At 35.9% G+C, this 922746-nt stretch carries 853 protein-coding genes, 1 tRNA gene, 3 rRNA genes, 1 other RNA gene, 27 pseudogenes, 7 riboswitches and 2 other annotated features (2 of these 894 cut by a window edge); of the genes and pseudogenes, 351 read left to right on the top strand and 534 right to left on the bottom strand.

Annotated elements, in window-relative coordinates; translation table 11 throughout:
- From cobJ to ACM26V_RS07635, 16 genes are all read left to right on the top strand, one after another.
- Positions 1-1538: the 3' portion of a precorrin-3B C(17)-methyltransferase gene (gene cobJ / locus ACM26V_RS07710; protein ID WP_416150843.1), read on the top strand. 103 nt of this gene lie to the left of the window's left edge; 1538 of the gene's 1641 nt are visible here — the last part of the coding sequence; the start codon falls outside the window, past its left edge; the stop codon is at positions 1536-1538.
- A gap of 22 nt (positions 1539-1560) precedes the next feature.
- Positions 1561-2433 (top strand): sirohydrochlorin chelatase, encoded by an 873-nt coding sequence (locus tag ACM26V_RS07705; protein ID WP_416150842.1) that lies wholly within the window; start codon positions 1561-1563, stop codon positions 2431-2433.
- Positions 2430-3197 (top strand): precorrin-6A reductase, encoded by a 768-nt coding sequence (cobK, locus tag ACM26V_RS07700; RefSeq protein WP_416150841.1) that lies wholly within the window; start codon positions 2430-2432, stop codon positions 3195-3197. Before ACM26V_RS07705 ends, cobK begins: the two co-directional genes overlap by 4 nt.
- Before the next feature lie 17 nt (positions 3198-3214).
- Positions 3215-3862, top strand: a complete 648-nt coding sequence (locus ACM26V_RS07695; protein ID WP_416150840.1) for a precorrin-8X methylmutase — start codon at positions 3215-3217, stop codon at positions 3860-3862.
- A 3-nt stretch (positions 3863-3865) separates the two neighbouring features.
- Positions 3866-4975, top strand: coding sequence for a cobalt-precorrin-5B (C(1))-methyltransferase (locus ACM26V_RS07690; protein ID WP_416150839.1), 1110 nt, complete (start codon positions 3866-3868; stop codon positions 4973-4975).
- A complete protein-coding gene (gene cbiE / locus ACM26V_RS07685) occupies positions 4968-6179 on the top strand; it encodes a precorrin-6y C5,15-methyltransferase (decarboxylating) subunit CbiE (RefSeq protein WP_416150838.1) in 1212 nt (403 codons plus the stop codon). Before ACM26V_RS07690 ends, cbiE begins: the two co-directional genes overlap by 8 nt.
- Complete coding sequence (gene cobI / locus ACM26V_RS07680; protein ID WP_416151818.1) at positions 6179-6880, top strand: precorrin-2 C(20)-methyltransferase; 702 nt, start codon at positions 6179-6181, stop codon at positions 6878-6880. Before cbiE ends, cobI begins: the two co-directional genes overlap by 1 nt.
- Positions 6880-7653: a precorrin-4 C(11)-methyltransferase gene (cobM, locus tag ACM26V_RS07675; RefSeq protein ID WP_416150837.1), complete on the top strand. Its 774-nt coding sequence runs from the start codon at positions 6880-6882 to the stop codon at positions 7651-7653. The genes cobI and cobM overlap by 1 nt, the downstream gene beginning before the upstream one ends.
- The gene (locus ACM26V_RS07670) at positions 7650-8774 is read left to right on the top strand and encodes a cobalt-precorrin 5A hydrolase (protein WP_416150835.1); all 1125 of its coding nucleotides are present in this window, start codon (positions 7650-7652) and stop codon (positions 8772-8774) included. Before cobM ends, ACM26V_RS07670 begins: the two co-directional genes overlap by 4 nt.
- Before the next feature lie 16 nt (positions 8775-8790).
- Positions 8791-10173, top strand: a complete 1383-nt coding sequence (locus tag ACM26V_RS07665; RefSeq protein ID WP_416150834.1) for a cobyrinate a,c-diamide synthase — start codon at positions 8791-8793, stop codon at positions 10171-10173.
- The gene (gene cobA, locus ACM26V_RS07660) at positions 10160-10933 is read left to right on the top strand and encodes a uroporphyrinogen-III C-methyltransferase (RefSeq protein ID WP_416150833.1); all 774 of its coding nucleotides are present in this window, start codon (positions 10160-10162) and stop codon (positions 10931-10933) included. The genes ACM26V_RS07665 and cobA overlap by 14 nt, the downstream gene beginning before the upstream one ends.
- 15 nt (positions 10934-10948) lie before the next feature.
- Positions 10949-11515 carry a nitroreductase gene (locus ACM26V_RS07655; protein ID WP_416150832.1) on the top strand — a complete coding sequence of 189 codons (567 nt, stop codon included), beginning with the start codon at positions 10949-10951 and terminating at the stop codon, positions 11513-11515.
- Between the two features lie 23 nt (positions 11516-11538).
- Complete coding sequence (gene bluB, locus ACM26V_RS07650; RefSeq protein WP_416150831.1) at positions 11539-12201, top strand: 5,6-dimethylbenzimidazole synthase; 663 nt, start codon at positions 11539-11541, stop codon at positions 12199-12201.
- 184 nt (positions 12202-12385) lie between these two features.
- Complete coding sequence (locus ACM26V_RS07645) at positions 12386-12889, top strand: hypothetical protein (protein WP_416150830.1); 504 nt, start codon at positions 12386-12388, stop codon at positions 12887-12889.
- A 70-nt stretch (positions 12890-12959) separates the two neighbouring features.
- Positions 12960-13163, top strand: a complete 204-nt coding sequence (locus tag ACM26V_RS07640) for a nucleotidyltransferase domain-containing protein (protein WP_416150829.1) — start codon at positions 12960-12962, stop codon at positions 13161-13163.
- Positions 13160-13345: a hypothetical protein gene (locus ACM26V_RS07635; RefSeq protein ID WP_416150828.1), complete on the top strand. Its 186-nt coding sequence runs from the start codon at positions 13160-13162 to the stop codon at positions 13343-13345. Before ACM26V_RS07640 ends, ACM26V_RS07635 begins: the two co-directional genes overlap by 4 nt.
- Positions 13346-13511: 166 nt before the next feature.
- On the opposite strand, the gene ACM26V_RS07630 is transcribed toward ACM26V_RS07635, so the two are convergent.
- Positions 13512-13670: a hypothetical protein gene (locus tag ACM26V_RS07630; protein ID WP_416150827.1), complete on the bottom strand. Its 159-nt coding sequence runs from the start codon at positions 13668-13670 to the stop codon at positions 13512-13514.
- Positions 13671-13965: 295 nt separating this feature from the next.
- On the opposite strand from ACM26V_RS07630, the gene ACM26V_RS07625 reads away from it, so the two are divergent.
- The 8 genes and pseudogenes from ACM26V_RS07625 (at position 13966) to ACM26V_RS07590 (ending at position 22628) form a co-directional block, all read left to right on the top strand.
- The gene (locus ACM26V_RS07625; protein WP_416150826.1) at positions 13966-15435 is read left to right on the top strand and encodes an N-6 DNA methylase; all 1470 of its coding nucleotides are present in this window, start codon (positions 13966-13968) and stop codon (positions 15433-15435) included.
- Positions 15436-16141: 706 nt separating this feature from the next.
- Positions 16142-16456 (top strand): hypothetical protein, encoded by a 315-nt coding sequence (locus tag ACM26V_RS07620; RefSeq protein ID WP_416150825.1) that lies wholly within the window; start codon positions 16142-16144, stop codon positions 16454-16456.
- A gap of 98 nt (positions 16457-16554) precedes the next feature.
- A complete protein-coding gene (locus tag ACM26V_RS07615; RefSeq protein ID WP_416150824.1) occupies positions 16555-18099 on the top strand; it encodes an NACHT domain-containing protein in 1545 nt (514 codons plus the stop codon).
- Between the two features lie 88 nt (positions 18100-18187).
- Entirely contained in the window at positions 18188-19078 is an 891-nt protein-coding gene (locus ACM26V_RS07610) for an ion channel (RefSeq protein WP_416150823.1), read from the top strand.
- On the top strand, positions 19075-19788 hold the full coding sequence (locus ACM26V_RS07605; protein WP_416150822.1) for a nucleotidyltransferase domain-containing protein: 714 nt from the start codon (positions 19075-19077) through the stop codon (positions 19786-19788). Before ACM26V_RS07610 ends, ACM26V_RS07605 begins: the two co-directional genes overlap by 4 nt.
- Entirely contained in the window at positions 19785-20165 is a 381-nt protein-coding gene (locus ACM26V_RS07600; protein WP_416150821.1) for a hypothetical protein, read from the top strand. Before ACM26V_RS07605 ends, ACM26V_RS07600 begins: the two co-directional genes overlap by 4 nt.
- A 669-nt stretch (positions 20166-20834) precedes the next feature.
- Positions 20835-21086 (top strand): hypothetical protein, encoded by a 252-nt coding sequence (locus ACM26V_RS07595; protein WP_416151963.1) that lies wholly within the window; start codon positions 20835-20837, stop codon positions 21084-21086.
- A 1216-nt stretch (positions 21087-22302) separates the two neighbouring features.
- Positions 22303-22628 (top strand): annotated as a pseudogene (locus ACM26V_RS07590) (antibiotic biosynthesis monooxygenase family protein).
- 73 nt (positions 22629-22701) lie between these two features.
- Here the strand turns inward: ACM26V_RS07590 and ACM26V_RS07585 are convergent.
- On the bottom strand, positions 22702-23733 hold the full coding sequence (locus ACM26V_RS07585) for a FecCD family ABC transporter permease (RefSeq protein ID WP_416150820.1): 1032 nt from the start codon (positions 23731-23733) through the stop codon (positions 22702-22704).
- The gene (locus tag ACM26V_RS07580) at positions 23733-24623 is read right to left on the bottom strand and encodes a FecCD family ABC transporter permease (RefSeq protein WP_416150819.1); all 891 of its coding nucleotides are present in this window, start codon (positions 24621-24623) and stop codon (positions 23733-23735) included. The genes ACM26V_RS07585 and ACM26V_RS07580 overlap by 1 nt, the downstream gene beginning before the upstream one ends.
- 49 nt (positions 24624-24672) lie before the next feature.
- Between ACM26V_RS07580 and ACM26V_RS07575 the strand changes: the two genes are divergently transcribed.
- The 3 genes from ACM26V_RS07575 to ACM26V_RS07565 all read left to right on the top strand — a co-directional run bounded on the left by ACM26V_RS07575 (position 24673) and on the right by ACM26V_RS07565 (position 27572).
- Positions 24673-24804: a hypothetical protein gene (locus ACM26V_RS07575; RefSeq protein WP_416150818.1), complete on the top strand. Its 132-nt coding sequence runs from the start codon at positions 24673-24675 to the stop codon at positions 24802-24804.
- Between the two features lie 114 nt (positions 24805-24918).
- On the top strand, positions 24919-26475 hold the full coding sequence (locus ACM26V_RS07570; RefSeq protein WP_416150817.1) for a helix-turn-helix domain-containing protein: 1557 nt from the start codon (positions 24919-24921) through the stop codon (positions 26473-26475).
- A gap of 104 nt (positions 26476-26579) precedes the next feature.
- Positions 26580-27572, top strand: a complete 993-nt coding sequence (locus ACM26V_RS07565; protein WP_416150816.1) for an ABC transporter substrate-binding protein — start codon at positions 26580-26582, stop codon at positions 27570-27572.
- A gap of 259 nt (positions 27573-27831) precedes the next feature.
- Here the strand turns inward: ACM26V_RS07565 and ACM26V_RS07560 are convergent, their stop codons facing one another.
- Complete coding sequence (locus ACM26V_RS07560; protein ID WP_416150815.1) at positions 27832-28233, bottom strand: hypothetical protein; 402 nt, start codon at positions 28231-28233, stop codon at positions 27832-27834.
- A gap of 738 nt (positions 28234-28971) precedes the next feature.
- Here ACM26V_RS07560 and ACM26V_RS07555 point away from each other — a divergent pair.
- The 4 genes from ACM26V_RS07555 (at position 28972) to ACM26V_RS07540 (ending at position 33705) form a co-directional block, all read left to right on the top strand.
- A complete protein-coding gene (locus tag ACM26V_RS07555) occupies positions 28972-29628 on the top strand; it encodes a TetR/AcrR family transcriptional regulator (protein WP_416150814.1) in 657 nt (218 codons plus the stop codon).
- A 378-nt stretch (positions 29629-30006) separates the two neighbouring features.
- The gene (locus ACM26V_RS07550) at positions 30007-32346 is read left to right on the top strand and encodes an FtsX-like permease family protein (RefSeq protein WP_416150813.1); all 2340 of its coding nucleotides are present in this window, start codon (positions 30007-30009) and stop codon (positions 32344-32346) included.
- 15 nt (positions 32347-32361) lie between these two features.
- Positions 32362-33123 carry an ABC transporter ATP-binding protein gene (locus ACM26V_RS07545; RefSeq protein WP_416150812.1) on the top strand — a complete coding sequence of 254 codons (762 nt, stop codon included), beginning with the start codon at positions 32362-32364 and terminating at the stop codon, positions 33121-33123.
- Positions 33124-33333: 210 nt separating this feature from the next.
- Positions 33334-33705 (top strand): iron chaperone, encoded by a 372-nt coding sequence (locus tag ACM26V_RS07540; RefSeq protein WP_416150811.1) that lies wholly within the window; start codon positions 33334-33336, stop codon positions 33703-33705.
- A gap of 66 nt (positions 33706-33771) precedes the next feature.
- Here the strand turns inward: ACM26V_RS07540 and ACM26V_RS07535 are convergent, their stop codons facing one another.
- On the bottom strand, positions 33772-34638 hold the full coding sequence (locus tag ACM26V_RS07535; RefSeq protein WP_416150809.1) for an IS3 family transposase: 867 nt from the start codon (positions 34636-34638) through the stop codon (positions 33772-33774).
- Positions 34602-35165 (bottom strand): transposase, encoded by a 564-nt coding sequence (locus ACM26V_RS07530; protein ID WP_416150808.1) that lies wholly within the window; start codon positions 35163-35165, stop codon positions 34602-34604. The genes ACM26V_RS07535 and ACM26V_RS07530 overlap by 37 nt, the downstream gene beginning before the upstream one ends.
- Before the next feature lie 178 nt (positions 35166-35343).
- Between ACM26V_RS07530 and ACM26V_RS07525 the strand changes: the two genes are divergently transcribed.
- The 3 genes from ACM26V_RS07525 to ACM26V_RS07515 all read left to right on the top strand — a co-directional run bounded on the left by ACM26V_RS07525 (position 35344) and on the right by ACM26V_RS07515 (position 39345).
- Entirely contained in the window at positions 35344-36771 is a 1428-nt protein-coding gene (locus tag ACM26V_RS07525) for an aldehyde dehydrogenase family protein (protein WP_416150807.1), read from the top strand.
- A 306-nt stretch (positions 36772-37077) separates the two neighbouring features.
- A complete protein-coding gene (locus ACM26V_RS07520) occupies positions 37078-38277 on the top strand; it encodes a GTP-binding protein (RefSeq protein WP_416150806.1) in 1200 nt (399 codons plus the stop codon).
- A gap of 207 nt (positions 38278-38484) precedes the next feature.
- Complete coding sequence (locus tag ACM26V_RS07515) at positions 38485-39345, top strand: nitroreductase family protein (RefSeq protein ID WP_416150805.1); 861 nt, start codon at positions 38485-38487, stop codon at positions 39343-39345.
- Between the two features lie 70 nt (positions 39346-39415).
- Here ACM26V_RS07515 and ACM26V_RS07510 read toward each other — a convergent pair whose 3' ends face one another.
- On the bottom strand, positions 39416-39850 hold the full coding sequence (locus ACM26V_RS07510) for a YndM family protein (RefSeq protein WP_416150804.1): 435 nt from the start codon (positions 39848-39850) through the stop codon (positions 39416-39418).
- 256 nt (positions 39851-40106) lie between these two features.
- Between ACM26V_RS07510 and ACM26V_RS07505 the strand changes: the two are divergent.
- Positions 40107-40747: pseudogene (locus tag ACM26V_RS07505) on the top strand (2OG-Fe(II) oxygenase).
- A 205-nt stretch (positions 40748-40952) separates the two neighbouring features.
- Here ACM26V_RS07505 and ACM26V_RS07500 read toward each other — a convergent pair.
- A complete protein-coding gene (locus tag ACM26V_RS07500) occupies positions 40953-41099 on the bottom strand; it encodes a hypothetical protein (protein ID WP_416150803.1) in 147 nt (48 codons plus the stop codon).
- 100 nt (positions 41100-41199) lie between these two features.
- Positions 41200-42135 carry a DMT family transporter gene (locus ACM26V_RS07495; RefSeq protein ID WP_416150802.1) on the bottom strand — a complete coding sequence of 312 codons (936 nt, stop codon included), beginning with the start codon at positions 42133-42135 and terminating at the stop codon, positions 41200-41202.
- Between the two features lie 259 nt (positions 42136-42394).
- On the opposite strand from ACM26V_RS07495, the gene ACM26V_RS07490 reads away from it, so the two are divergent.
- Positions 42395-42529 (top strand): hypothetical protein, encoded by a 135-nt coding sequence (locus ACM26V_RS07490; RefSeq protein WP_416150801.1) that lies wholly within the window; start codon positions 42395-42397, stop codon positions 42527-42529.
- Positions 42530-42579: 50 nt separating this feature from the next.
- Here ACM26V_RS07490 and ACM26V_RS07485 read toward each other — a convergent pair whose 3' ends face one another.
- The 5 genes from ACM26V_RS07485 to ACM26V_RS07465 all read right to left on the bottom strand — a co-directional run bounded on the left by ACM26V_RS07485 (position 42580) and on the right by ACM26V_RS07465 (position 47833).
- Positions 42580-43683, bottom strand: coding sequence for an ABC transporter permease (locus ACM26V_RS07485; RefSeq protein ID WP_416150800.1), 1104 nt, complete (start codon positions 43681-43683; stop codon positions 42580-42582).
- Entirely contained in the window at positions 43680-44972 is a 1293-nt protein-coding gene (locus tag ACM26V_RS07480; protein WP_416150799.1) for an ABC transporter permease, read from the bottom strand. The genes ACM26V_RS07485 and ACM26V_RS07480 overlap by 4 nt, the downstream gene beginning before the upstream one ends.
- Before the next feature lie 6 nt (positions 44973-44978).
- On the bottom strand, positions 44979-45911 hold the full coding sequence (locus tag ACM26V_RS07475) for an ABC transporter ATP-binding protein (protein WP_416150798.1): 933 nt from the start codon (positions 45909-45911) through the stop codon (positions 44979-44981).
- A 129-nt stretch (positions 45912-46040) separates the two neighbouring features.
- Positions 46041-46682 carry a response regulator gene (locus tag ACM26V_RS07470; protein WP_416150797.1) on the bottom strand — a complete coding sequence of 214 codons (642 nt, stop codon included), beginning with the start codon at positions 46680-46682 and terminating at the stop codon, positions 46041-46043.
- Positions 46679-47833, bottom strand: coding sequence for a sensor histidine kinase (locus ACM26V_RS07465; RefSeq protein WP_416150796.1), 1155 nt, complete (start codon positions 47831-47833; stop codon positions 46679-46681). Before ACM26V_RS07465 ends, ACM26V_RS07470 begins: the two co-directional genes overlap by 4 nt.
- A 327-nt stretch (positions 47834-48160) precedes the next feature.
- On the opposite strand from ACM26V_RS07465, the gene ACM26V_RS07460 reads away from it, so the two are divergent.
- The 5 genes from ACM26V_RS07460 (at position 48161) to ACM26V_RS07440 (ending at position 52557) form a co-directional block, all read left to right on the top strand.
- Positions 48161-48988 carry an ion transporter gene (locus ACM26V_RS07460; protein WP_416150795.1) on the top strand — a complete coding sequence of 276 codons (828 nt, stop codon included), beginning with the start codon at positions 48161-48163 and terminating at the stop codon, positions 48986-48988.
- An 887-nt stretch (positions 48989-49875) separates the two neighbouring features.
- On the top strand, positions 49876-50412 hold the full coding sequence (locus tag ACM26V_RS07455; RefSeq protein ID WP_416150794.1) for a ribonuclease H-like YkuK family protein: 537 nt from the start codon (positions 49876-49878) through the stop codon (positions 50410-50412).
- Between the two features lie 153 nt (positions 50413-50565).
- Positions 50566-51273 carry an MBL fold metallo-hydrolase gene (locus ACM26V_RS07450; RefSeq protein WP_416150793.1) on the top strand — a complete coding sequence of 236 codons (708 nt, stop codon included), beginning with the start codon at positions 50566-50568 and terminating at the stop codon, positions 51271-51273.
- Between the two features lie 18 nt (positions 51274-51291).
- Positions 51292-51870, top strand: a complete 579-nt coding sequence (locus ACM26V_RS07445; RefSeq protein ID WP_416150792.1) for a WHG domain-containing protein — start codon at positions 51292-51294, stop codon at positions 51868-51870.
- Between the two features lie 123 nt (positions 51871-51993).
- Complete coding sequence (locus tag ACM26V_RS07440) at positions 51994-52557, top strand: hypothetical protein (RefSeq protein ID WP_416150791.1); 564 nt, start codon at positions 51994-51996, stop codon at positions 52555-52557.
- 269 nt (positions 52558-52826) lie between these two features.
- Here ACM26V_RS07440 and ACM26V_RS07435 read toward each other — a convergent pair whose 3' ends face one another.
- Both ACM26V_RS07435 and ACM26V_RS07430 read right to left on the bottom strand, forming a co-directional pair.
- Entirely contained in the window at positions 52827-53699 is an 873-nt protein-coding gene (locus tag ACM26V_RS07435) for an RNA polymerase sigma-70 factor (protein WP_416150790.1), read from the bottom strand.
- A complete protein-coding gene (locus ACM26V_RS07430; RefSeq protein ID WP_416150789.1) occupies positions 53665-54984 on the bottom strand; it encodes a phytoene desaturase family protein in 1320 nt (439 codons plus the stop codon). Before ACM26V_RS07430 ends, ACM26V_RS07435 begins: the two co-directional genes overlap by 35 nt.
- A gap of 1160 nt (positions 54985-56144) precedes the next feature.
- Between ACM26V_RS07430 and ACM26V_RS07425 the strand changes: the two genes are divergently transcribed.
- From ACM26V_RS07425 to uvsE, 10 genes are all read left to right on the top strand, one after another.
- Positions 56145-58181: an Ig domain protein group 2 domain protein gene (locus tag ACM26V_RS07425; RefSeq protein WP_416151817.1), complete on the top strand. Its 2037-nt coding sequence runs from the start codon at positions 56145-56147 to the stop codon at positions 58179-58181.
- A gap of 175 nt (positions 58182-58356) precedes the next feature.
- Positions 58357-59082, top strand: coding sequence for a DUF72 domain-containing protein (locus ACM26V_RS07420; RefSeq protein WP_416150788.1), 726 nt, complete (start codon positions 58357-58359; stop codon positions 59080-59082).
- 443 nt (positions 59083-59525) lie between these two features.
- Positions 59526-60560 carry a phosphate/phosphite/phosphonate ABC transporter substrate-binding protein gene (locus tag ACM26V_RS07415; RefSeq protein WP_416150787.1) on the top strand — a complete coding sequence of 345 codons (1035 nt, stop codon included), beginning with the start codon at positions 59526-59528 and terminating at the stop codon, positions 60558-60560.
- Between the two features lie 142 nt (positions 60561-60702).
- Positions 60703-61485 (top strand): phosphonate ABC transporter ATP-binding protein, encoded by a 783-nt coding sequence (gene phnC, locus ACM26V_RS07410; protein WP_416150786.1) that lies wholly within the window; start codon positions 60703-60705, stop codon positions 61483-61485.
- Positions 61478-62293, top strand: a complete 816-nt coding sequence (phnE, locus tag ACM26V_RS07405; RefSeq protein WP_416150785.1) for a phosphonate ABC transporter, permease protein PhnE — start codon at positions 61478-61480, stop codon at positions 62291-62293. Before phnC (ACM26V_RS07410) ends, phnE (ACM26V_RS07405) begins: the two co-directional genes overlap by 8 nt.
- A gap of 15 nt (positions 62294-62308) precedes the next feature.
- Positions 62309-63115, top strand: coding sequence for a phosphonate ABC transporter, permease protein PhnE (phnE, locus tag ACM26V_RS07400; protein ID WP_416150784.1), 807 nt, complete (start codon positions 62309-62311; stop codon positions 63113-63115).
- A 198-nt stretch (positions 63116-63313) separates the two neighbouring features.
- The gene (locus ACM26V_RS07395; RefSeq protein WP_416150783.1) at positions 63314-63835 is read left to right on the top strand and encodes a GntR family transcriptional regulator; all 522 of its coding nucleotides are present in this window, start codon (positions 63314-63316) and stop codon (positions 63833-63835) included.
- Positions 63836-64490: 655 nt separating this feature from the next.
- Complete coding sequence (locus ACM26V_RS07390) at positions 64491-65996, top strand: malate:quinone oxidoreductase (protein ID WP_416150782.1); 1506 nt, start codon at positions 64491-64493, stop codon at positions 65994-65996.
- 361 nt (positions 65997-66357) lie between these two features.
- A complete protein-coding gene (locus ACM26V_RS07385) occupies positions 66358-66888 on the top strand; it encodes a CueP family metal-binding protein (RefSeq protein WP_416150781.1) in 531 nt (176 codons plus the stop codon).
- A gap of 227 nt (positions 66889-67115) precedes the next feature.
- Positions 67116-68084 (top strand): UV DNA damage repair endonuclease UvsE, encoded by a 969-nt coding sequence (gene uvsE / locus ACM26V_RS07380; RefSeq protein WP_416150780.1) that lies wholly within the window; start codon positions 67116-67118, stop codon positions 68082-68084.
- Between the two features lie 218 nt (positions 68085-68302).
- On the opposite strand, the gene ACM26V_RS07375 is transcribed toward uvsE, so the two are convergent.
- From ACM26V_RS07375 to ACM26V_RS07360, 4 genes are read right to left on the bottom strand one after another with little or no spacing between them, the layout of a single operon-like run.
- Complete coding sequence (locus ACM26V_RS07375) at positions 68303-69301, bottom strand: SPFH domain-containing protein (RefSeq protein ID WP_416150779.1); 999 nt, start codon at positions 69299-69301, stop codon at positions 68303-68305.
- A 24-nt stretch (positions 69302-69325) separates the two neighbouring features.
- The gene (locus tag ACM26V_RS07370) at positions 69326-70096 is read right to left on the bottom strand and encodes a TPM domain-containing protein (protein ID WP_416150778.1); all 771 of its coding nucleotides are present in this window, start codon (positions 70094-70096) and stop codon (positions 69326-69328) included.
- Positions 70096-71121: a TFIIB-type zinc ribbon-containing protein gene (locus ACM26V_RS07365; RefSeq protein ID WP_416150777.1), complete on the bottom strand. Its 1026-nt coding sequence runs from the start codon at positions 71119-71121 to the stop codon at positions 70096-70098. The genes ACM26V_RS07370 and ACM26V_RS07365 overlap by 1 nt, the downstream gene beginning before the upstream one ends.
- Positions 71122-71177: 56 nt before the next feature.
- The gene (locus tag ACM26V_RS07360) at positions 71178-71864 is read right to left on the bottom strand and encodes a PspA/IM30 family protein (RefSeq protein WP_416150776.1); all 687 of its coding nucleotides are present in this window, start codon (positions 71862-71864) and stop codon (positions 71178-71180) included.
- 246 nt (positions 71865-72110) lie between these two features.
- Between ACM26V_RS07360 and ACM26V_RS07355 the strand changes: the two genes are divergently transcribed.
- Together ACM26V_RS07355 and ACM26V_RS07350 are read left to right on the top strand one after the other, a co-directional pair.
- On the top strand, positions 72111-72416 hold the full coding sequence (locus ACM26V_RS07355) for a hypothetical protein (protein WP_416150775.1): 306 nt from the start codon (positions 72111-72113) through the stop codon (positions 72414-72416).
- Positions 72417-72710: 294 nt separating this feature from the next.
- Positions 72711-73322 (top strand): hypothetical protein, encoded by a 612-nt coding sequence (locus ACM26V_RS07350; RefSeq protein WP_416150774.1) that lies wholly within the window; start codon positions 72711-72713, stop codon positions 73320-73322.
- A gap of 118 nt (positions 73323-73440) precedes the next feature.
- On the opposite strand, the gene ACM26V_RS07345 is transcribed toward ACM26V_RS07350, so the two are convergent.
- Positions 73441-73656 carry a hypothetical protein gene (locus ACM26V_RS07345; RefSeq protein WP_416150773.1) on the bottom strand — a complete coding sequence of 72 codons (216 nt, stop codon included), beginning with the start codon at positions 73654-73656 and terminating at the stop codon, positions 73441-73443.
- A gap of 185 nt (positions 73657-73841) precedes the next feature.
- On the opposite strand from ACM26V_RS07345, the gene ACM26V_RS07340 reads away from it, so the two are divergent.
- The 5 genes from ACM26V_RS07340 (at position 73842) to ACM26V_RS07320 (ending at position 77652) form a co-directional block, all read left to right on the top strand.
- Positions 73842-74771 carry an ABC transporter ATP-binding protein gene (locus ACM26V_RS07340; RefSeq protein WP_416150772.1) on the top strand — a complete coding sequence of 310 codons (930 nt, stop codon included), beginning with the start codon at positions 73842-73844 and terminating at the stop codon, positions 74769-74771.
- Entirely contained in the window at positions 74755-75696 is a 942-nt protein-coding gene (locus ACM26V_RS07335) for an ABC transporter permease subunit (protein ID WP_416150771.1), read from the top strand. The genes ACM26V_RS07340 and ACM26V_RS07335 overlap by 17 nt, the downstream gene beginning before the upstream one ends.
- A 66-nt stretch (positions 75697-75762) precedes the next feature.
- Complete coding sequence (locus ACM26V_RS07330; protein ID WP_416150770.1) at positions 75763-76152, top strand: GntR family transcriptional regulator; 390 nt, start codon at positions 75763-75765, stop codon at positions 76150-76152.
- Positions 76145-76846 (top strand): ABC transporter ATP-binding protein, encoded by a 702-nt coding sequence (locus ACM26V_RS07325; RefSeq protein ID WP_416150769.1) that lies wholly within the window; start codon positions 76145-76147, stop codon positions 76844-76846. The genes ACM26V_RS07330 and ACM26V_RS07325 overlap by 8 nt, the downstream gene beginning before the upstream one ends.
- Positions 76843-77652 carry a hypothetical protein gene (locus ACM26V_RS07320; RefSeq protein WP_416150768.1) on the top strand — a complete coding sequence of 270 codons (810 nt, stop codon included), beginning with the start codon at positions 76843-76845 and terminating at the stop codon, positions 77650-77652. The genes ACM26V_RS07325 and ACM26V_RS07320 overlap by 4 nt, the downstream gene beginning before the upstream one ends.
- A gap of 101 nt (positions 77653-77753) precedes the next feature.
- On the opposite strand, the gene ACM26V_RS07315 is transcribed toward ACM26V_RS07320, so the two are convergent.
- Complete coding sequence (locus tag ACM26V_RS07315) at positions 77754-78314, bottom strand: DUF6241 domain-containing protein (RefSeq protein WP_416150767.1); 561 nt, start codon at positions 78312-78314, stop codon at positions 77754-77756.
- Positions 78315-78591: 277 nt separating this feature from the next.
- Between ACM26V_RS07315 and ACM26V_RS07310 the strand changes: the two genes are divergently transcribed.
- A complete protein-coding gene (locus tag ACM26V_RS07310) occupies positions 78592-79518 on the top strand; it encodes a prenyltransferase (protein WP_416150766.1) in 927 nt (308 codons plus the stop codon).
- A 255-nt stretch (positions 79519-79773) separates the two neighbouring features.
- A complete protein-coding gene (locus tag ACM26V_RS07305; RefSeq protein WP_416151816.1) occupies positions 79774-80322 on the top strand; it encodes a peptide-methionine (S)-S-oxide reductase in 549 nt (182 codons plus the stop codon).
- A 71-nt stretch (positions 80323-80393) separates the two neighbouring features.
- Here ACM26V_RS07305 and ACM26V_RS07300 read toward each other — a convergent pair whose 3' ends face one another.
- Positions 80394-81479 (bottom strand): DNA alkylation repair protein, encoded by a 1086-nt coding sequence (locus ACM26V_RS07300; RefSeq protein WP_416150765.1) that lies wholly within the window; start codon positions 81477-81479, stop codon positions 80394-80396.
- 1050 nt (positions 81480-82529) lie between these two features.
- Here ACM26V_RS07300 and ACM26V_RS07295 point away from each other — a divergent pair.
- On the top strand, positions 82530-82733 hold the full coding sequence (locus ACM26V_RS07295) for a hypothetical protein (protein ID WP_416150763.1): 204 nt from the start codon (positions 82530-82532) through the stop codon (positions 82731-82733).
- Between the two features lie 254 nt (positions 82734-82987).
- A complete protein-coding gene (pfkA, locus tag ACM26V_RS07290; protein ID WP_416150762.1) occupies positions 82988-83944 on the top strand; it encodes a 6-phosphofructokinase in 957 nt (318 codons plus the stop codon).
- A 301-nt stretch (positions 83945-84245) separates the two neighbouring features.
- Here the strand turns inward: pfkA (ACM26V_RS07290) and ACM26V_RS07285 are convergent, their stop codons facing one another.
- Positions 84246-84563, bottom strand: coding sequence for a hypothetical protein (locus ACM26V_RS07285; RefSeq protein ID WP_416150761.1), 318 nt, complete (start codon positions 84561-84563; stop codon positions 84246-84248).
- A 194-nt stretch (positions 84564-84757) separates the two neighbouring features.
- Positions 84758-85912 (bottom strand): MFS transporter, encoded by a 1155-nt coding sequence (locus ACM26V_RS07280; RefSeq protein WP_416150760.1) that lies wholly within the window; start codon positions 85910-85912, stop codon positions 84758-84760.
- Positions 85913-86048: 136 nt separating this feature from the next.
- Here ACM26V_RS07280 and ACM26V_RS07275 point away from each other — a divergent pair, with 136 nt between their 5' ends.
- The 5 genes from ACM26V_RS07275 to ACM26V_RS07255 all read left to right on the top strand — a co-directional run bounded on the left by ACM26V_RS07275 (position 86049) and on the right by ACM26V_RS07255 (position 91366).
- On the top strand, positions 86049-86909 hold the full coding sequence (locus ACM26V_RS07275) for a glycoside hydrolase family 43 protein (RefSeq protein WP_416150759.1): 861 nt from the start codon (positions 86049-86051) through the stop codon (positions 86907-86909).
- A 371-nt stretch (positions 86910-87280) separates the two neighbouring features.
- Positions 87281-88789 (top strand): BCCT family transporter, encoded by a 1509-nt coding sequence (locus ACM26V_RS07270; RefSeq protein WP_416151815.1) that lies wholly within the window; start codon positions 87281-87283, stop codon positions 88787-88789.
- A gap of 97 nt (positions 88790-88886) precedes the next feature.
- Positions 88887-89291: a hypothetical protein gene (locus tag ACM26V_RS07265; protein ID WP_416150758.1), complete on the top strand. Its 405-nt coding sequence runs from the start codon at positions 88887-88889 to the stop codon at positions 89289-89291.
- Positions 89292-89659: 368 nt separating this feature from the next.
- Positions 89660-90181: an RDD family protein gene (locus ACM26V_RS07260; RefSeq protein ID WP_416150757.1), complete on the top strand. Its 522-nt coding sequence runs from the start codon at positions 89660-89662 to the stop codon at positions 90179-90181.
- Positions 90182-90334: 153 nt separating this feature from the next.
- Positions 90335-91366, top strand: a complete 1032-nt coding sequence (locus tag ACM26V_RS07255; RefSeq protein WP_416151814.1) for a serine hydrolase domain-containing protein — start codon at positions 90335-90337, stop codon at positions 91364-91366.
- A 47-nt stretch (positions 91367-91413) separates the two neighbouring features.
- Here ACM26V_RS07255 and ACM26V_RS07250 read toward each other — a convergent pair whose 3' ends face one another.
- Positions 91414-91908, bottom strand: coding sequence for a L,D-transpeptidase family protein (locus ACM26V_RS07250; RefSeq protein ID WP_416150756.1), 495 nt, complete (start codon positions 91906-91908; stop codon positions 91414-91416).
- 278 nt (positions 91909-92186) lie between these two features.
- On the opposite strand from ACM26V_RS07250, the gene ACM26V_RS07245 reads away from it, so the two are divergent.
- From ACM26V_RS07245 to ACM26V_RS07220, 6 genes are all read left to right on the top strand, one after another.
- The gene (locus tag ACM26V_RS07245) at positions 92187-93188 is read left to right on the top strand and encodes an LLM class flavin-dependent oxidoreductase (protein WP_416150755.1); all 1002 of its coding nucleotides are present in this window, start codon (positions 92187-92189) and stop codon (positions 93186-93188) included.
- 127 nt (positions 93189-93315) lie between these two features.
- Entirely contained in the window at positions 93316-94002 is a 687-nt protein-coding gene (locus ACM26V_RS07240) for a hypothetical protein (protein WP_416150754.1), read from the top strand.
- 101 nt (positions 94003-94103) lie between these two features.
- Positions 94104-94571, top strand: a complete 468-nt coding sequence (locus ACM26V_RS07235) for an isochorismatase (RefSeq protein ID WP_416150753.1) — start codon at positions 94104-94106, stop codon at positions 94569-94571.
- Positions 94572-94881: 310 nt separating this feature from the next.
- Positions 94882-95184: a hypothetical protein gene (locus tag ACM26V_RS07230; protein ID WP_416150752.1), complete on the top strand. Its 303-nt coding sequence runs from the start codon at positions 94882-94884 to the stop codon at positions 95182-95184.
- 563 nt (positions 95185-95747) lie between these two features.
- Positions 95748-97163, top strand: a complete 1416-nt coding sequence (gene ltrA, locus ACM26V_RS07225; protein ID WP_416150751.1) for a group II intron reverse transcriptase/maturase — start codon at positions 95748-95750, stop codon at positions 97161-97163.
- 80 nt (positions 97164-97243) lie between these two features.
- Positions 97244-98842: an IS1182 family transposase gene (locus ACM26V_RS07220; RefSeq protein WP_416150750.1), complete on the top strand. Its 1599-nt coding sequence runs from the start codon at positions 97244-97246 to the stop codon at positions 98840-98842.
- Positions 98843-98844: 2 nt separating this feature from the next.
- Here the strand turns inward: ACM26V_RS07220 and ACM26V_RS07215 are convergent, their stop codons facing one another.
- The 4 genes from ACM26V_RS07215 to lexA all read right to left on the bottom strand — a co-directional run bounded on the left by ACM26V_RS07215 (position 98845) and on the right by lexA (position 102816).
- Complete coding sequence (locus ACM26V_RS07215) at positions 98845-100440, bottom strand: catalase (RefSeq protein ID WP_416150749.1); 1596 nt, start codon at positions 100438-100440, stop codon at positions 98845-98847.
- A gap of 82 nt (positions 100441-100522) precedes the next feature.
- On the bottom strand, positions 100523-100852 hold the full coding sequence (locus ACM26V_RS07210) for a YolD-like family protein (protein ID WP_416150748.1): 330 nt from the start codon (positions 100850-100852) through the stop codon (positions 100523-100525).
- Positions 100849-102081 carry a DNA polymerase IV gene (locus tag ACM26V_RS07205; protein ID WP_416150747.1) on the bottom strand — a complete coding sequence of 411 codons (1233 nt, stop codon included), beginning with the start codon at positions 102079-102081 and terminating at the stop codon, positions 100849-100851. The genes ACM26V_RS07210 and ACM26V_RS07205 overlap by 4 nt, the downstream gene beginning before the upstream one ends.
- A gap of 111 nt (positions 102082-102192) precedes the next feature.
- Complete coding sequence (gene lexA / locus ACM26V_RS07200) at positions 102193-102816, bottom strand: transcriptional repressor LexA (protein ID WP_416150746.1); 624 nt, start codon at positions 102814-102816, stop codon at positions 102193-102195.
- Positions 102817-103034: 218 nt separating this feature from the next.
- Here lexA and ACM26V_RS07195 point away from each other — a divergent pair, with 218 nt between their 5' ends.
- From ACM26V_RS07195 to ACM26V_RS07095, 21 genes are all read left to right on the top strand, one after another.
- Positions 103035-103343: a LysM peptidoglycan-binding domain-containing protein gene (locus ACM26V_RS07195; RefSeq protein WP_416150745.1), complete on the top strand. Its 309-nt coding sequence runs from the start codon at positions 103035-103037 to the stop codon at positions 103341-103343.
- Positions 103340-104008 (top strand): recombinase family protein, encoded by a 669-nt coding sequence (locus tag ACM26V_RS07190; RefSeq protein ID WP_416150744.1) that lies wholly within the window; start codon positions 103340-103342, stop codon positions 104006-104008. Before ACM26V_RS07195 ends, ACM26V_RS07190 begins: the two co-directional genes overlap by 4 nt.
- A 222-nt stretch (positions 104009-104230) precedes the next feature.
- On the top strand, positions 104231-104476 hold the full coding sequence (locus tag ACM26V_RS07185) for a DUF896 domain-containing protein (protein WP_416150743.1): 246 nt from the start codon (positions 104231-104233) through the stop codon (positions 104474-104476).
- Positions 104477-104742: 266 nt separating this feature from the next.
- Positions 104743-106740, top strand: coding sequence for a transketolase (tkt, locus tag ACM26V_RS07180; RefSeq protein WP_416150742.1), 1998 nt, complete (start codon positions 104743-104745; stop codon positions 106738-106740).
- A 249-nt stretch (positions 106741-106989) separates the two neighbouring features.
- Positions 106990-107439, top strand: coding sequence for a sporulation inhibitor of replication protein SirA (gene sirA, locus ACM26V_RS07175; RefSeq protein ID WP_416150741.1), 450 nt, complete (start codon positions 106990-106992; stop codon positions 107437-107439).
- A 127-nt stretch (positions 107440-107566) separates the two neighbouring features.
- Positions 107567-107776 (top strand): YneF family protein, encoded by a 210-nt coding sequence (locus ACM26V_RS07170; protein ID WP_416150740.1) that lies wholly within the window; start codon positions 107567-107569, stop codon positions 107774-107776.
- A gap of 217 nt (positions 107777-107993) precedes the next feature.
- Positions 107994-108866, top strand: a complete 873-nt coding sequence (locus ACM26V_RS07165; protein WP_416150739.1) for a DMT family transporter — start codon at positions 107994-107996, stop codon at positions 108864-108866.
- A 241-nt stretch (positions 108867-109107) separates the two neighbouring features.
- Positions 109108-109716, top strand: a complete 609-nt coding sequence (locus tag ACM26V_RS07160; protein ID WP_416150738.1) for a TetR/AcrR family transcriptional regulator — start codon at positions 109108-109110, stop codon at positions 109714-109716.
- A 4-nt stretch (positions 109717-109720) separates the two neighbouring features.
- Positions 109721-110575: an ABC transporter ATP-binding protein gene (locus tag ACM26V_RS07155; protein ID WP_416150737.1), complete on the top strand. Its 855-nt coding sequence runs from the start codon at positions 109721-109723 to the stop codon at positions 110573-110575.
- Positions 110572-111303: a hypothetical protein gene (locus ACM26V_RS07150; protein WP_416150736.1), complete on the top strand. Its 732-nt coding sequence runs from the start codon at positions 110572-110574 to the stop codon at positions 111301-111303. The genes ACM26V_RS07155 and ACM26V_RS07150 overlap by 4 nt, the downstream gene beginning before the upstream one ends.
- Positions 111300-112067, top strand: a complete 768-nt coding sequence (locus ACM26V_RS07145) for a hypothetical protein (protein ID WP_416150735.1) — start codon at positions 111300-111302, stop codon at positions 112065-112067. The genes ACM26V_RS07150 and ACM26V_RS07145 overlap by 4 nt, the downstream gene beginning before the upstream one ends.
- A gap of 241 nt (positions 112068-112308) precedes the next feature.
- Complete coding sequence (locus tag ACM26V_RS07140; RefSeq protein WP_416150734.1) at positions 112309-112677, top strand: ArsR/SmtB family transcription factor; 369 nt, start codon at positions 112309-112311, stop codon at positions 112675-112677.
- Positions 112670-114799 carry a heavy metal translocating P-type ATPase gene (locus tag ACM26V_RS07135; RefSeq protein ID WP_416150733.1) on the top strand — a complete coding sequence of 710 codons (2130 nt, stop codon included), beginning with the start codon at positions 112670-112672 and terminating at the stop codon, positions 114797-114799. The genes ACM26V_RS07140 and ACM26V_RS07135 overlap by 8 nt, the downstream gene beginning before the upstream one ends.
- 272 nt (positions 114800-115071) lie before the next feature.
- Complete coding sequence (gene mnmH / locus ACM26V_RS07130) at positions 115072-116133, top strand: tRNA 2-selenouridine(34) synthase MnmH (protein ID WP_416150732.1); 1062 nt, start codon at positions 115072-115074, stop codon at positions 116131-116133.
- 40 nt (positions 116134-116173) lie between these two features.
- Positions 116174-116617 carry an SRPBCC family protein gene (locus ACM26V_RS07125; RefSeq protein WP_416150731.1) on the top strand — a complete coding sequence of 148 codons (444 nt, stop codon included), beginning with the start codon at positions 116174-116176 and terminating at the stop codon, positions 116615-116617.
- Between the two features lie 280 nt (positions 116618-116897).
- Positions 116898-117221 carry a metal-sensing transcriptional repressor gene (locus ACM26V_RS07120; protein WP_416151813.1) on the top strand — a complete coding sequence of 108 codons (324 nt, stop codon included), beginning with the start codon at positions 116898-116900 and terminating at the stop codon, positions 117219-117221.
- A gap of 127 nt (positions 117222-117348) precedes the next feature.
- On the top strand, positions 117349-117555 hold the full coding sequence (gene copZ, locus ACM26V_RS07115; protein ID WP_416150730.1) for a copper chaperone CopZ: 207 nt from the start codon (positions 117349-117351) through the stop codon (positions 117553-117555).
- Positions 117556-117785: 230 nt separating this feature from the next.
- Positions 117786-118277 (top strand): GNAT family N-acetyltransferase, encoded by a 492-nt coding sequence (locus ACM26V_RS07110; RefSeq protein ID WP_416150729.1) that lies wholly within the window; start codon positions 117786-117788, stop codon positions 118275-118277.
- A gap of 81 nt (positions 118278-118358) precedes the next feature.
- Positions 118359-118907, top strand: a complete 549-nt coding sequence (locus ACM26V_RS07105; protein WP_416150728.1) for a TlpA family protein disulfide reductase — start codon at positions 118359-118361, stop codon at positions 118905-118907.
- Between the two features lies 1 nt (position 118908).
- Positions 118909-119523, top strand: a complete 615-nt coding sequence (locus ACM26V_RS07100; protein WP_416150727.1) for a hypothetical protein — start codon at positions 118909-118911, stop codon at positions 119521-119523.
- 152 nt (positions 119524-119675) lie between these two features.
- A complete protein-coding gene (locus ACM26V_RS07095; protein ID WP_416150726.1) occupies positions 119676-120227 on the top strand; it encodes a CcdC family protein in 552 nt (183 codons plus the stop codon).
- A 16-nt stretch (positions 120228-120243) separates the two neighbouring features.
- Here the strand turns inward: ACM26V_RS07095 and ACM26V_RS07090 are convergent, their stop codons facing one another.
- Positions 120244-120663 (bottom strand): DUF2621 family protein, encoded by a 420-nt coding sequence (locus ACM26V_RS07090; protein WP_416151812.1) that lies wholly within the window; start codon positions 120661-120663, stop codon positions 120244-120246.
- Between the two features lie 485 nt (positions 120664-121148).
- Between ACM26V_RS07090 and ACM26V_RS07085 the strand changes: the two genes are divergently transcribed.
- Positions 121149-122225 carry a DUF3231 family protein gene (locus ACM26V_RS07085; protein WP_416150725.1) on the top strand — a complete coding sequence of 359 codons (1077 nt, stop codon included), beginning with the start codon at positions 121149-121151 and terminating at the stop codon, positions 122223-122225.
- A 149-nt stretch (positions 122226-122374) separates the two neighbouring features.
- Here the strand turns inward: ACM26V_RS07085 and ACM26V_RS07080 are convergent, their stop codons facing one another.
- Positions 122375-122923 (bottom strand): GNAT family N-acetyltransferase, encoded by a 549-nt coding sequence (locus ACM26V_RS07080; RefSeq protein ID WP_416150724.1) that lies wholly within the window; start codon positions 122921-122923, stop codon positions 122375-122377.
- Positions 122924-123238: 315 nt separating this feature from the next.
- Between ACM26V_RS07080 and ACM26V_RS07075 the strand changes: the two genes are divergently transcribed.
- The 6 genes from ACM26V_RS07075 (at position 123239) to ACM26V_RS07050 (ending at position 130210) form a co-directional block, all read left to right on the top strand.
- Positions 123239-124954 (top strand): SulP family inorganic anion transporter, encoded by a 1716-nt coding sequence (locus ACM26V_RS07075; RefSeq protein ID WP_416150722.1) that lies wholly within the window; start codon positions 123239-123241, stop codon positions 124952-124954.
- 69 nt (positions 124955-125023) lie between these two features.
- On the top strand, positions 125024-125212 hold the full coding sequence (locus tag ACM26V_RS07070) for a PspC domain-containing protein (protein ID WP_416150721.1): 189 nt from the start codon (positions 125024-125026) through the stop codon (positions 125210-125212).
- A gap of 98 nt (positions 125213-125310) precedes the next feature.
- Complete coding sequence (locus ACM26V_RS07065; protein WP_416150720.1) at positions 125311-126003, top strand: response regulator transcription factor; 693 nt, start codon at positions 125311-125313, stop codon at positions 126001-126003.
- Entirely contained in the window at positions 125984-127414 is a 1431-nt protein-coding gene (locus ACM26V_RS07060; RefSeq protein WP_416150719.1) for an ATP-binding protein, read from the top strand. Before ACM26V_RS07065 ends, ACM26V_RS07060 begins: the two co-directional genes overlap by 20 nt.
- A gap of 364 nt (positions 127415-127778) precedes the next feature.
- Positions 127779-129104 (top strand): S1C family serine protease, encoded by a 1326-nt coding sequence (locus tag ACM26V_RS07055; protein ID WP_416150718.1) that lies wholly within the window; start codon positions 127779-127781, stop codon positions 129102-129104.
- A 233-nt stretch (positions 129105-129337) separates the two neighbouring features.
- Positions 129338-130210, top strand: coding sequence for a peptidylprolyl isomerase (locus ACM26V_RS07050; protein WP_416150717.1), 873 nt, complete (start codon positions 129338-129340; stop codon positions 130208-130210).
- 69 nt (positions 130211-130279) lie between these two features.
- On the opposite strand, the gene ACM26V_RS07045 is transcribed toward ACM26V_RS07050, so the two are convergent.
- Together ACM26V_RS07045 and ACM26V_RS07040 are read right to left on the bottom strand one after the other, a co-directional pair.
- A complete protein-coding gene (locus ACM26V_RS07045) occupies positions 130280-131281 on the bottom strand; it encodes an alpha/beta fold hydrolase (protein ID WP_416150716.1) in 1002 nt (333 codons plus the stop codon).
- Positions 131282-131321: 40 nt separating this feature from the next.
- A complete protein-coding gene (locus tag ACM26V_RS07040) occupies positions 131322-131672 on the bottom strand; it encodes a hypothetical protein (RefSeq protein WP_416150715.1) in 351 nt (116 codons plus the stop codon).
- 251 nt (positions 131673-131923) lie between these two features.
- Here ACM26V_RS07040 and ACM26V_RS07035 point away from each other — a divergent pair, with 251 nt between their 5' ends.
- From ACM26V_RS07035 to ACM26V_RS07010, 6 genes are all read left to right on the top strand, one after another.
- Positions 131924-133282 (top strand): cytochrome P450, encoded by a 1359-nt coding sequence (locus ACM26V_RS07035; protein ID WP_416150714.1) that lies wholly within the window; start codon positions 131924-131926, stop codon positions 133280-133282.
- A 243-nt stretch (positions 133283-133525) separates the two neighbouring features.
- The gene (locus tag ACM26V_RS07030; RefSeq protein ID WP_416150713.1) at positions 133526-133999 is read left to right on the top strand and encodes a CBO0543 family protein; all 474 of its coding nucleotides are present in this window, start codon (positions 133526-133528) and stop codon (positions 133997-133999) included.
- A gap of 288 nt (positions 134000-134287) precedes the next feature.
- Positions 134288-134545 carry a hypothetical protein gene (locus ACM26V_RS07025; RefSeq protein ID WP_416150712.1) on the top strand — a complete coding sequence of 86 codons (258 nt, stop codon included), beginning with the start codon at positions 134288-134290 and terminating at the stop codon, positions 134543-134545.
- Between the two features lie 104 nt (positions 134546-134649).
- On the top strand, positions 134650-135957 hold the full coding sequence (locus ACM26V_RS07020; protein ID WP_416150711.1) for an acyl-CoA thioesterase/bile acid-CoA:amino acid N-acyltransferase family protein: 1308 nt from the start codon (positions 134650-134652) through the stop codon (positions 135955-135957).
- A 30-nt stretch (positions 135958-135987) separates the two neighbouring features.
- On the top strand, positions 135988-136728 hold the full coding sequence (locus ACM26V_RS07015) for a class I SAM-dependent methyltransferase (protein WP_416150710.1): 741 nt from the start codon (positions 135988-135990) through the stop codon (positions 136726-136728).
- Between the two features lie 80 nt (positions 136729-136808).
- Positions 136809-136905, top strand: a tRNA-Sec gene (locus ACM26V_RS07010).
- Between the two features lie 578 nt (positions 136906-137483).
- Here the strand turns inward: ACM26V_RS07010 and ACM26V_RS07005 are convergent.
- Positions 137484-138701, bottom strand: a complete 1218-nt coding sequence (locus tag ACM26V_RS07005; protein ID WP_416150709.1) for a helix-turn-helix transcriptional regulator — start codon at positions 138699-138701, stop codon at positions 137484-137486.
- Between the two features lie 855 nt (positions 138702-139556).
- Between ACM26V_RS07005 and ACM26V_RS07000 the strand changes: the two genes are divergently transcribed.
- From ACM26V_RS07000 to ACM26V_RS06975, 6 genes are all read left to right on the top strand, one after another.
- Complete coding sequence (locus ACM26V_RS07000) at positions 139557-144308, top strand: cadherin-like beta sandwich domain-containing protein (RefSeq protein WP_416150708.1); 4752 nt, start codon at positions 139557-139559, stop codon at positions 144306-144308.
- 340 nt (positions 144309-144648) lie between these two features.
- Entirely contained in the window at positions 144649-144906 is a 258-nt protein-coding gene (locus ACM26V_RS06995) for a hypothetical protein (RefSeq protein ID WP_416150707.1), read from the top strand.
- Positions 144903-145286 (top strand): retropepsin-like aspartic protease, encoded by a 384-nt coding sequence (locus tag ACM26V_RS06990; protein ID WP_416150706.1) that lies wholly within the window; start codon positions 144903-144905, stop codon positions 145284-145286. The genes ACM26V_RS06995 and ACM26V_RS06990 overlap by 4 nt, the downstream gene beginning before the upstream one ends.
- A 681-nt stretch (positions 145287-145967) precedes the next feature.
- Positions 145968-146840 (top strand): conserved phage C-terminal domain-containing protein, encoded by an 873-nt coding sequence (locus tag ACM26V_RS06985; protein WP_416150705.1) that lies wholly within the window; start codon positions 145968-145970, stop codon positions 146838-146840.
- 69 nt (positions 146841-146909) lie between these two features.
- Positions 146910-147125: a hypothetical protein gene (locus ACM26V_RS06980; RefSeq protein ID WP_416150704.1), complete on the top strand. Its 216-nt coding sequence runs from the start codon at positions 146910-146912 to the stop codon at positions 147123-147125.
- Entirely contained in the window at positions 147103-148431 is a 1329-nt protein-coding gene (locus ACM26V_RS06975) for a replicative DNA helicase (protein WP_416150703.1), read from the top strand. Before ACM26V_RS06980 ends, ACM26V_RS06975 begins: the two co-directional genes overlap by 23 nt.
- A 597-nt stretch (positions 148432-149028) precedes the next feature.
- Here ACM26V_RS06975 and ACM26V_RS06970 read toward each other — a convergent pair.
- Both ACM26V_RS06970 and ACM26V_RS06965 read right to left on the bottom strand, forming a co-directional pair.
- The gene (locus ACM26V_RS06970; RefSeq protein ID WP_416150702.1) at positions 149029-149331 is read right to left on the bottom strand and encodes a hypothetical protein; all 303 of its coding nucleotides are present in this window, start codon (positions 149329-149331) and stop codon (positions 149029-149031) included.
- Positions 149332-149457: 126 nt separating this feature from the next.
- Positions 149458-149601 (bottom strand): hypothetical protein, encoded by a 144-nt coding sequence (locus ACM26V_RS06965; RefSeq protein WP_416150701.1) that lies wholly within the window; start codon positions 149599-149601, stop codon positions 149458-149460.
- 320 nt (positions 149602-149921) lie between these two features.
- Here ACM26V_RS06965 and ACM26V_RS06960 point away from each other — a divergent pair, with 320 nt between their 5' ends.
- Entirely contained in the window at positions 149922-150101 is a 180-nt protein-coding gene (locus ACM26V_RS06960; protein ID WP_416150700.1) for a hypothetical protein, read from the top strand.
- A gap of 486 nt (positions 150102-150587) precedes the next feature.
- Here the strand turns inward: ACM26V_RS06960 and ACM26V_RS06955 are convergent, their stop codons facing one another.
- Positions 150588-151832, bottom strand: a complete 1245-nt coding sequence (locus tag ACM26V_RS06955; protein WP_416150699.1) for a hypothetical protein — start codon at positions 151830-151832, stop codon at positions 150588-150590.
- Positions 151833-152134: 302 nt separating this feature from the next.
- Between ACM26V_RS06955 and ACM26V_RS06950 the strand changes: the two genes are divergently transcribed.
- From ACM26V_RS06950 to ACM26V_RS06925, 6 genes are all read left to right on the top strand, one after another.
- Positions 152135-153055: a LysR family transcriptional regulator gene (locus ACM26V_RS06950; RefSeq protein WP_416150698.1), complete on the top strand. Its 921-nt coding sequence runs from the start codon at positions 152135-152137 to the stop codon at positions 153053-153055.
- A 96-nt stretch (positions 153056-153151) separates the two neighbouring features.
- Entirely contained in the window at positions 153152-154213 is a 1062-nt protein-coding gene (locus ACM26V_RS06945; protein WP_416150697.1) for a homocysteine S-methyltransferase family protein, read from the top strand.
- A 572-nt stretch (positions 154214-154785) separates the two neighbouring features.
- The gene (locus ACM26V_RS06940) at positions 154786-155046 is read left to right on the top strand and encodes a hypothetical protein (protein ID WP_416150696.1); all 261 of its coding nucleotides are present in this window, start codon (positions 154786-154788) and stop codon (positions 155044-155046) included.
- The gene (locus ACM26V_RS06935; RefSeq protein ID WP_416150695.1) at positions 154985-155212 is read left to right on the top strand and encodes a type II toxin-antitoxin system RelE family toxin; all 228 of its coding nucleotides are present in this window, start codon (positions 154985-154987) and stop codon (positions 155210-155212) included. Before ACM26V_RS06940 ends, ACM26V_RS06935 begins: the two co-directional genes overlap by 62 nt.
- Positions 155213-155413: 201 nt before the next feature.
- A complete protein-coding gene (locus tag ACM26V_RS06930; protein WP_416151811.1) occupies positions 155414-155488 on the top strand; it encodes a hypothetical protein in 75 nt (24 codons plus the stop codon).
- A gap of 236 nt (positions 155489-155724) precedes the next feature.
- Positions 155725-156600 carry a zinc metalloprotease HtpX gene (locus tag ACM26V_RS06925; RefSeq protein WP_416150694.1) on the top strand — a complete coding sequence of 292 codons (876 nt, stop codon included), beginning with the start codon at positions 155725-155727 and terminating at the stop codon, positions 156598-156600.
- Positions 156601-157118: 518 nt separating this feature from the next.
- On the opposite strand, the gene ACM26V_RS06920 is transcribed toward ACM26V_RS06925, so the two are convergent.
- Positions 157119-158230, bottom strand: a protein-coding gene (locus tag ACM26V_RS06920) for an IS3 family transposase (protein ID WP_416150693.1) whose coding sequence is annotated in 2 segments (ribosomal slippage) — positions 157119-157981 and positions 157981-158230 — 1113 coding nt in all. Because the reading frame shifts where the segments join, the coding sequence is not laid out codon by codon here.
- Between the two features lie 167 nt (positions 158231-158397).
- Here ACM26V_RS06920 and ACM26V_RS06915 point away from each other — a divergent pair.
- The 5 genes and pseudogenes from ACM26V_RS06915 to ACM26V_RS06895 all read left to right on the top strand — a co-directional run bounded on the left by ACM26V_RS06915 (position 158398) and on the right by ACM26V_RS06895 (position 162963).
- On the top strand, positions 158398-159372 hold the full coding sequence (locus ACM26V_RS06915) for an HD domain-containing protein (RefSeq protein WP_416150692.1): 975 nt from the start codon (positions 158398-158400) through the stop codon (positions 159370-159372).
- Positions 159373-159451: 79 nt separating this feature from the next.
- The gene (locus ACM26V_RS06910; protein WP_416150691.1) at positions 159452-159985 is read left to right on the top strand and encodes a DUF4269 domain-containing protein; all 534 of its coding nucleotides are present in this window, start codon (positions 159452-159454) and stop codon (positions 159983-159985) included.
- Between the two features lie 159 nt (positions 159986-160144).
- Positions 160145-160915 (top strand): hypothetical protein, encoded by a 771-nt coding sequence (locus tag ACM26V_RS06905; protein ID WP_416150690.1) that lies wholly within the window; start codon positions 160145-160147, stop codon positions 160913-160915.
- 285 nt (positions 160916-161200) lie between these two features.
- Positions 161201-162403, top strand: a pseudogene (locus ACM26V_RS06900) (IS110 family transposase).
- 290 nt (positions 162404-162693) lie between these two features.
- Complete coding sequence (locus ACM26V_RS06895) at positions 162694-162963, top strand: hypothetical protein (protein ID WP_416150688.1); 270 nt, start codon at positions 162694-162696, stop codon at positions 162961-162963.
- An 813-nt stretch (positions 162964-163776) separates the two neighbouring features.
- Here the strand turns inward: ACM26V_RS06895 and ACM26V_RS06890 are convergent.
- Entirely contained in the window at positions 163777-164565 is a 789-nt protein-coding gene (locus tag ACM26V_RS06890; protein WP_416150687.1) for an SDR family NAD(P)-dependent oxidoreductase, read from the bottom strand.
- A 110-nt stretch (positions 164566-164675) separates the two neighbouring features.
- Here ACM26V_RS06890 and ACM26V_RS06885 point away from each other — a divergent pair, with 110 nt between their 5' ends.
- The 5 genes and pseudogenes from ACM26V_RS06885 to ACM26V_RS06865 all read left to right on the top strand — a co-directional run bounded on the left by ACM26V_RS06885 (position 164676) and on the right by ACM26V_RS06865 (position 169426).
- Positions 164676-165359 carry a TetR/AcrR family transcriptional regulator gene (locus ACM26V_RS06885; RefSeq protein WP_416150686.1) on the top strand — a complete coding sequence of 228 codons (684 nt, stop codon included), beginning with the start codon at positions 164676-164678 and terminating at the stop codon, positions 165357-165359.
- Between the two features lie 236 nt (positions 165360-165595).
- Positions 165596-166707 (top strand): IS3 family transposase gene (locus ACM26V_RS06880; RefSeq protein ID WP_416147641.1). Its coding sequence is split into 2 segments (ribosomal slippage): positions 165596-165845 and positions 165845-166707, totalling 1113 coding nucleotides; the frame shifts between segments, so codons are not numbered across the junction.
- A gap of 677 nt (positions 166708-167384) precedes the next feature.
- A complete protein-coding gene (locus ACM26V_RS06875) occupies positions 167385-168407 on the top strand; it encodes a serine hydrolase domain-containing protein (RefSeq protein WP_416150685.1) in 1023 nt (340 codons plus the stop codon).
- 120 nt (positions 168408-168527) lie between these two features.
- A pseudogene (locus ACM26V_RS06870) lies at positions 168528-168590 on the top strand (2-pyrone-4,6-dicarboxylate hydrolase); the annotation flags it as partial.
- A gap of 359 nt (positions 168591-168949) precedes the next feature.
- Positions 168950-169426, top strand: coding sequence for a GNAT family N-acetyltransferase (locus ACM26V_RS06865; protein ID WP_416150684.1), 477 nt, complete (start codon positions 168950-168952; stop codon positions 169424-169426).
- A gap of 833 nt (positions 169427-170259) precedes the next feature.
- On the opposite strand, the gene ACM26V_RS06860 is transcribed toward ACM26V_RS06865, so the two are convergent.
- On the bottom strand, positions 170260-170643 hold the full coding sequence (locus ACM26V_RS06860; RefSeq protein ID WP_416150683.1) for a hypothetical protein: 384 nt from the start codon (positions 170641-170643) through the stop codon (positions 170260-170262).
- 261 nt (positions 170644-170904) lie between these two features.
- On the opposite strand from ACM26V_RS06860, the gene ACM26V_RS06855 reads away from it, so the two are divergent.
- Both ACM26V_RS06855 and ACM26V_RS06850 read left to right on the top strand, forming a co-directional pair.
- Positions 170905-171129 (top strand): DUF3658 domain-containing protein, encoded by a 225-nt coding sequence (locus tag ACM26V_RS06855; protein ID WP_416150682.1) that lies wholly within the window; start codon positions 170905-170907, stop codon positions 171127-171129.
- Positions 171130-171320: 191 nt separating this feature from the next.
- The gene (locus tag ACM26V_RS06850) at positions 171321-171605 is read left to right on the top strand and encodes a hypothetical protein (RefSeq protein WP_416150681.1); all 285 of its coding nucleotides are present in this window, start codon (positions 171321-171323) and stop codon (positions 171603-171605) included.
- 303 nt (positions 171606-171908) lie between these two features.
- Here ACM26V_RS06850 and istB (ACM26V_RS06845) read toward each other — a convergent pair whose 3' ends face one another.
- Together istB (ACM26V_RS06845) and istA (ACM26V_RS06840) are read right to left on the bottom strand one after the other, a co-directional pair.
- Positions 171909-172667, bottom strand: a complete 759-nt coding sequence (gene istB, locus ACM26V_RS06845) for an IS21-like element helper ATPase IstB (RefSeq protein ID WP_416147913.1) — start codon at positions 172665-172667, stop codon at positions 171909-171911.
- The gene (gene istA / locus ACM26V_RS06840) at positions 172664-174190 is read right to left on the bottom strand and encodes an IS21 family transposase (RefSeq protein ID WP_416150680.1); all 1527 of its coding nucleotides are present in this window, start codon (positions 174188-174190) and stop codon (positions 172664-172666) included. The genes istB (ACM26V_RS06845) and istA (ACM26V_RS06840) overlap by 4 nt, the downstream gene beginning before the upstream one ends.
- Positions 174191-174907: 717 nt before the next feature.
- Between istA (ACM26V_RS06840) and ACM26V_RS06835 the strand changes: the two genes are divergently transcribed.
- Positions 174908-175321, top strand: coding sequence for a DUF3221 domain-containing protein (locus ACM26V_RS06835; protein ID WP_416150679.1), 414 nt, complete (start codon positions 174908-174910; stop codon positions 175319-175321).
- A 179-nt stretch (positions 175322-175500) separates the two neighbouring features.
- Here the strand turns inward: ACM26V_RS06835 and ACM26V_RS06830 are convergent, their stop codons facing one another.
- Positions 175501-175917 (bottom strand): VOC family protein, encoded by a 417-nt coding sequence (locus ACM26V_RS06830; protein ID WP_416150678.1) that lies wholly within the window; start codon positions 175915-175917, stop codon positions 175501-175503.
- 239 nt (positions 175918-176156) lie between these two features.
- On the opposite strand from ACM26V_RS06830, the gene ACM26V_RS06825 reads away from it, so the two are divergent.
- The 3 genes from ACM26V_RS06825 (at position 176157) to ACM26V_RS06815 (ending at position 177538) form a co-directional block, all read left to right on the top strand.
- Entirely contained in the window at positions 176157-176285 is a 129-nt protein-coding gene (locus ACM26V_RS06825) for a hypothetical protein (RefSeq protein ID WP_416150677.1), read from the top strand.
- 180 nt (positions 176286-176465) lie between these two features.
- Complete coding sequence (locus ACM26V_RS06820) at positions 176466-177059, top strand: TetR/AcrR family transcriptional regulator (RefSeq protein ID WP_416150676.1); 594 nt, start codon at positions 176466-176468, stop codon at positions 177057-177059.
- 101 nt (positions 177060-177160) lie between these two features.
- Positions 177161-177538, top strand: coding sequence for a hypothetical protein (locus tag ACM26V_RS06815; RefSeq protein WP_416150675.1), 378 nt, complete (start codon positions 177161-177163; stop codon positions 177536-177538).
- 449 nt (positions 177539-177987) lie between these two features.
- Here ACM26V_RS06815 and ACM26V_RS06810 read toward each other — a convergent pair whose 3' ends face one another.
- From ACM26V_RS06810 to ACM26V_RS06800, 3 genes are all read right to left on the bottom strand, one after another.
- Positions 177988-179424: a DUF4153 domain-containing protein gene (locus tag ACM26V_RS06810; protein ID WP_416150674.1), complete on the bottom strand. Its 1437-nt coding sequence runs from the start codon at positions 179422-179424 to the stop codon at positions 177988-177990.
- A 156-nt stretch (positions 179425-179580) separates the two neighbouring features.
- Positions 179581-180222 carry a hypothetical protein gene (locus tag ACM26V_RS06805; protein WP_416150673.1) on the bottom strand — a complete coding sequence of 214 codons (642 nt, stop codon included), beginning with the start codon at positions 180220-180222 and terminating at the stop codon, positions 179581-179583.
- Positions 180209-180550, bottom strand: a complete 342-nt coding sequence (locus tag ACM26V_RS06800) for a PadR family transcriptional regulator (RefSeq protein WP_416150672.1) — start codon at positions 180548-180550, stop codon at positions 180209-180211. The genes ACM26V_RS06805 and ACM26V_RS06800 overlap by 14 nt, the downstream gene beginning before the upstream one ends.
- A gap of 450 nt (positions 180551-181000) precedes the next feature.
- Here ACM26V_RS06800 and selB point away from each other — a divergent pair, with 450 nt between their 5' ends.
- From selB to ACM26V_RS06780, 4 genes are all read left to right on the top strand, one after another.
- A complete protein-coding gene (selB, locus tag ACM26V_RS06795; RefSeq protein WP_416150671.1) occupies positions 181001-182902 on the top strand; it encodes a selenocysteine-specific translation elongation factor in 1902 nt (633 codons plus the stop codon).
- A 681-nt stretch (positions 182903-183583) separates the two neighbouring features.
- Positions 183584-184324 (top strand): MerR family transcriptional regulator, encoded by a 741-nt coding sequence (locus tag ACM26V_RS06790; RefSeq protein WP_416150670.1) that lies wholly within the window; start codon positions 183584-183586, stop codon positions 184322-184324.
- Positions 184321-185295: an ATP-binding cassette domain-containing protein gene (locus tag ACM26V_RS06785; RefSeq protein ID WP_416150669.1), complete on the top strand. Its 975-nt coding sequence runs from the start codon at positions 184321-184323 to the stop codon at positions 185293-185295. Before ACM26V_RS06790 ends, ACM26V_RS06785 begins: the two co-directional genes overlap by 4 nt.
- Positions 185292-186065: an ABC transporter permease gene (locus ACM26V_RS06780; protein ID WP_416150668.1), complete on the top strand. Its 774-nt coding sequence runs from the start codon at positions 185292-185294 to the stop codon at positions 186063-186065. Before ACM26V_RS06785 ends, ACM26V_RS06780 begins: the two co-directional genes overlap by 4 nt.
- Positions 186066-186334: 269 nt before the next feature.
- On the opposite strand, the gene ACM26V_RS06775 is transcribed toward ACM26V_RS06780, so the two are convergent.
- On the bottom strand, positions 186335-187210 hold the full coding sequence (locus tag ACM26V_RS06775; RefSeq protein ID WP_416150667.1) for a selenium metabolism-associated LysR family transcriptional regulator: 876 nt from the start codon (positions 187208-187210) through the stop codon (positions 186335-186337).
- A gap of 166 nt (positions 187211-187376) precedes the next feature.
- Positions 187377-188399, bottom strand: coding sequence for a selenide, water dikinase SelD (gene selD / locus ACM26V_RS06770; RefSeq protein WP_416151810.1), 1023 nt, complete (start codon positions 188397-188399; stop codon positions 187377-187379).
- Positions 188400-188661: 262 nt separating this feature from the next.
- Between selD and ACM26V_RS06765 the strand changes: the two genes are divergently transcribed.
- The 3 genes from ACM26V_RS06765 to selA all read left to right on the top strand — a co-directional run bounded on the left by ACM26V_RS06765 (position 188662) and on the right by selA (position 190897).
- Positions 188662-188811, top strand: a complete 150-nt coding sequence (locus tag ACM26V_RS06765; RefSeq protein WP_416151809.1) for an Rdx family protein — start codon at positions 188662-188664, stop codon at positions 188809-188811.
- A 206-nt stretch (positions 188812-189017) separates the two neighbouring features.
- Positions 189018-189158: a hypothetical protein gene (locus ACM26V_RS06760; RefSeq protein ID WP_416150666.1), complete on the top strand. Its 141-nt coding sequence runs from the start codon at positions 189018-189020 to the stop codon at positions 189156-189158.
- Between the two features lie 308 nt (positions 189159-189466).
- Positions 189467-190897, top strand: a complete 1431-nt coding sequence (gene selA / locus ACM26V_RS06755; RefSeq protein ID WP_416150665.1) for an L-seryl-tRNA(Sec) selenium transferase — start codon at positions 189467-189469, stop codon at positions 190895-190897.
- A gap of 1 nt (position 190898) precedes the next feature.
- Here selA and ACM26V_RS06750 read toward each other — a convergent pair whose 3' ends face one another.
- On the bottom strand, positions 190899-191048 hold the full coding sequence (locus ACM26V_RS06750; protein ID WP_416150664.1) for a small acid-soluble spore protein P: 150 nt from the start codon (positions 191046-191048) through the stop codon (positions 190899-190901).
- Between the two features lie 192 nt (positions 191049-191240).
- Between ACM26V_RS06750 and ACM26V_RS06745 the strand changes: the two genes are divergently transcribed.
- The 6 genes from ACM26V_RS06745 (at position 191241) to ACM26V_RS06720 (ending at position 196371) form a co-directional block, all read left to right on the top strand.
- Complete coding sequence (locus ACM26V_RS06745) at positions 191241-191495, top strand: hypothetical protein (RefSeq protein ID WP_416150663.1); 255 nt, start codon at positions 191241-191243, stop codon at positions 191493-191495.
- 285 nt (positions 191496-191780) lie between these two features.
- On the top strand, positions 191781-194507 hold the full coding sequence (gene acnA / locus ACM26V_RS06740; protein WP_416150662.1) for an aconitate hydratase AcnA: 2727 nt from the start codon (positions 191781-191783) through the stop codon (positions 194505-194507).
- A gap of 117 nt (positions 194508-194624) precedes the next feature.
- Positions 194625-195326 (top strand): DUF421 domain-containing protein, encoded by a 702-nt coding sequence (locus ACM26V_RS06735; protein ID WP_416150661.1) that lies wholly within the window; start codon positions 194625-194627, stop codon positions 195324-195326.
- An 83-nt stretch (positions 195327-195409) separates the two neighbouring features.
- Positions 195410-195544, top strand: coding sequence for an FbpB family small basic protein (locus ACM26V_RS06730; RefSeq protein ID WP_416150660.1), 135 nt, complete (start codon positions 195410-195412; stop codon positions 195542-195544).
- A gap of 27 nt (positions 195545-195571) precedes the next feature.
- A complete protein-coding gene (gene sspN, locus ACM26V_RS06725; RefSeq protein ID WP_416150659.1) occupies positions 195572-195718 on the top strand; it encodes a small acid-soluble spore protein N in 147 nt (48 codons plus the stop codon).
- Between the two features lie 164 nt (positions 195719-195882).
- The gene (locus tag ACM26V_RS06720) at positions 195883-196371 is read left to right on the top strand and encodes a VanZ family protein (RefSeq protein WP_416150658.1); all 489 of its coding nucleotides are present in this window, start codon (positions 195883-195885) and stop codon (positions 196369-196371) included.
- Between the two features lie 106 nt (positions 196372-196477).
- Here the strand turns inward: ACM26V_RS06720 and ACM26V_RS06715 are convergent, their stop codons facing one another.
- On the bottom strand, positions 196478-197110 hold the full coding sequence (locus tag ACM26V_RS06715; RefSeq protein ID WP_416150657.1) for a TVP38/TMEM64 family protein: 633 nt from the start codon (positions 197108-197110) through the stop codon (positions 196478-196480).
- 151 nt (positions 197111-197261) lie between these two features.
- On the opposite strand from ACM26V_RS06715, the gene ACM26V_RS06710 reads away from it, so the two are divergent.
- From ACM26V_RS06710 to ACM26V_RS06660, 11 genes are all read left to right on the top strand, one after another.
- Entirely contained in the window at positions 197262-198209 is a 948-nt protein-coding gene (locus tag ACM26V_RS06710; RefSeq protein ID WP_416150656.1) for a DMT family transporter, read from the top strand.
- Positions 198210-198234: 25 nt separating this feature from the next.
- On the top strand, positions 198235-200565 hold the full coding sequence (locus ACM26V_RS06705) for an AAA family ATPase (RefSeq protein WP_416150655.1): 2331 nt from the start codon (positions 198235-198237) through the stop codon (positions 200563-200565).
- A 6-nt stretch (positions 200566-200571) separates the two neighbouring features.
- Complete coding sequence (locus tag ACM26V_RS06700) at positions 200572-201006, top strand: acyl-CoA thioesterase (RefSeq protein ID WP_416150654.1); 435 nt, start codon at positions 200572-200574, stop codon at positions 201004-201006.
- A gap of 67 nt (positions 201007-201073) precedes the next feature.
- Entirely contained in the window at positions 201074-201307 is a 234-nt protein-coding gene (tlp, locus tag ACM26V_RS06695) for a small acid-soluble spore protein Tlp (protein ID WP_416151808.1), read from the top strand.
- A gap of 233 nt (positions 201308-201540) precedes the next feature.
- A complete protein-coding gene (locus ACM26V_RS06690) occupies positions 201541-201867 on the top strand; it encodes a hypothetical protein (RefSeq protein WP_416150653.1) in 327 nt (108 codons plus the stop codon).
- A gap of 44 nt (positions 201868-201911) precedes the next feature.
- On the top strand, positions 201912-202733 hold the full coding sequence (gene nadE / locus ACM26V_RS06685) for an ammonia-dependent NAD(+) synthetase (RefSeq protein ID WP_416151807.1): 822 nt from the start codon (positions 201912-201914) through the stop codon (positions 202731-202733).
- Complete coding sequence (locus ACM26V_RS06680) at positions 202730-203605, top strand: PHP domain-containing protein (protein ID WP_416150652.1); 876 nt, start codon at positions 202730-202732, stop codon at positions 203603-203605. Before nadE ends, ACM26V_RS06680 begins: the two co-directional genes overlap by 4 nt.
- A gap of 67 nt (positions 203606-203672) precedes the next feature.
- The gene (locus tag ACM26V_RS06675) at positions 203673-204887 is read left to right on the top strand and encodes an EAL-associated domain-containing protein (RefSeq protein ID WP_416150651.1); all 1215 of its coding nucleotides are present in this window, start codon (positions 203673-203675) and stop codon (positions 204885-204887) included.
- Positions 204888-205050: 163 nt separating this feature from the next.
- Positions 205051-206217, top strand: coding sequence for an MFS transporter (locus ACM26V_RS06670; RefSeq protein ID WP_416150650.1), 1167 nt, complete (start codon positions 205051-205053; stop codon positions 206215-206217).
- Between the two features lie 154 nt (positions 206218-206371).
- The gene (locus ACM26V_RS06665; RefSeq protein WP_416150649.1) at positions 206372-207034 is read left to right on the top strand and encodes a TVP38/TMEM64 family protein; all 663 of its coding nucleotides are present in this window, start codon (positions 206372-206374) and stop codon (positions 207032-207034) included.
- 22 nt (positions 207035-207056) lie between these two features.
- Complete coding sequence (locus ACM26V_RS06660; protein WP_416150648.1) at positions 207057-208091, top strand: DUF2207 family protein; 1035 nt, start codon at positions 207057-207059, stop codon at positions 208089-208091.
- A 9-nt stretch (positions 208092-208100) separates the two neighbouring features.
- Here ACM26V_RS06660 and ACM26V_RS06655 read toward each other — a convergent pair whose 3' ends face one another.
- Positions 208101-208934 carry a hypothetical protein gene (locus tag ACM26V_RS06655; RefSeq protein WP_416150647.1) on the bottom strand — a complete coding sequence of 278 codons (834 nt, stop codon included), beginning with the start codon at positions 208932-208934 and terminating at the stop codon, positions 208101-208103.
- 299 nt (positions 208935-209233) lie between these two features.
- On the opposite strand from ACM26V_RS06655, the gene ACM26V_RS06650 reads away from it, so the two are divergent.
- Positions 209234-209758 (top strand): YwpF-like family protein, encoded by a 525-nt coding sequence (locus ACM26V_RS06650; RefSeq protein ID WP_416150646.1) that lies wholly within the window; start codon positions 209234-209236, stop codon positions 209756-209758.
- A gap of 80 nt (positions 209759-209838) precedes the next feature.
- Here the strand turns inward: ACM26V_RS06650 and ACM26V_RS06645 are convergent, their stop codons facing one another.
- A complete protein-coding gene (locus ACM26V_RS06645; protein WP_416150645.1) occupies positions 209839-210207 on the bottom strand; it encodes a hypothetical protein in 369 nt (122 codons plus the stop codon).
- Positions 210208-210519: 312 nt separating this feature from the next.
- Between ACM26V_RS06645 and ACM26V_RS06640 the strand changes: the two genes are divergently transcribed.
- Positions 210520-211113, top strand: a complete 594-nt coding sequence (locus tag ACM26V_RS06640) for a peptidylprolyl isomerase (protein ID WP_416150644.1) — start codon at positions 210520-210522, stop codon at positions 211111-211113.
- A gap of 323 nt (positions 211114-211436) precedes the next feature.
- Here ACM26V_RS06640 and ACM26V_RS06635 read toward each other — a convergent pair whose 3' ends face one another.
- A complete protein-coding gene (locus ACM26V_RS06635; protein ID WP_416150643.1) occupies positions 211437-211613 on the bottom strand; it encodes a hypothetical protein in 177 nt (58 codons plus the stop codon).
- 242 nt (positions 211614-211855) lie between these two features.
- Here ACM26V_RS06635 and ACM26V_RS06630 point away from each other — a divergent pair, with 242 nt between their 5' ends.
- The 3 genes from ACM26V_RS06630 to ACM26V_RS06620 all read left to right on the top strand — a co-directional run bounded on the left by ACM26V_RS06630 (position 211856) and on the right by ACM26V_RS06620 (position 214318).
- Positions 211856-212752, top strand: coding sequence for a chemotaxis protein (locus ACM26V_RS06630; RefSeq protein ID WP_416150642.1), 897 nt, complete (start codon positions 211856-211858; stop codon positions 212750-212752).
- A 426-nt stretch (positions 212753-213178) separates the two neighbouring features.
- Complete coding sequence (yhfH, locus tag ACM26V_RS06625) at positions 213179-213310, top strand: protein YhfH (RefSeq protein ID WP_416150641.1); 132 nt, start codon at positions 213179-213181, stop codon at positions 213308-213310.
- Positions 213311-213532: 222 nt separating this feature from the next.
- A complete protein-coding gene (locus ACM26V_RS06620) occupies positions 213533-214318 on the top strand; it encodes a DUF3891 family protein (RefSeq protein WP_416150640.1) in 786 nt (261 codons plus the stop codon).
- Positions 214319-214354: 36 nt separating this feature from the next.
- Here ACM26V_RS06620 and ACM26V_RS06615 read toward each other — a convergent pair whose 3' ends face one another.
- Together ACM26V_RS06615 and ACM26V_RS06610 are read right to left on the bottom strand one after the other, a co-directional pair.
- Positions 214355-216649: a thiamine pyrophosphate-dependent enzyme gene (locus tag ACM26V_RS06615; protein ID WP_416150639.1), complete on the bottom strand. Its 2295-nt coding sequence runs from the start codon at positions 216647-216649 to the stop codon at positions 214355-214357.
- Positions 216649-217662, bottom strand: coding sequence for a 2-oxoacid:acceptor oxidoreductase family protein (locus ACM26V_RS06610; RefSeq protein WP_416150638.1), 1014 nt, complete (start codon positions 217660-217662; stop codon positions 216649-216651). The genes ACM26V_RS06615 and ACM26V_RS06610 overlap by 1 nt, the downstream gene beginning before the upstream one ends.
- A 286-nt stretch (positions 217663-217948) precedes the next feature.
- Here ACM26V_RS06610 and ACM26V_RS06605 point away from each other — a divergent pair, with 286 nt between their 5' ends.
- The gene (locus ACM26V_RS06605; RefSeq protein WP_416150637.1) at positions 217949-218590 is read left to right on the top strand and encodes an HD domain-containing protein; all 642 of its coding nucleotides are present in this window, start codon (positions 217949-217951) and stop codon (positions 218588-218590) included.
- A 43-nt stretch (positions 218591-218633) separates the two neighbouring features.
- On the opposite strand, the gene ACM26V_RS06600 is transcribed toward ACM26V_RS06605, so the two are convergent.
- Positions 218634-220040 (bottom strand): peptidoglycan-binding protein, encoded by a 1407-nt coding sequence (locus tag ACM26V_RS06600; RefSeq protein WP_416150636.1) that lies wholly within the window; start codon positions 220038-220040, stop codon positions 218634-218636.
- A 172-nt stretch (positions 220041-220212) separates the two neighbouring features.
- Between ACM26V_RS06600 and ACM26V_RS06595 the strand changes: the two genes are divergently transcribed.
- Complete coding sequence (locus ACM26V_RS06595) at positions 220213-220734, top strand: type 1 glutamine amidotransferase domain-containing protein (protein WP_416150635.1); 522 nt, start codon at positions 220213-220215, stop codon at positions 220732-220734.
- 117 nt (positions 220735-220851) lie between these two features.
- Positions 220852-221796, top strand: coding sequence for an alpha/beta fold hydrolase (locus ACM26V_RS06590; RefSeq protein ID WP_416150634.1), 945 nt, complete (start codon positions 220852-220854; stop codon positions 221794-221796).
- Here ACM26V_RS06590 and ACM26V_RS06585 read toward each other — a convergent pair.
- Positions 221760-222923 carry an MFS transporter gene (locus tag ACM26V_RS06585; RefSeq protein WP_416150633.1) on the bottom strand — a complete coding sequence of 388 codons (1164 nt, stop codon included), beginning with the start codon at positions 222921-222923 and terminating at the stop codon, positions 221760-221762. The two genes, ACM26V_RS06590 and ACM26V_RS06585, sit on opposite strands and share 37 nt — an antisense overlap.
- A gap of 379 nt (positions 222924-223302) precedes the next feature.
- On the opposite strand from ACM26V_RS06585, the gene ACM26V_RS06580 reads away from it, so the two are divergent.
- From ACM26V_RS06580 to ACM26V_RS06570, 3 genes are all read left to right on the top strand, one after another.
- Positions 223303-225135, top strand: a complete 1833-nt coding sequence (locus ACM26V_RS06580; protein WP_416150632.1) for an assimilatory sulfite reductase (NADPH) flavoprotein subunit — start codon at positions 223303-223305, stop codon at positions 225133-225135.
- 27 nt (positions 225136-225162) lie between these two features.
- The gene (gene cysI, locus ACM26V_RS06575; RefSeq protein WP_416150631.1) at positions 225163-226881 is read left to right on the top strand and encodes an assimilatory sulfite reductase (NADPH) hemoprotein subunit; all 1719 of its coding nucleotides are present in this window, start codon (positions 225163-225165) and stop codon (positions 226879-226881) included.
- A 313-nt stretch (positions 226882-227194) separates the two neighbouring features.
- Positions 227195-227911 (top strand): helix-turn-helix transcriptional regulator, encoded by a 717-nt coding sequence (locus ACM26V_RS06570; RefSeq protein ID WP_416150630.1) that lies wholly within the window; start codon positions 227195-227197, stop codon positions 227909-227911.
- A 281-nt stretch (positions 227912-228192) separates the two neighbouring features.
- Here ACM26V_RS06570 and ACM26V_RS06565 read toward each other — a convergent pair whose 3' ends face one another.
- Positions 228193-228285, bottom strand: coding sequence for a YjcZ family sporulation protein (locus ACM26V_RS06565; protein WP_416150629.1), 93 nt, complete (start codon positions 228283-228285; stop codon positions 228193-228195).
- A 235-nt stretch (positions 228286-228520) separates the two neighbouring features.
- Here ACM26V_RS06565 and ACM26V_RS06560 point away from each other — a divergent pair, with 235 nt between their 5' ends.
- The 14 genes from ACM26V_RS06560 (at position 228521) to moaA (ending at position 242930) form a co-directional block, all read left to right on the top strand.
- Positions 228521-229099: a CBO0543 family protein gene (locus ACM26V_RS06560; protein WP_416150628.1), complete on the top strand. Its 579-nt coding sequence runs from the start codon at positions 228521-228523 to the stop codon at positions 229097-229099.
- Between the two features lie 168 nt (positions 229100-229267).
- Positions 229268-230143, top strand: coding sequence for a polysaccharide deacetylase family protein (locus ACM26V_RS06555; RefSeq protein ID WP_416150627.1), 876 nt, complete (start codon positions 229268-229270; stop codon positions 230141-230143).
- A gap of 131 nt (positions 230144-230274) precedes the next feature.
- Positions 230275-232545: a DEAD/DEAH box helicase gene (locus ACM26V_RS06550; RefSeq protein WP_416150626.1), complete on the top strand. Its 2271-nt coding sequence runs from the start codon at positions 230275-230277 to the stop codon at positions 232543-232545.
- Between the two features lie 104 nt (positions 232546-232649).
- A complete protein-coding gene (locus ACM26V_RS06545; RefSeq protein ID WP_416150625.1) occupies positions 232650-233921 on the top strand; it encodes a ribonuclease H-like domain-containing protein in 1272 nt (423 codons plus the stop codon).
- Positions 233914-235824, top strand: a complete 1911-nt coding sequence (locus ACM26V_RS06540) for a DUF294 nucleotidyltransferase-like domain-containing protein (protein WP_416150624.1) — start codon at positions 233914-233916, stop codon at positions 235822-235824. Before ACM26V_RS06545 ends, ACM26V_RS06540 begins: the two co-directional genes overlap by 8 nt.
- On the top strand, positions 235824-236588 hold the full coding sequence (locus ACM26V_RS06535; protein ID WP_416150623.1) for a PolC-type DNA polymerase III: 765 nt from the start codon (positions 235824-235826) through the stop codon (positions 236586-236588). The genes ACM26V_RS06540 and ACM26V_RS06535 overlap by 1 nt, the downstream gene beginning before the upstream one ends.
- 354 nt (positions 236589-236942) lie before the next feature.
- The gene (locus tag ACM26V_RS06530; protein ID WP_416150622.1) at positions 236943-237392 is read left to right on the top strand and encodes a spore coat protein; all 450 of its coding nucleotides are present in this window, start codon (positions 236943-236945) and stop codon (positions 237390-237392) included.
- Positions 237393-237532: 140 nt separating this feature from the next.
- Positions 237533-238096, top strand: a complete 564-nt coding sequence (locus tag ACM26V_RS06525; protein ID WP_416150621.1) for an SLOG family protein — start codon at positions 237533-237535, stop codon at positions 238094-238096.
- Positions 238097-238157: 61 nt separating this feature from the next.
- Positions 238158-238472 (top strand): cell division regulator GpsB, encoded by a 315-nt coding sequence (gene gpsB, locus ACM26V_RS06520; protein WP_416150620.1) that lies wholly within the window; start codon positions 238158-238160, stop codon positions 238470-238472.
- A gap of 30 nt (positions 238473-238502) precedes the next feature.
- Positions 238503-238910: a reverse transcriptase-like protein gene (locus ACM26V_RS06515; protein WP_416150619.1), complete on the top strand. Its 408-nt coding sequence runs from the start codon at positions 238503-238505 to the stop codon at positions 238908-238910.
- Between the two features lie 55 nt (positions 238911-238965).
- Positions 238966-239349: RNase P RNA component class B (gene rnpB / locus ACM26V_RS06510), an RNA gene on the top strand.
- A 118-nt stretch (positions 239350-239467) separates the two neighbouring features.
- A complete protein-coding gene (locus tag ACM26V_RS06505; RefSeq protein ID WP_416151806.1) occupies positions 239468-240604 on the top strand; it encodes a THUMP domain-containing class I SAM-dependent RNA methyltransferase in 1137 nt (378 codons plus the stop codon).
- Between the two features lie 942 nt (positions 240605-241546).
- Positions 241547-241789, top strand: a complete 243-nt coding sequence (locus ACM26V_RS06500) for a DUF2564 family protein (protein ID WP_416150618.1) — start codon at positions 241547-241549, stop codon at positions 241787-241789.
- A 121-nt stretch (positions 241790-241910) separates the two neighbouring features.
- Positions 241911-242930, top strand: coding sequence for a GTP 3',8-cyclase MoaA (gene moaA / locus ACM26V_RS06495; RefSeq protein ID WP_416150617.1), 1020 nt, complete (start codon positions 241911-241913; stop codon positions 242928-242930).
- A 47-nt stretch (positions 242931-242977) separates the two neighbouring features.
- Here moaA and ACM26V_RS06490 read toward each other — a convergent pair whose 3' ends face one another.
- Entirely contained in the window at positions 242978-243280 is a 303-nt protein-coding gene (locus ACM26V_RS06490; protein ID WP_416150616.1) for an iron-sulfur cluster biosynthesis family protein, read from the bottom strand.
- A gap of 204 nt (positions 243281-243484) precedes the next feature.
- Here ACM26V_RS06490 and ACM26V_RS06485 point away from each other — a divergent pair, with 204 nt between their 5' ends.
- The 10 genes from ACM26V_RS06485 (at position 243485) to ACM26V_RS06440 (ending at position 257428) form a co-directional block, all read left to right on the top strand.
- A complete protein-coding gene (locus ACM26V_RS06485; protein WP_416150615.1) occupies positions 243485-245008 on the top strand; it encodes a carboxypeptidase M32 in 1524 nt (507 codons plus the stop codon).
- A 214-nt stretch (positions 245009-245222) separates the two neighbouring features.
- Complete coding sequence (locus ACM26V_RS06480; protein ID WP_416150614.1) at positions 245223-246197, top strand: ABC transporter ATP-binding protein; 975 nt, start codon at positions 245223-245225, stop codon at positions 246195-246197.
- On the top strand, positions 246194-247750 hold the full coding sequence (locus ACM26V_RS06475; RefSeq protein WP_416150613.1) for an ABC transporter permease/substrate-binding protein: 1557 nt from the start codon (positions 246194-246196) through the stop codon (positions 247748-247750). Before ACM26V_RS06480 ends, ACM26V_RS06475 begins: the two co-directional genes overlap by 4 nt.
- Positions 247751-247885: 135 nt before the next feature.
- Complete coding sequence (locus ACM26V_RS06470; protein WP_416150612.1) at positions 247886-248308, top strand: universal stress protein; 423 nt, start codon at positions 247886-247888, stop codon at positions 248306-248308.
- Between the two features lie 13 nt (positions 248309-248321).
- Entirely contained in the window at positions 248322-248738 is a 417-nt protein-coding gene (locus tag ACM26V_RS06465; RefSeq protein WP_416150611.1) for a CoA-binding protein, read from the top strand.
- Between the two features lie 330 nt (positions 248739-249068).
- Positions 249069-251045 (top strand): DNA topoisomerase IV subunit B, encoded by a 1977-nt coding sequence (parE, locus tag ACM26V_RS06460; protein WP_416150610.1) that lies wholly within the window; start codon positions 249069-249071, stop codon positions 251043-251045.
- A 3-nt stretch (positions 251046-251048) separates the two neighbouring features.
- Entirely contained in the window at positions 251049-253526 is a 2478-nt protein-coding gene (gene parC / locus ACM26V_RS06455) for a DNA topoisomerase IV subunit A (protein WP_416150609.1), read from the top strand.
- Between the two features lie 166 nt (positions 253527-253692).
- Positions 253693-255156: a spore germination protein gene (locus ACM26V_RS06450; RefSeq protein WP_416150608.1), complete on the top strand. Its 1464-nt coding sequence runs from the start codon at positions 253693-253695 to the stop codon at positions 255154-255156.
- Positions 255157-255180: 24 nt separating this feature from the next.
- Positions 255181-256314 carry a GerAB/ArcD/ProY family transporter gene (locus ACM26V_RS06445; RefSeq protein ID WP_416150607.1) on the top strand — a complete coding sequence of 378 codons (1134 nt, stop codon included), beginning with the start codon at positions 255181-255183 and terminating at the stop codon, positions 256312-256314.
- The gene (locus tag ACM26V_RS06440; RefSeq protein ID WP_416150606.1) at positions 256289-257428 is read left to right on the top strand and encodes a Ger(x)C family spore germination protein; all 1140 of its coding nucleotides are present in this window, start codon (positions 256289-256291) and stop codon (positions 257426-257428) included. The genes ACM26V_RS06445 and ACM26V_RS06440 overlap by 26 nt, the downstream gene beginning before the upstream one ends.
- Before the next feature lie 175 nt (positions 257429-257603).
- Here the strand turns inward: ACM26V_RS06440 and xerS are convergent, their stop codons facing one another.
- Positions 257604-258710: a tyrosine recombinase XerS gene (gene xerS, locus ACM26V_RS06435; RefSeq protein WP_416150605.1), complete on the bottom strand. Its 1107-nt coding sequence runs from the start codon at positions 258708-258710 to the stop codon at positions 257604-257606.
- 244 nt (positions 258711-258954) lie between these two features.
- Positions 258955-259809: an HAD family hydrolase gene (locus ACM26V_RS06430; RefSeq protein WP_416150604.1), complete on the bottom strand. Its 855-nt coding sequence runs from the start codon at positions 259807-259809 to the stop codon at positions 258955-258957.
- Between the two features lie 186 nt (positions 259810-259995).
- On the opposite strand from ACM26V_RS06430, the gene ACM26V_RS06425 reads away from it, so the two are divergent.
- Complete coding sequence (locus tag ACM26V_RS06425; RefSeq protein ID WP_416150603.1) at positions 259996-260562, top strand: hypothetical protein; 567 nt, start codon at positions 259996-259998, stop codon at positions 260560-260562.
- A 249-nt stretch (positions 260563-260811) separates the two neighbouring features.
- A complete protein-coding gene (locus ACM26V_RS06420; protein WP_416150602.1) occupies positions 260812-262548 on the top strand; it encodes a Rieske (2Fe-2S) protein in 1737 nt (578 codons plus the stop codon).
- A 153-nt stretch (positions 262549-262701) separates the two neighbouring features.
- Here the strand turns inward: ACM26V_RS06420 and ACM26V_RS06415 are convergent, their stop codons facing one another.
- Together ACM26V_RS06415 and ACM26V_RS06410 are read right to left on the bottom strand one after the other, a co-directional pair.
- Entirely contained in the window at positions 262702-264018 is a 1317-nt protein-coding gene (locus ACM26V_RS06415; protein ID WP_416150601.1) for an ABC transporter substrate-binding protein, read from the bottom strand.
- A gap of 34 nt (positions 264019-264052) precedes the next feature.
- Complete coding sequence (locus ACM26V_RS06410) at positions 264053-266719, bottom strand: putative bifunctional diguanylate cyclase/phosphodiesterase (protein WP_416150600.1); 2667 nt, start codon at positions 266717-266719, stop codon at positions 264053-264055.
- Between the two features lie 517 nt (positions 266720-267236).
- Here ACM26V_RS06410 and ACM26V_RS06405 point away from each other — a divergent pair.
- Positions 267237-268265 (top strand): peptidoglycan-binding protein, encoded by a 1029-nt coding sequence (locus tag ACM26V_RS06405; protein ID WP_416150599.1) that lies wholly within the window; start codon positions 267237-267239, stop codon positions 268263-268265.
- Between the two features lie 38 nt (positions 268266-268303).
- On the opposite strand, the gene ACM26V_RS06400 is transcribed toward ACM26V_RS06405, so the two are convergent.
- Positions 268304-268708: a DUF4395 domain-containing protein gene (locus tag ACM26V_RS06400; RefSeq protein WP_416150598.1), complete on the bottom strand. Its 405-nt coding sequence runs from the start codon at positions 268706-268708 to the stop codon at positions 268304-268306.
- Positions 268709-268816: 108 nt separating this feature from the next.
- Complete coding sequence (locus ACM26V_RS06395; protein ID WP_416150597.1) at positions 268817-269230, bottom strand: DUF2203 domain-containing protein; 414 nt, start codon at positions 269228-269230, stop codon at positions 268817-268819.
- A 152-nt stretch (positions 269231-269382) separates the two neighbouring features.
- On the opposite strand from ACM26V_RS06395, the gene ACM26V_RS06390 reads away from it, so the two are divergent.
- On the top strand, positions 269383-269619 hold the full coding sequence (locus ACM26V_RS06390) for a hypothetical protein (protein ID WP_416150596.1): 237 nt from the start codon (positions 269383-269385) through the stop codon (positions 269617-269619).
- Between the two features lie 39 nt (positions 269620-269658).
- Here ACM26V_RS06390 and ACM26V_RS06385 read toward each other — a convergent pair whose 3' ends face one another.
- From ACM26V_RS06385 to fabF, 13 genes are all read right to left on the bottom strand, one after another.
- The gene (locus ACM26V_RS06385; RefSeq protein ID WP_416150595.1) at positions 269659-270348 is read right to left on the bottom strand and encodes a M50 family metallopeptidase; all 690 of its coding nucleotides are present in this window, start codon (positions 270346-270348) and stop codon (positions 269659-269661) included.
- A 33-nt stretch (positions 270349-270381) separates the two neighbouring features.
- The gene (locus tag ACM26V_RS06380; protein ID WP_416150594.1) at positions 270382-271140 is read right to left on the bottom strand and encodes a Cof-type HAD-IIB family hydrolase; all 759 of its coding nucleotides are present in this window, start codon (positions 271138-271140) and stop codon (positions 270382-270384) included.
- 38 nt (positions 271141-271178) lie between these two features.
- A complete protein-coding gene (locus ACM26V_RS06375; protein ID WP_416150593.1) occupies positions 271179-271379 on the bottom strand; it encodes a hypothetical protein in 201 nt (66 codons plus the stop codon).
- Positions 271380-271488: 109 nt separating this feature from the next.
- Positions 271489-272301 carry an adenosylmethionine decarboxylase gene (gene speD, locus ACM26V_RS06370; protein ID WP_416151805.1) on the bottom strand — a complete coding sequence of 271 codons (813 nt, stop codon included), beginning with the start codon at positions 272299-272301 and terminating at the stop codon, positions 271489-271491.
- A gap of 567 nt (positions 272302-272868) precedes the next feature.
- Complete coding sequence (locus ACM26V_RS06365) at positions 272869-273156, bottom strand: HPr family phosphocarrier protein (protein ID WP_416150592.1); 288 nt, start codon at positions 273154-273156, stop codon at positions 272869-272871.
- 121 nt (positions 273157-273277) lie between these two features.
- Entirely contained in the window at positions 273278-273484 is a 207-nt protein-coding gene (locus ACM26V_RS06360) for a hypothetical protein (RefSeq protein ID WP_416150591.1), read from the bottom strand.
- A gap of 142 nt (positions 273485-273626) precedes the next feature.
- Positions 273627-274664 (bottom strand): aliphatic sulfonate ABC transporter substrate-binding protein, encoded by a 1038-nt coding sequence (locus ACM26V_RS06355; protein ID WP_416150590.1) that lies wholly within the window; start codon positions 274662-274664, stop codon positions 273627-273629.
- Positions 274665-274681: 17 nt separating this feature from the next.
- On the bottom strand, positions 274682-275446 hold the full coding sequence (locus ACM26V_RS06350; protein WP_416150589.1) for an ABC transporter permease: 765 nt from the start codon (positions 275444-275446) through the stop codon (positions 274682-274684).
- Entirely contained in the window at positions 275379-276227 is an 849-nt protein-coding gene (locus ACM26V_RS06345; RefSeq protein WP_416150588.1) for an ABC transporter ATP-binding protein, read from the bottom strand. The genes ACM26V_RS06350 and ACM26V_RS06345 overlap by 68 nt, the downstream gene beginning before the upstream one ends.
- A gap of 260 nt (positions 276228-276487) precedes the next feature.
- Entirely contained in the window at positions 276488-277192 is a 705-nt protein-coding gene (locus ACM26V_RS06340; protein WP_416151804.1) for a class I SAM-dependent methyltransferase, read from the bottom strand.
- Between the two features lie 213 nt (positions 277193-277405).
- Entirely contained in the window at positions 277406-277555 is a 150-nt protein-coding gene (locus tag ACM26V_RS06335; RefSeq protein WP_416150587.1) for a hypothetical protein, read from the bottom strand.
- A gap of 60 nt (positions 277556-277615) precedes the next feature.
- Positions 277616-281215 (bottom strand): dynamin family protein, encoded by a 3600-nt coding sequence (locus tag ACM26V_RS06330; protein WP_416151803.1) that lies wholly within the window; start codon positions 281213-281215, stop codon positions 277616-277618.
- Between the two features lie 109 nt (positions 281216-281324).
- The gene (fabF, locus tag ACM26V_RS06325; RefSeq protein WP_416150586.1) at positions 281325-282563 is read right to left on the bottom strand and encodes a beta-ketoacyl-ACP synthase II; all 1239 of its coding nucleotides are present in this window, start codon (positions 282561-282563) and stop codon (positions 281325-281327) included.
- A gap of 328 nt (positions 282564-282891) precedes the next feature.
- On the opposite strand from fabF, the gene ACM26V_RS06320 reads away from it, so the two are divergent.
- Together ACM26V_RS06320 and ACM26V_RS06315 are read left to right on the top strand one after the other, a co-directional pair.
- Entirely contained in the window at positions 282892-283992 is a 1101-nt protein-coding gene (locus ACM26V_RS06320) for a CotS family spore coat protein (RefSeq protein WP_416150585.1), read from the top strand.
- A complete protein-coding gene (locus tag ACM26V_RS06315; protein WP_416150584.1) occupies positions 283989-285572 on the top strand; it encodes a glycosyltransferase family 4 protein in 1584 nt (527 codons plus the stop codon). The genes ACM26V_RS06320 and ACM26V_RS06315 overlap by 4 nt, the downstream gene beginning before the upstream one ends.
- A 74-nt stretch (positions 285573-285646) precedes the next feature.
- Here the strand turns inward: ACM26V_RS06315 and ACM26V_RS06310 are convergent, their stop codons facing one another.
- On the bottom strand, positions 285647-286588 hold the full coding sequence (locus ACM26V_RS06310; RefSeq protein WP_416150583.1) for an NAD-dependent epimerase/dehydratase family protein: 942 nt from the start codon (positions 286586-286588) through the stop codon (positions 285647-285649).
- Between the two features lie 292 nt (positions 286589-286880).
- Between ACM26V_RS06310 and ACM26V_RS06305 the strand changes: the two genes are divergently transcribed.
- On the top strand, positions 286881-287693 hold the full coding sequence (locus tag ACM26V_RS06305; RefSeq protein ID WP_416150582.1) for a UTP--glucose-1-phosphate uridylyltransferase: 813 nt from the start codon (positions 286881-286883) through the stop codon (positions 287691-287693).
- A gap of 16 nt (positions 287694-287709) precedes the next feature.
- Here the strand turns inward: ACM26V_RS06305 and pgmB are convergent, their stop codons facing one another.
- Genes pgmB through ACM26V_RS06285 form a run of 4 tightly spaced genes read right to left on the bottom strand, consistent with a single transcriptional unit; the run spans position 287710 to position 291057 of the window.
- On the bottom strand, positions 287710-288357 hold the full coding sequence (pgmB, locus tag ACM26V_RS06300; RefSeq protein WP_416150581.1) for a beta-phosphoglucomutase: 648 nt from the start codon (positions 288355-288357) through the stop codon (positions 287710-287712).
- 51 nt (positions 288358-288408) lie between these two features.
- Positions 288409-289779, bottom strand: coding sequence for a hypothetical protein (locus tag ACM26V_RS06295; RefSeq protein ID WP_416150580.1), 1371 nt, complete (start codon positions 289777-289779; stop codon positions 288409-288411).
- 41 nt (positions 289780-289820) lie between these two features.
- Positions 289821-290666 carry an SDR family oxidoreductase gene (locus tag ACM26V_RS06290; protein WP_416150579.1) on the bottom strand — a complete coding sequence of 282 codons (846 nt, stop codon included), beginning with the start codon at positions 290664-290666 and terminating at the stop codon, positions 289821-289823.
- Complete coding sequence (locus tag ACM26V_RS06285; protein ID WP_416150578.1) at positions 290659-291057, bottom strand: hypothetical protein; 399 nt, start codon at positions 291055-291057, stop codon at positions 290659-290661. Before ACM26V_RS06285 ends, ACM26V_RS06290 begins: the two co-directional genes overlap by 8 nt.
- 113 nt (positions 291058-291170) lie before the next feature.
- Here ACM26V_RS06285 and ACM26V_RS06280 point away from each other — a divergent pair, with 113 nt between their 5' ends.
- Positions 291171-292583 (top strand): hypothetical protein, encoded by a 1413-nt coding sequence (locus ACM26V_RS06280; protein WP_416150577.1) that lies wholly within the window; start codon positions 291171-291173, stop codon positions 292581-292583.
- Positions 292584-292678: 95 nt separating this feature from the next.
- Here the strand turns inward: ACM26V_RS06280 and ACM26V_RS06275 are convergent, their stop codons facing one another.
- The 3 genes from ACM26V_RS06275 to ACM26V_RS06265 all read right to left on the bottom strand — a co-directional run bounded on the left by ACM26V_RS06275 (position 292679) and on the right by ACM26V_RS06265 (position 293775).
- Entirely contained in the window at positions 292679-292876 is a 198-nt protein-coding gene (locus tag ACM26V_RS06275; RefSeq protein ID WP_416150576.1) for a KOW motif-containing protein, read from the bottom strand.
- Positions 292877-292939: 63 nt separating this feature from the next.
- On the bottom strand, positions 292940-293341 hold the full coding sequence (locus tag ACM26V_RS06270) for a retropepsin-like aspartic protease (protein ID WP_416150575.1): 402 nt from the start codon (positions 293339-293341) through the stop codon (positions 292940-292942).
- Complete coding sequence (locus ACM26V_RS06265) at positions 293338-293775, bottom strand: MOSC domain-containing protein (RefSeq protein ID WP_416150574.1); 438 nt, start codon at positions 293773-293775, stop codon at positions 293338-293340. The genes ACM26V_RS06270 and ACM26V_RS06265 overlap by 4 nt, the downstream gene beginning before the upstream one ends.
- A 270-nt stretch (positions 293776-294045) precedes the next feature.
- Here ACM26V_RS06265 and ACM26V_RS06260 point away from each other — a divergent pair, with 270 nt between their 5' ends.
- Positions 294046-295191: a metallophosphoesterase gene (locus ACM26V_RS06260; RefSeq protein WP_416150573.1), complete on the top strand. Its 1146-nt coding sequence runs from the start codon at positions 294046-294048 to the stop codon at positions 295189-295191.
- Here ACM26V_RS06260 and ACM26V_RS06255 read toward each other — a convergent pair.
- The 3 genes from ACM26V_RS06255 to ilvA form a co-directional block, all read right to left on the bottom strand.
- A complete protein-coding gene (locus ACM26V_RS06255) occupies positions 295151-297361 on the bottom strand; it encodes a DNA topoisomerase 3 (protein WP_416150571.1) in 2211 nt (736 codons plus the stop codon). The two genes, ACM26V_RS06260 and ACM26V_RS06255, sit on opposite strands and share 41 nt — an antisense overlap.
- 267 nt (positions 297362-297628) lie before the next feature.
- Entirely contained in the window at positions 297629-298501 is an 873-nt protein-coding gene (locus ACM26V_RS06250) for a S1 RNA-binding domain-containing protein (protein WP_416150570.1), read from the bottom strand.
- A 212-nt stretch (positions 298502-298713) separates the two neighbouring features.
- A complete protein-coding gene (ilvA, locus tag ACM26V_RS06245) occupies positions 298714-299976 on the bottom strand; it encodes a threonine ammonia-lyase IlvA (RefSeq protein ID WP_416150569.1) in 1263 nt (420 codons plus the stop codon).
- A 381-nt stretch (positions 299977-300357) separates the two neighbouring features.
- Between ilvA and ACM26V_RS06240 the strand changes: the two genes are divergently transcribed.
- Complete coding sequence (locus ACM26V_RS06240; RefSeq protein ID WP_416150568.1) at positions 300358-301416, top strand: iron-containing alcohol dehydrogenase family protein; 1059 nt, start codon at positions 300358-300360, stop codon at positions 301414-301416.
- A 22-nt stretch (positions 301417-301438) separates the two neighbouring features.
- Here the strand turns inward: ACM26V_RS06240 and ACM26V_RS06235 are convergent, their stop codons facing one another.
- The 3 genes from ACM26V_RS06235 to ACM26V_RS06225 are packed head-to-tail and all read right to left on the bottom strand — an operon-like array spanning position 301439 to position 304460.
- Positions 301439-302167: an exonuclease domain-containing protein gene (locus ACM26V_RS06235; protein WP_416150567.1), complete on the bottom strand. Its 729-nt coding sequence runs from the start codon at positions 302165-302167 to the stop codon at positions 301439-301441.
- Complete coding sequence (locus tag ACM26V_RS06230) at positions 302164-303183, bottom strand: DUF294 nucleotidyltransferase-like domain-containing protein (RefSeq protein WP_416150566.1); 1020 nt, start codon at positions 303181-303183, stop codon at positions 302164-302166. The genes ACM26V_RS06235 and ACM26V_RS06230 overlap by 4 nt, the downstream gene beginning before the upstream one ends.
- Positions 303183-304460 (bottom strand): ammonium transporter, encoded by a 1278-nt coding sequence (locus ACM26V_RS06225; RefSeq protein WP_416150565.1) that lies wholly within the window; start codon positions 304458-304460, stop codon positions 303183-303185. The genes ACM26V_RS06230 and ACM26V_RS06225 overlap by 1 nt, the downstream gene beginning before the upstream one ends.
- A gap of 809 nt (positions 304461-305269) precedes the next feature.
- On the opposite strand from ACM26V_RS06225, the gene ACM26V_RS06220 reads away from it, so the two are divergent.
- The gene (locus ACM26V_RS06220; protein WP_416150564.1) at positions 305270-306340 is read left to right on the top strand and encodes an acyltransferase family protein; all 1071 of its coding nucleotides are present in this window, start codon (positions 305270-305272) and stop codon (positions 306338-306340) included.
- A gap of 64 nt (positions 306341-306404) precedes the next feature.
- Here the strand turns inward: ACM26V_RS06220 and ACM26V_RS06215 are convergent, their stop codons facing one another.
- The gene (locus ACM26V_RS06215; protein WP_416150563.1) at positions 306405-307394 is read right to left on the bottom strand and encodes a serine hydrolase domain-containing protein; all 990 of its coding nucleotides are present in this window, start codon (positions 307392-307394) and stop codon (positions 306405-306407) included.
- Positions 307395-307924: 530 nt separating this feature from the next.
- On the opposite strand from ACM26V_RS06215, the gene ACM26V_RS06210 reads away from it, so the two are divergent.
- From ACM26V_RS06210 to ACM26V_RS06195, 4 genes are all read left to right on the top strand, one after another.
- A complete protein-coding gene (locus ACM26V_RS06210) occupies positions 307925-308200 on the top strand; it encodes an ACT domain-containing protein (RefSeq protein WP_416150562.1) in 276 nt (91 codons plus the stop codon).
- A gap of 15 nt (positions 308201-308215) precedes the next feature.
- Positions 308216-309577, top strand: a complete 1362-nt coding sequence (locus ACM26V_RS06205; RefSeq protein WP_416150561.1) for a PFL family protein — start codon at positions 308216-308218, stop codon at positions 309575-309577.
- Positions 309578-310018: 441 nt separating this feature from the next.
- Positions 310019-311113 (top strand): glutamate 5-kinase, encoded by a 1095-nt coding sequence (gene proB / locus ACM26V_RS06200; protein ID WP_416150560.1) that lies wholly within the window; start codon positions 310019-310021, stop codon positions 311111-311113.
- A 24-nt stretch (positions 311114-311137) separates the two neighbouring features.
- The gene (locus ACM26V_RS06195) at positions 311138-312385 is read left to right on the top strand and encodes a glutamate-5-semialdehyde dehydrogenase (protein WP_416150559.1); all 1248 of its coding nucleotides are present in this window, start codon (positions 311138-311140) and stop codon (positions 312383-312385) included.
- An 87-nt stretch (positions 312386-312472) separates the two neighbouring features.
- Here the strand turns inward: ACM26V_RS06195 and ACM26V_RS06190 are convergent, their stop codons facing one another.
- Positions 312473-313252 (bottom strand): hypothetical protein, encoded by a 780-nt coding sequence (locus tag ACM26V_RS06190; RefSeq protein WP_416150558.1) that lies wholly within the window; start codon positions 313250-313252, stop codon positions 312473-312475.
- A 184-nt stretch (positions 313253-313436) separates the two neighbouring features.
- On the opposite strand from ACM26V_RS06190, the gene typA reads away from it, so the two are divergent.
- The 5 genes from typA to ACM26V_RS06165 all read left to right on the top strand — a co-directional run bounded on the left by typA (position 313437) and on the right by ACM26V_RS06165 (position 319304).
- The gene (typA, locus tag ACM26V_RS06185) at positions 313437-315284 is read left to right on the top strand and encodes a translational GTPase TypA (protein ID WP_416150557.1); all 1848 of its coding nucleotides are present in this window, start codon (positions 313437-313439) and stop codon (positions 315282-315284) included.
- Between the two features lie 324 nt (positions 315285-315608).
- A complete protein-coding gene (gene ectA, locus ACM26V_RS06180; RefSeq protein ID WP_416150556.1) occupies positions 315609-316118 on the top strand; it encodes a diaminobutyrate acetyltransferase in 510 nt (169 codons plus the stop codon).
- Between the two features lie 61 nt (positions 316119-316179).
- A complete protein-coding gene (gene ectB, locus ACM26V_RS06175; protein WP_416150555.1) occupies positions 316180-317475 on the top strand; it encodes a diaminobutyrate--2-oxoglutarate transaminase in 1296 nt (431 codons plus the stop codon).
- Positions 317476-317507: 32 nt separating this feature from the next.
- Positions 317508-317900: an ectoine synthase gene (locus ACM26V_RS06170; RefSeq protein WP_416150554.1), complete on the top strand. Its 393-nt coding sequence runs from the start codon at positions 317508-317510 to the stop codon at positions 317898-317900.
- Positions 317901-318248: 348 nt separating this feature from the next.
- Positions 318249-319304: an AbrB family transcriptional regulator gene (locus ACM26V_RS06165; RefSeq protein ID WP_416150553.1), complete on the top strand. Its 1056-nt coding sequence runs from the start codon at positions 318249-318251 to the stop codon at positions 319302-319304.
- 228 nt (positions 319305-319532) lie between these two features.
- On the opposite strand, the gene ACM26V_RS06160 is transcribed toward ACM26V_RS06165, so the two are convergent.
- The 5 genes from ACM26V_RS06160 to ACM26V_RS06140 form a co-directional block, all read right to left on the bottom strand.
- On the bottom strand, positions 319533-319943 hold the full coding sequence (locus ACM26V_RS06160) for a hypothetical protein (protein WP_416150552.1): 411 nt from the start codon (positions 319941-319943) through the stop codon (positions 319533-319535).
- 131 nt (positions 319944-320074) lie between these two features.
- Positions 320075-320350: a DinB family protein gene (locus ACM26V_RS06155; RefSeq protein WP_416150551.1), complete on the bottom strand. Its 276-nt coding sequence runs from the start codon at positions 320348-320350 to the stop codon at positions 320075-320077.
- A 618-nt stretch (positions 320351-320968) separates the two neighbouring features.
- Complete coding sequence (locus ACM26V_RS06150) at positions 320969-321538, bottom strand: GNAT family N-acetyltransferase (protein ID WP_416150550.1); 570 nt, start codon at positions 321536-321538, stop codon at positions 320969-320971.
- Positions 321539-321672: 134 nt separating this feature from the next.
- On the bottom strand, positions 321673-322413 hold the full coding sequence (locus tag ACM26V_RS06145) for a site-specific integrase (RefSeq protein WP_416150549.1): 741 nt from the start codon (positions 322411-322413) through the stop codon (positions 321673-321675).
- A gap of 459 nt (positions 322414-322872) precedes the next feature.
- On the bottom strand, positions 322873-323394 hold the full coding sequence (locus ACM26V_RS06140; protein ID WP_416150548.1) for a topology modulation protein: 522 nt from the start codon (positions 323392-323394) through the stop codon (positions 322873-322875).
- A 131-nt stretch (positions 323395-323525) separates the two neighbouring features.
- Between ACM26V_RS06140 and ACM26V_RS06135 the strand changes: the two genes are divergently transcribed.
- Together ACM26V_RS06135 and ACM26V_RS06130 are read left to right on the top strand one after the other, a co-directional pair.
- Positions 323526-324233 (top strand): hypothetical protein, encoded by a 708-nt coding sequence (locus ACM26V_RS06135; protein ID WP_416150547.1) that lies wholly within the window; start codon positions 323526-323528, stop codon positions 324231-324233.
- Positions 324234-324329: 96 nt separating this feature from the next.
- Positions 324330-324725, top strand: coding sequence for a thiol-disulfide oxidoreductase DCC family protein (locus ACM26V_RS06130; RefSeq protein WP_416150546.1), 396 nt, complete (start codon positions 324330-324332; stop codon positions 324723-324725).
- Between the two features lie 9 nt (positions 324726-324734).
- Here ACM26V_RS06130 and ACM26V_RS06125 read toward each other — a convergent pair whose 3' ends face one another.
- The 23 genes from ACM26V_RS06125 to ACM26V_RS06015 form a co-directional block, all read right to left on the bottom strand.
- Positions 324735-325583 carry a cobalamin-binding protein gene (locus ACM26V_RS06125; RefSeq protein WP_416150545.1) on the bottom strand — a complete coding sequence of 283 codons (849 nt, stop codon included), beginning with the start codon at positions 325581-325583 and terminating at the stop codon, positions 324735-324737.
- Positions 325584-325804: 221 nt separating this feature from the next.
- Positions 325805-326689 (bottom strand): 5'-3' exonuclease, encoded by an 885-nt coding sequence (locus tag ACM26V_RS06120; RefSeq protein WP_416150544.1) that lies wholly within the window; start codon positions 326687-326689, stop codon positions 325805-325807.
- Positions 326686-327213, bottom strand: a complete 528-nt coding sequence (locus ACM26V_RS06115; protein WP_416150543.1) for a DNA-deoxyinosine glycosylase — start codon at positions 327211-327213, stop codon at positions 326686-326688. Before ACM26V_RS06115 ends, ACM26V_RS06120 begins: the two co-directional genes overlap by 4 nt.
- Positions 327210-327698, bottom strand: a complete 489-nt coding sequence (locus ACM26V_RS06110) for a DUF6884 domain-containing protein (RefSeq protein WP_416150542.1) — start codon at positions 327696-327698, stop codon at positions 327210-327212. Before ACM26V_RS06110 ends, ACM26V_RS06115 begins: the two co-directional genes overlap by 4 nt.
- Before the next feature lie 844 nt (positions 327699-328542).
- The gene (locus ACM26V_RS06105; protein ID WP_416150541.1) at positions 328543-329619 is read right to left on the bottom strand and encodes a branched-chain amino acid aminotransferase; all 1077 of its coding nucleotides are present in this window, start codon (positions 329617-329619) and stop codon (positions 328543-328545) included.
- 192 nt (positions 329620-329811) lie between these two features.
- Complete coding sequence (gene argH, locus ACM26V_RS06100) at positions 329812-331182, bottom strand: argininosuccinate lyase (RefSeq protein ID WP_416150540.1); 1371 nt, start codon at positions 331180-331182, stop codon at positions 329812-329814.
- 246 nt (positions 331183-331428) lie between these two features.
- Positions 331429-332649 (bottom strand): argininosuccinate synthase, encoded by a 1221-nt coding sequence (locus tag ACM26V_RS06095; RefSeq protein WP_416150539.1) that lies wholly within the window; start codon positions 332647-332649, stop codon positions 331429-331431.
- Between the two features lie 72 nt (positions 332650-332721).
- Entirely contained in the window at positions 332722-333690 is a 969-nt protein-coding gene (argF, locus tag ACM26V_RS06090; RefSeq protein ID WP_416150538.1) for an ornithine carbamoyltransferase, read from the bottom strand.
- The gene (gene carB / locus ACM26V_RS06085; protein WP_416150537.1) at positions 333678-336935 is read right to left on the bottom strand and encodes a carbamoyl-phosphate synthase (glutamine-hydrolyzing) large subunit; all 3258 of its coding nucleotides are present in this window, start codon (positions 336933-336935) and stop codon (positions 333678-333680) included. Before carB ends, argF begins: the two co-directional genes overlap by 13 nt.
- Complete coding sequence (locus tag ACM26V_RS06080) at positions 336914-338008, bottom strand: carbamoyl phosphate synthase small subunit (protein WP_416150536.1); 1095 nt, start codon at positions 338006-338008, stop codon at positions 336914-336916. Before ACM26V_RS06080 ends, carB begins: the two co-directional genes overlap by 22 nt.
- The gene (locus tag ACM26V_RS06075; RefSeq protein WP_416150535.1) at positions 338008-339216 is read right to left on the bottom strand and encodes an aspartate aminotransferase family protein; all 1209 of its coding nucleotides are present in this window, start codon (positions 339214-339216) and stop codon (positions 338008-338010) included. Before ACM26V_RS06075 ends, ACM26V_RS06080 begins: the two co-directional genes overlap by 1 nt.
- On the bottom strand, positions 339209-340003 hold the full coding sequence (gene argB / locus ACM26V_RS06070) for an acetylglutamate kinase (protein WP_416150534.1): 795 nt from the start codon (positions 340001-340003) through the stop codon (positions 339209-339211). Before argB ends, ACM26V_RS06075 begins: the two co-directional genes overlap by 8 nt.
- A gap of 13 nt (positions 340004-340016) precedes the next feature.
- Positions 340017-341243, bottom strand: a complete 1227-nt coding sequence (gene argJ, locus ACM26V_RS06065; protein ID WP_416150533.1) for a bifunctional glutamate N-acetyltransferase/amino-acid acetyltransferase ArgJ — start codon at positions 341241-341243, stop codon at positions 340017-340019.
- 49 nt (positions 341244-341292) lie between these two features.
- A complete protein-coding gene (gene argC, locus ACM26V_RS06060; protein ID WP_416150532.1) occupies positions 341293-342342 on the bottom strand; it encodes an N-acetyl-gamma-glutamyl-phosphate reductase in 1050 nt (349 codons plus the stop codon).
- 299 nt (positions 342343-342641) lie between these two features.
- Positions 342642-344090, bottom strand: a complete 1449-nt coding sequence (cls, locus tag ACM26V_RS06055; RefSeq protein WP_416150531.1) for a cardiolipin synthase — start codon at positions 344088-344090, stop codon at positions 342642-342644.
- A 71-nt stretch (positions 344091-344161) separates the two neighbouring features.
- Entirely contained in the window at positions 344162-345127 is a 966-nt protein-coding gene (locus tag ACM26V_RS06050) for a ring-cleaving dioxygenase (protein ID WP_416150530.1), read from the bottom strand.
- Between the two features lie 104 nt (positions 345128-345231).
- Positions 345232-346182 carry a serine hydrolase domain-containing protein gene (locus ACM26V_RS06045; protein ID WP_416150529.1) on the bottom strand — a complete coding sequence of 317 codons (951 nt, stop codon included), beginning with the start codon at positions 346180-346182 and terminating at the stop codon, positions 345232-345234.
- 292 nt (positions 346183-346474) lie between these two features.
- On the bottom strand, positions 346475-346990 hold the full coding sequence (gene msrA / locus ACM26V_RS06040; protein ID WP_416151802.1) for a peptide-methionine (S)-S-oxide reductase MsrA: 516 nt from the start codon (positions 346988-346990) through the stop codon (positions 346475-346477).
- A 54-nt stretch (positions 346991-347044) separates the two neighbouring features.
- The gene (locus ACM26V_RS06035) at positions 347045-348346 is read right to left on the bottom strand and encodes a methyl-accepting chemotaxis protein (RefSeq protein ID WP_416150528.1); all 1302 of its coding nucleotides are present in this window, start codon (positions 348344-348346) and stop codon (positions 347045-347047) included.
- A gap of 206 nt (positions 348347-348552) precedes the next feature.
- Positions 348553-349701, bottom strand: a complete 1149-nt coding sequence (gene msrA / locus ACM26V_RS06030; RefSeq protein WP_416150527.1) for a peptide-methionine (S)-S-oxide reductase MsrA — start codon at positions 349699-349701, stop codon at positions 348553-348555.
- 247 nt (positions 349702-349948) lie between these two features.
- The gene (locus ACM26V_RS06025) at positions 349949-350371 is read right to left on the bottom strand and encodes an organic hydroperoxide resistance protein (protein WP_416150526.1); all 423 of its coding nucleotides are present in this window, start codon (positions 350369-350371) and stop codon (positions 349949-349951) included.
- A 196-nt stretch (positions 350372-350567) separates the two neighbouring features.
- On the bottom strand, positions 350568-351605 hold the full coding sequence (locus ACM26V_RS06020; RefSeq protein ID WP_416150525.1) for a ribonucleotide-diphosphate reductase subunit beta: 1038 nt from the start codon (positions 351603-351605) through the stop codon (positions 350568-350570).
- 15 nt (positions 351606-351620) lie between these two features.
- Positions 351621-353834, bottom strand: coding sequence for a ribonucleoside-diphosphate reductase subunit alpha (locus ACM26V_RS06015; RefSeq protein WP_416150524.1), 2214 nt, complete (start codon positions 353832-353834; stop codon positions 351621-351623).
- 250 nt (positions 353835-354084) lie between these two features.
- A riboswitch (cobalamin riboswitch) is annotated at positions 354085-354290 on the bottom strand.
- A 203-nt stretch (positions 354291-354493) separates the two neighbouring features.
- Between ACM26V_RS06015 and ACM26V_RS06010 the strand changes: the two genes are divergently transcribed.
- Positions 354494-355009: a hypothetical protein gene (locus ACM26V_RS06010; RefSeq protein WP_416150523.1), complete on the top strand. Its 516-nt coding sequence runs from the start codon at positions 354494-354496 to the stop codon at positions 355007-355009.
- A gap of 79 nt (positions 355010-355088) precedes the next feature.
- On the opposite strand, the gene opp4C (ACM26V_RS06005) is transcribed toward ACM26V_RS06010, so the two are convergent.
- The 15 genes from opp4C (ACM26V_RS06005) to adhE all read right to left on the bottom strand — a co-directional run bounded on the left by opp4C (ACM26V_RS06005) (position 355089) and on the right by adhE (position 373376).
- Complete coding sequence (opp4C, locus tag ACM26V_RS06005) at positions 355089-355982, bottom strand: oligopeptide ABC transporter permease (RefSeq protein ID WP_416151801.1); 894 nt, start codon at positions 355980-355982, stop codon at positions 355089-355091.
- A gap of 10 nt (positions 355983-355992) precedes the next feature.
- A complete protein-coding gene (locus ACM26V_RS06000; RefSeq protein ID WP_416150516.1) occupies positions 355993-356958 on the bottom strand; it encodes an ABC transporter permease in 966 nt (321 codons plus the stop codon).
- A 72-nt stretch (positions 356959-357030) separates the two neighbouring features.
- Positions 357031-358842 (bottom strand): ABC transporter substrate-binding protein, encoded by a 1812-nt coding sequence (locus tag ACM26V_RS05995; RefSeq protein ID WP_416150522.1) that lies wholly within the window; start codon positions 358840-358842, stop codon positions 357031-357033.
- 113 nt (positions 358843-358955) lie between these two features.
- On the bottom strand, positions 358956-359945 hold the full coding sequence (locus ACM26V_RS05990) for an ABC transporter ATP-binding protein (RefSeq protein WP_416150521.1): 990 nt from the start codon (positions 359943-359945) through the stop codon (positions 358956-358958).
- On the bottom strand, positions 359938-360939 hold the full coding sequence (locus ACM26V_RS05985) for an ABC transporter ATP-binding protein (protein ID WP_416150520.1): 1002 nt from the start codon (positions 360937-360939) through the stop codon (positions 359938-359940). The genes ACM26V_RS05990 and ACM26V_RS05985 overlap by 8 nt, the downstream gene beginning before the upstream one ends.
- A gap of 106 nt (positions 360940-361045) precedes the next feature.
- Positions 361046-361495: an Lrp/AsnC family transcriptional regulator gene (locus ACM26V_RS05980; RefSeq protein ID WP_416150519.1), complete on the bottom strand. Its 450-nt coding sequence runs from the start codon at positions 361493-361495 to the stop codon at positions 361046-361048.
- Between the two features lie 274 nt (positions 361496-361769).
- The gene (locus tag ACM26V_RS05975; RefSeq protein ID WP_416150518.1) at positions 361770-362633 is read right to left on the bottom strand and encodes a gamma-glutamylcyclotransferase; all 864 of its coding nucleotides are present in this window, start codon (positions 362631-362633) and stop codon (positions 361770-361772) included.
- Between the two features lie 160 nt (positions 362634-362793).
- Positions 362794-363729, bottom strand: coding sequence for a hypothetical protein (locus tag ACM26V_RS05970; protein ID WP_416150517.1), 936 nt, complete (start codon positions 363727-363729; stop codon positions 362794-362796).
- A 212-nt stretch (positions 363730-363941) separates the two neighbouring features.
- The gene (opp4C, locus tag ACM26V_RS05965) at positions 363942-364835 is read right to left on the bottom strand and encodes an oligopeptide ABC transporter permease (protein WP_416151800.1); all 894 of its coding nucleotides are present in this window, start codon (positions 364833-364835) and stop codon (positions 363942-363944) included.
- A 10-nt stretch (positions 364836-364845) separates the two neighbouring features.
- Positions 364846-365811 (bottom strand): ABC transporter permease, encoded by a 966-nt coding sequence (locus tag ACM26V_RS05960; protein WP_416150516.1) that lies wholly within the window; start codon positions 365809-365811, stop codon positions 364846-364848.
- Positions 365812-365892: 81 nt separating this feature from the next.
- Positions 365893-367692 (bottom strand): ABC transporter substrate-binding protein, encoded by a 1800-nt coding sequence (locus ACM26V_RS05955; RefSeq protein ID WP_416150515.1) that lies wholly within the window; start codon positions 367690-367692, stop codon positions 365893-365895.
- A gap of 152 nt (positions 367693-367844) precedes the next feature.
- Positions 367845-368846 (bottom strand): ABC transporter ATP-binding protein, encoded by a 1002-nt coding sequence (locus ACM26V_RS05950; protein WP_416150514.1) that lies wholly within the window; start codon positions 368844-368846, stop codon positions 367845-367847.
- Positions 368839-369840 (bottom strand): ABC transporter ATP-binding protein, encoded by a 1002-nt coding sequence (locus ACM26V_RS05945; protein WP_416150513.1) that lies wholly within the window; start codon positions 369838-369840, stop codon positions 368839-368841. The genes ACM26V_RS05950 and ACM26V_RS05945 overlap by 8 nt, the downstream gene beginning before the upstream one ends.
- 113 nt (positions 369841-369953) lie before the next feature.
- Positions 369954-370403, bottom strand: coding sequence for an Lrp/AsnC family transcriptional regulator (locus tag ACM26V_RS05940; RefSeq protein ID WP_416150512.1), 450 nt, complete (start codon positions 370401-370403; stop codon positions 369954-369956).
- A 369-nt stretch (positions 370404-370772) separates the two neighbouring features.
- Positions 370773-373376 carry a bifunctional acetaldehyde-CoA/alcohol dehydrogenase gene (adhE, locus tag ACM26V_RS05935; protein WP_416150511.1) on the bottom strand — a complete coding sequence of 868 codons (2604 nt, stop codon included), beginning with the start codon at positions 373374-373376 and terminating at the stop codon, positions 370773-370775.
- Positions 373377-374028: 652 nt separating this feature from the next.
- Between adhE and ACM26V_RS05930 the strand changes: the two genes are divergently transcribed.
- Complete coding sequence (locus tag ACM26V_RS05930) at positions 374029-375567, top strand: hypothetical protein (RefSeq protein ID WP_416150510.1); 1539 nt, start codon at positions 374029-374031, stop codon at positions 375565-375567.
- Between the two features lie 117 nt (positions 375568-375684).
- On the opposite strand, the gene ACM26V_RS05925 is transcribed toward ACM26V_RS05930, so the two are convergent.
- Complete coding sequence (locus tag ACM26V_RS05925) at positions 375685-376632, bottom strand: hypothetical protein (protein ID WP_416150509.1); 948 nt, start codon at positions 376630-376632, stop codon at positions 375685-375687.
- 184 nt (positions 376633-376816) lie between these two features.
- The gene (locus ACM26V_RS05920) at positions 376817-377251 is read right to left on the bottom strand and encodes a ferritin-like domain-containing protein (RefSeq protein WP_416150508.1); all 435 of its coding nucleotides are present in this window, start codon (positions 377249-377251) and stop codon (positions 376817-376819) included.
- Positions 377252-377390: 139 nt separating this feature from the next.
- Here ACM26V_RS05920 and ACM26V_RS05915 point away from each other — a divergent pair, with 139 nt between their 5' ends.
- Positions 377391-378989 carry an ABC-F family ATP-binding cassette domain-containing protein gene (locus ACM26V_RS05915; protein WP_416150507.1) on the top strand — a complete coding sequence of 533 codons (1599 nt, stop codon included), beginning with the start codon at positions 377391-377393 and terminating at the stop codon, positions 378987-378989.
- A gap of 109 nt (positions 378990-379098) precedes the next feature.
- Here ACM26V_RS05915 and ACM26V_RS05910 read toward each other — a convergent pair whose 3' ends face one another.
- The 5 genes from ACM26V_RS05910 to addB form a co-directional block, all read right to left on the bottom strand.
- Complete coding sequence (locus ACM26V_RS05910; RefSeq protein ID WP_416150506.1) at positions 379099-379944, bottom strand: thiamine pyrophosphate-dependent enzyme; 846 nt, start codon at positions 379942-379944, stop codon at positions 379099-379101.
- Between the two features lie 2 nt (positions 379945-379946).
- Complete coding sequence (locus tag ACM26V_RS05905) at positions 379947-381695, bottom strand: 2-oxoacid:acceptor oxidoreductase subunit alpha (protein WP_416150505.1); 1749 nt, start codon at positions 381693-381695, stop codon at positions 379947-379949.
- A 560-nt stretch (positions 381696-382255) separates the two neighbouring features.
- Positions 382256-382576, bottom strand: coding sequence for a DUF952 domain-containing protein (locus ACM26V_RS05900; protein ID WP_416150504.1), 321 nt, complete (start codon positions 382574-382576; stop codon positions 382256-382258).
- Positions 382577-382754: 178 nt separating this feature from the next.
- Positions 382755-386507 (bottom strand): helicase-exonuclease AddAB subunit AddA, encoded by a 3753-nt coding sequence (gene addA / locus ACM26V_RS05895; RefSeq protein WP_416150503.1) that lies wholly within the window; start codon positions 386505-386507, stop codon positions 382755-382757.
- Positions 386482-390009 carry a helicase-exonuclease AddAB subunit AddB gene (gene addB, locus ACM26V_RS05890; protein ID WP_416150502.1) on the bottom strand — a complete coding sequence of 1176 codons (3528 nt, stop codon included), beginning with the start codon at positions 390007-390009 and terminating at the stop codon, positions 386482-386484. The genes addA and addB overlap by 26 nt, the downstream gene beginning before the upstream one ends.
- Positions 390010-390218: 209 nt before the next feature.
- Between addB and ACM26V_RS05885 the strand changes: the two genes are divergently transcribed.
- Positions 390219-391280, top strand: coding sequence for an FUSC family protein (locus ACM26V_RS05885; protein WP_416150501.1), 1062 nt, complete (start codon positions 390219-390221; stop codon positions 391278-391280).
- A 264-nt stretch (positions 391281-391544) separates the two neighbouring features.
- Here the strand turns inward: ACM26V_RS05885 and ACM26V_RS05880 are convergent, their stop codons facing one another.
- The gene (locus ACM26V_RS05880; RefSeq protein WP_416150500.1) at positions 391545-392219 is read right to left on the bottom strand and encodes a TVP38/TMEM64 family protein; all 675 of its coding nucleotides are present in this window, start codon (positions 392217-392219) and stop codon (positions 391545-391547) included.
- Between the two features lie 303 nt (positions 392220-392522).
- A riboswitch (Lysine riboswitch) is annotated at positions 392523-392705 on the top strand.
- 150 nt (positions 392706-392855) lie between these two features.
- Between ACM26V_RS05880 and dapA the strand changes: the two genes are divergently transcribed.
- Positions 392856-393743, top strand: coding sequence for a 4-hydroxy-tetrahydrodipicolinate synthase (gene dapA / locus ACM26V_RS05875; protein ID WP_416150499.1), 888 nt, complete (start codon positions 392856-392858; stop codon positions 393741-393743).
- A 597-nt stretch (positions 393744-394340) separates the two neighbouring features.
- Here the strand turns inward: dapA and ACM26V_RS05870 are convergent.
- A complete protein-coding gene (locus ACM26V_RS05870) occupies positions 394341-394607 on the bottom strand; it encodes a hypothetical protein (protein ID WP_416150498.1) in 267 nt (88 codons plus the stop codon).
- Positions 394608-395034: 427 nt separating this feature from the next.
- Between ACM26V_RS05870 and pflB the strand changes: the two genes are divergently transcribed.
- Both pflB and pflA read left to right on the top strand, forming a co-directional pair.
- A complete protein-coding gene (gene pflB / locus ACM26V_RS05865) occupies positions 395035-397287 on the top strand; it encodes a formate C-acetyltransferase (protein ID WP_416150497.1) in 2253 nt (750 codons plus the stop codon).
- A 91-nt stretch (positions 397288-397378) separates the two neighbouring features.
- Positions 397379-398107: a pyruvate formate-lyase-activating protein gene (pflA, locus tag ACM26V_RS05860; RefSeq protein WP_416150496.1), complete on the top strand. Its 729-nt coding sequence runs from the start codon at positions 397379-397381 to the stop codon at positions 398105-398107.
- Between the two features lie 51 nt (positions 398108-398158).
- Here pflA and ACM26V_RS05855 read toward each other — a convergent pair whose 3' ends face one another.
- The 27 genes and pseudogenes from ACM26V_RS05855 to ACM26V_RS05725 form a co-directional block, all read right to left on the bottom strand.
- Complete coding sequence (locus ACM26V_RS05855) at positions 398159-399241, bottom strand: AI-2E family transporter (protein ID WP_416150495.1); 1083 nt, start codon at positions 399239-399241, stop codon at positions 398159-398161.
- A gap of 148 nt (positions 399242-399389) precedes the next feature.
- Positions 399390-400373, bottom strand: coding sequence for a metallophosphoesterase (locus ACM26V_RS05850; protein WP_416150494.1), 984 nt, complete (start codon positions 400371-400373; stop codon positions 399390-399392).
- Positions 400374-400429: 56 nt separating this feature from the next.
- Positions 400430-401254, bottom strand: a complete 825-nt coding sequence (locus tag ACM26V_RS05845) for a glycosyltransferase family 2 protein (protein ID WP_416150493.1) — start codon at positions 401252-401254, stop codon at positions 400430-400432.
- Positions 401235-402431, bottom strand: coding sequence for a glycosyltransferase (locus tag ACM26V_RS05840; RefSeq protein ID WP_416150492.1), 1197 nt, complete (start codon positions 402429-402431; stop codon positions 401235-401237). The genes ACM26V_RS05845 and ACM26V_RS05840 overlap by 20 nt, the downstream gene beginning before the upstream one ends.
- 249 nt (positions 402432-402680) lie before the next feature.
- The gene (galE, locus tag ACM26V_RS05835) at positions 402681-403718 is read right to left on the bottom strand and encodes a UDP-glucose 4-epimerase GalE (RefSeq protein ID WP_416150491.1); all 1038 of its coding nucleotides are present in this window, start codon (positions 403716-403718) and stop codon (positions 402681-402683) included.
- A 232-nt stretch (positions 403719-403950) separates the two neighbouring features.
- Positions 403951-404574 carry a sugar transferase gene (locus tag ACM26V_RS05830; protein ID WP_416150490.1) on the bottom strand — a complete coding sequence of 208 codons (624 nt, stop codon included), beginning with the start codon at positions 404572-404574 and terminating at the stop codon, positions 403951-403953.
- Between the two features lie 1301 nt (positions 404575-405875).
- Positions 405876-406874 carry a hypothetical protein gene (locus ACM26V_RS05825; protein ID WP_416150489.1) on the bottom strand — a complete coding sequence of 333 codons (999 nt, stop codon included), beginning with the start codon at positions 406872-406874 and terminating at the stop codon, positions 405876-405878.
- Positions 406875-406919: 45 nt separating this feature from the next.
- Positions 406920-407903, bottom strand: a complete 984-nt coding sequence (locus tag ACM26V_RS05820; protein ID WP_416150488.1) for a phosphoribosyltransferase family protein — start codon at positions 407901-407903, stop codon at positions 406920-406922.
- Between the two features lie 37 nt (positions 407904-407940).
- Positions 407941-408954 carry a phosphoribosyltransferase family protein gene (locus ACM26V_RS05815; protein WP_416150487.1) on the bottom strand — a complete coding sequence of 338 codons (1014 nt, stop codon included), beginning with the start codon at positions 408952-408954 and terminating at the stop codon, positions 407941-407943.
- A 17-nt stretch (positions 408955-408971) separates the two neighbouring features.
- On the bottom strand, positions 408972-410738 hold the full coding sequence (locus ACM26V_RS05810) for an ABC transporter ATP-binding protein (protein WP_416150486.1): 1767 nt from the start codon (positions 410736-410738) through the stop codon (positions 408972-408974).
- Positions 410739-410796: 58 nt separating this feature from the next.
- Positions 410797-411840, bottom strand: a complete 1044-nt coding sequence (locus ACM26V_RS05805) for a glycosyltransferase (RefSeq protein WP_416150485.1) — start codon at positions 411838-411840, stop codon at positions 410797-410799.
- A gap of 52 nt (positions 411841-411892) precedes the next feature.
- Complete coding sequence (locus ACM26V_RS05800) at positions 411893-413080, bottom strand: glycosyltransferase (RefSeq protein WP_416150484.1); 1188 nt, start codon at positions 413078-413080, stop codon at positions 411893-411895.
- 19 nt (positions 413081-413099) lie between these two features.
- Entirely contained in the window at positions 413100-414290 is a 1191-nt protein-coding gene (locus ACM26V_RS05795) for a glycosyltransferase (protein WP_416150483.1), read from the bottom strand.
- A 42-nt stretch (positions 414291-414332) separates the two neighbouring features.
- The gene (locus ACM26V_RS05790) at positions 414333-415784 is read right to left on the bottom strand and encodes a hypothetical protein (RefSeq protein WP_416150482.1); all 1452 of its coding nucleotides are present in this window, start codon (positions 415782-415784) and stop codon (positions 414333-414335) included.
- 42 nt (positions 415785-415826) lie between these two features.
- On the bottom strand, positions 415827-416825 hold the full coding sequence (locus tag ACM26V_RS05785; protein ID WP_416150481.1) for a glycosyltransferase: 999 nt from the start codon (positions 416823-416825) through the stop codon (positions 415827-415829).
- A complete protein-coding gene (locus tag ACM26V_RS05780; RefSeq protein WP_416150480.1) occupies positions 416809-418029 on the bottom strand; it encodes a glycosyltransferase in 1221 nt (406 codons plus the stop codon). The genes ACM26V_RS05785 and ACM26V_RS05780 overlap by 17 nt, the downstream gene beginning before the upstream one ends.
- Positions 418026-419147, bottom strand: coding sequence for a glycosyltransferase family 1 protein (locus tag ACM26V_RS05775; RefSeq protein WP_416150479.1), 1122 nt, complete (start codon positions 419145-419147; stop codon positions 418026-418028). The genes ACM26V_RS05780 and ACM26V_RS05775 overlap by 4 nt, the downstream gene beginning before the upstream one ends.
- Positions 419148-419344: 197 nt before the next feature.
- Positions 419345-419707, bottom strand: coding sequence for a helix-turn-helix domain-containing protein (locus tag ACM26V_RS05770; protein WP_416150478.1), 363 nt, complete (start codon positions 419705-419707; stop codon positions 419345-419347).
- 23 nt (positions 419708-419730) lie between these two features.
- Positions 419731-420864 (bottom strand): DegT/DnrJ/EryC1/StrS family aminotransferase, encoded by a 1134-nt coding sequence (locus tag ACM26V_RS05765; RefSeq protein ID WP_416151799.1) that lies wholly within the window; start codon positions 420862-420864, stop codon positions 419731-419733.
- A 25-nt stretch (positions 420865-420889) separates the two neighbouring features.
- The gene (locus tag ACM26V_RS05760; RefSeq protein ID WP_416150477.1) at positions 420890-421546 is read right to left on the bottom strand and encodes an acetyltransferase; all 657 of its coding nucleotides are present in this window, start codon (positions 421544-421546) and stop codon (positions 420890-420892) included.
- A 14-nt stretch (positions 421547-421560) separates the two neighbouring features.
- Positions 421561-422643 carry an EpsG family protein gene (locus ACM26V_RS05755; protein WP_416150476.1) on the bottom strand — a complete coding sequence of 361 codons (1083 nt, stop codon included), beginning with the start codon at positions 422641-422643 and terminating at the stop codon, positions 421561-421563.
- 26 nt (positions 422644-422669) lie between these two features.
- A complete protein-coding gene (locus tag ACM26V_RS05750) occupies positions 422670-423542 on the bottom strand; it encodes a glycosyltransferase family 2 protein (protein WP_416150475.1) in 873 nt (290 codons plus the stop codon).
- Positions 423508-424662: a glycosyltransferase family 1 protein gene (locus ACM26V_RS05745; protein ID WP_416150474.1), complete on the bottom strand. Its 1155-nt coding sequence runs from the start codon at positions 424660-424662 to the stop codon at positions 423508-423510. The genes ACM26V_RS05750 and ACM26V_RS05745 overlap by 35 nt, the downstream gene beginning before the upstream one ends.
- The gene (locus ACM26V_RS05740) at positions 424647-425798 is read right to left on the bottom strand and encodes a glycosyltransferase family 4 protein (RefSeq protein ID WP_416150473.1); all 1152 of its coding nucleotides are present in this window, start codon (positions 425796-425798) and stop codon (positions 424647-424649) included. Before ACM26V_RS05740 ends, ACM26V_RS05745 begins: the two co-directional genes overlap by 16 nt.
- A gap of 142 nt (positions 425799-425940) precedes the next feature.
- A pseudogene (locus ACM26V_RS05735) lies at positions 425941-427435 on the bottom strand (polysaccharide biosynthesis protein).
- 269 nt (positions 427436-427704) lie between these two features.
- On the bottom strand, positions 427705-428376 hold the full coding sequence (locus tag ACM26V_RS05730; protein ID WP_416150472.1) for a CpsD/CapB family tyrosine-protein kinase: 672 nt from the start codon (positions 428374-428376) through the stop codon (positions 427705-427707).
- Positions 428369-429073: a YveK family protein gene (locus tag ACM26V_RS05725; protein ID WP_416150471.1), complete on the bottom strand. Its 705-nt coding sequence runs from the start codon at positions 429071-429073 to the stop codon at positions 428369-428371. The genes ACM26V_RS05730 and ACM26V_RS05725 overlap by 8 nt, the downstream gene beginning before the upstream one ends.
- A gap of 236 nt (positions 429074-429309) precedes the next feature.
- Here ACM26V_RS05725 and ACM26V_RS05720 point away from each other — a divergent pair, with 236 nt between their 5' ends.
- Positions 429310-430671, top strand: coding sequence for an alanine/glycine:cation symporter family protein (locus tag ACM26V_RS05720; RefSeq protein ID WP_416150470.1), 1362 nt, complete (start codon positions 429310-429312; stop codon positions 430669-430671).
- A gap of 114 nt (positions 430672-430785) precedes the next feature.
- Here the strand turns inward: ACM26V_RS05720 and ACM26V_RS05715 are convergent, their stop codons facing one another.
- A complete protein-coding gene (locus ACM26V_RS05715) occupies positions 430786-431742 on the bottom strand; it encodes a ribose-phosphate diphosphokinase (RefSeq protein ID WP_416150469.1) in 957 nt (318 codons plus the stop codon).
- Between the two features lie 343 nt (positions 431743-432085).
- Here ACM26V_RS05715 and pssA point away from each other — a divergent pair, with 343 nt between their 5' ends.
- Positions 432086-432781: a CDP-diacylglycerol--serine O-phosphatidyltransferase gene (gene pssA, locus ACM26V_RS05710; RefSeq protein WP_416151798.1), complete on the top strand. Its 696-nt coding sequence runs from the start codon at positions 432086-432088 to the stop codon at positions 432779-432781.
- A gap of 253 nt (positions 432782-433034) precedes the next feature.
- A riboswitch (cyclic di-GMP riboswitch) is annotated at positions 433035-433116 on the top strand.
- A gap of 112 nt (positions 433117-433228) precedes the next feature.
- On the top strand, positions 433229-433924 hold the full coding sequence (locus tag ACM26V_RS05705; protein WP_416150468.1) for a response regulator transcription factor: 696 nt from the start codon (positions 433229-433231) through the stop codon (positions 433922-433924).
- Positions 433925-434075: 151 nt separating this feature from the next.
- On the opposite strand, the gene pfkA (ACM26V_RS05700) is transcribed toward ACM26V_RS05705, so the two are convergent.
- The 3 genes from pfkA (ACM26V_RS05700) to ACM26V_RS05690 all read right to left on the bottom strand — a co-directional run bounded on the left by pfkA (ACM26V_RS05700) (position 434076) and on the right by ACM26V_RS05690 (position 436071).
- A complete protein-coding gene (gene pfkA / locus ACM26V_RS05700) occupies positions 434076-435035 on the bottom strand; it encodes a 6-phosphofructokinase (protein ID WP_416150467.1) in 960 nt (319 codons plus the stop codon).
- 204 nt (positions 435036-435239) lie between these two features.
- The gene (locus ACM26V_RS05695) at positions 435240-435284 is read right to left on the bottom strand and encodes a hypothetical protein (RefSeq protein ID WP_416151797.1); all 45 of its coding nucleotides are present in this window, start codon (positions 435282-435284) and stop codon (positions 435240-435242) included.
- A 106-nt stretch (positions 435285-435390) separates the two neighbouring features.
- Positions 435391-436071 (bottom strand): S1 family peptidase, encoded by a 681-nt coding sequence (locus ACM26V_RS05690; protein ID WP_416150466.1) that lies wholly within the window; start codon positions 436069-436071, stop codon positions 435391-435393.
- Between the two features lie 371 nt (positions 436072-436442).
- On the opposite strand from ACM26V_RS05690, the gene ACM26V_RS05685 reads away from it, so the two are divergent.
- Complete coding sequence (locus ACM26V_RS05685; protein ID WP_416150465.1) at positions 436443-436742, top strand: DUF4190 domain-containing protein; 300 nt, start codon at positions 436443-436445, stop codon at positions 436740-436742.
- Between the two features lie 50 nt (positions 436743-436792).
- Here the strand turns inward: ACM26V_RS05685 and rlmN are convergent, their stop codons facing one another.
- From rlmN to ACM26V_RS05670, 3 genes are all read right to left on the bottom strand, one after another.
- Entirely contained in the window at positions 436793-437875 is a 1083-nt protein-coding gene (gene rlmN, locus ACM26V_RS05680) for a 23S rRNA (adenine(2503)-C(2))-methyltransferase RlmN (RefSeq protein WP_416150464.1), read from the bottom strand.
- 288 nt (positions 437876-438163) lie between these two features.
- Entirely contained in the window at positions 438164-438319 is a 156-nt protein-coding gene (gene sda / locus ACM26V_RS05675; RefSeq protein ID WP_416150463.1) for a sporulation histidine kinase inhibitor Sda, read from the bottom strand.
- Between the two features lie 7 nt (positions 438320-438326).
- A riboswitch (cyclic di-GMP riboswitch) is annotated at positions 438327-438410 on the bottom strand.
- A 596-nt stretch (positions 438411-439006) separates the two neighbouring features.
- On the bottom strand, positions 439007-439924 hold the full coding sequence (locus ACM26V_RS05670) for an aldo/keto reductase (RefSeq protein ID WP_416150462.1): 918 nt from the start codon (positions 439922-439924) through the stop codon (positions 439007-439009).
- 268 nt (positions 439925-440192) lie between these two features.
- On the opposite strand from ACM26V_RS05670, the gene ACM26V_RS05665 reads away from it, so the two are divergent.
- Complete coding sequence (locus ACM26V_RS05665) at positions 440193-440813, top strand: 3'-5' exonuclease (protein ID WP_416150461.1); 621 nt, start codon at positions 440193-440195, stop codon at positions 440811-440813.
- 25 nt (positions 440814-440838) lie between these two features.
- Here the strand turns inward: ACM26V_RS05665 and ACM26V_RS05660 are convergent, their stop codons facing one another.
- Positions 440839-441666: a sulfurtransferase gene (locus tag ACM26V_RS05660; protein WP_416150460.1), complete on the bottom strand. Its 828-nt coding sequence runs from the start codon at positions 441664-441666 to the stop codon at positions 440839-440841.
- A gap of 51 nt (positions 441667-441717) precedes the next feature.
- Positions 441718-442578 (bottom strand): DMT family transporter, encoded by an 861-nt coding sequence (locus ACM26V_RS05655; protein WP_416150459.1) that lies wholly within the window; start codon positions 442576-442578, stop codon positions 441718-441720.
- Positions 442579-442820: 242 nt separating this feature from the next.
- On the opposite strand from ACM26V_RS05655, the gene ACM26V_RS05650 reads away from it, so the two are divergent.
- Complete coding sequence (locus ACM26V_RS05650; RefSeq protein ID WP_416150458.1) at positions 442821-443300, top strand: glutathione peroxidase; 480 nt, start codon at positions 442821-442823, stop codon at positions 443298-443300.
- Between the two features lie 160 nt (positions 443301-443460).
- Here ACM26V_RS05650 and metE read toward each other — a convergent pair whose 3' ends face one another.
- The 17 genes from metE to ACM26V_RS05565 form a co-directional block, all read right to left on the bottom strand.
- Positions 443461-445743: a 5-methyltetrahydropteroyltriglutamate--homocysteine S-methyltransferase gene (gene metE / locus ACM26V_RS05645; protein WP_416150457.1), complete on the bottom strand. Its 2283-nt coding sequence runs from the start codon at positions 445741-445743 to the stop codon at positions 443461-443463.
- A gap of 203 nt (positions 445744-445946) precedes the next feature.
- Positions 445947-446153: riboswitch (cobalamin riboswitch) on the bottom strand.
- 64 nt (positions 446154-446217) lie between these two features.
- The gene (locus ACM26V_RS05640) at positions 446218-446886 is read right to left on the bottom strand and encodes an HAD family hydrolase (RefSeq protein ID WP_416150456.1); all 669 of its coding nucleotides are present in this window, start codon (positions 446884-446886) and stop codon (positions 446218-446220) included.
- A 148-nt stretch (positions 446887-447034) separates the two neighbouring features.
- A complete protein-coding gene (locus ACM26V_RS05635; protein ID WP_416150455.1) occupies positions 447035-448537 on the bottom strand; it encodes an amidase family protein in 1503 nt (500 codons plus the stop codon).
- A 316-nt stretch (positions 448538-448853) separates the two neighbouring features.
- Positions 448854-450554 (bottom strand): DUF2207 domain-containing protein, encoded by a 1701-nt coding sequence (locus ACM26V_RS05630; RefSeq protein ID WP_416150454.1) that lies wholly within the window; start codon positions 450552-450554, stop codon positions 448854-448856.
- Positions 450555-450996: 442 nt separating this feature from the next.
- Positions 450997-451983, bottom strand: coding sequence for a methyl-accepting chemotaxis protein (locus ACM26V_RS05625; protein ID WP_416150453.1), 987 nt, complete (start codon positions 451981-451983; stop codon positions 450997-450999).
- A 237-nt stretch (positions 451984-452220) separates the two neighbouring features.
- Entirely contained in the window at positions 452221-453477 is a 1257-nt protein-coding gene (locus ACM26V_RS05620) for an ABC transporter permease (protein ID WP_416150452.1), read from the bottom strand.
- A complete protein-coding gene (locus ACM26V_RS05615; RefSeq protein WP_416150451.1) occupies positions 453470-454369 on the bottom strand; it encodes an ABC transporter ATP-binding protein in 900 nt (299 codons plus the stop codon). The genes ACM26V_RS05620 and ACM26V_RS05615 overlap by 8 nt, the downstream gene beginning before the upstream one ends.
- Positions 454350-455243 (bottom strand): ATP-binding cassette domain-containing protein, encoded by an 894-nt coding sequence (locus tag ACM26V_RS05610; protein WP_416150450.1) that lies wholly within the window; start codon positions 455241-455243, stop codon positions 454350-454352. The genes ACM26V_RS05615 and ACM26V_RS05610 overlap by 20 nt, the downstream gene beginning before the upstream one ends.
- Positions 455240-455632, bottom strand: a complete 393-nt coding sequence (locus ACM26V_RS05605) for a GntR family transcriptional regulator (protein ID WP_416150449.1) — start codon at positions 455630-455632, stop codon at positions 455240-455242. Before ACM26V_RS05605 ends, ACM26V_RS05610 begins: the two co-directional genes overlap by 4 nt.
- 155 nt (positions 455633-455787) lie before the next feature.
- Positions 455788-456519, bottom strand: a complete 732-nt coding sequence (locus ACM26V_RS05600) for a hypothetical protein (RefSeq protein ID WP_416150448.1) — start codon at positions 456517-456519, stop codon at positions 455788-455790.
- 325 nt (positions 456520-456844) lie between these two features.
- Positions 456845-457426 carry a thioredoxin family protein gene (locus ACM26V_RS05595; RefSeq protein ID WP_416150447.1) on the bottom strand — a complete coding sequence of 194 codons (582 nt, stop codon included), beginning with the start codon at positions 457424-457426 and terminating at the stop codon, positions 456845-456847.
- Between the two features lie 396 nt (positions 457427-457822).
- Positions 457823-459961 carry an assimilatory nitrate reductase catalytic subunit NasC gene (gene nasC / locus ACM26V_RS05590; RefSeq protein WP_416150446.1) on the bottom strand — a complete coding sequence of 713 codons (2139 nt, stop codon included), beginning with the start codon at positions 459959-459961 and terminating at the stop codon, positions 457823-457825.
- 48 nt (positions 459962-460009) lie between these two features.
- The gene (gene nirB, locus ACM26V_RS05585) at positions 460010-462367 is read right to left on the bottom strand and encodes a nitrite reductase large subunit NirB (RefSeq protein WP_416150445.1); all 2358 of its coding nucleotides are present in this window, start codon (positions 462365-462367) and stop codon (positions 460010-460012) included.
- Positions 462368-462622: 255 nt separating this feature from the next.
- The gene (locus ACM26V_RS05580; RefSeq protein WP_416150444.1) at positions 462623-464239 is read right to left on the bottom strand and encodes an ABC1 kinase family protein; all 1617 of its coding nucleotides are present in this window, start codon (positions 464237-464239) and stop codon (positions 462623-462625) included.
- A gap of 186 nt (positions 464240-464425) precedes the next feature.
- Entirely contained in the window at positions 464426-465271 is an 846-nt protein-coding gene (proC, locus tag ACM26V_RS05575) for a pyrroline-5-carboxylate reductase (protein WP_416150443.1), read from the bottom strand.
- Positions 465272-465547: 276 nt separating this feature from the next.
- A complete protein-coding gene (locus tag ACM26V_RS05570) occupies positions 465548-466321 on the bottom strand; it encodes an ABC transporter permease (protein WP_416150442.1) in 774 nt (257 codons plus the stop codon).
- Positions 466308-467282 carry an ABC transporter ATP-binding protein gene (locus ACM26V_RS05565; protein ID WP_416150441.1) on the bottom strand — a complete coding sequence of 325 codons (975 nt, stop codon included), beginning with the start codon at positions 467280-467282 and terminating at the stop codon, positions 466308-466310. Before ACM26V_RS05565 ends, ACM26V_RS05570 begins: the two co-directional genes overlap by 14 nt.
- A gap of 368 nt (positions 467283-467650) precedes the next feature.
- On the opposite strand from ACM26V_RS05565, the gene ACM26V_RS05560 reads away from it, so the two are divergent.
- Positions 467651-468367: a pseudouridine synthase gene (locus tag ACM26V_RS05560; RefSeq protein ID WP_416150440.1), complete on the top strand. Its 717-nt coding sequence runs from the start codon at positions 467651-467653 to the stop codon at positions 468365-468367.
- A 119-nt stretch (positions 468368-468486) separates the two neighbouring features.
- Here the strand turns inward: ACM26V_RS05560 and ACM26V_RS05555 are convergent, their stop codons facing one another.
- Positions 468487-469167 carry an RlpA-like double-psi beta-barrel domain-containing protein gene (locus ACM26V_RS05555; protein ID WP_416150439.1) on the bottom strand — a complete coding sequence of 227 codons (681 nt, stop codon included), beginning with the start codon at positions 469165-469167 and terminating at the stop codon, positions 468487-468489.
- 106 nt (positions 469168-469273) lie between these two features.
- Positions 469274-470188 carry an aminoglycoside phosphotransferase family protein gene (locus tag ACM26V_RS05550; RefSeq protein WP_416150438.1) on the bottom strand — a complete coding sequence of 305 codons (915 nt, stop codon included), beginning with the start codon at positions 470186-470188 and terminating at the stop codon, positions 469274-469276.
- Positions 470189-470315: 127 nt separating this feature from the next.
- Between ACM26V_RS05550 and ACM26V_RS05545 the strand changes: the two genes are divergently transcribed.
- A complete protein-coding gene (locus ACM26V_RS05545; RefSeq protein WP_416150437.1) occupies positions 470316-470537 on the top strand; it encodes a DUF1450 domain-containing protein in 222 nt (73 codons plus the stop codon).
- Positions 470538-470663: 126 nt separating this feature from the next.
- On the opposite strand, the gene ACM26V_RS05540 is transcribed toward ACM26V_RS05545, so the two are convergent.
- The 7 genes from ACM26V_RS05540 to ACM26V_RS05510 form a co-directional block, all read right to left on the bottom strand.
- Positions 470664-471113 carry a HEAT repeat domain-containing protein gene (locus ACM26V_RS05540; protein WP_416150436.1) on the bottom strand — a complete coding sequence of 150 codons (450 nt, stop codon included), beginning with the start codon at positions 471111-471113 and terminating at the stop codon, positions 470664-470666.
- Between the two features lie 156 nt (positions 471114-471269).
- Complete coding sequence (locus tag ACM26V_RS05535) at positions 471270-472337, bottom strand: M42 family metallopeptidase (protein WP_416150435.1); 1068 nt, start codon at positions 472335-472337, stop codon at positions 471270-471272.
- Between the two features lie 34 nt (positions 472338-472371).
- On the bottom strand, positions 472372-474666 hold the full coding sequence (locus ACM26V_RS05530) for a UvrD-helicase domain-containing protein (protein ID WP_416150434.1): 2295 nt from the start codon (positions 474664-474666) through the stop codon (positions 472372-472374).
- A 37-nt stretch (positions 474667-474703) separates the two neighbouring features.
- Complete coding sequence (locus tag ACM26V_RS05525; protein WP_416150433.1) at positions 474704-476107, bottom strand: MDR family MFS transporter; 1404 nt, start codon at positions 476105-476107, stop codon at positions 474704-474706.
- A gap of 1093 nt (positions 476108-477200) precedes the next feature.
- Positions 477201-479021 carry an oligoendopeptidase F gene (gene pepF, locus ACM26V_RS05520; RefSeq protein WP_416150432.1) on the bottom strand — a complete coding sequence of 607 codons (1821 nt, stop codon included), beginning with the start codon at positions 479019-479021 and terminating at the stop codon, positions 477201-477203.
- Between the two features lie 314 nt (positions 479022-479335).
- Entirely contained in the window at positions 479336-480403 is a 1068-nt protein-coding gene (locus ACM26V_RS05515) for a sugar ABC transporter substrate-binding protein (protein ID WP_416150431.1), read from the bottom strand.
- A complete protein-coding gene (locus tag ACM26V_RS05510) occupies positions 480403-482175 on the bottom strand; it encodes a methyl-accepting chemotaxis protein (RefSeq protein ID WP_416150430.1) in 1773 nt (590 codons plus the stop codon). The genes ACM26V_RS05515 and ACM26V_RS05510 overlap by 1 nt, the downstream gene beginning before the upstream one ends.
- Positions 482176-482571: 396 nt before the next feature.
- Between ACM26V_RS05510 and ACM26V_RS05505 the strand changes: the two genes are divergently transcribed.
- A complete protein-coding gene (locus ACM26V_RS05505) occupies positions 482572-483561 on the top strand; it encodes an aldo/keto reductase (RefSeq protein WP_416150429.1) in 990 nt (329 codons plus the stop codon).
- 222 nt (positions 483562-483783) lie between these two features.
- A complete protein-coding gene (locus tag ACM26V_RS05500) occupies positions 483784-484311 on the top strand; it encodes a phosphatase PAP2 family protein (RefSeq protein WP_416151796.1) in 528 nt (175 codons plus the stop codon).
- Positions 484312-484381: 70 nt separating this feature from the next.
- Here ACM26V_RS05500 and ACM26V_RS05495 read toward each other — a convergent pair whose 3' ends face one another.
- From ACM26V_RS05495 to ACM26V_RS05485, 3 genes are all read right to left on the bottom strand, one after another.
- Positions 484382-485818 (bottom strand): MDR family MFS transporter, encoded by a 1437-nt coding sequence (locus tag ACM26V_RS05495; protein ID WP_416150428.1) that lies wholly within the window; start codon positions 485816-485818, stop codon positions 484382-484384.
- A 263-nt stretch (positions 485819-486081) separates the two neighbouring features.
- A complete protein-coding gene (locus ACM26V_RS05490; protein WP_416150427.1) occupies positions 486082-486438 on the bottom strand; it encodes a hypothetical protein in 357 nt (118 codons plus the stop codon).
- Between the two features lie 81 nt (positions 486439-486519).
- Positions 486520-487293: a ZIP family metal transporter gene (locus tag ACM26V_RS05485; protein WP_416150426.1), complete on the bottom strand. Its 774-nt coding sequence runs from the start codon at positions 487291-487293 to the stop codon at positions 486520-486522.
- A 200-nt stretch (positions 487294-487493) separates the two neighbouring features.
- Here ACM26V_RS05485 and ACM26V_RS05480 point away from each other — a divergent pair, with 200 nt between their 5' ends.
- Positions 487494-488546, top strand: coding sequence for an N-acetylmuramoyl-L-alanine amidase (locus ACM26V_RS05480; RefSeq protein WP_416150425.1), 1053 nt, complete (start codon positions 487494-487496; stop codon positions 488544-488546).
- Between the two features lie 53 nt (positions 488547-488599).
- Here the strand turns inward: ACM26V_RS05480 and ACM26V_RS05475 are convergent, their stop codons facing one another.
- Complete coding sequence (locus ACM26V_RS05475; protein WP_416151795.1) at positions 488600-489244, bottom strand: ATP phosphoribosyltransferase regulatory subunit; 645 nt, start codon at positions 489242-489244, stop codon at positions 488600-488602.
- A gap of 118 nt (positions 489245-489362) precedes the next feature.
- Here ACM26V_RS05475 and ACM26V_RS05470 point away from each other — a divergent pair, with 118 nt between their 5' ends.
- A complete protein-coding gene (locus tag ACM26V_RS05470) occupies positions 489363-490730 on the top strand; it encodes a transposase (protein WP_416150424.1) in 1368 nt (455 codons plus the stop codon).
- A gap of 238 nt (positions 490731-490968) precedes the next feature.
- Here ACM26V_RS05470 and ACM26V_RS05465 read toward each other — a convergent pair.
- Positions 490969-491631 (bottom strand): annotated as a pseudogene (locus ACM26V_RS05465) (ATP phosphoribosyltransferase regulatory subunit); the annotation flags it as partial.
- Positions 491632-492038: 407 nt separating this feature from the next.
- Here ACM26V_RS05465 and ACM26V_RS05460 point away from each other — a divergent pair.
- From ACM26V_RS05460 to ACM26V_RS05450, 3 genes are all read left to right on the top strand, one after another.
- The gene (locus ACM26V_RS05460) at positions 492039-492530 is read left to right on the top strand and encodes an RDD family protein (protein ID WP_416150423.1); all 492 of its coding nucleotides are present in this window, start codon (positions 492039-492041) and stop codon (positions 492528-492530) included.
- A gap of 214 nt (positions 492531-492744) precedes the next feature.
- The gene (locus ACM26V_RS05455; RefSeq protein ID WP_416150422.1) at positions 492745-493488 is read left to right on the top strand and encodes a glycerophosphodiester phosphodiesterase; all 744 of its coding nucleotides are present in this window, start codon (positions 492745-492747) and stop codon (positions 493486-493488) included.
- Positions 493489-493568: 80 nt separating this feature from the next.
- Complete coding sequence (locus ACM26V_RS05450) at positions 493569-494864, top strand: MFS transporter (RefSeq protein WP_416150421.1); 1296 nt, start codon at positions 493569-493571, stop codon at positions 494862-494864.
- A gap of 51 nt (positions 494865-494915) precedes the next feature.
- Here the strand turns inward: ACM26V_RS05450 and ACM26V_RS05445 are convergent, their stop codons facing one another.
- From ACM26V_RS05445 to ACM26V_RS05395, 11 genes are all read right to left on the bottom strand, one after another.
- The gene (locus tag ACM26V_RS05445) at positions 494916-495107 is read right to left on the bottom strand and encodes a hypothetical protein (RefSeq protein ID WP_416150420.1); all 192 of its coding nucleotides are present in this window, start codon (positions 495105-495107) and stop codon (positions 494916-494918) included.
- Positions 495108-495294: 187 nt separating this feature from the next.
- Positions 495295-496089, bottom strand: coding sequence for an HAD family hydrolase (locus ACM26V_RS05440; RefSeq protein WP_416150419.1), 795 nt, complete (start codon positions 496087-496089; stop codon positions 495295-495297).
- Between the two features lie 184 nt (positions 496090-496273).
- Positions 496274-498553 (bottom strand): beta-L-arabinofuranosidase domain-containing protein, encoded by a 2280-nt coding sequence (locus ACM26V_RS05435; RefSeq protein WP_416150418.1) that lies wholly within the window; start codon positions 498551-498553, stop codon positions 496274-496276.
- Positions 498554-498728: 175 nt separating this feature from the next.
- Positions 498729-499895: a tryptophan synthase subunit beta gene (trpB, locus tag ACM26V_RS05430; RefSeq protein WP_416150417.1), complete on the bottom strand. Its 1167-nt coding sequence runs from the start codon at positions 499893-499895 to the stop codon at positions 498729-498731.
- A gap of 132 nt (positions 499896-500027) precedes the next feature.
- Positions 500028-500651, bottom strand: coding sequence for a hypothetical protein (locus tag ACM26V_RS05425; RefSeq protein WP_416150416.1), 624 nt, complete (start codon positions 500649-500651; stop codon positions 500028-500030).
- A gap of 62 nt (positions 500652-500713) precedes the next feature.
- The gene (locus tag ACM26V_RS05420) at positions 500714-502231 is read right to left on the bottom strand and encodes a PH domain-containing protein (RefSeq protein WP_416150415.1); all 1518 of its coding nucleotides are present in this window, start codon (positions 502229-502231) and stop codon (positions 500714-500716) included.
- The gene (locus tag ACM26V_RS05415) at positions 502231-502725 is read right to left on the bottom strand and encodes a PH domain-containing protein (protein WP_416150414.1); all 495 of its coding nucleotides are present in this window, start codon (positions 502723-502725) and stop codon (positions 502231-502233) included. Before ACM26V_RS05415 ends, ACM26V_RS05420 begins: the two co-directional genes overlap by 1 nt.
- A 105-nt stretch (positions 502726-502830) precedes the next feature.
- Positions 502831-503562 (bottom strand): 7-carboxy-7-deazaguanine synthase QueE, encoded by a 732-nt coding sequence (gene queE, locus ACM26V_RS05410; protein WP_416150413.1) that lies wholly within the window; start codon positions 503560-503562, stop codon positions 502831-502833.
- Positions 503555-504037, bottom strand: a complete 483-nt coding sequence (gene queD, locus ACM26V_RS05405; protein ID WP_416151794.1) for a 6-carboxytetrahydropterin synthase QueD — start codon at positions 504035-504037, stop codon at positions 503555-503557. The genes queE and queD overlap by 8 nt, the downstream gene beginning before the upstream one ends.
- 79 nt (positions 504038-504116) lie before the next feature.
- Positions 504117-504770: a 7-cyano-7-deazaguanine synthase QueC gene (gene queC, locus ACM26V_RS05400; protein ID WP_416150412.1), complete on the bottom strand. Its 654-nt coding sequence runs from the start codon at positions 504768-504770 to the stop codon at positions 504117-504119.
- 81 nt (positions 504771-504851) lie between these two features.
- Positions 504852-504897: riboswitch (PreQ1 riboswitch) on the bottom strand.
- A gap of 79 nt (positions 504898-504976) precedes the next feature.
- Positions 504977-505951 (bottom strand): aldo/keto reductase family protein, encoded by a 975-nt coding sequence (locus ACM26V_RS05395; protein ID WP_416150411.1) that lies wholly within the window; start codon positions 505949-505951, stop codon positions 504977-504979.
- 246 nt (positions 505952-506197) lie between these two features.
- Between ACM26V_RS05395 and ACM26V_RS05390 the strand changes: the two genes are divergently transcribed.
- Together ACM26V_RS05390 and ACM26V_RS05385 are read left to right on the top strand one after the other, a co-directional pair.
- Positions 506198-507652, top strand: coding sequence for a SulP family inorganic anion transporter (locus ACM26V_RS05390; RefSeq protein ID WP_416151793.1), 1455 nt, complete (start codon positions 506198-506200; stop codon positions 507650-507652).
- A gap of 14 nt (positions 507653-507666) precedes the next feature.
- Entirely contained in the window at positions 507667-508080 is a 414-nt protein-coding gene (locus ACM26V_RS05385; protein ID WP_416150410.1) for a universal stress protein, read from the top strand.
- A 47-nt stretch (positions 508081-508127) separates the two neighbouring features.
- Here the strand turns inward: ACM26V_RS05385 and ACM26V_RS05380 are convergent, their stop codons facing one another.
- A complete protein-coding gene (locus ACM26V_RS05380) occupies positions 508128-508490 on the bottom strand; it encodes a nucleotide excision repair endonuclease (protein ID WP_416150409.1) in 363 nt (120 codons plus the stop codon).
- A 371-nt stretch (positions 508491-508861) separates the two neighbouring features.
- On the opposite strand from ACM26V_RS05380, the gene guaC reads away from it, so the two are divergent.
- On the top strand, positions 508862-509845 hold the full coding sequence (gene guaC / locus ACM26V_RS05375) for a GMP reductase (RefSeq protein ID WP_416150408.1): 984 nt from the start codon (positions 508862-508864) through the stop codon (positions 509843-509845).
- Positions 509846-509959: 114 nt separating this feature from the next.
- On the opposite strand, the gene ACM26V_RS05370 is transcribed toward guaC, so the two are convergent.
- Both ACM26V_RS05370 and ACM26V_RS05365 read right to left on the bottom strand, forming a co-directional pair.
- Positions 509960-510298, bottom strand: a complete 339-nt coding sequence (locus tag ACM26V_RS05370) for an LPXTG cell wall anchor domain-containing protein (protein WP_416151792.1) — start codon at positions 510296-510298, stop codon at positions 509960-509962.
- Positions 510299-512869: 2571 nt separating this feature from the next.
- Positions 512870-515179 (bottom strand): annotated as a pseudogene (locus ACM26V_RS05365) (rhamnogalacturonan lyase); the annotation flags it as partial.
- A gap of 1184 nt (positions 515180-516363) precedes the next feature.
- On the opposite strand from ACM26V_RS05365, the gene ACM26V_RS05360 reads away from it, so the two are divergent.
- Positions 516364-516591 (top strand): hypothetical protein, encoded by a 228-nt coding sequence (locus tag ACM26V_RS05360; protein ID WP_416150407.1) that lies wholly within the window; start codon positions 516364-516366, stop codon positions 516589-516591.
- A 220-nt stretch (positions 516592-516811) separates the two neighbouring features.
- Here ACM26V_RS05360 and ACM26V_RS05355 read toward each other — a convergent pair whose 3' ends face one another.
- Complete coding sequence (locus ACM26V_RS05355; protein ID WP_416150406.1) at positions 516812-517540, bottom strand: YqcI/YcgG family protein; 729 nt, start codon at positions 517538-517540, stop codon at positions 516812-516814.
- Positions 517541-518116: 576 nt separating this feature from the next.
- On the opposite strand from ACM26V_RS05355, the gene ACM26V_RS05350 reads away from it, so the two are divergent.
- Complete coding sequence (locus ACM26V_RS05350; protein ID WP_416150405.1) at positions 518117-519079, top strand: D-2-hydroxyacid dehydrogenase; 963 nt, start codon at positions 518117-518119, stop codon at positions 519077-519079.
- Between the two features lie 133 nt (positions 519080-519212).
- Here ACM26V_RS05350 and ACM26V_RS05345 read toward each other — a convergent pair whose 3' ends face one another.
- The 4 genes from ACM26V_RS05345 to ACM26V_RS05330 form a co-directional block, all read right to left on the bottom strand.
- Positions 519213-522827, bottom strand: coding sequence for a lipocalin-like domain-containing protein (locus tag ACM26V_RS05345; RefSeq protein WP_416150404.1), 3615 nt, complete (start codon positions 522825-522827; stop codon positions 519213-519215).
- A gap of 424 nt (positions 522828-523251) precedes the next feature.
- Positions 523252-524376: an NADH-dependent flavin oxidoreductase gene (locus ACM26V_RS05340; protein ID WP_416150403.1), complete on the bottom strand. Its 1125-nt coding sequence runs from the start codon at positions 524374-524376 to the stop codon at positions 523252-523254.
- Between the two features lie 161 nt (positions 524377-524537).
- Positions 524538-524828 carry a hypothetical protein gene (locus tag ACM26V_RS05335; protein WP_416150402.1) on the bottom strand — a complete coding sequence of 97 codons (291 nt, stop codon included), beginning with the start codon at positions 524826-524828 and terminating at the stop codon, positions 524538-524540.
- An 88-nt stretch (positions 524829-524916) separates the two neighbouring features.
- On the bottom strand, positions 524917-525504 hold the full coding sequence (locus tag ACM26V_RS05330; protein WP_416150401.1) for an NAD(P)H-dependent oxidoreductase: 588 nt from the start codon (positions 525502-525504) through the stop codon (positions 524917-524919).
- A 189-nt stretch (positions 525505-525693) separates the two neighbouring features.
- Here ACM26V_RS05330 and ACM26V_RS05325 point away from each other — a divergent pair, with 189 nt between their 5' ends.
- Positions 525694-526125, top strand: coding sequence for a MarR family winged helix-turn-helix transcriptional regulator (locus ACM26V_RS05325; RefSeq protein WP_416150400.1), 432 nt, complete (start codon positions 525694-525696; stop codon positions 526123-526125).
- Positions 526126-526340: 215 nt separating this feature from the next.
- On the opposite strand, the gene ACM26V_RS05320 is transcribed toward ACM26V_RS05325, so the two are convergent.
- Complete coding sequence (locus ACM26V_RS05320) at positions 526341-526685, bottom strand: toprim domain-containing protein (RefSeq protein WP_416150399.1); 345 nt, start codon at positions 526683-526685, stop codon at positions 526341-526343.
- Positions 526686-527195: 510 nt separating this feature from the next.
- Between ACM26V_RS05320 and ACM26V_RS05315 the strand changes: the two genes are divergently transcribed.
- The 12 genes from ACM26V_RS05315 to ACM26V_RS05260 all read left to right on the top strand — a co-directional run bounded on the left by ACM26V_RS05315 (position 527196) and on the right by ACM26V_RS05260 (position 538680).
- Positions 527196-528179: a phosphate/phosphite/phosphonate ABC transporter substrate-binding protein gene (locus tag ACM26V_RS05315; protein WP_416150398.1), complete on the top strand. Its 984-nt coding sequence runs from the start codon at positions 527196-527198 to the stop codon at positions 528177-528179.
- Positions 528180-528323: 144 nt separating this feature from the next.
- Entirely contained in the window at positions 528324-529097 is a 774-nt protein-coding gene (phnC, locus tag ACM26V_RS05310) for a phosphonate ABC transporter ATP-binding protein (RefSeq protein ID WP_416150392.1), read from the top strand.
- Positions 529097-529921, top strand: coding sequence for a phosphonate ABC transporter, permease protein PhnE (phnE, locus tag ACM26V_RS05305; protein WP_416150397.1), 825 nt, complete (start codon positions 529097-529099; stop codon positions 529919-529921). Before phnC (ACM26V_RS05310) ends, phnE (ACM26V_RS05305) begins: the two co-directional genes overlap by 1 nt.
- On the top strand, positions 529921-530724 hold the full coding sequence (gene phnE, locus ACM26V_RS05300) for a phosphonate ABC transporter, permease protein PhnE (RefSeq protein ID WP_416150396.1): 804 nt from the start codon (positions 529921-529923) through the stop codon (positions 530722-530724). The genes phnE (ACM26V_RS05305) and phnE (ACM26V_RS05300) overlap by 1 nt, the downstream gene beginning before the upstream one ends.
- Before the next feature lie 68 nt (positions 530725-530792).
- Positions 530793-531596, top strand: a complete 804-nt coding sequence (locus tag ACM26V_RS05295; protein ID WP_416150395.1) for an inositol monophosphatase family protein — start codon at positions 530793-530795, stop codon at positions 531594-531596.
- Between the two features lie 95 nt (positions 531597-531691).
- A complete protein-coding gene (locus ACM26V_RS05290) occupies positions 531692-532507 on the top strand; it encodes an HAD family hydrolase (protein WP_416150394.1) in 816 nt (271 codons plus the stop codon).
- A gap of 281 nt (positions 532508-532788) precedes the next feature.
- Positions 532789-533799: a phosphate/phosphite/phosphonate ABC transporter substrate-binding protein gene (locus ACM26V_RS05285; protein ID WP_416150393.1), complete on the top strand. Its 1011-nt coding sequence runs from the start codon at positions 532789-532791 to the stop codon at positions 533797-533799.
- Between the two features lie 225 nt (positions 533800-534024).
- Complete coding sequence (gene phnC / locus ACM26V_RS05280; protein WP_416150392.1) at positions 534025-534798, top strand: phosphonate ABC transporter ATP-binding protein; 774 nt, start codon at positions 534025-534027, stop codon at positions 534796-534798.
- Positions 534798-535622, top strand: a complete 825-nt coding sequence (phnE, locus tag ACM26V_RS05275; protein ID WP_416150391.1) for a phosphonate ABC transporter, permease protein PhnE — start codon at positions 534798-534800, stop codon at positions 535620-535622. The genes phnC (ACM26V_RS05280) and phnE (ACM26V_RS05275) overlap by 1 nt, the downstream gene beginning before the upstream one ends.
- Complete coding sequence (gene phnE / locus ACM26V_RS05270) at positions 535622-536425, top strand: phosphonate ABC transporter, permease protein PhnE (RefSeq protein WP_416150390.1); 804 nt, start codon at positions 535622-535624, stop codon at positions 536423-536425. Before phnE (ACM26V_RS05275) ends, phnE (ACM26V_RS05270) begins: the two co-directional genes overlap by 1 nt.
- Positions 536426-536580: 155 nt before the next feature.
- Positions 536581-537267 carry a CAP domain-containing protein gene (locus ACM26V_RS05265; RefSeq protein WP_416150389.1) on the top strand — a complete coding sequence of 229 codons (687 nt, stop codon included), beginning with the start codon at positions 536581-536583 and terminating at the stop codon, positions 537265-537267.
- 294 nt (positions 537268-537561) lie between these two features.
- Positions 537562-538680, top strand: a complete 1119-nt coding sequence (locus ACM26V_RS05260; protein WP_416150388.1) for a YkyA family protein — start codon at positions 537562-537564, stop codon at positions 538678-538680.
- 151 nt (positions 538681-538831) lie between these two features.
- On the opposite strand, the gene ACM26V_RS05255 is transcribed toward ACM26V_RS05260, so the two are convergent.
- The 3 genes from ACM26V_RS05255 to ACM26V_RS05245 form a co-directional block, all read right to left on the bottom strand.
- Positions 538832-539638 (bottom strand): histidine phosphatase family protein, encoded by an 807-nt coding sequence (locus ACM26V_RS05255; protein WP_416150387.1) that lies wholly within the window; start codon positions 539636-539638, stop codon positions 538832-538834.
- Between the two features lie 539 nt (positions 539639-540177).
- A complete protein-coding gene (gene panF / locus ACM26V_RS05250) occupies positions 540178-541635 on the bottom strand; it encodes a sodium/pantothenate symporter (protein WP_416150386.1) in 1458 nt (485 codons plus the stop codon).
- Positions 541632-541937 (bottom strand): YhdT family protein, encoded by a 306-nt coding sequence (locus tag ACM26V_RS05245; RefSeq protein ID WP_416150385.1) that lies wholly within the window; start codon positions 541935-541937, stop codon positions 541632-541634. The genes panF and ACM26V_RS05245 overlap by 4 nt, the downstream gene beginning before the upstream one ends.
- A gap of 210 nt (positions 541938-542147) precedes the next feature.
- Between ACM26V_RS05245 and ACM26V_RS05240 the strand changes: the two genes are divergently transcribed.
- On the top strand, positions 542148-542906 hold the full coding sequence (locus ACM26V_RS05240; protein WP_416150384.1) for a GNAT family N-acetyltransferase: 759 nt from the start codon (positions 542148-542150) through the stop codon (positions 542904-542906).
- 97 nt (positions 542907-543003) lie between these two features.
- On the opposite strand, the gene ACM26V_RS05235 is transcribed toward ACM26V_RS05240, so the two are convergent.
- The 3 genes from ACM26V_RS05235 to ACM26V_RS05225 form a co-directional block, all read right to left on the bottom strand.
- Positions 543004-544146 carry a glycosyltransferase family 4 protein gene (locus ACM26V_RS05235; protein WP_416150383.1) on the bottom strand — a complete coding sequence of 381 codons (1143 nt, stop codon included), beginning with the start codon at positions 544144-544146 and terminating at the stop codon, positions 543004-543006.
- Between the two features lie 159 nt (positions 544147-544305).
- Complete coding sequence (locus tag ACM26V_RS05230) at positions 544306-545127, bottom strand: alpha/beta fold hydrolase (RefSeq protein WP_416150382.1); 822 nt, start codon at positions 545125-545127, stop codon at positions 544306-544308.
- 131 nt (positions 545128-545258) lie between these two features.
- On the bottom strand, positions 545259-546458 hold the full coding sequence (locus ACM26V_RS05225; RefSeq protein ID WP_416150381.1) for an MFS transporter: 1200 nt from the start codon (positions 546456-546458) through the stop codon (positions 545259-545261).
- A 452-nt stretch (positions 546459-546910) separates the two neighbouring features.
- On the opposite strand from ACM26V_RS05225, the gene ACM26V_RS05220 reads away from it, so the two are divergent.
- From ACM26V_RS05220 to ACM26V_RS05210, 3 genes are read left to right on the top strand one after another with little or no spacing between them, the layout of a single operon-like run.
- On the top strand, positions 546911-547330 hold the full coding sequence (locus ACM26V_RS05220; protein WP_416150380.1) for an organic hydroperoxide resistance protein: 420 nt from the start codon (positions 546911-546913) through the stop codon (positions 547328-547330).
- 23 nt (positions 547331-547353) lie between these two features.
- Positions 547354-547791 (top strand): MarR family winged helix-turn-helix transcriptional regulator, encoded by a 438-nt coding sequence (locus ACM26V_RS05215; protein WP_416150379.1) that lies wholly within the window; start codon positions 547354-547356, stop codon positions 547789-547791.
- A 38-nt stretch (positions 547792-547829) separates the two neighbouring features.
- Positions 547830-548303: a glutathione peroxidase gene (locus ACM26V_RS05210; protein ID WP_416150378.1), complete on the top strand. Its 474-nt coding sequence runs from the start codon at positions 547830-547832 to the stop codon at positions 548301-548303.
- A 381-nt stretch (positions 548304-548684) separates the two neighbouring features.
- Here ACM26V_RS05210 and rrf read toward each other — a convergent pair.
- From rrf to ACM26V_RS05175, 7 genes are all read right to left on the bottom strand, one after another.
- Positions 548685-548801, bottom strand: a 5S ribosomal RNA gene (gene rrf / locus ACM26V_RS05205).
- An 82-nt stretch (positions 548802-548883) separates the two neighbouring features.
- Positions 548884-551841, bottom strand: a 23S ribosomal RNA gene (locus ACM26V_RS05200).
- Between the two features lie 283 nt (positions 551842-552124).
- Positions 552125-553691 (bottom strand): 16S ribosomal RNA (locus ACM26V_RS05195).
- The 16S, 23S and 5S rRNA genes sit together here, the layout of an rRNA operon.
- Positions 553692-554507: 816 nt before the next feature.
- Positions 554508-556187: a 2-isopropylmalate synthase gene (locus ACM26V_RS05190; RefSeq protein ID WP_416150377.1), complete on the bottom strand. Its 1680-nt coding sequence runs from the start codon at positions 556185-556187 to the stop codon at positions 554508-554510.
- A 64-nt stretch (positions 556188-556251) separates the two neighbouring features.
- Positions 556252-556503, bottom strand: a binding site (T-box leader).
- An 80-nt stretch (positions 556504-556583) separates the two neighbouring features.
- Positions 556584-559148 (bottom strand): helicase-related protein, encoded by a 2565-nt coding sequence (locus ACM26V_RS05185; RefSeq protein ID WP_416150376.1) that lies wholly within the window; start codon positions 559146-559148, stop codon positions 556584-556586.
- 292 nt (positions 559149-559440) lie between these two features.
- The gene (locus tag ACM26V_RS05180) at positions 559441-561654 is read right to left on the bottom strand and encodes an RNA degradosome polyphosphate kinase (protein WP_416151791.1); all 2214 of its coding nucleotides are present in this window, start codon (positions 561652-561654) and stop codon (positions 559441-559443) included.
- A 186-nt stretch (positions 561655-561840) separates the two neighbouring features.
- Positions 561841-562971, bottom strand: a complete 1131-nt coding sequence (locus ACM26V_RS05175) for a M20 peptidase aminoacylase family protein (RefSeq protein ID WP_416150375.1) — start codon at positions 562969-562971, stop codon at positions 561841-561843.
- A gap of 159 nt (positions 562972-563130) precedes the next feature.
- Here ACM26V_RS05175 and ACM26V_RS05170 point away from each other — a divergent pair, with 159 nt between their 5' ends.
- Positions 563131-564384: an MFS transporter gene (locus ACM26V_RS05170; RefSeq protein ID WP_416150374.1), complete on the top strand. Its 1254-nt coding sequence runs from the start codon at positions 563131-563133 to the stop codon at positions 564382-564384.
- A 62-nt stretch (positions 564385-564446) separates the two neighbouring features.
- On the opposite strand, the gene ACM26V_RS05165 is transcribed toward ACM26V_RS05170, so the two are convergent.
- From ACM26V_RS05165 to ACM26V_RS05130, 8 genes are all read right to left on the bottom strand, one after another.
- A complete protein-coding gene (locus ACM26V_RS05165; RefSeq protein ID WP_416150373.1) occupies positions 564447-565742 on the bottom strand; it encodes a methyl-accepting chemotaxis protein in 1296 nt (431 codons plus the stop codon).
- Between the two features lie 269 nt (positions 565743-566011).
- The gene (locus tag ACM26V_RS05160; RefSeq protein ID WP_416150372.1) at positions 566012-567970 is read right to left on the bottom strand and encodes a hypothetical protein; all 1959 of its coding nucleotides are present in this window, start codon (positions 567968-567970) and stop codon (positions 566012-566014) included.
- Complete coding sequence (locus ACM26V_RS05155; RefSeq protein ID WP_416150371.1) at positions 567942-568847, bottom strand: ABC transporter ATP-binding protein; 906 nt, start codon at positions 568845-568847, stop codon at positions 567942-567944. Before ACM26V_RS05155 ends, ACM26V_RS05160 begins: the two co-directional genes overlap by 29 nt.
- Positions 568840-569226 (bottom strand): GntR family transcriptional regulator, encoded by a 387-nt coding sequence (locus ACM26V_RS05150; protein WP_416150370.1) that lies wholly within the window; start codon positions 569224-569226, stop codon positions 568840-568842. The genes ACM26V_RS05155 and ACM26V_RS05150 overlap by 8 nt, the downstream gene beginning before the upstream one ends.
- 195 nt (positions 569227-569421) lie before the next feature.
- Positions 569422-569991 carry a hypothetical protein gene (locus ACM26V_RS05145; protein ID WP_416150369.1) on the bottom strand — a complete coding sequence of 190 codons (570 nt, stop codon included), beginning with the start codon at positions 569989-569991 and terminating at the stop codon, positions 569422-569424.
- Positions 569992-570069: 78 nt separating this feature from the next.
- Positions 570070-571821, bottom strand: a complete 1752-nt coding sequence (locus ACM26V_RS05140) for a putative ABC transporter permease subunit (RefSeq protein ID WP_416150368.1) — start codon at positions 571819-571821, stop codon at positions 570070-570072.
- Positions 571818-572603, bottom strand: coding sequence for an ABC transporter ATP-binding protein (locus ACM26V_RS05135; protein ID WP_416150367.1), 786 nt, complete (start codon positions 572601-572603; stop codon positions 571818-571820). Before ACM26V_RS05135 ends, ACM26V_RS05140 begins: the two co-directional genes overlap by 4 nt.
- 174 nt (positions 572604-572777) lie before the next feature.
- Positions 572778-573737, bottom strand: a complete 960-nt coding sequence (locus tag ACM26V_RS05130) for a DUF3895 domain-containing protein (protein WP_416150366.1) — start codon at positions 573735-573737, stop codon at positions 572778-572780.
- A gap of 128 nt (positions 573738-573865) precedes the next feature.
- Between ACM26V_RS05130 and ACM26V_RS05125 the strand changes: the two genes are divergently transcribed.
- Positions 573866-574135 carry a hypothetical protein gene (locus tag ACM26V_RS05125; protein WP_416150365.1) on the top strand — a complete coding sequence of 90 codons (270 nt, stop codon included), beginning with the start codon at positions 573866-573868 and terminating at the stop codon, positions 574133-574135.
- Here the strand turns inward: ACM26V_RS05125 and ACM26V_RS05120 are convergent.
- Positions 574091-575233, bottom strand: coding sequence for a M50 family metallopeptidase (locus tag ACM26V_RS05120; RefSeq protein ID WP_416150364.1), 1143 nt, complete (start codon positions 575231-575233; stop codon positions 574091-574093). The two genes, ACM26V_RS05125 and ACM26V_RS05120, sit on opposite strands and share 45 nt — an antisense overlap.
- Before the next feature lie 348 nt (positions 575234-575581).
- Here ACM26V_RS05120 and ACM26V_RS05115 point away from each other — a divergent pair, with 348 nt between their 5' ends.
- The gene (locus tag ACM26V_RS05115; protein WP_416150363.1) at positions 575582-576067 is read left to right on the top strand and encodes an NUDIX domain-containing protein; all 486 of its coding nucleotides are present in this window, start codon (positions 575582-575584) and stop codon (positions 576065-576067) included.
- Between the two features lie 49 nt (positions 576068-576116).
- Here ACM26V_RS05115 and ACM26V_RS05110 read toward each other — a convergent pair whose 3' ends face one another.
- Positions 576117-576758, bottom strand: coding sequence for a cell wall hydrolase (locus ACM26V_RS05110; protein ID WP_416150362.1), 642 nt, complete (start codon positions 576756-576758; stop codon positions 576117-576119).
- 35 nt (positions 576759-576793) lie between these two features.
- On the opposite strand from ACM26V_RS05110, the gene ACM26V_RS05105 reads away from it, so the two are divergent.
- Entirely contained in the window at positions 576794-576937 is a 144-nt protein-coding gene (locus ACM26V_RS05105; RefSeq protein ID WP_416150361.1) for a hypothetical protein, read from the top strand.
- Here ACM26V_RS05105 and ACM26V_RS05100 read toward each other — a convergent pair whose 3' ends face one another.
- From ACM26V_RS05100 to ACM26V_RS05045, 12 genes are all read right to left on the bottom strand, one after another.
- Positions 576938-577762 (bottom strand): histidinol-phosphatase, encoded by an 825-nt coding sequence (locus ACM26V_RS05100; RefSeq protein WP_416150360.1) that lies wholly within the window; start codon positions 577760-577762, stop codon positions 576938-576940.
- A 262-nt stretch (positions 577763-578024) separates the two neighbouring features.
- The gene (locus tag ACM26V_RS05095; protein ID WP_416150359.1) at positions 578025-579980 is read right to left on the bottom strand and encodes an ATP-dependent DNA helicase; all 1956 of its coding nucleotides are present in this window, start codon (positions 579978-579980) and stop codon (positions 578025-578027) included.
- 246 nt (positions 579981-580226) lie between these two features.
- On the bottom strand, positions 580227-581702 hold the full coding sequence (locus tag ACM26V_RS05090) for a protein adenylyltransferase SelO (RefSeq protein ID WP_416151790.1): 1476 nt from the start codon (positions 581700-581702) through the stop codon (positions 580227-580229).
- Between the two features lie 124 nt (positions 581703-581826).
- Positions 581827-582603, bottom strand: a complete 777-nt coding sequence (locus tag ACM26V_RS05085; RefSeq protein WP_416150358.1) for a sterol desaturase family protein — start codon at positions 582601-582603, stop codon at positions 581827-581829.
- Between the two features lie 290 nt (positions 582604-582893).
- Positions 582894-583793, bottom strand: coding sequence for a formyltetrahydrofolate deformylase (purU, locus tag ACM26V_RS05080; protein WP_416150357.1), 900 nt, complete (start codon positions 583791-583793; stop codon positions 582894-582896).
- A 109-nt stretch (positions 583794-583902) separates the two neighbouring features.
- Positions 583903-584604: an NAD(P)-binding domain-containing protein gene (locus ACM26V_RS05075; RefSeq protein WP_416150356.1), complete on the bottom strand. Its 702-nt coding sequence runs from the start codon at positions 584602-584604 to the stop codon at positions 583903-583905.
- A gap of 224 nt (positions 584605-584828) precedes the next feature.
- Positions 584829-585602: a PAS domain S-box protein gene (locus tag ACM26V_RS05070; protein WP_416150355.1), complete on the bottom strand. Its 774-nt coding sequence runs from the start codon at positions 585600-585602 to the stop codon at positions 584829-584831.
- Positions 585603-586149: 547 nt separating this feature from the next.
- Entirely contained in the window at positions 586150-586563 is a 414-nt protein-coding gene (locus ACM26V_RS05065) for a Fur family transcriptional regulator (RefSeq protein ID WP_416150354.1), read from the bottom strand.
- 66 nt (positions 586564-586629) lie between these two features.
- Positions 586630-587763, bottom strand: a complete 1134-nt coding sequence (locus ACM26V_RS05060; protein ID WP_416150353.1) for a nucleoside recognition domain-containing protein — start codon at positions 587761-587763, stop codon at positions 586630-586632.
- Positions 587751-588881: an NAD(P)/FAD-dependent oxidoreductase gene (locus ACM26V_RS05055; RefSeq protein WP_416150352.1), complete on the bottom strand. Its 1131-nt coding sequence runs from the start codon at positions 588879-588881 to the stop codon at positions 587751-587753. Before ACM26V_RS05055 ends, ACM26V_RS05060 begins: the two co-directional genes overlap by 13 nt.
- A gap of 344 nt (positions 588882-589225) precedes the next feature.
- Entirely contained in the window at positions 589226-590659 is a 1434-nt protein-coding gene (locus ACM26V_RS05050; RefSeq protein ID WP_416150351.1) for a phospholipase D family protein, read from the bottom strand.
- A 226-nt stretch (positions 590660-590885) separates the two neighbouring features.
- On the bottom strand, positions 590886-591665 hold the full coding sequence (locus ACM26V_RS05045) for a PhzF family phenazine biosynthesis protein (RefSeq protein WP_416150350.1): 780 nt from the start codon (positions 591663-591665) through the stop codon (positions 590886-590888).
- Positions 591666-592104: 439 nt separating this feature from the next.
- Between ACM26V_RS05045 and codB the strand changes: the two genes are divergently transcribed.
- A complete protein-coding gene (gene codB, locus ACM26V_RS05040) occupies positions 592105-593358 on the top strand; it encodes a cytosine permease (RefSeq protein ID WP_416150349.1) in 1254 nt (417 codons plus the stop codon).
- A gap of 3 nt (positions 593359-593361) precedes the next feature.
- Positions 593362-594633, top strand: a complete 1272-nt coding sequence (locus ACM26V_RS05035) for a cytosine deaminase (protein ID WP_416150348.1) — start codon at positions 593362-593364, stop codon at positions 594631-594633.
- A 234-nt stretch (positions 594634-594867) separates the two neighbouring features.
- On the opposite strand, the gene ACM26V_RS05030 is transcribed toward ACM26V_RS05035, so the two are convergent.
- From ACM26V_RS05030 to ACM26V_RS05015, 4 genes are all read right to left on the bottom strand, one after another.
- On the bottom strand, positions 594868-595764 hold the full coding sequence (locus tag ACM26V_RS05030; protein ID WP_416150347.1) for a cupin domain-containing protein: 897 nt from the start codon (positions 595762-595764) through the stop codon (positions 594868-594870).
- A 183-nt stretch (positions 595765-595947) separates the two neighbouring features.
- Positions 595948-597135 carry an MFS transporter gene (locus tag ACM26V_RS05025; RefSeq protein ID WP_416150346.1) on the bottom strand — a complete coding sequence of 396 codons (1188 nt, stop codon included), beginning with the start codon at positions 597133-597135 and terminating at the stop codon, positions 595948-595950.
- The gene (locus ACM26V_RS05020) at positions 597128-597613 is read right to left on the bottom strand and encodes a MarR family winged helix-turn-helix transcriptional regulator (protein ID WP_416150345.1); all 486 of its coding nucleotides are present in this window, start codon (positions 597611-597613) and stop codon (positions 597128-597130) included. Before ACM26V_RS05020 ends, ACM26V_RS05025 begins: the two co-directional genes overlap by 8 nt.
- Before the next feature lie 523 nt (positions 597614-598136).
- Positions 598137-598268: an anti-repressor SinI family protein gene (locus ACM26V_RS05015; protein ID WP_416150344.1), complete on the bottom strand. Its 132-nt coding sequence runs from the start codon at positions 598266-598268 to the stop codon at positions 598137-598139.
- Between the two features lie 15 nt (positions 598269-598283).
- A riboswitch (cyclic di-GMP riboswitch) is annotated at positions 598284-598369 on the bottom strand.
- Between the two features lie 808 nt (positions 598370-599177).
- Between ACM26V_RS05015 and ACM26V_RS05010 the strand changes: the two genes are divergently transcribed.
- The 3 genes from ACM26V_RS05010 (at position 599178) to ACM26V_RS05000 (ending at position 600571) form a co-directional block, all read left to right on the top strand.
- On the top strand, positions 599178-599654 hold the full coding sequence (locus tag ACM26V_RS05010) for a DUF2975 domain-containing protein (protein WP_416150343.1): 477 nt from the start codon (positions 599178-599180) through the stop codon (positions 599652-599654).
- Positions 599655-599665: 11 nt separating this feature from the next.
- On the top strand, positions 599666-599893 hold the full coding sequence (locus ACM26V_RS05005; protein ID WP_416150342.1) for a helix-turn-helix domain-containing protein: 228 nt from the start codon (positions 599666-599668) through the stop codon (positions 599891-599893).
- A 147-nt stretch (positions 599894-600040) separates the two neighbouring features.
- Positions 600041-600571: a GNAT family N-acetyltransferase gene (locus tag ACM26V_RS05000; RefSeq protein ID WP_416150341.1), complete on the top strand. Its 531-nt coding sequence runs from the start codon at positions 600041-600043 to the stop codon at positions 600569-600571.
- 155 nt (positions 600572-600726) lie between these two features.
- Here the strand turns inward: ACM26V_RS05000 and ACM26V_RS04995 are convergent, their stop codons facing one another.
- The 4 genes from ACM26V_RS04995 to ACM26V_RS04980 form a co-directional block, all read right to left on the bottom strand.
- Positions 600727-603822, bottom strand: coding sequence for an AAA family ATPase (locus ACM26V_RS04995; protein WP_416150340.1), 3096 nt, complete (start codon positions 603820-603822; stop codon positions 600727-600729).
- Positions 603819-604976, bottom strand: coding sequence for an exonuclease SbcCD subunit D (locus tag ACM26V_RS04990; RefSeq protein ID WP_416150339.1), 1158 nt, complete (start codon positions 604974-604976; stop codon positions 603819-603821). Before ACM26V_RS04990 ends, ACM26V_RS04995 begins: the two co-directional genes overlap by 4 nt.
- A 511-nt stretch (positions 604977-605487) precedes the next feature.
- Positions 605488-606831 carry a transposase gene (locus ACM26V_RS04985; protein ID WP_416150338.1) on the bottom strand — a complete coding sequence of 448 codons (1344 nt, stop codon included), beginning with the start codon at positions 606829-606831 and terminating at the stop codon, positions 605488-605490.
- A 136-nt stretch (positions 606832-606967) separates the two neighbouring features.
- A complete protein-coding gene (locus tag ACM26V_RS04980) occupies positions 606968-607102 on the bottom strand; it encodes a hypothetical protein (protein ID WP_416150337.1) in 135 nt (44 codons plus the stop codon).
- A gap of 342 nt (positions 607103-607444) precedes the next feature.
- On the opposite strand from ACM26V_RS04980, the gene ACM26V_RS04975 reads away from it, so the two are divergent.
- A complete protein-coding gene (locus tag ACM26V_RS04975) occupies positions 607445-608620 on the top strand; it encodes an IS256 family transposase (RefSeq protein WP_416150336.1) in 1176 nt (391 codons plus the stop codon).
- 332 nt (positions 608621-608952) lie between these two features.
- Here the strand turns inward: ACM26V_RS04975 and ACM26V_RS04970 are convergent, their stop codons facing one another.
- Positions 608953-609150: a hypothetical protein gene (locus tag ACM26V_RS04970; RefSeq protein WP_416150335.1), complete on the bottom strand. Its 198-nt coding sequence runs from the start codon at positions 609148-609150 to the stop codon at positions 608953-608955.
- Between the two features lie 276 nt (positions 609151-609426).
- Between ACM26V_RS04970 and ACM26V_RS04965 the strand changes: the two genes are divergently transcribed.
- Positions 609427-609597 (top strand): imidazoleglycerol-phosphate dehydratase, encoded by a 171-nt coding sequence (locus tag ACM26V_RS04965; RefSeq protein WP_416150334.1) that lies wholly within the window; start codon positions 609427-609429, stop codon positions 609595-609597.
- Positions 609598-609740: 143 nt separating this feature from the next.
- On the opposite strand, the gene ACM26V_RS04960 is transcribed toward ACM26V_RS04965, so the two are convergent.
- Complete coding sequence (locus ACM26V_RS04960) at positions 609741-610253, bottom strand: GNAT family N-acetyltransferase (protein ID WP_416150333.1); 513 nt, start codon at positions 610251-610253, stop codon at positions 609741-609743.
- Between the two features lie 203 nt (positions 610254-610456).
- Entirely contained in the window at positions 610457-610906 is a 450-nt protein-coding gene (locus ACM26V_RS04955; RefSeq protein WP_416150332.1) for a DUF1569 domain-containing protein, read from the bottom strand.
- A 331-nt stretch (positions 610907-611237) separates the two neighbouring features.
- On the opposite strand from ACM26V_RS04955, the gene ACM26V_RS04950 reads away from it, so the two are divergent.
- A complete protein-coding gene (locus ACM26V_RS04950) occupies positions 611238-612086 on the top strand; it encodes a pentapeptide repeat-containing protein (protein WP_416150331.1) in 849 nt (282 codons plus the stop codon).
- A 29-nt stretch (positions 612087-612115) separates the two neighbouring features.
- Here ACM26V_RS04950 and ACM26V_RS04945 read toward each other — a convergent pair whose 3' ends face one another.
- From ACM26V_RS04945 to ACM26V_RS04930, 4 genes are all read right to left on the bottom strand, one after another.
- Positions 612116-612541 (bottom strand): peroxiredoxin-like family protein, encoded by a 426-nt coding sequence (locus ACM26V_RS04945; RefSeq protein ID WP_416150330.1) that lies wholly within the window; start codon positions 612539-612541, stop codon positions 612116-612118.
- Between the two features lie 258 nt (positions 612542-612799).
- Positions 612800-614164, bottom strand: coding sequence for a 23S rRNA (uracil(1939)-C(5))-methyltransferase RlmD (rlmD, locus tag ACM26V_RS04940; RefSeq protein ID WP_416151789.1), 1365 nt, complete (start codon positions 614162-614164; stop codon positions 612800-612802).
- Between the two features lie 360 nt (positions 614165-614524).
- Positions 614525-614704 (bottom strand): H-type small acid-soluble spore protein, encoded by a 180-nt coding sequence (locus ACM26V_RS04935; protein WP_416150329.1) that lies wholly within the window; start codon positions 614702-614704, stop codon positions 614525-614527.
- Between the two features lie 150 nt (positions 614705-614854).
- Positions 614855-615403 (bottom strand): hypothetical protein, encoded by a 549-nt coding sequence (locus ACM26V_RS04930; protein ID WP_416150328.1) that lies wholly within the window; start codon positions 615401-615403, stop codon positions 614855-614857.
- Positions 615404-615802: 399 nt separating this feature from the next.
- Here ACM26V_RS04930 and ACM26V_RS04925 point away from each other — a divergent pair, with 399 nt between their 5' ends.
- The 3 genes from ACM26V_RS04925 (at position 615803) to ACM26V_RS04915 (ending at position 619781) form a co-directional block, all read left to right on the top strand.
- Positions 615803-616909: a CdaR family transcriptional regulator gene (locus ACM26V_RS04925; protein WP_416150327.1), complete on the top strand. Its 1107-nt coding sequence runs from the start codon at positions 615803-615805 to the stop codon at positions 616907-616909.
- Positions 616910-617016: 107 nt separating this feature from the next.
- Positions 617017-618429, top strand: coding sequence for a glycolate oxidase subunit GlcD (gene glcD, locus ACM26V_RS04920; RefSeq protein ID WP_416150326.1), 1413 nt, complete (start codon positions 617017-617019; stop codon positions 618427-618429).
- Positions 618426-619781, top strand: a complete 1356-nt coding sequence (locus ACM26V_RS04915) for a (Fe-S)-binding protein (RefSeq protein WP_416150325.1) — start codon at positions 618426-618428, stop codon at positions 619779-619781. The genes glcD and ACM26V_RS04915 overlap by 4 nt, the downstream gene beginning before the upstream one ends.
- 66 nt (positions 619782-619847) lie before the next feature.
- Here the strand turns inward: ACM26V_RS04915 and ACM26V_RS04910 are convergent, their stop codons facing one another.
- The 16 genes and pseudogenes from ACM26V_RS04910 to ACM26V_RS04835 all read right to left on the bottom strand — a co-directional run bounded on the left by ACM26V_RS04910 (position 619848) and on the right by ACM26V_RS04835 (position 636377).
- Entirely contained in the window at positions 619848-620528 is a 681-nt protein-coding gene (locus ACM26V_RS04910) for a class I SAM-dependent methyltransferase (protein ID WP_416150324.1), read from the bottom strand.
- 62 nt (positions 620529-620590) lie between these two features.
- Positions 620591-620845: pseudogene (locus ACM26V_RS04905) on the bottom strand (helix-turn-helix transcriptional regulator); the annotation flags it as partial.
- Between the two features lie 285 nt (positions 620846-621130).
- Positions 621131-621961, bottom strand: a complete 831-nt coding sequence (locus tag ACM26V_RS04900) for a ZinT family metal-binding protein (protein WP_416150323.1) — start codon at positions 621959-621961, stop codon at positions 621131-621133.
- 535 nt (positions 621962-622496) lie between these two features.
- Entirely contained in the window at positions 622497-624830 is a 2334-nt protein-coding gene (locus ACM26V_RS04895) for a beta-glucosidase (protein WP_416150322.1), read from the bottom strand.
- A gap of 387 nt (positions 624831-625217) precedes the next feature.
- Positions 625218-625649 (bottom strand): lysozyme inhibitor LprI family protein, encoded by a 432-nt coding sequence (locus tag ACM26V_RS04890; protein WP_416150321.1) that lies wholly within the window; start codon positions 625647-625649, stop codon positions 625218-625220.
- A gap of 32 nt (positions 625650-625681) precedes the next feature.
- Complete coding sequence (gene asnB, locus ACM26V_RS04885; protein WP_416150320.1) at positions 625682-627586, bottom strand: asparagine synthase (glutamine-hydrolyzing); 1905 nt, start codon at positions 627584-627586, stop codon at positions 625682-625684.
- Positions 627587-628401: 815 nt separating this feature from the next.
- Positions 628402-628713, bottom strand: a complete 312-nt coding sequence (locus ACM26V_RS04880) for a hypothetical protein (RefSeq protein ID WP_416150319.1) — start codon at positions 628711-628713, stop codon at positions 628402-628404.
- 146 nt (positions 628714-628859) lie between these two features.
- Positions 628860-629393 carry a hypothetical protein gene (locus tag ACM26V_RS04875; RefSeq protein ID WP_416150318.1) on the bottom strand — a complete coding sequence of 178 codons (534 nt, stop codon included), beginning with the start codon at positions 629391-629393 and terminating at the stop codon, positions 628860-628862.
- Positions 629394-629985: 592 nt separating this feature from the next.
- Positions 629986-631566 carry a Vga family ABC-F type ribosomal protection protein gene (locus tag ACM26V_RS04870; RefSeq protein ID WP_416150317.1) on the bottom strand — a complete coding sequence of 527 codons (1581 nt, stop codon included), beginning with the start codon at positions 631564-631566 and terminating at the stop codon, positions 629986-629988.
- Positions 631567-632084: 518 nt separating this feature from the next.
- Entirely contained in the window at positions 632085-632546 is a 462-nt protein-coding gene (locus ACM26V_RS04865) for a DinB family protein (RefSeq protein WP_416150316.1), read from the bottom strand.
- 84 nt (positions 632547-632630) lie between these two features.
- Complete coding sequence (locus ACM26V_RS04860) at positions 632631-633062, bottom strand: GNAT family N-acetyltransferase (protein WP_416150315.1); 432 nt, start codon at positions 633060-633062, stop codon at positions 632631-632633.
- Positions 633063-633376: 314 nt separating this feature from the next.
- A complete protein-coding gene (locus ACM26V_RS04855) occupies positions 633377-633937 on the bottom strand; it encodes a putative glycolipid-binding domain-containing protein (RefSeq protein ID WP_416150314.1) in 561 nt (186 codons plus the stop codon).
- A gap of 164 nt (positions 633938-634101) precedes the next feature.
- Entirely contained in the window at positions 634102-634833 is a 732-nt protein-coding gene (locus ACM26V_RS04850; protein ID WP_416150313.1) for a DUF5694 domain-containing protein, read from the bottom strand.
- 102 nt (positions 634834-634935) lie between these two features.
- Positions 634936-635229, bottom strand: a pseudogene (locus ACM26V_RS04845) (antibiotic biosynthesis monooxygenase family protein).
- A 267-nt stretch (positions 635230-635496) separates the two neighbouring features.
- The gene (locus ACM26V_RS04840) at positions 635497-635820 is read right to left on the bottom strand and encodes a hypothetical protein (protein WP_416150312.1); all 324 of its coding nucleotides are present in this window, start codon (positions 635818-635820) and stop codon (positions 635497-635499) included.
- Positions 635821-636119: 299 nt separating this feature from the next.
- The gene (locus ACM26V_RS04835) at positions 636120-636377 is read right to left on the bottom strand and encodes a hypothetical protein (RefSeq protein WP_416150311.1); all 258 of its coding nucleotides are present in this window, start codon (positions 636375-636377) and stop codon (positions 636120-636122) included.
- A gap of 254 nt (positions 636378-636631) precedes the next feature.
- On the opposite strand from ACM26V_RS04835, the gene ACM26V_RS04830 reads away from it, so the two are divergent.
- Both ACM26V_RS04830 and ACM26V_RS04825 read left to right on the top strand, forming a co-directional pair.
- On the top strand, positions 636632-637585 hold the full coding sequence (locus ACM26V_RS04830) for an arsenic resistance protein (protein WP_416150310.1): 954 nt from the start codon (positions 636632-636634) through the stop codon (positions 637583-637585).
- A 97-nt stretch (positions 637586-637682) separates the two neighbouring features.
- Positions 637683-638894, top strand: a complete 1212-nt coding sequence (locus ACM26V_RS04825) for a DUF4085 family protein (RefSeq protein ID WP_416150309.1) — start codon at positions 637683-637685, stop codon at positions 638892-638894.
- A 54-nt stretch (positions 638895-638948) separates the two neighbouring features.
- Here the strand turns inward: ACM26V_RS04825 and ACM26V_RS04820 are convergent, their stop codons facing one another.
- Together ACM26V_RS04820 and ACM26V_RS04815 are read right to left on the bottom strand one after the other, a co-directional pair.
- On the bottom strand, positions 638949-639284 hold the full coding sequence (locus ACM26V_RS04820; RefSeq protein WP_416150308.1) for a hypothetical protein: 336 nt from the start codon (positions 639282-639284) through the stop codon (positions 638949-638951).
- Positions 639271-640143, bottom strand: a complete 873-nt coding sequence (locus ACM26V_RS04815) for an SDR family oxidoreductase (RefSeq protein WP_416150307.1) — start codon at positions 640141-640143, stop codon at positions 639271-639273. The genes ACM26V_RS04820 and ACM26V_RS04815 overlap by 14 nt, the downstream gene beginning before the upstream one ends.
- Before the next feature lie 249 nt (positions 640144-640392).
- Between ACM26V_RS04815 and ACM26V_RS04810 the strand changes: the two genes are divergently transcribed.
- The gene (locus ACM26V_RS04810; RefSeq protein WP_416150306.1) at positions 640393-641814 is read left to right on the top strand and encodes a vWA domain-containing protein; all 1422 of its coding nucleotides are present in this window, start codon (positions 640393-640395) and stop codon (positions 641812-641814) included.
- A gap of 121 nt (positions 641815-641935) precedes the next feature.
- On the opposite strand, the gene ACM26V_RS04805 is transcribed toward ACM26V_RS04810, so the two are convergent.
- The 3 genes from ACM26V_RS04805 to ACM26V_RS04795 form a co-directional block, all read right to left on the bottom strand.
- Positions 641936-642457 (bottom strand): biotin transporter BioY, encoded by a 522-nt coding sequence (locus ACM26V_RS04805; RefSeq protein WP_416151788.1) that lies wholly within the window; start codon positions 642455-642457, stop codon positions 641936-641938.
- 302 nt (positions 642458-642759) lie between these two features.
- On the bottom strand, positions 642760-643848 hold the full coding sequence (locus tag ACM26V_RS04800; protein ID WP_416150305.1) for a copper resistance D family protein: 1089 nt from the start codon (positions 643846-643848) through the stop codon (positions 642760-642762).
- Entirely contained in the window at positions 643845-644444 is a 600-nt protein-coding gene (locus ACM26V_RS04795; RefSeq protein ID WP_416150304.1) for a copper resistance CopC family protein, read from the bottom strand. Before ACM26V_RS04795 ends, ACM26V_RS04800 begins: the two co-directional genes overlap by 4 nt.
- A gap of 332 nt (positions 644445-644776) precedes the next feature.
- Here ACM26V_RS04795 and ACM26V_RS04790 point away from each other — a divergent pair, with 332 nt between their 5' ends.
- Positions 644777-645373, top strand: a complete 597-nt coding sequence (locus ACM26V_RS04790) for a PH domain-containing protein (RefSeq protein WP_416150303.1) — start codon at positions 644777-644779, stop codon at positions 645371-645373.
- An 89-nt stretch (positions 645374-645462) separates the two neighbouring features.
- Here ACM26V_RS04790 and ACM26V_RS04785 read toward each other — a convergent pair whose 3' ends face one another.
- The gene (locus ACM26V_RS04785) at positions 645463-646419 is read right to left on the bottom strand and encodes an NAD-dependent epimerase/dehydratase family protein (protein WP_416150302.1); all 957 of its coding nucleotides are present in this window, start codon (positions 646417-646419) and stop codon (positions 645463-645465) included.
- 274 nt (positions 646420-646693) lie between these two features.
- Here ACM26V_RS04785 and ACM26V_RS04780 point away from each other — a divergent pair, with 274 nt between their 5' ends.
- Positions 646694-648238 (top strand): IS1182 family transposase, encoded by a 1545-nt coding sequence (locus ACM26V_RS04780; RefSeq protein WP_416150301.1) that lies wholly within the window; start codon positions 646694-646696, stop codon positions 648236-648238.
- On the opposite strand, the gene ltrA (ACM26V_RS04775) is transcribed toward ACM26V_RS04780, so the two are convergent.
- The 4 genes from ltrA (ACM26V_RS04775) to ACM26V_RS04760 form a co-directional block, all read right to left on the bottom strand.
- Complete coding sequence (gene ltrA, locus ACM26V_RS04775) at positions 648227-649615, bottom strand: group II intron reverse transcriptase/maturase (protein ID WP_416150300.1); 1389 nt, start codon at positions 649613-649615, stop codon at positions 648227-648229. The two genes, ACM26V_RS04780 and ltrA (ACM26V_RS04775), sit on opposite strands and share 12 nt — an antisense overlap.
- 570 nt (positions 649616-650185) lie before the next feature.
- Positions 650186-651166 carry an iron-hydroxamate ABC transporter substrate-binding protein gene (locus tag ACM26V_RS04770; protein WP_416150299.1) on the bottom strand — a complete coding sequence of 327 codons (981 nt, stop codon included), beginning with the start codon at positions 651164-651166 and terminating at the stop codon, positions 650186-650188.
- Positions 651167-651854: 688 nt separating this feature from the next.
- Positions 651855-653840: an EAL domain-containing protein gene (locus ACM26V_RS04765; RefSeq protein WP_416150298.1), complete on the bottom strand. Its 1986-nt coding sequence runs from the start codon at positions 653838-653840 to the stop codon at positions 651855-651857.
- A 356-nt stretch (positions 653841-654196) separates the two neighbouring features.
- The gene (locus tag ACM26V_RS04760; RefSeq protein ID WP_416150297.1) at positions 654197-655387 is read right to left on the bottom strand and encodes a DUF6946 family protein; all 1191 of its coding nucleotides are present in this window, start codon (positions 655385-655387) and stop codon (positions 654197-654199) included.
- Between the two features lie 258 nt (positions 655388-655645).
- On the opposite strand from ACM26V_RS04760, the gene ACM26V_RS04755 reads away from it, so the two are divergent.
- Positions 655646-656203, top strand: coding sequence for a histidine phosphatase family protein (locus ACM26V_RS04755; protein WP_416150296.1), 558 nt, complete (start codon positions 655646-655648; stop codon positions 656201-656203).
- A 415-nt stretch (positions 656204-656618) separates the two neighbouring features.
- Positions 656619-658511 (top strand): diguanylate cyclase domain-containing protein, encoded by a 1893-nt coding sequence (locus tag ACM26V_RS04750; protein WP_416150295.1) that lies wholly within the window; start codon positions 656619-656621, stop codon positions 658509-658511.
- A gap of 119 nt (positions 658512-658630) precedes the next feature.
- Here the strand turns inward: ACM26V_RS04750 and ACM26V_RS04745 are convergent, their stop codons facing one another.
- From ACM26V_RS04745 to ACM26V_RS04735, 3 genes are all read right to left on the bottom strand, one after another.
- Positions 658631-658849 (bottom strand): hypothetical protein, encoded by a 219-nt coding sequence (locus tag ACM26V_RS04745; protein WP_416151787.1) that lies wholly within the window; start codon positions 658847-658849, stop codon positions 658631-658633.
- Positions 658850-658866: 17 nt separating this feature from the next.
- A complete protein-coding gene (locus ACM26V_RS04740; RefSeq protein WP_416150294.1) occupies positions 658867-659319 on the bottom strand; it encodes a hypothetical protein in 453 nt (150 codons plus the stop codon).
- A gap of 121 nt (positions 659320-659440) precedes the next feature.
- Entirely contained in the window at positions 659441-659716 is a 276-nt protein-coding gene (locus ACM26V_RS04735; RefSeq protein ID WP_416150293.1) for a hypothetical protein, read from the bottom strand.
- Positions 659717-660037: 321 nt separating this feature from the next.
- Here ACM26V_RS04735 and ACM26V_RS04730 point away from each other — a divergent pair, with 321 nt between their 5' ends.
- Together ACM26V_RS04730 and ACM26V_RS04725 are read left to right on the top strand one after the other, a co-directional pair.
- Positions 660038-662101: a beta-galactosidase gene (locus ACM26V_RS04730; protein WP_416150292.1), complete on the top strand. Its 2064-nt coding sequence runs from the start codon at positions 660038-660040 to the stop codon at positions 662099-662101.
- 397 nt (positions 662102-662498) lie between these two features.
- Positions 662499-663320 (top strand): hypothetical protein, encoded by an 822-nt coding sequence (locus ACM26V_RS04725; RefSeq protein WP_416150291.1) that lies wholly within the window; start codon positions 662499-662501, stop codon positions 663318-663320.
- 101 nt (positions 663321-663421) lie between these two features.
- Here ACM26V_RS04725 and ACM26V_RS04720 read toward each other — a convergent pair whose 3' ends face one another.
- The 6 genes from ACM26V_RS04720 to ACM26V_RS04695 all read right to left on the bottom strand — a co-directional run bounded on the left by ACM26V_RS04720 (position 663422) and on the right by ACM26V_RS04695 (position 666357).
- Positions 663422-663739: a hypothetical protein gene (locus tag ACM26V_RS04720; RefSeq protein WP_416150290.1), complete on the bottom strand. Its 318-nt coding sequence runs from the start codon at positions 663737-663739 to the stop codon at positions 663422-663424.
- A gap of 147 nt (positions 663740-663886) precedes the next feature.
- On the bottom strand, positions 663887-664441 hold the full coding sequence (locus ACM26V_RS04715; RefSeq protein WP_416151786.1) for a histidine phosphatase family protein: 555 nt from the start codon (positions 664439-664441) through the stop codon (positions 663887-663889).
- 87 nt (positions 664442-664528) lie between these two features.
- Positions 664529-664729 carry a hypothetical protein gene (locus ACM26V_RS04710; protein ID WP_416150289.1) on the bottom strand — a complete coding sequence of 67 codons (201 nt, stop codon included), beginning with the start codon at positions 664727-664729 and terminating at the stop codon, positions 664529-664531.
- Between the two features lie 67 nt (positions 664730-664796).
- Positions 664797-665234 carry a hypothetical protein gene (locus ACM26V_RS04705; RefSeq protein ID WP_416150288.1) on the bottom strand — a complete coding sequence of 146 codons (438 nt, stop codon included), beginning with the start codon at positions 665232-665234 and terminating at the stop codon, positions 664797-664799.
- Positions 665235-665309: 75 nt separating this feature from the next.
- On the bottom strand, positions 665310-665513 hold the full coding sequence (locus ACM26V_RS04700; RefSeq protein WP_416150287.1) for a hypothetical protein: 204 nt from the start codon (positions 665511-665513) through the stop codon (positions 665310-665312).
- 328 nt (positions 665514-665841) lie between these two features.
- Entirely contained in the window at positions 665842-666357 is a 516-nt protein-coding gene (locus ACM26V_RS04695; protein WP_416150286.1) for a hypothetical protein, read from the bottom strand.
- A 314-nt stretch (positions 666358-666671) separates the two neighbouring features.
- On the opposite strand from ACM26V_RS04695, the gene istA (ACM26V_RS04690) reads away from it, so the two are divergent.
- From istA (ACM26V_RS04690) to ACM26V_RS04680, 3 genes and pseudogenes are all read left to right on the top strand, one after another.
- The gene (gene istA / locus ACM26V_RS04690) at positions 666672-668198 is read left to right on the top strand and encodes an IS21 family transposase (protein ID WP_416150285.1); all 1527 of its coding nucleotides are present in this window, start codon (positions 666672-666674) and stop codon (positions 668196-668198) included.
- Complete coding sequence (istB, locus tag ACM26V_RS04685) at positions 668195-668953, top strand: IS21-like element helper ATPase IstB (RefSeq protein WP_416147913.1); 759 nt, start codon at positions 668195-668197, stop codon at positions 668951-668953. The genes istA (ACM26V_RS04690) and istB (ACM26V_RS04685) overlap by 4 nt, the downstream gene beginning before the upstream one ends.
- Before the next feature lie 319 nt (positions 668954-669272).
- Positions 669273-669843 (top strand): annotated as a pseudogene (locus ACM26V_RS04680) (DUF2812 domain-containing protein).
- A 127-nt stretch (positions 669844-669970) separates the two neighbouring features.
- Here the strand turns inward: ACM26V_RS04680 and ACM26V_RS04675 are convergent.
- The 9 genes and pseudogenes from ACM26V_RS04675 to ACM26V_RS04635 form a co-directional block, all read right to left on the bottom strand.
- On the bottom strand, positions 669971-670420 hold the full coding sequence (locus ACM26V_RS04675) for an ASCH domain-containing protein (protein ID WP_416150284.1): 450 nt from the start codon (positions 670418-670420) through the stop codon (positions 669971-669973).
- Positions 670421-670957: 537 nt separating this feature from the next.
- The gene (locus ACM26V_RS04670; RefSeq protein ID WP_416150283.1) at positions 670958-671149 is read right to left on the bottom strand and encodes a hypothetical protein; all 192 of its coding nucleotides are present in this window, start codon (positions 671147-671149) and stop codon (positions 670958-670960) included.
- Between the two features lie 1064 nt (positions 671150-672213).
- Entirely contained in the window at positions 672214-672942 is a 729-nt protein-coding gene (locus ACM26V_RS04665) for a hypothetical protein (protein WP_416150282.1), read from the bottom strand.
- Between the two features lie 31 nt (positions 672943-672973).
- The gene (locus ACM26V_RS04660) at positions 672974-673261 is read right to left on the bottom strand and encodes a hypothetical protein (protein ID WP_416150281.1); all 288 of its coding nucleotides are present in this window, start codon (positions 673259-673261) and stop codon (positions 672974-672976) included.
- A gap of 77 nt (positions 673262-673338) precedes the next feature.
- Positions 673339-673755, bottom strand: a complete 417-nt coding sequence (locus ACM26V_RS04655) for a flavoprotein (protein WP_416150280.1) — start codon at positions 673753-673755, stop codon at positions 673339-673341.
- 183 nt (positions 673756-673938) lie between these two features.
- Positions 673939-674481, bottom strand: a pseudogene (locus tag ACM26V_RS04650) (GNAT family N-acetyltransferase).
- Between the two features lie 705 nt (positions 674482-675186).
- A complete protein-coding gene (locus ACM26V_RS04645; protein ID WP_416150279.1) occupies positions 675187-676452 on the bottom strand; it encodes an FAD-binding protein in 1266 nt (421 codons plus the stop codon).
- Between the two features lie 116 nt (positions 676453-676568).
- Positions 676569-676802: a hypothetical protein gene (locus tag ACM26V_RS04640; RefSeq protein ID WP_416150278.1), complete on the bottom strand. Its 234-nt coding sequence runs from the start codon at positions 676800-676802 to the stop codon at positions 676569-676571.
- A gap of 41 nt (positions 676803-676843) precedes the next feature.
- Positions 676844-677161, bottom strand: a complete 318-nt coding sequence (locus ACM26V_RS04635) for a hypothetical protein (RefSeq protein ID WP_416150277.1) — start codon at positions 677159-677161, stop codon at positions 676844-676846.
- Between the two features lie 567 nt (positions 677162-677728).
- Between ACM26V_RS04635 and ACM26V_RS04630 the strand changes: the two genes are divergently transcribed.
- Positions 677729-679636 carry a diguanylate cyclase domain-containing protein gene (locus ACM26V_RS04630; protein ID WP_416150276.1) on the top strand — a complete coding sequence of 636 codons (1908 nt, stop codon included), beginning with the start codon at positions 677729-677731 and terminating at the stop codon, positions 679634-679636.
- Between the two features lie 317 nt (positions 679637-679953).
- Here the strand turns inward: ACM26V_RS04630 and ACM26V_RS04625 are convergent.
- Positions 679954-680055, bottom strand: a pseudogene (locus tag ACM26V_RS04625) (SEC-C metal-binding domain-containing protein); the annotation flags it as partial.
- Positions 680056-681370: 1315 nt separating this feature from the next.
- On the opposite strand from ACM26V_RS04625, the gene ACM26V_RS04620 reads away from it, so the two are divergent.
- On the top strand, positions 681371-682459 hold the full coding sequence (locus ACM26V_RS04620) for a glycoside hydrolase family 11 protein (RefSeq protein ID WP_416150275.1): 1089 nt from the start codon (positions 681371-681373) through the stop codon (positions 682457-682459).
- Positions 682460-682624: 165 nt separating this feature from the next.
- On the opposite strand, the gene ACM26V_RS04615 is transcribed toward ACM26V_RS04620, so the two are convergent.
- Positions 682625-683542: a DMT family transporter gene (locus ACM26V_RS04615; protein WP_416150274.1), complete on the bottom strand. Its 918-nt coding sequence runs from the start codon at positions 683540-683542 to the stop codon at positions 682625-682627.
- Positions 683543-683675: 133 nt separating this feature from the next.
- On the opposite strand from ACM26V_RS04615, the gene ACM26V_RS04610 reads away from it, so the two are divergent.
- A complete protein-coding gene (locus ACM26V_RS04610) occupies positions 683676-685100 on the top strand; it encodes a PLP-dependent aminotransferase family protein (RefSeq protein WP_416150273.1) in 1425 nt (474 codons plus the stop codon).
- A 171-nt stretch (positions 685101-685271) separates the two neighbouring features.
- On the opposite strand, the gene ACM26V_RS04605 is transcribed toward ACM26V_RS04610, so the two are convergent.
- From ACM26V_RS04605 to ACM26V_RS04545, 13 genes are all read right to left on the bottom strand, one after another.
- Positions 685272-685427, bottom strand: coding sequence for a hypothetical protein (locus tag ACM26V_RS04605; protein WP_416150272.1), 156 nt, complete (start codon positions 685425-685427; stop codon positions 685272-685274).
- 445 nt (positions 685428-685872) lie between these two features.
- Complete coding sequence (locus tag ACM26V_RS04600; protein ID WP_416150271.1) at positions 685873-686589, bottom strand: SDR family NAD(P)-dependent oxidoreductase; 717 nt, start codon at positions 686587-686589, stop codon at positions 685873-685875.
- A 139-nt stretch (positions 686590-686728) separates the two neighbouring features.
- Positions 686729-687178 (bottom strand): GNAT family N-acetyltransferase, encoded by a 450-nt coding sequence (locus ACM26V_RS04595; protein WP_416150270.1) that lies wholly within the window; start codon positions 687176-687178, stop codon positions 686729-686731.
- A 123-nt stretch (positions 687179-687301) separates the two neighbouring features.
- Positions 687302-687601, bottom strand: a complete 300-nt coding sequence (locus ACM26V_RS04590; RefSeq protein WP_416150269.1) for a hypothetical protein — start codon at positions 687599-687601, stop codon at positions 687302-687304.
- Positions 687602-687709: 108 nt separating this feature from the next.
- Positions 687710-688156 (bottom strand): NUDIX hydrolase, encoded by a 447-nt coding sequence (locus ACM26V_RS04585; protein ID WP_416151785.1) that lies wholly within the window; start codon positions 688154-688156, stop codon positions 687710-687712.
- Between the two features lie 42 nt (positions 688157-688198).
- Positions 688199-688378, bottom strand: a complete 180-nt coding sequence (locus ACM26V_RS04580; RefSeq protein WP_416150268.1) for a hypothetical protein — start codon at positions 688376-688378, stop codon at positions 688199-688201.
- Between the two features lie 430 nt (positions 688379-688808).
- The gene (locus ACM26V_RS04575) at positions 688809-689270 is read right to left on the bottom strand and encodes a GNAT family N-acetyltransferase (protein WP_416150267.1); all 462 of its coding nucleotides are present in this window, start codon (positions 689268-689270) and stop codon (positions 688809-688811) included.
- A 688-nt stretch (positions 689271-689958) separates the two neighbouring features.
- Positions 689959-690678, bottom strand: a complete 720-nt coding sequence (locus ACM26V_RS04570; RefSeq protein ID WP_416150266.1) for a VCBS repeat-containing protein — start codon at positions 690676-690678, stop codon at positions 689959-689961.
- Between the two features lie 504 nt (positions 690679-691182).
- Positions 691183-692055, bottom strand: a complete 873-nt coding sequence (locus tag ACM26V_RS04565) for a hypothetical protein (protein ID WP_416150265.1) — start codon at positions 692053-692055, stop codon at positions 691183-691185.
- Between the two features lie 170 nt (positions 692056-692225).
- Positions 692226-692384, bottom strand: coding sequence for a hypothetical protein (locus ACM26V_RS04560; RefSeq protein WP_416150264.1), 159 nt, complete (start codon positions 692382-692384; stop codon positions 692226-692228).
- Complete coding sequence (locus tag ACM26V_RS04555; RefSeq protein WP_416150263.1) at positions 692381-692746, bottom strand: DinB family protein; 366 nt, start codon at positions 692744-692746, stop codon at positions 692381-692383. The genes ACM26V_RS04560 and ACM26V_RS04555 overlap by 4 nt, the downstream gene beginning before the upstream one ends.
- A gap of 108 nt (positions 692747-692854) precedes the next feature.
- On the bottom strand, positions 692855-693319 hold the full coding sequence (locus tag ACM26V_RS04550) for a GNAT family N-acetyltransferase (RefSeq protein WP_416150262.1): 465 nt from the start codon (positions 693317-693319) through the stop codon (positions 692855-692857).
- 436 nt (positions 693320-693755) lie between these two features.
- A complete protein-coding gene (locus tag ACM26V_RS04545) occupies positions 693756-694412 on the bottom strand; it encodes a helix-turn-helix domain-containing protein (protein WP_416150261.1) in 657 nt (218 codons plus the stop codon).
- Positions 694413-694712: 300 nt separating this feature from the next.
- On the opposite strand from ACM26V_RS04545, the gene ACM26V_RS04540 reads away from it, so the two are divergent.
- Positions 694713-694850, top strand: coding sequence for a hypothetical protein (locus ACM26V_RS04540; RefSeq protein ID WP_416150260.1), 138 nt, complete (start codon positions 694713-694715; stop codon positions 694848-694850).
- Between the two features lie 543 nt (positions 694851-695393).
- Here the strand turns inward: ACM26V_RS04540 and ACM26V_RS04535 are convergent.
- Together ACM26V_RS04535 and ACM26V_RS04530 are read right to left on the bottom strand one after the other, a co-directional pair.
- On the bottom strand, positions 695394-695624 hold the full coding sequence (locus ACM26V_RS04535; RefSeq protein WP_416150259.1) for a hypothetical protein: 231 nt from the start codon (positions 695622-695624) through the stop codon (positions 695394-695396).
- Between the two features lie 21 nt (positions 695625-695645).
- Positions 695646-695773 (bottom strand): annotated as a pseudogene (locus tag ACM26V_RS04530) (NUDIX domain-containing protein); the annotation flags it as partial.
- 471 nt (positions 695774-696244) lie between these two features.
- Between ACM26V_RS04530 and ACM26V_RS04525 the strand changes: the two are divergent.
- Positions 696245-696775: a hypothetical protein gene (locus ACM26V_RS04525; RefSeq protein ID WP_416150258.1), complete on the top strand. Its 531-nt coding sequence runs from the start codon at positions 696245-696247 to the stop codon at positions 696773-696775.
- A 376-nt stretch (positions 696776-697151) separates the two neighbouring features.
- The gene (locus ACM26V_RS04520) at positions 697152-697325 is read left to right on the top strand and encodes a hypothetical protein (RefSeq protein WP_416150257.1); all 174 of its coding nucleotides are present in this window, start codon (positions 697152-697154) and stop codon (positions 697323-697325) included.
- A 5-nt stretch (positions 697326-697330) separates the two neighbouring features.
- Here the strand turns inward: ACM26V_RS04520 and ACM26V_RS04515 are convergent, their stop codons facing one another.
- The 8 genes from ACM26V_RS04515 to ACM26V_RS04480 form a co-directional block, all read right to left on the bottom strand.
- Complete coding sequence (locus ACM26V_RS04515) at positions 697331-697495, bottom strand: hypothetical protein (RefSeq protein WP_416150256.1); 165 nt, start codon at positions 697493-697495, stop codon at positions 697331-697333.
- A 55-nt stretch (positions 697496-697550) separates the two neighbouring features.
- On the bottom strand, positions 697551-698393 hold the full coding sequence (locus ACM26V_RS04510) for a hypothetical protein (protein WP_416150255.1): 843 nt from the start codon (positions 698391-698393) through the stop codon (positions 697551-697553).
- Positions 698394-698756: 363 nt separating this feature from the next.
- A complete protein-coding gene (locus ACM26V_RS04505; RefSeq protein WP_416150254.1) occupies positions 698757-699482 on the bottom strand; it encodes a helicase-related protein in 726 nt (241 codons plus the stop codon).
- 210 nt (positions 699483-699692) lie between these two features.
- Positions 699693-700163, bottom strand: coding sequence for a peptide-methionine (S)-S-oxide reductase (locus tag ACM26V_RS04500; protein WP_416150253.1), 471 nt, complete (start codon positions 700161-700163; stop codon positions 699693-699695).
- Positions 700164-700630: 467 nt separating this feature from the next.
- Positions 700631-701290, bottom strand: a complete 660-nt coding sequence (locus ACM26V_RS04495; protein ID WP_416150252.1) for a hypothetical protein — start codon at positions 701288-701290, stop codon at positions 700631-700633.
- 299 nt (positions 701291-701589) lie between these two features.
- Entirely contained in the window at positions 701590-701925 is a 336-nt protein-coding gene (locus ACM26V_RS04490; RefSeq protein ID WP_416150251.1) for a hypothetical protein, read from the bottom strand.
- A 152-nt stretch (positions 701926-702077) separates the two neighbouring features.
- The gene (locus tag ACM26V_RS04485; protein ID WP_416150250.1) at positions 702078-703109 is read right to left on the bottom strand and encodes a restriction endonuclease; all 1032 of its coding nucleotides are present in this window, start codon (positions 703107-703109) and stop codon (positions 702078-702080) included.
- Positions 703110-703468: 359 nt separating this feature from the next.
- Positions 703469-705835, bottom strand: coding sequence for a P-loop ATPase, Sll1717 family (locus ACM26V_RS04480; protein WP_416150249.1), 2367 nt, complete (start codon positions 705833-705835; stop codon positions 703469-703471).
- 1034 nt (positions 705836-706869) lie between these two features.
- On the opposite strand from ACM26V_RS04480, the gene ACM26V_RS04475 reads away from it, so the two are divergent.
- Positions 706870-707259, top strand: coding sequence for a hypothetical protein (locus ACM26V_RS04475; protein WP_416150248.1), 390 nt, complete (start codon positions 706870-706872; stop codon positions 707257-707259).
- A gap of 137 nt (positions 707260-707396) precedes the next feature.
- On the top strand, positions 707397-708413 hold the full coding sequence (locus tag ACM26V_RS04470; RefSeq protein ID WP_416150247.1) for a hypothetical protein: 1017 nt from the start codon (positions 707397-707399) through the stop codon (positions 708411-708413).
- A gap of 98 nt (positions 708414-708511) precedes the next feature.
- Here ACM26V_RS04470 and ACM26V_RS04465 read toward each other — a convergent pair whose 3' ends face one another.
- The 9 genes from ACM26V_RS04465 to ACM26V_RS04425 form a co-directional block, all read right to left on the bottom strand.
- Positions 708512-709246 (bottom strand): hypothetical protein, encoded by a 735-nt coding sequence (locus ACM26V_RS04465; RefSeq protein WP_416150246.1) that lies wholly within the window; start codon positions 709244-709246, stop codon positions 708512-708514.
- Positions 709247-709303: 57 nt separating this feature from the next.
- Complete coding sequence (locus ACM26V_RS04460; RefSeq protein ID WP_416147931.1) at positions 709304-710659, bottom strand: IS1182 family transposase; 1356 nt, start codon at positions 710657-710659, stop codon at positions 709304-709306.
- 123 nt (positions 710660-710782) lie between these two features.
- Positions 710783-710920 carry a hypothetical protein gene (locus tag ACM26V_RS04455; RefSeq protein WP_416150245.1) on the bottom strand — a complete coding sequence of 46 codons (138 nt, stop codon included), beginning with the start codon at positions 710918-710920 and terminating at the stop codon, positions 710783-710785.
- A gap of 394 nt (positions 710921-711314) precedes the next feature.
- Positions 711315-712592, bottom strand: a complete 1278-nt coding sequence (locus tag ACM26V_RS04450; RefSeq protein ID WP_416150244.1) for a hypothetical protein — start codon at positions 712590-712592, stop codon at positions 711315-711317.
- Entirely contained in the window at positions 712592-714415 is a 1824-nt protein-coding gene (locus tag ACM26V_RS04445) for an AAA family ATPase (protein WP_416150243.1), read from the bottom strand. Before ACM26V_RS04445 ends, ACM26V_RS04450 begins: the two co-directional genes overlap by 1 nt.
- 136 nt (positions 714416-714551) lie before the next feature.
- A complete protein-coding gene (locus tag ACM26V_RS04440; RefSeq protein ID WP_416150242.1) occupies positions 714552-716966 on the bottom strand; it encodes a DEAD/DEAH box helicase family protein in 2415 nt (804 codons plus the stop codon).
- 15 nt (positions 716967-716981) lie between these two features.
- Entirely contained in the window at positions 716982-717350 is a 369-nt protein-coding gene (locus ACM26V_RS04435; protein ID WP_416150241.1) for an HIT family protein, read from the bottom strand.
- Positions 717351-718050: 700 nt separating this feature from the next.
- Positions 718051-718335: a hypothetical protein gene (locus ACM26V_RS04430; RefSeq protein ID WP_416150240.1), complete on the bottom strand. Its 285-nt coding sequence runs from the start codon at positions 718333-718335 to the stop codon at positions 718051-718053.
- A 48-nt stretch (positions 718336-718383) separates the two neighbouring features.
- The gene (locus tag ACM26V_RS04425; protein WP_416150239.1) at positions 718384-718626 is read right to left on the bottom strand and encodes a hypothetical protein; all 243 of its coding nucleotides are present in this window, start codon (positions 718624-718626) and stop codon (positions 718384-718386) included.
- Between the two features lie 315 nt (positions 718627-718941).
- Here ACM26V_RS04425 and ACM26V_RS04420 point away from each other — a divergent pair, with 315 nt between their 5' ends.
- Positions 718942-720297, top strand: coding sequence for an IS1182 family transposase (locus ACM26V_RS04420; protein ID WP_416147931.1), 1356 nt, complete (start codon positions 718942-718944; stop codon positions 720295-720297).
- Positions 720298-720372: 75 nt separating this feature from the next.
- Here ACM26V_RS04420 and ACM26V_RS04415 read toward each other — a convergent pair whose 3' ends face one another.
- The 5 genes from ACM26V_RS04415 to ACM26V_RS04395 form a co-directional block, all read right to left on the bottom strand.
- The gene (locus tag ACM26V_RS04415; protein ID WP_416150238.1) at positions 720373-722175 is read right to left on the bottom strand and encodes a restriction endonuclease; all 1803 of its coding nucleotides are present in this window, start codon (positions 722173-722175) and stop codon (positions 720373-720375) included.
- A gap of 107 nt (positions 722176-722282) precedes the next feature.
- Positions 722283-723134 carry a nuclease-related domain-containing protein gene (locus tag ACM26V_RS04410; RefSeq protein WP_416150237.1) on the bottom strand — a complete coding sequence of 284 codons (852 nt, stop codon included), beginning with the start codon at positions 723132-723134 and terminating at the stop codon, positions 722283-722285.
- Between the two features lie 119 nt (positions 723135-723253).
- A complete protein-coding gene (locus ACM26V_RS04405; protein WP_416150236.1) occupies positions 723254-724363 on the bottom strand; it encodes an NERD domain-containing protein in 1110 nt (369 codons plus the stop codon).
- A 486-nt stretch (positions 724364-724849) separates the two neighbouring features.
- Positions 724850-724993 (bottom strand): hypothetical protein, encoded by a 144-nt coding sequence (locus ACM26V_RS04400; RefSeq protein ID WP_416150235.1) that lies wholly within the window; start codon positions 724991-724993, stop codon positions 724850-724852.
- A gap of 893 nt (positions 724994-725886) precedes the next feature.
- Positions 725887-726177 carry a hypothetical protein gene (locus ACM26V_RS04395; RefSeq protein WP_416150234.1) on the bottom strand — a complete coding sequence of 97 codons (291 nt, stop codon included), beginning with the start codon at positions 726175-726177 and terminating at the stop codon, positions 725887-725889.
- Positions 726178-726825: 648 nt separating this feature from the next.
- Here ACM26V_RS04395 and dcm point away from each other — a divergent pair.
- Positions 726826-728115 carry a DNA (cytosine-5-)-methyltransferase gene (gene dcm / locus ACM26V_RS04390; RefSeq protein WP_416150233.1) on the top strand — a complete coding sequence of 430 codons (1290 nt, stop codon included), beginning with the start codon at positions 726826-726828 and terminating at the stop codon, positions 728113-728115.
- 35 nt (positions 728116-728150) lie between these two features.
- On the opposite strand, the gene ACM26V_RS04385 is transcribed toward dcm, so the two are convergent.
- The 16 genes from ACM26V_RS04385 to ACM26V_RS04310 form a co-directional block, all read right to left on the bottom strand.
- The gene (locus ACM26V_RS04385; RefSeq protein WP_416150232.1) at positions 728151-729371 is read right to left on the bottom strand and encodes a 5-methylcytosine restriction system specificity protein McrC; all 1221 of its coding nucleotides are present in this window, start codon (positions 729369-729371) and stop codon (positions 728151-728153) included.
- The gene (locus ACM26V_RS04380; protein WP_416150231.1) at positions 729368-730984 is read right to left on the bottom strand and encodes an McrB family protein; all 1617 of its coding nucleotides are present in this window, start codon (positions 730982-730984) and stop codon (positions 729368-729370) included. Before ACM26V_RS04380 ends, ACM26V_RS04385 begins: the two co-directional genes overlap by 4 nt.
- Positions 730985-731820: 836 nt before the next feature.
- Positions 731821-732180 (bottom strand): hypothetical protein, encoded by a 360-nt coding sequence (locus tag ACM26V_RS04375; protein WP_416150230.1) that lies wholly within the window; start codon positions 732178-732180, stop codon positions 731821-731823.
- Positions 732181-732533: 353 nt separating this feature from the next.
- Positions 732534-733013 (bottom strand): GIY-YIG nuclease family protein, encoded by a 480-nt coding sequence (locus ACM26V_RS04370; RefSeq protein ID WP_416150229.1) that lies wholly within the window; start codon positions 733011-733013, stop codon positions 732534-732536.
- A gap of 382 nt (positions 733014-733395) precedes the next feature.
- On the bottom strand, positions 733396-734682 hold the full coding sequence (locus ACM26V_RS04365) for a TIGR02679 domain-containing protein (RefSeq protein ID WP_416150228.1): 1287 nt from the start codon (positions 734680-734682) through the stop codon (positions 733396-733398).
- Between the two features lie 11 nt (positions 734683-734693).
- Positions 734694-737912 (bottom strand): SbcC/MukB-like Walker B domain-containing protein, encoded by a 3219-nt coding sequence (locus tag ACM26V_RS04360; RefSeq protein WP_416150227.1) that lies wholly within the window; start codon positions 737910-737912, stop codon positions 734694-734696.
- Positions 737913-737917: 5 nt separating this feature from the next.
- A complete protein-coding gene (locus tag ACM26V_RS04355) occupies positions 737918-738928 on the bottom strand; it encodes a hypothetical protein (protein ID WP_416150226.1) in 1011 nt (336 codons plus the stop codon).
- On the bottom strand, positions 738909-740114 hold the full coding sequence (locus ACM26V_RS04350; protein ID WP_416150225.1) for a TIGR02678 family protein: 1206 nt from the start codon (positions 740112-740114) through the stop codon (positions 738909-738911). The genes ACM26V_RS04355 and ACM26V_RS04350 overlap by 20 nt, the downstream gene beginning before the upstream one ends.
- On the bottom strand, positions 740111-741640 hold the full coding sequence (locus tag ACM26V_RS04345; protein ID WP_416150224.1) for a TIGR02677 family protein: 1530 nt from the start codon (positions 741638-741640) through the stop codon (positions 740111-740113). Before ACM26V_RS04345 ends, ACM26V_RS04350 begins: the two co-directional genes overlap by 4 nt.
- Positions 741641-741750: 110 nt before the next feature.
- Complete coding sequence (locus ACM26V_RS04340; protein ID WP_416150223.1) at positions 741751-742689, bottom strand: hypothetical protein; 939 nt, start codon at positions 742687-742689, stop codon at positions 741751-741753.
- A gap of 98 nt (positions 742690-742787) precedes the next feature.
- Positions 742788-743792: a WYL domain-containing protein gene (locus tag ACM26V_RS04335; protein ID WP_416150222.1), complete on the bottom strand. Its 1005-nt coding sequence runs from the start codon at positions 743790-743792 to the stop codon at positions 742788-742790.
- Between the two features lie 447 nt (positions 743793-744239).
- Positions 744240-744557 carry a hypothetical protein gene (locus ACM26V_RS04330; protein ID WP_416150221.1) on the bottom strand — a complete coding sequence of 106 codons (318 nt, stop codon included), beginning with the start codon at positions 744555-744557 and terminating at the stop codon, positions 744240-744242.
- A 26-nt stretch (positions 744558-744583) separates the two neighbouring features.
- A complete protein-coding gene (locus tag ACM26V_RS04325) occupies positions 744584-746407 on the bottom strand; it encodes a pre-toxin TG domain-containing protein (RefSeq protein ID WP_416150220.1) in 1824 nt (607 codons plus the stop codon).
- A gap of 838 nt (positions 746408-747245) precedes the next feature.
- A complete protein-coding gene (locus tag ACM26V_RS04320; RefSeq protein ID WP_416150219.1) occupies positions 747246-747380 on the bottom strand; it encodes a hypothetical protein in 135 nt (44 codons plus the stop codon).
- A gap of 16 nt (positions 747381-747396) precedes the next feature.
- Positions 747397-747663, bottom strand: coding sequence for a hypothetical protein (locus tag ACM26V_RS04315; protein ID WP_416150218.1), 267 nt, complete (start codon positions 747661-747663; stop codon positions 747397-747399).
- 12 nt (positions 747664-747675) lie between these two features.
- Positions 747676-748452 (bottom strand): DnaB-like helicase C-terminal domain-containing protein, encoded by a 777-nt coding sequence (locus ACM26V_RS04310; RefSeq protein ID WP_416150217.1) that lies wholly within the window; start codon positions 748450-748452, stop codon positions 747676-747678.
- A 989-nt stretch (positions 748453-749441) separates the two neighbouring features.
- Between ACM26V_RS04310 and ACM26V_RS04305 the strand changes: the two genes are divergently transcribed.
- The 3 genes from ACM26V_RS04305 to ACM26V_RS04295 are packed head-to-tail and all read left to right on the top strand — an operon-like array spanning position 749442 to position 753722.
- The gene (locus ACM26V_RS04305; protein ID WP_416150216.1) at positions 749442-750827 is read left to right on the top strand and encodes a radical SAM protein; all 1386 of its coding nucleotides are present in this window, start codon (positions 749442-749444) and stop codon (positions 750825-750827) included.
- Positions 750828-750845: 18 nt separating this feature from the next.
- Positions 750846-752051 (top strand): radical SAM protein, encoded by a 1206-nt coding sequence (locus tag ACM26V_RS04300; protein ID WP_416150215.1) that lies wholly within the window; start codon positions 750846-750848, stop codon positions 752049-752051.
- A gap of 6 nt (positions 752052-752057) precedes the next feature.
- Positions 752058-753722 carry an ABC transporter ATP-binding protein gene (locus ACM26V_RS04295; protein WP_416150214.1) on the top strand — a complete coding sequence of 555 codons (1665 nt, stop codon included), beginning with the start codon at positions 752058-752060 and terminating at the stop codon, positions 753720-753722.
- 1148 nt (positions 753723-754870) lie between these two features.
- Here ACM26V_RS04295 and ACM26V_RS04290 read toward each other — a convergent pair.
- From ACM26V_RS04290 to ACM26V_RS04265, 6 genes and pseudogenes are all read right to left on the bottom strand, one after another.
- A pseudogene (locus ACM26V_RS04290) lies at positions 754871-755499 on the bottom strand (type 1 glutamine amidotransferase family protein).
- 75 nt (positions 755500-755574) lie between these two features.
- The gene (locus ACM26V_RS04285; protein ID WP_416150213.1) at positions 755575-756537 is read right to left on the bottom strand and encodes a helix-turn-helix transcriptional regulator; all 963 of its coding nucleotides are present in this window, start codon (positions 756535-756537) and stop codon (positions 755575-755577) included.
- A gap of 1010 nt (positions 756538-757547) precedes the next feature.
- The gene (locus tag ACM26V_RS04280) at positions 757548-757703 is read right to left on the bottom strand and encodes a hypothetical protein (RefSeq protein ID WP_416150212.1); all 156 of its coding nucleotides are present in this window, start codon (positions 757701-757703) and stop codon (positions 757548-757550) included.
- Between the two features lie 3 nt (positions 757704-757706).
- Positions 757707-758906: a hypothetical protein gene (locus ACM26V_RS04275; protein ID WP_416150211.1), complete on the bottom strand. Its 1200-nt coding sequence runs from the start codon at positions 758904-758906 to the stop codon at positions 757707-757709.
- 479 nt (positions 758907-759385) lie between these two features.
- On the bottom strand, positions 759386-759634 hold the full coding sequence (locus ACM26V_RS04270; RefSeq protein WP_416150210.1) for a hypothetical protein: 249 nt from the start codon (positions 759632-759634) through the stop codon (positions 759386-759388).
- A gap of 16 nt (positions 759635-759650) precedes the next feature.
- Positions 759651-759782 (bottom strand): annotated as a pseudogene (locus tag ACM26V_RS04265) (DnaB-like helicase C-terminal domain-containing protein); the annotation flags it as partial.
- A gap of 348 nt (positions 759783-760130) precedes the next feature.
- Here ACM26V_RS04265 and ACM26V_RS04260 point away from each other — a divergent pair.
- Both ACM26V_RS04260 and ACM26V_RS04255 read left to right on the top strand, forming a co-directional pair.
- A complete protein-coding gene (locus ACM26V_RS04260) occupies positions 760131-760580 on the top strand; it encodes a DUF6978 family protein (RefSeq protein ID WP_416150209.1) in 450 nt (149 codons plus the stop codon).
- The gene (locus ACM26V_RS04255) at positions 760580-761356 is read left to right on the top strand and encodes a DUF1829 domain-containing protein (protein WP_416150208.1); all 777 of its coding nucleotides are present in this window, start codon (positions 760580-760582) and stop codon (positions 761354-761356) included. Before ACM26V_RS04260 ends, ACM26V_RS04255 begins: the two co-directional genes overlap by 1 nt.
- A gap of 389 nt (positions 761357-761745) precedes the next feature.
- Here ACM26V_RS04255 and ACM26V_RS04250 read toward each other — a convergent pair.
- Positions 761746-762153, bottom strand: a pseudogene (locus ACM26V_RS04250) (DnaB-like helicase C-terminal domain-containing protein); the annotation flags it as partial.
- 216 nt (positions 762154-762369) lie between these two features.
- Here ACM26V_RS04250 and ACM26V_RS04245 point away from each other — a divergent pair.
- Positions 762370-762519 carry a hypothetical protein gene (locus ACM26V_RS04245; protein WP_416150207.1) on the top strand — a complete coding sequence of 50 codons (150 nt, stop codon included), beginning with the start codon at positions 762370-762372 and terminating at the stop codon, positions 762517-762519.
- A gap of 101 nt (positions 762520-762620) precedes the next feature.
- On the opposite strand, the pseudogene ACM26V_RS04240 reads toward ACM26V_RS04245, so the two are convergent.
- From ACM26V_RS04240 to ACM26V_RS04170, 15 genes and pseudogenes are all read right to left on the bottom strand, one after another.
- Positions 762621-762742, bottom strand: a pseudogene (locus ACM26V_RS04240) (DUF4274 domain-containing protein); the annotation flags it as partial.
- A 91-nt stretch (positions 762743-762833) separates the two neighbouring features.
- Positions 762834-763208 (bottom strand): immunity 22 family protein, encoded by a 375-nt coding sequence (locus ACM26V_RS04235; RefSeq protein WP_416150206.1) that lies wholly within the window; start codon positions 763206-763208, stop codon positions 762834-762836.
- 109 nt (positions 763209-763317) lie between these two features.
- Positions 763318-764853, bottom strand: a complete 1536-nt coding sequence (locus ACM26V_RS04230) for a T7SS effector LXG polymorphic toxin (protein ID WP_416150205.1) — start codon at positions 764851-764853, stop codon at positions 763318-763320.
- A 391-nt stretch (positions 764854-765244) separates the two neighbouring features.
- Positions 765245-765634 (bottom strand): hypothetical protein, encoded by a 390-nt coding sequence (locus tag ACM26V_RS04225; RefSeq protein ID WP_416150204.1) that lies wholly within the window; start codon positions 765632-765634, stop codon positions 765245-765247.
- Between the two features lie 17 nt (positions 765635-765651).
- The gene (locus ACM26V_RS04220; RefSeq protein ID WP_416150203.1) at positions 765652-766767 is read right to left on the bottom strand and encodes a pre-toxin TG domain-containing protein; all 1116 of its coding nucleotides are present in this window, start codon (positions 766765-766767) and stop codon (positions 765652-765654) included.
- A gap of 141 nt (positions 766768-766908) precedes the next feature.
- Positions 766909-767397 carry a T7SS effector LXG polymorphic toxin gene (locus ACM26V_RS04215; protein WP_416150202.1) on the bottom strand — a complete coding sequence of 163 codons (489 nt, stop codon included), beginning with the start codon at positions 767395-767397 and terminating at the stop codon, positions 766909-766911.
- A gap of 17 nt (positions 767398-767414) precedes the next feature.
- On the bottom strand, positions 767415-767750 hold the full coding sequence (locus ACM26V_RS04210) for a TIGR04197 family type VII secretion effector (RefSeq protein WP_416150201.1): 336 nt from the start codon (positions 767748-767750) through the stop codon (positions 767415-767417).
- A 167-nt stretch (positions 767751-767917) separates the two neighbouring features.
- The gene (locus ACM26V_RS04205; protein WP_416150200.1) at positions 767918-768481 is read right to left on the bottom strand and encodes a DUF443 family protein; all 564 of its coding nucleotides are present in this window, start codon (positions 768479-768481) and stop codon (positions 767918-767920) included.
- 83 nt (positions 768482-768564) lie between these two features.
- Entirely contained in the window at positions 768565-768735 is a 171-nt protein-coding gene (locus ACM26V_RS04200) for a hypothetical protein (protein WP_416150199.1), read from the bottom strand.
- 42 nt (positions 768736-768777) lie between these two features.
- Positions 768778-768987, bottom strand: coding sequence for a hypothetical protein (locus ACM26V_RS04195; protein WP_416150198.1), 210 nt, complete (start codon positions 768985-768987; stop codon positions 768778-768780).
- A 195-nt stretch (positions 768988-769182) separates the two neighbouring features.
- Positions 769183-769485 (bottom strand): DUF4176 domain-containing protein, encoded by a 303-nt coding sequence (locus ACM26V_RS04190; RefSeq protein ID WP_416150197.1) that lies wholly within the window; start codon positions 769483-769485, stop codon positions 769183-769185.
- Between the two features lie 327 nt (positions 769486-769812).
- Positions 769813-770385 (bottom strand): DUF443 family protein, encoded by a 573-nt coding sequence (locus tag ACM26V_RS04185; RefSeq protein ID WP_416150196.1) that lies wholly within the window; start codon positions 770383-770385, stop codon positions 769813-769815.
- An 83-nt stretch (positions 770386-770468) separates the two neighbouring features.
- Positions 770469-772055, bottom strand: a complete 1587-nt coding sequence (locus ACM26V_RS04180; RefSeq protein WP_416150195.1) for a T7SS effector LXG polymorphic toxin — start codon at positions 772053-772055, stop codon at positions 770469-770471.
- Between the two features lie 813 nt (positions 772056-772868).
- Entirely contained in the window at positions 772869-773111 is a 243-nt protein-coding gene (locus tag ACM26V_RS04175; RefSeq protein WP_416150194.1) for a hypothetical protein, read from the bottom strand.
- 377 nt (positions 773112-773488) lie between these two features.
- On the bottom strand, positions 773489-773812 hold the full coding sequence (locus ACM26V_RS04170; protein ID WP_416150193.1) for a hypothetical protein: 324 nt from the start codon (positions 773810-773812) through the stop codon (positions 773489-773491).
- Positions 773813-774116: 304 nt separating this feature from the next.
- Between ACM26V_RS04170 and ACM26V_RS04165 the strand changes: the two genes are divergently transcribed.
- The gene (locus ACM26V_RS04165; RefSeq protein ID WP_416150192.1) at positions 774117-775061 is read left to right on the top strand and encodes an STM3941 family protein; all 945 of its coding nucleotides are present in this window, start codon (positions 774117-774119) and stop codon (positions 775059-775061) included.
- A 511-nt stretch (positions 775062-775572) separates the two neighbouring features.
- On the opposite strand, the gene ACM26V_RS04160 is transcribed toward ACM26V_RS04165, so the two are convergent.
- The 7 genes and pseudogenes from ACM26V_RS04160 to ACM26V_RS04130 all read right to left on the bottom strand — a co-directional run bounded on the left by ACM26V_RS04160 (position 775573) and on the right by ACM26V_RS04130 (position 778069).
- A complete protein-coding gene (locus ACM26V_RS04160) occupies positions 775573-775725 on the bottom strand; it encodes a hypothetical protein (RefSeq protein ID WP_416150191.1) in 153 nt (50 codons plus the stop codon).
- 241 nt (positions 775726-775966) lie between these two features.
- Positions 775967-776215 (bottom strand): pre-toxin TG domain-containing protein, encoded by a 249-nt coding sequence (locus ACM26V_RS04155; protein ID WP_416150190.1) that lies wholly within the window; start codon positions 776213-776215, stop codon positions 775967-775969.
- 114 nt (positions 776216-776329) lie between these two features.
- Entirely contained in the window at positions 776330-776827 is a 498-nt protein-coding gene (locus ACM26V_RS04150; protein ID WP_416150189.1) for an SMI1/KNR4 family protein, read from the bottom strand.
- A 5-nt stretch (positions 776828-776832) separates the two neighbouring features.
- Positions 776833-777201, bottom strand: a pseudogene (locus ACM26V_RS04145) (sugar-binding protein); the annotation flags it as partial.
- A gap of 84 nt (positions 777202-777285) precedes the next feature.
- Positions 777286-777450 (bottom strand): annotated as a pseudogene (locus tag ACM26V_RS04140) (pre-toxin TG domain-containing protein); the annotation flags it as partial.
- Positions 777451-777486: 36 nt separating this feature from the next.
- Positions 777487-777648 (bottom strand): hypothetical protein, encoded by a 162-nt coding sequence (locus ACM26V_RS04135; protein WP_416150188.1) that lies wholly within the window; start codon positions 777646-777648, stop codon positions 777487-777489.
- Between the two features lie 175 nt (positions 777649-777823).
- On the bottom strand, positions 777824-778069 hold the full coding sequence (locus tag ACM26V_RS04130) for an SMI1/KNR4 family protein (RefSeq protein ID WP_416150187.1): 246 nt from the start codon (positions 778067-778069) through the stop codon (positions 777824-777826).
- Positions 778070-778225: 156 nt separating this feature from the next.
- Between ACM26V_RS04130 and ACM26V_RS04125 the strand changes: the two genes are divergently transcribed.
- Positions 778226-778507, top strand: a complete 282-nt coding sequence (locus ACM26V_RS04125) for a hypothetical protein (RefSeq protein WP_416150186.1) — start codon at positions 778226-778228, stop codon at positions 778505-778507.
- A gap of 11 nt (positions 778508-778518) precedes the next feature.
- On the opposite strand, the gene ACM26V_RS04120 is transcribed toward ACM26V_RS04125, so the two are convergent.
- From ACM26V_RS04120 to ACM26V_RS04110, 3 genes are read right to left on the bottom strand one after another with little or no spacing between them, the layout of a single operon-like run.
- On the bottom strand, positions 778519-778839 hold the full coding sequence (locus ACM26V_RS04120; protein WP_416150185.1) for a hypothetical protein: 321 nt from the start codon (positions 778837-778839) through the stop codon (positions 778519-778521).
- A 16-nt stretch (positions 778840-778855) separates the two neighbouring features.
- Positions 778856-779830 carry a pre-toxin TG domain-containing protein gene (locus ACM26V_RS04115; protein WP_416150184.1) on the bottom strand — a complete coding sequence of 325 codons (975 nt, stop codon included), beginning with the start codon at positions 779828-779830 and terminating at the stop codon, positions 778856-778858.
- A gap of 2 nt (positions 779831-779832) precedes the next feature.
- On the bottom strand, positions 779833-780537 hold the full coding sequence (locus ACM26V_RS04110; protein WP_416150183.1) for a T7SS effector LXG polymorphic toxin: 705 nt from the start codon (positions 780535-780537) through the stop codon (positions 779833-779835).
- Positions 780538-781722: 1185 nt separating this feature from the next.
- Here ACM26V_RS04110 and ACM26V_RS04105 point away from each other — a divergent pair.
- A complete protein-coding gene (locus ACM26V_RS04105; RefSeq protein WP_416150182.1) occupies positions 781723-781929 on the top strand; it encodes a DUF2281 domain-containing protein in 207 nt (68 codons plus the stop codon).
- Positions 781930-782086: 157 nt separating this feature from the next.
- Here the strand turns inward: ACM26V_RS04105 and ACM26V_RS04100 are convergent, their stop codons facing one another.
- Positions 782087-782494 carry a WD40/YVTN/BNR-like repeat-containing protein gene (locus tag ACM26V_RS04100; RefSeq protein WP_416150181.1) on the bottom strand — a complete coding sequence of 136 codons (408 nt, stop codon included), beginning with the start codon at positions 782492-782494 and terminating at the stop codon, positions 782087-782089.
- A gap of 619 nt (positions 782495-783113) precedes the next feature.
- Here ACM26V_RS04100 and ACM26V_RS04095 point away from each other — a divergent pair.
- Together ACM26V_RS04095 and ACM26V_RS04090 are read left to right on the top strand one after the other, a co-directional pair.
- A complete protein-coding gene (locus tag ACM26V_RS04095) occupies positions 783114-783302 on the top strand; it encodes a hypothetical protein (protein ID WP_416150180.1) in 189 nt (62 codons plus the stop codon).
- Positions 783303-783817: 515 nt separating this feature from the next.
- Positions 783818-784968, top strand: a protein-coding gene (locus ACM26V_RS04090) for an IS3 family transposase (protein WP_416150121.1) whose coding sequence is annotated in 2 segments (ribosomal slippage) — positions 783818-784076 and positions 784076-784968 — 1152 coding nt in all. Because the reading frame shifts where the segments join, the coding sequence is not laid out codon by codon here.
- A gap of 315 nt (positions 784969-785283) precedes the next feature.
- On the opposite strand, the gene ACM26V_RS04085 is transcribed toward ACM26V_RS04090, so the two are convergent.
- From ACM26V_RS04085 to ACM26V_RS04070, 4 genes are all read right to left on the bottom strand, one after another.
- Positions 785284-786060 (bottom strand): PhzF family phenazine biosynthesis protein, encoded by a 777-nt coding sequence (locus tag ACM26V_RS04085; protein WP_416150179.1) that lies wholly within the window; start codon positions 786058-786060, stop codon positions 785284-785286.
- Between the two features lie 138 nt (positions 786061-786198).
- Complete coding sequence (locus tag ACM26V_RS04080) at positions 786199-786633, bottom strand: DUF4181 domain-containing protein (RefSeq protein WP_416150178.1); 435 nt, start codon at positions 786631-786633, stop codon at positions 786199-786201.
- 306 nt (positions 786634-786939) lie between these two features.
- Positions 786940-787314, bottom strand: coding sequence for a hypothetical protein (locus ACM26V_RS04075; RefSeq protein ID WP_416150177.1), 375 nt, complete (start codon positions 787312-787314; stop codon positions 786940-786942).
- A 159-nt stretch (positions 787315-787473) separates the two neighbouring features.
- Positions 787474-788400 (bottom strand): GNAT family N-acetyltransferase, encoded by a 927-nt coding sequence (locus ACM26V_RS04070; RefSeq protein WP_416150176.1) that lies wholly within the window; start codon positions 788398-788400, stop codon positions 787474-787476.
- 859 nt (positions 788401-789259) lie between these two features.
- Here ACM26V_RS04070 and ACM26V_RS04065 point away from each other — a divergent pair.
- The 3 genes from ACM26V_RS04065 to ACM26V_RS04055 all read left to right on the top strand — a co-directional run bounded on the left by ACM26V_RS04065 (position 789260) and on the right by ACM26V_RS04055 (position 793530).
- The gene (locus ACM26V_RS04065; RefSeq protein WP_416150175.1) at positions 789260-790789 is read left to right on the top strand and encodes a carboxylesterase/lipase family protein; all 1530 of its coding nucleotides are present in this window, start codon (positions 789260-789262) and stop codon (positions 790787-790789) included.
- A gap of 948 nt (positions 790790-791737) precedes the next feature.
- On the top strand, positions 791738-791965 hold the full coding sequence (locus tag ACM26V_RS04060) for a VOC family protein (RefSeq protein WP_416150174.1): 228 nt from the start codon (positions 791738-791740) through the stop codon (positions 791963-791965).
- Between the two features lie 272 nt (positions 791966-792237).
- On the top strand, positions 792238-793530 hold the full coding sequence (locus tag ACM26V_RS04055; RefSeq protein ID WP_416150173.1) for a hypothetical protein: 1293 nt from the start codon (positions 792238-792240) through the stop codon (positions 793528-793530).
- A 424-nt stretch (positions 793531-793954) separates the two neighbouring features.
- Here ACM26V_RS04055 and ACM26V_RS04050 read toward each other — a convergent pair whose 3' ends face one another.
- Entirely contained in the window at positions 793955-794335 is a 381-nt protein-coding gene (locus ACM26V_RS04050; RefSeq protein ID WP_416150172.1) for a VOC family protein, read from the bottom strand.
- A 224-nt stretch (positions 794336-794559) separates the two neighbouring features.
- Here ACM26V_RS04050 and ACM26V_RS04045 point away from each other — a divergent pair, with 224 nt between their 5' ends.
- Entirely contained in the window at positions 794560-794994 is a 435-nt protein-coding gene (locus ACM26V_RS04045) for a MerR family transcriptional regulator (protein ID WP_416150171.1), read from the top strand.
- Entirely contained in the window at positions 794978-795205 is a 228-nt protein-coding gene (locus tag ACM26V_RS04040) for a glutaredoxin (RefSeq protein WP_416150170.1), read from the top strand. Before ACM26V_RS04045 ends, ACM26V_RS04040 begins: the two co-directional genes overlap by 17 nt.
- Before the next feature lie 370 nt (positions 795206-795575).
- On the opposite strand, the gene ACM26V_RS04035 is transcribed toward ACM26V_RS04040, so the two are convergent.
- The 9 genes from ACM26V_RS04035 to ACM26V_RS03995 form a co-directional block, all read right to left on the bottom strand.
- Positions 795576-795749, bottom strand: coding sequence for a hypothetical protein (locus ACM26V_RS04035; RefSeq protein ID WP_416150169.1), 174 nt, complete (start codon positions 795747-795749; stop codon positions 795576-795578).
- A gap of 430 nt (positions 795750-796179) precedes the next feature.
- The gene (locus tag ACM26V_RS04030; RefSeq protein WP_416150168.1) at positions 796180-796686 is read right to left on the bottom strand and encodes a DUF6199 family natural product biosynthesis protein; all 507 of its coding nucleotides are present in this window, start codon (positions 796684-796686) and stop codon (positions 796180-796182) included.
- Positions 796686-796898, bottom strand: coding sequence for a hypothetical protein (locus tag ACM26V_RS04025; RefSeq protein ID WP_416150167.1), 213 nt, complete (start codon positions 796896-796898; stop codon positions 796686-796688). Before ACM26V_RS04025 ends, ACM26V_RS04030 begins: the two co-directional genes overlap by 1 nt.
- 574 nt (positions 796899-797472) lie before the next feature.
- Positions 797473-798141 carry a DNA alkylation repair protein gene (locus tag ACM26V_RS04020; RefSeq protein ID WP_416150166.1) on the bottom strand — a complete coding sequence of 223 codons (669 nt, stop codon included), beginning with the start codon at positions 798139-798141 and terminating at the stop codon, positions 797473-797475.
- 197 nt (positions 798142-798338) lie between these two features.
- Positions 798339-798905 carry a pyridoxamine 5'-phosphate oxidase family protein gene (locus ACM26V_RS04015; protein ID WP_416150165.1) on the bottom strand — a complete coding sequence of 189 codons (567 nt, stop codon included), beginning with the start codon at positions 798903-798905 and terminating at the stop codon, positions 798339-798341.
- Between the two features lie 86 nt (positions 798906-798991).
- On the bottom strand, positions 798992-799489 hold the full coding sequence (locus tag ACM26V_RS04010; RefSeq protein WP_416150164.1) for an AAA family ATPase: 498 nt from the start codon (positions 799487-799489) through the stop codon (positions 798992-798994).
- A gap of 188 nt (positions 799490-799677) precedes the next feature.
- Entirely contained in the window at positions 799678-799908 is a 231-nt protein-coding gene (locus ACM26V_RS04005) for a hypothetical protein (RefSeq protein ID WP_416150163.1), read from the bottom strand.
- Between the two features lie 88 nt (positions 799909-799996).
- A complete protein-coding gene (locus tag ACM26V_RS04000; protein ID WP_416150162.1) occupies positions 799997-800170 on the bottom strand; it encodes a DUF4190 domain-containing protein in 174 nt (57 codons plus the stop codon).
- Positions 800171-801192: 1022 nt separating this feature from the next.
- Positions 801193-801849, bottom strand: coding sequence for a type 1 glutamine amidotransferase domain-containing protein (locus ACM26V_RS03995; protein WP_416150161.1), 657 nt, complete (start codon positions 801847-801849; stop codon positions 801193-801195).
- A 247-nt stretch (positions 801850-802096) separates the two neighbouring features.
- Here ACM26V_RS03995 and ACM26V_RS03990 point away from each other — a divergent pair, with 247 nt between their 5' ends.
- From ACM26V_RS03990 to ACM26V_RS03975, 4 genes are all read left to right on the top strand, one after another.
- On the top strand, positions 802097-803050 hold the full coding sequence (locus ACM26V_RS03990; protein ID WP_416150160.1) for a helix-turn-helix transcriptional regulator: 954 nt from the start codon (positions 802097-802099) through the stop codon (positions 803048-803050).
- A gap of 65 nt (positions 803051-803115) precedes the next feature.
- Positions 803116-803613: a GyrI-like domain-containing protein gene (locus ACM26V_RS03985; RefSeq protein WP_416150159.1), complete on the top strand. Its 498-nt coding sequence runs from the start codon at positions 803116-803118 to the stop codon at positions 803611-803613.
- A 65-nt stretch (positions 803614-803678) separates the two neighbouring features.
- Entirely contained in the window at positions 803679-804098 is a 420-nt protein-coding gene (locus tag ACM26V_RS03980; protein ID WP_416150158.1) for a DUF1801 domain-containing protein, read from the top strand.
- A gap of 159 nt (positions 804099-804257) precedes the next feature.
- Positions 804258-804812: a ClbS/DfsB family four-helix bundle protein gene (locus ACM26V_RS03975; RefSeq protein ID WP_416150157.1), complete on the top strand. Its 555-nt coding sequence runs from the start codon at positions 804258-804260 to the stop codon at positions 804810-804812.
- A gap of 191 nt (positions 804813-805003) precedes the next feature.
- Here ACM26V_RS03975 and ACM26V_RS03970 read toward each other — a convergent pair whose 3' ends face one another.
- The 8 genes from ACM26V_RS03970 to ACM26V_RS03935 all read right to left on the bottom strand — a co-directional run bounded on the left by ACM26V_RS03970 (position 805004) and on the right by ACM26V_RS03935 (position 813480).
- Positions 805004-805444 carry a M23 family metallopeptidase gene (locus ACM26V_RS03970; RefSeq protein WP_416151784.1) on the bottom strand — a complete coding sequence of 147 codons (441 nt, stop codon included), beginning with the start codon at positions 805442-805444 and terminating at the stop codon, positions 805004-805006.
- Between the two features lie 561 nt (positions 805445-806005).
- Positions 806006-807064, bottom strand: coding sequence for an NAD(P)/FAD-dependent oxidoreductase (locus tag ACM26V_RS03965; RefSeq protein WP_416150156.1), 1059 nt, complete (start codon positions 807062-807064; stop codon positions 806006-806008).
- A gap of 269 nt (positions 807065-807333) precedes the next feature.
- The gene (locus tag ACM26V_RS03960) at positions 807334-808299 is read right to left on the bottom strand and encodes an ABC transporter substrate-binding protein (protein ID WP_416150155.1); all 966 of its coding nucleotides are present in this window, start codon (positions 808297-808299) and stop codon (positions 807334-807336) included.
- Positions 808300-808373: 74 nt separating this feature from the next.
- Entirely contained in the window at positions 808374-809216 is an 843-nt protein-coding gene (locus ACM26V_RS03955; protein ID WP_416150154.1) for an ABC transporter ATP-binding protein, read from the bottom strand.
- 21 nt (positions 809217-809237) lie between these two features.
- On the bottom strand, positions 809238-810278 hold the full coding sequence (locus ACM26V_RS03950) for a FecCD family ABC transporter permease (RefSeq protein WP_416150153.1): 1041 nt from the start codon (positions 810276-810278) through the stop codon (positions 809238-809240).
- Entirely contained in the window at positions 810275-811327 is a 1053-nt protein-coding gene (locus ACM26V_RS03945) for a FecCD family ABC transporter permease (RefSeq protein WP_416150152.1), read from the bottom strand. Before ACM26V_RS03945 ends, ACM26V_RS03950 begins: the two co-directional genes overlap by 4 nt.
- On the bottom strand, positions 811324-812394 hold the full coding sequence (locus ACM26V_RS03940) for an ABC transporter substrate-binding protein (protein WP_416150151.1): 1071 nt from the start codon (positions 812392-812394) through the stop codon (positions 811324-811326). The genes ACM26V_RS03945 and ACM26V_RS03940 overlap by 4 nt, the downstream gene beginning before the upstream one ends.
- 354 nt (positions 812395-812748) lie before the next feature.
- Complete coding sequence (locus ACM26V_RS03935) at positions 812749-813480, bottom strand: potassium channel family protein (protein WP_416150150.1); 732 nt, start codon at positions 813478-813480, stop codon at positions 812749-812751.
- 507 nt (positions 813481-813987) lie between these two features.
- Between ACM26V_RS03935 and ACM26V_RS03930 the strand changes: the two genes are divergently transcribed.
- From ACM26V_RS03930 to ACM26V_RS03915, 4 genes are all read left to right on the top strand, one after another.
- Complete coding sequence (locus tag ACM26V_RS03930; protein ID WP_416150149.1) at positions 813988-814617, top strand: TlpA family protein disulfide reductase; 630 nt, start codon at positions 813988-813990, stop codon at positions 814615-814617.
- A gap of 28 nt (positions 814618-814645) precedes the next feature.
- Positions 814646-814813, top strand: a complete 168-nt coding sequence (locus ACM26V_RS03925) for a hypothetical protein (RefSeq protein WP_416150148.1) — start codon at positions 814646-814648, stop codon at positions 814811-814813.
- 199 nt (positions 814814-815012) lie between these two features.
- Entirely contained in the window at positions 815013-815408 is a 396-nt protein-coding gene (locus ACM26V_RS03920) for a hypothetical protein (RefSeq protein ID WP_416150147.1), read from the top strand.
- A complete protein-coding gene (locus tag ACM26V_RS03915; RefSeq protein WP_416150146.1) occupies positions 815408-815614 on the top strand; it encodes a helix-turn-helix transcriptional regulator in 207 nt (68 codons plus the stop codon). Before ACM26V_RS03920 ends, ACM26V_RS03915 begins: the two co-directional genes overlap by 1 nt.
- Before the next feature lie 509 nt (positions 815615-816123).
- On the opposite strand, the gene ACM26V_RS03910 is transcribed toward ACM26V_RS03915, so the two are convergent.
- The 5 genes from ACM26V_RS03910 to ACM26V_RS03890 all read right to left on the bottom strand — a co-directional run bounded on the left by ACM26V_RS03910 (position 816124) and on the right by ACM26V_RS03890 (position 821262).
- Positions 816124-817044: an NAD(P)/FAD-dependent oxidoreductase gene (locus ACM26V_RS03910; RefSeq protein WP_416150145.1), complete on the bottom strand. Its 921-nt coding sequence runs from the start codon at positions 817042-817044 to the stop codon at positions 816124-816126.
- 27 nt (positions 817045-817071) lie between these two features.
- Positions 817072-817485: an RrF2 family transcriptional regulator gene (locus ACM26V_RS03905; protein ID WP_416150144.1), complete on the bottom strand. Its 414-nt coding sequence runs from the start codon at positions 817483-817485 to the stop codon at positions 817072-817074.
- Positions 817486-817689: 204 nt separating this feature from the next.
- Entirely contained in the window at positions 817690-818643 is a 954-nt protein-coding gene (locus ACM26V_RS03900) for a tRNA dihydrouridine synthase (RefSeq protein ID WP_416151783.1), read from the bottom strand.
- Between the two features lie 466 nt (positions 818644-819109).
- Positions 819110-819562 (bottom strand): AraC family transcriptional regulator, encoded by a 453-nt coding sequence (locus ACM26V_RS03895; RefSeq protein WP_416150143.1) that lies wholly within the window; start codon positions 819560-819562, stop codon positions 819110-819112.
- A gap of 332 nt (positions 819563-819894) precedes the next feature.
- Positions 819895-821262 (bottom strand): transposase, encoded by a 1368-nt coding sequence (locus ACM26V_RS03890; RefSeq protein WP_416148356.1) that lies wholly within the window; start codon positions 821260-821262, stop codon positions 819895-819897.
- A 292-nt stretch (positions 821263-821554) separates the two neighbouring features.
- On the opposite strand from ACM26V_RS03890, the gene ACM26V_RS03885 reads away from it, so the two are divergent.
- The gene (locus ACM26V_RS03885) at positions 821555-822394 is read left to right on the top strand and encodes an aminoglycoside phosphotransferase family protein (protein WP_416150142.1); all 840 of its coding nucleotides are present in this window, start codon (positions 821555-821557) and stop codon (positions 822392-822394) included.
- 130 nt (positions 822395-822524) lie between these two features.
- Positions 822525-822752 (top strand): hypothetical protein, encoded by a 228-nt coding sequence (locus ACM26V_RS03880; RefSeq protein WP_416150141.1) that lies wholly within the window; start codon positions 822525-822527, stop codon positions 822750-822752.
- 109 nt (positions 822753-822861) lie between these two features.
- Here the strand turns inward: ACM26V_RS03880 and ACM26V_RS03875 are convergent, their stop codons facing one another.
- Positions 822862-823572 carry a M23 family metallopeptidase gene (locus tag ACM26V_RS03875; RefSeq protein WP_416150140.1) on the bottom strand — a complete coding sequence of 237 codons (711 nt, stop codon included), beginning with the start codon at positions 823570-823572 and terminating at the stop codon, positions 822862-822864.
- Positions 823573-824048: 476 nt separating this feature from the next.
- Between ACM26V_RS03875 and ACM26V_RS03870 the strand changes: the two genes are divergently transcribed.
- Entirely contained in the window at positions 824049-824195 is a 147-nt protein-coding gene (locus ACM26V_RS03870; protein ID WP_416150139.1) for a hypothetical protein, read from the top strand.
- A gap of 113 nt (positions 824196-824308) precedes the next feature.
- Here the strand turns inward: ACM26V_RS03870 and ACM26V_RS03865 are convergent, their stop codons facing one another.
- The 3 genes from ACM26V_RS03865 to ACM26V_RS03855 all read right to left on the bottom strand — a co-directional run bounded on the left by ACM26V_RS03865 (position 824309) and on the right by ACM26V_RS03855 (position 826446).
- Positions 824309-825403: a hypothetical protein gene (locus ACM26V_RS03865; protein ID WP_416150138.1), complete on the bottom strand. Its 1095-nt coding sequence runs from the start codon at positions 825401-825403 to the stop codon at positions 824309-824311.
- Positions 825404-825793: 390 nt separating this feature from the next.
- Positions 825794-826249, bottom strand: coding sequence for a DUF3278 domain-containing protein (locus ACM26V_RS03860; RefSeq protein ID WP_416150137.1), 456 nt, complete (start codon positions 826247-826249; stop codon positions 825794-825796).
- A complete protein-coding gene (locus ACM26V_RS03855; protein WP_416150136.1) occupies positions 826249-826446 on the bottom strand; it encodes a helix-turn-helix transcriptional regulator in 198 nt (65 codons plus the stop codon). Before ACM26V_RS03855 ends, ACM26V_RS03860 begins: the two co-directional genes overlap by 1 nt.
- Positions 826447-826822: 376 nt before the next feature.
- On the opposite strand from ACM26V_RS03855, the gene ACM26V_RS03850 reads away from it, so the two are divergent.
- The 3 genes from ACM26V_RS03850 to ACM26V_RS03840 all read left to right on the top strand — a co-directional run bounded on the left by ACM26V_RS03850 (position 826823) and on the right by ACM26V_RS03840 (position 829223).
- Entirely contained in the window at positions 826823-827341 is a 519-nt protein-coding gene (locus ACM26V_RS03850; protein WP_416150135.1) for an RNA polymerase sigma factor, read from the top strand.
- Positions 827342-827697: 356 nt separating this feature from the next.
- On the top strand, positions 827698-828096 hold the full coding sequence (gene tnpA, locus ACM26V_RS03845) for an IS200/IS605 family transposase (RefSeq protein WP_416150134.1): 399 nt from the start codon (positions 827698-827700) through the stop codon (positions 828094-828096).
- An 11-nt stretch (positions 828097-828107) separates the two neighbouring features.
- Entirely contained in the window at positions 828108-829223 is a 1116-nt protein-coding gene (locus ACM26V_RS03840) for an RNA-guided endonuclease TnpB family protein (protein ID WP_416150133.1), read from the top strand.
- 67 nt (positions 829224-829290) lie between these two features.
- Here ACM26V_RS03840 and ACM26V_RS03835 read toward each other — a convergent pair whose 3' ends face one another.
- Positions 829291-829635, bottom strand: a complete 345-nt coding sequence (locus ACM26V_RS03835) for a hypothetical protein (protein ID WP_416150132.1) — start codon at positions 829633-829635, stop codon at positions 829291-829293.
- A 465-nt stretch (positions 829636-830100) separates the two neighbouring features.
- Between ACM26V_RS03835 and ACM26V_RS03830 the strand changes: the two genes are divergently transcribed.
- Entirely contained in the window at positions 830101-830394 is a 294-nt protein-coding gene (locus ACM26V_RS03830; protein WP_416151782.1) for an RNA polymerase alpha subunit C-terminal domain-containing protein, read from the top strand.
- Positions 830395-830480: 86 nt separating this feature from the next.
- Here ACM26V_RS03830 and ACM26V_RS03825 read toward each other — a convergent pair whose 3' ends face one another.
- The 10 genes from ACM26V_RS03825 to ACM26V_RS03780 all read right to left on the bottom strand — a co-directional run bounded on the left by ACM26V_RS03825 (position 830481) and on the right by ACM26V_RS03780 (position 840873).
- Positions 830481-831611: a carbohydrate kinase family protein gene (locus ACM26V_RS03825; RefSeq protein WP_416150131.1), complete on the bottom strand. Its 1131-nt coding sequence runs from the start codon at positions 831609-831611 to the stop codon at positions 830481-830483.
- 58 nt (positions 831612-831669) lie between these two features.
- Entirely contained in the window at positions 831670-833175 is a 1506-nt protein-coding gene (locus tag ACM26V_RS03820) for an FGGY-family carbohydrate kinase (RefSeq protein ID WP_416150130.1), read from the bottom strand.
- A 92-nt stretch (positions 833176-833267) separates the two neighbouring features.
- Positions 833268-834131, bottom strand: a complete 864-nt coding sequence (locus tag ACM26V_RS03815) for a class II fructose-bisphosphate aldolase (RefSeq protein ID WP_416150129.1) — start codon at positions 834129-834131, stop codon at positions 833268-833270.
- A 29-nt stretch (positions 834132-834160) separates the two neighbouring features.
- Positions 834161-834802, bottom strand: a complete 642-nt coding sequence (locus ACM26V_RS03810) for a YesL family protein (protein WP_416150128.1) — start codon at positions 834800-834802, stop codon at positions 834161-834163.
- 142 nt (positions 834803-834944) lie between these two features.
- Positions 834945-835790 carry a class II fructose-bisphosphate aldolase gene (locus ACM26V_RS03805; RefSeq protein ID WP_416150127.1) on the bottom strand — a complete coding sequence of 282 codons (846 nt, stop codon included), beginning with the start codon at positions 835788-835790 and terminating at the stop codon, positions 834945-834947.
- A gap of 25 nt (positions 835791-835815) precedes the next feature.
- Complete coding sequence (locus ACM26V_RS03800) at positions 835816-836652, bottom strand: carbohydrate ABC transporter permease (protein WP_416150126.1); 837 nt, start codon at positions 836650-836652, stop codon at positions 835816-835818.
- 4 nt (positions 836653-836656) lie between these two features.
- Positions 836657-837583, bottom strand: a complete 927-nt coding sequence (locus tag ACM26V_RS03795) for a carbohydrate ABC transporter permease (protein WP_416150125.1) — start codon at positions 837581-837583, stop codon at positions 836657-836659.
- Positions 837584-837677: 94 nt separating this feature from the next.
- Positions 837678-839018 carry an ABC transporter substrate-binding protein gene (locus ACM26V_RS03790; RefSeq protein WP_416150124.1) on the bottom strand — a complete coding sequence of 447 codons (1341 nt, stop codon included), beginning with the start codon at positions 839016-839018 and terminating at the stop codon, positions 837678-837680.
- Positions 839019-839128: 110 nt separating this feature from the next.
- On the bottom strand, positions 839129-840091 hold the full coding sequence (locus ACM26V_RS03785) for a sugar kinase (protein ID WP_416150123.1): 963 nt from the start codon (positions 840089-840091) through the stop codon (positions 839129-839131).
- A gap of 173 nt (positions 840092-840264) precedes the next feature.
- Positions 840265-840873 carry a helix-turn-helix domain-containing protein gene (locus ACM26V_RS03780; RefSeq protein WP_416150122.1) on the bottom strand — a complete coding sequence of 203 codons (609 nt, stop codon included), beginning with the start codon at positions 840871-840873 and terminating at the stop codon, positions 840265-840267.
- Between the two features lie 202 nt (positions 840874-841075).
- Here ACM26V_RS03780 and ACM26V_RS03775 point away from each other — a divergent pair.
- A protein-coding gene (locus tag ACM26V_RS03775; protein WP_416150121.1) for an IS3 family transposase occupies positions 841076-842226 on the top strand; the annotation gives its coding sequence in 2 pieces (ribosomal slippage) (positions 841076-841334 and positions 841334-842226; 1152 coding nt in all).
- A gap of 47 nt (positions 842227-842273) precedes the next feature.
- Here ACM26V_RS03775 and ACM26V_RS03770 read toward each other — a convergent pair.
- Positions 842274-843029, bottom strand: coding sequence for a response regulator (locus ACM26V_RS03770; protein ID WP_416150120.1), 756 nt, complete (start codon positions 843027-843029; stop codon positions 842274-842276).
- Between the two features lie 36 nt (positions 843030-843065).
- A complete protein-coding gene (locus ACM26V_RS03765) occupies positions 843066-844793 on the bottom strand; it encodes a sensor histidine kinase (protein WP_416150119.1) in 1728 nt (575 codons plus the stop codon).
- A 153-nt stretch (positions 844794-844946) separates the two neighbouring features.
- Here ACM26V_RS03765 and aroE point away from each other — a divergent pair, with 153 nt between their 5' ends.
- The 3 genes from aroE to ACM26V_RS03750 all read left to right on the top strand — a co-directional run bounded on the left by aroE (position 844947) and on the right by ACM26V_RS03750 (position 847258).
- A complete protein-coding gene (aroE, locus tag ACM26V_RS03760) occupies positions 844947-845810 on the top strand; it encodes a shikimate dehydrogenase (RefSeq protein ID WP_416150118.1) in 864 nt (287 codons plus the stop codon).
- Positions 845811-845957: 147 nt separating this feature from the next.
- Positions 845958-846413 (top strand): GNAT family N-acetyltransferase, encoded by a 456-nt coding sequence (locus ACM26V_RS03755; RefSeq protein ID WP_416150117.1) that lies wholly within the window; start codon positions 845958-845960, stop codon positions 846411-846413.
- A gap of 410 nt (positions 846414-846823) precedes the next feature.
- Complete coding sequence (locus ACM26V_RS03750) at positions 846824-847258, top strand: VOC family protein (protein ID WP_416151781.1); 435 nt, start codon at positions 846824-846826, stop codon at positions 847256-847258.
- Between the two features lie 140 nt (positions 847259-847398).
- Here ACM26V_RS03750 and ACM26V_RS03745 read toward each other — a convergent pair whose 3' ends face one another.
- The 24 genes and pseudogenes from ACM26V_RS03745 to ACM26V_RS03630 form a co-directional block, all read right to left on the bottom strand.
- Positions 847399-848679 (bottom strand): hypothetical protein, encoded by a 1281-nt coding sequence (locus tag ACM26V_RS03745; protein ID WP_416150116.1) that lies wholly within the window; start codon positions 848677-848679, stop codon positions 847399-847401.
- Positions 848680-849495: 816 nt separating this feature from the next.
- Positions 849496-850104 (bottom strand): transglutaminase-like domain-containing protein, encoded by a 609-nt coding sequence (locus ACM26V_RS03740; RefSeq protein WP_416150115.1) that lies wholly within the window; start codon positions 850102-850104, stop codon positions 849496-849498.
- 356 nt (positions 850105-850460) lie between these two features.
- Positions 850461-851138: a hypothetical protein gene (locus tag ACM26V_RS03735; RefSeq protein ID WP_416150114.1), complete on the bottom strand. Its 678-nt coding sequence runs from the start codon at positions 851136-851138 to the stop codon at positions 850461-850463.
- A 133-nt stretch (positions 851139-851271) separates the two neighbouring features.
- Positions 851272-851577: a hypothetical protein gene (locus ACM26V_RS03730; RefSeq protein ID WP_416150113.1), complete on the bottom strand. Its 306-nt coding sequence runs from the start codon at positions 851575-851577 to the stop codon at positions 851272-851274.
- Between the two features lie 148 nt (positions 851578-851725).
- Positions 851726-852370: pseudogene (locus ACM26V_RS03725) on the bottom strand (HAD family hydrolase).
- A gap of 418 nt (positions 852371-852788) precedes the next feature.
- Positions 852789-853262 carry a GNAT family N-acetyltransferase gene (locus tag ACM26V_RS03720; RefSeq protein WP_416150112.1) on the bottom strand — a complete coding sequence of 158 codons (474 nt, stop codon included), beginning with the start codon at positions 853260-853262 and terminating at the stop codon, positions 852789-852791.
- Positions 853263-853460: 198 nt separating this feature from the next.
- A complete protein-coding gene (locus ACM26V_RS03715) occupies positions 853461-853940 on the bottom strand; it encodes a GNAT family N-acetyltransferase (RefSeq protein ID WP_416150111.1) in 480 nt (159 codons plus the stop codon).
- A gap of 50 nt (positions 853941-853990) precedes the next feature.
- A pseudogene (locus ACM26V_RS03710) lies at positions 853991-854421 on the bottom strand (NUDIX hydrolase).
- Positions 854422-854744: 323 nt separating this feature from the next.
- Positions 854745-855206, bottom strand: a complete 462-nt coding sequence (locus ACM26V_RS03705; protein WP_416150110.1) for a GNAT family N-acetyltransferase — start codon at positions 855204-855206, stop codon at positions 854745-854747.
- Positions 855207-855331: 125 nt separating this feature from the next.
- The gene (locus ACM26V_RS03700; protein ID WP_416150109.1) at positions 855332-856213 is read right to left on the bottom strand and encodes an aminoglycoside 6-adenylyltransferase; all 882 of its coding nucleotides are present in this window, start codon (positions 856211-856213) and stop codon (positions 855332-855334) included.
- A gap of 146 nt (positions 856214-856359) precedes the next feature.
- Complete coding sequence (locus ACM26V_RS03695) at positions 856360-856725, bottom strand: hypothetical protein (protein WP_416150108.1); 366 nt, start codon at positions 856723-856725, stop codon at positions 856360-856362.
- Positions 856726-856950: 225 nt separating this feature from the next.
- Positions 856951-857682, bottom strand: a complete 732-nt coding sequence (locus ACM26V_RS03690; RefSeq protein WP_416150107.1) for a nucleotidyltransferase domain-containing protein — start codon at positions 857680-857682, stop codon at positions 856951-856953.
- On the bottom strand, positions 857675-857800 hold the full coding sequence (locus tag ACM26V_RS03685; RefSeq protein WP_416150106.1) for a hypothetical protein: 126 nt from the start codon (positions 857798-857800) through the stop codon (positions 857675-857677). Before ACM26V_RS03685 ends, ACM26V_RS03690 begins: the two co-directional genes overlap by 8 nt.
- Before the next feature lie 30 nt (positions 857801-857830).
- A pseudogene (locus ACM26V_RS03680) lies at positions 857831-858367 on the bottom strand (GNAT family N-acetyltransferase).
- A gap of 341 nt (positions 858368-858708) precedes the next feature.
- On the bottom strand, positions 858709-859686 hold the full coding sequence (locus tag ACM26V_RS03675; protein ID WP_416150105.1) for a phosphotransferase: 978 nt from the start codon (positions 859684-859686) through the stop codon (positions 858709-858711).
- 175 nt (positions 859687-859861) lie between these two features.
- The gene (locus ACM26V_RS03670) at positions 859862-860173 is read right to left on the bottom strand and encodes a hypothetical protein (RefSeq protein ID WP_416150104.1); all 312 of its coding nucleotides are present in this window, start codon (positions 860171-860173) and stop codon (positions 859862-859864) included.
- Between the two features lie 334 nt (positions 860174-860507).
- Positions 860508-860732, bottom strand: coding sequence for a hypothetical protein (locus tag ACM26V_RS03665; protein WP_416150103.1), 225 nt, complete (start codon positions 860730-860732; stop codon positions 860508-860510).
- Between the two features lie 389 nt (positions 860733-861121).
- Positions 861122-861679 (bottom strand): shikimate kinase, encoded by a 558-nt coding sequence (locus tag ACM26V_RS03660; RefSeq protein ID WP_416150102.1) that lies wholly within the window; start codon positions 861677-861679, stop codon positions 861122-861124.
- A gap of 272 nt (positions 861680-861951) precedes the next feature.
- A complete protein-coding gene (locus ACM26V_RS03655) occupies positions 861952-862545 on the bottom strand; it encodes a histidine phosphatase family protein (RefSeq protein WP_416151780.1) in 594 nt (197 codons plus the stop codon).
- Between the two features lie 177 nt (positions 862546-862722).
- On the bottom strand, positions 862723-863151 hold the full coding sequence (locus tag ACM26V_RS03650; protein ID WP_416150101.1) for an NUDIX hydrolase: 429 nt from the start codon (positions 863149-863151) through the stop codon (positions 862723-862725).
- Between the two features lie 164 nt (positions 863152-863315).
- Positions 863316-863531 (bottom strand): hypothetical protein, encoded by a 216-nt coding sequence (locus ACM26V_RS03645; RefSeq protein WP_416150100.1) that lies wholly within the window; start codon positions 863529-863531, stop codon positions 863316-863318.
- A gap of 493 nt (positions 863532-864024) precedes the next feature.
- Positions 864025-864807 (bottom strand): Cof-type HAD-IIB family hydrolase, encoded by a 783-nt coding sequence (locus tag ACM26V_RS03640; RefSeq protein WP_416150099.1) that lies wholly within the window; start codon positions 864805-864807, stop codon positions 864025-864027.
- Between the two features lie 111 nt (positions 864808-864918).
- The gene (locus ACM26V_RS03635; protein WP_416147931.1) at positions 864919-866274 is read right to left on the bottom strand and encodes an IS1182 family transposase; all 1356 of its coding nucleotides are present in this window, start codon (positions 866272-866274) and stop codon (positions 864919-864921) included.
- 258 nt (positions 866275-866532) lie between these two features.
- Positions 866533-867323 (bottom strand): annotated as a pseudogene (locus tag ACM26V_RS03630) (IS3 family transposase); the annotation flags it as partial.
- Between the two features lie 77 nt (positions 867324-867400).
- Between ACM26V_RS03630 and ACM26V_RS03625 the strand changes: the two are divergent.
- The 6 genes and pseudogenes from ACM26V_RS03625 to ACM26V_RS03600 all read left to right on the top strand — a co-directional run.
- Positions 867401-867605: pseudogene (locus tag ACM26V_RS03625) on the top strand (DNA mismatch repair protein MutT); the annotation flags it as partial.
- Positions 867606-867695: 90 nt separating this feature from the next.
- Positions 867696-868022: an IS66 family insertion sequence element accessory protein TnpA gene (gene tnpA / locus ACM26V_RS03620; protein ID WP_416150098.1), complete on the top strand. Its 327-nt coding sequence runs from the start codon at positions 867696-867698 to the stop codon at positions 868020-868022.
- Entirely contained in the window at positions 868019-868408 is a 390-nt protein-coding gene (gene tnpB, locus ACM26V_RS03615) for an IS66 family insertion sequence element accessory protein TnpB (RefSeq protein WP_416150097.1), read from the top strand. The genes tnpA (ACM26V_RS03620) and tnpB overlap by 4 nt, the downstream gene beginning before the upstream one ends.
- A gap of 398 nt (positions 868409-868806) precedes the next feature.
- Positions 868807-869097, top strand: a complete 291-nt coding sequence (locus ACM26V_RS03610; RefSeq protein ID WP_416150096.1) for a hypothetical protein — start codon at positions 868807-868809, stop codon at positions 869095-869097.
- 144 nt (positions 869098-869241) lie between these two features.
- A complete protein-coding gene (locus ACM26V_RS03605) occupies positions 869242-869739 on the top strand; it encodes a hypothetical protein (RefSeq protein ID WP_416150095.1) in 498 nt (165 codons plus the stop codon).
- 22 nt (positions 869740-869761) lie between these two features.
- The gene (locus tag ACM26V_RS03600; protein WP_416150094.1) at positions 869762-870271 is read left to right on the top strand and encodes a hypothetical protein; all 510 of its coding nucleotides are present in this window, start codon (positions 869762-869764) and stop codon (positions 870269-870271) included.
- A 721-nt stretch (positions 870272-870992) separates the two neighbouring features.
- Here ACM26V_RS03600 and ACM26V_RS03595 read toward each other — a convergent pair.
- The 5 genes from ACM26V_RS03595 to ACM26V_RS03575 form a co-directional block, all read right to left on the bottom strand.
- Positions 870993-871565 (bottom strand): hypothetical protein, encoded by a 573-nt coding sequence (locus ACM26V_RS03595; RefSeq protein ID WP_416150093.1) that lies wholly within the window; start codon positions 871563-871565, stop codon positions 870993-870995.
- A gap of 12 nt (positions 871566-871577) precedes the next feature.
- Positions 871578-871850 carry a hypothetical protein gene (locus ACM26V_RS03590; RefSeq protein WP_416150092.1) on the bottom strand — a complete coding sequence of 91 codons (273 nt, stop codon included), beginning with the start codon at positions 871848-871850 and terminating at the stop codon, positions 871578-871580.
- Positions 871851-871985: 135 nt separating this feature from the next.
- The gene (locus ACM26V_RS03585; protein WP_416150091.1) at positions 871986-872513 is read right to left on the bottom strand and encodes a VanZ family protein; all 528 of its coding nucleotides are present in this window, start codon (positions 872511-872513) and stop codon (positions 871986-871988) included.
- A 98-nt stretch (positions 872514-872611) separates the two neighbouring features.
- The gene (locus ACM26V_RS03580) at positions 872612-872941 is read right to left on the bottom strand and encodes a TIGR04104 family putative zinc finger protein (RefSeq protein WP_416150090.1); all 330 of its coding nucleotides are present in this window, start codon (positions 872939-872941) and stop codon (positions 872612-872614) included.
- A 329-nt stretch (positions 872942-873270) separates the two neighbouring features.
- Positions 873271-873531, bottom strand: coding sequence for a hypothetical protein (locus ACM26V_RS03575; RefSeq protein WP_416150089.1), 261 nt, complete (start codon positions 873529-873531; stop codon positions 873271-873273).
- Positions 873532-874476: 945 nt separating this feature from the next.
- On the opposite strand from ACM26V_RS03575, the gene ACM26V_RS03570 reads away from it, so the two are divergent.
- On the top strand, positions 874477-875334 hold the full coding sequence (locus ACM26V_RS03570; protein ID WP_416150088.1) for a manganese catalase family protein: 858 nt from the start codon (positions 874477-874479) through the stop codon (positions 875332-875334).
- Positions 875335-875405: 71 nt separating this feature from the next.
- Here ACM26V_RS03570 and ACM26V_RS03565 read toward each other — a convergent pair whose 3' ends face one another.
- The 11 genes and pseudogenes from ACM26V_RS03565 to ACM26V_RS03515 all read right to left on the bottom strand — a co-directional run bounded on the left by ACM26V_RS03565 (position 875406) and on the right by ACM26V_RS03515 (position 881606).
- Positions 875406-875621 (bottom strand): DUF6366 family protein, encoded by a 216-nt coding sequence (locus tag ACM26V_RS03565; RefSeq protein WP_416150087.1) that lies wholly within the window; start codon positions 875619-875621, stop codon positions 875406-875408.
- 17 nt (positions 875622-875638) lie between these two features.
- Positions 875639-875776, bottom strand: a complete 138-nt coding sequence (locus ACM26V_RS03560; protein ID WP_416150086.1) for a hypothetical protein — start codon at positions 875774-875776, stop codon at positions 875639-875641.
- A gap of 226 nt (positions 875777-876002) precedes the next feature.
- Positions 876003-876254, bottom strand: coding sequence for a hypothetical protein (locus tag ACM26V_RS03555; RefSeq protein WP_416150085.1), 252 nt, complete (start codon positions 876252-876254; stop codon positions 876003-876005).
- Positions 876255-876845: 591 nt separating this feature from the next.
- A protein-coding gene (locus tag ACM26V_RS03550) for an IS3 family transposase (RefSeq protein WP_416150084.1) occupies positions 876846-877996 on the bottom strand; the annotation gives its coding sequence in 2 pieces (ribosomal slippage) (positions 876846-877738 and positions 877738-877996; 1152 coding nt in all).
- A gap of 242 nt (positions 877997-878238) precedes the next feature.
- Entirely contained in the window at positions 878239-878388 is a 150-nt protein-coding gene (locus ACM26V_RS03545; protein WP_416150083.1) for a hypothetical protein, read from the bottom strand.
- A gap of 84 nt (positions 878389-878472) precedes the next feature.
- A complete protein-coding gene (locus ACM26V_RS03540; RefSeq protein WP_416150082.1) occupies positions 878473-878595 on the bottom strand; it encodes a hypothetical protein in 123 nt (40 codons plus the stop codon).
- A gap of 123 nt (positions 878596-878718) precedes the next feature.
- Positions 878719-878946, bottom strand: coding sequence for a YczI family protein (locus ACM26V_RS03535; RefSeq protein WP_416151779.1), 228 nt, complete (start codon positions 878944-878946; stop codon positions 878719-878721).
- 335 nt (positions 878947-879281) lie between these two features.
- Positions 879282-879610: pseudogene (locus tag ACM26V_RS03530) on the bottom strand (class I SAM-dependent methyltransferase); the annotation flags it as partial.
- A gap of 24 nt (positions 879611-879634) precedes the next feature.
- Positions 879635-880036, bottom strand: coding sequence for a hypothetical protein (locus ACM26V_RS03525; protein ID WP_416150081.1), 402 nt, complete (start codon positions 880034-880036; stop codon positions 879635-879637).
- A gap of 878 nt (positions 880037-880914) precedes the next feature.
- Complete coding sequence (locus ACM26V_RS03520; RefSeq protein ID WP_416150080.1) at positions 880915-881094, bottom strand: hypothetical protein; 180 nt, start codon at positions 881092-881094, stop codon at positions 880915-880917.
- Between the two features lie 215 nt (positions 881095-881309).
- On the bottom strand, positions 881310-881606 hold the full coding sequence (locus ACM26V_RS03515; RefSeq protein ID WP_416150079.1) for a DNA-binding protein: 297 nt from the start codon (positions 881604-881606) through the stop codon (positions 881310-881312).
- A 307-nt stretch (positions 881607-881913) separates the two neighbouring features.
- Here ACM26V_RS03515 and ACM26V_RS03510 point away from each other — a divergent pair, with 307 nt between their 5' ends.
- Positions 881914-883122: a hypothetical protein gene (locus tag ACM26V_RS03510; RefSeq protein WP_416150078.1), complete on the top strand. Its 1209-nt coding sequence runs from the start codon at positions 881914-881916 to the stop codon at positions 883120-883122.
- Between the two features lie 144 nt (positions 883123-883266).
- Here ACM26V_RS03510 and ACM26V_RS03505 read toward each other — a convergent pair.
- The 5 genes and pseudogenes from ACM26V_RS03505 to ACM26V_RS03485 form a co-directional block, all read right to left on the bottom strand.
- Positions 883267-883731, bottom strand: a pseudogene (locus ACM26V_RS03505) (GNAT family N-acetyltransferase).
- Positions 883732-883833: 102 nt separating this feature from the next.
- Positions 883834-884142, bottom strand: coding sequence for a hypothetical protein (locus tag ACM26V_RS03500; RefSeq protein ID WP_416151778.1), 309 nt, complete (start codon positions 884140-884142; stop codon positions 883834-883836).
- A gap of 159 nt (positions 884143-884301) precedes the next feature.
- Positions 884302-884673, bottom strand: a complete 372-nt coding sequence (locus ACM26V_RS03495; RefSeq protein WP_416150077.1) for a DUF4440 domain-containing protein — start codon at positions 884671-884673, stop codon at positions 884302-884304.
- A gap of 93 nt (positions 884674-884766) precedes the next feature.
- Entirely contained in the window at positions 884767-885042 is a 276-nt protein-coding gene (locus ACM26V_RS03490; protein WP_416150076.1) for a hypothetical protein, read from the bottom strand.
- A 93-nt stretch (positions 885043-885135) separates the two neighbouring features.
- The gene (locus ACM26V_RS03485; RefSeq protein WP_416150075.1) at positions 885136-885429 is read right to left on the bottom strand and encodes a hypothetical protein; all 294 of its coding nucleotides are present in this window, start codon (positions 885427-885429) and stop codon (positions 885136-885138) included.
- A gap of 56 nt (positions 885430-885485) precedes the next feature.
- On the opposite strand from ACM26V_RS03485, the gene ACM26V_RS03480 reads away from it, so the two are divergent.
- Positions 885486-885647, top strand: a complete 162-nt coding sequence (locus tag ACM26V_RS03480) for a hypothetical protein (RefSeq protein WP_416150074.1) — start codon at positions 885486-885488, stop codon at positions 885645-885647.
- A gap of 437 nt (positions 885648-886084) precedes the next feature.
- Here the strand turns inward: ACM26V_RS03480 and ACM26V_RS03475 are convergent, their stop codons facing one another.
- On the bottom strand, positions 886085-886636 hold the full coding sequence (locus ACM26V_RS03475) for a VanZ family protein (protein WP_416150073.1): 552 nt from the start codon (positions 886634-886636) through the stop codon (positions 886085-886087).
- A gap of 73 nt (positions 886637-886709) precedes the next feature.
- Positions 886710-887135 (bottom strand): RDD family protein, encoded by a 426-nt coding sequence (locus ACM26V_RS03470; RefSeq protein ID WP_416150072.1) that lies wholly within the window; start codon positions 887133-887135, stop codon positions 886710-886712.
- Positions 887136-887595: 460 nt separating this feature from the next.
- Here ACM26V_RS03470 and ACM26V_RS03465 point away from each other — a divergent pair, with 460 nt between their 5' ends.
- On the top strand, positions 887596-888222 hold the full coding sequence (locus ACM26V_RS03465) for a hypothetical protein (RefSeq protein ID WP_416150071.1): 627 nt from the start codon (positions 887596-887598) through the stop codon (positions 888220-888222).
- 266 nt (positions 888223-888488) lie between these two features.
- On the opposite strand, the gene ACM26V_RS03460 is transcribed toward ACM26V_RS03465, so the two are convergent.
- A complete protein-coding gene (locus ACM26V_RS03460) occupies positions 888489-889856 on the bottom strand; it encodes a UDP-N-acetylmuramoyl-tripeptide--D-alanyl-D-alanine ligase (RefSeq protein ID WP_416150070.1) in 1368 nt (455 codons plus the stop codon).
- Between the two features lie 90 nt (positions 889857-889946).
- Positions 889947-891044, bottom strand: a complete 1098-nt coding sequence (locus ACM26V_RS03455; RefSeq protein ID WP_416150069.1) for a D-alanine--D-alanine ligase — start codon at positions 891042-891044, stop codon at positions 889947-889949.
- Positions 891045-891598: 554 nt separating this feature from the next.
- Here ACM26V_RS03455 and ACM26V_RS03450 point away from each other — a divergent pair.
- Complete coding sequence (locus tag ACM26V_RS03450; RefSeq protein WP_416150068.1) at positions 891599-892762, top strand: thioredoxin family protein; 1164 nt, start codon at positions 891599-891601, stop codon at positions 892760-892762.
- 139 nt (positions 892763-892901) lie between these two features.
- Here the strand turns inward: ACM26V_RS03450 and ACM26V_RS03445 are convergent, their stop codons facing one another.
- A complete protein-coding gene (locus ACM26V_RS03445) occupies positions 892902-894644 on the bottom strand; it encodes a methyl-accepting chemotaxis protein (RefSeq protein WP_416150067.1) in 1743 nt (580 codons plus the stop codon).
- A gap of 399 nt (positions 894645-895043) precedes the next feature.
- On the opposite strand from ACM26V_RS03445, the gene ACM26V_RS03440 reads away from it, so the two are divergent.
- Positions 895044-895943, top strand: coding sequence for a M23 family metallopeptidase (locus tag ACM26V_RS03440; RefSeq protein WP_416150066.1), 900 nt, complete (start codon positions 895044-895046; stop codon positions 895941-895943).
- A 113-nt stretch (positions 895944-896056) separates the two neighbouring features.
- A pseudogene (gene tyrS, locus ACM26V_RS03435) lies at positions 896057-896938 on the top strand (tyrosine--tRNA ligase); the annotation flags it as partial.
- A gap of 328 nt (positions 896939-897266) precedes the next feature.
- Here tyrS and ACM26V_RS03430 read toward each other — a convergent pair.
- The 12 genes from ACM26V_RS03430 to ACM26V_RS03375 all read right to left on the bottom strand — a co-directional run bounded on the left by ACM26V_RS03430 (position 897267) and on the right by ACM26V_RS03375 (position 905810).
- On the bottom strand, positions 897267-897650 hold the full coding sequence (locus tag ACM26V_RS03430; protein ID WP_416150065.1) for a hypothetical protein: 384 nt from the start codon (positions 897648-897650) through the stop codon (positions 897267-897269).
- Between the two features lie 437 nt (positions 897651-898087).
- Positions 898088-898675 carry a hypothetical protein gene (locus ACM26V_RS03425; protein WP_416150064.1) on the bottom strand — a complete coding sequence of 196 codons (588 nt, stop codon included), beginning with the start codon at positions 898673-898675 and terminating at the stop codon, positions 898088-898090.
- A gap of 47 nt (positions 898676-898722) precedes the next feature.
- Positions 898723-899838 (bottom strand): serine hydrolase domain-containing protein, encoded by a 1116-nt coding sequence (locus ACM26V_RS03420; RefSeq protein WP_416150063.1) that lies wholly within the window; start codon positions 899836-899838, stop codon positions 898723-898725.
- 231 nt (positions 899839-900069) lie between these two features.
- A complete protein-coding gene (locus ACM26V_RS03415; RefSeq protein WP_416150062.1) occupies positions 900070-900750 on the bottom strand; it encodes an HAD family hydrolase in 681 nt (226 codons plus the stop codon).
- A gap of 176 nt (positions 900751-900926) precedes the next feature.
- Positions 900927-901514 (bottom strand): GNAT family N-acetyltransferase, encoded by a 588-nt coding sequence (locus ACM26V_RS03410; protein ID WP_416150061.1) that lies wholly within the window; start codon positions 901512-901514, stop codon positions 900927-900929.
- A gap of 98 nt (positions 901515-901612) precedes the next feature.
- Positions 901613-901876 (bottom strand) — a binding site (T-box leader).
- 180 nt (positions 901877-902056) lie between these two features.
- Complete coding sequence (locus ACM26V_RS03405) at positions 902057-902980, bottom strand: alpha/beta hydrolase fold domain-containing protein (RefSeq protein WP_416150060.1); 924 nt, start codon at positions 902978-902980, stop codon at positions 902057-902059.
- A gap of 78 nt (positions 902981-903058) precedes the next feature.
- Positions 903059-903289 carry a hypothetical protein gene (locus ACM26V_RS03400; protein WP_416150059.1) on the bottom strand — a complete coding sequence of 77 codons (231 nt, stop codon included), beginning with the start codon at positions 903287-903289 and terminating at the stop codon, positions 903059-903061.
- Between the two features lie 74 nt (positions 903290-903363).
- Positions 903364-903576 carry a hypothetical protein gene (locus ACM26V_RS03395; RefSeq protein ID WP_416150058.1) on the bottom strand — a complete coding sequence of 71 codons (213 nt, stop codon included), beginning with the start codon at positions 903574-903576 and terminating at the stop codon, positions 903364-903366.
- 181 nt (positions 903577-903757) lie between these two features.
- The gene (locus ACM26V_RS03390; RefSeq protein WP_416150057.1) at positions 903758-904306 is read right to left on the bottom strand and encodes a DUF5412 family protein; all 549 of its coding nucleotides are present in this window, start codon (positions 904304-904306) and stop codon (positions 903758-903760) included.
- Between the two features lie 334 nt (positions 904307-904640).
- Positions 904641-905207, bottom strand: coding sequence for a DUF4256 domain-containing protein (locus ACM26V_RS03385; RefSeq protein ID WP_416150056.1), 567 nt, complete (start codon positions 905205-905207; stop codon positions 904641-904643).
- Positions 905208-905300: 93 nt separating this feature from the next.
- The gene (locus ACM26V_RS03380; RefSeq protein ID WP_416150055.1) at positions 905301-905480 is read right to left on the bottom strand and encodes a hypothetical protein; all 180 of its coding nucleotides are present in this window, start codon (positions 905478-905480) and stop codon (positions 905301-905303) included.
- A gap of 90 nt (positions 905481-905570) precedes the next feature.
- The gene (locus tag ACM26V_RS03375) at positions 905571-905810 is read right to left on the bottom strand and encodes a hypothetical protein (RefSeq protein WP_416150054.1); all 240 of its coding nucleotides are present in this window, start codon (positions 905808-905810) and stop codon (positions 905571-905573) included.
- Positions 905811-906318: 508 nt separating this feature from the next.
- On the opposite strand from ACM26V_RS03375, the gene ACM26V_RS03370 reads away from it, so the two are divergent.
- Positions 906319-906834, top strand: coding sequence for a hypothetical protein (locus ACM26V_RS03370; protein WP_416150053.1), 516 nt, complete (start codon positions 906319-906321; stop codon positions 906832-906834).
- A gap of 512 nt (positions 906835-907346) precedes the next feature.
- Here ACM26V_RS03370 and ACM26V_RS03365 read toward each other — a convergent pair.
- The 3 genes from ACM26V_RS03365 to ACM26V_RS03355 form a co-directional block, all read right to left on the bottom strand.
- Entirely contained in the window at positions 907347-907775 is a 429-nt protein-coding gene (locus tag ACM26V_RS03365) for a GNAT family N-acetyltransferase (RefSeq protein ID WP_416150052.1), read from the bottom strand.
- A gap of 21 nt (positions 907776-907796) precedes the next feature.
- Entirely contained in the window at positions 907797-908732 is a 936-nt protein-coding gene (locus tag ACM26V_RS03360) for an acetamidase/formamidase family protein (RefSeq protein WP_416150051.1), read from the bottom strand.
- A 166-nt stretch (positions 908733-908898) separates the two neighbouring features.
- Entirely contained in the window at positions 908899-910140 is a 1242-nt protein-coding gene (locus ACM26V_RS03355) for an MFS transporter (protein ID WP_416150050.1), read from the bottom strand.
- A gap of 323 nt (positions 910141-910463) precedes the next feature.
- Between ACM26V_RS03355 and ACM26V_RS03350 the strand changes: the two genes are divergently transcribed.
- Entirely contained in the window at positions 910464-911477 is a 1014-nt protein-coding gene (locus tag ACM26V_RS03350) for a DUF3231 family protein (RefSeq protein ID WP_416150049.1), read from the top strand.
- Positions 911478-911668: 191 nt separating this feature from the next.
- Complete coding sequence (locus ACM26V_RS03345) at positions 911669-911899, top strand: DUF3231 family protein (RefSeq protein ID WP_416150048.1); 231 nt, start codon at positions 911669-911671, stop codon at positions 911897-911899.
- A 163-nt stretch (positions 911900-912062) separates the two neighbouring features.
- Here ACM26V_RS03345 and ACM26V_RS03340 read toward each other — a convergent pair whose 3' ends face one another.
- The 7 genes from ACM26V_RS03340 to ACM26V_RS03310 all read right to left on the bottom strand — a co-directional run bounded on the left by ACM26V_RS03340 (position 912063) and on the right by ACM26V_RS03310 (position 919615).
- Positions 912063-912950, bottom strand: coding sequence for an alpha/beta hydrolase family protein (locus tag ACM26V_RS03340; protein ID WP_416150047.1), 888 nt, complete (start codon positions 912948-912950; stop codon positions 912063-912065).
- Between the two features lie 216 nt (positions 912951-913166).
- The gene (locus ACM26V_RS03335) at positions 913167-913304 is read right to left on the bottom strand and encodes a hypothetical protein (protein ID WP_416150046.1); all 138 of its coding nucleotides are present in this window, start codon (positions 913302-913304) and stop codon (positions 913167-913169) included.
- A 109-nt stretch (positions 913305-913413) separates the two neighbouring features.
- Positions 913414-913731 carry a hypothetical protein gene (locus tag ACM26V_RS03330; RefSeq protein WP_416150045.1) on the bottom strand — a complete coding sequence of 106 codons (318 nt, stop codon included), beginning with the start codon at positions 913729-913731 and terminating at the stop codon, positions 913414-913416.
- Between the two features lie 291 nt (positions 913732-914022).
- Positions 914023-914415: a hypothetical protein gene (locus ACM26V_RS03325; protein WP_416150044.1), complete on the bottom strand. Its 393-nt coding sequence runs from the start codon at positions 914413-914415 to the stop codon at positions 914023-914025.
- Positions 914408-914626 (bottom strand): helix-turn-helix transcriptional regulator, encoded by a 219-nt coding sequence (locus tag ACM26V_RS03320; RefSeq protein WP_416150043.1) that lies wholly within the window; start codon positions 914624-914626, stop codon positions 914408-914410. The genes ACM26V_RS03325 and ACM26V_RS03320 overlap by 8 nt, the downstream gene beginning before the upstream one ends.
- Positions 914627-915096: 470 nt before the next feature.
- Positions 915097-915834: a hypothetical protein gene (locus tag ACM26V_RS03315; protein ID WP_416150042.1), complete on the bottom strand. Its 738-nt coding sequence runs from the start codon at positions 915832-915834 to the stop codon at positions 915097-915099.
- On the bottom strand, positions 915827-919615 hold the full coding sequence (locus tag ACM26V_RS03310) for an AAA domain-containing protein (RefSeq protein ID WP_416150041.1): 3789 nt from the start codon (positions 919613-919615) through the stop codon (positions 915827-915829). Before ACM26V_RS03310 ends, ACM26V_RS03315 begins: the two co-directional genes overlap by 8 nt.
- Before the next feature lie 309 nt (positions 919616-919924).
- On the opposite strand from ACM26V_RS03310, the gene ACM26V_RS03305 reads away from it, so the two are divergent.
- Both ACM26V_RS03305 and ACM26V_RS03300 read left to right on the top strand, forming a co-directional pair.
- Complete coding sequence (locus ACM26V_RS03305; RefSeq protein ID WP_416150040.1) at positions 919925-920149, top strand: helix-turn-helix transcriptional regulator; 225 nt, start codon at positions 919925-919927, stop codon at positions 920147-920149.
- Positions 920146-920553 carry a hypothetical protein gene (locus ACM26V_RS03300; protein WP_416150039.1) on the top strand — a complete coding sequence of 136 codons (408 nt, stop codon included), beginning with the start codon at positions 920146-920148 and terminating at the stop codon, positions 920551-920553. The genes ACM26V_RS03305 and ACM26V_RS03300 overlap by 4 nt, the downstream gene beginning before the upstream one ends.
- A gap of 53 nt (positions 920554-920606) precedes the next feature.
- On the opposite strand, the gene ACM26V_RS03295 is transcribed toward ACM26V_RS03300, so the two are convergent.
- Both ACM26V_RS03295 and ACM26V_RS03290 read right to left on the bottom strand, forming a co-directional pair.
- Complete coding sequence (locus ACM26V_RS03295) at positions 920607-921707, bottom strand: M24 family metallopeptidase (protein WP_416150038.1); 1101 nt, start codon at positions 921705-921707, stop codon at positions 920607-920609.
- A gap of 140 nt (positions 921708-921847) precedes the next feature.
- On the bottom strand, positions 921848-922746 hold the final stretch of the coding sequence (locus tag ACM26V_RS03290; protein WP_416150037.1) for a right-handed parallel beta-helix repeat-containing protein. It continues 1024 nt past the right edge of the window; the window shows 899 of its 1923 coding nt (coding positions 1025-1923); its start codon lies beyond the right edge, outside the window — the gene reads right to left on this strand; it ends in the stop codon at positions 921848-921850.

Raw genomic sequence — 922746 nt, 5'->3', positions numbered from 1 at the left:
ATAAAACGTATGTTGAGTTAATTGAAAATCTATTAACAGATCAAGAGATTATCAGTACAGGAATGTCTGAAGAGGTAAGTCGAGCTCAAGCAGCGGTTCGTGTTGCTGAAGAAGGAAAAACTGTCGCTGTTATTTCAAGCGGTGATGCAGGAGTTTACGGAATGGCTGGTCTTGTTTATGAAGTTTTGATTGAAAAAGGTTGGAAAGAAGAATCGGGGGTAAGTGTTGAGGTCGTTCCTGGCATATCCGCAATTAATTCTTGTGCTTCATTACTTGGAGCACCGATCATGCATGATGCATGTACAATTAGTTTAAGTGATCACTTAACTCCATGGGAATTAATTGAAAAAAGAATTGATGCTGCTGGACAAGCTGATTTTGTGATAAGTCTCTATAACCCCAAAAGTGGTCGGAGAACGCGGCAAATCCAAGAAGCTCAAAGAATTCTACTAAAGTACCGTGAACCTAATACACCGGTTGGACTTGTGAAAAGTGCATATCGTGAACGAGAAGAAATCGTCATAACTGATCTAGAGAACATGCTGAATTATGATATCGGGATGTTAACAACGGTTATTATTGGGAATTCTTCTACTTTCCTCTACGACAACAAAATCATCACACCAAGAGGATATCAGCGTAAGTATACGTTAAATACAAAGGACCAACGATTAAAACCGCATGAACGATTACGCAAAGAAAATGAACCATGGGCACTGCACAAAGGAAAAAATGATATGACTAATGTCGAAACCGAAGCGAGTGAGGCTGAAAAAGTAGGGGATGTTCCACATACCACCTCTCTAGAACTTGCTGAAGAGGCACTTTCCCTATTGGATGGTGTGTCGGCAGAAAGACAAGGAGTAAAGACAGTGAGTAATCCGATGGTGTCTATTTTTGAGTTTGCGATTAGTCCAGGGATTGTTAATAAGCAATTCAGCCCTAAACAAATGATCGCTCTTGCTGAAGTGGTTGGAGAAGAAGGATCGATAGAGTATACAACACATCATCAAATGCACCTTCGTATTCCAACAGCCAATCCAGAGGTTATTACGGAGAAAATAAAAAACGCAGGATTTATCATTGAGCCTCTTGGTGATGTATTTCAATTAAAAGCATGTGATTTCTGTGATGGAGAGAAAAAAGACTCGATTCCATATGCAGAAGAATTACATCAAAATTTAAGTGGTCTTGAATTACCAAAGGGTCTGAAAGTTGGTTTCAATGGTTGCGGAATGGCTTGTTATGGAGCTGTAAATGACGACATTGGCATTGTTTTTCGAAAAGGCAAGTTTGATTTGTTCTTAGGGGCAAAAACAGTAGGACGGACTGCGCATGCAGGTCAACCTGTTGCTGAAGGTATTGAACCGAATAAAATCGTTGAAGTAATTGAAAAAATTATCTACGAGTACAAAGAAAAAGGTCATCCGAACGAACGATTCTTTAAGTATTTCAAACGAGTCGAGAAAATTCAAGGATTTGTGCACCAGGATATGACACCAAAAATAGAGATTGAACCAGCTCCATGCGGAGACTAATAGAAGGCTAGGGGAGAATAAAATGAGAGCAGTATTACTTGTCGGACATGGAAGTAGAGATCCAGAAGGGAACGAGGAAGTAAGACAAATCATCACACAACTCAAATCACAATTAGATCAAAGTCTTCTTATTGAAACCTGTTTTTTGGAGTTCGAGAAACCAAACATAAACCAAGGTATCGAAGCATGTGTGAAAAAGGGTGCAACAAGCATTTATGTCATTCCACTTATGTTGCTTGCAGCTGGACACTCGAAAATTCATATTCCAGCATCAATTGATGAAGCAAAAGAAAAGTATCCTAACGTTCGATTTACGTATGGAAGACCTTTTGGGATTCATGAAGAAACGATTGAAATTTGTAAGAGCCGTATTGAAGAGGTTGGTGAGAACATCAACGAAGAAGATTCTCGTGCAGCTGTGCTTTTGTTAGGGCGCGGGGGGAGTGACCCGGATGCAAATAGTGATTTTTATAAAATTTCTCGATTATTGTGGGAAAAACTAGATTACAAGTTAGTGGAACCAGCTTTTATGGGGGTAACAGCCCCGCTCATAAAGGAGGGTGTTGAACGGTGTATTAAATTAGAAGCGAAAAAAATTGTCATTCTTCCGTATTTCTTATTTACGGGTATTCTAATGAAACGTCTTGAAGCAATGATAGTCGATTTTGAACGAGATTATCCAGGAATTGAATTCAAGCTTGCTGGATATTTTGGATTCCATTCAAGGTTAAAGACGGTTATTAAAGACAGAATTGATGAAGCATTGTACGGAAGTGTGAGAATGAATTGTGATACTTGCCAATATCGAATTGCAGCAATGGAACACATTGATCATCATCATCACGACCACGACCATGATCACAGCCATGACCACGCGCAGGTTCAAAAACTATGATCCTCTTTGTAGCTGGAACAAGTGATGCTAGAGAGCTGGCTATTGTTGTAAATGAAGCTGGGCACAATTTGCTAACAACTGTTGTTACTGACAATGCAGCGATAGAAATGAGAAAGGCTGACTTAGATGTCTATGTTGGACGCTTAACAAGTGAAGGATTTGCGATGATGATAAAAGAAAAAAGTGTTCAAGCGGTTGTTGATGCTAGTCATCCATTTGCAGAAGAAGCTAGTAAAAATGCTCTTTTAGGTGCAAAAGAAGCAGGCATCCCATACATTCGGTACGAACGAGAGTCGCAAACCCATGAAGATAAAGGAATAACAATGGTTGATACCTATGAAGAAGCAGCCGATAAAGCATTTATGAAAAAAGGCGTTATTATGTTGACTACGGGAAGCAAAACCTTACAAACGTTTACTAATAAACTACTGAATCAGCCTAATATACGTGTTGTTGCACGTATGCTTCCAAGAAAGGATAATATGGAAAAATGTGATCAGTTAGGGTTGCCGCAAAAAGATATTATAGCTATACAAGGACCATTTACAAAAGAGTTTAATCGGGCACTTTACAAGCAATATGATGTTACGACGATGATTACAAAGGAAAGTGGGAAAGCCGGATCTGTTGATGAAAAATTAGAAGCAGCAATCGAACTTGGTATTGAGGCGATCATGATTAAGAGACCTAAGATTAATTATGGAAATGTATATTCTAATTTTGCAGATGTTCTCACACACATAAATGACGTTATAAAAAACTAATAATGGAGGACGATATAATGGATTTTCGTACAGAATTTAAGCCTTTAACGATACAACCACAGGAAATTGAGGGAAAGAGTTTCACCATGATTGATGAAGAGTTTGGTGAACATCAATTTACTGAACAACAATATAAAGTAGTTCAACGAATTGTGCATGCTTCCGCTGATTTTGAATTAGGCCATAGTGTCCTTTTTCATGATGATGCCATTCAAAAAGGGATCAACGCGGTTCGAAAAGGGGAACGAATCTATGCTGATGTTCAAATGGTTTCTAGCGGTATAAGTAAAGGAAGAATTGAGAAATATGGGGGAAGCGTAAATGTTTTTATCTCAGATCTTGATGTAATGGAAGAAGCAAAAAGGTTAAATACGACGAGAGCAATTGTTTCAGTGAGAAAAGCAGTCGAACAATTTGACGGTGGAATATTTGCAATTGGTAATGCACCTACCGCTTTACTTGAGTTAATAAGATTGATTAAAGAAGGATATGCAAAACCTAGTTTGGTCGTTGGACTCCCAGTTGGATTTGTATCTGCGCCTGAATCAAAGGAAGAGTTAGCAAAGTTAGATGTTCCGTTTATTACCAACGTTGGTAGAAAAGGCGGGAGTACTGTAACAGTTGCAGCATTAAATGCAATATCACTTTTAGCTGATAAGGAATAGAAGATGGAATCGAAAGCAAAAAAAAGAGAGAACAAGGAGATGCGAACGGGTTTTACAACAGGTGCATGTGCTACTGCAACAACGAAAGCAGCACTAGTAGCATTGATTACAAAGGAAGAGCAATTGGATTCGACAATCTATTTACCAGTTGGGAAATTTGCCACGTTTGTAATGGATGATTGTATCATTCAGCCTTCTTTTGCAGAAGCCGCAACGATAAAAGATGCTGGTGATGATCCAGATGCCACTCATCACGCTTTAATAAAAGCGAAGGTTAGTTGGTCCGATAAATCTGGAATTTATCTTGATGGTGGTGTCGGTGTTGGACGTGTGACAAAACCAGGGCTTCCTGTATCTGTAGGAGAAGCAGCAATAAATCCAGTCCCGCATAAAATGATTTGTGAGACAGCTGCTGAAGTGCTGCAATCATATGGTATTGAAAAAGGAATTAACATCATCATTTCTGTCCCAGAAGGTGAAAAAATCGCAGAAAAAACACTGAATAAGCGACTTGGTATCATTGGTGGGATCTCAATTCTTGGCACAAGAGGAACGGTGATTCCCTTTTCTAGTTCGGCATATATGGCTAGTATTGTTCAAGCGATAAGTGTTGCAAGAGCAAGTAATTGCGACCAAGTCGTCATTACAACAGGCGGACGAAGTGAAAAATACGGAATGCAACAATACCCTGATTTGTCAGAAGAAGCATTTATTGAGATGGGTGATTTTGTTGGGTTTACTTTAAAGCAGTGTAAGAAACAAGGAATAGAGAAAGTTTCTTTAGTTGGAATGATGGGGAAATTCTCCAAAGTTGCACAAGGAGTAATGATGGTTCATTCAAAGAGCGCATCGGTTGATTTTAACTTCTTGGCAGATGTTGCGCGTGATGCTGGGGTAACGAATCAAGAACTGCTTGATCAAATCATCGGTGCGAACACCGCATCACAAGTAGGGGATCTGATGGTGGAACATGGGTATGATGAATTCTTCACTATTCTTTGTAACTATTGTTGCACAGCTAGTCTAAAAGAGATAAAAGGTGGAATCTCGATTGAAACAAGTCTCTACACATTAAAGGGTGCGCTTTTAGGAAAGGCAGGTAAAGATGACTGAGAAAATAAAGGTAATAGGAATAGGTGATGAAGGCAAACAAAGCCTTCTTTCAATTTATCAACAATGGATAGACGAAAGTGAAATATTAGTAGGGGGAGAAAGACAATTAGCTTTCTTCCCAGATTACACTGGTGAGAAAAAGGTCTTAAAAGGAGGACTGGCAGAGCTTGTTACCCTTTTAAGCAAAGAAACGAGAAAAATCGTTGTATTAGCATCTGGTGATCCTTTGTATTATGGAATCGGAAGTTATTTAGCCAAAAAACTAGATGTAGATGTGTATCCATATTTAAGCTCGATCCAACTTGCTTTTGCTCGAATGAATGAACGTTGGGATGATGCTTACGTGACGAGTGTGCATGGCAGAAGCATAAATGGCTTAGCGCAACGAATAAATGGGCGTGAAAAAATAGCCCTCTTAACGGATGAGGAGAATAACCCATCTGCAATTGCAAAGTATTTACGATCTTTTGGAATGACTGAGTACCGCGGATTTGTTGCAGAAAACCTAGGTGGCGAAAAAGAACACTGCGCGTTTTATAGTCTCGACGAAATGGAAACAAAAGAATTTTCTACACTAAATGTTGTCATTCTGCAAAAGACAGAAGATGTGAAAGCGTGGCCAATGGGAATAGATGATGAAGAATTTCACCAAAGAAAACCAGAAAAAGGATTACTGACGAAAAAAGAAATTAGGACGCTAAGCATCATGGCTTTAAATCTTCATGAAAGTAGTACAGTTTGGGATATTGGCACATGTACAGGTTCTGTTGCAATTGAAGCCAGTTTGATTGCGAAATATGGCCGAGTGTATGCGATTGAAAAAAATGAATACGATTTAGAAAATTGCCGATTAAACCAAGTGAAATTCCGAACAGATTTTACTGTAATTCAAGGTAAAGCACCGGATCACCTAGGGACATTTCCAGACCCAGATGCGATTTTTATAGGTGGAACTGCTGGGAGTATGGAAGACATTCTAAACACTTGTTGCTCTCGGTTAAAAAAAGAAGGGAGAATCGTTTTAAATGCCGTGACAATTGAGAACTTAATGAAAGCGGTTGATGGATTTAAGAGCAGAGGTTTTGAAACAACGATTACACTTGCTCAAATTTCAAGAAGTAAACCGATTTTAAACTTGACACGCTTTGATGCGTTAAATCCAATTTATATTATTACAGCCCAACATAAGAAAGGGGAATTATGATGACTGGAACATTATACGGTTTAGGAGTTGGACCCGGTGATCCAGAATTAATCACCATTAAAGCTTTTCGGAAACTGAAAGAAGCAGATGTTATCGCCTACCCCAAAAAAAGAAAAGGAAGCAAAAGCTACGCTCATCGTATTATCGATGTCTACATAACCCCTGGTGAAAAAGAAATGTTGGGACTTATTTTTCCAATGACAAAAGATCCAATTATATTAGAGCGAGAGTGGTCTAATACAGTGGAGGAAATTTGGCAACATCTTAAAATAGGGAAAGACGTTGCATTCGTCACAGAAGGTGATCCGCTTTTATACAGTACGTTTATCCATATGATGAATCTTGTAAAACAGCGGTATCCAGAAGTGACAATCAAAACGGTACCTGGGATTTCATCGATTAACGGAGCTGCTTCTAGACTCGGTATTGCCTTAGCAGAAGGTGATGATCACGTTGCGATTATTCCTGCAAGAGATGACTATGAAGCTATGAAAAAGGCAATCGTCGAAAACGATTGTGTCATCTTTATTAAAGTTGCAAAAGTAATGGATGTCATGCTTGAAATTTTACGTGAACTAGATTTATTAGAGAAAGCTTCCGTTGTAACGAAGGTGACCTCTGATGAGGAAGTGATTTGGGATATTCATGAGTTGGATAGAGCGGAATTAGAATACTTAACATTAATGGTGGTGAGAAAGTAATGAAAATAACAATTATAGGTGCAGGTCCTGGAGATCCAGGTTTGATTACAGTTAAAGGTTTGAAATTGCTTCAAGAAGCAGAGGTGGTCCTTTATGCAGATTCCTTAGTAAGTGATGAATTAATTGATCAAGCCAACCCTGAAGCAGAAATAATTAAGACCGCTGGGATGCATCTTGAAGAAATGGTTCAACTGATGGTTGAACGTGTGTATGAAGGGAAAGACGTCGTACGTGTACATACTGGAGATCCAGCCGTATATGGCGCGATTATGGAACAAATAGCTTTACTCAATAAGAAAGACGTTCAAGTTGAAATTATTCCAGGTGTCAGCTCTGTTTTTGCGTCAGCTGCAGCACTAGGTGCTGAACTTACGATTCCTGAATTGACACAAACGGTGATCTTAACTCGCGCGGAAGGACGAACACCTGTACCAGAAGCTGAGAAGTTAAGAGACTTGGCAAAACACCATTGTACAGTTGCGTTATTTTTAAGTGCTACGTTAACGAAAAAAATAGTTAAAGAGTTTTTGGCTGCAGGGTGGAGCAAGGATACTCCAGTTGGAGTAGTCTATAAAGCAACATGGCCAGATCAAAAAATAGTAAGGTCGACACTAGAAAATCTAGATGAGGATATGCGTATAAACGGAATAAGAAAACAAGCGATGATCCTAGCAGGATGGGCTTTAGATAAAAATATTCAAGATAAAGATTTTAAGTCGAAACTATATGATAAAGAGTTTACTCATGGTTATCGGAAAGGAGTGAAGGAATGACACTCATTCTAGCAGAAGGAAAACAAGTAAAGATTGAACCTAAAGGAACTTATGTCATCGTTGCTATCACAAAGCATGGCGTAGAACTTGCCCGGAACTTCCATGCGAAATTTCCCCAGGCTGATTTGTTTTACATGAGTAAATTTGAAAGAGGGGATGAAGATGGACGTGACATTTCCTTATTTGAAGGAAATGTACGACTTCTTTTGCCATCACTTTTTAAGTCTTATAAAGGCATTATCATGATCGTTTCATTAGGCGCAGTTGTGAGAATGGTTGCTCCGCTTCTAAAAGACAAAAAGACCGATCCAGGTATCGTCGTCATTGATGATAAAGGGGAGAACGTCATTAGTGTCCTTTCCGGACATCTAGGTGGTGCAAATGAATTAACGAGAGAAATTGCTGAACTACTCGGTGCAAGATCAGTTATTACGACAGCATCTGATGTGCAAAAAACAATTCCAGTTGATCTTTTTGGCAGTAGGTTTGGTTGGGTCTGGGAATCGGCGGAGAAATTAACACCTGTCAGTGCTGCAGTTGTCAATGAAGAACAAGTTGCGATTATTCAAGAATCAGGTGAAAAAGAATGGTGGACTTATGATCGCCCTCTTCCGGATACAATCAAAGTGTATCCAACGATTGATGATGCATTAGAAGCAAAGCCAAATGCAGCACTTGTCGTGACACATAGGAACTTGCAAGAGTCGGAGCAAGCAATCCTCCAGAATGGCGTCATGTATCGTCCGAAAGTAATTGTGCTAGGAATCGGTTGCAATCGAGGAACGTCAATGGAAGAGATTGATCAAGTCATTCAAGAAACATTAAGTGAATTACAATATTCCGTTAAAAGCGTCAAGGCAATTTGCTCGATTGACTTAAAGAAAGACGAAGAAGGGTTAATTGCCATTTCACAAAAAAATAATTGGGAATTCATCTGTTATTCTGCTGATGAATTAAATCGTGTCTCGATAGACGCTCCATCAGATACGGTATTTAAATATACCGGGGCATACGGGGTTAGTGAACCAGCGGCTCGTTTATACAGTGGTGCAGATTCTCTTTCACTAACGAAGAAAAAATCAGGCAATGTAACGATTTCGGTCGCCGTAATCATTCATTAGTAAGGAGGGAACGGAGATGACAGAAAGAAGACTCGTCATCGCTGGAACTGGTAGTGGTGTTGGAAAAACAACATTAACTATTGGATTAATGTCAGCATTAATTAAAAGAGGGTTAACGATACAAGGTTTTAAATGTGGACCAGATTATATTGACCCTACGTACCATACCGCTGTAACGAACCGTGTTTCTCGTAATTTAGATAGCTGGATGCTTAAAAAAGATACGGTGTTAGATATTTTCAAACACGGCAGCCAAGGAGCTGATATTTCTATTATAGAAGGCGTCATGGGATTTTTTGACGGTAAAAATCCAAAAACTAATGAAGGTAGTACAGCTGACATTAGTATGATCATAGAAAGTCCAGTAGTACTTGTCGTCAATTGTGCAAGCATGGCTAGGAGTGCTGCGGCAATTGTTAAAGGATTCCAAGCGCTTGGTGAAGATACAAATATTGTAGCAGTTATCGCCAATCGGGTTGGAAGTGAAGGGCATTACAAAATAGTTAAGACAGCTATTGAACAAGAATGCCACGTTCCCGTTGTCGGGTATTTAAAACGAGAACTTGATATAGAGATACCTGAAAGGCATCTTGGTTTAATTCCATCGATAGAAAGAGGAGATCTAGACTCTTTTTTTGATACATTAGGTGAGAAGGTACTTGAGACTATTGACGTTGATCAGCTATTTGAGTTATCGACTGCAAAACCAATCATCACAAACATGATTCCTTCCCTGTTTGATAAGAAAAAAGAATCATCTGTTACCATTGCTGTCGCAAAGGATGCGGCGTTCAATTTTTATTATCCTGAAAATCTAGAAATCTTACAAACCTACGGAGCGGCCATCATCTACTTTTCCCCATTAGCAAATGAACCATTACCTGAGAATGTAGATGGATTGTATCTTGGTGGTGGATTTCCAGAGGAATTTGCAAAAGAGCTTTCTCATAATGGTGTGGCGAAAGAAACAATCAGGAATGCGATCGATAAAGGGTTACCAACGATAGCGGAATGTGGTGGATTTATGTATTTGACTGAATCGATTGAAACGACTCAGAATACAATACATCAAATGGTAGGAGTTATACCAGGAAAAGTGAAAATGCAGTTGAAAAGAGCAGCATTAGGTTATAGAGAAATAACTGGCCAACCTACTAATTTCTTTATTAATGAAAACGAGGTTGCGAGAGGGCATGAATTTCATTATTCTACTTTTGAAGCAGATTTGGAAATTCCTCATGCATATGAAACAAAAGGGATGAGGGGAATGAAAAAGGACGGCTATTTGAAAGGGAACTTAGTAGCAGGATATACTCATTTCCACTTTGGTTCATGTCCCGAAATAGTTGAAAATTGGATTCTAAACTGTCAAAGGGGTACAAGCAATGGAAGGAACTAATCCAAAAAGCCGCAATGGAAAAGTATATCTAGTAGGTGCTGGACCAGGAGATCCGAAACTAATTACCGTTTACGGGTTTGAGTGCATTAAGAAAGCGGATGTTATTTTGTATGATCGGTTAATTAACAAAAAATTATTGGAACATGCAAAAGAGGATGTCGAGTTCATTTATTGTGGGAAAGTACCTGGAAATCATACCGTTATACAGGATGAAATTAACCGATTGCTTGTTGAAAAAGCGCTTGAAGGAAAAATGGTTACGAGATTAAAGGGTGGTGACCCTTGTGTATTTGGAAGAGGCGGGGAAGAAGCTAAAGTACTTGCGGATGTAAACATTCCATTTGAAATTGTCCCAGGAATTACTTCTGGGATTGCAGCCCCAGCCTATGCAGGGATTCCGGTGACACATCGCGATTATGCCACTTCTTTTACGATGATCACCGGGACTGAACGAGCAGATAATGGGAAGAGTTTGGTTGACTGGGAAGCACTTGTAAGAGGTAGTGACACATTAGCGATCTACATGGGTACCCGCAATTTGTCCTATATTTGCAGTCAGTTAATCTCACACGGAAAAATGTCAACCACATTGGTTGCCGTCATTCAAGAAGGGACCACGGCACATCAGAAAACAGTGACAGGAACGTTAGCGACAATTGAAGAGATTGTAATGGAAGCTAAAATAAGTCACCCTGCGATGATTATTGTTGGCGACGTTGTCAAATTAAGAGATAAACTAGACTGGTTTGAGGTAAAATAGAGGGAGAGATGACGAATGACTGTATTAGAGTTATTGGAATCAAGAAGAGCGATTCGTAACTATGAGCAACGAGAGGTTGAACCCGAAAAAATCGAGCAACTTTTAATTGCGGCAACACTTGCTCCAAATGATAAAATGCGTGAACCTTGGAACTTCTTTGTCATACAAGGAGAAGCGAAAAAAAGATATGAACAAGTAGCGTATGAATATTTAGAGGAACGTTTCCCATCTAAACCGAAATTAATTGAAAGTTCCATAGAAGTCGTCAAAAAGACGCCGACTGTTATTATGGTAGCTTGTGACATTGCTTCAAATGAAGCTGATACAATAGATAATGAATACGCCGTTTGCTGTGCGATTCATTCGATGTGGTTAGCTGCAGAAGAATTAGGGCTTGGGTTTGTATGGAGAACTAGAGGTGTTGGTCTTGTCCATGATAATCGATCCTATCAATTTGTTGGATCACCTGAAGGAAAGAAAATGATAGGGACGATTTTTTTAGGTTACCCGGATTCAAAGGAATTAGAAACGATGAAAGAGAAAAAACGGACTTCTTTTAAAGAAAAAACAGTATGGCTATAATACGTTTTTAAAGGAGGGATTTTTTGTTTACAGAAGAAGAAAAGGAAGCATTCTACAAGATCCTTTACAAAAGAAGAGATATTAGAACTTTTTTACCTAACCCTATTCCAGATGAATCGCTGCAAAACATTCTTACTGCGGCCCATCATGCACCATCTGTCGGTTTTATGCAACCTTGGAATTTTACATTGGTTTATTCTGATGAGGTAAAAGAACGTCTTGCTTGGGCTGCAAATAAGGAAAGACGAGCTCTCGCAATTCACTATGAAGAGGAAGAAGAGAAAGAATCTGATTTTTTAGCATTGAAAATAGAAGGAATAAAAGAATCTCCTCTCACGATCTGTGTGACATCTGATCCGACAAGAGGTGGATCACACGTCTTAGGGAGAAATTCAATTCCTGAAACGGACAGTCTTTCCACGGCTTGTGCAATCCAAAATATGTGGCTGGCAGCCTGTGCTGAAGGGATCGCTTTAGGGTGGGTTAGCTTTTATAAAAAGCAAGATATTCGTAATATATTGGAGATTCCACCTCATATTGATCCAATTGCTTTACTTTCCATTGGCTATACAGATGATTATCCAAATATGCCGATTTTACAAACAGCAAATTGGGAGAAAAGAAGAGAGTTGGAAGAATTATTGTATGTAGATACGTGGGGAAATAATCGTACAAATATGGACTGAAGTGAGTCAGAAGAAAATAAGCGATATTATAATGCCCTGTCATCCGAGAAAGGAATACTCGAATGGCGGGGTTTTATTTTCCTATTTTATGGTATAATTAGATGGATATTACTCCCTCAACGGAACAGGTTATGTTAAAAGTAAATGTTTTCTTTCTATTCTATGGAAATAAGGAGGAGAAAAAGTGAGAATAGTTTTAGAATCACTACGATTTATTTTTATATTTTTTATACTTTCGACAATTTTAGGTGTAGTTACTCACTTGATTCTTTTGAGTATCGGTGTCAATGCTGATAAATATAGTTGGACTGCAGTATTTGGTGTATTTCTCTTAATGTTTGCTCTATATAGAAATAGAGGATGGGGAAAGGGATATAATAAGTCAATTATCTGGTTTTCCGTTAGCTTAATTGTTCTCTTATCATTGTTAATTCCAGATTTAACTCCTGTAAATTTACACACAAATAAATATAGTTATTCCTATGGTTTTCCATTTGAATTTTTAACTGTCAATAGTGAAACTGGAACAACGTTTCTCCTTCCGAAACTTTTAAATGGAGCGAGTATTTCTTTTGATATTTGGAATATATTAGTGAATTTTTTAATTTTCTATTTTGCTACACATTTTATCTTGAAAGGTTCTAACAAAAAACCGAAGCCTTTCTTCAAACAAGCAATCGTTGATTGAAATGTCGCCTGGTTGACTGCATATGCACTGAATTTTGTTATAATGAAAGAAAAATGGAGGTTATTAGACTGTGATCAAAAATTTCGAGCTAATCATAGTAAATGAACTAATAGAACATTTGTCTCCATTTTTAATTTATTTGTTTGGTTCCACAATCAATGGCAATACTCACGCAAAGAGTGATATAGACATTGCTTTTTATAGTAATCAATCATCATTAGACAGTTACGAATTATTCATGATTGCTCAGAAGGTTGCTAGTAAGCTCAATTGAAAAAAGCGAGTACGGTTTTTCAAGCACAAATCGTTTCTACTGGTGAAGTGATTTACTGTAAAAATGACGAGGAAAAAGCCCACTATAAATTAAAAGTATTAAAAATGTATGCAAAATTAAATGAAGAACGAGCTCATATAGTGAATAAGATAGAGGGAAGTGGGACTATCTATGGGGAATAATTACATAAACGAAGAAAACCTGTTAAGTGACCAAAGCCAAAAAGGACCTCAATTTAAACATAGAGGTCCTTTTAAATTTTTCAATAACTCAAGATGTAGTCGATTACTTATAGAAATAAACTAACAAAAAGATGCTGTTTTCTCAAAAATCTGATTGCTACTTGTGTTAACAATTGTCACGATTGTTATTTCGATCGTTTAAATCTTGCGCATCATTTTCTTCCGCAAAATCTTCATTTACATCATTAATATCTAATTCATTGTCGTTTTTATCATTTGTTTGGTTATTATTCCTATTGTTGTTGCGAGTATCATTTCTATTCATAGTAACACCTCCTCAGGTAATGTTATTATCCCTTTTATGAAAAACAATATTCTCTTTATTAAATTCTAAAATCTGGTAGTTCGATCTTCTAAAAAATGTAGAAGGTCGCTTCGCACAGTCACTGCAATTTCTTGATTATCATTTCACACTTTCTTTTATTTGGTTATAATAGGGATATCTTAACGAACTATGTGAACGGAAGAAACAATTATCTTTATTGGAAATCATGATGATATCGTGTGAAAAATCAATTTTTGCACGATACTTTCATGATAAAAAGGAGCAAGCATAACATATGGGGAACCAACAGATTGTACAGAAGCTATGGAATTTATGTAACGTGTTACGAGATGATGGGATTACTTATCATCAGTACGTCACGGAATTAACGTATTTATTATTTTTGAAAATGATGAAGGAAACTGATAAGGAAGAACTTATTCCAGAAGAGTATCGCTGGAATTCATTGACGAACCTTCACGGGCTTGATTTGAAAACACATTACCATAAACTCCTGATTGCCTTAGCAAACGAAGGAAACGAGATTCTACAACAAATCTTTACGAATGCGAAAACAAACATCGATGAACCGAAAAACTTAGAGAAAATTATTCGTTCGATTGAACAACTTGATTGGTACAGCGCAAAAGAAGAAGGTTTAGGCGATTTATATGAAGGATTACTTGAAAAGAACGCAAGCGAAACGAAATCTGGAGCGGGACAGTACTTCACACCGCGTGCATTGATAGACGAAATTGTTAAACTCATTAATCCGCAAGCCGGCGAGCGCTGTAATGACCCAGCTGCAGGAACATTTGGGTTCATGGTCGCAGCCGATCGCCATATTCGTAAAAACACAGACGATTACTTCGATTTAGGTGAACAAGAAGCCGAATTTCAACGAAAGAAAGCATTTACTGGTGTGGAACTCGTCAAAGATACGCATCGTTTGGCATTAATGAATGCCATGCTGCACGATATCCAGGGTGAAATTGCCTTAGGTGACACATTGTCTGAAATAGGCAAAAGCTTGAAGAACTATGACGTGATTTTAACGAACCCACCATTTGGTACAAAACAAGGTGGCGAACGACCAACCCGTGATGATTTAACGTTTACCACAACGAACAAACAGTTGAACTTCTTGCAGCATATTTATCGTGCATTAAAGCCAGACGGAAATGCTCGTGCAGCTGTCGTCTTACCAGATAACGTCTTATTTGAAGGTGGTATCGGAACGAAAATCCGAGCAGACCTAATGGACAAGTGTAACTTACATACGATTTTGCGTTTACCAACAGGGATTTTCTACGCGCAGGGCGTGAAAACAAACGTACTTTTCTTCACACGTGAAAAAACAGAAAAAGACAATACAAAAGAAGTCTGGGTCTATGACTTACGAACAAACATGGAAAACTTCGGAAAACGGAATCCATTAACAGCCAAGCACTTTGAGCCGTTTATCCAAGCATATGAAACAGAAGACAGAACAAAATTGAAAGACGAGCGCTTCACTGTCTTTAGCCGTGAAGACATCCGCAAGAAAGACGACAGCTTAGATATTGGTTTAATTGCCGATGATTCCTTCGCAGCTTACGAAAACTTACCTGACCCAATTGATTATGCTGAAGAAGCAATCGGCAAATTGCAACAAGCAGTAAGGTTACTGAATGAAGTCGTCACAGAGCTAAGAGCAGTAGACAATTGCCCTAAGGACACAGATAAAACTGCTGAAAAAGTTGTCGAGGCATCTGAAGAGAAGTAATTCCTAATGCTCATTACTAGATTTTTGTAATAAAAATGAGCCAGCCGTTTATCCTCATATGTCTTTTCATTTCAATTAATCTCAATTGTTTAATTTAGGTATATCTCAACTGAGCAAACAAGAATGTAGTGGAATCAGGCAGTTGAATTGTTCATTTAAGGTTGTTTAATTAATTAAAAATCAGTGAAAACAATAAAATTTAAATTTGGGAAAGAGCAACAATGTAAAGCATACGAATTGTTAGTCTTTTTTTGAAAAATTCCATTGTATATTTATGTAACAAAGCAATGAAAACAATAGAAAATTTAAACTTCGTATACAATCTACCCATCTAATATGGTTATTTATGTTATAATTATTGAATAAGAAAGTAAGTAAATGACTTTTATAGAGAATATTAATTAAGAATGACTCCATAAGATCAAATTCATATAAGAAAGGCTAAAAATCGATTATAGAAGAATATGAGAAGTTCTTATGTATACTGTAGTTGGTAGTATTCGATAAGATTGAAAGAATTGGACAATCAAGTTAATCATACGGCACCGCTGTTTAGATAACCGTAGTTATTTCATGGTGGTCGCAAATGACGAGAACTATAAAACATACTGCAACTGTTTTTTACTTTAACTTGTGAAGGGATAATTTCAATTTCACGAAGGATATTTTGGAGGGTATTTCATACTAAAGTTATTATAATAAAATAATGGAAACTAAGTATTCCGCTATAAACATGAAAAGGAGAGGATTGTATGGTTTTGGGATGTTAATTGGCACTAAGCTATTAGAGCATAATTTAAAAGAATTGAATGATATTGCTATAAACGGTATGATTGAGAAATGGAAACAATTTGAATCAAATTATAATAAAAATTTCGGGAATTATTTTGAAAAATCCATAACTAATCTTAATAAGGTTAGAACAATTTTGAATGATAGAACGCAAAACTTGACTGAGATATTTCAACCAACTTCTTTGCATGAAAACTTCAGAGAAGCAGAAGTATTTCAGACAAAGTAATCGAACCTAATAATTTTCTACCTTTTATTAACAACAAGAAATATGTTTGGATCACTGGACATGGCGGTATTGGAAAATCTACATTGTTAAAGCACACCATGCTATCAATTCTTATGGATGAGAAGAAAAGTAAAAATAAAATTCCTATATATATCGAACTTAGAAAATATAATCATGAGGAGGTTAAGAGAAGAAGTATTATTAATTTTATTTATAATGAAATGAATGTAAGCGGATTTGAATTACATAAAGAAATATTTGAATATATGTTGAACAAAGGGAGATTTTTGTTTCTTTTTGATGCATACGACGAGATTTCATCTGATAAATCCCAAATCTTTTTGCAGGAATTTGAAGACTTTTTAACAAAGTATGACAAAAATAATGTGGTAAATTCAAGTAGATTTATGCCCGCTGGATATCTAGATAATTTTATTAAACTATATGAGTTGAGAACAGATGGCCTTACTAAGCAAGAATCTATAGAGATGATAGGCAAAACTAAATATGATGAAGAAATTAAGCAAGAATTTATTAAAAGCCTATCAGAGGGTCTGTATGATGATTACAAAAGTATAGCTTCAAATCCAACATTATTGCTGTTGATGCTGTCATTATTTAGAGAAAACTCTAACTTTCCAAAGGAGAAAAGTGCTTTTTTAATAAAAGCATTTGAAGAATTGTTTGAAAGGCATGACGGTAGAAAAATCGCTTATACTAGAGATTTTCGTAGCAAAGATTTATCTAAGTATCAAAAGATGAAAGTTTTTTCAGCTTTCATCTTTTTAACTTATTTTGATACAAATGCTTCTCAAGATGACTTTAGTGAAGAGTATATCAAAGAAAAACTCGATATAATCATTAAGAAATATCCATGGCTTAAAAGATTAAATATAAGTAGTGAGGACCTAATTAATGACTTTAGAGTGTGCCTATGCATTTTGTATAAAGAAGGTGAAAAATACTATTTTGTTCATAATATTTTCCAAGAATTTTTCTCAGCATATCATGTATATAAGAGTGATGAAAAGACTCAGAAAAAGTTTTTGGAAAAGTATGCTTTCATTGATGAGAGAAACAAATCACATAAAAAAACAATATACAATTATAGAATGATTCAAACAACTTTTGACTACATCTGTGAACTTGATAATTCTGAAGATCAAAGTGTAATTAAATACAATTTATTGTTGCCTTTTTTGGAAATGATTGAATCCGAACCTAATTTTATCGATTATCACCATTTAAATACCAAGATTCGTTATAGATTTACATTTAAAGAGGATCAAATTGAAGTTCATTTTTTACCCGTAGGAATACTTAATTCAAAAAATAGTGCTTTACTACAGTTGTATAATATTTACATTTATAGAACTAAAGCATCTAAGGGTCGTGGTCTAGCAATACCAACCGAATTGATTACAATAGAAGAATATGAGAATTTAATTGCTTTACCAATGCTTGAAAGTAAGCTTCAAATAGAACGACGTGGAAGGGTAATGAACGAAAGTAAAGAGATAGAAAGACCAATGTTAGAAGTGGGGATGCAAAATGTACTTGCTAATGATATATTAAATAGTCTTTATATGAAGAGCCTCAGATATAAGAGAAATGAAAAATTAAAGGGATTGTCTGATGTTTAAGAGAAGATAGACGTAAACGTGATAATGAAGAGGAAAGTTTATTATAGTGATTCGAAGCTTAATCTACCATTTTTTTTGGGGGGGTTCTATGAGTCTGGAAGAGATAAGTATTCAAGATTTAAATTTAGAAGTTGAGCATGAAAAATTACATATAAAATTTGAGGAAAATGATACATTTACTTTAGAAAAAGTTAGAATTTTCAAATCGACTTTTAGTAATTTGGGTCTTAAAAAAGCAAATTTTACGAGCTGTAGTGTAAATAACTCTTTATTTGAGAAATGTTATCTAAGGTACGCGACTTTTAATAATATTGACTTTACTGGAAGTTCATTTGAGAGTTGTGACCTTCAAAATACTAAGTTTAATTCTTGTAATTTAAGGTATGTAAAGATAAGGAATTGTCATATTAATTTAAAAGAGGTACTAGGGTGCTTGCCCCAAGAAACAAACCTAAAAATAAACTTATTAAAAGAACTTAGGATGAATCAGCTTAGTGTTGGAGAAAATAAATCAGCTGATGAATTACTTATTAAGATACTTGATGCTGAAAAAGACTTGCTAATGGAAAGAGTTAAATGTGCAACAAGTTATCATAAGGAGAGAGAAGATTTATTATCAAGAGTTCTTGCGTATTTAAACTACATTTCGCTAGTATCTAATGATTTAGTATGGGGATATGGATTAAGGCTATCAAGACTTTTTCGTGCTGGTCTAATATTAGTCTTCTTTTTTGCTTTATTGATTTATTATTTTACAGGGAGTGAGTATATTACCAGTTCTGTTAATGGCGCTATATTAGTTAAATTAGATTTTTGGGATTCTTTTTATGCTAGTTATACTAATTTTACTACTATAGGATATGGGAATTATATTCCAATAACCTGGAAGACACAATTAATATTCGCGATTGAGAATTTATTAGGATTAATTTTCTTGGGTTTTTTAATATCCGGAGTTTATAGGAGAATTGCTAAATGAATAAAATAGATGGTTTTAAAAAAATAGATGGTTTAGAAGCAGTCATTTTGTTTGGTTCAAAAGCAAGAAATGATGCCGATAACAACTCAGACGTAGATATTTTTATTCTAATTGATGATAATTACTCTGAAGTTAATAAAAATAATTTAATTAAAAAGGTTAGTAGGATAATTGATGATAAAAAGACAAATGTATCACTATATTCAAAAGAAGTTTTTAATAAAATGCTTGATGATGGTTCAATGTTTCTTTGGCATTTGAAACTAGAAGGAAAATATATATTTAATAGATATAATATGGATATCTTCAAAGGTCTAAACGATTTTCAGAATTATAGGAAAAATTTAAATTTATATAAAGATTTATTTGCTGAAGCAAAGGAGAGTATAACTACTAATATGGTAAATAGTTACGATTTATCAATGTTATTCTTTCTATGTAGAAATCTTAGTTTATTAACTTGTTTTAAAATTGGACGTCCTAATTTTGGTAAATATTCAGCATATAATGAATTAATTTATTATTTAGGTTTTGAACCAATAAGGTGGGAAAATTATATTATACTTTCAAAATGGCGCATGAACTTCACAAGGGGAATAGGCGATAACTTAATGTACCCTTCAGTTTTAGAAACAAATAAGATAATAAGTGAGATAGAAGTTCTGTTTAGCTTCTGTGAAGAAATCCTTTCTAAGGAGGTAAACCAATGAGGAACTTAGATAATATTAGAATATTTCATGAGGAGTTAGAGAAAGATAAGTCTTTAATTTTTGATTATGCAAGAGTTAGCAGATTCGAAAGAGAATTATTTTTGTCAATTGCGGAATATATTAATGACAAATATGAATATGAACTAAAAGGGCTCACTAAGAAGCATTATCGAAAATTAGTAAATGAAATAGATTCTGAACATGGAAATTTAGAGCTAATTAAAGAAGCATTTAAGTTGAATTCTATGATTACGAAAAGAACCATATCAATGGGATATGGAGGGTATGCTGAAAAAAAAATTGTGAAAAACTATAAATTAAATTTATTTTTAAAGACGCTAAAGCACTATATTCATTTATATGAAAACCTCACATAGGCCATTCTGTTCCCAAGTAAATGAAATGAGTATTTCCGACTATGTAGATAGCCTATCATGAAAATAAGTAATGGGATTATCTTTTACATGAAGGAAAGTATAAGATTTCCTAGCTACATAAATGATTCTGTTAATCTTTTTTATCAATTATTTCATGTGAGGCGTCACATTCCATTATTACTATTAAATGAAAGTGGTACTGTATCCTCTCAATACTTAAATACTCATATTAATTGATAGACGTTAATGACACTTGTGTCGAAAAAAAGCAAGAATAGCCTGATTATGATTTAATTAATAAAGGCAGAAGTTAGAATTTATTAATATAGCAATAAAATAATAATAGAAACGGAAGTGGTAAAAGGGATGAATTTACTTTTAATGAATTTAAATGCATGGATGAACGAAAGTGATGCAAATTCCATAAAAGAATCGTTAATTATTGAAGCATCAGCTAGAAGTGATTTCTTCTGCAATTAAAAATGGTGCTGTTTCAGAAACTGGCGTATCGGCATATAATTTGATGAATGCTCGTTTCTATATATAGAAGTAAGTGGAGATTTTGTTATGAGCGTTCAAGTTACTCATGATTTTAAATATATGTATGATGCAGAAGCTATTAATGGTTATGCAAGATAATAATATTTAGACAAAAGCATGCTTTGAAAAATGGATTTTGATACAAACGCTGTAGTAAGTGTCGTAACAAATCAAACTTCAGATGACACAAATGGGTGTAACATTGAAGGTGATATGGTATGGCTTCAAGTAGCAAGAGTTAATAATGCTTTCTCTTTAATTGCCGATGATTCCTTCGCAGCTTTCGAAAACCTACCAGACCCAATTTATTCAGCTGAAGAAGCAATCGGCAAATTACAACAAGCAATCGGTTTATTAAACGAAGTCGTCACACAGAGCTAAGAGCAGTAGACAATGGTCCTAAGGACACAGATAAAACAGCGGAAAAGGTTGTCGAGGGATCTGAAGCGAAGTAATTCCTTTATAAACTATTTAATCCATTTATCGAGAGTAGAAAAGGTAGTATTAAAAAAGGACCAAGTCCAAATATCACATTTTGCTTGGAACAATCATATTTAGATTTGTTTAAACTGTTGTATTTATCATTATTTTTTAGAATTTCTTTTTTCGAGTTTAAATAAATAGAGCGCTATGGATAAATAGGTCAAAAATAGTAGCGACAAAAAGACTGGAGTGGACAGAACATTTTGGACAAATATCAAAAATATCACCTCTGGAATGATTTAATAAATAGAGTGGAACTGGAAAAATGAAATAGAAAAGTACTGCTGCTAGTAAAGCAAGAATAAGTGCCAAAGCAGGTTTTCTATAATGGATGAGCAAAAACATAAACAATGTTGTGTTTAACAATATTCTTCCAGTTATTCCACCCACCTCCGTATATAAATAATCCTTTATGAGCAAATAATGCCTCATTAATAGTGTAAAAAATCACCCAAACTGCTATATAGATCATCTTTGTATTTCAAGCTATAGGCATTCGCTGGAAAAAAATAATCAGAGTCACCGGACATATATAAAACGTGAAAAATAAATTAATCATCGTATGGTTTAACCATTCTGCAGTGATTCCCTGAAAAGCCCAAAGTAATTGATCGATAAATAGTGTTATACGTCATGTTTATGGCAAGGAAATACAAAATCGTAGAATATTGGTCTTTTACACGTAAGCATGATAAGACCACCAGTTACGGCACTGAAGAGAAGTGCTCCCTGTAAGTAAATGGGAAGAACGAGCATTAGTGCAATAACCCGAGAGTAAACATCGGATACCGAAAAACTCGAATATCTAGCAAAGGTGTCTTCATTTTCAGCTGTCGCCAGCCAAATAGTATAAGAGAAATAAACCCGAGAATCAGCATAGTTAAAACGAGGGGGTCTACTTCCTTGAAGTGTTGGATTTAGGGACTTTTTTTCTCGTATGGAAATTTGCATTTTCTTGCGGTGCTAATATCTGTGGATAGCAAATTACTTATTATATATTCCATAAATGTTTTTTATAGGCGTGTTAGGCAGTTATTTGTTATTATATTGATAATGATTATCATTATCGACATAATAACAAATAGAGTTAGAAATTTAAAGAAGGAATGTACGAATGTTTATCCAATTTAAAAGCCTTTCAGTAACGGAAGGAAATGGAGAACGTATGGTTCAGCGCTTTGCATCAGAAGAGATTATTGAACAGCAAACAGGCTTTATAGATCTTAGCGTTCTACAAAAAAATAGAGAAAAGGTGCTGAAGAGGTCATCATCATGATTCGCTGGGAATCAGAGTATGCATGGAAAGCATGGGAAACGAGTGATATTCACTTAACAGGCCATCGTGCGAATCGTGGAAAGCCACCCCCTTCGTTTATTATCAATAGCAAGCAAGAGGTCTATTATGTAAAAGGTCAAAAAGAATATGTCACACCTAAATAATCATGAAAAGAATACGTGAACAAAGAGACGAACCATATAATTGTCATATTCCTTTTTAGACATCAGTCATCTATTAGCTATTCATCCCAACGTTTTTTCTTGTTAAAAGCATATAAATTAAATATGGTGCTCCAATTACGGAGATGACAATTCCAACAGGAACATCAGCAGGTGATAAGAGATTTTTACCAATCATATCGGCGAGCAGTAAAAGAAATGCTCCAATGAAAGCTGAAACAGGCAAAAGGCTAAAATAATTTGGCCCGTTCAATCTTCTGGCAAGGTGTGGTGCTAGTAGTCCTACAAAAGCAATTCCCCCTCCGACAGCGACACAAGATCCTGCTAGTGCTGCTGAAAGGCATAAAAGAAGGCGGCGTTCAGACTCTACTTTTAAACCAAGGCCATGGGGGATCGTCTCACTAAATTGGAGAAGGTTCATTGTCCTTGCTTTTAAAAAAGCAATTGGTGTTAAGATGACAATCCATGGAAGTAAAGCCCATACATATGGCCATTGTGCCCCCCAGATACTTCCTGTAAGCCAGATCGTCGCCTGTTGGAAATCCTTTGGGTCCATTTTTAACTGTAGAATAATTAATAACGCACCACATAGTGCGTTAAATCCTAAACCCATTAAAAGAAGCCTTCCTGGTTCAATGCCATTTTTCCAAGAAAAAAAGTAGATTAAAAAGGCAATTGTCAGAGCACCAATCAATGCAAAAACAGGTAGGAAAAATGGAGAAGCTAATAAACTGCTATTGGACTGTCTGAACAAAAACATACAAAAGACTACGGCAAGCCCTGCACCAGCATTGATTCCTAGAATTCCTGGATCAGCTAGAGAATTTCTCGATAATCCTTGAAGAATAGCACCAGAAAGGGCAATTCCAGCTCCAATTAAGAGTGCTATAACCATTCTTGGTAATCTAAGCTGGTAAAGAACGAGTTCCTGTTGAGGCGTGCCATTTCCCTTAAATGTCGTAACGATTTCTTTTATCGAAATGGGTATAATCCCAGTTGAAAGGCTTAGGAAAAAGACTGCGATGATTAAAAGCATAAAGCTAAGTAACCAAAATTTTGATTGATGAAAAGCTTGTTTCCATTCCATTAGATATACCCTCTTTTCTGTCGAGATAAATAAAGGAAAACCGGTACACCAATAATTGCAGTTACGGCACTTACAGGAGTTTCGAAGGGAGGATTAATCATGCGAGCACCAACATCTGCAAGAATGAGAAGCAAAGCTCCAGCAATAGCACTCAGCGGAATGACCGCTCGATAGTCAGAACCTACGAGCAGGCGAACAATGTGTGGAATAACAAGACCAATAAATCCAATGGCTCCACCAATTGAAACTGCGGCCCCACATAAAAGGATAACTGTAACGATACCTATCAATCTCACTCTTTGATGAGACTGCCCCAGTCCAGTAGCGATCTCTTCTCCCATAACAAGAATGGTTAGAGAACGACTAATACAAAGAGCTAGAAATACGCCGAATACGACTGTCGGAAGAAGAACAAAAACATGCAACCATTTTGTACCGGAAAGTCCACCCGCAAACCAAAAACTAAGATCTTGAGCTACTTGATAATAGAGGGCAATTCCTGTTGATAGAGCACTAAAAAGAGTACTTAATGCAGCTCCTGCTAATGTTAATGTCACTGGTGAGATGCGATCCTTTGAGAACATCGAAAAAGCTAATACACAGGTGGCACCCAATGCAGCCCCGGAGAAAGACCAAATGAGGAGCGTCCAATAGGAGCCCGATCCGATAAATGCAAGAGAAATGGCGATGGCTAAACCAGACCCATGTGTGATTCCAATAATCGAAGGATCGGCAAGTGGATTTCTAGTCAGACCCTGCATAATCGTTCCGGCTACTGCAAGAGCAGCACCAATTAAAGCAGACGCTAATGCTCTCGGAAACCTCACTTCAAAGATAAGTTGGTGTTCAATATTATCTTTATCAAATGAAAAAAAAGAATCAATGATCACAGAGGGTTCAATCCAAACAGCTCCAAGGCCTATAGACAGGAGGAAGCTGATGAAGAGAAGGGAAATCCCAATTATTCCCCATTTAATGGTTTTATTCCAAGTTCTTTCAAACGGAATGATAGGTTTATTATTTATTAGAAGTTTTGATGATGTATCCACATTGAATCAACTCTCTTATTAATTTTTAATTGAAAATGATAATCATTTTCAATTATTTTGTGATTACTTATTAATCTACTATTACTAGGTAATCTTTGTCAATTGTTTTTCAATAAATTTGGAAGGTGTTAATTATATGTCCTATATTCATCTAGAACAGGTTGATCCTTTTCACATATCTTTATTAAAAATGCGAGAAGGAATAAGTGAAACAATTAACCAACTACATAAATATAATTGCCTGATTTATATTTCATCAGGTATAGGCTTTTTACGTAGTGGAGAAGAGGAGATCAAAGTCGTTACAGGGAAATGCTATATTTTTACAGAAGAAAGTGAACTTTTCTCTTCATCTTCTCAGCTTTTCAATGTTTACATCATATCCTGGCCCAAAAATGAAACGGAATTATCTTTTTTATTCTCTGCTCGTTTAGCTAAACAATTACCAGCAAAAGTAAGTCCATTATGGCAGGAGGCTTTATCGCTTCAAGGGAGGAAATCATACTCAGAATCTTGTCGTTTTAAGAGTACGGTATGGTATTTATTATCACTGCTAACGGAACCATCAGAAGTAGATGAGATGGACGAGATTATCGATATCATGAGAATTCACCTATCAAATCCGTATACGATTTGTAAATTAGCCGAAAAAGCCAATATGAATCCAACTTCATTTACAAGAGCTTTTAAGAAGAAATTTGGATTATCTCCAAAGGAATTTCTGATTAGAGAAAGAATACGAGCTGCAAAAGAATTAATGGTTCAAAATAAAGGGATCACAACAAAGGAAGTAGCATTAAAAGTAGGGATGCAGGATGAGTTTTATTTTAGTAGACTGTTTAAGGAAAAAGTAGGATTACCTCCTTCGGTGTATATGAAAAGGTCTGAGGAGAGGATTGCTATTGTAAGTCAAATGTTTTTACAAGATCATTTACTGGCTTTAGGGATACAGCCGGTGGCAGCACCTGCCTATCCATCGGTTTATCCAACGAGTGGAGGCGTACCGAGGTATTTAGAAAAGGGTCTCGAAGGAACACAATTATTAAATGCCGAAAAAGTCTTTCAACCTGAAGAAATCTTACAAGCGCAGCCTGACCGAATTCTAAAAACATTTCTGCATAATGGAGAGAACCAATCGATTTTATTACCACATGATCATAAGGTTGAGCATATTCCCTTTCAAGCAAATTGGTATGAGTATTTAAGGGAGATTGCTCGTTTATTTGGAAAAGAAAGCAAAGTCGATCACATAGAGCGAGAGGTTGAAATATTGGAAAATACCGTGAGAGATGAGCTATGTCCATTAACTAAAAGGGGGAAATGGGCTGTCATTTGGGTTCGTAAAAAAGAAATTCGTCTGTATGGCTACAAGGATCATGCACTTCTTGATCTTCTTTATCAAAAGTTAGGATTTGAGCCACATCATCAGTTACCAAAAAGCGGCTACCAAATTGTTTCGGTAGAACAATTAGCTCAGTTACAATGTGACAAACTCCTTATTCTTTGGAGCCATGAACGCAATGTTTGGAAGCTTGCGCAGACAAAGGAATGGAAAATGATGAAGGCCGTTCAGGCCAATGAAGTGTACTTTCCAAATAGTGAAGAGTGGGATCCATGGGGACCACTCGGAAGAAAAAAAATGCTCGCAGAATTTGTGAATACATTTCAAAGATCGAAGGTAAAGTCATCGTAAATGATTGTTTTCTCCATTCAATATGTTAAAAATGTCCATGTTCAGTCTCGCATATAGCCACTATAATTGAGAATGAGTTTCATTATTAATTAGGAGGAAGAAGAATGAGAAAATACTTATCACCTTTTTTTTTGTTGCTAATGCTGCTATTGCTGGTATTATCAGGTTGTGCTAGTGAAGAGAGTAATGCGGATGAACTAAAAGAAAATCAAGAACCAGAAATAGAGGAAGAAATAGAGGAAGTAGAAGAAGAAACGGAAGTAGAAGAAGAAGCGGAGACAAGAAAAGTTGAGCATTTATATGGAGAAACAGAAGTACCAATGAACCCTGAGAAAATTGTCCTTTTATCACATGTATCTTGGGAAGGTTCATTAGTATCAGTTGGAGTGAAGCCATTTGCAGTCATGGCCTATGACAATGAGTTTCCCCCACATTTAACGGATGAGTTAGCAGGAGTAACAGCCTTGCCTTATGCGGATGAAATTAATCCAGAGGAAATTGTTGATTTAAATCCGGATTTATTAATTATTAGTGATCGTTATAAGCCTTTATATGATCAGTTATCTAGTACGATCCCAACAGTAGTTGTAGAAGTTGGCGGAGATTGGAAAGAAGATCATTTGAAAGTGGCTGAAGCAGCAGGAAAGTTAGAGGAAGGTAAAAAGATCATTGAAGATATGGAGAAACAAGCGGAAGAGATCGGAGACCGTATACGAGAAAAAGTCGGTGACGATACATTTATGGCCGTTGCGATAAATAAAGAAGATATTCGAGTGTTTGGTACGACCAATCATGCAACTAATTCGCTTTTATTTGATGATTTAAAATTAATACCTGCTGAAAATCTACCAGAAGATTTCGGTGAAAATATTTCAATAGAAGGATTGGTAAAGTATAATCCTGACCATATTTTTGATGTTACCTTCTTTAATAGTGGAGAGTATTATAATTCGGTCACGGATGGAGAGGTTTGGAATAATTTAGAGGCTGTTAAAAACGAGAATGTCCATACCCTTTCTACAACATGGGGATTCTGGGATCCGATTGAACGTCAAAAAGGATTAGAAGAAATAGAGGAATTGTTTTTAACAAATTAATTACTTTGCTTTTATTCAATAGTCTTTCTAATATGGAAAGACTATTTTTTCTCATCTCATCACATGTGAGGTAAATGCACAGATTCTCTCAGATATGGCCATCTTCTACATAAAAATATCTAGCAAGGTGCAGGCCTTTTTATGTAGAATGTGTCGAATCTACTGCTTCGTACAGAGTGTGGAGTTTCAGTTCGCTTTCCTTTTAAAATGAAGGGGAACATCAAGTAAGTTCTTTAACATCTATAAATTTGTTTTAGTTTTAGGTCGGTTTGAATAATTTCTCCTGCCATAGTTGATACAGATAGATGATAAGTGCAAAACCGATCATCATAGCAACAATAGCTAGTGTAGATACAGTCGATTCACTCGAAACAAGCCCCATCCGTTGCAAAACCGGGTAACCGATGTACATAAATAACCCGTCCAAAAGTATATTGACAGTCAAATAAATCCAAAATTTCCCGAAAGTAAAGTGGAATATCCAGATAACTATAACTAAATATGGACCATAGACCCAAGGAACTGGGGCGACTTTATCCCATCCGAAAAGACTGGAATCTACCTCTTTCCACCACCCGTAATGGTAAGCTGCTTGATATGACAAGGTATGAATAACGGTCATAAATAGAGCTACCGGCATGTACCTGCGCACAGTATCCATTTTCAAAAAAAACAAGGACGCCCATGGCAATAGCAAGAGTGACCAGAGAATAATCAATTTCATATCATTAATCCCCTCCAATTAGTTCTTTGTGTAGTGTTACTCTCGGTTCATAAATTTATTCATTAGAAGTAACTGAAACAGCGACTTAGTAAACAAAATAACATTCCAATGGGGGGGGTGTACGGTTGTCAATAAACTTGGTGCTTTCTATTTAAAAACTGAAATATTCTTTATGGTCAAATAGAAATGGATAATTCCGTTTCATTTAAATGATGCGGAATATCCCACTATATCAGTCAGTTTGGTGGGCTAACATGCCTGATAAAATAAATGGCATCATAAAACTTATATGGCTTTAAAACAAAAGGGTACATACCTAATTCCTGCTTTTAAAATAATTCATCCAAGTCAAAGAAAGAATTTTCAATCTGTTCTATCTGACTACCTATTTTTTCTCCAAGATTGTCTTTAACCCAAGAAATTACCTCCTCCAATAGAACGTAAATCCTATTTAAAAGAAATTATTCAATATTATGGTAACCTTATATTTACGTAGTGTTAAATTTCTTTAGAGTTGATATTTTGTCGTTTAAGGAAAAAATGACGGAATTTACATTATGTAAATAAACTATTAAAATTTGATAAATTTTACATTAAAAGCATTGATTGTGAATTAAAATAGTTCTATTATAAGTATAGACTGACGGTCGGTTTACAAAAAGGTGGTTTAATTTAATGAGAGTCATAAAAGATCCAGAAGAACGACGTAATGAAATAATGGATGTAGCGGAAAGGTTGTTTCTAACAAAAGGTTATACCGGAACAGCCATTAATGACATATTAAAAGAGATTGGAATTGCAAAAGGGACGTTTTATTATTACTTTCAATCGAAGGAAGAAGTAATGGATGCGATTGTTATGCGTTTTATAAAAAAAGGGGTTGAAGCTGCCACCTGTGTGGCAAATGATACGAACTTAACAGCTCCTGAGAAGCTCTTTCATATTTTAATGTCACAAAATCAAGGTGATGATGAGAAGATGCAAATGGTTGATCAATTGCATCATGTAAATAATGCAGAGATGCACCAAAAGAGTTTAGTTGAATCGATTGTTCAATTAACTCCTGTTTTAACACAGGTCATTGAACAAGGAATGGAAGAAGGTGTTTTTGAAACTGATTATCCGCAAGAATCGGTTGAATTTCTACTTGTTGCATCTCAATTTTTATTTGATGAAGGAATCTTTCAATGGAAACCTGAACAACTGATAAAAAAAGCAGTGGCATTTACTAACATCATGGAGAAGTCTTTAGGAGCTAAGCAAGGAACATTTTCTTATATTGTGCAACTTATAAGTGATTCAACACAAAGAGGAGATGATTCATCTGAATAAAGAGGAATTAGTACAACAAGTTACAAGATTTTAGCTTTAACTACGATTGAAGCGTTAAAAGGAATTTAGTGACTAATACTTCAGTGCATACTCATTTTGCATTTACTGCTCAATCCCATTCCGATTACTTATTTATGTGGCGTCTATATACCTCTTAATTTATTTCCTCACGAGTTACAAATGTTAACAATATTTAATCCAACGACCTATGCAGTAACTTTCTTTCAAACTCTCAGCTTAGGGTATTTTTTTAATTTATCAACCTTTGCATTTTCGAAAGTGGATTTTTCTACTATAAGTTGAGAAAACGTTTAAAAAGATTTTTTAACAATCGTAAGCCAATGTTGTTAGGAAAAGTGGAGGGAGTTAGGATATCGAATGTTACTAAAGATGGTACGAAACGATTTTAAAAGACAAAAAAGCATAAGTGTAACTTTAATGATTTTTATTATGTTAGCCGCATTATTAGTGGCTAGTGGCTCAGGCATGATCATGAAATTAATTGATTCGATTGATCAACTCTTTATCGAAGCGGATGCTCCTCACTTTGTGCAGATGCATGCTGGATCGATCGATCAATCTGAAATCGATCAATTCGCACAATCAATTGATTATGTCGAAGGACAGCAAACAGTTACCATGTTGAATGTCGATGGTGCAAATGTGCAAATCGGTGAAAACGAAGAGAGAGAAATCAATAGTGTGATGGATACTAGCTTTGTCACACAAAATGAGGCGTTTGATTATTTACTTGGTTTAGAAAATGAAAGAATTCACGTTAATCCTGGAGAAATTGGTGTTCCTATTTATTATAAGCAACGTGATGATCTGAATATAGGTGAATCAGTAACCATGTCAGATGGAACAACGGAAATGGATTTTACAATCACACATTTTGTTCGCGATGCGTTAATGAATCCGTCCGTTGTTCATTCTAAACGATTTTTAGTTCATGAAGAGGATTATAATATCGTAAGTCAGTTTGCGGAAGTCGAATATTTAATTGAATTTCAGTTGTCAGATTTAAGTTATTTACCAGACTTCTCACAAAGTTACCAAGCTGCACAGTTGCCAAATAGTGGTCCGACAATTGATTACCAATCGTTTCAATTACTAAATGGGCTAACAGATGGGATTGTTGCTGTCGTTGTTATTCTTGTGAGTTTATTGCTAATTGTCATTGCGAGTCTTTGTCTCCGTCTAACGATACAGGCAACAATTGAAGAGGATTATCATGAGATCGGCGTTATGAAAGCAATCGGATTAAGGCATTCATATATGCTGAAACTTTTTTTAACGAAATACATTGTGATGACAGTGATTGCTTGTTTGGTTGGTTACGGACTTTCCTTTTTATTAAGTCCGTTATTCACAGAAAATATTCAAGTTTATGCTGGGACCTCAAATATGGGGCTGTTGGAATCACTTATTCCAATTGTTTCTGTGGGTGTCATTGGTTTATTGGTTATTCTATTTTGTCGGTTTACTTTACGAAGGCTAAATCGTATTTCGGCCGTTCAAGCCTTACGAGCTAGCAGCGAAGGAGACGGATTTAAAAGGGGCAAAAAATTGTTGTCTCTTTCAAAAAGTGGCTATACTCCCGTCAATCTTTTTTTAGGATTTCGTGATCTTGTCATTAGATTTAAAGTATATCTTTTATTGTTTATCATTTTTATTATCAGTTCATTCATTATAATCGTACCAGTTAACTTCTACAATACGATTCATTCACATCAGTTTATTTCTTATATGGGAATTGGTCAAAGTGATATTCGGATCGATTTACAGCGTTCAGATGATACGATGGAGCGGCTAAACGATGTTGTCACTTATTTAGAAAATGATGAAGAGGTTGATAAATATGCAGTTTATATGACATCGCAATTTCAAGTATTAAACGAAGAGGAAGGTACATTTGATAATCTTACCATTGAAACAGGTGATCTTTCACAGTTTCCGCTCGATTATTTGGATGGTAGAGAGCCTTCAACTGAAGATGAATTAGCTCTTTCGTATTTGAATAGTCAAGATTTAGAAAAAGAAGTAGGAGATTCATTGATTGTAAGAACAGAAAATGGCGTTGAATATGGATTGAACGTTAGTGGGATCTATCAAGACATAACAAATGGTGGTAGGACGGCCAAAGGACGATTATCGGCTAATGAAGATCGAGTGTTATGGTATGTCATTAGTGTAGACCTAGAGGAACATGTTGTCATTCAAGACAAGGTAAGTGAATATACGCAGTCTTTTCATCCAACTAAAGTGACGCATTTGCAGGATTATTTACAGCAAACGTTAGGTGATACGATGGAGCAATTACGAATGTTGACAATCGTGGCTATCTTTATTGGGCTATTTATTTCCATATTGATTACAACCCTTTTTATTAAAATGTTATTAGCAAAAGATGTTAGGCAAAACGCCATTATGCGTAGCATTGGATTTTCAATTAAGGATATTCGGCAACAATATATATCGCGCATCGTCACAGTTATGGTTATTGGAATTACGGTCGGTACGCTCATTTCCAATAAAATTGGTCAAAGCCTTGTTAGCTCAATTTGGTCATTTATGGGCGCTTCAAAAATTGAATTTGTGATAGATCCAATTCAAGCGTACATCATTTTTCCAATTATGCTTTTATCGTGTGTCATTGTGACAACGGTTATTGCCACTTCATCAACCGATCAGAAACATTCCGTTTTTAGAGATTAAGAGGAGGGTTCTGCCATGCAAACGATTCTTGAAACTAAAGGAATCAAAAAACAATTCGGAAAGAATAAGAAAATGACAGTTTTAAATAATATAACGTTAACGGTAAAAGAAGGAGAATTTGTTTCCATTATGGGTCCTTCTGGATCTGGTAAATCAACGCTTCTTTATACACTTAGTGGTATGGATCAAATTTCTGATGGAAGTGTTGTGTTAGATGGGCAAGAGTTAGCAACCCTAACGGAAAAGCAATTAGCGGAGTTGCGATTAACTAAAATGGGATTTATTTTTCAAAATCATCACCTATTAAAAAATCTTACGCTATTTGATAATATTATTCTTTCTGCTTATTTATCAAAAAAAGACAGCCGCAAAAAAGTAAATAGAAAAGCATCAGAATTGATGAAGAAGACGGGTATTTCCCAATTGAAGAGTCATGATCTCACTCAGGCTTCAGGAGGTCAGCTACAGCGTGTGGCCATTTGCCGATCACTTATTAACGAGCCACGAATTCTGTTCGGAGACGAGCCAACAGGTTCATTAAACTCACAGTCTGCAACTGATATTATGAGTTTACTTAAAACAATTAATGAAAGTGGTACGACGATTTTGTTAGTGACTCATGATCAAAAGGTCGCTGCTAAAACTGAGCGAGTGCTTTATATGATCGATGGTGAGATTGTCGGAGAAAAATTGCTTCAAAAATTTGACGGAAAAAGTGAATCATTGCAGAAGAGAGAAGAATCACTTGCGACATGGTTAAGGAAAATGGGATTTTAATGAGTGAAATATCGAAAGTCTTTGCGATATCCACTGCTGAGCCAGTTTCGACGCTGGAAATAAACTCCCGACGGTAACGGTGGACCTCGAACGTTTAGAAACTTTTCATTAGTGAAGAAATCGGTGAAGAATATTCAAGCTGGCGTATAAATTTTAGGAATATACAGTACTAGACCATTAGTGTGAATACTTTAATAACTGGAGGATGACATGGAAGTTTATGCGAAATATTTAGCAGGGATCGATAATCCTGATAACCGCGACCGAACAGAGGAAATTCTGACTTGGATTAATCATAAATATCCTAATTTGCAACCATTAATCAAGTGGAATACGCCAATGTTTTCTGATCACGGTACATATATCATCGGTTTTTCCACAGCAAAGCATCATTTGAGTGTTTCACCCGAGGAAGCAGGCATTACTCACTTTTCCGATAACATTAAACAAACTGGCTATAGCGCTACAAAAGGCTTGTTTCGAATTAAGTGGAGTGAGCCAGTAAATTATGAATTGCTCGAAAAAATGATTGAATTTAATATCGAGGATAAAGCAGAATACACAAAATTTTGGCGGGAATAATACATCATAACTTATGCAAAAACGTATGGAAAAAATGGTGGTTACCCCTAAAAGTTAAAGTTTATATTATGCTGCTAATTGGCTGGATTGCGTTCTGAATACGACTGGACTTAATCCAGCCAATTTTTCTTTTGATCGTTCATGGTTGTACCAGTAGATATATTCTTCAATCCGTTCTTTTAATTTTTCATAGCTTACTAATTTTTCTCCATAATACATTTCTTGCTTTAAAATGCCAAAGAAATTTTCCATTGAAGCGTTGTCTGCACAGGTTGCTTTACGTGACATACTTTGGAATATTTTATTTCCTTTTAAAGTCCTCACCCATTGGTTGTGCTGGTAATGCCACCCTTGATCGGAATGGATGGTCGTGCGATAGGTTGCACGATTCTTTATGATCTCTATCGTTTCTTTTAAAGGTTCCGTGACAAGATCTAACGTTGGTCGTTTCTTGATACCAAAAGAAATAACTTCTCTATTATAAAGGTCAAGAATTGGATTTAAATATAACTTCTCTTCACCTAGACACTTAAATTCTGTAATGTCGGTAACTAACTTTTGAAGAGGGATAGATGTGTTAAAACGGCGGGATAATCGGTTTTTCTCTACTTTTCCAACGTTCCCCTTATAAGAATTGTATTTACGAGATTTCCTCATAAATTTCACACATTTCAACCCAAGTTCTCGCATGATTCGATACACTTTTTTATGATTGATAAGATGTCCTGATTTCTTTAGTTCTTTCGTAATGCGTTTATAACCATACCGTTCATGAAACTTCTTAAATAAATGTTTAATGAGTTCTTTTAGTTCTGTGTCCAAATCTTCTTTTTCAAAGTTTTTAACATGATAGTGATAGGTTGCTTCAGGAATGCCTATTACAACGAAAATATCTTTTAATCGGAATCCCTCTTCTTTGAGTTCGAATGCCATTTTTGCTTGTGCTTTTCGTGGAATGCACTCGGATTTTCCCGAAAAGCTTTCAACTTTTTTAGATACGCATTTTCTAACCTTAGTCGTTCATTCTCCCGTTCTAATTCTGCTTCTCGTGTTACCTTTTTTTCTTCCTTTTTCATCTTATTATTAGATTTCTTAGACATAGAAGGCCACCCCTTTGATTTTAGTTCCAGGCCTTCTACCCCTTGTTCACGAAATGTCTTCATCCAGCGTTTGATTAGGGAAGGGTTGTTCAATTTAAATTGAACAGCAGTTTCTAAATAGGAAGCACCTGTGTCTAATATAAATTGTATCGTATCTAGTTTAAATTGAACAGAATACTCCTTCTTCGACTTTCTTCGTTTTAATCCTTCCACCCCTTGAGATTTAAAAATATTCACCCACTCAATAATTGACGTGCGACTACCCATATTATATTTTTTTGCCAATGATCCATAGCCAATGTTTCCGTCTAAATACTCGACGACAAGTTTCATTTTAAATTCTTCACTATATTTTGCCATAAAAACACCCCCGAAAGTTAGTTTTTAACTCTAACTTTCGGGGGTCGGCACCAATCCATGCGTTTTTATGCATTAAATTTATATTGTTTTAGTTATAGATTTGCTGGGAATAGAAGTGCTGTACACTTATTTTTTAAAAAATAGAGATTATTAACATATACAAAAAGGAGATGTTTCTATGCGAAATCAGCTTAAACATTATATTAATGGAGAATGGATTGAGTCAACTGGCCCAGAAACAATAGAGGTCATCAATCCGGCAACTGAGCAAGTTTTAGGTGAAATCAGCTCAGGTACTGAAGAAGATTTAGAAAAAGCGGTAAAGGCTGCAAGGGCAGCATTCCCAGCTTATTCTCGTTCGACGAAAGAAGAACGAATCCAGTGGCTAAAGAATATTGTGAAAGGCTATGAGGCTAGGAAAGATGAGCTTATCGATGTCATGACAGATGAACTTGGCGCTCCGCTGTCTGTTTCAGATGAGGTCCATTATCACATGGGGCTTGGTCACTTCAAGCAGGCGGTTGAATCTCTCTCTGACTTTTCATTCTCAGAGGACAGGGGTGGACATACGCTATTAAAAGAATCAATAGGTGTGAGCGGACTAATTACTCCGTGGAACTTTCCAACGAATCAAGCGTCTACAAAAATTGCTAGCGCCATTGCGGCAGGAAGCCCCGTTATCCTCAAGCCTGCTTCAAAGACACCATTTGCAGCAATGATTTTGGCAGAGATTATTGACGAAGCGGGTGTGCCAAAGGGGGCATTTAACCTAGTGAACGGATCTGGATCTGTCATAGGAAATGGGATCAGTTCCCACCATGATATTGATTTCGTATCCTTTACTGGTTCCGGTACGGTCGGAAAAAAAATTATGAAAAACGCCGCAGAAACGATAAAGAAAGTAGCATTGGAGCTTGGAGGAAAGTCTCCGATTGTCGTTCTTGAAGATGCAGACGTTGAGAAGGCAGCTAAAACAGCGATATCCAATATCATGACAAACACAGGGCAAGTATGCTCTGCGGGAACTAGAGTGTTCATACCTCAATCTATGAAAAAATCATTCGAGAAAACTATTGTGGATTTACTTCCAACCTTTCCTTACGGGGATCCCCGTAAAGAAGGAATTGTCACGGGACCACTTGTGTCAAAGGATCAGTGGGACACGGTTCAGTCTTATATTAAAAAAGGTGAAAAAGAAGCGACGCTCCTCGTTGGAGGTACTGGGAAGCCGGAAGGACTGGAAACAGGATACTACGCTAAGCCAACTATTTTCACGGATGTTTCTAACGATTCGGTTATCGCTCAAGAGGAAATATTCGGACCGGTAACGACTATTATTACGTACGAAGATCTGGAAGACGCAATTGAGATGGCAAATGATTCTGTTTACGGACTTGCAGGCTTTGTTGTAGGGAAAGATCCTGAAACATTGAGGCATGTAGCATCGAGTATTAGATCGGGACGCATTAAAGTTAATGACGCTAATACAGATTTCAACGGCCCGTTCGGAGGATACAAACAATCCGGTATCGGTCGTGAATGGGGTGACTTTGGAATCGAAGAATACCTTGAAATCAAATCGGTACATGGTATGCCGTCAGCATGATTATGTCCGTACTAGCATGACTATGCTAGTACGGTTTTTTGTCTATTAGGCGACCTATCCTACCTTCTGTATAATTATTGAGGACAGGGATAGAATCCCTTGGAAGGATACATAATCCCTCATATTCTCCCATACTATTTTATCCTCTTCTGAAGACACAATATTACATAATGAAAATAATATAGAAAGTAAAGATATGGAAAAGTAACGATTTGATATTTTTGACAAGTAAGAGATAAGGAAGTAATATGAAGTATAAATCGTAATCATTACTATTTAAATACTCAATTAAGAGGATGTGGCGATATGAAAAAGAAAATTCCAGTTACTGTTTTAAGCGGCTATTTAGGAGCGGGAAAAACAACAATCTTAAATCATTTATTGAAAAATCGTGAATCTCTTAAAGTAGCAGTGATTGTAAATGACATGAGTGAAATAAATATTGATTCAGAGCTAGTGAAACAAGGTGGAGAACTGTCAAGGACAGAAGAAAAGCTAGTAGAAATGACGAACGGTTGCATCTGTTGTACTCTAAGAGAAGATTTATTAATTGAGGTAGAGAAACTAGCGAAGGCTGGAAACGTTGATTATATCGTCATTGAATCAACAGGTATAAGTGAACCAACTCCAGTCGCTCAAACCTTTTCTTACATTGATGAAGAACTCGGGATTGATTTAACGAAGTTTTGCCAGCTAGACACGATGGTAACAGTCGTTGATGCAAACCGTTTTTGGAAGGACTTTAGATCAGGGGAAAGTTTGCTTGATCGAAAGGAAGCGCTTGGAGAAGACGATACGAGGGAAATCGCGGATTTACTTATTGATCAAATTGAGTTTTGTGATGTTCTTCTGTTAAATAAATGCGATCTAGTATCAGAAATAGAACTGGAAAAGCTGGAAAAGGTCCTCAAAACGTTACAACCAAAGTCAAAAATTATTCGTACAGTAAACGGAATGATTTCCCCAAAAGAAGTACTCAATACGAAATTATTTAATTTTGATGAGGCCAGTTCATCTGCCGGCTGGATTCGTGAACTTTCTCAAGGACACGAGCAGCATACTCCTGAAACAGAGGAATATGGCATTTCATCTTTTGTATATCAGCGACGGCTCCCGTTTCATTCAGAGCGCTTTAATAATTGGATACATTCTATGCCAGAGGAAGTGGTAAGAGCGAAGGGGATTGTTTGGTGTGCTACAAGGAATGAATTAGCTCTTTTAATGTCACAAGCAGGGCCATCCGTTTCGATTGAACCGATAACTTATTGGGTTGCATCCTTGTCGAAGTCGGAGCAGGAACAAACGATAAAAGAAAGTCCTCATTTATTAGACGACTGGGATGTCGTATTTGGTGATCGACATTCCAAGCTTGTATTTATAGGTGTTGATTTAGACCCTGGTGAAATTACAAGGGAGTTGGATAACTGTTTATTAACTTCATCAGAGTACGATACAGATTGGGAAATATTAGATGATCCATTTTCATGGAACTTGAAAAAAGCATAGGGGGGAAAAGAAGATATGTGCTAATGGCGGCTCATTTTAGAAAGGGACTAGATTATTAATCTAGTCCCTTTATTTTAACTCGTAGATAGTTATTGAGCCACCGAGTACTTTAGTTTTCCTTGGTACCTAAATAGGTTAATATAAAATTAACAGGATTTACTAAATAAAAGAATAGAAGATATTTTGAGTTTAGGGGAGTAGGTAGATATGGGGTTCGAAAAGTCAGTCATTAAAACGATGGGGAAGCGGCAATCGATCAGAAACTACGATACGAAAGAAATAACAGAAACGGATTATAAGCTCATAAGTGATTTCATAAGTAATGAAGAAAATTTATTCCCCCCATTTGGGAAGACTGGGGGAATTCAAGTTGTTCAAGTCACCAATAATGTGACAGATAAAGGCATAAAGCTAGGAACCTATGGGTTTATAAAAAATCCAAGAGCGTATCTAGTTGGTAGTACGGAAAATAATAAATACTCCCTTGTGGAGTTTGGATATGCCTTTCATAAAGTAGTCTTGTATTTAACGGAGTTAGAAATTGGCACTTGTTGGATGGGAGGTACGTTTAATCGAAAATCTTTTGAAAAGGAAATAACCCTTCATGAAGGACACTTTATTCCTTGTGCGACACCACTTGGTTACGCGAAAGACAAACAGCGACTTTTTGACAAAACACTTCGAAAAGTTGTGAAAGCAGATAATAAAAAATCGTGGGATAAATTGTTTTATGATGGAAGCTTTGAAATGACGTTAACTAAAGAAAAAGCTGATTATTTAGAAGTACCTATTGAAATGGTGAGAATCGGACCATCTGCATCAAATAAACAACCATGGAGACTAGTGTTATCAGAAGATCGAGTAACTTGTCATTTTTATATAGAGCATACACCAAACTACAATAAATTAGGTTATAATATGCAGTTGTTAGACATGGGAATTGCCATGTGTCAGTTTGATTTAGCTTGTAAGGAATTAGATGTTGAAGGTAAATGGGCGATAGATGATCCTAATTTAGAACTTCTTAATGAACATACGGAGTATATTTATAGCTGGAGTGTTAAATAAAATTAGAAAAAGCGTTCAGACATAATAATGTCACAACGCTTTTTTTGATGTCACGTTTTCAAGACGAGGCTTATTCGTCTTTATCCGGATTTGGATGCTGCTCTTCAGCAAATTCAAAAGCGAAACTTTGGTTGAAGCCGCGTTGTTTTTCGAGAGATAGCGGCTTTACATTCTTAACAATATAAGAATGAACAAACAATTCTGATCCTACAAAAAGTGTTGCCGATATAATGCTTCCCCAACCAATCATTAAATAGCTGTGAAAAAGCACCCCTCCAAACACCCAGACAATGAAATATACTAAGAAAAAATCTAGAACAACCGCGCTCTTTTTTCCAATTCGCGGAAGCATGATTTGATCACCAAAAAAATAAGAAATAATGGTCACTATTAAACTAAATGAAATGATTTCCAAAAAGGTTGCATTAAATAGCAAACCTAAGCTAATCAAAAAGATAAAGCTGCTAGAAACAAACTTAATAAATAAGATATTTAGGTGCTTCACAGTATCAATACTCCTTTTTTCTTAGTTATGTCCAAAGCTTTGAACTTCTATACATCTCTAGACTTTAGTTTTAAAAAAAATGCTAGATTTAAATCAATTCTGGGTGTAAAATTAAGGAAATCCTTATTTGAATTGCGAAGTGAAATGATGGAATCTTTGTGGCATTATAAAATTTCGCAGAGGGATTTCACATGTTAAAAGACTAATATTATTTTTCGGAAAATTCGAATTTTAAAGGAGTTGGTGAAAGGTGATAATCGATGTTACGGATGTAACGCAAAAGGAACCAACTATTTTTAATCATACCGGAAATAAAATTATAACGCCCGATCGTGAAATTCCTATCATTGCTAGATTAGAAGAACCGTTGATTGCCGTTTTAGGAAATGTGTTAAGCGATAAAGAATGTGATCAACTGATAAGTTTGTCAAAAGACAGGATACAACGTTCTAAAATTGGGAATGTACGGGAAGTAAATGAACTAAGAACTAGTAGTAGTACATTTTTGCAAGAAGGGGAAAATGACGTTGTCTCCAGAATTGAAAAAAGAATATCGCAGATCATGACCATACCTGTAGAGCATGGAGAAAGTCTTCAAATTCTTAAATATGAAATAGGGCAAGAATATAAGGCACATTTGGATTATTTTTCATCGTCAATCCATGCTGTAAATAATCCAAGAATTAGCACACTAATCATATATTTGAATGATGTGGAGAAACGTATTTTCCTAAACTGAATTTTTCTGTATCTCCTCAAAAGGGGAGGGCGGTTTATTTCGAGTATTTCTATAATGATAGCGCTCTAAATGAATTAACAGTTCACGGCGGTGCGCCAATTGTTGCAGGAGAAAAGTGGGCTCTAACACAATGGATGAGAAGAAAAAGAGTCGACTAATAAAAAGTATTGTGGGTTTTCACTATAATAAAAGGACTCGTAATTATACGGAAGTCCTTTTCAGTGTTTTAATAGCTTCTTAATATAAATCCTTGTTTATTGGCATACTCATTAACTGTTTTAAATAATTTGCTTCTACAAATGCTATATGAATTGTGAATTTCTCTTTTTCCATTAATCATATATTCTTCGAAAACAATAAAGTTTAAATGGTCCATTTTTTAACTACAAATTGATTACATTCATATTCTCCACATCTAATATTACCAGAATAGATAAAATCAATGATGCCTTCATAATATTCTTGCTCGGAAACCTCAAATTCTAAAAATGACTCTAGTAACTCTTGCACCTAATCACTTCCTTAGCAAATTATTTACCTTTTTGAATGTTTTTTGGTTTTCTAGTTTGCTAAAACACTGAGTTAATTCCCTAGTAAAATCGATGTTCCCTTATTGCCAAGAAATATCTTTATCTGGATAAAGTTCCTTCACTCTTCTTCTTAGTGATACAACAGTTAAAACAATCGATACAATAATTAGTACGATACCAAATGCCTGCCATAGTGTCAGTAGTTCATTTAAGATATAAACACTAATGATTACAGAAATAATTAACTCGACGGAAGATAAAATGACGGCTTTACTCGATTCTACATAGTAGAGGCCGAGAGTGAATAAAATATATGCGAATATTGTCGAAACGATCGAAATTCCTAACAGTGGGAACCAGATACTTCCGGTTAATAATACATCCCGATGCTCCCATATGCCGCTTGTTGGAATTGTAAATAGACTACCGAAGACGAGAGCGTAGAACGTCATTGTAAACGGATGGTAAATACCACTAATAAATTTTCCGATTAGGCTGTACGATGAACAAAATAACCCTGCAAGAAGACCTAATAGAATCGTACCTACGGTGACAGAAACATTGCCTGCTGGTATAAACCCGATCGCAAGCGAGCAGCCTAGAATCGTTAACACGATGGCAATACTTTTCTGCGGAGTAACTTTCTCTTTATATAAAAATCTAGCAATGATTGCTGCGAAAATTGGTGACGTATAAATAAATACGACGGCAATGGCTACAGTAGAACGTTCCATGACCGCAAAATAAAACCAGTTAAATAAAGCAATACTGACGACTCCTAACACAAAAAAGTAAGGGAGGTCTTTCAATTTTACTTGTAAAGATTCTCTCGAAAATAAAAACAGAATGAAAAACAAAATAATGGATGAGATGGACAAACGTGCAGTGACTACTTGCCAAGGAGTAAATCCGTATTCATAGAGGTTCTGAACAAACATACCCGTCAGACCCCAACATGCAGCTCCACTGATAACTAGTGCATAAGCAACTGCTTTATTAATGGTTGTTTTCATCATTTCCCCTCCCTTATATATAATGCGTCGTACGTTTAAGCTAACCCATAAAGGAAGGCATTACAATGAAAAATCGTGAGTTTAGAGGATACTTTTTCAGTATAATATTATGAGATACTTTTAAGAAGTGTAGAGAAAGAGTGGTAATATCCATAATGCAGTACTAGATAGGTTATTTACATAATTGACAGGTCCATAGATTTTATAAAGAGGAAAGGACAAAATAAGTGAACTATACTGTATTCGGGAGGGAATTGGACACATGAAGAAAGATGAACAGTTAAATGAGAAAGCACCATTAAACAACAATTTAAATTCTTCGACCCTACAAATGAATCAAGAGATTGAAAAGGAACATAAAAAACCAAAGGTTGGTAAACGATGGAGACAGAAATAAGAAAAAATGAACCTAACAGGGCGGATGCTCTGTTAGGTTCGTCGCGTATATCAAGCTCTTCGTTCCATTAAATTGATACCGATACCCATTGAGATAACACCGAACAGGATCAAGACCGACAACGATCCTGCTATTTCAAAGATGCCATGATCTAGAAGCGCTACAGCTTTTAATGCCTCTACGCCGTAGTAGAGCGGCATCGCTTTAGATAGCATAAGGATGATATCATTGGAGACAATTTCTATAGGCCAAAAGGCGCCACCGATCATTGCCATCGCTGTTGCAACAATTGGAATCACTGCTTGAAGCTGTTGAGGAGTCCTTACTAGTCCAATTATCAGCATGCCTACGGAAACGATAGCGAATGCAAAGCAAGCAATAATTAGCATGATAACTCCGAAATTAGCGCCGATGTTAAAGTTCAATACATATTCAAAGAATAGAAAGATCATCAAGATTTGTAAAAAACCAATAACAAAGCAGTACAATAAGTGTCCGAGATAAACTTCCCATTTACGTAATGGTGAGACAATTAAACGATCCCATGTACCATTTCGTTTTTCTTGAGCAACGTTCATGAGACTAAACATCATTGTATACACTGAAAAGAAGAGGGTCATCCCGAAAAGAGTATGAAGCTTTTCATCGTAAACAAATCCTTCGCCTTCACCAGTGATTGTCTGACTAGTGACAGTCAGAACTGGATCCTCAAGTTCTTGACTAATACTGTCACGAATACCATCCGACTCGAGTGACGATTCAACTTCAGCTAACCTCAGTTCTTTTTGAAAAACTTGACTTACATAGCTGTCAACGATCTGATAATCCTGATCTTCGACAGTAACGAGCATACGGTAATTGTCATCCATCAGTTGCAATGCGAGGCTTGCCTCGCTATTAATAACAGAATTACGAGCATCTTCTTCATCAGTAAGTTCGAATCGGAACGTGTCTGATTCATTTAAGAGTGTAAGCCATTCGTCGGCCGACGTTTCGCTGACGTTTTCTGAAAGATATGTTTGCACCGTAATCTTGTCACCCGACCCATTTCCAGCTAAGAAAAACACAAAGAAAAGAGTGAGGACAAAAAACGATACACCGAGGAACGGTTCTCGTCGAAACCTTTGCAATTGTAATAAAAATATCGAAGTCATGACGTCACCGACCTCCTTTTCGGAAAAATAATAACACTAGTAATGAGTAGCACCAATGTAATCAATACAACTCGTAGCAATGGCGAAACAACATCCATCCATTCAAACCCTTGAATCCAGTGGAGGTAGGCCGTCATTGCTGCACCATTTGGTGTCCAGTTCCCAAACTCAACAATAAAACCAGGCATACCTGCGAGTGGGAAGAAACTACCGCCAGCGAAAGCGAATATCGTCACGATCCCTCCGGTGAAAATACCGTCAATTCCTTCCGCTTCAAATCGAATCGAGAGAGATGTTAAGAGGCTTGCCAAACTTCCAACGCAAAGTGCTAGAATTCCCGATATAGCAACGATGCCTATCCAAAAATCAACTGATCCTAATGAAAAAGTTTGGAAAATAAAAGTCGATGATAAAAATAAGATAACGAGTTGTAAAAATGCTACAACCATAGCTGAAATAACTTTCCCAGCAAGGTAAGCGCTAGGGTGAACTCCAGATAGGATAATCCGGTTAAAAACTTGTTGCTGCTTTTCGACTCTTGCCTTAGCAGAAATCGTTCCTGCAACATAGAGAACAAACATCACTGCCATTCCAATTGTATAGTACTGCATCGAATTAACAGGGTCATTTTTTGTTACCGTCACAATTCCACCAATGTCTGAAGACGTTATCTGTGACTCATCAAGTTGAGAAGAAGAATCACCAGCAGCTGTCATAATCGCAGTTTCCAAATTGAAATTTGTTGTAAAACCATTTATTATTTCAGAAAAAATATTGGCATAAATAGAACCTTGGTCACTTAACGTAAGAGAAATTTCACTGGCTGAACCGTCAGAATACACCATTTTCCTTAAACTCTCATAAGTGAAGTTTTCTGGAAGTGTTAGGATGGCATCAATGTTTCCTGCTTCAAGTGCCTGATTCGCTTCCTCCGCGTTCTTTTCTTCTGTATCAATCATCTCACTTAACTCTGGACCATGTAACATATCATCAAGGAGAGCAGCTGGTTGAAGCGATTCCGCAATACCTCTTAGCTGATTGAATTCAGCATCTGGCAGTCCAAGAGTCTCAACTTCTTCTAGGAATTCGGTAATTCCGGCTTCCCGATCATCTTCATTTACAATGGCTACATCGATATCAATAGCTGATGTATCACCACCAAGGATTCCACTGAGTGCAAACCCTAATATTCCGATTAAAATGATTGGCATCAATAGTAAAGTGATCATTTCCGAACGATCACGCACGATTATTTTGATGTCTTTCCATAAGAAATGTCGCATCATCATCACCTCCTAATCTCTTAACTTTCGGCCAGTTAAGTGGAGAAAGACATCTTCTAACGTTGGAGTCTGAATAGTGACATTGAGAACTTGGGCTTGATGGCGATCGGCTATTTGAAATAGTTCACCTAATAGGCGCCTCCCTTTAGGAACGATCAATTTCAACCCATTTTCGGTCTCTAATGTTTGTAAAATTGCTTCGTGTTGCTTTAGTTCTTTAAAGAGGTTGGGGTATGGGCGATCGAGATCAATTAGAATCGTTTCCTCACCTGAAAGAATGCTCTTCAATTCATTTTTTGTCCCTGATGAAATGATTCGTCCATGATCCATAATATAAACACGGTCACAAAGGCGCTCAACTTCCTCCATATAATGACTTGTATACAAAACGGTCATCTTCTTTTTCAAATTAAGTTCCCGAACCATTTCGAGAATATGGCTACGCGATTGTGGGTCAATCCCGACTGTCGGTTCATCCATAATTAGAATTTCAGGGTTATGGAGAAGCGCCGCAGCAATGTTTACTCTTCTCTTCATTCCACCTGAATAGGTTTTGACGATGTCTTTTTGCCGATCAGTTAAGCCGACTAGTTCAAATACATCTTTGATATTTTCCTCAAGTACCTTTCCTTTCAGTCCGTAAATGCGCCCGAAAAATTTCAGGTTTTCATAAGCAGTGAGTTCCTCGTAAATAGCAATATCTTGTGGTACGACCCCAAGAACACGGCGGATTTTACTCGGATCTTTAATGACATTCTTTCCATCAAGTAAGACATCACCTGATGTTGGCTTGATTAACGACGAAATCATTGAAATTGTTGTTGATTTCCCAGCTCCGTTAGGTCCTAAAAGACCAACTGATTCACCGCGCTCAAGATGGAGATTCACTCCTTCTACAGCAACTTTGCCTTTAAATTTTTTTGATAATTCTTCTGTTTCTAACATCGTGGAACCTCCTCGATTTTACTGTTCGACTAACTAAAGTATAAACGTAAAGAGACAGTGTTCCCACTGCCTCCAGTCACCAATTTTCTTCAATTTTATGACTTAAGTCATGTTGCTTGGAATGACTAATTACACAAGGTGATGGCGAATCGCATAAATCGCAATTTGTGTTCGGTCGCGAAGGTTCAATTTATCTAGGATAGTGCTAATATGATTCTTTACTGTTCCTACCGATAAATGCAACGTCTCAGAAATTTCTTTATTATTGAGACCTTCGCCGATACAGCGAATTAGTTCGGTTTCCCTGTTGGTGAGGCTAGGATCGATGTCGATCGCCTTCACTTCTTGACGTTCCATCAAGCTCGGAACCACCTTTGCTGCAACTTGTCCTTCAAGTAAAAGACCACCATCAAGGCAAGTTCGGATCGCGCGAATTAATTCATGTGGTTCCGCATCTTTCAGCATATATCCACGTGCGCCACTTTTTAATGCCTCAATGGCATACTGATCATCGTTAAACGTTGTCAGCATTAAAATCTTCATTTTGGGCCAACGTTCATGAATCTTTCTTGCTGCTTCAAGCCCATCCATTACTGGCATTCGGATATCAAGAATTACCATTTCAAACATCCGGCCCGATTCACAGAGGGTAATCGCTTCTTTACCGTTCCCTGCTTCTCCCGTTACTTTCATCTCAGCATCCGTCTCTATCATCATTTTTAATCCTTGGCGGACGATACCTTGGTCTTCAGCCAACAATATCTGAATCATGTTCGAACCTCCTTGGTTTCTGTTAATGGCAGCGTCCCACGCACGATAAACATGCTTGAATAAGTCTTGATTTCTAGCGTGCCTCCTGCTAATTCAATACGCTCCCGCATCGACTTTAGACCAAATCCTTCTCGTAAGGAAACATCATCTTTTGTTTGATTTGACACCTCAAAGCGGAACACGCTCCCAGCAGGTGCCTCGAAACGTATATTAACCTCTCTTGAGCGACTATGTTTCATTATATTTGTCAACGCTTCCTGAACAGCGCGATAAATGGCAATCGCTTGATCATTTCTTAATGGTGCTGTTAATGCTCCATGACGCATAGTGAAATGGATACGAATGAGACTTTCTGCTTCTAATTTTCGGATCAACTGAATTACTGCAGGAAGTCCACCTCTACCATCTTGTTTCAACGTTTTGACTGCATTTCTCGTTTCCTCAAGGCTATCCTTGGCGAGCTGTTTTAGTTCTTGTATTTCTTCCTTTGTCTCTGGAGCTGATTTCAATCGAAGCACCTCGATGTGCATGAGAAGGGCAGTTAGTTTATGGCCAACGGAGTCATGGATTTCACGGGCGATTTGTGTCCGTTCTTCTTGCCGGACTGCTTTCTCACCTGAAACGAGCTGTCTCTTCATCTTTCTATATTCAGAAAATAACGCCTCATTTCGGCTAATTGTATCTCGTGCCGTTCCGACAGTTTGTTTGTAAATGAAAAGTGCAGCGGTAACGAGAAGAGCATACAGGATGACAAAGATGTACTCCGATTGCTCACCTCTACTCGAGATAAGGAGTGTCCCGGCAATTCCATGGATACCAATTGCTAATGCCTGAATCCCACTTAAACGAAATACTGCTTTGCCGACAAGGACTGTGTAAATTAAAAGGACATATAATGTCGTATGATTATGGGGGTCAGGCCAAAGTGTTATAGTCGTGATAGCAATAGTCATTAGGAGAAGTGCAGTAAGTATTTTAGGAGTTTGCCTGAATAATGGCGCCAAAAAGAAAAGTACAAAAAATACGGAGGCACCAACAACTCGTATAGGCATTTCCAATATTGGATAGGGGAATGACATGAGTGCCATCACCCAGGCTGCAGCGAGAATAATGAACCAAAACCAAAATTGATGTCGTTCGATGGCTCCCATCACGATTCCTCCTTTGATTCGAAGATAACTCTGTCGTAGACAGAGTTATCTTCGTTTTTCCACATGTTGCATCTCTGTATATCATACACCAAGATGAAGGTCACGGAAATTGGTTATTAAAACTCACAACATTTTGTAATGATTGTTTGAGATAGGTTAAGAACGTAAACAGACATTTACTCATTTCTGATGACTAGATTGATAGTTGGAACTTTCTTCTATTTATAAATAAGCTTTTTCAGATGCGTATTGCAAGAGTAAGATGGTATAATAGCCAAGTTACTTAAAAGCCATGTTTATTTAAGTAAGGTTAACATAGATAAGTAAATGGATAGAAGGGAAATGTGGTTTGCGAAAATGGACTTTATACTAAACTTAAGAACAAAGATGAAAAAAATAGTCGAACATAAAAACTTTCAAGCTATTGTAATAGCTATCATTATGTTAAATGGATTAGTTATTGTAGCCGAAACCTATTTTAGAGGGAATAGCTTACTTTTAATTTTCGATCAAATTATTGTCTGGATCTTTGTGTTTGAAGTGTTTATTAAAATAGCTGGTCTGGGTTCAAAAAAATATTTTTCAGATAAATGGAATATTTTTGACTTTTCGATTGTTATAGCAAGCTTAATATTTTATGCTACTCCTTTCGTAAGCGTCTTGAGATTGATAAGAGTATTACGTTTGATTCGGATGATTCCCGCCATTCCTGCTTTACGTAAAATCATCGACGCTTTAATGAAATCTGTGCCGGCTTTAACAGGGATTTTAGGATTAACCCTCTTAATTTTTTCTATCTATGCGATTATCGGTACAACATTCTTTAGTGAGGTACTAGATTACGAGTTTTTCGGAAGTTTCCATACATCTCTCTTCACATTGATGCAAGTTGTCACGTTTGAATCGTGGGCAAGTCAAGTTGCAAGACCAATTATTCATGAAATTCCATGGGCTTGGTTTTATTTTGTCACATTCATTGTTATTGGTGCACTAGTTATTTTAAACCTCGTTGTAGCTGTCATCTTGAGTTACTTGGGTCAAGAGGATGATGCAATTCGGGCGGAACAGATGGAGAGAATTTACGAAGAAAATAGAGAATTGAAAAGAGATGTTCAGGAAATTAAAAAAATCCTGCTTGATAAGAAAGAGGTTTAGATTTAGAGCTAGAGCTAGTTTAGAAAAAGGAACCCCATCCCAAGTGTCAATCGCTCTGAATCACTCGCTGATTCGGAGCGTTTTCCGAATTCCAAGCATCAATCGTTCTGAATCACTAGCAGATTCGGAGCGATTTACGAATTCCAAGCGTTAATCGCTCTGAATCACTCGCTGATTCGTTGCGATTTACGAATTCCAAGCGTCAATCGCTCTGAATCACTCGCTGATTCGGAGCGTTTTACGAATTCCAAGCGTCAATCGTTCTGAATCACTCGCTGATTCGGAGCGTTTTCCGAATTCCAAGTATCAATCGTTCTGAATCACTCGCTGATTCGGAGCGATTTACGAATTCCAAGCACCTATCGTTCTGAATCACTCGTTGATTCGGAGCGATTTACGAATTCCAAGCATCAATCGTTCTGAATCACTCGCTGATTCGGAGCGATTTCCGAATACTGAGTGTCAATCGTTCTGAATCACTCGCTGATTCGGAGCGATTCTCGAATTATAAATGTCTATCGCTCTGAATCACTCGCTGATTCGGAGCGTTTCTCGAATTCCAAACTTCTATGAGTCTGAATTTCGCTCTCTTTCAGACCGATAAAGTGGTGACTCCAGTCGGAAAAGCAATACTATTGAAAAAGCAATAACCCTTTTTCAGTTTCATAAAACCCCATTCTGCAACAACTGTTTTTAATTGTGAAACTCACTCAAATAAGTACATTTTTTTAAATGATACATATATCTAATGAAAAGGCTACAAAATACTAATGTAGTCTTTTTTTTGTAATTTAATATTATGATAATAGACAAAATAACCGAATACAAATCCTTTCTCATTGGTCAAATAACGTTATTCTTTAATGGAAAGCAGAGGGTATAATATTATGGGAAATTTCACAAAATGGAACTACTCATTTGAAAATTCGCAAGAAAAAAACATGACTTTTGCACAAGTGTTTGAGAGAATTGTTAAATTTATGAATCGATATCCAAACGGTAACTTTCGGTTAATGGTAGGAACGGATTCTCAAGTTCATCCTATGTATACTCGTTTTATCACTGGGGTTGTGATCCAACAAAAAGGAAAAGGTGTTTGGGCTTGCATTAGAAGAAACGTTGTTTCTAGAAAAATGACTAATTTACATGAGAGGATTTCTTTTGAAACTTCACTAACGGAAGAAGTGGCTTCATTATTTACTGATGAGCGAAAAGAGGAGCTTATAAATATTGTATTACCACACGTTTATAAAGGGTCTTCGTTTACGATAGAAGGACACATTGACATTGGTTGTGGGGAGAGAAATAAAACAAGAATATTCGTTCGAGAAATGGTATCTAGAATTGAATCAATGGGGATAGATCCGAAAATCAAGCCAGATTCATTTGTAGCTAGTGGCTATGCGAATCGATATACGAAGTAGCCTTTAAGAAAGGCTATTTCGTGTTTGGTTCTTATTTAACTATAGTGATGAGGAGGGTTAAGAGCGTATAAGTATTGCTAAAACTAATTAAATTAGTTATAATAATACTTGTATTAGTTTTTAAAATGTTTCAATTGAAGGGGTCTGATAATAATGCGTGTGACAAAGGTTGGAACTGTCTACCAGTTGTCTTTTATGCCACGATTCTTTCCTGTCAATTGTTATTTAGTAGATGAGGAAGATGAATTGACACTTATTGACGCTGCTCTTCCATATAGTACGAAGAGTATTATTACTGCGGTTAAACGCATAGGAAAGCCATTAACTAACATTATTCTTACTCATGCACACAGTGACCATGTTGGGGCACTTGATGAGCTCAAACGTATATTACCAAGTGTAAACGTTCATATTTCTTCTAGAGAGGCGCGTCTATTAACTGGAGACCGTACGATGCTACTAGACGAGCAGGATTCAGTCATTCGTGGAGGAATACCTAAAAACATTAAAACGAAACCAGATAATTTACTTCAAGAGGGTGATCGCGTTGGATCATTGGAAGTTATTTCTGCCCCAGGTCATACTCCAGGTCAGATAGCGCTTTTAGACATACGAAATCGTAGCTTAATCGCAGGAGATACTTTCCAAACGAGAGCTGGAATAGCCGTGTCAGGCACTATGAGGCTTACGTTTCCTTTTCCGGCTTTAGCCACTTGGAACAAAAAAATAGCTCTTGAAAGTGCGAGGAAACTAAGAGAATATGAACCTAGGTTATTAGCAGTTGGACATGGGAAGATGCTTCAAAATCCAATACATGATATGAACCAGGCAATCGCGGAATCTGAGAAGAAACTTCAATGATTTAAAGGAGACAATAGAATGGCACGTAAAGGACTAGACATACCAATTATTTTAAGAAAAGCTACGCAATTAATTGATGAAAATGGACTCGATCAGATTTCGATTGGGTCGCTGGCTAAGGAATTAGAAGTACGTCCACCGTCATTATATAATCATCTGAAAGGTTTAGATGAATTAAAACAGAGATTAGCAGTGTACGGGGTTGAAAAGCTTTATGATTATATGGTAGAAGCGGCGGTAGGTCGTTCTAAAGATGATGCGGTTCGAGCGTTGAGTAAAGCATATGTGAGATTTGGACACGAGCATCCGGGTCTCTATGAAGCAACTTTTCGAGCGCCAAATCGCAGTGACAGTGAATTGCAGCAGGCACAGGAAGCCGTTGTGCAGTTAATTGTGAGAGTTTTTGAATCTTACGGTTTGAAAGGTGAGATGGCCCTTCATACAGTTCGCGGGTTACGAAGCTTGTTGCATGGTTTTATTTCAATCGAACAAATGGATGGTTTTGGACTGCCGCTTGACTTAGATGAGAGTTTTTCAATTATTATTGATACCTATCTAGAAGGAATTGATTCAATTGCAAAAAGAGAAGGGAGGTGAAAGGGTGAGTTGTTTTTACTCTATGGTTAATAAATTATGATAGAAAATATATATTTTTTTCTTGATTCGAAACTAATCAAATTAGTTTTGGTGAAAGCTTCAGTAAAAATGGAGGGGTAATAAATGTCTAATGAATATTCAATACGTTTTATTGGTGGAATATTATCTGTGGCATCAGGCGTACTTCTCTTTTTCACCCATTTGTTTGGATTAATCGGATCCACCGAGCTTATTACAATCTTTTCAAAAAGTATCGTTTTATTTGCACATCTTATGATGGTTTTTGTTTTTATTGCTATTTACGAATCGGAGCTGGTTAGAAAAGGGCTTGTGACAATGGTGGGGATGATTTTCAGCGTTTTTGGCACAATGCTTGTATCAGCGATTGTCTATGTCGAGATTGCAGGTGCATCTGGAGTTGAGATGGAACATGTGTTTAAAGCTCCTGTTGCAAGTACAATTTTTTTAAATGGACCACTAATGTTCGTTTTCGGAATGATTCTATTTGGAATACAGTTAATACGATCAGATTCTTCTTCGCGCTTGGCTGGATTGCTTCTTGTGTTGGGGACGATTGTTTTTGCAACAGGAAGTATAGTCATTGATGCAGAAATCATTTTTTCTGTTATAGGATCAGCACTCACAGGGAGCGGCTTTGTACAGTTAGGACTAATGTTAAAAAGGTAGGTTGAAAACTTGTATAATTGCACATGTTCAATTAAGAAAATAATAATAGGATAATACAAATGCTTTATCAAGTCATATAATGTCATAAATTATTCGAGTTTATTGATATATATCAGGAGTGGGACGGAATAAAATATTTTTGATATCCTTGCCGCTCAGTGTTGTTAAGATTTAACACACTGAGGGGAAGCTACGAAGTGGGCGGCGAAACATCAAATAGATAACATTCAGTTAGAATGTTATCTATTTGATGTGATTTAAGTGCAATTTTACAGCGCTTGGGGCCTAGGAAGCTTATCAGGATTTATAATAATGTAGATTTCATTGATTTTGTCTTGAATGATATAGAAGCTAATGACACTATGAATGTTGTTATTCGCATGTGTAACGAGTGCGGGTTGGCCGTTGACTGTTTTTACCTCAAACGAAAAATCTACCGGAACGTTTTTAACAATATTTGATAAAAAAGTCACGACATTCGAGTAAGTTTTTATTGGACGTGTAGCAGCTTTTACTTTTCCGCCACCATCAGAGTATAGGGTAATATTTTCCGTAATAAGTTCTAACAAACTAGTGAGATCTTGTACTTGAAACGCTTGGATAAATTGATTAACTAATGCTTTGTTATTTTCATAATGTAAGCTTTCATTTTCGATTGCATGAAGCTTTTGCTTCGATCGGCTAAATATTTTTCTACAGTTGGATTCAGTTTTTTCAAGGATATGAGTGATTTCTGGGTAAGAGAAACCAAATACCTCTCTGAGTAATAGTACTGCTCGTTCATGTGGTGTTAGATGCTCCATCATTCTTAAATAAGCAATGCTTAAGCCCTCTTTTTGCAGAAATGATTCGGATGGATTCGCTTCTTGTGAATGTTCTAACATTAATGGTTCGGGGTTCCAGGGTCCAATATATTGCTCACGTTGATATCTAGCGGATTTTAATACATCTAAACAAATATTGGTCATCGTTTTACAAAGATAGGCTTTCTTGTTTTCTACTCCGTGATTTTCCATGCGGTAGACTCTTAAAAATGTTTCGTGCATCATATCTTCAGCGTCAACGACGGAGCCTAGCATACGGTACCCTAATGAAAAAAGCAATGGCTTATATAGCATGTATTCTTCGCTTGTGATCTGCACTTTTACTCCTCTTTTCCTTATCAATGATTGTATGTGCTGCTCGTTTTGCGCTGCTTATTGCGCCTTCAGACAGAATAGAATCTGGAGATACCCAGTCTCCTGATACATAGATCCCTGAATCATTCAATTTAAGTCTCTGGAGTCTTTGTTCATCGCCGACTAGCGGTAATCTCTGATTAACAATGATGTTAGGGAGGAAACGACTTGAAATCTCATACTCTCTCCATCTTGGTTGCATTTGCTCCAAAAAGTGTTCGAGTTCATTCTTTATCTCTATGGGATCAAGGCTATCATTAGGGTGATGGTATTTAAATACATGTAGGACGTGACTTAAACCAGTTTTTGAAAGCTGGGCATAAGTAGAATGAACAGAATAATAGATCTTATTCGTTAATCCCATCGCGAATAACCGTTTAGGACAAGGTAACTCGTTTAGTGCAATATCAAGTGTTGCCCCTTTTAAAGGAGTTACTTCACTTAGAAAGTGATCCGTATCATAGGTGTTGTTTTTTGGTATCATTTTCGATAACTCGTGAGGACCTGTTGTAGAAATAACATGCTTTGCATAAAATACTTCGTCATTAGAAGTACGTATTTTTACCTGGTCATTTTCCAATGGGATGATTTGTTGGGCAGATGTCTTTTCTTGAATTTTAACACCTGAAACGATGGCTTTATTATGCAATTGGTCAATCATCATTTGCCATCCATTATTTAGATAAATAACGCCGCTCATACCTGTTTGGATTTGTGAGATAATTACTTTAGCACTAACCATCTCGGGAGCGTGACAGTATGCGGAAAGTCTAGCAAGCGTGTAAAGTAAAGCCCGATTCTTTTCTGATTTGGCAAATTGATTCACGAATTGTTGAAACGTTTGGTTTGCATATTCATCAGGTTTTAATCCGCGAATCTTCATTAAGATAGAAAGCCACTCTATCTTTTCCTTCCAATTCAGATATTTTGTTGAAAACAATTCCACGGGAGCAAAGGGTGCGGCATATTCTTTGTTGTTTTCAACTAAAATACCATGTAATTTAGGCGACTTGCCATCGAGAGTAAGACCTAACTCAGTAAGAATTTTTTTTGCCTCACCATTTTTATATAATGCGTGAGGACCTAGGTTAAAATACTGATCTGATAAAATATCTGTTCTTGCTCTTCCACCGACCTTTTTGCCTTTTTCCAACAATAAAACGGACAAGTTTGCTTTTGCTACAAAGGTAGCAGCTACATAGCCAGCTAACCCTCCTCCGATAATAATAACATCCCAACTTTTACTCATTGATAAAACCTCCTTAAATTCTTATATAACGTATAACGAGTAAGGAAGTTATTTGTGACAATGAAATTAGTTTTTTTCTTTCTAATGTATTTTTATTCTAAGCATGCTATTTGAAATATTAGCTAAGCTAAGGTTTTCTCTTTTATAATTAGCATTAGACTGATGGTTTGTAACTTAATTATCAAATGAAAATTTGAACGAACAAATCGTTCATTCAACTAGGGGAAGGAGTGTAAATAAATGATAAAAGGGATATCCAAAGCCGGTATCGGTAATGTTGGAGACATAAAACAATATATCCAACTTGCTGCAAACTATGATTTTAAAGCGATTGATATTGACGGACAATCGTTATGAAACAGAAATGAATATATTAACCGCATGTATGTCAAAAATGCGTGCGGTTTAAAGTTTATATCTAGGGATTGGTCGTAAAAAGTGTGCATAGCGTTTTTTAACAATAATTGATGAGATCGTTCTTTACATCCACCTACCAATCTTTTCTGTCGACATGCTCCCATCCTTACGAATCCTATGAATTCTTGATATCCCTAATTTCACCTAAGAATAAATATAATTTTAAAATAATCAGAAAAAACAGAAAATTAAGCGTAGGTCATGTATAATTAAATTATCCTTAATAATTTTCTTATGAGATATTTAAGGAATAACTCTACTCTTTGCAATAGACAATTCCGTATTTATCAGAGTGGAAGGGGTCATTCATGTTTTTTGCGTTATTCGGAAAATTCGTCAAGTGGCATCGAGAAAATGCTTTGCAGTATCTGGGCAGGATTTTCTTTTCCATCGGCAAGAGCGAAACTAGCAAAGAAAGAAGGTGTTTCGACATGAAAGAGCCATCCCTAGTTTATATAGTAGGAAAGACTCTTTGGTGTTGCCTTTTTCAAAACGAGAACATACTCCAGACATTGATGATGAGGGCACTTGACTAGTGCAAATTTTTGGTAATGAATCCCTTGCGAGTAACTCCGATAAAAGAAGCGGAACCCCTTTAATAATCATTATTTTTTGTTATTCAGCTTTCTTTATTTATAAATATTAAATCAGAATTTCCTAATTATGAGACTATTTTAGTGGTGAAAGTAGTAACTATAAATTATGAAAATGGAGGGGTATAATTGTATAAAAAATTGAGTTGTATGTTGTTAGCTGTTTTATGTTGTATAAGTTTGCTTTATGCTGTTACTTCTGCGGAAGGGCCTTTAGATCCCGCACCGGAATTATTTCCTACAGGTTCACCAAATGGAAAGTCAGTACTGTTCGATAATACACATGGTCAAACGGCAGGGGCAGCAGATTGGGTAATTGATGGTGCTTTCTCAGATTTTGCTGAAGCTGTTGCAGATGAAGGTTACTACGTTAAAGAATTAAGAATGGAGGGGCGATTTACGTTAGGTGATTTAACTAATTATGATGTGTTTGTTATTCCTGAAGCTAACATTCCATTTTCGATTCATGAACAACAGGCAATGGAAGATTATGTTGGACAAGGCGGAAGTATATTTTTTGTTGCCGATCATTATAATGCAGATAGAAACAAAAATAGATGGGACTCATCCGAAGCTTTTAATGGCTACAGGCGGGGTGCATGGAACGACCCTACACTAGGTATGAGTCAAGGCGAAGCCGATTCATTTTATATGCAGGATGTAGAAAGTTCTAATTGGTTATCGGATAATTTTGGTATTCAGATTCGTTACAATGCATTAGGTAATGTTCTTGCCGATTCTATAGTTAATCCATCTCAGGCATTTAATATTACAAATAATGTTAGTACGATGACTATGCATGCTGGCTCTACATTGGCTATTACCGACCCAAATAAAGCAAAAGGTATTGTTTATCTAGAAGAAACGACAGAGGCATGGCCATTCGCAGTTGATCAAGGTGTTTACAATGGCGGAGGTATTGAGGAAGGACCTTATGTTGCAATATCTAAACCAAATATAGGAAAAGTTGCGGTTATTGGAGATTCTTCTCCGGTCGAAGACATTGAGCCTAAGTATAAACGTGAAGAAACTGGACAAACAAAAACAACATATGATGGTTTTTATGATGAGGATAATCATATATTATTAATAAATCTGATTAATTGGTTAGCAGAACAAGAAAATTACACATCGTTAGCTCAAGTGAATGGACTAGATTTAGATCAGAAAACTGTCTTATTGGAAATAGAAGATCCAGAAACATCAACTGAGCCAGAGTATGAACCGTGGGCAGAACCGGCAGATGGATACAAATGGTGGGATCGAAGTACTTTTAAAGAAGGTTCGTATGGATATGTAGAACCAGGAAATTCTGAGGGTTTACTAGAGAAATTTGAACTTGGAAATAAAGGGTCATATGACTCGGGAGATGTGACACTTGAATCTGGCACTTGGGAGTTTAATAATGCGCTTTTAGGTTCACTATCATCGGACAAGAAAAATGATACTAAGTCTAGCCGTATTCGTTCAGCGGGATCAATCGCAATGAACTTTGATGTCAGTACTGCTCATAGTGTAACATTACAACATGCTAACTTCGGCAATGATACTGCTGCTACTTGGAAATTACAGAAATCAACAAACGAAGGTTCAACTTGGATGGATATAGGTGGCCCATTTAGTAGCGGGTCTGTATTAGAAGAGAAAACCATTGTTGTGAATGAATCACAACCGGTTCGATTTAAGGTCTTAGTGGAAGGAGCAGTCGGAGATCGTATCAATATTGATGATTTCACTATCACTGAACTTGAGCCAGCAATTATTGAAAGTTTTGAGAGTGGAAGTAAGGGGTCATATTCATTAGGAGATGTGACACTCGAAACGGGTACTTGGGAGTTTAATAACGCGCTGTTGGGTACATTGTCTTCGGACAAGAAAAATGATACTAAGTCTAGCCGTATTCGTGCAGCAGGATCAATTTCAATGAACTTTGATGTCAATAGTGCTCAAAGTATAAAATTACAACATGCCAACTTTGGCAATGATACTGGTACTACCTGGACACTTAAAAAATCAACAAATGAAGGTTCAACTTGGACGATTATTGGGGGACCATATAGTAGTGGTTCAACATTAGAAGAGAAAATCATATCTGTGAATGAAATGGAATCGGTTAGATTCAAAATCGTCGTCAGTGGAACAACCGGAAATCGTATCAATATTGATGATTTTTCTATTATTCAGTGAAATTTATATTTGACGTGTCTATATTAGATTTCAAGATAGAACCTTGCACGCTTCCTAATAAGGGAAATGAAAAGTTTGCCTTCCTTTTCAAGTAGTTCATCAAATCAAGTGAAATTCAATGTTAATTCATTTTTTATGTGTATTTGTAAGAGAGTGTCTTTTTGAAGGGAGATTAATGATGATAAAAGTTGGACTTTTAAGTTCGACCTTGGTCGATCGTGAAAATACTAACTGGAAAAATCGATTTAAAAAATATAGTAAAAATTTCTCTATTATTGAATTAGACAGCACATTTTATGCTATCAAAACGAAGGAAAATTATATTCGTTCAGTCGATGAAACACCAGATAACTTTAACTTCATTGTTAGAGCTTATCAAGGTATGACCGGTGACCGTCGATATAACTCTCAATTCAGCGGTCAAACTGATATGTACGATGCTTTTAAAGAGTCGGTAAAGTATGTGGCAAGTAAGAATAAGTTAAAAGCAGTTCTATTTCAATATCCATCATGGTTTGATTGTAATAATAGAAATGTTAATTTACTGAGAGAAACTAAAGAAAGAATGAATAATATTCCAAGTGCTTTGGAATTAAACCATCATAGTTGGTTTTCTCCAAATATCTGCGACAGGACAATGAGCTTTATTAAACGTGAAGGATGGATTCATAGTATAAGTGATAAATTTAATGAGCAGGAAATTAATGAACTTTTCTCAATAATACAATTGACAAATGTTCAACATCTCATTGTTCATAGCCATGGTTATGACTGTATAAATGATTTACTTAAGTTGAGAGACAAGCTTGAAATATTAAAAAAAAAGACAAGTGAAATAAATGTTATTTTTAGTACTGATTTTAGTATAGGTGCAAAAGAGTTAATAGAATTGACTAAATAGCAAGATAATATTTTATCAGATTCACAAATCTATTTATTAGGCTCCTTCCACTCACAAAATAATGGGAGAGCATTTAATATGTATTCTATAACTATTATCATTCTATATAGGAGTTTTAGCGAGGGTGTCGTGTCTTATTGAGGAGTTTATATGTAGAGACTAGATTTAGATCAGACCTATTTTATAGTCTGACCTTTTTTTTAAAACTTAAATATTCATTATATTCTGAACAATATCTAGACGGAAGTTTAGAATTGGTGTATAGTAATAATCAAATCTCTCACAAGGGAAAAATTTCCTTTTAATGAAGGTCAGACGTTTTACTTTTATAAGACTTAATATTGTATTGTACTTACAAAATTATAGATAGTACAACATTCAACTGGAGCTCTTTGTAAAATTAACTTAGTTTCAATATTTTAAAATATAAAGGGGACAGTGAGATGAAACAGAAACTATTATTTTTATTTGCAATTTTAGTGTTATTTGTAGGGTGTTCTTCGAATGAAGAAAGTTCCACTAATAATGAGGAAGGAATCACTTCTATTGAGGAGCTTTCGATAGGTTTTGTTCCATCGAGAGATCCAGATGAAATTATTACAGCAACAGAACCTTTAAAAGAATTATTAAAAGAAGAGTTATTAGCATTGGATTATGATGTAGGAGAAGTTGATATTACAGTTGGAACAAATTTTGAAGCGGTAGGAGAAGCTCTTTCGGCAGGCACTACAGATATTGGTTTAATACCAGGTGGAACGTTTGTGTTATACGATGACGGTGCTGAAGTTATTTTAACCGCCACAAGAGCTGGCTTAAGCATCGATTCTGATGATGCGAAAGATTGGAATGATAACAAACCAACAGAACCAACTGATGAACAAACAAACTATTATCGCGCACTGATTATTGGAGGTCCTTCAGAAAAAGGGCAAGAATTAGCTGAAAAGGTGGATAACGGCGATGGTTTAACATGGGAAGATATTGATAGTGCCACTTGGGCCGTTATGTCATCATCATCTCCTGCTGGTTATATCTATCCGGCATTGTGGCTTCGTGAACATTATGATCACACTATCACGGATTTAGATAACGTCGTTCAAACGGATTCGTATGGTAATGCTTTTGCTCGTTTAGCTTCTGGTCAAATTGACTTATTGGTTACTTATGCGGATGCAAGAAGAGATAACGAGGAGAATTGGACAGAAGACTTCGAACGTAGTGAATCTATATGGGAGGAAACAAATGTCATAGGTGTTACGCCTGGTATTTACAACGATACCATCAGCGTAAGTAGAAATTCAGATATTATGGACGATAATTTAAAAGCAGCATTACAACAAGCTTTTATTAATATTGCAGAAACGGAAGATGGAAAAGAAGTCATAGAAATATATAACCACGAAGGTTATATAGAAGCGGAATCTTCTGACTATGATAACGAAAGAGAAGCGCAAAAACTTGTACAAAGTTTAGAGTAAAAAGGTTTCGGTAAATTAATTTAGTCAACTCAGATGAGAATATCAGATCGGTGGTGTTCTCATCTGTTTTACTATTTGAAATTGCTTTTGCTATAAGTTTGTTGTTATCAATGGCAGGTAAAAAAGATTGGAGAATTATACTATGATTGAATTTATAGATGTTGAGAAAATCTACGGCAAAGACGTTAAAGCGTTACAGAAGATAAATTTAAAAATAGAGCAAGGAGAATTTGTGGCTATTATTGGTCTTTCAGGTGCAGGCAAATCAACCTTGATTCGTTGTATTAATCGAATGCATGATATTACATCTGGAAAATTATTGATTGATGATGTCGAAGTAGGAGATTTAAAAGGGAAAGAAGTTCGCCATCTTCGTAGAAGAATTGGGATGATATTTCAGTCTTTTAATTTAGTGACACGCACTACGGTGATCAAAAATGTGCTTGTTTCTTTTGTTCCGGAAATTCCAGTATGGCGAAAAATAACAGGTATTTTTTCAAAAGAAAATAAAATCAAAGCGTTAGAGTCACTCGATAAAGTTGGTATTTTAGATAAGGCTTACGTTCGTGTCGATCAGCTTTCTGGGGGGCAACAACAACGAGTTGCTTTAGCACGTACATTAGCACAAGATCCAGCTATTATTTTAGCAGATGAACCAATAGCTTCATTAGATCCAGTTACTTCTAAAATAGTCATGAATGATTTCAAAAAAATTAATCAAGAATTGCAGATTTCTGTCATTATGAACATTCACCATGTGGAAGTCGCGTTGGAATATGCGAACCGCATTATCGGTATTAACGATGGGAAAATCGTTTATGATGGAAAAGCGAGTGAAGTAACGCAGGTTATTCTTGACGAAATCTATGGTGGCAAAATGGAAGAAGCCGACCCTAAAGTAGAGGAGAAGCTAGTAGATGTATGATAAAATTTTCCGACCGAAAATTGTTACTCTCTCAAATGGAAAAACGGTACTAGAAAAACGATCACGTGTACCTTTTATTCTAATTTTATTAACCTTAGCAATTATTATTTCTGTAGAATTTACTAATTTTAATTTAATTGTACTTTTAAATAGATGGCAAGAGTTTTTTGTTATTGTGGGAGAGATGTTCCCTCCAAAATGGGAAATATTACCTGGGTTATGGCAACCTTTAATGGATACGATTAAAATGTCTTTACTTGGTTCGATTGGAGGTTCAATTGTTGCAATGCCCTCTGCCGTACTTGCTTCTTCAAATATAGTCAAAAACAAAGTAATTGTAACTCTAAGTAAAATTATTCTTAGTGTGTTGCGTACACTCCCAACTCTTGTGTCAGCGCTTATTGCAACATTTATTTTTGGTTTAGGAACAATGGCAGGTACGGTAGCGATCTTTTTATTTACTGTTGCATACGTAGGGAAACTACTATATGAACAAATTGAAAACGCAGATATGGGTCCATTTGAAGCGATGGAATCTTTAGGAATGACAAGAATTCAATCTTTTCGTTACGCAATTATTCCGCAAGTGCTGCCTAATTACATATCGACTTCGCTTTTTTGTTTTGAAGGAAACATTCGCTATGCTGCTATCCTTGGATATGTTGGGGCAGGCGGAATTGGTCTTCTATTAAATGAACGCTTAGGCTGGCGAGATTATTCAAGTGTTGGTGTGATTCTGCTATCGTTAATCATTACGGTATATATTATCGAAAATATTAGCGAACATTTCAGGAAAAAGTTAACATAAAGGAGCATTTCTTTCATGACCACAGTAGAAAAGAAACTTTACGCTGACCAAGGAAATAAACACTATATATTCGGAGTGGTATTAATCGTTTTCATCCTATTTGTATGGTCTGTTTCGGCAATTGATTTGAAAAATATGGAGGAAAGTGGACTCTTAATCGCTACAAACATCATCAAAGGTATTATTAATCCGGACCTTCATTTGTTATTTAACCTGACTTCAAGAGGTGTTATTTTTCTCCTGCTTGAAACAATTGCAATAGCATTTTTGGGAACAATCATGGGTTCGATTTTAGCTGTCCCTCTTGCATTCTTATCTGCGTCAAATGTAGTTCCTAAACCGGTTGCTTATTCTACCAGACTGATTCTCATTGTTATACGAACAGTCCCATTCATTGTTTACGGTTTAATGTTTATTCGTGTATCAGGACCTGGACCATTTGCTGGAGTACTTACGATTTCCTTAGTGTCTATCGGGATGTTATCTAAGCTATATGTAGATGCAATTGAAGATCTAGATACAAAAGTCTTAGAATCGATGACATCGATCGGGTGTTCTACCTTTGAAAAAATCAGATTTGGTATTTTACCGCAATTGTTCGCAATGTTTTTGTCAATCATGATTTATCGTTTTGATATGAATTTACGAGATGCTGCCATCCTCGGATTAGTTGGAGCTGGTGGGATCGGGGCACCGCTTATTTTTGCGATGAACGCTTATCGATGGAATGAGGTCGGTTCGATCTTAATTGGATTAGTTGTTCTAATTCTATTAGTTGAACTAGCATCAAATAAATTAAGGGGAAAGTTAGTGAACGGATAAGACTAGTCAATCTAGTATCTTATTTACCGAAGTTACAAATTTAGAAAACTATTGATGAAATGGTGATATGAATGGCTGTAGTGAATATTCATAAATTATTGTATCGAAAAGTAGTTGAGGAAATAAAAGAAAAATTATAATTGGAGAATTTCAAGCTGAAGTTAAGTTAGGAAGAGTTCACGGTATGGGCTGCACGGTATGGGAACATTTGTGGAAAAAATGTTCATCGAGAGTGGAATTGAAGAGCTAACTAGCATGACTGATGTGATCACACAAAGTGGCCGAACTCCTGGAACTAGTATGTTTTTACAAAAAATTGTTAAAATAGATCAGGAGACGAAGGTATTATTAAACTTGGCTGAAACAGATAAAATTATTGTTGTTGAACTGATTAGGACAGCAGATCAAGAACCTGTCATGTACAGCTTAGATAAACTACCGTTTAGTTTATTTCCAAGTGAATATCATTTTTCTGAAGAGTTACTTCTCAAAGACTTGAAAAATGATGCTAATATTGAAATTGATTATGCGGTTTTTCGTTTAGAATCCGTTAATTTCCATTCTGAAATATCACCAAAACTTAATTGTGATGAAAATACCTGTTTATTAGTATTGGAACAGGTTCACTATTATAAAGGGAATCGTTCAATATTATATTCTAACAACTATTTCAGGTCAGATAAGATTAAATTTCACCTTATCCGTAGAAGAAAGAGATAGCCCTTAGCTCCGGAGGATCAATTTTCTTGAAGCAGTTTAATTTAATATAGAGTCAGGATTTAAGTGCAGGAGCCAAAAGTGGAGTTGTGACTATAAACAAAACGTTTACCGATTAAATTAAAGATATTCAATAACTCAGATATTGGAAGAGCGAGTGATACACTGAAAAGTGGGTGAAGATCTTAAAAGATCGGCTAGTGAAGATAGACATTGTTGATGAAGAAAAGAAATTGGCATAAATCACTTTCAAAATCTATGTATTATATGGGCTAGTGTAAAGAAGCAATAGAAATGAAACCACCTAATCATGAAGTTACTTCATGATTAGGTGGTTATTTGTATTCATAACCTTCGTGGAGGGGTTTTCCACTACTCTTAGCTTGTAAATTTTTTATAATTATCATATAATTGAAGATGTTTAAATCTACTAATAATTTTAATAGACTATGATATGGTTATAATTGATACAGAAAAGGTGTGTGACTTGGTCGCGATTTAGCTTGATTTAACGCTATCGCCTACATCTTTTTTGTACTTTAAGAATGTTTAACTTCACTAAAGGATTAAAGTTTAAGATAAACTAAGGCTTTCACCATGAAGGACTTGGCGACAAGCCAAGTTTTTCTAACAAATTTAGGGGAAAAGGTTGGTAATAATGAGTAGCAGAGAAACTAAAACAGACGTGATTTTAATCGGCGCCGGAATCATGAGTGCGACTTTAGGGACGCTCTTAAAAGAATTAGTACCAGAAATTAAAATAACAGTGTATGAGAACCTTCCGAGCGCTGGAGAAGAAAGCTCTAACGAATGGAATAATGCAGGAACAGGGCATGCGGCATTGTGCGAGCTTAATTACACGAATGAGAAACCGGATGGCTCAATAGATATTAGTAAAGCTATTAAAATAAACGAACAATTTCAAGTTTCAATGCAGTTTTGGTCTTATCTTGTAAACAACAATTTAATAAAAAATCCAGAGGACTTTATCACGACGTTACCTCATATGAGTATGGTCCAAGGGGAAGACAATGTAACGTTTTTAAAGAAACGATTTAAAGCGTTGTCGAAAAACCCTCTATTCAAAGGGATGGATTTTTCTGATGACCCTGAAAAATTGCTAGAATGGCTTCCTCTAATTATGCAAGAACGTTCATCGGATAAACCGATAGCTGCAACGAAAGCTGACGCTGGAACGGACGTTAACTTTGGAGCTTTAACGCGCATGTTGTTTGATCACTTAAAAACAAAAAACGTTGATATAAAATACAAACATAGCGTTGATAATATAAAACGTACTAGTGATGGTGCGTGGGATTTGAAAGTGAAGAATCATGAAAGCGGTAGCGTCGAACAGCATTCGGCCAATTTCGTCTTCATCGGAGCTGGGGGAGGCAGTCTTCATTTATTGCAAAAATCTGGTATTCCTGAAGGCAAACAAATTGGTGGATTCCCTGTAAGTGGATACTTTATGGTGTGTAATAATCCAGATGTTGTCGCGCAGCATCATGCTAAAGTCTATGGCAAAGCTAAGGTTGGTGCTCCACCAATGTCTGTACCTCACCTTGATACAAGGTATATTGACAATGAAAAATCATTGCTGTTTGGACCATTTGCTGGTTTTTCACCAAAGTTTTTAAAATCCGGTTCAATGTTCGATTTACTAAATTCTATTAAACCGAATAATGTCTTAACAATGATGGCGGCAGGTGCCAAAGAGATGTCATTGACAAAATACTTGATTCAGCAAGTGATGTTATCGAAAGAACAGCGCATGGAAGAGTTACGAGAATTTATCCCGAATGCGAAAACTGACGATTGGGATTTAGTCGTAGCAGGTCAACGTGTACAAGTTATTAAAGATACTGAAGCGGGTGGAAAAGGAACGCTCCAATTTGGTACAGAAGTGGTTAGTGCCGCTGATGGTTCAATAGCTGCATTACTTGGTGCTTCACCCGGTGCTTCTAGCGCCGTTCATGTCATGCTCGAAGTAATAACAAGGTGCTTTCCTGAACAGTTGGAAGAGTGGGAACCGAAAATTAAAGAAATGATTCCATCTTATGGAGTTTCACTGATGGAGAACCCAAAACTTCTGGAAGAAATTCATACTACAACAGCGCAGGCGCTCGGTTTAACGAAAAAAGAGTTGGTATCTGGTCTTTAGTTAACTTCTTTGATTTAGATACAATGATTGATTAATATTGATAACAAACCTGAGGGAGGAGATTCGCCCCCCAGTTTTGTTATTTTTTATTTCATGCCCTTCTGCAGTTGTATCTTTGTACAGAACTTCGATCAAAGATGTGGAAATTGCAACAATCGATGTCTTTAGTTTTTCACTATTACTTAATTAAGAACATTTTATGAAATAATATAAAAAATATATATTCTTTATTATATTGATGATACTATTATGTTTGTTAAATAAAAATCGTCTCACTTTGATAATATAGATTTAAATGTATGTATCGGATTCAGTATATAATCTTTTGGCATATAGAAAATGAAAAGGAGGTATTTCCGATATGAACAGGAAAATAATAGCGCTTATTGGGGTGGCTTCCATTGTCTTGGTATATTTGTTTGTACTAAACAGTGAAAGTAATTCTCCAACAGAAAATGAAGCACAAAATATAAATGAATTGGTGCATGACTACAGTGTAGGCAACATAGATAATCAGTCTGCTTCTATCACATCACATCAACTCATAGTGACCGACAGCAACGAAGGTGAGTTAATCTATGACTTATCTGAAGAAGAATTTTTTGTTTCAATTGCACCATATGTTGATGAAACCCATCCTTGAAGCATCCATAACCTGACAGGTTGTCAGGGAGAGTTGGTAGAAGAAGATTTTAACGTTTACATTGAGGATATGGAAGGCAACGTGGTCATGGATGACATGGTGACATCCCATGCTAACGGATTTATCGATTTATGGCTACCACGTGATAAAACATATATCACGACCATAACACACGATGAAAAAGTGGTGGAGTCAGAGATCTCTACGTATGAAGGAGACAACACGTGCATTACAACGATGCAGTTCTGATACAGAAAAAACACCTGAGTATCAATTGGTAATAATTCATAGGATAGTTAGTCCATTATTGGGGCTGATTGTCCTTTTTTAATTCGATTCGAGTCGTGGCCTCTACAATTAATTGACAAAAACCTGCATTGTCTGCTTTTAAATGATATGAGTTGTTCAGTAGAGGCTACATAACTAGAACTTAATTTGTCTACACTAAGGAAAAACGTGGAAACAGGTGATGCCAGATGACATTGTTTCGGCTAGGATACGTAGCCATGAGTGTAGAATTAAAAAATGCTTCCCCTTCTCAAACAATGAGTTACAAAAGGTTTCAAGAAATTGGTGATCCAGAAGTTGCTATAAGAAGACTTGAGAGAATTACGAAATCGAATATTCATAATTGTTTGAGATTATTAAAACACAATAAAGCTCACGATATAGAATTTTTTAGGTTAAGTTCTCGGCTAATTCCGCTTGCAACGCATGAAGATTTAATAGAGTGGGATTATCTTTCAGGAATAAATGAAGATCTGATTAAACTAGGATCGTTTGCCGAAGCAAATGAGATGAGGTTGGATTTCCATCCAGATCATTTTGTCGTTCTGAATTCTCCGACGAAAGAAATTTTCAATTCATCGATAAAGGTATTAAAATATCACTACCTTTTGCTTAAACAGATGGGGATCAATCCGACCCATCGCTGCGTGCTTCATTTAGGTGGTCGCTACAAAGATAAAGAAAAATCATTAGAACGCTTTATTGACAACTGGTCTCTTATCCCATCAGAGATTCAGAAATTAGTGATGATTGAAAATGATGATACGTCTTATACTTTAGAGAATTGCTTATATGTATGTGAGAAATTAAATATTCCTTTAGTTTTTGATATCCATCATCATTTGGCGAACCATGATGAAACCGAGTGGGAGATTCAATGGGAAAGAGTTGTCAACACTTGGATTGATTCCGACTTACCTGTAAAAATGCATATTTCCAGCCCTAAAAGTGAATCAGCTTTCAAGAGTCATGCTGATTTTATAGATGTAGATATGTTCTTGGATTTTGTAAATAAGGCAAACGGATCGACAGAACAAATTGATTGTATGATTGAAGCAAAACAAAAAGACGGAGCACTGTTCCAATTAGTTGATGAGCTAAAAGGTCACCCAAATGTTGTGATGGAGACTGCTAGCTCATTTAGATGGAAAAAATGAAAAATTGGTCTACCTACCTGAACGGCAACGCGTATGAATCAATGAACAATTAGGAGATTTTAAAGAAATAATCCAGTTACGAAAAAGTATCCTGCTCGTAACTGGTTTTTTGATGTATTTTAAAGATTTCTTTTTATTAAAGAAGTTTTGTGAGATGTCAGTATTGAATAATACTTTACGAGGATGAGTTGTTATGCTGTGACTTCAGACCGATGATATTAAGTCAATTTATGGCCGCAGTTGGAACAGAAGTTACTATCACCCGTTTTTGTACCACAGTTCGGGCAGAAATTAGATTTTGTTTCAGGCGCTGCTTGTTGATTCTGGTTAGGTTGGTTTTGACTGGGTTGGATTGGTTGGTTGTTATTCGTTTGGTTTGGATTCATTTGTTTCATCATTTCATTTCCCATGTTCATTCCCATCATCATGCCTGCCATGTCAGCGGCGGCACCTCCACCTTTTACTTTACCAGAAGCAATGCCATCGACCATTTCAACTTGCTGGTATTTACCCGTGTCTCCAATCATACTGTGAGAAGCAGTCTTCGTAATTCTATTTTGTATTTCTTTAGGATAATTAAAGCTCATCACATTAAATCTTGTAATCGTAAGTCCATCATCAAAGATACTCATATCTAAATCTTGCTTTATCCCTTCAGAAATATCATACGCATTGGCTTGAAGGTTAAACATGTCTTTCCCTTCTTTACTAATCCATTTCATTAATAACTGATCTAAATTAGACGTGATTCTTAGTTTAACGTCTTCTACTAAATAACTTTTTTTAACTCCAGCAATATTATCTATAAGTGCAATATAATCATTTACTTTAAAATTAAACGTTCCATTAGCTCGAATCGGAATACCTCCTGGAAGCTGTGGATGAGGGATATTCACGGCATTTTTCGTACCCCACTTCACAACAAACTCTTTCGTATTGACAAACAAGACTTCTGCACGCATCCCACTATTGAATCCGAATCTAAATCCTTTAAGCGTCGAAAGAAATGGAACAATTTGCGATTCCATATCGTAATCTCCAGCATCTTTGAAAATACCTTCCACTCTGCCAGAATTTAAAAATATTGCGTCTTGTCCTGGTTGAATGATTAACTTACTTCCTTTTTTTATCTCTCTATTACTCCATTTCCAGAAAATCATATCTTCTCTAAATTCTTCCCATTCTACAACGTTAGCAAATTGTTTTTTAAAAAACATTGTTGGTCATCTCTCCCTATAATTTTAAAATTTCCCTCTGCTTCCACTATGGGAATGTCCGCCTTTTGTAATTCCACCACCACCACGACTATTATTTTGACTGGTAGGCTTTTTAACTTTCGTAACAACTTTCCTTACATAGGTGTCTCTTCTATTGGTAACTGCGGAGTTACTTGTATCCATGTAAGTTCCTCCACTAGTAGTCATTCTTCCGCTAGATCTGTAAAGCATCATAGCCACAATGATTGCAGCAATAATAACAGAAAGAATAAGTTGAAAGCCTAGATTTAGAAAGATATTGTCTGGGTTTACCCCCGGTTCTATATCCAAATATTCATGTGATAATTCTACATAAGAATGAAAAGCATCATAATAATATCCTTCTGATAAATCTGATGTTATTTTTTGTCGAATCAGATCAGCCCTGCTATCATCTACATATTCCTCACCTTTATAGAATCCACTAATATATACATCGCGACTCTCCATATCAATCGTTAAAATAACAGCATTTGCTTGACTCTGGTCATACATCTCATCATAAAAATCACCTGTAAACTCAACAATATCCAAACCCTGGGAGTCATTTGTGGTTAATATAGTTATATCGGTCTGCCTTTCTTCACTATACTGGTCTGATAACTGTTCAAGTTCTTCCTGTTCTTCGACGGTTAACAGTTCTGCATAATCATAAATTTTCTGATTGTTTTCAGCTGAAACAGGGAAGGCAGTTGCAGTAATTAATAGGAAAAGCATAATAATCGAAAACTTACGGATGAAGCTTTTGCTTTTCACTATATGCCGCCCCCGATCATCCATGCTACTATTTGCAAGGTAATCATTGAAACACTTGCAATACCTGTAAACCAAGCAGCAACTTTACCTTTGCTTATTGGTGGTTTACCGACAATTTTTCCTGTTTGACCATTCATGGCAAAAATATGATCCGTTTGATTGTAATTGTAACAAACCATCCATACAGGAAAGAGGGTGTAGTGAGTCTCTTTTTGTTTTGTTTTAATTCTCTTACTCTTATAATCAGTGGAACTATACTGACTCGTAGTAGAATCAATGTAGGAATCGACATACCTATCAACTCGAGATTTTACTCTTGGAAATAATTCTTTGTCATCGTAATTGTATTTTTCAGCAATATAGCCAGCTAAATAGGGCGTATTAAAGTCTTTTAGATCGCTATAATCATAAGGTTCTAACTTATCCATTAATTTATCGTCCATTTTTTCAGAAGCATCTACGGGTATTTTTAAATAATTCAGATCAATACTTCGTTGCACGTCATAATAGCTTGTCTCTGTATAGATGAAATCGCCTCTAGTATAGGTCCTGACTTTCGTACAAACAGCATCGACCTTTCCTTTGCTATTAATATCATACAACCAAAAAGGAACGTACATTCCAGTGATGCTTTTAACCCTATCGGCAGTCATAAATCCTTTTGGTGTCAATCGACCATTTTTGCACCATTTTTTGAATGCTTCCTTTGCTTTATCTTTGCTAATTGTAAACGGAATGACTTTTGAAGGAGCCATTTTTCCTGATAATCTATCTGCTAGCACAACTCCAGCACTACAAAAACTACAAGTTGTTGCTGTTGTATCTGCATCGGTTATAATTACTGCGCCACAATTTTTACATTGATACTCAACTGCTTCATCTTCCGAAAATTCGCGTGAAATAAACTCTTTTGGAAACGTATTAACATCGTCATGTCTCCCGCAACTATCACACGATATTTTTCCTGAATCACTATTAAACAACATATCAGCACCACAATCAGCGCACTTATAGTGGATTACCATTAGTTCAATTTCCTCCATTTATAAAGTTGGGATAAGCTACTGCTTATCCCAACTAGTTACTTATTTTTTAGACTAGCTTTTAATGCTTCAAGTTCACTATTTATCGTGGAGTTATTACTAGGATTATTATCGTACTTAGCTGTTAAATCTTCTATATCAGATTTAGGAGGAGAATTGAGTTCTGACATGGCGTTTGCCGTATCGATCGCGGTATTTGCCTTTTCTTCCATTCTATCAAATGCTGTCATGGAGTTATTGGCACTTCCTACGGAAGAAGTCATACTGTTAATTCTTTCTTGGGTTTTAGCAACGGATAGTTTACCCTTAATCGAATCCTTGCGAGATTCTAGTTTTCTTACATCTGAAACAAGCTTGTCATGCATTTCTCTCATTTTCATTGAATTAGAAACGGCGAATTCATATCCTTCAAGTAATCCCGCTTCTTTAGTAGCTAACGTGGCTTTTTTCTCCAAGAACTTTCTAGCATCGTCCTCATTATTAGACTCTAACGCTTTTATCGCATAACTTTGCATCTTATTCATTTCAGCAGTACAATCACCAAGTGCTCTCTTAGCCCTTTGTTCCTCGGCCATGATTGTTGCCGTCTCAGATTTTACTTTGCCTAAATCACGATTAAGATTTCTTAAACATTGGTCAATCATCTTTTCAGGATCTTCTGCTTTATCTAATAATGCATTGATATTGCTTTCCATAATATCTCTAAATCTTACTAGAATGCCCATCTTTAATAACCTCCTATTTATTTCCTCATACTATTATTTATATCATAAAAAATTCCATTTTACAATTTTTTCTACAAACAAAAAAAGAAGCGCAGGGACGGTTCTTTTGCTTCTTTTTTACGTTTTTATACGATGAATTTGGATTAAGTTTAAATTAAAGTTCGAATATTCTAAAAACTAATTGAATAAAAAAGGAATATCCTCCCATAGTATAGAATGTAATAACATAGGTGGGAGGTGATACAGATGAAGTTGGGAGATGTAGAGGAGGATTTACTAAAAGTTTTGTATGAATTTGAATTTAACAATGGGGAAGTTCCGCGTGTGATGGATTTCGATTTTAAAGAAATCGATCTAACAGCAAAAAAATCTGAAGCTATTCATATTATAGAAAAAATGGAGGCGGACGGTTATTTATATTTAGAAAGAAAACCTTTTGTTGAAGAAGGGATCGAACCTAAATATAAAAGAAATTTTTCCATTTTAAATTGGGGGAATGTTCATATTACAAGTAAAGGGAAAAATTATTTAAAATCAGCTTTAGTAATTTAACGACTTTTGGCAAGAAGTCCCCTTTAAAATCTAAGATTTAGGTGGGGAGGTTCACTTGATTAAAACCTATGTCACTCATATGAGTGGCTATTTTTTTCGTTGAAAAGTGTTTAGCCTTCGGGAAATGTTCTTTAATTTTAGTAAGAATTATGGTTTTCTAATGACTTTATCAATGGCTTATTAATTTTGTTTCATGCCCGGTATTACAGGTTAAATATATTAATAACCTGGATATTTATGTTATAATTTGAAATGATATACTCCATTTATATGATTATAGAGAGGGATATGTGTATGAATAAAAATCAATGGTTTCTGATAATTGTTTGCTTAATTACTTTAAGTATTCCTGGATGTTCTAACGAAAACTTAACTAATGAGAATGAAGAAGTGGCTGCTTTAGAAGAAACGAAGATAGAAGAAACTGAGACAGAAGAAAATGAGATAAATGTAAATGAAGTGCAAGAGAATGAAGATGATATTGAGCCGAGCGAGGGTCGTATTCCCATTGCAGCGTTGCATAACGTAGAAGAAATTGTGAAAGAAAAAGGGAAGTATGATATCGATTTACTAAAAGATGATGAGGAGTATGAAAAAGAGCTTCTTGACGAAATTATTGATGCACCTGATCAGCTTACTGGAGAGGAAGCTTATTCTCTCATTGTTTCTCTAGTTGCAGCTGATATAGAAGAAGAAGCCAAAAAGTTTGAAGATGTCGATCCAATCATTATGATTGACTCCTCTAATCCAGAGGATGCCATTGATATTCCAGAACAGGAAATCGTTAACGTTGCAATATTACTGGATGCTAGCGGAAGTATGGCTGGAGAAGTCGATGGTGGACAAAAGATGACACTAGTTAAATGTGAGGTGAGTTGGCGCTTCTCGACATGTAGTCTATTATAGGCTTTTCCTGTTGAGGATATGATTAGAATAAATAAACCCACACGGCATGTAAATTCTTGTCGTGTGGGTTTATTTTATTCATAGAATTTCACCTAAAAGTAATTAAAGATATTAAGGACTATCTCTTTAACGTACTCCACGTCTTCCCATCAACGTGGTTTTTCACACTTTCTTCTTCTACACGTGTGAGCGGACCATTGTTTCCATATAATTGACTACCTCCTGAGTATTGATCAAGGTCATTTCGGACAACATCATCAAAAATAGCAGGATTGTTAGTTTCTGATTGAATATTTTTAAGTTGTTGGTCGAATGGATTATATTGTCTCTTCATCTCTTTCACCTCCATAAAACCGAGTACCTTTCGTTACCTCTAGCATTCCAAAATAAAGTATTTTTATAATAAATTAGGGCCTTATTCTAAAAATTATTATGAGAAACTTTATTGACACTTAAACAACCTTAGTGTACTATTTGATTAGTACACTAAGGTTGTGTGATGAAGTGGAGGGGAATCAAATGGAACCAGCTATTCAGTTAGACCATGTATGGAAAAAAATTAATGGAAAAGTGATTATCAAAGATGTCACTTTATCAATGTATCCCGGAGAAGTTTTTGGTTTGCTCGGTCCTAATGGAGCAGGGAAAACAACAACGATTAGAATGATGGTAGGGCTTATGAAAGCAACAGAAGGAACAGTGAAAATAAGTGGAGTAAATCTTCAAAGCGATTTTGAAGAGGCAATTAAAAATATCGGTGCAGTCGTAGAAAATCCAGAGATGTATGGCTACTTGACGGGTTATCAAAATTTAAAGCATTACCAAAGAATGTCGATCGATGTAACAAACGAACGACTGGAAGAAGTAATTAAACTAGTTGGTCTTGAAGCACGGATTCATGAGAAAGTTTCCACATACTCTCTTGGTATGAGACAAAGGTTAGGTTTAGCGCAAGCATTATTGCACAAACCGAATGTGCTGATACTTGATGAACCTACAAATGGATTAGATCCAGCAGGAATTCGTGAAATTCGCGATTACTTGCGACGCATCACCGTTGAAGAACAGATATGTATTGTTGTGTCTAGTCATCTTCTTGCTGAAATGGAAAAAATGTGTGATCGAATTGCGATTATTCAAAAGGGTGAAATCATTCAAGTAGATAAAATTAAAGATTTTATGCAAGCGACGACGAATGAGTGGTTTATAGAAATTAAACCAATAGAAAAAGCGATAAAAGTCATTAATGCTGATGACCAAACGACTACAGTTAAAACTTTTGAAGAAGGTCTCATTATTAAACTTGAAAAGAAAAACGTTCCGAAGTTAATTGAAGACTTAGTAAGTAATGGAGTATCTATTTTTGAAGTGAAAGCAGCAAAACAAAAAACATTAGAGGATCAATTCCTCACCTTAACAGGAGGTGAAGATAGTGAAACAATTCAGTAAATTAGTTCAAAACGAAAACATGAAAATATTTCGAAGAGTCGGTACGAAAGTAATGTTCCTTTTACTACTTGTTGTAGTAGTTGTCATTGGATTATTTAGTCGGTTTCTATTCGCAGATGAAATGCACGGACAACAATCATCAAATGTGGGCATTTCTGTTGAAGTACAAGGTGAGAACGAAGAACTTCCTGAAGAAATTAGAATACAAATGGAAGACGAAATTGCATTACAAGATTATTATGAGAAGGAAGGCATTGAAGCCCTGACATCAAAGCATGCTTGGAATTTCATCATTACAAATGCGCAAACAATTGCTTTTGTGACGATGTTTACTGTTATTGTTGGAGCAGGCATTGTCGCAAGTGAACATTCAAACGGCACGATTAAGCTACTCCTGATTCGTCCGGTAAAACGCTGGAAAATATTGCTGTCGAAATGGACTGCTACAATGATTTTTTCGATTGTTATGTTGATTGCACTCATTTTATTTTCTTTTATCGTCGGGGCGGTGCTATTCCAATTTGATTTTGGACCAAATAGGTGGGTGTCAGTAGTGCAAGGCGAAATACGCGATTGGCACATTTTACAATACGCTTTTACTGTTTATGGGTTATATTTTATCGAATTAATCATCATGACAACATTTGCATTTATGATTGGAACAGTTTTTAAAAATCAATCATTAGCTGTTGGCCTTTCGTTAGTCGCACTTTTTATGGGCGGGCAAATTGTCTACCTATTAAGTCAATATGAGTGGATAAAATACATCCTGTTCTCGAATACGTACTTGATGCAATATGTAGAACAAAATCCAATTATCGAAGGAATGACATTATCTTTTTCAATTGTGATGTTACTAGGTTATTTTCTCTTATTTATGGCGATTGCTATGATCACTTTTTCGAAAAGAGATGTTGCGGAATAAAAGGTTTGATAAAATGAAAGTTATGGATTGGTTCTGTACCTCTCTAGAAAAGGAGGGTTCACTCACATGGCATTAAATTTCGATCATAATCGTCCAATATATATTCAATTAATGGAGTATTTTTACGGGAAAATATGCAGGTCAGAATTAAAATTAGGAGATAAACTCCCCTCTGTCAGAGAAACAGCTGTGAACGTAGGGGTAAACCCAAATACCGTCTCACGCACATATATGGAAATGGAAAGAGAATTAGTCGTTGTTTCTAAAAGGGGACAAGGGACTTTCGTAACGGAGGACAAAGCTATTATCAGTCATTTGAAGGAATCTACAGCTGAAAAACAAGTGGATGCCTTTTTGCAAACGATGAAACAAAATGGCTTTTCTGAATCGGAAACATTACAAATCATTAAGAAAAAAGTCGAGCTGATTGAAATGGAGGGAGACAATAATGAGTAAATCGACGATAACATTACAAAATGTATCGAAAAAATATGGTAAGGAAACCGCTTTGGCTCATGTCGATCTTTCAATCGATCATAAAGGAATCATTGGCGTTATTGGACTGAATGGAAGTGGCAAATCGACGTTGTTAAAAATGATAGCAGGTTTAGTTCAACCATCATCTGGTGAAGTATTATTTGAAAATCAAAAAATCACGAGAAGAATTGGCTCACACATTGCGTTTTTATCTGAACTCGATGCGCTTTATTCTTTTCAAACAGTGGCTCAAGCTGTCAAGCTATGGGATGGTGCCATCGATGATTTTTCAAGTGATAAGGCTCATAAAATCCTTCAATCATTAAACGTAGACACGAATAAAAAAATTAAAACGATGTCTAAAGGTTATCGAGCAAGAGTGAAACTTGCTGTTACATTAGCACGGAATGTACCTGTCTTAATTATGGATGAACCTTTGTCAGGGTTAGATCCGATTGTTAGGGAAGATATATTAAAAATAATTGTCTCTAATGTTGACTTAGAAAAACAAATGCTCATATTATCAACGCATGAAGTCTCAGAAGTGGAGCCATTTTTGGACTATGTTATCTTCTTGAAAAATGGAGAGATAGTCTTGAATGAAGCTGTAGAAACTTTACGGGAAGATCGGGGATTGAGTGTCATTGAAGCAATGCGGGAGGTGCTAATATGAAGTGGAGGTCATTGTTTACAAAAGAATGGCAAGCTACTCAGTTTTCCTATCTACTAAATTTAGCAGGTATTACGGCGATCTATGTATTTATGTATTCTTTTATGGAAAGGTTTCCGCCACTTGTATTCTTATTTGGCATGGCGATGATCGTTGCTCATGTGATATATATGTTAGTAGAAGTGCCTTCTTCATTAAATAAAGAATGGAAACAGAACACGGTGCACGTGTGGCTCAATTTTCCGATCGCTGGTTGGAAACTACTTTCAGCTAAGTTCATTGTAACGTTTATCCAATTTGGATTTTCACTCGTTTATTTAATGATTGTCGTGTATTTCTTTATTGTGAAAGCACGAACGATATTGGAACAATCAGGACAAAGCGAAATGCTTACTGAAATAACGCTTATGAAAGAATTATATGTCCAATTTAGTCCACTTATCTTTGTTTTCGTATCCTACGGGGCAATCCTGTTAGGTCTTGTAGGTTTATTTCTTTTTTTAATCGCAAAAATGATTCGCTTTGGTTGGATACTCGGAATTGGAATAGTCGTTGTATTTAATTACGGATTAAACTGGTTAAGAGAGACTGCTATTTATACTACGGTGACAGAGTGGGGACTGCTTGTAAACATAAAAGATTTACCAGCAGGCTTTTCATTCGAAGGGGATTCAGAGTCTATTATGGTAGAGTTAGGTAATGAATTATTAGTGCAAATCTATACTGGGCAAATATTAGTTGAGATGCTACTAATTGTTGGAATTTTCTTATTCCTCAGTTGGATATTTGATCATAAACTTCAAGTTTAGTCTTTTGATTTTAGAGGTTGTGTTTTGTTACAACCTCTAAAAATCAATAAATTTTTTAGGTAATAGGCTTTACTAATGAAGGGTTTGAGTTTGCTTAAGCATTATTCTGAAAAATGTAGCTCAATGTATTGTTGCTCTGCTTCATCGCTCAACAATCCAGTTGCGATGCCAACTGTCCCACCTTGTAATTCCCAAATGGCGTTATGATCCTCAACTGCACGTGTGAAATCTCCTTGATTCCACCTTTCAAGAATATCTAAATAAACGTCTTTGTTATCAAGATGGCCCTCTTGTTTGTTTTCCACTACTTCAATCAACCGCTCAATTCTTTCATCGGTAATTCGCATTTTTCCCCACTTTTGACTTGCTTCCACCTTTTGATGAGACATATGGTGTATCGCGTCCTGAATTTCAGATTCCATCATATTATCTGGGAATTCAATTGCTACTTCTTCAGTGGAAGGGACATTTCCAATCATAGGTTCCTCATCTTCTGTGTCATTTACTTCTTCTATTTTTGTTGCTTCATTATCCTCAATAGTATCAAATCCATCTTGCATCTCATTATCTTCGGTTGCTTCTGGAGAGTCCAGCAAATTGTATGTATATAGACCAACAGCAAATATAACGATTAGTATTGCAGTGACTTTTAAGATTTTCAAAATAATCCTCCTTTAGTGTATCGATGGAACAACACTCTCATCCTCTAGTTAATAATCTAAATTCCAATTTCCTACCTTCTATTTTGGATGATAGTTTCATCATCTGTCAATATTACTAGAAATTAACTATATATTAGTAGACACAAAGTTTCGTACAATTATAGGGTTGAATAAGCACTATTCTGGGAAGGGAATATACATCATGGAAATAGATTACGAGTGATTCAAGAGATAGATGCACTTTATCACAACTGATCGTAGAAAGGGTTTGCTACTATTGTCTAAACAGATTGACTCGATTCTTCGTGGGGGATGGACGTTACTGCGTTCAATCGCGGTTCTTTCATCTAGTGTTGCAACAATTATATCAACGATGCTTCCTTTATTTTTATACACTTCTCTTTCAACGGGTTATTTGATTTTTTTATTTGTTATTCTAACTATCTCAGCATTTACAATCCACGGTGTATTAACTCATGCTTTTAATGATTATAGTGATTATCAATCTGGTACGGATGATTTCAGTCCAGCTATATTGTCAGGTGGAAGTCGTGTTATTCAAAAAGGAATGATTTCTTTAAATACGCTTTGGTCATTAGGGAAATGGCTTGCGATTGTTCTTATATTAATTGCCTTGCTGTTTGCTATGTTTGCCCAATACAAGTTGACTGTTTTGATTTTAATTGGAGTTTGGGCTGCAGCGTCTTATTCTTTGCCACCTTTACGTTTAAGCTACCGGCCCTTTTTAGGTGAATGGCTTAGCTTATTTCCTTCGATTCTTTTTCTTGGGTTTGCCGGAGCTTGGATATCTTTAGGGTACATCCCGTTGTGGGCGATGCAAAATGCAGTAATTAATGCGTTGATATGTCTGTCTTGGGTAATGGTTCATCATATACCAGACCTAGAAGCAGATAAACAGGCTGTTCCTATGAAGCAGACTAGTGTTGTCTGGTTTGCCACTAAATTTGGTCTTTATTATTCGCGGATCCCTGCTTTACTATATCTTTTTATAGCGGGATTGTCCGCGATATGGTTGGGACTTGATCGGATATGGGCAGCCGGTGGGATAGTTATTATCATTACTTTCGCTATGTTTCTAGTATTAAAAATGAATGTGGAAGATACCCAGCAAGTTACGTTTTATGAAAAAATATTGCTTCTTTTAGCAATGATTACAGCAATAGGCTTAGGTGTATATATTTAATGGAAGGGAAGTTCGCTGCTCGAGTATTATAGGGATGGAAAAAACTTTATAGTTCGGAGAGGGCGTCAAATTTTTTCAAAAATGATAAGATGTTATGAAAGAATAAATTAAAAATCGGTCGAAACAAATTAAAGTTAAAAGGAGCAAACACAGATGATTAATTTGAACTTACAGGCAAATAAGGTACAAACAGCAACTTTTGGCATGGGGTGATTTTGGGGACCAGATGCTCAGTTCGGGCATTTACGAGGTGTTATTAGAACACGTGTCGGTTATTCTGGTGGATCAACATCTGATCCTACGTATAGAAAGATGGGGGATCATACGGAGAGTATTGAAATTGATTTCGATCCAGATCTTATTTCTTATGAAGAACTTTTGTATATTTTTTGGGGGAATCATAACTCTCTTAGAGATTCTTTTTATAAAGACAGACAGTACATGTCGTTATTACTTTATCATAATGAAGAACAAAGGGAACAGGTTCAAATAATAAAGCGGAAATTAGAGCAATCTTTAAACGGAGAAATCCAGACTGAAATAGCTCCTTATGCAAGGTTTTACCGCGCGGAAGATTACCATCAGAAGTACTATTTGAAAAGATATCCGAATGCGGTTAAGGAAGTAGCAAATATCTTTTCAGATCATGGCGACTTTGTTAACGCCACGATTGCAGGAAGGTTAAATGGTTTTGTAGCAGGTCACGGGAATTTAGTTGATCTTAAAGAAGAAATAAAAGGATGGGGATTAAATTCGGATGAGTCGAACATCCTCGCTGAATTATTAACTAAAATTAAATGGTAATAGCTTGCAGTGCCTACTCTCCAATTCGTTTAATCTGTTGGGGAATAGACACTTTTTTGATGCGTACTTGATTAATGCGACCTCAATTCAAAAAAAGTTTCAGCCATTTCTTTTCCATTAATTACAATAGATAAACGATGTTCACCTTCATAGTGTTTTCTCGTTGATAGATCTTTAAATGAATGGTTTCTAAGAAAAGTTACTTCACCACTTTTATATGTATTCTCCGTCATTTTAAATAGTTTTCGAGAAACTTTTCCATTCGCCTTCACAAAATCAATTCCATATTCGACTCTTAATTTGTAAGGCTGAAGGGAATGATTGATTAAATGAAACTGAAACGTAAAGCTGTCTCCTATAGCTAATTGGTCAGGTGATAGAGAAAGGTCAGTGATTTGCACGTTTGCGTCGGTATCAAACCCAAATATACTCAGTACCTCAGGATCAGCTTTTCTTAATAAGGTTCTTGCACCATGTTTTATAATCCAATCCGTATGGGAGTGTTGCCCTCTCCATTCTAAGAATAACTTTTTTACTAAACCGGGATGATCCTTTGAAATGTCATTTAAATTATTCGCAACGCTTTTACGAACGTATTCACTTTCATCTTTTTTTAAGAGAGATAGGATAGGAAGGATGGAAGTTGGATCTTCTTTAAACATCTTTAAAGGTCTAGCCCATGGGAGCCTTGGTCGACAACCCTCGCTTGCTAATCTACGCACATGGTGATCTTCATCTTTAGCCCATTGCTCTAAAATTGTCATCATCTTTATTGGATCTTGTTCAATAAATGGGCGGACGGCAAATTCTGAACTTGATGACGGTGTAAATTGTTTTAGAGCTTTAATGGATACGTCCCAATCTTTGAGACCGTACGTTTCTATATAATCAGGAAAAAATAAGTATTCAAATCCTTTACACTCAGAAGATATTTTTGTTAATACTTTTATGGCTTCTGGATAAGAAGGTGGTAAAGTTGTTGATAATGTATGTGTAATATGACGAATTCTTTGTTTTAACTCTTTGTTTTCCCAGTTATCATCAAAAATCAAATTTAAAAATAGATCCGAATCAAATTCATGATACTCCTGTTTTACAATTTTGCAAAATTGTGTGAGAAAAGTTTCGTTATACATGTTTTTCAGTGCTTCAGCCATAACAGGGTCAGCTCCTTTAAGTATTCTGTATAAAGTATAGCTGTATAAAGTATAGCGCAACTTAATACAGTTGGACTACTTAATATTTTTTTGGGGAAGTAAATCATTCTTTCATTAAAGTGTCACAGAACAATGATATAATCAACCCCGAATTATTCATAAAACACAGTCCTAGTCATACGAGATGAAAAAATCAATTTCTCACATAACTTTTGCAGGGGACACTTGACCCACTATAGGTGACCCTTTCCGTGCCCAATGCTTCAGTCTACCTCGAACGATCCGAAACAGCGAGGAATTCGGAGCGTTCGAGGAATAGAGATAGGAAAACGATACGAATTAGGGAGGGATTCGGAGCGTTCGAGGAATCGAGACAGGAAAACGGTCCGAATTAGGGAGGGATTCGGAGCGTTCGAGGAATCGAGACAGGAAAACGGTCCGAATTAGGGAGGGATTCGGAGTGTTTGAGGAATCGAGACAGGAAAACGGTCCGAATTAGGGAGGGATTCGGAGCGTTCGAGGAATCGAGACAGGAAAACGGTCCGAATTAGGGAGGGATTCGGACCGTTCGAGGAATAAAGATAGGAAAACGATCCGAAACAGCGAGGGATTCGGATCGTTCGAGGAATAGAGATAGGAAAACGATCCGAAACAGCGAGGAATTCGGAGCGTTCGAGGAATGGAGAATGAAAAACGATCCGAAACAGCGAGGGATTCGGAGCGTTCGAGGAATAAAGATAGGAAAACGATCCGAATTAGCGAGGAATTCGGAGCGTTCGAGGAATAAAGAATGGAAAACGATCCGAAACAGCGAGGGATTCGGATCGTTCGAGGAATAGAGAATGGAAAACGATCCGAAACAGCGAGGAATTCGGAGCATTCGAGGAATAGAGAAAGGAAAACGGTCCGAATTAGGGAGGGATTCGGAGCGTTCGAGGAATAGAGAATGGAAAACGATCCGAAACAGCGAGGGATTCAGAGCGTTCGAGGAATAGAGATAGGAAAACGATCCGAATTAGGGAGGGATTCGGAGCGTTCGAGGAATGGAGAATGAAAAACGATCCGAAACAGCAAGGAATTCGGAGCGTTCGAGGAATAAAGATAGGAAAACGATCCGAAACAGCAAGGGATTCGGATCGTTCGAGGAATAGAGATAGGAAAACGATCCGAAACAGCGAGGAATTCGGAGCGTTCGAGGAATCGAAATTGAGAAACGGTCCACACTGCGAAAGTGGCTTTAATACTTTTATTTAATTTCATTTTTTTCTGCTGCACTTTTCATGATGATGGAGATACTTTTTCTATGATTTTCACTTATAGGCTGAAAACGTTAAAAGCCAGTACGACCATATGACACAACAGACAGAGCAATTTTAAATTGTTATATGAATAATCTAGGTCAACTTGTTTGAATAGTTAATAGGATTGGGTATATTTATTAATATGAGATAACGAGGGAGTATCAACTAGAGCACTAATTATTACATAACAATGAGAGGAATGTTTATATGAAAAAAATAGGAGTATTAACATCTGGCGGTGACTCTCAGGGCATGAATAGTGCGATCCGTTCTATAGTTAGAACAGGTATTGCTAGTGGTTTTGAGATGATTGGAATTAAAAGAGGATATAAAGGATTAATGGAGAAAGATTTTATTCCATTAGGTTCAAAAGATGTAGGGGACATCCTTTATCGGGGCGGTACATTTCTTCAATCCGCTCGTTCGGAGGAATTTAAAACGGATGAAGGACAAATGAGAGGTGTCAATAATTTAAAAGAAGCTGGAATCGATTACCTTGTTGTGATTGGTGGCGATGGAAGTTATCGTGGAGCAGCTAAGCTTAATGAAAAGGGAATTAAAACATACGGTCTACCTGGGACGATTGATAATGATATCCCTCTAACCGATTATACGATTGGATTTGATACGACTTTAAATGTCGTTACGGAAGCCATTGGAAACCTAAGAGATACAATGAGTAGCCATGAACGAGTAAGTGTCATTGAGGTCATGGGCAGGAACTGTGGTGATATCGCTCTTCACGCAGGAATCGCTAGTGGTGTGGATGCGATTTTAGTCCCAGATTTACCATGGGATATTACAGATATTTCTGAAAAACTTAAAGCTGGTTTTGAACGAGGAAAGACACATAACATCGTTATCGTTGCTGAAGGTGTGGGAAAAGCTGAACACATTTCTTCATTGATCAAGGAATATAGTGGGTTGGATACAAGACCTACTGTATTAGGGCACATACAACGTGGTGGAACACCATCGGCTTTTGACCGAGTCTTTACAAGTCGAATGGGGCATAAAGTGATTGAACTAGTTGAAAAAGATATTTATGGCGTTGCGTTAGGGATGGAAAAAAATGAAATTACTTACCATAGCTTTGAAGAGATTTTTGAAGCGAAGGATGTTTTAAATAAGCATCTCTACAAAATTTTTGAAGACCTTATTTAAATGAAACAAAAAGGAGTAACTCTGCAATGCAGTAGATACTCCTTTTCAATGGTTACCAACCAAAATACTGGTCACGATGGTACTAAGACAAAGTTAGAAGAACATACCCTTTAAGACATGAATAGTCTTGAAGGAGGGGTCCATATACTTAAAAGTATCGATTGGCAAATGGTTTCATTTGTCGGGATATCAATGTTAAAAGAATATTGGATGTATTACGGATTTCCCTGTATTTATTATTATTGTGACTCTAAACAGAAGAGTACAGTGAAAGATCAAGCATGTAATGGATTGAAGTGAATTAAGACTTTAAACGTTCTTTAAACTCATGAAATCTTTTTTCAGCCTGTTCTGCCGACATAAGGTTTCCAGTTAAGATACTAAGCATGAAATCTTTCTTCGCCTCTTGTCGTAAATAATAAAAAACGGTTGGTTTCTTCTTTTTTAACAAGGAAATTAATTCGATTACAGGAAGCGAGAGTGTTGGGTGTTTTGTTCTCAAAAGAAGTCTAAAAAAACTCCGGAATTCTGGAAATGCTGCGGCATTATCTTCAAGATCCGCCAACATCTTTTCATATTTTATCATTTGGTTTAATAGGTCTTCATCAACTTTTTTCATTATATACTCCTTTTATTAATGTTATTAAAAGTATACCAATGATAAATACTAGTTCTTTATCATTAGTTAAGTTTAATAATAAAGTCTTATATTAACTATCTGAAGAGATTAGTGAATCGGAAAATTTAACCTGATAATTCCAACATTTATTAAATAATTTCACTAATGAACATGAATCATTAGCACTTGTAACTTTAAGTGGTATTGACCAATTTCGGTTCTGCCAATTTGGTGTAGCCAGCGATCGTAAGGACAATCATTCCGATTAGAAAAGCGATAAAATATGGAGATACTGTATCACGTATAAACCCTGTAACGGAAGAGCTAGCGATGATTCCTAGCGAATAGACAGCGGACATATAGCCGAACGCCCTTCCGTGTAGATCTATTGCTGCATTCTCTGTAATGGAAGTGGCCATTGCTGGCATGACAAGACCAAAGAATATTCCGATTAAAAATAAGAGAAAGGGTAACGGTAGTAATTCGCTAAACAGACCAAAGTGGCCGATGGACATGCCAAATAGTCCAAGCATTAAACGCTTAAATGGGTCAAAACGATTGATGAAAAATAACGAGAGAGTGATAAATGTCCCAATACCCATATAGCTAAATAACTGACCAGTTCTAAAGGTAGAAAGGCCTTGTTCGACGGTCAAATAGGGTATTTCAAAAATAAGCACACCGTGGACGTACAACACCGCAAAACCAATGAAATAAACGATAAGTAGATTAGGTGCTGCGTTTAGGACACCTCTTCCGGAACGTTGTGTTCGATTCCTAATTGTTACGACTTGGCGGTCTTTTAAGAAATATACGGAATAGATCGCAGTGATAATCATCGCTGTACCAATGAAGAAATACGTATGGACATAACCAATCGCTTCTACCAATTTACCTCCTATTAACGGAGCGATAATACTTGCGATCGTAGCTAGCATTCCATTAATAGCAATGTTTTTTCCTTGTTGTCGGCTATTTTTTGCATAGCCTGAGAGTAACGCGTATGCCGCAGGAATCATGAACGCTAAGGCAAAACCGTTTAAGGCATGTAGTATTAACAAGTCGGCAGTGTTTGATGCTAGACCATGAGCGATAAATAGTCCTCCAGAAGCAAATAACGGAAAAGTGATGAAGGTTTTCTTGCCGAATCGATCGACTAATGGTCCAGCTATTAAATTTCCAGTTAAATTGGTAAACGATGTAACACTTAGTATGATACCTATGATAATACTAGATGCACCAAACGCTGTAGCATATGGAGTGAAAACAGGTATTTGAATTCTCATAATTAGACTAATTAAAAACATGACAATAAAGATATTCCATTTATCTAAAGATGCTTCCTTCATTTTTTTCACCTCGGGATAATGTATGTACGAAATCTAAAAAATAGACGAGCAGTATGATAATTGAGTTAGCGGAAAATTTTGCTTATAATGAATGCGTATACAAGTAATCTATTATTAATTCTAGGGGGAAGAGGATATGCTAACTAAAGAAGAGATTCGAATTCGGGATCCATTTATTTTGGTGGATCGCGATACTGAAACATATTATATGTATGGGACAACAGATGAAAATACTTGGGAAGGAAAAGGTTCAGGTTTTAATGCGTATAAAAGTAAGGATTTATTGGAATGGGACGGGCCATTTTCTGTTTTTAAACCAAACGAACTCTTCTGGGCAGACCGTCATTTTTGGGCGCCAGAAGTTTATTATTATCGAAATAACTATTATATGTTTGCTTCTTTTAAATCAGAAGATAAACGTCGGGGCACGCAAGTACTTACAGCAAATGATCCATTAGGACCATTTGAACCGTTGACAGAGAAACCAGTCACTCCACGCGAATGGGAATGTTTAGATGGTACGTTGTATGTTGATCACAATAATGACCCTTGGATGGTTTTTTGTCATGAGTGGATTCAAGTAAAAGATGGGGAAATTTGTGCGATAAAATTGTCGGAAGATTTGACGACTTCTATTGGTGAGCCGAAGATTCTTTTTCGTGCTTCAGAAGCTAAATGGCCCGCTAGAAATACGCAATACGTAACCGATGGACCGTTTCTTTTTCGGAATAAAAAAGATGAATTATTAATGATCTGGTCAAGTATGGGAGCGAAGGGATATGCTATGGGAATTTCTAAATCATTAACAGGCAATGTCTTAGGTCCGTGGGAACATGAAGAGGACGCGTTTTTTGACGAAAATGGAGGGCATGGTATGCTATTTGAAACACTTGATAGAGAGTTACGGTTAGCTATTCATGCACCGAATAATATGCCGAATGAAAGACCAGTTTTTCTTAACATCAAAGAGGAAAATGGGAGTTTAAAGTTAATTTGAAGAACCATTCCACTCTGATAAAACAGGTGACTTGAGTTATTAAGTAGTTCCTACTTAAACAAGTCAAATCAGTATTTTCAGTTATTCAGTAATCCTTAAGTAAAGTCTTTCAACAACAATGGAATGGGAAGCTACATATAATAAAAGAAAATCAGAAATGGCCAAAAATGACCTTACTCGAGAAAAGTAGAGGTCTTTTTTGGTTTTTTACTTAACGTTTATTTTTTTAGGGACACGAAGAAGAGAGTATCGTCATATATTAAAGCCTTACGTATACTTCCGCCTTATAAGTAAAATACTATGCCGAATAAATTCTTTGTGGCGTAGGAGGGAAATTTGTGAATAATACTGCGAAAATTGATTGGGCGGTAATGGTAATTAGTGGCGGCTTGCTTGTACTGTTTGTGATTGCTTCCCTTATAAGTGCAGAATTCGTAGGAGATATGGTCGATGTATCTTTTGGCTATGCTGCTGATTATTTTGGAGCGTTTTGGCAATTATTAATGCTTGCAACTTTTATTGTCGCGATGGGATTAGCTTTTTCTAAGTATGGTCATATTCGGCTCGGCAAGATGAAAGATCCAGAATTAAGTACATTTAAATGGATTGCGATCATCATGAGTACGTTATTAGCGGGAGGTGGTGTTTTTTGGGCAGCAGCAGAACCGATGTACCATTTCTTAGAAACGCCGCCGATGTACCCTGGTATTGAACCTATGACAGAAGAAACTATCATACCGGCATTGGCGCAATCTTTTATGGATTGGGGTTTTCTCGCTTGGGCTATTTTAGGGACTTTAGGATCGATTGTTGTCATGTATGGCCATTATGACAAAGGATTACCTTTAAAGCCACGAACATTGTTATATCCACTATTTGGTGAAAAGATAATCTATAATAGTACACTTGGAACGTTGATTGATGCTTTTTCAATTCTTGCCGTTGCTGCAGGTACGATAGGTCCGATTGGATTTCTTGGCCTTCAAGTAGCTTATGGATTTGAGTCGCTTTTTAATATTCCAAATATATTCTTCACACAACTCCTTATTGTAGTCGGACTAATCACGATTGCTACGATATCAGCAGTGACAGGGATTTATAAGGGGATTCAAATATTAAGTCGGTTTAATGTTATTTTTACACTTGTTTTAATAGTAGCGGTGTTGATACTTGGACCCGGTTGGTTCATTGTTGATCAATTTATTGGCACATATGGTGTCTATGTGAGAGACTTTTTACCGATAAGCTTGTATCGTGGTGACCATGGTTGGCTAGCATTTTGGACGATATTCTTCTGGGGGTGGTTCATTGGCTATGGGCCAATGATGGCGATTTTCATTGGGCGTATTTCTAGGGGAAGAACGTTACGTCAGTTAGTTATTGCTGTTGCAATTATTGCACCAATTGTCACTAACTTTTGGTTTACCGTTGTGGGAGGTACTGGAATCTTTTTTGAGTTAGAAAACTCTGGTTCTGTTTCTGAAGCGTTATACGATGGTGGGATGCCTGCTGCAACGATTTCTATTGTTGAACAATTACCGTTTGGAACACTAATGGCTGCCGCGTTTCTTCTCGTAACAATTGTTTTTGTTGCGACTACAAGTGATTCGATGTCATACACAATTTCAATGGCTATTACTGGGAGTAGCATTCCACCTAGGAGTCTTCGTATATTTTGGGCGGTGATTATGGGGACGGTCGCTGTAATCCTTTTATACATAGGCGAAGGCAGTGTGAGTGCACTTCAATCATTTATTGTCGTTACTGCTGTTCCTGTTTCTTTTATCCTTTTACCACTTATATGGCTAGCGCCAAAGGTTGCTCGCATCTTGGCGATTGAACAAGGTATTATTAGTGAGAACAAAAGACCAAATCCTTAATCCTTACTTCACAACTATTCCTTTCGCATAGAAATAATTGTAATGAGCATGATAAATATAAAGGATTTCAGAAAAAATGAGTGGAGGTCTTTATTTCATGACAGATCAAAATATCCAATTTCAACTACCAGAAGTTGCTCAGTCGGTTGAACAAGCTCAACAAGCTGTTGAACAAGTACAAACTAGCTTAACTCAAGAGGATATCCAACAAGCACAACAAACAATAGAACAAGCAAATCAACATTTACAAAGTATTGAAACTACGGATCTTCAGGAACAACAACAGTTGGCACAAGCACAACAAGATGTTCTTCAGGCTGCTGAACAACTACAACTAGAAAATCAACAATTGTTGCAAGCTCAGCAACAGGTAGAAACGGAAACCCAGCAGTTACACCAAGCGCAACAGCAAGTAAAACAAGAACAACAGGATGTTCAACAAGCGCAGCTTAAAGCGCAACAGGCAAAAGCAAAGGCGATGGAGCTAAAAAACAGACCATAATAAAAAACATTTTTCCGAGAAAAAGGGCGAACATTTAAATTGTTAAATGTTCGCCCTTTTTGATTTGAAGAGGAATCAGGAAAAAATAGATTTATTAGTTGTGGATAAGTATTGAGTATCATATATCATAAAGGGAGGGAGTGGACACGTTGCGTTGCGAATTTTATTGAATTTTGTTTTGTGTTGGAAGGATTGATTTATATGTCGGAATTTGCTGCCTATATGTAGCAATGTAACGTTTATCTGTAGGAATCAAAAAAAGTGATATGCGCGATTGTTAGTCTGTTATTATATAAGGAGATGCACGTCGTTATCTACATAGTTTCTATATTAATCATCGCAAAAATGATCTAAAAGAGGTTATGTTTATGAACGCTTCATTTCTACTACGCTTAAAAGCTTTTTTGATCGATTATCTCCTTATTCTGGTATACTTATTTGTGATTTTTGTCGGGAACATATTCTTGTTTCCTTCGTTGCAAGATTTTTTCACTGGATCGTTAATTGTAGCTCAACTTACTGGTTTTTTGATGGTTACATTACCAATATCACTTTATTTTATTGTCAGTGATTCGAAGATTGGTAGACAGTCTTATGGGAAAAAGAAAACCGGTATCCAAGTTGTCGACAATGCCGGAGCGCCTCTTTCAATGAAACGAATAACTTTGCGAACGGTTATTAAATTTGCCCCATGGGAGTTGTCGCACTTTCTTGTTTATCGACTCGTATATATTGCAGATGGAGAAGTACCAATCCTATACTACATTATCGGTGGTCTTATTTATTCGCTCATATTTGCATATATTTTATTCGCTATTTTCACAAAAAAGAAACAATCTATTTATGATCTAATTGCTAAGACGCAAGTGGTCAAATTGGAAGATAGATAAAGCAATATTGCTTTATCTATCTTTTTTAGTCTATAAAAATAATTTTTATTTTTATGCAACGTTTATACCTCACTCAATTTATATATTTTCCCAAAATTATACATAAGAACATACATTCGTGTTATAGTTATATTTAGGTTTAAAAGAGGGAGGATTCATATGGAGTTGAAAAATATTAATGAGCGAATGAAAAATTATCATGTATTGGGGTTAAGTACTGCCTTGATTAATCGCGGTCAAATTAGTGAAACAAAATGCTTTGGAGTTCTTGAAGCTGGTACAGATAGAAAGGTAGATTGCGATTCGATTTTTTCGGCTTGTTCAGTTAGTAAATTTGTAACATCGATGTTAATTATGAAATTAGTAGAACAAAGCATCCTTGATTTAGATGAAGATGTGAATAACCGTCTCACTACTTGGAAAGTTGCTAATAATGAATGTACTAAACGTAAAAAAGTAACATTGCGTAATCTACTAAGTCACCAATCAGGTATTATTGATCCAAAAGCGAGTTTCTGTGAATTAGATGTCAGCAAAACCTTGCCGGAAATGGTTGAGATACTAGCAGGAAGAAGCTTGTATTGTAAAGAAAGTATTAAAGTTACGTACGAGCCTGAGAGTGACTTTCAATATTCTGATGCCGGATTTTGTGTCATACAGCAACTAATCGAAGATATTTTTGCGAAGCCTTTTGAATTGGTTATAAAAGAACAGATATTTGAACCGTTAAATATGAAAAACAGTACAGTAGAGCAAACGATAACCATAAGCGACAATTTTTCATGTGGGCATAATAAAAACGGTCATATTGTGAAAGGGAAATATCCGATATATCCCTATCCAGCAGCTTGCGGATTATGGACAACGCCTTCGGACTTGGCTATTTTAGTAATGGAATTAATCAACTCTTTAAAAGACGATAGTATATTGGGTCTTTCAACAAGTCAGGCAAAAGACATGATGACTTCACAAGGTGGTAAAGCATGGACTGGATTGGGCGTTTTTCTTGATGGGTCAGAACATGAATTGGAAATTTCTTCATTGGGTTGGGGTGTCGGTTTTCAATGTATGATGGTGGCTTCACCTTTTTTAGAAACGGGTGCTGTGATCATGACAAATGCAGAATTGGGCGTTCATCAAATGGATGGGATTATCGGAGAAATATATAAATCGCTTAAATCTTAATCGTCAAAAGCTATCTTATTGGCGTACTCAAGAAAAGTATCTTGGTTTTATGGACGTATCGTGACAGGTGTACCGATAGGAACAATCATAGCTAATTCTTCTACGTCTCTGTTGTACATGCGAATGCAACCTCTTGAAACAGCTTGGCCAATGGAGGCGGGGTCATTTGTTCCATGGATACCGTAGTGTTGTTTCGATAAACTCATCCACATTGTGCCGAAAGGTCCTCCTGGATTAGGCGCTTTATTGATGATAATAAAATTTCCTACAGGTGTTTGGTGTAGGATTCTTCCTACTGCAATCGGATATTGTTTTTGCATGATGCCATTTAAGTATAATGTTAGCTGACGCTGGTTGATGGAAACATCAATCTGATAAGGGATAGTATCAGTTGATGGAAAACCAGGTATAACAATCAATTGACCAGGATAAATCAGATTCGGATCAATACTTGGATTTGCCTGGATGATCTCTCCTAGTGGGGTGCGATAGTCGATAGAGATTTGAGTCAGTGTTTCGCCAGGTTGAATTGTATGAATCATAGAAATCTCCTTTCTGGATGTTAGCCGTATAATTCATTCTATGTAGGAAGGTGATTTTTTTTCATTAAGATTTATTCTAGGGGGATTTGAAAATAATTAGAAGATGCCCGTTCAAAACTATTGTGGGGCTTTATTTCTCTAGATTTTACTCGTCATATTATCCTTTTGACTTAATATTAACTTTCCTCATATGATCCTCGGCCAAGCATTTAAGTTTGTTTCCACTGTTTTAATTGATACTATTAGGTGGAAACTTAATCAAGAAAGGACAAATTTAAATGACAACGATAAATATACCTGTTTCAGTTTTAAATCTCGTACCGATTCGCAAAGGTCGCCAAGGAAAAGAAGCGATTGAGGAAATGGTTGATTTAGCACAAGCAACGGAAAAAATGGGCTATACGCGATATTGGATTGCTGAGCATCATAATACACCAACGCTTGTAAGTTCAGCTACGGCCATGTTAATTAAACATACGTTAGAACATACAGAACAGATCCGCGTTGGTTCTGGTGGCATTATGCTACCTAATCATGCGCCTTTAGTTGTAGCAGAACAATTTGGAACGATGGCAACCATTTATCCTGATAGATTAGACTTAGGTTTAGGTCGTGCACCTGGGACAGACATGGGAACGGCAAGTGCTTTAAGACGATCTCAGCATGATGGAGTGCATACCTTCCCAACTGATGTGAATGATTTACTGACGTATTTTGGGCCTGAAAAGATTCAAGGTCAAACAAAAGCGTATCCAGGTGTCGATACGAATATTCCGATTTATATTCTCGGGTCATCGACAGATTCAGCGGTATTAGCTGCAAAACTAGGCTTGCCGTATGTGTTCGCTTCACATTTTGCACCTAGGTATATGGAAGAAGCGATGTCGATTTATCGGCAACAATTTAAGCCATCCGAATACTTGGACTCTCCATACATGATTGTATGTCTCAATGTGATCGCAGCCGAAAGTGATGAAGAAGCTGACTTTGAATTAACAACAATGCAACAATTTTTCTTGAATGTTGTTAGAGGTGCTGGAGCGCCTTTAAGTCCTCCAGTTAAGAACATGGATACCATTTGGAGTCCTCAAGAAAAAGAAATGGCCTCTTCTATGACTAGTGGAACGATTTTAGGTAGTAAAGATTCGATAAGAGAACAATTGACTAGTTTTCAAGAGAAGTATCATGTCGACGAAATCATGGCAGTATCTTATATCTATGATCCAGAAAAGCAAAAACGTTCTTATGAAATTCTTAAAGCAGTTGTTGATGGGAAATAAAGAATGATTATATTTAAGAATTAGCAGAAAAAATCGTACGGTTCCGTACGATTTTTTTCTGATACAATGACTTCGAGTAAGTGAACTCAATTGTTAATTTTTATAATTGTGAAGTAGGGGGATCTCAATGAATGCACTAAAACTAGATAAGTTGTTTTATCAATTGAAGAAGACGGATGATATATCGGGCTTGAATATTCAGATTGAAACTAAAATTCCTGAAGCGATGCCTGACTTCGGTAAATTGCCTATATTTGAAGAAATAGATAAACAATATGTGCGGAGACTTGAAGCATGTCTGAAAAGTGCTTATCAAAGTGCGGGGATGTTTGGGTTTGTATCATGGAAATGGGTAAATCCTTTTGTTGATTGGATCGATGATAAACGATGTCTTGAAATTATGGCAGGACGAGGGTGGTTGACCTATGCTCTGAAACAGAAGGGAGTAAATGTGGTTGGGACTGATAATTATTCGTGGTTTGGTTCGGATTTATGGAACGTACCTTTGACGGACATTCTAGCCCTGGATGCAGTTGATGCAGTTCGTACATATGGGAAAGATATTGATTTATTAATTTGTTCTTGGCCTTGGTTAGATCAGACGATGTATCAAGTAGCTAAGCTATTGTCCGAAATTAATCCTAGTGCACGGATTGTTTATATTGGTGAAGGATGGGGTGGGTTGACTGCAGATGATCACTTTCATCAACATTTTAAAGAAATCAAAGATGATGTTTTTGAAATGCGGGTCAAGTCTAAGTATGAACAATGGGACATGCATCAGGACCATATGATGTTGGGGAGATTTATTTAAATTGCTGGTGTTGAGAAAATAGGGGGTTAGAGTAATAGCGGGTATGGATTTTGGAGTCCGAATTGCAAATACCAATCTAATTAAGAAGGTGGGGAAGTTAAATGTTTACAGTGAAAGAAAAATATGTTCCAAGACCAATAAGATTTATAGAGTTGTGGGAGATTGAAGGTTGGAAAATTAAAGTTTATGGAATTTCTACTAAAAAAGAATACCCTGACAAAAATAATATCGTTCTTGGTAAAAAAATTGCTGTCGAACAATTAAACAACATTGAAATTCAAACCGAGATTTATCAATTGGGATTCATCATCATTCATGAAACTCAGGAAGGTGTGTTCATCTTAATTGATTATTGGACAGGAGAAAACATGTTGTGCAACCATGCTTTTTATAAGGATTATAATAGCACCACTATATCCTATCTCACTCCTACTGGTTTGACTGCATGCGTTTGGGAATTAAGAATCATTAATTTTGAGAGAAATGCTTGGGTAGAGCATATTCTATTAAACGACCAGGATGTAAACATTAATAATTATTTAAAGGATGCATTAAACGAAGATATTTAATAACCCTAGCTTTTTTTAGCTAAAGTGATATCAAACTCTTAATTTTCACTAGAAAAGCAGATGTACCAATATGTTAAGACTGTTCTTCTGTAGTTCATCTACTGGGGATCATTAATTATGAAGAAACACTCAAATTATCGTTATGGGGTAGATAGTATTTTTTCATAGTTTACCTTAACAGTGTGGAGAATTCTATAATGTATCTTTAATAAGTTTGATAGGGGCATTTAAGTGAAATAGATGGTGTAGAAAGATTGCTATATTAAGTTGTAGTGAATCTTCATTTTCAAAACCTCAGGAGGTATTTATCATGAAAAAGAAAACAGTCTTAACAGCAGTATCTGCAGTTCTATCATTAGGAATTCTTGCGGCGTGTGGAGATGACGAAAACAATGTCAATGACACGAATGACTTTAATGGTGGTAATGACATCGAAAGTAATGGTGAAAACAATTTCGATATTAACGATGATGGTGGCATGAACAATGATTTTAACGAAAACGATGGTGGTAACATGAACAATGATTTCGAAGATTTGGACGAAAATAATGATGAGAGTCTAGATGGTGACTTTAATGATGACTTGAACGATACTGGTGACAACAACTTGTAATCGGTTATCCAGCTTAAGTTTTTAAGCTTTCAAATAGATCAGTAACTATTTAAGTTTCATCTTGTGTGACCCCCCTTAATTTTAATTAAATAGATAGACCGTCAGTGCTTATAGCACTGACGGTCTTTTTAAGTGTGCCCGGCATGTCTAACAACTTGGTGGTGAAAGTCCACTACAGGCTTGGTAGTAGGAACTGTTAGCGGAAGGCAAGGGTGTCCATCGTGAGGTGGAATCTGAAGGAAGCCGGAAGCAAAATCCAGGGGTGACGAATAGAAATTGGATATAAGGCTGAATAGAGAAGGATAAGTTTGCTTAACAAAATGAAGTCCTATACTACCCGAATCTCTTACAGTAAATCCAGCACCTATATGGGAGGAAAGTGGTTAGACTTACCCGGGGAGGCCTTACAAGGGTTCCCGACAAGAGGGAAGGAATTTCCCACAGGAACAATTGTGTCAGTGATGGTATGATGAATTGTAAGGAGTCAGCCGAAGCCATAGTAGTCCGAAAAGAGGATGAAGGGCTGAACAATAGTAATCTTGGAAGCCGTGGAGGTGAGGGAAATGCAAAAACCACAGACAACATCAAAAGATGGCTATCTACAAGAGAATAGGATGGAATCCGAAGGTACAGTAGAATTGTGTAGTATTTCTCATGGTGAAACGGAAAGAAGAGATGGTGTGAGTCGTCTGATCAATAATGTAGCCAGTCGCTCTAACTTGAGTCAAGCTTATAAAAAAGTGAAGGCGAACAAGGGAGCTCCTGGGGTTGATGGAATGACTGTGAATGAATTGTTTGCTTATATCGTTCGAAACAAAGAAGAACTTATAGAACAGATAAAAACAGGTTCATATGAACCACAACCCGTTAGACGTGTGGAAATACCAAAACTGGATGGGTCAAAAAGAAAGCTTGGTGTACCAACGGTACGTGATCGACTTGTTCAACAAGCGATTCTTCAAGTTATCGAGAAGAAAATAGATCCGACGTTTTCGGATAGTAGTTTTGGTTTTAGACCTAACCGTAGTGCTCACGACGCAATGAATTGCGCGAGAGAATACTATAAACAAGGATATCGAACAGTAGTAGATATCGATATGAAACAATATTTTGATACGGTTAATCATGACAAACTCATGTTTCATTTGGAAGAGCACATTAAGGACAAAACAATCCTTACACTCATACGAAAATTCCTAAGCAGTGGTGTATCTATTAATGGAACAATTATCCCTACTGATATCGGTGTACCTCAGGGTGGAAACATTTCACCGATATTGAGCAATCTTTATCTTGATCAATTCGATAAAGAATTAGAGAAACGTGGACACAAATTCGTTCGGTATGCGGATGACTGTAATATCTACGTAAAAAGTAGAAAAGCAGGAGAGCGTGTCATGAAAAGCGCTACGACATTCCTTGAGGATAGACTAAAACTCACCGTTAATCGTGAAAAGAGTGAAATAGGAAGCCCCACGAAACGAAAGTTTCTAGGTTTTTGTCTACACACTACAAGACAAGGTGTAGGATTTCGCCCTCATCAAAAGTCTAAAAGAAACTTTGAGAAAAAGCTTAGGCAGCTCACCAAACGAAAGCGCCCAGGTAATATACGCCAGATTATCAAAGAAATTAATGAGGTAACAACTGGATGGATTAATTACTACGGGATTAGTTATATGAGAGGCTATATCAAGAGTATTGATCAATGGATCAGACGACGGATTAGACAAATCATATGGAAACGCTGGAAAAAAGTGAAGACGAAATATAAAAGTCTTATGAAACTCAAAGTACCAAAACAAAAGGCTTGGGAATGGGCAAACACACGAAAGGGTTACTGGAATATCTCGTGTAGCTTTATTCTACACCGAACCATTACAAACAAAATTCTCGAAGGAATTGGTTTAAAGAACTTAAACCATACCTTCGAGAAAACACACTCAAGCGCCGTATACGGATCCGTACGTCAGTCTGTCTAACAATTATTAATAAATTTTGTTTTTTTGCATGAAAATAGATGCCTTTTGTCGAACCTCTATATCAAAGGAGATGAGTGAGTATGCCTTATATCGTAGGTGAAGATAGACATCAAATTTATTTACTGCCAAATACGTTGGACGACTTTGTAAATGAAGAAAACCCTGTCCGAGTTATCGATGCTTACATCGATAGTTTGAACTTAGAAGAATTGGGATTTCAAGTATATTCGGGCATCAAAGCTGGGCAAAAGCCTTATCGTCGAGAAGACTTACTCAAGCTCTATCTTTACTGTTATATGAATGGCATTCGTTCCTCTCGCAAGATGGAAACCGAAACGAAAAGAAACATTGAACTAATGTGGCTAATCAATAAGCTCCAGCCGGACCACGGTACTTTATCTGCTTTCATGAAGAACAGCAAAACTGCAATAAAAAATCTGTTTAAAGAGTTCACCTTGATGTTAAAAGGTTTTGGGTTAATCGATGGTCAACTGGTCGCAATTGACGGAACAAAATTAAAGGCGAACAGCTCTAAAAAACAACACTTTAATGCGAATATTATCAGTAAAAAGCTAGAGCATATCGATGAAAAAATCGATTCATATTTGCATGATTTTTTAACAGAGGACAATCTTCAAAAAAAGCAAGAAATCACCGAAAGGTTAGAGTCCTATCAAGAAAGAATTCACGAGCTGCAGGTATTTAAACAAGAACTCAAGGAAACAGGTGAAAAACAACTTTGTGTTACTGATCCAGACGCCAAATCCATGAAAAATAACGGGAAGCATGAAGTTTGTTTCAATGTTCAAACTACCGTGGACAGCAAGTATAAATTAATTGTGGACTGCGATACTGTCAATGATGTCAACGATCAAGGGCAATTGTCCAATATGGTGAAGGAAACAAAGAAAATCTTTCACGATCAAAAAACTACGGTTCTGGCCGATACAGGCTATTATAACTACCTTGAGATTATTGATGTTGTCGATGAGAGCACCGAACTCTTAATTAAGTCGCAAAAGGGAAAACAAAACAAACTAGCCAGCGGGTTTGATAGAACGAATTTTTCATATGATACTATAAACGATAGATATATTTGTCCGTTGGGTTATGAGTTACCTTTTAAATGGAATGGCAAGCAGAAAGGGAAAGAGTATAGGCGTTACACTTGCACAAACTTCGATACATGCGGACAAAAAGAATCCTGCACCTCTGCCAAAGGAGGAAGATCAATAACTAGATTAAAAGACGAGGAAGTAATCGAACAGATTACGGAAAATACGCGTAGTCAAAGTGATATTTATAAGCAAAGAGGTGCGATAGTTGAGCATCCTTTTGGGACGATGAAACGTCACTGGGGCTATACATACTTTTTAACACGAGGGTTGGAATCAGTAAGCACTGAGACCAATTTAATTTGTCTTGCCTATAATTTTAAGAGAATAATTAAAATAAAGGGAGTGAAGAAGCTCATACGTCACTTTAGAGACCGAGCTCGCAGAAAATTTCTATGCACAAGGTTTATTCGAGTAAAATTGTATAAATCCCGCTTTAAAGATTGCTTAAATAACCAATTGTTAGACAGACTGACGTACGGTGGTGTGAGAGGTCGGGGGTTAATACCTCCTCCTACTCGATTTTATTTAGAGAACTACAGCAAGTGCGATTATTGGAATTAAACTTAATATGGATCCGACGGGTGACCTTCTTCTTCAGATTGTTTTATCGCTGACTCGGATTCTGTGGATCCGATTGGATTGCGGTGACTTGAGTCTTCCTCATCACGGGTCATTTTTAACTTATCTTCGACTCTTTGTCCATAATCAGCGTCGGCTTGTTTAAAGTTGTTGATCATTTGTGTTTGGATTTCTTCTCTACAAGGCTTTAATGCAGAAACTAAGTTGGAGATGAGTTCTTCTTTCTCAAAGTCGCTAAAACGTCTGTACGTTTCACCAGCCTGACCAAAGTTATTTTCTCTATCGATCGATGCTCTTTTCATTTCTCCTTCGACATAAGGTGTATGGTCTTTTCCGTCTTGTTCGGCTTCTTTTAATCCACCAATGATGGAAGGTTCGTAGTTGACGTGTGGATTTTGTTTCATACCTTTGTCTACTTTGTATTCCATTTGTCCACCGCGTTGATTTGTCGCGACATGTTTTTTAGGTGAATTGATCGGTAATTGTAAGTAGTTTGAGCCAACACGATATCTCTGCGTATCTGAATACGAAAAGGTGCGACCTTGAAGTAATTTGTCATCGGAAAAATCCAAGCCATCTACAAGCACACCAGTACCAAATGAGACTTGTTCTACTTCAGCGAAATAATCTTCAGGGTTTTTATTTAATACCATTTTTCCGACAGGTTGCCATGGAACATCCTCTTTATACCAGATTTTTGTCGGATCAAGCGGGTCAAAATCGAGCTCAGGATGATCATCATCACTTAGTATTTGCACAGAGAGCTCCCATTCTGGGTAATCCTCACGTTCAATCGCTTCATATAAATCTTGTGTAGCATGATTGAAGTTTTTCGCTTGAATCGCTTCTGCTTCTTCTTGAGTTAAATTTTTTATTGGATGTTTTGGTTCCCAATGATATTTAATTAATACTCCTTTACCTTCTTTGTTGACCCATTTATACGTGTTAACCCCTGACCCTTGCATGGAGCGGTAGTTAGCTGGAATCCCCCATGGTGAGAAAAGAAACGTAATCATATGTGTCGCTTCAGGAGACTGCGAAATAAAATCAAAAATTCGCTCTCCATCCTGAACATTTGTGACTGGATCAGGCTTGAAGGCGTGAATAAGATCCGGAAATTTGAGTGCATCTCTGATAAAAAAGATTTTTAAATTGTTTCCGACTAAGTCCCAGTTACCCTCATCTGTATAGAATTTCACTGCAAATCCTCTAGGATCTCTCAATGTTTCGGGTGAAGCAGTGCCATGTGTAACAGTTGAAAAGCGAACAAAAACAGGTGTTCGCTTTCCTTTTTCTTGAAAAAGATTGGCTCTTGTATACTTGGAAATAGGTTCGTCCCCAACTGTTCCGTAAGCCTCGAAGTATCCGTGGGCACCGGCTCCTCTAGCATGGACGACTCTTTCTGGAATTCGTTCACGGTCAAAGTGACTAATTTTTTCAAGCAAATCGTAATTTTCCAAGGTTGTTGGACCCCGATTACCGATCGATCGTAAATTCTGGTTGTCCGTGACAGGGTGGCCCTGTCGATTTGTCATCGTTTCTTCGGTTTCATTTTTTGAGTGTCCAGCTTCTTCATTCATTGAATTTCCTCCCACTATGTTTTTATATTTTTACATATAGTGGTAGTTTTTCGAAAAAAGCAGAATTTATACTTTATTGCAATCATGATAACTTTTCGATTTTTTTCAGTTCTCTTACATGAATCCACTGACCGTTTATTTTTAATCGTTTCAAGTGGTGATCCATGTGGTCAATCACGCCGGTTATCTCTTGATCAAACCCGTCTCTCCAGTAGACGACGGTCACATGTAGCATATGGTTAAGCGAATCGGTGGCAATCAAACTAAACTCTGTCAAATCATCTTCCTCAAGTGAAGGTCGAGGATCTTGTTTTTTGCTTTTTTTTCGGTTACGCAACGCTTGGATGTGTTCGGGCAGCATCATCCTACTTCCTTCCCACATGAGATTTCCCCGTTTTAAATAATCGCTCATTTGTAATGGCCTCCAATTTTCGCAGAGCGTTCTAATACCTGACTAGCAGGTAATAAGGATGTTGCGCGCATTACCGCGGTTTTCCCATACTTGTTCGTAATTTCATCGGTTGTATAGCCTAAGTTGATTGATTGAGAACGATCTTGTTGAAACAAATTTAATTGGATTGATTGATCACTCGTTAAATTAGTAAGTGAGACATGCAAACGACGAATAGGTTGTTGATCCCAAAAGGTTTCAAGTAATTCACAAGCATGGCGGAAGACTTCCATCGTCATATTTGTTGGTTCTGGCATTTTTTGTTGGCGATGAAATCCAGTAGGGAGGTCGTAATTTGCCCCGGATAAACTTAACGAGACTGTTTCGGCCATCACTCCAGCCATACGTGTTCTTCGACAAACCTCTTCACATAGTTCTAATAATACGACTTTGATTTCTTTTTTTTCACTGTAATCGCGCGGCAGTGTCATGCCGTTACCAATTCCTTTTTGACTATTTGTCGATGAGAGAGAAATAGGAGAGTAATCGACACCATGGGCATTCATCCAAAGTACTTGGCCATGAATGCCCCATAGCTTTTTGATTTTATTGACATCGGTTTGAGCCAATTCACCAATTGTTCGAATCGCTCTTCTTCGCAAATGTTGCGACATTTTTCCGCCAGCTCGAAACAATTTTTCAATAGGCAGAGGCCAGAGCGTTTCTTGGATGTTTTCTTTTTTTAACCAAAAAATACCGTTCTGATTTTTTTTGGAGAAGTTATCGCATGCCATTTTAGCGAGCACTTTGTTTTCACCAATTCCGACTCGAGCAACGACTTTCAATTTGGAATAAATTTCATGTTGAACATGTTCGGCAATCTCATAAGGAGTGCCGAAGAGTTTTTGGGAGTGCGTGATATCCATGAACTGCTCGTCGATGCTATAAGGTTCGACCAAATCAGTGAAACTCTCCAAAATATCAGTAATTGTGATAGAGTTATCGATATATTCTTGCATATGAGGTGGAACGGTAACTAAGTCCGGACACTTTTGTTCCGCTTCCCATAGTCGTTCTCCATTTTTTATACCATATGTCTTTGCGAGTGGACAGGCAGCTAAGATAACACCGGAGCGCCGCGTGGGGTCACCTGATACAACTAAAGGACGATTCAAATCTTGGTAGTGTTTTGCCTTTTCAACGGATGCAAAAAACGATTGCATATCAACTAAGAAAATGACTTTTTTCATTGGTGTATTCCTCCTTCTCTTTAGAATACCGAAAAAAGAAAAGAAACACAAGAACGTTTGTTCTTATTTAGAACAAAAAAGAAAAACGGGCATAAGCCCGCTTTTAAATAACTAGTGAATTGAACGGAAAACACCGATCACTCTTCCTAAAATATGTACGTTCGTCAAGATGATCGGGTCTAGTGTAGAGTTTTCAGGTTGGAGTCTAATGTGATCTTCCTCTTTGAAGAAACGCTTCACTGTAGCTTCATCTTCGTCTGTCATTGCAACGACAATATCCCCATTGTTTGCAGAATTTTGCTGCTTAACGACGACATAATCGCCATCAAAAATTCCAGCCTCAATCATAGAATCTCCTGAAATTTCAAGAATAAAAGATTGCTCGTCTTGAACAAAACTTGCAGGTAAAGGCAAGTATTCTTCGACATTTTCAATTGCTGTAATTGGTTGCCCCGCGGTAACTTTACCGATGACGGGTATGTGTAAATACGGCGTTTCAGATATTGTATCTGATTTGTTTTCTAATCCAATAACCTCGATAGCACGCGGCTTTGTAGGGTCACGGCGAATGTAACCTTTTTTTTCTAACCTTGAAAGGTGACCATGTACAGTTGAACTTGAAGCAAGTCCAACGGCTACACCAATTTCTCGGACAGAAGGTGGATATCCCTTAGCTTTCACTTCTGATTTAATAAATTCCAAGATTGATTGCTGACGGGATGATATTTTTGACATATGAAACACCTCTTTAAAAGATTTTTATACTTTATCGTTGTTCTATTAAACGCTTGTCCAACATAGGCATGACTAAGATCATATATAGAGTACAGGAACATTATACCATGAGAACACGAGTTGCGCAAACGAACGTTCTTATCATTTCTCTTGACACGAACACTCGTTCTAAGTATAGTGGTAAGGGAACAAACATTCTTATTTGAGGTGATGATGAAATGAATCGTATTTTACGTAAAAAATTAGACGGGTCTATTCTTATTTTGCTATTATCAGTTGTATTATTTTCGTGGACTCACTTCTCTGACAGAGAACAAGAGTCAGATTATTATATGTCGTCCCAATGGACGGTCTCACAGGGTGAATCATTATGGACGATTGCAAGCAGTGCTACGAACGAGATGGGATTGACGATTGAAGAAGCAATTCTTTGGATAAAAGATGAAAATAAATTAGATGATGAAGCAATTTACCCAGGGCAGACGTTAAAGGTTCCGGTGGAGATGAAAGGTGTTGCAAAAGATTGAAGGGGATTATTTATGTAAGAGTAAGTACGGAAAAAGAATCACAGGAGTCATCGATTGTTCGACAGAAAGAGGAGCTTACTTCTGCAGCTGAAAAATGGGATATCCAAGTGATTGATGTCATTGAAGAACGGGCAAGTGGTTATGAAGTAGACCGTGATGGAATGCTGTCTGTATTGGATCGTTTAAAAGAAGAAGAGGCAAGTATGCTACTTGTACAAGATGAAACAAGACTAGGAAGAGGTAACGCCAAAATTGCTCTGATTCATCAGTTAAATAAGCTGAATGTTTCGATTTATTCTTTGAAAGATGATGGAGAACTCATTCTTTCTGAAACGGATACAATGATCTTAGATATTGTCGCGATCGTCGAAGAACACCAAAGAAAACTTCATAATGCGAAAATAAAAAGAGGCATGAAAAGGGCTGTAGAGGCAGGGTTCTATCCCCATAAAAATTTAGCACAGTCAGACAATGCTGGGGGGAGAAAGCGATTAGAAGTTCCAATTGATGAAATTGTTAAACTTAGAGGTAACGGGCTGACGTTTCATGAAATAGCGGCCATGTTAAGAGGTTTCGGTTATTCAATATCGAAAGCTACCGCTCATCGGAGATATCAAGAGCATAAGTATAAAGAAGAAATGGACATTTCGGAAAATAGAGAATAATATTTGCCTTCGTCTCAAAGGATATTTGAGTGGAGGATGATATTGATTTTATCAGGTACCATCGGAACACGGTGAAGTGATTTGTGAAGAACGTACGAAGGTGACGCTGCAAGTAATTCTAAATTTCTCTCTGATACCCGTTATAGATAGACGGTTTTACTTGAAATGGTCTTGATAGTTTATTAAGATGAAACGAGCATTTCAGTAAATGGAGGAATTCGTGTGCTTAATAAAGATAAGCTTCAACGTATTAATGAACTAGCAAAAAAATCAAAATCTGATGGTCTTTCATTGAAAGAACAGCAGGAACAAAAAAAACTTCGAGAAGAATATTTGAAAAATGTTCGTAAGTCATTCAAAAATCAATTATCTTCCGTTAAAGTTGTCGATGAGCAAGGAACAGATGTGACACCAAAGAAGTTAAAAGAAGAACAAAAGAAGAATGAAAATAATGGACCACTCCATTAGTAAAGGCGTTCTCAAGCGTCTTAGTAATTAAAGAATAGTCTGCCTTCGGAGAACAAAATAAGCTTTAATAACTAACTAAAGTGATTTATCCGCTTTAGTGATTTTGTTTGTTTGAAATGAAATTCACTTTATTTTTTGTCGAAAGCAGTTAAATTGTTCATAAACTTATCTGATTTTATCGTTAATTAACGGTTGTCTAACCTCTCCAAAAAGTATATGATTAAATTATATTTGATACATAAAAAAAGAAAAGAGGCTGATATTGTATGTCAACTAACGTTGATAACTTGTCTATTAGTACGATACGTACATTGTCGATTGATGCGATTGAAAAGGCGAATTCTGGTCATCCAGGTATGCCAATGGGAGCTGCCCCGATGGCTTATACGTTGTGGTCGAAGTATATGAACCATAACCCATCAAATCCAGATTGGTTTAACCGAGATCGGTTTATTTTATCTGCCGGTCATGGCTCTATGCTATTATATAGCTTGCTACACCTTCATGGCTACGATGTAAGCATGGATGATTTAAAAGGATTTAGACAGTGGGGAAGTAAAACTCCTGGACACCCTGAATTTGGTCACACAGAAGGAGTTGAAGCAACGACAGGTCCTTTAGGACAAGGTTTTGCTATGTCTGTTGGTTTTGCTATGGCTGAACAACACCTAGCTGCTACATACAATCGTGATGATTATAATGTCGTCGATCACTATACATTTTCTATTTGTGGAGACGGTGATTTAATGGAAGGTGTTTCTGCTGAAGCATCCTCATTAGCAGCGCACTTGAAACTTGGAAAATTAATTGTTATGTATGATTCAAATGATATTTCTTTAGATGGTGATTTACATCATTCTTTTTCCGAGAGTGTTGAAGATCGTTACAAGGCTTATGGATGGCAAGTGATCCGTGTTGAAGACGGAAATGACTTGCAAGAAATTGCAAAAGCAATTGAATCAGCAAAATCGGATGATCGCCCAACATTGATTGAAGTGAAAACGGTCATTGGTTATGGCTCACCAAATAAAAGCGGAAAGTCAGCTTCACACGGTGCTCCACTAGGCGAAGACGAAGTGAAAATGACGAAAGAAGCTTACAAGTGGACATTTGAAGAAGAATTCCATGTTCCGGATGAAGTTCGTGAACATTATAAAGCTCTTGCAGCAGAAGGCGAGAAAAAAGAAGCAGCATGGAATCAAAAGTTTGCGGAGTATAAGAAAGCGCATCCTGAACTTGCAGCTCAATTGGAAACAGCTATGAAAGGTGAACTTCCTGAAGGATGGGATAAAGATGTTCCTATTTACGAAGTAGGAGATAGCTCAGCAACACGCGCATCTAGTGGAGAGGTATTAAATTCCCTTGCGAAAAACGTTCCAAGCATGTTCGGTGGATCTGCGGACTTAGCTGGTTCTAATAAAACAACGATTAATGGCGAAGAGAATTTTTCTCGTGATAATTATTTAGGAAGAAATATATGGTTTGGTGTTCGTGAATTTGCGATGGCAGCAGCTTTAAATGGTATGACTCTTCATGGAGGATTGAAGCCATATGCGGCTACATTCTTTGTGTTCTCAGACTATCTGCGTCCAGCACTCAGACTTTCTTCTCTCATGAAAATACCAGCAACTTACGTATTTACACATGATAGCATTGCTGTTGGTGAAGATGGCCCTACACATGAGCCAGTTGAACAACTAGCTGCGTTAAGAGCGATTCCAGGTGTGTCAGTTCTTCGACCAGCAGATGGAAACGAAGTTGCTGCTTCATGGAAATTAGCGCTTGAAAGCAAGGACCAACCAACTGCGCTAATACTAACTCGTCAAGGGTTGCCAACGCTTCCTGCAACGAAAGAGAAGGCTTATGAAGGAGTCAAAAAAGGTGCTTATGTTGTTTCAGAAGCAAACGGGGATCTTGATGGGATTCTTCTTGCTACTGGATCAGAAGTATCGTTAGCTGTAGATGCGCAACATGCGTTGGAAAAAGAAGGCGTTCACGTATCTGTTGTGAGCATGCCAAGTTGGGATCGCTTTGAAAAGCAATCAGCAGAGTATAAAGAATCTGTTCTTCCTTCAGCTATTAAACGTCGATTAGGTATCGAAATGGCTGTTACACAAGGTTGGGATCGTTACACAGGTGACGAAGGTTCCGTTTTAGGTATTGATACGTTTGGTGCATCTGCTCCTGGAGACGTTATATTGAAAGAATATGGATTTACACCTGAAAATGTTGTAACAAGATTTAAACAATTATTAGAAAAGTAAATATGAAGAATAGAGGCTGTCCCAAAAAAGTAATTTTGGTGGCAGCTTTTTTGTATTTATTGATATGATTTTTACAAGCTAGTAAGAAAATAATCGGTGGTGAACAATATTTAGTGGTCGATAGACAAAACTAGTCATTCTCTCCTGACACATTTTGACAAAAGCTTGACCTTATGTCTTTTATAATAAGGTTATGCAAATTAGGCAAATCAATGAGATCGTTGTGTAAAAATCGGAGAGGATGAAAAGATGAGAAAATATGAAATCGTATTGATGGATGAAGAGGTAGCGTACATGTACAGCGGTATGGAGAAGAAATTATACCAGTTATTTCATGAACATCGTCACTCAAAAGGACTACTCAAAACGATTACAGGTCATCAAATCCGTTACATTACGAAAGACTACGGTCAAACTAACCTAGATAAGTATATCTATGAGTCATTTTTTCATTGTAAAGACTACTCTTATTCTGAAAATACTCATATTTTGACGGGAATGAGAGATCGAAGTTTTGCTCAATTATCGCTAGCCCCTGGGAAAATGACGTTAATATCCCAAGGGAAGATTGATGCCGAGACAAGCTTTTTTGAAGTATTAAGAAACTATCAATCCTTTTTCTTGGCGATCAATTACGAGAAAGAGAAATATGGATGGTTAAAACCTATTCCAGTTATGCATATTATGCAAGAAGGTTAAAAATAGCCCGGAAAATATTCATTGACCCTTTTAAAGTCGGATTTATTCATGTATAATAAATAGGGTTCACAAGAAAATAACTTACTATCCGACAAAGTAGTAGATAGAAGAAGGAGGGTCAACGCCGATGTGGCTATATATTTTAATCGGTGTCATCGCTCTGTTAGCAGGAATCGCGATTGGGTTCTTTATTGCTAGACAGTACATGATGAATTACATGAAGAAAAATCCACCAATTAATGAGAAAATGCTTCGAGTAATGATGATGCAAATGGGTCAGAATCCATCACAGAAGAAGATTAACCAGATGATGAAAGCAATGAATAATCAAAAATAAGAGTCACTACTCCGGGTTTGAAAGGGTACGTGATTCTGTCATTATGTTTGGGCGGTCCTATTTTGAATTACCCTTCTAGGGCATATTCTTTAATGCGTACCCTTTAATTTTGACGAGTTTAAAACCACTTTTTCTGTTGGGAGTTTTCCAATGAAAGGTGGTTTTTTGTGTTTGAAATTTGATAGTAGACAGTATACATATAAGATGGGGGAGTCATATGGCAGAAGCTGAAGTGGGAAACAAACCGCAACGGATAGGACTATTGCTAACCATATCTATCATTTCAATATCTTTTGCAGCAATATTTGTGAAATGGTCCGATGCTCCAGCGACAATCATAAGTATGTACCGGATGTACTTAGCATGTTTATTACTCTTACCAATTGTTATTCTCAAAAGAAAAGATATGTTGCTTTTAACGAAAAAAGATTGGTTTACTTTATCTTTTGCAGGGATTTTCTTAGCTTTACATTTCGCTTTGTGGTTTGGTTCTTTAAAATTAACGACGGTAGCTAGTTCGACGGTTATTCTAGCCTTACAACCAATCGTTGCTTTATTTGGAGGATACATAGTTTACAAAGAAAGGGCTAACCTCTCATCGGTATTAACCATCGCTGTCGCTTTTATTGGAGTAGTGATGATCGGTTTGGGAGATTTAGGCTTAAGTAGATCTGCCCTTATTGGTGACTTACTCTCCTTTTTAAGTGTGATAGCTATTGTCGCTTATTTGTTAATTGGCCAAAAAACAGTCAGAAAAATTTCGCATTGGATCTATAGTTTTTATGTGTTTTTTTTCGCAGCACTTGCTTTGACTATCTATAATATTATTACTCAAGTTCCTCTAGGAGGTTACGCATCAGATGAATGGAAGATATTTATTTTATTAGCGATTCTTCCGACAATCGCTCATGTGATCTACAATCATTTGTTGAAATATGTCAATACCTCAACGATATCTATGAGCATATTAGGGGAACCAGTGGGGGCAACGATTTTAGCAGTCATTATATTAGGTGAGAGTATCACAATTACACAATTAACAGGAGGATTTTTTATTCTAATTGGAGTATTTCTATTTTTAAGAAGATAAATATTATCATGTATGTATCTATGTCACTAAAATTATGGAACCTATTGTAGGAGTTGGTGCTGCAATAGGTTTTTATTATTCATGTGTCTCTGTAAAATCTTTTGCGCCAGCTCGTACGATAAAAACTGAAGCATTCTATGTTTGCGAAAATTAGTTGACTATCCTTTAAGTGTCTGATTTAATGAATTTATGAATAAGAATATAATTTGTTCATATGTTTTTAATGTTGGGAGGATGGTTAATGGCACCTAGAGGATTTAATAAAGACGAAGCTCAACGTATTGAGGAGCAGCTCGTTAAGGTGGGAAAAGATAAGTTTGAAACGATCGGCCTAAAAAAAACAAGCATTAGGGACTTAACAGAAGAAGTCGGTATTTCCCTTGGTTCTTTTTATAAATTTTTTGATTCCAAGGAACTGTTATATTTTCGTATACTTGAGCAAGAGGAAGAAGCAATTCAAGCTGAACTTATTAGAGAATTTGAATCTATCGCACAAATGAATGCAGCGCACTTCGCTTCTGTTCTTTTAAAAGCGTTTAAACTTATTGAACAGAGGCCGATTCTCTATCGCATAATAGTGACTGATGATTATGAAGTATTAGTCAGAAAGCTTCCTTCAGAAGTCATTCATGCTCATGCAGAGCAAGATACACTTAACTTTTCTCCGTTATTTCAGTATTGGCAAGAACAGGGTATCATGGATCGATCGTTGTCTCACGAGGTCATTAGCGGTTCGTTAAGAGCTATATTCCTTCTATTGACTCACCAAAAAGAAATTGGTGAAGATGTATTCAACGACAGCTTTCAGTTCATGATTCATGCAATTGCAGAGAAAATATTCAAGGAGTGAGCTCATGATCGAATTAAAAAATTTATACTATTCATATCCGTCAGCCCATCTGCAAGCGATAAATGGGATAAATGTCTCTATAAAAAAAGGCGAAATATTCGGTTTTCTCGGTCCATCAGGTGCAGGAAAAAGCACATTACAAAAAATTCTCATAGGTGTTTTAAAAGGTTATGAAGGAACAGTAACAGTCATGAATCAAGAAATATCCAATCATACAGCCGACTTTTATGAAAAACTCGGTATAGCTTTTGAAACACCTGACTTTTATCAGAAATTTACGGCACGTGAGAACTTAGAATTCTTTCTCTCTTTTTATAAAAAAAGAGAGATTGACCTTGAGGAGTTAATGGAGAAAGTAGGTCTCGATGGAAAAGAGGACATTCGTGTTTCTGATTATTCTAAAGGGATGCATATGCGGTTAAATATTTGCCGAGCTCTGTTACATGATCCAGAATTGATTTTTCTTGATGAACCGACGGCTGGTTTAGACCCGGTCAATGTCCAAAAGGTAAAGGAATTGATTCGCGAAAAGCAGAACCAAGGGAAGACAATTATTCTTAATACGCATAATATGCATGTGGCTGACAGCTTGTGTGATAGAGTCGCCTTCATCGTTGATGGTGAAATAAATGAAGTTGATGCACCTGCCAAATTGAAAGCCTCTCATCAGGAGAACAAACTATCTATTGTTCATGGGAATTCCTCGAACTTCAAAACGGACCACTTCCCCTTAACTGGGTTAGCTGAAAACACACGGTTTCAAGAAATACTCCGTTCAAACTCGATTCAAAAAATAGAAACACCTGAGAAAACTTTAGAAGAAGTGTTTATCGAAGTAACGGGGAGGTCGCTCCAATGATCGGTCGTTTACTGTTACAAGATATCCGTTTTCAGTACCGCCACGGTTTTTATTACGTGTATGCATTCGTTACAGTTGTCTATATCGCGTTACTGCTATGGGTTCCACTTGACGCGAGACCTTTTTGGAGTGTCCTAATTATATTTACCGATCCTGGTACGTTCGGCTTCTTTTTTGTAGGTACAATTATTATGCTCGAACGAAATCAGCAATTGCTCACGTATCTCTTCGTAACACCTGCAAAACTGTGGCACTATTTGGTCGCAAAAATAGTCTCATTAACACTGATCGCCTTGCTTACCGGTTTACTTATTGCATTCGTCTCTTTAGGAACGTCGGTCTCTTTCCTATGGCTAACTCTATCGCTAATTTTATGTAGTCTGTTTTTTACGTCGGTGGGTTTAATTATCTCACCAGACGCCGGTTCGCTAAACCACTTCATGTTCCGTGCTATCGTATTGATGGTTGTTTTGTTCACTCCTGTTCTTTACTATGTTGATTGGTTATCCTGGAATTTTCTTCAGTTAACACCGACCTACTCAGCTCTTTTCCTGCTGAGGGTCGCTGTAAACGGAGGCGTAACAGAAGATGGGATGTCGTGGTTGCCAATCATTAATCATATAGTACTTCTCTTAGGTTGGTCTATTATTGCATTTTTTCTAGCTTATAAGCGCTTTTATACGTTTATTATTGCCAGGACAGGTGACGGAAAGAAGGTGTCTATATGAGGAGTATTAATCGAAAGTTCTCATTGGAAACATTTCAAACGTTTATCCGTGGCGATGCCATGAACATTCTTCGTGATCCCTTAATGCAATTGATAATGTTTGTACCAGTTTTAATGGTCCTGTTAGTACTGTTTGGAATTCCTTACTTAGATGAGATTATTACTGATTATACAGCCTTCCGCGTAACAGCTCACTCAGAAGTAATTTCCGCTTTAGTCATTCTTATGACGCCAATGATGGTATCGATGGTGACGGGATTTTTGCTATTGGATGAAAAAGATGAGGGGATTATATCGTATATGGGAATCACCCCTCTTGGCAAGAATGGGTATCTTCAATATCGAATGTCTATGCCCGGATTATTGGCCTGTTTGATATCCCTTATAATTGCGGTTGTTTTACTTTTCGGGAACAGCATTAATTGGTTTTACCTCTTCTTTTCCATTGCGATGGCATCGTTAATTAGCCCTTTGTTAACGATGTATTTAGCTACGCTAGCAAAAAATAAAGTAGAGGGCATGGCCTATGCTAAATTAATCTCATTGTTGATGGTTGCTCCGTTAATAAGTTACTTAAGTGATTCACCTTGGACAATTATCACCTATTTAATCCCGATTACCTGGGGAGCTGAGGCTATTTACGCTGGAATTACCAATTCAACATTTGGTGCGATAACAAACTGGTGGCTGCTGATTATAGGTGGACTGGTTATCCATTCATTCTTTATCGCATACTTTCATTCTCATTTTAAGAAATCAATTTAGGGAAGATGGCTACTCGTAAAACGCGCTCCTTGAGCCTCATAGGATAGGGGACCCAATATCGAATAGGAAAAGTCATTACGTTTTTTCTTAAACATTGTACAAGTATGAGAAGGTTATCCTGACATCCGGGATAACCTTTTTGCTTTTTAATAATAATCATTCAAACGAACACTTGAATATAAAATAGAAAAGAGTATACTTATATTCAAATAGATATTTGAATGAATGGAGTGAAGGTCAAATGAGTACAAAAGATACTTGTGATATTTATTGTTATGACGAGGAAAAAGTTAATCGAATCCAAGGAGAATTGGAAAAGGAAGATCTCTCTAGCGTTTCTCAGTTATTTAAAGCACTTGCAGATGAAAATAGAGCAAAGATTTCTTATGCGCTTTGCCAAGATGGAGAGCTGTGCGTATGTGATATTGCTAATATTATTGGGTCTTCTATTGCGACAGCTTCCCACCACTTACGAACGCTCCGAAAACAGGGGATAGTAAAGTATCGGAAAGAAGGAAAATTAGCGTTTTATTCCCTAGATGATGAGCATATAAAACAGCTAATTGTTATTGCGTTGGTGCACAAAAAAGAGGTAAAAGAGCATGTCTGAGAAAATAAATAAAAAAACAGAACAAGAAGTGAAGACGTATCGTGTTCAAGGATTCACCTGAACAGGCTGTGCGAAAACGTTCGAGGAGAACGTGGAACACCTGGATGGTGTTTCTAGTGCAAAAGTGAATTTTGCCGCTTCTAAAATAACGGTTACTGGTCAGACAACCATTGAAGCACTTGAAACGGCAGGTGCTTTTGAAAACTTGAAATTGCGTGATGAAAAGGAAAGATTAGTGAAACGAACACCGTTTTGGAAACAAAAAGAAACGATCAAAGTATACATTTCAGCAATCATCCTTATAATTAGTTGGTTCTTAGGAGAGCAGTATGGAGAGAGTATCCTTCCGACGATTGGTTTTGCAGCAGCGATTTTAATTGGAGGATATTCACTGTTTATTAAAGGATTTAAAAATCTAATCAAACTTAAATTTGATATGAATACACTTATGACTGTTGCTATTTTGGGCGCGGCGATCATTGGTGAATGGGGAGAAGGAGCAACTGTTGTTATTCTCTTTGCTATAAGTGAAGCATTAGAACGATATTCCATGAATAAGTCCCGTCAATCTATTGAAGCGTTAATGGATATTGCTCCAAAAGAAGCACTAATAAAGCGTGACAATAAAGAAATGATGGTTCACGTTGACGATATTCAAATTAATGACGTGATGATTGTGAAACCTGGTCAAAAACTAGCGATGGACGGCGAAGTTATCAGAGGTACTTCAACATTAAATCAGGCAGCTATTACAGGAGAAAGTGTTCCAGTAACAAAGACAGTTACGGACGAAGTATTTGCAGGTACATTGAATGAAGAAGGACTATTAGAAGTCATAGTAACAAAACAAGTGGAAGATACAACGTTAGCCAAAATCATTCATTTAGTAGAAGAAGCTCAAGCAGAAAAAGCGCCTTCTCAAGCATTTGTTGATAGATTCGCGAAATATTATACACCAGCAATCATCGTTTTAGCTTTATTAATCGCTATCGTTCCGCCAATACTGGGGGCTGATTGGAGTTTATGGATTTATCAAGGATTAGCTGTGTTAGTAGTTGGTTGTCCTTGTGCTCTAGTTGTCTCCACGCCAGTTGCTGTTGTTACTGCAATTGGTAATGCAGCGAGAAACGGTATATTAATTAAGGGTGGTATTCATTTAGAAGAAGCAGGTCATTTAAAGGTTATTGCATTTGATAAAACAGGTACACTTACAAAAGGTGTTCCAGAAGTAACAGATGTTGTGATGGTACAGGGAAAAGAAGATGAATGGTTGACAATTACAGCAGCTATTGAAAAAGGGTCACAACATCCACTTGCTTCAGCTATTACGCGAAAAGCAGAAGAAAATGGTTTGAATATTAATAGTGTCGCTGTTGAAGAATTTCAATCGATGACAGGTAAGGGAGTAAAAGCGAAAGTAAATAATAAAATTTATTATGTAGGCAGTCCAACCCTTTTTGAAGAATTACATCTATCAATCGAAAGCTCTACGAGAGAAAAAATCAATCATCTGCAAATACAAGGGAAAACGGTGATGATATTAGGAAATGAAAATGAAATCCTTTTATTAATTGCTGTAGCAGATGAAGTGAGAGAATCAGCAACAGCTGCTATTCGTAAACTACATCAACTTGGAATTGAAAAAACAGTGATGCTTACTGGCGATAACCGAAGGACGGCAGCGGCGATTGGGAAAGAAGTTGGCATAACAGATATGAAAGCCGATTTACTTCCGGAAGATAAGTTAAACGTTGTTAGAGCCCTTCGTGAAAAGCATCGAAGTGTTGCAATGGTTGGAGATGGAGTAAACGATGCACCTGCACTTGCGGCTTCTTCCGTTGGTGTGGCGATGGGTGGTGCTGGAACGGACACGGCATTAGAAACGGCTGATATCGCATTAATGTCTGATGATTTAAATAAATTATCGTATACAATCAAATTAAGTAAAAAAGCGTTAAGGATCATCAAACAAAACATTGGCTTCTCTTTAGGAATTAAATTAGTAGCTTTACTGTTAGTAATACCTGGTTGGTTAACTCTATGGATTGCGATATTTGCTGATATGGGAGCGACATTGCTTGTAACATTAAACAGCTTAAGGTTATTGAAGGTTAAAAAATAAATTTTGATTAATATGGCTAGGAGTTAGACTAGATATATATTTCTAGGTTATTAGACATTTATCGAGTATTATGGTATATTTCACTTAGCGGAAGAGTCGTATATAAACTGATGAAACGTTGATATATCAACGTTTTGAACCATAAGAGTGATGAATAATAAAAAATTGAATTGACACTCCGTTAAGGGGTGTTTTTTATATTTATGGTAGTCGGGAAATTGTTATAAATACAAATATAGTAACTAATTATAATGAAACAGGTGAATACATACATGCAAAATTTTACATTTCCTTCACTCGCTTACGAGGAACTAGACTCTCAGAAACATTATGTCTTGGACGTGCGATCACCGTCGGAATACAGTGAATTTCATTTGCCAAATAGTGTTAATGTACCGTTGTTTTCTGATGAAGAAAGAAAGCAAATCGGCACCTTATATAAACAAGAAAGTCCAGAAAAAGCAAAAGAAGTCGGGATTGAAATTTACTCAGGTAAGCTTCCAAAGTTTTATAAAAAGTGGATTGAATTACAAGATGAACACCCAGAGAAAACACCTGTCATCATGTGTGCAAGAGGTGGAATGAGGAGCGGGTCATTTGTATCAATGATGCTTGCAATGAACTTATCTGTTCTTCAGTTAGAAGGCGGCATTCGATCTGCTCGCAAATATGTGCAAAGAAAACTTGAAGAGTTTGCAGAGCTCAACTGGACAACAATCGTATTAGGTGGACATACAGGGACCGGAAAAACAAAGTGGTTAATTGAACTAAAAGAGCGCGGTTATCCAGTAATTGATTTAGAAGGATTAGCAAACCATCGAGGGTCTGTGTTTGGACACATTGGTAAAGCGCATAGAAGTCAAAAACAATTCGAGTTTCAATTGGTCACCGAATTAACTAAAATCGTTCATAAGCAAACGATGATTATTGAAGCTGAAAGTCAGAGGATAGGACGCATTGTTCTACCTGAATTCATTTTAGAAGAAAAAGAACGAGGAATTGTGATTCATATAGAGGATCGCATCGAACGAAGAGTGAATCATATTATGGAAGACTACCTTCCATTCGAATATGCTGATGAGATTGCACAAGGTGTGAATAAAATCAAAAAGAGAATGCCAACAGATATAAAGGCTCGAGTAGAGGAAACACTCGAAAAACAGCAATACGAATTACTATTTGAAATCTTGCTACTCCATTATTATGACCCTAAGTATGACCATAAAAATCAAGATTATGAAAGAAGTGAAGAGCAGAACATTATCAAATTGAACGATTTTGATGAAACAGAGATTACGTCCGTTATTCAAGAGAAGGTAGACGTCTACTTGTAGAATTTGCAATTAAACATATTGAAAAGGTGGTGATCGGATTATGAGTGATTTTATTCAAAAAGAAGTAATTGATTGTCAGCTTGCTGACGTTTTCGAGACGGTAGCTGACCCAAAAAATGCTGCTAAAATATTTTTGAATGTAGAAGAGGTTGAAGCACAAAATGAAAAGGAGAGGCAGGTTGGTGCATCTTATCGCGAGTATCGCCAGCTAACAAACCGACGCGTAGGTACTGACATTGAAATTACTTGTTATGATCGAAATCAAGCCTATTGTTTCAAGAGTTTATCAAAAGGGTTGCATGTAGAGTATTGTTATACGTTCTCCGAGGCCGAAGATGGGAAGACGAATGTGAGGTTTGAAGGGACCGTTTATCCAGAGAAGTGGATATTGAAGTTAGCTAAACCGTTGCTAGTGAAAATGTTAAAGAAAGAAGACCAAAACCACTTAACATATGTGAAAAGGTACATGGAAGGTACAGAATAAGCTGATCTCTTGCCAGTTTTGGAGGGGTTGGTTTCTTTTTTTATGTTCTTAAATCGGGATGTGTGGGGTTTATGCTGAAATGTGGCCACTTTGTGCACAAAAATGGTGTGACTATGCTGAAGGAATGCGGTTCTATGCACAAAAATCATCGCTCTATGCTGAAATTAGAATGACTATCAATTCATTAAAGCTCAGCTGGCGACAATTAAGTGAAGTTTATTGACAAATATACTTACCGGGGGTATGGTATATGTATAAACAAAATGATGAGGTGACTACGATGGACGAAAAATTCACCATTCCTCTTACACCAGAAAAGGTGCCAGTCAAGATGAGGACAGAAGAGGAAAAAAAACAATTAGTTTCACGTTTAAAGCGTGTTGAGGGACAAGTGAGAGGCATTCAAAAAATGATAGATGAAGAACGATACTGCGTTGATATTCTCGTTCAAGTGTCAGCAATTAATGCCGCTTTGAAAAAAGTTGGCTATCAGTTATTAGAGGACCATACTCGTGGTTGTGTCACAAATGCTGTTCAATCAGGGGATGGGGAAGAAACAATCGACGAATTGATGAAAGTGATTCAACAATTCTCGAAGTCGTAAAAGAGGTGAAGACGACATGTACATCTTGTTCATCACCAATTGAAAAGCGTTGAACAAACAAGATGGTGCAAAGCTTTGGTAAACTTGACGATGGAGAAAATATTATATTTAAAGGAGAGATAAAAGAATGAAAAAAGAAACAATTCAAGTAGATGGTATGACATGTGGACACTGTAAGGCGTCAGTAGAGGGTGCATTAAATAACGTGAAGGGTGTATCAAAAGCAGAAGTGAATTTAGACGCAAAAAACGTAGCTGTCGAATTTAACGATGGTGAAGTAACGATTGCTAAGTTGAAGGAAGAAATTGAAGAACAGGGCTATGACGTTCAATAAGTAAATTTAAAAGATCAACAAGTTGTAAAATTTGTTGATCTTTTTTTACTTTAAGAATGTTTAACTTCGATAATTGATTAAAGTATAAGATAAACGAAGGCTTTCGCCATGAAGGACTTGGCGACAAGCCAAGTTTTTCTAACGGTTCGTCTATTTCATGAAATAAAACCTGTTAAAATATAAATATGTATCTATAAAAAATAAAGCAGGTGTTGAAAATCGAAAATAGAATGCGTATTGACAAAATGTTAAAAGAAGACTGGGAGCAAGTTCGTCAAGTTTACCTTGAAGGAATTGCGACTGGAAATGCTACTTTCCAAAGAGAAGCGCCTTCTTGGGAAGTATGGGACAATGATCATTTAGATGAATGTAGAATCGTTGTACGTTCTGGAGCGGAAGTGTTAGGTTGGGCTGCGTTAACTCCAACCTCAAATAGATGTGTTTATGCCGGTGTTGCAGAAGTTAGCATTTATGTTGGACAGAAAAGTGCAGGAAAAGGGATTGGAAGTGCACTTCTAAAATCATTAATTGAAAAAAGTGAACAAAGCGGATTTTGGACGCTACAGTCCGGTGTTTTTCCTGAAAATATCCCAAGCATGAAGTTACATAAAAAATATGGTTTTAAGGAAGTTGGCCGGCGAGAGCGCATTGGCAAAATGGATGATGTGTGGCGTGATGTAATCTTGTTAGAAAGAAGAAGCGATGATGGTAGATTTGAATAATAGCTGAGAGTCCTCTAATTCTTTATTTTCATGATATACTATATACCTGTATGCGTATTATGAAAAGTAGGTGAGCAGGAAATGGTTCAAATTAGAAGAGTGATATTTATCGTGATGATTGTCTCAGTTGGAGGCTTTTTATGGCTTGCTCAAGAACAACAAAATTTTGAAAGAGGAGCGATCGGATCTGTCGCCCATGCGCAACCAGGTCATCAAGCACCAAGTTTTAAAGCAAAAACATTTTTGGGCGAAGATTTTCAGTTGGATCAAGCGAGAAAAAGCGGAATAGTGCTTTATTTTTGGACATCATGGTGTCCGTATTGCCAAGCGTCCAGTGAAGCAATAGAAGAAGCGTATCAAACTTACGGAAATGAGATAAATATGATTGGAGTAAACGCAGGACAGCACGATCGAAGGTCTGACGCGGAACAATTTATTGAACGAAATGACCTTCATTTCATCAATGTTGTTGATGAGAATGGTGCAATTTCAAGCAATTATTTTGTGCCACCTGTTCCAACAACCGTGTTTATTGATCAAAATGGGATCATTGTACATCGAAAGACGGGAGCGATTTCTTCAACGGAACTAGAAGCGGAAATAGAGTCATTGTTAAAGGGGGAATCATAACGTGTTTCATCCACTAACAACATGGTCGCTAGGTCCGTTAACGGTGTCCGTTGAACTTCTGTTTCTCGTGATTGCAGGAATCGTAGGTTTAGCGACTGTTTCCATGTACTTGAAACGAAAATCTGTTGAAGACCATGAGGCGATGTTAGATAAAGTTTCATTGGTATTTATTATTTGGGTGCTTGTATTTAAACTTTGGCCATTTGTTTTGGAACCGGGATTATTGACAGATATGAGAAATGTGATCTATTTTTCTGGGGGGCCTTGGTCCATTGAAACAGCTACTGGACTGGCGTTCGGACTGCTCTTGTATTTTTATATACGTAAAAAGTGGTCATTCGATATGTGGGAAGCTATGATCGTAGGTCTGTTTGTAGCAATGATTTTCTTCAATGTGTTTGTACGTGAGATGGGGACTTTATCACCTTGGCCTTTTGGTTATAAAATCGGAGGCGAATTCGTTCATCCTGTCAATTTATATCTTGTATGGTTGTACATTTTGGCGTTACTTGGTGCTACCGTATTTTTTAAAGCAAAAACGGGATATGGTCGATGTATCTATTTAATCATCTCACTCGGTTTCATTTACATACTTATTTCTCCCTTTAACGCTTAATAAGGCTGATGGTGTCTGAATGTGGTATACTTTAAATTGTTTAACTTCGCAAAAAGATTAAAGTATAAGATAAACGAAGGCTTTCGGCATAAAGGGCTTGGCGACAAGCCAAGTTTTCGAATAATATTTGAAATGCATTACTAGTAGGTGGGATGAACATGTCAATATACGCAATTGTATTTATGGTTTTAGCCTTTTTCATGGCGATATTTGCCTTGTTTGTGCGCATGAAGGCGATGGAAAAACCAGCGAACACGAAAAAAATTCTTATACCACCGTTGGCTATGTCCACCGGATTTCTTATGTTTGTTTATCCACCTGTACGTGAAATTACTTCGCTTGAAGTGATTGAAGCTTTCGCTGTAGGTATGTTATTTTCCATTATTCTAATTAAGACGTCCTCATTTGAAATTCGAGGGAAAGATATTTATATGAAGCGTTCGAAGGCTTTTTTGTTTATTTTACTAGGGCTTTTAACTTTACGAATTGTAGTCAAATTAGCATTAGATACTTATTTCGATTTTGAAGTTCTTGCTGGTATGTTTTTCATTCTAGCTTTTGGAATGATTTTGCCATGGAGAATAGCAATGTACGTGAAATTCAAAGAAGTAGAAAAACAGCTTAATTTTTACAAGGCAGAAATGCAATCAAACCATGTCTTGAAAACAAAAAAAACCAACTCTTTAGATGGTCACACATCGTAAGGGTTGGTTTTTTTTGCTAAGATGATTGACGAAAGTATTCCTCATAAGGCTTGGCGTCGATCTTCTTTTCTTTTAGTTTTTTTCTTAAAAACTTATGATCACGCTTTGGAGTTGCTATGATGTAACCTCTAATGATTAAGGCCTCATGCATCTCACTCGCATTTTCCTCCATGGCAAGTTCACCAATTTTACCAGCAATTTTTAGCTTGGCGATTTCACGGAAGAGCTCAGGAACTGGATCAACCAATTCATTCAAAAACTTTTTCTGATCGTCTGTCCATAAGTGGAGTGTTTCGTTTATATAGTAATCTTGCCAATCCAAGATCGATTTCCCATCTTCTTTTGGCATTTTCTTAAGAAACTTTCGGAACATGAAATAACCACCGATAGAGACAAGAATAAAGATCATCAGTGACCATAACGCTATAAACCACATAAAAATATCTCCTGCCACAGATAAACACCTCTTTCCATCCCATCTATCATTTTACGATACTTCTGCTCTTCTGAAAAGAAAAACTGCGTGTTTTTAACAAAATAATCAATACAACAGTGTGAGATACTCATGTAAGCTTATATTATAACGATTAACTTACATAACTAAAAGGTGAATACTATGTCTAAATGAAATGAGTATTTATATTTGGATTCGCTCTTTTTTTACTGATCATTGCACTAATTTTTAATAACATTTTTCCATAAAAAGGGGAATTACCAGTGGTCAGTACTTGGATAAGTCTTTTTCTGGTTTTGCCATTCCTTATTTTGAAACGTGGATAGAAATGGGAGAGTGAGGTAAAATCATATATCAAAATAAAACAGTATTGACGTAGGTTTGGAATATATCTTTAAACAGCTCTTCGAATATATTTTCACTTTTCACACATAATAATTCCAATGTGTATCGAGGGGGCGTCAAAATTGGAAGGAAATTCACCTACGGAAGATCAACATACTATGAATCAAATCAAAGAACATCAGCATAATAAAATGCTCAATGCCGCCGAATTAGGAGATTTATTTGCTAATTACTTGGGAGACTCTTTGTTTTGTTGTATTTTTGAACATCATCTACAAGTAGTAAAAGATGATGAAATTAAGGATTATTTAGAATTTGCATTTGATAATGCTATGAAGCATTTACGTATGATTAAAGAAATTTACACAAAAGAAAATATCCCTCTACCTATAGGGTTTGGAGAGCAAGATGTGCGAAAAGAAGCACCTGGGTTATTTAGCGATGTTTTTATGCTTTTTTATACGACACAAATGGCTAGGGCAGGTCTATTAACTTATGGAGATGCACTTTCAACAGCAACTAGACAAGATATTATTGAACATTTTAAGGTCGGTTTGAACGATTCGATTGATATATATGAAAAGGGAACGCATTTATTACTTACTAAAGGGATAAACATTGCCACTCCAACAACTCCATATCCTCAAAAAGTTGATTTTGTCGAAAAAGAATCATTTATTTCAGTCATAGCAGGGAAATCAAGACCATTAACTACAATAGAGATTAAACAGTTACAGGTGAATATCAACACAAATATTTTAGGGAAAGCGCTAATGTTAGGATTTAGCCAAGTGGCGTCATCGGAAAAATTACGAAATTACTTTCAAGAAGGCGTTAAAGTAGCAGATCGACAAATCAAGCAATTAGGCAAGTTTCTTTTAAATGAATATTTGCCAACACCTAATTTGATGGATGCCCATATTTCTGATTCAACTATTCCGCCGTTTTCCGATAAATTAATGCTTTACCATGCTTCCCTGGCAAATACGATTGGAATATCTAACTATGGCTTAGCTATTTCTAAAACTATGAGGCATGATTTACATGGAGAATTGGCGATTCTCACAGCAGATATTGGTAAATACGCTAATGAAGGGATAAATCTAACGATTGGAAATGGATGGCTAGAGGAACCACCAACTGCAGCTGATCGAATAAAACTGTCAAAAGAATCGCCTAGCAATAAACCAGTGGAGTAGCTTCAAATTATCCCCCATGAAAAAAACTATAGAGAAATATCTCTATAGTTTTTTGCGTTGATGTCATGTTTTGGTTGTTATATTTGTCTAAAAATAGAGGGAGTTGAGAACGATTTACAGTTCCTTGTCCGCCGCGAGATCTTTTCGTGTCAGTTTAAACTCTTGTTCAAAACGGAAAAGTTAGTTAGGTTATCCCATCCAAATGCGGATTCTTCTAATTCTTTTCCGGCTATGGTTGTATTCTTTTCGTATATTTCTTCCCCGCCAAGGTGTTTGTAAAAGGAAGCAGACTCGTGATGTTTAAACGTCCATAAACCCATAGAGGAGTGGTGAAGAGAAGCAATGTGTTGTGCGACACTTTCAAATAACTTTTTGCCAAGTCCTTGTCCTTGCTTATCTGGATGCACGTATATGCCGTAACACTCTCCTGTATATTTGATTCTTAAGCGTGCATCTCTCATCGTTCCTCCAAGAGCAAACCCAACAATTTCATCGTTTTTATCCTCGACAACATAGGTCATTGTTCCTCCGCTAGTAGACTTCGACAGGTCTTTCTCCCAACGCTTCTCTCTATCGGTGTACGTGAATTTATCCAATACACTTGACGGTAGAGTCCCTTGATATGCTGAGTGTAAACAATCAACATGAACACGGGCAATTCCTTTCCAGTCGTCTAGTTTTGCTTTTCGAATAATCATAATTTCTCCTCTCTATTGCTTCATTTAATTGTTCGATATTGATTCATTTGATATCTTTAAAATATCGATGATAAAATATTTTGCGTGAGCTACATTAATTTCGTGCAATGTAGCCTAAGATAGGCGTAAAATAGAAGGCGTAATCTTGACGCTACCTTTTATATTATATGGTAGTATGAATAGGACAATATCATCATACAACATATTAATTTAGCTTGCATTAGTGAAGGAAAAAACTAGCGTGTTACATATATATATACAAGATCTATATTACTATATGAAGAAAATTGTTTTGATAGAAAGGGTTCGTTTACCATGAACAAAAAATTCAATCCCTTCCAATTGGATCATACATATAACGAAACAGTGTTTAAACATGATTTGATTGCAGGGTTAACACTCTTTGTTATGCTTATTCCGCAAAGTATGGCTTATGCCATGTTAGCTGGTCTTCCGCCAGTGATGGGGTTATATGCATCAACTATTCCATTAATCATTTATGCGTTCTTCGCTTCATCTAAGCACTTATCTGTAGGCCCTGTCGCTATTACATCTTTACTCGTTTTTTCAGGCGTATCTATCTATGCAGAACCTGGATCAGGGGAGTACATTACGATTGCTTTAACGCTCGCAATGATGGTGGGGGTAATCCAATTATTATTGGGGGTTCTTAATGGAGGGTTTGTCGTTAAATTTATCCCTCAATCTGTGATGAGTGGCTATACAACAGCAGCTGCGATTATAATTGGTCTTAGTCAATTGAAACATCTTTTAGGGATTGATGTAGGGAATTACTTACAGATTCATCTTTTGTTTCTTGATATAGTAGATAATATGAATGGGATACATCTAACGACGTTGGCTGTAGGACTTGTAAGTGTAATTGGTCTTCTTGTGTTAGGTAAGCTGTATCCACGCCTACCTAGTGCTTTAATCATTGTGGTAGGAGCTATAGGTGCGGTGATGCTATTTCGTTTAGACGAACTAGGTTTACAGACAATTGGTCATATTCCACAAGGTTTTCCTGGCTTAACTATTCCTAATTTCTCTATTCAAACAATTCAAATGTTGTTCCCAATGGCACTTACCATTGCACTTCTTGGTTTTATGGAGTCCCTAGCAATTTCACAGACGATTGCCCAAAAAGAAAATTATAAAATTTACCCAAATAAAGAGTTACGAGCATTAGGTCTTGCAAATATTATCGGATCGTTTTTTCACTCGTTTCCGGTAAATGGTAGTTATTCTCGAACAGCTGTTAACCACGAAGCGGGCGGGAGGACACAGGTTACTTCTATTATCACTGCGGCTAGTGTCATCATTACTGTTTTGTTTTTTACGTCTTTATTTTACTATTTACCAAATGCCGTCTTAGCTTCGATAATTATTGTCGCGATATATAAACTAATTGATTTTAAAACGATGGTCTATCTTTTTAATATAAAGCCTCTAGAGGGGTGGATCTGGCTCATAACATTGTTAGTTACTCTATTTGTTGGTATTCAATGGGGAATTATCATTGGAGCTATTTTCACACTCGTTTTAATCATTATTAAAAGTGCAAAACCAAATATTGTTCAGCTAGGATATGTCAAAGACGAAAAGACTTTTCGTGACATTAAATGGTATCCTAATGCAGTAACTTCACAGGAAGTATTAATCGTGCGAATTGATTCCTCTCTACACTTTGCTAATATTGCTTTTTTTGAGGAGAAGATAAAAATAAACACTCAAAAAAATAAAAATATACAATGGATCATTGCAGATATGAGTGGAGTAAATGATATTGATACGGTCTCTATTAAAAAACTAGAAGAAATGATTATTTCATATCAAAAGAAACGAGATATCACAGTCATATTTGCAAATATGAAAGGGGATATACGAGATTTAGTTAACACAGCAGGTTGGGATGTGAAGTTTAAAGAGCAAGAAAATCATTTGACCCTTGAACAATTAATAAAAGCGAAAGGTCTCGTTTCGTATTTCTATCAACCTGAACAAAAGTCAGCTGAAGATTACTCAATTTAAGTTCTGAGGAAGCACGGGGACGGTTCTTTTGCTTCCAAAGTATTCATTTTATAATAAGGGGGAATCGGAATGGGGAACAAGAAACTAATTAAATCATCTAGAGATAAGGCATTATTTGGAGTCTGTGGTGGTATAGCAGAGTTTTTTGGAATTTCTACTTTCACAGTAAGGTTAATATTTATTGTAACTCCGGGATTTTTGGTTATGTACCTTATACTCGCTGCATCATTAGACGAGGGACCTTCGTCTTTATATTGAATTTCGAATAGCGATTACACAGATATTCCGCCTATTCTCTCGATTAAATTTATCTATCATGGTAACATCCAATAACAAAGGTTGAGAGGAAGATTGCCGTGACAACAATACTAGTGATAGAAGATGAAGAATCAATTAATCATGTGTTACGCGTATTTTTGCAAAGAGAGGGTTGGATGGTGATTCAAGCATTCACAGGAAGTGAAGGAGTCGATGCCTATTATGATCATAAACCCGACTTAATTCTACTAGACGTCATGCTGCCAGACCGAGATGGTTGGAGTATTCTTAATGAAATACGGAAAGAAAGCGATTGTCCCGTTCTTATGCTGACAGCTTTGGGGGATGTGCAACATCGATTGACTGGATTGAATAGTGGGGCGGATGATTATATAACGAAACCTTTCGTTGCAGATGAAGTAGTCGCACGAGTTCATGCTGTGCTGCGTCGCGTAACGAAAAGCTCAAATGAGGAGAGTTCCTCATTTATTTTTGGTGAATTGATGATAAATGAAGCAACAAGAGATGTTCGTGTGGACGGAAACATTGTATCCCTGTTGCCTAGAGACTTTAGCTTGCTTGTTTATTTTGCCAGACATCCAAATCAAACATTAACGCGTGAACAATTATTAGAAAGTGTTTGGGGCATTGATTATCAAGGCACAGATCGGGCGGTTGACCTATCAGTAAAGCGAATTCGAAAAGCCTTACGAAATTGGTCAACCGAAGAAGGCGAATTAACGACAGTGAGAGGAATGGGGTATCAGTTCCGTGTCTATACAAAAAAATAAACGGATACCGCTCCTTCAACACTGGACTAAACGTTATTTAATGACGCTCGTTGTTGGCTTAATAGTGATTGGCATCATTTCGGCACTTTGGATTCGCCATACAACAATTGAAAATCGGATAGATTTAACACGGTTTATGGCTGAACAGACAGCTTCACAAGTACTTAATTTAAGTGAAAGCAGAACAGATCTTGAAGGATCACCGGAAATAAATCCACAGATTCGTGAAGAAACTCATGTTTTTGTCGTCGATCCAACTGGTCGAACAATTTCACCTTTTAATCGTCCGGAAGGTCTCTACATTCGAAGCTTCCCAACGTCTATATTGGAGTATGAAGAAGATGTTCAAGTTGTCGATTTAACTAATGAGGGAGACAATTACTATGTCGTGAAAGCTCCGATAGAGGAACAAGGGATCATTTTTGGTTGGGTGCTTGTGTTACAAAAAGAAGAGTTTGTCACATCTGTCGAGCAAGAGTATAGTCAATTGATTATGATGCTTTTAAGTATGGCTGTTCTTGGATGGGGAGCGATTTACTTTCAATCTCGCCGTCTAGTTGCCCCAATTAAATATGTATCCAATGGCGTTCGAAAAATTAAAGAAGGTACTTATCAAAAAATGGAACTTTCCTCGGATTCAATTAAAGAAGAAGAAGTTTATGAATTAGTAGAATCCTTTAATGAGATGTCTAGTAGACTTGAGCAATTAGAAGAAACTCGTACAACCTTACTAGCAGGTGTGACTCACGAATTAAAAACACCGGTAACCTCGATTAGTGGTTTATTGCAGGCTCTTGACCAAGGTGTCGTAGAAGGGGAAGAAGCGAAATCGTTTATAAAATTTTCATTAAAGGAAACGGAAAAATTACAGACGATGGTGGAAGATTTATTAGTTTTTAACTCCTTAGCTGTTGATGCCATTCCTATGAATAAGGAGAGATTGCTGGTCGTAAACGAACTGAAAGAAGCTGTCACACAGTGGCGTGCAAGTCATACAAGCTGCGAAGTAAAGCACGACATTTCTGCAGAGGTGGAGGATCTTGAAGTGAATTTAGATATCGTTCGCTTTCAGCAAATAATCACGAATTTATTAAACAATGGTTTACAAGCAATGGCGGGGCGTGATTCGAGTGTTATCGTCGTGCGAGTTCGTGCGCAAGGTAAGAACGTACGCGTGGATGTTTGTGATGAAGGGATCGGAATTCCTGCTACTGAGCAAGAATTTATCTTTGAGCGCTTTTTTCGTGGAGAAGGAAAAAAGTACCAGACGAGAGGGCTAGGTTTAGGGTTGGCACTTAGTCGAATGCTTGCTGAAGGTCTTGGTGGTAGTCTAGCATTAACGTCGAGTGATGATGTAGGATCGGTGTTTACGCTTATCCTGCCGATTGCACCGGATAAGGACGATAATTGAAGCAGATAAAAAAAGTCTAGTTTTGCACGGTGTTGTGCTGCTAGACTTTTTTCGCACTTTAAAAATGTTTAACTTCGCTAAAGAGAATTAAAGTATAAGATAAACTAAGGCTTTCGCCATGAAGGACTTGGCGACAAGCCAAGTTTTTCTAATGATCTCGAATGAATAGAGCGAAATAGAGTTGGATGCTGGGCACTTACAAGGCTCTAGCATGAATGAGTGTCCAACATTTATAAAAAATCAAGTGTTTTTGGCTTATCTTATTTTTCCTTTCACAATTTTTGAGATTTCTGACATCAAGCCGACGTAATAGAGGCTTAAGATATGATTAGATCAAAATTTGTCATGAAGAAAGGAGAAATTAATGATGAATGAATTCAACGAAGACAAAGTGGAAGAAATGGAAAGCCCTGATGAAGTAAAAGGAGATTCACCGATAGAATCACCATCACCAGTAACAACAAAACAAAAGCAAACCCAAAATTCATCTGGGTGGTTCCGTACCTACTTTTTGCCTGTTGGTGGAGGATTTGTAGGAGCGACTCTAGGCGTACTCCTTTTATTTCAAACCGATATGATAAGCCCCTACAACTTTGCCGAAGCTTTAGAAGGCGAAAATAATGTAGCGACGGAAGAAGGAGAGGAAGTAGAAGTAACGAAAGTTGTCGACTCTACTGGGGATGGAATCGTTATAGAAGATGTTATTGAAAACGCATCGAAATCAATTGTAGGGATTGTCAATATTCAACAGGAATCATGGCTGATGCCGAGTGGTAATACTGTCCTATCAGAAGAAGGAGTAGAAGCTGGGACAGGAACAGGTGTCATTATTGATACAGATGAGGAGTACACCTATATTGTGACAAACAATCATGTCGTAGAAGAGGCAACCGAAATTGAAGTATCACTTGATAATGGTGAGACACGTATTGGTGAAGTGATTGGCTCTGATGCGTTGACAGATTTAAGTGTTGTCCGAGTTGAATCTGAGGAAAATGACGTCGCACTGACGTACGGTGATTCAACAAATGTACGAGTTGGTGAAGAAGTATTGGCAATTGGAAATCCTCTTGGACTAGAACTTTCGAAAACAGTAACACAAGGAATAATTAGTGCGATTGACCGTTCACTTGAGGTAGAAACGTCAGCTGGCGCTTGGGATTTATCGGTCCTACAAACGGACGCAGCGATTAATCCAGGGAACAGTGGTGGAGCGCTCATAAATCGTGACGGGGAATTAATTGGAATAAATAGCTTAAAAATCGCTAATAGAGGGATAGAGGGGTTAGGTTTTGCAATTCCAAGTGACGAAGTGATGCCAATTGTTGAAGAATTGATAGATAATGGGACAGTTGCTCGCCCATATTTAGGGATTGTCTTAACTGATGTAATAGAACTCCCATCTTTTTATAAACAAGAGCGTGGTCTTGAAGAGGATGAAGGAATCATGATAACCGGTGTGGAAGAAGGATCAGCAGCGTATATTGCTGGACTTGAAGTGGAGGATATCATCCTATCGATTGATGGAGAAACGATTGCAGATTCAACAGATCTACGAAAAACTCTGTACAGTGGCTTTTCAATAGGGGATGAAATTAACATAACAATTCTGCGTGATCAAGTAGAACAAACGGTTCAGCTAACATTAACGAGTAATCAATTAGAAAACGAACCGGAACCGGAAGCTTAATCTGGATTTCAGCATAAGGCTCGAGTTTTGTGCAAAGGGAGGCAGGATTTCAGCATAAGACTCGAGTTTTGTGCAAAGAGAGGCAGGATTTCAGCATAACGCTCGAGTTTTGTGCAAAGGGAGGCAGGATTTCAGCATACCACACGAGTTTTGTGCAAAGAGGGTCATATTTTCAGCATAACGCAAAAATACAAATTAATTAAAAACTGCCAATATAAAAAAGGGGTTAAAACATGTCATCAACAAATAAAACAGTACTCACTTTAGTATCGGTATTAGCAGTCATTGCCATCGGATCTCTTCTTTTCTTAGCCAATCAGCAAACGACGATAGCTTCAGTGGATGGAGAAAAAATCACGGAAGAGGAACTTAAAGAATTTTTAATTGATTCTTACGGTACCCAAGCTACCGAGGCTCTCGTAATGAATCGCGTGATTGAATTGGAAGCGGATGAGAAAGATATCGTTGTGACCGAAGAAGAGATAGAAACAGAGTTAGCGAAATATATCGATCAATCTGGTGGGGAAGAGGCTTTCTTGAACGCGATTGAATCTAATGGATTAACGATGGAGTCATTAGAGAAAGAGATCAACATGTATTTGAAAAGTGAGAAATTAATGGCTGATTGGCTCGACTTCTCCGATGAAGATCTAGAAAGTTATTTTGAAGAAAATCGATCATTATTTGATGTCGAAGAACAAGTGGAGGCAAGCCACATCCTCGTTGAAAGTTTAGAAACAGCGGAAGAAGTGATAGAAAAAATTAACGATGGCGAAGAATTCAGTGAGTTAGCTCTAGAATATTCAACGGACGTAAGTAATTCTGCAACTGGTGGAGAACTCGGTTATTTTGCAAGAAACGCCATGGTTCCAGAATTTGAAGAAGTTGCTTTTCAAATGGAAGTGGAAGAGATTAGCGATCCCGTCGAAACGGAATATGGTTTTCATATTATTAAAGTAACAGACCATATAGAGCAAGAAACTGCAGAATACAACAATGTGAAAGATGAGGTTTATGATACTCTATTGGAGGAGCAAGTTAACGCACAACATAGTGTATGGGTTGAGGAGTTATTGAACAAATACGAAATTGAATATTTAATTTAAATGAATGAGGAGCTTATGCTAGCAAGATTTTAGCATAAGCTCTCTTTTTATTTCCATCAAAGGTTCCTATTATAGTGGAATCGACCTTTTATCAAGCCATAATTCAAGAACATCAGGTAATTTCCCTTTTAAAGCAAGTGAAATATGTCCACCTTTTATCCGTTCATAAGTTTTATCTGGACTGGATACCTTTTTCATGACAGGCAGTGTTTGTTCTTCTGGGACAATTTCATCATCGGTTGTTGAAAGGACGAGGAGATTTGCTTTGATATTCGAAAGATGAACCGTCTGACCAGCAATCTTTAATTGGTTTTGAACTAATTTATTATCACAGATGATCTCGCTTATGAGCTGTTTTAACGTCGCACCAGAAAAAGGAATGTGACTCGTTAACCATTGTTTTACAAGTTGGTGTTTGAGTTCTGTTCTCTCATTATGTGAAGGTTTAAGAGAAGCTAACTTAGACCCGAATGTAAGTGGAGAAGTAGCCATTCGCAATCCCGCTTCAATAAATGTTGACGGAATTAAACCGTAATCATCAATGAATTGGTCTAGAGTGGAGGAATCTATTTTTAATGCTTTCACCCAATTGGAAAAGGTATGAGTCCTGCTAAAATCTATCGGAGGAGCAAAAAGAATGAGATTTTTAATCACATCGTTTGCGAGCGCTGTGTATATGAGAGTCAATGTTCCTCCAAGACAATAGCCGATCATACTCAATTCCGTCGTATTCGCGTGGCGTAGCGTGCGTTCGACGCCATGTTGGATGTAGTTGGTAATATAATCATCAAGTGATACGTCTTTATCTTCGTACCCTGGCTTGCCAAAATCTAGTAAATAGACATCATATCCTTGTTTGGTGAAGGTTTCGATCATGCTCATCCCAGGAGATAGGTCAAGAATATAGGGTTCATTAATTAAAGAATAAATAAGTAATAGCGGAGTTTGATAGTTTTTCTTGGCGGCAGGATAATACCATAAGACGACTTTGTTTCTTTTCCAGACAGCCTCGCGTGACGTTCCTTTTCTTCCTTTACTCATTCGCTGTTTATCTTTCTTTCCGTTAGTCATCTAAGGGCTATTCCTTTCTTACGGACTTTAATATGATTGGTTATTGGATTGAAGCGTACTTTGTTCGATCGACTTTATCTTGACTAGCTTTTTCCACGTTTTCGTTTAATTGATGAAGTTGCTCTTCTATTTTATCTAATTTTTCTTCTAGTTGTTTCGTAAGGTTTGCTACTCTCGCAACATCATCTTTTGTAGGTAAATTCAGTTGAAGTGCTAATGTCTCACTATGCTTTCTTAGTTTTTCTAATATAGATAAATGCTTTTTCATTAGCAATTGATTCACGTTTATTGTTTTAGGATCATCTATGAATCTTTTGAAATGGTCATTTAATTGAGCTTCTGAATGAGATGCAAGTGCGGCAAGTAATTCATTCTTTTTTTCTTTATTCATGCGAATTCTTCCTTTCGTTGATTAGTTAAGGAAATTCTCTTATCTTTATACTATATACATTTAAACAAGCATTGGTTCTGAATTTGGTTGATTGTCCAAAGCTAGATTGATGACCTAGCCTTGCATCTCCCTAGCTTTTTTAAAAAAATCACGCTGCACGCATTCACTGTTTTATAGTGATATCCACATTTAGACCTGTCTTCTTCTTTAAATTGACATAGAATGATACAGTCAAATTGATTTAAGGAGAAGTGTGTACATTGAATACTAGATTTTCACCTCGTCCTCCAGGGCCTAAAGGAAAAATATTCAAAGGAAGTTTAGACGATTTTCAAGCAGATCCGCTTGATTTTATGACTGGATTAGCAAAGGAGTATGGAAAGATCAGCACCTTTCGTTTAGGACCATTCCAAAGCGTATACCTCGTAAACGATCCAGATTTAATAAAGGAAATTCTTGTAACAAAACAACAATCATTCATTAAATCTCGTGATATTCAAACACTCAAAGCTGTTGTTGGCGAAGGACTTCTGACAAGTGAAAAGAAACATCATATGAATCAGCGAAGAATGATTCAACCCTCATTCAAAAAAACGCACATTGATAGCTACGCGCAAGACATGATTGATACAACTCAGTCTTATATTTCTAAATGGAGAAGTGGAGAAGAGAAAATCATTACGAACGACATGATGGATATAGCCTTAGGTATTATTACGAAAACAATGTTTAGTATGGATTTCGATGAAGGGTCAGAAATTATAGGTCAACCTATGGAAGATGTGATGAGGATTGGAATTAAACGGATGAGGTCGATCATTCAAATACCACTTTGGTTACCTACTAAAAAGAATCGTAAGTTAAAAAGAGCGGTTAAGATACTTGATCAAACGATCTATCACATTATTGAGAAACGTCGTAATGATAGTAACACTCACAGTGACCTTTTAGGAGTTTTAATGGAAGCTAAGGATGAAAATAATGGGGAAGGGATGACCGACAAACAACTTCGAGATGAATTAATGACAATTTTTCTTGCCGGACACGAAACGACTGCGAATATGCTTTCGTGGACGCTATATTTATTATCGCAAAACCCCAATTACGAAAAACAACTTTATAAGGAAGTAAGCGATGTGGTTGGGAATGATTCGATTGCCCCTAGTCACTTTAAGAATCTACCCTATACGCAAAACGTTATATGGGAATCGATGCGATTATTTCCTCCTGCATATGTCATTGGACGTCAAGTAGATAAGAATGTGACTATCGGCGGTTATCAAATGAAAAAGGGTGAAATGATATTAATTAGTCAATATGTGATGCATCGTAACCCAGAATTTTTTGAGAATCCTGATACGTTTATCCCCGAACGATTTGAGAATAACTTTATCAAGTCGCTTCCAACTTTTGCTTACTTTCCATTTGGTGGTGGTCCGCGCGTTTGTGTCGGTAATCATTTTTCAGTCATGGAAGGAGTTCTTTCAATCGCGTGTATTATAAAAGAGTTTCACCTGAAATTGGCACCAGATCACGATGAGGTTAAAGCTTCACCGCTGATTACTCTTAGACCAAGACGAGGTCTGCGAATGATCTTAGAAAAACGATAGAATAAAAAAACCTAATGAATGAATAAAAACGTATGTATGTCGTCTTTCATACGTTTTTTTTACATATGTTTTTCACGAGAAATTTCTGATAAACAATCAATGCCATGGGTAAGATAAGGGTGAATGATATAGGAGCAGTGATGAGTAAAAGTTGATAGTATTCTGTGGGGGATTCTAATACTAGGAAGAACATGTCGGTATCAGAAAGTAAAATCTAGCGCACACTTTTCATTATGAGGGGAGTTGTTTGTCATTAGAGTATTAAAAGGACTGTTTGCAACTGGATTAGTGGTTACACCTATTGTTATATTTAGAAAAAAACCATTTAAGGAATGGATAATGATATTTTTATTGACTGCTTTTGTAACCGCTATCACGGATAAGGCTATTGTTGGCAAGGGATATCTTAAATATCCAACAAGATTATTTTCGCGCCATTTTAGGATAAGTGTTCTTTTTGATTTTATTTTGTGTCCTCTTTTATCGGTAGTATTTAATCAAATATCTTATCAAAATAAATGGTCCATTGCCCTAAAAAAAATGCTATACATAACAGTGCCTCATACCATACTTGAAATATTTTTTGAAAGAAAAACAAATTTTATAAAGTTTAGCAATCGTTGGACATGGCTTCATAGCTTTTTCAGTATAAACATTAAATTTATTATAATTAGGGTGGTCGTGAGAGGTTTAGAAAAAATCATGAAAATTAGTTAGTGAAAATAGAAAAAACAAACATATATGGAGCATCTTCACTGACAAACCGGACGAAAATTGTCCGGTTTATTGTGTTCATAAAGAAATATAAGGAAATCAATGATAAACTAAAGAAAGGATGAATCTGTGACATAGGTGTTTTAAAGTTTATCAAATAAGTCTAGCATTGCAGAGTTTTTTTGCACTTTATTTTCAGGTGTATATGCTCACTTGGATTTAGAGATATGCTAGCATAATAGTTATTGATTTTATAAGAAATTTAATGATGAATACTTTAGGAGTGGTAATGTGAAAAAAGTTTTTGAAGTGACATATAAGGGACATCATATTTTGGTAGAGAACAGATGGTTTAGTGGAGAAAAACTGTATGTAAATGGGAGGTTGCAAGATGAGAATCTGGGACTATCCTTTAGAGGTACGTTAACAGGTGTAATAAATCCTGATAATGGAAAAAGTATGCACATAAAAGTTACTATGGGAGGGAACGTAAGAATAAATTGCAGAATATTCGTAGATAACGAATTAATTTATCCTGAAAAATACTAAAGCAGGTAAAATTACACCAACTACTTGAAATGGGATATTTATATTCGAGTTGGAATTTAATATCTTTTGCAAAAGGAAATGATACGTTCAGGAGTGTTTAATACATGACAGTGAAAAAACCTGCACTTTTAGTGAATCCGATAGACGGTTATGTTGATGATGAAATAACGATTCGTGTGATCGATTGTCCGCCAAATGAGAAGGTTAAGATACGTGCAAAGGTCATTGATGATGAAGGGAAGCATTTTAGCTCCTATGCTGTCTTTGAGGTAGGAAATGACGGTTCTGTTGATTTATCTTGCGCTAAGCCGATCGAAGGTTCTTACGAAGAGGTCGATGCTTCTGGATTATTTTGGTCGATGGAGAAGTTAAAGTCAAAGCATGGAGATTTCTTTGTTAAAACCGAAGCGGGACCTGTGTTAATAGATTTGAATTTAGAAGTTGAAGGATCGACTGCTGATACAGTAAGTTTACATCGTCATTTTTATAAAGAAGATGTTCGTAGAGTTGTCATAAAAGAACCCGAACTGGATGTGACTGGCGTCTTGTATCATCCGGTTGATGAAGGCGTTTACCCAGGGGTGCTTCTACTAGGGGGTTCAGATGGTGGAGTGCAGGAACATGCTGCGGCATTATTGGCTTCTAAAAGTTACTCGGTAATGGCCTTGGCTTATTTTGGAGTGGAAGGAGTTCCGAAAGATTTAGAAAATATTCAGCTAGAGTATTTTAAAAAAGCGACAGAATGGTTAAAAGGCCACACAGCTGTTAATGGACATGTTTCTGTGATTGGTTTCTCAAGAGGTGGAGAGTTAGCGCTTCTTCTAGCGTCAACTTATGATGACTATCAGGCTGTGATCGCAGGTGCTCCTAGTGCATATGTGACAGCAGGTATGAAAAATGGTATTTTCGCTCCTGTTCCTTCGTGGCTATTACATAACGAACCGCTGACATATATGCCATTTTCTTATCGTCTTTCGATGGTTGCTTCGATGCTTAAAAATTGGGTGCTAAGACGTCCTATTTCGTATCTATCTATTTGGGAGAATACCTTACTAGATCTACATAAGATTAGAGAATCGCGCATTCCTGTTGAAAAAATCTCCGTTCCAGTAATGACGATAGCTGGGAACGATGATCAAATCTGGCCGTCGGCTTATTACGCTGAAATGGTAGAAAAGAAACTTTCTGAAACGAATCAGTCTGATCAAAACGTTTATTTATATTATAAAGAGGCAGGACATTTCTTAGCTTTTCCTTATGGTCTCCCAGGCCTTCCAGCCAATGTGAATATGGAAATTGCCGGAGCAAAGATGACGATGACATTTGGTGGATCGAAAGTAGCTAATACGAAAGCTGCAAATGATTCATGGGTCAAGATCCTCGATTTTTTAGAGAAGGCGACAAAGCAATAAGGAATGGTTTGCTAAAACGAGGGGGCAACTATGAAACAAAATATTTATGATAATCCAGTATTTTTCAAAGGATATAAGTCTTTAAGGGATAGTGGGATAACTTATAATGATTTCGTAGAACAGCCTGCAATACAATTACTTATCGAGGATATGGATGGGAAATTCGTGTTGGAGTTGGGGTGTGGGTCTGGTGCATTTTCCAAGCAATGTGCAGAAGCTGGAGCATCGTTTGTGACAGGTGCAGATATTTCTAAGAAAATGATTGCAGAAGCTAAGAGAAACAACAACGATAAGAAAATAGAGTACAAGTGCATGCCAATGGAGGATCTGATGTTACCGGACGATACGTTTGATTTCATTATTAGTTCATTGGCGATTCATTACATTCAAGATTATGCTAGCCTCGTCAAAAAAATTAGTGAGCTACTAAAACCGAATGGCATTTTCATTTTTTCGATCGAACATCCTATCTGTACCGCTCGAAAAGAAATGGATAATTGGATGAAGGATGAAAATGGTGATAAGCTCTACTATGCGCTAGACAATTATCAAGAAGAGGGACGAAGGGAGCAACATTGGTTTATTGATGGCGTCGTGAAATATCATCGAACGGTTTCGACGATTATCAATACATTGATTGATAATAGATTAATTGTGGAGCGGATGATCGAACCAGTAGCAACTCCAGAAGGATTAGAAAAAATGCCTGGAGCGGGTGGGGAACAACGAAAGCCGTCTTTTATGATTGTAAAAGTAAGAAAGTCTTTTTAAATTGGCTCATCCTGTGCTTCGGACAAAAAGGTTGCGAAGACGTTATATCACGATTATAATTGATGATGTTCTGAAATTAAGGGGCCGGATGTGTAGCTGGTGCTTGCCGAGGTCTTCAAAACCTTCAGGGAGGCTCGTGTAGTCTTCGGTGGGTTCGATTCCCACACGGTCCCGCCAATATCAAGTTTTTAAATGATTAACGATATAAAAGGTGCATAGGTTTCAAGGCTGTTTTCGAGGGTGACCTCGGCAGACCTATTGTCTAGACCTGTCTGGTAAAACTCGTCTTTAGCTTTCTACAAAAAATGTAGGAGGTTATTTTTTATGGAGAAAAAAGGTTTACGCTAAAAGGGATACAGTTTATAGGTACCTTGTCCATGTTTGTTTATCTGTAATTAGAGACAAGTACCGGGAATGCTGCATTAACTACTCTTGAAAAAGCTGGAGGAGGCAGTCATACACCAACTTTCCTGAATAACTGGAGTTTCGAAAGGTGTTAGTGATCTTATTAAGTGATGGTAATGTCAAAGGAAAGACAGCTTGGTTCTATAATGATTGAGGGACAAGGGACCTGTCCGGGACTGCTGATAAAGTCCAACTTTTTAAAAGCGAAAAACACATAGAGAAAAATGAGTCCTCAGATTCGATTTTAAGCAACGTTTAGTATGTGGGGAGACATATTTGTACCCCAAAAAAAGAGTGTTATTCGAAAGTAACTACTTTATCACTGGTCTCGACCTGTCCCTCTGTCCCATTTACTCCTTAGAGATGTGTTCCTTACCTTCTCTGTACTGTTTTGGCGTAACACCAGCTGATTTTTTGAATACTTGGGTGAAGTGGCTCTGGTCGTTATAGCCGATATTATGCGCAATGTCGGTCAATTTCTCTCGTGTATTTTTAAGCAGTTGTTTTGCAATTTGCATTCTTTCCGATGTGATAAAGGAAAGTATCGTCATACCTGTTTCGGATTTGAATCTGCCTGCGAAATAACGGGGATTGAAACCGGTGTGTAATGCGATCTGTTCAAGGGTCAGCTGGTCTGATATATGTGCCCGTATGTAAGTTATCGCCCGCTTAACAGATGTGGAATAAAATTCCTTTTTTTGTGATTCAATTATGTCGAGTAAATCGATAAAAATCGATTGAAATAGTGACGTCAGTTCAGTTAAATTAGATGTTTGTTCTACTTTGTTAATGCACTGATCTGAAAAGCGCTGAAGCAGCATAAAATCAGGGACGACATCCGTAACTTCCCGGATCGAAACAGCCACGGCAGAAATGATCACATTCTTATAGGATCGGACCGGATCACCGTTACCCAGATTTGGAATAGGAAACTTGTCGAATTGAATGAGCTGTTCTAACGCCGATCTTTCCCCTTTTTTCAGTGCCTGAAGAAATTCTAGTTCCATCGTAAACGGATGATGAGGCGAAGTTTCTTCATCTCCTAATATTCTCGGTGATGAAAAAACAGATGCTGATTCCGTTAATACAGGTAGCTCAGAGACATCATACGTAAAAGTATTAAGGTTTTGTAGTAGCAATTTCATATATTTAAATTGAGTCATGTTCAATCTTGGAGATTCGGCAAAATGCTGGCGCAATGCCGTGTGTTCTTCCAAGGTGTGTTCCTGCGTTGTGAGGATATGATTCATTTTTTCAAAGGTTACGTCAGTTATCTGCACCGGCCCGACAAGCACTATGCCATCAATTGATTTAACTACCATAAAATGCTGTAAATAAATATCTTCAAAAGATACACATGTCCAATCTGCGATGTCGCGAACAGCATTAAGACTCTGTGCCTCAATCGATGATCCCTTTTTGAAAGCACCTCTCAAATATGTTTGGTCAGGCAGACGGTGAATGGTGTCTCCGTCGCGTGTCAAAAAGGACAAAGGAATACCCGTTGTATGGTAAAAAATGTTCAGTTTATAAAGTCTGTCTGACTTTGATTCTGACTGATATGTCATAAGACCTCATCCTTTCAGCATATTCGTTAATTATAGTGTACGATTTATTTCAGTTTGTTGCTAGTAAGATGTTTTCTTATAAAATGCTGATACTTGACTAAATTGTCAATATAAAATTAGCGGAGTGGCATTCGGATTGAAATTTATTATAGAGATTAAGCTCTATCTGCTCTTGGCACTAGGTTTTACATACTTGTTAGGGAACGTATATGCAATTTATGAAACTCTTACGTTTTACATAAAATCGTTCTCACCATTCCCTTGTGAATATTTCTATTGTTAGAATTATTTGGAATTAATTGTTGTCGAGAGGCCTTTGAGTAGCGGTTTTTTTGAAAGATAATGACTAATAACATAAAATTATGATTTATTTTATATAAAGCGATGACCGTTTCCATTATAGTGACCGTAAATATAGAGAAAAGTCGGCTGGTTCGAATGGTACAAAAGGCTTTATTTTTTTCATTATATTATGCCTTTGCACAATTTGGAGCGAGCCTAGTAAATTTTTTATAATACATGAGTGGTATGAGAAAAGTAGGGAATGTTTTGTTTTATGTCATTTCCATTATGGTACTATGCTTGTTTCCGTAAATGAACCAGATTATAGATATTCAGAAAGAGATCAATTTGGAGAAAATGATGGAACGAAAGCAATTGCTACGTTTAAATGACTGAATAGAGCCATGATTCCAATGAAGTAGTCGGTGGTGAACGATGAAGAATTTTAATACAAGCTTTACGAATCTACTAGAAAGAATGAGTTTTCAACATAGGGCTTGGCAGTATTCTTAATTAATTTGGCAGTGGTGGTCGGTCAGTTTATAGTGGTAATTCGACAAGGAGGAGAATAGTATGGGGATGGTAAAAAAGAAGGGGTTATGGGGTTTTGTATTTATTATTGTTGTTTCATTTTTATTTTCTATGGACACTATTCCAAGTGGAGCTAATAGTCATTCTGTAACAGTAGATTTGCCTGTAGAAATGGACACAGTAAAAATTGATACGCAATACTATCCTGATGGAGAGAATGGATATCACTATGCTGGCTATCAGGATGGCTATGGAATTCTTGAGACTGCCATTAAATTTGATACTAGTGAGGTCTCTTCAAACATTCAATCAGCTGAATTATCTGTTTATGTTTTCGAAGCTGAAACAGAATCGTATCTACAATTTTGGGGATCTGGGGATAATGATTGGAGTGAAGTTGAAATTGGTCATGGATTTCCTACAAATAAAGATGAAACTGGTCCAATCTTTACATTAGATCAAAACAAAGGATTTGGGACAGGAAGACATAGTATTGAAGTTACTGATTATTTTAGGAATAATCAAGCGGGAAGTGATAAGGCTACATTTGTAATAACTGGTAATGATACTGCGATGTCAGGAAATACATTAGTTTATTTACATTCAAGAAATACTCCCAGAATAGATAAGGAGACTTTTCTGAGGGTTACCTATACACCGCAATCAAGTAATGCAGATCTAAGCGACTTAACAATGAGTGCAGGAACATTAGACCCCACTTTTGATGCCAATACATTAAGCTATACGTCTAGCGTCGGGAATGAAGTAAGTAGTATCAGTGTGACCCCAGAGGTTGCTGATGAAATGGCCGCAGTAACCGTGGGTGGAGATGGAGTAGTAAGTGGTGGTGTCTCAAGTGCTATTCCTCTGAGTATAGGAGCAAATTGGATTCCAGTAGAAGTGACAGCCCAAGACGGAACGGCAAAAACATATACAATTAATGTGACAAGAGCTCAATCAAGTAATGCAGATCTAAGCGACTTAACAATGAGTGTAGGAACATTAGATCCCACCTTTGATGCCAATACATTAAGCTATACGTCTAGCGTCGGGAATGAAGTAAGTAGTATCAGTGTGACCCCAGAGGTTGCTGATGAAATGGCCGCAGTAACCGTGGATGCAGTCGGAGTAGTAAGTGGCGATGCATCCAGTGCAATTACGCTGAGTGTAGGAGCGAATTCAATTCCAGTAGAAGTGTCAGCACAAGATGGAAAAACAAAAACATACACCATAAATGTCACTCGATTATCAAATAATGCAGACCTAAGTGACCTAAAAATGAGTGAAGGAATATTAGATCCGACCTTTGATGCCAATACATTAAGCTATACATCTAGCGTCGGGAATGAAGTAAGTAGTATCACTGTGACACCAACGGTAGCAGATGGAACGGCCGCAGTAACCGTGGCTGGAGGTGAAGTAGTAAGTGGCGATGCGTCAAGTACTATTCCTCTGAATATAGGAGCAAATGCAATTCCTGTAGAAGTGACAGCCCAAGATGGAACAATAAAAACATATACAATTACGTTCACACGAATAAAGTCACCTCCAACTGGAATGGTAGAAATTAATGGTGGAGCGTCCTATACAAACGAATTGGACGTGGTATTAAGTGTGACTTATGATGATCCAGTTGAAATGAGTTTTTCTAATGATGAAACTGACTGGAGTGATTGGGAAGCTGCGGATTCTGTGAAACCATGGACATTAGCAAGTGGAGATGGAATTAAAACGGTTTATATGCAATTGAGAGATGATCAAGGAAATTTATCAGATGTGTATAGTGATAATATTATTTTGAATACTGTCATTCCACTCATTTCACTAACTCTGAATACAGAGGACCCGACCAATGAAGATGTGGAGATCATAGCCGACATTGATGGAACGGGAAGCGGCATCACGGAGAGAAAGTGGGCAGCAGGGGAGGAAGAAAAAGCCTACTTTACCGATGAAGGAGAAGCATTCACAGACAGCTTTAACGTCAGTGAAAACGGCACGTATACCGTGTATGCCCGAGATGATGCAGGAAATGAAGCAGTGGAAACAATCACAATAACGAACATTGATAAATCGGATCCAACGATCAGCTTAACACCAAATACAGAAGATCCGACCAATGAGGACGTGGAGATCACAGCTGACATCGACGGAACGGGAAGTGGTATAGCGGAGAGAAAGTGGACAGCAGGGGAGGAAGAAAAAGCCTACTTTACCGATGAAGGAGAAGCGTTCACAGGCAGCTTTGATGTCAGTGAAAACGGCACGTATACCGTGTATGCCGGAGATGAAGCAGGAAATGAAGCTGTAGAATCGATCACAGTAACAAACATCGATAAGAAGGATCCAACGATCAACTTAACACGAAATACAGAAGACCCGACCAATGAGGACGTGGAGATCACAGCCGACATCGACGGAACGGGAAGTGGTATAGCGGAGAGAAAGTGGGCAGCAGGGGAGGAAGAAAAAGCCTACTTTACCGATGAAGGAGAAGCATTCACAGGCAGTTTTGACGTCAGTGAAAACGGTACGTATACCGTGTATGCCGGAGATGAAGCAGGAAATGAAGCAGTGGAAACGATCACGGTAAAGAACATCGATCGAACACTGCCAATCATTGATTTTACTTTGAATTCTGATGGTCCTACAAAGGAAAACGTTGAAGTTAACGTCACAGCAGACGGTATCGACAGTGACATTGACGCCTTAAAGTGGGCTGTGGGAGATATTGATGCAGCCCAAATAGAAGCGGAAGGTTCACTTTTCACAGATTCATTCACACTCACTGAGAATGGGTCCTACACCCTTTATGCGCGCGATGTTGCTGGAAACATCACCACGGCAACTCTTGAAGTTGAAAACATCGTCTCCGATTCTCCGACGCTGTCCTGGTCGATTACTCCGGATACCGTGACCAATCAACTGGTCGAAATCGCTGTTACATCGGAGGTATCAGGTGAAGGTGTCGGAAACAGCATTGAAGTAACGAAGTGGGCTTCCGGACAGCACGGTACCACCTATTTTGAAGCTGAAGGTGAACCATTTGTGGACGATTTCCATGTAGAAGATAACGGAACGTATACCGTCTTTGCTAGAGATACAGTCGGGTATGAAGTCGTGGAGTCGATTTCTGTGGACAACATCATTACCGAAAGACCTACCATCACCCTTGAGTCAGATTCATCCGAACCGACCGGTGATCCGGTTACCATCAAGGTAACCGAAAGCGTATCAGGTTCAGCGGATGTTAATGATACAGATATGATTCAGTGGTCATACGGGGAAAAAGAGATGGAGGATTTTGAAACAACAGGACACGACATCTCACAGGAACGGGAGTTTACGGTTTCGGAAAACGGCACCTATACGGTTTTCGTCCAGGACCTGCTTGGAAACAGACAAATTGCAACCATTACCGTTGATAACATCTTTGACAACAACGCTGATTTGGGATCTCTAAAGCTTCTAGCCAATGGGAATGCTGTCACCCTTGATCCAAGTTTTACATCAGAAGAAACAACTTATCACGTTCAGGTCTCACATCCCGTCAACACCCTGATTGTTGAAGGCATTTCCTCTTCTGAAGAGGGAACCGTCACCGTCAACGGAGAGGTGCTGACTGATGATAACCAAAGCGAAGTGAACCTGACAACAGGCAGCAATGTCATTGAAGTCAAGGTAACTGCAGAACTTGATACCATCGAAAAAGTGTATACGCTAAACGTGGATCGTGCATCCCTACCAACGCCTCCACCATCAACTGAACCGGAGGATAACGACGGCAGGTCTGTATCCTTAAACGGAAATAGCATCACCGTCGACATGGAGTTTGACATAATGCCGGATGGCACGACAGTGGAACAATTGAACTTTGCGCTGTCCCATCTGGAAAGCGCCTTGTCACAATCCAGTGAAAGGGAAGCGATTCATTTGCGACTGAATAATGATGGAGCAACTGCCGATAAATTACGTCTCTCCTTCACTCAGGAATTGGCTGAGCGCATACAGGCAGAGAATCGCATGCTTATCATCGAGACATCGGACGCTACGATTAATCTGCCTCCACTGGCTGAAGGAGAAATCAGTGAGGCCTTGAATTTCAGCTTTGCCCGTGTAAATGAAGAAGATGATCGTGCAAAGGTGGAAGCGGACATTTGGGATATCCACAATTCCCAAGATATCCAGACGTTGAGGAGAGCAAGTCGCATTTCCCTCCTCGGACCACCCGTAATCATAGAAGCAGATCACGCGCCAAGGAAAACGGAACTCGTCTTCCCATTTGATACGGACAGGTCGGGGACGGATTTAACGACCTACCTCAACTCAGTGGGCGTGTATATTCAACACAGTAACGGCGACACACGCATCGTGGACCCTACCCGTGTACTTGATGAGGACGGCGTCATCCACGGCCTCGCCATCGAAGTGGACCGCTTCAGTACGTTCGCTCTGTTTGAATCGGATCCTACCACTGATACAGGAGAAGATAACAGTATAGTGGAAGATGAAGGTACGGGAGAAGATGACAGTATAGTGGAAGATGAAGGTACAGGAGAGGATAACAGTATAGGAAAAGATGAATCTGTAGGAGAGGATGACAGTTTAGAAAAAGATGAAGATACAGAAGAAAATGAAGGCGCAGGAGACGTTGAAAAAGAGGAGGAATCATCAGAAGATAAACTACCAGTAACAGCAACGAACTTTTATAATTACCTTTTCTTAGGGCTTGCTTTCCTTTCAGTTGGTCTAATCGTTTTCTTCAGTAGAAGAAAAAAGATTGATATGGTATAAGTTATTCGCTACTGTGCCTAGTGATCCCCAGTGCTGTAAAGTTATACGGCACTGGGGGTCACTTTTTTTGGGGACACCGGGACAGGTACCTTGTCCCTGTTTGTTTATCTGTAATTAGAGTCGGAACAGAAATGCACTTGTTCTGAATTGAATGGATTGATCTAGTTAATTACGAATTTCTTGAAAAGATAATAGAATTTAATATTCAGAATAAAGCAAACCTGTTACTTTCATGCTTATTCCTGTTAAGTGGATGCACGATGTCTTTTTTGGGGTATTTTTGATCAATGTCTGATAAAATAAGATTAAGATATTACTGTTGCATTAAGGGGGAGTAGGAATGTTATGGGAAGACGTTAGAAAAGCCTATCCTGATAAATGGGTTGTATTTGAAGCCATTGAAGCACACTCTGATAGTAATTTTCGAATTGTAGATGACATTGCTGTAATTGACTCGTTTGATGATTCTATGAAAGCATTTCACCGTCATACTGAATTACACAAGCAAAAGCCTAATCGTGAACTTTACTTTTTTCATACTTCCAGAGAAGATCTCGATATACGTGAGAAAAAATGGGCAGGACTTAGAAAAATATGATTAAGATACAAGAAGTGTCGGGATTACCATTTATAAAGGCAACAGTAACTTTTCGTGGACAAAGGATGAAATTAGAAAAGGTTTTAATTGATACTGGTTCTGCTGGAACTATCTTTAATGTCAATAGGTTAGAAGAAATAGGGGTAAAACCAGAAGCTAATGATGTAACTCAAACAATTCAAGGAGTCGGAGGACTAGAGTTTATATACACGAAAAAAATTGGTGAAATTGCTATCGCAGATGGTATAAGGATTTCCAATTTTCTTATAGAACTTGGGTCCATGGAATATGGTTTAGAAATTGATGGTATCATTGGTTATGATTTTATGAAAGAAGTTGGCTTGGTTATTGACCTAAAGCAGTTTAATTTATCCGTTTAAAGTTTTCGATTAAACCTTAACACGTGCAAAAGGTGCCATTAGATTACACTCTATCGGCACCTTATGTCATTTATAATTAGGGGACACAGGTACCTTGTCCCTGTTTGTTTATCTGTAATTAGAGACAGAAGAAGAGAAATGTTGCTTTAACTACTCTTAAAAAAGCTGAAGCAGGCAGTCATCCACCAACGTTCCAGAATAATCGGGGTTTCGAAAAATTTTAGTGATCGTAATAAGTGATGGAAACGTCAAAATAAGGAAAGTTCTTTAGATTTTATGTCCCTCTTTCTCCCCCTGTACTGACGAAACATGAATATGAGTTTTCTACTTTTTCGAAAACATCGCCTCCTGCGCCATATTGACGTTTCGAAACCTTCCATCATTCTTTTCGACTTTCCACATGCTAACTCTCAAAAACCCACGATAAAGCTGCAATACCAGAGATTACTTACAGAGATTACTTCAGAAAATACATACAGAGATCTCCTGCTCCTAACAACGAGTTGCCATCCTCTTTAAATCCTCTCCCAAAAACTTATTTTATATTTCATCCATCTGAAAAATGTAGTTTTAGGAAGCAGGAGAACCGTCCCTGCGCTTCCAACTTTTCCTCCTCCTTTTTTGATTGTCGTCTGTATTTAGTTAGTGAAAGTCGATAATAAAAAGCGGAGGGTGATTTACATGAGAGGATTTAAACGATCTGTGATTAAAGAAGAGTTATTGGAGTTAACCGGAGATTATAAATTGGCAATTGTGCTCAACCAAATGATTTACTGGTCCCAGTGTGTCAGAGACTTTGACCGATTTATTGCCGAAGAGAAAAAACGAAATGAGCAATCTGAAATGGAGCTGACTCATGGATGGTTTTATAAAACCGCGAGCGAACTCGCCGAAGATACGTTGACGAACATGGCCCCGTCATCGATTCGTCGTTATCTAGCCAAACTTATCGAAGCAGGTTGGCTAGATGAACGCTCGAACCAAAAAATGAAGTGGGATCGAACAAAGCAATTCAGAGTCAACCTGATTAAGATCCAGAAAGACCTCAACCACATTGGCTTGTATTTAGAAGGTTATAAAATGCCGATCCCTTCTACTCCTGAACCAGTAGCTGTAGCTGGAGACGACCGTGAGCTCCTAGCGACATCCTCCGAAAAACTTCCGTTTTCAGTCGAGTTAGTCACGGAGGAAGCTGAAGAAATCGCACCTACAAAGGAACCACTAGTAGAAATACCCGAAGAAAGTCCTTCAGAGACTACCGACATCCCTTACAGTGAGATTATTACCTATTTGAATGAGCGGACAGACAAAAACTTCAAAGCTACGGTGCGAAAAACACAAGAATTGATCAGAGCGAGATGGAAAGAGAACCATCATTTCCCTGATTTTAAAAAGGTCATCGATACGAAAACAATGCAGTGGATCAACAATCCTGACATGAATAAGTATTTACGCCCAGAAACGCTGTTTGGAACGAAGTTTGAAGCATATTTAAATGAAGGCGGACCCTCACAAGAATCGGCGTTTGAACAATTTGTAAAGGAGTTGGAATGACCAATGACCTTGAAAGAGACCGCCCGGTTATTGCAAGAAATCGATCGCTTATTTCCAGGGGAAATCACGTTGCAACCAGAGACCGCCATCGCATGGCATCGCCTTATGCAAACACAGTCATACGAAGAGGTGATCGAGCGTCTTGATCGTTACGTCGCAACAAGTAAATTTCCACCTCTCGTGTACGATCTATACGAAACACCTCGACAAGAGCGGAACAAGCAAGTACTTCGCATCATTGACAAGTGGGAGGTGAACGCCAGTGGCGGACCAATACAATCTTGAAGTAGAAAAAATGTTTCTCGGATGTCTCTTGCTTGAGCCTTCCCTTGTTCGCGAGATCGTCGTCAAGCCAAAGCAACTTTCCACCAGCTACGAAAAGTTGCTCCAAGCGATGATCACCCTTAGTCATCATGACGAGGACATCAATCGTGCGACGCTATTCGAACGTCTTGGCTCAACCTTCATGCACCGCGTGAACATCGGCGAGATGATGCGAGCCGTTCCGTCTGTTTACGCTTATAAAAACTATGAGCAAATCATTATCCGCACATGGCAAAAAACAAGGCTACGTCAAGCAGCTCATGACTTTCTAAATCACATCGACGACGTCACAGACGAGGCGACAGTGAATCGATTTCTCACAGGAGTCAAAAACATTGAAGCTGTCGGAGCTCGGGATGACGATTTCAAATTAAAAGACGTCCTCACCAACATTTATGAACAAGCCTTGAATGGAACAGTCAAACGCGGCCTGCCAACGTCATTTACGACATATGACCGATTGACGAATGGCCACAGCGAAGGACAGTTCATCATCGTCGCCGCTAGACCGTCGGTTGGCAAAACCGCGTTCGCCTTAAACGTGGCGATGGGTCATATGAAAGAGAACGCCTTCGGACATTTGTATTCGCTAGAAATGAACAAAGAGCAGTTTCTCAATCGAATGATTTCGGCCAAAAGCCGGATCGACTCCCAGAAGCTGCGTGATCCACAGAAACGGTTCGACGCCGCTGATTGGAACGCTTACTCCGAGGCCATCAGTCAGTTAACGAAGGAAAACTTGTACATTTGTGACCGCTCATTCGTGATGATCCCAGACATTTATGCGACAACAATGAAGCTGATGCGACAGTACCCGGACATGCAGCACTTCATAATTATTGACTACCTGCAGCTACTAAAGTCAGCGGCGAACAAGCAGAACCGTCAAGAAGAAGTAAGCGAGATTTCGCGCTCGTTGAAAGCGATGGCTCGTGAACTAGGCGTCCCTGTCATTGCCCTATCCCAGTTATCACGAGGAGTCGAATCACGTTCCGATAAACGTCCGAATCTCTCAGACTTACGCGAATCAGGCAGTCTAGAACAAGACGCCGATGTCGTCGCATTTCTTTACCGTGACGACTATTACAACCGAAACGATGTCTCAGACAACACGATCGAAATCATCATCGCCAAACAACGCGAAGGCCCTGTCGGCACCGTTGACCTAACCTATCAGAAAGAATATAACCTGTTTGTGAATCGAGACGAAATGACAGCATTGGAGGAAAACACATTGGCGATCCGAACGATCAAAGACGTCTATTAAGAAGCCGTCATCGAAGACTTTCAAAGCCTAATTTATTTCATCGAATGGCTCGTCTACGAGCAGAAAGCCGCGACGATGGACCGCGACGCCCGCAACATCGATGCTATTTTAACTAAATACGGGCCTACCCTCAACCCCCATATCGCAGCCTATAAAGCCAAAGTAGAAGGGCAGGTCGTTCCGGGAAAAACGCAGGTAGAAAGGAGGCAACCTTGAACGAGTGGGGGACAAAGGAACATTGTCGCTGTGAGACAGAACATAAATGCTAATTTAACTCCTCTTAAACAAGCTGAAGCAGGCAGTTATCCATGAACTTTCCAGAATAACCGAGGTTTCGAAAAGTGTTAGTGATCGTATTATGTGATGTGATTGTTAAAGAAAGACACCTTGGTTTTATAATGATTGAGGGATAAACTTATATCCACACATTGTTTATTATCTACTTCGATAAATTTATTGTTCATTGCCATATAAACTCCACCAGTTCCAGTTAAAAATTCTATTTTCAAGATAGCAACACTGGGGAATTTAAAATATCTGATAACCACGTACACAAAAAAGCAGCACCACATTAGGTACTGCCCTGTAAAATATAAATTAACTAAACAATTTTTTACTCATCCACTCGGTTGCAGCTACTTGTGTCATCTCTTCCCACGAATTAAACTTTGTAACTGATTTGATAAATCGATCCAACTCACCATCCTCTATTGCATCAAAGTCATCTTCGGTTTCAATTTCAAAAGGAGAACTTGCGAACATATCATCAATTGCTTTAAATCTAGTATTATTTTTCATAAAATCAGCATGAAACAATTCAACTAAAGTAAGGCTATTGGTCCCATATTCCTTTAACTTATTTTGAAATTCTTTTAGGCCTGAATCATCTATTTTTATCACTAAAATTCTCCTCTCGTTTCCCACTATTTTTTTATAGAAACTAACGTTCCCTCTTTCTTTATCCTTGCATAAAAGTTAATATAGAGTTAATCAATTTTCTAGGAGTTTTTATTGTGTTGCAGCACATTAAAAACTCTTTTTTATTTCTCTTTCAAATTTCCCTATCTCTCTATTTACATCACGTTCTAATCTCCTAACATCTCTTTTTGCCTGATTGCTTGCACTTCGAATTTTACTATTAATACTCGCTTTACTAATACGCTTAGCCATATATAATTACCTCCTCTCCTTTTAATTTATTGATTGGTAAATACCTCCTTTCTAATTCCTTATTATATCAGTACTATATCTATCAATCAATATGTAGTACACATTATAAATGCATAAATACTATATATAGATTTATTTGGTAGTCTTTTCTTGTTTGTCAAATTTCAAAATAAAAGAAATTGATAGATATAAAGAGATAATGAGAGGTGACGCAACATATTTTGTGAAAATAATCATTTTTCGATATTGAGGTTGAGGAATTACCGAATAATAATAAAAAACCATCCAAAAAATTACTACTAATAAAGCTAGATGTTGCATTGAAAAGTCCATTTAAACCTTTGTATTGGTTGAGCAAAGACCTTGATACAAAATCAAGAGAAATGAAAGATATCAGACAGCTAAGGAAGGAATACATGACCACGATTAATAATCTGCAAGAAAATGAAATTTTCATGCCGCTGAATGTATCAGTTTATTTTGATGAATGGAAGGACTAGGGATACTATGTTTGTATTTGGAACAAGAAGTGTATGGTTAGAATTAGAAATTCCAATGCGAATTGTAAGAAGTAAGTTTGAAGAAGCATTTGGAACTGAAAATAAATTATAGAAGATCGTGAAGAGGCTTCTGAATTACTTAATGACAATATACAAAAATATCAGGCGAAATTGGCTTCAAGAATAACAAATAGAGATTCACATGACCGGAGGGACGGTTCTCCTAGTTAACCAGAAGAACCGTCCCTCCGGTTGCCCGTTTTTCCCTTGAATATGGTTCAATAATGTATATGCCATCGTTTTGTATCCTTTAGTGAGTCTTGTATTTAGAAGTTCTGTGGTAGGTCCTTCTATTTTACAATGAAACGGTGGTCTTTTTAATTACCTTGATCTATTTTCTATTCTAGCACTTTTTTCACTTTTTGCTTAATCTACATAGGTTCCATGTAGTATTTTTGGTTTAATTGTTCATGTCTGTTCGATTGCTCAATCTTCTAAACCTTTCAGCTCAAATGTCCGTATAACATTTAAATAACTGTCAAGAAATTCATCATACTCAGGAGCTTCAAAGGCTATATCAAAAGAGACTTCATATACATGTCCGTCACTTTCCTTTAAAAACCAGTATTCTTCGTATCCGTCAAATTCGACGCGTACAGCTGTTGTGAACACCCCTGTATCAAACTCTTCATCTTCGTGAAGGTAATTTATTATTCGAGCTTGATCATGCTGAAATGCTCTAAATTCACCCAAAGCCCTATGTCGTATTTCCTCTTCTCGATTTGGCGCATGCTCTTTTTTTTCTACTCTTATGACTAAATCTGAGCTATTTAATGAAAAGTGCTCTTTTTCTATGGTTTTCTCGTAGATTGTTGCAAACGTATAACGATACGTATGGAAGACTGGAAAAGAATGTCTGAATGTAGCTGTTTCAGGTATGTCAAAAGAATATCCTACTCTTGGATAACCCCCTTTTAGATTTTCTGAGTGTTCATAAGCTAAGCTTGTTGGGTTGTCTACCACAGGATTATCCACAAAATCATTTTTGTTATATGTTATTGTTTGAAGTGAAGCGAGCATGTTCTCAAACAACTCATCATTCTTATCTCTCGGAATTGTTAGTGTAGCTCTTAGATAATCATCTTCGACTTCCCCGATGAATTTGTAACGTATGACACCTTGCTCTGTTTCGCTTTGAACCATGTATTTAAAAGGCTCTAAATCATAGTCTTCCGTAGTATAGACTATCGCATCCGACCCTTCAATCTCCACGAATCTTTCTTTTATTTCTTCGACTTGTTCCTCTGAATCTTCTTCAATCGTCTTTTCAATACCTGCCATAATCTCTTCGACTTCCTCATCTGTAAAATCTTCTGTAAAATAACTGGCTTCACCCGCATGTGTTAAAGTGTAAACAAATTTATTGATTGGTTTAATTTCTATGGTTGGTACATGTTCTTCTACATCTTCTGTCACTGTATCAAGTTCAAATGAATAATCTTTAGCCGAAGGTTCGTGCCAAAAGTACATTTGCTCTGGAGTTCTTCCTCTTTGATATTTTGAAATCATTTCAAATGTCTCATCCAAAGTTACTTGATAAGAATTTGGTAGCAACCATTCATTTTCTTCATCCTCTTCTTCTTCAAAAAAATAAGTTGTACCACGTGTCTCATCAGTCGAACAAGCAGATAGAAAAAATAATCCAATAACAATAACCCAAATTCTCTTCATGTTTTCCCCCTAGTTAATAGATTGTGTTATCATACATAGTAATATTTTCAATTTATTTCATGTAATTAGAAGAATTGACCATAGGTCCCTCATGTTCACAAACTCCTATATCTCTATTCTTATTTTAACATAAATTCCCTTTGTTTCTTTTAAAAAATCGTCCTAAAGAACATTGGGGGAAGGAACTTTTTCCCTTTTTCTACAACAAATTACTTCTTACAAGAGCAATGATATTACTTAGATAACGAACTATTTATGCTACAATAAAACTATTTATTAACGGGAGCGGGGAGGACGAGTAGATGACATTACAACAATTAAAATATGTAATCGAAGTGGCCAGGAACCGATCGATTAGTAAAGCAGCACAGCAATTGTTTATTAGTCAACCGAGTCTATCCAATGCAATAAAAGAATTGGAGAATGAATTGGGGATTACGATTTTTTCACGTACGAATAAGGGAATTGTTATTACTCCAGAGGGCTCGGAATTTTTAGGTTATGCAAGGCAGGTGATTGAGCAGACAGACTTGCTTGAAAATCGCTTTACCAATGCGACGCAATCACCACAGCAGCATTTTTCTGTATCAGCACAACATTATGCCTTTGCAGTCAGTGCATTTGTAAAACTGTTAAGAGACTATAATCATGATGAATATGAATTTACGTTACGAGAAACAAGGACGTATGAAATAATTGATGATGTAAAAAAACTTCGAAGTGAAATTGGCATTTTATACTTGAATGATTTCAATCGACAGGTGATTTGTAAGTTTTTAAGCGAGGGAAATTTAATATTTCATGACCTATTTGATGCAAAGCCACACGTGTTTATAAGTTCTACCAATCCACTTGCGGTTCAGGATTCTGTGTCGTTAGATGATTTAAATCCTTATCCGTATCTATCTTTTGAACAAGGGGATTATAACTCATTTTATTTTTCTGAGGAGATACTGAGTACGGCTTCGAGGCCAAAAAACATTCGTGTGAGTGACCGAGCTACTTTATTTAACTTACTGATAGGGTTGAACGGATATACGATTTCAACAGGCGTAATTAGTTATGATATCAACGATGACGATATTGTGGCTATTCCATTAAGGGTGGATGAACGAATCGAGGTTGGCTATATTACACACAAAAATGTCACAAACAGCCCGCTAGCAACGATTTATATTAACTATTTAAAAGAAACGATTGCCGACGAATTAACTCTGTTATAGTTTAAAACTATGGCAAACGATAGACATTAGGTGTTACGCTATATGACTATATCAATGCTACACTAACCGTAGATTAAAGAAAAGGGAGTGGGTTAGATGGTAGTGGAGAAGAAAAGAAGTTTAGAACAAAGGTTAAAAGAGGGCACTGTCATTGTAGGCGAAGGGTATTTGTTTGAAATGGAACGCAGAGGATATTTACAAGCAGGATCTTTCGTACCGGAAGTAGCTTTGGAACACCCAGATGTTTTAAAACAAATATATCGAGATTACATGAATGCTGGTTCAGATGTTATTTTAGCTTTCACATATAATGCCCACCGTGAAAAAATGAGAATTATAGGTAAAGAAGATTTACTTGAGCCATTGAATCGAAGTGCAATCCGTTTGGCGAAGGAAGTAGCAAAAGAACATCCTATAGAAGAAGCATTAGTGGCAGGTAACATTTCAAATACGAACATTTTTGATCCTCAAGATCCTGATTCTATTGCAAAAGTAAGAAGTATGTTTGCGGAGATGGTTAAGTGGTGTAAAGAAGAAGGCGTAGATTTTATACATGCAGAAACCTTTTATTACCACGAAGAGGCTCTTATTGCGTTAGAAGAAATTCAAAAACAAGACTTGCCAGCAGTTGTTACATTTGGGTTGATGGGCGAGAATATATTGAGAGAGGGTTATACGGTAGAAGAATCCTGTAAAATTCTCTCAGAAAAAGGTGCGTTAGTTGTAGGAATGAACTGTTTCCGTGGTCCAGATACGATGCAGCCATACCTAAAGAGAATTAGAGAAGTGGTAGAAGGTTTTATCGGTGGATTACCAATTCCATATCGAACTACGGAAGAACACCCAACATTCTTTAATTTACCTGATGGAGGATGCAGTTGTTCCCTGCCGACTGAAACAACTTTCCCAACTTCGTTAGATCCTCTTTACCATAACCGATATGAATTAGCGGATTGGGCAAAAGAAGCACAAAATATTGGTGTTAATTATATTGGCCTTTGTTGTGGAGCATCACCAGCCATGCTGAGGGCAGTAGCAGAAGCAGCAGGAATCAAAACCATTAATTCTAAATATTCACCAGATATGGAGAAGCACTTTTTATTCGGAAAAGATAAAACGTTAAAGAATCATAATCTAAACTACCGGACAAGAGCATAAGCATGGGGGCCAGATAGATACTGTTTATGGACAAACAGTGCCCTGATGGACCATACTGAATGGACGGATTAAACAAGTAATAACCGCATGTAGAATATGGGACACAGTACCACGTCCAGAGAGTCAGGGAACAGTGAACCATTTGCCCCTCTATAAAGCCATAGTAGAAGGCCAGGTAGTTCTAGATCCTTTGGAGAAAATCGAGACGGAAGAGCACTACGTTGAACGAGCATAGGAGAAGCCTTTGAATCTTGCTGGCAGTGAGATTCAGAGGTTTTTTAGTTTTGCAGCAAGTTGGGAGTTTTAAATTGAACGAAATTTTGCGGATCTTTGATACAAGATTTATGATGGAGAATGTTTTATTATCGTAACGGGGACAAGAGACCTCTGTCCCCGAATCGAAGGAACCGTCCCCTCGGTTATCGATTCTCAAGGCTCGTTTTTCTCTAAGTGTTTTTCGCTTTTAAAAAGTTCTACTTTATCAGCAGTCCCGAACCGTCCCCCTGGTTGCGAATTATGAGAATTCAGCGTAAAGCTAGATAGAAATATATTGAGACAAAGGTGGTGTGGAAATGGCTATTCGTAAGGAAGATTTATATAAGATGGTGGAATCTTTAAGTGCTGAAGATAAGAAAGCAGCCTTTGACTTTATGGAATTTTTGGTTGAGCGTTCTAAGAACAAAAAGCCTGAATCGTGGCAAAAGATTGATGAATTAGAAAGTGACAATGATCCATTAACAGAAGAAGAACTCAAGCAGTTAGAAAGTAAAGATGGATACTTTTCAGGAGAGGATGCGAAGCGTGAATTCGGACTACAAGTTGATTTACCATAAGTCCGCAGTTAAATTCATAGCTAAATTAGATAAAAACACCCAAGAGAGAATTATAACTGCATTAAAAGGACTTTTATCCATTCCTCCTGAAGGGGATATTAAGAGTCTCAAAGGGCATAGGTGTTTGTATAGAGTAAGAATCGGGAGTTACCGTGTGATCTATTGATCATCAAGAGCAAATAGTCTAAATCGAAGCATTAGGAAATCGTGGAGATATTTATAAATAGTTCTAACGTGTAGCTCTCTAGATTATTCTAGAGAGTTTTTACTTTTTACGACTTAGTATTAAGTTATTTTCTTATCGAGATTTCCACTGAAGAATGGCCACAGTGAAGGACAATTAACCATCGGCGCCGCTAGACCATCGATTGGCAAAAACGCATTTGTCTTAAACATCGCGATGGGTCATATGAAAGAGAACGTTGCCTTCTGTGTTTCATAGGCAGTGGCTACCAGGTTCGTAAATTCGCTAGTTTAAAGGCATAACGCAGGTATTGGTTTTTAATATAAATCGTTATTTGCATGGAACCGCATTGTAATTTAACTGAATATATACTAGGACTTTTTGCTATAAAAATGAAAAAAATGTCTTTTTATGTCGAAACTATCGAAAAATCACACAAATTATACTAGTCTTAAGTCATAGTACTAAAGAATTGATCGTAAAAGGGGGACATTATGACGTATATTGGTGATTTTTCCAAGAGGTTACGAAAAAGAAGTAACGTAGGTGTGACAATTTACCTTGTTCTGAACACAATGGTCGTGATTTTTTTGTTTGGCGGGTTTATGAGTATTGAAGGGTTTGTGTTCGGGACACTGGTGTATTTATTCTCATTATCGGTGGCATTGTCACCTGCAGGCGAATGGATTCTGCGTCTTCAACAGGGCTGTAAACAGATTGTTCGCCAAGAGCACAAAGACAGGCTCATGCCTCTTTTTGAAGAGGTGTATGATAAGGCGAAGGAATTGGATCCGAATCTTCCTGATGATATTCAGTTATTTATGAGTAAGGATAAAACACCGAATGCTTTTGCCACAGGACGAAAGACAATTTGTGTAACGAAAGGTTTTTTAGATTACTCGGATGAACAGATTAAAGCCACACTTGCTCATGAGTTTGGTCATTTATCAAATAAGGATACAGATCTTGTCCTGATTATAGCAGTGGGGAATATGATTGTGACAGGTATTTTTATCTTATACCGTATATTTTTCGTTGTGGCAGGCATTATGGCAAGCATCATGTCAAGGAGTATCAGTACGGCAATCATTACATTTTTCGTTGATGTCCTGTTGGTAGCTATGATGTGGATCTGGACGAAAATCGGCATTGCCCTTGTGATGCATTCCTCCAGACAAAATGAATATTTAGCCGATGAGTTTGCATATAATTGCGGCTATGGGAATGATTTAACCTATGTCCTGGACAGTTTTAATGATTTTGAGACGGGTGAAACAAAAGGGCTCTGGGCTAATTTAGTTTCCAGTCATCCTGATCCGGACGACCGCATTGCTAATCTTCAGAAGCTGTCCCAAGGTACTTCAGCATAAAGTGGTTATTGGCCTAAAGCAGTTTAATATATCGGTTTAAATTCTATCTCTTTTTTTAAGACATCTCGAACTATTTAATAATTAGTCCAAGAAGCGAATGTGCTAAAACCTTTCATTCTTTTAGTTACGATTTTTCAGCATCAAGGCGCGATTATTCAATAGAATTTCATAATTCATTAAAGTTAATGATTAAAATTATAACAAGTGCAAAAGGTGCCATTAGATTACACACTATTGGCACCTTATATCATCTATCATTTTATTGAGTTTGTAGATTCCGATTTACTTGAACCAAAAGGAACATCCCTTTGAAGAGCCGATTGAGAAAATTTCAATCGTTAGGGTGTTATTCGTTTTGTATTTATAACATAAGAACTTCCATTCCCTGACACTAGCTGTCAGGATTTTTGTTATAATTAAATTTAAGTGGGACATCTTCCCTTCATTCTTCCTAAAGTATGGAACTAAATCCCTGTTAAGGTTTATAATGGTATATCAACACTAAATCAAACAAATTTTTAAAGGTTCACGAACTTGTATTCAGTAGGTGTTAAGTAATCTAATGACCCATGAATTCGAATGTTGTTAAACCAATGAACGTAATCAAAAAGTTCCAGGTCAAGTTCGTGTTGGTTAGCGAAAACCGCCCCGCGAACAAACTCCGTTTTGATTGTCTTAAATGTGGCTTCAGCGACGGCATTGTCATGTGGTGTTCCTTTCTCACTCAATGAACGTTTGATATCAAAGGTTTTTAGTGCCTGATCAATGAGTTTGTTCTTAAACTCACTACCTCGGTCTGTATGAAACAGTTCGAGGCGATGAAGATTGTATTTCACCGAGGCGAAGGCACGCTGAACTAACTCAGCACTTTTATGAGAACCTGCGCTATAGCCGATAATTTCACGATTATATAAATCTACCAACACACAAATATAATGCCATTTCTGCTGCACTCGAACGTATGTTAAATCACTCACAATCACTTTGAGTTCCTGATCCTGTTCAAACTCACGGTTTAATACATTACCGGTTTTTGACTCATTACACGTCGTTTTTCTAGGCTTATATTGGGCAACAGTATACTTTGAAACAAGACCTTGCTCTGTCATGATACGGCCAATTCTGCGTCGGGAAACCGTCCAGCCAAGTTTTCCAAGTTCTTTCTTGATCTTTCTCTGACCGTAGATATTTCGGTTGGTTTGAAAGATATCAACGATCAATGTTGTCAAATCTTCGTCTTGGTTATCACGTATTTTCGCTTCATAATAATACGTACTTCGGGCAAGTTGTAGGACGGCGCACATTGCTGATACCGAGTATTTGTGACGGTTGTTTCGAATCACATCTACTTTCGTCCCATGATCAGCGCGGCTTGCTTTAAAATATCATTCTCCATTTCAAGCTTTTGATTTCTTTTCCTTAGTTCGATCAACTCTTCCTGCTCAGGCGTGCGGTTATCTTGTTCTTTGAACGAGCCACTGTCCTGGTGTTGCCGAACCCATTTGTCAAAGGCAGATGGCGTCAACTCATATTCTTTGATAATTTCAGCTCGAGGCTTTCCAGATGCATGCAACTGAACAATTTGTTCTTTGAACTCCTTAGAAAAGCTTCTTCTTACTCGTTTGGTCATATTTCATTCTCCTCGGTTATTTATTTGAACCAAGTCTAACTGACCTTAACTGATTTGTCTAATCAAGTGTAACCTATCCACATAGTATCAGAATGCTTTAATAAGGATACACAACTATATGGTAGTTTACTTTAATTTACAATTTTAATTTTGGGGGAGGGAGTTCATTGCAGGTAAAAGAAGCAAGACTATTTTCAGAACCACTTTATCCATATATTAAACCTAATAAGTTGGAGATAAAATTAGTTCAAAGTAAATCCCTTAGAAGGCTGAAACATTTAGCTCATTTCGGTGCTGGTTCATTAGTTTCACCAGTGGTGCATAGTAGATTTGAACATACATTAGGTGTATGGAAACTAACCGCATTTTATTTTCCAGAAGATATTGAGTTACGGGTAGCAGCATTGCTACATGATATTGGACATTTACCATTCTCACATTCAGTAGAACATACCTTAAAGTTTAACCATCATCAATTAACTGAGCAATATATTATAGAAGACGAAATATCATCTATATTGCAACAATATTATATTAGTCCTTATAAAATTATAGAAATCTTAAATGAGTCTTCAGTTATCACAGGTAAGGAAAATATATTAGGAATTGACCATCTTGATAGTTTTTTTAGAGATACATATATGGCGGGTATGATCGAAACTCTTCCTAAAGATTTATTACATAAAATTAGATGTAATTCTAAAGGAATAGATACTGATATTGAAACAGGACATTATCTATTACAACTAATCTTGTCAGACCATAAGCTATTCTTATCGCCACAAATGATTGCCGTAGATAGACTATTAGCAGAGGCAATAAAACTTCATTGGAGTGCAGATACAATTAACAAAGATGAATTTGTTCGATTAACGGACTCAGATGTTATATCAATATTAAAAGCATCCTCATCAGGTGAAGCCAAGAAGATAATAAATACTTTACTCTTTTCGCCAGATAAAATTAGAATTAATAATGCCAAAACAGGAAATGGTTATCAGATTGGTATTAGGAAGGTATATAGTAAAGTACCTATGTATGAGGGAAGAGCACTAACAGAACGTAGTATTGAAGCAAGGAATACTTTGCAGGATTTGCATGATTTATCATTTGATTCAGAAGTTCTTATAACTTCTGAATAATTAAGGCTTTTGAATCATTGTACTCAAAGAAATGGGATAGCGTTTCTTTAATAAAATTTTAACCTTTAGGGGAGCTTATATGTTTGATAATATAAACTACTTACAATCAGGAAGTGAAAAGCAAAATCAGGCTTTTAAAGCAATTAGAAATTTAGGAATAATGGATAGTTTATGCGAGTATAATCCTATTCTTTGTGGAACGTTCCCCATCGGAATTGATATAACGGATTCAGATTTAGATATTATTATGGAGGTTTATGATTTCCAGCGGTTTGAGGAAAAGATAAATAATTTGTATGGTGATAAAGAGGGTTTCAAAATAAAAAGGCTTTTAATAAGAGAATCCTCAGTGGTTAAAGCTAATTTTATTTTCGAAGGATTTGAATTTGAGTTATTTGGTGAAGCTCAGCCAGTAAAAACTCAAAATGCTTATCTTCATATGATAATTGAAAACTCTTTAATAAATCTGCTTCCTAACATTAGAGCAGAAGTAATTAAACTAAAAAAACAAGGACTTAAAACAGAACCTGCCTTTTGTAAATTTTTACAATTAGAAGGTGATGACCCATATGAGAATCTTTTAGAATATGGCAAAAATATGGGTATTATTTAATTGCCAACTTCAACAAACGGGGTAGCGTTAGTGGAAGAAGCAGTGGCGCCTGTTATGGCGCTAACGGGGAGTTTCGCTTAATAAGGACATACCATTTTTATAGAACTAACGAGCAGTTTAGTGCAACAAAAGCTTAAGTTAAATAAAGTAGGTGTTCAGATGTTACCAACAGATAGTATTATGAAGGCTTGGGAGAAGTTCAACAATTTTCCAATGGAAACATTAACCAAAGTATGGTTTTATAACAAAGGAACCACTGAAAAGCAACGAAGTGTAGCACTTATGAAAGAACATAGAGAACAATACGGCTTATCGGGTAATTGTTTCGACTTAGCACTTTGGTTATTGGATGAATTTAATAATATTGGAATAGAGGCTTATCCAGTGGGTCACAACCTAAACACAGAGGATGCTCACGTTGCTGTAATTGCATTAAATGAAAATGGAAACCGTTATTTCTGTGATTTAGGAGACCAATGGTTAACCCCAATTTTAATAGATACAGATTGTGAGGATTATACCAATGAAAAATTAAGTGGTTTTTTCCCAGCAGCTAAGATACAAATCGGAAATTATGAAAAAGGAACAGAAATTCTCTATCATCGTTTAAACGGTAAAGTATCTAAACAAATATTCAATACACAACCAATTGAAATGGATTATTTCCTAAAAGCTGCTGAGTTTTCGCAGAATTTAATTAAGCCAAATCCGTTATTAGAATGTAGAGTTCCTTATAAATCTGAGATAGCACATTGGGAATTTTATAATTGGGAAAGCTTTTTGAGTACAAGTGACGGTTTATTTAAGGAACTAAAATTAGATAAGATAGAAGACTGGGTAGACCAGATAAGTCAAAAAACGAATTACAACAAGGAAATATTATCGAATATTTTAAATAAGTATAAAATAATTCAGAACAAAAATTTTTAAAATAGTCCAAGTTTCTTGTTCAACTAACGGGTGAGCGTTCGTATTATAAGGTTAACCAGATTTTACTGGTTGACCTTTTTTATATAGGACCTATTATATCAGTAGCCAGGGTAGGACGAACGGGTGCGTGGGACTATTGATCCCGTCAACTAAACTGTCCGCCCCCTACTCATAGAAACATGTTTGAGGCTGGTTGAGACAATGATCTCGAATAACAAGCGAAGCTATGATACTAGGAGATGGAAATAGGGGTACTGGTAAGTAAACAGGAGAGGAAGAGATAGAATGAATCCAGTTATTGGTCTGGATGTTTCAAAAGGAGAGAGTGAGGTACAAGCATTTTTAGATAAGAGAAAACCTTATAAAAAAAGTTTCAGTGTATTACACAATAATAAAGGTTTAGAGAATTTACTTGGTTTTTTGATAGAAGTAGAGGGTGAAACAGGGGTTAAACCAACAGTGATATTTGAATCAACGGGACATTATCACACATCAATTGTTCAGTTCTTGGAGGAGAATGACTACCTTTACATTATGGTTAATCCGTTACTTTCCTATCAAGCAAAAAAATCAAGTTTACGTAAGGTGAAGACCGATGCGATAGATGCTTATAACTTATGCGAGCTTTACTATAAAGAAGAATTGGAGCCGTATAAACAAAGAGGTATTCAACTTCTGAACCTACGGAATCTCTCAAGGCAGCACGAAACAGTGACAGGTATTTATGTACAAACAAAACTACAATTCCATGCGATATTAGATCAGGTATTTCCTGAGTATAGAGGGGTTTTTGGAGATTTATTTTCAAAAGTTTCACTGAACACGTTATTGGAGTTTAGTACGTCGGAAGCTGTTTTGAAGGCTGGGGAAAATCGACTATCAGATAAAATTGCAAGTGAATGTGTAACTAGATCAGAGCGTTGGGCGAAGGAAAGAGCGAAAAAGTTGGTTGAAGCAGCTCATCGCAATCCATTTAAAAACACACTGTACCAGAGCCATTTGATTAGTCTTCAAATGTATATTCAAATGCTTCTCCAGTACCAAGAGCATCTTTCAAAGTTAGATAACCAAATAGATGCCCTGGCAGAAGAAATTGAAGAATATAAGATTATCCAATCGATCCCTGGAATATGAGGAAAAATCGCGGCAACGATTATTTCCGAAATCGGAGAGATCGAACGGTTTAATCATCCTAAAAAACTAGTGGCCTTCTCTGGTATTGATCCGAGCGTTCATTCATCTGGTAAGTTCACAGCAACGATTAATCGGATAAGTAAGAGAGGATCAAGTCGATTGCGTCATGCCTTGTATATGGCAGCGCTCTGTGGGATTCGTAATTCTCGTAATAAACGGCTTAGAGAGTTTTATGATCGCAAACGGGGGGAAGGAAAACCCTTCAAAGTAGCTGTGATTGCTTGTGCTAATAAGCTTGTTCATTGGATTTTCATTCTTTTGAAACGAAAAGAGACTTTCCTAGATTTAGCTTAAGAGATATAATTAAGTAATTAAACCAAAACCTTCCAATAGGATAAAGGAAGGTTATTTGGCGTGTTCATTTTTAGTATATCATTTTTTTAGGAGATTTTTATAGAAAAATATTGACTTCTATTAGCTGATTTAGTGAAATAAGCCATAGCAACTGTTATGACGCTAACGGGGAGTGTTAGCAAAAAAGAGTCATAGTTAAAAGGAGTATTAAATGTTCAAGGAAATAGGGAAAAGTTTTACCTTAGTTTGTAATTTATTAGATTAAATATGAGGATAGGTAGGTGTCGGTAATGGAAGTTTTAATGTTTATATCCATAGCTATTATTGCTTTGGTTTTTATTAATTTCTCTGTTTTTAAAATTGCTGGTATTAACAAAAAGAAAAGAATTATAGGTGGAATAATTATCCTAATATTAGTACCAGTAGCCTTTTTCACCACTATGAATAGTTTAGCACCCCTTGACCCTGGGGGATTTGGAGCAGCTGGAATCAGTATCATTAATTCAACTTTGTTTTTAATTAACGGAATTATTGTTATTATAATCGGTTTTTTCACATAATCGGTTTGCTATTTTATTGATTCTATAACAATGACAGACTTCTTTATTTTCTTGTATCATTTTTGCGATGAAATATCACTAACGGGGTGCGTTAGTGAAACAAGCCAGTTGTCTTTTAGTAACTAATTCCTATCGATTCTTTCTTCAACAAACAGTTACTAATGTTGAAAAAAAGATGAAAAGAACTACCCATTTGCTGCGCAGTACAACGATACTATTCATTAGAAAATAATATTCAACTATCTGTCGATTGTTAATGAACATTAGTAAACAGGAAAATACACTTTAATGTTATAACTAATAAAATGAATATTGCGGCTGAATAGAGCCACTTGTGCTGAATTTTGAGCCAGTGATTGCGGAAGATAGAGGGACGGGAGAGCCAATAATATATCATGATCAAATTGCAATAATGTCAAAGTTACACTCTTCTTTTGTAATTCCTTAAGCACTTTTTCCCGATCAACTGGGAGTGATTATTGTGTAAATCTTGTTTACTGATTACAGCCACAAGAATGTACCAACTCTGCCATGTTTTTAACCAGCAGTTGCCACGAAATTTACCACTTGCTGTCAACTCGTTTGCCAATAGAAAAATATCAGAATTTTGAAGTGGAAAAGCCTAATCCTCCTTATTTTTACCGAGGAATTAGGCTTAAGATCTTACGCAATCGCTAGCTTGTGGAGTATCATTTTCTATTTAATAGTATCCTCGTATTGTACTACTACGCCTTAAAGATTGACGACCTTCTTATTCCACATTACTCTCCTAGTCTTCGTCAATTCACTTCTATCTAAGTTACCTGTATTCTTCTACTTACTTGTTGGGCGTATCAAACCGCTGATTGACTGTAGCATTACTTTTTTTGGAACAATGCGATTTATTTGAGAAGCCAGATAGTTTATACGCCCTACAACCACATAAGATCGACGAGTCCCAAGTGAATGAAGTGCAACATCTACGACATGCTTGGGACTAGCTTTCTTTCCGACTACTGCATCATTAGTACCTACACTATCAAAGAAGGCTGTTTCTGTTGACCCTGGACATAAAGTAAGGAATTGAACACCCCGATTGCGATTTTCCTCCCATAACGCCTGTGTAAACGAGAGTACAAAAGCCTTGGTTGCTCCATAGACAGCCATATAAGGGGCTGGTTGGAATGCTGCTGTGGAAGCCACATTAATAACTGCACCGTTACGACTCTTCAGCATGTCAGGTAAGAATAAATAAGTAAGCTCTACGAGAGACATAACGTTCAGCATAATTTGATCATGATTTCTTTCTAAAGACTGGTTCTCGAATAGTCCGTGTGTAGCGAAGCCAGCATTATTTACTAATATATCAACATTGCGGCCTCGATCCATAATTTCTTGGTAAAGTTCTGTAGGAGCACCTGCTTGGGACAGATCAGATACAATTACCTCCGTCTGTATTGCATATTTTTCCATTAGTTTCCGAGCAAGATCATTAAGTTTAGATTCCGATCGAGCTGTTAAGATCAAGTGACTCCCTTTAGCTGCCAATTCATGGGCAAATACTTCACCAATACCTGATGAAGCACCTGTAATCAGAGCCCATTTGTCAATTACTTGTTTCATTCCATCAACCCTTTCAGTTGTTTATCAAAATTAAGAAACGCTGTTTCTCATAAGTATCATCGTATCCTAAATGGAATCTAATGTCTACACATTTGACTAGCTAAGATTGGATGCAGTATAGTACAGATGTAGAAACGCTGTTTCTTTTTAATACAAATGATTTGAGGGTGACATACATGAACTTCAAAACCTATCAAGAAACAAAACTTCAGCATACTGAAAATCTAAAACAGACGATTGTGGAGGCTGCAGCAATGCTTTTACAGGAACAAGGGCCCGAGGCAGTAACTATTCGTAGAGTCGCAGAGAAAATGGAATGTTCGACAAAAATTATATATAATTTATTCAACAAAAAAGATGGTTTAATTAAATTTCTATATCTAGAAGGCTGTAAACTATTATCAAAATCCTTCCAATCAGTAATAAGACAGGAAAATATGGAAGACTATCTTCGTGCTCTTTGTGAAGCCTATTGGGATTTCAGCTATAACTATGCGAGCTATTATCAATTAATGTTCGGTGGAGCTTTTAGTAAGTTTAAACCAGAGGAAGAAAGTATATATGCTACAACTACAGCATTGCAGCAGTTCACTCAGGCTATTACAGAGGCGATTGAAGCAGGCCTAATTGCGGAGAAAGACCCCCAAGAAGTTGTCGGCGTTATATGGGCATCGTTACACGGCGTGATTCACCTATATCTCGGAGGGCACATCAAAAACTTAGAAACAGCAAAAGCCTTATACGATAAATCGGTAACAAAATTAATTCGAACCTACATGCAGAGTTCTACGTGATAATCATATACGCAAAAAACAGCCAATCCTTATGAATCAGCTATTTTTGTGTTAAGCGCCTAGGGGGATCGTGTACTTACTTAAACAATATACGCACCCTTTAGCTTCACAAAGTCGTTAAAAAGTGAAGACTCTCGCTGCACAGTATGTGTCTACTGGATAGGTTACACTTGATTAGACAAATCAGTTAAGGTCAGTTAGACTTGGTTCAAATAAATAACCGAGGAGAATGAAATATGACCAAACGAGTAAGAAGAAGCTTTTCTAAGGAGTTCAAAGAACAAATTGTTCAGTTGCATGCATCTGGAAAGCCTCGAGCTGAAATTATCAAAGAATATGAGTTGACGCCATCTGCCTTTGACAAATGGGTTCGGCAACACCAGGACAGTGGCTCGTTCAAAGAACAAGATAACCGCACGCCTGAGCAGGAAGAGTTGATCGAACTAAGGAAAAGAAATCAAAAGCTTGAAATGGAGAATGATATTTTAAAGCAAGCCGCGCTGATCATGGGACGAAAGTAGATGTGATTCGAAACAACCGTCACAAATACTCGGTATCAGCAATGTGCGCCGTCCTACAACTTGCCCGAAGTACGTATTATTATGAAGCGAAAATACGTGATAACCAAGACGAAGATTTGACAACATTGATCGTTGATATCTTTCAAACCAACCGAAATATCTACGGTCAGAGAAAGATCAAGAAAGAACTTGGAAAACTTGGCTGGACGGTTTCCCGACGCAGAATTGGCCGTATCATGATAGAGCAAGGTCTTGTTTCAAAGTATACTGTTGCCCAATATAAGCCTAGAAAAACGACGTGTAATGAGTCAAAAACCGGTAATGTATTAAACCGTGAGTTTGAACAGGATCAGGAACTCAAAGTGATTGTGAGTGATTTAACATACGTTCGAGTGCAGCAGAAATGGCATTATATTTGTGTGTTGGTAGATTTATATAATCGTGAAATTATCGGCTATAGCGCAGGTCCTCATAAAAGTGCTGAGTTAGTTCAGCGTGCCTTCGCCTCGGTGAAATACAATCTTCATCGCCTCGAATTGTTTCATACAGACCGAGGTAGTGAGTTTAAGAACAAACTCATTGATCAGGCACTAAAAACCTTTGATATCAAACGTTCATTGAGTGAGAAAGGAACACCACATGACAATGCCGTCGCTGAAGCCACATTTAAGACAATCAAAACGGAGTTTGTTCGCGGGGCGGTTTTCGCTAACCAACACGAACTTGACCTGGAACTTTTTGATTACGTTCATTGGTTTAACAACATTCGAATTCATGGGTCATTAGATTACTTAACACCTACTGAATACAAGTTCGTGAACCTTTAAAAATTTGTTTGATTTAGTGTTGACATACCATCCAACGATGGGGTGAGTGGTGTAGAGTAAGACTCTCTCCTATGAAATACACTATACCGAACAAAGGCGTTATCAAGCTCACAGGCTTAGAGGAAGCATCTACGTCTAGAATAAATAGCTACGTTGTAAGGTACTTGGAAAGCAAGGAACACTGTAATAAGAGCTGTCACTCAAAGTGGTTGCTATAAGGCATAAGTCGAAGGGCATTTATTCTTGTGAGGGTAGGGGCAAGACTTATGAATCTCCTGTAATGGGAGTGGAGAAATAGCCCCGAGTCTAATGGAATGAAACGATTATTTTCCAAGCGTTCATCGCACCGATCGGGTAGGAATGCGAGGATTTTCGCAGTGCGAGCTCTAAATAAGCTGACGTTAGTAGTCTTGTTTAAGGGTAACGAGGAACTTATAGTCTAGTACATAACGTTAGATGGAGCGCGGAATGACGGGAAACTGTCACGTTCCGTGTGGCACAGGGGAAAAGCTGGAGATTACATCAAATGCTTACCTATTGTGACCGATAGTAAAACTACGAGTTGCAATGTTGCAGCTCTTTTTTTATACCAATAATTTGGAAAATCATGTTAAACTAAAGGGGAGTTTAGTGAAATAACAAGAGAACTTGTATCTGAAGAAAGGGTGAATTAAGGAATGAATAAAACTTTAAAGAAAGACTCTTTTAAAGATCTCACTACATATACTGAAAAAGTACGAAGAGATATGAAAGCATCAGGTTCTGCGGTGGTTATTATGAAAAATAATAAATTAGTATACGAATGGTATTCGGGGGAGTGTCATTTTGAGCAAGGGGCAAAAAAGATTAATTATGATTCAAGATTCAATGTTTATTCAGTTAGAGTTACTTATGTTGGACTCGCAATTGCAATAGCTGTCAATGAAGGTTTATTAAACTTGGATGATAGATTAAGTTACTATTTAAATGAATTCAATAAAGAAACTCTTGGAGAAACAACGATTAGACATTTATTAACAAGGTGTACTGGTCTGAAATTTGAAAATAGTAAAGTTTATCGTTCCTTTGATTTAGGAACTGATATTGAGGGAAAGAAACCAGAAATATTGGCAAAAATCTTATACAAAGCTACTGGCAAAACGGTAAACGAAATCCTCTTAAAGAAAGTGTTTACGCCTTTGCATTGGACAAACACTGGGTGGGTTACTGAAGGAAACAACAATTTAGTTTGTGATATAGATTCCTCTAAGGGTTATCCTACATTGAGAATAGGTTCAAATTTAGGTGATGAAAGAAATCTATATGTAAGTGCCAGAGAATTAGCATATTGGGGGAATTTACATTTAAACAAAGGGGAATTTGAAGGTAGAACAATACTTTCACAAGAGATATTTGAACTAACTACTTCTGTTCGAAGCCCTAATTCCTTACCACATCAACTTCCAAAGTTCGGGTTTTTATGGTGGGTTAAGGATGGAGATGTGTCTGTTAGTTACAATGAATTAGGTTCAGAATTACCAGATGGTTCTTATCAAATACTTGGAGCATCTGGATGTTCCTGCACTGTTATTCCTGAATATAATGCAGTGGCTGTCAGAATGTCAAATAGTTTAAATGCACACGAGAACTTAGGTTTTGATTATATTAAAGATATTCAAATGTTTGGGAACCTAATAATTTCAAGTTTGAAAAATTCATAGTGTAGGATTTTTACGTTAAATAAGAACCCATTAATTGGCACATTCCATATTGCCCTAACGGGTGGCGTTAGCACAATAAGAATAATTTCTAAATTTATATAATAAAATGGGGGATTTATAGTGAGAATCTTTGATGCGCATTTCCATATAATTGATTTTGACTTTCCAATTATAGAAAACCAATGATATACACCTCCGAGCTACGTGGTATCAGATTATCAAAATGAAACGACTAATTTAACGTATAACTACTGTTTTAGTAAGAGAGGTAAAACTTGGAGAAACATTTCAAGAGGACAAATGATTAAATCCATTTCTAGCTCGGCTATTGAAGCTAAAAAACATATCAACCAGGTAAGATTTAATAAAAATTCTATAACGAAATAATCACACAAAGAATTTCGTCCTAGTACGATAGGGTTTTTCTTTTTATTTGTGAACTATTGTACTTAAACAAACGGGTGCAATTCTTAAATAAGGGTTTTTTGGATTTTTATAGAATGGTGCTACAAATCTCAAAAATTAAATAAGAGGGTGAAGTAGTGAATATTAGGTTAGAAAAGGCAATTAATAATGATGCACAATCTATTTTAGATATTCAAGTCAAGGCATTTTTTCCATTGTTGGAGAAGTATAAAGATTATGAAACCAATCCAGCAAAAGAAACTATCGAAAGAGTAATAACAAGAATAAATAAGCCTAATGGTGGTTTTTATAAGATATTAGCTGACGACAAACTTGTAGGTGCCATCTGCGTTTTCTGGAAAGAAGATGTACAGTTTTGGATAAGTCCAATGTTTATTCTACCTACTTATCAAGGTGAAGGGATAGCACAAAAAACTATTAATATAATTGAAGAAATGTTTCCTCAAGCAACAACTTGGGAATTAGCAACAATTTTAGAGGAAGAACGGAATTGTTATCTATACGAAAAAATGGGTTATAACAAAACAGGAGTAAGTAAGAGATTGAACGATAACACTACCCTTACTTTTTATAAAAAGTTTGTTGAAAAATAAATACCCTATTGAAGTAACGGGGGGCGGTAGTAAAATTACGAGTTGCAAAGTTGCAGCTCTTTTTTTTGCAGCTATAAACTGGAAAATGATGTTAAACTAAAGGGAGTTTAGTTTAAGTGAAAAATATTTTAAATCCTTCGATAAACGTTGAATTGTTAAATCTTATGTATGGTTAGACCTCAAAAAGCCCGTTTCTTAAAAAATGAATGTCAGAAAACACAATATACAGTATATTCACCTTTATTCAAAACTGTATATTGTATGTGGAGGTAACCGAAAACCTTTTTAGGTGTGAATCATATATTGAAATGATTAAATGGATATCCAAAGATGAAGAGAGCAATTATTTAAGTTTGCTAAGCGATTCAGGGGTGGTGTGAGCCTGATGAAACTTACTTAATGAAACGCGCTTTTGAGGAAAATACTAGAACCCTTAGTAGAGTATGTCGGGGAACATGGTCCCTCGTTAACAACATTAAGAGAACCTTATTAGGAATTAGAGTGGTACCGTGGGTAAAAACAATCTCGTCTCTTTATAGAGATTGTTTTTATTATTATAATTATCCCTTTTGCTCAAAATGAGAATTTTAAGTTGTTCTGCTAAAAAAAAATGGAAGATTCCGCGAGACTCCGTAAGCACGGCAGGAAGCCACTGAAAAAGTGCGATATTTACAGATCGCAACTATATTTATAAGGTAACCCGTTTAAATGGATTGATGAACCCTGCGCAAATTTGCTTTCCGTGGAAATGTTTCATTCAATTTTTGCGAGTATTTATCGCTATTTAACACTATATTTAATCAATCTGACTAATGACATAATCATTTTAATCTTTAAATTGTTTTCATGACATACCTGTTACTAAAAGTTATATTAGTGTGTTGTGATTCAACTTCCAATTCGTCTGCAAAAAAGCCTTCCACTACCCATTTTATCCAGAACTCCATGTAAGAATCTACGATTTCACCGTTAGGAAGCGAAGCTTTTAGTTGTACAGAGCCTTCTTCACATTCAAAAGCATATTCTAATTCCAAACTATTATAATCGTACAATACGATAATATGACTTTTTGTCTTTTTGAAGTTTATATTAGATACATCAACAGGAGTACATTCTATATATGTTTTGGCAGTCGTAAGAAATGCATTTTCAAATCTTTCAAAAAGATTGTCATTATGGGTCAATATTTCTAAACGGACAGTATTGTTTCTGTTCAAAATTATCATCTCCTTTTAATTTCCTACCATTTAACCATAACATTAATATCAAAAATATGTTTAATTTGGTTATTTTGATAAAAATATTTATGGCACTGAACAATTTTTAGGGGAAGTAGAGTATTGGAATAAAGGAATTGGAACTTACTTGTTACATCTGTGGTTAAATTCTTAATGGAGCATAAAAAAGCAGACCGAGTAGTTATGGACCCATCCAATAGTTGATGAACTAGAAACTATAGACGATCCACTTATATTGGAGTGTGCAATAATAATGAAGGCAGTAATTTAGAGTTTATAAATGCAACCAAAGTTATAGGTGAAGTATTGGTATGTCAACACTTATTGTCTGATAGTTGGCTTAAATATAGAGTACGTTCACTTATTCATTCTAATCAATTGACTTATGAAGGTAATCTTCAATCAACGCGTATGAATAAAATAAAAACTCGGAGATTAAGTAATAATGAAAATCTCTTATTCTAACGGGAACGGTACAATAAGCTATCGCTGATCTTGTTTCAGTAAAGGTGTTTTGTTCAATAAGAAACCACAAAAGGAAAAGCATTTACTATAAAATAAGATTAGACGTATTAACATCTAATAAAAAAATGATGCAAAAAATTGAGATGAAGCACATTAGTATTATTACAGACAAAGTTTATGGAGGTCTAGTTATGTGGGTAGTATTAGGCGTTATTGCAATAGTAGCAACTTTTATAAATCTTTATATGTACAAAGCAGGAAAGGATTATAAGCTTGCTATGGCGATGGGATTATCATTTACAGCATTAACACTTTGTGCAGAATACAGTCTTGTATCGGTGTGGGTAGAAGTGGAAGATTGGGCAGCTTTAATGGATGTAGTACCTGGTATGGAAAGGGCATTATGGTTTTTGACAATTGTTTCTATCTTACTAAATATAGCACCTATACTTTTAGAACTAAAAGGTAAGAAATAATTACTTATTGTCACATTATTTATATAATATGCAGTTAGATGATAACGGGAAGATTTGCGGAAGAACGAATTTTAATTAAAATATGGAGTGGTTATTATCAAAAGAAGATATGTTGTTATTATAACGTCAAGAAAGTTAGTAAGTGATTTTTCACTTGTTTTTGTCAACATAATATTGAGCCACAGCGATCACTTTAAAAGTGAGCCACTTATCATCTTTGACCACCCATTAATGGGTAGGATTGGAAGTTGGGAGAGGGTTGCCCCGGGGAGGGGCAACCCTCTCCCAACTTCCGCATGTTCTTTAGCCTCCTTCATTCTGTTTCATACTTTGTCTAAAACGATATGATTCGCCATTTAGTAAATGGATATGTGATCGATGAGTGAGTCGATCTAAAAGAGCTGCGGTCATCTTGTCATCGCCAAATAAACTCGTCCATTCACTGAACTCTAAGTTGGTTGTAATGATGACACTCGCACGTTCATATCGACTGGAGAAAAATTGAAATAATAGCTCTGATCCTACCTTTGAAAAGGGCACATATCCGAGTTCATCTATAATGATCACATCTAATTTGAGCCACTTCTTTTCGAGAGCATTTAGTTTATGTTCTTCCTTTGCCATCAATAGTTCTTCTACCAATTCTGATGCTGTTATAAACTTGACTTTGTATCCATTTTGAATCATTTCAATACCTATTCCTGTTGCTAAATGAGATTTCCCTGTCCCACTGTTACCAAGGAAAATGATATTCTCTTTTTTTTCTACGAAATCACCTTGGCCTAACGTTAAAAATCGGTTTCGGTTTAAGCTGGGCATTAAACTAAAGTCATAGGTATCTAACGTTTTATGAACGGGAAAAGTAGCTTGTTTAAGTCGTCGTTGTTTTAAATTTTCTTCTCGTGTTTTCACTTCCAAATCTAATAAAGCTAACAAGTACTCTTCATAACTAAGGTTCCGCTCTTCAGCCTCTCTTGCGAGAGATTCGTAGTTTTGAGCGATCGTAGGCGTTCTTAATTGTTTCGTCATATGCTCCAGGAGTAACGTTGTTGTGGCCATCATTTCTTCCCTCCTGTCAGTAAACCGTATTGTTCTACGTTCGACTTTTGAACTTTATAGTCTAGTAAACTCGTAGGCGTTTTTTCTCTTGAAAGGTCATGAATGATCACGCCCTCATTTGTAAGTTGTTGAATCATATCGTGAACCACCTCATAGCGAAATACGTGAGTCTTCTCAGCTTCGATTAAAGCTTGAGTTAACTTGGGCAAGCCAATCTCACGATGTAAGAGGAGAAGACGGATGAACTTTTGATCTCCAATCGCTCCTTCTTGTTCTCTCATCTTACGATGATACCGTTTGAATACGTCTGGGATCTCAGAAGAGTGAAAGGCGTGTGCATCTCTTATTGCCCGCGGCTTATTAAGTAGAGCGTCAAGATAATGATTAAGATTCGTAAACATTTGATTTCGTTCATAAGATCGAGAATGTTCTGCGATCACTTGATTTTGAGCCACTATGATCACCTGATCGACAAAAATTTTTGCCCAAACAGCTTTTCCGACAAATTGACATGGAACAGAGTATTGATTGGTCTCAATTGTAACTAAAGACGTTTTATTCACCTGACATGATACCAACTTACACGCTTCAAAAACCTGATCAGGAAGGGCCTGTAGATAACCTTTTTCTTTCTCCCACATTTGAGCCACAGTCTCTTTGGAATTTGGAACCATGGTCCTTTCTGATTCCTTTAAACACCATTCTTTCAAGGAATCATTTAACTCTTCCATTGATTGAACTGCCGGAAGTGGAACGAAGGCATTTCTTCGAATATAACCAACCGTCCCTTCGATTCGTCCTTTTTCATTTCCAGAACGAACATTACAAAACTCTGATTTAAATAAATAATGGGCTTGTAGAGCGAGAAATGTCTCTTGCTCTATGCGATCTCTTCCTTTTAAAGTTTTTTGTACTGCCGTTTTCAGATTGTCATAGAGTCCTTCTGTTGGTATTCCTCCAAAGAATTCAAAGGCATGAACAAAACCATCGAGAAAGGCTTCTTGTTTCTCGTGAAGATAGGCCCTAACAAATCGCATGCGACTAGCGGATAACTGAATACAGAAGAGATAAACCCGTAGGGTTCGGCCTTGAAGAATAATATCAGCTTCACCCCAGTCAAATTGAAATTGATGTCCCAGTTGAAATTCCAAAGGAATAAATACTTTTTGAAGTTTCTTTCTACGCTTAGCAACCACTTTTCGAATATTAGATGCCGAGCCTTTAAATGCATACTCATCAACGAGTCTCTTATAGATTCTAGCTGCCGTATGTTTTTGTTTCGCCCAATGCTTCAAATCATCTTCTAGCCACTGATCGATGACTGGCAATACTCGTTTCGTTTCACCTGAATATTGTTTGGATCCATAGATTCTTTGTCTATTAATCGCCGTGGGGAGTTCTGATTGATTAAGATATTTACTTACAGTATTCCTTGAAATACCAAGCTTTTTTGCGATCCTTCTTTCTGATAAACCTTCAACCTCTTTTAAAAATTTGATATTATAATGTTGAGCCATATCAATCATCCTTTTCTTCCTCTTAGTATGTAGTAGTTTAGTCACTATCTATCATAAGAGAGGTTATTGAAATTGGGAATTGTGTGGCTCATTTTTCATGTGATCGAAACAGCTAAAAGTGGCTCAAAACTATCTTATCAAATACATCACTAACGGAGAAGCGATGGTTGAGTTAGTAAACCTAAGTTTTTGGAGGAGAATATGCAAAGTTTAAAAGAGCACATTTATTTGTAGCGGTATTTTCCACTTATATTTAGCTAGAGTAGTTATTTTGAATGAGGGACCAATTGAAGCGAGAATTTCCTTTGACTATCTTTTCGCTTTAATTGGTATATTAATGATATATAAACCTTATACTCGTTTTTATAAATAGAAGAACCTAAGATAGTTGATATGCTATTCGACTGTAATTTTTTACTATTAGTAATTTATGGATTAACATTTTCATTTGTGTATACATCCATCGTTATACTAGTACTCGGATTGTCTAAATTAACGGTAGAGTTAGTGTACAAGCAAGCTGCCTTTTAATACCTAGTTCCTATATATTAGCTTCAGGAATCAGGCGATAATGTTGAAAAAGAAAGATATAAAAACTATCTAACATAAAGCCATAGTAGTTTTTTAGAATGGTCCATATATGGAGGACCATTTTGTTTTAAATTATTTTGTAACTTTTAGTCATTTAATCCGTCTAAGATAATAAAAAGAATGGCGGGATTTATTATGAAGAAGATGTGGATTTTATTTACTTTTGCTATAGTTCTACTTGCTCTAGTTGGATGTGGCACTAATGAAGAAGAGGAAATTAATGGAGAAGAAGATCTCTCATCGTCTGATGATAGCCAGTTTGTCGAATATGGTGTTGCAGGTGATATTGTTGAGATAACCCCAAGTGACAATGAAGATACTGTGGGATCTATTCAAGTGAAAGGTCCTGATGAAAATGGTGCTATCCACACTGAAGCTGTCGTTACCATCACGCCTGACACTAAAATTTATCTTAATGATCTTACTGATTTTGCTAGTCTAGAAGTTGGTATGTACGTGAATGTCTTTTTTGAAGGGGATGTAAGAGAGTCATTCCCAGTCCAAGCAACCGCAAAGCAAGTAAACATTATTCCTGATGATGCCAAGTAACAAATAAGTTTATGTGGCGTGAATATACATTAATATATACTGGAAGTGGAAAATCTTGTTGAGCTAACGAAATATGGAATTAGAAAGTCTCCACTCTTTAATGAATAGTAGACGTACTGTGCAATAAATAATAAAAGAGTCACTCTTCATTTCGAGCAACTCTTTATCTCTAATTTAGTTTAACTCTCAGTATAAACTTGAAAGGTAATGCCGAATTTATCGGTTACATCACCAAAGGCAGGGCTGAAAGAAGTTTCTTCAAAGGGCATATTAACTTGACCGCCTTGCTGCAACGCTTCAAAAATTTGTTTTGATTTTTCTGCATCGTTCGTTGTAATACAAAGTGTAATCTGCTTGCCCTTTTGAATAGGCGAACCACTTGGATTATCGGAAAACATAAGATCTGTGTCTCCAATTTGTAACTTTGCATGTGCAACAAGGTTCTTCAGCTCAGACGTAAAAGTATTAGGCATTTCCGGCATTTCTCCGTATGAAATAATTTCGAGAACTTTAGCACCGATCGCTTGTTCATAAAACTGAATAGCTTCCTTTGCATTTCCGTCCATCAATAAATAGGGTGTAAGTCTCATAGCCATTATTATTCCTCCTTAAGTTTTGGTTAAGCACTAATTCACTATATCAAATTAAATGTTTTTTGATTTCTTTTCGATTGCTATTTTTGAGAAATTGTTTAAAAACATTGTTGGTCAATTATGCACATTACTATGCAAAAAAAGATGATAACCTATAACTAAATGTGAAAAAACATAAGCCTAATCCCTCTGTAAAAATAGAAGGAATAGGCTTTTTAAATTTAATCTCTAAGGTTTTTCAATTGGTTAATACTTTGACAGCAAGTCGTAATTTCAACGGTAACTGGTGGCAACAAAACATGGCAAAGATGGTACATCCACATGGCTATCATCACCGTCAAATCTTACATAAGTATACAATTGGTGTATAGCCAATAAATCTTATACATGTTGTGGCAAAATCATGTTCTTGAAAAATATATTTATCGCGTCCACTTCTATGTTCAGTTGACAGAATAGTCTAACGTATGTAATATATGAGTATACTCATATATGAGTAAACTCACTTAAAGGAGGGTTTTGAGATTTCAGGTCTTAGAGAAAAAAAGAAAATGTTAACTAGAAAAAAAATTCTCGAAGTGTCCAAGGTATTATTTGAAAAGAAGGGTTTTAAGAGCGTTAGAACATCGGAAATTGCCGAACTTGCTGAAATAGGTGAAGGTACTTTATTCAATTATTTCAAGTCGAAAAGTGAACTGTTTATTGCTGCTTTATTTGACGATTTGTCATTTGTAGAATATGAAATTGATGCAGACGGACTAGAATCAGAAGAACAAATCGTCAATGAAATTGTTAGAATAATTGAGTATTATGTGAAAAATGCAAAACAAATGGATAAAAAACTTTTAAAAGAATATTTTTCTATTATGTATGATGCGATAGACACTGAATCCCAAACAATTAGACAAAGCCAAATTGAAGCAGATCAAATTATCTCTAACAAACTGGAAGATTTATTTTTTTCTCTAGTTAAAACGAAAAAGGTAGGTACTCACTTTGATATTCAAACAGCTGTGAAGTGTATATACGGCTGCTCAATTACAATTTTTAATGAATTCGTATATAGTAACTTACTATCATACGAATCGATGATGGAGGAGATCAGGAAACAAGTTGAATTTATTTTAGATGGGAAAATAAAATGAGAAATAACGGTCGATCTAAAATATCATTGCATAGAATATAATTTTTTGGTCAAGGAGGAGTAAATTTGAAGGATTATTAGTCAGTGAAGGGAGGAAATTTAATGTCACTAATTAACCTTATATATAGTTTCTTAATTTTCTTAAATGTATTCTTGCTAGCTATTTTGGTTCCAGGGGGTCCAATAGAGAATAGAGACTTTTCAAAAATGAGAGGAGTTTCGTTTTGGGGATTTAATGTTTTTCTAATTTCTTTAGGAGTATCATCATTTATTGCTAGTTACTTGTTATTAGTGGGCAGTGCAATCGGAGTTTATCTTGGTGTTATATTGGGTGTTCTTTACTTAGTTGTATATGTTATTGATTTAGCTGGATTTTATCCAAAGTCGCCTACAAAAATGTCAAATCAACTGATGTTTTTCGAAATACTAAATGCATGCTTAGCTATTTACACAGTTATAGTGTTTGTATCTATTCTTTAGTTGCAGGAAGATTTAAAAGCCTTATGGAAAAGTTATTGTCATCAATAGGTAAAGAGTACATTAAGAATTCCAGTTGTAGGTACAGCTAATATTGTTTGGGAATATCATATTTATTAATAGCAATTTAGAAGAGATTTTTTCCCTCCTTATATCTTTCACAATCTAAGGGTAATGTTAGGGCATTTACATGGAAGACTATTTAATTTTATTGACAAAATACAGAATATTATAATAATAGCTGAGATATTTGGAGGTATTATCATGAGGAATAAAAGAAAAGGAGTCCATTTTTGTTATGATTGGTAAACATGTTGGCATTGTGTCGTAAATTTAGTGGCGTACACTGGTAAAAAACATGGCAAGGGTGGTAAAACCATGTGGATGTATTAAAAAGAAGCCTCCCTACTGATATATCTAAAGGAAAGCTTCTTTTTAATCGATAGTAAAGATCAAAAATCCAATTCATTTAAGCTTCGTTTTGCATTTTCACGAGACAGGTTATAAGACTGCCAAGCTGCCTTTTCGTTATTTATTTCCTCTTTTTTATTAATTAACATATCCTCAAGGCCATCTATATCAGGGTGTTTCTTATAAAGCTCAACCACTTCTGGAATTGCCGAATACGATAGTTGATCAAGATATTGGACATCGATTTTTTCTGTTGCTTCAAACCGTTCAATATTATTTTTCACAATGATGGAGTCGATTCCGATGATATTGAAACCTAGATAAAATAATAAGCTGAAAATAATATAAAAACGTGCGACAGGTAGACGGGTGATCCATACTTTCACTAATGTGAAGGCATAAATGACCATTAAATAAATCATAAAAGTATGTGCAAATATCCTTAAATATGTGAAACCGAATGCCTGTTCATACATCATCAATCTCATAAATGATGAAACAAGCATAACGCTGCTAAAAAGAATTAACAATGTTAGTTGGATCTTTATCATCTTAGAAGAACCTTTATCTGTTTTTCGAACAGTTAATAATATCATCAAATAATTAATTACGGTGACACTGAGCAATTCCGCAAAGCCGCGCCTTGCATATTCCGCATACGAAACATCGTTCACTAATGTCCCGCTGAAAAAATACTGGAACTGGACGATAGTAAATAAGAGATATAACAGATTTAATGATACTAAAACAGTAGTTAAGATCACTGCATCCCAGTTTTTATCGTCATTGATATCTTTTACGACGGGTTTAACGACTGTTTTTTTAGAGATTATCTTAAAAAAACAGAAGAAAAAGAGCATAAGGATGCCAATTTTAATCATTGTCCAAAAAATACCATAGTCGATATTTATCAGTAATTTAGGAAGGTTTAACATTAACTCTTGAAACTGTGCATCTGCCGATAACAAGAGATTTAATACCAAAAAGACTAATGGAGAGGCAATAAGAATGCCTACACCTATTTTCTTACCCGTATGATAAGTGGTTTCATTGACATTAGACTTGAACTTCCTGTTACTAGATTGCGTTAAACGAGTACCGTATTTAAAAAGCTGGTTCATTTTTTTTCGAAGTAAGGATATAAAAGCTATGTTACTCCATGAAATGCCCTCTGAACTAGTCACCAAAACGATGTGCACGAATATTAAAGGGGGAATGATGATAAAATTGAGAACATAAAAGATCTGATTGGAATAAATGAAATAACTGAAACTCAACACACAAATAACAAAAAATAGTAGACCACTAATTTGTTTATGGGTAAACGTGAATTTCCTAAATTGATAAAAAAAGAAGCTGTAAAATACAATAATAAATAGACTGTATGAAATTCCTATTTGCTCCTCCAACAAGGTGATATTTGCAAGCACCGCTAATATTAAACATATAAACGTGTAGATAATATGACGTGTAGACATGTATGAAACTCCTCTCATTAATTACATAGAATTTCTTTGTAGATAGATAAAAAAATACAAAGTTGTAGTCGCTTAAAGAACTATCTCATAGCTAATACCACGCTCCTTTGGTAAGTGATCCATCTACAGAGATTAACTATGTAGATAAGTAAAAAATTATACAGACTTCTTAACTCCCCAACGAAAGCCCGTATAGCTAATTGGATATAATAGCAGGGTGGCTAGAATACATGTGATAATAAAATTTCGCGTCAACAACGGATCAAACCAACTATGAGGAATGAAGTTAAAAATGACTAAGCCCATTAAGATCAAATTAGGTAGTAGTGAAAAGTAAAATGTTTTTATTAATAGTTTCGTCCCACTTAATCCAAATTCTTTGCCGATTTCATAACCTAACAATCCCCAGAAAACCATGTATAGCACCATAATAAGTGAGGTTACACTCGTTAGAAAATACCAGACATTATTGACAGCTGGAAATGATAGCAAGTGGTAAAAAGCCGTGAGCGCAATTCCGACGACGAAAAATAACAGATTAATCATCATAAACGTCCATTGTGTTTTCACTGGAGTGACACGAAGTTCTTGCTGATACATCGCACCCAATTCTTCAGGAGGACCAACGCGATCAATCAAATAGGGCATCGCATCTCTTTCGCAAATGTTCTCACGGTAATAAATATCATCGAGTACTTCTGATAAATGAAGATCAATTTCCTTGAGAATTTCCTGTGAATTAGATGTGCCAATCTCTTGTTTTAACTTGTTTAAATACTCACGTTTAGACTGAATCATAGCCTTTTCTCCCAATAACTTTATCGATGACATTTACAAAGCTTTTCCACTCGTTTGTTTTTTGCAGCAAGATTTCCTTGCCTGTTTCTGTTATTTTATAGTATTTTCGAGAAGGCCCTCTTTCTGGTTCGCGCCAGTAGGATGAAATGTACTCCTGTTTTTCTAATTTGTGCAAAGCTGGGTAAAGTGTTCCTTCTTTGACTTCTAATGCATTTTCGCTTCGCTTTTCCATTTCCTTTACAATTTCATAGCCGTACATGTCTTTTTCTATGAGTAATTGCAGTAAGATGAGCGATGTACTTCCTTTGATAAGCTCTCGATCAAACATATTTCCACCTACCTAGAATAATGAGGTACTTGTTAATTAATATTATACTTATTTTAACAAATATTGCAACCTATAATGCAAAATTGATAGGTGAATCTAATTGTAAGCTTATAATGTAAGGGTTACTTAATAACTAAAAATACCACTAGGGATGACTCTTTCATGGCGAGACTCCTGCGGTATTGGAAGTCCGGTCAAGACCCTGCAGGGCATTTGCCCGAAGCGGCTTGACGACTTCACCGCGGAAAGCGAAGACATGAAAGAGGCATTCCACTATGATAAATACGATATCACTTTTTACAAAGACTGGAGTTATTCAGTAGTACCAAGTATAGTGTCGGCGTAGTTTTTATAGATGCAAGGTGTCTTCGGAAGAAATTCCGTTGGAGCATATGGTAAAATAGACGGAGGATTTGTTACGTTCATAGTATGACCACTGGAGGGGAAAAGATGTCGAAGCGATTTTATACGATTGGCATGGCAGGCCATATTGATCATGGCAAAACGACGTTAACGAAAGCATTAACTAATATAGATACAGACCGATTAAAAGCAGAAAAGGAGCGCTCTATTTCGATTGAATTGGGATATGCACCATTAAAATTAGATGACGACTCACAAGTGTCGGTCATTGATGTTCCTGGTCACGAGAAATTTATTCGGCAAATGATTGCGGGTGTTGCTGGAATTGACCTCGTCTTACTCGTCGTTGCCGCGGATGAAGGGGTAATGCCGCAAACGGTTGAGCACCTCGATATCTTAAATTTGTTAGGAATCCATCAAGGGTTGATTGTTGTTACGAAAATGGATCAAGTCGAAGAAGATATGATTGAATTAATCGAAGCTGATATATCCGACCAAGTCGAGGGGACGTTTTTTGAAGGATCTGAATTAGTATTCGTTGATAGTCTCTCACATAAAGGAATACCAGAGCTACGTGAAGAAATTAAACGCCGTTTGGCTACAATCCCGGTGAAAAACTCGAAGGGGGCATTTCGGCTACCAATAGATCAAGTGTTCTCTGTGCACGGGCAAGGGACTGTTGTTAGAGGGACTATTTATGAAGGCGAAGTGCATGAAGGGGATACGTTAGAGATTCTCCCACAGCGGAAAAAAGTTCGTGCAAGGCAACTGCAAGTTCATCATGAGTCGCAAAAAACAGGCCGGGCCGGACAACGGGTAGCTGTTAATTTGGGCGGGATATCGAAAAATGAACTCAGTCGGGGAGACGTACTCGTTGCAACGCAACATTACAGCACGACGAACACGATTGACATTGCTTTGGATACAATCGATCATCTGAAATACCCGATGAAGCAAAGAGGGTATATCAAATTACATATTGGAACAGCAGAAGTGTACGGGAAAATTGTCTTTTTTGATAGAAATGAATTAACGGAAGATAAAGATGTCCTTTGCCAACTTCGTCTCGATGACCCAGTCGTTACGAAACGAGGAGATCGGTTCATTTTGCGAAGGCCTACACCGATGGAGACGATTGGTGGGGGAGTTGTGATTGATCCCCAAGGGGAGAGGTATAAATTTGGCGAAGCGACGATTGAAAACCTGCAACGTAAGAAAGAAGGTTCGCCAAAAGAACGACTGACTGATCTGTTAAAATTGAAAAAATCGTTATCTAAAAAAGAAGCGTGTGCAGAATTGTCTTTATCAAATGATGAACTCGATGAGTTTGTCGAGCCGCTCCTCGATGATGAAACGTTACTTCAGCTAGGTAGTCGTTACCTTCTAATGATGACATTTGAAGAAATGCTTGAGGTTATTGAAGAAGAATTGCTGACGTACCATAGTGAATATCCATTAAGAGCTGGTATGGAGTTGGCTCAATTAAAGCAAGACATGTCGCCTTCTTATGGCAAAGACGTTGCTACTTCGGTTATTGATAAGGGGATAAAGGAGGGGCAGTTGAAAAAAAGTGGCTCATCCGTTGCTTCGATAACGTTTGAACCAGGCTTTCCGAAACAGTGGGAAAAGCGAATGAAGCAAGTAGAGGATACCTTGGTGAAACAAGGGCTAGAGGTGGAACCAGTTAATACCGTAATTGAACGATCTGGGCTTCCAGAACAATGGTCACAAGAGTTAAAACATTTCCTTGTTCGACAGGAGATAATGATGGAACTAGACGATAAACACTTGTTATCCGTTCGGGCCTTTAAGCAAGCTTTGAACGACTTATACGAACAGACAGATGATCGTTTTACGCTTCAAGATGCAAAGCAAGTGCTTGGATTGACGCGGAAATATTTGGTGCCAATGATGGAAAAGATCGACCAATCTGGTTTTACGAAGCGGGAAGATAATGAACGGATCTGGCTAAAAAAGCCAGAGTTATAAAGGGGTCATAGGAGATTTAGGACACTCGTGTGGTGAAAATCAGTCGAGTGTCCCGAAAGAGTAAGATGCGAGACGCTGGTGGAAGCGGAAAGCTTGGTGAGTGTCCAGAAGGAGTAAGATGCGAGACACTCGAAGTGTGAAAAGCTGCGGAGTGTCCAGAAAGATGGAGATACTACCCACTGGCGAGGAAAAAAGCTGTGCTGTGTCCAGAGTGCTTACGCCCACGTGATTTCACCACTCTTACCATGATATCTTACTACTTAAAAGCACCATATTTATAAATATCTCCCACCACTACTGCACAGTATCGTTATACTGTGCAGTAAATTAATTGACAAAATAATTAAACTATTTGCCAGCAATAATCTAGGTTTGGCAAACCAATAGTAATATTATTTGAAAACGCTTTCATAATCTAAATATTTAATTTAGATTTGGATTGAATACGTTTCAGGCGGATGCGTTCCGCGGGCAACACTCTCCAGATATAGTGCCGCCAATGCTATATACATATCTATAAATCGTTCCAGTTAATCTTTACTCGCACTTGTCTACCGATAAACCGATCCGTTCCCATAGTCTAATAGCTTTAATTTATAAATATTTTGAAATTTCCTATTGAACAACACGTAACGTGTTGATTTATACTTTAAGAAGAAATGAAAGGAGGAAAAAACTGTAATGTATACCATTGGTCAGTTATCAAAGAAAACAGGAGTAACCGTTAGAACATTAGATTATTATGGGGAAGTTAATTTAATCATTCCCTCATCAAAAACTGAAGGAGGACATCGACTTTATTCGGAGAACGATGTGATGAGGCTACAGCAAGTACTCGCTTTAAAATACATGGGTTTTTCCTTAGAAAAAATTAAAGGAATTCTTAAAGAAAATACAAGTACGTGGCAACAATCCGTCGATCAACAGTTAGAAATGATAAAACAAAAGATAATACAACTAGAGGCGTTAGAGCAGGCTTTAAACGGAGTGAAATATTCTATTGAATTTGAAGGAGATGTAAACTGGAATATTATTTTTAAAATAATAAGGCTCTTTCAAGAAAACCCAGCTAAACCCTTTGAAATGTTAGAGGAAAGCTTTAGTAAAGAAGAGCTTAATAGAATAATTGGAATTAAAGGAGAGCAAATGGAAGAGGTAAATCACCAATGGATAAAGTTAATACATGAAATAAGAGAAAATATTGATCAAGAACCTGCTTCACCAGTAGCGCAACAGTTAGCACGACAGTGGATGAACTTGGTACACACCATGTTCGGAGAAGATGAGGCGTTCTTAGATAAGATGTGGTCTGTCATTAAAGAGAAGCAGGACGGAATTCTTTTTTATCCAATGGATCGCGAAGTGGTGAATTTTATGGATAAAACAATAACAATTATGTATGAAAGAGAGGCACAGAAATGACAAATCCATTTGCCATAGAAATAATGGACTTAAAAAAGTCTTTTAATAAAACAACTGCGTTGACAGGCCTAACTTTTCGTGTAAAACAAGGTTCTATTTTCGGACTATTGGGACCGAATGGTGCTGGGAAGTCTACTGCTGTCCGTATCATGACATCCCTCTCTCAACCAGACTCAGGTATAGTAAAGTTACTAGGACAAGACGCATCGAGAGACAAATTTAAAATAAGAAAAATGATTGGATATGTGGCTCAGCAGTCCTCCGTAGATGGAGAATTTACTGCAAAAGAGAATTTACAACTCCAAGGCAGGCTTTACGGACTTCGTAGAAATGAACTAAAGGAAAGGGTTGCGAATATGTTAGAACAGTTTGACTTAACAGACGTTGCTGACAAGCTAAGCAAGACTTATTCTGGTGGAATGAAACGAAAGCTAGACATAGCGATGGGGATAATTCATAGACCTAATATTTTGTTTCTCGATGAACCTACGACTGGCTTGGATCCAGAGGCGCGTTCTTCCTTGTGGGAAACAATAAAATCTTTGGCAAATAATGAGAACTTAACTGTTCTACTAACAACTCATTATTTAGAGGAAGCAGATCAACTTTCCGATTATTTAGCGATAATAGATAAAGGAAAGGTTGTAGTAGAAGGTACATCAGAGTCGCTAAAAAAAGTATTAAATGGAGATATGCTACAACTAGAAGTTAAGGATGATGAGTTACACCTTGCTCAGAAATTACTCCCACTTTTAGCAGGCATAGAAGATATTTTTACAGATGGTCCTAATCTTTTTTTGCGAACATCCAATGGTGCGGAAAGACTTCCAGCAGTAATGAGCTTTTTGGAGAAAGAGGGTATCACTGTTCAATCTGCAACCGTTTCTCGCCCTTCATTGGATGATGTTTATTTACATTATACAGGTCGATCCTTCCAAGAAGCGCAGAAAGAGCAGGTGATTCTTAGATGAAATTATTAGCAGATTCCTGGTATATGACAGAGCGGAATTTACGTGGAGTATCTCGTTCTCCTTTTCTGATAGGAATAAATTTATTCCAACCTATATTATGGTTACTCTTATTTAGCTCATTATTTAGTAGTATTGTAGATATTCCTGGTTTCACTTCGTCCTCTTACTTAGAGTTTTTTAGCCCTGGGATTGTAGTAATGAGTACTCTTTTATCTGGTGGTTTTGTAGGGATGAGCATAATCGTTGATTTAAACCAAGGGGTATTAAATCGTTTTCTTGTTTCTCCTGTGAGGCGGTCCTCTTTAATTATTGGTCCTTTAATGCAAAACACCGTAACAATGGGGATTCAAGGGTTAATAATTATAGTATTGGCGTTGCTGATGGGAGCTAGATTTCCAGGAGGAATAACTGGTATCTTTATTTTATTAATAGTAAGTGTTCTACTAGGGATGGGGTTTGGTGCCCTCTCCATCGCACTTAGTCTCGTTATTCAAAAGGAAGAGGGGCTTATTTCCACTGCAAACTTGATGACCATGCCTCTAATCTTTGTATCTAGTTTATTTATGCCAATTGACCTTGTGCCAAATTGGATAAAAAATATTGCTCTTTTCAATCCAGTTAACTGGGCTATTGAAGCTGGCCGAGAAGCATTAGGAGCTAGTGCTAATTGGAATTTAATCATTACAAATGTCATTTATTTAAATGTGTTTCTCCTATTAGCAATGTTATTAGCGTTGCAAGTGTTTAAGAGATATCAAAAAATGATTTGATTTTTAAGGGTATAGTTCTGTTAAGTACTTTAACGTTCTTGACTGGACTAAACCACTGGTTTCATTGATGACATGAACTTCCAAATCATACTGACCCTCCACAAATATCAATATGTTGATTTTAGGATATTTTAGCACTCTATCTGTCTTTATATTAATTCCGTAACTCCATGAAATTAGGTATTATAGCGGTGTAGTTATCACAAAATCGCCACTCGCGTGAAGAAAATCTGCAGTGTCAGTAAAACTGGGACGGAGAGGTAGCAAAATTATTCTCCGTCCCAATCTACGTCAAAGCTACTTTTAACTGCTTGAATCACAGGATCTTGCTCATTATTCCGATGGTAAATAAGTGAGAATGTTCTCGTAGCTTCAAATGTGTGGACAACTTGAATTCGTTCATCTTTTATTGCGCGTAATCCGGATAGTTGGGAAATGATCGAGATGCCTAGACCGTTTTCTACAAATGCAATGACCGCTTCAGTGTCTTGAACCGTTGCAATACTGTTGATTTCTTTCATCGAAATGCCTTCTTTTTGCAGAAGTTTTTCTACTTCGCGTTGTGTACCGCTCGTTTTTTCACGAGATATGAAAGAACTTGCCATGACGCTTTTCAAGTCAGACGGAAGCTCCCATTCAACTGGGGCGATCAAAACAAGACGGTCAGTATAGACAGGTTGGCATATTAAGGAGGAGTCTACGTGGTCTGTTCCGACAATAGCAAGGTCGCATTTCCCTTCTAACACTCTCTGAACCATTTGCATTGTATCGGCGACTTGAATGTGAAACCGAAGCGAAGAATATTTCTCTCTCACGGATGCTAACAAGCTAGGGATTAAATGAGTACTGGCTACGGTGCTAGCGCCCATTTTTAATAAACCACCGACGTGATGATCAGCGAGTTTTACTTCTGCTCTCATATCTTTAACTGATTGAATGATTTTATAGCCTTTTTTAAGGACAATTTCTCCCGTTCGAGTTAATGAGAAGCGTTCGCGATCGAGTAAAGCTGTACCCATTTCTTTTTCGAGTAGTTTCAGTTGTTGACTAATTGCTGGTTGCGTCATGTTTAATTTATCTGCTGTTTTCGAAAAACTTTTCGTTTCCATGAGCGTAATGAAAGTTTCGACACGTTTAAGGTTCATTCAGTTTCTCCCCTTGTTTATACTTCAAGAATGTTTAACTTTGCTAAAGATTAAAGTATAAGAAAAACTAAGGCTTTCGCCATGAAGACTTGGCGAAAAGTCAAGTTTTTCTAAAATTAACGAAACAACGAAAGAAAAAGATCGCACATTGACGATCTTTTTCCTACTATTTTGTTACGTAAATTGCTTTCTCTCTCTTTTCAGTAACTTGTCCAATCAGTTTAGCGGCAAAAGGTGCCTTATCGTTCATCTCAGCGATATAAGCATCGGCTTCTTCTTCTGGGAGACTGATTAACAGTCCACCGCTTGTGATCGAATCACAAAGAATAAGTTGATCGTACTTTTGTAACGCCGAATCATAGCTGACGTTATTTTGTAACCACTTATGATTTTCCTTTGCTCCACCTGGGACAACACCATTTTTAGCATGAGTGAGTGTGCCGTCGATAACTGGCACGCTTTTGTAATTGATTTCAAAACTAACATCGCTTCCGCTAGCCATTTCAAACCCATGACCAAGTAATCCAAATCCGGTCACATCAGTTACTGCACGTGGATGATACCCTTTAAGGACTTCTGCTGCAACTTTATTTAATGTAGCCATCGTATGTGTAGACGTTTCTGCTTCTTCTGCAGAAGCTTTGCCAAATTTAATCGCAGTCGTAAGAATTCCGACTCCTAAAGGTTTTGTTAAGATTAATTTATCACCAGGTTTGGCACCGACATTTTTAAAAATACGTTCTGGGTGAACAATTCCGGTGCAACTCAAGCCAAATTTAGGTTCTTGGTCATCGATTGAATGACCACCAGCGATAACAGCCCCAGACTCTTTTACTTTGTCGGCTGCTCCTTTTAGAATCGTTGCTAGCACGTCGTGGGGCAGTTTTTTAATTGGAAAGCCAACGATATTTAGAACGGTTTTCGGTTCTCCTCCCATTGCGTATACATCACTTAATGCATTAGCAGCAGCAATTTGACCAAACATATAAGGGTCGTCGACAATTGGTGTGAAATAGTCGACGGTTTGCACTAAAGCAATATCATCTGTTAGTTGATATACGCCAGCATCATCTGATGTATCCAAGCCAACGAGAAGATTCTCATCTTGATCTTTCTTAGGTAAGTGACGCAATACTTGCGCCAGGTCTTCAGGACCAATTTTGCATCCTCAACCAGCTTTTTTGGTCATTTGTGTTAAGCGTTTGTCTGAAGAAAAAATATTTTTAACCATCGTGCGAGCACCTCCTTATCTATTCTTCATTATAAACCTTATCATTGACCTTCGACAAATGATCTTTTAAAATAGGTTCAACTAGTTAAGTTCACAAAACTTTACAAAGGAGTTTTTAAAAATGAAATTGAAGGTAAAAATTGAATTTTGTATGCAGTGAAACTACGCTCCCAAAGCTGCGAGTTTCGCAGAGGACGCGTTTGAAGATTTAAGAACAGACATAGAATCGATGGAATTGATCCCAAGTTCTGGTGGTGCTTTTGAGATTTTTGTTAATGGTAAAAAGATCTACTCGAAATGGGAGACAGATCAATTCCCAGACCATAAGGAAGTCATCAATCAAATGGAATCGATCAGAAATTATCAATAGTGATGAAAATCCGCTAAAATGTCGGAAATCCAGAATGATGTATGCCGCGATCTGGTAATGACCCACTTAATATATTTTAATGAAAGATGTCCGAAGAAACTCTAAACTGTTGCGGACATCTTTTTTAATTGGTTTCTAAATCAAGTCAAATTTTGTATAATGGTAAGAGGTTGTCATTAGAAAATACATCGGAAGGGGAGAGGGAGATGTTAAAGAAATTTGTTAAAGGCTTGGGGATTGGATTAGGTATTGGGTTGGCCATTTATGCTACAGGATATGTGAAGGATTTAAAAGATCAGCAAGAAATTGCTCGTGAAAGGGAAACATTCGGTAAAGGGGACCAATAAATTTACATATGAAAAAGGTGGTCTTTTAAGACCACCTTTTTCTAGAGTGAATGAGCATTTCTTCTAGGGTAAAGTCGATGTTTATCTTTTGTTAACACCTCATTACTTCCGTTTTCATTACTTTCCTTGCTGATGTTGTTGCTTATAAATGAGCCAAGCGAACCACCCCTCAAGGTCATAACAACGAATTCCAGTCAAAAACCATTCACTCTTGTGAAGAAAGTCGTTGACGACTCCCTTCACTCATTAGACTAACCAAGGAATAGATAATTTATAAATGGTAATTACTAGAAAAAAGGAGGGTGATCATGGAGAATGCATTTAAGAAGCTTCCTCCCGTACATGAAGTGATAGAGGCACCACAAATTACTGTTTTACGCGAAACGCACAAAATTCCGAATGCCTTACTTAAAGAATGGATGAACGAAGAACTTGATAACCTTCGCAATCGGCTAAAAACAGACCCTGTAACGTTTCAATCAAATACTCGAAATGATTTGACAATGTTTCTTTGTGACCAGTTAACTCTTAGGGCAGAAACATATGAGGCATATAACTTAAGAAGAGTGATTAATGGCACTGGTACGGTCTTACATACGAATTTAGGTAGAGCAAGATTGAGCGAAAATGCGATGGATCGTGTGTTGCAATCATCGAAATATTATTCGAATTTAGAATTTGATATTCAATCTGGAAACCGCGGATCGCGTCACAGTATTATCGAAGATCTTTTAGTAAAGGCAACTGGTGCAGAGGCGGCAATGGCTGTCAATAATAATGCTGCGGCGGTTTATCTGATTTTACGAGCGTTAACGAAAGACACAGAAGTCATTGTTTCGAGAGGGGAACTCGTTGAGATTGGTGGTTCTTTCCGAGTTTCAACGATCATGGAAGAAAGTGACGCAACCCTTGTTGAAGTGGGGACAACGAATAAAACGCATCGTGCCGATTACGAACAGGCTGTGACAGAAAATACAAAAATGTTTATGAAAGTTCATACAAGTAATTTCAAGACGGTCGGCTTTACAGCGGACGTATCAGTCAAAGAGTTAACAGAAATTGCTAAGCAAAACCAAGAGTCGTCGATCATTGTTTATGAAGATTTGGGAAGCGGCTCATTGTTTCCATTTGTAAATGAAGGGATTGGTGAAGAACCGATCGTGAAAAAATCGATTAGTGATGGAGCAGATCTAGTCTCATTTAGTGGAGACAAATTGTTAGGTGGACCACAAGCTGGGATTATTGCTGGGAAAAGAGAGATCATTTCGCAACTGAAGAAACATCCATTAGCTCGTGTTCTTCGCGTTGATAAGATGACATTAGCAGCTCTCGAAGCAACGCTTTATGATTATGTGTATGATCCTGAATCGATGAAGCAGATCCCAACCATTCGTGATATTTTGAAAACGAAAGAAGAACTTTCAGGTCAAGTAGACGATTTCATTGCAAAGACGGCTGACCAATTTGGTACGTTATCCCTTCAAAAAGAAGCTGATGTTTCCAAAGTTGGTGGAGGAACGATGCCGGTCGAAGAAATTGCCACGTTTGGGTTAACGATTGAAAAAAAAGGCATGTCAGTAAATCAATGTGAATCGTTTTTAAGAAACCTGACGATTCCACTCATTTGCAGAATTACGAATGAGCGTCTTTTCATTGATTTTCGTACCCTTTCAAGCGTTGATTTAGGCGTAATAGAGGAACTACTGATGAAATTAGACAAAACAGATGGAGAAGGGTAGATTACCCCTCTCCATCTGTTTGTCCTTTTCTGTTTTGTTTTCTTGTTTTTTGCGTCCCTTTCATTGGTTCAGGTTGACCGGAATGACCATGCCCGTCTTTTGGATTGGGACTCCGTTGGCTTTTAAATGTGTTTTTTTCGATGATTGACACCTCCTTATGTTTGTTTTATTCATTATGTAGCATACTCTTGAAACGATAAACCATACTATTACCGTAGTGGTATTTTTTACTTTAAGAACGTTTAACTTCGCTACAGGATTAAAGTATAAGAAATACTAAGGCTTTCGCCATGAAGGACTTGGCGACAAGCCAATTTTTTCTAAAAGAAAGGGGATGTTATTTGTGCCTTACAACAAAAATAAGCGACAAGCATTTGAAGCGGCGCAACAAGCGTATAGTCAATTGGGAGATGCGTTTGACCAGTTAGATCCAGACGCTCCAGAATTTGGTCATCAAGTAAAATTAGCTGAAGAGGAGATTAATGAAGCAACGCAGATTATTAACAAAGCATATACAGTTGCATCGGAACATCAAAAACGCCAATTAGATTTATTCTCACAAGAATTAGAACTCCGAAAACATGACATAATGAACTAACACCTTACTCTCAAAGACGCAACCTATTTTTTTATGATAGGCTGCGTCCTTTTTATTATTTCACTTCTAAAAAAGGCCTTTCTAAAAAAAGTTTAATCGCAGAAAAATCTAGGTGCCGTCTTGATATATAGGGGTGTTGTGAACGGATTTGTTAAGCAGAATACGTGCGTATTCGTCAAAAAAGTGTTATTCTAGTAGAGTTGAAAATGTGACAAATTTTCGAAAAAAGGATTTAGACAATTAAGAAAATCTGTTATATGATATTAAATGAAGGAGGGAATACATATGTCAAATGAAAACAAAGCACTTTATAACTCAAAGAAATCCTTTGACGTAAATGGTGAAACGTATCACTATTACGATTTAAAGGCGATTGAAGAGGCCGGCGTTGGAACAGTCACCAACCTTCCTTATTCTATCCGGGTACTTCTCGAATCTTTGTTACGACAGTATGACGGAAAAGTAATTAAAGAAGAACATGTGGAAAACTTAGCGAAATTTGGAACGGATCAGGTGCAAAATATTGATGTTCCTTTCAAACCTTCTCGTGTTATTCTACAAGATTTCACGGGGGTTCCTGCAGTTGTTGATTTAGCATCTCTTCGTAAAGCAATGGCAGATTTCGGGGGAGACCCAACAGAAATTAATCCAGCAATTCCTGTAGATCTCGTTGTCGATCACTCAGTCCAAGTGGATGAATTTGGAGGAGCTAATTCCCTTTCACGCAACATGGAATTGGAATTCGAAAGAAACTTAGAGAGATACAAATTTTTAAATTGGGCACAAAAATCGTTGGATAATTACCGAGCAGTTCCACCAGCTACAGGGATTGTTCACCAAGTAAACTTAGAGTACTTGGCGAATGTTGTTCAAGAAAATAAGAACGAGCAAGGAGAAAATATTGCTTTCCCAGACTCGCTCGTAGGTACTGACTCTCATACGACGATGATCAACGGCTTAGGTGTTCTAGGTTGGGGTGTAGGTGGAATTGAAGCGGAAGCAGGCATGCTAAAACAGCCTTCTTATTTCCCAGTTCCTGAAGTTGTTGGGGTGAACTTGAAAGGCGCTATGCCTGAAGGTGCTACTGCAACGGACTTAGCATTAAAAGTAACCGAAGTTTTGCGTAAGCAGAATGTCGTCGGTAAATTTGTTGAATTTTTCGGTACAGGCCTTGCGGATATGACGTTAGCAGACCGTGCTACAATTTCCAACATGGCACCGGAATACGGAGCAACAGTTGGTTTCTTCCCAGTTGACTCTGAGACGTTAAACTATTTACGTTTCACGGGACGAAGTGAAGAGCTAGTTAAATTGGTTGAAACGTATACGAAAGCCAATGGTATGTTTTACACTCCAGGTGAAGGTAGCGATCCAGATTTCACGCAAGTTGTTGAAATCGATCTTTCAGCTATTGAACCAAATCTATCTGGACCGAAACGTCCACAAGATTTGATTCCACTTTCTGAAATGAAAAAAGAATGGCAAAAGGCGATCTCTGCACCAGTTGGAAGTTCAGGATTTGGATTATCATCTGATGAGATTGCGAAAGAAGCGAAAGTAACTCATCCAGATGGGGAAACTTCTACATTGAAAACAGGATCTGTTGCGATTGCTGCGATCACAAGTTGTACAAACACTTCCAATCCTCACGTAATGCTTGGGGCAGGTCTCTTAGCTAAGAAGGCCGTGGAAAAAGGTTTGACGGTTCCTGCTTATGTAAAAACAAGTTTAGCACCAGGTTCAAAAGTTGTTACGGGTTATTTAGAGAATGCCGGTTTAATGACTTCTCTTGATAAGCTTGGTTTCAACCTTGTTGGATACGGTTGTACAACATGTATCGGTAACAGTGGTCCACTCCGTGAAGAAATTGAAAAAGGTATTGCAGATGCCGATTTAACTGTTTCATCTGTATTAAGTGGTAACCGTAACTTTGAAGGACGTATTCATCCGTTAGTGAAAGCGAACTACTTGGCATCTCCACCACTCGTTGTGGCTTATGCTTTAGCTGGAACGGTCGATATTGATCTTTACAATGATCCAATTGGACAAGATCCAGACGGAAAAGATGTCTTTTTCAAAGATATTTGGCCTTCAAATGAAGAAATAGATGCCGTGATGAAGCATGCGGTTGATCCGAAGTTATTCAAGAAAGAATATGAGCGTGTGTTCGACGATAATGAAGAGTGGAATGCGTTAGAAACTTCCGACGGAGATCTTTATGCATTCGATTCAGAATCAACGTACATTCAAAATCCACCGTTCTTTGAGAACCTTTCACCAGAACCAAAAGATGTGGAAGAACTTAATGAATTGCGTGCAGTTGGGAAGTTTGGCGATTCAGTTACAACTGACCACATTTCTCCTGCTGGTGCCATTGCGAAAAATAGCCCTGCTGGTAAGTACTTGATGGAGAAAGGTCTTTCTCCAGCACAATTTAACTCATATGGTTCTCGTCGAGGAAATCATGAAGTGATGATGCGCGGAACATTTGCGAACATCCGTATCAAAAACCAACTTGCTCCAGGTACAGAAGGCGGTTATTCAACTTACTGGCCAACTGGTGAAGTAATGGCATTTTATGACGCCTGTATGAAGTACAAAGAAACAAATACAGGATTAGTTGTTCTTGCTGGTGATGATTATGGAATGGGAAGTTCACGTGACTGGGCAGCAAAAGGTACGACATTGTTAGGAATCAAAACAGTTATTGCTGCAAGTTTCGAACGTATTCACCGAAGTAACCTAGTGCTTATGGGTGTTCTCCCATTGCAATTCAAAAAAGGTGAAAATGCGGATACACTTGGACTTACTGGTAAAGAACATTTTGATGTAAAAATCACGAATGATATTCAACCTCGTGACCATGTGAAGGTGATTGCGAAAGACCCTGAATCTGGGAAAGTTACTGAGTTTGAAGTATTAGCACGCTTTGACAGTGAAGTTGAAGTTGACTATTACCGACACGGTGGTATCTTACCAATGGTTCTTCGTAACACGCTCGCTAAAAAATAAGTTTGACTGTTGCAGCACCTACGATTTTCGTAGGTGCTGCTTTTGTGTTTCTAGTATAGATCTATCGTTGTTAGCCATACTATTTTGTAGATATTCGAATGAAGTAGGTGGTTAAACGTGTTTGATTTTTGGGGAGGTGCGGAGGATTTACCGATTTATGGATTTCTTATTCGCGCTGCTATTGTTTACGTTTATGTATTCATTCTGATAAAAGTATTAGGGCAAAGATCGATGACAGCTGTAAATCCAATCGACTTCTTATTTGGCGTGATTATCGGTGATGTTGTTGGAGAACCACTAGCAGATGGGGAAGCGCCTCTTGCAGGTCCTTTAGCAGCTGCTTCATTGATCGGCGGGGTACATTTAGGGTTATCTTACGTCGCCTTGAAACTTCCCCGTTTTAGAAGAATCATTGAAGATGAACCGCTTGTGTTAATGGAAAAGGGAAAAATTCTTCATAATGAAATGGCGAAAGCAAAAGTAACCGTTGAGGCGCTTTTAATGGATCTTAGATTAAATAGTGCGATTGACTTAAGTGAAGTAGACTATGCTGTGTTGGAGGCAAACGGACAAATCAGTGTAATAAAAAAATCTCAGTATGATTCATTAACACCAAATGATGTCAATCAACCAACAGCGAATAAAGGATATCCAACTGTATTAATTCAAGATGGGCGGTATATTGACGCAAATATACAGAAAGTAGCGTCAAGAAAATGGGTCGATAATCAAATCATTCAAAATGGAATGAAAGATGTGAAAGAAGTTTTTCTAATGACATTGGACGGTACTGGTAGCATTTACTTTAGTGAAAAATAAGATCAAGTATAAATCCCTCTTTCCTTGGCTGATAATGTAGGAAGGAACACCTGACGAAGTCAATAGAAAGGAGAATGGATATTGTGAGGAAAAAAATGAAGCAGAGGTATGAAGATTTGTATAAACAAAACGTTTCTTCGTTATTGAAAGATAAAAAAGAGATGGATAAAATTGAAGAAAGAATAGATAAGCGACATATGGACCGATTAGGTGGTTAATTAAAAACCTAAAGGGGGTGGTTAATAATGACGAGGAGCAGAAATTACAACAAACAGTTTCGGCCTGAGTTTCCAGGCACGCAACCTGTTGAAAGTGATGCAAATAAAGGGAAGAAAATGAATACAAAAGGAAGTGCCCAACCAGATTATGTTCCTAGTAAAGGGAAAAAATAATCTACTTTCGACTTGATGAAAAGGAACAGATATTTCTGTTCCTTTTTTTAGCGGAATTCGAAGCATCCTATTAATTGATGTATATGTATGATTTAACCTTGTCAAATACAAACAAGCATAAGATAATGAAAGGATGGAAAGATAGATCGTTAGGAGTGCAGCTATTGAAGAATAATCAAAGCAAAAAAAAGGTGTTTAAACTTCCAACATTGTTGGTTATTTTTATGTTTGTTGTTTACATGATCTTGTTATTTTATATTACCTTTTTTGCTTGGAACTACGGTTCATCATTTGGCCCAACTGGTCCAGGTGGGAGAAACTATAATTTAGATCCGTTTTTAAGCATTTACAATATAGCTAACTATAGCAATGATTGGGTAAATCCATTACGGATATTGGGCGGCAATGTCCTATTATTTGTCCCGTTTGGTCTGTTGTTTTCATTAGTAGTTGAAAGAGTTAGCCGTTCAGATGTGCCTACAAATATATCGCTTGTCTTACTTGTGTCTATGCTTCTTTCTATTTTTATAGAAGTAAATCAATTTCTCTATACTTTTCGAGTAGCGAATATTGACGATGTTATCTTGAATACCACTGGTGGCTTGATCGGAGTAATTCTTTATCGAATGCTAAGGTTCTTTAAGCTGATTTAAAGGTTAACTGTATATAAAGAGGATACCTCTACCAAGGAGAAAACTTCTAGGTAGAGGTATGTCGGTCTTATTCATCAAGAAGTCTACCTACTTACAAACTATTATATTATTCACGATGCTCAATTTTTTTGAGCCAAAATTTATAACCACTGTAAACAATAGATAGGAACACGGCATAGATAATCACCATATAAATTAATTCTATCGGATCTGTCACGAGCGTATGTCCAATGAAAGCAAACAATGTCATCGAGGGTATTTTACCTAAACCTGAACTAATAGCGTAAATGATGAAACGAACGCGGCTTAGTGCTGCATAGGCATTGATGATAATTGATGGGATAACTGGAATCATCCGCATGATCGTAATCGACATAAATGCGTTTCGTTCAAATAAGAGCGTAATTTTTTTGGTTGCAGCATATTTTAATAAGATTTTTGTTCCTAGTTTATGAAATCCTCCATACCGAATTAGTGAGAAAAAAGTTATCGATGCCAGCGTGGAACCTGTCCAGATGATTACTGCTCCAAGAGTTGGCCCATAAGCGGCGCCAATGACGCTCCCAACTAACGGATAGGGAATGACAGGGAATAGTGACATGATCGTTGCAATGACTGTTACAAGTAACCAACGGTCTTGTTCGTTGTTTTGTATCCAGGAAAGTAGGGATTCGTGGTAAAAAACAAGGGATATAATGACAATTAAACTACCTATGAGTAGAAATATTTTACGGTACATAAGATTAATCTCCTTTGGTAACATGACAATAGGACAAGTATACATTTGAATAGAACAATTGTCAGCCCTCGTGTTTTCTTCAACCGTATCAGTAGAAATTGGCGAACATTTGCGGTATATTTCGAGTAGCGAATAAAAGGAGATTTTATAGATGAAAGATTTATTATTAACGAGACCATGGCTCGTTTATGTGATGCTTGCCTTAGCAACTGGTAGTTGGGGAAGTGCATTTATTGCCGGTAGTTTTGCTACGCAAGACTTGAGTCCACTTGCGGTGGCGTTTTTTCGATTCTTTTTTGCTGCTATCTTACTAATTCCTATTATGCTGACGATGGATAAAGGAGGTAGAAGGCCTAGGGGAAAAGAATGGGGACTTGTTGCGGTGCTTGGCTTAACCGGAATTGCGCTTTATAACATCGCTTTTTTTGTTGCGACGAGGGATGCTCCAATTGTAAAAAGTTCTTTATTCATTGCATCTAATCCAGTCTTGATTATCGTCTTATCGGGTGTCTTTCTGAAGGAAGTCATTACAAAACGAAATGTTGTTGGCTTGCTATTAGCGTTGACAGGTGCGACGATTATCATTACAGAAGGTCATTTTCAGCAACTTATTGAAACTGGATTTGCTCCGATTGACCTTGTGCTTCTTTTCGCAGTCGTCTGTTGGGCACTATATAGTGTTGTAGGAAAAGTAGCATTAAAAAAATTTAGTTCGATCACAACAACAACCTATGCCGTTGTGATTGGGACGTTAATGTTGATGCCATTTGTATTTTTCGAAACAAGTGTAACGGAGCTAAAACAAGCGAGTATTTTAACATGGGGATCGATTATTCATATGAGTGTGATTGTCTCTGTGCTTAGTTTTATTATGTATTATCAAGGAATTAAAATGATTGGGGCAGCAAAGGCGTCGATCTTTATAAATTTCATGCCTTTATCAGCTGTGATTTTAGCAACAATCTTACTAGGAGAGCAATTACTCTTTGTTCATATTATCGGAGCAATTTTTGTGCTAACAGGTGTGACATATGGCACGTGGAAACCACGAAAAATTAAGGTGAAACAAGACGTAGCAGAAGTCAAAGTGAAGGCTTAGTGTGAGTTGAAACGAGGTGGATAAATTGGAAGAAGCGCGATTGAGTAACGATGAACGAAAGAGGTTAATAAAATCATGGGAAAGAGCGCCTTATCATCAACTTAAAGAAGGCGAAATTGTTCGAACAATAGAATCGATCGCACCCGATCAAGACAATGATGACGCTACTTATCAGCTTTCAATCCTTCGAGCAATGGCTGCAATCGCTCGGTTTAACAGGAAAAAGCAATGGGATCGTCGTGTAGAAGATTGGTTGACTGAAGCGTCTAAGCATATCTCATCTGATTATGTTGCTGATGTCGTGATTCATATATCTCTTGAAACGATGAATGAGTCTTGGTTTCGAGAAGCACTGCCAAAAATACGTGAAACAGATCATAGCCAAGGGAAAAGAAAAACAATTGATGATTTGTTGTCCATGTTGCAAAATGCTAAAGCGTGGCAAACTGAAATACTTTCTAAAAAAAGCTTAATGGATGATTCCATCGATAAGCGAAACAACGTTGAAGATGCAAAATCATTGAAAGACGGCATTGTGCTACTTAGCGAGATTGGTCAAAATATCGACGAAGTGATAGGGAAAGCCAAGCAATACCGCGATACGATTACAGGCATTTACTCATCGAAAGAAAAAAAGCAAGCAATGGATGAGAAACTGAATTCACTTCACGAGCAGTTAGATCATTGGGAATCTTGGCGAGAGGCAATTGGGAAAGAAACAGAAAGTGATGCATTGGATGAATTAAATACGATGGTGGGCATCGATGAAGTGAAAAACAAAGTAGAAACATATTATTATTATTTGCAATATCAACGAGAGAGACAACAACAAGGCTATCATTTTGAAAATGAACGTAATTTAAATATGATTTTGAGTGGGAATCCAGGTACCGGAAAAACGACAATTGTTCGTTTATTAGCGAGGATTTATCACCAATTGGGTGCGCTCCCAAGAGAAAACGTTGTAGAAGTGGATCGATCTCATCTTGTAGGTGCATATGTAGGGCAGACTGAGGAGAAAACGATGAACGTCATTCAAGAAGCTGTTGGTGGTGTCTTGTTCATTGATGAAGCGTATAGTTTGAAACGCGAAGGTGCCAGTGGAACCGATTATGGACAGACAGCAATTGATACGTTGGTTTCGGCGATGACAAGTGAGGAATATGGAGGTAAATTTTCCGTTGTATTGGCTGGATATACAGATGAAATGAGAACTTTCCTCTGGAGTAATCCAGGCTTGCGTAGTAGGTTTCCAGAGACAAACCATATTCATTTACCCGATTTTTCGATGAATGAATTAATTGAAATTGCGGAGCATGTAGCCTTAGATAACGATTATTCATTGACGGAAGCTGCGATGAAACAATTACGAAAGAAAATTGACAAGGAAATGGTCGATGAAAACTTCGGTAATGCCCGTACGGTAAAGAATCTCATTTTAGAAGCAATCTTTCAAAAAGGCGCGAAAACAGCGCATGAGAAAGACTTTTCTAAAGAAAATTTAACTGTACTTGATGAAGAGGCGTTTCTCATTAATGATCAGCAAGACTCGGTCAATGTTCAATCAGGCGAGGAGAAACTAGATAAATTAATTGGATTAAGCAATGTAAAACAAGAGGTTAGAAAACTTTCGTCGTTCGTAAAAATTCAAAAAGAGCGTGAGAAAAATGATCTTCCATCTATCCCGGTGCAATTGCATTCTGTTTTTTCTGGTCCACCGGGAACAGGAAAGACAACTGTTGCCCATATTTATAGTCAAATTCTTCATGAACTCGATTTATTAAAACGAGGCCATGTTGTGATAGCGGGTAGAAGTGACCTTGTCGCTGGCTATGTCGGACAAACTGCGATGAAAACGAAGAAAAAAATCCGAGAAGCGCTTGGTGGCGTACTGTTTATTGATGAAGCATATTCGTTGTTAAGTAAAGGTGAGCAGGGTTTTGGGCGAGAAGCAATTGATACGTTAGTCGAAGAAATGACAAAACATGAAGAAAACTTAGTTGTCATTTTAGCTGGGTATTCAGATTTAATGGAATCTCTGCTTCAAAGTAACCCTGGTTTATCTTCTCGCTTTAAAAAATTGATCGCATTTCCTGACTATTCAGGTGATGATCTCATGAAAATTGTTGAACATTATGTTGAGCAATTTGGCTATGAGTTGGAAGCTGAAGCTCGCGCGGGTTTACAAAAGAAATTAAAGAATGATCCTCCATTAGGCAATGCACGAGCAATGAAAGATATATTAGAAGAGGCAATCCAGCGACAAGCATATCGATTAGTTTATGAAGAAGATACACAAGCGAGTCTAACGTTATTAACAAAAGAAGATTTTTCAATAATTGAGGATGAGGAGTGAGGATATATGTTGGTTGCAACAACAGATGTAGCGGTTCGATATGCTGAAACAGATCAAATGGGCGTTGTTTATCATGCGAACTATCTTGTCTGGTGTGAAATTGGTCGGACGAAATTGATTGATGAACTCGGATTTAGCTATGCAGATATGGAAAAAACGGGTGCCTTATCGCCTGTAACAAGTGTGCAGTTAAATTATCATTTTCCTGCTAAATATGGAGAAACAGTTACGATTAATACGTGGATTGAATTGTACACTGGATTACGGATTACATATGGTTATGAAATATTTAATGCTGATGGGAAGCTATGTGTATCGGGAACAAGTGGTCACGTTTGTGTCGATGCAAAGACGTTTCGCCCGCTAAAAATAAAAAAGCATTTTCCTGATTGGCATGAAGCGTACCAAAAACATGCAAAACATCTTGCCCCCGTTAAGTAATCACGAATGATTTTTTGCTTGTCGAACAGACTATCAGTGTAAGACAGAAAAAGGAGGATGGTTTGTGATGGCAAACAAAGATGATCGTTCTAATAACGTAGAAAGATTGCAATCGATGGTAAGGAATACAGAGAATAATATTGAAGCAGCGGAAGAAACGCTAAATAATGGTGATTTATCTAAAGATGAAAAACACGCGATTAGACAAAAGAATGATCGGCGTGAAGAAAGCATTGAGTCGTTTAGAAACGAGATAAAAGACGAACACGAGGATCGAGAACACGGGAGAATCGACGAATAAGTAAAAAACTAGAAAGCCCAAATGTGGAAATTAGATACATTTGGGCTTTCAGTTTTTATAGATTAAATTCTGTACAACATCTTTAAAGGGAAGGATTATGAAGATGATGCAACGACACATGTGTAGAATCTTCACAATAGGGAAAGTGTGTTATATTATTTGACAACACAAAGGGTTTCCCTTGAATCTACTTGCATTCTATTATTAAATAGAATTGTGGAAGGAGATCTGAAATGGCATTTGGAGTGAAAAAAACGGAATTATCCCGCTGGAAAGAAAAAGCAAAACAGGGACATATATCTTTTCTAACCCACTTTTGGCACGATTCTCGTTTCCCTCAATATAAGACTGTTACGAAGGCAGCCTGTTCAAATCGTAATACATTAGTGACTTGGGGAAAAAAATATGGATTAAAAGAAAAATGGATTCACGAACGGGATGAATTCCCACATTTTGATCTTCTTGGAGAAACAGAAGAGCAAATTTTATTGAATGAAGGCTGCGCAGAAAAACTGCTTTATTTGCAAAGTAAGTTGCAGGCCAATGAACAACTGAAGTAATCTTTATACTAATGATGAAAGGGATGATAAGTACTATGCTACATTTGCAACAAGATATTATTGCGAGTTTGAAAGTGAAATCTAGTATTGATACAAACGAAGAGATTAAATCTAGAATAGATTTCTTAAAAGCCTATTTGAAAAAAACTGGGTTGAGAGGATATGTCCTCGGAATTTCTGGTGGACAAGACTCTTCTCTAGCAGGAAGGTTAATTCAATTAGCAATGGAAGAACTAAATGCAGAAGAAAACACAGATAAATATACATTCTTCGCTGTTCGTTTGCCTCATGGCGTGCAAGCAGATGAGGATGATGCGCAAATAGCATTGGATTTTATCCAACCATATCAACGGGTAACGTTTAATATAAAACCTGCAGTTGATGCTTCATTTGATCAGTTTCATAAAGCGACAGGGGAAAAGATGAGCGATTTCGTTAAAGGTAATACGAAAGCGAGAGAACGAATGAAAGCTCAGTATGACCTTGCTGCACAGTCACAATGTTTAGTGGTTGGTACCGATCATGCTGCGGAGGCTGTTACTGGATTTTTCACGAAGTTTGGTGATGGAGCGTGTGATATTGCCCCTTTATTTGGATTGAATAAACGTCAAGGGAAAGCGATCTTGAAAGAATTGAAAGCACCAAAGAGGCTGTACGAAAAAGCACCAACAGCGGATCTTGAAGATGATCAACCATTATTGGCTGATGAAGAGGCATTAGGGATGACATATGATCAGATTGATGATTATTTGGAAGGAAAAGAAGTTCCTAGTAATGTGAAAGAAAGACTGGAGAAACGTTACAAAATGACCGAACACAAACGTCAACTTCCCGTAACGCGCTACGATCACTGGTGGCAATCATGAACGGTGGAAACAAAGAGAGAGATCTAAAAGCAGATATTCACATGCACTCCACTTCTTCTGATGGTGGTTATTCTCCTGAAGTGTTAATGGAAAAATGTGCAAAAGCAGGTTTAAATATCGTCTCCCTTACTGATCATGATACAACAGTTGGTATTGATGCCGCACGAAAAGTAGCGGAACAATATCAGATGACATTTATTAATGGGATAGAGTTATCGACTCGTGTTGATGGAGTTAGTGTTGATATTTTAGGCTACGGAATTAATATTGACAGTCAAACGTTGCAAGATAAGTTGGCTTTTCACCGTAAAATGCGAAAAGAACGAATGGATTTAATGATCAAGAAGTGTCAAGACCACGGGTTAAATATCACGCTAGAAAATGTGAAAGCACAAGTTACAGGTGAGACATTTTCTAGGCCTCACTTGGCAAAAGCTTTGATAGAAAGTGGTGACGTTCAATCTGTCCAAGAAGCTTTTGAAAAATATTTAGGCTATGGAAAACCTTGTTATGTATTGAAAGAAGATGAGATGAACCCTCAAGAAGCAATCTCTTTGATTCATCAAGCGGGAGGAGTAGCGATTGTTGCTCATCCTGTTTATTACGATCTTGATGATCAAATTTCCGAGTGGTTTCATGATTATCGATTAGATGGAATTGAAGTGTACCACCGAGATCACGATCCTTCCCATGTCGAAAGGTTTCAACGTTTGGCGGAAAAAATTGAAGCGAAATTAAACATAAAAATTTATAAAACGGGCGGATCTGATTTTCATCACGAGTCATTTGGAAGGGTAGGAGAAGAGATTGGTGTTACAAAACTACCTTACAGTGAAGCACTAAGGTTATTGAATGATCTACAAAAAACCTGAATATTGTTAGTCATGGTATAATATTGTTAAACAATGATAGATTTAGTCAAAAAAGGGGGATCTCTTTGTGGACCCATTAGATGTAATAGAAAATGTATCTCTCGTCTTTCCGAAGTTTCAACCAATTATGAATTCTGAGGAATATCGAATTATTGGTTACGAAGTAGTCGGTAGGATTGATTTAAACGGGGAGGCTCAATCATTAGCTCCGTTTTTTTTAGATCCAGCTGTACCTGTTGAATATAAATGGGAAGTTGATAAGGAAATACATCGCAAAGCAGTGAAGTACGCGGCTAGTTTTCCTGATCATCCACGGTTATTTTTTAATATTGATCCTGCCACACTTGTTCAACTGCATTGCCTTGAGGAGTTAATGGAAAACTTTGAGAGATATCAAAAACAAGGGTTACAACATGATCGCGTTGTTTTTGAATTTAGGATGAACGATTATTTAGGTGATATCAATGATTTAAGCCATATGCTTTTGTATATGAAAGCAAGCGGATATCAAGTGTCTTTAGATGATATCCGTACCAACGATGCGAATTTAGATCACTTTTCTAAACTAGAGCCCAACTTAATTAAAGTTGATTTATCGGATCTAAAGGAAGGGACAAATTACTCTACATATCGGGATGTGTTAAACGCACTGTCAACGTTTGCACGGAAAATTGGTGCGTCTCTTCATTTTAAAGGGATACAAAATTCTCATCACCTTCATACGGCCTGGAAACATGGTGGTAGGTACTTACAGGGTGTTTATATGCAAAAATCTGTCGATAATTTTATTGATCCGTACGCATCAAAAGCTAAGTTAGAAAAAGATATCCATACATTTATAGATATGGCCCACCGTAAGCTGCAGCAACAAGCAGACTTTCTTCAATGGATGGATGAAAAAATTGTCGAAACGTTAAGAGGGAAAGAGCTAATCAGTGATCCTTTGGCGGAATATATTTCGAAGGCGACGGAAAATGTTTCATTCCGTGTCTACATTTGCGATATATACGGGTACCAAAAAAGTGCAAACTGGTTAAAAGTAGATGATCATGACTGGGAATTTGATGATGATGCTATAGGGAAAAACTGGAGCTGGCGAACGTATTTTTTAGCTCAAATTATGCAAATGAAACATCAAAAAACAGGGATGCTTTCGGATAAATATCGAGATATTGAAACAAATGAATTGATTCGAACGTATTCATACCCGATTGATTCTGAGCAGTATGTATTTATAGATTTAGATCCAACGTTTCTTTTTGAAAATGATTGGTTACTTTAAATAATACCTTTACGTGCAATAATTTTTTCGTGAAAGAGATATATTATGATAAATCGGGATGGAGAATGATATTTCGTGAGTTATTCTCTTCCCTCGAGGATTAGCTTATCAAATACGAGTGCTCTATGTTCTAGCACTTTTCTTAATTAAGAAAGGATATTTTATGAAATCAGTTTGGAAACTAAAAGGAATGTTGTTCTTTTTTCACGCCTCCATGACAATTATGGTTAGTTATTTACCGGTTTATTTTCAATATTTAGGTCTAAATGGATCTGAAATTGGTTTATTACTTGCCGTAGGACCAGCGGCAGCGATCATTGCGCAACCTTTTTGGGGATTTATGAGTGATCGTTGGAAAACAGTGAAACGAATTTTGTTACTTTGCTTATCGAGTGCATTGGCGATCGGGTTTCTCGTTTTTCAAGTGACTGAATTCATCTTTTTACTTTTTCTACTATATTTTTTCTTTTCATTTATGTCTCCTGCAGGTGGATTAGGTGACAGCCTTGCCCAAAAAGTATCTATTCAAAGAAAAGTACCATTTGGAAGCATACGAATGTGGGGTTCGTTAGGTTTCGGCACAGCGTCTTTAGTCAGCGGATTTATTTTAACTGCCATTGGGATTGCTAATATTTATTATGTTTTTGCGACATTCCTTGTTATTGCCCTCATATTTGCATATCTTGCTCCTGATAGTGAACCTTCTAAGAAACCAGTACAGTTGATAGGTGCTTTTAAGTTGTTAAAAAACAAGCAGTTGCTGTTTTTCTTCTTGTTGATTTTCTCGATCAGTCTGACGCACAGGATGAATGATTCCTTTATTGGGCTCTACATCGTTGAATTAGGTGGAAATGAGTCGCTGATCGGAGTTGCTTGGTTTATCGGTGTCATAACAGAGGCGGCTGTATTCGCATTTAGTGTCTATTTATTTAGTAGATATCATATTTTAACTTATATTGCGATTGCTGCTGGTATCTATGTATTAAGATGGTTTTTAATGTCATTTGTACCTGATCCAACGTATGTATTGTTTATTCAAGTTCTTCATGGCATGGCATTTGCTACCTTTTATTTAATGGCTTTCCAATTTGTAACAAAGCTCGTTCCGGAAGAATTGGAATCTACTGGTCATCTATTATTTATTTCCGTATTTTTCGGGGTGGCTGGAGTGATTGGCTCTGTTCTTGGTGGAGCGATCATCGATGCTTTTGATTTGCGAACGTTATATATGGTCATGTTTGGCTTGGCGTCTGTTGGATTAATCACTTCACTCGTTTATCGTTATGTTTATTTGAAACGTGAAAGAAGACAGGCACTTGCTTCAGACTAATACACTTGTAAAAAAAGACGTTTTTTTGATCCGTTCTATAAAAAGTGCTCTAAAAGTAGAAACAGGCTATAATGCCTGTTTCTTTTACTTTTCCTATAGGAGTTCGCTATAATGAGGTGTAAGCTATTTTCTTATACTTTTAGGTGTGATGAAATTGAAAAGAATAATAGTCATTTTCGCTGTTGTAGCAAGCATTCTTTTAGTCGTGTTTAATTGGGAATGGGTTATACAACTTAGAGAGGATAATTTAAGTTATTTTACAGATGAGTTATTTGCAGAGTTGGGCTATGGCATTTTATTCATTACAATTCCGTTAATGATGATTCAAAATGTCGTGACGCTTTTTCCAATTCTTATTTTAATCATGATTCATTTTATTTCTTTTGGAATGTTAGGTGGTTTCGTATTTAGTTTGATTGGAACCTGCTTAGGAGCAATGGTTTGCTTTTGGCTAACAAAATCAGCCAGTGAAAAGTTTGTACAAAAATATTGGAATAAAAATGAAGAAAAGCTTTCTTATATTTTTAACCTGATTTCCTCATATGGTGTATTCATGATCGTTTTTTTACGAAGTATCCCGGTGATGCCGAGTAATTTAATTTCTATTGCTGCCGGATTGAGCCCAATTAACCAGCGAACTTATTTATGGTCTACTGTACTGGGGAATATTTCGATGGTGTGGTTATTGAGTCTTTTGTCGGCTCCACTTTGGATGAGGGACAATCAGTATATCCCTTATTTAGTAGGTTATTTGCTTTTTGCTACCGCCGTTGCAATCTTTTACTTTAGCCGATTTTATCGTAAGAAAGTGAAATGACTTTTTCTTGGAGGTGGAAGGAATGAATGCGTTCCAATCGTTTAATCTGATGTTGATTGCGACATTCGAGACTGGCTTTTTACTACTTTTTATCTTTCTTGTAGTAGTTGTGTTTGCCGTAATGGCTCTGGAACGATTGAAAAGGAGATCGATGGTTGGTGAAAAGAAACGGTTAACTGAGTCAGACTTTCAAACTTTTTCACCTCCGTTGATTGCACAATTTCTTTACGGACGTGGAGTATATACTCGACACATTACTGCGGGATTGTTAAATTTAGTGCGAAAGCGAATCATTACTTTAAACGAAGATAAGCGGGGACCGACGTATTATTTTTCTATTGAAGGAGCAGAGTTTCAGGCAACGTCCCGTGACGATCAATATTTGCTAGATTGGCTTTTATACGATGTTGGTCAGGACGGCGTGTTTTATGTCGATGACCTTTTAATATATACGAAGGACAAAGCTCAACGTGAACGGTTTATTCATCGTCTTGATGAATGGGAGCAAACGATGAAAGAAGAGCTCAAGCAGAAGGGGCTGCTAGCTACATTTCCTATCTATAAGCGGGTATTGTTAGTAGTCTCTATTTTAATGATTCTAATTGGTAGTGCCTGGATTGTTGCATCTGCGTTATTAAGCATTCTTTATCTTGTAGGAGGCGTAACGACGTTTGTCTTGATGCTTTCTGGTTCATCGATGACGCACGCAGGTCGAGTGGAACAGGAGAGGTGGAAGCCATTTATTGACGGTTTAACGAGACTACCCGAGAAAAATATTGAAGAAGGCAAAAAGTTAACAGCTAATCTTGTCTATGCGATTGCTTTCGGTGTGAAGGATGATTATATAAAGCAGTTTCCGATTCGTGAAGCATCACAAGTGTCGTTGCGTGATCAACAGTTTCCACTTTATTTTGCGATGACACCGGGGGTAACGGCGATCTCCTTTGAAGGGAAACATATGATCGATGATTTGGAAGCTTCTTTGGAACAAGTGGTGTCTCCAGTTGGGCATAGTGATGACGCTATACAAGAAGAGTTTAGTGATTTTTCCGAATAGATTATCTCGTTAATCAGTCTTGTTCATGTGCTGCTTGCTAAATTGGTTCATCACAAATGGGTGAATTAACCCTTGGGTTAATTTGTAGATGGGCCAAGGTAAAGCTGGACGAAAGTGAGTCAGTGCGCTGAAAACTATCGGTGGTTGATGCTGTTCAGACACAATAAACCAAAGTCTCCCTTCGGAGGCTTTTTTCTTTTTGGAAACTTTGTTTAATAGTCCACCTTTCATGTTCCATTCGCTCATCAGTGGTGATAATTGTGGTGTTACTTTTTGCAAAATAAGTAGTGGAACAGGAAAACCGGTGATTTTAAAATGAACGCCATTTCGAACTTGTTCGATTCTGATGATCTTTTTTGTGAACGGCTGAAGCCAAGAGTAGTACTGATAGGCGACTTCATCGGCTTGATGAATGACGTTTGTCTGCCATTTTTGCACAGAAGTTACGGTATGTCTGGACGCTAGATAGGTTTTTCTTGAGAGTGAGACGAACGTTGAATCATTCTGTTCCAATAATAAGAGTGGAGATATACCGCTTATTTGCGTGAAGTCATCATTTGTTTGGATGTGAAGATTCGTGTTTGTTTCTTTTGCGACAATTAAAAAGAGACTTGTGATGAATTGATTGAGACTTGTACGTTCTCCTTGTATAAACTGGTCTTGAGTATCAACTGGTAGTTGAAGTATGATGTGATCATATATATTTAAAAGCTGTGTTATCGCTTCTGACGTTATCGGTATGGAAGTGTCATCCTCTTCCGTTCGAAAAGTGATACGATCGATTTGAGAAATGGTATCAGGTCGTGGGAAATCGTGATCTCCAATAATCATGATTTTCTGCATTTATTGACTCCTTAGGCTTTTTGCCTAATATATCACAGTCCTTGGTTGAAGAGAATCAATTATGATGATATTTATCATTTGATATTTTTGAATTGCTACGCCCGTACGATAAATTAGAGGGATGCGATATTTCTTGGATTCGCTTTATGCGGGCTTTTTAATCACAGTCACAAGTGAAACGCTTTAGTCTCCTTAGAAATCCTAGTAGCATTTTTTCGAAAAAATACAGATTATTGATGTTTCATCGTAGAAGAAGTAGTACTATAAAGGTATGTAAAAAGATGTGGAAGGAGATTTAGATGAAGACGTTTAAATTATGTTCGGTAATGATTCTATTGGATGAGGAAATGGAAGACTTTAAAGAAATAAAAAGGAAACAAATCCCATTAGTAGACGGATTAATTATTAATAAAGAAGAGGCAGACAAAAGCTGGTTGTTGGAAGCCGTCCTTGACAATGAATGGGAAGCTTACTTTCAAAACTATCTCGATACGAAACAGTCATTTATGACAGAAGTGACAATTACGAAAAGGACGAATGACCCTGCGACGTTTGTGTGCAAAGTAGACTCTGTTAACCGTTTAGAAGAGCATATTGTTGTTCATCTGGAGGGGTTGATTGTAGTAAAGAAAGATGATTTATCTGATATGCTTATAAGAAACCTCATTGATGAAGGTTTTTCAGGAGACGAATTGTACGAAGAGTATCGTCGGCGAAAGAAAAATCGAGGTCGTTCGGTTCAAGGAATTTTAACGAATGATTACGAGCAGGTAAAAGAAAAAGGATATTACGATGTTGATAAAGCGGATGATAAAATAAAATAATTGATTATTCGTGCGCCTTCTTAATTAGTGAGAAGGCGTTTTAAATGATTGTTATTAGGAAAAAAATGATGTTTTCGTTGTTAGTGGATTTCTTTTTTTCCATAAGTAAATAAGTCTTCAATTTGTTTACTGACTTGATTTCTTAAGTGTGTATTTAAATATTTAGCGGTCAGTATATACCCACGAAAGAAGATCGTATATTCAGAAAATGTTTTATCATATGCATTCAATTGAATTTTAAGCCCTAACTGCTTCATCGTGAACTTCGTGACATAGAGTTTCCTACTTAGGCGATGTAATGTCATTTCTAACAGGTGAATGTAAGGTTCTTTTAATTTCAGTGGAGCTTGGTTTATGTGCGCTAAGTCTCTTTCTAGTACTTTGCGGGCCATCTCAAGTAAGATGTAGGATTCTACTAACTGTTCTTCTTCTACTGTGAGTTTGGCCATAATTATGATTCCTCCTTGTCTATGTGTATTCTTAATTATACGAACATTAGTTCTTATTATCATTTTACTTGATTCTTGTTATTAGTCAAGAGATACTCAGCTGGGAAATGTTAGCTGTGAATTATAACGTTTTAGTTGGAGAAACAAAAAAGGGAAAGTAAGAGCTGATTTCAAACATTGTAAGTGAAAATAAGTATCATTTGCGAATATCTCACTATTTCTGTAAAATAAGATTGTCATTACTACGTATGAGAGAGGTACGAATAGGTGATAGAGTAAATACTAAAAAACATACATAGGGAGATTGAGAAAATGAAAAAAACAAACAAGTTTCTTACAAGCATTGGCTTAGTCGCAATATTAGCGCTTTCTGCTTGCGGCAATGACAATACGAACAGCGACGCGAATAGCTCCAACGACGCGAGCGGCGTTGAAAATGAAGCGATCATTCACACGAACATGGGTGCAATTCATTTGGAATTGTTTCCTGAAGTGGCGCCTTTAGCGGTTGAGAATTTTGTTACTTTAGGAAAAGAAGGCTATTATGAAGATGTGATTTTTCACAGAGTCATTGAAAACTTCATGATTCAAGGAGGAGATCCTACGGGAACTGGTATGGGAGGAGAAAGTGCGTTTGGCGAACCGTTTGAAGACGAGTTTGACGAATCCGTCTCTCACCAAAAAGGTGCGCTATCGATGGCAAATAGTGGAGCTAATACAAATGGGAGCCAGTTCTTTATTGTTCATGCAGAAGAAGGTACGCCTCATCTTGATGGTGGGCATACGGTATTTGGACAAGTGACTGAAGGAATGGATGTTGTTGATGAAATTGCTACGACAGAAGTAGAACCTGGAGACCGTCCAGTAGAAGACGTTGTGATTGAATCGGTCGAAATACTAAATTAATGATTTGCAAAAAAAGCTACCTCCATTTTATTTTTATGGTGGTAGCTTTTTGAGTATCGTTTTAATTATAGTTAAAATGACTTTTATCTAAACTGAAGTAATCGGTTTAAGTTAAGTGGAATTTGCGTTAGATGAAACAATAGCTGTTCTAGATGTTGGGTGGTGGGATCTAATGATTAGATAATTCATTCTAATGGTACTATGGATGCTCTTACAAGGATAAGGGGCTGATGTTCGTAATATTCTTTCGCTTTTCTCTAGCTTTTTCTAAAAAGAAAAAGAAGAGAACTTGTCCCCTTCTTTTTCTAAATATAGCAATTCCATTAATCTCTAAAAGAGTAATACATCATCAAGATCAGTGTTGCGAAAGCTAAAATGATGAATGGTCCCTCTAATAAAGATGCTCCATTTTCTCCATTTTCCTCTGCAAACACCTGAGTAACAGGTATAAGTAGAAAGAACAATGCTAAAAACCCCCAAGAAAAATATCGCTTTAACATTTTTATAACCCCCAATCCAACAAAACAGTCTCATATCTATTATAGAAGGATTCAAGGAATGAAGCAATTGAAATATCTTTTTTATATTAGAAATGTATTAAGGACTTTAGTCTTATCAATTCATTATAAAAAACAAAAAAACGATGGAATATTTTAATTAATAGTGGTAATCTATCCTTAGGATCAACATTTACTTGAATCTAGTAATAATAATAGGATAAAGGGCTTGAGGAGGCACAACAATGAGTGAGGAACATAAAGGGATTTTACTGGAAAGTGGAACGAATGAACTAGAAGTGATTGTGTTTGAGGTAGGAGTAGGGACTTTTGGAATAAACGTGATGAAAGTTAGGGAAATTATTCAACCTATGGATGTAACAATTATGCCGCATGCACATCCAAATGTCGAAGGAGTTATTCGGCTAAGAGATGAAATTATCCCTGTCATCAACTTGGCCAAAGCGCTTGGTTTTAAAGATTCAAAAAATCCTGGTCAGGACAAATTGATTGTTACGGAATTAAATCAAGTAAAGGCTGCTTTTCATGTTCACTCTGTATCTCGTATTCATCGAATTTCATGGGAGCAAATTGAAAAGCCAAATAAACTAAGTCAAGGATTACAAGATTTAACAATCGGTGTGATTAAAATGGACGAGAATATGATATTATTACTTGATTATGAAAAAGTTGTCTATGATATCATGCCAGAAGCTGGTCTTTCTTCTAAAAAATTAGAGGGAATTGAGCAAAGAGATCGTTCAAAGAAAAAGTTGCTTATAGCAGAGGATTCACCAATTCTAAGACAGTTATTAAAAGATATTTTAAATGAGGCAGGCTATGTGCAAATTGTATTCACGGATGATGGAAAAGAAGCGTGGACTTATTTGAAAGAAGAATCTCGTGCGGAAATTGATTTGCTTATTACTGATATCGAAATGCCTTTAATGGACGGTCATCACTTAACAAGGAAAGTTAAAGAAGATCCGCAACTAAAGGAACTTCCTATTATTATTTTCTCTTCTCTAATTACAGGAGATTTGTTTCACAAGGGAGAAAGAGTAGGAGCAGATGCGCAAATTAGTAAACCGGAGATAGGTAAGCTCGTGGAAGAATTAGATAAATTATTACAGGTTGAATAAGAATTTTAAAGTTTTAGGAAAGTTAATTCATAAAATAGGCAAAACCTTAGAGAATTTTCTCTAGGGTTTTTCCTGTTTTTGATATAGAAGAAAGGAGAATGATAAAGTCAGTAGGTTCCTTTTAGTTGCTATGTAACTGGTGAAGGGAATGCAAATAAAAGTAGTGTTCCCCTTCAGGATAATTCGTCACGATGAAGGAAACATGTGCAATTCAAAAACCTTTCTGTTATATAATATGATTAATTGTAAAACACATTCAGTAAATATTTAGCATAATTTATAAAATGTACTGTAATAAATAAAATGAATACGTATACACTACTAGTGAACACGATAAAAATATTATTATGTATTAAAACAATTAATTGATTTTATATTATTGTTATAGTACAATGAACTCAAATAAATGAATGGAGGGATATTATCATGTTAATGTCTAGTACAGAATTTTTTAATAATTTGCCGCCAAAGGAATGTGCGAAATGTGGCGAAATTGTCGATGAAATGCATGAGTGTTATTCAAATGAGTGTCTTGAATGTGAATCCGAAGTCCAATAGATAGCTTCACTCTCGCTTTCAACTGAAGGCGAGTTTTTTTGTTTACGTAAATTCCGTAGACTAGAGTCTTTTCTAGACCGGTGTTACCAACTTCGCAAAAGTGTCACATCAGGCCCTTCTGAGCGAAGAGTTTACTTATTTAACCCTTTTTCACTGGCGCCACCTTTTGTAAGTTTATTTGCAAACATTTTAAGGTAAGGTAAGTTAAAGGGGCGATAACCAATGATAATTAGAGAAGAAAGTGACATCATCTTTATTGAACAACACGAACACGCCCTCATATCAGGGCAATTTATTAATAAATGGCGTGAAAATCTCTTCACAGGCCTAGAATGGAAACCCTCGGTAGAGTATGCTGTATCGAATCACGACAGAAGCTGGATTCCACTTGATCGGAAATTCATGTACTTACCAGAGAAGGATTCATTGGCTTCTTTTATTGATTTCCCGCTGAAAAAGAAAATCGAAGCATATGAGGCTGGGATTGAACAATTACTAAAAGAAGATCCTTATGCTGGGTATTTAATTAGTTGTCATTATGCCAGTTTTTTTAAAGATAAAGAAGATCCATTAAGTGCTAAATTTATCAATCATGAGCGAATTAGACAGGATAAAATATTGAAACGGATCTTCAAACAAGAGAAAAAATTCACGCGGGAGATACGTGATTTCCATTTTGATTTACTGCAATTTTGTGATAACCTATCTCTTTATTTATGCATGAATCGTTGGGGAGCGAAAAAAAATGAAGAAGTAACATGGTTTAAGGATGGATTTACTCAACAATTAGCAACTTTAGATAAAAAGCGAGTTTACGCAAATTGGGAATCGGAAACGACAATTTCATTGAATCCGTTCCCATTTGAGAAAGAGAGAGTGCACGTTTCGATTCCTTACAAGCGACTAACGAAACAAGAAACTCGAAGTGATAATATTAGACAAATTTATCGAGATGCTCCCTATGAAAGTCATCCTGTGGTTATAGTGAATGCAAAACAAATGGCTTAGAGAAAAACTCTCTAAGCCTTTATAATAGTAAGATATTTATATATACGGTGTTTCGTGCTTCGTTTTTAGAGTTACCCAACGACGTTCGACTTCTTTTTCAAAATCAGCAAGAATCGCTTTGTTTTCTTCTTTCAATAGGTGTTTTGATTTACCCATGTACTGAAGCCAATCAGATAATTCAATTCGCTTCTTTTTTGCTTCAGGATTGACTGTGATGTTCGTTTCTCCGCGTTCGACTTCATAAAGCGGGAAGAAGCATGAATCAACCGCGGCTTTAATGACCTTTTCGCCATCACGATCATCTGACTTCCAGTTAAGCGGACAGGCGATTAAGAGTTTACCGTAAACCATGCCTTCATTTTGCGCATACCATTGTGCTTTTGCTGCTTTTTTTATAAGATCTTGTGGGTACGCTTCTGTTCCTGTAAAAACATAAGGAATATTTGTCGATGCCATAATTTGAGGCGTATCCTTATGGTGGAACGTTTTTCCTTGGATTTCTTTCCCCACAGATGTCGTACTCGTCATGTGACCGAGCGGAGTAGAGTAGGACATTTGTGAACCAGTATTCATATAACCTTCGTTATCATACTCCAAAATGATCATTTTATGATTTCTTAAAGCTGTACCAATCGCAGAACCCATCCCGATGTCCATACCACCGTCACCGGTAATCATCACGAATGTAAAGTCTTCATCAATGTCAACCTCACCACGATTTTTCATTTCAAAGAACGCTTCGACCGTTCCGGACAACGTAGCCGGTCCATTTTGGAACAGGTTATGAATAAATGGTTGTTTATGAGAACTGTAAGGATAAGCGGACGTTACAACATAACCGCATCCTGTATGAAGGAGGATGACTGCGTCTCCTTCGATCCCTTTGAAGAATAATTCTAATCCTGGGAAAATACCACAGCCTGGACAAGCTCCATGACCTGATGCAAAACGCTTTGGTTTTCCTGTCAGTTGTCGAAGAGGAGGGATCCTCACCTTTAGCTTGTTCGTTTCTTCATCTTCAGTAACTTTGATGAGACCAGTTTTAAAAGTATCTCCGGTCATCGGTTCAATCACTTGTTCTAATTTTTTCTCTGGGTCACCGGGGTGAATGCCGTAATAGTCAAACGACTTCTTGATGATACCGGAGTCTGCAGCTTCAATCGCCATGTCAAAAAATGCTTCAGCATCATCAGCATAGAAGTCCTTACCACCCATACCGAATACACGGCTTAAAACAAGTGTGCTATTTTCTGGATCTTCTTGGAGAGCAGACTTTAATTCATGTGTTAAGTTCGCACCATTTGCTCCGAATGAATCGGCACGTTCACCGACTAAGACAGCTTTCACGTTTTTAAACGCTTGGCGAAGGTCTTCGGCAGGAAATGGACGGATGATGTTAGGACTAACAACTCCTGCCTTAATTCCTTTGGCTCGAAGTCTATCAACGACGTCTTTAGAGGATTCAGCAGCAGAATTCAGTAGAAAAACAGCAACTTCAGCATCTTCCATTCCATATTGGTCTAAAATATCGTATTTGCGACCAGAAAGCTCTTCATATTCTGTAGCGATTTCTTTGTATACGTCATAAGCCTTGTAGAGTGCTTCTGATTGTTGGAAATGATTATTCATTAAGTCGTCGCCGTTCATATGGGCGCCAATTGTTACTGGTTTTTCTTTATCTATCGATGTTGCGTATCCTTTTGGTGTTTCACCAACAAAGCCTTGTACCGTTTCCCGATCTTTAAATAGTTGTACTTTACGTTTTTGATGAGATGTATAGAAACCGTCATAAGCGACGATAACCGGTAAGCGAACGTCTTTATGTTCAGAAAGTTTTAATGCCATGATGTTCATATCGTAAACAGCTTGAGGTGTGCGAGCAGTTAAAATAATCCAACCGGTGTTCAATCCGTAATACAAATCAGAATGATCCCCGCGAATATCTAACGGTCCACTTACTGCTCTTGTGACTAAGTTCATCACCATTGGAAAACGCAAACCAGACTGGACAGGAAGTTGTTCGATCATATAGAGAAATCCATTGGCGCTTGTCGCGTTAAAAACACGTGCACCCGTGGTAGCTGCACCAAAGCAAATACCCGCAGACCCGTGTTCGCCATCTGCTGCAACTAATTCAATGTCGTGCAAGCCTTTAGATTTCATCATATCTAAATATTGGGCGACTTCTGTAGATGGTGTGATAGGGAAATATCCCATTAAATGATAATTAATTTGCGCTGCTGCCATAGCAGCCATTTCATTTCCTGATTCAAATGTTTCTATTTGTACGGCCTTTGTCTGTTTTTGGACGTTTACCTCTGTCATTGCCATTATTTAACCCCTCCTGCTACAAGTGGAAATTTGTGACTGACGCGATTAGCTTCAGCATAGCCTTTCACTTCGGCCATATCTGCTAAAGCATCTGTTGGACAGGAATCAACGCACTTTAAACATCCTTTACAATATTGGTAGTCAATCCCTTTTAGAAACATTTGAGGTCGTCCTTTTTTATCTTCTTCTCGTTCCCATACGAAGCAATAATCCGGACAAACAGTGTCGCAGGCAGCACAATGAATACAGCTGTCAGCTTTATATTCAGGTAAGAAACCGATGCGAGACCCGCTTAAATCCTTTTGAATACTATTTGCTTGAGCTGAAATGATTCCGCCTATTTCTTGCGTTTCGTATCCTAAACGTGGCTGAACTCTTGTAAACTCTTTTCTCTTAGCATTTGCAGACACGTCATATGTTTTAAATTGAACTTCTTCGTAGCCACGATTAAATGTGCGTATATTTGGTTCGACAAAGTGTGGGTATTTTTTTTCGAACGTTTTGCGAATAACATCTCTCATATGATCCGCATCTAGGAAATCAAGAATACGATAGAGAGCGCCTAGCATCGCTGTGTTTACTTTCGTTTTTTCTTCATTTGCAATCTTTAAAGCATCGACTGAAGCTAATGTGCCAGAATCTAAACTTAGATCGGCCTTGATCACATCGAAGTCACTTTTCGTATTAACTAAAACAACCCCATCTGAATCTAATCCGCTTACAACGTCAACCATTTTATAAAGTGCTTCATGAAAAACACCGATCACATGTGGTTGTTCGATCGGTGAATGATCGCGAATATCAACATCAGCTTCGCAAAATCGAACAAATGATTTGACTGGGGACCCCTTTTTTTCAGATCCATAAGATGAAAAGTTGGATCCGTTTAATCCTAAGCCAAGAACGCCGGCTTCTGCTAACATTTTCCCCGCAAGGTTAGCACCAAGACCTCCGATAGACTCGAGGCGAATTTCAAAGAAACCAAGCTCGTTCTTTTTTGGTAAAATAGACATGACATATTCCCCTTTCAAAGAAATTGACTAACTCCCTAGGGAACAGTATAGAAAATTATCGTATAAAAAGATATGATATAAGTCACACGTTCACAAAACGTTTGAATTTGTAAAATAGCACACATTTTTTTGCAACCGTAAAAGCCTTACTTGTTATATGATTCACAAAGTATTATTAAATACTACAGGGGAATTATTTGATTAGTACAGAATGGAACAGTTTTGTATATGTGTGTAAATATTCAATAAAAATTATTTAAATACATAAATAGAAGGGGTGTTATCGATGGATGACGTACTAATGAATGCTGAAATTTGGGTGAAAAGTTTATTTGCTGATGATGCTACTGGTCATGATTGGCATCATACAGATCGGGTGAGAAGAAATGCATTGGAAATTGCGAGGCAAGAAGGTGCGGATGGATTTATTTGTGAATTAGCTGCACTTCTTCATGATGCTGGAGATGAAAAATTTCATGAATCGGAAGAAGTAGGGAAGGACTTTGTTATAAAATGGCTTGAACAACAACAGCTACCAAGAGAAACAATGCTCCATGTGATTGAGGTAATTGATACGGTGTCGTTTAAAGGAGGATTTAACCGTCCCCCTGAACAGATCGAAGGGAAAGTTGTTCAAGATGCTGACCGACTTGATGCATTGGGTGCAATAGGAATTGCTAGGTGCTTTATGTTTGCGGGGAACAAAGGGGATGCCATGCATATCCCTAATCAGAAGCCGAGAGAAGAGATGACGAAGGAAGATTACAGACATGGCAAGTCAACAGCAATTAACCACTTTTATGAAAAACTTTTGACATTAACAACTCAAATGAAAACAGAAACTGGTTTGAAAATGGCGAAAGATCGGCATGATTTTTTGAAACTATATTTGGTAGAATTTCACGATGAATGGAATGGGAAAAAGTGAAGCAAAAAAGAGATGCAAACAAGCACCTCTTCATAGAGATCCATTAATTAGACACGCTACGAGCCCCTAAATATCGTTGGCTCCAATAAGAGTTATCCATACTAGTAATTGCGACCCCACTGGATGAACCAGCTTGAATGAATTGGCCGCCACCGAGATAAATTCCTGCATGAGATGGTCCTGGTTTGTATGTTTCATAAAAGACGATATCACCAACCGATGGGGAAGAAACAGGGGTAGTTGCATTCCACATATCGGCAACAGTTCTAGGCAAGTTTACTCCCCTTTGGTTAAAAACATATTGGAGAAATCCACTACAGTCAAAGCCGGAAGGTGTTGTCCCCCCCCATACATAAGGGGTGCCGATCATTCCTTTCGCTACATCGATCAAATTTGATGAAGAAACGGTCTCCATTTTTGTTTCTGTTTCTTTCTTTGGTTCTGCTTCCTTTTCAGTAGACTCAGAAGACTTATGTGTAGTAGATTCATTCGATGGTGCAGCTGTATCTGGTGATGATGAATCACTTGTTACTTTCGTTTTTTCTTGATTACTCTCTGTTGTTGAGGATTCTTTAACGATCAACTGCTCTCTTTCTCTAGCGAGTTTTGATAAATCATTGTTTTGTAAAAATGACTGGACTTCCTTTCCTACTAACCCGTCTATTTGTAATGAATGGTGTTTTTGAAGCGTTCGAACAGCTTGTTGTGTATAGGTTCCGTAGACACCATCATTAGATCCCTGGTAGTACCCTGCTTTACTAAGTTTCTTTTGTAATGCTTCAACTTCTTCACCTTCATCTCCATACTGGAGGTAATCTACCGTTTGCACTTGAGCATCGGATAGGTCGTTAATGAACGGTTGGTTGAGATTATTTGATAAATGTATGGCTGAATAATAAACAGGCGGTGACGTTTTTTGTGAAGATATAAGTTTATTTAATTCGTTCTTAACGGTTATTTTTGTGCCAATTAAGGCAGTTATCGTTTCTTCACCAACAGTTCCGTTAATATTTAAGCCATGTTTCTCTTGATAGTGACTGACGGCATCCTCTGTCTTCACACCAAAAATACCATCAATTTTTGCTAAATAATAACCAGACTCGTGTAAGTATTCTTGAACTGTTTTAACCTTAGAGCCGCGATCTCCTTTAGAAAGTTTTGTATCCTTGGACCATGCGGGAGTCATTTCTTTAATCGCATTTTCTAGTTCCGTTGTTTCTATTTCTGCTGATTTTATGAGTTTTAAGTGACTGGATAAAACTTTTTCTTTCGATAGTTTTAACTCAGATTTGCTAAAGTTTACGGAGGACATTTGCATTGATTGTTTATCTGACTGACTATCTGTATTCAATTGGCTGTCGGCTTCTGTGCTAGAAGATAGGACCAGTGCTGTTGTAGCAACGGCAGAGCTGACCATAAAGTTTTTTTGCAGTTTCGTCAAACTGTTCATCTTTATAAAACCTCCCCGTCAAATGTTTCCTTGGAAACCTGAATCTAGTATATGGCAGAGGGAATCATCTTAGAACGTTTGCAAAAAATCACTTATTAAAAAATAAGAGATTGAATCAAAAGAATTTAGGGTACAGTAGCAAGGAAAAGCATATAGAAAGAAGGGATAGTAGATGAAGCTAAAAAATAAAAAAGTATTGACTGTTGTGGAACATGACTTTGAAGACTCAGAGTTATTGTATCCTCATTATCGTTTGCAAGAAGAAGGGGCGATTTGTCATATTGCAGGTAAAGAGGCAGACGCTATCTATAAAGGGAAATATGGCGTTCCCGTAACTACTGATTATTCATTTGAGCAAATTAATATTGAAGAATATGATGCAATTCTCGTACCAGGTGGATGGGCTCCTGATAAACTGAGACGTTACCAAGAGGTTCTTGATATGGTTAGGTTTATGCACGAAGAAAAACGTGTCATTGGACAGATTTGCCATGCTGGTTGGGTGTTAATTTCGGCTGATATATTAAAGGGGAAAAATGTTACGAGTACACCAGGAATTAAGGATGACATGACGAATGCAGGTGCCGAGTGGCACAATGAAGAAGTTGTCGTTGATGGACCACTTGTTTCGAGCCGTAGACCACCAGATTTACCGGCCTATGGAAAAGCACTAGTTGACGCAATAGCAAAGTAAATATCGGAAAGATAAGAAACAGCGGGTAGCGCTGTTTCTTTTTCGATTGAAAATATTTAATTTACTTGTTTGGTTAGGTTAAAATAAGAGTCAGATGGTGGATGGAGGTTAAAATAGATGGAAAACAATTTAAATTGGTTGAGCAAAATGCATGATGCAACGTTCCAATTGAATATAGTAAACCCACATGAGAGTGATCCATATTTACAAGAATATTTATCGTTTTATAAATTTGATACAACTTCCTTCGATGAGTACAGGTGTGGGACGATTAAGTCACACGGTCGGAACATTTTTATGCAAGCTTTTTTAAAAAGGAAAGAAAAGCGGGTCGGGAGGATTTTGTTTGTCCACGGATATTTAGATCATACGGGTGGCATGAGCCAAACTGTAAATGAGTTATTAACTAGTGGTTATGAAGTTGTTACAATCGATTTACCAGGTCATGGGTTTTCACAAGGAGAGAAAGGGACAATTGCTACCTTTGATCAATACGTTGAAGCAATTCAAAAAGCTTATCAATTTATTAATCAAGCGTTAACACCGTCTAAATTGATTGGGTTAGGCCATAGTACGGGAGGATCTATCTTATTTCATGCCGCTTCTGAAAAAAAAGTTGAACTTGATAGTTTAATTTTAGTTGCGCCACTTTATTACCCGTATCGGTGGAATTTAGTGAGAGGTGCGTCTAGAATCGTGGGAAAAGTAATTCCTAAGCAAAAGAGACGCTTCAGAAAAAATTCTCAAGACAAACTATATCGGCAGTTTATAAAAAAAGATCCATTGCAAGTGAAGTGGTTAAAAGCGGACTGGATTACAGCGATGGAAGACTGGCAAAAGCATATTGTATATTGTTCGATCTTGCGAATACCAGTCTATTTTATTCAAGGTGGGAAGGACACAACGGTTGATTATCAAAAAAATGTTACGTTCTTTAAACAGAAATGCAGTGATCTGCAAGTGGCTTTTTTTCCATCGGGCCGACATCAATTATTAAATGAGCAGGAAGATACGAGAGCGCTAGTTTATGAGCGGATCACGTCTTTTTTGAGCAAAGTCTGATGTTTTTGTGCTGTGAAAAATAACACAATTGCTAAAGTAATCATGATGGCTGCACTCAAGAGGAAGGGAAGCCCAAATATTTCTGCAACAGTACCTGAGATAAATGATCCTGATACTACTCCTAAAGAAAACGACGCATAAAAAATTCCATATGCTTTACCGCGATCAACTTGCGAAGATACATCAGAGACCATTCGATTCATTGATGGAAATACGAAAGAAAACCCAAGTCCGTATACAATCATTGCCGTTGAAATAATTAAAATTGAATTAAAAAAGCTAAGTAATAGAAGTGATATTCCAATAAGCGAAATACCAGTTAAAATTAAAAATAGCGGTTGGAACCGGTCGTATATTTTGTTGATTGGTGTTAAAAAGACGATCAGCGCGACAATTCCAAACGTACTAAGTAATATGCCTGTCACGGATGAACTCAAGCCAAGAAATTCAACTTTTAATGGAAGCGCAAAGGCAAGTGTTCCGTTACTGACCATTAAAGCAAACGCAGCTAAACTTGCTTGAATAAGTAATGGTTCTTTAAGTAAAGGGATAAAGTGCGACATTGATACTTGTCCGCGGTCTGGCTTTACGTAAGATTCTTTTACATAATTAATTATTAACACAGAAGTTATCATAAATAAGATTGCAACGAGAATAAAGACATAATCGATAGATGACCTGGCTGCGATTACACCACCGATTGCGGGACCAACGATTGCCGCTGTACCAATGCACGCACCAGTATAAGCCATCGTCTTTCCTCTGTTTTTCTTACCGGTATGATCGCCAATATAAGCGAAAGCAGCAGGGATCAAGGCTCCACCAGCTAGTCCATGAAGAAGTCGAACAAAAAACAACTGTAATCCAGTTTGAGTAAGTGGATAAAACAGCAAGATTATTGAAACGGCGAGCATACCAATTAATAATATTTTCTTGCGGCCAAACTGATCAATCCAATGACCGGCAAACACATTCCCGATCATGTTTGATAAAGAATAGATAGCAATAATACTACCTGTTAGCATATGCGAGGCACCTAATTCTTGAGCATAGGGAGTAATAATTGGTAATTGAATGAATGTATCTAGAAAAGCTACAATGATAATAAGGTATAATAGTTTTGTCATGTTGCCGAGCCTCGCTTTCTATCTCTTACTATACAATGGAGTGTGATCAACCGTAAAGTAGACCGATATCGCCTCTTTAAAAATATTTAACAGGAAAGAAGCTCGGGTAATGATAAATATATTTGGATCGTTACGTACATATTGAAATTAATATAAAAATCCTCACTTATATTCATTAGAATCAATAAAAAACACTGAAAATAAAGGAAAAATGAATAATATTTTTAAAACCGATTGAATTTATAGGAATAATCAAGATATAATAGAATTAATCGCTTTTTGTCGGAAAAATAAAGGTGATTTCATTAACGTGAGTATTCTTGTAGTATGATAAGATAATTGAAAGTTTAGTTTATATTCTTTGTGAGGTGAATGTAGTTTGCAATTTCAAGTAACGAACAGTCCGTTTAATCAAGAACAGGCAGAATCTTTGAATCGTCTTCTGCCTACGTTAACAGAATCACAAAAGATATGGCTTAGCGGCTATTTATCCGCTTCTCAGACTGCCATCTCCTCTTCTCACGTAGAAGAGCAATTACAATCAACTCCGGTAGAAAGTTCCATTGAGCCAGTTTCTAGTGAGCCTATTTCAAAAGATATCACGATCCTTTATGGATCACAAACAGGTAATGCTCAGAAATTGTCTGAAGATGCCGGTAAAACATTAAAAGAGCGTGGCTTTGAAGTCACTGTTTCGTCGATGAGTGATTTTAAACCTAATCGTTTGAAGAAGGTATCTAATCTTCTTATTGTCGTTAGTACGCATGGAGAAGGAGATCCACCGGATAATGCGATAACATTCCATGAATTCCTGCATGGGAAACGCGCTCCGAAATTAAGTGACGTTCGCTTTTCTGTCCTTGCGTTAGGCGATACTTCCTATGAATTTTTCTGTAAAACAGGGTTGGATTTTGATCAGCGCTTAGAAGAGCTCGGAGGCACTCGCGTATATCCACGAGTAGACTGCGATCTCGACTTCGAAGAACCTGCTGACGTTTGGTTGAAAGGTGTCATCGATGGCCTGAGTGAAGTTCAAGAAGGAAGTAGTGCTCCTGCTCCAGAAGCTTTTCCAGAGACAAGTGAAGCCGTCTATTCAAGAACGAATCCTTTCCAGGCAGAAGTGTTAGAAAACATTAATTTGAATGGTCGAGGGTCGAATAAAGAAACGAGGCATCTTGAGCTTTCATTAGAAGGATCTGGATTAGTATATGAACCAGGAGATAGTCTTGGTATTTATCCTGAAAACGATCCGGTGCTTGTGGACATGCTCCTATCAGAAATGAAATGGAATCCAGAGGAACAAGTAGAAGTGAACAAAACAGGAGAGACGCTCCCTTTAAGAGATGCACTTATTTCTCATTTTGAAATAACGATTCTGTCTAAGCCTCTCCTTAAAAAGGTAGCTGAACTAACCGAGAATAAAGATTTAAAAGAGCTTTTATCAGCTGAAAAAGAAAAAATAAAAGAATATATTTTCGGCCGTGATTTATTAGATTTGGTGCAAGATTTTGGACCATGGGACGTTACGGTACATCAGTTCCTTTCGATATTAAGAAAAATGCCTGCGCGGCTTTATTCGATATCAAGTAGTTTATCTGCAAATCCAGATGAAGTGCACTTGACTATTGGCGCGGTGCGGTTTGAAACTAACGGACGAAAACGAAACGGCGTCTGTTCCATTCTTTGTTCAGAACGTTTAGAACCAGGAGATACGCTTCCGGTTTATATTCAACACAATAAAAACTTCAAATTACCTGAGAATTCCGAGACACCGGTCATCATGGTTGGACCAGGGACAGGTATTGCTCCGTTCCGCTCGTTTATGCAAGAACGTGAAGAAACTGGTGCTGAAGGAAAATCATGGTTATTTTTTGGCGAACAATATTTCATGACCGATTTTCTTTACCAGATAGAGTGGCAAAAATGGTTAAAAGATGGTGTACTATCAAAAATGGATGTCGCCTTCTCACGTGATACAGACAAAAAAGTTTATGTTCAACATCGAATTACAGAACACAGCAAGGAACTATTTGAGTGGTTAGAACAAGGAGCATTCCTCTATGTGTGTGGCGACAAGAATAACATGGCTCACGACGTACAGAACGCCTTGATTGAGATCATTGAAAAAGAGGGTAACAAAAACCGCGAAGAAGCAGAAGCATATCTAGCTGACATGCAAAAACAAAAACGGTATCAGCGAGATGTATATTGATCAGGGATTGAAAGGAGTTCATTTTAAATGGCAAATCAGAAGTTAAAAGCACCAGAAGGTACTCCGAGTGACGTGGAGCGTATAAAAGAAGAAAGTAATTTATTACGTGGTACATTAAAAGAGTCTATGTTAGAACCAATTAGTGCAGGAATTTCTGACGACGATAACCGTTTAATGAAGCACCACGGTAGCTATTTACAGGACGATCGTGATCTCAGAATTGAACGACAAAAACAAAAGCTTGAGCCAGCATATCAATTCATGCTTCGCGTGAGAATGCCGGGTGGTGTTTGTACACCTCAGCAATGGCTCGTCATGGATGAGTTGGCACACAAGAATGGTAATGGAACATTGAAATTGACTACACGTCAGACTTTTCAAATGCATGGAATTCTGAAGTGGAACATGAAAAATACAATTGAAGAGATCAATCATGCTCTTTTGGATACGATCGCAGCCTGTGGAGACGTTAATCGTAACGTAATGTGTAACCCGAATCCTTATCAATCGGATGTTCATGGGGAAGTATATGAATGGTCGAAGAAGCTAAGTGATGATTTATTGCCTAATACTAGGGCTTATTACGAGATCTGGTTAGACGAAGAAAAAGTAGCTGGATCCCCAGAAGTAGAAGAAAGTGAACCGATGTATGGTCCGGTTTACTTACCGCGTAAATTTAAAATTGGTATTGCTGTTCCTCCTTCGAACGATATTGACATCTTTTCTCAAGACCTTGGGTTTATTGCGGTTGTAGAAGAGGGGCAACTAATCGGATTTAATGTCACTATTGGTGGCGGCTTAGGTATGACACACGGTGACGAAAAGACGTATCCTCAAGTCGGGAAAGTAATTGGCTTTTGCAAACCAGAGCAAATCGTTGACTTAGCAGAGAAAATTATTACAATTCAACGTGATTACGGTAACCGTTCTGTTCGTAAATATGCACGATTCAAATATACAGTTGACCGGCTTGGTATTGAGAATGTCGTCGAAGAAATTGAGAATCGACTTGGTTGGAGTTTAGAAAAAGCAAAACCGTTTCATTTTGACGATAATGGTGATCGTTATGGATGGGAAAAGGGCGTCAAAGGTAGATGGCACTATACCCTCTTTGTAGAAACTGGTCGTATTGCTGATAGAGAAGACTACAAACTAATGACGGGACTGCGAGAAATTGCTCGCATTCATAAAGGTGATTTTCGCTTAACTGCCAATCAGAATATCATCATTGCAAATGTTTCTAGCCAAAAGAAGAAAAAGATTAATGAGCTCATTGAACAGTATGGACTAACAGATGGACAGCACTATTCAGCGCTCCGTCGCAGTTCAATGGCTTGTGTAGCATTACCGACCTGTGGTCTAGCGATGGCTGAAGCAGAGCGGTATTTGCCAGAGTTAATTGGCAAAATCGATGATATTATCGATGAAAATGGATTAAGAAATGAAGAAATTACGATTCGTATGACTGGCTGTCCAAACAGCTGTGCGCGGCCATCACTTGGTGAAATTGCCTTCATTGGTAAATCCCCAGGGAAATATAACATGTACCTTGGTGCTGCATTTGATGGGAGTCGACTGAATAAAATGTATAAGGAAACGATTGGTGAAGAAGAAATCCTTAGTGAACTTAAGGTTCTTTTATCGCGATATGCAAAGGAAAGAGAAGAAAAAGAACATTTCGGTGACTTTGTGATCAGAGCTGGTGTCATCGAGGCAACAACTGATGGAACAAATTTTCATAATTAATATTCTTAAAAAGAGACAGGGGATTCCTTGTCTCTTTTATTATAATTAGGATCAGATTGAGAAAAGGCCAACAAACTGGAAAGGTGAGTATAAGTGTTTTAGAATATATATCGCTAGAGCACAAAGTATTTACTATCCCTCGCACATTGTTCATACAGTACCATTTATTATGAGCACGTACTAGTATAAATTATAGTATTTAGAAAAAATCTAATTCAATCAAAACGGAAAGCTAAGTAAAACTATCATCGTGGTTTTCCTATTCTTGATATAATAAAATGAAATACTATTTATCTGGGAAGGGGCGGTGTCCATGAAAGCTTTATCACAAGGTGATATTTATACAATTGTCATTCTGAAAGTATTAAATAAAAGAAATACAGATTACCCAGCGGCTATCTTAAATAAAGCGAATGATTTACTGACACACCGGTCGATCAACCGACGGTATTTTTATTCAACTGTGGCAAAAGCACAGGGCGATGAACTTATTAAGATATCGGACAGAACGGATAAATTAATCTACTATCGAATAACAGAGAAAGGAATGGATGTTTTTAAAACGTATCATAAGACTTTTTATCCATCTATGGAAGCAATCAAGACAGTCGTTGATCGGTTGGAATCTGTATTAAAAAACCAACAACTTCATCCAGAAAAGGCTTCACTTCTTCATGCTGATTATCGGTCTTTCTTCAGTCGGTTATTTTCGGCGAAGGATGTGATACGTTACTATACAATAAAGCAATTACAAGTTCAACCAAGCCTTTTTATGGCAGAGGTGTCTGAAATTCTTAACGAGCAACTTGGTTGGTCCCCTTCAATTGGATACCTGTATGAAATTGCACATGAAATGGAAGAAGGCGAACTTCTTGTTGGAAAATGGAACAATGACATTCGTCGAAACAAACGCTATTATCGGTTAACGGATGAAGGTGCACACCATTTCAAGCAAATTGAAGAGTCTACTTATGTACAAACGAAACAAAATAAAAAATACCTTGCTGAATGCCTACAATTGCTCGTTTAATTAAGTTATTATCTGAATAATGTATAGCTTAATACAAGATTAGAAAAATTGTCTTGTCTCAAGCCCTTCATGAAAAAGACTTATTTTATCTTATAGCGAAGTTAAACATTCTTAAAGTATAAAAAAGACGTTGAGAAAAAATCTCAGCGTCTTATTTTATCCATCTGAATCATTTGTTACTAAGACTCCTCTGAAAAAATCAATGACAGAAAAGCAACACTTCTAACTAATACCGGATCTATTGCTTCCTACAAAGGTTTTAATTGTTCAGTAGACCTAAATTAACAACATTTTGGAGAAGTATAAGATGCACCTATAATCACTAAGAGGATAAATAACACAACAATTAACGCAAATCCAGAGGTTCCATACATGTGATTTGCCTCCTTTCTAACATATATTGTGGATTCCTCCACTTATTAATAGATGTATTCAAATACAGGAAGATGAGATTGGGCTTATTGTTACATTTTATGAACGACCTTGCATATCAACTTTGTTCTGAAGAGCTTATATACTTGTGCTACTTTTACTTTATTCCAACTTATTACATAATGTTTAAGTCTATTGTGAATTATAAAACTGACATATTCACAAGGGGTGAAAGTTTTGAAAAAAGTATTGGAAAAAGACCAAGTTGAATTATATGAAGAAATACATACTTTAAAACAACAATTATCTCAATTAGAAATAGATTATTGGCACTTATATTCTAATTATGAAACATGGGAATTTTGGTTGATATTATTATTCTTTTTTATAGCACCATTAGTTTTTTTGTACTTTGTAATTGATAGAAGAAACATGTTGTTATTAGGTTTTTATGGTTTTAATATTCATGTTTGGTTTGGATATTTTGACACTTGGGGTGCTGGCCAAGGTTATTGGGGATACCCTTTTGAGCTTGTTCCTTTTTTTTCTGGAAATATTCCATTAGAAACCGCGTTAATTCCTGTATTATTTATGTTGGTTTATCAATGGACATTGAATAATAACAAAAATTATTATGTGTATACATTTGGTTTGACGTTCATTTTATCGTTTATATTTAAACCGATTTTAACAATGCATCATTTTTTTGAATTTCATCAAGGTACAAATTACTTCCATTTGTTTCTCACTTACTTGGTCATATTCCCTTTTTCAAAACTGATTACAAATATATTTTTTAAAATGCAGGAGAAATAATTGATATGTTTATAATTATGATGAGGATAACCTCCATTGACTACTTAAAAATCAAACAATAATATAGTCGATAGATCTTATTCTGAAATTGAAAATTTTCTTTTTCAATGTATATTTCATCCATCTTTCTAAAAACTAGGTTATAAACAAGTATTAGGAGATGGTGTAATGAAACGTATCATATTTCTGATAATATCCAGTGTCGCAGTTATGTTGGGGAGTATGAATATTATAGCGATAAATGAGGTACACGCAAATAATTGGAGTGTTGATGACGTACAGGATGGGTGGTGGAACAAGGATAAACCTGAGGAGAAAGGGGAAGAGGAAGATCCACCGGAGTTAACTGGTGGCCCTGAGCGATCCCATCGCATTCTCGAGCCAGTACCTATGACGACGTTGCAGCAACTTTATCCAGACACAATTTTTTTACGAGGTCCTACTACAGCAAATAAAATAGCATTAACATTTGATGATGGCCCTGATCCACGGTTTACACCAGAAGTCTTAGACGTGTTAAGAGAATATGAAGTACCAGCAACTTTCTTTTTGCTAGGTTCAAGGGCAGAAGCGTATCCAGATTTGACGACGCGAATAGTCAATGATGGTCATGTTGTAGGAAATCATACCTTTTGGCATCCTGATCTTGCTGCTGAAGGTGAAGTAGATATTCTTGTAAATGAAGTCTCCCGTACCGAAGAGGTGCTTGAACCTCTAATTAATTACAAAACGACGTTATTTCGTCCACCTTATGGTTTTTTATATGAAGAATTGGTTGATGAGTTAGCTATCTTGGATTATTCAGTCATTGGTTGGTCTGTAGATTCGCAAGATTGGCAAGAATTATCACCTGAACAAATAACGGAAAACGTAGTAGGTGAGATTCATCCAGGTGCGATTATTTTAATGCATGATGGAACAGATGCGGAGGGAGATCAGTCGGAAACAATTGAATCGCTTCGACAGATTATCCCAAATTTACAAGACCAGGGGTATGAATTTGTTACCGTTCCAGAATTATTAAATATTCCTTATCAACGATAACGAAACTTTAAAATAACACCCGCTTTAAAAAGCTAGGTGTTATTTTACTGTTCACAATAGATGTTTCCTTCTATTACGCTAGATTATCGAACGTATATTCGTTATAATGGAGAGAAGTAGGAGGGAAGACTATGTTTGGAAATAAATCATTAGTTGAACTGATCGCGGAATTACGGAAAGATCATCAGGTGACATATTGGAAGGAAATTCCTGAACAAGCAGCCAAAACGGTTGAAATACCTTCTGACATTGATAACAATATCAAACAAGCCTTGAAAAAACGCTCAATGAACCAATTATATACACATCAAAAGAGTTCATACGACGCTGTGATGCGTGGAGAGAATGTCGTAGCAGTTACGCCGACTGCATCAGGAAAGACGTTGTGTTATAACTTACCTGTATTGCAAAGACATATGAATAAACCATCAGGTAGAGCTCTTTATATTTTTCCTACCAAAGCTTTGGCTCAAGATCAGAAAGCAGAACTAAATGAATTTATTAATGAGATGGAAGTGAATATTAATAGTTACACGTATGACGGGGATACACCAGCAAACATAAGACAGGTCGTTAGAAAAGCGGGTCATGTCGTGATTACAAATCCTGATATGCTACACGCTGCTATCTTACCTCATCATACAAAATGGATTTCATTATTTGAGAATTTGGAGACCGTCGTCATAGATGAATTACACACGTACCGCGGTGTATTTGGCTCTCATGTGGCGAATGTAATTCGTCGTTTGAAACGAATTTGCGCCTATTATGGAAGTAAGCCAACATTTATATGTACATCAGCAACGATTGCGAATCCGAAAGAACTTTCTTCTGAATTGATCGGGGAACCGGTTAGGCTAATAAATAACAATGGAGCGCCTAAAGGCAAAAAGCATTTTGTGTTTTATAATCCACCTATTGTCCATAAACAATTGAACATTCGTAAAAATGGAACAAAAGTTGTTAACGAAATAGCAACTCGATTTTTAAAGGAAAAAATTCAAACGATTGTATTTGCTCGAAGTCGCGTTCGTGTTGAAATAATTCTTAGTCATTTACAAGAGTTCGTTAAGGATGATATGAATCGGCAGTCGATTCGTGGTTATCGAGGTGGATACTTACCTAAACAGCGTAGAGAAATTGAACGGAGCCTAAGAAGTGGCGAAACGATTGGAGTCGTTAGTACAAATGCACTCGAATTAGGAGTTGATATTGGACAACTTCAAGTTTGTGTGATGAATGGTTATCCAGGCTCAATTGCTTCAAGCTGGCAGCAAGCAGGCCGTGCTGGACGAAGACAAGATGAATCTATTGTAATTATGGTTGCCAATTCTAGCCCGTTGGATCAATACTTATTTCAAAATCCAGAGTTTTTCTTTGAAGGCTCTCCTGAAACAGCAAGGATTAACAAAGATAATTTGATTATTCTTGTTGATCACTTGAAATGTGCTGCTTATGAACTTCCATTTAATCGAGGTGATCTGTTCGATGGGGTGGAGGTGGAAGAAATTCTTGAATATTTAACAGAGGAACGTGTGCTTCACGAGAATAATAATCAATGGTTTTGGATGAACGATGCCTTTCCTGCTCACAATATTAGTCTTCGATCAGCCGCGCAGGAGAATGTCGTAATTATTGATCAATCGACAAGACAAAAACATCGCGTAATTGGTGAAATGGATACATTTAGTGCGATGACATTGCTGCACGATGAGGCAATTTACCTTCATCAGGGAACCCAGTACCAAGTCGAGTATTTGGATTGGGATGAAAAGAAAGCCTTTGTTCGTGAAGTTGATGTAGAATATTTTACCGACGCAAACGTTGCTGTAAAGCTAAAAGTCCTTGATATTGATAAACAGAAGCCGATTGGTGAACATTCGGTGGAGTATGGTGACGTGATGGTAACGGCTATGGCAACGATTTTTAAAAAAATCAAGCTTGAAACGTTTGAGAATATCGGGTCAGGGAAGATCCATCTTCCTGAGCAAGAACTTCATTCAAATGGTCTTGCGTGGATGTTTTCTGAGAAAACATTTGAGAGCGAGGGAGAAGATGTGGTTGAACAAGTGCTAATGGGGATGGCTCACGTACTCCAACATGTTTCTTGCGTTCATGTCATGTGCGACCGACATGATCTTCATGCCGTTCCTGAAGTAAAAGCGATTCATTCACAGCAACCGACTGTATTTTTATATGATCGTTACCCAGGTGGAATTGGACTTAGTGAGAGTGTATATAGTCAAATCGATGCGATTATTCGTGAGTGTCTTGACTTTGTTTGGAACTGTTCTTGTGAAGGTGGGTGTCCTTCCTGTGTCGGCATTGCTGGGACAAGTTCTGATTCACAGGTGAAGAAATGGGTCCTAAAGTTATTGAGTCAAGCTGCCACTTATGAATAACAAACAAGAAACTTAGAAAACGGCAAGTGTATGATAAAATAGATAGACCATGAGTTAATTGTAGGTTGGTGATCAGAATGGGTATAAAATCGAAGCTTCTTCGTATGAAAAAACACTTGCAAGTTGACGAAAATCCTAACATTCCTTTGAAAGAAAATCAAAATGAAGAAAAAGCAACAAAGCAAAAACAATCGCCCGAAAGTATTCTATCAGATATGGGATTTGTCCCGTTTTATTTTGACGGAGAGCGTTCTTATCGAAAGAGAATTTTATATACATATGATCAAGAGCGAGATCAGAAATTGCTCATATCGATGAATAAGTTAAAAGCGTTCTTTGGTGACAATGTAAGAACGCATCCGTTGTCTTTCCATGGTAAGAAATTAGATCGGCTCCTGTTTTTTGACACAGAGACGACTGGACTTTCAACTGGCGCCGGCAATGTTATTTTCTTGATAGGATATGCACGTTTGAAAGATGAGGGGATTGAAGTCACGCAACATTTATTAGAAAGTCCATCAAATGAGGCTGCCTTTCTATCAGGTTTTTTAGAGGACTTTGCTGAAGATGACTACTTAGTTACGTATAATGGAAAATCTTTCGACTGGCCGCAGGTCAAGTCGCGACATGCTTTCATTCGTAAGGAGTTACCGAAACTACCTGAATTCGGTCATATTGATTTGCTTCATAGTGCACGTCGATTATGGAAGCATGAATTGCCTTCTTGTCGATTGTCAGTCGTTGAGGAACATAAGCTGAATATAGCAAGAACAAACGATACACCAGGTAGTTTAGCTCCTCTTTTGTACTTTGATTATTTGCATGATAACGATCCAAACCATTTGATAGGAGTGATAGAACATAACGATCAAGATGTTCGGTCTTTGGCGTATTTATATCAAGAGATCACCATGAAACTGTTTTTCTCGAATGAAGTTACGACGACGGCCATGGAGCATTACTATATTGCTGATTGGTTTGAAAAGTTAACGATGTATGAAATGGCTGAGTATCACTTTCAATATGCGATAGAAAGATCAACAAAACCATTTTCTCAAGGCTACTATCGACTCGGGCTATTAAATAAAAAGTTGCGGAAAAATCACGAAGCCATTCGTTTATTAGAAATATCTCTTAACCAAGGGACATTTCCACCATTAGACGCATGGATTGAATTATCGAAATTAGCCGAACACGTTGAAAAAAATATTGATAAAGCTATCTACTATGCACAAGAAGGGTATCATCAATTAAAGAAAACAAACAGAATAATTCAAGGTAAATCCGCAAAACAATTAACCGATTTAAACAATCGTTTAAATCGGTTGAATAAAAAGAGACAAAAACGATTGGAGAAGGGAGAAAAACATGGCTGAAAACGCATCGTATCAATCGGTGATCAGAAAGTCTTTCCCTTTCGAACTTTTAAGTGATAAACAGTTTCAAACAATGATTCAAGATTCGAACCGCGAAACATTTGAACAAAATGAATTTGTTTTTCATGAAGATGATGAAGAAGTAGAAGTATTTTTTCTTTTAAAAGGGCTTGCAAAAAATGTACTTCATCTTGAGAATGGCCAACAATTTTCCGTTCGTTTTTATTATCCTGGTGATTTGATTGGATTAATGATCTTGCTCGCAGGTGGACAAATGAATTTTTCTGTTCAGGCTTTGGAACATTGTGAAACGGTCAAATTTCGTAAAAATACGCTTCTTAAAATCATAACAGAAAACGAAGCTTTTTCAGAAGTGATTTTATCCAGCATTGGCGAAAGGATGAAGTCACTATATGATGAAATTAAAAAAGAACGACATGTGACTGATCGCGAGAATATTGGCTTATTTAGAACGCGTGTTCATACGATCATGGAGCGTGCAAGATTGATTCATGATCATCAAACGGTAAAAGAGGCAGCAAGGCTCGTTACTGAATGGAACACAGCAGGCTTAGTTGTAACAAATCCGGATAAAGAACTTCGAGGAGTCATAACACACCACCAAATTATTCGCGCATTGCTTCAAGGTGGAGAGAAGGAGCCAGTCCATATATGGATGGACACGGAGCCGCAGACGATTCAAGAGAATGCGTTTAGTTATGATGTACTGACTTTTTTTAAAGGTGATTATATTGATTTGGTCCCAGTGATGAACGGTGAAAAAGTCGTAGGGACATTAATGGCTGAATCTTTTTTGCAATTACAAGATTCAAAATATTTAACTCTCTCTCATCAGTTACAACACGCGAAGAAAGTATCGCAGATTAGCGATATATCTCCGCGGAACAACTCGGACTTTCTCTTGTTTACAGAAGCTTTATTACAGGAAAGGACTCATCCATCGGAAGTGTGTGAGTTTATTTCCAATTATAACGATCAAATTCATCGTAAAGTAATTAAACTTTCATTGAAAGAGATGGAGAACGAAGGGTATGGGAAACCTCCCGTCAATTATTGTTTTGTGGTGATGGGTAGTCAAGGAAGGCGAGAGCAAGCGTTTAGTACGGATCAAGATAATGGTTTGATTTTAGATAATTATCAACATCTTCCTAATAAAACAGCTGTGGAAGATTTTTTTCATCGCTTTGCTGCTAAAGTTAATGGAGCGCTAGTCGAATGTGGTTTTCCTGAATGTACAGGTGGAATTATGGCAAGAGAACGTAAATGGTGCCGAGAGATTGATGAATGGAAAGAGGAGATCCAGAGATGGATTAAGAAAGCCGATAGTCAGGAGACGCGTAATTTCACGATATTTATTGATTATCGTCCAGTTTATGGTGACTTTACCTTAGCAGAAAAACTGCGAGATTCAGTAACAAAACCTATTCAACGAGGGAAAACCCTACATGCGATGTTAATGAAAGATACGATCCGGTTTCGCGTCCCTATTAATCCGTTAGGAAGAATTTCTTTGAAAGGGAAACATAAACTCATAGATGTTAAAAAGGCAGCATTGATGCAGGTAGTGAATGGTGTGAGAATTTATGCAATTCGTTACGGAATCGAAGAAGTAAGTACGTTTGCTCGATTAGATCAGCTAGAGAAATTGGAATTATTTCATCCGAGGGATGTAAAAAATGCAAAACTTGCGATGGATTTTTTACACTATTTTAGAATTCAAGCAAATATCTCACAAATACGCAGTGGTGAACCTCTCTCAAATACAATTGCCCCTCTTACACTAAGTAAAGATGAAAGAAAGCAACTTAAAGAATCACTTTTTATCGCTAAGCGACTTCAACAAATGAGTGAAATGAGTTTCGCCAAGAATCGAGGACTTTAATGATGAAAGTTTCTGTCATGCAAATTATTATCTACTTTTTCTATCATCTGCCACGATTCCTAGCACATAAAAAAACTTGGCTGAAGCAAAATCACGGTCAATATGAATTGATAACTAAAGAGTTATCTAAAGAAATAATTAGAGAACCAACTATTGATATCTTCAATTTGCCGATGACTGAAGTTAACTTTACTGTGTTTGATCTTGAAACGACAGGTTTGTTTCCTAAAATCGGTGATGAAGTGCTCTCAATCGGAGCGATGAAAATCAACATCCACCACATTCAATTTCCTGAGAGCTTCTATGAAATTATTTGTCCTGTTAAACAACCATCTTTTGAAGTAAGAGACCTTACAGGATTAACACTTGCAACAATTAATTCAGGAAAGTCGTTTCCAACTGGCTTTTTACAATTTTATGAATTTGCAAAAGGGACAGTAATAGCTGCTCATCCTGCAAGTTTTGATGTGACGTTTCTTAAAAAAATGGCGCTAAGGTGGGAGCTACCTAGTTTTGAGCCTGTCGTAATTGATACGTACGAAATGGCACAATTAATATTTCCAAACAGCAAAAATAGTCTTGATGAATTAGTCAACCGCTTTGATATTGAGGAGAAAGAAAGGCACCATGCATTAAATGATGCATTCATGACTTCTGAAGTGCTTAAATATCTTATTGATGAGTTGATAAAACGAAATATTTTTACATTGAATCAATTTTTCCAGGTGAAAAATGCAAAAGACTTAGCGGAATATTCTAGATAATTTATGTGCCTATTTCCCGGGGAAGCGCATAATATCAGCTTTTTCGCTGATATTTTCATTTTTACCGAATAGCAGTTCGTGATTCTATGTAGTTTTTGTAAAAACATGTCGTATAGTGAAAAAATGATTGATCTTTTCCTCTACATTCATTATATTTATTTCTGTAAGATTATTTTAATTGATTAATTTGTGTGAGGGAGAGAAGACATGGTAAAAGTATTTCTTTGTTTATTTTTTATCGTTATTGGCAGTACATTTGTTCTTTTTCAGTGAAATTAGGTCATTACACTAGTACATGTTTCTTGGTGATAACATACGTTGATATTGAACCTATCTAAAAAAGGAGGATATCATATGTTTAATTGTCACCGCCCTCGCCCTTGTAATAAACCACAAGTTTTACAAACTCAAGTCTGCCCGACTCAGCAAGCTGTTCGGGAAACTGATTGTAATTACGTTGTTCCCGTTGTTCATCCAAGACACACGACAAATGTGGTGAATCATCGCTATGATTTTTATCATAGTTTCCCACAAACGGAATCAACTGTAAATCGTATAACTAATCGACAGTTTCAAGCTGGACCAGGAGGAGCACCAGGCCAAGTAGCAGGCGCTTTCCAACCTGGACCAGGAGGAGCGCCAGGCCAAGTAGCAGGCGCTTTCCAACCTGGACCAGGAGGAGCGCCAGGTCAAGTAGCAGGCGCTTTTCAACCTGGACCAGGAGGAGCATATCCGAATCAAGTAGCAGGGGCTTTTCAGCCAAATCAAAAGCCTTGTTCTAGTAGACGTGGATTCTTTGGATGATTCCAATGAAGTAGCGAATCAGTTCTATGCTGGTTCGCTCTTTTTTGTAAATATATGTCGATAGCAAAGTTTGTTTAGCCTTTCCGGCATTTTTGTTCTACAATGAAATGTAAGTATGCAAGAGAGGAGTCCGTTATCTCATGTATGATGTACTCGCAATAACTGGCTATAAACCACATGAAATAGGAATCTTTAATGAAAAACATGAGCAATTACCTTATTTGAAAAAAGCTCTATCCAAAAAAATTGCTCAATTAAAAGAAGAATATGACATTAAGTGGATTATAACAAGTGGTCAACCAGGAGTGGAATTATGGGCGGCAGAAGCTGCGATCAATTTAAAAGATCAGTACCCTGATTTAAAAGTGGCAACTTTAGCACCATTTTTTGAACAAGAAGAGAAATTTCAAGAAGCTGTTAAAAAGTTGTATTTCAGTGTTTGGAACCAAAGTGATTACAAAGATTTTATTACGAAACGTAAGTATGAAAGCCCTGCACAACTAAGATTAAAGAATCAATTCGTTGTGGAGAAAAGTGAAGCTTCTCTCGTATTATATGATGAAGAGACAGAAGGGACACCTAAATTTTTTCTAGAATCTGCTCTAAAAAAACAAAGCCAAAAGACCTACCCAATCTTCTATTTAACTCCTGATGACATTGAAGATATGATACGAGAACTACTGGAAGACGAAAGCTGGAATTGACAAGAGCACAGTTGTCTGAAAAAATAAGACTAAATGAAATGTACATATGAGGTGAACAATAATGGATAAAAAACAAGTCTCTAAACTTTCTAAAAATGAGATTTATGAAAAAGATTTTAAAACGAGCATGCGTGGGTACAACCAAGATGAAGTAGATCAATTTCTTGATGATATTATTAAAGATTATGAAGCATTCGAAAATAGGATCGATTGGTTGGAAAAAGAGACAGAACGATTAAAGAAAGAAACAACAACTTTAAATGAACAAACACGCAAACAACCAGCTCAACCGTCAACAGGTAACACGAATTATGATATTCTTCGTAGATTATCTAATTTAGAAAAACACGTTTTTGGTAGTAAACTTTACGATTGATGGAACAAACGTGAGGAAGGAGACCACCATTTGATTGAAGTTTATATTGATGGTGCAAGTGCTGGTGATCCTGGTCCATCAGGTGCTGGAGTATTTATTAAAGGGAACGGAAACCTTATACGACATGCGTTTCCTTTAAGTGAGATGTCCAATCATCAAGCAGAATTTCATGCGTGTATTAGAGGGCTAGATATTTGTCGCGATCACCAATTCTCAATTATTTCAATCCGCTCGGATTCAAAAGTAGTTGTAGATGCTATCGAAAAAGAATATGTAAAAAACCCGACATTTCGTCCTTTGCTTTTGACGATTTTAACGAATATAAACAATCACTTTGAGCATGTATTTATCAAATGGATTCCAAAAAAATCTAATAAAGAGGCAGATTTGTTGGCCAAACGTGCAATTCAACTTTCATTGGATAAATTATCCGATTGATTTTTTCGATATAAATGTGGTATGATATATAGTGTTGTTTAGACGACATCTATTTGTGTTTGGGTAATCGCTGCATCATTTTGATGTTGAGGAAAGTCCATGCTCACACAATCTGAGATTGATTGTAGTGTTCGTGCCTGATGAAGTCATAAGTCAGGGGAGTCTGTTTAACAGGCTAACGGCAGGAGACTTACCTACGTTCTCTTGAATATGGTAAAAGATCCTTGAAAGTGCCACAGTGACGGAGTCTGTTGGGAAACGAACAGAGTGGAACGAGGTAAACCCCACGAGTGAGAAACCCAAAATAAGGTAGGGGAACCCTTGAGAAGGAATTCAACGGACCAAGGGACAGATAATTCTGTAGACAGATGATTACCACCTCCGTACGAGGGATGACTCCCGTTTGCAGTACCAGAGGGACAGAACATGGCTTACAAAACACAAATGGCGTCTTTTTTATTAAAGTTTCGGCTCCACGATGGTTACCATCGTGGAGCTTTTACTTTTTGTTAATACATAATGTATACTATAAATGGGTTTAGAAAGGACTGATTATGATGAATAAAATAACATTAATTGCCACGGCAGCAATGGGTTTAGAAGCAATTGTAGCGAATGAGGTGCGTCAGTTAGGCTATAAGGATGTGACGGTTGAAAACGGAAAAGTCATATTTGAAGCTGATTTTAAAGCAATTGCGCGTGCTAATTTATGGCTACGAACAGCGGATAGAGTTAAAATTCTAGTTGGGGAATTTAATGCAGTAAGTTTTGAAGAATTATTTGAACAAACAAAAGCTTTACCATGGGCAGACTTTATTTCTGAGGATTCAGAATTCCCCGTTATTGGCCGGTCTGTTAAATCACGGTTGTACAGTGTTCCTGACTGTCAAGCTATTGTGAAAAAAGCAGTTGTTGAAAGTTTAAAGAAAAGTTACCATATAGAATGGTTTGAAGAAATAGGTGCGTTTCAACGAATTGAAGTAGCTATTCATAAAGACATTGCCAGCTTAACAATTGATACGAGTGGAACAGGTCTACATAAACGAGGATACCGTTATTTGCATAATGAGGCCCCCCTGAAAGAAACGTTAGCAGCAGCATTGATCCAACTGACAAATTGGAACGCGGACAAACCGCTGTATGATCCTTTTTGTGGTTCAGGGACGATCCCAATTGAGGCAGCGATGATTGGTCAAAATATCGCGCCTGGTATTAATCGCACTTTCGCTTTCGAGAATTGGAATTGGTTTGAACAGAAATGGATTGATGAAGTACAGGAAGAAGCAGAGGATGTAGCAAAGTACGACCAACCATTGCAAATCATTGGTGGAGACGTTGACCATACAATGATTGAATTGGCGCAAAATAATGCTAAAGAAGCAGGTTTTCCAGATGCACTTCGTTTCAAGCAAATTCAGATAAGTGACTTCTCTACGGAAGATGAATCTGGTGTTGTTATCGGAAACCCACCTTATGGGGACCGGATGAAAGATAAATCATATGCAGAGAATTTGTATCGAGAATTAGGTCGAGTACTTCGACCGATGGATACTTGGTCTGTTTATATTATCACGTCCCACCCGCATTTTGAGAAACTGTATGGCGCAAAAGCGACAAAGAAACGGAAACTTTATAATGGCAACATAAAGACCGATTTTTATCAATTTTGGGGTAAACGACCTCGAAAAAAATAAATTTAAGATAATAGATAGAGGCTGTCCCAAAAGTATTTTTGGTGATAGTCTCTTTTGTATTTATTGGGGAGTGGAGAAGAGCTGTCTTGAAAAGAAGGGGGCAAAAGAAGGAGAGTCTTGTGCCCAATGCGAGCTGAAATATGAAAAGAAGGGTAACAAGAAGAAGCGTCTTGTGCCCAATGCTAGCAGGAAAATGGAAAGAAGGGTAACAAGAAGAAGCGTCTTGTGCCCAATGCTAGCAGGAAAATGGAAAGAAGGGTAACAAGAGAGAGGGTCTTGTGCCCAATGCGAGCAGAAATATGAAAAGAAGGGTAACAAGAGAAAGCGTCTTGTGCCCAATGCGAGCAGGAAAATGGAGAGAAGGGTAACAAGAGAAAGCGTCTTGTGCCCAATGCGAGCAGGAAAATGGAGAGAAGGGTAACAAGAGAAAGCGTCTTGTGCCCAATGCGAGCAAGAAAATGGAAAGAAGGGTAACAAGAGAGAGCGTCTTGTGCCCAATGCGAGCAGAAATATGAAAAGAAGGGTAACAAGAGAAAGCGTCTTGTGCCCAATGCTAGCAGGAAAATGGAAAGAAGGGTAACAAGAGAGAGCGTCTTGTGCCCAATGCGAGCAGAAATATGAAAAGAAGGGTAACAAGAGAAAGCGTCTTGTGTCCAATGCGAGCAGAAATATGAAAAGAAGGGTAACAAGAGAAAGCGTCTTGTGCCCAATGCGAGCAGGAAAATGGAGAGAAGGGTAACAAGAGGAGCCAACTTATACAGTACGAAAGAAGAATTAGAATAAATACAGCAGAAGGTGAACGGTCTCGTGCTGAAGGTACTCCACAAACTTTTTACTTAACAATTGAATGTCTACTCTCTAAAGGTTTTTCTTTTAGAATATTTAGCCATTTACCATCATATACTACATATGTCTTTCAATTATGGAGAAAGGGTGGTAGACATGACAGAAGATTACCAAAATATTGAACAAATAGAATTAGCCATTAGAGCTGCAGAAAGAACCGTTGGGCAGGCTACAAGAACAATGGATGAGGAACAATTAGATAATGCCGTTAAAGCATTGACTGCTGCAAACGAACAATTAGAACGTGCGAAGATGTCTAATATGGATCATGAGTCTTGGCAACATTCAACGACAATGATTAATCGATTGTCACACCAAATCGACGAGGCGAGAGAATAATTTTATATGGAAACAAGATAATCACAACGTAAAGTTATTGTAAAATTAAGAAACATGGCCAGAACCCCTTGTACTTCAAATTTGTAACAACGTATAATGAGGAGTATAGGGGGTTGTTTGTATGGACCATTCCATGATAGATAAATTAGGGAGACCGTTAAGAGATTTGCGAATTTCCGTAACTGACCGTTGTAATTTCCGATGTCGTTATTGCATGCCGGCAGAAATTTTTGATAAAGATTTTAAATTTTTACCGAAAAAAGAGATCTTATCGTTTGAAGAGATAACGAGGCTTTCAACCATATTAGCTAAAAGAGCAGGAATACAGAAATTAAGAATCACTGGTGGAGAGCCATTAATGAGGCACGAAGTTTCTCGATTAATAGCGATGCTTAATCAAATTGAGGAAATAGATGATATTGCTATGACAACGAATGGCTCTCTTTTACCCTTACACGCAAAAAAACTAAAAGAGGCTGGGTTAAAAAGAGTAACAATTAGTCTTGATTCATTAGATGATGAGAAATTCCGTTATATTAATGGACGTGATGTAGGCGTAAATAAAGTATTAGAAGGTATAGAAGCTGCTGAAGATGCAGGTTTAGGTGTGAAGATGAATATGGTCGTTAAGCGTGGTATGAACGAAGACGATATTCTTCCAATGGCTCGTTATTTCAAAGGCACGAATGTCATTCTTCGTTACATTGAATATATGGATGTTGGCAATGCGAATGGTTGGAAACTAAACCACGTAGTCAGTAAAAAAGAAATCTTCTCGATGATAAATGAAGAAATGCCTATTGAACCTGTTAATCCAAATTATACAGGAGAAGTCGCTAATCGTTTTAAGTTCAAGGAGAATGGCCATGAGATCGGAATTATTTCATCAGTAACAGATGCATTTTGTTCGACCTGTTCAAGAGCTCGGTTGTCCGCTGATGGTAAACTAGTTACTTGTCTCTTTGCATCTGATGGACATGATCTCCGTGATGTTTTACGTTCAGGAGCAAGTGACGATGAAGTAGCGAAGCATATTCAATATATTTGGGAAAACAGAGATGATCAATATTCAGCAGAACGTTTGAAACATACCGATAAAAAACAAATTAAAAAAATTGAGATGTCACATATTGGAGGGTAGTACTTTACATCAATATTAAAAAAGCTGGAAGTACGTTCTTCCAGCTTTTAGTTTGGATTTATTACATCTGTCAATCTTTTATTTTCAAAAGTAACTTCACCATAATCTTCTTGGTAATCAATGACCATTCCGTCGAAATACCACTGATCATCTTCTGCAACACAAAAGAAAATACCATGCTGTTCTTTACTACGATAATCTGTATCAGGTAATCCGAAGCTAATGCCGACAGAAAAACCTCCGGAACCAACTCCGCCCACTCGTACAAAAAACGAGAGCGAATCCCCTTCTGATAGATTTAGTTCTTGTTTATAAAAAGTTGATGCATTATCTGTAATCGTTAGGTTCAATTTCAATTCTCCTTTCATGATTTTTCATGATGAAGCATGTCATAGAGGGCACTTTAACTAAAGTATAACAAACGAATAGAAATTCCGCTTCAAGATCACCTTAATGAATTTCATATTAAAAAAAGGTATGATAAAGGTACGGATCTTCAATTAAAGGATTCCGTAAAATTTACGTAATATATCGAATCGGAAGGAGCATAATTAATGACAAGCGAAATAACAACAAATGAGCAAGACTTTCTAGATTATGTGAAGAAAATTAGCCATTATACTGAGGCGGCAGGCTTAATAGCATGGGATTTACGAACAGGAGCCCCGAGAAAAGGTGCAGCACAGCGATCAGAAGTATTAGGGTCTATTTCTTCTGAAGTATTTAGAATGTCCACATCAAGCGAAATGAAGTCTTATCTAACGAGTTTACGTCAAGAATCAGAGTGGACTCAGCTAACAGATATTTCAAAAGCAACGGTAGTAGAATGTGAAAACCAATTAATAAAATATGAAAATATCCCACCAGAAGAATTTAAAGATTATGTCGTTCTTACTTCCAATGCTGAAGTTGCTTGGGAGTCTGCAAAGAATGATGGCGACTTCAAGTCATTTCAGCCGTATTTAGAAAAAATTGTTGCCTATAATCGGAAATATGTCGATTGGAAAGGATACGAGGGTAATAAATATAACGCGCTATTAGACGATTATGAACCAGGACTTACGGTTGATATTATCGATGACGTTTTCGGTAAATTAAAAGAAGCTCTCGTTCCTCTAGTGAAACAAGTGACAGAAGCAAAAGATCAGCCTGAAACTGATTTCTTGTTTAAACATTTCCCAGCCGACAAACAAGAAGCACTTAGTCGTGAAATTCTTGAAAATATGCAATATGATTTTGCTGCTGGTAGATTGGATAGAACGGTTCATCCATTTGCAATCGGTCTAAATCCTGGAGATGTTCGTGTGACAACCAAGTATGATGAAAGTGATTTCCGTACGGCAGTATTTGGAACAATTCATGAAGGTGGTCATGCCCTTTATGAACAGAACATTGATGAGAAATACATCGGTACACCGCTTTGTACTGGAACATCCATGGGGATACACGAGTCACAATCTCTATTTTGGGAAAATTTCGTTGGACGTAACTTCGCTTTTTGGGAAAAATACTATGATCTGTTGAAAAAGTATTCTGAAAATCAATTTGATGACGTTGACTTAGAGACTTTCTATCGAGGTATAAACGTTGCTGGCCCTTCACTTATTCGAATTGAAGCTGATGAAATGACTTACTCTCTTCATATCATTGTACGATATGAGTTGGAGAAAGCGTTAATAAACGGAGAATTAGAAGTTGCAGATCTCCCTCAGGCTTGGAACGATAAAATGGAAGAAATGTTAGGCGTGCGCCCATCGAATGATAGCGAAGGCGTTCTACAGGATGTTCATTGGCCTAGTGGAGCTTTTGGATACTTCCCTTCTTATGCTCTTGGATACGTCTACGCTGCACAATTAAAGAAAGCGATGCTTCATGATATCGCGGATTATGATAATAAGTTAAGACAAGGTGACTTAGCACCAATTAAAGAATGGTTTACAAAACACGTACACCAATATGGTAAAAGTAAAAAGCCATTAGAAATTTTAAAAGATGCAACAGGTGAAGGGATTAATCCTGAGCACCTTATTAATTATTTACAAGAAAAGTATCGAGAAGTATACAAGATCGACCTTTAATTTTATTTTTGAAGTCACAAATCATCGAATTTGTGGCTTCTTTTTTTAATTAAAGTTATTTGAACTAAATAATATAAACTATTATTAAGGTGAGTCTACGCTTTAATTAAGCTTTTCTAGGTTTAGTTTTTTTGTATTAAGTGAATTTAAGTTAATACAATTAACAATATTATGAAGCTTATATCACGATAAATGACGAGGAGTTGGTCTATACATGATTGAATTTATCAATGTTTCGAAGGAGTTTCCAGGCGGTACAAGGGCCGTTCAAAACGTCAGTTTTAAAGTGAATGAAGGAGAAATGTTCGTTATTATAGGTCCGAGCGGATGTGGAAAAACGACGACGATGAAAATGATTAACCGGCTTATTGACTCGTCTGAAGGAGAAATTTTAATTCAGGATAAAAACATTTTACAAACAAATATCAAAAAATTACGCTGGAACATTGGTTATGTCCTCCAGCAAATTGCTTTGTTTCCTCATATGACGATAGAGGAGAACATAGCGATTGTACCTGAATTAAAAAAATGGTCCAAACAGGCTATTCGCGAACGTGTGAGTGAACTACTTAACATGGTAGGATTAGATCCTGATACATATCGTAACCGAAAACCGAGTGAGTTATCTGGAGGTCAGCAGCAAAGAGTAGGTGTAGTGCGTGCGTTAGCTGGAGATCCTGATATCGTCTTAATGGATGAACCTTTTAGTGCTCTAGATCCTATCAGTCGCGAGCAATTGCAACAAGATATTGTCAAATTACAACAAGAGATCAAAAAAACGATTGTATTTGTTACTCATGATATCGACGAAGCACTCGCTATAGGTAATCGTATCTGCGTGATGAAAGAAGGAGGTATTGTTCAGATTGATAAACCATCTACCATACTGCAGACGCCAAAAAATGAATTTGTTCGTGAATTCTTGGGTGGACGAAAAGATCTGTGGGCTGCAAAAGTATCTGAAATGTTCCCATTAATTCAAGCGGATTCGTCTTCATCGATAAATGAATCTACGTATATACACTCAGATAATACAGTGAAGGAAGCTCTTCAAATATTAAAACAGTTAGAGAGCGATTCTGTTGCTGTTTTCGATAATATGGATTACAAAGGACAACTTAACTACAAGGATATTGCACTGTATCTTGAGAGTGGTGAGTTGAATACAAAAGGAGGAGCATTGTCATGAATATAGCTTCAATACAGGGCTTTTTTCAACTGATGAACGATCGACAAGATCTTCTTATCTCGGCTCTTTGGGAACATATTCAAATGTCTTTAATATCGCTGTTAATCGCAGTATTTATTGCGGTGCCGTTGGGAATCCTGTTGAGTCATTATCGCAAAGGTGCTGAGCCGATTATTGGGGCAACCGCAGTACTTCAAACGATTCCTAGTTTAGCTTTGTTAGGTTTTTTAATCCCATTTTTAGGTATTGGTACGACACCTGCGATCGTTGCACTAACTGCTTATGCGCTGATGCCAATTTTACGTAATACATATACAGGGTTAAACCAAGTTGACCCTGCTTTGATGGAGGCATCTCGTGGAATGGGAATGGGGACTTTACAGCAATTACAGAAAGTACAACTTCCACTGGCTATGCCAATGATCATGGCAGGTATTCGAACAGGGATGGTACTCATAGTTGGAACAGCAACATTAGCTGCATTAATCGGAGCTGGTGGACTTGGTGATCTTATCATGCTTGGCATTAATCGAAGCAATAATTATTATATTTTATTGGGAGCGATTCCTGCTGCGATCCTTGCATTATTTATCGATACTATTCTAAGAATAACAGAGAAGAAATCACAAGGATCTTCTCTCACACCGATAATCGTTGTCGTAGGAGCTGCCTTATTATTGGTTGTAACCCCACCAATTGTAAACGTAGTTAGTTCGTTTGGAGAAGATGAAAGGATAGAAATAGTTATTGCTGGTAAACTGGGTGCTGAACCTGAAATTATAATTAATATGTATAAACTTTTAATCGAACAAGACACCACTTATGACGTAATTTTAGAACCCGGAATTGGCACAACTGATGTTGCTTTTCAAGCATTGTTATCCGGAGATGTAGATGGGTACTTTGAATTCACAGGAACAGCGATTGCTGATTTACTTGGGGAGGAAGCAGTAAGTAACGATGAACGAGAAGCTTATGTGCAAGCAAGAGATGGCATGTATGAAGAGCATCAATTAGTTTTTTTAGAGCCATTAGGGTATCAAAATACGTATGCTCTCGCTGTAACAGAAGAAATGGCAGTAGATTTGAATTTACAAACAATTGGAGATTTAAAGGCTCATGAAGATAACTTAACCGCTGCATTCACCGTAGAATTTTCAGATCGTCAAGATGGATATCCTGGTGTTCAAGAAGTCTACGAGATTGATTTCTCAAATGTACAAACGATGGATCCAGGGTTAAGGTTAGGAGCGTTGGTATCAGGAGATGCAGAAGTAATTGATGCTTATTCAACAGATTCTTATATGCGTGAATATAATTTAGTAGCATTAGAAGACGATGAAAATCTATTCCCACCTTTCAATGGAGCTCCGTTATTTCGTGAGGAAGTGTTAATCGCGCATCCGGAAATTGAAGAGATACTTAATCAACTAGAAGGTATGATTACCGAAGAAGAAATGCAAGAGATGAATTATCAGGTCGATGAAAATGATGCGGATGCTAGTGATATTGCTCGAGAATACTTGATTGAAAAAGCGCTATTCCAGAAATAAAAGTGTCCTATTAAATGTTAATTACTTAACTTCACAGAATTGATGTAAAAACCATAAGAATCCCCTGTTCCTTTTTTCTGTTTATCCGCTATAATAGAAATATGTGGAAACACTATAGGGAGAGGGGATGGTACAATGTTTAAAAAAATATTGCTAGCAGCTGATGGTTCACCTCATTCAAAAAGAGCAGCAGAGAGAGCTGTTTATTTAGCTAAATGGACAGAGGGAGCAACAATTACGCTAATCCATGTACTAAATGATGTTCCTTCACGATCTGATGTCATGGACGAGGGAGTTAATTCTCGTGAAATACCAAACCATAAAAAGGAAAGGGTATTTCCTATTCAAGAAATGATTGAAAAAGAAAATATCCCTATGACTATTCTACATACTTTCGGAGAACCTGGCCCAACGATTGTACGAGAAGCTAATAGTAAGGAATATGACATGGTTATTCTAGGCAGTCGTGGTTTGAATCAGTTGCAACAAATGGTGTTAGGCAGTGTAAGCCACAAAGTTGCCAAAAGAGTTCAATGTCCAGTCATGATCGTCAAATAAGAAAATGGAGTGATTGATGGTGGAAAACCCAACTAGAGAAGAAATTAAAAAAATATTAGAAGAATCAAAACGAATAGCGATTGTTGGTTTATCCAAAAATCCAGAACGGACGTCTTATCAGATTGCTGAAGCTTTAATTCATGCGGGCTATCAGATTATACCGGTGAATCCGTCTATCGATGAGGTGTTTGGGATTAAAGCAGTTAGCAGCTTAACAGAAATTGAGGGATCAATTGATATCGTTAATGTTTTTCGCAGAAAAGAATTTTTAGTTGATATTGCTAAAAGTACAGCAAAAACGAATGCTAAAGTCTTTTGGACTCAGCTAGGCTTAGCTGACGAAGAAGCTTATAAAATTGCACAAGAAGCAGGGAAAACAGTGATTATGGACCGATGCATTAAGGTTGAACACGCGATCTTAATCAAATAGTCAGAAATTCCAATTTGCTTAAATTTTATGTGAGCTTGTCACATTTCTCTACTAAAGGAAAGCCGATACTTGTTAATCCTGCAAATGTATGCGCTTTATTTGATGAAAAAGCACCCTTCTATAGGGTGTTTTTTTTTGTTAAAATAGGGTCAATCTAGATGAGTAAGGTAGAAAAAAAGTTGACAAATACTATACTTTCCCTTTATTTTTAGTATGATTGATAAAATCATTTCCGCGTTTATTCATGGATAGTTATCGAAACAACGGTTTAGTTGTGTTATGTTAGATACTAGGCAAAGAACGGAATGAAATAGAGAGGGGTTTAAAGCATTGTCCACAAAAAAAGAATTTGAGTATAATGACGATGCCATTCAAGTACTTGAAGGATTAGAAGCGGTCAGAAAAAGGCCAGGCATGTATATAGGTAGTACAGACCATCGCGGACTTCATCATCTTGTATTTGAAATTGTTGATAACTCAGTTGATGAAATTTTAGCTGGTCACGGTAAAACTATAACCGTCAAAATACATAAAGATAACAGTATTAGTGTGATGGATGAGGGACGAGGCTTTCCTACAGGAATGCACTCAACCGGAAAGCCTACGTCTGAAGTAATTTTAACGGTACTTCACGCCGGGGGGAAATTCGGTCAAGGTGGATACAAAACGAGTGGTGGTCTACATGGAGTTGGCGCTTCTGTAGTGAATGCTCTGTCAGAGTGGCTAGAAGTGACAATTCATCGGGATGGCTCCGTATATCGACAAAGATTTGAGAATGGTGGAAAACCAGCAACAACTCTAGAGACGATAGGGAAAACTCGAAAAACGGGAACGACGATTCACTTTAAACCGGACCCATCTATCTTTAATACGATTGTTTACCACTATGATACATTAGCTGAGCGACTGCGCGAGGCAGCTTTCTTACTAAAGGGCATCAAAATAGAATTAAGTGATGAACGATCTAATCAGTATAACGAAAAAGAAATATTTCAGTTTGAGACAGGTTTAGAAGCATTTGTTGGTTATTTAAATGAAGAGAAAGAAACCCTTCATCCAATAGTATCATTTGAGGGAGAGCATGAAGAAATCGAAGTTGATTTTGCTTTTCAATATAACGATGGTTATACCGAAAACATGTTGTCTTTTGTTAATAATGTTCGTACAAAAGATGGTGGAACACATGAATTAGGTGCAAAAGCAGCAGTGACAAGAGCTGTGAATGAACATGCACGAAAACTACAGCTCTTAAAAGACAGAGATAAAAACCTTGATGGTAATGATATTCGTGAAGGCTTCACGGCAATAATCTCCGTTCGAATTCCAGAAGAAAAGCTACAATTCGAAGGGCAAACAAAAGGGAAACTAGGTTCACCAGCGGCCCGTTCAGCTGTGGACAATGTTATATCTGATAAATTAGCTTTCTATTTAGAAGAAAAGCCAGACATTAGTAATAACCTTATTCGAAAAGCAATAAAAGCTTCACAAGCTAGGTTAGCAGCAAGAAAAGCGAGAGAAGATGCGAGAAGCGGTAAAAAAAATAGACGGAAAGATGCGTTATTAAGTGGCAAACTCACGCCAGCTCAGTCTAAAAATGCGTCTAAAAATGAATTGTATTTAGTCGAGGGTGATTCAGCAGGTGGTTCAGCTAAACAAGGTCGTGATCGAAAATTCCAAGCAGTACTTCCACTCCGTGGAAAAGTAATTAACACGGAAAAAGCGAAATTAGCCGACATTATGAAAAATGAAGAAATACGCACAATCATCTATGCCATTGGTGGAGATGTAGGTCCGGACTTTGATGTGACAAATATTAACTACGATAAAATTGTCATCATGACAGATGCGGATACTGATGGAGCCCACATTCAAGTACTGATACTTACTTTTTTCTACAGATACATGCTTCCTCTTATTGAGAAGGGTCACATTTATATTGCCCTACCTCCGCTTTATAAAGTAAGTAAAGGTGTTGGAAAAAAGGAAAAAGTTGAATATGCATGGGATGAAAATGGATTGCAAGGTGCTATTGATCTTGTTGGAAAAGGATATACTTTACAACGTTACAAAGGTCTTGGTGAAATGGATGCTACTCAATTGTGGGAAACAACTATGGACCCTGAAACTAGAACGTTGGTTCGAGTAACGATTGATGATGTTGCACGCGCTGAGCGACATATCTCTACGTTAATGGGTGATAAAGTGGAACCTCGTAGGAAATGGATTGAACGAAATGTTAAATTCGGATTAGATGAAGATACAAATATTTTAGATAATGACCATTTATTAGTCACAGAGGAGGAGTAATCGTTGGAAGAGAAAGAGCGATATTTAGACCTTCCTCTTGAAGATGTTCTAGGGGATAGGTTTGGACGATACAGTAAATATATTATACAAGACAGGGCTCTACCGGATGCTAGAGATGGTCTGAAACCAGTACAGCGAAGAATTCTTTATGCGATGCACGTTGATCGAAATACGTCTGATAAACCATTTCGTAAAGCAGCTAAAACCGTTGGTAACGTTATTGGTAACTATCATCCTCATGGTGATTCATCCGTATATGAAGCGATGATTAGACAAAGTCAAGACTGGAAGATGAGGCATCAACTCGTGCAAATGCATGGTAACAATGGTTCGGTCGATGGTGATCCGCCAGCAGCGATGCGTTACACAGAGGCACGCCTTTCCAAGATTGCTTCTGAAATGCTTCGTGATATTGAAAAAAATACAGTTGATTTCATGCCAAACTTTGATGATTCTCAAGAAGAACCAGTTGTATTACCTGCAAGTTATCCGAATCTACTTGTAAACGGTTCAACAGGGATTTCAAGTGGGTATGCAACAGATATACCGCCCCATCATTTAGGCGAAGTAATCAAAGCAGCGATTCATCAAATGGAGAATCCTGATTGTACTATTGATGATTTAATGAAGTACATTAAGGGACCAGATTTCCCAACCGGGGGAACGATTCAAGGTGTTGAAGGATTAAAGAAAGCATATGAAACAGGTAAAGGGAGAATTATTTTGCGAGGCAAAGCTGAAATTGAAGCGCTTCGTGGTGGTAGAGAGCAAATTGTCATTACAGAAATTCCTTATGAAGTAAATAAAGCAAATTTAGTCAAAAAAATGGATGAGCTTCGACTTGATAAGAAAGTAGATGGCATAGCAGAAGTTCGCGATGATACCGATCGTACTGGGTTACGAATTATTATTGAGTTAAAGAAAGAAGCAGATGGTAAAGGAATCCTTCATTTTTTATATAAAAATACGGATTTACAAGTTTTCTACAACTTTAATATGGTTGCTATTTTCAAGAAAACACCGTTGCAACTTGGAATAAAGGAAATGCTTGATGCTTATATTACGCATCAAAAAGAAGTTCTAACAAGACAAACCAATTTTGACTTAACGAAGGCAAAAGAACGGGCACATATCGTGGTTGGGCTAATAAAGGCGATTTCTGTTTTAGATGAAGTGATTAGTACAATTCGCTCATCGACTGACAAAAGAAATGCAAAAGATCGCCTGCAAGAGCAGTTCCAGTTCTCAGAACCTCAATCAGAAGCGATTGTAAATTTACAGTTATACCGTTTAACCAACACGGATATTACAACATTACAAGAAGAGGCAGACGAGCTAAAAAAATTAATCGAAAAGTTAGAGGCAGTCTTGGCTAGTGATAAAAATCTCATACATGAAATTAAGAAAGACTTAAATAGAATAAAAAAATTGTATGATGATGATCGTAAAACAGTGATTGAAGCAGAAATAGAAGATTTACAAATTAATCTAGAAGTGATCGTTCCATCTGAGGATGTTAGAGTAACAGTGACAAAAGACGGCTACGTGAAAAGGTCTAGCATTCGCTCTTATTCGGCTTCTAATGGTGAACTACCTAGTATGAAAGATTCTGATAGGCTAGTCCATTCGATGGAAATCAATACGACTGATACGTTGCTACTATTTACCAAAAAAGGCTCATATCTATTCTTACCTGTGCACCTGTTACCCGAGAATCGTTGGAAAGATAGCGGTCAACATGTTGCTAACTTAGTTTCGATGGATCAGAATGATGATATCATCCATGCAATTCCGATTCGAGAGTTTGAAGACGATCGGTATTTATTGTTTGCAACAAAGAATGGGATGATTAAGAGATCAGTATTAAAAGATTACAAAGCACAAAGACATTCAAAAGCACTAATGGCAGTAAAATTAAAACCAGATGATGAACTTGTTCATGTGTCGTTGACTGATGGACAGAAAGACATTTTTCTGGCAAGTAAATTTGGTTATGGATTATGGTATGGCGAAGAAGAGGTTGGAACGACTGGCCAACGAACCGCAGGTGTAAAAGCGATTAATTTAAAAGAAAATGATGAAGTTATGAGTTGTCAAATTTTCAATGCAAATGACAAACCATGGATTTTCTTATTGACGCAGCGGTCTTCTTTCAAAAAAATGAGTTTAAGTTCTTTTGAAAAAACGACTAGGGCAAAGCGTGGAATGGTAATGATAAAAGAATTAAAACGTAATCCTCATCGAGTAGCTTTTGTTCATGTACTAGGTTCTTTTGATACAGTTCACGTTCAAATGGAAGATAATACTGAAGGATCGGTAGAGGTAAGAACTATTAGATCAAATGATCGTTATACAAATGGGTCATTCTTATTTGATACGAACTCAACTGGAGAAGTCAAGGATTCTTGGGTTGAAAAAGGGGAACGTCCTGAAAAATCAAGTCTAGAGGAAGAACCACCAGAAGATGGTAAACTATTTTAAAATATTTTAACCGTTAAAAGAGTAATTCTTTTGACGGTTTTTCTTTGTTGTGCAATAAGTTAACTGTAATTATATTATGTTAACTAGTGAAAATATAGTATAAAAGAAGGTGCATATTTTTTCCTTTTATCTACAAACTATAATTGTAGTAGAAGGAGGGAGCGTCTTGTCATTAAAAAATATTAAACAAACAGTAAGTGACGAATCATTCGAAACATACTTAGCAAATTTTATAAATAACAAAGAACCCCTTCCAACATATGCAGAAGAAGTTACCGAAAAGCTCGATAAAATATTCAATGAATCTTATGACTTTTCACATATAACGATAGAAACGAAGCAAGGTCCTGTTCAGATTTATTATTTTCAAGGAATGATCAACGAAATTCTTTTTCACCATAATGTACTTCAGCCATTGCAGGAAAACGATTATTATCAAATGACTGACTTGAAACAACATCTCCATGTTTCAGGTATAGAAAAAGCAACGGAGTGGACTCAATTGATAAAAGAGCTTCATTCTGGGAATGTGTTACTTCACGTTGATAACTCAATTCCACTTATTCTTCAGATGGAAGATGTTACAAGGAGAAGTTTAACTGATCCTAGTACAGAACAACAAGTCTATGGAACAAAAATTGGTTTAATTGAAAATATTGAAACGAATGTATCATTGGTTAGGAAAATGATAAAAGATCCTCGGTTGAAAACCAAAGAGTTTTGTCTAGGTACTCAAACGCAAACGAAAGTTGCCTTTCTCTACATGGAACAATACATGGAGGAAGGTGAGATAGAATTTATGTCTGAAAAGTTGAAAACGTACAATAAGAAGCACCTTTTTTCATTAGGTGATTTATCCAATCATTTGAGTCAGTACCCGTTTGCTCTTTTTCCTCAACACTCAAGAACTGAACGATTAGATAATGTTTGTTACGAGTTATTCAACGGTAAAATGGCTATCCTTGTAGATAATTCAACTTTCTGTCTTATCACACCAACGTATTTCATGGACTCGATTACTTCTTATGAAGATGAAACATTCTTTGTGAAATGGAGCTTTTTGTTCACGAGGCTGCTACGTTTTTTTTCAGTGTTATTTGGGGCAATTTTACCAGCTATTTATGTATCGCTCGTTGCTTTTCACCCTGAGTTACTTCCAACAACCCTCGCGTTAACGATAGCCGAATCACGATCTGACATTCCATTACCAGCGCAAGCTGAAGCTTTGTTTATGATGATGGCTTTAGACATCCTTGTGGAAGCAAGTATTCGTTTACCCAGTTTTGTTGGTCAAACAATTGGTATCGTTGGAGGCCTTGTAATTGGTACAGCCGCCGTTGAAGCTGGAATTGTTAGCAATACAATGGTAATTATCATTGCTTTTACAGCAATTTCGACATTCACATTGCCTTCGTGGGAGACAGTTACAGCGTGGAGGACAATGCGGTATCTCTTCTTACTGTCAGCTTCGGTTTTAGGTCTGTATGGATATTCGCTAATATTTGGCTTACTCCTGTTTCATAGTTGTAAAATAGATCAGTTTGGGCGATCGTATATGTATCCAATATCCCCATTTGATTTATCAAAACTAATTAGTATTTTCTTTAAGAAGGATGCAGCATCAAAATAGAGTTAATTAGTTGGGATTGATACTATGTTACCGTTAAGAGAAAACCAAAAGTTTGATGCTATAGATCTTTTTATTTTTACTTATTGTTCAACTGTTACATTTGGTATTATTTTTCTACCTTACGTTGCATCAGAGGAAATTAGAAGCGCTTGGCTTAAAGTAATTGTTTCAGTTGGTCCATTTCTATTATTTTTGTATATGCTAATAAAGGTGTTCAAAATGTATAATAATCAAGACATATTTGAAAGTTTTAAGCAAGTTAGTTTTCGATGGGTATATGTAGTTATTGTTTCATACCTATTTATTAGTTCGTTATACCATAATGTAGTAGGGTTAAAAAGTCTATTAATCATCGTGCAAACATTTTTGTTACCTCATACAAATGAATGGTTTATAATTACTGCAATGTTAACCGTCATTTTCTTATCGATTATATACGGTATTTACAGCATTACACGATTTCTTGTCATGTTGATCATTCTCGAAATATTTCTAGTAATGCTGATTACAGGATTTGTTTTTATGGATGAATTTCAGTTTATTTATATTCCTCCTGTATTTAGTGTAGATTTTTTCACATTTTTAAAAAGTATGTTGTCAGATATGAGTCGGTATGCTGGAATCGTTGCATTATTAGGGTTTCTACCTTATGTAAACAAAAGTGTTCCTTTATTTAAGAGTTCAGCTTTTGGGTTGTTATTTGTTATGTTTACTTACTTTATCATTAGTTTTGTTGCATTAGGAGTATTTGGCTTTGAACAAACAATGACTTTACTTTCACCAATTACATCGTTAATTCAATCAGTTGCTCCTAGAGGTGGATTATTCGAAAGGATTGATGTCGTGTTTTTATCAATATGGATATTATCTTTTTATAAAATTTTACTTATCCATATGTGGTTTTCATCATATTTGTTAAATAAATTAATTCCGCCATTTAAATTAGATGGAATGATCAATCCTACATTGATTATTATCATTGTATTTGTTAGCGCGCTTATTGCACCAAGTTTTGTCCAGATTAATATGCAGGTGTATAATATCAATTTGCTAATTTGGTCGCTTATTGTCCCGATATGCCTTTTTCTATTTTTAATGTTTCGTAATAAAAAATGGAAGGGGAGTCAGAATCGTGAGAAAAAGCAAGGCGCTCTTTAGTTTACTTCTTGTCATATTAACTGGGTGTTTAGCCGATTCAAAAGAAATTGATCACCGAACAATGGTTGTTGGAATGGGGATTGATATAGTAGACGATAACACTTACTCTGTGTCGGTCCAGGCTCCTGTTATTATTGCAGGTGGAGCAGAAGGTGAGGCAGGATTTGAAAAAGAATTTGAAACGCTTCAAGCTACAGGGCCATCTCCATGGGAAGCTGTTGCTAATATTGAAGCGAATACACCTACAGTTTTATTTTTTGGACATTTAAAGATGGTTGCAATTGGACAAGCTTTAGCCGAGCGGGGGATTGATAAAATTTCCGATTTATTTGACCGAGGTCCAGCGATGGATAATAAAGTTTTATTACTAATCGTAGACAATGATATTAATGTCTACGATTTTATATCAAGGGATTCCAGACTTATATCATTGCCTTCCTTATATGTAGATCGTTTCTTTATGGCTGATCAAAAATTAGCACGAACGAAAGAGGTAAAGCTTTTTGAATATAGAAAGGACCGAAATATGATTTCAAATGCAGCGACGGTTCCAGTCGGATACCTTGACAACGAACTGCTTATTGAAAATTTAGCTGTTTTACAAAATGGTAAAATGGTCGGGAAATTGGAAGGTAAAGAAGCAGGGATTAGTCAGTTATTAAAAAATAAAGAACTTAATAATATGAACTATAGTCTGATAAGTACCAATGAGAATGATATCATAATATCATTGAGAGTAGATTTATCGATGGACTTTAGCTACGAAAAGACAAATCCAGTTGAAATTCACTTGAACGTTGAAGGAAGTGGGGAGATTGTTCATATTCCTGAACGGAAATTGGAGTCAAACCTAGAAAATATAACTAAAATTGAAAAAGAGTTGGAACGGCGAGTAAAAGAAGACATTGAGCATACAATCAGCAAAATGAAATTAATTAATACGGAACCATGGTTGATGGGGCATCGTATTTGGGCACGAGATCATCGATATTTTGATCAGTTGAACTGGGAAGAAGACGGATGGATTGAATCTAAAATATATGCTACTGTAAATATAGAGGTCGATCAAACAGGACAAAAAGGTGTTATGGAAAAAATAAAAGTAGGTAGATGATTAATGGGTAAATTTTATTTTGTCTCAAAACATAAAGTTTACTTAGTTTTAGAGACAAAATAAGAAAAATTTATAATTGGTACCTATAATATATATTATGTAAACTAGAATATTATTTAAAAAGAGCTGAATTACGAACAGGTGAAGTGTCAAAACCAATAAAACGATCATAAAATTATTTATGATCGTCGGTTTCATCAATAGGATCTTTTGTACGGTCCATGTTGTTTACTGCTTCTTGCATCTCATTATTGGTAAGATGTGTATAAATCATCGTTGTTTGAACCGATGAATGACCGAGTTGTCTTCTTAATTTGGGGATATCATTATTTTCTAGTTGGTATCTCGTTGCAAAGGAATGTCTGAGTTTGTGCACAGATAGAGCTGGCTTCCCAAAAGCTGTAGCATACTTTTCAACGAGCTTTTCAATAGAACGGGATGTTAGGCGTCTAGTAGTTCCTTTAGGGCCCATAGATGCTGCAATAAAGAGAATCTTATTAGATTTTTCTAATGAATAACGAGACACTCGAATGGAAAGATATTCTTTTAAATCTAACATCGCTTGCTCACTAAAATAGACATATTGTTCTTTGTTACCTTTACGAATGACTCGGACGGTGTATTTTCTAAAATCAATATCATCAACATTTAGACCGACTACTTCCGACAAACGTATACCTGATCCAAGAATAAGTGAAACAATCGCTGTGTCACGTTCGCGATTTTTTTGGTGGAAATTAAGCAGTTTCTTGTTATCTTTATTTATTAAACCATAGTCATGGGCGACAAATTGCCTAAACGTTTCGTATTCTTCGCCGCGTAGAATTTTACCTTCCATTCGGTTCGCAAGTGTCTCCTGATCTTCTTTAATTGCGTTCAACTCGACTTTGGCCATGACATTTCTAGAAATATAGGGTTCTAAGTCTGTCGTTTCAGCTATATTTTGCAAGTAATGAAACAGAGATTTTAAGGATGACAATTTTCGATTAACGGTCAACTCTGAATTATTGAGTTGAAATTGCAGAAACGAAAGAAAATCCTCAGCTTGCTGTCTCGTCAAACGTTGTAATACTTCAAGCGGGATGTCTGTTCTTTTTCCTTCGAAGATACCTTCGGCTAGTATCCAGCTAAAGAAAATGAGATAATCATGACAATAATTCAATAAGGAAGCTGGAGATAACTTTCGTTTTCGTTTATCTATGTATTCACCAACATACCACGGAAGATCTTTTGCTTTTTCCTCAATACGTTGATAGTATCGATTTGTAGTTTCTTGTCCCATTGAGAACGCCTCCTTTATATAAAAAGTATATAACAACTACTTTACTTCGTCAAATTTATATTTTACGTAATAAAGTGCAGTCGAACAAACATGACCAATGAAGTTCTTCTGTTCGTCATCGTCCTCTTCTGCATTAAAAGAACTGGGACTTCCCTTTTATAACTACTTACAATAACGACGCAATCTTTGACAAAAAACTGCGTCGTTATTGTAAGGTAATAAATGAAGTATTACCATTAGATCTTTAAATTTTAATATTTGTATTTAAGTAATGATATACCCCGTCTTCATCGCAAGTAAATTCTGTTACATCGTCGACGATTTCTTTGATGTTGTCTGGTGCATTTTTCATTGCGACTTTATGTGAAGCGAATTCGAACATCGGCAAATCGTTGTTGCTATCACCAATAGCTAGAATGTCGTCTTCAGTCAGATCAAACTGTTTTAACATCTGTTTCATACCTGTTGCTTTGTTGACGTTAGCAACCATCACTTCTACATTGTGGATAGAAGACGTTGAAGTAGTGAAATCTATTTCTTTCTTTAGCTCATCAAGTTGATTTTTCCATCTATTGATATGTTCTGTTGATCTAGCAAAAAAATAAAATTTTGAAAAAGTCGTTCCTTCTATATTCTCTTTCCACGCAATTTCATCTTTAATCGCTTGTTTCCGTGAAAGCCACTCATTTATTCCAACGCTATCTGGTTTCGGATCTCTAATTTCATTTTCAACATAATCTTTATCTTGTTTCAATGTGACTCGATCTGTTCCGTATGGAAAGAGCTCATAGTAAACTTTAAGTTCTCTCGCTTTATAAATAATCGTTTGTACCAAATTTAACGATAGAGAATGTTCAAACACTGCCTCATCCCCCACATATCCAGCCATACCATTTGAAGTAATTAACCCATCGACTTTGAAGCCTTTAGGTACAAATGGTTCTATTTCATCCACTGATCTACCTGTAGCTATAAAAACGAATATTCCCTTGTTTCGTAACTCATCTATGATTTCTTTTGTATGAATACTTACTTTATTATGGTGATTTAATATTGTACCATCCATGTCTAAAAAAATTGCCTTCGGTGTCAATGCCACTAGTATTCCCCCTGTTTGTCTGAAACTAATCTATTATTTCATTAATATACCTTTGTTATTTTCAAACACAATTATATACCTCCTATTTTAAATTGCAAGGTTTTAAGGTTTATCCATATCAGATAATCATAGTTGACTAAAATAGGACATACTCTATAGAAACAAAATAGTCAGGACGTGTTGTAAATGCTCATAATTATTGTCTTTTTCTCAATATCTATTTTGATTCTTTATCGATTACTTTCCTACTTTAAATTAAATACTGGGATAATGGAAGGCATGGTAATCACCATGGCAATAAGCATGGCTATCGGTCTATTGATTGGGAATATTGTCGGTATTTATCTATCGGGGCAACTACTCATCTCCACACTCGTTAGTGTTGGAATCTCTTCTCTCATTGGCTTTGCTATTGGTATATTGTTCAGTTTTCATGCTAGTTTCGAAGGATTATTTAGTGGGTTAATGTCTGCGATGATGGCAGCAATGATTGTAGAAATGATCCCGAATAATCAACAGTTTATTTTCCTTTACATTAGTAGTATGTTTTTAATTGTTACGGCTGTTTGTTGCTTTATTTTACTGTTATCAAACCAACACCTTCATGGAAAGATGAGTAAAGTTTATTTGATTGGTATCATATGGGTTATCGCTACTTTTATTGTTCTTGTAAGCAATACCACCACCTCTTTTCAGCATATTAATTTTGATCAAAATCACACATTTTATAGACATTTAATTGTTTTACTGTGAAAACTCAATTCAGGTCCCACTTCAGCAAGATGTAGTGGGATGTCGTTTGTTCCAATAAAATATAACTTCCCGTCCTCAATATTGATAATCTCTCCCCTATTGGCCTTCATCGTAATCGATTTAAATGCCTTTGTATTTTCATAATTGCTTTATTTTATATCTAGTTATATTTACAAATTAATCCATTTCCAGTATGGTTATATTATAATTTATATTGATCAATGGAGCTTAAAACGAGGAGGTTAAAGAATGGAAAATTGGATTGATGCAGGATCTTTAAGTAAGTTGAAAGAATCAGAAACTAAAGTGATTAAAGGTGGAATTGTTGTATTTTTACACGAAAATGAAATATATGCATTGGATAATCGGTGTCCTCATATGGGATTCCCTCTTCACATGGGGAGTCTATGTGACGGCATTCTAACTTGCCATTGGCATCATGCAAGATTTGATGTATGTAGTGGTGGAACGTTGGATCCCTGGGCAGATGATGTCCCCTCTTATGAAGTTAAAGTAGAAGATGGAAACGTATGGGTCAATCATGTGCCAGGAGTTCAAAATCAGGTTGAACAATATAAACTGCAATTAAGAAAAGGGCTTGAACAAAATATTGGACTTGTAATTGCTAAATCTGTCGTTGCCTTGTTGAAAGCAAACGTTGAAGAAAAACAAATTATAGAGATAGGGATCGAATTTGGTACGAAGCATCGCGAATCGGGTTGGGGGCCTGGACTGACGATCTTGACTTGCATGGCAAATATATTGCCAAAACTTGAATCACAAGGTCGAATCCAAGCTTTATTTCAAGGTCTCTCGCACGTCGCTCGGGATTGTGCTGGTCAAGCTCCCAACCATTTAATTGGTCCATTAGCAGGCTATGATGGCGATCTCGAACGTTTAAAAGGTTGGTATCGGAATTGCATTGAAGTTAGAGATACACAAGGATCAGAGAGAATTGTTTTAACAGCACTCGAAAAACAAATGGACGTTTCTGACATTTCTGCGATGATGGTAACAGCGGCTTCAGATCATTTTTATATGGATGTAGGTCATACACTTGATTTTCACAATAAAGCATTTGAATCATTAGAGCATACAAAGGATAATATATCTAAGCAAATCCTATCTTCGTTACCTCCTTTGTTTTCGAATGCAAGTAGGAGTGAAGAACAGCATCGGTGGCAATCTCCAATTAATTTAGTTACACCACTCAACGAAGCATTTGATCAATTAAAGACGATTCGGTTAGATTTTAGTGATAAAGCAAAGTCATTTAACGAAAATCAGTTGCTGGTCAACCTTTTAGCAGATGATCCGTTAGCAATGATTGATGAAATCACCCTCCTACTAAAAAAAGGTGTAAATCCAATAAAAATTGCACAAGTTACCACAGTTGCTGCTGCCGAAAGAATACTTGCATTCCATACTCAAAATGACTTTAGTGATTGGAATACTGTTTTACACACGTTCACACATAATCATGCCGTCCATGAAACGTTAAGGAGATCTAATGAAGGATTAATTGTTCGTGCAATTTATCATGGTGCAGTCAGCATCTATTTAGATCGTTTTTTAAACATACCGGCAACGAAACGTCCAACTCCAACTGAGGAGAAACGATCACTCGATTGTGATGAGCTTCTTGAGTTATTAAATAAGCAGCAACAAGTAAACCAATCTGCCAAATGGGTCGTTGAGTATTTACATCATGGTGGGGATAAACAAAAATTATTTAATACGTTAGGTCTTGCCCTGTTGAGAGAGGATGCAAAATTTCATTCTTATCAAATGTTTGAAGCAGCTTGTGTTGAATATGATAGATGGGATAAGGAATCGGGTGTTTTTGCAGAGCGTGCGAAAGAAACGCTGATTATTGCGATGACTCGTTATCTCGCTGCACATGCTCCGACATCCAGGGAACTTCCTCATATCGGTACGATTGCATGGCGGCTTAATCGTGGAGAAAAGCTATTCGAAGAAACGTAATCATTATTTACTGACGATTCATAAAGAGTGATTTTAACTTAATTAACAATAAAAAACTCATATTGACATAAATTACCAATATGAGTTTTTTATTGTTTTAGGCTTTGCTGAATAATTAACTAGTTTTCTAAGGTCATAGTTGTTCAATAGACTCTATTTCAAACGATCAATTTCACTACCTAACTGTTCTTGAATTTTCTTTTCAATTGAATCTAAGATTTCTTCAATTTCCTGGTCTTCTTCTAATCCGGTATAAATCATTTCATACCATATTTGATTTGCTTTTTCATCTAATGGAGTTAATTTAGGCTCTTCTATTTTGTCGTAAATTTGTTCATACTTACGTTGATCTTGTTGTCCTCCTAGAAATTCATTTTCGTGATTAATTGTCTTGGGATCATTTCTGTGTGGTAAATAGCCTGAAATTGGCCCTATAGATCCTTCTTTTTCTCGCTCAAAAACAAAATACTCTAAGAAATCAGCCGCTGCTTCTTTTTTCTCACTTGCAGAGGGTATCGAGATAATTGACGTATGACCAAGTCCGTATTGATTAAATGGCAGGCGAGTAACTCTCCACTTACCTGCTTGTTCGGGTACCATATCATATAGAAGACCGCTCCCCCAACTACCGAGTTGTAACATCACAATTTCATCATTTTTTAATGCCTGAAGACCTTGTTCATCCCATATGTTCATTTTTGAGTCCAAGCCTCTTTCATGAACAGCTTGCAAAATCCTTATTGCTTCTTGAGATAGTTGATCTTTTCTATTAAATTCTAAATCTTGATTAAATATACCTCTCGTTGTATCAAAAATATTCAAAATCTCAACATCCCAACCGACAATCCATTTATGATCTTCTTTCAATTTTCCAGCCATGTTTAGCCAATTATCTGCATCTTCCATAAATGTACCCAATTCATCAGGATCAGATGGGAAGCCATACTCCTCCATTATATCTGCTCGATAATAAGTAACATAAGGGTAACTATCATAAGCTAGCCCTATCAGTTCCTCATTGTCAATAGACAAACCCATATCCCATAAAGTTCGTGAGAAATCATTGTAATATTCGTTTAATGTGTAAGGTTCCCCAGCTAAATTTTCTAACCCATCTACTGCTGTAAATGTAGCAAATTGATTATTTTCAAAGATCATTACATCAGGCACGTCGTTATCTACTAAAGCTTTCAAGTATTCATTAACGTAGGTGTCATGTGTAAAAGTAGTAACATTTAATGTAATATCGGGATTTAGAGATTGATACTCTTCTATAGGATACTCCCACCCTTCCTCATAATAAGCCCATACGTCTAACTGAATTTTAGTTCGTTCATCAAGTTCATCAAGCACAGCATCTTCAAGTTTTTGACTGTCATTCCTTTCATTTTGTTCACCGGATTCACTGTCATTGTTACTACACCCAACGACAACTAGTAGAACTGTGATAACAGCTAATCTCTTTATCATAAATAGTGACTCCTTCATATTTTTTCCTTCCAGCTCAGTTATTTAGTAAGTTAGCTGCTTGTAATAGTTTTTGGAAATCCTTTTTATTCACTGCTTTACTAAAATAAAATCCTTGTAGTTCATCGCAATCTATTTGTTTTAAATGGGTATATTCCTCGAATGTTTCAACCCCTTCTGCAACCACATTAAATTCAAGTTCGTGTGCGATCATTACAATATGACTAACGATTATAGCTTTATTTGCTTCTTTATCAATATTTCTAATAAATTGCTTGTCTAATTTCACCTCATTAATTGGCAAGCTAATTAAGTGGCTTAACATGGAAAACCCTTTTCCAAAATCATCTATTGAAACTGAGACGCCTAACTCCCTTATTTCTTCAATAATAGAAATGACATTGTCGATATTGTCAATGAAAACACTTTCTGTTATTTCTATTTGTAAATACTTCGCATTTAATTGTGACTCGAATAATGCTTTTTTTATCATGTTGACTAGCTGAGATTGATAAAAGTGTTTAGCTGAAATATTAACCGACACTTTAATGTTAGAATACCCTTGATCCTGCCAAATTTTGTTTTGTTTACAAGCCTCATTAATGACCCATTCATCAATATTTTTAATTAGTCCAACATCTTCTGCCAGAGGAATGAAGACTGACGGACTTACATCTCCAAATATATCATTTTGCCATCTAATCAAGGCTTCGCTACTAGTGATGTAGCCATTATTATCGACTTTCGGTTGATAAAAGAGTTGAAACTGTGAGTTATCTACTGCAGTTCTTAGTTCATTTGTGAGATTTACTTTTTCTGTGAAAGTCGATTTCATCGTATGATCAAAAAACTCTATCGAAGTCCCTGCTTTCTCTTTGCTAGTGTACATAGCAATATCTGCATTTTGTATGAGTGTCGTCTCGTCAGATCCATCGTCAGGAAATAGACTAATGCCGATACTTCCTGATATATGAAGTAAATGATCATTTACTTTTACAGGTTCTTGAAAAATTCCTTGGATATTAATTGCTGTTTCTTCAGCTTCTTGTTCACTAATTAAGTTGTTGATCACAATAACAAATTCATCACCACTTAATCGAAATACTTCGTTTTTTTCATTTTTCAAGTTTTTCAAATTATTTGCAATGATTTTTAATAACTCATCGCCAGCTAAGTGTCCTAAAGTATCATTGATTTGTTTAAATTGATTTAAATCCATAAATATTATCGCAAATCTTAGTCCTTTTTGTTTAGCATCTTCTAGTAAACTCGATAAATATCGTTGGAAATATTGACGGTTTGGTAAATCTGTCAAAACATCATGATACGCAAGATGATGCAGCTTATCCTCTGATTTTTTTAACATTTCTGATTGCTTAGTAAGTTTTTCATTCATATTATTACTCTCGATAAACATTTTTTCCACATTGACAGACATATCTTGAAAATTACTAATCAATGCATTAATTTCTAATATACTACTATTGGGCCACTTTACAGACTCTAAATTTTTGATTTTCCTAGGGAGACCTGTCGTAGTGATAGCGAGATTGTTAAGTGTTCTCGACAGGATTCGATGTAAGAAAATAGTGAGAATAAGTGCAAAAAACAAAAACAAAAATAAATAGATAAACTGACCAAGAAAATCTCCAAGAATCTCTATTTGGTAAGGGTGCAATGGAATTTGCGCATAAACAGTTAGCGGGAGACCATCCATTTCTGTTTCATAAATGTAATAGCCACTTTCCCAATTTTGGATACTCAATACATTTTCATTTGAGAGTACTTGATAGAAATTAGATGTAAGCTCAGTAATTTGATGATTTGTTTGCCAATCATATTTATCCTTATTATTGATATTTGAACTATTAGATGAGATTATTTGCCCTGATTCATTAGCAACAATGTGTTCAAATGCGCGAGTATCTGTTATTTGATCTAGTAGATCATTAAGCTGTCCTTGTTGCACAATACCAAATAACTGTAATTGTAATAAGTCTGCTTCGTGCCATGAATTAATTTCCGCCTCTACTTGACTTGTAGTTCTTTGTGCTGATTTATATAATTCCACTTCCAACGAGCCCATGTAATTTGCAGTATTTACAATAATATATAGAATGAAAGGTACGATCATAGCAACGAAAGATAAGTGAAACATTATTTTTTTAAGTTGAATCGTTTGTTGTTTTTTATTCGTAGTTAGATATCGGTGAAAAGGAATATAAGATATTATGATATCAAATACTAGAATATTTAACACGCCGTTAATCGCAACTTTTATAGTTTCAAAAATAAATAATGTATCGTTGTTCAAACCGAAAATACTACTATGTATCCACGCAGATAATGGAGCACCTATAATAAGCCAAAAGAGAGCTCCCCAAAAAACAATATTTGATTTAGGGCGGTACTTAAATACTATCGCAATAAATATAAGCTCTAATAATGGTATTAAATTCCATGGTGATAAGTTGAAAAATATAAAAGAAATAACATGAACAATGACAAACGTGTATGCAGCTGCTTTTAAACTGAATAGCCGTAAAATTACCAATAAAAAAATACTTGTAAGTGTAATTGTGATGCCGGGAGGTACTTCTATTGGATTGATTCTAGCCACTAAAGTCAGAATAGAAAATAATAGTAAAATATATATACTTTTATACAGTCCAAAAGAACTATATTTTTTATTAAATAAAATCAATTTATCCCCCCTATATTGAAAATAGATCAATAAACCCTTAAAAATAAGTGGTTTGACTGCTATTTAACACTTTTCAGTATCAAAAGATTAAATTCGTTATAAAATCTAACGAGTACACTGTTATGAATCTTTTGTACTAATTATAGTACAACTTTAAGTTAAAATGTGATAAATCATTAAAAATGCTTAAATAAGTTTCACAAATAAGCTTATGGATGTAAGAAATTACAAAAAAGGACCGCCCTAACTGTCATGATACTCTTTATACTTAGTAATGATATTTTTAAATATTATTTTGACGTAGCTCACAGTACTTGAAATTATGTGAAGTGTTTTATCATTAATAAGATCTAATGTAAACAGGGATTGAATATTTATTGGTAGAATTCTATCTTAGCCCTTCCTACTAAACAGTTTGTCCACATTACAATTTCATTTCAACTGCCTTTGACCGTACTATTACTTGTAATTTAACTATATGGATATTGATGTGGCAAACAAACGAGGAGGAATAATAGTGAATTTAATTTTACGAACAGCGTTTATAGGAATTGTAATGATACTGATCCCATTCGTAACATTACCATTTGGGGGAGCTAGTGTGAGTTATGCAAGTGGTGGGTCATTTGGAGATAATATATTGAGTAGTGGTTACGAGCATTCTCATGTTGAAGAATTACAAGATCTTTTAAAACAAAGGAATTATTTAGATGAGAGTCTCATTGAGAGTAAAGGAACATATGATCAATTTACTCATGAGGCGGTATTAGCTTTCCAAAAAGAAGCGAATATTCATATAGATGGAGTTGCAGGTTTGCAAACGATTGGAGCCTTGTTAATTTTACGAGAAGGCGATAATGGTAAACTCGTAGAAAATTTACAGCAAGACTTGAATCACCTTGGTTATTATAAGGGGTCTTTAGATGGGAAATTCGATCAGACAACTCATGATGCAGTGAAAAAATTTCAATCATCAAGTGATATTTTGGTTGATGGTTTAGCTGGTCCACAAACTTACGGTTCATTACATGAGGCAATTCATAAGCAAGGCATAGTATCCTCTTCTGAAGGTAGTGGTCAAATAGATACTTCAACCGACTCCACCTCAGAAAATTCAGAGACACCAGAAAATAATACGATAGAGAATGATAAATCAGACGAGTCAAAAGAAGATAAGGAACCGGACGAAACAAGTAATTCCAATGAATCTAAGCCGCAAGTAACGGAACAAGAAGAATCTAGTCCACCATCATCAGGTACTTCCATGACAGTAGAGGCGACCGCTTATACTGCTTATTGCGATGGGTGTTCAGGAATTACTTATACTGGATTGGATCTTCGCAATAATCCAAATAAAAAAGTAATTGCGGTTGATCCGAATGTGATTCCATTAGGTTCGAAAGTGTATGTTGAAGGTTATGGAAATGCAGTTGCTGGAGATATTGGCGGAGCAATCAAAGGTCATAAAGTGGATTTATTTATGCCAGACCGTGAAGATGCATTAGCATTTGGACGAAGAAATATTGAAATAACAATAATAGAGTGATCTTACTTTTAGCAAGATCACTCTACTTCTCGAGTTGATTATTTAGATTGTTGGAACTTCCACATTTGATAACGATAGCGGATAGTACAGCCAATACAATATCCCATTAATGCAATAGCTGATGCTAACAAAACCATTGTGCTAAAACTATAAGCTAAAACGTACAGTTGTAGTTGAAAGAATAACAGAGAAAGTCCCAAACAAATGGTTGCAATCCATTGATTGAATAGTTGCTGATCTCGGTCTTCCATTGGATATTCTTTCAGTGGTTTTCTGAGAAGCATTTTGCCAACCTGAATAATCGGATTCCTCTTTGTTAGTAACGTAACAACACCAACTACAAATGGAATGACTAATATCCATGGAGTAAAAACCATAGAGAATACTACTGAAATCACAATGAATAATTGATTTAATTGAACGAGTGGCTTTGGAATTTTCATTCATTCCCCCACCTTTCTTTGGTAATATACTTATTATACACTTTACCTTATAGGAAAACTAGGAATTAACTTCAGTAACAAACCTGCAACGGAAATGTTGCAGGCTTGTTATTCTTCCATGTCAGTATCGAGCGGTTTACGTCCTGTAAAACCTTCATCTTCACTATGGTAGTGAGTAATTTCTTCCTCTCCTTCTTTCCAACATAGTAAAATGTCTTCATCACCTTTTACTGAAGGGAAATCAATGAGTCCTGGTTCAATTCCTTTCAAAAAACCACCGGAATTATGAATATTGTTAACATGTAACTGGGCTTGTATTTCTAGAAACTCCAATTCGCTTTCCATTTTAAAAATATCTTCTGTTTGTGTTTGAACTTCTTCTGTATTCAAACTCTTAATCTCATTTAATTGCTTTAATTGGTTATCAAATGATACTTGTAAATTTTTTAGCTCTATAAGTTCTTGCATTAGTGATGGAATTAGTTGATTTGCTTCTTCGATAGTAAAATATTTTTTTGTCATCTTCTCACCTCCACTTATCTAAAGTATAGTAAAAATCTCCGGTAAATTAAAGTTAAAAGCATTAGTTTCCATTATTTAATCGTCTCTTTATTTTTTCCTTTAATTGATTCATACTAAACTAACAGCTATTTATTCGAAAGGAGAGTTATTGATTGGGAAAATGTAACCTAGATCATTCATTAGAAGACGTGAAAAATAAGTTTAACAGTCAAAAACCCTATCTTCAACAAAGATTAGTAGAAGAGTGGATAACATTCCTTAACAGAGATTTGTCGCAAGTTATCTTAAATGAAGCGTTCCACCTGTTGAAGAAATATGATTTAGCAACATCAATTGAAAAGGAAAAAAGAGATAAACAAATGAAAGATATGTTTCGAAAAGTAATCTGAAAGCGAGATGACACCGTTCATTCGCTTTCTCCTCATTTTTTATAACCATGTTAGAAAAATAGTTACTAAATCAAATCCAAGCCAAACAAATATTCCTATTATGAAAAAAACAACTCCTTGAAGAAAAAAGATTCCTCCCCAGAGTACTGCAGGTATCTTCGTTGTACTAGCAAGTAATGTAGCATCCCCAGCTTGATGTTTGTTTTTTATTGACATTGCAATAATCACCCATGTACTTAGAAATGCTTGGATTAAAAGAGATAATCCAATAACTGTTAAAGATATTTCAAATGCATCCCAAAAGTGATTAGTATAGAGAAAATATAGTACAACAAGGACAGAAAGAATCCAAACCCAACCTATTATATTCCTTACCCAAAAAATCAAGTTATAAATCAGAATAACAGCTAGCGTCATCGCAATATAATTGAACAAACCTTCTGACAAAGCGTAAACATAGAGAACGCTAAAAAGCGATGCAGTCGGATACCCTGCAAGAATTGTAATTACTCTACCGATTACACCCTGGTGGCTTGTAATCGCTAATCCTCCTGTATTACTGAATAAGGAAATCGATTTGACTCGGCCACCAGTGAGGATAGCTGCGATAGCATGTCCTGTTTCATGAACCATTGTGTTAAATAATTTAAAATACGGACCGATCAGTGGAACATATGAAAGGACTGCGATGAGAGTGAGTACGATGATTAATACGAGAATATTATCCATGTGGTCCCTCCCATCGACCTTACAACAAGGAAGCTATTTTTTGAAAACAAATCGGTCAATCGCATGAGCAACTCCGTCCTCGTTGTTTGTAGAGGTAACCCAATTTGCAGCCTTTTTTACAGTAGGTTGAGCATTCCCCATCGCTACTCCAAAACCTGCTTCTCTGATCATTGCTATATCATTTAAACTATCTCCAATCGTTAGAACATTTCCCATTTCACAATTTAAATTTTTGCATATTGTATTTAGCGCAACTGCTTTATTGACACCAGCAGCATTTATTTCAATGTTTGTTAAACTTGAATTGCTGACTTCTAACTCCTGATTTTGTGATAATAAATCAAAAAGCATTTCTCTTACCTTATCGTCCTTTGTCTCAAAACCAAATTTCAACCATTCATAAGTAAGGAGCTCTTTAGGCATTTCATTTCGCCAAACTTTATCTACAGAGGCAGCCCAATGGTTGGTTTGATGTTTTTCTTTTAAGTTCCACATCATATCAACTAATTCACTCTTTAATATGTTTCGTTCAATTAGCTCTCCTGACGTATGCCAAATTTCACTCCCATTTCCGGTAATAATATAAGAAGTTAATTTTAATTGTTTGGCGTAGTCAACACATGCAATCAATGACCGACCTGTGCATAATACAACATCTACACCGATCTCTTGAGCTTTAGTAATTGCTTCGAGGTTCGTTTTTGTTACTTCCAATTTGTCATTTAATAAAGTGCCGTCCATATCCAAAGCAATTAATTTTACTTGCTTTGAAGTTGTTGTTGAAGTAACCATTTAAGTTCACATCGCTTTCATTCTATTAATTAAACTACTTACCAATAAATGAAGTAAACAATCGTTAAGATTACTGCAGGTACGAATGTCAGCAAGTAAATGACCGACATGGTGGTGAAGTGTTTTTTTGTTTTCTTTTCATAATTATCGTCATTCGGATTTATTCCGATCATAATCGTTCCAATAAGACCGGCTATACATATAATTCCCGCAACAACTAAGTAAGGAATTAAATTCATTAAAACACCACCTTTAAACCAAATATCGATTTTATTAGATTATTACACCTTACTTCAAGTAGAACAGAGTTGATAAGACCTCAACCATTTCATAAAAAATTACGCATAATTAAGGACGTCTTATATTTTTCCCATAATAAATTTCATTCATTTCATGGTTAAGTTTGTCGCTAATTTCTTGTTGCTCTTCTTTGTTTAAATCATTACTCCTATAACCAAACAAATAATTATCTAGGTCAAATCCCTTGAGTTTGCATTTCGTATGAAAAATATTCTCTTGGTAGATATTCACATCAATCATATCAAACAATTCTTTTACTTCGTTTGGTATATAATTTTGAATTGAATTAATATCATGGTCGATAAAGAGCTTATCCCCATTAATATCTCTTGTAAATCCACGTACACGATAATCCATTGTCATAATGTCTGTATCAAATGAATGTATCATATAATTCAAAGCCTTGAGTGGAGATATCTCCCCGCAGGTGGATACATCTATATCAGCCCGAAACGTACTAATCCCATCGACGGGATTGTATTCAGGGTAAGTATGGACAGTAATATGACTCTTATCGAGATGAAGTACTGCAGATTCGGGCAAAGGTCCTGGTGACTCTTCAAAAGCCGAATTTGGGGCTTCTTCTACAGGACCTTCTGAAATGAGCATCGTAACACTTGCTCCTTGTGGTTCATAATCTTGTTTGGCAATGTTCAATACGTGAGCTCCAATAACGCTAGCTACGTCTGTTAATATGTTTGTCAGACGATCGGCATTGTATTGTTCATCAATGTATTGGATATAAGCTTCTCTTTCCTTTTTTGTTTTTGTATAACAAACATCATACATATTGAAGCTTAATGATTTTGTTAAATTATTAAATTCATGCAGTTGAATACGTTGTTTAGCTGTTAATTTCAAGGACTCATTCCCCACTTTAAATAAATTATATTTTAGGTCTATTTCTGACAAATTGTCGAACATTACAGATTTACAACTAATGATAAAATGAATTCCACTAGTAAATACTGATAATCAGTATTATAACAGAAATGGATTATGCGGTAAAAATTATCCTTTTTAATATCAAGAGTTCAAGTTTTTTCACTGTAACTCTAACGAAGAACAAATGGGAAACCATCATACGGTTCGGTCTTGAATTTATTGAGATAGTTGAACTATTTCTAATTATTTACTAAGGTGTTCTTCCATACATCGCAAAGAATTGAAATTTAGTAAACAACTTTGTGGAAAGGAGGACTAGAAGTACGATAGAAGTGTCCATTTGATTTAAAAGGTTTTAGCAACTATATGGGAGCTACTGAAGGAAAGTAAGAAATCAATCAGTAAGAAATCAATCAGTAAGAACGACGAATAAAGGCTAATTTTTTCCTAAATTCTATTAGGAAAAAATTAGCCTCAGATTAGTTAGAAATGTTTGATGATAGACAAATAAATACTTCTTCTATCAAGTATTTATCATTAAAGTCAATGGCCCTTAAATTGCTGACTAGCCTCCGTACTGTCTCCTTTAAATAATTGACTAAGGTGACTTATCGCCTCATTGGCATCATCACCTTGAGCTTGGACAGTAATTACCGCGTCTTTTTTCATATCTTTCATTGCATTGACAAGACCTAAAACGCATTTCGAGTTATAAGCTATATTGTTTTTTAAAAAATAAACATCGCTTTTGTATAAACTGCTGACGTGAACGAAAGCCATAACATTTGACATGTTAATACGTTCCTTTAGTTGAAAATCTTGTTTTAACATCAGCAAAAAAACCTCCTCATCACTCGAATGGCGTTATAATTAAGAGTGTAAACCTTTTGTAGATTTTTATCTGTAATGATGTTAAAGAATATATCAGTGTTTTTACTACTTGCAGTAGAATTTACAACCAAGAGAATGAATTTGTTGGTTTGGATTCATCATCTGGTCGTACTTCTTTGTCTTGATCAACTTCTTGTGTCATTTTTGCTTCGCTTTGCGAGCCAAATAGCAGATCCGCCCAAGGGTCACGAGGAGAGACAGGTTCTTTTCTCTCTTCTTTTTTAGAATCTTCCATTGGTTTAACTGTTTCTTCCGACTTTTTTTCCACTTTAAATCCTCCTTTATTTTTTCGTTCTTGTTATTCTATTCTCGTTCGTTCAGACTGCGTGGGCCTATCACTCCACAAAAAAAGACTGATCATTTGAGTAATTTCCTCAAATGATCAGTCTAACAATTCTAGTGATCTACTATTATTCAGCTATTAACCTATCTAAGATGGACGTATCGACGAAACCATCTAAATTCGGATCCTGCTCCATAAATTCTAATTCATGTGATGCGTTAGCCCATTCCTGTAAAGCATCAGCATGAGTTTCAGTCGTGATTGTCATTCGCTGCCACGCTTTTTCTAACACTTCTTCTGGCAGGCGTGTTTGCGTTAAGTCATAAATCAAATCATTAACCGTATTTAGTGTATCTTCTTCATTTTCTTGTGCATATTCAACCGAACGCTTATGAGCGATTAATGCTTGCTCAACCTGTTCAGGATTTGCTTCCAGAAATTCATTAGTCGTGACTAAAACAACGCTTGCTAGTTCTTCGCCTAGGAATACATCATCCCACTCTGTGACAACATTCGCATTATGTTCTTCGACTAGTAATGTACCCCATGGCTCAGGTGCGGCTGCGCCATCTATAGAACCTTGCTCAAACATTGCAACCATGCTTGCTGGATTAACTCTTGATTGGTGTTCCACTTCTCCATTACGGCGATCGGTCGTCATTCCTTTCTCTAGCAACATCTGCTCTAACTGAACATTATGCGTGCATCCGTTACCTGGTGTAGCAAAAGAATGTCCTGAGAAGTCTTCGACCGTATGAATTCCAGAGTCTTCTCTAGAAACAATTAATGTCGCGCCATTTGCTGCTGCACCGATGACAACGACGTCAGAACCAGATAGATAAAAATTGATTGCAGGACCAGGTCCTACATATCCTAAGTCAATTACACCTGTATCAAGTGATTCCATAAATTCATTTCCATTAGGAAAGTTTTGAAACTCTATTCCATCTCCCATTTCTTCAGCGAAATAACCTTTTTCTTTACCAACTATCGCAGCGGCATGATCTAAGTTAGGAAAATACCCTATATTTACTTCGCTATCTCCAGATGATGAATTTCCAGATGCCTCATTTTCATTATTTGGTGCTTCGTTATCGTTAGTACCACATGCACTGACAACCAATACAGTTGTCGCTATTGCTGCTCCACTTATAAATTTTTTCATTTTATTTCCTCCTAATGTTATGTTGTTGAATTGTTAAGTCCCCATCGAGACAAAACTTTTTTCTCGATTTTTCCAAAAATAAAGTACTCTACTATAAGTCCAATACAAGAAATAATAATCATAATCGCTACAACGAGATCCATATTAAAGAAATCACGCGCGTCCATTAATGTTCTACCTAATCCCCCACGACCAATCAATTCTGCGGCCATCAATGCACGCCAACCAAATGCCCATGCAAGCCGTGCGCCAGTTAAAGCAGATGGGATAGAGGCAGGAAGCATGACTTTCCAAATTAATTCTGTATTTTTATAGCCCATCGTTTTTGCTGCTCGGATTAAGATTGGTTGAACATTTTTTATTCCCATCCGGATATTTAACGTCATCGCCCATGTTCCACCGAGAATAACAACGAAATAAATAGCCCCTGGACCACCTTGAAATAAAACGAGTGCAATTGGTAACCAGACGATACTAGGAACAGACTGCAAAGCGATAACAAGTGATCCTATCGTTTCATCTGCCAATTTTGAAACCCCAATTAATACACCAAGAAATCCACCAATGATAAGCGCTAATGTAAAACCAACAGTGATTCGCTGTAAACTTTCTGTTAAGGCAGTTGCTAATATCCCAGTGTCAAATAATCCAATATATAATTGCTGTACAGACCCTAATGGAGAGGGGAAATAATTGGTTTGCTGAGAATAAATTCTAAATATGATCTCCCATATTACGATCAGTCCCGTAAAGAAGACTAGCTTTCTTAGAATTGAAGTCATCCCCCATCTCCTCCTTCATTACTTTTTCGATTTCTCCGCCTAAAATAGACATGATGTCTTGTTCGATTTGGATAAATTCAGGAGAAGAAGGGTCGCGTGGTCTCGGAAGATCAACAGAATAAATCTTTCTAATTCCTCCAGGACGCGTTCCCATTAAAACGATTCGATCAGAGAGTAAAATTGATTCTCGGATATTGTGTGTGACAAATAGAATCGTCTTTTTCGTTTCCTCCCAAATAAATTGAACTTCACGATGAAGCATCATTCTAGTCTGTTCATCGAGAGCACCAAATGGTTCATCCATTAGTAATACTTTAGGATCCATCGATAACGCTCTCGCAATTGCAACTCGTTGCTTCATTCCACCGGAAAGTTCATGGGGATAAGAATCAAAAAATTTACTTAAATGAACAAGTTTTAAGTATTTTTTAGCATGTGTTTTTGCGTCTTCTTTGCCCATTTTTTTCTTTGTTGCAAAGATGACATTTTCTAGTACAGTAAGCCAAGGCATTAATGCCGCTTCTTGAAAGACAACACCTCGGTCAGACCCAGGTGAGAGAATTTTATTGGATCCTACCGTCACTTCACCGGTAGTTGCTTGATCTAATCCGGCAACGATATTTAGTAACGTTGATTTTCCACATCCGGAAGGACCTAATAAGGAAACAAACTCTCCAGAATCAATCGTTAAAGAAATATCTTTGAAGACCGTAAATGATTGGTCTTTTTTTTCTTTACCAGGGAAGGTTTTCTCTACATTTTTTATCACAACTGGTTCCATATTTTCTCCCCCTTAATATAACTATTTTTATTTATCCTATAATGTTACTCGGGATTAATATTATAAGTATATGATGCAAGTAATTCTTGTGTCAATGTATTTAACAAAACTAATTTTCATTCATTTTAAATTTAGAATCGTTCCAAGACAATGTTTCCGCTTTCAATTCTCATATGATAAGAATTATACAATTATTTCTATTCGGATAATAAAATGGACCTAAATCTGCTGTTAGATAAAAGTCCAATAGGAATATATCATTAATTTTTACAACGGAACAACAGAAATCCTACTTCCTCTTTATAGTAGTCAGCTAATCTAAGATGCTCATCTAAGATATCTAAGCAATTTCCATCTATATTTTTGTCCAATGACATGTCGACTAGATTTTTATTGTTAATAAGCTGCTTTTCAACATCCAATACTGAAACCTCTGAAAATCCTGCTTTTTTTAGCAATTCTGTCCACTCTTCTCTTGAATATAAACATGGGACATCATAAAATCGTTGCATTATTTTTTTGTCTTCTTCTTTTAATGGATGAATAAGTGCCATTTCATTCATAATTAATGAGCCGGTATCCATTAAGACGCGCTTAAGTTCTGCTAATCCTATTTGTTTGTTATGAAGAAAAGCCATCACCGATTCAGCAAGTATAATATCAAATAAATCAGATCCATAAGGTAACTTTTCAATCGATCCTTTTTTTACAAACACTTTTTCTAAATTAGTAAGCCTTGACCTAGCTTTAGTAACCATATCAGAATGCTGATCAATCGCATCAATACGACATCCATATGTCTCAGCCAAATATTCCGTCGTTTTTCCTGTTCCACAACCTGCATCTAATATGCGTGAATCGACAGTGATATCTTCCTTGGATAAAAGTAGTTTTGTTAATTCTAGCCCTCCAGGATGAGCACTTTTCACATCTAAAGTTGCTAATACGTCTACATAGGAATACATTTTCAAAAGCCTCTCCCCCCTCTTTGGTACTTTATTCAACAATCGGTAGAGAGGTCACGAAAAATTGTTCATATTAAATTGCGGGGCTATAAATTTTGATTGGAAAGCTAAATGCCTACTTTTAAATGACCAAAAAGAGTGAATGCTATCCACTTCCTCCTAAATAAGGAAGCGGATAAGATTCTACTCTCTCTGCTTGTTTTCCTGTAGCTTTTATTTAGTGTTTTTCTTTTTTGCTCTTTCAGCTTCTACGCTTACTACTTCCCCAGCATTATCATTATCTGGTGGTTGTCCTAATGGATTGACACTGCCTGTTCTAGCTGTTCCAGATTGCTTATTTCGATGGCCTTTTTGTTTACCCATATGTTGTCACCTCCATTGTTATCATTAAGGTGACCCATTTGACCGATAGTTATAGCTATTTTATTGAATTTCAGATAAGGAAGTAAGTTCCTTACGCACTGCTTTTTGTTCTTCTACATCAAGGATTGCATCAAATCGAACACTTTCTTCGTGAATTGCCGCTCTCAAACGTTTCTTAAGAATTTCTTCTATATCTGACAAGCGATCTAAGGTAATTTCACGAAGCTTCTCTTCGTAGTTAAAAATAACAGTACTTGCTTCAGTTGTTCCGTCAGACACTAACTTTTCTTTCAACTGTTTTATTTTTTGATTTTCAAAAAAGTCTTTTTTTGAATTCAGCAACGGTAAATATGTTTTTGCATCAATCGGGAAAGTAATCTCGCCTATGCTGACATCCATGGATACGCGACTTAATTCCTCATTTACTTGCAGATAAGGTAACCTTTTGTTGATCGAATCTTTCTCACTAATGACCCATTTTTCACTAGCTTTTTTTATCGCATTTTCCAAACGAATTGTTACAGATTCAAGTTCCTGCTTTAAGAAACGTTCACCGAGTCCTCGCCATTCTTGAATAGCTGCAGTTAGTTGTGCGTGTAACTCCTTCTTTGTTGAACCTGTTAATACAGAAACATTAATCGCCGAAGGGAAGTAATCATTTAAAACAAAGTGCATTCTTTGTCGAAGAAATAACGAAAATTGGTCTAATTCATGGAGAACTTCTTGTACTGTATGAGAAAAAGAAGACTCTTCAACGTATTTCAATCCATTTTCAGCTGCTTCTTTTATCGCTTTTTGTTTCTGAATTTGTGCTTGTTTATCTTCATTCATAAACGTAGCAGTGTCATTCAATTTATGAGTGTATTGCTCCAAATTATTTTTAAGAATCGAAAAGCTTAATGATTTTAACTCTAATATTGTTTGATGGTAAAACACGTCTTCAAACTGTGAAAAACTGGTCTCACTATCAACTGCTTCCGCTCGCTTTTCAGCTAGCCCATCTCTACTAGAAAGTGTGTAAAGTCTCGGCTCATCTATTCCATTTCGTGTTAACTGTTCTTTAACATGATGTTTCACACCATTTAATTCACGACGACTGTTAGCTAAATCAGCTGCGTTAATGACGAAATACAATTTGTCATAACCAAAGCTTTCGTTTACTTTTCCTAATTGTTGCAGAAAGTAGTGATCTGCTTTTGAAAAAGCATGGTTATAATACGTTAAATAAAAAATAGCATCAGATTGGCGTAACTGTTTAAAAGCAACATTTGTATGGCGGGCATGAATCGAATTGACTCCAGGCGTATCGACTAAAATGATACCTTTTTTGGTTAGTTTACAATCATAGTAAAGCGTAACTTTTTCCACTAAACAAGCAGTTTTTTCTTCGGCTACATATGCATGCAGTTCATCGTGAGATATCGTCATTGTCTCTCCAAGAGATAACGTTGTTTCCTGAACGCTTTGTTTGATCACAGATAAATATTTTGCACTTGTTTTTTGCCAATTTGACACAAATTTTTGACTAGCAGGCTCCCATTTATTGAGTAATTTAGGAAGATCCAATTCGAGATCCAATGAATGACCAATCGATTTCACTTCTTCGGTCAAAGCTTGTTTTGATTTTATCGTAATCAATGCAGTACCATGTGCATAGCTCTCATCTGATTGTTGAACAGTTAACACAGTCGCAGTTGTTGGGTGAGGTGAAACTGGCATCACATCATCACCTAAGAGAGCATTAGCAAAACTTGATTTACCAGCGCTGAATGCGCCAAACAGCGAAATGACATACGACTGATCTTCATTACGGTGTATTCGATCAAGTAATTGTTGACGTTCATTTTGCAATAACGATGACTGTGACCTTTCTAAAAGTGCACGTTTAACTTGTGACATCCAAAGGTTAACCTCTTCTTCAGAAAAATCTGATTGAACAAAAGAACGTGAATCAACTTCCTCATCGCGCTCTATGACAGAATCATCAGGCATGACAATATCTTCAAAAATATCGCTGTTATTACTAGGATAACTAAGCTGCTTTGTTTCATTTATCTTTGTTACAAACGAATCATCATTTGAGAGTTGTTGAATTTGTTCATTGATAAGGCTGAACTGGTCGTCGAACGTACGGTTTATCTCAATTAATTTATTTTTATAAGGTGTTAATTTGTCCAACGTAGCTAACTTCTCTTTGACCTTTTCTTCGTTAGCTATAACTGTTTTCTGAAAACCTTCAATTTGAGTAGATAAAATAGTTGCAGCTTGGTCTTGAATAATCTTAACAATTTTTTTCGTAACTTCATTTGTGAAGATGTAGAGATAGTCTCGACTCATCGGGCCTGAATTCACTTGTTGAAGTAACCAATCAGATGAGACTTGGAAACGTAACGACTGCAAATGGGTGTCGAATAGTTCTTGATTCGATAACTCTTTCCGATCAACTTTTTGAAAATACTCTCGAACATGAAACAGGAGTTGGGAATTGATTTTATCTTGAAGTTCGGTTACAAGAGCATTTGCTCGTCGATTCTGTTCTTCTTCTGTTTTCTTCTTAGAAAAGATAAGCCCCATTTTGAAACCTGGTTGCACTGATTCTAACCAACTTCTTGCGAGTTCCGTTGTCGTGTAAGGAAACAACGTTACATTATCGTAAAGCCGTGTCGTTTCTTTTTTATAATTTTCACGGATCACTGTTTCGTAGTTTTTCAGTTCGTTTAGCTCATTTTCCAGTATTTCATGTTGATCGAAGTCGGTAACATCATATCCCTTTTCCTGAATAGTGTCGTACACATGTTTGATTTCTTGTTGCAATTCTTCCTTCATTCGAACATTGACAGACTGGTAGAATCCTTTTTCAATAAGTTTTTGCGATTTGTCTAAAAGTTGATCTCCATGATATAGTAGCGCTTTTAATTGGCTTTCAAAAGCTGAATATTGATTTGCTTCATGGTCTTCTTTTTTCATCGAAGTGAAAAATAATTCGATAAAGTTAATATCCCATTGTGTCATTAGATCTTCAACAGACTGCTTGAAATCTTTCAGCGAAATTTCAGCATCATTATGTTTATCGATTTGATTGATAATGAGAAAAATAGGCTTTTGCAAAGTAGATAACTGCTTCAAGAAATAAATGTTTGTTTCTGACTGAACATGATTATAGTCCATCACATAAACAATCACGTCCGTCGTATACAGTTGTTCGACGGTAACAGTTTCATGATTTTTGTCCGTAGAATCGACACCTGGCGTATCAACTATAGACCCGTGTGATCCTAGAAATGGAAGAGGTGCACGAATCGTCATGCCTGAAGACTCGTTTCCATTCATACCCCACCTGCGAACTTTATCCCAAGGAATGTCACCGTGAAAAACAATGTCATCTTGCTGATAATTATGTACGGTAAGAGATAATTCGCCTTGGCGAATGTGTATCAGATTGGCACTCGTTGGAATTGGGCTTGTAGGAAGGACTTCAGCTTGTAATAGCTTATTTAGAATTGTTGATTTGCCAGCAGAAAAATGCCCGCAAAAAGCGATTTCAAACACATCCGTAAGCTTTTTTTCCTTCACTCGTTTGTAACGAAATTGTTCCTCCGTTGAAAAACTAATATCATTATTTTTACTTTCCATTACTTCGGGTTCGTTTTTAGTTGTCATTTTCACTATTCACACCATCCTAACATCTATTACTATAGCGGAATTCTCGGACGATGAAAAGAGAATGAAACATCCAACCACAAAAATTAGTGGTTGGATGTGAGTATTATCAAGTTATTTTTTTGAAAACTAATGTTGCATTATGCCCACCAAACCCTAGCGAATTTGATAAAACAATATCAACATTTTTCTCTCTTGAAACGTTTGGAACATAATCTAGATCTAATTCTTCATCGGGTGTTTTATAATTAGCGGTAGGTGGAATCATTGAATCTTTGATTGCTAATAATGAAAAAATCGCTTCAAGTGCTCCGGATGCACCTAATAAATGACCTGTCATCGATTTAGTCGAACTAACAGCTAATTGATAAGCATGTTTGCCAAATACATCTTTAATTGCTCTTGTTTCATATAAATCATTGTAATGTGTAGACGTACCATGCGCGTTTATATAATTTACATCGTCAGGTGAAATACTGCCATCATTAAGTGCAGCAATCATCGCTCTCCGTCCACCTTCTCCGTTTGGAGCGGGGGTCGTGATATGATGGGCATCACCAGTAGCGCCATATCCAACGATTTCTCCGTAAATTTTTGCACCTCTTGCTTTTGCATGTTCCAATTCTTCTAAGATAAGAATCCCTGATCCTTCAGCAATGACAAACCCATCACGATCTTTATCAAATGGTCGACTTGCTGTAGCAGGATCAGGGTTCGTTGATAAAGCTGTCATATTCGCAAACCCAGCTAAAGTCATCTCCGTAATCGCCGCTTCTGCCCCGCCAGTAATCATCATATCCGCATCGCCTTTTTGTACTACCCGGAACGCATCGCCGATCGAATTTGCACCTGATGCACATGCCGTAACAGAACAGTTATTCATGGCTTTTGCACCGAGTTCGATGGAGACACGACCAGAGGCCATATCTGGAATGAACATCGGGATAATGAAAGGACTCACCCGTTTTGGCCCTTTGTTGAGAAATTTTTTGTGTTGTTCCTCGAACTCGTCCAATCCACCAATTCCAGAACCAATCCATACACCAACTCTCTCAGCCTCAACATCTTTACCGACTTCTACAGAGGCATCTTCCATCGCCATTTTACTCGCTGCAACAGCAAACTGAGTAAATCTTGCCATCCTTCTCGCCTCTTTAAAGTCCATGTAATCCTTTGCTGCAAATCCTTTTGCTTCTGCAGCAACTTTTACATTATATTCTGTCATATCAATTTTCGTAATAGGAGCAACTCCTGATTCACCATTCTTAATTTTCTCCCATGTTTCATATGCAGTATTAGCAAGTGGGGTGATTGCCCCTACCCCTGTAACAACGACTCTCTTTGACATATTATTCTCCCCTTTTAGATTAATCTCCGTGCTGAGTATGTTCCATTAAAACACGTTTATCTATTCTTGAGTTTACTTGGTACTTGGTCATAAGAGTTACTAATTGTATTTTACCTTAAATGGGGATGGATATGAAGTAGTTTCATAACCTAAATTGTATTTTTCTTAAATAACGACATTACACTAAGTTAAAGTCTGGCAATTAGCACATTCTACACAAAATTAATAAAACACGCTAAGTTATAGGCCTTTATGGATACGTTGATTTACTTTAAGAATACGCTAGTCATAGTTATATAAACTATTATTTCTTTGGAAGGAGAGAGACATGCAAGAAAATCAAATTATCCCATGGGAAATTGACGATACTATGGACGAATTTTATGTTCCTGCTTACATTGAGGACATGGCACTTGAAGTAGTTAAAGAATATGACATGAGTGTCCATCACATGGAAGTTATTACGACTAAAGAGGATAAAGGCGGATTGATTTGGAAGATTGACACCGATAAAGGACCACGAAGTTTAAAAATTTTGCACCGTCGTCCATCTAGAAGTTTATTTAGTATTGGGGCGCAAGAATATTTGGTTCATGAAAAAAAAGCTAGAATACCAGTAATCATAAAAACAAACCAAGGCGAAACTACTGTGTTAAAAGGAGGGAAAATATGGTTTGTTGCAGAATGGATAGAGCCACTAGAGCAAGTTTCTGAAGATTTAGAAGGGGCGAAACACCTCTGTCGGGCTCTAGGTGAATTTCATTTTCTATCTAAAGGTTACAAGCCACCAAAAGGTGCGGAAGTAGCATCAAGGCTTCACCGATGGCCAAAGACGTATCAGAAAGTTATCAATAAGATGGAATGGTTTGAAAATATTGCACAATCTTATCAAGAAATGCCTGCCAGTTCAGTCGTTCTTCAACACGTAGATTTATTTAAGCAGCAAGCAGTAAATGCGAAGAAAAGATTAGATACATCTTCATATAAGGAGCTTACTGCTCGTGGAAATCAATTCTGGGGATTAGTTCATCAAGATTATGGTTGGTCGAATGGACAAATGGGTGCGGAAGGAATGTGGATTATAGATTTAGACGGTGTTGCATATGACCTACCGATCCGAGATTTGCGAAAATTAATTACCGGCACAATGGATGATATGGGAACTTGGGATGTCAATTGGATTATTGAGATGACAGAAGCTTACAACGAAACCAATCCGATTGAAGAAGATTTATACGATATGCTGCTTATTGATATGTCATTGCCTAATGAATTTTATAAAAATGTAAAAGAAATGGTCTATCAACCCGAGCTATTTTTAGATCAAGAATTAGCAGCATTGATAGAAACCATTGTTGTGACAGATCAGTCTAAATGGCCAGCAATACAAGAACTAAGTCGTATTTGGAAAAGGGGAGAGTTTATATGAACTATTTAATGATCTGTACAGAAAAACTACCTGTTCCCCCCATCAGAGGAGGAGCGATACAAACGTATATTGATGGAACAACAAAAATACTATCAAAAGAACGTAATATCACTATTCTTAGTGTAGCAGACCCTGATTTAGCTACGGAGGAGATTGTTGACAACATTCATTATGTAAGGATACCTGGAGGGATGTTTGAAAAATATCGAGAAGGTGTTGAGAAATTTCTTCAAGCAAACTCTTTTGAACTGATTCATATTTTCAACAGACCCCGTCTAGTTCTATCAGTTAGGGACGCCGCTCCCACATCGCGTCTAATTCTAAGTATGCATAATGATATGTTTACTCCGCAAAAGATCGATCAAACACAAGCCTCTAAAGTGATTGAAGAACTGGATCAAATTATCACTGTCAGCGACTATGTTGGTACAACGATAAAAAATTCATTTCCGCAAGCAGCTTCTAAATTAAATACCATCTATTCAGGTGTTGATTTAGATCGGTTTATGCCATCCACAAAAGGTAGCTTAAAGCAAGTTCGTGATCAGCTTAGACATGAACATGACTTGCAAGATAAACAAGTCATTTTATTTGCTGGGAGACTCTCTTCTAATAAAGGAGTAGATGTGCTGATTCAAGCATTGGAGACAGTATATAAAAAGCACTCGGACATTGCGCTTGTTATCGTTGGGAGTAAGTGGTTTAGCCAAGATGGAATCACGGATTACATTGCTTACGTTAGGGCTCTTGCCTCTCGGTTACCTTTTCCTGTCGTTAATACTGGTTTTGTTTCACCTGATAAAATACAAAACTGGTTTGCGGCGGCAGATATGTTTGTCTGCCCTTCTCAATGGGAAGAACCGTTAGCGCGCGTGCACTATGAAGCAATGGCTGCCGGACTCCCCATTGTTACAACGGCGAGAGGTGGAAATCCAGAAGTTATTCAACCTGGTGTGAACGGCTTTGTTGTAGAAAGTCCAGAAAACCCTCAGTCATTTGTCAAACCGATCTCGGAATTACTTTCCGAACCATCAAACGCAATAAAGATGGGGAACAATGGTCGGAGATTAGCAGAAGAAAATTACCATTGGAATCGGGTTGCAAATGAAATCAAGACGATTTGGGACAATGTTTATAAAGAAAGAGACCTCCAAGTTAATGAAGATCTAGTTCATGCTGCCGAAGATACTTTTACAGAGCCATTAGTTACAACTAAAACAAATAATAGAATTGAAAATAGTTCGCATAGAAGACGACAAAATAATAAGAGTAAATCTAATCAAGACATGTTACGAGAAATATTATTGTCTCAATTTAATAATGATTATATCAATAATTTAATAACGATCCTTAAATCTGACGTTCAAAACAGAAAAGTTACAGATATCAATGAGTTTGTGAGTCAATTTCGTCAGAACACAGAGAAAATGATGAAAGATCAGCTATTAAATCAAGAACAGGTAACGAATCGGTTGATGGAAGCATTAAATGATCTTACCACAGTGAAGATATTCAATAATGATAACGAACGCCCTATTAAAGTTGGGAGGAGAAATAAAAATAAAGCAGTAGGACGATAATTTTACCAACCTTGATAATATTTTAAAAGCCAGTTTGTATGATTATTATACAAACTGGCTTTTATAGGTTAATTCTAATACAGATACTTAATATAATCCACTTCCTGTTTGATACCATCTTTTAAGGGAACTTGTGGGGAATAATTTAACAGTAGCTGTGCTTTTGAAATATCAGCCCACGTATGCTTTGGTTCCCCTTTTGATTCAGCGTGGTGGGTAATGATAATCTGCTTGTTGAATATTTCTTCGAGGATATTAATAATTTCTAATACAGATGCACGCTCTTTACCGCCAATATTTATCGTTTCTCCAATAACGTTATTGGCAAATACTACGGAAGCAGTAGCTTTAGTACAATCATCTATATACGTAAAATCTCGCGTTTGTTTACCATCGCCGTATATAACTATTGGTTTATCTTCTAGTATACTTTTAATAAATTTATGAAAAGCCATATCTGTCCGTTGTTTAGGTCCGTATACAGTAAAATAACGCAAGATAACAGTCGGAATTTGAAAATTTTTATTGTAAATATGACATAAATGTTCACAAGCTAGTTTAGTCATCCCATATGGAGATAATGGTTTTGTCTGAACACGTTCTGATACCATTCCTTTTTGTTCCCCATATACTGATGAAGTAGAAGCAAAAATAAATTTTCTCACTGGATAGATTCGGCATGCTTCCAATAAACGTTGAGTCATGATGATATTATGGTCGGCATATTTCTTGAAATCTTCTCCCCAACTTGACCTGACACCAGGGATTCCGGCTAAATGATAGACATAATCAATATTCTTTAACAGTTTGAAGTCGTCTAATTGCAGCAGATTTTTTTCAATAAATTGAAATCTTGGATGTTTTAGAAGGTCAATTATATTTCTTTTTGCAATTGATTTCTTAGTATGTCCTAGAAAAAAATCTATACCAGTTACGTCTACGTCAGGGTTTTTTAACAATTCTTCACAAAGGCTAGAACCAATGAATCCACCGGCTCCTGTTACGAGGATCCTCATGATCTCCCCACCCCAAAATAATTCAATCCAGCACTTGAAACTATTTGTTTCAATAAGAAGTTTCCACAAACTATTATCATAAATTTCTCCTCTCTGAACCACTCGTATCTTTGGCTGTTTATAGCTTATGTTTCTGGGAGCGATTTCGTATGAGTATATGTCCAAGATTAGAAAAACTCACTTATACCTATGACATTTAGTGGAGATTACCGCCAATTAGTTATTGGACAACTTCCTTGATGATTCTAGTTGAATAAAATAATAGAAGATATCATGACAAGGAGGTTATTATGTGAGTATTCGTAAAGCAATTATACCTGCAGCTGGCTATGGAACGAGAAATTTGCCTGTTACTAAATCGCTACCTAAAGAAATGTTTCCGATTAACAACCGCCCAGCGATTCAATTCATAGTTGAGGAAGCGGTAGCTTGTGGCATTGAAGAAATATTAATCGTGTTCTCTCGCTCGAAAAATATACTTGTAGACTATTTTGACCGTTCTATTGAATTAGAGGAATTTCTAAAGAAAAATAAGAAACTTCAAGAATTGAAAAAACTAGATCTTCCAAACGTTACGATTCAATTTATTAGACAGCCTTATGCATTAGGACTCGGAGATGCCATCAAACAAGGGGAATCATTTATTGGTGGTGAACCTTTTGCAGTTCTACTTCCAGACGATTTGTTTGTTGATAGCAGGCAGATTGGATTATCTCGTCTGATCAAGAAATACGAGGTGTATCAAACGAACATGATTGGTGTCTTGCAAGTCGCAAATGACAAACTAAATAAATATGGTGTTATAAAAGGGAAGTACGATTCTGAAAATATGTATGAAATTCTTGATATCATTGAAAAACCAAAAACCCCCCCTTCTAATCTAGCTGTGATAGGGAGGTATGTCTTTCATCCAGATATTTTTTCATATTTGAAACAACTTACTCCTTCTTTAGCAAATGAAATTCAATTAACAGATGCCATTAAGAATATGTTATTACAGCAAAATGCTTACGCAATTAAATTTAATGAGAAAAGGTATGATATTAGTGATTCAGCAGATTATATAGCAATTAATAACTATTTTTTGCAAAAAAATAAGGATTGAATGATTAAATAGCTTATTATTTAAAATTTTTATATAGCTTTTTTAATGAAATTTCTTTTGTTGAAGAAACGTGCCAATCCGCCGTTCTTACAGCTGGATCATTCCCAACCCCGACCGAGAACATCGAAGTTGATTTGATGGCCTGCATCCCTGCTTCGCTGTCTTCAATTGCTACGCAATCTTTATAATCAACGTGTAACTGATCAGCAGCTTTCAAAAATATCTCCGGATTTGGTTTCATGTGTGTAACCGAAGCGGAAGGAACAATTATTTGAAACAAGTGAATAATCTCTAAATGCTCTAACACAGCTCTAGCATTTGAACTTGAAGAGGCAATCGCCATTGGAATCTTTTCATTGTTTATTTCCATGAGTAAGTCAGCCATACCAGGCAGTATATTTGCAGGTGTTATTTTTTGAATATAATGCTTGTACCACTGATTCTTCAAGTTTCCTAATTGTTCCACGTCTTCATCGGTATATGTTTCATTGCTCTGATTAAGTAAACTTTTAATGAGATGCTTACGATTCATCCCTTGAAACTTCTGATTCATTTCTCGTGTAAATGGCACGTTTAGTTTTTCTGCAACCTGTTTCGTCGAGAGATAGTGAAATTCGACTGTATCAGCTAATACGCCATCTAAATCAAATATAATTGCTTTCATAACTCAACAGTCCCTTTTAAAAATTTTTCTAATTACTCTGAATTCTAACTTTTACAAGAGCATAAATGCAACAAGTGTTCCAACTGCACCGTACATGAGTGCAAAGGGCATGTTTTTTAATGTGATTCGATAAGGGTTTTGCTGTGTATTCATTGATGTCAATGTTACCGTTACTCCGTATGTTCCAACGGTTGCTGTAGCTAACGCACCTGTTATAAGGACAATTGCGATACTTAATGGATTAATATCTTGGTACAAAGGAGCGACTACTTCCATTAGAACGCCAATCGTTGCAATCGGATGGATTCCAAACATGCTTAAGATGAGATAGGTCATCTGAATAAAAAATAAGATCAAAAGGGGCTGCTCTGCTGCTGCCATGAATGGGTGTTGAATAACTCCTAGCGCTGGCGTTGCATTTAAACTGTTTGAGAAAAAGCTGAGTGATATGAATAATACAACAAAATTCTGCATACCATTCGTTCGCATTTTCCACGTTTTCCACCCAACAGCAATAAAACTTCGAGCTCTTTTCATGATAAAAGACCAAATCAGTGAAAATGGAAAAATCACAAGTGTTACTGTTAATATAAAGTTTAAATTTAGTAGATTACTAGTAACAACGATTAAGACTAAAAACATGACTAGTGCAAAAAACAATTGGAGAATCTGTAAGGCAATAGCTCTTACCGAAAAACTTCTTGTTACTACATTTGCAGGAGCTTGGTAAGGAACTTTTGCGTAGTAATATCGTCCCCAAACGTTATCAATCACCATTGTAATTACCGCAATCAGCACTAGCCAAGGCAACATCGTAATATAACTAACTCCCGTTGCATCAACACTGATAGCTACAATAATTTCCATTGGACTCCACACTAAAGCCATTGAAAAAGCCCGAAGTGTTGTCTGACTAATAAATGTATTGCTTATTTTTTTAGGGAGACTGGCTAAATTGTCTTTTAATACAGCTTGAGAAAGGTTCACAGCCGATAAATTTATAAATGAAATCAATATGTAAGAGGTAAGAGAACTTCTGACATAAAGTTTACCTAAGTGTGGAACATTCGCTTTCATCAATTGATTGATTCTGCGATCGAATCGTCCTGCTCGAACAGCACTATTAATCCAAGGAAGCATTGCTAATAAAGCTAGTAATCGTAAGTTGTCTGTAAAAAAAACAAATGCCTCGCTAATAGGTAGCCCACTTTGATTAAATAAAATTGTTCCTACAATTAAAAATAATGAACCTAATAGTTTAAATAATGCTGATGCTCCAATAAACGAGACAATTAACATAGGAATCGTGATTACTCCAATTGCAATCGTAACTATCTCGTATTCGAGAAATACGTTTATTAGATAAATTGCGAGTACAATTGAATAGATGATGTAAATATGGTGATCTAGCCATTTTCGCATAATAAGTCTCTCTTTTCTACGTAGTAATTCAAAACGAGTGTCTAGACTTTATTGAAGATTCGATAAAGGATAGTCTCTAGAATAGACCAGGGTAGTAAAGATTTCAAGAATATACTAGATTTGATCCCCTTTCCGATCGAATAGCGGAAGTTAGGTCTGCTACTTTCACAAATTCTTGTTACAAGATCAACAACTTTTTGCGGATTTTCTGAGGATTTCGTTTTGACTTTCGCGTACCGATTCATAAACGTCATCAAAGATTGGTAATCTAATTTATCTGATTGTACTGCCGACTCTAAGCCTTTATCCCAAATATTTGTCTGAAAAGAACCTGCTTCTATCATCGAAGTATACACATTAAATGGCTTTAATTCCAACCTCAAAGACTCACTTAATCCTGCTAAAGCAAATTTAGAAGAGGCATAAGGCCCGAGTCCAGGAAGTCCTATCCGACCACTGATGCTACCCATCTGAATAATTTTCCCGCTTCTCGCTTCCCTCATCATCGGTATAAATGCTTTCGTGACAGAAACTACTCCGAAAAAGTTCGTCTGAAATTGTTGGTACCATTTTTCCATGTTGACTTCTTCAATAACTCCACCTTGTGAAAATCCAGCGTTATTAATGAGGATATCAAGTCGACCATATTTTTTATGTATCGTTTTCTTTAACTCTGTTATTTCATCAATATTCGTAACGTCTAATCGATAGATTGCGAGGTTTTTCTCAGAAATGGAAGATGTGGATGCAGCTTTCCTTAATCGAGGAGCATTAGTTAAATTTCTCATGGTAGCTATAACGATGAAGTTTTTCTTCGCTAAGGCAAGAGAGATTAAAAAACCAAAACCACTACTAGCGCCTGTAATCAAGACTATTTTTTTATCCATGTGATTTCCCTGGTAATCCAGATTTTATTATTTCCACCTTTTTAATCCACGCTCTTTCAAAATCCTGATTCGAGATGATTTGTTTACCGAGGTCAGCCACAGTTGTTATTTTTTCTTGTTTACATAAGCCCACACAAGTTTGATAAACGGCTAGGTTCTCAACTTCGGATATGTACTCGACAGTAATTTTACCTATCCCTTGTTGATCGGCTAAAAAAGCTTTAGTATGACCGTCAATTAAAACCAACTCTCCATCAAATTTAATAACGGGAAATGGATTTCCGTCTGTTTCTTCTGCGTTAAAGCCATCCATAATTAAGCTTCTTAATTTGCTTCTGTTTATAAACATTTGGCTAGGTTGTAAGTCTTTTAACTCTACTTCTAGTTTCATCCCGGCATCCCTCCCGTACATTTCATATTATCGATAAACCAAGTATAATATAAGCTGTGTAGTCTGAAAACATTCCATTTCCTCATTGATGCAAGGAAAGCGCGAATAATCCTATGAATCATCTAGCTACTAAGTCAGGGGGGATTCCTACGTTAAATACTATTATCATAAGAGGTTTAGGAATTATTTGTTATATTACTGCTTCGCTCTATTTAATTAATCATTTTTTTACATACTCGTGGATCGTGACACTATACAGTACTTTAGGAGCGCTATTACTTTTCTTTGCAATTTTCAGTATTTCATTCATGAATCGCGGTGTTGTACTAGTTCTTGTTGTAATTGGAACAATCATCTTTGCATTTGAAAATGTGCCTCTTGAAGCTGCAATACACGGCTTTGGAGAAAATATAAGTTTATTGTCATTGTTTATTCTTATCCCGCTAATAGGAACTTTTATGTCTACAGCTGGATATTTAACGACATTAAAAGAAAAAGTAAAGCTACGTGAAAAAAGTGGTGGTAAACACCCATACCGACTCAGCTACATTCTTGTGGCCACGATTGGGCCACTATTAAACTTCGGGTCATTAGCGATTGTAAAGAAAATCGCTGATGAAAGCTTTTCAAGTTTTCAAGAAAGAAAAATGACCTTACATATGATGAGGGCATTTGCTTTCTGTATGTTATGGTCGCCATATTTTGTAAATGTCGGGCTTGTCCTCGTGCTTTTTGAAGTTTCTTGGTTTGACATTGGTGGGTTTGGGTTTATATTTGCGCTTATCTTTATGGGGATTAGCATGGTTATGCTCCCTAGTATTTCATTTCCTGAAGATCCAATTGTCAAGAATAACATTGGAGAAACAAATTCGCGATTGGAAAAAGCATCATTAAAACCGATGGTATTCTTTGCTGCAGTTCTCGTCGTGTTGTCACTTGTTCTGGATTATGTTCTCGATGTTAATATGTTAATCGTCGTATCGATGCTTGCTGTAGTCCTTCCTGTTATTTGGGCTTTGTTTTCAAGGCTATTTACTGTCTTCATCTTTGAAGTTTATGAACAAGTGATTGGAGCCTTTTCAAGGTTTAAGAATGAACTAGCAATTTTTATTAGCGCAGGATACTTTGGTTTGGCATTGTCATATACTGATTTAGGCGATAGCCTATCTACTTTGTTGTTCAACCTTTCATTTGGTTTCGTTTATTTATTCACACTTTTTGTTGTGGTTATCACAATTGCCCTTGCATTAATTGGTGTCCACCCAATCATTATCGTGATTGGAGTTGGGAGTGCCCTTTCGCCTGAAATGTTCGGTGTAAGTTCCGAGTATCTCGCATTAACGCTTCTCTTATCGTGGACACTCGCAACTCAAGTGTCTCCTTTTTCAGGACAAGTTTTGATGTCATCGAAATTAATGAAAACTTCTACGATGATAATCGCTAGAGAGAATGCTGTATTTGTCTTCGTATGTTTTTTAATACTCCCTATCATATTGTTTTGTTTTCATTTCTTCGGGTGGATCTAACCTTCTAATAGTTGTAGTAGTAGGAACGTCGTGCTCATTAAAAACTGGTTCTAAGAATGTTTTTAGCACTCTTAGAACCAGTTTTGATGTAATTATTATTCGGTGATAAGTTCGTACTCCGTATGTTTTAAAACTGTCCTTGGCTTTGAACCATCTTCTAACTTAATATCAAATTCAACTGAAATGGAATTAATGTAGGAAGAAATAACTTCTGCCTTTTTTCCTTTGTATTCTCCAGCTATCACTTTAACGGTATCCCCTGTATTTACTAACGGTTCTTCTTGTTCAGCCATTATGACTCCTCCTTAAAAATATCATGCATATGTTCTTTTGTGAGATAAATAACTACTTCTAAATTATGTCCTTGAACTAGAAATGGATAGTGAATCTAAATTGATTTTTGCACCTACTTTCATAAGAAAATCAATTCCAATTAAACCGTCTTCTTCTATATCTTTTACAACTAAATCAAAATCGCTTACTTTTAATGGACCAACACTGATTTCATCCATAAGGTGTACTCTCTCTTCCGATTTTGGATCAATTCCTAATATCTCAGCTACATGATGTGAAATAACAGTTTCAGAAGAGCTAGTATCAATCATCATGTCCTCAGTTGTATGTATCTTCCCTTGAAACTTTAATCGCATCTCTGTATAAATCTTACCATTTGTATGATGAATCCCTTTCATAGACGCCACCCTTTCTATATTTAATCCTAATTGAATCTTAACATAAATACACATTTTCTTAATCATTGTTCAACCCAATTAACTAAATCTCCTTTATGTATCTCACCGTTGTTTAATACGACACCATAGGCACCACCATGCCAATGTGGGGACATGGCATTTTTTAATCCGGGTAAAGCATGATTCATTTTTTCGCAAGGTTTTGTTTCACCATAAATTTTAATGAAACAATCTCCAATTTTCAAGACTTTTCCAAGAGACTTTTCTAAATTTATACCTTTTATCATCAAGTTAGCACGCCGAGTTTCCGGTCCTAATTTTGTCCCTAAGGAAGTCATTAAAGATTCCCATTTTTCTTCTTCAATAATCGTAACTTGTCTTTTTCCACCTTGATCTGCATTATTATGAAGGCCGCAATTCTCTATTAGCTTCGCTCGTTGAGTAGCGTCCATTGGACCTCTTTTCAATCGCTTTATCCAGATTCCACACAACTCGCCCATATGATTCCTCCTATTTCAATAAAAAGATAGCATTTGAAAATAGCATAGTTAATCAATGCTCGTTTGGTCATAACAGGGTGATCCTTTGTCTCTGTAAAACACTTAATTATTCAAGTTTAAATGCTATCGCTTTTCTTTTCTCTATTAATCATAATAAAATAGTATTAGTCCGTAAACAACTTTTCTGTAATTAAACTTTATTCTCCAGTTACTCAACAAGGAAAGGAAATAATCGACAATAAATGAAAGTGCTATGAGGTGGCTATCTGTATGAACATAAAATTGCTTGCGAGTTTTGGATTGTTTATTATTATTTATTCAAGTTTAAATTATTATATCGGTTGGAATCTTCACGTTTGGCTGCAAACGACTTTTCAATTTGATAATCCAGTTGTTATTGGAATTTTCATCGCATTTTTAGCTTATGCTTTTTTATTCGGGCAAATTTTCAAGGCATTGTTACCTTTAAAAATGGTTGGATCGTTCTGGTTAGCGTGTTTTCAGTTTGGAGTTATCGTTTTACCGGTTGCAAATGTCATAATATATCTCCTGCATTTGTTAGGCTTCCCCTTGGTTTCGCTAATCATTAGTGTAGGGTTTATTATATGGGTGCTATTTTTCAGTTACATTGGTTTCGGATTATACAATGCATATCAGCCTGTGGTTAGAACTTACTCTCTTGAAGTTCCACGAGGAAAAGCGAAACGGAAATCACTAAGAATCGCGGTCGCTTCTGACATGCATTTTGGAGGTCTATCAGGGAAAAATCACGCTAAACGACTAGTTCGAACCATAAATAAATTAAACGCGGAACTTGTATTGTTTCCCGGCGATTTAGTTGACGATGATCCGAGTATTTTTAAAGAAAAACGAATGGATCGAACGTTAAAAAATATAAAAGCTGATTCTGGAGTGTATGCGGTTCTAGGCAATCATGAATACTATGGAGGCAAAATCAAACAACTGACGAAAATAATGAAAAACATTGGTGTGACTATTTTACAAGATGAAACAGTTGTCATCGATAACAGCATTCAGATTGTTGGTAGAAAAGACAAGACAGATCACAAGCGCAACACCATAGATGAATTGATGGAGTCATCTAGAAAGTCTACCATACCAACACTAGTTCTAGACCACCAACCTAATGATCTCGATGCGATCATGGATCAAGGAGCGGATATAGTAATTAGTGGCCATACGCACCGAGGTCAAATTGCACCAAATCATTGGATAACTAAAAAAATCTTTGAACTTGATTGGGGCTATAAAAAGAAAAATCAACTCCATGTCATCGTTTCGTCTGGATTTGGATTTTGGGGCCCTCCTATTCGTATCGGAAGCCGTTCTGAAGTAGTACAATTGGATATAACTTTTATTGATTCGCTGACGAATTCTTCGGAAAAGAAAAGGTAACTCGATTTTGCTGTGAATCCCAAAGAAGCGAAGCGTCAAATGTTTTCTCATTTTTCTCGAATCCTTTAATAATTTCAGTCTGTCCCTTATGAAGCAATAATTTCACTTGCTTTAAAGGGATAGTCTGATTGAGAATACGTTTAGAAAGAGTATATTTACATTGAGCTGTCCTATATTTAGAACATCCGTAAAAATTTCCCTTGTCAATAATATTTCCTCCACATTGTGGGCAAGTTCCTAGTGACTGATTTGAAAATGATTTTCTTTTGTTCCCCTTCCCTTTCCAGGCAGGTTTAGCCGCATTAATTTTATCGAGTTTTTCTTGGTCAAATGACCATTCTGATGAGCGACTTCGAGCGTCATTAATGATCGATGTGGACAAATTTTTTGCTTGTTCGACAAAAGATCCCATCTCTGCTTTGCCATCACCTATTTCCGCTAATCTTTGCTCCCATTTTGCCGTCATTTCTGGAGACGCGAGAATCGATTTTCCAACCGCTGTGATAAGTATCCTCCCTTTATCGGTTGGGAAAACTTGATTATTTGTTACTTCAATGTAAGCTCTGTCTTTTAAAATGCCTATAATCCCTGCCCTTGTCGCTTCTGTCCCCAGTCCTTCTGTTTCATTCATGACTTTTAATAAACTTTCGTCATCAATGTGTTTGCCCGCGGACTTCATTAGAGTAATAAGATCTCCTTCTGTAAGTCTTTTTGGAGGGTGAGTTTTACCTTCCTTCGTCTGAACTTTATCAACTACTCCTTCGCTTCCTTTATCTAACAAAGGTAAAAGTGTATCTTGTTGTGAAGAACTTTTTGCTTCTTGTGTAAATGGGATTACCTTTCTCCATCCCTCTTTCACAAGTTGTTTTCCTTTAGAACGGAAAGTCGCGCGGCCATCAACGAGTGTTTCCATTGACGTATAATTCATCTTACAAGGATCATAATGCGCAGCAATCAGCCGTTCAACAACCATTCGATATATTTTATTTTCGTCCTGATTTAAATTTTCAGGATCGATGACTTGTTCAGTTGGAATAATTGCATAGTGATCTTTGACTTTTTTTTCATTAACGTATCGTTTTGAAGATAAAATAGACTCTATTGGTATGGGAAAGAAAGATTGGAATGAAGCAAGTGCACTTATTTTTGAAAGAATTTCAGGAAACATCAATGCTTCTTCTTTCGTAACAAAATTAGAATCAGTTCTTGGATAAGATATGTAGCCTTTGACGTAAAGCTTTTGTGCGATATCGAGTGTTTTTTTAGGTGAATATTTAAATCGTTTGTTTGCAAGTGACTGTAAAGAAGATAGATTAAAAAAGTATGGAGGTAGAATATCTTTTTTAGTACGCTTGACGTCTACGATCTTTGCCGGTTTTCCATCGCAAAAAGCTGCGATTTTATTTGCGACTTCTACTTTATCAAGGCGTGATTCTCCCTCTTTATGCCAAGTCCCCTCATACCGTTCCTCGTCAATTAGAAACGTTGCTTTCACTTCCCAAAAGGCTTCTGATTTAAATTTCTCAATTTCTTCTTCGCGTTTTACAATCAACGCAAGCGTCGGTGTTTGCACTCTTCCGGTAGAAAAGACATCTCCTGCACCGTGCTGTTGGAGAAGTAGTGAATATACTCGAGAAGCATTCATGCCAATAAGCCAGTCAGCATAAGCCCTACTAATTGCTTCGTTAAATAACGCTCTCGTTTCTTGTTCATTTAGTAATTTTTTGAATCCATTTTGAACAGCGTTAGCAGTTAAAGATGAAATCCATAGACGTTTCATCGGTTTATTATTTTTGCATTGCTGAAGGACTAAACGAACGATTGCTTCCCCCTCCCTTTCAGCATCTCCTGCAATGATAACTTCATCAACTTCTTGATGATGAACAAAATCTTTAATAACTTTAAATGCTTTCCATTTTGTTTTGATTACGCGATACTTAAAGTGATTTGGTACAATTGGTAGTGCATCGATTCGCCATTTTTTCCAGTCGGGATTGTATTCTTCAGGAGGAAGCAACTCACATAAATGACCTACTGCCCACGTAACAATCGCTCCTTGTGGAAATTGGTCACATTTGCTAATGCTGATATGGTCTTTCTTCTTTTGGGATGGATACGGGGCAGCTAGTTTTGCTCCTTGGTCGGGTTTTTCAGCGATGATTAATTTCAATGTGGACTCACCTATATTCTATCGTTTTTTTTGGTAGAAACACTTTCAAAGGGGAAGACTGGATTCAATATTTGAGATGGATGGGGATGCATTTATGGTTGTTATCTCACGAGGGAACGTACGTTTTATTTTACCATATGTTACTTAAATTATCTATCAATTAATTGATAGATTTTCTGGAATCCTCAACATATGGGCATAGTAAATCATCGGTTCTAAGACAAAATAAAAGAGGAAATTTAGAAAATTTCCTCTCGTACTCAATAATTACTCTTTTTTGTCTACATCAATAATGTGCGTAGCTCCATTAGATTGGACAACTTTATTTTCTTTTAGAAGTTTCCCCATTGCTCGCTTAAATGCTGCTTTACTTAGGTGAAACCTTTCTCTTACCTCATCTGGTGTTGACTGATCTGTAAACGGGATTTTTCCGCCATTTTTTTCGATTTCATCTAGTAATTGCTGGGCATCTTGATCACGGCTTTCCAGGATCAATGGTTTTAGCGACATGTTTAGCGTACCATCGTCTTTTACAGCAATGACGCGCCCTTTTACTAACTGCCCTAATCTCGGTTCTTGTTTTCGTTCGCTCTCATGAATGAAACCACGATAGCCTTCTTCAGTAATTAAGAATGATCCAATTTTTGATGCTCGATATATATGACCGCTTTTCGTTTCATTTAGCATATCTTTAGGGGCTTGATCACGTTCTTGATCTATAATTTCTTCTGTAACCGGCTTTGCTATCAATTTGCCACGACGATCGTGATCTAATGTAACAAACAGGTGATCTCCACGCTTTGGCCAAACTTCTGGAAGAAGAGGGAGATCATCCGCTGAGACAAGGATATCTTTTGGCAAACCTATATGTACGAATACACCTAGTTTTTCAACAACATCGACGACTTGAACCCAATCATAAGTTTCCAAAGTTACTTCCGGTAGTTTCATCGAAGCGACGATTTTACCTTTTTTGTCTTCATACAAAAAAGCATCCACTTCTTGGCCGTTTATTAATTCCTCTGTTGCTTCATTTTTATGAAGAAGCACTTCGTGTTTGTCTAGTTTAAGAACGTATCCTGTATCAATGACTCTTTCCACGATAAAATTTTCAATCATACCTGGTGTTAATTTTTCCATAATTACATGCCTACTTTCTTTTCAATAGTATATTCATCATTATATCTGATTGTCCCGTTCGATAAAATCTTTACATTAGAAAAAGTTGACTTGTCGCCAAGTTCTTCATGTCGAAGCCTTAGTTTATCTTATATTTTAATCTTTTAGCGAAGTTAAACATTCTTTAAGTACTAAAAAAACTGAGGAAATATAACTTCCCTCAGCTTATATAATCAAATTAATAGATTAAATAGATCTTGGTCTTTATTGATTTCAACATACGTAAAACCGTTATTTTCCATCCTTTTGATAAGAGGATAATAATCTTCTTTTTGTTTTAGCTCAATCCCTACTAATACAGGTCCTTTATCTCGGTTGTTCTTTTTTGTATATTCGAAACGTGTTATATCGTCTGTTTCGCCAAGTACTTCAGACATAAATTCTCTTAATGCACCTGCTCGTTGCGGAAAATTAACAATAAAATAATGCTTAATTCCATCGTAAATAAGTGATCTCTCTTTGATTTCTTGCATACGTTCAATATCGTTATTGCCACCACTTATAATACATACGACATTCTTTCCTTTAATTTCATCACGGTAACTATCTAAGGCTGACACTGAAAGCGCTCCTGCTGGCTCGGCAACAATCGCATTTTCATTGTATAGATTTAACATAGTTGAACAAACTTTCCCTTCAGGAATGACAGCAATGTCGTCAATGACTTCTTTAGCTATGTTATATGTTAATTGGCCAACAGTTTTAACTGCTGCTCCATCAACGAATTTATCAATCTTATCTAATGTAACTACTTTGCCTTTTTTTAATGATTCTTTCATTCCAGGTGCTCCAGCAGGCTCGACTCCAATCACTTTCGTGTGTGGACTAATATTTTTGAAGTAAGTACCGACTCCCGAAATAAGCCCCCCACCGCCAATGCTCATAAAAATATGTGAAACAGATTGGTCCATCGATTCTAATATTTCCATTCCAACAGTTCCTTGCCCTGCAATTGTCCGATGGTCGTCGAAAGGGTGAATAAACGTCATCGAATTATCTTCGCAATATCCCTTTGCTTCATTGAAGGAATCGTCAAAGGTGTCCCCCGTTAATACGACTTCAACAAAAGGTTCCCCGAAAAACTCTACACGGGAAACTTTTTGACGAGGGGTTGTGCTAGGCATAAAAACCCTTCCTCGAACTCCCAACGCTTTACATGAATAGGCGAATCCTTGAGCATGGTTTCCTGCACTTGCACAGACGACACCATTTTGAAGTTCTTCCTCTGACAATCCTTGCATTAAATGATATGCTCCACGAAGTTTAAACGAACGAACAACTTGAAGGTCTTCTCTCTTTAAATATACATTTGCTCCGTACTTTTCAGAAAGGATTGCATCCTTTTGCAAAGGTGTGTTTACAACTATGTCTTTCAACACTTGATGAGCAATTAAAATATCTCTAACCTGAACGGTTTTTGTTTCCGTGTTTTCCATCTGTATAATCCTTCCTTACTTCAGAATAATAGAACTAATCTTAACACAAATCGATTAAAGAAAAAACAATCGGTTATTGAAAAAGTTTAGCGACTTTAAGAATTGTATAACATTTTTTCGCTCTATAAGTAGGAGTATTACTAGGATTCCCCTTGCTTTTTTTGATATTATGGAAATTGTGGAACGCACGTTTGGAGGTGCAATATTCATTTAGAACTATAGAAGAATCAAAGTTTGTGTAAAAAAGATATAAATGTCCCTTATTTTCGTGAAATGTGCGAAAATGCTAAGAGGAGAACATCCATAACAAACCGTACTTCTATAAGACGTCTGTGAGATTATAGCATATTGAAATTGTATCATATTAAAAGGTGGTGGCATATGGCTAATCAAGGTATGAGTGTTCAAATTCCTGATATTTTAGAAATTGACAACGGTGCATTAGATCGCTTAGAGAACATATTAATAAAACATAACTTTCAAAAAGTAGTGATGTTATTTGACTCCTTTTCTTCAGAGCATTATCAAAATCAAATCGTATTAAACCTGACACGGCCAACGGTGGATTGTTTGACGTTAGATGGATCGACTGATATTAATCAGCTCATTGATATTACATTTCAAATGGACCGCTACGATGCTGTAATAGCCATGGGAGGAGGATCAATTATTGACTTTGGTAAATACATTGCTTTCTCTAGAAGAAGCCCTTTTATAAGCATCCCTACTTCCCCATCCAACGATGGATTTGCTAGTAGTAATTGTTCTCTTTACGTAAATGGTAAGAAAACGACTGTTCCAGCTAAAATTCCATTTGGTATTATTGCAGATTTATCAATTATTCAAACTGCTCCACCTAAGTTTATTTTCGCTGGAATTGGTGACCTTATGTCGAATATCACTGCTCTTCATGACTGGTCATTTGAGGAGAACCACCAGCGTAGCCAAGTCAATGCCTTTGCAGCGATGCTAAGTAAAAAAGCGGTGAATAGCTTTATTCGAACACCAATGGATGATTTACGTGATCCGATATTTTTAAAGGAATTAATGAGTTCATTGACAATGGGTGGAATATCGACAGCGATAAGTGGTAACAGTGCTCCTATTAGTGGATCGGAACATATGATCTCTCATGCGCTTGATAAAACGGCTATAAACCCACAGATGCACGGCGTTCAAGTTGGCGTATGTACGTATTTGATGTCTCTTGTACATGAACATCGAGTTGATAGAATGGTTAAAGTCTTTACTAGAACAGGGTTTATTGAATTGGTAAAGAAAACTCCTTTTAATAAAAATGAATTTATTCATGCTATTGAAATCGCTCCTTCAATCAAACCTGATCGATATACTTATCTGCATGAAAAAGTGTATCGTGATAAGGCTTTTTCACTCCTTGAAACAGACAAGATTCTAAAAGAAATGATAAAAAACCCGTGACCTAATAATGAGGGCACGGATTTTATCTTAAGCTAGCTAAGTGAGCATAAACATCTTTTAAACAAGTGAAACCTAGCTCTTCAATTTTATCGACACATTGACACCACATTTCAGCCGTCATTGTTGCATCATGTAGGGCATGATGCCGATTAGTTGTATCAATTTCATAGTAATCACAACACTCTTCAAGAGTAATCAAGTGACTCATAGGTTCAATCAACTTCGTTAAAAAAGAAGTATCTAATATCCGGTAATCAAACCTCGTTTTGAATACGGACCAAGATGCGTGTTGCATGAATTGTTTCTCATGACTCGCGTGATGTGCTACAAGTGTATGCTGATTGATATATTTGAAAAAATCCATGAGCACTTCCTCGACAGGAGGAGCATCTATTAATTCTTTAGAAGTGATTCCTGTAATATCACGAACAGTTTCAGAAAGAGGTTCTGTCGTATTTATAAGTGAGTAGAACGGCTCCTCTTCAGAAATTTTATTACCATTCACTTTTGTGGCACCGATGGAAAGAATACGATCACCTTTTTGCGGATAAAAGCCAGTCGTTTCAATATCAAAAACCACAACAGTTAAATCGGAAAATGGAATGTGAAGATGATCTTGTTGCTTCATAGATTTTTGCAGTCTACGAAGATAAGCAATCTTAGCGGGATCCCTCTCACTCATTTGACCTGCGTAGTTATTTGAACTGACCATTCCTGATAGTTGTTTAAACCATTGACCCATCGGATTCATGTGATATCCTCTTTCCTATCTGATTGTCTAATGTTTTGCGTCACTTTTTTCATCAGTGAATCCCCTTCTTTTATCCAACTTTTCATTTCTTGCTTTTCAGTTTTTGTAAGGTTGGTTAATTGAATGAAATGAATAGATTCATAAGATTTAGAGATATCTGTCTTTAAAAGGCGGAATTCTAGTGCTTTATGAAAGGTAGTTTGATATTTTTTATAATCTTGATCTAAAGGTACGATATATTTAAATCTATCTACTGTAGGTGAAGCTGACATGTTTTTTTGATACGCTAATAGCCTCATCGCATTGGCAAACGGAAACAATACGGTCTCTTTAAAATCTAACATCCCTTTATGCTTACCTTTTTGAATTGGTAATAACTGACCGAACCATCCGATTCCTTTTTTAGAATTTTGCACGTTATCAACCATTCTATTTAAAAGGTGAGGTTTATTAGAGATAGTATCGAATATCATTTGTTTTTGACTTTCCATTAGTGACTGGGTTCCAATAAGAACACGAGAATCAAAAAATATTGAGGTATTTCGTAAACTTTCCCAAGTCTCTTCTTCTAACCACTCTGTTAGCTGTTGTTGCCATGAATCACTTGAGAGGCACCATAATGGATTGTTTGCCATAACTTTGCCTTCACATTCCTCATAACCACATACGCTTAACCCTTTTACGATTTCTGCCCCAAGTGATAAAAAATAATCATCGTGCGTTGCGTTTCCTTCATAAATAATGCCGTGATCTTGGTCGCTCCAGATAGATTGTTCAAATCGGCCTGCGCTTCCCATAACGATAAAAGCGAAACGAGCAGGAACAATTCCCTGCTCAGTTTCTAGCTTTTTAATTGATAACATAACGACTTTTGACATTAATTCGTCATGAAATGTATTAAGCAATTGATGATTTTTTATCGCTTCATTTATTTTTTCTTCTCTCCACGTTCTTAATTGTTCATAGGACGTTATATCTCTATCAATCTGAATGTGAGAGCCTACAAAAGATTCCATTAAGCACCTGTTTGTTTACTTTTGTCGTCTGCTTTAATGTTTTCAGGATATCCGTAACTTCCGTGTTCACTTAAATCAAGACCAACAATTTCTTCTTCTTCTGTTACGCGGATACCACCAGGTATAACTTTATCCATAATCTTCAAGATGATGAAGGCCATAACAAAGGCGAATATACCAGAAGCAGTTACACCAAGTGCTTGAACTCCTAACTGTCCAAGCCCGCCGCCGTAGAAAAGTCCTGGCGAACCACCGTTCATTTCTGCTAATTCTACTGTAGCGAAGAAACCAGTTGATAATGTACCCCAAACACCAGCAACACCATGAACAGATAATGCAAAGATTGGATCATCAATTTTCGCTTTATCAAAGAAAATCATACTGAAGTGAACAATGAGTCCTGCAATGATACCAATAATTACTGCGGCCCATGGAGCAACAAATGCAGTTGAGGCTGTAATTGCAACTAAACCAGCTAATGCCCCATTTAACATAGTAGGGATATCTGCTTTTCCAGTCATTAAAGATACAATAAACATTGCTGCGACAGCACCTGCAGCTGCAGCGAGGTGTGTAGTAATTGCAACATAACCAAAGAAAGCACCTTCAGCTCCTAATGTACTACCACCATTGAAACCGAACCAACCAACCCATAAGATTAAAACACCTAAAGCTGTGTAAACTTGGTTGTGACCAGCTAAATCATTTGAAGAACCATCTTTATTATACTTACCAATTCGAGGCTTCAAAATAATCGTAGCAGCTAATGCAGCCATAGCCCCAGTTAAGTGAACAACGGTTGAACCTGCAAAGTCTTGTTTACCAAGCTCTGACAACCAACCTCCACCCCAAATCCAGTGAGCAACAATTGGATATATAAGTGCTGAAAACAGAACTGCGAAGATAATGTAAGCTGAAAGTTTTGCTCTTTCTGCAAATCCGCCAAAAGCAATTGTTAATGCAATAGCAGCAAATGCTAATTGGAAAATAAAATCAACAGATCCAGCCAAGCCGTCAACCTGAGATTCGAAATCTCCGTAAAAGAAATCTGACAATCCAATGAAGGCATTTCCTTCTCCGTAAATAAATCCGTACCCTACTGCCCAAAATACTATGGAAGCAATACCAACAGTGAAAATAGTTTTTCCGGCAACGTGACCGGCATTTTTCATTCTCGTTGAACCTGCTTCAAGGAGAATGAAGCCACCTTGCATTAATAATACCAATGTAAAACAAATAATAATCCAAACGTTGTTAAGTAAAAAGATCTCATCCATTACTAATCACTCTCCTCAATAATTTGTGTCAGTTTATTTGCCAACTGATCATAAACCTCAGTATACAGACTGAAAATTTAGAAACAACGAATTTGTAAGAAAATCTAACACAATAAATGATGTAACCGTTTTCTAGTTTCTCAGTCGATAAATGCTATAACATATTGATGCCATTGGTTAAGTATTGTACTAGTAAAATAGATTGGAACAATTTTAATATTGAAATAAAAGATAATTAGCATGACATTTTTGTTTAACAGTACCAAAAATAACTTAATTGTTAATAAACACGATACTTTCTTTTGATTTTGCTATGTAAGTCCAATGGTTCACTACATATGCAATACTTAACAACAGCCAACCTACTTTAAATGGAAAACCTTACAATAGAGTTAACTTCTTAATCCATTTGCAAACTATCAATATGATTTTTAAATAATACGTGCTTTAAATCTAATGTTGCTATTGAAAAACTTTCTCGCTTGCCTTAGGAGTAACTTTTCATCATAGTCTAGTTTTCTCCCTTATCTAAACTAGAGTAAAGTCATTTACATACTTTTACAAAGTTTATTGACCTTTAATACGTCGATGAATACCATTTGTCGTGATAAAATGTATGATTGAGTTCATTTACGGAATTTTAAGTGAAATAATGGTATGAGTTTGCTAATCAAAAACTCTTGTGTTTATTTGTTTATATAGCAAGGGTCAAACTCACTCCTTCTACGTTAAATCAGTGAATATAGGACAAGCGAAAATCTAAGTGACTGATGCTTCGATTTATACATATTAAGAACTGGTGGGGTTAAATGATGAAAAACCAAGGTATGATTAAAGAAATATTTGTTTTGAGGAGTATAGGTTGTTTAAGTATTGTACTTCTTCATAGCATATTTATTGCACTAAGCACATTACCGATCCGTGAGATGGGTGAGCTTGCAGCAATTATTTTTGATTCTGTACAAATGATTTTGTATTATGGTACACCGATGTTTATTTTTATATCTGAGTTTCTTATAGCTTACTCTTATCGTGGTCGGAAACTTCCAGAGAACTTTCTAACTAAAAGAATCCGATTTATATTAATCCCCTATTTTGTAATGGCTTTATTTTACTCGATACCATTTATCACAGATGGCATTGATACATGGTCGATTAAACTTCTTTTGAATGTATTTGTTGGAGATTATCATGGCTATTTTATTTTAATCATTTTTCAATTTTACTTATTTCATTATTATTTTCATCGTTACTTAAAGTTACTTTCGCCAAAGTTAGTACTGACAAGTGCATTGGTTATCAACGCTTCTTATCTAATCTTTTTTAACTTTACTTCCCCTCCTGATGTAATTCCTTATTCTACGTATATTTGGGAAAGATTTTATTGGATTCCTTTATTCGGGTGGATATTCTACTTTGCATTAGGCTATTATGCGGGGTTATACTATGAATCTTTTATTCGTTCGTTAGAAAAATTTCGATATCTAATTATTATAGGTCCATTATTAACAAGTATCCTATTACTATATTTGTATCACTCTGGTATATTACAAGTTCATAGTTCCAAAAGAACGGATATCCTTCTTCATACAACAATGTTTAGTTTATTTTTATTTTATGTAACAACGAAAATAAGTAGCCCACCAAGGTTGCTTGTGTTTATTAGTCAATATTCATTTGGTATTTATTTGTTACACTACTTTTATATTTTCTTGGCTGATTTTATTTTCCGTTTGTACCCAATTGATATTGGTGTTACCTACATCATGCTTCTATTTGTTTTCAGTACACTTAGTTCTATTTTAACAATTTTTTTGTTGAACAAATGGAAATACGGTTATTTAGTTATTGGTAAAATAGGTGCTCCGTACAAATTATAAAGAGGTTGTCCCAAAGTGTTAGCTTTGGGACAACCTCTTTTGACGTGTAATTATTATACTGCTATCACTCAGAGCGCTTTGCATCTAGTATTAACTGCAAAAGTTGCAATCTCTGTAATTGGTTCACACTGCTTCTAGTGATACCGAATGTCATCCTGTTTGAGTCTACTCGATTGACGAAGACAAGATCTAACTCTGGAATAATGTCGATTGATTGCCCGTAACGACCGACTGAAGAATACATGCGCAAATCACTAAATGGAGCTTCTGTTGTAACCCACCATAAATAACCATAATCAAATAAGTTATTAGAAGGAACTTCTACGTGATCCGTTGTACTATCTTTTATCCATTGTTTTGGAACAATTTGTTCTCCTTCCCATTCTCCTTCTTGTAAATAAAGTTGTCCAAATCGAGCAAAATCCCGAGCAGACATACGAAATAAATAAGATGGATGTTGAGAGCGGCGGTTTTCAAATTTATAATGTGTATGACTAAGCTGAAATTGTTCCATCCCTAAAGGCTCTGCAATTTTTGATTGGAAATCCTCAAACAAATCACGTTCTGTTTGATTATTGTAAATACTCCCCAAAACGTTAAAATCCCAATTATTATAATAATAAAAATCTCCAGGTAAATGAGCCCCCCGGTTAGGCCTTGCTCTCCTCATCCCCCATGACTCTTCGCCGGCAGCCAAGTATACACCAGATGTAGATGTAAGCAGATGGAAAAGTTGAGCTTGCCTTTCCAAGGCATTTAAAGGCGGATGATCATCTATCTCAAAATCTTCTAATGTATTATCTAGACTAAATGTTCCATTTTCTATCTCGATGCCGATAAGTGCACTCAAAAAACTTTTTCTAATCGAATGAGCATTTGTACTTTTCGTTACGTCTCCCCATTCAAACAAAATTTTCCCTTCATATATAACCAAAGCTGCTGTTGAATTAATTGAGTTATAATATCTTCTAGCTTGTTCAAGAGCTTCAGGATTCCATCCCGCTTCATCTGCACTTTCATGAAATTCCCACGTTGTCGATATATCTGAATCCATTGAATAATACACGTAAATAAACAACCCCACTAATATAATGATAATCAGCATTAAAAACCGGATAATTATATTAAACAAAACGACCATCCTTTGACTATACCTTCATGTAGAAACATAATACCATGTTATAATCTGGACATCCATTATAATATCTGTTTTTCATATTGTGACTTATTTCACGAAACGATTGACTGAAATCACAAAAACTGATAGTATCACCCTATTCACAATCTCAGGCAAAAGGACAGAAGGTGACAACATTTCTATAGATGTTGTTATTTCATTGACCCATAGAGATTGGAGACGCTCCGATCTTTTTTTATACTTTAAAAATGTTTAACTTCGCTAAATGATCAAAGTACAATATAATCTAAGGCTTTCTCCATGAAGGTCTTAGAGACAAGCCAAGTTTTTCTAATGATTTATAGCGCAATATTCTGCTCCACTTAAGTTTCACGTTTCTACAAATTATCAAAAAGAAGAAACATATTAGGAAGATGAAAAACTATTTTATACACGGGGTGACGGAAATGAAACAAAAAAGAGCTGTAGTTAGTGTCGTAGGGAAAGATCAAGTCGGTATTATTGCTAAAGTGACAACTGTCCTATCAGAAAATCATATGAATGTGTTGGATATTAGTCAAACGATCCTCCAAGACTTTTTTACGATGATGATGCTAATAGATGTTTCTGAAGCAAAAGATCTTGACAAATTACATCAAGACTTTGATGACGTAAGCAAAGAACTCGGGTTAAAAATTGACATTCAACTTGAAGATATCTTTCAAACGATGCATCGAATTTAAAGGAGAGAAATAATAATGAACATTGCTTTTACTGAAATACAAGAAACAATTCGAATGGTTCAAATGGAAAGTCTAGATATTAGAACTGTAACAATGGGGATTAGTTTGAAAGATTGCGTCGATCCTGATTTCAAGAAAATGAATGAACGGGTCTATTCAAAAATTACTGATTATGCTGGGGAACTTCGAAAGGTTTCGGAACAAGTGGAGAAAGAATATGGGATACCAATCATAAACAAAAGAATCTCAATTACTCCTGCAGCTGAACTTTTAGGCCATGCAACGAAAGAAGAAGCGATTGAACTTGCGAAAACACTAGACCGTGCAGCGAAATATTTAGGTGTTGATTTTATCGGTGGATTTTCTGCACTCGTACATAAAGGAATTACAAAAGGTGACCAAATATTGTTAGATGCTCTCCCTGAAGCATTAAGTGGCACGGAAAGAGTCTGTGCTTCGGTTTCTGTTGCTACAACGAGAACTGGAATCAACATGGATGCTGTGAAACTTATGGGAGAGATTGTGAAAGAAGCGTCTGAGAGAACAAAGGATTCTAATGGGATCGCCTGTGCGAAGCTTGTCGTATTCTGTAATCCAGTTGAAGATAATCCGTTTATGGCTGGTGCGTTTCACGGAACTGGTGAAGGTGAAGCGGTTATAAACGTAGGTGTTAGCGGGCCTGGAGTAGTATTAAATGCGTTGAAACGACATCAACATGCAGATCTCGGTGAAATATCAGAAGTAATTAAACGAACGGTTTTTAAAATAACTCGCGCAGGTGAAATGATTGGTCGCGTTGTTGCGGAGCGGCTTAATATACCTTTTGGAATTATGGATCTTTCGTTAGCACCAACAAATGCACTAAATGACAGTGTAGCTGAAATTTTAGAGGAAATCGGTCTTGAACGTGTAGGGACTCATGGAACAATTGCAGCTTTGGCGCTTATGAATGATGCTGTAAAAAAAGGAGGGGCTATGGCAAGTTCATATGTCGGTGGATTGAGTGGGGCATTTATCCCTGTTAGTGAAGATAACGGGATGATCCGAGGAATTGAGGATAACTCCTTGAGTTTGTCAAAACTTGAAGCGATGACCTGTGTGTGCTCTGTTGGATTAGATATGATTGCTCTTACTGGCGAAGTCTCCCCTGCCACATTATCAGGTTTAATTGCAGATGAAATGGCAATTGGGATGATTAACAAGAAAACAACTGCGGTTCGAGTCATTCCAGTGCCAGGTAAGCAAGAAGGCGAGATGGTTGAATTTGGCGGATTACTTGGGAGAGCGCCAGTTATGGGCGTCAATCCATTTAGTTCAGAAAAACTCATTCAGCGTGGTGGTAGAATTCCTGCCCCATTACAATCTTTAATAAATTAAATGCTCAATTATTTCAGGAACGTCGCCGCCATAGTAAGATAATTGGTTAAGTTTTTCTTGACATAAGATTTGTAGTGTCAGATAATTATTAAAAGTTAACTCATTTTTTCTTTGTATATATTATCTGCTTCCATTTGAGAATAGTAAGTAATCCTGTGCCAGTAGAGATTGGAATTCATCGGCTGAAAAATTCCATTGGTAACAATTATTGAACCTGCTCATTGATATTAGAAGCACGTATCTCTCGTTAAGAGAATTAAGTGGGCACATTTACCTGTGTCAACAAAGGTGGTACCGCGGAGCCAATGCTTTCGTCCTTTCATTAATGAAGGATGGGGGCTTTTTTTATACTTTAAGAATGTTATCACGCCATGAAGGACATGGCGACAAGCAAAGTTTTTCTAATGTTAATAAATGCTGTTAAGTAAGGAGAGGGAAAATGTGTCAAAAAAAAGAGTCGTTGTTAAAATTGGCAGCAGTTCATTAACGGAAAAGGACGGTCAATTGTCTGTTGCGAAATTAAGAAAATTTGTAGAAGCAATTGCTTCCTTCAAAACCAATGGCCATGAAGTAATTCTTATTTCCTCTGGAGCAGTAGCAGCCGGATTCAGATCAATAGGTTATCCCACTCGCCCAGTGACGGTCTCTGGAAAACAAGCTGCAGCTGCTGTCGGGCAAAGTTTACTGATGCAAGGTTATGCAGAAGCATTTCACGAAAAAGGGCTAATTACTGCACAACTATTGTTAACTAGACAAGATTTTCTGCAAGAAGTTCAGTATGAGAATGCTTCGAATACATTAAAGGAACTTCTTAAACGTCATGTCATTCCGATCATTAATGAAAATGATTCAACTGTCATTGAAGAATTAACTTTCGGAGACAACGATATGCTTTCTGCTTTAGTCAGCGGGTTTTTACATGCGGACCACTTATTCATCCTAACAGATATTGATGGAATTTATGACAGCAACCCAGTAACAAACCCGCAAGCTCGTAAGTTTCCTTTTTTGTCAGAAATTACGGATGACCTTTTCGAAAAAGCGCAAGGTTCCTCTTCTAAAGTTGGAACAGGAGGCATGTTATCAAAACTCCATGCCGCAAAAACAGCACTTTCTATGGGCGTTGATGTTTTTATTGGTAAAGGCGATGATTCGAACATGTTATTTGACATCTTGGATGGTCATGGGAATGGCACGTATCTCTCCCCCTCCGAACATAGAATCATGAAAAATAAAAAACAGTGGATTGCTTACCATTCTTCTTCAAAAGGACAAATGACTTTAGATAAAGGAGCAGAAACCGCTGTATTGAAACAAGGAAAAAGCATCTTACCTGTTGGCATAACTTCTTTAAATGGAGATTTTATGAAAAATGATGTTGTAGAAGTGTTAAATGAAAGAGGTCAAATAATTGGTAAAGGTAAAGTGAATTATCATGCGAGTCAATTAGAGATGATGCTTCACAACGCTGATAAATTAGCTAAAAGTAAACCTGCTGAAGCAATTCATCGTGACTATTGGATATCAATGCAATAAAAGATGCGAATGGAGGAGATCGAGATGAGTAACGAAGTCATTGAGAAAGCTACGATTGCAAAAGAACAGACGACAACCATGGCACAGCTAACGTCAGATCAAAAGAATCAGGCATTACTAAGTATTGCTGACATGCTTTCTGAAAAAGCAGAAGAACTAGTAACTGAAAACAAGAAAGATTTACAAATGGCTGAGAAAAAAGGTACTTCAAAGGCATTAATGGATCGACTAACGCTCACACATGATCGAATTGAAGATATGGTGGGCGCTATTCGATTGCTAGCCAAATTAGACGATCCAATCGGGAAAATTCAATGGCAAACTACCCGTCCAAATGAATTAGAGATCAAGAAAATCACTGTTCCACTCGGCGTAATTGGAATTATTTATGAAGCAAGGCCAAATGTGACTGTAGATGCTGTTAGTCTCTCACTAAAAACTGGGAATGCAATTTTATTACGTGGAAGCACCTCTACTATTCACTCAAACAAAGCAATTGTTTCCGTTATTAAATCGGCATTAGACACTACGGCAATACCTAGTGAAACAGTCCAATTAATAGAAGAACCAGATCGTGAGAAGGTAAAGGATTTGTATCACCGCAAGGATTTGATTGATGTTTTAATTCCTAGAGGCGGTAAGAAGTTAATTGATACTGTTGTGGAGAACTCTCGTGTCCCTGTACTGGAAACAGGTGCTGGAAATTGTCATATTTATGTGGATGAGTCAGCTAAAAAGCAGATGGCATTGTCGATTATTGTAAATGCAAAAACGCAACGTCCGTCTGTGTGTAATGCTTGTGAGACGATTCTTGTTCATGAAAAATGGGCGGACAATCATTTAGCAGAACTAACAGATGAATTAGAGAAATATCAGGTTACTCTTAAAGGAGATGCAAATTCCGTGAATCGTGATAAACGGATTGAAGCGGCAGTTGATTCCGATTGGCATGCGGAATTTCTAGACCTGACACTTGCAGTGAAGATAGTTTCGTCTGTAGAAGAAGCAATTGAACACATAAAATTATATGGAACAAATCACTCTGAATCAATCTTGTCTGAAAACCCTGCAAATACTGAACTTTTCTTAAATAGTATCGATTCGTCAACGGTATATCACAATGCATCTACTCGATTCACAGATGGATTTGAATTTGGCTTTGGTGCGGAGATTGGAATCAGTACACAGAAATTACACGCACGAGGACCAATGGGACTCGAGGCGCTAACAACAACAAAATACCTTGTCCATGGCAATGGGCAAATTAAATAGTTTTTGATAAATACAATTAAAAAGTCATGGTGGATTCTCCCCCGCCATGACTTTTTAATTGTAATATGATAATGGTCAAAATTCATCTCATTCCAATGTTTTCATTGAAGAATAATTGAGTTTCATTGGATATACTTTTTCGACTTCATTAAATAGTTCTTCGACAAAATATGTCATTCCCTTATCATTCCCAACTAACCGTAATAAAGGTGTAAATGGACGCACAGAAGAAACTTCAACAACTTCACATTCACTCCCATCCTTCATTAATAGATTCGCTTCGACGGGAAATGGTACAAAATATGATTGCCAATAAACAGAGATATCATTTGTATGTTCATCAATCCAATCTAAACACCAATGATAAAATGAAAGTGGCTCAAAATGTTGACTCCAGAATACCTCATTAAGCCAAAAAGCAATTTTTTCACAAGATGATACAAGATTGCTTTTCAGAGAATCATCTTGATTTTCTAATTCCTCTGTTGCTAGTTCGATAAATTTGTAATTGATTTTTTTAATGTAGTCATATGAAGCCTGAATTTCCCAGTCCGACTCTAATAAAGATTTAGGTAAATAATAATTCTTCTTCATATCAGTTAAATCGACGCCACATTCTTCTACAAATGTAATCTTACGTAGAAATCCATTGATATTCAAAAGTAGAGGAGATATGTCAACTTGATTATTATTATTCTCTAAATTGTACTTCAAAAATGCTTGTTTACTTAAAGTTAAGTCTTTTAAATGCTCGTTTGTTAGAACTGTTCCTCTATTATACAGTAGATTGTTGAATTGGTCGTACAAATCATTTTCCAACTGCATCCCTGGATACAATTTATTAATAGATATAACCGATTCATTCATTATATTTCCCCATTTCTTTTGATATTACCTGTGAACTGTTCTTACAGTATAAAAGATTTTCTTCTGACGTACACTATATGCGCGTAAATTAAAAATATAAACAGAAAAATTAGGAAATTTGATTGTATTTATGTTATAATACTAAAGTTGAACTACTTTACACAAGAACAGGAGCGTTTTATTAATGAGTAAACGAACAGATATACGCAACATTGCAATTATTGCCCACGTAGACCATGGGAAAACAACTCTCGTGGATGAACTATTGAAACAATCTGGAACATACCGTGAAAATGAACAAGTAAGTGAACGTGCGATGGATAACAATGACATTGAGAAAGAGCGCGGAATTACAATTCTGGCTAAAAACACAGCTGTTAATTATGAAGGAACACGCATTAATATCATGGATACGCCTGGTCACGCTGACTTTGGTGGCGAAGTAGAACGAATTTTAAAGATGGTAGATGGTGTTCTTTTAGTTGTTGATGCTTTTGAAGGATGTATGCCGCAAACAAGATTTGTTCTTAAGAAAGCTTTAGAACAAAAACTAACGCCTGTCGTTGTTGTTAATAAAATTGACCGTCCGATGGCTCGTCCAGAGGAAGTTATTGATGAAGTTCTCGATTTATTTATTGAACTTGGCGCAGAGGAAGATCAATTGAACTTCCCTGTCATTTATACATCTGCTATTAATGGAACTGCAAGTCTAGAACCTGAACCTGAAAAACAAAAACATAACATGAATATTGTTTTTGATACGGTGATGGAAACTGTTGCAGCACCAATCGACAATTCAGATGAACCATTTCAGTTCCAAGTAACGATGCTTGACTACAATGAATATTTAGGTCGAATAGGCGTAGGGCGTGTATTTAGAGGAACGCTCAAAGTTGGGGATCAAGCTGCACTTATCCAGCGTGATGGAACGGTAAAAAAATTCCGTGTATCAAAGCTATTTGGTTATCTTGGTCTCAAACGTTTGGAAATAGAAGAAGCAAAAGCTGGAGACTTGATTGCTATTGCAGGTGTTGATGACATCATGGTTGGTGAAACGATCTGCCCTGTTGACCATCAAGATCCGATGGAACTTGTTCGTATTGATGAACCTACATTGCAAATGACATTTGTTGTGAACAACAGCCCCTTTGCCGGTCGTGAAGGTGATCATGTTACAAGTAGAAAAATTCAAGCACGCTTAATGACTCAAGTAGAAACTGACGTTAGTTTACGTGTTGAAAATACAAATTCACCGGATGTTTGGACCGTTTCTGGTCGTGGTGAATTACACCTTTCCATTCTAATTGAAAATTTACGTCGTGAAGGATTTGAAATCCAAGTTTCCAAACCAGTAGTTATTATTCGTGAAATTGATGGACAAAGCTGCGAACCATTTGAGAGTTGCCAAGTCGATGTTCCTGAAGAATATACAGGAGCTGTCATGGAATCTTTAGGTGAGAGAAAAGGTGAAATGAAGAACATGATCAATAAAGGCGATGGTCAGGTTCGAATGGATTTCTTAGTACCTTCTCGTGGTCTAATTGGTTATACAACAGAATTCATGGCGCAAACGAAAGGCTATGGTATTTTGAACCACACATTTGATAGCTATCAGCCTGTTGCAAAAGGGTATGTAGGCGGTAGAAGACAAGGTGTACTCGTATCCATGGAAAGTGGTAAAACAACTCCTTACGGTATGTTGCAAGTTGAAGACCGTGGGACACTTTTCGTAGAAGCTGGTACTGATATTTACGAAGGTATGATTGTTGGTGAGCATACGCGTGATAACGACATCACTGTCAACATCACAAAAATGAAAGCTCAAACAAATATTCGTTCTGCTAATAAAGATTTCACTGTTACAATGAAAAAACCAAGATTATTAACGTTAGAAGAAGCTCTTGAGTTCTTAAATGACGATGAATATTGTGAAGTTACGCCGACTTCGATTCGTTTACGCAAAAAGATTCTTGATAAAAGTACACGTGAACGAGATGAAAAACGAAGTAAATTGTCAGCAAAATCCAATTAATTGGTTTAATTACCGCTATAAAAAGGATCTCAATCGTGAGATCCTTTTTTATTTTTTCCTTTCATAGCAATGCTTTAGCCGATTTCAATTCTCAAATATCGTGTAATACATACTATAGTAGAGAAATAAGTAACTTCAATGCTCTAAGCACTACTTATCTATACACATCCACATATATCCGTATTCATCAAGATTAACCATGTTTGATTATTTCACAATAAGCCCCTATGATTAATAATGTTCATCCTTACGAACAACTTAAGATAAAAGCGAAGATTGTTCAACAATTTGATTAATAAAACAACTAAAGGTGGGAATAACACTATGAGTAAAAACACAACGGCAATATTGGATACATTTTCGTTAGAGCAACCAACCAAAGAAGACGGACAAGGAATGTGGGCGCTCGCCAAAAAATCATCTCTTGATCTTAATTCAGCGTATAAGTACATTATGATGTCTGAATATTTTTCTGAAACTTGTGTTGTTGCAAAAGAACGAGGTGAAGTCGTTGGTTTTGTCACAGGATTTATTCAACCAGAACATCCAGATGTCATCTTTGTATGGCAGGTTGGCGTAGATTCTTCTCAACGAGGAAAAGGTATTGCATCTAAAATGTTAAATGAAATTATTTCAAGAGACGTATGTAAAAATGTGCGCTACTTGGAGGCTACAATTACAAAAGATAATGAAGCGTCTCAGTCATTGTTCAAAAGATTAGCTCGTGAACATAATACTTCTTGTGAAGTTGATGACTGCTTCCCTGCTGAAGTTTTCCCAGAAGAAGGAACAAAAGCAGAATATACGTATCGTGTTGGACCTTTATCAAAGTAAGCATATTTTAAAATTTGAAATTGAAAATAATTAACACAAAAGACGGAGGGAACATTAAATAATGACTAAAAATGGATTAGAAATAATTGAAGAACTTGAATCGTGTGTAAGAAGCTATGTAAGAACTTTTCCTACTGTCTTTACAAAAGCAAGAGGATACAAAATGTGGGATGAGCAAGGAAAAGAGTATGTTGACTTCTTCTCAGGTGCAGGTGCTCTTAACTATGGACATAACGAGCCAAATATGAAGAAAAAACTTATTGAGTATATTTTAGATGATGGGATTACTCATTCATTAGATATGGCATCTAAAGCTAAAGTAGATTTCTTAGAAAAGTTCAACAATGTGATCTTAAAACCAAGAGATCTTGATTACCGAATTATGTTCCCAGGACCAACAGGAACAAATACTGTAGAGAGTGCACTTAAATTGGCTAGAAAAGTAACAGGTAGAACCGATATTATTAGTTTTACAAATGGATTTCATGGTATGACGATTGGTGCTCTATCTGTAACAGGTAATTCCATGAAGCGAAAGGGTGCTGGAATTCCTCTTCAAAACACGGTTACGATGCCTTATGACAACTTTGTTAGTGAAGATCTCGACACTTTGGAGTATCTCGAAAGATTCTTAGATGATAATGGTAGTGGTGTTTCAATTCCAGCTGCAATTATTCTTGAGACAGTCCAAGGTGAAGGTGGTATAAACGCTGCGAGATTTGAATGGATTAAAAAAGTTGATGATATATGTAAGCGTTGGGGCATTTTATTAATTATTGATGATGTTCAAGCTGGCGTAGGTCGTACAGGTACATTCTTCTCTTTCGAACCTGCTGGCATTAAGCCTGATATTATCTGCCTTTCCAAGTCTATTGGTGGATATGGTTTACCATTAGCGATAACGTTGATTAAACCTGAATTTGATCAATTCAAACCAGGTGAGCATAACGGTACGTTCCGAGGAAATAATCATGCTTTTGTCACAGCAACTGAAGCTCTTAATTATTGGGAAGACCCTGCTTTTGAGAAAAGCATTCTAGCGAAGTCAGATCTCATCACGAATTTTCTAGAAAAAATGATAAATGATTACCCAGAAATGAAAGGTCATTTAAAAGGTAGAGGTTTCATGCAAGGAATCTCTTCTGACGTTGAAGGTTTCAGTGAGAAAGTTGCCGCAGAATCATTTCAACGTGGTTTAATTATGGAAACTGCCGGTGGTCATGATGAAGTATTTAAACTCTTCCCTGCAATTAACATTGAAGAAGAAGGTTTAGAGCGAGGGTTTTCAATAATTGAAGCAAGTATTAAAGAAACCATCAAAAAAATGAATCTAAAAAAAGAGACAGTAGCAAACTAACTAGGGATTACATCTAAGGAGGCAGATTATACATGAAAGTAGTTAAACTAGAAGATATTATTGGTTCAGATCAAGAAGTGAAAGGTGAAAACTGGACTAGTCGCCGTTTGATCTTAAAAAAAGACAATATGGGCTACTCTGTTCATGATACGATTATCAAAGCAGGTACGGAAACTCACATTTGGTATAAGAACCATTTAGAAGCTGTTTATTGTATCGAAGGTGCAGGCGAAGTAGAAACACTTTCTGATAATAAAATTCATAAAATTTCTGCTAACGAGCTCTATGCATTAGATGAAAATGATGAGCATCTTCTTCGCGCTTATGATAAAGACATGAGGATGGTTTGTGTGTTTAACCCTCCTATTACAGGAAATGAAACACATAATGAAGAAGGCGTTTATGAGTTAGTTGATGACGAATAAATGAATAATATTAAGCTGGTTGCTTTGATGCAACCAGCTTTTTGTGTACTTTAAGAATATTCAATTTCGCTAAAGGATTAAAAAAGTATAAGATAAACTAAGGCTTTCTTCATGAAGGCCTTGGCGACAAGCAAAGTTTTTCTAATGTGTTATATTGACTATTGTAATTAGGTTTTTGAAACGTTGCGGATTATTAGATTATTAATTGACCCTTGTGGTTTTAAGGTTATTCTAATAATTATTCAGCAATCCCCCCCTCCCCTTTATAACTAACCGTAAAAAGATCATTAGCCGGAGAAAAACTGTAATATGTTAAAATAGTAACAGACTAATTTGGAGATGAAGCAAATGAAAGAATATAAACCATATATAGACACAATCTTCTTAGCAGTTTTTGGTGGCATCCTCTTTAATCAATTTAATCTCCCCCTCCCTTGGATGCTCGGACCACTAACGGCAGTTATGCTTTGGAGTGGATTCACAGATAGAGTACTTGTTTGGCCAAACTACTTAAAAAACGCAGGCCTAATTATTTTAGGTATGTCATTCGGATTAAATTTCACGCTCGAAACGATTCAAATAATCGGTCCTTATATTATTCCTTATGTGTTGCTAACTTTTTTATTAATTATTGTGAGCATTATAAATAGCTTAATCGCATCAAAATTTATTAATGTGGATCAAGTAACAAGTGTGTTTGGTTCGATTCCTGGTGGTTTAACTGAAATGGTGATTGCAAGTGAGTCATTAAAAGCAAATGCGGCTTATGTGATGGTTTTTCAAACACTCCGCCTCATTGTTGTTTTGTTTACCGTCCCTTTCATTATTCTTTATGCGTTTTCGACTGGATCAGTTCCTAGTCCGACAATAGATGTTGAACCTGATGCAATTTTTATGTCTTTAAATGTTTTTTGGTTAATCATTCCTATCGTTCTTGCTGTTCGATTTCAACATCTCTTACCAGCTGGAATTATGATTATCCCATTAGTTGTTATTGCGACAATGAATGTTAGTCCAATTGCTATTCCATCGATTCCTAATGGTTTATTTCTTGCTGCTCAGCTTTGTGTAGGGACTTCTCTTGGTAAAAGTATCTCGCTTAAAGATGTGAAGTTAGCTGGAAAGTACAGTGTTGTATATGCAGGATTGGCATTGTTGTTGATCTTTATTTCATTTGGATTCGGCTATCTTCTCTATACATATACATCGATGGATCTCTCTACTGCACTTTTAAGCACTGCACCTGGAGGATTGGTGGAAATGGTCTTAACAGCTTCAATGGTTGATGCAGATCCAGCAATTGTTACGTCACTTCAATTGACGAGAATTATCATTATTGTTGTCTTTGTTCCAGCTGGATTGAAATGGTATTTCACTAGAAATAAAAAGAAACAAGCAGCTTGACTAATTTATACAATATCAAAAAAAATAGCTTTAGAGATGTGTTCTAACTGGTTTAGTTTTCGCTGACAATCTTCAAAGAAACAATGAAATTAACTCCTAAATTGACATATAAAATAGCGATCATTTTAACAATGTAAAAAGCACCTAATTCAGGTGCTTTTTTCAAATTAAATTTTTCTTCTTAATAACGCTACCCCGTTAATAAAAAACTCTAATTTTATATTTACTTTACTTATTTTGTCGTTTTTTAAAGCGTACTAAAATAATAATGACAATTCCTATTAGAATAAAAATTGGTAGGATTTTTGTGAATATATCCATCCAATGAAAAGGTGCCTGATGGACATATACAGCTTTTTGCCATTCGTTGTCTCCTACTTCAACAGATATTGCATTTTCAGTTGATATATTATTTATTTCAAAATACTTCGTACCTTTAGGGTAAGCATTTGAAGCATTTCCGTAGTAATCTCCAGTCATATCATTGGGTTTTGTTTTTACTTCTCCTATTTCCTTTCCAATTTCACTTTCTAATACTTTTTCTTCTTTAACTTCATAAACATTCCCATTCCAAACAACAAAAGAATAAGCCCAACTTAGTGCTTGAACAGGTGTGGTAACTGTAAATATGAATAACATAAAAAACAATATAATTCTTTTCAGATGTTCCTCCCCCTTTGAACTTTTTATAGTAATTAATATTTCTTGTTAAACTAAACTGCTTCCGTTTGTTTAAGTATTCCCTTTCACAAACTTTCATTTTTTAAGGATTACATATGCCAATCCTGAGTCCACTGTTTAGGTAATTCAAAGCCTGCCTGTTTAAGTGCAACATAGTATTGTCCTTGATGAATACCCTCGTGTTGTATTACTGTACCTAATAATTCCATTATAGATAGGTACTCCGTTTCCATTTTTATAGAATCAAATTTTGTTTGTTTAAATTCAAAAACTAATTCTTCCATACTTCGTTCTAATTCATCAATCAAACTATGTTCATCTGATGCCAATACACCAGGAAATTGAATATTTCCACAGTTCTTCATATTCGTCAGCACTTTCAGCTATTTCAACAACCTTATCTCCTAAATTATGATCATCTGAGGTGGTTTGTTCGTCGTGTATTACCTTTCCACCTTCAAAATCAATTTGACTATTACACCCAATTAATAGAACTATGATTAACAACATCGTTTATCACATAACCACTCCTTTATTAATTAGACGTAAATCAATTCGGTTCGTTACAAAATTCACTCTTTAACTCTTAGCTTCGTTAGTTAAAATGGCATCTCCTTATAGAAGAATTCTCTCTTTTAGTTTAAGTGAAAATAATCACAAAATCAGTATTCTTTATATTATAATTTTAACATATAATGACAAAAACCTGTTTTTTTCTTTATTCTACAAGTAAAAAAAACCAACACAAATAGAATCCATTCTGACGTGATTATTAGCGGTGTTATCAGAGTTATGACAATATTTATTGTATGCAGTGATTTCGTATGTTAATTAAGCCGAAAATTGACTGTTAAATAACGTTATTTATTGATTTAATAACAAAAAAAAGACGACTAAAAGCCTTGCGATTTAGTCGTCTAATTAGATTACTATTTTCAATTTTGTCTCCGGAACCCGACAGTTAACTGTGTTTCTCTAACTTTTTATTTTGATGACTCTAGCTGGTTTTGCCTCTTCCTCCACTCTTCAACCAACATTCCATAAACAACGTGGTCAACGTAATGATCGTATAACCATTCTGCTTGTCTAATCTCTCCTTCTTGTACAAACCCCAGTCTTTCAGGGACGCTTCTACTTTTTTTGTTTTCTACTGCAGCTCTTATCTCAACTTTATTTAAGTTAAGTTCCTTAAATGCATAGATAGTCAAGGCATTTGCAACTCTTGTTACAATTCCCTTCCCTTGCGATTCTTCTCTTAGCCAGTAGCCTATATATGCAGTTTTATTAGACCAGTTAATGTCATTGAAGCCTGCTACCCCAACAATTTCTCCTTCGTGTAAAATTACTGTGTTTAAACTATTATTATCAGCAAAACCTTGTAAACATTCTTTTATAAAATCATTTGTATCCCCTAGTTTCGAGATGCCATCCAGCCATGGAAGCCATCTTCTTAAATATTCTCTTGATTTGTTTGTTAAGTTGAATATCTTCTCTCCATCTTTCAACTCTATTAATTTTAATGATAACGTTTCATCAATTCTGTGGACAAACATTATAACTCCTCCTCGAAAAAGATTATTAATATCTTATGATATCTGTTAAATCAATAATTTAGCTAAGCTGACAGTGTAAATATTCTTTTAGCTCTCCCACACTTCAAGCAACAGAAAAGAGTGCACTGGCTAGTTCACAAGCTGAAGTCATCAATCGCGTCATCAATTTCTTCTTGGGAGATACCGATATATTTTAACGTAACGCTTTGTGACGAATGATTAAATATTTTTTGCAGCATCGACGCATCATTGTATTTTTTGTAAAAATGATACCCGAATGTTTTTCGCATTGTGTGCGTCCCTACATACTCCGCCCCCGCTTCTTCAGCAGCATCCTTTAGAATTTTATACGCTCTATCCCGTTGTATCGGCTGTTTTGTCATGCGAGATGCAAACAAGTATTCCTCTTCACTCATGCCAATCGTGTAGTCAGATATGTACTCACGAATTTCACGATTAAGCGGAAATCGTTTCGGTTTATTTGTTTTCTCTTCAATTATATTTATGTATCTTTTACTACGTACATCCCCTACCTTCAAAGGAAGGATATCGCCTACACGAAGTCCTGTATTTAACCCAAGCAGAAACATGAAATAATCCCTGTATGAGCGCGCACGCAAAATTTGTTTAATTTGTTCAATCGTTCTTTTTTCTCGAATCGGTTCAACTGTTCTAGGAGTCATTGCGATTAACGCTTGGAAATCAGATTTCATATTTAACGGTCGCTTCCCTTTTAATTTCATTTCATTAAGTCGTTTCATTCGATGTTTCGTTTGATGTAGTCCAAATCTATCTGTCATTTTTTTAAATTCTCTTTCTGTCAGACGAATATATTCAGCGTAATTTTTCTTTTCTCGTTCACTAGCTATGTTCATGATATGCTTCCTTCCTATAATAAGTCTATCATTAAGTTTAACATACAAATACCCTCATTTAGTATTTTTATATTTGATTATCCAAATCAATAATTCTTCCAAAGAAACAGTACTCAACACGTTGGTATATCTATGTTTTTGGCCATTAAATTTGCTTTAATTTTAATTATAAGAATACAAAATGAGTATTTTGTATTCTTAGGTATTGTAGTCTTATTTAGAACAAGTGTTCCCGAACTCGGGAAAGGGCACTTTTCTTATGAAATATCCGATTACATTTACATTTTTCACAGAAAATTATCTGAAAGAGGACCAATTAAATTGGCCCTCTCTGAAAATCGTTTTATGTAGTTAATTTGATGAATTGAATCAATGATGAACTATGAGTCAAGAATAGAATTTAAATCGATTAGAAAGCGAATAATGAACCTTGTTTTATGGTGATAAAGAATGAAACGATTAATTGTTGAGATTCTTAGTATAATTTGAAATTTCCCTTTTATTTGTCAATCGATATACTGTTCGGTTTTTACTAGATTGTTCGAATTCTGTTAATCTAATGCTCATCGTTTTTTTTCGTTCGTAATATGTTTTTATTATAAAACTCAAAAATACCCAGTCCATTTTTTCAGGACACCCCTCCCCCATGTCATCTCGATTGTTCCCAATGTTACTCAACCATCTTTTTAACACACGATACAAACAAACACTGAGAGGAAGTTCGAGATAAATAATGGTATCTGCTTTATCCGCTCTTATTTCAAAGGTAGATCCGTAATTCCCTTCAATTATCCAATTGTCTTGCTTAACAAGAGATAATTGAATGTTGGCAAATATCTCTGGAGGAGCTTCTATCCATCCTGGTTCCCAAAAATATCGATCTAGATGATATACCGGTATAGATAAATTTTCACTTAGCTTTTTCGCAAACGTCGACTTTCCAACTCCGGCGGAAACTCCAACAACCATTATTTTATTCATAGGATTCCTCCTCATACTTGTCTATCAACAAATTCTACCATTTTTCCTTTTAGATGAAATCTATCATTATTTGCTGTAAGATTAGGTTTTAACCAGATATTTCACTAACTGATAGGAGATTATATTTTATTATGACTTTAGCTGCATTTTTAACTGGCCTTGTCTTCATTACGATACATCTATTAGCTAATACTATATTGCCAACAGGTACTCTACAAAAAATTCGTTGGTTCTCATTTTCGGGTGGGTTAGCCGTATCTTATGTATTTGTATACGTTCTTCCTTCTCTCCATTTAGAGCAGCAAAATATCGAATTTTTTCGAGATTTGCCTATGGAGTCAGAGGTTTATTTCATTGGATTACTGGGTGTAATTATGTTTTATGGTAGTCAGCTTTTTGCTCGTCAAAATTCAAAGGATACATCCGGTTCCTTTTGGCTTCAAATATCATTCTATGGAGTATATAATATGCTTGTGGCATATATCGTTATCTCTTCAGATGTATCAGGCGTTCAAGCTGTATTCTATAGTTTAGCTATTGGCCTTCACTTTATTGCAGTTGCTCATGATATGTGGCGAGAATTTGCCGACAAATACAACAAAGTTGGAAGGTTTGTTTTAGCATTAGGGATTGTTTTTGGCTGGATAATAGGGATGACAGTGGAATTTTCTGCGCTCGTTCAAACGATTATTTTCGCATTTATTTCAGGAGCGATGATTTTAAATGTCTTTAAATATGAACTCCCCCAAGACGGGGAAGCACATTTCCCAACTTTTACTGTTGGGGTCGTCTCTTATACAGCACTAACGCTATCATTAAAGTTCTTCTTTGAATGGTAAGCGAAGTGGATGTACTTAGCATGTTTAAGCAATTGAGGAAATATCGATGAACAGTTATGCTAATAATTGATTGAAAACAAGAAGGGAATGACGTCTATGAGCGATATTATACTTTTTGATGGTGTATGTAATATGTGCACAGGAAGCGTACAATTTATCATAAAACGAGATGCGAAACAAACGTTCTTATTCTCTTCGTTACAGAGCGAAGTTGGTCAGGAGTTATTAAGAAAGCATAACGTCCCTAAGCAGATCGATAGCCTCGTTTTAATCAAAGCGAACGGCCGTGTTTTTTATAAATCATCAGCCGCCCTTCGTATAGCAGGACAACTAAAAGGCGGCTGGAAATTATTCGCTATATTCTTAGTTGTTCCACCATTTGTCAGAAATCCTTTTTACCAAATTATTGCCGGAAATCGATATAAATGGTTTGGTAAAAAGGCTGAGTGCATGTTGCCAACTACGGAGCAAAAGGAACGTTTTTTAGACTAATTAAGTGGTTCAAGTAACTTTGGTATCATAGTCTTCCGCTGACATTGACATGGGATCGAATCCTTCTGAATATGTCGGATAAATAGTTGGATGTAGAATCGATGCGATCTTCATTAGCCCTATTAGTAATCTAGGTGAAGGCCTGCAATAATGTGGTTCATCTAGGATATATAAGTCATTATTCTTTAAAGCAGACATCTCCTGCCAATTTGGGCGTTTTTCAATAACTTTTCGCTTTACCTTATCTTTATGAACACCAACCCAAACAACACCGATTACATCAGGATCACGCGAGTATACATCTTCCCAATCGGTTTTTACACTTGCTTGATCTTGATCCGCAAAGACGTTCACACCACCAGCAAGTTCGGTTAGTTCTGTCAACCAGTTTTGTTTTCCTGGAGTAAATACAGGTTTTGCCCACCATTCCCAGTAAACTGATTTACGCGTTTGTACTTGCTCACTCAGTTTTTTATACTTTTCAAGCCAACTGTAAAATCGATCGTGTGCTTCTAAGCCTATTTCACGTTTCTCCGCTTGTTCGCCAAGCCATAATAATTGCTTTCCGATCCCTGATAAAGTTTTAGCTTTTGGAACAATCACATAAGGAAGGTCATATTCTTTTAAGGCTTCGATATTCTTTTCCATGCCTGGCACCGTTAGGGAAGCTAATACTAGATCTGGTTTTAACGCAGCAACTTTATCCATGTCAATCGACAGATCCGAACCCAATCTTGGCAATTCATTTAATGTTTCTTCCGGCCAGTCAGAATAGTTATCGACACCGACGAGAAACTCTCCTAATCCAGCATAAACTGCTAGTTCCGTGTTACTCGGACATATGGACACTAAACGCATCGAATTCCTCCTACTGTTTTTTTCTTAACACTTTTCTTTCTGCTTGTGGAACACATTGAAAGCAGACCTTTATTTCTTCTCCTTGTTCGTTCAAATATGTTGTAGGACTTCGTAATTTCCCTCTACAAAAATGACACTCTCTCTTTTTTGTAAGCCAAGAAAACATTACACCCATCCTTTCAGAAAAGTTATTTTCTTTTGCAATTTTTGAGATTGATAGTTTATTTTAATTTCACACGAATGCCTTGCTCATTCATTTCTTGTAATACAACATCTTCTTCCCAAGTAATTTTCAATAATTCTGTATCTGTCTTATTAACCTCATCAATATCGGTAATAATTTCAGACAATTCTCTGCTTATCCAAGTGGACTCTTCTCCTTCACGGAGTTTTTTCTTATATCGATTAAAAGCAGGGTCTAACTCATCAATATTTTTAAACACTTGTTTAAGATTTCCGTATTGCCTGATTAAAGGTAATGCAGATTTCTCGCCAACTCCCGGACATCCAGGGATATTATCACTCGAATCTCCTAATAATGCTTTGACATCAACCCATTGAGAAGGAAGAACCTCAAATTCCTCTTGAAAACTCGCTGAAGAATAAACAATTTCTTGTCGCTTTTTCGATAATATTTGCGAAGTCGTTGAATTTAACAGCTGAAATAAATCCCGATCATTACTGCAAATGTACGTTTGACCTAACTCGTTATTGTGCCACAAAGTTGAAAATGCTCCTATTATATCATCGGCTTCAAAACCAGGAACGGCAATTTGATGAACCTCAAGTTTATCAAGAAGCTGCATCGTTAAATGATATTGTTCAATTAACGGCTCAGGCAAATCGTTTCGCTGAGCTTTATAAAAAGCATATTTTTGGTTGCGAGAAGTGTCCTCTCTTTTGCCATCCCAAGCAACTGATATATGAGTTACATCGTAATTTCGAGTCAACTGAAATAATTTTTGAAAAAAAACGCGAGTCGCATTGATATACTCGCCTTTGTCATTTTTAGATAGTTGCTCATCACTTTTTCCATAAGCCGTCGCAAAATAGCCACGGCTTAATAAATTAAATCCATCTATAAGTAATAACGTGTGGTTGCTCAAGGTTGTTTCTCTCCTGTCATGGTTAAATATTCTTTGATTACATGCCATGATTCTACTTTTTCAGCAAATGATTTTACATTTTTCCCTGGAACAGGGCTAGTGGATGGTAGTTTTGTATAAGCTATATTAGGTATTGGTTGCTTTTTTAAGTATGTTTGAAAAGATTGAAATGCTTTCGTACCATTTAAGCCGATGCCTTGAATCGTTGGAAAGAGTTTGATGAGGTTAGTTAAATCATTCATCTTTTCTCTACGAATTGCTGAATCGAGACTACCTTCTCGTTCACAAGTAGCAATCACATCCCACAAAGCTATCTTTTTTTCTTTCAAAAAAGCACATTTCTCTTCGTAACTCACCTCTGTTAAGTCAGAATCCAACAATTCACTCAAAATTGCCCAAAAGTGGTTACGGGGATTCCCATAATACTGTTGCGTTTCAAGAGACTGTTTTCCAGGCATTGATCCTAAAATCAACACTTTTGCCCCTGGTGCTATAATCGGTTCCATTGAAGCAATGTTTGTCATTGCTTCAGTCTCTCCATCTTACTACGGTTGTCATGCAATGGACTATTGCGTTCTACTGCACGCTTTAACTCTCGTTGCATAAAACCGATGCCGTCACAATCCAAAAGCGGAAAGTTTAATTCAACATTTGCCGGGAGCGTTTGATCAAGAATAGGAAAATATTTACTCCCTGTTAAAACAACAAACCTTTCATATTTATCTAATCCCTTGGTTTTCAGTTGTGCTTTTAACTCTTCCACGCTAATGACTTCTTTAGATTTCATCGAAAAACTTAAATCATATAGTTCATCAACGACATCATCAGGGCGTAAAAATCCGTGTTTCGCAGATAAAATTAAGTATTCATCGAAAAACTTTGTTGCATAAGCTTTCGATAAGCGGTGGAAAGTTCCAATATATGCTTCTCCAGCGCGGACCTCTCCTAAGTTTGGTTCCTTATCCCATATTTTCTTATTACCACATGGTATGATACATATTTCCTTCATTTAAATTCTCTCCTCAACACTAAACTTATCGTTCTATCGTATCATAAGAGGACATATTAGAAAACGTTGATGATCTAAATATCTTGTTGTTAGAATATTCAACATTTCTATTTAGGGAAAAAATCAGTTCACACTACCTGTATATAATTATGTAGTAATCTTCTGTCAATCGAAAAGACGTTTTTCATTTAAATTTAACCAAGTTACGTGTAAAGTATGAAGAAAGTAAATTACGAGGAGAATGTATGATGAAAGTAACGGAAGAAGCTTTATCTTTTTTAGACAAATTATTGACTAAGCAAGGAAAAAACACAGTTATCATTGGTTACAAAAAAAACAAACGATGAGGATCTTCAGACTTTCGGTTAACTCTGGACGAGTTGCCTCATTCACAAATCAGCGAAACACATGGTGATATGTCATTCTATATTGACGATTCTGCGAAGTCACATAGTCACCGTTTATCAATATCTATGATTGATGGACGCCTAATTTTAAAAGACATTAATTAATAATGAACACTCCATGTTTTCGTACTCTATTTCATTGGAGGTCCACATGGAATTAAAACCAAGTCCCTACCCTATTCGTTTTGGGTTATCAGTCGCGTTCAGTTCCGCTGCGCCTCCATCATTGTTTTAAGTATGTTCATAACAGGTACCATTCATTGGTTTGCGACCATTGGTGTCTTTATTGTCTCTTTAATTGTCATTCAGATGATTAATCAGCTAATAAAAAAGAATGTAGACAAAGAGTGATCCTTCATGTGTCATTCTTTTCATAAATGCTAATCTTTTAATACAAAAGAGGCTATCACCAAAAATTTTTTGGGACAGCCTCTTAATTAATATTCTACTTTTTCAGTCCATCCAAACGGATCTGGAAGCTTCCCTGTTTGGATACCTGTAATTGTTGTATAAAGAGACTTCGTTAATTCTCCAGTTTGCCTACCATTGATAATCATCGTTTCATCTTCTAAGCTAAGTTCTCCAATTGGTGATACGACTGCAGCTGTTCCTGCCCCAAATGCTTCTTCTAACAAGCCGTCATGATACGCTTGGCGCAATTCATCCAAAGAAATTTTTCGTTCCACTACGTCGACTTTCCAATCTTTTAATAGCTGAATAATTGATTTTCTTGTTACCCCTTCTAATATGCTATCATTTAGTTCGGGGGTAACAACTTGACCGTTGATTTTGAAAAATATATTCATACTTCCCACTTCTTCTATATACTTCTTTTCAACTCCATCAAGCCACATTACTTGAGCATGCCCTTGATCGGCAGCTTTCTTCTGAGCGTTGTACCCTCCAGAGTAGTTTCCACCTGTTTTAGCTGTTCCTGTTCCCCCACGGACAGCTCTTGTGAAATGGTGTTCCACCTGAATGCTTACTGGATGAATTCCTTCAGGATAATAAGAACCAACAGGGGATAGGATAATCATCAACTTATAATTTTTTGAAGGAGCTACCGATAAACTTGATTCTGTCGCTATGATCAACGGACGTATATATAGTGATGTCCCTTCAGCGGTAGGAATCCAATCTTTTTCTAATATGAGTAGTCGTTTTAAATAACTTAAAATTAGTTCTTCACTAATCGGAGGAATACTTAAACGATTATTTGAACGGTTTAATCGTTTCAAATTTTCTTCCGGACGAAATAATTGAATATTACCATCCGTGTTAATATAAGCTTTCAACCCTTCGAAAACGGATTGACCATAATGGAAGACCATCGCAGCTGGTTCTAGCGAAATTGGCGCATATGGGATAATCTGCGGTTGGAACCATCCTTTTTCACTCGAAAAGTCCATTGTAAACATGTGGTCTGTAAAAACTTTACCAAACTGAAGACTGTCAGGATTCGGTTTCGGTTTCTTCTCTACGTTTTCTATTACTTCTAGTTGCACTTCAATCATATATCAACCACTCCTCTAGATAATTCTAATACAAAAACGCTAGAAATATCGCCTTTCCAGCGCTTAAGTAATTGTTCTTCTTGCTCATTGTTCAGAGCAAATGTCATTATAAAAATAGTTATGGAGTTTCGTGTAGACTCATCACTTTACCGCGTTAATGTAATCATTATATCATAGTCATGTTTAAAAATGTCACAACATTTTCTCAGCTAGCTTAAGCTGTTCTCTCACTTGTTGTTGGGAAGTTCCCCCATAACTATGACGGTTAGCAACGACTTGCTCTGGAGCTAATACGCTATAAATGTCCTCTTCAAAATGATCACTAAATTTTTTATACTCCTCCATCGTTAAATCAAGCAAAAATTTCCCATTATCAATGCCATAAAGGACTATTTTGCCGATTATTTCGTGAGATTGACGGAAAGGGACTCCTTTTGTAACGAGGTAATCTGCAATGTCAGTTGCATTTGAATAGTCTTCTGATACAGCTTTTTTCATATTATCTTTTTTTACAGTCATCGTTTCAATCATAGGCGCAAGCATCATTAAAGATGCTTCCAGTGTTTCAACAGTATCAAACATTCCTTCTTTATCTTCTTGCATATCTTTATTATAAGCGAGTGGTAAGCCTTTAAGTACCGTTAACAATCCCATTAAGTTTCCGTAAACACGTCCTGTTTTCGCACGAAGTAATTCAGGGACATCAGGATTCTTCTTCTGCGGCATAATACTTGAACCGGTACAAAACGAATCATCTAATTCAATAAATTGAAATTCTTGGCTACTCCAAATCACTAATTCTTCTGCTAATCTGGAAATGTGCATCATCATGATCGATGATGCTGACATAAATTCAAGAATAAAATCACGGTCACTAACTGCATCCATGCTGTTAGGATAAACATAGTCAAAACCAAGTTCCTTTGCTACTTGGTGTCTGTCAATTGGAAACGTCGTTCCAGCTAATGCTCCTGCACCAAGTGGTGAACCACTGACCCGCTTTAAGCTGTCAAAAAGACGCTCTTTATCTCGCTGTAACATCCAAAAGTAAGTCAATAAGTGATGAGCAAAAGAGATTGGTTGAGCACGTTGCAAGTGAGTGTACCCAGGTAAGATCGTATCAACGTGTTCTGATGATAAGTTCAACACAGCTTGTTGCGTAGCTTCTACAAGCTCAATAATATCTTCTGTATGTTTTTTCAAGTATAAATGCATGTCTGTAGCTACTTGATCATTTCGACTCCGACCTGTATGAAGTTTACCACCTAAAGGACCAATTTCGTCTATTAGAAATTTTTCAATATTCATATGTATATCTTCATGTTCGATAGAGAAAGCCAATTTTCCCTCTTCAAGTTTTTGTTGAACTATTTTAAGACCTTTACTAATTTCTCCCGCTTCCTCTTTAGTTAACGTTCCAGTAGTTGCGAGCATATTAACATGAGCAAGACTGCCTTTAATGTCCTCATTAGCTAGTTTTTGATCAAATGAAATAGAAGCCGTTTCTTTTTCGACTAATTTATTCGTGTCCTTTGTAAATCTTCCGCCCCAAAGCTTTGACATCCACGTTACCCCCTAAGTTTTTGGCGTTATGATATAACAATGTTGATAGTTTCAGAGCCTTCCGCGAGACAAGTGGGCTTTCGATTCCAACATCACGGTAATTCCATAAACATACCAGCAAACATATTGAATAACGCCTTGTTTTGCAAACAGTTATCACCGTCAAGGCCAATCTAGTCCTCGACGGTGATCATTGATCTTTCATTTTTGTTTCAGTATCATATGCTTTCTTATCATGATACTATACTAATTGTTTTTATTCACCAATTCCGGCTTTTTTTTATTTATTTGAGAATACGTTTTTGTTGAGAGTCCCCAAAGTTTAATAAATCCAACTGCTGCATTGTGATCAAACGCATCTCCTTTAGAATAAGTTGCTAATTCTTCATTGTACAAGCTATTATCTGAGTGTCTAGCTACAACCATTTGCGTACCTTTCCATAACTTCACTTTCACTTTACCATTAACATTTTTTTGTGTTTCATCAACAAAACCTTCTAACGCATTCTTTAATGGTGAATACCATAAACCATCATAAACGAGTTGAGTCATCTTTTGATCGATAGTTGTTTTGAATTGAGATACTTCTTTTGGAAGTGTTAAGAATTCTAATTCTTTATGTGCATTTATTAAGATAAGTGCGCCTGGATTTTCATACACTTCTCTCGCTTTGATTCCAACTAATCTATTTTCAATATGGTCGATTCGGCCAAACCCGTGTTTTCCACCAATTTGATTAAGTTCTTGAATAATTTTGACCATTGACTTAGATTCACCATTCAATGAAACTGGCTTTCCTTCTTTGAATTCAATTTCAACATACTCAGGGTCATCTGGCGTATCAGCAATCGAGGCAGTCCAGTCAAAAGCTTCTTCTGGTGCTTCTTTCCAAGTATCCTCTAGCACTCCTGCTTCACATGCTCTTCCCCAAATATTTGCGTCAATCGAATAAGGCTTTTCTAAGTTCACTGGTACTGGAATATTTTTTTGCTTTGCATATTCAATCTCTTCATCTCGGTTCATTCCCCACTCACGAACGGGAGCTATAACTTCCAAATCAGGATTTAACGCTTGAATCGACACTTCAAAACGAACTTGGTCATTCCCTTTTCCTGTGCATCCGTGTGCAACAGCGACTGCCCCTTCTTGTTCTGCTACTTCTACTAATAACTTTGAAATAAGCGGTCTAGATAGCGCAGAGGAAAGTGGGTATTTTCCTTCATACATACAGTTAGCTTTCAATGCAGGAAGAAGGTACTCTTCTGCTAAGAGTTCTTTAGCATCAATAATGACCGCTTTGTCAGCCCCAACTTCTAACGCTTTTTGTTTGATTGCTTCCAAGTCTTTTCCTTCTCCGATCTCTAGACCAAGTGCAATCACATCGTAACCTAAATCTTGTAACCATTTAATAGAAACGGAAGTATCTAAACCTCCTGAATAAGCTAAAACAACTTTTCCTTTACTCATTTATAATCTCTCCTTAGAAGTAGTATTTTTATCTATCCTAACGTATTTTTATGCATATGTCTATAAAAAATTTTATTTTCCCATGATTTTTTTTAACAGAGCTTTTTGTGCGTGAAGTCTATTTTCTGCTTCATCAAATACAATAGAGTGAGGACCATCAATGATTTCAGCGGTAACTTCTTCTTCTCGGTGAACTGGTAGGCAATGTAAGAAGATAAAATCTTCGTTTGCATATTCTGTTAGTTGTTTATTTACTTGATAGGGAGCTAAAACCTTCTTTCTTTGTTCTTGTTCATCTTCTTGCCCCATACTCGCCCAAACGTCAGTGACAATTACATCTGCATTCATTACTGCAGAAACAGGATCAGAATGTAATGATAGTTCAGCGCCATTGGCGTTTGCAATTTTACTCGCCTCGTCGAAAATTTCCTGATTCGGCTCATATCCGCTTGGACTAGCTACAGCCATATCCATTCCTACTAAGGCGGCACCTTCTAATAAGGAATGAGTCATGTTATTATCCCCGTCACCTAAATAAGCTAATTTGAGGCCTTTTAGCGTTCCTTTAGTTTCATAAATCGTCATTAGATCTGCTAATACTTGCGTCGGATGATGTGGATCTGTTAACCCATTTATAATAGGAACGGAAGACGTTTCGGCAAATTCTTCGATCGTCGCATGATCAAAAGTTCGAATCATCAAGCAATCTAAGTAGCGCGATAACACTTTGGCAGTATCCGAAACTGTTTCTCCTCTGCCTAACTGGATATCTTTCGAACTTAAGAATAACGCATGACCACCTAACTGCATCATTCCAACTTCGAAAGAAACGCGCGTTCTTGTAGACGACTTTTCAAATATCATTCCTAATGTTTTTCCTTGCAAATGTGGATGAGGAATTCCTGCCTTTAGTTCTTTTTTCAAAACTATCGCATCTTTAATTAAGTTGATGATTTCTTCCCTAGTCAAATCGGAAATTGTCAACAGGTGGTCTGTTTTTAATCTCCACTCGTTACTGTTCAACGTTTTTACATCTCCCATCCTGCGTACACCTCTTTATTCGTTTCAATTTTTTTTACATATTCGTTAAGAGCTCGTGGTGTCTCGTCCATTCTATCACCACGTACCCAACCAAGCACAGCAGTTATCGTTTCAAGACTAGTAAAGTATGGAACTTGATACTTTACAGACAGTTCACGAATATAAAAACCAATTTTTTCTTTCTCTCTTCCTTGATTAGGAATATTGAGAACCATATTAGGTGGAGTTTCTTTCCAATACAACGTTAAATCTTGTTTATTTTTAACCATTGTTTTTGCCTGAATTCCCTGTGTTTTCAAAAATTCCGCTGTTCCTGTTGTCGCGGTTATTTCAGCTCCTGATTCACAAAATTGTTTAATAATAGAGACACTTTCTTGCTTCATTCGATCAGATACTGAAACAAATAGCTGTAAGGGTTGATCCGATACGTTTTTTGTATAACCAGCGAAAGAAGATATTTTTTTCAAAGCTTCATTTTTTGTTAGACCCATACCGATTATTTCACCGGTAGATTTCATTTCTGGACCGAGTACATGGTCTACGCCTTTTAATTTTGAAGCGGAAAAGATCGGTGCCTTCACTGTGTAATATGTCGGATCATTCATCAAACCTTTATGAGATGTTAAATCTCCAAGAGGCATTCCATTTTGCACCATGACAGCCCATTCAATCATTGGAACTCCAGTTACTTTACTTATAATTGGTACCGTTCGCGACGATCTTGGGTTCACTTCAAGAACATGAACAATATCATTGTGTACGACGAATTGAATATTCATAATGCCAATTACAGGAACCGCTTTGGCTATTAAATTCGTTTGTCTCATCATTTCTTGTTTTATCTTCTCGCTTAACGAAATTGGTGGGAAAACGGTCATACTATCGCCTGAATGAACACCAGCTTTTTCTAAGTGTTCAAAAATACCAGGGACAAGAATGTCTTTCCCGTCACTTATCACGTCAACTTCGCATTCAAGACCAGGAACATATTGATCTATCAATAAAGGCCAACAGCGATCATTTGTATCTTCTTGCACTCTAAGTGCATATTGATGCAATTCTTTTTCGTTGTAACAGATAAACATCGATTGCCCACCGATAACGTAAGATGGTCTTATTAGAACAGGATACCCAATTGAAGAAGCTAACTGATCTAATTCTTCTGGTGTATGTGCCATATCCCCCGCAATATGAGGTATGTTCAGCTCGTTTAATAGTTGATAAAACAGCTCTCTGTCTTCAATTTGATCGATATGATCGGGTGTCGTCCCTAAAATACGAATGCCTTCTTCTTGCAAAGTTTTAGCTAAATTAATTGCCGTTTGTCCTCCAAATTGAATGAGAACGGATTCTACTTGCTCTTTTTCTATCACAGCTAATACATCTTCAGCAGCTAACGGTTCAAAGTAAAGACGATCCGCAACGGAATAATCGGTACTAACCGTTTCAGGGTTATTATTAATTACGACAGCTTCGTATCCCATTTTTTTCACGGCTAATGCTGCATGAACGGAACAATAGTCGAATTCTACCCCTTGACCAATTCGTATTGGTCCTGAACCGAGTACTAGGATTTTTTTACGATCTGCATGAATTTCCACTTCGTCTTTTCCATGCCATGTTGAGTAGTAATATGGAGTGATTGCATCGAATTCTCCTGCACATGTATCAACTAATTTATAAGCAGGATGAATATCCATCCGTTTATATTCATTTCGTAATTCTTTTGATGAAATATGAAATAATTCCGCAATTCGTGCATCGCTTAAATTTAATTTTTTTGCTTTTAATAAATCACTTTTTGAAATATCTGACCATGCAATATTTGCCAACTCTTCTTCACAGTGAATAATACGCTCTATTTTTCGTAGAAACCAATAATCAATCTCTGTTTTTTCCATTAGTTCTTCCATTGGAATATCACGTACGAAAGCTTCAGCTAAAGCAAAAAGTCTTAAATCATTGGGGATTTCTAATAGCTTTGATAATTCTTCAGAAGACTTTTTCTTCATAGCAGGCCAATGAAGGCTATCAACATTGAGTTCAAGAGATCTTACCGCTTTGTTTAATGCACCTTCAAATGTTCGGTCAATCGCCATCACTTCTCCAGTCGCTTTCATTTGTGTTCCTAAAGTTCTGTCTGCTTCAGGAAATTTATCAAATGGAAACCGTGGAAGTTTCACGACAACATAATCTAATGCAGGCTCAAATGAAGCATACGTATTCCCTGTAATAGGATTGATAATTTCATCTAAAGGATATCCTATCGCACATTTTGCCGCAATTCTTGCAATCGGATATCCGGTTGCTTTAGATGCAAGTGCAGAAGAGCGACTCACTCGTGGATTGACTTCAATAATTGCGTACTCATTTGAAATTGGATTTAATGCGAACTGAATATTACAGCCTCCAACAACATCAAGCGCTCGAATTACTTTAAGTGATGCTGTACGAAGCATTTGGTATTGATGATCGTTTAACGTTTGTGAGGGAGCGACAACAATAGAATCACCTGTGTGAACGCCAACAGCGTCCATATTCTCCATGTTGCAAACGATCATACACGTATCATTGGCGTCTCTCATTACTTCGTATTCTACTTCTTTCCAGCCTTTAATGCTTTTCTCAACAAGGACTTGGTGAATTGGACTCAAAGTCAAACCTTGTTTCAAAATGGACAGAAACTCTTCGTGATCGTAAGCAAAGCCACCACCAGCGCCACCAAGTGTGTAGGCAGGACGAATGATGACTGGAAAACCTATTTCTTTAATGAAAGAGATTCCTTCGTCCATCGTTTCAATAATAGATGATTCAGGAATTGGTTCGTTTAATTCCATCATCAATTGACGGAATTGATCTCGGTCTTCTCCCTTTTGAATGGATGGAACAGATGTACCAAGTAGTTCAACATCATATTTTTCTAGTATTCCATGCTCAAACAGTTCGACAGTTAAGTTTAATCCAGTTTGGCCGCCAAGGCTACCGATCATCCCATCAGGTTTTTCTAATTTAATAATTTTCTCAAGTGTTTCGATGTTTAACGGTTCCATATATACACGGTCAGCAATCATCTCATCTGTCATGATTGTTGCAGGGTTGTTGTTAACTAAAACAACTTCAATGTCTTCTTCTTTTAATGCTAAACAAGCTTGAGTCCCTGCATAATCAAACTCTGCCGCTTGACCAATCACAATCGGTCCTGACCCGATTACAAGAACTTTTTTTAGATTATGACGCTTCCACATGTCTTTTTCCCTCCTGCTGCCAGCTGCTGAATAAATTGTTTAAAGATGTATTCTGTATCACTAGGACCTGGATGTCCTTCTGGATGAAATTGAACGGATTGAATTGGAAGATAGCGGTGTGACATTCCTTCAAGCGATCCATCATTAACATTCCGAAATTGAACTTGAAATGCCCCTTCATTTATCGATTCTTCTACAACGACATAGCCATGATTTTGTGATGTGATAGTAACTTTGCCAGTTATAATGTCTTTTACGGGGTGATTTCCACCACGATGACCGAAAGGCATCTTTTTCGTTTTTGCCCCATGGGCTAATGCGATCAATTGATGTCCTAAACAAATACCGAGAGTCGGATACTGTTCTGTTAATATTTTAATTGTGGAGAAATAAGCTCTCATTGACATTGGATCACCAGGGCCGTTGCTAAGTAGAATACCGTCTGGTTCCATATCTTGAATATCTTTAATAGCAGTGTCGTACGGTACAACAGTTACACGACATTGTTCGTTTAACAATGCATCAAGTATCGATTTTTTGTAACCAAAATCCATTAATACGACATGGAATCCTTCGTTTTCAAAAGTCTCTTGTTTTTTTACTGAAACGGAATCAACGAAATTTTCATCTTTGCTATCTTTCTTATCATCAAAATGGACTGCACCTTTTATATCATTTACAATTTTACCTCTTACGGTATGGTATTTTCGAATCGCAGAAACTAATTCGCGAGTATCGATATTTTTCAAACCAGGTATACCCTCATCCTTTAATTGATTAGCAAAGGATCTTGATGATTGATAATGGCTTGGTTCTTCACACAAATCGTTGACAATCACAGCGGAAACCGCGATTTTTTTCGATTCATGGTCTTGGTCATTCAATCCATAGTTACCAATAAGCGGATAACAAAAAGTTAGAATTTGTCCTGCATAGGAGGGATCGGTCATCATTTCTTGATAACCAGTCATACTCGTATTAAATACGACTTCCCCAGTGACTTCCTGAGAATCTCCAATCCATTCACCATTAAATATTTCTCCTGTTTCAAGTACAAGATAGCCCGTCGTCATTAGGACCCCTCCTCTAGTTGTGCCTTTAAGATGTCGTGTAAGATCGTTAAAAATTGGTCTATTTCTTTTTTTGATGTTGTCAACGGAGGTAGAATCCTCAGTACATCTGGCCCAGCCACAAGAGCTAGAACATGATGTTCACGGAGTGACGTAATAATCCCAGTCACTTCCCCATCAAATTGAATCCCTATAAGATATCCCTGACCTCGAACATCGATCATATTAGGAAGATCTTTCTTCCAAGATGATAATTCGCTGAAAATACGAGTGCTATTATTTTTCACATTTTTAAACAAATCACAGTTATTATCTAGCATTGTTTCTAACGTTGCTAACGCTGCAGTCATCGCAAGCGGATTGCCACCAAAGGTGCTTCCGTGCGTACCTGGTTGAAATGACTTTGCTGCGTGTTCTTTTGCTAGCATAGACCCTACTGGGAAACCAGAACCTAATCCTTTTGCTAACGTGATAATATCCGGTTCTATACCATACTGTTCATAGGCGAATAGCGTGCCTGTTCTGCCCATTCCTGTTTGCACTTCATCAATGATCAATAACATATCGTTTTCACGGCATTCATTTGCTATTGCTTTAACCCAATCCAATTTAGCAGGTCGAACGCCACCTTCACCTTGAATAAGTTCTAGAACTACAGCTGTAGTCTTGCCGTTATTTATTTTAGGAACGGATGTCAAATCGTTGTATGGTAAATAGCGAAATCCAGGGGTGATTGGTGAAAATCCTTGATGGATTTTTTCTTGTGCTGTTGCTGCCATCGTCGTTCCTGTTCGGCCATGGAATGAACCGCTGAAACTAACAATCTCAACCCTTTCAGAGTTCCCTTGATCTTTTGCGTATTTTTTAGCTAACTTAATAGCTGCTTCATTAGCTTCTGCTCCACTATTACAAAAGAACGCTTGATCAAAGCAACTCACTTCTTTTAATTTTTCAGCTAATGCTTGTTGTGCTGGAATTTCAAATAAATTTGAACAATGCCATAGTTGACTCAATTGTTCAGTTACTTTAGCATGAACTTGATCTGGAATATGACCGAGATTTAGTGTAGCAATACCAGATGTATAATCTAAATACTTCTGACCTTGGTCATCCCATACAAAGCTCGCTTTCCCCTTCGTCAATGTAAGAGGAAACCGTTTATACGTATCCATAACAGCCGAAGACGTATCCGTTTGTGTTAAATTAGTCATGATAACCCTCCTCATGAATCACTTTTGTTCCTGCTTGTTTTCCTTGAATGTAATTCAAAAGATCTTTCGGTTCACATCCATTTAAAATGACCGCTTCATCGACACCTGCTTCCAATACACTTAAAGCGGATTGTATCTTAGGGATCATTCCTCCTGTTATAACCTCTCTTTGAATCAAAGATTCTATCTGTGGTTTCGTCAATTGTGGATGAACAAAGGAATTCCCCTCTTTTTCTTCAATTACACCAGGTATATCGCTAATAAAAGCTAGTTTTGCATTTAGAGCAATCGCGATTGCTGCGGCTGCCATATCTGCATTAATGTTATATTTTTGTCCTTGTTGATCGATACCGATTGGAGAAATAATAGGAATAGATCCGTGATGGAACAGCGTCTGTAATAAATCTGTATTAACAGATTCAACTTTACCAACATAACCTAGTTTTGCATCGACAGGTGATGCATTCAAAAGCGATCCATCTACTCCACTTAATCCAATAGCAGTTCCGCCAGATCGCTGCACATGAGCGACAATGCGTTTATTTAATGAACCACTTAAGACCATTTCAACTACTTCCAAAACTTCGTTTGTTGTCATGCGCAGTCCATCCACAAAAGTTGACTCAACAGTCCATTTATTCAGCGCTTTCGTGATCTCTGGCCCACCACCATGAACAACAATTGGTTGACATACTTTATCTTGTTTTAGTTGAACTAGTGTTTTGTAAAATGAATCGGGTAATTTTTCAAGTACGCTTCCACCGAGTTTTAAAACGATAATATCCATGATAAGTTACTCCTTACGTCCGATAGGATGCATTGATCTTTACGTAATCATATGTGAGGTCACAACCCCAAGCCGTAGCTTCTGAATCTCCATCTTGCAAATCTATATGAATATTTACATGTTCATTTGATAAATAGTTTGTTCCCTCTTCTTCATCGAAGTCTACAGGTAGACCATTTTTCACAACAGAAATCGTTCCAAGTGAAACACTAACTTTATCTGGATCAACCGGTTGGTCACTGTATCCAACGGCGCATATAATTCGACCCCAGTTTGGATCAGCTCCATATACAGCCGCTTTCACTAAATTAGATGAAATCACTGCTTTCCCTACCTGACGTGCCGCTTGACTAGATGGTGCTCCAGATACAGTCACTTCAATTAATTTCGTAGCACCTTCACCATCTCGAGCAATTTGCTTAGACAATTCTTCACTTACCTTTTGCAATGCTTCAACAAACAATGACCATTGTGGATGATTTTCTGATAATTCGTTATTGTTTTGTTGCCCATTAGCTAACAGAAGAACTGTATCATTTGTGCTCGTATCACCATCTACTGTAATCATATTAAACGTTTGATTTGTGATCGTACGTAAAGCATTCTGGAGACTGTTTGGCTCCACATTTGCGTCAGTAGTTAAGTATGCAAGCATTGTAGCCATGTTGGGTTGAATCATTCCTGATCCTTTTGCTGCCCCGCCAATTGTAATTGACTTTCCATCGATATCGACTTTCACGGCCGTATGTTTCGTCTTAGTATCCGTCGTTAAAATCGCGTTTTCAAACCGCTCAACTGATTGATTATCAGCAATATCCATCGTCGTTATCGCTGATCCTATCTTATCCATTGGCAGAGTGACTCCAATGACACCTGTAGAAGCAACGGATACGAGATGTTCTTTAATTCCCATTTGTTTGGCGACAAGTTCTTGCGTTTTTAATGCATCAGTCATGCCTTGATCTCCAGTACAAGAATTAGCAATACCAGAGTTCACAACGATCGTTTGTAACTTCTGGTCAACCGCTATACTCTTCTTAGTGAGCTTTAATGGAGCTGCTTGAAAAGTATTTGTTGTATAAACACCAGCAGCATGTGCAGGTACGTTCGAGTGCAACCAACCAAAATCAAGTTTCGATTTTCTTATTCCACAGTGAACCCCTCCAGCAGTAAATCCGATTGGGCTCGTTACATGCCCTGTTTTAATCAATTGAATATTCGTTTTAGAACTGGTGAACATGATTAAAGCTCCTTTCTCTATTTGTTGTTAATTTATTATTAATCATTAATTATGGATATACTGGGACATGTTTTAATCCGTGCTCAATCGGCCATCCGTTCATCAGATTAGCATTCTGAATTGCTTGCCCTGCAGCCCCTTTAACAAGATTATCAATTGCAGCTATTACGACTAACTGGTTTGTTCTTTCATCAACATGAATACCAATATCACAGAAATTACTAGCGTAAACTTCTTTTGTTGCTGGAAATTTACCTAATGGTCTAACCCGAACAAATGGATGAGATTGATAAAACTTCGTATAAATGTCATGAACATCTTTTGCGCTAAAATCGCCAGTTAATTTTCCATACATCGTGCATAGAAGACCTCTAGTCATTGGAATTAAATGTGTTGTCATATTAATTTGTACTGGTCCTTTTGCTTCTTTTGTTAAATATTGTTCAATTTCTGGTATATGTTGATGTTGACCAATTTTGTATGGTTTAACATTTTCATTCGTCTCAGAGAAGTGAGTCATCAATGATTGTTTTCTACCAGCTCCTGATACTCCTGTTTTTCCATCGACAATAATTGAATCAGTTTCGATTAATTTTTCTTTAACTGCAGGAATTAGACCTAATAAACTTGCGGTGGCATAACATCCTGGGTTTGAGCAAATTGTCGTATTTTGAATGTCATCAGAATAAATTTCTGAAAGACCATATACAGCTTCATCTAATATATGCTGCGGTGCGGCTTCTCCACCGTACCAACTTAAATATTGTTGCCGGTCTGACAACCTTAAGTCACCAGACAGGTCTATACATTGAATTTCCGTATCAACAAACTGAGGAATGAGATCCTTTGCCACTCCAGCAGGCGTAGCGAAAAATACAACATCTATGTTTTGTTTGAGTTTAGAAAAATCAAAAGCTGTCAATGGCTCTTCTATAAAACTAGTAAGATGGGGGTAAAGTTCTTCTAAATCTTCTCCACTCTGTGATTGCGAGATGATCTGTGTTAATTGAAGGTGACTGTGTCTATCTAAGAACCTTATTAACTCTAAAGCTCCGTAACCAGTACCTCCAACAATTGCTACTTTTTTCAAGAAAATCATCGCCTTTCGTAATGTATGAATTATTCATTATTATACTCATAGATACATATATATGCAACATTTTTGTGAAAATAAGCGTAATTTTTTATACAGTAAATTGGAATCCTTACAAAATGAAGAGTAGTTAATTTGTTTTTTTGAACAAAAAAACAACAAGTATCATATATTTATTGATACTTGTTGCGAATATACGTTAACCACAATACTGAATACTATTAATAATAAATTAAAAGTGTTCAAATATAAAACTATTATACATAATGCTAATTAACTTTTTTATAAATAATTAGTAAATCTTGTTATAAAATTGGAGACAGTAAACGTGAAATAGACTCTTTAAATCGAATCCATTTAGAGCGCTTATTGTAAATTTCTTCTGTTAACCTCGTCGAATCAAGCATGTCTTTTTCAAACATTTGAGCGAGAACTTCAGACGTTTCCTGATCATAGATAAACGCGTTAACTTCAAAATTGAGCTTAAAACTTCGCATATCAATGTTTGCTGTTCCGACTGAATTCATATTACGATCAACGACGATTGATTTTGCATGTATAAATCCTTTTTCATAAATGTACACTTTTGCACCTGAACTTAATAATCCTCCAATATGGGACAACGTAGCCCAATAAATAAATGGATGGTCAGGTTTATTTGGAATCATTATGCGAACGTCTTTACCTGACAATGAGGCAATACGCAATGCATCTAATAAACTTTGATCTGGAATAAAATATGGTGTTTGAATATAGATGGATTCTTTTGCTGTCATTATCATCTGAATATATCCGTTCTTAATTTGTTCCCATTCGGTATCTGGTCCACTAGATACCAATTGAACCGTTGCATTTCCCAACTTCTTTTTCATCGGGAAGTACCTTGGATTATAATCTATGTATTGAAGTTTCGACGCTTGGTTCCAATCTAACATAAACCGCGTTTGCATAGGGTCAAGGACGTTGCCTTCAATACGGAGGTGTGTATCACGCCAATACCCAAATTTTTTGCTACTACCTATATACTCATCACCCACATTGAAACCACCGACATACCCTACTTGCCCATCAATAATACATAGTTTCCGATGGTTGCGGTAATTAAGACGAATATTGATTAACGGGAATTTTGACGGGAAAAATACTCCGACTTCTCCCCCTGCTTCTGTTAATGAAGTGAAGTGTTTGCGACGAAGCTTTCTAGATCCTAGTTCATCATATAATATACGAACTTCAAGACCTTCTTTAGCTTTTATCGTTAGCACTTCAATCAATTTTTTCCCTAAGTTATCGTGCCGAAAGATGTAATACTGAATGTGGATATGATCTTCTGCTTGTTGAATATCAGTTATTAATTGATCGAATTTCTGTTTCCCATCATTAAATACCTTTATCCGATTGTCCTTAGTTAGAATTGCATCATTATTTATTAAATGCATATAAATGAGATCACGGTATGGATCGACATTTTCGTCATGAAAAGAAAAGTCTGGTTGCCGTATTTGGTCAATCTGTTTCGAAATGATATCGTCGATACCAACCTTTTTAATTCCTTCCCAGTCAAATAAGCGTCTCCTAGTTAAGTTTTGTCCCAAGAATAAATAGATGATAAACCCTAAAAATGGAATGAATGACAAGATCATTAACCATGCCCACGTAGCAGACGCATCTTTTCTCTCAATAAAAATAATAATTCCCGCGAAGAGAAAGTTCACAATAAATAAGACCACTAGTAAAATAGAAAGAATGTCCATACGTCCTCCTTTGTCGAAAGAAGTTCCACTTTTTGTATTTTACCCTATTTCACTGTGGTCTGTATATCCTTTTAGTAAATTATATTAAGTGGCTTTAATTTTGCCTCGATTTCTTTTCGTTGATCTTCAAAATACGGTGGAAGAGATAAGTTTTCTCCTAAAGATTCAAAAGGTTCGTCAGCTTCGAAACCAGGGCCATCTGTAGCTAACTCATATAAGATACCGTTTGGTTCCCTAAAATATAATGACTGGAAATAATATCTTTCAACAAGACCAGAGTTCATCATACCTAATGATTGGATGTGCTCAACCCAATTGCGAAGTTCGTCTACATTTTCAACTCGAAAGGCTACATGATGAACACTTCCACGGCCAGGACGCTCATTCGGCAAATTATCACTTGCTTTTACATGTACCTCAGCGCCTGTACCTCCCTCACCAATTGAAAAAACAACAACTTCAGATTCATCAATGACATACCTTGTTGTTTCAGAAAATCCTAACACTTCTGTTAACACACGATGTGTTTTTTCTGGTCTTGGGACAGTTAATTGAATAGGGCCTAGTCCAACGATTCCTTTTTCTTGAGGCACTGGGCTTTTATCCCACGGAACACCTCCAACAACACCGACATTATTTTCATCAGAAATCAGCTGAAGCCTTTGACCTTCAAAATCAACAAAATTAATTGTTTTTCTACCATTTAATTCTTGGATACCTTTGTAACTGACGTTAAATTCATCAAAGCGACGAATCCAATAGTGTAATGAATCATCGTTTGGAACTCTTAACGAAGTCTGACTTATACTTTGTGTTCCCTCGTGCGTTCTTGCTGCATGAGGTATTTCAAAAAATGTTAGGTCAGTTCCAGGATTACCGCGTTCATCCGCATAAAAAAGATGGTAAACACTAGTATCATCTTGATTGACGGTCTTCTTAACCAATCTCATTCCAAGAATGCTCGTATAAAAATGAAGATTATCTTGTGCATTAGCAGTTAAAGCTGATACATGGTGAATTCCTTTGATAGGTTTCATGTTCTATTCCTCCTATATTTCTATATCGTTAATCACTTACTTTTTTATAGTTTATATCTTTTAATCATTTGGTTCAAGGTTCAAGTGTTTTTTAACAATATACGTTATAGAATGTAACGAAAAAACCATTGATAAGGCAACAGACTATCTTTATCTGATAAATCAGCCGTGAAGGTGACGGCTAATTGTTGCTCAGGCTGAATAAAAATAAACTTACCTCCCCTTCCCGCTGCATAAAAGAATCTAGAATGATTCGTTGAGTTAGGTGCACTTATCCACCAATGATAGGCATATGATTGATTCGGTTTTTCGGTTGACACATGTGACTTTGTCGCTTCTTCAATCCATGATTTAGATATAAGTTTCTGCCCCTCCCATGTACCGTTTTGCAAAATTAGGACAGCGTATTTCATTATGTCTAATGGCGATAGAAACAAACCGTATCCACCAACAGGGAGATTATTTGGCGCTGTTTCCCATTTGAAGTTTCTAATATTCAAAGGTTTAAATAAATACTCATTTGCAAAGTCTTTAGGATTCATTTTTGTTGCTTTATGTAAAATAGCACTTAGTAAATGAGAGTCAGAATTGCTATAAATCATTTTATTCCCTGGATTCGTTTGTAATTGGTCTGACAAAATTGCTGTAGCCCAATCTTTAGTATTAATCACTTGCTTCCATTTTCTTGCATCGATCCCTGATGTCATCGTTAACAAATGACGAATCGTTATCTCATCAACTCCATTTTTCCAACCATTTTTGATTTCAAAAAAATCAGTAACCGGTTGATCGATAGAAGAAATACCCCCTTTGTCTATAGCAATGCCGATGAGTGAAGATAAAATTGATTTAGTTACCGAATTCACCTTATGTAAATCATTCATTTGATTGGTGTTTTTTTCAAATGTGTATATCAAGCAATCCTTCTTATATATCATGCAAGTTTCTACATCATAATCATGATAGTGAGCTTCAAGTTTATCAATGTTCTTTTGAGATAACCCTCCTTCTTCACTAGGCAATAGCTGAAAAGGATTTAATTCATTTCTGACCATAACAATTATCTCCTTTCAAAAAAATTCTTAAGTTTCTCAGGCTTTTTAAAAGCATAGTGCGAATTAAATTCGTTTAAATGAAACAAACATAATTACTTCTGAGTTTCCCCATTCGAGATATTACTAATCCTATCAGAAAAAGATTAGAAAAACTAAGGTTGTCGCCAAGACCTTCATGGCGACAACCTTAGTTTATTTTATACTTTAACCCTTTAGTTAAGTAAAACATTCATAAAGTACAAAAAAGCTTCTTCAGCTACAATGAAGAAACCTTAGAGTATCTTGAACCTTTTCAGGACCAATGCGTTTGAATAAAACGATCTCGTCCTGAGTCTTCTCTTTCTCGTTGATACTTTTGCGGATTTTTTTTATAAAACGCTTGGTGCTCATCTTCCGCTTCATAAAATGTTGATGTTGGAAGAATTTTTGTGACAATGGGGTCGTTAAATGGACCATCTTCCTCCAGCTTTGCCAATGATTTTTCTGCTAAATTTTTTTGTTCTTCATCTGCATAGAAAATTGCGGTACGATATTGACTTCCTCGGTCGATAAACTGCCCTTGATCATCCGTTGGATCAATTTGTGGCAAGTAAAGATCAAGCAATGTTTCATAGGGAAATATTGTAGGATCATAAGTGATTTGAACAGCCTCGTAATGTCCGGTCTCCCCAGTTTTCACTTGTTCATAAGAGGGATTTTTCAAATATCCACCTGTGTATCCTGAAACAACATTTATGATCCCTGGAAGCTCATCAAATGGCTTAACCATACACCAAAAGCATCCGCCTGCAAATGTTGCTTTTTTCATGTTTGTCTTAGGCATCAATACACCCTCCTTGATAGGTTATGAATCACTGGACATCTATTTAGCTTTTTCTAATAATTGATTAGATACAGAAGCTAAATTTTTAGTCGAATTAGCCAACTCTTTTACCGATTTTACAATCAAGTCAACTTCATTTTTGTTTGATTGAAACATATCCGTGTAGTTTTCCATCTCTATTTTAACACCTGAGAAGCTAGATTTTACATCTGTAATTTTTTTATTGGATTCAGTAGTAGCTTGATTCATTGTTTCTAACGTGTTAACTAATTCGCTCGTATTATGATTACTTTCAGATGAAAGATCGATAATAGATTTAGTAATTTGCTTCGAGTTTTCGGCAAGCTTTCTGACTTCATCGGCAACTACGGCAAAGCCTTTCCCCGCTTCTCCAGCACGGGCAGCTTCTATCGATGCATTCAAAGCGAGCAAATTGGTTTGATCAGCAATTTGTTCAATTTGCCCCGTCATATTAGAAATACTCTCTGAAAGTACTTTCATCTCTTCTACTTTTTTCGTTCCTACTGACATCTGTTCACGTAGGACTTTAAAGGAATTTGTCATTTCCTCAATATCATGTTCACTCGTATTTGCTAGTTTTAACACGTTTTGGTTACTTCTCATCGTCATTTCAGTATCGTGACTAACTTTTTCTGCACGAGTGGATGCTTCTTCAAGCCCAGCCTCATTTTCTTCGACCATTGCAGCCAATTGTTGACTTAATGCATTTAGCTCTTGTTGAAGTTGTTTTTGTTCGTCATATAACAATGTAGTTTCTTTCACTTTACTATCAAGATATGTTTCAACAATTAATTGCATATCAAAATTCATCACATCTGTCATTGCAACTAAAGTGTCTGATAATTTTTTAGGGTCATCAATGTATAGTTTAACAATTTGCGGAATTAATAAACTATTAAAAGTTTGATATGTAGCTATGAACCAACCAACTGGTAGTTCACCACGTTTGTGAGTTTCACCAATCCTTTTACGAACTTGTATATACTTTTCATCGATAGTTCCCTCTAATAATGTATCCAAGTACATCGAAAATACACTTATTAATCTTTCTCTTGATGAATGTGCTTCAGCAATCGCAACTAACTCATCAAATTTGTATACATGATCAAGAACCTCATTTAAGAATTGATCTTTCATTTCTAAAATATGTGGCTTTAATTCCTGTAAAGCTAAGAGATTCTCTGTCGTTATGTTCATATATTTCAATCTGTTTTCAAGTATATTGTCTTGAAGTTTGATTGGCGTACCAACTAAGTAATTTAGTTCGGGCTTAAAGTCTTGATTTATTTTACTTTTACCTCGTTTTGTAAAAATACTCACCGATAAATTCCTCCTTGTATAACTTTTGTTTAGCACCTATATACCTATTGTAATCCATTACATAAAAATAGCAACAAAAATAATTTTCATTTGAATAGGAGATTGTCTTATGTGATTTATCTATTAAGAAAAACTCTCGAAAATATCTAAAAAAGGACGAAACAGTCTGAAATGACTGTGTCCGTCCCTTTTACCTTTATTGTCATTTAATCCTCAAACAAGTAAAGAAACTCTTCATAACCTGCTGATTCCATATCATCTTTTGCGATAAAATTTAAAGCAGCAGAATTCATGCAATACCTAAGTCCTGTTGGTTCGGGGCCATCATTGAAGACATGCCCTAGATGAGAATCTCCATAAGCGCTACGAATTTCTGTTCTACGCCCTAATAATCCCCAATCATCTTCCTCTACAATTGTTTCTTCTACAATTGGTTGTGTAAAACTTGGCCATCCTGTATCTGAATCATACTGATGTGTAGAGCTAAATAATGGCTCTCCGGACAAAATATCAACATAAATTCCATCTTCATAATGATCCCAATATTGATTTCTGTAAGCAGGTTCCGTATCATCTTCTTGGGTGACTTCATATTGAATTTTTGATAATTGGTTTCTTAATGTTTCTTCATCTTCTTTTTCATATGTTCTCCAAAAAGCAATATCATCATCATCCGGTTCACTTACTGTATATTCTCGTTCGTCTTCTTCCCAGTATTCATCTAAAAATTCATCTCTCCCAGAATTAGATCGATAAAAATTATATCGAACTGGATTTTCTTTGTAATAGTTTTGATGATAATCTTCGGCTCGATAGAACGTTTCTGCTTCAATAACTCGTGTAACGATAGGGGCATCAAATCGACCAGATTGATCAAGTTCTCTTTTGGATTCTTCTGCTAGTTGTTTTTGTTCATCATCATAATAAAAAATGCCTGAACTATATTGTGCTCCTCGATCAACAAATTGTCCTTCATCGTCTGTTGGATCGATCTGTCGCCAAAATACTTCTAGTAAATCCTCATAAGTAACCATACTTGGATCGTAGATGACTTGAACAGCCTCAACGTGACCCGTCTCTCCACTTGCAACGTCTTCATAAGCAGGATTTACTTCTTCCCCGCCAATATAACCTGAGACAACATCATGGACTCCTTCAATATATTCAAATGGCGCTTCCATGCACCAAAAGCAGCCTCCGGCAAACGTCGCTTTTCCCCTTGTGTCTTCTTCTGATAATTCCACCGGTTCACTGCCATACGATCTTGCCGTAAAATAATCATAAACAATCGGAACAAATATAATAGAACCTATCGCAAAAATAGCTAAAAACAAAAAGATAATTACTTTCTTCACGGAATACACCTTCTTTCTAGATGCAAAAAATATGTCTGTTAACGCTCATTATACTTCCTTTAACCTTAAATAACATGAAATAAGACTTAATGTCATTAAAGTGTAATCATTAGAAAAACTTGGCTTCTCGCCAAGTCCTTCATGGCGATAGCCTTAGTTTATCTTATTATTTAATCCTTTAGCGTAGTTAAACATTCTTAAAGTATAAAAAAGGCTTGAGAGGATTTCTCTCAAGCCGACAATAGTCTTATTTTGCTTTCACAACGAGTTCAACATCAATGTTGCCTCTTGTAGCTTTAGAATATGGACAGAATTCATGAGCTTTTTTAGCAAGTGCTTCTGCATCGTCTTGGCTAACTCCAGAAACTTCTACGTTTAGAATTACGCCAATAACAAAGCCGCCATCTGAAGAATCTTTATTTAGACTAACTTCGCCAGTCACAGTAGAATCAATTTTTTTCTTATCTTTTGATGCCATTAAATTTAATGCACCGTCATAACATGCTGCATACCCAGCAGCAAATAATTGCTCGGGATTTGAAGCATCCTTAGGAAGTTCTCCACCTTTAGGCATTGATAAATCTACATCAATGACACCATTATCTGACTTAACATGACCTTCACGGCCACCTTGTACTGTCGCTGTTGTTGAAAATACTTTTTCAGCCATTACTCAACACTCCTTCATCAATTTGGTAAAGTTTCCTACATCCTAATATATTTACGTTTAAGCTAGTTTCTAAACCTCGAATTTCAGAAAATCTTCTCTTTGTCTGATAAAAACAGTTAAGTATGTTGCGTTTAATAAGAGAAATCACTACTATACCGCTAGTTAGCTCCATTATTGGCGGTGCTATAATAATATTTTACAAATCATCAAAATCATTTTCATCTGATACTTTTGTGTACTGACGAGATTTTTGTTCGAAAAAGTCTGTTTTTCCTAGATTGACATCTTCGTATACTTTGATCCATTTCATCGGATTCGACCGATGTCCCTCAAATGGACGTTCTACGCCTAATTCATTGACACGTTTATTAGCCATAAATTTAATGTAGTTTTCCAAGTCTCCAATTGGTATTTCTGGTATATTCTCTCCAATAATATGGTTAGCCCATTTAATTTCTAGTTCTGCTGCTTCGACAAACGTCTCTTGAACAAACTGATCGATTTCTTTCGTCTGCAATTCAGGAAATTCATTTCGTAGTTCTTTAAAGATGTTAGCGAATAGATACACATGTAATTGTTCATCTCGGTTAATGTAATTGATCATCGTTGATGTAGAGACCATTTTTTGATTTCTTGCCAAATGATAAAAGAAACTAAAACCTGAATAAAAATTTAATCCTTCTAAAACAACATCGTAAACAATCGATTCTAAGAGCGTTCTTGGTGTTGGATTATTAATAAAAGCTTCATATCCTTTAGCAATGAAATCATTTCGCTCTCTCAGAATCGGGTCATGTTTCCAATACTCAAATATCTCATCCTGTTCATCCTTATTCACTAAGCTTGATAGCACATAAGAATAACTTTGATTATGGACAACTTCTTGGAAAGCCAACACTGTCATCAATGCATTCAAACTAGAGTCTGTTAAGTATTTCGATACGTGCATCGCATAATCTGTTTGAATACTATCTAAAAAAGCTAATAGTCCAATTATTTTTTTGAAAGCATCTTCTTCTGTCTCTGTTAAATTAGCAAACTGTTTCACATCTGAACTCATATTAATTTCAAATGGTGTCCAAAAGTTACCCAACATGTTTTTGTATAAAGGGTATGCCCATGAAAACCGCACATCGTCCCAGTTCAGCACATTTGAACTCTCACCAAGTATTATTCCCGTCGATGCGTTTGGTGCATCGACATCGTATAGTTTTCTTTCCGATAATTTCGTCATTCATTTCCCTCCTGATTAACTTGAGCAACTCTCGCAATCTTCTAACTCACTAGATGTTGAACGTACATAATAGGTAGTTTTCAACCCATGTTTCCAAGCATCCATATGAAGGCTTAAAAGCTCTTTTGCTTTGATTGTATTTTTAACATATAAATTAAACGAGACAGATTGATCAATATGTTTTTGTCTTGCACCGTTTTGTTTTATACTCCAATGCTGATCGATCGTATGAGCAGGTTTGTAATACCACGTTGTCTCCTGATTCAAGTTTGGAGCAGTGACTGGTATTTTAAAGTTTTTCTTTTCCTCGGCATATTCTTTTTTGAAGATTGGATCAATCGATGCGGATGATCCTGCGATAAGAGATGTACTAGAATTTGGTGCAACAGCCATTAAATAGCCATTTCTTAACCCATAAGTTTGAACATCTGCTTGTAATTGCTTCCACTCTGAGTTCTGATAATGTCTGTCTTCAAAGTATTCTCCGGTAGAATACGTAGAAGTCTCAAAAACTGGATAAGCTCCTTTTTCTTTTGATAACTCCATACTTGCTTTTACAGTGTAATAATGAATGGTTTCATAAAGTTCGTCAGCGTATTGAACTGCTCTGTCAGATTCCCAAGAAATTTTCTTTTCAGCTAGTAAGTGATGCCATCCAAACGTTCCAAGTCCTATTGCACGGTACTTTTGGTTGGTTATTTGCGCTTGTGGAACGTCAATCGTATTCATATCAATCACGTTATCTAACATACGAACTTGAATTGTGATCAAACGCTCTAGAACATCATCTTTAACAGCTGTTGCTAATGAAATCGAACTCAAGTTACAAACGACATAATCCCCTGCTTTTTTCTTTGTAATGATTTCACCATCACTTGTCGTTTGTTCTTCTACGATCGTCGCACTCATATTTTGCATAATTTCCGTACATAAATTCGATGAATAGATCATCCCTTCATGTCGATTAGGATTCATCCTATTTACAGTGTCACGATAAAACATATATGGCGTACCCGTTTCCAATTGAGAGACCATCACCCGTTTCATAATGTCTATGGCAGGAACTTTTACTGAAGTTATCTCATCATTCTCTATACACGCTTTGTACAGTTCTCGGAAAGTGCCTTGTCCTTCTTTCTCATCATATACATCCTCTAAGGAAACGCCCATGACTTGACGGACTTCATGTGGATCAAACAAGTGCCAATCCTCTCTAGCTTCAACTTTTTCCATAAATAAATCAGGAATACAAACACCAGTGAACAAATCATGCGTACGTTGTCGTTCATCACCATTATTTAGCTTCGCATCTAAAAAGGAGAAGATATCTTTATGCCACACATCTAAATAAACTGCAATGGCTCCTTGTCTTTGCCCCAATTGATCAACACTTACTGCAGTGTTATTTAATTGTTTCATCCAAGGTATAACTCCTGAAGATGTACCTTTAAACCCTTTAATCGAAGAACCTTTTGCACGAATTTTCCCTAAATAAATACCAAGTCCCCCACCATTTTTACTAACGGTAGCAGCATCCGTATTGCTGTCAAAAATCCCTTGCAAACTATCATCCACCGTGTCTATAAAACAACTTGATAATTGACCATGTGTTTTTCCTGCATTTGCTAATGTAGGTGTTGCTACGGTCATATAAAGATTAGAAAGGGCCCAATAGGATTCTTTCACGAGTGTTAAACGTTGTTCTTTTGGTTCATCTAACATTAAACTCATCGCGATAATCATAAACCGTTCTTGGGGCAACTCAATTAATTTGCCATTGTGTGTCCTCGCTAAGTATCGATCGGCTAATGTTTTTAATCCGATGTATGTAAATGATTTATCTTTAGACTTGTCCAACCATTTCTCAATTTTGTTTAAATCATTTGTCGAGTATTTTTCAAGTAATTCTTTTTTGTAGAAGCCTTGTTTCACTAGAATTGTAACAAGATCATCAAATTGCTTATAAGCTGGAATTTGTCTATTTACATTAACTTCCTCACTTAGATTTAATGAATAAAGCGTTGCTGCAACATATGTCCAATCTGATTCCTGCGCAGATAACTGGTCTAGAGCTGTCATTACAGGTAATGAAACCGCGGTTTGTTGGTGTTGATTATTCATAGCACTGATTCTTTCGGAAAATGGATCCCACGATAATTGAGGGAAACGACGTTTTAATTCATCAATCGTAACTTCAAATTTGCTTTTCGTTAATGTACTCTTGCTCATAGTATCCTTCCTTTCTCAAATTCGTTACATTAGAAAAACTTGGCTTGTCGCCAAGTCCTTCATGGCGAAAGCCTTCGTTTATCTTACTTTAATCCTTTAGCTAAGTTAAAAATTCTTAAAGTACAAAAATAGCCTTCCCTTAATCAAGGGAAGGCTAAAAAACGGTAGGTTGATAGATACTGGTCATAAATCTGCACATACACTGATGAGCGATTCTGCTACCGTTTCTCATTCTCAACCCCCGAAGATCAGAAACAAAAGAAAAACTGGCAGGTCTCCTGACTTATGCTTCAACCTACTTTGAGCCTTCCCATATAAGCACCATGACAATTCATGACATTCTCATACAGTGGTCGCTTCATTTCGTCCACATTTACAGTTGCGGGGACAGTTCCGGTTTTCCACCGGATTCCCTATTAAGCCTCATACTAAGGCACCTGTTTCTCTTCTTATATTCAGTTGACATACTATATATTGATGACTAAGTTATACAATATCAATATATGAACTAGATATAGAATACCGTAGTTTTCTAATAAATGCAATGATTACTTCTTTAAAAGAAATTTAGTAAATACCTTGAAATTTTTGAACTAGTCTAGTAAAATTTCAAACTTGTGAGCATTATCTCAGATCCTATATCGAAAGGAGTTTTCATCATGTTACCCCCTGCCACTTATGATTATAAGCAGGATAAAAATAAACAATCACTGATACAAGAATATGAAAATTTAGAGTTTCAAATGTTTCGTATGAGTGAAAACATCAAACAAATTGCAAAGAAATGGACAGTTCTAGGTATAGATCAAACGAAAGAAGAAAAGTGGGTAATCATCTACTCATCCGATAACGGAGATATATGCAAAATAATGGCCCATGATTGTGAAGAACCTTTCCGTGGAAAATGGGCTTTTTCCATTCATACTCAATATAAGGAGGACCATCGAATTCACATCGATGATATTCGTGGAGAATCCAACCGTGGTTTTGGTTCAGTTTGCATGAAATTTTTGAAAGAATATACAAAAGACCTAAATGTTCATACAATATCAGGAAACCTTTCACATAGAGATTGGGACCATATTGATCGCCTTCTCCACTTTTATAAAAAACATGAATTTACTGTTGATATTGTTGAATCTGAAAAGAAGGGCGAGATTTTTTGGCACCCATGAAAATACTATTCTTTCTAGGATTTAGTTAATAATCTAAAACATTACAGAAAAAACGTTCTTAATAAATACTAAGAACGTTTTAAAAATTACTTTTCGAATCAAATGCATCACGAAGGCCATCACCGATAAAGTTAATCGCTAACACCGTCAATAAAATAGCTAAACCAGGAGGAACCCATGCTTCTGAATGTTGAGTCAACACGCGTAAATTTCTTGCTTCCGTCACCATATTCCCCCACGTTGGTGTCGGTTGAGGAATCCCAAATCCAATAAAACTAAGTCCTGATTCAATAATAATTAACGTTGCCATCATGACCGTCGCATTGACAATAATTGGACCAACGGCGTTTGGCAAGAAATGCTTCGTAATAACTCGGAAGTCTGAACAACCAATCGAACGCGCACCAATAATGTATTCTTTCTCTCTCAAGGATAAGAAGGTACCTCTTAAGATCCTTGTGATATTTGGCCAAGTCGTTAAAGCGATGATCGTAATAAATAATCCGATGGTCACACGGTCTGCAATCGCCATGACTGTTAACACTAACAATAAGAAAGGAAAAATTAACATTAAATCTGCCGCTCTCATGATGAAACTATCTGTCTTTCCACCGTAGAATCCGGCAATCGATCCAAGTACCACACCTATAGCTAACGTGAATAACATCGCAAAGAAACCAATCATCAACGATACTTGCGAACCGTAGACAAGGCGGGCAAAATTATCTCTGCCTGAACTGTCAGTCCCTAACCAATGGTCACTACTAGGCTTATTCATTACTTTCAATAAATCCGACTTTGTTGGATCATGTGCTGTCAGAAAAGGAGCGAACACGGCCACGGAAATAATCATGATAATAATTACAATTCCTACCACTGCCAACTTATTACGAAGAAAGCGACGCATGGCAAGCTGAAACGGACTTTTACTTTTTTCTGGTTTTACTTGTACTGATTTATTTTCATTTCCCATTGCGTTCACCTCAATCGTAACGTATTCTCGGATCAACTATTGCATAAAAGATATCTGCCAATAGATTCCCGATTAAAATAGTAACAGCTAATATCAAATTAATCGCCATGATGACAGGATAGTCACGGTTTTGAATTGAATTTAAGAACAACGTTCCTAGTCCAGGGTAATTAAATACAGCTTCCGTAATAACGGCGCCACTTAATAATGTCCCGAATTCAAATCCAAGCAGCGTAATGATTGGTATGAGGGCGTTTCTTAGCGTATGTTTATACAAGACAGAGCCTGGACCTAATCCTTTTGCCCTTGCCGTACGAATAAAGTCACTCCCCATTACTTCGAGCATCTCTGTACGTAAATAGCGCATATATATGGCTGTACTAGCTAAACCAAGGGTAAAGCCTGGCAAAACTAAATGGCGAATTTTATCAATAAAATACTCAAATCCTGATAAGCCAACGGAAGAAACAGTCCCCTGCGAAGGGAACCATCCCAACTGAAAAGAGAAGAAATAAATCGCTATTAAAGCAGCGAAAAAGTTTGGTGTTGCAAGACCGAGAAAAGCAAACGTCGTTGCACCATAGTCAAGCAACGAATACGGTTTTTTAGAAGAGTAAATACCAATGGGTATCGCGACAATGATCGTAATCGCTAATGCGAATAAAGATAAATACAAGGTATTCATTATTCGTGAGGCGACCAACTCAGATACCGATCTACCTGTGTAATGCATCGATTGACCGAAGTCACCGACAGCTACTGAACTCACCCAGTTCCAATATTGAACGGGTACCGGATCATTTAAACCTAGTGCTTCTCTTCGCTCTTCCAATACTTCAGGTGGAATATCAGGATCCAAAATCTCCCCACTCAACGGATCGCCAGGTGCAGCTTGGGCTAATCCATAGACGACCACTGTGACTAAGAAGAGCATTGGGATAAATTGTAAAACTCTTCTAGTAATGTATTTATACATGACGGTTCCTCCTACTCAATAAAAGGAGCGCATGGCTGGTTTACACCACACGCTCACTACAATAGAATTATATTATTGTTCTAACCACCATAAATGAGAATCATTTAAAATCTGATGTGTTTTAAATGTGATACCATGTAAATTTGCATTGTGTGCATAAATAACATTCTGTGAGTATAAAGGAAGGATTGGTAGTTCTTGTGAGAAATACTCGCTCCACTCGTTATACTTATCTTCTCTAAATTCTTGATCAAAAGCATCCGGAGCAGTAATTGCTTCTAGCAATAAACCATCAAATGTTTCATCGTCATAACGTGGATAATTGTATGCATGTGTAGACAAGAAGTAGCCAGATGGATCTGGGTCTCCCGATGCTAAACTCCAACCTGCCAAGAACATATCCATGTCAGTATCGTTTTCTTCGACTCTTTCAAAGTGAGCACTTGCTTCACGAGGACTATTCAAATTAACTTGAATTCCAACGGCTTCAAGGTTTTCTTGAATGATCGGAGCCGTACTTTCACGAATCGAGTTACCTGTTGGATAGTCAAGATTCAATGTAAACTCTTCTCCATCCGGATTGGTTCTGAAATCGCCATCCCACTCATATCCAGCTTCGTCCAAAATGTCGTTTGCTTTCTCTTCGCTGTAGTCATATTTAATTGGTGCATCATCGTTATAAGCCCAAGAAGCTTCTGGGAATGTTGCATGCATCACCTGTCCAGCACCATACATTAATCCATCGACAAATCCTTGACGGTTAATCGCATGGGCAATCGCTTGGCGAAGGGCTACATCTTGCACTTTTTCGTTTGGCTCCCACGTATCTTTATCTGTGAGACTGTCATTAGGTCCGTGGTGATGTTTAAAGGCCAAATACTGATAACCTAAATCTTGTAATTCTAGGACTTCAACATTTTCCATTGCCTCAACGTCATCACGATCAGCAGCAGGAACGCCGCCTGGACGATTTAACAAATGTAACTCCTCGTTTTGAAGCATACCTGTCATAATTGCTTCATCTACTACTTGCCAAACAACGCTATCTAAGTAAGGCGTTCCTTGCCAATAATCATCGTAACGACTAAGAATATATTGTTCGCCTTCTTGATAATCTGTTAGATTGAAAGGACCTGTACCAATGATTTCATCAGCGTTAATTGCTGTAGAATGTTCAGGCATCTCTCCAACTGAAACTCCATCAAAAACATGCTCTGCAACAATAAAGAAACTTGTGTCTGCTAAAGCTTTAATATTCGGTTCAGCAAAAGTAAACTTTACGGTGTGCTCATCAATGGCTTCGACACCTTCTAATGTGTCTGCATTTCCTTCGACATAATCTTCATAACCTAGCAGTGTACTAGCATAGTTTGTACGAACACCACCTGCAGATACGTAGTCAGGATCTGCGATAGAAGTGTAAGTAAACACCACATCATCGGCAGTGAATGGCTCGCCATCATGCCACGTAACACCTTCATTTAAGTAAAACGTTAATTCAGTAAACTCATCATTAAACTCCCAGTCATGAGCTAAACTTGGAATAAATTCTAAGTTTTCATCTTGACTAACTAAACTTTCAAAAGTAAGATCTAAAATGTTTGCGTCATAAGCGGTCGCGTAGAAGAGTGGGTTGAACATATGATCAGGTGCTGAATACATTCCAGCAGTAATTGTTCCGCCAGATTGAGGTTCACCGTCTGCAACTTCATTTTCCTCTTCTTCATTATTATTGTTATTATTGTTGTTGTTTTGCTCTTCATTTGCTTCTTGTCCATTTTCATCATTATCATTTGTTACTTCTTCATTGTTACCACCACAAGCTGCAAGGACCATACTGAAAGTCAAAAGGATAGCTATCATACACAATATGCTTTTCTTCATAATACAAATCCCCCTATTATTTAAGTGTTGTAAAAATCAATACTCCCTCAATTTATGTTTCAAATATTTGTATCAACCCCCTTAAATTAATTTAATAGCTATATCATTAAGATCTAACTTGAGTATAAATGACAAGCGACATAATGCTCGTGTCCCATATGAACAAGCTCAGGACGTTCGATCTTACAGCGATCGTGTACTTTCGGACATCGTGTATGGAAAGCACAGCCAGTGGGTGGGTTTGACGGACTAGGTAAGTCTCCTTTCAAAGGTATTCTTTCTCGTACATTCAAAACATCTGTTGAAGGTACCGCGGCTATTAGCGCTTGCGTATAAGGGTGTAGCGGCTTATCATATAAAGATGTTTTTGGTGCAATTTCAGCTAACCTTCCTAAATACATCACGCCAACGCGATCGCTAATATGTTTTACCACACTCAAATCATGTGCAATAAATAAATACGTGAGGTCAAATTCTGCTTGTAAATCTTCCATCAAATTTAATACTTGAGACTGTACTGACACGTCCAGAGCAGAGACTGGCTCATCCCCTATAATGAACTTTGGTCTTGTCGACAATGACCTGGCAATGCCAATTCTTTGACGTTGGCCACCTGAAAATTCATGGGGATATTTCATCAAAGATTGAGGTCCTAGTCCTACTTTATCAAGAAGATCAAGCACCATTTTTTTACGTTCAGGTTTTGATAGCGTATTTTGAACAATCATCGGTTCTTCAATTAATTCCCCAACACTCATACGTGGGTTTAAAGAGGCATAAGGGTCTTGAAAAACCATTTGCATGTCTTTTCTTAAAGGGCGTAATTTCCCTTGTCTTAAACTAGCAATATCGTCATTATTATAAATAATTTCTCCATCGGTTGGATCAAGGAGGCGTAATATCGTTCTGCCTAATGTCGACTTTCCTGAACCAGACTCCCCGACAATTCCTAACGTTTCTCCTTTATAAATATCAAAGCTTATATCATCTACTGCTTTGACATGACCAATCGTTCGTTGTAGAACGCCACCCTTTACAGGAAAGTATTTTTTTAAATTTTTTATTTCAAATAGTTTTTCTTTTTGATTAGGTTTATTAGACATGGGAAACTCCTTTTCCACTACCATTGAATAACACGCAGCGAACTTCGTGGTTTTTTCCATCCTCGACTAATTCGGGTAGTGCTTCTGTACATTTATCCATTGCGTGTTTACATCTTGGAGCAAACCGGCATCCTTGTGGAAAGCTATGTGCTGGTGGAACCATTCCAGGTATAGATTCTAACCTCTCTACGTCTTCCTCGATTTTCGGCATACTATTTAGAAGCCCCACAGTATAGGGGTGTTTTGGATTAACAAATAACTCTTTCACACTTGCCATTTCGACAACTTGTCCAGCATACATAACAACAACTCGATCAGCCGTTTCAGCTACGACGCCTAAATCATGTGTAATCATCAAGATGGATGAGCCTGTCTTCTTCTTCATATCTAACATAAGATCAAGAATTTGAGCTTGAATCGTTACGTCAAGTGCCGTTGTTGGTTCATCCGCAATAATAAGCTTTGGCGCACAAGTTAAGGCCATCGCAATCATTGCTCGTTGTCGCATCCCATCAGAAAGTTGATGCGGGTACTCATGATAAATTTGTTCTGCACGAGGAAAGCCAACGAGTTTTAACATTTCAATCGTTTGCCTTTTGGCTTCTACCTTCCCCAATTTCTTATGCTTTATTAACGGTTCAGAAACTTGCGTCCCTATTGTAAATACAGGATTTAATGAAGTCATCGGCTCCTGAAAAATCATAGCAACATCATTTCCACGAGTTGCGACCATTTGTTTCTCCGTATACTTCAGTAAATCTTTCCCATCTAATTCGATGGACCCTTCTACAATTTTTCCAGGTGGACTAGGAATCAGTTGCATGATAGATAGTGCTGTAATACTCTTCCCACTACCTGACTCTCCAACGATAGCGACCGTCTCACCTTTTTGGATATAAAAATCGATCCCGTCAACTGCTTTAGCAATTTTATTTTTACCTACTTGGAATTGTGTTTTTAATCCCTTCACATCTAAAATTGTTTCATCATTCATTGGAGCACCTCAAATCTGAATAATTGATGTGTAATGAAATAAAAGTTACGATAAAATTCGGCTTCTTCAATATTTGAAAATTCAGAAATATAATAACGCGCTATTTTCATGGAACATAAGAAAAAGAATCTTTATATTGTTTAAGTTCAACATTCACTTCTTCACTTTCGATCCCATCAATATTCGCTAACTTTTTATTAACAAAATTCATTAGTTCTTCATTATTTTTGAAATATGCTTGAATAATAATGTCATGAGTGCCAGAGAATGCTCCTACAAATCGAACTTCTGAGTAAGTTTTTAATTCAGTAGCAATTTCTTCATGCTTCCCCAACTTTGTCGAGATTCCAATAATCGCCTGCACATCTAATCCAATTTTATTAGGATTCGTGTGAATGACAAACTCAAAAACACCTTCTTTTAACATTCGATTAATTCTTGTACGAACAGTTCCTTCACTAACATTTAAGAGTCTAGCAATTTCAGAATAAGAAACTTTACTGTTTTTTTGTAAGTGACTTAAAATTATTAAATCTTTCTTATCTAATTTAGCCATATCATCACATCACTTTGTTAATTCGAATAAAATCAGACCATAAATTACGAATGTTATCACTTTATTATAAAATATCTGATTTTTCCGAAATATTTTTTATAAAAATATTATAATTCAGTAACTATTTATTTACAATAAGAAAAAAGTCATTTGTCAAGTAATCTTCCGCATTTTTTATAATTTAACATATTTCTGCAATAATTTTGCGAAGATAAACTTTTTAAGGCCAGGGTGAAGACCCTGGCCTTAAAATATCTTATTTACTTTATATTCGCTAATTTACTTCATCTAGTTTATCCCTTAACTTTTGAATGTAACCATCTGAGAGTCTTCCTCTAGCTCCTCTTAAAATTTCTGTTGCGTAGTGTTTAGGAGGCGCGGAACATGGGTATTTATTTATTACAGTAAAAGTTAAAACATTTTCATGCTTCTCACCATCTATTTCTAAAGTGACAAAGGTAGGGCGATAATATTGTAAATAAACGCCCTCTCTTTCAAATAAATAGTCAATCGCATTTTTTGTGAGGGAATAAACAATACCTTCAACATATTCCTCCTGATTAGATTCAATAATATCTGCTCTAGCTCCATCTGGTCGTGGAAAAGAATAGGCAAATCGATATCCAACTAACTTACCTACCTTAACTTCATTTGAAAAGTAATCCATCATTCCTGCTTTTTTTATCCTTTCAGTATCCATACAGGACCCGTAAGCAAAGTAATTTACGTGTTCGAATGATGTATACCATTGATATACATTCCAATCTTGAAAAGGAATCTTCTCATTAAGGCTTGCTTCTTGAGAGGAGTCTAAAACATATACCCATGAGTTATAAAAACTTGTATCAGTTTTGATATTTTCACGAATGCGATAATATAGGTTCGAATGGCATCCTTCTGAATAGTCTTCAAGGATATCCAACTGACTCAATATTTTTTCGTCAATTTGATAAATTTCTCCGTAAACCTGTGATTGACCATTAAGTAAAAAAGCAGGATAACCCTTCCCGGTATTATACATTTCTCCTTTTAAACTTGCTTGCCTAGTAATAAGCTTAGCATCCTTTAGAAAATGATGATTTATTTGTCCATTTCTTAATGTTCCATAGACAAAAACATAAGACGAACTGCTGCTCATAATGACGCTCCTTATCTTTTTTCTACTCGCGTTGATGTAACTACCCGTTTGAAATTACTTCTTCGACAAAACTTATATGTTCAAAGCTGTTACATCCCCATTAGTGAAACCCTCGTACTTAACAATCTAGTTTACATAATATTATTATAGTTAATTCAATCTATGCTTTTTCAATTATCTTAATTCGATCTTCAGAAATACTTTCCAATTTATATATTAGTTCCTGTTGTTCATTGCGAAGTTCATCTAATGTTTTTCTTACTAATAATTGAGTTTCAGCGATTTGATTGGCTGCATTAGAAATTTTATCATGAACCATCCAGTCAACAATAATCCCATCGAAAAAGTAGTCTGCAAAAGTGAGTATTTGACTAATATCTAAATCAACTTTAAGATGGTTTTTAATATCTAACAATTCATCTTGAAATTGGCGAAGGTTTTTTTCTGCAATATGAACAGTATCTTTAGCCGTGTCAAGATGACTGTGTTTAATAGCTGTGGTAATCATACCACCGCCAAACATATCGAAAGTGGACCATCCTTTTGCTTTATCAAAAGAGGATGCTGCTTCCTTCAAAGCTTGTTGTGCAATTAAACCAGCTTCAATTGCTTCTTGAAACTCTTCTGTAGCTCCCATTAATTCAGCTTCTAATTCCGTGATTTCATACAACTCGTGGCTCCATAAACTGTTTTGATCATGAATTAGTTGCTCCTTTCGCTTCAACAGATTACGATGTTCCTCTTCGACATTTCTGACTTTAATTAGGTTTGCTTCATAATCTTTACGCTCTGAATGCAAGTCTAACAATACTTGATGAGCCTCTTGGTATTTTAGTTTTGCTTCCACGACTTCTTTTTTTCGTTCATCAAGTTTTTCTTGTTTATTCCCCGCAATCGTTGAAAAAACATTAGCTAAGGAAAAACTATGAAGCTTTTCTACATCTTCTTTCTCTTCTTCAAGTTTCCTTTTTAAGCCATTTACTTGGGTTTGTTTTTCCTCCATTTGATTATTTAATCTTGAAACATGTTCTTGCCATTTTAATTTTTTTCGAGTTTTTTCTTTCACTTCCATAATTTCTTCATTTAGACTCTTCATTATTTAATCACTCCTTCTTAACTAATACGATTGCAACTCATTTACGTTTCACTTCGATTTAAATGTTAATTTATTAGCAATAAATTTTAACTGAGTAAAGTAATAACCTAGAATCTTCTAAATACCTGCCTTGTTACTCGAAAAAGAAAAAGCTGTCCATTAGTCAAAATATGACTAATACCACAGCTTTTTTCTGGTAATTTTATAACTTATCAAATATTACTTTTCGAATCAAATGCGTCACGAAGCCCATCACCAATAAAGTTAATCGCTAACACCGTCAATAAAATAGCTAAACCAGGGGGAACCCATGCTTCTGGATGTTGAGTCAACACGCGTAAACTTCTCGCTTCCGTCACCATATTCCCCCACGTTGGTGTCGGTTGAGGAATCCCAAATCCAATAAAACTAAGCCCTGATTCAATAATAATTAACGTTGCCATCATGACTGTCGCATTGACAATAATCGGACCAACGGCGTTTGGCAAGAAATGCTTCGTAATAATGCGAAAGTCTGAACATCCAATCGAACGTGCACCGATAATGTATTCTTTCTCTCTTAAGGATAAGAAGGTTCCTCTTAAGATCCTCGTAATATTTGGCCATGTCGTTAAAGCGATGATCGATATAAATAAACCAATCGTGACACGATCTGCAATCGCCATGACTGTTAAGACTAACAACAAGAAAGGAAAAATTAACATTAAATCTGCCGCTCTCATGATGAAACTATCTGTCTTTCCACCGTAAAATCCGGCAATTGATCCTAGAACCACACCAATAGCTAACGTGAATAACATCGCAAAGAAACCAATCATCAACGATACTTGCGAACCGTAGACAAGGCGGGCAAAATTATCTCTGCCTGAACTGTCAGTCCCTAACCAATGTTCCCCACTAGGCTTATTCATTACTTTCAATAAATCCGACCTTGTTGGATCATGTTCTGTCAGAAAAGGTGCGAATACGGCCACACATACCATCAAGACAATTATGACTATTCCTACCACTGCCAGCTTATTACGAAGGAAGCGACGCATGGCTAGCTGAAATGGACTTTTACTTTTTTCTGGTTTTACTTGTACTGATTTATTTTCATTTTCCATTGCGTTCACCTCAATCGTAACGTATTCTCGGATCAACTATTGCATAAAAGATATCTGCCAATAGATTCCCGATTAAAATAGTAACAGCTAATATCAAATTAATCGCCATGATGACAGGATAGTCACGGTTTTGAATTGAATTTAAGAACAACGTTCCTAGTCCAGGGTAATTAAATACAGCCTCGGTAATAACGGCGCCACTTAGTAATGTTCCGAATTCAAACCCAAGCAGCGTAATGATGGGGATTAAGGCGTTTCTCAGCGTGTGTTTATACAAGACAGAGCCTGGACCTAAGCCTTTTGCTCTTGCCGTACGAATAAAGTCACTCCCCATTACTTCGAGCATCTCTGTACGTAAATAGCGCATGTAGATGGCAGTACTAGCTAAACCAAGGGTAAAGCCTGGTAACACTAAATGGCGAATTTTATCAATAAAATACTCAAATCCAGATAAGCCAACGGAAGAAACAGTCCCCTGTGAAGGAAACCATCCCAACTGAAAAGAGAAAAAATAAATCGCTATTAAAGCAGCGAAAAAGTTTGGTGTTGCAAGACCGAGAAAAGCAAACGTCGTTGCACCATAGTCAAGCAACGAATACGGTTTTTTAGAAGAGTAAATACCAATGGGTATCGCGACAATGATCGTAATCGCTAATGCGAATAAAGATAAATACAAGGTATTCATTATTCGTGAGGCGACCAACTCAGATACCGATCTTCCAGTGTAATGCATCGATTGACCGAAGTCACCGACAGCTACTGAACTCACCCAGTTCCAATATTGAACGGGTACCGGATCATTTAAACCTAGTGCTTCTCTTCGCTCTTCCAATACTTCAGGTGGAATATCAGGATCCAAAATCTCCCCACTCAACGGATCGCCAGGTGCAGCTTGGGCTAATCCATAGACGACCACTGTGACTAAGAAGAGCATTGGGATGAATTGTAAAACCCTTCTAGTAATGTATTTATACATACTGGTTCCTCCTACTCAATAAAAGGGGCGCATGGCTGGTTTAGACCATACGCCCAAGATATCAATTATCGTTAAATAGTATTATTGTTCTAACCACCATAAATGAGAGTCATTTAGGATTTGGTGTGTTTTAAAAGTGATTCCATGTAAATTTGCATTGTGTGCATAAATAACATTCTGTGAGTATAAAGGAAGAATTGGAAGCTCTTGAGAGAAATATTCGCTCCACTCGTTATACTTATCTTCTCTGTACTCTTGATCAAATGCATCCGGAGCTGTAATTGCTTCTAGCAATAACTCATCAAATGTTTCATCGTCATAACGAGGATAGTTATAAGCATGTGAGGACAAGAAGTAACCAGATGGATCTGGATCTCCCGATGCTAAACTCCACCCTGCCAAGAACATATCCATGTCAGTATCGTTTTCTTCGACTCTGTCAAAGTGAGCACTCGCTTCACGAGGACTATTCAAATTAACTTGTATACCAACGGCTTCTAAGTTTTCTTGAATGATCGGAGCAGCACTTTCACGAATTGAGTTACCTGTTGGATAGTCTAAGTTTAATGTGAATTCTTCCCCATCTGGATTGGTTCTGAAATCGCCATCCCACTCATATCCAGCTTCGTCCAAAATGTCGTTTGCTTTCTCTTCGCTGTAGTCATATTTAACTGGTGCATCATCGTTATAAGCCCAAGAAGCTTCTGGGAACGTTGCATGCATCACCTGTCCAGCACCATACATTAAACCATCGACAAATCCTTGACGGTTAATCGCATGGGCAATCGCTTGACGAAGGGCAACATCTTGCACTTTTTCGTTTGGCTCCCACGTATCTTTATCTGTGAGACTGTCATTAGGTCCGTGGTGATGTTTAAAAGCTAAATACTGATAACCTAAATCTTGTAATTCTAAAATTTCAACATTTTCCATTGCCTCAACGTCATCACGATCAGCAGCAGGAACGCCACCTGGACGGTTTAGTAAATGTAATTCTTCGTTTTGAAGCATACCAGGCATAATTGCTTCATCAACAACTTGCCAAACAACAGTATCTAAGTAAGGCGTACCTTGCCAATAGTCTTCATAGCTTTCAAGAATATATTGTTCACCTTCTTGATAATCTGTTAGATTAAACGCTCCTGTTCCAATAACTTCTTCTGCATTGTAAGTAGATGAATGTTCTGGCATTTCGCTAACTGGAATATCACCTAAAATATGTTCAGCTACAATAAAGAAACTAGTATCAGCTAAAGCTTTGATATTCGGCTCAGTAAAAGTAAACTTTACTGTGTGCTCATCAATGGCTTCGACACCTTCTAATGTGTCTGCATTTCCTTCGACATAATCTTCATAACCTAGCAGTGTACTAGCATAGTTTGTACGAACACCACCTGCAGATACGTAGTCAGGATCTGCGATAGCTGTGTAAGTGAATACCACATCATCGGCAGTAAACGGCTCGCCATCATGCCACGTAACACCTTCATTTAAGTAAAACGTTAATTCAGTGTTTTCATCGTTAAATTCCCAATCATGAGCTAGACCTGGGATGAATTCTAAGTTTTCATCTTGCATAACAAGACTCTCAAACGTCATATCCAAAATATTTGCATCATAGGCTGAGGCATAAAACAATGGATTAAATATATGATCCGGTGCAGAATACATACCAGCTGTAATTTGTCCACCTGATTGAGGTTCACCGGCTTCTTCTTCTGTATCATCATTATTATTTTCGTTGTTATTTCCTTCTTGCTCTTCTGTTTCATTGTTATTATTATCATTTGTGTCTTCTTCGTTGTTATTTCCACCGCATGCTGCTAGCACAACAGTAAAAGATAACAGCAAAACGATCATGAGCCATAAACTTTTCTTCATAATGCAAAATCCCCCTATTTTTTAATTGATTTAATAACCATCAATAAACAATTTGTAGTGTTTATTGATCACTTTTCAAGATTTAATCGACTGAAGTGTACCACCTCCTCAAATTAATATATTTTTAAAGTGGTAAAAATTGTTTCTAGTTGTTATTCTGACTCTGAATTTGTATAGAGATGACACGCAACGTAATGCTCATCTCCCATATGAACAAGCTCAGGACGTTCGATCTTACAGCGATCGTGTACTTTCGGACATCGTGTATGGAAAGCACAGCCAGTGGGTGGGTTTGACGGACTAGGTAAGTCTCCTTTCAAAGGTATTCTTTCTCGTACATTCAAAACATCTGTTGAAGGTACCGCGGCTATTAGCGCTTGCGTATAAGGGTGTAGCGGCTTATCATATAAAGATGTTTTTGGTGCAATTTCAGCTAATCTTCCTAAATACATCACGCCAACGCGATCGCTAATATGTTTTACCACACTCAAATCATGTGCAATAAACAAATACGTGAGGTCAAATTCTGCTTGTAAATCTTCCATCAAATTTAATACTTGAGACTGTACTGACACGTCCAGAGCAGAGACTGGCTCATCCCCTATAATGAACTTTGGTCTTGTCGACAATGACCTGGCAATGCCAATTCTTTGACGTTGGCCACCTGAAAATTCATGGGGATATTTCATCAAAGATTGAGGTCCTAGTCCTACTTTATCAAGAAGATCAAGCACCATTTTTTTACGTTCAAGTTTTGATAGCGTATTTTGAACGATCATCGGTTCTTCAATTAATTCCCCAACACTCATACGTGGGTTTAAAGAGGCATAAGGGTCTTGAAAAACCATTTGCATGTCTTTTCTTAAAGGGCGTAATTTCCCTTGTCTTAAACTAGCAATATCGTCATTATTATAAATAATTTCTCCATCGGTTGGATCAAGGAGGCGTAATATCGTTCTGCCTAATGTCGACTTTCCTGAACCAGACTCCCCGACAATTCCTAACGTTTCTCCTTTATAAATATCAAAGCTTATATCATCTACTGCTTTGACATGACCAATCGTTCGTTGTAGAACGCCACCCTTTACAGGAAAGTATTTTTTTAAATTTTTTATTTCAAATAGTTTTTCTTTTTGATTAGGTTTATTAGACATGGGAAACTCCTTTTCCACTACCATCGAATAACACGCAGCGAACTTCGTGGTTTTTTCCATCCTCGACTAATTCGGGTAGTGCTTCTGTACATTTATCCATTGCGTGTTTACATCTTGGAGCAAACCGGCATCCTTGTGGAAAGCTATGTGCTGGTGGAACCATTCCAGGTATAGATTCTAACCTCTCTACGTCTTCCTCGATTTTCGGCATACTATTTAGAAGCCCCACAGTATAGGGGTGTTTTGGATTTACAAATAACTCTTTCACACTTGCCATTTCGACAACTTGTCCAGCATACATAACAACAACTCGATCAGCCGTTTCAGCTACGACGCCTAAATCATGTGTAATCATCAAGATGGATGAGCCTGTCTTCTTCTTCATATCTAACATAAGATCAAGAATTTGAGCTTGAATCGTTACGTCAAGTGCCGTTGTTGGTTCATCCGCAATAATAAGCTTTGGCGCACAAGTTAAGGCCATCGCAATCATTGCTCGTTGTCGCATCCCACCAGAAAGTTGATGCGGGTACTCATGATAAATTTGTTCTGCACGAGGAAAGCCAACGAGTTTTAACATTTCAATCGTTTGCTTTTTGGCTTCTACCTTCCCCAATTTCTTATGCTTTATTAACGGTTCAGAAACTTGCGTCCCTATTGTAAATACAGGATTTAATGAAGTCATCGGCTCCTGAAAAATCATAGCAACATCATTTCCACGAGTTGCGACCATTTGTTTCTCCGTATACTTCAGTAAATCTTTCCCATCTAATTCGATGGATCCTTCTACAATTTTTCCAGGTGGACTAGGAATCAGTTGCATGATAGATAGTGCTGTAATACTTTTCCCACTTCCTGACTCTCCAACGATAGCGACCGTCTCACCTTTATTGATGTGAAAATCGATCCCGTCAACTGCTTTAGCAATTTTATTTTTACCTACTTGGAATTGTGTTTTTAATCCTTTCACATCTAAAATTGTTTCGTTTTTCATTGGTGCACCTCAAATCAAGATAATTTAATAGAAGATGGATGATTACTTCAAGAGATTTTTTGCCATTCAATATAATTCAAATATTCTGATAAAAAAAACAACAATATTTTTAATTAAGGAACATATGAGAAAGAATCTTTATATTGTTTGAGTTCAACATTAACTTCCTCACTTTCGATTCCATCAATATTCGCTAACTTTCTATTAACAAAATTCATTAATTCTTCATTATTTTTGAAATATGCTTGAATGATAATGTCATGTGTACCCGAGAAAGCCCCTACAAATCGAACTTCTGAGTAAGTTCTTAATTCAGAAGCAATTTCTTCATGCTTCCCTAATTTTGTTGATATCCCAATAATAGCTTGCACATCTAATCCAATTTTATTTGGATTCGTATGAATGACAAACTCAAAAACATTTTCTTTTAACATTCGATTGATTCGAGTACGAACAGTTCCTTCACTGACTTTTAACAATTTAGCAATTTCAGTATAAGAATATTTACCATTTTCCTGTAAATAACTTAGTATTGATAAATCTTTTTCATCTAATTTTGTCATATCATCACATCACTTTGTCATTTCGAATAATATTTACGTATTAATTACGAATATATCTAATTTAAATAAATTATTTTGCGTTTTCCGAAAAATAATTAATAAAATAATTATAATTCAGTAAATATATAATTACAATAATTATTTAAATATTGTCATATAATCATACATATTATTTACATTTTGTTGAAATTTCATATATTTCTATAAATTCTGTTAATTCACACTTATTAAAATTATTATATTAAAAAAGCAAGCTCGAATAGACAAGCTTACTTTTGGATTTGCTCCTCTTCTTTTTTGCGAAAACGGAATGAAATATATGTATAGAAGGGAGATCCCTCCTATACATGTTGGTTTAAACAGTAATCATTATACTCCCTTATACGCCAAACGATAAATTTCAACGAGTTCCGTTACAAGAGGTAATTTAGGGTTTGCTGTTGTACACTGGTCTTCAAATGCACGGTCAGCAAGGTATTCTACTTTGCCTTCAAAATCTTTTTTATCTACTCCACAAGCTTCAATACTCATCGGAATGTTCATATCTTTTGCGAGTTTGATGATTGCTTGTGCAAGACTTTCTACTCCTTCTTGTGTATCTTTTGCTGGTAGACCTAGTACTTTTGCAATCTCTGCATAACGCTCATCAGCTACGAAATGTTTATACTTAGGGAACGCTGTGAATTTTCTTGGTTTCGTAGCATTATAACGAATAACATGAGGCAATAAGATTGTATTAGCACGACCATGTGCAATATGGAATTCTGGTCCTAATTTATGGGCTAAACTATGGTTGATTCCTAGAAATGCATTCGCAAATGCCATACCAGCAATGGTTGAAGCGTTATGCATTTTTTCACGAGCTACTTCATCGTTTCCATTTTTATAAGCTTTCGGCAAGTATTCAAATACTAACTGAATTGCTTTAATTGCTAACCCATCCGTATAATCATTTGCCATAACGGAGACGTAAGATTCGATCGCATGTGTCAGGACGTCCATCCCAGTGTCTGCTGTTACGGATGGTGGAACAGATTTTACATAGACAGGGTCAATAATTGCTACATCTGGAGTTAATTCATAATCAGCTAATGGATATTTTATATTATTTTTTTTATCAGTAATTACAGCGAAAGACGTTACTTCTGAACCTGTTCCTGATGTGGTAGGGATTGCAACAAATTGAGTTTTTCTACCTAGTTTTGGATATTTAAATACTCTTTTACGAATATCCAAGAATTTTTGCTTAAGGCCATGGAATTCTAATTCAGGATGCTCATAGAAAACCCACATACCTTTAGCAGCATCCATAGCAGATCCTCCACCTAATGTGATAATGACATCAGGTTCAAATTTCATCATCGCTTCAGCACCTGCCATGACCGTTTCAATGGATGGATCAGGCTCGACGTCAGAAAAAACTTCATATTGCACTTTATCTTCTCGTTTATTTAAATAGTAAAGTACTTTATCGACATAACCCATTTTCACCATCATTTCATCAGTAACAATCATTGCGCGAGAAATGTTAGGCATTTTTTCTAAATATTGCGTTGCATTCTTTTCAAAGTATACTTTTGGTGGAACTTTAAACCATTGCATATTATTTTTTCTCATCCCTATTTTTTTGATATTTACGAGATTCACTGTCCCGACATTTTGTGAAACGGAGTTACGTCCATAAGAACCACAACCAAGTGTTAATGAAGGGAGATAGCCATTATAAATATCTCCAATTGCTCCTTGTGAAGATGGTGCGTTTGCTATAACTCTTCCTGCCCTCATTTTTAACCCATATTGGCGGATGACATCATCATTTGTTGAATGGATAACCGCAGAGTGACCAAGCCCTCCAAATTCAAGCATTTCATCTGCTTTTTTAAATCCTTCTTCCTGATTCTTCACCTTGAAACAAGCTAGAACCGGGCTTAATTTCTCTCTTGATAAGGGAGATTCAGGACCAACTGTTTTTAATTCAGCAATGAGAATTTTTGTTTCATTGTTCACTTGAATTCCTGCCATTTTTGCAATTTCTGCTGCTGGCATCCCTACAATCTTAGGGTTAACTGCGCACGTTTCTTCATTAATTACTAGTTTTTCTACCTTTTTCCTCTCATCATCTGTTAAAAAATGACAGTTGTTTGCTTTCAATTCATTTTTCGTTTCTTCATAAATATCTTTATCTATAATGACTGCTTGTTCTGAAGCACAAATCATTCCGTTATCAAACGTCTTAGATAAAATTAGGTCATTAACCGCTTGTTTAATTAATGCACTTTTCTCAATATAACAAGGGACGTTACCTGGTCCTACACCGAGTGCTGGTTTACCTGTACTATAAGCTGACTTTACCATTGCTGCGCCACCAGTAGCTAAGACAACTGCTACTCCTGGGTGATTCATTAACTGTTGCGTTCCTTCAAGTGACGGTTTTTCAATCCATTGAATGCAATCTTTTGGTGCGCCAGCTTTTATAGCAGCTTTATATAAAACTTCCGCTGCTGTAGAGCTACATTTTTGCGCTGATGGGTGGAAAGCAAATATGATTGGGTTTCTCGTTTTAATCGAAATAAGTGCTTTGAACATTGTTGTTGATGTTGGGTTTGTTACAGGAGTAACACCAGCAACAACACCAACTGGTTCAGCAATTTCAACCATCTCTTCGTGCTCATTTTCATGAATGATTCCAACTGTTTTGTTAGCTTTTATCGCATTATAAATATATTCTGTTGCAAATATATTCTTGATGATTTTGTCTTCATAAACACCTCGTTTGGTTTCCTCAACAGCCATCTTAGCTAACGGCATATGCTGATCCAATCCTGCTAGTGCCATTTCCTGCACAATACGATCAATTTGCTCTTGATCGTAAGAAAGAAATTCCTCGTGTGCTTTTTTTCCTTTCTGAACCAATTCGTTCACTGCCTTGACAGTTTCGTCAACTTTGTTAAGTTTCTTTTCATTTACAACCATTTTGCATTCCTCCTAATATTATTGTGAACATATTCACATAATCACTTAAAAAAATAAAATCCTTCTTTGCTTCGTTGTTTACATTTGTAGTATATCGTGAATTATTATAAAAATAAATAGGTTTATTGTGAAATATTTCACATTCACAATGACACCGTATTCTTTTTGACTTTTTAACGACAAATCATATATTCTCTTGATTTTTCCCCCTATTCCATTTATGAAACTTGTTATAATGTTTTATTTACTTAAGTTAAAGAAGCTTTATCTAACTCTCCCATCTTCAAACAGTATAAGCTTTTAACATCGCTGTTAACTGCCAATACTATTACATAGGTAATGATTGTTGAAAGTCATAATAGAAATAGAGATACGCTTAATAATATCATGTGTGAGAGTTCTTTCAGTAGACTACAGTATTAATGATGACTTAATGTACAAATTGACCTTATGAGTTCCGTGGTTGTCTATCTAGTTAAATTTAGAAAGTCGGTACTTGAGAAACCCCCACTTCAATTTTCAATAAAATTAATTGCGCGAGTATTCATTTCTTAACAATATTGTTACATATTTATCTAATATCCTATTTACCTTCATAAAGTAATAAGCTAATATAAAATCTGAGTTAGTAACTTAAAGAAGGGGTTGTATAATGGACATTGTTGAACAAATTACAAATTTGCAGTTATTAAACCAATTTTGGATTCTTTTATTCTTTTTAATACCTATGGTGATTATTTCAAGAACAGTTGTAGCGGGAACTCGATATTCCCCGATTTTAATTATCGTTATTTTTGGTTTATCATTAGGTTATATTCTCGTATTAAGTGATGTATCTACACCTGGTTTAAATGAATTTCCTTTCATTAACTTGATGGCAAGTACTACGATCATCGCATTAATCGTTACATTTTTTGTCGGTGGACAAGAATTACGAAAGATTCTTGGGAATAAAAAGGATTTACCAGATGATATGGTTGTTCCATCAGAAGAAGAAACAGTATTAGGAACAACTCGCACACAATTTGTATTTATTTTAAGATCATTCTTCTTGCTATTAGGTATTGAAGGGTTAATAAGGCTCATCCTTGGGACTGGACAGGATGTCATGTTAAGTACCTATTATCCGCTGATTGCCTACATTGGCTTGGTTCTCGCGATCATTTTAATTGATAACAAAGCTCGTATTTTGAATAAACGTTTATACATTAAAAAAGGATTAATTGAGATTTCTGGAATAGTATTTGTACTTTTTCTATCCTACCACGCCGCACAGTTGATAGAATCGATAATTGCGTTACCGCAAATTTTCTTTGCGATGATGATTGCTGCAGCCATTGGTGCTATTCTATATCGCTGGTCTTTCGGTCCTACGATTAGAGCATTGTTGTTCGGCGGAATACCGGTCGTATTGGCAGCTAATTTTATGGTAGGTGGTTCACGAATCGGTGAGGCATTTACCATTGATGGCGTGAATGCTGTACTGGCTTATGGGTTTTTCGGACAACTATTGTGGATGTTTGGTGGAATTTCTTTGATTATGTATTTTGCCAAAACTGCTAATGCTCGAAACCTCGCACCAGGTATGGCTGGAGCATTATCTCACTCAGGGCTAACGGGGGCTTGTACAGCTGGTGATTTCGGAAGTACAGCAGCTAAAAGAGCACCAATTATGATTAACATCCCTTTCTTTGGACATATTTTTGTCTTTTCAATTTTGGCAATTAGTGCTGATAGAGGGAGTTTGTGGCTTCCGCCTTCCATCATTTTAGTATCAATTGGTATACTATTAACCATTTATGCTCTTCGTAATTTAAAAAAGGCGAAAGGAAATGATAAAAAAGAAATTAATGCATTAATGCAATTCTCTTTCGGTTGGCAGATTTGTGCCGTATTTGGTGGATTAACTCTTCTTAGTTTAAGTGCGATGCAGATGGACTATGGGGTCATGGCACAAACTAGTGCGATCTCTCACTTTGGACTCTTTGCAGCCATTCAGGAAGGGATGTTCGGGTCTGATGCCGCACTACTCATTCCTTTTATCTTTTCAATGCCATTTCTCGTTCATCCATTAGTCTTTTATATGTTTGGTAAGGCAATGGAAAATGGAGGAGAAATGCCCGTTAAACCTGTTTATTTTATGGCTCTAATTGGAATACTTGGGGTTGCTGTTTCTTTATTATTCTTGTAAAAATATATACTAAACTCATCATTAAAAAGTATAGAGAGTTACAGCTCCCCACCAATTTCTTGGAGGGATAGAGCTGTAACTCTCTTTCGTCTGTCCATATGATTTATACCTATTTCCTTATACATAATGCATTTTTTTCTTATCTACACCATTCATCAACATGCTAAGACTAATTAATTTTCGAATCAAATAATCTAAATCAGTTAATTTGAAGTCACTGATTTTGAAAGAATCATTTGTATCGAGATTCCACTTTTGTAAAATAACATTTATTTTTTCTAAATCATACGGGCCTACCTCTTGCTCAAAAAGAGAAACATCTGTGTATAAAATTCCCGTATTCACATCAAAACACGTATCTAAATCCAAGGTTAAAAGAAATGGTGATGATTGGTGTGAATCACCATCATTCACTCTATTCAAATAGATACGTAAATAACGGGGTATTTTCAAATCGTCCCCATAACTTTCGTAGGAAATTACAAGCTCTCCATCATATCTAAGTTGTTGAGAAACATAAATTTGAAACGGTCTTTTTTTACATTTATAAGGTATCCCATCTTCCACACTTAATTCCTTATCACTAACTAAAAGGGAAAAATCTGCCCAACTAGTATTTAAATCTTCACTTAAGATACTTTCAGCAAAAAGAATCATATTATTTCGATATGATTCATCTTTATTTTCATTAAGTGAAGGAGAGGATTCCTTTCGTGTACCTTTTAAATATTCAAGGTTGTTTTCGTTCAATTCAAACCAGTTTATCTGAAAATGATCAAACAGTTTTTTGTATTTCTCATTAATTTTTCGGCTAGCTATCATGTATGTTTTGCCGGTATTATTGAAAATATTTTGTGCCAAGTCATCAAAAAATTTTCCTAAATGAACTTCAGAAACCGGTTCGTGAAAAAAATAAACAATTGAATGCTGTTTTGAATCATTTTCATAAATTAATTGAGTCATTTTTTTAGTATATGAAGTAAATGAGTGTAAAAACGAAAAATTAAAATCAAATACTTCTGGGTGTTTTTTCATTAATAAAATTAAGTCATGCTCAGTTTGCATGTGAACATCCTTCCTTATATCCTACCATATTCACTACCTATATTACCGATATTAGATTTTTTTAAACAAGGATATTTCCACATCATATTAGAACGTAGTCTATGTAAATAAACTTACCAAGCAAAATATCCTTTTTCAACGTATCACAATTATAGAAAAAATAACTAACTAGATATTGACATGATCAATTAACAGTCAAAAAAGATAAAAACCAAATAGCGTGATTTTGTTCATCTGCGGAAGCTCTCTTGAATTGTTCTCTAAACAGTGGTGTTGGGGCGCGCTCGCTTAATTCATTATATATTGATACATTTTTCTGCTCAGATAAATAGGAAGAAAAGAATACCTCAGGATCATCTTCAAGCCATTCTCTACTAATATTTGGAACTGGTTCTCTTCCAGTTAACGCGAGGTACATAGTTGCGAATTGTTGATAATGTCTCACCTCATCGTTAAGTATATTTCGAAGTATTACTACTTGTTGACGGGTGTTGAATTCTGCATTTACAAGTTTCTGATAACCATATTTAGTTGAATATTTATGGTTTATAACCATTTGTAGTTTATCAAGAAATCCTTCGTAATCGTTATCTGTAACCCATTGCGAATATCTATCCATTAAATCCCTCCGATTTTTTCAATTGTTTAATTTATGTTTCAAGATAATTTTTTAGTACTAATAATTTAATCAACTCGTAATTTACTCCAATAGATGTTATAATTTTCAACGTAATTTAACGTAGAGGATGAGGTATATAATGATTAATGTAACAGATGTTAGCTTGCAATTTGGAGACCAAAAACTTTTTGAAGATGTCAATATAAAATTTTTACCAGGTAACTGCTACGGGCTTATTGGAGCCAACGGTGCTGGAAAATCTACATTTTTGAAAATACTGTCAGGAGAAATTGACTCACAATCGGGAAATGTCCACTTACCTGCTGGTCATAGGATGGCTGTTTTAAAACAAGATCATTTCGGCTATGAAAATGAGGTTGTTCTGGAAGTAGTCATGTCCGGGCATCAGCGATTATTCGACGTAATGAAAGAAAAAGATGCGATTTATATGAAGCCTGATTTTTCTGATGAAGATGGGATGAGAGCAGCTGAATTAGAAGGTGAATTTGCTGAAATGAACGGCTATGAGGCTGAATCTGACGCTGCAGTCCTTCTTAAAGGGCTTGGGATTAGTGATAATCTTCATAGCAAAAAGATGTCTGAGTTAACTGGTGGAGAGAAAGTTAAAGTATTACTTGCACAAGCTTTATTCGGTAATCCAGATGTGTTATTACTAGATGAGCCTACAAACGGTTTGGATATTGAAGCAATTCAATGGCTAGAAGACTTCTTGATTAACTTTAATAATACTGTCATTGTAGTTTCCCATGACAGACACTTCTTAAATCATGTATGTACACACATAGCTGATGTCGACTTTGGTAAAATACAGGTTTACGTTGGTAACTATGACTTTTGGTATGAATCAAGCCAACTCGCTCTAAAAATGGCTCAAGAACAGAACAAGAAGAAGGAAGAAAAAATAAAAGAACTTGAAGCTTTCGTAGCTCGTTTCAGTGCGAATGCGTCGAAATCAAAGCAGGCAACTTCTCGAAAAAAATCTTTGGATAAAATAGAATTAGATGATATCAAGCCATCCTCTAGAAAATATCCTTACGTTGCTTTCAAACCAGAACGTGAAATTGGAAATGACCTTTTAACTGTAGAAAGTTTGACGAAAACGATCGACGGGGAAAAGGTTCTTGATAATGTTAGTTTCACGTTAAAAAAGGATGATAAAGTAGCTTTGGTAGGACCGAATGAAAATGCTAAAACTGCGTTAATGCAAATTCTTATGGGTGAAATGGAAGCAGATAGTGGATCCTTCAAATGGGGAGTTACGACGTCTCAATCATATTTCCCTAAAGACAATGCCTCTTATTTTGACGGAAGTTCTGCTGATCTTGTCGACTGGCTTCGTCAATATTCACCAGAAGATCAAACAGAATCATTTTTGCGTGGATTTTTGGGACGCATGCTATTCTCTGGTGAAGAAGCTAAGAAAAAGCCGAGCGTATTGTCGGGTGGAGAAAAAGTTCGCTGTATGTTATCTAAGATGATGTTAAGTGGTGCAAATGTATTGCTTCTTGATGAGCCTACAAATCATCTTGACTTAGAGTCTATTACTGCTTTGAATAATGGCTTAGTAAACTTCAAGGGATCGTTAATCTTTGCGACACATGACCACCAATTTAACCAATCTATTGCCAATCGTATTATTGAAATTCGTGATCAGGGTGTATTAGATAAGGAAATCACTTACGATGAGTATATTAAAATGAAAGTGAAAGCAAAATAACTTTTAAAGTATTGATTAATATTAAAGCCAAACCGAAGATATAGCGGTTTGGCTTTTTCGTTAAGATTCAAATATTTTCACAGTCCGATTATTTGAGATTCGAAATACTTTATTCAAACTTTTTTTGAATGGAATGAAGGAGTTCTTTATCCATCTTTCCTGACTCAAGTGACTGCATATCAAAATCTATCCCTAATTTTGTTTGGTAATCATCACGGTGTTCTTCAAAAAGAATTCCTGTTACAAGACCTTTGTTTTCTCTCAAGCTTTTCACAGCTTCATCACGTGATTCAAAAGGCTCCTCGACGAATATAAGATTTTCTTTGTAGTAATCATACGTGTTGATTTTATTGAAGGTAACACATGGACTGAAAATATTGACGTGGGAGAATCCTCGATGCTCAATCGCTCTTTTTAATATTCCACTAAGTTGTTTGATATTTCCCGAGTATCCTTGAGCGACAAAAGTTGCACCGTTGATAATAGAAGTAGATACGGGATCGACTGGGTATTCTTTGTTATCTGTTGATGCAGATTTTGTGGCGAAACCATGTTCACTTCGTGGAGACGTTTGCCCCTTCGTTAAACCATATATGCTATTATCCATGACAATGTAAGACATATCTATATTTCGTCTTGATGCATGAACAAAGTGACCTAAACCAATGCCATAACCGTCACCATCTCCTCCTGATGCAATTACCTTAAGATCAGGATTCCCCATTTTCACACCCTGGGCAACAGGCACTGAACGTCCATGAATGGAGTGGAAACCATTACTTCGAATGTATTCTGACACTTTTCCTGAACAACCAATCCCAGAAATAATCGCGAATTCATGTGGTTCATATCCTAACTCAATGATAGCTTTTTGAATTCCTGCCATGATGCTGAAATGGCCGCACCCAGGACACCAAGTGGAAACATCTCCTCGTAAATCTTTCATTGTAGCCATAATTACACCACCTCTTTCATTTTTTTAAGTAATGTTTGAATCATAAATGGATTGCCATCAAATTGTAGAATAGAGTCTGATTGGTCATGTATCGGTAAATATTGCTTTAATAATAACAATAACTGTCCGTTGTAATTGTTCTCTACCGTTATGATCCGTTTATTTTCAAATAAGGCCTTTAATCGATCGATAGGTAATGGATAAAGTTGTTGAATGTGTAAGTGAGCATATGTTTCATTGCCTTCTTCGTTGAGTTTCGTCATCGCTTCTTCGATGGCACCGTAAGTAGATCCCATTCCTACAAGTAAAACCTCTGCTTCTTCAGGATTGATATCACCTGAGCTTTGAAGTTTGATTGGCTCTTGAATCATAGCACCTCTTGTTTTTTCTAACCGTTTCCGCATCATTTTCACGCGTATTTCAGGGTCTTCAGAGATATAACCATCTTCCCCATGTTCATTGGAACTTGTTAAATGTAATCCATTTTTCATGCCTGGTTTAGGTCTAGGTGAAATACCATCATCTGTTAGTCGATATCGATTAAAAAAGGCTTCATCGTATTCTCCGGCTTCTTCGTTCGTAATCAGTTTGCCGCGGTCAATACCAACTCGGTTTACATCAAATGAAGGTATCGTCATTTTATTCATCGATAAGCCTAAATCTAACGCAACAATAACGGGACATTGGTAAATTTCTGCTAAGTTAAAGCTTTCTGCAGCAACATAGAAAGCGTCTTCAATTGTGGAAGGATACAATACTATTCTAGGTATCTCTCCATGTGTTCCATAAATCATCTGTTGTAAATCGCTTTGTTCATGTTTTGTAGGAAGTCCAGTAGATGGGCCCCCACGCTGAGAATTCACGATAACGATTGGTACTTCTGTCATCCCTGCCATCCCTAATGCCTCTGTTTTCAAACTAATACCGGGACCTGAAGTACTTGTCATTGCGCGAACACCACTATAATTTGCACCGATAGCAAAACAAATGCCTGCAATCTCATCTTCGACTTGCATTACCGTCCCACCCAAAGGAGGAAGTTCTTTTGCTAACCATTCCATCACTTCACTTGCAGGAGTAATCGGGTAAGCGCTTAAAAAACGACACCCAGCCATTAAACTTCCAAACGCAGTCGCTTCGTTTCCTGACATGAAAAGTTGATCCTTTTGTTCTGATTTCTCAAGTGGAGAAATTCTATGAGATAAATGGTCATTCGTTAATTCATACCCTTTTTCCACCGCAAGAATATTTGACTGAATGACACCTTCTCCTTTTTTCTGAAAAATTTCAGCTATAAAATGGTTTAACAGTTCCTTAGGAAGATCTACTAGTGCGGAACTAATTCCAATAGCTATCATATTTTTAGCTAGTGGATTACCAAGTTCTGTTGCAATTTTCTTTAAAGGAACACTGAAAATGTCATAAGTATAATTTCCTTCGCTCTTCGTAACACTTGTCTCTTTTCCTTCTTGAATGACTACGGCATCTTTAGTCAAGTATTCTTCTTGTTTCTGCAACGATTCTTTGTCAAAACAAAGAAGAATATCGATCTGATCACCAGCGTAATAATTGCGTTCTTTTGTCGCCTTAAGTTTGAAGTTTGAGTGACCACCTTTGATTCTGGACATAAATTGTTTATAGGTAGATACAGAATAGCCGTATTTCACTAGTGTTCTAGCAAACAATTCCCCTGTTGAATCAATACCTTCTCCTTGTTGCCCTCCAACCATCCATTCAATAGACTGTCTCATAAACATCCTCCTCATAGTATAACAACTTAATTATCTGAATTTTAACACATTTCAGAGAATCGTGGTAATTTTGATTATTTTAATAATCAAATTATGAAATCATACGAGATTTTATAGAAATTATACGGGTAATTTAAATTGAGTTTCTGAGTTAGCTATTTTGTCTTATTATCATTTGTCAAACATGGAACTTGTCCCAAATTTCTGAGTTAAATCTGCACTACTCGCAAACAATTTTACGAGTTTCTTTTTTAAAATTAATAAATTTTAAACACCGATATCATGGTTTTTAATATAACTTCTTTTATGATTCGTATTAATAAATCAATCTCCATTAAATTTTCGCATTCATTCCCCCATTTCATTTGTAAAAAAATTTATTGATAGATTCATCATAATTGAATTTTCGAAATAATTCAAAATATTACTTAATTCAGAGTAATTTTATAGTATTAAATTTTATTTTTGAATTTTTCTTAAAAGGTTAAATTCTGTTAAGAGGGAGCAATTAAAATAAAAACACTACTCGATTTAAACTGAGTAGTGCTTTTATTTAGTATTTATGATGGAATACAACATGGTGACCTATGGAATTCATCGATACCAGTTATTGCATCAATATTTATATAGCCATAAACGTGTGGTTTCATCGAGCCAGTTTCATAGACATCTTCATATATAATTACACTCTCAAGCTTTTGTGTATCTATTGTTAATATCAATAAGGGTTCTTCGTCAAGTAATAACTCACTAATTAGATACTCTGTTTGCCCTGGATTGGCACAAGGGATATACCCTCGATCATCAAAGTCAGAAGGCCAGTACTCTTCTTCTTCTTTTGCAATTTTCCATTCATCCTCAGTTAAAACATAGTAAATCATCTAAATCCCCCCTTACAAATCATTTCTTCACTATTTCTCAATATTTATTATAACCAATTTCTTAAGATCATAGGTGTCAAAGTAATGACATTTTACAATGTTTTTATAAAACAAACCTACATTAGAATGATAAATTTAAAGGAACTGCCTTCGACTTATCGTCTTTCATAATAGCTTCTTACATTCTGATCAAGAAATTCCCGTCAAACATGTAGAGATAACATTCAGCGACAGGCTCTGACCAACTGTCAGAAAGCGCTCTTCGATATAAATCAATTTGATAGCGGTACTGTTGCCGGAAATGATTTTTAATTTCATCTAAGGATTGATCGTCAAATCGACCCGATATTGCATCGGTTTTATAGTCTACTAAAACAAGATTTCCGTCTTCATTTCGAAACACAGCATCTATCACCCCTTGCACAAAGACAGATTCGTCCTCTTTTTGCTGCCAAGTTGTGTAAGCTTCCGAAGCTGGTACTTGATAACTAAACGGAATTTCTCGTTCCACCTCTGTCGCGCTTAGCATTTCCTTGCCGATATCCGACTGCAGAAATTGAACTACATCGGGGACATTTATTTGTTCGGCTTCCTCCGTTGTCAGGATCTCTTTCGTTACAAGCTTGTCTTTTTCCGCCTGAACAGAAACATTGTCGGGAACAATTGAAAGTGAAACGCGCTGCATCATCGCATGCATAAGTGTACCAATTTCAGCAGAATGAAACGACGTTTCCTGCAAGAATTTAGGGCGATCTGCGTACTTTGACTGAAATCCTCCAGCTAAAAGCTGGTAACTGTATTCATCTTGCATCTCTCGTTTCAAATCACTCACCGACTGTTTTGCTTGATGATTCGTTGCATCCTTGTAAGGGTAAGACCATTCTAACTGTGAAATGATTTGTTCTTTAACTGATGATGTAATTGAAACAGGTTGCAATGAATGTAACTTATCATTAATTTCCTCATCGGGTTTATCAACAATCGCTTCCCCCTCATGAAGATCACTTTTATCAACAACATCAACGCTCCATGACGAAGAGTCTTTAGCAATAATCTCATCCATTTGCGAAGTATCCAAATCCAAGTTTTCTAACAAAGGAGATACAGCTTGATGTCGAAAAACAGCAGGGACAATCCAATCGAGAAAACTTGATGCCTTTTTTCTATTTATATTTGGCAATAACCAACCGTTTTGCGTAACGGACTCGCCCCATTTTTCAAAAGACTTTTCAACATCTTTAACTGTACCAGTAAGAAATAATTTTTCTTTTGCTCGGGTTAACCCCACATAAAGCACGCGCATTTCTTCTGCCAATGATTCATATTTGATCCTCTCTTTAATCACTTGCTGAGGAATTGTTGGGTACGATAATCTGATTTTAGGATCAATTCGCTTAGAACCCAGCCCTAACTCTTTATGAAGAAAGTAATCTCCTCGGATATCTTGTCGATTGAACATTTTATTCAAACCTGCGATAAAGACGACAGGAAATTCAAGTCCTTTACTTTTATGGATCGTCATCATCCGCACAACGTCTTCTTGTTCTCCCAATGCTCTTGCCGTTCCTAAATCATCCCCTCTGTCTTCCATACGTTCGACAAAGCGAAGAAATCGAAACAAACCTCTGAATGACGTCGATTCATACGAGCGAGATCGGTCATAAAGCGCTGTTAAGTTTGCTTGTCTTTGCTTCCCACCTGGCATCCCACCTACATAATCATAAAACCCTGTGTCTTGATAAAGCTGCCATATCAATTCAGATAGTGAACCTGTTTTTGATCGCTTTCGCCAAATAGACAATTGTTGTATGAAATCATGGCAACGATTCCTCAATGATTCATCTTCGTTTTCATCACTTGCAGCGATAATTAAAGCCTCATAATAAGGTGCGCCTTTAGCGAATAAGCGAATTTCAGCTAACTCGATTTCTGTTAGATTCATTATCGGCGAACGCAAGACAGAAGCTAGCGGTATATCTTGGTATGGATTATCGATAATTTTTAATACGGACATCATCACTCTTACTTCGATCGCATGAAAATAACCTGTTGATAAATCAGCATAGACTGGTATTGACGCTTTTTTACATTCTTCCATAATCGTTTCAGCCCAAGGCATTGACCTCATTAAGATGACAATATCTCGATACATTATCGGGCGTGATTGATTTAAGTCTTTATCAAAAACCGGGTACTTTGATTGAATTAGTCGTTTCATTTCTGCGATCATCGCTCTCGCCTCAAGCTGAGAAGTTTCTAGTTCTTCTTCGAAAGATTCTCTTGGAGTTTCGTTCTCACCTTCGTCTTTGCGAGAAGATTGAAGCGAATCCCCTTTATTAACTAATACAATTTTCGTTTCTAAATCATCCTGAATTGGGTACCCCTCATTGCCTAACTTTAGTTCAGCCGCTTCATTGTAATCAATTTCTCCGACTTCCTCATCCATGATTTGACGAAATATAAAATTTGTCGCATTTAAAATTTCTGCACGACTACGAAAGTTTTTTGCTAAATCAATTCTCATTCCACTACCGGCGCCATCCAATTGAAATTGCTTATATTTCTTCATAAAAAGTGTCGGTTCAGCTAGCCGAAAGCGATATATTGATTGCTTCACATCTCCAACCATAAATAAATTCTTCCCATTTGATAACTGGCTAATAATTGTTTCCTGAACGAGGTTTGTATCTTGATACTCATCAACGAGAATTTCTGAAAAATAGTTTGCGTATTCCTCCGCTGCTTTTGAAGCTTTTAAGTCACCAGAAGGGGCTGTTTCAGTATCAGTCAGAATTTCTAAACATAAATGCTCTAAATCACTGAAATCAAGTACACTTTTTTCTTTTTTCTCATCCATATATCGTTTCGAAAATTGCTTAACGAGTGTCGTTAGTTTAACGATTGTCGAACCCATCGCTTGTAAATCTGCTAGGATGTCTGAAGGATGGAGTTGGAAAAAAGCCATCTTACATCCATGAACCATATCTTTCGCTTGATCACGAAGCGTTTTCGCTTTATCCTTCAAACGGGGGGCAACCATGTCCTTTTTGGTGATAGAAGGGATTCGACCAAAACCAACTTGTTGGAATTGATCAAACATACCTTGCCATGTTTTTGCTGATAATAATGCCCGTACTTGAAGGATTTCTTGATCAAAAGTGTCCGCGTATTTAGATGGCCCTTCAGGTTCTTTCGTTAACATCATCCCTCGTTCAAGTAAATCTATTGCTTGCGATAACTGTGTTTGTACATGGCTTATTGCTTCATTAGCCCAATCTAGTTCTTCAATTTTTTCAATGTGTCCTAAATGATAGTCCATAACAATTTTATCTAACCATTTAAATGGCTGTGGGTTGGAACGGGAAAAATTGTATAAATGTAGTACTAGACTTCGAAGTTTATCATCACTACGATCTCCGCTATACTGATCAACTAACTCAAAGAAGGTTTGATTTCCCTCTTGTCCGTACTCTTCTTCAAAAAGTTCTTCGATCACTTCTTCCCTGATTAATTGACCTTCTGTATCATCTAAAATACGGAAATTAGGATCGATGTCAACTTGATAATAGTATTTACGTATGACATTCATACAAAAAGAATGCAGCGTCGATATATTTGCCCGATGTAAAAGAGAAAGTTGCTTTCGCAAATGTATGGAACTTGGATTAGAATCTAATTTCTTTTCAATCGCTCCACCAATCCGATGACGCATTTCTGCAGCAGCTGCATTAGTAAATGTGACAACCAGTAATCGATCGATATCAATAGGTTTATCAGTATCTGCCACCTTTCGGATCATCCGCTCGACTAATACAGCTGTTTTACCACTTCCAGCCGCAGCGGCGACGAGAATATTATTACCTTCTGCTACAATCGCCTTCCATTGGTCTTCTGTCCAAGTAACATTAGTTGGTTTCGGTGTTATGTTCATGCGCTTCTCCTTCCTGTTCGCGAATCAGTTCTAATATATCTTCGTTGGAATGTCCAGAAAGGTACCGGAAATCATTTGACTCGATACTAGGGTCAAATTGACAAAACGATTTATAAGAGCAAAAAGTACATGGAATGTTTTGTTTCTTTTTATATGGTGTAAGGTTAATATTACCTTGCATAATAGACGTTCCAACTTTTTTCACATGATTTCTTAAATAGGAACGAAGCGTTTTATAATCCGGCTCGGTAATTACTTTCGAATTTGCATAAGGTTCCCCATCTTTTTTCAATCCTACCGGGAGCATTTCGGACCTACGTCCTGTTTCTAACTCTAAATCCATCTGTTTAATCACATTTAATGAAGAAGATAAAAGACCTTTCATTTTAAAATCTTCTAATATTTTCTCTTCAATTTGCTCTAAGGACAATTTCTGATCAGCTTGAATCATCGGATTATGGACGTGGAAGTAAAGTACTCCTGCTGGGGTCACTTCTGTACCTAACCAGTCCGCTGCAGAAGTCACAATCACATCCAGATATATTAACATTTGTAACGCTAACCCTTCGTAAACATCATCGAGTTTAATGTCCTTACTACTGGATTTGTAGTCAAGAATCCTTACATACACACCATCTTCATCTTCTGCTTTGTCCACGCGATCAATCCTTCCAATGAGTTCAATAACGTGGCCATTGTCTAATTCGAAGGTTAACGGCGGTAATTGTTCATCAGGTCCGAATCCAACTTCTAACCCTGCAGGAGAAAATCCTGTTCGTTTGGCTTGTTCTGCCAAGACCGTAGACGCCCTTGAAACAACTTCTTCTAATTTTTGTTGAATATAAGTGAAGCGATTTGAACTAAGCAAAATTTCCCTTTGAATTTTAGGTGCGAGATTGCCGACAATCGTTTTTGACATCGACGCCGCCTTTTGTTTCGTTAAATTAGAGAAATCTCTCCCTTCTGCTCGTAACGTTTCAGCCATTTCTTTGAGGGCTGCATGAAATAACGTCCCGATATCTGGTGCTTCGAGTTTAAACGTTTCACGTTCTTTTAATTTCAATCCATAATTTGCAAACTGTGAAAATGGACAAGCATTAAACTGCTCCATCCTCGACACACTTGTTTTCAATACTGGTCCATAGAGTGCCTCTGTCAATCGTTTAGGTAAATTCTCTGGTTGGTTTTTATAGTTTAAACTTTGTAATACAACTGAAACTTTCCCTTTCCATGCTGAATTAGTTACAAACCAGTTGTACACTTCCCACCAAATGCTAGAAACATGATAACCACGCTTCCAGCCTTGAAGTTGTTGCGTTAACTGAGAGAGTGTTTGCTGTGGATTCGTAATAAACGTTTGTTCTTCTTGTTCTTCACTCACTTCTAGTGGAGAGCCAGATGCAACTTCGATAGACATCTTTGGAAACAAATCTTGAATATGATGTAACATCATGGATGGCTGTTGGCTTCGGCCTTCCTCATCTGCTAGAGGGTAAGTAAAATAGAGTTTCTCTTGTGGAATCGATTGAGCCATATACATCAAAAAGGATTCATTCAAAAGCTGTCTTTCCGCACCTGGAGCTAAATGTAACCCTTGCTTTTCAAGATGTGCTCGCTCTTCTTCCGAAACGAGACTTCCTTCATCTGGCTTAGCTGGAATCACGCCGTCATTGACACCCATGATAAATGCACAACGGACTTGGGATACACGAGACGTTTCCATATCAGCAATCACCACTTGATCAAATGCTGGAGGAATAATTGAAAAGGACAAGCTTTCCAATCCTGTTTCAATCATTTTCATAAATAACTCAAAACTAATCTTTTCGTCTCCACTAATTTCAACGATTTGATCGATCAAATGAATAATTTGAGACCATAGTTGATCATGCTCTCGCGCTTCTCGTAAATCATCGAGCTTAACCGCTTCATCTCGCAAAACTTCGAGTTTATCAGCTGCTTGTACGTCTTCCAATAGTTGGTATAGGGTTCGACAATAGTCACGTACCGTTTTTGACTTCTTCACGCTTGCTTGAAAATTAATTAGTGGCTGCATTAATAAATCTCGCAACTCATTTATTTGCTTTTCATATGACTGTTCAGCATTAGTTTGATCGATATTACTATCAGCTGTGGTCGCCATCCGCCTATAAGTCCAAGGTTTCTCAGAATACCATCTTTTCCCTCTTATTCCGTATGAAAGGACATAATTTTCTAGTTGATCGACTTTCTCACGAGTATTTTCTCCATTCATAGGAAAGAGAAGTTCTGTTTTTAACGTTCGAAATACAGCTTCATATTGCCAGTGGCGCTGAATAACTTCCAAGGAAGAACGAATAAATTCAACTAGAGGATGATTAAGTGCAGACCTTTTTTGATCAGTGAAAAAAGGAATTTTTTCAGTTTGAAAAATTGTTTCGAAATAGTCGCTATATTCTCCAACATTCCTTAACAAAATTGCAATTTCTCCATAACGGTATCCTTGGTCCCTCACTAATGAAATAATTTCGCGCGCAACCCTTTCGACTTCGCCTCGCCTATGCACGGAACTGATGACACGGACTCCCTCATGATTATTTGAAGGTTTCGCAGGTCTTTGATTTTGATTTTTCTCTAAATACATCAACCCACTCGACTTAAATCGTTTCGATTCGTCAAGTATCGTCGTTGATATTTCTGGCAAATCAAACTCTTCACATAAGTCGTACAGCTGTTTATATGTGTTCCCCGTCTCATAAAACAAATCAAGTGGATGAAGGTCTTCAACTGTTGCAACAGGCTGATCCAATGTCAGAGCAATGTTCACATCTTTCACCGTAATAAATAAGGAACGAAGGACATTTAACTCAATTGGAGTAAAACTATGAAATCCATCTACATACACAATCGCCTGTTTTAATTTGGTTGATTCATAAATTTTATCGGCCAATAGTTGCAGGTAATCTTCAGACGCAATATATTTATCAGCAATTTCTATTTCCACTTGCGACAAAATTAAATACATATCATGGAGCTTATCTTTTATCGTCCGTTGTTCAGCAGAGTCGTCTTGATTCGATTCCTGTAGTCTCTCAATCTCTGTCTTTAAAACATCAGAATCTATATCGTAACGCTTGAACTCTGTTATCATTTGCTCTAATTGTTCAACAAAACCTTGACTTGTGGCAACTTTTTGAAATAATTGAAACTGTTGTTTTTTTCGTTCAACTATTTTTCTTAACAACATATGAATTCCTGTTTTTTCGATATGGTTACGGGTAGTTCCACCTACTTCTTGAAGAATTCTTAAAGCAAGTCTTGAAAAACTTAATACTTGCGTCCGAGTAATCCCCTTGCCCATCCTTTTGACGAGATTTTTCTCAGCTTGAAAGGTCATTTGTTCTGGTACTAGGTAAATAATTGGATCCCCAGTCGGATTTTCGTTCATTTTATCAATCATTTCTGTCTGCATTTTTGTCGTTTTACCAGAGCCAGAACGTCCTAAATAGAAACTAATCGCCATACCAATCACCCCTCCTATCATTATTCAGTACACAATCATACGTTCGCTCTATTATTGTATCAAAAATCTAGTTTTCACAATAGTGTTCCAATAAATAATTCAGATTATATATTAATTGATCATGTTATAATCAATAGGACTATCATACAAAAGACAAAGTTACATAATTAAAGTAGCTACACTTAACGTTTAAACGGAGTGAGTTCAAAATGAATTTGAAAACTAAGTTACGCAAAAACACCTTAATTGGAAGTCGCATTTTAAAAACAGGAATTGCTGTTTTTATAACATCAATGATCTGCTTAGCATTCGACCTCCCTGCCATATTCGCTGTCATTACGGCAATCGTCACGATTGAACCGACGACCCATGACTCGATCAGAAAGGGACTTGTGCGTTTTCCTGCATCAGCAATAGGAGCTGCACTTGCAGCTGGATCGGTTTATTTCTTAGGTGAAAGTCCGCTGACCTATACAATTGCAGCCACTTGTACCATTATACTTTGTCAAAAGTTTAAATTATACGAAGGTACGCTAGTGGCTACATTAACATCCGTTGCTATGATTCCTGATTTACAAAATTATTTATTACTTTCTTTTCTGATCCGATTAGGAACAACTTCGATCGGTATTACCGTTTCTACGTTAGTAAATGTCCTTATTTTACCTGCAGACTACTTGGACAATATCGAGCTAAGGAACCAACAACACATCGAACAAATTAAAAAAACACTGAACGAATCTTTTCAGCGTCTTACATCTATCCGTGACCATCATTATAAGAACATGGGAACTTATGAGAATTTGAAACGGAACATCGCTACGACAGATCAACTTCTCCAATTTCAACGAAAAGAACTTCGGTATCACCGCTTTAAGATAAAAAAATATCGGCGTTTTTCAATAGAAAAACAAACGACTCAATTTCTTCATAGAGCCGTCTTACATTTTGGTAACCTTCAATATTTACCGAAAAACCTCTCATTTACTGAATATGAACAAATCTTATTGAAAAGGGCTGAAAGCGAATTTGGATTATTGCTTACTCATCTAGACTTACCTATTCGAGATAGTTATTTTCAGTTTATTGATGAATTAAACAACCATCTGCGCTATGAATTTTCTCGTTCAAGGCCCTCCGCGGTCCACAACCAAGTTGAGTACGATCATCAATTAAGTGGAAAGGTTATTTTATTCTATGAATTATTAGCAATCCACGATTTGTTAGAAGATCTCCATCATCATGTCATAGCTAAGTCAGTTCATAATTGACATATTACTTCATGTAAGAATAAAGGAATGGTCATTTTTCTCAACCATTCCTTCTACTTTATTGAAAATTAATCATCATCTTCGTTTTCTTCTTAAATATCTCCTCAACATTGACCATACCTTTATCATAAGAAGTACTTTGGGGATTCTAAATCGCATTGCACATCACTCCAAGCATGCATATATTATAGTTACAACTCCGCTGATAATGCCATTTCATTTAATAGTCTCATCTAAATTCATTAAACTTATAACAGAACAATTTTAAGTTTCTTTATCTGAAAGGAAATCTAAATCAATATTTTTCTTCTTTTTTAATATCTTTTTTATTATCAATGGAACTAAAAAAGCAACGACAAACATCGTACCGGTAATAATAAACATTAGTGGACTTAATTCTACAAAAGATGCCCCCAAAAAGTTAAAGGCTAAAGTTCCAGGAATTATACCGATCATCGTAGCAAAAATATATTTCTTAAAACTAATTCTCGAGAGCGCTGATAAGTAGCTAACTAAATCAAAATTAATCACCGGAATTACTCGCAAGGCGAAAACATAGAAAAATCCCTTCTCTTCGATTTTTTTTTGAATGGTTTCGCCTCTTCCCGTCCATTTTTTTCGTCTAATATTTCTCCCTAAATAACGCACGGCAAGAAAAGATATAATAGCGCCAGATACTGAACCAACATACGTTACAATTGGGCCAATTATTGGTCCAAAAGATAAGCCTCCAACAACCCCTAAAATCGAGGCAGGAAAGAGTACAAAAGGTCTTAGACTAAATATTGCAATAAATATTAGTGGTGCCCATATTCCAAAAGATAATATAGTTAATTGAATCCGTTCAGGATGAAGATCAATATGTACGTAATTTATATAGAGCATTAAACTCACAACAAACAAAAAAGCAATAATTTTAACGATCATTTTTTTAGGCATCTCTTCGGTGAACTCCTTTATAACATCTATAACCGTTCTGAAAAACAATTCCTTAATCTAGCTAACTAGAAACAATTGGATTATTATGACCCACCATTTAATAAAGAAGTCTCACAATAACTTAATTCTTAGTTTTCATATTACAGTAAAAATCACCCGCACTCAACGAAGGTGTTCTATTTTGAAACTTATATTTACGATATAACAGTTCCTTTACAAATCATGTTTATATTTTATGTTGCATATAAAGAAAAAGTTTGTTATGGTTAGTTCAAAGTTCATATCATTTACTTCAATATATTTGAAGTGAGTAGAGGTGCAGAAATCATTAGTACATGACTTGAGGAGTATGAGCTCTGTTGATAGCCATGAAAAGGGATTTTTGCCGAAACAACGAATGGCTCAAACATTTGTTGTTGGGTCTGTTATTGAATAAATGCAGGACTGTCGTATAGTCAATAGACTGTATGGAGGGCTATCTCACGCTGGATTACCGTTTAATTACACTATTCTAGCAGCAACGAGACCCTCGTTGCTGCTTTTTATATTTTGTAATAACGGTTGTACAAGCGATTTAGCTCTATTCAAGAACTTCATCCGTTTAAGGCGGAAATAATTTGAATAGAGGTGCTTCACATGAATTTCGGACATATTTTAACTGCCATGGTCACCCCTTTTGATCAAGATGGCAATATCGATTTTCCAGCAACGAAAGAATTAATCCAACATTTATTAGCTAATGGTTCTGATGGAATTGTCGTAGCAGGAACAACAGGTGAATCTCCTACTTTAAGTATTCAAGAGAAAGTATCTCTTTACGAATTCACTGTTGAAGTAGTTGACGGAAGAGGTCCAGTCATTGCAGGAACAGGAACAAATAGTACGAGAGCAGCTATTGAGTTAACTGAGTTGGCTACAAGAGCCGGTGTCGATGGTGTCATGCTCGCAACACCTTATTATAATAAACCAAGCCAAGAAGGTATGTATGCGCATTTCAAAGCTATTGCCGCAGCGACTCCGCTTCCAGTTATGTTGTATAACGTACCTGGCAGAAGTTCAGTCACTTTGCTCCCTGCTACAGTTATCCGACTATCAGAAATTAAAAATATCGTATCTATTAAAGAAGCAAGCGGTGATTTAGACGCTATGTCAGAAATTATTGATAAAACGTCTGATGATTTCACTCTTTACAGTGGGGATGATAGCTTGACATTGCCTATTTTATCTATCGGTGGGAATGGCGCTGTTTCCGTGTCATCTCATATTATCGGTAACGAGATGAAGGACATGATTACAGCACATGAAAATGGTCATGTAAAGTATGCAGCACAACTTCATCGTCAACTTTTACCAGTAATGGACGTCATGTTTAGTGCTCCTAGCCCGTCACCAGTAAAAGCAGCTTTAGAAATGTGTTCAATTAAAGTTGGATCTGTTCGATTACCTCTAGTTTCTTTAACACCAGAAGAATCGCAGAAAGTCCATCATATAATCCGGCATAAGATATTTTCTTCTGCTGTGTAACAGAAAGCAGGCCTTCATTTTTTTGAAGGCCATTTATTTTTTATTTATTTTGAGATCAATTTTAGAGTGTATTCTGTCTAAAACTCGAGTGTTATAAAGAGAAGATTGCGAATCCCTTGCTGATTCGGAACGTTTTTCAATTTATATTCCTCGAACGTTCCGAGTGCCCCGTTATGCCCCGTTGATTCGGAGCGTTTTTCAATTTAGATTCTTCGATCGTTCCGAATCCCTCGTTGATTCGGAACGTTTTTCAATTTCGAATCAACGAACTGTCTGAATACCTCATTGATTCGGAGCGTTTTTCAATTTCGACTCCGCGAACGGTCCGAATCCCTCGTTGATTCGGAGCGTTTTCCAATTTAGATTCCTCGATCGTTCCGAATCCCTCATTGATTCGGAGCGTTTTTCAATTTCGACTCCGCCAACGTTCCGAATGCCTCGTTGATTCGGAACGATAACGAAAGACTGAAAGCGTTGGGCACGGAAAGAGTTCGCTTTTAGTCGATCGAGTGTTTTCTGTAAAAATTGTGTGAGTAATTGTTTTTTTGATCCCTTTTATATTCACATCTTAGTGCTTTATGAATAATTCAAGAATTATTAGTTCTCCCATTTGTTCCTAAAAAGAACTTTCAATTTATTAGATGCAGACAAACAAATTTGTTTCGTCTCCTCTTCTGTCATCATAAAATGTTCTGCAGTTATCATTATAGGAGTTCTCTGATGGACTGTTAACCTTCCATACTGACGAAGATTCGATTCCTCAACTTCACGAAAATAACGAAAGACTGATTTTTCAGGTTCAGGAAGCCGCTTGATTAGTTGATCACGCTGCTCAAAATAGCTATCTTTATTAAAGTGATCCATAAACCTCTCCCCTTTTGATCGTATTAATTCAATTTTCTTTACATAGAATATACGATTGAACAATGATAAAGATTCAGCTTTATATACTTATTTAGAGGTAGATTTTAGCTAGTATAAGCTCATTTAAAATCAGCCATTATCTATCTGTTACACTTTAGTGTAGCAAAATTTGAAAAATCACTTATGTAAAATAATCTAACTTAACCTTATTAAACTGGGAAACTAACTAATAACCTCTTAAAAAATTATAACTGTTACATAAATATTTGATCTCTGTTCTAGTTTTCATGAAAGTGTCACATTTAGCTATTGTTGTAAGCCATTTTTACTTTTATACTTAAGGTACATTAAAAATGTGATTTAATTCACTAATATATCAGTCTGACATGGCACGTTTTACAACTAAAACTATATGGAGGCGTTAATTATGAGTAAGACAATTGAGAATGTAAGTCACCCGGCATGGTTTAACTTCAACAGTGGACTTTGGAATAATGAAATCAACGTTCGTGATTTCATTCAAACCAACTACTCTCTTTATAATGGTGACGAGAGTTTTCTCGAGAACGCAACAGAAGCTACAAATGATCTTTGGAAGCAAGTAATGGACCTTACTACACAAGAACGTGAAAGAGGTGGAGTATATGATTTAGATACAAAAATCGTATCTACTATTACTTCTCATAATGCTGGATACCTTGATCAGTCAAAAGAAAAAATTGTTGGTGTTCAAACAGATGTACCTTTCAAGAGATCCATGCAACCTTTTGGTGGGATCCGCATGGCGAAAGCGGCTTTGGAGTCTTACGGTTACGAACTAGACGCAGACGTTGAGAAAATTTTCAGTGATTTTGCCAAGACTCATAATCAAGGCGTATATGACGCTTATACTCCTGAAATGAAATTAGCTAGAAAAGTTGGTATTATTACAGGTCTTCCAGATGCTTATGGTCGTGGACGAATCATTGGTGACTATCGACGTATTGCACTTTATGGTGTTGATTTTCTCATTAAAGGAAAGCAAGACGAATTAAACAGCTTCTCTGGGGCAATGACAGAAGAAGTGATTCGTTCTAGAGAAGAGACTTCCGAGCAAATTCGAGCGCTTAAAGACTTAAAACAATTAGGTACTATATATGGATTTGATATTTCTGAACCAGCTATGAATGCAACAGAAGCATTCCAATGGTTGTATCTTGGATATTTGGCTGCAGTAAAAGAACAAAACGGTGCAGCTATGAGTTTAGGGCGAGTTTCTACGTTCCTTGACATCTATATTGAAAGAGATTTAGCAAATGGTACTTTAACTGAAGTTGAAGCTCAAGAAATAGTTGATCATTTTGTAATGAAACTTCGCTTAGTTAAATTTGCCAGAACGCCTGAATACAATGATTTATTCAGTGGAGACCCAACATGGGTAACAGAATCTATCGGTGGCGTTGGCCAGGACGGTCGTGCACTAGTAACTAAAAACTCATTCCGTTTCCTTCATACTTTAAAAAATCTAGGACCCGCTCCTGAGCCAAACTTAACTGTACTATGGTCTCCTTCATTACCAGTAACATTCAAGCATTATTGCTCGAAAATGTCGATTGAAACTAGTGCAATACAATATGAGAATGACGAAATCATGAGACCAGAATATGGTGATGATTATGGAATTGCTTGTTGTGTGTCGGCAATGGCAATCGGAAAACAAATGCAATTTTTCGGAGCAAGAGCAAACGTTGCAAAAGCTTTACTTTATGCAATAAACGGTGGTGTTGATGAAAAAGCGAAGGTCAATGTCGTTCCTGGTATTACTCCAATCACATCAGATTATCTTGATTACGATGAAGTAATGAGCAACTACGATGCTGTGTTAGAATGGCTTGCAGGACTCTACATCAATACACTTAATATCATTCACTTCATGCATGACAAATATAGTTATGAAAAAATTGAAATGGCCCTGCACGATAAAGAAATACGTCGTACGATGGCTACAGGTATCGCTGGTCTCTCCGTGGCAGCTGACTCATTAAGTGCCATTAAACACTCTAAAGTAAAAGTTATTCGCGATGCAGACGGGCTTGCTGTAGACTATGAAGTAGAAGGAGAATATCCACAGTACGGCAATGATGACGATCGCGTTGATGAGCTCGCTAAAGATTTAGTTATTAAATTTTCTAATATGCTCAAACAACACGGTACTCACCGAAATGCAGAGACAACGATGTCGATTCTAACGATTACTTCCAACGTCGTTTACGGAAAGAAAACTGGAAATACTCCTGATGGACGTAAAGATGGCGAACCATTTGCACCTGGTGCTAACCCACTTCACGGAAGAGATAAAAAAGGAGCACTTGCTTCATTAAATTCCGTTGCAAAAATGCCATATGGGAATTCACTAGATGGCATTTCCAATACATTCTCGATCGTACCTAAAGCACTAGGAAAAGAAGAGGATGTACAAAAAGCTAATCTATCTGCAATCCTCGACGGGTACTCTGAAAAAGAAGGTCATCATTTAAATATCAATGTATTTAATCGTGAAACATTATTAAACGCAATGGAGCATCCTGAAGAATATCCACAATTGACGATTCGCGTTTCGGGATATGCTGTAAACTTTATAAAATTAACTCGTGAACAACAAATCGATGTTATTAATCGAACGTTCCACGAATCAATGTAAAACGTATCATTCAGATAGAAAGATATAAATTTCTCAGGAAAGCATCAGCAGTTATCCTGCCGATGCTTTCTAGTTCTTAGGGGGTCATCTTATGGAAGGAAGAATTCATTCTGTAGAAACATCAGGTATGGTAGACGGACCGGGAATCCGTTATGTCATCTTCACGCAAGGGTGTCTTTTACGATGCCAATACTGTCATAATCCCGATTCATGGGATCGTGATGCTGGTGAATTGAGAAGTGTTAAATCTTTAATTGAAGATATTCAGAAATATACACCTTACATGAAACATTCCAACGGTGGTGTAACTGTAAGTGGTGGCGAACCACTTCTTCAACTAGATTTTCTTATTGAATTATTTAAAGAATGTAAAAAACTCGGTATTCACACGACGATAGACAGTTCAGGTGGATGTTATTCGTCAAGTCCGTCTTTTGTAACAAAACTTGATGAACTTATTTCTTACACTGATTTATTTTTAGTTGATTTAAAACACATAGACGACGAAAAACATCGTAAATTAACTGGCGTTTCAAATAAGCATATTCTCGATTTTGCAAAAAAACTATCTGATGATAAGGTTCCTGTTTGGATACGCCATGTACTTGTCCCAGGTGTTTCTGATGATGAGAAAGATTTAACAGATTTGTCGTCTTTTATTTCAACTTTAGAAAACGTTGAAAAAATTGAAATTCTTCCTTATCATAAAATGGGAGTCTACAAGTGGAAAGAACTTGGGATCGCTTACCCACTCGAAGGGGTCGAATCTCCCACTTCAGAACAAGTTGATCGCGCAAAAGCATTACTTCAAATACAATAACAAAAGGCCGGGAAGTTCAAATTTGAACTTCCCGGCCTTTTTTCGATTCTGCTATCTCAACTGTGGATACCGCAACCGCAATAATCTATATATATTTTGTACAATTACTTTCGATACCGCATAAAATGGAATCGCGAGAATTAACCCAACTAAACCAGCAAGATTCCCAGCAAGAAGCAAAATTAAAATAATAGTTAACGGATGAATATTTAATTTTTGACCCATGACGTTTGGTGATATTAAGTTACTTTCAATCTGCTGAATCACAACAATTGCAATGATTACCCACAGTGCTAATATCGGATCAGTAAAAAATGCAACGAACACAGCGGGAATCGTCCCGATAAAAGGACCAACAAAAGGTATTAAATTAGTGAACATTGCGATTAAAGCTAATATAAGCGCATATTCCACACCGATTATCAAATAGGCAACTAGGGATAGTATCCCTACACACACACTGACGATCGCCTGTCCTTGGATGTAAGCACTTAACGTTCCGTCTAAATCATTCATAATATTTTTACCCTCGTCCACCTGATCTTCAGGAAGAAAACGAAGAATACTATCTGGAAGTTTATTGGCATCTTTTAATAGAAAAAATAAAACAAACGGTAGAACAACGATCAGCAAGACAACATTTACTAACATACCGAAAAACTGTAGAAGGTTTCCACCCATGTTCGAAAGAATCTCAGAGAAATTTTCGGTTATCACAGCAGGATCAAAATTTTGAACTGCATCTTCCTCCATCATTCTACTTACCCATTGATTTTCCAAGAAACTGTTCAACCAAACTTCCATATCCTCAATGTATCTAGGAATATTTTCAACAAATCCGCTAAGTTGAGCATAAAGAATCGGCCCCACAAATGTAACAAAACCAGCTACGATCCCTGCAAATGTCATGAATATAATAACAATAGACAGTGCATTCGGAACTTTCTTACCAATGAGTCGAACCAAAGGCCTTAATATGTAATAGAGAATTCCTCCAATAATTAAAATTGGAGCTAGCGTGCTGAAAGCGACTTTAATCGGATGAAATATAAACGGAACTTGTGTCGCCAAATTGATTGCAATTAATATTAATACAACACTGTACAAAAATAAAAACCACTTCGTTTTAGGCATAGATACCTCCTTTCTCTTTTTTAATCATTTCCAAAAAGATAATCATATAAAACATTTATACTATATAGAGTAAAACATACAACAAAATCGTCCGCGTATCAATAGCTTAGCATCAATACACGGAGAAACTTATGCAAATTAGTGAGATTTATTCAGGATTCTTTTCAAGAGTTAATAAATTTATCTCTGGTGTGTTAAATAAGCGAAAGTTCAAAAAACCAACAGCTTTGCTACTCCCCAACCCAGTACTTACATATTGCTTTAGTCCATCATATTCCCATAAGCCATCCACTCTGTCTCGAGGTGGGAACAGTCCATAGTTATCATAATAGGCTTCAGGGACAATCACCGCACCATAAAAAGGGATCCTTATTTGTCCTCCGTGATAATGGCCTGCAATGTGTAGGTCATAGTCTCGAAATATGATCGATTCATCATTTTTATGGATGTCTATCCTTACATCAGGTAATGGATAATGATACAGTGAAATTAGTAATTCCTGATCAGTTAACTTATCAATTACACTTATCTCTTTATAAAGAGTTTGTAAATATTGATCGTCTTCATTGAGCTCTGAGGAATTTTCTTGTAATTTTTTTAATTCCATTTCTTTATCTATAAGGGATAAAGCAAATTCAACAAAATGTATTTTTGCATCACCTCTAGTTATCGTATAAACTGAATCTAGTTTTTTAACTCCCCTCTCACCCATGCCCTTTATAAATTCATGTTTTTCTCTAGAGTACGTTGGTCCCATGTACGTATTTTCTGGATCTGTGTTACCGGGAACAAATAATGCATTATCCAAATTCTCTATTCCCTCCAACAGATCATAAGTAGGTTTATAGTTTTTACTATTTTCATCATCTAACATATCTCCAGTAAATACAATCGAATCATATTCTTGTTTATTTACTTTATTAATCAATCTTCTTTGATTCTTGCCGAACTTTTTTTCATGTAGATCTGAGATTTGTAAAATAGTATACCCTTGCAAATCTTTAGGTAAATCGTCAATATATATAGTTTCTTCTGCTACAGTGATTCGTAGGTTATCCCATAAAGTGTAGAAAATAATGAGTGAAATTATTAAGGTAATTCCTAAAAGTAACCGTGAAATTATTTTCATCATATGCACTCCGATATAAGTTAGATTATTTACAACGACAATCATTCATGTAAAATAGTTTATGCTCTAATTTTTACATTACGGTATATCTTTCTACGAATTTGCTTATAAAAATATCTAGGTAGTAATCCAATAATAATTGGACGTAGTACGTATATATAAGAACGTAATGGTAGTTTTAACCGTTTATACCCAGAAAAACGAGTATATGCTTCATTGATTCTTAATGTGAATTTTCTTCTTTTAATCGCTTGACGATCATCTCTTACTTCATATAAAACTTCTTGAATATTAAACCCTCGCGATCCGTTAGCATACAATCTAAACATTAAGTCATAATCTTCCACTCTCAAAAGCTTTCTGGAATCTTGATATCCTTTCACATCTAATAAAGCTTTCTTACGAATCATACAAGGGGCATGGCAAAAAGGTGTTTGTTGAATTAGATCATTTGGTTGAGGCATCTCTTTAGAAATGACTTTGCCCCAATACCCATTTTCATCAAAAAATGCCATGCTCGTACTAACAATATCGTACTTGCTCCAACTATCGAGCAACTTCACTTCTTTTTCTAATCTAGTCGGTGTAGATCTATCATCTCCATCTTGTCGAGCGATGTATTTTCCTTTTGCTACTTTTATACATCTATTGAGAGTAAAAGCTAGCCCATAATTTTTATTGTTTTTCAATACCTTGATATTATTAAATTTATTTTCATAACTTTTTGCAATCGAATAAGTCTTGTCAGTTGAACCATCATCACACATAATTAATTCCCAATTTGTGTACGTTTGAACTATTAGTGATTCAATACTCTCTTTTAGAGTAGAAGAACAATTATAAATGCCCATGATGATTGATACTTTAGGATGAGTATTTGACATAAGGTTTCTCCTTCTTAGTAGAGATGAACCTTCTATAAAGTTCATTTCTATCCTCTAAAATATATTTCCAAAGCACATCTTGATCGAATTTATTGTCCGCAAATAAAATAGCGTTTTTACTCATCTCAGATAACATTGTCGGACTTTTAAAGCACGTTTCTATAGCTTTGACAATGTGATCAGAAGAACCTTTAGGGATGACAAGACCAGTTATTCCTTTTTGCATTGCATCAGTTGGTCCAGGAATATCACTTACAATTACTGGAACTCCCATTGCTTCCGCTTCGATTACACCAGATCCAAAACCTTCCCGATAACTTGGTAGAATAAATAAATCCAAAGCTGCGAGATAATACTCAACATTTTTTGTATATCCACAATAGATAACTGCGTCAGAACTAAATGACCATGAAAATAAATCCTCATTTATACCTTCATCAAGATCCTTGGAACCTATAATGAATAACTTTATATTGGTGTACTTTGCTGATATGACTTTAAAGGCTGATAAAAGTTCGTTAATTCCTTTATCTTTATCTATTCTTCCGACAAAACCTACCACAAAATCAACAGCTGATACATAATATTTTTTTCGAATGATTCCCCTCCATTTTTGCTTACTTGATACATCAAATTTATTTAAATCCACTCCATTTGCACTCCCATTCCAAACTACTTTACTCTTATTTTCTTTATAAAGACCCTCTTGATGACTGAATAATAAATTCCCCTTACTATCAGGTTCGATGTAAGTGGATAGATTGCAAACAAATTTTTCTAAGCGCTTAAATATTTTTCTTTTCAGACCTTGAAAACCAACGTAACGAATGCCCCACTGACAGTAAAGTCGAATAGGTGTCTGTGCTAGAAAAGAAGCAATTGATGCATACATTGAGGCGTTAGGTGTTGAGTATTGAACGATATCAAATTTATCTATTTTGAATAAATAATACAACTTATATATACTAACCAAAGAGCCAATACCATCGATACCACGTTTCATTTTTACAGGGAAGTAGGTAACTTCACTTGGAATCATGCTCTTCAATATGGGGTCATCGTTGCAAACGATCGTAACGTCATATCCATTTTGAGATAAAAATCCTGCTTGGCTTAATAAAAAGCAGTTAATCGTTTCAGAAGTCGTAGTCACAATACATATTTTCTTTGTTTTCACGTCCACCCCAACTTTCCATTTTCTTTCTGTTAGAGAGAAAAAAGAGATATTAAAAAAGCAACGCCATGTAATAGAGCTGCTTTACTAAAATGTTTATCAATTGACATCACCTTTAAACGGGTCGCTTACTAAAATGTTCGTTTACTTGACCTCCCTCTTTTAAGAGAATTATTTTCCCTGTTAATTATATATTTTACAAATAAATCTAGATCGACTGAAACATAATAAAGTCTATGTTGGAACCTTTCTTTACTTGCTAACCTCGATATTCTTCGATTGCTCATAGCCATTAGGATTCATGGATTGCCATCGCCATGAGTCTTCACACATAGATAAAACATCACGGGAAGCTTTCCAGTTTAATAATTGATTCGCTTTCGAAGGATCAGCGTAACTTACAGCGATATCTCCAGAACGACGATCTTTGATTTTATAGGGAATATCTCGACCGATGACTTGTATAAAAGTGTTCAACATTTCTAATACACTTGATCCATTTCCAGTACCAAGATTATAAGCTTCAATACCATTCTGTTGAGAATTTCTTTCTAGTGCCTTTATATGACCCAACGCCAAATCAACAACGTGAATATAATCCCTTATACCAGTCCCATCAAGTGTTGAATAATCCGCACCGAAAATTTTAAGATAGTCCAACTTACCAACAGCTACTTGAGTAATATAAGGGACAAGATTGTTCGGTGTACCATTTGGATTTTCTCCAATTAGACCACTTTCGTGAGCACCGATCGGGTTGAAATACCTTAACAAAGCTATGCTCATCTCGGGATTGGAAATATGAACGTCCCCTAACATCTCTTCGATCATAAGCTTTGAACGGCCGTAAGGGTTCGTTGCTTGAAGTGGTAACTTTTCTTTTAAAGGAACAGTTTGTTGATCACCGTAAACAGTTGCTGAAGAACTAAAAACAAAGTTAGTTACATTAAAATCCTTCATTAACTTTAATAAAACAATCGTACTCATTAAATTATTGTGATAATAACTAATTGGATTCTCTACTGACTCACCAACAGCTTTTAACCCAGCAAAATGAATAACAGCGTCAACTTGTTCGTTTAAAAAGATGAATCGCATTTCCTTTTCATTGAGTATATCTGAATGATAGAATTTAAACGGTTTTCCTGTTATTGTCTCGATCCTGTTTAATACTTTCGGGTGACTGTTTGAAAAATTATCGACAATGATAACGTCATAACCCGAATTAAGAAGTTCCACGCACGTATGACTGCCAATATAACCCGCGCCACCAGTAACTAAGATTTTCATAATACCCTCCCATATTAATTGTTTCACTACATATTAAAATAGAATGTTTATAATTTAATGAATAGTTGAGAAGTATCCTAGCTATTAATAATTTGATTATTATACATTTATATCCACCTTTACTTTCTATTAACTTTCTATTAATGTCGTAATTAAAATAACTAAAAAACAACTCAATTATGATATTGAGTTGTTTTTCGATAATGAATATTTATTAACATCGATTAGTTCTCTATTTGAAGTTTGTTTTTAACGAATCATATTTCGTATTCCCTTTAAACGGCTCCTTACTAAAATGCCCTTTGTCCTGGATTCCTTCTTTTATAAAGACGGTCTTGATTGTCATAAAAATAATTTTTAAATCAAATAGAAATGACTGATTGTCTACATAATAGAGATCATAATTAAATTTTTCTTCCCATGTAATTCCATTTCTCCCATTAACCTGAGCCCAGCCGGTTATACCGGGTCTGACTTCGTGTCGTCTAGATTGTTCTTTGGAATATAAAGGTAAGTATTCCATTAATAATGGCCGCGGTCCTATAAGACTTATATCGCCTTTGATAACATTGAGCAGTTGCGGTAATTCATCCATACTTAAAGACCTTATCAGATTGCCAACCTTCGTTGCCCTGCCATTATCGTCCAGTAATTGTCCATCTTGATCTTTTTCCATTGTCATTGTCCTAAATTTCATGAGAGTAAAAGGTTTACCTACGTACCCTGGTCTTTCCTGTTTAAAAAAAACAGGAGATCCTATTTTAATCTTAATAATCAAAGCAACGAATAACATCAATGGCGAGAATATTACGAGCATAATCAAGGATAGAAAGATATCCATCATTCTTTTTAACATCTATACACCTCCTTCGTGTTAATTTCTGATTAATTTTAAATTAAAAAACTCTTAATGAAAATCTAATTTCATTAAAAGTATTCTCAGTCGAGATGAGATGTAGCTAGCTTTCCATATTTCATTAAAACACCACCTATGCCAATATTAGAAACTTCAATGCCACAATTGCAATATATAATAATGTTTCATCTTCTTACATTTATATGTGATATTATTAACATTGAATAATTTCGAACTGCCAAATTGTCAGGTATCCTCTCGGTTGTTCACAAAACAATTCCACTTATTTAAACTTATTTTCTAATCCCGTTCCATATATAATTTCAAATTCTAATTTCCCTTCCAGTAAACAAATACATACCAATTTTTGTATTTCTAATTAAGAGGAAATCTTTGCAATATATAGTAAAAGTTGATGACATAAATACCATTAAAAACCCTAGCAAACGAAATAATTAATACATAATAAATGAACCATAAATAAGATAGTGAGAAACTTTGATTTCAAGGCAACAAAACACTAATAAATCCTTGCAGTATATGTGTTCCATCAAATAACACCTTTGAAAAATATATTTCTAGTACATAAATAGTCAAAAATGTTGATAGTAAAGGAATACCTAACCTTGTGAATCTGTTAAATGTAAAGTCCTAAAAATTATATTTTTCAATTGCATAGGCTAAGAAATACCCTGTAATAAAAAGAAAAAGAAGCATTCAAAATAAATTTATATATTCATTGTAAATAAGAAGTGTTGGATTAAATTGGTTTCCATTTGCAATTTATAATCCACGGCCTACTTAATACAAGTGACACATGAAATATTATCCCCATATAACCTTACCATTATCATAAAAGTGTTTTCTCATATCTCCCACCCCTCAAACGCATTTGTAATTAGCCCTAAGCTTATTACCTTCGTAGAGAACCATTGACTTGTTTCCTCTGGAATAAAAGGAGTTAACTTTCAGACAAGCCAAGAACAAGCATCAGAGACTCTTTATGGTAAAACATTCATTTGAGATGAGAAGTGAGATTAAAATAACGAGCGAGTATATCGACATTATTAGAATGATTTTATTTATTCGAAAAATTATCAGCAATACTTTCGACGCTCACGAATAGCTGAGTCGTTACTTTTTAGTCAGCACTTAGAATCATTTAAATTTGTTGAAAAAGGAATATTTAATTAATTGCATAAAAAATAGACTTGTCTTCTAACAAGTTTGAATCTATCTAAATTTAATAATACTCAAATTTATACATAATTTATTTTATATTGTTTCATTTTCACTCTTTTCTAATAAGCAAAGAAACGATAAACAGCTCTCAAAGAATTATAAAAAGGTTTAGGCAGTTTATCGAGTATTTTTATTATATATAATGATCTTTTTGAATGTTTAGGAGGTAGTTCTTTATTATGATTAACCTTTGACTTCATCATTTCATTAGAAAACATTTCATTTGTGTCAACACAATAGACTGGTTTTTTTGTTAGTTCATAAATCTTTTTTGCTTCTGTACGACTACTTTCAAAAAATAAATGCTGCTCTGACTTTACATAAGCTTCTGCCTTATGATTTGCATTTATCCCTAATTTTTGTCTTTCTTCTTTCGAACCAAGATCTAGCATTATTAAATCACCATATTGAATTTTGTTTTTTTTCAACCACAATTCTGTCTCTGATCGATATTTTTTAAGTCGACTTGTAACTAAATAATTTACTTTACCTGATGGTTTAAACAAAGATGGCGCATTAAGAAGAAATTTTTTATATTTCTCACCATCATCGTCTTGTTCCAAAGTAGGATCAATGCATAAAACTCCATCAATATCAAAACAGGAGCTTTCAGTATATTGTTGATTAAATATATTCCATTCAAAGGAAATTTTTCCAGAAACACATTCAAAAATTATATCAACTTCATTTATAGCTTTTTCAGAAGCATAAATTGCAAGTGTTGTTACATTAGATTCTTCCAGATTAGAAAACTCCTTTATAGAGTTAGATAGAAAATTGGAACTATCTATATAGTCTTCTAAAAAAAGAATGTTTGTAGCTTCTTTTGGATACTTCAAGTCGCCTTTAGCTTTCCGAGTAATACCTGTTTTTAAAGCTCTATTATTCATAAATGAATCAAGATCGCAACAATTTTTATTCAAATATAAAGCAACCATATAAGCAGGGATCATACCATTTCGTGAAGCCCCCACAATTAAATCAAAGTCTTTTGATTGAATTATTGATATATATATATTTATTAATTCTCTTAAATCGGAATATTTCCTGTAGTTCATAGATTTACCTCCATTTATTTAGTAAACAAAATAATATATAAGTAGCTAGCTAATCATCCGGTAAACACTTCTTAAAGAATAATAGATTGGTTTTGGAAGCTTTGTAATCTTATCTCTAAAGTTCTCAAGCAAATATATTTTTGCAGCTTTTGATCCGTATAGAGCTGAGATATACTTATTTTTAGAGAACATTTCATTGGTTTCAACACAATAAACAGGCATTTTTGTTCGTATATGAATTTCTATAGATTGTTCTCGATTGCTTTCAAAAAATAGTTCATTTCCTGATTTTTTATAAGTGGCAACTTTATGATTAACTAGTATTTCTTTGTGTCCAAATTTATTGGAGGGTTGTTCTAACATTATTAAGGAATCATACTCTACATTGTATTTTTTTAACCACGCCTCTGTTTGCCTTCGGTATTTTTCCAATCTACTAGTTACAAGTATGTTTACCTTTCCAGAGGGTATAAATATCGGAGGAGCATTCAAAATAAAATCTAAATATTTATCATTATCATTAGCATCCTTTTCAGTTGGATTAGAACATAAGACTCCATCAATAGTAATACAAGATACTTCAACAATTTTTTGATGGTATATATTCCATTCAAAAATGCCTATTCCAGGCAAAGGTTCCAAAACTAGATCAACATCTTCCCTTTCCGTCTTTGTAGAATAAATACACAATGTCGTTAAATTATAATCTCGGCTCTTCGATAACTGTTGTAGTGATTTTGATAATGATTTCCCACTGGCTATACAATCGTCTACAATAAGGACATTTTTTGCATCATAAGAAAATTCACTGTAATTACTAGAATTTAAGATGTGTTCTGATTCTAGATTGTAATTATTATGAAAAGTTGTTATATCACAACAATCTTTATTTAAGTGATGTGCAATCATATTTGCTGGTATCATTCCACTTCTTGGGATACCAACAATTAAATCAAAATTTTTCGATTGAAGAAATGATATATTTTTCCTAATTAATTTGCTCATATCACTATATCCTCTGTAGTTCATATAAGTCCCTCCCCTTTTATTTTGTTCTGCAGCTTCGTTATCTATTTAACGACTTTTTACTAGGCTTATTAATATTATTTATTATTCGGTAAACAGCTCTCATAGTAGAATAAAATATAGGTATTTTTTGTAATTTTTCTTTCGAAAAATCTGTTATAAGATTTTTTGAGTATCTTGAACCATAGATGGCTGAAATTAGAATTCCTTTAGAAAACATTTCATTTGTTCCAACACAAAAAACAGGTTTTTTTGTCCTCCTATGGATCATTACTGCCTGATTTCTGTCTTCTTCATATAAAAGCTCTTGTTTTGATTTTTTATAAACTCTAGCTTTATAATTTACTTCTTCTATAAAATTTGGACACCCTTTATCAAATCTCTTTTTAAACATAATAAGGGAATCATATTGAACACCATTATTTTTTAACCATGTTTCTGTTTCATTACGATATTTCTCGGGACGGCTGGTTATAATATAGTTGATTTTTTCTGAAGGTATAAATAATGGAGAAGTATTTAGCAAAAATTCCAAGTATTTTTCATCATCATTTTTTTGCTTTGTGGTTGGGCTCATACACAAAACACCATCAATATTAAAACATGATTTTTTCGTTATGACACAATGATAGATATGCCATTCAAAGATCCTTGGTGATGGAAGATACTCAAAAAATAAATCCACATCGTTTCTCACTTTCTCAGAAGAATATATACAAAGAGTAGTGATCTTTACATTATCAAACTCCCTGAGGCTATTTAGAGAATTAGAAAGAGAGTTCCCGCTAGCTATACAATCATCAACAATTAAAATATTTTTGGCATCACTAGGATAATTTGAATTACCTTTAGGATATCGTGTGGTCTCAAATGTTGAATTACTTGTTAGCACTCCTATATCACAACAATCTTTATTTAGATAATTAGCAATCATGTAAGCTGCTATCATGCCACTCCTAGGAATTCCTACTATCAAGTCATAGTCACTCGATTGGAGTAAGGAAACATTATTTTTTATCAATTCTTCTAAGTCGTGATAACTTTTATAATTCATTTCCAACTCACTCCTTATCAAATTACTGTTTTTTTAGTTTTATTGTCAATCGCAACTAATTTAGCTTTATTTATCTTAAATACAATATCACAGTTTTCTATTGTACTTAATCTATGTGCAATAATAATTAATGTCTTTTCACCTTTTAGTCCGTCAATAGCTTTCATAATTTCTTTTTCCGTTTCATTATCTAATGCGGAAGTTGCTTCGTCCATGAAAAGAATTTCTGGATTATGGTAAAGCGCACGGGCAATTCCTATTCTTTGTCGTTGTCCTCCGGATAATCTAACTCCTCGCTCGCCTACTGTTGTTTCTAACTGACCAGGTAAAGATTTTATGAACTCTTTTAGTTGCGCCTGTTCTAACGCTCTCCAAACTTCATCTTCCTCGATTTTCGAATCTTCAATTCCAAATGCTACATTACCACGTATCGTATCATCTGATAGGAAAATAGATTGTGGAATATACCCAATTTTTTGCTGCCATACAGCTTGTTGATCGATTAAGGGTTTTCCATCAACTGAAACACTCCCTTTTTCCGGGTTTAATAACCCTAGAATAATATCAACTATGGTTGTTTTTCCTGCTCCAGACTCTCCCACAAAAGCAACAGATTGCCCTATAGGGATTGTTATTGTGACGTTTTTGATAGCTTCTTCTTCTTGATTTGGATAACGAAAAGAGACTTTTTCTAGCTTTATAGTACTATTGAATGTTAGCTTTCCTTTATTAATAATAGTAGTATTCTTTTGGGATAATTTTTCATTAGATGCATTCTTGATTAAGTCATCATAAATGACAGATAAGGCAGGACGATTGTATCGAATAGTAGTTACCATCGCTACTACACGAGTAATAGAAGGCATTAAACGAAAAGCTGCCATAGCAAAAAGTGCCATAGTAGCAACGATTTGTGCCGTTGTTTGTCCTTGAAGCATAATAATAAGCATCGTCAAAAGAACAATGGAAACCAATAACGTCTCTATAAACAAGCGCGGAACTTGCTCTAACATCTTCATATAACGACTGTTATTGGCTTTAATTTGACTCTGTTTTGTGTACGCATTTACAAAAAAACTTTCTTTTCCTGAAACTTTCACTTCCTTACTTGCTCCGAGTCCTTGATTGACCCACTTTATCATTGTTCCGCTAACTTTTTGTTGTTCTTCACCTAGAGTACTGATTTTTTTGCGGAAAACTTTAAAAAATAAAAAAACACTACCGCCTAATAAGACCGAAGCTGTTAACGTTGCAATTGGTTGAGTAACGAATAATAATATTGAAATGCACGCTATTACCAAAACTTCTGTAAATAACTGAAAACTGGACATAATCATGCCTTGAAATACCTTTGATACTTCTTCATTCACATTACGTAATAAATCAGCAGTATTTCTCTGAAGATGAAACGTATATGGTTTTATTAAGTATTCTCTCAGAAGATTTTTTGATAGTTTAACTTGTTGATTTAAAATAACTCGATATTGTGCGTAGTGAAATAAAAGTAAATAAAGATTCTTTATAACAAATACTAATAATAACATGATGACTGCAAATATTAGAAATGCAGTTGTCGATTTAAAATTAAATGTATTATATAAATAGTATAAAATAGCTTGTTCCTGAATTACTTCAGGGCTTGTAATAATATTTACAAAAGGAACAATTAATCCAATTCCAACAGTCTCAAAAATAGCAGCAATAATCATCATAAAAAATAACAATAGTAATTTCTTTTTTTCTCGTTTGTTAAATAGTGTTAATATTTTCTTTATATCTTCCATTTTTTCACACCTTTAAATTATATGCCTTATTGTTCTAAATGAATATAGAAAGATTATATTAATTTGTTCTAATTAATCTTCTCTTAAAAAGAAATTGAAAATTTATTTTTAAACGAACTAAGTTGTAAAATAAATATTCATTCTTCAATAAACAAACTAATTTCAATAATTTATAATAGTTAGTTTCAGCTTTATAAGGACGGATACTTCTAGTGAAATCTTTATCTTTGAGAACCCTAGTTATCAAGTTAACTTTCTTTTTTTTATCAATGTTTGTACCTATAATTTCATTCAAATAAGTTAGAGTAACCGTAGTAAAATGGTGTCTAATATTTTTTTCGTACTGCTGATAATTATATTTATTACAAATCTTAAATAAAGTCGATTTATTATCTAAAATAGACTCATACAGATTCTCATTAAAAATTTGTGTTAATGAGTCTCTTTCATGTTTAAAGTAGTTATAAAGTGGTTTTTTAATAAACACCAAACTATCAATAACTGTTACTAAAGAAAAATTAAACTTCGCATCTTCCCCATGTGTTTTATTCTCATCAAAAGTTATTTCATGACGATCAAGAATCGATTTTTTGTATAGTTTGTTTACACAAGATACTAAACTAAATGTTTTCCCTTCTAAAATGGATGGTATAAGTTGTTTTTCAATTTCACTTTTTCCAATTAGACAATTCACTTCTTTCCAAACCGTTGAAATTGAACTTTTGTTAGTAGGGACATTTATTGTTTTTATTGGACATACCACAATGTCAGCTTTATAAGTTAAAGAAGTTTCTAAGAGAGTAGTATACATATCAGGTTCGATTGTGTCATCGGGATCAATAAATGATATATAATCACCTCTTGCACTTTTTATCCCGACGTTCCGAGCTGAAGATACACCACCATTATTTTTATTTAAAACTTTTATTCTTTTATATTTATTAACATATTCATTACATATTTCACCACTACTATCCGTTGATCCGTCATTCACCAGTATGATTTCAATATTTTTATAACTTTGTTTTAATATGGAATCTATACAGTTACTTAAGTAATTTTCAACATTATATATAGGAACAATCACACTAATCATTGACATTACAACACCCTCCCCCTCCTTTTAATATCATTAACATAAAATCTAATATTAATTATATTTCAAATGATTTTTTTAGTTCTAATTTAGAATCATTATCTTCCTTTTTTAAGTTTGTTGTAAAACTCCTAGCTAACTCCTGATCTTCAAATAGAGTTTTGATAGCTTTGTAGATCTCGTTTTCATCAATATCAACAATTAGTCCTGTCTTTCCAGTTATAATTTGTTCTTTGGCAGGAGTAAAATTAGTAGTTATGATAGGTTTATTTAGATATCTTGCTTCAGTAAGGGTAATACAATAACCTTCATGCCTAGATGGTTGAACATATATATCACATTGGTCCATATATGTATATGGGTTAGTTTCTGAACCAAGTAAAATGAATTTTTCTTGAAGATCATATTCTTCAATTAATTTTTCAAGGTAAATGCGCTGATTTCCCTCACCTACACAATACCACTTAACGTTATAGCCATCTTTTATTAAATTTTTAAAGGCTTTAATAGCTAAATCAAGACCTTTTTCTGTCGTTAACCTTCCAACTGTTAGAATTCTCTTTCCATCAAAATCATCATTAAACCCCTTACCTTCTTTGCATAACTGGTTTATCACTATTGGGGATACAACATTTAATAAGACAGTAGTTTTTTCTTCTATTGAAGGAACTAAAGATATTAATTTCCGCTTCGCTTCTTCAGAAACGATAAATACTTTATCAAATTTATTGTAATTTTTTATTGCAAATGGTTTACTAAATCCTATTTCTGTTACATCAAAGTGAATCCACTGAATTTTCTTATTAGCTTTTATCTTGTTTAATACAAAATAGCTTATGAAGTCCATGGGACCAGCATAAGCTATGGCTATATCATAATGATCTTTTGAAAAATAATGTTTTTTTGTTAAATAATTAAAAAATATATCTTTATTATTTAACAACTTAGCCATTAGATAGTATCCAGAAAAGCTAATAGCCTTTGTAAATTTTCTTTTCTTAAATAGACTTATACTAGTAACTCTCGGTGGGTTATTTATACTAGGTTTGATTTCATCGTAACCTGTTAAATATTCCACTTTCACTCTAGAAGGAATTTGATCAAGAAATCCTCCGTATTCTTCAAGCATTAAAAACGTAATTTCAAACTGTTCCTCTGGCAGCTCAGCAATCATATTGAGTAACGACTTTTCTGTACCACCTATATTCATATTGATGAGCATGAATAAAATTTTCTTTTTCATCATTTTAATCTCACTTTCAACACTAGTTTACTAATTTATAAAATCTATCTAGCTCTTCAACATTTCCTTTTTTCTCTTGTTGTAAGTAAGTAATAATCTCTTGTTTTAACTGCATATTATTAATAAGTTCCAAAATCCCATTACACACAGATTCACCATTCATATCAACTACAAGACCATTCTTTTTTTGTTTCATCTGATTATAGACGGCATCAAATTCAGTAGTAACAACAGGTATATTGAGCATACGTGCTTCTGCAATTGCAAGACCAAATCCTTCAAATTTTGATGTTTGAACATAAATATCCGAGTTTTTTATAAAGGGATATGGATTTGCTTCGACCCCTAGAAGAATAAAATGTTCTGATAGCTCATTTTTTCTGATCTCATTTTCAATTTCTTGTTTAAGAGGTCCTTTCCCCAACACGTACCACCTGAAATTAATCCCTTGTTTTTTCAAATTTTCGCATGCTTCAAGTGCTATGTCATACCCTTTTTGGTGATCTAATCTACCTATTGTTAATAGCCTTATTCCACTGAAATTATCTTGATAACTTTTGCCGATTTCAGCCATATTGGAAATTGATTTTGGATTATTTATATCATATATAACTTCAATATCAGTAGAATATTCTGGAAAAGTTTTTAATAGTATTTCCTTTGTTGAGTCAGACACCGCAACTATTTTATTGTATTTGTCGTAAAATGGTTTCTGAAAGCTTTTTTCCATATCATCTAATTTATAACTAACATTTACCCATGTAAATTTTTTAACTGCATCAACTTTATCAGCAACATAGAAAGTAGGAATTCCTTGTGAATAACTAATTGCTATATCGTATTTTTGGAGCGGTCTGTCAATTACGTCACATGAATTTTGCCAATATATTCTTGATTTCTGTCTATTAGTAAATTGTTTCCCTCGTACTTTAATAGAAAATTTCAATCTGGAGGAAAGCATTTTATATTTAAAGTTCCGCACTGAATATAATATAGCTTTGTTTAATTTTAAATTAGTGAATGTTGTGTACTTTATAGGCTTTAAAACATTCACTTCTTTTGGTACTAATTTCTCTAGCATGTGTCCATGTTGAAAAAGTTGTAGATCAACGGAATATTCATTAAAATCTAATAATGACAGTAATGATATTAAACTTTTTTCTGATCCTGCAACATCTAGTGAATCGATTACAAATAGAATCTGTTTTTTCATTACTATAGCTCTCCTTACCTTGTTTCTAGTTCCACATGATTGTTAAAAAGCTTTTCTAACCTTTCGAAGAATGATATTAAATCTCTTATTAAATTTTTTCGAAAAGGTTTTAATTTTAAATTTTGGACTACCTTTTAATAAATGCAAGTATGTCAACATAAGCTCATAGATTTCACTTATGTTTTTTAGTTTTATGTTATTTTCTAGAGTCAAAGAGGAAAATTTGATTCCATTATAATAAAAATGGTTTTCTGGATTAAATATGATATCATCAACACTTTTATTGTGGTACTTTAGTATCGATTCACTGTTCACTTGAGTAATTCTCTTATTATTAATAATAAGTTCTTCTTTACCACTATAGATAAAATTCAAGTCCTCAATTTCAAATATCCCATATGCTCCCAATACTGCACTATTAACTATGCAAAAATTATTAGTATTAATGCCCAGTTTGTTTAATTCACTCTTGAAAGTTTTAATAAGGTTATGAACTTCTAGATACCTATATGGGTTTGCATTATTCAGGAAATGAAGGCTGTTCTCATTTAATAATAACTGAGCTAATTCGAGTTCAGTTTCTTTTGATATACTTATATAAATTTGATGATTCTCAATATTAAGCGCTTGAATTTCCTTTTTAACTTCCATGATTCTCTTGATACTGTCTGTCTCAAATAGAATTAATTTTATTGAAGCATCACCTTTAATAAATAAACGTTGTAGCTTTTTATTAACACCACTAAACCCATTCTCTAATTTTCCTATCCATTTTTTATCACTGAAAAGTTGGATGATTAAATTTTTTGTCCCTTGATTTCCTACTAAGATATCTTTTTCATAAAAAATATTTCCATATTTACTAACTATATTACGGATATTTTTTTTTCTTTTCATGATAGAAGGAAACAAAATAATCATTTGAGTATTACTTTTCAACCTACAATACTCACATGCCATAGCGTCTGCCCACTTTGTATCTAGTGAATCAAGGCCTCTATTCATAAAAAATTGATAATCGTACTTTGCGCCATATTCATCTAATTTAATTGATTTAATTTTATGCTTGTAAAGGATTGCTGCAGTAAGACGATGTGCTCCATCTAAAAGTTCATTATTTGCACCAATTGGAATTAATGTTTTGTTACTATCAAATCCATTTTCTTTTATAGAGACTAATGTTGACTCGAATGATTTTTCAAAAGAGTCTATTCCTACTTTTCCAGAACCGTCACCTTCTTCATCATAGTTATTTAACACACGAATATGCTCGTAATAAAGTCTTGCTCCCCAACTACTCTGAATTCCATTTTCTTTAAACCATCCATATATATGTTTGGCAGGTATATCAAACCTTCTATAGTTTAGATAATGTAATGGATTTTCTTCTGAAATGTGATATTTTTTGTCGAAATCAAAGTATTTAAATTTTTTTATATTTATTTTTGCCTCTAACTCCTCTTTAGTATGAGTAGTTTCTTTTAACGTTACCAATATTGCCACCGCTCTTCTAGGCCTTATTTATATATTTCAGTATTACTGAGATCTCCTTAGTTTTCTTAAACATTTACGAATCGCTATATACCCAAGCTGAAACATTGGATGAATTTTAAATAATACTAGTTGACGGTATAGCACCTTATCTTTTCTAACCGCCTTTTTGTAATGTGCATAATCATTCTTAATGCTAGTTATGATATCTTTTCTATGCTTTTTATTTTTACAATGGTCTTTGCTCATAACAAGAATTTGATGATGTTGCAGTTGTGTTCTTAATAGTAATTTGTAAGACTCATCAACTAGATGTTTGTAGTTATCTTCTAGAAATACGTGTCTTTCTTTTAACCCCTTGATAATATCAAGATTCTTAATAGAATAATTGTTTACAATGCTGTCATTTCTTTGGCGATAGTGGTACATTGGTTCATGACAAATAACATATCGATTAACCTGCTTCATGACATGGTGGGCCCAGAAAACATCTTCAAACAAAACCCCTTTTTTAAACGGTAGATCTTTAATTAAGTCTCTTTTGTATAACTTTCCCCATGCAAAGTTTTTCACTTTTTCATTTATAACTAATTCATTCATTAATGACTTATTGTTTAATGAAATAATATTATCTTCTGGTGAGTAGTACCGGTTATCGTAAAGTGAATACTCTTCGTACGCATAATAAAAAGCAGCTTGAATTACATCCGCTTCATGTTTATTCATATGAAATATTAACGTTTCAACCATTTTTTCGGATAACCAATCATCACTATCGACAAACATAATATAATCTCCAGTTGCAAAAGTCATCCCATAATTTCTTGCGTCGGATAATCCACCATTTTGCTTATGGTATAAATAAAAATCTACATATTTTTCGTCATACTCTTTAGCAATTTCACACGAATTATCAGGCGAACCATCATTAACAAGAATAACTTCGATGTTTTCATAGGTTTGATTTACGAGACTATCTAAACATTGTTTAAGGTAGTTTTCCACGTTATATATAGGTACGATCATACTAATTTTTGGCTTCATTAACCTCCCCTCCATTGATAAAATTATACAACTTCTCTAATTCACTTGTATTCGAAAAATCTTGCTGAAAACAATTCCTTGAAAGTTTCTTTCTCAGCGTTTCATTTTCAACTAATACACTTATTCCTTCTGCAATACCAATCCCACTAAGTTTGCATATATAGCCATTTATACCATGAATGACTTGACTTTTTGCGGTAGGATAATTTGTGATCAACACCGGTTTACTGAGAATTTGTGCTTCTCCAACAGTTACTGCTTTTCCTTCGTACCTAGAAGGTTGAACATAGATATCAGCTGCTTTCATATAAGGATAAGGATTTATTTTTTTCCCCAGCAGGATAATATTTTTTTCAAGATGATGTTTCTTAATTAACGCTTTGATTTGAGGCTCATCACCGCCGTATCCTACAATATACCAAGCGATATCCATGTGGTAGTCTTCTATTAACACTTTCATTGCTTCACATGCTAAATCAATCCCTTTAGCATGTGATAATCGGGCGACAGTGATAATTTTAAATCGTGAATCGTTTGCCATGCTCAAATCGGATGTCTCTTTTGCTTGAGATCTTATAAAAGATGGCGACTGAATGTTTTCCATCACTGTCACTTTTCCTAGTAAGGATGGATACTTTTTTGTAAATGCATTTTTACATTCCTCTGAAACAGCAATGATATGGTTAAATTTATTCCACATATATAAATCCAACCTTTCATCCGTCTCAACCGATGAAAAATCAGTATGGATCCAAGCTACTTTTACATTAGCCTTAACTTTTTCTGCCACAAAATAATGGGGCCATAAGTAACTAATTGCTACATCATAGACTTTGTGCATTCTCGGTAAATACGGGAGTGAATATTTCCACATCAATTGCATCTGTAAATAACCTGGTTCAGAAATTTTTCCTAACTTCCCCTTAATTTCAGCATTTATTTTGGATTTAATTCTTGTTCTGCTGATTCGAAAGTATCTCTCTTTAATAATTTCATTAATAGACTTTCTAAATGTTGTATATTCAGGAACTTCTGGCAATAAACAAACTTGCTTAGGAATATATGATAAAAAATCACCTGAATGTTTATATAAAAATAGATCTAAGTCATTTTGATAATAGTTAAAGTTTTCTAATAAGTTTACTAAACTTCTTTCAACCCCACCTACTTCCATATCAAAAGAAGAGATTAAAATATTTTTCATGCGTCCTCCTTAGTGCTCTGATATACTTCTTGTAACTTTGTAATTGTTGCTTTAGTGGAAAATCCATTTGATTCAAATGCATCAGTTATTTTTTTATTGTCAAGCTCTTTGACTTTAGCAACATTTTTTATTTGTTCTGTCCATTTATTCGTATTTGATAATGATAAAGTTGTAACCAATCCTAGTCCAAGATCAGCTTCAGGTTGAATCGCATCTGATACGATGCATGGTAAACCGCTTGCCTGCGCTTCAAGTAAAACAAGACCAAGCCCTTCATATAATGATGGAAACACAAATACATCCATAGAATGAAGCGCTACATTCACATCTTGTTGTAGGCCAGCAAACCTGACGTGATTTGATAGGTCCATTTCCTTGACTTTATTCATCAGCTCTTCTTTTAAATTCCCATCTCCAATTAACAAAAGGCATACGGAGATGTTCTCATCAACGAGCTTCTTTAATATATAAAATAGAAACATATGATTTTTCGCTTCGATAAATCTGCCGATATGACCGATAACTATTTCTGATTTTTCAAGCTGGTAGTTTTTCTTAAAACACTTAACGTCTTTATCCGAAACAGTTAGATATTTTTTGTATGGAATCAAATTTGGAAAATATGAATACGGTTGATTCAACATAGTTTTTTCTCCAAAAAGATACTGACCTGCCGCCTGGCTACAAGCAAGTAGATGTGTGGAAAAGTATTTGATTAATACTCTCATTGCTTTCATATAAACTATTTTTAATAGTGTATTCGCCTCATCGGAAGTCGTATGTGCATGAGCGACTCTGACATTAACGCCAGCCAAAAAAGCTGAGAAATTTGAAATTCCACAGTGAAAAAGGGTATGAGAATGAACCGCATCATACGGCCCAAATTTTTTCATCACTTGATAAAACTCAAAAATGGATGAATTCTTTTTCAGTTTAATCACTCTACCATTCATTTCTCTAATTTCGTAATCATAATCTGCGTCTTCATCACTGTATGAAATAAAATCAAATTGAATTCTCTCTTGATCAACGTTACGATATATGTTCATCAGCATCGTTTCCGTACCTGCTCGATTCATCGCCCCAGTAACTTGCAATATCTTCAATTTTCTTTTCATGTTATCGCCCCTATTTTATTACCAGAACAGATTTTCACTAGATTTACTACAAGTCTTAAAAGCTAAGATTTTAAATATCTCACATCAGAAAAACTTAATATTTGACCGGTCTTCACTGACAATTCAACAACCCAATTTTTTAGTTCACCGAAATGATACTACCCGATACCTAAAACGTCGGATTTTACTTTTTAACGTTATCGTCCTCCATTTCTATCTAACTCTGAAAGCTTATTTTTCCATTCAATAAATTCAAACACTTTCTCATATTCTTCCATATCTTTTTTTGTTACCCCTTGTTCTTTTAAACGTTGCACAAGTTCAGACCATTCATTTTCTATTCGATGATCCGAAGATTCAACCATTTTAATACCAAGAACTGTCATGAGTTCAACATCCAGCACTGATGCAAGTTTTTCCAACACTTTTATAGATGGATTCTCATTGATATTACGCTCTATATTACTTAAGTTTGATTTAGCAATATTGGCTCTGTCAGCTAATTCAGTTAAAGTTAATCCCTTTTTCTTTCTTATGCGAATAATATTTTCACCAATCATTGTTTTACCTCTTCTTTGAAATTTTATATTACAGCCTCTTGACCAAATGAATGATTTACACACTGTCTAAAGTGCTCTATAACGGTCTTTTGATCATTCAAAGATAAGTTAGATCCAGAAGGTAAACAAATACCTTGCTTAAACAAATCCTCTGCAACATGCTTTCCTGGTAAATGAGAATAATACTGCGTTCCTTTAAACAATGGTTGAAGGTGTAATGGTTTCCAGACTGCACGAGCTTCAATGGCGTGATTATTAAAAGATTCTACCATTTCTGCTGCTGATCTCTCGCAAATTTCTTTATCAATTAACAAAACAGTAAGCCACCTTGTCGACTCTGAACCCGTGTATTCAGGCATAAATGATACTCCGTTAATGGTTTCGAGTGCTTTTTTATATAGTCTAAAAACATTTCTTCTAAGAAAGATCCTTTCCTCCAAAACCTTTAGTTGCGCTCTTCCAACTCCAGCCAAAATATTACTCATACGATAGTTATAGCCCATTTGACTATGTTGGTAATATGATGCAACATCTTTTGCTTGACTAGCTAGAAATTTTGCTTTTTCCAGAAATTTTTTCTGATTTGATACAAGCATTCCACCTCCCGATGTAGTAATGATTTTGTTTCCGTTAAACGAAAAGATTCCTAATTCACCCATAGAACCGCTTTTAATACCTTTATATAAAGATCCAAGTGACTCCGCTGAATCTTCAATAACTGGGATTTCGTATTGCCTACATAAACACATGATTTCATCCATTTTAGCGTTTTGACCATATAAATGAACAACGATCACTGCCTTTGGTAAATCATTCCTATTATTTGCATCAATTAATGCCCTCTCAAGAGCAATCGGTGACATATTCCACGACTCATAATCAGAATCAATAAAAATAGGTTCACCACCTAAATATAAAATTGGATTCGCGCTTGCAACAAAAGTAAGTGTTGAACAAAAGACTTTATCTCCTCTTCCAATTTCCAATAAAGAAAGAGCCAAATGAATTGCTGCAGTTCCTGAACTAACTGCAACAGCTCCTTTGACTCCTAGATAACTTGCAAATTCACTTTCAAAAGCATCTATATGTGGACCTACTGGAGCGATCCAGTTTGATAAGAAAGCTTCTTCAACATACTTCTTTTCATCTCCATTCATATGAGGTGGAGAAAGATAAATTCTATTAGACTTTGTATTTAACAATCCTGTCACCTTCTTTCAGTTTCGCTTTAGCTGGAGACCCGACGGCTGTCATAAATGGAGGTATCGACGCAGTAACAGTTGATCCGGCTCCAATGATGGCCCATTCTCCAACACTTTTATCTGGTATGACCGTAGCGTTTGCACCAATATGCGCTCCCTCTTTTATCACAACAGAGCCTGTTAGTGTTGTGTTAGGAGATAAATGAACATAATCTCCGATGATATTATCATGTTCTACGATGGACCCAGTATTGACAATCACATGATTCCCTATTTTTGCCCCTGAATTTATAACAACATTTGGCATGATAACCGAACCATATCCGATTTCTACACTCGGACTAATTATTGCTGATGGATGAATAACAGTTGTATATTTTTCTCTTGGAAAAGAAATTGAACTAACTATTGCCTTTCGAATATAATTACTTCCCAAAGCAACAATCCACATCGCATTTGAATATTTATGACTAACCATTCGAACATGTTGGAGAGGTGCAAATATAATATTGTCTTTAATAATCATTTCAGAAAACTTATCGTCAAAGAATCCAATCACATTATTCTGATTATCCATGTTTATTATATCTGTTAAAACTTTACTATGTCCCCCTTGTCCAATCATCATAATTTTCATGATTTAAATTCTCCTCAATTAAAAAGATTTATATAGTTACTTTTGTATTGAATATTTAAAGTAATAATGTATTCATAAATAAAATACATCAAATAAAGAGTAACAATCACGTAATAGACAAACGTCTGATCTTTTGGTTGGAATACTTTAACAACCCATGAAATTAAAATTAAATTGAACAGATCGAAATAAATTGCAAATCTAGCAAATATCCAACTTTGAGTAGATAATAGCATAAATAAGATACAAAGCATTGACATGTTTACGATATAATCACTCTTCGGAAATATCTCTCTAAGTCTTTCACGACCAAAATAAGCTAATACTAAGGGAGCTGCTGAAACTGCTACTCTTATAACATTTGCTCCCCCTTCGTTAAAGTCTGAATAGGCACCGTAGTCTGTATCTGATATCACATTAAAAAAAATCTCAGACAATTGGTTATAAGCTCCAACGCCAATCACTCCGATAAATATTATGAATAAAGTATTTTTGTTCCAAGCTTCGCGGCGCACGATGAAATATACTGGTAATAATACGATTGCACTTTGGTGTATCGTAGAAGCGATTAAAACAAGTGCTGAATACTTTAAGAACTTCCCTTCAATTAAATACTTTGTACCAGCAAATATGATAGCAGCAGAAAGATATTGTCGCATTCCGTTCATCGAAACTAAGTACATACCTGATGCAATAAAAACGAAGAGACTAAGCTCAAATAGTCTGGAATATTGATACAATACAATTACAATTAGCGAAAGTGTCAATAAAGAAACTGTAAATAAAAGCACTTGTGAATCATCAGTAAATCTTTGGATTAGTATTTGCAACAAGCCAAATCCTATTTCACCTTCTTCAAGTATCATTTCCCAAGTAAAAGTATTTGTTTCAAAAATATTACGATAAACATACGTATCGCCAATGTTACTTCTTAACCCTGAAACAAGAGCCAATGTTAAAAACGCAACAAAGGCAAAAAATTTATTTGGTTTAACTGGTGTTGCTAAATCCCCTATTTCTATTCGAGTATTTGAAAAATACCTTGCGCTAAGAGATAAACTAAACACCGTTGCGAGATTCAACCATAAAACACCCATACGCTAAATCCTTTCATGTTTCCGTGTTATTTCGCGTTGATATAAATATATAATAAGGCTCCAAATGGCAAAGCTGCAAATGTTAATAATTTATTTGGAGTCTCTTTTAATAGCTTTTTATTTCTATCCATTAATGAACTAGAAACAAGATGAATTGCTTGTCTAAACTTGAAACTTAAATTCGCAAAAGGAAGCATCATTAACTCTTTGCGATAAAAAGCAAATCCTTTGGGATTCTTTTTATACTGATTTAACATGTTATTTGAAGAACCGTCCGGAAGATAGTCGACTATACATAAAACTTGATTTAATAATAATAATTTAAAGTTCTCATCTAGTTTAAAATACTTATATGCTAAGCCCACATATTTCTCTCCCTCAAAAACTGGATAAGGATATTGTTTAGTCAACTCTGTTCTGTAAACTAATTTTTTGTCACCTGTAACATCTAATTTATAATACAAATCATACAATGTGGATTTTGTTATATGGTCTGGAAGAACAGTACCAATTACTTGATTTTCCAGATCTTCATTTAAAGCAACTATGCCACTTACACTATTTGATCCATATTTCCCCCAAAAATTTAAGATTCTTTCTACAGCTTTTTCATGAAAGATATCATCAGAATCAAGACACACATTTAACTCGGTAACAATTCGAGAGTATGCTGCATTATGAGCAGCATGCATACCCTGGTTCTGTTGATATTGATAATGAATCTCAATTTTTTCTTCCTCCATCCATCCTTCAACAAGTTCTTTCGTACCATCTATAGAACCGTCATCAATAATTAGCCAAACAAAACCTTGATTCGTCTGTGAGACTAAACTTTTATAACATTTCTTTAGACAGTAGCCTCGATTATAGGTGGGAGTAAAAATTGTTATCTTTTTCATTAATAAGTTCACTCCCAACCTTATTTAAATAAAATTGTTGTATCCATGTAGCAGTATTCATAATGTCGAAACCCTTTCCTTCTATTAAATAACTAGAAATATATCTAGTCGCTATTTTTCTGCTTATGACCGATAACCCTCTTGTCCATCGCTGTTTATCATTCAAATCAAGGAAATGTACAAGCCCGAGTTCTAAATCCACATCTGTGGTAATTGCATCCGATGCAAGACAATGAAGACCTGAGGCTTGAGCTTCGATGAGTGCGACCGGCATCCCTTCATGAAATGACGGAAATAACAACACATCGAAAGCAGATAATAGGTCAGAAATGTCGTCTCTTACACCAGTGAAAGTAACAAGATCATTTAACCCGTATCTTTCGACCAAATTTTCTGTGTTTTTTCTTAATAATCCATCACCAACCAATACTAATTTTGCATTTTGTTGATCTTTTATAAATTTAGAAAATAATTCTATAGTAAAGCTGTGATTTTTCTGACGATTAAATCTCCCTATTTGACCGATCAAAAATTGTTTCTTAGTAACTCCAAATTCCTTTCTTGTCTGTTCTCGAATATTCTCATTGTATTGATAGTCTTTTATGTCAATACCATTATTTATTAATTGATAAGACAACCCTTCACTTTCAAATAACCAAGATCCAGCTTGCTCTGAACAAGCAAAACAATCAGTGGCTGATTGTTTAATCTTTTTTCCGTTGTACCATTTAAATAATTGAATAACTTTATTACCCTCACTTGATGTATTATGACTATGAGCAATCCTAATTGGAATATCATATTTCTTAGCACAAGATAAAATAAGCCCACTCATTTTATCCATATGAGAGTGTACAATTTTATAGTTTGAATGTTTCATAAAAAAAGCTTCCAATAACTTCTGATATTTTTGCGGACCAACTTCAGTAACGTATGGTATTCGGTGAACCACTCCTCCTAACTTTCTTATTTCATCGTCATAAACACCTTCTTTAAAAGTTAGAAAATCAAATTGTACTTTTGTTCGATCAATGTTGCGATAAAGATTCATTATGAAAGCTTCCGCTCCACCTCGATTCATGTTCACCACAACATGCAAAATTTTTATTGGGTTGCCCAACTAACAACACCTTCTTCCCCCATGTATTTTGAATATATTTGAGTTTGTTGACGAAGTACGTGATTAAGACTGTATTTTTTTTCAATGATCTCTCTCCCTGCAAGACCTAGTTTTTCTTTTAAGTTTTTATTGTGCGAAAGATAAATAATTTTTTCAGCAAAATACTCTATATCTTGCTGCTTAACGATCCAACCGTTATAATCATTTACAATTAATTCTGTGTGCCCCCTATTTTCAGTTGCAATTATTGGTAATTGACAGGACATAGCTTCCATTATGTTTACAGGTAAACCTTCCCTGAAACTTGATCCAACAGCAACATCACAAAGTGGTAATATTGTATCGATGTCGTTACGTAAACCTAAAAAGTTAATACAATCATCTACATCAATTTCTTTAGCTAATTTTGCACACCTTTCATATGAACCAGGTCCAGCAAGTAATAATTTAACGTTTAGATTTTTCTTTTTGACATATTTCATCACTTTAATAAGTAATTTTTGATTTTTATTTTTATTAAATTCTGCGCCATAAAACAATAAAAAATCGTCTGGGTTATACCCCAACGATTTTCTTCCTTCTATTTTCTTTTTTTCATCCACAGCTTTATATTTTGCAATGTCTATCCCTACACCATGAATATGTTTGATTTCTTTAGCTGGTAACCGACTATTTGCAAAATTAAAATCCTCTTCATTTATTGTTATAAGTAAATCAGTGTGAAAAGTTAATAGAAATTCCACTGGATAATAAAGTAGCCAATTAGATATAGGTGAATCTTTAGAAAAATGAAAACCGTGAGCAGTATACATTACTTTTGCTCCATTTTCACCTCTACTTTTCCTAGCTGCAAGACGAGAAATAACACCTCCTAAAGGAGTATGACAATGAATGATCGAATAATTGTTAGAAGCAATAATTTCTTTCAATTCCTTATATGCGTTTATGTTAGTAAATCTAAATGGAGAGCGATCGATAGATAATTTATATTTCTTATCGGTATAATTTAATTCCATTTCTCCAGAGGAAGCAACGTGAACCTCCCAGCCTTGTTCTTTGAACCATTGCATTTGAGGTAAGTGAAATGCCTGAAAATGATAATCTACAGTTGCACAAAATAATATTTTTTTCGACATAAATTACGCCTCCTTCCTTTATTTGATTACTTTCTTCTACACTAGACCGACAATATTCATTCTTAAACTAAATAAGTATATCTGCTTCTCGGTATACTTTTGGCCTCTACTGAAATAATTTTTTTTTATTAATATCTGAAGTTCATTTACTTATTTCTAGCAATTTATTTCTTAATATTTCTTTATCAAGAAGCCAATAACTAAGAATAAGTTCATTAATTTTATCTATATTAATCGTAGAAGCTTTACCCAAATATATTTTAGGGAAGATTTGTTTATCCTCTATTTCTTCTTCATTCAATAGTTATTCAAAGAGTTTTTCTCCAGGTCTTATTCCTGTAAATCTAATTGAGATATCTTCAATTGAATTTCCAGAAAGTTCAATCAAATTTCTAGCTAAATCAATAATTTTAAAAGGTCTACCTATATCAAGTACAAATGTTTTTACCTTTTCCTCATCTGCAGCTTTTGCTACATTCATTGTTCCAATAGTATTATTTTTCAAGGCTTCTTCAGGGCTTCTTTCCATTAGTGGGACATGTTTATGCGCCGCAGCATGATAAACAACATCCGGAAGGTGTAACGAAAAATACATTCATGATTCTTTTAATATCTTGAACATCGGCAATTTCAGTTATGATTTGAGTTCCCTTTTGTTTAAGACTTTCAATAAGTTCCATTTCAATAGAATAAATACTATGCTCGCCGTGCCCCAACAGGATTAATTTTTTGGGTGAATATTCTGAGATTTGTCGGCACAACTCAGAACCAATTGAACCACCTGCCCCGGTTACCAATACAACTTTTCTATTTTTTTTACTTGAAATTCTTTTGTTATCTAGTTCAACGGGTTTTCTACCAAGTAACTCTTCTACTTTTACTTCTTTAAATTGACTAACAAAAGTTCTACCGGTGATAAGATCTTCAATCATTGGTAGTATTTGCGTTTTCACTCTTACTTTCAAGCATTCTCTGTAAATCTTATTTAACTGTTGCTTTTTCAAAGAAGGAATAGCGATCACTAAGTTTTCAATATTATATTTACTTACTAATATTGATATATCTTCTATTTTTCCTACTACCTGTATACCGCAAATATCAAATTTTTGTTTATTTAGATCATCATCTACAAATATAACTGGCAATAGATCACATGTATTATTATTTAATAATTGTCGCACAATCATTGTTCCAGCTGCCCCTGCACCAACAATCATCGTTCTTTTTTTGACGTTTTGATTATTTGGATGGGATAACTTCTCTTTTCTCATTCGCCACCAAAACCTTGCTCCACCAATTAGTACAATTTGCAATAGCCAAGTTACAAAAAGAATTCTATATTGAATATGAAAGAATAACAGTTGTTGAATCACTGCATTTAATAAGATTGAAAAGCTGAGCGTCTTTAAAATTATTTGAAGTTCTCCTACGCTAGCATATTCCCAAACTTTCTTGTTACGTCTAAATAAATATGAAACTAAATGATAACTAAATAGAATAATCGTACTAGAAAACCAAAAATTTGTATTAAAATAAATGGATGGCTCATTTATAATCGTGAAACTTGAAATGAATGCAAATAAGATTAGGATAGAATCCAAAATGAGAAAAAATGAAACTCTTCTTTTATTACTCATGATATCCCCCTTTTATTATAAGTAATGTTATTTATCCAATTCATTTTTAAAAAAATATTTTATTTTTACTCCATGTAATCTTTGCATAAGGTTACATGGAGTAAAAATAAAACAAATCGGGCATTTAACCCTTCCTCACACCATACTATTGACGACTAGCGTCTAAGGTTTTTTCAAACCCACAGTAAAATCGAGTACCTCCGATTTATAAAGGTAAGGAGATATCACCTAAAACTATTCTCAATAACGAACGAAAAAGTGTAAAAAAATTAACTGAATACCCTTTTCATCATAGGTAGCTTTTTTCCAATAAATATAACTCCTAAAATATTTACCTCGTATGCTTCAAGTGCAATTTTTGCCTCTATCATTTCATCTATATCCGTTCTTTTGTCCTTTATAACTAAAACAGTCCCATCACTTTTTGAAGATATGAGCTTACCTGTATTACCAACGAGGGCAGATGAATTATCTATAAAAATATAATCATGAGAAGTCTTCGCTTCATCTAAAAGTGATTCCATTGCTGATGTCTGAAACATCGTTTTAGAATATTTAGAATCAGGCCCTGATGGTAATACATTTAGTCCTGAGAAACGTGTTTTAAGTATTGCGTCTGAAAGTTTCAATTGACCAACAAGTACATTACTCAACCCTTGCCCATTATCTACCTCAAATAAATGATGAAGCATTGGTTTTGCTAGGTTGCCATCAATTAGCAGAACTTTGTGTCCCTCGCTCGCAAAAATCATAGCTAAATGACAACTAGCCATTGTTTTACCTTCTCCTGACTGCGGAGATATGATTGAAAATGATTGATACCCTTTTCTAAATGAAGTGAATTCAATATTTGATTTAATTTGCTGATAATCATCCCATAGTCTTGGTTCCGACTTGTTGTTAAATAATAGTAATTTTTCCCACATGTTTTTTTTAAACAATAGTTTCACCTCTCAAGGATGACTTTTTTTTGAATATGTTATTTACGTAAGGTATTCTTTTGGTATTAGATACTGAGCCAAGAACTGGTACTTTTAATAGCGTTTCAATTTCCCTTTCCGTCCTGATTTTATTATCTATACTATTAAGTAATAATGAGACACCTATTCCTATAATCATTCCTAATGCAAAACTCGCATAACTTAGACTGTTATTAGGAGGGTTAATGGGGCTCATTGAATTATGAACAAGAGATTCTGATAACAATCCAACTTCAGAATAACCCAACCTCTCATTTAAAACCTCTGGAAAGACATCACCTATTGTATTCGCTATTAGAGACGCTTTTACTGGAGAATCAAATATCACACTAACTTGAATTATTTGTGAATCTTCTAAGTCAATTGCTTCAACTTGATTACTTAATTGAGAAGCTGAGATATTTAAAGACAGTTTTTTCACTACTTCTTCCATTACAATAGGTTCTGTAATAAAGACTTTCATCGTATTCATATTGACATTTTCTTCAACAATAATAGTTGAAGTCGCTGAATAGAGCGGATCAGGCTGAGTGCTATTACTATAATAAGTACCTGCCCCACCAAAGAATATCGTCAATAAAACAACAATCCACAACCTTTTTACTATAACTTCTAAAATAGGTTTTATTTCTATCTCTTTTTTCTCTAAATCATTCATACAATTCTCCTCTCTTTATGTATAGCAGTTAAAAAATGAAATAAACCTTAATATTTATAAGACAAAATCTTATAATCTCCATATTAATTCTTAATAACGAACAAGTCAACCTTTAAATTAGCATAATTACCTATATAAAGAATTATTTTATAAAATAACTTTTATTTACGCGTATTTATGATAGAATATTCTTAATCTTTAAGGCTCCATAATCTACTTACAAAGGAGAGGGACAAGTGGAAACAGTTGAAAATATTATTGGTGAAATAAGTGGCGTCGTTTGGGGTTTACCATTAATCTTTTTACTTGTAGGAACTGGACTTTATTTAACTATTCGTTTAACATTTTTTTCATTTCGACAACTGCCATATGCATTATCATTAGTTTTTAAGAAAGGAGACACAAAATCTAAGGGAGATATTTCTCATTTCCAAGCATTAATGACAGCATTAGCTGCAACAGTAGGAACAGGAAATATTGCAGGGGTTGCCTCTGCTGTAGCTGTTGGTGGGCCAGGTGCGGTTTTTTGGATGTGGATTACCGCTTTTGTAGGGATGGCGACGAAATACGCTGAAGCTATTCTCGGAGTTAAGTACCGGGTCGAAAATGAAAATGGCGAAATGTCAGGTGGCCCTATGTACTATATTGAAAAAGGACTTAACTTGAAATGGCTCGCCGTCATTTTCGCTGCTTTTGCTGCGTTCGCTGCTTTTGGGATAGGAAATATGGTTCAGTCTCATGAAGCAGCTGGTGTTGCAAGTCAGAATTTCAATATTCCGGTATGGGCAACAGGGATATTCTTAGCTGTTCTAGTAGCTTTAGTTATTATTGGCGGAATTAAAAGTATCGGAAAAGTTGTTGGTGTTATCGTACCAGTTATGATTATTTTTTATATTGGCGCAGGCTTGCTTATTGTACTTAGTAACTTCGCTGATGTCCCAAGTGCTTTTGCACTAATATTCACTGATGCATTTACAGGTCAGGCTGTAGCGGGTGGTGCTGTTGGGGCTGTAATCCAACAAGGGGTTGCTCGAGGTATCTTCTCCAACGAAGCAGGTCTTGGTACAGGAGGAATCGCCGCAGCTGCTGCGAAAACTGATTTACCTGCGAGGCAAGCTCTCGTTTCAATGACACAAGTATTTATTGATACAATCATTGTTTGTACAATTACTGGTTTGGCACTTGTAATGAGTGGGGTGTTTGAAAGAGCAGATGATTTTGATTCTGCTGCTCAGTTAACTTCCGCGGCTTTCGAGCAATACTTACCAGGTTTTGGTGGTATTATCGTTGCAATTGCATTGTTATTTTTCGTATTTTCAACAATAATAGGCTGGTCATACTTCGGTGAAAAATGTTTCACCTATTTATTTGGTATTAAAGCTGCGATGCCTTACCGAATTGCATTTGTTATTGCACTATTCATTGGTGCTGTTGTCTCCCTAGATGTTGTTTGGGGATTCGCAGATGTCATGAACGGTCTTATGGCCTTTCCTAACTTAGTTGCCCTACTACTACTCTCAGGTGTGGTTGTAAATGAAACGAAGAAGTTTAGAAAGAAACGTCAAGAAGAAAAAGCAGAAGAGAATAAAGCTAGTTAACATTTAAAAAACCTGTGCCTTTGAAAATTTAGGCGCAGGTTTTTTAAAAAAGAGACAATCATTATAATATAATTGTCTCCCTTAATATAATCTTGTAAACATTAATCCTATTTCTTAATCAAATAATGAGCTAACTGATTCGTTATTATGAACTCGTAAGATACCTTCGGCTAATAACTCACCTATAGAAAGAGAGGTAATTCGTTCATCCCTTTTTTCTTCCGTTTGGTAGATAGAGTTTGTAATTACAACTTCTTTTAGCTGCGAATGACGAATTCGTGCAACAGCTGGTTCGGACAGAACACCATGAGTACAACACGCATAAACTTCATTCGCACCATTTTGCATCAAAGCAAGTGCTCCAGATGTTACTGTTCTTGCTGTATCAATCATATCATCAATGATAATTGCTGTCTTACCTTCAATATCTCCAATAACATTAATACCAAGAACTGCGTCCGGAGCATCACTTCTTTGCTTATCCAAAAACGCAATTGGGCAATCAAGTTTATTTGCTAGCGCTCTTGCTCTTGACGTTCCAGCATTTTCAGGTGCAACAACAACTATGTCCTGTAGTTTTTTCTCAAGAAAATAATTCGCAATAATTGAATTAACATTTAACTGATCGACGGGAATATTGAAAAACCCTTGAACTTGAGGAGCATGTAAATCAACCGAAATAACCCTAGTCGCACCAGCGGCTTCCAGCAAATTAGCAATTAATTTTGCTGTGATAGGCTCTCTTGATCGAGCTTTTCTATCTTGCCTTGAATAACCATAGTAAGGGATTACAATATTAATAGTCTGCGCTGATGCTCTCTTTAAAGCATCAATCATAATAAGTAATTCCATTAAGTATTCATTACCTGGTTCTGCTGTTGATTGGATTAGATATGTATCAAAACCTCTTATCGTCTCTTCAATATTCATCTGAACTTCTCCATCTGCAAAACGTTTAATTGAACATTTACCTAACTCAACTTGCATATGCTCTGCAATTTCCTCAGCGAGAGGTGGATTGGAATTCAGTGTAAATAATTTCATCTTTGATAAATCTCTATTATTGCTCATGTTTCCCCTCCATAATTCATCATCTTTGAACTATTCTATCACAATATTTATCATCTGTTGATGTAAATCGTATAAAAGCCTTTTATTATTTATTGTCCTCTTAACACTATTTTATTCGATGGCTAAGTTTTAGTCAGCAAAAATCGATAAATTCCTAATATAACAATAGTGCAAGTTTAATGTTGAGGCAAAATTAAAGCTTTAGATCTTCCTATTATCTATACTAGATAATTGTATAAATAGTGGTAAAAAGGTATAATTTAATGGATGTGTTTATATTCTATAAAATACTTTTTAAAATATTCAGTTTATGATATTAAAGGATTCGATTGGACGTGATCATTTGTTAAGAAGAAACATACCTAATGGCATAACGATGTCAAATTTAATTTTCGGTTTTTTATCTATTGGATCAGCATTCATGAGTGATTTCCAAAACGCAGCGATTTTCATCTTAATCGGAATGATGTTAGATAGTATGGATGGTTGGATGGCAAGAAAACTTGATGTAGAAACCGCTTTTGGTAAAGAATTAGACTCTTTAGCGGATATTGTTACTTTCGGAATAGCTCCTGCTATTTTAATGTTTGGTACTACCTTTTCCAATATGGGAATGATAGGTCTTATGATTGCGGGTATGTTCCCTTTTTTCGGTGCGATTAGGCTTGCAAGATTCAATATAGATGAAGAAACAACATCTTCAAAAGGTTTTTTTACAGGAGTGCCAATAACTGCAGCAGGTGGTATTATTGCACTATTAACAATCTTTAATTTTATCGTTCCCCAAGCAGCTATTTCTGTCATTTATACATTGTTATGTGTTTTGATGGTCAGTAAATTGAAAATCCCTAGTTTAAAAGAAGTGCCAATTCCAAAGTATGGAACTATTATAACTGCATTGCTAGCTTCAATGCTTATAGTAACAGGTTTCAACGCTTCTATTGAATATTCAAATTGGATTATTTTTGCTATATTACTTTATTTAGCATTTATGCTCATTCATTTTATATTGAAGAAAAAAAGATTGAATTCAAAGTAATACTAAAAAGACCACTGATTACTATTAATCAGTGGTCTTTTTTATATGAAAGTTGATTATCTTTAAAAGTCCTGTATTATTGATAAAAATTTGTTTATTTTATTGACTAAGGGGTATTAAAAGTAACATAACGTATAGGAAATTCCCTCTCTTTTACAATAAAATAAGAATTCTGTTGAAATTTGTAGATAATTGTTGTAAAATTTAATAGTAGTAGTTCTTAGGTATCGTATTTGCACTAAATTGACAATTGAAACGTAAGTGGCAAAACTGTGGAAACACAGTGACGCAAAACTATAGGGGCTAAAGCAATGCTACGCCAGCCAGTTGCCGTTTCAGGAGAACATCCTGTTACAGGGGTGTTTTTTTTCGCTCCTTTATTGAGGCAGTTTGCTGACTTTGTATAGTTCACTATAGTGAAAAAACTATACACAAGGAGGTTCACTCATGTTACAAATGAATGTAAAGGTCCTAGAAGAAGATCGAAATTCTCTTGTATTTAACGATCCAATGAACTTAATTTCAGATTCGGTTAAGAAAGAAATGAGCGACCTTATTGAAATCTACGAGTCCAAAACTAAAGTTCCCGCTAAAAATGATTTAAGAAATTTGACTTTTTATAGTATACAAGGTTATGACGATCAAACAAAACAATTTCTTGCAGAACAGACCAAATGTGGCGATGAACAGTCTATAAATCTTCTCATCGTTGATGGCCCACTCCACACAGACTTATTGAAATTTTTACTTTTACCCGTTAATGGAATTGTAACGATACCTTTTCTAACAGATAATTTTGACTTTGTTATGGACGGATTAGCACAACATGATGTAATCTTAGAACATGGGTTGCACAAAAAATTAAGTAAAGATTTGATACACAAAAAGTCATTCTCTACACCTATTAAACAATTTATATTAAATAAAAATAAAATTTCAATTGATTTATCCGATCGAGATCATCAAGTTCTACAGCTGCTTTTAGATGGGCATAGTAATTCAGAAATAGCTGAAAAAATGCATTTTGCCAGATCTACCGTTTCAACAATCATTAGTGCTCTACTTAAGAAAATGAAAGCATCTGATCGAACGGATGCTACAGTTAAAACTATTCGATATGGATGGGTAGACTGTTATAGGTGAATTTTGTTACTAAAAAACTACTAAAGCATGATGATAAAAATCATGCTTTATTTTTTGTTACTTCGCATATGTAAGAATTGCCCCTGGACTTATGGATTTACCAATTTGTGTCTCAACTTGAAGGGCAATGGCCTGTGTAATTTTTTAGTCATTAAATCGAAAGTATCTCAGTTAAACGAAACAAATCATTGTCGAATTCTTTGTTCACTTCTAAAGATTCTGTAATATTCATATAAAATAAATGATTATCTTTTATTCCTATCACTTTATTCGTTTCTCCTTCAATGAGCAGTTCAACTGATTTCACCCCCATTTTACTACCCAAAATTCTATCGAATGATGATGGATCGCCACCTCGCTGAATAAAACCTAACGTTGTTTTCCTTGCATCTACCCCTGCTTCGTTTGCTAATTGGTTCTTTAAATTTGAAGCACTGCCTGATCCTTCTGCGAGTAAAATAATGTGATGAAGTTTCCCGCGTTTTTTTCCATCGTTCAATTTTTTAATTATTTCATCCATGTCAACTGGTCTTTCAGGAGTTATAATTATTTCCGCTCCACCAGCTATTCCAGCATGAAGAGCGAGATCCCCGCAATTTCTCCCCATCACTTCAATAATTGTTGCCTTTTCGTGAGAGGTTGATGTATCGCGAATTTTAGAGATCGCTTCCAAAACTGTATTAACAGCAGTATCAAATCCAATTGTATAATCTGTATAAGCTAAATCGTTATCAATCGTACCAGGGATCCCAATCGTCTTAATCCCCATATTGCTTAGTTCCCTCGCACCTTGAAATGAGCCATCTCCACCAATAACTACAAGTCCATCAATGTTATTTTCCTGTAATTTCTTCATCGCTATTTTTCTACCTTCTAAAGTTTTGAACTCTTCACAACGAGACGATTTCAACATCGTTCCACCTTTATGAATAATATCTCCAACAGAAGACGCTTCCATCTGAGTCATGTCACCATCAATTAAACCTTGAAACCCTCGATTGACTCCCATCACTTCAATATTATGATAAATAGCGGAACGCACAACAGCACGTATTGCGGCATTCATACCTGGAGAATCTCCTCCACTTGTTAATACGCCAATTTTTTTCATTTTAAAGTCCCCCAAATATATTTGATGTCTGACATCCAACATATATTCTATGTTACACAGTATTTTAAAAAAAATCTAGCTTTTTTATAGAACGCTTTCAGCTTTTTATCTATTCATCGAAGAAAATCATTAAAATTATTAAATAAAACAAAAAAAAGCAGTCACATGATTAACTACTTTTTTTCGTTTAAATTGTGATCCAAGTTACTTCATATATGAAATCCCGACGATGATTAACAAAACAAACATGACAACAATAAGAATAAAAGACATTGAATCACCCGCCTTTATCATAATAACTTACAGTATATGTTATGTTAGTTCACCGAGTTTCGATTGGATTTCTTGTATTTTGCTAGTCTGTATAGTCCATGAATTCAACTAAATCTTCGAGAGGAATAGCAAGTCCTACTTTTGTCCTTGAACCCTCATGTTCCACTCTTGTTGTAGCATAAACGACTCCAACGACATATCCTTGATCATTAATAACGGGACTTCCACTACTACCTTGATAGATAGGTGCATCGAGCATAATAACAGGCTGGGCTCTGCTTTGGAATGTAGTTGTGCCAATTAGATTACCTTCGTTTGCAATATAATTAAAGAAAAGTGGATTACCAATAACATAAACTGGTGAACCTACTTCCCAATTTTCTTCAAACTCTAATACTGGTGGAGAATAATCGCCGGGGTCAATCTTAAGAATTGCAATATCCGACTCTTCATTTTTTTCTACGACATTCGTAAGAAAACTTTCACCATCTTCAAATGTCACTACAGGTTGTGGGTCATTACTTACAACATGTTCATTCGTCATAATATGTCCATCTTCTGAAATGTAAAAGCCAGTTCCTTTGCTATTACCTGCTCTCACAACCACAATGGATTCTTTGTAGAGTTGAACGTCTTCATTATTAGACAATTCCTGCGATGTAGCAATGAAGTCTATAGCAGGGAGGTTAAAGAGCTTTGGCCATATCGCAAATACGTTGCTTAGTAACGCAACAATCAGTAACGAAGCTATGAAAATTTTCATTCCTTTTCTTTTTATCTTTGGTTGTGATACTCTCTCTTCGGATTCTCCCTCTGGATTAAAAAATTCTTCTTTTGTGTAATATCTTTCACCATCAAAAAATAAATCTTCTTCTTTTTCTACTAAAGTTTTCTTTTCGGGTTTATCATTTCTATTATTATATTCATGCTGATCATCTGTAATCGTTTTCCCCTCCCATTCAACACACCGGCCGCCATTCTTCTCAAATATCTTATCATATAATGAGCGAGATGACAGTGTCGTGAAATAATATAAAATATTAAATCTTTCAGCTTCTATTTTAATAACAATTGTTACCTAATAAGTTTCCATGTAAAATAGAACGATATAATATAAAGAAATGAGGAGTTTTAATGGAAAATCAAAACCAAGATAACTTTCAGGAAAAGAATGCCTCTCAATACAACTACAATGTTAAAGCAATTATTTCCGGTGTTACTGGAGCTCTTTCAGTAATATTCTTTTTTTTAATACTACCAGTAGGTATGTTTCTCGGTTTTTTTAGCGTTTTATTTGGTATTATCGCATTATTTGAAATAAAAACAACAAAACAACACGGGAAACTAATCGCTGTACTGGGCTTTATTGGAGGCGCAATCACAGTAGCTCTGCCATTTCTCGTAATCTTTTTTGCAATTATTACAGGTTATTAAGTATTAGAAATAAGACCTCGCAAGAACTGCGAGGTCTTAAGTGAACGGATTTAAACGTTAGATTTCGCTTTTGCTTTATCCTTTTGCATTTGTTTACTCCTTAACTGACCACAGGCAGCATCGATGTCAGACCCTTGTTCATGACGCACGCCACATTGAACACCATTTTTCATGAGAATATCAAAAAATGTCAGAATGGATCCTTTTTTACTTTGCTTGTACTGAATATACTCATCCACAGGGTTATATGGGATAAGATTAATATAAGTCAGCTTCTTTTTGTCCTTGACTAATTCTACCAGCTCTCTAGCATGCTCTGGATTATCATTAACACCATCAAGCAGAATATATTCAAAAGTGATTCTTCGGTTTGTGTTTTCTAGGTAATAATCAACAGCTTCCATTAATTTTTCGATGGGCTGTGCTTTATTTACCTTCATTATGCGGGTACGGAGTTCATTGTTTGGAGCGTGAAGTGAAACGGCCAAGTTAACTTGAAGCTTCTCATCAGCAAATTGATATATTTTCTTAATAATACCACTCGTTGAAACGGTAATATGTCTCGCTCCTATCGCTAATCCTCTATCACTGTTAATAACTCGGAAGAAGTTCATCATGTGTGTATAATTATCAAACGGCTCTCCAATACCCATGACAACAATATGACTAACTCGTTCGTCTTTGTCCGTTTCATCCATGCTATGCTGTACATTCATTACCTGCTGGACAATTTCTCCACTCGTTAAATCACGATCCTTAGAAAGTAATCCACTTGCACAAAAACTACAGCCAATATTACAACCTACTTGTGTCGTTACACAAACGGAATTTCCATAGGCAAATCTCATTAATACCGTTTCAATTAAATTTCCATCACTTAACTTAAATAGAAACTTTTCCGTTCCATCACTTGATACTTGTTTAGAGTGTAATTCCAATGTTTTCATTTCAAAATGATCTTCTAACAGTTTAATACAGTCTTTTTTTAAATTTGTCATTTCAGCGAAAGTTTTCACCCTTTTAACATATAGCCAGTCCCATACTTGAGTCGCTCGGAAAGGTTTATGCCCACGCTCTTCAAACCATGTTTTTAATTGGTCAAACGTTAACCCGTAAATTGATTCTGTCTTCATTCTTGTACCCTCATTTCAAATCTTGATCAATAAAATGTATTATTAGTGTCATTTACATCGATATCTTCATGCCATCAGACATTATCTCAAGTTTTGCTGAAAAACTCAAGTTTACTGATTTTTTCCCTTATTTTTGTTATTTGATTAAAAAATATCAACTGCTTCTTTACTCCTAATTAAGCTTTACTTACTTGAAAAATTAACAACATCAAATCTTATGTTTTTATTTTTCTGATGCAAAAAAGGCAATTCACTATTAACAGTGAGATCGCCTCTTTTGTAAAAGAATCAAGAAAAAGAATATCTTTCTTTACTAATGCCCCTCTTATCCAATTCTGCTTCTAATATTTTAATGAAGTCTAAATCGAGCTCAAGTTCCTTAGCACTGTGATAAATTTCTATCAGCTGATTATCCTGCAAAGTATTAATCGTAGAAGACATCATACAACCCCCCTGCTAAGGTCGGTTGCACTACCTGCTCCAAACTATTCAAGTGCCCAAGTACAAATAGTTTTTCATAGCTCCCTTATTTATTTTGTGTTAGATTGAAACCTATTGAACATAAATTCGCTATTTAATAGAACATTATCTTTAATTATCATTATAACATATTTATACCTAATTAACAGAATGCATGTTCTCTTTTGGTGAAAACAGTGCGAAAGTTTGGTTATTAAGAACCTCACTAAATAAATTTACGATGATTATTATTAATTCCATTACTTAAATCCCATAAACAGTTATGATTAATTAAAATTTCTTTCCAGAATGATTTAAGTAAGCTATTATCTTCATTAATAAATTATTATTATTGCCTTTGCAGACCCCAGAGTTTTTCCAGTAATTAAAACTTTCTTAATTCACTAATCCCCCCTCCATGAACCTCCTTTAACACTTATTCGCCACAAAAATTTTAATTCCTTTACAATTATACAAATAAATTACAAAATACCTATATTTTTTTATCAAAATTCAAAAGTGTTATTTAAAATGTAAAATAAAACTGGCCAATAACCTTAAATATCATTAATAAAAATAAATGGAAAGGGAATTTACCCATTCCATTCATCGAAAACAAAACACAAAACATTTAATCAAAAAACAAATGATTACAGATTATTTATACAAGATTTATGGCAATTTATTCCCTGCAGCCAAATATAGTTCGTACCACTCTTGTCTAGTTAATTTGACGTCTACAGCTTTAGATATATCTTGAATGCGGGTTGGATTCATTGAACCTATTACCGGTTGAATAGTAGCAGGATGTCGCAAAATCCATGCAATTGCAATAGCTGAATCAGTCACACCTTTTTCAGCAGCAATTTCCTGAAGTTTTTTATTTACTTCAGGAAAATCTTTATTCCCGACAAAGGCACCTTCAATCATACCGTGCTGAAATGGTGACCAAGCTTGGATCGTCATGTCATTTAACCTACTATATTCAAGAATATTACTGTCATGAACGATAGATGAATCGTTTTTCATATTAACATTGAATCCGGCATCGATCATCGGTGTATGTAGAAGGCTGAATTGAAGCTGATTAATGATCAAATCTTCTTTTATGTATTTTTTTAACAGTTCAACTTGCATTGGATTTTGGTTACTAACACCAAAGTGGCGAACTTTTCCTGATTGTTTCAATTTCGTAAATGCTTCAGCAATTTCTTCAGGCTCCATGAGTGAGTCTGGACGATGCAATAATAAAATGTCAATGTAATCTGTGTTTAATCGATTCAAACTACCTTCAACAGAAGTCAAAATGTGTTCTTTTGAGAAATCGAACGAACCTTTTCTTATTCCACATTTTGACTGGATAACCATTTTATCTCGAACTCCTGACTTCAAATCAACCGCGCCAGCAAAAACTCTTTCCGATTCTCCTCCTCCATAAATATCAGCGTGATCAAATAAATCAATTCCAGCTTCCATCGAAGAATGAATCACTTTAGCAGCTTCATTTTTAGAAAGTTTGTCCATTCGCATACAACCTAATGAAATTTTTCCAGTTTGTAAATTACTCGTACCTAATTTGATTTTTGTCAAAAAGACACCTCATTTCGTATATTGATTATATTTTAACACGACATCTCAAGAAACATAATCAAACTAGCTTAAAACAACATTTATTAGTTTGTAGTACCCAAGACCGTTTAAGTTTAAAATCCTTCTAATTGCATGCTTTTTTTAATCCTTAATCCTCTACCAATCTCATTATACTATCTTAATTGTATAACTCCCTCTTCCCTTCTCTTACAACTCCTGTTAATCTAGTAGAATCACAGAATAGAAAGTATCAGGAGGAAATCCATCCATGAATTTTGTATCGCTTGATTTTGAAACTGCTTCGCGCGAACGAGGAAGTGCTTGTGCGATTGGTCTCGTTCATGTAGTTAATGACGAGATTGTTGAAGAAAAATACGCCCTCATACGACCAAGAGATCCATATTTTGACCCTTTTTGTCAACATGTGCATGGCATAAGTTGGGACGATGTAAAAAATGAACCAACATTTGCAGAGTTGTGGCCTGATTGGGTCGGGTATTTTCAAGGTCAACTTGTCGTAGCCCATAATGCTAGTTTCGATATAAGTGTTCTACGCCATGCCTTGGATCAATATGCTATTCCATACCCAACCATGGAATATAATTGTACCGTTAGTATTGCAAAGAAAACATGGCCTGAATTTTATAATTATAAACTAAATACGATTGCACATTACTTAGATTTAACGTTTGATCATCACCATGCTTTGGAGGATGCTAGAGTTGCAGCAAATATCATTCTGAAAGCTTCTGAGATACATAATGCCTTTGAAGAAGAAGAATTTTTGCAAAAAATAAATCTCACAAACGGTGTTTTATCACCTGGAGGGTATCTCACTCCTGGAATGAACAAAAAAAGAATGAAATCATTAAATAAAAAAGCAAAGTGACGATTCTACCGTCACTCTGCAAAAACTATTTGATTGTATTAATTGGATTTTCTTTATAAGAAATCCAGTCGCTCCAGCTTCCTGCATATAACTTCGGTTCGGCGCCAAGCTCACTTAAAGCTAATATATTCACGCAAGCTGTTACACCTGACCCACAATAAATAATCACTTCTTTATCAGCGTTTACATAAATATCTAAGTCTCTTTTTAAATTATCTAGATCTTTCCAGTTTCCATCAGCATCGGTTCGGTCTTGCCAATCTTCTTGGAAGGCTCCTGGAATATGTCCGCCAATAGCATCAATAGGTTCCACCCCATCGAATCTTTCTTTGGAGCGAGAATCTATTAACAGCACTTTGTTGTCGTCTAATTTACTTTTTACTTCACTCATTGAGACGAGTAAATCATTATTCACTCGACATTCATAGTCGGATTTTCTTGGTTCAGGTATTTGACTGCTTGTAGGATATCTTTGCTTCAACCAATTACTGTATCCACCATTCAAAACAAATACCTGATCATGTCCTACATACTTCAACATCCACCAAACCCTCGATGCCATCGCCCCTGCCTGATCATCGTAAACAACAAAAATACTATTGTTTGACACTCCCGACTCTCGAAGCTTCTGAGTGAAATTTTCTAAGTCAGGAAGTGGATGTCTTCCTCCGTGAGTTTCCACGTTACTGGATAGGTCTTTCTCTAAATCAAAATAAATCGCACCTGAAATGTGATTCTGACGGTATTCAGACAAGCCTTTTTCAGGGTTTCCCAAATGAAAACGACAGTCTATAATAACTAACTCATTTAAACGATCATTTACCCAATTTGCCTGTACAAGGTTTTTGCTCAATGAATTCATCCCCTTCTAGTGAAAATTTATTAAATATCTGTTTCACCCTATTTACTTCCGTTTAGCTTGTGTCGTCATAATGACACCAGCAATAACGATGACTGCCCCTGTAATTTGCATAGAAGTAATCTGCTCACCTAACCATAAATATGCTCCTATTATTGTAAATACAGGGAGAAAATTTAAGAAAATAGAAGACTTTGATGCACCAAGAACACTAACAGCTCTGTTAAAAAACATCAATGCGATAAACGACGGAAATACGCCCAAATACAAGAGGCCCACCATTAAATTTGGTTCAAACAACGTCGGAACGCCAACAAGCAACCATTCGACAGCAACAATGGGTAACAAGACTATAATAGATATGCCAGTCATAACTAGGAGCGCAGCAAAGGAAGGGAATAAGTGCATATATTTCTTCACCATTATCGAATAAATAGACCAAGATATTATTGCCCCAATCATGATAAAGTCACCCGGATTCCAGATCATTGAGGCTAGATTAAATATCTTCCCATCCATGACAACCCATAAAGCTCCAATCAATGAGAGGCAGACTCCAAACCATTGAATCTTTATTAATCGTTCTTTTAACAATATAGCACTTAAAACAACGGTTAATGCAGGTATAACAGTTTCCAAAACGGCTACATTTGACGACGTTGTAAATTGTAGCGATCCATATATAAATGTATTGAAAAAGGTGACACCTGACAAAGTCATGAATATAAAAGGTTTTTTGTATTGGAGAAACAGTGCTCTATCTTGCCAAGCTTTTTTCCAGGCAATTGGTAATATGATAAGAAATGCAATGAATAACCTGAAAAAAGCGATCGTAAACGGTGGTAACTCATTTATCGCTTTACCGATAAGGATGTTTCCAGCATAAAATATCACGACAAAAATCATTAATATGTAAGAATATAAAATTATTCTCCCTCCTTCTTCGTTGGTATAAGTTCAATTACTTATGTAAAAATAATGTTTGTTTCTTGATTTTACTACTATTAGCTCTTTAATAGTGAAACCAAGAACTCAATCTTAGCATATATTTAAAATAATTTTGTTAAACTATCCAAATTTCTAAGCATATACTTTGCACATAGCTATTACTTTACATAAACTAAAGTTATCATAAAGGAGGAATTGGAATGTCAACAGTTTACGAGTTTTCTGTTCAAAAACCGAACGATGAAGAAATTTCATTAGATACATATCAAGGCAATATTATTCTCATTGTCAACACAGCAACAAAATGTGGTTTAGCTCCACAGTTTAAAGAACTAGAAACTCTTTATCAAAAGTATAAGGATCGAGGAGTAGAAGTCCTTGGTTTTCCAAGTAACCAGTTTATGAATCAAGAGCCTGTCGATGATAAAGATATGACAGAAACATGCGAATTAAACTTCGGTGTTACGTTTCCATTATTTAAAAAAATTAACGTTAACGGCAAGGAAGCACATCCGCTATACAACCATTTAAAACAAGAGGGAAAAGGTATCCTTGGATCTGAAATCAAATGGAATTTCACGAAGTTTCTAATTGATCAGAATGGCAAAGTAGTCAAACGCTATTCGCCACAAACTTCACCCAGTAAAATAGAAAAAGATATAGAAAAACTTATTAAATAACGGTTTTATTATCGAAGTATTAGAAGGTTTTTATTTCCCCTTCCACGCTCTATGTCGAACGTCTATAGTAACCACAAAAAGCCATCACTTGATTATAATTCAAAGTGATGGCTTCTATTTTGCATCTTTACTTTTCAATCAATCTATCAGGATCATCCTTTTAAATTTTAACGCTACTTTTTACTTTTTCTCTCATCAAATGTGTTGCCTCAACCATATTTTTTAAAGCAGAAACTGTTTCATCTTCAGTTCTAGTCTTCAACCCACAATCAGGATTAACCCAAAATAAGAATGGAGGCAAGACGCCTAAGGATTCCTCAATTACTTTCGACATTTCTTCCACTTTTGGTATTCTAGGACTATGAATATCATAAACTCCTAAGCCAATACCTTTGTCATAGACATTTGTTTCAAATACTCGAATTAATTTCCCATGACTTTTAGACGTTTCAATTGATATGACATCGGCGTCCATGTCTTTGATAGAATCGATCATTTCATGAAATTCACTGTAACACATATGAGTATGAATTTGAGTCGTATCCTTCACTTTATAGGTTGCAGAACGGAAAGATTCAACAGCCCATTTTAAGTACTCTGCTTGGTTTTCTACCTTTAAAGGCAAGCCTTCTCGTAATGCAGGTTCGTCAACTTGAATCATTTCCACACCTGATTGCTCTAGATGATATATTTCTGATGTGAGTGCTTCAGCGATTTGATCAGCTACTGCTTTAGCTGGAATATCGTTACGTTCAAAAGACCAGTTTAATATCGTTACTGGGCCAGTTAGCATCCCTTTTACAGGTTTATCTGTAAGCGATTGAGCATATGCGCTCTCTCTAACAGTCATCGGTTTATCAAATGTCACATCTGCATAAATAACAGGAGGTTTTACACAACGAGAACCGTAGGACTGAACCCAACCATTTGTTGTTACTGCAAATCCATTCAACTTCTCACCGAAATACTCAACCATATCATTACGCTCAAACTCTCCATGGACAAAGACATCTAATCCTAGTGATTCCTGAATGGTAATCCAGCGTTGAATTTTTTCCTCAACCATACCCTGATACGTTTCTTCTGTTAACTCACCCCTTCGATAAGATGTTCGCGCTTTACGCATATCAAGAGTTTGTGGAAAACTACCAATTGTTGTTGTTGGAAGTATTGGTAATTGCCATTTCTTTTGCTGAATAGTATGCCTTTCTGAAAAAGGTAAGGATCGGTACGATTGAGCAATTTTCCCCTCTCTTTTATCATTCGACCGTTGGTACTTATCTTTAAACAGATCGACCTTCTGTTGATGCTCCTCCCAATCTCGAAGCACTTTATCTTTATCCGTTAATGCTCCTTTAAGTAATCTTAATTCTTCTAGTTTTTCATCAGCAAAAGCTAATCCATTTACCAAGTTATCATTAAGGGCTTTTTCTTTTCCTAACGAAACGGGTGAGTGAAGAAGGCTACAACTAGACTGAAGATGAAGTTGATGATTCGGTAAATATTCTCGAATACCTTTTACAATCGAAAAACTATTATTTAAATCAGTCTTCCAAATATTCTTCCCGTCAATGCATCCTAATGATAATATTTTATCGTTTGGAAACCCAAAATCTTTAATATATTGAACGTGTTTTTCTTTATCGTAAACCATATCCAATCCAATTCCAGCAACAGGTAAATGGACTATTTGTTCATAATGAGAAACAGAATCAAAATATGTTTGAAGTAGTATTTTTGAATTCGGAACAAGATCTGCCAGTTTTTCATAAATATCTTTTACTATTTCAATGTCGTCATCTGTTAAAGAAGTTACAAGATGCGGTTCATCGATTTGAATTAAATCCGCTCCCGCCTCCGTCAATTGACCAATAACTTTAGCATATAACGTTAGCAATATATCTAAGTAATACGAAAATTTTTCTTTTGGATATCCTTTAGAAAGCGATAAAAAGGAATACGGTCCAATGATGACAGGTTTCCCATTTATATTGAGTTCCTCTTTTGCTTCTAGAAAAGCGTTTAGAGGTTTATTCTCTGTTAGCTTTGGTACCCAATCGTTTTCAAATTCCGGAACAATATAGTGATAATTTGTGTTATACCATTTCGTCATCTCGCACGCTTCTGCATTTTTGCTTCCTCTCGCCATCGCAAAGTAAAGGTCTAGCGAATTACTTTCTGCTTGGTGTTTAAATCGATTGGGAATTAGTCCAAACATCGTGGCAGTATCTAACATGTGATCATAATAACTAAAATCACCTACTGGTATAATATCAAGATCCGATTGCTTTAATTTTTTTAAGCGATCTAAACGGATATCTTTCATTTTTACTTGAAAAGTGGATTGATCAAACTCCTTCTTCCAATAAGACTCTAGCGTCCTCTTCCATTCTCTCTCTTCACCGATTCTTGGATATCCTTGTACACTCGTTTTTAATTCCATTAATTACCCTCCTCGTAATTTAAAACATAAAAAAAGATATTCCCACCTTAAGATTAAAGGCGAAAATATCCAAGTAATATGTATGATCGATAAGTATTTAAAAAATACTTCTGAAGACACAGTTAATTACAAATGTCACCAAACGATGCTCTATCTCAGATAGATACACATGATATTTAACACCTCCCTATTTCCCGTAGGTCGACAGTGCTGTCAAAATAGGCAGGTCTCCTGACTTGATCGTAATCATATTCATCACCTTCCCAGATCTCAAAGCAAATCCAGTGGTTAAACGATGAATACTACAATCTTACAGTGGCGGGACCGTTCTGGCTTTTACCAGATTCCCTTTTAATAGATAAATAAGACTCTTGATCTTGATTTATCCAACCTATTTTCTACAGTATGAAATTGTTTGAATCTTAACTAATTTTTAAATGTTTGTCAACCCCAAAATATATTAGGCGTATCAAATCAAAAAACAGGCCATTGATTTTTCTCAGCAATCTCTCTCATCTCTTCACCCGGGTTAACAACGATTGGATGATTTACAAACTCAAGCAACGGTAAATCACTCTCGCTATCCGCATATGCCCAAATACTATCAGCCTTATCTAGGTTAATTGAACTAGAGTTTTGACTCAACCAATCTACAATTAATCTTACTTTCTCTTGCCCATTGACAATTGTTCCAATTTCTCCAGTACATAGACCCTCTTCGTCAAAAATAAGTTCTGTACTTATCACATGGGCATCTAAATTTAATTCTTTTTTAAAAGCAAACAAAAAAGGATGGAGCGCTCCAGATAATAAGACAATTTCATCTCCATCTGCTTGGTGCTGCCGGACTTTATCTACCAATTTATGATGAACTTCGGCAATTCCCTCTTGGACAAGTCTTTCGAAAAAAACTTTTAGTTCCTCGTCTGTTTTTCCTTTAAATGACTTAGCAAATGATTTGAAAAAGGAATGTCTAAATGCTTCTTTTCCCTTAATCATCCGAAGTACGACAGACTTCAGTAAACCTTGTCCAACAATAAGCCACTCTTTTATAGTGAACTCCTTTTTAGCGACTAGAAACATGCTTTTGAATGAGTTTCCTTGATACAGTGTTCCATCAAAATCGACTGTTACAACTGCCATCGATATCACCTCGATACCATTTTAATCTAATCACCTTTAAAAGTATATAATTACATAGTCTTCATATTTTATGTGAAATGAGGTAAATTCGTGAAAATATAGTCATATTATGTCGATATATTTTTATGGAGTCAAATATTAGCTTCTTTCATAATCTCATAAAAGGATTTTTGTGCACGTCGATCCATAAATCTGATTGTTCAAATAAAGTTGCAACTTGAAAAAGTAAATCTTCCTTCCCTCGAGCAGCCATGATTTGAACACCTATTGGTAATCCTTCATTTGTTTCATGAATTGGTAAACTCATGCCTGGTTGCCCTGTTAAATTTGCTAATTGCGTGAAAGGTGTACGTCCAAGACTTTGTTCAATCAATTGATCTAACATTCCTGATTTTAATAAACTTTTCCCAGCACGGAGTTTTGAAACAAGTTGAATTAACATTATTTCTTTCTTTTTCAAATCTAGTTCACCAATTTGTGCCTGTAGCATTGCCGTTGTTGGCGTAATATATAAGTCATACGTCTCATGGAATCTCTCCATTGCAATTGCTGCTTTGTCCCATTCTCGTAATCTCAAGACAAATTCTTCTGCTGATGTCCCTTTTCCTAAGAGTCCTAATAGCCACGTAGTAGGTTCCACATCAGCCATGGTTACATTTCTACCAAGATGCCTACCTATATCAGAAAGATTTGCTGCCACTTCTCCAAAATACAACGTTAAGTAACTCTTAGCAATTTGTTGACCATCTATTGGTGCATCTACTTCTTCTATCTGATGACCTTGTTTTTCTAGGCATTTTACCGCTCGATATACCCCTTCTTGACATTGTCTATCCACGGGAGTTCCTATCGGAGAATTCACAGAAAAAGCAACTCGTAAAGATCGATTAATTGGTTTATTCATAACATCTAAGTAGCTTCCATCAAAATTAGGAGCGCGAAAAGCATTTGTCTTTTCTTCTACAAAGAGTGCGTCCAAACAAGCAGCGCTATCTCTAACTGATTTTGTTATGACAAGTTCTGAAGAAGCTCCTTGCCAAACTCGGCCAGAATTTGGCCCGACAGGTGTCCTACCTCTCGTAGGCTTTAGACCAAATAATCCACAGTATGCTGCTGGTATTCGTATCGATCCACCCCCATCATTTGCTCCTGCTACTGGAACCATTCCTGAAGCAACAGCAGCTGCCGAACCTCCACTCGAACCTCCAGGCGTCACGTTAATATCCCAAGGATTCCTTGTAGCGCCATACAAAGAAGGCTCAGTTACACCCATTAGAGCAAATTCAGGAACATTCGTGTGCCCAATCATCACCATTCCTGCTTCTTTCAATCGTTTTGTATATGTTGCATCAGAAGTTGAGCGATAGTTTCTCAAACCACGAGAACCTGAAGTGATCTTTTGCCCTGCCGCTTCTTGTGTAATATCTTTTAGTAACATTGGTACCCCAAAGAATGGAGCTCCAGTTTCGGTTTCATTAACACTCTTCATTGCTTTAGCATAAAACTTTTGAACTACCGCATTTAATGTCGGATTTATTCCTTCAATTCTTGTAATCGCCTGTTCGATCATTTCATTATTCGATACTTCTTTATTACGTATTAATTCGGCTAAACCTAATCCATCATATCTTTCATACTGAAAACCTTTCACACATATTCCCCCTCTACATTAAAAGTATTACTTATTATAATGAATTCGTGAAATCTTAATTTATCCCCTCTTATTTTTAAGAAAAAGTTACTTAACGTGATATAAGTTAGCAGGAATGCTATCATTATGAACCGAATAGTATTTTCAAACGAGCAACATTGAGTAAAACTAGCTTTGTATATGGTGCACTAACTGCATTTGGAATTGTTAGTTTTATTTATAACTTCACAAAAAAATGACAATAAGGTAACTTGGAAATCCAAGTTACCTTATTGTCATTGAGAATTTTTTTGAAGACGAGTATGCAGAAATTATATTAAAAACCGCCGGAACCGCCACCACCACCGCCAACTCCAGTGCCGCCGCCAATAGTCCCACTTGAACCAGATGAGCTGCTAGCTGTAACAGTAGAGGTTTGAAATCCATCACTAAAGACGAGTCCTACTAATATAAATGTAGAAACATCGAACGATTGGTTAGATTGTGTCTTCGAATTACCTACTGATAATTGTTTAGATAAATCCTCACCCATATTTTTAATATTTTTTATATTCGAACCTAGTCCGAAGATGAATGCTTTCATTTGGTCCTCTTGATCAAATTTTTTCCAATCTTGTATCGTTACATTTGATAATTTTTGTTTGAATCCTCGCCAGTCTGTAGTGATTTTCCAACCTTTTTCCGTTCTAGGCTGATAAATCAAAGCAAATAACATTACAAATAGTATCATGGAAATCATAACTGTAACCGGAGCATATAAGTCATACATAAAGAGTGGAATTGTTGCTGGAATGAGTAGAAATGCAGTAATACCTAGTCCCCATCGGAACCTCGATTTATCAACATATAACTTTTCAGCTTTCAACTCGTCTTTTACAGCTTTCGCCCATTCACTCTGCTTGATTTGGAATTTTTCATGGTTTTCTTCCTTTTCCAAAAACGTCTTCATATCAGCAAAACAGAAAACTTCATCATTACCAATTTCATCAAAAAGCCAAAATATTAACATTCTTTCATGCTCTAACAAATCTTCCCTATTAATGATACGAAACGCATCATCTGAAACTTTTTCTATCTTTTTTTTACGAATGAGATCTAGTAATGATGCAGCTAACAGATCTGCTGTAGCCATTTGCTGCATATTCATTATCGTAGCAGGCATGCTAATCATAAGTTCAGGGACTCCTTCGACTTCACTGTTTTGGTAAATAGAAGAAGACTTTCTCTGACGATTTCTTTGCCATTCTCGACCTATTAATAACAAAAAGATGAGAGCTATCACTGGTATAGCATATCGAAATATATTGGCGAACATTTCCCTTCTTTCTGTATAAATTACTGCTTGCTCAGCTCTATCTTGTTGCTCACTTACGATCTCATCTCCAATAGTTCCCTCTACAAAATTGGATGATTCTTGAAATAAATTTGCATCAAATGCCGTGCGAACATCGCCATCTGTACCACCCTCTACATAGCCCATGGAAAATATCACAGTTCCGTCATCCGAGATCGTTTCAGAACCATCCGCACTGAAATAACCAATTGCTTGGACTTCATCAGTAGACTGTGGTGGATGAACAGTCACCGTCATCGATTCATAATCGGTTTCATTGCTACTATCAAAAAATGGCCAGTAAAACTCCCCAAAATCATTGTAAACATCAACACCATTTTCAATCGTATAATGTAAATCAATTGTGATCGTTTCATCAGATCCAGCTCGATGAATACGATGACTAATTTCTTCTTCTGTTTCTATCTGTAACGACTCTTCATTTTCATATGCTTCTAGATTAACAATAGAAGATTCTTCTCGATAGTTTAAATTACGTATAACCCCATTAAACTCTCCATCGAACTCATACGTGAATGACTCTTCTACTTCCACGTTTCCATCAGGTTGCAAATATGCGTCAATATTTGCGTTTGTAATTGTTAATTCAAAAGCACTTGCTGAACCAGGAAATGTAAGAAACACCATGGTCGTTAGTACCAAGAAGCCAAAACAGTTCCGCATGATCATCATCCTTTCATCATATTTATACGTGTTAGCATGACAAAGGTTTCACAATTTGTTCACTTTGTGTCCCCCCGCCCATCCTAAACCTTTATCGTAATTTCAAGATGAATTTTCAAATGTCACTGACAAATCTCCAATTTCTTCAAATTGCTTTAAAGTTTATTACCATTCAATTATAATAGAACGTGACAAAATTCGATACGTACATCCCTAGATGTTTTTAATAGCTAGCTGACTCTTATTCCATAGTAGATTGATTAACCGATTTTTAAGATGATTTCGTCACTCTATTGATAAATTTGACTGAAAGGAGAAAAATTTATGAGTGATCGAGAAATCCTTGAACTTTTGCATAAAAAAATAAATGGGATGTCCAGTAACATTGATGGACTAAATACTGAAGAGCCAATCCACATTTTGGACTGACTCTTCTTTATTATCATCCAATCGGTTCTACGACAATCACCGACCATCCTTTGCCCTTATAAGCATTGTATCCATTCGTTAAACAATAAGCATTAATATGGTTATTTTCAATAGAATAACCACGAGTTTCTTTTCCAGAGAGGACATTATTGACAGCTGTTAAATGTGTCAGTTTATCCTTTAATATCCCAGATCGGTCTCTTGATGCAATCACGTATCCCTCTGAATTTATCACATAAAGATCACTTTCATCAGCGAGTTGAACACGCTCAATAATATCGTAAATAAAATCCCAGTTGAACCGTGTGCTTAAGACTCCAATAATTTCTCCGTTTTCATTATGTACAGGACTAGAATAACCCATCGTAAAGCCACCAACAATAGTAGAGTAATACATGTCAGTTACGTGAACGTCATTCGTTCGAACTGTTTCTTTAAACCATTCTCGATCAGACATATCTTCCCCAACTTGATTTTCATTCTGAGAAGCAACAATAATTTCTCCTGTAATATCTACAACGAATAAGTCATAGTATACTTCATAAATACTATAAATGTTTCTCAAAAATGCATTAGCAATTTTTTTACTAATTGAGCTTGGCTCTGATAGACTATTTTTCACAGCATCGAAAGTAGCCCATGCTTGGACATCACAATTCCTTTCAAATAGATTCCGGTCGATCTTATCAATCGTGTCAAAAGCTATATCTACAGTTCTTACAGCAATTATTTCATTTGCTTTCGCTTGAATATCTTTTATAATTGCTTCACTTTCATTACTAGCATGGAAGCTTTGTTCAGCAAATTTTTTAATTTCAGTAGCTACAACTGCAAAACCACGCCCTGCTTCTCCAGCTCTAGCAGCCTCAATACCAGAATTCAATGCAAGAATATCTGATTTTCTAGATATATCTTTTATTTTCTTCATGACACCTTGCATTTTATCATTATCTTGCTTTAATTCGTTAATTAGTAACGATACATTCAGACTTTTCTCCATAGTACTGACCACCACACCCATCCCATATTATTTACAACTGTGAATATTAGAGTCTAACATCTCTATATTTATAGTATTATATCATAGTTTATTTACATATAATTCTATTTATTTTTATTTTTTTATGAAAACGATTCAAAAACACTATAATAGAACTATTACCTTTCACCAAAAAACCACAGATAGCTTTTTAATAAGCTACCTGCGGCTAATACAACAATAAAATACTATTAAATATTAGTTTTCCTTTTTCGATAATTTAAAGGCTTGCTTGAGGCCATTCTTAAACGAAAACTTCCCATACATAAGAACCCCACCTTTGTATATTCTCGCTGCCAGAACATTTATTAACACCGCACTCGTTACAAGAATTCCCATGATCAATACAATTTCCCATACTGGTACAGTGCTCATTCCTATACGTAGGAATAAAAGCTGTGGTGTGAAAAATGGGATATAGGATAATACTTGAATAATCATCAAATCTGGTGCATTTAAACCAAATATAGAGATGAAGAATGCAATCATCGCAATAAAAATTAGTGGTTGAATTGCTTGATTTACTTCTTCAGCACGACTAACAAGTGCACCGAGCATAGCCGCGATTCCACCATAAACAAAGTAACCTAATATGATCAACACTAACGCATAAATGATTAATGAGTAATCGATATATTCCGTGAAGATCGTATGAAGAAAATCTTCGCCACTCATATACGAACCAATTAAAACAGCAACGACTAATATTCCTAAGTTAACTAAACCTGCCAAACCAATGCCTAATATTTTTCCAAGCATTTGTGTCACCGGATTGACACTCGAAACTATCAATTCCATCACTCTAGAAGATTTTTCTGTCGCCACTTCTGTTGCAATCATAGTACCAAACATAATCACTACTAGATAAATGATAAAGACCATGCCATATACCATCCAATATGCTTGCATATGTGACTCTTGCGTTTGTACTTCGCCATTTTCACTCAACGGACTTTCACTGAAAGAAACCGGTGTGAAAATCATCGCTAATTCCTCTTCGTTCAAATCTAACTCTGTAGTAACGACTGTTTCTTTCACTCTCTGAACATCTTGATTCACTTCTTGAGCTACAGTGAAGTCTGTTCCTTCACTATAAAATTCTGCGTTTAAATTTGCACCATCGCCATGAATAGCAAGAACATATTCGTAGTCATTATCTTCGATTTCTGCAACCGCATCACCTTCGCTTCCTTCGGTATAATGCATGTAACGGAAAGATCCATCTTCAAATGAAGACAACATGTCTGCGAATGCACCTTGCATATTTGACTCATCAACAACGGCAATACTAGTGATGTCTTCCTCCTCATCATCACTAGAAAAATTCTCTAATATATGATTTAAGTTAAATAGCCCAATAATCAAGATTGACATAATCGCCATCGTTATCACAAAAGATTTTGATTTCAACTTTCTGCCTGTTGTATGTGATAGTGTCACCCAAAAATTATTCATCTGTATCACCTGCTTTGTCTATAAAAATTTCGTGTAACGAAGGTTCTTCGACTTCGAATTTTCGCACAAATCCTTTAGCTGATACTTGCTTGAAAATTTCTCCCGCAACTTCTTCACTTTGTACGGCAATCTGAGCTCCGTCATTACTTTTATCTAATTTAACGACTCCTTTGATACTGCTTATAAAATCAAGATCATAATCAGCTTTAACACTGACACTTTTTATGCCGTATGAACGCTTTATGTCTCGCAGATTTCCTTGAAGAACTGCTTTTCCTTGTTTTAGCATAATAAGATCTTCACAGAGTTCTTCGACATTTCTCATTTGGTGACTAGAAAAAACGATTGTGGTACCAGCTTTCTGAAGATCTAGCACGGCATCTTTTAGCATATCTGTATTCACTGGATCTAATCCACTGAATGGTTCATCGAGTATAAGCAATTCTGGTTTGTGAATTACCGCAGCCATAAATTGAATTTTTTGTTGGTTACCTTTGGATAACTCTTCAATTTTTTTATTCTCATTTTGTGGAACCTGGAAACGTTCAAGCCAGTGTCTAAGTTCTCGAATAATATCTGGTTTTTTCATTCCTTTTAAACGCATAAGATAAATAAGCTGTTCCTTTACCGTGAGTTTAGGAAATAATCCTCTCTCCTCAGGTAAATATCCAACTAAATGAGTCCGCTTGTATGTAAGCCGCTCTCCTCCCCAAGTAACTGATCCTTCCGTAGGATCAATTAGCCCAAGCGTCATTCTGAAAGATGTAGTTTTACCGGCACCATTGGCACCTAGCATCCCAAACATCTCTCCTTTTTCAACTGTTAATGATATACCATCAACCGCCTGATGCTTATCAAATTTCTTTTTAAGATTATTTATTACTAATGTCATTTTTACTTTCTCCTCCCTGCTGTTGCAAAAGTAAACGCAGAATTTCGGCAAACTCAAGACGATGTTGCATCACAATCTCGTAGTTTTCCCTTTTTATCGCTTCTTCTGTCCCTTTCATATCTTGACTAATAATTTCACAAGTATTTCCATTGTACTTTACGTCTATCACCCCCATAAGGTTTCGTATTTCTCCTGGATCTTTTAGCCATATACGACCATAGTTTTGTTGCAAATGATCTTTTTCATAACTTCCAGTAACATCTCCAGATTTCATACAAACGATATAATCAGCAAATTCCTTCACTTCTTCAGGAACATGTGTCGCAAAAAGAATCGATCTTTCAGGGTCATTCTCTAAGTATGCGACCCACTCTTCTCTCATTTTTTCTTGGCTCTCGATATCTACACCTGAAAGTGGTTCATCCATAACGAGTAGTTTTGTTTTGCGAGAAAGTGCTAATATGATAAGTGCTTGTTTTTGCATTCCTACAGATAGTGAGTCAAATGTCTTTGATAAAGGTAAGGTAAATCTAGTGATTAACCTTGAAAACGTTTCTTCTTCCCAACCTTCAAAGCCAATGTCATGAAGTTCAGCCAACTGTTTTAACGTAAATCTTTCATAACCTATACTCGTTTGTGGTACATATCCTATTTCTTCTCTCCACTTTCCGTTTACGTGTAAGTTATCAAAGCGGTTTATTTCACCGCTGTCAAGGTGAACCATCCCTGTAAGCAGTCGAATCAACGTACTTTTGCCAGCACCATTGTTTCCGATTAAAGCCGTAACTGTACCTGGTTTAATCATAAAATTTAGTGGGCCAAGCTGAAACTGTTTATCTATCTTTTTCTCCACTTTTATGAAATTAATCGTCACTGTTTTCCCTCCCTCAATATTCTTTCGAACCAATTTAAAAGGGCATCATCAGAATAGTGATAATCCTTACCTACTCGAGCTGCTTCTATTAACGCTTTCTTGACTGTCTCCTGCTTTTCAGAATCTTGGTCCCTTGTGTTGATTTCAGCAACAAATGTTCCTTTTCCTTGCTGAGTTTTGATATACCCTTTTTGCTCTAAGTTTTGATAAGAACGTCTCGTTGTAATTACGCTACAAGATAGTGATATGGCAAGTTTACGAATCGATGGAAGAGCTGTCCCAGCAGATAACTCACCACTGACAATGAGTGTTTTTATCTGCGATTCAACTTGATCATAGATTGGAGTCCGACTGTTCTCGTTGATTTTTATCGGTAGCAAACTAGACATGATAATCCACTCTTTTCGTACTAGCGGGCATTTTCCACAACCTGAACTGAAAACTTCTAATATTGAATAAAGTAAGTAGGAAATAACTCAAAAGAGGTGTATGTTTTATTTCAAATGAGTTGACCTTTTTGATCTCCATACAATTCCCCTCCTTCCTAGATGTGATAATCAGTTTTGTCTAGATACTTTTTCATGTAATTTACCCACAGTAGATTACATAGACCAGCGACTGGAATGATCATAACTGGTAGCAGGATCGGCATCTCCCGGGCTCCGATAACTACCCATTCAAATACAAAATTACCTGTCGTGAATCTAACAATCAGTAAGGTTCCGATTCCAACAATTAGCAAGACTATCCACCATATGCTCATATAAAGATTCGTCATATGGTCTCCAGGTTCGCTTGCTGCAACTAGACCAGCATTTCCAACCACGAGTAGAATCCAAATCAATGAGAATGAGAAATAATTTGGAAACAATAATTCAATTTCATTAGCAGACATAAAGAAGTAAAAAGATGAAAGGAATATCATGCTTGAAAATAACCCTAAAATGCAGCTGCTAATAAACCTCGAAACGATATTGGTCAATTGTGATATCGGCATTTGTCTGATAAGAATCTGTATTGGCGCGACGTAAAATTGACTCTTTATTTTTCGAATGAAAAAAGAATAGGGACGAAGCAAATAGATATTAACACTTAAGCCAATAATAAATAAAAAATCAACGATCATGGCCGTTTTCTCTTCTACTAGAAAATCAGGTAAGACATTTGAAAGTAGCCACCCGACTATAATAGCGATAACCATATTCATCAAATAGTAATATACAGGAGTATGCCTCATTTCAAATAAAATCAACTTTTTACAATGACTCCAATTCATTTTCTTACCTCCCTCTATTTATCATCTTGATGTTGTTATTATCCAACTGTTTATATCTATATATACAGTAACACACTGGTCATATTTTGCGCAACAAATTATCAAAAATTCCCGACCCGAATTCTCTTGAGCTGGTCCATTCCAACAAAAACGCTAGAGTGAAAGCTATTTTCATCTTTACTTGATCAAATAAATTTCAGCGTTTTCAAGCTTGCCATTAAATTGAGCACAAACAAAGCGACAAGGAATAATTCTTGTCGCTAATAGTCACTCTTATTAAAATTTTCACACTTTCGATACATACACACAAAGTCACATAAATTATTTAGACTAAATCACAAGCTTCAGCAGGCATCCAGTGTTCGTCTTTTCCATCCCACTTTACATTACATCCAATCGGATTTGTCACCGGTCTTGTAACTGTTTTTCCTGATAAATGTTCTTTTAAAGCGCTTTCTAAATCGTTCACAGTCATTTTACTAGTATCTCTAGGTTGATCAACACCTCTACCTGTATAAACTAGCTTTCGATTTTGATCAAAGACAAAAAAGTGTGGCGTTCTTAATCCACCATATGCTTTGGCTACTTCTTGAGTTTCATCATGTAAATACTTCCAAGGAAACTTTTGCTCGTCTATACGTTGAACCATGTGATCAAAGGAATCATCAGGCTTTGTGTTAACACTATTTGAATTAATCGCTACAAACTCAACTCCTTGTTCCTTAAATTTGTCTGCAGTTTCTCTTGTAACTTCATCTGAACCAACAACGAAAGGACAGTGATTACAAGTAAAGAACACTACTAATGCTTTGGCATCAGCAAAATCATCTAGATTATACGTTTTTCCATCCGTAGCACCTAATGAAAATTGAGGTGCTTGATCTCCTAGTTGCAAAGTAAATGTCATATTAAAAACTCCTCCAAAATTTATTTGGCGCGCTTTCAAATTAGCGTAAGCCTATGAGATTTTTACACTTATTGATGGCGTAGATATCTCATACTATATATATTCTATTAGAAATGGACAATACCTTCTTATATCTTCAACATTTATTAATAATTATCCAATACTAGTAATTTGGCGTTCTATGCACTAATTCGGTGTGTTTATGCTGATACTCGGATGCGCTTTGCACAAATTTGGTGCGTTTATGCTGATATTCCATGGCTCTTTGCACAAAAATACGAGTTCTATGCTGATACTAGAATTATTCCAATCTGTGTTAAAGAACGATAAACAAATTTCCGTTAAAAAGCCACACAGACTCCAAAATGGATATCTGTGTGACAGTCAATACGCTATTTAATTAGCAATCGGACTGATCCTCACAGCACTCACCTTAAACCCCGGCATCCTACAAGTTGGGTCAAGTTTTTTAGATACTAATTGATTAACATTTTGTGTATCAGCCCAGTGAAACGGAACAAAAACTGTGTCCTTTCGAATCGTGTCAGACCATTTACTTCGTACAACGATACGCCCTCTTTCTGATTCTATTTCTACCATTGTATTATCTTTAATATGATATTTCTCTGCCGTCGCTGGATGAATTTCCATATAAGACTCGAATTCTCGTGCAGCTAGTGTGGAGCTTTTCCTTGTTTGCACTCCTGTTAAATAATGAGACATCACTCTTCCGGTAGTTAAGTAGAGAGGAAAATTTTCTGTTGGATTGTCTTTAGCAACTTCAGGTGTGTTAGAAACGACAACCATCTCTGCTTTTTTATCTGCATGAGCAAATCCATCTTCAAATAATCGTTTTGTTCCTGGATGGTCTTCATCAGGACAAGGCCATAAAATCCCTTTCTCTGCTCTTAAACGATCGTACGTAATACCCGAGTAGTCAGCAATTCCACCTTTAGTTGCCATAGCGAGCTCAGTAAATATTTCTTCTGGCGATGAAAATGAAAAGTGTTCCCCTTTACTAAGAGCTTGAGCAACTTCACATATAATTTGCCAATCATGCTTTGCTTCTCCACGAATTGGAAAGCTCGCTTCTCGTAAGGTTACACGCCCCTCAACGTTTGTCATTGTACCAGGCGTTTCTAAATAAGATGTAGCCGGTAAAATTAAATCTGCTAATTCAGCGGTTTCGGAAATAAATAGATCACAAGCAACGAAAAAATCTAGTTTCTTTATCGCTTCTTTTACAAATGTTGCACTAGGGTTCGAGACAACAGGGTTCGAACACATTAAGAACATTCCTTTGATTTCTCCTTCATCGATTTTTTCAATCATTTCAAAGGCTGAAACCCCTTTTCGAGGAAGATCTTTTTCATTAATTCCCCAAAAATCAGAAATCTCCTTTCGATGCTGTTCATTTTCAATCGACCGATAACCAGGTAACTGATCTGTTTTTTGACCGTGTTCCCTAGCTCCTTGCCCATTCCCTTGTCCTGTTACAGCACCAAAACCTGAGTTTTCCTTACCTATTTTTCCAGTAGCTAAAAGAATATTCAAAAAATTACGTACCGCAATGGAACCATCAGTTTGTTGTTCTACTCCTCTAGCGGTAAAAATCATACCCGACTCTTCTTTACCAAAAACAGTCGCCGCCTTTATAATATTATTTATTGGCACTCCTGAAAGCTCAGCTATTTCAGATAAATCCAAACTTGCAACATGATCTCTTACTTCATCAAAACCATTTACTCGCTTTTTTATAAATTTCTCATCTATTAAGTTTTCATCAATAATGACTTTTAACAATCCATTGGCTAGTACTGCATCTTTCCCTGGTTTTACTTTTAAGTGTAAATCAGCCATTTGGGTAGTTGGTGTTTCACGAGGATCAATCGCAACAATAAATGCCCCATTTTCCTTAGCTCGTTCAAAGTATGGCATGATTGTCGGTTGACATTCTGCAATATTCGTCCCTGCCAAAATAATACACCTTGAGTGTGGAATTTCTTGGATTGTATTTGTAAAACCTCGGTCCATTCCAAATGACTTTGCAGCCGCTGATGCTGATGCTGACATACACAAACGTCCGTTATAATCTACATATCTCGTTTCTAAAGCAACTCTAGCAAACTTTCCTAATAAATAAGCTTCTTCGTTCGTGATCGATGCACTTCCATAAACGGATAAGGCATTTTTGCCGTGATCTGTTTGAATACTAGTGAATCTTTCTTTAATTACTGCCATTGCATCATCCCAAGAAATTTTCTTAAATTCACCGTTTACTTTTAACAACGGGTGTTTAAGCCGATCAGAGTGAACAGCATGTTGATGGGCGTTTAATCCTTTAATACATAACCGGCCCTCAGATGTAGGGTTATCTTTCCCAACTGTTTGATATTTTTTCCTTGTAACAGTTGTTTGTTCAATGAGCTGCATATTACATTGCATACTACAAAATGGACATTGCGTATCATACACTTTTTCCGTTTCCACTTCTTTTTGCCTTTTACGAAAATACTTTAGTAACATTTCAGTCAAGGTGCCTCATCCTTTGCTAGCTTGTTTTTCTTTCTGAATCTATCGTATTTAGTAAGCGGCTTTCTCTACCACTTTTTTATTATGATTAGAATCACTATCTAAACTGGTGATTAACTCTTGTCTCAAATCTACATCGAATAGTACTTCTCGTATATGCAAGATACTGACTCTATCAATCCAATCCCAAGAACGTTCACCATATTTTGCTGTTTGACGATAATATTCAATAAAGCCAATGATAAGATCGATGACTTCTTGCTCAGTTTCTGCTACACAAAGTAACTGTCCTGCAAGTGGATTACGACCACTACTTCCACCAACATAAATTTCCCAACCACGATCAATTTGAATAACTCCGATGTCTTTGGTCGTTGATCCCGCTCCGTTATGCAAACAAGCAGAGATACCCATTTTAATTCGGTAAGGTGTTACAAGGTAATCTGTTCTTCTTTCTAACTTAGCGGCCAGTTGCAGAGCGGTCTCTTTCTCACATTTACAAACCGTCTCACCAATACAGGTTTTGATATTTTGCACAGTATTTCCAAACGTGCTACTCAGTTGCATATCTAAGTCTTTCCAGATATTTCTTAAATCATTTTCTTTCACGCCTGTTAAATGAATTCTTTGTTCACTTGTTATTGCTACATTTTTAATCGAATACTTTGCAGCAACATCTGCAATTTTACGAAGTTCTTCTGCATTCGTCACACCACCATACATTTGTGGGGTAAGTGAGTACGTGCCATCACTTTGACGAGTCGCATTCATACGTTCGTTGAAATACAGCGACTCTTGCTTCGTTTCATATTCAGGATAAATCATTCCGAAATAATAGTGCAAAGCAGGAACACAAGTTGAACACCCCTTCTCTTTATCCCAATGTAGCTCAGTTATCACTTCATGAACAGATTTGAGGTTTCTCATTTGAATCTCTGCTACAACTTCCTCGTCAGTCAATGCTGTACAGGAACACATTGGCACCTTTTCTATCACTTCATCAAAATCATCACTTTGGATATAGGATAGTAAGTCGCTTACTAGTGGTTTACATCCACCACAGGAACTAGAAGCTTTTGTGCATTTTTTCACTTCTTCAACCGTTGTTAGACCTTCCGTTTGGCACGATTCAATAATCGTCCCTTTTGTAACTGCATTACAATTACAGATCAATTCCGTTTGCTCCATTGAACCAACTGCAAACTCCTGATCAGACGATTGTAAAAAAATCATTTTTTCTTCATCAGTAATGACTTTTTGTTTGCTAATGATATCTATCAGTTTGTTTCCAGCTTTCGTGTCCCCGAATAAGACAGCTCCTATCACTTTATCTTCTTTTAAAATAATTTTCTTGTAGACTCCAGCTAATTCATCATACTGTGAGATCATTTTAGTTGTTTCATCTTCATGAAATTGACCGACTGAAAAGACATCGACTCCTGATATTTTCAATTGTGTTGATAACGTAGACCCTTGGTATCCCTTGGACTCTTTCCCACAAATTTCTTCAGCTAGTATTCTTCCTTGTTCATATAGAGGTTTAACTAGACCATAGACCATTCCTCTATGCTCCACACATTCACCAACAGCATAAATATTAGGAACACTTGTTTCCAAGTGATCATCCACAACAATTGCTCGGTTCGTTTCAATTCCGCTTTCCTTGGCTAGTTGTATATTAGGCTTTACTCCAACAGACATGATAACAGCATCTGCTTCAACGGTAGATCCGTCTTTAAAACGTAGACCCTCGACTCGTTTATCACCAATAATTTCTTCCGTAGCTTTTTCTAATAGAAATTTCATTCCCTGATTTTCCAATTCTAGTTGTAGCATTTTCGCAGCTGTTGTATCTAGTTGTCTTTCCATTAAATTACCAGCAATATGGACAACATCCACTTCCATTCCTAAATTCAGCAACCCTCTTGCCGCCTCTAGCCCTAATAACCCACCACCAATAACTACAGCTTTTTTGTGGTTCTTTGCAACGTTAATAATCTTCTCGCAATCCTCTATCGTGCGAAAGGTAATAACACCCTCTTTATCAGCTCCTGGGAGTGGCAAAACAAATGGCTTCGAACCAGTTGCGAAAATTAGCTTATCGAATTGCACTTCACGATCTTGATCAGTCTTTACAATTTTATTCTCCGTATCGACATGCAAAACCGTTTCACCTTTATATAATGTAATATCATTTTTCTCGTACCATGCACTACTATTAATCGTAATATCATCTACTTTTGTGTCCCCTTGCAGAACCGTAGATAATAAAATTCGATTATAGTTATCATGCGGCTCACTTCCAAATACAGTAATATTGTACTGGTTAGGATTATTTTTTAAGATTTCTTCAACACAATTGACACCAGCCATACCATTTCCTATTAAAACTAGATTTTGTTTTACCATCTAAGAAACCTCCAGATTATCGCTAATCTTTTTGTCTTTCAAGCTCTTTATCTTTATCCTTCGAAAATAATAATTATAGACAATTCTCAATGTTTTCAATATAAACATTGTATCTGTAGTCTTTAATAAAATCTCTTAGTGTGTCAGAAGAACTGACATAGAAATCTTCTTAGATAAAACAAAAGCAAACGATATAAACGCTTACACATGCATCAATATAAGCTTTGGCTTTTTTTAGTTATTATTAATAAATCGCTACCTTTTTTCATGCATATACTTCATCCATTTCTTTTGTTTGTAGTGACTAAAGAGATATCCAATAATTGAAATTGCAGAAACACCAACAGAAATTTGCCATATAAGTTGATGTGATGTGTACATACCAACACCTATCCCCAAGGAACCAAATAACAACAATTGGAATAAATTTCTTTTGGTGTTTTCATAAATTGTAAATTGAAAATACCTTCGTTGTTCGATTTCCTTTATCTCTGCTAATTTCTCCGGTGCCTTCAGAAATTCTGTCACGGAGTGAACCACTTTAAATAATGGTTGTGACTGCAACCATTGCCATACAAACGACCATTTATTATTTCCTTGATGCTGTATCCAGTTCAAGAAAACCGGTTTACCAACGTCTATCAATTCTTCTTTAGGTGCGATGATATGAAGGACGCCTTCAATGGTAATAAAAGAACGACCTAAAAAAACAAAGCGAGTAGGTACTTGAATCGGGAGCGCCTGAATCATGTCATTCATTTCTAATTTGAAAGCAATCAAGTCCATTTCTTTTAATTGCGATGGATGAAAAGAAAGGAGCTCTTCTAATAATCCTTCAATCGTTCTTGATTCAGCACCGGGTAATAAAAAACCTAATTGAGTCAAAGATTCTACTGCTTTAGGGTAATTTTTCGAGAGGATACTTTCAATCAGCTTTTGAAAATGAGCTGCATCCTTTTTCGTGATTTCTCCTACCATACCAAAATCAAGCAGTACTATTTTTCCTTCTTTTGAAACAAGCACATTCCCTGTATGCGGATCGGCATGAAATGTACCCGCCTCTAGCCATTGGGGAAGGAACAATGTGATTAGACGTTGCGCAAGTTCTTTACGACTAACATCTAGTTGATCTAACGCTTCAGAATCAGTTAGCCTTATCCCATCTACCCATTCCATCACAAGAACTTTAGATGTACTTAACTCTGAGAAAACAGACGGTATTTGAACAACATCTGACTCTTTGAATCGATCTTTAAATGATAGAAGTGCCTCCTGTTCCTTTGAAAAATTTAGTTCTCTTTCAATCACCTGTTTTAACTCTTTAAACAAGACGTTAAAATTAATAAATCCTTTTGGAAGAGGAACAAAGTGATCTGCAAACCAAATAATAATTCCAAGCGTACGGAAGTCGATTTGAACAATTGATTGAATGTGAGGCCTTTGAACTTTAATGGCAACCTTTGTCCCATCCTTTAATTTACCTTGATATACTTCTCCAATAGACGCTGAGGCAATTGCTTTTTTTTCAATTGAATGTAATTTCTGCTCAAGAGAACCGCCCCACTCCGTTTCAAGAATATCCTGAATATCTTTCCAATCAGAAGGTGGAACATGGTCAGTTAGGTCTTGTAATTGATCAATAAATGCCTTTGGCAGTAAATCACCACGTATACTTAATAACTGTCCTATTTTGATTAATAAACCTTCCAATTCAAATAACGTTCTGCGGAACCGTTTTCCGATTTCGTCCCACAACTTTTGCCATTCTAATTCTGGCTTTTTACGAATTTTGTACCAATAAATTTTAACGAAGATGATAAACGCCATTGATAGTACTTTTGCCATCCGAATCAGTTTATTTTTCGTTTTCATAACGACCTCTTTTCTATGATTATATCAACAATTTAAAATAGCTGAAGTAAAGGGATATTGAGTATTATACATACATTATATCAAATAAATGGAGAATCACTTCCAAATATAAGTAAAATAAATCTAAAAAAACGCCCCTTCTCCTAGTCAAAGTTGACTACGAATAAGGACGCTTCAAAATCATTTTTAGTAATGGTGAGTAGGATTATTTTCTAAGTGAGCACTGATTTCTTTAGATCGTTTCATTGCGGATGCGATTGCTGCCTTGATCGCTTTTCCTCCACCGTTAGCAGCTAATGCTTCTAATCCTGATTGTGTCGTTCCATTTTTAGAAGTGATGTTGGTTCTTAATTGCTCCGGAGATTCATCACGTTCAATCATCATTTTTGCTGCACCCAAAATTGTCTGTGCGCCAATCCTTCTTGCTAGTGAGGAGTCCATACCATTTTCAACAGCAATTTCTTCTATATGCTCCATCAAATAATAGTAGTAAGCTGGCCCACTACCCGCAAGTCCAGTAAACAAGTCCATTTGCTCCTCTTCGATAAGATAAACTTCCCCTATAGCACCAAGGATTTTTTTAGCTAAGTTGACATTTTTCATAGTCACACTTTCGCCTGGAGATATTGCTGTAGCCGATTCTTGAATCATACTTGAGGTGTTTGGCATAACACGAATAACTTGTTGATCTGCTTTTAAGTGGTCTTGTAAGTAAGATGTTGAAATCCCGGCTAATACACTCATCACTACTTGATCTGGTACAAGCTTATCTTTTATCGAAGCAAGACACGTCTCTGCGTCTTTCGGCTTCATCGCTAAAATAATTACATCAGCAGATTCAATAGGAAAACTATCAAAAACTATTCCCTGAACGCCGTACCGGTTATGTAATTCTAATAAACGTTCTTGATTACTTTGGTTTGTTACTAATAGTTGCTGTGGCTCCAATGTACCGGTTTTTACAATTCCGGATATCATCGCTTCAGCCATGTTGCCCGCACCAATAAAAGCGACTCGTATGTTTGTTGACATCTATTTCCAACTCCTTGTATCGTTACCCATGAAATGGTATCTCTTTTTTTTTACAATCTGCCTTTAATAATACCACGATGTTGATTGTCTGCAAGAGATACCTACGAGTTAAAGAGTATTAGAGAGAAATAATGCGTAATGCGTATATACCTTGTTATCCATTAGCTAAGATCTCTAAATCGCCAAAATTCATATATTACTAGTCGAGAAAGCTAAAAAAGTAATTTATCCTGTGAATTACCATTCCCTATGTTAATAAACTTCAATATGATATTGCTAATATTGTCCCAACAGGCCTTTCTTCATCGCAAATTTCTCACAACGATGGAAGACAACCAAACCAATGACCAAGTATACGAGCGAATTTAATAATAAAATACCATAATCAGAAGTTGGTATATCAGTTAAAGTTACATTTTCCATCATTACCGTTCGTACCATATTTACACCTTTTACAAATGGTGCCAGCGCTAGAAAAGGGGCTACTGAAAGTGGTACAAATACAAGCGCCATCAAAACAAACTGAAAAATCTGTAGAAATGCTTCGATTTGTTTCACAATTATTGCTAAACCAGCAATCATAAAACTGATACCGATCATACTAACCATCGTAACGATTATTATCGGAACCGAAGTCATTGGATTAAGATTCATCCATTGTCCAGAGGTTAACATAGCCGCAAAGAGTAAGATAATCATAACAATGAATTGCAATACAAATTGACCTATAATACGAGTAAGCATAATTTTCCACACACCCATAGGAGACATATATAATTGTTCTAACGTCCCACGCATTGCTTCAGAAACGATAGTAAATCCTATGAAGTTCATCGTCATCATCGTCAAACTCCAAAAACCAACACTCACGATGGAATATTGTACATTTGCATCAAAACTAGCAGGGTCACCAATAAACATAATTCCAAAGAAAGTGGCCAAGAAAATGATGTAAAATGTAAGCAATAAAGCAGCTGTATTCGGAAAATAACGAATCATTTCTATATATTCTTTTCGAATATTTGCCTTAAATAAATTAAACCAACTCATAGCCGGTTTCCCCCTTCACTATTCTCATAAATACTTGTTCGAAATCAATCGTAGTGCGGTCAATGCTTTCGACAATAGTTCTTTCCTCTTTAAAAATATCAAAAAGATCATAAATATCTTCGCTCTGTTGCAAATTTACAGCAACGATTGTTTCATGTGATTTATCATGATACGTACTCATAGGAAATTTACTACGTAACGTATCCTTCTGAAAATCTGTTAACCTCTCACCTAACGTAATAGAATAAGCCCGTGTTTCAAAAAACTTAAGTAAATTCTCTATTTTTTCATCTACGATAACCGTACCTTTATTTATAATTACTGTTCTGTCACACAATTCTTGAACGACAGGCATATCATGTGAACTAATTATTATCGTACGATGTTCATCTTTCACTATTTTTTTCAGAATTTCTCTTAGTTCATAGCTGATTTCAACATCTAACCCTAAAGTTGGCTCGTCTAGTAATATCACTTCTGTATCAGCTAACAAGGCGACAGCAATCGCTAGTTTTTGCTGCATCCCACGTGATAAAGCATTTACAAGTTCATTTTCTTTTTCTTTTAGTCCAAACTGTCCGATCAGTTTATCCACGTCAGCTTTTACTTCCTTTCGTGATTTCCCGCGATTTCCGGCGAAGTATTCAAGATTTTCCTTCACAGTCAAGCGCCAATATAAGTTGCGATTCCCCTCTAATACAGCACTAATATGCTTCAACGCTTTTAATCTATTGTTTTCTATATCTAGGCCATTAATCTGAATTGACCCAGTATCTGGTTGCAATAACCCGCATATCATCTTTATAGTCGAAGTTTTACCAGCTCCATTCGGCCCTAATAAACCAAGTACTTCTCCTCGGTTCACTTCAAAAGAAATATCGTTAACCGCTGTGACGACCTCTCTTGTCTTTCTTTTTACAAAAGCTTTATTAATGGATCGTACTTCAATCATCTTGTTCACGGATCATACACCCTCTCAGATTAAATCTTATTTGTATCATCAGTTTAAAATATATTTCCATATATTCACACTTGCTGTAGACCGAACTTCCCTCATTCTTGCGATGGATATTTATTTCAGTCTGATAACTGATAAGAAGTTGCCGGCATTTGTCCATGTAAGTCGACACGTTTTCAGCAGGCTGTTAAGTTGAATGTTATTATCTAATGCGTTTAGTTCCTTCCCGTATTGATTTATGGTACGATTTATCAGAGGTAGTCTGCCTTTCGCTTTTTTACTATTTGGATTAACTGATGAAATTTACTGCAATAACCTAAATAGGTCATCTCTATTCGATTCTCTAAAATAAAATTCTTCCACTTAAGGGTGTGATTCATATTCGTATTAACAAATATATAAGCGAGTCAGGAAAAACATCGAGGCGCGGGGCAGATAAATTAATTCTTGAAAGACAAGTTACCGTTAATGGGAAAATTCCCAAACCTGGTTACCAAGTTAAACCAGGGGATAAAGTTCTCGTAAGCGGCGATCCAATTCAAATGGCGAATAACTATGTATACATTGCTTTGAATAAACCTATTGGTATCACAAGTACGACCGAGAAAAATGTGAAAGGAAATATCGTTGATTTAGTCAATCACCCTCTTAGGATCTATAATATTGGACGTTTAGATAAAGAGTCAGATGGGCTAATACTTCTAACAAATGACGGGGATATTGTTAACGAAATATTACGAGTTGAAAACGAGCATGAAAAGGAATATATCGTATCCGTGGATAAGCCAATTTCTGAAGAATTTTTGAAAAATATGGCGGAAGGTGTCCATATATTAGGAACAAAAACGCTACCTTGTAAAGTTTATCAATTATCTAACTTTGAATTTCAGATCACGTTGACACAAGGATTAAATCGGCAAATCCGTCGAATGTGCGCGGAGTTAGGATATGACGTTTTCCGACTTCAACGAACACGTGTGATGAATATTCAATTAGGTAACCTTCCCGTTGGACAATGGAGAGATTTATCAAAGAAAGAAAAGAAGCAATTATTCAGAGATCTAAATTACCAACCGAAAGAGTGGTAAAACAATCTAAAAAATGCATATTATAAAAAACGTTCACCAGACCGACCTAGGTGAACGTTTTTTTCGTACTTATTTAATTTTGATCATACTAGGCTGTTTTTAATTACAATACTTTATTCTTAAGCTCCATTTACGTCAAATGATATAAGACGATTTGTATTAGGATTAAAGACAACTTGGCCCTTAACAGTTATCTCTTCCTCCGTAGATTGTAGCGTAAATTCATAGATCTCTCTTACCCGATCAGCTGTAACCTCTATTTGTTCCACCAATTGTTCGTTCGTAATGGTGTATTCCGAATAAGCGGTTTGCACAATTCCTTGAAGAAACGATCCCCATGTATCTTCGTCTTCTTCTACTTCATTAGCAATAATAATTTCAACATCAATGATGCCTTCATCTAAATTTGCTCCCAAAGCTTCAAATGCTACTCGGTGAAGATTGATTTTATCTTGCTGATATCCTGGAACCTGGTCGACTACTGTCACTGCTACTGGACTTTGTCCAGGTATTCGTAAATTTCTAACATATAACGTTTCTCCACACCTATACGGCGATTCTACACCAACCCCTACAGTCATATATTGATTTTGTGACCAAGGTATGTCACACCGCGTTACTGTGCCACCCTCTGTCCATGAAGCTTGGCCTCTAATCGCTTGTTGCCGGTCTAATTGTCCCATTGCATCATTCGGATAGACTGGATAACTTCTATTAGCGTTTGAGTATGGATGCTCAGAATAAAAATTCGCAGGATAAAAATAACGGTGTTTCAGATAGTAAGGATCATTTGCATACATTTTAATTCCTCCTGTCATAGACGTATACACTACTTGGTAGCCTATGTTTCATAGTGGTTGACCTGTGACAGGAATTAGATAATCATTTTGTAAAATTAATTGTATTTCACTTGCTACCAAATATATCTTTATGAAGCTCTTCAAAAATTGTTATTCCCCCGTAAAATGGTTTACAATATGATCCATCATCATCAACGCTCCAACAAGTTGCTAATACAGTGTGACAATAGCCCCAAAGAAGTAGCCTTTCTTTATTAAGCTTAAGCTCATTTGTGAATATGTTTACTCTTTTTTCAATCACACTATAAGCACCTTTTTCTGGTAACTTATTTAACATGTACTGTATCAGATCGTACTCTAGCTCACCAATTACGCCTTTAGGATCAATCGCTTTGTAATTCTCGTTTGCAGATGAGAGTATATTATAATGATGGAAATCCCCATGTAAGAGAAATACTTGACTAGTTGTCTGAGTTAAATATGTAAAAATATTTAGAGCTTTACTCATCATTTCCTTTGAAATAGGCCCTATGCCCTCTGGATTATTAATAACAAGTCGTCTCAGTTTTTCTTCTCTATTGTTAACAGGTGATATTTTCGTATGATTCGGTGCTGGGATTACTAATTTCTTAAGCAATTTAGCTGCTACCCGACATGCCTTTTCGTCATTATTTTCTTCCGCTAAAGTATATCCAGGTGTAATCTTCTCCAATATCAAAATACCTTTCTCGGTATCTGAATCGATTAACTTCACTGTTCCTCGCCCGTTGTAAAGTTTTAATGTTTCAAGTTCATCAGTAAATTCCTTACCAGGCAAACAAATCTTCACTACAACTTCCGTATTATCCTCCATGGTAGCGGGTGCCACATAATTAATAGAAAGATGATATGGATCTTTCAATTTTAATTTCCAATTCCTCTCACAATAAGCAATGAGAGACGGGAGCTCTTGTAACCACTTCTCCCCATCATCTTTGAAATACAAACGGACAGATTGCACAAACTGTTCCTGAAGATGCATAAATATTCTCCTCTCGATTTCATTATAATTCATCGTTTCACAATCATCAAAGTTGATCCAACGTACCGTTTAATTGTAGAATTTATATAAGCTGCTCTCATTGTTGACTATGGAATGTAGGTGAAATATGACAAACAAATTTAAAGTTTGTGATAAATGCAAAGCAACAAATATAGACTCGCTAGTTTCTCGACTGAAAAAAATAGATTCAAATGCAAAAATCAACATCGGTTGTCACTCTTACTGTAAAAAAGGTAAAAAGAAACCATTTGTTTTTGTTAATGGCGAAGTAGTTTCTGCAAAAAAAGAAGATAAACTCATTGAGAAAGTGAAGAAGCGGATGAATTAATTTTGACTTTTGAGTTTTAACTAAAAACATTTTAGCGCACTATTTATTCAATCTGTTTTTCAAAAAAAAAGGTGCTTCTTTACTAAGAAGTACCTTTTTTGTTTAACGTTATTCAATTACATTACTTTAATTTCTACCAATTGATAAGCTAGCCCATGTCTCTTCTAGCCACTGATCAAAGTTATCTCCTTTGTCCCCTTCATACGTATCGTACAAATCAAGCCTCATCTTTTTGACTTTTTCTTTGAACTGTTCATAGGAATGGTCCTTAGGAAGACTCTTTTTTATACGAATAAGGATTTTTTTCGTACCCTTGATAGGATCTTCATTCTTATACTCAGGCTTGGAAACTTGCTCACCCAGTCCCTTTAATTTTTCATATGCAGCAATTTGAACTCTATAGACAGGGTCTCCGGTCATACTATGATGCAATAATTCCTTCGTCTCCCTAGTTTTCCACTGACCTAACTCTTCAACTGCATCAAGACGCTCGCGCCAATTAGATTTTCTGTTAATCGATTTCTTTAATTCTGCAAAATTAGCTGGTGATTCTTTTCTTGTTTCTTCATTACTCAAACTCTTCAATCCCTTTCATCTCTACGTAAAACTCTCGGTAAGAATTTCCTATTATCTATTGTACCATGATCCATGCATTCAAATACGTTAAATCATAAACGAAAAGCGTATCTAAATTAATTTATCTTTCTTTGTCCTCTATTAATTGCAAATTACCTAACTCAAAAATGAAAAATCCGTCTCTTTTGTCAGCGATAAAATAAATGCTTTCAAAAGATCTTTCGTAGCTCTGAGATCATCCATATCAATTACTTCAACTGGCGAATGTGCATAGCGAGAAGAAATCGATAATACACCAGTTGGAATTCCACGATTGGCTAAGCTTATGGCACCGCCATCGGTACCAATACCAGGAAAGATTTCAAGTTGGTATCGAATTTCGTGATTAGTTGCTAATTCTATCAAATAGTCTTTAACTGCAGGATGAGAAATCAAACTAGCATCAAGAACTTTGATTCCCGTTCCTCCTCCTATCGCTAACGTATCATCCATCGTCTCTTCTAGAGTATCGCTTACCGCGGTTGTATCGATAGCAATCGCAACGTCTGCTTCTGTTTGACTTGCAGCGACTTGTGCACCACGTAATCCCACTTCTTCTTGAACAGTGAAAATTGCCGTAACCTTTCCAGAGAATGATGTCTTCTCCAGCTCTTGTAACGTTTTTATCAGTACTGCACATCCTGCTCGATCATCGAACCCTTTTCCAACGAAACGACCGGTCGATTCATTGCCGAGGTAATCCATATTGGGCATCCACGTTATTGGAGAACCAATTTCGACACCTAAATCTATTGCGCCTTGTTTACTTTTAGCGCCTACATCAATGTATAATTCACGGTGATTTCGAACACGACTAGCATCATCAAACTTCGCAAAATGAGCAGAAATACTACCAATTATTCCAGTTATCAATCCAGTTTTTGTGCGAATTTGTACTTTTTGCGTCAACAAGATACGATCATCATGGCCTCCTAATTTTTCAAAACGGATTAAGCCATTAGATTCTATCTTCTTCACGATGAATCCAATCTCATCCATATGCGCTGTCATGATCATTGATGGACCTGGCCTGCTGCCGTTTTTAATTGCGATTACATTTCCGAGAGCGTCGACATCGATGTCATCCACAATCGGGCGAAGCGTGTCGCGAACCCATCGACTAACTGGTTGTTCGTAACCACATGGTCCGTGAAGTGACGTTAACGTTTTAAGTAATTTCTCCACCTTCAACCCCTCCTTTTTTTATTAGTGAGGATTCTCACTTGTAGATTTTAATTTCTCGATCAGCTTTAACCATTTCACTTTTACAAAGTGGGCAAGCCTTTTGCTCTTCGTCTATTTTACTTTGATTGCTGACTCGTTTCCATCCGTTACATATGAAGCTAGTACATTCCCACACAATTTCGTGAACTATTTCTGATTTTCGTTCTGACGATTCGTTGCCTTTTTTGACTCTCCCAATTTTCATTTCGGAGATATTCTTCTTCGATTCCCATGCACCATATGCTTCCAATAAAAATCGAGAAACACTTATTTGTTTTCCGCGGTACATGGATGGTGAACTAATACAAAGCTCTTCTTGCGCTCTTGTAATGGCTACATAGGCGAGTCTGCGTTCTTCTTCAATCGCACAAGCAATTTTTTGCTTTCCTTCTCCAGGGATAAGCGAATCTTTTCGTTGATCCGCTTCGAGTGCGGAACTATGTGGCAAAATGGTTTCTGAAGCTCCAATCAGGTAAATGACAGGGTATTCCAACCCTTTTGAGCGATGAATCGTCATTAGTGAAATCACATCGCCATTATCCTCCGGTCGCCGTCCAGCCATTTCTTTGTTTTTAGTAATAATTTCATCAATAAATCCGATATACTCCCGAACTGTTTTAAATGATTTTGCCGACGATTCTAACTCTGCTAACGTTTCTTTAATCATTTCTTTATCCATCGTCTTCGTTTTCCGCTCATCAGCTTCCAAATATTTATCGTAAAAAGTACGTATCTCTTTAATCGCACCTATAGCCGTTTTTTGCTGAAGGAGTTTAATTGTATTAAGACGTTGATTGATTTGTTTTTTTTGAAAGTCCTTAAGGTTCGGTAAATTCTGGACATGATCTAGTAGTTTCTTTCCAGGGTTAAACATTGCTTCTGTTTCGATATACTGGATCGTTTTTTCTCGATTTAAGTACAAACTAGGCAAAATATTACGAAGTGCTGCTATGTTTTGTGGATCCAAAGAAAGTCTTAAATAATCAAGAATCATTTGAACAATACTGTTTTCATAGAAAGTTTCTCCTCTTGTAAATGTAATAAAAGGTACTTCCATGATAACCATTTGATCAAAGATGGCTCGACTACTTGTAGCTGTGCGGTGGAGAATTGCAAAATCCTTAAACCTTCTCCCTTCAAACTTTACCGCATCAATTATTTTTTTAATAATTAATTTCGCCTCATCATCTGTTGATTCGGGTTTTAAAAATACTGGCTTTTGATCGGCTATTTTGCTTGCTTTCAATGTTTTCTTATGTCTCATTTTATTATGTTTAATAACCTGATTGCCAAGAGAGACAATATCCGCTGCAGACCGATAATTGATATCAAGTGTGATTGATTTTGTTGCAGGGAAATCTGTAGTAAAATTCAAAATTATCGAACTGTCTGCCCCATTAAAACTAAATATCGTTTGATCATCATCGCCAACAACAAATAAATGGTCAAGGGGGTTCGCCACCATCTTTATTAATTCATATTGAATCGGGTTCGTATCTTGCCACTCGTCACATAAAATGTATTGGAATCGTCGCTGCATCGCTTTTAAAAGTTGAGGGTCTCTTATTAAAAGCAAGTATGTTTCTAATAACATATCATCGAAGTCTAAATAATTTCTTTCTTGCTTCCATCCTTCATATTCTGTTAAAACATCTTTCACTTCTTTTTCAACAGGAAGTTTCGAAGGCATATCATGTACCGTTTTCATGTTGTTCTTATAAGAAGACAAAATCGCTAATAACGTTTCAGATTCGTATGAATCTTGCAGTTCGTGACGTTTAAGAATCATTTTAATTGCAATTTGTTTTTGCTTCTCACTGCTTATTACTTGTTGGTCAAACCCTCTACTTTTCAACAATCGATAAAAAATTGAGTGAAACGTTCCTGCAGTAATTTCATTGACCGTTCTTTTAGGCAATCCCGGGAGAGATGCAATTCGTTGTTTCATCTCTTCCGATGCTTTCTTTGTAAATGTAACGAGTAAAATATTTTTAGGATCAACTTTTTGAACAGAGAGTAAATACCCCGTTCTTGATACAAGGACTCTCGTTTTACCGCTCCCTGCTCCAGCTAAAACTAGTGCTGGTCCTTGACCATGTCTTACGGCCTCCAATTGTGGTTTATTCAGAAATACTCCCATCTTCTCAAGCGATCTGAAATAAAAAGCGTCTCTCTCTTCATCAGAAACTAGATCAGCACTCGTTTCAGTTGATGCAAAAATTGCTCCATGAAGTTGTTTATTTTTTGCTCCGAACGGATACGTCATAAATCGTTCTGCTTTTTCCATCATTAATCACCGACTTCAAATAAATTCATCATATCTTTCATTATGAACGATCGTTTGCTTGCTCTGGCTGTTCTTTCGGTAGAAAGCTCGCTACGAGAACTAATAGCACTCCACTAATTGCTAAAAGAATGAAAACCGAGTGAAGACCAGCGGCAAGGATATCAGGTGCCACGTCGACTCCATTTGTCGCATGTCCACCAATCGTCTGATTGAGAAACATCCCTAACACCGTTATCCCCAACGTTTGTCCTAATGTTCGAAGGAAAGCATTTGACGATGCAGCAGTACCTCGATGACTCCAATCAACGGAAGATTGAACAATCACAGTATAGACGGTCATCGATAAACCAAACCCTAACCCGATAAAAAACATAATGATGACAAGGATGACATTTGAGGTTGTTGAAGTGATCCAGGTCAGTGAAAACGTCCCTGAAGCAATCAGAATAACCCCAACAAGTGAAAGTGGTTTCGATCCAATCCGCACAAGCAGCTGACCACTTATAAATGATCCTAATGGCCATCCAATCGACATTGGAATTAATGTTAACCCAGATGACGTAGCCGCTAACAATAAGACTCCTTGAACCCAAAGTGGTAAGTATGCCGTTAAACCGATAAGAATCGATCCCATTAATAACCCACACACATTAGCAATTAATAAATGACGATTTTTGAACAAATAAAATGGCATCATTGGTTCTGAAACATTTAACTGAATGATCACAAAAGCTAATAAGAAACTGAATCCAATCGCGAACAAGATATACATTGTCGGATCGGTCCAAGCGATGTCATTCCCCCCTGAAAGTAAGGCATATAACAATGTAGCCATTCCGATCATAAAGGTGATTGCACCTCCGTAATCAATCAATCGTTTCCGTTTCTCTATTTTCTCCTCTAAGTATTTACCAATTAAATACATCGAGACGAGACCAAATGGAATATTAATAAAGAAGATCCAATGCCATGTGAAATAATCGACAAAAAAACCGCCAACTAGCGGACCACAGACTCCTGCAATCCCCCATATTGATCCAATAATCGCTTGAACTTTCCCTCGTTGTTCGTATGAAAACACATCACCTACGATCGTGAAAGTCATTGGCAATAGTGCTCCTGCCCCAATTCCTTGCACTGCCCGGAAAAAAATTAATTGTTCCATTGTTTGTGAAAGTCCGCATAATGCCGAACCTATTAGAAAAATCGTTGCTCCAGTAATAAATATCTTTTTTCTACCAAATAAATCTGCTAGTTTCCCGAAAATTGGTGTCATCACCGCATACGTTAAAAGATATATTGCAAATACCCAACTAATCAGATCTATCCCACCAAGATCCCTTGTAATGACAGGCATGGCCGTACTGATCACAGTCACTTCGATCGCTGCTAGGAAGGTTGCAATAAGCAGCGCAATAATTATGTTACGTTGATAACGATTCATTTCCGTTCTTCCCTTCCACGTTAAAACAGTCTAAAGCCTAGTTTACTATTTTAGTAACAAGATTGCTATTGAATTATTCATTTGAAATATACGAAGCTTTAGCTTAATTCTTCATAATAACAATTTAAAATTCTCTCTTTCGTACCGTTTTCCCAATTCTAATCTTCTATTTGTGTAAATCACTCTATTACATCCTGCTTCTCCGCTACTTTCGGCTCCAATCTCAGCGGTTCACTCCCTATTCCTTACTTTTCCGCTCCGTTCGGCTCCAACCTCAGCGGTTCACTCCCTATTCCTTACTTTTCCGCTCCGTTCGGCTCCAATCTCAGCGGTTCGCTCCCTATTTCTTACTTTTTCGCTCCGTTCGGCTCCAATCTCGGGGGTTCGCTCCCTACTACTTACTTTTTCGCTCCGTTCGGCTCCAATCTCGGGGGTTCACTCCCTACTACTTACTTTTTTGCTCCGTTCGGTTCCAATCTCGGGGGTTCACTCCCTATTCCTTACTTTTTCGCTCCGTTCGGCTCTAATCTCAGCGGTTCACTTCCCTATAGCGATGGGACGAGTGCCCCCGGCAAAAATTGCTGAAGGAGTCTATTAGAGTGGCGTGCAACTTTTTCGAAAGAGGTATACTTTTATCACATTACTAAAATCTTATTCTATTAAAGACGAACATTCGTAAATAAACGATCAAAAAACTTGAATCTCCTTCAAAGTTAGAAGATTCAAGTTTTTATTGTTCATAAATAAATTAACTAGCGAAATAATAGAACAATTAATTCGATAAAGCCAATTAAGGCTACAAGTAAAAGGAAGATAGATACTAAAATATTGAATGCGAAACTCTTAGTATTACCTTTCTCTTTTTGTTCCATTCCCAAGATTAATATGACAACACTTAATAGGAGCATAGTTATTGGAGTTAACTGGTAATTGCTTGTGATCATACTAAACGTGGAAATAATCACAACAGTAAGTGCTAGAATTATTTTAGTTATGTTTAAGATAAGTAGTGCTCCTCCCTATAACTGTTTCTAAAACATAGATTTAAAAACAGTCTTATTTCACTACATATTATCATAATTGATATTAATTCTTATTGCTTTTTTTCATAACTTTTTTCTAGCTCGTCTACTAAGTATCCTACATAAGCAACAGCCTTTTCAATCGGCTCTGATGTAGACATATCAACACCGGCCACTTTCATTAATTCTAATGGCTTTAATGTGCCGCCTGCTTTTAATGCCGTTAACCATCGGTCTACAGCAGGTTGTCCTTCTTCTTGGATCATTTGCGCAGCAGCAGTTGATGCTGTTAACCCTGCGGAGTACGTATATGGATAGAGTCCCATATAATAATGAGGTTGACGCATCCATGTTAAACCGGCCCCTTCATCAATGTCGACGGAACTTCCCCAGAACTTAGTAAGTAAATCTATTTTTTGCTCAGAAAGGATGTTTGCTGTGATCGGCGTTCCTTGATCAGCTAAATCATAAATACGGCGCTGCAACTCTCCCTCCAATATGTGGGTCACAAAGTTGTGGTAGTACGTTCCTAATGATTGAAGAATTACCCATCTACGCATACGATCATCATTAGATTGGGCGATAATATGTTGGCTTAATAACATTTCGTTCATTGTAGAAGGTGCTTCAATAAAGTATCTTGAAGGACGAGTGTTTGAAATTTTTTGATACCTTCCTGCTAAACTAAAATGACCTGCATGTCCTAATTCATGAGCAAGTGTGAAAGCATTTCTCATTGAATCATCCCATGTCAATAAAATGTAGGGGTGAACCCCGTAAGGGCTTGAACAAAAAGCACCAGATCTTTTTCCAATATTGTCAGTGAGATCTATCCAGCGATTAGTTACCGCTTCCTCCATTATTTCCATGTATTCAGGTCCCATCACCTTTAATGATTCTAAAATGAGATCGGTCGATTCTTTATATGTCGTTTTAGGATCATATTCCGGATCGAGCGGTGCTTTTAGGTCACTATATTGCATACTTTCAAGGCCGAGCATCCGTTGTTTTAACTTAGCATAACGTCTCATATGAGGGGCTAGTTCTTTTTGGATCGTATCTAATTGATTATGATACATTTCTTTTGTCACTTGCTGATCGTTTAAGAGCATATCCGTTGCTGAACCATAATTTCGTATTCGTGCTTCTACAACTTGCTTATTTATTTCTGTAGCATATGTTGCTGCATAGGTATGTTTGTATTGCTTCAGAGTGTCATTAAAACACTCGTAAGATTTCCTTCGTAATTCTGTGTTTGCGGAACCTTCGTAGGTAGGAAATGTATTAAAAGTGAGTGGATATTCTTTCCCGTCTTCGGTTTTAAAAGATGGAAATACCATATCTGATGTTTTGCTTCGTTCATAGATCATGAAAGGTGCATCATGAATTTGACCGAATGCTGCTAACACTTCTTCCGCATCAGACGTTAGCTTGTGAGGCTTCGTTTCCAATAAATCAAACAGCGTTTTACGATAGGATTCCAATTTTCCTTCTTGTTGGATGTAGGTTTCTACCCTCTCTTCAGTTAATTCAAGAATTTCAGACTCAATAAAAGAAGTATTTGCACTAAAGCTAGATAACATAGAACCGACACGTGCTGCGTTTGCTTGATTAACAGGATTAGTCCCATCTTCAGAAAGACGGAGCGATGAAAACGTCGACACTCTCATTACTCTTTCGTTTAAAGCATCTTTAGCATCGAGGCAATCTAGCAACATTTTTGCACTTTCAGAAATACCTCCTTTATATTGTGTCACTCTATCGATGTCTTTCTGTACTGCTATTAATTCGTGCTCCCATGCCTCTTCTGTTTTAAATAAATCATTTAAATTCCACGTATTATCAACTAAAACTTCAGAACGGCTTAAAGTTTCTTTGTAAGCATCTGTCATACATATTCCCCTCTCACACTAGTTTGATATAAATGACGTTAAATTTCACACATATTGTTTCGTATATCGAAATATATAGTAATATTATATCTGAAAAAATTGATAATTGAAATGTTGATGCAATATTAAAGAAAATTTGATCATGATTTTTCTGAATAAAGTCATGATAACATTAGAGAAACTAGGCTTGTTGCCAAGTCCTTCATGGAGAAAGTCTTCGTTTATCTTAAACTTTAATTCTTAGTGAAGTTAAACATTCTTAAAGTACAAAAAACCAATCCTCTGTAAGATTGGTTTTTTTCAATAAATCTTATTTAGTTGTCATAGATTTCTTCTTCAGTAAGATGTCCTTCTGCAATAATCGTTTCAGCAATATTATCTGCTGTGACAGCTATTGGTTCTAAAAGTATCGATGGAACTTCTCCTTCTCCGTTGTCAATTGTTGTATCGGTAGAAACCGGATTTCCATTAGCCACATCAATAGCCAATTCAGCAGCACTGTTAGCAATTGATTCAATTGATTTATATACCGTCATCGTTTGTGTCCCATCGAGTATACGTTTAATACCTTCTAGTTCCGCATCCTGCCCAGAAACTTCAGTACCTCCCGCTCGAATTCCTAAAGCTTCTATGACTCCACCTGCCGTACCGTCATTTGCTGCAACAACAGCATCAAGTTCAATTGAGCTAGATTCCAGAAAAGATCGTAATTCGTCTCTTGCAATAACAGGATCCCAACCAGATGTATAACTATCATAAGCAAGCTCTATTGACCCTGATTCAATATAAGGCTCAAGTATATTCATTGCTCCTTCACGAAAAAGAAGAGCATTATTATCTGACTCCGCTCCACCTACATAGGCAAAAATACCTTCATCTACGCGATTCACCAGTTCCTGAGCCTGAAGTTCTCCAACTTTCACATTATCAAAAGATAAGTAATAATCAAGATCTGCGCCTCTAATAAGTCTATCATAGGAGATCACTTCAATCCCTGCTTCATGGGCAAGAGTGACAATCTCACTCGAACCATCTGAATCCGTAGGAACTACTACAAGAACATCGATCCCTTCATTTATTAAAAGCTGGACTTGTTGTATTTGCACGTCTTGATTACCATTTGCGGCTAACGTTTTCACTTCTCCACCAAGTTCATTAACAGCTCCCTCAAATGCTTCTTTGTCACGGTACCAACGTTCTTCTCTCAAAGTATCAATTGCGAAACCGACATAGATTGCCTCTGGATTAGAACGTAATTTTTCACCAGATATTTCTGCAACATTATTTGATGACTCTTGCTGGCTACACGCTCCCAAAACTACCAAAAGCATTATAGATAATGTCGTTGTTAGTACATTTGTTTTAGTAGATAACCTCTTCATTACATGTCCTCCTTTCTTTTTCTCTTTAGTGATTTTTCTAAATCATGTTTATCTGACGTTTCATCATCAATCTGAAAATGTTGAATTAACGCATTCATTCTTTCAACCATTTGAGTGAGTTCACTCGCACCACTGGATACTTGATTAATAGAAAATTGTTGATCGTTTACTGATGCTGAAATTTCTTCAGATCCTGCTGCTGATTGTTCTGAAATAGCAGCAATCTGCTCGACAGAATAATTTATTTCTTCACTTGTTTTTTCAAAAGAAGATAGTGAAGTAGAAACATCGTTCACTCGTTCAACCATCATAGAGACTTTTTCTTTGATTTCCGAGAAAAATTCTCCTGAAGTTTCAATCTTTTCTGTCCCCTTAGTTACTTCTTCCGATCCATTTGTTAGAGTAGTCACCATTTCCTCTGTTTCCACTTTAATTGAATCAACAATCTCAGTAATACTTTCAACAGATGTCGTTACATCTTCTGCAAGCTTCCTTACTTCGTCCGCGACTACTGCAAAACCTTTACCCGACTCACCAGCGCGAGCAGCCTCAATTGACGCATTAAGTGCAAGTAAATTTGTTTGTTCCGCTATAGAACGAATTACCGTTACAAATTTTGATATTGAATTCGTTTGTTGCTCTAGGTGATTAATTTTCTTAACCGATTGATCCACCATCATATTAATTTTTGTCATCTGTTCCACGGATTCTTTCATTTGTGAATCCCCATCAATAGAAACCACCAGAACATCTTTAGAGAATATAGCTAATTTCTCCCCATTTTCATTTAAGCTGATTATTTTAGAATTTAGATCTTGGGTACGTTCAGAAATGCTCGTTGCTTCATTTGCTTGATTTGTTGCACCTGTTGCAAGTTCTTCGATCGTAAGTGATACTTGCTCACTTCCTTCTTTCACTTCATCAGAAGTAGAAGAAATAGTTTGAACTTGTTGATCAACAGAATTCGCTAACGCGGATACTTCAACTATGATATTCTTCAAACTCGCTCGCATATCATTGACCGATTTCGACAAGAGGCCAATTTCATCTTTACTATCATCGTCAAGTTTAGCCACATTCAAGTTCCCTTTTGCAATTTGATCACTTGTCTCTACAACCTTTGCTAGATTAACTCTAATGTTTCTACTTATGAAGAATAAAAGTGATGTTGAGATAATGATAGAGACAATCACAGACAGAATCAGAATAAGGATTGTTAAAGTAATTTTATTTTGAGCCTCTTCAATCGAAGTCGTATTGGAAGTTACAGCACTCTCCATCAAAGAATCCCCTAATTCCATCGTGTCATTTTTCAGTTCATTTGCATTTGCTTGTAGCTCAGTGAAAGTATCTGTATTAATTTGTTGCACATTAGGAACAATTTCACTAAAATAATATTCATCTAGTGCATGGTTATTGTCGATAATCTGTTGAAACACTAATAATTGATCATCTGTTTCTATATTCCCACGTAACTTCCTTGCAGTTTCAACAAATCTTTCACTTAGCGAAAGATAATCTACCAATCGATCATCGCTTTCAATGATAATATACTCAGGAATATTTAAATATTTTTCTTGGTACAGTGACATCAACTCTGATACTTCAATTACCATATCATTTTTACTTTTTGTTTCTTGAATAGACTCACTCGTATTTGAAAGCAGCCAATATGTAATAGCCAGTGACACAACAAACGTTAACATCACAACTGAAAAAACAACTGCATATTTCCCACCAATAGAACGGTCACGCCAAAACTTTTTCACCATTTCTGCAAACCCCCGACTTCTAATCAATTTTCTTTAATAAAGGAAACATTATGATTTTTACTACCAACAAACAGTAACATTACTTTAGTTGTATTAAAGAATCAATAACATTCTAACAATCACATATAAGTTAATCGCTTTCTTTTCAAGTATGTAAAAACTCATGAAATATTGGGAATATATGCAATATAATTGTTACATTAGTTATATGCACACAGTGACAATACAGCAAACATATTTACGGTTCATTTTCTAAATTCAATCAATGTTTCTCTAATTTCACTTAAGTATTAGATGGCTAGAGTGAAGACTTGTAACAAGACTCTTCTTTCTAATTTACGTTATACTTTGTATAGCACCTTAAAATAGAGGATCAATGAAAAAGGAGAGAATTTTATGGTAATAAATGCAACTAACCCATTACGACAATTAGGTAACTCGAATTTGAGAATCTCAGCTTTAGGCTTAGGTTGTTGGCAATTTAGCAAGGGAGAAGGTATGGTTGGAGGATTTTGGCCTGAAATGAAACAGGATGATATTGATAAAATCGTTAAGTTAAGTCTTGAAGGAGGCATTAATTGGTTTGATACAGCTGAGGTTTACGGCAAAGGGCAATCAGAAATGGCTTTGGCTGAGGCCCTAAACAACCTTGATGTTGAAGAAAAAGATGCATTGATAGCTACGAAATGGTGGCCACTTCTACGGGGGAGTCGCTCGATTACAAATACTATTGATAAACGACAGCATGCATTAAATGGTAGAACGATTGATTTGTATCAAATCCACCAGCCGTTCTCATTATCAAGTGTAAAAGCTGAGATGAAAGCAATGATTGAATTAATCGAGTCGGATAAAATAAAAAATGTTGGTGTCAGCAATTTCAACGAATCTAAAATGAGAGAAGCTCATCAAGTTCTGACATCAGCAGGATATTCCCTTGCATCAAATCAAGTAAAATACAGCCTATTAGATCGAAGAATAGAAAATAACGGGGTATTAGCAGCAGCAAAAGAATTAGGAATAACAATTATAGCGTATTCTCCATTAGAACAAGGTATATTATCTGGTAAATTCCATAAAAATCCAGAATTAATAAAAAATATTAGTGGACCAAGAAAGTACAGTTCCCTATTCAAGGCCTCAGGACTAGAAAGAACAAAACCCTTAAACGATTTATTAGAAAAAGTCTCTAATAAGTATCAAGTAAGTCAAACACAAGTCGCATTAAATTGGTTAATTCACTACCATGGCGAAACTGTTGTCGCTATTCCAGGCGCTTCGAAACTTCATCATGCAGAACAGAACATTGGAACACTGAAATTTAAATTATCAGAACAAGACATGGCGGAAATCGATCAAGTTTCCAGAAGTGTTGGTAGATTTTAATAGTATTAATCCAATTTTTATCTATAAACATAAATACAGCTCCCACTCCAAAATTCATTCGGACCGGGAGCTGTTTTATTCTTATTAGATAATTTAAAAATTCCGTTAAGCTATCTTAACATTTTTGCATGAAACCTAACATTTATCTAACACTCTCTTAATATTTGTCAATTATGATTGAACGAAAGATACATGAAAATGGAGGAGATAAATGTGAACAGAATGGGAGACATCCTCATGAAATACGATATGAGTATTTTTCTATATGTAAATCGACAGTTTCGCTGCAATATTTTAGATTTAACCTTACCTAAATTAACTCATTTAGGAGGTGCAACCTTTACATTGAGCTTACTTGCTTTCATTATTTTTTTTACGAACCTCTCGAACAGATTTAGCGCAATTACCGCCCTCATTTCATTAACTTTAAGCCACTTAATAGTTCACTTTATTAAAATTAAATTTTGCCGCAAAAGACCATATGATTCGACACCAAATGCTCAATTACTTAGTGCTCCTCTTCATGACTTTTCTTTTCCATCTGGCCACACTACCGCTGCTTTTTCAGTAGCAGTGATATTTTCTCTGCACGTACCTATCTTGTCTTTTATATTATTACCACTGGCATCAATAGTCGCCGTTTCTAGGGTGTACCTTGGTCTTCATTTTCCATCAGATTGTATCGTAGGTGCTTTCATAGGAACAATTACTTCACTCTCCCTCTATCAATTGTTAGTATCATTTATTTAAATCAAATTTAATACCTCACATAAAATGAACAAAGTAAGGTCAGTGTATTTTCTTATAATAACCGGTGATTTTATACATTTTCACTATCTTTAGCAGCTCTTTCTTCGGCAGGGGTTGTTTTTTTAATAAAAAACGACATGATTAGTCCAATTAGTATTAAAATTGTCGCAACCCAAAAAGCAATGTTCACTCCATGAATTAAATCGCTAGCCCCTGCATTATCTCCTGTATTAAGCGCCGTTGTGGTCATGACCGTAACAAGAATTGCCGTTCCGATGGATGCAGCAACTTGCCGCATTGTATTATTCATTGCAGTACCATGCGGGATTAATCGAAGCGGTAATTGATTTAGTCCGGCAGTTGTCACGGGCATCATAACCATCGACATTCCAACCATTCGAATTGCAAACACAATTGTTAAATACGTAAAAGTCGTGGTTTCGGTTAGATTCGTAAACATAAAAGTCGTAATCGTCATTAACGTCAATCCTGTAATAGCTAATTTTCTCGCTCCTATTTTATCAAATATACGACCAGTAATCGGTGACATTAACCCCATTAACAGAGCTCCTGGTAAAATCATCAATCCTGATTCTAAAGCAGTAAATCCAGCCATATTTTGCATATAAATCGGCAGTATCGTTTGCGCTCCAACTAAGCCAATGAATACAAAAACACCTATAATCGTTGTCAAAGTGAATGTCCTATCTTTAAAAACTCTAAATTCAAGGATCGGTTCCTTCAGTTTGAATTGTCTAAGGATAAAGAAAGTAAGGGAGATCGCCCCTATAATTATTGAACCTAATACTAATACACTTTGCCATCCATAGTTTCCTGCACTACTAAAGCCATATAATAATCCACCGAAACCAATCGTGGAAAGAGCAATCGATAAAAAATCAACCTTTGGAAACGTTCTTTTAGTTACATTCTTCAGCATAAAATAAGAAAGAATTATATCGATAATAATAATAGGAAGAATCACAAAAAACATACTTCTCCACGGATGATTTTCGACGATATATCCAGATATAGTCGGGCCAATTGCAGGAGCAAATGAAATAACTAAACCAACTAAACCCATAGCTGCACCGCGTTTTTCAACTGGAAAAATAGTTAAAAATAACGTCATCATCAATGGAAGTACAATTCCTGCTCCACTGGCTTGAACGACCCGTCCAACAATAAGTACCGCAAACGTAGGAGATATGCCACAAATGACTGTTCCTACTGCAAACAATGACATGGCCGTTATAAATAATTTTCTCGTTGTAAAAGTCTCAATTAAAAAGGCCGTAATAGGGATCATAACTCCATTTACTAGTAAAAAAATTGTAGTAATCCACTGTGCTGTATTTTCAGTAATGTTAAAATCCTGCATTACATGGGGTACAGCAATCGCCATTAATGTCTGATTTAAAATTGCTACAAACCCACCGGCTAATAATACGATTACGATAAATTTCCGATTTCTATCTGTTACCTCTTCAACCTCTTTCGTTTCCACTTTTACCCCTTCTATCTTCACTTATTTACAATTCCTTTTTTTAGGTTTCCTCAGTAATTGATTATATCGTAGCATTTTTCATTAATCTGTGTCACACAGCGCGTATTTTCAACTTTATTATTTAAATTAATCTGCTAGTTAATTAAAATTCTTCTTCAAGGGGTATAACCTCGATAAACGTAAAATAAAGTGGCTATATTCACCATCCTTATATGTTTATACTTACATTTAACTAATCTATTATCATTTGAAAATGACTTAATTCAGTCTAAATTTTTTTCAATACGCTTCACGAGTTCACGACAATTGTTAAGTAATTGAAATTGTTTATCTGATAAAACAATCATATGGGCGACATCATTTCTAACAGGTCTTAATAAATATAACTGTTTTATTTCCTGGTCCGTGAAAATTCCTTTACACAAAGGGCTTTGATAATAAAAAGACACTGTATCAAAGAAGAACATTTGATCTAATGGCGTTTTCAACTCTGGTGCTCTATCCCAGTTTACACTGTATTTTTTATATAATGTCGATTGGATATTCGCTTTTAATATCGTTTCTATTTCATATAAAATTCGGTATGCTGAGGTCATATATTCTACATCATTTTCAATCATAAATATTGCACTCCTAAACAATCATTTAAAACTTATCATACCATAAAATATTTACGTTAGTTTCAGACAAGAAAACACCAATTATAAATGATGAAGCCATAAAGCAATAAATACTCCAATCGATGTAACAAAACCAACAGTTGGACCTCCTTCTTTATAAGCCTCTGGCATCATGGTTGAAGCAATCATGGCAATAATCGCACCAGCAGCAAAGCAACTAACAATCGCTTTAATGCTATCAGAAGCTTTTTCTAACAGCGTCGCTCCAGCTAAAGAACTCAATGCAGAGAAGAAGACAACGAATCCCCACATGACAATAATTTTCTTTTTTGAAAACCCGCTTTCTCTTAGCCCAACTGTACTAGAGAGCCCTTCTGGAATATTACTGATAAACACTGATACAACGAGGGCCAAACTTACGGATCCTCCTCCAACGAGACTCAACCCGATCATCGCTGACTCGGGCAAAGTGTCCATCACCGTTCCAATAAAAATTCCCATACCTGAAGTTTTACCGACATTCTCTGAAGAAGATTGAGTATGGTCAGAAACTGTATGATTATCAGCTCGGTCTGAACCTTTTCTTTCATGTCCGCCTCCTTTATGTGAGATCAAATAATCTAATATCGTGAATAGTAACGCGCCACCTAAAAATCCAATCGCCACTTCTTTGAATCCGCTAATTTCCAAAGAGTCTTCTAGTAATTCATATGTAGTTGCGCCGATTAATGCTCCTGTCCCTAATGCCATAATATAGCCAATGACTCTTTTTGGCATTGAAATTTTTAGTGCCAATATGGATCCTAACATCGTAGCAGATGCAGCTAGCGTCCCCCAGAAAATCGCATTCCACATACGGAAACATCTCCTATCCCTAAGCGAAGTAATGACAATCGTTTTTTTATATGCATTCCTTAAAGTAATGCTTTTAGTTAATCTCCGCCAATTTTTTAATAATATACGTAAAGGATCCCTACCTTGGCGACCATCGTTTTGACATCTCCTACTTTTTTCAGAGTCTTCTGTATTTTTTGTATAAAATAGGAGGAAATAAAATGCTTCTAAAAAACAAATACAAAATCGTGCAACACCTCATCTGTAACACGAAAAACCGATCCCGTAGGAAACTTCAAAGTCGCCAGTTTGGTGTTGCGCATGAGACCGCCAATAATACGGCCGATGCCATGGCACATGTGAACTATTTCCAGTTTCAAAGTGTTCAAGCTTCTTATCATCAACTCGTAGATAGTCAGAAAATTGTTCAACTGATTCCTAACGATGAAATAGCACTCCATGTTCGTCGAGACCTCGATCGTCAAACACTAGGTCTTGGAAACGCAAATGACAATTCCATTGCAATAAGTCTATGCCGTACAGGGTCTTTTGCCCAAGCTTATGATCGTTATGTTTGGGCTTGGGCAAAAGTGTGTGTAGAAAATAAGTGGAATCCAAAACAACGAATCACCGCTCACCGTTTTGAAGATCCAAATCGACGAAGAGATCCCCAAAGTTGGCTAGAACCAAATGGTATTTCTTGGCCCACATTTTTAAATGATGTCTCTGTCTATGTGACTTCATGGGAAATGGATACTGCAATTAAAAAATCCTCAACCTCAACTAAACATACAGCTATCCTTCGTAAAGGGGACAAAGGAGATAACGTAAAAGAATTGCAGGAAAGGTTGATATGTGCAGGGTTTGACCTACCAAAATACGGTACGGATGGACATTTTGGGGAGGAATCGGAAATGGCACTTCGCCTTTTTCAAAATAAAGCTAATATTGGTGTTGACGGTATATTCGGTGTACAATCAGCGAAAGCACTTGATAAAACTTTAGCTTCTCGGATAAATAGTCTTCCTGCTACTATTTATCAAGCAACTCCCCCGTATCCATCTGGAACTGGAGTGAAAGTTGTCCAAGAAGCGCTTGCTAGTCTTGGGTTCCACCCAAATCTATCTATAAAAAACAAAGGGATTGACGGAATCTATGGACCAAAAACCGCTGCTGCCATTAGACGATTTCAACAAATTTATCTCCCACATGAAGTCGATGGCATATACGGACCTAATACTCGTCGAAAACTTTTAGAGTTATATAAGACTTGATTAATAAGGAGACCCAGATTTATGATCTGGGTCTCCTTTTCTTACAAATTATCTTACTCAAGAGAGTTGAATCTAAAGTCCTCATACCATTCCTTCCCGAGGTTCATATCTTTAATTTTAACTTGATTTCTTTTGACTTCCTCGTCTCCAATGATAATAACGAACGTTATATTTTTCTTGTTTGCTCTGTCTAAAACTTTTCTTAACTTTTTCCCACTCATCTCTATCTCAACAGTATATCCTAAGCTTCTATAAAACCTTGCTACGGCCAATGACTCTTTTTCTGTATTCATCGGAACCACATAATAATCAATGTCTGGTTCTAACTTCAATTTATTATTGTCACTATTTTTCGGTAACGCAGTATAGATAACGTCAAGCCCAAATGAAATACCAACAGTAGAGAAATTTTCATTCGTACCAATCATTCCTCCAATCGCATTATCATATCTACCGCCACTTCCTATACTAGACTTTATCGATTGATCAGTTAAAAAAATCTCATATATCGACCCTGTGTATATCTCTAAACCTCGCGCTAAGAAAGGGTTAAAAAGGCACTTTACTTCAACACCTAAATACTCCAAATACATTGTTAACTCATTCAATTCATTCAGCCCCTCAGCAACAAGTTTGTTTTGCTCGGCAAACTGTTCAAAGTATTTTAAATTTGTATTATCTTTTTCAGTTGAGTCAATTTCATAATTCAGAGCCCTTGTGACCCAAGAGATTTAAGAGACAAAAAAAGGAGTACCTCCCCAACTGTCGAATTTAGTAAGTAGCGAACAAACTAATTTGACTGGAGGGAAGACTCCTATGTCCATTTTACGACAAGAGAGCCTACTAAGTATAGATGTTTTATACGATTTAGAACCTACCCAACGTTACGATGAGTTATTTTCAACACTGACCACCGGTCCTATTGTACTCATGGTGCTCAAAAAATCACGTTTGGGTCGCCCTGTAAAGCTGAATTATCCAGCGATGATCCAATCGTTGATCATTCGTTATGTGGAAAGAATTAGTGAAGTAAAACTCTTAGTTAAACGCCTGAAAGATGACATTCAGTTTAAAAGAGATTGCGGATTTGGTGTGGCAGACGCAATTCCTTCGGAAGCTTCTTACTCCCGCATGGTAAGTGAGATTAAAGCTTCTTCTGTACTGAAAGATATCAACCATCAACTCGTCCATGAAGCTATAGATGATGGGTATATTTCGGACTTCAATGTGGCCATTGATGCGACACATATCGAAGCGAAAGATAAAGCCCCTTCCAAAGAAAAGAAAGATGATACACCGAAACCCGAGCCGAAAAAACGCGGCCGTAAAAACAAGGAAGAACAATCGGCATGGCTCAAAGAAAAAGAAGAATTTGAATCTTCTCTTCCGGTTTATAAAAAGAAAATCGAAGATCAATTGGACATACCTTTTGACAACCTTGAAGATGAGATCCCTCTCGGTCCAGAATGGGGCATCAAAAAGAACAGTGACGGTAAAAATGTTTTTTGGTATGGCTTCAAGGGTCATATCGCCGTTGAAACAAAGAGTCAATTTATTCTCGAATCTCTCATGTCTAGCGGTAACTTAAATGATGGTAAAGCTGCGATTCCGTTATTAAAGGGCATTCAAACGCATTTTCCTCATTTTCAGATGAAACACGTGACGATGGATGCTGGCTATGATTATCCAGCTATCTATGAACAGGTTCATCGGATGAAAGGCTATTCGATTATAGCTTATAATAAGCGGAATGAACCGGAGCCACTTGGCTTTGATAAACACTTTGCCCCAACCTGTGTGAGAGAACATTCTTACCGATATGACAGCTTTGATAAGAAGTACCAAACATTAAAATTTACCCAACCAAAAGAATGTGGAGAGTGTCCACTCGCTCATGACTCGCTATGTCAAAAGGTCTTTAAGATAAAAATGGATACAGACTTGCGGAAATATAGTGCTCCAGCAAGAGGTACTGAATCATGGAAGACGATCTATAAAGAACGAAGTTCCTCTGAACGAGTGATTGCGTATCTAAAAGAACAATTTCAACTAAACAATATACGATACCGAACAGGAGAAAGAGCGAAAGTTCATTTTGACTTTACTACACTTGTTTACAATGCCATGAAACTCGCAGGATTACGACTGAAAACAAAGAGAAGCCAAGGACAGAAAGCTGCTTAAAGGTATACAAAATTTTTGATCGTTGATGTTGAAAATCTGTGAGACGCCTGCAGGAAAAGCAATAGCTGAAGATCCATCGGGGCGGTTTCCCCCGATTAGCTGAAGCATTGCCTGCGGCAAGCGAGTAAGTTTTCAACTATCAACACTAGCTTTTAAAGTGACGATTTTTTAAAAGAGTACTTTTGATATTCTGCGCTTCTGACTTTATTCAGAAAATGCATTATGAAATTGACTCAGTTAAAAAGGAATTTATTGATTCGATTGTTTCTCTAGGTAATCCTTTTTCCGCAAGTTCCGACATGACACCTTTTAGACCAATTTTATTTAATTTATCTAGAACTAAAACAACATCACTTGTTTTAGTTACAGGGGTTTTAAAGAGTTCCAACATACCTAATAACAATTTTCGATTATTAAATTGAATCGTCACATCCATATCCAGTTTTTCAAATGCATCGAGCGCCATTATCATTAATTCCGCTTCAGCCATTTGTGATTCTACACCAACAATGTCTACGTCACATTGGGTAAACTCTCGAAGTCTTCCTGTATTAATTGGGCCATCGCGAAATACTTTTCCAATTTCATACCTTTTGAATGGCATTTTCAATCCTGGATTCATTGCGACAACTTTTGCAAATGGAATCGTTAAATCATACCGCAATGCGAGCTCTCTTTCTCCCCTATCTGATAATGAGTACATTTCCTCAAGTATTTCAGCTCCTCCACCATATTTCGAAGATAGTAACGACTTATAATTCAAAATCGGTGACTCTAGTGGTTCACATCCATACTGAATGAAAACATCTTCCAGCGTTCGTTTTACTTTTCTTCGAATCACTTCTGATTCCGGCAAAAAATCTTGTGTCCCTTTGACATTTTGATAGTCCATTTTTTTCATTTTATTCACCCTCCATAATTTTAAAAACTAAGGCAACACTAAAATAGAAACAAAAAAAACCGCACGTGATCTAAGTCGTTAAACTTAATCAAATGCGGTTCAAGATAAATAGCTTTCCTACATACGATTTTAAAATCGAATAGCAAAGCTAATAACTATGATGATGTAGTTGTGATAAACAGGAAATTTGTAAAGTTATAAACATAATAGCCACCTCTTATATTTGTTTACTTTACCAAACGACAGCTTAATTTACAATATCTTGAGGCAGGTTTCCTTCCGCGGACATATTAATTCAATTAGAATGATACTTCCGAAAATATCTAAATCATGGTAACATAGGATGTAATTATTTCCATTAATTCACTTAAACGGTTATTTTTTTAATGCCAAGAATAGGAGGAAATATGATGGATCAAGCACAAGAAGAAGAGAACTTAGCTGAGCCGGTGGCTAAAGGAAGAAGAGCAGGGCCATACATCAGGCTGCTCGCATTATTTTATGATCTTGTAGCCATAGCTATCGTACTGTTTGTGGTAGGACAAGTGACAACATTGTGGATGATGGTTTCCACGGAAAGTCCATTTATTGGCGACCCTCAAAGAACTCGAGCATACATATTCGAGAATGAATTTCACTTATTATTAATCAATTGGGTAATTTTGGGTGTCACTTTTATATTTATTCAATATATCTACCCTTTGTTTAAACGGCAGACATTCGGCATGCTTTTTACTAACTTGACCGTAGCAGATGAATACGAGCAAGATGTAACGAAAGCAATGTACATAAAAAGAGAGTTATTTAAAATTATTTTGTTTCCGACTTATATCATGTCATTTAGTAAAAATAGAAGACCTTTGTATGAAAAATTCAGTAATACTTACTTGTTAAAATAACTATATTCAGTTTGAGAATACGAACGATACAATTATATCTCCGCATGACTTCAAGTGCGCTTCATAATACTTAAAGTCATGCTTTTTTAATTAGTGAATTTTCCTTTTCTTAATATTAATTTTTTGTAAATGTTGAAATTAATAAAGGATAACAGGCTATTAGAACCGTATATGAAGTGTAGGTAATTAATCTATCTATGAAGAGGAGAACAAAATGGCTTCCAACACACTAATTTTTGCCCATAGAGGGTCTGCTGGGACACATCCTGAAAACACGATCGTGTCATTTGAAGAAGCTTTAAACACGGGGGTTGAAGGGATCGAATGTGATGTACAATTAACGAAAGACGGAATCCCAGTTGTTATTCACGATGAAACAGTAAATCGGACAACGAACGGGGACGGCTGGGTTAAGGACTATTCATATGAAGAGTTGAAACTTCTTGATGCTGGAAGTTGGTTTAATTCTTCATTCAATGAGACTACGATCCCTTCATTAGAAGAATTATTCCAATGGGCATTTAACAACACGTTATTTTTAAATATTGAGCTAAAAAGCGGACTTATTCGCTATCCAGGAATAGAAGCCATCGTATTAGAACTCATCACAAAATACAATTTAAAAGACCGTATTATCATTTCGTCGTTTAATCATTACAGTCTTGTAGAATTCCACCGATTAGATCCTACGATAGAAACGGCGATATTATTTATGGAAGGATTATTTGAACCGTGGAATTATGCGAAGAGCATTGGCGCAAGTGCCTTGCATTGTTATCTACCAGTTGCTGTTCCTGAACTCCTTCAAGGAGCTAGTCAAGCAGGCATGCCTGTTCGTCCTTTTACAGTCAATGAAGATGCCCATATTCACGAGCTAATTAAAATGAGGTTTGACGCTATCATAACCGATTGGCCAGAAAAAGCGATTCGCATTCGGGGTACGGTCAAAAACGAATAGTGTACCCTCTTTAAAACATAGGATTACATTTTTCTTAAATATGAACTATTCATTAGCCCCAAATATGAGGAGGAATACAAATGATGGAAGACAAGCCCTTTTCTTACGGTAAAATCTTTGCGATTGGTACCGGGTTCTTTGCGCTAACACTTGTGTGGACATTTTATAATGCCTACATGCCTTTGATTCTCGGAGATTATATTGAAAGTAGAGCAATCCGTGGTGCGATCATGGGACTAGACAATCTGCTCGCCGTCATTCTCATTCCAATCATTGGGGCTTGGTCTGACAAAGTAGATACACGAATTGGAAATAGACTTCCGTTCATTGTCGTGGGTATGCCTGTTGCCGCTTTATTTTTTATTCTTATCCCATATGGAGCAACCATCACTTTATGGGTATTACTTATTGTCGATATTGTGTTCTTGTTAGCAATGACGATTTATCGTGCCCCTGTAATCGCCTTGATGCCTGACCACACGCCTTCAGAAAAACGGTCGACCGCTAACGGGATCATCAATCTTATGGGCGGAATTGGGGCTCTAATCGCGTTATTTGGATTATCCAATCTGTTCGGTATCGACCGTGGCTATCCGTTTATCGTCGCAGGATTACTCTTGTTTCTATCTTTCATTTTTCTCTATTTTGCTGTTGATCGAAAGCCCCCGTATGTCGGTAGTTCAACGGATGAATTAGAAGAAACGCAAGCTTCGAGATCTTTTTTACACGGATTTGCACAACTGAAAAAACCTGATTTCAGAGGCCATCTATTAATCCTCATCGCTATTTTCTTATATTTTATCGGGTATGCTGGATTGGAAGCACAATTTACCGTTTATGCTGTTGAATATTTGCATATGGACGCAAGTACAGCAGGATTTACACTCGGATTTTTCAGCTTAGCATTTGTTATCTTTGCTTTACCTGCAGGTCTTCTTGGCAGCAAACTCGGTAAAGTACCAATCATGCTCATTGGATTGGTTCTATTACCACTTATATTTATATCAATACCTTCACTTCCATTGCTTAGCTCCATCATTCCTGGGATCAACGAAGTTACCTTATTACAACTGGCTCTTTTTGTTGGAGGTATTTCCTGGGCACTCATTAATGTGCAAGCATACCCTTTAGTCGCCGACCTCGGAGGAAAAAATCGCATTGGATTTTTCACAGGTTTGTATTACTTGTTTTCAATGGCATCATCGATTATTGCACCAGGATTATTAGGTTTATTAATGGATGTATTTTCACATCCCGCTTTATTTTATGGAGCAGCTGCAACTTTTTTAATTGCTTTCTTCTTTTTGAAAAAAGGAAGTCAAATTATCCGCAAAAAGACTTTATCAAATCAAGAACCCTTCACTACAATTAGCTAAATATAATTACCTTCCCTTTATCGCGGGAAAAGTAGGTTACGGAGTTTCCACTTACTTTTTAGGAGTATCAAGTGCTTGATAGGCTAACTGATACTTTCCACCCTCTGTAACCTCGGCATGATACAGTGCTTTCATTGCATAGGTTTTCTCTAAATCATGCTCCTTCATTAGTTCTTGTAATCTCTTTTGTAACTCTTCATTTTCTTTTATTAATTGTTTCATTTGAGATTTTATATATCTCATTCCGAATAAATCCCCTTTCGATTGACTATCTATCATTAGGATAACATGATATTACAGGTAAGATACCAGATAATACTTCTCCATTCAATTACTATCTGCCTACAAACACAACAAATCCGAATCGTATCGTCGATTCGGCTCAAGTTTTGCTTATTTATAATTTTATTCATCCTTTGCAATTTATTAGTTAAACTGCATAAGTACGTATCAAGTTCCGTTCAATAAATTCGGCAACTCCATCCTCATGATGATGATTAGTAATAAAATCAGCTGCAGATTTAATCATTGGTGCAGCATTTCCCATCGCAACTCCAGTCCCGGCATTCCGAAGCATTTCAATATCATTCGGACCATCTCCAATTGTCACCACTTCTTCCTTAGGAATCCCATAAGCACGAAGTACCGCTTTAATTGCCGACCATTTATTTACGCCATGAGAAACCATTTCAAATCCATCATCCCAATCTATCACATCGATTTCTTCTGTAAACAACATCGAGAAATCTGAGCTCGGCGAATCTGTACGAATACTATACTTTAATACGTTTTGATAATTTGCTTGCCTTAAATCCCCAATATAATATGGTGGAATTCGACCTTCCCTCGTCCATTCATCTATTTCTTTACTCGTCCTTTTACAATAGACACCTGATGTAGTATGAACAATTACATTACAAGGATTTCCAGCAGTTACAAGGTGTAAATGTTCATCATTAAGTTTTATTGGCTTTGTCTGAATTGCTTTGCCCGTTTGACCATTGTGAATTGACGCGCCATTTAAACAAATCATTGGTGTTTGTAAACCAAGTGCTGCATGATAAGGCGCAGTAATCTCATATTGACGACCTGTAGCAAGAAAAACCTTGACGCCTTGATTAATTAACATATTAATCGCTTCAGTATTTCGTTTTGAAATTTCATTATTTGCAGTTAAGAGCGTTCCATCCATATCGATAAACATTGCGCGTACATTCATTATCATTTTTACCTCCTCATGTCTCTTACTGATTTGATCGTAACACTTAGATGTTAAGAAACTTTTACTTCATTGTATGGATTAAATGAAGAAGGTTAAGCTCACGTAAAGGCACGCTAGACTTTTGTGGAAATTAAATATAACAATTAAAAACGAAGGAAAGTAAACTTTCCTTCGCGCTTCGATCCAATTAGTTTTTTAGTTTTGTCATTCTAACACCATAAACACCGCCAGCGATCTTGCCTTCGGAGGATTGAAATTTCACCTCAACTTTTTGTTTTCCTTCTACCAATTCAGAAGGAATGTCGTACTGTACCTCAAAAGTACTAACTGGGGAACTATTTCCGTTTAATGTTTGATTTGCAATTTTGTTTCCATCGACTACTATATCAAATTCACGAACATATTCTTTACCATTTTCAATAATCTTTCGGTCATCACCGAAATAAGTGACCTCTAACGTCATTTGCTTATCTGGTTCAACGGCCATTTCATAACTGAAGAATCCTCCATCTCTCGCATCACGCCATCCACTTTGAACTAGACTAAGATAGTCAGATGTTGAATTTTCTTTTTTCACGTTATGCTCGACTTCAGGTTGCTGCTCATTCGGCTGAACTTCGTCTACTGTCAGCACTTTTTGTGCTTCAATCTCTTCTTGTTCTTTGTCAACAAACACCTTAAATGCCTCGGCATCCATGACATTCCAATATAAAGAATATCGTTGGTGATGAAGATTGAAGAACGGAATAAGAGTAATTTTCTGATTTCCCGGTTGACCTACTGCCTCTGTTTCAAAAGTTAATTGCGAACCCTCAACAGGTTTAATCCATTCATTGACATTTCCCTTATCTGCTACAAGTGTAGGAACTTGAATTAGCGGATGATTATTTAGCTTCAGATGATCAGCAAGAATATCACTTTCAGGAAAATCTTCTGTTCCTAGTGCACCTGCTAATACAATGGGTCCATACATGATCCCTAATTTATTCGGATCGTCCTTTGCGACATACGTATGGAGATTCATAGGTAGGTGAATCTCCACCGTACCTCCAGCTTTCCAGTTATTTTTAATCGTTAAATAACCATTTTCTGAACGAGAGTAAGTCTCTTTTCCGTTTACCACCACCGTAACTTCTCCTGAAATCCAATACGGGATACGAATATGAAGGTTTACGAAATCATTGTCAGCCTCTTCAAAAACTAATGTCGTCTTGTCTGTATTTGGAAAATCAGTTTTTTGGACAACTTTCACTTGTTTATTTTCCAATTTAATTTCAGAGGCAATAAATAAATTCACATACAGATCGTCATTATTTACATGGTAGATACCTCGCGAATAACGAGCTGGATTTTCCATTCCTGTTCCTGTACAACACCAGAAAGAATTATCAGGAGAACAATAAATTTTAAAATGACCTGGCTGTGAAGAAACAAAATATGTTTTCATTCCCGAATCAGGATCTTGTGATGCTAAAACATGATTATATAATGCTTTTTCATAAAAATCGATTTGCTCGACATCTTTAAACCATTTAAACATGTGTTCAGTTAACTTTAACATATTATAAGTATTACACGTTTCTGTCGTTTGTACGCCTAGCTTTTCTTCGTTAACTGGACCAAAATGTTCATTTATGCTATTCCCACCGATGATGTAAGAACGTGATCTCGTTACTTGATTCCAAAAATAAACGACCATCTTCTTGTATGTCTCATCACCAGTAATATCATACAACTTTGCTGCACCTATGACCTTTGGTATTTGTGTGTTGGCATGTTTTCCTTCTAGATCATCCTCTCCTCTTGACAATGGATCAAGCACTGCCCGGTGGCAAAAACGTATCGCAAGATCTAAATAATTATTATTCCCAGTAATTGTATATAGATCAGCCATTGCTTCGTTCATTCCACCGTGCTCGCATGTCAGCATTTTTTGGAATTGCTCATCCGTCATATTTGCTGAGCCTTTATTCGCCCATTCAGCAAGCTTGATGACAACCTCTAACGCTTTTTCATTGCCTAACAGTTTATAAGTATCAATTAGTCCTGCATAAATCTTGTGTAAACTGTACCAAGGTACCCACTGTCCAGCTAAACTAAAATGTTCAACTTCAAAGTCTCCCGAAAAAGCTTTATCATAACACGTTCTTGGAAAACCGCTAACATAACCATCCTTATCAAAACTTTGGATGTGAGCAAGTTCTCCAATTGCATAATCTAATTTTTCTAATAGATTTTTATCCATAGTAATCGTATACATTTGCGCCGTCGCTGATAGCCAATGTCCGATAGAGTGTCCACTTATCCCTGTTGATTCCCACCCACCGTAACGTTCTTTTTTCGGTTTTTGAAACGCCGCTTCATAGCAAGGTGCAATTAATCGATCTACATCAAGATATATCAAATACTCTTTGCCTTTTTCTTGTGAATCATTAAATAACCCCTCGCGAAGTTTAACTGTATCCATAAAGTCATCCCCTTATATTGAAATGATGTCTAAATCTATCTACCATAGATTAAGAGATAAATGAATCATATAATATAAATACATATTATCATAAAATGAATAGCTTAATTTTTGTTTTACACAATCAAATTAAAAAGGAGAACTACCTTGGTTTAGTAGCCCTCCTTTCATTTACTTATTTATTTAATAATTGAAATACTTGTTCAACATCCTTATCGCCTCTTCCAGATAAATTAACAATAATAATATCATCTGGAGTCAGTTCTTTCGCAAGTTTAACAGCATAGAAAATAGCGTGAGCACTTTCTAATGCAGGGAGAATCCCTTCTAATTTCGATAGAAGTTGAAAAGCCTCTAAAGCTTCATCTCCAGTAACTGTGACATATTCCGCACGGCCCGATACTTTTAAATAACTATGCTCAGGACCAATGCCCGGGTAATCTAAACCAGCTGAAATCGAATAGGTTGGTTTCGGGTTTCCATCTTCATCAACCAACGTTAGGCATTTAAACCCATGAATCACAGCTGGTACACCCTCTGATAATGTTGGTGCTTCAGCGGGTTCTACACCAATCAATCGAACATCATGCTCATCAATATAATGTGCAAAAGATCCAATTGCATTGCTTCCCCCGCCAGCACACGCAACAACAGCCGTAGGGAGCTTACCTTCTTTTTCTATAATTTGACGCTTTGATTCTTCACTTATAATTGATTGAAAGTGTTTAACCATAGTTGGAAATGGATGCGGGCCTACCGCAGACCCTAACAAATAAAATGTGTTCTGATAATTCTCTACTAAATCATGTAGCGCTGCATCTACAGCATCCTTTAGTCTACCTTGCCCTGCATCAACAGAAACAACTTTTGCCCCCAATAATTCCATACGGAAAACGTTTAGAGATTGTCGTTCTGTGTCTAGCTTCCCCATATAAATGATACATTCCATCTTGAACATCGCGCACACCGTTGCCGTTGCAACACCATGCTGACCAGCACCTGTTTCAGCAATAATTCTTTTAGCTCCCATTCGTTTAGCTAGAAGAATTTGTCCCAAAACGTTATTAATCTTATGCGCACCTGTATGATTTAAATCTTCACGTTTAAGATAAATCTTTGCACCACCAGCTTCTTCAGTGATGTTTTCCGCAAAAGTTAATGGATTTTCTCTACCTACATATTCTTTTAAATAATAGTTGTATTCTTCAAGAAATTCAGGATCATTCTTGTATAGCTCAAAATTTTCTTCAAGGATATTCATTACTTTTTGAAGATCTTCAGGAATGAAACTACCGCCAAATTCACCAAAATATCCTTTTTGCTCAGTTATGTTTCTACTCATCTCAACTACACTCCTCTATTCTCAGCTATTTTTAAAATATGACATTAATTATAAAGGTTTCTCTTGATTGTTTCAATATAAATCTAGACCCGTTAATAGGACTAGACAATTAAAAGTTAGCGATTTCTGAAACTATTTAACTTGTATACGGTTTGCATCATTTTCAAGTTCTGACACTTCATATTTCGCAAGTAATTGACGAACTTCCTCGACATCAGCATCATTACGAATGTAGATAGATCGATGGTGTTTCAACGTTTTGTCAAAAAATAGTTTAATATCTTTATGGTTTGCAGCATGATCAAACATCCCATAAGCATGGTGTCCGATTCCGATTCTAGAAACACTGAACCCCTTGATATACTTCCAATCATAATAATGCTCATCGACATAGATACCTTTAGATAAAATTAGAAAACTCGGTACGACAAATAAGTTTATTGTCATTAATGGAAGGTAAATAAAAATAAGAGACGAAGACCATGTCATCGTTTCATTAAAAATGATCGTTAAACTTAAAAATATGATCATAAATAAACTTGTGCCAATTGTCATCCACCGTTTTGTTTTCCAACTTTTCAAATGGAAACTAAGTTTTTCTACCTTTCCTTTATCAGTAACAATTTCAGTTTCTTGCGTTGGATAGATAGCTTCATCTGATATACGGATCATCTGTTGTGTACTTCTATATTTAACCAAAACCCAAATAAGTAAAAGGATAACAAGAACAAAAATAATTACTATTTGACTAGTCAATTAAACCGCCCCTTTCCTACTAAAATTTTGGCCTTATCAGTATTAGAAATTTGATACTCCAATTATTTTAATTTAATCTCATTTCGACGTTCGACGTACCATGAATAAAATCTTCCCGCAAGCTCTGCTGGTATGTCGTCAATACTTGCGTGGTGGACTGGTTGCGCTCGGTTAATTGTTCCAATCGAAGAAAGGCCAAGTATCTTCTGTGTAAAGGTGCGCGTTACCGTTACTTCAACAATTTTTCTTCTTTTCGAAACGAATAAATTAGTGGATAGACTACCATTTTTTAATTGAATAAAATGATCATTCAAGATGTATCTAGTATTTAAGAAATCAAGCACTCTTAATAAACAAATAAATAGTAAGAAACATCCCGATAGAATCCACCATGCTTGTTCTAAATTAAAAACTGATGGCTGGAAATAATATAATATCATCGTTAAAATTATCCACAACCAACTAGGTTTTAACATGCGAATCGCCAGCGATTTTTTCGGAAGACGGCTCATTTTTTCTGTCACTTCATAAGAAGGTAACATCTCAGAAATCAGTTCATACGCTTTTTTAACTGGTAAAAACGGATAAAGGCTGTTAATTTCAAGTTGCTCATCATCAGTATTTAGATTACCCGCACTCGTCAACTTTACAGCTGCAAGTCCGAGTATCCGCTTCATAGGCGATTGCGTAATTTCGATTGCTTGTACCTTTTCTTTTGCTATTGAAAATCTTGTTTCATCGATGACACCTTTTCTGATATAGATCCGTTCATCGTCTGAAGAAATTTCATATTTTCCATATTTCAAATATGTGCGAACAATTCCAAACGTAATTGAAACTAAAACGAGTACTACGATAATCAGTGTAACAATCCACCAAGAACTCATCATAGTTGAAATAATCCCTTCTGTTCTCTCACCAATATTGAAAATTTGATTTGTTTCCGAATAGATAGAACCAACTACAGGAATCAAAAGTAGAAAACTAAATGATGTAAACGATGCCTTATAAATGTCTTTTTTTGTTGGATTAAAGTGAATCGTTCGGGTACTGGTCAATTCATCTTTGCTATCTATATCTGAGGTTTCCGTAATAATCATCACGTCTGAGATTGAACTCGCCACCTCATCTTTTGCAGTGGAATTCCCTACCAACTCTTCTAATCTATCTGCTTCCTTTAAAGATATAACATTAAAAATTACGGCATCATCACTTCCAGCCATACTCGTTTCAAAACGTATAGACGTCTTCTTAAATATACGATGAAATAATGATGTTCTGCGGTTTACATTTTGAATTTTAGAAAAAGGAATAATGATTTTCGTTTTTATGAAGCGACCTTTATATAAATGAAAGGATTGATCTTCAATCTTGTATTTATGTGTTACCCACTTCAATATAATCGATACAAACGAGATTCCGCCGAATAAATAAAAAGCAATCCGTCCATATGTAGTGAAAGCTGATTCCGAACCAAATCTAATGATAAATAAATAAATCACCATGAAAAATGAGGTTTTTGCAAGCCCCCATAGATTAAATAAAATACTGAGTGAGTGGTATCGTTTGGCATTTTTCATTATTCCAATTCCTCAATTTTTGCATAATGAGCAATTTGATCTCTCACATCAAAAGCGATATCTTCCGGTAAGTTTGGAATGGCGTGGGAGGACCCCATTGTTTGAATTGATAGCGAATACAGACCATACTTCCTAAGAATAGGACCTTGATTCGTTGAAACGGATTGTATTTTTGTCATCGGAACGAGGTGATGCTCTTCGATAAATGCACCTGATTTCAGTTGCAAAAACTCTTCTCCTACATCGTAACGCCAGTTTTTATAAAGAAGTGAAGGTTTGATAAAAATACCCCAAATAGCAGATAGGACAGAATACACGGTTATTGCAATGAGCAACCACCCGATCCACACTTTCCATGAGTACAAATAATCAAGATAAAATAAAACTCCTAGAACTACGAATCCAACAACGTTAATGAAAAATTCATTAATCATCCATATTTTGACTGAGTTTTTAGATAACCTTTTCTGAGGCGCATCAATTTGCGAATACATAAAATCACTCCCATACTTCTATCTACTTATTTACGTCAAAAAACTAAAAAGGTTCCATAAAAAAGCACCTGCTATACAGGTACCAAATTGTTGCTTACAATCTATTTATACCCCTCTTTTATTCCCCCAAAGTAACGTGTGTAATTGTGGAAGAACTCGTGCATCATTTAACGCTTGCTCACCGAGAGTTTTATTAATCAGCCACTGATACTTTTCTAATAAACGCTCAGTCAATTCCTGATTATCAATCGCTCCTACATCACTATTTCCTAATTGTAAGTAAAATGGAATCTGAGGATACCGAGTCGTGATCTTCTTCGCATAATTGAAATCTTCGTCATTAAATACAACAACTTTTAAACTTGTATTTGCTTGTCTATCTCCCTCAACCAATTTCAAAATAATCGAATCTAATACGGAATAATCTGTTTTCATTTTTGAACTCGGAGGTTTTGGAGAAATCGTTAAGTCATCGACAAGAAGAAACCAGTCTTGCCAGACACTTCCTTGCGTTTCAATAGCCACATCAATTTGAGACTCTTTTAATCTATCAATCAGCTGAACGAGGTGTTTTAATAAGGCTGGATTACCGCCTGAGATCGTGACGTGAGAAAAGTTGTCCTTTGCTAATTCGTTTAATCGCAGCCAAATCTCATCCGCTGTCATTGGAACAATGTCATCTTTTGCACTGCCGTCCCATGTAAAAGCAGAATCACACCAATCACAGGAATAATCACACCCAGCCGTTCGAACAAACATCGTTTTCTTACCAATGACCATTCCTTCACCTTGAATCGTGGGACCAAATATCTCTAATACAGGAATGTTATTACTCAATCTCCATCCACTCCCGTCTTGCTTCAGCATAACTAGTAGGGGTTTCAAATAATCTCACAAACTCAACGCGCGCCCCTTGTTCTTCACTTAGAGACTTCTTGCTTACCAACGCATCAGCCATTTGTTCATAAATCCATACAACCATATTTTCTGCTGTCGTATTCATCGCTGGAAGTGTTTCATTAATATAACGGTGATCAAGATGAATTTCGATCTCATTCTTCCAAATTTCTTTGATGTCCCCAAAGTCGATCATCAGACCTGTCGAATCGACAAATCCACTAATCGCAAAAATAACTTTATACGTGTGACCATGCAGATTCTTACACTTCCCTTCATAACAATGTAGGTGGTGTGCGGCATCGAATGTAAATTCTTTACTGACCATCACACGTTTTGAATGGTATTTCAGTTGATCTTTTTGTATATCTTTATCTATTTTTTCGAGCTTGTCGACAATTTTAAATCCATACATGTAATTCACTCTTTTCATTTAGGCTTTGTTATCGTTATATTTTTATGATGTTTGCTTCTTCCCGCCAAAGAAGTAGACCTTAAACAGCCTTTTCTTTTAGATACGTATTCAACCCTTTTTTTCGTAATACACACGCCGGGCAGTCTCCGCAACCATCAGCAACAATTCCGTTGTAACACGTTAATGTTTTGTTGCGGACAAACTCAAATGCGCCTAGTTCATCTGCCAGTTTCCAAGTCTCAGCTTTATCCAACCACATCAGCGGTGTATCAATCACAAAAGGATGATCCATTGACAGGTTCAACGTGACATTCATCGACTTCACAAAGATATCTCGACAGTCAGGATAGCCACTAAAATCTGTTTCACATACTCCTGTAACGATATGATTTGCACCCACCTGTTTACCTAATATGGAAGCAAACGATAAAAACAACATATTTCTTCCTTCAACAAATGTTGATGGTAGCTCTCCATCTTTTTCTTCAATGTCAATATCTTCTCTTGTCAATGCACTTGGTGACAATTGATTTAACAATGACATATCTAACACTGTATTTTTCACACCTAATTCCTCGGCAATATTTTGAGCGACTTCAATTTCCAATTGATGTCTCTGATTATAATTAAACGTTACAGTTTCGACCTCTTTAAAATGTTTCATGGCCCAAAACAAACATGTCGTACTATCTTGGCCCCCGCTAAAGACGACCAGTGCTTTTTCATTTTTCAACTTTCTCCACTCTCCTCTAAGTAATTTGAAAAGGTCTGAACACGAAAAACACCATACCCCTAAGGATATGGTGAAAGAAACAGTCCCTTAGTTTTTTATAGAGGGTATTAGCTAGAACCTCTCCCGATCGATCGGATTTTCATGAAATTATATATTAACTTTAAATGATTACACGGTGTTAATCAAGTATACGTTGTTTATATTCGCTACCTTAAAGGAGCAAAATCTTCTACCTTCTTTAAAACTCGTTCTATTTCCTCTAAGACATCTGGAGATAGGTCAACTTCGACAGCCTCTACATTCTCCACAATTTGATCCGGTTTGCTTGCACCTATAATCGCTGAACTTACATTTGGTTGACGAAGAACCCAAGCTAAAGATAATTGCGACAAGGAGATCCCAGACTCTTCTGCAATTCCTTGAAGTTCTTGCACTGCCAAAAGAACATTCTCTTGTAAATAGCTTTTTATAACTCCATTCACATTATCATTTGCCGCTCTACTATCTTTCGGAAGTTCCATACCTGGTTTGTATTTCCCTGTTAAAATTCCTTGTGCAAGTGGTGAAAAGACGATTTGACCAAGTCCATTTTTCTCACTAACTTGTAGCACTTCTTTTTCGATATAGCGTTCGAACATATTATATATAGGTTGATTGGAAATAAGCGGCCGTAAATGTAGACGATTACTAATTTCACTAGCATAAGTAATTTGAACCCCAGTCCATTCACTCACTGCCGAATAGAGTATTTTCCCTTGTGAAGTTAAATCATCCAACGCCCGCAATGTCTCTTCTAAAGGTGTTTCCTCGTCAAAACGATGACAAAAATAGATATCAAGATAATCTACACCTAATCGTTTTAAACTGGCATCACATTGTTCGATAATATGTTTTCTCGATAATCCTCTGTCATTTGGTCCATCTCCCATTGGGAAGAACACCTTTGATGAGAGCACATAACTTGATCGAGTATACCCTTTCAATGCGGCACCAATCGCTTCTTCTCCAGCCCCACGATTGTAGGCGTTTGCAGTATCAAAAAAATTGATACCATTCTCAAAAGCCGTTTTTACGCACGCATCTGCGGCCTTCTGTTCTGCTGCCGTTCCATATGTAAGCCAACTACCTAAACCAATTTCACTTATTTTCACACCACTATTACCAATACGTCTATATTTCATTTACACATCGTCCCCTTTTATAGAATACATACAAGTGCATTTTTAGTAACCACTGTAATTATACGTTATTACCATTGTTAAATTAAACTGTTAGAACTTCATTTTATTATAATACTCAAGATTGAATTCGTTCTCATAGTAGGGAAAATATTCTGCAAAAAAATTTTCCATTTACTTATCTGATGTAAATCAGAATAACAACTCTGATCCCTCGAATAATAAACAGGACGATTTATTTAGAGGATGATGGTTATGAATGCTTTAAAAGAGACTTGGTTATTCAATTCAAAAGGCGATATTTTAGCTGGAATCGTCGTTGCCCTTGCTTTAATTCCTGAAGCGATTGCTTTCTCGATTATCGCTGGTGTTGATCCAATGGTTGGGTTATATGCCTCGTTTATTATTTCTGTCGTTATCGCTTTCGTTGGCGGAAGGGCAGGAATGATTTCTGGTGCTACTGGTGCTATGGCATTACTGATGGTTGATCTCGTCGCACAATATGGTCTTGAGTATTTACTAGCAGCTACGATAATGACTGGCATTTTACAAATTATATTTGGCGTTTTCAAACTCGCAAGGTACATGAAATTTATTCCGCGATCCGTCATGGTCGGATTTGTAAATTCTTTAGCGATTCTAATTTTCATGTCGCAAATCCCTCATTTATTTGGTGATAATTGGATAGTAACAGCTGTAGCTATATCAACTCTTGCTATCATCTATCTATTCCCTTATATAACAAAGGCAGTCCCATCAACACTGGTAGCAATTGTTGCTGTTACGGCATTTGCAATGTTTTCTGGGTTGAATGTCTTCACTGTCGGTGACATGGGCACATTAACGCGAACATTACCTATATTTCTTTTGCCGCAAGTAGCTTTTTCATATGAAACATTATCAATTATTTTTCCATACGCGCTAGCACTAACGGTCGTAGGTATCTTGGAATCTCTTCTAACAGCAGCAATTGTTGATGATATGACAGATACTCCTAGTAATAAAAATAAGGAGAGTAGAGGTCAAGGCATCTCCAATATCTTGACTGGATGCTTTGGAGGAATGGCTGGTTGTGCGATGATCGGACAATCCGTTATTAATGTTAAATCAGGTGGAAAAGGAAGACTTTCTTCTTTAGTCGCTGGTATTGTCCTTATCTTATTAATTATTCTATTAGGCAACATCGTCGTACAAATTCCAATGGCAGCACTAGCAGGTGTGATGGTGATGGTGTCAATTAGTACGTTTGATTGGAATTCCTTGAAAACATTACGGATTGTTCCAGTCACAGATGCAATTGTCATGGTTGTAACTGTCGTGGTTGTTGTTCTTACACACGACCTTTCGATAGGTGTTTTTGCAGGTATCTTATTAAGTGCGATTTTCTTCGTATCTAAAATTTCAAAGATAACAATTGAAAGCAAGTACGATGAGAAAAAAGCAAAGCGAACGTACGTCATTCAAGGCCAGTTGTTCTTTGCCTCTGTCACTGATCCTATAGATGAATTTGATTTCAAAGAAGATTTAAAGACGGTGGAACTTAACTTGACATATGCTCATATTTGGGATGATTCTGCCGTCGCTGCATTGGAAAAGATAGTAGCGAAGTTTGAGGAAAACGGAACAGGTGTAGAAATTACCGGTCTAAATGAAGCTAGTTCAATGTTAGTGGAAAAATTGAGGCATAAACTAAATAGTCACTAAAAGGAGGGCGTATTTTGTTCAAAAATATTTTACTTGCCACCGACGGGTCAGAACATGCACTACGTGCCGCTGAAAAAGCAATTGAGGTTGCAAACTGCAACTCAGAATCAATTATTCACATTGTTTATGCAATCGAGAATTCTAAATCAGATGTATTAAGCAATTGGAATACAGCAGGTGCTAAAGAAAAGCGCGAAGAAAAAGTCAAACCAACCGAAGAAAAAATGATAGCTGCTGGTATTCAGTACAAGGTCGAATTTTTACAAGGCGAACCAGGTCCATCAATTGTTGCTTTTGCAGATAAACACAATTTTGATGTTGTCATCATTGGAAGTAGAGGGCTTAGTGGTATTCAAGGACTAGTGCTTGGCAGTGTTAGCCATAAAGTAGCTAAAAGAGCTCATTGTGCCGTTCTGATAATCAAATAAAAAAGCAATAAGCGTGGTATCATCGATCCGCTTATTGCTTTTTTATATTATTTTTGTTTATAGAATACTTTGTCAACATTGTATTTTGCTTGAAGTGTATTCACGATATATGTTTCATAAATTTCTCGTTCCATTGGGTCATCAACGATACAAACGTCAATTTTAGTTATTTCATTTCGATGATTTTTCATCACAGAGACCGAATCTTCAAAATGTTTTTTAATACGCTGTCTTATCTTTCTTGCTTTCCCTACAAATAATAGTTCATTATCGGCATTATAAAACATAAAAATGCCACCTTTTTCTCTCGTTATTTGGTGGAAATCTGTAAACCCATAAGTATTACTTTCCTCTGGTGAATCTTTTTTAATAATCGTAAGATCCGGTTTTGGTATCGTTACTTTTATCATATACATCACTTCCTTTTCATTCTGTACATAGTATCATATACCTCTAATAATATTGTAACCGATAAATACACGTTTGATAACAAATGTGAACGATGGAACAATCAAAACCGAGTAAACTCTATCATTCACTTAGAAAGATATTTACAATCAGCACACCTATCACTTTTATTATAACTGATTCCTTGCTGTTACGTAGTTAAAACGAAAAATTTAGATTCGTAATAATTCGAAACGTTATTTAAAATTATGTCACATTCATTCAACAAGTACCTAAAACCTTTGACATACTAGAAATAATGATGTAAATTATCTTATGGACGAACAATATAAAAAGATTCGAATTAAACATTCGTTTTTTAGGAGTGATACTTATGGATAACGCGTTTGATTATGAAGACATTCAACTAATTCCTGCAAAATGTATCGTAAAGAGCCGATCTGAGTGTGATACAAGTGTAACCTTAGGTAAACATACCTTTAAATTACCGGTAGTACCAGCAAACATGCAAACAATTGTTGACGAAAAAATCGCTATTTTTTTAGCCGAAAATAATTACTTCTATATAATGCATCGGTTTGAACCTCAAATAAGACAATCATTTATCGAGGATATGCACCATCGCGGACTTTACTCCTCTATTAGTGTTGGAGTAAAGGAAGATGAATATAAATTTGTTCAACAACTAGCAGACGAGAATCTTTCTCCGGATTATATTACGATTGATATTGCACATGGGCATTCCAATGAAGTGATCGATATGATTGGCTATATCAAGAAACTCTTACCAAATAGTTTTCTTATTGCAGGAAATGTTGGAACTCCTGAAGCAGTAAGAGAATTAGAACATGCTGGTGCAGATGCAACAAAGGTAGGTATCGGCCCAGGAAAAGTCTGTATTACAAAGCTTAAAACAGGATTTGGTACGGGGGGTTGGCAATTAGCTGCACTACGTTGGTGTGCAAAAGCTGCAAGTAAACCTATTATTGCTGACGGAGGTATTCGAACGAATGGAGATGTCGCTAAATCCGTTAGATTTGGCGCCTCAATGGTAATGATTGGTTCGTTATTTGCAGGACACGAAGAATCTCCTGGAGAAACGTTTGAAAAAGAAGGTAAACGTTTCAAAGAATACTTTGGTTCTGCTTCTGAATTTCAAAAAGGTGAAAAGAAAAATGTTGAAGGTAAAAAAATGTTTGTCGAACATAAAGGTTCCTTAGTTGACACACTGGAAGAAATGGAGCAAGATCTTCAATCTGCCATCTCTTATGCAGGCGGGAACAAGCTAGAACATATCCGACAAGTCGATTATGTAATTGTTAAGAACTCGATTTTTAACGGTGATAAGGTTTATTAATCAACTACATCAAACGAAGTACATCTAGTTATGATAAAAAATAAGACGCTAAGACGACCAATCAAGGTCGTCTTAGCGTCTATTAATGCTGCCTAATTCTCCAACTAGACTAATCTAGTTATCAGTTACATTTTTTCTTTTTCTGAAATAAACGACGCTGCCAATACTACCACCTACTATTAGAAGTAACATCCCTAACAGTAAGAAGTTAAATGAATTTGTCGCAGTATCAGGTAAAGTCTCGCCACCTTTTGTTATTGGTTTCGTTTCTGACGGTTCGGTTTTAGTTTCGGTAACTTTTTCTACCACTTCGACTTTTGTCTCTTTAGTAGAATCGTCATCACTTTCTGAATCTTCCACTGAAGGGTCACCGTTGTTGTTATCACCATTATCAGATCCATCATCTGAATCAGTAATAGTATCTTTCAAACTTTGAACTTCTGCTAACAGCATGTTTAATAACCCTTCTAACTCAGAATTTGTTATTAATAAATCTTGATACTTAGTTTGAAGTTCGGTAATTTCTAATTCAAGATCTTCGACTTTCTTTTCAAGATCATCCACATTTGAGTTATTTTCTAATTCTTTGATTCTTTCATTTAAATTATCTATTTGATCTTTTAAATCTTTTAGTTCTGGTGATGTCTCTGGTTCAGGCTCTGGGACAACTTCACCAGGTTCTTCTTCAATTGTTTCTAATACTGCGAAACTACTAAAGTGGCTTGTTGAACCTTCAACAAAACCTTCTGCATTGTAAGAACCACCAATGACCTTCCATTCACCATCTTTCAAATTATAAATCTTCAGTTCACTTGTATCTACTCCCTCAGGTAGATCGTTAATTGGTATTTCAAGTTTAACAAGTTTCTCACCAAAATTATCGCTATCAATACCCTCTCCTGTAATCGAAAAAGTGTAATGATCACTTAAAACTTTATCACCTTTTTCCGTAGTATTCGGATCAGATATCGATAAACTAAATCTAACTTCCCCAGAAGCACCTTCAAAAAGTCCGGCTGGGAAGATAACCTTCACAGTTTTACCAAGGTCATTTGTAGATACAATTAACAATGATGCTTGTTTTGATTTAATAATATCTGCATCAAGTGTTATTTCTGAGTCATAGTTGGTCACATCAACTTGAATCTCTTCTCCTTCACTTAAATCTTCTTCGTTAATTTCTACTTTTCCATCTACGTTCGGTACGTATATTTTAGGTTCGTCATCAACTGGATCTTCTTCAACAATTTCAAGTTGTTCGATTGCCTGTTGAAGTTTAAATATATGAAGTTGAAGCTTTGCCTCTGTATCAATACTTTCATCATCTAATGCTGCTTCAACTAAAGTAACTTTCTCTTGGAGAATCATGCGAGATGTCTCTGTATATATTTCATCCTCTAGTAAATTTATCGCTTCATCAAGCAATTCTTCTAATTCATCAAGAATTATTTCTACTTCAGGATCAGTCATTTCCAAAGCTGTGATCGCTTCATTTAAGGCATTTGTCCATTCTAGAACATCTTCTTCTGACAGAATTTCTTCATCAGCTAAAGCGGCCTCCGTTGCCTCAATAACGTCAAGAAGATTCTCGTAAGAAGGTTCTGTATAGACACTTTCTTCATTATTGATCTCTTTTGCATGACTGAGTAATGCTTGTAATTCAGTGAGATCTACTTCAGGTTCTGGTTCAACTTTCTCAACCAAAGCTTCAATTGCCGCTTGTAAATTCGCAATCGCTGCATTTAGTTCTTCTTCTGAATCAATGGTTTCATAGTCTGCTTCGACAGTATTTATTGCAGCCAATAAAACATCTAAAGATTCTTCTGTATATAAATCCACTTCGTTAGATAATCCATCTGCTTCCTCAAGAAGTTTATCTAATGTAGTAAAGTCCAATTCAGGCTCGACAGGATCTACTTCAAGTGGTCGTTGATAATAAATTTCTAACGCATTGAGACGTTGGCTCACGCCAATTTCAAGCTGACCATTTACGACATGAACTTCCGCTATTGCAACATCGAATGACCCTCCAGGTGAATTGGTCCTCGCAATCTCTTCTCCTTCTACCGTAAAGATTGATGAATTGCTAGCGTTATTTAGAAAATCTCCTGTTACAAAATGAAGTTCATACACGCCATCACGTAAATCGACAATAAATTGGTAGCCCCCACCGATGACAAAATCACCACGGATCGGATCAGGTTCAACTCGATCACGAGCATCAACAGTACCAGCTAATCCATACCCGATTTCTGCATCGTATACTAGATTACTAGCCACTTGCTTATAGCCATAACCAACTGGACTATTAGGTTCTCCAAAGTCAAACTTAACTTGAAAATCATTGACATTAACAATTTCAACGGCATTAACACGAGCCCATGACCCAAAAAATGCTATATTTAGTTGGCCATCCTCAACTTGGACCGTTTCATTGTATTCAATAAATTGACCTGGTTCCGTTCGGACTCCCCCGTAAGACTCTCCACCTTCAAGTGTGAAAGATGCGTCATCACTATCCGTTTGTGCACCAGCTATTATACGAACGTCATAAGCTCCATCTGGAACATCTACAACAAATTCTGCTCCATTTGCAAGAACAAAATCACGTCGTAAATCGTCTGGTTCTCCTTGATCACGAAACCCATCCGCTTCATTGATAAAGCCAAAACCACTTTCTTCTGAGTAAATAGTGCTTGGTGATATTCCTTCATACCCGTTAGCTGTTGGGGTATTTCCCCCTCCAAAATCAAAACGCCAACCTGGACCTAAATCGACAATTTCTTCTAATTGATCTATCGCTGTTTGTAGTGCATTAATCGCTGCATAAAGCTGAGGCTGAAATTGTATCGTTTCTCTCGATTCCTCTGCCGCTTTAATTCCGTCTTGCAAATGACTGTAGGAAGCATCCGTATAATATCCTCCCTCATTATCTATCGCTTTTGCATCAGAAATAAGATCATCTAATACACTAAAATCTAATTCCGGTCCTTCTTCTTCTATAAACTCCAGCTCTCCGCCACTATTTGGCACTGTAACGTGTTTCCAATCAATATCTGATGCGAAATAGAAACTCGGATAAGATGGTTGATTGTAACTGATATTTTGCCAAGCAATACCTGTGCGATATTGACTATCGTGCATTAAAGTGAAAAGTTTCCGATCTGTTTCTTCTGTATTTAAGTATATACGAATCGCATTACTATCTGTTGTTCGCACAAGAAGTTCTTCTCGCCAATCACCGAAAACATCAGCAACAAGTGACGGATTCCCTTTCGTTCCGTTATTTGTTCTTGTCCCATCTGCTGTTAGCATACGTCCATTCTCCCAATCATCGATCGCAGGTGTTTGATCACCTGACCCATGGATTGTTTGTGTAGCCATATCGGCTGTCCATTTAATGGTCATATTTGTGCCAGGTTGGCTTCCATTTAAACTTTCGCCATTCGCACTTAATAATCCTCGTGCCCAAACTTCTAAACCTCGTTGGCCACGAACAACGTCACCAACCATTCCACGTCCTTCATCTCTCCCAGTGAATTCCCCGAAGAGGACCTCACTATTTTCTGCTTTACGTAGAGCATAGCCATATGGCGCCCAAGGACCACCCTCAAATACAGAAAATATTTCTAATCCTGGTCTGTCCGGATTAATATCTGCCACGTGAAGAGCATCTCCGTGCCCTAATTTCGCTTCCTGACCCGGCGCAGCACTTCCGTCTGGTAGTATTCCCATCCCACCGTATAGAAGCGTACCATCATGATCAATGGTTGCTCCACCATAAATAATTTCATGATTTCCATCACCATCTACATCAGCGACACTAAGTTGGTGATTCCCTTGGCCAGCAAGAGCCTCAAATCCTTCTACAGTACCAATTCCTCCGTGAGGCCCATCATTAAATGGGTTACTCATTGGAACATGTCCACTATCTGCTACCCATCCTTCTTTGAGTTGTTCGCCGTTCCAGTCATATGCTACTAAAGCTGTCCGCGTATAATATCCTCTTGCAAATATCGCGGAAGGTGACTCACCATTTAAATAAGCGACCCCACCTAGAAAACGATCAACTCTGTTTCCTGGTTCAATTCGAGACATCGCATAATCGCCCCATAGAAGACCGTCATCTTCACGTCCAGGGTTGTAATCTATCGTCTCGAGTTCTTTACCTGACTCCCCCTCAAAAACTGTTAAATATTCTGGTCCTGAAATGATAAATCCTTCAAAGTGACGAAGGTCATTTCTTTCACTGCGAGAAGGCGCATACACATCAATAAAATAATCCGCTAACGCTTTAGCATCCTCTTCAGATAAAGGATAATCATATTGTTTGTCATTACCGAAGCTCTCTTCCAATGTTTCAGGCCAATTACCTGCGACGACTTCATCATGTTCATGCCAAGTAAGGAACATGTCTACAACATGATCATAGTATTCATCCGCACTCTTACGGTAATCATCCCCGTGACTAATTCCGTTTGCCTCATCTTCTCCAGAAATAGTAATATACTCCTCAGAAGAGACATCTCCATTTTCATCATAATGAATAATTTTCGTTCCAGGTGCTGTCTTAAACATCAATTCTGACTTACCATTTCCATCAAAATCATATACTAAAAACTGTGTATAATGAGCACCTGATCGAATATTAACTCCTAAGTCAATTCGATATAACAATTCCCCATCAAAGGTGTAGGTGTCAATATATGTGTTACCTGTGTAGCCAACCTGTGACACATCTTTTGAATTAGAAGGGTCCCATTTTACGATATATTCATATTGACCATCACCTGTGACATCACCAACACTCATATCATTAGCACTATAAGTATATTCCTCACCAGCAGGAGTAACCCCATCAGCAGGTTTTTTTAATGGAAGATCATAATAAGAACCCTCCCAAGCTGTTACTGTTTCACTAATTTCTCCAATTTCATTGCCATCAACGATAGCGCTTACATAATATTCAGACTCAAGCGTTCCATCTACATCCAAGAAGTTTGTGCTTGTCACAACCGTATCTATTAATTCCCCATCACGATAAACGTTAAAATCAGTACCTCGCATGCCAAAATCAGAATAACCCGTAATTTCATCAGATAGTACTCGCCAGCTTAAAAACACTCCTTCAGAGGTTTTAGCTGCTACAAGACCACGATCAAGATCTTCCAATTGCACATCTAAGGTCCGTCCTTGACTTGATCGAACGGGTTCTGACACAATCGGATCTTCTCCATCAACGACAGCTGCAACTTTGAAATAGTAAGGAACATGTGTCGAACGATCATATGTGAAAGATTCCTCGCTTACTGTCCCTATTAGCTGGTACTCCATCGTCTCTGTATCTTTTGTAGCCCAATACACATGATAATTTTCCGCATCTTCAACAGTGCTCCATTCAAGTGAGACGCTTTGACCAGTAACCTCTGTCACATTCACTGATAATGCACTTCCCTCTGCTTTAACTGTAGCCCCTAAACTAGATGGTACAAGCGAAAACATCATCAGTAACACCATACAAATCATCGAAATTCTTTTAAACATTATTTACCTCCTTGAAAGATTAACGAACTTGTCCACACAATTAGTACGTGCACCTCCCTTTTATGATTAATTTGCCCTACTCAATCTATTTTGTTTTACATTGGGCTCCTATGACTCTAAATCGGTCACAATAAATAAGATAACGCTTTCATTTTATTGATTTAAGAAATCAAAAACTCTTTAATAAGCTAATAATAGTTTTAGGTGGCGAATCTCTGGGTGAGTAACAATGAAGAATGTAAGATGAAATATCATTGGAAGGTCGACAACAATTCTGTCTTCTGTTTACAATTATAAGCATGACAACAATCGAATGAAAACCCGAAAAAATGTTAAAAAAGCTATAATAAATAACAAAATCACTTGTTTTTATGCTAAATTATGGAATTTATGGCTCTTAAACTAATAAAATAAATTAGATTTCCTGTCACTAAAGAAAAAATTATAAAGAAATTAACTTAAAGTGACACAAAATTTTTTACTCAATTTATCATAATAATGGATTAAAAACCTAATAGACGCTGGTGGAATAAGAAGACACAGATGTGTTTATACGTGGATCCTAAAGTGGTTTCCTTAGCAAGGGAGTAGGTGAATCGTTTCTTAACACAATTTACCGGAATCATAAAATAAGCTAATCTACCATTCTTGATGGTTGTTGATTAGCTTATTAATGATTAACCTCAATAACTTACTTGAAAGGGTTCCCAGTAATTCCTTCGATAATTTCACAAAATCTATATCCAAGCCTTTGGCAAAATAACCATGATCAGGTGCTTATATTCTTTTAATTCACAATAGTCGATTTTCGTATAATAAATACTTAAATTCATAATCTGCATTGAAAGCAGGTAGCAACAAATGCTATTAGTTATCTTAGTTTAATTGTAACAAAGCACCTTTCGCTCAAACTTCCACTTGCTTCTATTCGATTATTCTGACTATAATAATTATATACTTAGGGAGGTGGAAGCATGGCTATTACATTTCAATTAAGGAACAAAGATGAAGTTCTAAAATTGAACAAAATTGCTACACAATATTCTTTCGATATATGGGTTCATAGTGAAAATCAAATGTTTGATGCGAAAACATTACTTGCGTTATACACTCTCCCATATAATGAAACGCTTAAATTGGTTATTGAGGAAGGTGTCCATTCAAAAGCTCTGCTAAAAGATATGGATTATTTCAAAAAATAGAGAGTACTTTTTATTTTATAGAATTAATTTCACAATGAACCTCTATATAAAGTTAAATGAGGACTAGCCTCTAACTCAGATGCTAGTCCTATTCTAATTGAAAAATTAAAAATTAGATTACATCAGGTGGAGATCTCCTTCCCTCCGCAGAGTTGAATGAAACTAGGAACAGGAATCAATAAACATGAATCAAACAATTGGAACTGCTTGATTCATCGAGTTACTTCTCAACATGAAAAGGGCATTTTCCCTTTATTGGTTCTGCATCGTCACCGATAAAAAATTGTTTCCACTCGTTATGAGTAGAGTCGCCATAATGACTGATGTCCGGGTGCTTAGGTAAATTATCCCAGACTTCCACACGCTCTCTAACCTTTTCTCTCGACATCGCCCCACCAGGTTCCGTGCCCTCCAAGCCTTTAAAAATACGCCTTGGTTGGAAACCAAGAACAAGGCTGTTTCCTAAATCACGTGTTTTCCTCTGTTTATATGCAGGCGCATTGCCAAAAACAAAGATAGGTTCCTCTTGAAAGTGAAAATCCCATAAATAGTGGTCTGGATCTTTCGGTTGATCACTCGGCCAAGAAGTTCGATCTTGTTGATGGATATATTGTAAAATATCCCAAAAATAATCTCGATAGTAATCAATGCTTTTCTCTTCTTTTTCAGGCTCTACAAACACAAACAGACCGTGCCGAGTTAGTTTAGGTGCATTAAATAGACTTAAAAAAGAACTTAAAGTCCCAGGTAATGTCGACCAATCTTTGTGACTAATATACGAATAACGAAGCTCACCTCTATTCTCAGCTTTTTGCCCAAAGTAACATGGAAAATCCTTCCTCGTCACAATATTTTTAAATGTCTCGTATTCTCTATTAAACCAATCTGGATGAAACTCAGGATTTATAATATCGCTTTGCGTTAAAAGTCTGGATTGTTGCGATGACATTTTAAACCTCCTACTTTTATATGGAAATAGTTCTTTACCATTTTATTATCTATTCCCACTGTGCATCTTGACAAAACAATCTGATAGTACATTTTGATGAATCGCGTAAGTCTTATTGAGCTACTTCTATTATTAATCTTACTATATTTGACAAGAATTTTCTTCCCATTTGCTAATCCTTCCCTATTATAAATGGATTGTAAATTAAAGAACGGTTTATGCTATATCACCCACGGTATTTATCTAAATTTCGGCTCAACTACTCGGATTCATACTGCATTTGGTTGCTCCTCTTCACCACTTACAGCATTTACGAGGCAATCTGTATCCATAGCATATGTAAACACATACCCATGCGGAACAATCATGATCTTTTTTTCTTCGGAAGTTAAGTGCCGTTACATCCAACAAATCTAATACCATGTGATCTCCTCATATATAAATGTTATGATTTTCTGTTATTTTAACCACATATTTTGTTAAATGACAATTTATCTTCAATTTTTACACATGAAATTTCACGTAGTTATTAAGTTTGGTAAACTAAGAAGAAATATGAAATGAGGACGATAAGATATGAAAAAAAGAAAACTTATTATTACACAGAACCTCGATGATCATTTAATTGAAAAAATTCACAATGTGGTTCCGGACTGGGAAGTTATAATCGGGCAAGACCAAAACATTTGGGAAGAACATCTTCACAGCGCTGAAGTAATTGCTGGTTGGAAAAAGCAAATAAAAGAAGCTTGTAAGTCAAATGATACTTCTATTCGTTGGGTACAGGCTTGGAGTGCGGGTGTAAATTCTTTGCCTTTGGGTCTCCTAAAAGACAGAAACATCTCTGTCACTAGTGCTAATGGAGTTCATGCTTACCCCATTTCGAAAACGATCTTTGCTTTAATACTTGGATTAACCCGTAATATACACACATACGTGAAAAATCAACAAGCAAAGACATGGCATCATGCTAATTTAAAATTAGAAATCCATCAAAAAACAATTGGCATAATCGGTGTTGGAGCAATTGGAAAAGAAACTGCTAAAATTGCTAAAGCATTTGGGATGGAAGTACTAGGAGTCCGTAATTCTGGAATACCTTCAGAATATGTAGATAATATGTATTCATCCGATCAATTAAATGAAATCCTTCCATTGTGCGATTTTGTTGTCGTTACTTTACCGTTAACGAAAGATACTACATACTTATTTGGCAGAGATCAGTTTAAACAAATGAAGAACACCGGTGTTTTCATCAATATTGGCCGAGGTCAAATTGTTGTCGAAAATGAACTTATTGACGCACTCCAAATAGGAGAAATTGCCGGAGCAGGACTGGATGTATTCGAAACAGAGCCTTTGCAACCAGATACCCCATTATGGAATATGGATAATGTCATTGTCACACCTCACACAGCTGGTGCTACAGAACATTATGATAAACGAGTTATTGAAGATATTTTTATCCCAAATTTTAAAAAGTATGTCCAAGATAAGCCAATGCCAGTAAATTTATTAGACTTTAATAAAGGATATTAATGATTCAATCTATTATCCTTCGCAAAAAAATAATGACCCTAAACTGCTAATTTAAGCAGTTTAGGGTCATTTAAATGTCTTTAATGTTATTAGTCTTGTTTTTCTCTGTTTACCCTAATCATACGTTTATTTCTTACTCCGTTAATTTCTTTCTTTTTTTGTAATAAACGACTCCGCCGATTATACCGCCTAATAATAGTAATAATATCCCAAATAGCATATAATTAAATGTATTTGTCGCAGTATCTGGTAACGTCTCACCATCTTTTTTCTGTTGTTCAGATTCTGATATCTGTGTGTCCTTTTCTTCGCCTCCAGCTTCAATCGCTATGGTGTCATCATTCGATCCACCACCTGTAGAGTCGTTGTTACCATTATCCTCTTCACTTGAACCAGAAGAGTCGGAATCAGACAAAAGCCCTTTTAAAGTTTCGAGTTCTGCTTGCAAAACACTCAACATATTTTCTTGATTCGTTGTAATACTCTCTAATTCTTTAAATGCTGCTTCGATATCATTGATTTCTTGTTCAAGACTTTGTACTTTCTCATCCAGATTCTCAACCTCCAAATTGTTTTCTAATTCTTCAATTCTCTTTATTAACTCGTTTATTTGATTCTCTAAATCTAATTCTACAGTAGTTTCTAATATAGCAAATGTACTAAAGTGGTTCGTTTTACCTTCTACAAATCCTTCTTCATCATACGAACCACCAATAAATATCCATTCACCATTTTTATGATTATAAATATCTAGTTTATCCAGATTAACATTTTCAGGTAAATCGTTGACTGGTATTCCAAGGGTAACTTTCTCTGTAAAGTTACTACTGTCAATACCATCAGCATTAATTGAAAAAGAGTAATGATCACTTAAAGAATCATCTTCAACACTTTCATGAGAGAAATCAAATGATACCTCTCCTGAGGCTCTTTCAAAAATTGCAGATGGGAATTTCACCTGCGCAATTTTATCCGCATCTGTAGTATATTTAAAGTTAAGTGATGCCTTTTTATTTCTAATTAAATCCCCATCAATTGTCACAGTTCCATTTGAACCGCTTACATGAATTTCAAGCTCCGCACCTTCCTCTACCTCTTCTTCATCTAGTACAATTTCACCTTTTTCATCAGGCTCGTAAATTACCTGATCGTCACCTTCAGGGTCACTCACTTCTTCAAGCAGTGGAATATCTCCGTTGAAAAGACTTCCAACTTCATCTCTAGTTAAAGCTTTGTCATCATAAATTACTAATTCATCGATCCAACCTTGAAACGGTGTATCCCAATAATTAACAGCTAAAGCAAACATTCCATTAAGAGTCGTAAATACTTCATTAAATTCTGAATGAGTATTTGATTCTTCTCCATTGATGTAAATAACTAACTCGCCATTATCATTCGCAATTGTCACATGTGACCACTCATCTAATTGTAAATTGTCGTCGCTTCCTACATTACCATCATAGAATTGACCATTTACGTTTGACCAAAGCATAGTCGAACCACCCGGGCCCTCAGGAACAAGGCTTATCCAGCTATCATCATTTCTCGCTCCAAAAAAAGTTGTCGTAAACCCTGTTATTACTTCAGGTTTCACCCAAAATCCAATTGAATACTGATCACTTGAAATTAATCCATTCGGCAACCTAACACCTGATTCCCCATCAAAATAAGCTGCATCACCTTCTTTTCCTTCCTCAAAAGTGATAGTTCCACCATCATTATCAATTCTATCCCCAGTGATCGTCCCACTTGGTTCTTGTCCAGTTTGGTCTTGAAGATCTCCCTCGAAATCATAATAAGCTACTAAACGAGGTTCCCTTTTCGAAAGAACTATCAAATTAAATTCTTGTTCTTCTGAAACGTCACCTTTAGTTACAGTTGCAGTCAAAGTAACTTCTTCATCTAATTCACCTGCCTCAGGTCTAGTTACCTGACCTGATGATGATATCACTTCTTCGTTTGATGAACTCCAACTAATTGTTGCACCACCAGCGCCATTCACCGGTAAGGATATACTAGAAACAACTGATTCTAAGTCACCTAAGTCTATTGAGTCATGCGTACTTTGAACCGCATCTTCATCAGACATAGACTGAGTTTCACTTCCCCAAACCACAATTCCTTCATTAGACATCGCACTGAAGGTCATTACCCATTCTTCCGTTGTTGGGTCCCATTGGCGCAAGAATACACCGTCAAAACTACCGTCATCATCAAGAGTTAACGCTACACGATAGTCATCATATTTTTCCCAAGTACCAGTGACGTCACCTGTGACTGTTTGATCTTCTTTCAACTCAATCCATGAAGATTCAGTTAATTCCCCAGTAATTTCTGTTCCATGATTAATATATTTATATTCTCCAATTACTTCCTCATCATTAACGGTTTCAAGTGTTTCACCAGCATAACGATAAGGTGTAGGAACTGGCCATTCATCAGTATTTTTTACCATTTGATGTACACGAATTTCATGCATCTCACCTTGTCCAGGAAAACGAGTATGGAAAACTAGAAATTCTTCACCAGTTTCAGAATCTGTATAATACGAGTTGTGCCCAGGAGCCATATAACCAGTCCCGCTACCGCTTCCCGGTTCTCCAAGTTCTCGTGTAAACAAGAAGTTCCCCATCATTTTATTTCCCAGAATATTGTGATCATGAGTACCTGGTCGATTACGTGATTCACCATCATCTACTTCATCTGGTAATAACGCAGAATCTCCCGCTGCATCTACATATGGTCCATCTGGATTTTCTGATCTAAATTGTCGCATTTGGTAGCCTCCCTCTGCAGCTAAACCTCCGTATGTGACATATAAGTAATAGTAACCTGTGTCTTCATCATATACTACGTAAGGTCCTTCACCTGATCTTCCATATCCTCCGGAAATTTTCGTTCCGAAATAACGATCTATCATTCTACCATCCTCAGTTTCACCATCTTCACCAGGGTATTTGGGTTGTCCTGTTGTTGGATCAACTTCAAGAATAAACATACCACCAGCCCAAGAACCGTATGTCATCCACATCTTTCCATCTTCATCGAAAAACAAGTTTGCATCGATAGAATTCGTATAGATATTATAGTTATATCTCCCACTATCTTGAAACCAATCTGAATTCGGTTCATCAAATACACCGTCAACGATTAAGTCAGGTATATTTGTATTACTCCAATGCTTGTCTACATCACTATTTTCATCGGTGACTCCTTCTTCTTCATGAAAATCAGAATACATGATCGTATCTACATACTCAAATGGTCCCTCAACATCTTGAGACACTGCATAACCTATTGCAGAACGAATATACGTTGAAGACGCACTATAGTACATCATGTAAGCACCGTTAGAACCATCACCGTTTACGTAATGGTCATTCCAAATAATTTCTGGTGCCCAGACCGCAAATCCACCCGAGCTATCTCCATCATCTTCACCAGCCCATTCAAATGATCCTGCTAAATTCTCAGATAAATCTCCATATAATGTGTTTCCAGGAGTTGTATAACCGTTTGTAAAGTTATCCCAATTTATCAAGTCTTCTGACTTCGCTCCGTCAATATGAGACCCAATCGCATAAAACATATCATCAGCTTTTATGATTGACGGGTCGTGGACACTAGCATTTCTAAATTCTGGTTCACTCTCATCACTACTTGAACTGTCTCCTAAAACAGTAAGTGGTGATATAGTTAATAACATTATTAACATTATAAAGGTGCACTTTTTTATACTACTCATTAATATTTCTCCCCTCACATTTAAAACTCCACTTATTTAAATCGATGACGACGCTTACAAAACTTTCACCTCTATTAATTATGTATCATTTTCTTTGTTGGATTAAGAGGTTTTATAACAACGCAACTTATATTATCGCCTAAAAACTTTGCCCTCCTTACATTGATATTTTAATGAAAACATAAACGCTAAAAATTTCTAAAAACATTATCGTTAACATTTTCATTAATAGATTAATAATAGCACGGTAGTTTTAAAGCTTCAATAGTTTTCTAAATATTTTATATAGTGAAAATTTGTATTTCTATTCAATTTAGTTTTAATCATTTCCTCTTTCGTTTGTATTACAAAAAGAGACTGTCGCCAAAATTACTTTTGGTGACAGTCTCTTAAATTAAACCAATTTTCTTCACTTGGATCTAATTTACTTGTTTTTAGCGTGTTCTTTCACAGGGAACCAACCAGGTGAGTTAACGATCGCGTTCCATAGTGACTCCGGCACTACAAGCTTCTCTCTGTCATCTACCGATAGTTCCGTTCGGATCTCTTTCTCACGGCCTTCTTCCACTTTTTCCATCCATTGCGGTTCCACAATCAATTCACGGCCGAGTGCAATAAACGGCACGTTCCCTTCCATTGCGCGCTCAACGTCGTTCGGTGTATGAAGAGAACCAACTCCAATAACTGGTATTTCATTTCCGATCGTATCTTGAATTAACTGAACTCTTGAGCGTTTGTCGGATTTATCACGCATAGAGCCCGCAAAGAAATCCTGAACAGAAATATGAAGATAGTCTAGTTCTTGCTTTGCCAATTCCTTTACAAAAACAAGTGTGTCATCCATCGTAATCCCTGGATTCTCCATTTCTTCAGGAGAAATACGGTAGCCGACGATAAACGAATCATCCGCTTCTTCTGCCGCCTTTACTACTTCTTCTATAATTGCGAGTGGGAAATTCATTCGTTTTTCTAATGAACCACCCCAATAATCGTCACGACGATTCGAATGTGGGGAGAAAAACTGCTGAATCAAATATGTGTTTGCACCGTGAATTTCAACGCCGTCATAACCAGCACGAATCGCACGACGTGTCGCATCACCAAATGCTTTAATGATAGATTGTATTTCTTCTTCTGTTAATGCGCGCGGCGTAACTGCGCCTTCTCGCAATGGTGCAACCGCCGATGCACTAACTGGTTGATTATCTGGAAGTAAATCTGGCGGTGCCATTCTTCCGGCGTGAAACATTTGAAGAATAGCTTTTGCGCCTTCACCTTTTATTGTATCAGCAAGTTTCCCTATGCTTTCAACTAAATCATCGCGATCTACTCCAATCTCGCCTGGGAATCCTTTTCCCCCAGCTGTAACATTTGCAACAGCAGTAATTACTGCACCAACACCTCGTGAGCGCTCTCTGTAATAATTTAGCTCCGTGTCTGTTACTTCACCATTATCTGCCGACGCAAAGTTCGTCATAGGTGCTAACAAAATCCTGTTCTTCCATGTTGCTCCATTTTTAAACGTATATGGTTTAAGAAATGTATACATATGTATCTCCTCCTGATTGGCTGAACTCACTTACTTAAACTAGTTTACAAAAAGTAAGTGAACAAAACCAATAATCTGCTCATACTTAAAATAATTTATACACCGGGACATTTTGGTAACGATCTTCTAATCTTAGATTTTATTCGGTCAAGCAATGGAGATTATTCAAACAACCTCAATTGTTCGGTCATTACTCCACTTATTGCTTCTGTACTGTATCCTAATGAATGATAGCCCTTAAGTCGATTCTGGTACATATTCTTCAGAGTTTCATTTTTTTCATCGACATAATCATAGACACGGACTTCTCGTTTACCATCGTGGTCACGATGAAGGCGCCCTACATAATGTTGTAATGTCCCTTTCCATGAAATCGGCATTGTTAAAAACAGCATATCAAGACGAGCATAGTCAAATTCTTCACCAATAAATTTCCCTGTAGAAATAAGCAATAATTCTTAGTATTCTTATTACTCTTTTAGGACTTCCGATATTCATTACTTGAAACGATAGTATTTTTACTTTTACTTATTTTGAAATTTAACTATTTAACGTCGTAAAATATCGATTTATTTTTTGTAACTTTTGGCGTTGCCGTCCCGATGGTTTTTCCATATTTCCAAATTCAAAAAATTTCACTTTCTTAATACCAACAAAATTAAAAAGTGCTTTGCGCATTAAAATTTGATGGGCATTATATAGCCACCATAATAAATAGTAATTTGGCCCCTTCATTGTTGAAACACAAACAACTGATTTGCCTTTCAGTAAACCCTCTGGTAAAAGCCCGCCTTTATCTCTATAAGCAAATTGCGAAGCAAACATCTTATCTATATATCCCATAAGCATTGCAGGAGGTCTCCCCCACCAAATTGGATATACGAAAACAATTTTATCTGCCCACAGAATCTGATCTCTGTATTTAGCAAGTTCAGGATCTGCATGCATCTCTCTTCTCTGCTTGCTTTGGTTAAAAATTAAAACAGGATTAAAATCTTCTTTATATAAGTCCAACACATCAATTTCATCAATATTTGAATTCTCTTTACTTCCGCGGATCACTTCTTGCAAGAATGCGTGGCTTAAACTCTGATCATTCGGGTGCGTGTAAATAACTAACATTTTCATCGAAACACCTCACCATTTTAGTTTTAGAAGTATAACCTAAGGAAATTTATAAATTATAGTAAACTAGATCATAGATCCAACTGTATAAATTTACTAATAAAATTAAAATATCATAACGGACAATTAGTTGTCAATTGATAATTGTATTTTGATATTTAATTTGTTAATTTAAAGTTAAGAGGTGATCTAATGAAAAATAAGACATTGTTTGAGAATTTTGTGGCATTCACTTCCGCTGTTCACCAAGTAACGAATGATATGACAAAAGAGGTAAAGTCAGACACAATCACGCCTGTGCAATATAAGATACTTGAATTTATTACAATAAGTTCACACGTGACACTTAGTGGAATTAGTAACTGCTTGAACATTTCTATGCCAAATGCAAGTCGAGAATTAAAAAAATTATATGATGCTGAATTGTGTGAAAAAGCCCCTAATTCGAATGATCGACGTAAACAATTCATTCACTTAACTTCAAAAGGAGAACAAATGATGAATGAGTCTTTCAAGATAATTGAAACTCGTTTTAACAAACGTATGGAGAATGTAACCCAGGAAGAAAAAGAGGAAATAAACCAAGCGATTGAAATACTTCAAAAAAAAATTTTTTATAATTAAGGGGGTTATCATAAATTCGTAAAATTACCTAAGGAAGGTTTTCTAAGATACCAGAGCTTCTTAATTTTGTCTGACAGTTTTCTATAATGCTGAAGTTCACCGATATTTCTAACTTTATTCTCGGAAACAACATTGATATTTCGAAATAATTTTCAGTTTTAATGACGTCAAATATTTACAATATATACAAGAATTGCGGCAAGTATCACTAGTAACTAAGTACATGTGTTTTTTACAATAAAATAATCGCTTAATAATTCAGTCAAACAATTTATTGGAGTCGTCTCTACTTGCCCATAATTCTTGTCTGTGTATAAATGAGTCGCATTTGGCAATTCTCTTTTTAACTGCTTCCTTAACTTTTCCCCTGCTTCATCAGCATCAACTAGGACATATACATCCATTTCTTCAATTGGAAAAATTATTGTTTCAAGTTTCTCCTCACTCAAAGTTCCATGCGTGCAAATCACATCTACTGGCTCATCTAGTATCTTTTTAACTAGTTTACGATCATTTTTTCCTTCTACAATTAATGCTTTCTCTACTATTTCCATCTTCATCAACTCTCTTTGAATATAGCTACATTTATAAATCTGTAACCTAATAATTTTTTTAAAGTCGTTTGAAGCTTAAGTCTACATTCCCCCAATAAACTTAGCTATTAAACGTACTGCTTCTCAGATGTATTTATTTTATGGTGAAAGTCTTCTCTCTTATTTTAATATCTGCCTTCCAAATTTAAATCAGTACTTTCATTACATTATATAATTTCTACTATATATATTAATATATGCAGTGAAAACAAAACCAGATTAATAATCCCTTTAAAAATTACTACTATAAAAATAATTCAATTTAATATGACATTATTCCTTTCAAATCGAGACATCATAAGAAATAATTAACAATTAATCGTGCCTTTTTATTCACTATCACTCCGAATTATTGTTATATAATCATACAATCTTATTGACAATAAGTATCCTATGTTTAATAATTTGTTTAGCGTAATAGTGATCAAAATCACTTTTATGTTCTAAAATCTACATAAAAATATAGGGGGTATTATTTTGAAACGTTTATTATTTACATTTGTATTAGGTTCAGCTATGACAGCACTAGTTGCTTGTGGAACTGACGCTAACGAAGAGAACAATGGTAATGTTAACAGTGGCAACAATGCTAATAACGTTAACGAAGAAAACAACGGTAATAATGACAATGAAGAAGCATCTGGTGATGAAGAAGAAATTGACACTCTCGTCATGGGTTTCATCCCATCACAAGATGCTGGTGAAATTGCCACCACAGCTGAACCGCTTGAAGAGTTCCTTTCAGATGAGCTAGGCATTGAAGTTCAAGCAGAAGTAATGGTCGACTTCAGTGGTTTAATTGAAGCAATGAGAACACAACAAGTTGATATTGGATTTTTAAATCCATTCGGATTTGTACAAGCAGAGGATCGTGCAGATGTCGAAGTTATTTTAAAGTCGATCCGCCATGGTGATGATTTTTATGTCGCACAATATACCGTTCCGGCTGATTCTCACATTGAAAGCATTGAAGATTTAGCAGAAGAAGAAGGATTAGTTTGGGCATACCCAGATGTATTATCAACATCCGGATACCTCTTCCCTGCGAAGCAATTAATGGATATGGGTGTTGAAAATTTAGATAATCATTTCGAAGGTTTAAGTGTTGGTGGTCATGACAATGCCATTATGCAATTGATTGATGGGCAGGCTGATTTTGCCACGACGTTTGATGACGCGCGGGACGCACTAGCAGATGAATTCCCTGACGTTTACGATGAACTACGTGTTATTGGATATACAGATGCTATTCCTAATGATACGATTTCTGTTAGAAGTGAATTACCAGACTCCTTAAAACAGGAAATTACAGATGCTTTTATGAGCTTGAATGACAATGAAGAAATGCTTAAAATCATGAATGAAATTTATACGTGGGACGGCATTGCTGAAGCAGAATCTTCTGACTATGATATTGTCCGAGAAGTATTTGCTGAATTTGAAGACGACCTAGCAAACTAATTTTTATTTTATAAAGCAATTTAAATGATGAATTGTTATAATATAGAAGTTATCTGTCGCCACCGTAAGTTCGTCTTGCTGTGGCTCACAGATACTTCTTTTCTTTTTACATATAAAAGTTAACAGTTGGGATGGTGAAGAAGATTGTTAGAATTTAAAAATGTATCGTTAGTGTACCCTAATGGGCATCACGCCTTAAAGAATATTAATCTTAAAATTAATGAGGGCGAATTTGTCGTCATTGTTGGAATGTCCGGCGCCGGTAAATCAAGCTTAATTCGAAGCATTAATCGGATGGTTACTCCAACCGAAGGGGAACTCTTATTAGATGAACAAAATATTCTCTCTTTTAAGGAAAAGAAACTACGAGAATTACGCACAAAAGTAGGAATGGTTTTCCAAAGTTATAACCTTGTGAAACGAATGTCTGTGTTACGGAATGTCCTGGCCGGACGCCTCGGTTATACCGGTACAATTCGAAGTATCCTCGGGTTGTTTCCTCAAGAGGATTTGCAAATGGCGATGAACAACTTACAACGTGTTGGGATCGAAGAGAAAGCTTACGTTCGTGCAGATGAATTGAGTGGTGGTCAACAACAACGTGTGAGTATTGCCCGTGTTCTCACACAACAGCCAAAAGTTATTTTAGCGGATGAGCCTGTCGCGAGTCTCGATCCTCCTACCTCACATAAAGTCATGAAAGACTTGAAACGAGTCAGTCGAGAAGATAAGTTAACGACCATTGTCAACTTACATTTCATCGATATGGCGCAAGAGTATGCCGATCGGATTATTGGTTTACGTGATGGCGAAGTGGTGTTTGACGGGCCAATTGAAGACGTGACAGAAGAGACTTTTGAACAAATCTATGGTCGTCCGATCAAAGAAGATGATCTTCTCGGAGGAGATGATGACTAATGGCCAAGCAGGATAACAATCATACGACTGCATCTAAGCCTAAACGTCTCCCCGTTACGCCTAAAAAGATGAAATACACCTTAGGAGCATCTTTACTTATTGTGATCATCTTATATGTTTTATCTGTTTTTCAAACAACAGCTTATCCTAATCGAGTAATTGAAGGATTTCCAATTATTTATAAATTTGTCATTGAAGACTTATGGCCACCAAATTGGAGTTACTTCCCTCGCGTCGCGATGAGTTTATTAGAAACATGGAATATGGCGTTATTTAGTACGACTTTTGCGGCTATCATCGCCTTACCAATGAGTTTTCTCGCGGCGAGTAACCTCAATAGAAACGCCTATTTCTATCAATTTATTCGTAACTTCCTGAATTTGTTACGGACGATTCCGGAGATTATCCTTGCTGTATTGTTTGTGGCTCTCGTTGGAATTGGTGCGGTTTCTGGTATTCTAGCGTTATCCGTTTTTTCGGTAGGTATTTTAGCTAAACTGATCAGTGAAACGGTCGAAGCGATTGATCCAGGTCCGGTGGAGGCGATTAAAGCATCTGGAGGTAATATTTTTCAGGTGATTAGCTTTGCGGTAATGCCGCAAATTCTGCCGCAATATGCTTCGTATGCCTTGTATGTGTTAGAGATCAATGTGAAAGCATCGGTTGTGCTTGGATTTGTTGGTGCTGGTGGGATTGGGTTGATTCTCAACCAACAATTAAGTTTATTTAACTATGATAATGTCTCGACAATCATTATCGTATTATTTCTGACGATTACAATCATTGATTTAATTAGTAATCGCTTAAGGGGGCGATTAGAATAATGGCGGATAAACCAAAAATCTCATTACGTAAAGCAAAAACAAAGACATACAAATTTTATTTCTACACGATCATGCTTACGCTCAGTGCCTTGTATATTATCGGTCTATTTACAACGTCCTTTTCGGTATCAGGATCAGCCGCATCACCGCTCCACACGTTAAGACGTATTTTCATCGTCCCTTTAACAGACATGGAGTATATCGTGCAATTTCCCGTCTACATCGGTTTTATGATCGAAACGATCGCGATTGCCTATGCTGGAGTGACGGTCGCAACGATCTTGGCTGTGCCAGTCGCTTTTCTTGCTGCACGGAATGTGACAAAGCGATTCTCCTACATAGGAAAATCCTTGTTAAATGCGATTCGAGCGATTCCTGAACTGATTTTTGCGATCATTTTTGTTGCAGCAGTTGGTATTGGCCCCTATGCTGGGGTGCTTGCGATTAGTATCAATTCGATTGGCATGCTCGGTAAATTGTATGCAGAAGTGATTGAGTCAATTGATACGAGTAATGTCGATGCAATCAAAGCCAGTGGTGGAAACCGTATCCAAGCAATGTGGTACGGCGTACTTCCGCAAGTAATTCCTGAATTTTCTTCGTACTCTATCTACCGTTTTGAGATTGATGTACGCGCCTCGACAGTGTTAGGTATTGTCGGAGCTGGTGGAATTGGTGCTCCGCTTATTTTAGCGACTTATCAACGAAACTGGGAAGATGTTGGGATGATCTTGATTGTAGTCGTTGTATTTGTTAGTTTGATCGATTTAATTAGTGGAAAAATTCGTAAAAAATTAGTTTAATTAGTAAGATGAGGACCCTTTTGGGACTCCTCATCTCTATTTTTATGCAATAGGAAGGGGTATTCTTAATGGATTATCAAGTAATTTACCGTTTAACAAAGGAATGGGTTTATGAAGCTGGTGCTGTATTGAAACAAGCAGTAACACAAGATATCGCAGTAGAATATAAAACATCAGCCGCTGACCTAGTTACTGAAAAAGATAAGGAAATTGAATCTTTTTTTGCAAATAAAATTAAACAAACATTTCCTACTCACTATCTCTTAGGTGAAGAAGGAGTAGTATCCGAACAAGGTAACTATAATCCTCGCAAAGAAGTGGTTTGGCTAGTCGATCCAATCGACGGAACTACAAACTTCGTCCATAATAAACGTAATTTTTGTGTATCTGTTGGAATTTATGATTGCGGAAAGCCTATTATCGGCGTTATATATGACCCGTTAGCAGATGAAATGTTTCACGTACTTTCTGGTAATGGTGTTTATTTAAATGATAGACGCATGGACCCTTGCGAGCAATCCCCTACTTATGAACAAGCTTTATTTAGCATGAATCACTTGTGGTTAGCACAAAATGATTATCTTCAAGAACAACCATTACAACAAATGGCAACAGACATTCGAGGCTTTCGTTGTCTTGGTTCTGCTGCATTAGAACTTGCTTATGTCGCAACAAATCGGTTGGATGGTGCCCTGTTTATCGGTCTTGGCCCTTGGGATTTTGGCGCGGCGTATGTGTTACTTCTTGAACAAGGGATGACTGTAACAACGGCAAAAGGTGAAGAGATTGATGTATTCAACCACTCCTCTCTTTTCACAGCTTTTAAAGGGCTACATCAAACTATTCAATCAAAATATATCCGTACTAAATAAAATTAAACATTCTTTAAAAAACGACCTTGGAAGTCGCTTATCCTACTCTGGCTTCTAAGGATTCATTATTTTTCAAGAAAGGAATGATATGATTAATGAAAAAATTATACATATTTGATTTAGATGGAACGCTTTATGAAGGGAAGGATCACTTTGATTATTATGCAGAGCTCCTTATGAAAGAATTACCACAGTCAGAACGCCATGTATTCTGGGAAGACTACGAAAAGATGAAAGATGGAAACCATGTCGTAACAATTGGAAAAGCTTACGATGTAAAAAGGGACTTAGCCGTGACCATAGATCCAATCACATTAAAAGCTGTTGAAGCTCATGAATGGAACGGACGAAAAGTAGACAATGTTGAAAGCCTTTATGGATCTGATCCTGTTGCGTTTGATTTTAATAATTTTGTAGCAATTGGAGACGGTTGGTGGCTTCCATTCGCCTGTGCAAAACATCACGGTGACTTAAATTGTTATCCGTTTTATTTAAAGACAAAGGAATATATGGTAAGTGATCAATTTAACCTCGAAGCTATCCCACACCTCAGGGAATTTTTATTGTCGTTAAAAAAGACTGAACATATCGTTCTTATGACAAACAGTGATAAAGAAGATGTACTTCGCTTAATAAAAGAATTAAATTTAACAAATGTATTTGATCAAATAATTTCTTCTGCAAAAAAACCTTCCCGCACGAAGGAATTCTTTGGAGAATTACAAAAAATGTACGGACTACCATTTTCTCAACTTGTTTCCGTGGGAGACAATTTTTTAAATGAGGTTGCTCCTGCATTACTTCTAGGAATGAAAGCAGTTTATATATCTGAACATCCTCACAAAACCGAGCACGTAAATCTCCAACAGGTTGACAGTATCAGTGATTGGATGAACGAAATAGAAAAATAGGTGCTTATCTTACCTCCTATCTTCCCTAAAAATCATACCCTCCTCATTGGAAGGTATGATTTTTTGGGTTTTGCATTCCTATACACCACTCCCCTATTAATTCAAAAGAAGAAACTTCCAATCTATGAAAATGTTAATAATGTTTAGTTAGTGTTAACTTTTGGTAAATGTTATTGACTGTCCCTCCTAAATAATCAATAATCTAACTTGAAAGGACATAATCTGGACAAAAATTTATGACTTTTCAAATGAAGGTAGATAAAAAACAGGAGGGTTTTATTTTGATTAAAAAGTTAGTTTTTTCACTAGTTCTAGTAATTGCAATGATGGCTTTAGTTGCTTGTGGGACCAATGGTAATGGGAATAACAATGAGAATGAGAACAACGTTAGCAGCGGTAATAATGATGTTACCGAAAATAATAACAACAATGAAAACAATAACGAAGAAATGAACGACAATAACGAAGAAGCGGCAAATGAAGAAGAAATTGACAAACTTGTGATGGGCTTTATCCCATCACAAGATGCTGGTGAAATTGCCACGACAGCTGAACCACTTGAAGAGTTCCTTTCAGCTGAGTTAGGCATTGAAGTTCAAGCAGAAGTTATGGTTGACTACAGTGGTTTAATTGAAGCGATGAGAACACAACAAGTTGATGTAGGTTTCTTAAATCCATTTGGCTTTGTACAAGCAGAAGATCGTGCTGGTGTGGAAGTTCTCTTAAAATCGATTCGTCATGGGGATGACTTTTATGTCGCTCAATATACCGTGCCTGCTGACTCACACATTGAAAGCATTGAAGATCTAGTAGCAGAAGAAGGATTAGTTTGGGCATATCCAGATGTATTATCAACATCCGGCTACCTCTTCCCTGCAAAGCAATTGATGGATATGGGTATTGAAAACTTAGATAATCATTTCGAAGGTTTAAGCGTTGGTGGCCATGACAATGCCATTATGCAATTGATTGATGGGCAGGCTGATTTTGCAACAACATTTGATGATGCCCGGGACACACTTGCTGAAGAGTTTCCTGATATTTACGATGATTTAAGAGTTATTGGACACACAGACCCCATTCCTAATGATACGATTTCAGTTAGAAGTGAACTTCCTGAAAGTGTAAAACAAGGAATTATTGATGTATTTATGAGCTTGAATGATAATGAAGAAATGCTTGAAATTATGAATGAAATTTATACGTGGGATGGCATTGCAGAAGCTCAATCTTCTGACTATGATATCGTCCGTGAGGTTTTTGCTGAATTTGAAGACGATCTAGCTAACTAATTATTATCTTATTACTATAATCATGATTAGATTGTAATAAAAGGAAGTTGTCTTCGCTACGGGGAACCCGTTTTTCAGTGGCGTGTAGGCACTTCTTTTCTTTTTTGATGTTAATTAAAGTACAAGGTTGTTTTTTTACAGAATATATTAACCTTATATTGTAGTATAACAAATACTTCGTTTCTTTTTACATATAAAAGTTAACAGTTGGGATGGTGAAGAAGATTGTTAGAATTTAAAAATGTATCGTTAGTGTACCCTAATGGGCATCACGCCTTAAAGAATATTAATCTTAAAATTAATGAGGGCGAATTTGTCGTCATTGTTGGAATGTCCGGCGCCGGTAAATCAAGCTTAATTCGAAGCATTAATCGGATGGTTACTCCAACCGAAGGTGAACTCTTATTAGATGAACAAAATATTCTCTCTTTTAAGGAAAAGAAACTACGAGAATTACGCACAAAAGTAGGAATGGTTTTCCAAAGTTATAACCTTGTGAAACGAATGTCTGTGTTACGGAATGTCCTGGCCGGACGCCTCGGTTATACCGGTACAATTCGAAGTATCCTCGGGTTGTTTCCTCAAGAGGATTTGCAAATGGCGATGAACAACTTACAACGTGTTGGGATCGAAGAGAAAGCTTACGTTCGTGCAGATGAATTGAGTGGTGGTCAACAACAACGTGTGAGTATTGCCCGTGTTCTCACACAACAGCCAAAAGTTATTTTAGCGGATGAGCCCGTCGCGAGTCTCGATCCTCCTACCTCACATAAAGTCATGAAAGACTTGAAACGAGTCAGTCGAGAAGATAAGTTAACGACCATTGTCAACTTACATTTTATCGATATGGCGCAAGAGTATGCCGATCGGATTATTGGTTTACGTGATGGCGAAGTGGTGTTTGACGGGCCAATTGAAGACGTGACAGAAGAGACTTTTGAACAAATCTATGGTCGTCCGATCAAAGAAGATGATCTTCTCGGAGGAGATGATGACTAATGGCCAAGCAGGATAACAATCATACGACTGCACCTAAGCCTAAACGTCTCCTCGTTACGCCTAAAAAGATGAAATACACCTTAGGAGCATCTTTACTTATTGTGATCATCTTATATGTTTTATCTGTTTTTCAAACAACAGCTTATCCTAATCGAGTAATTGAAGGATTTCCGATTATTTATAACTTTGTCATTGAAGACTTATGGCCACCAAATTGGAGTTACTTTCCTCGCGTCGCGATGAGTTTATTAGAAACATGGAATATGGCGTTATTTAGTACGACTTTTGCGGCTATCATCGCCTTACCGATGAGCTTTCTCGCGGCGAGTAACCTCAATCGCAATGTCTATTTCTATCAATTTATTCGTAACTTCCTGAATTTGTTACGGACGATTCCGGAAATTATCCTTGCTGTATTGTTTGTGGCTCTCGTTGGAATTGGTGCGGTTTCTGGTATTCTAGCGTTATCCGTTTTTTCGGTAGGTATTTTAGCTAAACTGATCAGTGAAACGGTCGAAGCGATTGATCCAGGTCCGGTGGAGGCGATTAAAGCATCTGGAGGTAATATTTTTCAGGTGATTAGCTTTGCGGTAATGCCGCAAATTCTGCCACAATATGCTTCGTATGCACTATATGTCTTAGAGATCAATGTGAAAGCATCAGTTGTGCTTGGATTTGTTGGTGCTGGTGGGATTGGATTGATTCTCAACCAACAATTAAGTTTATTCAACTATGATAATGTCTCGACAATCATTATCGTATTATTTCTGACGATTACAATCATTGATTTAATTAGTAATCGCTTAAGGGGGCGATTAGAATAATGGCGGATAAACCAAAAGTCTCATTACGTAAAGCAAAAACAAAGACATACAAATTTTATTTCTACACGATCATGCTTACGCTCAGTGCCTTGTATATTATCGGTCTATTTACAACGTCCTTTTCGGTCTCAGGATCAGCCGCATCACCGCTCCAAACGTTAAGACGTATTTTCATCGTCCCTTTAACAGACATGGAGTATATCGTGCAATTTCCCGTCTACATCGGTTTTATGATCGAAACGATCGCGATTGCCTATGCTGGAGTGACGGTCGCAACGATCTTGGCTGTGCCAGTCGCTTTTCTTGCTGCACGGAATGTGACAAAGCGATTCTCCTACATAGGAAAATCCTTGTTAAATGCGATTCGAGCGATTCCTGAACTGATTTTTGCGATCATTTTTGTTGCAGCAGTTGGTATTGGCCCCTATGCTGGGGTGCTTGCGATTAGTATCAATTCGATTGGGATGCTCGGTAAGTTGTACGCCGAAGTGATTGAGTCGATTGATACGAGCAATGTCGATGCGATTAAAGCCAGTGGTGGAAACCGTATCCAAGCAATGTGGTACGGCGTACTTCCGCAAGTAATTCCTGAATTTTCTTCGTACTCTATCTACCGTTTTGAGATTGATGTACGCGCCTCGACAGTGTTAGGTATTGTCGGAGCTGGTGGAATTGGTGCTCCGCTTATTTTAGCTACTTATCAACGAAACTGGGAAGATGTTGGGATGATCTTGATTGTAGTCGTTGTATTTGTTAGTTTGATCGATTTAATTAGTGGAAAAATTCGTAAAAAATTAGTTTAAGTAATTGATAGAAATAATTCGAACGCTTTTGAATGATGATCCATATAAGTCCACTAAACTACCTTACAATATTTGGAGTATTTACACTCTGTTTTTGATACTTTAAGATTAATAGTAGTTAGAAAATCTATTATTAAAGTGAGGTTTCAAATACTATGAAAAAGTTTATAAAAGGTCTTGTTGGAATAACAGTGGCATTGGGACTATTCGTAGGGACAGCGAATGTTACAGAAGCAAGAGACTACGATCACTTTGATGAACCACCTTTTGAAGCATACAAAGTGTATCAAGGAGACAGTTTCTTTTATATTGGGGAACGTTACGGGGTAGATTATCGAGAGCTAATGCGTATTAATCCAAATGTTGACCCCCACAATATGCGCATAGGTTCCACTATAAAACTAGTTGACAATAGCAACAATAATAATAGCGAAAACCAATTTAATAGTTCTGCTAATGCTACAGAACTCGCAGTGTTTGAATTGGTTAACCAAGAAAGAGCGAAACATGGTTTGTCAGCTTTGAAAATCGATGATGAAGTAGGCAAAGTAGCAAGAGCAAAATCACAAGACATGAGCGATAATAACTATTTTAGTCACACTTCTCCGACGTATGGTTCACCATTCGATATGTTAAAACATTATGGTGTGAGTTACAGAAGTGCTGGTGAGAACATTGCAGCTGGACAACGCTCAGCAGAAAATGTAATGGATTCTTGGATGAATAGTCCTGGTCATAGACAAAATATACTGAGTGATTCCTTCACACATATCGGTATTGGATATGTTGAAGGCGGATCACGATACGGAAACTACTGGACTCAAATGTTTATTTCTAAGTAAAAATTAGGAAGCGCAGCAATTTGCGCTTCCTTTTTTATTAAACGAATCAATTTTATATAAGCTCTCAATAATAAGAAGAAATAATAGTGTGAAGATTCTTTATTCTCTACTTTTATAGAGAATTCATAGAATAGCTTTAAATCATCTATCAAAGCTTTCTCTCAGTGGAAAACAATGTGAAATATAAACTTTCCCATATCGCTTCTCGCATTTATTCTCAAAAAGGAAGCAAAAGAACCGTCCCCTCGCTTCCTTTTTGTGTTATTATATCACTTAATAGAAGGGGGATAAATTATGAAATTATTTATTGGAAAGACGCTCACATTTGTTGGAATTGGATTAATTATGGTTGGATGTTTTAATAATGAATTAGATGCAAGTGAATACGTTGTAAATGATACAGAACTCGGTGATTCACAAGATGAGGTAGAGGAACGCCTCGGGACTGCAAATGACATAGATACATCGGTTATTAATGACAAGGAGTATACAACCTTAAGTTATGAAAATGTAGCTTTTATCTTTGTGGATAATAACGTTGTTGGTATTAGTTCAATAGATGAGGATCACGAAACAGATCAAGGGATTGGCATTGGAAGCGAAAGATCGCAAGCCGAAGATGTTTATGAGGAAGAAGAATATATTCAAGATTCCTATGGAATGATGGTAAAAAATGATGAGATTCTTTTACATATGCTTTTTAATCAAGACGAGGTAATTTCTATCCGTCTGTCAGATTTGAGTGAGATGACAGAATATCTAGAATACGACCTAGGATTCGATGTCTATGCCGTTTTTCAAGATCAACCAGGTGATATAAAACTTGCCCCACAAAATCCAGCTAAATTAATTTACGATCAAATAGAAGAAGCTGCTCACATTGAAACAGAAATTACCGACTACCAAGAATCCCTGCATGAGGCTGAATCAAATGAGATGACATGGTACGATGAAATGCTCTCCCTCCCTACAGTAGAAGAAATCGAACCAATCGCTGATCAAGCAATCGAATCTGCGAATACTAGAGGAGATCTTATTGAAGAAGAGAAAAAAATGATGGAAGAGTCTTTTCATTCGTTCCAAGATGGCGAAAAACACATCGAAAGAATAGATGAAGAAGAGACAAGTCTTATCGCAAGTGAATTAGCTGAAACGATGACTGAACGATATGAGAAATACTTAGAATTGAACGAAGAATACCTCTTGTCAATTAATGAAGATATTATTCTATATGAAATGATCAAAAATGATGAAGTTGAGCTTGATGAACTCCGAGAACAACATGACTCTGTCAATGAGTTATACAATCAAATTATTGAATTTAATGATCAATTTAATCAATTAACAAATGATTATAACGAAGTAAAACGTGCATTTTATGAATCCTCTGAATTAAATGTTGCTTATGAGTAAATTTCTGTACTATACGGATCGCAGGATTTAGTAAAGAAGCTAACCACGCCCTTATTATGGCAGGTTAGCTTCTTTGTTCGAACATATCTATTTTCTGCTTCATATGAATTTTTACTGTTTCTTACTTTTTTAGTCACCTTTGCTTCTTTTATTATGTGCGCAACTCTGTTAATTCAGATAAAGTTAATTTAGCAACGATGTCATAACCGTTTCCTTGTCCATGAGGTCTCACGATGACTGTTCCCATGTTTGGAATTCTCCCTAAACCAACACGTGATGGAAAACTATGACTAATAATGACCTTATTACTTCCTGCAGGAGGGTATGTTTCTAATACTGATTGAAGGTAGTTTAGTACTCTTTGCTGACGGCCAGTATTAATAAGTTCAGATATATGATATATATTTACCCAAAACGGCTCAACAAGAACATTATCTTCTCCAAAAGCCAATCTGGCTGTTTCTATCGTTCTGCAAAAGGGACTTGCTTCAACTGGATAGTTAACAGGTATCTCTATACTACGGAGTCCTTCCCCGTAAGTTACGGCTTGTCTTCTTCCATACTCGGAAAGATTTCTTTGTGTCGCGCAATCTTGTAGATCATAATTTTGTTGATCTGCTCCCACGGTTGCTTCCGCATGCCTAGCATACAAAATATACCCACCATTGCGAAGGGCATCCAATAATGAGCGACTCTTCGATTCAGCTTGTTGTGATTGATTTTGTTTTGGCCCAATCTCACTTGTTTTTCTATGCGACACTCCCCCACCAGCTGCCATCGCCTTATAGTGATTTGCAAGTGCTTTGTGATAATATTGCTGTTGGGCATATTGATAAAATAATACTGGATTGTGTATTGAGGCCAATTTCAACAACCTAAAATTCTCTGATTGTGAAAAATACCGATGTGCTAGTTGACCGGGATAATGAGACTTCCCGACATTTAGTTGGTTAATCAAGGTATTTTCTCCTTCCTGTTCTTATGTTCTAGACAATGATAATGTATGTCACCCGCCTAAAAATGTTAACGATCAGATTAAAACACATAAGAATAAGAATGATGGATAATACAGATCTGTGGAGCCGACACTTTGTTGCGTTAGCTCTTAAACATGGGCTAAAAATACCTGATTTCACATTAGAGTAATAGCAATAACAAAGAGGAAGCAAAAGAACCGTTGGTCCGTTCTTTTGCTTCCTCTTTACGTTATCCTAATTTCTTTTTATCTTCCCTTGCAGCACGCTTCCTAGCTTTTTTGCTTTGATTAGCGTCTCCACTAAGTCCAATGTCATCAGTCACACGATTTTTATTTTTCTTGTTGGACATGGTTTCCTCCTTCCTAAAAGTAGTAGAAATTTCCTTATTTCCTACATTTAATATCATGCAAAACAATTGTGGAAATTATGCATGAATTGATAATTTTTATTAAACGTTAGTTCTGCAATCTAAATACTTAGCCCCTAGTATATTAAAACACTAGGGGCAAGTTAAGTTATTTTAGTTTATTTTTGTTGGGAAATAATAAGCTTTTCTTTTTATAAGTAGGCTGAACGTGACAAAAGCAACGAGAGATAATGCTACAGGAATGACAACAGCATGAACGCCTAAAATATCACCATAAGTACTATTGTATTGATAAATTGCTATATAAGATGCCACACCAGTAATCATCGAAGCCAATGCACCATACTTATTTCCGTACTTCCAATAAAGTCCGAGAACTACTGGCCATATAAATGCCGCTTCCAAGCCGCCAAATGCAAACAGGTTCAACATAATTAATAACTCAGGTGGATTAATGGCTAAGAGAAAGACTCCAACTCCTAGAAAACCTGTCACACCCATGCTCACTTTCATGATGTGATTATTCGATGCTTCCGGCTTTATATAATTCATATAGACATCTTTTACAACAGAAGAACTAACAAGTAAGAGTAATGAGTCAACCGTCGACATCATCGCTGCTAATGGAGCAGCTAATACGAGACCTGCAAGCCATCCCGGCAAAACCTCCAGCGCAATTAATGGGATCACTTGGTCAGCAACCTCGATGCCAGGTAAAACAGGGCGAGCAAACACGCCAATCAAATGCATGTTTAACATGATAAACCCAACGACAATTGTCCCGATGATTAACGCACGATGCATCGATTTGGAATCACGATAGGACATCGCACGAACGGCAACTTGTGGTAGACCAACAACACCAACACCAACTAGAATCCAAAAAGATGAAACGTATAAAGCGGTGAGCTGTCCATCCTGACCAAAAGGGGTAATCAGGTTTGGATTCTCATTCATTAAATCAGCGAAAATATTGTCTAATCCCCCACCAGCTATGACAACGCCAATCAACAGCAACAATGTCCCTACAAACATCACGATACCTTGTAACGTATCCGTCAAGGCTACCGCCCGAAATCCACCAATAATCACGTAAATCAATACAGCAATTGCAAAAACAAACAACGCTGACGTATAAGTTAATCCTGTTAACGACTGAATTAAATATGCTCCTCCGACCCATTGCGCAGCCATAGCAGCAAATAAAAATATGATAATACTTAACGCAGATAATAATACGACAGACTTGCTTTGATAGCGTTCTTTTAAAAAATCGATTAATGTCACTGCTTTATAACGACGGGCAACAATTGCGAATTTTTTCCCTAGTATTAAGAGTACAAAGTAGCCTGTTGCCACCTGTGTCATCGCAAGCAAAACCCATCCTAACCCAATGGTATAAGCAGCACCGGGTCCACCAAGAAAACTTGACGCACTTCCATATGTAGCAACCATTGTCATTGCTAGAACTAATCCACCTAATTCTCTACTTCCAAGAAAGTAGTCGCTAAGGAAGGATGTTGATTTAACCATTTTCCGATTCGACCAAATTCCTATGAAAAAGATGACAACTAAAAACAGGATTAATGGCATTAAAACATCCCAATTCATGATGAGTGCCCCCCATCATTCGTGTTATCTTCTTCATCTTCTAATGACATATCTACTAAAACAAATTTAACAACGATCATAACGAGCATCACCATAACAGCAAACCCTGCAATACAACTCCAGAAAAACCAAGCTGGAAAACCGAATATGTACGTGTATTCCTCTGGTGGTTTCGAACCAAGTGTGTAGGCAAAACCATACCACCATAGGATATTTATCACAGCGAGAGAAACACCTATCCAAGCCTCACGATGTGCGATTTTAAACCGTCGTTCTAAAGGTTGGTTTGAAACATTCCTCATCTAAAAACCCCTTTCATCTATGAAGTTTTTACAATTAGCATATTAATCCACATTTTATATTCTAATTGTAACGGATTGATATTTTAATTCAATCCTGAATGTAATGGAATATATTATTTTTATAGTAATAAAAAGGATTTATCAATAACCATCCAGAAGTAACTATACAAAGAAAGCATATATGTCCAATTATTGAGAGGAAAAGTGATCATGAACCAAGAAAATAAAATCATAGAATTAACAAAGAGTCAGCTATTACTAGATTATAATTGTAAGATAACAGATTTTGATAAATCAAAAATCATTATAACTAAAAACGACTTAGTTAAGGGAAGTCGTAAATTTAATGATAATCCCTGCTTTCTCAAAATTCTTTGCTTTTCTGGCCGCGCAATAGTATCAGGTGATGAACATCTTCTCCCCTGGGTAGAAGAAAATTTAAGTAAAGAAGATCCAAATTGGCTTTTTGAATACCCAAAACTTAGATTCATTGATAAAGAAATGAATCAATTTGGCCATGAATTGGCTGATATCCACCATTACTATATTCCTAAAGCAAATGCTCGTATAGTAAAACCACTTTTCGATGTTAATTGGTTTGATCAGAAAGAGATTCTTCAGTTTAAAAATGATGAAAGATTTGGTGAAGCTTTAGGATTTAAAGAAAATCACCCCGATGTTATAGCTGTTGCTGCGGTTGACGGAAGTCGAATAATGGGCATGGCTGGTGCGAGTGCTGATAGTGAAACGCTGTGGCAGATAGGCATTGATGTGCTTCCAGAATTCCGTGGAAAAGGCGTAGGTACAAACCTAACTGCATTATTAAAACAAGCTATTTTAGAAAAAGACAGAATACCATTTTATGGAACTGTTGAATCTCATAATATTTCAAAAAGCATTGCAATTAGTGCGGGATTCATTCCAGCGTGGGCAGAAACCTATACAACACCTAAGAGAGGACACAGGTAACGTGATATTTAGACAAAAGAGGCGGGTCAACTTTTTTAGAGGTTGACCTGCTTCTTTTATATCCCTTACAACAATCTCACTAGCTTAATCGAATAAACTAAGCTAATGCTTGAACTTTCTTGGTCAAGACTCTCTCATACCCCATAACAAGCTCCGACAGTATTTCATCCCACGATTGGGTCAAAGCAAACTGCCTTGCTTGATACCCCATTTGCTTTCTCAAATCGTCATTCACTAACAATTTTTCTGTCTGTTCAACAAACGATCCCTTGTCTTTCGGAGCACAAAGGTACCCGGTTACATTCTGTTTCACTAAATGTTGAATTCCCCCTGCATCAGCGCCTATCACTGGTAATCCAGAAGACGCTGCTTCAAGAACGACATTACCGAATGTTTCCGTAGAAGAAGGAAACAGAAATACATCGCTTGAAGCATAAACTTCTGCAAGGTCCGAACCTTTTAAAAATCCAGCAAACGTAATTTTCTCATTATTACTTTTTTTCATATGTGCTAATAATGGTCCATCACCAACAATCATTAGATGTGTTTGATCATAAATTTCTGGAGAAAGAGAATGAAATGCATCCAAAGCCACATCTACATCTTTCTCCGCAGAAACTCTTCCAACATAAAGCAAAATATATTTCTCCTTAATTTTATATTTCTCTCTTACCTTTACGGTTCGCTTGCTTGGGGAAAAGAATTGATGGTTTACACCTCTCCCCCAAATATCAATGTTGGGATGTATATTTAGTTCTGTTAATTTATCTTTTGTACTTTCGGATGGAACATAAACTTTTTCAAATGGACGATGAAACCACTCCATATAACGCCAAAGCCAATTAATTAATAAAGATAAATTGTAATATTCTAAATAACGGTCAAAATGAGTATGATAGGAAGCAACCATAGGGATATTGTACTTTCTGCCGTAATACTGTCCGTAAAGACCAACATTGAAGGGAGTAGCGATATGGATTAGATCTGGAGAAAAGTCGTGCAAAGATTTTTTTAAATGTGCTGTGTTTGGAAACGCCAATCGGCATTGAGGATAAAGTAAAAAAGGAATACTTGCTAATCGTTCAACATCTGAGATATCCGGGACACTCGATCGATTTTCGGGAACAAACAATTTATACTCGATATTGTGTTGATCGAAATAATCTGTTAATCTTTTTAATGTTTTAGCCACACCGTTAATTTCAGGTACATAGGTATCCGAAAAAATTGCAACCCTCATTTTTTTAAAACCCCCTCATATTGTTTCTATCCAAACTTTAACAAAAGAATATGGATAGAATGTTGAGGAAAATTAAAGGTTTTATATTTATAATAAATAAAATCCTAACCTTATCTTAACAAAGCTCTAGAATCAAATTACGACTGCTTTTTCTTATGATCAGTGACAATGATCTATGATCGCATCACAAACTTCATTTGGACGTTCTTCTGTTAACAAATGTCCGGTTTGATCAAATATAACAAGCTTTGCTTGTTGGAGATCTTTCGCTAGTCTATTACCGATATGTACCGGAACAACTCGATCCTCTTTCCCCCATAATAATAAAACAGGTAGGGAAATTTTATTCAACTGTTCCGAAGTTAGATCACCTTCCCGATAGCGTAACAGTCTGGCTAATACTTTATAAAAATTCTTTTCTGCCAGTGGTTTTCCAAACTCCTCTATATGTTTATCAGTCACTAACGATGAATTGTATAAAACATTTTTCATTCCGTTTACAACACCTACCCTTTGAATATACAGAGAAATAAATCTATCAAAAAACGGAAGGTACGAACTGTAAATCCAAACTTTCTTAGATTTTTTCAAATACCCTGAACTGCCTAATAATACTATTCCATTTATTCGTTCAGGCATAATCTCAACCATATGTAAGGCAATCTGCCCTCCCATAGAATGCCCTGCAACATACAACTCGTCCAAGTTGAAATAATCAGCACACTTTTCGATAAAACATGCATAGTTTCGATAGGAATAAATAAATGATTGAGACTTTTCACTCCGACCAAACCCAGGCAAATCAATAGCGATAACAGAGAAGTTCTGTTGAAGAATTGGTATAATAAGATTAAACGTATATGTTGAAGATAAAAATCCATGTAACAATAAAATAGGTGGTTTACCGTTTAAGTCATATTCACAATAAACCTCCAACCCATCTATCGTATGTAATCCTTTTTTGATATCATTTTTAAACATGGATCCTCACCTCCTTATTATGACGAGTCACTGTTTATCACTATTCCCTCTCTTTGCAATTTCATTCAATAATTTAATTGCTAATTTCTTATGATAAAATAAATCAAAAAAATCATTACCCCAAAATAATTTCATTGATTACTCTTACTTTGTAGAAGAAGCAAGCGAAACATCGCTATAAATCCAAGAACTGGTCCTGGAACAAGAATTAGAAAGGCATACTGCCAACCTACAATTGCTTCAATCATCGGAACGAGTAAAATCACAATCACAGTCAGAAGAAATCCAATCGCTAGTTGTAAAGTTAAAGCTGTTCCAACATATCGAGGATGAGTATGCTCTGTGATTAGCGCTGAAAATTGTGCAGAGTCAGCAATAATACTGATTCCCCAAATTACCCCTAAAGATACGATCAGCCAAACTGGGCTACCAAAGAAGAAACCAATAACTAATGAGATGGAACCTGATACTGCAAGCGACCATAACGTTAAACGTTCACGTCCTATCCGATCTGCATAAATACCACCAAACCATGCTCCAAAAAATCCTGAGGCAATGATAATAAATGTAAGTATTGATGCAGTTCCCGAAGAATCCATTCCTCTAGATTCTAGGCTATGGGCTAGAAATAGTCCGAACCACGCCCACATTGCGTATAATTCCCACATATGTCCGAAATACCCGTAATTAGCAAGACGAACAGGCTTGTGACTTAAAATACGTGGAATAGCTCTTGGGTTAAACTTACTTGACGAAGGCAATAGATATGGGCCAACATCAACTGCGACTATCACTAATATTCCAGCTAGTACAGAACACAGACCGGTCGAAATCAAAACTACTTCCCAAGAAGGTGCCCCTAACCCGGTAACTAGATGTGGTGTTGCTGATCCCAATGTCAGTGCCCCAACTACAAAACCTAACGCCATCCCTCTTCGTATTCTAAACCACGTTGTGATCAATTTAAGACCTGGTCCATAAACTCCTGATAAAGCAACACCCGTCAGAAATCGCATCATTAATGCACTCGTTAAATCATCAGCAAACCAAACAGTGAAAATAGTCAACAGACCTGCCAAAGATGCCGACACAAAAAATAACATCGGAGGTTTAATCCGATCAGGTAAATTTAAAAAAGCTAAAATCAAAGAACCTATCACAAATCCCAATTGAACCATAATTGTTATCAAACTTGCTTCAGTACTAGTCAGTTCCCACAATTCAATCAACTCTGGTAATACAGCAGTCATTGAAAACCAAGTCGTCATCGTTCCAACCATTGCTAATGATAATATTACTAATTTGATAATATGCACTCGACTAAATTCCATAAAAATGACCCTCATTTTCATCATATTCCCCGGAAGCAGAGGGACGGTTCTTTTGCTTCCTTTTCGTTTCGACTAAAAACAGTTGGTTGGTTTCTTTGTCAGTCTTCTTTATTTAATTGACTTTAAATGATTAAAATAGATTAAATAAACTGCCAAAAACCAGTCTCTTTATCTTAAATCAACTTGTTAATAATACCACGTCTATTTATTTAGCTCCACATTCACTTTCATGTATTGCTCAAAACTATAGCGAAACAAATTATCACCGTAGATATTATTCCTTTCACGCTTTTCATAGCAACTCTTTATCAAGACCAGAATAATGCCCTTAATGATAAAGCAATACAATAATAATTAACACCTTTCACAACCCATAAGCATATTCATTTACATCTTACACGATATAATGTAATATACATCGTGCAAGATATAATTTATTGGAGGGATTTAACATGAAAGCATTATACGAAACAACAATTATTAATAACGGTGGAAGACAAGGTTCAGTATATTCAGAAGATAAGACCTTTAACATGAAAGTTTCAAAACCAAAATCACTTGGGGGAGATGAAACAACAGCTACAAATCCTGAGCAATTATTTGCTGCTGGTTATAGCGCATGCTTCAACAGTGCATTGGAATTGGTGTTAGAACGTGATAATGTTAAGGTGGATAAGAGTGAAGTCAAAGCAACTATTACTCTCATTGGCGATAAAGACCACGGTGGCGTAAAACTAGCAGCTAAGCTAGAAGTCCATATCATTGGCATCAATGAAGAACAAAAAAATATATATGTAGAAAAAGCCCATCATTACTGTCCTTATTCCAAAGCAGTGAAAGATTCCATCGATGTGGAAATAGTCGTTATATAATCTAAAACATAGGTGTGATGTAAATGAATGACTCGTTTAAGTTAGATCAGCAATTATGCTTCGAAGTTTACAAAGCTTCAAGTAATTTCGCAAAAATGTATGCTAGAATACTCGAACCTTTCAACCTGACATTCTCACAATATCTTGTACTTGTCGTATTATGGGAAGAAGACCATTTGTTTATGAAAGATATCGGTGAACGCCTCGGCCTTGGGACTGGAACACTCAATCCGATTATTAATCGGATGATTGAAAACAATTATCTAACTAAACAACAGTCGACAACCGACAAGCGAGCATTTGTTATTTCTTTAACAGAATTAGCTAAAATCAACCATACACCGATTGAGCGAGGGATTGTTGATAAACTGACGAGTTTTAACTTTGCCGATGTTAATCCAATAATAATAATGAATAATTTGAAAAAATTGAATGCATTTTTCGGAGAAATGGACCTGTAGTAGAACCAAGATTACTTAAGAGAAGGGTGGCAGATCAAATGAGTATTTATGACATAAGTGTTAGAAAATCTAATGGCGATACCTATTCTCTAGACAAATATAAAGGAAAAACGATGTTAATTGTAAATACGGCAACAAAGTGTGGTCTCAAAGGTCAGTTTGATAGCTTAGAAAGTTTGTATAATACTTACAAAGACAAAGACTTTGTCGTCCTCGGGTTTCCGTCGGATCAATTTGGACAAGAAGTAGATAACGCAGTTGAGGCAGAACAATCGTGTCGTATGAGTTACGGCGTAACCTTCCCAATGCATGATTTGATTAAAGTTAATGGAAAAGATGCGGATCCTTTATTTAAATATTTAACAAAAAATAGTAAAGGTATGTTTGGTAAGAAAATAAAGTGGAATTTCACGAAGTTTCTTATCAATAAAGAAGGTAATATTGTCCAAAGGTTTGGCCCAAAAGACAAACCAGAATCTTTTGAAAATGACATTATTAAAGAGTTAACTTAATTTACTTAGAATGAAAGCCTCAAAGCAAAAGCTAAGAGGCTTTTATTTATATATTTATAGATATTTGTATTACATTTTTAGCAAGTCCGTTTGTTTCCTCAATTTTTTCTTTTTGTCCCCTAGAAAGCGTCCCTATCTGGAATATAAAGGAACAAGCTGTTTCATCTTTTACCTTTAGCGAATCATTTTGCAATGGTCACAAAATAAAACGTTTTGTGTCCTCTAGCGAGCGAATTTGTAAAAGAAGGTCACTTTACTTATCACTCACTTGTTTCCTCCTCACGCCCCCTCTCCATTTCACGTGTCCTGCCACCTCTTCCATCGCCATCATTTAAAACACAAAAAAAGACATCCTCAAATATGAGAATGTCTATCTTCTTTGCCCAGCGACGTCCTACTTTCACAGGGGGAGATCCCCCAACTATCATCGGCGCTGGAGAGCTTAACTTCCGTGTTCGGCATGGGAACGGGTGTGACCTCTCCGCGATCGTCACTAGACATATGAAATTGATCGGTCATATTGACCTCTCAAAACTGGATAACGATGGTATATGAATGAATCGTCTTCGAAATAAAAACATTGGTTAAGCCCTCGATCGATTAGTATCTCTCAGCTGCGCATGTCGCCATGCTTCCACACGAGACCTATCAACCTCATCTTCTCTGAGGGATCTTACTCACTTGCGTGATGGGAAATCTCATCTCGAGGGGGGCTTCATGCTTAGATGCTTTCAGCATTTATCCCTTCCACACGTAGCTACCCAGCGATGCTCCTGGCGGAACAACTGGTACACCAGCGGTGTGTCCATCCCGGTCCTCTCGTACTAAGGACAGCTCCTCTCAAATTTCCTGCGCCCGCGACGGATAGGGACCGAACTGTCTCACGACGTTCTGAACCCAGCTCGCGTGCCGCTTTAATGGGCGAACAGCCCAACCCTTGGGACCTACTTCAGCCCCAGGATGCGACGAGCCGACATCGAGGTGCCAAACCTCCCCGTCGATGTGGACTCTTGGGAGAGATTAGCCTGTTATCCCCAGGGTAGCTTTTATCCGTTGAGCGACGGCCCTTCCATACGGTGCCGCCGGATCACTAAGCCCGACTTTCGTCCCTGCTCGACCTGTATGTCTCGCAGTCAAGCTCCCTTATGCCTTTGCACTCTACGAATGATTTCCAACCATTCTGAGGGAACCTTTGGGCGCCTCCGTTACTCTTTAGGAGGCGACCGCCCCAGTCAAACTGCCCACCAGACACTGTCCCTGAACCGGATCACGGTTCGAGGTTAGAATTCCAGTACAGCCAGGGTAGTATCCCACCAATGCCTCCACCGAAGCTAGCGCTCCGGTTTCCAAGGCTCCTACCTATCCTGTACAAGCTGTACCGAAATCCAATATCAAGCTACAGTAAAGCTCCATGGGGTCTTTCCGTCCTGTCGCGGGTAACCAGCATCTTCACTGGTAATATAATTTCACCGGGTCTCTCGTTGAGACAGTGCCCAAATCGTTGCACCTTTCGTGCGGGTCGGAACTTACCCGACAAGGAATTTCGCTACCTTAGGACCGTTATAGTTACGGCCGCCGTTTACTGGGGCTTCAATTGAGAGCTTCTCCCGAAGGATAACCCCTCCTCTTAACCTTCCAGCACCGGGCAGGTGTCAGCCCCTATACTTCGCCTTGCGGCTTCGCAGAGACCTGTGTTTTTGATAAACAGTCGTTTGGGCCTATTCACTGCGGCTCTCTCGGGCTTGCACCCTAATAGAGCACTCCTTCTCCCGAAGTTACGGAGTCATTTTGCCGAGTTCCTTAACGAGAGTTCTCCCGCGCGTCTTAGAATTCTCTTCCCGCCTACCTGTGTCGGTTTGCGGTACGGGCACCAGTTTCCTCGCTAGAGGCTTTTCTTGGCAGTGTAGGATCAGGAACTTCGGTACTAAAATTTCCCTCGCGATCACAGCTCAACCTTAAGACAAGCGGATTTTCCTACTTGTCAGCCTCACTGCTTCGACGCACATATCCATCAGTGCGCTTACCCTACCTTCCTGCGTCCCCCCTTCACTCAAACGGAAACGTGGTGGTACAGGAATTTCAACCTGTTTGCCATCGCCTACGCCTTTCGGCCTCGGCTTAGGTCCCGACTTACCCTGAGCGGACGAGCCTTCCTCAGGAACCCTTAGGCTTTCGACGGAGGGGATTCTCACCCCTCTTTTCGCTACTCATACCGGCATTCTCACTTCCAAGCGCTCCACATGTCCTTCCGGTCATGCTTCAGCGCCCTTGGAACGCTCCCCTACCACAGACACCCGAAGGTGTCTATCCATAGCTTCGGTGATACGTTTTAGCCCCGGTACATTTTCGGCGCAGAGTCACTCGACCAGTGAGCTATTACGCACTCTTTCAATGATGGCTGCTTCTAAGCCAACATCCTGGTTGTCTAAGCAACTCCACATCCTTTTCCACTTAACGTATACTTTGGGACCTTAGCTGATGGTCTGGGCTGTTTCCCTCTTGACTACGGATCTTAGCACTCGCAGTCTGACTCCCGAGGAGTAAGTCATTGGCATTCGGAGTTTGACTGAATTCGGTAATCCTGTAGGGACCCCTAGTCCAATCAGTGCTCTACCTCCAAGACTCTACCCTCGAGGCTAGCCCTAAAGCTATTTCGGGGAGAACCAGCTATTTCCGAGTTCGATTGGCATTTCACCCCTACCCACACCTCATCCCCGCACTTTTCAACGTGCGTGGGTTCGGGCCTCCATCCAGTGTTACCTGGACTTCACCCTGGACATGGGTAGATCACCCGGTTTCGGGTCTACAACCACGTACTCATTCGCCCTATTCAGACTCGCTTTCGCTGCGGCTCCGTCTCTTCAACTTAACCTTGCACGTAATCGTAACTCGCCGGTTCATTCTACAAAAGGCACGCTGTCACCCGTTACTTTCCCGAAAGAAAATCATAGGGCTCCAACTACTTGTAGGCACACGGTTTCAAGATCTCTTTCACTCCCCTTCCGGGGTACTTTTCACCTTTCCCTCACGGTACTGGTTCACTATCGGTCACTAGGGAGTATTTAGCCTTGGGAGATGGTCCTCCCAGATTCCGACGGGGTTTCACGTGTCCCGCCGTACTCAGGATACACTCCGGAGGAGTGAACGTTTCGACTACAGGGCTTTTACCTTGTCTCGCGGACCTTTCCAGATCGCTTCGCCTACGCTCACTCTTTGTAACTCCGTATGGAATGTCCTACAACCCCAAGAGGCAAGCCTCTTGGTTTGGGCTGTTTCCGTTTCGCTCGCCGCTACTCAGGAAATCGCATTTGCTTTCTCTTCCTCTGGGTACTAAGATGTTTCAGTTCCCCAGGTCTGCCTTCTCACACCCTATTGATTCAGATGTGGATCTTATCCCATTACGGATAAGGGGTTCCCCCATTCGGATATCTCCGGATCAAAGCTTACTTACAGCTCCCCGAAGCATTTCGGTGTTCGTCCCGTCCTTCATCGGCTCCTAGTGCCAAGGTATTCACCGTGCGCCCTTTCTAGCTTAACCATTTTAAATCAATGGATGTGTTGCTCGGTCTTTCTTGGCTTTACATTCTAAGACACTCGGTTCACTCTTCCATGAATCCGAAGATTCATTTCTATGTCAAACCGGTGATTCATTCATTTATCGTTATCCAGTTTTCAAAGGTCAAAGCACGGCAATCATGTGCTAGTCATTCTCTTCTTTCTTCCATTAGAAGAAAAGAAGTCTTGAGAGTATAACCTCTCAAAACTAAACAAAAAGGCCAAAGCGAAGTTCGATTCAATAAGTTGAGCTTAGAGCTCCTTAGAAAGGAGGTGATCCATCCGCACCTTCCGGTACGGATACCTTGTTACGACTTCACCCCAATCATCTGTCCCACCTTCGGCGGCTGGCTCCAAAAGGTTACCTCACCGACTTCGGGTGTTACAAACTCTCGTGGTGTGACGGGCGGTGTGTACAAGGCCCGGGAACGTATTCACCGCGGCATGCTGATCCGCGATTACTAGCAATTCCGGCTTCATGCAGGCGAGTTGCAGCCTGCAATCCGAACTGAGAATGGCTTTATGGGATTGGCTTGACCTCGCGGTCTTGCAACCCTTTGTACCATCCATTGTAGCACGTGTGTAGCCCAGGTCATAAGGGGCATGATGATTTGACGTCATCCCCACCTTCCTCCGGTTTATCACCGGCAGTCACCTTAGAGTGCCCAACTGAATGCTGGCAACTAAGATCAAGGGTTGCGCTCGTTGCGGGACTTAACCCAACATCTCACGACACGAGCTGACGACAACCATGCACCACCTGTCACTCTGTCCCCCGAAGGGGAAAGGCTAGTCTCCTAGCTGTTCAGAGGATGTCAAGACCTGGTAAGGTTCTTCGCGTTGCGTCGAATTAAACCACATGCTCCACTGCTTGTGCGGGCCCCCGTCAATTCCTTTGAGTTTCAGCCTTGCGGCCGTACTCCCCAGGCGGAGTGCTTAATGTGTTAACTTCGGCACTAAGGGCATCGAAACCCCTAACACCTAGCACTCATCGTTTACAGCGTGGACTACCAGGGTATCTAATCCTGTTTGCTCCCCACGCTTTCGCGCCTCAGCGTCAGTTGTAGGCCAGAAAGTCGCCTTCGCCACTGGTGTTCCTCCACATATCTACGCATTTCACCGCTACACGTGGAATTCCACTTTCCTCTCCTACACTCAAGTCTCCCAGTTTCCAATGACCCTCCACGGTTGAGCCGTGGGCTTTCACATCAGACTTAAGAGACCGCCTGCGCGCGCTTTACGCCCAATAATTCCGGACAACGCTTGCCCCCTACGTATTACCGCGGCTGCTGGCACGTAGTTAGCCGGGGCTTTCTCGTGAGGTACCGTCAAGGTGCCGCCCTATTCGAACGGCACTTGTTCTTCCCTCATAACAGAACTTTACGATCCGAAAACCTTCATCGTTCACGCGGCGTTGCACCGTCAGGCTTTCGCCCATTGCGGATGATTCCCTACTGCTGCCTCCCGTAGGAGTCTGGACCGTGTCTCAGTTCCAGTGTGGCCGATCACCCTCTCAGGTCGGCTACGCATCGTTGCCTTGGTAAGCCATTACCTTACCAACTAGCTAATGCGCCGCGGGCCCATCTCGTAGTATGAGGATTGCTCCCCACTTTTACATTCGAATCATGCGATTCAAATGGTCATCCGGTATTAGCTCCGGTTTCCCGGAGTTATCCCAGTCTACAAGGCAGGTTGCCCACGTGTTACTCACCCGTCCGCCGCTCATTCCACAAGCATCACCCCGAAGGGATCTGCTTGCTTCCTGCGCTCGACTTGCATGTATTAGGCACGCCGCCAGCGTTCGTCCTGAGCCAGGATCAAACTCTCCGATAAAGTATGATGACTTTTCATCAAGTTTGATGTCCATGACATCAAAACCAAACTTTCGTCTGGCGTTTCTTGCTTGGTGTTACTTTGACGGGATATTTTAAAGAAAACTTGGCTTTTCGCCCAAAATGGCGAAAGCCTTAGTTGAACTTATAGTTTCATCCATAATAATATAGTTAAAACTAAAAATATCCCACTTCGCTTGGCTTTTTGTTTAGTTTTCAAAGGTCAGAATGTTACTAGTTGTTTTAACGTAACTATAATATTATAACAATATATTAAAGGTTATGTCAACAACTATTTATCCCATTTCATTAACACGCCTCCACTTAATTAAGACAACAATATAACTATATCACAATAATTAATCTTGTACAAGATAATTTAAATAAGTAGATAGTCTATAAAACAGCTTAAAAAATATCTTTATTGGCGAACCGCTATCATAGCATGCAGCTATATAATAAGCAACTATTTTTTCTATCTTTAAATATCCCTAATGTTTCTTCTATATAATATAATAAATAAAGTACTACTTTCTTCTATATAGAATCTAATTATTAGAAGCTAGTGGTGTCTGTGGTTAGTTAATAGATATTGTGAGTGGTATTAGCTGATGAATTTAATCTATCTCCTTAGATACCAGTTTAAACAATAACAGAACAAAAATTCTCAATCATAAATGAAAGAGTCCCAAAGACCAACCAAATAAAATAAAAGCATCCAGATAGTAAATCGATATCCCACATTTACTATCTGGATGAATGATGCATCATAATTTTACAAATATCAATTCCTTACTTATTTGATATTTTCAATTCTTCATTTAACAGGAGAAGCTTCCACACTTACTAAATTGTTCACTGCACTAAACAAAGCCTTAATAGAAGAAGTCATAATATCGACGTCTATTCCACATCCCCAGAACACTGCGCCATCCTTTGAGGTAATTCCTACATATGTTACCGCTTGTGAACCTGAGCCAATTTCTAATGCATGTTCCTTATAAATTAAGTTTGAATAATCTACATCTAGTTTGTCATGAATGATATTACTTATTGCATCTAGCCGACCATTTCCGGTCGCTTCGAATTCTTCTTCGGTCTCATTAACGCGAATCTTCACTGTCGTTAGATAATCATCATGAGACTTAAATTGATAATTAATAAATTCAAACGGCGTTTCAACATTCACGTATTCTTTTACGAAGATATCATAAATGTCTTTTGGTATAAGTTCTTTATGCAAACGGTCGGATACATTTTTTACACTATATCCGAAACTCTCCCGCATTTCTGGTGGTAAATCTAATCCATATTTTTGCCCTAAAACATAAGCAATTCCGCCTTTACCAGACTGGCTGTTAATTCTGATAATATCCCCTTCGTACTCCCTGCCAATATCTTTAGGGTCAATTAACAAATAAGGAACTGTCCAATATTTCTCTTCATTCCCCTCACGCCACTTAATCCCTTTTGAAATCGCATCTTGGTGCGAACCTGAAAATGCAGTAAACACGAGTTCCCCTCCGTAAGGGTGTCTTTCACTCACTTTCATTTTTGTCATTCGTTGATAGACCTCAATAATTTCGGGGATATTTTCAAGGTTTAGCTGTGGGTCAACGCCATGCGAAAACATATTAAGCCCTAGAGTTACAATGTCAACGTTCCCTGTTCTTTCTCCATTTCCAAATAGAGTCCCTTCTACTCGGTCTGCGCCTGCAAGCATGCCTAGCTCCGCATCCGCAACACCAGTTCCTCTATCGTTATGTGGGTGGACTGACACAATAACATTATTACGGTACTTCAGATTATCACTCATATATTCAATTTGACTTGCGTATACGTGAGGCATTGACATCGAAACGGTAGCTGGAAGGTTGATAATCACTTTCTGACTAGCCGTTGGTTGCCATTCATCAAGCACGTGGTTACAGATTTCAAGCGCAAAATCAATCTCAGTACCAGTGAAACTTTCTGGAGAATATTGAAACGTAAAATCCCCCTCAGTTTCCTGCGCATATTTATTTAATTGTTTTGCTCCTGTAATCGCAATGTCAATAATCTCTCGTTTTGATTTTCGAAAGACTTGCGTTCGCTGAGCGACGGATGTCGAGTTGTATAGATGTACAATCGCTTTGGAGACGCCTTGAAGAGATGCAAAGGTTTTACGAATAATATGTTCTCTAGCTTGTGTAAGAACTTGAATGGTTACATCTTCTGGAATTAAATCATTTTCAATTAACGTTCTTAAAAAAGTATATTCTGTATCTGATGCTGCCGGAAAACCAACTTCAATTTCCTTGAATCCTATATCGCAAAGCAATTGAAAATACTCTAACTTCTCTTCTAGGTTCATAGGAACAACTAACGCTTGGTTGCCATCCCGTAGATCAACACTACACCACGCAGGCGCTTCTGTTATATATTCTTTTTCACTCCACTTCATACTCTTTACTGGAGGCATAAAGTAATTTCTAGTATATTTTTCAACTTTCTTCATACGTCAATCACCCTTTCATTTATTTTATTATCAATACAAAAAGTCTTTCATCTCTATAAAAAACTATAGAGACGAAAGACTGTTATTATCTCACGTGGTACCACTCAGATTCATACCAAAAAGGTATGCACTCAACAGATACGAGGTTTAATACCCCTATATCTTCCTAATATAACGGTTAGGTCCCGTCTCCACCTACTTTGATTTCAGCGAGCTACTACAAGGTGAGTTCCAATTTTGATTGCGACTGTTTTCCACCAACCAACAGCTCTCTAGACGCTTCATAAATTGTACTAGTCCTCTTCAATGTATTTGAATATTGAGGTAAATATACTACATATCCACTAAAATTTCAAGTTTTTCATGGAACTCTCTAAGCAAAAATCACACATAAAATCATCCTTCATAGTAAAGATCATATTTTCCTCTCGCTCTTTGCATCCAATGACACGAATCGCAAATAGGATATTTAAAACTTGAGGGAAGATTTCTCCTGCATCGTTTACATTTTTTCATGATTTTTCTAACATCTGTTTTTAGTTGTTCGTGCACATCATCACTTAACTCTAACCTTAACCGTTCCCAATAAAGAGCATCTGTCTTCTTACCCAATCGATACAAAAATAATAAATGAAGTCCTAACGCTTTATATGATAGTTCTAATTTTTCAAGATTATTTTTGTTTATTTTCGGATCAGGTATTTCTTTTCCTTTCACAATTGCATCCAATGTTTCCTTCCACTGTTTCGTAAGCTCTGGTTCTTTCTTTGAAAACGGGAGGTGTAAAAAACCAAAGAGGTCCATTAACGAAAAGCGTGCTTCGATCTCTGTGTTCTGTATCAATTTATACAGATCGCTTTCCTCTGATAAACTTGATTTTTTCGTGCCTGTTGGACAATCAAACCTTTCCCACAGATACAAGAAATAACCAAAGTCTCGTGAATATCTTTGAAACCGCTCAAAGATCGAATTTGTAGGAGCGATCGTGAACGTATGGACAAGTTCATCTTCTTGTTTTAATAACCTTGTCATCTTTTTTATATCACTTGTAAATGCGACTCTTCCCTTATTATATATACCTTTCCGTCCTGCTCTTCCTGCGATTTGTTTTACCTCTTGGGATGTTAACCGCCTTCTCCTCGTACCATCAAATTTATCATTCTCCAGAAAGACAATACGTCTGATCGGCAAATTTAACCCCATACCTATCGCGTCGGTGGAAACAATTACTGTTGTTTCTCCATTTGAAAAACGTTTCATTTGTTTTTGTCTCGTTTCAGGTGGCATACTTCCATAGATCATACTTACTGAAGACCCGGCATTCTCCAGAATTGATGCCGTTTCTAACACGCGCTTTCTCGAAAAGCAGACGAGAGCGTCGCCTTTTGAAGCATCTTTCATTCGAAAGATCTTAGGTTCTACTTCGAGAGGTACATCGCGATTGTATTCTCGAATGTCAATTGTCGCATTTCCTAATAGTTCAAGAACCATTCTTTTTGAATTACGACTTCCAATAATATGAACTTCTTTTGCATTCGCTTTTGTAATTGCTTTGTACCAGGAAAACCCTCGATTTTTGTCTGCAACCATTTGAGCCTCATCAATAATCACGACATCATAATAATCTTTCTCATGAAACATCTCGACCGTACATGAAAGATGCGTGGCACCCAAAACACCCTTCTCTTCCTCACCAGTCTTTAAGCCGCAGGTAACACCCTCAAAATTCAGTTTATCGTATACTTCCAAAGCTAACAACCTAAGAGGAGCAAGGTAGATACCACTAGGAAATTGTTTCATTCTTTCTAATGCTTGATGTGTTTTTCCAGTATTAGTTTCCCCAATATGAAGTACATAATGAATATTTCTCCCAACAGATGAGCTATATTCTCTCCCAAAAATATCTTCGAGCATCCTTTCTTCCGCTTCTTCTTGTTGTTGTAGTGCAAGTAATTCTTGCTCTTCCCTCTGTTCACGCTCGACGATATCTTGATAATACATTTCCTGATGAGTTGCTTCATCAAAGGGTATTCCTGCAACAGTAGTAAGGTCGGAAAGGTATTCTTCTGAAATTTTCTCTAGAAACTCTCCCTGCAACTCATACATATATTCCACGCTTAAGTGATACAACGTTTCACTGGAAAACTTTTCACTGAATATATGTTCATACTCTTTTTTATCCGAATAGGTTAATTGATCAAAAATAAGTCTAGATATCTTGTTCGCCAAAACCTTTGTAATAACCTCTTCGTATTTATCATGGTAGGATTCATATTCCCAATAGATTGTTTTTTGCACAGAACCTGTCAATTCATAAAGAAATTCTTTCAGTTTCACATAATCACTTTCATTCAAATGTCCTTCTGGAATTAGTTTATCCTTTATTTTAAAAGTATCAACAGCTTTAAACTTTTCATTTTTCAAATCTTTCACTAATTGAGTGGAGACGTAATAACGTATGTAAAGATAATAAAGAAATTTATTCTTGTCAATAATTGCTTTTATTTTATCAATTAAAGTTGAACTTACAACGCTCTTTTTCTCAATTATTTGCTTTTCTTTTTCTCTCTGCAAAAAGTTTTTTCTCGCAGTAATATATCGATCTTCCCACACACTCTCCCTGGCCATGAATAATTCATTTAGCCAACGTAACACTTGAAAAGGTTCGTGATCTTTCAATTCCGCTCGAAAAGCTCTGTTGATGGTCTTCCGATCAACAGAGTCAATCTCAAAACCTCTTTCCTTTAAGAAATGATTCTTTTGTTTTTTAGAGATGCCATTTGTCGCCATGTTTAACCAGACATCGATCCAAATACGCTCTAGATAATCGCTCCGATCGGAAAAATATTGTTGATAAGATTTTAATTCCTGGTTTCTGCCCAAATAGTCATCAATATCTGCTAAAACTTTCATTTTTGTTCGTGAAACAGCTTGGCGATGAATATCCATCATGCGTTTCATTTATATTCCTCCAAAAAAGAAACATTCTTATTAAAGTCCCGTTTATAAAATAAGCGTCCTCTTTAATTTAATTCAAAACACTTCTTCCTTGATTATAATACTCTAATTGTAATAAAGCATGTGTTTTATCTATTTATATAAGTTCGCCTCTAGATAGTCGCTCGACTTGTCATTGACGTTATGTTCTAATGCAATGCCAAAACGCTCACCTGTATTTTTTCCAGGTGAGCTGGCTGATTCGCTCTTGCTGACATGTCTATTTTTAAAACAGCTTCATCTTTCCAACTCAATATCAATCATTAGATTTATACTTTTCTTTCATTCTGGTAAAGTATGAAAAACCTAGCTTTGCTAATCTACTTTTCAATAAAATAGGTGCTGGCATCTGTTCTTCTTTTCGACTATTATCGTAAGCCTGTTGACCCAAAAGCTGTTGACTGTTTATTTTCTCCTCATTATTTTTCTTCTTAACATAATGATATTTCCCTCTGGAGTCTTGTTCCCTTGCTTTCCTATTATCTTGTAACATGAGAAGTAAATTTTGATGAATTCGGCTTTTTAGTTCATTTTTCAAAAGTGGAAATAGAATTTCAATCCGATTCTCCATGTTTCTAGTCATTAGATCTGCTGATGATAAAAATACTTTCGCTTTTCCTCTATTATGAAAATAAAAAATTCTTGTATGTTCTAAGAAATTCCCCACGATGCTTCGAACAGTTATATTTTCACTAATACCTTGAATACCAGGACGTAAGCAACAAATCCCTCTTACAATTAAGTCAATTTTCACACCTGCCATCGAAGCTTCGTAGAATTTTGTTATAATTTTTTTGTCAGACAAAGAATTCATCTTAGCAATTATTCGTCCATCTCCACGTTGTTTATGAGCAAGGATTTCGTCATTAATTAACTCTAGAAAAGCCTCTCTAATAGCAAAAGGAGCAACGATCAAATGGTTATACTTCGGTTTCTCCATATAACCACTCAAATAATTAAAGAAATTAATCGCGTCTAATCCTATTTGATGATTTGAAGTGAATAAGCCTAAATCTGTATAAACTCTTGCGGTCGCATCATTGTAGTTTCCTGTGCCTAAATGGACATATCTTTTAATCTTCCCTTTTTCCTCACGAACAACCAATGTTATTTTACTGTGTGTTTTCACGTGTGTCATACCATAAATAACTTGGCAACCTGCTTTTTCTAACTCCTTCGCCCACTGGACGTTATTTTTCTCATCAAAACGCGCTTTTAGCTCGACAAGAACAGTTACTTGCTTTCCGTTCTCGGCAGCACGTTTTAAACTCTTTATGATTGGAGAATCACCACTAACCCGATACAGCGTTTGCTTAATCGCTAAGACATCTTCATCATCTGCTGCCCTAGACATAAATGAAACAACAGGCTCAAATGATTCGTAAGGATGATGAAGTAAGATATCTTTGGCTCTAATTTTATCAAAGATATTTTCATCTCCTAATAAATCTTGGGGAGTTTGCGGGATATAAGATTGTGTTGCTAAATGCTCGTGTGTCGTTTCGATTGTCTTACAGAAAGAAAAAAGAAAATTTAGATCTAATGGAGCCTGATTAAAATAAACATCCTTACTGTGAATTTCTAATTCCTCTTTTAAGTACTCAACGACCAACTGATCACTAGATTGTTCTTGCACTTCTAACCTTACAGCAGCGCCCCATTTACGTTTTTTTAATTCTTCTTCGATTTCTTGTAATAGATCGACAGCTTCATCTTCGTGGATAGTTAAGTCCGCATTTCTTGTAATTCTAAAAGAAGTTATCGATTTTATTTGATAACCCGTAAGTAATTTATGTATGAATGTAGATATAACTTCTTCTAAGAAGACAAATTCTCTAACACCTTTCTCTTTAGGCAGCTCTATTAAGCGATTGATAACTGAAGGAACTTGGACAATCACAAACTTACCACCCACAGGTAATTGTTTGTTTTTCCCGATTGATTCATCCTCAAGCACAATAGCAAGGTTTAATGACTTGCTTAATATCATTGGAAATGGTCGATAGGCATCGATTGCCATAGGGGTTAAAACTGGGAATATCTGCTCGTCAAAAATTTTTTCAAGGACAGGCAGCTCTTTAGTAGCTACCTCTTCCATTGATAAAATCTTTACCTTTTCTTTAGATAAGAGCGAGGATAAATGAAAGTATACATTGTCTTGTTTTTCCAAAAGATCATGCGTCATTTCAGAAATAGCATTAAGTTGCTCTTTAGGCGTTAGCCCTGCTTTATTCTCAGGTTTATTAAAACCTACTTTTACTTGGTCAAGTAAACCAGCAACCCTTACCATAAAAAATTCATCTAAATTAGTACTGAAAATAGCTAAAAATTTATATCTTTCTAATAAAGCGTTACTTTCATCTAACGTCTCTTCTAGTACTCTATGATTGAAATCAAGCCAGCTTAACTCTCGATTGTTATAATAAGTGGGGTTGTCTATGTTAGTAGCATCGACAACTTCCTCTTTCATTTCCAATGGTCTTCAACTCCTTTACTCATTATTCGACAATATATTAAAAATATCACAGCAATGTAAACTGACAGTAAATATAATATGAATTTTTTGTAAATAAGGACAAAAGAGTTCTTTACGGCGGATACCTTTTTCTATTATTATACACGCTCCAGTTGTCTATATTCCAAGAAACAGGAAAATTTACCTTTGCCTGCTTCTTAAGATCGTATTCTCAATTACTTTAGTGAGAACCTTTACTGCATCTGGAATGATTTTTTGATTAAATGTCATCCAAGGATGATGAAGACCCGGTTTAAGATCACAACCTATCGCAAGCATTGATGCCTTTAATTCAGGTCGCTTTATCGTATAAAAATGAAAATCGTCACCCCCAGTAGTTATAACTACTGGACGCAGAGATTGTGCTCCTTGCGTTTCATAAATTGCTCCTTCCATCAAACCCCGAGCATGTTCATTAATAATTGCCGCTTGCATAAAGGCATCTACTTCGATTTTTATAGAAATCTGATGATAGTCACTTAAGGATTTCACTGTTCGTTCCAATCGTTCCATCATTTCTTCAATTAGTTCATTTTGTTGAGCTCGTAAATCTAGTGAGAACGTTGCTTTTTCAGGAATTATATTCGTACTCTTTCCACCAGCATGAAAAGAGGTCATTTTCATTGAATGGGCGATGCTAGGATCGAAGTGCATGTTATTCATTGCTTGTACCAACTCCGCCCCAACTTGTATCGCATTAGTATTCAAATGAGGCCTCGCACCATGAGCATCAACCCCTTCTATGATTCCCGAAACAAAACGGGCCGCTCCATGGGATATTGCAGAAGAAAACTCACCGTCAGCCAACTCTTGAACAGGACGCAAATGCATCCCGTATAAGTAGTCAACATCATCAACAATTCCTTTCTCAACAAATTTCAGCGCCCCTGTCCCTTTTTCCTCTGCTGGTTGAAAAATAAATCGAACCGTTCCTTTTAATTGTTCTTTATCTTCTATTAATTTAAGAAATACACCTAAAGCAATCGTCATATGGGCATCATGACCACACGAATGATTCGCCCGAAATTTGCCATCTAAATCCTGCCACAAAGCATCAATATCTGCTCTTAATGCTATTATAGGTTTACCTTGTCCAATATCTGCGGTTAACCCTGTACAATCATCAAATGTGTTCACCTCACACCCGTATGAATTAAAAAATCCTTTTATATATTCAGTTGTGTTAACTTCCTCCCAACTCGTCTCTGGATGAGTATGGAAGTACTGAAATAATTCTTCTAATAATCGATTGTCTTGTTCACCTTTTCTCATATTTAAGAACTCCTTTCGGCATTCAAAAAGATAATATTTCAGTGAATCATCAGGAATCAGGAATCAAGAGAAATTTGACTTTCCTGTTATTGCAAAATTTGCTTAACAGTTATCAGCTAATAGTGTACGATTATTTTATATAAGAAAAGAGGTTGCGTCATGCAAAATGCGAAGAATCAGACATCACCTGAAGAAACTCACGAACAGCAAACAATGTATAAAATACTTGTTATTATCGGAATTGTTCATTTACTGAATGACTCGATACAAGCAGTTATACCGGCAATGTTCCCTATCTTAGAACAATCTATGGGCCTATCATTTACGCAATTAGGTTTGATTGCATTTGCACTCAATTTAACAGCGTCAATTATTCAACCAGTCGTAGGCTTATATACCGATAAAAAACCTTCGCCTTATGCCTTACCAATCGGGCTTTGTTTTACATTTTTAGGTGTCATCGGTCTAGCTATAGCACCATCTTTTTGGGTCATCATTCTTTCGGTAATGTTTATCGGATTAGGCTCAGCAACGTTCCACCCAGAAGGTTCTCGCGTTGCCTATATGGCCGCCGGACCAGAAGGGAAACGAGGTCTAGCTCAATCAATTTTTCAAGTTGGTGGAAATACTGGCCAAGCGTTAGCACCACTGATTACTGCATTGATTTTAGTTCCGTTAGGTCAATTCGGAGCGATTTGGTTTGCTCTTGTTGCTGCATTAGCAGTCGGCTTACTTATGTATATCGCTCGTTGGTATTCCGAGCAAATTAAGATCCGACGACTAATTGATCAAACAAAAAATAAATCAGTTGGCTCTGCAAAAAAAACGTTCACAGGGAAGAAAAACAACATTGTTCTTTTTGCTATATCATTACTTATTTTCTTAGTTTTTGCTAGATCTTGGTTTCATGCTGGAATTACCAACTTTTATGCATTTTATCTTATCGATGAATTTAGCATATCTATTCCTCAAGCACAAGTCTATATCTTTACCTTTCTAGGGGCAGGTGCAATCGGCACATTTGCTGGAGGTCCACTTGCTGACCGCTTCGGAAAAAGAAATATGATCTTCTTCTCCATGCTCGGATCTGCTCCGCTGGCATTAGTGTTACCACATGTTGGAGCAGGACTTACCTATGTACTGCTCGTCATAATAGGTTTTACTATCTTATCCAGTTTTTCGGTGACCGTCGTATATGCGCAAGAGTTAGTCCCAGGAAAAATAGGAACAGTTTCGGGCTTAGTTATAGGGTTAGCGTTCGGGATGGGAGCTCTGGGATCTGTCGCTCTTGGTTGGTTTGCAGATTTAGTCGGAATTACAAATACGATGCTTTTCATTGTAACCCTTCCTTTAATGGGAATTCTGACAATCTTCCTCCCATCGGATAAACGTTTAAAAGCAATAAATCGATAAAGAGGGCCTACTTATCAGCATAGGCCCTCTTTCTATAAATTTCTATCCTCAAAAATAAGATTCTAATTGACTCTAAAACGACGAATCGTATTTTTTAAATTATTTGCATGTCCCAATAACATTTCTGATGATGCAGCAATTTCTTCCATAACCGCTGTTTGTTCTTGTGTGGAAGAAGTTACATCCGCGGTAGCAGAAGATGTTTGTTCTGCAATAGCCGCAACGTCTTGTGAACCTTCATTCGTTTCATTAATGACCGACATTTGTTTATCAACTAGTTGCAAAATCTCTTTAATTGCAACGGCTACTTCGTTGACGGAGTCTGACATTGCTGTGATCGATTCATTTGTTTTTGTTCCTTTTTCCGCTTCCGTATTCGCAGCGTTCACTTGACCTGTAATCTGTGTAACGACTTGGGCAACCTCAGTTTGCATATTTTTAACCAATTCAGAAATGCCTTGCACTGCTTGCCCACTTTCGTCAGCGAGTTTGCGAACTTCGTCAGCAACTACCGCAAAACCCTTACCATGCTCACCCGCTCGAGCCGCTTCAATCGAAGCATTTAGTGCCAATAAATTCGTTTGTTCTGCAATCTCACCTACGAGAGAAATAATTTCGCCTACTTTACCAGCATTCGTTTCCAATCGATTAACTGCAGTTAAAGACGATTGATTATCCTCTGCCAAATGCTGAATACCATTTACCAGAGATTGGACGATTTGTTTACTTTCTTTTAAGTCCGTCACCATTTCTTTCGATAGATTGTCGGAACTTCGTGCGTGATTTTGCACTTGCAAAGCCATTTCAGAGACTTCTTCCATTTTGCCAGACGTATTGTTAATCGCAACGGCAGACCTTTCGGCGCCAGAAGAAATTTCTTCAATCGCTTGGCTAATATTTTCTGACTGCTCTGCCGCTACAACAGACGCTTCTTTCATCTCAATCACTTTTTCATTCGTAGTAGAAAAGTTAGTATCCACCTCTTGAATCATGTTTCGTAAACTACCTACCATATCGTTGTATGCAATTGCTAGAGCTTTAAGTTCATCATCTGATTTTGGTATCTTAACGTCTTCGCGAATGTCTCCGTCCGCTACTTTTCTTGCGCTCTCTTCCAATTGCTTTAAAGGTCTAATAATCATTCCAGCTCCAAAATAACCTAATACACCACACCATAAAACGCCAAGCGCAAAGGTTACAATAATAAACGCATCTCCATTCAATCCAAAGTTTTCAGCAACCAAGTCGCTTATGAAAAAAATAAATATAGCACTAGTAATATAAGTTATTGCTGCAACCGAACAAATCCCAACGACCATCTTTTTTCTAATACCAAACTTGTATTTCTTATTCTTCATCTTTGTTATCGCTCCTTATTCATCCACAAATTTTAATGTTGATTATGTAATAGTAATTTAAGACGAAAGCGCAAATACCCCAAATACATTACTTTTATACTGAGTATTATATCATATATAACGGTTGAAATTACTTTTTATTGCAATTTATTAGTATATAAATATGATAAAATTGAGTAGTTATCTACATTTATAAAAAAAGCTCATCTGGACTGTTGCTCCCCAAATGAACCTAAGTGCAAGTAATTTACAAATAAATACTTAATACCCTATTCTAACCTTTCTAATACAAAATCAGGGGTTTCATCCTTATCAAAGCCGATATATTGATGATAGTCATTTCCCCCATCAAATACAACCACATAATCTCCGTCATAATAATTTATTCCGACATTTAATAATTCTTCAATTTCATTTTTGTCAGTCGTTTCAAAAGAATCTGGAAACTTTTCGGATGCAGTAGTTGACGTATAGAGAAGCTCATCAAGCTCCATATAAATATCTTCTCCATGTGTTTGAATAACAGTTACTGAATCTATATTTTCAGATATTAACAGCGGATGTGATAAATCATTTTCAATCAGCCAAGCCATCGTCTTTTCATAATTATTACTAATCATTATATATTCATCATGTCGATTTGATTTTGTACTAAAGTATAGTTCTCCGACGTAAGGTTGTTGATCTCCTATAAGTATTTGCGACTGATTATTAGCAAGATCATCTTCGAGAAGAGCGATTAATGTATTCAATTCATTGGGATCAGAAATTCGTGTGTCATCATCTCCATAGTAATTACCATAAACCGATGCATACGTAATATCTAAATCTCGCAATTGATAAATAGGATCATAGGCTTGTTTGAATTCATCGTTATTTCTCAAGTCTTTTGTTACTTCTTTTTCAATTGATTCAGGTATTGTGTATTCTCTTCGTAACGTTTTACCATCATTAAGAGCGTAATCAATCGTTATTGTATTCCATTGATATGGATCAACTTCTTCAACGTCTTTCAAAGTTTGATGAAGTTCTATTACTTGGTCAATTGATCGCTCATCAGTCATCCGAGGCGGTACTTTATCTTCGTACTCATATGAATACGAACTATAAATTGCAACAGATGCGACATTTTCAAATAATGGAATTTTATTTTCATAAAAAGCACCACCAATGTTAACAGGGATCAACAATAAAATGATTACCACGAAGTAGCCAATGAATCCTTTCCAAGGCCATGATAGCCGAATCGCCTTTTGTAATATCATTTGTAATACTGTATAAGCAAAAAATGCACCGAGTACATAACCAAACATTGTCCACATAAAACTTCCTGCTAAAAATTCAGTAAAATATAGACCGCCAAGTAACATTGCAAAAAAAGTAAGTCCATAGAGAAAGATAGATTGCACAATCGGAAAAACAATCGACTGATCTGATGCTTCAGATGGTCGTTTCGAAAATGCCACGTAGGAGAGTATAACTAAAAACACGGCAATTAGAGTATAAATCACATACTCTAAAATCGTAAAAGATTCTGAATATAATTCCGCTAAGCGAACAAAAAATATCCCTTTTGTAAAAAGTGTGTCCGTATAAGACGTAAGTGCTAAACCCGAAATATAGTACTGAAGATTAACAAGTGTCAGCACAATCAATAGTGCTGGAACAATAATAACCGTATACGTTAGACCTCCGTGAAGAAAGCCATTTCCAACAAAGATTCCAATCGTGACCGTTACGATAAATAGAAACAAAAGAATCAATGTAGAAAGTCCCATCCATTTGAACAAATCACCGAATGAGTAGAATGGTGTCTCAATAACAAACCTTAATACACCTAACACAATTCCTGTCAGCGCTATTGGTGATAACAGCGCAACAACTCCAGCTAAGTACGTATTCGTTAAGATCGTTTGGCGAGTAAACGGCAGACTGTGCATAAAATAGGTTGCCTCTTTTTTTGTCGTAAAATTAAGTAATACTATCCCAAGAAGTACTGGAAAAATTGCAAAAACTATCAATTGAAATGGGAAAGAGAATTCACTTAATGTATTAAGAGCACTGTAAAAATATCTTCCTTCCTCCCCTGGATAACGAATTTCTCCAACAAGAATGCTAATTGGAAGCATGACAAACAGTAACAATGTCAAAAGGATACTGAACCAAGTGACCGTTCGTAATTGAAGGGTAAATAATGCTTTATTCCACAATAAGATTGTCGATTTCATAGCCAACACCTCCTAATTCATAAATAAAGATTTCTTCTAGTGTCAAAGGTAACATATCAACAACTGCCGGATTTAATTGATTAACCTTAAAGAGAATCTCGTCTTTTTGTCCCTTCACAATCAAACACACAATACTCCCTTTTAACTCATAATGTAATAAATCCAAACCTTTAGTAAGTTTTTCTTTATTAGGGATCTTTTTAAAAGCAATTTGTAATTTATGAATATCCGTGCGTAATTCATCTAAATCACGTTCAAACAATAAAGATCCTTCATGAAGAACTCCGACAAAATCACAGAAATCTTCCATTTCACGTAAGTTATGCGATGAAACGATCAAAGTTAACTCACGGTCAGCAACGTCCTGCATGATCAGGTTTTTCATTTGTTGACGAATGACTGGATCAAGTCCATCAAATGGTTCATCAAGAATCATGACATCTGGCATCGTTGACAATGTCAAAATAAAAGCAGCTTGACGTTGCATTCCCTTTGACATACGATTCAATCGTTTCTTCGGGTCCATCCTAAAATGTTTCGTTAATTGTTCATACCTTTTCCTGTTCCATCGTTCATAGACTCCTGCATAGAAACTTGCCATGTCATGAAGCGTTGCTAGATTTAAAAAATATGGATGATCAGATATAAAAAGAACTGTTTGTTTCGTGCTCGTTTGTTCATAAATAGGTTGATCATTCACTGTCACATTGCCATTATCTGGCTTGTAAACACCTGCAATAATCTTTAGGAAAGTTGATTTACCAGCCCCGTTTGAGCCAAGCAATCCATAAATAGATCCTCTGCGTACATGAATAGATAAATCTCTAACTGCTTGAAGGTCATCAAACCTCTTATTTACTTCTTCTGCTTTAATCATTTTCTCTTTTCCTCTCTTTCTCGTTTAGACGATTTACCCAATCAATTAGTTCTTGTTTCGATCCACCTAAAAATAAGAATTCATCGACACTTTTTTCAATATCTTTTCTAAGTGAGTTAAGCTTTTCCTTATTGGCATTCAATTCAAGAGGAGCAACAAAACTTCCTTTGCCTGGAATCGTATAAATGAAACCTTCATTTTCTAATTCACGATAAGACTTTTGAATTGTGTTCGGATTTATCGTTAATTCTTGAGCAAGGCTCCTAACAGAAGGTAATTGTTCGTCTTTTTGAAGTATTTCATGAATCATCATCGTCTTTAATTGTTCCATAAGCTGTTCATAAATAGCGACTCTACTTCGTGTGTCTAGCTTAAACATTTCCAAACCTCCTTCACCTATAATGCACTTCGACTGTATTATATATGATAATACGGATAATACGAAAAATCAACCTTTATTTTCCATATTTAAATCCACATTCTCTAAATGAGAATGTGGTTACAATGGGGAAGCGTAGGGACGGTTCTTTTGCTTCCACTCTTAGTCAAAATTGTCGTTATCCATTACCTAAAACTAATCGAATTCCAAATCAACTTCTATGGTTTTAACCCACCCTGCATCCAACCCCAAATTCACACCAAATATTTCAAAGCCCCGGTAGACATAACTTAAATAGACTGGATCTTCAGAATTTAATCCTTCAGCGACATCCATATATACTTCCATTCTATATTCATCAGCTTTTATAGGAATAAAGATGCCAGTAAAATTGTATGACTCACCATCACTATCATCAAGCAAGCCTTTTTCTTGGAATTCTATTTCAAGCAACCTCTCTTCTTCGCCATGAACCCCTAAATTGTCGGGCTTATAGAAACCTTCTTCCTGCGACGGATCGAACTCAATAGTAGCCATTTTACCTTGAATAAAAGGAAATAGCGAACCAGATTCATACATTTCTTTATCTATGAAAATTTCCATCACATATTCTCTATTGATTTTTTCATTTTCATTATATTTTAAAGTAGCTTCTAAAAACAAGTCGTCACTTGTTGGTCTATTTTGCCTTTCGCTAATATACAAAAATGCTAAAACCATCAGAAGAACAGAGACGACTCCTACCCCCAACACCCGAATATTCATTGATTCCCCACCTTTTCTTATAATCACACTAAATCATAAACTAAATAACTTAAAACAGGTGGAGATAATGGTTATAAGTTAGAACAATTTCCCAGTATTTTTTCCGAGTGATTTTGCCTCACTCACGATGTCTATGTCAATGCCTTTATCTATTTTTCGAGCACTTGTCTTTATAAAGATATAAGCGACTCCAAATGATACGATAAGCATAACAATCATTCCGATTACTACTGCAAAAATTAGATTAGATTCTTTCCACGATAGAATTGTGAAAACAACGGTTGCTATTAACCCTATAAAACCTTCAGCTTGTTCGCTTATTTCTTGCACGAACTCATTAGCTGCAACTGGTATAACTAATAGCACATAAGGAATTAATGAAAAAATCAGATAAAGATAAGAAGCAATAAATAAAATCAAACTTGTACTAAATTTAAGTCGATTTTGTGGGTTCGTCGGATTATATTTAGCTCCTATTGTTCCTAAGTATATTCCTATCCCACTAATACCAACCGTAATTACAGCTTTCATCGCTATCCCGCTAATAATTTGCAGTATCGTCCAACTTAGGAAAACACCGATGATAATTTCAATAGTAGTTAACATCACAAAGGGAATCAACCAACTAATCCACAGTTTCCCAAGCGATATAGTCGTTCCAGAAAGTGGGAGTATTCGTAATATCCATACTGAAGTTGCTTCTCTGGCAATGCTTGAACTTGCAATTTGCCCATTAAACATTGCATACATAAATAGTAATATCACTTGTGCCACTGGCCAAGAAACTTCATTCGATCCCTGTAAATCAGATAATTCCCCACCACTTGTTAGAAAACCAATGAATCCAAAAATAACAAAAAACCCTATTGGCATAAACATTAACCATTCTCGTAAATCTCGTTTAATGGCGTACCATTCTTTTTTTCCGATTGCAATAATTGGATGATGAAGATTTGCACCTGTTTTCTTCGTATTAACAGAGGCTTTTTTCTTTTTCCTACTCCCTTCACTTAAACGAATCCAACCAGTTCGAAAGCCCTTTTCGACGAGAGTTGAGGCAAGTAGAACACTAGTTATTGCTAAAAGAACAATCAATATAAATGGAATAATAAAATCTATTGAACCCATCATTGCAAATGTAGTCGCATTACTCGCCCATGTTACAGGTAGCCAAGTTGGAAACAAAGGTAGCCCTTCGAAAATTAATTCTGTTAAAGGACGATCATTTGCAAACGATGGGATCATAAACATTAGATATACAAATAAGCCTGAAAATATACTCATAACCGTCATAAATTCATTTGCCTTACTCGCTGGGACAATTTGGATCAAGATAAGATTAAATAAATACGCAAGCGATAACCCTATTACAATAATCGACAAAAGCACAGCGATGACAACCGGATAGAATAGTAGACTTGCCTCCATTAAAACACCATATATAAATAGCGGAACCAGAGAGAAAATCATGATCATGATTGGGGTGCCAACGAAACTTTGAATATATTTCATCCAAAAAATATGACTGGTACGAATGGGCATCGTAAACAACAAGTTTAAATCAGTAGCGGCATATAGTTGTTTGAATACTTGAGGCAACCCTATTAGAATAATGATTCCAATCACTGCCAAGAAACTATAGGACAATAACCCTGATAAAATAGGTCCAGTTACGATTTCTCCATATGCTATGACTCCTCTAGAGATAAAGTATAAAATTACAGCTAATACAACAATCATAATTCCATAGCTAACGTAGTTTTTCTTAGGCTGCGTTTTTATCGTATTAACAAAAATTTTCCACTGGTTTTTTAGTAAGACGTTGATCATTTCGGATCACCATCAGCAGAAATCTCATTGATTAATTCCTGTTCATCCTCGCCACCAGTTAACTGTAGGAAAATATCCTCTAAACTTTGAGCAGTATTTCCGTTACCACTTCGTAATTCATCCATCGTACCTAAAGCTATAATATCGCCATCTAGAATGATTCCAACCCTATCGCACATCTCCTCAGCTATTTCAAGAATGTGCGTCGAGAAAAATGCTGTCATTCCATTATCGCAGAGTTTCCGAAGCAAATTTTTCAAATTTCTAGCGCTTTTCGGATCTAACCCTACGGTTGGTTCGTCAAGAAATAGTACATCAGGTTCATGAACCAGAGCACCGCAAATCGCTATTTTCTGTTTCATTCCATGGGAATAACTTTCAATTAAATTATTTGCTTGTTCTGTCAGACTAAACGTATGTAATAACTCTTTTGCTTTAACTTCAAATCTATCTTCTGGAATTTTAAATACAGAAGCGACAAATTCTAAATAATTCCACCCTGTTAGCTTAGGATACAGATTTGGCTGGTCAGGGACATAAGCAATTTTCTGTTTCCCTTCCAAAGGGCTTTTCCAAATATCAATTCCATATATTTCTGCGGATCCCTTCGTCGGTTCCAATAACCCTGTAAGCATTTTGATCGTTGTTGTTTTCCCAGCACCATTAGGCCCAAGAAATCCGAACATTTCCCCTTTATACACATCAAGATTAATTGATTTTACTGCATAGTGTTTTCCATATGACTTCGCTAAATTCGTGAGCTTTATCGCTGTGTTTATCATTGGTCCCCTCCTAAATTATTTTGAAATGATAATACATGTTACGATAAATCTCCTAATAAGTTTCATAATAAAGTCAACGCAACACCCAGTTTAGGCCCTGCGTTTTTTTGTAAAGATTGCGATCTATGTCTGGCTTTTTGGAAATAAGAGAATTCCGCTTCCACTTCCGCCAGATTAAGTCAACTTATAATATCGATCATCAAGATTTAGTGAACCTATATGCGTGGCTTGACCTCTGCTTACGAGTAAGTCCAAATAAAAACAGACAGACACATAAATTTTAGGTCTCTCGGAATACGTATATCTTCCTTTTGGTGCACTGTTGTTTTTAATCAGTAATTCACAAATTACTCTGGCACTTGTAACGCCATCTTCCAAGTAGCCAATAACAGCATCCCTGTATTTAGGTGCAAGGACGTACATCTGCAAATCTTTCTCATTTTTTGGCGCTGGCATCTCTTCTTCACTAAATAAATTTATCGGATCAGGCTCCTGCGCTTCATAAAAAGATTGCGAAGCAGGGATCGTTTCTTCTTTTATTTCTTCCGTCACCTCTCTTCGTGGAATCTCTTCACCTACATGTCTCAACCTATGTATTTGTCGGTCCAACAACGGAACATTCACATCAAGATGTTTTTGAATATCTTTAGGAAAAGTATAATCTTCTGGGATGTTAGGTAATGATTCATTAAGACTCCAGCCTTGATGAAGTTTCACTAACAGATCGTCCATTTCATAATCGATCTTCTGGAATCCGCTTTTAATATCTTTCACAATTTCAGCAGGTAGACCTGTATGTTCTTCAAAGTGAGTGATGCCAAACGTTCGTTGCTCTTTCGTGCGATTGTGTTTGACTACATATTGATAACGCAGAGGTCGTCCACATTCACAAGGCGTTTCCGCATTCACATAGCCGTTATCAATGTAATCCTCCAGCACCCATTCTTCTAACAGATGCTCAATTTCTTCGCTATCAGTGTCCTCTGGAAGAACGATTCCTTTATCTTTCGCCATAAAGTTTGCAAACGTCGTTTTCTTTCCCCGTCTTACATGGTTTTGAATAAAATCTTTTTGCTCTGCGTCCAAACCTTTCATATAATCATCTCGTTCTTCTTTTGTTAAGATTTGCTTCATCGCTGATCATCCTTATTAATAATTTCTGATTCAAATAGAATTCTAATAAATTATAACATTTTATCGGTTTATAAAATCATATCTGTTATAATAACATACGTCTAAAAATTTATTTAGGAGTGATATACATGGCAGATTCGAAAGCTAAGAAATTACGAAACAAATTAGTCCGCGAAGGACGAAGAAATCCAGTTCGAGACCGTAGTCCATTTTCACACGTCGATATGGGAACAAAAGTAACAAAAACGAAAAAGGATTACATCTACCAAACAAAATATAAAAAAGCCTCATTCCACGACAGCAATGGAAATGAGGCTTTTTTATATTATCCGATTATCAACATCCGTAATTCATTAAATCCCCTTACTTTCTTCCAAACTACCGATGTTTTTCACTAGTTTTTTGACGAGGTCTTCCTCCATTATTGCTTGGCCTTTTAGTGGAAATAGCTCAATAACTTCTAGAGCTTCATTCGCAAGTCGTCGAGCCTCCCCAGTATTATTATTCATGTAAAATTCGTAATAAGCTTTCACTCTTAGACCGTTACAATCCTGATCTTTCTGAAGTGTCTTTCCTGATTTTTCATAATACAGTTTTGCTTTTTCATCATCCCCTGTTAAACATCCAACAAAGCAAAGATCGTAATAGATCGCCGGTTGCATGAGTGGAGGGAAAATTTCAACATTTTGTTCCATAATATCAGCATTGGTTATAATTTTCTCCATGTTTGGTTCATCTATCGCCTTTATAAACTCATAGTAAAATAGAGTCACACTATAAAGATCTAAGTTCTCTACGTTACCATCCAAAGAAATAGGAAGCTCTTTCGGACGAACACCAACCGAAAGCAAGGAAGCAATTTTATTCACTTCAATAAGTCGTTCAGCAAACGGTCTCCCGAGAATAATCCCCCAAATTAATTTTCCATCTGTTGATAATTGCTGGCTCATAAAAGGAACTAAGTTAACTACGGCAAGCAGTAACGCCGATCCTCCTAGAAAATATAGAAACAACAGGAATATAATTGGTCCATTAACTAGAGAAGCAATCAAGAATGAAACGATACCAGTAAGAACATTCAAAACAATGCCGCCTGAATAATAGGCAAGGTCCTTCCATTTCCCTTGGTTATTCACAGGAGGTATCATCATGCATAGTCCAGAGTAACCTTCATTTTTTTTGAATGCGAACTTCATTTTCCCGTTCTCATAATCCCAAGAGAATAACCCCACTCTAAAAGATAGTAAACGATATCCTGACAATTTACCGAACAAAAAATGACCAAATTCATGGAGATTAATATTCAGAAACCAACCTACAATAACTAAACTGACTAATAAGATCCATTCGACTAACGAAAAATCGAAAGAAGGCAGATTTTCTACTATGTAACTCATACCAAATACGCCAAAAGCAACACCGATAATAAATTGAATAAGGATTGGAAAAAATGACGATATTTTCTTTTTCAGACGTTTCGATTCACTTGTTGGCATAATTATTCCTCATTTCTTTCTAAATTAATTTCATTATTCGTTTCATAGCCTTCAACACAATTTTATCAGACATTTGCTTACAAAATTTATGTATCAACCATATTGCTCTTACTCATTTATAAAAAAATATATATCATGTGAAAGAAAATCATTTACGATCATTTTATCCTACTTTACAATATGATTCTATAAAATGTTAAATATTTCTATATATATACGTAAAATGCATTTGCAACATAATCAGACAACATTTGGTTATGAGGGTTAATTATTCATGCTAATATAGTTATAAGAGATTTATTCAGTTTTTTAAAAGTGACCGGAAATCATCCAAGGAGTGTTAATAACATGCGCTATTCTTTTTGTCCTAAATGCGGTGGAAAATTAGAAGAAAAGATCGTAAATCATCCTGTTTGCTCAAACTGTAGCTTTATTTTTCACCAAAATCCGATCGTAGGTGTTGCAGCGATTGTGTTGAAGAATAAACAGGTTTTGCTCGGCATGAGAAATATAAGTTATCGAGATAAATGGTGTATCCCATGCGGCTATGTCGAATACGACGAAGACATAAGAACTGCGGCAAGACGCGAGTTCCTTGAAGAAACAGGACTCCACATTCAAGTAAAGAAAATTTATGATGTTCATTCTAATTTTCATAATCCTGCACAGCACACTGTTGGCACTTGGTTTCTTGGAGAAATTGAGGGGGGCGAACTTTCAGCAAACGATGATTTAAGCGAGGTTAATTATTTCACTTACGACAATCTACCTAAGCTCGCGTTCGAAACAGATCAGTTTGTGTTAGATAGACTAAGAAGAGAAGGGTTCTTGTAAAAAAGCACCTCCACCATTGCAATACCAATGATATGAGGTGCTAAAAATATTATTCTAAAAATTCATGACTATCAATTTGTGTAACTACTTTCTTTTCTTCTAACCAACGTGACGTTGCAATCGTTGGATTCCAGAAGAATAACGCTCCCTCTACAAAATCCGTTCCTTCCAAAGCTTCTTGTACAGCTTCCTTGGTTTCTGCATCAGGATTGTTGTTAATAGTTCCGCTTGCAATTGGTTCAAATTGTCTTTCTTCCATGATTACTTCATTCACACTATTTGGAAAGTCATTACTGTCTACACGATTAAACACAACTTCTGCCACAGCTACCTTGCCTTTATATTCTTGGCCACGAGCTTCTGCGTGCACTAGTCGTTCTATAAGATCTCGGTCATTGGCATTTAATGCCGTTCTTTGAGAATCTGTCAAATTGTTGTTACTGGTATAACCACCTACTAGGTTAATAGTCGAACCAGTTATCACCAAATTCTCTTCTAAATCAGGATTATAACTATAAAGATCCTCCAATTCAACACCAAAACGCTTCCCAATATAGCTTAACGCATCGCCTTCACTGACTTTATAAGTTTCGAAAGGAGGTTCGTCATAATATTCATAAGCATTTACAGTACCGGCATATATTCCTAGCATTATCATCGAGGATAAAAATGTCACCATATATTTCTTCAAAATACATCTTCCTTTCCTTAGTGATTTCACAATTAATGTCCACGTTAAAGCAAAAAGCACTCAATTGTAACCGGGAAATTATTCCTTCTGAAACTAATATTAATTTGGGTGGAATTATCCCTTCTGAACAAAAAATGGTTGATCGGACAAAGTATGCCCAATCAACCATTATCAAATAATTATAGTTTCGTCAGATATCTTTCTCTCTGAACAAAATACGCCCATTCCTTATAACCAATTTCTTTTAACTTTTTTCTTACTAGCTCAAAATCATCCGCTATTCTCTGCGGAGTATGAGCGTCTGATCCAAATGTTACGTGAACCTTGTGAAAAAGCGCTCTTTCTAATATTTCTTGAGAGGGATACCAACCTCCACAATCCTTTGTTTTTCCTGACGTATTAATTTCTACCGCAATGTCTTTTTCACCAATAATTTTCAAAGTATGATCGATCACATCCGTCTTAATATCAGAGAACTCTGGGTAAAATCCTTTCATTGCATCTATATGACCAAGTATTTGAAACATATTGCTTTTGGCTGATTTTTCAATTAATGAATAGTAATTTTCTTTTACTTTGATTTGCTGCGCAGTTGTTAACCCTTCCCAGCGCCCTTTATTAAATATATTAATATCATCAACATAATGAACTGATCCAATAATATAATCAAAAGGATATGCCGAAAATTGGTCGCGATACAGTTCTTGATAATTCGGGAAATAATCGCTCTCGATTCCTAATAACACATGAATTTTATCTTGATATTTTTGCTTCAAATCAAGTACTTCAAGAATGTAGTCAGGAAATTCATTTTTACTCATCGCAATGCCAGGGTATAATTGATCTTCTTCACTATAAAAATAAGGTGAATGATCCGATATACCAATATATTGTAAACCATACTTTATAGCTTGCTTCACATAATCCTCTATTGAACCGGTTGCATGACCACATCGATAATGGTGTGTATGTAAATCAAATTTAACTAAATCAGACAATGTCATTCAATCCTCCTTGTCGAAAAAGTATTTTCATAGCTTCATTGTAATATAAGGTTAAGAAACTTGCTAATAGTTTCTATGCTTTTCAAATGTAGATATTGATAAATGAACAAACTTTAATATTGAGTTAATGTTCTAAACAACACAACATATTTCAACATAAAGTAACGATGTCTCATATTCAATATAAACCCCTGACAGCTCAGTCAAGGGTTTATCAATTATATCTTCGAATAAAGTTTTATTAGCTTTGCTCTTGGCTCCCTTAGAGAGAGGAAGCAAAAGAACCGTCCCTCTGCTTCCAGTTTATGTTGACTGGGAGGACTTGTTGGATTTCTTTTTCGTAGAGATTTTTTTGAGCGGGATTTAGCCAAATGTTAATTGTACCACTGTCTTTACTCGTTCGAATCAGACGACCAATTCCTTGTCTGAGACGAAGGATCATGTAAGGATTATCTACTTCTTCTATCGGATTTTCCGTATGTTTTCGTTTTGCTTGAAATACCGGATCATGTGGTGGGAATGGTAAAGACGCGATAATAACTTGGGATAATGATTCTCCGGGAACGTCTAATCCTTCCCATAAGTTATAGGAACAAAATACGGAAGAGACATCGTCTTGAAATTGTTTCACCAATTCGCTTATTTCACGTTTCCCTTCATAAATAATAGAAAAATCCCACGTCTGCTGATCTGCCCAATTACGAAACTGTATCATTTCTTCCTTTGAAGAAAATAGGATTAATGATTTTCCGTTTGTCTCTATTACATTGTTTTTAATCCCTTGCCATTTTTCATTATCATTTTCTTGCAGATGACCAGTGATCGTTATCTGCTTCTCATAATCAAATGGTGATTGAACTTCAAATGAATCATATTGCTCAATTCCTAAGCTATCTGCAATATACTTGAAATCACCCGCTTGAGACAAGGTTGCTGATGAAAAGATAAACGGAATCGATTGAGAAAAAACATCCTTTTTCAAGACATCTTCAACGAGACGTGGCATGATCACAAACGAGTGTTGCGATTCATTCTCTTCCAACCAAAAAACTCCTTGATTGCCTTGTAATAAAACTGTTAATCCATAAGTGAAAAATTCCAAATATTCTTCAATTATTTTCACATGATATTCATCAATTTTAAATAAGTCCGTATCAAAAACAAGTTGTTCTAATAGTAATTGTACTTTTTCATTTATCTTCGTTGCTAAGTCCATCATCGTTTTTGACCTAGGTACTTCTTTACGATTTGACCCTTCAACTAATGTAGCTGTATCAATTAATAAATCAAACCACTCATCGTGGAGAGCTAAAATATCTTCGATCAGAAATAATGATTCCTCACGCACTTCCTGACTCATATATTCAGTCAGCACTGCAGTTAATGTTTCGGAATGAAAGCGATAGGTCAATGCTTTCTGTGCAGAAAACTCTAGTAAATGTCCTTCATCAAACACGACACAACTTGCATCAGGTAATAACGGCAACTGTCCTTCCCGTTTACGAGAATCTTTCGTCCAAACATGCTCCATATAAAAATCATGGGAGCAAATGATTAAATCAGAAGATTGTTTATAATAGTCACGATTTAACGTTTGTCCACAGCGATGTCGCCAGTCACACGTGTTGCACTGTTGCAATGGATCCCAAGAGACCTTTTCCCACGTTTCATTCGGTACCCACGGATACTCTTTTCGATCACCGTAACGCTCAAATGTTTGCATCGAAGTTCCTTGATCATAAACAAAATCAGGGATTTCATCATGGACACGGAGAATATCTTCATCTTCTGTTTTGTTTGATAGTGGATCTAATTTTTTCATACAAACATATTGTTCACGTGCTTTTGCCAAGCGTACATCAAGCTTGATACCAAGTGCTTTTTCTAGTTTTTCAATATCTCCGCCATCTTTTACTAATTGCTCGATTAACGTTTCGTCCGCACAGGAAATAATAGCTGGCTTTCGTTTATATCTAGCATAACAAATCGCATAGATAAGATAAACGAATGTTTTCCCAGTACCAACGCCCGCTTCTGCAAAAATCGTTGATTTATTTTTGAAGGCTTGTTCCACTTGAAACGCCATATAAATCTGTTCATCTCGAAGTTCATAGCCTTGTTCCGGTAATATGTCGTAAAAAACATCTCCGACATATTCTCCTAGACGGTCAAAGAAATTTTCTGTTTTTGATATCGTAAATGGAAGTGATTTCGCCATTAAGAAGTAACCCCTTTTATTTCGCTTTTATCAGCTCTAATTTAATAATGCTCTTAAATTCTAATTATTTATTTTCAAAAACTTACGAAGGTCGCCTCGTATCAGGAATAAAACATACCCCCGAAAGAATCCATCATAAACTAAATGCCATCCCAAAGTAAAGGGATAGCATCATTTTATAAAAATTATGTTTACATTTAATCAAGAAAAGTAGAAAAATTTATTTAAGAGCGAGAGATCTCCACATCACGTACCGCAAAAGGTTTGGTAATTTTCATCTAAATCCGCAGGCGGTTCCGCAAAATCAGCCTGAGCAGAAGTATGCGCGTAAGGCTTAGAAAGAATATCCAGTAATTGCCCCATTACGCTATAGTCTCCTCGTTCGACTACAGCTTCAAGTGCATCTTCTACCCGGTGATTCCGAGGTATCACCGCAGGATTACTATTACGCATTAACTCATGCGCTGCGGCATTCGATAACTGTTGCTTGTTTAGTCTCGTCTGCCAGCGCTCGTTCCACTTAGCAAACTCATCACTCTCAAACAGCTCCGTCCCCTTTGCCTTATCAAACGTTAAAGCGATGAATGTATTCGTATAATCAGCACGATACTTTTGCATAATCGTAAGAAGATCTTCAATAAGCGATTTATCGTCCTCTTGTTCATTAAATATTCCTAATTTTCCTCTCATCCCTACGAGCCAGTGGTTGAGGTACAATTTCGAAAAGCCAGAAATTTCTTCCTGAGCAAGCTTGACCGCTTCTTCTTGATTATCATGTAGCAGCGGCAATAGCGTTTCCGCAAATCTCGCCAGATTCCACCCGGCAATATACGGCTGATTACCGTAAGCATAACGGCCTTGAACGTCAATAGAACTAAACACCGTTGATGGATCATACGTATTCATGAATGCACAAGGACCGAAATCAATCGACTCTCCACTAATTGCCATATTGTCCGTATTCATTACCCCGTGAATAAAGCCAACGAGATTCCATTTAGCAACAAGTTCTGCCTGGCGTTTGATTACTTCCTGTAGTAAGAAATGATAGCGATTCTCGGCACCATCAAAATCTGGATAGTGTCGTTGCAATGTATAATCAGCTAACACCTGTAAATCCTCAACCGTCCCTAACTGAGATGCATATTCAAAGGTCCCAACACGAATATGACTTGAAGCAACGCGAGTCAGGACCGCACCAGGTTGATTGGTTTCACGAATAACCGGTTCACCGGTTGTCACAACAGCTAAGCTGCGGTTAGTTGGAATATCGAGTGCATACATCGCTTCGCTGATAATATATTCACGTAACATCGGTCCAAGAGCAGCTCGACCATCACCACCGCGAGAGTATGGTGTTCTACCTGAACCTTTGAGTTGAAGATCAAACCGCTTACCATCTGGAGTGACCTGTTCCCCAATTAGAAGAGCTCGGCCATCCCCTAACATCGTAAAATTTCCGAATTGGTGTCCCGCATATGCTTGAGCAATAGGTACAGAACCTTCTGGAACCTGGTTCCCTGCAAGAACATCCACACCATCTTCGCTCTCTAATTCCTCAACATTCAATCCGAGAGATGTAGCTAACGAACGATTAAGAAAAATTAACTTTGCTTCGGATACTGGATTTAACTCAAGTTTCGTAAAAAAAGGTGTTGACAAACCTGCATAACTGTTTTCTAAGTTCCATCCTGCGTTTGTAGTTCCGTTTCTCTGTGACATCATATCCCCTTTTCGTTTTTTGTCTACTTTAATTATGTATTATTCCATTCTAGCTATTTTATTCTATTATACCTAACCAGATAAGAGCCTATGCAATCATATGCGTCACAATGTCCGGAGAGACCTAACGATTAGATTCTACTTTCGTATCTCGATCAGGCAATTTCTTAGCGAAATGCGAAGGATAATGTGGTGACATCGTTTTGAAAAGCCGATCCCAAATAACCGTATAAAAACCGAAGTTATAATTTTCTTGATGATGATGCTGTGTGTGGTAAGTACTTGTTGATATCCATTTTGATAGAGGGTGTTTCACCCACCAACTTGGAAATGGTTCTACTCCTAAATGAGCGATAAGGCCGTAAACGACATTTAGAAATAAGTAACCGGCAATCCCAATCCACGAAGCTGGATAAATGCACAACACTACAATCCATAACAATCCAAAACCAAGGTTTTCTAACGGATTTAATGCAAATAATGTAATTGGCCTTGGATCTTCAAAACTATGATGAGTTTGATGAATAAACGGATATAGCTTTTTCATATGAGCAAACCTATGAAATACGTACATTAAAAAGTCCATAATCAACAGTAATACAACAATGTCGAGCCAATCGAGTAAACCAAAACTTGTACTTAAAACAATAACATCATTTTTCCATAAGTAAAAGCCTAGCAAAGTCACACTTGTATTAAGAATGACGGATAAAACTGCTAATCCAACCTCACTCGGACGAGTCGTAATGATCGATGCCACTGGCCGCTTATAGAACCAGATCACAAGCTTATTCCCAATAAGAATACAACTTACTAGAATCATTATATTTAACAGAAATAACAGAATGGTAGCATTCAGCCATGATGCCCCTTCTAACCAATTTAAAAAGGAATCAAACATCAAATAAACCTTCTTTCATACAAGAAATCAAGTAAAAAAAATGTCTTATCTTCTCTGTACCACAAGGAAATACTGTGAAAGATTACGCTAAAACTATTAGCAACAGCCACATTTCCGAACGTCTTTTTGATCATGTGGCTTTTGATTATCCATCTTTTGACTTCCTTTCGTTTATTTTACCACAAAAATCCCATAAACAAACGATACGTACACCGTTTGTATGCACCTACTAAAGTCAAAAATACTATAATACAAAAGGTGCCTGCCCCTATGGACAGACACCTAAATCATTAAAAAACAATCGTTTTATTTTTATGAACAATAATACGGTCTTCTATATGCCACTTCACCGTTCGAGCTAATACGCTACGTTCGATGGAAGTACCTATTTTCTTTAACCTCGCAACATTATCACGATGATCGACACGAGCGATATCCTGATCGATAATCGGTCCCTCATCAAGATCATTCGTCACATAATGAGATGTTGCTCCAATTAACTTTACTCCACGGTCATACGCACGCTCATATGGTTTTGCACCAATAAAGGCAGGTAAGAAAGAATGATGAATATTAATAATTTTATTTGGATGTGCTTCAACAAATTCTGGTGTTAAGATTTGCATATAACGTGCCAAGACAATGAAATCAATCTCATAATCTTTCAAAAGTTGTTGTTGTTTTTCCTCAACTTGTTTGCGAATATCTTTATTCGCTGGAATATAATAAAATGGGATATTGAGTCCTTCTACAACTTCTCTCGCCGCTTCATGATTACTTATAACAAGAGCAATGTCAGTCGTTAAGTCCCCACTTTGCCATTCCCATAGAAGTTCTTGCAAACAGTGTAGCTCTTTTGATACAAAAATAGCAGCTTTTTTTACGTTATAGATATGATTTAAAGTCCATACCATCGAGAACTTCTCAGCAATGATAGCAAGTTGCGCCTCCATGTCATTTGTTTTATCTTTCAAAGATGGACATTCAAATTCAATTCGAATAAAAAAGGTTCCATCACCAGAATTTGTTGAATATTGACTTGATTCAACAATATTCGCGTTAAACGAAAAAAATAAATTAGAAATTGCCGAAACAATTCCTGGTTGGTCTGGACAACTAACTAACAGACGTCCACGATTCTTATTACTTTCTTGAAAAACTTTAATTTTATCTTCTATATATAAGTTCATTGCAAAAACCTCTCTATGATTGATAGAAATCATTATACATGAAATCACCTTAATTGGTGAATGATTTTTTAAAAAGAATTAAATTAATTTTCACTTTATCGTCTGTTTATTATTTTTCTTCCTGTTCCAATTTCTTAATGACGTCTTGCGCAAAATGGCCTAAGTTCCCTTTTGAATATGCTCTAATAACTTCTGGCAAAATGGAACGTAATGCCTGTTCTTTAAACAGATCCGACAAACCTTGTTCACCCAATTCTTGCTCGAGTTCTCTAGCAACCTTAATCGCATGATAGGTTGATAATTTATTTATTTTTTCAACGATAGATTCTTTATCCACTACCACCTGACCAAGTTTTGAAAAACATTGATACACTTCCTGGTATTCCTCTTTTTCTACTACCTCTTCCGCTGTTATAAAAAGTCCGTTCCCATAACGTTTTAAACTTTCCGAATGACCGACAAACTTCATCCCGGTCCATGTTAAGTCCGGAAATGCTTTTCTTAATTTTTCCGTTGGCATGCTCGTCGCCATATTGATCAACGTCGTATGTTGCAAAGTGAGCCCCTTAGATTGGTGGTAATCGTTAATAAAAGGTATCACGTTATTTGCCGGAAGTGCTAAAATTAAAAAATCTAATGAGGCTAAGTCTGCTTTTTGTAATATTCTAGTCCGAGGATAACTTTTCGTAGTCTCAGTTACTTTATCTATATTCGGATGGTAAATACCTATAGGCATGTTGCAGTGATTAAATTGGGTAAGAATCGCTTCACCTAACTTCCCAATACCAACAATACCCCAATTGTCATTCATAAATGGTTCCTCCTTTAAATGAAAGCTCAATAAAGTGACATTACCAACTATATAAAACAAGCTCTTTTGTCATAAAATGGTTGTTTAGCAGAGTAAACAAAATTTAGAGCCGTAAATAAACTAAGTAAAATGCATTTCTGTTCTTGTATTCATTATTTATCTAGATATTGTACAAATGGTCAAGTAAAAAAGGAACGGCGATAGATTTCTCCGTTCCTTTTTAATTAAGTTTTCAATTGGTTTAATGCTTGTTTCACATTGGGCATCGTTTTAAGAGAGTTGATATCGATCTGAAGTTCTACCGCTTTTTTAGCAAGTTCTGGCCTTATACCCGTGTACAAGACAGAAATTCCTAGAAGCTCAATAATTGGATTTATTTTATAGATAAATTCTGCAACAACATCATCAAAATTATAAATCCCGGAAACATCTATAATTAAATGGTCTAAATGATACTTTCCAATTTTTTGCGGAATCGTATCTAGCATTTGTATGGTTCGAGCTTCGTTTAAATCCCCTACAAGAGGAAGAACAGCAATTCCTTCGGATACAGGTACAATCGGAGTCGCTATTTCATTCATTACTTTTTTTAGATTATTCTCCGCTTCTTTTCGTGGAGTTATATCCCGCATAATAGATTGAATCGCTTCTGTTTGACCAAACATTACTGGATGACAGTATAGTTCAACCTCAGCAATAGTACCATCAGCTCTAATTACTGTTGTTTCTATTAATTCGCCGGAACTTCTCTCTTCTGTTCCCTTTCGAATTCTTTCAATAATTAAATCTTTATAATCATCCGTAAAAACGTCAATAATATTAGCACCCATAAAATCTGCTTTCGTTGCTCTTAAAAATTCTGCACCTGATGCATTTATGTATAATACCTCATGGTTCGAGTGAATTACCGTAGTCTCAAATGAGTATTCAACAATTTGTCGATACATTTCCTCTTTTTCACTAATAGTTAAGTCATTATTTTTTGCGAATTCGTCCAAATCTTCAACCCCTTAAAATGAAAGTTTCCATTCCATATTATCCAGAAACAAAAAATAATCTCTTTAATAAAAATAAATCATGAAAATTCTATTATATCTTACCATAACTATACATCAACTTGTTAAACCTTTCATCATAAATTACTATAGATTTAATCTATCATTTAAAAAGATTTCCTTCTCAAAATGATAGAGTAGAATCTATAAATGAGTATGCTAGTTATGCTAGAACCGTTCAAGATAATTGCTGAATTCCAGCCAGTGTAAGGTTTAGAATATTATCTGGATTCAATTGGACAAGTGGTTGAGCAATGGAAACTAATCGACTACAATAAATTTAGTAGATTGATTCTACTAGGAAATCAATACTTTCCTCCATATAATTTTTTGATAGAAGACATATCGATGAGAATAAATGATTGCCCTGTTGAGGTAGGTAAAAACGATTCGCTGTTGTGATCAATTTTTAGGTTTAACTTTTATACTGGCAAAATTAGAGTCGCTATTTAATTCAACAGTCCCCCTCCAACTGGATGGGGACCTTAAATTATGTATTTTGTTGACACTCCAGACAATACCCATAAACCTCAAACTTATGACCAGTAATAACAAACCCTTCTGATTCAACAGAAATTGTACTCATTGGACAGAAATCAATTCGGTGAATCTTTCCACAATGAATACAAATTAAGTGGTGCTGATGTTTGGCTTGATGAGAAGCTAAACAGTAAATCGTTTCTCCTCTCCATTCTGTTGACTCTATAATGCCAAGCGATTCGTATAAAGTGAGATTACGGTATATCGTATCCAAACTTATGGTTGGAAAAAAAAATTTCATTAAACGATACACACTTTTGGCAGACTTATATCGACTCTCTTGGCCAAAACAAGTGAGGATTCGTTTCCGTTTATCAGTCATTTTATATCCTGCTTCGCACAATCGCTCAATGATCCAATCCATTGGCACGATCTCCTCCCAAATACACTTATATCAAGTTTTCATCCTGTTAATTCTCGTTTTAAACAATCACAATGATAAAAATATCCTTACAGATAGTAGAATAATTGAAGCAGAAAGAACCGCAGTACTAACTTGTTTTAATACAAGTCTTATCATGTATGACTTTCCCATTTCTTTTTTTATTGCCCATAATGTTACTGCACATGCCGACAATGTTGAAGCCAAATAAACAAGCACAAACAATTCACCTGATGTAATACTTTGTAATAACGCCCCTTCCCCTTGATTCAATAACAAAATTCCATCTTTTCGAATAATTGAAAAAAGCATAATCACTCCAGATTCGGCTGGGAAATGTAAAAATTCAAATACAGGACCTACTTGTATTCCTAACCACCGCACTAAACCTAAGACTTCTAATATCGATGCTAGGGCACATATTAGTAGAAATATTGGAATTGCTTGCAATAAAAATTGGTTTAGTGAGTTTTTTAATTTGTTCATTATTTTTTTCCAATTTAGAGCTTTCCGTAATTTCGGTTTTAGAAAAAAAGATAGATTTCTCTCTTGTTTTCCATACCAAAACCTAGTATGCATTGCCCCTACAACAAATAAAATGAGCAAGTAAGGAATAAATAGCCATGGCTGACCGATGACATGAAAAATGGATAATGTTGCTCCAATTTGATAACTACAAGCAGAACCAAAGGAAATCTGTGAAACACAAGCACCTCTTGTACAGGCTTTACATGCTTGCGTTTGATAGATTGCCACTACATTACATCCATAACCTGAAAGAATCGGCACTAGATCTTGCCCGTTTAAACCTATTTTTCGTAACCAAGGATCGAGATGTGTCGTAACGACTTCCTTTAGCCTTAATTCATCTGATATTGCAATACTGAAACTAATAAATAGAACGACTGGGAATGCCCATACAAAACTGAAAATACCCAATGTTAGGATGCCATAATTACCTATTAACAGTTGCTCTATAAATGTAGGGAAAACGATAACCAGAGATTTTATAGGTGCTAATATGTTAATTTCCACTAAAGGCTCTATCCAACCAGATAGGTTATAAGCAAGAATCACTGGAAGTCCATAAATCAACAATATCCCCAGTAAACACCCAAGTCTTTTCAACGTTAACAGAGGATCTCGTCTTTGCGATCCCTCTTTTACATCTAACAGATACATGAATCGTCACAACAAGATAAGTCATCCAAGTACATTCCAGCATCTTCGTATTCTGCCATGACTTCTTCATTTACTGGATGACCTAGTCGAATGCAAATTTCTTCTGCTACAATCGCAAACCTTTGTCTAAATTTATAGATAAAACAGAAGATGACATCTCTATGCTCAACCTGAGGACCAACGAGAAATAATCCTTCTGTAACAGTCGATTCATCCCTTTCAGTTAGTTGTAATTTATTTTCACTATCCCAAACAAACTTGTCAGGTAAGAGAGAAAGGCTAGTCCGGTACCCTGTTGCTAATAAGGGCGGTGTTTTTGTGTGTACTTGTTTCCCATTTGACAGTTCTATACTGAAACCATCATCTTCACCAATAACCCTTAGCGTTTTTGAATTGTCGATTAATCTAATTAATGATGGCGCTCTTTTTAACCGATCTAAAGTAAATGGGGAAAGCGATTTGCTAGGATCAGGATCATCATTTTGCCAAGTTGGTGTTTTTGTAAGAATCGTTGATGGAATACCTTGTGAACTCAATTGAATTGCAGCATCAACTCCACTTTCAGACCCTCCGATAATAAAATAGTGATCTTCTTTACAATTTTCCCAACTAGAAATCTGACTTGTATGAAGACAATGCTGAGCTCCTGAAAAAGGTTGACTGTTTGGATAGTGAAACTCTCCTGCTGCCCAAATAATAAAGAGAGATTTATATGTACCTTCATTTGTTTGCACAAAAAAAGTATCTTTTTTCTTATCGACACTTTTCACTTCCACTTTTTCTTCAATCGGTAGTTCAAAGTGCTCCGCAACTTTACTAATATATGTGGCATAATCCTCTCCACTTAAGTGTTCTGATTTAAAGCTGTATCCTGGTGATGTATTAGGTACAATCGCGTTCAAGTCTAACAAACCAAAACCGTGTCCTGGAAACGATGGTGTTAGTAACCTCATTTCTTTTGTCCATTTTTTAAAGGTACTTGCTACTTGGTCCTTATCCAAAATTAAAAAATCAGATAATCCGAGTTGTTTTAATACAGCACCTACCCCAACACCCGCAGCTCCACCACCAACGATTATAACATCATAGCAATGAGAATCTTTGTGTTCATTTATCATTTATAGACCTTCTTTCTTCACTTCTAAATTGAATTTTTTTCTGGTAATCCTTAAATACTCCTCAACTAAAATATTCACGGAATTATTATAGTGAAAAATCACAAAACGTAATGATTCCTATTTATAAATATTAATCAATTTATTGGTTGAAGTCAAGGTTAATTCTACCAACTTACTTTTTGACACTTACTTTCAAGTTTTACAGCATCACTAAAAAATAACAGCGCCTGGGCGTTGTTCTTTTTCATATTTTAAGAAGGTTTAACTTCGCTAAAGGATTAAAGCATAAAATAAAATAAGGCTTTCGCCATGAAGGACTTGGCGACAAGCCTAGTTTTTTCTAATCAATATGTTGTAAATCTTAACGTCTTTTGTATCAAGTAGAGGATGTAGCGTGCTGTACTAAGCTTGTCGGCATGTGTATCGTAATCTAATGTGTAGTTAGCGTCATCGTTTTGCCACAGTCGAGTAAAGTAATCATCGACTTCTTCGATGAACTCACTATCATTTGATGCGAGAAAATTTAAGTTATTTTCTAAATTATAGTTATCCAAGTTGCGAGAGGTAAAGTTGGTCGAACCACCTATCACTTGGCTTTCTTCCTCACCTCGAATATAGATGATTTTCGAATGATACTGTTCCTCATTCACGTTATACCAGCGAATCTGAATGTTATTGTCATCTCTTTCCAAAAGCTCACTTGCAATTGGAATATTGGGTAACCCGATTTTTTCCTGACCGAAGGCATTCTCATTTGGATCAAGTATTAGTCTAACGTTTACACCGCGATCGGCAGCTTGATTAATTGCTTCGATGATGTGTCTATCTGACAAATAAAACATTCCAATCCAAACCCAATTCCCTTGGGTAGCCTGGTCTAGAGCATCAATAATCGCGTACTCAATTTCCTTCTCTGTGACTACTTGCCCCTGAATTGTTCCGCCATCACTACTATCATCAGATGCGATAATATCTGTCGGAAAGTATGAAGTATCGCCTCCTGAAAATGCTGCTACTGCTTTCTCGACTTCGATCATATCCTCTAAAATCGTTCCCTGAACACGAAAAGCGATGTTTGAATGATACGCACTTGCATCATGTGGATTAGCTGATAAATACATACCACTTTTTTCACTGATCACGGCCTTTCGATGGTTGGCTTTAATATTCAACAAATTCAAGTAAGAACGTAAGGTGACATCCGGCGATGATCTTCCTTGTGCATTTGGTATCCAGCCAGTTCCAGATTGTCCAAACCATTGAAAGAACATTCGCCAAAGCCCAGAATATAAGAGGTTTGGATCGCGGAGTTTTGTCAGATCGGTATAAATTACCTCTGCGCCTAACTCAGCTAGCGAATCAATATGTTCCGCTTCATGAGAGCCGTAAGTCGTGTTGATCTCATCAGTAATTATAATGACGTTCAATTCTTGATTGTCAGCCATTTGCTGCTCGATTTTTGCCGAGAAATCAGCACTGAGAGATGGAAAGTCTCGTGACTCATTAGAAAATTCATTAATCATGAACATGTCAATGATTAGAAATTCCTCTGCTTCCTCAATCAGTGTGTACACTTCGTCAAAAATATGTTGCTCGTATACCTCTTCACCATCCTGTTGATAGGTTAAATCATAGAGGAAAGTCACGTCATCTTCAGAAAGCGTGTGCATGTCTCCACTGTAAGATACACCGGCGGGTAGAGATTTTACTTGGTGATAGATTAAAACAATAATATAAATCAATAAGACAAATATAAGGAGCAAATAACGTTTTTTCATTGTAGGTTCTCCGATCATCTAGATGAATGATTTTGCATTTCTATCTATACCCGGTATAGGTAGATGAGAATCCTGTTTTTTTAAATTGGTTACCTTTAGTAGTTATGTATATCTTCACAAATAATGCGCTCCTTTATCCAACACAAAAAAACATGAAAGCATTAGTTAAAATAATGCTTTTCATGGCTTTTTATGTTTTTGAATTATCAACTAAAAATATTACCACTTAAATATTTATGTGTCCTTCTAAATAAGCTACTGCTTCCCCAGATATTTTGACGGTTTCACCTGAATCAACACAATACAGCTTTCCACCTCTTTCAGATAATTGCAATGCCTCAAGATCAGTTTTGTTTAATACTTTTTTCCAATATGGAATTAACGTACAATGTGCTGAACCAGTTACTGGATCTTCATTTATCCCTGCCTTTGGTACAAAAAACCTTGATACAAAATCTACTTTATTTCCTTTTGCTGTTACTATGACACCAAGGCCATCTAGTTTTTTCAATTCATCCATGTTTAAATCTAAACTTAGAATATCTTGTTCTGTTTCATAAACCGCCATATAGTCACGTGACAGATAGACTTCCTTTGGTGCCTTGCCTAAGCCTTTAACTAGTGCCTCTGGAGGATCGCATTTTTCTCCTTCCCTTGAAGGAAATACTAATGTAAATAGTGAACCATTCTTAAATACTTCTAAAATCCCACTTTGTGTATGAAACGTGATATCGCTTATATTTTCATCTAAATACGTACATATCACATATGCAGCGGCCAATGTCGCATGTCCGCATAAATCAACTTCATCTTCAGGAGTGAACCATCTCAACTCATATCCGTTATCTTTTTTAACAAAAAAAGCTGTTTCCGATAAATTATTTTCAGCGGCAATTTTTTGCATTAAATCATCTTTTATCCACGCTTTTAATGGACATACTGCTGCTGGATTGCCTCTAAATTGGTCACTTGTAAAAGCATCTATTTGGTATATTGGTATTTTCATTTGGAAGCCCCCTCGCATATTTATAAATTCACTATAAATATTATTCTTTGTGAATTCTGAAATCCCTTTATATTTTTGTGAACTTGTAAGTAATCTTTACAACTTGCTTTAATTTAAAACATCAGTCAACAAGCACTAATATTTAGAGACTCGAAGGCAGTAGGAGAACCGTGCCTTCGGTTTCATAATTCTTGTTATGTAATCTGACAGGTTTGAAGACGATTATTAGAATCATTGCTAATATAATACCTACATACGAATAAAAGCCTTTCTAGGGTTCCGTTTTACTGTTGGTAAAGCCTGGTCCGAAGAGAGAACATTTGATCCTAAATGTGCACATGGGAGGAAAAGTCCAGTGAAGAATAATTATTATTCTTCCTGGACTTTTTATTATATAAAGAGCTCTATCTATATTTCATAAAACAAGGGAGGATTTAAAATGGCACAAGATCATGAATATGCTTTACAACCTGTACCACTGGAAAGTCGTAAAAGTTTCTTGAAGATGCTGATGGTAATGATGGGCTTCACCTTTTTCTCAGCAAGTATGATTTCCGGTGGTACACTTGGAAGTGGGTTAACCTTTACACAATTTATTTTGATTGTATTAGCGGGAAATCTCATATTAGGAGTTTATACTAGTGCGCTAGCATACATCGCAGCTAAGACTGGTTTATCTACACACTTATTAACCCAATATGCATTTGGTAGAAAAGGATCTTACTTAGCTTCTTTCCTGCTTAGCGCCACACAAATTGGGTGGTTTGGTGTGGGGGTTGCGATGTTTGCTTTTCCTGTCCACCAAGTAACAGGGATCAACACGTATGTCTTGATTTTTGTGGCTGGAATATTAATGACCGCTACTGCTTATTTCGGTATGAAAGCCCTAACTATTTTAAGTTTTATAGCCGTACCTTCGATTATCGTTCTGGGAAGTATGTCAGTTGGGATTGCTACTGATTCATTAGGTGGCATACAAGGCTTAATCGATCAACAGCCAGCAGAGACGCTTGGTCTAGCTGCAGCATTGACTATTTGTATTGGTTCATTTATTAGTGGCGGTACGCTAACTCCAGACTTTGCTCGATTTGCTAAAACAAAAAAATCAGCCGTAACTTCGACGTTAATTGCCTTTTTTATCGGAAATTCACTCATGTTTACTTTCGGGGCAGTCGGTGTTATTGCAACAGGTGTTTCTGACATATCCGAGGTTATGTTTATTCAAGGGCTAATTATCCCTGCGATTTTAGTACTCGGTCTAAATATTTGGACAACGAACGATAATTCCCTTTATGCTTCAGGACTAGGATTTTCTCATATAACCAAAATCGACAAGAGCAAAGTCGTCATTTTTAATGGATTAATCGGAACGATCTTAGCCATTTGGTTATACAACAATTTTGTCAGTTGGTTAACGTTTTTAGGATCGACTTTACCACCCATTGGTGCTATTCTTTTAATCGACTACTTCATTTTACGCCGGGCAAAATATTCATCATTTGCACAAACAAATTTTAAAACAGTTAATTGGGCGGCCATTATTGCTTGGGTGATTGGTGTACTAAGTGCGCAGTTCATTCCTGGGATAGCACCAATTAATGCCCTGATTGGATCGGCAGCTTCATTCCTTGTATTATCCTTATTACAAAATAAATATATTGAAACAAATACAACAGTAGAAAGGGTGAGTTAATTCATGATTATAGTTAATGCCAACCTTCGAAATAAAGAAGGTCTTTGGAACATTTTCGTTAAAGATGGGAAAATTAAGAAGATTTCACAACAAAAGATATCCGAAGAAAATGAAGAAGTAATAGATGTTGATTCAGCTCTTGTCTTACCTCCATTTATCGAACCTCATATTCATTTGGATACGACATTAACGGCCGGACAACCAAAATGGAATCAAAGTGGAACCTTATTTGAAGGGATTAAAAATTGGTCAGAAAGAAAAGAATCATTAACAATAGAAGATGTTAAAAAACGAGCAAAAACAGCATTGAAATGGCAAATCGCTCAAGGAATTCAATATGTTCGCACACATGTTGATGTGACAGATCCTACCCTGACAGCATTGAAGGCACTATTGGAAGTAAAGGAAGAAATGGCCTCACTTATCAACCTGCAAATAGTTGCCTTTCCACAGGAAGGGATTTTATCCTTTCCTAATGGGAAGGAGTTAGTGGAAGAATCTCTGTTAATGGGGGCAGACGTCGTGGGAGGGATTCCACACTTTGAATTCACTAGAGAATATGGTGTGGAATCTGTTAAAATCGCTTTTGAATTAGCCGAAAAGTATAATAAATTAGTTGATTTTCATTGCGATGAAATTGACGATGAACAATCGCGTTTCTTAGAAGTAGTTGCAGCCGAAGCATATCGATTAGGGATGGGAGAAAAAGTTACCGCAAGTCACACTACAGCAATGCATTCCTATAATGGCGCTTATACAGCGAAGTTGTTCCGTTTATTGCAGTTAGCCAACCTCAACTTCGTAGCTAATCCATTAGTGAACATTCATTTACAAGGTCGCTTTGATACGTACCCAAAACGACGCGGTATAACTAGAGTGAAAGAATTGTTAGAGGCAGACGTAAATGTATGCTTTGGCCACGATGATATTTTCGATCAATGGTATCCCTTAGGTACAGGAAATATGTTACAAGTTTTACATATGGGGCTTCATGTATGTCAGTTAACGGGGTATGAACAAATTGTCAATTCAATTGATTTAATTACTACGAACAGTGCTAAAACACTGAATATTCAAGAACAATACGGCATCGAAGAAGGCAAACCAGCTAATTTAATTGTTATGGCGTCCGAGAATGAGTATGATGCTGTTCGAAGGCAAACACCTGTCCTATACTCTATCCGAAACGGGTCTATTATTGCTGAAACTAAACCTAGTAAAACCAAAATTATCGTTAATGATTCAGAGGAAGTCATTACTTTTAAAAGCGAGTAGACATCTACTCGCTTTTAATAAAATAATATTGCATCCAGCAAATAACAAACCACATACTTCAAAATAAAAGGAGGTTTGTTCAACCATATTAACAATTCTAATTTCAATCATCTCAATACTCTTCGTTCGAACTATTCGGTTATTCCGGGTAGTTCATTTTCGTATGGAGTCGTGATTTAGACAATTATTTAGAGACTCGAAGGAAGCAGTAGAACCGTCCCTGCGCTTCTGTGATTATTCGGTTTCGATTGCGATGGCTTTTGTTTCATGAACGGTACCAAATGGATGTTCTGGTGGTGCATAGATGGAGTAAAGCTTAATTGTTTCATTACCTGTATTAGTTAGATTATGCCACTTTCCAGCGGGGACAAAGATCGCATAATCTGTAAAGACATTATCTTCAAAGTCTAAATTAAATTCACTGTCCCCCATTTGAACCAGACCTTCCCCTTGTTCCAAGCGAAGGAATTGATCAAGATGTGGATGTACTTCTAGACCGATGTCCTCACCAACACCAATACTCATTAAAGTCAATTGCAAATGCTTTCCTGTCCACAACGCCGTGCGGAACGTATCATTTTGCTTCGTAACTTTCTCCATATTAACGACAAAAGGTGCTGATCCGTAGTCTTTTATAGCATCATCATTTAAAGACCTTAATTGTGTCATATTCGCTCTTTCGCCAGAAGAAGCACGTAAAAATGCATGTTGGATCTCTCGATATTTAGTAATCAATGCGCTCTTTCTAAATTCTTCAGAACTCTCTACTCCCTTATCTTGAGCTATCTGTAATCCTTCTAGATAACTATCAAAACTCATGTTATTAACGTGATACGCAGGCTGCCTTCCAGTAAGTGAGGAATAAAGGTTCGTAAATTGATATAAATGTTCCTTTTTGTTTTTTAAAGCATGAAGAATGTCATTTTTATGCTTTTCGGTTGGTGCCACTTTTGCTAATCGCTGATATAGCTCAATTGACGAAGCGACTCTTTTTATCCCAGTAAGAATAACTTCACTTTCTTGTTGCTCATAATCTTGTTGACTTCGTGACATATATTCTGAGTTATTTACTTGTGCGTTCGCGTTCGTGTAATAAGGATGCAGATACGGATTTGGCACATAATTATACACTTTGTTCATCCCCTTTAATGATTTATACAGTAATCATATGCCTACCTCTTTAAAACGTACGTTTATTTTAATGCCTGATAAAATATGAACGATTTCCAACATTAATAAAAAAAGTGCTCGACCATATGATTGTCGCACACGGTCAAGCACGGAAAGAAATAAATGTACCATGTATTTTAAAATTCAGGAAACATTCTTATTTGTCAGCATTTGCCCCTTTTTTTTCAGAAGCATTACCTTAATCGCTATCGCTAGAAAAACTATCGCTACAAAAATCATGCTCCCTGACAGAAACATATACATAAACCGAATCGACTCATTGCCAAATAAAACACCTATCCCATCGAGAACAATTGGCGAAGAAAATTGTCCAAAAAACAGCATACTTGTAACAATCGCCATCGCTTGAACGGTTTGTGATTTCGGTACTTGACGTGATACTTGGTCAAATACAGTAGGTAAAATCGAGCCAAATCCAAACCCCATAAAACCAACACCTAGACCAATGAAGAATAAATGATTTGAAATAGCAACGATGAAAAAACCGGTACCCATTAGTAATAATTGGAATGCGATAAAATAAGTTTGAAATAATCGTTTAACTCTACCTAATAGTAATCCAGCAAAAAATCCTGCTGCTGTTGCTATCGATATAACAGCTCCTGAACTTTGTGAGTTGCCAATTCCTTCTTCTTGGATATATAAAGCCATGTTCGTAGGAACCGAATAAAATGCTAGAACGATAAAGAACATCGCAGCTCCATAAGCGTATAGTTTTTTGGGTAATGGTGCGACCGTCATACCTGGCACTTTCTTCTCAGGCCTCGTAGTCGGTAAATATAATAACACAACAATTGCTGCAACAATAACTAGACTATAAACGCTGAATGCCATCCTCCAACTCACCGCAGCTAAAAAACCTGACATTAGAAACAGTACAACGCCACCTAGATTATTAGCAGCACTTACTTGCCCCATAGTTGCAGTTCTCTCTTCTCCATCAAAAAAATCAGCGACAAGTGCCGTCGATATTGGCATCAGCAATCCAACACCTACTCCTAATAATGCGCGACAGAGTAGCAGAAGTTCTATACTTGATACCAAGCCCCCTCCTAATCCACCAATTAAGTAAAATAACATTCCGACAAAGAGAATATGTTTCTTTGAAAAGCGTCTTGTTAAATGACTAGAAACAAATATGAAAGGAATTATCATCACAGAAGGTATCGTTAATATTAATTTTATTGATGTTTCACTTACATCCGGAAAAGCAAGGGCAATGTCACCAAGTGCAGGAGATATTGCGGCTCCCGCCATTACAGTTAATAGCGAAACAGAAAGAATCGCCATTTTTAATAGAATTTTATTCATCTAACCCCAACTTTCTACCTGTTTCTTCATAAATCCAACTCGTTGTTACATTTTTGGATGCAATTTTTTTAAGAACACGCTTTGTTGTAGCAACATCTTCTTCCGCAATTCCTTCTGTCGCCTTAATTAATGTTATAGTAACAAGCTCCATTAGTTTCTCTTGTTGTTCTTTTCCTATCTCCGTTAAGTAAATTCTTTTACAACGCGCATCAACAGGATCTTTCCTTCTATAAATAAGTTCTCGATTTAACATATTTTGAATAAGTCGGGACACACTCGCTTGATCTTTGCCTGTTCGTTCTGCAAGTTCAAGTTGGCTAAGCCCATCTTGATTCCATAACTGAACTAATATCGTCCAATGTTCGGTAGTTACATTGAACCCATGTTCGGAAAATACTCGTTGCACACTAGTTGATAGAGATCGACCAGCATTAGCAACAAGAAAACCTAGCGAATCTTCTAACCTATATTCAGACACTGGACCATCTCCTTAATCACTTTTACTATCGTACAGGCAAAATACTTGTTTATGCAAGTATTTTGCTTTTATGTTAAGTCGGTATTCATTTATCATGCATAATACGGCGCTTCTTCTGTTGTATCTTTTTCGCTCTTTCTTTCATACAGCACAAGATGCCTAATCTTCTACATTATCTTTGCAAATCAAGTTTGCTTTCCGGAAAAGTTTCCTAGTAACCCGAAAATAAAAAAGACTATCTCCAATGATAATTTTGAGAAAGTCTCATTTCATATATATACTTGATAAGAATTTTTACCAGCAAGATAGCATCGTTAGACCTTTCGTCTAAATAAAATGCCTGATCCCCAATCCGCTAAATATTAACAGACTGGTGGACCAGACATTAGAATACTATATCTCTCCATCAATTTCAAAATAAATATCACCTAGAGAGTGTTTCATTATAATGAAAAATATCAACTTAATTATTTTAAATTTTCAGTCATTTATAACGCTTACAACAATAATAAAACAAAACTAGCTATACCGCCTTTTTTGATAAGAATTCCCGAATTTTCTCTATAGGAATTCCCATATCATATGCCTTTTGGATCAGTTCAACCCACTCATTATCTAGTTTTTCAACTGAATCATTAATAGAGCTTAGCATCATTTATCCCCCTGTTATTGAGGCAACCACAGCAATCATAGTCATTCAACCTTAGACCTGTGGCTTTGCGTCCTAAACTTTCGATTAGTTTGCCTTTATCTTTATTTTTGGTTCTATTATCATTGAAATAAGCATCTCTTTGGCTCATAATAAACAACAACTTATCGAATCAAAAAACAAAGGTTCACAGTTAATTGACCCTTTTAGACCGACATATTCTTATTATTTTGAGCTAATGACATAATTATTTCATTAAATACTATTCAGCTACAGATCAACAATGCTGAGCTTATTGTTTAAAAGCAGCAACTACTATCAACCTTATCAACTTCTAAAATACTAAGTCTAAAATGAAACAGTCAATACGTTCATAAAAAATGATTTACGCAGAAAAAGGATACAAGAAAGTGACAATGAAAAAATCACAGAAAAAGTAGGAATTAAACCTCCTTCAGTATATGCATTTTTTTAAAAATAAAGAAGATGTTTTCTCACATTTATATTTAATCACATTTTCACCTTCAACTAACTAATATTCATTAGGTAGAGCCAAATAGCTAGCCTCTTCGCTAATTCCCTTAAATTATATCACACAATATTTAATTTAACATAAAATTCAAAAAATAAGAACTTGATAAAAAATCTTAGATATTTCTTAACTAGTAAAATTGAAATAGAATTCACAGACAGACTAACTGAGACATTCATGCGAAGATTCTTCTCACAATGAAGTACAAAATTGCCGCTTTTCATAGTGACACTCGATCCTTGTTCTACAGGTGAATATCTCTACCGAAGAAGTAATCTTCCGAGTGCTACGAAAACATTTTTACTGATAAAGGATGTTTTTTTATTGTGAAACGATAAATTTAATGTATAATTTAAATTAAATAAATAAGTGAGGTGATTTTAATGAAACCTGGATCTACATTGTTTTTGAAAATTGCAGTTATTTTAATTGGAATCACGATACTTTCCTTGTGTATATTTTGGTTGCCTTGGATCGCAAGTGTTTCGACTGAAGCAGCACCAGAGTTTGCTTATTTGCAATATCCCGTCTTAATTGGTTTATATGTAACCTCCATCCCGTTTTTCTTTGCTTTGTATCAGGCTTTAAAACTTTTGGACTGCATAAAAAATAACGCTACATTTTCGGAATTGTCTGTAAAGGGCTTAATGAATATAAAATACTGCGCGATTGTAATTAGTATCTTATATGTCTTAGGTAGTTTATTTCTTCTTTTACAAAATGCTCTCCACCCTGGAATAGCAATTATAGGAATGACAATTACTTTTGCTTCTGTTGTGATTGCAGTCTTTACGGCGGTTCTCCAGCGATTGTTAGAGAATGCGATAACTATTAAATCAGAAAATGATTTAACAGTATGAGGTGAAAAATAATGGCTATTATCATCAATATTGATGTCATGTTAGCGAAAAGAAAAATGAGTGTAACGAAACTATCTGAAAGTGTTGGCATAACAATGGCAAACCTTTCTATTTTGAAAAATGGAAAGGCAAAAGCGATTCGACTATCAACGTTAGAAGCTATTTGTAAGTCTCTGGATTGTCAACCTGGAGACATCCTAGAATTCAGAAGCGACGAAGATGAGGGTCTTAAAAACTAGGTAGAAATGAGAGAATCTTCCCTTTAGTTATTTACTCATTTTTCTGGATGCGATACAATTAACCTAAATCTGGAAATTGAAGGGAATGAATCATGCGCAGATATCAATATTTTATCCCAATATAAAACTATAATGGAGGGAGAATTATTGATTACAAGTTTATTTACAGAAAGATTGTATTTAAGAAAAATGGTACCCGCTGATTCTGCTAGTTTATTCAAAATATGGTCTGATCCTGATATTACGAAGTTCATGAACATATCTAATTTTAGTAATGAAGGTCAGGCAACTGAAATGATTCATTACATTAATGCACTCTCTAAAGAAAATAAAGCGATACGTTTTTCAATCATTGAATTAACATCTAATGAAATTATCGGATCTTGTGGCTTTAATTATTTCGATTTTGAAAATGCTAAAGCAGAAATTGGATACGATATTGCCAAACAATCATGGGGGAAAGGCTATGCACCAGAAGCTATCTCTAGTCTCCTTAACTATGGATTTGAAACAATAGAGATGAATAGAATCGAAGCGAAAATAGAGCCTGGGAATATAAATTCAATAAAGGTCCTAAGAAAACTAAATTTCACATTTGAAGGGACACTAAGACAGGCTGAAAAAATCCATGGGAAATTTATTGATCTTAACATGTATTCCAAACTAAACACTGATTAATTGAACTGCCTCTATTTCACTGAAATAGAGGCATCCCTACTTTTTGAAGCTATATACAATAAAACGAAACTTCGATCACTTTCACCTTTCGCTGTCGAGTATAGAGAGATCTACCAATAGGAAGAAATGACAAAGTGGAGTCATTGAAGTTTTATTTACCTCAACACAAACTTCGTCTCACTGTGCCCTTCTTTCGACTTCCTCACTTCTAGCGTCGCTGGGATCACCTGCTTCATTTCCTGCACGTGCGAAATTACCCCGATCATTCGACCAGACTGCTGAAGATCAACGAGTGTATCGATCGCTTTTTGCAGCGACTCTTCATCAAGCGAACCAAAGCCCTCATCAATAAACATCGTTTCGATCGAAATGCCTCCCTCATACGCTTGAATCACATCCGCCATCCCGAGCGCCAAACATAATGAAGCATTAAATTTCTCTCCACCCGATAACGTTTTAACATCACGCATTTGTCCAGTATAGTTATCAAGCACATCCAGTCCAAGCCCACTCTGCCTACCTCGTTTCTCGAGACGATCACTGCGAACGAGATAGTATTGCCCGTTAGACAAGCTCTTCAGACGTTCATTCGCAGCATGAATAATCTGCTCGAGAAATTCAATCTGCAAATACCGCTCAAAGCTAACCTTTTTCGTATTTTCTCCGCGCACGACATCATATAGATCCTTCACAAGCTGGAACTCTGTTTCATAGTCAGCCAGTTGTTTGTCAGCAGCAACAATTTTCTCCTTGCCATCTCCCGCTGTTTCCAAGCTGCTTTTTGCTAGTTGGTAGGCCGCCCTTGTCTCTTCCACTTCTTGCTTCAGTTTATTTAACGTTTCTTGTAAACTCTCTAAATTCGTTCGTTCCTTGTCCTTTAATTCTTCTTGTAAATCCGCAATTTGCACCGTCACCGTTTTAACTGCTGCATGATACTCATCAATTTCGACTTTCAAAGCATCACGGCTCTCTGCTGGTAGCTTCGCCTGCTTATACGTCTCTTCTGTCTCAAATCCGGCTTTCTCCAGTGCCTCAAGATAGTCTTTTTGCACTTTCTTTCGCTTAATCTCGACCTCTTTCACTTGCTTTTCAGCATGCTCCAAGTTCGATTTCGCCGTCAATAATTGCTCATTTGCTTGTTGAAAAACCTTTTGTACATGCTTCCACAGGTCATCAAGCTTGCGTTTCTTCGCTTCCGTTTCCTGAATCCGTATTTTCAACTGCTCAAGCGAGCGCAACTCTTCCGGGATATTAGCAATACTCTGGTCATAGAGTGACTTCTCCGTTTTGTAATCAGATCGCATTTCCGTTAGCTGTTTGCCAAAGTCCGATTGCTCCTTCGTTTTCACTTCTAATCTCTCTTCGACCTTACTATATGCTTTCTTTAACTCATCAACCGTTCGCTGATCCTGTTTCAGTTGTTTAATCACCTCGCCCAAAGCAATCCCTTTCTCTGAAATTACCTCGAACTCTTCCTCAGCCTGATCAGGATCATAGCGATAATCGATCACTTCTCGTTTCTTCGCCTCCACCTGTTCTTGCGACGCATTTGCCTTTGCTTGCGCCGCCGAAAACGCAGACTCTACCTGTTTTTTCTCATGCCGCTTCGCATCCAACTCTTCCTTCGTAGGAATATCGTCCGTCAAGACCGCTTTTGCCGGATGGTCTTCGCTACCACATACAGGACAAGCCTCGCCATGATGCAAATGTTCCGCTGCAAGAATACTTGCCTGCCCCCCAAGCCAACGCGCTTCTAGACTTTCAAACTCTTGCTCTATTTTTTCATAAACAGCTTTATGCTTACTAGCTTCTTCCTGCGCCTTTTTCATTGCAGCTAAATGCTTTAAGTAGTCTTGCAAAACAACCGCTTCCGTCCGGAGTTCCGCTTGTTTCTCCGTTTGATCTGGCAGAGAACGAACACTTTCCTCCAACGGTTTCAACCGCTCCGAAAGCCGAGTTTTTTCATCTTTCGCCTCTATGACTTCTTTATCAAGCGTAGCAACCTTTTTATTTAACGTCTCTCCCTCAATCGCCAACGATTGAATCTTCTTTTTCCTACCCTCAAGCTCCGTAACCGTTGGCAAGAACGCTTCAATACGGTCCAATTCTTTCGTAGTAATTTCCCGAACATCCGCCTTCTTCTCTTCATCATCATGCCTCGTTTGCGCCGCCTGTTGCGCTTGCACCGCATCACCATAACTCGTTTTAGCCCTCGTCACACGATTCCTTTTCTCATCAAATTCAGCACGAATATCAATCGCTAAATTCTCATACACCTCAAGCTGACTCGCCTTTTCAGCAAGCCCTAACTGACGCTCCTTCGCACCAACCTGCTCCTTCTGCTCATCAAACATCGCTCTCTCACGATTCTTCTCATCCAATAACTCGATACGCTTATTAATCCCTTGCGCTCGCAGAAACCGCTCCGAATACTCCTTCCAACTCTCCTCTTTCTTTTGAAAAATCTCACCCTTTTCCTTCATACTTTGTTCGTAAAAAGATATTTCTTTATCAAGAGCAACGATCACTTGGTGGGTATTAAAGTGTTCCTTCTCCAGCAAGTCAAATAACTCGGATTCTTCTCTGTAAGGTAGTGCAGCTTTTATATTCTCCATATGGATATTTCTCGTCTGCACTTGGCCTTCGTAACGCTTTTGTGCTTCTCTTCGCTTTTCGTTTAAATGGTCTACAACACTTTTATAAAAGCCCGTCTTGAAGATTCGCCGTAAAATTTCTTCTTTGTTTTCCGTCTCAGAAGTTAGCAATTTACGAAACTCCCCTTGCGGAAGCATGACAATTTGGCTAAACTGTTCCTTCGTTAACCCGATAATTGCTTGAATTTTATCATTTACCTGCGAAACGATGAAACGATCGGTTAGCGGAATTTCTTTTCCATCGGTCGTTTCATAAAATTCATATTTTTCCCCCGTGCCACTTTTGTTGCCCTGTTTAACATGAGATAACTGGCGAAAAACCCGGTAAACGCGAGATTTCAACTCAAATTCAAACGCTACCGATGTATGCAAATCGTCGTCAGCAAAATCACTACGTAGCGTCCGAATATCATTACGATCTTCCCCACTTGCATCACCGTATAATGCAAAACAAATCGCGTCGAAAATCGCCGTCTTACCAGCACCAGTTTTTCCGGAAATGACAAATAGTTTATGATCATTTAATTCGCTAAAATCGATCACTTCTTCATTTTTATATGGACCGAATGCGGTTATTTTGATTTTTAATGGCTTCATTTCCGCTCACCTTCTTTGTTAGACAATAGTTGTAGCGCATCTTTAAATAAATGTTCGGTCTCTTCCGTTACTTCCGTCCCCTTCACTTCCTCATAGAACGATTGAAACAACGAGAAATCATCCATTTTCGTACGATCTTTTTCGACTCTCGGGGAATCTGTTAACAAGAGCGAACTCATTTCTCGTTCGACATGCATTGCATTTGGATATACAGAACGAATTCGCTCCATCGCAGATAAGACGACCGTTTCGTCAAGCAATTTTACAAAAACATAGTCTTCACACACGTCGTGCTTTTCGATGTCTGCGATATAGCCTTCGACCGTATACATGTCACGCCGAGGCGTTAACTTACGCTTCTCAACAGTCACCTGACCTTCTTTATCAAGCTCAACAACAAGAAATCCTTTCTGATGCTTTTCCTCCGACACTGAATATTTCAATGGCGAACCAGAATATTGAACGGATTGATTCCCAACATGATGTGCTTGGTGTAAATGCCCAAGTGCGACATAGTCAAAGCCTTGCAAATGTTTCGCACTCGCATGATCCGCACCACCGATCGATAGTTGTCGCTCCGATGTACTCGTATTCTCTTTTTCCTCGCCATGAGAAGTAAGAAAGGCATGTCCAACAAAAACGTGACGAGCATGGTTGTCTTTCGTTTCTTCAATCTTTGCCGCAATCGCCTTCAACGCCTCATCATGCGTTTTAACCGTTTCGTCCTCAAGTGCAACCCGAACTTGGCTTGGATCAGTGTAAGGAACTAAATGAAAATGTACCTCTCCAAATTCGTCATCTAAGACGACTGGTTGAAATGGAAGCGCCAATTCCCCCGTAATATGGAAGCCTGATTGCTTCATCATTTGCCGGCCGAAATGCAACCGACTTGGGCTATCATGATTTCCCGAAATCGCCAAGAGCGGTGTGTTTAAATCAATAGCTATTTTCTCTAGCACACGATTAAGTAGTGACACCGCATCTGTTGGTGGAACTGCACGATCGTATAAATCCCCAGCAATCACAATCGCATCCGGTTTCTCTGTCTCAATCGCTTCAATAAATTGCTGCAAGATATGGTCTTGATCCTCTGTCATGTACACCCCTTGCACGAGCTTACCCAAGTGCCAGTCCGCTGTATGAAAAAATTTCATTCAAATGTCCCCCTCTTTTATATGTATCTATTTATCTTGTTAATTCATGAAATATAAGGTTACGTTTCTCTTAACTACATCCCCTCATTGTAAAAACTTTGCTAGCGTATGTACATGAGAATATCTTCCGTACTACGACTCAATAAAAGCAAAAAACACATACTGTCGTTTACCTATTAATTATATTTTAACAGGTAAACTTGCAGTATGTGACAGGGAACAAGAGTTTGTTTAATTATTTTTATACATGATGAGTCAATTTCATAATGCATTTTCTGAATAAAGTCAGAAGCGCAGAATATCAAAAGTACTCTTTTAAAAAATCGTCACTTTAAAAGCTAGTGTTGATAGTTGAAAACTTGCTCGCTTGCCGCAGGCAATGCTTCAGCTAATCGGGGGAAACCGCCCCGATGGATCTTCAGCTATTGCTTTTCCTGCAGGCGTCTCACAGATTTTCAACATCAACGATCAAAAATTTTGTATACCTTTAAGCAGCTTTCTGTCCTTGGCTTCACTTTGTTTTCAGTCGTAATCCTGCGAGTTTCATGGCATTGTAAACAAGTGTAGTAAAGTCAAAATGAACTTTCGCTCTTTCTCCTGTTCGGTATCGTATATTGTTTAGTTGAAATTGTTCTTTTAGATACGCAATCACTCGTTCAGAGGAACTTCGTTCTTTATAGATCGTCTTCCATGATTCAGTACCTCTTGCTGGAGCACTATATTTCCGCAAGTCTGTATCCATTTTTATCTTAAAGACCTTTTGACATAGCGAGTCATGAGCGAGTGGACACTCTCCACATTCTTTTGGTTGGGTAAATTTTAATGTTTGGTACTTCTTATCAAAGCTGTCATATCGGTAAGAATGTTCTCTCACACAGGTTGGGGCAAAGTGTTTATCAAAGCCAAGTGGCTCCGGTTCATTCCGCTTATTATAAGCTATAATCGAATAGCCTTTCATCCGATGAACCTGTTCATAGATAGCTGGATAATCATAGCCAGCATCCATCGTCACGTGTTTCATCTGAAAATGAGGAAAATGCGTTTGAATGCCCTTTAATAACGGAATCGCAGCTTTACCATCATTTAAGTTACCGCTAGACATGAGAGATTCGAGAATAAATTGACTCTTTGTTTCAACGGCGATATGACCCTTGAAGCCATACCAAAAAACATTTTTACCGTCACTGTTCTTTTTGATGCCCCATTCTGGACCGAGAGGGATCTCATCTTCAAGGTTGTCAAAAGGTATGTCCAATTGATCTTCGATTTTCTTTTTATAAACCGGAAGAGAAGCTTCAAATTCTTCTTTTTCTTTGAGCCATGCCGATTGTTCTTCCTTGTTTTTACGGCCGCGTTTTTTCGGCTCGGGTTTCGGTGTATCATCTTTCTTTTCTTTGGAAGGGGCTTTATCTTTCGCTTCGATATGTGTCGCATCAATGGCCACATTGAAGTCCGAAATATACCCATCATCTATAGCTTCATGGACGAGTTGATGGTTGATATCTTTCAGTACAGAAGAAGCTTTAATCTCACTTACCATGCGGGAGTAAGAAGCTTCCGAAGGAATTGCGTCTGCCACACCAAATCCGCAATCTCTTTTAAACTGAATGTCATCTTTCAGGCGTTTAACTAAGAGTTTTACTTCACTAATTCTTTCCACATAACGAATGATCAACGATTGGATCATCGCTGGATAATTCAGCTTTACAGGGCGACCCAAACGTGATTTTTTGAGCACCATGAGTACAATAGGACCGGTGGTCAGTGTTGAAAATAACTCATCGTAACGTTGGGTAGGTTCTAAATCGTATAAAACATCTATACTTAGTAGGCTCTCTTGTCGTAAAATGGACATAGGAGTCTTCCCTCCAGTCAAATTAGTTTGTTCGCTACTTACTAAATTCGACAGTTGGGGAGGTACTCCTTTTTTTGTTTCTTAAATCTCTTGGGCCACAAGGGCTCTGAATTATGAAATTGACTCATGATGATAACTATTTCTCCATTAGTTTTCCTGCAATTAAACCTAATAAAACATTCGTGATTAATAAAGTTAGGTTTTCAGAAACTATAATGGTTAGAATACCTGCTATTATTGCATAGGATAACGCATTCGCATTATTCTTCATTAAAGATTCTCCTTCCCAGATGTCGTAGATGTGCACATCTAAGGTACTATATACCCTTTTGTTATCCAAAAATCCTTAGCTTATAATATTAACTCTCACCAATTACTTGAAGGATTTAAAAAGAGTTTGTTTAATAATTTCAGAAAACACGATAACTATTTCTCCATAAGTTTACCAGCAATTAAACCTAATAAGACATTCGTTATCAATAAAGCTAAATTTCCAGTAACAATAATGGTGATGACGTACAATAGTTTGTGTAAGAAAGATGTTTAAGACGAAAAAGAGGTAGGGTATCCTCATTGTTAACGACGAAATCAACTGAGAGGAGATGCCCTACCTATGAATACTAGTATAGGACAAGAAACACTAGAAAATCAACTAGATAATATGGTGCGTGACTTCGTCAAAGAAAAACTAGAAGTCATCATGAAAGAAGAAATGACAAACTTCTTTGATCACGAACATGCGGAGTTAAAAAATGCAAAGAATGGTTATTACAAGCGCCAGTTGGACACGAAGTATGGTCGAATCGATCCTTTACATGTCCCACGTGATCGTGATAATGCTTTCCAAACGGAGATGTTCCAGCCTTATGAACGCCATCAAGCATGGTTGGGAGAAACGATCATTCAAATGTATCAAAAAGGCATGAGCACGCGAGAAATCAGCCACTTCCTTGATCGTATCTTAGGTCATACCTATTCGCCAGCGACGATCAGTAACATCACTGACGTCGTGGCAGAAGATATCGAATCATGGCAACAACGGGAGCTTCAAAAGCGTTATTCCGTCGTCTATTTAGACGGAACGTATCTCAAGCTACGACGAGAGGATGTCGCCAACGAAGTCGTTTATGTCGTTGTTGGTGTGACCGAAGAAGGCTACCGAGAAATCCTTGGATTCTATGTCGGTGGGAAAGAAAGCGCGCTTGGTTGGAAGGAAATCCTCCTAGATCTCTATGAAAGAGGCGCAAAAGAGATTCTCCTCGGGATCTTTGACGGATTACCTGGTTTAGAAGATGCCATGAAAGCTGTTTATCCAAAAGCGGATGTCCAACGCTGCGTCGTGCATAAAGTTCGAAATGCCCTTCATGTCGCACGTAAAAAGGATCAATCGGCCATGGCGGAAGACCTTAAACCAATCTACCAGGCAAACACGAGAGGGGAAGCTGACAAGTGTTTTCAAGCCTTCAAAGAAAACTGGGCAAAGAAATACCCGAAAGTCGTTCAATCATGGGAACGTGACCTTGATATTCTTCTGACTTTTCTTCAGTATCCCTCATCGATTCAGCCGATGATTTATACCACGAACATCATCGAACGAACGATGAAAGAGATTAAGAAGCGAACCAAGACAATGAACAGTTTGCCGACAGAGAAAGCTGCAGAAAAGATCGTTTACCTTCAATCCGTTGAATACAACGAGAGATGGGCCCAGCGGAAATTAAGAGGTTTCAGCACGGCTCAGCCGGTTTTACAAGAGCTATTCAAAAAACGTTATGGAACAGAAGACTAAGAGGGGCTACCTGAACCTCCCGCTCCTAGTGCTGAGCGATACCCTAAATAAATTACACAAACTTATTGACACTACCATAATGGTTAGAATACCTGCTATTATTGCATATAATGCAGCATTCATTGAGAATTCTCCTTTCAACAGTTACATGAATGATTTAAAAGTATTTAAAACCTAAATACAAGAATAAGAATATCGATCCCCAAGCAATTATCACTCTAATTCTTCTTGGAATTAACAGAACCCTTTTTAGCATTGCCGTTACATGCCACATTTTTTGTATGATTACTCTACTTAGAATTAGAAAACTGTTTATGTATATATAAACGATATTATTTCGAATCTAGCCAATTTGTTCCCTTATCTACGCTTGTTAAATTATTTATCATTAGATGAGAAATTATTAACGTTAAAAGATAAACGATAACAGGTTCATTCGTTGGAAAAGTGAAAATCAATAAAACGAAAAATACTGTTGAAATACCAAATAGAATAAAAAGATAAAGAATACTACTAATAAGTAGACTCATAGTCGAACCCACCCCCTTTTTATGAAGACGAAAAGTACTTTCTCTATTTTAATCTTAACACTCATTTCCTTTTAATTGGATAAAAAAGAGAATCTCTTCTTAAATAAATGATAACTATTAAAGTGGAATACTTCTCAAAATTTTCAACAACACTAACTTAAATAGACTCTATGGTTAAAATAAAAAATTTATCTGAATAATTATTCTAGGAATTTTGTAATGAAAAAAGCAACGCTTGGAATGATAATAATACATGTAAAAAAGGAGGTGTAAGTATTGACTAAGCGTAATAATCAAGGAAGTAAAAATCAAAGTTCACCAGAAAGAGGTGGGAAGTTAGGCACAGAATTTGGTGAAGAGGTAGCTACTGGCAATAACAATAAAGGAAATGAATACAACTCCAAACGTGGAAGTAAATCGCAATTAAAGAATCCAAGTAATCATTAATTAAAATGGAACCATCTTTGGTTTCTCACATAGAACTTCATATTATGAGTTCTATTTTTTGGTATGGAAATTATAAATTTAGTCCATTCAATTGAAGTTTTACCTTACTATAAAGCATTTCCAAAACATATTATTAAAAAATTCTATTTCCATTCTTCTTTCAAAATCGAGTAATAATACTCATCCCACCAATCATCGCCATTGGGAATACACTTCTTAAAGAATCCTTCTCTTCTCATTCCAGCTTTCTCCATTACTCGATATGACGGTGTATTTTCAGGTTGACACGTAGCGATAATCCTATGTAAGTCCAGTTTATTAAAACCATAATCCAAGACTCCCTTGGCTGCTTCGGTAGCATAACCTCTCGCTTGATATGATGGATTAAATACCCACCCAATTTCATATGTATGATTCCCAAAATATTTATGGAAGACCATATGCCCTATTAAAGTATTACTCTCTGCTTCTATAACAGGAAAATTTTCAGCATGCCCATCTCTATTTTTGTTTACAAATTTTTTCGCTTCCTCTCTTGTATGAACGCCGTCGGGGATATACTTCATAACGTCTTGATTTGACGTGTATTCAAATACAGCCTCCCAATCATCAACTTGAAACTCACGTACCAATAATCTATTTGTTCTAATATTCATTAAAATCCTCCTTTATAAAAAAACAATGAAATGAATGGTGGCTTCATTTCATTGCTATTGTATGGTTTTTAATACTTGAAACTTGACATGGGTACCAAATCATTCTACATTAAGTGGATTTCTATTGGCAAAAATATAATCACATCCTGAAGAAAGCATGAAGAGTATTTTCTTCATGCCTTTCACGACTTCTTTCCCTAGTGCTAAACTCCAAACTGTTTTAAATGATGGTCAAGATGCTTGTAGATTCCTTTGCCCCATTGTTCGGGAATTAGTTTTCCGAAAAAAGGATGTGGATGACGTGTACAATTCTCTGGTCCATTCTTTTGAAAAGTTATAATTTTTTGTTTTAGTTTTTCTCTTTCTATGTCAAAATCTCTTTTATCTGTAATTAAAATAGTTGAAATAGTGGACATATTATGTGCTAAAGGCTTGTCATTATAAAAAATAGGTTTGGCAAATCTACCTACTAATAACCCTAACCAACCTCTTTGGGGAAGAGAATAACCCATAGCGATATCTTGGAAAGATGAGCAATGAGCTAACATTTGGGAGACATCCATTTTTCCCCATTTCGCTTGTGAATTTACGCTTAAGTTTCCGATACGTTTTAATATTTGATCTGTATACAAACCCTCAAAAATATTATTCATTAGATTGACCCCTTAGTTTTTGATTTAAACCAACAAAGACACTTGTTTATTAAATATATAATTCTACATTACATTATTTTATCCTTTTTTAACGAACGATGAGTTTGTTCAATATGACAAAACGGTAAATATTAAATCGATAACATTGTTTTTTTCCTATAAGTTTAATGACATATAAATGGGATTTAATTACTATTTTATGGTATCATTAAATGGCGATTTCTTCTACTCGCCAGTGTGATTGTGTTGGACTGTTGGAAAATTATTTACTGATCGCTATTGAATAAGAATTTTTAAAAATATATAGGGATTAATAGGAAGTGTTTGAGAAATGTATAGTAATTTAAAATCGGACTGTACAAATTGCTTTGGATTATGTTGTATAGCGTTACCTTTTGGAAAATCAGTTGATTTCCCTTTTAACAAAGACAGTGGGGTTCCTTGCCGAAATTTATGTTCAAATAACTTATGTGGTATACACGATCAGTTGAGGGAGAATGGCTTTCGTGGTTGTCTTTCTTATGAGTGTTTCGGTGCTGGTCAGCATGTTTCACAATCAATTTATAATAGCAAAGACTGGCATGAAGATGCTGAACAAGCAAAAGAAATGTTTAATGTATTTCCTGTTGTTCAACAATTACACGAAATGCTCTGGTACCTCCAGCAAACTCTTACATTAAAGGAAACAAAATCGTTACAAAATAGTCTGCAAAAAGTTTACGACGAAACGGTTGAACTAACGATAAAAAAGCCAGAAGAGATTTTAAAAATTGATATTGTGGCACACAGAAGCAAGGTCAACGCTTTATTAATAGAGTCTAGTAAGATTTATAGAGCCAACAACGATAAAAAAGATCAAAAAAACCGGTTAAAGAAAAAATCAGACTATATAGGAGCAAATTTAAAGGGATTAAATCTGCAAAACGAAGATTTCCGTGGGAAACTAATGATAGCATCAAATTTAAGCCAAAGTGATTTGAGGAGAGCTGATTTTATTGGGGCTGACCTTAGAGACGCAAATTTAAGTGGTGCTGACTTAACTGACGTTCTCTTTCTAACTCAGTCACAAATCAATTCAGCAGTTGGAGATGTTTATACTAAAATACCAAGTTATTTAGAAAGACCAGGCCATTGGATGAACAAGACATTTCTTAATATTCTTCCACTAAAGAAGCTTTAGTGGAAGAACGACAAAGCCGATTCCTTTCGTTAAGCTTTCGGAAGTTTCTCCAATTTACCTTTAATCTCATCGATAGTGGCATGGTCGTCTGGAGACTTGTCTACATGCTTCCATACAATCTTGCTATTTTCATCAAACAACCATGTTCCTCCTTGAATATATACATCCTGTGTTTTCATCGATTTTTTTACGAATGATTTTTCACTCGCTTCTTTTGGAAGGAAATCCTTCACTTTCCCTGTTAGAATTCCTAAAGAAGCCATCGCTAATAATTTCAACTTCGGCATTGTTTCGTGCCCCATACCTCGATATGCCTGACGCTTTGGATCACCATATATCGGAAATGGAAACGGTCCAAAAGCATCCAGGAACTGGTTGATAAACGATCCTTTTGAAGGCGCAATCACAATAATTTGCACACCTTTATTTACAATTTCATCTTCGCGCTCACGCAACTGCGTAAGAAAATCTCGGCAAATTGGTCAACCAAGGTGGCGCACAAAAACGACGAGTGATTGTTCATTTTCCACAAGTTTTTCAAGTGTGACGTCTTCTCCATGCGGGGATTCTAACTGATAAGATAAGTTCATTTGTTTCACTCCTCTTAGTATGTATACTAGGTTATACCCTTTTGCAAACCATTGTAAAACAGAAAGAAGCCCCCACTTCCAATGCATCATACACTGGGTGGAGACTAGCTATTCAATATTAGATTACACCTTCTTCTCAATCACTGAGACAAGCTCGACATGCACGGTATGTGGGAATAAGTCTACCGGTTGAACAACCTTTAAACTATAGCCAAAGTCTTCTAATTCTTTAATATCCTCCGCAAATGTTGTTGGATTACAGGATACATAGACGATCCGGTTTGGTTGGGCTCTTCCTATTCTTCTCATCACTTTTCCACCAGCACCTGAACGAGGCGGATCCAGCATGAGAAGATCTGGTTTGCCAAAGCTCTCTAAGATTTGATCAATACCATTTCTTGCATCTTTTGCTAAAAACGTTGTGTTCGTAATGTCATTATCTTCTGCATTTCGCTTTGCTGATTCTATTGAACTCTCGACAATTTCTATACCAGCAAGCTTTTTCACACTGTTGGCAAACGGAAGTGAAAACGTCCCTACTCCACAGAATAAATCAATCATATTTTCTGAGTAACTTGGTTGCGCTAACTTCAAAGCCAGTTCCACTAATTTTTCAGCTTGAGCTGGGTTCGTTTGAAAAAATGTATCAAACCAAAGGCGAAAACGGTAACCTGCCATTTCATCATAGATAAAATCTCGACCCGCTAAGAGATGAATTTTCTCTGCCTGAGCCCGATCAGCCCAATCCGTGTTTTCAAGCCAAAGTAAGCTCTTTACGTTAAAGAATTTCTCCATTCGTGCAATTAAATCATCGGCTGCTTTTTGCAGAGATTGCTCTGGTCCTTCTGTTGCATATAGGGCAAGCATGATCTCACCTGTCGCAAAGGATTGCCGAACCATCAAGTGTCTTAGTAATCCTTCATGTAAATCTTTGTTGTAACCTGATAGTTGATGGTCTTTGACCCACTCTGATACCGCCAACGAAACTTCTACCATTGCTTCACTAGCAATCAGGCAAGTCTCTAATGGAATAATGCTACGGAAATTACCTTGCTCATGTAGACCAAGCGATCCGTCTGACGAAAACGTAAATTCCATCTTATTTCGATAACGCCATGGTTCCTCCATACCAATCGTGTCGTGTACGAGAGTTGGATCAAAACCTTGCTCCTCTATCATATGTCGAACATGATCTGTCTTATATTTTAACTGCCCCTCATACGACCAATGTTGCCAGACACATCCGCCACATTTTTCAAAGTGAATGCATGGGGCTTCCACTCTTTCTGGGCTAGCTTTTATAATTTCATCTGCTAGCGCTTTTCTTCTTTTACGTTCCGGTTCATCCACCGTCACCTTTACTTTTTCTCCAGGCAACGTTTGTGGAATATTAAGTTTTAACTTCTTTTCATTTCCTAATTCATTTTCACGCCACGTTTCCGCCCATCCGGAACCTTTATAGTCTAAACGATTGATGTCAACAATCATTGTTTCATTTCTTGCAGTCAATGAATCTTCCTCCCTTTATCTCTACACGAATAATTTCAATAAATTGGCTATTATGAAGGTGATTATAGCCTACTTTTCTTCTCTAGTATAATGGACGAATAGCGAATTTGGAATCTATAATTTGATGCAGATATTAACAATAGGTAAAACAATAGGTATCCATCATCAGTCTATCTGTATGAATACCTCTCGAAAAAAGCTAGTCGAGTCGCTTGAACGAGTAAGAATCTGGACACTGTAGGAGCCAGATAATAACTCATCAATACAAAAAGCACCACAAAAAGCGGTGCAATGAGCCTTACATATTTTTTTCAAATACATTTTAAAATCGTTTCATTCCTACTGTTCCATTAATTCATTCACAGCGACACTTTGTTTAGTATCTGGGTCATCCATGGAATGGACCGTAGCTTTGTTAGCGGTTCGATCAACATGCTCTATATAAACTTTGTCACCTTGATACATAACCGACACCATTTCAGCGGCATCCATAATTTCTTGCGCTCGTTCTACATCCATTCAATCAACCTCCATTTTACGTTTAGTTTTTGAACAATTTTAGCTTCATATTTAACCAACTACGTATATAGTGCCACTAGGATCATGATTCTATGCAAAAATATACGTACTTGTTCTAATTATGCCACGGCCAACACATTAGATGACAGGTCACAAAGAATAATTTAGGAATCGATTTAACTCATCTATCGAAATCAGTTTTTTTAAGCTTGAACGATCCTCAAATAAAATACTCTGAAGATATGAAAGTTGCTCTTTTAAAAGTATTAAATGCTCCTCTTCTTCTGTTAAACTACCACCTTTTGCATAAGTGCCGAAATGCTGTCTAGAAAAATAACTCACACGCTCAATGTCTTCTGACAAAAAGTGGTGTGCTGAATAAAACAGCACTTCTAATCGATTAAAGCTCGTTTCAGTATGATAAAGATATACATGTACGCTATCAGATTCTGGTGAACTTGTATGATGTTCATGAAGTGTTTGATCAATTCGAGTTATCACATTATTTAATTCTGTATCGAGTTGAATAATGAAATCTTCATACCTTTTTTTGTTCTCTATCTTTTCATAAAAATTGACTGATACAATAATAAAAAAGGACAGAAGAAAAAATATAATGACCTTCTTTATAAATGAATCATACTCACTCACTTTATCACCTTCGATGTTATTCGTTTCAAATAGTATAATATTTTTCATGCAATAAAAATGCGCTATTAAGGCGTGTTTGACTATTCTAAACCACCTATTTTTTTCCACTTAAATCCTTGCATTCAAGTATATGAGACTAATATAACCTGTCAATAGTAATCTGAATATTTTAACATTTATCTTGCAAGTCAAAAATGAACAATCAGAATACTGCTCTTGTTTTGCGCCATTTATTTGATAAGATTCATGATCGGAAAATTGTTTCCTTTATGTAATTCCGTAGTTACTAAATCAATAGGTTGGATTTATCTTGTGGTTAGACTAAAATACAAATGAGTAGAGCCATTAAGCTTCCTACTCTTTCTCTGTTTATACTCACAAGTAATGTAGTAGATGAGTTATATTGAACTTATTTATAAACGAAAAAAATACATAGGAGTGATATCAATGATTAGGGCCTCATTAGCAAACAATGTCATTCAAGAAGTTAGAAAACTTCTTGACGAAGATTTGATCGTTGTCGATAATAACGGCATCATTATAGCTAGTACTGACAATAGACGTATCAATACTTTTCATGAAGGTGCACTAATCTCCCATAAAAAAGGTAGTAAAATTATCATAACGGAAGAAGATCAAGAGACGTTAAAAGGTGTTCGGGCGGGAATAAATCTCCCTATTTTTTTTCAAGAACAAATCGTTGCGATCTTGGGAATTACTGGAGACCCTGAAAAGATTTCATCATACGGAGAACTAGTAAGAAAAATGACCGAATTACTAATTAAGGAGAGCTACTATTCTGAGCAATTGGAAGTACAATCGCGTGCGCTCGAAGCATTTGTGTTTGATTGGGTTCAACAAAAGGAGTGGTCACCAAGTTTTATTAATCAGGCCGAATTATTAGCGGTTGATTTATCTGTTCGTCGGCAAGTTATTATTGGACGATTTGTCCGTAATAGCGATACTTTTTTTCAAAGAGATGCTTGGAGTGATGTAATTAAAACTATTCTACATGATAGTAAAGACATCTTTGTAAGATGGGGTAATGAACGATTTGTACTTTTAAGGGCATATAAAGAAAAAGAAACTAAGCAAAGTCTTCTATTATTTATCCAACAGTTACAGAACTACTTACAAGACAAATACAATCAACGTTTTTCCTTTGGCATCGGACAAGCTGTTTCCCCCCATCATCTAAACCAGTCTTTCGAAAATGCTGAGCGTGCTCTAGCTGTAGCAATGCGAAATCAATCGATCGTTTTTGATGAAGATCTGCGATTAGAAATGTGTCTACAAGATATATCATTAAAAACAAGGAAAGATTTTGTTCACCGGACAATTGCTTCAATACTTGATGATAGTGATTTAATGAAAACAATTAAGTCATTTATTGCCCATGATCAGTCATTTAAGGAAACCGCAAAAGCACTTCCCATTCATATCAATACACTACACTATCGATTAAAAAAAATAGAAAAATTAACCGAGTTAAACCCGCGCAGTTTTCATGACATGACAACGCTCTATCTCGCCTTATTATTTTTAGATGATTAACTAAAAAAATGAAATGATAACCCTTTATTTCTGTCTGTTTAACCATAGTATATTTAATTAAACTTTCTTATAATTAATGTTAGGAATGTTGAAGGGGGATGTAAGCCTTGTTAACAAATGAGATTAAACAAAAATTGATCGATATCATTGGTCTTGAAAATTTTGATGACTCCAACGTAGGAAAACTTGTCTATTCCTATGATGCCACACCTCAGTTCCAAGCGATGCCAGATGCAGTTATTGCTCCGAGAAACAAACAAGAAGTTTCTGAGGTTGTAAAACTCTGTAATCAACATGGCATTCCAATCGTACCGCGAGGATCGGGAACGAATCTATGTGCAGGAACATGTCCTACTGAAGGAGGCATTGTCCTGTTATTTAAACATATGAACGGTATTTTAGAAATAGATGAAGAAAATTTAACCGTCACGGTTCAACCTGGTGTTATTACGTTGGATATGATTCATGCGGTTGAGGCAAAAGGTCTATTTTATCCGCCTGATCCAAGCTCTATGAAAATATCAACAATTGGTGGAAATATCAGCGAAAACTCAGGAGGCTTAAGAGGACTCAAGTATGGCGTAACTCGTGACTATGTTCTAGCTTTAGAAGTCGTCTTAGCGAATGGAGACATTATTCATACAGGTGGTAAATTGGCAAAGGATGTTGCTGGCTATGATTTAACTAGTTTATTTGTTGGCTCCGAGGGGACAATCGGGATAGTTACGGAAGCTACGTTTAAGCTCATTTCTATTCCAGAATCTAAAATGACGATGGTTGCTCATTTCCACGATTTAGAAGCTGCTGCAAAAACTGTCTCAAGCATCATTGCGAACAAAATTATTCCTACTACGCTAGAATTTTTAGATCAACCTACACTGAAGGTCGTCGAATCCTATGCGAAAATAGGCTTACCAACAGACGTAGAGGCACTACTTCTTATTGAGCAAGATGGTCCAATCGAAGTTGTAAAACGAGATATGGATAAAATGCGTAAGATTTGCAAGGAGGAACAAGGGTTTTCTGTCAGAATCGCAGACACAGAAGAAGAAGCAGATAATTTAAAAACAGCAAGAAGGTCCGCCCTTTCAGCATTGGCGCAAATAAAGCCAACAACGATACTTGAAGATGCCACCGTACCCAGATCAGAAATTGCAAAAATGGTGAAATCAATTAATGAGATTGCCCAGAAATATGATGTAGACATTTGCACTTTCGGGCATGCAGGAGATGGTAACCTTCATCCCACCTGTTTAACAGATGTTCGAAATCATGATGAAATTGAACGAGTAGAAAAAGCCTTTGAAGAAATTTTTGTAAGAGCAGTTGAATTAGGTGGAACTATCACAGGAGAGCACGGTGTCGGGGTTATGAAGGCGCCTTACCTTGAATTAAAGCTTGGATCAGCTGGTGTAGCCGCCATGCAAGCGATTAAGAATTCGCTTGATCCACATAACATTATGAATCCTGGAAAGATATTTGCTAAAGAGTCTAGAAAGCGGGTGGTGGTGACGAAATGACAACAGCACAAGAACGACAAGTCATTCAAGATCAATTCAAAGAACGTTTAGACGAAGACGATCTATTAAATTGTATGCGATGTGGTTTTTGCTTACCTAAATGTCCAACTTATATTGAATCAGGTTATCAAGAATCTCATTCCCCTAGAGGAAGAATTGCTGTGATGAAGGCTGTCGCTGATGGATTAATTGAACCTGACGAAGATGTTGAACGGTCCCTTAATATGTGTTTAGGATGCAGAGCCTGTGAACCTGTTTGTCCACCTGGTGTAAACTATGGTCACTTACTTGAAGAAACACGAGATATTATCAATCAAAATAAAAAGCACACCTTACCAATACGAGCTATTCGTAAAACCGTATTCCAGGGCCTTTTCCCGCATCAAAATCGTATGCAATCTTTAACGGGCATGCTTAACATTTACCAGCGTTCTGGGCTACAAAAAATTGTACAAAAAAGCGGCATGCTTGGATTATTACCAAACAGTTTAACCGTAATGGAAAAAGTAATTCCAAATGTTCCAAGTAAGAAGGAAATGAAAGATCGTCCTGAGTTTCTTTCGGCTAAATCCCCTCTTAAAAAGCGAGTAGCTTTCTTCTCAGGTTGTCTGATGGATACAGTATTTATGGAAACGAACAATGCAACGATGGAGCTTCTACAAATAGCTGGATGCGAGATTGTTATACCTACTACTCAAGCTTGCTGTGGTGCTCTTCATGGTCACAGTGGTGAAAAAGAGGGAGCTAAAGAGCTTGCTAAGAGAAACATCTTAGCATTTGAAGAGCTTAACGTCGATTATATTATTACAAATGCTGGAGGGTGTGGCGCTTTCCTCATTGATTATGACCATCTACTAAGAGACGAACCTGAATGGAATGAGCGTGCTAAAGCTTTTTCAACTAAATTAAAAGATGTATCAAGTATTCTCGTAGAATTAAATTTTCATAAAGAAAATCATCTGGAGTTACCAGAACAAGTTATCACTTATCAAGATTCGTGTCATTTACGAAATGTCATGAAAACATCCTCTGAACCACGACTATTGATAAAGGCTATTAATAACACAAACTATCATGAAATGAAGGATGCCGACAGTTGCTGTGGATCAGCTGGAATTTATAATATAGTAGAATCAGAAATGTCAATGAAGATACTTGACTCAAAAATGAAAGCTACTAAAGCTACAGAAGCTACAACTATTGTTACTACGAATCCCGGTTGCTTACTCCAAATGAAATTAGGCATAGAGAAAGAAGGATTAACTGACAAAGTTCGTGCCGTTCATCTTGTAGATTTACTCCTTGAAGCATATAAGGTCGCTTCTGATAAAATGAAAGTAGTAAATTACTAAGATAATGCTGACAAGTCCCTCACATGGGACTTGTCAGCAAACAATTCACGCTAATTCATGAGTTCATTAAACTTTCTTTAACATAACCAACCACATAAATGTGAGTGATTGTTTCAAATCTTTTGCTAAGTGGGAAGCCATGCCTTCGGTGACACCTTTTTTGTAGACAGCTTCCCCATCAATAATCTCCCACCCATTTTCTTCTGCTAATTGTTCAAATTCCCACGGCATCATCGTATTGCAGATGACGGATTCTCCGTAAAGTCGGTTATAACTGTTCGCTCTTGGCGCTGCTGTTGGCCCGAGTATTCCTAAGCACAAGAAGTGATCTTTTTTTAATATTCGGCGCATCTCATCTAATGCTTTTAGCGGATGTTCTGTCCATTCGATCGAATTAATCGCCATTAAACCGGAGAAGGTTTCATTTTCACACGGGAGGTCTGTTAAATCAGCTTGTAAAAACTCTATCTGCTTATTTCTCGCTTCTGCTTTTGCCGTTTCAATCATTTGTTTAGATAAGTCTATCCCCGTCACATGATACCCCGCCTGATTTAACTTATAGGACCCATATCCATCACCACAACCTAAATCTGCGATAAACCTGCCTTTAGGGATGTGCTTTTGTATAAATGGAACAATGGACTTGCGACTACCAGTTTCCCACATTCCTTTACTACTTTGATTCCAAAAGTCAGTCTTTTCATCCCAAAGATTCTTAGCTTGTTTATGCCAATCAAATGAACTCATTTTCTCACACTCCTTCGAAAATGAAGAATAATACTTCCAGTTAGCTTATTTCACATTTTAAATTTTAGTTTTGGATGTGATAACTGTTTGCTGTCTTGAATCACTTTTTCTGTTAAATCTTCATCACTTCTCAACATTTCATCAACTGTCACACCAAATAAATCACTGAGTTTAATTATTATTTCAATGCTTGGATAACTTTGACCATTTTCCCATTTGGAAACAGCTTGACGACTTACAAATAGTTCTTTTGCTAATTTCTCCTGTGACCATTCTAATTTTTATCTTTCACTTTTTAACTTCTCAGCAAATATCATTTATAATGAACACCTCATATTTTTTCTCTTACAGTAATAATTATTGAACAATTTTATACTAAAAGTAAAGCTCCTTGTAGTTGCACTGCACCGCAACCTCCAGTTGACATCTAATTTATAGCAATCTTTATAATTAAAATACTGCCCCCAGTGTAAAGAAAAAACACCTTCTCATGCAGCATACTCTCTGCTCATACAATTGTATGGACTTAGAGATAAAGAGCACAATAAGGTGTTTAGCTGTTTTTCTATTAAATTAGTAATCTTTTATGAATAATTTTTCGTTTAATGAGCAATCATTTCATGCACAATATCATCAGCATCCATGCTTGAAGGATAATACGTCGGCCAGTTTGTAACTTCTTCTAGCAGTTCATCACGGTCATCTCCCCAATAAAGGTGGAAATGGTGTGCTTTTGTAGGATATATAGAATGATCACTGAATTGAATATACTTTGGCATATCTTCGGATTCATCCGTACGTTCAAAGATAAATCTTACCCCTCTGTTTCCTTTTTCATATTCAAGAATTTCATATCCGTCATATGTATATTCGCTAGTAGATTCGTCACCATCTTCATAGAAAGTAAAAGTATCGTCCTCAATCACTATTCTCTCGACGTTTGTTTCATACCCCACTTTGTAATACTCTTCGTATTCCTCAGCAGTCATTTCTTCACTCTCTGCAGCTTTGTCGACAAATACTTCCTCTAAGTCACCACTTAACAAGTAAGGATATACCGATTGCCAATCGCCTTCCCAATCAGATAATGGACGGTCTTCAATCTGATCATCTTCAAAGTATCCGTCATAAATTTGTGACGTCTCATCATCATGGTCATGTGAATGATCGTGGTTATGATCATGGTTGTTGTCGTTGTTGTTATGCTCGTTATCATGATCGTGGTTATGATCATTGTTATCATGATCATGATTATCTTCATTTGACTCATTTAGTGACTGATTTTCTTCCTCATCAGTATTTTCAACTGCTTCGTTTGAGGTGGAATTATTATTCTCTACCTCCGCTTCTTCTTCATTATTCGTTCCGCATCCCACCGTAACAAAAATAGCAAGAGCTAACACACTCAATTTTTTAACCTGTGAAACTACCATACTAAATACACTCCTTTTTAAATCGTAATTATTACGTTTTGAATTATACCCATTTAACATCAGTGCGTCAAGCTATTTCACAAAAGTATTTTAGAAAGAAGAAATTTTTGGTGTGAAAGATTAAAGAGAAGGCGCTTACACAACTTCCGAGTTTCTTCTCTTCCTACTTTTAATACTTGATCAATAGATTCTTGAGTAAGAAGGGTTACAAAAGGCATTCTGTTGTTGTAATAGTATCTTCGTTCAGGTCAGTTTATCTGTAATCAAATGTTAGTTGTTAATTTACAACCGCTCTAAAGGAAAGATGAATCGTTTTTTCACAATAATCAAAGTACATCAAAACATCCAGGAAATTCTTCAAACAAATACACAAATAAAACGACAATGAGTGGAAGGCTGCCCATTGCGCCTTTAATCATTGTCGTTTTATTCATCTCATTGGTCACGAATACTCCAGTAACTATATGTCTACCTCAAAAAATTAATTCAGTCTTTTAAAACGTGAAACAAGAATATTCGAGAAGTGACTGGCATACTAATTAATCCACTTTAAAAATCGCTCAATTTTTCGTCGACTTAATTTCCCTCCAGAAAAACGTTCAATCTGTCTAAATGGCATATTTAATACGATAAAAACATTATTTGCTGCTAAAGGTTTATTCAACTTTTCTAATATTTTTTTGCTCAGCATTACTAGATTATAAACTAACTTACCTACCCAATTCTTATACTTTGCTTGAGCAATCGTATCATTCATTCCTAAGTCCTTCTGTTTATCCCAAAAAGGAGAAGGTGGTTCATAGCCTAATAAGTTGTGGAACTCTTGATCAGAAACGTCATGAACTTTCCCGTTGAAATAATTTGGGTATTTTTCCTTTGTGTAAACTAAAGGTTGCTCTTCCGACGTCATTTTCACTAGCGATTGTAAGTGAATATTTTCAATGGAACTCCCCACCTGAATCTCATATTCTCCAGGTTCAACTTCCCACGCTTTATTAGCAGTATGATAATATGCAAAGTCTTTTTCTTCTAAATTAATCGTCACTTTTTTCGTTTCATTAGGTCCTAAGTATATTTTTTCAAATCCTTTAAGTTCTCGCTTAGCTCTAAAAATTTGTGAATTTTTTTTCTTAATGTAAAGTTGGGCAACTTCTTCACCAGCAACTTCGCCTATATTTTTAAGAGTAAAACTAACTTCCAGGTCATCTATCTCTATATCTGAATAAGCAAACTTTGTGTACGACAAACCATAGCCGAAGGGATATAAAACAGGAACATTAGCAGTATCAAAATAGCGATAGCCAACAAAAATTCCTTCCCGATGCTCTGAAGTAGCTTCTTTACCAGGAAAGTACGGTGCAGATGAAACATCCTCATACTTTAATGGGAAGGTTTCACTTAACTTTCCACTAGGATTATAGTCACCTAGTAATATGCTCTTGATTGCTTCTGCACTCCCTTGACCCGATAGATATGAATGGAGAATTCCCTTCACTTGTTGCTCAAAAGGTATTTCTATTGCTCCACCACCCGATAATATCACTACTATATTAGGATTCACTTTCTGTATTTTTTTCAGTAGTGTCAATTGATTTTCAGGAAGCTTCAAATCTTTTCTGTCGATACCTTCCGCTTCACTACTCTCGTCTAAACCTAAGAATAAAAGAATCTTATCCGCCTTATGAGCTAGAGAAACGGCCTCATTAAGCAGTTTATTGCTTCTTCCTCCTTTTCTTATGAATCCTTTCGCGTAGCCTACTAAATTCAACGATGTCTTGTTCAATACATCTACAGCATTCGTTAATTTCGCAGGGTTAATTAGCGAACTCCCAGCTCCTTGATAGCGAGGGATTTCCGCAAAATCTCCAATAATAGCTATTTTACGAGATAAATCAATTGGCAAAATCTTATCCTCGTTTTTTAGCATAACAATGGAACGTTGCGCTGCGTCTATCGCAAATTCATGTTGTTCATCAAAATCTACATTTGTAGTTTCTCCTTCTTGTTTTGTTGAAAAAATCAAGTCGAGTACTCGGTTAACAGCATCATCTAAAACATCTTCTGGTAAATGGTTCGTTTTAATCGCTTCGACTATTTCTCCATCTGTGATCCCATTTGTAGAAGGCATTTCAAGTTGATTTCCCGCTTTAAGCCCTGCTACCCGCTCATTATTTCCTCCCCAGTCAGTAACGGCTACTCCATCAAATTTCCATTCGTCATATAAGATATCGTTCATTATATGTTGATTTTCGTTTGCGTAAGTACCGTTCACTTTGTTATAAGAAGTCATGATTGTTTTAGGCTCACTACTTTCCACGACTTTTCGAAAGGCCTCTAAATAAATTTCCCTTAAAGAGCGTTCATCGACAATTTCATCAATCGTCATCCGCATATGTTCTTGACTATTTACAGCAAAGTGTTTTGGACATGCAGAAATTCCTTGAGATTGAATTCCCTTCACCATTTCAGATGCTAGTTCTCCAGTTAAATAAGGATCTTCTGAAAAGTATTCAAAATTACGCCCACACAAAGGATTTCGCTTTATGTTTAAGCCAGGACCTAAAAGAACACTGACGTTTTCACTAGCCGCCTCTTTTCCAATATGACTGCCTACATCATAAATTAATTTCTTATCCCAACTATTAGCTAAAGTTGCCGCTGTCGGAAAACAAGTGGCAGGTAAACTTTTATTTAAACCAATATGATCAGCTTTCCCACCTTGCTTTCTCAAACCATGCGGACCATCCGTTAACATAATCGATGGAATGTCTAACCGCTCAATCGATTTCGTATTCCAAAAATTCCCTCCTGACATTAGTGAAGCTTTCTCCTCTAATGTCATTTTTTCTATTAGCTGCTTGTATTTCATCGTGATTCACCTTTTCATTATTTCATCCCACTGCGATGAATTATTTTTTTACCTTCAAATGAAAACTGAATGGAACATGCGAATGAGGAAGAACGATCTGGAATTTGGTCGCTGTTGTAAATACAATATCATGCGGTAACTTTTCTATTCTAGATTATTCCATATGTATATGACTATATCATTCTCCCTATAAATTTTCCTATGAATTATGTGAAAAAGATAATTAAAATTGCTAGAGTCCGTAAAATTCATAAATATAAAAAGCCCCACTGATTATAGAAAAGCTTAAGATCAGAAGGGATTTTAAATAATGAAAGTACCAATAATCGTGAAACAAGATTATTCAGGAAGTGACACCAGGCATCATCAACGCATGTAAAGATCTACTTATTGGTAACTTCGCTCTTTTGTGATATGTGATTGTGTACTTATATATTCTACAGGTTCCATCGATCCTCCCTCATATTTTAAAGCATTTTTCTCTGCCTGTTCATCTCTATAACTGACCCATTCTCGTTGTTCTTCTCTTAATTTATCCATTTCTTCCTCACCTAATTGATTTTCCAGAACCGCGTATATTTCATTTAGGATATTATCCCACCTCGCTAAGATTTCTCCTTGGGCCACTTTTAGGTCTAATAAGTTCCCATTTTCAGTTACTTCTTCTAATTCAGTGAAACTCTCTTTCATATCTGTTTCTATCTCCACTTTTTCAGCTATTTTTTCTGCTTTGCTATTTTGTTCTGAAATATAAGTTGTTCCTTGATTACAACCAACTAAACACAAAGCTATTAGGAAGGTTACTACTAATTTACTCATCGTTCCCCTCCAATATTAGTATCTTAATCAGCCTAAACGACAACATTTGCATACTCGACTTGCTCAATGGAAGCCTGCTGAAAATTATATTTGCGCTCTATAAATACTTGATGCCAAATCATAAATATTAAGATTGTCCAGATCCTGCGACTATTATCTTTCACCCCACGTTGATGGTCAGAAAGAAGAGATATAACATAGTTTTTCTCAAACAAATGATCCGTATGGCTTTCAATGATCAATTGGTATGCCCAATCAAATAGCTCGTTTTTTAACCAATGTCTAATAGGAACAGGAAATCCTAGCTTTCTCCTGTTAAAAACAGACTGAGGAACAATTCCTTCCATCGCTTTTCTTAAAATATATTTCGTTTGACTACTCGTAACCGTTAGAGACGGGTTAAGTTGAGAAGCTACTCTGTACACTTCTTTATCCAAAAATGGGACACGCAACTCTAAAGATTGAGCCATTGTCATCCTATCTGCCTTTACAAGAATGTCTCCACGCAGCCAAGTATGTAGATCAATGAACTGCATCTTTTGAACATTTTGTAAGTGATCAATACTTTGATAATAATCTTTCGTCACATTTTGATACTCCCACTCAGAGTGATAGTTTCTTAAAAGCTGCTTTTTCTCTGCTTCAGTAAATATTTTGGCATTTCCAATATAACGATTTTCAAGATTGGTAGTTCCTCTTTCTATATAGCTTTTACCTTTGGTCCCTTCTGGTAACCAACTCGCAATCATATTCCATTGTTTTTTTAGATTATTCGGAAAATATTTAAAATGCCTTAATGAATGTGGTTCGTGATAGATGTTATATCCACCAAACAGTTCGTCTGCACCTTCACCTGATAGGACGACTTTTACATGCTTTCTAGCTTCTCGTGCTATAAAGTACAAGGGTATTAAAGAAGGATCTGCTAAAGGCTCATCCAAATGCCAGACAATTTTAGGAAGCTCATTTATAAATTCTTCTGGATTCACTACATAATTCGTATTCTCTACACCTAGTTCATACGCTGTTTCTTGAGCCAATTGAATTTCACTAAATCCTTCTCTTTCAAAACCAACTGTAAATGTCTTGATAGCTGGCTTTACTTCTTTTGCTAATGCCACGATACTTGTAGAGTCGATCCCGCCAGATAAGAATGCTCCAACAGGAACATCACTACGTAGATGCATATTGACGGAATCTCTTAAAACATCTTGAATTTTCTTCACTTCTTGGTCAAATGGTTTATTAATCGGACAGAAAGTTGGCTTAAAATAGGATTGTATCTTCATTGGGAATCCTCGTTTTTTTGTGAAAAAACTTCCGGGAGGTAACCTTTTAATTTCTTTCGTTAGTGTACTTGGTTCAGGAACATATTGATACGTCAGATAATGATGTAAAGGTTCTAAATCAACTGCATTCTCTCCTTTTAATGCCAAGAGAATACTTTTCTTTTCAGAGCTGCAATAAAGATCTTCCTTTGTCTCATAGTAGAAAAATGGTTTAATCCCAAAATGATCTCTAGCACCAAATAGTTCTTTGTTTTGTATATCCCAGATGATAAAGCTGAACATGCCTCGTAATTTATTGACAACAGCTTCACCTATTTGACTATACAAAGCCACAATAACCTCCGTGTCTGAATCTGTACGGAATGAGTAGCCACGCTTCTCCAAATCATCTTTTAATTCCAAATAATTATAAATTTCACCATTAAATGTGATCCAGTATCTATTATCATAAGATAATGGCTGTTGACCACTTTCCACATCGATAATACTCAACCTTCTAAATCCTAAGTGAATATCCTCATCATAATAATAACCGACATCGTCTGGCCCTCGATGCGTGATCATTGTAGTCATGTCTATTAATTTTTCTTTATTTTCTTGAGAGTGCAATTTAAGACTCGTACTCATGTAACCAATAAAACCGCACATAATTTCGCCTTCTTCCCTAGTTTTATCTATTATTAAATGGATAACTGATCATTCAACTACTAATGATTTTTGTTCACGGTCAGTAAGTCTTTCCGCTACCTTTAGAAATTCCTTCTGTTAAAAACGTTGAATAGATTTCCAGAAATTATATTTCTTCAAAACTAGTGTAGTACCAACCTTTAGGGATTAATACTGCTCCGACTTCGGATATACCATCTTCGTTTTATCTTTGTTAAACAGAGGATAATTTCCCCACAATTATTGATCATATTCATTGCTCCTATCAACTAATCTATTGTTTAAGAAAAACACGCAGAGTCTATTTTTAATACAGCGAAAGCTATGACTCCTGCGAAAAGCGCCCAGCTAGACGGATTTGAGTCCTACTATTCTATAAGACCACTCTATCTTTGTGGTATAACATCATTATATAAGCCTTTAGTAAATAAGTAGTTACAAATCAGTTGCATTGTTCGTTATAACGAAACTAGTATTGAGTTAATTATAATTGAAGATTCTTCCTAGTCAATATATTTTTTGAAATTTATTTACGACATAATAAAATCCTTCATATTGAATAGGCTCAGGTGGTTTCCCTGTCCAAATCCAACATAAAGGACTCACATATTTCTATGAATATACTACTTTCATCATTTGAAAAATTGCTTTATCTATAACTCTAAGTGAAACAAGTTGTTTCGAGAAGTGACTGTAGCACCAGAACATCCGCCAACCAAACACGGCATTGGTAAAGGAAAATTAACTTTAAAGGAGTCTGCATTCCTATAATTATTCCTCTATTTTCCCTACCTTAATTAATCGAGCTTTGATTGAAGTGTTTGTTCTTTTGTGTAGCGACGCCAGTTCTTTAATGGTTTTGCCGTTATCAAAGGCATTAATAAGTAATTCTTCCTCTTGTTCATTCCATCCTTTTCCTGCATTTTCAGGAAGTTTTTTTGCCGTTTATCCCTTATATCTATTAATTTTAATCCTTCCACCGCTAAAAATAACGATCTTACAGTATCTGGATTTTGGTATGTGCTTTCTTGAGGAAATACTTCTCCTGTCTGCGGGTCAATACCATCTGCTAAAAGAGAGATAATTTCTATTGCTTTTTTAATTTCCATATATAATTTTCCTTCCTTTCGATAAGTCTAGAGAATGGCCCCTTTATATTTTAATAATATCTAATGGGTTAAATAATAAGATTTGTTTGAGAAACGGTGGTTACCTATGAGGTTGAATAGTTGATGTAGATGCGGTGAGTGCAGTTTTACCAGGAGCATTGATACAATAAATAGTGGGTTTCAAAATTGAAGTTATCCAAGAGGTTTTCTAATAGTGATTTCGTATCTTCAATCTGCCAATAATAGAAGTCATCATACCCGTAGCGACCAAAGTAACTTCCAGGCCTTGTTGGTAATGAGTCTTGGGGATTATTTCTGTTTGTAAAAACCTTCAGACACAAGTTATAAAGATCTTGCAAGTGGTTTTTTGTAACAATTTCAGTAAAACAAGGGTCATCTTCTCCATTACGAATGTTTTCAACAAACCAATGGTGAATCTGATTTGCTTTTCGCCAGTAGGCTATTTCTTCCATCAGACTGTCCCATGACATACCGAATTCTTCAAAGTGTTTAATGTGTGGTTTCACTTTTTCGTAGGTTTCATTTTGTGCTTCTTCTAGTTGTCTTAAACGTGCGTTAGCTGATTGAATTTCATCATATTCCATCCCTTCGATTTTGGGCAAGGAAAATAAATACATATCTAATCCCATTCGCAACTCTCCTCTTTTAATTTTTTGCATTCAATTATCATGCAAAATAATTCTATCATAATTGATCCCACTCTCATCATCTGATATGTTACAAAAATAGTAATTTTTTGACAAAATGATATTAGTATAAAATTACAGATGAAACAAATCGCACTCTGTCACGATAAATCAATTTTAATCATTTTATATAGCTATTTATCCGTTTCTAGTATTTAATATATTTAGAAGGCAAAATTTCAGTTGTTCCCGTCTTTGTTTGTACATACATTAATAGTGAACGGAGGCAGTTTATTCAATGGATTATACTCTTTTACTTATCCCACTAATTATTGTCATTGGCTTAATCTTGTACTTTTTAATTAAACTACTAAAAAAGCTTTAAACTCTTTATATAACTTTGCGAAAACGCTTGAATCACTTTTGATCCCTCAGCTATTATAGTATCCATTCATTAAATTGGACATGAAAATCCTTTATGATGAATAGACAGATGGTTTTCTGTCCAAATCCAAAATAAAGGACCTCATTATCGAATACTATATATTTCTTAAAAAAATACTCTTTTACATTTCCTGCATTCCAGAAAAATTTCGAGAGGCGTGAAATATTCTGTGAAACATCATTATTCGTGAAGTGACAGGCTGGCTTTTTTCTTCTTTAACAGTTCCTGAAATTCTTCTTCCAGCTTTGCCGACGGTTCAATGCTGAGTCGGCCAAGCACTTCTGCAATTTTTGTTTCGAGAATCAAAAGGTCATCTTTTTCAGAATCAATTTCGACAGCCTGATCCTCTGCTTTTTTATACGCTTCATACGTTCCATCGAAAAGTTCGATTTCTTCGTCTTTGATCGTTAATATACGTGTCGCAACATGCTCGATAAAGCGTCGGTCATGGGAAACAAAGATGACGCTTCCCTCATATTCCTTCAGTAAGGATTCGAGTGCTTCTAAAGCATTTAGATCAAGAAAGTTTGTCGGTTCATCTAAGATTAGCGTATTGATGTCACTTAAGAACAGCTTTGACAGAGCAACCTTCACACGCTCCCCACCGCTTAAAACGCTCACCTGCTTATGAACATCCTCTCTGAAAAAATGCATACGCGCAAGAACGGTACGGATGAATGTTTCATTTTGTTTCGACGACTCCTGAACATTTTCCAATATTGTCTTCTCAGAATCGATGATTAATAAGTTTTGACTAAAATAACCTATTTTCACGGAAGGAGATAGCTTGAATCCATGCTCTTCTGCAATAATTTTTTTCACAAGTGTTGTTTTTCCGCTCCCATTTGCACCTGTGATCGCAAGCTTCTCTCCACCTCGGATATTGAAACTTGTTTCTCTCCACAGAAGACGGTCAGCTATTTCTGCTTTTGATTCCTCCACTCTAATAATGACACGGTTCTTGAATGTTTCTGCATTCGGAAGATTCATCTTCAATGGTGGCTGTTCCTTCACTTTTTCTACCTTTTCAAGTTTTTCAAGTCTCGTCTCAATCGCCATCGCTGTTTTCTGAAGTTTCTTTTGTTTTTTGGCAAAATAGGGCTTTGCCCCTGTAATGCTTGCCTCTGATCTGCTAAGATTAGCCGGTTTTTTCGTTGCTCGATCTGCCTTTTTCTCCTTTGCTTTCAAGGCTGCCTCCAGTTGCTTTTTCTTCCTCTCATATTTCTCATATTCGGATTGCTGTTGCTGGTTCTCAGCTTTCTTTTGCGATGCATAAGCACTGTAATTCCCGCTATATAACGTGACTTTCCCCTCTTCAATCTCCCAAATATCTGTGCAAAGCGTATCGAGAAAAGCACGATCATGTGAAACGAGAATGAAGGCTCCCTGCCAAGCACGGAGCTTCTTCTCGAGCCATTCGACATGTTCGGTGTCAAGATTGGTCGTTGGTTCGTCGGCAAGCAGGAGTGCTGGGTCTTTTAAGAGTATCTGTAAAATGTATTCCTGTGTGATTTCCCCACCGCTTTTAGTCGTGTCAGTTCTTTTCAGCTGTGGTAAGAGCTCACATTGAGCATGCTCGGTAATGGTTCCTTCGTCAGATGCAATCTTTTTTGCAAGTATTTGTAGAAGCGTTGTTTTGCCGCTTCCGTTTCGCCCAACGAGTCCAATCCGATGGTTTTTATGAATCTGCAGCTGTTCGATGTCAAGTAGCAAACGGTCTTGCACGGAGTGTTTGAGGTTGTGTGCTTCTAGTAATATCATCGTATCATCTCCTATATTTAAGTGGTGGAGACGCAAAAAAGCCTCCCGGATTCTAATTTAGAATAGGAGGCATAAATCGATTGGCATGTCCTGAAAGAAGCACAGGTACCTTTGTTGAGCCCTTAGCAAAGAGTTTTGTAGACTCAATGAAGATCTCGGCACTGAAACTTTAATGAGATTACTTCTTCAGATCCAACTATAAAAGCCAATCCTATTCTGAAAAATACCAATCGAAGGCAGGCAAAAGAAAGCATCACTTTCCTGCTGTTTTTAAAACCTTCCATTGTTTATTTTCGAAAAATAGGATTAGTTCTTCATTAAGTTGGGTCACCCTTTCGCTATGTAATTAATTAATGCTACTATAATTCATCGTATAGAAAAAGTCAATTGATATTTTGGAATTTTTTCCATACGATTCGTTAGAACACAGGTTCTATCCTTATTCCTGTGTGGATTCGGCTTAAGAAACATTCACCATTTCCATAATTACGTGCAAATATGTAGTCCTTATTGTTAATTCATTCAAACTTCCTTCCGATAAAATTAGCTGATACGGGTTTGAGGTCTAATTCTCTAGACCAGACGGAGAGTTGGCCAATATGATGAATCTCATGAGCAATAATATGATGTAAAATTTCGTCAACAGTATAACTATATTCATGCCAATCGACATTCACAACATTTCCTTTAAGTTCATCTAAATTATTTTTTAGAAATTCGACTATTTCCTTTCTACATGAATCAGAAAGAGATTTAATCTTCGCAGGCGAATCGTAATCAGCAAATTCAATTAATAAGTCTTCTTTGCCTTGAATACCGCGAAGCCAACTGTATTCAACATCAATGATGTGGAAAAGGGTATATAAAATACTTCCCGTTCCTCCAGTTCGCTCCTTTATCAACTCTTCCATTGAAAGTTGATTACACCATTCAAACCATTCGTCTCTAACTTGCCAATTATATTCAAAAAAATGAATCATTGAAAACACTTCCTCTTCTACTGAAAAATAGCCTACAATAATTCTTGATCAGCTTCTTCCTATTATTGAAGAACTTTCTTTAAGTTATAAGGATGTTTTAAATACATAACTTACTTTGTCATAATCCATCTTCTCTTCATAAAAACGGTGTCCATCTATTCTTTGCAAACCTGAAGATAAAGCAACACTTTCATAGTTATTCTCTCTTGCCCATTCGTGAACGAAGGTGAGTAGTTGTTTACCATATCCATTTGATCGTTTATTTTCATCAGTTACTAAGTCACAGACCCACACAAATCTTCCATAATAGAGTGTTATCATTGGTTTAAAACCAGTAACTGCAACTATTTCATTATTTTCAAATATAGCAAACATTCTGTACATATCTTTTTCTTGTGCTTCTAAAACCAAGTCAAGATACGTAGTTTCATCAAGGTGCTTTCGCAACTGTTTCATAACTGGAAATGCCAATAATATGTCATTTTCTGAGTGAAGTTGTTTAATCGTGGTCGTCATCAAATTTTCCCCTTTAAAATTTCTGAAGTTTAGTTTAAGTGAATTACAAAGTATACTTGCTATTATATTAATTATTTCAACAAGATTTACCAAAATTCCTTTAAATTTGCTACCTATTTTATATTTATTTGATCTAGAAATTTAAGACGACTAAAACCATTACGATTTAGGCGCATTATTTAGGAATCTACTTCTGTAAAAGATCTATTCGCTAAGTACAGAAATTGATTTATCCTTCAACAATTGCAAGATATTTCAAAACCTCACCTTCGTTTTCAACGATATTAAAGGAATGTAATTATGACACCTTCATTCTAAATTTTTCTGCTAAATACGTCTGGATAATTAACTACTAGACCATTTTCGTCTACACATATCGTTGTCTCATAGTCATAACAACGGTAGTTAAAATATCTCCATTCACCTTCACCGTTAACATACTCATAAGACTGAGTAACTTTTTTCATTTCTAAAGAAGGCACTGCAATGTAGACCATCTCAAAATACTCTCGCTGATTGTTTTTCCAATCCATTCGATTTATAGGTAAAGAGTTAGAAAAGGGTGTACATGATATATCTATATCAATGGCACCTTTCAGTCTGTGAATCAGCTCTCCATCTGTATTAAACCAGTTTCCTTTACCATCAGCTATTAATTCTAAATTGGACAAATTATCGACCTTTATACTCAATTTCTTTGTAATCCAATTTGCATCTAATTCAATGGTATAATCTACATTATGAGCAATAGGCTGATTTGCTTCTATATAAATAACTCTTCCTTGAGCAGTCATGGTATTTCCATCTTTGGTTTCTAATGCAAGATACTCACAGCCAAACTGCTCTTCATTTTTCCAAACCGCTTTTAAATTCACATTATGCCCCCACTTCAGTCTTCTTGAAGTTAAAACTATTAATTCCCGTAATTTTAAGTTGCGTTCCCTTCGCAGAGTATTCTTGAACCGAAAAGAACTTTTTTAGATAAAGCTACTATATTTCAAAATGCATTACTCTTCTGATCTAGCGGGATAATCATTTGTTACAATAAATAGTTCTCTATTTTTTTAACTTCAACTTTCCCACTTTCAATTAGAAATTGACTAACCAAATGAACGTGTGCCCCGCCAATCACAAGCAAAATTCGTTCATTGCTATTTTCGATTATCTTTATAATATTATTGTAAATAATTAGATTTCTCTGGTACCACCATCTAACCCAATCAATCCCTACATAATCGATACCTTCACCAATTTGAGCTATATGTAAATACAGCTCATGTTCGATTTGAATTCTCTCTTTTTGGTTGGTAATCCTTCTCAGCGTTTCTAATATCGATAAACCTTCTGTTTCGGGAGATAATTTAGGAATGTAATACTTCGTAATTAAGTCATACAGTTCAGTTTGATTCGTTTCTGCCCATTCGAGAACTTCTCCGATACTTCTATTACCGATATCTCCCATCCAATCGACTGCATATATCTTCTGATGGTTTCGCGATTTACATATTCTAAACCCAAGTTGGTGGACCTCAGATGATGATAATTCAAAAGAATTATTGAGGTACTCTTCATACCTTTGGTTAAGAGCATCTTCTTTATCCTTTTCTATTTCTACTGCTACTTTTGAAGGTTCGAAATGATTTAATTTCTCAACAACTTCTAAAATTTCTTTCTGTCTACTTTCTGCTAACATATCACCTGCATCAGCTTGAATCATATCTGGTGAATATCCAAAGTGAAAGGTTCCAACGACTAATACTTTAGGTTTCATTTTAATCCCCTTTGATATTTAAATATATTAAAGATCTCTTCCCGGAAAAATCAAGAGTTTCTATTTTTTACTTATACATTCCAACTGCAATTCCCATTTCTACTAAAGAGGAATAGTTTCAAAATGTTCAACTGTAGGAAACGGGTCATAGAAATGATGTAGTTGTCTTTTCCATTCTAGGTGCTCGTCCGATTTTCTAAATCCAACTGTATGGTCTTCTAATCTTTCCCACTTCACTAACAATAAATATTTCCCGTTAATTTCCATACATCGTTGTAATTCGTGAGATATGTAGCCTCTCATTGATGATATTATTTTTGATGCTTCTCGAAACGCTTTCTCATATTCCTATTCCATACCTTGCTTAACATGCAGCATAACAACTTCTAGAATCATTTCATCTGCCCATTTTAAAAGTGATCATTTTAGTTGTAAGAAATTATTTCAGCCGAAAAATTAGAATTTACTATTCACGAAACACTTTCAACATTATTTACCAGAACACCTTTAAATTACTTACCAGTACAACTAATAAAGGTGAACCCCGTAGGCCAATGATATACTGCATTGAACTCATGAACAAATTAAAAACAATGCAATAATACAGTTTGTCCACTATTACTAATCATTACATTTAGTACGCACTTTCACAGACCTCATACATCACTGTTCTAAAATTTCCAACTTTTCCAATTCTTCTTTACTACCCCAGGAAACAGATACTTCTATCCCCTTTTCCAAATCTCCCAATTGAATGACTTCCTCTTCTTGATTGACCATTTCACTATTTTCGGAAACTCGTAATTTTACTTTCTCAGTTTCACCTTCTACAGTAATTTCCTTCACAGTATTATTTACTTCCGTAATAACGCCCCTTAACAAAAAATGCTGAAGCGTATCAGAAGTATCTTCCATTGTAGAACGGGCACATCCCCCTAATAGCAGAGAGGCTCCTATAATTAAAAGAAAAAGTAGTTTAAATTTCACTTTTATCACTCCTTTCAATTAAGCTATTTCCTTCAATATACTCATTATACCAACCTTTTTATTTTCTATTATTACAACTAAACCACTATTTCGTAATACCTAAATTTTAATAAAGAATTGTGATTCAATATTTCAATAAAAGTAAAAGCTGTTTTTATTCCATTCGTGTGATGGTAACGTTTGAATATTCGGAATATTATATGATTTACTTTTACATTACTGACCTGCGGCATTCAAAAGAAAATCGTATTCTTTTTAAAGGTGTCCAGCATTGCGCGGATCATAATTCATTATGGTTTTTAGACGTAAGAGAATAATATCGGAATGAAGAAAAAGAAAAAACAGTACAATGCAGAAAATGCAGTTACGTAGACTCCAATTAATTTCATTAACTTTATTTTTTTCAGTAACTGTAATATTCCACCGATAATTAATAAGGATAAAGGGAAGAATATACCAAACTGATACCTAGTTTCTTCTGTTTCTGCAATGTTTGAAACTGCAAAGCCTACGACAACAAATAAGATTACGATAATAGTAGAAATGACGTTGATCATAATTCTATATTTCAGCACCTTACCACCCCTTCTTAAATTTACATTATTACCAAATAATAACACAAAAAATACCGTTCGTAACCTTTGATTTTTGTTTAAAAGGAAATAATTCACTTTTTAAAATACTAAAAAATGTTTGTTTCCCCTCTGCTTCATACTTTTACCAGCCAAGATATATAAACCACAAACTGTATCACTATGATAATATTATAATTGGATAACAGTGATTTTTAATCGTTAGGTGTGATTGTGACATGCGTGTAATCGAGAAATTATATTCGTTTATCATTATTATTGCAGTATTTATTGGCATAGGTATTGGACAGGTTGAATTAATAAAAACTCATGCGGAAAGCTTTATTGTACCGCTGTTAGTGACGATGCTTTATATCACATTCTTACAAGTCCCTATCGAACAATATAAAAAAGCCTTCAGAAATGTAACGTTTACGTATACATCAGTAATTATCAATTTTATCTGGACACCTATTTTTGCGTGGCTTTTAGCCTTACTGTTTTTGGCTGACAACCCTGCGTTATATATCGGATTTATTATGCTAATGGTTACGCCTTGCACAGATTGGTATTTAATCTTCACAAAGATAGCAAAAGGCAATGTTGCATTATCAACTGCTATCTTACCTTTGAATCTAATATTACAGGTTATCTTGCTACCGATTTATCTACTCATTTTTGTTGGGTCGACAGGAGTTATGAACCTTGCAACCCTAATTCAAAGTATCTTCATTGTTTTAATTATTCCTCTAATCGCAGCATTCTTAACGACATATCTGTTGAAAAATAAGCAACAGTTTACAGAAAATCTATTATCCAGAATTAATGTCTTACCTATGATTATTTTAAGTTTTGCAGTCGTTGCTATGTTTGCTTCACAAGGTCAAGTGTTACTCGAAAACTTAGATCTAATGTGGAAAATTACGATTCCTATTTTAATATTTTTTGCAGTAAATTTCATCGTCAGTCAAAAGATTGGCCAGTTCATGAAGTTTCCGTCACCAGACAAAGTTTCTTTAAGTCTAACTACTTTAGCTAGAAATTCCCCCATCGCACTAGCTATCGCAATGACAGCCTTCATAGACCAACCATTAATTGCATTAACACTAGTTATAGGTCCATTGTTAGAATTGCCTATCCTAGCTATAATCACGCAAATTTTATTGTTTAAGAATAAAGGTAAAAATGGTTGAAATAATATTTCGATAAATCTTACGGCCAAAACTAAATTACTCCTTATTCCCAACAAATATAGTATACTATTTTTACCAACTACAGCGAGGTGATATTATGTGGAATATAACGAAAAAAGCAAAAGATAGATTTACAACAAATAACCTCCTCCCCATTCATGAGTCAGACGATGATTGGGAGATCGCTTTAAAAGAAGCAAAAGAAGAAGGAGAAGATCTCATAGCTTCTTTAAGAGAGGAACTTGATGAGGTAAAAGCAGAATTGTTACAAGTCCTTCCAAGTCGTTTCGTCCCATTTCTAGAAGATGGTTCTTTAAATCAACCAACACTACCTAAAGCAGTACGAGAAGATTATCTAAAATCTATGCAGGAAGCGGACGAGGAATTCGAACACATCTTAGAGGCTGCAGCTAAACAAACAAATCAAGCTTTACCTTTCTTACCAACGGCCGTCCAAGATGTCTTTGCGGAAAGTATCCATGATGCAACGATTGAGAGAATAGAAAGGCACCAGGATGCACTCCACCTTTACATCAATACAGATGGTGGGTTCAACACAAAATCACTTATTCATTTCAGCTTCATTGGCGTTACTTCTGAAGAATCGGATGAACCACTCGAGGTCGGACAATGGTTTATTTATGATGAGTTACAAAAGACTGATGATGGATTTGCATTTCGTGTCTTATTTGATTGTCCAGAAAGCCAGTGGACGATTGCGATGAAGACGCTTGACGCTCAGTATTTTTATCGTCCCGCCGAATATTCGAGATTAAGAGATGAAGAAAAGCTTGAAGACACATCATTGACTGAATACTTGACAAAGTTACATCCGGAAGATCGCTATTGGTTTATCACACCAGATGTCGAGTGTTCCGTTCAAACACTATCAAATAACTTAATTCTAGAAAATGGATCAATTGAATTTGGAGAAGAAGAAATGACTGTTACTCTTGGGAATGATCATTTCTCATATGATTTAAGCGAGTACAATCCGATTGCATTTATTTACACGGACGTATACGAAGATCCCTATGCGCATCTAAACGAACCTGTGCCAATAGATGACCTCGAAACAGCAACCTTGAGTGATGATCTTGAATGGCAAGTACGAGCATGGAACACAATGTATGCATACCCAAATCCTCACGAAATCTCGGATATTATTAATCAAGTATTATCAAAAATTGAAATGACGGAAGAAAACGAAATGATGATAAGTATGTATGCTGAACATTTTTACAAAGAAAATATTTTGACCAACGACGTAGTAGAGAAGTATCGAACAATCATTGATATCGAAGAGTAAGTATTACTAAAAGGTGCCTGCCCTCTAGGAAGCAGGCACCACAAATCCGGTTATTTAAAAGCTAAAATTGACTTTTTTATTCGAATTTGTTTTTAATGTTAAAACAACACTAGCTGTACTTACTAATGTTCCTAAAACTGCAACTATACTTACCCAAAAATTATCAAGAAAAAGAAATCCTATTGGTATGATTCCTAAAAATGCAATTACTATAAACAATCGATACACTGTAGATATAATTCTCATAACACGGGTGTGCGCTCTATTACGCTCGATTAATAAAAGTAGATTTTTTTCAAACTTATCATCTCCGTCATTGTACGTGATATTTTTCTTAACCTCAGTAAAAAAGTTATCACTAATTTTTAACACAATTTTATTTTTCCACATGTGTTTTAAAATAATTTCCCCAATGAGGTTGTCTTCCGTCTATATCTTTAAATCCATAAATGTCTGAAAGCTCCCAAGTGCTTAATGTTTTTCCATTAAACCTACTTACGTCCGAATCCAATGCCAGATGTTTAAGGGCTTCGCCGATATAAAATGGGGTTTCAGATGCAATAAAATGTTTATCGACTTTGACTCCTTCCTTCCAATTTTCTTCTCTTACACCGAAGTGCTCAAGCATCGCTTCTGAACGGAGGAAACCAGGAGTTAAAGCTAGTGAAGTAATATTGTACTCCTTTAGATCTTCTGCCATTGCTTTCGCCATATGAATGTTGGATACTTTCGCGAGGCTATAATAAAAATTTCCGCGATAGGTATAGTCAGTTCCGTCGGTAATTTCTACAATTAAACCTGTGTTGTTTTTTTTCATTAAAGGTACAGCATAATGAGAAGTGATGATATGGGCGTGAACGGCCTGTTGCAGTATTTGCATACCTTTTTTAAGGTCATGCTGAGCCACATCTTTTCCCCATTCGGTCAGTGGATCACCACCCCAGATATCGTTGACAAGGATATCAAGCTTCCCATTCTGTTCTTCTTTGATTCTTTGAAAAAGGCTCTTAACCTCGGATTCATTTGTGTGATCGACTTTTACAGGGATGCCGATTCCTCCAGCTTTTGTAACAAGCTTCGCACTTTCTTCAATCGTTTCCTTTCTTTGCATAGGCGATAGATTTTCTCTTGTTGTACGTCCCGTAACATAGACGGTGGCCCCGGCTTCACCAAGTTTGATTGCCATTGCTCGACCTGCTCCCCTTGTTGCTCCTGCGACAAGGGCTGTTTGATGTGTTAAATTCATCATTGATCATTCCTTTATTTTTCTAGTTTATTTTAATTATAACGAACGAACGTTCTAAAGTGCAGTTATATATTAATATGTAAGATGAACGTGGGCGGTTCTCTTATGTAAAACAAATATGCCCACTCTTTTCCTTTTAAATCATATCCATTATTTCCTTTATATTACTATAGTTGGATTGAATTGTGTAGTTAGTCTCTTTAAAATGATAGCTGTGTGACAAATTTATGACAAAATGAGGTGGTAAAGATTATGACATGGCGTGGTGTATTATACATAGGTACAATGATATTGTTAATATCTGGTTGCTCTGAAGATGAAAATAACGTTGAGGTTACGGGCACTACTGGTAATCAGAATCAGCAAACAAATGATAATAATCTGGATCCCGAGAATGAAATCAACGAACCTAATGAAACAAGTGTTTCAGAAAAGTTTAATAAAGTTAAGATGGATGTTAACGCGATTTTTACGAGAGAGCCTGGAAGGATCACTCAGCAACTCCAGGAAGATGAAGAAATAAGTTTCGAAATGGATCTATTTAAAGAAGCTCTTGAAGAGGAGGATTTCAATGAATGGAGTGCTGACGAGGCTTTTGCATTTGTCATTGATGAAGTTGGCGCCGACTTAAACGAAGCAATTCATATTATAAAAGACTACGAAGTCATTTATGATGACCTTGTCTTGCCTGACGGACGTCTTCTTCAGGAAGTAGAAGAGGATGAAATCAACGAGGAGATGGAGTCAGACGTAAATGTAGCGATTCTGATCGATGCTAGTGGAAGTATGGAAGCCGACGTTGATGGAGAAAGAAAAATGGATCTCGCCAAAGATTCTATCAACGACTTTACAGCGAATCTTCCATCTGAAGTCAACGTCTTGCTCCAGGTCTATGGTCATAAAGGAACAAACCAAACAGATGGCAAAGAAGAATCCTGTGCTGGAATAGAAAATGTGTATGGATTATACCCTTTTGATAGGAATGCTTTTTCAGATGCATTAGATTCATTTGACGCTAACGGATACACACCATTAGCTGCCTCTATTGCTAAAGCTAAAGAAGATTTACTCGAAAAATCTAGTGAGAACGACACTAATTATGTTTATGTAATTAGTGACGGGATTGAAACATGCGGTGGCGATCCTGTCGCAGAAGCCGAAGCAATGAAAGACGCTGGCATTGATATTGAATTTTATATCGTTGGTTTTGATGTGGAAGATGATGAGCATGAGCAGCTTGAAGAAATTGCTGACGTGATGGATGGAACGTATACATCTGTTTATACGAAACAAGAATTAAACGATGAAGTAACTGAGCAATGGTCGGATCAAATTAGCACAACCTCATGGAGATTCTGGAGCGGGCTTAAAGGGGCAAATATCAATTTTGGCTCTGCTTTCAAAGGTCTCGATGTCGATAAATTAGTTCAAAAAACTAGAAAAATTCGTAACCAAGAGGAATCTCGAATCTATCAATCCATTCGTGCTTTTCGTTTGCAAGACGAAGTTGATGACTCTTTTGTAGAGGAACTTGAATCCCTTCATGAAGAAAGAAAAGAGCTTGTTTACGATCATATTGAAGAAGTTTATGAAAACAAACGTACCGAGGTCTCTAACGAAGCGGATCGAATGCGAGATTTAATTAATGAAATCAGCAGCCAACATATAGATTAAATGGGTCACTTCAAGTGAGACGCTTTAAAACTATTTTGCATCCTGGTTTTTATTAAGTGGAGATACACAGGGACGGTTTCAGGCTAAATCAAGCGAAACCGTCTCCACTCTGCTTCCCCAATTATGCTGCTGTCTTTATCCCTCTAAGAAGGTTTGCATCCACAAGTCGTTTTCTAACTTTGATTCCAATCCAACTAGCCAAGAACGCTTTGATGAGTCCAACCGCCAGAAATGGTACAGCACCAGCTAAGATAGCTTCTGACCAATCAAGAGCTAATAGGTATTTTAATTGGACTGTCCCGAATAATAGCGTGATAAACATACCAACAGTATTCGCAATCATCGCCATCTTTAGATTAAATGACGTTTTTTCTAAAATTAGTCCTGTGACATAGACAGTTAAAATAAAACCGATAATATATCCTCCTGTAGGTCCAAACAATACTTGGATACCACCTTTTGCCTGTGCAAACACTGGCATTCCAAATGCACCAATAAGTACATAACAAGAAATTGCCATTGTACCTAACTTACTGCCAATAATCGTTGCTGTAAGACCAACAGCTAACGTTTGTCCAGTTATAGGTACAACCGGTATAGGGATAACCATTTGCGATAAAACAGCTGTAATTGCTGCAAACATTCCACATATAATAATTGCCCTCAATCTTTCTCCATTTTCTACCACTGTATATCCTCTCCTCTGTCTAATTGTTAACTTATTTTTGTCAAGGTTAACAATATCACAGATTTATAATTTTGAACAGTGTCATTTAAAACATGGATTGCAATCTGAAGCAACATAGAGAAGTCCTTGTGTTTCAATTGCAAACAATACTTAACTAAGCCAAAAGGTGCTGCCCCTTAGTGTGGTAAAGAGTTATCACACTATGGAGCAGCACAATTTAACAGATCCAATATATTTTTTTGGGGAATTATTTAATCCTATCCTAAGCCACTCATAATCCCAAAATAGAGGCTAAGGACACCTATGAAAGCCATTAGTAATGAGATTGCAGGTGATCGCATTTGACGAAAACTATAAATAATCAAACCTAAAAAAAATACTCCAAGCGTCAAAAATAAGACACTAATCCCCGTTACTTGATAGGTTAGCTCAGCACTCGCTGGAACAGAAGCAAAGGTTTGAAATAAAATAGATGCCTCTCCTCTGGCTAATGTATGTTCCACATTTTGAGGTGTTTCCTGTTCAGTCAGTACAGCGGTCACTGTAAAAATAACCAGAAGGATAATACTTTCTGCACGCCACCAATTCCTAGGAGAATACAAATTATCCTGCTTCATTTTTTGCTTTATTAGTAGACCATTAATCAAAGCAAAAATGAGAACCGGTAAAAACAACAAGTATTTCCACAACAAGCCTTGACCATACGGAAGGGCCAAAGAGTGGATGATGTTATCAGTTATAAAATAGCTCATAAGAAATCCAGACATCGCCAACGTAGCAACACATCCTATTGCAAGAGGCGTGAACCAGCGAAGAAATCCTCTCCAATTCTCCTGATTCGTTGATAACCAACTTACAAGAAGCAATACGCCCACCCACGAAGAAATTGCTGCATAATGGAACACGTGAGATGTTGCCCCTGCTACGATTCCCATATTCGACGCATGCCCAACAACTGCTTGGGTCAAAATCATTGCGAATGTTAGAACAATACCAATCACATATATAAATCGATTATAAGTCCTCTTCTTAAAAACGCTCAATAAAATAACAAAGACGATTGCTAAAAATGTAAGTGCAAGCCACGATGTTCCAACGGATAGATTGGTAATAATATATCCTACACTTGAAAGATACGATTCTTCGCGGTAGTGATTTAACACCATTGCAAGATCTATTACTGGCACTAAGGCAAGAAGCGGAATCAAAATTACCGCAAATCCAATCATCACATTCGTAAGAGTTATCGCTGGCTTTTTATTTTCTGGAACGATAGAAAGGATGCATCCTCCCATTACAACGGCGAAACAAATATATAACAAACCGTTGCTTAAAGAGACAATCATACGCCCTTTTTCCTCATTGTAACTATCGCCACGATAGCAATTACTATTAGAAAAGCTGCAATAACAATCATCACTGCTGTACTACTCCCAGAGTCGTCATCCGACACCGCTGCTATTTCGCTCTCATTTTCTTCAGAAATCATATCGGAGTTATTGTTTTCTGGTGAATCTATCACTTCTTCGTTTTCTTCTATTTCATTTTCTTCTGTGCTCTCCTCTTCTTCTATCGTTTCATCTTCAGTGACTTCATAGGAATAGCTGAGCTCTTCTTCCATTACGTGCCCGTCTTCTCCAATAATACTATAGAACAATGTATAATCGCCGTCCTCCATGTTATCAGGAAGTGAAATGATTACTGTATCAGCTGGTTCATGAGTAATCTCGGCAGGTGAAAGTTCCTCCCCATCTTCATGAGTCAAAATAATCGCTGTTGGTTCTTGAACCAAGGAATCAAACGTTAACGTAATATCTAACGTTTCATCATTCAGCACGGAACCTTCCTCAGGTTCTGAAGTATCTAAATGGGTATGAGCTCCCGCTACAGCCGGAAACACCAATAGTAAAATGACAGTAATAAATATGATTCGTTTAAACATAATTCTTACCCTCCATCGATAGTATTAAATTTTATTCTAAATACTTACGCAACCTTAATCTTTCATAACGGTCATTAAATAGTAGTCAGAAAACCTAGATAAAGCCAATATGTATGGTTAGCACAACAAATAATGATATCTAATATTCTATCACGTTACAACTATTGTATCTATTGTTGTAGACATCACGCCTGTCTTAAACGTCAACATTGCGGATAAATAAGAGGATGCAAAATCTCCTTAATAATTACATGTATATTCGAAAAATATGTTAAATTGTTGTATAATTTTCATAAGAAATTTCTTAGGATTAAACAGATTGGGGGAAGTTGATGGATAATAAAAATTATTACCCAGTAACGAGTGATCGCCTGAGAGGTAAACTCCGAAAATACCACATTCAAATTACTATCATATTTTATTTAACAATCGTTGCGATTGTTGGCCTTACCATATACGGATTCTTAAATCCTGGTACCGTATTCCATTTTGGATTTTATTATCAGTTGTTTTTAATGGGGTTATTTCTCTATTTCATTTATTTACCACCGTTACCTCACAATTATAAACATGATACGTCAAAAGAAATGTCCTATCATTTTGAAGACGATGCACTAGTGATACGTTTCAATAATTCAGAGAAACTCCGTGTGCCATATACTACGATAAACGGATTCAAGCCATTAACCTCACGCTTAAAAAGAATCAAATCCATTAACGCAGTTGGGAGACACTTTTGGATTAGTCCTAAAAATATGGTCGGTTTTTCCGATGAATATCCTGCACTAATCGTTTATTCTACATCGATTTCAGGCGGCCTATTATTGAATAGAAAGTTTGAAAAAATATTAATATCCCCTGAAAAACAAGATGATTTTATAAAAGAACTACAATCCAACCTTGAGAATTTAACAGTAGCGAGGTCATAAATGAATATAAAATGAGTGCCAATTAACAATATAATTGGTACTCACAAAAATTTGAAAAGTATTTAGGAATCTATATTTTTAAAAATAATTCACGAAATTACCGCCTCACCCTTTCTTTCTTGTTCCTTCAAGTACCATGCAACCGTTTCATCAATGGCTTCCTCATAGGGCGTTACATGAAACTCATATTTGTTGGTGAACTTACTAGAATCTACGGTAAAGTCATTGACTTGTTGATACATTAACTCCTTAAATTCCTTCATATCTGAGTTAAATAACCCTCCGATTGTAATGATAAATTTGTTAGCTATACGATATTTCAGCTTTTTGTTTAGTTTGTGTGATACTTGTTCCACTAAGTCTCTTGTGGATGTAGGTTTAGCGTGAGGGATATGCCATATTTCACCGTTGGCACTCTTTTGATCATCGAGAATGACCAAACCTCTAGCAAAATCTTTAATATAAATATGAGAGTGGATCGTATCGGGGTTACCAATCAATTCAACCGGTTTTTCATCGAGAAGGTGAGTGAAAACTCGTTCGCCTAATATCGCATTTTTAACTCTTGGCCCAAAAAAATCAGAACCTCGACCAATTGTAGCTTGAACTTTTCCATTCTTTGCCGCTTCCATAAGCGTTGTTGCAACTTCAGCCCTAACTTTTGTCTTCTTACCAACGGGCTTGTAAGCCATTTCTTCGTGCAAAGGCACTTTTTGTGGACCATAGCCGTAAAGATTGTCTCCATATACAATTTTAGCCCCATTTTCCGAAGCAACTTGAATAATATTGTCCATTATTTCAGGAAACTGAGTTTGCCAATCCTGATATGGGAGTCCTATACAGTGGTAGATAATTGATGCATTATGTAGAGAGTTTCGTAGTTGATCAAGATCCTTTACATCACATTTCATACACTCAACCCCATTTGGTACGGAAGCCTTCCCACTTTTACTGATCACCTTCACTGATTTCCCCTGCTTCAGCAATTCTTCCATCACGGCTAGACCAAGCGGACCTGCACCTAAAACCACACGTTTTTTTTGCAAATTGGTTCTCCTCCTCGATTTTATTACCACTCTAAGTAACTAGTATGTTCATTATAACCTAGTAACAGCAATAATTGGGTTATATTTGCATAATTGGTTTACTTTAATTAATTTGTTCTTTATTAAATTTAAAATCGAGTAGGAGGAGGTATTAACCCCCGACCTCTCACACCACCGTACGTCAGTCTGTCTAACAATTATTAATAAATTTTGTTTTTTTGCATGAAAATAGATGCCTTTTGTCGAACCTCTATATCAAAGGAGATGAGTGAGTATGCCTTATATCGTAGGTGAAGATAGACATCAAATTTATTTACTGCCAAATACGTTGGACGACTTTGTAAATGAAGAAAACCCTGTCCGAGTTATCGATGCTTACATCGATAGTTTGAACTTAGAAGAATTGGGATTTCAAGTATATTCGGGCATCAAAGCTGGGCAAAAGCCTTATCGTCGAGAAGACTTACTCAAGCTCTATCTTTACTGTTATATGAATGGCATTCGTTCCTCTCGCAAGATGGAAACCGAAACGAAAAGAAACATTGAACTAATGTGGCTAATCAATAAGCTCCAGCCGGACCACGGTACTTTATCTGCTTTCATGAAGAACAGCAAAACTGCAATAAAAAATCTGTTTAAAGAGTTCACCTTGATGTTAAAAGGTTTTGGGTTAATCGATGGTCAACTGGTCGCAATTGACGGAACAAAATTAAAGGCGAACAGCTCTAAAAAACAACACTTTAATGCGAATATTATCAGTAAAAAGCTAGAGCATATCGATGAAAAAATCGATTCATATTTGCATGATTTTTTAACAGAGGACAATCTTCAAAAAAAGCAAGAAATCACCGAAAGGTTAGAGTCCTATCAAGAAAGAATTCACGAGCTGCAGGTATTTAAACAAGAACTCAAGGAAACAGGTGAAAAACAACTTTGTGTTACTGATCCAGACGCCAAATCCATGAAAAATAACGGGAAGCATGAAGTTTGTTTCAATGTTCAAACTACCGTGGACAGCAAGTATAAATTAATTGTGGACTGCGATACTGTCAATGATGTCAACGATCAAGGGCAATTGTCCAATATGGTGAAGGAAACAAAGAAAATCTTTCACGATCAAAAAACTACGGTTCTGGCCGATACAGGCTATTATAACTACCTTGAGATTATTGATGTTGTCGATGAGAGCACCGAACTCTTAATTAAGTCGCAAAAGGGAAAACAAAACAAACTAGCCAGCGGGTTTGATAGAACGAATTTTTCATATGATACTATAAACGATAGATATATTTGTCCGTTGGGTTATGAGTTACCTTTTAAATGGAATGGCAAGCAGAAAGGGAAAGAGTATAGGCGTTACACTTGCACAAACTTCGATACATGCGGACAAAAAGAATCCTGCACCTCTGCCAAAGGAGGAAGATCAATAACTAGATTAAAAGACGAGGAAGTAATCGAACAGATTACGGAAAATACGCGTAGTCAAAGTGATATTTATAAGCAAAGAGGTGCGATAGTTGAGCATCCTTTTGGGACGATGAAACGTCACTGGGGCTATACATACTTTTTAACACGAGGGTTGGAATCAGTAAGCACTGAGACCAATTTAATTTGTCTTGCCTATAATTTTAAGAGAATAATTAAAATAAAGGGAGTGAAGAAGCTCATACGTCACTTTAGAGACCGAGCTCGCAGAAAATTTCTATGCACAAGGTTTATTCGAGTAAAATTGTATAAATCCCGCTTTAAAGATTGCTTAAATAACCAATTGTTAGACAGACTGACGTACGGATCCGTATACGGCGGTTCAATAGCTTGAGTGTGTTTTCTCGAAGGTATGGTTTAAGTTCTTTAAACCAATTCCTTCGAGAATTTTGTTTGTAATGGTTCGGTGTAGAATAAAGCTACACGAGATATTCCAGTAACCCTTTCGTGTGTTTGCCCATTCCCAAGCCTTTTGTTTTGGTACTTTGAGTTTCATAAGACTTTTATATTTCGTCTTCACTTTTTTCCAGCGTTTCCATATGATTTGTCTAATCCGTCGTCTGATCCATTGATCAATACTCTTGATATAGCCTCTCATATAACTAATCCCGTAGTAATTAATCCATCCAGTTGTTACCTCATTAATTTCTTTGATAATCTGGCGTATATTACCTGGGCGCTTTCGTTTGGTGAGCTGCCTAAGCTTTTTCTCAAAGTTTCTTTTAGACTTTTGATGAGGGCGAAATCCTACACCTTGTCTTGTAGTGTGTAGACAAAAACCTAGAAACTTTCGTTTCGTGGGGCTTCCTATTTCACTCTTTTCACGATTAACGGTGAGTTTTAGTCTATCCTCAAGGAATGTCGTAGCGCTTTTCATGACACGCTCTCCTGCTTTTCTACTTTTTACGTAGATATTACAGTCATCCGCATACCGAACGAATTTGTGTCCACGTTTCCCTAATTCTTTATCGAATTGATCAAGATAAAGATTGCTCAATATCGGTGAAATGTTTCCACCCTGAGGTACACCGATATTAGTAGGGATAATTGTTCCATTAATAGATACACCACTGCTTAGGAATTTTCGTATGAGTGTAAGGATTGTTTTGTCCTTAATGTGCTCTTCCAAATGAAACATGAGTTTGTCATGATTAACCGTATCAAAATATTGTTTCATATCGATATCTACTACTGTTCGATATCCTTGTTTATAGTATTCTCTCGCGCAATTCATTGCGTCGTGAGCACTACGATTAGGTCTAAAACCAAAACTACTATCCGAAAACGTCGGATCTATTTTCTTCTCGATAACTTGAAGAATCGCTTGTTGAACAAGTCGATCACGTACCGTTGGTACACCAAGCTTTCTTTTTGACCCATCCGGTTTTGGTATTTCCACACGTCTAACGGGTTGTGGTTCATATGAACCTGTTTTTATCTGTTCTATAAGTTCTTCTTTGTTTCGAACGATATAAGCAAACAATTCATTCACAGTCATTCCATCAACCCCAGGAGCTCCCTTGTTCGCCTTCACTTTTTTATAAGCTTGACTCAAGTTAGAGCGACTGGCTACATTATTGATCAGACGACTCACACCATCTCTTCTTTCCGTTTCACCATGAGAAATACTACACACTTCTACTGTACCTTCGGATTCCATCCTATTCTCTTGTAGATAGCCATCTTTTGATGTTGTCTGTGGTTTTTGCATTTCCCTCACCTCCACGGCTTCCAAGATTACTATTGTTCAGCCCTTCATCCTCTTTTCGGACTACTATGGCTTCGGCTGACTCCTTACAATTCATCATGCCATCACTGACACAATTGTTCCTGTGGGAAATTCCTTCCCTCTTGTCGGGAACCCTTGTAAGGCCTCCCCGGGTAAGTCTAACCACTTTCCTCCCATATAGGTGCTGGATTTACTGTAAGAGATTCGGGTAGTATAGGACTTCATTTTGTTAAGCAAACTTATCCTTCTCTATTCAGCCTTATATCCAATTTCTATTCGTCACCCCAGGATTTTGCTTCCGGCTTCCTTCAGATTCCACCTCACGATGGACACCCTTGCCTTCCGCTAACAGTTCCTACTACCAAGCCTGTAGTGGACTTTCACCACCAAGTTGTTAGACATGCCGGGCACACTTAAACAAAGCCTTAATGGACAGGGTCCACCAAGGCTCCAAGTAAGCTACTAGATACTCTTTCTTTATAAAAATAGCGAGAGCCCACTATGAACGATAATTACGCAAATCACATTGAGAATCTCTCACTTTTTAAATGATCACTCGCTCGATAACATTTCTTCGACGATAAAATCTAATTGATTATCTAAAGCGATAGGATCTTGAAAATACATTGTTTGTACTTCATACTCATAAATATTACCTGCCTCTACTGCTGGGAGCTCTTCCCACAAACTGAGCGAAGTGATATCATCTTTTCTATCCTCTCCACCTTCTACTCCTACTTCTGAATCTCTTACTCCTAAAAATATATGATCTGCTTCACCAAGAAAATCTGGCAAAGTTTCTAGTGAAATTGATGCCCATCCATCTTCAGACACGGCTTCCTCTACTTTCGATGGTGCACTAAAATCAAGTTCGTTGTACAGAATTTCTCCACCACGCCCATAGGAAATACCCATTAAATAGATCTCCTTTTGTGCAAGCTCCACTATTGCTACTTTATCATCCTTATCAACATGCTGAAATAATTCTTCTTTCTTTTTTTCCAGTTTCTGATCGAGATTGGCTAACCATTCTTCCGCTTCCTTTTCTTTACCTAAGATCTTTCCAAACTCTTTTAAGCGCTCTCGATAATCAAATTCACCGTATGGAATAAAAACAGTGGGAGCAATTTTTGAGAGATCTTCATACTGTTCTTCTGAATATGTAAAAATGATATCTGGTTTGAGTCCCGTTATTTTTTCGACCGACACCATCGTCTCCCCAACACTTTCAACATCTTTTAACTGTTGTTCGTAATATGGTGTGTCAAACACCCATCCTGCAGCTCCAACAGGTGTAACGCCTAATGCCAGCACATCACCAACATAATCTTGGACAGCAACAACCACTCTTTCCGGATTTGTGGGTAATTCTATATCTCCTTTCACACTTTCATAGACTCTGGTCTCTGAAACTTCCACACTATCTGAATTCTCTAATTCCTCCGCTGCTCCATTACTTTCAGATCCGCAAGCACCCAATAAAGTTACTAGAACTACTGTCAAAATAAAGATCGGTATTCTTTTAATAGTCATTTAATTTTCCTCCAGATTATAGATAGTATCTTACGTTTATTTCTATTTATTTTGTCATTATTTGCTTAATAATCTCAAGATTACGCTTTTTAAAATATCGTTATGTGACGACATCATTTCACCTGTTATTGAATCAAGTTCAATATATTACTTGGACTCGTTTACTGCATTTGCAGCATCTTGAAATACCCCTGCTATTATAAGCATTTTCTCTTAATGATTCCCTTCCGCATAAATACCTTCTACAAGACCTCCCTCTATTATCGTTACATCAGAAAGTTTCACTTTCTCCATCACTATTTACTCCTCCATCCATAAATGATATTGATTATCATTATCATTTAAGTATAGGTTATTCCCTTACATTTTACAAATAAATTTTTCACTGGAGAAAATTATGTCCCAAAGTTCCTTCGCGTCAATTTCTTTGGTTAATCACTTAAAACGTATGACTCAAGTATGTAAACTCCTTTTCTTAGCCACTCAAAAAAATGACTTAACATAATGCATCCTGTCAGATTACTTTATGACAGAGTCTATGAAATTAAATGATTATTTTATGATAGGTTAGTATATGTATTTATATTGTCAACAATTGGTAAATTTCTCATTTATAATACTATTAAGTTTCATTTCTTGCATATCACAAAAATAACTGAACTTTTTCAAGTCCAGTTTCTCTTCCTCGCTACTTTTTTTGACATAACTCTATTATTTCATCCGCACTGATTGGTTTGCTATAATAATAACCTTGCATGACAAAACAACCAAGTTTTTTTAACAACTCTTCCTCTTTTTTTGTTTCTATTCCTTCTGCTATCACTTTCAGCTCTAGCTTTTCAGCTATAAAAAGAATACCTTCAATAATAATTTGTTTTTTAGTATTTTCGATATGCTGTATAAATGATTTATCTAACTTAAGTGTATCAATAGGTAATAAATCCAATAGTGATATGGAAGAATAACCAGTCCCAAAATCGTCCATAGATAATTTAACACCTAGCATTTTTATGTCATTTAATTGATCAATAGTAGCTTCAAGGTTCGTATAAATAATTGATTCTGTCACCTCAAGTTCTAAGTATTCAGGTGCTAATCGGTATTCATCTAAAATAATAGCGATCATATTTTTTACATTTGACCTTTTAAATAATTTCACTGATAAATTAACAGCGACTGGTAGATTTATTCCTTGATTTTTCCAATGCTTGCATTGAAGACACGCTTCCTTTAGGGTCCACTCAGTGAGCTCAAAGATAAATTCACTTTCTTCAGCAATCGGTATAAATTCACCTGGAGATATTACTCCAAACTTAGGATGCTTCCAACGAATTAATGCCTCCACACCGATTATTCCATTGATATTTACGTCCACTTTTGGTTGGTACACTAAAAACAATTGATCCTTCTTTATAGATTGAGAAAGGTCTTGCTCTAGTTCCATTTTTCTTTTTTCCACTATACCCATTTCATTTGAGTAAACAACAAATTGATTTTTTCCTAATTCCTTAGCATTATACATTGCTATAGCGGCTTCTTCTAATAATTTCGTGCTTTTTGCTTGCTTTATTGAACCAAAACTAATGCCAATACTCGTTGTAAAATGTATTTCATTACCTTCTATAAAAAATGGTTGGTTAAGCTCATTGATGATGGCTTTCGCTAATTCGATCGTCTTTATTCCGTCACAACGCTTAATCACAAAGACAAATTCGTCGCCATCAATTCGATATGCTTGCTGATCTTCAGTAGACATTTCATCAAGTTTAGACCCAACATTCCTTAACAATAAATCTCCAATATGATGTCCCATCGTATCATTAATCGATTTAAATTGAGCTAGATCAAGGAATAAAACACCGATATATTCATTTTTTTGATACGTATCAAAAAAAAGTCTCATGGCGTTGCGATTAGGTAGTGGCGTAATTGTATCCTGATATGCAAGCTTCTTTAATACATGTCTATCAAATTGCATTGTTCCCCAAGAAATAAGCAAAATGACGAATACTGTCAATGTTACTCCAATGAATAAAAAACGATTATCAGATGTAGTAGCACTATGTTCCATCGCATGATTCATCTCAAAGTTAGCTGCTAACATACCAGTATAATGCATGCCAGCAATAGCAAATCCCATCACGATCCCAGATAACCCTTGCGACCATTTGGAAGAAGATTGATTACGAAAACGCAAAAATAGAAAAAGAGCTGCATAAGATGCTATAAATGCAATAAGAACAGACAATGCGACTAACTTCATATCGTAAGTTAATGTTGCATCCATTTGCATTGCTTCCATACCTAAATAGTGCATCTTCACAATGCCACTTCCCATTATCAGACCACCAATTACAATGCGATACCATTTTATAACTTTTGGCATCGTGATATAAAATGCAATAAAAGATGATATGACACTCGCAAACATAGATAAAATTGTAATCAATACATTATAGGAAACGGAATCATGTGTTTGAAACGCCATCATGCCTATAAAATGCATGGACCAAACTCCTGATCCCATCACGATAGATCCAGAAATTAGCCAAAAGATTTTACTTTTCCGTTCTGAATAAGATAACTTTGCCGTAATACTAAGTGCTAATACAGAAGTAACGATAGCAATTAGCACGGAAAGACCCACGATGAAATAATTGTATTGTTCTAACATTCTTGTCGATCAACTCCGTTCAAGTAGATTCTTAGGTGCATTCATACTCCATGAAAAATTATAATAATATAACAAAAAATAACAAAAAGTGCCTGCACCAAGTGCGGTAAAGTCATACTGCACCGGGAGTCAGGCACCTTAATTCCAGTGTCTTCCTTCGCGTGATTTTCTTAGGTTTATTGTACCATGAATATCAAGTAAACTAGCAAGTTTTATAATGTCAGATTAGTAATTCTCCATCGATTTTGATCAATGCAATGATTTAAATAGACTTTTTCACTGGTGCCAAAACGTCCCTACGCTTCTCCCTAGTTACCTAGTTGTGTCAAGCAAGTGTATGAATTTCTCCCGATGTACTATTCTATAGGTCCTTTTATCCAAGACGCAATGAAACTCCAATCCTTCACAGAGCCGTCTTTATGGAGGATATTTAGGAATACACCGTCACCTTTTCCAACTTGCCATATTGCTTGCGCAGAATTAGCTTTATCGGTAATACCATTTGTCATTACATAGTCTATGAATGTTTCTTTTCCCGCTCCGTAATTTTCTGCTACAAATGCCACTAAATAGATGTCTATACAGCTCGCTCCAAAATCTGCTGGGTCTCCATTTAAAATGTGATTCCTAATTAGCTTTATTTGATCGGATTGACTTGCTTCCATGACTTGACTCTTAATATCATCTATTTGATACGCTCGAAAACTTCTTTTTTCCCACGATTTAAGTTGTGATAAGTCTCCATTCACTTCTGTAAGTTTCTTTATCATGTTCTTTATGTTGCCAACTGTTGGTATGACGTTCTCATGGATGCTTCTACCTCTTAATGTATTCGGTAATAGAATTTTATTTTCATCAATATGGCTGACCTCAACTTCCTTTACTTCATTAATCCAACCAAAGTATACGTTCACTCCGTTTAGTGAAATTGGACCGACAACCTTGTCCTCTTTTGGCGTTAAATCAAACAGTTTTACAAAATCAGCATAATCTTCGTACCCTTTTCCTGTTTCACTAAAAGAATGTACGAGAATTAGTGCATGATTAGCTTGCACGCGATGAGCTTCGATAAGCGCGGAAGCAGCCCGATGCAGTAATTGATAGCGTATTTCCAACACTGAATCTTCTTTTAAATTCAACGTATCGAGTAAATAAAACAGCCTTTCTATTTTTCCGCTGGTCGGATTTTTTTCTTTCCAAGTTTCGATAGTTGCCCCAAAAGATTCGGTAACTTTTCCTTCTACCATGATCGTCAGAAGCTCCTTACCTGCTTTCGCTAAAACATAAAGATCGTTCTGAGAAGTTGCTGATCCACCTAGCAAAGAAACCTTGTATTCTGGAAATCCAAATAAAAATTCTACATCTTTTAATAAAGTTATTTGACTTTCTTCGAAGGTTGTTACAACAGAAGTCGGAAACCCTTCCGCTTCCTCCCAACACTTCGCCAACTCTTTTGCTGAGTAACCGGATTTCCACTGTTTCTTCGGATTAGTCAATAAACTTTTCCAACTTTTTTTCCCACTTGAAGGTAAAAAATACTTTCCCACAACTTTTCCTCCTCTAAGTTTTTAGATTAATAATTATCGACAAATATGACTGACTGCTAAAATAATCTACACACACTTCTTATAATTCCCGATCCGTTTCCCATTAAACAACACAATAAAAGGTGACTGCCCCCCCAATGAGGTAAAGTTATACTGCATTAAAGAACTAGGCACCAAAATTTTTGGTATTATTAGATGTACAGATAATCTATCAAAAAAATGGTAATATAGCACTTTATATTAGGAGTTGATTTTAAAATGACTAATTTATATTTTGTTAGGCACGCACATTCTACATATACACCAGATGAATTAGGCAGACCTTTATCAGATAGAGGTATTTCTGATGCAATGAAAGTCACTAAATTATTAAAGCACGAGAAAATTGACATTGTTATTTCTAGCCCGTATAAGCGTGCTATCCAAACAGTGAAAGGCGTTGCTAAACACATAGATAAAGAGGTTGAAATATTAGATGGGTTTAAAGAAAGGATTTTAACTTCAATTCCCGCGGATGATTTTATTCTTGCTATAACAAAAGTATGGGAGGATTCCAGTTTTTCTTGGGAAGGTGGCGAGTCTAATGATACTGCTCAAAAAAGAGGCGTAGAAACCACTTATACTGTATTAGATACTTACAATCGTAAAAACATTGTTATCGGCATACATGGAAATATAATGGCTTTAATTATGAACTATTTCGATAGTCAGTATGATTTCACTTTTTGGGAAAATCTTGATATGCCGGATATTTATAAATTGACTTTTGATGGTAGGGAGCTAAGAAATGTAATTAAATTATGGGAAAGACTTTAATCTCATTTCTAAATCAGCTTATACAGTAATACCAATTTGTACAAGAAAAGTATTAACAATACTCGATTTAGAAGATCTTGATTTCCTTTTTAAATGAATTATTGATTATAGTTTTTGATGAAATGGAATTAACATCTCTAAGTTGTCTGATTGGATGACAACAAGATTTAAAAATACCGACATATAAACCCTCCCTTAGATAAATTGAATTTTTTTCTATCTACGAAAGTTAAGTCACCTATTTTATTCATTGTTTATGGTCCCAAAAATTAAGTGAAAACAAGAAAAAATCTTTTCCCCTCACGCTCTCACAATATGATATAATTTTCCTACATATGAATACTTTTTTCACTATTAAATGGAATAACACAACTAAAGTTATATAACTTTAGTCACCATGAAAGAGGTGAACAATATGAAACAATACTTAATAATATTATTATTGTTTGTGACTATCATTTTACCAGCATGTTCCGCTCCACATAAAAATGTTGATACCAGTTTCACTGCAATTGGTGGCGAGCTTGATCTTTCTGAATGGGACAGCGAAGAATCTTTAGTGAACTTAAATGGACAGTGGGACCTTCATTGGAACCAACTACTTGACCCCACTGATTTCAAAAGCGAATCTAAGATGAAACAAACTGATGTTATCGATATACCTAGTGTCTGGCATACACAATCACTAGATGGTGAACCTCTTCCAAAGGAGGGCTTTGCAACTTACAGGCTAAAAGTCTCCATGAACGAAATAAATGAAGTGATGGGACTCAAAATTCCTTACATGCAATCTAATTTCAATTTATGGATTGATGACAAACTCCTAGCTACAAACGGTCAGGTTAGTACGAATGAAGCAACTAGTATTCCTGAGAAACAACCTCAGGTGGTGTATTTTTCACAAAAAAACAAAACATTCTCTGTTACCCTACAAATATCTAATTACAATTATAATACCGGCGGATTATTGGAACCGATCATATTAGGTAAATCAGAGAATATTCATCATAACCACCTCTATGAAACTATTTTACGATCGATATTGTTTGGCATTTTATTACTATCTAGCATTTACCATATTGGACTTGGTTTTTTCAGAATGACAGAAACTTATTTCTTTTATTTCGGAGCATATTGTTTAGTCGCTGCTTTCCGCTATTCAATGGTTGGAAATGTTCTCTTCACAAAAATATTTCCAAACATCGATTGGAATATCGCAATGAAATTGGATTTCATAAGTCTCTATAGCCATATCCCACTATTAGCAATGGTCTTGTTTCGCCTGTATCCTAAGCAAAGTAGTAAATGGTTTACATTAAGTACTATTATTGTTACATTTTTTTACGCCCTACTTACTATTTTTACAACAGCTCAAACTTATCTTTCATTTATAGTCTATTTTCAGTTTTTTATGATTATATGTGTTTGTTATGGTATTACTGTTGTAATTAAATCATTGAAGGCAAAGCAGGATGGAAGTTATTACTTAATTACGGGGATTAGCTTTTTAATGACCACCATTCTTTTGGATATTTTTACTTCTTTATTTAACTCTAACAGACCTGAATCGACTTATTATCCAATTGGTATCAGCATTTTCATCATATGCTTTTCTTTAGTACTATCAAAAAGACTCTCCTCTTCCCTGGATCTTTCAGTGGAGTTAACCAAAGATCTATCGCAATTAAATAGCGAACTTGAAATCAAGGTAGAACAACGCACGCAACAAACTCAACAGTCCAATAAAAAGTTAAAGGAACTTAACGAAAAACTACAAAGAATGGCACTCATTGATGGACTGACAAACATACCAAACAGAAGACAATTTGATGAATACTATAAGCAGCAATATGAAATTTCCGCACAAGAAAAAACACCCTTATCGATTCTTTTCTTAGATATTGATTACTTTAAAAATTACAATGATTATTATGGACATCAACAGGGCGACGAGTGTTTAAAGCTCGTTGCACAATCATTAAATGAAGAAAGAATTAATAAATCAACAGATGGATTAGTGGCAAGATATGGTGGTGAGGAATTCGTTTATGTGATTCCTCAGCTCAGTAAAGAGGAAGCGGAACAATTCGCCCAAAAAATAAAGCAGAAAATTGAACAATTAAAAATAGCCCATGAAAAATCACTCATTTCCAACTATGTAACTGTAAGTATTGGGCTAATCACCGTAATTCCAAATACTACAGAAGATATGAATAGCATATTAAAGAAAGCAGATCAGGCGTTATACCAAGCAAAGATTGCAGGAAGAAATCAAGTTTATTCTTTACCTATTACAGAAGAGCTTTGAAAGCATTTATAAGAAAACACAGGGACAGATTACCGTCCCTGTGTTCCCTTAATATGAACTGATGATATTCTAACCACCTGCCCCAATTATATTAATGTTTTAAAGCAATTGTGCCAGTACTAGAAATTCTCATTATTTTTCTCTACTGGAACTTGAAGTACTGTGAGCCAATCATTTGAAGATTCTTTGTTCCAAATCCCATCAATAAAGCTCTCTCTTGGATTTCCCGTTGCCGCGTAATCATTTTCCTTCATCCACTTGAAAACATAAGCATAGGTATTTCCATTTATATCGTATAGTCCTTTATGAAGAACGGAAACAGCCTGAACACTATCTATTTTCTTAAAAGTAATTCCTATGGCTCTACACCGAACTGTTCCACCACCTCACAAATCTTTCTCTTTATACTCACCATCAAGGTAAATGATGAAGGAATATACTCAGGTTTAGACAGTTTCAAGGATGGATTGGCAGCTGTTACTTCTTCTCCAATCTCTGGAACCAACTTAAAATAAGCATCATAGTTAGGAACTCTCAGTGTTTTCGAATAAACGATACATACTGGCAACTCTTTCATTACTGCTTGATAATTCATTAGAATCACCCTTTTATGTGCTTTTCGATAAGTTTTTATCCGAGAGAGCTTGTCAGATGCAACTTTCCATTCCATTTTTATTTCTGCTTCTTTCTTTTGAATCATGTCCGATACGTTGTATCCTTCTTTCACTTGCGAAATATTAACTATCAAAAAACCGGTTTGCTTAAAACTGGTCTGTCGTATAATATCTGTAGCCGTTGTTTTTCTCAATGTGAGCTGGTTGCAGAAGACCGAGAGTCAATGTTATATATTACTTAAAAAGTGCCTGATCCCCAGAACAGTAAAATTATACTGCACTGGGGATCAGGCACCACAATAAAAATCCTGCTCCTTAAATATCTAAAAAATTCTTCACATCATCTAATTGTTCCTTGTTCTTTAACTTGTTTACAGCAATCTTATCTAAAATTTTTTCTAATTCATTAACTTCTACTCTCCTATTAAAATTGTCATTAATATATTCGCACAAAAAACCATCTTTTAGTAGAAAATATTTATTTGACTCTAAATCTCTATATTCAAAGGCATTTAATTCAAAAGTAACTTTCTCTCCATCCTTCAACTGCTTTTTTAAAACTTTAATAAGTTCTTCTTTTTTATTGTCCATCTATTTCCCCTCCTGAAAAACCCTTGTTATTATATAAATGATCTATCCACCTTAATTATAAAGGTTTTAATATTATTTCTGAAGTGAAAAATTCTAAAACTCCATAAGAACACCTCTATGCTTCCGTTACCATTTCGACTATTATTTCTAACTATATTGTTTGATTAACGAAAATAATACACTTGATTAAACTAACCAGAAAAGGTGCCGATCCCTAGTGCGGTAAAGTTATACTGCACTGGGGAAATTAGAGGCAAACGAAAACCTTACACATTCGTGTATAATTGTAGTCAACATTGAGCTTACAAGGAGGATATGTTGATGAAGAAATTTGTGAAAAATGAGGAGTTTCAATTAGGTGTTTGTTATTATCCGGAGCAATGGCCTGAGGAGCTTTGGGCCGACGATTACCGACGCATGAAGGAGATGAACTTCTCCACAGTAAGGGTTGCGGAGTTTGCTTGGGCCATTTTTGAGCCTTCCGAAGGAGAGTTTTCCTTTGAGCTTTTTGATCGTGCCATTGACTTGGCACATGAGTATGGATTAAAAGTAGTACTAGGAACACCTACAGCTACTCCACCAGCGTGGCTGACACATAAATATCCAGAAGTATTAAATGTGACGCAAGAAGGTGTTCAACTTCAACATGGATTAAGAAGACATTACAATTATAATGCAGAAATCTACCATAAGCTTTCTGCTAGAATTGTTCGGAAAATGGTAGATCATTATAAAGATCACCCTGCAGTAATTGGTTGGCAGCTTGATAATGAGTTTAACTGTGAAATAAATGTTTTTTATTCAGACGCAGACCACAAAGCTTTTCGAAACTGGGTAAAGAAAAAATATGAGACGTTAGATAATGTAAATAAAGCATGGGGAACTGTTTTTTGGAGCCAGACGTATTCGAGCTGGGACCAAATACATTTATCAAGACCTAATCCATCCCAATCACCGAACCCTCATCTTGCGTTGGATGAAAAGCGATTTATTTCTGATAGTACGATTGCCTATGCGAAACTTCAGGCAGATATTATTCAAGAGGTTGCACCGCATCATTGGATCACAACAAATGGATTGTTTGGACATTTGAATAATCACGAAATGACAGATGATCTACTCGATTTTTTCGCATATGATTCGTATCCAAACTTCAGCACGATTTTTCCAGACAAAGAGGATAAGCCGCTATTAGATCGTAAATGGAGCTGGAATCTGAGTAATGTTAGAAGTATCTCGTCAACCTTTGCCGTGTTTGAACAGCAATCAGGTCCAGGTGGCTGGGTGAATCGAATGCAACAACCTTCACCCAAACGCGGGCAAATGAGGTTGTGGACTTACCAATCTATTGCTCATGGAGCGGATATGGTCCTTTATTTCCGCTGGAGAACGGCAACGATGGGCACAGAGATTTATTGGCATGGCATTAATGATTATCATAACCAGCCTAATCGCCGAGTAGAAGAAGCTACGATAATTGGAAACGAGCTAATCAAAGTAGGTAACGATATTAAGGGAACTGAGTATCAAGCGGAGGTTGCCATCGTTCGAGATTATGACAATGAATGGGACGGAGAATTAGATTTGTGGCATGGTCCTCTCTCTAACAAAAGTAATATTTCGTGGTTTAAAGTGTTGCAATATCGTCATATTCCATCAAATGTGACCTATATTCACGATAATACAACAGTTGAAGATCTACAGAACTATTCTACGTTAATCTACCCTCACCCAGCGATTATGACGGAAAAAACATCACACCTTTTGGAGAATTTCGTGAAAGCTGGTGGAAATGTGATATTCGGCTGCCGAACGGGCTATAAGGATAATACAGGGAAATGTTACATGAAGCCATTCCCTGGAGTAGTAAGTGAGCTTAGTGGAGTGACGGTGGAGGAGTTTTCTATTCACAATGAAGATCATCTGGCACCTTCCGTTACAACAAAAACTGGCACGTTTCAGTCAGACGGATTCAGTGAGGTGCTACAAGTTCAATCTGAGAATGCAGAAGTAGTAGGAAGCTACGATGACCCGTTTTATGAAAACAAGCCTGCATTGGTAAAACATTCCGTAGGAAAAGGGACGGTTTATTATTACGGCGGTGTTTTCACAGAGAAATCAGCGAGTTTTCTACTAGAAGAATTGCAGATTACTTCACCTGTAAAAGAGTGGCTAGCTATCCCACAAAAAGTGGAGTTAGCTATTAGGAAAGCGAAGAGCGGAAAAGAGTATGTTTTCCTATTGAACTATTCGAAAGACGCACAAACAATCCAGGTAAAAAGTAAGCGGACCAATATTCTTACAGATAAAGCATTGGAAGGTGATGTTGTTATGGAACCGTTTGGGGTTGTGATACTTTCATCACAATTACCCCAATCATTATAAATCACTACCGCGCCGCCATGACCAGGGGGACGGTTCCTTCGGTTAATCCCGGTTAGATCTTTTCCTATAACTAATGATTAGATTAGCTACGAGAAGCACTCTCTTTCTAAAGAAAGAGAGTGCTTCTCTGCTTAGCTGACACAGTAAATGCTTATGAAGTGGGTATTACGTATCTCCATCGGAGTTCTTTTAGTCAAATGAATTATATGCATTTCTAACTAGATGAATGATCTTTTCTCAACCACTAGAACCGTCCCCGCGGTCACCTCAGCAGGAAATTACTTTTTATAATATTTATTCTTTTCAAACGGATAATTCATTAAATCTAAGCACATATATTTCTTAATTTAAACAAAACCTTAAAATATCGACTTACCTTGGGCAAGGAGGAATTTTATTGTTTAATAAAATCATTAATAAAAACTCGCTACCTTTTTTTATATTAACTCTCATCCATCTTTATTTGATTTTTAAGTTATTTAAACGAAAAAAACATAAAAGTGTTTGGCTTTTATTACTATCTAATATAGGATTTGCATACGTTTTTGAATACCCAGTCTTAAATTTATTTTATGGTTACAATTATAACCCTTCAATATTTAAAAACCGTTATGTAGATGGAATTTTTGGAGCTATTCTGTCTCAAGCCATATTTGTACCAATTTCAGCTACATTTCTTACATTAAACAATATGAAATGGAGCTGGAAATGTAGCTTTAGTTTATTCTATTTCCTCATAGAAAATTTGTTTATACGCTTAGAAGTGTATAGAGTTTATTGGTGGAAGCCAATTTACACTTTTATTTTACTTAATCTCTATTTTTATATTAGTGATTTCTTTCACAAAGCACTTACAAATAAAAAAAAGTGGGCATTGTCAATCGCATATTATTTATCGATCAATGTGATATCAGTTACCTTAATGTATGTATCTGCTTTACTAAGGCAAATTAAGTTTGGTGAAACATGGAGAGAACACTTTGTAATAGCACCTATTTACAGTTCTGTTTTCTCATATATTTCTATGAAGAACGCTTCAAAACCAGGAATACTTAATCGTTCTTCAATGTTAATTTTTGCTTTGATCATCGATATATCCTTAGCTTGTCTTGGAGTTTTAAAGATCAACTTCAAACGAATGTTGGGATCTATCCCCTTTCACATCTTTAATATATTTATTTCTCGTTATCTCTATTTGGTAATTTATCAAGAACAGTAAGCAAGCCAATAAAAAGAAGAAGCGATAGCTGTTGTGTACAATATTGTTTGTTGTATGAAAACTACGTTCGTTAAGAAATTACTTTTGTTAAGGTTCCAATTTCATACCCCTAACACATATACGGAGACAGCAAATAGACAGAATGTAGTAATAAAGTTCAGTATAAAATATTTCTTTTTCTTGGTAACGATCATTTCAACAAGTTCAACAGCATTATTTAACCCTAAAGAGAAAAGCATCCCAAAAAGTAATACATTTGGAAAATCAGTTGAAGTATCCGAACTTATTAAGCCGGAAATAGATATGAATAACACCTGAACAGCAAAGTAAATTGCGCTAGCGCTAAACAGAACTCTTAAACCTAAAAGTAACTTATTACTCTCTCTGTATTTTTCCTGAATCCTGCTTACTAATTTCATCTTTACCTCACCCCTATCCCTATTCAACCAAATTCCATTTTAATGAAAAAGCGACTCGCTTGAGGAAGAATCCTCTCCCTTAAAGCCTTAAAAAAGCCAACTGAACTTCCCTCTTTAGTTTAAGTGAAAACTTCACAAACTTATTTTTTACTTTTCTACCCAAATTCGTTTATTTGTAATTTGATTATTTTCAAATTTAAATTTGAAAACATCGGGATTAGTAAGGTTTAGCCATTCTTCAAATCCAAAATTCTCATTATAATATTTTAATAATAAAGACAGTAAGTTTCCGTGTGTAACGATAATAGTATTTTGAGTTTCAGCATCAATAACATCCTCAATAACTTCAACAATACGATTCATTGCCTCTCTACTTGACTCTCCACCTTCATACTGTATGTCTAAGTCTTCATATGTATATTTTAGTTTTTCAAACCAATTAGGCATATTTTCATCACTAAGTATCCGTTCTGATAATAAATTATTAACTTCAATATTAATTTTTAGTTTATCAGCCAATGGCTTTATCGTATGAAGTGCTCTGATAAATGGACTAGAAATTATTCGGTCAACCTTTACCCCGTAAAAGAAGTCAGCTAATTCTATTGCCTGTTTAAAGCCATTTTTAGTTAGTTGTGACTCTCGTGATTGTCCATCAGCTTCACAATGTCTTATAACATAGACCTTATTCAATACAATCACTCCAAAATAGTAATAAATTATTAATACTAGAATCAATGTATGTTTTAGCATGTTTAATACTTTCTATTAATTCACAATCTCTCGAGATTATAAATTCTTCTTTGCCTTATCTGTTTGGATATACTTTTGCGTTAATAAACCTGCATTGTAAACAGAAAAGACCATAATAAAATAAAAGAGGATATCTATAAATCCACTCAATTCAATGACGTTAACAAAAATATGAAAAACAAATAGAACCGCTGTAATAAGTGTAATAATAAATTGTCCTTTGACTGACTTAATCACAGTAACCCTCCCCTCTTAATTTTTCGCCATAACAGCACCATCTAGCTAAGTTGGCTTACCTAACACCTCATTTCTTTCTTCGTTCCAAGCGTAAATAATTTTTTGTTTTTTGGAGCATTATATCGTGTTTCTTGGCAAACTCGAGAAGATGGTCATTAGCTTCCGTTGGTTCCAGTATAGCTAGTCTAATATTCAACCCTTTGTGTAATTTAATAACCGCAGCTTTTTTAAACCACCCTACATCGAAAAACTTAAGTTGTTTTATTTGGTTGGGATAAATATCTTTTTTGAAAATAGATATCTTGAATAGAATAATTAATTGATAAACCAGACGGTCTTCGTGAATGTTAAATTTAAATCGATAAGAACCAAAAAATATGGCAAGCGGTAAAACAAATAAAAAAGTAGTGAAAAAACTTCCGTGAAAACTACTTAGAACATTCCAAAATGTTACGAGACAAATAATACAAATAACTGGTAAGATTTGTGGTCTTACATCGTACATAAAATACTCATTCCTCCTATTGTATTTTTAATTAACCAGGGGACGGTTCAACCGTAAGTGGGAATGAAGTGGGTGTTACGTATCTCCATCATTTCTAACTACATGAATGATCTTTTCTAATTCTTTTACTCTCATATCTAATGATTCTACTTTGTCTGCTAAAGTATTATTTTTATGACTGAGAATATAAACTAAATATGCCGGTATGCCAATTACTACAATCAAAGTGACAAAAATAATGAGCCATTTTACAAACATATCTAATATGGTATCCAACAAAAGCACCTCCCTTGTTATCCATATTACCTAGCTTTTGTCCAACTACTCATTTACAAATTCACTAATTCTATATACTTATTTTAACATAAATTTCCTTTATTTCTTGAAAGAATCACTTTACCGCACTGGGTCAGGAACCAAAAAAACAGAGAAAAGGAACCTGAGTCCCCCTCTAATTAACACCACCGCAGATATAACGATAAGAATATTTCTTTTTTTGTTAATAACCACTCCAACCTTTTAATTAACATACGTTCTTCCAAAAATCTCCGTTCACACTGCGTAGAATCAACAGCTTTTATTCTGTCAATCTTCTACAAAAAGATATCTAACGAAGGGTATGTGAGGACCAAAATGTATAGGTAATTCCTGCAAATAAGGAAGGGTCAATAAGATTAGTAATTGCTTCTGTGTCAGTAATGTACTTTGTATTTATTAAAAATCCAGTAGCTTTTGTCGCACCAATTTCTTTGTCATTTATTGATATAATCCCACTGCCTTTCCATGTGGATTGAATTAAGATATGTGGGAAATTTTCGCTATGTAATTCAATTATATGCTTCTCTTTCATTCCTTTCGAACCAGTCATTTGTCCAACTTCAACCCCGTTTTGTTCTAACTTCCAATGATGCCCTTTACCTAAAGTAAAGGATTGCTGTGAAATTTCATAAGTATCGATGCGAGTTGCAACCTTTATATTCACATCATATATTGGGCTTGTCGCAGGTCTTTCGTGAGGCGGGTGGAACCACCGGTCCATTTTACCAATTTTTTCACCATCTTTTTCCAAATTCAGTGTTTTTGTTGAAGCACCAAAAAGTGGACGATCAAATATAATTTTCATACTTGTCTCCTTCCGTAAAAGGTATTTTTCTCCCCAATCATTGAAGGTAGGTATAGACTTATATGGCATATTTACCCTTCCATTTTAACTACGAAAAACTCTTAAAGAAGTTTCGATCTTAAACAATACCCTGTAAATTTAGTAAACTAATTTTTAATATTTAAATTCATTGGCAGGTGTTTTTGATAAGTTAATTTTGAGCCACTTTTAGGTGTTTCGATCACATGAAAAATGAGCCACACAATTTCCAATTTCAATAATCTCTCTTATGATAGATAGTGACCAAACTACTTCATACTGAGAGGAAGAAAAGGATGATTGATATGGCTCAATATTATAATATCAAATATTTAAAAGAGGTTGAAGGTTTATCGGAAAGAAGCATCGCAAAAAAGCTTGGTATTTCAAGGAATACCGTAAGTAAATATCTTAATCAATCAGAACTCCCCACGGCGATTAATAGACAAAGAATCTATGGATCCAAACAATATTCAGATGAAACGAAACGAGTATTGCCAATCATCGATCAGTGGCTAGAAGATGATTTGAAGCATTGGGCGAAACAAAAACATACGGCAGCTAGAATCTATAAGAGACTCGTTGATGAGTATGCATTTAAAGGCTCGGCATCTAATATTCGAAAAGTGGTTGCTAAGCGTAGAAAGAAACTTCAAAAAGTATTTATTCCTTTGGAATTTCAACTGGGACATCAATTTCAATTTGACTGGGGTGAAGCTGATATTATTCTTCAAGGCCGAATCCTACGGGTTTATCTCTTCTGTATTCAGTTATCCGCTAGTCGCATGCGATTTGTTAGGGCCTATCTTCACGAGAAACAAGAAGCCTTTCTCGATGGTTTTGTTCATGCCTTTGAATTCTTTGGAGGAATACCAACAGAAGGACTCTATGACAATCTGAAAACGGCAGTACAAAAAACTTTAAAAGGAAGAGATCGCATAGAGCAAGAGACATTTCTCGCTCTACAAGCCCATTATTTATTTAAATCAGAGTTTTGTAATGTTCGTTCTGGAAATGAAAAAGGACGAATCGAAGGGACGGTTGGTTATATTCGAAGAAATGCCTTCGTTCCACTTCCGGCAGTTCAATCAATGGAAGAGTTAAATGATTCCTTGAAAGAATGGTGTTTAAAGGAATCAGAAAGGACCATGGTTCCAAATTCCAAAGAGACTGTGGCTCAAATGTGGGAGAAAGAAAAAGGTTATCTACAGGCCCTTCCTGATCAGGTTTTTGAAGCGTGTAAGTTGGTATCATGTCAGGTGAATAAAACGTCTTTAGTTACAATTGAGACCAATCAATACTCTGTTCCATGTCAATTTGTCGGAAAAGCTGTTTGGGCAAAAATTTTTGTCGATCAGGTGATCATAGTGGCTCAAAATCAAGTGATCGCAGAACATTCTCGATCTTATGAACGAAATCAAATGTTTACGAATCTTGATCATTATCTTGACGCTCTACTTAATAAGCCGCGGGCAATAAGAGATGCACACGCCTTTCACTCTTCTGAGATCCCAGACGTATTCAAACGGTATCATCGTAAGATGAGAGAACAAGAAGGAGCGATTGGAGATCAAAAGTTCATCCGTCTTCTCCTCTTACATCGTGAGATTGGCTTGCCCAAGTTAACTCAAGCTTTAATCGAAGCTGAGAAGACTCACGTATTTCGCTATGAGGTGGTTCACGATATGATTCAACAACTTACAAATGAGGGCGTGATCATTCATGACCTTTCAAGAGAAAAAACGCCTACGAATTTACTAGACTATAAAGTTCAAAAGTCGAACGTAGAACAATACGGTTTACTGACAGGAGGGAAGAAATGATGGCCACAACAACGTTACTCCTGGAGCATATGACGAAACAATTAAGAACGCCTACGATCGCTCAAAACTACGAATCTCTCGCAAGAGAGGCTGAAGAGCGGAACCTTAGTTATGAAGAGTACTTGTTAGCTTTATTAGATTTGGAAGTGAAAACACGAGAAGAAAATTTAAAACAACGACGACTTAAACAAGCTACTTTTCCCGTTCATAAAACGTTAGATACCTATGACTTTAGTTTAATGCCCAGCTTAAACCGAAACCGATTTTTAACGTTAGGCCAAGGTGATTTCGTAGAAAAAAAAGAGAATATCATTTTCCTTGGTAACAGTGGGACAGGGAAATCTCATTTAGCAACAGGAATAGGTATTGAAATGATTCAAAATGGATACAAAGTCAAGTTTATAACAGCATCAGAATTGGTAGAAGAACTATTGATGGCAAAGGAAGAACATAAACTAAATGCTCTCGAAAAGAAGTGGCTCAAATTAGATGTGATCATTATAGATGAACTCGGATATGTGCCCTTTTCAAAGGTAGGATCAGAGCTATTATTTCAATTTTTCTCCAGTCGATATGAACGTGCGAGTGTCATCATTACAACCAACTTAGAATTCAGTGAATGGACGAGTTTATTTGGCGATGACAAGATGACAGCAGCTCTTTTAGATCGACTCACTCATCGATCACATATACATTTATTAAATGGCGAATCATATCGTTTTAGGCAAAGTATGAAACAGAATGAAGGAGGCTAAAGAACATGCGAAAGTTGGGAGAGGGTTGCCCCTCCCAACTTCCAATCCTACCCATTAATGGGTGGACAAAGATGACAAGTGGCTCACTTTTAAAGTGATCGCTGTGGCTCAATATTATGTTGACAAAAACAGCAGGAATAGAATAAATCTGAATATCTAGTATTCACCTTTAAGTGACTGCCTTATTTCACCAAAAGAGTTATTCATTTTTATTATATAAATTTAAGCCTAATCTAAATAATAATATAAAGAAAGTTGCAATCAATAGAAAACTTATTGTATTCCAATCTATTCTTCCATTACGAAGGAGGTGAGTCAAATGAAGATGTTTAAGATGTTTTTTAATATCGAAAAAGAAGAGCAATGGCTGAACGAGCAATTACAAAAAGGCTATCACTGTACAAATATAAGCGGATTAGGTATATACACTTTCAAAAAAACTGACAAAAGATATGTTATGCGACTTGATTATCAAGATTTTTACCAAAGAACAAGTTCGAGGAATACAAAGGGATATATGAAGATTTTGGTTGGGGATCTATATAAAGGGGTACTGGCTGGGAGGAATAAGGCATTGGCAAAAAGAAGATGGTGATCAAAATGAAATCTTCTCGGACCGCAAATCAAAGGGTAATTATTATAAAAGATTAATGAGTTATTCATTTGCGTTGGGGATGCTGTGTTTGATATTTTCTTATATGCTTTACAAGGATTCTGGATTTTCGGGATTATATTTTGAAGGTCTTTGGAGCATGGAAGGTGCATTATTTTGGAAAGTATTTTTATTTGAAACTCCATTTATCTTATTGAAGTTGTTTCCCGCAATTCTGGTTGTTTTGTTTGGTAGCAGCTTCTATAAAGCTTATCGAAAGTATCCAATGTTAAAATAAAAAATATGGTGAAACATATTAGACATGATTAATATGTTTCACGGTTATATTGAACTTTATCTCTAATCTTATTTTTCAGTTCAGATAATTTAAATACTCCAGCAAGAGTTATGAAAACAATAATCATTTAATTACTTTTTGAATATACGTTTTTAAATCGTTCACACACCACTAACATATCTGATGAAAATTCCAAATCGTACGCTTTTAATAATTCAGTAAAGAACTTTTCGTGAGCTTCCCACCAAAACCGATAGTCTCCTTCACCTTCTGCTAAAGCAAATTCCTCTGTTACCTCATTCATTGGAACAACCTCTACAGATTGAACTTGAATGACTGCGACTGGCTCTTCCTGAACATCTAAAACGATATTATATTCTCCAACTTTAGGAATAGCTTCATTTTCTAACTCATAAAACAATAACCCTGAAGTTGTCGCTGTCTTCTTTCCCGTAACAACTAAACTGGCTAGCCAATCTGCAGAAACTCCGAATTGAAAAGCCTCTTTGTATTCAATATTTTTCTTATTATTTGTTTCACAAAATTCACTCCAAAATTGTTGTACTCTATTATTCATATATAATCATCCTTTAATAGAAAAACATCCCTTTGTTTTTGCATACCTTCATGAGAATTTACACGATACACGCCACACTTGTTGTCCCTCCTGATTTCTAGACAGTTAAGTGGCTCCAGTATAGCTAGTCTAATTTCAACCCTTTGTGTAATTTAATAACCGCAGCTTTTTTAAACCACCCTACATCGAAGAACTTCAGTTGTTTTATTTGGTTGGGATAAATATCTTTCTTGAAAATAGATATCTTGAATAGAATAATTACTTGACTGTTTAAATTAAGGCAGATATCCGAATTTTTTAAAAAGTATTTGCGAATATATACTTTTTTGTTGGCAGCGAGTAGCTCTCTAACATTTAGTCCAAGTAATAGTGTACCAGCTTTGCTTTAATGATTTTTCACTATTCATTGATAAATGTAGAAATTGCAGACTAATATATGCCCCCAAAAAAAGTTCCAGACCCTCAGCAATTTAAATTTATGCCGTACTAGGGGTCATGAACCATAAAACACACGTAGTTGAGTATTTCAATGCCAATTTATTGTTCACGTTCTTGTTTTACTTGTTTTTTATAATATATACTTAAAATTATAGCAATTAAAAATCCTGCAGAGTAAACGATGTCTTTTATAAGACTATCGAAAGAAAATACGATTGATAGGATAGAAAACACAAATAATGTTCCAACGAGAATTAAAAATACAGTGCTTCTTTTTTCGCTTGATTTCAATTTTCAACCTCCATTTGCTCGACCCTTTGTTGTATTACCTGCAATTTTGTTGAATGAGGCTAACCACAGCTTAACGCGCTATCACACTTGCTAGTTCAAGAAATATTTTTCTAAGAAAATTTCTATATTTTCTTCATATTTTTTCCAAAGTATACTAATGAAGTCGTTACTAAGATAAAAGTAATTAAAATATATTTCAATCTTCTCCTTCTTCAAATAGTCAATTATTGTCTGATTAATATGTAATCTAATAAGTTTTATTGAACTTTATCTCTAATGCTGTTCTTCAGTTTAGAAAATTTAAATACTCCAGCTAGAGTTAAGAAAACAATAATAGATAAGGAGCCTAAAGCTTTATATTCAAAATTAATCACTTCGAACCAAAATATACTTAATGGGAACATAATTAAAACAGTTAACAAATAAGGAAAAACTAAAACGATGTAGTACCCTATTCCTTTTCTATAACTAAAAAAAGACTGCCATTTAGTTTCGTTCATTTTAAAGGATTTTTTGATAATCAAAATAAACAACAGTGTTATACCAACAAAAGATAGAGAAAATATAACTGTGATTAAAATGTATGATATGACAAAGACAAGAAAATCCAAGTCGACGACCCCTTTATTAATAGATTGCTTCAATACTTCAATCAAACCAGCCGAAGAATATTATCTTTGGAATGTACAATATGTTTAATTCCTGTTTAACAATATATTAGCTGTACAACTTCATAAGAAAACCTTTTTGTGTCAACCAATTGTAAATAAAACCTCTTGTTAATCTAAAATAACATTTCTTGTTCTTATGTTATCAGACATAATTTCTACTTCCTTCTTCGTTAGAAAGAGAAGGTCCCTGATCCCCGGCACTTTAAAATTATACCGTAATAGGGTGTCAAAAACTTTAATTTTAACAATCATAACCACCAGTAGGTTCAGGGAGTGATTGGTATTTTTCTTTTGGATAAATAATTTCTATATTTATATTATTCATCGTGTCTTCCGATTTATTTAATGCTCTTGATTCTCAAGAGGTAAATTATTAACACGTTATTACCAAATTTATCCTCCTAAATTCCCCTCAAAAGATTCCTGCCAAATAACTTCACCCTCTTCATTCAAAGCTTCAATCTTCATTTTATCTGGTTCCTCTGATAATGACTTCCTTTCAAACTCAATTATGCTATACCAAACTCGCAAATTTTCATTAATTGTAATGATTTCTGCATCATAAACCGTTTCATTCTGTATAACACGGACTGATTGAATTTGGCTATCTGCAATAAAACCATTATAAGTTGAATCTCCGCCAAACCAATTAAAATCTTCAGTTGGATCAAGTTGATAAAAATTAAAGTGTTCTGTTGACCTCTCTTCTAATGAAGACACAATAAGGTTATAACCTGTCTCATCTCTGTAAAAAAATTCATAATATGTATCTTCAACTTCTTTAAACAATATTTCAGATGATTCAGGATAAGGAAGAACTTCGTTAATTAACTCGGAATTCATAATTATTTTTGCTAATTCAAAATTACTAACAAAGAATTCATCTTCAAGTATTTCGATTTGTTTCTTTAACTCTCTATTTTCACCCTGCAAATTAATGTACTCGATAGGGTCAATTTCGTTACCTCCATCCCTAACATTAACCAATTCAGTTTCACTCTCATTTTCTTTTTCTGTATCTTCAATTATATTATTTTCACTTACTGGGTCTCTTAAAAAAATAATAACAAATGCTACTACAACTATTATTGCCAAAAAACTTAAATACTGTTTCTTTTCCATTCTTTGTTCCTCCTAATGGAATATTCTTCTTTTAAGCACTAACCCTATTTTTAAGTTTATATATATAAATTGTAAGTAGAATAGAAGCAAGAACAGAAAAGATAAAGAAAGGATTGCTCCACCATGTAATATTATAATTCGTACCGAAAGTGACTTCATTAGACACTGCGCTTGCTTGTTCATAGGCATCAACAATATCCGGAACATTTGTGACGGATAATATGTAACCAGAAATCCATTGAGAAACTAAAAATATAGCATTTAATGAAAATAAAGAAATAATAAAAATAGATAAAATTTTTATTGGTTTGTTCCTCATATACACACGTCCTTTCTATAATAACTATATTTACGAGGTAGTGTATAAAAGGTTACATCTTAACTAACGTTAATCCGTTAGTTAAGATGTAATCTCTTTATATTATCCAATGGGATTCCTGCTTCAATATAACTTCTTATTAGTTTCCAACCATCATAAGTATCTTTTTTAAAGGTTTGAAAAAATAAGTGTGCAGTATTTAAGGTCTTGCCATGTAAGATCATAGTTGCTGATATAATAACCAATGTTTCATTCACTCTCAATGGGATAGTTGAAATTTCTTTGAGTTCCCACTCTGCATTATTTTCTTTTGCAAAATTGAATCCTTGTTCCCACCCTTGTATTGATTCTTCAAACCCAAAATCTATTATATCTCCATCTGCAATCTCTCTGGCTTTGTAATCCTTCGATATTAAATCTCTTAATTGAGGCAAAGAGGAAGAACGCCAAGCATCTAAATAAGTATCAAGAAATTTTCCAAATAGATTATCCATAAAAGCCCCCTAAATTCAATTTTAAATACAATTCTATATAGAGGATTAATACTCCTTTATTGGAGTATTCTACTCGTTAGTCATTCATGTAGCGCAAGATTAGCGCTACACCATAGAGAATAAGTTTTTCATGGTAGTGCCATAACAAAAGCGATGGCTACCTAACTAAAGCTTTCCTTTTCTTTAATAATTGTTTTTATATTCTATTCGTAAAAGACCATATACATCAACATCTTCATAATTATCTTGTAGTAATCTATTTTGCTTTAATGTTCCCTCTTTTTGTAAACCAGCTTTCTCCAAAACTATTGTTGAGGCTTTATTTATGGATATAGCTGATGCACAAATTTTGTTTAAATTTAATTGGTTAAATCCAAATTCTAATACCCTTTTTATTGCTTCAGTTGCAAACCCGTTCCCTCAATAATCTTTCCCTATCCAATAACCAAGTTCACCTTTATTATTACTTTTATCGATCCTTATAGTAATGGTACCTATTACTTCTTTAAGTTCTTTTAATACTATTGCTAAAGGGTATTCACCCCCCTCTTTAATCTGTTCTGGTTGAATTGCAATCCAATCTTCAGCATATTTCAATTCGTATGGATGTGGAAGCTCGAGGATACTCGCTAATTCCTTGTCGTTTGCCAAATCGCTAATTCGTCTTGCATCTTCTTTTTTAAAAGGCTGTATAATTAATCGCCTAGTTTCTAATTTTAAATACATAATTTATTACCTACTTTTCTGCGATTTTCCTCTCAAAGATTACAAATTATTTAGACATTCATGGATGTGATGGTTGACTTATTTAGGGTTGTCCATATTTGTTGCATGGTGTGCATCATCTTTAACGATGAGTTGGGAGCCACTGATTTTTTATTCATATAATCTTCTTGTCTTTTGGCCATAGTATCATTATCTCCATGTAAAATTAGCGTCGGACAACTGATTTTTTCTAAATGATAAAGATAAAAGTGTTAGTGGCTAGATTGAATTAGAATTCTTAGAAAAGTACCATTACTCCCACAATATTAGTAAAGCCCCTATAACTTCACTCACCTTTCCTTTTTATCAGATTTAACCATGAACACTTCACAAAACTCCCTATTCCATAATCACAAACTAAATAAATCTTCATTCACATTTTAACATAAATTTCCTTTAATTCATTTAAAATTCCAAAAAAAATCACCTGCGAATGTCGATGTGAATTCGCAAATGATTTGTCCTATGATTATCATTCTATTTTTGCTTTCTCCTCTGTTCTATTGACTCGAAAACATAATAGCATATCCAAAAAATAATTGGTATTAAAAATACAAACGGTCTTTGGCTTGTTGGCAGATAAAATATCAATAATAAGCCGATGATGAACATAGGTGGCATTATATAAAGATAATATTTTTTCTTACTCATTTTTTACCTTCTCCCTTACTCACCAAAAATATAAGTGTTTAGAAATGCGTTACGAAATTTCCCTTTTGAATCGTAGTGCTGAAGTAGTTGTTTAAAATCTGGTAGCTTCTCATAGAGTGATATCACCTGCTCCGGTGGAAGTGTAAATAGCTTCCCCCAATGTGGCCGAGCATGGAACGGCGCGAGTTTCTCTTCTATCTTCGGCAACACCTTTTTAACCCCATCCCAATCATCTTTCCAAGTAAAGTGGATCGCAACTGAATCCTGCCTGTAACAAGAGCTCATCCAAAGAGTATCCTTCGCGATTGTTCGAATCTCAGAGATTTGAAGAAGTGGAGCTATGTCCTCACCCAGCTCACTAATTGCAGATAAAGCTTCATAGATATGTCGCCGAGGAATAATATACTCACTTTGTAGTTCCTTTCCACTACTTGGAGTGAAATCCATCTTGAAATGAGGTAACCGTTCATGCCATAGCCCAGTGATGCCCATTTGTTCGGTACAATTCTCTATTTCTTGACCTGGTACTGGGTGTTTGTTTTCCGTTGCAAGTGGCGCACCGAATAACGATGGTTTTAAGTCAAAAGATTCTTGGTCAGTGAGACGGTGCTTTAACCAGACTTGATTGAATGAATCCGTCCTCCAGTCCGTGAATAGACTAACGCTATAGGCACTTGAGACAATGTCGTCGAAATTCTTTAGGAGGTTCGAAAATGGTAAATTTTCGTAGACGTCTTGTCTCATTTGAAACTCTGGAACCACATCGAGAGTCATCTTCGTAACCACCCCCAACCCTCCAAGATTAACGACCACACCATCCATGATTTCTTTAGTGCTATCACGGGAGAAATGAACCACATCTCCACTAGCGGTAACAACCTCCATCGCACAAACTGCTGAAGCAAGACTCCTGTTCTGATCACCTGATCCATGCGTTCCTGTTGCGCAAGCACCCGCAACTGAAATGTGTGGCAAAGAGGCAAGATTTTGCAATCCATAACCTGCTGATTGTAAATAGCTACAGAGATCACTATACTTGATTCCCGCTTCCACAGTAACCGTTTGGTGCTTACGGTCTAATGATACTACTCGGTTGAGATGTTCTGTCGAGATAAGATCCTCAGTCGAGTCTGCAATACTATTAAACGAATGTCGTGTGCCAAGTACTTTAAGATTTTCACATCGAGATACTGCTAGCTGTACTTCTTCCAAACTTTCAGGAACATGAATCCTACTAGTACTATATTTGTAATTTCCTGCCCAGTTTCTCTGGTTCTCCATTTATATACACTCCCATTGTTAAAAAAATATTGTTTGTAGATGGTTGAAGCGTTTCTAGTTTCCAGATATGAAACTAAAATAATACCAATTACCTTGTTAATAAGTATCATTTTCTACTATAGCTTAATTCCTAAGCAATATAATATTATTGCTTGTTGAACATATAGTAGATTCTTCTTAAATCCATATCCAACAAAATAATTTGAAGAGATAGCATCACTACTTACTTCTTCGTTTCTAAAAAATGGTGGGCAAGGATTTAACATTGTTCCTTTATTAGCTAATTCCATCCTTTTTAAAGTAATTTGATACTGGCTTATGTACTTTTCTGTTCTTAAATCTTTTGGCAAAGAATCAGTTAAAACTATATCACTGAATGACAACACAGGGGCTATAATTCCTTTACCTTAGAAAAGTCAGATTGTCTAATAATCACTCCATCTGCCCAATTAGAGATGTATTGTATAACATCCTCTAATTCTTCTTTTTTATCTAAACTCTCAGGAGGAAATAGTATTGAATTTCCACCCAAATCTTTTATTCCTTTTTCAAAAGTTATTCTAGTCCTTAAACTTGATTCTGGGAAGAATAATACGAAGTGTTTTCCATTTAAAACATTACTATAGCCTTGATGCTTTACTTTTGAAGCTAAATAGAATATTTCATTTACTTTCCGTTTAGACAAATCATCTATACTTAGTAAATTCAATAAGGCAACTCCTTTTGTCTTTTAATTTTATTAAATGTTCCTGCTAGTGAGTTTAAGTATATTTACAAACTCAATAAATCTCTATACCTATTTTATCATAAATTTCCTTTCGCTTTTAAAAATTGCCCTACTAATCAGACGATTTGGGACAGAGGTGCCTTGTCCCTCTACAACCAAGTCGCTTAATAAGGTCAATAACACTTTTCGAAATTCAAAGTATTCAGGAAAGCTGAAGGATGAACAGCTCTTCAGATTTTTAAGAGTAGTTAAAGAAGCTTTTCTGTTCTCCCTGTCCAACTACTGAGGCACAAAAGAAAAATAACCCTCCCAAATTATTTCTTACAATTACAGACAAACAAACATGGGAAAAGATACCTGTCCATGTAACCACTTAAAATTAAGTGAAAACAAGCAAAAATTCTCATCTAAGAAGGAAGAAAAGAAAATTCCAACCGCTTCCACAATATGATATAATTTTCCTATATAAAACATTTTTTCTTTCTATTAAATGGAGTATATACAACTAAAGTCATATAACTTTAGGCACCATAGAAAGAGGTGAACATCATGAAGCATTACTTATTACTATTATGCTTGTTTATCACTATCATTTTACAAGCATGTTCCATTCCAAATGAAAATGTTGACACCAGTTTCATTGCAATTGATGGCGAACTTGACCTTTCTGAATGGGACAACGAAAAGTCTTTAATCAACTTAAATGGACAGTGGGATCTGTACTGGAACCAACTACTTGACCCCACTGATTTCAAAAGCGAATCTAAGATCAAACAAACTGATGTTATCGATATACCTAGTGTCTGGCATACACAATCACTAGATGGTGAACCTCTTCCAAAGGAGGGCTTTGCAACTTACAGGCTAGAAGTCTCCATGAACGAAATAAATGAAGTGATGGGACTCAAAATTCCTTACATGCAATCTAATTTCAATTTATGGATTGATGACAAACTCCTAGCTACAAACGGCCAGGTTGGTACGAATGGAGCCACAAGTGTTCCTGAGAAAAAGCCTCAGGTGGTTTATTTTTCACCAAAAAACAAAACATTCTTTGTTACCCTGCAAATATCTAATTATGATTATGATACCGGAGGATTGTTGGAACCGATCATATTAGGAAAATCAGAGAATATTCATCATAGCTACTTCTATGAAACTATTTTACAATCGATATTGCTTGGCGTCTTAATATTCTCGGGTATTTACCATATTAGTCTTGGATTTTTCAGAAGAATCGAGTCTTATTTCTTTTATTTCGGAGCATATTGTTTAGTGGCCGCTTTTCGCTATTCAATGATTGGAAATGTTTACTTCACAAAAATATTCTCCAACATTGATTGGGATCTCGCTATGAAATTGGAGTTCATTAGTCTCTATAGCCATATCCCACTATTAGGCATGGTCTTGTATTTAATGTACCGTAAGCATAGAAGTAATTGGTTCACTTTAAGTAGTAAATGGTTTACTTTAAGTAGTATTATCGTTACGATTTTTTTCGGGCTACTTACTATTTTTACGACAGCACAAACCTACCTATCATTCATTGTCTATTTTCATTTTTATATGATTATAGCGGTTTTTTATGTTCTCACTGTAGCAATTAATTCATTGAAGGAAAAACAAGAGGGAAGTTATTACCTCATTACGGGGTTAGCTTTTTTAATGACCACCGTTCTTTTAGATATTTTCACTTCTTTAAATAACTCTAACACCCCTGAATCGAATTTTTATCCAATTGGTATCATTGTTTTCATCATATGCTTTTCTTTAGTACTATCAAAAAGGCTCTCCTCTTCCCTGAACCTTTCAGTGGAGTTGACCGAAGATTTATCGCAATTAAATAGCGAACTTGAAACCAAGGTAGAACAACGCACACAACAAATCCAACAGTCCAATAAAAAGCTAGCGGAACTTAACGAACAACTAGAAAAAATGGCGCTCATTGATGGACTAACAAATATACCGAACAGAAGACAATTTGATAAACACTATAAGCAGCAATATGAAATTTGCGCACAAGAAAAAACCCCCTTATCCATTCTTTTCATAGATATTGATTACTTTAAAAATTACAATGATTATTATGGACATCAACAGGGCGACGAGTGTTTAAAGCTCGTTGCACAATCATTAAAAGAAGAAAGAGTTAATAAATCAACAGAAGGATTAGTGGCAAGATATGGTGGTGAGGAATTCGTTTATGTGATTCCTCAGCTCAGTAAAGAGGAAGCAGAACAATTTGCCGAAATATTAAACCAGAAAATAGAAAAGTTAGAAATAGTCCATGAAAAATCACTCGTTTCCAACTATGTAACTGTAAGTATTGGGCTAATCACCGTAATTCCAAATACTACTGAAGATATGAATAGCATATTAAAGAAAGCAGATCATGCTTTATATCAAGCAAAGATTGTGGGAAGAAATCAAGTTTGTTCTGCACCTATTATAGAATAACTTTGTAACCAGGGGTGTAACCAAGGGGACGGTTCGGGACCAGTGATAAAGTCTACCAAAATTGATGAAAAAGATGACCAATCACTTTTTACGGTGTTTGGTCATCTTTTTTGTCTTGTCATCATCGATCTACGTTTTATTACTAGGTTCTTAATTAGTTTTAATTTCTAAGAGATTCTCATAAATAAACGGTAAAAACCTTGATATAATAAGATTCTTCATAGAGAAAAGCACCCTAAAATGGGCCTGGTGATGATAAAATTTGGTACCAATAAACTCAATACTCTCATACAATCATCTCTTTTCATAATACCTCTTTAAGCACCACAGCACTTTTTATATTTTTTATTGCTTCCGCAAGGACACGGATCGTTTCTGCCAATCTTCTGAGGCTTTTGTTCCGGTTTTTTCGCTGGCTTTACAAACGATTTTATACTTGGAGATGGCTGAACGAAGGAAGGACGCTGCTTCTCATTCTCTTCTTTCAATTTCTCTTCCGCCTCAGCCATTTCGTCTGGCATGTTGCACTCTTGATAAATATCAATAAGCCTCTCATAGAAAACGTCTCTTTCATCCACGTTATCGATTTTTAATCCTTCTTTAAGAATTCGGATCGCTTTATCCTTGTCCTTATTCTTGTCTACGGCAGAGATCCAGTACATATCCGACCAGTTAATCCACCCAAAACCTGATGTGGGATACAGCTTCGTATGCTCCTTAAAGAGTCTCTCGCCTTCTTCAAGATCACCTAAATGAAAGTATGATTCTGCAAGCGCTCTTTTCATTACTAAAGCGTTATCGCTATGTTTCTTTTTCATAAGTACAATGAATTCAGACAAAAAATCAAGCCGCTTCTGATAAAAACGCTTGTCTTTAAGCGCAGCGTTCGAGATATTCATTTCAACATCCTGCACCCAATTCAATATAAATTGATTTCCTTGGAAACACTCTTCTAATTCCTCTATGTATTGAATGCTATGTTCCTTCATAGCCTCTTTTATGTCTTCCCATAAAGCTAGCCAAACGTCCACAGCCTCTTGATTTTTCCCGTCAGCAGAAAGCTTATAGCCCTGCTGCATTTAAGCATCAATATGATCGTTCACATATTTTGATAAAGTCAGCATTTCTAACTCTCCTTTTAAAAATATAATTATCCTTATTTTAAAGCTAAATTAGCGTTCCATCAATGATTTGTAACACATAATATGCACTGGAAGTCATCACAACACCGAGGGGTACAGATTACAGGTCCCTTGCAAACTCAGAAAACAAACAGGGAAAATATACCTATCCCAGTGTCCCTCTTACCAGTACATTTTCACTCAAATCATAACACCTGAACAAATGAAAAAACACGTGTGACGTTCTTGTACTCTTTCTTTCAGCGATACTAAAGAAGCAAGAAACCGTCACTGTACTTTTAAATTTATAAATTAGTTGGTAGTGACTTCCTGCCTATACATTACCTCCTCCGTTCCATAGAAGCAACTAACTTATTTGGTGAAACTTGTATATAAGCCTAGTATTAACCATTAATTTATGAAATTTATATATTTTATAGATGACTATTGGATGATTCTATTAATAAAAATATTCAGTTAATATGATTTGTAAGCGTTAAGAAAGCGCTTGCATTAAACTGAAGCCGAGAAGGAGGAATGAAGACAGTCTACTAAAGGCTTGTAAAGCATCTAGTGAGACTAAATCTGAATACATTAAAAAGGAGCGTTTGAATTGAAATCAAAAAATAAAAAAGTAATTTATGCCTTTTTGTTTTGTTTTGCATTATTTGTTTCACCAATTATCGTTTCTGCGATTACTTCCAATGAAATTGGTACACATGATGGTTATGATTATGAATTTTGGAAGGATCAAGGTGGATCTGGGAGCATGACTCTTGGAAGTGGTGGCACATTTAGTGGTGAGTGGAGTAATGTAAATAATATACTATTCCGCAAAGGCCAAAAATTTGATGAGACACAAACACATCAGCAACTTGGAAATATATCCATTAACTATGGTGCAAACTACCAACCAGACGGCAGCTCCTATCTTGGAGTATATGGATGGACAACTGATCCACTAATAGAATATTATATTATCGATAGCTGGGGAACTTGGCGTCCACCTGGTGGCACCTCCAAGGGTACCATTACAGTTGATGGTGGAACATATGAGATTTACGAAACCACTCGTACCAATCAACCTTCTATCATCGGAGATACTACTTTTCAGCAGTATTGGAGTGTTCGTACGTCAAAACGTACAAGTGGAACAATCTCTGTTAGTGAGCACTTTAACGCATGGGAAAGTTTAGGCATGCCAATGGGAAATATGTATGAAGTAGCTACAGTGGTAGAGGGTTGGCAAAGTAGTGGAAGCGCCGACGTCTATAGTAATACACTTACGATTGATAGTAGCTCAGGTGGTGGTACTCCACCAGTCAATGGTGGTGGAGGTAGTTCCACTGTCGTACAAGCAGAAGATATGAGCATCAATGGACCTTGGGCACATCAAATTAGCTCACCATTTGATGGCGTTGTCTTATATGGAAATGATGATAGAGTAAGTTACAGCCAATATTTCGCAAACGACACACATAGTTTTTCACTGCGTGGTGCTTCCAATAACAACAACTTGGCCAGAGTCGATTTAAGAATTGGTGGCCAGACGGTTGGTACTTTCTACTTTGGTGATAACTACCCTGCCGTCTATACCATTGATAATGTCCAGCATGGAACTGGAAATCAGGAAATCGAGCTCATTTTGACAGCCAATGATGGCAACTGGGATGCTTACGTGGACTACTTAGAGATTCATTAGGATTAACCACCGGGACGGTTCAGGACTGCTGATAAAGTCCAACTTTTTAAAAGCGAAAAACACATAGAGAGAAATGAGTCCTCAGATTCGATTCTAAGCAACGTTTAGTATGTGGGGAGACATATTTATTTGTACCCCAAAAAAAAGAGTGTTTTTCGAAAGTTACTACTTTATCGCTGGTATCGAACCGTCCTCTTGGTTGCTTTCTTCTCTTGATGTAAAATAAATTGCGATAAATATAAGAAAAAATCCCATTAAATGGTAATAATAAATTAGTTCCCTTAAAAAGAAAAATGATAGAATTGCTGTACTTAGTGGTAAAACGCTGGTTAATACACCTACCGTAGTAGCAGGTAATATTGCAATTCCTTGATACATGAATAAAAAAGCCAAAACAGTAACAACAATTCCAAAGTAAAAAATAAGAAGCCAATCATGAGCGGAACCAAAAGAATAATTAGCATTAAGAATATCATAAATAGCCATCGGCAAAAATAGCAATACGCCAATAATAGATACTCCTGCTGTTATAGCTAAGGGACTTATTCTTTTAGATATAGACTTACCTAAAATAATAAACAATGCTTCTCCCATCACCGCTCCTAAAATAAGTAAATTACCTAGCATCTTCAAATTATCACCCTCCATCTCATTAATACCCGAAACGTTAAGAACTATGACTCCTAAAATAGCAGTTAGGATACCTACTATTTTATTTCTCGTAAGCTTCTCCTTAAGGATAAAATAAGCTAGAAGAGCTACCATTGCTGGTAAAGTGCTAGTAACTATTCCTGCCTCCATTGCAGTAGTGAATTTTAAGCCATATAACATAAAGATGCTAAATAAAAACACTCCAGCCAACGATTGAAAAAAGAGAACTACAATATCCTTTTTATTTAATGAAGGAATCCCCTCCTTGAAAATTAGTAATGGAACTAAGATTAAAGATGCTACTAAAAACCTTAACTCAGAAGCTAGAAATATAGGCATAGTTTGAATTAATATTTTTCCTACTACTACGGAACTTCCTACAATGACCATTGCTGCAATAACTTTAAGGTAAGCTAATACCTTCTCATTCAATGTAACCAACTCCATTTCAAGTAATTATTCCATTTAAACTGGTATTACTGTAAAGTTAACATTGTAAATTGGTTTATTATAGAGCCAATTTAGATCTATTTTTTTAACCAATATTAAAAACAAGGAGATAAATATGATTTGGATTGAATTAAATAAAACATCAGATAAGACAATATATCAACAAATATACGTGGGAGTTAAAGAACAAATCTTATTAGGAGAACTTCATGAGGGTGAGCGGCTTCCATCTAGTCGTGATTTAGCTACCATATTAAATGTGTCTCGAAGTGTCATTCTCGAAGTGTATGACCAATTAATCGCTGAAGGATTTATTAAATCCAAGCAAGGGGCTGGAACCTTTGTGGAATCAGGAATATCCCTAGAGGGTTTTCCGGTTGGTGAAGTGCTACCTTTATCCGTAAAAACTTCAATGAACAATCCTAAGACTAAAAAAATCAATTTAATTGACTTTCGTTCAGGCGTTCCTTGTTTAGACAAATTCCCACGAAAAAAATGGGGTAGTATAGGAAAAGACGTTTATGAAAATATTGAAGCTTCTTTATTCGGTTATAGTTCACCTGAGGGAAGTGAACAGTTACGCAACGTTCTTTCAACTTACCTTTATAGAACTAGAGGAATTAGATGTCATTCTAGTCAGATTATTATTACCTCTGGAGCTACTCAAGCGTTCACACTTTTAGCAAAGCTATTAATAAAGCCAAATTCCAAATTATTAATTGAAGACCCAGTTACTAAAGAAATCCCTGAAATTTTTATTGAAAGAGGGGCTAGAATTATCCCTATTCCAGTTGATGGATTTGGGATGCAAACAGAACGCCTTTCAACAAAAAGAAAAGAAAACATTATTTTCGTTACCCCATCTCATCAGTTCCCTTTAGGTGGAATATTACCAATCCAAAGAAGAATTCAACTTATTAATTTTGCTAAGGATACAAATAGTTATATCCTAGAGGATGATTATGATAGTGAATTTCGGTACTCTGGACACCCAGTAAGTTCAGTACAAGGGTTATCTCCTGAACTGGTCATATATATAGGTACTTTTAGTAAAATCCTATCACCTAGCCTACGAATTGGTTATTTAATTTTGCCAATTTCATTGGTCGAAGAAGTTAAAATCCTTAAAAGATACACAGACTATCACTCTCCAACTATTGAGCAAATAATTTTAGCACGTTTTATAAAAGATGGACACTTAGAGAAACATGTGGTCAAAATGCGTAAATTGTATAAAAGAAAGAGAGACTTCTTAATAAAGTGTCTAAAAAATGAATTTGGAGACCAAATAAAAATATTAGGTGCTTCAACTGGTATTCACTTAGTTGCACAATTTAATCTTAATTTTTCAATAAAGATATTAGATGAAATAAAGAGGAATGGGGTTAGCATTTTGCCAGTAGAGAACCATGCTTTAGTTAAAGGACAACACAATAATAAACTTATTTTTGGATATGGTAATCTAACCGAAGAGGATTTAGAAGAAGGAGTAAGACGATTGAGAACTGTGGTAGAAGCAGAGATAGAGCAGAAAAATTAAACAGTTCTGCTTCTTCAAGTAAAGGTGTATTATACTACACACATTTAGTTTCTTTAATTATCGCTTATCCATTAGTGTTATAAACAAATCTATTAAATAATGACTATTCCACAAGTTATAAATGAAACACCCACCAATAAAATAAAGCCTTTAATAACACCTACCGGAAATCTATTTAAGATCCTTAAATAAGAATTCTAATTCAATGTAACCAATAACACCAATAACACCTTTATCTTTATAGTCATCCTTTTTCATTCTAAGTAAAGAAGAGTAAAGTACCATTACTCCCCAAAATATCAGTAAAGCTCCTATAACTATGTTCACTTCATTCACCTTCCCTTTTTACTGGATTTAACCATGAAAATCTGATTATTTATTAGCCAATATTGTAAATTCCCAAGAAATATTTTCATCATTCCATCCACGATGTTAGTCGAAAAGCTTTCCCCCCGTTTCAATTTAATTATTTTACTGACTGGGAACCTTTTAATATACTTTCTTATTAGTACTAAACTCGCTATAGTACCCCAACAGCAGCATACTGGTTAAGAAAGATAGTTCGTCTAGTGAGAAATGTAAAATATTATTTCACTGATAAGAACTCCGATAGAGACACTAACACACACCTCCTAATAATTTCCGGTTTCATCTAAGCAAAGAGAGTCTCTCTATCTGCAGAAAGCTAGGTGTTTATCGTAGCCAATCTAATCATTGATCATAGTAAATGATGCAACTGGGCAACCAAAAGAACCGTCCCCTTGGTTGGGCCTTAAGCATTTAAATCTGTGATGGCTGGTACATCAATCTCCTTTACGCAAGCAACCTTTGACAGATTTACGATACATTTGACGATGGAAACAATATCTTGTACGGGAATTCGAGTGCCATTATATTCAGAAATTGCTCTTTCAACACCTTCTTCATAAGGGATTTCTGCTGCCAATTCGCCTGGGTTGATGCAAGTTACAGCGATCTTATCTTTTCGAAGATGCTCACGTAGTGCCTGTGTGATACCTCGCAATCCAAATTTCGACGCGACAAAGGTTACTTGTGAGTTATTGGTATGCTCTAATCCAGCGGTTGAGCCAATTAAGATGACTTTTGCATTTTCAGACTGTCGTAGATTTGGCAACAGCGCTTGAATACAGACTATCGTAGAAGTTAAATTGACATGAATCATATTGGTAATGTCAGCTGGATCGTCATGTTCGAAATCATAGTGATTCTCAAAACCTTCTTTTTCCCAAATACCCACGTTATAAATAAGAACATCTACCCGCTCATTTTGCAGAGATTCCGTAATCTTTATTGAATTTTGTTGCGACAAATCAGCTTCCAGCCATATTCGTTTAATCCCGTCCGTTAAGTCTAAGCTTTTCGGTTTAGTTCTTGAGACAATCCATACTTGGTCACCTTCGGTAGGTAATCCTTTGACAAATGCATCCCCCAAACCTTTGCTTGCTCCAAATATCAAGTATTTTTTCATGAATACGATTCACTCCTCATGCATTTTTAACCAAGGGAACGGTTCTTCGGTTGCCCCCCCCTTCCCTAACCAATGATTAGATTAGCTACGATAAACACTTCCTTCAGAAGAAAGATTCTTTCTTTGCTATATTTCTTTTTCAACCAGTAGAACCGTCCCTGCAGTTGCTAGGTTTAGGAATTACAACCGCATTGCAAGCTTTTTCATAAAATTCAAGTGGTCCTGCTTCTCCAATAACAGCATATTCATATCCTTTTTCTTTCATCTCCCTTAAACACATATGAAGCAAGCCGTATCCTATACCTTGTACTTTTTTTGAATGAGCAGTTCCCATTGGACCAAATAACCCCTTTTTATTTCGAACAACATCAAAGCAAGCAAATCCTACAATTTCTTTATCATCTAAGGCAATATAAATAGAAATCTTGTCTTTTAAGAACCCATTTTCAATGGAGTCTATCCATCCATTTCCAAATTCTTTTATAATAAAGTTAATTAAAGAAATAACATCATTTTGCTCTGCTCTTCTATAAGTTATATCGGTTATTCGAATAGCTGGAAACGAATAACTTCTCAATGAAACAATCATATCTCTTGGAAAAGCGACGATTTCAAGGATACGAGAAACATACAATCCATCAATTATTATTTTTGTTGAATAGTCATTACTACTAAAAATTGCATCAATTATATGTCCTTCATTTAAATAAATCTACTTGTACCGTTTCATTAGATTATTTGCATTCTCCATCACATCTTTAGTGGAACGGGCAATTTTTATTTTAAAAGGTTCATAACTTACCCTTTGTTCGTCGGCAAAATTTATATCCTTTGCTCTTCTATTTAATTTATCCCAAAGATTGGGGTAGTTATTATTAAGCTCAGCACACACACTTGTCCTTTCCAACAATATACCTAAAAGTAAATGAACTGGATGTACAACTTTAGTTGTCTTATCAGCTTCTTTTTCTGCGTATTTAATTATTCTTAAAGTACGTAAAGTTAATTTCAAAAGCTTCCCCCTCCCCGTTTCAATTAGATTATTTTAACTGACTGGGAATCATTTAAAAATACGTTCTTTTTAGTATCCCTAAGTCCACTAAATCCGCTAGTAACATAACTATAAAAAGTAATTTTCAATGATTAATTTTGCTCTTACGTCCATTTTTGAAGGGAGCTTACTTACTGAGTAATATCTCAATTCCAAACTTTCGCCATCGTTTATGGCCAACTCTCCACTAATTCCTTCTGCAAGATAAACGGTTATTACGTTATAAACCTCGTCACCATTAGGATATTTAAAATAAAAGTCTTTTCCTGACAAAATATCAATAAACCTTAATGACCTTGCCTTTAAACCAGTTTCTTCATAAAGTTCACGCTCGGCTGTTTGCTCCAGACTTTCACCTATTTCCATTGCTCCACCTGGCAATCCCCATTCTTCTGTATCAGAGCGGTGTTGAAATAAAATCTCTTTATTATCATTCATGACTACAATAGTTGAACCTACTAAAATAAAAGGTCTTGTGCCTATTAGTTTTCTTATTTCCTTAGTATAATTAGCCATAATTTCCCCTATCATAAAATTTGTTTTCAACGAAATTCCCCGTTAGCGCCATAACTGTTGGTATCTCTCTGGAGCAACAGCACGTTCAATTAATGTACTCCTGGCAGTGCAAAGTTGATTTTTTACAATACCGCTACCTTTAAAACGAATTTTTAAAAAACTGACAAGATATAAAACTCCAATAACATCATATATTGAAAAAATATATGGCATACCGATCATAAATAGACTCATAGGTAATGACCATATAAAGATCAGAAGAATGCTAAACACGCTGGAAGAAGCAACAAGAAAAATGGATAAGGCAATGGTCCTGCTATTTTACGTTGTTAAACTCTTCTGCTCCGTTCACTTCAACAACATTAGAAACTTTCATTGCAATAGCTGCTGAACTTATGCACACGTTTGTGGAATATAAAATTCTTATTCAGATGTCTTACTTTCTTTTTTATCATTAAAAACGATCTATATAGACAGACCAGTTAAAATCCAAAAACTTATTATAGAAAACAAATTTTCAGCGTTAAAACTCAGCATTACAGTAACAAAAATAATAATTACACTTAGAATAACTTTGATCATTTAATTCCTCCCCCCCTTGAAAAATACTAAATCCTTTAGAAACGCACAACAGCTTGTTCAACTCCATAGTTCAAGATGGGAAATATTGCATAGGTTCTTTACAATGGTTATATCCATTTTTCTTATAATAATTAATGGACTCATCACTTGGCCAAACGATAACAAATTCATAATGGTTTTCTTTCATCCAATTGTTTATTGTTTTGAGTATCTTACTACCAACACCCATATTTCGAAATTCTGGAACTGTATATACATTAGTCATATAAGCAAATGGATATGTTTTTTTACCAGGGCGTGGTACTTTATGAACTAATTCTGTGTATATATGTGAGACAACTTTTTCATTTTCTTCACAAACCCAAATAAACCATTGATCACTATTAAGTGCATTCTCTAAAAAATACTGGCATTCCTTTTCAAAATCTTCATATGCTGTTTTCTTTTTACTTCCATCATATTCAATAGTAAAATCCCATCTCATTCTGATTAACTGCTTAATATCTTTTGGTTCAGCAAGTCTTATATTCACGTATATTGCTCCTTAATCAATTATATTTATTCAACTAATCTGTCACGTTAGTACTATTAGAATTACAACTCCTTATTAAAGGATTTCCCCGTTAGATGAAGAACATTTTCTACTTAACCACCGGACTAACCACCGGGACGGTTCTACTGGTTGAAAAAGAAAGTTAGTCTAGTGAAAAATGTAAAATATCATTTCAATGATAAGAACTCCGATAGAGATACTAACACACATCTCATAATAATTTTCGGTTTCATCTAAGCAAAGAGAGTCTCTTTATCTGCAGAAAGCTACGTGTTTATCGTAGCTAATCTAATCATTGATCATAGTGAATGATGCAACTGGGCAACCAAAAGAACCGTACGGGACTGCTGATATAGTCCAACTTTTTAACAGGGAATAACACTTAGCAGAAAACGATTCCTTCAGTTCTAAGAAACATTTCGTATATGAAGGGACTTATGTACCCCAAAAAAAGAGTGGTTTTCGAAAGTCACTACTTTATCACTGGTCTCGAACCGTCCCCTTGGTTGCCTAAAGAGAATCCTACTTCAATTCTTCTCCCCAATAAATTAATACACCTATTCACTAAATCTCTAAAGTTATTTTAACATAAATTTCCTTTCTAACTTAAAAAATCACAAGCGAATGTCGTTGTGAGTTCGCAAGTGATTTGGTCTGTGATTATCATTTAATATCCCAAAATAGCTACATACTGATTTTGCAAATCAAACCTATTATCATGCCAGCCTAGTGTGTTTAAAATATACCCTAAAGAATCTGCATTATATCTTCCAGCAATTTTTTGGTAAGCTAATAGCTCAAATACGTTATTAGAATCAAAATCTACAGGATATAAGCCGCTTAGAGGATTCACAAAGCCAGTGATAGGACTCTTCAGTTTCCCGTTTTCATCATATATTTCATTTAAATAATCAGAACCTCTAGTAGAAATGTCTACAATATACGTTTTATTATTCATGTTGCTGATAACCTTAACTTTGTAATTATCTTCATAAATAACTTCATATTGATATTGCTCATTATATATATTGAAATCAAACAGTAGCTGTGGTGTATCATACACGAAGGAATAAATATAATGATACATGATGCCTCCGCTACCACCAGTAGCGATACTTATTAAAATATCATCTACGCCATTTCCGGTAAAATCCCCCAAGAATATAGTAGGATTGTAACCAGCATTTTCAAGCAGTGGAACACTTTTTACCAATCCAGTTCTTCCATCTTCTACGAGAAGGGTAATATTTTGAATAAATGGACTATCTGGTGTAACGATTCCGGTTAAGTAGACATTATCTGGTATTCTATCACCAGTTACATCTCCACGAGCACGTGAAACAGTATTCGGTTGAATCCAATTTGTCATAGAATAAAAATTATTCATAAGATACTCCTTTCATGATGACGACCATCAACATTTTCTAACTAACACTATGAATAAAAATTATAAAGCATTAATCTCCCAAGATGCGGCAGCTTGTGTTTGTTCCCGTGGCGAATCACCGAAATTTTACCGCCCCTACAAACTATGACGTGTTCGCTCGAAAAGAGTCTGTACGAATAATTTCTTATAACCACCTAACCACTGGGACGGTTCTACTGGTTGAAAAGATAGTTCATCTATTGAAAAATGTAAAATATTATTTCAATGATAAGAACTCCGATCGAGATACTAACACACACCTCATAATAATTTCCTGTTTCATCTAAGCGAAGAGAATCTCTTTATCTGCAGAAAGCTAGGTGTTTATCGCAGCTAATCTAATCATTGATCATAGAATGGTGCAACTGGGCCTTACCAAAGGAACCGTCCCCTTGGTAAAGAGAAGTACCCCCAGTGCGGTAAAGCTATACAGCACTGAGGGCATCACAAATCAAATCCATTTAATCAGAATTTCTTTTTATATAATCCGTCTTTACCATATGCATATAGAAACGTCCCTCTCATAAACACAGGACCAATGATAGGTTTACCTTTTTCACCTGTTAATTGTATTTTCTCCTTTGGACTGATTGTCCTATTTTTTATTCTAAATCGCATGATTGTATTCCAATCTACTTGACCAATTAAGCCAGTTTCGTCGAACATAAATTGTTCCAGTGTGTCATCACCTTTTATACGATAACGAATAGTTTCTTTCATTTCATTAAGTTGAACAAGAAAAAACTCATCATAGTAATAGAAATTTACTTCTTTTGAACTTACAACATTCAATGCGTAACAATCAACAATCGCATAATTACAAGCACCCCACAACTTCTGACCATTTATCTTATAAGCAATTAAACCGTCGCTACCCATAGGCTGTTCCCATCCATAATTACCAAATACACCTTCATCAAAATAACTGACCCAAATTGTATCTGTCTCATCAATTTGTACTTGTTCAATACCATCTCCAAGTGTGAAGGCTTCAATTAATTGCCCGTTTCGGTTGTATCTTCTGGCATTCTGTTCAATATATGTACCATCTTTCAAACAACGACCTTGTAAGATAAGTAAAGAACCATCTGAAAATAAATCTACATGAGTCGGTATAAGAGGAACATTCTCTAATTCAACTGTTTCTACACTATTTCCTTTAATCATTTGGATGGTCCAGTTGTTTTTAGTAACAGGACGTTGAAAAAAGTCTAATTCATGTAAATTACTCTCAATTAGTAGTAACGTGCCATCTTTGGTTATTTGACCATCTATAAAATTTAAATTTGAAGAATAATCCATACACTTTTGTAATACTAATTTTTCTATTTTAATCACCTTATTCCAATTATTATAATATCTATATCTTCATTCCTTTGCTTCGGAGAATGTATACCGTGAATTGTAAAAAGTAATATGCAAATTTAAGTACATCTAACCCAATGTTATCCTGTTATTATTATCCAGACCTCCGTGATTGCTTAAAGAGTGAATATGACGACTGTTGTTTAAAAGTTGTTATTACGCTCTTTCGATTCCGTACTTTTTTCTTTCAAAAAACGATCAATTTGTTGCTTATGATGATTGTCATGCCAAATAAATGCCGCTATATAATTAAAGATGGAATGCGGATAGCCTGAATATTGATCTACTTCTTCTCCATTCAATGAAAATGTAACCAAAAAATCTTCCTTATTTTTTTCCTTAACTCGGATACAAGTTGCGTTCTTTCTTCCAGTTGTTCTTCAAGTAAATGTTGCTGAGATACTCCAGATAATGCGTATTTTTCTGCTTGTTTGTTAAGTGTGTCAAAATCAATACTTTCGATGACAGCATTCATTTTCATTTTTGGCAATGTTTCCTCACGTATGTACTTATCCCAAAACGATATGTGACTGATAATCTCAGCTGTAGACCATTTCCCTTCAGCAATTGGTTCAGAGAAAAGGTTTTCCTCCATTGTTCTTAACGAATTCACATAGAGTTTAAAATTATCAAAGTCATTAATTAGATCTTGTATTGTGTACATTAATACTCCCCCATCCGTTAATTAATTACGCCAGTTTTTTCATATATTTTGTCTTATATCATTATTCATCATAGACCTATAGTTAAAAATGTTTTCACCTCACTTTAATTATGAACTTAGCTTTAAAGAAAAGATTATTTCATCGACATTTCCTTTTATTGTTTTCCCTGTATTTATAAAACCGAAATTCTCGTAAAGGTTCTTTGCTCTTATGTTACATGGCTCAAAACAAATAAAAATTTCTGTGCATTCATATTCTTTCTGCATCTCCAAAACAATAAGTTCTAAAGCTTCTTTACCAAATCCTTTACCTTGAAAATGGTAATCAATCATTAACCTACAAATTTCATATGCTTTTAGTTCACTTGAGTATCCGTACATAGTAAATCCTATTAAAGTATCTTCATTATATATAGCTTTTATCGTCCAATTATCCTCCATACTTGCTTGAGCAATTGATAGACAATTTGAACCAATCATTTCTTCAAATATTTTATTTTTTTGGTCTTCACCACTGCATAATAATATGACATCTATCCAATTTTCTTTATTTATATCATCTACATTTAGCACACAAAAACCTCCAAATCCCCTTTAAATCAACTTCCTTTGTCACTTCAAAAATCCGCCATAATAATCGAGCACTTATATTTGAAGTAAAAACTTACAACTCACACACACCCACGAAACCCAACAATAATTATATTTATATTCGTGATTATTTTGCTAATCCCTTCCATTTTGATGAATAAGTTCTTCTAGAAGCTGAATTAACGTAAAAAATCACTTGCGAAATGTTCTTGTGAGTTCGCAAGTGATTTGGTCTGTGATTGTCATGTTTGCCCCTTACAATAAAACTAGTTGCATGTTGCATGATATAGAAAATAAATCAGACAACTAAATGTAGTTCCGTTTCTAAAAACAGTACCCAGAAATGGAAAAAGGTCCTGTCCCCATCACTTTAAAGTTATACCGCACTGCGGGTCAGAACCACAAATTTCGGTATATACTAGGAGGGATAATCGAAATTATATTTATCTGATGACCTTGGCTTCTTCCATATCGGTATGAAAAATGTAATGTTTTTGATAATTAAAATGACAGTACCAAAAACTCCTGTGACGAGTGCATTTATATTTCTTTCAAAAGGCAATATCCCATATAAAAAGTAAGAGAAGACAAATAACATATCAAGCCATATGATTTTTTTCGATCCGGATTTCCTATTAAAATAATCCCTTGCTCCTACGAATGTTAAGACTGCTCCGATTAAAAATAGGACACCATACCACATTTGTGAAAACCAAAGAGGCATTGAACCCATATCTGATTGATTGGAAGGAGCACCCATGTAACCTAAAAAACTGACTAGCATAATAATTCGACCAAAGACAGATGCCATTTGCATTTTTATATCTTTTTTACTTCCATCCATCTGAGTTTCTACGTCTTGTTGTTCTTCTACATACTGCTCAGGAGAAACTAATTCTTTCATATCACTATCAAATAACTCAGCCAATTTTAATAGATTATTTGTTGACGGTTCTGATTGATTTGTTTCCCATTTTGATACTGCCTGCCGACTAACACCAAGATGTTCAGCTACATATTCTTGTGATAACTTTAAAATTTTTCTTTTATTTTTAATATTAGAACCTAATGACATAATGCAACGCTCCTTTTTCAATATCGTTACTGTAATCGTATTGGTTCTATAAGTTGCACACCACCAACCACACAGCAACTATTGGTTGCAAAAGATTGATTTAACACATTTATTCAATAAAATGGCCCATTTGTGAAGGACTGATCTTATTGAAAGTCAATCAAATTTGTATAATAACTATAACATTTCCGAACCAAAAAACGATGCTTTTATATCTTTGACTATTTGAACGATATGGAAATTATTAAGTATAAATAAATCGTGGCATAAGCTTACTAGACGATATGTAGGAAGCTTGTGATGCATTTAATGTTCGTTCAAACGATCTCTGTTTCACATACATTAGATGCAGTTTTTGCACTATATATATTAAACTGTAAAGAAGGAGAAGATTTTGCTAAAATGGAATCATCGTATGATTGGACATTTGACTATTAAAAGGGATGGTAGCCTTTCGAAGAGGGGGAACAAAATGTGTATTCATTATCATTTTTCATTGTAGTTATTATCGTATTACTTGTAGTGGGGTCATTTCAATATTCTGTTTATATCAAGAATGTAAAAGATCAAAATAAAAAAACTCAAAATAGATCTGCTTATTTATTACCTGTTTCCGCAGTTATCTTTTATATCATCTTTATCTTGCTATATGTTTTCTATCAATACCACAATATTAATGAAGAGATCTTTTTAGTTTTTGTAGGCGTATATGGGATCTTTACTTATTTGTTTAGTTTGAAAAAGGGGTATAGCCCACTTTTTCACATTTTTATTTTTACTGTTGCGGCTATTAGTATATTGCTATTAAGTATGTATATATTATTAGTTCTGTTCGCAATGTCCATGTGATAATCACATCCGAACCTTCCAAAGGTTCATGTTAAAAGACATTCAAATCTCTCCCTCTATATTTAAAAGATCACTCTACAAGCTCGTCCTCTCACTTATTGAAGAGGAACGAGCGAACTACGACTATAAAGATTACATTTCTAAAACCCATACTTTATATCTATTATATGATGATTTTGTGATAACTCGGAAATTTTCTACCTCAGAAAGTCTAAAGGCTAATGAATAAGCTATTTTATAATCCGGGGTATCATAACCATCATAAAGTCGTGCATAAATTTCATTTCCTATAGAATCGGCCCATACATCTGCTTCACGTATGCTATCAAATATTATATCTTCTTTCTTCCACTTAAGAGTCATTTTCTAATCCCCCAAAGATCATCTTTTCAATACTTTTTTGGCGCTCTCCCCAGACTCTACCTTTCCACCTGGAAACTCCCACATCAACGGCAATATTTTATCTTCCGCTCCTTGTTTTGCGCAAAGAGTTTTCCCACTTCATTAATCATTGCACCTACTACATTCAACAGATTAATCCAACCTAGAATTTTATACTATTCTTTAAAAAACTTCGACAGAAATTCACTTATTTCCTGCGAGACTGATATAAAATGATACTTAAAATAGTGAACGGAACAATCATATTCCTAAAGCTCCGGAAGTGCCTAGTATACAAACGCACGTTCTTATTATATAATAGATACAGGTATTCTGTAAGACTGCCTTCCTTTTACTTACTCTGATTAAGTACTGCTGGCTTTCAATAGCCCTCCCCATGAGTAGTACTATACGCGCTTATTATACTTCAATTGGTACAAGTCATCCCAGGAAATACTCTCAAATGCCAAATTCAATCATTAAGGTGGTGAACTGTGCCGAAATATAGTTCAAGTTTCACTTTTTAACAAAAAATATTTAAGGTAAGATAGTTATAAGATAAAAAAGCTACGGATAAAAGAACTCTTTCGAGGGGGAAACGGATGAGCGAAAAATTGCTTTATCAAATAATTAATACGTTAGAAGATATGCAAGGGGATATTTCTAGTCTCAAAGAATCTCAGGCTCTTATGAAAGATGACATCTCCAGTCTCAAAGAATCTCAGGCTCTTATGAAAGATGACATCTCTAGTCTCAAAGAGTCTCAAGCTCTCATGAAAGATGACATCTCCAGTCTCAAAGAATCTCAGGCTCTTATGAAAGATGACATCTCAGCCATGAAAAGCGACATATCTGGAATGAAAGTCGAAATGACAGGAATGAAAGATGACATCTCTAGTCTCAAAGAGTCTCAAGATCTTATGAAAGGTGACATCTCCAGTCTCAAAGAAACGACTGCGAGAATGGAAAAGAAGTTGGATGCAACGAATGAGCAGACCGGTAAACTGACAGAGCAGAATTATACAATATTGGCCCGACTTGATAACATGCCAACAAAAGAGAACCTGGAGTTTTTCGATCTGAAGATAGGGAAACATGATCGTGATATTTATGACTTAAAAAAGCAGGCTTAATTATAGAAAAGCACATGATTTGATACAAGTTAAATCATGTGCTTTTATTTGCGAATTTATTTATGATGGTTCGCCCTCTTTTTCCGCACTGGGGGTCATTCGGTATAATCTGCTTGATCGCTTCTTTCCGATTGATCCCGTCTGCTGCTTAATGTAGTTCAACCACTTTACCACCCTTTTCTTTAAAAATCGAGTTAGAAAAACCGCTTGTATAATAAAGGAACAAAATGCCAACGTTCGTGATTGTTTATGGTCCTTCCATGCCTAGTAAATGTTTAGTGCCATGTCTTCTCTTACCTGTTTATCAAGAAGTTCTTCCTGTAAATGAATATGTTTTGAACATTGTTCATAATATATTATAAAAGGAGTGAACTAAGTGAGTAATAATGAAGTATTAAAGCATTTAATAAAGAAATATTCTTCAAATAAATCAACTAAACCTTCTAGACCATTACAAGGTATAAATATTCAAACTGGAGAAATTTTTGTCATTCCTTTTAATAATCCGATTGATAGATCCCATTCAAATTATAAAAAAAACCGCAAGTAAGGTTACTAGCGGTTTGCTTCTTTTATTCTTTTATCTAAATTTCTAAAAAAATCTGTTGATGTACTTTTTTTATCATTGTTACCCTTTTGTATTTTTCCGTACTTATTTAAAATGGCCCTTTGATCCTTTGTGTAAACTTTTTTTTCCTTGTCTCTTGAAGGTGCACTCATTAAAACCGCCTCCTTTATTTAATATTTTATCATATAATATGGTATTTTCATATCATCAACCCTTCTCACTTCCACTATCTTCCTTACTTTCATCTGTGTCTTCCGGCAAAAAAGTTATCATATTTATCATCTCATAGAGAATTATAGAGTATTCTATGACACTAGCTAATGATTCGTTATCATAATGATCAAAGGGATAGTCATAATTACTTCTTGTAATAATGACAACATTATCTAAGTCTTTAGAAACTTCAACTAATCCTACCATTAAATTATTCCCGCTCAAAATACGATTAACGTATGCATTACTGATATAAGATGACCTTTTAATTTCCTCTAATAATTTTTGTTCTTGTTTTGCAACCACATCTTCTTCCTTACACACATCAATTTCAAGACAGACTCCACTGTTATATTCATTAACAAACCTTTTATAATTTAACGATAACTTTTCAACTACATCGTTTAACTCAGTTGAGCTATCACTTATCAATTCCTCTATAGTATAAGGATTATTTTGCAACATTGTTGAGATAAATGTAAATTGATTTGCTATCATTAATTCTTTTTCATATTTATCATCAAATTCTAATTCCATTTTAAAAAGCTTTAACTTTTTAAAAGGTGCCATCATTACAAAGGATGTGAAAAACACCCCAAAAAATAACACTAACGCTATTGTAAATAAGCTAATAAATAAGGGAATAGCTAAATGCTCAACTATGTTACTTGGACTTTCAAACATAGGATTTTTGCTATATTTATAGTATACTTCCCCACCCATCAGAGCTGCAAAAACTATAAAAAATATCATTGAAAGAAAATGAAGTTCTTTCTTTCTTTTATCAGCCCAATCTAACAATCGAGAAATCACTTGAAAGAACCTTGATTTAACCATCGCTTTTCTCCTCTTTTTTCTAAAGTAAAGTTTAGAAAACTAGACTAATATGTAGCACCACTAATCCATCTTTTATCTACATAAGTTCCTTTTGTTGCACTTGTAACTCGTCATAATAAACTTGTCCAAAGTTTCTCATCTATACGTTAACTTGTTCCAGAACCTCAAAATAAGTAGATAATAATTCTTTAAATAAACGATCATGGTCAATAGCCATTGGCAACCTCTCTTATAATCGAACGTACATTCCTATAACTCTAATTATATACGGAAGTCCCAACATCTACAATACTCATTTTACTTTTTCTACTCTCATTCGTAGAAAATCTCAAAATAGGTATTCCGTATTTTTGTAATATAGCATCACCTTCCTTGAAGGCTCGTTTCTCCTTCTTCCGACAACTTCTCAGCCCAATAACGAAATCCAACATAAGAATTAAACTCTTGCCGAACTGCCATCGAATTCTCATAGCCGTGACGATGGAACTCTAAATAAGACGGACGATAGCCGAATTCTTCTTTGATTCGCAAATAGTCGCTCAAGATTTGCTGTTTCCGAGGTTGCTGCTTTTTCTTGATTTCTTCTAATAAGTTAATCGCTCGAATCTCGATATCGATGAAACAAGAAGCCGGTACTTCAGGAATAACCTTGTTACCCTTTTCTCGCTTTTCCTCCGGACGGGTATCAAGCAAACTCAGCTTTAAATCGGCATTTCGATAGTTTCCGATCAAATCAATCACAACACAATGCTCTTTCCCATCATGCAACCTTAATCCCCGCCCTATTTGCTGGGTGAAGATCGTTAGCGATTCCGTCGGTCGAACGAACAGTAATGTATCTAAAGCAGGAATATCCGTGCCTTCGTTAAACAAATCGACCGAGAAGATAATGTCAATCTTCGCCTCTGAAATCTGCCTAACCGCTTCCTTCCGATCCATTCCGTCTGCTGCCGAATGAAGTTCAACTGCTTTCACACCCTCTTTTTTGAAAAATCGAGTTAGAAAAGCCGCATGTTTAATAGAGGAACAGAACGCCAACGTTCGTGATTGTTTATGGTCCTTCCATGCTTGGTAAATGTTTAGTGCCATGTCATCTCTAACCTGCATTTCAAGAAGTTCTTCTTGACTATAGCGGGTTCCGAGCCACATTTTAGAATAAAAAGTTCCTGACCCCAAGTGCAGTAAAGTTATACCATGTGGATCATCAGGAACCACAGTGCTAGTCCTTCAAGGATTAATTAGATGGTAAAGTATTTCTGAAAACTATAGAGTTCATAAACCATCTTTTAATATTTTCCCTTACTTATATTTACTTAATATTTCTTCTGGAATATGACAATAATCATTTGGACATCTTGCTAACCTATCTTGATGTTCTTCTGCACTTCTTATATAGTTTGAAAGAGGTAAGACTTCTACAACTACAAAGTCATAATCATTTCTTTCACTTAGAAACAACCTAGCCTCTTTTAAGTGTTCAGGCTTTTCACTATATACTCCTGTTCTGTATTTCTCACCAACATCCTGTCCTTGTTTATTCAAACTATATGGATCAATGATTTCAAATAAATACCCCATTAATTCCCTGACCGTTACAACCGTCGGATCAAATCCTGTTTTTACGCATTCAGCGTATCCATCATAATCACCCTCAAGCGTAACCCTTGTTCCATTAGCTCTACCAGCTTCTGTACACTTAACTCCAGGTAAAGTTTTTATAAAAGCTTGTACTCCCCATAAACATCCACCTGCAAAATAAACTACCTCCATATTGACACTCCTCTTTGTTAAAAACACCATCATCAACCATGGGGACGGTTCCTTCGGTTGAGCAAGTAACATCATTCCCTATAACCTATGTTTAGATTAGCTACGATAAACACCCATCTTTTCAAAAAAAAGAGTCTCTCTTTGCTTTACCACAAGAACCGTCACTGTGGTTACCAACTGCGTCCAAGTGACTTAATTAAAATGCAGTATTCATAATGTCATAACCACCAAATCATAGCAATTGACAAATTAAAACTATCAATATATCTATCTGGTTGCCCCATTACTATACCTATAATCAAACCAGCGATCATTTCTAAACAAGCTATGACTAAAAGAATTTGTGATACGGTATTACACTTCAACAAAAATTTCTTTAGTAAATAATCACAATGTATTAAAATTGGATTTTATAAGATGATTACGGTTCTTATTATAAAATTCTTATTATTTTCCGGTTATAAATTCTACCTCTCTATATCAATGTTAAATAACGGCAAAAGTTTCCCTATAGCGTAATCTTCAAGATAGAACCTGTTCACGACATCCTCTTGTCCATGTAAACTTATAAAGCTATATCCTAAATGCTTTACAATTAGATCCGCTGTATTTGAATGCTCACAAAACAAACGTTCAATTCCTCTCCTAAGTTGGTCAGATGTCGACTTCCCGCGATATTTATCACGGTTTATTTTTAAATGTAAATCCATTCTTTTAAAAATACTGTCTGCGCTTTTCCCAACATATAATGGAATATGTCCGTTATAGCTTTCAAGCCAACTGTCAGTGATATTGATATCTATTTGGTGGAATGCTTCACTACTTGTTTTTCCCGTTATTTTCTTCCCTTGGAGAGTATATACTCGAGAGCACGTAGAACCATATAAAGGATCAAGACCATTCTCCTTAGGATCTTTTAACCACCAAAACACATAAATACCACCTTGATTAATTCCTTTTGGTAACGATGGATCTAATGAGGCTTTTAATTTCCATCCAGATGGATATTTCTTATGTGGCGTCCCATCTTTATTACTTTTCGTCTCTAAAATATCCGTGATTGGTCGTGGTTTATGCAATTCAAGTTCAGAAAATAATTGGTCTGCATTTCTTGTAAGTGATACCAAAAGCTTTACCCTCCAAGATTCGTCTTCTTACATAGTTATTTCTCGATATTTATGCGACTGTTCTATTATTTGCTAATATGTAATCAGAAATATTCATGAGGAAATCATCCAACATGTAACGATCTCTTCTATGTAATTTCATGACTTTCACTATATAGTTTACGAGTTTATATAACTTTCTAATAAGATCATGTCAACCAAAGAGCAACCAATGCGACGGTTCGCTTCGGTTGCCCAATTACATTATTCCCTAAAATCTATGCTTCAAAAAAAGCCTCTCTTTGCCTTATCACAAGAATTCACCTCACAGTACCGTTATAAGAATGTCTATCATTGCATTCATTTGCTTCCTTGTTATTGTCTTTTCTGGGTTCAGTAGCAAACAAATGCTGATCTTTTTGAGCGTAACTCTCTATTGTATGTGCACCAGCTAAAAGGTTATCTAGGTATGGAAGACGTTCATTAATTGAATTAATTGTTCTATGTTGTAATTCAGGGGTTTGTTTATGGAGTGTTTCTGAAAATTCTGCTGTTATTCGTTTAGCTTCCTTCAAGTCCTTACCAGCTACCTTATTACGATAGGCTTCAATGCTATTTAATAAGTATTTCTGATCTTGTTTCCATTGCATTGACATAATCATCATCCTCCGTCTAATCATTTATTTTTGTTATATTTTTTCTTTCTTCAACATTTCTTCAAGGCAGCGGTCAGACTTGCTTCTATTTCTGTCATACCACTCTTGACAAAGTATGATCTTTTCTCCTTTTATCTTTAATTGATCTTTACTCAACGATACCTACTAACAATCTCAATAATCGCCGGGCCGTATTTCTCCCCTTTTACTTTCCCAAAGCCTTTTACATTCAGGAGGTCATCTACATTTGTCGGCATTTTATCAATGATTTCATCTAATGCTGAATTATAGAAGATCAAATAAGGTTTCATTTCTTCTTCCATTGCTTGCTTTAACCGATATTCTTTAAGCTCTGTGTAAAGCGCATCTTTACTAGTTTCTTTCTTTGTCTCTGGAACAGTATTTAAACTTATCTTAGGCTCTAGTTTTACTTCTGGCTTAGGTACTGTTTTCGTCTTTGGTTTAGGGATTGGTTCCACTTTTGATTTTACTGCTGGTTTACGTTTCGGTGCAGCTAGTTTATATTTATCGATATCTATGTCGACTGTTTTATTATTGGGTAATATTGGCGCATCATTTTTTAGTTCAATGGCCATTTGCATTAGTTCATCTCTCTCAATCAACCTCACTTTATTTGCCCGCGCTAACTCAATGGCTGCACCAGTAAATTCGTTGTTAGTCACTACCCAAGCTTCAGTCGCCTTGTAGTATTGCACGGCAGAAACAGCTTCTTGAACCGCTTTTATGCCCACCCTACTGTTATATCGCTTGGCTTGTATAATGATCTTTTTATCACCTTTCTTCAATATTAAATCCGCACCAAAATCTCCCGTCGTTTTAGTATTTTGAGCTTTATACCCTTTCTGTTCAAAAATCAATTTTAAGTATTTTTCAAATTGTATACCTGACATTTTATCTACATCTGAAATTTTAGAACTCTTTAATTTATTTATGTAGACAACTTTACGATAAATTAAAAATGCGATAGAAAGAAATAATCCGGCCAACCCTAAAGTTAATGAAGACTGAAAAGAACTTGTAATTAAATAAGTAATAATGAATATCCCAAAACTAGACAACTGAACAACCGTTTCTATAAATTCCCCTTCTCTTTTAGCAACACTTTTTCTCCTGGCCACTGCATCACTTCCTAACTTTGATATTTCATCTGTATAGAACAACATAATTTTAGTTCTTTGGCCACAGCATCCCCTTTTAATCATGTATGTATATGCGAACTATACCATTGTTCCTATAAATATACCGTCGGAATATGTCGAAAAAGATAACTCTTCTTTAAAATTACTAGTAAAATCGCGGATTTTATATTCTAACCTAAAAAATCCCCATGGAGATGAGGACGTTCATCTCCATGGGGATTTTGAACATAATTTTAACCTTTTTAGTTTTTATTTATACAACTGAATTTCTCAGTCTTTCAATTAAATCAGTTACAAAGAATTATTTAATCTTGGACAAGACCTATGAAACTTCAGGTTGCACTAGGAACCTGAAGTTATAAATATTCCAATAAGATTAAAGCCTATGCTTCCAGATGTATTTTAGCAATACCTAAGTACGCATGAAAGGCATCATTAATGTAATACCTTTGAGGTTCTTTTCTTTTTAAACTAATTTTTTCAGCTAGTCTATAATAAACCTGTTTGGGCCTATCCTCATTGATGTACTCAAAGTGATTTAATCTAGTCTCCAGTCCAATAAATGTTAATTCACAGATGAGGTCTATAGTCTCCTCCGTATTATAAACATTTGCTCGTTTTAATATTTCTTCCAGCTCAATTTTGTTTATAATACAAGGTTCTCCAACAAATTCATATAATAGGCTCTCTAAACTCTCAATACTATTACCCTGTTCTGCTAATACTGAGTTAAAAGCATAGTGAGAATATTTTTCTTCTGCGCTAATAAAGTCTTTTTCTTCTACTTTTGTATGTCCTCGGTTCACAGCTTCTTCAATTGCAGCGTTAAATAAGTATATTATATCTCTTGGTCTTGGTATTATAAGACCCATTACGTAGTCTTTCAAAGATTTCTCATTGACTGAATCACAAAAATAATCATTCCACAGTTCATCGGGACTTGTAATTGTGTCTAAACTAAACTCTATTCTGTCCTCTATTATTCTAAACAAAAGATCTCTATCTTTCCAGACCAATTTAGAATGAGGTATTTTATCTCTTTCTCCTACAAAGGGAAGAAGTTGTCTGAAAATATCACTTCTCAAAAAAGCAATTAATGATAAATTTACTGAACTATATCTGAAATCAGATTTTTTAAATTCATCCGTGATTTTTCTAGTTATGTTTATTAAACCGAATAAGAATTCACTAAGATCGCCAATACTTTTATCGTTTTTCCATGCTGCATCTAGATTATCAATTAAAATTGAGACCTTATTTTTGTCCTTTAGAACTTCCCCTAATTTCTTTCTTAATTGAGAAATCATTTTTTCATGCAAAATTTCACTAACTTTAACTCGTTGTGCATCTATCGACTCATGTTTATCAAGAGCACACAATGAATTTACTGCATTCTCAAGTCTGAGTGTGAAGTCTGCATTTATCATTTTTTCATGGGTTTTAACAAAATCAATTAATTCAACTTCTTCAGGAGAAAAGCCAATATGTTTAGGTTGATTATCAATATATTCATAAAAGGATTTAGCTAATTCAGTATAAATAAGGTATTTCCAAATGCTTTCTACTAAATATCCTTTCTCAGACTTAGGGATACTTTGTCTTAGCATATTAATAACACCTTCTATCTCGTGACCTACTGGTTGTATTATACATACAAAGTTACGTTTATCTTCTGATAAAACATTAGCAATTTTATAAAGGTTAGCTGTTTTTCCGGTTCCTTTTCTACCAACAAATAAAGTTTGCTGTGAATTAAGTGCTTCTCTATATTCTCTAGTTTCAACAAAGTAATCAACTAATTCACTACTTTCATTTTCTGCAACTGCTTGTCCGATAAAAAGATTTTTAAGTTTATTCATAGCTTTCTCTTTTTGCAGGTGCTCACCATAATCACTTTTTCTTTCTAAATATCTATCTTCTACATTTAACAACCATTCTTTTATAAAATCAGTACATTCTTGTGCAGTTGAATGTACTTTTAAGATATCAATATAATCTATTGGTGGTTTAAAAAATGGATTATGTGCCAGCATTATTACGTTAACTCCTAATCCTTTAGCTAAACCTCCTAGAAATGAATTCTTGGCGTTCATAATTTCATTGTCTTGGTGGCTGTTACTTAATAATTGTATAACTGTCCCCACAGATCCTAGTACACTTTCTATATACCATTTTAAGTTTTGAGGAGTTCCCTCTTTAGGGTCATCTACAATACTTGCTAACTCACTGTGCTTTATCTCTATTGATAGCTTTGCTGACGCTTCTGTATCGATTGGACTTTTTACATAAAATAACTTGTCAGATTTAGGGGTGACATTGGTCATTATGCTTTTAATCAGAGTTTTATCCTTATCTTCCCACGGTTTTTCTTTTAGAAATGCTTCGAAAATATCACTACTATTTGAATAAGTTGAAAACCCTACATTGGTTAACAAATTTAACTTTTGGTATTCCCTCACTGCATTTTTAATATTATCATTGATAGATACAAATATTTTTTTATTTCTTCCAATAGCGTAACCTAATTCAAAAAGTACATTAAAATTTAAATAGGTTAAATCACAAAAGAATAAATCACTTTCATCTATTTCATTAATAATTTCCTCTATAATAACATTCCCTTGAACCCTTAGTGATTTCCAACTTTTCAATTGAAAACCTGCACTATTAATTTTCTCTATACAATTTTCAATTGTTTCATTTAAATCTTTTGGTTCTGATGGGTATGCATAAAAACCTTTTATACTCAAACTCACCACACCTCTCTATTATTTAAATGTAAATCAATAAGAAACCCCGACTAGAAGGCATAATACGATTCTTAACCAGTTTTACTAGTAGATAACATGTTTGCTTTGGAAAGGTTACAAAGTAACCAATAAACGAAATATACTCTTTTTTAAAATTAAAAAGGTATTTGACTTAACTACCTCTAAGACTTTTATCAGAATTTTAAATTTTTCTGGATTTTCTGTTTATTTTTAAACTTGTAAAAAACTCTTAATAAATATTGGGATTTAAACCAGTGATAAAAATTATCCTAATAAATAACTATATTATGCTGAACTTCACATAAATAAACCTCTCCTTTCTTTAATAACATAGTCTCTTTAATTTCTCTTTCCTTTCTTGATCTTCTCTGATTTTAGAATAAATTCTCCTTTTCTTATACAAAAGATCAATTTAGTCCTAAAAAAGTGAACCTAAAGATATTAAATTAGTTTTCCACATTACAATACTCGACATATCTATAATTAACTTCTATAAAACTCCTAAAAATCCCTTTATTCCTTCAATTTTCTATATATAATGCAATAAAACACCAAATTCGGTTTTACAATTCTAAGATAAATATATGTTATGTTTAACAGATAGTGAATTCTGATAAATGTACTTATTCTTAATTCACAATGAATGCCAGTTTCCTTTCAAAAAAAGTCATACGTCAAACTCGAGTCATCCAATTTATAAATTCGTTTCATGAATTTGAGTATAGAGGACAGAATGAGCCAGCTGTGCGTGCTGAGTTTTTAATTCACTATGTATTTTTGTAAGACATAACAAATAACTGCCATTCGTAAAAAGATACCTATTCACCAGTTCTTTAAAGTGCTAAAAAGATACCACAAATCATTCATTGTTAAATCCAATGGCATTCTGTGGTACATTCCTTGGCGAACAGTGGTAAAATGTAGGAAGTAATGATATGATTTTAAGTTTAGATAGTTTCGATCGAGAGTAGAAGTGTAGGATATTATAAAACTAGTTAAAAGGAGAATTCACTATGGAAAAAAATACAAGTGTTATTAATACAACAGATCGTAAAGGTAATGATCTGAAAATTACAGTTGATGGTTTTGATGATCGAGAATTAGCTCATTTTGGCGGGTTAGATTTACATGTGAAAGCTACAAAGAATATGATTAGTAATACAAATGGCATGAGTTTCCCTGAAAAAGATGGAGATTTTTTAATTACTGATAAAGTGGCTGTACTTTACATAAATGAGATTGGAGAAATGCTCAGAAATAATTCGTTAGATCCTGAGTATTTAGAGGACTATTCAAACATTGAATTAATAAAGGAGTTCTTAAATAATGTTGATGAAAATAAGGAAGTTCTAAATGTTCTAGAAAAGGATAATAGGCTAATCATAAACGAGGACTATAAATGAACAAAAAAAGAAGATGAAATTTGGAACAACATTATGTCTGACTTAGACAAGCCAAAAATACAATAGAACAAATAAGTTAACCATTTATCACGAAGGGATACTGATAAATTAACAAGCAATCATGAAAGGATTGGAATATGAGATTCTATTTAATTTTAATTAGTTTTTTGTTTCTTCTGTCTGCATGTGATTCAGACGTAGTCAGTGAAGAAGCTATTGAACCTAACGAACCTAATGTAGAGGAAAGTGAATTAAAAGAAGAAGAAGCTTATTTATTGGAATTAACTGAGGAGTATGAAAGCGAAGATTTTCCTCATCTTCTATATGAAAGGATCCAAAATGATATAGAAGAAATTGAAAATATTGAAGATGAAGATACCAGACAAGCTATTATTCAACTAGCTAATGATGCTGTTCTCAAAATTATTAAAAATAGACAAGATGGTTCTCCCATACTTAATAATTTATACTTAGACACACTGTTTACTAGCCACTTTGTTTTTGACCGAGATGATGTAAGATTTAAAGAATATTTATACGAGTCTACGATAGAAGAAGCTTTACTTTCATTGGGAATTGATCCTATTAATAACACTAACTCTTTTATAAAAAATAATGAGTTGGAAATAGTTATCATTGAGAAATTATTATATTTAGATATTGAACCAAGTAATGAAACTTTTCAAAGGCAAAGGATACTTGAAGAAGCCAATGAAGAAGGAAGATCATATGAATTTATTTACGCGAATAACTCTGGATTCTTGGTATTAGATAATAGTAATGCTGTTATTGATTTTGGTGAAGGAACTTTTCTATCGACAAGTGTAGAACGAATATTCACTATAGAAAATAAAGAAGGTGAAGTTCTTGATCCACACGTAGCTTTAGAAGAAGATGCTAAAAGAAGAGCTGAAGTAAGTAGTGAGAGACAAGCAGCTAGAAGTGAAGAACGTGAAAGGAAAGAAAAGGAACAAAGTTCAATTAGTCTAGGAATGACTTCAGGTGAAGTTGAAGAAAGATGGGGGAAACCTGATAATATAAATAGAACTGTTACTACAAATACTGTTCGTGAACAATGGATATACGGCTCATCTATAGCTAATAGAAGATATTTATATTTTACGGATGATATTTTAACTTCTTGGCAAGATTAACCTTAGAATCAAAACCCTCAGTGGAAAAGTTCCTGTCCCCCAGTACTTTAAAGTTATACCGCACTGGGGGGCGGGAACCACAAATTCCCTGTTTAGTGTCAAAATACCAAATTTTCTAGATATATATTAAGTTCTTCTAAAATCTTCTCTTTAGTATATATCTTCATTTTGCTTTCGTAATCTTCATATGTACAGGCATTATCTCTATAAAAAGTGTTCGTTGTATCTTCATATTTTAAATAATAGCTGCTAATAACTATTTCTTTCCTCGGACTCTTACTATGTAATAGCTTAGCCCGTTTTATCAACCTATCCCTGTCATCCTTTAGGTATTGGTCTCGCTCTAGTTCTCTTTTGCTACTTTCTTCTTTCATTCTCTTTTTTTCTTCATAATAATCCAATATAGTATTGAAATAACTTTCTGCTAATGTTTTTTGCATCTCTTTTAATATATCAAACGCTTCTTGAGAATCTAAAAAAGATTGATTGTAGCATCTTTTCATCCATTCTGAGTTAGGTATTATCTTATCAAGATACCATACTTCAATCATTGGTTTTAAAAATGCACCGTATCCTGGATAGCCAAACTCAAAAGAAGTTTCTTTTGTAATCAAAACGTGTAATATACTGTGCTCTACCAAATCACAATAAACTAATCTATCTTTTCTTTGGTATTCAAATGGAATTTTATTTCTTTTTATAAACAATTGGTCTGATATTTTTAACTCTTTTTTCTCATCTATATGATGACAATATAAACCTTCGCTAGTTCTTGAAAATTTTCCTTTTGTGATATTTTTTATTTCTCCATTCGAATCAATTTCATAATTCACCTTTTTAAAAATTCAAAGACCTGCAGAATTTTAATAATGTCGTTTTTAAAAATTTCTTTAAGCAGCTTGTTGCTGATTTAACAGTAAATTGATACGATCACTTGCTAATTTTGATGCATTATAAATAAGCGTGACGATGTCAAAATGAACTTTTGCGCGTTTTCCCGTTCGATAACGTACATTGTCTAGTTGATAATATTCCTTTAGATAAGCATTGACGCGTTCTACTGCTGAGCGGCGTTTGGATAGATGTTTCCATGCTTTTGAACCACGTGCTGGTGCTGTATATTTTCGGAGGTCTGTCGTGATTTTTACTTTATAAACCTTTTGGCAAATGCCTTCGTTAGCTAAAGGACAGTCGCTACATTCTTTTGGACTTGTGTATTTCAACGTTTCATACTTGGCATCAAAACTATCATAACGATAGGAATGTTCCCTAAAACAGGTTGGGGCAAAGTGTTTATCAAACCCGATGGGTTCTGCTTCATTTTTCTTATTATAAGCAATCACAGATTGGTTTCCCATTCGATGAACTTGTTCATAAATAGGGGCGTAGTCATAGCCTGCGTCCATTGTCTGGTAGGCCAAAGAAGGCAAGGATAGGCATTCATCCACTCCCTTTAATAAAGGAATAGCTGCTTTTCCATCATTCAAACTGCCAGAAGAAAAAAGGGACTGTAAAATGTATTGACTGGATGTACCAACAGCTAAGTGACCTTTGTAGCCGTACCAAAAGACATTTTTTCCTTCGCTGTTCTTCTTTACACCCCATTTAGGGTCTTGAGGAACTTCCGAACGTAACTCATGTAAAGGAACATCCAACTGAGCTTCTATTTTCTTTTCGAAAAGTGGAAGATTTGCTTCCTTTTCTGCTTGTTCCATCAGCCATTGTTCTCGCTCGTCTTTACGTTTGCGCCCACGCTTGTTAGGTTCTGCTTTTGGCTTTTCTTCTTTTGGTGGTGCTTGATCACGTGCTTCAAAATGGGTGGCGTCAATAGCGACCGTGTCATCCATAATAAAGCCTTCCGCCATGGCTTGAAGAACAACTTTCTCTTGTGATTCCTCTAAAACAATAGAGTCATCCAGTTTCGTTATAAGTCGTGAATAGGCAGCTTCAGAGGGAGTATTGTCAGACACAAGAAAACCACAATTCAACTTAAATATAAAGTCATCATTCAAACGTTTTATTAAGTCCTTCATCGTTGGAATGCGCTCAACGATTCGTACAAACATAGAAATAACCATTGCCGCATAATTCAGCTCTACGGGTGCACCAAGTCGGGATTTTTTGGTTATTTCATCGTGGATCGCATCTAAATCTATCGCTGAAATAATCGATTCATAACGTTGGGTAGGTTCCATCTCATATAAGTCTTGAATGCTAAATAAGCTCGTTTGTCGTATAATGGCCATAGGGAGTATTTCCTCCAGTCTTTTTGGTTGTTTTGGTCAACCACCATTATACAGGACTTGGGGAGGTACTTCCTTTTTTGTGTCTCAAACTCCTTGGGACGCAAGGGCTCTAAATTATGAAATTCACTCATTCATAAACTTTTGATATGATTTTTCTCTAAAATAATCATCTTGTGCAGAACCATATTTCTGAAGTAAAAACTCAACTACCTCGTCATAAGTTTTCGATAGTAATCCCTTATACTCTTTATAGCTACTCATTTGTAATTACCTCTAATCCTAATTATTATTTTCCAAAAGTCATTATTTTTTAAGCGAAAAAATAAGTGTAAGATTTCTCCCACGCCAAAAAAAGATTGATTTACTCATACTAGATGAATGGTTATTAACTGATCTTTCAAAAGAAATCCACTTCATGTATTGGTGATTATTGAAGCAAGGGTAAAAAGATTATCTAATTTTGTCACTGACATTGGGTAAAGCAAAATATCCTTCTTTCCACCTTCGATCTGTTGGATAAGTACTTAGTGAATTAGGAACTCTGCCACTTAATACCTTTTGTATTCAATTACCATTTAGTGAAATCTTCTTTACTATCCATTACCATTGACTCCTCCTAAGACGAAGTTCTCTAACTTTCTTTATATAACTGTTTCTAATTACTTTTAAACCTTGTTCTCTTCAAAACTCTAATCGGTTCCGTAATGACGTTTTCATTTATCGATACACCGCCCAAACAAAGAACTCCTTCCACTTGAACAGGACTTCCAAATAAATACTCATCTTTATTATTTTTTACAAAGTGAATGTAATCAAGAAGTTCTTTTAAACCAGTAATAGCGTACTCAATTCTAGATGTATTTTTAACTTCCCCAATAACAACTTTAATGAGTTCGTCTGATTTTTTATCTTTCACTTCTATTAGGAAATCTGGTCTTCCGCGCCAAAGATTTTCCGATGGCATTTTTCCGAACACCTTTTGTTGAATTTCGTTCTGGATTTGAAATGCATGATATTTTTGCTTTAAAAATAGGTTATTACTATTTGCAATTTCAGTGGATTTCAAATGAAATTTGGTCTTTCCTGATCCCGTAGAATCGTGATAGATAGTATAGTGAAAATTGTCTTTCTCCCAAGAAGCTACTTTGTTTTGAGATCCATCCATTAAATAGAGCTCACTTTGATTTGTTTGCTGATTAATTAACTTTACAATCCAATATAACTCGAATAATACATCCATATTATCTGGTGCAATAAAGGTTTCTCTTAGGATTGATGTTATATCTTCTTCGTCATAAGATCCATTAGTAAGCTTTCGATAATTTTTTAATAAACTAGCTGCGTCTCTGTACAGTTTCTTTCGATGTCCCATTGTTTTTTGGATAAGACGATCAGACACATGAGCTTCGTCAACTCGCTGAAGGTAGATGTTTTTCTTGTAAACATGTGAGACGATTTCTCTTAGGTCAACCCACTCATTAAACCAAGAAGCCTTGTTAAAACCTTCTATATAAGCATCCCGATAAAGCGTTTTGTATAAAATGCTCATTAATTCCTTCAAAACTAAGTTCTCTGGTGTGGTATAAGATCGAACACTTTCACTCGTTGAGTAGATGGTTTTGTCACGATAATTTCTAGCCATTCGTTCTTTCGTCGTTTCTCCCCAGTCAATCTGTCCACGAACTTCACCATAATATGTGTCTTTTTGCAAGACAGTTGATGTGTTGAACTTTTTTAATAGAGTTGGAAGAGACCTTACAAATTCAATCGTTTCATTTTGTAATAAAAAGCGAATGGTTAAGAGTTGTTTTAAATTTTTGATATTCACATTAGTCTTAGAGTAAAATGGCAAAAAGTTTACCTTTCCTGCTTTTAAATATCCATGCAAATAACCTGAAATTTCTTCAAGTAATTCCTCTTCAACTACACTCATTACCACGCACCTGCATCAAAGAAATCATCAATAAAGTCATCTAACAAGTTTCGATCAATAATATCTTTTGATTCGTCAACCAACAGTTTAACAAATTCTTTAATACGTGGAACCGAAAGACCTTCAAATTGTGGCAATACATAAAGTATAATGGCAGAGGTAAAATCATCCCCGTCATTAGTATGCTTTGCAATATCTTCAATGATCGATGGTCCTATTTTTCGATACTTATTAATCAATGACCAAATAGTTGCTAATGTATCGGCGTGAGAATACATGCTCATTCCCCATACATTTAAATACTCGTTAATAAGTTCAGTCGTAATTCCTTTTGGTACACCAATCGGAATAAAGGCAAACCGTCGCATAAAAGCATAGCTCATTTCATAAAGAGAAGCTTTATCAATCGTGTTCATTGTCGCAATAATGCGCCAAGCATCAGGTATAATGTATGTATGATCGTTAATTTCAACGTTTTGTTGTTTATTTTGCGGTTTCAGTTCAATAGATTTCCCATTTTTTGTTTCGAAAGGTAACGTCACATTATCACCCGTCATTACAGAAAATAAAGATCCGAACGCCTTATCTATATCAGCTCGATTAATTTCATCGATGATTAACCACTTATTCTTAACTTGATTTGTATCATTTCCTTTCACACATTGCAAAAATACTCCTTTGTTAAAATATAAATGCCCCTCTCTATCTGGACGATAACCACCAATTGTTTCAAACGTTGACCAGTTGGATGAAGCAGTCACTACCATCGATTCTACTTTATACAAGTCACAAATCTTGCTTGCTAGTTTTGACTTCCCTGTACCTGGTGGTCCTGTTAAAATGATGTTTTTACCATTTTTAATAGCTGTTGTAATTTGAGCGAGAATAACTTCAGTGTTTTCAAAAACAAGACCCTCTAGTAAAGGTTCCACATCAAAATCTACTATTGGCACATTTGTTTTAGGTTTTTCTTTAACTATTTCAGGTGCATTCGTTTTATTCGAAGGCTCTTTCTTCTCACGTTTCCACTGCTTTAAGACATCTTTATTGTAAAAATCAAATTTCTCATTTGGATAAGTTTCTTCCGATTTTTTTCGAATAGCATAAATTTGTTCATCTGTATCTTCAGTTGTGACATCAGTAAGTAGATGAGGGAAACCTTTGACAATTTGATATTTATGTCCCCAGCTCGATATTCTTTCAAAGTAATCAGGGAGAAGAAGGTGAAGAATAACGTGCAACATTTGAACTCTTTTCCCGACTTGTTCGCTACGAACTTGCTCAGCAACTTTTTTAAGTTCCCAAGGTTCATCTAATATTCTCATTCTCTGTTCCGGTTCCATTGTCTTTAATTGCTTGATTAATTTAAATAGAAATGAAATTTCAAAGTATTTACTTGTGTTATAAAAGGTGCCCGTTGCTCCCAACCCATGCCGAAGACCTTCGAAAATTGGTTGAGAAAAATCTAAATCGATATTCCCCCAACTTGCAACGGCACTCAATTTTTTCTTTTTTGTTGCGAAGCTTGCACTCCCTTTATGAGGGAACAAATAATAGATAAATAATATTTCGATTACAAACTTGTGGACACCCTGAGACTCGTTTTCCAATTGGATTTGTAACTTCTGGTCAAATGAGTTTCCAGACTCATCTGGATTATCAACAAATATAGCCTGAAAACGTTGAAGATTACTATCTGTCCAAACGGATTCCTCTTCCCAAATAAGAGACTTATCACTTAAGATACACTCTTGTTTCCATTTCTTTGCAGCATCATAAATCGAATCTCTGTCACCTTTCTCCATCTCATATGAACGTGCCATTATATCAACCTGCCTTTCAAATTTTTACCTTTTAAGTATTCTATCACTAAGTTCTTTAACTGAATCTATTAAAAGTTGAAGATAACCGAAATTAATTAAATCCACATAAATTATTAACTATTTTGATCAGATTTTATTACCTCTTCCCAACCTTCTTCTCAAAATAACTCTCTAATCGATACTCACAAACTTCCGTGGTCCACGCGAAAATATACTCATTCACTGAATCTTCAAACAACAAATCAAGCTTGAAAAACTCGCCATCAAAATTGGAACTCCCTCCGAACTTCGTCATTGGCATTCGTGCGATCAATTTGGCGACTTTGTCCATGTCATTTTCCGTCCAGTTTACCTTGTCTTTGTCGTTGAAATCGATCTTTCGTCGGTACTCCTTCTTTGTTAAATAATCAAAGAAATACGGAGCTACTTCCTCCTGTGTTACAGGCTTTAACCACTCGCTTGCTCCACGGTTTAACATGTATTGCAAGACGACCATCTTATAGCTCTTCGACATACCTGTTTTTTCTACTTCAGCAAGCCACGCTTCACCATCTTTGAAAGCTTTTATCTCTACCTCCGACAATTCCTCCGCCCAATAGAGAAATCCAACATACGACTTAAACTCCTGCCGAACTGCCATCGAATTCTCATAGCCGTGACGATGGAACTCTAAATAGGACGGACGATAGCCGTACTCTTCTTTAATTCGCATGTAATCGCTCAAGATTTTCTGTTTCCGCGGTTGCTGCTTTTTCTTAATTTCTTCCAATAAATTAATCGCTCGAATGTCGATATCGATGAAACAAGAAGCTGGTACTTCAGGAATAACCTTGTTACCCTTTTCTCGCTTTTCCTCAGGACGAGTATCAAGCAAACTTAGCTTTAAATCGGCATTTCGATAATTCCCAATCAAATCGATCACAACACAATGCTCTTTCCCATCATGCAACCTTAATCCACGGCCGATTTGCTGGGTGAAAACGGTTAAGGATTCCGTTGGCCGAACAAACAGTAACGTATCTAGCGCTGGAATATCCGTTCCTTCGTTAAACAAATCGACTGTAAAGATAATATCGATCTGCCCAGCCGTAATCTGCTTGATCGCTTCTTTCCGATTGAGTCCGTCTGCTGCCGAATGAAGTTCCACCGCTTTGACGCCCTTTTTCTTGAAAAATCGAGTTAGAAAAGCCGCTTGTTTAATAGAGGAACAGAACGCCAACGTTCGTGATTGTTTATGGTCCTTCCATGCTTGATAAATGTTTAGTGCCATGTCATCACTTAACTGTGTTTCAAGAAGTTCTTCTTGACTATATCTTGTTCCTAGCCACGTGATTTTTGAATAATCGGTATCGTCATAGATGCCATAATACTGAAAAGGTGCGAGCCATCCAATTTGGATTGCTTCAAGAAAGTGCATCTGAAAAGCAACATTCCCTTCACAAATTGCAAATACGTCTTTCCCATCCATCCTGTCAGGAGTCGCCGTTAAACCTAACAAAAACGATGGCTTGAAATAATCAAGTGCTCTTGCATAGGAATTCGCCGCAGCGTGATGGAACTCATCTACGATAACCAAGTCAAACTCCCCCGGATCAAATGCTCGTAATTGGGCGTCACTAGAAAGCGTAAATATCGAAGCAAAAACATGGTCAGCGTCCGTTTCTTTATGCGTTCCGTTTAGAATCCCACTCTTTTTATCTGACATCACATGCTTAAACGATTGCTGAGCTTGAAACAATATCTCCTCACGGTGTGCAATGAACAACACCTTTCTAAAACGTCTTGCAAAAAAAGCAGCCAAGTACGTTTTACCGAGACCTGTTGCCATGACAATCATTGCTTTGTCATAGCCTTCTTCAATCGTGTTCGTCAACGATTCAAGTGCCTCAATTTGCGGTCCTCGTGGATCAATCGATGTTGTGTATATTCCAGGCGGATCGGCTACAACAGGTTCTTGTTTGCGATCATCAGCGAGCATCAAACTCTTTTCATCCTCTTCGGTCCACCAACGAACAAAATCGGGCAGTTGTTGTCGCTTTTCTTCATATACTTTGCGATACAGCTCCAACGTTTCTTTATTCAATGAAACGGTCTGTTCATCATAAAACAATCGTAAGAAATTTTCTCTAGCTTGATCAATGGTTTCAGATGCGACACAATTTGAGACGGCTAAGTTCCATTCGACACCGTTCGAAAGAGCAGAATAAGAGAGATTCGAAGACCCAACGTATAAATGTACTTCTTCGTCTCCTTCTATTAAATAAGCCTTTGGATGAAAGGACTTACCTTCACTTCTCCAAAGGCGAATTTCAATGCGCTCATCAATATGTAACAACAACTCAAGCGCTTCTGGCTGCGTGACATACAAATAATCACCGGTACAAATCTTAATATCAGTTCCGCGTTCAGCTGCTCGTTTTAAAGCAGGCGTAAGCAAATGAACACCTGTTTTCATCGAAAACGAAACGAGGATATAGACAGTTGATGCTTTGTCAATTTTTGCGGTAATCTCTTGAATGAGTTGGCTTGTAATAAGTTTGACTTCACTCATGTCTGTCCTCCTCCACTAATACTTCTGTTTTTCTGGGATTACTCCACGGACACCACCAGCCGGGTCATACATGTCTCCAGTATATCTAGGGATCACATGCATGTGAACGTGAAAAATCGTTTGACCAGCTGCTTCTCCGCAGTTAATCCCAATATTAAATCCATCAGGTGATAGCTCTTGTTTCTGAACGCCTCGAATCTCTTCAGCAAGGTCTTGCATCGCTCTTTTTTCTTCTTCCGACGTCTCAAAATAATCCGCCACATGCCGCTTCGGAATCACAAGGGCATGTCCTTTCGTCACTGGGTATTTATCGTAAATGACAAAGGCAAGGTCATTTTCTAAAATGTATGTATTTAGTTCGCAGAATTCACAGTTTGTATTCATTCGATTAGTTCTCCATTCAACCAAATATTGTTAAAGTATATTTTACTAGGTATAGAGCGTGATTGCCATGTATGTATAAGAAAAAGTGACTGTATATAACAGCAACAATTCAACGTATTAAGGATGGATACTCATGTTATTTATTAAATCTATGATTTGAAAGCCGCAATTGCGCCCTATTTGTTGGAAAGTATTTTTCTGTTGAGTAGTATCTAATGTGCAGACAAAAATTATAAACGGATAGCTCCTTTTCAAGTAAAGTACCGTTATTCACTCATTAAGTAAACTTCACCAAAGAAAAATGTAATACTCTTCCCAAGTTATCAGTACCTTTCTATCATAAAATATCCCTTTCAAAATATTGCTTATCATTTATACTTATCCCTCAAACTTTCATAAAAAACCTCAGTACTTTCCTTGTGATTAGTAAGGCCATCTCTATAAATTTCCATGATGTAACTTTAAGTAGACAGACAAAATGTACTCACACAATTTATCGATATTCACTCTAATGCGAATCATCTAATCATACTTGTAGTCTATTTCGCGGGATCTGTAATGATAAAAATGCTATATACTTCCATTATTCGTTGGTCAGTTAATAAACAACAAGTAATAAAAATTTTTTATTATTGGAATAGGTTTTTTAGCTCACTGGTAAGCTTTATCTAATATTGATTTTATATTACGCAAGAGTTGATCATTTTCTAAATTGAGTTTTTGTATGGAATAAGAAATTATTATCGTAAGGTTTAGCAGAACCTAGATTTTTGCCAACAACAGCCCCTATAGAAATATCTTTATCGAATGGTTTTGATGTAGGATTCATGTATATTCTAGTGTCAAATCTATATAAAATATTATTTTTCAGTTCAAATTTCGCCCAATATAGACTCAAAGTAACCTCCTCTTCACCTTTTGTGTTTTGTAAACCTTTCGATAAATTATTCAATATCAAAATAACATGCATTTTTAGATAGTCCATTATTCTATCATAATAAAAAAGATAGATAGAACGAATTCGACCATTTATTTAAGTTTCTCTAAGAGAATCAAACATATCATCTATAATGTCATCTGCATCTTTAATATCTGGTTCACTATATTCCATGTGTCTTTCATAGATTTCATCGTCAAAGTCTGGTTCACCTTGCAGATAAGATGGGTCCAATTCATTTATATAGTAGGTCGTATCGAGTCCTAAATTTCCATCAACCTCAATTAATTTTTCCATAAAAGGCACTAAATCATAATTTATATTGTCGACATTGTCCATCTCTTTTTCAATCGCATTAAGGACAATATCATCAATATTAATTTTTGATGATATATCGTCAAAAATGTCAGATAACTTAATTTCAATGACATCAAATATTTCGACATTATATATGTCGTCAAAATTATCACATAACTTAAATAATAATTCTTCGATATTAATTATTTCATTAATTTCTTCATATCTGAGTGAATTTCATAATTTAGAGCCCTTGCGTCCCAAGGAGTTTGAGACACAAAAAAGGAAGTACCTCCCCAAGTCCTGTATAATGGTGGTTGACCAAAACAACCAAAAAGACTGGAGGAAATACTCCCTATGGCCATTATACGACAAACGAGCTTATTTAGCATTCAAGACTTATATGAGATGGAACCTACCCAACGTTATGAATCGATTATTTCAGCGATAGATTTAGATGCGATCCACGATGAAATAACCAAAAAATCCCGACTTGGTGCACCCGTAGAGCTGAATTATGCGGCAATGGTTATTTCTATGTTTGTACGAATCGTTGAGCGCATTCCAACGATGAAGGACTTAATAAAACGTTTGAATGATGACTTTATATTTAAGTTGAATTGTGGTTTTCTTGTGTCTGACAATACTCCCTCTGAAGCTGCCTATTCACGACTTATAACGAAACTGGATGACTCTATTGTTTTAGAGGAATCACAAGAGAAAGTTGTTCTTCAAGCCATGGCGGAAGGCTTTATTATGGATGACACGGTCGCTATTGACGCCACCCATTTTGAAGCACGTGATCAAGCACCACCAAAAGAAGAAAAGCCAAAAGCAGAACCTAACAAGCGTGGGCGCAAACGTAAAGACGAGCGAGAACAATGGCTGATGGAACAAGCAGAAAAGGAAGCAAATCTTCCACTTTTCGAAAAGAAAATAGAAGCTCAGTTGGATGTTCCTTTACATGAGTTACGTTCGGAAGTTCCTCAAGACCCTAAATGGGGTGTAAAGAAGAACAGCGAAGGAAAAAATGTCTTTTGGTACGGCTACAAAGGTCACTTAGCTGTTGGTACATCCAGTCAATACATTTTACAGTCCCTTTTTTCTTCTGGCAGTTTGAATGATGGAAAAGCAGCTATTCCTTTATTAAAGGGAGTGGATGAATGCCTATCCTTGCCTTCTTTGGCCTACCAGACAATGGACGCAGGCTATGACTACGCCCCTATTTATGAACAAGTTCATCGAATGGGAAACCAATCTGTGATTGCTTATAATAAGAAAAATGAAGCAGAACCCATCGGGTTTGATAAACACTTTGCCCCAACCTGTTTTAGGGAACATTCCTATCGTTATGATAGTTTTGATGCCAAGTATGAAACGTTGAAATACACAAGTCCAAAAGAATGTAGCGACTGTCCTTTAGCTAACGAAGGCATTTGCCAAAAGGTTTATAAAGTAAAAATCACGACAGACCTCCGAAAATATACAGCACCAGCACGTGGTTCAAAAGCATGGAAACATCTATCCAAACGCCGCTCAGCAGTAGAACGCGTCAATGCTTATCTAAAGGAATATTATCAACTAGACAATGTACGTTATCGAACGGGAAAACGCGCAAAAGTTCATTTTGACATCGTCACGCTTATTTATAATGCATCAAAATTAGCAAGTGATCGTATCAATTTACTGTTAAATCAGCAACAAGCTGCTTAAAGAAATTTTTAAAAACGACATTATTAAAATTCTGCAGGTCTTTGAATTTTTAAAAAGGTGAATTATGAAATTGATTCATCTCTCTGCATATAAATTAATCAATGATTTTTGATATTTTAAAGGTAATATATATAAATTATCAAAAGACATAATTTCATCTAGGAAGAATTCTTTAACATTTTTGTGAACACTCATATCAAATAATAAGGAAATATCTCTTAGTTCATCAATTATGTTTAAACCAAATAAATTTCCATTTTTCTTCTTTACTTTATATTTTTCAATTGCAAGAATAGCAATATCAATCTGATTCACGAAATTTATAAATATTTTATCTTCATCAGTATTCGTTGATAAATTTTTAAGAATATTTAAATCAAAGGTACTTCTTACTAATGGCATAATAATGTCTTGTCTATCTATAAGATTTGAAATTAAATAATCTCTTATCGATGGGTTTTGAAAAGTTATACTAAATTTTGAATCATTGTCAGATCTACGAATTTCAATAAATGTATTTTCCAATTCTTTAAGACTTTTATTAAAAATCGAATAATTAAAAGGTTCATTTAATTCATTAGAAAGGTTTTGATGGTATTTTCTCAACTTTTCTTTATCAATATGTCCTTGAATAATAGTAAGAATATAAAGTATCAACTGAGAAGATCCAGAAATTTTTGAATTAAAAGCATGTTCCCAAATATTAACAGGATTATTTAAATTTTCTATAAAGTTTTCTACATAATTATCTGGGTCTATAGTGCTACTTAGTTTAAATGTCATAGTTTCAATCACACGAGGATTATAATTTTTATGCTTTATAATTTTCAAATAATTTTTATTTGAAATTAAAGCGTTTATATACTCACTATTTAACTCAGAAAAGAATAGATGGTTATATAATATTTTAGCTTTAACTAGTTCGGTATAAGATTTAACATCGACTATATGTTTTGATAAATCAATCATATTACTATTGAAAATTTCATACTTTATTCTTGCTTGATTTAATATATATTCTCTTGTTGTCATTATAAACTTTTTTTCTTTATTATCATCTCTACTAATTTTATTTATAAATGCAATCAATCTTTTGTCTTCATTTTTATCTAGTCTATCCTCTAGAAAATTACTTCCTAAGAAGTCATCATAATAAAAGACTTGTTTTATACCTTTTTCAAATACCGATTCTGCTTCCTCAATATCTTTAGAAATAGTGATTACCTGATAATCATTAACCATAAGTTCAAGTAGTAACATTTTAGCAAGAGTTGTTTTCCCTACTCCTGGATTTCCTGATAAAATAACAAATTTATTTGAATCTAAAAGTGTTTGTGCTTCACTTAAACTTTGATTTTGTACATACAACTTTGCATTATTTTTTATTTCAATATCAGTGAATTCGGAACGACTATGAATACCGTTATGTAATATTTTTTGTAATACATTAATACTAGTTAACCATAACTTAAATTGCTTTTTTTCTATGTCTGGATTGTCCTTTAATAAATCTTCTAACTCCTCTTTTCCGATAATATCGTTTGGTGTTAAAATGAATGGTTCGAAAAGTTTCATAATCTTTGTTTTATTGTCAACAGAAAGTGGAACGCTTGTAACAACAATGTATCTGCTAGGATTCAATTTTTTTACTTTATCAACTTCCTTCTTCTCCAAATTTCTGAATAATTGACTGTACTCTGAATATCTTTTACATTGGACAATTATGCTTTTATCACTATTAACATAATGCCTTAAATCTATTCCACCATCCTTTCCTGGTTTAAATCTTTCAAATTCAATTCCATATTTCCTTTCTAATAAATCGTGTGAAAATATTTCAAATTCATCTGGACTAAAAACTAGAAAATCATAAGACATTTTATTAACCATCCTTTTAGATAATTTAACTCTTCGAAATTTCCATTAAAAATAAAATAACTCGTATAAACAATCTATAAAACGAGATTAGACGATTAACTCAATAATTAATCCCTAGTATTCTTTTTCATCCTTCGATTCAACTCCACTAAATGATCCGCTAATCTCTCTGACCCTCGTTTAGATAGGAATGGTTTTTTATTGCTTTCTTTTAGATTCACATACGTGACAAATTCACTTTCACTATTAAAAATATAACAATCATCTCTAAACTTGCCTTTCCATTCAGAACCAGAATGCGTTAAAACCACTACGGGTTGAACAGGTATACCTTCGATATATTTTTTGAGATAATTAGATAAATGTTTCGCGTGAAAAATCGACTGACTTGCAGGACTTTTCATATACGTTTTCTTTTTTACATTTCCTCGACTTTGAGTTGGATACCATAACCACTGTGAATCACTAAAAGGATAGAACTTTCCAGTAATATGTTTTGTCTCAATACAATATATTCTTGATCGACCAATGAGGATGTGATCAACTTGAGTACTCCCTGCTTTATTTGTGGGGAGAGTTATATCATTGATTAAAAAGTAATCGAAACCAAATCCTTTTTCTATTGCTCTACTAACCTTACTTTCTCCTATTTTCCCTTTACTTACTTTATTAATATTTGGATATTCCTGCTGCAATTCTATAAAGCGACGTTTATGCGGATTCGTTACCTTTGTCCAACCAATCCAATATCCTATGCCTCCGCCAACAATTGCACCAAGTGGAAAAATTGGAAATAATATCACCGTACCAATTAGAGCACCTACCCAAGCAAAAGTCCAGACTTCTTTGCTTTTCTCATTCAACACCTTCCTTCTCTCAAAAAATATACGGCTCTGTTTGATCTCATAAGCATTGACTTCATCTTCCAAATCAAAATCTCTCTTCACTACTTTCGCCATTTAAAACAACTCACTTAAACAATTATTTACTGGATCTATGTCTAGTAGTTCTAAGTATCTAATTTAACTTCTCATACATTACGTTTTACCTTAGTTCTGTTTAAAGTTATAAATCAAACTTAACGATATCTACTCACGATCTCAATAATCGCCGGACCGTATTTCTCCCCTTTTACTTTCCCAAAGCCTTTAACATTCAGAAGGTCATCTACACTTATTGGCATTTTATCAACGATTTCATCTAATGTAGAATTATAGAAAATCAAGTAAGGCTTCATTTCCTCAAGCTTTGCTTGCTTTAACCGATATTCTTTAAGCTCTGTGTAAAGCGCATCTTTACTAGTTTCTTTCTTAGTCGATGCAATAGGCTTTGCGCTTTTCACAGGCTCTGGTTTTACTTCTCGCACAGGTTCTGTTTTCGTTATTGGTTTTGGATCTTGCTCAACTTTTAATTTTGCTATTGGTTTACGTTTTGGTGTATCTAGTTTATATTTCTCGATATCTATGTCTACTGTTTTATTATTGGCGAATATGTAATCACTAATATTCGTGATGAAATCGTCGAGCATGTAACGATCTTTTCTATGTAGTTTCATGTCTTCTGATAAATAGTTCACGAGTTGATCAGACTTTATAATAAGATCCTGCACAGCCTTTGGGGCACGCTTTTTATCGATAATTGATTTAGGATTAGCTAGAACAACAATCGGTTTAACAGGCGTTTTCTTTATAAAGCCTTGATCGATTAACATTTTCTTTAGGATCCGACAATGCCTCTCACTTTGCGTAACAGGGCTATACATTCCCTCTCTTTTTACTACCTTGCCATACTTATTATTTATTTTCCGAATAAAGGAGCCAGAATCATTGACCTCAATGTCTCCATATAATTTCTTCGTTTCAATCACATAGATAACACTGTGAGTAACAACAATGAAATCAAACTGAGCCGTATAGTCTTCCACCTGTAAACGCACATCGTGAAAACAAATCATTGGCAGCATCGAGTTTTTTAATTCGTAGTTCACATTTGATTCGCCAATTAATCCAATTTTGAATAGCTTCAGATCGTTTTCAACTCGTTTTTTATCAATGGTCCATGATGTATCCTCGAGTAATGATTGTAATTGCGTAATATTCTGTGGATTTTCTGAGAATTCTTTCTTAAAAATTGCTGTTTTTATATCCCTCTTATCAGACAAGGCTTTGAAAATATTCTTCAACACCATTCGCAGCACACCCTTTTTATTATGTATATATATTCGAACTATACCATTATCCCTATAAAGATGCCGTCGAAATTTGTCGTTACAGGTAAGTGCACCTAAAAATATCTATAAAAATCCCGAATAATTGATTTCAAACTAAAAAAATCGCCCATGAAGATGAGAATGATCATCTTTATGGGCGATTTTAAGCTTAATTTTTACTTATTTTAGTATTTATTCATAACCGAGAGTTCTCAGTACCATAAAGTTACTGAATAAGTTATATGACATTTTTCTCAACCCTATCACAAAACTTAACATGCTTTGGGTCCTGGCAAGCACACATAAATTAGGCAGCATCAAAAATTTAGATATTGATAATGGTACGTCGTTCATTTGAAAATATCTATTTCAGCTGACATTCGGAGGTTAACTTAATTGTAGACCAACCATGCTGCTGCCCCTTACTAAACTTTACTCGAAGATTAATTTTTCAGCATCCTCGTTCTATGTTAATGTATTTTGAAACGGTGTAGGCTCCTTTAAGTAAACATTAATTCGACTTTCTATTTTTGAATATTCTCTGCAATAGCTAATATTCTCCCCATAAAAAGTAACTGCCATCATTGCTTTCCCTAAAAGATTTTCCATACCTTGTTTGCTGTGTAGCGTATTTTAATTGGATCCCTAGCTCAGATTCAAGAACTTCCAAATTCTCTGTACGGGTTAATTCCCCAGTTTCATACTTATATTTCACATCTTTAACCCAAAAGTGAATATTTCCCATATTAAAATATGTTGAACTAAATATTGTTCCAATACCTGGATTTTTTTTAGTTATTTCACTACACTTCCGTGCAAGTGCCTTTAAAGAAATTTTCTATAACATAGTTATTATCGACCTTTAATATTAACTGAATATCACCTGTCTCCAGTTTGTCACTAACGTAAATATCTGGAACTAATTCTATGCTTTCTACCGAAAAATCAAGAAATTTCTCGTACAATCTTTCTTTTAATAGAGGGCGCCAAAAGTTTAAAAGATACTATTGGTGATTTAGAAAATAATCTTGGAGAATGTTTGAAAGTGGTTTCTCACCTATGTATTTATCTCGATCGCAAAAAGAAGTGGGATGAACAAAGTTTAATTATTCAAGCGTCTGGTCAACAAGCACCTCTCCCCCCCAAGTCGACCTCCCATGATAAAATTAGAAAAAGTTAAATGGGATTTGCCAGATGGTCCATCTTCACACCAACTCTTATCTGTAAAAGAAATAGCACGTATTCAAACTTTTCCTGCTTGGTTTGAGTTTTCAGATAGGGTTACCATGAGTGTGAAAATAATAATAGACTAAACAAGCAGTACAAACAAATCGGTGAAGCAGTGCCGGTTATATTAGCGACAGCAATGGCAATGCCGATTGCTAAGTGGACAAATGACAATATAAATAGCATTAAAAAATGACTATATTTTACTAAAATGATTTTTAGACCTTCCCGTTATGGTAAGATGTTTTTAATATCTACAGTCTTCCATACAATCTTTAATATTTCTCTTGGATCCTTGTGAATTCAATGTAGTATGAGAGAGCTCTACTATACATGCGATTCCCTCTTTTATCTTTCTCTATAAATTCACTTATTGAAAAATATCTTTCTCTAATAAGTTCTACTTCATTTGCACTATTAATATGATAAAGGTTTAAGCTAATTATATTCGATTCTATTAATTCTTTAGAAATAGTATTTATTGCCCCTGTGTATTTCAATATACTACTTTGGGCTAAATCAGTTTGCTCTTCTAACCATTTAGTAAATTTATCTTTATTTTTCATACCTTTTATTCTCCTCTATTAATAAATCTGCCCCAATATCTCTTCGATCTGGAGTTTTTATTACATGATATCGCAACTCACCTTTTTCTCAAAACTGACTGTTCTTCAATATTACATCAAATAAATACTGAGCACCAAGATATCGAAGCGTTCCAAAGACATCTCCGGGTAACTAATCTTCCGAATGGTATCTTACTTTTCTGTGAATTTCCGCAAGCATAGCGCATCCCCCCATCCAATGATTTTTTAGATTGTAGCACCTTCGTTTCTATCGAACTTGTACTGATATTTGAGTTATCATCAAATGAAACGTTTTATACTTCTATCGTTAGTTTCTTCCCTGCTTCCAGTGCCTTAAAGCTCTGGAGGCACCACAGTTTTAATATCCCTCTTATCAGATAAGGCTTTTGCCTGAGGGTCATAGTACTAATTATTTCTTGTTTCGCCTTATTCAATTGTAACGATAGCAAAATTTATATATTAATTTCCACTTAAGCTTTTGACTTACATATGTTTCAAGTATAATATATCTGTTGTGCTAATACTGAAATTTAGTTCATTTCAGCAAATATGAGTTCATTTTAAATTGTCGGTGTGCTATAATTCTACATAGATAGAATAATGACTTCACGATAACGAGGCGATATTATGTCATTTTCATATGAGCGATTATGGAACTTAGCTAGTGAAAAAGGAATTAATAAAACTAGTCTACGAGATATGTGCGGGATTACTTCTGCCACATTATCGCGATTAAGTAAAAATGAAAATGTAAGTATGAACGTTTTAGAAAGAATTTGTAATTGTTTAGATTGTAATTTAGATGAGATTGTGGAACACATTTCTCATAGAAAAAAGGGAAGTGGAAGTAACTTGAAATTTATCGACTTATTTGCTGGTATTGGAGGATTTAGATTAGCTGGAGAATCAGTGGGAATGGAATGTGTTTTCTCATCAGAAATTGATAGTTTCTCTGCTGAAGTATATAAAACTAATTTTGGAGATTATCCAAGCGGAGATATCACCCAAATAGATGCCAAAGATATTCCAGACTTTGACGTTCTTTTTGCAGGTTTCCCTTGTCAACCATTTAGTTACGCTGGTCAACACCATGGTTTCGAAGATGAAATTCGCGGTACCCTCTTCTTCGATATTGTACGTATATTAAAGGAGAAACAACCAGCAATGTTCTTATTAGAGAATGTTAAGGGCCTAAAATCACATGATAAAGGTAATACTCTAAAAGTAATTCTTGAACATTTAGATGAACTCGGCTATTCAGTACAATGGAAAATCTTAAATAGTTTAGATTATGGTGTTCCTCAATCTCGTGAACGCTGGTATTGTGTTGGTTTTAAAAAAGATGTTGAATTTTCCTTCCCCAAGCCATTAAAAGAAAAGGCAAACATTAGAGACATTATCGACATGAATGAAAATGAAAATATATCCTTAAATTTATCTGATTTTGAAATGAACAGAATTAGATATCATTTTAATGTCTGTCCCTTAGAATCTGAAGTTCAGATTAGGGTTGAACATGATAATTCAAAATATAAAGCTACTACGAAAAAAGGAAAACATGGCGTTTACTCTTATCTAAAGAAAGACAAATCCCTTCGCTTCCATGTTGGAGATCATGCAAAAACCCAGATCCAAGAAGCATACTATTGTAATCTAGATAGTTATACTCCTTCAATCATTGTTGCTCGTGCGCCAAAGTTATGGGACCTAGGTAGACATTTATCTGACAGAGAATGCGCTCGCCTTCAAGGTTTTCCTGAAGATTTCAAGTTAGCAAATTCATCATCACAAGCAAAAAAGCAACTAGGAAATTCCGTGACTGTTCCAGTAATTACCAAAATTACACAAAATATGCTTAAAGCATACGAAGAAGACATTACGCCAACTGTCCAACTCGAATTAATATCGTCATTATAACAAGAACAAGCAGGAGCATTTCCCCCTGCTTGTTTTTAATTTACACTAAGGGTTTGCTTGACATCATTGACAAAAACTTCATTCCTTTTACCTAAAGGAAGTGAAAAATCTATATTAAAAGCGAATAAATTTGTTTCTTTAAAACTATCAATATTCAGCCGTACAGGGTTTAAGGAGCCGAAATAAGGATAAACAATACCACCGCTTTTAGTATCTAAACTGTAGCAATAAAAAAGAATTTGATACAAGTCAGCTAAACTTCCGATATTTTGAAAATTAGTAATATCTTTATTTTTAGCATCTAATACTGCCAAGGCGTTGTTTGTGTCTTTATGATAACCTAACATTATGTCCGGAATATAGGATTTCTCAAAAATGTTGTCTCCGATAGAAAATTGTCCTATTTTTTTTGGGGAATTCCATTTAGACACAGAGTTCTTTAATTTATCCGCAAGAACTTTTCTAACATAATTTTCGAATAAATTATTTGAGTTTACAAGGTAAGAAGAAGCTAATACTTCGTTGTTCCTCATATTCAATTTTAGATCTTTTAAAATTTTCAAAGCTAATCCTATTACAACAGGATATTTATCGTTTTCATAATATAATTTCGATTCATTCTCTTGTAATAATCTCGGTAAGTCAGTCACTAAAGTATCAATATCATCAAAATAAGAATTTACTAAAGCAAACATTTTCTTCTGTTCAATACCCTCTATTAATATTCTGACTTTATCAAGTGCCAACTTAATTATCTTATTAAAAGAAGTTTGTCGTGTATGTACATCAAATTCGATGGGAATTCTATCTTGTAAAAGATTAACTGGTGAAATCTTTTCAATTAGAATCCTCCCTTTTATAATGTTTGTTTCTTCTTCTATCCTATTGAATGCACCTTCTACTCCCTGAGCTACTAACTCCAATGCTTCATCTAAAAACAATTGAATGACATTTTGTTGAATTCCGAATTGACTATTTTCTCCTAGAAGACCTGAGATATTATTATTCAATAACCCTTCATTGTAAAGTTGCATCTCAAAAAAATGATTAGGAGTTAAATTTTGTATTCTTGGGATAACCACTATCGTTTGATCTCTTATAGTTAAACTCCCTATTGTATAATCATCAAACAAAATAGTGTTGCCATTCAACCGTAGTGGAAGATCTTTATTTTCATTTAAGAATTCATTTAAATCTTCTGTATATTCTGGACCTAAAGTATAAGAAGAATTTTCAGGAATGTTTATTTGTTTCATTGGTTTAGAAACTCCTGAATTGCTTCAACAAAATCAGAATCAGTTATTTGTTGTTGAAGTTTCTCTCCAATTACGTTTACAATTAAATCAACATTCCCATTGCAATAATCTTCTACAATTGGAACTACAACATAATTGAATAGATCAGAAAAATCATCTGCTGTCCATATATATTTTCCAGTTTCAGCATCTTTGCAGAATTCTTTCATGAAAACAGCATGTCCAATTACCATTTCTTTGTTGCTCAAAGATTCATAAAGATTATTATTTATTTTTCTCATTAAATCGGTTACAGAGAACTTATTACCTTCTATAAATATTTTATCAATTAAAATACCATAATCTACACCGAAATATACTTGGTAAAAACGTCTTTTTATAGCATAGTCAATTCTTCCGACTGTTCTATCCGTGGTATTCATTGTACCAACAATTTTTATATTTTCTGGCAATGTATACCTAGTTGTTACACCATTATATGTAAGCTCTAAACTTTCACCTCTATCAAGCAGTTGGATTAACTCCCCAAAAACTTGACTTACATTTGCTCGATTTATTTCTTCAATAACTAACAGGTATCTTTTATTTATATCTCCCATTGCTCTTTCCAAGAATTCAATAAATTCTCCTTTTTTGTCCTCTAATCTCCCCCCCTCCAGTATTTTACCTCCAATAAAATTCTGATAAGAATACTGAGGATGAAATTGAATTCTTTTAGTATAATCAAATTCTTTAGCCATTTCGTTTGCAATATACGACTTAGATGTCCCAGGTGGTCCCATGAATATAGCTTGATTAGCTTTCTCTAATAAATGTTTATAATGCTGTATCGTTTTAATCCCTGCATTTTTATACTTAGTTGTACTTCCAAAGGGCTTCATTAATTCAACAAGGTCACTTGTATTTGAAATATACATTTCTTTAGATTCTACCAACCAATTTGAATTTCCTTGTGGTGTGCCAATTAATTCTCTTATAATATTTGGATCGGTAATCACATCACTAAAAGATAGAGAGACATTTTCTTGTGTTGAAAAGAAATACTTCTTTTCTTCATCAGTTATATTAAAATATTTGTAAAAATTACCTATAAGAGACGAGAGTGGTACCTCTTGGTCAAATATATTAAACTTGCTTACCCAAACGGATATAGCATCAAGGGGGAATGTGCTACTCAAACCACTAAAAAAATTCACATAATCGTGTTTTAACTTTACAGTATTAGCATCTGAACCATCATCAACTAATATTTTTTTCCATTGCTTTCCGCCACCAGTAACATTATTTACTAATCTTGCTGGCGCCCAAGATTTAATTGGTTCAGAAGGTTGGTTTTTCCAACTTTGCATGGCAAAAGGATTAATAAAATTATTTTTTGCTTTCTTATTATGGAAGCGTTCCTCTGATAGGAATAAAAATGCTAGGTCAGTTGTTGCTTCAATAATTTTTTGTTTTACTGACTCCTCTGTCAATTTAATAAAGTTGTGTTGACTTAGTCCAGCGTGCTTTAGGATCAAAAAATAAAAAAACTCTGTTTCAAAATTAAATTTTTCTTTTGTTAGTGTCTGATAACTTTCAGTAATTGTTTTTTCACTTAAATAAAGTTCCGGCAATATTATCATCCTTCCTAGTTATAATAATAGTAAATACTTTTCAAATGTTATACCTTATATCATGTCTCCAAACGGATCTTAGAGAGAAAAAAGAGTACCTCTCAAAAGATTGGAGGAAGACTCCTATGTCTATGATACGACATGAGAGCCTATCAAGTATAGAAGTTTTATGACCAGGGGGCGGTTCGGGACTGCTGATAAAGTCCAACTTTTCAAAAGCGAAAAACACTTAGTAGAAAACGAGTCCTCAGAATCAATTCTAAGCAACGTTTAGTATGTGGGGAGACATTTAAGTACCCCAAAGGGTTTTTCGAAAGTAACTACTTTATCACTGGTCTCGGACGGTTCCTTCGGTTGACCTCCCTAGATGCTACCGGAAATAATTATGAGTTGTTTGTCAGTATCTCTATTGTAATTCTTATCAAAGAAACGAATATTATACATTTCCCTCTAGCCGAAATATGTTTTTCAACTACTAGACCCGTCGCATTTTCCTCCGTTAAAGAACTCTCAACTACGATAAATCTTGTATCAAAAAACCTTGAGCAATGTTCCGAACATCACTCCCCACCTGTTTCAAAACCAAAAAGACCTCTGAATCTGACAATTATCCAGATTCAAAAGCTATCATTATGCTAGTTCAAGGTTCTTCCCTTTCCATCTTCATTTTCCCCAAAGGCTCTGAAACGACCTACGGGATTACTACCAACTACAACTCCACTAAACTCTTAAACAGCAATTCATTTAAGGCCTACCAATCGTATAATTTAGAAATTGCATCAATTACTTCATCTAACCACGGTCTTGGTTGTGCCAATGATATCACTCAAACAAATTTATTTTATATATAATTTAAGGATATTGACCAAAGAATGATATGAACTTTCTGATTGTTTTTCTAAAAAATCATTTACATATTTCACCATACTATCATCAAAATATAATTTAACTTTTACGTTCTCGTTATGTAATAATTCTAGTGCTTTTTCTTTTTTGGAATCCTTTCTTGATATAATCATCCCAGCTAAATCAACAATTGTAAGTACAATTTTATTTCTAATTTTAAATATTTCTAACTCCTTTTGGTTCTTCCTTTCAAATTTTTTGGTTAAGTATGAACCAATAATCACCGAGAATATTAATGTTAATAAAATCTGTAAAATGGTATTATCTGCAAATTGATTTGTAGATGCCATTATTATTAATGAATAAACAGATATATAATAAAACCAACTGTAGCCAAAACTATTAAAATTACGAAAAAACCGTAAAGTTGTCCCCCCACTTTCACTAAATTTTTTGGTTCAGCCATTAATTGTTCACCACACATTCATATATAAGATTTTTTTACATACTTCTTCTATAATTTTAACATTTATAAACAAGTTACTGTCTGAATTAAAAATTTTTAAATGTTTAAGGTTTGTAATAATAATGTAAATATATCAAAAAGGTGGAGAACTAAAAATGAAACACGAACTGAGACAAACTAAGGAATCACACTCAAAATTTGTAACTAACATTATGAATGGGTATTAGAAAGAATAATCTACTTAGTATTCCCTCTAGTTTTATTATAGCCTTTATTGTAAGAATCATAGGTTTCAATAGCATACCTTTCCAATTCATTCAAAGTATTAAAACTAGTATTTTTAAGGGCTATCATCTTAATTGTCCAATAATCTCCGTATTTGTAATCTGCATAGACATCTCCGTTTCCTTTACCAGTGAGATGACTGTTCACTCGATTTAACACTTGCTTTCCTTGTCCTATATAATATAATTCTTTAGATTTATTATGTAAAATATACACTCCTGCAAAGTTATAATTATTGGAATACAATGCATTTCCTCTTCCACCGAAACTTTTATTTCTTATTTCAAAAAACTCTTCAGGAGTTAACTCCAAAGTATTATTAGCTAATTCAAAAATTTGTTCTCTAATTATTTTTTGCTGATGTGCTTGAAATAAAAAGATTAAAATAATAAATACTATAAAAATAAATACTAAAAAGTACATAAATTCCATATAATCATCCCTATTCAATAATAGTCAAACTTCACCCATTTATTAATCCATTTCTTTTCTGATACTCATAAGTATGAAATAGAAAACTACTAATTGTTTTTGCACTGTTAAGTGATAATAAAGCGTGATGAAATAAAACTCTGATAATTAGGAACACCCATTTTCTCACCTCAGAATTATTTTACAAATCAATTTTAACATAAATACCCAATTTAACTTCAGAAGTAATATGAAAAATGTGAACAGTAGCATTAAAATGCTAAATTTTATATAGATAATGGGATGTTATCTGTATGATTTTTCATACGATTAACGTCTCCACTTTATAGAAAAAATGCTACCCCAGCTGGATAACATCTTAAAAGTACGAATTTTTTGATTGTTATACCTTTTCATTCATTCCTTTCTTAATGTCAGATACGAACAAGTCTAGCAATGGCTCTTGGTATCCTGCTACCTTTAAATGTTGCATCTCGGTAACAACTTCATAAAATTCATCACTTTCATTGAAATTTAGTCGTTCTAGCCCAGCATTGGTCAAAGGTACCTTTGAAGCACTTTTCCGATACTCGTCCAAGCCCATTCTCCATATACGAACACTTTCTTTGTATTTATTTTTTAAATACTTTGCAATAGCTATACCGTTCACATCGATATCGCCAGAATAGTAAATTTCTGCACCTCTTTTAATTAACTTGTCTAATAGCAACATACCAGATAATTTAAAATTGCCATGTGTACAGACGATAGGATACACGCCATCTATTTTATCTAAAATGCTGGAGTACACTCCGCTATTCTCTAAGACAAATACTTTCTTTCCAATAATCGGCTTCACATAATCTATATGACGTAAAGCACGCAAAGGGATGTTTTGAACAGACCCTTCTTCATTTGCCCAGTACCATTGTTGTAATATTTTTTCTTCCCTAAAAGCCAAGAGCCCATAACAAGTCACAAAACTGTGCAAGTCATCTTTTTCTAACCCTATCATAGAAAGTAAATTAGCTTCGTCTTCAGCATTTAAATTACTTCGATATTCCCGCTCTTCTTTTTCGCTCAACACCATCTCAATAGCCTGACAGAGTTTCTTATTTTTATCAAAAAAATGGGGATTCCCCGTGATTCTTTCCGCAAATAAAGGTAACTTTTCAAATTCTCCTTCCGGCGGTAAATTTGATATTGCTTTTAGTATCACTTCAATTGAATCGTATTCTTGCTCATTATATAAAGCAATAAATCTAGAGGATCCCTTTTCCTTTTCTAGTATTCTTCTAACAACTACTTGTGCGTAAGAATGAGGATACGCTTTCCTTAACTTCCTAAAGAACGCATTTTTCTTTTCTTCTTCCCTACGCTCTCTTTCTCTTTTGGGTATAATAGATTCTTTTGTAATTAACTCAACTACCTCGTATAATGTAATATCCTCAAACTTTGAACCATTAAGTCTTTTTTCAAACTTTGATAAAAAAATGGTAATTGTTTTTCCACCATATGTTGTCCCCATCCACGACTCGATTGCGGTTCTTTCCTCATCCGAAGGGGCTATTTTTACAGACCCACTTACGTATCCCAAAGACTCTATTTTGATTTTAAAAAGAGAAAAAAAGCGAGCAAACGCCTTCCTCCCAAAATACTCTTCTACTTCCCTTATTAATCCTTTATCCATCACCGTTCCTCCTAAGCTCTGACCGAATCAAACAACGACTCTTGAATCGGGTCTCCGTTCAACCTGTCATCCTCATCTATCGATACACCTTTACTGATTAATACTTCCTCATTAATTTCCAGTGTCTTTCCGTCCCATCTCCAAGGCTCAGAACACACGAAACTCGCTACTTTATCATAGCTTAAACGATAGATGTTGATTCCTGATACGGTAGGATAATCTGCCCACAGCGCTTGTGATGTGAGAATATAATTAAAACCTAACCTCTCCATCAAGGAGAACATTTCGGATATGTTTTCTTCATCCACGCCTGCAAATGCTTCATCTAACGCAATGATATAAGGAGCATCCGGAGAAGAACCACTGTACTTAGAATAAGCCGCAGAGAATAATGGAATATAAATAGCCATAGCTTTCTCTCCGCCACTTAGGATGTTTAGGTTCTTCTCATCCAACGTTTTTTCCTTTTGACCTTCTAGCGTATACAGAATTTTAAACTTGTACCAATCGCGATAATCCAATACTTGCTTTAAGGCTTGTTCCAGGTTTTCTAAGTCATCTTTATTGTTTTTTCTGTCTAATCGTTCTTTAGCCAAGGCTATTTTACTCATAAAGTGCTTACTTAAGGCTTCGATATCAATATCTTTCAAAGTACCAAAGTCTCTACCTAAGAGCTCCACCAATTTTGTAGTAGTTAAATGGTCCTCAGAATTTTTATCCGTTTTATCTATAGGTTCCCAGGATAATCGCAATTCAATGGAGTTGTTTAGCGACTTCATTGAAGCATTAATATCACCTTTCCATGATTTCGCCTTAGTGATTAAATCCTTTATTTTATCTCCTACTCCCTGAATCATTACGTTTTTGATTAAGTTTTCCTCATCCTTTTTCAATACGGAACGTTGTTTTTCTTCTAATTCTGTTAAATAGTCGTGGAATTCTTTCGGGTTTTTCTTCGAGCCTTGCACAGGAATAATGACATTTAAACGTTTTCGCTCAGTGTTAATTAATTGCACTCTATCTTTATTTCTTTCGAACTCTTCCAATTCTAGTTCCGTACTGCCTGACAATATTTCACGGGAGGTTGGCGGATAGCCCTCTAAATCTCTGGACTTAAAATCGTGGACTGCATTGTGTAGTTGCTTATATGCTTCTAATACATCCATTTCTTCTGCATACTCACTAGCCAACGATTCAAGAGCATCCTCGTATTCTATATGGTTCATTTTTAAATCGAAACCAAATACTTCCTTCCGAATAACCAACTGTCTTTGTAAAAAAAATAATTCTTTCTCTGCATCAGATATTACTTCATTGGTTCGCTTTATCGCTTGGTCAACGGTTGGTTGTTCTGCGATTTTCTTTTTTTGTTCATCCCCTAAATCTTGTATAAGCACACGTAACTTTTTAATGTCTTCTTCAATCTTCTCAATGCCAGCTTCCTTTAGCATTTCTTCGATATTTTCTAAGTTTTTAACAAGAATTTTAATGTCACTGTCCAAGACATTTATTTCTCCTTTCAATTCTATCAAATCACATTCGGTATCTTCGTAGTTTACTTGGATAGATACTGATTCCGATTTCTTGTGTTCAAACTTTAAAAATAATTTCTCCATAGATTGAACTTGTCCACCATATTCCTTCGAAGCTACTTCGATTAATTCTTTAATGGTCTTTGCATCCTTTTTACCTTCTATGAATTCACTAATTTGAATTCTTTCTATGCGCTGTTTCTCATAACTTTTAGCTAAATCTTCGTGAGCTTCTTGCAACCTTCCTTTTCTCTTATCAAATTCATTTTTTTGCATTAATTTTTGTTCTTTCAAAGCTTTATTTTCATCTAAACCTTCCATTGTAGGTCTACCTTCATACTCTTCTAACAATTTTTGCATTCTACCTTTTACTTTTTTGTTTTGTATTTCCCACGATATAATTTCCTCTTTCAATGATTCCATTTTCAGAAGAATTTCCGTCATTTTATTCTCTCTGTGCCTTCTTCTTGCTTCTTTTCCAATATAGGAAGCTTGGACTTGTTTCACAGCATTACCTTTAAGCAACCCATGTTGATAATTTCCAGAGGTAGTTACATACGTTGTATTTTCTAATACTTCCAAAGATATACTTTTCAATACAGACACAATATCTGTTTCTATAACGTCAGAATTTTCCGGTACAATGGGGTTCAGAACACTAAACAACGTCTTAGTTTTTTCATCAATCTCCTTGGGTATAATAACAGAATCGTTTTCGCCTACGTTTTTCACTTCGGCAACAGGGATAATCAACGCATCCAACAGTCCTGTATCCAACAAAGCCGACTCTACTCTTTCTTTTTCCTTTTCGGATAACACATCCTTAAATTCTACTGCCTCATACAATGGTACAAAAGGTATATTTTTTTTTGTCAAAACCGAACGATTTTCCACTGTGTCTTTCCGACGAAAAAAGGGTGCTACTTCTTTTTGTTTTTGTAACTCATCCAGTTCACTTTCCCAATCTTTTATTTTATTTTTTAAATGCTCGATATTCACTTTATTATTAATAACTTCATCTTTTAACGGTTCAATTAAACGCTCTTTCTGGTCATATAACTCTTCCTCGATTGATTTAGGTGTCATATCTTTGAAGTCATATAAGTTTTCCACAATTTCCATAACGTCACTTATCTCACTGTGAGAAAGAATGAATTCCTCATTGAATTGAATCCATTCACGATAATCTTCCTTGAATTTACTCTTTATGGAAGAGGATTCTTGACTAATCCTCGTCAATTCTCTCTCTATTTGTTCGATATTTGACTCTACTTCACGCATTTCTTCTTTCTTGTCTTTCAATAAACCGTAAATTCTCTCTTCTTCTTGAATAGCTTCCAATAAGTTTTTTAAGCTTTGAACATGACTATTTAATCTTGAAACCCAAACATTAAAGTACCCCTTATCTTTCCTATAGTTGGAAATATTTTCTTTCGCCATCGACAAATAGGATTCCCCTTCGTAAAATTGAATTTCGACAGCCAAATCCCCAAGCTCATCAATAATTTCTTTAATTTCTTTCTCATACTCGTAGCACAATTCATTTGCCTTATCTATTTTTTTCTTATATGAAGTTAATTTCAGTTGATTTCTCTCATACTGGTCATTTTTTCCTTTGAGGTCGTTTACTTTTCTTTCCTTTTCCTGCTCTTTATTTTGCTTTTCATTATTTAACGAACGGACCTCAGATGTTTCCAACAAATCTAACTTGATTTGCTTGTTTGTAACTCTATATCTATATCTGTTAAACGCTCTACAACACCCTTTAACTTGGCTTTTTGCGTAATCAGTTTCTTTTCCGCTGAATCTTTTTTCATCACCATTCGGTGGTGTTCTTGCAGAGCTTCCAGGTATCGGTTAGCAGCATTTCCTAACATGGTTTTTTGATAACCGAGGTAATCCCCTAGTAAGGAAGAAGACAAATCTAGTGAAATTTTTGTTTTCTCCAATTTACGATTATGGTCATCGATATCCTTAATGGTATTGGATATCATAGAAAATTCAGAGGAAGGCAACTCTTCCAGTGAGTTTTTTAATGCATCATACAAAACGTCCGGCTTCATTTCTTTGGATAACTTAGGAGAACGGATTTGGATTAATAACTTGGTAAGTTCTTTTAACAGGCTTATGTTATCAAATTGAAACACTTGCTTATTTACTTCGTCAGCATAATCTCTCTGCGTTGATACAAACTTACCGCATTTCATTTCTTCTAGTTGATTTTTCAAATCATCTTTGGAGATAGGAACAAATTCCTCCAATCCGTCCGCATTATACCCATTGCTTTTAGTCAACGAGAAATCTTTTTCTATCTCTTTACCTTTAATAACAAATCCCCAAAAGTCATTTTTCGACTCATCAATAGCTCGTAATCCGATTCCTGTCGTTATGGTTTCACCTGTCTTAACTTTTTTGTACGTCAGATACAAATAAGCAATTCTACCTTTGTCTAGCTCATCATTGGTCCTTAAATAGTCTCCAATTTTTCTTTTACCTGAACCAAATGGGTCAATTCTCGAAGGATGCGTATTTCCATCCAATAATAAAGGTATAATCGATTGCATGGAAACTGACTTCCCTTGCCCATTTTGTCCACCGAACAAAATGTTTCCCTTATGAAATGGATACACTTCATTTTCATACACCCAAAAATTAACAAATCCTACCAAGTAAGGTTCTAAACGGTTACTTCTGTCATGTTCTGCTACTACCATTTTTTTTCCCCCTAATGTTTTCTGTATCAATATAATCCCTTAAGTCAGCGTCGTATTCTCCTACTGTTCGTATCATAGACGGGTAAATAGTTATTTTCATCGTTGTTTCGTCATATGATGCCAACTTCCAGCTTGTCATATAATCCAATATAATCTGTTTATATTTAGAAAATGGAGTCTTGTCTCGCATGGTACTAGACCAACCTAAACTAAAATGTTTGATAACATCCTTTAATAAATCTTCAAATCGACTATTCTCCAAAACTAAAAACCCAAAAGGTTTTTTATCTCTTAAAAGACCCGCTATCCTATGAGCAACCTGAGACACAATATACGATTCGTGCTTTCTACTAGGATGTTGATGAAGGTTTATCCGCCTAACATCTTGAACTAAGCAAATACAGTTATACATACGTTCTAGCCGGAAAAAAGTATATAATTCAATCTGTTGTTTTATATCTTGGTAATTATATTTATCATTTAAATACTGTGCTTCTTCTTCCGACAATTCATCAATAAAGAGTACTGATTCAAAATACAATTTACGATTCAAAGAATGCCTTACATTTTCCTTGTCCAAACCATCTAACAACATTTCCTCTGACGTTTCAAAAGAATCTATTTTTTTAGAAAAATTTCGAAACTGATAACGTATTAAGGAAGTTGATTGGTAGAGAACCTCCCCATCTTCCGACTTTTCGAAATTAGCCAATTCTCCATCCAACAACTTAATCAATCCTGTTTCTTGTGCCCGAAGTAACGCTCTGGAAAAACTTTCTCTCTGATGTTTCACCTTCCAATCTACTTCATAAATAAGACTTTTCTCATCTTTGCCTAACAAAAATATTTTTACGTCCTCAATTATGGAACTCAATAAAAAACCATCCTCAACTGACTTTGTGTCTAATATAGAAAACAACGCCATTAAAAAGACGTAATCTAACTCGTTTTTAAAAGATTGGATACCCATCCAATCTCGACTAAAATAAGGAATCTTTTCAAGTTTAGCCGTTTCACTGTCAAGTTTTAATTGATAACCAAAATTAGTTACCATGTATTTACGAATCATTTTTTCACTACTTAATATCTCTCGAAATACTTCCGGATTATCTTTTCTTTGCACTAGAAAATTCTCTAACAGAGCTTCTATACCTAGTTGCAATCCCTTATTCTCTTCATTCATCATATCTTTTCACCCTCAATAACAAATTCGATATCGAGCCCTCTTAATTCCCCATCCTTGCAAGGTATTGTTACGACTTCATTCGAACGATAATCAGCTTTAAGTGTAAGCCCTGTTTCCGTTCGAAAAGTGTTTTTCTTTGTTTTACCTAATCTCATATTGGTTGTTCTCATAATCCACTTCAATAACACTTTTCTTTGGAACGGTTCTAAAGGCTCTTTTATTTCGGAGAGTATAATTTTCCCTTCTTTAATTAACTCTTTCATTTTTTTCTCTTCTTCTCGTTTTTTCTCTAAGCTCTCAATAATCCTGCGTTGACGTTCTAATTTGTTGTTTTTTATTACAGAAGCTTTAGTTTTCCCTTTTGGTCCTCGGTTACTCATGTTAGGGGTTTGGAAGGGTTTAATGTCTGTATTCCAAATTTCATCCGCATTAGAGTATTGACCATCTTCATTCAGTGGTATTTCTTCTGTTACATGTAATGAACGGGAATGAGAATTTCCAAAAGCAGACGCATATAATTTATGGGCATCTTTTAAAGAAAAACTATCAATAAATTTTTTCGCCAAAGCCTGATAATCCGTAACTCTATTTTGAGTATTTGTCATGGAATCAGATAATCTATTGGCATAGGTCACGATTAGACGAATTGCTTCTTTCGTTTTGTCACTCAGAACGTCTATATCACTCGTCCCTCCCTTTGTGCCTAAGAACCATGTTCTAAGCTCCACCCATTTATTTTTAAGAGAAATTCTTAGTTTTTCCTCGGAAAAATCCTCGTATAGAATACTATTGGGCTTATTTGCTTCGATCAGTACATTAATGTACTGGTCAACATGTTCATCATCAATTTCGTTTATTAGTTTATAAATTTTATACTTCACTCTATCTAATTCCGAAATATACGTTCCTAGATACTGCATAAACGTGTCTTTAAAATTCAAGAATAGTTCTGTATTAAACAAATTAGCTCTTTCAGCTTCCTGAATGTGAAACAAATAATTTGTTGCGTTCGTCCGTAAGGTTTTATGCGTTTCAAATACATTCATCCATATTTCTGAAGCCATGTCAGGCGGCGCATACACCGCATCAATTTCTTTAAATGTTTCTAAGAACTTAAACAATCTACTAAACTGTCTACTATCCAAACTTCCCATAATTTTTTCATCTAAATCATCAATCCTTAGCAATAATTCATCTACTTCTAACCCTAAATCAGTAATTTGATATAGATAGTGTTTCTTCTTAAATTCTTCAATCGTCATACCACTTTGCTTTTCTTGTCTGGATTTAATAACTTCCCAAATCTCTAATTGATTCAACGCATCATGTAAGTTAGTCTCTGTATATTCATCACTAACAACCTCATTTTCTTTAAGCATACGAAAAACATCCGATAGAGTAGTGGTGTAGTGTTCAAAGCCCATATGTTTGTTGTATAGATACCTTACAATCGGTCTATAAATATAGGAATTTGGTTCCGTTGCATATTTCAAAGCCACAACGGAGTCCAAATGGTACTTGTTCATTCTTTCCACCTCCAACGCCAAGTCATGGCTTAAAAATACATAAAAATAAATAGGATTCGACTCAAAAGTGACAAAAGATCAACTTCGTCGGAACAGACATTTTTGTCTTATCAGTAGTTTTTAGATGATAAATAATGCTCAATCGTCTTTCTATATGTTTTCCAATCCTGATACCGCTCCTGGATCTTTCTTTCTAAAAGAGAATCAATTTGTTTTTCTTCGTTATATATTTTTTCACGACGCATGTTCTCTAGTCTATTAATATACTGTTCTATGGATATATCCTTCAGTTTCCGTTCACCAGCTTTTAATAAATGCTTCTGCTGCAAATATTCTCTAAATTCCATTGGCGTATTCTTAACAGGCAACGGTTCCCCTGCTTTTGTTGTACGATTAGAGTCATTGTTAATTTGAGAAATAATTTCATTTCTCCATTCTCTCTGTAAATCATGATTAGGTGGGAGTGGATGATAGAAGCATGCATCATACACTCCATGTTTATATCCAATAGGAATTACCTTCAAATCGACTAGTTCAACGTAAGCCTGTTTCGCTCTCTTTCTTATTGAAGGGTCTTGTCCCCAACCTAATACGACAGGTCCTCGGTTCTCATCTAATAGCTTTGTTAATTCATTGCGACGCTCCGGAGCAAAAATCGAGTGATGAAACTCCGGATAATTCTTCGATTCTTTTAACATGCCTTTAAAAACTTGTAAATTACCACTTTTCAAATCTGATAGATTAATAATGGCCACATGATTTAAACGAGTTTCATTCATGACTCTTTGTAATTGTTGTATAGTAGGATCGTGGTTAGCTACTTGATAAGTAGCTGAATATAAATCTGAAAATGAGGTTGATTTGTTGGACGTTTCACATCTTCCAGGATTCGTAAGAACAAAAAGTGCTTGGAGAGGTACATTTGTTTGTTTTCTATTAATTCTTGCTTCACTTCGGCAAATAAATACTTTACCATTCTCCTCATATTGATAAAATTTCCCTGTCACTTCAAACGGATGAAAGATACCTTCGTATTTTCCATTAGGCATTTCTTATTCCCTCCTCTAATGTGACTGCATTCCATTCAATGAGATAACCAAAGTATAAGTCAACAAGTGCTATAGACCCTGTAGTTTTTTAAAGGGGGTTAATTAGTTGATGAATCCTTAGAATATTGAACAATCATTTTTTTCGCTTCAGATTGCATTTTTTGAACAAGTGAATCAGGTTTCAACACCTTTGCGTCAGATCCCCAGGTTAATACCCATCGGAGCAGTCCTTCACTGACCGTTGCTCTCGTTTTCAACAAGAATGATGTCTCGCTATAAGATGTTATATGAACGTTTGTCCCGAAACGATCGATGATCACGTTGATTAAGTGGTTATCGAACACGATTTCGACCATTTCGTCATCCCCGCTGTACATATGAAATAACTTCCCTACGTAGTCTGTAGGATTAAATGAAGGATCGCGTACAAATAATTCTTGAGTGACACTGACATTTTTCATTCTGTCGACGCGAAAATGACGAAGGTCACCTGTATCTTGCTTCTTCCCTACAAGATAGTAGTAATCGTTGTTCCAAATGAGTTCATAAGGATTGATGTTGTAATAAGCGCCGTCGCGACTTAAGAAATATTTTTTCTCAATATTGTATCGCCCGTACTGAAAAGTAATGGTTTTACTAGCTGAAATGGCTTGATGAATGTGGAAAATGAAGTATTTGATTTGCTGGTTGTCACTTTTCACCAGGTCATCAATTTTCAAGTGATTGCTCAATTGGTTGGTTTGATGAATACTTGTAAGCTTGAGGAGTTTATCAATCATGTTGCTTGTTTCGTTTTTTGTGATGAATCGGGCAGATGTGACAGCATCAATAAGGAGCCTTAATTCATTCAAATTAAAGGTTCGACTGTCATAAAAGTATTGCTTTGCCAGACCATTTGTTTCAAGGTATGTATCTACTAGAAAATCATCTGATTGCTCTAAGAATTTCAAATCATCTCGTAATCCTGTTTCCCCTAAGTCTTCTCCAGATAAGTCTTCCATTTTTCTCTTCAATTCTCTCATCATTAAAGGATGATCCCCGTCAGTTTCTCTTCTCAAAACATCCATCACCATTAACAATCTTTTTCGGTTACTCAACGGCATATCATTTCCCCCTTGTATACCCAACTCTCTGTTGTAATATATTCGCTGAAAAAGGTAATTATCCTTTTTTAGCAACTCCCCTAGAGAAATGTCATATCATAGTATGGAGGTTACCGTTCATGGAAAAACTTATTCACTAGACATGGTTCTTAGTCGCCGAGCACTCTTTAAAGTTATACCGGATTGGACATCAGGAACTCAATAATATATGCTCCGTTTCTGACTATAGCCACAAGAATATACCACCTCTGTCGTGTTTTTTACCAGCAATTCCCACGAAATTTACCACTTTGAAAAAGTACGTGACCCCCAGTGCTTTAAAACACTGGGGATCACGTACTTAAAAATCTCGATGGTGATGTCCGTTTATTCTGCACTAGGTAGCCCACCATAAAAAAGAACCTTAAAAGGCATGTAAGCCAATCAAGGAATATGTTTTAATTCAATTTATTTATTTCTATACCAAATAACAGTTCCATCATCCTTGGAGACACTTAACAGGTCATTATAAATTGAAACTTCTATGAGATTTCCTACTTTTATGTTGTCCCCTACTAATTCTGGCTGGTTGATAATTTCCTGAATTTCTACAGCACATGCATAATATTCTACATATCCTGGTTCATCCATTTCCAATCCATTATCGGTTTCGTAAGACGTATCCACCTTCCCTTTAAACTTCAATCCATTTTCCCATTCAAACATTAACGTATATGTATTTTTAATACTTTGAAGTAACGCCACATGAAGGTCATCAAGCTCCATAATAATATACCCTCCTCTTAAGATATTTACCAACTAATTGGGTTTGAAGGCACTATATGTGCACCTGTTTTTGAATAGTGAATAATTCCTTTAGTTGTATCTAATGCTTGACCAGTACTTGGGTCAACATATTTTCCAATTACTTGTCCAAAATCCACACGTTCTTTGTTTTGTCCAATCGTTTTACCTGTTCCAGCATGAGAGTCTAGTAATTTCTGCGAGTCACCAGTTAAAATACTTTTTCCAGATTGATAGTTAGAGTGACCTTCTATATGTTTCCCTTGCTTCCCTGGATGTACCTTAGCTTCAAATCCATTTACAACTTTAACCGGACCCTTAATAAATTTACCACCATGTTTGACGCCCTTGATTAATGGCCCCCCAATAATCCCTGCACCAGCTAATGCACGTTCCCAAGATTCTAGTTCACGCCCAGTAATCGGATCAGATGCAAACACCGTTTCATAGCCTGCCTTCACGTTACTAATCCCAGGTGCAAGATCAGCCGCTATTGAAGCCATCTCTCGTTCAACATCCTTGTTATTGCTAGCTTTGGCTTTGTATAGCCCGGATCCTACTTTCCAAATAAATTCCGCTTGGCGAAGTCTATTGGTAACCGTTTTATCCCACCAAGTTTCTTTGGGATGATTAACATTCTCGTTATTTCTAGTGGATTTAGATCCCGTAATAATCCGGGTACCAGCTAATGCGCGTTCCCAGGAGTCTAATTCACGCCCAGTAATTAGTTCAACTCCAAACACAGTTTCATAACCGGCCTTCACGTTACTAACACCAGGTATAAAATCTGTCACTGCTGAAATAACTTTTCGTTCAACATTCCCGTTAGTGCTAGCTTTGGCTTTGTATATTCCGGATCCCAATTTCCAAATATATTCCGTTTGACGAACGCTATTGGTAACCGTTTTATCCCACCAAGTGTCTATCTCTAACTTTCTTTGATTGACACTTAGACGACTTACACCCCCTTGGCTCAATATTTTCATCGTTACGAAAATATTATAGTAAGTTGCTCGATCAATTTTTTCACTTATAAGATCTGTATAAGCACGATTTAAAATCTTCTGATTTCTCTCATCCATACCTTTTACTGCAGCGTCGTTTAAATGCTTAATCTCCATTAAAGACATTTTTTTAATGGAATCTTGATTTACTTCCACAGGCGTTCCTATTGTTTTATTATACTCTTTAAGTGCGGCCAATCCTACAGTGGTTTCTCCTCCTTTGTAATCTGTAAACCTAGCACTGCCACTTACAGCCCTCGCATGATTTAACGTTGTTCTGATCTCTTGTAATAGGCTCTCTATTTCTGCCGAGCTACGTCGACCTACACTTGTGAATGATTGGACATCTTCTAGGACATTCTCGGCTACGTCTATCGCCATATCATGATCATCCTTAACGAAACGGAAGGACGGCGTCGTTGCACTGCTAATATCTGAAACACTACGAATGATGTTACTCACTTCATTATGAAGTACTTCTAAAGCTTCATTTTGTTCATGAAGATCTTCCATGGTGTCCCTAACATAGTCACTATTAATAATCGTTTTACTACTTTCATCAACCTTTGATTGAAAATCTTCTATGTGTTGATTCAAATTTTGATAAAGATCATTTAACAATCCGTTAAAAGTGGTCAACATCGTCAGATGAAAATCACTAAAATATAATTTGGCCTGGTCTGCGGTTTTCCCAGAAAAAGAACTCATATTGCAAATGTCTTCGATGTTCTGTGCTACTTTTAATAGACTGACGGTTATATCTTCAGATGTTGATTTAAATTCATCGGAGAAGTTTATCACTTCTGATAAATCTACTTTATGTCCCATAGAATTTCCTTTCTTCTTTAGCGTATTGGCTGTGGACCAAAATTAGGGTGATAGGATGATGCTAACTCTTGATCGTTTCACTGCTATATCGGTGACAGACGATTTTAACTTTGATACACCGAGCAAAAAACACTTATATTCATAGAATTAGTTGTGTTTCAATGTCTTTCCTTTTTCAATTAGAAAATGACATAAGATACGATAGTGACTCTCTTTTTATTATTCCATATTATGGTTTTAATAACAATATATATCTTCAATTATTATCCATCTCTATCTAGATGCTAACGTCCCTGTGATTTAGAGTGTCGAAGAACCCTCGCATCTTCCTCAGCTAAAGAACTCTCAACTACGATAAATCTTGTATCAAAAAACCTTGAGCATTGTTCCGAACATCACTCCCCACCTGTTTCAAAACCAAAAACATCTCTGAACCTGACAAACATCCAGATTCAAAGGCTTTCATTATGCTCGTTCAATGTTCTGCTCTTCCATCTCCATTTTCCCCAAAGGCTCTGAGACGACTTTCAAAAGTAATTATTAGAAAAAGATTTGGCAAAGTGAACACAGAAGTATTAAATAGTGTTCGAAATAAAATAGAACACTTAATAAACTAAATGGACTGCGATGAGTAGTCCTTTTTTGGTATCACAACCAAGGGGACGATTCCGGAAAAAGAATCTTTCTTTTCTTAAATAAATTCGGAAATCATTATGAGTTGTGTGTCAGTACCTATCGGAGTTCTTATCTATGAAACGAACATTATACATTTTTCACGAGGCGAAATATCTTTTTTAAACACTAGAACCGTCCCTGCGATTTCTTATCGCAAAACTTTCTAAAGCTCTAAATAACCATAAACAAAACCCTCCACTATCATAAATCTTGTATCAAGGATCCCCAAAACTCCGTTCAAATCAAAACTCCCAACCTGCTCCAAAACCAAAAAACCTCTGAATCCCACTTCCATCAAGATTCAAAGGCTCCTCCTATGTTTGTTCAACGTTGTGCTCTTCCGTCTCGATTTTCCCCAAAGGATCTGGAACGACCTGGCCTTCTACTTTGGCTTTATAGGCTGCGATATGGGGATTGAGGGTGGGACCGTATTTAGCTAAGATGACATCAATGTTGCGGGCGTCGCGATCCATCGTCGCGGCTTTCTGTTCGTAGACAAGCCATTCGATGAAATAGATCAGGCTTGAAAAGTCTTCTATGACGGCTTCTTGATAGACGTCTTTGATCTTTGGGGGGGCCATTGTGTTTTCCTCCTATGCTGTCGTTTCGTCTCGATTGACAAACAAGTTGTATTCTTTCTGATAGGTTAGTTCCACGGTGCCGACGGGGCCTTCGCGTTGTTTGGTGATGATGATTTCGATCGTGTTGTCTGAGACATCGTTTCGGTTGTAATAGTCGTCGCGGTAGAGAAATGCGACGACATCAGCGTCTTGTTCGAGGCTCCCTGATTCGCGTAAGTCTGAGAGATTCGGACGTTTATCGGAACGTGATTCGACTCCTCGTGATAACTGGGATAGGGCGATGACAGGGACGCCTAGTTCGCGGGCCATTGCTTTCAACGAGCGCGAAATTTCGCTCACTTCTTCTTGACGGTTCTGTTTGTTTGTTGCTGACTTTAAGAGCTGCAAGTAGTCAATAATAATGAAGTGGTGCATGTCTGGGTGCTGTCGCATCAGCTTCCTTGTGGTCGCATAAATGTCTGGAATCATCACGGATGAGCGGTCACAAATGTACAAGTTCTCCTTCGTAAACTCACTGATGGCCTCGGAGTAAGCGTTCCAATCAGCGGCGTCGAACCGTTTCTGTGGATCACGCAGCTTCTGGGAGTCGATTCGGCTTTTGGTCGAAATCATTCGATTGAGAAACTGCTCTTTGCTCATTTCTAGCGAATACAAATGTCCGAATGCTTTCTGTTTCATATGACCCATTGCGACGTTTAAGGCAAATGCGGTTTTACCAACGGATGGCCTCGCGGCGACGATGATGAACTGGCCTTCACTGTGGCCATTCGTCAGTCGGTCATATGTCAAAGAAAGTACCTGAGCCCCAGTGCGGTAATGTTATACCTCACTGGGGCTCAGGCACACTGGCGTTCCTCCCACCTGCTGAATCAACATAAAACACCCCCTGAAAAATTCAACATAATTTCATTTATTTCTTTGCAACGAAACAATTACAGATAATTATCAGGGACAAGGTACTGTCCGTGTCCCACAAAAGATTCCTCCATTACGGTAAAGTTATACAGAACTGGAGGCAGGGCTGGCAACAGAAATTAGTGATTGATTATATAAACATCTAGTATTGTTTCATATTCTGAGAGTTAATTATTAAAGTAGAATCTAAGATCATTGGTGTTCCACATTAATTATTCCGTAATAAACCGATTCATTCTAATTTGAGCACAATGCAAATTACCTCAACAATCATTCTCATATCACTAATATTAATATAGTTTTAATGGTATAAAATATAATAATTAGAATTTAATTCCATTATGTATATATATTATGAACTTATCCTATTTTATGTTGTTTTATGAGGTTGTATATGCAAATATTTACTTATAAGGAGGTGTTAAGAAATGGAACAGATAAATGATGTTTCCCCTGAGAGTTGGGCATGCTCAGCGAGTTGTTCCGGACCGTGCTATTTAGGTTGCGCAGCCGCGGGACCAGCAGGACTTGCAATTGGCACTAGCTCGTTCTACTTTACTTTCCTTTCAAATTAAAGCAGTTTTCCAGAAAGATATGTGCATATATAAATAGCTTAACTTATGTACATATCTTTTCTAAAATTCATTATGCTTCTCTGTAAAAAGTCTAGAGTTTCTTTTCGATAATTTATTGGATTTCTATGGTTTAACTAAATATTTATAGTAGTTTAATAACTCTATGGTTCCACTTTTCTACACAAAAACAGGTATTACTTATTAGGTACAACCTAAATCAAAAGAAAGATTTTTTGGAGGTTAATAAAATAATAAATTGTGAGAAGTTTCTAACGGGAGGTTTTAACAATGGAAGAAAGAGGGTTTTATTTTACTACGAAAAAAAATAATTCATATTATTATGACGATATAAATGGGAATGTAACTTTTAATGAACACAAAATTCATAATAATTTTGTTTTTGGAAATTCTAAGGTAGAAAATTTTAATTTAGACGAAAAGGAACTTCAGAAATATTTAATAGGTAATAGTGGTAGTCAACTTATCCTATTAGTTACTGAATCGTGCAATATTAGATGTGAATATTGTGTGTATTCAGGTAGTTATTCGAATCAAAGAACGCATAATATTGGATATATGAATAATCAAGTCGCAAAAAAAGCAGTTAAAAAATATCTCCACAATTATAAATTTAGAAAATACAAATTCCCCTTAGAGTATCCTTTAATTGGTTTTTATGGTGGAGAACCTTTACTAAATTTTAACTTAATTAAAGATATAGTTCACTATTCTAAAGACATCTATGAAAACCCCATTATGTTTTCTATTACCACAAACGCCACTTTATTAAACGAAGAAAGAATACATTTTTTAGCTACAAATCAATTTATCTTGTCAATTAGCCTCAATGGTAATAAAGAAGAGCATGATAGATTAAGAGTATTTGGAGATGGCACAGGCACCTACGAAATTATTATTAAAAACTTAAAAAAGATTAAATCATTATATCCTGAGTATTATGATGATTATTGCCAATTATTAGTTACCGTTGATTCAGGAACTGATTTACACCAAATGAGAGAATTTTTTTTGATAAACAGTGATATTTTACCAAAAATAGCTAGAATATCTCAAGTGGGTGCTTCATTTACTAATTGGTATGAGAGATATTCTTCTGAAGAAAAAAATAGATTTTTAGAAACTTTAGTTGAACTTAGAGAAATATATACGCAACAGCTTTTGCATAGAGAGATTGAATCCATCGAGCCCTTTCTTAACATTCTATTTAATGTTTCTTTTTTTAGAATACTAAATCGTTCTAGAAATATTCCTGCCGAAGCTCGAAAATCACACCTAATGCCCTACACTGGTGCATGTATTCCTGGTGATAAAATTGCGGTAGATTTTAAAGGGAAACTCCATGTTTGTGAAAGAATAAATCAGAGCAGACCCATCGGTGATGTTGAGAATTGGTTTAATGTCAAGGGAATTTCAAATATGGTTAATGATTATATAAGTAAAATAACTAAAAAATGTGCGAATTGTCCGATTCAAAATTTGTGTGAATTTTGTTATCCAGGAGTTGTAGATGAAAATGGAGAATTCGACTTTAATAATATGGTTCCTAATTGTCATCAAATGAGAAAAGATACTCAGCAAGAATTTAAATATATTTGGAATTTAATAGAAAATGGAGTAAATATAAATAAACTCTTGCCAGAATTAAATAAATAATAAAGGGAGGTTTTTTATATGAATTACATTATCTTAAGTAAATATAGTGTGGTTACATTTGGAAATAATGGTTCTTTATTGTATGATATTAATAATAAAGTGTTTTATTCCCTCGATATAGACCATACTAATATTCTAAAACAAATCAAAAAAGGCACACAGATCGATGAAATAAGAAAAAAGTTTGATAATAACCTTGTTTCAGATTTCATAACTAAGCTTTTAAATAATAATTTAGCTAGCTTATCAGATACTTTTTATGTTGAAGAAGAATTTAGAACAGGAAATGCAATGGCTTCAACTAATTTGGATTTTACCACTTGCTATATAGAATTTCCAACTGATTGTAATGAAGGGTGTACAAATTGTAAAGAGCCTAAAATTTTCAGTTGTTTAGCATGTTGTAAACCTGACAATATATCTCAACAAATTGACGTTTCATTTTACGAAAATTTATTAAAAGACCTACTTAAAACTTCTGTAAATTTATTAGTATTTCATGGAGGGGACCCCTTAACCAATTACTATGAGGTATTAGAAATAATAAAATATACTCGAAATAAAGCAGATCAAAAAGTTAAAATTATTTTAAAAACTAATGGTAGTCTAATTAATGAAGAAATATCAATGTTTTTGATAAAATATAAAATTAACCCATTAATTAATTTTAACAATATGAATGAACAAGATTTTGAAGGTAGAATTAAAAAACTTAAGACTCATTTAACTGAATTTAACCACAATAATTTAGATTATTATTGCAACATAGTATTTGAATCTCCAAGTCTGAATTATAATAATCATTGTGTAGATAAATTGAAATCACTCGGTTTTAAAAACATTACAATAAGTTATACTATAGATTTAAAAGAAAACCTTCAACAATACGCAAGCGTGAACTTCCCTCAAAAATTAGTTTACAATTTTAACTTTTATAAGGAATTGCATCCCTGTTTAAATGGTACTCTTGCCATTACCTCTGACAAAAAAGTAATACCGTGCCCAGCATTAAAACAGTCAGAATTGCTTGATTTATCCAAAGATAATTTTATAAATGTTTTTAATTCGCAAGATAAAATAAGTGAATTATGGCGATTAACATTACAAAAAATAGATAAATGTAAATCATGTAAGTTTAAATACTCCTGTTCTGATTGTAGGGCAATCGAGGAGATTCTATCGAATCAGCATTTAAAAAAAGAAATTTGTTATTTGGGATTTTAGGGCTATATGATGAACAGATCATTTAAACTTAATAGCTTGAAGTTTATTTCAAAATATTTAATTAAAATTAGGGGATTAATTCTTTTAATATTATTTATTACTATATTATCGAGTCTTATCAACCTAATTATCCCGTACATCACCAAGCAAATTTTCGATTCTGGAGTTATGATAGGTAATATTGAAACAATAGTCTATTTATCCTTAGCTCTGCTTGGCCTGTATATTGTTAAATTTTTTATTAATTATCTTAGTAGTATATTATATACAAAATCTTCTGTTAAATTTACTACAACTATAAAAAAAGATCTCTACTCACATTTATTACATTTGCCAATGAGATATTTTGATAAAAATAAAAAAGGATATCTACTATCAAGAATAGACGAAGCAGATTCCCTCTCTATCTTATTTTCTTCAGTTATTTTTAATTTCTTATCTGCTTTAATAACTGCTTTAGGAGCTTTCTACTTTATAATAAACAAGAGTAGCATCTTAGGAGGCATAACTCTAATATTTATACCTGTATTTTATGTACTTACTCATAAATCATTAAATAAGATTCATTTAAGCTCTAAAGAACTATTTGAATTAACAGCTTTAACGAAAGGTAAAATACAAGAATCTATAGAGGGAATACACGAGTTAAAACACTTAAATAATGAAGAGAAGACTTATATCGACTTAAGCAACCAAATTAATGATATTTCTGCAAAAACGATAAAACGAGGTAAATTAACTGCATTGGGAACTGAAGCAATCACTTTTACAACCAATATTTCTCAAGTACTTATTACCTTAGTTATATGTATTTTTATTGTAAGGGGCAACTTAAGTGTAGGTGATTATGTTGCACTAACTCAGTATATTTTAATGGCGTATGCTCCAGTTCAATTATTAGCTTCTTTTAGCATAACCATCCAACCAGGAATTGTAGCACTTCAGAGAATTAGCAGCGTACTAGAAGAAGAATTAGAAAATCGTTCATCAGGTATAGAAATTGAGAATATTGAAAAAATTGAGTTCAAAAATGTATCTTTCAGGTATAATAAATATGAAAATCCAATTTTCAGTAAAGTTAACTTCACAATAAAAATTGGAGAGAATGTAGTTTTAGAAGGCGCAAATGGTTCAGGTAAATCTACTCTCGTCAAATTACTACTTGGTCTATACACTGATTACAATGGTACAATAAAAATTAATGATATTGATTTAAAAAAACTTAATATTAAAACAATAAGAGATCGAATAGGTATTATTTCTCAAACTATTTTATTGTTTTCTGGTACTCTTTTAGATAATATTAAAATGGCTAATCCTAATATAAGTGATGAAAAACTTGAGCAACTTTTTAAAATCTTCAATGATAAAATATTTAATAATGTTAACCCACATTCTCTAAGAATAAATGAAAAAGGAAATAATTTATCTGGGGGACAAAGACAAAAGATAGCTCTGCTTCGAGTATTCGCTAAAAATCCAGATATAATAATATTAGATGAAGCCACTTCTAATTTAGACGACAGTTCAAAAAACCTATTATTTGATTTCATTCAAAATATCTGTGACTCTAAATTGTGTATAATAATTTCACATGAAGAAAGAATTAAAACTTTAGCAAATAGTATAATAGAGATAAAAGCCGGAACATTAACCAAAATTGAAACTTAAATATAAATATTACTTACATTATGTGAATCACTATTAACAAAATAAATTTCTGTCCCGTCTACTAATCTTATATATAAATTGTGGAGGTGTATTTATGTTTAAAATAATTGCAATTGTATTGTGTTCAATAAGTTTAATTAGTATCATAGTTAGCGGTATAAAACCAACCACCATGATAATTCTCTTTGTATCAATACTTGTATCATATTTAATGCTGAGCAATAAAAAAAATATTTAACTTAATCTCCATCACAATGTAATAATTTTGACCGAAATTTAAATATAATACTTCTCACCGCATAAAGTTTAAATAGTAAAATAGTTCTTCTCACTTTTCGCCTTTATGATTAGTTAACCTAAATAAAGGGCTTCCAAGCGATAGAGAATATGATTAATTCTATTACTCCTTGATCACTTAATAACTCTCCCTAATGTTCAAGCCCTTTATTTTAAGTCAATTTTATAAACTCTACACTCATGATCTTTATTCATGGTGTGGTGTGCGAGGTTGGATATGGGATAATCAAATTGAATGCTTTTCTTTAAAGTTCCACTTCTTAGATTCTGACATGCCTAAAGATCGGTAGGCGTCAAATGATCCTCATCTTCTATTGAAGATGAGAACCATTTGACGCCTACTTATTTAAATTCTTCTTTAAAGGAAATAGCTGTCTTTATATCCTAAAACATTTGGTTCAATCATGGGAATCGTAGAACTCTCATCGTCTCACTCATCAAAGGCCTATTTAATCATAAAAAACATTCCCAATCATAAATTTTGTATCAAGAAACCTTGAGCATTGTTCCGTACATTACTCCCCTTCCGCTTCAAAAACAAAAAATCTCTGAATCTGACAATCATCAAGATTCAAAGGATCCTCTATGCTCGTTCAAGGTTGTGCTTTTCCGTCTCGATTTTCCCGAAAGAATCTGGAACGACCTAGAAAAGGTTCCTGCCCCCCAGTACTTTGACATCATCATCGGAAGAAAGGCCAGCATGATATTTCACTTCGACTCCAATCACTGTGTCTTCTGTCTCAATTATTAAGTCAATTTCACCGAAACTACTTTTCGTCCAAAAATGACATCGTCTAAAGCATGGTAATTATTTAAACTAATATTAAACTGCTATGTTGATTTTTTTCAGCTCATCCACTTATCGAATCCATTAACTGGAAGAAGTATTTAGGTTTATGAGTCTTATTTAGCTTATACCATGAATGCAATGTATCTGGTGCAAATACATCTAATTTTTTCATTACTTCCATTGCAAATTCCAGACGAGCTACTCCTGATGCAGTAACCAAATTCTCGCCAGATACTACAGGTTCCATCTCATGAAATTTTTCTCCTTTATAATTTGGACAGACCATTTTAATATTCTAAGTCATTGCTTGTATGCTTTCTATAATCTAGATATCAAACATTCGCTAGTCCCTCAGTTGCACCACAAATTGCAGCAACAATAGTGCCAAGCTTTAAAGCTACGCCAATTTTTCAACATAGGTTGATGAATATCTTCTCCCCAAGTATTCCCTCCAGGTAAAATGATAAGATCCGTACTCTCAAGAGTACACTCATCAATGGAAATATCTGGTTTTATGCTCGCTCCACCCATCGCAGTAATCATTTCTTTATTAGCTCCTACTGTAATTACTTTTAAAGGGGCTACATCTTTTTTGAAATATCTTCCTGAGTTTAATTCCGCAATTAAATATCCATATTCCCAGTCCGACATTGTGTTAAATACATAAAGATAAACGTTTTTTGTTTGCATCCAATAACACTCCATTCACATTTAATATAGCCAAATATAACATGACTTCCCTGACACCTAGCGTCAGGGAAGTTATCACATTTGATGAAATGTTATTAATTCTGACAAAACTTCAATCAGTCTTTTCTTAACACTGATTGGCTGAATAACTCGAATAGATTTACCATACGGTAAAAGTAAATAAGGTACATATGTATGTATGATACCTTTCTCAAGGAGAAATACTGCTTGATTAGAAGTGCACTCTTGTAAATAATGTCCTAAAAACCAATGTTGGCAAATATCATCCAATGCCGTTTTATCTCCATTAATGACCAAAGAAATAATCTCTTCCTTATCTTCTATAGTTGGAAGAAGGTTTTTCATAAAAGAGTCACTCCCCGAAAAATTATCTGGTCGGTTAAACTTATTTTCGGTTATCATTAGACTTTCCATTCGATCTACTCTGAAACTACGGATAGCCTTCCTAAGATGACAAAAACCTATCACATACCACTTATTATGCCAATAAATGATTCTGTACGGATCCACCAATCTATCCTTTGATTGCCCTTCACCACTTTTAAGGTATAGAACTTTTACAGAGTATCCGTCAGCTACGGCCTGCTCTAATTCCTTCAAAAAAGGTTCCATAGCGAGGGAACTTAATCGACTTATTACTTCAAGACTAGTTAAATGATTATTTATCTTTGTTTCCTGTTCTTGATTCGAATATTTCCTTAGCTTTGAAATAACCCTATTTAGTGCTTCACCTCCATAATACCCGGCTTCTTCTGCAAAAATAGCAGCGTGAAATAGTGAGGTTTGCTCCTCAAAATCAAAAAATAGAGGAGCTTCAATATAATTGTTCATTAACGTGTATCCACCATTATGTCCTGAGTCTGAAATTATAGGTACACCACTTATTGAAAGTGTATCAATATAACGATACACAGACCTTATATTCATCTCTAACTTTTCTGAAATTTGTTTCGCTGTAATTTTTTCACCTGAACGAAGCATCCATAGAATCGCTAATACATTGTCAATTTTAGCCACAGAATCCACCTCTATATGGAAATAACTTTATTTTAAGGTAATACTAAAAACATTACCTATTCATTGAATTTCTATTTAAAAGTTAGAAAACCCGTCAGTTTCTCTTCTTAGCACATCCATCACCATTAACAATCTTTTTCGGTTACTCAACGGCATATTATTTCCCCCTTGTATATCCAACTCTCTATTTTATAGATTCGCTAAAAAAGGTAATTATCCTTTTTTAGCATCTAGCCCTAGAGAAATGTCATATCATAGTATGGAGGTTACTGTTCAAGGAAAAACTTATTCACTGGACATGGTTCTTAGTCGCCGAGCACTTTAAAGTTATACTAGATTGGGCGTCAGGAACCACAATTGTGATTCAATAATGTATATGTATATGCTCGGTTTCTAATTACAGCCACAAATGTACCACCTCTGCCATGTTTTTTACCAGCACTTGGCACGAAATTTAGCACTTGATGTCAACATGTTTACCAATAGAAGAACGTCAAAGATTTTAAGTGAAAAAGCCCAATTCCTCCTTATCTTTAACGAGGAATTAGGCTTTTGTCTTCCGCAACCGTACAAATTGTGGGATATCCTTTTCTATTGAATAGCATTCGTTGTACTACGCAGAAAATAATCATTAATAATATGTACTATGTACCGCTTCTTCTATATATCGATCACTACGCAACCAGTTCCACCATTATTCAGTTAAAGGAATGATTTTCGTTTCAGGAAGTTGCAACACAGACGATAAACTCTCTTGTATGTTTCTATGTTGTCATGCCCGGCTAGACTAGGCATAAACATAAATAAAAGGTAAATGAGAAGACAGGAGTGAGAAGGTTGGGGAAAATTATTCATCTACGGTCAAAACCTAAGACCCTTCATCTAGGAGATCGCAAAGGAAATTTTAAGAAACGGTTTGAGTCCATTGAAAACAAGAAACAATCCATTGAGAAGATGAAACAGGACATGAAAAAGGGGAAATAGCCTTTTCTTAGCTATCTCCCTTTTGATTATGCTTTTACTTTATCCCTTTTATGATCATTGCTGTTTTTAATTGCCTCTACCCGACGACGAATATCCGCTTTTCTTTTCTCCAGCTTCTCTTTACGATCTTGATTGATATTTTTTTGTGATTTGAAATGAATGATTTCTACTTCTTTAGCCATACTTTATTCGCCTCCTTCAGCATAAGTTGAACCTAATGTTCTATTCATCCGTTCTGTCACTAAGCACAACGCATGAATTAACCGATACACTTCTCTTGAATCTATTATATCATTTTTTACCAATAAGTGATTAACTTTTTTATTATCTGAATCAAAATGAAAATTATAAACCCATTGTTTATCACGATCTATGTTCATTTTGACCGAAACGATGATGTGATTTTCATAAGGATGGTTAATGACAGGTAGTTTCATGTTCTTTTTCACGACTCTGACAACACCCCAATCTTTATAAAAAGGATCGTCAATGTCTATGATTTTAGGTGTTCGACCTGATGTTCCGACATCCTCCAACCTATATAACTTTGTTCCCCTCAATTCGTGCAAGGTAAACCCACAAACCAAGTCTAAATCTTTACTACTGAATACTCCATTCCTTATACGAAATAACACGTTGTTAATGTCTTTAATTAATTCAATGACGTACTCTGAACCATCCGATAAGTCTTTTACGTTTGCGTCGTATTCATCAATGAGATCCTCATATGTTGCGGTTACTTTATCAATTTGCTTTTTGTTTTCTTTTTCTAAACGGTTGTATCTCATTTGTAATAATTGAAACTTCAACTCCAACTGCATCTTATCCTTTTCAAAGAAATCCTTTACTTTATCAGACAATGCGTTAAAGTCGTTGCTGCTGGTTTGCATTGTTCCAATGTAGTCATAGACACCTTTAAAGTAGAAATCACCTTTATTGTCTAAGAACGCTTTATGGAACATTTCATATTCTTGCCTTTTAAGCACTCTATAAGCACCCGTATGAAAGTGGTCACTGTCGAAGTCCAATAAGTATGTAAGGAAAATCAATAAGGACAGGAGGTAACCTACCAGAAACCCAATGGTACCCACTCCAACATATTCTATAAAACTAGTGAGATCGCCCACAGCGTTTTGATAAATGACGTTACTAAAAGTAAAAAACGGGACCGTTAAAGCTGTAATGCTTTCTGCAGGCAGTTTCTTTATTCTTTCTTGGACTTTAAGTATTTGACCTAACTCTCGAAAAGGTGCTAACAGCAGCCAAACAATCCAATTGGTGAACTTTTCATTCGTATAACTACTCTTCAAACGCTCAATCGGTTTATCGAATGCTTTACTCATATCCAACAAGCGACTGTGATAATTTTTTCCGATATCCCACATTAGACCATCTTCTCCTTGCTTATAAAGTAAATAAGACCACTTAGGGTGGAACTGTTAAATTTGGCTGAAGATACTGGAAGTTATATCATTGAAGATGATTATGATGGCAAATATCCTTCAGAGAATATAGGTAATATAAGCAACGGTGTAAACCAATTTTTCACTTTTAATTTTGTATCATCTTCACAACAGTTGCTTAAGACTAACATCCTGTTTGTTATGCACCTTAACTCTTCTTATTAATCCAACAGGTCCATCTATATACCATATATTTCTACAAATAGTGAGGAAATTCCTTTCTATCATACAAATAATAATGACTATTTCGTGAACTTATCTGAAACAAAATCCTCAACTACGATAAATCTTGTATCAAAAAACCTAAAACATTGTTCCGAACTTTACTCGCCCCCCTCTTCAAAAACAAAAACCTCTGAATCTCACATCTATCATGATTCAAAGGCTATCACTACGCTCGTTCAAGGTTGTCTCCTTCCTACCTGCGTTTTCCCAGGAACGACCTGGCCTTCTACTTTGGCTTTATAGGCAGCGATATGGGGGTTGAGGGTGGGGCCGTATTTAGTTAAGATGACATCGATGTTGCGGGCGTCACGGTCCATCGTCGCGGCTTTCTGTTCGTAGACGAGCCATTCGATGAGATAAACCAGGCTTTTAAAGTCTTCGATGATGGCTTCTTGATACACGTCTTTGATCGTTCGGGTGGCCATTTGTCTTCCTCCTATGTCATTTGCTCAACCATCCCTGTCGTTTCGTTTCGTCTCGATTGACAAACAAGTAGTACTCTTTCTCATAGGTTAGTTCAACGGTGCCGACGGGGCCTTCACGTTGTTTGGCGATGATGATTTCGACATCGTTCTCACTTCTCCTTGACGGGTCTGCTGATTTGTTGCTGACTTTAAAAGCTGCATGTACTTAATTACACTAAATTCACATCTTTAATATGAATATTTACTTTTTAAGAAGGAATCTTTTAAATTATGTTGAAATATAAAAGAAGAGGTGTTTTAAATGCCAAACACAGGAGAGGAACCCAGTGGAGATATTCATTTGTTAAATGCTTTAACAAAGTTAATCTAGATGACCATGATGATCACTTATCTTCATATCCAAAATGTCTTGAAACCGTATTTAAAAAAGTTTAACTACTTAAAGAACTCAATTACAATTTTTGAAAGGTAAAGAAGTTTTAGGAGGAACCAAGTTATGTTAACCCAAGCAGAAGCAAATGAGTTAATTGAAGTACTTAAAAAAATGCAATGTAAAAAATATCTCATCAAATTCCCAAATCCTACTGAATACTCAAAAATTGAAGCAGTTAGTGTTAAGTCAAGTAAAGATAAATTCATATTCGATATCAACAGAAAAGGACAATACAACATCAATAAATGTACGTATCAAACTAGGTATAAAAAAAGCGTTCGCTTGTTAAGACTAGATCTAGAAGGTCCTCCTCATGATAACCCAGACGGTACTACAGTGGAGTGTCCACACATACATATTTATAGAGAAGGATACGACCTTTCTTGGGCATTTCCATTGCCAGATATTATCGATACAAACTCTGAAGATTTAATCCAAACGTTGGTAGATTTCTTAGAGTATAATAAAGTACAATTAAGTAACTACTCGTTTGAAGAGGGAGGATTAGTTTAATGCCTTTACAAGATCAATTAAAAGATCAGTTGAAAAATTCATATGTCAATTGGCTGAACCAAAGAATTACAGTGAAGGATCTTAATGGCGTTTTCCAAATAACTTCGCCCTTGACCGATCGAAATAGAGACCGCCTGCAGATTTACGTGATCCCTGATGGTGACAAGCTTATACTATCTGACGACGGTTATATCGTTAACGAGTTGTTAATGTCTGGTTGTGATATCTTTTCTTCGAACAAGCGTACAGAATTACTTAAAGTAATTTTAAATAGCTATGCTGTGAAACTAGACGGCGAAGTATTGTACACGAATGCCACAATAGAGAATTTTCCGCAAAAAAAACACGCCATCCTTCAAGCCATGCTTGCAGTAAATGATATGTTTTTAATAACTCGAGATAATGTTACAAGTATTTTTCTCGAAGAAGTTGAAAATTATTTAATTGAAAATGAAATTAGGTATACAGATAACGTTACTTTTACTGGTAAAAGTGGTTTTAATCACAACTTTGACTTTGTTATTCCTAAATTTAAAGATAACCCGGAAAGAATTATTAAATCCATCAACAGTCTCACTAGAGAAAAATCAGAATCCTTATTGTTTGCTTGGGATGATACGAGAGATACAAGAAAATCAAACTCTATATTATATGCATTTATTAATGACTCGGAAAAGAAAGTGAGTAGAAATATCATCAGTGCATTTTCTGAGTACCAAGTAAAACCAGTATTGTGGTCCGAGAAAAATCAATATATAAAGGAATTGTCTGCTTGATATCTAGAGCTTCAATGAAACACGTGCAGATAATTTCTTAATAATTTGTGAATAGCACACAATTTGTGTGTTTTTTTGTTATTATAACCGAGTGGACGGGTTTTTCGGTTGTTTTAGAAAAGGTTTTTGACCCTAGCACTTTATCACATAGAGGGTCAAAGACCCGTCGCATTTCCCCTCGTTAAAGAACCTTCAACTGCGATAAATCTTGTATCAAAAAACCTTGAGCATTATTCGGAACATCACTCCCCACCCGCTGAAAATCAAAACACCTCTGAATCTGAAATTCATCTAGATTCAAAAACTATCACTACGCTCGTTCAAGGTTGCCTCCTTTCTACTTACGTTTTCCCCGGAAAGATCTGCCCTTCTACTTTCCTTCCGTACTACTATGTCATTTGCTCGACCGTTTCTGTCGTTTCGTCTCGATTGATAAACAAGTTATATTCTTTCTCATAGGTTAGTTCAACGGTGCCGACGGGGCCTTCGCGTTGTTTGGCGATGATGATTTCGATGGTGTTGTCTGAGACATTGGTTCGGTTGTAATAGTCGTCACGATAAAGGAATGCGACGACATCGGCGTCTTGTTCTAGGCTACCTGATTCGCGTAAGTCTGAGAGATTCGGACGTTTATCGGAACGTGATTCGACGCCTCGTGATAACTGGGATAGGGCGATAACTGGGACGCCTAGTTCACGGGCCATTGCTTTCAACGAGCGCGAAATCTCGCTTACTTCTTCTTGACGATTCTGTTTGTTTGTCGTTGACTTTAGTAGCTGCAGGTAGTCGATAATAATGAAGTGCTACATGTCTGGATGCTGTCGTGGGACAGAGGTCCCTTGTCCCATTAATTTATCATGATAATACGTGTCCATTAACACAAATTCCCCTTTGCACGTTGTCCCTCCAGGACTTTATCTAACTTTTCTGTAGTATTTCATCATATATAAAAATTCCTAATAGTATATATAAATATCTAATTGGATATTATAGCATTTGAAAGAGGGATATATATGTCAGGAAAAATATTAAAACATCACCTAAAGTATAAGGGTAAGTCCATGAATGAATTGATCGAGGAACGTGCTGAAAGGCTTTCTTTAGGACAAAATGAATTTCGAAAAAAATGGCTACCTGAAAAACACAGAACAAATAAAAAATAAAAGAAACCTCTTTTAAAAGAGATTTCTTTAGTCAGTTGACGACTCTGGTACCTGACCCACAGTGCTTTAAAACCTTGAGGATCAGCGTACCTGTTTTCTTAATGGAATATGAGTAAACATGTCCCTAAATCACAAGCTTCACATTCTAAGATTACTGTTGGTGTATCAAACCCACTATTCCAATTATAATTTACTGCAAAAAATGGAGCATTAGTGAATTATCTACCTTACTTAACTGGCTGATTTAATTAGTTTTATCAGCATCATTAAGCAACCCTACCAGATAAGTATTCTCTATGTTAGCCATCGCTTTCTTACTCATAATTTATAGTAGCGATAAAATCAAAATTACCAGTTGAAGTAATTTCATTGTTATGCTCAAAATTATATATCAGAATTACTGCATTATATGATTTCTTTAAGTTTATACTTTTTCTTATTTTTGGAATGATAATTTCTTCAAACGAACACCCACCTAATAATGTTAAAATATCACTACTAGTATTCTCATAGACCACTTTTTCTATAGTAGCCTCATCTATTTCATCCATATCAATTTTAAAATCAATAAAAAATTGGGAAGGGACAGATTCACCATCCTCGTCATACGTTAAATCTACATACTTTCTTATAGAGTACTCTTCTTTAAAATTACCTAACCAAATAGAAACCAATCCTTGTTTTTCCATTATAGTATCCTCCTACTTTAATCTATGATCTTTCGGTAATGACGAAACCCCACCCTCAAGTCTATAATTAGCCCAATTGTTCAGTCTTCTAACAAATGTATTGTAGTCGCTAGAAGTATCTATTAAACAATTCATTATGTGCTTTAGTTGAGCCTAATCCACCATGAGCACCGTTTGGGTTGACAAATTTAACATCCGATATAACTGTTCGTAATTCTTTAATCTTTTCAGAACCAATATTCCAATACTTAAATTGTGGAGCCCTTGAAACTAAATGCCATTCATTTAAACCTCCCGGCGCTCTAAGTTGACGCTCAATTCTCTTTCTAATCATTTTATCTAACCACAGTTCATCTAGTTCCCTGCTTGTAAGGGAATTGAAAAATATATTAAAGTTACCACTTTTTGCAGTTGGTATATCATTAACAGTTATTTTAGTTGTTATTTTAGATATATCTCTAACATTACTCGTACCCTTAATAAGTTTACCACCATGTTTGACGCCCTTGATTAATGGTCCCCCAATAATGCCAACACCAGATAATGCACGTTCCCAAGATTCTAATTCACGCCCAGTAATCGGATCAACTGAAAACAGAATTTCATAGCCTGCCTTAAAGTTACTAAGCACAGGTGTTAGATCAGCCGCTACTGAAGTAATCTCTCGTTCAACATCCTCGTTATTGTTTGCTTTGTATAGCGCGGATCCCAATTTCCAAATATATTCCGTTTGACGAACGCTATTGGTAACCGTTTTATCCCACCAAGTGTCTATCTCTAACTTTCTTTGATTGACACTTAGACGACTTACACCCCCTTGGCTCAATATTTTCATCGCTACGAAAATATTATAGTAAGTTGCTCGATCAATTTTTTCACTTATAAGATCTGTATAAGCACGATTTAAAATCTTCTGATTTCTCTCATCCATACCTTTTACTGCAGCGTCGTTTAAATGCTTAATCTCCATTAAAGACATTTTTTTAATGGAATCTTGATTTACTTCCACAGGCGTTCCTATTGTTTTATTGTACTCTTTAAGTGCGGCCAATCCTACAGTTGTTTCTCCTCCTTTGTAATCTGTAAACCTAGCACTCCCACTTACAGCCCTCGCATGATTTAACGTTGTTCTGATCTCTTGTAATAGGCTCTCTATTTCTGCCGAGCTACGTCGACCTACACTTGTGAATGATTGGACATCTTCTAGGACATTCTCGGCTACGTCTATCGCCATATCATGATCATCCTTAACGAAACGGAAGGACGGCGTCGTTGCACTGCTAATATCTGAAACACTACGAATGATGTTACTCACTTCACTATGAAGTACTTCTAAAGCTTCATTTTGTTCATGAAGATCCTCCATGGTGTCTCTCACATAGTCACTATTGATTATCGTTTTACTACTTTCATCTACCTTTGATTGAAAATCTTCTATGTGTTGATTCAAATTTTGATAGAGATCATGCAACAGACCGTTAAACGTGGTCAACATCGTCAGATGAAAATCACTAAAATAATATTTTGCCTGATCTGCGGTTTCCCCAGAAAAAGAACTCATATTGCAAATGTCTTCGATGTTCTGTGCTACTTTTAAAAGACTGACGGTTATATCTTCAGATGTTGATGATAACGATCTCGACAATTCATAAACTATTATGTGAATGATTGATCATGATATTCCATTCTAATACTTTTCTTTTCCTCTACTAACAACAACCCCCTAGAAAAAACCGTTTATTTTCTATGTCTATATAAATATCAAATGAGAGAAAGTGAAGTGATCAACCTCAGCCTGAATTAAATCAAGCGCTTACAAAAAAATTCTAGTTAGCACCTAAGCTAAACCAATCTTCCGATAACCTAACTAGGAGTGTATAAAAATGACCAAATTTTCACTATTTTGAAAAACTATGAAATTGATTCACTTATAAAAAACACTTGATGACCGAAAATAATGCAATCAAGTGCTTTACAGTTACCTATATAAACTATTGTGATTATTAATACTTTATGAATTTAAACTTCTTCTCCTTTTAATCAGTAGTTGTCCTTAAAAATTCTATACTAATTCTGTCAACTTTTATTTCAACATGCTTATCCATCAATTTAGGATAAGCAGAGAAATACTCATCTTCGTCAGTAAAAACTATCCCTACATCAATTGTATCCTCATGTAACAAACCTCTTATATAATATTCATACCCTAAACCAATACGTTCTATTTCTTTCTTCTCTCCTTGGATTTCACGAATCATTAACTCATCTAATATAGTAAACCCTATTAATACAGAATAACTTTTACCTACTTCAATTTTATAAGGACAAATAAAAGCAAATCCTGTAAATTCAATACCATCTATTTCAATGGTTACTTCTTCCTCAATTTGTGGGTCTAGCCTTTTAACAAGAGCCGTATATACCATATATAATTCCTCACTTCCTACTCTGCCGGATTAATTACTGGAATATTTTCACCATTAATGGTCTTCCAAAACTTTTTGCCACTTTGAGTATGATAGGTAGTAATCTCACCGTTATTATTAGTACCTACAAATTCAAACTTTGCTTTACCATTTTTGTTATTACCCATAAACTTGACATATCCTGTCCTTATTTCACCTTTATATTCATACTTCACCTTTATACCATTATTAATAACTTCTTTTGCACCTACAAGATACTCATCTGCATTTTTATATAGTCCGCCAAATTCCTTTCCATGCTTATCAAAATGTCCTTCTAGCTTAGCTCGCTCTGCAAAACCTGAAGGATTTTTAACCGTACCCTTACCAAGCCCTTTCCCAATAATACCACCAGCAAATTTACCAAGACCTCCACCGATAATTCCAGCGCCAGAAATCCATCTTTGCCATGGTTCCAATTCATATCCTGAAATAGCATCAACGCCTGTAACTGTTTCCTGCCCTGCTTTTACATTTCCCAAAATTGGAATGAAATCCGCCACTGTAGATACAGACTCCCGGGGGTTTTCTTTGATATATTCGCCTGGTACATCATGGGATCTGTTTAAAGCTATTTTAAAGCTAATAATAGCAGTTGCTTTCATTACTTTGTTAAATGATCCCCAGTCCTCTGCTTCAGCTACTTCGTCATTTGAGATAGGTCGCTTCCGTCGTGCTAAGGCACTTACAATCGTAAACGCCGCAAGTGATTTCTCCCACTCTTTTAAAGGCTGGCCGGTCATCGGATCTACACCGTATTTAACACCATACATGGCTTTGAACTCTCCGAAAACCGGAGTAAAATATGTTAAGGTAGTCGCTACCGTAACAATATCAGGAATATCTTCCTTTAATTCCCCTTCACTCCATTTCTTCCTCGTTACGAAAATATTATAGTAAGTTTCACGATCAATTTTTCCATTAATAAGATCTGTAAAAGCACGATTTAAAATCTTCTGATTTCTCTCATCCATACCTTTTGCTGCCGCGTCGTTTAATTGCTTAATCTGCAGTAACGACATTTTTTTAATGGAATCTTGATTTACTTCCACTGACGTTACGAGCGTTTTATTATACTCTCTAAGTGTGGCCAATCCTGCAGATACTGTTCCTCCCTTGTAATCTGTAAACCTTGCACTACCATTAACAGCACCTGCGTGATTTAACGTTGTTTTGATTTCTTGTAATAGGCTCTCTATTTCCGCCGTGCTACGTCGACCGACGCTTGTGAAAGATTATACATCTTCTAGGACATTTTCGGCTACGTTAATCGCCGTATCATGATCATCCTTAACGTTACGGACGGACGGCGTCGTTGCACTGCTAATATCTGAAACGCTACGAATGATGTTACTCACTTCATGATGAAGTACTTCTAACGCTTCATTTTGTTCATGAAGATCCTCCATGGTGTCTCTCACATAGTCACTATTGATTATCGTTTTACTACTTTCATCTACCTTTGATTGAAAATCTTCTATGTGTTGATTCAAATTTTGATGGATATCATGCAATACCCCGTTAAAAGTGGTCAACATTGTCAGATGAAAATCACTAAAATAATATTTTGCCTGATCTGCGGTTTCCCCAGAAAAAGAACTCATATTGCAAATGTCTTCGATGCTCTGTGCTACTTTTAATAGACTGACGGTTATATCTTCAGATGTTGATTTAAATTCATCGGAGAAGGCTATCACTTCTGACAAATCTACCTTATGGCCCATGGAGCTTCCTCTCTTCTTTAACGAATTGGCTGTGGACGAATATGAAGGTGATTTGCGGATGCTAACTCTTCATCTGTTTCCCTCATTTGTTCCCCTGTCTGCCGTAAAGTAGAGAAATCTACTTCCAACATTCTCTTATACCTCTTTAACAACTCCAATGTGTCTATGATATTCTCTACATCCTTCGTGAACGGTTCAATATTTGTTTTGCTAAAAGAACTTGTTGATCGTTTCACCTCTATATCGGCTACAGACGATTTTAACTTTGATACACTCGAGCGAAAAACACTTATATTAATAGAAACTTCTTTAGATATTTCATTCAACTCCCTTTGCGCTTGGGTATTTTTCAATCCAAAAAATGAAGTATATGTATATGCTGAAGCTCGTTATACTAGATTGGTAGGAAGCACGTTCTAATTCTTATCAAAGACCAAAATTTTGTGAAACAGCATCATTCTCTTGTGCAATAACAGATTCTGCAGTTTAAATCAATTATTCTGTTATGAGGAAACTTACATTATTTTTTCTTGAATTTCACTGTAGTATCACCAATTCCTAAATATACAACATTAGTAATTGATAAACAAAATCCAATAAAAATAGCAAATACGATTGCCAGAATATTACTAATTGTAATAACTAGTACTAAACTAGCTACAAAAAATACTAGAAAACAAAAGTATATAAACAGACATTTAACAAAATGTTTAAATGACATTGGTCTGATCCAAATACGTTCCTTTGATAATATTTTTGGTGCACCTAATCTATAAAAAATTTGTTTATTCCTGTTGCTTAAAAGTGAGTGTACTAAAATGATTAGTAGCATTACAGATGCTGCTATTATAATATTAACCAACGTCGTACTTGCAATATAAAAATAATCTGTCAAAGCGGTTAGTAAGTTCCCTAGAAATATTCCGATCCCTGCTGTAAATAAGATACTTATGTTAATTTTTTTTTGAGATCCACTCGGAACTTTCAACTTCTTACTAATCTCTTCTCCATCCACTTTATAGATGGTATGTGGAAGGATCCATGTTAAAAATGGGAATACGATATTCCATTTGGACTGGCTCATATCTAAAATGTAGGTGTTTCCTTCAATCTTTAAAATCCTAAACCTTATATTCATAGCTTTTTGTACTTCACACTTCATCGAATTTACCATCCCCAATTCATCGGATTAATTGCATTTAATCCTTTATTAACAGCCTCTCCAGCATCCTTTGCTAAATCTGCAATAGATGAGCCCTTTTGATAATCATGCGTGATAACTGAACTGTTCTGTCCCTCTTGTACTTTCTTTTCCTTCATACAGGTTAAGTAATTCACCGAGAACTAAAAAAACAAATTCTCCCATCCCCAAGGAATCTATCAACAGATATTCCAAAAAACAGTTTCTGTAGCACTAATTTCTCCATATGGAATATCATCCCATTTATCTAACCTATTAACAATCTCTAAATATTTTAATCTTGTTATGTCACCGTTTTTTAATTGGTTATAAGCGTAGTTTAGAATCGTTTCACCATCTTGACTTAACCCTTCCAACGTTGTATCTGTCGCCTTTTCGATGTCAGCCAAATCCTCTGCAAGGGATCTTTCGTCTGTTCTAAAAGAGAAGCGCCATAGTTGTCAAGAGAGTGCAGTTATTCGACGATCTCCAGTCCTTGCAGTTCCCCCACAAAATCAAAATATATAAGCAGAAACCCTAAGGCTCCTGCTTCCCCCAAAATATTATGTAAATAGCTGCGTTAGGAGACAATTTACATCAATCGTCTATTTCAACGCCTCTGTCACTTCCCCTCGTTTTATACTTTGTCCATTTTCGTCTTGCCACTTCTGATACAACGTTTGAAAACGATCCTCTTCCGTATCCTTAAACCCTTCAAACACCACTTCGTCGACATTTTCATGATTAAAATACAGCACCTGATCCGGCACTAATCCTTGAGGGTAGGCACACGCTGAATAGTCAAACCAAGTTTGCTCGCCCTCTACTTCAATAATTGGTCCTCTATTTAAAATCATTAGTTTACTCGTTCCTTGTTTTAAATACACCATTGATCCGATTGGTAACATTTTCTTTTCTCCTTTTTCTCTTTAGATTTTCTAGCCTAAGAATTATAGTTTAAATTAGCTTCTATACCATGTCAGGGCGGTTAGCTTTTTGAACCTTTTCGTTAACTACTTAATTCGGATTGGCAAGCTTGCCGTAGGTTTCATCTGGTATGACGGTCCCCGTGTTAATAATTAATGCAAAGAAAAATTAAAACATTGAGCATAGTAACGCAATTAAATTTCCACACTCAACTCATCGGATTCATCACATCAATTCCCTTACTAGAATACAATTCATAAAGTGCTTTAATGAAACGGTTCAATTATTCTTTTTGGCATAGACTTACGTTATTTCTTCTTAAATTTCACCGTAGTAGGACCATCTCCTACAAATACAACGTTAACAACTGATAACCCTAGTCCAAAAACAGTCGCAGAAATAATTAACATAATATTCCCATCTGTAATAAACAGTACAAACATAGCGATAAAAAAGACTAAAAAGAATATATACATGGACAAAGTATAAATAAAATGTTTAAACGATTTTGGTCTAATCCAAATACGTTCTTTTGACAACAAATTTGGTGCAATCGGTGCAATTAATTGATAGAAATTATGTTTATTCCGATTACTTAAAACGAAACCTACTAGAATAAATGTCACTAACACTATTCCTGCGATGATACTATTCACTACTATCGTACTCTGAATATAAAAATAATCCGTCAATGCAGTAAGGAAAGTTCCTAAGCTTATTCCGATACCACCTGTTACTAAAATACTGACGTTATTTTTAGGTTGCTTCATGCCTACAAGTTGTATTTTTTGATTAAGTTCTTTTTCATCCACTTTATAAATTGTATGTGGAAGGATCCATGTTAAAAATGGAAATAGTATTTTCCATATGGATTGGCTCATATCTAAAATGTAGGTGTTTCCTTCAATCTTTAAAATCCTAAACCTTAAATTCCTAGTACTTTGTACTTCACACTTCATAGAATTTACCATCCCCAATTCATCGGATTAATTGCATTTAATCCGTTACTAACAGCCTCTCCAGCATCCTTTGTTAAAGCTCCAATAGATTCACCAACATCGTCCAACTTCCTACCTACAGCATCTAATCCATTTTGAATTCCTGCAACATTGTTATCATACATATAATTAAACCCCCATGCTGCAACTGAACCAACTGCCACTCCGCCTACTATTGCCCAGCCAACAGGATTACTAACAGCGAAAACTGTTGCTAAACCGGTTACCAAACCAGTCCCTGCTGCACCACCTGCTAAACCAGCCACCACGCTTGCTCCATTATGCGCTATAGCCTCTCCTACTGTCTTACCCTTTTCATTTAGGTCTTCATAAAACCCGACACCAGCACTAGCTACTATAAATACCCCACCTAAAGATCTTCCGGCTCCTTGAACAAACTGACCCGTTTTCGTTATAACATTAGAGGTTTTCGTTGCAAAGTCCCCAACACCCGTTACAGCATTAGCTGCATTACTTGAGATCCTACTAAATAAATCCCCTATACTCTTTATACTGGTTCCGATCCCTCCTACTGCGCTCCCTATTTCTCTTGTTGTATTCCCGATGAATTTCACCGCTCCTACAGTAGTATTTACAGCTAAATCAATACCGATTTTGCCTTTATTATTAAATATATATTCCATAACCGTTTCAGGCACTTCTTCGTTTAGTTCCCCTTCACTCAAATCTTTTGTAGATTTTTTCATCGTTGTAAAGATGTCATAGTAAGTTGCTCGAGTAATTTTTCCACTAATAAGATCTGTAAAAGCACGATTTAAAATCTTTTGAGTTGTTTCATCCATACCTTTTACTGCAGCGTCGTTTAATTGCTTAATTTGCAGTAACGACATATATTTAATGGAATCTTGATTTACTTCCACTGACGTTACGAGCGTTTTATTATACTCTCTAAGTGTGGCCAATCCTGCAGATACTGTTCCTCCCTTGTAATCTGTAAACCTAGCACTACCACTAACAGCATCTGCGTGATTTAACGTTGTTTTGATCTCTTGTAATAGGCTCTCTATTTCCGCCGAGCTACGTCGACCTACACTTCTGAACGATTGGACATCTTCTAGGACATTTTCGGCTACGTTAATCGCCGTATCATGATCATCCTTAACGAAACGGAAGGATGGCGTCGTTACACTGCTAATATCTGATACACTACGAATGATGTTACTCACTTCATTATGAAGTACTTCTAAAGCTTCATTTTGTTCATGAAGATCTTCCATGGTGTCCCTAACATAGTCACTATTAATAATCGTTTTACTACTTTCATCAACCTTTGATTGAAAATCTTCTATGTGTTGATTCAAATTTTGATAAAGATCATTTAACAATCCGTTAAAAGTGGTCAACATCGTCAGATGAAAATCACTAAAATATAATTTGGCCTGGTCTGCGGTTTTCCCAGAAAAAGAACTCATATTGCAAATGTCTTCGATGTTCTGTGCTACTTTTAATAGACTGACGGTTATATCTTCAGATGTTGATTTAAATTCATCGGAGAAGTCTATCACTTCTGACAAATCTACTTTATGCCCCATGGAATTCCCTCTCTTCTTTAACGTATTGGATGTGGACCAAAATTAGGTTAATGCTAACTCTTGATCTTTTCACCGCTATATCGGCGACAGACGATTTTAACTTGGATACACCGAGCAAAAAACACTTATATTCATAGAATTAGTTGTGTTTCAATGTCTTTCCTTTTTCAATTAGAAAATGACATAAGATACGATAGTGACTCTCTTTTTATTATTCCATATTATGGTTTTAATAACAATATATATCTTCAATTATTATCCATCTCTATCTAGATGCTAACGTCCCTGTGGTTTAGAGTGTCGAAGAACCTTCGCATCTTCCTCAGTTAAAGAACTCTCAACTACGATAAATCTTGTATCAAAAAACCTTGAGCATTGTTCCGAACATCACTCCCCACCTGTTCCAAAACCAAAAACACCTCTGAACCTGACAAACATCCAGATTCAAAGGCTTTCATTATGCTCGTTCAATGTTCTGCTCTTCCATCTCCATTTTCCCCAAAGGCTCTGAGACGACCTAATGGATTACTAACAACTACAACTACACCAAACTTTTAAACAGCAATTCATGTATTTTTCTTTTGAATCAATATCTACTAGGTTAATACGTTTGAAGGTACAGGAAGTATAATAAAGCTCGTAATTAACCATCCTGGTGAATGGGAATCTGATTTCCACCGTAAAAACTTCGAAGTCACGGCCTCTAACTTATTACTTGGAGCAACAAGGTATCATTCAGATAGAAGCTTTCCAACGCTTTCGTATGACTTCATTACAACCTGCATCGCGTTTGTAATATTTTCTCCCGTTTGATTAATGTTGTTCATGGTATTCATAAAATTGACCTCCTGCCGCTTCAAGAGTTGGATATGGAATGTGACTTTTATAGTAGTAAACGTCATTTGCATCAATTGCATCGTCCACTAAAAAAGCCTTAAAATGTTCCAACCACATTCCAACCAGTAAAGAGATCACATCTTGAACATTGTTTTGCTGATTTGCTTCTACTAACGATTGTGAATCTTGCAATTGCTGCGACAACTCTTGCCAAGACAAAAGCGCAAATGCAGTATGATAAGATTAGATGTTTCGCTCCGTAATGTTCTTATTAACTTCTATCGCAGTTGTTCGTGGTGCCAAGAAGACAAGTACCTTCTTTTATGTTTATACTTATGGTAAAAGGTGCCTGATCCCCAGTGCTTTAAAGTTATACCGTACTGTCGGTCAAACACCACAATTCTATTTCAGACGAAAGGTGAGCCAACATTTTTTGTAAGCCCACCCTGTCTATTTCCAATGCTTCTTCATTCAGTTTTGTATCACTAATTCCTTCGTCTCTGAAAATACTATTAATTTACCGCCCGATGATATCCTTCATTCGACACTCCGTCCATATAAAAATAAACTCCAAAGGAAACCCTTTGGAGTAACTATTATTTATTACTTAAAATGCTCCACATTTTCTCTAATTCTTCGATATCGTCTGATTGCCAATTTCTTTTTTTTATATCTTTCAATAACTTCTTGGTACTATTTAATAAAGTTCTTTTAAATTTATTGATACTAGTTTGACATGTAAAAAAGATGTGTTCAGAGTCTTTCTTCTCTTTGATAAATTGCAATTCTACAATATCATCTGATAATTTAATACCTTTTACTAATAATGGTCCATTCATAAATTCAAATTCTTGAACAACTCCATTTTTACGACTACTAATTAAATTTATTATTGCTTTGTGCCACCAAGTTAAAATCACAACAATAAAATCATCCCAACCTTTTTCAGGGAAATATTGCTCATTAAATGAAGAAGCTCTTGATAAGAAAAAAACAAGAAAAAGAAAAAATCACTAGGCGAAACATACGATGAACAAACAGCTAAATTAGAAGCATTAGAAGACAAAGTAAATACTATTAATGAATCTATTCAAACTGATTAATTAATTAGTAGTTTTATAGTTTATGAACTGCTATAATAAAAATTGTTATCGTCCTTTTAAAAGTAAGGGTAAAAATCAAGCGACACAAAACAGTATTTCTAATTGTAAGGAGTCTTTTAATTTGATACAAAATAAAATAGAATTTTATCATGCAAAAGGGAAGCTTTTTCTCGGAATCATTTTTTCATTATTACTTGTCGCTTTTGGCACTTTAATGGTGTATATTGCATATATAGAAGAATCTATACTATTTATCGCTTTGGCGTTGTTTATTATTGTTTTATTTAGTTTCTTTGCCTTTGCGAATATATTAAAAATGGTCCGAGGTAATCCTTATATCACTGTAACGGATGAATATCTCCAATTAGATTCGTTTACGAAAAGTGAAGTAACAATTTATTTTACGGACATTGAATACATAAAAGTATCTGAAGTTTCATTTCAAAGCATCATCGAGATTGTTTTATATGACGAAGATGATTATTTTACTCAATTGTCTTTTCATAATAAAGTGAGATTATTTATGAATCGAGTAACTGGTTTTTCTCTATTTACGATTAACTCAAAAGCTGCACGAAAACAAGATCGCTCTGCATTTCTAGAGACGTTAGATCTAATTATCCAACAAAAACTAAACAATGAAGCTCCGATCATTGAAACTTCACAGAAACAAAATGAAGAGACGGACTTTATGGAAAAATATGATCCAACGCCGCCGATCAATCGATCCATCAATCGTTCATACTTTTTAAAATCTTACGGGTATGGCTTTATCTTATTTGCTATCTCGTTTATACTCTTTTATTTGCTTATTAGTAAAGACGATAATTATTTATTTTATATCATAGTAAGCTTCATTTTATATCCTTTTGCAAAAGTGTTAATCGATTGGTTGTTTGGGTTTAAGTTAAGACATAGATTAGATAAGCAAAAAGGTATTACTTATTATTTTAAACAATTAATAATTATGTTCGACTTTTTCTTGTTCCATGTTAGTTTATTTATTGCTCCTATTGGAATATTATTCTTATTGATACGTTATACCGTTATTCGGATAAAGCAGTAAAAAAGGTTAGAATTTACAGATACAGAGGAGATAGATCATTTAATTTTCAGTGGTTATGGAGATTCTAAACGATTTGAAGTTAACTTTAATGAGTCAGATCAATTAGAGATTTTACAAGAAGATAAATCAGATGCATTGGTTTGTACTTTTGAAAAATCGGAGTGAATTAAATGATACAAAAATTCTATTTTAATTTAAATCGAGTAGTAAGTGTGGTTGTTTTATATTAATGTCACTGCAACCAGTCTCGTAAGTCATTATCTCAGGAGCATTTAGATACGTAAGTAGTTTTTTTACAGATAAAAAACTTTGAAAGACTAATAAGCCAATCAAGGTCTAAGAAATTTCACTAAAAAGCTACACGTTCAAACAAAGTAGTGAAGACTAGTTAGCTGTATCACTCCTGTCAATTATCAATGTAACCACTTACCGATTGTATTATACCAATATCAGCTACCAAATTCATATTCAGTGATCCAGAAATAACAACTTTTTTATTATAAATTAAACCTCAAAATTCCTTATCATTAATTAAATGTGGGTAATCCTCCAAAAATGATATATCGGTGTTATTAGGGGATAATATATTAAACTTCCCATCTTCAATCTCAAAAATATCAAAAGTACTGTTAATTGATCCGTCTACTATTTGTATATTTTTCAAAAAACAAACCTCCTTTAATTTATATAATTGTTTTTATGTTTTTTGAACTTAGTATTCTTTAACTGTACATCAAATAGTAATCCTCCATGCGACTCGCCCGCTTTAGCAGGAACCCATATATTATACCCCGTCCTTATCTTCCCAGCCTTTTCTACCTTTATATTTCCCATCTGGTACGGTTACTTTTTGACCATTAAATTTTTTCCAGGATTAAAACCTGCTTTCTTAGCGTCATCTAAAGTTAAGGGTCTCCAATTAACAACTGTTCTATTATTACCCCCACCCTTAATAAGTTTACCACCATGTTTGACCCCTTGATTAATGGTCGCCCAATAATCCCAGCACCAGCTAATGCGCGTTCCCAAGCTTCTAATTCACGCCCAGTAATCGGATCAACTGCAAACACAGTTTCATAGCCTGCCTTCACGTTACTAATCACAGGTATAAGATCAGCCGCTACGACCAATATCGTAAGTTCTCTAATCATCATGAGTTAATGATTCAAAAGTCATATTGGTTTTTAACCATAAAGTTCTTATAGTAAAAAACCTTGAAAGGCATTTAGCCAACCAAGGTCATTTTTTTCTAATGTGAATAACCTTAGCTATTTAATTTCATCATATGCATCACCTAGAGAGATAAAGTCATCTTTTAACCAATACCAATACTGACCTTTATTATTAATAAGTCGCTCAAGTAAATAAGTAAAAGATGCAGCTATTATTTGAGACTCTCCTACAAGTCCATGACGGTCAAAAAAACTATCATAGCATTGACCTAATCTGTCTTTATTGAGGTCAATAGTTAAGTATTCATCCGTTCCATCATTACAAATAATATACCAATCGGATGAAATGTCTTCTTCACATAAATCTCCTACAATTATGGGATTTGCTAATAAAAACTTATCAGGCGACACGAAATAGATTGGATATTCCTCATTTTCAAATAGAACTAAGCCACCACAGAGACTATAAAACTCTTTTAAATCATTAGGTAAAATATGCTTTGTTTCGTCAACAATGGGTAACTCTGTAGGTTCAAAGATACGACAATGTGGTAAGGTTCTTATTTGTGTAATCAACTGCTTTATCTTTTCCATCAGCTTCACTCCCGATAATTATATTTATTAAAGAAATTATAATATTCTTGTATGGATGATTTAGGAACATCTGATGCGTCAAACATTCTTTCTGTCAGTTCTTGTATTTCCCTTGGTGATACTGATTGCTAATTAATTTTACCCCCTACCTTCTTACCGGTTTTTTCATATAACCACTGTCTATAAACTGCTTTTGTAGCGTCATGTTGTTCTTTTGTTAGTGCAACTGTTGGGGTATTTCCACCTCTACTTACATAATTAGGCACATTATATTTATTCCATATGTCCATAACACCATGATGATTTTCTAAAGGTGAATTACTAAGTCTGTACGGTACTACATCATTGAGTTTAACAGTTTTATCTATATCCTTACCAAGCCATTTCCCTATAGTACCACCAGCAAATTTACCAAGACCTCCACCGATAATTCCAGCGCCAGAAACCCATCTTTGCCATGGTTCCAATTCATATCCTGAAATGGCATCAACGCCTGTAACTGCTTCCTGCCCCGCTTTTACATTTCCCAAAAATGGAATGAAATCCGCCACTGTAGATACAGACTCTCGGGGGTTTTCTTTGATATATTCGCCTGGTACATCGTGGGATCTGTTTAATGCCATTTGATAGCTAATTTTAGCAGTTGCTTTCATCATTTTTTAAAATGATCCCCAGCCCTCTTCTTCAGCTACTTGGTCATTTGCGATAGGCCGCTCCCTTCGTGCTAAGGCACTTACAATGGTAAACGCCGCAAGTGCTTTCTCCCACTCTTTTAAAGGGTCGTCAGTCATCGGATCTACACCGTATTTAACACCATACATGGCCTTGAACTCTCCGAAAACCGGAGTAAAATTTGTTAAAACATTATATTGGAATTACAAGGGCTAATTCTATAGAGATAATACTATTAACTTTATTCGGTACTAGGTAGCCCCCTAAAAGAAAACCTTGAAAGGCACTTTGCCAATCAAGGTTTTCTAATTTATTGATGTGATACTAATCTTTTAGTAAATCTTCGTCTAAGAAGAGTTCGATGTCATCTAAATTGACATTTTTCTTTCTTTCATGAAATGAAAATTTTGAAATAAACTCTTCAAATGAATTTGCTATAAGGTAATAATATTCTTTTCCATCTTCATCAGTCGTTTCGTTTTCATGATACCAATAATAAATTTTACCCCTGTATTTATCTTTTAAGCCTATACATATTAAATCTCCCCCATCTGCATCTGCGATAGGCATTACATTACTTTCTAATTTACATTTCCCAAAATTGGAATGAAATCCGCCACTGTAGATACAGACTCCCGGGGGTTTTCTTTCATATATTCGCCTGGTACATCATGAGATCTGTTTAATGCCATTTGATAGCTAATTTTAGCAGTTGCTTTCATTACTTTGTTAAATGATCCCCAGTCGTCTGCTTCAGCTACTTCGTCATTTGAGATAGGCCGCTCCCGTCGTGCTAAGGCACTTACAATGGTAACCGCCGCAAGTGATTTCTCCCACTATTTTAAAGGCTGGCCAGTCATCGGATCTACACCGTATTTAACGCCATACATGGCCTTAAACTCTCCGAAAACCGGAGTGACATATGCTAAGGTAGTCGCTACCGTAACGATATCAGAGAATTTGTTAGAACATTATATAGGGCTTACAAGGATTACCTCTGCTCTCTAAATAAAACTCTTTTAAGGTTTCTCATTACTTTCGTTATTGATTTTGTCTTTATATACTTTTAAAATTGTCGTGTTTAAATCACTAATTTCTGAGAAATGCCATTCAAACGTCGTTATAATTCTGTGAAGTTCAAATAACATTTTCTCAATTTCATCACCATCGTTCTTATTCAATGAACCAAAATTGTTTAATATAATATCTAAATCTCTAGTTAACATCCTAAAATCCTCAAGGTTCTCGTACTGTTCATCTAAATCTTCTTTATTTAAAAAATTAGTACTTGAATTAAGTTTATCTAGTATGTCTAATATTCCTTCTAACTTTTTATCCATATAAATTCCTCCACTATTATCTCCACCCCTTAACTACTCGTCCAAGTGCTTTTTTAGTCTTATCGGGGTTCAAAGTACCATCTAAATTCAAAACGTATTTCACATTCCCTGTCTTATCTATTACTTCTAAATGGTCTTTGTGTAATGCGTCAAGATAAACTCCATAACCCTTTTTCAGATATGAGTTATCAGTTTTCTTTTCTATCTTATAAATTGATTGTCCATCGTACTTTACTTTTGATTTTGATAAAGATTTACTTATTGATTTTCCAAATTCCATATCAAAAAACTCATTCATATTTGAAACAGGTTTAACACTACCCTTAATAAGTTTACCACCATGTTTCACGCCCTTGATTAATGGTCCCCCAATAATCCCTGCACCAGCTAATGCACGTTCCCAAGATTCTAGTTCACGCCCAGTAATCGGATCAGATGCAAACACCGTTTCATAGCCTGCCTTCACGTTACTAATCCCAGGTGCAAGATCAGCCGCTATTGAAGTCATCTCTCGTTCAACATCCTTGTTATTGCTAGCTTTGGCTTTGTATAGCCCGGATCCTACTTTCCAAATGAATTCGGCTTGGCGAAGTCTATTGGTAATCGTTTTATCCCACCAAGTTTCTTTGGGATGATTAACATTCTCGTTATTTCTAGTGGATTTGGGTCCCGTAATAATTCTAGCACCAGCTAATGCGCGTTCCCAGGAGTCTAATTCACGTCCAGTAATTATTTCAACTCCAAACACAGTTTCATAACCGGCCTTCACGTTACTAACACCAGGTATAAAATCTGTCACTGTTGAAATAACCTTTTGTTCAACATTCCCGTTAGTGCTAGCTTTGGCTTTGTATATTCCGGATCCCAATTTCCAAATATATTCCGTTTGACGAACGCTATTGGTAACCGTTTTATCCCACCAAGTGTCTATCTCTAACTTTCTTTGATTGACACTTAGACGACTTACACCCCCTTGGCTCAATATTTTCATCGTTACGAAAATATTATATCTTGATTTACTTCCACAGGCGTTCCTATTGTTTTATTATACTCTTTAAGTGCGGCCAATCCTACAGTGGTTTCTCCTCCTTTGTAATCTGTAAACCTAGCACTGCCACTTACAGCCCTCGCATGATTTAACGTTGTTCTGATCTCTTGTAATAGGCTCTCTATTTCTGCCGAGCTACGTCGACCTACACTTGTGAATGATTGGACATCTTCTAGGACATTCTCGGCTACGTCTATCGCCATATCATGATCATCCTTAACGAAACGGAAGGACGGCGTCGTTGCACTGCTAATATCTGAAACACTACGAATGATGTTACTCACTTCACTATGAAGTACTTCTAAAGCTTCATTTTGTTCATGAAGATCCTCCATGGTGTCTCTCACATCGTCACTATTGATTATCGTTTTACTACTTTCATCTACCTTTGATTGAAAATCTTCTATGTGTTGATTCAAATGTTGATAGAGATCATGCAACACCCCGTTAAAAGTGGTCAACATCGTCAGATGAAAATCACTAAAATAATATTTTGCCTGATCTGCGGTTTCCCCAGAAAAAGAACTCATATTGCAAATGTCTTCGATGTTCTGCGCTACTTTTAAAAGACTGACGGTTATATCTTCAGATGTTGATTTAAATTCATCGGAGAAGTCTATCACTTCTGATAAATCTACTTTATGTCCCATAGAATTTCCTTTCTTCTTTGGCGTATTGGCTGTGGACCAAAATGAAGTGATTTGCAGATGCTAACTCTTGATCATTTCACCGCTATATCGGTGACAGACGATTTTAACTTTGATACACCGAGCAAAAAACACTTATATTAATAGAATTAGTTGTGTTTCAATGTCTTCCCTTTTTCAATTAGGAAATGATAGTGACTCTCTTTTATTATTCCATATTATGGTTTTAATAACAATATATATCTTCAATTATTATCCATCTCTATCTAGATGCAAACGTCCCTATGGTTTTGAGGCTCGAATACCCATCGCATCTTCCTCTATTAAAAAACCTTAACTACGATAAATCTTGTATCAAAAAACTTTGAGCATTGTTCCGAACATCACTCCCCACCTGTTCCAAAAACCAAAAACACCTCAGAACCTGACAAACATCCAGATTCAAAGGGTTTTATTATGCTCTTTCAATGTTCTGCTCTTCCATCTCCATTTTCCCCAAAGGCTCTGAGACGACCTAACGGATTACTAACCACTACAACTCCACCAAACTCTTAAACAGCAATTCATTTATCATCTCTTTGGAATCAATATCTACAAGGTTAATACGTTTGAAGGTACAGGATTTTAAGTTCCAGAAACTTTCTTTCCTGGTAAAGCTTTGTTAACACAAGCCTTTTCATGTTTCTCAATACGAAAATAGACGGATGAAGTAGGAAATTAGTCTTCTTTTGGATTTTGGAGAGGATTTAAAGGAGTTGCGATTTCAGGTCCTGGAGATCTCTGTATGTATTTTCTGAAGCAATCTCTGGTAATGCTTTTTTATAATCGTTTTTCGAGAGCAAGTTGCTGGTCTATCGAAAAGGATAATGGAAAGCTTCGAAACGTCAATATGGCGTAAGAGGAAAAAGTAGGGACAACCAGGGGCGGTTACTTCGGTTGACCCTAGTCGATAGAACCAAGTATTGTTCCTTTGACACTTCCTCCACTTAATACGATCACTAACACTTATCGAAATTACAATTATTCTGGATAGTTAGTGGATGACTACCTCCTTCAGCTTTATAAGCTTAGTTAAAAGTGCAATTACATGTAAAGAAATAATCACTCGGTTGATCAAGGACTGTAAACATCAATGGTTTGAAGTGTTTTAAAATGGTATAATTAGATAAAATATTCATGGGAGAGGCGATGAACATCATGAATACTGCAAAGGAACGATTACTAAAAATTATTGATGAATTTCCAGAGAAAGAAGTCGATAAAATATTAAACTTTGCTGAATACTTAAAGACAAAAAAAGAAAAAAGTTTATCAGAACATTTAACAAAGGAGAGCGAAAGTAGCATTGATTTTTGGGATAATGATATAGATGATGAGGTATGGATTGATGCATAAACAAGGTGACATTGTTTTAATCCCAGTGCCATTTAGTGACTTGTCATATAGAAAACAACGCCGTTCTTATTTATGAAACGAACATTATACATTTTTCACGAGGCGAAATATCTTACCGTCCCTGCGGTTTTCAAAGACTCCGACAATGATTCCCCCTTTATTCTGTTTCATTTGGCTCCACCTCCATTACAAACTCCCACGTTTGTCCCTCATCCTCAGAAATAAATTTCCCTTTCAAATCGCCACCTTTATAATCACCATTTGGACCTTGATTAAGTAAAACAGTCAATAATTCTTCTTCTTTTTCTGGTATTTCAGCGACAATAAATATTTCTATGAACTCCTCTGGGACATCAATGATTGCTTCAGTCCATGACTCGCCACCATCCTGGGTTACATAGAGTTCTGGTGCTTGGGGATTAAATCCACCAAAGGAGAGAAAACCCTGGGATTCATGTACGAAAGCCCCGTCCTCCATTAAACTCATGGTGTCTGGATGATTCGTTACCTCCCAATGTTGCCCACCATCCTTAGTGACAAAAACATAGGAAGCCTCGAAGGACATGCTCCTTTCTCCGGTGACGATCACATATCCAAAGTCCTCATTTACAAAATCAACTTTTCTAAAGCGTAAAGAAGGAAAAGGACCTCCAACACTTATCTTTTCCCACGTTTCTCCTTGATCCAGTGTTTGGATAATGAACAGACTTTCCCCGACTTCATCACCTTCGGAACTTTATACTTTCCCCATTACCAAGTATCTTAGGCTAATAAGTTTCCTTAACTTATTTTTACGAAAGATTGTTGAAACTGTACCCCGAAGAGCAATTACTAACAAGAACATTCTCTATTAAGTAAAATGTGAAAAATTTTAAACAATTATGTTAAAGGGATATGTTTTTAATAAATGATAACTACAAATCTGCTTCAATAAGCTTTGTGACCAATAATCAAAATATTTCATTTTATAACAATAGAACTTTTCACCTATTCTATTATTAAAAAAATATGTAATTATTAATAATAGATTTACAAATAAGGCAAGGATTAGTTGTTATAAAGTTAAAATTGTTCAAGAACGTAGATCTAATTGGGATGGCGTATTTGTGGAGAAAACCACGTATGGCAGTGTAGGAAAACCAGCTTTAAAACACTACTCAGTCGATAGAAAGTAGGTATACAAAATGATTGAACAAATAATTGATCAAATAGCTAAGTGGATACCACTTGTTATACTTATTATCTCATCAATTAGCCTTATAGTTGTTTTTCAATCAAATTATATAGCGGAGCCATTTGCTGCTCGGGCTATTCCGTTAGCTATTGTAATAGGGCTTTCATCAATTGCTACTTCTCTCTCTTTAAGGAAATAATGGCTCTATAGGGGCAGGTCCCTGTGTCCCAAGGAAATCTCATTAGCAACGTCAATAAATTCAACTAAGTTTAGACAAGCTACAGCTGAGGTAAAAGGTCATTACTCAGGCGGAAGGACAAGTAAAGCAACAAAAAGTAATCTTTTTTGTATTGACGAAGTAATTGAACATTACTCTTATTACACTGAATGGCCAAAAAATTGGTTCCCTATCGGTTATGGTTTTGAATGGTAAAAGAGGGTATGACAGGGGCAGAGATCCCTTATCCCTCCTCTTGAGCTTTATAATAGGTGCTAAAACTCCATTTCTGCACTTCCCATTTTAGAAATAATGAAGTAGTCATCCTCCAGTTCTTCTATCGATTCCCCCATAATAATATTAGTTGCATCTACATATGATGAATTAATATAATCACTATCATCAAATCGAATTGATGTTAGCCTAAATAGTGGACACGGTAAATTGGGAGAAATTCTAGTATAATGATATCTAACAATTTAACGGGAGTGTCCAATATGAGAAAAACGTATGATAAGGAATTTAAAGTCCAAGCAGTCCGTATGGTAAAGGAGGACGGGAAAAGAATAGCTGAAGTCGCTAGAGAATTAGACCTGGCAGAACAAACGCTGCACAACTGGATAAAGAAATATGATATCGGTAAAGAAGCAGCTTTTGTAGGCAGTGGGAATGTACATGCCGAAGACAAAGCTGAACGAGATTTTAAGAAACGTATTCGAGATCTAGAAGAGGAAAATGCGATCTTAAAAAAGGCTATGGGCATCTTCGCCAAAGACCAGAAGTAATTTATGACTTCATCAAACAGCACCGACACGATCACCGTGTAGCGAAGATGTGCCAGGTATTAGGTGTTTCAAAAAGTGGCTACTACGCTTGGTTAAAGCGTCCAAAGAGTAGCCAAAAAAAGAAGCGAGAAAAGGTAACCGCACGCATTAAGAGAATCCATTTAGAGTCAAGGAACACATATGGAAGCCCGAAGATCACAAAAGTGTTGCAGGGCGCTGGGGTCAGGATTTCTCAGAAAACAGTGACACGGATTATGAAGGAAAGTGGCATCCGTTCAAAAACGGTTAAAAAGTACAAAGCAACAACCAACTCGAAACATAATCTACCGATCTATCCAAATCTATTAAACCAACAGTTCACCGTAGAACGCCCAGGACAAGTGTGGGTAGCTGATATTACGTATATATGGACGAGCGAAGGTTGGCTGTACTTAGCATCGGTTATGGACCTTTATTCAAGGCGTATTATAGGCTGGGAAATGGATGGACGGATGACGAAGGAACTTGTTATAACAGCTCTAAAACGAGCGATGATTACACAGCCACCAGCACCTGGTCTTATCCACCATTCCGATCGTGGAAGCCAATATGCCTCCAACGATTATCAAGCATTATTACGTGAAAATGACGTGACATCAAGCATGAGTAGAAAGGGTAACTGTTACGACAACGCATGCATAGAGTCCTTTCATGGTGTGATCAAACGTGAGTTAATTTTCCATGAAAACTATAAGACTAGAAATCAAGCGAAAAGAAGCATCTTTGAATATCTTGTGAGCTTTTACAATTACAAGCGAATCCATTCAACCAATAATTATATGTCTCCAATGGCTTATGAAAAGCAGTATTTCAAAGCTGTATAGAAGGATATTACCCTCTCTGTAAGAGTAAGGGTTACGTCCCTTACTTCTTACAGAGAGGACAGCAAGCAAAGCGCGGTAGGGTTTGACTGAAATCTCCCTATTCGCTGTGTCCATTTTCTTGACATAGTATCAATTTTTATTATCACATTTCATAAAAAGGTATACTTAATATATAAACAACTCCTCTAATAGGTTATAACAAAAAATACATATTTAGTTATTTAAGTATTCTCCCCTTTAGCTTCATAACAGCTATGACAGCTTCTTGAAGTATGGCTACTTCTATTGTTGAACAGAACAACTCATTTTAAATGGTTAGTTACCTTCAAAAACTATTACTGCTTTTCCTGATAGTAGCACTTTATCATCTATAAGTTTAACTTTTATTATTCCCCCTCTATCAGATGCTTGGTATGCAGTAAACTCACTTTTTTGTAACCTACTCTTCCAATATGGACCTAAACAACAATGTGCTGAACCAGTTACATAATCCTCATTAAGACCTTGAGCTGGGGAAAAGAAACGTGAAACAAAATCAAAATCATTTGAATTAGAATGACTTGTAACAATAACTCCACGAACTGGTAATTGGGCAATCAAGTTTATATTTGGTATTAAATTTCTTACAATATCTTCTGATTTTAATTCAACTAAATAGTCGAATTGGTTTTTCCCAACATAAGTTGGCTCAACACCTAAAGCATTAATTAGCAAATCAGGAGCAATTATCTTCTCCTCAAGAATAGAAGGAAACTCTAATTTAACCCAATTATCTATAAGCTGTGATTTGAGTACTCCACTTTTTGTGTGAAAAGCAATGTTTTTTTCTTTTTTCACGTAACCTTTTTCCCATAAAAAGAACGAACTTGCAAGTGTTCCATGTCCGCAAATTGGTATTTCCATAGAAGGTGTAAACCACCGTAAATAGTAATCATTTTTGAACTGATTTATAAAAGCTGTGACTGGTAAATTCATTTCCTTTGCAATACTCTGCATCCAACTACTGTCTTTTTTCTCTCTTAACATACAAACAGCAGCGGGGTTGCCTTTAAAGGCTTGGTCTGTAAAAGTATTTAAAATAGATAAATTCATATGGTTTCCTCCGTATAAATAAACTATATCTTTTTCTATTACTTATTGATGCATCCTCCCCAATACCGCCTTCACAGACGGGGACGGTTCTTCCACTATCGCTTCTCTGTTTGTTTAATAAAGACTCTTCTTGGTAACTTATAATAATCCAAAAGGATCTATCTTGTATAATGTAAACAACATTAAAGAACCAAATATTATTTCACTAATTGTTACTTTATAGGCATTAGGATTTTGTGCATATTTCCGTTCCATAATAGCTGTAACTATTTGTGAAGCAACAATAAAGATAAATAGTATAAACCACGGTTTTAAAAACCAATACAAATTTGTTGGGTCTATCGTAATGTTTATAACAGATCCTAACAAAATACTGACCATTCCAGTAATTCTAATTGTCATATCAATCTTTGTATGTTTCTCATTAACGTGGTTATCGGAAAAGAATTTCTTCCTCTCCACATTCCACCATTTTCTCATTATTATATTAAAAGAAACCAACAATAATAAAATAAAAGCTATCAATAATACTAACTTCAACCAAAAAACAGGCTCTACACCATACTCATTCATAAAATACCCCACCTATACTCGTATTTAACATTTTATGATAATCCTATTTTTACTATCCTACCCTTTAGGTTAAGTGAAATGTTTTACAAATTCTCGTATTTTCTATTATCATGTTAACATAAATTTACCAATTTAATTTCACTTTTAAAGATCCTAAATGGTCAACAATCTTACGATTGCCATAAGAAAAAGTTCTGCATATCAATACAGAACTTTTCCTTGTATTTTTTAATAATATGAAAATTTATTTTAAATCACCCTATTCCATTATTCTTTTTTATTTTGATCTATCCATTTGCTAATTTTTTAAGTATAGTTATCTGTTTCCTCTTTCAAGTCTTCATATAAAGATAGGATCAATGCACCCCAGGTAAGCTTTTCTTCATATGGATTGTTGTCATTAATAAACATCATGATTTTCTTCAATTCCTTCATTCTCCTTGGATCAAGCGTTGTATGAACGAATGTTCTTAAATATCGGTCAATGAAATTAGAGTTATGAATACTCGCATCCAGCAGTAGAGCCGTTGCTCTTGAAGTTGTAACATCAAGAGCAAAAGATAATTGACTAATTTTTTCATAACTATATCCTTGAAAGCGAATCGAGATCCGACCCGTGACACCTTCTACTTCTTTTTCTAAAGAGTTGATCCATAAACGGTCGACCTTTTTTCCTTTCACTCCGGTTGGAAAGAACGTGCTTTGAAAGATATTGCTTCCTTCACGGTCAATATCGCATCCAATAGCTTAAGTACAATCCTTCACAAAGCTACTAGTAACTTTGCAATTTGCAGAGCTTTTTCGTACCCTTCGAGGTTTCTTCTCACTCTATATTTATACTCACATTTTATGTTTTTTATATACCTCCATTAAATCCTGAACAGATATCCCATCAATTGTCATTCCCTCCAAACTGCAATTGTAGATGGACACATCTTGCAAGTTTGAGTCAATAATAGTACTGCCCTTCATTTCGCATCTTTCTATTAACCACGGCTTTTTTTCTGGTGTTCCAAGATTAATGTCATGTAAATGAGTACCTGCCATCGATACGTGACAAATCACCGTATCGTTCATATTAGAATCTCCGAATATGGACCCAATCAGATTTGTATTTGTAAAACGACTATGAGCTAAATATGAGTTCTGATAAACACCGTGTCCAATATTCATGTTAGTAAATCTTGCGTTTTGCATGTTTACGTTATAAATATCAACATGCTGCATGTTGCAGTTACGGAAGTTATGTTTACTAATATCCTTATCAAATGTATAATCATTCTCATTACTCTTATTGCTTCTGGTATCCTTCACTTTCAAGTAATACCTCTCATACTCGTCCTGTCCTGTGAGCTTGTAACCCATTTTCTCGTAAAAATGATGATTTCTAGGACTTCTTTGGATCGTATCCAGTGTCCAGTGCGTGACTTGCGGATGCAGATCCTCTATTTGTGAAATCACTACCGATCCGATGCCTTTATCTTGAAATGCAGGATCAATATATAATCGATCAATTCGCGCATGTTCTCTGCCAGGGTGTGATATCAAGATTACACCTGCGAGTTGTCCTTCCAGCAAAATTTTATAATAGGAATGATCCCACAAATGATATTTTTGCATTTCAACAGAATTAACCCCCGGAATGTCAGGTTTAGAGCCGTCTTTGTACCATCTATTCCTTTCATTTTGCTCAACAATAACCATTAAATCTTTAATTGCTTCAATATCCTCTTCTGTTGCCACTACCAGCTTTATTATTTTCTCCATATTATCTCCCTCATTTAAATGATTTTTTCATATAAATCCTCAAAGATTATTGAACTGCTGAACTGTTTAGCAATGCTTCGAAGCTTCAATACTGTTAATCGGTTGATATTGCTTTACAACGCGACCCTGATAGATATCATCCTGATCTTTAACTCTTTTGCTGTTCGGTGGTTAAAATAACATTGCTTTTGAATAATAATAACATTATTTCCCTTTTAATTGATCCGAAAATAAAGAAATAGCATTCCTGCAGTTATTGCAGAAATGCTTACCCGTTTGTTTAAGTGTATCTTTAATCTTTCCATTTAATTTAACATAAATATCCAAGGCTTTCTCTTTAATAGTGGGAAATCACATCAAAATCTTCCTATGTTTTAACAAGGTTAGAATCTGCGACATTGAGACGGAGTTTGATAGATATGTGTGGGGGGGGATGTGATAATTGAGAAAAAGATAACTGTTTCTTTGCTGAGCATGGAATCGAATTTTCCCAAACGAAAGAAATTTGCTTTAAGCGTTATTGTGCAGGGAATAGTGGTGTATGTGTAGAAGTATAAAACTATTAAGTAAATTATTATTGGGAGTTGATCATGAATACCTGTTTTTGTTTTTATAAATAGTAGTACCTTCAAAACATTAAGGGTTAACCTGGAATTTGGCATTTTTAGTCATTATTAATGAGTTCCATTAATTTCTTGTCAAACTCTTCTTCAGAAATCTGACCTACAGCATTGGCGATAATCAGTTCTTCTCTTACTGTGCATGTGGATATTTACACCGATGATATGGAAAAGGGCAATAGCTTCAATCATCTTGAAGTGATAAAGCCCGTGAACAATAATGAAAGGTGGAATTATGAATGTTGAGAGATGTTACTGTAGAAAACGGCATCGTTCGTGGGCTACCTGCAGCTGATCCGCGCGTCACTAGTTTTAAGGGCATTCCATTCGCAGCCCCTTCCAATGGTGAAAACCGTTGGCGTGCACCAATGCCTGCTTACGATTGGGATGGCATATTGAAAGCGTTTGAATTCGCTCCGGTCTCTATGCAGGATAAAATTGGGGTTAATGAACAGGATATCTATACAAAGGAATGGAACGTGGATGCGGACATAGCGATGGACGAAGACTGTCTTTATCTGAATGTATGGACGCCGGCACGTAGTATAGATGAAAAACTGCCGGTGTATGTATGGTATTTCGGGGGAGGAATGCAGGTCGGCAATAGTGCGGAGATGGAGTTTGACGGCGAGCGTATCGCTCGTCGTGGCATCGTTGTGGTAACTATTAACTACCGACTGAATGTGTTCGGATTTTTATGCCATCCTGAAATTACGGCGGAAGCGCCTGATGCTCCTGCCAACTTCGGCAATCTTGATCAACAGGCTAGCACACAATGGGTCAAACGAAATATTGCGGCTTTTGGTGGTGATCCCGAAAATATAACCATTGGCGGACAGTCTGCCGGTGGTTATAGCGTATTAAGCCAACTCACTTCGCCTCAGAATGAAGACCTTTTTCAGAAGGCGATCATTCAAAGCGGAATGATGACCGAGCTTTATCCCGAAAATTTGATGCCTGAAGTCAAGGACAACCTAGAAGAAGCCGAACGCGACGGAGTTGAATTTTTTAAATTTCTTGGCGTTTCTTCCCTTGCGGAAGCGCGCAGGCTGGATGCGGAATATATCCGTGACAAGTCATTGGAATACAGGAAAACCTGGATGCACTGGGATACAGTAATTGATGGTAGGTTTTGCGTAGGGGATGCATATGAGTTATTTCTTGAAAACAAGCGATGGATGGTGCCAGTGCTTTTTGGCCATACTTCTTCCGAGTTTTTCAGTGTTCCAGATGTCAAGACATTTGACGAATTCCGTAAAATGGCAGTTGATATGTTCGGTGATAAGGCAGAAGAGTTTCTTGAGCTTTGTCAAGCGCATTCGGAACAAGACTTGGATGAAGCATTGAAGAAGGCTTCCGTAAGCAACATCGAATATGCAATTCGCGTTGCCGCACAGGCAAATGCAGATACCGGTGCTAATATGTTACTGTACTATTATAATTTTGATGCAGAAATACCGGGGTATGATAATCCAGGAACTTTTCACTCGGTGGATCTCTGGTTCTTTTTTGAGACACTGGCCAAATGCTGGAGACCATTTGTCGGTCAGCATTATGATCTTGCTCGCCAAATGTGCAACTACTGGGCCAACTTCATTCGTTCTGGAAATCCGAACGGAAAAGATTCTACAGGCGAGGATCTGCCGCAGTGGGATTATTACACTCCAGAGAGCCCGTATGGAATGGTATTCAAAGACAAATCGGAGTTTAATAGGGAAGAGCCAGGTAGTTTAATGAAGTTTCTTGTCGAACAGTATGCAAAAAAATAAAAGAATATTTTAAGAGTGGATAACAAATAATTTTGCCATGAAATAAAGACGAGTTTACGATAGCTCGTCTTTCTAAATTTAACTTTCCTATTCAAAAATTCAAACCATAGTTTTCCTATATCTGTTCGTATAGATTGGCTTAGGGCTACTCGACAAAAAGAAATGGCAGTAACTAATTACTTCACCAACATGTAAAGCGCTTTTGGGTTCATCATCAAGCACTGTGTTTATTATGTTTGTAAGTGACTCACCAATATTTGTCATTAATACCCATCTTATTTATTTTATGGTGTACTAAAAATATTCTTAAACAAACAAATTAATAACTAATATAAATCATGCTAAACTCCCCAATACTTTAAGTACATCTATTCACAAAGTCTTTATTTTATGTAATTCAATTTTAACATATATTAACAAAAATCTGCTTTTTTACAATAAAATCATTATCATATTTAATATCTATGTAACGTACCTACAATGTAATTTAAAGTCATGACAATGTGTTCAAATTGTATCATCAGAAATCACCCAATATCGTGATTCAAAATAAGCTTTTTTTCCGATGACGAAACAAGACGGGAAAATATGAGTTCCTTTGATTTTGCTAGTTCGGTTGAAATTGGTGTCGGTGAAGTTACTGGAATAATTGGATTGATCATAGAAAATCAGACAATTATGAGTTAGTCTTCGGTTTTGGAACATCAGCTCTCTCTGCCATAAAATGTGGCAGTTTACTCTTGAGGAAGGTGTTTTCGTATTCTAACTGTATTTTTCCTCATAAACAAATCTATTTGTTTATACTCCCTAAGTTTCCACTTCTACTGTTACCTCATCTACTGGTTTTAGATAGACTTGTTTTTCTGGTGGTTACCCTAAAATAACGCCTTCACCAGAGAGGTCAGTGGAAAAGCGAAAGAGGCAGACCATGGATTCGGATTTAACGGAATGCAATCTCTCATTCTTTATTGTGAAAATCATTCTGAAATTGATCAGGCATGGTTGTACTTGTCCGCAGTCCAAGAGTCGGAACAATGCGGTTGGCTAAAGGACAGGTTTGGAGTGTCTTGGGAGATCGTCCCGATAGAAATGGAACGAATGATGGAACATGAAACAGCTGAGCAAATGAAACGCTTGAAGGAAGCATTTAAGTCATATGAAAAAATTATATCTTAGCACTATTTAGGCGGCTTACGAAGGAAAATAAGGGGCTGATCACAGGTCCCCTCTGTCCCTCCTTCATACATTATAGAACGAAGGAGTCGTTAATTTGACGGTTACATCTGTTCATTCGATCCATAACCCTTTTCGAAATCCCAGTTATTCTGGAAAATTTTCTATGTAAGAATTTACTCACATGTTTCTGTGTCCCTATTAATACGATTAAATTCTCATCCAACAGGGTATATGTGGTCATTAGTATCTGTCTAAAAGAAAGTGGGGTTTATATGCAGGACAACGACAAAAAATATCAGTCCAGTGAAGAAGAACATAAATCGCCTGAAGAACGGAAACTGGAAGAGAAGGAATCGATGCCAGATAGTGAATCCAATCATCCGTCAAAGGAGACTCTTTCTATTGGTATTGTGCCGGCACCAGAGACCGCTTCTGATATATCGGACAAGCTTGCTTCAGACCTGTCTGAACGGTTGAGAGACTATGTGGATGACAACTATACATGGAAAGTCGAAGTCGTCGTTGACTCGTTCGTAGGCGCAGAAGAAGATGCTTACGAGACGATGAAGCATGCGAGAAAAATCGCCCTCGAAAACAACTGGGACTACACTGTGGCCATTACAGATATTCCATTGTTCAAAAACGGGGAATTTCTTGTGGCTGAAGTGGATGATAATAAAGCCTTGGCACAGATTTCTTTTCCGGCTCTAGGTATCTTTCCCCTATACCGCAGAGTGAGATCTTCAACACTGCAGCTCATTAGTGAGATGCATCACGGTAAAAACGAAGATGCACGGGATGATGTACAAGAAAGGATTAATAATCTACCAAAAACTAAGAAAAAAGTGTTGCATAATACAGATTCTCGTGAATTAATTAAGCGCGGACCGCAAAAAAAAATCCTTCCGATCGACCGTGTAGTAACTGACGATGATGATACACCAGTCCGTTACATTGCGCGACCTAAAATAAACGGTTATTTCCGTGTCGGAACCGGAATGGTTCGTGCTAACAACCCTTTGAAAGTCATCAGAACGTTTAAAAGCGTTGTAGCGATCGCGTTTGCAACAGGAGCTTACGCACTCATTTTTCCAACGGTTTGGTTACTCGCAGATGCTTATGAGCTAGAGCGGGCAGCCACTCTTATGGTGGTGTCATACTTTGCCATGACGACCTGGATCATTCTTGCCCACAATTTATGGGAAACAAAGAAGGAGGCTCCTGATAAAGCGCCACTTGTCCGCCTCCATAACTTCTCTACGCTTATTACTATAGGGCTTGGTGTTATCGTCTATTATTTTGTGCTACTTATCTGCTTTCTCGTGGCTGTATTTCTGTTTATTCCTCCGGATCTGCTTGAATCAGATACAGGTATCGGACGCGAAGCCGATTTAGGCTATTATATTTACCTCTCCTGGCTCATTACCAGTATTGCAACTGTCATCGGTGCAATCGGTGCTGGACTGGAGGATGAGGAAACTGTTCTGAAAGGAACATATGGCTACCGGCAGCGAAAGCGCAAAGAATACTTGCAGAAGCAGAATGATAATGAAGAAGGCAAGTAGATAATAATGAAAGAAAACCGTACTTGAGATAAGTGCTCAAGTACGGTTTTCTTTTCATTTTCTAAATATTTGAGGAAATAATGTGGCGACTCCTGTAAAATTACCGAGCCTGAGGAACCTTTCTTACGAACAATACAGGCACTGTACTCATGATTAATTAGGGGCTACTGAATAACTGAGAATACTGAACGTGAAAGTGGTTTCCACCTATTTTATCATAGTTACGTGCAAAGGAATGAACGCAATATGGCCCATAAACCTTGCACTTTAAAGAGTTTGGCCAGCTTTAAACACTAAGGATGCCTCTTTCATCGCGGAAAGCGAAGCCATGAAAGAGGCATCCAACTTTTATAAAAAATGGATCACCTTTGTAAATACCTAAGTTATTCAGTAGACCCTATTTACCAACCCATTTATTAGAAATTTATTTCTTTTCCATTACAGCAAAGTAATTTTCTTCATTATCGGCAAAGTTAAATACTCTACCAGAAGGCATATTTACAATCTCTCCGACTGTGATATTATTGCTTTGTAAATCATTAAATAGCTTTTCAAGATTTTCCGTAAACAACATTAAAGAAGGTGTACCAAGATTTAATTTAGGGTTCATTTTAGCAACGAATTCTTTATTGTGCAGAATGATACTTGTCTCAGCTTCTTTTGTTGGGGCTATTTCAATCCATCTCATTCCATGCTGATTATCTTCTTCAGAAATGACACTAAACCCTACTTTTTCTGTCCAGAATTTCACTGCCTCATCTTGGTTATTTACATACAACATAATTTGACCAACTTTATGAATCATTCCTTCCCCTCCTAAATGTTTTGGTTTATCGTTAATTTCTATATTTATGATGAATAATCCTTTTTTAATCTAAAATTATCCAAACTTTATATCAATCGGTAGTTTTATTATACGAAAAGTGCCTAGCACTGTTTGTAAATTCCCCTAATTAATATTTGACCCTGAAGTATGGATCAGGGTTGATAATATATGTAGGGAGAATCTTGAGAAAAGGAGGAAGGACAATGGATGGCCTCACTATTGGTAAGATCGCTCAATTATCACAGGTGAGCATTGAGACCGTAAGATACTACGAGAAACGGGGTCTTATTCCTAAGGCTACAAGAACTCAATCAGGATACAGAATTTTCACACGAAAGACTATTGAAGATATCCGTTTTATAAAATCAGCAAAAGCTTTAGGGTGGACACTAGAAGAAATCCGTCAAATCTTTGCGATTTATTATTCATCCGAAGAAATTGAGACATCCAGTATGTTTGCATTAGGTGAGGAAAAAATCAAAAAAATTGAAGAAAAAATAACTCAACTGCAGCTTCAAAAGCACTTATTGAAGAAGGTCTTACTCAAATCTAATACTCCTTCACCTCTACTCAAAGATCAATGTCCCGTCATAGAATCCATAACGAAAGGAGATCATGAGGATGGCCGCGAAGATTGAAGTGTTTACACAAAACCTTAATTCGGATTACCTCTTAATTGAAGAAGTAAAAGCAACAGCATGTTCAGAATGTGAAATGATGATATACCATGAAGGAGAAAACAATGAATTTGCTGAGAAAGTTGATCTTTATTCGATTCAACTTTTACCGTCCGTAGTCATAAACGGTAGAATTGTGGACCATAACAAATTGATTAAAGCAAAAAAATAAATCATGCAATACTGATTGAATATTCGGGTTTTTGGGTGAAAAGAAACATCCCTTGCGGATGGAGGCAGAGGAACAAGGTACCTGCTCCTCTGTCCTCCCTTCTTTACGATACAAATAAAATCATTCCCACAAAAGCGATAATCGGCAAGGCCGCCAATAGAGATTGTATTTAAGTAATTTTTTGATTGATTATAAATGTCAGGGATCGAAGCAATAAGCCTCCTCATGGAAATCACCCTAACTACAGTGAACAATAAAACACCCATTACTAATCCAAAAGAAATCACCACATCACTAATTTGTCCCGTCCCTTGAACTTCGTCTAGCTGAAGAAACCCAAAAACAATAAGTAGTATAGGAACAATTTCTATTATTGGTACTTTAATAAAAAACGCGATACTTCTTTTTGAAAATTATCTTGAGTGACTTTTTCTTTATCTAGAACTCGTTTCTCGAATGACTCTACTAATTTTTTATAAACAATAAACATTCCAATAACCGCTAAGTATGCAGCAATCACAAATAACCAAATTGGATTTCCCAATGCAATCACTCTTAATATTATTTAAATCTTAATAGGTTAGTTATTTCGAATTTTTTTGTTGAATGTCTCAACATATTTCTGGACGGGACACAGTGACAGGTAAACTGTCACTGACTTTCAGGACTCGGTACAATTCTCCCTTCCCCCTAAACTCGTTTAATCTACTGCTTTATTTGATAATTTTTAAAATATGAAACGAAAAACGAAAAGAATACGCGTACATACTTGTTTGTAAATGCTCGGGAGTCAAGTCTGGAATTAACAATAATACTAGAACTATAAAAATAACAGAAAGCCAAAGAATTTATTTATATAACCCTTTCCCAAACCCCATTTTTATATAAAAAAACAGTCTAATCATCATCTGTATTTTGCACAAAAGCCACTCTTTATCGAAAAAACATTACTTAATAGCTTAGTAGTTATCTTATTAACTAAATATAATAAGTAATCCAACTATCGAAGCTAAGATACCACCAACCCGATTTGCAATTAATGCAAGATCACTAGGCTCAGCATCACGTAGTTTCCAACCAATTTCTAGATACCAAGCTGCTTGCGGGAATATCGCCCCTAATAAACCAAATAAAATGATTACAACACCGAATAAAATACTTGATGAATTATTATTAGATCTAGTTGCAGCTCCATTCATTTGCTCAAATTTATCAATAGCCTCTTCTGCCAAAGTCATCTCTTCGCTTGTTAATTTTGCTGATCCACCACCACTCCCAATATTTCCTGATTTTTCATTAAAATATGTATGACCGTTTTCAAATTCAACTTCGTACCTGTAACCATTAGAGCGTTGCTCAAAGAATACATTTACTAGCTCTCCATTTGACAATTCAATTTCTTGTGGAGATTGTGCTAATGTATTTATTGATATAAAAAAACTAAAAAATATCATTACAATTACTTGAATGGTTAGTCTCATCAATGCTCCCCCTTACTAAAATATTCACCTACTGAACGTATACCTAATTTTAAATTACGAATACAACCCAAATAAGTTTCTTTGTGTAATCCTCCCCTGGAGTTTAACATAATTTCCAAATAATTGTTTAATTGAAGGAATATATAACCAATTATTAAAAAACTATTTACGGTAAAGCTCTCTTCTCCTCGCTTATTTTCCGCTTTTTTCATGCCGTAAAAGATTGTAAAACCTCAATTTTTTAATAAATAGAAATATTCTCTCTATAATGTTACATTCAGATAAAGTAAAATGAAATAAAATTAAAAAAACTTACAAACAGGAGAAGGTGTTTTCGATATGTCAAAGTTTAACCAATCAAAGTGGAGAGCTGTGCATGGTGCAATAGGGGCTGGCTGTGGCATACTATTATGGAACATGGTTCAAGGGAGACTTTCTGTTGCTCTTATCCTGGGTATACTAACAGGTATTCTAATAAGCTATTTATTAAATTTATTTTATATTAGATATAAGAAATCTAAGAATAATACAAATAGATAACTAGTTGGACGTTCTGCCCTGTACGTTTCAAGATCGGCTTCTGGAATTAAATAAATTTTCAATTATGCGATACTGCGTGCGGGGTATGTCATTTGATAAGGGAGCCCTGCTGTTTTAGATAGCTTATCCTTCTTGATTGAATTCAGCCCCTCTTGAATATGTTATATCGATAATAACTATTTTCATATTGGGGCTTTGAATTCCTTAATTTTTTGCATCAAACCTTAATAAATTTTTCGGAGGTAACTACTTATTATTTCGTTTATTAACTTCAATCGTAATGAACTCCGGTAAATAGTTGGGAGTACAACCTTTTGATACTTTGTCATCTTTGTAAAGACCCGTTTTCTCACCAAGTTTCATGCAACGTGCACGATTCTTTTCATCATAAACGCCAATCCACCCTGCGGTGAAATTCATAGCCCATTGAACTTCCGGTTCTTCCTGCTTAATATTAGCTTCTAATACAGCTAGCAACTCTGCGGTGTTATCAGGCGGTGTTTGTCCACTCCATCTCAATCGTCCTTGATAATACCAGAAAACTCGCCTTTGAAGAGCAGAAGGACTATTTTGCCATGACTCCATTAATGCAATTTTCCTCTTGTCTTTGGTGAGCTGATTAGCCATTAACCAATCCATTAAATTATTTCGCTCTTCAAAAGTGTGAGTCTGCATATCCTTATCGAGCTCATTTAGCACATCTCGAGAAAGAAGGTTTTTGTCCATAATTAAGATTGCTAATAGTCTGGGCAAAAACTCTTCGGTTGACCAAAGTTCCATAGCTAGTTCGTGATCTTTTTTTATGTCCTTCGCGATTTTTCGTAATTCGCCTAGCTTAGTTTTACTATTTATCTGAGTTAGAATGTTTTCTGCTTTTGAAGAGCGTTTTATTTCTGTACTTTTATTTTTACTCATTTAACACAACTCCTTTTTAAAAACTGTTTATCGCATTGATTATTGATAACCACACTTCATCTACTAATACTTGTTCAGGTTATTCTGCATAAAATCTGCAAATTTATCATTTTAACTATAACATTATACCCCTTTTAATTGAACGAAAAAAATAGCGTCTCTTATTAAAGAAACACTACTCGTTTGTGAAACAAGGATTAGTTAACATTATCTAAAGCTTCTCCAATCGGTGTAACTATCCCATCCATACTTATAGAGTTTTTCTTTTTACGATATTCTTCTAAGTCTTGTTCACTTTTATTGGCAGACCATTGTTGAAGAGTATCTCGTTCGCCTTCGTATGAGTAGAAAGGTACACTAAATCCACATGATGTTTTTACTGTATCAATCTTTGCATGAATAATTTGTCGGGCACCAGGAAGTAAGTCAAAATGTTTAGACATATTTGTCCATTCTGGCGTACCAGGTAATATTACACTACCACTACCATAAAGCCTTAAAATCATAGGTGGCCCTTCAAAAGCTAAGAACATAAAAGTAATTCTGCCGTTCTCTTTTAAATGTGCGCTTGTTTCATTCCCACTACCAGTTAAATCTAAATAAGCTACTTCATTTTGGGGAAATATTCTTAATACATCATGACCCTTTGGTGAAATATTAACATGACCCTCAGCTGTCAGAGGTGCTGAACCAACAAAAAAAATACGTTGTTTTCTTATAAATTCCTCGTGTTCTGGAAGTATTGCTGAATAAACTTTCCCCATAATAAATTCCTCCTCATTATTGTACAATAGGTAAGTCACCCAAAAATGCTTATTTCTTGTTCTATAACGTTGTGTTGAACTCCTTGTTATTCATTGCCACTAAACTCTAAAATATTTAAACCCTCGGATGCTTCTGGTGCTTCAAAAAATTTAGTGACATGAATAAACACCGTTTCCGTGTCAAAAGCTGCTCTTTCTGGTTGTTCGTTACGCCTTTGTGCAATTTGACGTAAGCATTGCTCGTTAGTTAGATTAAGGAAAATTAGTTGATGGTTTACATTGATCTCTGACGCCATATCCAAAAACCATTTTCGCAGTTTTTGAGTGTTAGCTGGAAAATCCATCACTACATCTGTACCGACACTCAATATGTTTTGAACATGCTTTTTCACCAACGGCTTGAGCTGCGCTGAGAATTTAAGATAGTCCTCAAATGATGCGATCTGATTTGGGTAAAGAGATGAAAGCCATTCATCCTCAGACAACAGCACCGCATGTTTATCTATCGCCAATTGTTTTGAATTAGTTGATTTTCCTGCCCCCATTTTTCCACAGAAAAAGTATAGCGTCCCCAATTGTTTCATTTTTTTAACCCTCCTTGCTTATTTAGTGGTTGTTGCCCCATCCTATAAAGATATTTATACTCTTTTTCTTAGAGAAGTAAAATGTTAATTGAAGTGTCCTGATTACGATAGCTAGCAGTATTCTTTTTGATCACAACGACTGTTTTACAAATATATGAAAAGATACAAAGTGTATTCGAAACCAACAGTTATCCAAAGTTTTTATGAAACCACCAAACAACAAGAATCATACTCACTATTCCCCATGCAGTGGTACTCACTATCCACCTAATTACAAATCTAGCTTTTGTTGAACTTTCCTCGCTTTCTGTATTCGCTTTTATAAAAGCGACCTTTCTTTCCATCCCTCTTTTCATAGAAACGAGAGCAACAAAACCGGTTATTACGAAACCAATAGTTATCCAGAGTAATAAGTCCATCTTTTATACCTCCTTTTTTTGTGTATTCCTTTCCGTTCAATCTTCTTTATTCAAATATCGTGCCCGATTTGTTGATTAAACAAAAATTTTATATTATAAACACAGCAGGTAAAAGAGTCCCAACAACACACAGCGACATACCAATGGTTGCAAGAGCCTTTCCATTTTGATTAGAGATTTCTACTTCTCGCAATCCTAAAAATCCAACAACAATTCCGATAACTCCTGTTATAAGACCAAAAGCCGTGATAAGTGATATCAAAATAGAAAGTATGCCCTATATCAAAGCTAAAATAGATTTACTGTTGACCATCCTTCATTCAATTCTATTACTTCCCTTCTCTATGTTTTTTAGGTTATGCCTCGTTAGTGTTCGTTCAATAACAGATACAACTCCAAATTAAATATAAATTTATGAGATCCCCATTTATTTAATAATGATCTCCAATAATTGAGTATGAATTAAATTAATTAAGATTTTCATAATAGTTTTTATTAATATATTTCTTTTTAAGAATAAGATTAAAAGTAAAACTGCTATGCTAAATACTGATAAGACAATTCCAGCAGTTCCTCCTATAAAAAACAAAAACTCTTTATTTTCTATAATTCAATTTTAACATATAATGACAAAAATCTGTTTTTTAGAATAAAATTCATATTATAGTTTTTAATGACTCAGGAATTAGTAATAATATGGTAATATATGAAATGTGCAATATATCTATAAAATACTTGAACCCATGTATTCTATAGATTAGAAGGGGGATGGATTATCAGCCATAGGGAGTTATAACCGATGCTTAAATCGAAATAAATTGAGTAAAGCTATCATTATAGATTTCGGAGGTTAGTTTCTTATGTCAAATGAAATTCTAGTTTGTCCTTCATGTGGTAGTGATTCTATGAAAAGTGGAGTATTAGACAGTGTATATGCAAAGGTGCGGCCAATCAGTAATGACATACTAAAAACACTAGGCTCACCACTTCTGTTTACCTTTTGCGGGATATGTGGAGAAGTAGTTTCAACGAAGGTTAAGAATCCCGATAAATTTTAGTTATTTAGCAATAAAGGTGACTTCTCCCAATGCATTTAAGCACTAGGAAGCAGTCACCTTTATATCTATACGTTATTTCGATAACCGAAGGAAGCAGGAGAACCGTCCCCTTGCTTTTACCTCATCTCCAGGTTTTAGATAGACTTGTTTTCTGGTGGATACCCTAAAATAACGCCGGGCCCAATGCTTCAAAGCACTGAAGGCCAGGTACCGCAAATTAATCTTTTTAAACTTCCAATGCTTCAACTACTTTTAATGCTGTACTTTCACTTGATTGCGGATTTTGGCCTGTTACTAAAATGCCATCTCGAATAGAATGGACTGCCCAATTTTCCACTTTAACAAAGTCCGCTCCTTTTTTACGTAACTCAGTCTCTAATAGGAAAGGCATCATTTTATCCATTTGCATTTCCTTTTCCTCCTCATCAGTAAAGGCGGAAACTTTCTTTCCTTTTACTAAAGGTGTGCCGTCTTTGTATGTTACATTCACTAATCCAGCAGGACCATGACAGACAGAACCAATAATTTTATCTTCTTCTGCAAACTGTTGTAAAACCGATAGAAGTGTTTCATTATTAGGGAAATCAAACATTGTCCCATGACCACCTGGTAGAAATACAGCATCAAAACCTTTCACATCATCTAATGACAGCTTTAATGTATTTTCTAACTTTTTTTCTGCTTCTTTCCACTCGGGTTTATCTTCTATACTGTTTGGGTCTAGCGCTACTTCGCCTCCAGATATGCTTGTTACTTTAACGTCATATCCTTTATCTTTAAATAGTAAATATGGGACCGCAAATTCTTCCAACCACAGTCCAGTTTTATGATCCTCTGTAATTGTTGTATGATTTGTTACTATCATCAATACTTTTTTAGCCATTATTATTCCTCCTGAAAATAATTATTACGTTATACGTTCTTATTGCTGAAAGCTAACTTCATATTGCTTTGCAATTCCTACAGAAGCTAGTACTTTTTTTCGTTCCCTGTTCTAGCATTGACTAAACTCAGTTCATCTAACCAGACACAGGAAACAAGATCACTGTCCCACGACTATGTCGGGACGAGGCTTAGGAGTAATATGGTAAAATATGATATATATACAAAAGAAGTGGAGGTTATATATTTTGAAACTAGAAAGGCTATTATCCATCATTATTCTATTACTGAACCGTCGTATGATGCCGGCTAAGGATTTGGCTGAGCGGTTTGAGGTATCGATTCGGACGATATACCGAGATATTGACGCAATTAATGCTGCTGGTATCCCGATCGTCACCTATCAAGGAACAAACGGTGGCATTGGTTTGGCAGAAGGGTACCGCTTAGATCGAAATCTGCTAACAAATGACGAGTTTGCTGCTATCGTTACCGCTCTCCGTAGCATCTCAACTTCATATGGCAAAGAGCAAAATCAACAACTAGTAGAAAAAATTAATAGTGTCATACTGCCAACACACGCAGAAGAATTCCACCATAAGACAAATAGCGTCCTAATCGATTATTCAGCATGGGATGGTATGGAACATCTCCGACCGAAATTACAATTATTAAACGAAGCATTAGATACTTGTGTATTGGTTAACTTCACGTATTCGAATGCAGAAGGTAACGTTTCCGAGCGCACAGTTGAGCCACATACACTCATTCTCAAAGGAAGACAATGGTATCTACAAGCTTATTGTTTAGAAAAAAACGAGTTCCGCCTTTTTAAACTAAAAAGAATGAAAGAACTAGCGAAAAATCGTGAAAGTACCTTTATTCGTCGAGATCCCCCTTCTCTGGAGTATATCGAAGGAAAGAGTAAATTTAATGTAGATAAAATACAAGAGATTGTCATACGATTTCAAGATGACGTTCGTCATGTAGCAGAAGAACTGTTTGGCATCGAAGAACTTTTGCCATTCGAGGATGGCAGTTGGCTAGTTAAAAAGGCTTATCCGGAAGATGAATGGCTCTATAGCTTCATTCTTAGCTTGGGACATCGTGTAGAGGTACTTGAACCTAAAGATTTACGTAAAACTATTGCTAATCGCGCTGAAAAAATTGCAAAAATATATAAAAATCATAAAGTAACTTGACAGTCAGTTGTCAGGTTTATTGTTTTATACTGGTTTCATACTTCAAAAAAGGAGAATGATGAAAGATGAAACGAATCGAGCCTACCAGAATCAAGGAATTACCCGCATTCACTTTAGCAGGAATTAGTACGATTACAACAAATGATGTCGAACTAAGTAAAGACGGAAAAATTGGAAAGTTATTTGAACAGTTTTATTCGCAAAATATTGGTAAGAAGCTAGGTGTTGATATACAAGAAAGTGGCCATTACAGCTGTTACTTCAACTACGAACAGGAAGATAAAGGACTATATGAAGTAATGGTCAGCGTACCTGTGCAGGAAGCTAAACAGATTGAAAATCTAAATATGATAAACACATACACTGTTCCCTCTGCAAAATATGCTGTATTCGTCACAGAACGCGGGAAGATTGTAGAGATGGTGCAACGTACTTGGGCTGATATTTGGCAATGGTCGCAACAACCAGGTATTCAACGAGCATACACTGGTGATTTTGAATATTATAACAAAGATATTCTTCCAGAGGACGGGCAAGCAGAAATATATATTGCGATAAAATAGCTCTATGCTATACAAGACGACCTTTAAAGTGGAACACCTGATTTTTCAAAAAAGGATTGATGACTTTGAGTGTCATTGGAAATACAAAGGTTGAGGCAGTTTTCGAACAATATCCGAAACACATTCAGGCGAAAATATTGAATCTTCGCCAGTTAATTCTCGATACAGCATTAGAGATTGAAGGTATTGATTATCTGGATGAAACACTGAAATGGGGAGAGCCTAGTTATCTCACAAAAAAAGGGAGTACGATTAGGATAGGTTGGAAACAGTCAAATCCAGATCAATACGCTTTGTATTTTAACTGTAATACTCGGCTAGTCGATACGTTTAAAGAGGTTTATGGCGATTCTTTCAAATATGAGGGGAATCGAGCGATTGTATTTGCTGCAATTAATGAAATTCCATTAGATGATTTGAAACAATGTATTACGTTAGCACTCACTTATCATACTCGAAAGCATTTACCATTGCTCGGGATGTAGATAATTGATGATAAAATACTTCATGAAAATAGAGGGGACTTTACTCCTGCTTTAATCTTGAACCCTGTCTTAAATTTTCTTACTATAAGGGAGAAAATAGACTCTCTAAAATCATTTATATTATTTAGGAAGGAAAAGATACTGAAAAGGAGTGGGGACATGGGCCGACCTACATCAAAAGAAGAGTTAATTGAAGTAGGAAACACAAAATATAAAAAGCTATGGGAGTTGATTGATTCACTTAAAGATACAGAACAGAACACTACATTTGATTTTTCCAAGGATGAAACGAGAAAAGAAGCCCACTGGGCAAGAGACAAGAACTTAAAGGATGTTCTCACTCACCTATATGAATGGCACCAGTTGTTACTTAAATGGATTAACTCAAATCAACAAGGAGTTATAAAACCTTTTTTGCCGGGACCATATAATTGGAGAACGTACGGTGATATGAATGTGATGTTTTGCAAGGACCACCAGGATACAAAGGTTGAGGACGCTAAGCTAATGATTAATGAGAGTCACTACAAAGTAATGACTATTATTGCGACATTCACAAACGAAGAATTATTCTTTAAAGGAAGTTTTTCGTGGACTGGCTCGACTACACTTGGTAGTTATTGTGTATCGGCAACTGCAAGTCACTATGATTGGGCGACGAAAAAATTAAAAGCTCATATCAAAAACTGTAAAAATATAAACAGTTTGAGATGAAAGGTAGACATTAATAGCTTGTTCAGAAGACCCGAAAGTTAATATGACTAACGTATTCGAGGGACAGGTCCCTTGTCCCTCGGTCAAGTCACGATAATGTAAAGAACTCTCATTCCTCCCATGAAATATATAAAGATAATGGATCATGCCTCTAATTCACCAATATGGAGCAATTTAATGCGAGTTTAAGCTCATTCCACAAAGTCACCTTGAATAAATTCCTCATCCCGATTGAAGTTAATTCGTATACTTTTTGACTCGCTCAGATCAGAGAAGTCTGGAACATGAAAATGAATATGCGGTTCACTGGAGTTCCCAGAATTTCCAACGAGTCCAAGCAAATCACCCTCCTTGACTTCATCCCCTTCTTTCATTTCAATTGACTGGTATTTGAAGTGAGCAAGTTGACTGATTTCTTCGTTACCATGATCAAGTATGACATAATTACTATAAGGCTCTTCTTCATTCATTTCACCAACCGGCTCATTATCTTGCACATCATTTTCCACACGAACTACTGTCCCATCAGCAGGAGCCAGGTATTCCTTTCCAAATGCATTATAGCTTTCATTTAGGGCGGGATATCCTTCATAGGGATATAGGTGTATGCTTGTCAGCAACAATGACTTCATCAACTATTGATCTCCATTTAATATGACACGAATTTTCAGCATTCAATAAGCTCCTCTTTAAAAACACATTACAAAAATTACTGCTTCCTCCACCCGGTTAGTACAACTTTGCATCCAAAAATAATATACCGCAACAGCGCAAAAATCTTCTTTAACAATTGATCCCTTCATTACTTCACAACTACTTATGCAATAGTTACACATTTTAGTAGAACTTCTCGCACAATTGAATATTTATATACAGTTTATCATCAATTGTTAATAATTATTTAACAAGGGTAATATATCCAATTTTAAAAGGTATTTACGGAAAAGCTTTCGTCTCTCCGTTTCGCGATGTCAAAAAAATACCTGTCTCAGTGCTATCAAGCATCAGTGAACAGGTACCGATAAATAAGTATTATAGGGACATTTTCTTAAATGGAAGAGGTAGGATTTTAAGTAATCGACATTTTTTTCTGGGAGTATGATAAGATTTCCGGCAGTTTTAATTGGAAATAATATTAGGATAACAATTTCAAAGAGCAGCACTCAAGGGACGCAGTGCCTGTCCCACTGTCCCTATCTTCCTTTGACTAACATCTCGTTAATTATTTCGCGATTTCGGTTTTTAAAAATCTCATTATGCGATGAGACCATTCCATTTTTCCTTGCATCAGGTTCAATAAGTAGTTTGGCCTGATTGACTGCATTTGCAGCATCCTGAAACGCTCCCGCAATTAAACGTAATTTCCCATCATGCTTAAGAATATCACCAGCTGCATAGATGCCAAGTTCTGAAGATTCGCTCAAGGGATTGCCGGAGACGAAGTATTCATCTGCAATGTCAATGTCGACTTCACTATTTTCAAGCAATGCCTTATCTCGTTCAAAGCCATGATTGACGATGACCTCATCAATTAGTAAAGGTTCGACTTTTCCTGTTAGATGATTCGTTAATTCTACACGCTCAATCATTTCTTGATTTTCGCTTGCAATCAGTTTAGTAATCGATGTATTAAACAGACATGTCGCAGAGCTATTCAATAGTTGACTCACCTGGGCTTCATGCCCTGAAAGTTCGTCTTTCCTATAAGTTAAATAAACCTTTTTGGCGATTGGTTCCAATTCATTCGCCCAATCAACTGCCGAATTTCCTCCACCGGAAATAATGACGGTTTTATTTTTAAAACGCATCAATGATTTTACTGTGTAATTTAAATTAGAAACTTCAAATCTTTCTGCACCCTCTAAATCAATTCTTTGTGGTTCCAATATCCCTCCACCAACAGCTACAATAACGGTTTTCGTATAATGTTTAACTCCTGAAGCATCATGCAATACAAAAATACCTGAGTCCTCTCTTGCAATAGACGTTACTTTTTCATTCAATACAACTGTTGGATTAAACGTTAATCCTTGTTCAACCAATTGATCGATTAAATGCTCCCCTAGCAGAGGAGTTAGGCCACCCACATCCCAAATCATTTTCTCAGGATACACATGAATTTTACCACCCAATTGGGATTGGAATTCTATAATCTTCGTTTTCATCTCACGAAGTCCACTGTAAAATGCTGAGAAAAGCCCAGCTGGGCCCCCGCCTATAATCGTTATATCATAAATTTCATCATTTTCCATTTCATATCCACTCCTTAAATTTAGTGTATATCCATACGTATAATAGAGTTCATCTAGCTTTATGTTAGCTACACCTAATGAGGACGAAGTAATTAAACCAAAAAAAAGAGTGATTACCCTTGCAACTAAAATGAATTTAACAGTAAATGATAATGATTATCATTTTCACTCACTGTTAAAAGGTTACCTTATTTTACTCATATAATCAAGATGCATTTTAATAAAACAATCCATTAGATGAATGAATTGACCTACATTTCTCGGCCATTTTATTTCCCCATTAAATCTACGAGTTCACTCAATAAACGTTCACGTGTAATTGGATCATCAAAGTTCCATTTTCTGTCTAAAAATATCACATTTCCTTCTTCTACGGCGGGAATGGATTGCCATACACTGCTGTCTGTCACCACTGTTTTTTCTTGTTCTTCCGCGAGAACGAAAATCCAGTCGCCAGCATAATCAGGTAGTACTTCCTCTGACACTTTAACAAATCGTTCATTTGCCTCGATCAATTCCTGAACCTTTAAAGCTGGTTTATAACCAAGTACATCGAAGAGTGTGACCGCTATTCCCCGATTCCCCATAACAAAAAGATCTTCCCCGATCACAAGCATGACCGAAGCTGTCACTCCTTCATTCTGATCAAGTTCTCCCATTACATCCTCAGCCTTTGCTTCATATGTAGCTATCCAGTCCTCGGCTTCCTTCTCCTTGCCCGTGAGATCAGCTAGGAGGCGAAGACGATCATACATACTCATGTTTGAATCGAAAGCCACTGTTGGAGCTATCTTTGACAGCCGGGAATAGCTATCGGCATAGACGATACCATCTATAAGGATCAGATCGGGATCAAGTGTCACCATTTTCTCAAAATTAAATTCCCCTGATCCAAGATCCTCAATATCCTCAAGTAACTCTGGATAAACAACCTGCGATTCGATAACAGTCAACGAAGCTCCGACGGGATAAACACCCAATGTCAGTAAATCTCCGGGAGTTGAGCTCAAGATGACGACTCGCTCAGGTGATACAGGAATTTCCACCTCGTTTTCTAAATAATCGTTAAAGGTGCGAGTGGTTATTGGGTCTGATTCGGTTAATACCTTATTTGAGGCATTGTCGGATTCGTCTTTCACCTCATTCATATTCGTCGCACCTGAGCATGCGCTTAACAATAATGTAAGACTAAGTATTATAGTAATTCCTGTAACTAGTTTTAAATTTCTATCCATTCAAAGATCTCCTCTTTTTTTAAAAAATTTTAAAGAATAGAGCATCCCATATCTGTTACTGCTTTTATTGCGGACTAACGTAATACTGCTTCTTTCTTTTCCAAATCCTCATATGAAGAAGAACCGTGTGTAACAATTAATGGTCGATTAGTTACTGTATCCTTGATGACTGAAGCGTTTACTCCGAACACTTTTAACAATAAATCAGGCGTCATAATATTCCAAGGTTCTCCTGAAGCAACCACTTTCCCCTCCTCGAGTACCACCATATGGTCTGAAAAGGAAGCCGCATGGTTTAAATCATGCACAACCATTAATACTGTAATTTGATGTTCCAAGTTCAATCTTTTTATAAGCTCAAGCACCTCGTATTGATGACCAATGTCAAGAAAGGTTGTAGGCTCATCCAATGCTAGAATCGAAGTTTCTTGTGCAAGGGCCAGAGCTAACCACGCTCTCTGACGTTCCCCGCCTGATAATGTATCAACATCTCGATCCTTTAATGCTGTGAGTCCAACACGCTCAATAGCTTTGTCAACCGCTTCATGATCCTGATATTTCAGCATACGAAGGGCACCTACTTGAGGATACCTTCCTTGTTCAACAAGCTCTTTGACTGACAAATACGGAGGTGCAGATGGGCCTTGTGGCAAAATGGCCAATTTTTTGGCAATCTCGCGGGAAGAATAGCTGAAAAGATCTGCCCCTTCGATTATTATCGAACCACCGCTTCGTTCGAGCAACCTGCTGCAAACTTTGAGCAAGGTAGATTTTCCAGAGCCATTACGTCCAACCAGGGCAGTAATCGCTCCTTTCATCACTTTCAAATCTACATGATGCAACGCAGTTTTTTCTCCATAAGTTGCCGAAAGATTTTGTCCTTCCAAAGCTATATCTTGATAAGATCTATCTTTCATTACATGAACCTCCTAAGCAAATCACCTTTTTTTCAAAAATATATACAAAAAGAATGGGGATCCCAATAAAGCAAGATATATACCTACGGGTAAAGTGGTCGATTGAAATGAGATCCCCAATAGATCTCCAACGATCTTGGGATGAAAGTTACGGGCAACAAAATCAGCGAATAAAACCATGAACCCACCTGTTAAAGCAGCTGTTGGAACCAGTCTTCTTAAGTCACTGCCTACAAACGGTCTAACCAAATGAGGTGCGACGAGCCCAACAAATCCGATTCCTCCAACAATACTAACTGCCGATGAGGTTAATAAAACTGCTGCTATTAATACGATGATTTTAGCGCGATTGCTTCCTTCCCCCATTCCTGCCGCAACATCCTCTCCAAGGTGTAATAAATTCGCTTTGGGAATCGCAATGAATATCAATGGAATTGAAATTAGTACAGCAATAGCAAATAAATTGAATTGAGTCCACGTAATGAATGAAAGCGAACCGACAAGCCACGAAACTAGTGCTTGAGTATTTTCTCCTCCGAGGAGTAGAGTTACAGAGGTTACGGCACTAAGAATTCCTCCAACGAGAACACCCATCATGATCAAACGTAAAGAATTAGACTTTCCATTCCTTTGACTTAGAAACCAAGTTACCAGTCCTGCAATCAAACCCCCAATAGAGGAAATAACTGGTAAAGTATACGATATCCATTGGGTATTCATAGCTGGGCCAAATGAAATCCATACTACGGCAGCAGTGACTGCGCCTTGAGTCACCCCGGTAATTTCAGGGCTTGCCAAGGGATTGCGAAACAAAGCTTGTAGTAAAACACCAGCGATTGCTAATACAACACCAACGCCCATAGCCATGAGTGCCCTTGGCCAACGTGTATTCATGATGACATGCTCCAGATTTGATGCTTCTTCGGTAACAGTCAGTAATTTAAAGAATCGAGCAGGTGTCATCGACATCCCACTAAAACTAGTCATAATTGAAATCCCTATTAAAATGGTACAAAGGAAAAACAAAGTAATTATCAAAATAACGCTTCGTTTTCTCCTCATGCTCGATTCCCCCTAGTTCGACCCACAACGGCAATGGCGCAAGGTCCGATAATCAAGATTGTCCAGACCCCGGCAGGAACTTCTGCAGGGAAAAATAGTAATCTACCAATGGTATCTGCGATCGTCAGAAGCACCACACCAAATAGGAAGGAAAGTAGCAGAATTTTGCGTGAATCACTACTGCGAAGCATACCTCGAGCTATATGCGGTGCAAATAAAGCAATAAATGACACTGGTCCGATAGTCGCGATAACTGGAGAAATTAAGATCATTGCAATAAGTAACAAGAACATTCGAATTCGAAAAGGGTTTAGTCCCATACCAGTCGCATGGTCATCTCCAAGCTGTAATAGATTCAATGCTCTGCCGCTTAAAAATGCCAAGCTTAATCCAACAATCAACCAAGGGGCTAGCATGATTAAATCATTCCAACTTGAACCGGATGCAGAGCCAATCACAAAACGAAAGTATCCAGCAAGACCCACAGATTTATCCGGAGGTGCCAGTAATACGAGTGCGGTTGTAAAAGTACCTATAAAAGACGAAACAATTGCGCCACATATGATCACTCTAATCGAACTGCGATTCATTCCGCTCAATAACAATACTGCAATTCCTGCCAAAGAGCCGGAGATTAAACACAGAATCGGAAGCGGTATATTCGGCATCAACTCAGGATAAATGAAAGAAAAGGCGACAATAAACGATGCACCTTGAGACACCCCCAACAAACCGGGATCGGCCAATGGATTTCTTAAAGAATCCTGAAGTAATACACCCGCTATTCCCAAAGCACCTCCACAACAAATGACGAGTAACATTCTCGGTAAACGGAGTTCATTAATTAGAAAATGTGCCGTATTTTCGGAATCCGTTGCAAACAAAGCATTCCATAAATCTAGAAGTGGAACATTAGGAGCACCTCTCGTGAGATTCCAAATAACAATCAGACCGATGGTAAATAACAATACAAGAACAATACGGATAAGTGGTTGTGTCGAAAGTAAAGTGAATGTATTATTCACTTTTTTCTTTAAAACATCTATCATTCTTTATTAATTAATGGACTATTTAAAGGATTGAACTCCCATCCATCTCCTGGATGGGGGATCTCTGAATTGACAATATAATGTCCATATTCCTGAAGTGCATGTGTCATTCCTCTTAAACTGCAACAATAATAGCGATTTCCATCTGCTTCGTACATATTGCCATCGGTCACTGCTGACAGCCTTTGCCAAATGACATCTTCACGTTCTTCAACGTCACCCATGTAGACAATCCAATCCGGATCAAGCTCCAAGACAGCTTCTGCGTTTATTTCTCCTCCAACAATCCCTGAAGTGTCCTCTATTCCTGTATCAATACATTGCCCTAATCCATTTTCACTAATAATCTCGCAAAAAATTTGATCTGAGTTCAGTAGATAATAGTTATCAGTGGCATGTCCAAATTGTATGGTGATTTGGGTATCCGTAAGATCGCCTTCTGATTTTTCACTCAAGTTTTCAACGATGTTCTCAAATCTTTTAATAGCCTGTTCTGCTTCATCTTGTTTTCCAACAATCTCTCCCATAATCTGATAATTTGCATAGTACTCATCTAGACCTCTTAACTCCGATGAATTGAAGCCATGTAAGTAAAATACTGGCGCCGCTACCTCTAGAGCATCATCATCAGGAGAAGCTGGACCTCGCTTGAAAATCACATCAACTTCAGTAGCTGCCCATTCCTCCGCATCCTCACCATCACGTATTTGATGTTCAGGAGGCCCATCTGGAAAAGCCATGGCAGTTGTTAATATATCTTCCGTGGCAGACGATGCATGTGGGATAACACCTATGTCTGCTAAAATTTCCGCACAACCCATCCAATGACATCCAATTTTAGGTACTTCATTAAAGGTATGCTCCTTACCTGAGGCATCCGTCATCGTTAATGGATACAAGCTTTTCTCTTCGTTATTGTTCTCCTCATCTATTCCTTCATCATTCTCAGTTGAAGTTGACTCCTTATTCGTCATTTCGAGTGAATCTTCTGCTGTTTCTTCATTGTCGCCACATGCGACTAATACAACTAACATGAATAGAATAATACCTTTGAGCATTGCTTTCATTTATGTATTCCTCCTAATTTTTTAAAAAATATAGTCCTTCCATCCTCTCGTACTATCACGTCCTCTTGCTTTTGATTTTGATACGCCACGTAGCATATTAATTCTAAAAAATTACTGATAATGATTATCAGTATCAATGATAATTGTTATCATTTAGTTTGTCAATCCTATATTTGGGGACAGGTCCCTTGTCACTTTCCCATCTGCTCCAAAACCAAAAAACCTTTGAATCTCTCTTCCATCAAGATTCAAAGGCTCCCCTATGCTCGTTCAATATTCTACTTTTCCAACTTGATTTTCATGGTTCACAGGGACAGTGAACCTGTGTACTGCCTCATTGTTTTTTCATTGTACTTATTCTTTCTTTACTTCAAGTGGTAGCTTCTCATTTCGATATTTTTCTAAGATGACAATGACATTCTCAATTTCGCTAGACGATAATTGATCTAGCTTTTCCATTTCGCCCTTTAGATACTTAATGGTTGTGGTTGAATTCGTTTCATCCTCATTTTTTATGAAAAATGTTGCAATAGACCCTGTTACCATCCCGATCATACCAATTCCAACAAACATTAATACGACTGCAACCATTCGCCCGATTCCTGTTTCTGGAGATATATCTCCGTAGCCAACCGTGGTTGCCGTTACAAGGGACCACCATAGAGCATCTTGGTATGTTTCAACAGATGTCTCAAAAAAATGAATTGGAACTGATGAAGCAAAGATTAATCCTGTTGTAATTCCAAGAACTTTATCTAATCCATTTGTGTTTAGAATCACGAAAATTGGTTGCATAAATTTCTTCCCTATTAAAACCATTCTCATTACGCGGAATAACCTTACAAATCTCGCTAACTGGAATATCGCATCAAACGGAATAATAGCAATAAAATCAAAAGGATTCTGTTTTATATACTCCCACTTATTCTCAGCTCTTATAGTTCTTACGGCAACGTCTAAAATGAAAATGAACAGTACAATACGATCTAGCATTAATATTGCCTGGTTGTCTGACCAAATAATAAAAATTGATATTAATGCTAAGGAGAACAAAACTATTTCATATGCCACAACTAGCTTTTTCAATACATTCGCTTCCTTTCAATCTTCATTCAGACTAGATACTTTGTCCATTCATATATTTCTACAAAAAGTGAGGATATTCCTTTCAACCATACAAATAATAATGACTATTTTTTGAACTTAACTGAAACAAAACGTCCCCATCATAAATCTTCTATCACAATTCGCCATACATCGTTCAAAGCTAATACTCCTACCTTCTCCAAAAACAAAATACTCTGAATCTCACTTCCACCAATATTCAAAATTCCCCTAAGCTTGTTCAACGTTCTGCTATTCCATCTTGATTTTTACAAATGATCCGAACTTTATGACCCATAAATTAAATCCCCCTAATAAAACCATTTACTGGTATTTTATGCTAAAATTAAGCAATATTATCCGAATGAAAGGTACCTTCAAAAAATTTTAAAATGATATTCTTGAGCCTCAATGACTACTTCCAATTTAGGTCAATCTCACCATAGGCTTTAATTTCTTAATAGCAGTTGAATTAGCAAGGAGGTAAGCATGTTATATAAAAGAAAAGTAATCAGTATTATTATTTTGCTGGTAGCATTTGCAGCTATTTTTTTTACTATTTATGATAACTACTACAGGGGAAATAATAATGAAGAATTATTAGCCAACTACTTAGATAATGACGGCATAGATTTAATTGAAGAGGAAAGCATCTATAAAGAAGTTGATAGTGCTGGTTCTGTTCCAGGTAAATTTGCTCATGATTTAGAAGTAGAAACATGGGATGGAGAAAGTCTGGAAATTTCTGATTTTAAAGGAGAGTTTTTAATTATAAATTTTTGGACTTCATGGTGTAGCCCATGTCTAAAGAAATTACCTGATCTTATTGATTTTCATGAAAATAATAAAAATGCAGATATATCTATATTAAGTATAAATATTACTGGTCTTGAAAGAAATTTAGATGATGTGTATGCTGTGATTGAAGATTTTAATATTCCTTTTCCTACAGGAGTAGATCATAGTAAACAATTTGAAGAAAAATACAATTTACATTCCACACCTACCACTTTCATTATTGACCCAGAAGGAAGAATTAGCGATATAAGAATTGGTTACTTTCAATCCGAAGAAATGTATCAACTGATAGCAGATGCAAGAGATAGATATTCGAATTAATGCTAATTTTGTAAGGAGTTGACTATATATGGATTTTTTATTCATTTTAGCTTTAGGTATTGTTTTAGTAACAGGTAGTTTTATTCTTTTTGTAAGATATAGAAGTGGGTATCTATTTTTTTTATTAAGGTTTTTCCTTATGTTTTTCGGAGTTGGCCTTATTTTAAAAGCTGCGGTAACTATGTTTGGAGTTTAAAGGTAAACGTAAAATAACACCTACCTCAATAGTAGGTGTTATTTTACGTTTACTATGGACAGAGGGACAGATCCCTCTGTCCATATAGTTTTTAAATGTTTTACTTTATTTTATGTAAATTAGGTTTGACATATCCTACAATTTGTTATATATTTCTAATATAAAGTTATATATTTCTAACACAGGATGGTGAGTGATTATGAACATTAAGTTATTTGGGTTAGCAGTTATTTCTCTCGGTGTAGTGATTGGAATGTTATATCAAATTGTTTATTTATTTCGAAACAATGACAGTTTATCAGCATCACTTTTATTAATTGGATTAGTAAGTTTTATTGGATTTATATCAATAATTTTAAAACGAATTTTGTCTGAACTAAAACAGGGAATCTCATTTGAAGATGAACGTTCTAGAAAAATTAAGTTACATTCAGCAGGAACAGCATACTTTTATTCCTTATATATTTGGATTGGTTTACTCGCTTTTCAAAAATACTTCACTAAAGATGATATTTTGTTATTAGGATTAATTGGGATGGGTTCAACCTTATTTATATCTTGGATCATTACCAAGAACAAGAAAGGCTTAGAATAATGAAGACAAAGATTAAGGAATATAGAGCAAAGCATAATTTGACTCAATTAGAGCTTGCAAAAGCAGTTGGTGTAAGAAGAGAAACGATTAGTTTTTTAGAAAAAGGTGAATATAATCCATCCTTAAAACTTGCAATTAAAATTGCTCACAAGTTTCACATAACTGTAGAAGATTTATTTATTTTTGAAGATAGTGATTTTGAATAAACCCTCGATTTTTGGAAAGTGTAAGGAAAATGTTTAAGAAGAAAAAAAGGAAAGATATCCTCAATTCAAATAGGAGTATTTATCTTAATTGTAATTTCTAATAATTTTTTCAAGCAAAACTGCTTCATATTAACTACTCATAACGGCGTAGAATTGGCCTTATCATGACGGAACAGGGTCTTGTTTCAAAGTATACCGTTACCCAATATAAGTATTTTTCATACAGAATGGAACGAAATTAAAAGAAATGTGTTTCAAGAATTTATTCAACAAACTCGTCCTTGTAACCTGGACACAGGGAAAAGTTCACAGGCCCCGACACTTTCGGGGCCTGTGGTGCGTTGTCCCAATGTCTCCCCCTTATTCAGGTAACATAAATTAATAGATACTTTATAGACACGCAATATCTATAAAGAGCACAAAAATAAATGGTTTCTTTGTTTTCTGCGCGACGAGCACATATAAAGAATCTGCCAGGAATTCTATTTCCCTTTTCGTAGAGCTACTAATTAAGACTGCTCTTTATTTCCGTTAAATTTTTCTTCAATTAGCGCAGCATTTACAGCCATCGCAGCCATGCTCCCTTCCGCCGCTGCGATAATTAATTGCGAAGGACCAGGAATTCGTGAATCTCCGCAAGCAAACACGCCTTCCACATTCGTGCGCTGCCAATTATCTGTTTCAATTCCGCCCTGCTCGTTTAATGTGTATCCGAGGGAAGACTCAAAAGTAGCTGCCTGCACCCATTCCGCCGTAATAAACCCTCCTTCCCGAAGCACAGCCGATCCATCATCAAACTGAATCTTTTCAAGAATTCCAGCTTCACCTACCACAGAAGCAATCTTCTTTTCATTAATGTTGATTCCTTTGCTTTTCAACAATTGTTGTTCCTCCAGCGAAAGTGCATTACTGCCGTTAGTACAGACAATTAAATCGTTCGTCCAATTCGACACCATTTTCGCCATATGGAACGCCTTCTGATTATTTGCGATAACTGCCAGCGACCGGTCCCTTAATTCCCAGCCATCGCAGAAGGGGCAGCTGAACAGGCTTTTTCCGTAGAACTCTTTTACACGCGAGATATCCGGAAGGACTTCCTTAAAGCCGGTTGCGAGAATGATCTTTCTCGCAAAGTATACGTCACCATTTTCTGTCTTCACTTGAAACAAGTGATTTTCCTTATTTATTTGGAGAACCCGTTGTTTTTCGATAGTGACGCCCGGGTACTTGCTTAATTCTTCCTCGGCGATTCTTTTGAACTCCTGTGGGTGAATACCGTCCCGTGTAATAAATCCGTGCGACTCTGAGGTTACCGCGTTTCTCGGTTTATTGTCATCAAACATGATCATTTTGCGCCTTGACCTTCCAAGTACCAAAGCAGCGTTAAGCCCCGCGGGTCCCCCGCCAATAACAGCACATTCTAGCATCATCTTATTCACTCCTTTTCAAATATAAAATTATTCTTTTTCTTCTTTCTGTTGGAACTCCACCTGCTTTGCAATATCGATCAGAAGCTTCGAAGCAAGTTCTTCTTTCATATTTGCTTCTGCCTCTCTCATGACGTTTTCAATCAAACAACCTTCGCGGTGAATAGAGCAATCGAACAAGTTTGTGTCGCCTTCAATCGCTTTGATCACATCCAGAAAGGAAATCTCATGTCTCGTTCTGGATACTTTATAACCTCCTTTCGCACCAGGAGTCGACTCTATTAAGCCCGCTTTTGTGAGCTTCGTTAATATCTTTGATAAATACGTCGGGGAAAGTTGTTGCATTTCGGCTAGTTCTTGAACTCCCACCGTGCTCCCCATAGGCTGTAACATTAAATGGACCATCGTATGCAGGCCGTAATTTGTCGCGTTTGAATACTTCATAAATAACCACCTAACTTTAAAAAAGATATTAGAGATTCTTATTGTCTTTAATGTAGATGAATTTATCACTAATGGAGAAATAAGTCAACAGAAAAGAAAAGATTCCTGTCCCCCGGTACTCTAAAGTTATACCGCATTTTGGGCAGGAACCTTTTATTTTTTATTTCGACTATCGAAAGAAGCGCGAGAACCGTCCCGCGCTTCCTAGAAGTTATTAAGCAAAGTACGGACTTCATCGGTTGATTTTGTGTTCATCAATTGATTTCTTAATCCACTCGCTCCTGGAAACTCACGGACATATATCTTAAAAAAACGATGAAGCGTTTTAAATGGACGAGCTTCAAATTCCTTTGAATAGTGATCATGTAGGTCAAGATGTTGCCTTAAGAGATCTAGAAATTCCTCACTACTATGCTCTTTCGCTTGTTTTTCAAAGGCAAATGGATTTTTAAAAATACCACGCCCAATCATCACCCCATCAACACCGTATTTACGAACAAGCTCCAAGCCAGTTTGACGGTCAGGAATATCGCCATTGATTGTCAATAGTGTATCTGGTGCGAGACGATCACGGAGTTTCTTAATCTCCGGAATCAGTTCCCAATGAGCATCAAAGTCGCTCATTTCCTTTTTCGTACGCAGATGAATAGAAAGATTAACGATGTCTTGCCTGAATAAGTGAGTAAGCCAGTCGTGCCATTCCTCTACAGCCGTGTAACCAAGCCTTGTCTTCACACTTACAGGCAATCCCCCTGCTTTTGCTGCTTGTATCAAATCAGCTGCAACTTCTGGGCGACGGATAAGACCGCATCCCTTCCCATCTGCTGCGACATTGGGTACTGGACATCCCATATTGATATCCACACCACGAAAACCTTCTTCTGCCATCCCAATACTCATTTGGCGAAAATGTTCGGGTTTATCCCCCCATATATGGGCGACAATTGGTTGTTCATCTTCTGTAAAAGCTAAACGGCCACGAACACTTTGGTGCCCCTTTGGATGACAATAACTGTCCGTGTTTGCAAATTCTGTAAAAAACACATCAGGTTTAGCTGCTTCACTTACTACATGGCGGAAAACTACATCTGTTACATCTTCCATTGGTGCCAATATAAAAAATGGCCGTGGTAAATCACGCCAAAAATTTTCTGTCATAGTCACATTCAAATCCTCTCATTATCGGACATCTGGACAAACCGTGATGTCCACACCAATTAGAAAAACTTGGCTTATCGCCAAGTCCCGGCGAAAGCCTTAGTTTTTTTTATACTTTAGTCCTTTATCAATGTTTAACTTAAAGTAAAATAAAAAGCAAAGATATCCCCTGCTTCTTTTATATTTATACCATGTAATATTAACAAATTAAAGTGCAAAAAAATAGCAACACTATCTAGAATCATAGAGGATGGATCTTAATCGGAAGTTTTAAAAGAAAAAAGTACCTAGATCCCTATACTTTAAAGCTCTGGGGGCACCACAAATCTAGAGTTTGTGAAGTTATGTTCTTAAACTAACCGGCAGTTTTCTTCAATGCCTCATACGTTTAACTAATAAAAGAAGAACAAGTAGTAATCACCATTTAAAAGCATCTTGTTCTTCATAATCTATTTTTTATTCAATGCTATGACGGTTTAATAGGTACACATATTTCGCAATAAGGATTACTAATCATATCTCCAATGTATTTTTCCATAATTGGTCTGTTATCGATTTTGTATTGACTATTCTGTAATGATTGAAAAATTTCTGCATATGCTCTTTGAATATCATCTGCTGTATGTTTTACTTCATAGATAAGATACTTCCCACCAGAAAGTTCCCCTTCAAGAACTGAATCATCCACTTGATAATCATTTTGAATGACAATGCAAGCATCAAATCTACAGTTATCAGGAAGTGTTGTTTCTGGATTATCTAGTGGAACTGCAAATAAAATTGCAGATTCAAGAAGATTTTTTTCCTTAGCCCATCTTTTTAACTTCTCCATTACTTTAATATTGGCAGGCCCATATTGACCAACTCGTCGAATAAAAGCAATACGATGCTTCTGAATTGTTTCTACTTTAAATTTCATTATTTTTCTTCCTTTCTTATCTAGTTTTATTTGATACATACCGAATGTAGCACGCTATAAAAATATATACACTTTAATTTTTAAAATTTATTAAAATGAGTCAATTTCATAATGCATTTTCTGAATAAAGTCAGAAGCGCAGAATATCAAAAGTACTCTTTTAAAAAATCGTCACTTTAAAAGCTAGTGTTGATAGTTGAAAACTTGCTCGCTTGCCGCAGGCAATGCTTCAGCTAATCGGGGGAAACCGCCCCGATGGATCTTCAGCTATTGCTTTTCCTGCAGGCGTCTCACAGATTTTCAACATCAACGATCAAAAATTTTGTATACCTTTAAGCAGCTTTCTGTCCTTGGCTTCTCTTTGTTTTCAGTCGTAATCCTGCGAGTTTCATGGCATTGTAAACAAGTGTAGTAAAGTCAAAATGAACTTTCGCTCTTTCTCCTGTTCGGTATCGTATATTGTTTAGTTGAAATTGTTCTTTTAGATACGCAATCACTCGTTCAGAGGAACTTCGTTCTTTATAGATCGTCTTCCATGATTCAGTACCTCTTGCTGGAGCACTATATTTCCGCAAGTCTGTATCCATTTTTATCTTAAAGACCTTTTGACATAGCGAGTCATGAGCGAGTGGACACTCTCCACATTCTTTTGGTTGGGTAAATTTTAATGTTTGGTACTTCTTATCAAAGCTGTCATATCGGTAAGAATGTTCTCTCACACAGGTTGGGGCAAAGTGTTTATCAAAGCCAAGTGGCTCCGGTTCATTCCGCTTATTATAAGCTATAATCGAATAGCCTTTCATCCGATGAACCTGTTCATAGATAGCTGGATAATCATAGCCAGCATCCATCGTCACGTGTTTCATCTGAAAATGAGGAAAATGCGTTTGAATGCCCTTTAATAACGGAATCGCAGCTTTACCATCATTTAAGTTACCGCTAGACATGAGAGATTCGAGAATAAATTGACTCTTTGTTTCAACGGCGATATGACCCTTGAAGCCATACCAAAAAACATTTTTACCGTCACTGTTCTTTTTGATGCCCCATTCTGGACCGAGAGGGATCTCATCTTCAAGGTTGTCAAAAGGTATGTCCAATTGATCTTCGATTTTCTTTTTATAAACCGGAAGAGAAGCTTCAAATTCTTCTTTTTCTTTGAGCCATGCCGATTGTTCTTCCTTGTTTTTACGGCCGCGTTTTTTCGGCTCGGGTTTCGGTGTATCATCTTTCTTTTCTTTGGAAGGGGCTTTATCTTTCGCTTCGATATGTGTCGCATCAATGGCCACATTGAAGTCCGAAATATACCCATCATCTATAGCTTCATGGACGAGTTGATGGTTGATATCTTTCAGTACAGAAGAAGCTTTAATCTCACTTACCATGCGGGAGTAAGAAGCTTCCGAAGGAATTGCGTCTGCCACACCAAATCCGCAATCTCTTTTAAACTGAATGTCATCTTTCAGGCGTTTAACTAAGAGTTTTACTTCACTAATTCTTTCCACATAACGAATGATCAACGATTGGATCATCGCTGGATAATTCAGCTTTACAGGGCGACCCAAACGTGATTTTTTGAGCACCATGAGTACAATAGGACCGGTGGTCAGTGTTGAAAATAACTCATCGTAACGTTGGGTAGGTTCTAAATCGTATAAAACATCTATACTTAGTAGGCTCTCTTGTCGTAAAATGGACATAGGAGTCTTCCCTCCAGTCAAATTAGTTTGTTCGCTACTTACTAAATTCGACAGTTGGGGAGGTACTCCTTTTTTTGTTTCTTAAATCTCTTGGGCCACAAGGGCTCTGAATTATGAAATTGACTCAAATAAGTAAAATTATAGGTTTTCATAATGAACTAACAGGTTGCATTAGTAAAAAAATTAAGTTGCTATTGCAGCTCATTTTTTGAGCATGAGATGGTAAATTATGTTAATAATATTGAAAATGAGAAGTGCGTGGTTCCAATACATATAAAAGGAGTAATTAGCTATGAATTCTATGATTGGTAAGAAGATTGGAGAAGGCGGATACTCGGAAGTTTTTGAATGGGGCGGACCACATCAAATTGTGAAAATTGGTAAAGCAAATACGAGTTTTAAAGAAATGAGAAAGGAGTTTGCCAGCACTCTGATTGTTTGGGAACATGGTCTGCCAGCCGTTCGTCCACTTGAGTTTATAGAGGTGGATGGGAGTCCAGCTATTGTATTCGAGCGTATCCATGGAGTATCGTTGCTGGAACGGTTTCTACACCAAATGTTACAATCTCAAGGGATGGCAGCGAACGGCGATTTCAACAAGGACTCTATTCATACTACCGCTCGATTGCTTAATGATGTACATCGTATAAGTAACCTCCACTTACAACCGCAAAGAGAAATATTGATACATTCCATCCTGAAACCCCCATATTTATCTTCGTCAGAAAAAGACGAGGTAATAAAACGACTGCAACACTTGCCGATGAAGAGTAAGTTATGTCACGGTGATCCCAATCCTGGGAATATCTTAATTTCTGATGAAAAAGCTGTTTTCATTGATTGGTTGACTGCCTCCATTGGCAATCCAGAAGCGGATGTAGCTGAGTATATTCTTATGATTCGATACGCGATTTTACCTGAACAGCTCCCTTCCTTTGCGGTTAAAGCTTTCGATTCTATAAGAGAAAAGATTGTCAGTATTTTTTGTGAGGAATATTGTAAATTATCTGGAATTACATATGAAGAGATCGATGAGTGGATTGTGCCAGTAGCTGCTCGCAAACTATGTGCGGATGCAATCAGCGAGGAAGAAAAGAGGATTCTTCTAAATGAAATTAGGTCGAAATTGTAGTCTGTGCTTCAAAATTAGCAGGCGAGCGTTAGTGATAAAGTGAGTTGCAAGTTCAGCTAATTCTTATGGGAGTAAAATGGCGAATTATGTTAATATAAAGAGGGAGAATAGATCAAGAAAGGAGATTTGAATGGACAAAAGAGTAGTCTTATTTTCAACATTCTTTATCATCCTACTAGTGATAAATTCTTATATTTATAGATTCATTTTTAAGGAACTTATTTTTACTAATATCCCTGTGACATGGCTAGATATAACGAATATCATGACTATTTTAATTTACTTGATCGCTATTATTCCATTAACTGCATTTTTGTCGGAAAAAATAGTTAAATCTTACTTAAAGGAACCAAGATAGGGATGGTTCCTACATCATTTTGTTCTTCAACAAACGCATGTTACTGGAAAATGAATCGTCCTGGTTAGTTGCTATTGAAGAGAGAACACCTAAAAAAGGCACTACAAACTTACTCAGGACTGACAACAGTGTCAGCATCCGGGAAAGCATTCTCACGAGTCATTGGCTCACTTGCTCCTTTGTTCCACTGGGAAAATTCACGGAAGTATAATGGGACGCCTTTGGTAATAGAAAAGTCTGTACTAGTCATTGCTTGAATATGGATATGAGGTTGAGTTGAGTTTCCAGAATTGCCACAATTCGCGATATGTTGCCCTTCTGACATACACTGCCCTTCTTCCACTACAAGTGAATCCAACTGTAGGTGAACGATAGCAATAAATACATCAGAATTGTCTGGTGCAATGATTACGTAATTTCCAGCAATTGTTCCCGGTCCCCTCCGAATTCTACCGCCTTGCCCCATCATATATGGTATTAATGTAAAATATGACCGCCGTGCTTCATGATCAGGTTCACCATTATGAACGCTGACTACTTTTCCAGAAACAGGTGAGACTACTGGCATACCAAATGCGTAGAATATTTCAGGAGACTCGGTACCTAAAAGTGTACGCCAACTTGTTGATGAACTTGTTCGATTCTGTTCGTCCACTGCAATAAAGTCAATTGCATAACCTACCCCAAACATATCTGTACCATGACTCGGTATCCGTTTTGCTGGAGTAGAACCTACTAACCACCTACCCGCAAAAGGTAGAGATCCAATCACGCTAGGACCACTACCATGACTTGACACAGATGCTTCATTATCATACATGCTAAACACCATTCCTATCCTAGCAACAATCAAAGTTGCTAAAGTTATTTCTTATAAATTATATAGGTAATTCCATATCACAAAGGCAGCCCCTCAGAAGAATTGATTATACTGTCAGAATCTATATCGATTTTCAATTATTTTTGAAAACTACTTCGCCACACGATGTGGAAAAATTTCTGTCATTAAAGCCTCAAGTTAGTTCCACCAGCATATTGCTTTACCTTACTCATCTCGATCACTTCCCCTTACATGATTAGTAAATCACGATAATATCAGCTCAAAAAATCTCTTGATTTTATTATTTCAATTATTACTTCAACATAGGAGATGGAAAATCCTTCAATTTAAGATGGGTATCTGGGGAAAATGATATTTTCTGATTCATCACATACAATTAGGATAGGTTTGGATAGTTTAATAAATATGTTATCATTTATTTACAGATTGACTTATATTAATGGATGGTGATCTCAATGGAAATAGCTTTATTAATATTTTTTGTCCTAGTTTTTATTGTTGGAGCAAAGGTATCCGAGAAAATAATTAAAAGGCAAGATAAACAAATTGAATTACTAGAAGAAATCATATCAAAAAACGATCATAACAACGAAAAGAAATAACTGTAAGTAACATATGAATAATTGTACCAACAAAAGCCTTCCTACATCATTTTGTTCTTCAACAAACGACTGTTGTGCACAAATCAATCGTCCTGTTGATGTTAAGGCATCACTTACTTCATTCTCTCCCAGTGTGATGTTGATTCTAACGTGTTTATGTTAATTGTTTGGATATATTTATATGTTTTTGGCCAGGTGCAAAAAAGTGATTTTTTGCCAAACATCATTTTTGTGAAAAGTGAGTCTGGAACTGGTGTCCATCCACCACTAGGAACTAATTCAATGTGTACATTATGAACTTCTCTTTTCACCGTGTATTCCCCTGCAACAAATCCCATCGTATCACCAGCACTTAGTTTAAATGTATCCGTATAATTTGAAAGATCCTCACGACTGCGAACGTCTGGGAACCCACTAGTAAACTCCATAGTGAAAGGATGGTTCGTATTTTTTAAAACTACTTTTAGCAGAGCGCGATCATCAGCAAATGTATGCTCCAATGAATTACGAACGAAGGTGCCGTTCGCATCAGGAGTATATTCTTGAAGGATCCCACTTGTTGCGTTGGCAAACTCAATAATTTGACAATCGTCGCTGTAGCGTGTGTAATAGCGGACCTGAAAATCTTTAGCTAAAGGGTATGGGAAATTATCTGGTGTAACTGTTTTCCCATCAATGGTTACATCTACTTTTGTATGTTGTTTTCGAACAAAATCAAAATCATAAAGGAAAAATAATGGGAGATACGAAGGGTTTTCCGTACTTGATCCTACAGGAGCAAGTAGCTGTAAGCCATTCGTCTTTTTCGATGTCTGCTCTTTAATAGTAGCAACTATTTCTCTACCATACTTATCTATAAACTGAAAGGATATAAAAACGTTGCCATTCACTTTTTCAAAACGAGTATTTTTCATCACTACTTTTTTGCTCTCACATAAGCCTTTCCCAGTTACATCAAAGGTATCGTCTTTGTCATCCGTCAAATTTTCATCATCATACACATCCACATAGCCATCACGTCGATAAGCGATAACACGGAAAGCTTTACCGAAATTCTTATCCTCAAAGTACTGTGGCTCTAAGGCAAGATATTCGCTATCTGGGTTTTTCTCGAAGTTTATCAGTGCAAGTTTTTTTAGGGGTGTATTGGAAAAACTAAAAGGAATAATTACCGTTTTGTTACTCAGACTTATTGGATTTGTTTCCATTTCATCCACTCCTTGTTCTATAAATATATGGATAACCTTACATTTATTTTAACAAATTTAACCAGTTATAAATGTGGCTATCTTTTTACATTTTACTTAACCTTCTTCCTTTAGAAGTTGGTATACTCGATTCAGAATCGCTGTAAACACAAATAAGACCTCACAAATTAATGTGAGGTCTTATTTGTAGACAAGATCTTAAAATCTATCTTTTCTTGTTGCATTAATTTCGCTTAACGTCCAAGGGCTTCCTTCTTCTGTTGTATGTTATACTCTTTGCCTCGCATAACGTACAACTCACACATCACATATAGCAGAAAAGCTCACTAATCCTTACTTTTTATTATTTCGCCTTACGAAAGAAGCAAGAGAACCGCCCCTGCGCTTCCACTACAACAATTCATTATTTTTTTTGTAAGAACGCCTTAAGGATAGGTAACTGGCAAAGAACATTATGAAACTAGAACTTAGTAATAACCCCACAATTTCAAACCACTCATTTCGACTTACAGGAATTTCTATAAAAATCATATAAAACGATATAAATATAACAACAAATCCAATTGTTCTAATTGAAATAACCCTTATTTCTTTCTTATAAGCTTGTTCTGATGTGACATCTGTATATTCGATACCAGAAACAATGTACCTAGTCGTTACATAAAACAGGAAAATAGCTATCAACACTAATAGGACAATTTCTACGTCTATATTAAAAAATTCATTAATGATTACCATCATGATCAGCGAAAAGAAAAGGAGTATTGCCGCTTCAGAGTAAAAGTATAACATCTTTTTTTCCTTGTATTCATCACTTGGTAATAAAAAAGTTATCCAAGATTTCATTACATTTCTACCTCCCAAAATAATTCATCCAACGTTTTATTCAGTTCTTTTGCTATTGCAATACAAAGTTGAAGACTAGGGTTATATTCTCCTTTCTCAATTAGTCCAATTGTTTGTCTGGTAACACCTACTCTTTGGGCTAACTGTTGTTGATTTAGCTGCAATTTTATACGTGTTATTTTCACATTATTTTTCATACATTCACCTTCACTTTGTAATATATATCTGACATATGTAAATTATATATTACATAATTCATTATATAAAGTCAACATTATAAATTTCTTGATTCCATCAGCCTATTAAAACGAACTTCATCTCACAAAACACTCTCACATATTAAATATTTTATTTCGACTCTCGAAGGAAGCGCAAGAACCCTCCCTACGCTTCGCTTCAAATATTTATCATCCGTTCCGTTTGTGCTATGAAAGGTGAGTTTTTGCCATGGTGAAACATGCAGTTTCACTAGGTAAAAACAGGCATTTTACGATTCGCAGCTTTTTCGTGAAGGCTCTAAACTGAATGTACCGCGGAATAAGCGGAAGCGCGCTTCCAAGCAGGAGAAGTCCCTTGGAAAAACTTGATAAAAATCGAGAAGAGAAATTTGAGGAAATTTGTGAACAGTTCATGCCGTTAATTTATGGATTAATAGGTAAATGGAAATTAGTTGGTGACAAGGATGAGTTTATTCAAACTGGGCGAATTGCGCTATATGATGCATGGTCCAGATATGATGGTGATATAGGTGCTTTTCCAGCATATGCGAAAAGTTATGTATATGGACGGTTCCAAATAAGCTTGGAACGAAGGAACCGCTGGCAAACAAGGTTCATCTCTACGGAACCTCTCACTATGACTGAAACAAATCCGTTTATTGTCAATAATGAAGAAAACTTACTGCTTCTTCGAGATTGGCTAGCTAGAACTAATCTATCTTCACGTGAAAAAGAATGGGTAAACGAAGCAATCTTCGATGGCCTAAAACCACGAGAAATTGCGGAGAAACACGATGTTGCCGTATCTACCGTAAAATCGTGGCGAAAAGAAGCACTAAAAAAGTTGCGGGAAGAAACGTTTGAGCTCATGTAGCGTTAAGTTGATATTGTTAAAAATTTGAGAAATCAACTCTGTCCAAAATGAAAGCGAACGACAATTAGTACATATCGCTCGCTTTGTTTTCTAAATGACTACTTACCTTTCCGGGTTATCATATTTCATAATACTTACTCCCATCTCGATATTTAAGGTAGTCATCTTCACTACTATTTTCCATGATTTTAACGTACTTCCGAAAGAAGTCTCCCTCTTCAAACGTGTGAAGGGCGTAGCCCAACGGTAAGGGGGAGATGAATTTCGGTTGGGTGATAGGCCAGAGGCTTTTTCAATTGCCTTTTTTGCTCAATATGGTATAATCAGTCTTATAAAGTATAAGGGTTGATATAACAATGAAATTGGACAGTAATAACCATTCAGTATTCTTAATGTATTACCATCTTGTTTTAGTTGTGAAGTATCGAAGGAAAGTAATAGATGATACTATTTCAGACTATGCCAAAGATAAATTTGTGTCTTTAAGTGAAAAATATAATATTACATTGGTGGAATGGAACCACGATAGTGATCATGTTCATATTTTGTTCAAAGCACAACCCAACAGTGAATTATCGAAGTTCATCAATGCCTATAAAAGTGCCAGTTCAAGACTTATCAAGAAGGATTTTCCTCTTGTTCGTAAAAAGTTATGGAAAGAAATGTTTTGGTCAAGAAGTTTTTGTTTGTTGACGACTGGTGGTTCTCCCATCGAAGTGGTGAAAAAATATATTGAAAATCAAGGGATAAAGTGAGGTGATTTGATATGGCTAAACAACATAAAGCGTATAAGTTCCGATTGTATCCAACCGATGAACAAGCTTTGTTGATGGGTAAAACCTTTGGTTGTGTTCGCTTTGTCTATAACCAAATGTTAGCAAAACGAACAGCTACCTATGAAAAGTTCAAAGATGATAAAGAAGTATTGAAAAAGGTAAAACATCCGACTCCTGCTACATATAAAAAAGAATTTGAATGGTTAAAAGAAGTAGATTCCTTAGCATTAGCGAACGCCCAACTTAACTTAGACAAAGCATACAAAGCATTTTTCAAAGGTAACTCTAAGTTCCCTAAGTTCAAAAGTAAACGTCATAAACAAAGTTATAAAACAAATGTGGTAAACGGAAACATTGAATTAGCGGATGGTCATATCAAATTACCTAAATTAAAAAAAGTGAAAATAAAACAACATAGACAAATCCCTTTTGAACAGACGATCAAATCGTGTACGATTACGATAACTGCATCAGGAAAATATTATATTTCTATTCTGACAGAATATGAAAAAGAGATACAAATTAAAGACATTGAAACTGTTGTAGGATTAGATTTTGCGATGAATGGATTATTTGTCGATAGCGAAACAGGTAAGAAAGCCAATTATCCTCGTTTCTATCGTCAAATGCTTGATACATTAGCAAGTGAACAACGTAAACTTTCTCGTAAAAAGAAAGGTTCGTCGAATTGGACGAAACAACGTATTAGAGTGGCTAAAATTCAAGAAAAAATCGCCAATCAAAGGATGAATTTCCTTCACCACAAATCGAAAGAATTAGTGTCTAACTTTGATGCTATTATCATTGAAGATTTAGACATGAAAGGAATGTCACAAGCATTAAAGTTTGGTAAAAGCGTCGCTGATAATGGGTGGGGAATGTTCACTTCTTTCTTACAGTACAAACTAAAAGAACAAGGGAAACAACTGATCAAAATTGACAAATGGTTTCCTTCTACCAAGACTTGTTCGAGTTGTGGAAGTACCCAACCTATGCCGATGAATGTTAGAACATACACTTGTTCCTGTGGATATATTGGAGATCGAGACCATAATTCCGCAATAAACATAAAAAGAGAAGGCATTCGCTTATTAGCGAGTGCCTAATGAAAATATAAACTCTTGGAACCAGAGGGTTAGCTTGGTCCATTTCGTCAGCTACCAAAAGTGGCGATTACCCAAGAAGCCCCCACTTCAAGCAACCCGTAAGGGTGGTAAGTGGTGGGAGTAGTTCACTTTTATCCTCCCAGATATCTATCGTTTCTGCATATTCGTGTACTTCTCCGTCCCTTGCAACAGTTATAGTAAGTTCAAGGAAAAATGTATGTCCATCTTCATATCTAACATTATCAATTTCGAAACCTTGAACCTTATAATTAATGTCTTTTAAATAGCTGATTTTTTCCATGTACAATTCTTGAGCTTCACCAGTACCCAATGACGTTCCATCGGTAAGATGATAAGATGTATCATCATAAAGAAATAATTGGTCAAATGCTTCTTGATAATTTTCATCCATGAGGGCTTCGTAATAACTATTAGCAGCACTTTTGGCTTGTCTCTCAGCTAAGAAGTTGCATCCTCAAAACACTTCCAAATAATAAAACAATAATAGCTAGTATAAATTTCTTCAAGTAATCTCCTCCTACACACAAATCATTCTAAAATAAATTATTGTTAAATTCTAAGCAAATTCTGAAAACTTCAGTGTATCATAAGTTTCATCTATTGGTAATAAATTCCCTTTATTTACAATCTTCTTTTGTACAATGTCATTCCTAAATCGGTGAAAAACTCCAAGTGCTGATATTGACTCGATATATACTTGTCAATCCACTGGTCAGTTGACTTTTTTATATTTTTCAATCAATTGATTTTGTTTGTTATGCATTTTATACTTCAATTAGAGTTTTAACTTCTAATCTGTGTACGTGTCTATAATTATTTCTATGAAATACTAGATCAATATTTGTTTGGAGGGATTATTTTGACAGAAAAAAATAGTTTAAGGGTTTGCGAAAAAGGACATGAATATTACAAAAGTAGTGATTGTCCAAGTTGTCCTACCTGTGATAAAGAGAATAAGCCTAAAAGTGGTTTCCTTTCGAAACTTAGTTCTCCTGCAAGAAATGCATTAGTTCACGAGGGGATTGACACTTTGCAAAAATTATCAGAGTACACTGAAAAAGAAATTTTAAAAATTCATGGTATCGGACCAGCTTCCTTACCTACTATGAGAACTTTATTAAAAGAAAAAGGGTTATCATTTAAAGAATAAATTAACTTAAATATGTGACGTACTTTATTTAGTATCTTAGTGGAAGAATCGTTGCACTGTTATAGCTTTTAAGAAAGAAAACATTTTTAACTTAAATCCTGCTTTACCCATCCTCGATTTATGATTTCTTCAATTTCACTAAAAGTTCTTAGGCCGCTCAGCGCATCATATGAAGCAACACATAACGAACCTGTTGCTGTAGCAAATTGCATGCATTTTGAAAGTGGATAACCATCCAAGACTGCCTTTAAAAATGCTGCTACACTGGTATCTCCTGCACCTGTAGCAGATAATACCTTTTCTGGCTGATAACTATTTTCAAAGCCTTCCTGATTTGCCCAAGTATCGACCTGAATACTTAAATTGGCTCCTATATCAAGCAAGACAGTCTTGTCTGCTGTCCTAAAGTACATTCCAGCAGCACCACATTTAATTAGAACGACTTTGGCGCCCATATTAATTAATTTATCAGCTAATGGCTTCACATCTTTATTAACTGATAAGATACTCGTAATATCTTTTCCATCAGCCCTTACTAACCAGCTATCATACTTGTTTTTATCAAGCATATAGCCGAGCTCTTCAACACTTGGTACAAAGAAATCGACAAATGGAAGAACTTTGCGTAATATTTTTTCCCAGTCAATTTTCCCTGCACCTGAGTCGGCATCAATTGCTGCCATATCCAAAGAAGTAGCAACATTGTACCCCTTTACTTTTTTGAATAACCTTAGTAATTCATCTCCATTATTTTGATACATACTTTTCATGATGGGAGGATAGCCAAAATGAAATAGTGTAGTCTCTTTTAATACCTCGTCTTTAACATCTTCTGCAAAGAAAATATCATTTGCTCCAGGATTATGAAGAAAGAACCTGTCAGATCCTGGCGTTGCAAACACAATTGTATATGAACTGCTAGTATCTGGGTCGATAATTATTTCTGCTCCTGCTTCATGTTTCCTCAAAATATTTAAGATCAACTCGCCTATATGATCTTGACCAATTTTACCTATTAGTTTCGTATCAGCACCGAAATACTTCATTGCCAATCCTGTATTAGCTACCGCTCCTCCTGTGTGAATATCAGCTTGTTCAACATGAACTAGTTTTCCTGGAGCGAGAATATCTTTTAAATTACCGACATAATTTGAAGAGAAAACAGGTGTGATGTCAATACAGACGTGTCCAGCAACAACTACTTTATTGTTCGTCATTTACATCCCCCTCCCCTATACAATCCTTTGTTTTAGTTCATTATATATATACCCGCACTCATTCTTCTGATAAAACTGACTTGACTGCATGGTACATCTTCTTGTATTTTTGATAATGTTGATGATATACTTTTTTATTTCTACTCTGTGGAAAATAGACTTTTCTTATTTTAAATAGTTTCTCAGACGCCTCATCATACGTGTTGTATATACCAAGAGAGACGGATGTCAAGATCATCGTACCTAAAATTCCTGTCTCATTAATATCTAGCGCGACAATTTTCTTATTCATAATATCTGCCATGATTTGGAGCCACAATTCTGAGTTAGCACCACCCCCACTAACTTTCAATTCATCAATATAAATACCAGCATTTTCTAGACAATCAAGGTTGTATCTCATTTCATATGTTATACCTTCAAGAATCCCACGATATATCTCCATTTTGGAAGTATTAAGGGTTATTCCTACAAAAGCACCTGTTGAATTCGGATTCATAAATGGGGTTCCAGAACCTGCAAAGTGAGGGAGGACGAGAATTCCTGTCGGACATTTACTCGCCTTTTCATTTAACAAATCATAGACACTGCGATTAGATTTTTCTGCCTCTTTGATTTCCATAAATCCAAGCTGATCCCTGAACCATTTTAATATCGACCCACCCGTAAAATTAAAAGCATACGTAGTAAATTGACCATTGATATAGGGAATAAGTGGAAAATTATTCAATGCAAGTTTCTTTACATCTACATTGGTGCTAAAAACCGGACTGATGCAAGCAGTCGATCCAATGCCATATGTTGCTTGCTTCTCTTTATTTAGGCCAGCTCCAATCGCTGCACATAATTGATCATGCGCACCAAGGACCAATTTAAAATCAATCGGTAAACTAAGCTCATTAGCAACATCTGGACTAACCTCACCAATAATTGTTCCTGCAGGAGCAAGTTCTGGAAATATGTCATCCCGAACTCTTGCAGAGTTAATCATCTCATCATCCCAATCAAACTTATGAACATTAAATGCCATCGTTCGTGATGCTAATGAGTAATCCATGACAGGACGAGAACCGAGCCGATATAGAATAAAAGATCCAAATGATAACAATTTATATAATTTTTGATCGATCTTATTATGTTCGATCAACCACATCAATTTTGGTAAAGTATACATAATATGAGGCCTTAGACCCGTTTTATCAATAATTCGATCTTCACCGATGGCATCTATTAACTTTTCAAGCTGCTCTGCACCTCTATTATCTATGTATAAAATGCTGTTCGCCAACACTTCTCCTTTTTTATCTATAAACACTGCTGCTTCTCCTAATGAAGAAACCGAAATTCCCTTAATGTTATCACGACCGTGTTCACACTGTTCCATACAAGAACGAAGCACTTCTTTAACCGATTCCCAAACAAGCTCAGGATTTAATTCATATTGACCAACTGTAGGAAATTCCATCTTGTATTCGCGATAAGCACTAGCTAGTATTTTACTATCCGTGTCAATAATCATTGCTTTTGTACCAGTTGTTCCAACGTCCAAACCAATTAAAGACATATTAAGCCCTCCTTGTATAAAAAACTAAACGATCTCAATCCTTTCAATTAAAGAAGAAGATCGTTTAAAAGTTCTTTATTTACTTTACGTCTTTATTTGTTCGAAAAAATATCCATCGCTCTTTTTACATCCTTTTTGATTGCTTCTCTGGCTATGACTGTTAAATCATGGTAGAAAAGGTTAGGTTCTTTTTGAATATATTCTTTTACAGCCAGTGCACCTGCTTTGGCAGCATAACTGTAATAATTAATTTTTCTTACCCCTGCATTAATGACATTAATATAATCTTGCTTTTCCAACCCTGAACCCCCATGCATAACAACCGGTCGTTGAATATTCTTAAAAATAGATTTCAATCTCTCAATATCCAAATATGGCTCTGAAATATAGATACCATGTACCGTTCCAAACGATGCTGCTAATGCATCAATCTCTGTCCTATCAACAAAATCTTTGGCAACAATTGGGTCTGTATATAAATCCGTTCCAACACTTACTTCATCTGTTCCACTTGCTGTTTCTTCACCACCAATTCCAGATGAAGTCATCATTCCTAGCTCTGCTTCAACCGAAATTTCAAATTGCTTTGCATAATTAACAATTTCTTTGACAACTTTTATATTATCCTCATAATGCATATGAGAAGCATCAATCATTACAGAACTAAACCCTAGATCAATTGCTTTTTTGACATTTTCTAACGTAGAACCGTGATCTAAATGAACAGTTACAGGAACACGCGCTTTTTTAGCAAATTCTACAAGTACTGGGCCGATAACTTCTATTGGATTAACCACATTATGGACTTCTGCATGTGACAAAATAACCGGCACATGCAACTCCTCTGCAGCTACAATTACAGCTCTTGCTGTTTCTAAAGTCGGTGAATTAAAAGCACCTACTGCAAAGTTTCCTTCTTCTGCGTTTGATAAATTTTCTTTTAAAGTTACTAACATGTTGAACCTCCTCTATACTATTATGATGTTTAATGAGTTGAAACGGTTTCCTGTTCTACTTTATCTCTATCAATTTTTTCGAAAGATTGATAGGCACACCACATGACAAGTAAACCGATTGTACTGATATTAAAAAATATAAATAAGTCTAAAAGTATTAGCAGAAGATAGGTCAACAGAGCACTAAGAACGGCAATGATTGTGTACATAGGACTGGTTACGCCAATCAGAAAAGCATTTTTTATAGTTTGGAATAATGAAGTATCATAATGAACAAATACAGGAAATATATACATTAAAATAAGAATGTAAACTATTAACATACTAATCATTCCAAGAAATAAAATCTGTGAGACAACACCTTCCATACCACTCAAAAACATTAAATTATAATATATGATCCAACCAATGAAAGTTAAAATAAGACCAAGAACATTAGATTTTATAAATTCCGATTTATATGTCTTCCAATAAACTTTTCCGGTTGGGAAATCCGTATCTCCCATAATCCATTTGCGAGTTACTGTAAAGAGTGCAACTGTCGATGGAAAAAACCCAAATACAATCAACCCTACTAGGCTAAATATGACCCATAAAAGGTTTAAATATGCTAAACGAACAAACCACCTGCAGAAACTATATGCAATACCTGCAAATCCACCAATCTCCACAATAGTGCCTCCCTCCTATTCTAATTCCTCTATCAATGTTTCTAGCTTTATCTTCTGAATATCCGCATCATTAATCACCCAGTTCGCCTCATCGCTGAATTAGATGTGATACTTAGTAGTTTCTTCATTTAATTTACTTCACTCATTTATGAATCAGGCCTACCAGTGCTAACTTTTCAAGAACGGCTCTTCTGTAGGCCTGGTTTGCTGGAGCAAGAATTTTTCTTGGGTCAAATTCTTTAGGGTTTTCGTTCAAGTATTCTCTTACGGCTTTTGCCCAAGGCGCTTTTAACTCTGAAGCAATATTAACTTTGACAATTCCATGTCTGATTGCTTCTTTCAGTTCACTTTGCCCTACTCCTGATCCCCCATGTAAGACTAGTGGAACGGAAACAAGTTTGCGAATCTCTTTTAAACGTTCAATATCTAAGTGAACTGGACCTTTGTATATTCCATGTGAAGTTCCAATTGCTACAGCCAAAGCATCGACATTAGTCAATGAAACAAATTTTTGCGCTTCTTCTGGAACAGTTAAGACCTGATCTTGATCATCATTATTTTCGTGCGCCATCCCAACATGGCCTAATTCTGCTTCAACAGAAACGCCAGCTTGGTGTGCGTACTCTACAATTTCTGTCGTTTTCGAAGCGTTCTCATTAAATGGTAGTGTTGATCCGTCGAACATCACTGAACTAAATCCAGCGTCGATACATTCTTTAATTCTGTCCAACTCTTTTCCGTGATCATAATGAAGGACAATTGAAACTGATGATCTATCAATGGCTCCTCTGGCTACGTTCATAACATGACTTATTCCACTGAACTGCAATGTATCCTCGGTAATTTGAATAATAAGTGGGATTTGAAACTCTTCAGCAGTATTGACAAGCTGAGGTATCATATCAAGAACATGCGCATTAAACGCAAAGGTGGCTTTATGATCAGCAACTGAAGCATTTAAAACTTCACTTAAGGTTTTCAAAGCCATTTATACCAAACTCCCTCTCAATCTATTATTTAACAGCACCACTAACGATTCCATTTACAACTCTTTTCTCAAATATTAAATAAAGGATCAGTAATGGCATTATTGTAACAATTGCAAAAGCAAGCACAATTGGCCATTCTTGAATTCCGATACTATCTCTTAACATAAATAGTTGGTAAGGTAGTGTTCTCATATCAGAAGATGAAGTTAAAGAAAGTACAAACGGGAATTCATTCCAAGCTTCTCGTAAAGAAAATATACTGACTGTAATAATCGCTGGTAATGAAATTGGCATAACGACATACCAGATAATCTGCCACGGCTTTGCACCGTCTATAGCAGCGGCCTCTTCCAATGATTTTGGAATTACTTTGAAAAACCCTGCCAATATCCATGTCGCTAAAGGAACAGCCGATGCCGTATACGTTAAAATCAAAGCCCCATAAGTGTCATATAAACCAATTGCAGTCATACCTGTGAACAGTGGGACGATTAGTGCTGCTCTCGGTAAAATTCGAGGTACTAAGATAAAGACTAACAATATATGACGCCATTTAAATGCATATCTCGCAAATGCGTAACCAGCCATTATACTAACTCCAACCGCTAACACAGTAGTGATTATTGCTAAAAAAGCACTATTAAATAAGTATTGCCAAAAATTTGGGAGTTGAAATACTCGAATGTAATTCGTTAGGTTAAAAGATTCTGGTATTAAACTTGGTGGTGTATTATATACTTCAACTGGTGTTTTAAACGACGCAGAGAAGGCCCAAACTAAAGGAGTTGTTGTCCATAACATCAATATAATAAGTGGAACCCAATATAAGCGATTACCTAACCATCTTTTTAAGTTCGCCATTTTATCACTCCGTCACCTTAAAAATTTTCAGATAGATCATACTAGTAATGACATTAAATATTAATATGATTACCATTACTGCACTACCAAGTGAATATTTTAACTCACTAAATGCGACATTATACATATAAACAGCCATAACTTCAGTCGCTCTTCCTGGGCCCCCTCCAGTTAATGGTAATATTACGTCAAACATGTTAAAGCTTGCGAAACTCAACCATATTAAGCTGATTCCCATCATTGGTGCAATAAGAGGCAAGATAATATTCCAAAATATCTTTAACCTTGAAGCACCATCAACGATTGCTGCCTCAAATAGTTCCTGATCGATACTTTGAATTCCAGCTAATAATATTAGCGTTGCAAACGGACATACAAACCAAACATTTGCCAGTATTACTACGACTAATGCCCAAACTGGTGAAGATAAAAAAACAATTTGATCAAGGCCAATTGTTGTTAACATCATATTTATCAAACCAACATCCCCACTAAAAACAAATCGGAACATAACAGCTGTTGCAATCCCCGATACTAGAAATGGAATAAGTGCTAACCCTTTAAAAAAATTACTAAACCTCTTAGCTCTATATAAACTTAATGCAAACAACATCGCCAGGACGAGTCCGAGTACAACACTGCCAAATACAAATACAAGGGAGCGTAAAAGAGAACTGATAAACTGTTCTGTCGTAAATAATTCAATATAATTCTGTAAGCCTACAAATGGTGACCCGGGTACATTTAAATTCACACCCCAAAACGACATGAATGTTCCTGCCACAACAGCATATCCCAGAACTCCTACAACAAATAAAAGAGCAGGAAATATTAAAATATATGGAACTGACTTCTTCTTGAATTTATTCCAATTATTTTTTTTAACCGGATTGTGACCAGGTTTCATATTTATCTCTGGATTCGTGTTCACAGTTTTTCCTCCCTGGCTTAAAAGTAATAGTAATGCTACATGTACCGGTTAAATCAAAATGTACACCGGTACATGTAAGTTTATAAAATACTCATTAATTATCTAATTCATTAAGCTTCTCTTGATATTCTTGAACAATTTCACTTGGATCACTATCATAATTACTTAGAGCTTCTTGAACCATTTCACCAAGGATGTCATATACTTCTGGTTGCCGAAGATGACTTGGCAGGACTACCCCTGATGCAAAAGCCTCTTCAAAACCATGTGACCATTCATTGACTTCAAAATACTCTTCCATAACTTCTGCATTCGTAGTTGGTTGATACCCCATTGCAACATCTCTTACAATTTCGGTATCCGTTAAATATTGAAGAACTTTCACAACTTCTTCCGGATGTTCTGTATCTGAGTTAACAATTAATGGCCAACTAAACATATTGACTCTAAAGTCATCTTCTCCACCTGGTCTGTGAGGTTGAACCATGCCTTCCCACTCTGTTCCATATTCTAATTCGTCTTGGAAAGCTGCAAACATGTTAAATGCCTCTGGAATCATAGCAGCATTTCCACTCATAAATGATCCTCTCATCGCACCTGAGTCCCAAGAAAGAACTTCATTACTCGTTAATCCTTCTCTAACTAACGTTTGGTGGAAATCTACAATGTATTCCCCAGCATCAGAATCAACGACTGGTAATCCAGTATCACTATACTGTCCGCCCATTGACATAAACATTGATGAAAACCAAAGTGGTGGTGTTGTACGGTCTCCTGGTGTAACAAAACCATATTGCTGGTTAGATAAGTGTCCATCGTCTTTCAGTGTTCTTGCAGCATCTAAGACATCATCCCAAGATTCTGGTTCTGCAATTCCTGCTTCTTCAAACCAATCTTTGCGATACGCCATCCAGTAAGGTGCAGCATGAACAGCTAAACCATAAGGTCTTCCTTCATAACTAGGAATATCAAAAGCTTGAGACATTAAATTATTATAACTATCCGGATCTTCCTCTTCCCATTGTTCGTAATATGGTGTCATATCAAGAGCTGCTTCTTGTACTGCAAGAGTTTGTGAATACTCATGAAAAATTTGTACCATATCTGGAGCATTTCCAGCATTATGATTACGAAGATAATCTGCAACAGCCTGTTCAAGGGGAATAACATCCCATTCAACTGTGATACCTGGGTTTTCCTCATGAAACTTATCAAATTGGTCATCAGGAATAAATTGTTCACGTCCAAACCAGATTGAGACTACTTTATCTTCATCATCTCCCTCGGAAACTTCATTTCCATCATTTTCTCCAGTGTTCTCATTTTCGTCGACGTTATCAGGTCCACCAGTGTTCTCAGTTCCGCCACAACCAACAAGTATTGCAGATAATAGTAAAATCATAATACCCCAGAAAAATCCCAAATTCCTCTTCATTTTACACTCCCCTTTAATATTATTTTGAATTATTACCATTATGAGGCAATAAAAACAAACACATCTATTAAATTTATCGAATATTCTGAATTATATTGCCAAATTAATTTTTATTTTTTAGTTGTGGTCATTAAATTTTTGTTATGATGATGATTAATAAATTCCCAAACTGTCGTTTCGTTGAATTCCAATTCCATTGGTCCAAAACTTTGAGTTGCCATCGCACCAACAGCATTTGCAAATTTCAATATTTTCTCATCTTCCCATTTATGAATGAGCCCACATACAACACCTGCACAATATGAATCACCTGCGCCTGTAGGATCGACTTCATTAATTTTAAATCCACGTGCATAAATAGAATGATCTGGCCGATATAAAATGGAACCTTCTTTGCCCAATTTGAGAAACACTTTTTTTACGCCTGTTTGAAATAATTTTTCAATTGCTTCAGTTCGATCATTTAAACCCGTAATAGTCAGTTCTTCTCCTTCACTCGGCATGACATAGTCACATAAAGGAAGCAGTTCATCGATAAATTGCATATCTTTATCAGATAATAACTCTGGTCTGATATTCGGATCAAAACTCAGCGTACCACCATTAGATTTAATCAACTTTGCTGCTGCAATAGCTAAATCCCTAACTTTTTCGTTAATAGTTAAGGATGAGCCATTAAGATGTAACCAATCAAAACCTTTGATAAATTCTTCATCAAGATCATTTTGCTCTATTTCTCCGCAAGCTGTATTATCAATATGGAATAGAAAATCTCTGCTTCCATCTGAATTGTAAGTAACAAATGCTATACCTGTAGGAAGAGTTGATGTTCTTACCGCATGTAAGTCTATCGTTTTTTTTGATAAATGATCCAAACAATTTTTACCGAATGAGTCAATACCGACTTTGGAAATTATACCGGTCTCATGTCCTAATGAAGCCAAGTTGTATATAAAGATAGCTGGAGCTCCACTTGGATAAGGTCCTTTAAATTCTCCTCGTTTAAACAATGGTACATCTAAATTAGGTCTCATTATTTCTACGAGAATTTCTCCTAGGGTAATTACTTTCAAATACTCCTCCTCCTTTTTTTAAAGCGCTTAAATATCTTTATCCTTTATGATTAAGTACAATATATCATTAATTAAGCGCTTACATTTATGATTATCAACAACAAAAAGTGGGGTATATGAACTATTATAATTTTCAAATTAATACTAAAGAGAAAATGACTACCTTTTTGTAGTCATTTCTCTACCTTTCTAGATTTCTTTCGGTATTCACTGGGAAGACAACCGACATGTTCTCGAAAGATTCTACTAAAATGTTTGTCGTCCAAGTAACCAATTTGTTCAGCGATCAAGTGAATTTGTTCATTCGACTGCTCAATCATTGATTTAGCTTTTTCAATTCTCCACTCTCGAAGATAGGTATGAAAAGACTGCCCTACGATATCTTTAAAAGATTTATTAAAGTAACTGCGACTCATATTTACATCTTTAGCTACTTCTGCAGCAGTTAAATTTTCATGTAAGTTTTGTTTTATGATAGTTAGTGATAATAAAACGCTATTTACAACTTCTTCAGCATAGGGCGTAGCAACTGTCATTTTTATTGTTCTCCGATAATTACCTAACCATTTTTTTAATTCATACCAACTATTAAAGTCGCGTTGACACTCTGTATGAGCTAATTGAATAAACGGATATTTATTATTCCATTCACTTGCAACTTCCTTTACTATATTGTTTAGTCGTTCCCCCGAAATTCGTTGCTCTTCTATACTTTTTAGTAATTTCGTAAATTGTTCATCATCATATACCCATTCAAAGGCATACATCTGATTTTTTATCATTGATTCAGCCTCACTATAGAGTAAATGTTTATTTTCTATATCTCGAAAACTTTGTACAATCATCTGGCATTGATCGCAGGAATCATAAAAAAATAGTTTCTCTTTGTATGAGCTAAGTTGATGTTAGCCTAAATAGTGGACACGGTAAATTGGGAGAAATTCTAGTATAATGATATCTAACAATTTAACGGGAGTGTCCAATATGAGAAAAACGTATGATAAGGAATTTAAAGTCCAAGCAGTCCGTATGGTAAAGGAGGACGGGAAAAGAATAGCTGAAGTCGCTAGAGAATTAGACCTGGCAGAACAAACGCTGCACAACTGGATAAAGAAATATGATATCGGTAAAGAAGCAGCTTTTGTAGGCAGTGGGAATGTACATGCCGAAGACAAAGCTGAACGAGATTTTAAGAAACGTATTCGAGATCTAGAAGAGGAAAATGCGATCTTAAAAAAGGCTATGGGCATCTTCGCCAAAGACCAGAAGTAATTTATGACTTCATCAAACAGCACCGACACGATCACCGTGTAGCGAAGATGTGCCAGGTATTAGGTGTTTCAAAAAGTGGCTACTACGCTTGGTTAAAGCGTCCAAAGAGTAGCCAAAAAAAGAAGCGAGAAAAGGTAACCGCACGCATTAAGAGAATCCATTTAGAGTCAAGGAACACATATGGAAGCCCGAAGATCACAAAAGTGTTGCAGGGCGCTGGGGTCAGGATTTCTCAGAAAACAGTGACACGGATTATGAAGGAAAGTGGCATCCGTTCAAAAACGGTTAAAAAGTACAAAGCAACAACCAACTCGAAACATAATCTACCGATCTATCCAAATCTATTAAACCAACAGTTCACCGTAGAACGCCCAGGACAAGTGTGGGTAGCTGATATTACGTATATATGGACGAGCGAAGGTTGGCTGTACTTAGCATCGGTTATGGACCTTTATTCAAGGCGTATTATAGGCTGGGAAATGGATGGACGGATGACGAAGGAACTTGTTATAACAGCTCTAAAACGAGCGATGATTACACAGCCACCAGCACCTGGTCTTATCCACCATTCCGATCGTGGAAGCCAATATGCCTCCAACGATTATCAAGCATTATTACGTGAAAATGACGTGACATCAAGCATGAGTAGAAAGGGTAACTGTTACGACAACGCATGCATAGAGTCCTTTCATGGTGTGATCAAACGTGAGTTAATTTTCCATGAAAACTATAAGACTAGAAATCAAGCGAAAAGAAGCATCTTTGAATATCTTGTGAGCTTTTACAATTACAAGCGAATCCATTCAACCAATAATTATATGTCTCCAATGGCTTATGAAAAGCAGTATTTCAAAGCTGTATAGAAGGATATTACCCTCTCTGTAAGAGTAAGGGTTACGTCCCTTACTTCTTACAGAGAGGACAGCAAGCAAAGCGCGGTAGGGTTTGACTGAAATCTCCCTATTCGCTGTGTCCATTTTCTTGACATAGTATCAAATATCCTAAATATTCGATTAAGAAATTCCCCTTTAATATGATTGACTTCGACGATAAAAATTCCTGGTGCTTCTTTAAATTTCAATGATAGCTGCTTAGCTATATCTGACTGATCTGAATGGGAGATGCAGAACCAAAAGTTCTGATCAACTTGTTGAAGATAACATACGTTTTGTTCTTGTATGTCTTTTAGCAAATCCTTTAAGTCCTCCTCATCTCGAAAAAACATAGCACAACCACTGTCTGTAGTAAACAAAGCTTCTGTAGAACCCTGACTTATTTCTTTATGTTTATCAGTAATTCGGTTATAAATTCTTTCCAATACTTGATCAAATTTTCCTGTTTCTAGTTCGACTTTCTTTATAAAATCAATCACTCCCAAACGGAGCGCTTCCTGGATATACTCAAAATCCTGATGAAGAGTAAGTACAACGAGATGAATACTTAAATATCGCTGTTTTACCTCACGCATCAATTCAATCCCTGACATGACCGGCATGTTAATATCTGTGATAATTAGGTCGACGGAGTTGTTTTCAATAAATTCCAATGCCTTTTTACCATTGCTAGCTTCCCCAATAACCTTCATCTCAAAATCACTCCAAGGCATCGCAAATAAGAGTCCCTTTCTCACCAAATGATCGTCATCTACAATTAGGACATGTATCACTGGATCTCCCCCCTATTTATTTCTATTACTCTCTATTTAATAATTTCTATTAAGTGGAATACTGATAATAATAGTCGTTCCTCCTTGTTTCCCACTGATAATTTTCATATGAGCTTGGTCTTTATAATGAGACTCCAACATCCTTTTCACATAATTCATTCCAATACCTACTCCGTTCCTGTTTTTTCCACGTCCACACTCTAATATTTCTTTCTTCTCACTTTCAGAAAAACCAATTCCATTATCATGAATACTGATACTGATATGATTATTTTTTTGATTAACTTCGACATCAATTCTCCCATCATCATCTAAACCATGATATATCGCATTTTCCACAATAGGTTGGAGAATGAACCTCGGCACAGTGGTTTCCAAGAGCTCAGGATCCACATTAATTTCAACATTGTAAGTAAACTGATACCTTATCTCCTGCAACTTACAATATTCATTAAGTGATTCTAACTCTTCAGCGATCGTAGATGCTTTCCCTTGCCTTTTCAAATTATAGTAAAGCAATTTATTTAATGAAGAAACAACTCGATTAATCTCGTCCTGATTATTGAGTACCGCTAGCCACCGAACTGTATCTAATGTATTCATAAGAAAGTGAGGATTAATTTGATGCATTAATTTTTCTATTTCGAGATCTGCACGCTTTTTTTCTTTGATTTCTATTTCCTGAATCAAGTCGGAAATTTCAGTTTTCATTAAATGGAACTTCTCCAACAGATCATCATATTCAGGTATATTACTCGGAAGCGAAACATATTGAAAATTGTTTGTTGTAATAGCTTTGATTTCAGCTTCAAAATTACGAATTGGCTTGTATACCATCACCCAAATTAACCAACTAATGATGATACTCAGAAGACCAAAAATAACGGCTAACACCAGCATTTGAACAATCCATTTATTTTTCTCTTCATTATAATCATTCTGAGCAATAAGCGAGACTATACTCCATCCTTCTTTATTTGTCTTCATAAACCAATAGTATCCGTTTATAAGTCCAGACTCCTCACCTTGATCAGTAATATCAAAATGATAATTAACTGGGAAAAGTGAATTAAGCTCACTAAAAGTAACTCTATCTTTATCATCTAATAACAAATAAAAAGAATTTTTGGAAATTTGATCAACCTCTAAAATTCTTTGTATAAAATTGAAATTTGTTTCGATGTAAATGTAAACCGATTGTTCCTCGTTAGGTAAATTAACTTCCCTTAATAACGACAACACATAATGTGTTTGCAGATTATTATTACTTAAATGCGGACCATAGTAAGTTACATTTCTATATTCATCAAGTACCGGTAAGTTCTCGAGCGGTGAAGAATCTTTAATAGGTAAATTACGAAATAAGATTGTTCCATCTTCGGCAATATACGTCGTTAAACCTGCAACTGAATTTGAATGCGAACTGTACACCAACTCATTCTTAATCTCATTTTCAAGTGTAATCGTACGTGTCACATCATCGGTCGTCAAATATTCTTCTAACTTGATTGCTAAATTGCCAGGATAAACAAATTGCTGGGACGTTTGATTTAAATTATCAAGTAGATGGTCTAAAGTCAGTTCAACTTGCTTCAAATTACTTTGAACATTTTCTTCAAGCTTATTTTCTAAAATGGAGTATATCGCATTGTAAGAAACAATCGTTGTTACTAAAAATGGAATAAAAACTACTACTGTAAAAAGAAATACAATACGTTTCTTCAAAGTAAGTGACTTTATATATTTTGAAATCCACCTCTGCAAAATCATCCCCCCTTTTATTTTTTGCCATTGTCCACCTCACCTGATGTTAAGAAATTAAATTCAACGCAGCACGGGTTCTTGTGGTAAAATACCATAAAGGAAGTGACTTAATATTCTAACTATTAAAACAATATTGGAAAAGAGGTCATATTTATGTCTAAAGAATTGGACTTTAAAGCAGAAATAGTTGGTGTCTATGGTACTCCTATCTCAGATAATCCCACAGGCGTCATGTTTGAATTCGCTTTCAAAAGTTTAGATATCAACTGGCGTTATTTAACACTTGAAGTATCTGAACAAAATCTTAAGAATGCAATTGATGCAATAAGAGCCTTGAATTTTAAAGGAGTTAATTTAACAATTCCTCACAAGGTTGCTGCGATGAAATATTTAGATCGAATTTCACCAGATGCAGAAGTGATAGGAGCCGTAAATACCATCAGACATAAAAATGGTAAACTAATTGGAGAAAATACCGATGGAAAAGGTTTTTTAAAATCATTAATTGATAATGGCAAAGTTAGTCCAAAAAACCAGAATATAGTCGTTCTTGGAGCAGGGGGAGCAGCTAGAGCCATTACGACAGAACTCGCCCTTGCCGGTGCCAAGCAAATCACTGTAGTTAATCGGACCGTTACACGCGGTGAAGAATTAGTGGATCGATTAAACAAATATACTAAAACTCAAGCTGTCTTTTCACATTGGCATCCAAATTATGCAATTCCATCGGATACCACTATACTCGTTCAAGCAACTTCGATTGGTTTATATCCAAATATTTACGAATACCCTCAAATAAATTATGAAAGTTTAAAGAGTAGCACTGTTGTTTGTGATGTTATACCAAATCCTCCCAACACCAAATTTCTTATAAAAGCAAAAAAACGAGGATGTCATACCCTAGATGGACTTGGTATGCTTGTAAATCAAGGTGTAATCGCTTTTGAAATGTGGACTGGTCATGAAGCCCCAAGGTCCGTTATGCACGAAGCATTAACAAAGGTGTTTAAAGTGTAGCTATTTAAGAAAAATTCTCCCGTTTAAATCAAAAAATACAGATTTATTATTCTATACATTTTATTTCAACAAAAATAACTAAAGTACCTTTAAATGTGATTACAAAATAATTCTTTATTGAAATTAACTGAATTGAGGAGAAATTCAATGCAAATTGTTGAACTAAAGGACAGGAATAGCCTATTTGAAGAAGCAATTCAAGTATTTTGGAAAGAATGGGGAAACGAGAACAATTATCAATTTTATGAGGATTGTATGATTCATTCTTGTAGTGTTCCATCAGAAATCCCAAAGTTTTATGTGGCGATAGAAGAGGGAGAAATTATTGGAACCTATGCATTATTAAGAAATGATCTAAATAGCCGCCAAGATTTATGTCCTTGGCTCGCCTGCTTATTCGTGAAAGATAAATATAGAGGAAGAAAAATAGGCTCAAAGTTACTTCAGCACAGTCTGAGAGAAGCAAAGAAAAAAGGATATGATAAACTTTATTTATCTACAGATCTTGATGGATACTATGAAAAATATGGATGGAAAAATAGCGGAATAGTTTATGGGGTAAGTGGAGAATATATCAAGCTGTATGAAAAAGAAACAGTTTAAAAAACAATCCTTAAGTCAAGGGAATCTGAACGATTTCATTAGGAGAAAGTCGCTTAAAGTTTTATCTCAAAGTATTTTGTTTTCTTTTCAATCGTCGCTAACTTCTTAATTATTAACTTTTTCATTACCACCTCACACCTACTCGATTATTAAAAGCTTGTACAGCCTCGATTAACACCCACTGCTTTGGAAACGCTCGCCGGATTTCTTCCCATTTGATATCAGTCATCTTCGAATTTCTTTAACTCTATTTTATCATGTAACGTTTCGCTTTTAATAGCATGAAGATACTCTAGATAAGGTCAAATAACACAATAAAAATTATATCTACTGTGTAATTCTTAAAGAAGTTGGTATACTTAAATTAATACACTGGGGAAAATATTAATTAACTAAGGAGTGTGTTCATGATGGTTGGAGTAGAGATTGATATGGTTGTGAAAGATAGCTTAAGAGCATTGGAATTATACGAAAATATATTTGATATCAAACGTGTTGAGGTTTCAAGCCTTCCGCTTGGCGAAAATGAGGTTGTTTTCTCCTTATACGACGTTCACTTCCACTTTTTAGATGAAAACCCAGAATTTCATTTGATCGCACCTAGTATTGATGACCCAAAAACTAGTTGGATTAATGTAACTGTCCCAGACATTGAGGAGACTTATGCAAAAGCGCTGGAATTAGGTTGTACAGAGGTGCAACCAGTGACTAATATTCCAGACTACGGAGTAATGAATGCCATATTCACGGATCCGTTTGGATATATATGGATGCTCCATCAAGTAAAGAAAGTGGTTAGTCATGAAGAGCGCATTCAGCTTTGGGAGGATAAAAAGAAAAAATAACAATCAGTATTTTCCATTGAAAAAGCCAATATTATAAAAAAGACCAATTAGGGTACCTAATTGGTCTTCTTGTAATATTGAATTAATATTTGGGCTGTTTTAAAGTTGAATTGATAAGTCATAATCTAACATTGATTAGATCACCTTTCCTCTACTTCACCAGTTTCTTTATCAACTAGATACCAAGCGAGAGTATTTGTCATCTGCGCCTCGCCTTCTTCTCCTGAAAATACAAATACTTGAGCTATAAAATTCCCTTCGTCATCTTCCCTATCAACACCAACTCTTAGATCGTCACTCTCAAAGTCTTCATGCTCATTAACATAATCAAACACGATGCCTGGAACATCATCTTCCGTCAATTCCATATTTTCTTCTTGTCCATTCATATCTGATGTATCTTCGGAATTGCTGTCATCATTAGCAGCGGAATCACTGTCGGAAATCCCTTTCAACAATGGATAAACGGAAATAACTCTGTCTGTTTCATTTACAATCTCGAGTTCCTCAACTTGAAAGTCAAGTGCAGCTAACTGAATGACTTGCTCAAAATCTTCACGCTCTTGTTCAGGTGCCTCTACATCCTCATTGATGTGGTATCTTACAGTTGCTTGATTCCCATTAATTGTTGCCTCTTCAATTTCCAAACCTTCGTAAATACCAGAATAATAAGAGCCATCGTCGTTCTCAACTGATGCCATCTCTTCAATCGTCTTGCCAAAATCAAGTAAGTCGTCATCTTCTGTATAGATTTCTTCTTCCGCTACAGCACCACTGATATACGTGTACTCGCCTCGTTCAGAGTTATCTTCAGACATAACATAGTATCCTCGAGTTGGCTCTTGTTCAATCTCAATCGGCTCCTCCCAAATATTTTCAGCAAAAGTAAGTCCTCTCTCTCCATCTTGATTAAAGAGGTTAATTTCATCTATTCCAAACCGAAAGCCAATTTCATGAAGCACTTCCCAAAATTGGTCAGACTCCGTGCTAGCCATACTCAAATTATCGTTCTCATCAAAATACAAGTTCACGACTGTTCCGTCCACCTCAAAATTGGTCATAGTAGACAACAGCTGATCCTGAGATGGATCACTTTCAATTAATGATTGTTCAAAAAGCTCCTCGCGTGTCATCTCATCGGTTGTTCGTGTGAAATAGAACATCAAATCAGATGGTTCCGTTCGGTCACTATAGATCAAGAAATCTCCTGTAACTTCTTCTTCCGTGTATTCATCCGACATTTCTTCTCCACTTTCGTTATCATTTCCTTCATCTTCATTATTGATAGATTCAGTTTGTTCTATATTCTCTTCACCATTTGACGACATTTCATTAGCAGGTTCTGTTTCTTCAGCATTATTGCAAGCTGCAACCACTAAAGTTACACAAACAATCCCTGAATTCATATTCCTTTTCTTCAAAATAAAAACCCTCCAGCATAAATGATCAGTTTCAAAAATCTGTTCCCTCGATTCAAAAGAACAAAACATCATCTTCCTACTGATCTTCAGGAATCTGTTTCGCGTTTGCTTAATGGTATTTTTATAGAGTTTTATTTTAAAGACGCAACAAGAGCAAGAGTTTGTTCAAATATTGCACTCATTTATGTTCAACAATTACTAGTTATTTCAAGACTTAATTAATCTATCTTTGCTTCAAATTTTACCTCCAACCAATTCTCTTCACTAATATCTATTAGTCTAATCATTCATGTACCATCCTATATTCTTATAGTACACAGGTTAAAAAATATTTTTAATTTTCTGTCTATTTATTTCAATACAGCAGTACATACCTTTTCTTTAAGAGATGGTCCCCGAGCACAATACAGATTATTGTTATTAGTTAACTAATCCACTTGTGGTTTTATTCGTAATTCCGACATTTACTTTTTACTATTTCTATAATAGTTCCCTATTATTGCTCCCAAAAAACCAACCAAAAAAATAAGGATTGCTTCAATATAGAAATTAGAAGGTTTAGTTATAGCAAAAATTATTACTGCTACGATTCCCACAAGAACGCCAATTAGTACATCCTGAATCTTAAGTTTCAAATTAACCTGCCCCTTATTTTAGTACGGTATAATACAGTAGTATCTAACATGAATATCCCTTTCTAAACTTTTAAAATAATTGATGGCTTCTTATTTACTAAAACTGCCAATCCATTAATGAATAGGAGCTAGGACATCAACAACGCCCAGTTCCACTAATGCTTGCACCTTAATGAGATTACTAAATACTTTCAGGTAAATGATTTTTATACATTTCTACTACATCACTGTACTTTTTTAAAGGCTTTATGGTTGTTGGATTTGGCTTTACATAAATAACAGGATAGTCCTTTTCATCAAATTTCTCATTAACTGAAAAGGCTAATCTTTCTTCTTCTATTGAAAATTGGGCATCAACACCAGTTTTGTTTCCACGAGAATCTAATCGAATCCATTTTTTAAGAGATTCTAAATAAACTGCATTCAAAGTATGGAGCGAATATCCTTTTTCTGGGGTGTCAAACAACATCAATCTCTGATAACAGAAACCTGTTGGTATTCCTTGCGATCGTAGTAGTGCTGCTAGTAGATTTGATTTTGCATAGCAAATTCCTTCTTTAAACTTTAATACATCTGATGCATCACAAGTAACCTGATTACCCTGAATATCCCAAGAATGTGATATTTCATCACGAACAAACTCAAAAGCAATTTTTGTTTTTTCAATTTCTGTTTGAGTTTGGTTAAAAAGTTCCTCATTTTTTTCTTTAATCATTGGATTAGAGTAATTAACTTCATCTAATTCAAGTAAATAATCTTCTAATTTTTCAGACTCACAAACTATTTTCATTATATTCCATCGCCCCCTTAAATCAACCGTTGTATTTATATTCAATTATTTGTGATTTATGCTAATACAAACCTATGATTATTAATGGTATCTCCCATGTAGCAAAGAAGTCGTGATGCATATCAATCCAACATAAAGGAATGCCATGTTCTATGAAGTTAGGCGTCCCTCAGTTCAATAAAATCAAGTTAAGCACTCAAATAGTCAACTGCGAAATTTATTTATCCAATAAAGCCCCAGAGCTTTAGTAATCTATTTTAATGTTAACACTAGTCCCCTTTTATTTGGGATGAAAATGTAAAAAAGTGTAACCACTTATTGCAGAAACGATTACCCTTTAGTAGAACAAGGTAATGTTAGTTATTTAAGATTTCCTCAATATTAGCAATTTCATAATCATTTAAAAATATAGTTGTTTTATCGTCCAAATCAACTATTAAATCTATCCAAAAACTTTTTGAAATACTGTCCTTGCCATAATAACTATTAAATACAAGTCCGTCTAGTTTTGCATGATTATTGGTATTAGAAACCCCCGATATATTTTTCTCAGCAGCTTTTAGCCAATTAACATGTAATTCCCATAAATATTCAATAATCTCAGTTAATTCGGAATCAAGAACTATCAGCGTCTCATCTAACTCATCAAAATAATCTTCCCAATTTGTAATAGAGCCCCAAAACGAAGAGATTTTTTGTGCATTATTTAGAGTTTCATTATTAAAATTAGCGTTGTTAAGATGGTTGAAATTTACAGCTATCCTCTCATATTCGTCAGTTATCCTTACTATATCTCTATTATAATCTCGAAGTAGGCTTGCCTGTCGCTTTGTTACTTTACCAGAATCTAAAATTTCACCATATGTGTTGTAATTATTAACAAGACTTATTGTAATCCTATGAATATCACTATTTAGTTTTTGAGAAATATGTTCTTCATACATTTTCTTTTCCTGATATTGAATATTAAGAAAAAATAATAAGATAACAATCGATAAACCATAAGATATTTGCTTATAATATTTTTTTATCAATGTTCTCACCCACAATAAGTATATTTTTTTATTGAATTCTTATAGTTCCTTCTTTAGTAATCTGCTCCTTTACTGGAATAAGAATAGCGACAATTTCTTGTGCTATCCCTCACCGTTGTTGAACCATCACTTACTAACTTTCTTGATGTTTTAATGATTCGTTTGAGCCTCTATTTCCAACGTCAATTTGTATGATTTGATTAGTACCCTTTTCATAAGTGTAAAAGTAATCTACATCAGATTCATCATTAAAAGTCACTACTACAGCATAAATTCTGTCATCTCCACCTATATTTACTATGGACATTTCTTCTATTACAGAGTCTCTATCATAGCCTCTATCCTCTAAGTGTAAAATCGTATTATCCATAAGTGCATCTTTTTCTTGGTTCGCTATAAATAAACGAATGCTACTAAACTCTATGTAAGCGAAGTTCATCGAATGCAACTTTAAGAATTTCTGTCAACATTTGTTGACCTAGTATAATGAAGGATAAGTCATATTAAATGATGATTCTCCTCTTTAGTGCTGCAACAGTACAAAAGGCTTCAAACTATTGCTTCTTGCCTAAGGAACGGTCTTATATTTATAATAACAATTGAGTTAATTGATTTGGGCTATTAAATAAAAAGGATGGATTCAGAGGGGATAACCTTTCAATTTTCCCTTCTCCCCAAAGTGCAGCAACACTTATCATATTTGCAGAGTGAGTTGCCTGAATGTCTGTCGGTTGGTCACCGATATATAAACAATCTATCGGCTTAACATTAAGTTTTTCAGCTAATTGTAATAAAGGATCAGGACTAGGTTTAAAAGCCTGACAATCTTCCTTTCCCATAACCACTTCAAAATAAGGATATAAACCAGTATTTTGTAACTCCATAGTCGCATTTTGTTTTAGTTTAGCTGTAACAAGACCTTATTTAAATCCCTTTTCTTTAAGAATTTGAAGCATTCCTTTAATCCCATCATATTCTTTAATCATATGGTTATATTTTCGATAATAATCTAATGTCTCTTCTATGATTTTTTCTATTTCAATGGATGATAAATAAGGAAATAAATCACTTAAGGCTTTGAATGGTTTTCCTAATAGATATTGTCTTTTAGCATCATCTATTTCCCTGTTTAATATTTTCTGAATGCCATAATTATAAGATTCCGAGCCTAACCATTCACTGTTAATTAACGTTCCATCCAAATCAAATAATACTGCTTTGAAACGATTCACACCAATTCTCAACTTAACTCAACCTCTCTCTTCTCAGCTAAAATCGGTTACAATAACCAATAATCGACTTGATAATGAAAAATCCAACTAAAACTATTCTCCTGTTAGATTAAATATACTTTTTCCAAAAATTCCTATTGCCTTTTGTTTAATTTTAACATATTTTTACCAAATATTTTGTGATATTTGAATTGGAGTGACTAATTATATTTCTAACTAGGACTGTTTTGTTCTTTGAGGAGAAATCGATTTATGTATAATCGATGGATGGGTTTTTTATTTTAAACGAGGTGATTCTAAGACCAAGAAAAAGTACCGAACTTGCTGTGCAATCGGTTATAAACATCTACTACCTTCCAATAACCATCCGTTTGTAGGAACATTAACACTAAATAACACTAACTTAGGAGTTGTTTGATTAAAATCGTAAAGTCATTTTTCTACTAATGGTTTCCATTCCAAAACTCTTATAGAAAGAAATTGCTTTTCTATTAAACTCCCAGACGTTTAAATCTAATGATGAAGCATCTTTACTTTTGGACCACTTCAAACAATCTTCAAATAACAATTTTCCTATGCCTTTTCTTTGATAACTACTTTTTATTCCGAAATCATTCATATAAGCAAATTTCCTGGGTGTCATTGAATCAAACGGGGGTGACTCACTTAGTTCCATAACTGCAAACCCCACGACTTCTTCATTAATTTTTGCAATTAGAATATCACTTACTAGACTCTCTAACAGTTCACAGAAATAATTTTCTGACATGACTTGGTCAACTTTATTAAAAATATAAGGTAACTCTTCCGAATGTTCCTCTTGTCCTTCTTTAACTATCGAATTTACAGCAAAGTAATCCTCAATGGTTGCAATTTGAATATGAATATTCATCACTCACCCCTCCTGTTTATGTAATACTTTTGGTGCTATTTTCACCAATTGCACCAAATCAGACGATACAGCTCCTTCGACTGTCGTCACTCCGTTAATAAAAAACTTAATATTCGGACTTTTTTGACCTTATTCCTTCCGAAGTACAAATTTCAACTCAGGACTTTCACTTAAATTATACAGACAAAAGATATTTCTTTAGAAATCCAATTTTACGATTACCTCATCTGCATCGTTAACTTCGCCTGTTTCTTTAAAACCAAATGATGCATATAGTTGCTTCGCAACTTTATTTTTAGACTCATAGGCAATATAAACGGCTTTTGCTTCGCCTTGAGGAAAAGTCTTAATATATTCAAGTGCTTTTGCCATTGCATTTTTACCGTACCCTTTACCCTGGTATTTTTTGTCTATCATAAACCTTAAAATTCCATAACATGCTTCATTACCATATTCATTTTCACCAGCTGTATCATGATACATCATGATAAAACCAATCATTGTATCCTTATCATAGATAGCAAATGTCATTGCTGGCGATTCATCATTTAATAATGCAACATACGATTGAGCAAGACTATAAACATTGGTTGCCAGAAAATTATTTTGCTTCTCATTGAGCTTTAAACTAATACATTCTTCAAAATTGTCCCAAGTAATTTTTCTAAATTCTATCATAACTAATACTTCCCTCGCTTAAACATCTTTACTCGCCCCTTGAACAAATATTAGAATTCTTTATAAAAGGGATGAGTATTTTTATCCAGACAGTATTCAATTCTTTGTCTAAAATTCCCCACAGTTACCATTTTAAAAGCTTGCTCAATAGAATAGAATCCAACTTCCACACTTCTGGTGAAGTCGTTAACTTCCCTCCAACTGGCTTAGCTAGGAACAGCGTATTACAAATTGACTTTTTTACATTCTGGAATATTCCACAGAATCTTAAATCTGCAATATCAATACCAGACTCCTCTTTAGTTTCCCTTATTGCAGCATCTTTTAAAGATTCACCTTCTTCAACTTGACCACCTGGCATTTCCCAGCCTCTCATAGGTGCCTTGATTAAAAGGATCTCATTTTCTTCATTGAGTACAATAGTCGCAGCTGAAACTATGTGTTTGGGCGGTGTGTAAATATTTGATTCACTTTTCCCCAATAAAAACTCTCCTCTGTTCAACAAATTATATTTAAATCTACTTTAACAATTCCTCTCTAAGTTTAACATTAAATCCCAAATAATTGTTTGATTAAAGGGAAAAACATCCAACTTTAAAAGTGTTTGCGTTAAAGCTCTTTCCTCCTCATTCAACTAAGTTATCCATAAATCAATCCTCATTGTTTCGCTTTTTACATGCCCTAATAGATTATAAATGACGTATAATGTCGCATTGTTATTTATCAGATGAGCTGCATAACTCTACAGCACAGCACCAAAGGATTCTTAAACTATTTCTCTTCCGTTAGTTCAAGAAAAAATCATTAAAGTTTTAGCTTCAAACCTTCATGCGTTGCTTTAAAACCTAACCGTTCATAAAACCTTAACGCATCTGGTCTTTTTTTATCAGTTGTCAATTGTACTAAATGACAACCACGTTCTTCTGCACGTTGAATTGCCCATTTTATTAGTTTAGTACCTACACCCTTTCCTCTTACTGAAGCTGATGTTCTTACTCCTTCGATAGTAGCTCTCCACCCACCTTGATGTGTTAAATAAGGGGTAAAAGTAATTTGTTGTACCCCAATTACTTCATTGCCGTCACAAGCGACTACTAACTCGTTATTAATGTCAGATGTAATAGCCTCAAATGCTTTTATGTAACTATTAGGAAGTGGTTGCTCATATTGTTCACGTCTACTTCCAAAAACATCATCTGCAAGCATCGCAACAATACTATCTAAATCTTTTTTAGTAGCGAGTCTAAACCTTATTTCTGTCTCCATTAGAAACCTCCCTTTTGTTAAACAACAGCACCGAGAACTTATTGTGCTAACGCGATAGTTTTTTAAGTATATCTTTTCACAAAAAATCAAAATTCTTGATACAACTAAATAGTAGAGTGATATATTTATTCAAATGTAGTAGCATTACTATCTAAGTTTCTTGCTTTTAAAAGATATGACCTTATCTTATTTTCAACTTCTATAGGATACTCATATCCTAATTCTTCGCCAATTTCTCTACATAACCTATTAAAAAGGTCAGCAGCTCTGAATAGAGCGTTCCAATTTTCCTCTAAATCAGCTCCAACAAATGTAGTCTCAAGTTCCTCCCAAGTTTCTTTATCGATATACCTTTTAAACCATCTTCCGCATTTATTGGTATTTACTTTCCAATCATTCTGGATTCCTATATACCATTCAATTACTTTTTGTAAGTAATTAAAACGAATGATATTATCAAACATATATTTAGCGGAATATAATTCATCTCGCCAAAGACTTTTTGCAACATAACTTGTATCCCACCAAAACTCATTCACTACTGCACGATATTCTTCCTCAGTAGGTTCTTTAGTTACAAATGCTGAATAGGAAGGAGGTTTTATATCTTTAGTGAAATTATCTTTATCAAGGAGAACCATATAACCATTCTCATATTCTAGAGGTATATCAGGTTTATTAGTAAGTTTCTTCACTGACTCATTGGTAGATATCTGAAAATCTATTTTGGTACCGTCTTCATAAAGAACAAGACGAGTGATCCATCCATCATTTTCAGATGCTTTCAAAGGGTCAAAAGTAACTACTTCACCGAAACGTTCCATCCATGTATCACTGTTTAAAAAAGGCTGTAAATCCTTTACGAATAGTTCAATGTCATAATCAGTAAACACATCTTTAAAAGCATAAGGATTTGCTCGAGAACCTGTTAAAATGATTGTTCGGATTTCTTCGTTCTTTTTTGCCCACTCAAGTAACTGAGCTAACATTGTTTCTTCTTTTCTCATTTTATCCCCTCTTAATTACCATTCTTCAATTAATAATTCTATTTATGTTGAACTATCTTCCCCGTTAGCACCACAACAGTAAAAAGTCTTGTGCAACTAACGCTGTTCCGTTTGTTGAAGAAGAAAAATCATTAAAACGTATATATTTATTCTTTAATTACTCCAATTTGATAATCATCTTCATAAATTATTTTTCCTGGATTATCACTGTTGCTTTTCACTAAATCAACATCATATTTTCTCAACATATCAAAATAAAATTTCATTTTATTAATCAGGGTTCTTGTTTTATTATTGTCTTTAAACCATGTCACTGCCTCAATTGAATTTTCATCAGAATAGAAAGAAGGGACAGGTAATGCCTCTTCAAAATATTTACGATGCTCCCAATAGGTTTCTATCTCTTCATCTAACATTCTTTTCCCATCAACTAAATGCCAAACTGCAACAAATACCCCCACAGTCATATTTGTTCTAGGGCTAATATAATTTACGTGGTATCTAAAGTACATAAAACTTCTCCTGCTTCTTTAATATTTTTTAAAGCGTGTCAATTTCATTATGCATTTTCTGAATAAAGGTAGAAGCGCCGAATATACAAAGTGCTCTTTTAAAAATTGGCGGTCTAAAAAGAGTGAAACCTTGCCGCTTGCAGAATATGGTTAGCACCAAACTTATTTTAATTGAGATTAGTTCCCCTTTCATCTTTAATTTTGAAAGCCACTTTATTGAAGGATTCACTTGTTACAATAAGCTATATTTTTACCTAATGAAAAACCTTCAAATAACCGTCCACCAAAAGGTAAAAGTGTTTTATCAACAAGACTAACAATTTTAACAATATCATCTTTTTTATAATACATATCAAATGCTTCTACAAACTCTTTTGCAAGCTCCTTGTCATGATGAACCAATGAACGAACAACCCATTTGGAAGAACCAATCCATTTACGATTACTTCGAAGTATGAATTCACTCACTAATTCACCAAGTTTATTTGCAATAAAAATTCCTTCGCCTCTATCTTTACAACCTATTAAGTCATCTAATGCATCCGTAATAAAATATCGTTTGATATCAATGGTTTGTTTTGACCACTCTTCGGGTCCTTGTTCTAATAATTCTTTTGCTTCTTTTATTATTTCTGGCAATACACCTTTATCTTTTAAAATTTCTCCTTCGCTTACCATTCTCGGCATACAAGGTCTGGCTTCTTTACAATCATCTTCAAAAAAGAAGCGATACGACGATAAATTGTGTGCAAATAGTTCAATATACCATCCAAATTCAAAGAGCGATTCACGATAAGAAGAGTTTAAACTATCATCAAAAATTACAATATCTAAATCAGATGTTTCCGTCGCTTCCCCACGAACAACACTTCCAGCTAAAATTGCTCCCTGACAATTCGGAAAATATTTATCAATAATTTGATGACCTGTTTCTATTGGCTCTCGTCTATTATTCATTTTCAGTACTCCTTATTAAATCCTCTCTTCCTGATGGGTTTCTCATCTTTACAATTACTCCATCATTGTCTTTAATATCTTTTTCACTAAGAGAACATTTCTGATTTATATTAAACATATAAACTATCTCCTTTCTTTTTCAAGAAGCCTATCCCATATTTATTTCCTTCCATTCGTTTTCTAAAATGCTCATTTCCCATAAACTCCAGTATTCGTCACCAATCTTTCTTGAGTCTCTATGTAGCCCTTCTTTAATAAATCCTGTCTTTTCATAACAAGAGATTGCTGGAGCGTTAAAATCAAAAACACCGAGACTAACTCAATGTAATTTAAATTCATCAAATGCAACTTTGAGGATTTCTTTCATAAATCGCTCACCCATTCCTTTGCCTCTTTCAATTTTATCACCAACTAACACTTTTCCTATTCTTGCTGACTTGTTTTTTCTATCTATATTTCCTAATGATATATGTCCAACTAGATCCCCAGTTTCATTATCTATTACACTGTAAATCATAATCCTAGAATTATCAGTGTTCGCACCTTTAAGATAATCCTCCAACTGTTGTTCAGTTAATGGGAAACTAAAGTTCGGACCTCCCCATTCGAGTAAAAAATCTGAAGTTTTAATCCAACTTATAAGTTGTTGAAAGTCTGAACGTTCAAAAAAACTTAATTTTATAATAATAGAGTTCTCCTCATTTCTATATTTATTATTTGTAATCATTTCCGGTCACTCTTTTCTTAAATTATACTGCTCGTTAATTCAATATAGAATGTTATTCCATCAAGGATTCTCCCCGTTAGCGCCATAACAGACAGTATAAATTTTCCACTAAGCTGTCCCGTTTCTTTAAGTACATTCTTTAACAATGTTTGATCTTTTTTTCTTTAATTCTTCCCTTACTAGTTGTGTGAATCCAACTTAATCAAATAACTTTTCATTAAGTAATCGAAAGTCATTATGGTATCGATTAAATATATAATCTGCTACTCCCATTCTATAAGTACATACAACTAAAATGGTTAGTACTCCAAAAATCGTAATACACTCTTAGAGTGGTAATCTATTAATAGTTTTGCAAAGCTTTGATTTGGGAATCCTCGATTTAACAATTTCAAGCCACCAGCAGTTAGCGAGATGTGGTGATAAAAGCGATAGAAAAGCATTCTGTTTGGATCAAGGCTTTTGTCTTTCAAATATTGATATTGTTCTCCAAACCTAATTTTTAAAAAACTATGTTCATATTCAAGGTCATAGAATTTAGCTCCTTCAATATTAATAAGAAATGGTTCCATCTCATCATTAACTAAGATATGGTCTGGTCCTAGTTCCCAATGAATAAATCCATACTCATTTCTAGGCACTATTAATAATTCAAGTTTTTGTAAAACCTCATTTAATTTAGTGAAATTATTTTCAAATTGTTCAAGATATAGGGAGGTATATATTAAATGTTCTTTCGCATTCATTAGTTGAATTTGATGACAAGGGTTTTTGCCCGAATCTTTACTGAGCAAATTACCATATGTATTCCCCTTTACTGAATGCATTTTTTGAATCAACGATCCCACTTGAATTAACAATTCTTCTTGAACACTATCAGGTAAAGAATTATCAAGATATGATTCTAATTTTTCTCCTTCAACGAACTCAACGAGTGCAAAATCGAATGGATAGGCTTCTCTTTTGTCATTCAGGTCATAAAGAATTGGTGATGTAATTCCTTGATTAAAAAAATACTCATTATTTATTTGAAATAAATCACTACCAAAAGAACGCTCATTTTCGTGTTCTCTTACCTTTTCCTCTTTAAAATAATTATCAATTATATCCCATAAATACAAAATACAAGAAAATTTATTGGTACAGTCTATCTTATAAACTGTTTTTTGAGCACCACCGTGTACTTTTGAGACTCTTTTAATTATGTATTCAGTACCAAAAATTTTGGATAAATACTCCTGTAAATATACAATATCTATACGGCAAATACCCTTCATTTCATCACTCCTTCAAATTTAAATTATTTAATTACAGCTTGTTCAACTCCGTTAGAGAAAAACTTAATATTCCGACTATTTTGGCCATATACCTTCCGAAGTACAGAATTCAACTCGGAACTTTCACTTAATTTATACAGACAAAAGATATTCCGTTACAAATCCAATTTAACTATTACCTCATTTGAATCATTAACTTCGCCTGTTTCTTTAAATCCAAATGATGCATATAGTTGTTTCGCAACTTTATTTTTAGACTCATAGGCAATATAAACGGCTTTTGATTCACCTTGAGGAAAAGTCTTAATATAACCAAGTGCTTTTGCAATTGCTTTCTTACCATACCATTACCCTGGTATTTCTTGTCTATCATAAACCTTAAAACACCATAACATGCTTTATTACCATATTCATTTTCCTCCGCTGTATCATGATACATCATGATAAAACCAATCATTGTATCCTTAACATAGATAGCAAATGTCATTGCTGGTGATTCATCATTTAATAATGCAACATACGATTGAGCAAGACTACAAACATAGGTTGCAAGAAAATTATTTTGCTTCTCATTGATCTTTAAACTAATGCATTCTTCAATGGAGTAGAATTCTCTTTGTACAAGTCTGGACTCACAGAAACGTAGAATTCATGAACCTGCCTAAATAAAGGCAACAAAAAATCGTAATCGTTATTTCGAATAGATATATCTATATTTCTTTCTACCCCCAATAATTCTTCAATTCTCTTTAGCAATTTTGTATTTTCTTTCTTTATTCAGATCCAGAGAGCTTAAGTACATTGATTTACAAAGATTTTAATTACTGCTTTTTTAACCTTTTCATTACAAATCCCAATAAAAGCGATATTGATACTCTTGATAGATGGAAAAAAGCAAATATAAATATTACTGCTAAAAAACTTGATAAAATGATGTTATTCATATCAATATGCAAACCTAAAAGATCTCTCCCTATATATCTACTAAAAATAACAGTTATTACCACAGCAATAATATCATCATATACCGTAACTTTTTTTATCATAAATTTCCCCCAAAAAAACCGTTTAAATTCTGTTAGAAATATTACCAAAATAAGTATCTCCTTACCTAAGGATTCTCCCCTTTAGCTTAAGTACTCTTTTTCACATATTCCTTGTACATTCCATCTACACCTAACATATTTTACCAATTATTACGCAAAAATAAGATTTTCATCTTGAATTTATTAACACTCAAACAAATACTATTAAAATTACGTTGAAGTATAAAATGTCAGACATTATAAGTCGTAAAAAAGAATAGAAAAGCAGTAAAAATATCTGCTAACAAATCCTTCTTTGTACTACAAATGACCTCACTTCATCAACAACAAGGTTTTCTTCTTTGTTAAGTTAACGCTCGCTCAATTACTCGCAGTAGAACAAATAAGTACTATAATTCAAATCGACTTTTAATCAATCTCGCAACTTCTTCAGGACTTAATTCTGTATTGTTTATTCTTAAATAATTTTCCTGTTCAATTTCTCCATCGTCAGAATTTAATCTATGTCTATCCATAGTGCTCAATAAATTTTGTTCGGATTGTTTTATATTTCTTTTAGTCGGCTTTTGTTCAAGCCTATTAGGTGTTTTATTGCGTTTTAGCCTCTCTTCTAAACTAGCTTCTAATTCAACGAAATATATTTCTGCTCCTTGAGAACTAAATGTGCTACACAACTTTTCAACAAAATCCCAATCATCTTTTTGGTCAAACGCCCAAACAAATGTAAAGATCATTCCATAATTATCACTTCTGGAAAATGAATGAAATATCTCTTCTCGAAAGAGGTCTGATAATCTCCACATTTCAGGTTCAAATCCGAAAAACGGTTCAAGCAAATCAATTGTCACATGGTTATGAAATAGTTTTAAATCAGTAACCTTTGTTAACTCTTGTCCCACTGTCATTTTTCCAACAGCTTGGGGTCCATATAATAAAACAATTCTCATAATTTTCCACTCCAATTATTAAAAAATGTCTCCACAATATGTTCAACTAAACTCCTTGTTAGCGCCATAATAAATACAGTGATAGCTGAAATCCTCACTAGATCTTTTTTCTTATTTCAGGTTCCATCCAGGTTTCTCTTGAGTCTTCCGTATCTTTGTAAAATGTACAACTCTAACAGATTTGCTTTTTCTTAAAAATAATTGCAGGGTTAATTAAAATATGTACTTCTTTAGATTTTCAAGAGCTTTATTTTGAGGCGGTTTCAACAAAATTATATTTTACCTTTCTCACTATATTGAGAAAGATGATTAACTTGATTATAATTCTTTATAATCCATTCTTCTTTTACAAACTCAATATTACTAATACATGCATTTATTAACTTTGTCTTTCCTGAGCCTATTTCACCATTGGAAAACTTGGCTAAAACTGAATTTATCACAGCTCCGTGAGCCACAAGTAAAATTTCCTTACCGCTATATACCTTGTTTATTTTCTGAATTCCGTTCATTATTCGTTTATTTATGGAATCTCTATCTTCCTGATTAGGGTAATTTCTATTTGGAAATGCTGTCAGTCTTTCTTCTAATGTCATTCCTTCAGCATCACCATAATATCTTTCTAAAAACTCATCCATCTCTACAAGAGGAATATTTTTATCTTTATTTATAATTTCTGCTGTCTCCTTTGCTCTTTTTAATGGGCTTGTTATCATAACATCCCAGCCATAATGCTTTAAATAACAACCACATTCTTCTGCTTGTAAAATACCCTTACTATTTAATGGTATATCTGTCCTCCCTTGAAGTCTTCCCAGTGAATTCCAATCTGTTTCCCCGTGTCTAACTAAACAAATAGTAGTAATTTTTATCCTCTCCTTTAACTTTATTCCATACTAATATATATGATTCTATTGTTATAAAATCATCCTATGTTAGCCGAAATTATGGAATACACCTCTTATTGAAAAAACTTCAGAAACATTGCCATAACAGACATTACGACTCTTCCACTAACGCACAAGAAGAAGTTTTCAACCATTTCAGAGCAAATTTGATAATTCTTCTGGAACTAACAATATTTTTTCATTTCTAAAATCACTAATTGGCTTCCAAAACAATTTAAAGGGCACCCCATTATCTTCGCACCCCAAAAAAAACGGTTTCTCATAAAAGGACTTGTCAACAAATTCTGCGTCATATACAAAGACTATTTCATGTCCAAGGTCCCCGTTATATGTAAATATATTTTCAATTGCACCTAATAATTTTACGTTTGTAATGTTTGCACCAATTTCTTCAAGAACTTCTCTCTTTAACGCATTAGAACTTGTCTCTCCGTATTCTATCCCTCCACCAATTGGTCGATAATAATACTCCTGATTAAACTCGTCAAATCCCTCGCAGACTAGTATTGATTCGTTTTTCTTAAATATACAAATAGCAATTGCTCGTATTTGTCCTTTCTTCATCTATTCTCAACTCCTTTCCACAAGTATTCTCCCCATTAGCGCCATAACAGACGCTACGGTTTTTTCACTAACGCTACTCTATTATCGTTAGTACATTTTTTTCAAAGTCACTCTATTGGCTATAAAGTTTAGAAATAAATGAGAAGCTAACTTCTGTAAAGATATTATTCATTTTTTGAATCGAGACTTTTACGAATTTCTTTTAGTTCATATAATATTTCTTTTTGAGTTTGTAGGTTTTCACGACTTTCTTTAATCGTAGCTTCATATTCATTTTGGGCACTATCCATCTTTTTTTCTTGTGAATTAGCAAATTTTCGGGCCGCGTAAATAGCGTAAAATAAAGCTAAGACGATTATGATAAATATCAAATTATCCATGATCCCCTTTACTAGAATAGAGCAGCGACAGCTTCTTGTGCTATCGCTCTCCGTAAATATAAGTAAATACTTTCACAAACTTTCATTATTTAGAATTACATATTCTAATCCTGAACCCACTGTTTTGGTAAGTTAATACCTGATTGTCTAAGTGCAACATAGTATTGTCCTAGATGAATACGTGTAGTATTACTGTACCTAGTAATCCCCGTTTAGATAGGCATCAACACTATCTGGAACATTTGTGGCGGTTAATATGTAACTAGAAATCCATTTAGAAACTATTTATGGGGGAATGAATAAATATAAGGTTACATTGCACTAAACTCCAGTTAGCGCAATAATCAAAAGGAGTTGCCATTACGACAGGTCTCCCTCCTTTGCTAAAATTCTTCTTTATTTGTATAATGAATTGTATTTGGATCTTAAAAATAACTTACTTTTAAATATAGCTGCTTGAAGATTTTTTAATTACTTCTCCCAAAATTAAATATTAATCTAAAAAATATTTATTTATTGCATGATAAACGCCGTCATCGTCATTAGAAAGTGTGACATCATCAGCTATTTCTTTCACATTGTCAGGTGCATTACCCATTGCAATTCCCATCCCAGCATATTCAATCATATCTATATCGTTAAATTGGTCCCCAATCGCAATAATTTCTGATGGAGCTATGTTTAAATTATTCGCAATTTCTTTAAGAGAATTTGTTTTAGTTGCTTTCTTGCACAAATACTCTTTCCAGAAATCACCATCAATTCTTAGTCTTAATTTTTCACTTGGAGTAATATGCTGCCAACCTCCAACTTTTGTTGTATCCATTATTGCGAACTTCATTACTCTTTCAGAAATATTTAATACATCTTCACATAACGTGTAATCAACACAATATTCTTCACAATTTCTTTTATGATCTTCACTAATACTTTCTACAAAATAATCAAATGCAGTAATCACTGAAAATTGAACATTGTTTTTACGACATGCATTAATAAAGTGTGCAACATCATTAATCGAAAATGAATTATCGTGGAGTATTTTCTTGGTTGTTTGTTCAATACTCACAGCTCCATCATTGGATACCAATATGCCTTTATAATTCAGTTCATCCATAATATCTTTAGCTTGCATATAATATCTAGCTGTTGCTAAAACAACATAAACTCCTTTTTCCTGTGCCATTTGAATTCCCTTTTTATGCATTTTAGGGACTTTTCCTTCACTATTTAATAAAGTCCCATCAATATCTATTGCCACCATTTTATATTTCAAATTTCTATCCCTCCTTATTTTTTATTATTTAGTTGAATCAATTTCATAATTCACCTTTTTAAAAATTCAAAGACCTGCAGAATTTTAATAATGTCGTTTTTAAAAATTTCTTTAAGCAGCTTGTTGCTGATTTAACAGTAAATTGATACGATCACTTGCTAATTTTGATGCATTATAAATAAGCGTGACGATGTCAAAATGAACTTTTGCGCGTTTTCCCGTTCGATAACGTACATTGTCTAGTTGATAATATTCCTTTAGATAAGCATTGACGCGTTCTACTGCTGAGCGGCGTTTGGATAGATGTTTCCATGCTTTTGAACCACGTGCTGGTGCTGTATATTTTCGGAGGTCTGTCGTGATTTTTACTTTATAAACCTTTTGGCAAATGCCTTCGTTAGCTAAAGGACAGTCGCTACATTCTTTTGGACTTGTGTATTTCAACGTTTCATACTTGGCATCAAAACTATCATAACGATAGGAATGTTCCCTAAAACAGGTTGGGGCAAAGTGTTTATCAAACCCGATGGGTTCTGCTTCATTTTTCTTATTATAAGCAATCACAGATTGGTTTCCCATTCGATGAACTTGTTCATAAATAGGGGCGTAGTCATAGCCTGCGTCCATTGTCTGGTAGGCCAAAGAAGGCAAGGATAGGCATTCATCCACTCCCTTTAATAAAGGAATAGCTGCTTTTCCATCATTCAAACTGCCAGAAGAAAAAAGGGACTGTAAAATGTATTGACTGGATGTACCAACAGCTAAGTGACCTTTGTAGCCGTACCAAAAGACATTTTTTCCTTCGCTGTTCTTCTTTACACCCCATTTAGGGTCTTGAGGAACTTCCGAACGTAACTCATGTAAAGGAACATCCAACTGAGCTTCTATTTTCTTTTCGAAAAGTGGAAGATTTGCTTCCTTTTCTGCTTGTTCCATCAGCCATTGTTCTCGCTCGTCTTTACGTTTGCGCCCACGCTTGTTAGGTTCTGCTTTTGGCTTTTCTTCTTTTGGTGGTGCTTGATCACGTGCTTCAAAATGGGTGGCGTCAATAGCGACCGTGTCATCCATAATAAAGCCTTCCGCCATGGCTTGAAGAACAACTTTCTCTTGTGATTCCTCTAAAACAATAGAGTCATCCAGTTTCGTTATAAGTCGTGAATAGGCAGCTTCAGAGGGAGTATTGTCAGACACAAGAAAACCACAATTCAACTTAAATATAAAGTCATCATTCAAACGTTTTATTAAGTCCTTCATCGTTGGAATGCGCTCAACGATTCGTACAAACATAGAAATAACCATTGCCGCATAATTCAGCTCTACGGGTGCACCAAGTCGGGATTTTTTGGTTATTTCATCGTGGATCGCATCTAAATCTATCGCTGAAATAATCGATTCATAACGTTGGGTAGGTTCCATCTCATATAAGTCTTGAATGCTAAATAAGCTCGTTTGTCGTATAATGGCCATAGGGAGTATTTCCTCCAGTCTTTTTGGTTGTTTTGGTCAACCACCATTATACAGGACTTGGGGAGGTACTTCCTTTTTTGTGTCTCAAACTCCTTGGGACGCAAGGGCTCTAAATTATGAAATTCACTCAGTTGTAACCTGACTATTGCTCTAACCGCTTACTTCCACTAAACCGTTCAATAAGGTTAGTTGAAAATATGGTTTAAATAATCTTCATTCCTCTCATACCATTCTCTACCTTTCATATGTGACCAACGGTGCAAAGGCTCGTTGAACCAGCTCAGCACTTTTATGAGGACCTGCGCTATAGCCGATAATTTCACGATTATATAAATCTACCAATACGCAAATATAATGCCATTTTTGCTGCACTCGAACGTATGTTAAATCACTCACAACCACTTTGAGCTCCTGATCCTGATCAAACTCACGGTTTAATACATTACCGATTTCTGACTCATTACACGTCGTTTTTTTAGGCTTATATTGGGCAACGGTATACTTTGAAACAAGACCTTGTTCTGTCATGATACGGCCAATTCTACGTCGAGAAACCGTCCAGTTAAGTTTTGCAAGTTCTTTCTTGATCTTTCTCTGACCGTATAGATACTTGTTACTTTTAAAGATTTTAACGATTAACTTTGTTAATTCTTCGTCTTGATTATCACGTATTTTCGCTTCATAATAATACGTACTTCGAGCTAGTTGTAGGACGGCGCACATTGCTGATACCGAGTATTTGTGACGGTTGTTTCGAATCACATCTACTTTCGTCCCATGATCAGCGCGGCTTGCTTTAAAATATCATTTTCCATCTCTAGTTGCTTGTTCCTCTTACGAAGTTCGAGGAGCTCTTGATCTTCAGGGGAGCGATTATCTTTTTCTTCAAACGATCCACTGTCCTGGTGTTGGCGAACCCACTTATCAAAGGCAGATGGTGTCAACTCATATTCTTTAATAATTTCCGCTCGGGGTTTTCCTGCTCCATGTAGTTTCACAATTTGTTCCTTGAACTCTTGCGAAAAGCTTCTTCTAATTCTTTTGGTCATGTTTATTCTCCTCAGCTTTTATTTGAACCAAGTTTATATGACCTTAACTGATTTGTCTAACCAAGTCTAACCCATCCAGTACATCTTTTGTAACTGATAAGGGTGAAAATGTCGTTGATATTGTTTTTCTTTGCTATTTCTGGAGAGCCGTTTCCTAAAAGCCCTGATGAAGTCGAACGTGTATTATGGCTTACTTCAGAGGAAATAATAAATCACCCAAAAGCACCTATTTATCTAAAAGAAAGTATTAAACGTGCAGTTGCAATAAAATCAAACTTTTAAACGTAAGCGTCAAATCATTTACACCTTCTAAACAAACAGAATCTCTGCCATAATTTCCTTAGTATTTAATTTCAAAGGAGTGTCGCGAGTATGGATGGATTAGAAAACAGGCGACTATGGGAAGAGAGAATAGCAATATTTAAAGCAAGTCGGTTGAGTGTTAGGAAATGGGTTCAAACACAAGAAGGTATCACCGAACACCAAGTCAAATACTGGCTAAAAAAATTTAAAAGAGAAGCTTCTGAAGTCACATCATCCTCTTCGAGGTGGTTACCCGTTTCAGTACCCGAAGGAAATAGAGATGAAATTCAAGCAAACGGCATCACAATAGATGTTCACGGGGTGAAGGTGGACGTTTCTGGTCATTTTGAGGAAGCGATTTTGCGCGATGTCATCAAGGTGTTGAAAACCTCATGATCAATGATCAAAAAGTCGAACGTGTCTATCTCGCTAAGGGAATAACAGATCTACGTAAATCCATTGATGGATTGGCGGCGATTGTTCAAGAAGGATTCGACCTCGATCCTTTCTCTCCTTCGCTTTTTGTTTTTTGTAATCGAAAACGTGATAAGTTGAAAATTCTTCAATGGGAACACATCGGTTTCTGGTTACATTACCGAAGGTTGGAGGAAGGACGTTTTGCTTGGCCAGAAAAAGACGACACGTCTCCCATGACCATCAGTTATCGACAGTTGAGATGGCTCTTAGATGGCAAGCGTCAAATGATCCCCATCTCATTAGAAGGTGAGGATCATTTGACGCTTACTTTTCAACGAATGAACCTAAGCTTAATAGTGAAGTAGCTGAATATGATAAATTACGACAAAGAAAACAATATTAATTAAAAATAGAGATGAAAACGAACTCATTATATGAAGATAATAGTGTTTTCAAGGTGCTAATAATACAAATCGTATAAAATTTAATTAAATTCATATTAATGAATTTAATATAAATATCAAGAAAATTATATTTTTATAATTCTATTTACATTAATGGATAAAAGAGGTATATTCTATCTATTAATATATCAAATACGCTCTTTAAGGAGGAGTTAACAAATATAACATTAAATTAAGGTAAACAAATTGAGATTTTGTTGTAGTTAGATATTTTAAGGCAGTGAAATTCAAAACAAAATAGGCGGATTAAGATGAAAAAGTTAAAGTTTATAATGATTTTATTTGCCTTATTAATTTCAATGAGTATAGCCAACACTACTTATGCGGAAGAAACTACTAATGATATGATAGAAGAAAAGATTGATAAATTACACGATGAAAAAATAAAATTGTTATTGAATGAAGAGTTAAGTGACAGGGAAATAGCAACTGCATTCAAAGAGATCGATAACAAGTTAGAATTGTTAGGCGTTGAATTTCTTAGTTCTGAAGAAGTCATGGAGCAATTTGGAATTAGTGAGGTTCACTTAATGAATGAACCTGGGTTTACAACCATGGTTGCTGTACCTAAACAAGACAATGTTACTTGAACTAGTACTAGAACTAAAGTAGAAAATAGTAAAGGTAAGTTCGAAGTACAGAAATTAAGAGCATCACCCAATAGTAAAAATTCTAATTTAAAGTCAAGTGGGTTTAAGTATTTGAGGTCAACATATAACTGGAAGGCAGGGTCAATGAATGCGTTTAAGTCAGGGGCAACGAGTGCTGCCGGGGCAATACCAGGTGCTAGTTCAGCATTAAGTGTATATGATGTTGCAAAGAGTTTTGTTTCAGGTATTAGTAAAGAGACCACGATTACTGATGCTGAGATTTCTTATACTTGGGCACAATTAACAACAGCTGTTTTTAGTTATGTGAAAAAACAAGGGCAATCGGATAACTATCAAAAGTTATCTTATATTTCTACAAAAGTTGAAACCTCAATAGGATGGCAATATCCTACATTCACCTATTCTGGAGGAAAAGCTAAAGCGAATGTAATTCAAGGTAGCAGAGATAAGGTTTACATTCCTACTGGTTATAATAGTACGACAAGAGCTATAAATGCATATTTGGATGTATCTGCACCTAAAAGATCGGTTGTGGATAAAATTGCTCTTACTGGGATAGAAACCAAAACAATATCAAATATTAATCCAGTAAGTCCTCAGTTCCCAGCACATATTAGATAAACTATTTTGAGGGGGAACTTAGGTGAAAAGCAAGAAAATAAAGGTAACTATATTAGTGTTAATTACGGCAGTTAGCTCAGTTGGTATATTTTTAATGTTTTATGGAGTACCTATAAATATTTCAAGTAATGTTACAGCATTTGAATTTTTACCTGATGAAACAAATAATGGAGAAGAGATTAGTGTCTATATTGACGGAGTATACAAGAATCCAGTATTAGGTAAAAGTACTTTCTCAGGAAGTATTCAAATCGATAAGTACAGTCTTACAGAATCATATGAAATGTTTGATTTAAGTTTTGAAAGTCCCTCCTTCGTAAATATGGCTACCCTATCATATACATCTGTAGAAGAAGGCAAACTCATGCTGGAGATGTTTGGTAATGTATGGTTATCGGATGATGTATTTGATCGTTTTATCATTATTCTAAATGAAAATACTCAATTAGGAATAGCGCAAGGGACAACGATAGCTGTTCCAGCCCAAAATTACAGTGAGGCTATTCGCTTATTCGAAAAAATAAACCAATAAACGAAACAAGGTAGCATAGCACGAATTGTATCTCGTCTCCATTACACAATTGAAGTAGATTAACCAGTAAAGGCAGGAAAGAACGTATTGTTCCTTTGTGGTCGACACAACAAAGTGTCTTTTTAAATATATACACGCGAATGAAATTCAAAGCAGTGATTATCTGTTATCTGGTAGAAATGTAAAACATCTGACTCGCTCTACGGTACGTTACAGAATTGATTGCATTATGATATGGTTTTGTTATGTGCTGAATTAAAAAGTTATTCTTTGAATTAGTAGTTATTTAAATAGTAAAAAATGAATTCAGCATATAACTCGTTTAAGAACATAATAGGAAAAATTGGCTTTTAGTGCCACGAGTAAAAGAGCAAGATCGAGTGCGCTGATTTATAGCTTAATGGAGACAGTAAAAGAAAAGCGAATTCGTTCCAAACCTTGTTCATTTATTTGAAGCACTTTAATGACTTTATGTGAAGTCTAGAATCAAATACGATCAACATATGAACATGGTCAGGCATGACCCTCCAAGGGTTAGGTTGAATTTGATCGTAAGTAACATCTTTTTTCTCTGCTATGTCATATAAGATGATCTTTAAATCATCTTCCACCCTTGTAGGCTCACTACCAATTAAATAATTTGCAGAATATTAAATTAAATTGTTTCAAAGTTAAATTTGACATTTTTGAAAAAATAGGTCTATCTTTTATATTGCATAAACTAGGAATCATAATCGGATTCAATATATTCATAGTCAATTCTTTCTATATATTTTTCTGTACCATCATTCATTACAAATTTTACATCTACCTCTTCTTGACTACTAATGGCGAACCAGAATCTCTTTTCATCTTGAAGCTCAATAATATCAGCCTGTTCGTCACCAGCATATATTTCCTTTATTGTTTCATCTAAGGTAGCACCTGAATATATATGTGGAGATTCTTCCATGTGTGACCAATTTACTGGAAGCCCCCATTCAGCTCCTCTTGTTTGTCTCCACTCCCAGCTACCATTATCCTTTTCGAAGTATGCTATAAAAATTTGTTCTCCGTTTTGATTCGTTTCTTCAAAAATTGCCACAGCATCATTTTCATGAACAACATTAATTTCATGATATACGAGCGAATACGGACGTTCATCTCTGTCCCCATGACTTTCCATCTCTTCGTGAAAAAACTGTTCAAATGTTTGATCATGAAAACAGCCTACTAATAATGTAACTACTACAACAAGATAACAAAACACTTTAACTAATTTGATAAATTGTACCCCCTTATATGTACTGTCCAAACTAATTTCTTCTTACCATGTAACAGTTTTATCATTCTTACCTATTACAAAAGCTATAATAGAAAAAATGGCTATTAAGAAGCCAAGCAACCCTAAAGTTCCTCCTTCAAACCCTCTAATGTCAACGAAACCAATATAAAAGAGGATAACAGCACCTATAATCGCTATGATCCCAGGTAACATTCTTATAAATAAGGAAAAACCCTTTTTACTAAACCAGTAGGTAAGCATCAAAATAATAATTCCTAGTATAAAAGCAGTCAAAAAAGGTGCTAGAAGCATCATTTAATACACCCCCATTCGCATTATTCCATTTTATTAAGTGTTGTATTTCAATTGTTAAACTAAAGATGTTTAGTTATCGTAATATCAAAAACTACGGTTTCTTTAATGGATTGCTACCAGTTTTTTTAGAAAATCCTACATTTTAACATCAAGTTTGTTTAAAATAACAACCATCATCTTAAAAATAAAATAACCTAATATAGCTCCTGACGTATTTAATATCATGTCATCTACATTAAAAGTTCTATGTGATCCGATAGTTAACCCCTTAATTAACTGGATTGTTTCTATCGAGGTGCTTGTGAGAAATACTACAAAAATTGTTAATTTAAGGTTCCGCAAACGTTGAAATAGTAAAGGTAAATACAATCCTAAAGGCAATAGTAATATAAAATTTTCTAAGTAAGCCCTTGCGATATAACCACTACTTAAGGAATCACTAATAAAGTAAAAAGGAACTAATTGAACGGAAACCGCAAATGGTATAAACGTAATTGGAAATAACGTAAATTTTATAACATGAATCATGTAATAAATGGAGCTGTAGAATACAAACCTTTTGAGTAATGAACGTTCCTTCTTTCTGTTACGTATAAGATCAAAAATCACATATAGAATAAGAAATAAAGTTGCATACGTGTGAAAAAACTGCTGGTCTATCATTTGAAAATCTCCTTAAAATAATCAAGTGGATAACATACTAGTTTCTATTTGTACTACTTTCACTCGTAGTAAGGAAGTATTTATTCACAACACCACAGTCAATTTAAATAATTTGTATTTATTTTTTCATAATTAACTAAATATGGAAGGACTAATGTAATAAGAATATATACATTTATAAAAATTAGAAAAAATAGCAGAAATGGAAAGGAATCATTTACAAATAAATTATTTATAACAATAGCAAATAAGAAAATTGTTGTAAGGAGGAGCATTGGAATAAATCTTGATCGTGGAGCTAGATTGTGCTTTGTTCCACATTTACTGCAATTTATAAATGTCTTGTTCCAATTATGAGACCATAAAGAATTAAAAATAGTTTTCCACTTAAATTGATGGTTACATCTACTACATTTTGATAGCTTCATAATAAGCAATCCCCCTATATTTAATGATCACCTTCAATGATTACAACGGAAATTTCCAAGTAAACCCAATACGTGCTCTATGGCACTTAGCTGAACAGGCCGAAAATGCTTATCTTCGAGAAACACTGACCCGTTAGCGCAATAAGGAAATTTCCTTATTTTTCTACATTCACAATAAGACTCCCAAATAATACTTCACCAAAATATCCCTCTAACTTCCATATTCCTGCATTTGGCAGCATTATCGAGGAAGGAACGTGATGATCTGCACCATTGTTGGGTTGAAGAGAGTTATATTTTCGTCTGTTTCTTTACTTATTCCAATAACCTTAAATGGTTGTGTTAGTATTTCTTGTTCCCCCCCAAAAATGCCACATATATTTCTGCGATTCACCTTCTACGAAAGGGCCGTACTCTCCAAAGCCAATTTTCCCATTGTCTCCAACCCGGAAGACAAAATCATCTGTTTGTCCATCATCTGTAACTACCACTTCTCTAATAAGTGTAGGACTCTCTTTCCAACTTGATTCCTCATTCGAGCAACCTATTAAGAAAAAACCACATATAAAAATGAAAATTAAATTTTTCATTTCATCCCGCTTATTCTAATTTTACTTTTAAAATTTTGTTACCTACTTGTTCTATAAACCTCCAAGTTAGCGAAATAACAGACGCTTTGGTTTTTCACTAACGTTAAACTCTTAGTTGAATGAGCAAAGCTTAGAATACAAAAAGGTAGATAACAAAAATAGAAATATAGATTGTGTCTATAATCGCCAAGTAGAATCCAATTTTTAAAGATTTTCTTACCTTTACTAGACTATAATTAAACATACTATCGTATAAACCTATTATAAATAAAACAACCGAAATAATAATTACAAATAGGTTTTCAGTAATTAACACTGCAAGTATATAAATCAACCATCTACGAAAAAAATTAAACATTAAAACAAAAAACATCAATGATATTGTATTTGGATTTATTTCTAATTCACTTTCAGCCGAAATTTCACCCAGTCCACTTTTAATATTTTTAAAATCCTTTATGAAGCTAACATTAACCCACAATATTATAAAACAATAAATGATAATGTAAATCTCTTCATTATTTCGTACAAGCTCCGTCAATGATGAACCACTCCCCTATTATTTAGCAAAACTCAAAATTTGATAATTATTATCATTAATTATTAAACTCTTTCTCCGTTAGCTGAAGTCGATCATTTCACAAACCCTTTTGTCTTTTGTATAATTTTAACATAAATTCAACAATCATTTTACAAAATCACCAAAAATATAACCTTTACCATGATTTATTTAAAGTCATAAAAAGGATAGGCAAGCAGTAATAATATCTGCTAACCTATCCTTCTTTGTACTTCACATGATCTCATTTACATCACAACAACATATGTAGAAGTAATTATCCTGATTGATTCCTTGAACTCAATTTTTCCCAATATCTTCATGGAATATTAATCATATCATTTCGGCAAAATATAATGGAATTCATTTGGAAGGTGGATGTTACTATGTATTTTTATAAAGAAGATTTAATTAATTTGATTGTGCCTGATAAACCAGATCCTCATGCAGCGAAAGTTCTCCAAGAAGCACTTGGGGGTCAATTCGGTGAAATGAGAACTCTGATGCAATTCTCATTCCAAAGTGCCAATTTCAGGGGGAAAGCGAAACAATACCGTGACTTAATAAGAGGGGTATTTCTTGAAGAACTTAGTCACGTGGAACTAGTTCAAACGACAATTAACCAACTTTTAAACGAATCCGGCGGAGATATGGCAGGAAATCAGGCATCTGATGCTGCTCCATTAGATGATGTCATACAATCTGGCGCAAACCCCCATCATTATATTATGGGTGCTAAATCTTCCCTACCGGTTGATGCGGGCGGCAATCCATGGAACGGTTCATGGGTATATGACCACGGAAATCTCGTTGCAAACCTACTTAATAATGTTGTACTAGAATCGACTGGGGTTCTTCAGAAGTCAAGAATTTACGAGATGAGCAACAATAAAACGTTAAGGGAAACAATCGGTTTCTTGATCGTACGAGATAATGCTCATCAAAATGCATTCGCAAAAGCATTAGAAACACTCGGTGTTGATTGGGGGAAACTGTTTCCGATTCCAAATTATGATTTAAACAAATACCCAGAATGCCGTAAATATGTAGATATGGGCTTCCATAATGCTCAATTCAATTTTCGTCTTGATGACACACGAATTGGTGAAATCTTTCAAGGGACGACTCCAAGCAGAAATGGAGGAGAATTATCAGTCACTGATCCGCCAAAAGGCTATCCAGTTCCTGATATGCCTGATATGCCAAATGAGCATGCACCAGGTCTCTTTGATCTCAATAATTAAATTGTCAATTACATTGAACCTTATTACTACACCCTTATCTTTCAGGGTGTTTTTCATTTATTAATTCACTTTTAGTTGAAGAAATATGATGCTATGATATAACCTATTATGAGTACAAGAATAAGTATCCCTGTCCCTTTCCAACCTAAGCTGTTAACTAAATCTACAAGACCACCACTATTTGACCTGTTAAAACCATCACTCATATTACCAGTTGGATTTCTTCTTAATTCCTCTTGTCTTAATCTTTCTCTTAGTCTTTCTGGAGTTTCTTTATTTTCACTCATTTAAATACCTCTACTTTCTATGTGCTGTTTTTCTTAAACTCTTCTTCCACTATCGCATGGTTTGATAAAAACATATCAAGTTGTATTACATCCGTTACATAGATCAACACCAATACCAATAGAACGAATATTCTCCAATACAAAATAAAATTCATGAGGCCCCCTTTTTTTAGTAATCCTTGCTCGTTTGTTTAATAACTACTAATCGAATTTTTTATGCTAATAAAAGCAGTATAAAACTACCTGCACATAGATAAATTGCAACTTGTGTTGTGGAAAGAACACAATAGGAGAATTACTTCCGATATTTGGAAAATGTTCTCTAATAGACTAACCAAAGAATCATCTCCTTACTTTAACTAAACAGCTCCTCAATTAACACTAACCGGTTAAACTTAGATAAAAAGCAAATATCCAAATACCATAAATTCCAATTACCCCAAAGACAAGAACTAAACATATAGTTTTTAATGCTCCTTTATTGCTGAATAAAGCTGTTGTCAAAGAAATAAATAATCCAGATAGTAATATTCCAGTTCCTACATCTCCTCTTATTTTTCCAACTCCTAATAATAATATAAGCGCGGTGATTATCAACGTAGCAAGAGATACTAAAGATAAGTGTTGTTTCATTTTATCCCCCTATTTTTTTATTGTGCTATCATTCCCTTTAGCGCCGCAACAGCACCAAAGGCTTACTCAACTCATGTAACCTCATTTGTCACATATCAGTTCCCACACAAAACAAGTACAGAATATACAATAAACCTTAATAAAGTTGCATCGAGAAAAATTTAAGTGCATTCTCTAAAAAAGACTGGTATGCCTTTTCAAAATCTTCAAATGATGATTTCTTTTTACTTTCATCATATTCAATAGTAAGACCCATCTCATTCTAATTAACTGCTTACTGTCTTTTGGTTCAGCAAGTCTTATATTCACGTAAATTTCCTCTCCTTAATCAATTATTTTTATTCAACTAATCTGCCACGTTAGTACTATTAGAATTACAACTCTTTTGAATTACAACTCTTTATTGGAGGAATCTCCCCGTTAGCAACACATTGGAAGTGACAGCCTCTTCCACTAAGGGAGATACTATGTCAAGAAAATGGACACAGCGAATAGGGAGATACTAATCAAACCCTACCGCGCTTTGCTTGCTGTCCTCTCTGTAAGAATAAGGGACGTAACCCTTACTCTTACAGAGAGGGTAATATCCTTCTATATAGCTTTGAAATACTGCTTTTCATAAGCCATTGGAGACATATAATTATTGGTTGAATGGATTCGCTTGTAATTGTAAAAGCTCACAAGATATTCAAAGATGCTTCTTTTCGCTTGATTTCTAGTCTTATAGTTTTCATGAAAAATTAACTCACGTTTAATCACACCATGAAAGGACTCTATGCATGCGTTGTCGTAACAGTTACCCTTTCTACTCATGCTTGATCTCACGTCATTTTCACGTAATAACGCTTGATAATCGTTGGAGGCATATTGGCTGCCACGATCGGAATGGTGGATAAGACCAGGTGCTGGTGGCTGTGTAATCATCGCTCGTTTCAGAGCTGTTATAACAAGTTGCTTCGTCATCCGTCCATCCATTTCCCAGCCTATAATACGCCTTGAATAAAGGTCCATCACCGATGCTAAGTACAGCCAACCTTCGCTCGTCCATATATACGTAATATCAGCTACCCACACTTGTCCTGGGCGTTCTACTGTAAACTGTTGATTTAATAGATTTGGATAGATCGGTAGATTATGCTTAGAGTTGGTTGTCGCTTTGTACTTTTTAACCGTCTTAGAACGGATGCCATTTTCCTTCATGATTCGTGTCACGGTTTTCTGAGAAATCCTGACGCCCAAGCCCTCCAATACTTTTGTGATCTTTGGGCTTCCGTATGTGCTCCTTGACTCTAAATGAATTCTCTTAATGCGTGCGGTTAACTTTTCTCGTTTCTTTTTTTGATAACTCGTAGGACGCTTTAACCAAGCGTAGTAGCCGCTTTTAGAAACACCTAATACTTGGCACATCTTCGCTACACGGTGATCGTGTCGGTGCTGTTTAATGAAGTCATAAATTACTTCTGGTCTTTGGCGAAGATGCCCATAGCTTTTTTTAAGATCGCATTTTCCTCTTCTAAGTCTCGAATGCGTTTCTTAAAGTCACGTTCAGCCTTGTCTTCCGTACTGGCATTCCCACTACCTACAAAGGCTGCTTCTTTACCGATCTCGTATTTCTTTATCCAGTTATGCAGTGTTTGTTCTGCCAGGTCTAATTCTCTAGCGACTTCAGCTATTCTTTTCCCGTCCTCCTTTACCATACGGACAGCTTGGACTTTAAATTCCTTATCATACGTTTTTCTCATATTGGACACTCCCGTTAAATTGTTAGGTATCATTATACTAGAATTTCTCCCAATTTACCGTGTCCACTATTTAGGCTAACATCAGGGAGGTTATTGGAATAAGATATGAAGAATTGGAGGAAGCAGAAGCAAAATGATAGCACTTATTGTTAAATTTTTTGAAAGTCCTTTTGACAGTTCTTCACTTCCTTTCCCCTTGTACCAACCACTAAATTGTAGTTTGTTTCTATATAAAACAAATATTACGATAAAACACCCAGCATATATAACCATCCGTATTTTTCAGAATCAATACCGATTGTTGAATAAATAGCATGAGGAATGACACCTAAAAGCATTCCGAGAAAAGTAAAGATAAGAATAATCCTTAGCAACTCTAATAACACTCTCAATATATTTCCCCCTTACATTTTAGCAATATCTAACAATTGCAGCTTGTTCAACTAGTGCTACTCCGTTTGTTGAACAATATCTTATTAATTTTCGTTTTTTATCTCTTCAAGTAGTTCTATAATTCTTTTGTTTTGATTTGATTGCTCTTTCAGGTATCCTACAATGGTACCAACACCTATAACGACAAATAGTAATAAAATCCACATATAATTCCCCCATTAAACAAATTTAATTACATTATTGGATAAAAAATATTTTAGTCCTTCTTCAAGGATTCTCCCCGATAGAGACATACCAGTGGCTCTGACTTATTTTACTAACGCTAACCGTTAGGTCAAGAAGAAGACTAAAAGTGATGCAAATAATACAAATAAAAAAGCAACTATGCTAATCCAACCCATAACTTTTCGTTCTTTCCGAAATTCTTCTAATCCCATTACTAACATCGTTAAGCTTAAGAAAAACATCGCATATGATTGGAACTCAAAATTCTTCGTAATCAATCCATATCCTGCGATAAAAGCAACGATTACTGCAAAAATTACTTTTAAAATCATTAACAATTATAAACTCCCCTTTAGCGCTATAACAAAAGCGAAGGTTTATCTAACTAAACCACCCGTTACTTTAAGTGCGCCACTTCACAATTAGTTATTCTTTCTTTTTATTCCTTTTCCATTATATGTAATCGTAAATAATGTCTAGTAATACCAGTAACAAGAAAATAGTTCCAAGGAGTATGAGTTCACTTGAAGTTAAATCACCAATCCAATATATAGCTAGATATAATAAAGATACAAATGGAATTCCCCATAAAGAACGTATCAATCTTCTTCTAAAAGTTAATTTATAAGAGTTTAGAACAAAGCCTTTATCCTTCTTTTCTCTTTGCAATATCGTAATGGCCTATATCGGTGTTTATTGTTTCAATTACTTCTTCTACTTCATACTCTTTCTATAAAGTTTCATTTATCGAATGCAGATCCAATAAATCTACACAATCAATTTTCCCATCATTATTTTTAATTTCTTGTGCAATTGGGATACTATTTCTCCCGACTCGTGAGCCTAAATCAAGCACTTTAGGATTAGTTTTTCCTTCGAGCATTGGTAGTAAATCAATTACTTATTTAACTGTTTATATAGCCATGAATCTTCCTTAAATAATTTGTAGTTTTCGTATTTCTTTTCTTCTTTACAGTTAACTTCAACTCTACACATTTTATAATCAACCCTTATGCCAAGTTATATCTCTTTTTCAAAAGACCGTACAAATAAAATACCTGCAAGAACGTTCAAAATAACTTGAATTTCAATTCTGAATATAAAACTAAGTGCAAATTGATTAGGAAACAACAAAAACCAATATTGTGCAGGAACGAATACCAATATTATAAGAATAAACACAAAACTAAGCTGGAACCAATTTACTTTAATTTCTATTTTCTTTGAAAACGTTTGAATTACTCTTTTAGTCTCAATCAAGACGCCAAATAAGAAATACAAAACACTTAATAAAATGGAATAAATTAAAAGCCATTTAACATTGAAAAAATGAAGCATCTCATTATGTTTGGGAAGAATGAGAGCTATTAGAATTAAGATTATTATTCCTATTATAATAGAGAAGACCGTTGTTTTTTTCACCGAGGCCACTCCTTCCTCTTATTGCAATATTCTCTCTGGTAGCACCATTAATATTGTTTACGGACTATCACTTCGTAAGTTTCGGCTTATTCAACTAAACTCGCTTCCGTTTGTTTAATAGTTATCTAAAATACCCAGAGAAAGAGTGCTGTGATAACTATACTTTGAGCAACTGAAATAGTGAGAAATTTTTTTATATTAATTTTATCTAACACAATTAACTTATGTAACACAAAACCAATGATACTGAGTATGACAAAGGTTATGATAAAACCAATCACAAATTCATATACCATAATTTACACCTTCCAATTTTCACTTCTTAACCATTCACCTATATTAAAGAGCAATCAAATTATTAAAAAGTCTTAGTAAGTTTCAATATACAAAATTAAAGTATTCTCCCTCTTTACTGGAATATGAATAGTGACAGCTTGTTTTGCTATCTCTACGACTACCACTTGACTACTAATATTGTTTACGGACTATCACTTCGTAAGTTTCAGCTTACTCAACTAATCATCTAGTTATCTCCAGTACATCTTTTCACAAAGTCTTTGTTACCTTTTGTCTAATTTTAACATATATTTATCAAGCATTTTACAAAAATAGGATTCTTCATATTGATTTTATTAAAACTCAAGGAAATATTATTAAACATGTTACATTATAAGACGTTAAAAAAAGGATAGGAAAGCAGAAACAATATCTGCTAACCTATCCTTCTTTTTACTTCAAAAGACCTCATTTACCACAACAACAAAGTTTTTGTTTGTTTACTTTTTTAAAAATTCTTGAAATTTCTGACATAATAGCAATCACAGTTTTATCCACTATCCGCTAATTACTAAAATATTAATTGTAATACTAAAAGTTATTTAAACACTTAGACCTATATAAATCAAACTAGAAACTACAATAAATCCAATAAAAAATAATGCTTTATTTCTGGTAGACCAACTTTTCATCCACCCCCATCTTTTACGGTCTCTATCTAACCAATAAAAATCAATCACCACTGTAAAAATAATTATAAGAAACACTAAAATCGGACCCATAAGTTCTTTTACCTCCTTCATTATCCATCAAAGTCAAAATGACTTTAGTTTTTTCACCCTTCGCATGCCTTTTTGACAAACCTAAGTAAGAGCGTACTCTTCACGACCCATTTTGCTCTGGATGTGGTGCAGTCCTTGAGAGATTTCATAACACTTGGTTTCGAATACATATTTTCATAGCATAATCGACTCCAAAGGTATTAAGTTCTGAAAGTTTACTTTCCGATCTCCTCTACCCATTCGAGTAACCTCGTTTTCGGATAATAAATGTTTGTATTAATTACGATATGCGGAATATCTGCGTGTTCCTTCGTTAGTTCCTCCGCGTCCTTCTGGTCAATTCCCAGAATATGATGGACATATTTTTCATGAATAAGTTCCATTTCGTCTAGTTCGGATATCTTATCCATCATGTTTTTGCCATTCGGATTTTTAAAATTCTTCATCCCGTCGCCGATAAAATAGGCGGCAAAGGCCAGTCCAGCAGCAAGCCAGAAAAAGTCTAGCTCCATTTTATCTCCCCCATTACTTCACTGTATTTTTTCCGTTTTAACATAAATAACCAGGTTACTCGATGTGAATTCGGGAAGCTGGAGCAATCAGCTGATATTCTTGCACTCACGATACTAATAACTTTAATGATGTCTTTATTCTTATTTTAACATAATTTTCTATATTACTTAATATAAGATTTTCAACCACAAAAACCGTCCCTGTTATCTTTTGATCTTGACATAAATTGGGTGTTCAGGTAAGTTATACTATGTTCAATAAATAGAATTGTTTTTCAAATCAGAGAGAAAAGGAGAGGAAAAACCAATGAACCAAATTACTTTGATACTCTTTGCATTAACGGCAGGAATTGTTTTGTCGGCCTGCGGCGACAATGAAGAATCCACTCAGTTGGACACAGAACAGGAAGAACAAGAAGCAACGAAAATGAGTGAAGAAAACTCTTCTACTCCCGAAAATTCGGAAACTGCTTCACATGAACAGGCTAATAACTCAGAGAACGACACGGAAGAGGAAATGCCCCCTCCCGTTCCCTTAGATACTACACCAGTTGATATTGAAGATGAAGATCTTATAGGTGAAGAATTGACACGAGAGGATGATGCAATTCATTTCCTCACAGCAGACCGCTCATTCAGAAGTGTGGAATTAGTTCATTACGCTGAGGAAGCAGATACAATGGCTCTTATCACTGAGAGCGAGATATGGGTTTACTCCGGCGACGAATTAATCTTTAACAGAAGGAACCTGTACAGTTATGACCCCAAGGTAGCTATATCAAAGGATGGAAGATTTGTAGCGTGGACAGATGGCCGAACCTTACAATTTGTTAATACTCAATCCGGAGAAGCACTGGAAATACAGGATACAGAGAATGATCGTATTGTAAGGGAATTTGACAGTGTAGGATTCCGGATTGTTCAAATCGATGATCAGTATATTCTCCATACAGGCATATTATCAACCGAGTCTGAAAGAAATCCCCGTGAAGCAATCGATTTGGAGGCACTTGAATTCTACTCTAAAGAATACGAGCACGACGAATTTCTGGACAAACTTACCTATGAGGGATTATTTCTAGAAGGTGGAAGAGAAATGTACGACAGCTTTTATGATGATTATCATGTCAGTTCTTCTCCAAAGTTAACTTATCTTATTGGGTACACCCATGATGATCATGAATATCACGTGGTAAACTTGGAAACCGGGGAGAAAGTAAGCATAAATTATGAAGAGGCGGGAATGAATATACTCGACCGTAGGCATACTTCCTTGATTACCGACGATGGAATTTTAGTGATCCCTCATTTTATTGACGAAGCTGGGGCTAGAAAAATTATTGAACTTTATAAGTATGATATGACAGAGAATGAGCCGGCAGGAGAGAAAATTTTCCGATCAGAAACAGGCAGGGCATCAAAGAGTTGGTGGATACATCTAAATCCAGAGCAATCGCACGTAGCTATATCTATGGGCGACGGCAAGCTAAAGTATATTCCATTAGAAGATAATTAATTGCATGATTCAGACTGTCTTTTTATAAAAGTCTCTGTTAATATTTATTGTTGATTTATAGCCGTTTTAAGCGGACGCTTTTTTGAACAGCCCCCACCACTGAAACTCGGGGGCACTGTTCTTCAGCTTGCTCTAGCTGTTAATTTATAAAACCATTTTATAATTAGTCAATCTAATTCCTCTACGCTCTGCAATTGACGAACAAACAATTTTGTACCCTCGATGTTCAAAAAATGGCTTAGCTGTAATACTTGCTTCTGTACCAATTTCTGAAAGATTTAATTTCTTTACTTCAGATTTTAGTTTATCAACTAAAGTAGTAACGATACCTTGCCCTTGATAATCTTTATGAACATACAGTCTATCTAAGTGACCACTATTTGATATATCGCCAAAACAATCAACTTTATCATTACCTATAGCAACGTATGTTATATTTTTACCCAATTATTTTTCCAACTTTTCACTTTCGATTCTTTTTCATCGTTTTGGTGCCCAAGCATCTATTTCTGCTTGTGAATAATCTTTAGAATTTACGACATGAATCGTCTCATAAAACAAGGATACAATCTCATCGATATCAGATTCCTTAAACTTTATAATCTCCACTTTTTGGTATGTCTCCCCGCTATTGGATTAAACACCATTGTAAAATATTTGCAATGTTATCACAGTTTCTTCTTCAACTAATCTATCAATTAGTAAAAATCATTACATTGGATAATTTGACGCAAATGTTGACGGAGAAAATATAACATCATAACCTTCTCCAAGTTCTTTCTTCACTCTCTCAGTTAATTCTCTTCCAATTCTATTATGTTGAGCTTCAAGTTCCACGCCATTAGAAACCAAAGTATCATCCTCCATATCAATCCACTCACCATATTTTAATATCCAATTTTTTAATTCCTTAATCAGCTCATTAGAAATTGAAAATAGTCTTATATCAAGGTTACATCCACACTTGATGCACCAAATGGGGTCTGCACTAAAATCAGCTTCAACTTTCAAATGATACATTTCCTCTTGTTCAGAGAAACAATGCATATATCTTTTAATCCTTTCCAAATAATAACCTAAGTTTATATTTTGTTCTTATTCCAAAACCAGATACTTTACTTTAACAACAACTGGAACTGCCATTGAAACAGTTGAAGTAGAAACGATAAAGAAAAATATTTAACTTCTAATTTCTTCAACCGATATATTCGTTACAGTTCCTTGATGAAAATAAAGTTGCCATCTCCCATCTAAGAACTTCCAGACTGAACTTCTTAATGTATTACGTTTTTTTGTTTTATTATTTATATAATAAGTTGTTAATATTACATCGGGAGCTAAAGGATGTATTTTAAAGTCATATATATATAAAATATCCAATGATAAACCACTTTCAATACAATCCAGTTTATTTATTTTTCTACCTGAACTTCCTATTTCAAAAAATTCATCAGCAAGTATTTTATCCAATTCTTCGGGAGAACCACGAACCTCAGTGTTTAAATGACTCTCTTCCAGTTTTTTTAAGACTTCTTTAATATTTATATCCAACTAATCCACCCCCTACATAGCTAAATGCATGAGAATAATAGCTTCTTCCACTAAGCTCTCAGTTAGTTGAAGAATTTTTTCGATTCACACTCATTATCCTCCGACAATTAAGTTTGCAAATCCTAATACAACTGAAAGACATAACAGAATAAATAAAACCTTATATATCTTCTTACTTTCAGGATTTTCATTAACAAGTTGTAAATTACTTATAGTGAAAAACAGTGTTAGGGTTAATAAGAACGGAAATATTGACTCTCTGCCAGTAAAGCCTGCCCAGATGACAGAGCAAGTTGATAAAATTGTTAAGACTAACAATAATACCGTAATGTAAGATTTCACATTTTTATATTGTATAGTATTTTCCATGTACTACTCCTCCTTAATTTGACATACAAATCTGAACCACTTATACAAGTAACTACCTCGTTTATAAAAAAGAAATTTAAATTTAATTTGGAATTATTGATAACTTTTCCGTTTGTTCAAGATGTAAACTAAAGTATTGGCTATAAGCGATATAAAGAAAGATACTATTATTGAAAAAGTTATTGTAGCAGCTAAATTTTGATAACCAAAATATGAAAATAGTAAAAGATAAATAAGCGGTATACCAAACCACCTTGACTTTACTACCCCTTTCAAACCTATAAATCCAGTGCTTTTCTTTTGTGCTTTTGAAAATATAAGAGGAGAAATAATAATAATTATTAGTACAAAAGAAAAAAACAAGTCTAACCAATCAAATTGCTCCATATATTAACTCCTTTCAGTAGGTCGCATGGATACTTATAAAAGTATGTCTTTTGATATTGAAGGGATTTCTCCTCGTTATCGCATCAACAGCTGAATTACACCTTTTACAACCGTTAAATTCTAAACGAAAACTTCATTCGCTTATTCGTCAAGAATCTGAATATCATGAGTACCAGGAAATACCACCGCAAATGAAAGGATCAAAAACCAATCAATAATAGAAAACAGAAACTATTAGAAAAGAAAAATACATTGGAACAATGAACCAATACCCAATTAATAAGAGTTTATGATTTATTTGCTTTTTCCAAAACAACTTCTATTAATCTTTGCAATAAATCATTTCTAATTTAATTTACATTTTAAAATTAAAATCCAAGGTTCTTCACTTAAAGATATAAACACTTTTTCCATATCATTTTTTACTTTTTACAAACTGAATAAGCCAATACAAAGCTATCCAAGGTAATACATATTTAGTTGACCACTCAATGGTACTAAGCATAATATAAAAAACGTTGTAACCCATTGAATTTAAAATAATATATAATACTACTAATCCAATTATTCCAGATACATAAAGCAATTTCTCTCCTCCTTCTCGTGACTCATTTTCACAACATCATTTAAACCTTTCTAATTATAAAAGGTTAATCTAAATAGAGTCTTTAATTTTAATTCTTATAAAACAGCCTATTACTGCCCCCATAAATGCCCTAAGAGTATTTAAAATTACATCATCTATATTTGAAACTCTTCCGATGTTAAGAAGAAACTGCGATATTTCAATAATTATTGAGAACATCATTCCTATTAAGGTAGTTTTCATAATTACTTTTGACATTGGCTTTAATATTAAAACCAGTAGTATGCCGAATGGAATGAATAGAATGATATTAAATCCTAAAAGTCTAATAGGAACTGTATAATGTACTGACTTAATTAAAAGATCTAAACTACTTACAAAAGGTACTAATTGAAGTGATCTACCATCCATATGTGGTCTTGGAAGGAGAGTTACCATTATTACACCAATTATAGAAAGGACAAAAAGTATATGTAATATTAAAAACAATAATGCATTTTTCTTATCACTTCCATTTTTTATAGCTTTACGATAAAAAAGCCAACCAATTATTATAACGATAGGAATGATCACCAAGAATAAAGGTAGCACTCCACTAAAAGCTCTCCACAACTGTTCCATTCCCGCAACTCCCTTTATACATTTAATTAGGAATTTGTGAAACTAACCTACTTATCCCCACTCTCTACTACTCTTACTCTGGCAAATTAGAAGTAACATAAGTTCCAGATAATAAATCATGAATGGAACGCTTGTCATTTCTAGTTGAAATAAGGTAAATGCTTACGAACGTAAGAATTCCAAAAGCAATATAATAAAGAAGGTTTCTTACTAAAATCTCTCTTATTACCATCGTTCCCATAGTTAATTTTTCACCCGATACATTAGCAATTCTTATTCCAACAATACGTTTTCCTATTGTATAGCCGTTCCAAAATAACGGTAGAAATACAGCATAAAAATATGAAAAACCTGTTGCTATACCTAGGAAAGAAATTGCAATTTCATGAAAAAAAGCAAGGTTGAGTGATAAAGCAATCGTAAAGGTAATTATTAAATCTATAACAAGTGCAATTCCGCGTTCAATATTTCCGACTGGACTAGCTTTTAAAACGTCCATATAAATCTCCTTACCCTCTCTTTTTTGTAAATTGCTTTCCTTTCAATCTACTAAAAACTTACCGTCTATATAAAAATAATATGTTTTTATTAAGAGAAACTTTCGGTAGCTTAAGTCCATATTTTGACAAATTCTTTTACCTTCTGTCTAATTTTAACATATATTTACCAATCACTTAACAAAATTTGAATTGGGAGTACTATTATATATTGAGGAGATATCGAATAACTAAAAGTACTAATGATCCTCGCAGAAGATATCTATTATGGAAAGACCATTAACGACAGCTCGTAAGATGCGAGTCAATGTGGGTTTGGTTTATTTTCACAAAATATATTCATATTCTTTTTGGAATTTAATGTTAAAATAAGTGTAAGAAAATGAAATTAATATTTTTTGCTGGAAAGTAGGAAACCATTTGATAACTTTTTTAAGTGATATTTCATTAGTAATAATAATCATGTTGCCAATAATTATCGTTCGTGTTCTTCTTAGCAATAACAAAGGTAATGTTTCAAATGATTTAGTAAATTTTTGTACTGGAATAGTATTACTGAATTTCCTACTAATTAAGACATCTATTAATTTTGGAGAATTTTCATTCACATTATTTTGGCAATTTTTAATCATATATCCAATAAGTTTTGCTGCAATTTATTATTTGTTGAAGATTAATAAAACAGAAGTCACTTATAAATCTTTGGTGACGGCTTTCAAACGCAAACAACAATATGCTCTTGGTTTAATCGCTATGCTGTGCTTTTCTATTTTAATTATTGGAATAAACGAGACTAATCATAAAGTTCTAGATAAGCATAACCAGCTTATGATAGATTTATTGGAAAGCGAAAACGCTATCGAGACATTAGTTAATAATTCAATTACTCCAAGTACAATGTTAGATATTTTACCTTTTATTCACGAAATGAAAGATAGTGAAATAGAGGTTTTGTCACTACCTTGGAAAAGTACAGTGAAAGTGACTACGAATAAAAATAACGTGGAATATACTACCAAAGAATTTACCTACGTTCGATTTTATCAAGAATGGCAATTAGACGGGATATATAAAACTTCAGAATATTAGCCATCCAACGAGGAAAGAAAACATGAGAAAAACGCACAGATTTAAATATCTGCGCGTTTTTGAATTCATTCACTCCATTTTTTCGTAAAAGATCATTCACCTAGCGTGAATCTTGTATCGTTGCACTTCTACATCGTTAGTAATAACAGAAATCTCATTAAAAATAGACTTCCTTATAAACACAGAAAATCATCATCGTTCAAAATCAGCTTCTACGTTTGATCATGTTTCCTAACACTTAAACTTAGCGTTTTAACAAAAAAGATTTAGATTAATTCGTTGACAACGTCTTCTAATTTCATGCCGCGGGAGCCTTTCATTAGGACGATATCGCCTTCTTCGACGGTTTCCTTTAGTTTAGCGATCAATGCTTGTTTGTCGTTGTATGCATGAACGTGATTTTCTGGGAAATTGGTCTTGGCGCCTTCTGCTATCTTTCTCGCTAGCTGACCAAATGTGATAACTTCATCGATTTTATTTGTGTCGATTCCTTTTCCGATGTCGTAATGAAAGGTGTCCTCTTTATCACCTAGTTCGAGCATATCGGCCAAAACGACGATTTTTTTCTTGTAGTTCTTCAAATCTTGAAGCAAGTCTATTGCTGCTCTCATCGATGTTGGGCTGGCGTTATACGCATCGTTAATGACTGTCACGCCGTCTTTGCCTTCGATCAATTCGGTTCGCATTCCGGTAATTTTGATTGCTTCGAGGCCTTTTTTGATGTCAGTGGTCGACACATTCATCTGCTTGGCTATCGCGATGGCTGAGAGGGCATTGTTCACATTGTGTTTGCCGAGAACGGGAATAAAATACTCGGTTTCTGTCTCACCATGCAAGCTGAAATATGTGCCGTTGCTCTTCTGCTGGATCTGCGTCGGGCAATAATCGTTTGTTTCGCGATTACCAAAGGTGATTACGTGAAACGGACTTTGTGCGACTTTATCAGTTAATAACGGCTCATCTCCATGGATGATGAGCGTTCCGTTTTTTTGTAGACCTGCGGTGATTTCGAATTTCGCCTCTGAAATTCCTTCGCGAGATCCTAAATCCTGTAAGTGAGACTCACCAATGTTTGTGATGATTGCAGCATCAGGTTGTGCTAGATTCGAAAGTAGCTCGATTTCTCCTCTTCCGCTCATTCCCATTTCCAAGACAGCGATTTCTGTGTCTTCCTCCAGGCGGAGAATCGTCAACGGCATTCCGATGTGGTTATTGTAATTCCCTTCCGTTTTTTGAACTTTATATGTCGTTGAAAGCACGGAGGTAACCATGTCTTTTGTCGTTGTTTTTCCGTTGCTGCCAGTGATTGCGACGACTTTTGTGGGCAAACTCGCCAAGTAGTTTTTCGCTAAATTCTGTAATGCTACTAACGTGTCCTCGACATAAATTAGTGGGACATCTGATGGAGGGTTCGGCTGATCTTTTTGCCAAAGGGCTCCAACTGCACCATTCTCGATAGCTCCTGTCACAAAATCGTGGCCATTAAAATTCTCGCCGACAATTGGGACATACAGGTTTGCTTTTTCTATCGTTCTTGTATCTTTGGAAACTCCAGCAACGTCGTGGGTACCATCTGCCCCACCAATTTCTCCGTTCACCCACACAGCAATTTCTTTCATCGTTCTCTTTATCAACGTACTCACTCCTTCTTATCGATCTTAGATAGGGGACACTTATGTAAAACGAGGCTGACTTAGAGTCAACCTCATTCTTAAATTTATGGTTTAAAAGGTATGTTTAATCTTCTGTTTTTCCTGATGACGTTCTCTTCCAAGTTCGACTAGTTTTTCGATTAATTTAGCGTATGACAAGCCGGATTGTTGCCACAGCATCGGGAACATGCTGATTGGTGTAAAGCCAGGCATTGTGTTGACTTCGTTCATGAGAACTTCCCCGTCTTTTGTTAAAAAGAAGTCTGCGCGAACTAATCCTGAACAATCGAGGGCTTTAAACGATTGAATCGCTACTCGTTTCATTTCTTCATAGGCTTCATTTGTGATGTCCGCAGGGATAATAAGTCCGGTACTTCCATCCTCATATTTCGCTTTATAATCATAAAAACCTTCTTTTGGAACGATTTCACCGACTACGGAGCATTGTAAATCTTCGTTTCCTAAAACGGCAATTTCTAATTCACGGCCGTCGATGCCTTCTTCAATAATGATTTTACGGTCATATTCAAAGGCTTCTACAAAAGCTTTTTCGAGGCTTTCGCGGTCGTTACATTTACTAATGCCAACACTTGAACCTAAGTTTGCCGGTTTGACAAAACAAGGGTAACCTAGTTTATCTTCGATGTTCTTGTATGCTGCTTCGGCTTCTTTTTCCCAATAACTGCGAATGTACCATACATAGTTCGGTTGCTTAATGCCTGCTTGCTCATAAATGTTTTTCATCATAACTTTATCCATACCAGCAGCTGATGCCAGCACTCCGTTACCCACATATGGAACGTTCATCAGTTCTAGTAAACCTTGAACGGTTCCATCTTCCCCGTTCGGTCCGTGAAGCAACGGAAAAACCACATCAAATTTTACTTCTGTTTGGTTACTGTCACCCTTTGTTGGAACTGGGAATATTTCTGAATTTAACGCAACCGGAGAAATCGTTTCCCCTGCTTCTTTTAATTGAAGTTTCTTGACATCTTCTACTGGGGCTTCAAGTTGTGTTCCTCTGACCCACTCGCCAGTTTCTGAAATGTATATTGGATGGACGTCATATTTTGTTAAATCCAATGCTTTAATGACTGCTTTTGCAGTTTGTAATGATACATTATGTTCGGCGGATTTCCCACCATATAATAATCCTAGTTTAATCTTCATAATCACCCTCCATATCTGTTCCCTTATCATTTTACCATTTTCGTCTACGATTTAAATACAAATTTTTTATTGTTTACATCATATTATGTATTTGGGACAGAGAAGGGACAGAGGGACAGGTCCCTTGTCCCTCCACAAACTTAATAAGGTGTGAATGTATCTTTTAGTTTGTTTTTATATCGTTCTAGTCGCTTGATTTTTCTAAAAGTAAGAAAAGAACAGATTGTGCAAATTATAAGCATTAATTCATGTTCTTCGCCCCTATTGTCAATAATCTTAATCAAAATCATCCTCTCCTTTCTCTTCAGTTTCGATTTGATTTATTAATTCCAATTGTATCAAATTATTCCCATTTTCCAAGTACCAGCATACCGAAACATTTTAATTTTGGACATAAATCTGGAAATTCCATAACAGGAAAAATGTTAAAATTAACGTATACTTTTTATTCTCTCTTTGTTTTTCAGCTTGGAAATTATAAAGGAAATTATCTTGTTTGAAAGTTGGAAATACATGTTCAACATATCACATATAACAAAAAGAGGAGCAGTGTTATGAAAAGATTTGGGTTCTTTTTTGTATTAATATTAGTAATGCTTATGTCACCCGCTGCGTTTGCATCTGATGAGAATCAAGAAGATAACGTAATTTATTTGTATTTAGATTCTTGTCCTGTATGTTCGGAAGCTTCCCCTTTTGTAGATGAATTGGAGAGAAATGAAAATGTTGCAGTTTTTAAATACGAGGGAACTCGTCAAGAAGAAGAATTTGCTAGTTATTTTCAAGAATATGATATTCAACAAGTTGTCGTACCTACGTTTATTGTTAATGATGAAGTAATTCAGGGATACAATGCCATTATTGAAAATGACGTCTTAACCAAGTTGTCAAATAACATTAATAACGAAGATACTCCAGAGATGAATAATTTCCTTATTTCAGAAAGGAACGCACTTGTTTCTACTATTGTCATTGGTTCTTTAGATGGGTTTAATCCTTGTTCTATTTGGGCCTTGTTATTCCTGATGTCTATGATTATCCGCCTTCAATCAAGAAAGAAGATGGCGATTGTTGGAATAACATTTATTATAACCGTTGCTTCTATCTACGGTTTATTTATGGTAGGCGTGTTTTCTGTTATGAATCAAATTCTTGATATATTTATAGTCAGATTTTTGTTGTTTTCGATTATCTTTCTATTTGCTGCAATAAATGTCAAAGAGGCATTGAGTGGGAGAGAAAAAATGACATTTGTAATATCAGACAAAGGTAAAACGGGATTTGCAAATAGAATAAGGTCGCTTTTATTAAAAAAAGAGGGTACTATTGCTTTGTTTTTCGCGGCAGTCATGGTTGCTCTATTTGCATCTTTAATTGAATTGCCATGTACTGCTGGGTTTCCTATTGTTTGGAACGGAATGATGCAAGACTTGGGAGTATCAGGAATTAGTTATCTGTTTTTACTATTAATCTATTTGTTTATGTATATTTTGACAGAAATCGTCATATTTGTTTTTATTTTAATAACAATGAAACGCATGGACTTCTCAATGAGAGTTGCAAAAAAATTAAAGTTAGTTAGCGGTTGTATTTTGATATTCTTATCAGTGTTGATGTTACTAGGTCCAACCGCTATAAATAATATCACTCTTGTCGTAGCCGGAACTATCTTGGCGTTAATTTTGGGATTACTAACTGACTATTTGCATCGAAAATAATTAAGTTTCCATTGATCATGTCAATCACCATTCTACCTTTGATGAGTGAGAGGGACGACATAGGCCCCACTCTCATCTCCAGATACTACTTCTTAGTACTTTCTGAGTAATGCAGGATGACGTTATATAAATACATATGTTACTCAGTAATTGGTTTATCATTTTCTAATTTTTTAAAGGTATTCACTTGTTCGTTCAACGAATCAGCAATCTCGAGGTTATGGCTTGCCCCTTCATTAATCGATGTAATTACATCTAGTAATATTGTCGTATTCTCATTTGAACCAATCACTTCTTCTGTACTCTGTTCAACAGCTGAAGTTATTTCTTGTAAACCTTCAGCCATCTCTGTCGCAATCATTGTTAAATCAGTAGATTTCGCACTAAATCTCTCAAGCATCTCATTCGTTACACTCATATCTTGTTTATAATTTGATGCCATACTCAAAAATGCATCGTAGTCCTTAATTACTTGTTCCATAACATAGTTCATAACACCTTCAGCATTGTCAACAAGCGATTGCACCGCTTCAGTGGCCCCTCGGCTAATTGATTTAATATTGTTAGCTGTTGCTTCAGTACTTTCTGCAAGTTTTCTAACTTCCTCGGCAACAACCGCAAACCCTTTCCCAGCCTCTCCCGCGCGGGCTGCTTCAATCGAAGCATTGAGTGCCAATAGATTGGTTTGTGAAGATATATCCAAGATTTCTGATGTGAGAGTATTGATTTTATCAACCGAACGGCTATTTTCAATCGAGATCGCCATCTTTTCATTAATGTCTTTCAACATATTTTCTGTTTGTATTTTACTATCACTTGACTGCTTAAAAATCTTTTCGGCGCGTTCACTCACTTCATTGATATGCTCAGTGTTTGATCCAGCATCTGTTGCAATTTCGTTTGATTTCGCTAGAACATGCTGAGCACCTGTCTCAATATTGACGATAGTACTACTAATTTCTTCCATGCTTGCTGATAACTCATTAAGTGACGAAGAAACATTTGAAGTAGATAGTTGCGATTTCTGTAAATGCGAGCTTATTTTTTCACTCGAATTGCGAATAGTAGTTGAACCTGTTTTGATGGAAATCATTGCTGTTTGTAAGATATCTAAGAAGCGATTAATTCCTGTAGTCATCTCGCCTATTTCGTCATTGCTATTGTTTTCAACCCGAACAGTCAAGTCACCTTCCTCACGTTCCAATTTCTTTATGATGTCTTGAAACTGTTTATTTGAACGCTTCAATGGTTGTATAATTGTTTTGATTGAAACCCTGAAGGCGACAACAGCAGATATAATAAACAACAAAGCCATACCAAAGATAATATATGTCGACCTATTTATCCTTGAATCGATCAAATTTTCTTCGTGAGCTATCCTTTCCGCCATTACTTGTAGAAAATTAGTTTCAGTTTCTACAACTTCATTAGCAGAAGTTACGAAACTACTTATTGTTTCCGTTTCTGACGCATTTAAAGCTTCTGTTACTTCCTCTAGATAATTACTCATTGCTGAATCGTAGGGCTGATAAGCATTACTTAACCTTGAATCCATCGATTTTTCTGAAAACCCTTCTGTTATTATACGTATGTCACTAAGACGCTCAGTAATCTTGCCTACTTGGTTAAGAATGTCACTTTTCTGTTCCGTCTCATTCTCCAGTTCCGTTAATGTTAATTGTTGATATTGCAAGTCTAAGTTCGCTCTTTCCTTTTCTAATTGGACTTGTTCTTCTTTTAACGGAATAAAATACTCTGCAAATAACTCTGATGATAGCTTCACTTGTGAATTTGTAATACCGCTTAAAACTGTATTTATAACAAATAAAAAAGTTAAAACTATTAAAATTAGCAAAATACGTTTAGCAATTGACTTTTTCATAAACTCCATCCTTTAATTCATAATTTTTATGTATAAATGTTTTATTAACTCCCTTAAAGACTTGTTGGCTATCCCTATCATAATTATCGCCTTTATATTCTTACTAAATTAGGGAGTTATTTAAGGCTAATAACCCAGGAATTTGATAAGGGAATCTTATCATGTAAGCGTTATTTATTTCATTTTTTTCACGAAAGGCATGTTTTTTTACACAAACGGTTTTTTCATCCGGAAAAGGGTACAGATTACAGGTACCTTGTCCCATAAATTTTTGCAGAGAAAAAATCACAAATGAAACGAAAATGCTTTTTAATCGTATGAATTCTGTACTATAATTTTTAATAGTTCCATTCATAAACTATTTTATAAAATAATATTTTTGTGAAGGAGGAATACATATTGTTTTCACCTCTGATACAAATTGGTTTTATTCAAGTGATTCTGCCACTAGTTTTTATCATATTACTCTTTTATGAAAAAGATAGCAGTAAGTTCGAGTGGATCGTTAAGATGTTGGCCACTGTTATGATTATCGGTTGGGTATATCAAACTGGACGTTGGGACTGGGTTGGTTATTATATCCGGTACATCTTTATTCTATTGTTATTAGTTAGTCTTTTCTTTTCTGTGAAGAAAATAAAACCATTACCTTTTCGTATTAAACTGACTCGACAACAAAAACTAAATACGAGTATTTATGCCTTTCTTGTTATCATTTTTGGTTTCTATAATGCGGGTGCTTTGACTGGCTATACTACTCAACATCAAGAAATTGAATTAGCCTTTCCACTTAATAATGGGACGTACTATATTGCTCACGGTGGCAGCCACACTCAGCTGAATTACCATAACGCTTACGAATCTCAACAGTTTGCGCTAGATATCGTAAAACTGAATAAATTTGGCATACGAGCAAATGGTTTTTATCCGGAAGAATTAGACAAATATTCTATTTATGGTGATGTCCTTTATAGTCCATGTGATGGAGAAGTGCTAGAGTCCAGAAATCATCTAGCTGACTTGAATCCTCCTGAAATGGATCCGGAACACCCCGAAGGTAATTATGTGGCGATATCATGTGTGGAAAATAATACGAAAGTTTATATTGCCCATATGCAACAAGATAGTTTAGAAGTAGTTGAAGGTGATAGTGTTAAAGAGATGGAACCTATAGGCCTAGTTGGGAATTCTGGAAACACTAGTGAACCTCATTTACATATCCACGCTGAAAAAGACGGTAATGGGATTCCAATTGTCTTTAATGATGAATTTTTAACTAGGAACGATTTGATAAGATAATTGGTTTTACAAACGGAACAATAGGATCTATGATTTATAACCCAGTTCTTATTAAACTGGGTTATTTTTCGACAAAAAACAGGAAGTGTCACCAGGCACCAAATAATATTACTCAGCAATTTGGAAAAGTGATGGATATGAAAAAAGTAGAACTACATTTTAATTCTAAGTGGCTGTCTAAATTAAATTTTGAAGACGTCATTAACCTTGCTGGTAAAATTACCGTAGCAAGGCTTATGGAAAGAGATGACTTTGAAGAACGAATTGCTTTAGGAAAACCAATATCCTTACACGAATTTTTCTACCCTTTAATGCAAGGGTATGATTCGGTAGAATTAGAATCTGACATCGAACTTGGCGGAACGGACCAACATTTCAATATTCTTATGGGAAGGCATTTTCAGGAGAAATTTGGTAAAGAGAAACAAGTAGCAATGCTTATGCCACTATTGGAGGGGCTTGACGGTGTAGAAAAAATGTCCAAATCAAAGAAAAACTACATCGGTATTGACGATAAGCCGCAGGACATGTACGGGAAAGCAATGTCCATTCCAGATCAATTAATGGGTAAATACTTTGAACTCGTAACAGATTTCACTCCAGACCAACTAGAGAAAACTAAATCAGATCTAGAATCAGGTCTGTTACATCCCAGAGATGCTAAGATGTTGTTAGGAAAGACCATTGTTCGTATGTATCATGGAAAAGACGCAGCCGAAAAAGCAGAAATGGGATTTATCTCCGTTTTCCAGCAAGGTACGCTGCCTGATGATATTCCAACGGTAGATTGGAATGGGAAAAAAGACTTTCAAATTATAGATTTATTAGTGGAATTAAACTTATTGAACTCAAAAAGTGAGGCACGTAGAATGATTGAAAATAAAGGGGTCAAGATAAATGGAGAAAAAATAGAAGATAATCAATTACTAATATCGATTACAAATAATTTAATAATACAAGTTGGAAAGCGGAAGTTTTTAAAAATAACTATTTAGTATTTGAAAGGTACAACGATTTGTTGTACCTTTTTACTGAGCAACAATGGGAACATAAGCTAAAAGTGGAAGGAAAACCAAACGCCTCCACACTTTTTTAACACTTCGGGATTCTTTATTTCTTCAAATCCTAATACCCCAGAGAAAAATTTTCTTGCGCTATTTTCAGAACCTATAGGTGCTGCTAATTGGATATAATCAATTTTTTAAAAAGAAAATAGCATATTGTGTCCTTCCATTAAAATAAAATGATTTTCACATGATTCAACCTGAAAGCGGGGCATCGGACAGTTCACCGTTGGTTGTTTACTTTTTTCTTTTTACATGCTTAATATTCTTCTCCACTCTCGCCGACTACTGACAGTTCGCCTTCAATCTTATCTATCCCAATTAAAATATAAGAGTTTTCCTCATCTGACTGCTTATTTTCTTCTTCAACTGTTATCGTTGTATTATTAGAAACGTCTGCCCCTGTAAAACTCAGAATTTGGTCACTCGAACCAGTTGAAACAACCACCATCTTTTTTCCTTCTGATATTGTAAATACTCTAAATCCTCGAAAATCTGATTGGTTATTTTGTAGTTGTTCCACATAGTTTGCTACACCTCCCACTTCACTCAATCTATCTTTTTCTAACACCCAAGTATTATGACCGCAAGCACTTAAAAAAATTATCAATAAAATAAATAACGTTAGGAATCTTTTTTTCATAACTAATTCCTCCCTCTTATACTTGTATCACTTTTTAATTTAAAACTTTATTTATCTCACTTAAACGAAATAAAGCTTCAACTATTAACGGTAACTCCTGTCTTTGCATGCTAACCTCCCTCTGGAAAGTTTAATTTTTTCAATATACTCACGGATACCACACTCTATTTTAACATAAATTTCCATGCGACAGTTTAACTACAGTTATATTAATCCATTGTTTGAAATATTTATGGTTGAGATTTCTTCCTAGGCTTGATGCGATAGTTTATAGAATATCATCGAAAAAAATACACCATATCAATATAATATGGTGTGGTACTGAATTTACATTATTTGATAAATTAGGTATAACAAATTAAATTATTGCTTATCCAATCTAAATATGAAATCCCAGAAAATGTATACATTCAATTAACTTGTCCCATAACCCAATCCTAGATAGACATATTATTTTCTGCTTCAAGCTTAATGCCTAAATTTAGGATATAAGTAAACCCTAGTAGAACAATAAATCCGACTACGTAATCTATTGGGAATATATAAACTACAATATTTACGCCATAGGCGTTGTGTGGCAATAAGTTTGCTACGCTTCCCAAGATATTAAGTAATGTTTTTATTGCTCCGAAAAAAAGTATTAGAGCACTTAATTTTCTTAAGATATGTATTATTTTTTTATCAAATACTGTACCTTCCTTTTGTATATGTTTCAATATGGTTATGAATCTTTCTGTGCCTATTAATACAAGTATAAAAAGAGGAATAGTTTGGATAATTGTAAATTGATAGGGCGTGAAGTCTGGTATGACGACAGAAGTATTTCCTATTACCTGTAACTCTAAAAGAGTCTTATAATTCCCTTTTAAAATAAGACTATCAATGTATAGCCAAAGAATAAATATTGTTAATATAACCCTTATTGTATTGATCCAAGATATTAAATCATTAACTTTAATTGTACTCACCCCTTTAAAAGACACTCTATTCGCTACCCATTCAGGAATTGTTAAAATATAGTTCATCAAACAGATATATTTTTCTTAAAGATCTGATCGATTACCCAATTAATTCAGCAAATTGAATCAATATATTCCTCGGTTACTTTTTCAGAAAAAACCTTAACAGGCACCTTATCACAATTGGAAAAAAGAACTACACCGAATCCTTTTTCGGGAATCATTGTTACATACGCTGCAACACCTGGGTAGCCACCTGCATGTTCTGCAATTTTATGATCATGATAATTTCGAATTCGCCAGCCTAAGCCATAGCTTAAATTCCGCTCTCTTTGAGCAATCATCTTTTGCATTTCCATTAGACTATTTCTGTTAAGTAAAGGGCTATTATCAAAATCCATATGAGAAATGAGATACTTTGTCATATCATTTACGGAGGAGTAGATAAAACCTGCTGGAGCACAGATACGATTTATAGGCATCGGCATCTCCATTAATGATGACTCATCTAATGTGTAATAATGAGTCTTGTTACTTTCTTCGTTTAATCTTGTAGGATCAGTAAAAGTGCTACCAAGTTTAAGCCTGTTGAAAATATTCTTATTTATATACCCTTCCCAAGACATCTCTGTTACTTTCTCTAAAAGATCCCCCGCAATGACATATGCGTCAGTGCAATACTGCCAATCTTCCCCAGGTTTGTATTGCAGTTGCACATTTTCAAAGTATCGTGTAATATCTTCACGATTTTTTATTTTACTTAATACTTCATCAGGAAATTTTGATATGATTGCTTCATACTGCGGAGCTCCTCGATATAATTTAACAAGATTCCGATCTTGTAATGACACAATTGGATAAAACTCTGGAAAACCCGCGGTATGACTTAACAACTGTTTTATGGTTATTGGATTCTCTATGTATTTTTGGTCATTAATATGAAAATACGGCAAGTAATCAGAGACCCGATCATCTAATGAAATGCTTCCTTTTTCTACTAATTGCATTATGGCAGTAGCAGTAAAACTCTTTGTAATGCTCATAATTGAGAAAATAGTATCATTTGTTAAAGGAGTTGGAATATCTCCGATTTTGGATACACCAAATGATTTGCTGTAAACAATTTCTCGGTTGACTAACAACCTCGCTACTATACCAGGTGCATGATATTTCTTCATGGCTTCAGATACTGTTTTTTCAAAATTACGGATGTATGTTGGTCTCATCATAATTCCTCTCAGTCACTTATTTTCACAAGCTAGCATTAAGTAAACACAAGAGTAAAACATGAAACTCTTCTATTTAGTTCAATAAGAAATTGATTTAATTAATTCTTCTATATTAATTATCATTTGGTTAGGCTGAACACTAAACTCCTCTGTTTAGTAATTCGGCAACCATTGTACTCCGATTGTATGTACTTTTGCCTGCTTACCAGCTAATATGTCGGCATTTTATCTTTAAACTAGTTCTTGAATTTTCAGTACCTCTTTTAAATTTCCAACTTGAAACTCTGGTTTAATATTGCCTTTGAATTCTCTATTGCTTCTATTTACCCATACGCTTTTAATACCCATATTTTTTGCCCCTGCGACATCACTTGATAGCGAATCTCCAACGTGGACGACCTCATTTGGAACGAACCCACTTATTTTTAAAGCGTATTCAAACATCTCAGGACGAGGCTTATATGATTTCACGTCCTCACTTGTAATTATATCCTTAACTGATAAATCGTGAAATTTAATAGCTTCCGAAATATCAATACGGTCAATATTTGAAAGTATATAAATAGGAAATGTACACTGGTTTATAAATTCGATTGAATCTTGAAATATAGGTGGATTCATCCAATGATTAAACATCAACTCTGACAGTTTTGTTTCATCTAAGCTTGATCGATAATGCGAAAGTGTACTTTTTAATGATGTCTCTTCTAAAATTCTTTGATGTGTAAAATTTTTACCATGACTTTCAATAAATAGACCTGAAAATTCTCCCCACCAAAATCCCCCAATTTCTGCTAATGTTGCATCTGTTTGAGAGTTTTCCTTTATTTGCTCACATATATAGGTTATAACTTCATCATCTTCATGTACAACCGTTCCATAAAAATCTAAAAATATCGCTTTAATAGACATATGGTTCCTCCACCTTTATTTTAACATAACTTTCCAAATAACTTATTAAATTAAGGGATATATCCAATTTTCAAAAAGTAATTACTGGAAAGTTCTTTTTTCATGACCAATAAGATCTTGAGGACAATCGATCACATAAGAAAAAAATAGACGGGTTATTATATGAACATTACACATTATTCAAGAAGAAATTGCAGTTTATTTTTCACATCATCCCATTCACTATCTATAATACTGTATAAGATTGAGGTCCTGTATGTTCCATCTTTTCGAATTATGTGATTCCTTAAAATACCCTCTTTCACCCCTCCAATTCGTTCTATTGCTTTTTGAGACCTACTATTTTTTTCATCTGTTTTAAGTTGAACTCGAATAGTCTTGAGGGTTTCAAAACAATATTTTAATAATAAATACTTACATTCTGCGTTAACTTGAGTCCCCCAAACAGATGGTGTTAGCCATGTCGATCCTATCTCTAAACTTTTGTTATTATCTGATATCTCCATAAATCGTGTACTTCCAATTACTTTGTCATTTTCTCGAAGTATAACAACAAATGGAAATTCTGTTCCAAGTTCTTTTTGATATAATGCCTCTTCTACAATAGATTTCATATCATCACTTGTTTCAAGGGTGACAACAAAGGGCGAGTGTGTCCAAATAGCTTTATCTTTACCGATTTCGTATAACTCTTGTATATGAGTTGTTTCCATTGGCACTACTTTTACAAAATTACCTATCAATTCATTATGAGCAACGTTCATTTTTAACATCTCCTTTTATTTAGTTTCACCATTCATCGTTAGTGCTCTTTACACAATCAGGACAAAGCAAAAAACCTCGTCCCAAGACAAAAATATTGTCTAAGGACGAGGTTTTATACCCGTGTTACCACCTTAATTTACTTATCACTCACATGATTAGCCTTAATAAGTACGGAACATTTATGTTCATATACCCTGACGTTTATAACGAGTGCCAAATTCGTCACAACCTTACTCTAATTATAGAGTTCAGTTATGCTACTCAGAGACCATGTTCAATCAATAATTCAATGCTTCTTTTCAGCTTCCGAAGCTCTCTGTAAAAAATAGAATTGATTTACTATTCTCATCATTGCCTTTAGTGTTCTTCACTTATTTACCTTATTATTACATCTAATTAAGATTAATACAATATGTAATTAGAATGCTAGCATTTCTTCGTTTTCATGTTTTGACATGTATCTATTCCTCCAGACTATTAATTTCTATAGACTAAGTCAGCCCCCCTATTGAATTATAAAAAACTACTAAAATGACCGCAGTTAGTCCCTAATTATATCAATAACTTTTTGTTGAGCATCTTTCGCTTCAGGGATTGGCATAACAACAAACACATGATTCATTTTAGGATAAACAAAGGTATTAATCTCAACTCCTTGTTTTGCTAATTTTTCATCAAATTTTAATGCGTCTGGATATAAACCTTCGTGTGTGCCAATAAAATGAGTCACTTTTGCAACTCCATGAAAGTCGCCGTATATTGGACTGATTAATGGATCGTCTAAATTTTTATCATCCGCCCAAATTTTTGTAATGACTGGCATACCTCCTACTGACAGCATAGGATCGATTTTTTCGTATCCTGGTATAAGAGGGTTGTCTAAAACCATATCAACGCATGCAGAAAATAATATGATGTCTTTTGGTTGTGGCAAATCTTCTAGCTTTAAAAGATTTGCCAGACCTAGTGATATATTTCCACCTGCCGAATCTCCCATAATAGTCAATTGCTGAGGACTTTCAACAGATTTCAGCATCTCTTTATACAGGTTTAACACTTTGGGGTATGTATGTTTATAGTTAAAGTGAGGCACTTTAGGGTATATCGGAGCAATAATTTTGGCGTTTAATGATTGAGCCAATTTGTCCATAAATATCCAGTGAAAATGTAAAGGTTGATTCGTCCAAGCACCACCATGGATATATAGGATAACTTTTTGATGTGGAGAATTTTGATCATTTAATGTAAAAACTTTTATGTCCTCTATTATTTGTTCTTTTATACTGCTAGAAAACGTGACTTTTTCAATAACATACGGCTTTGTGTTTTCTGTGCCTCTTTGTTCAATGAATTTTGTCGTGTTTTCCACACTCGAAAATCCCTTTTTTGTGCCTCGTAAAAATAAATATTTTTCAAAAAAATAACTTTTTATTGACCGTCTTTTTCTATATGTTTGTACACCCACTTTTTATCTCATCCCCTTAAAATATAAAGAACGCATCCCTTGTTTAAGGAACGCCTTGTTTGTTGAAATAGTGAATCTTCAGTTTTTAGGCATAGTGAAAGAGACAGAATTACTGTTGCTCTCCTCAATCTTCATATATATTTCTTTTAGAACTTCAATTGCTCTTGCGCTAGATTCATATTTTCCTAGTGTTTTACTCCATTCGTTGAAGAAACCTCTGCCTATAACGCCTTCAATATACTTTCCGCTGACCGCAACCTCTTTTACATTCATCAAACTTTTCTCATTCTGTGTGATTATCCACAGCATAAAGACACTCTCCCCAAATATATAATGTTTAAGCTTCCTATATTCACTCAACATGAGTAATTGTCTAATACATCTTATTCTTTAATCTTATTTTCTAATTCCAAACTTTTTTTATGGTTTAAATCAATTACTAAATCACCAATACCCATTGCAATAAAACCATTAAGTAAAGCAAATAGAGGAATTAGCATATTCCCTCCGCTACTGAACTGCATCATTATCAGAACCACTATGCTAAAAAAGACAAATGCCATTCCTAATAAGTATAAAATACGACCGACAAACAAACCTATCCCTCCTTAAGTTATATTTCAATAGTTAGCCCGTTTGTAACATAAAAGCTAGGACAAAAATGAGACATACTACTTTTAGTTTTACCCTAGAAACAACTCCGTTTAATCTATTTTTAAGCAAATTTCCGCATTACTATAAAATTTGACGTTCTAATTTTTTTGAGATTCATGTTAATTAGTTTTGGTAGCAAGTCTCATATTCATCTTTCATTATCAAGCTTTTACAAGCCAAGCCATTTCCATGATAAATCTCTTTACCAATTTCTAATTCGATACTTCTATTTGAATTTGGATAACTAGGTTCTTCATTTTGAATGCACAGTGTATCTTCATCCACCCACTTCAAAGAAAAATCAGTTTTTGCATCACCATAATAAACAGTTTGATTCTTATCATTCTCATTATTGTTTGTGATTTCAACCCATACGTTAACACCACCTGCTGCACCACCATATGGTTCATAATAAGCATTAACTGTGAATTGTTCAGTGGCTGATGTTAAAGGTCCTGGTCCCTTTTGGATGGAACCACTATCAATTTTATTAAATGTAAAAAAGTACATTTCATATGTATAGATGGAAGATACTAGAACAACCCCAGAAAACGTTGCAATCAGTAATTTTTTAGGAAAAGGCTTCTTTTTAATGAAAGAAATAATTAGTTTAGCACACAGAATCAAAGATAATATAATGGTAATGACAAAAATTAATAAACCAAATAGCACGAAAATAATAATCTCCCCTTCTTAAGTTCGGTAACAATATTAAAGGATTTACTTTAGTTTAACACTAATTTCCAAATAATTTTATATAAAAAGGGGGATATATCCAAATTCATTCTTTATTCTTTACTCACTATAGTTTAGTTCTTGATTTGTATCTTCGTTAATACTATCAATTTGCATTATTTCATTTGTACCCTTTTTATATTGATAAAAGTAATCATAGTTCCCTTTAATGATCCATCTCCTAGCTTTTAGGCATAAAAAAATAAGCTGCAATTGCAACTTATTTTTTACTACTCTTCTCCCAAGACGTGAGAACTTTAAGCTGTCAGATTTAGACTTTTAGCGAACCACGGAAACCTCTTGCACCATAATAGGACTCTGCTCCATTGTGGTATACAAAGACATTGTCGTAGCGACGATCACAAAAGAGCGCTCCGCCAAGCTTTCTAATATTAGCAGGTGTTTGCACCCAACTCGACGTTTTCAAATCAAATTTTCCAAGTTTCTGTAAGTCTCGGGTTTGTTCTTCTGTCAAGATTTCGATGCCCATGGCACTTGCCATATCCATAGCATTATTTTCTGGTTTGAACTTTTTCCTCGACTCCAGAGCTTCACGATCGTAACAAACACTCCGACGACCTTTAGGACTTTCTGCTGAACAATCATAAAAAATGTATTCGTCCGTCATTTTATCTTGGCCAACAACGTCTGGTTCCCCTTCAGTTACTTCCATTTCATTGAGAGACCATAGTTTTTCAGGATTCGCTTCAAGTTTTGCTTGTACTTTATCCCAATCAATACCTTTATGTCGGTTCATGTTTTTCTCGAAACGGGTTCTCAATGTTGTGAGTAGTTCTTCCCGTTGGTCTAGAGTCAATTCATTATTTTCTTTTGTCATAGTAGTTTCTCCTTTTTTCTTCATTACGGTACGGTTTATCATTAGTGGAACGCTGTTCGCTATCGCAGCCTATCGTTAAAGAAAAAAATCATTCTATTGATCTTCTAGCTTGTTTGTCGATGTTTTTAATGTTTGTGCAGACTTATCGAGATAAACGTCTAAAAAGGTACCATCAGTAAATTTAAGAACGACCGCACTAGTAGTAACAGCAACATCTTCCACTGTCTTACCTTTCAGTTTTTCAGGTGTTACTTTAAAGTTATTAACTTCCATTTTTATACAGTCCTTTCATTTGAAAATAACTAAATACGATATATTCGAAAAGTGGATTAAATGCTTCAAATAAATATTAACATATCTTAACTATACGTGATTTTTTTTATTAATTTTCTTGTTGTTTTTTCTTATACATCTCTTTAAGTAAATTTGGTTCAGGATATCATTTAATAGTTTTGTTAGTTGATGTACACATTTATCGCTTGTAAAAGTACTTTCTTCGTCATCTGCCATTTCTAAATAAGCAGCGATCATCATTATAATGCTTTTAGCATCTGAGTCATCTAAAGTAATGATTTTTTCTCTTATTTTATCTAAATCCAACATTAAATTATCTCCCTATATTTGATTAAATGTAAGTCATTCACTATAAAAGGCTTCACTTTTAAAACTATTCTTTTTCATCTACTTATTTTTTTATTATCAAGAATCTTTAACCAGAAGTACAATAGACTAACAGAAACAATAGTCGACGTTACACCAGTAACAGCGCGCATTACAAAACTATCATTAGAAAAGCCAAATAAGATATATGTTAAGCAATATATCTATGATATAACTATAATTAAATTTATTAATATTTTCTTCATAAAATGTTTTCCTCTTCAAATTATGCTTTTTACACTAAAAATATCAAAATCTTCCTTAATACCAATATTACACTAGTATTGAGCAAATTTCTCACTAAATTCACCGTTTGTTTAAGTGACTTTCAACACAATTTGACTATATCTCGACTTCTATTTTAACATATATATCCAATCCTAATTAAATATAATATGAATATTAAGAAACTAAATGGTGTGTTATTCGTCTAATATATGAGGAGGTTATTATGAAAAAAGTTTTTTTAGGTTTGTTTTTAATAGGAATGTTAATAGGTTGTTCAGTAAAAACAGATATAATAAAAGTGGAGGATTGGGAAGTTAGTCCAACTATTCATATTCCAGTTACGTTTGGAGATGGAACAAAAGGAGAATATGTTTTGGTTGGTGAGGAAGAAAGAATTGGTTTTTTAGTTGGTTCTGGCAAAGAGGGAGAAGCAGAAGCAAATCCAATTATAGCGGGAAAAGGTAATAAATATATGTGGCATTTTTGGGGAGAAAAAGAAGAATTTGAAGGGAATTTAAAAGTTGTTGGTATTAACGAAAAAGGTGAGGAACACAAAGTTCTACTTAACAATATGCGAAGTGTTTGGGAATACCCGAATGTCGGAATCAGTCCAAATAATGGAGCTGATACGCACGTTCCATCGAGTATGGAATTTCTAACACCAGGATTATGGAAATTAGAAGTTTATATTGGCGATAAATTATTTGGTGAAATTATTGTAAATGTTGAAGAAAACTAATTTCTTATTGCTATTGCACTCCGCTTGTCACTTATCCATCGCTCCACACCACTAAGAATGAAAATGTAACTTATAAAAGGTGCCTGCTACCTAGTGCTTAAAGCATTGGAGGGCTGGCACCACAGACCAGCTTACTCTTTTCCAGATTATGATAATTTCTCTTGTACTATATCATTAAGTTTAGAAAATTTAACTATTCCACTAATCGTTAATAACACAACAATAGATATAGAACTAATGAAACTATATTCAAAGTTAATTAAGTCAAACCAAAACATACTTAGTGGTACCATTAATACAAGTATTAACAAATAAGGGAAAATAAGAATATAGTAAACACTTTTATTTTCTCTAAAACTAAAAAGAGACTCCCATTTAGTTACATTCATATTGAAAGTTTTCTTTATCATCCAAAACAGTTTTTAAAACACTCTGCTCCTATACATAACTGTTTTTGAGCTTAAATTAGAACCTTAATATCATGAAAAAAAACATACTCATTTACATTTTAGTTAAAGAGACATTTGAAAATGATGACAACTAATATCTAACCCACCTTTTAAATAAAATCTATGCGCATCGTGTCTTTGCACACCAGAATCAAGATGAAATTGTTCACAATCATTTTCCTTCGCTTGACTTATTAACCAACCCCAAAGCATTTTTGCATATCCTTCTCGACGGCTTTTTTCATTTGTAATCAAATCATCTACATAAAAAAACTTTCCCCAAGCTAAAGATTCTGAAATCCTATATCCAGCAGATGCTTTAACTTCACTATTTTCAATAACGGCAACTAAATTAAAACCATAATTATCTTGTAACCTTCTAATTTTTTCTAAAAATTTATCCTCTGTTAAATGAGGACGTAATTGTTTAAACGTGCTAAAAGTAGACACAATTTCAGAATCGGATTTCATTATTTTTATAATTGGTTGCATTTCTTATTTCTCCCATCTTGTTCACTTATCCTTAAACGAATCATGAGGTAGAATTGCGTGGACTCCTTTCTTTCCATTAACAATTTGAGTAATTCTCATATTTACTGTCAAACTAGCTAAAGTATAAGCTTCTTTACGACTAAAACCGTACAATTCTTCCATAAGATCTAGCATACCTTCAAGTGCAATGAAACAAGCTTGATCAAGGTCTTCGTGAAATCCAAATGTAACCCAACCAGCTGGGGTATTTGCACGTGGCATAGATAGATTCAAGTCATCAATAAGTGTAAAAGTTAAATCTACAACATCCATTGGGCATTCAATCGCTTGCGTGCTAACTTCACCATCACCTTGTAATGCATGTCCATCCCCAACTGAGAAATGTCCTCCTGAAACAGGAATTGGCAGATATAAAACGCTACCTTCAACTAGCTCTTTACAATCAATGTTCCCTCCACAAAATCTTGGAGGAATAGTTGAATGAATTCCTGGTTCATTTGGAGGCATACCCATAGTCCCCATAAATGGTGATAAAGAAACTCGATGATTGAATTGACTTGTTCCAATCATTTTTTTAGTATCCAAATCCCAATTTAAGTGATACGTATCTTGTTCTTCTAGACCTAGTCGCTTTTTGACTTGATTTGAACCCCCTGCAAAACTCCATCCCCAAGCAGCTGGAAGAATTTCATTAATTTTAATTTTTAGAACCATACCTGGCTTTGCACCAGTTATGACTATTGGTCCACAAAGGGCGTGACCACTATTTTGTTTTAAGTCTTCTGTTTCAAAAACTTTTCGGTCCCCTGCTATTTTAAAAGGTTCTAGTCCCCATAATGCATCAAGAGTAGAATACCGAACGGAATCACCAGACGCTATTGTCAATATTGGTTTGAAACTTTTCGAAAAAGAGCCGTGAAGTGTCTGTTTTTGAGGTTCTACATTATAGGTAGTCATGAATTAGCTCCTTGTACAAAGTCATTTTATCTTTTGTATAATTTTAACATATATTTTGTGATGTTTTATATTTTGATTAGAGTGACAATTATATAACTAGAAAAAGGTTCTCCAGCTTCCTTTATTTCGTAATACGAAGGAAGCAAGAGAACCGTCCCTGCGCTTCCTACTCGACTTTTTCTTTAATCATGCTTACACCAATTAAGCCAATTAGAGAGAAGACAACTGGAGTGATAAACCCGTAGTAGTATCCATCAATAATACTGCCTGATGCGTACTGGAGATCTAGTACATATCCAAAAATACTTGGTAGCAATACAGCACTTAGAAATCCACCTGTGTTGGCAAAGCCAGAAACGATCCCTGCTTCAATACTAGGAAACAATTGACGAACAAGAGCAAACGTTAAGGCACTTGCTCCAAATCCGTAGCCAATGATAAAAAAAAGCATAATTATCATAAAAAATGGTGGTTTTCCGTTAAATAATAGAAAAGATGACCAACTCATGAAAACGATGATATGTACAATCCTATATGGTGATTTTATTGTTTGTAATTGACTTGATATCCAACTAGTTAATGGCGCTCCAATAAGTGCACCAATAAGCCCAATCATAATCAGCTGACTGGCGCCTGAACGTGTCATTTCATATACATTCATCCCATAAGGCACCGCCCACGAGCTAATAAACCCCAAATACCCGCCGACAACTCCGAAATGACAAAAAAATAAAGCCCAAGCTTGCGGATTAGAACATATCCTTCGAAGCAACCTGCCAGTTTTCTCCCGTTTACGCTCGTTCTTTTCAATAACCTTATCTTCAGGAAAAAACTGCTTCGTTTTTTTTATGAGTAAATAATAAAGAATCAAGCTACAAACACATAATAGTGCCCCGGCAGAAAAGAAGGCTCCCCTCCAACCAAGTATGTCAATCCAAAACGAAAAAGGAACGGTTGCCATAAGGAAACCAAGACTGCCTGTCATTCCGGCAACACCAATTAATCGAACAAACTCCTGTTTCGTAAACCATTGACCTAAAATTAGCACCATACTCACCCAAATCGTCGCATCACCCAGTCCCGTCAGTATTCTTGCAAAAAACAAGACAAATGCATGCTCACCGAGACTGTAAATCATTGTCCCCACGCCGGTAAATAACGCACCTGTGATCAGAAAAAAATTAGGACCATAACGATCGACCAGGATCCCCATTGGAATTTGCAGCCCTGTATACACAAAAAATTGTATACTTGCTAGTAATCCAATCGTCGCTGCAGTTACATGAAAATCTCTCATTAATTGTTCTGTAATTAATCCTGGGGCCGTTCTTTGGCTCGCCATAACTAAATAAGTAAACAGTACAAAAACAAAAATCACCCATCTAAATCGACTATTGTCTTTGTCCAATGAGATCTCCTCCCCTGGTAGCTTTTAATCCAAGTATATGGATTGACAATGAGATGATGACCAAAGGTGACCAAGGGGACGGTTCTTTCGGTTGACCCCAGTTACACCAGAGCAATCTTCCCTATATCCAATGATTAGATTAGCTACGAAAACCTCCACCGGCGACTTCTAACTTAAAATTTCTGCTACTAATTTTGATTTTTTTGACAAATAAATGATGTCATTTATTAAAGAAATAGCCCCTATTTCTCATAAATCATACAAACTTAGGGCAAGTTATGATCGTTAACTTAATTTTTTTTTTGAGGAGGAACAGAAAGGAGATGAAAGGGAAATTGAAATTAACTTCTGCTGAAATAAGCCATTTGTGGGCTACTTATATGAATGATAGTGGTGCCATTTGTCACTTAGAACACGAATTACATCATACTGAGGATAAAGAAATCAAACCTTTGATTCTGCATGTTTTAAATATATCAAAAACACATATCAAAAAAATAAGAGAAATACTAAATAAAGAAAATTATCCTGTTCCAAAAGGCTTCAACTTAAATGAAGATGTAGATATTCGTGCTCCACGGTTATTTTCTGATACCTATTGTTTAATTGCTGCAAATGCTCTAGGTAAAACAGGTCTTAATGCATATAGTGTGGCATTACCCTTTGCGATAAGAGATGATATTTATCAATTTTTTAGTAACTGTTTGCGTGAATCAGATGAGATTATAAGACAAACCAATAAAGTCATGTTATCAAAGGGTTTATATATTAAGCCACCCTATCTTCCAACACCTGAAAATGTCGATTTTGTTAAAAAGAAAAGCTTTCTTTCCGGGTATTTCGGCGAAAAAAGACCATTATTGGGTACTGAAATTACAAACTTATATGGAAACTTCCAAAGGAATGCACTAGGTTTAGCGACTATGATCGGGTATAGTCAAGTGGCAAATAAAAGTGAAGTGACTGACTATATTTTAAGGGGAAAAGAAATTGCACAAAAGCATTGTGATATATTTGGGGCTTATTTAAATGAACATGACCTTCCAAGTCCTACGACATGGGATACAGAAGTGACAGAGTCAACGACACATACATTTTCTGACAAAAATTTATTATTTTTCGTTACAGGCTTAATCGCTCTTAGTATCGGGTATTACGGTGCAAGTATATCAGCGAGTCCTAGAAGAGACATTGGAGTAATGTACAGTAGGCTGATAGGAGAAATCTCTAGATTTGCCGATGACGGTGCAAAAATGATGATTGCGAATGGCTGGTTAGAAGAACCACCGAGGGCACTTGACCGTGATGAATTAGCAAAGAAGAATTACGAATCTTAACATTCACTGGAGGTTATAAAATGGACATTCAATCTACTAATAAGGAACCGCTCCTGAAATTGCAAATATTTGGTCACAGTATCAGAATGATTTAATGGCGATTTGTATTTACAGTTACATGCTACCATCCAAAATCAGATGATGCTGAAATTAGTAATTCAACAATTCCACCGTTTTCAGATCGACTATTGATGTACCATAAATCACTTTTTAGCTCAACTTCTATCAGCTTTTATGGTGTTGCTATTGGTACCTCTCTACGGGCAGACTTGACCATGCACTTCTCTCGGCTATCAGCAGAACTAGGAGTATATATGTCAGATGGGATGGATATTATGATTAAGAATAAATGGATGGAACAAGCTCCAATGACTGAGGACAGAAAAAAACTAGTCAAAAAAATGATTGAAAAACAAAACTAAAGCAATAGAGTTAGCAACTGTCTTTTTAGCTATTTTAATTCTCATTAAATTTTTAAAGACAGTTACTAATAATGCAAGAGAAAGGTACCACAAACTCATATTTACTAAGCGAAACTCATTTTAATCAATTCCATAATCGATAGCCGTTATCTTCCTACATATCTTACCGTGTCCATCTGCAAAAATCTCTGATCAGCTTGGACAATTCCTCACTTGGCTTTGATTCAATATCATCCCAAGACTGGTATTTTTCCGACTTCGCAAAGCTGTGATTTACCCCTGATGCTGTCACTATTATATAAGGAACATTGACGCCTGCTAGTAATTCGTGGGCCAACGGTTCATTTTTTTCCAACGGCACAAGATTATCGTTCTCAGCAAACGCAAAGTAAGTCGGCACCTTAATGTTAGGGATGGTTTCTCTCGCATCGTAATCAAGAATGTAACTCAAATAACCTATTTTCCACACTTTGGAAGTCATTTGATAAGAAGTAAGGCAACTTCTATACAGAGGAAGAACCCAGTTCACTAAACGAGGATAGCGTTTCATAATTAAGTCCGTTTCCATGTTATCCGCGATTTGTTCTTTTACGCTATAAGCAGGGCCCGCGATGCTAAGGGCAGATTTAATGAGATCATGATGACGGGAAGCAAGCAGCTGAACCACCCATCCCCCCTGGCTGTGACCTGCCACACTAATTTGATTGTCCAAGATGTCAGGACGTTGTCTCATGGACCTCAACACATCAGTTATGTCTTCCGCTCTGTTGTAAAAGCTCTGTTTTCTCCAATTCCCTTCCGACTGACCGGCCCCGCGCTTATCAATTAACAGCAACGCGTATCCTTCTTCGAGACAAATATCTGTAAGTGTTCGGCAAAAATAGAAGTGTTTCTTTTGCCAGTCAAGCTCGTATGTTAACCCGCCAGATCCCGTCACGAAAACAATCAGCGGATACGAAGTACGTCCAGTCGGCTTAAATAAATGGCCACTCAAAGTCACACCATCTGTCACCTTTAGTTTTACTGCTTCAGCCTGCTCCAATGCCGCCATTGACTTATCCCCCTAGTAATTTAAACGCCACCAAATGACAAATTGAACTCCGAGCATAGTGACGATCCCCTATAGTGACTTAGGTCAACCTGTAATTATATTTAACACTAGTTACCAATTTTTTTAATAGCTTATAAACTTCTACCTCTTAATTTATAACAATCCCCTTATGCCACATGCTCAATGACATAAGGAACAGTTTACAATACACGTGACTTAACGAACGTCATCAAGTGCGTCAATAAATGCCTCAATGATACCACGATTACTTAAATACTCATTCAAATCATTCATCTCACCTTCAAAATAGAGATCTAATGCGCGGTTCATTTCATCACGCAATGTCCTCTCCAATCTTTTAAGAATGGGTTGCCAGTCTTTCACCCCATGGCCCAGCTCTTTATTAGGTGTAATAATTGATATTAAACTTTCAGGGAGGTAAGTAGGTTCTATTCCCAATAAATTACTCTTTCTTCTCATTCTTTTTCCATTTCACATAATCATAAGCGATGTCCAGTAAGATTAGGAGGAAGAAAATGATTCCGATGATTATGTATTCCTTTGAGGTTAAATCCCCTACCCAATATATATATAGAAATAAAAGGGATAAAATTGGAACCCCCCACAAGGAACGTATCAACCTTCTTCTGTAAGTTAATTTATGATAGTTTAATACAAAACCACTATCCTTTTTCTCTACATCCTTATATAATACCGACATTATTGTATTAACAATCAAAACGGCTATCAACGGTCCAATAAAATACAGTAAAACATTCATTATTTACACCCCATAGAAAAAAAACAGACTAGTTGGTCCAATTCAACTAACTCTCTGTACACCTCTTCACAAAATTATTAGTTATTTTTTGAGATCAAACGAACTAATAACCAAATACCTCCAATAAACAATTACAGCAAGAATAATCAAAAGTAACATTAACCCTGGGATACCTACATTACTTAACAGAATAAATCAATCCTTTTAATTTTGCCAAACTTTACCTCTTCAAGAAGAAAAAGCGATTCTTAGAATGACCCGCCTGTGTTGGTAGTTAATTAGATTGTTTAGTTATTTATATTTTTTTGAATATAAAAACTCAGTGATAGGTTGTACTATTAACATGAGACCAACGACAAGAAGTAATGGTATATTGTCCATGTTATTGGCATTAAAGCCACCCTCACTAATTAGCAGGATTAATACTGCTAATATCAATAACACGACATAGCTAATTCTTCCACTTTTGGTTTTTATATGGTCGGTCATTTCGTCATTCTTATTCCCAGCTTCAGGATCATGAAGATTAAGTGCTTGAAAGAACATGGCTAAAGTAGTAAATAAAATTACAATAGGTGCTATATAAAAAGTTTCTAACTGAATCCAAGAGTATAAAGATAATCCAATAGCCACTATTAATAATATAAACGAAATTAGAATGAAGATTTTTTTAGTTTTACTCAATTCTCTTCCCCCCTTTTTCATTCGGCTGAATAAATAATTCTTCCATAGCGACTCCCAATTGTCTTGATATATTAAAAGCAAGTTGCAAACTGGGGTCATACTTATTGTTTTCAATAGCATTGATTGTTTGTCTACTTACTTCACATAACTCTGCTAACTTCCCTTGGGAAATTCTTTTCCCTTCTCTAAAACTCTTGATCCGATTTTGCATTCAATTCACCACCAAGAAATGGATGTAAAAATATTTTTACACCTATATTCTAGAATAAGGCAGAAAAGATGTCAAACATATTTTACACCTTATTTTAAATTATTTCTTACCAATTCTCATCGTTAGCTATCGCGGCACCCTTTAGTTCAATAGCTTAATCTCCCACGTAGCTAAACCAGGAGGATATCTAAGTAATACTAGTGGTCTAAAATCAGCTTTAATTTTAGCTCCTATTACCAACTCTTTATAATCTATTTCATCACCATTTACGTTTATTATTGTGGTATTTTCCAAACTTAATGATGCTTGTTTGTAGATTGGATTTAATAGTTTATTGCTTTCAATCTAAACAAACGTATCTGAATCCTTCTCAATGATTGTAAATTTTTCATACCTTTTTCCCCCACTAATTCATTTGAGCATTGATGATAATAAGAGGATATATACTGCCCCAAGGAGGCTGCATTTTCTCATTCCATCCATTTCTCTCTCCATTCGACTCGTTCTTTTTCTTCGATTTGTTTCTCGAGCTTATCATCCCAGCGTTCGAGCCACGTATTCCAGACGCGAGCGTAAAAAATATCCTGCTCTTTATTGTACAATTGAAATTCCAGACATGGAGCGTACTGAACCGTCCGCTCCTCAAAGTGATGAACATCCGACACGATCGTTTGAAAGCCATTTTCATCCAATCGATTCTCTTGCTCTGAAAGAACTTGCAAGATTCGCTGATCATCAACACGTTTTTCCGTGTCCACATACCGATAGAACGGGCATTTTTTTTCAAAATCGTTCTTCGTCTCCGGCAAGAATGCATCATGCGTCGCACTGTAAAAAAGCTCACTATTCTCTGCATCCACCTCTTCTTCCATAATCCCAGATTCTAACTGCTCTCGCCCTTTTTTAGTAAGCTTGAAAATAGATTTCTCGACACGAACCTGTCCCCACCGCTGCATTTTTTCCATTAAATCGGAAATGAAAAGCTCATCGACTAACAACATTTCTGTTAAATTAGCCGCACGCCTGATATCTGTCTGCTGAAATGCAATCATCATCATTTTCATCAAGATATCCATCTTAGACCGCTTAACACGTGTAAACGATGTGTCAAAAACCGTAATGGGCACACTCCACCAAGCCGTTTCTTTGATTTCTACTACCGGATTCTCAAGCAACCTAGCACGTAAACGATTGATGACTTTATCCATGCTGCACCACCCCTTCAACCGTTCGTAGTCCATCTTGTTTTTTAACCACTTCTAACACGTGCGCATACATTTGTCTTGTATCTTCTCGTTTCGCCTTTTCGGTAAACATCTGTGTACTGCCGACTAAAACGAGCATTTCTTTCGCTCTTGATAAGGCAACATTTAATCGACGATAGTCATTGGCAAAGCCGATATCCGCCTGTTTATTATCGTGGTTTCGCACCATACTTAACAGAATCACATCCATTTCCATGCCTTGAAAACGATCGACGGTTCCAGTGCGAATCGTCAAGTGATCTAAACGTAGTTCTTGCTGGATCAGACGATCGATTTTTTTGACTTGTTCCCCGTAAAAACTAATGACGCCAATGCTTTTTTGCTCATCCGCTTTCATTCTTCCCACTCGCTTCGCTTCTGCCGTTGCCTCATCCAATTCCTTCAGAAAACCTTCTATCCTTCTCAATTCTGCGGGATTATATAGACTTTTCCCACCTTTCATTCGCTCTTCAAAAAATCTAGTCTCATTCGGAATATCAAGCCATAAAAGATGATTTGTGCGCTGAACAAGCGGCGATTCAAGCAAATGATCACGCTCGGAATCTGAGTCTGTCAACCCACACCGAAGCTGCTCGTTCTCTTGATCATAAAACGGTGCAATAGCTTTCATAATGTTTTCATGCATCCGATATTGAATCGCAAGCATCGTTTTGTTCGTTTTCGGTAACGTTTTAAACAATCTCTCAAATAACGATTCATTCAATAACTTTTTTAATTCTACTTTCCCTTCAAAATCGTCGGTATCATCCGTCATTTCTTGCAACGTCTCTTCTAGCGTATCGTTTCCTAATAAAGGTGGAAGCTGATGATGGTCCCCAACTAAGATAATTTTTTTCCCTTTTAGCATCGGCAAAAGCAGCTCTGGTGGTGTTGCTTTCGATACTTCATCGATAATCACGACATCAAATTCGGGATAGCTATCGATAAAATCTTTTCTTGCTGATGCCACACATGTCGTTCCAATGACGTTGGCATGTTTCACATAGAGCTTGCGGATTTCCTCTAGATCGTGTTCATTTGCCTCTTCTAACAAGGAGATCCATTGCCCTTGAATCGATTGAAAAACCGGCAGTCTCTCTTTCTCCTTCTTTAAAGAATCCCACTTAAATGAAAGACTCACCCATTGTTTTAATCTTTCCTCGTGCTCTTTCTCTGGTTCGGTCTGCAATATGTCGTTTAAAGGAATCTGTTCTTGTTCCTTTTCCTTAATCAAACTATTTAGGTGTGCAAGCTGTCCCTCTATTTCTACAAGTTTTTCTTTCTCTTCCTCAAGCCCTCTCCTCTGTTTTTCTTGCTTGTGACACTTTGTTTCAAACTGATCTTTCACTTGCTCATATTGCTCGATTTTTTTCTTAAGATCCGTCATTTTTGCTTCTTTCTCTGGGAGTAGTTCTTTAGCATTTGGGATCTGTTCTGCCGTCTCCATCATTTGCTCATGACGCTCTTGAATAGATTGCAGTTCAGTGTTATGTGCATCCATCGCTTTTTGCCTTTTTTCATAAGATCTCTTGTTTACAGTTTGCTTAGATTTGAGTTGGCCGAGCATTTTCTGCTTCAACTGTGCAAAGACTTCTTGTGCCATTTGTTTCATCTTATCAAATGGCGTTAACCGTTCAGCTTTTTGCCGCACAAAGTGCCTTCTGCGATATAACCCTTCCAAATCTGTCACGAGCACCTGCTTAGAGATGGAATCACCCTTCAGCTTCGTTCTTAATTCTTCTAAAAACTGATCGATCTCACCTGCCGTATATACGGACAATCGCTGAGTCGATCGTTGCTGAATCTGCTCGATCGAGATTTGCTGCTCGTTTAATCGTTTTTCAATATAGGAAATTGCTCGATTTAGTGTGTCATTGTATTCCTTTAATTTTTGGAATTGGTTCATTTCTTTGCGAATGTCTTTCATCTCTTCAAATAACTCCTGCGTATCTACCGTGCGTTCGAGTTTCTGTTCAAGGACCATCCATCTTATTGTATCGACTTGTCTAGCGTCCTTTACTTTTACAATCAATTCATCCGTTTCTTGAATAGCCATCTTTATTGTTTCACATTCAGTAGTAGCTAGATCAACCGTTTGTTTCCGTTCCTTGATTTTGTCTTCCAGCTCTTGAACGGCGATGCTTTTTAGCAATTGCTGAATCCTATGTTGATTTTCATCAATTTGCTTTTTTATCATGTCCGGTTCGGCTTGATTGGTAAGAAAGATGTCATCTTTTTCAATCGACTTCGTCAACTTACGAAGAGATTCTTCGATCTCCTCCACATTGCTTTGAACCTTTTTTTTCTCTTGAGAAGTCGCATCGACTGTCTTTTTTTGCTCTGTAATAAAGGACTCGATTTCGTTACATTGCTCTTTCGCTTTCTTTTTCGCTTCGACCTCCGCTTCCAATCTTGTAAGCAAGGGCTTTAGCTTCTCTTTTTCTTTTTCATTCTCCACCCGCTCTGTTTCTATTTCTATTTCCCGTTTTTTCCCTGTGTCGAATTGAGTAGAGACTTCTTTTAACGTATGTTCCTTCCAATACTGACCTACATTTTCTTCAATATACTTTTTGCCCTCTTCTTCAATACTTTCCGTACGACCTACTCTAAGAATACGAATATCTTTATTTTCCAACAAACGCCCGAGCGCATTGTCAACCGCTAGATTTGACTGTGATGCGACGAGTGTTCGTAACCCCGCTCTCGCATTTTGCAGGCAAATTTCAGATATGACCGTTGTTTTCCCCGTTCCAGGTGGTCCTTGAATGACGTATAAGTCTTCCGCAGCAACCGCGCCTTCAACAGCACCCTGCTGAAATTCATTCAATCGACTATGAAACTTCAGCGGTGCGATTTTTTTCGGCGGTTGAACGGGGGGATTGTTTTCAAATAACAGTTGTTCTAGCTCTGGATTGGTCGCTAGGCCATTTTCTAAATGTTTAAAGCCTTGCCGTAGGCGCTTCACTTGGCTTAAAGCGGCAAAGTTACTGAAGATTATTTCTTTATGATGGAGGTCTAGCCGTTCCTCTCTTGCTCGTTTCTCCATACTTTTATTTAGTTCTACTTCTACCTTACGAGCAGAGCGATTTGCTTTCAAAACCTTTCCGATGTCCTTGTCCATCCCCTTATATTTGACGCTCAAATTCTTCAGTGATTTCCATTCCTTATCAGCTAACTCGCAACCAGAAATCGTTACACGGCTGAAATCACCGTTGAATGTAAGTCCTGTAAATCGTGTCACCATGTCCGGAATATCGGCGGATCGTTCTTGAATTTTCAAATAACCTTCCCAACTCGTAATTCGTTTCTTCACATACATCGTACTATCCTGCGCTACCTGCATATCATCAAGTAAATTCAGCAAGTCAAGCGGGACCGAACTCCCTCGCTGTTCACTCAAATCAAATGTAAGATCGACAGCTTGACGCCAGTTTGTTCGCACCGGTGAACGCGCAGATTTCGTCGTCACATTTATCACTATGAAACTGTCCTTTTCCACGACACAATGAAGAATGACGACAAGACGATCATACGTATCGGCCAAATTCTTATTTTCGTCATTATCAAAAAACAATGCGACAGAAAGCGCACGATCCGCTGTCTGTGGATATTTTTCTATGTAAATTCGAAATGATTTTTCCAACGAAAAAAAAGACCGCTCTATCCCAAGCACTCGCATTTTCTCCTTGGCCTTATTTGTTAATCTCACTGGGCAGCGATATGCCTTAATATGTTTGTTTATCATGTTTCACCTGCTTCCAATAGGGACACCGGAAGCTCCCTTGTCCCTCACTAATTACAATTCTCGTTTTTTATCCGAAACTAGATTATAGCATATCTTAGTTGATAGATTTCAATATAATAATGGTTTTAAAAGACTTTCCTGATAAAGTAGAGAGTTTCAGATTTTCCTTCTCTTTCTTACTGTAACTCCGGATAAAGGTGTAGATGTAAGAAGATAATTAAAAATAATATGTAAACATTTCTTTACATATCAATAATTTTATTTTAAACTAAATGTAAAGATATCTTTACATTTTAAGAGGTGATTAATTTGAGGGTGATTAACCATATTAAGGAAATTAGACAAAAAAGAGGGGTTACACAAGTAAAAATGGCAGAGGACTTGCAAATCACAAGACAGACGATAAATGCCATTGAAAAAAATAAATATAACCCAAGTTTGGAACTTTCATTAAAGCTGATTGCATATTTTGATGTACCAATAGAAGAAATGTTCTATCTGGAAGAGAGATTAAAAAAGGGGGAACAACCGTGAAGAAACGATATGAAATAATGATTTATTGCTTTTTGTATGGGATGATAATAATTGGCGGATTATTAGGAGTCTATTTGATTGGAAAAGAAGAAGGAGAATACAGCTTTGAATTAGCTGGTGCCGTTATATTAGGATCAGTAGGTGGAATCATTATTCAATCTTTGTTTGCAAAATGGCGTAAAAAACGTAATGGTAATGTACCTGATGTAGATGAACGAATTTTATTGCTGATGAAAAGGTATTTTTTAATTGTTCTTTATTTTGTTCTAATAGGAAGTGGCGCTTTGCTAGTCGCCCTCTATGCAATGGGTGTTCATACAATTGAAACTGGAATGTTAATAGTTTACATGATGGTTTTGTACATATTAATCGGTATAGGTGTACTTGTAGTAAAACGAATCTAATTAATTAAACGGACAGTGGGACAAGGGACATGTAATCTATGTCCCCCCACCTATTATTCTATTATTTGCAGTTCCTTAGGGAATTTAGTCAATGTTTCGTACCCATCAGAAGTAACAAGCACGTCATCTTCAATCCTAACCCCACCTAAACCTGGTATATAAATTCCCGGTTCGATTGTATATACCATTCCTGCTTTTACAATGGCATCATTTAAATGACTCATTGAAGGAAATTCATGCACATTTATTCCCATCCCATGTCCAATACGATGCGGGAAATAGTCGCCAAAGCCTGCTTCAGTGATAATATCTCGAGCAGCCTTGTCTAAATCACCAACTCTTGTACCTGGCTTGCTTATTTTTAAAGAAGCTAGTTCAGCTTTTAAAACAGTTTCATAAATTTCCTGCTGCCTTTTAGAAATGGATTTATAAGCAACGGTTCGTGTGATATCAGAACAATATCCATCAAGGACAACACCGAGATCAAATAACACCGTGTCTCCGGCCTTTAATTTTCGATCCCCTGGGTTACCGTGCGGATCCCCTGAGTTTTCTCCAAATAAAACCATCGTTGAAAAGGACATTTCACGTATTCCTTTTTTCTTTAGTTCAAATTCTATTTTTGCTAAAACTTCCATTTCACTAATGCCTTCTTCAAGAGCATTAATTCCAGCTTGCACTCCATAATCAGCCATTTTCGCAGCACCTCGGATAACAGCAATTTCGCGGTCATCTTTTATAACGCGCATGTCGTTTAACTTCTCTTCAACTGAAAATACTTTTACTTCTGGGAAAAAATCTAGAAAAGCTTGGCTACGACTAAAGGAAAGGACTTCCTTTTCAATCGCAACAGCTTCAGCTTTTGCAAATTCCCTCGTCTCAAGGGAATTTCTAATAAGTTTCCATGGGTCTTCGTGATCAGAGTAACCGACGATTTCATACTTCCAACCTGAATTTTTTAATTGACCCACTTCCATAGCAGGTAAGACAAACAAGGGATCCCCTTGTTTGAATAGAAAAATTCCCATTAAACGTTCATGTGGGTCTGTATGAAAACCTGATAAATAAAAAACATTTTCAACAGAATTAAAAAATGATGCTTCAATATTTTTTTCGTTCATCCAAGCTGTTACTGATTCTATACGTTCTTGCATGAGTTGTCCCTCCTATTTATTGCTAATGATACCATAATAGGGACAGAGGAGACAGGTCTTGTGTCCCCCAGATTCGATTCACTTACTGTAAAAAAAAATGGTTCCACATTGTCCAATGTGGAACCTAGCACCGTTACTTATTATCCCCAAACTTTCAGATAGTTTTTCCCTTTTCGCAATTGAGCGATTGGTCCTAATACACTTTCGGCTGATCTCTTTTCTCCTAATAAATCAACGTCGACGACTACTTCACTGCCATCTGGATTTTCAAACTCCGCATCAACGATTCTCACTCTGTTCAAGCTATGCGTAGACTGGATTTTTCCAAGCATGTGCTCAAAATCTTCTGGGAGTTCAACAGAAAGATAGACGTCATCGCCTTCTTCAATGATACGTAACTCCGGATTGAAATCATCCGCTACTATTGTTTCATTCTCTCTTTCAAAAGATTCCGCACCGTTATAGTAGGCATTATTGTTAATATAAACAGGTTGCTCTACTTTATTGAATGTATCATGATCTCCATCTTCTTGATGCACTGTCTCGATGTATTCCTCAAGTGACGTCGTATAGCCATTGAAATGAGCAGTACCAACATCTTCTAACCCATCATCGCCTATGAATATATTATTGTAATAGCGATCATCACCAGCAAATACAACAGCAAATCCTGCGATCTCCGTGCTATGCGGCACATGATAAGGCGTTGCACGATCGAGCATCTTTCTAAGAACCATTTTGCCACGAATTAAATTGTTTACATAGGCTCCACCTTGAGCGTGATTGTCTAACGCATAATCTGCAGTTAAAATGTTGTGGTCAACGATATATGGACCACTGCTAACTTCTACAAACAAGTCGCGATTATTTCGATAGAACAGATTGCGACTAACTCTTGTTCCTTGTGTCTGCCAATCTAGCCACGTCCCTAAAGAGCAATCATGAATACGATTGTTGTGGATTTGTACATCAATCGCTGCATGTAACTTGATACCTGCAATCTCATGACCAAAGAACTCACGCTTCATCGCAATATTAT

Origin of the sequence: Salipaludibacillus sp. HK11, assembly GCF_047795645.1 — a bacterium.
In the GTDB taxonomy this organism is placed as follows: domain Bacteria; phylum Bacillota; class Bacilli; order Bacillales; family Salisediminibacteriaceae; genus Salipaludibacillus.
This window is presented reverse-complemented; position numbering and strand designations above follow the sequence as displayed.

What these genes read in the sequence shown, in the direction of transcription:
- ACM26V_RS07705 (WP_416150842.1), top strand. Translation starts at nt 1,561, where the DNA reads ATGAGAGCAGTATTACTTGTCGGACATGGAAGTAGAGATCCAGAAGGG.
- cobK (WP_416150841.1), top strand. Translation starts at nt 2,430, where the DNA reads ATGATCCTCTTTGTAGCTGGAACAAGTGATGCTAGAGAGCTGGCTATT.
- ACM26V_RS07695 (WP_416150840.1), top strand. Translation starts at nt 3,215, where the DNA reads ATGGATTTTCGTACAGAATTTAAGCCTTTAACGATACAACCACAGGAA.
- ACM26V_RS07690 (WP_416150839.1), top strand. Translation starts at nt 3,866, where the DNA reads ATGGAATCGAAAGCAAAAAAAAGAGAGAACAAGGAGATGCGAACGGGT.
- cbiE (WP_416150838.1), top strand. Translation starts at nt 4,968, where the DNA reads ATGACTGAGAAAATAAAGGTAATAGGAATAGGTGATGAAGGCAAACAA.
- cobI (WP_416151818.1), top strand. Translation starts at nt 6,179, where the DNA reads ATGACTGGAACATTATACGGTTTAGGAGTTGGACCCGGTGATCCAGAA.
- cobM (WP_416150837.1), top strand. Translation starts at nt 6,880, where the DNA reads ATGAAAATAACAATTATAGGTGCAGGTCCTGGAGATCCAGGTTTGATT.
- ACM26V_RS07670 (WP_416150835.1), top strand. Translation starts at nt 7,650, where the DNA reads ATGACACTCATTCTAGCAGAAGGAAAACAAGTAAAGATTGAACCTAAA.
- ACM26V_RS07665 (WP_416150834.1), top strand. Translation starts at nt 8,791, where the DNA reads ATGACAGAAAGAAGACTCGTCATCGCTGGAACTGGTAGTGGTGTTGGA.
- cobA (WP_416150833.1), top strand. Translation starts at nt 10,160, where the DNA reads ATGGAAGGAACTAATCCAAAAAGCCGCAATGGAAAAGTATATCTAGTA.
- ACM26V_RS07655 (WP_416150832.1), top strand. Translation starts at nt 10,949, where the DNA reads ATGACTGTATTAGAGTTATTGGAATCAAGAAGAGCGATTCGTAACTAT.
- ACM26V_RS07630 (WP_416150827.1), bottom strand. Translation starts at nt 13,670, where the DNA reads ATGAATAGAAATGATACTCGCAACAACAATAGGAATAATAACCAAACA.
- ACM26V_RS07625 (WP_416150826.1), top strand. Translation starts at nt 13,966, where the DNA reads ATGGGGAACCAACAGATTGTACAGAAGCTATGGAATTTATGTAACGTG.
- ACM26V_RS07620 (WP_416150825.1), top strand. Translation starts at nt 16,142, where the DNA reads ATGGAAACTAAGTATTCCGCTATAAACATGAAAAGGAGAGGATTGTAT.
- ACM26V_RS07615 (WP_416150824.1), top strand. Translation starts at nt 16,555, where the DNA reads ATGCTATCAATTCTTATGGATGAGAAGAAAAGTAAAAATAAAATTCCT.
- ACM26V_RS07610 (WP_416150823.1), top strand. Translation starts at nt 18,188, where the DNA reads ATGAGTCTGGAAGAGATAAGTATTCAAGATTTAAATTTAGAAGTTGAG.
- ACM26V_RS07605 (WP_416150822.1), top strand. Translation starts at nt 19,075, where the DNA reads ATGAATAAAATAGATGGTTTTAAAAAAATAGATGGTTTAGAAGCAGTC.
- ACM26V_RS07600 (WP_416150821.1), top strand. Translation starts at nt 19,785, where the DNA reads ATGAGGAACTTAGATAATATTAGAATATTTCATGAGGAGTTAGAGAAA.
- ACM26V_RS07595 (WP_416151963.1), top strand. Translation starts at nt 20,835, where the DNA reads ATGGATTTTGATACAAACGCTGTAGTAAGTGTCGTAACAAATCAAACT.
- ACM26V_RS07585 (WP_416150820.1), bottom strand. Translation starts at nt 23,733, where the DNA reads ATGGAATGGAAACAAGCTTTTCATCAATCAAAATTTTGGTTACTTAGC.
- ACM26V_RS07575 (WP_416150818.1), top strand. Translation starts at nt 24,673, where the DNA reads ATGAAGAGAAGGGAAATCCCAATTATTCCCCATTTAATGGTTTTATTC.
- ACM26V_RS07570 (WP_416150817.1), top strand. Translation starts at nt 24,919, where the DNA reads ATGTCCTATATTCATCTAGAACAGGTTGATCCTTTTCACATATCTTTA.
- ACM26V_RS07565 (WP_416150816.1), top strand. Translation starts at nt 26,580, where the DNA reads ATGAGAAAATACTTATCACCTTTTTTTTTGTTGCTAATGCTGCTATTG.
- ACM26V_RS07560 (WP_416150815.1), bottom strand. Translation starts at nt 28,233, where the DNA reads ATGGATACTGTGCGCAGGTACATGCCGGTAGCTCTATTTATGACCGTT.
- ACM26V_RS07555 (WP_416150814.1), top strand. Translation starts at nt 28,972, where the DNA reads ATGAGAGTCATAAAAGATCCAGAAGAACGACGTAATGAAATAATGGAT.
- ACM26V_RS07550 (WP_416150813.1), top strand. Translation starts at nt 30,007, where the DNA reads ATGTTACTAAAGATGGTACGAAACGATTTTAAAAGACAAAAAAGCATA.
- ACM26V_RS07545 (WP_416150812.1), top strand. Translation starts at nt 32,362, where the DNA reads ATGCAAACGATTCTTGAAACTAAAGGAATCAAAAAACAATTCGGAAAG.
- ACM26V_RS07540 (WP_416150811.1), top strand. Translation starts at nt 33,334, where the DNA reads ATGGAAGTTTATGCGAAATATTTAGCAGGGATCGATAATCCTGATAAC.
- ACM26V_RS07535 (WP_416150809.1), bottom strand. Translation starts at nt 34,638, where the DNA reads ATGGCATTCGAACTCAAAGAAGAGGGATTCCGATTAAAAGATATTTTC.
- ACM26V_RS07530 (WP_416150808.1), bottom strand. Translation starts at nt 35,165, where the DNA reads ATGGCAAAATATAGTGAAGAATTTAAAATGAAACTTGTCGTCGAGTAT.
- ACM26V_RS07525 (WP_416150807.1), top strand. Translation starts at nt 35,344, where the DNA reads ATGCGAAATCAGCTTAAACATTATATTAATGGAGAATGGATTGAGTCA.
- ACM26V_RS07520 (WP_416150806.1), top strand. Translation starts at nt 37,078, where the DNA reads ATGAAAAAGAAAATTCCAGTTACTGTTTTAAGCGGCTATTTAGGAGCG.
- ACM26V_RS07515 (WP_416150805.1), top strand. Translation starts at nt 38,485, where the DNA reads ATGGGGTTCGAAAAGTCAGTCATTAAAACGATGGGGAAGCGGCAATCG.
- ACM26V_RS07495 (WP_416150802.1), bottom strand. Translation starts at nt 42,135, where the DNA reads ATGATGAAAACAACCATTAATAAAGCAGTTGCTTATGCACTAGTTATC.
- ACM26V_RS07490 (WP_416150801.1), top strand. Translation starts at nt 42,395, where the DNA reads ATGAAGAAAGATGAACAGTTAAATGAGAAAGCACCATTAAACAACAAT.
- ACM26V_RS07485 (WP_416150800.1), bottom strand. Translation starts at nt 43,683, where the DNA reads ATGACTTCGATATTTTTATTACAATTGCAAAGGTTTCGACGAGAACCG.
- ACM26V_RS07480 (WP_416150799.1), bottom strand. Translation starts at nt 44,972, where the DNA reads ATGATGATGCGACATTTCTTATGGAAAGACATCAAAATAATCGTGCGT.
- ACM26V_RS07475 (WP_416150798.1), bottom strand. Translation starts at nt 45,911, where the DNA reads ATGTTAGAAACAGAAGAATTATCAAAAAAATTTAAAGGCAAAGTTGCT.
- ACM26V_RS07470 (WP_416150797.1), bottom strand. Translation starts at nt 46,682, where the DNA reads ATGATTCAGATATTGTTGGCTGAAGACCAAGGTATCGTCCGCCAAGGA.
- ACM26V_RS07465 (WP_416150796.1), bottom strand. Translation starts at nt 47,833, where the DNA reads ATGGGAGCCATCGAACGACATCAATTTTGGTTTTGGTTCATTATTCTC.
- ACM26V_RS07460 (WP_416150795.1), top strand. Translation starts at nt 48,161, where the DNA reads ATGGATAGAAGGGAAATGTGGTTTGCGAAAATGGACTTTATACTAAAC.
- ACM26V_RS07455 (WP_416150794.1), top strand. Translation starts at nt 49,876, where the DNA reads ATGGGAAATTTCACAAAATGGAACTACTCATTTGAAAATTCGCAAGAA.
- ACM26V_RS07450 (WP_416150793.1), top strand. Translation starts at nt 50,566, where the DNA reads ATGCGTGTGACAAAGGTTGGAACTGTCTACCAGTTGTCTTTTATGCCA.
- ACM26V_RS07445 (WP_416150792.1), top strand. Translation starts at nt 51,292, where the DNA reads ATGGCACGTAAAGGACTAGACATACCAATTATTTTAAGAAAAGCTACG.
- ACM26V_RS07440 (WP_416150791.1), top strand. Translation starts at nt 51,994, where the DNA reads ATGTCTAATGAATATTCAATACGTTTTATTGGTGGAATATTATCTGTG.
- ACM26V_RS07430 (WP_416150789.1), bottom strand. Translation starts at nt 54,984, where the DNA reads ATGAGTAAAAGTTGGGATGTTATTATTATCGGAGGAGGGTTAGCTGGC.
- ACM26V_RS07425 (WP_416151817.1), top strand. Translation starts at nt 56,145, where the DNA reads ATGTTGTTAGCTGTTTTATGTTGTATAAGTTTGCTTTATGCTGTTACT.
- ACM26V_RS07420 (WP_416150788.1), top strand. Translation starts at nt 58,357, where the DNA reads ATGATGATAAAAGTTGGACTTTTAAGTTCGACCTTGGTCGATCGTGAA.
- ACM26V_RS07415 (WP_416150787.1), top strand. Translation starts at nt 59,526, where the DNA reads ATGAAACAGAAACTATTATTTTTATTTGCAATTTTAGTGTTATTTGTA.
- phnC (WP_416150786.1), top strand. Translation starts at nt 60,703, where the DNA reads ATGATTGAATTTATAGATGTTGAGAAAATCTACGGCAAAGACGTTAAA.
- phnE (WP_416150785.1), top strand. Translation starts at nt 61,478, where the DNA reads ATGTATGATAAAATTTTCCGACCGAAAATTGTTACTCTCTCAAATGGA.
- phnE (WP_416150784.1), top strand. Translation starts at nt 62,309, where the DNA reads ATGACCACAGTAGAAAAGAAACTTTACGCTGACCAAGGAAATAAACAC.
- ACM26V_RS07395 (WP_416150783.1), top strand. Translation starts at nt 63,314, where the DNA reads ATGGGAACATTTGTGGAAAAAATGTTCATCGAGAGTGGAATTGAAGAG.
- ACM26V_RS07390 (WP_416150782.1), top strand. Translation starts at nt 64,491, where the DNA reads ATGAGTAGCAGAGAAACTAAAACAGACGTGATTTTAATCGGCGCCGGA.
- uvsE (WP_416150780.1), top strand. Translation starts at nt 67,116, where the DNA reads ATGACATTGTTTCGGCTAGGATACGTAGCCATGAGTGTAGAATTAAAA.
- ACM26V_RS07375 (WP_416150779.1), bottom strand. Translation starts at nt 69,301, where the DNA reads ATGTTTTTTAAAAAACAATTTGCTAACGTTGTAGAATGGGAAGAATTT.
- ACM26V_RS07365 (WP_416150777.1), bottom strand. Translation starts at nt 71,121, where the DNA reads ATGGTAATCCACTATAAGTGCGCTGATTGTGGTGCTGATATGTTGTTT.
- ACM26V_RS07360 (WP_416150776.1), bottom strand. Translation starts at nt 71,864, where the DNA reads ATGGGCATTCTAGTAAGATTTAGAGATATTATGGAAAGCAATATCAAT.
- ACM26V_RS07355 (WP_416150775.1), top strand. Translation starts at nt 72,111, where the DNA reads ATGAAGTTGGGAGATGTAGAGGAGGATTTACTAAAAGTTTTGTATGAA.
- ACM26V_RS07350 (WP_416150774.1), top strand. Translation starts at nt 72,711, where the DNA reads ATGAATAAAAATCAATGGTTTCTGATAATTGTTTGCTTAATTACTTTA.
- ACM26V_RS07345 (WP_416150773.1), bottom strand. Translation starts at nt 73,656, where the DNA reads ATGAAGAGACAATATAATCCATTCGACCAACAACTTAAAAATATTCAA.
- ACM26V_RS07340 (WP_416150772.1), top strand. Translation starts at nt 73,842, where the DNA reads ATGGAACCAGCTATTCAGTTAGACCATGTATGGAAAAAAATTAATGGA.
- ACM26V_RS07330 (WP_416150770.1), top strand. Translation starts at nt 75,763, where the DNA reads ATGGCATTAAATTTCGATCATAATCGTCCAATATATATTCAATTAATG.
- ACM26V_RS07325 (WP_416150769.1), top strand. Translation starts at nt 76,145, where the DNA reads ATGAGTAAATCGACGATAACATTACAAAATGTATCGAAAAAATATGGT.
- ACM26V_RS07320 (WP_416150768.1), top strand. Translation starts at nt 76,843, where the DNA reads ATGAAGTGGAGGTCATTGTTTACAAAAGAATGGCAAGCTACTCAGTTT.
- ACM26V_RS07300 (WP_416150765.1), bottom strand. Translation starts at nt 81,479, where the DNA reads ATGGCTGAAGCACTGAAAAACATGTATAACGAAACTTTTCTCACACAA.
- ACM26V_RS07295 (WP_416150763.1), top strand. Translation starts at nt 82,530, where the DNA reads ATGAAAAACGATCCGAAACAGCAAGGAATTCGGAGCGTTCGAGGAATA.
- pfkA (WP_416150762.1), top strand. Translation starts at nt 82,988, where the DNA reads ATGAAAAAAATAGGAGTATTAACATCTGGCGGTGACTCTCAGGGCATG.
- ACM26V_RS07285 (WP_416150761.1), bottom strand. Translation starts at nt 84,563, where the DNA reads ATGAAAAAAGTTGATGAAGACCTATTAAACCAAATGATAAAATATGAA.
- ACM26V_RS07280 (WP_416150760.1), bottom strand. Translation starts at nt 85,912, where the DNA reads ATGAAGGAAGCATCTTTAGATAAATGGAATATCTTTATTGTCATGTTT.
- ACM26V_RS07275 (WP_416150759.1), top strand. Translation starts at nt 86,049, where the DNA reads ATGCTAACTAAAGAAGAGATTCGAATTCGGGATCCATTTATTTTGGTG.
- ACM26V_RS07270 (WP_416151815.1), top strand. Translation starts at nt 87,281, where the DNA reads ATGGTAATTAGTGGCGGCTTGCTTGTACTGTTTGTGATTGCTTCCCTT.
- ACM26V_RS07265 (WP_416150758.1), top strand. Translation starts at nt 88,887, where the DNA reads ATGACAGATCAAAATATCCAATTTCAACTACCAGAAGTTGCTCAGTCG.
- ACM26V_RS07260 (WP_416150757.1), top strand. Translation starts at nt 89,660, where the DNA reads ATGAACGCTTCATTTCTACTACGCTTAAAAGCTTTTTTGATCGATTAT.
- ACM26V_RS07250 (WP_416150756.1), bottom strand. Translation starts at nt 91,908, where the DNA reads ATGATTCATACAATTCAACCTGGCGAAACACTGACTCAAATCTCTATC.
- ACM26V_RS07245 (WP_416150755.1), top strand. Translation starts at nt 92,187, where the DNA reads ATGACAACGATAAATATACCTGTTTCAGTTTTAAATCTCGTACCGATT.
- ACM26V_RS07240 (WP_416150754.1), top strand. Translation starts at nt 93,316, where the DNA reads ATGAATGCACTAAAACTAGATAAGTTGTTTTATCAATTGAAGAAGACG.
- ACM26V_RS07235 (WP_416150753.1), top strand. Translation starts at nt 94,104, where the DNA reads ATGTTTACAGTGAAAGAAAAATATGTTCCAAGACCAATAAGATTTATA.
- ACM26V_RS07230 (WP_416150752.1), top strand. Translation starts at nt 94,882, where the DNA reads ATGAAAAAGAAAACAGTCTTAACAGCAGTATCTGCAGTTCTATCATTA.
- ltrA (WP_416150751.1), top strand. Translation starts at nt 95,748, where the DNA reads ATGCAAAAACCACAGACAACATCAAAAGATGGCTATCTACAAGAGAAT.
- ACM26V_RS07220 (WP_416150750.1), top strand. Translation starts at nt 97,244, where the DNA reads ATGCCTTATATCGTAGGTGAAGATAGACATCAAATTTATTTACTGCCA.
- ACM26V_RS07215 (WP_416150749.1), bottom strand. Translation starts at nt 100,440, where the DNA reads ATGAATGAAGAAGCTGGACACTCAAAAAATGAAACCGAAGAAACGATG.
- ACM26V_RS07210 (WP_416150748.1), bottom strand. Translation starts at nt 100,852, where the DNA reads ATGAGCGATTATTTAAAACGGGGAAATCTCATGTGGGAAGGAAGTAGG.
- ACM26V_RS07205 (WP_416150747.1), bottom strand. Translation starts at nt 102,081, where the DNA reads ATGAAAAAAGTCATTTTCTTAGTTGATATGCAATCGTTTTTTGCATCC.
- lexA (WP_416150746.1), bottom strand. Translation starts at nt 102,816, where the DNA reads ATGTCAAAAATATCATCCCGTCAGCAATCAATCTTGGAATTTATTAAA.
- ACM26V_RS07195 (WP_416150745.1), top strand. Translation starts at nt 103,035, where the DNA reads ATGAATCGTATTTTACGTAAAAAATTAGACGGGTCTATTCTTATTTTG.
- tkt (WP_416150742.1), top strand. Translation starts at nt 104,743, where the DNA reads ATGTCAACTAACGTTGATAACTTGTCTATTAGTACGATACGTACATTG.
- sirA (WP_416150741.1), top strand. Translation starts at nt 106,990, where the DNA reads ATGAGAAAATATGAAATCGTATTGATGGATGAAGAGGTAGCGTACATG.
- ACM26V_RS07170 (WP_416150740.1), top strand. Translation starts at nt 107,567, where the DNA reads ATGTGGCTATATATTTTAATCGGTGTCATCGCTCTGTTAGCAGGAATC.
- ACM26V_RS07165 (WP_416150739.1), top strand. Translation starts at nt 107,994, where the DNA reads ATGGCAGAAGCTGAAGTGGGAAACAAACCGCAACGGATAGGACTATTG.
- ACM26V_RS07160 (WP_416150738.1), top strand. Translation starts at nt 109,108, where the DNA reads ATGGCACCTAGAGGATTTAATAAAGACGAAGCTCAACGTATTGAGGAG.
- ACM26V_RS07155 (WP_416150737.1), top strand. Translation starts at nt 109,721, where the DNA reads ATGATCGAATTAAAAAATTTATACTATTCATATCCGTCAGCCCATCTG.
- ACM26V_RS07150 (WP_416150736.1), top strand. Translation starts at nt 110,572, where the DNA reads ATGATCGGTCGTTTACTGTTACAAGATATCCGTTTTCAGTACCGCCAC.
- ACM26V_RS07145 (WP_416150735.1), top strand. Translation starts at nt 111,300, where the DNA reads ATGAGGAGTATTAATCGAAAGTTCTCATTGGAAACATTTCAAACGTTT.
- ACM26V_RS07140 (WP_416150734.1), top strand. Translation starts at nt 112,309, where the DNA reads ATGAGTACAAAAGATACTTGTGATATTTATTGTTATGACGAGGAAAAA.
- mnmH (WP_416150732.1), top strand. Translation starts at nt 115,072, where the DNA reads ATGCAAAATTTTACATTTCCTTCACTCGCTTACGAGGAACTAGACTCT.
- ACM26V_RS07125 (WP_416150731.1), top strand. Translation starts at nt 116,174, where the DNA reads ATGAGTGATTTTATTCAAAAAGAAGTAATTGATTGTCAGCTTGCTGAC.
- ACM26V_RS07120 (WP_416151813.1), top strand. Translation starts at nt 116,898, where the DNA reads ATGGACGAAAAATTCACCATTCCTCTTACACCAGAAAAGGTGCCAGTC.
- copZ (WP_416150730.1), top strand. Translation starts at nt 117,349, where the DNA reads ATGAAAAAAGAAACAATTCAAGTAGATGGTATGACATGTGGACACTGT.
- ACM26V_RS07110 (WP_416150729.1), top strand. Translation starts at nt 117,786, where the DNA reads ATGCGTATTGACAAAATGTTAAAAGAAGACTGGGAGCAAGTTCGTCAA.
- ACM26V_RS07105 (WP_416150728.1), top strand. Translation starts at nt 118,359, where the DNA reads ATGGTTCAAATTAGAAGAGTGATATTTATCGTGATGATTGTCTCAGTT.
- ACM26V_RS07095 (WP_416150726.1), top strand. Translation starts at nt 119,676, where the DNA reads ATGAACATGTCAATATACGCAATTGTATTTATGGTTTTAGCCTTTTTC.
- ACM26V_RS07090 (WP_416151812.1), bottom strand. Translation starts at nt 120,663, where the DNA reads ATGTGGTTTATAGCGTTATGGTCACTGATGATCTTTATTCTTGTCTCT.
- ACM26V_RS07080 (WP_416150724.1), bottom strand. Translation starts at nt 122,923, where the DNA reads ATGATTATTCGAAAAGCAAAACTAGACGACTGGAAAGGAATTGCCCGT.
- ACM26V_RS07075 (WP_416150722.1), top strand. Translation starts at nt 123,239, where the DNA reads ATGAACAAAAAATTCAATCCCTTCCAATTGGATCATACATATAACGAA.
- ACM26V_RS07070 (WP_416150721.1), top strand. Translation starts at nt 125,024, where the DNA reads ATGGGGAACAAGAAACTAATTAAATCATCTAGAGATAAGGCATTATTT.
- ACM26V_RS07055 (WP_416150718.1), top strand. Translation starts at nt 127,779, where the DNA reads ATGATGAATGAATTCAACGAAGACAAAGTGGAAGAAATGGAAAGCCCT.
- ACM26V_RS07050 (WP_416150717.1), top strand. Translation starts at nt 129,338, where the DNA reads ATGTCATCAACAAATAAAACAGTACTCACTTTAGTATCGGTATTAGCA.
- ACM26V_RS07045 (WP_416150716.1), bottom strand. Translation starts at nt 131,281, where the DNA reads ATGACTAACGGAAAGAAAGATAAACAGCGAATGAGTAAAGGAAGAAAA.
- ACM26V_RS07040 (WP_416150715.1), bottom strand. Translation starts at nt 131,672, where the DNA reads ATGAATAAAGAAAAAAAGAATGAATTACTTGCCGCACTTGCATCTCAT.
- ACM26V_RS07020 (WP_416150711.1), top strand. Translation starts at nt 134,650, where the DNA reads ATGACAGTGAAAAAACCTGCACTTTTAGTGAATCCGATAGACGGTTAT.
- ACM26V_RS07015 (WP_416150710.1), top strand. Translation starts at nt 135,988, where the DNA reads ATGAAACAAAATATTTATGATAATCCAGTATTTTTCAAAGGATATAAG.
- ACM26V_RS07005 (WP_416150709.1), bottom strand. Translation starts at nt 138,701, where the DNA reads ATGACATATCAGTCAGAATCAAAGTCAGACAGACTTTATAAACTGAAC.
- ACM26V_RS07000 (WP_416150708.1), top strand. Translation starts at nt 139,557, where the DNA reads ATGGGGATGGTAAAAAAGAAGGGGTTATGGGGTTTTGTATTTATTATT.
- ACM26V_RS06995 (WP_416150707.1), top strand. Translation starts at nt 144,649, where the DNA reads ATGTTATGGGAAGACGTTAGAAAAGCCTATCCTGATAAATGGGTTGTA.
- ACM26V_RS06990 (WP_416150706.1), top strand. Translation starts at nt 144,903, where the DNA reads ATGATTAAGATACAAGAAGTGTCGGGATTACCATTTATAAAGGCAACA.
- ACM26V_RS06985 (WP_416150705.1), top strand. Translation starts at nt 145,968, where the DNA reads ATGAGAGGATTTAAACGATCTGTGATTAAAGAAGAGTTATTGGAGTTA.
- ACM26V_RS06965 (WP_416150701.1), bottom strand. Translation starts at nt 149,601, where the DNA reads ATGGCTAAGCGTATTAGTAAAGCGAGTATTAATAGTAAAATTCGAAGT.
- ACM26V_RS06955 (WP_416150699.1), bottom strand. Translation starts at nt 151,832, where the DNA reads ATGAAGAGAATTTGGGTTATTGTTATTGGATTATTTTTTCTATCTGCT.
- ACM26V_RS06950 (WP_416150698.1), top strand. Translation starts at nt 152,135, where the DNA reads ATGACATTACAACAATTAAAATATGTAATCGAAGTGGCCAGGAACCGA.
- ACM26V_RS06945 (WP_416150697.1), top strand. Translation starts at nt 153,152, where the DNA reads ATGGTAGTGGAGAAGAAAAGAAGTTTAGAACAAAGGTTAAAAGAGGGC.
- ACM26V_RS06940 (WP_416150696.1), top strand. Translation starts at nt 154,786, where the DNA reads ATGGCTATTCGTAAGGAAGATTTATATAAGATGGTGGAATCTTTAAGT.
- ACM26V_RS06935 (WP_416150695.1), top strand. Translation starts at nt 154,985, where the DNA reads ATGGATACTTTTCAGGAGAGGATGCGAAGCGTGAATTCGGACTACAAG.
- ACM26V_RS06925 (WP_416150694.1), top strand. Translation starts at nt 155,725, where the DNA reads ATGACGTATATTGGTGATTTTTCCAAGAGGTTACGAAAAAGAAGTAAC.
- ACM26V_RS06910 (WP_416150691.1), top strand. Translation starts at nt 159,452, where the DNA reads ATGTTTGATAATATAAACTACTTACAATCAGGAAGTGAAAAGCAAAAT.
- ACM26V_RS06905 (WP_416150690.1), top strand. Translation starts at nt 160,145, where the DNA reads ATGTTACCAACAGATAGTATTATGAAGGCTTGGGAGAAGTTCAACAAT.
- ACM26V_RS06895 (WP_416150688.1), top strand. Translation starts at nt 162,694, where the DNA reads ATGGAAGTTTTAATGTTTATATCCATAGCTATTATTGCTTTGGTTTTT.
- ACM26V_RS06890 (WP_416150687.1), bottom strand. Translation starts at nt 164,565, where the DNA reads ATGAAACAAGTAATTGACAAATGGGCTCTGATTACAGGTGCTTCATCA.
- ACM26V_RS06885 (WP_416150686.1), top strand. Translation starts at nt 164,676, where the DNA reads ATGCAGTATAGTACAGATGTAGAAACGCTGTTTCTTTTTAATACAAAT.
- ACM26V_RS06875 (WP_416150685.1), top strand. Translation starts at nt 167,385, where the DNA reads ATGAATAAAACTTTAAAGAAAGACTCTTTTAAAGATCTCACTACATAT.
- ACM26V_RS06850 (WP_416150681.1), top strand. Translation starts at nt 171,321, where the DNA reads ATGTGGGTAGTATTAGGCGTTATTGCAATAGTAGCAACTTTTATAAAT.
- istB (WP_416147913.1), bottom strand. Translation starts at nt 172,667, where the DNA reads ATGATGGCCACAACAACGTTACTCCTGGAGCATATGACGAAACAATTA.
- istA (WP_416150680.1), bottom strand. Translation starts at nt 174,190, where the DNA reads ATGATTGATATGGCTCAACATTATAATATCAAATTTTTAAAAGAGGTT.
- ACM26V_RS06835 (WP_416150679.1), top strand. Translation starts at nt 174,908, where the DNA reads ATGAAGAAGATGTGGATTTTATTTACTTTTGCTATAGTTCTACTTGCT.
- ACM26V_RS06830 (WP_416150678.1), bottom strand. Translation starts at nt 175,917, where the DNA reads ATGGCTATGAGACTTACACCCTATTTATTGATGGACGGAAATGCAAAG.
- ACM26V_RS06820 (WP_416150676.1), top strand. Translation starts at nt 176,466, where the DNA reads ATGTTAACTAGAAAAAAAATTCTCGAAGTGTCCAAGGTATTATTTGAA.
- ACM26V_RS06815 (WP_416150675.1), top strand. Translation starts at nt 177,161, where the DNA reads ATGTCACTAATTAACCTTATATATAGTTTCTTAATTTTCTTAAATGTA.
- ACM26V_RS06810 (WP_416150674.1), bottom strand. Translation starts at nt 179,424, where the DNA reads ATGTCTACACGTCATATTATCTACACGTTTATATGTTTAATATTAGCG.
- ACM26V_RS06805 (WP_416150673.1), bottom strand. Translation starts at nt 180,222, where the DNA reads ATGATTCAGTCTAAACGTGAGTATTTAAACAAGTTAAAACAAGAGATT.
- ACM26V_RS06800 (WP_416150672.1), bottom strand. Translation starts at nt 180,550, where the DNA reads ATGTTTGATCGAGAGCTTATCAAAGGAAGTACATCGCTCATCTTACTG.
- selB (WP_416150671.1), top strand. Translation starts at nt 181,001, where the DNA reads ATGTCGAAGCGATTTTATACGATTGGCATGGCAGGCCATATTGATCAT.
- ACM26V_RS06790 (WP_416150670.1), top strand. Translation starts at nt 183,584, where the DNA reads ATGTATACCATTGGTCAGTTATCAAAGAAAACAGGAGTAACCGTTAGA.
- ACM26V_RS06785 (WP_416150669.1), top strand. Translation starts at nt 184,321, where the DNA reads ATGACAAATCCATTTGCCATAGAAATAATGGACTTAAAAAAGTCTTTT.
- ACM26V_RS06780 (WP_416150668.1), top strand. Translation starts at nt 185,292, where the DNA reads ATGAAATTATTAGCAGATTCCTGGTATATGACAGAGCGGAATTTACGT.
- ACM26V_RS06775 (WP_416150667.1), bottom strand. Translation starts at nt 187,210, where the DNA reads ATGAACCTTAAACGTGTCGAAACTTTCATTACGCTCATGGAAACGAAA.
- ACM26V_RS06760 (WP_416150666.1), top strand. Translation starts at nt 189,018, where the DNA reads ATGTTAAAGAAATTTGTTAAAGGCTTGGGGATTGGATTAGGTATTGGG.
- selA (WP_416150665.1), top strand. Translation starts at nt 189,467, where the DNA reads ATGGAGAATGCATTTAAGAAGCTTCCTCCCGTACATGAAGTGATAGAG.
- acnA (WP_416150662.1), top strand. Translation starts at nt 191,781, where the DNA reads ATGTCAAATGAAAACAAAGCACTTTATAACTCAAAGAAATCCTTTGAC.
- sspN (WP_416150659.1), top strand. Translation starts at nt 195,572, where the DNA reads ATGACGAGGAGCAGAAATTACAACAAACAGTTTCGGCCTGAGTTTCCA.
- ACM26V_RS06715 (WP_416150657.1), bottom strand. Translation starts at nt 197,110, where the DNA reads ATGTACCGTAAAATATTTCTACTCATAGGTAGTTTAATTGTCATTATA.
- ACM26V_RS06710 (WP_416150656.1), top strand. Translation starts at nt 197,262, where the DNA reads ATGAAAGATTTATTATTAACGAGACCATGGCTCGTTTATGTGATGCTT.
- ACM26V_RS06700 (WP_416150654.1), top strand. Translation starts at nt 200,572, where the DNA reads ATGTTGGTTGCAACAACAGATGTAGCGGTTCGATATGCTGAAACAGAT.
- tlp (WP_416151808.1), top strand. Translation starts at nt 201,074, where the DNA reads ATGGCAAACAAAGATGATCGTTCTAATAACGTAGAAAGATTGCAATCG.
- ACM26V_RS06690 (WP_416150653.1), top strand. Translation starts at nt 201,541, where the DNA reads ATGGCATTTGGAGTGAAAAAAACGGAATTATCCCGCTGGAAAGAAAAA.
- ACM26V_RS06680 (WP_416150652.1), top strand. Translation starts at nt 202,730, where the DNA reads ATGAACGGTGGAAACAAAGAGAGAGATCTAAAAGCAGATATTCACATG.
- ACM26V_RS06670 (WP_416150650.1), top strand. Translation starts at nt 205,051, where the DNA reads ATGAAATCAGTTTGGAAACTAAAAGGAATGTTGTTCTTTTTTCACGCC.
- ACM26V_RS06660 (WP_416150648.1), top strand. Translation starts at nt 207,057, where the DNA reads ATGAATGCGTTCCAATCGTTTAATCTGATGTTGATTGCGACATTCGAG.
- ACM26V_RS06655 (WP_416150647.1), bottom strand. Translation starts at nt 208,934, where the DNA reads ATGCAGAAAATCATGATTATTGGAGATCACGATTTCCCACGACCTGAT.
- ACM26V_RS06650 (WP_416150646.1), top strand. Translation starts at nt 209,234, where the DNA reads ATGAAGACGTTTAAATTATGTTCGGTAATGATTCTATTGGATGAGGAA.
- ACM26V_RS06645 (WP_416150645.1), bottom strand. Translation starts at nt 210,207, where the DNA reads ATGGCCAAACTCACAGTAGAAGAAGAACAGTTAGTAGAATCCTACATC.
- ACM26V_RS06640 (WP_416150644.1), top strand. Translation starts at nt 210,520, where the DNA reads ATGAAAAAAACAAACAAGTTTCTTACAAGCATTGGCTTAGTCGCAATA.
- ACM26V_RS06635 (WP_416150643.1), bottom strand. Translation starts at nt 211,613, where the DNA reads ATGTTAAAGCGATATTTTTCTTGGGGGTTTTTAGCATTGTTCTTTCTA.
- ACM26V_RS06630 (WP_416150642.1), top strand. Translation starts at nt 211,856, where the DNA reads ATGAGTGAGGAACATAAAGGGATTTTACTGGAAAGTGGAACGAATGAA.
- yhfH (WP_416150641.1), top strand. Translation starts at nt 213,179, where the DNA reads ATGTTAATGTCTAGTACAGAATTTTTTAATAATTTGCCGCCAAAGGAA.
- ACM26V_RS06620 (WP_416150640.1), top strand. Translation starts at nt 213,533, where the DNA reads ATGATAATTAGAGAAGAAAGTGACATCATCTTTATTGAACAACACGAA.
- ACM26V_RS06615 (WP_416150639.1), bottom strand. Translation starts at nt 216,649, where the DNA reads ATGGCAATGACAGAGGTAAACGTCCAAAAACAGACAAAGGCCGTACAA.
- ACM26V_RS06610 (WP_416150638.1), bottom strand. Translation starts at nt 217,662, where the DNA reads ATGTCTATTTTACCAAAAAAGAACGAGCTTGGTTTCTTTGAAATTCGC.
- ACM26V_RS06605 (WP_416150637.1), top strand. Translation starts at nt 217,949, where the DNA reads ATGGATGACGTACTAATGAATGCTGAAATTTGGGTGAAAAGTTTATTT.
- ACM26V_RS06600 (WP_416150636.1), bottom strand. Translation starts at nt 220,040, where the DNA reads ATGAACAGTTTGACGAAACTGCAAAAAAACTTTATGGTCAGCTCTGCC.
- ACM26V_RS06595 (WP_416150635.1), top strand. Translation starts at nt 220,213, where the DNA reads ATGAAGCTAAAAAATAAAAAAGTATTGACTGTTGTGGAACATGACTTT.
- ACM26V_RS06590 (WP_416150634.1), top strand. Translation starts at nt 220,852, where the DNA reads ATGGAAAACAATTTAAATTGGTTGAGCAAAATGCATGATGCAACGTTC.
- ACM26V_RS06585 (WP_416150633.1), bottom strand. Translation starts at nt 222,923, where the DNA reads ATGACAAAACTATTATACCTTATTATCATTGTAGCTTTTCTAGATACA.
- cysI (WP_416150631.1), top strand. Translation starts at nt 225,163, where the DNA reads ATGGCAAATCAGAAGTTAAAAGCACCAGAAGGTACTCCGAGTGACGTG.
- ACM26V_RS06570 (WP_416150630.1), top strand. Translation starts at nt 227,195, where the DNA reads ATGAAAGCTTTATCACAAGGTGATATTTATACAATTGTCATTCTGAAA.
- ACM26V_RS06565 (WP_416150629.1), bottom strand. Translation starts at nt 228,285, where the DNA reads ATGTATGGAACCTCTGGATTTGCGTTAATTGTTGTGTTATTTATCCTC.
- ACM26V_RS06555 (WP_416150627.1), top strand. Translation starts at nt 229,268, where the DNA reads ATGAAACGTATCATATTTCTGATAATATCCAGTGTCGCAGTTATGTTG.
- ACM26V_RS06550 (WP_416150626.1), top strand. Translation starts at nt 230,275, where the DNA reads ATGTTTGGAAATAAATCATTAGTTGAACTGATCGCGGAATTACGGAAA.
- ACM26V_RS06545 (WP_416150625.1), top strand. Translation starts at nt 232,650, where the DNA reads ATGAAAAAACACTTGCAAGTTGACGAAAATCCTAACATTCCTTTGAAA.
- ACM26V_RS06540 (WP_416150624.1), top strand. Translation starts at nt 233,914, where the DNA reads ATGGCTGAAAACGCATCGTATCAATCGGTGATCAGAAAGTCTTTCCCT.
- ACM26V_RS06535 (WP_416150623.1), top strand. Translation starts at nt 235,824, where the DNA reads ATGATGAAAGTTTCTGTCATGCAAATTATTATCTACTTTTTCTATCAT.
- ACM26V_RS06530 (WP_416150622.1), top strand. Translation starts at nt 236,943, where the DNA reads ATGTTTAATTGTCACCGCCCTCGCCCTTGTAATAAACCACAAGTTTTA.
- ACM26V_RS06525 (WP_416150621.1), top strand. Translation starts at nt 237,533, where the DNA reads ATGTATGATGTACTCGCAATAACTGGCTATAAACCACATGAAATAGGA.
- gpsB (WP_416150620.1), top strand. Translation starts at nt 238,158, where the DNA reads ATGGATAAAAAACAAGTCTCTAAACTTTCTAAAAATGAGATTTATGAA.
- ACM26V_RS06505 (WP_416151806.1), top strand. Translation starts at nt 239,468, where the DNA reads ATGAATAAAATAACATTAATTGCCACGGCAGCAATGGGTTTAGAAGCA.
- ACM26V_RS06500 (WP_416150618.1), top strand. Translation starts at nt 241,547, where the DNA reads ATGACAGAAGATTACCAAAATATTGAACAAATAGAATTAGCCATTAGA.
- moaA (WP_416150617.1), top strand. Translation starts at nt 241,911, where the DNA reads ATGGACCATTCCATGATAGATAAATTAGGGAGACCGTTAAGAGATTTG.
- ACM26V_RS06485 (WP_416150615.1), top strand. Translation starts at nt 243,485, where the DNA reads ATGACAAGCGAAATAACAACAAATGAGCAAGACTTTCTAGATTATGTG.
- ACM26V_RS06480 (WP_416150614.1), top strand. Translation starts at nt 245,223, where the DNA reads ATGATTGAATTTATCAATGTTTCGAAGGAGTTTCCAGGCGGTACAAGG.
- ACM26V_RS06475 (WP_416150613.1), top strand. Translation starts at nt 246,194, where the DNA reads ATGAATATAGCTTCAATACAGGGCTTTTTTCAACTGATGAACGATCGA.
- ACM26V_RS06470 (WP_416150612.1), top strand. Translation starts at nt 247,886, where the DNA reads ATGTTTAAAAAAATATTGCTAGCAGCTGATGGTTCACCTCATTCAAAA.
- ACM26V_RS06445 (WP_416150607.1), top strand. Translation starts at nt 255,181, where the DNA reads ATGTTACCGTTAAGAGAAAACCAAAAGTTTGATGCTATAGATCTTTTT.
- xerS (WP_416150605.1), bottom strand. Translation starts at nt 258,710, where the DNA reads ATGGGACAAGAAACTACAAATCGATACTATCAACGTATTGAGGAAAAA.
- ACM26V_RS06425 (WP_416150603.1), top strand. Translation starts at nt 259,996, where the DNA reads ATGCTCATAATTATTGTCTTTTTCTCAATATCTATTTTGATTCTTTAT.
- ACM26V_RS06420 (WP_416150602.1), top strand. Translation starts at nt 260,812, where the DNA reads ATGGAAAATTGGATTGATGCAGGATCTTTAAGTAAGTTGAAAGAATCA.
- ACM26V_RS06415 (WP_416150601.1), bottom strand. Translation starts at nt 264,018, where the DNA reads ATGATAAAGAGATTAGCTGTTATCACAGTTCTACTAGTTGTCGTTGGG.
- ACM26V_RS06400 (WP_416150598.1), bottom strand. Translation starts at nt 268,708, where the DNA reads ATGAAAATTCCAAAGCCACTCGTTCAATTAAATCAATTATTCATTGTG.
- ACM26V_RS06395 (WP_416150597.1), bottom strand. Translation starts at nt 269,230, where the DNA reads ATGACAAAAAAATATTTTACTATCGAAGAAGCAAATCAACTAATTCCA.
- ACM26V_RS06385 (WP_416150595.1), bottom strand. Translation starts at nt 270,348, where the DNA reads ATGGATAATATTCTCGTATTAATCATCGTACTCACTCTCATCGCAGTC.
- ACM26V_RS06380 (WP_416150594.1), bottom strand. Translation starts at nt 271,140, where the DNA reads ATGGTTACTTCAACAACAACTTCAAAGCAAGTAAAATTAATTGCTTTG.
- ACM26V_RS06375 (WP_416150593.1), bottom strand. Translation starts at nt 271,379, where the DNA reads ATGAATTTAATTCCTTACTTAGTTGTTGCGGGAATTATATGTATAGCC.
- ACM26V_RS06365 (WP_416150592.1), bottom strand. Translation starts at nt 273,156, where the DNA reads ATGTTAAAACAAGATTTTCAACTAAAGGAACGTATTAACATGTCAAAT.
- ACM26V_RS06355 (WP_416150590.1), bottom strand. Translation starts at nt 274,664, where the DNA reads ATGAAAAAATTTATAAGTGGAGCAGCAATAGCGACAACTGTATTGGTT.
- ACM26V_RS06350 (WP_416150589.1), bottom strand. Translation starts at nt 275,446, where the DNA reads ATGACTTCAATTCTAAGAAAGCTAGTCTTCTTTACGGGACTGATCGTA.
- ACM26V_RS06345 (WP_416150588.1), bottom strand. Translation starts at nt 276,227, where the DNA reads ATGGAACCAGTTGTGATAAAAAATGTAGAGAAAACCTTCCCTGGTAAA.
- ACM26V_RS06340 (WP_416151804.1), bottom strand. Translation starts at nt 277,192, where the DNA reads ATGTATTCCTATGTAGACGTATTAGCAACTTTAGATGTGAAAAGTGCT.
- ACM26V_RS06335 (WP_416150587.1), bottom strand. Translation starts at nt 277,555, where the DNA reads ATGGGTAAACAAAAAGGCCATCGAAATAAGCAATCTGGAACAGCTAGA.
- ACM26V_RS06330 (WP_416151803.1), bottom strand. Translation starts at nt 281,215, where the DNA reads ATGACAACTAAAAACGAACCCGAAGTAATGGAAAGTAAAAATAATGAT.
- fabF (WP_416150586.1), bottom strand. Translation starts at nt 282,563, where the DNA reads ATGTCAAAGAGAGTCGTTGTTACAGGGGTAGGGGCAATCACCCCACTT.
- ACM26V_RS06320 (WP_416150585.1), top strand. Translation starts at nt 282,892, where the DNA reads ATGCAAGAAAATCAAATTATCCCATGGGAAATTGACGATACTATGGAC.
- ACM26V_RS06315 (WP_416150584.1), top strand. Translation starts at nt 283,989, where the DNA reads ATGAACTATTTAATGATCTGTACAGAAAAACTACCTGTTCCCCCCATC.
- ACM26V_RS06310 (WP_416150583.1), bottom strand. Translation starts at nt 286,588, where the DNA reads ATGAGGATCCTCGTAACAGGAGCCGGTGGATTCATTGGTTCTAGCCTT.
- pgmB (WP_416150581.1), bottom strand. Translation starts at nt 288,357, where the DNA reads ATGAAAGCAATTATATTTGATTTAGATGGCGTATTAGCTGATACAGTC.
- ACM26V_RS06295 (WP_416150580.1), bottom strand. Translation starts at nt 289,779, where the DNA reads ATGCGAAAATGGCTAGATCACCATATTTACATCATCTATTCAATTGTA.
- ACM26V_RS06290 (WP_416150579.1), bottom strand. Translation starts at nt 290,666, where the DNA reads ATGGATAAAAAAATAGTCTTGATTACAGGCGCTAGTAGTGGTTTTGGT.
- ACM26V_RS06285 (WP_416150578.1), bottom strand. Translation starts at nt 291,057, where the DNA reads ATGAAACTAGAAGTAGAGTTAAAAGACTTACAACCTAGCCAAATGTTT.
- ACM26V_RS06280 (WP_416150577.1), top strand. Translation starts at nt 291,171, where the DNA reads ATGAATCATCTAGCTACTAAGTCAGGGGGGATTCCTACGTTAAATACT.
- ACM26V_RS06275 (WP_416150576.1), bottom strand. Translation starts at nt 292,876, where the DNA reads ATGGCTGAACAAGAAGAACCGTTAGTAAATACAGGGGATACCGTTAAA.
- ACM26V_RS06270 (WP_416150575.1), bottom strand. Translation starts at nt 293,341, where the DNA reads ATGATTAAGAAAATGTGTATTTATGTTAAGATTCAATTAGGATTAAAT.
- ACM26V_RS06265 (WP_416150574.1), bottom strand. Translation starts at nt 293,775, where the DNA reads ATGGGCGAGTTGTGTGGAATCTGGATAAAGCGATTGAAAAGAGGTCCA.
- ACM26V_RS06260 (WP_416150573.1), top strand. Translation starts at nt 294,046, where the DNA reads ATGAACATAAAATTGCTTGCGAGTTTTGGATTGTTTATTATTATTTAT.
- ACM26V_RS06250 (WP_416150570.1), bottom strand. Translation starts at nt 298,501, where the DNA reads ATGGAAAAATTAACACCAGGTATGATTGAAAATTTTATCGTGGAAAGA.
- ilvA (WP_416150569.1), bottom strand. Translation starts at nt 299,976, where the DNA reads ATGGAAAACACGGAAACAAAAACCGTTCAGGTTAGAGATATTTTAATT.
- ACM26V_RS06240 (WP_416150568.1), top strand. Translation starts at nt 300,358, where the DNA reads ATGGCTAATCAAGGTATGAGTGTTCAAATTCCTGATATTTTAGAAATT.
- ACM26V_RS06235 (WP_416150567.1), bottom strand. Translation starts at nt 302,167, where the DNA reads ATGAATCCGATGGGTCAATGGTTTAAACAACTATCAGGAATGGTCAGT.
- ACM26V_RS06230 (WP_416150566.1), bottom strand. Translation starts at nt 303,183, where the DNA reads ATGGAATCTTTTGTAGGCTCTCACATTCAGATTGATAGAGATATAACG.
- ACM26V_RS06225 (WP_416150565.1), bottom strand. Translation starts at nt 304,460, where the DNA reads ATGGATGAGATCTTTTTACTTAACAACGTTTGGATTATTATTTGTTTT.
- ACM26V_RS06220 (WP_416150564.1), top strand. Translation starts at nt 305,270, where the DNA reads ATGATGAAAAACCAAGGTATGATTAAAGAAATATTTGTTTTGAGGAGT.
- ACM26V_RS06215 (WP_416150563.1), bottom strand. Translation starts at nt 307,394, where the DNA reads ATGGATTCAGATATATCGACAACGTGGGAATTTCATGAAAGTGCAGAT.
- ACM26V_RS06210 (WP_416150562.1), top strand. Translation starts at nt 307,925, where the DNA reads ATGAAACAAAAAAGAGCTGTAGTTAGTGTCGTAGGGAAAGATCAAGTC.
- ACM26V_RS06205 (WP_416150561.1), top strand. Translation starts at nt 308,216, where the DNA reads ATGAACATTGCTTTTACTGAAATACAAGAAACAATTCGAATGGTTCAA.
- ACM26V_RS06195 (WP_416150559.1), top strand. Translation starts at nt 311,138, where the DNA reads ATGAGTAACGAAGTCATTGAGAAAGCTACGATTGCAAAAGAACAGACG.
- ACM26V_RS06190 (WP_416150558.1), bottom strand. Translation starts at nt 313,252, where the DNA reads ATGAATGAATCGGTTATATCTATTAATAAATTGTATCCAGGGATGCAG.
- typA (WP_416150557.1), top strand. Translation starts at nt 313,437, where the DNA reads ATGAGTAAACGAACAGATATACGCAACATTGCAATTATTGCCCACGTA.
- ectA (WP_416150556.1), top strand. Translation starts at nt 315,609, where the DNA reads ATGAGTAAAAACACAACGGCAATATTGGATACATTTTCGTTAGAGCAA.
- ectB (WP_416150555.1), top strand. Translation starts at nt 316,180, where the DNA reads ATGACTAAAAATGGATTAGAAATAATTGAAGAACTTGAATCGTGTGTA.
- ACM26V_RS06170 (WP_416150554.1), top strand. Translation starts at nt 317,508, where the DNA reads ATGAAAGTAGTTAAACTAGAAGATATTATTGGTTCAGATCAAGAAGTG.
- ACM26V_RS06165 (WP_416150553.1), top strand. Translation starts at nt 318,249, where the DNA reads ATGAAAGAATATAAACCATATATAGACACAATCTTCTTAGCAGTTTTT.
- ACM26V_RS06160 (WP_416150552.1), bottom strand. Translation starts at nt 319,943, where the DNA reads ATGTTATTCATATTTACAGTTACCACACCTGTTCAAGCACTAAGTTGG.
- ACM26V_RS06155 (WP_416150551.1), bottom strand. Translation starts at nt 320,350, where the DNA reads ATGAAGAACTGTGGAAATATTCAATTTCCTGGTGTATTGGCATCAGAT.
- ACM26V_RS06150 (WP_416150550.1), bottom strand. Translation starts at nt 321,538, where the DNA reads ATGTTTGTCCACAGAATTGATGAAACGTTATCATTAAAATTAATAGAG.
- ACM26V_RS06145 (WP_416150549.1), bottom strand. Translation starts at nt 322,413, where the DNA reads ATGAACATAGCTAGTGAACGAGAAAAGAAAAATTACGCTGAATATATT.
- ACM26V_RS06140 (WP_416150548.1), bottom strand. Translation starts at nt 323,394, where the DNA reads ATGAATAAAATAATGGTTGTTGGAGTTTCCGCCGGAGTTGGAAAGTCG.
- ACM26V_RS06135 (WP_416150547.1), top strand. Translation starts at nt 323,526, where the DNA reads ATGACTTTAGCTGCATTTTTAACTGGCCTTGTCTTCATTACGATACAT.
- ACM26V_RS06130 (WP_416150546.1), top strand. Translation starts at nt 324,330, where the DNA reads ATGAGCGATATTATACTTTTTGATGGTGTATGTAATATGTGCACAGGA.
- ACM26V_RS06125 (WP_416150545.1), bottom strand. Translation starts at nt 325,583, where the DNA reads ATGCGTTTAGTGTCCATATGTCCGAGTAACACGGAACTAGCAGTTTAT.
- ACM26V_RS06115 (WP_416150543.1), bottom strand. Translation starts at nt 327,213, where the DNA reads ATGACAAACATTGCTTCAATGGAACCGATTATAGCACCAGGGGCAAAA.
- ACM26V_RS06110 (WP_416150542.1), bottom strand. Translation starts at nt 327,698, where the DNA reads ATGAAGGAAATATGTATCATACCATGTGGTAATAAGAAAATATGGGAT.
- ACM26V_RS06105 (WP_416150541.1), bottom strand. Translation starts at nt 329,619, where the DNA reads ATGATTGAAGTGCAACTAGAAGTAATAGAAAACGTAGAGAAGAAACCG.
- argH (WP_416150540.1), bottom strand. Translation starts at nt 331,182, where the DNA reads ATGTCAAAGCTTTGGGGCGGAAGATTTACAAAGGACACGAATAAATTA.
- ACM26V_RS06095 (WP_416150539.1), bottom strand. Translation starts at nt 332,649, where the DNA reads ATGAGTAAAGGAAAAGTTGTTTTAGCTTATTCAGGAGGTTTAGATACT.
- argF (WP_416150538.1), bottom strand. Translation starts at nt 333,690, where the DNA reads ATGGGAGATGTAAAAACGTTGAACAGTAACGAGTGGAGATTAAAAACA.
- carB (WP_416150537.1), bottom strand. Translation starts at nt 336,935, where the DNA reads ATGTGGAAGCGTCATAATCTAAAAAAAGTTCTTGTAATCGGGTCAGGA.
- ACM26V_RS06080 (WP_416150536.1), bottom strand. Translation starts at nt 338,008, where the DNA reads ATGACGACGGGCTATCTTGTACTTGAAACAGGAGAAATATTTAATGGT.
- ACM26V_RS06075 (WP_416150535.1), bottom strand. Translation starts at nt 339,216, where the DNA reads ATGACTAATTTAACACAAACGGATACGTCTTCGGCTGTTATGGATACG.
- argB (WP_416150534.1), bottom strand. Translation starts at nt 340,003, where the DNA reads ATGGATATTATCGTTTTAAAACTCGGTGGAAGCGTACTTGAAAAATTA.
- argJ (WP_416150533.1), bottom strand. Translation starts at nt 341,243, where the DNA reads ATGTTCACCAGTTCTAAAACGAATATTCAATTGATTAAAACAGGGCAT.
- argC (WP_416150532.1), bottom strand. Translation starts at nt 342,342, where the DNA reads ATGATTTTCTTGAAAAAAGTAGCAATTGTTGGAGGTACTGGTTACGGA.
- cls (WP_416150531.1), bottom strand. Translation starts at nt 344,090, where the DNA reads ATGGACATTCTTTCTATTTTACTAGTGGTCTTATTTATTGTGAACTTT.
- ACM26V_RS06050 (WP_416150530.1), bottom strand. Translation starts at nt 345,127, where the DNA reads ATGAAACCTATCAAAGGAATTCACCATGTATCAGCTTTAACTGCTAAT.
- ACM26V_RS06045 (WP_416150529.1), bottom strand. Translation starts at nt 346,182, where the DNA reads ATGGTCAGAAATGAATTAAATCCTTTTCAGCTATTGCCTAGTGAAGAA.
- msrA (WP_416151802.1), bottom strand. Translation starts at nt 346,990, where the DNA reads ATGAAAAAAGCAACATTTGCAGGCGGATGCTTTTGGTGTATGGTTAAG.
- ACM26V_RS06025 (WP_416150526.1), bottom strand. Translation starts at nt 350,371, where the DNA reads ATGGCTGAAAAAGTATTTTCAACAACAGCGACAGTACAAGGTGGCCGT.
- ACM26V_RS06020 (WP_416150525.1), bottom strand. Translation starts at nt 351,605, where the DNA reads ATGACGAAATTATCGGAAAGAAAACTATACGATGTCGATGCACCAAAC.
- ACM26V_RS06015 (WP_416150524.1), bottom strand. Translation starts at nt 353,834, where the DNA reads ATGAGCAAGAGTACATTAACGAAAAGCAAATTTGAAGTTACGATTGAT.
- ACM26V_RS06010 (WP_416150523.1), top strand. Translation starts at nt 354,494, where the DNA reads ATGTTACCCCCTGCCACTTATGATTATAAGCAGGATAAAAATAAACAA.
- opp4C (WP_416151801.1), bottom strand. Translation starts at nt 355,982, where the DNA reads ATGGGAAATGAAAATAAATCAGTACAAGTAAAACCAGAAAAAAGTAAA.
- ACM26V_RS06000 (WP_416150516.1), bottom strand. Translation starts at nt 356,958, where the DNA reads ATGTATAAATACATTACTAGAAGAGTTTTACAATTTATCCCAATGCTC.
- ACM26V_RS05995 (WP_416150522.1), bottom strand. Translation starts at nt 358,842, where the DNA reads ATGAAGAAAAGCATATTGTGTATGATAGCTATCCTTTTGACTTTCAGT.
- ACM26V_RS05990 (WP_416150521.1), bottom strand. Translation starts at nt 359,945, where the DNA reads ATGTCTAATAAACCTAATCAAAAAGAAAAACTATTTGAAATAAAAAAT.
- ACM26V_RS05985 (WP_416150520.1), bottom strand. Translation starts at nt 360,939, where the DNA reads ATGAATGATGAAACAATTTTAGATGTGAAGGGATTAAAAACACAATTC.
- ACM26V_RS05980 (WP_416150519.1), bottom strand. Translation starts at nt 361,495, where the DNA reads ATGGCTAAATTAGATAAGAAAGATTTAATAATTTTAAGTCACTTACAA.
- ACM26V_RS05975 (WP_416150518.1), bottom strand. Translation starts at nt 362,633, where the DNA reads ATGAGCAGCAGTTCGTCTTATGTTTTTGTCTATGGAACATTAAGAAAT.
- ACM26V_RS05970 (WP_416150517.1), bottom strand. Translation starts at nt 363,729, where the DNA reads ATGAAGAGTCTAAATGAAGAAATTATGGAAGTGAAAGAAAAAACTCGA.
- opp4C (WP_416151800.1), bottom strand. Translation starts at nt 364,835, where the DNA reads ATGGAAAATGAAAATAAATCAGTACAAGTAAAACCAGAAAAAAGTAAA.
- ACM26V_RS05960 (WP_416150516.1), bottom strand. Translation starts at nt 365,811, where the DNA reads ATGTATAAATACATTACTAGAAGGGTTTTACAATTCATCCCAATGCTC.
- ACM26V_RS05955 (WP_416150515.1), bottom strand. Translation starts at nt 367,692, where the DNA reads ATGAAGAAAAGTTTATGGCTCATGATCGTTTTGCTGTTATCTTTTACT.
- ACM26V_RS05950 (WP_416150514.1), bottom strand. Translation starts at nt 368,846, where the DNA reads ATGTCTAATAAACCTAATCAAAAAGAAAAACTATTTGAAATAAAAAAT.
- ACM26V_RS05945 (WP_416150513.1), bottom strand. Translation starts at nt 369,840, where the DNA reads ATGAAAAACGAAACAATTTTAGATGTGAAAGGATTAAAAACACAATTC.
- ACM26V_RS05940 (WP_416150512.1), bottom strand. Translation starts at nt 370,403, where the DNA reads ATGACAAAATTAGATGAAAAAGATTTATCAATACTAAGTTATTTACAG.
- adhE (WP_416150511.1), bottom strand. Translation starts at nt 373,376, where the DNA reads ATGGTTGTAAATGAAAAGAAACTTAACAAAGTTGACGAAACTGTCAAG.
- ACM26V_RS05930 (WP_416150510.1), top strand. Translation starts at nt 374,029, where the DNA reads ATGGACATTGTTGAACAAATTACAAATTTGCAGTTATTAAACCAATTT.
- ACM26V_RS05925 (WP_416150509.1), bottom strand. Translation starts at nt 376,632, where the DNA reads ATGCAAACTGAGCATGACTTAATTTTATTAATGAAAAAACACCCAGAA.
- ACM26V_RS05920 (WP_416150508.1), bottom strand. Translation starts at nt 377,251, where the DNA reads ATGGATAGATATTCGCAATGGGTTACAGATAACGATTACGAAGGATTT.
- ACM26V_RS05915 (WP_416150507.1), top strand. Translation starts at nt 377,391, where the DNA reads ATGATTAATGTAACAGATGTTAGCTTGCAATTTGGAGACCAAAAACTT.
- ACM26V_RS05910 (WP_416150506.1), bottom strand. Translation starts at nt 379,944, where the DNA reads ATGGCTACAATGAAAGATTTACGAGGAGATGTTTCCACTTGGTGTCCT.
- ACM26V_RS05905 (WP_416150505.1), bottom strand. Translation starts at nt 381,695, where the DNA reads ATGAGACAGTCTATTGAATGGATGGTTGGAGGGCAACAAGGAGAAGGT.
- ACM26V_RS05900 (WP_416150504.1), bottom strand. Translation starts at nt 382,576, where the DNA reads ATGATTTACTATGTTTTAACTGAGGATGAATGGAAAATTGCAAAAGAA.
- addA (WP_416150503.1), bottom strand. Translation starts at nt 386,507, where the DNA reads ATGAACATAACACCGAAACCAACTAATGTTACTTGGACAGAAGACCAA.
- addB (WP_416150502.1), bottom strand. Translation starts at nt 390,009, where the DNA reads ATGGCGATTAGTTTCTATTTAGGACGTTCTGGCTCTGGTAAAACGACA.
- ACM26V_RS05885 (WP_416150501.1), top strand. Translation starts at nt 390,219, where the DNA reads ATGAATTTGAAAACTAAGTTACGCAAAAACACCTTAATTGGAAGTCGC.
- ACM26V_RS05880 (WP_416150500.1), bottom strand. Translation starts at nt 392,219, where the DNA reads ATGCCTAAAAAAATGATCGTTAAAATTATTGCTTTTTTGTTTGTTGTG.
- dapA (WP_416150499.1), top strand. Translation starts at nt 392,856, where the DNA reads ATGAATTTCGGACATATTTTAACTGCCATGGTCACCCCTTTTGATCAA.
- ACM26V_RS05870 (WP_416150498.1), bottom strand. Translation starts at nt 394,607, where the DNA reads ATGGATCACTTTAATAAAGATAGCTATTTTGAGCAGCGTGATCAACTA.
- pflB (WP_416150497.1), top strand. Translation starts at nt 395,035, where the DNA reads ATGAGTAAGACAATTGAGAATGTAAGTCACCCGGCATGGTTTAACTTC.
- pflA (WP_416150496.1), top strand. Translation starts at nt 397,379, where the DNA reads ATGGAAGGAAGAATTCATTCTGTAGAAACATCAGGTATGGTAGACGGA.
- ACM26V_RS05855 (WP_416150495.1), bottom strand. Translation starts at nt 399,241, where the DNA reads ATGCCTAAAACGAAGTGGTTTTTATTTTTGTACAGTGTTGTATTAATA.
- ACM26V_RS05850 (WP_416150494.1), bottom strand. Translation starts at nt 400,373, where the DNA reads ATGATGAAAATAATTTCACGGTTACTTTTAGGAATTACCTTAATAATT.
- ACM26V_RS05845 (WP_416150493.1), bottom strand. Translation starts at nt 401,254, where the DNA reads ATGTCAAATACTCATCCTAAAGTATCAATCATCATGGGCATTTATAAT.
- galE (WP_416150491.1), bottom strand. Translation starts at nt 403,718, where the DNA reads ATGAAAATCTTAGTTACTGGTGGCGCGGGTTATATTGGCAGTCATACG.
- ACM26V_RS05830 (WP_416150490.1), bottom strand. Translation starts at nt 404,574, where the DNA reads ATGTTAAAAAGAATGATGGATATCTTTCTATCCTTGATTATGCTCGTA.
- ACM26V_RS05825 (WP_416150489.1), bottom strand. Translation starts at nt 406,874, where the DNA reads ATGAACTACAGGAAATATTCCGATTTAAGAGAATTAATAAATATATAT.
- ACM26V_RS05820 (WP_416150488.1), bottom strand. Translation starts at nt 407,903, where the DNA reads ATGAACTACAGAGGATATAGTGATATGAGCAAATTAATTAGGAAAAAT.
- ACM26V_RS05815 (WP_416150487.1), bottom strand. Translation starts at nt 408,954, where the DNA reads ATGAATTATAAAAGTTATCACGACTTAGAAGAATTGATAAAAAATAAT.
- ACM26V_RS05810 (WP_416150486.1), bottom strand. Translation starts at nt 410,738, where the DNA reads ATGGAAGATATAAAGAAAATATTAACACTATTTAACAAACGAGAAAAA.
- ACM26V_RS05805 (WP_416150485.1), bottom strand. Translation starts at nt 411,840, where the DNA reads ATGTCAATGATTAGTGTGATTGTTCCTATATATAATGTTGAAAATTAC.
- ACM26V_RS05800 (WP_416150484.1), bottom strand. Translation starts at nt 413,080, where the DNA reads ATGATGAAAAAGAAAATTTTATTCATGCTCATCAATATGAATATAGGT.
- ACM26V_RS05795 (WP_416150483.1), bottom strand. Translation starts at nt 414,290, where the DNA reads ATGAAAAAACAGATTCTATTTGTAATCGATTCACTAGATGTTGCAGGA.
- ACM26V_RS05785 (WP_416150481.1), bottom strand. Translation starts at nt 416,825, where the DNA reads ATGAAGCCAAAAATTAGTATGATCGTACCTATATATAACGTGGAAAAC.
- ACM26V_RS05780 (WP_416150480.1), bottom strand. Translation starts at nt 418,029, where the DNA reads ATGAAAAATATTTTAATCTCTTCTTTTGATATGGAAGTAGGTGGGGTT.
- ACM26V_RS05775 (WP_416150479.1), bottom strand. Translation starts at nt 419,147, where the DNA reads ATGAAAAGAAAATTGAAGATATTGCAAGTTACTGGGGCGATGAATCGA.
- ACM26V_RS05770 (WP_416150478.1), bottom strand. Translation starts at nt 419,707, where the DNA reads ATGATTGGTGAAAATATTATTCGCATAAGAAAGAAAAAGGGATTAACT.
- ACM26V_RS05765 (WP_416151799.1), bottom strand. Translation starts at nt 420,864, where the DNA reads ATGAATGGAGATGAAAAGAAGTATGTTGAAGAAGCTTTCTTATCAAAC.
- ACM26V_RS05760 (WP_416150477.1), bottom strand. Translation starts at nt 421,546, where the DNA reads ATGAAAATTATGATGATTGGACAAGGGGGACATAGTAAAGTTTTAACA.
- ACM26V_RS05755 (WP_416150476.1), bottom strand. Translation starts at nt 422,643, where the DNA reads ATGGGTGTTTTATGGTTGAATCTCGCAACGGTGTTTAGTTTATCTCTT.
- ACM26V_RS05750 (WP_416150475.1), bottom strand. Translation starts at nt 423,542, where the DNA reads ATGAAAAAGATAACAATTTTTACTCCCACCTATAATCGAGGCTACTGT.
- ACM26V_RS05740 (WP_416150473.1), bottom strand. Translation starts at nt 425,798, where the DNA reads ATGTCGAAAAAAATATTATTTTGTGCAACTGTAGATTATCATTTTCAG.
- ACM26V_RS05725 (WP_416150471.1), bottom strand. Translation starts at nt 429,073, where the DNA reads ATGAATGATTTAGAGAAAAAAGAGATAGAAATAAAACCTATTTTAGAA.
- ACM26V_RS05715 (WP_416150469.1), bottom strand. Translation starts at nt 431,742, where the DNA reads ATGAGCAATAATAGAGATTTATCAAAGATGAAATTATTTACACTGAAT.
- ACM26V_RS05705 (WP_416150468.1), top strand. Translation starts at nt 433,229, where the DNA reads ATGTTACAAATGAATGTAAAGGTCCTAGAAGAAGATCGAAATTCTCTT.
- pfkA (WP_416150467.1), bottom strand. Translation starts at nt 435,035, where the DNA reads ATGAAAAAAATTGGCGTATTAACAAGTGGAGGAGATTCTCCAGGTATG.
- ACM26V_RS05690 (WP_416150466.1), bottom strand. Translation starts at nt 436,071, where the DNA reads ATGAAAATTTTCATAGCTTCGTTACTGATTGTTGCGTTACTAAGCAAC.
- ACM26V_RS05685 (WP_416150465.1), top strand. Translation starts at nt 436,443, where the DNA reads ATGGAAAATCAAAACCAAGATAACTTTCAGGAAAAGAATGCCTCTCAA.
- rlmN (WP_416150464.1), bottom strand. Translation starts at nt 437,875, where the DNA reads ATGAAGACAGAATCAATTTACGGGTTAACGTTTGACCAATTAAAAACA.
- sda (WP_416150463.1), bottom strand. Translation starts at nt 438,319, where the DNA reads ATGATGTCTTCTACGATTAATACTTTGCAGGATAATCAGCTGATAGAA.
- ACM26V_RS05665 (WP_416150461.1), top strand. Translation starts at nt 440,193, where the DNA reads ATGAATTTTGTATCGCTTGATTTTGAAACTGCTTCGCGCGAACGAGGA.
- ACM26V_RS05655 (WP_416150459.1), bottom strand. Translation starts at nt 442,578, where the DNA reads ATGATTTTTGTCGTGATATTTTATGCTGGAAACATCCTTATCGGTAAA.
- ACM26V_RS05650 (WP_416150458.1), top strand. Translation starts at nt 442,821, where the DNA reads ATGTCAACAGTTTACGAGTTTTCTGTTCAAAAACCGAACGATGAAGAA.
- metE (WP_416150457.1), bottom strand. Translation starts at nt 445,743, where the DNA reads ATGGAATTAAAAACGAGTGTACAAGGATATCCAAGAATCGGTGAAGAG.
- ACM26V_RS05640 (WP_416150456.1), bottom strand. Translation starts at nt 446,886, where the DNA reads ATGGCAGTTGTAACAGTCGATTTTGATGGAACACTGTATCAAGGAAAC.
- ACM26V_RS05630 (WP_416150454.1), bottom strand. Translation starts at nt 450,554, where the DNA reads ATGCGGAACTGTTTTGGCTTCTTGGTACTAACGACCATGGTGTTTCTT.
- ACM26V_RS05625 (WP_416150453.1), bottom strand. Translation starts at nt 451,983, where the DNA reads ATGGAGAAAAGTCTGAATGTATCGTTACTAATTAACGAATTAAAGCAA.
- ACM26V_RS05620 (WP_416150452.1), bottom strand. Translation starts at nt 453,477, where the DNA reads ATGAATAATTTTTGGGTGACACTATCACATACAACAGGCAGAAAGTTG.
- ACM26V_RS05615 (WP_416150451.1), bottom strand. Translation starts at nt 454,369, where the DNA reads ATGACATTAGTAATAAATAATCTTAAAAAGAAATTTGATAAGCATCAG.
- ACM26V_RS05605 (WP_416150449.1), bottom strand. Translation starts at nt 455,632, where the DNA reads ATGTCTAGTTTGCTACCGATAAAAATCAACGAGAACAGTCGGACTCCA.
- ACM26V_RS05600 (WP_416150448.1), bottom strand. Translation starts at nt 456,519, where the DNA reads ATGAATTGGAGTCATTGTAAAAAGTTGATTTTATTTGAAATGAGGCAT.
- ACM26V_RS05595 (WP_416150447.1), bottom strand. Translation starts at nt 457,426, where the DNA reads ATGACATTTACTTTGCAACTAGGAGATCAAGCACCTCAATTTTCATTA.
- nirB (WP_416150445.1), bottom strand. Translation starts at nt 462,367, where the DNA reads ATGGTAAAACAAAATCTAGTTTTAATAGGAAATGGTATGGCTGGTGTC.
- ACM26V_RS05580 (WP_416150444.1), bottom strand. Translation starts at nt 464,239, where the DNA reads ATGAAAACGAAAAATAAACTGATTCGGATGGCAAAAGTACTATCAATG.
- proC (WP_416150443.1), bottom strand. Translation starts at nt 465,271, where the DNA reads ATGTCAACAAACATACGAGTCGCTTTTATTGGTGCGGGCAACATGGCT.
- ACM26V_RS05570 (WP_416150442.1), bottom strand. Translation starts at nt 466,321, where the DNA reads ATGAGTTGGTTTAATTTATTTAAGGCAAATATTCGAAAAGAATATATA.
- ACM26V_RS05555 (WP_416150439.1), bottom strand. Translation starts at nt 469,167, where the DNA reads ATGTATGCAAATGATCCTTACTATCTGAAACACCGTTATTTTTATCCT.
- ACM26V_RS05550 (WP_416150438.1), bottom strand. Translation starts at nt 470,188, where the DNA reads ATGCATCTTCAGGAACAGTTTGTGCAATCTGTCCGTTTGTATTTCAAA.
- ACM26V_RS05545 (WP_416150437.1), top strand. Translation starts at nt 470,316, where the DNA reads ATGACAAACAAATTTAAAGTTTGTGATAAATGCAAAGCAACAAATATA.
- ACM26V_RS05530 (WP_416150434.1), bottom strand. Translation starts at nt 474,666, where the DNA reads ATGATGGAAAAAGCAGAACGATTTATGACGTATCCGTTCGGAGCAAAA.
- ACM26V_RS05525 (WP_416150433.1), bottom strand. Translation starts at nt 476,107, where the DNA reads ATGAATCGTTATCAACGTAACATAATTATTGCGCTGCTTATTGCAACC.
- pepF (WP_416150432.1), bottom strand. Translation starts at nt 479,021, where the DNA reads ATGACAGATGCTTACAAAGAAACTTTAAGCCGTTCTGAAGTTTTAGTT.
- ACM26V_RS05515 (WP_416150431.1), bottom strand. Translation starts at nt 480,403, where the DNA reads ATGAAGAGGTTATCTACTAAAACAAATGTACTAACAACGACATTATCT.
- ACM26V_RS05510 (WP_416150430.1), bottom strand. Translation starts at nt 482,175, where the DNA reads ATGGTGAAAAAGTTTTGGCGTGACCGTTCTATTGGTGGGAAATATGCA.
- ACM26V_RS05505 (WP_416150429.1), top strand. Translation starts at nt 482,572, where the DNA reads ATGGTAATAAATGCAACTAACCCATTACGACAATTAGGTAACTCGAAT.
- ACM26V_RS05500 (WP_416151796.1), top strand. Translation starts at nt 483,784, where the DNA reads ATGGGAGACATCCTCATGAAATACGATATGAGTATTTTTCTATATGTA.
- ACM26V_RS05490 (WP_416150427.1), bottom strand. Translation starts at nt 486,438, where the DNA reads ATGATTGAAAATGATGTAGAATATATGACCTCAGCATACCGAATTTTA.
- ACM26V_RS05485 (WP_416150426.1), bottom strand. Translation starts at nt 487,293, where the DNA reads ATGTGGAATGCGATTTTCTGGGGGACGCTAGCTGCATCTGCTACGATG.
- ACM26V_RS05480 (WP_416150425.1), top strand. Translation starts at nt 487,494, where the DNA reads ATGCTTCTAAAAAACAAATACAAAATCGTGCAACACCTCATCTGTAAC.
- ACM26V_RS05470 (WP_416150424.1), top strand. Translation starts at nt 489,363, where the DNA reads ATGTCCATTTTACGACAAGAGAGCCTACTAAGTATAGATGTTTTATAC.
- ACM26V_RS05460 (WP_416150423.1), top strand. Translation starts at nt 492,039, where the DNA reads ATGATGGATCAAGCACAAGAAGAAGAGAACTTAGCTGAGCCGGTGGCT.
- ACM26V_RS05455 (WP_416150422.1), top strand. Translation starts at nt 492,745, where the DNA reads ATGGCTTCCAACACACTAATTTTTGCCCATAGAGGGTCTGCTGGGACA.
- ACM26V_RS05450 (WP_416150421.1), top strand. Translation starts at nt 493,569, where the DNA reads ATGATGGAAGACAAGCCCTTTTCTTACGGTAAAATCTTTGCGATTGGT.
- ACM26V_RS05445 (WP_416150420.1), bottom strand. Translation starts at nt 495,107, where the DNA reads ATGAGATATATAAAATCTCAAATGAAACAATTAATAAAAGAAAATGAA.
- ACM26V_RS05440 (WP_416150419.1), bottom strand. Translation starts at nt 496,089, where the DNA reads ATGATAATGAATGTACGCGCAATGTTTATCGATATGGATGGAACGCTC.
- ACM26V_RS05435 (WP_416150418.1), bottom strand. Translation starts at nt 498,553, where the DNA reads ATGGATACAGTTAAACTTCGCGAGGGGTTATTTAATGATTCACAAGAA.
- trpB (WP_416150417.1), bottom strand. Translation starts at nt 499,895, where the DNA reads ATGAGTAGAAACATAACTGAGCAAAAAGGATATTTTGGTGAATTTGGC.
- ACM26V_RS05420 (WP_416150415.1), bottom strand. Translation starts at nt 502,231, where the DNA reads ATGAAAAATGCCAAACGATACCACTCACTCAGTATTTTATTTAATCTA.
- ACM26V_RS05415 (WP_416150414.1), bottom strand. Translation starts at nt 502,725, where the DNA reads ATGTATTCGCAAATTGATGCGCCTCAGAAAAGGTTATCTAAAAACTCA.
- queD (WP_416151794.1), bottom strand. Translation starts at nt 504,037, where the DNA reads ATGTATGGATTTAAAATTGTCGACAAGCTCGAAAAAATAGATAAAGAT.
- ACM26V_RS05395 (WP_416150411.1), bottom strand. Translation starts at nt 505,951, where the DNA reads ATGAAATATAGACGTATTGGTAATAGTGGTGTGAAAATAAGTGAAATT.
- ACM26V_RS05390 (WP_416151793.1), top strand. Translation starts at nt 506,198, where the DNA reads ATGGTTATGAATGCTTTAAAAGAGACTTGGTTATTCAATTCAAAAGGC.
- ACM26V_RS05380 (WP_416150409.1), bottom strand. Translation starts at nt 508,490, where the DNA reads ATGATAAAAGTAACGATACCAAAACCGGATCTTACGATTATTAAAAAA.
- guaC (WP_416150408.1), top strand. Translation starts at nt 508,862, where the DNA reads ATGGATAACGCGTTTGATTATGAAGACATTCAACTAATTCCTGCAAAA.
- ACM26V_RS05370 (WP_416151792.1), bottom strand. Translation starts at nt 510,298, where the DNA reads ATGCTGTTAGCAGAAGTTCAAAGTTTGAAAGATACTATTACTGATTCA.
- ACM26V_RS05360 (WP_416150407.1), top strand. Translation starts at nt 516,364, where the DNA reads ATGGCTATTACATTTCAATTAAGGAACAAAGATGAAGTTCTAAAATTG.
- ACM26V_RS05355 (WP_416150406.1), bottom strand. Translation starts at nt 517,540, where the DNA reads ATGTCATCGCAACAATCCAGACTTTTAACGCAAAGCGATATTATAAAT.
- ACM26V_RS05350 (WP_416150405.1), top strand. Translation starts at nt 518,117, where the DNA reads ATGAAAAAAAGAAAACTTATTATTACACAGAACCTCGATGATCATTTA.
- ACM26V_RS05345 (WP_416150404.1), bottom strand. Translation starts at nt 522,827, where the DNA reads ATGAGTAGTATAAAAAAGTGCACCTTTATAATGTTAATAATGTTATTA.
- ACM26V_RS05340 (WP_416150403.1), bottom strand. Translation starts at nt 524,376, where the DNA reads ATGTATACATTTCTTAAACCATATACGTTTAAAAATGGAGCAACATGG.
- ACM26V_RS05330 (WP_416150401.1), bottom strand. Translation starts at nt 525,504, where the DNA reads ATGAAAATGTTAGTTATTTACACGCACCCGAATGATCAGAGTTTAAGC.
- ACM26V_RS05325 (WP_416150400.1), top strand. Translation starts at nt 525,694, where the DNA reads ATGAAAAATAAGACATTGTTTGAGAATTTTGTGGCATTCACTTCCGCT.
- ACM26V_RS05320 (WP_416150399.1), bottom strand. Translation starts at nt 526,685, where the DNA reads ATGAAGATGGAAATAGTAGAGAAAGCATTAATTGTAGAAGGAAAAAAT.
- phnE (WP_416150397.1), top strand. Translation starts at nt 529,097, where the DNA reads ATGGCCAAGCAGGATAACAATCATACGACTGCATCTAAGCCTAAACGT.
- phnE (WP_416150396.1), top strand. Translation starts at nt 529,921, where the DNA reads ATGGCGGATAAACCAAAAATCTCATTACGTAAAGCAAAAACAAAGACA.
- ACM26V_RS05295 (WP_416150395.1), top strand. Translation starts at nt 530,793, where the DNA reads ATGGATTATCAAGTAATTTACCGTTTAACAAAGGAATGGGTTTATGAA.
- ACM26V_RS05290 (WP_416150394.1), top strand. Translation starts at nt 531,692, where the DNA reads ATGAAAAAATTATACATATTTGATTTAGATGGAACGCTTTATGAAGGG.
- phnE (WP_416150391.1), top strand. Translation starts at nt 534,798, where the DNA reads ATGGCCAAGCAGGATAACAATCATACGACTGCACCTAAGCCTAAACGT.
- phnE (WP_416150390.1), top strand. Translation starts at nt 535,622, where the DNA reads ATGGCGGATAAACCAAAAGTCTCATTACGTAAAGCAAAAACAAAGACA.
- ACM26V_RS05265 (WP_416150389.1), top strand. Translation starts at nt 536,581, where the DNA reads ATGAAAAAGTTTATAAAAGGTCTTGTTGGAATAACAGTGGCATTGGGA.
- ACM26V_RS05260 (WP_416150388.1), top strand. Translation starts at nt 537,562, where the DNA reads ATGAAATTATTTATTGGAAAGACGCTCACATTTGTTGGAATTGGATTA.
- panF (WP_416150386.1), bottom strand. Translation starts at nt 541,635, where the DNA reads ATGAATTGGGATGTTTTAATGCCATTAATCCTGTTTTTAGTTGTCATC.
- ACM26V_RS05245 (WP_416150385.1), bottom strand. Translation starts at nt 541,937, where the DNA reads ATGAGGAATGTTTCAAACCAACCTTTAGAACGACGGTTTAAAATCGCA.
- ACM26V_RS05240 (WP_416150384.1), top strand. Translation starts at nt 542,148, where the DNA reads ATGAACCAAGAAAATAAAATCATAGAATTAACAAAGAGTCAGCTATTA.
- ACM26V_RS05235 (WP_416150383.1), bottom strand. Translation starts at nt 544,146, where the DNA reads ATGAGGGTTGCAATTTTTTCGGATACCTATGTACCTGAAATTAACGGT.
- ACM26V_RS05230 (WP_416150382.1), bottom strand. Translation starts at nt 545,127, where the DNA reads ATGTTTAAAAATGATATCAAAAAAGGATTACATACGATAGATGGGTTG.
- ACM26V_RS05225 (WP_416150381.1), bottom strand. Translation starts at nt 546,458, where the DNA reads ATGGAATTTAGTCGAGTGCATATTATCAAATTAGTAATATTATCATTA.
- ACM26V_RS05220 (WP_416150380.1), top strand. Translation starts at nt 546,911, where the DNA reads ATGAAAGCATTATACGAAACAACAATTATTAATAACGGTGGAAGACAA.
- ACM26V_RS05215 (WP_416150379.1), top strand. Translation starts at nt 547,354, where the DNA reads ATGAATGACTCGTTTAAGTTAGATCAGCAATTATGCTTCGAAGTTTAC.
- ACM26V_RS05210 (WP_416150378.1), top strand. Translation starts at nt 547,830, where the DNA reads ATGAGTATTTATGACATAAGTGTTAGAAAATCTAATGGCGATACCTAT.
- ACM26V_RS05190 (WP_416150377.1), bottom strand. Translation starts at nt 556,187, where the DNA reads ATGAAGAAAGTTGAAAAATATACTAGAAATTACTTTATGCCTCCAGTA.
- ACM26V_RS05185 (WP_416150376.1), bottom strand. Translation starts at nt 559,148, where the DNA reads ATGAAACGCATGATGGATATTCATCGCCAAGCTGTTTCACGAACAAAA.
- ACM26V_RS05180 (WP_416151791.1), bottom strand. Translation starts at nt 561,654, where the DNA reads ATGAAAGAGGAAGTTGTCGATGCTACTAACATAGACAACCCCACTTAT.
- ACM26V_RS05175 (WP_416150375.1), bottom strand. Translation starts at nt 562,971, where the DNA reads ATGAGAAAAGGTGAACAAGACAATCGATTATTAGAAGAATTATTTCAG.
- ACM26V_RS05170 (WP_416150374.1), top strand. Translation starts at nt 563,131, where the DNA reads ATGCAAAATGCGAAGAATCAGACATCACCTGAAGAAACTCACGAACAG.
- ACM26V_RS05165 (WP_416150373.1), bottom strand. Translation starts at nt 565,742, where the DNA reads ATGAAGAATAAGAAATACAAGTTTGGTATTAGAAAAAAGATGGTCGTT.
- ACM26V_RS05160 (WP_416150372.1), bottom strand. Translation starts at nt 567,970, where the DNA reads ATGAAATCGACAATCTTATTGTGGAATAAAGCATTATTTACCCTTCAA.
- ACM26V_RS05155 (WP_416150371.1), bottom strand. Translation starts at nt 568,847, where the DNA reads ATGATTAAAGCAGAAGAAGTAAATAAGAGGTTTGATGACCTTCAAGCA.
- ACM26V_RS05150 (WP_416150370.1), bottom strand. Translation starts at nt 569,226, where the DNA reads ATGTTTAAGCTAGACACACGAAGTAGAGTCGCTATTTATGAACAGCTT.
- ACM26V_RS05145 (WP_416150369.1), bottom strand. Translation starts at nt 569,991, where the DNA reads ATGAATATTCGGGTGTTGGGGGTAGGAGTCGTCTCTGTTCTTCTGATG.
- ACM26V_RS05140 (WP_416150368.1), bottom strand. Translation starts at nt 571,821, where the DNA reads ATGATCAACGTCTTACTAAAAAACCAGTGGAAAATTTTTGTTAATACG.
- ACM26V_RS05135 (WP_416150367.1), bottom strand. Translation starts at nt 572,603, where the DNA reads ATGATAAACACAGCGATAAAGCTCACGAATTTAGCGAAGTCATATGGA.
- ACM26V_RS05130 (WP_416150366.1), bottom strand. Translation starts at nt 573,737, where the DNA reads ATGAAGCAAATCTTAACAAAAGAAGAACGAGATGATTATATGAAAGGT.
- ACM26V_RS05125 (WP_416150365.1), top strand. Translation starts at nt 573,866, where the DNA reads ATGGCAGATTCGAAAGCTAAGAAATTACGAAACAAATTAGTCCGCGAA.
- ACM26V_RS05120 (WP_416150364.1), bottom strand. Translation starts at nt 575,233, where the DNA reads ATGCCAACAAGTGAATCGAAACGTCTGAAAAAGAAAATATCGTCATTT.
- ACM26V_RS05115 (WP_416150363.1), top strand. Translation starts at nt 575,582, where the DNA reads ATGCGCTATTCTTTTTGTCCTAAATGCGGTGGAAAATTAGAAGAAAAG.
- ACM26V_RS05105 (WP_416150361.1), top strand. Translation starts at nt 576,794, where the DNA reads ATGTCCACGTTAAAGCAAAAAGCACTCAATTGTAACCGGGAAATTATT.
- ACM26V_RS05100 (WP_416150360.1), bottom strand. Translation starts at nt 577,762, where the DNA reads ATGACATTGTCTGATTTAGTTAAATTTGATTTACATACACACCATTAT.
- ACM26V_RS05095 (WP_416150359.1), bottom strand. Translation starts at nt 579,980, where the DNA reads ATGGCGAAATCACTTCCATTTACGATATCAAAAACAGAAAATTTCTTT.
- ACM26V_RS05090 (WP_416151790.1), bottom strand. Translation starts at nt 581,702, where the DNA reads ATGTCACAGAGAAACGGAACTACAAACGCAGGATGGAACTTAGAAAAC.
- ACM26V_RS05085 (WP_416150358.1), bottom strand. Translation starts at nt 582,603, where the DNA reads ATGTTTGATTCCTTTTTAAATTGGTTAGAAGGGGCATCATGGCTGAAT.
- purU (WP_416150357.1), bottom strand. Translation starts at nt 583,793, where the DNA reads ATGAACTTATATATAGAAGATAAAATTAAAGTTTTTCAAGAAAGTAAT.
- ACM26V_RS05075 (WP_416150356.1), bottom strand. Translation starts at nt 584,604, where the DNA reads ATGAATGACAATTGGGGTATTGTTGGTATTGGGAAGTTAGGTGAAGCG.
- ACM26V_RS05065 (WP_416150354.1), bottom strand. Translation starts at nt 586,563, where the DNA reads ATGGATTGGATCATTGAGCGATTGTGCGAAGCAGGATATAAAATGACT.
- ACM26V_RS05060 (WP_416150353.1), bottom strand. Translation starts at nt 587,763, where the DNA reads ATGTATCTGTTAGATGTAAAAGAGGGATCGCAAAGACGAGATCCTCTG.
- ACM26V_RS05055 (WP_416150352.1), bottom strand. Translation starts at nt 588,881, where the DNA reads ATGATAAATGAACACAAAGATTCTCATTGCTATGATGTTATAATCGTT.
- ACM26V_RS05050 (WP_416150351.1), bottom strand. Translation starts at nt 590,659, where the DNA reads ATGAAAAAACGTTATTTGCTCCTTATATTTGTCTTATTGATTTATATT.
- ACM26V_RS05045 (WP_416150350.1), bottom strand. Translation starts at nt 591,665, where the DNA reads ATGAAAATACCAATATACCAAATAGATGCTTTTACAAGTGACCAATTT.
- codB (WP_416150349.1), top strand. Translation starts at nt 592,105, where the DNA reads ATGGCACAAGATCATGAATATGCTTTACAACCTGTACCACTGGAAAGT.
- ACM26V_RS05035 (WP_416150348.1), top strand. Translation starts at nt 593,362, where the DNA reads ATGATTATAGTTAATGCCAACCTTCGAAATAAAGAAGGTCTTTGGAAC.
- ACM26V_RS05025 (WP_416150346.1), bottom strand. Translation starts at nt 597,135, where the DNA reads ATGAATAAAATTCTATTAAAAATGGCGATTCTTTCTGTTTCGCTATTA.
- ACM26V_RS05015 (WP_416150344.1), bottom strand. Translation starts at nt 598,268, where the DNA reads ATGATGCTAAGCTCTATTAATGATTCAGTTGAAAAACTAGATAATGAG.
- ACM26V_RS05010 (WP_416150343.1), top strand. Translation starts at nt 599,178, where the DNA reads ATGAAACCTGGATCTACATTGTTTTTGAAAATTGCAGTTATTTTAATT.
- ACM26V_RS05005 (WP_416150342.1), top strand. Translation starts at nt 599,666, where the DNA reads ATGGCTATTATCATCAATATTGATGTCATGTTAGCGAAAAGAAAAATG.
- ACM26V_RS04995 (WP_416150340.1), bottom strand. Translation starts at nt 603,822, where the DNA reads ATGAAGCCATTAAAAATCAAAATAACCGCATTCGGTCCATATAAAAAT.
- ACM26V_RS04990 (WP_416150339.1), bottom strand. Translation starts at nt 604,976, where the DNA reads ATGAAATTTTTTCATACAGCGGACTGGCACTTGGGTAAGCTCGTGCAA.
- ACM26V_RS04985 (WP_416150338.1), bottom strand. Translation starts at nt 606,831, where the DNA reads ATGTCCATTTTACGACAAGAGAGCCTACTAAGTATAGATGTTTTATAC.
- ACM26V_RS04980 (WP_416150337.1), bottom strand. Translation starts at nt 607,102, where the DNA reads ATGAAGAATAATGCGAATGCGTTATCCTATGCAATAATAGCAGGTATT.
- ACM26V_RS04975 (WP_416150336.1), top strand. Translation starts at nt 607,445, where the DNA reads ATGAATACTAGTATAGGACAAGAAACACTAGAAAATCAACTAGATAAT.
- ACM26V_RS04970 (WP_416150335.1), bottom strand. Translation starts at nt 609,150, where the DNA reads ATGAGTCTACTTATTAGTAGTATTCTTTATCTTTTTATTCTATTTGGT.
- ACM26V_RS04960 (WP_416150333.1), bottom strand. Translation starts at nt 610,253, where the DNA reads ATGAATATTAGAACAAATAGATTATTGGTACGTGAGTTTCAAGTTGAT.
- ACM26V_RS04955 (WP_416150332.1), bottom strand. Translation starts at nt 610,906, where the DNA reads ATGAATAATATTTTTGAGGGTTTGTATACAGATCAAATATTAAAACGT.
- ACM26V_RS04950 (WP_416150331.1), top strand. Translation starts at nt 611,238, where the DNA reads ATGTATAGTAATTTAAAATCGGACTGTACAAATTGCTTTGGATTATGT.
- rlmD (WP_416151789.1), bottom strand. Translation starts at nt 614,164, where the DNA reads ATGATTGTTGACATCAATCGTTTAGACTATAAAGGTTCCGGATGGGCG.
- ACM26V_RS04935 (WP_416150329.1), bottom strand. Translation starts at nt 614,704, where the DNA reads ATGGATGTAGAACGAGCGCAAGAAATTATGGATGCCGCTGAAATGGTG.
- ACM26V_RS04930 (WP_416150328.1), bottom strand. Translation starts at nt 615,403, where the DNA reads ATGAAAAATATTATACTATTTGAAACGAATAACATCGAAGGTGATAAA.
- ACM26V_RS04925 (WP_416150327.1), top strand. Translation starts at nt 615,803, where the DNA reads ATGATTAGGGCCTCATTAGCAAACAATGTCATTCAAGAAGTTAGAAAA.
- ACM26V_RS04915 (WP_416150325.1), top strand. Translation starts at nt 618,426, where the DNA reads ATGACAACAGCACAAGAACGACAAGTCATTCAAGATCAATTCAAAGAA.
- ACM26V_RS04910 (WP_416150324.1), bottom strand. Translation starts at nt 620,528, where the DNA reads ATGAGTTCATTTGATTGGCATAAACAAGCTAAGAATCTTTGGGATGAA.
- ACM26V_RS04900 (WP_416150323.1), bottom strand. Translation starts at nt 621,961, where the DNA reads ATGGTAGTTTCACAGGTTAAAAAATTGAGTGTGTTAGCTCTTGCTATT.
- ACM26V_RS04895 (WP_416150322.1), bottom strand. Translation starts at nt 624,830, where the DNA reads ATGAAATACAAGCAGCTAATAGAAAAAATGACATTAGAGGAGAAAGCT.
- ACM26V_RS04890 (WP_416150321.1), bottom strand. Translation starts at nt 625,649, where the DNA reads ATGAGTAAATTAGTAGTAACCTTCCTAATAGCTTTGTGTTTAGTTGGT.
- asnB (WP_416150320.1), bottom strand. Translation starts at nt 627,586, where the DNA reads ATGTGCGGTTTTATTGGTTACATGAGTACGAGTCTTAAATTGCACTCT.
- ACM26V_RS04880 (WP_416150319.1), bottom strand. Translation starts at nt 628,713, where the DNA reads ATGGAAATTAAAAAAGCAATAGAAATTATCTCTCTTTTAGCAGATGGT.
- ACM26V_RS04875 (WP_416150318.1), bottom strand. Translation starts at nt 629,393, where the DNA reads ATGCAAAAAATTAAAAGAGGAGAGTTGCGAATGGGATTAGATATGTAT.
- ACM26V_RS04870 (WP_416150317.1), bottom strand. Translation starts at nt 631,566, where the DNA reads ATGATATTACTAGAAGCACACAACCTCAAACACTCCGTGCAAGACCGT.
- ACM26V_RS04865 (WP_416150316.1), bottom strand. Translation starts at nt 632,546, where the DNA reads ATGATTCATTTTTTTGAATATAATTGGCAAGTTAGAGACGAATGGTTT.
- ACM26V_RS04860 (WP_416150315.1), bottom strand. Translation starts at nt 633,062, where the DNA reads ATGACGACCACGATTAAACAACTTCACTCAGAAAATGACATATTATTG.
- ACM26V_RS04850 (WP_416150313.1), bottom strand. Translation starts at nt 634,833, where the DNA reads ATGAAACCTAAAGTATTAGTCGTTGGAACCTTTCACTTTGGATATTCA.
- ACM26V_RS04835 (WP_416150311.1), bottom strand. Translation starts at nt 636,377, where the DNA reads ATGATCAACGTCATTTCTACTATTATCGTAATCTTATTTGTTGTCGTA.
- ACM26V_RS04830 (WP_416150310.1), top strand. Translation starts at nt 636,632, where the DNA reads ATGCGTGTAATCGAGAAATTATATTCGTTTATCATTATTATTGCAGTA.
- ACM26V_RS04825 (WP_416150309.1), top strand. Translation starts at nt 637,683, where the DNA reads ATGTGGAATATAACGAAAAAAGCAAAAGATAGATTTACAACAAATAAC.
- ACM26V_RS04820 (WP_416150308.1), bottom strand. Translation starts at nt 639,284, where the DNA reads ATGTGGAAAAATAAAATTGTGTTAAAAATTAGTGATAACTTTTTTACT.
- ACM26V_RS04815 (WP_416150307.1), bottom strand. Translation starts at nt 640,143, where the DNA reads ATGATGAATTTAACACATCAAACAGCCCTTGTCGCAGGAGCAACAAGG.
- ACM26V_RS04810 (WP_416150306.1), top strand. Translation starts at nt 640,393, where the DNA reads ATGACATGGCGTGGTGTATTATACATAGGTACAATGATATTGTTAATA.
- ACM26V_RS04805 (WP_416151788.1), bottom strand. Translation starts at nt 642,457, where the DNA reads ATGTTTGCAGCAATTACAGCTGTTTTATCGCAAATGGTTATCCCTATA.
- ACM26V_RS04800 (WP_416150305.1), bottom strand. Translation starts at nt 643,848, where the DNA reads ATGATTGTCTCTTTAAGCAACGGTTTGTTATATATTTGTTTCGCCGTT.
- ACM26V_RS04795 (WP_416150304.1), bottom strand. Translation starts at nt 644,444, where the DNA reads ATGTTTAAACGAATCATATTTATTACTGTCATTTTACTATTGGTGTTT.
- ACM26V_RS04790 (WP_416150303.1), top strand. Translation starts at nt 644,777, where the DNA reads ATGGATAATAAAAATTATTACCCAGTAACGAGTGATCGCCTGAGAGGT.
- ACM26V_RS04780 (WP_416150301.1), top strand. Translation starts at nt 646,694, where the DNA reads ATGCCTTATATCGTAGGTGAAGATAGACATCAAATTTATTTACTGCCA.
- ltrA (WP_416150300.1), bottom strand. Translation starts at nt 649,615, where the DNA reads ATGCAAAAACCACAGACAACATCAAAAGATGGCTATCTACAAGAGAAT.
- ACM26V_RS04770 (WP_416150299.1), bottom strand. Translation starts at nt 651,166, where the DNA reads ATGACTATTAAAAGAATACCGATCTTTATTTTGACAGTAGTTCTAGTA.
- ACM26V_RS04765 (WP_416150298.1), bottom strand. Translation starts at nt 653,840, where the DNA reads ATGTTAGAACAATACAATTATTTCATCGTGGGTCTTTCCGTGCTAATT.
- ACM26V_RS04755 (WP_416150296.1), top strand. Translation starts at nt 655,646, where the DNA reads ATGACTAATTTATATTTTGTTAGGCACGCACATTCTACATATACACCA.
- ACM26V_RS04750 (WP_416150295.1), top strand. Translation starts at nt 656,619, where the DNA reads ATGAAACAATACTTAATAATATTATTATTGTTTGTGACTATCATTTTA.
- ACM26V_RS04735 (WP_416150293.1), bottom strand. Translation starts at nt 659,716, where the DNA reads ATGGACAATAAAAAAGAAGAACTTATTAAAGTTTTAAAAAAGCAGTTG.
- ACM26V_RS04730 (WP_416150292.1), top strand. Translation starts at nt 660,038, where the DNA reads ATGAAGAAATTTGTGAAAAATGAGGAGTTTCAATTAGGTGTTTGTTAT.
- ACM26V_RS04720 (WP_416150290.1), bottom strand. Translation starts at nt 663,739, where the DNA reads ATGAAATTAGTAAGCAGGATTCAGGAAAAATACAGAGAGAGTAATAAG.
- ACM26V_RS04705 (WP_416150288.1), bottom strand. Translation starts at nt 665,234, where the DNA reads ATGTACGATGTAAGACCACAAATCTTACCAGTTATTTGTATTATTTGT.
- ACM26V_RS04695 (WP_416150286.1), bottom strand. Translation starts at nt 666,357, where the DNA reads ATGAAAATTATATTTGATCGTCCACTTTTTGGTGCTTCAACAAAAACA.
- istA (WP_416150285.1), top strand. Translation starts at nt 666,672, where the DNA reads ATGATTGATATGGCTCAATATTATAATATCAAATATTTAAAAGAGGTT.
- istB (WP_416147913.1), top strand. Translation starts at nt 668,195, where the DNA reads ATGATGGCCACAACAACGTTACTCCTGGAGCATATGACGAAACAATTA.
- ACM26V_RS04675 (WP_416150284.1), bottom strand. Translation starts at nt 670,420, where the DNA reads ATGAATAATAGAGTACAACAATTTTGGAGTGAATTTTGTGAAACAAAT.
- ACM26V_RS04665 (WP_416150282.1), bottom strand. Translation starts at nt 672,942, where the DNA reads ATGGAAAAGAAACAGTATTTAAGTTTTTTGGCAATAATAGTTGTAGTA.
- ACM26V_RS04660 (WP_416150281.1), bottom strand. Translation starts at nt 673,261, where the DNA reads ATGAGGAACAAACCAATAAAAATTTTATCTATTTTTATTATTTCTTTA.
- ACM26V_RS04655 (WP_416150280.1), bottom strand. Translation starts at nt 673,755, where the DNA reads ATGGATAATCTATTTGGAAAATTTCTTGATACTTATTTAGATGCTTGG.
- ACM26V_RS04645 (WP_416150279.1), bottom strand. Translation starts at nt 676,452, where the DNA reads ATGGAGAACCAGAGAAACTGGGCAGGAAATTACAAATATAGTACTAGT.
- ACM26V_RS04630 (WP_416150276.1), top strand. Translation starts at nt 677,729, where the DNA reads ATGAAGCATTACTTATTACTATTATGCTTGTTTATCACTATCATTTTA.
- ACM26V_RS04610 (WP_416150273.1), top strand. Translation starts at nt 683,676, where the DNA reads ATGATTTGGATTGAATTAAATAAAACATCAGATAAGACAATATATCAA.
- ACM26V_RS04600 (WP_416150271.1), bottom strand. Translation starts at nt 686,589, where the DNA reads ATGAAAAAATACTTGATATTTGGAGCAAGCAAAGGTTTGGGGGATGCA.
- ACM26V_RS04595 (WP_416150270.1), bottom strand. Translation starts at nt 687,178, where the DNA reads ATGATTGTTTCATTGAGAAGTTATTCGTTTCCAGCTATTCGAATAACC.
- ACM26V_RS04585 (WP_416151785.1), bottom strand. Translation starts at nt 688,156, where the DNA reads ATGGCTAATTATACTAAGGAAATAAGAAAACTAATAGGCACAAGACCT.
- ACM26V_RS04580 (WP_416150268.1), bottom strand. Translation starts at nt 688,378, where the DNA reads ATGATCGGTATGCCATATATTTTTTCAATATATGATGTTATTGGAGTT.
- ACM26V_RS04570 (WP_416150266.1), bottom strand. Translation starts at nt 690,678, where the DNA reads ATGAATAATTTTTATTCTATGACAAATTGGATTCAACCGAATACTGTT.
- ACM26V_RS04555 (WP_416150263.1), bottom strand. Translation starts at nt 692,746, where the DNA reads ATGTACACAATACAAGATCTAATTAATGACTTTGATAATTTTAAACTC.
- ACM26V_RS04545 (WP_416150261.1), bottom strand. Translation starts at nt 694,412, where the DNA reads ATGTCATTAGGTTCTAATATTAAAAATAAAAGAAAAATTTTAAAGTTA.
- ACM26V_RS04540 (WP_416150260.1), top strand. Translation starts at nt 694,713, where the DNA reads ATGCATTTAATGTTCGTTCAAACGATCTCTGTTTCACATACATTAGAT.
- ACM26V_RS04535 (WP_416150259.1), bottom strand. Translation starts at nt 695,624, where the DNA reads ATGACTCTTAAGTGGAAGAAAGAAGATATAATATTTGATAGCATACGT.
- ACM26V_RS04525 (WP_416150258.1), top strand. Translation starts at nt 696,245, where the DNA reads ATGAGCGAAAAATTGCTTTATCAAATAATTAATACGTTAGAAGATATG.
- ACM26V_RS04515 (WP_416150256.1), bottom strand. Translation starts at nt 697,495, where the DNA reads ATGAGTGCACCTTCAAGAGACAAGGAAAAAAAAGTTTACACAAAGGAT.
- ACM26V_RS04510 (WP_416150255.1), bottom strand. Translation starts at nt 698,393, where the DNA reads ATGGTTAAATCAAGGTTCTTTCAAGTGATTTCTCGATTGTTAGATTGG.
- ACM26V_RS04505 (WP_416150254.1), bottom strand. Translation starts at nt 699,482, where the DNA reads ATGGCACTAAACATTTACCAAGCATGGAAGGACCATAAACAATCACGA.
- ACM26V_RS04500 (WP_416150253.1), bottom strand. Translation starts at nt 700,163, where the DNA reads ATGGAGGTAGTTTATTTTGCAGGTGGATGTTTATGGGGAGTACAAGCT.
- ACM26V_RS04490 (WP_416150251.1), bottom strand. Translation starts at nt 701,925, where the DNA reads ATGTCAATGCAATGGAAACAAGATCAGAAATACTTATTAAATAGCATT.
- ACM26V_RS04485 (WP_416150250.1), bottom strand. Translation starts at nt 703,109, where the DNA reads ATGTTGTTCTATACAGATGAAATATCAAAGTTAGGAAGTGATGCAGTG.
- ACM26V_RS04475 (WP_416150248.1), top strand. Translation starts at nt 706,870, where the DNA reads ATGGAAAAAAATACAAGTGTTATTAATACAACAGATCGTAAAGGTAAT.
- ACM26V_RS04470 (WP_416150247.1), top strand. Translation starts at nt 707,397, where the DNA reads ATGAGATTCTATTTAATTTTAATTAGTTTTTTGTTTCTTCTGTCTGCA.
- ACM26V_RS04460 (WP_416147931.1), bottom strand. Translation starts at nt 710,659, where the DNA reads ATGGCCATTATACGACAAACGAGCTTATTTAGCATTCAAGACTTATAT.
- ACM26V_RS04455 (WP_416150245.1), bottom strand. Translation starts at nt 710,920, where the DNA reads ATGAGTAGCTATAAAGAGTATAAGGGATTACTATCGAAAACTTATGAC.
- ACM26V_RS04450 (WP_416150244.1), bottom strand. Translation starts at nt 712,592, where the DNA reads ATGAGTGTAGTTGAAGAGGAATTACTTGAAGAAATTTCAGGTTATTTG.
- ACM26V_RS04445 (WP_416150243.1), bottom strand. Translation starts at nt 714,415, where the DNA reads ATGGCACGTTCATATGAGATGGAGAAAGGTGACAGAGATTCGATTTAT.
- ACM26V_RS04440 (WP_416150242.1), bottom strand. Translation starts at nt 716,966, where the DNA reads ATGAGTGAAGTCAAACTTATTACAAGCCAACTCATTCAAGAGATTACC.
- ACM26V_RS04435 (WP_416150241.1), bottom strand. Translation starts at nt 717,350, where the DNA reads ATGAATACAAACTGTGAATTCTGCGAACTAAATACATACATTTTAGAA.
- ACM26V_RS04430 (WP_416150240.1), bottom strand. Translation starts at nt 718,335, where the DNA reads ATGGACTATCTAAAAATGCATGTTATTTTGATATTGAATAATTTATCG.
- ACM26V_RS04425 (WP_416150239.1), bottom strand. Translation starts at nt 718,626, where the DNA reads ATGGACAATGTCGACAATATAAATTATGATTTAGTGCCTTTTATGGAA.
- ACM26V_RS04420 (WP_416147931.1), top strand. Translation starts at nt 718,942, where the DNA reads ATGGCCATTATACGACAAACGAGCTTATTTAGCATTCAAGACTTATAT.
- ACM26V_RS04415 (WP_416150238.1), bottom strand. Translation starts at nt 722,175, where the DNA reads ATGTCTTATGATTTTCTAGTTTTTAGTCCAGATGAATTTGAAATATTT.
- ACM26V_RS04410 (WP_416150237.1), bottom strand. Translation starts at nt 723,134, where the DNA reads ATGGCGAAAGTAGTGAAGAGAGATTTTGATTTGGAAGATGAAGTCAAT.
- ACM26V_RS04405 (WP_416150236.1), bottom strand. Translation starts at nt 724,363, where the DNA reads ATGGTGTTGAAGAATATTTTCAAAGCCTTGTCTGATAAGAGGGATATA.
- ACM26V_RS04400 (WP_416150235.1), bottom strand. Translation starts at nt 724,993, where the DNA reads ATGGAAAATCTTTTAGGGAAAGCAATGATGGCAGTTACTTTTTATGGG.
- ACM26V_RS04395 (WP_416150234.1), bottom strand. Translation starts at nt 726,177, where the DNA reads ATGAAAAATAAAGATAAATTTACTAAATGGTTAGAAGAGCAAACTGAT.
- dcm (WP_416150233.1), top strand. Translation starts at nt 726,826, where the DNA reads ATGTCATTTTCATATGAGCGATTATGGAACTTAGCTAGTGAAAAAGGA.
- ACM26V_RS04385 (WP_416150232.1), bottom strand. Translation starts at nt 729,371, where the DNA reads ATGAAACAAATAAACATTCCTGAAAATTCTTCTTATACTTTAGGTCCA.
- ACM26V_RS04375 (WP_416150230.1), bottom strand. Translation starts at nt 732,180, where the DNA reads ATGGCATCTACAAATCAATTTGCAGATAATACCATTTTACAGATTTTA.
- ACM26V_RS04370 (WP_416150229.1), bottom strand. Translation starts at nt 733,013, where the DNA reads ATGGAATTTATGTACTTTTTAGTATTTATTTTTATAGTATTTATTATT.
- ACM26V_RS04365 (WP_416150228.1), bottom strand. Translation starts at nt 734,682, where the DNA reads ATGGATAAAGGATTAATAAGGGAAGTAGAAGAGTATTTTGGGAGGAAG.
- ACM26V_RS04355 (WP_416150226.1), bottom strand. Translation starts at nt 738,928, where the DNA reads ATGGTAGTAGCAGAACATGACAGAAGTAACCGTTTAGAACCTTACTTG.
- ACM26V_RS04350 (WP_416150225.1), bottom strand. Translation starts at nt 740,114, where the DNA reads ATGATGAATGAAGAGAATAAGGGATTGCAACTAGGTATAGAAGCTCTG.
- ACM26V_RS04345 (WP_416150224.1), bottom strand. Translation starts at nt 741,640, where the DNA reads ATGAACAAGTACCATTTGGACTCCGTTGTGGCTTTGAAATATGCAACG.
- ACM26V_RS04340 (WP_416150223.1), bottom strand. Translation starts at nt 742,689, where the DNA reads ATGCCTAATGGAAAATACGAAGGTATCTTTCATCCGTTTGAAGTGACA.
- ACM26V_RS04335 (WP_416150222.1), bottom strand. Translation starts at nt 743,792, where the DNA reads ATGCCGTTGAGTAACCGAAAAAGATTGTTAATGGTGATGGATGTTTTG.
- ACM26V_RS04330 (WP_416150221.1), bottom strand. Translation starts at nt 744,557, where the DNA reads ATGGAGCTTGATGACCTTCATGTGGCGTTACTTCAAAGTATTAAAAAT.
- ACM26V_RS04325 (WP_416150220.1), bottom strand. Translation starts at nt 746,407, where the DNA reads ATGGGACATAAAGTAGATTTATCAGAAGTGATAAACTTCTCCGATGAA.
- ACM26V_RS04315 (WP_416150218.1), bottom strand. Translation starts at nt 747,663, where the DNA reads ATGGCCCCCCCAAAGATCAAAGACGTCTATCAAGAAGCCGTCATAGAA.
- ACM26V_RS04305 (WP_416150216.1), top strand. Translation starts at nt 749,442, where the DNA reads ATGGAAGAAAGAGGGTTTTATTTTACTACGAAAAAAAATAATTCATAT.
- ACM26V_RS04300 (WP_416150215.1), top strand. Translation starts at nt 750,846, where the DNA reads ATGAATTACATTATCTTAAGTAAATATAGTGTGGTTACATTTGGAAAT.
- ACM26V_RS04295 (WP_416150214.1), top strand. Translation starts at nt 752,058, where the DNA reads ATGATGAACAGATCATTTAAACTTAATAGCTTGAAGTTTATTTCAAAA.
- ACM26V_RS04280 (WP_416150212.1), bottom strand. Translation starts at nt 757,703, where the DNA reads ATGGCTAAAGAAGTAGAAATCATTCATTTCAAATCACAAAAAAATATC.
- ACM26V_RS04275 (WP_416150211.1), bottom strand. Translation starts at nt 758,906, where the DNA reads ATGTGGGATATCGGAAAAAATTATCACAGTCGCTTGTTGGATATGAGT.
- ACM26V_RS04270 (WP_416150210.1), bottom strand. Translation starts at nt 759,634, where the DNA reads ATGGCCACCCGAACGATCAAAGACGTGTATCAAGAAGCCATCATCGAA.
- ACM26V_RS04260 (WP_416150209.1), top strand. Translation starts at nt 760,131, where the DNA reads ATGTTAACCCAAGCAGAAGCAAATGAGTTAATTGAAGTACTTAAAAAA.
- ACM26V_RS04255 (WP_416150208.1), top strand. Translation starts at nt 760,580, where the DNA reads ATGCCTTTACAAGATCAATTAAAAGATCAGTTGAAAAATTCATATGTC.
- ACM26V_RS04245 (WP_416150207.1), top strand. Translation starts at nt 762,370, where the DNA reads ATGTCAGGAAAAATATTAAAACATCACCTAAAGTATAAGGGTAAGTCC.
- ACM26V_RS04235 (WP_416150206.1), bottom strand. Translation starts at nt 763,208, where the DNA reads ATGGAAAAACAAGGATTGGTTTCTATTTGGTTAGGTAATTTTAAAGAA.
- ACM26V_RS04225 (WP_416150204.1), bottom strand. Translation starts at nt 765,634, where the DNA reads ATGGTATATACGGCTCTTGTTAAAAGGCTAGACCCACAAATTGAGGAA.
- ACM26V_RS04215 (WP_416150202.1), bottom strand. Translation starts at nt 767,397, where the DNA reads ATGGGCCATAAGGTAGATTTGTCAGAAGTGATAGCCTTCTCCGATGAA.
- ACM26V_RS04205 (WP_416150200.1), bottom strand. Translation starts at nt 768,481, where the DNA reads ATGAGCCAGTCCAAATGGAATATCGTATTCCCATTTTTAACATGGATC.
- ACM26V_RS04190 (WP_416150197.1), bottom strand. Translation starts at nt 769,485, where the DNA reads ATGTTACCAATCGGATCAATGGTGTATTTAAAACAAGGAACGAGTAAA.
- ACM26V_RS04185 (WP_416150196.1), bottom strand. Translation starts at nt 770,385, where the DNA reads ATGAGCCAATCCATATGGAAAATACTATTTCCATTTTTAACATGGATC.
- ACM26V_RS04180 (WP_416150195.1), bottom strand. Translation starts at nt 772,055, where the DNA reads ATGGGGCATAAAGTAGATTTGTCAGAAGTGATAGACTTCTCCGATGAA.
- ACM26V_RS04155 (WP_416150190.1), bottom strand. Translation starts at nt 776,215, where the DNA reads ATGATGATTAGAGAACTTACGATATTGGTCGTAGCGGCTGATCTTATA.
- ACM26V_RS04150 (WP_416150189.1), bottom strand. Translation starts at nt 776,827, where the DNA reads ATGGAAAAGATAAAGCAGTTGATTACACAAATAAGAACCTTACCACAT.
- ACM26V_RS04135 (WP_416150188.1), bottom strand. Translation starts at nt 777,648, where the DNA reads ATGTATGGTGTTAAATACGGTGTAGATCCGATGACTGACGACCCTTTA.
- ACM26V_RS04130 (WP_416150187.1), bottom strand. Translation starts at nt 778,069, where the DNA reads ATGCCTATCGCAGATGCAGATGGGGGAGATTTAATATGTATAGGCTTA.
- ACM26V_RS04120 (WP_416150185.1), bottom strand. Translation starts at nt 778,839, where the DNA reads ATGGATAAAAAGTTAGAAGGAATATTAGACATACTAGATAAACTTAAT.
- ACM26V_RS04115 (WP_416150184.1), bottom strand. Translation starts at nt 779,830, where the DNA reads ATGAAAATATTGAGCCAAGGGGGTGTAAGTCGTCTAAGTGTCAATCAA.
- ACM26V_RS04110 (WP_416150183.1), bottom strand. Translation starts at nt 780,537, where the DNA reads ATGGGACATAAAGTAGATTTATCAGAAGTGATAGACTTCTCCGATGAA.
- ACM26V_RS04105 (WP_416150182.1), top strand. Translation starts at nt 781,723, where the DNA reads ATGAACATCATGAATACTGCAAAGGAACGATTACTAAAAATTATTGAT.
- ACM26V_RS04100 (WP_416150181.1), bottom strand. Translation starts at nt 782,494, where the DNA reads ATGTCCTTCGAGGCTTCCTATGTTTTTGTCACTAAGGATGGTGGGCAA.
- ACM26V_RS04095 (WP_416150180.1), top strand. Translation starts at nt 783,114, where the DNA reads ATGATTGAACAAATAATTGATCAAATAGCTAAGTGGATACCACTTGTT.
- ACM26V_RS04085 (WP_416150179.1), bottom strand. Translation starts at nt 786,060, where the DNA reads ATGAATTTATCTATTTTAAATACTTTTACAGACCAAGCCTTTAAAGGC.
- ACM26V_RS04080 (WP_416150178.1), bottom strand. Translation starts at nt 786,633, where the DNA reads ATGAATGAGTATGGTGTAGAGCCTGTTTTTTGGTTGAAGTTAGTATTA.
- ACM26V_RS04070 (WP_416150176.1), bottom strand. Translation starts at nt 788,400, where the DNA reads ATGGAGAAAATAATAAAGCTGGTAGTGGCAACAGAAGAGGATATTGAA.
- ACM26V_RS04065 (WP_416150175.1), top strand. Translation starts at nt 789,260, where the DNA reads ATGTTGAGAGATGTTACTGTAGAAAACGGCATCGTTCGTGGGCTACCT.
- ACM26V_RS04060 (WP_416150174.1), top strand. Translation starts at nt 791,738, where the DNA reads ATGCAATCTCTCATTCTTTATTGTGAAAATCATTCTGAAATTGATCAG.
- ACM26V_RS04055 (WP_416150173.1), top strand. Translation starts at nt 792,238, where the DNA reads ATGCAGGACAACGACAAAAAATATCAGTCCAGTGAAGAAGAACATAAA.
- ACM26V_RS04050 (WP_416150172.1), bottom strand. Translation starts at nt 794,335, where the DNA reads ATGATTCATAAAGTTGGTCAAATTATGTTGTATGTAAATAACCAAGAT.
- ACM26V_RS04045 (WP_416150171.1), top strand. Translation starts at nt 794,560, where the DNA reads ATGGATGGCCTCACTATTGGTAAGATCGCTCAATTATCACAGGTGAGC.
- ACM26V_RS04040 (WP_416150170.1), top strand. Translation starts at nt 794,978, where the DNA reads ATGGCCGCGAAGATTGAAGTGTTTACACAAAACCTTAATTCGGATTAC.
- ACM26V_RS04030 (WP_416150168.1), bottom strand. Translation starts at nt 796,686, where the DNA reads ATGAGACTAACCATTCAAGTAATTGTAATGATATTTTTTAGTTTTTTT.
- ACM26V_RS04025 (WP_416150167.1), bottom strand. Translation starts at nt 796,898, where the DNA reads ATGAAAAAAGCGGAAAATAAGCGAGGAGAAGAGAGCTTTACCGTAAAT.
- ACM26V_RS04020 (WP_416150166.1), bottom strand. Translation starts at nt 798,141, where the DNA reads ATGAGTAAAAATAAAAGTACAGAAATAAAACGCTCTTCAAAAGCAGAA.
- ACM26V_RS04015 (WP_416150165.1), bottom strand. Translation starts at nt 798,905, where the DNA reads ATGGGGAAAGTTTATTCAGCAATACTTCCAGAACACGAGGAATTTATA.
- ACM26V_RS04010 (WP_416150164.1), bottom strand. Translation starts at nt 799,489, where the DNA reads ATGAAACAATTGGGGACGCTATACTTTTTCTGTGGAAAAATGGGGGCA.
- ACM26V_RS04005 (WP_416150163.1), bottom strand. Translation starts at nt 799,908, where the DNA reads ATGGACTTATTACTCTGGATAACTATTGGTTTCGTAATAACCGGTTTT.
- ACM26V_RS03995 (WP_416150161.1), bottom strand. Translation starts at nt 801,849, where the DNA reads ATGGCTAAAAAAGTATTGATGATAGTAACAAATCATACAACAATTACA.
- ACM26V_RS03985 (WP_416150159.1), top strand. Translation starts at nt 803,116, where the DNA reads ATGAAACGAATCGAGCCTACCAGAATCAAGGAATTACCCGCATTCACT.
- ACM26V_RS03975 (WP_416150157.1), top strand. Translation starts at nt 804,258, where the DNA reads ATGGGCCGACCTACATCAAAAGAAGAGTTAATTGAAGTAGGAAACACA.
- ACM26V_RS03970 (WP_416151784.1), bottom strand. Translation starts at nt 805,444, where the DNA reads ATGAAGTCATTGTTGCTGACAAGCATACACCTATATCCCTATGAAGGA.
- ACM26V_RS03965 (WP_416150156.1), bottom strand. Translation starts at nt 807,064, where the DNA reads ATGGAAAATGATGAAATTTATGATATAACGATTATAGGCGGGGGCCCA.
- ACM26V_RS03960 (WP_416150155.1), bottom strand. Translation starts at nt 808,299, where the DNA reads ATGGATAGAAATTTAAAACTAGTTACAGGAATTACTATAATACTTAGT.
- ACM26V_RS03955 (WP_416150154.1), bottom strand. Translation starts at nt 809,216, where the DNA reads ATGAAAGATAGATCTTATCAAGATATAGCTTTGGAAGGACAAAATCTT.
- ACM26V_RS03950 (WP_416150153.1), bottom strand. Translation starts at nt 810,278, where the DNA reads ATGAGGAGAAAACGAAGCGTTATTTTGATAATTACTTTGTTTTTCCTT.
- ACM26V_RS03945 (WP_416150152.1), bottom strand. Translation starts at nt 811,327, where the DNA reads ATGATAGATGTTTTAAAGAAAAAAGTGAATAATACATTCACTTTACTT.
- ACM26V_RS03940 (WP_416150151.1), bottom strand. Translation starts at nt 812,394, where the DNA reads ATGAAAGCAATGCTCAAAGGTATTATTCTATTCATGTTAGTTGTATTA.
- ACM26V_RS03930 (WP_416150149.1), top strand. Translation starts at nt 813,988, where the DNA reads ATGTTATATAAAAGAAAAGTAATCAGTATTATTATTTTGCTGGTAGCA.
- ACM26V_RS03925 (WP_416150148.1), top strand. Translation starts at nt 814,646, where the DNA reads ATGGATTTTTTATTCATTTTAGCTTTAGGTATTGTTTTAGTAACAGGT.
- ACM26V_RS03920 (WP_416150147.1), top strand. Translation starts at nt 815,013, where the DNA reads ATGAACATTAAGTTATTTGGGTTAGCAGTTATTTCTCTCGGTGTAGTG.
- ACM26V_RS03915 (WP_416150146.1), top strand. Translation starts at nt 815,408, where the DNA reads ATGAAGACAAAGATTAAGGAATATAGAGCAAAGCATAATTTGACTCAA.
- ACM26V_RS03910 (WP_416150145.1), bottom strand. Translation starts at nt 817,044, where the DNA reads ATGATGCTAGAATGTGCTGTTATTGGCGGGGGACCCGCGGGGCTTAAC.
- ACM26V_RS03905 (WP_416150144.1), bottom strand. Translation starts at nt 817,485, where the DNA reads ATGAAGTATTCAAACGCGACAAATTACGGCCTGCATACGATGGTCCAT.
- ACM26V_RS03900 (WP_416151783.1), bottom strand. Translation starts at nt 818,643, where the DNA reads ATGACAGAAAATTTTTGGCGTGATTTACCACGGCCATTTTTTATATTG.
- ACM26V_RS03895 (WP_416150143.1), bottom strand. Translation starts at nt 819,562, where the DNA reads ATGAAATTTAAAGTAGAAACAATTCAGAAGCATCGTATTGCTTTTATT.
- ACM26V_RS03890 (WP_416148356.1), bottom strand. Translation starts at nt 821,262, where the DNA reads ATGTCCATTTTACGACAAGAGAGCCTACTAAGTATAGATGTTTTATAC.
- ACM26V_RS03885 (WP_416150142.1), top strand. Translation starts at nt 821,555, where the DNA reads ATGAATTCTATGATTGGTAAGAAGATTGGAGAAGGCGGATACTCGGAA.
- ACM26V_RS03880 (WP_416150141.1), top strand. Translation starts at nt 822,525, where the DNA reads ATGGACAAAAGAGTAGTCTTATTTTCAACATTCTTTATCATCCTACTA.
- ACM26V_RS03875 (WP_416150140.1), bottom strand. Translation starts at nt 823,572, where the DNA reads ATGTATGATAATGAAGCATCTGTGTCAAGTCATGGTAGTGGTCCTAGC.
- ACM26V_RS03870 (WP_416150139.1), top strand. Translation starts at nt 824,049, where the DNA reads ATGGAAATAGCTTTATTAATATTTTTTGTCCTAGTTTTTATTGTTGGA.
- ACM26V_RS03865 (WP_416150138.1), bottom strand. Translation starts at nt 825,403, where the DNA reads ATGGAAACAAATCCAATAAGTCTGAGTAACAAAACGGTAATTATTCCT.
- ACM26V_RS03860 (WP_416150137.1), bottom strand. Translation starts at nt 826,249, where the DNA reads ATGAAATCTTGGATAACTTTTTTATTACCAAGTGATGAATACAAGGAA.
- ACM26V_RS03855 (WP_416150136.1), bottom strand. Translation starts at nt 826,446, where the DNA reads ATGAAAAATAATGTGAAAATAACACGTATAAAATTGCAGCTAAATCAA.
- tnpA (WP_416150134.1), top strand. Translation starts at nt 827,698, where the DNA reads ATGAAATTGGACAGTAATAACCATTCAGTATTCTTAATGTATTACCAT.
- ACM26V_RS03840 (WP_416150133.1), top strand. Translation starts at nt 828,108, where the DNA reads ATGGCTAAACAACATAAAGCGTATAAGTTCCGATTGTATCCAACCGAT.
- ACM26V_RS03835 (WP_416150132.1), bottom strand. Translation starts at nt 829,635, where the DNA reads ATGGATGAAAATTATCAAGAAGCATTTGACCAATTATTTCTTTATGAT.
- ACM26V_RS03825 (WP_416150131.1), bottom strand. Translation starts at nt 831,611, where the DNA reads ATGACGAACAATAAAGTAGTTGTTGCTGGACACGTCTGTATTGACATC.
- ACM26V_RS03820 (WP_416150130.1), bottom strand. Translation starts at nt 833,175, where the DNA reads ATGTCTTTAATTGGTTTGGACGTTGGAACAACTGGTACAAAAGCAATG.
- ACM26V_RS03815 (WP_416150129.1), bottom strand. Translation starts at nt 834,131, where the DNA reads ATGTTAGTAACTTTAAAAGAAAATTTATCAAACGCAGAAGAAGGAAAC.
- ACM26V_RS03805 (WP_416150127.1), bottom strand. Translation starts at nt 835,790, where the DNA reads ATGGCTTTGAAAACCTTAAGTGAAGTTTTAAATGCTTCAGTTGCTGAT.
- ACM26V_RS03800 (WP_416150126.1), bottom strand. Translation starts at nt 836,652, where the DNA reads ATGGCGAACTTAAAAAGATGGTTAGGTAATCGCTTATATTGGGTTCCA.
- ACM26V_RS03790 (WP_416150124.1), bottom strand. Translation starts at nt 839,018, where the DNA reads ATGAAGAGGAATTTGGGATTTTTCTGGGGTATTATGATTTTACTATTA.
- ACM26V_RS03780 (WP_416150122.1), bottom strand. Translation starts at nt 840,873, where the DNA reads ATGATAAAAAATCAGATGTATGCCTTTGAATGGGTATATGATGATGAA.
- aroE (WP_416150118.1), top strand. Translation starts at nt 844,947, where the DNA reads ATGTCTAAAGAATTGGACTTTAAAGCAGAAATAGTTGGTGTCTATGGT.
- ACM26V_RS03755 (WP_416150117.1), top strand. Translation starts at nt 845,958, where the DNA reads ATGCAAATTGTTGAACTAAAGGACAGGAATAGCCTATTTGAAGAAGCA.
- ACM26V_RS03750 (WP_416151781.1), top strand. Translation starts at nt 846,824, where the DNA reads ATGGTTGGAGTAGAGATTGATATGGTTGTGAAAGATAGCTTAAGAGCA.
- ACM26V_RS03740 (WP_416150115.1), bottom strand. Translation starts at nt 850,104, where the DNA reads ATGAAAATAGTTTGTGAGTCTGAAAAATTAGAAGATTATTTACTTGAA.
- ACM26V_RS03730 (WP_416150113.1), bottom strand. Translation starts at nt 851,577, where the DNA reads ATGAACTTCGCTTACATAGAGTTTAGTAGCATTCGTTTATTTATAGCG.
- ACM26V_RS03720 (WP_416150112.1), bottom strand. Translation starts at nt 853,262, where the DNA reads ATGAATATTCATATTCAAATTGCAACCATTGAGGATTACTTTGCTGTA.
- ACM26V_RS03715 (WP_416150111.1), bottom strand. Translation starts at nt 853,940, where the DNA reads ATGATAGAATTTAGAAAAATTACTTGGGACAATTTTGAAGAATGTATT.
- ACM26V_RS03705 (WP_416150110.1), bottom strand. Translation starts at nt 855,206, where the DNA reads ATGGAGACAGAAATAAGGTTTAGACTCGCTACTAAAAAAGATTTAGAT.
- ACM26V_RS03700 (WP_416150109.1), bottom strand. Translation starts at nt 856,213, where the DNA reads ATGAGAAAAGAAGAAACAATGTTAGCTCAGTTACTTGAGTGGGCAAAA.
- ACM26V_RS03695 (WP_416150108.1), bottom strand. Translation starts at nt 856,725, where the DNA reads ATGTACTTTAGATACCACGTAAATTATATTAGCCCTAGAACAAATATG.
- ACM26V_RS03690 (WP_416150107.1), bottom strand. Translation starts at nt 857,682, where the DNA reads ATGAATAATAGACGAGAGCCAATAGAAACAGGTCATCAAATTATTGAT.
- ACM26V_RS03685 (WP_416150106.1), bottom strand. Translation starts at nt 857,800, where the DNA reads ATGTTTAATATAAATCAGAAATGTTCTCTTAGTGAAAAAGATATTAAA.
- ACM26V_RS03675 (WP_416150105.1), bottom strand. Translation starts at nt 859,686, where the DNA reads ATGAAGGGTATTTGCCGTATAGATATTGTATATTTACAGGAGTATTTA.
- ACM26V_RS03670 (WP_416150104.1), bottom strand. Translation starts at nt 860,173, where the DNA reads ATGACATTTGCTATCTATGTTAAGGATACAATGATTGGTTTTATCATG.
- ACM26V_RS03665 (WP_416150103.1), bottom strand. Translation starts at nt 860,732, where the DNA reads ATGATAAAAAAAGTTACGGTATATGATGATATTATTGCTGTGGTAATA.
- ACM26V_RS03660 (WP_416150102.1), bottom strand. Translation starts at nt 861,679, where the DNA reads ATGAGAATTGTTTTATTATATGGACCCCAAGCTGTTGGAAAAATGACA.
- ACM26V_RS03650 (WP_416150101.1), bottom strand. Translation starts at nt 863,151, where the DNA reads ATGAAGAAAGGACAAATACGAGCAATTGCTATTTGTATATTTAAGAAA.
- ACM26V_RS03645 (WP_416150100.1), bottom strand. Translation starts at nt 863,531, where the DNA reads ATGGATAATTTGATATTTATCATAATCGTCTTAGCTTTATTTTACGCT.
- ACM26V_RS03635 (WP_416147931.1), bottom strand. Translation starts at nt 866,274, where the DNA reads ATGGCCATTATACGACAAACGAGCTTATTTAGCATTCAAGACTTATAT.
- tnpA (WP_416150098.1), top strand. Translation starts at nt 867,696, where the DNA reads ATGGATGGATTAGAAAACAGGCGACTATGGGAAGAGAGAATAGCAATA.
- tnpB (WP_416150097.1), top strand. Translation starts at nt 868,019, where the DNA reads ATGATCAATGATCAAAAAGTCGAACGTGTCTATCTCGCTAAGGGAATA.
- ACM26V_RS03610 (WP_416150096.1), top strand. Translation starts at nt 868,807, where the DNA reads ATGAGTATAGCCAACACTACTTATGCGGAAGAAACTACTAATGATATG.
- ACM26V_RS03605 (WP_416150095.1), top strand. Translation starts at nt 869,242, where the DNA reads ATGAATGCGTTTAAGTCAGGGGCAACGAGTGCTGCCGGGGCAATACCA.
- ACM26V_RS03590 (WP_416150092.1), bottom strand. Translation starts at nt 871,850, where the DNA reads ATGATGCTTCTAGCACCTTTTTTGACTGCTTTTATACTAGGAATTATT.
- ACM26V_RS03585 (WP_416150091.1), bottom strand. Translation starts at nt 872,513, where the DNA reads ATGATAGACCAGCAGTTTTTTCACACGTATGCAACTTTATTTCTTATT.
- ACM26V_RS03580 (WP_416150090.1), bottom strand. Translation starts at nt 872,941, where the DNA reads ATGAAGCTATCAAAATGTAGTAGATGTAACCATCAATTTAAGTGGAAA.
- ACM26V_RS03575 (WP_416150089.1), bottom strand. Translation starts at nt 873,531, where the DNA reads ATGAAAAATTTAATTTTCATTTTTATATGTGGTTTTTTCTTAATAGGT.
- ACM26V_RS03570 (WP_416150088.1), top strand. Translation starts at nt 874,477, where the DNA reads ATGTATTTTTATAAAGAAGATTTAATTAATTTGATTGTGCCTGATAAA.
- ACM26V_RS03565 (WP_416150087.1), bottom strand. Translation starts at nt 875,621, where the DNA reads ATGAGTGAAAATAAAGAAACTCCAGAAAGACTAAGAGAAAGATTAAGA.
- ACM26V_RS03560 (WP_416150086.1), bottom strand. Translation starts at nt 875,776, where the DNA reads ATGAATTTTATTTTGTATTGGAGAATATTCGTTCTATTGGTATTGGTG.
- ACM26V_RS03555 (WP_416150085.1), bottom strand. Translation starts at nt 876,254, where the DNA reads ATGAAACAACACTTATCTTTAGTATCTCTTGCTACGTTGATAATCACC.
- ACM26V_RS03540 (WP_416150082.1), bottom strand. Translation starts at nt 878,595, where the DNA reads ATGTGGATTTTATTACTATTTGTCGTTATAGGTGTTGGTACCATTGTA.
- ACM26V_RS03535 (WP_416151779.1), bottom strand. Translation starts at nt 878,946, where the DNA reads ATGATTTTAAAAGTAATTTTTGCAGTAATCGTTGCTTTTATCGCAGGA.
- ACM26V_RS03520 (WP_416150080.1), bottom strand. Translation starts at nt 881,094, where the DNA reads ATGGGTCCGATTTTAGTGTTTCTTATAATTATTTTTACAGTGGTGATT.
- ACM26V_RS03515 (WP_416150079.1), bottom strand. Translation starts at nt 881,606, where the DNA reads ATGGAGCTAGACTTTTTCTGGCTTGCTGCTGGACTGGCCTTTGCCGCC.
- ACM26V_RS03510 (WP_416150078.1), top strand. Translation starts at nt 881,914, where the DNA reads ATGAACCAAATTACTTTGATACTCTTTGCATTAACGGCAGGAATTGTT.
- ACM26V_RS03500 (WP_416151778.1), bottom strand. Translation starts at nt 884,142, where the DNA reads ATGTATCATTTGAAAGTTGAAGCTGATTTTAGTGCAGACCCCATTTGG.
- ACM26V_RS03490 (WP_416150076.1), bottom strand. Translation starts at nt 885,042, where the DNA reads ATGGAAAATACTATACAATATAAAAATGTGAAATCTTACATTACGGTA.
- ACM26V_RS03485 (WP_416150075.1), bottom strand. Translation starts at nt 885,429, where the DNA reads ATGGAGCAATTTGATTGGTTAGACTTGTTTTTTTCTTTTGTACTAATA.
- ACM26V_RS03475 (WP_416150073.1), bottom strand. Translation starts at nt 886,636, where the DNA reads ATGGAACAGTTGTGGAGAGCTTTTAGTGGAGTGCTACCTTTATTCTTG.
- ACM26V_RS03470 (WP_416150072.1), bottom strand. Translation starts at nt 887,135, where the DNA reads ATGGACGTTTTAAAAGCTAGTCCAGTCGGAAATATTGAACGCGGAATT.
- ACM26V_RS03465 (WP_416150071.1), top strand. Translation starts at nt 887,596, where the DNA reads ATGTTGCCAATAATTATCGTTCGTGTTCTTCTTAGCAATAACAAAGGT.
- ACM26V_RS03455 (WP_416150069.1), bottom strand. Translation starts at nt 891,044, where the DNA reads ATGAAGATTAAACTAGGATTATTATATGGTGGGAAATCCGCCGAACAT.
- ACM26V_RS03450 (WP_416150068.1), top strand. Translation starts at nt 891,599, where the DNA reads ATGAAAAGATTTGGGTTCTTTTTTGTATTAATATTAGTAATGCTTATG.
- ACM26V_RS03445 (WP_416150067.1), bottom strand. Translation starts at nt 894,644, where the DNA reads ATGAAAAAGTCAATTGCTAAACGTATTTTGCTAATTTTAATAGTTTTA.
- ACM26V_RS03430 (WP_416150065.1), bottom strand. Translation starts at nt 897,650, where the DNA reads ATGAAAAAAAGATTCCTAACGTTATTTATTTTATTGATAATTTTTTTA.
- ACM26V_RS03425 (WP_416150064.1), bottom strand. Translation starts at nt 898,675, where the DNA reads ATGAACTATATTTTAACAATTCCTGAATGGGTAGCGAATAGAGTGTCT.
- ACM26V_RS03420 (WP_416150063.1), bottom strand. Translation starts at nt 899,838, where the DNA reads ATGATGAGACCAACATACATCCGTAATTTTGAAAAAACAGTATCTGAA.
- ACM26V_RS03415 (WP_416150062.1), bottom strand. Translation starts at nt 900,750, where the DNA reads ATGTCTATTAAAGCGATATTTTTAGATTTTTATGGAACGGTTGTACAT.
- ACM26V_RS03410 (WP_416150061.1), bottom strand. Translation starts at nt 901,514, where the DNA reads ATGAACGTTGCTCATAATGAATTGATAGGTAATTTTGTAAAAGTAGTG.
- ACM26V_RS03400 (WP_416150059.1), bottom strand. Translation starts at nt 903,289, where the DNA reads ATGCTGTGGATAATCACACAGAATGAGAAAAGTTTGATGAATGTAAAA.
- ACM26V_RS03385 (WP_416150056.1), bottom strand. Translation starts at nt 905,207, where the DNA reads ATGACAAAAGAAAATAATGAATTGACTCTAGACCAACGGGAAGAACTA.
- ACM26V_RS03380 (WP_416150055.1), bottom strand. Translation starts at nt 905,480, where the DNA reads ATGGAAGTTAATAACTTTAAAGTAACACCTGAAAAACTGAAAGGTAAG.
- ACM26V_RS03375 (WP_416150054.1), bottom strand. Translation starts at nt 905,810, where the DNA reads ATGTTGGATTTAGATAAAATAAGAGAAAAAATCATTACTTTAGATGAC.
- ACM26V_RS03370 (WP_416150053.1), top strand. Translation starts at nt 906,319, where the DNA reads ATGAAAAAAGTTTTTTTAGGTTTGTTTTTAATAGGAATGTTAATAGGT.
- ACM26V_RS03365 (WP_416150052.1), bottom strand. Translation starts at nt 907,775, where the DNA reads ATGCAACCAATTATAAAAATAATGAAATCCGATTCTGAAATTGTGTCT.
- ACM26V_RS03360 (WP_416150051.1), bottom strand. Translation starts at nt 908,732, where the DNA reads ATGACTACCTATAATGTAGAACCTCAAAAACAGACACTTCACGGCTCT.
- ACM26V_RS03350 (WP_416150049.1), top strand. Translation starts at nt 910,464, where the DNA reads ATGAAAGGGAAATTGAAATTAACTTCTGCTGAAATAAGCCATTTGTGG.
- ACM26V_RS03345 (WP_416150048.1), top strand. Translation starts at nt 911,669, where the DNA reads ATGTACCATAAATCACTTTTTAGCTCAACTTCTATCAGCTTTTATGGT.
- ACM26V_RS03340 (WP_416150047.1), bottom strand. Translation starts at nt 912,950, where the DNA reads ATGGCGGCATTGGAGCAGGCTGAAGCAGTAAAACTAAAGGTGACAGAT.
- ACM26V_RS03330 (WP_416150045.1), bottom strand. Translation starts at nt 913,731, where the DNA reads ATGAATGTTTTACTGTATTTTATTGGACCGTTGATAGCCGTTTTGATT.
- ACM26V_RS03320 (WP_416150043.1), bottom strand. Translation starts at nt 914,626, where the DNA reads ATGCAAAATCGGATCAAGAGTTTTAGAGAAGGGAAAAGAATTTCCCAA.
- ACM26V_RS03315 (WP_416150042.1), bottom strand. Translation starts at nt 915,834, where the DNA reads ATGGATAAAGTCATCAATCGTTTACGTGCTAGGTTGCTTGAGAATCCG.
- ACM26V_RS03310 (WP_416150041.1), bottom strand. Translation starts at nt 919,615, where the DNA reads ATGATAAACAAACATATTAAGGCATATCGCTGCCCAGTGAGATTAACA.
- ACM26V_RS03295 (WP_416150038.1), bottom strand. Translation starts at nt 921,707, where the DNA reads ATGCAAGAACGTATAGAATCAGTAACAGCTTGGATGAACGAAAAAAAT.